This is a genomic window from Holdemania massiliensis, assembly GCF_022440805.1.
GTDB classification, from domain to species: Bacteria; Bacillota_I; Bacilli_A; order Erysipelotrichales; family Erysipelotrichaceae; genus Holdemania; species Holdemania massiliensis_A.
Map to the genome: position 1 here is coordinate 1,956,793 of NZ_JAKNTK010000001.1, position 922,746 is coordinate 2,879,538.

The following is a 922,746-nucleotide window of genomic DNA, read 5'->3' on the forward strand; positions in this document are numbered from 1 at the left end:
AATCTTTATAAGTGGTAATGAACATCCATAATTACGCTAAAGGATTGTAGTAGATTAGCTCCTGTTGTTCAATCCGGCTTTTCTTGCATTGAACAATTTCCTTGCTTAACATAAAAAAGCAGAGGGTGAACACGAGAATGCGCATCCTTTGATTCTTAAATCATAGACTTATAAACAGAAGGTCGCAGATTATCTGCGACCCGATTAGTATAATTAAACTACTTATCAGCAACGTACGAAAGTATCTTAACCACTTGTTGAGGACGCTTTTATGTTTATCGGCTAGGATAACAGCGTTGAAAGAAAGTTCATTACAGCAGGGTAATCCAGTTTTCCAATGGAATGCAGCATAACAGCGTAAAGCTAGTGACGCTGTACAAGACAGTCCAGCGGGCAGCTGGTATGTTTCGAAATAAACCAAGAAAAGCAAGCAGGGTGGCTGCGCTGAGTACACTCAATGCCCAGACAGCCAGGATCCGACGTAGTGTCAAACCAAAAACGAACGTGTAAACACCCAGCTTAAACCCGGCCAACAGCACAAAGGCGAATGTGCACAGACAGAACAACTTTGCTGCCGCATGCAGCCATTTCGAGGTAAGTAGGGGAACTTCACTGATGCTGCGCAGAGCCGCCAGCACGCTGAGGTTGAGGATCACGATGCCGCACAGCTGCCAGAACCCTTGGACGGCGTATTGACAGGCTACGGTGACCGTGATGGCTCCGCTGATCAGCAGGCGCAGATAAACAAAGGCTTCCACAGCAAAGAACAAAATGTAAATCAAACACAGCACGCTGAGGACTAAGGCTGTTGTGAAGGCAGGCAAAACCTGGATTCGGGCCATGCTTGTTTTCCATTGAGACTGAGAAAACAAGGGTTTCGTTGAGGCTAAACATCCTCCGGCTAAGCCGAACAACCATGCGCCAACCGGCAGGGAGAGGATCAGCGTAAGCATGATCTGAGGTGAAACTCCGCTGAACAGAATAGTACCTGCCGCTGCTGCAACTTCCGCGAAAAACGGATCGGCGCCGCTTAACAAGCTCCACGCCAACATCCCAATTCCGCCGGCTAGAAACAGTGAGAGTCCAATCAATCCAGGACTCAGCTTCTGACCGCTGCGATGAGCCAAATAATCCCGTACAGCTATACTTAAGACATGAATTCGAAGCAACATCCGCCGCAGTGGCCCAATCAGACCACCCCAGACGAATTCCAGAAGAAAGCTGCCGCTGGTCTGATTATGAATCAAACACTCTGTTCGGCAAAGCGTCCAGTAGACAGCTTCCAGATGCAGTGCAAGGATTTGCCACAGCGCTAAGAAGCTGACGGGCTGATAGAAGCATAAGGAAGCAGCGGTGAGCAGCAGGCAGCCCGCCCAGATCCGGCTTTCCGAACTAGCTTTCCGCTCTAACCGCTCAGCTCCCTGACTGATGAGCAGGATATAAAGCAAGGTGAAAAGGATTACGGCTGGATTGCGATAAGTCATCAATCGAAAATCCGCAAACCCCATCACATAGCCGACATACAGAAAGGCCATGGGAAAGCTGAGAAGGGCGGCCATTGTCCATGAAAACTGAACCGTGGGTTTACCGCTTTGCACTGTCTTTGCATTTGCCTCGCTCATGCTCAGTCCTCACGCTTAAATTCCAGCAGATCGCCGGGCTGACAGTCCAGAACATCGCAGATCTTGCATAAAGTATCAAACTTAATGCCTTTGGCTTTGCCATTTTTCAAGATGGATACATTAGCCATGGTGATGCCGATGCGCTGCGACAATTCAGTGACGCTCATTTTGCGTTTGGCAAGCATGACATCTAAAGTAACATTGATTTCCATTTCACTACACCATCAATTCGTTCTCAGTCTGAATCTGTTCGGCAATCGTGACCAGATAGGCCAGGGTATAGGCGGCTACAGCGATGAGCCCACCCATCGTCATTAATCCCAATCCGCCTAACATCAATGCTGGATGCAGGATATTGATCGCCAGAGCATACAGACATCCGAGCAGACACAGCGCGGTGTCAAACAGAGCCAGGCGGCAGATCCAACGTAAACCATCCGCGTTTTCCGTACAGAAAGAACGATTCCTTCCAATTCGCGTACAGATTTGCCAAAACAGGAACAGCGCAATATAGAGAATGAGCGCGGCTGAAGCGGAGAGCAGCTGCAGCGGCAATTCTTCATTGAAGGTTCGGCCGTAAAACTCAATTAAGCTGTGCAGCAGTTCTGGAATGGCAAGTGCAAAAACGACAAGTCCCATTGCAGCTAAAATGAAAACAAACAGTTTCAGCAGAAAAGCCAATTTACGATTATTCATCTTATCAACCTCATTTCTGCTTTGATTATAACAGAAGAAATATAAAAATCAATAAATATTTATCGTTTTACAATAAATATTTTCTGCGATTCGCTTTTTTGTGTATAAAACAGCGGATAAAAAAATCCGAAGCGATCCTTCGGATTTCAAGACTTTCTATAATCACTTTAACAGCTGCGCAAAAGCTCAGCTACCGCATGTTTATCTTCGTTGGTTAAAATTTCAATCATTGTTTCATAGGAAATATCTTGATTATCAGGGCAGCTCAGATAACCAAGATAGCCTTGGGAATAACAGACCAATACATCTTTCTTTAAATCGAGATTCTGCATGTACCCTGAGAACAGCTCAAACGGATTAAAGATCAGCCGGAAAGGGCCGAAATTAACGCGGGTAAAGCGAACCTCGTCAGGCAGCATACTCAGCATGCCGCGGTATTGTTCAACCATTTTCGCTCCGGTATGCAGCTCGCGGATTTCTTTGTCGCTTAATCCTGAGGTATCCATCTGATCCAGATCGATCTTTTTCAGGGTCTTATGAATCGGCAGTCTCTGTTCCTTCCACTCTAGCTTCAGCGGCTGCATCCGCGGCGTCAGCTTCATCATCTTTTCCCAAGCAGAAGCGATTTCGTTCGCCAGCCGGATCACCTCGTCATAATTCTTAGCCTGACGGGTGAAGCGCGTTGAAACATCACCGCAGGGACCCTGTAAGAAGAGGAAGAACTCCTTCGGATACCGCTGTTTCAGAATGTCCAGGGCTGCGCCTGGATAATCGGATGACAGATAATCAGCATCCTCGGCTGAAATCGTAGGATGACAGTTATAAATTAAGAAGTTGCCGATCCGCAGTCCTTCTTTAAAGAAGCTTAAGACGCCGGCGGTAACATATTGATCACTGCCGCCGGATAACCGGCAGCGGCCGACACCGGTAAAGTTGCGTACCTGATAGGACACGGTCAGCGGAGCATCTTCACTCATCCGACAGTTTCTCACAAGATTAAGCAGCTTGATATCCAGACTTTCAAGATAAGGGGTATTTTCTTCAATAAAACCCAGCGCATTGCATAAGGAAGGGGCATAATGCGTATGCGAACAGCTGAAGATGATCAGCGCGTCTTCGCCGATCGACTGCCGCAGCGATTCCTCCATCCGTTCCTGAACATCCTGCGAAATTCCCAGTGAATCAAATGTAATCAAAATAACTTCCCGATTTTCGTCTTCCATGCGCAGACATCGGGCGTATAAGTCTCCGCGTACTTTGTTCAGCGGTTCGGTCTGCGTCAGAAATCCGACCGGCAGACAACTGAAGGTAGGATTGATGCAGACTTGATTGTAACCAATTTTCACGTGATATCCCTCATTTCAAAATTAATTATAAAACGACTGGTTTGAAAGCGCAATCTTTTGTCCTGTTTTCCGGGTATTTGCATGAAATCTGATGTTGGATTTCATGCATGCCGTATTCGGAATGAACCTTTTCCTGGAATCTGTCTTCTGGAATGGAAGGAAGCAGAAAGAAAAGTTGAATCTTCTTGAAATAGAAATTAAATGCTGCAAAGCGGAGGATACGATAGTTTTTACTGTCAAAAAAACGGCGCATTGAGTTTAGCGCCGTTGGCTGAAAATATCGTTACAATTCAATCGACTGAATCGCGATGCACCGCGGTCCACCCTGAGTGATGAACGCACAGGATAAGTCATACAGAACACATTCAGCTTCAGGAAAACGATCTTTGACCTTCGCCAGAATTTTCTCTGCCTGTTCTTTGTTGAAAGCATGAGATACGCTGATCTGAACACGGGCTTTTTGAACATGTTCTTCCAGATGACCCAGAACGGATTTGATTGCGGCATCAAAGCTGCGGCCAACACCGAACTTTTCTAACCGTCTTCCTTCCTCAGCCTGAATCATGATCGGCTGCAGTTTTAACAGTCCGCCCATCGCGGCTGCCATCGGCGTGCACCGACCGCCGCGCTTGAGATAACTGAAATCCTGCGGCAATAAAAACGAAAGGCTCGTTGCGATCTTCGTTTGCAGCGTATCCAGAATTTCTTCGATCTGCGTGCCTTCGTGAATCAGCCGTGCGGCTAAATCAACAAGATAACGATGCGGTCCGCACAGGGTCTGAGAGTTCACGACATGAATCCGTTCAGGATGTTCGGTATGCAGCCGGGCAGCCTCAGCTGTCTGGTAGGTGCCGGATAAACCATCGGCCATAGAAATGACAAGAATTTCATCCTCCGGATATTTTTCAAACAGCTCGACCAGTTCGCCCATCGAAGGCTGCGAAGAGGAAGGAATGTAGCCAGCTTTGATCAGATTCAGAAAAGCTTCGGCATCGATGTCTTCATATTCACGGTAAGTTTTGCCGTTGATGGTGACGCACAGCGGGGTGATGTCGCAGGGCAGCGCCTTGCCTTCTTCAATGGAATACAATGTGGAAGAATCAGAAATTAAACGAATCATAGTTGAACTCTCTTTCTTTACTTTTTTAGATTGTACAAGGATTTCAAACGCTAAAGGAGAATAAAGACCAGGACAGCGATGAAGTGGAAGAAGGAACCCAGCAGAATGAACAGATGAAACAGTTCATGAAACCCCCAGGCCTTCGACAGATCCGGCTTTTTGATCATGTAGATGACGGCACCGATGGTATAGGCGACCCCACCCAGTGCGATCAGCATCAGACATCCTGAAGGCATTTTGGAGAATCCGCTCCAGTCAAACAGCACTGCCCAGCCCATTGCCAGATACAGCAGCGTATACAAGATCCGCGGGGCATTCAGCCAGCAGATCTTGGCAATGATGCCGGCCAGGGCAATCGCCCAGATCACAACGGCAAACGTAATTCCTTCCTGACCCGGCAGATATGTCAGACACAGCGGCGTATAAGTGCCGGCAATCAGCACATAGATCATCGAGTGATCCAGCTTGCGGAACAACGTATGATGCGGATGATCCCAACTTAATGTGTGATAATAGCTGGAAGCACTGTACAGGGCAATCATCGAAGCACTGAATACGCAGCAGGCCAGAATGGTTTTCAGCGATCGTTGGTTCGCGATCCCGGCTCCAATAAACACCGCGGTAGCGATGACGCCGAAGCAGGCGCCGAGAAAGTGGGTGTAGCTGCTGATCGGATCCTGAACATCCTTAAACCAACGAAACATAAGATCAACTCCTTCAACAATCTAGTTTTGAAAACTAGATCACATAAATATCATATCATATTGATGAGGAAGTTCAACTACAAATCTTGGTTTTTGTCTAAGCATATGCTTATTTCCTTGTTCATTTTCTTATTGTAGCGGTTTTGGTATCAATTGAAAAGCCTTTCGGGAATATTTTTACCTCGAATAAATAAGAAAAAAAGCTGTCTGAAGAAAACCTTTCACAGAAAAGAAAAAATGAATGAAAACCCTTTGATTTCGGCAAGATTTAATTGACTTAAAATGCAAATTTTGCTATTCTTGAATAAGCGATGAAAAGGAATAGTAATTCTTGAATCTGACCTTGAGAGAGTCGGTGGCAGGTGAAAACCGATGGCAGATCAGAATGAACTGGCCTTGGAGCTGAATCTGAAAAGAAGGGTTCCGTGATTCCTGCGTTAAAGGAAAAAGAGGGGCACAGGAAGATTCTTTTCTGTGAACTAAGGTGGTACCGCGCGCTGACGTCCTTAGATTGAGGGCGTTTTTTGTTGCTTAAGAAAGGATGAAATCAATGAGTTACGATCACAAGAGTATTGAATCAAAATGGCAAAAGACCTGGGAAGAACGCAAAACCTTTGCGACGGATGCCTGGGATTTTTCCAAGCCGAAGTTTTATGCTTTGGATATGTTTCCTTATCCATCCGGGGTTGGTCTGCATGCCGGACATCCGGAAGGGTATACCGCAACGGATATCGTCAGCCGAATGAAGCGAATGCAGGGCTACAACGTCCTTCATCCGATGGGATTTGACAGCTTTGGCTTGCCGGCGGAGCAGTACGCCATTCAGACCGGCAATAACCCGAATGGATTTACATTAAAGAATATTGAAACCTTTAAGCAGCAGCTGAAAATGCTGGGTTTCAGCTATGATTGGGATCGTGAGGTCTCAACATGCGATCCGTCGTTCTACAAGTGGACACAGTGGATTTTCAAGCAGCTGTTTGAAAGCGGTTTGGCCAAATGTGTTGAAATGCCGGTGAACTGGTGTGAGGAATTAGGCACCGTGCTGGCCAACGATGAGGTCATTGACGGCAAGAGTGAACGCGGCGGTTATCCGGTTGTGCGCAAGAACATGCGCCAATGGGTCATCGACATCGTGCAGTACGCTGAACGTCTGTTAGAAGGCTTAGAGGAAATTGACTGGCCGGAATCAACCAAGGAAATGCAGCGCAACTGGATCGGCAAGTCGATTGGGGCACTGGTCGATTTTAAGGTGCAGGGACATGATGAACAGTTCACAGTCTTCACCACTCGCTGCGACACGTTGTTTGGCGCTACCTACTGCGTTCTGGCGCCGGAGCATACGCTGGTCGATCAGATTACAACGCCTGAGCAGAAGGCAGCCGTAGACGAATACAAGCGGCAGTGCGCGACGAAATCCGATCTCGAGCGGACGGAACTGAATAAGGAGAAGACCGGAGTGTTCACCGGCGCTTACGCCGTCAACCCGGTTAATGGCAAGCCTGTTCCAATCTGGATCTCTGACTATGTTTTAGCCACCTATGGCACCGGCGCAATTATGGCTGTCCCGGCTCATGATGACCGCGACTATGCGTTTGCCAAGAAATTTGGTCTGGAAATTATTCCAGTACTGGAAGGCGGCAACGTCGCTGAAGAAGCCTGGACACAGGATGGTGTGCATATCAATTCAGGCTTCTTGAATGGATTAAACAAGCAGGATGCGATTGAGACAATGATCAGCTGGCTGAGTGAACATCACTGCGGTGAGCGAAAAGTCAATTACCGGCTGCGGGAATGGATTTTTGCCCGGCAGCGTTATTGGGGCGAACCGATTCCGATCGTTCATCTGGACAACGGTGATACCGTGGCCTTAAGCGACGATCAGCTGCCGCTGATTCTGCCGGATCTGACAGATTACAGTCCGTCGAAAAGCGGAGCTTCCCCGTTGGAAAAAGCACAGGATTGGGTTCAGGTTGAAATCGATGGTGTAAAGGGCCATCGTGAAACAAGCACGATGCCGGGCAGCGCCGGCAGCAGCTGGTATTTCTTACGCTACATTGATCCGCACAACGAAAAGGAATTGGCCGATCCTGAACTGCTGAAGCACTGGTTGCCAGTAGATCTGTATATCGGCGGACCGGAGCATGCGGTCGGACATTTGCTTTACAGCCGGATGTGGAACAATTTCCTGTATGACAAAGGGGTTGTCCCTGTGAAGGAACCATTCCAGAAGCTCGTTCATCAGGGAATGATCTTGGGCTCCAACGGAATTAAAATGGGCAAGCGCTTTCCGGAATACGTCGTTGATCCGAATGTGATCGTTGAAAAGTACGGCGCGGATACGCTGCGTTTGTATGAAATGTTCATGGGGCCGTTAGAGGCCAGCAAGCCATGGAGTGAAAAGGGTGTCGACGCTGCGCGCAAATGGCTGGAGCGTGTCTGGCGTTTAGTCATGGAACAGCCGGAGAAAATTACGGATGAGCTGACGCCGCAGCTGGATTACATTTACAACTTCACGGTAAAGAAAGTCACGGAAGATATTGAAACGCTGAATTTCAATACGGCGATTTCCCAAATGATGATTTTTGTCAACGACTGTTACCGCGTGGAAAAGATCAACCGCAATATGCTTTTAGGCTTTGTCAAACTGCTGAGTCCATTTGCCCCGCATATTGGAGAGGAAATGTATCAGCAGCTGACCGGCGCCGAATCCATCGCTTATGAAAGCTGGCCAACTTATGATGAAAGCAAGCTGGTCAAAAACGAAACGGAAGTCGTCGTTCAGGTCAATGGCAAACTGCGCGGAAAGTTCATGGCCTCCGTGGATGCCAGCGAAGAACAGCTGAAAGAAAAAGCATTGGCGGTCGAGAATGTCCGTCCGTTTATCGAAGGAAAGACGATCCGCAAGATCATTGTCATTAAAGGCAAGGTCGTCAACATCGTCGCCAATTAATCTTGATTAAGCAGCCAGGCATGCCTTTCCAGCCTGGCTTTCTTCTTGATTCAAGCGAAGTGAAGCATAAGAAAAAACGAAAGTAAAGGAAGTGAATGATGAAAATAACAATCATTGCCGCTTTGGATGAGAACTGCGGAATCGGAAAGGCCGGTCAGATGCCTTGGCACTGTCCTGCGGATCTGCGTCAGTTTCAGGAATATACAATGGGGAAAGTGTTGCTGATGGGACGCAAGACAGCCCAGCCATTGCTGCAGCGCCTGCCGGGCCGTCAGCTGTTAATTCAAAGCCGTACTCTGCAAACTGCGGATTTTCCAGTTGTCCGATCTATCACTGAAGCTTTAACCTGGATGCAGAATCATCCCCAATATCAGGAACTGGTCATCGGCGGAGGCGGAGAGATTTATTCTCAATGGCTGCCCTATGCCGACTTTCTCAGGCTCAGTATTATTTCCGGATGTTATGAGTGCGATACATTCTTCCCTGCCTGGAATCAGTGTGAATGGACTTGTCAGAAGCAGACAAAGGAAAAGGAATTTATTTTACAGGAATGGAAACGAAAGATAAATTCGGTACTCATTTAAAAGTTTTTAGGATTTAAAGCGAATCAAGACTTCACAGGTCAGCTTTTTTAAATAGCTGGCTTTTTCTTTTTTCAAAATTTCCATGTCGCAGTGGGTCAATAACTGCATCAGATAAATTTCTGAGACTCTCAGCTTCAATAAAGATGAAAAATCCAAAGCACAGAAAATGACGGTTGAAATCTTATTGCCTTTATGCGTGAATTTGCCGTCAGACAGAAAGACATCAATGCCTTCTTTCCCATAATCTTTTTTATTTCCTATCAACAAAAGCGTTTCGTTAATAATCTTGAAATCAATGGTTTTTTCAATCTTTTGAAATTCGTCGATTAATTTCTGAAATTTCGTTGAAGTCCGGCAGTTTTTATAGACTACAAACTGATAGATCTGCAATAAACTTGAAAATTCAATATTTTCATAAAATCCGATGTTCTCATCTTTAATAAAATATTCATCAATCAGAAAGACGTCAGAAAAAGCCTGGGTTAAATGCAGCTTAGTTTCAATATTTCGTTCTTCAAAGCTGACTTTATAATAAGGCAGATCATAAGAGTAAAACTGAGGAAGCGTACTGAAATCGTAATTGGTAATGATCATATCAAAATCAGAATAGTTTAAATGACGGATCTCATAGAGTTCACATAATCGTACTTCTTCAATATAAGCGTCAAATTCACCAGCTATTTGACGAGCGATAAAAGCCGAATAGGCGATTCCGGCACCGGAAGTCACCAAAATCCGTTTTTTTCGAATCGGAATTGGAATTTGCAGCAGAAATGTCATAAAAAAATTGATGAAGCGGAAATAATCATCACTGGACAGAGAAAAATGCCACTTGTTTTCCAAATGTTCAGCCATTTCAAAACCCAGATATACGGCTAGCGGAGAGACATGCGAAAACTTATTCGTAATAACCCCGCCAAAGGTGATCTTTGCTTCAAAATGAAAATAGTGTTTGATCATTATTTGAGCTAAATGTGTGGCAAACCCATCTTTGAAAGAAGGGTAATCACAAAACTGAAGATTGTAACGCTGATTTAAAAAATTAAAACAGTCATTGCGGATGTGCTGACAAGCATCCGCAATTGGCGAACATGTTATAGATTGATTAAATTCATATGCATTTTCGACGTCCACACCACCCATCATTAATGCCGCAAATTGATAGACCTCATTCTGATCCGAATGAAAATAATCCGGAAAGCATTGATGGAGATGACTAAAAAGCGCAGCGCTGGGCTTGAGGAAAGGCGTTTTATCCAAGAAGGAAAAAGTCGGACTTTCAGCTATCCAATATCCATATCTGCGCCGATTCATCATGATCATCAGATAGAAAGACAACCAGATAAACATAGCATCAGTAAAATGGAGCCCGCTGCCGGAAATAAAGATTTTAAATTCCCTGCGGATTGCCAGAAATAAATCCCGATCACAGTAAATATAAAGGTTATACGTTGTATCATCCTGCTTGATAATTGTCTGATGATGAAGCGGTCCAATGAGCTGAATGATGGCCATCCGGAAATTGATTTCCAATCCGGCCAGCTTAATGCCTTTGCCTTTTTTATGCAGAATCGTCAGCTGATGATTTTTAAAATAAGTTGTGATATCTGAAATAACGGGGCTTAATGCACTGCGGGAAAAGTTGAGCTCTTCGGCTAAATCATCTATTTTTACCCAGTCGTCAATTGAGACCAGCTTGCGGGCAATGTAGAGGAAGCTTTCATTTTCATTGTACTTGATCTGATTGAGGACGGTGCAGGTCACATTGATCTGATCCGCAAAAGCCCGATAAAGAGCTTCGTCTTCCACCTGAATCTCAAATCCGTAGTTTCTTCGCGAAAAGATTGAAAATCCATTTTCCATACAGGCTGGCTGCATTTCCTTGATTGTATCGCGGATCGTTCGCGAACTTAATTTCAGCTGCTTTGCGATATCGCCGGATTTGCAGGGAGCGGGGTTGCTGAAAAAATAATAAAGAATTCTTAACTGACGATTATTCATAATCCTGCTCCTTTAATTCGATTAACTGGGGTTGTTGGAAATCGGGTATTGAGTTCCATTTCATTATAACGAACATAACGGAGCCTTTTCCGTGTAAATATTTTCCAGTATTGATAACGGAAAAAATGAAATTTCCATTAACTATGTGAAAAAAAACGGATGGAATCTTGAGTAATGGAAAAGTAAAATGAATTTAAGAAATGTTAAGCGCTTACATTTTGAAGGAGAGGAGTCGATAGATTGCGATTATTATTGGGTTCACACGGTCATCTGGCAAGCGGTATGGCAACAGCAATTGAAATTTTAGCTGGTCCTCAGCCGCATCTGACGATTTTGGATGCCTATGTAGATCAGAGGAACATCGACGAAGAATTAAAAGCCTATTTTGCTTCTGTTCCATCCGAAGAAACCGTTGTCATGCTTTCCGATCTCTATGGCGGAAGCGTGAATCAGAAAATGTATTTGTATTTGGAACGGCCTCATACGTATTTAATTGCGGGCGTCAATCTGGCCTTAGTTTTGGAACTTTGTATGCAGTCGGAGGTGTCGCTGACAACTTTGCATCAGCTGACGGAACAATCCCGTCAATTACAGCGGGTTGTACTCTATGATGAAGCTCCGGAATTGGAAGATGGGGAATTTTTTTAAAGAAAAGAGGAAAAACAATGATTAAGTTATGCCGTCTTGATGATCGGATGATCCATGGACAGATCGTTACAAAATGGTCACGGGTGATTTCTGTTGACCGGATTATCGTTGCCAACGATCAGGCCGGAAGCAATCCGATCATTGCCAAGTCACTGTTAATGGCTGCCCCCGGCAACATGAAAGTTGCAGTAAAAACGGTGAAGGAAGCGATTGAACTGCTCCATAATCCCAAAGCAGCTGCGCATGATATTCTGCTGATTGTTGCCAATCCGCAAGACTTACTGACGGTTGTGGAACAGGTCGAGGGAATTCATCGGGTGAATATTGGAAACTGGGGACTGCTGGAAGCCAGTGATGGCAAAGTGCGGGAAACGGTCTCCCAGTTTGTGGCCTTATCAGAAGATGAAAAAGCGATTCTCGCCAAGGTCAATGAAAAGGTCGAGGACTTTGTTTTACAAGTTACGCCGGATGTTTCGGCCATCAAGGTATCATCCATCTTAAAGAAATAGAAAAGGGGAATTACGATGTTAATCGCTGCATTGAAACTCAGTGTTCTTTACTGGCTCTTAGGAATTTTGGATACTGCTGCCCTGGGCTGGCAGGCGCTGACCCGTCCAATCGTTATCTGTCCTTTGGTAGGCATTCTGTTAGGGGATGTAACGACGGGCTGCATTCTGGGAGCTTCATTGGAATCTTTGTTTATGGGGATTTCAGCGATCGGCGGCTCGATTCCGGCCGATGCCACAACGACCAGCTATGTTGCAACAGCCTTTGTTATTCTGACCGGGGCTGACATTGAATCGGCTGTGGCCATTGCGATGCCAATCGGCACGGTTCTGGCTTCAGTCACGATGCTTCCGTATGGCTTATTCTCACCGGTTCAGGGCTTTTTTACAAAACTATTGCAGGAAGATAAAGTCAGGCAGTATGAAATTGCCGTCTGGATCTTTACGTTTATTTCGCCGCTGCTCAACACCGTCATTCTGTTCGGCTGCATTTACTTCGGCGTTGACGCACTGCAGCTGGCGATCGCATCTTTGCCAGCCTGGGTTATGACCGGTCTGGGTGCGGTCAGTTCCATGGCGCTGGCTGTTGGCTTTGCAATTCTGACGTCGCAGATTATGAACAAGGAAACTGTAATTTGGTTCTTTGTGGGCTTTGTTTTAGTAAAATATGTCAGTCTGGATACCGTCGCGGTTGCGGTTATCGGCGCTGCTGTTGCGATTACGATCTTCTTGCTGGAAAAGAAAATCATTGAAAACAAAGGCAAACCAGAAAGCAAAGAGGAGGAATTCTTCTGATGAAAAATACATTGATCAGTGAAAATGATAAAAAGCTGCTTCGCAAAGTTGAAATTCGGTCACACACGTGCTTTTTGGCGGCTACGATGGTCAACATGGAAGGCAACGGATTCACCTTCTCCTTAATTCCTGCGATAGAAGAGATCTATAAAGATGATCCGGAAGGGAAGAAAGAAGCCTATACCCGGCATCAGCAGTTTTTTAACACCCATGCCGTACCGTTTTCGTTTATTGTCGGTTTGGCCTGGGCGATGGAAAAGGAAAAGAAGGAAAAGGGATCGGTCGATGCAGAAACCATTTCCAGTGTTAAATCAGCGCTGATGGGACCGACGGCCGGCATGTTTGACAACTTATTCTTTAACTGTCTGCGCATCATCGCCGCCGGCATTGGCATCGGCTTAGCCCAGCAGGGAAATATCTTAGGCATGGTTATGTTTATTCTGATCTATGGCGTGCCGCAGTCGATCATTAAAATGTGGTTCTGCCGGTTAGGCTACACGTACGGCACAGCGTTTATTGACATGATGTTCAGTACCGGATTAATGGCCAGCTTTACCAAAGCGGCATCCATATTGGGCATTATGATGGTTGGAGCAATGACTGCCCAAATGGTCTATGTTCCGCTGAATCTGATTCTGCATATCGGTCCTGCAACCTTGGAGGTAGCGCCGGTGCTGGATGCCATCTTCCCAGGATTTATGAGCATCGCTTTGTTATTCGGATATGTGGCATTGATTAAAAAGGGCTGGAAGCCGATCAATCTGATCTTGTTAACGATGGTGATTGGCCTATTGGGCGCTTTAATTCATATCTTCTAATCAGATAGAACAGAGAGCGCAAGCGAAGGGATTGCAGTTTCTACGATTCCAATGCGCTCTCTGTTTGTTCATTTGACATTAAACGGACAAAGAAATCTTAGAAAAACGAATCTTCCAACAGGATCGTATTCGTTGCAATAACTTATAAAAAGGAGAAAAAAGAGAATGAAATTACTCGTTCAGGGAGATGATTACGGCTTCACAAAAGGTGTCATGTGGGGCATGCTGGAAGGAATTGATCATGGTGTTTTGACCTGCAGCGGCTTGTTTGCGAATGTCCCGAATGCAGAATTGGCGGCGGCTCAAATGCGGCTGCGGCCGGATTTTTGCTGGGGTATTGATTTCAATTTGGTTGCGGGGCCCTGCTGTGCCGATCCGAAAAAAATTCCGCATTTCGTCGATGCTTCCGGCAACTTTATCCGCTCCAACATCACGGTTAAAGATCCACGCTGGCAAAGTGAAGCCGGAAGGCGGGAAATGTTCCCTTATGAGGAATGTTATTTGGAAGTCCGTGCGCAGTTTGATCGGTATGTTCAGCTGGTAGGGAAAAAGCCAGGTTATCTGAACGGTCACTCCATCAACCATGAAAACCTGACTGAGGCAATCCGACAGCTGTCCAAAGAGGAGAAGATTCCTTATACCAATGACATACTTCAGGAATTCAATTTTGTATGGGCTGTTGATATCAGCGGCAACGAAGCGACAACGGCAAAAGTTTTTGATCCGATGAATCAGGTCAACCGTAATCCGCTGAAATTTTTTATGGATCACGCCGAGGAATATCTGCAGCATGAGTATGTGTTTGCGGCCGGACATCCAGGTTATGTCGACGCGGAGCTGTTCTCGCAGACATCCTTGTCGATTGAACGCTGCCGGGATTTAGAAATGGTGCTTTCACCGGTGCTGAAAAAGTGGATTGATGAGAATCAGGTTGAGCTGATCAGCTATCGGGATTTAATTGAGAAAGAGGGAGAAAAATGAAACTTTTAGTTCAAGGTGATGATTACGGCTTCACCAAAGGCGTCACATACGGCATTGTTGATGCGATTGACAACGGAATCCTGACCTGTACAGGAATGTTTGCGAATATGGAAATCGCACCCTGGGCAGCAGAGTTTATTAAAGCCAGACCGGATTTTTGTTTTGGGATTGATTTCAACCTGGTCGCCGGACCTTCCTGCGCAGCAGCTGAGAAAATTCCGCATCTGGTTGATGAAAACGGCCGCTTGATTCGCTCGTCAGTGCGCATTCATGATCCACGCTGGCAAAATGAAGCAGGCCGGGCTGAACTGTTTCCTTATACGGAAGTCTATACCGAGATCAAAGCTCAGTATGACCGGTTTGTTGAACTGACAGGCCGCAAACCAGGCTATCTGAATGGTCATTCGATCGTTGCGGAAACCATGCTTAAAGCCATCCGGAAAATTGCCGATGAAGAAGATCTGCCGTTTGCCTTTGATTTCATGCAGTTCGCTTTTACAACGTTTTCACTGCCTGAGGAGGAAGACGAGAAAAACAACGCATCGGTATCGAAAGTTTTTGATGCTAAAGCCCAGCTGAAAAAAGACCCGCTGGGAAAATTTCTGAGATACAAAGAAGAAATCTTAAATCATGAATATGTCATGGCTGGCGGACATCCAGGCTATGTTGATGCGGATCTGTTCGCTTTAACATCCTTGTCGATTGAACGCTGCAAAGATTTGGAATTTGTCACTTCGCCGTTAATGAAGGCGTTTGTCCGCGAGAATCAGGTGGAGCTGATCGATTATTATGATGTAGCAAAGGCGATGAAACAGGGTTTAATCCAATAAAGTCACAGGGTGAGCTAAGAAAAACTGGGAAGGGAGAAGAATATGTATATTCGTTCAACAAGAATTATTTTGCCGCAAGGCTGCGTCAGCGGGATTCTGCATTGGGAAGCAGGAAAGATTGTTGAAATATTGGATGATCATCAGCCCGTTCCGATTGATCTCGACGTAGGGGATCATCGCATTCTGCCGGGGATTATTGATACGCACAATCATGGTACATTAGGTTATGGTGCGATGGGCTTTGAAGGCGATGTTGAGAAAGAACTTCGCGGTTATCTGAAGGGGCTGGCTTCACAGGGCGTGACTGGAGTTTTGCCGACGACGGATATTCATGGATTTGAAACAGCGGCGAAACTGGCGGATGAAGTCGTCGATGGGGCGAAAGTGCTGGGAATTCATTCAGAGGGTCCGTATCTGAACCGAGTCGGTGAGAAAGGCATAGATACCGGACATCCGGATATCTGTTTGGAAGACTTGAAGCAGATGGTCAAAAAAGCCCAAGGCAAATTAAAATTAGTAGCCTTGGCGCCGGAATTGCCTGATGCCCGGCAAGCCATTGAATATTTAACCAGCGTGAATGTGCGGACAGCCTTTGCCCACAGCAATATGATGTTTGAAGAGGCTAATGAAGCTTTCAGGTGGGGCATTACAGTATCAACGCATACCGCCAACGTCATGAGCGGAATCCATCATCGAAATATGGGCGGGCTTGGCGCCTGTCTGTTAAACGACAGTTTATTTAATGAAGTGATCTGCGATGGGAAACATATCTGCAATGCAATGCTGGAGCTGATGTTTCGGATGAAGCGGGATCCGTATAATCATTTTCTGCTGGTTTCGGATTGCTCCAATTTATCAGGCGCGCCCGTCGGCAAGTACAGAATGATGGAAGGCTTCCCGGAGGTCAACATTACAGCGGACGGTTATTGTTTATCGGATACCGGACGGCTGTGCGGTTCAACGATGCCGGTGCTGAAAGGCATTCAGAATCTTGTAGAAAACGTCGGTATTGCGATGAAATATGCAACTCAGATGGCGAGCCGGAATCCAGCAATTGTATATGGATATCCCAATAAAGGAGTTCTGGAAGCCGGGAAGGATGCGGATCTGATCGTCATTGATGATCAATATCGCTGTCTGTTTACGTTTGTTGAAGGCCGATGTGTTTACGATCGGCAGCGTGAAGGTGATGTTTTCAATCAGGAATTTTTATTAACTCATCGCATCGTCTAGCTGAAGCGGAGATGAAAAGACCATGAAAGCGGATACTTATGTATTAGAACAGGAAAAGATTGGGACGGCGATGATCCGGCTTGCCGCTCCTTCTGTCATGGTTTCCGTGATCTCACTGATCTATGAACTGATCAATTCCTTTTATATCGGACAACTAAACAACACTGCGATGCTGGCATCGATTTCGCTCTCTGCAACACTGACCCTATTGATTACGAAAATTGGGGAAGCGGTTGGGATTGGTGCGGCCAGTTATCTGGGCCGACAGCTGGGCGCAAAGCAGGAACATGTGACTTATGAGATAGTCCGGACGACACTTTCTTTTGTTGCCTTGTTCTCAATTTTGTTTACCTTGGCGGCGCTGCTGATCTTAAATCCATACATTACCTGGCAGACGATGGATCCGGCAGTGATTCATTATGGCCGCTTGTATGGAGGGATCATGATCCTTTTTGCAGGCTGTACCTCATTGTATACAGCCTGCATTCAGCTGTTTCGAGCTGTCGGAGATGTAAAATATCCTATGATCGTGATGGGAGTCAGCGTGATTCTGAATATCATTTTGGACCCGCTGCTGATGTTTGATTTCGGTTTGGGTTTAGGCGTTGTCGGCGCTGCGATTGCCAGTGCCGCAGCGCAGCTGTCAGCTTTGATGCTCTGCTTGTATCGTTTAGCTGCGAAGAAGACGGCGCTCAGTTGGAATTTGTTTGATTTTCATATTGAATGGACCATGATTCGTGAGATTTTCTCCGTTGGTTTTGCGGTCTATATGCGGAATTTAATGTCCAGCCTGGCGATCCTGGTTTTCACCAAAGTTGTATTTATCTATGGCGTTGACTTTGCGGCGGGCTGTAATGTTGGAAAGTTTACGATGTATTTTGTCAATTTCTTTATACAGGGCGTAGCCAATGGTTATCTGCCGCTAGCTTCGTTTACTTATGGAGCAAGAAATTATCAGCGGCTGTGGGATGCGGTTGTATGGAATATCCGAATTCTGACGGGTTACAGCTTCGCTGCAATCATCCTGGTTGGAATGTTCGCGGAACCCTTTGTCGGTCTTTTTACAGGCGGAAAAATGGCCGGAATCTACGGCGCTCAGTATTTAAAAGCATACAACTGGTCACTGCCGGTTTATTCCATTTATTACATGATTACGATCACGCTGCAGGCTGCGGGAAAAGGCAGGGAATCAATGATTCTGTCGCTGTTTCGGCAGGGAATTATTTATGTTCCGCTGTTAATTCTGCTTTCGCAGACATTGGGGCAGAATGGGGTGTTTTATGCTCAGCCCTGCGCCGACTGGATTACGGTTTTGACAGCGTTGTTTCTTTCACGGTCTTTAATTCATGAAATTATTGTGGGAAAGGAGAAGCAGAAGCTGAAAGCTTTTGTCAAAGAACGTCATGTTTAAACTGATCATTATTTCTATTATTCTTGGTTTATTTGTTCTGTCCATCGTGATACCCAAACGCATGCGCAGCCAGCTTGCTGAACAACTGTCAAACGCCCTGCTTAAACGGGATTTTGATCAGTTTGATCAGCTGATCGAAAAGCGGGCTGTCCGTTTTGTCTTCGATCCTTTCAATGTGGACTTCATGAAATTAAATGCCGCACTGGTTAAAGGAGACCCGATTGAAATTGATCAGCGGTTTGCAGGCTTTGACCAATGCCGGCTCAGTGATAAACAGAAGGAAGCCGTTTATTACAATGCTTTTTATTATTATGTTTCCCGCAAGGATAAAGCAAAAGTAAAACAGTATGGAAATCAACTGCTGAATTTGTCAACGTGTACAGAAAAATTGAAAGCTGAGATTAAGAAATACTATGCGGTGATGATCGATCATGCTTATGCAGATATAAAACAGGATTTAGATCGGTTGGATCAGCTGACAGAGGAAGAAAAAGCTAAAGCGGAATTCTTAATTTCAAAGATGTATGAAAATCAAGGCGATGAGAGAAAAGCAAAAGAATATCTGAATCGTTCATTGACGCATCTGCATCCGAACAATTCGCAATCCTAAGTTTTTCTTCAATCCTTTAATCCAAGTCTGCAAAGAAGATCAAAAATAATGGACTTAAATTATATCTCAGGTTTTATATTCCTGGATAAAGTCGGCATAAAAAACGAATGGAACCGTATACGACAAAGCAGCTTGCTTGATCGTGCGGTTCTTTTGTTATGAAGCCGTAAGCTAAACTGAAATGGATACGGCTGGGAAGAACTGTGGGGTTTGCCTGAGAAGTCAAAAAAGAGGACATCAAAGAAAAAAACATAATGTAACAAAATGAAAAGAGTTGAAAGTAAATGAAGAAAAAATGAAAACCAGCGGAAAATCAGAAACAAACATGATATACTAATACCATATTTTGGGGGTAATGAAATGCAGAAAATCCGTTTAGATCAATTCACTGAATATCGTTTTTGTTCCAATCTACAAGCCAGTCCGCAAGCTGAAACCGCAGCGTTTGTCATGACGCAGGCCAATGCGAATAACGGTTATGACAATCATCTGTGGCTGTTGGAAAATCAAACCGTACGGCAGCTGACCTCGTTTAATGAATCCAATTATATCTGGGAGGATGAACAGACCCTGCTGTTCGTTTCCCTGCGTGATTCAAAAGATAAGGAAGCATTGGCCGCAGGGGAGGAACGCACGGTCTTTTACCGTCTGAACATTCATCAGGGTGAAGCACAAAAGGCGTTTACGATTCCATATACCGTTACCGGTTTTAAGAAGATGTGTGATGGGAAACTGCTTTTGATTATTCGCTATCACCAGGTGTATTCCCGGCTGGCTGAATTGGCGGAGGAAGAAAAGAAAGCCCTGTTAAAAAAGAAAAAAGAAGAACAAGATTATCAGATTGTCAGCGAGTCGCCGTATTATTTTGATGGAGCGGGATTTACGAACGGCCTGCGCAATCGACTGGCTGTTTATGATCCGATAAAGGAAACTGTTGATTTTCTGACCGCGCCCACCTTTGCGGTGTCCGGCTTCGATCTTGACGCAGACACAAACCGCGTTGTTTTCTGGGGTGCGGAGTTTGCGGCGGTGAAGGAAGTCAAAGACGGTCTGTATGTTTACAATCTCAATGACAAAAAAATGAGCTGCCTGATCGAACCGGGGAAGATGCAGATCAGTTTTGCGCATTGGCGCAAAAACGGCATTCTGTGTGCGATGAGCGACGGTGTTCGCTATGGTGCCGGGGAAACACCGAAGCTGTTTTTGATTGATCCGCAGACGAAAGCGCAGACGCTGCTGAATGACAATGATGCTACCTTCGGCAATGCCGTCGGAACAGACTGCGCGTTTGGTGCCAGTTCCACAAGAAAGGTGGCCGGCGAGGATTTCTATGCGGTGATGACCGATGCCGATCATACGCCGCTGGTTCAATTTGACAAGCAGGGTGAGCGCCGGATCGTTTTGCCGTTTGACGGCGCGATCTTCGGTTTTGATCTGCAGGGAGATACCGCCTATTTGATTGCGATGAAAGACATGCAGCTGCAGGAAATTTATCAGGCAGATCTGAAAACCGGCGAGCTGGTGCAGTGCTCGCATTTCAATCAGGCGACGCTGCAGGATCATTACGTAGCCTTGCCTGAGCGGTTGGATTATGCCGAAACTCCGGATCGGTTATGGGGCTGGGTGCTGAAACCGAAGGATTATGATCCATCAAAGACCTATCCGGCAATTCTGGATATTCATGGCGGTCCGCGCGCTGCCTATGGCCCCATTTTCTATCATGAAATGCAGCTGTGGGCGAATGAGGGTTATTTTGTCTTTTTCTGCAACGTGCATGGTTCGGATGGCCGCGGTGATGCCTTTGCGGATCTGCGCGGTAAATTTGGCACGATTGACTTTGACGATTTCATGCAGTTTACCGATGCGGTGCTTAAGGCTTATCCGCAGATTGATCCGAACCGGATCGGCGTCACCGGCGGCAGTTACGGCGGTTATATGACCAACTGGATCATCGGCCATACCGACCGTTTTGTCTGTGCAGCATCGCAACGTTCGATTTCTAACTGGGTTTCTGAGAACATGGTGTCGGATATCGGTTTTTCATTCGGTAATGATCAGATGGATGCAACGCCGTGGAGTGATGTGAATAAAATCTGGGATCAATCCCCGTTAAAAGCGGCGAATCATTGCGTTACGCCGACGTTGTTTATCCATTCCTTTGAAGATTACCGCTGTCCGATTCAGGAAGGCATGCAGATGTATAATGCGCTTGTCCATCATGGCGTCCAAGCGCGGATGTGCCTGTTTAAAGGGGAGAGTCACGGCCTGAGCCGCGGCGGCAAACCGCTGCATCGGATTCGCCGGCTGCAGGAGATAACCGATTGGATGAATCAGTTCTGTAAGAAAGAGGAGAATTAAATGATGAAGAAAGTAACGATTGATTTTTTTGATCAGGCGCATTTTTTATCCAACTTGAAAGCCGCTCCGGATGGGTCGTGCGCTGCCTATCTGGAATGCCAGTGCCGGGATAAGGGCTATGCGAAAAGTTTGTTTCTTCATGATGGGAAAAAGAATCGGCGTTTGAGCAGTGAAGGCGTAATTGATTATGTCTGGGAAGACAGCCAAACGTTGTTGTTCTCAGCATATCATCGTCCCGGGCAGAAAGAAGCTTCCCCTTATGGTGAACAGACCGACCTGTATCGGATGAAAACAAATGGCGGGGAAGCGCAGTTTGTAATTAGTCTGCCGCTGGCGATTGAACAGATGGAAAAACTGCAGGATGATCAGCTTCTTGTGACTGCGCAGATCCGCAAGGATTGTCCGGATTTCGCTCTGCTCAGTGAAAAGGAACGGGAATCGGTCATGGCGCAGCGCAAAGCGGAGGAAGACTATCAGGTTGTTGCAGAATCGCCGTTTGTGCTGGATGGCAGCGGTTTTATCGAGGGTACGCGCAGCCGGCTGTTTTTGGTTAATTTATTCGATGGAAAGATTGAAGCTCTGAGCGAACCGCTCGAATCGGTCAGTCAGTTTACCTGCGCTGCGGGTCAGGTTTTGATGAGTGTCAAGCAGTTTGACGTTGTGCGGGGAGAACAGGATGGCTTAGTTTGTCTGGATCTTGAAAGCCGCCGGCGCCGCTGTCTGATTCCGCAGGGACAGCTGCGAATCCGTCAGATCGGCTGGCGTCAGGGAAAGGCTGTCTTCTTCGCTTCTGAAAATAAAACGTTTGGCACAACGGGAAATCCGAAGCTTTATCAGCTTGATTTGCAGACCGGCCAACGTTCTTGCCTGCTTGATACCCAAGAGCATATCGGATCCAGTGCGGTGATGACGGATGTCATATACGGCTCAGGCCGGCAGGTTTTGTTTGCGGAAGAGGCAATTCTGGCTGTGCATACCGATCGGTATGCGGATGAAATTCTAAGCATCAGTGAAGCCGGCTGTGCTGAGGTTCTGCGCTGGCCGGGAGCGGTGCAGGCGATTGAAAAGGTGGGCGATCAGCTGTGGCTGATCGGCTTAAAAGACCAGAATTTGCAGGAGCTGTATTGTTGGGATGCACCATCGAATTCCTTTCACCCACTGACGCATTTTCATGATGCGTTAATGGCGGAAACCGAAGTGGCCAAGCCGGAACATTTTGTGCTGGACCGCAATGGCTATGCGCTGGATGGCTGGATTTTAAAGCCGGTTGATTTTGATCAAACACGCCGTTATCCGGCAATTCTGGATATCCATGGCGGACCGAAAACAGCCTATGGCGAAGTGTTCTTCCATGAGATGCAATATTGGGCTGCCCGCGGATATCTCGTCTTCTTCTGCAATCCGACCGGATCGGACGGCAAGGGCGATACTTTTGCCGATCTGCGCGGACGGTATGGTCAGATCGATTATGAGGATCTGATGGCCTTCACCGATGCGGTGTTGGAACGGGTGCCGCAGATCGACTGCCATCGGATCGGGGTGACCGGCGGCAGTTACGGCGGCTACATGACCAACTGGATTATCGGTCATACCGACCGCTTTGCCGCGGCGGCCAGTCAGCGCAGCATTGCCAACTGGGTGTCGATGATCGGAACCGATGACTGCGGCTTTACCTTTGACACGGATCAAATGGATGCCGATCCATGGAAGGACATGTTAAAAATCTGGGATCAGTCGCCGCTGCAGTTTGCCGACAAAGTTAAAACACCGACGGTCTTCATTCATTCGTTTGAAGATTACAGCTGCCCGATTCAGGAAGGCATGCAGATGTATAATGCGATTGTGCATCACGGCGTACCGGCACGGATGTGTTTGTTCAAAGGGGAAAGCCATGGCTTAAGCCGGATTGGCAAACGCCATCATCGGATTCGCCGGATTCAGGAGATGACGGATTGGTTCGATCATTATCTCAAGGAGAACGCGGATGCATAAAATTACAATAGATCATTTTCAGCGTGTGCAGTTTCTTTCTGCAATCGCGCTTTCACCTGCAGGTCAGCCGGCCTGGGTTGGGACGAAGATCCATGATGATGCTTATGTAAGCCTGCTGTATATCCTGGATCAGGATCAGCCGAAATGCTTAACCCAGGGGCATGAAAGTCTGTTTATTTGGGATGATGATCAAACCTTGCTGTTTGCTTCCAGCCGTGGGGAGAAACCTCAGCCGGAAGCGGAGACGACAACCTTTTACCGCATCCGCACCGACGGCGGAGAAGCGGTTTCGGCATTTACGCTGCCGCTTCGGGTTCGGGAGATTCAGATTGTGAAACGCGGCCTGTATGTCCTGACGGCGCAGATTGATTTAGCCGCCCCGGATTATTGGAGGATGAATGAGGAACAGCGGGAAGCTGTGCATGCAAAGCGAAAAGCTGAAGCGGATTATCAGATCGTCAGCGAGCAGCCGTATTATCAGGATGGCGCCGGCTATACCAACGGTCTGCGCCGACGCCTCTTTCTGTATCAGGAAGATCAGGATCGTCTCATTCCGCTGTGCGATCCGCAGTTTCATGCTTCCCATGCACTGCTCAGTCCCAATCGCAAAGAACTGTTGGTTTCCGGAGCGCCGTTTGTTGCCGTCCGCCAACCGAAGGAAGGGCTGTATGGAATTGATTTGGACAGTCAAATAATGCAGTGTTTGCTTTCGCCGGGACAGTTTGCCATCGCGGAGATGCAATGGCTCTCAGACGATCAGATGCTTGTGGCGATGAGTGATCAGAAACGTTACGGCGCCGTTGAAAATCCTTATTTTTATCGGCTTGACCAGCAGACAGGACAGCTTGAGCTGATCTGTGAAAATGAAGAAAGTCTGGGCAGCGCAGTCGGCAGCGATTGTCAATATGGTTCAGGAAAGCAGTCGCAGCAGCATTCCCTGGGCTTTCTCAGCGTGCATACATTAGGCCATACAGATGAAATCCAATGTCTGAAAGCAGACGGAACTTGGCAGTCCCTCGTTCAGATTGACGGTTCGATTCAGGCGATGGCAGCGGATGAGGACAAGCTGTGGATGATTGCCATGGAACATCAGAATCTGCCGGAAGTCTTTTGCTTTGATTTGAAAACAAAACAGAATCGCCAGGTTACAGCCTTTAATTCGTCTGTGCTGAAGGATTGTTATGTAGCCCAACCGGAAGCTCTGCGGATTCCGGCAGGGGATTTTCAGGTGGACGGCTGGGTTCTGAAGCCGATGGATTACGATCCGAACCAGAAGTATCCGGCTATTCTCAATATCCACGGTGGTCCGAAAGCTGCCTATGGCACGGTGTTCTTTCACGAAATGCAGTATTGGGCCAGTCAGGGCTATTTTGTCCTGTTCTGCAATCCGCGCGGTTCCAACGGCAAGGGCAATGCTTTCGCGGAACTGCGCGGACTGTACGGTACGATTGACTACGACGATTTGATGAACTTCACGGATGCCGTTTTGGCAAAGTTTCCGGCGATTGACGCGAAGCGGATCGGCGTCACCGGCGGCAGTTACGGCGGCTATATGACGAACTGGATGATCGGTCATACTGATCGTTTCGCCGCTGCGGCCAGCCAGCGCAGCATCGCCAACTGGGTATCCTTAATCTGTTACGCGGATATCGGATTTACCTTTGACAACGATCAGATGGGAGCGGATCCCTGGAGCGACGTGCAGAAGGTGTGGGATCAATCTCCGCTGCAGTATGCCGACAAGGCGAAAACGCCGACGCTGTTCATCCATTCGTTTGAGGACTACCGCTGTCTTGTGCAGGAAGGCATGCAGATGTATAACGCCCTTGTTCACCATGGCGTCGAAGCCCGCATGTGTCTGTTCAAGGGTGAAAGCCATGGCCTGAGCCGGATTGGCAAGCCATCACACCGGGTGCGGCGGATACAGGAAATCACAGCCTGGATGGACCGTTGGTGCAAACCCGAAGCAGAAAATTAAAATTTTGGGAATCAGGCAGAAAAACAATCTGCCTTTTTTCATATTTTGGCCTGTTCTCCATACACTGTTAATGAGGTGTCGATATGAAAAAACTTGCCAGCATCGTGATTGCACTGTCCTTATTTCTTGTTTCCGTCCACGCGACGACCTCGCAGGGCGTCGATCTTACGCCGTCGGCGAAAGCGGCGATCCTGATCGATTATGAAACGGGACAAATTTTGTATGAAAAGAATTCCTCCGCCAAGCTGTATCCGGCTTCGATGACCAAGATGATGAGTCTTCTGCTGGTCGTGGAAGCGATTCACAGCGGGAAACTAAGCTGGGATACCGAAGTCACGGCCTCGGCCCATGCTTCTTCAATGGGCGGCTCGCAGATCTTTTTGGAGACCGGCGAGGTGATGACGGTCGAAGACCTGTATAAAGCATCCACCGTGGCCAGCGCCAATGACGCGATTGTTGCCTTGGCGGAAAAGGTTGGCGGCAGCGAAGAAAATTTTGCCGCGATGATGAATGAAAAAGCCGAGCAGCTGGGACTGGAACAGACCCATTTTGTCAACGCGACGGGACTGCATGATGACAATCATTACTCCTGCGCAAAGGATATGGCGGCGATCGGCCGGGCTCTGATCCAGGAAGGACAGGATGATATTCTGCGTTTTACTTCAACCTATGACGACTATATTCGCGCGGATACCGAAAATAAGTTCTGGCTTGTCAATACGAACAAGCTGATCCGCACCTATCAAGGAATGGACGGCTTGAAAACCGGCTATACAACTCAATCCATGTACTGCATCACCGTAACCGCCCAGCGCGAGGGCCTGCGCTTAATCGGTGTGGCGATGGGCGAGCCGACCCGCGATGTCCGCAACAGTGAAGCGTCGGCACTGTTGGACTATGGCTTCAGTACGTATGGCTATCAGATCGAAATGGAAAAGGGCACGCCGGTCACGACGATTCAAGTGGATAACGGCAAGCCGGATGAAGTTCAGTTAGTCACCAAGGAAGCCATCGGACACATTGTTGCCAAAGGATCTCAGTCTGCTTTGGTCAATACCGAGATTGTGCTGGATAAGAAAAAGGCGCCGATTCAGGCGGGAGAAACCGTCGGCCGAATCATCCTTCACTTTGAGGATGGGTCGCAGATCGGCCAGGATTTAGTGGCGGAAGAAGCCATACTGCCGCTGGATTTCATTGATATTCTCTTAAAAACCTGGAAAAAGGTGCTGTTCTGACAATTTTTGACAACCGTAGAAATCCGGGATTACCCTTAAAAAAAGCAAAATAAAAGGAAGAAAACCGCAGCTTTTCACTGCGGTTTTTGTTGTGAAAAAAGCTTAACCCAAAGTCTGTTCGGAATGAAAAGAATGTCGGATAAACACTTGTTTTAGCGGATATTTCCACAACCGAAAGGGCTTCCTTTACAATAAATGTGAAAGGAGGATGCAGTATGAAGTGCATTCATCAGGACAAGGCTTTGATCTTTGCTTTCAGCGGAGAGCTGGACAATCTGTCAATTCTTAAGATCAAGGCTGACGTAATCCGTGAAATAGATCGGGTCCAGGCACCCATAGTGAAATTTGATTTCAAGGACGTGACCTTTATCGACAGCACCGGTATTGGTTTTTTATTAGCCCGCTACAATCAGGTCCAAGGCTATCGGGGCGAGCTGATCTTAAAGAATATCTCCCCCGCTATCCGCAGGCTGTTTGCGTTGTCAGGAATTTTCCAGATCATGCGGGTGGAAAAGGAGAACGATAGAAAAGAGGTACATGTATGAACCGGATGACATTAAGCTTTGACGCCAAGCTGGAAAATGAGGCGTTTGCCCGAACCAGCGCTGTCGCTTTTTTGATGCCGCTGAATCCCACTGTCGATGAGATTATGGAGATCAAGACGATTTTGGCGGAAGCGGTGGTGAACTGCATGATCCATGGATACCAGGGCTGCGAGGAGGGGCAGGTTCGCATCAGCGTAGCGTATGATGAAACCCATCGGGTCACTATTGAAGTCCAGGATACGGGGATCGGTATTGAGGACATCACGCTGGCCCGCCAGCCATTATACACAACGCGGGCAGATCTGGAACGGTCAGGAATGGGCATGACGATCATGGAAAGTTTTTCTGATGAATTTGAGATTCAGTCCCATCCTAACCAGGGAACAACCGTCCGGCTTGTCAAGCAGCTCCAGTTTCATGAATGATCAGCAGGAATTCTTCGATCTTCTGCATCTAGCCCAGCAGGGCGACGAACAGGCCAGAGAACAGTGTGTGCTGCGCAACGTCGGACTGGTCTGGTCGATCGTCAATCGCTTTAAAACACATTCCTCAGCTCAGGATTTATTTCAGATCGGATGTCTGGGGTTAATGAAGGCGATCAACAATTTTGATACGAGCTACAATGTCATGTTTTCAACCTATGCCGTACCAATTATTCTTGGTGAAATCAAGCGCTATTTTCGTGATGAAGGGCAGATGAAGATATCCCGCTCCCTGAAAGAACGTTATCTGCAGGTTCAGAAAAGCCGCGAACATCTCGCTCAAAAACTGCAGCGGGAGCCAACCTATCGGGAAATTGGCGAGGATTTAGGGGTAGAGGAAAATGACGTCATGCTGGCGATGGAAGCCAATCAGTTTCTGGCTTCCATGGATGAAGCCTTCTATCAAAAAGATGGATCGACGATCAAGCTGGAGGATAAGGTGGAAGATCGTCATGGCGAGGATGTGCCGATGAAGCTGGCGTTAAAAAAGGAGATCGGACACTTGGAACAACGTGAACAGTATCTGATTTACCTGCGTTATGAACTGGAATATAATCAGGAAGCCATCGCTAAAAAAATGGGAATCTCCCAGGTTCAGGTATCCCGTCTGGAAAAGAAAATTCTGAATAAGCTGAAATGTAAATTGACCGAGGACGCATAAGGAGCAGACGCTCCTTTTTTTTGTGTAAGCGAAGCAGAGAAAAAGTGGGCTAATGGAGCGGGCTGGAAAGATAAGGGTTTTATTCAGAGATCCAAAAGCGCTCCGTTTAAAAGCCGTGTTTAATTCACTGGAAGCGCTGCAGGAATCCACACCTCACAAAAAACTGTAAGGGACTCCGCGGGTTTACGCTTTCAAAGGGATGCTTGCATCTTGGTTATGGAAACAGAACAGGAAATACCCGTCGTTCATCGGCTGATATGAAGTATATAAGATTCTTAAAAAGCTTGTCGTTGACCGGTGTTTTTTTCAACCGGAGGTTTGTCAGCGAAAATCCTGTCCATACTAGCGGATAGACAGGAGGAATCTTGATGAGTACACAAGGCTATAAAGAAACGTCCAAACGGATTGCACCGAAAAAAGGCACACTGGGCAAAGCCGTATGGGCGTTTGTCAGCGGCGGGGTGATGGGGATCATCGGCCAAGGCCTGCTGACGATGTATCAACAGCTCTTAGGATTGGATGCCAAAGCCGCAGTAGGGCCGATGACGATTACCATTGTTTTTGTCACCGCGCTTTTAACCGGTTTGGGTATTTACGATAAGCTGGTTCAGAAATGCGGAGCCGGACTGTTTATTCCCATTTCCGGCTTCGCGAATTCATTGACAGCCTGCGCGATGGAAGGCCGCAGTGAAGGTCCGATCTATGGAATCGGCAGTACCATGTTTAAACTGGCAGGTTCAGTTTTAACCTACGGCATTGCCGCGGCGTATACGCTGGGGTTATTGCGTTGGGTGGTGTCGCTGTTATGAAGACGCTGCATTTTCAATCTGTCTTCGTAGGCGGATGCGGAACGGCAGCCGGACCAATGGAAGCCCAGGGACCACTGAAAGATAAAATTGACAAGCTGTTTGATGATATTTACTGTGAGGAAAAAACGTATGAACAGGCGGAACGGCGGCTGATGTCGGAAGCCTGTGATCATGCCCTGCGGACGCAGGGATTAAAAACCAGCGATCTCGATCTGATCTTAGGCGGGGATCTGCTGAACCAATTGGGAACCAGTCATTATTTCGCGCGCGATCTGGCTATTCCGTTTATCGGTCTGTACGGCGCCTGCTCCAATTCCACACTGATCGCTGCCAATGCCGCCCTGTGGATTGACAGCGGTCATGCTGAGCGAGTGTTAGGTTTGACCAGTTCGCACAATGCGACAGCGGAGCGGCAGTTTCGCTATCCTAATGAATACGGCGTACAGAAACCGGATACGACAACCTATACTGTAACCGGCGCGGGTGCGATGATCTTCCAAAAAGAAAAAACACCAATTCGCTTAACGCAAGTCACATTGGGAAGAATTTTGGACTGGCAGTTTACCAATCCCAATGATATGGGCAGTGCCATGGCACCAGCGGCCTTCGACACGATCTGCCGACATTTTGAAAATACCGGAACAAGCTTTGAGGATTATGATTTGATCGTGACTGGTGACTTGTCTGATGTGGGAAGAAGGATGTTAATTGATCTGTTCAAGCAAAAGGGGATGGATCCTCAGGATAAGCTGATTGACTGCGGCCTTTTGATTTATGACCGCCAACATCAGGAAGTCTTCGCCGGCGGCAGCGGCTGTGCCTGCAGTGCCGTTGTGACGATTGCTTATTTGTTTGATCTGCTTAAGACAAAAGCGCTGCACAAGATCATGGTTGTCGCAACCGGTGCGCTGCTGTCAACCGTCATCGTGCAGCAGAAAGAATCCATTCCCTGCATAGCGCATGCAGTGGTTTATGAAGGAACGGTAGGTGAATGATGATGGAATACTTCGGCGCGTTTGTCGTGTGCGGACTGATCTGTCTGGCGGGTCAGCTGATTTATGACAATACCAATCTGACGCCTGGACACATCACGAGTCTGTTTGTGGTGCTGGGAGCTTTTCTTGACTTCTTTAATCTCTATGACAAATTAATTGAATTCGGTCATGCCGGCGCGTTGCTGCCAATTACCAGCTTTGGCCATTCCTTAATGCATTCAGTGATGGAAGGCGTCGCCGAGCAGGGGTTATTGGGAATACCGCTGGGGATGCTGGATTTAACCGCAGCCGGAATTACCAGCGCCATTTATTTTGCGTTTTTGGCGGCGTTGATCTTTAAACCGAAGCTATGAGTGAGAAAACCCCGTTTTCAGCGGAAGCCTGGAAAAATGTTGACTGGTTAAGGCAGAAAACGGATTGCTTTGATCTGACTATCCGTTCGGTCAACGTCAACAACCGGCAGTGTCTGTTGGTGTTTGTCGGCGGGGTCACCGGTACGACTTCGATTGAACCGATCGTTGAGAGCTTGGTTTTTGATAAAGGCAATCTGGCTTTTTTTCCGGCGACGGTGACCCAGGCGGGCAGTCTGGAGGAAGCGCTCGATAAAATTCTGCAAGGTCAGACCTTAGTCATTCTGGAAGGCAGTGCGTATGCGTTTATTGTGGATACGCGTGCTTATCCCACCCGCGGGCCAAGTGAGCCGACGGTAGAAAAGAGCATCCGCGGAGCACGCGATGGCTTTATCGAACACATCATGCTGGATCTGGGCATGGTTCGGCGGCGGATCCGGGATCCGAAGCTAGTGACGAAAGCCTATCAAAAGGGCAGCCGGACAAAGACCGATATCTTCGTCCTGTATATCAGTGATCTAATTCACCCCTCGATTCTGCAGGACTTTAAGTCCCGTATCGATCATCTGCCGCTCAACGCTGAGGTGACCAGCGAGCGCCAGCTGTGCGAGCTGATGTATGGCCAGACGTGGAATCCCTATCCGCATGTCCGCTATACCGAACGGCCGGACATTGCCGCGATTCATCTGCTTCAGGGCTCGCTCATTGTTTTGGTCGATAACTGTCCGTCCGCGGTGATTCTGCCGACGACCTTTTTTGAACAGACTAAGCAGATTGAAGAATACACCCAGACCCCGGTCATTTCCTTGGTCATGCGGGCAATCCGGCTGGCCGGCGTTTTCTGTTCAATCTATCTTTTACCCTTATGGATGGTTTTGGTGATGCAGCAGAATCCGACCCGGCTGAATCTGCCGCTGCCGGAAATTCCCGGGCCGGTTACCTTTGGCGTGCAGGTTCTGATCGCCGACCTTCTGATCGAATGGATTCGTCTGTCGCTGATTCATTCGCCGCTGATGTTGTCAAGTCTGTTGGGGATTGTGGCGGTCTTTGTGCTCGGCGATGCGCCGATTGCCTATGGTGCCTATACGCAGGAAATTCTGATCATGACCGCGATCGTCAATATCGGCAATTTTGTGACGGCCGGCTATGAGTTGTCGATGGCTAACAAGATTGTCCGGCTGGCGTTAATCGTTTTGGTGGTATTCGGTGGGTATCACGGCTTTTTGATCGGAATCCTGGCTCATCTGATTCTGCTTTTGCAAACACAGGTTGGCCCCTTTCCCTATCTCTATCCGCTTATCCCCTTTAACTGGAAAGAATTCAAGCGTTTGTTCCTCGGCAACTTTACGATGGATAAGAAATAAAATCTAGTGCTGAAAGCCACTTTTTGTTATAATGAAAAACAAGAGGTGGTTTTTTGTGTCGTTTACAGTCGCTGTCGATCAGTTTGAGGGACCGCTTGATCTGATGCTGCATCTGATCAAGGAAAAAGAATTGGATTTGTTTGATCTGGACATCCATGTTCTGACAGAACAGTATTTGCTATATCTGGATAAGATGGAAGAAATGCATTTGGAAGTGTGCAGTGAATATCTTGTCGAACTGGCGACGCTGATTGAATATAAAAGCAAAAAGCTATTGCCGAAACAGGAAGCAGAACTCAGCGATGCGTATGAAGAAGATCCGAAGGACCGCCTGGTTCGCCGCTTGCTGGAGTATCAGCAATTCAAGGAAATCAGCGAGCAGCTCAAGCAGCTCTATTTGGATCGACAGCGGCAGCTGAGCAAGCCGATCTCGATGGAGTCGGAGGAATGGATTAAGTCCAATGAGAATCAGCCGGTGGAGGGCAGTCCGTATGAGCTGGCCAAAGCGATGACCAAATGTCTGCGCCGGATGCAGCTGCTGCGGCCGATTGAAACAAAATATACCGCCAAGGAAATCTCAGTGGAAGACCGGATCCTGCAGATCACAGCGCGGCTGGCGGATTTGCCGGAAACGTTCAGCTTTGAACGGTTATTGGAGGATTGCCACGAAATTCATGAAACGATCGTCACATTTCTGGCGATTTTGGATATGGCGCATACCCATCAGTTATTTTTTACGGTGGATGATGCGGATACGATCTGGTTTAGAAAGGGGTCTTAACAATGGAAAATCAAGCGTTGACGATCGTCGAAGGATTGTTGTTTATTGTCGGCGATGAGGGACTGACCCTGGCGCAGTGTGCGGCAGTGTTGGATGTCAGCGAAAGTGAAGCGCAGCTGATTCTGGAAGATCTGCAGCGGGTGTATGCGGATGATCAGCGGGGGATTGAGGTTGTTGATTACGGCGGCGTGTTTAAGTTTGTGTCCAAAGCGTCCATTCATCCTTATGCTCAAAAATTATTTGCCAATGCCAAAAACACCGCATTGTCTCAATCCGCGTTGGAAACGCTGGCGATCATTGCCTATAAGCAGCCGATCACGCGCGTGGAAATCGAGGAAATCCGCGGCGTCGGCTGTGATATGATGCTGCGCAAGCTGCAGGCGCGGGGTCTGATCAAAGAAGCGGGACGTTCCGAGGCACCGGGCCGGCCGATTTTGTTTGAAGTCACAGAAGAATTTATGGACAGCTTTAAGCTGGTCAGTCTGAACGAACTGCCGGAGCTGCCGGATTATACGGAAAGTGAAAGCGAGGATCTGTTTGAATAGATCCTTTTTTTCACCCTAGAAAATATAAGGAAAACATTTCCGGAAAGGGTTCGAGCAAATTCATCACTCTTTCACCATTCGACAATTGCACTTCGCTTAAAAGGTTGTAAAATAGAAGAGGCAGGTGAGTATATGAAAAAGCGTTTAGGTTTGCTCCTGTCGTTCTGTTTAGCTGGCTGTGCAATGCAGCCAACGGATTCAGCCGTCATTACTAAGGAAAACACGATGCCCTCCGGGTGTCTTTGTTATAGAACTATTCCAGATTTTGATTTCAGTGAGCCTCTGGCGGAAACGGCGCCGGTTGCGGATGCCTTTTTTGCTCAGACCGCGTTTCTGGGGGATTCCCGGGCTGTCGGAGTTTATGACTACGAAGTTTTTCCGCAGGCTGAGGTTCTGGCTTCGATCGGTTTGTCGATCAACCAATGGCAGATCAAAAAAGTAATCGGTGAAGGCAAAGAAAAACAGACCGTATGGGAAGCTTTACAAGCCAGATCATTTCAGCGGTTGGTGCTGATTGTCGGCTACAATGAACTAGGTTGGGATTACAGCTCGGTGTTCAAGCAGAAGTTAAGCGATCTGATCGATCATCTGCGCCAGCTGCAGCCGGAGGCGGTGCTGCTGTTACAGAAGATTTATCCCTGCAGCGCCAAGGGATATGCCGCTGAGAAAGACGTGACGCCGCAGAAGATTGACGAATACAACGTTATCTTTGAGGAGCTGGCTGAGGAAAAACAGATCTATCTGCTCGACCCGTCCCCGCTGCTGATCGACGAAAACAACGAGCTGCGGGCGGAATTGACGGATGACGGCGTGCATTTAAATACGGCAGGCTTTGCGATTTATAAAGAGTATATGAAAACACATGTGGAGGATAGGGAAAATCATGAAAAAATGGAGTGTCCTGATCGCAGCAGCGCTCATGATGACAGGCTGTCAGAGCCCGGCCGCGGACAACCGCAGCCGCAGCGTGGCGGAAGTGATGAATCAGCTGAGTCAGAAAGCGGATCCTGAGCAGACGTTGGTTGATGTGGAAGCAGATCAGATTGACGCATTTTATTTCTTTGAACAGGGTGAGGTTTTGGAGCAACAGCTGAAAATGGCGTCGGATACCCGCGCGGACCAGATTGCTGTGTTTGAAGTCGCTCATCCTGATCAGGCCAAAAAGGTAATTGAATCGAGTTTGGAAGCGATGCAGCAGCAGAATGCCAATTATTTTCCGGAAGAAGCAGCGAAGCTGAAGCAGGCCTGTATTATGAATAAAGGCGCCATTTTTGCGGTGGTTGTCGGGGAAGCGGCGGATGCGGTATGCGCTGCCGGTTTGGAATAAAGAGGGGAGGCGGAGCGATTGATCTGTTCGGCAGAGAATTTAATGAAAAATTATGGCGCGGATCCGGTTTTGGATCATGTCAGCTTGGTGATCAATGAAAAGGAAAAATGGGGAATCGTCGGCGTTAACGGAGCTGGAAAATCAACGCTGCTGCGGCTGATTGCCGGCTTGGAAACTCCGGATGAGGGATCGGTGACGCTTGTGCCGGGGAAAAAAATTTCCTGTCTTGTGCAGCAGCCGCAGCTGGATCCGCACAAAACAGTCCTGGAAACGGTGTTGGAAAGTGCTGAGAAAAAGGATGAGGTGCAGGAATATGAAGCCAAGTCTATTTTGACGCAGTTAAAGATGACCGATTTTACGCAGACGGTTGGAACGTGTTCAGGCGGACAGCGCCGCCGCGTAGCGTTGGCCTGCGCTCTGATCCGTCCCTGCGATCTGTTAATTTTAGACGAACCGACCAATCATTTGGATCAACAGATGATTCTATGGCTGGAAAAACGGCTGATGAAATCGAATAAAGCAATGCTGATGGTGACGCATGACCGCTACTTCCTCGACCGTGTCACCAATGCGATTTTAGAGGTTGAACAGGGGCAGGTATACGCCTATCATACACATTATTCGGGGTTTCTGCAGTTAAAAGCACAGCGTGAGGAAATGGCGCGTGCCAGTGAGCGCAAACGGCTGGCGTATCTGCGCAAAGAAGCGCAATGGATCCAGCGCGGAGCGATGGCCCGGTCAACGAAAAGCCGGGAACGCATAGAACGTTTTGAGAAGCTCAGTGCGATTGAGCGGATTCAGGATCCGGATTCGCTGAAGCTGGGATCACTCAGCTCGCGCTTAGGCAACACCACGATTGAAATTCGCAATTTAAGCAAGGCGATCAACGGTCAGCCGCTGATTCATAATTTCAGCTACATCGTGCGCCGGCATGAACGACTGGGCATTATCGGGCCTAACGGCTGCGGCAAAAGCACGCTGATGAAGCTCTTAGTCGGGCAGCTGCAGCCGGATGCTGGAGAAATCGTGATTGGTGAAACCGTGCGGATCGGCTATTTTTCGCAGGAGTTGGAAGAGATGGATCCGGACCAGCGGATCATTGACTATGTTCGTTCTATCGGCGAGGTGATTGAAACGCCGGATGGGGAAGTGACAGCTGCTCAGATGCTGCAGCGGTTTTTATTCAGTCCCAAGCAGCAATGGCAGCCGATCGGCAAATGTTCCGGCGGCCAAAAGCGCCGGTTAGGTCTGCTGGGAATTTTGATGAAGGCCCCGAATGTTCTGCTTTTGGATGAGCCGACCAATGATCTGGACATTCCGACGTTGATGCTGCTGGAAGAATATCTTGACGATTTTGCCGGAGCGGTACTTTCAGTCAGTCATGACCGCTATTTTCTGGACCGCACCTGCGACCGGTTGTTAATCTACGAAGGTGAAGGACGCCTGAGCTTCAGCAACCTCAGCTATACCGATTATTTAGAGCAGCAGACAGCATCAGAACAGGCCAAGCCGCGGGAGACAACGGTGCGGAACAAGCCGAAGGCCAACCGTTTAACTTACATGGAAAAGAAAGAGCTGGAAGCCATTGAAGTCCAGCTGCCACAGCTGGAAGACCAGCTTCAGAAATTGGATGACAAACTCAGTCAGACTACGGATTACGCTCAGCTGAAACAGTTAGGCCAACAGCGCGACGCCCTTGTAAGCGAGCTGGAAGCCAAGACAGAACGCTGGATGGAACTCAGCGAAAAGCAAAGCTGACTGAGAAACGACCTTCAATAAGAATAAGGGAGAATTCTTTCACCTCTATCGTTGGAAAGAGAAATCACGAAAAACAAAATGAACGGCAGTAGCGGGCAAAGAGAAATCGGATCCGCCAGGACATGAAGTCAATCAACGCTTCAAAAGAGAGGGGTCGTACTCTGTTAACTTATCGAGCGTGGATTGAAACAAAGGGAAAGACGCTTTATCAGGCTCAAAATGGAATAAAAATAAAATGATAAAATTGTCTGCATTCGTGTTCCTGAAACCAAAGCCTTATTTCCTTTTGGATTTACGATGAATTCGATAACGATGGAGCGGATCGATTATCCTTGTTTGCACTTTGTTCAGGATTATTGCAAATTCCTTTTACTACACCTGTCTGATATTGGCAAATTCTGAATTTTATCAAGTATAACTTATAAAAATCTGTGAATATTGGATTTTATTAAGTATAACTGATAAAAAGAATTTGCGAAGTTGAAAATCAGTAATGTTCCTTACCCGAATCATGTTTTTCTTCTTTGTTTCCTGTCATCGCTTTTCTTTGCTTCGACTCTAAAAAAAGAAGGATTACCAGCGGTGCTGCCATCACAATCAGGCCTTGAATCACGAATCTGCGATTTAAAATTAGCGAGTGAGCAGGCATGACTGATGTATGAAATCCAGACATGACACGCATTTTGCAGCATGTCGGTCATCGGATTTGAAAAGCGAATAGAAACGCAGGCAAAAAAGGGATGAAAAAGCTAAAAAAATCATTGTCAAGCAGGGGGAAGAAGTGTATTATATACCTGTAAATCTGATAGCAGTCAGATTTGCATTACTTGTATAGGTGTCAAATTTCGGCTGACACGTATCTACCCACTGGCCTATGTGTGGACTACAAGTAACCTTTTCCCCCATTTTTATAAATGAGCAGTCAAGGTTGAATGCCGAGGTTGTACCTAAAGGAGGAACTCTTTATGAAGAAAGGACCGAATCAGGCGCAGACTTCATTCTAGGAGTTTTTCAGTGCATATTGTGGATACAATATGTTTTTTATTTTACAGAGGTCAATTGAGAGAAAAGGAAGGATATTGCATGGAAAAGCAGGAAATGATGTACGAGGGTAAAGCCAAGCAGGTTTATGCCTCAGAAGATCCCAACCTGGTCATTATTCACTACAAAGATGATGCGACAGCGTTTAACGGATTGAAAAAAGCCAGTATCAGCAACAAAGGGGTACTCAACAACAAGATCACAACGATTTTGTTTCAGCAGCTGAATCAGCGCGGAATCCGAACACATTGGGTAGAAACTTTGAATGACCGGGATCAGCTGTGCAGAAAAGTCAGCATCGTTCCGCTGGAGGTCATCGTCCGCAACGTCGTTGCCGGCAGCATGGCCAAAAAATTTGGTATTGAAGAAGGGACTGTGCTGAAGGAGCCAGTCTTTGAAATCTGTTATAAAAATGATGAGCTGGGTGATCCGATGATCAACGATACGCATGCCGTCGGTTTGGGTTTTGCAACCCGTGATGAACTCGATCAGATCTATGCGATCACCTCCCAGGTCAATGAAGCGCTCAAGGAAATCTTCGATCAGATCAACATTCGCCTGATCGACTTCAAACTGGAATTCGGCAAGGACAGCGAGGGACAAATTCTGCTTGCCGATGAAATCTCACCGGATACCTGCCGCTTCTGGGAAAAGGGAACGGATAAGAAACTAGACAAAGATCGCTTCAGAAGAGAGCTGGGCGATGTGATCGGAGCATATCAAGAAATTTATGGCCGTCTGAGCCAGTGGGTGAATGCAAAATGAAAATGGAAAACGAATATTTTTTAACCGGAAAGATTCATGAAGAATGCGGCGTATTTGGCGTATATCATGTCAGTTCTGCCGCTTCCCTGTCTTACTTTGGTCTGCATGCGCTGCAGCACCGCGGTCAGGAAGCTGCCGGGATCGCAACCAGCGACGGCAAGCAGATCACATGCATCAAGGGCAAGGGTCTGATCACGGAAGTGTTCAACAATGAAACGATCAATAAGATGGACGGTATTCATGCGATCGGGCATGTCCGCTATTCGACGGACGGCGGCAATGAGATTGAAAACGTTCAGCCGATTATGGTGCGGGCACATACCGGCCATTTCGGCGCGGTGCATAACGGCCAGATCGTCAATGCCAGTGAATTAAAAGAAGATCTGGAAAATCAGGGCAGCATTTTCCAGGGCAGCAGCGACAGTGAGATCATGCTGCACTTGATTCAGCGGGAAGCCGGCACCTTCGTTGAGAAGATCATGGGAGCCTGCCGCAAGATGGAAGGCGCCTTTGCGTTTATCATCATGACGAAGGACTGCATGTATGCCGTGCGCGACAAGAATGGGCTGCGGCCGCTGTCTTTAGCTTTTTTGGAAGATGGTTACTGCATCAGCTCGGAGACCTGTGCGTTTGATATTGTTGGCGCGAAGTTTATCCGCGATATTGAACCGGGTGAAGTCGTGCGGATTGCCAGCGATGGTGTTAAGAGCTTTCATTATACCCAAGAGGTGCAGCATAAAATGTGCGCCATGGAATATATCTACTTTGCCCGTCCGGACAGCAGCATTGAAGGCATCAACGTACATACAAGCCGCCGTCATGCCGGGATGCTGTTAGCGCAAAGCGATGATGTCGAAGCGGACATCGTTATCGGTGTTCCGGATTCCAGCTTGTCAGCGGCAATCGGCTACAGTGAAGCCAGCGGGCTGCCGTATGAAATTGGATTGATCAAAAACCGGTATGTCGGCCGAACCTTTATCCAGCCGACGCAGCAGCAGCGCGAACGCGGCGTGCGGATGAAACTGAGCGCGATCAGCAGCATTGTTTCCGGCAAACGCGTCGTGATGGTTGACGACTCCATTGTGCGCGGCACGACTTCACGTCGGATTGTTCAGCTGTTAAAGGATGCCGGCGCCACTGAGGTGCATGTGCGGATCGCCTCGGCTCCGTTCAGCAGTCCATGCTTCTACGGTGTTGACACTTCGACGTATGAAGAGCTTATCAGCGCCCGGATGGGCGTTGACGAGCTGTGTACTTACATCAATGCCGATACACTGAAATTTATGACGATTGAACAGATGCGCGAAGCGATTCCAACCCGCGATCTGTGCGTGTCGTGTTTCAGCGGTCAGTATCCGACAGCTCTGTTCAGTTTCCAAAAAGTAATCAAAAAGAAATAAATCAAGGAGGAAAGCTATGTTAGACCGTTATTCCCGTCCTGAAATGCGCGAGATCTGGAGTGAGGAAAGCAAGTTCAGCGCCTGGCTGAAAGTGGAGCTGTTGGCGTGTGAAGCCTGGAGCCAGTTGGGTGAAATTCCAGCTGAGGATGTGGCGAAGCTGTGGCAGAATGCTTCATTCAATATTGATCGGATTTATGAAATTGAAAGTGAAACCAAACATGATGTCGTCGCCTTTACCCGCGCGGTTTCTGAATCGTTAGGAGAAGAGCGGAAGTGGGTACATTACGGCCTGACTTCGACCGATGTCGTGGATACGGCGTATGGTTATCTGTATAAACAGGCCAATGCCATTCTGCGTCGGGATCTGCATCGTTTTCAGGATGTGCTGAAAGAAAAGGCCCTGAAATATAAAGATACGGTAATGATGGGACGGACGCATGGCGTCCATGCGGAAATCACAACATTTGGTCTGAAATTTGCGCTTTGGTTTGAAGAAATGAACCGGAATCTGCAGCGTTTTGAGGAAGCCGCGGCGATGGTCGAAACGGGTAAGATTTCCGGAGCTGTCGGTACGTTTGCCAATACGCCGCCGTTTGTTCAGGATTATGTCTGTGAAAAGCTGGGAATTCACTCAGCTAAAATCTCAACCCAGGTTCTGCAGCGCGACCGGCATGCGCAGTATTTTGCCACGCTGGCCTTGATAGCGACTTCGATTGAAAAGATGGCGACCGAAATCCGTCACTTACAGCGCACAGAAGTCCGGGAAGTCGAAGAATACTTCAATAAGGGACAGAAGGGTTCCAGCGCGATGCCGCATAAGCACAATCCGATTGGATCGGAAAACATGTGCGGCTGTGCCCGAATTCTGCGCGGCTATATGCTCAGCAGTTATGAGGACGTTGCGCTGTGGCATGAGCGGGATATTTCCCATTCCAGTGCTGAACGGATTATCGCGCCGGATGCGACTGAACTGCTGGATTACATGCTGAACCGCTTCACGCGGATTATCGACACGCTGACCGTCTTTGAAGACAACATGCGTGCCAATATTGATAAAACCTATGGTGTTATCTTTTCCCAGCGTTTCATGCTGACATTGATTGAAAAAGGCATGTCGCGTGAGGAGGCTTATGATCTGGTGCAGCCGAATGCCAATAAGTCATGGAATGAAAAAATCAGTTTCCGTTCCTTGATGGAAGCCCAGCCGAAGGTCACGGCCTTGCTGAGTGAAGCTGAAATTGACGATTGTTTCAATCCTGCTTATCACCTGAAACATGTTGATGATATTTATCAGCGTGTCGGCTTGCTTTAATTTTAAAAATAAACTAAATTTCAAGAAGATGAGTTAGAAAATAACTCATTTTTTTGTTGGAAAGTTTTTGTGATCAGGAACTTCTATGTTGAACTCTGCGAAATTTAAGCCTCTGATCATCTCGAAATAGAACAGCCAAGCAGACCATAAGAAAACGGAGGAATAGCCTCCGTTGTTTCCTGATTTTCAGCATCAGACTGGGAATGTGATTATTAATTTGAGTCGCTTGTCTGAGTGCGGACATAGCGGCAAAACAAAATGAAGCACAGCAGCGTAAAGACCAGTCCCAGCGGATAACCCCATGCCAGAGGAAGATGAAAGCCTTCGCTGGCAACCAAGATATAGGTACTGCTGACCGCTGTCATAAACAAGGCGGGAACAGCCGTGATCAGGCACGCAACATCTTTTCGTTCCCGATAGAGATAGACCGTCGCTGCCCATAAAGCAATCATTGCCAAAGTTTGATTCGCCCAGGAAAAATAGCGCCAGATGACATCAAAATTCAGCTGTGTCAGGACGGCTCCAACCGCAAGCAGCGGGATTGTCAGCAGCACTCGTTTGCGAATCGAGCTTTGATCAAGGTTAAACCAATCGGCTAACGTCAGCCGCGCACTGCGGAAAGCCGTATCGCCAGAGGTGATGGGACAGGCAACCACGCCGACAATCGCTAAAGCTCCGCCAAGAGTTCCCAACAAGGATGTAGAAATTTCATAAACAACTCCGGATTGCCCTAAGGTGCTGAGTGCTGTCTGCAGGACGTCGGTCGTTCCATAAAAAGCAACACCGGCAGCGGCCCAGATCAATGCGATCACACCTTCGGCAATCATCGCACCGTAAAATACTTTGCGGCCATCCTGTTCACTGCGCATACAGCGCGCCATCATCGGCGACTGCGTCGCATGAAAACCTGAAACAGCGCCGCAGGCCACAGTGACAAACAGATACGGCCAGACCGGCTTTCCGGCTGGATGAAGATTTTGCAGCGTCAACTCCGGAAGCGGGTATCCTTGCACGATCAGTCCCCCAGCAATGCCCACGACCATAACCAGCAAAACAATTCCGAAAACCGGATATAATTTTCCAATCAGCTTATCAATCGGCAGCAGGGTGGCAAGCAGATAGTAGCACAGGATCAGAGCTACCCAAAAAGCAACACTCAGCTTATCCGGTGTAAGCAGCGCAAGCAAAGTTGCCGGACTGGTCACAAATACTGTTCCCACTAAAACCAAAAGCAAAACCGAAAAAATGCGCATAACCTGTTTCATGCCGCGGCCCAGGACTTGACCGACGATCTCGGAAATACTTGCGCCATTGTACCGGACTGAGATCATGCCGGTGAAATAATCATGCACAGCTCCGCCTAAGATACAGCCAAATACGATCCACAGGAAAACGACAGGACCGAAAACAGCGCCCATCAAAGCCCCGAAGATGGGGCCGGTGCCGGCAATGTTGAGCAGCTGGATAAGAAATACCTTCCAGGTTGGCATGGCGACGTAATCCACACCATCTGCCGATTGAATGGCAGGGGTCGGACGTGTATCTGGCTGGAAGATCCGTTCAACGAATCGGCCATACACAAAATAGCCGCTGATCAGAAGGAATAATGAAACAAGAAATGTAATCAAAAGAATTCAGCTCCTTATCATAGTATTAGGTCAGACTTTGTCAGGGACGCCGCAGGATCAGAAATAGCAGAAGACTCTGGAAGAAAGCAAAGTCCTAAGACCGACTTTCAGCCGATTGATATAAGACGGCGTTATATTCTCGGATTCAATCTAACACGACGCTTTCATTATAAAACAAGAATGAGCTTTTGCCCAGCCGAAGAAAATCGAGTTTCATGCGAATGCAATCTGAGAAAACAAACAAAGACAAGCAATCATCAGGAAGCAGGAAGGGCAAAAAGCGGAACTCTGAGGTAAAAAAACGGGGAAATAATCATAGTTTTGATTGTATCTGATCATATGCTTGATTGTTTTAATAAAATGATCAAAAAGTGTTGATTATAATGAACGAACTTTTTATAATGAAATCAGTTAAGCGCTTACACTGATTGGAGGAATGTGAATTCATGATTGTTACACACACATCCAATCCTTCGATCGACTACTATCTGGAACTTTCCAACAGCCTGGTCAGCGGCGTTCAGCGGGCGGATTCAGCTTATTGCTTAGCCGGAGGCAAGGGACTCAACGTTTCCATGATTCTTAATCAAATGAGTATTGCTTCAGTGGCGACGACCTTTTTAGGCGGCTTTTCAGGGAACTTTATTCGCGAACAGATGCGTCAATATCCCTGGATTCGCTTGGACGCTGTAGAAATTGAGACGATGAACCGAATTAATGTCAAGCTGCGCAATCATCAGGAAACGGATATCAACACACCCGGTCCGATCGTAAACAAAGACCATCAGCGTGCGTTATTGGCCAAACTGACACAGTTAAAGCCGGGAGATTGGCTGTTGATCTGCGGCAGTCTGGCTCAGGCTGTGGATACAGAATTCTTAGAGGCAGCCGCGTCGCTGGTTCATCAGCAGCAGGCTTATTTAGGTCTGGATATTCCGGGCATCAAAGCCGAAACCTTAGCCCGCTGCCGGCCGCATTTGATCAAACCCAATGTTGAAGAACTGTATGCCATGTTTGATCTTCCGTCCCCTTCTCCGATATCCTCTCAATCGCTGATCGATCAGCTTTTAGCGATGAAAGTCGGCGGAATCCTGCTTTCCAACGGAGCTGACGGGGCACAGTATCATACAGCTCAAGCGCATTGGACGATCGCTCACCCACCGCTTGAAGCTGTAAATACCGTAGGCTGCGGCGACAGCATGCTGGCAGCCTTTGTCGGACGTTTAGATCAGGGCTGTACGATTGAGGAAGCTCTTTTATGGGCAGGAGCAGCGGGGGAGGCAACGGCCGTTTCAGTAGGACTGGCGGATTATGCCCGGATCGAACAGTTGAAGGACAGCGTGAAAGTATACCAGAATTAAGCGAAGGAGAACCTTTATGAAAATTACAATGGCCCGCATCGACAATCGTCTTCTGCACGGCATCGTGATCGCCCAGTATCTGCCGCAGGCTGACTGCCAGCGCATCATGGTCATCGACGATGAAGTCGCCAACAATCCAAAGAAAAAAGAAATGATGATGTTTGCCAAACCCGACGGATATGCTGCCAGCATCATTCCGCTGGCGAAAGCTCTGGAAAATTTCAAAAACAACAAATATGAAGGTCAGCGGATCTTCATTCTGGCGAAGACGCCTCAGGTTTTCGCGGCGCTTTTGGAAATCGGTGTCCCGATTCCGGAGCTGATCATCGGCGCGACCGACCGTCTTAACGAAGGCATCAAGCTCAGCAACCGTGCCTATATCAGTGAAGAAGAAGCGGATGTCTGCCGCCATATTCAGCAGATGGGCACGCGCATCATCGTTCAGCATGCACCATCGGTGACGCCGGTGGAGTTGTCTAAGATTATTCATTAATCAGGAGGAAGAGTACTATGTTTGGTTTAACAATTCTGCAGTTAATCCTCATTCTTATCATTACTGAAATCATCGCTCTGGACAGCGGCGGTCCGCAGACCCAGCTGATTTCCAAACCAGTTGTTGCCGGGACGCTGATCGGCGCCATTCTCGGCGATATGACCCAAGGCATGTTCATCGGCGCCACGCTGCAGCTGATGTCGATGGGCGTCGTCGGTTTAGGCGGAGCGAGTGTTCCAAACTATCTGATCACAACGATCATCACAACCATCGTGGCAATCCAGTCCGGCCAAGGCTATGAAATCGGCCTGGCGATCGGATTGCCGGTAGGCATGCTGTATGTCAACCTGGATATCCTGCACAAAATTCTCAACGGCTATGTCATGCGCTGGTCACAGAAACTGGTCAACGAGAAGAAATTCAGTCAGAGCTTAAACGTTCTGTATCTGCATCTGGTGCTGATGTCATTAAAGTTTTTGCTGCCGGTTTTGATCGTACTGTTAGCAGGTCAAACCGTTACCGAAGCGATTGTCAGCGCAATGCCAGCCTGGCTGTTTAACGGAATGACCGTCGCCGGCAAGATCCTGCCAGTTACTGGTATGGCGATGCTGCTCAACTACATGCCGGTAAAGAAGAATTTCCTGTATCTGTGCATCGGCTTTGTGATGTATGCCTATATGGGTGTCGGAACCTTAGGTGTTGCGATCATTGGTTTCGGCCTGGCGTTTAAGTATTACTATGATCGAACTCAGAATGCACCGGCAGTAGCTGCGGCAGGAGGATTGGAAGATGAATAAAATATTAACTAAAAAAGATGTCAACAAGGCCGGCTTCCGCTGGATGGTTATGCCGATGTCCTCATTCTGTTATGAAGTCCAGTTCGGACAGGCCGTCGTCTATGCCTTGGCACCAGCGCTGCGCAAATTGTATCCGGATGATGACGATTATGTGGCGGCGATCAATAACCACTTCAAATATTTTAATACCCAGCCTTATATGTGCCAGATCGTACTCGGCGCGGCCTTGGGCATGGAAGAACAGCTCGGACGGGCTGGTGCGGAAACGATTCAGGATTTCAAAACCGGAGTGATGGGACCGCTGGCCGGGATCGGTGATACGCTGTTCTGGGTTGTAATCCCGACAATATGGGCATCCATTGCTTCACCGATGGCCTTGGAAGGCAATGCGACCGGAATCATTTTATGGACGCTGTTTGCGGTAGCCCTGACGCTGTTCCGTCTGAAATTCTTCGAGTGGGGCTATACTTTAGGCACGCGTTTGATCACGGAACTGAAATCAACGCTGCAGGTTCTGACTGACGCTTGTTCCATCCTGGGCTTAACTGTTGTCGGTGCTTTGATTCCTTCGGTTATTTCTGTCAAGGTTCCGATGATCATCAATTTTGCGACCGGCACCTCACTTTCCATTCAGGAACAGTTTGACAAGATTATGCCGTGCATGATCCCCGTGCTGCTGACCTTTATCTGCTATAAACTGTTGGGCAAGAAAAAAGTCAGCATGACGACACTGGTCTTTGCGGTCTTGATCGTCAGCATCGCAGGTTCTGCTTTGGGTATTTTAGGCTGATCCAGCCGATTGATTTACAGGAAGAACGAAAGGGGTCAGGCATGAACAAACAAATTATTTTATGCAGTCATGGGCGGCTGTGCGAGGGGATGCTGGATACACTTAGGATCTTTTCCCTCGATCAGGCGATGCCGATCAGAGCGATTCCATTCTATACTGAAGGTGTGGACAGCGAAGCACAATTATCCCAGCTTGCTGACTCAATCACCGCAGATCAACAAGTGCTGATCTTTACAGATATCGCTTACGGCAGCGTCCATCAGCAGGTCATGCTTCAATTCGGGGATTGGGATAACGTGACCGTCATTACCGGAATGAATCTGCCGCTGGTACTCGAATTAGCAGCGACGGGGCAAGCGTGGACGACAGCGCTGATTGATGCAAAAATCAAAGCTGCCCAAAAAGCCATCCTTTGTGCGGATTCCCTTTCGTTCACCATGTCTGAAGAGGATGAATAGGAGGCTATCATGAAAATAGCAGTACGTCAATGTGATATTACTCCGCTGCGGCCATGCTGGCAAGGCGGATATGTTCAGCGCAGTCAAGTTTATGAACACGTTCATGATCCCATTACAGCGACAGTTCTGGCTTTGACCCTGAATGAGAAAAAGATGATTTGGGCGAGTCTGGATGTCAGTGGTGTTCAAGCTGATTTAGCCCGGCAGATTCTTGATAAAACAGCGGACAAGGGTGTGACGTTAAAACCTGAAGAGATGATATTGGGCGCCACGCATACGCACAGCGGACCCTTGGTGGGCAGCTACTATGATCGGCCAACAGATCCGGAATATTGTGATCTGCTGGTTGACCGCGTTTCCGCAGCGATTGCCGAAGCCTACCGTGATCCCGGCATCGAGGTGGAGGTTCGTTACAGCAAGGTCATGATTGACGGGTTGTATTCCAACCGCAATGACCGCAATAAACAATCGGATAAAATGGTGCATCTTTTAGGCTTTTTTGAACAGGGACAATTAAGCGCTCTGTATTGTACCCTGGCGCATCACTGTACGGTTCTCGGGCCCAATTTCATGGATCTCAGCGCTGATCTGTTCGGCGAAATCCGCAGACTGCTGCAAAAACAGTTCGATGTTCCGGTGCTGATGGCCCAGGGCAATGCCGGTGATATGGGCAACAAGCAATATCGTCAAAGCAATCTCTTTGATGAAGTTGAACGGCAGGCCGCTGCAATTGTCGATCAGATTCGCAAGAAGCAGACACCTTGGGAAACGCTGCAGCTCACAGAAATCCAGTGCCGCACAGTTGTTTATCCTGCGGTCTATGATATTGATGCTGAGCGTTTTGCGATGAAGAAGGCGGAGTTCGAAAAGCAGCTGGAAACCGAAACGAATTTTGATACCGTTAAGCTGTTAGTGACTGGAATTCAAAGCTTTGAGCGGAAGATTGCGGCCGGAAGCCGGCATGTTGAGCGGAAGATGCCAGCCTGGATTTATACCTTTGGTGATCTTCAGATTGTTGCGGTGCCGGGCGAGCTGGGCTCAATTCTGGGCTTGCGGATTAAGGCGGCTTCTTCTGCCAAGGTCTGCCTTGTCTGGGGATATGTTGATCCGTGTGATTTAGGCTATATGATTGAGAAAGAAGCCTACGAAGGATTCTCACAGGAAAGCAACGTCACGGATTATCCGGCGGGCATACCGGATGCCTATGCCGATGCGATTATCCAGGCCTTGCAGTGAAATCAGAAGTTTGAGAAGGCGAGGAAATCGGGATGAAGGACAAACGCTGGAGCCGCATTTTAGAACTGTGTGAAAAACAGAACATTGTGACGGTAGAGGAATTGGTTCAGGCTCTTCATGTATCGGAAGCGACCATTCGCCGGGATCTTTGTTATATGGAGGATAATGGGCTGATCGCCCGATTTCACGGTGGGGCGCGGATGATCGATGCCCAGCGCACGGAGAAATCCATGAATATGAAATCCTTATTGAATGTCAAAGAGAAAGAGAAAATTTCACGCTATGGGGCTTCTTTGATTCAGGATGGACAGATTGTTTTTCTGGACGCCGGAACAACCACATACAATCTGATCGATTACATCAAAGCGAAGGAGATTACGGTCGTGACGACAGGAATTCCGCACTTGACGAAGCTGTCGCAGCGCAACATCAAGACATTCGTTTTAAGTGGCTTTATCAAGCCGAATACCGTTGCGGTTACAGGCAAGGAAACGGTGAGTCAGATCAGCAATATGAACTTTGATATCGCTTTACTGGGGACCAACGGTGTGCATCCGGCAGCAGGGTTTACAACTCCGGAAGAATATGAAGGGGAAGCCAAGTCAATGGTGATTCAGCGGGCAAAAAAGACATATATTCTTGCAGATAAAAGCAAATTCAATAAGCTGTGTTTTGTCCACTTTGCGGATTTGGATGAAGTTACGGTCATTGTGGATGAAAAAATTGAGGATTTTGATTATCGTCTTCTCGACTGCATTGTAGCGTCCTGATCTGAGCGGAATTCGTATAGAAAAGCTGTTTCTGCGGAAGAGACAGCTTTTTTGATATATTAGAGGATCGGTTCTGTAATCAGGCGGTACGAAATGCAGAGCTCTGAGTCCTCAGGCTGAAAAGGAATTGACTGTCAGATAGGCCGTCGTCAAAGTGCGGAAAGAAAATCATCATAGTATGGACTGAATGAAAATCTCATTCAGAAAGCAGGTGAAGATGATGAACGATGAAAGACGGCATGCCTGTCAGCCGATTGACTGGCAGGAGGAAGAAGATACTTGTTCTTGTTGTCCGCCGCGACCGAAACCTTGCTGTACCGGTGCCACCGGCCCAACGGGTCCTCAAGGCCCGCGGGGATGTCAGGGGGAACCAGGCCCGACTGGACCAAGAGGATGTCCAGGCATGCCTGGACCGCAGGGTCCGCGCGGCTGTCGAGGAGAACAAGGTCCAACCGGCCCTCGCGGCTGCCGTGGTTATGAGGGTCCTCAAGGCGAGATCGGTCCAACAGGACCACAAGGGGCAACCGGTGCGCGGGGTCCCATCGGTCCGCGCGGATATCCTGGACCGCAGGGAAGTTCAGGTCCGACGGGTTCACGTGGCCCAACCGGAGCTCAGGGGCCTATCGGTCCGCAGGGACCCCAGGGTATACCAGGTGATATTGGCTTAACGGGTCCGACCGGTCCGACTGGAGTTCAAGGTCTGCAGGGAAATACCGGAGCCACCGGCCCGCAGGGAATTCAAGGACCAACTGGAGCGACCGGCCCAACCGGTCCGACTGGCATTCAGGGAGTAACGGGTGCCACCGGTCCAACAGGTTCAACTGGAGCAACTGGAGCAACGGGCCCAACGGGAGCAATCGGTGCAACCGGTCCTGCCGGAGCTACAGGGGCTACCGGAGCAACAGGACCTACAGGTCCCACAGGTCCCACAGGTCCCACAGGTCCCACAGGTCCCACAGGTCCGACAGGTCCAATAGGTCCAACCGGATCAACCGGGGCCACCGGAGAAATCGGTCCGACTGGCATTCAGGGGTTGGAAGGCCCAACCGGTCCGACCGGAGCCACAGGTTTGGAAGGTCCAACCGGCCCGACAGGTCCGACCGGCGGTGCAGGGGGCGGATTGATAAGCTACGGCGGACGCTACAACACGGCAGCGCAAACACTGAATCTGGCTGCCAATGCACCACTTATGCTGCCGTTGCCGGATCTGATGCCGGCAGAAAATGTTACGTTCAACATGCCGGACAGTCTGACCATTGAAGAATCAGGGGTTTACGAAATTAACTATATGTTTAACGCTTCCTCCTCCTTGGGAGCGGCGGTTACCCTGTCGGTCAGAAATAACGGAGCGATAATCCCAAGTACTGAAGAAACGCATATTTTGGCAATTGGCGTTGAATCTATCTATTCAGGAAGCGTATTGGAAGCTTTGTCAGCAGGGGATATGTTAACGATTGAAGTCGAATCTACTCTGGAACTGACTTTGACGCTGAGCAGCGGAGTGACCGCAACGCTGAGTGTCAAAAAACTGGATACGCTACCAACCGCTTCATCCTGAAAAAGCAGGCTTTCTACTCTAAGCCGGCGGCCGAATGAAGCCCGGGACAAGGTAATCAATTTAATTTCAGGTGTTTTTTTAAACAGTCGGTTTGTTCAGTTTGAACATCTGACTGTTTTTGTAGGCGGAAGCGGTTTATGGATGTCTTCTGGGCCTGTATCTGGTAATGAAGGCTTATCGCGGCATAATCTGGGATGATCGAAAGCAGGTGACTCTATGAAGAATCAGGATTATGCTTTATCCTTGGATTGGTCTGAATCGGAAACCGAGGATGAAAAGGCTTGCTGCCGATGTCCAGGCCCTACAGGACCCCGCGGACCTCGAGGATGTCCCGGACCTGCCGGACCACGGGGACCACGCGGCTGTAAAGGCCCTCAGGGTATACCGGGACAAACTGGAGCCACGGGTCCAACTGGCCTAGCGGGCATTCCGGGTGCAATGGGTGTCACAGGACCTACGGGAGCAACCGGTCCCATCGGCCCAACCGGACAACAAGGTCCGACAGGACCCCAAGGACCTCAGGGTATTCCAGGCCCAACGGGATCTACTGGGCCAACGGGCGCAGCAGGAGAGCCAGGAGTCCAGGGGGCACAAGGACTGCAGGGGATTCCAGGTCCCACTGGCCCAACGGGTGCAACCGGAGAAATTGGTCCTCGCGGTATGCAGGGCTTAGAAGGCCCAACGGGGCCAACCGGACAACAAGGTCCGACAGGACCCCAAGGACCTCAAGGTATTCCAGGTCCAACGGGATCTACTGGGCCAACGGGTGCAGCAGGAGAGCCAGGACCTCAGGGACCCCAGGGACTGCAGGGAATTCCTGGTCCCACCGGTCCAACGGGTGCCCAAGGAATTGCCGGAGTGACTGGACCTACCGGCCCAAGCGGACCGGAAGGGATCGTACCTGAAGATATTTTTGCTTCTTTTATTAACTTTGCGGCAGTATTTCAAGAAGCGCAATTAATTCCAATGGGAATTCAGACAGCGGATTCTACTGGAAATATCGTATTGAATAATTCGACAAGGATTGCATTAAAGCCGGGCTTTTACTGGATTGCCTATGAGGTATCCTGTTTAGTCAAAGGCGCCAATTTTATTCAGGTTACACCCTTTTACAATGGGGCAGCCCATATAGAATATGGAATTTATTATATGACGTCTTCTGAATCCCGATCCAGTGCTTTTGGTGCCGTATCGATGATTCTTGAAGTTCCTTCCGAAACGATGTTTTCTCTTACGTTCAATTCCAGCGGTGAAGTCACCGAATGTACGCTGACGTTGGCGATCCTGAAACTGCGCAGGACTTTAACCGGAGAGCAGCGATGATCACGATCAGTTTGTGTATGATTGTTAAAAATGAAGAGGATGTTTTAGATCGTTGCTTGAGCAGTGTTGAAAAAGCCGTTGAGGAAATCATCATTGTGGATACAGGATCGGTGGACAGTACTCGGTCAATTGCCGCTCAGCATCATGCCAAGCTTGTTGATTTTCCATGGACAAATGATTTTGCCGCAGCTCGGAATTTCTCATTTGATCAAGCAACTCAGGATTTTATTCTCTGGTTAGATGCTGATGATGTTGTGCCGCCGGATCAGTTGGAGAAATTGCTGGCTCTAAAGCAAACCTTGGATGACCACTGTGATATGGTGATTATGCAGTATCGCACGGGCTTTGACAGCGAGGGGCGTCCGACGTTCTGCTTTCCGCGGGAACGTCTAATTCGCCGGGCGGCGCATCTGCGTTGGCAGGGAGCGGTGCATGAAACAATTCCGTTCTCCTCACGACGGAGAATCAGCGACATCGCGATAGAACACCATAAGCTGCACTGCGCAGATCCACAGCGAAATCTGCGGATTTTGGAGAAATTGAAAAGCAAGGGTTCCCTGGATTGTCGGCAACGGTATTATTACGCTCGGGAATTGACCGATCATCAATCCTATGAAGCTGCATTGAAGGAATATGAAATCTTTCTGAATGATCCGGCAGGCTGGAAAGAAAACAAAATTGATGCCTGTCTGGGGATGGCGCGATGCTGGCAGGCGCTGAAGGAAAGGGAAAAAGTATTTTCCAGTTTAATTCAGGCGTTTCGTTATGCTCCTGCACGGGGAGAAATCTGCTGCGAACTGGGGCATTATTTCTATCTCGAAAAGAATTGGGAGTGCGCAGTTTTTTGGTATCGTCTGGCTACAACAATACCGGTTCCACTAAACCAGGGAGGATTTGTCAACCTGGATTGTTATGGATATATCCCTTGGATTGGGCTGTGCTGCTGCTATGATCAGATGCGGCAGTGGGATCAAGCCTGGCAGGCCAACGAGAAGGCTGGAAATTTAAAGCCGCAGGATCCTTCTTATCTGCATAATCGCGCTTATCTGAAAAGTAAACTGGATCTGAAAAACTGAATGCGGCATGTTTAAAATGAATGGGAGCTGACTAGGAATACAGAATATCATTAAAAAAACAGAATCGATGAATTGCGGAAATACTCAATTTCTTCAAGCATTTCAGGTCTTAACTTGAACAATGTCCCAGCGGCATTGTTTTCTTTGCTCGGCCAGGAAGTTCTGGTATAATCAGAAAGAAGAAAGAGCTTAGAAAAGCGAGGATTGCACGATGCAGATGAATCGATGCTTTGAAATTGTCTATTTGCTTTTGGAACGTAAGAAACTGACAGCTCAGGAGCTGGCAGACCGCTTTGAAGTCTCAGTGCGGACAATTTATCGCGATATTGATTTTCTGTCGCAGGCCGGCATTCCCATTTATGCCCGGCGAGGAAAAGATGGGGGAATCGAACTTTGGGATACCTTCGTCTTGAATAAGACTGTTTTTTCAAAAGCGGAGAAGCAGGAACTGACAGCCTTATTGGAAGGCATGCGGTCCACCGGTATACCGGAAGAAACCCAAGTCCTGCAGAAAGTATCAGCTTTGTTGGGTGAATCGCAGCAGTCTTGGATAGAAGCGGATTTTTCGCTGTGGTCCAAGACAGCGGATCAGCCGGATTTGTTCAGTCTTCTCCGTCATGCCATCTTAAACCATAAGAAAATTCAGTTTCATTATCATGGACTCAATCGGGAGGCGACTCACCGTATTGTAGAGCCGCTGCGCTTGGTGTTTAAAGCTCAGGCCTGGTATGTCTACGGCTGGTGCACATGGCGGAAGGAAGAACGGTTTTTTAAGATTGTGCGCATGCGTGAGGTCGAAGAGCTGGATGAGAGCTTTGAGCCGCGAAGTCTGCCGGAAACGATTATCACGCCGCTGGCGGAAAGGGATGAGCGCGTAACCATTACTTTGAAAGTTCAGCCTCAGGGAATAGCTCGGCTCATGGACGATTTCCAGCAAATTGAACTGAAATCCGGACCAACGATGACAACCGTGCAGTTTACCTGTCCTGCGGGTGACTGGCTGTTAAGCTATTTGTTGTCTATGGCAGATTGTACGGAGGTTCTGGCGCCGGAAAGCCTGCGGGAAGAAATGCGCAGCTACATCAATGCGCTGGCCCGGCAGTACAATGAGGAAGTCTCTGATCCGAAAAAGGCTTAAACCTGACATCCTGTTGTCAGGTAAGAAATGATATAGTTTACTCGGATTCTAAAAATGGATCGCTGAGGATTTTATCTAGGCTCGTGGGTGCCCAGGTTTGGGATTCCTCTGAAAATACAAGTGAGAGAGCAGGGATGGAGTGTATGAAGAGTGTGCCTGAGATCAGCGCAAAGACGTTGTTAGCCCCGATGAAAAACGGCCAGTGGTGGTTCGGCGGCGATTACAACATGAATTTATACCGTGGCTGCTGCCACGGCTGTATTTACTGTGATTCCCGCAGCGAATGTTACGGCAATGACCAATTTGATACGGTCATGGTAAAAAAAGACGCGCTGATCCTGCTGGAAAAAGAACTGAAAAGCAAACGCCGCACGGGTGTTGTGATGAATGGGGCGATGACCGATCCCTATAATCCTTTTGAGAAACAACTGGAGGTGACGCGCGGAGCTTTGGCTTTATTCGATCGCTATGGTTTCGGTGTGGGGTTTGCGACCAAAGGCGTATTGGCCGTTCGGGATCTTGATCTGTTAACGCAAATTCATCAGCATTCACCGGTGCTGTGCAAGTTTACGATCACTGCTGCCGAGGATGAATTGGCAAAGCAAATTGAACCCCACGCCCCATCTAGTTCACAGCGCTTTGAAGCGATGGCCAAACTGTCCCAGGCCGGTTTGTTTACCGGGGTTCTGCTGATGCCGGTGCTGCCGTTCATCACGGATAATCGAAAAAATATTCATCAGATTTTGCTTCAGGCCAAGGCGGCCGGCGCGCAGTTTGTTTACTGCAGCTATGGAATGACGCTGCGTGATCGCCAGCGGGATTATTATTACCAATGCTTAGACGTGCAGTATCCGGGGCTCAAAGAAAAGTATATGCGCCGTTATGGCAGCCGTTACAGCTGCGCCTGCCGCAATCCATATGAGCTGAAAGCCATGATTGAAACCGAATGCCGTCAGTTGGGGATGCTGACCCAGATGAAAGCAATTATCGAAGCCTATCGTTTCAGCCGGGCTCCGCAGCAGATTTCCCTTTTTTAAAACAGGATACTTCAAGCATCATTCTTACAAAAAGAAAACATCGACGAAGCAGGATTAGTATTTTTGCTTCGTTTCTTTTATAATAGAATTAGAAGATCAACAAAGGAGGGGAGGAAGATGAAACGCAGCGCTGTTCTGCTAGCCGGATTGGGAATGATCCTGACCTTCAGTCTGCTTCATCCGCAGCCATTGACGACTGAGAATCCGATCAACCTGACGCCGCAGCAGAAGCAGTATATTGAAGATCATCAGCTTGTTTATTTAACCAGTGATTCAAATCGCACAGCGGATCATTTTGTGCTGGCCCGGCTGTATAAGGATGCGGAGAATCAATATGTGATCTTTCTGAATTATGTTCAGAATGATGCTGAGTCTGCAGTCAGCCGGCGCCTGTATCTTGCGGAAGGCCGCACAACCAAGGATCTGGACTATCCGCTTTCAATGATAAACGCTGAGCTGGTTGCGCAGCATCATTATTATCAAAGCGGAAATGGTGTTGGGGAATATCCTTTGACAGAAACTTCACAAGCTTATAGGAATAACAGTCTTGTGGATGAAACCAGTCTTTGGCGAGATTGTCAGTGGGTGAGAATTCCGTTAAGCCAAAGGTTAGGCAAAACGACGGTATTTGGCAGCTATATTCTCAAAACCAATTATCCGCTCAGCGAGGCTTTCCATCTTAATTTATCCTTCATTATGGAAAAACCGCAGACGAAGCTGAAATTGGGAATTGTGACGCTGATGCCGCGAAATTGGGAAAATTATAACTATCAGCTTTGGCTGGATATTTGGAAGGAAAGGGAGTGATGCAAGGATGCAGACAGCCATTCAACTGTTTCAGAGTGCCTGGGGAATACAGCTGATCTTGCTGATCGTATGGATTGGCGTGATCGCAGTCTATCGGCAAAAGACTTTGCCGCAGAGGTTTAAAATGTTGTCTCAGCTGTTAGTCGCAGTCACCGTTGCGATGATTCTCATTCAGCTCATCGCGATTTGCGGCATTGGATGGACCATGGTTCAGTATGATTTGAGCCAATCCAATTTGTTTGTCGTGAATGTGGCGGCAGTCTTGATCTGGGGTTTAACGGAGCTGGCTTTTGTCATCGGATTTGTGCTCTGTTACCGCAAAGTTATAAAGCGTTTGATGGAGTCGCAATCCAATGTTCAGGTTGTTCGTGACTGCCATCGGGGAAATTGTTTTCTCATCGGCTGTTCTCTGCTGGAAATCAGCATGCCGCTGATCCTGACGGTGATTCAAAACTGGATTCCAAGAAAGGAATATGAAACGCTGATGTACGCTTCAATCAATTTCAGTTTCGAATTCCCGTCGCTGACGCTGCTGGGGTGGGGATTTTTACTGATCGCAGGCCTGGTGCTGGAAAACTATCTTGAACTTCAGTTAAAAAAGGAAACCCAGAAGGAAGCGGAAATGTCAAAGCATCAAAGTAAGGAACGGACTATATAAAAAAGCGCAAGAATGGTGCCGTAAATGACAGCGGGATTAGATAAAATGATGTCAGGAGGGATTAAGAAAATGAATAAAAACCTGACACAAATCCGCTTAGCTGTAGATAAAATTGAAGCTCATCTGTTTGATGAGAATTTAGATTTGGATGCGATCACGGCCGCTCTTGGCTATTCAAAATATCATTGGCATCGGATGTTTACAGCGATGACCGGAATTTCAGTTCATCGTTATATTCAGCGTAGGCGAATCAGCGAAGCGGCGCGGCGGTTGATTGGAACGACGGATCCAATCCTGACGATTGCCTTAGACTGTGGCTATCAGACACAACGATCGTTTGCCCGGCAGTTTAAAGCTTTTTATCATTGCAGTCCACGGACTTATCGGCAGCGAAAAGTGTATTTGCCATTGCAGGAAATCGTGGAACTCAACGAGCAACAGCCGGAAGCGCTGCGGAATTTTGAAATCAATCTTATAGAGCGGCCGACGCTGCAGCTGATCGGATATCGGATTCAGATTCGCCGCGATTTCAGCAAGATCGGCCAATGCTGGCAGTGGCTGCACCGTAACAAGCTGCGGATTGCAAATCGTAAGGATCCCGACTTTCTCGTCGGTGTCAACGATTATTCAGATTTTCAGCTTTGCTCTCATCGGCCTTCCTTCACGTATTGGGCTGCCGCGGAAGTAAGCGCTGAAGCCGCCATCGTGAAGGGCATGGAAAAGTTAGTGCTGCCGGCCAGCCGTTATGTTGTCTTTGAATACCGCGGACGATGTGAAGCGAGCATGCAACCGGTCATGGAATTAATTTATGGAAGCTGGCTTGCTTCGTCTGATTGTCAGCTGAATGATCAGGCTCGATATGACTTTGTTCAATATGGGGAGCAGGTCGATAGCCAGGGGCTGAGTACAATTCGGGTGTGGGTGCCAATACTTTAAGAAAATGAAAAAATGGAAAAACAAAAAAAGCTCGATTTTTGACAATCGAGCTTTTTGCTTGCTTATTTTGTTAAATCATGAAGGATGATGTTGTTCTCACGATCAGGTCCTACCGAAACCAGGGAGATCCGGGTGCCGGTGATTTCTTCGATCAGTGCGAGGTATTTCCGGCAGTTTTCCGGCAGTTCTTCAAACTTGCGGATGCCGGTGATATCTTCCTCCCAGCCTTCCATCATGCGGTAGACCGGTTTGGCTTTCGCATACTCTTCTAAGGAAGCTGGAATCGAAGTGGTTACCTTGTCGTTGAGCTCATAGCCAATGCAGACCGGCAGCGTTTTGAATTGCGAGAGGACATCAATCTTGGTGACGACCAAATCAGTCAGACCGTTGATTCGGGCAGCCTGTTTAACAACGCAGAGATCAAGCCAGCCACAGCGGCGCGGACGGCCGGTTGTTGCACCGTACTCATTACCGGCTTTGCGCAGCTCTTCGCCTGTTTCATCCAGCAACTCTGTGATAAACGGACCTTCGCCGACACGGGTAGAGTAGGCTTTAACCACGCCGATGACATGATCGAGTTTAAACGGACTGACACCTGCACCTTCGCAGACACCCGCCGCAGTCGGACTGGACGAAGTGACATACGGATAGGTTCCGTAGTTGATATCCAGCATGTTAGCCTGAGCGCCTTCAAACAGAACATTCTGATTCTGATCCAGAGCGTCATTGACCGTCGTTACAGCATCGATAATGCGCGGAAGCAGACGTTCGCGGATTTCCTTGAATTGTTCAGCAAGGGCTTCATAATCAAACGGCTGTTCACCATATAACTTGACAATCTGTTCGTTTTTGATCGAAAGGGTCGTTGCCAGCTTGGATTTGAAGTTATCGAAATCAACAAGATCGCAGGCACGCAGGCCGATACGAGTGTATTTGTCGGCGTAGCAAGGACCGATTCCGCGTTTGGTTGTACCGATTTTGTTGCCGGCCAGCCGCGTTTCCTGCAGTTCATCCAGCTTAACGTGATACGGCATGATCAGATGCGCACGGCCGCTGATTTTAACATGTTCGGTATTTACGCCGCGGGACTCCAGTTCGTCAATTTCTTTCAGCAGTACAAACGGATCAACGACGACTCCCGGGCCGATGATGCACAGTGCATCCTGATGCAGAACGCCCGAGGGCAGTAAATGCAGAACCGTTTTTTCGCCTTCGACGACAACGGTGTGTCCGGCATTGTTGCCGCCCTGGAAGCGGACGACCATGTCCATTTGTTCTCCCAAAACGTCAACGATTTTTCCTTTTCCTTCATCACCCCATTGGGATCCGACGACGACATATCCAGCCATAATTGTATTCCAACCTTTCTTTAATATGGATTTGGTTTTGAAGCGGCAGGGGGAACAGGACGAATTACGCCTGTTCGCTTAATTTGGCGATGCCGATATCCATTCGGCGCAGGGCTTCAGCCTGTCCCAGAATATGAGCGATTTCAATCGCGCCGCCCGGGGTAAACTGCTTGCCGCTGAGAGCTGTACGGACCGGCCACAGCATCTGACCATTCTTGATGCCCAATTCCTGAATCAGATTCATCAGTGAATCATGAATGGCTTCCTCGCTCCACTGCGGAAGATTCTGCAGCAGTGTGCGGGCCTGCTTTAAGGAAGACAGGGCAATTTCTGAATTGGTTTTCATCTTCTTGTGCGTATACATGGCGATGTCATATTCCGGCAGAACATCAAAGAAATCCACCATTTCATCAATTTCATTGAGCGTTGACACGCGCGGCTGCAGGATCTTGCTGATCTCAAGCAGATCGAAATCGCCTTTGACCGCATTATGCAGATGCGGCAATGCCAGCTGATGGAACTGTTCCAATGACATACTGCGGATATACATGCCGTTCATCCATGTCAGTTTTTCGATATCGAAGATCGCCGGCGACTTGCTGATGCGCTCCACAGAGAAGGCTTTTTTCAATTCGTCCAGCGAGTAGATTTCCTGCTCGGTTTCCGGTGACCAGCCTAACAAGGCAATGTAGTTGAGAATTGCCGCTGGAAGATAACCCTTAGCGACCAGATCCTGGAATGAAGCATCACCGTTGCGCTTGCTTAACTTATGATGCTCATCTTTCATGACCGGCGGCAGATGGATGTACTTTGGAATGTTCCAGCCAAACGCCTGATATACAAGATTGTATTTCGGCGTTGAGGAAAGATATTCGTTGCCGCGGACAACATGGGTGATGTTCATCATATGATCATCGATAATGTTGGCAAAATTGTAGGTCGGGAATCCATCCGATTTCAGCAGAATGCTTTCATCCAGGATGCTGTTTTCAACTTCAATATGGCCGTAAACTTCATCCTCAAACGATGTGGTTCCGGTCAGTGGGATGTTCTGCCGCACGACGTACTTCTCACCGTTGGCAATCCGCTGCCGGGCTTCTTCCAGCGTCATGTTGTGGCAGGGATCGTTGTACTTGAAGGATACGCCTTTCGCTTCTGCTTCTTCCTTCTGATGGTGGATGTCATCTTCACTGCAGAAGCAGTAATGCGCACCGCCCAGTTCGATCAGCTTTTCCGCATATTCTTTATAAATGCCGGAAGCCATGCGTTCCGACTGAACATAGGAGCCATAATCACCGCCGATGTCCGGTCCTTCATCATGCTCCAGGCCACATTCCTTTAATGTGGAGTAGATCAGATCTACAGCGCCTTCAACCAAACGTTCCTGGTCCGTATCTTCAATCCGCAGGATAAAGGTTCCGTCATCCTTTTTTGCGACCAGGTATTCGTAAAGGGCTGTGCGAAGATTTCCGATGTGCATGTAGCCTGTAGGGCTGGGTGCAAATCTAGTTCTAACTTTTTCCATTTTCACGCTTCCTTTTCTAAAACCTTTCTTATTGTACCTTAACTTAACCTTAAGTGCAATTTGATCTTTCCAGAAAACGGCGCTTTTTCACCTGGTTTTTCAGAGAAAGTCCAGCGTCTGGAAAAAGCAGCCGGAAATCTGCTTAATCTGAGCTGTATTCAGATTAAGCAAAGGCAAATTAACATCCTTTTTAATGATCCCTAATGAAGAAGAAGGGAAGCTTCAAAGAGCCTTTATCTGTTTCTGGCGCGCAGTTTGTTTCATTCATGACGGCAGACAAAACTCTGAACCAGGAAGTTCGGTTTTTACAGCCCGGCGCAGCAGAATTTTTAAAATTTCTGATTGACATTTTAATAAAAAAGCGTAAAATATAGGAGCAAGCCAAATTGGGATGTAGCCAAGCGGTAAGGCTGTGGACTCTGAATCCACCATGCAAAGGTTCGAATCCTTTCATCCCAGCCATAAAATAAAACCCTCATCTGCGGATGAGTTTTTTTATGCTTTTATAATCAATATTGGCAGCTGGGATGAAAGCCATCCGGATTTAAGCGGGGATAAAATCAAGCAAATACACGACATCGCTTGGCGTAAAAGAACATAGTGAAATAATCAAGCTGTTTTTAACATACTTCGCATTTTGAACAGCTGCGTGCAGTCATTCAAAGGAAATACTGATGAATCAGGAAGTGTTCTATATCAAACCTTTTCCGGAAGTGATTCAACGCTCGACAGTGAGAATTGTGCCGGTTGGAGTCGTTAATGGAAAAATACTTTCAAAAGCAAAAGCAGAACGATCAGCCAAAACAGAGCGATTGGAACTGCATAACGCCGCTGCTTCGGCGGCAGTGCCTGCGCTTGTGCCTGACATTCCTGCCAAACTTCTGCGGGAATTAATTTGATCGCGGCTGTGATCATCAGCGGAAGCAGAAGCAGATCATCCAAAGCACCCAGAATCGGGATGAAATCAGGAATCAGATCAATCGGGGACAGGGCGTAGCCGACTGTCAGGAAGCATAAAAAACGGGCCAGATTCGGCGTCCGCGGATCTTTGAAAGCGCTGTATAATGCGGGCAGGGCTGCCTTGCAGGCTTTGATTTTTGCCCTGAATTGGTTTTTGATATCATTTTTTGGCATCGGGAAGTCCTTATTTGCTTTCTGCATACGAATATGGGTCATCAAGCATTCCTTTGTTTTTTCATTATAAGGAAAAGCGGGGCTGTGGGTCAATCCTTTCATCCGCAAAGACAAAAAAACCATCCGGCTGGATGGTTTCACTTTTCTATGGCTGGGATGAAAGGATTCGAACCTTTGCATGGTGGATTCAGAGTCCACAGCCTTACCGCTTGGCTACATCCCAATGACTTGGTGCTTTTATATTCTACCCTTTTTTCATAGAATGTCAACCCTGTAATTTTTTCTTTTGTCGGTAAAAGTTGGAATTGACGTTGACAAAAAATTCGCTTCCTGATTACAATGAAAGATGAAGTGAGGGGATTTTATGAATTCAGAACAACGGCTGACGATGATTCAAAGGCTCAGTGATGCCTATGGTGTATCTGGTTTTGAGGATCAGGCCATTGCAGAAGCCCGGCGATGGATTGACTCAGAGCGCTATGTTATCGCTGAGGATCACATGCGAAATTTAATCATCAAGCCGAAAGCTTTCGGCGGGGAAGTGAAAGTATTGCTGGACGCTCACAGCGATGAGCTGGGATTTATGGTTCAGGCGATTAAACCGAACGGTACGCTGACATTTCTGCCGTTAGGCGGGTGGGCTGCGAACAATGTTTCAGCGCATAAAGTAAAAGTCAGAAACCGTCAGGGTGAGTATATCAGCGGCATTGTCGCCGCCAAACCTGTGCATTTCATGACGGAAAGGGAACGTCATGCCGCTTCGGATATCAGCACGATGGTGATCGATGTCGGCTCGCGTTCCTTCGAAGAAACCCGCGATATTTTTCAAATTGATATCGGCGCTCCGGTGGTGCCGGATGTGGCCTGCGAAATTCAGCATGAGCGGGGACTTGTGATCGGCAAAGCGCTGGATTGTCGGATCGGCGTTGCGGCGATGTTGGAAACGCTGGACCAGATTGATCCGGCCGGACACCGCAACGCGGTCTGCGCCTGTCTGTCCAGTCAGGAGGAAGTCGGCGACCGCGGAATACAAACGGCACTCCATCAGCTGGAAGCTGATGTTGCGATTGTTTTTGAGGGTTGTCCGGCTGACGATACCTTTACCGAGGATTGGCTGTGTCAGACTGCGATGGGAAAAGGACCGATGCTGCGGCATATGGATCGGTCGATCATTGCCAATCCGCGCTGGATGCGGCAGGTGCTGGACCTGGCACATCAACGTCAGATTCCAGTTCAGGAATCGGTGCGCAGCGGCGGCGGAAATAACGGGGCAATGATTCAGCTGAGCCAGCGTGGAATTCCAACGGTTGTCCTGGGCATTCCAGTTCGTTATATTCATTCCCATCACGGCATCGCTTCGCTGGCGGATGTGGAAGCGGCAGTGGCATTGGCCAAAGCGGTGATCGATACCGTTACGGCCGCCGATGTGGCTGGGCTTTAATGGAATCCCCATGGAGAACGCTGGGACCGATTGACGCGGTCTTTAAGCGAAACCGCTGGCGGATGATCTTGGGCATTATCCTATTGGCAGGGTCGTTGTCCTCGCCATGGTTGCTTAACCGCATGTTCAAGCCGGCAGCGCCGATGCCTTTAACTGAGGTAAGGCTGCTCAACGAACGGGCAAAATATGAAATTCAGCTGTGCACTGAAGAATTTGCCAGCGGCAGCGACGGCTACAAAACCAATCATTATTATTTAGCTTCCGACGGACTGTCATGGCGAATTGTCATGCTGAGTGAGGAAACAGCGAAGCGTTGTCAGCCGATCATTGATTACAGCTATGGCGAAACACAGATCGCACCGCTGCCGGTTGTGGTTGAAGGTCTGAGCGCGGCCATTCCCGAACAGCTGCAGGAATATGCGCTGGAAGTCGTGCAGCTGCTGATCGATGAAAATGTTGACATGACCTCGCTGCCGCAGGAAATCGGCGCGATGATGCTGGTGGAAGGGGCACGGCATGCCTTTCCGCTGGCCAATGTCATGGTTTTGGTCGGGATTGGCATTGCCGGTCTGATTTTGATCCTCAGTGCCCGCGCAAACATAAAAAACGCCCGCATGCAGTTAATCGACGCCGAGGAAGGCGGGCTGTACGGACAGCTGGCCGAGGATTTTACGCAGGCGGCTTACTATCCTTCTTTTAAGCTGATTGTTCATCACGGTATCCTGCTGGAAACGGGAAAAACGCTGCGGATCGTGCCGTTGTCGTCGATTCTGCGGCTGCGCTGCCGCCGACGCTTTGAGAGCTTCCAGATGCCGATGATGCTGCTGCAGGTTCAGCGAACGGAGGAACCCCAGACCTGGACGACGCTGCTCTCCGCCAGAAACAACAGCCGCAGCGTGGATGAAATGAACCGTCTGATCGATCAGCTTCTCAACGAAGTGCCTACAGCCGTGTGGATTGACGAAGAAACTGACGCTTAAATCCGATCTTTTCCCTTCAGTTCTGCAACGAACAGGGAGAAGATCTTTTATTATGCCTAAGGGAAGCCTTGTCCCTGAGCCGGCGGGATGGTCAAGCTGAAAGATTTCTGCTAGAATAGCAAAGGTGATAAAATATGAAAGTTGTGCTTACCACGCTCAACGCCAAATATATTCATAAAAATCTGGCGCTGCGCTGGCTGTATGTCAGCCGAATTCCCGAAGCGGACGTCGAACTGATGGAATTTGTGATTAAAGATGATCTGGAACAGATCAGTGATCAAATTGCGCTGCGGAAGCCGGAGGTGATCGGGATATCGGTGTATATTTGGAATGCCCGTCAGACCCGCGCGTGGATCGCCATCCTGAAGCGTAAGCTGCCGCAGGTTCGGATTTTGATCGGCGGGCCGGAAGTTTCTTATGAGTGCGCCGCCTGGCTGGATACGGGAATTGAGGCCGTGCTGCGGGGAGAAGGGGAAAAGACATTCTGGCAGGCTGTACGTGGGGATCGGGATATCGACGGCTATGTCAGCCGTGACTACATCAGTCCGGTGGCGTATGCCCGGGTTGACCTGAACTGGCTGGAAACGCTGGAGAGTCCGTATTGGCTGGCAATGGACGCCGATTCCATGGCGCATCGCTATCTGTATCTGGAAACATCCCGCGGCTGTCCGTATCATTGTGCTTATTGTCTGTCCTCAGCTGACAATCAAGTGCGGATGTTTTCCGAAGATTACGTATTGCGGCAGTTGGCGCCGTTAGCCAAGCATACCGTCAAACAGGTCAAATTTCTCGATCGAACCTACAACGTCATGCCCCAGCGGGCACTGCGGATTGCGCGCTTTATCGAAACCTTGCCGCCGCCAATTAATTTTCAGTTTGAAGTCGTCGCCGATACGATCAGTGAAGCGATGCTGGATTTCTTTGAAAAGGAAGCTCTGCCGTCCCGATATCGCTTTGAAATCGGCGTTCAGTCACTGAATGTCAAAACCCTGGAAGCCGTTTGTCGCAGACAGAATAACCCGCGGCTGATCGAAGTCACCCGCCGATTATTGAACCGTGGCTACCTCTGTCATCTGGATCTGATCGCCGGGCTGCCCTATGAAGATTTGGCCAGCTTTGAGCGTTCTTACAACGGATTGTTTGCGATTGCCCCCAGTGAACTGCAGGTGGGCATTCTGAAACTGCTGAAAGGGACGTCGATGATGAATCTTGCGGAAGGATGGCAGATGAAATTTGAATCCCAGCCGCCTTATTCGGTGTGTGAAACCGCCTGGCTGAGTCCCGCCGATCTTGAGGTTGTAAAATGCGTGGATCTGGCAACCGAAAAGCTGCTCAACAGCAGACGCTGCCGAAAGTGTTTGCAGGAGGTGTTTCAAGATCATCCGGATTTAAGTCCTTTTGCGTTGATGGCGCGCGCGGGTGCTTTATTGCGCCAACTCCCACATCCGTACCAGCTGAAAGATCTGTATGAACAGCTGATTGCGGCCTTGCTTGAGGATTTAGAGGCGCAGGAAGCCCAGGCTCGGGTGAATACCGATTATCTGATGCAGTCCGCGCAGCGTCAAAAACCGCTGGCGATCACGCATGTGAATGCTCAGCAGCGGAAAGAAATCCGCAGAATTTTAGTTCAGCAGATGGATTTTGATGAACAGCAGGTTTATAATTATACCCAAATTGACTTTGGCTGGCATGCCGGTCAAAGACAGATCCAGATTGTTCTGGCCGACGGAGAGCTGCGGCGGATCTGGATGAATGAGGAGGTTTTAGAGAAATGAACAGAATTATTATCGCGTCGGGGAATCAGCATAAAATCGAGGAATTCCGGACTTTGTTTGCCCCGCTGGGGATTCAGGTGATCTCCATGCAGGAATGCGGCCAGTTTGAGGAGCCGCAGGAAACGGGGACGACCTTTGCGGCGAATGCCGTGATCAAGGCAGAAGCGTTATGCGCTCAGTTGGGCTGTGCGGTCATTTCCGATGATTCGGGATTGGAAATCGATGCGCTGAACAAAGAACCGGGTGTGTATTCCGCTCGGTATTTAGGCCATGATACTAGCTATGAGATCAAAAATCAAAATCTCATTGAACGCGTTGCCGACCAGGCCGATCGGACCTGCCGCTTTGTCTGCGCGATTGCCTTAGCCCGTCCAGACAAGCCGACAGAGGTGTTTGAAGGGACCGTTGAGGGCACTGTTGCGTTTGCGCCGAGTGGGGATAAGGGGTTTGGCTACGATCCGATCTTCTTCTATCCGCCGCTGGGCAAAACGTTGGCTGAGGTCAGTGAAGAGGAAAAAAACGAAGTCAGCCACCGCGGCAAGGCAATGCGGCTGTTAATGGAGTATTTACATCATGAAGAAAACTAATTCCAGGCTGATCCAGATCGGGCAGGTTGTCTGGTCGGTTGCCCTGATCGCGTTGCTGATTCTGACTTCTGTTGATCTCAACTGTTTCAGCCGGCCGTTTTATGCGCAGCAGTACCGTGAGCTGAATACCGCCGAAACGATCGGCATGAGCCAGGAAGATCTGGATCTGACAACCAATGTGCTGCTGGATTATATCCAGGGCAAGCGTGATCATCTCGAAGTGCAGGCCGTGGTTGGCGGCGAAGTGCAGGAAGTCTTCAATCAGCGGGAAAAGGATCACATGGTCGATGTCCAGGCGCTGTATCTCAATGCGATGACGGTGCGCAATCTGGCCTTGGTTATCGTCATTGCGGGCGTGGTTGTGCTGGCGGTCAAAAAAAATAAAGCGCTGCGCAAGCCGACTGCGAAGATGTTTTTGAAAACTTCCGCGGTGCTGATGGGGCTGGCCGGCGCGCTGGCGTTCTATGCCTTTTTGGATTTTAACGAATTTTGGACGATGTTCCATCATATTTTTTTCCGCAATGATTTATGGCTGCTGGATCCCAATACGGATATTTTAATTATGATGGTTCCGGAAACCTTCTTCTTTCATCTGGTATTTCGGATTCTGGGCGGTTTTGCCTTAGGTTATCTGCTTTGTTTGGGATTAGCTTGGTATCAAAGCAAAGGAGGGGTTAAAGCATGATTCACGTTGTTTTATACGAACCGGAAATTCCGCAGAATACCGGCAATATCATGCGGACCTGCGTTGCAGCGGGCTGTCGGCTGCATTTGATTGAACCGCTGGGATTTTCACTGGACGAACAGAAAATCCGCCGGTCCGGCATGGATTATCGGGATAAGCTACAGATGAGCGTATATCCAAACTGGGATGCTTTCTGCGAAGCGAATCCGCAAGGGGAGTTTTACTTTTTAACCCGGTATGGAAAACAGCCGCCAGCCAATTTTGACTATACTCAGGCGCAGACAGATATTTATCTGGTGTTTGGCAGGGAGAGCACGGGAATTCCCAAAGCGATTCTGCGTCCTCATCTCGACCGCTGTGCCCGGCTGCCGATGGTTGCCGATGCGCGCAGTCTGAACTTAAGCAACTGCGTCGCGATCTGCGTTTATGAGGTGCTGCGGCAGCTGGATTATCCCGGCTTAAGCAAGACTGAACAAATTAAGGGAGAGGATTGGCTGTTGGTATGATCACGCTGTTCAACCGTCTGCTGCAAACCGAAAAACGGCGGATCTGTGTCCTGTTCTGTATCGGCTGCGGGTGTGCCGCGGTGTTCAGCTTTGCCAATGCGCGCTTGGGATATTTGTTAGTGCAGCTGCGCAGCGTTGAAGACATCATAGCGCTGACCACGCACGTCTGGGTCGAGCAGACCTGGCTGGGACGGATGATCTTAAATCTTTTGGCAACGCCGCTGAACGCTGCCGACTGGCTGAGCAGCGCCTTGCGGGCGCTGGCGGGACCGCAGATTGGCTTTCTTATCGTGACGCTGATGTTTTCAGCGCAGCGCGGCAAGGATAAAAATATCCGGCGCAAACGCCGGGGCCTGCTGCTGCTGGTTTTCTGCGAGCTATTGACGCTGGTCTTAGGCGGAATCTTTGTGGCGCAGAGCTATGTGTCGCTGACAACGCTGAAAGCGATTCAAAAATTTGCGTATGCCGGAATTGCGGTCGGCACACTGTCGACGCTGCAGCTGATGCTGGCGCTGATTCAGATCCCGCTGGCTTTGTACCATGATTTTTTAGCGCCGGAAAACAAGAAGCAGCAGGTGGACTGAAAAGGTAAAAAATGGATGAAAGAAAACCGGTGCTCTTTGGCCGCAGAAAGGGGTACCGGTTTTTTGATTTGTCAGAAAAACGAAAAAAACAGGGATTTTGCCCTGCTTTTTCGGTACCGGAAGTGGTTGTCCGGCAACCCTGATTGAGTTAAGGAGGAAAACTTAGAACTCTTTCAGGTTAGAGAATTTCGTGTTCGGATCGCCATCGTTCTTAGAACGGATGTGCTGCTTTCCATCACGGCCTGTAAACAGCATAGCGCCTTCGATCTTGCCCTGTTCGATAGCTTCGATAGCCATCTCATAGTCATAGACCTTGCCTGTGTTGGATTTGAATTCACACAGGTTTCCTTCGTTGTTCTTACGAACAGCGACGAAACGTTCTTTGCCGGATTCAGTTTTCTCGTTTTTTCTTGCCATATTTATCGCCTCCTGACATTATTCTGAACCCGGTCGTCATAAATATACTTGAGGTGATATTGTGAAATTTTGGAAATTCCAAGCTGCCGATCTTTCGACCGTTCTGATTGACGGTAAACCGCAGGCGCAAAGCGGAGCCCGGATCTTAAGCCCCAGACAGGGCATCGCCGGAGATCAGCTTGCCGGCATCCATGAGGGCGAGGGCGTTTTCGAGTATCCGATGGATGCAGAGGGCAATGACGGACCTTCGCTGCTGGCGGCGGTTCTGGCTCAGGCTGCCTGGCAGAAACGAACGCATGCTGAAACGCGTGGGACAATCCGAATTCAGGATCGCTGGATCACGTGGTTTATAGAGAAAAACGGAATCGCCCTGTGCCTGCCCCGGCCGCAGGCTGTCTCTGATTTGATCGGCTATTACGGCGATCATGAATGCCGGGGAAAGGGGATTCTGCCCTGGGATCCGCCGGCCCATGCGGTGCATCGCTGGCGCGTTCTTGACGAACACACTTTTTATCTGGATTCCGCCGTACCCATTCAGGGACGGATCTGCAGCAGTCCCGAAGGTGTGGTATGCGCGTACGCCTGTCTGCAGAAAGAAGGACTAGTTCAGGGAACCGCTTTGGCAATCTGTGAAGGCGGACGGTTCTGGATCCGCCCGCAAGGAAAGGCTTTGATCTTAACTACACCGGTTTTTTTCATCGCTGAGGGCGCTCTATTTGAAAATTAGCTGAAAGTCCAGTATAATAGGCAGCAGAGGTGATAGAAAATGATCGAAAACATCAATGACTTTTTATCTGTTGCCTTTCTCGCCCTTCTTTTGATCATAGCAGTGTTCCAGATCGTCAAGCATTTCAGTTCGCGGCATGCGCGGCATATTATGGATTTGGAACGGGACTACTATATCCAGGATTTTGAAGAAGACGAATAGGAATCCGATCATAAAATCAGACTCAAAACGGCAAACGTACAGGAGGTAAACATGCTGATTCAGGAAATTACATCTGCCAATGCCCCGAAAGCCATTGGCCCTTACACACCCGCAGTCAAGCTGGGGGACTTTGTTTATATGTCCGGTCAGATTCCGGTAGATCCCGCAACCGGTGAAATTGTCGAGGGCGGAATTCAGGAACAGACTCATCAAGTTTTAAAGAACATTGAAGCGCTGTTAGCGGAAATGGATCTGGAAATGCGCCATATCGTCAAGACAACCGTTTTCATGACAGATTTAGGTGAATTCAATGCCATGAACGAAATTTATGCAACGTATTTCGATCGCCCGTATCCGGCACGTTCCACGGTTCAGGTCGGGGCTCTGCCAAAAGGGGCTAAAGTTGAAATCGAATGTTTGATCATCGATACGCTGGTTTATGAGCGGCAGATGCAGGGCGGCTGCGGCGGTTGCGGCGGCGGATGTTCTTCTGAAGAAGGCGGCTGCTGCGGCGGAGATTGCTGCGGGGAATAGTTCGGATTTTTCGATTCAGTGTAACGGTTTAAGCTTGGAAACGGTTATTTTCGGTGTAAAATTACTGTTTTTACTCTCGCTCAGCGAGAGTTTTTTTATGCTTTTTTAACAGGTAAGAATAACAGAGAAGAATTGATATTGAAATTCAAGTTCTGAAATTGCTTGGTTCTGTTCGTTGTAAACATTTAATAAACAATGAGATCGAGATCCGATTCTAAGATTTTCAAAAATATTTGCGAAGATCGAGAAAAAAACAGGTTTTTTAAAATTTTCTGCAATATTTATAGTGACGAATCATTCACCAATTGCGCTAAAAGGGGAACTTATGAAAGATTTATTACTACTTTATTATGATTCAAAAAAGCACTGTACGATTGCGATTGACAGCGACGGAACCATTTACACACTGCCCGAAAAACCGATTAAGTGGCTGCGTCGCTGGTGCGTTGAAGCCGGCAGCAGTCTGGAAGGCCGGCTGGAAGGTTATCGTAAAAAAATGGGGATCATTCAGAAGCCCGCTCTGTATGTTGGCGGATATCCGCCTTGGATTTTCATTCCGACGGTATCCATGGAACGGGATGACTGTGTTTATGTGCGGGCGGACCGAATCCGCAAGATCGGCAATGATCATGGATTGGCTGTCGTTTATTTTGATACGGGTGTTGTGTATCGGCTGTTAGTCTGTGCCCGGAGTCTGCGTCAGCAGCGCAGCCGCAGTCTGCAGTATTTAAAAACATTGATTTGTCTGCGATGAATCAGATGTTTGCTTTCGTCATAGAATGAAACGATGAGGAGGAAATTATGACGAAGATCAATCTGATATTCAATGAAAATCGAAATATTCAAAAAGAACAGTCCCGCTTAGAACGAATGGGACTGAAAGACGAGCTGACAATCGTCAGTGACGAACATCTTCTGGCATCCGCCAGACCGGAACAGATGTATTATGACAGTCAGCGCAAATGCGGCTGTTTCTGGTCAGGAGTTCTGGACAATGAAGAAGAGCTGCGCCGAATATGGGAACAATACCGGCCGCAGAGTACGGGAAGCAGCGCGAAGATGCTGGCGCAGCTGTATGAAATTCTGAATGAAAAGCTGTTTGAAAAACTGGATGGAGGATTTGTCATCATCTTCATTCAGGGACATCAGCTGCATATCGTGCGGGATCCGATGGGGGTTAAAACGTTGTATTATACCCGAAAACCGGATGGAGAGTGGCTGTTTTCGGATCAGATTAAAGGCTTGTTTGCGGAGGGCAGCCGGACGCCGGTGATCAATCGCAGCTCCTTGCTGGAATTGTTTGCATTAGGCCCATCGCATACGGAAGGACAGACTTTCTATAAAAATGTCGCGGAGCTGCCGATCGGACATGCGCTGTTAATCCGCGACCGCAAGGAAAGTCTGCATGAATACTTTGAGCTGAACGTTCATCGGCACAATGAGGATCTGGCAACCACGGCGGCGCATATCCGCCAGATGGTTCAGGATTCTCTGAACCGCCAGTGTGAAGCTTCGCAGGTGCACGCGGCCTTTCTTTCCGGCGGATTGGACAGCAGTATTCTATGTGCCCTGGCTGCTCAGCGGGGACCGCTGAACACCTTTTCTCTGGATTATGAAGGCAACGAGCAGTATTTTAAAGGCTACGCGTATCAGACGACCCGCGATAACGACTATATTGACGCCATGGTTCAGCGGTATCAGTTTCATCACCAACCGCTGCTGATCACTCAGCGGGAGTGTGAAGAACTGCTGGAAACCGCGATGGTCGGCCGGGATGGACCGGGGATGGCGGATGTGGATTCGAGTCTGCTTTGGATGTACCGCAAGGTCAAAGAACAGACGGATTCGGTTCTGACAGGCGAATGTTCGGATGAACTGTTCGGCGGCTATCCTTGGTTTTACCGCAGTGATCTTGTCGATCTGAAATCATTTCCATGGCTGCAGTCACTGCCCCAGCGCGTGAAGCTGCTGCGAGCGCCGATCAACGAGCTGGATTATGAAGGCGCGATGCGGGCGGCCTATTGGGCGACGGTGCAGCGCGCACCCAAGGATCCGTTTGACAGCGAGCAGGATCAGCGGGCGAAGACGATGACGTATCTCACCGTTCATTGGTTTATGCAGACTTTGATTCAGCGCCAGGAAGCGATGGCCGAGCTGACCGGACTGACGGTGCGGGCGCCGTTCTGCGATGCGAAATTGTATCAGTATTTGTATAACGTACCGTGGTCAATGAAATTCTTAAAAGGGGAGGAAAAGGGTCTGCTGCGCATGGCGTTTGAGGATAAGCTGCCGGCTCAGGTTGCACACCGCAAGAAAAATCCATATCCGAAGACGTATCATCCGGAGTATACCCGGCGGGTAAAACAACGCCTTCAGAGCCTGCTCAATGATCCGGAATGCCGGATGTGCGAGCTGCTTGATCCCGCTGCTCTGCAGCAGTTAATCGATACCGACGGCGGCAGTTTTGCCAAGCCTTGGTTTGGACAGCTGATGATGGGACCGCAGCTTCTGGCCTATTTCATTCAGCTGGAACTGTGGTTAAGACGGTATCAGATCCGCATCGAATTCTAGAATTTCAATTCTCTGTCTGTTTGATTGTTTTTTGGCTTGAAAGACAAAATAAAGATGATAAAATGAGGAATGGAAAAAAGAGGAGAAGTTATGTCAAACCAAGCCAAAAAAGACTGCAGGACATTGATTGCGGTCATTATTTCCGCTTTTGTTTATGCGATCGCGATGAAAGCCTTTGTCGAAACCGGCAATCTGTTTCCGGGCGGCTTCGCCGGCCTGTCCCGGCTGTTCAGCATGTCGCTGAGCAAATTCGGCAACATTGAAATTCCGTTCAGCGTTTTCTATTTCCTGCTGAACATTCCGCCGACGCTGTTAGTTTACAAATACGTCGGTCATCGTTTTACGATCTTTTCTGTATTGCAGTATTCGCTGACCAGCTTGTTCACCGAACTGCTTCCGACCTTTCCGATCACCAGCGATATGCTTTTAATCGCGGTTTTCGGCGGAATCGTCGGCGGCCTGGCGATTTCGATCGCGCTGCGTTCCGATGCCAGCTCCGGGGGAACGGATTTTATCGCCATCTATGCTTCGACCAAGTACAACGCTCCAACCTGGTCCTATGTCATGTATTTCAATGCAGCGATGTTAATCGTGGCTGGGGTTTTGTTCGGTTGGGAACAGGCTTTGTATTCGATTATCTATCAGTTCTGCAGCACTCAGGTGGTGCAGGGAATGCATTTGCGCTACAAGCTGAATTCGCTGTTTATCATCACGGAGAAGCCGGAGGAGGTCTGCGACGCGGTGTTCCATTATTGCCGCCATGGGATTACAAAGCTGTGGGGAGAAGGTGGGTTCTCGCATACCCCGCGGTGCCTGTTGTTTATGACGGTCAACGCCTATCAGGTTCATGGTTTGATCGAAGCGATTCGTAAGGTGGATCCGAAGGTGTTTATCAATGTTTCCAAAACCGATAAGATCATCGGAAATTATTATCAGAAGCCGCTGGATTAGCCAGGGGTAAGACGTCCTCCAGTCGGGACGTCTTTTTTTGCGTATCAGACGGAAAACGACAGATTTTTTGCTTTTCAGCAGGTATGCTGGGGGCAAAGAAAGAGGCGAAGTTTGTGGAATATCGAGTGAACGATGCGAAGCTGCAGAAGATGCTGGACCTGGCGGACAATCTGATTCAGCCCAAGACCCGGCAGGAAAGCCGGCTGCAGCGCTACTGGCAAAGTGTGGCATGGAAACACGCCGATAAAAAAATCCTGGAATCCAAATCATCCCAGGATTCGGACAGCTGAGGCTGTCCGTTTATCGTTTGCGGAACTCGATGCCGATCTTCCGCTGCACTTTTTCCAGCTTGCGGCTGGCCAGCCGCTGGGCTTTAACCGCTCCTTCCGCTAAGGTTTTTTCAATCAGGTCCGATTGGATAATCGCTTGATAGCGCGCCTGAATCGTTTCCAGTTCACCGCAGACGACATCGGCTACAGCCCCTTTGAACTCACCATAGCCCTTGCCGGCAAAGCGGTCAACAATCGCATCGATCGGCTCGCCCGACAAAGAGGACATGATCGTTAACAGGTTGGCAATGCCCGGCTGGTTCTGAGGGTCAAAGCGAACGCAGGCTTCGTTGTCCGTCACGGCAGACATAATCTTTTTGCGGGCTGATTTCAGATCTTCCAGCAAGTAGATGCAGCCCTTGTCGCCTTTGTCCGACTTGGACATTTTCTTCGTCGGATCGCTTAATGACATAATCCGCGCGCCGACCTTCGGCACCACTGGCTCCGGAATCCGGAAGGTCTGTCCATAGCGGTTGTTGAAACGATTGGCAATATCACGGGTCAGCTCGACGTGCTGCTTCTGATCCTCACCGACCGGAACGTAATCCGCATCATAAATCAGAATATCCGCCGCCATCAGGCAGGGGTAAGTATACAGGCCGACAGTCAGATTCGTTTCGCCCTTCGCTACCTTGTCCTTATACTGCGTCATCCGATTCAGCTCACCTTGGTAGCTGTTGCAGTTCATGATGAAGCCCAGCTGAGCATGTTCCTTTACATCCGACTGCAAGAAAATCGTTGCCTGATGGGGATCCAGTCCGCAGGCCAGATACAGCGCCACTGCGTCTTTGAGATTCTTTTTCAGTTCCTGAGGATCCTGATAGACAGTAATACAGTGCAGGTTGGCGATGAATACGAGCATTTCATATTCATCCTGATACTTGACGAAGTTGCGCAGGGCGCCGATATAGTTGCCCAGGGTCAGCTGTCCGCTCGGCTTGATGCCGCTGAGCATGACTTTTCTTTTTTCTGTGTTTTCCATGTTTTTCTCCTTTTCTGATAAAAAAAGCGCCCCGACAACCGGGACGCCTGACGCGTGGTACCACCCAGCTTGTTTTTCAGATGTTCTGAAAAACCGCTCATGCAGGATAACGGCCTGTTCCGTTGGAAAACTGATGCTTTCCAAAGCTCGGAAAACCCATTTCACTTAATTTCTGCGGATGAGTTGCACCAACCCTCATCTCTCTGGATGTCAACGAAATTACGCTACTGCTTTTTCTTCACTGCTTTCCTTCATTTAAGCACAAACGGAAGCAACATGCAAGCCTGCTTTTAGATAACCTTGAAGAAAGAAGCGGAAAGCGGGGAAGCCCGCAAGGATCGAAAAAAACCGACGATTTGCAAGAGAATCCGCGGCCGCCGGATTGAATTTCCGGCTGTTTCATTGTATGATAAAAGCTCAAAAGGAATCATGAGCGGACTGAGTCCGGTTTCAGTCTGATTGTGTTCAAATAGAAATGGCGGTGCAATTTATGATCGTAGTGTATACTTCACCTGGCTGTGCTTCCTGCCGTAAGGTCAAACAATGGCTGAAAGAGCGGAATCTACCGTATCTTGAAAAAAATATTTTTACAACCCTGCTCAACGAAACGGAGATCCGGCATTTGTTGATGCGCAGTGAAAATGGATCGGAGGATATTATTTCCAAACGGTCCAAGATCATCCAGCAGAATGCGATTGATTTGGATGAGATGACGATCAGCGAGCTGGTTCATTTTATTCAGGAAAATCCATCGGTTCTGAAACGGCCGATCATTCTGAATGAGCGTAACTTCCAGGTCGGCTATGATGAGGAAGAGATCGACGCCTTCGTTCCCCAGCAGCTGCGGTCGCTGGCACAGCTGTCCTGCAACGCCAGCTGTCCGAATTACGCCGGCTGCGGCAAGATCCGGGAAGAAGCCTGACAAGCATCTGCGGATGCTTGTTTTTTTCCTCAATCCAAAAGAAAGCATAAGGGAGGATCCACGATGAAAATATTGGTCGGTTTATCAGGCGGCGTCGATTCCGCCGTTGCAGCCTATCTTTTAAAACAACAGGGTTTGGACGTATCCTGTGCGTTTATGCGCAATTGGGATTCCATGGCCAACAACGACTTTTTAGGCAATCCTAATGCCGATGCCGATGTCTGTCCCCAGGAAAAAGACTGGATGGATGCCAAAAGTGTCGCTGACAGTCTGGGGTTAGAGCTTTTGCGCGTCGATTTTGTCAAAGAGTATTGGGATCATGTGTTTTCCAACTTCCTGCAGGAATATCAGAAGGGAAGAACGCCGAATCCGGATATTCTGTGCAACAAATACATTAAATTCTCCAGCTTTCTGGATTTCGCCAAGAGCCGGGGCTTTGATACGCTGGCAACCGGGCACTACGCGCGGGTTCAGCATGAAGAAGATTTCAGCAGGCTGTACAAAGCCAAGGATCTGAATAAGGATCAAAGCTATTTCTTATGTCAGGTTGCTTCGGAAGCTTTGGCGCATACATGTTTTCCGTTGGGTGAGATCGAAAAGCCGGAGGTGCGGCGGATTGCGAAGGAGCTGAAGCTGTCGATTGCGGAAAAAAAAGATTCGACGGGGATCTGTTTTATCGGCGAGCGGAATTTCCGGGAATTTCTGAAGAATTATCTGCCGGCAAAGTCCGGAACGATTGTCGATGTCAAGAGCCGGCGGATTTTAGGCGAACATGAAGGCGTGCTGTACTACACGATCGGTCAGCGCAAAGGTTTAGGCATCGGCGGCGAGGGCGGCCCATGGTTTGTCGTCGGCAAGGATGTCGTCCGCAATGAACTGCTGGTGGCCAGCGGCGAAAGCAACGACTGGCTGCTCAGCGATACATGTCTGGTCAGCGGCGTCAACTGGCTGGGCAAAGCCAAGCCGCAGGGAACATTGACCTGCTGCGCGAAATTCCGCTATCGCCAGAAAGACAATCCGGTGACGCTGGAGTTTTTGGATGAAACAACAGTGAAGCTGACCTATCCCCAGCAGGTGGCTTCGGTGACGCCGGGGCAGCAGGCGGTTTTCTATCTGGAAGATCAATGTCTGGGCGGCGGTGTGATCGAGGAAGTCTGGCACAAGGGCCAATCGCTGACGGATCGAGTCCGCAGCTTTGAGCAATGAAGCCTTTTACACTCTCACGCCGGCGCGTGCAGCTGATTCTGGCGAACTATTTTGTGGGTTATCTGTTTGTTTATCCGATGCTGATCGGCCTGCTTTATTCCTTGCTTGAGCCGCTGGGGATTAAGCATTTGCAGCCGATCTTGGAAAATGCAGTATATCTGTGGGTGTTTGCGGTCACGGTGACGGCAGCCTGGCCGTTGTTAAAAGAGCATCTTCGGCGGTTTCGGCAGAACCGCCGAAATATCATCAAATCTTCCCTGACGCACTATGTGCAGATGTGGCTTATCATGTACGGACTGAATTTGGCAATTATTCTGATCACCGGTTTGTCAAGCAGTCAGAATCAGGATACCGTTGTTCAGCAGCTGACCCAATCTCCGCTGCAGATCGTTCTGGTGACGTGTGTGTTTGCGCCGATTGTAGAAGAAACGGTGTTTCGCGGAGCGGTGTTTGCAACGCTACGAAACCGTACAAGCTTTCGCAATGCGGCTTGGGTCAGCGGCTTTCTGTTTGGGCTGCTGCACGTTTTCACTTCGCTTTTAAGCGGAAATCTCAGCGACGGCATCTTTATCCTTGTCTATGGGACGATGGGTTATCTGTTGTGTGCGGCAGAAGAAGAAAATCAGACGCTGATCAGTCCGCTGTTCATGCATGGGCTGAACAATTTGATCAGCGTCGTGCTGATTCTGCTGTAGGAAAGGAATGAGGGAAATGAGTGAGGAACGCGATGTCATCCGCGGCAAGCTGAAACAGGTTGTTTTCCGCAACGATGACAACGGCTACACGGTCGCCCGGTTTATCGTCGATGATCTGCAGCAGCGGCAGGTGACAATTACCGGCTATCTGCCGGTGTTCAACGATGATGTGCTGATGGAGCTCAGCGGGCTGTATATCGATCATCCCCGCTACGGCATGCAGTTTCAGGTGGAAACGTTTCACCGCGTCATGCCGGATGACGAGGATTCCCTGATCCGTTTTTTATCAGGGCCGCTGTTTGAAGGCATCGGCAGAAAATATGCTGAAACCCTCGTCGAAGCTCTGGGCAAGGACGCGATCAATTTAATCAAGAAGGACCCGGCTGTTTTGGACCGCGTACCGAAAATGACGGCGAAGCGCCGGACGGCAATTCTGGAAGGCTTAAAGGAAAGCGATGACGATCTTGAAAATCTGATTCAGTTTTTTGTCGCGCATGGCTTGGGAATGCGCCATGTCATGAAGCTGGAGCGGATCTACGGTAAGGAAGCCGTTGAAAAAATCCAGCAGAATCCATATCGGATGGTCGATGAGGTCGATGGAATTGGCTTTGCGACGGCTGATAAGGTGGCGATGTCGCTGGGCTTTGAGCTGGAGGATCCGCGGCGGTTGGAAGCGGCAATGGTGGCCTTGGTCGACCAGATGAATATGCAAAGCGGCGATACCTATGTCAGCCGCGAGAGCCTGGCCCGGCAGATGCAGCGGCAGTGCGCCGGATTAACCTATCATTTTGACGATCTGCTGGACTCGCTGCTGCTGCAGCGGCGTTTAGTTGAAGAAGAAGGGCGCATCTATCACGTTGATCAATATGATGCAGAGGTTCAGATCGCACAGTTTCTGACCGTGTTCCCGTTTGAAGAACTGGAGCCGGTCAATCCCGCAGAGCTGCAGCGGGAACTGGACGCGCTGCAGGAAAAGCTGGCGATCACATATGATCAGGCTCAGCTGGAAGCCATTCATACATTTTTTGAGCATGATGCCATGATTTTAACCGGCGGTCCGGGAACGGGAAAAACCACCGTTGTGCGCGCTTTGACCGCTCTGTTTAAAAAACTGTACCCGTATCAGCGGATCGCCTGCTGCGCCCCGACCGGACGGGCAGCCAAGCGGCTGGCGGAGCTGACGGAAACCGATACGTTTACGATCCACAGCCTGCTGGGCTGGGATCTGGAATCCAACACCTTTACCAAGACGGAACAGGATCCGTTAATCGTGGACCTGCTGATCATCGACGAATTTTCGATGGTCGACAGCTGGTTGTTTGCAGCTTTATGCAAAGCCTCGGTGCATGTCAAAAAGCTGTGCATCATCGGCGATGAGGATCAGCTGCCCTCGGTCCGCTGCGGCTGCGTGCTGAAGGATCTGATCACTTCCGAGCTGTTTCCGCTAGTGCGTCTGGAACGGATTTTCCGTCAGAGCGAGGGCAGTGATGTCATCACGTTGGCACATCAGATCCGCCAGGGACAAACCGAAGCGCTGGACTGCCAGGGCGACGTGGCGTTTTTCCCAGTGGGCCTGTATGAAATTAAAGATCAGGTCATCCGGGTTGTCCAATCGGCCCTGGATAAAGGCTATGAGCTGCAGGATATTCAGGTTCTGGCCAGCAAGTACAACGGCCCGGCCGGCATCGACCGCCTCAACGCCGCTTTGCAGCAATGCCTCAATCCGCCGGAAAAAGGCAAACGCGAATGGAAAGCCGGCTACCGCACCTTCCGTGAAGGCGATAAGATCCTGCAGCTGAAAAACCAGCCGGATGACGATGTGTACAACGGGGATATCGGCATGCTGGTCGAGATCATCTACGCCAATGAGGATGAAGCCGGCAAGAACCGGTTAATCGTGGACTTTGAGGGAATTCTTGTGGAATATACCTCGGATAATCTGCTGAATATTTCCCACGCCTACTGCATCTCCGTTCATAAGTCCCAGGGCAGCGAATATCCGATCGTCATCATGCCGATTGTGCGCGACTATGGAATCATGCTGCAGCGGCGCTTGATTTACACCGGCGTGACGCGGGCTAAGAAATCATTGGTGCTCTTAGGGGAAAAAGAAGCATTTATCCGCGGCATTGCCAGTCAGGAACACCATTTACGTTCGACGACACTGACCCAGCGGATCGCAGCGATGCTCAATCCGCAATTTTAGGAATAGACGGGAAAATGGGCGGGCATACTATCGCTAGAAGGAGTGGATAGTATGAAAAAATGGTTATGCGGTTTCGTATTGGGCATGGCAGCCGGCGCCGTAGTGGCATTTACCAATGAAGATGAACTCGACGACGCGTATTACAAGGCCTGCAAATGCAAAAAGAAGCTGATCCGCAAGATGCATCAGATGGATCTTGAACACTAACCCCGCTGTGACGGGGTTTCTTGTTGATGAAAGACTTGTTTCAGCGTGTGAACTGGAAACGCTGGCTGCAGTGTCTGGGCTGTCTGTTGATCACGATGATCCTGCTTCGGATGCTGGGCTGGGACAGCGTGCTGATGGCCGTTCTGCACGCATTGTCGCCGCTGGTGTTTTCGTGTCTGATCGTCTTTTTGTTTGAGCCGTTTGTCGAGAAGCTGCCGTTTCCCCGAGGGATCAGCTGTTCGCTGGTCTATTTTGGATTCCTCGGTTTGTTGGTGCTGGGCATCGGCATGATGGTGCCGCTTGTAATGGAGCAGGGCACGCAGCTGTTGAATGAAGCCGGACGGCTGCGCTCGCAGCTGGCCGCGACTGAATTTTTCAACTGGGCTGGGCAGCTGGACTGGCATGGAGTATTCGCCGCTGGTTATGAAGCAGCGATGAGCGCAACCCGCAGCGCCGTCGACCGGCTGTCGTTTTTCGGCGTCGGCTTTTTAGGCGCCTATTTCATCGCGCTGGATATGGAGGCCTTTGCCCGGATCCTGAAAAAACGGCTGCCGTCTTATCAGCACTGGCTGCTTTTTTACAAGACCAGCTCCCGTGTCGTCTATCATTATCTGCGCGGCTTGGCGCTGGATCTGTTGTTTCTGATGGTCAGCGTTTCGGTGCTGCTGCTGATCTTCAAGGTGCCCAATGCCGTGTTCTATGCGATCATGCTGGCGCTGCTGAATCTGATTCCCTATCTGGGCGCAACAGTCGGCCAGATCATCATTCTGCTCGCTCAGTATTTCGCGACAGGTCAGATCCCGTGGATGCTGGGGATTCTGTTATGGCTGATCCAACAGATCGAAGCGAACTGGGTTCAGCCGCTGATCTTTAAAAAGGTCATGAACCTGCGGCCGATTTATACGCTGATCGCGCTGTTGGCAGGCGGCTGTTTTTTCGGCATGATCGGGATTATTCTGGCACCGATTCTGGCGGCGATCGTGCAGCTGGCTTACCGCAGTTATCTTTTCGCAAAATGCACGGAAACAGTTGGCACTTGGGAAAGTGTGTGGTATAATTTCGATAGTTTTGAAAACGATGACGAAGAAGAGTAAATCAGACAGCTCCATTGCAGAGAGAAAACGGCGGTGCAAGTTTTCATGGAAACTGATTGAAGCCGCTTCCGAGTTTGCCCAAAGCAACGTGTGCTCTGCGTTAAAGAGAAATGAGGGCATTTCTTTGAACAAAGAAATGAATCAGGATGGTACCGCGTGAATTAAGCGTTCCTGGAGTTTCAGGGCGCTTTTTATTTTGGCAAACGTGTCAAACAAGCAGAAAGGAAGAAACAAACATGAAAGAGTTAACAGGCAATCAGGTACGCCAGATGTTTCTGGACTACTTCCAATCCAAAGGCCATATGATCGAACCGGGAGCTTCACTGATCCCGCATAATGATCCGACGTTGTTGTGGATCAATGCCGGCGTCGCCGCGCTGAAAAAATATTTTGACGGCAGCGAGAAGCCGGCCTGCAACCGGATCGCCAACGCCCAGAAATCAATCCGCACCAACGATATTGAAAACGTCGGCAAAACCGCCCGGCATCATACCTTCTTTGAGATGCTCGGAAACTTTTCAATCGGCGATTACTTCAAGGAAGAAGCGATTCCGTTTGCGTGGGAATTTTTAACTTCCCCGGACTGGATCGGTTTTGACAAAGACAAACTGTACGTGACCGTCTATCCGGATGATGAGGATGCTTACCGGATCTGGACCGAGGTCTGCGGAGTCGATCCGAGTCATATCTTAAAAACTTATGATAACTTCTGGGAGATCGGTGAAGGGCCGGGCGGACCGGACAGCGAAATCTTCTATGACCGGGGCGAAAAATATGATCCGGAAGGCTTAGGCGAAAAGCTGTTCTTTGAAGAAATGGAAAATGACCGCTACATCGAAGTCTGGAACGTCGTGTTCAGTCAGTTTGACTGCCGTCCAGGCACTGACCGCAAGCTGTATAAGGAACTGCCGCATAAGAATATTGATACCGGGATGGGACTAGAACGTTTGGTTTCGATCATCCAGGAAGGGGAAACCAACTTTGATACCGATCTGTTTCTGCCGATCATCCGTGCGGCGGAAAAGCTTGCCCAACATCCGTATGAAGGGGAATATAAAATGGCGTACCGCGTCATCGCCGATCATATCCGAACGGTGACTTTCGCATTGAGCGATGGGGCGATGTTCTCCAACGAAGGCCGCGGGTATGTCCTGCGCCGGGTCCTGCGCCGGGCGGTGCGCTATGGCATCAAGCTGGGCATCAGCGGAGCCTTTATGTATAAGCTGGTCGATGTCGTAGCTGCCAACATGCAGGATTTCTATCCGTATCTGCTGGAAAAAACCGAATTTGTCGCCAAGCTGGTCAAGAATGAAGAAGAAGCGTTCCATTCGACGCTGGCCAACGGCGAGAAGCTGCTCAATGAAGAATTAGCCAAAGCCCAGAATAGTAAAACACTGAGCGGCGAAGTGGTCTTCAAGCTGTATGATACCTATGGCTTCCCATTAGAGCTGACCAAGGAAATTGCCGGCGAGCGCGGTTATACGATTGATGAGGAAGGCTTCGAGGCACAGATGGCCAAGCAGCGGGAACGAGCCAGAGCAGCGCGTGAGGATGCTCAGTCGATGGCCAGTCAGTCCGCGGATCTGATGGATTTCACCGCTCCGTTTGAATTTACCGGTTATGAAACGATGTGCGATACCGGAACCATCACCGGCTTGTTTAAAAACGGCGAGCGCGTTTCAATGCTGGAGGAGGAAGGGGAAGTGATCCTGGATCGTTCCTGCTTCTATGCTGAAAGCGGCGGACAGGTTGCCGACGGCGGTGTGATGCGCTGTGCGGAAGCGGAGTGTGTCGTCTTAGACGTCAAGAAAGCACCGCATAAACAGTTCATGCATCATGTTCAGGTGAAAGACGGCGTGCTGAAAGAAGGCATGACGCTGCAGCTGCAGGTGGATGCAGAACGCCGGCTGCGCACGATGGCCAATCATTCCTGCGTCCATCTGATGCAGAGCGCTTTGAAGAAAGTCGTCGGCGAGCACATCGCTCAGGCGGGCTCTTACGTCTGTGAAGATTATGCCCGGTTTGACTTCACGCATTTTGAAAAAGTCAGCGACAAGCAGCTGAAAGAAGTCGAAGCGCTGGTCAATGAATTCGTGATGGCGAAATATCCGGTTTGCACTGAGGTGATGGCGGTTGAGGAAGCCAAGCATTCCGGTGCGATCGCGCTGTTTGATGAGAAATACGGCGATGAGGTCCGCGTCGTTTCGATGGGCAGCGTGTCCAAGGAGCTGTGCGCCGGCACGCATGTCCATAACACTCAGGACATCGGCGTGTTCAAGATTATCAGTGAGGAAAGCATCGGCTCCGGAATCCGCCGGATCACGGCCAAGACTGGTTACGCGGCTTATCAGGAATTCGTCAGCGAGCAGGACGTGTTAAAAAACATCGCTGCACAGCTGAAGATGAACAGCTTAAACGGCGTCAGTGAGAAGGTCGCTGGCGTATTGGAAGAAAACAGCACGCTGAATAAAGAAATCGGACAGCTGAATCAGAAAATGATGGTGCTGAAGGCTGACGATCTGGTCAGTCATGCCGAAGAAGTCAACGGTCTGAAACTCATTCTGGAAAAGGTTTCTGGACTCGATGGCCAGGCCATGAAGAACCTGGCGGAGACGCTTCGCAATAAGTGTGAAAAATCTTTCATCTTCTTGGCGAACCCGGGTGAGGGCAAGGTAACCTATGTCTGCGCCTGCAGCAAGGAAGCGATCGCTAAGGGCATAAAAGCCGGTGATTTCGTTAAATTGGCGGCCCAGATGAGTCAGGGCAACGGCGGCGGCCGGCCGGATATGGCACAGTCCGGCGGCAAAGATGCTTCAAAAGTAGATGAAGTCTTTACCTTGATTCGTTCAAAACTTTGAAAATCCCTTTCCAATTTCCGCAGTTTACGCTAAAATAAATTCAAGGAGGGATATCCATGTCAAAACAAATTACCGAAACGATGTCTTTTAAATCAGAGGAGATCCGCAGAGACAACATCAAGCAGGTGCTCCGGCTGACCAAAGAAGCGCTCGAAGAACGAGGCTACAATGCCGTTAACCAGCTGGCAGGGTATCTGATTTCCAACGATCCCGCCTATATTTCCTCGCATCACAACGCCCGCAGCATTATTCAGTCAGTGGAGCGCTACGAGATTATTGAGGAACTGGTTCGTTCCTATCTGGAAGAAAAGTAATGGAACGGATTATGGGCTTGGATCTGGGCAGCCGGACCCTGGGGATCGCCGTTTCCGATCCTTTGGGCATGATTGCCCGAACCGTGGAAACGTTCCGGTTTGACCCGGATGATTATGACGCCGCCTGCAGCCGGGCTGTGCAGCTCGCGAAGGAATTGGGCGCCGTAAAATTTGTACTGGGCTTACCGAAGCATATGAATGGCGACGTCGGCATTCGGGGACAGATCTCGCTGGATTTTAAAGCGAAATTGGAAGCCGAGAGCGGACTGCCGGTGATTCTGCAGGATGAACGGCTGACGACCGCGGCAGCGGAGCGAATTTTAATTTCGGCGGATGTTTCCCGCAAAAAGCGCAAAGCGGTGATCGATCAGATGGCGGCAGTACAGATTCTGCAAAGTTATTTAGATCAGAAACGCTAAGAGTGCAGCAATGCACTCTTTCATTTGAATCGCAAAAAGGAGGAAAAAGCGATGTTGGAGTCAAATAAAATTTTAATTACGGAAGAAGACGGTACGGAAACCGAAATGGAGATTCTGTTCACCTTTGACGATGATGCACGCGGCAAGAGCTATGTGCTGTTTACCGATCCGAAGGATGAAGAGGGCGAAGTTTTTGCCTGCAGCTATAATGAAGAAGGCGAGATGGAGCCGGTTGAGGATCCGGATGAGTGGAGCATGATTGAAGAAGTCTTCGGGGCTTTTGTCGAGGAATTAGACGATGCCGAAGTCGAAGAATAAGCGCCGCAGAAAAAATACCGGCCTGATCACGGCCGTGATCATTTTGGTTTTGGGTGCTGCTTTGGTTTTGGGCGGAATTCTTTTTTACAACGGCCAGCTCAAGCCGGCGTCATCCCAAAGTGAACAGATCACCTTTACGGTCAATCAGGGTGAATCGCTGAACCGGGTGATGGACAAGCTGGAAGCACAGGGGATTATCCGCAGCGGCTGGGCAGCGAAAATCAGTGTCAAGATGGCAAAGCTGACCAACATTAAAGCGGGTACCTACATCCTGGATTCCAGTTGGGAGGTCAGGGAAATCTTTGAAGTGCTCAATGATTCTCATGGAGCCGTGGTCAATGATACGCGTTTAACGTTTATCGAAGGCGACTGGGCGAAGCATATTGCCGAAAAAATCGGAGAAACGACGCAGTGCAGCAAGGATGAAATGTTAGCATTGTGGAATGATGAAGCTTATGTCCGCTCGCTTATGAGCGATTATCCGTTTTTAACGGAAGAAATTTTCAACAGCAGCAGCCGGATCCTTTTGGAAGGCTATTTGTTCCCGGAAACCTACAACTTCTTTGTCGATGCCGATGCCGATCAGATCACGCGGAAGATTCTGGATCAGACGCTGAAGGTTTACAATGACTTCGCGGATCAGTTTGCGCAGTCAGAGCTGAGTATTCATCAGTTGTTTACGCTGGCTTCAATCGTGCAGTATGAAGCGGCCAAGCCGAGTGATATGCAGCTTGTCGCCGGCGTATTCTACAATCGTCTGCATGCCGGCATGAAGCTGCAGTCCAGCGTCACGGTGTGCTATGCGATTGACAAGGAAAAAGACGACGACTGGATGGCGTGCGAGGTGAATCCGGACTTTGATTCGCCTTACAATACCTATCGGGTTGAGGGTCTGCCGCCGGGGCCGATTCTGAATCCGGGACGGGATGCGATTGCGGCGGTGCTGCAGCCGCAGGCAAGCGATTATCTGTATTTTATGGCGGATGTCAAGGGGGATGGAACGGTCTATTATGCCAAAACCTATGCCGAGCATCAGGCCAATGTCCGCAAGTATCTGAAATAAGCAAGCAGTTTTCATGAGAGGTGAGTTGAAATGAAGCCGTTATTAATCGGGATCGCCGGCGGCAGCGCATCCGGGAAAACAACGATTGCCCAGTGCTTAAAGGAAGAATTTGAGCAGACGCGCTCGGTCGTGATCATCCGGGAGGATGATTATTACAAAGATCAGTCGGAGAAGACGATGGCGGAGCGGGTGAAGACCAATTACGATCATCCGTTTGCCTTTGATCATGCGCTGATGATTGAACAGATCGATGCGCTGTTAGCGGGACAGGCGATTGAAAAACCGGTTTATGACTTCGTTCAGCATACCCGCAGTACGCTTACAGAAGTCGTTGAGCCGTGTGACGTCGTAGTTCTGGAAGGCCTGTTTGTTCTGGAGGAGCCGGAGCTGCGCAAACGGCTGAACATTAAGGTTTATGTCGATACCGACGCTGATATTCGTTTTATCCGCCGGCTGATGCGCGATGTTGAAGAGCGCGGCCGGACGCTGCAGTCGGTGGTCAATCAGTATACGGAAACGGTGCGGGTGATGCACGAGCAGTTCATTGAACCCTCTAAACGGTATGCCGATGTGATCATCCCTGAGGGCGGAAGCAACGTCGTTGCGATTGATCTGCTGAAGACAAAAATCAGTAGCATCATCAGTCCAAATATGCTATAATAGCCAAGCTAAGGAGTGAGAGTACCAATGGCAGATGAGAAAATTTATGTAACTCAAGAAGGTCTTGAAGAATTAAAAAAGGAACAGGAAAACCTGATCCATGTTGTTCGTCAGGAAGTCATTGAAGATCTGAAAGCTGCCCGTGCGCAGGGTGACTTGTCAGAAAATGCTGATTATGATGCAGCGCGGGATCGCCAGGCCCAGGTCGAAGCACGGATCCGCGAGCTTGAAATCATGCTCAACAACATCGAGATTATCGATGATAAGCAGGGTTCAGTCCGGGTGGCCAAGATTGGTTCAACCGTTAAGATTGAAGAGCTGGATACGCATCAGATCGACGAGTTTACGATCGTAGGATCGGTTGAAGCGGATCCGCTGAACGGAAAGCTTTCCAATGTGACGCCGTTAGCGGAAGCTATTCTGGAACACAAGGTGGGTCAGACAGTGGAAGTTCTGGTTGATGAACCTTATCAGGTAAAGATTTTAGAAATTCGGTAAAAAAAACAGGAATTTTGACAATTTGCGCAATAGAATAAGCGGGTGATCTTATGAAAAAAGGGTTCCTGCTTATTTTTTGTTTTGTTTTTCTGCTTCTGCCGGTGATTCCGCAGCGGGTTGTCGATCTGGAAACAATGCGGGGTCAGCCGATTACTGTGACGATTGAAGGCGCCGTACTTCAGCCGCAGACGCTGACCTGTGCCCCCTACACACAGCTGGGCGAGGTGCTTGCCCAGGTGGAGCTGGCTGAGGATGCGGATCTCACGCCGTTTTCCATGACGATGACGCTCAAGGACAACGATGTGATTCGGATTCCGCAGCTTCAGTCCACACCGCGGATATCCATTAACACCGCCACGCTGGAGCAGCTCATGCAGCTGCCGGGAATTGGTCAGGCAACGGCTCAGAAAATTGTTGACTATCGGGCGGAACACGGTCTGTTTCAGCAGCTGGAAGATCTGATGCAGGTTCCGGGCATCAAGCAGAAGAAATGGGATGCACTCAAGGATTTCATCTGCCTATGAACCATCCGGAAGCGTTGCGCTGGCTTTTGTGCGCAGTAATCAGTCTGTGTCTGCCGGAAGCTTTTTGGGGTGTTGGCTTGCTTTTCAGCGCGGTATTTGTCTTAATTGGAACACCGCGATCCCGGCGTTTATTCATGACACTTCGGATTTTGGCCATCCTTGCAATTTTAAGTATTCAGCTGCAGCCCGCCCCGTTCGTTTCTGGTTCTTGCTTCTCGGGAACGGTTACCTCCGTTTCCGCCGGGAGTTTTGTACTGCAGAGTGAACAGGGACGCTTTCAGGTGATCAGCAAAACCTTGCCCGGTTTGGATGATCAGGTCCAGGTCGAGGGAATCAGTCAGGCATTTGATGAAAACGATTCCTTTTATGGCTTTGATGCAAAGGCCTGGTCACTTCGGGAAAGGTTAAACGGCCGGATTTATGCGGATACGCTTGAAATTGGACGTCAAGGGAAAACGCCGCGGGCTTTCCTGCAGCGGCGGATTGCCGCCATTTTCGATCCGCTTCAGCGGGCGCTGGCCAATAAGTTTATTCTTGGCGTTAACGAACGGGAAACGGGTCTGGCGATTCTGCTTCACTGCGGATTCCAATACAGCGTGATCCTGGGCGGCTTTGCCACGATCTGCGGATGGTTTTGGAAACCGCGTATCGTTCGCTGGATGCGCTTAGGTACGGCGCTGGGCATTGCGGTCATCCTGCACTTTCCGTATCCCTTGATCCGCTTATCCCTGAATGAAGGCTTTCGGTTTCTTTCTGGCGTTGATCGAATTGAAAAGTTTGAAATGAAATGGACGCTGTTGTTGCTTCTGGCACCGCGCCGCGTAGCCACGGCAGCCTTTCTGCTTCCATTTGCCTTTGCGCTGTGTGCCTTGTTTCCCTTCCGCCAATCCCCGCGAATATCACGGTACAATCTCAGCTGGTGTCTGCAGAGCGGGCTGTTTCACTCCGTCAGTCCTGTGATGGTATTGGGAATGCAGCCGCTGCGTTGGGGATTGGGGTTGTGTACACTGGGCTGTTTGGGCGGGCTGATCTGGCCGCCAGGATTCACCTTCAGTACCACGCTGGCAGGTTTTCTGGATCGTCTGGTTCAGCTTGGTGGCGTGCTTCCGGGAAAGCTTTCATGGATCGTTGTTGTATTGGCGAGCCTAACCGGCTTGTTGATGAAACGCCATCGCGCAATTGTTTTCAGTTTTCTGTTAATCCTGTGGACGGTTTTCGGCTGGTGGCATCCCTGGGCCAGTCTGACGCTGATCGACGTCGGCCAGGGCGACAGTCTTCTGCTGCGTCTGCCGTATAATCAAGGCAACATACTGATTGATACCGGCAAACCTGCGGCTTGGGATCAGGTCGAGGCGATGTTGGAAGGGGAAGGCATCCGCAGGCTGGATGCTTTGATTCTGACGCATCAGGATGAGGATCACAGCGGAAATAAGGAAGCCTTGATCGAACGCTATCATCCTTCGAGCGTTGTTGAAGAGCTGGATGAACCGCTGACAATAGGTGGCCTGACACTATTCAATCTAAATGTCGATCCTGATTCTGACGAAAGCAACGAAAACAGTCTTGTGCTGCTTTTGCGGATGAATGATCTGACGATGCTTTTATCCGGTGATGCGCCGGTGGAGGTTGAACAGAAGATCCTGAATCAAATCCCCGGCCTGCGCGCGGATGTGATCAAGCTGGGACATCATGGAAGCCAAACTTCCAGCTGTCAGCGCTGGCTGAAAACACTTCAGCCCAAGCTTGCGTTAAATTCCAGCGGCCGCGGCAATCGCTACGGACATCCGCATCCCGATGTTGTCCGAAGGCTGCAAGACTGCCGGATCCCACTTCTGGATACACAGCAGGAAGGCGATATCCGCATTGTCATGACGCCGATTTGTAATTTCCTTTTTACCGCGCGCCGGGGATTTGCTATAATAGGGGAGGTGATTCGATGAACTATTTATTGTACGGGTCGGAAACGTATCGGCTGAAGAAAAAACTGGACGAACTGCTGAAAGCAAACGATCCGGAAAACACAGGCATGAACACGGTGGTCTACGATGCAGGCAGCGCCGATTTTCAGCTTCGTGCGGTTCTGGAGGACGCCTGGACCATTCCGTTTTTTGCGGAAAAGAAAACGGTGGTGGTCCGCAATCCGGTATTTTTAACGCCGTCAGGATCCTTGAATGATAAGGACGGCAAAGCTCTTGAGGAATATCTCAACCAGGCTTGTCCGAGCACAGATCTGATCTTCTGCGGTGAATTTGACAGCTTGGATCAGCGCAAGAAGCTCGTCAAGCTGGTTTTGAAGACCTGCCGGGTGTTCACGATGAAGCGGATGGATGAGCGGGAGTTTCGTTCTTATGTCAACCAGCAGCTGTCCGCCCATCAGCTGATTCTGTCGCGGGATGCGATGGAGGAATTGATGCAGCGGCTGCCGTTGGATATGGAAAGTTTTCATCAGGAGCTGATCAAGCTGACGCTGTATGGAACCAAGATCAGCCGCGATGATATCGTGCATCTGGTCAGCCGGCCGCTGGATGAGGATGTGTTCCATCTGGTCAACGCGGTCATCACCCATAACCTGAAACAAGCGATGCATTTGTGGAAGGATCTGGATTCCTTGAATAAAGATCCGATCTATCTGGTCGCCTTGCTGGCCTCACAGTTTCGTTTAATGGCGCAGGTGCGGATGCTCAGCGATCGAAGAATGAGTGAATCGATGATCGCTCAGCAGCTGAAGGTTCATCCGTTTCGGGTTAAGAAAGCCCATGAAGCGGTGGCCCGGCTGAATTCTGAGCGGCTTTTGGAAATTTTAAATGATCTGGCAGAGCTGGATCAACGCTTTAAAAGCGGTACGCTGGATCGGAAGCTGGGTTTTGAGATGTTTTTAATCAAAGCCGCACGGTAGAGAAGCAGCCGCAGAAAATAGAAATCCAATGGGAATGGACAGCGAAACAAATAAGAACGCTGATAGAATAAAGGGAGTGTTATGATGGATTCATTAAAGGAACTGTATAAAATCGGTCCGGGTCCCAGCAGCTCACATACGCTGGGGCCGCAGCGGGCCTGCCAGCTGTATAAAGCGGAATACGGCGAAAAACTGCATCATGTGGAAGTTGAACTGTATGGCTCGTTATCTTTGACCGGCAAGGGTCATCTGACCGACTACATTATCCGCAAAACTTTTGAACCAGCGAAAACGACGATTTTCTTTTTAAAGGACTGGAAGGAAAGCTTTCCCAACGGTTTTTATATCCGCGGCTATAACGAAGCCCATCAGCTGCTGGCAAAATGGACTGTTTTCTCGGTTGGCGGCGGGTCTATAAAAATTCTGGAAAAGCATCTGGAAACCGGCGAGAATGTCTATCCTGAAAATTCCATGCAGAGTATCCGTGAGGTCTGTGAGCGGGAAAAGATCGGTTTCGCCGAATATGCGCTGCGTGCCGAGGAAGGCTTGGAAGTCTATCTCGATACGATTTTGACGGCCATGCTCGCTTCGGTGAAGCAGGGCCTGCAGGCCAGCGGTATCCTGCCGGGGCGGTTAAAAATGGAGCGGGCAGCGAAAGCGATGCTGCTGCAGGCCGGAACGATTGAAGAGGAAGCCGAGCGGTCAAAGATGCGCTTAGCCGCCTATGCCTATGCGGCCAGCGAACAGAATGCTTCAGCCGGAACGGTGGTCACGGCTCCGACGCTGGGCTCCTGCGGCGTCATGGCGGCGCTGATGTACTATTATTATAACGATCGCCAGATCACCCGCGGCAAGCTGGTCAAAGCTTTAGCGGTGGCGGGATTGTTCGGCGATCTGATCAAAACCAACGCAACGATCTCCGGCGCAGTCGGCGGCTGTCAGGCAGAAATCGGCGCAGCGTGTGCGATGGCGGCGGCGGCAGCGGCTTATTTAAATGGCATGAACTGCGCTCAGATTGAATATGCTGCAGAAATCGGCATGGAACACCATCTGGGACTGACGTGTGATCCGGTTGGCGGCTATGTCATCATTCCTTGTATTGAACGCAATGCGGTAGCGGTGCTGCGCGCGCTGGACGCGATGTCCTTAGCGCGGACGATGAGCCGGGTGAAAAAGAACCGCGTCAGCTTCGACGTTGTCGTGAAGACGATGAATTATACCGGCAAGCATCTGCCGATTGAGTTGAAGGAAACTTCCCTGGGCGGTCTGGCCAAAGAGGTTCAGATTGTCCCGGAGGAGCATCCTTCGTGTCTGGATGGTCATTTGATCGTTGAAGAAGCCGTCATGGAAAACGATGTGCTGGCTTCCCCGATCCGCTTTGATCTATGAGTAATCCGACGCCCAAAACAGAGAAGATTGTCCATCCTTTCGCGCCGATCTATGATGCGCACAGCCGTGTGCTGATTCTCGGTTCCATGCCTTCAGTGGCCTCACGGCAGCAGGCGTTTTATTACGCTCACCCGCGCAACCGCTTCTGGCCGCTCATGGCGGCGCTGGACGGCTCGCTGCTGGAAACCGTTGAGCAGCGTACAGCGTTTTTGCATCGGCGGCATTTTGCGCTGTGGGATGTGATTGCCAGCTGTACGATTGCCGGCAGCAGCGACGCCAGTATCCGCGACGTCCAAGTCAATGATTTTAAGCCGCTGTTAGCCGCGACGGAAATTAAAACGATTGTCACAACCGGCAAGACAGCCGGCCGGCTGTATCAGAAATATGCTCAGGCGGAAACGGGAATCGAGGCGCTGATCCTGCCTTCGACTTCACCCGCCAACGCCGCGATGTCGCTGGATCAGCTGGTCGCAGCCTATCGGTTTTTGTTTGAACTTTAAAACAGGCCTTCCGCAGGGAGGCTTAGGGAGGTGTTTGTATGGGAATTTTACTATGGCCGTTTAAACTGGTGTTCTGGCTGACAGGATTGGTGCTGTCCTTATGCGGCAAGCTGATCACAATCATCCTGGGACTGGTTGTCTGTGCCCTTGGCTTGATTTTGTGCATGACGCTGATCGGTCTGTGGGTAGGAATTCCACTGGCTATTTTAGGCCTGTCGTTGATCATAAAAGGAGTTCTGGGATGAAACGCCCGGAACTTTTAGCTCCAGCCGGCAGCATGGAGGCGCTGCTCGCCGCGGTCAACAACGGTGCGGATGCGGTTTATCTGGGATCGACGCGCTTCGGCGCCCGGGCGTATGCCGGCAATTTTGATGCCCAGCAGCTGCAGCAGGCCGTGCGTTATTGTCACCAGCATGAGGTCAAGGTCTATGTAACGGTCAATACACTGATCATGGAAAACGAACTGGATGAGGCGAAAGCGCTGATTGACTTCCTTTATCACAGTGATGTCGATGCCTTGATCCTGCAGGATCTCGGATTAGTTTCCTGGATTCGCCGTGCTTATCCGGATTTTGAGCTGCATGCCTCAACTCAGATGCATATCCATAACCGCGAGGGCGTGCGCTGGGTTAAGGAATTAGGGATGCAGCGAGCTGTTCTGGCGCGGGAAACTCCGCTTGAGCTGGTGCAGGAATGCGCTGAAGAGGGACTGGATCTGGAGATTTTCGTCTATGGGGCGCTGTGCGTCTGTTACAGCGGCGAATGTCTGATGTCCAGCATCCAGGGCGGCCGCAGCGGCAACCGCGGACAATGCGCGCAGCCCTGCCGGATGCCGTATCAGTTAGTTGAATTGGAAAGTGGACGGGAAATCAAAGCTCCGGGTGAATACTTGTTAAGTCCGATGGATCTCAATACGCTGCAGCATGTGGAACAGCTGATGCAAAGCGGTGCGACGAGCTTCAAAATTGAGGGACGGATGAAACGTCCGGAATATGTCGGCGCTGTCGTGCGGGCGTATCGGGAAAAGATTGACGCGGTCCTAAACGGACAGCCTGAAAGAAGCGATGAAGCTGAACAGATCCGGCTGAAAAAACTATTCAACCGCGGCTTTACAGAGGGATATCTCTTTCACCAACAGGGCAGTGCCGTAATGAATCCGCTGCGTCCCAATCATGTCGGTGTTCAAATCGGAACTGTGCTGAGTCAGCGCGGCGGCCGGGTTCAGGTACGGCTGAGCGCGCCGCTGCATCAGGGCGATGGTCTGCGCATCCTGCGGGAAAATGGCGAAGATATCGGATTTACGGCCAATTATATTTATAAAAATGATTTGTTGTGCGCACAGGGGCAGAGCGGCGATATCCTGGAACTGCCGGTTGCGGAAAAAGTAAAGCCTGGCGCGGCTTTGCTTCAGACCACAGACAGCGAACTGATGAAGGTTATTCAGGCTCAGTCTGCCCAGCCAACTTACCGCATTCCGGTATGCTTTACCGTTTGCGGCAAGGCGGGGGAACCGATGGTTTTGACGGTCAGCGACGCGCAGGGCTATTGTGCCGAAGCCAGAACACAGCAAAGGCTTCAGCCGGCGCAGAAGGCGCCGTTAGACCAACAGCGGTTAGTGAGTCAGCTGGGAAAGCTCAACGATACGCCGTTTGTCCTGAAGGAAGTCACCAATCTTCTGGAAGGTGCATTGTTTCTGCCTGTCCAGCAAATTAATGAAGCCCGCCGGCAGGCCTTAGCCGCGTTAATTCAGCTGCGCGAAGTCCGCTATCCACATCGTGGGCCGAATCAGCGTCAGCCGATTCAATCCATGGTCATCGAGGCGAAATCAGCCTTGCCTAAGCTGATCGTTCAGATCGAAACACGGGAACAGGCCGAAGCGCTGCTTGATCTGCCCGTTCAGCTTGTCAGCAGCTGGCCGGCACTGATTCAGGCGTATCCGCAGATCATGCCGTCCTCGCTGCGGGTTCAGGAAAAACCAACCGTGCTGGAAGGCGAGTGGCTGCAGGCTGAGGAGATCGGTACACTGAGCCGGGCAACATCGAAACTGATCTGTACGAGTGGGTTCAATGTAACCAACAGCGAAGCGCTGGCGCTGCTTTTAAGCCAACAAGCGGTTCAAGGTGTTGAATTCTCATTGGAACTGACTGCGGCTCAGCAGACAGAAATTCGCGCAGCGTTTGAAAAGCAGTTCCACAGATCCGCACCCACCGTCCAGTTTGTCTATGGTTATCGGGATTTAATGGTATCCAAAGCCTGTCCGGTCAAACGCATTCTCAGCGATGGAAACCAGAGGAACTGCCAGCTTTGTCATCAAAAAGCTTACGCGCTGAAAAATAAAAAAGGCGAACGGCTTCCGGTTTTCGGGGATGCCGCCTGTTTCAGCCACACGCTTGAAAAGACACCGTTTCAGCTGAGAGCGGATGAGCTGGACGTTCATTCTTCCTGGAAGATCCGTCTGACGTTGGAAGACGCCCGAACCAGCCGGGAAATCGTGACACATTATCTGGCTATCCGCGCCGAGCGTCAACCGACGGAAATCGGATAACAAGCGTGAATAAAAAAATAAAGCACCTAAATTAATCGCCGCGAAACAACCGCTGCGGTTTTTTTGTTTCCTCTGGCTGAACAACCTTTTTTGAGGATCAGCTGAATGCAGCTGTATTCCTGGAAACAAGTATGCTAAACTAAAAAAAGAACAGGGGGAATTTTATGTTTGAATATTCGATTCAGGAATTGGCTGACGGCATGCGTATGGGACGCTGGACCAGTCGGAGTCTGACCGAGGAAGCGCTGCGGCGGGTTGCCCAGCGCGATCAGTCAGGCCCATGCTTAAATTCGATCGCCGAGATCAATCCGGAAGCGCTGTGGATCGCTGATGGACTGGATCGGGAGCTGAAAGAAAAAGGTCCGCGCAGCCTGCTGCATGGCTTGCCGGTGGTGGTCAAAGATAATATCTGTACCGCCGGCATGATGCATACAACCGCTGGTTCCGCGGCACTGGCGGATTTCTATGCTCCGCAGGACGCAGAAGTCGTTCGGCGCTTAAAAGCGGCTGGCGCTGTGATCCTTGGCAAGGCGTGTTTATCCGAATTTGCCTATTGGGTGGCCCGCTTACGCAAAATGCCTTCGGGTTTCAGTTCCCGCAGCGGTCAGGTGGTCAATCCCTATGATCCTGACCTGGATCCTTCCGGAAGCAGTTCCGGTTCTGCCGTTGCCGTGGCGGCTGAACTCGTTCCATTTTCAATCGGAACAGAAACCAACGGCTCGCTGGTTTCGCCGGCCCGCAATAACGCGGTGGCTACGATTAAACCAACGGTCGGCTTAATTTCCCGCAGCGGGATCATTCCGATTTCTCTCATGCAGGATACCGCCGGCCCGATGGGCAAGTCGATCGCCGATTGTGCCGTGGTGCTGGATGCCTTATGGGGTAGAGATCCGCAGGATCCGGCAACGCTGGCCTGCCCTGAGCATTTTCACTTCGCCCAGGCGTTAAACCGTGGTGTTCAGGGATTGAGAATCGGCGTTTTAACCTTTGAAGATGCTGAGCAGGATGACAGTGAAAACGCGGTGTTAAGTCAGGCGGAGACATTCTTAAAACAACTGGGAGCCGCATTGGTGCCGGTTTCACTACCAAGCGGCCGGTTAAACAATCTGCCGGTATTAGAACATGAGTTTAAAAGCGGAATCAATGCCTGGTTAGGTTCGGTAAGGGGACACACCGCAATCCAAAGCCTGGATGATATTTTGGCGTATAATCGTCAGCATGCCCGCACCTGCCTGCGTTATGGTCAGGATCTGTTGGAAAGCAGCAATCGTCATTCCGGCACCTTGCGGGAAGCGGATTATCTGAACCAGCGCCTGGCGCTGATCCACCAGACACGAACCGAAGGGATTGACAGACTGTTAGAGGAGCATCAGCTGGATTGTTTAATGACGGTGAAAATCACTGGCTATGCTCCGATTGCCGGTTATCCCTGCGCAGCGATCTGTGCCCAAAGTCCAAGTCAGGGAACACCGTTATCCTTGTTGTTTTTGGGGACAGCCTGGAGTGAAGAAACGCTGATCGCCGTGGCGCAGGCGGTCGAAAGCCGCATGGCGGCCCGTATCGCTCCGCGCTTCAAATAGAAAAAAAGCATACTGGGAAAGGGGCATTCAGGCCTTACTTATAAAATTCCCGTATGCTTTTATATTTTAGAATGGATCACAGAAACAGCGACAGAATGACAGTAAATATTCCCGTAATCCCAATCGCCAGGCCTGCCAGGCCGCCTTCCTGCTCGCCGATCTCAATCGCCTTGGACGTTCCCATTGCATGTGAAGCCGTGCCCATTGTAATGCCTAGGGCAACGCTGTTTTTGATCTTCAGCTTGTGAAACAGCAGGGGGATGACAATTGAGCCAAGTATACCGGTGATGATGACCGCAGTAACGGTCACCGCCGGCAAGCCGCCGTTCACCTCACACACGCTGACCGCAATCGGCGTAGTGACCGATTTGGGCAGCAAGGAGCGGGTGATCAGATCGTTTAACCCCAGAATCCGACATAAAAAAGTAACCGAGAGAATTGAGGTCAGCGCTCCCAGAAAGGTTCCGATCAGAATCGCTGTCAAATTCTGCTTCAGGATCTTGCGCTGGTTCACCATTGGAATGGCCAGCACGCACGTCGCCGGCGTCAGCATCATCGCAATCGCGCTGGTGCCTTCTTTAAACTGGGCATAGGGAATCTTCAGCAGCGATAAAATCCCAATCAGGCTGACAATCGAAACCAAAAGCGGATTCAGCCAGGCTTGGCGGGTTCTGCGCTGCAGCCGGCAGGCCAGAAGATAGACGATCAAGCACAATCCAATAAAGAAAAACGGGCCCTGAAATAAATCCTTCATCGCGGCATTCTCCGTTTCTGAAACCGGGTGATCAGACAGATGCTGCCGCCGGTGACCAACGCTGTGATCAACGTGCTGAGGACAATCACCAGAAGAATCGGAAGCAGATCGTTTTGAATGGCCGCAAAGCTGTCAAGAATTGAGACGCCTGCTGGAATGAAGAAAAAAGCCATATTGGCTAACAGAAATCCCGCCACACCGGAGATATCTTCAACCCGCAAAATCGAGAAGGACAGGCAGGCGACTAACAGCAGCATCGCGACAATGCTGCCGGGAAAAGCGAATGGCAAGAGGGCGCTGATCACTTCGCCCAGCCAGCACAGCAGAAAGACAATTGCGATTTGTTTTAAAATCTTCATAAGAGAAAGAACCTCGTTTCAAAAATATCTTTACCAGTATACCGAAAATAAAACAGCGTTGCAACCGCTGATTCAGCATGGAAGCGCATTCATTGAGCATTTTTTATCAAACTGGACACAGGGAGGGTCAAATGCTTAAAAAACGGGTGAAACCGTTTCTTTTCGACCGCGTTTCCTTTAAATTTAAACGCTGGTTTGTTATAATACATAGATGGAGTGAGAAGGAGGATGCCATGTTTCTAAAACGAATAGAAATGCAGGGCTTTAAATCGTTCGCGGATAAAGTTGTGATCCAATTTGATCATGACGTGACCGGGATCGTAGGTCCAAACGGATGCGGCAAAAGCAACATCACTGACGCGATCCGTTGGGTCTTAGGCGAACAGTCGGTAAAGTCTCTGCGCGGCAATGCGATGACCGACGTCATCTTTGCCGGCAGCGCTGACCGCCGTATGGTCAACATGGCTGAGGTTACCCTTGTCTTTGACAACAGCCGCCGGGATCTCAACAGCGAGCTGGATGAAATAGAAGTCACACGCCGGCTTTACCGCAACAACGGTGAAGCCCAGTATTTGATCAACCGCAACCCCGTCCGGTTAAAGGACGTTGTGGATCTGATTCTGGACAGCGGCTTGGGAAAAGATTCCCTGTCGATGATTTCTCAGGGCAACATCAGTTCATTCGCTGAAGCGAAGCCGATCGAACGGCGGGCCATTTTCGAAGATGCCGCCGGCGTCAGCAAATACAAGAAACGCAAGCTGGAATCATTGTCCAAGCTGGAGCGGACCAAGGAAAACCTGGACCGCACGCAGGACATCTTAAGCGAATTGGAGCGGCAGGTATCGCCGTTAAAACGGCAGGCCCGCAAAGCTGAAATCTATCGCGAAAAGAAAGCCCGGCTGCAGGAAATCGAGATTGCCGTTCTGGTTGAGGAAATCACCCATCTTAACCAGCAGATTGATGAAGCGGTGAAAACGCTGTTCGATATTGAAAATGCAACGACGATGCAGCAGACGACAATTCAGGTGCATGAAACGGCCAATCTGGAAGCGAAGAAAGATTCCAATGCGTTGGAGATGGAAATCAATAAGCTGCAGGAAGAACTGATGCGGGTGATCAATGAAATTCAGACCTTGGAAACCCGCAAGATTGAGCTGGATGAAAAGCGCAAATATGCGATTGAAGTCGGCACGCGTGAAGAAAAAGCGAAGCAGATGCAGTCGTTGTTGGAAGAAGCGCGCTTTGAGTACGAGGATCGACAGCAGCGTTTGGATCAGCTGCAGCGCGATGTTGCGCTGCTTTCCCAACAGCTTTCTCAAACAGCGATGGAACTGGCGGAAAATTCACAGAAAAACGATGAGGCAGCCGGGATTCTCCGCCGCTTACAGAACCGCAAAGAAGTCTTGGAAAATCTGGCTCGGCAGCCGTTCAATTCCCAAGCTGGTGTTAAGGCCGTCATGGATTCCCAGGCGTTTCTGCCGGGGGTCTTGGGGGTTGTCGCTAAGGTGCTGGAGCCGGAAAAAGGCTATGAGGAAGCGATCTCCGTCGCTTTGGGCGGCGCGATGTACAACATTGTGACAACCGATGAAGCCAGCGCCCGCCAGGCGATCAGCTTCTTGAAAAAGAATCAGAGTGGCCGGGCGACATTTCTGCCGATCCGCGTGCTGAAACCGCGCTGGATCGCCCAGGATCACCGCATTATTGCGCAGAACACCGAGGGCTTTCTCGGGGCGGCCAGCGACTTTATTCATTGCGATCCGCAGTTTGATCTGGTCAGTCAGTCACTGCTTCAGAATGTCCTAGTCTGTGACACGCTGGAACATGGCAACATCCTGGCTGATCTGCTGAAGTTCAGCTATAAAATTGTAACCCTGGAGGGGGACGTGATCCACCGCGGCGGTTCCATGACCGGCGGCAAAGCCCGCAACGGCTCATCCTTGATGACCGTCCAGCGGGAACTGGAGGAAATCACCGGTACGATTCAATCCCAGCAGGCGAAATGTCAGCTGGCGCAGAAGGCCCTGGAGCAATCCAGCCGCAAGCGCTCGGAGCTGGAACGTTCGCTGACGGAAAAACGCATTGCCAGCGCGCAGCTGGAACCGGTTGTCGATGCCAAGCGTGCCAAATATGAACGCTTGAAAAACGATTATGAACTCTTGGCGCCGGAAGCGGTGGAAGGCGATCAGGAAACGTTTGCGGATTCGCTGATCACCTCCTTGAATCAGGCTTATTCCCGCCGTGATGAAATCACGACGTCATTGTCCCAGAAGCGGCAGCAGCGGATGAAGCTGACCGCCGATATCGAACGCCGTGAGCAGCAGATCCGCCAGATCCGCCGCGAATTGGAAACCGCGACGGCTAGTTCCCACGCGATTCAGCTGGACAAAGCCAAAATTGAAACCCGCCTGGAAAACAATCTGGCGCGTCTGACGAGCGAATATCAGCTGACTTACGAATATGCGCGGACCAAGGTTGAGGAAAGCCATATTGAAAACGCCCGTGAGGAAGTGCTGCAGCTGCGCTCAGAAATCGAAGCGCTCGGCAACATCAACATGAATGCGCCGGAGGAATACACCGAGGTCAACGAGCGCTATGAATTCATGCGCAAGCAGGTGGACGATCTGATGGCCAGCCGTGATAAAATTCTTTCCGCGATTGATGAGATGGACGAGGTCATGGTCAGGCAGTTTAAGGAAATGTTCGATAAGATTAACGAGGAGCTTGGCGATACCTTCCGTGCGCTGTTTGGCGGCGGCAAGGCCCGTCTGATCCTGGAAGATCCGACCGATCTGTTAAATACCGGCATCGATATCGACGTCCAGCCGCCGGGCAAGTCGGTTCAGAATATCCGCTTGTTCTCCGGTGGTGAGAAGAGCTTGATTGCGATCAGTGTACTGTTTGCGATTTTGAAAGCCCGGCCGGTTCCGTTATGCATCTTTGACGAAGTCGAGGCCGCGCTGGATCAGGGCAACGTGGAACGCTTTGCCCGCTACATCAAAAATTTCAGCGAACGGACGCAGTTTATCGTCGTAACGCACCGTCCAGGAACGATGGGCCAGTGCGACGTGCTGTATGGCGTCACGATGCAGAAGCAGGGCGTTTCCCAGATGCTGAAAGTGGAACTGACCGATGCGATTGAAATGGCCGATACCAAGGAGGTGCAGCCGGCATGAGTTTCTTTGATTCATTAAAAGAGAAGTTCTCCAAGAAAAAAGATGGCGACCGTTATCTGAGCGGCTTTAACAAGACCAGCGATACGATGGGCAAAAAGCTCAACAAAATGGCGTTCGGCTTCAACGGCGTGACTGAGGATTTTCTTGAAGAATTAATGATCGTGCTCTTGGAAAGCGACGTTGGAATTCAGACCGCAGAGAAAATCTGCGATCAGCTGAAAACGACGGTCGATCAATACCGCTATGTTACGTTTAAAGACGTGATGGGCTTTCTGATGGAGATCATGCAGAATATCTATTTGGAAAGTCCGGATGCTCCCATTATGATGAACGAAAACGGGCCGACTGTCATTCTGATGGTGGGTGTCAACGGCAGCGGCAAAACTACAACCTGTGCCAAGCTGACCAAGCTTTATCAGAGTCAGGGCAAAAAAGTCGGCGTCGTCGCTGCGGATACGTTCCGTGCTGGTGCGATTGAACAGCTGGCGCGCTGGGCAGACAAGCTGGGTGTTCCATGCATCAAAGGCCGCGAAAACGGCGATCCCAGCAGTGTGCTGGTCGATGGCTGCCGCTATGCCAAAGAACACGGTCTGGACATCCTGCTGTGCGATACTGCCGGACGGCTGCAGAACAAGGTCAACCTGATGAACGAACTGGCAAAGATGCGCAAGGTCATCGGCCGGGAAATTGAAGGAGCACCGCATGATGTCTGGCTGGTTCTCGATTCCACAACCGGACAAAACGGTCTGTCTCAGGCCAAGATTTTTCAGGAAGTCACCGATGTCACCGGCATCATCCTGACCAAAATGGATGGCACGGCCAAAGGCGGAATCGTCCTGGCGATCAAGGATGTGCTGCATATTCCAGTTTATTATCTGGGCTTAGGTGAAAAAGAAGATGACCTTAAGCCGTTTGATTTGGATCTGTATCTCTACAGCATCTCGGAAGGAATCCGGGATGTCGGATAAAGAATTAGCTCAAACCGAGCGCATGAATCTTCTGATTGATTTCTATGGAACGCTGCTGACCGAAAAACAGCGCCGGATTCTGGGATACTATTTTGAAGAAGATTATTCGCTCTCGGAAATCGCCGAGCTGCAGCAAACCAGCCGCAGCGCCGTGTACGATCTTCTGAAACGCTGTGAAAAGATTTTGGAAGATTATGAATCGAAACTTCACCTGCTGTGTCACTATCAGGTTCGCATTGCGCAATATGAAAAGTTAAAAGCGCTGCACATTGCCGAAGTTGACGCACTGGTTGAGGTCTGTATGCAGACAGAATAAATGGAGGTACATATGAGTAAAGTTATTTCAGTCAACGCAGGCAGTTCATCCCTTAAGTTCCAGCTGTTCAACATGCCCGAAGAAGAGGTTCTGACTTCCGGCGTCGCGGAACGAATTGGTTTGGACGAAGGCATTTTCACGATCAAGGTCAACGGGGAAAAACACACGCAGAACCTGCCGATCAAGGATCACAAGGTTGCGGTTGAGCTGCTTTTGGAGGCACTGGTCAAATATCACATCGTTGAAAGTCTGGATGAAATTTCCGCAGCCGGCCACCGGATCGTTCAGGGCGGCGCTTACTTCGATCAGTCCGTTAAAGTAGACGGAGACGTTGTGGCGAAGGTCGAAGAACTCGCACCGTTAGCTCCGCTGCACAATCCGGCTCATCTGATTTGTTACCGCGCTTTCTGCGAGGCGCTGCCGAAGATCGGTCATGTCTTTGTCTTTGATACGGCCTTCCATCAGACGATGACACCGGAATCCTATATTTTCCCGGTTCCTTATGAATGGTATACGGAAGACAAGGTCCGCCGCTACGGCGCCCATGGCACCAGCCACCAGTATGTATCCCAGCGCACAGCTCAACTGATGGGCAAGGATATTGCGGATACCCGCATCATCACCTGCCATTTGGGCAACGGTGCTTCGATCACGGCGGTCAAGGGCGGCAAATGCGTCAATACGTCGATGGGCTTCACGCCGTTAGGCGGGATTATGATGGGCGGCCGCTGCGGTGATATTGATCCGTCCATTATCTGTCATATCATGGATAAGAAGGGCATCTCGCCGAAAGAAATGGATACGATTTTAAACAAGAAATCCGGCATGCTGGGCGTCAGCGGCATTTCCAGTGATGCCCGTGATATTGAAGATGCTGTTCATCAGGGCAATGAACGCGCAATCCTGACTCAGGCTGTTTATGTCAACCGCGTTATCAATGTTGTCGGCGGCTACGTCATGCAGATGGGCGGTGTGGATGCGATCGCCTTCACAGCCGGCTTAGGTGAAAACGACACGCACCTGCGTCATCAGATCCTGGAAAAGATGGAGGAATGCTTAGGTCTGTCGATCAATTATGAACTCAATGACAAGACCCGCGGCAAGGAAGTCTGCATCTCCAATCCGGAAAGCAAGGTTCAGGTCTATGTTGTTCCGACCAACGAAGAACTCGTGATCGCCCGCGATACCGTTCGTCTGTTGGGGTTATAAGCATGTTTGAAGGACTGTTATCTTTGATTGAACAGTCTGAGGTCATTACTCTTTACCGTCATATCAATCCGGACTGCGATGCTTTAGGAAGCCAATGGGGGCTTGCCACTTGGTTAAAGCATCGCTTTCCTTTAAAACGGGTTTATGTGCTGGGAAAACAGAAAATGACCAACGGCTTGTTTGAGGACAGCGATGTCGTGGATGATGAAACGGTGCGGAATTCGTTGGCGATTGTACTGGATACGGCTAACGTTCGCCGGATTGACGATGAACGCTGGCAAAGTGCCAAACAGATTGTGCATCTCGACCATCATCCGCAGATCGAGCATTTTGCGCAGCACGAATATGTGATTGACAGCTATGCGGCAACTTGTGAGATTCTTGCGGAATTCTTCTTCAGTGTCGATCAGGAACCGCTGGAAGTGGATGTCGCGGAATATTTGTACCGCGGCTTATTGACGGATACATTAAGTTTTAAGACCAGCAATACGACAGAGCATACGCTGGCGATGGCCTCCTATTTAGCTCAAAGCGGCCTGGATATCCCCAAGATCAACCGCGATCTGTTCGATGTCAGCCTGCATGAATATGAATTCGCCAGTGCGATCCGCGCCAAAGCAGAGATTCTTGATGAACATCTGATGATCTCAATTGTGGATCAGGCTTTTCTGGAACAGTGGGGCATGAATGCTTCCCAGGCCAAAGATCAGGTTTATCAGTTTGGGGGCATCAAGGAGATCGAGATATGGGCCATTTTTGCGGCTGATCACGATGATCAGGGAAATACCTGGTGGGCAGGTTCGCTGCGCTCCAAGACGCTTCAAATCAATGATATTGCGATGCAGTACCGCGGCGGCGGACATAAAAATGCAGCCGGCTGTAAGTGTCTGGACGAAGTTAGTCTGAATGCCCTGATTGCTCAGCTGCGCCAGCGGATTAAGGAGAACGCAGAATGACTCAATTTCATTTTAATTTTGATCCCAATTCGTTTCAGCAATTCAAGACTTCCCGCAAACCCAAGATGAAGCCGGGAAAAGCGCATGTGACGGCTTTGATCATCACGCTGGTGCTGGCGCTGGTCATTGATTATGTAACGCTTCCAGCCTGGAACCTGCACAGTCCGTCGACGGTCATGCTTGTGATTTTCCTGCTTGTCGTCTATGGCATCAGTGATTTCATCCTGGCCGGCAAGTGGGGACTGCTGCAAAAACTCTGTGCTTTCGCCGCGGGATTTTTATTCGTCGCGATGTTGATTTTGATGTTTTTGGGCAGCGAACTGCTGAACGCAGAAAAATATCGCGATCAGATTGCAATTAAAGATGTTTCTGACTTCAGCTCACAGTTTCAGGCGATCTCGATGGAACGGATCCCGGTCGTTGATCAGCAGACAGCCGCGCTGTTAGGCGATAAGCAGATCGGCAAGCAGGCGGGACTCGGTTCGCAGTATCAGATTGATCAGACCTACACGCTGATCAGCTCTGACCAGCATCTGTACCGCGTTTCACCGTTAGAGTACCGCGATTTCATCAAGTGGTTTCAAAATAACGGCACCGGTATTCCGGGGTTCATTCAGGTCAACGTTACCGATCCCAACGATGTGGATATGGTGATGCTGGAAAAAGGCATTAAGTATTCTCCATCGGCCTGGTTTAATCAAAATCTGTTCCGGCACATTCGGTTCCGTTACCGCACCGAGCTGTTGTCCGATTATTCCTTTGAATTAGATGATGACGGGTATCCGTACTGGGTGGTTTCCGTTGTCGCTCCGGAAATTGGTTATTATGGCGGACTGAGCGCTCAGGGCGTGATTATCGTTGATCCGATGACCGGAGAGATGAATAAATACAATATGGATGAAATTCCAGCTTGGGTCGACCGTGTTCAGCCAGCGGAACTGGCTTGGAATCAGATCGATAACTGGGGCTATTACGTCCATGGTTTCTTCAACACCCTGTTCGGACAGAAAGACATGATTCAGACGACAGACGGCTACAATTTTGTCAATATTGAGGGGCAGACCTATGTCTTTTCAGGGCTGACATCCGTGGCTGCCGATCATTCAATTAATGGTTTCGCCTTGATTAATCTGCGTACTAAAGAAGCCAGCTACATTAAAGTCGGCGGTGCAGATGAAGTGTCCGCTATGGCTTCGGCTGAGGGTCAGGTCCAGCATCTCAATTATCGGGCAACCTTTCCGATTTTATTGAATGTTGCCAATGAACCGACTTATTTCATTTCATTAAAAGATTCCGAAGGCCTGGTCAAGATGTATTCCTTTGTGGATGTCAATGATTATTCGATTGTTGGAATCGGGGAAACGATGCAGACTGCCCATGATGATTATCTGCGAAAGCTGAAAAATGCGAACAAGCAGATCAGCGCTGATGTGGCTGAAAATAAAACTGTGACGGGCATTGTGATGACGATGGCTTCAGCGGTGCAGGAAGGGACTACCCATTATTACATCACGCTGGAAAATGATCCTCATCTGTATGTTCTTTCCCTGGACATCAGTGCAGAACTGCCGCTGACCCAGCCGGGGCAAAGGGTGTCCATTGAATATCTTGATACCGTAGGCAGCACTGTAGCCGGAAGTCATTTCGACAATTTGGAAATGGATTATGAATGAAAAAAAGCGCCTGAAATAAAGCAAAATTTAAGATTAGTTTCTGTTGATTACTGAAACGAAAGATGGTATCATATACGAGTACCGGAGGTAATAGTATGAGTGAATTGTTAAACAAGAAAGCATTAGTTGATATTGTTGCGAATCAGATGGGAATGACAAAGAAAGCGGCAGGCGAAACTGTCGATCTGATCTTTGATGAAATTACTTCGACTCTGAAAGACGACGGAAAAGTAGATATCAGCGGCTTCGGCAAGTTCGAGGTTAAGACAAGAGCTGAGAGAACAGGCATCAATCCTGCAACAAAGGAAAAGATCACAGTGCCTGCAACAAAGGTTCCTGGATTCAAAGCTGCTAAAGCTTTAAAAGACGCTGTAAAATAAGAAGCCCAAGGCTTCTTTTTTTATCCGATTGAGTGGTTTAAGCAATTAGCTGTTCAAACAGCACAGTTTATGATAGAATGACAAAATCAAATAGAACTCAAAGAGTTTCGGATGTACGATTCAGTTTGGGTTACACTAGAAAAGAAAGGAGTGAGGGTTATGGATTGGATTCTCTATTTAGCAGCGATCTTTTTAGTGATGTTTTCACAAATAAAAGTTCAGGGTGCTTATACCCATTATCGGCAGGTCATGACGCTGCGTGGATATACCGGGGCTCAGGTGACCCGGCGAATTCTCGATGATCATGGACTGCAGGAGGTGCGTATTGAGCCGGCTCAAGGTGGGGCACTTTCTGATCACTATGATCCCAAAGCTAATGTTGTCCGCCTGTCTCAGGATATCTATGCCAATTCCAGCATTGCCTCCGTTGCCGTTGCCGCTCATGAATGCGGTCATGCGATTCAGCATGCTGAAAATTACGGCTTTATCGCGCTGCGCAATTCAATTCTGCCGTTTGCGATGGTTTCCAGTCAGCTTTCCTGGGTGGTCTTAATCCTTGGCTTGTTGTTTAGTTCCACCGGGCTGTTCTATACAGGCATCGTGATGTTAAGCTGTGTTGCGATTTTTCAGCTGGTGACTTTGCCTGTGGAACTGGATGCCTCCAAGCGTGCTATGGCATTGGTGTTTGAAGAAGGCTTTGTCGTTCAGGAAGAACGCAAAGATATTAAAGCCATGCTGAGCGCCGCGGCTTTCACCTATATCGCATCATTGATCTCCTCAGTGCTGCAGATTCTGCGGCTGCTTCTGATCTTTAACCGCAATCGTGACTAGATAGAAATGATCCTCAGTCTCCGGATTTACTGCCGGAGGCTTTTTGTTTTCAGCCGGCATGTTATAATAAACAAAAGGAGGCATGAATTATGAAAGTTTGGCAGCAGTATCTGGAAGAAGAAATTAGGGCTTTGCGTCAAATTGAGAGCACGCAGCAGGAGGCAATCGAAAGCGCTGCACGAATTTTGGCGGACTGTACGAAGAAAGAAGGAATCATCCGTGTTTTCGGATGCGGTCATTCTCATCTGATCGCCGACGATGTTTTTTACCGTTCTGCAACTTTAGGGAATGTCCAGGCTGTATTGGAAGAAGCGGTGACCGGGAATACGCAGATTACAAAGTCAGGGTTTCTGGAAAAGATGGAAGGGTATGCAGAAAAGATCATTGATTACTACCGCTTCGAACCCAACGATGTAGTGATCTGCATTTCCAACTCAGGCAACAACGCGGTTACGTTGGAATTCGCAAAGATCTGTCAGGAACGGGGTTTTCCTGTCATTGTTTTGACGAATACAGAATACTCGGCAACCTTAAAACCGCGGCATTCCAGCGGCAAGCATCTGATGGATTTCGGTGATGTTGTCATCTCCAACTGTTCGGCCATCGGCGATGCTGCAGTGGCCATTGAAGGTCTGCCAATGAAGGTTGGATCTACCTCTTCCATTCCGTTCATTTTTCTGATCAATGCGATTCTAGCTGAAGCTGTTGATCTCTGCATGAAAGAAGGCTTTATTCCAAATGTTTATTATAATGGATCACTGCGTGTAAACAATCCTGCCTTGGGTGAACACAATTTTGCGATCATTGATAAATACTTCTATCGGATGCGTAATTTATAAGTTCTGATTACGACACATTTTGAAATCTGACCAAAAAAAGACAATGTTGGAATTCCATTGCCATGATATAATAGAGTTAAGAAATCAAATGAAAGTGTCGTTAAGAGAGGAAATGTTATGAAAAAAGCGTTGAAGATTATGGGTGTTGTTGCTTTGACAGGCGCGGGAATCTATGCGTGCAACTATTACAAGCAATACAGAAGATTTAAAAAAATGGAAGAGCGAATTGAAAATTTACCGCTGCACAAGCTCCAGGAAGCCGTCAAAGAAAGACATCCGAATCCCAATACCGTCGTTGTGGAAGTTTCAAAGAGGGCAGGGCTGTGGCAGAAATTCATCGCTTGTCTGCACGTTTTATCAGCTTGAAATCTATGAAAGGTTAACAAAAAGTCCAATCAAACTTGGACTTTTTGTTGTATCATAAGTTAAATTCAATAAGTTCAATAAATAACAAGACGCCGGAAGAAGGGAAGTGCTGCAATGAAAGTGGAAGACCTATTCGTTTGTTTATTACGGAAAATGGGAGTTTGGATCTTATCTGATATTCCTTTAAGCTTCTCCTGTATTTCATCACTTCTGTTGGTTTTTGTGATGCCTGGATCGACGTATTTACTGCTTCATCATCCCGAATGGATGTTTCAATGGCATGATCTTGATATTCTTGCTTTTTTAGTAGGCTTTGCTCTTTTGGACTTTTGCCTGGGCATCATTGTTGCCCAGCGTTCCATGTCCATAACATCATTGATGATATGTTGCCGGATGGTGGGCTTTGAGGTATTGTTTTCAAAGTTCATTGGATTAGCCTTGCTGGAAATCTTTCGGCAGGCCGATCATTTCTTATTTTGGTTGATCGTGCTTATGGTAAGCATGATTCTGATCTATATGCTTGCCGTCATCAGCCGATTCACTGCGAGCGAAGCTCAGGGATCTGATTCTCATCCATAACTTCGCATAATGTATCTTATCCAATATTTTTGTTTCATCTTATACTGTACATATCAATATAGGTCAGCGTCAGTGTCTGTTTGATTATATCTGACCATTGTTTCCAGACGTAGACATCAACATTAGACCCAATATATGACTTTGCACTGCGGTTCATATGCACTGCCCGAAATTGCCGTGGATGATTGTCCTCAGGTAAATGATATTCAACGACGACCCAATAATTAGGAACCGTTCGGGTGCAGGTTTCTGTGGAATTGTCTTCATTTCTGACTTCATACGTGTCGGTTTCCTTTTCCATCCCGGCTTCTATAATCTTACCCGGATAGCACTGTCCTTGGTTCATCGCTATATATCGCATTTCCAACGCCCGTGCCCGACGTTTATGAATGGAACGGTAAAGTGTGATCATAGCTAATACAGTAACAATCGCAAACAGAATACCTACAATGAGATCTCCGGACATCCGGCTATGCTTAAATATTGCAAGATAGCCTTCAACTAAAAAAAATCCAAGAGTAATCAACAGCCAGATGAAGACAAAAACAAAACCGCCGATATCCCCTTTATCACTGATGATGCATTCATCTTTATATGTTATTTGCTTCATGATAAGCTCCCTTTCTATCATCTTCCATGACCAAAAAACTGCCTAGAACATTTTGAGAAATTCTTTTAAAATCTTTGAAATACCGAAAATAAGGCATTGTTTCCTACCCCAGACCGCACTTTATAGAAAAAGGATGAAACAACAGATCATAAGCTAAAACTGTTCGTTCATCCTTCTTTTCCTTGCTTTATTGAGGAATATCAAGCAGCCTGAATTTTATTTCAGGAATTTTAAATAAGAAGTGCCATACGCCGGCATCGTAACTTTGAAATTATCGGCAACTGTTGCTCCCAGATTCGCAAATGTATTGGCCAGCGGCAGCAAGCCAGAGCCCTGATGAGATGGCGAATAAAGGATCAGCGGCACCATTTCACGGGTATGATCCGTTCCAGTATGACAAGGATCATTGCCGTGATCGGCTGTGATGATGACTAAATCGTCTTCGCGCAGCTGACTTAAAAAGTTTTGCAGCAGCTGATCGTAATCTTCCAATTCCTGTGCATAGCCCTGCGGATTGCGGCGATGCCCCCACTTGGCGTCAAAATCAACGAGATTGACAAAACACAGACCGGTAAAATCTTTTTGTGTTAATTCAAGGGTCTGTTCCATGCCGTGGTGGCTGCTTGTTGATTTGTAGGCCTCACTCACCCCTTCACCATCAAAGATATCTTTGATCTTACCGACACTGATCACATCGAAGCCTCGATCTTTTAATTCATTCAAGACCGTTCGGCCAAAGGGTTTCAGAGCCAGATCATGACGGTTACTGGTGCGCGTGAAATGACCTTTACCTTCACCGACAAAAGGACGGGCAATTACACGTCCAACCTTCCATTCATCCCGCATGGTGAGTTCACGGGCGATCTCACAGCAGCGATACAGCTCCTCCAAACCAAATATTTCTTCATGAGCCGCAATCTGCAGTACTGAATCCGCAGATGTGTAGATGATCAACTCTTTGGTTTTCATATGATGCTCGCCCAGCTCATCCAAAATTTCCGTACCGCTGGCAGACTTGTTTCCGACAATCTTATAGCCGGTGCGTTTCTCCAGTTCGTCGATTAACTCCTGCGGAAATCCGGTTTCCGTGAATGTCTGAAAAGGTTTATCAATGTAAAGCCCCATCATTTCCCAATGGCCCGTCATTGTATCCTTGCCGACGGAAGCTTCCAGCATCTTTGTGTAATAACCCTGCGGATCACGCTGGGGCTCAACGCCAAGGATAGGATGCAGATTGCCGTATCCTAATTTTTCCATGGCCGGCATCGTTAATCCGCCTACCGTCTTTGCAATGTGTCCGATCGTATCCGCGCCCCGATCACCGTAACGTTCCGCATCCGGCATTTCACCGCATCCGACGGAATCCATAACAATAGTAAAAATTCGTTTATATTTCATGGTTGTTTTCTCCTTCTTCTTGATCCATTAATTTTCCCAGACCTTCATCATAAGCCGTCCGCAGCCGATGCCTGTCGATATGCGTGTAAATCTGCGTCGTTGCGATATCGGAATGCCCTAACAGCTCCTGAACACTGCGCAGATCGGCTCCGCCTTCCAACATATGCGTGGCATACGTATGGCGGAGTTTATGCGGTGTGATCGGCTTTTGAATACCAGCCTGGATACATACTGATTTTATCATACTTTCAATTGAAGCAGTAGTTGTTTTCTTTCCCAATCGGGTAATGAACAGCCAGGAGGTAGGTTTTTTCTGATACAGCGGCCGGACTGTGTCGACATATTCACGCACGATCCGCATCGTCTGCCGCGGCATCGGGACTAATCGTTCTTTATTGCCTTTTCCCCATACCCGAAGCATGCCCAGTTCCAGATCTATCTGATTCATCGTCAGCTCCGCACATTCACTGACACGCAGCCCGCAGCCGTACAGCAGCTCCGCAATCGCATGCCAGCGAATATCCTCAGGGCTTTGGCCAAACTGAGCCATCATCTTTTCAATCTCCTGTTTCGTGCAGTACACCGGCAGCGCCTGGGTTTTCTGCAGGTGTTCCAGGTATTCAGCCGGATCCGGCTGATCAAAACGAAACGCCAAAAACTGATGAAAGCTGCGGATTGCGGTGATCGCATGATTGACTGAGGCTGAAGCATGTTCGCGGGACAAGACCCGGACATACTCTTCCAGCATTCCGGATTCAATCTCATCGATTTGAACTAACTCTTTTTGCTTCAGAAACTGAAGATACCGGGTGAGTTCATGCTGATAACCGGAAATCGTTTTTTCAGATTTCGGAAACTGTATTGTGATGTAAATCAGATATTGCTGGAAGGCTTCTTCTAACGTCATATTCTCCCTGCTTTCCAGCTTTATTATACCAGAGTTATTCCATCATGGCGAAAATTTCCATCAGCCGGATGACCAAGGTTGACTTAATCCAGGCGGAGAAGAAGATCAGCAGTAACGAAACGATCAAAACGTTGAGCCGGCTGTTAATCAGATGAATGAGCGAAAAATCACTGCGGCTGTAGCCCAGACAGCGTTGGATCAGAGCATAGGAAATCTCTGTGCTGATCACAGAAACTAAAAACAAGGCGATCAGATCGAACAGGATCTGCGGAATCAGCGTCAGCAGGATGCCCAGCACCCCTTTCAGCTGATATGTCAGGACATACAAAACACACGAAAAGCCGATCTGCACGCCTTTGGTGAAAACGACAAAGCCGATTAATGGAATGCCCGCTAAGGAAAAGCCGAGGAAAAAGACCGCCAGCATAAATAAAATATTCGTAACAAACTGGCTCGTAAAAAAAGACTGCGGTTCTACACTGGTGATGACGGTCGTTAATAAGTAAGAAGACAGCCGCTCCACATCCGCGCTGCTGATCCAGCGTGAAAGCAGAACGCCGGTGATCATACCAAAAATCAATAAAATAAGCAGAAAATTGATGGAGTTCTTATGCTTATCTGAGAAGTTTTTTAACTGGGGTTTAATTGTTTTCATGATTCCCTCCTGGTATCAATGTATGACGACCAGCAGAGATTAGACTTATTTCCTGCGCTTGTCCGCAGTTTGGTTTTTAACCAAAGAAGCCGCAGTTGTCAGCTTGCCGCCCAGACTGAGCTGGCGGTTCAGCTGACTGATCAGATCCAGGGTTTCACAGGCAGGATCGACAAGCGGCGCATCAAACAGATTCATTTGAATTTTCTGGTCATGAATGCTGCTTAAGGAACCGACGCCAATGCCTAAATGCCGCATCGGCTGATCTTCATAGTTTTCATCAAACAGCTCCATCGCCAGCTCAAACAGGTCCTCACTGCGATAAATTGGATGATCCAGCTTGCGCGAGCGGACATTGGTATTAAAATCGAAATAGCGTATCGAAATGGAAATGATCGTTCCCATCTTATCTTCTTCAATCATTCGCTCACTAAGCTTATCTGCCAGTCTGCGAAACAGCGCCCGTACTTCTTCTTCCGTAGAAAAATCATAGTTGAGCGTCGTTGACTGACTCATAGACTTGATTTCCGCATCGCTGATGATCTCACGATCATCCTCGCCGTTGGCCCGCTGGATGTAGGTTGCCGTATTCTTGCCTAAAAGTGGACGTAAAATCTCCGGATCCTTGACATTCGCCAAATCCCCAATTGTTTTAATCCCCAAAGCTTTCATCTGAGGCGCCGTTTTCTTTCCAATGCCGCGCATCTCCTCGATCGGCAGCGGCCACAGCTTGACTGGCACTTCCTGCTTTCTTAAAACAGTGATGCCCATCGGTTTTTTCATATCGCTGGCCATTTTAGCCAGAAATTTATTTGGGGCCACACCGATCGAGCATTTTAAATGCAGATCGCTGAAAAGCTCCTGCTGCAGCTGCCAGGCCAGATCCAGCGGCCGGGGAAAGCGATGAATCGCAGTGCTCATATCAGCATAACATTCGTCAATACTGGCTTGTTCAACCTGATCGGTATATTTCTTCACATAACTGATAAATTGTTCAGAAAGCTGCTGGTAATAGCCATGATGACCTTTGACGACGACTAATTGCGGGCAGAGCTTCAGCGCTTCTTTGATCGGCATTGCTGAATGGACGCCAAACTGTCGGGCTTCATAGGAGGCGGTAGAGACGACACTGCGCTTGCTCATGCCGCTGACAACGACAGGCTTGCCCTGAAGTTTGGGATCCAGTAGAATTTCAGCGCTGGCAAAAAATGCATTCAGATCAATATGATAGATCACTCGTCCCATCACACTCTCCCCTTTCTTTATTCCTATACTATTCCTGTTATAAGTATTCATCTGCAATCAAAAAAACAATTTCTTTGCGGTAAACAAAAGCGAATTATCCAACAATTCAACTGTTCTTAATTATAGCATGAACTTGAAGATCTTTCATCTGCCGTAAGAAAAAAACGGAAGATTTCTCCTCCGCTTCTCTTATCCGATTTTTGTATAGCTGTTGGAATTGTTTTTGATGCGATGCTCTAAACGTAGTTTGTCGGCAATCATTGCAATGAATTCAGAATTGGTCGGCTTCGCTTTTGAGGCGCTGATCGTGTAGGCAAAGATCTCATCAATGGCATCGATATTGCCGCGGTTCCAGGCGACTTCGATTGCGTGGCGAATGGCCCGTTCCACCCGTGAGCTGGTCGTCATGTAGCGCCGGGCTATTTCCGGATAGAGAACTTTCGTAATCTGACCGAGATAATCTACATTCAGATACGTTTCCAAAATTGCTGTCCGTAAATACATATAACCTTTAATGTGTGCCGGAATGCCGATTTCATGGAGAATTTCGGTAATCTCCCGTTCCAGCTGCAGGCGCATCATCCGTTCATCATCAGGATCCTCCTCAGACGGATTCTGAGCTGTTGTTGGAGCTGACACCTTATTTTTCTGATAGCTGCAAATTTGAACAATCTTATCGCTGAGAGTCTTGGGTTCGACTGGTTTCATTAAGAAATAATCCACCTGATATTTCTGCATTTCTGCTGCCATAAAATCATTGATTAAGCTGGAAGTACAGATAATTTTCGGCACTTGAATTCCTTCTCGGCTCAATGTGCTGAGTACCTCCATGCCGTCCAGTTTCGGCATGATGCAGTCCAGGACTAAAACGTCCGGATGACTCATGCGGATCCGCTCCAGGCATTCTTGTCCATCTTTGCAGCTCGGTAAAAGCAGCCAATCGTTTTTCTTGCGCAGTTCTTGTTCCATTTGTTGTCTAATTTCGCTGCTGCTTTCACACAGCAGGATTCTGATCTGTTTCATTCTGTTCACTCCTCTGTTCGTTGTTTCCATTTTATGGAATTTCAATTGAAAAAGAAGTCGAAACAGGTCGAAGTCCACGGAAAAGTTTCTGCTTTTTTGCCTGTTTTTGAACTCAAGCGAAAAGAAATGCCTGAATTTCAGGCATTTCCTTAGTTTCTGTCTGTTATTCGCTTTGAGCTTCCTGCAGCATCCAGTCAATATAGATGCCGTAACCACTTTCGGGCTGACTGGTAACCATGTGCGTTACCGCTCCGATCAGTTTTCCGTTTTGAAGAATTGGAGAGCCGCTCATTCCTTGAATAATACCGCCGGTTTGATTCAATAAAGCCGGATCCGTAACCTGAAAGCGTATTCCTTTTACGGCTTGACCGTTTTGTTTTCGGACTTCTGTGATTTGAATGGAATACCGTTGCGGGATTGTGCCCTGCACCACGGTATAAATTTCTGCCGGCCCTACCGTGGCTTCCTCGCGCGAGGCTACAGGCACGCTGATGGAAGTGGAAGGATAGGTTTGGACTTTGCCATACAGACCATAAATCGTATTCTTGCTGACCGTCCCAATCGGAATTAAACTATCCGACTGACAGATTTTTTCACCCGGATTGCCGGAGCTGGAACGGCGGACTGAAACGACGGTAGCTTCGAAGATCTGTCCCATGGTGACGTCCGCAGGACGGCTTTGACCTTCTTCAGCGATTTCATGTCCCAAAGCCGCGAAGGTCTGCGTTGCCGGATCATAGTAAGTCATCGTTCCGACGCCTTTAATCTTATCTTTGACGTACAATCCAGTCTTAAATACTTTCTCTGATGCCAAATAACAGACAAACAAAGAAGCAGCCTCACGCTGCCCGTTACGGATTACAGTGACAGGAACTTGATTTCTTTCTTTCTGCAGCGTTTTCAAATTGGCAAATAACTCTTCCAGAGAAGAAACCTGCCTGCCATTGGATTCAATAATCCGGTCCCCTATCTGTATCGTCCCTTCCTTCGCTGCGGACAACGTTTCCCCATTGACTTCAAAATCATACATTCCACTGACATAAACGCCTTCGTAATTGACTGTGATCGCAATTGTATCGCCGCCCAGAATCACCGTTTTCTCCTGAGCTTGTATCGGCAACAGCGTTAACGTCAATAGGAAGGCCGTTAAACCCAGAAATCTTCTCATGGCCTCACCTCCGCAGTACTGATAGTATGGCATTCCGCGGATTTCGTTATAGCCTGAAAATCTTACCAAAGCCTGAAAAGCAGGCCTGTTCCGGCGTTTAATTGATTTTAAATTGATGAAATCCGCTCAGAGACTGATGAATCTGTCCCTGAATTTATGAAAAAACACGGTCAGTTTGACCGTGCCTCATTGACTTTCATTTGATTGCGCTGGAATAATTCCTGGGCGGCCTGACGAGCGGTAAGCGACAATTCGCCCTGAGAAATCAGCGCCAGCTGATCAATGCGCTCATCCTCACTCAGCCGCTGAATTTGTGTCTCTGTGAAATCCTGTCCTTGGCGTTTCGTCACATGATAGTGTTGATCTGAGCACGCTGCAACCTGCGCCAGATGCGTAACGGAAAAAACCTGGGCATCATGGGCCAGCAGACTCATCTTCAAACCGATCGCCGTAGCCACCTGGCCGCTGACGCCGGTATCAATTTCATCAAAGATGACAGTCTGAATGCCTTCTAAACGCGTAAAGATCGTTTTCAACCCGAGCATTAACCGGCTTAGTTCCCCGCCGCTGGCAACCTGGGTCAGCGAACGCACCGGTTCGCCTGGATTCATGGAAATCATAAAGTCTGCTTCATCCAGACCATGAATTGAAGGCTTCGCCTCTTTCAGCTGCAGGACAAAGCGGGCATGCGGAAGCATCAGGTCATGCAGATGAATTTCGACTTCCTTCTGCAATGACAGAGCTTTCTGCTGCCGCACCTGACGCAGCTTCAAGGCGGTTGCTTCAAACTGTTGATAGGCTGACTGAACCCGCTGCTGCAGCTGCTGCAGATATTCCTGACGATGCTCCTGCTGATCCAGCTGCTGCCGGAAACTCGCTTCCTTTTCCAGAATTTCATCCAAACTGCGGCCGTATTTTCGTTTTAACCGGTTGATTTCAAACAGCCGGCTTTGGACTTCATTGATCTGTTCCTCACTGAACTCCAGGGATTCAAAGTAGCTTTGCAGCCGTTCTTTTAAATCCTGCAGTCCATAGTAATGCTCGTTAAGCGCCTCGCTGATTTCGGCCAGCTCCTTTTCTTCCGGAAAACCACCGGTCAGCCGTGCTGCCTCATAGAGCTGTGGTACAGCACTTTGTTCCCCATCGAGGATTTCGAGACTTTCCGCCACCCGCTGATAAATTTTTTCCCGGGCGGCAATGCGGTGCTCAATCGCTTCCAGTTCCTCGTCTTCCCCAGGTTTTAACTGAGCCTGTTCGATTTCATTGAGCTGAAAGCGCAGGAATTCCAAATCTTGTTCGGCTTTAGGACTGCGGGCTTCCTCCAGCTGATCCTTTAGCTGGTGATAGGTTTTATATTGTTCTTTCACTGCAGCGATCAGTTCATCCTCATCCAGATATTGATCCAAAAGGTTCAGAAAAGAGCTGCGGTTTAACAAGTATTGCGTATCGTGCTGCGAATGAATGTCAATTTCATGCGATAACAAGTCACGGATTAAATTTGCCGTTGTCACCCGATGATTTAACCGCATCTGACTTTTGCCTTCGGCACTGATTTCCCGGCTGATGACTACGTCTTCATCGCCGTCAAAACCTGCTTCCTGAAGCATTGTCAGCACCCGGGGATTCTGGGTAAAATCAAAGACACCTTCGATCAAAGCCTTTGCTTCCCCTTTTTTGACAAATCCTGCCTGGGCCCGCTGGCCGCAAAGCAAGCTGATCGCATCGATCAAAATCGATTTGCCCGCACCGGTTTCGCCTGTAAACACACTGAAGCCCGCATCAAAATCCAAATCGGCCTCATCAATAAGAATGAAGTTTTTGACATACAGATGTTTAAGCATCAGCCTTCCTCCTTCCGGAATGATTTATGACCCGCAATATTCTTTTATCACATCAAACAAGCTCAGGATATCAATGGCTTCCAGCCGCCGGATTTTATTTAAGGATCCCTGCGGAACATACGTGTCGCCAATCCCGACCCGACGGATTGTCAGGTCAGCCTGATGATCTGCCACCCATTCCAGAATCGCGCTGGAAAGACCGCCGGCCAGCATGTCTGTTTCATAGACGATCACCGGTTTTCCCTCTTCAGCCAGCTGCATCAGCATCGCTTCATCCAAAGGCTTGAAGAAGCGGGCATTGACGACTTTGACAGGCAGTGAATTGGTTAAGACCTTGGAAACAACCTTATCGACATCCGGTCCATAAGTCACAACGGTGCAGCGGTGATCGGGTTCCTCATTTACGATCGTCCAGCTGCCGATTAGAATCGGTTCGGCTTGGGGCAATTCGTTATACAGCGCTGTGCCACGAGGATAGCGTAAGGCCATCGGATGGGATTGGGCAAATGCGGCAGCCATCAGCTGCTGAGCTTCGGCAGCATCCTTCGGCTGCGCCAGAATCAGATTCGGCAGTGAACGCAGGATTGCAATATCGAAGACGCCGTGATGGGTGTCGCCATCCTCCCCTACTAAGCCAGCACGGTCAATGCCGATCACAACGGGCAAATCCATCCGGCAGATATCATGATTAATCTGATCGTAACAACGCTGCAGAAAAGAAGAATACAAGGAAATAAACGGCCGCTTGCCGCTGATCGCCAGGCCGGCACAGAAGGTCGCGGCGTGTTCTTCGGCAATGCCGCAGTCAAAAGAACGTTCCGGATAGACCGCAAAGAATTTTTCCAGCTTGCTGCCGGTAATCATCGCCGGGGTGACCGCAACGATATCTTTATTTTCTTTAGCCAGCCGAATCAAAGTTTCGCTGATCACTGAAGACCAGGAAAGATAGCCGGCCGGGGTGGATGACAAAGGCTTTCCGGTCGCGGGATTAAACGGTCCGACGCCGTGCCATACACCTTCCTTGTCCTGTTCACAATAGGAATAGCCCTTTCCTTTTTTCGTCAGAACATGGACGACGACAGGTCCCTGATGTGATTTGGCAACGTTTAAAATCTGAATCAAACTCTTGATGTCATGACCATCGACCGGTCCTAAATATTCCAGACCGAATTCACCGAAAACACCTGTATCAATGACCCCTTTTTTCACAGCGTCTTTCATATTCTGCAGACCCGACAGAACAGCCTGACCGACATTGTTGCGGTTCAGCGCTGTCTTGAGATCATTTTTGAATGTGTTATAAGGCTTGGAGGCCCGCAATTTGGCAAAATTTTGAGTTAAAACGCCGACATTTTCCGAAATCGACATGTTGTTATCATTAAAAATAATGATGATATTGCGCTGTTCGCTGCCAATTTGATTCAATGCCTCCAACGCCATCCCGCCGCCCAGAGCACCATCGCCGATCACCGGAACAATGTGATATTGTTCATGGTTGAGATCCCGGGCGACGGCCATCCCCAAGGCTGCCGACAGTGAAGTCGAAGAGTGGCCGGCTTCCCAGACGTCATGTTCGCTTTCCGCCCGTTTTTCAAAGCCGGACAGACCTTCATACTGCCGCAGCGAATCAAACCGGTTCGCCCGGCCGGTTAATATTTTGTGGGTATAACATTGGTGTCCCACGTCAAAAAAGATTTTATCCTGTGGTGAATCAAACACCTTATGCAAAGCGATGGTCAGCTCAACAACACCTAAATTGCTGGACAGATGTCCGCCGGTCTTGCTGACATGATCAATCAGAAACTCCCGAATCTGCTGCGCCAGGGCTTTCAGCTGCCGCTGATCCAGATCTTTCAGAAAGGAAGGATCCTGTATATCGGTTAAATCCATTTCCGCTAACCTCCTTATCTTCACTTAATACTGCCGGAATTCCATGGCGTCCAGAATCGCGATCAGCTGCTGCGTGTTCATGTCCATCTGACGAATCGCATCACGCGTCTGCCGATAGACTTCAGTCATCGCATCCTGCGCCTGGCCTAATCCCAATATTGTGACATAAGTCGATTTTTTATTGTCCAAGTCGCTGGCTGATTTGCCGAGCTCCTTGCTGCTTTTGGTAACATCCAGAATATCGTCCTGAATCTGAAAGGCCAGGCCCATTAACGCGCCGATACGCCGCCATTGCGAAATCGCAGCGTCCTGTCCGGCTAAAATAGCTCCCATGACCAAAGGCGCCGTAAACAGACAGCCGGTTTTATAAAGATGAACTTCCTTCAGCTGTTCCAGCGTCACCGCCGCACTGTTTTCTGCTTCCAAATCTTTAATCTGGCCGAGGATCATCCCTTCGGCACCGCCGGCAGAAGCTAATTCCTTTACGATTTTCAAGGCTTTCATCGGATCCGCGCTGCTTTCTGCGGCGAGTGCAAAAGCCTGCGTCAGTAAACCATCGCCCGCCAGGATAGCCGTGGCTTCATTAAACTGCTTATGGCAGGTTTTGCGGCCGCGGCGGTAATCATCGTTGTCCATGGCCGGCAGATCGTCATGGATCAGAGAATAGGTATGCATCATTTCCAAAGCTCCGGCAGCCATGAAACCATCCTTTGCGGCTAAGCCATAACCTTCCATAACCGCAAACAACAGCTGCGGGCGCAGCCGTTTTCCCTTTCCCATCAGCGAATACTCCATCGCTTCGCTGACTTCAGAGTGTTTCAGCAGCCGGCACTGACGCTGCAGGAATTCTTCAAATTCATTCATCATTCGTTTTCACCCTGACCTTCCTTTGTCTGGTGGCGAAGCATCAGCTCCTGGACTTTATTTTCATAGCCCTGAAGCTGTGTATCTAGATCCTGAACTAAATTCAAGCCTTCCTCAAACAGTCCGATCGCTTCTTCCAAAGCAATTTCATTTTTCTCGAGCAGCGATACGATTTGATCAAGCCGATCCATGGATTGTTCAAATGTGGGTTTCTCGCTCATGCCTGTTCCTCCTTTTCCTTAACGACAGCCGTGATCTGGCCGTCATGCAGACGAATCTGCATTTCTTCCTGAATTTTTACTTCCTGTACGGAACGAACCAAATGTCCGTTCTGCGCGATCAGGCCGTAGCCTCGCCCCAAAATCTTCAATGGAGAATAGGCATCCAGCAGCCGGATCTTTTCTTTCAGCTGCTGCTGGCGAAGCATCAGCTGTTGTTTTTGATGGTGATTGAGATTCAGCCGCAGCTGTCCTAAACGCTGCTGCTGCAGATAGACGTGCTTGGATGTCTGGTTCAATAGAATCGCGCTGACCTGGTCTAAACGCGCCCGCTGCGTGCGTACGCGCTGACTGGTGTTCTGCAGTCTTGAAGTGTTGTAATCCAAACGCATTTGAATCGGCTGAAGCAAAGTCATCGGATCTTGGAAAATCTGACTGCCCCGCTGCTGCTCATAGCGCTGCCGCTGCATCCGCAGTTTTTGATGAATCAGATAAATCAGCTGCTGCCGCTGCCGCAGACAGTATCCCTGGACTTCCGCCAGCTGCGGCGTTGCCATTTCGGCAGCCCCGGTTGGCGTTGGCGCCCGCCGATCCGCAACCAGATCGGCAATCGTAACGTCGACTTCATGTCCTACCCCGCAGATCACCGGCGTCTTTAGATCCGCCAGTGTTCGGGCTACGCACTCCTCATTGAATGACCACAGATCTTCGATGGATCCGCCCCCACGGGCTAATATCATAACATCAAAGTTCAGTGCATCCGCCTGTCTCAGCGCCGCGCAGATCTGAGCCGCTGCTCCTTCACCCTGAACCAGCACCGGAATTTCGCTCACCTGAGCAACCGGCCAGCGCCGTGCCAGCGTCGTGATTACGTCCTGCCGAGCGGCCGTGTTTTTGCCGGTAATGACAACGATTCGCATCGGATAGACGGGAATCGGTTTTTTTCTTTCGGGATCAAACAATCCTTCGTTATGCAGCCGGCGTTTGAGTTCTTCAAATTTTAAATACAGATCGCCTAAGCCGGTCGGCTTCATTGCCGTAACATAAAGCTGAAGCTGTCCGCTGGATTCAAAGATCGAGGTGTTGGCCTGGACTAGGACAGAGTCGCCCTCTTTCGGCTTGAATTGGCAGCGAACGGCATTGGAAGCAAACATTACGCAGCTGATTCGGGACTTCTCATCTTTTAATGTAAAGTACCAATGTCCGCTGCGATGAGCTGTAAAATTGGATATTTCACCGGCAACGATCACCCTTTGGATCAAAGGATCCTGATCCAGTTTTCCTTTCAGGTAGCGGACAAGGGCGCTGACGCTCAGCTGCCGGTTTCTCATATTCTGTCCAATACGCCGTTAATCAGTCGATACGCTTCATCATCGCAGTAATCTTTTGCTAACCGCACGGCTTCATCAATAATAATCGCTGCCGAAGCTGTCTGATGATCCAATTCACTGCACGCTAAAAGCAGGATTGCCTGTTCGAGCACACCTAAGCGCTCAAAATTCCAGTCCTTTAAAGTCTCGTTAATGTATTGAATATATCGTTTTTCATTGTCCAAAGTATCCAGAATTAAAATGCGGCTGAAATCGTCCAGCTCTTCTGGTTTCATTTCCATCACTTCTTCAATGATTTCATCCATCGGTTTGTTCAACAGACGATGCTGATACAAACAGATCATCGCTTTTTCTCTACAACTATGTCGGTTCATGTTAACCCTCCGCTCATTGTATTATTTTAGCATGAAAAACGGTTTGGCGAAACTCTTTCTCATGCCTTTTTACGGACTTTTGATTTGCCTTTTTTTTAACATTCGTATAGAATGGAAAACAGAACAGAAAGAAGGATCGATATGCGTTCTGCCTCATTCCCCGCTCGGTTCTGGGGACATTTCAAGACGATTACGCTGCATAAGCTGCGGGTCACGCGGCTGTGCTTTAAAATGGGATTAATCAAACAGGGGCTGCTTCATGATCTGTCCAAATACAGTCCGATCGAATTCTGGTCAGGCGTCCGTTATTTCCAAGGATACCGCTCGCCCATTGACGCTGAAAAAGAAGCCAAGGGTTATTCTGAGGGCTGGCTGCATCACAAAGGACATAACAAGCATCATTGGGAGTATTGGATTGACCGAAACAAGCAATGCGCCGGGCTATTCTGCGTCGAAATGCCGAAGCGCTATGTCGCGGAGATGGTCTGCGATCGGATCGCGGCCTGTCAGACATATCAGAAAGAAAAATATACGGATGCTTCCGCAATCGAGTATTTCCAGCGCGGGAGTGATCGCCAGTTCATGCATCCAGAGACCGCCGCATTGCTTCAAACATATTTAGAATGGGTAAGGGATGATGGAATTAATGCGGCTTTTAAAAAGATAAAACAAGACTGGCGCAGAACGGAATCTAACTAAATAAAAGTTCTTACAAAGCTTGAGAGATTCCGATAAATCTTCGTGCCGTCAAATTGAGCAGTTCACCGCGGCTGCTTTTTTATTTACGCTCTCTAACACCGGATTTCTTTTTTCTTCCATCTTTCAGCTGTCAATCCTTGCATAAAGCTGGCTGTCAAAAATTCCATTTTGAAGAGAAAAAAGATAATTCTAGCGCTGAAAAGAAAACTTGTCGGTTCTCAATCTACGCTTTAAAATAACAAGTGGAAAAGCGCTGTTCTGCTGAAAGCATGAAATCCCCTCCCTTTTCAATGGATTTTGGCCGAACAGCTAGGATGAGGTCCTGTATGCGATATGTCGATTTAACCCAATTACCTCGGGACAAGCGTAATTATATTGCCTGGAATCAGGCCGCAGGTTTTCAGATTCCGTTTATCTATGATCATCTTCGCGGTGAAATGACGATTCTCCAAGCGAACAAAGGAAAACATGGGGAAGCTATCCTGGAGATTGAATTTGAGAATCGAATTATTCACTCAGTACCTGCCAGTTCTGTCAAAAATTGCATCCTGGGCCGGATTCTTCAAACCCGTTCTTTTGATTTCGTCACCGTTATCGGGCAGCAGTTTCAAGATGAGCGGCGCCATTATAAGATTGTTGATCAGCGGCGCGGTGTTCTGAAAGCTAATCCCCAGGCGACGCAGCGGGAAGTAGAAATTCTTTGTTTTTTGTGCGGGGCAAAGACATGGATGGCGGAAGAACGGGTATTGCCGCCAAAGAACTGTGCCTGCAGCCAATGCCGATATTCCCCGTTGTCCGGAAGGCTTTCAATTGTCGAAACCGATCCCTGGATGATCCCGTTCTTTCCTGGTGGGATTGCGCAGGCCAGACAGTACACGCACGGTCAGAATCAGAAGCTTCGTTTTCGCTGTCCCTATTGCGGGAAAATAAGGGAAAAAGCGATCGCGATCTCAACTTTAAGCCGCACGCATTCGATCGGCTGTGCCTGTTGTTGGTCAGTTGGCCGTTCCTTTCCTCATCGGCTGATTAAATGTGTTTTGGACAGTCTTAAAGTCCCATATATTCAGGAAGCTTCAAGAAAAGATCTGCCTTGGGCTCAGACGTATTCCTATGACTTTTATTTACCTGAGCTGAATGCGATCATTGAAGCCCATGGGAAGCAGCATTACGAAGAAGGAACAGGTTATTTTAAGAATGTGCTGGAAAAAAACAGAACGGCAGACCTCCATAAGAAGCAGCTGGCTTGCGATCATGGAATTCCGCCTTTCCGATACATTGAGATCAACTGCCGAAAGAGTGAAACAGAATTCATAAAGAATAATCTTCTCCGCTCTCCCCTGCCTGCACTTCTGAACTGCGATCTGACGGAGCTGGATTGGCTGCAGATAACAAGAACTGCCTGGAAATCAGAGAAATTAAGTATTCTTGCCTACAGTCTTGATAATCCAGACAAATCAGTGCGAAACATCGCAAAGCATTTCGGGGTTGGCCGGGATCTGGTCAAAGAGGTTCAAGTCAGCGCCGGCATTTACGATGTCGCCAAAGAGCGAAGGCTGGGTGTAAAGCGTCAGCGGGCATTCTACGCTGATCGAACAAAACTGCGGGATGAAAAAATATGTCAGCTCAAACGCAGTCATCCCCAGTTCTCTACGCAGGATATCGCTGAAAGTGTAGGGATGGAGCGGCATGCGGTATATCGGATTTTACAGCAAAAGGGTCTCTATGACGATCAAGCTGAGAAAGCGAATAAGCATTTAAAAATTTCTGCTTCCCGGAAAAGAATAAAAGACTCTGAGATTCGGCAGATCTGCCAGCTCAAGCTCGATAATCCTGAGATTTCAGCACGTGAAGCAGGACGAATGACCGGTCATGGTCATAGTACGATTATGCGGATCTGGGCTGATAGCCAAATCATTGAGTACCGATTTCGATCCAATGACAGTGAAGGTAAATTAGACTAAACATCGCTCAGTGAGCAAAGTTCAGCACAAAACAGCGATATCTCTGCAATCCCATCAATGCTATTGAAAAACGTCTCTGTGCTTTCGTCATCAGAAAATCTGAAACAAAAGCAAGAAACGTTTGAATGTCGGTTTGATTTCAAAAGACAGATCCTGAATCACTCGAGATCAGTTGTATGCCTGCAGGATGCGATCCAATTCTTTCTGGGTAACCGGGATCGCGGAACCATGCCGGACATCTTCATTCGGCAAGGTGTATTCCCCTTCCGCAAGCCACTGAAAGTCCGCGGTTTCGCCAAGCTGAGAGAAACGGGCAACATAGAATCGTTGATTCGGATAATTGTCAACGTAGAGATAGTACACGCCCGGCTCATGCAGGGACGGCAGCGTAAACGGACCTTCAATATATTTGCGATTGTAGATAAACAGGTCGTCATAGCGGCGTGTAAAGCCCTGACTTAAATCCTGAGTGCTCGTATAGAAAATTGTCTGTGCGGCTTCGCGTTCATCTTTATAAAGCATCCAATATTGGCCATGCATGCGCAGAATCGTGCCGTCAATCACTTTGTAGCCCGGATTAAACAGCGCCATCGGATAAGTAAATGTCGCGAAATCCTGAGTCGTTACCGCAAACATCGAACCGCTCTTGGGATCCTGCGCATCGGAATAATAGATCACATAATCCCCCGTTGCAGGATCATACGTCATTTCTGGAGCCCAGGCCCGGCTTCCGGTACTGTATAAACCTTTGTCAAACCAGGCCACGCGATGCAGTCCATGATCGCTGAAATTCACCAAATCTTCGCTTTTCCAGACATAAATGGATGGATTGTCATAGCCTTCTGTTGCTAGAATAACAAACTTTCCTTCTTTGTCGCGGCCGATAAACGGATCCCGCACACGTCCGGTTCCCAAATTACTGGTTAAAATGGATTTCCCCTGATTGAGGTCAGTCCAATGCAGACCGTCCTGACTGTAGGCAAGCTTTCCGGTTTCCTTGCCGAGATCGCCGTTAAAGTAGGACAGGATGTAGCCGGCATAAGCATCGAGGACAACCGCGTCCATCGTCACAGTATCCTTGAGCTCTCCCTGCATCAGCGTCGCTTCCAGCTGTACAGGAACGCGTTCCTCTTCCAGGTGGGTCTTGATCAGAACGTTCTTTTCTAAACGCAGATTGCCGCTGATGACCTTCCATTCAATCTGGCTGCCATTTTCTGCAATCGTGGGCAGTGAGCTTCCAGCGTTCAATAGTGTTCCTAATGTAATCGGCAGCGCTTTGATATCGCGCAGCAGCTTGGTTGCCGGTGTTTCAGCGCGGATTGTAATCAGATAATCGCGTTGGAATGAACGATTTTTGACTTTCGTCGTCAAGGTCAGCGTCACTTCCTGATCCCCTTGTTCAACCGTGGGTTTTGTGATCACTCCGGCATTGTTCTCCACCTTTAAAAACGTGGGATTGCTGCTCGTCCATTGCGCTTCATACTGACTGTCCACTTCCGGATACAGCGTCAGATTTTCCTGCAGATCTTCCGCATTGGGGATGGTGATTTCACTGAGCAGAACTTCGGGGTAAAAGCGGTCGAATTCATCTTCAACTTCCGCCGCACTCAACGCTTTTTTACGGATTTGGAAGTCCTGAAACTGTCCTTCCATACAATCGCCGTAAGCAATCGCATCCTTGCCGACAACCAGCCACGATTTTTCGATTTGATTGATGGAGGCTCCGATCTGACCGTTCATCGCTGGCTGTCCGTTAAGATAAACGGATGCCTGAGTTCCTTGGAAGACTAGCACGACTTGGTTGTAGCGATGGGTGTTCAGGGTAAATTCACTGTTGGAAATCAGCCATTGTTCCTGCCCTTCCGCCTTCATCTGCAACGCCATCCCCTGCAGCGTACCCTCTTCCCGCGCGGTCAGATTGGTCAGCTTCATGATCTCCGCCTGATCATTAACGACGGAGATCAAAGGCAGATCTGGGACATTGGTTGCCGGTTTAATCCAGAAACTGATTGTCGCCGTATCGCTGCCGTTTAAGATCGTGCTTTCCATTGTATGTTCCGCATCATTCGTCAAAAGATAAGCATCCATCTTAATTCCCTCCCGCCATGTCCATTCCGGGGCTTTGGTGGAATTGTAATATTCGACTTCCGCCGTATCCACGGCCTGACTGGTGTCGGTAATGTGGGTGGTTTTTGTACTTTTTTGACAGCCGCCGAGCAGGCAAAGGCTCAGCAGTGAAAGAATCATCTTATTGAGTACTGACAGAGAAATCATTCCTTTCTTCTATTCTTTCTTCTTAGTATACAAGAAAATAAGCATGAACACCATGCTTACTTAAGGGTTTCGGCAACCAGTTTCTTCATTAACTGCTGCTGTTTGGCAATGAGCTGGGTTTCATCGAGGCCGCATAACTGTCTGTTTTTGACTTTCCAGTTCCCCGCAACCATGACGTGTTCAATCCATTCTGATCGTCCGTCAAAGATCCAGTTCTGCAGGACATCGCTGAAATCGGACGTACTGATTAAAGGCTGAAAGTCAGGTTCATGAAGCCGCAGGAAGATCAGATCGGCCTGCATTCCAGGTTTCAGCATCCCTATCTGCGGCCAGCCACTGCAGCGGGCGCCCCATTCAGTTGCCATTTTCCAAACAGTTTGTGCAGGATTTGGGACATGTTGATCACGCAGAAGTAAATATTCCAATTTCATAACATCCATCATCTGCAGTCTTCCCCAATCGGTGCCAAGTCCGATTTCAATATCGTTGTCGAGCATGATTTTTAACGGACTGACGCCATTCTGCGATTTTAGATTGGAGATGGGACAGTTGATCATACGAACATGGTTCTGTGCCGCCAGCTGAATCGCTTCTTCCGAGGCTTTGCAATTATGAATTAAAACGCTATGTTCGTCCAATAATCCCGCCTGAGCATAAGCATCGACGGTATGCGCATAGCCCTTCGATTGAATTGTTTTTACGGCCAGTTCGGTTTCCATACAATGCGCCTTAAATAAAGCTGCAGGATAATTTCGTTTCCATGCTTGCGCCTGGGCGCAGGCTTCCACGGACCATCCGCTTTCTTCCGGCAAAGGCAAAGCGGTTCTCAATAAGGGCTGATCGTCTAACTGAGAAGGATTGTCAGCTTCCAAAGTTAAACGTATCCCGCTCAACTCCCCTGCTTTTTTCTTCGCTTTATAATCCTGTTGGAATAAGCGGCAGTCAAAAACAGTGGTTATCCCCTGTTTCAGCATGGAACTGTATTCATACAAAGACAGCTGGATGCGTTCTTCCTCAGTACATTGATCCAATGCTCTGATAAAACGTTGCTGGATCTGGCCCTGGGGTGAATCGTTAAGCCATTGAGCCACTGGCATATCCATAAACAAACCGCGGGTGACTGTACTTGTACCATGAAAATGGGCGTTCACCATTCCAGGAAGCACCAGTAAATCATGGCAATCCAGCTCATCACCGCCATCATCAAAATCGACAATTTGATCAGAATGCAAAAAGAGATCTTGCTGAATCAGATGCGATTGTGAGTCAAGCTGCCAGATATTTTTTAATTTCATTGTCATCTTCCTCATCTATTTCCTTAACCAAAGTATATCATATTCTCCTGATTCTTGGCTTTGGATTAAAGTAAAAGATGAGTCAGCTTCAACTCATCTTGATCTATCTGATTCTCTATATAACAGTCTCGTTATTTCACTTTCATATGTGAAACTTAGCTACTTCTAATTACTCTATTTAACTCAACTTCATATTCTTTTATTACACTTACGATTTTATCAAAGGATATTTTTTCACCAAATAACATATTCTTCATGCTATCGTAATCTTTAGAAAAGATTTCTAATCCATCAGCAGCAGGAATCAGTTCTAGATTACCAGCCATAATATCATCATACTTTGCCCAATTACTTGCATAAAATTTCTTTTTAAAATCAATCACCGATTTTAACAGATTTAAGTTCTCAAAACTTTTTTCTTTAATATCGGTCAATAACATTTTATATACATCATAGAAATGTCTAGAATATCTTGTCGGATAATTCCCATTGACTCTGTTCGCTTCTCGATGAAGTATTGTGATTTTTTCGTAAAATGTTCTTAAAGAGTCAACGGCTACGACATCAATGTTTTCGTTAAATACATTAGAATACACTTCTTCAATATATGTTTGTATTCTCCTTTTGCTTGCAGGAATAGGCTCAGCTAAACTCCCAATTTCTAGCCTAATTACTTGTAATACAGAGCTATCCTGATGGTTTTTAGGATAATCAAAGCAAATTGTCTGTTCATCAGTTTCATCAATATAAAAACGATAATTTCTGTCTTTTAAAATTTCTTTGAAATCTTCTTGAAGTGTCGGCAAAAATACGCCACGAAGAAAAACTTTCGTGTCATCATTTAACTTGTCATTGAATTTTAATTGCTTGGTATTACTTCTATCTTCATAAGGCTCTAGACTACCATAGCCCATAACCTTCCAATCCAAAGCCAAATCTATATCTTCTGAAAACCTTTCTATCAACTTATATACTTTCGATAGACTTGTACCGCCTTTGAAAATAATAGAGTCTTTATATTTAAAATCTTTAAATAAATACTTTAAAATAATACAAACCCATAAATCTTTTTCTACAATTGCATTTGACATATTGAGTTTGTCCGCTGTGTTTTGAATAACTAATTCCAACTCTTCACTTGAAATTTGTAATAGTTTGCTCGTCATTTTTCTTTTGTATCCTTTCTAAAACCTCTTGAATCCAAAAAGGTAATTTTAAAGTATCCTTTAACAAATCTTCACTAATATTTTTAGAAAAAATTGTAAATTTTTGAATATCATTATTGCTAATGTTATCTTTTCCAATCGCTTTAATGGCTTGTATCAGAATAGATAATTCTTTTGAATAAGAGGTGATATTTCTATTTGTTGTGTGTTTAAAAATAATCTTCTTATTCCTATAAAGATATTCTCTGTACGGTCCATCAGAAATATAAACATATTCGTTAGGCACTTGTGTAGAAAGGCCGGTGTAATTCAAGGCTGTATCCCCGGTTGGCGATATTGTCCACGAAAATTTATCTGCAATCTTATCGGCAACAGCGTTTGTATCTGGATAAGAATATTCATTTAAAATCTCACTAAACTTAGGCTTTGTATATAATCCATCAATAAGTCTAGTAATCTTACCTTCTTCATTTAAACGATATAAAATGGATTTGATTGTATTTTTTGTTCCCAATCTGTAAAAATCATGAATCGAATAAATTTTACCTTTATTTTCAGTCATAATGTTTTCTATTTGAGTGGAAATCGAATTCATTTGCATCGCCTCCTTGCACCTATAATTATACACTTTTGGGTGCATACAGTCAATTTAAAAGAAATGATTTTCTCTTTCAATCACGCTTGTCGAAGGAGCTGTTCCATCATCTTGGCTGCACCGTCTTCACGATGCGATAAAGCGTGATGACGAGCCATGGCTATGACTTCATCCGTCGCATTAGCAACCGCTACACTGTGATAAACAGCCTGAAGCATAGGCATATTTAAATATCTCTTTAGTATGAATACTATTAATAGCTTTTTCAAATTGATCACATAATTGAACTTCGTCTATGAACAAGTAATTATTTATTATTTCATCGTAATGTTCCAAATTGAAATCATGCAATATCATCACTATTGATCAAAATCAAAAAAATTCATTTTTGGTCAATGGAATCGTTCTTAGAGGCAAAATTTTCTTATTTATTTAAACCGTATAGATAATATCTGCATCAAGGTGAAGCACAAACTAAAAATAGAGAATATAAAAAGCACCTCACAAGCAATAGTAAGCCGGCAAAGAGGTGCTTCGTCCAACCTATCTTGATCAGACAAACGTTTTTTACTTCAATTAAGCTTGTCCAAGAAGCTGTTCCATCATCTTGGCTGCACCGTCTTCACGATGCGATAAAGCATGATGACGAGCCATGGCTAAGACTTCATCCGTCGCATTGGCAACCGCTACACTGTGATAAACAGCCTGAAGCATAGGCAGATCATTGGCGTTATCCCCACAGGCTACGGCTTCTTCCGACTTGCAATTCAGCTGCTGCATCACCCAACGCACAGCATCGCCCTTGTTTGCTAACGGATGCAGAATCTCTAAATTTGAAGGATGTGAAGATGTTAATGAAATTCCCTTCTCCTGCGATAACAGATCGATCAGAGCCTGCTTCTTCTCTGGAAAATCCCGGCTTGTAATGAAATGAATTTTGGCAATCTGAGCATCCGGCAAAGTATCCAGGAAATCCTTACCCGATTCCCAAATTCGATTCTTTAAAATGTTCTCTAAATAAGATCCTTCAATTTTCAGCGCCTTTCGATCATCCAAAATCGCCAGATGACTGTGCAGATGTCCTTCAATCAAACAACTCCAGTGCGGATTCATTGGTTCTGCCAAGGTCAACAACGCCTTAGTTTTGGAAGCTGGAAGCGTATTGGAAACTAACGTTTCTCCAGTTTGATTATCAACGATCAGTCCGCCATTGGCTGTCACAATCCAGCGAATTTTCTTTTGTTGACGCAGCCATTGAGGAATCTCACTCAACGGCCGGGAGCTGCATGGAACAAACTCCACACCGCTCTCTAAAATCCGGCTCAGGATTTCTTTTGTTGACTCCGAAAGTTCAAAATGTTCGTTCAACAAAGTGAAGTCTAAATCTGTTGCAATTAAGCGAATTGAATTCATAAGTTCTCCTTTATATTTTTTCATAAACTGCGCAGTTTTTAAACTAAAAATAATGATATAAGAAAATGCAGACAATAAGCTAAATTATCTGCATCAATAAGATAAAAGTTAAAAACCTATTCCCACTCTATTGTCGCGCAAGGTTTCGGTGACAAATCATAACAAACCCGATTCACGTTGGCAACTTCATTCAGGATACGATCCGTAATCCTGCTCAGCACCGGCCAGTCGATCTGTTCAATCGAAGCCGTCATCGCATCAATCGTATTGACAGCACGAATAATCACCGGATATTCAAAACAGCGCGCGTTGTTCTTAACGCCAACGGACTTGAAATCAGGAACAATCGTAAAATACTGCCAGACTTTCTTATCTAAACCCGCTTTGGCAAACTCCTCACGTAAAATTGCATCCGATTCCCGCACCGCTTCCAGCCGTTCTCTTGTAATCGCGCCTAAGCAGCGAACACCCAATCCTGGTCCTGGAAACGGCTGACGGAAGACCATCTCATACGGCAGGCCTAATTCCAGGCCGCAAGCCCGGACTTCATCTTTAAACAGATAGGTCAAAGGCTCAACCAGCTCGAAGTTCATGTCTTCCGGCAGACCTCCGACGTTATGATGCGATTTGACAACCTTTGCCGTTTTGGTTCCTGATTCCACGATATCCGGATAGATCGTTCCCTGCGCCAGGAAATCAATGCCTTCCAGCTTCCGCGCTTCTTCTTCAAAAACACGAATAAATTCCGCACCGATAATCTTCCGCTTCTGTTCCGGATCGGCAACGCCTTCCAGCTTCGTTAAGAACCGCTCGCTGGCATCCACATAGATCAGGTTGGCCTCCATCTGATGACGGAACACATCAATAACGCTCTCCGATTCCCCTTTGCGCATCAAGCCATGATTGACATGCACGCAGACCAGCTGCTTGCCAATCGCCTTGATCAACAAGGCCGCTACGACCGAAGAATCGACCCCGCCTGACAAGGCCAACAAAACTTTGCGGTCGCCTACCTGGCGGCGGATCAATTCAATCTGATCGGCGATGAAGTTTTTCATGTTCCAATTCACTTCGGCGTGACATTTTTCAAACAAGAACGTCTTTACAATTTCCTTCATTTCCGCTTCATCCGCAGGCCATTGCGCGAGGCTGTCCGCACACTTCGCTTTCGCATAATCGATGGCCAAGACAGGAACTTGCGCCGCATAGACATGATCGCCGACTTCAATCGCCTTTCCGTCTACGATGTTCAGCGGACCGCCGTTTAAAATGATGCCTTTGACGTTATCCAGCTTCGCTAATTCTTCCTTGGTGATGTCGTGCGGCTTGATCTCACTGTATACACCTAAATCACGGATCATCCGCGCCAGCACGGTATTTTCATCGCTGCCTAAATCTAAGATTAAAATCATATCCTGTTTCATTGCTCTTCCTCCTTCAAATTGTCATGCTCGCTGCTTTCTTTCAGAAAAAGACCGGAGTTCGCTTATCCGATCTTTTTATAGGGTCAAGGGAAAATTTATTTCATTGAGCTTTTGTCTTTGACGATGACGTCATGCGCACCGCCCTCAACAATCGAGGTTGCGGAAACTAACGTCAGCCGGGCATTCTGCTGCAGCTCAGGAATTGAAAGCGCGCCGCAGTTGCACATCGTCGATTTCACCTTATACAACGTCAAGGTGACGTTTTCCTTCAGCGTACCCGCATAAGGAACATACGAATCAACACCTTCTTCAAAGCTCAGCTTCTGCGCACCGCCCAGATCATAACGCTGCCAGTTGCGGGCACGGTTGCTGCCTTCGCCCCAATACTCTTTGACATACGTGCCGTTAACCATTAATTTGGTTGTCGGCGATTCTTCAAACCGGCTGAAGTAGCGGCCAAGCATAACAAAGTCTGCGCCCATCGCCAAGGCCAAAGTAATATGATAATCGTAAACGATACCGCCGTCAGAACAGATTGGAATGTAGATGCCTGTTTCTTCAAAGTATTCATCACGAGCTTTGGCAACCTCGATTACCGCTGTTGCCTGTCCGCGGCCAATGCCTTTGGTTTCCCGCGTAATGCAGATGGAACCGCCGCCAATTCCCACTTTAATGAAATCCGCCCCGCTTTCCGCCAGGAAGCGGAATCCTTCACGGTCCACAACATTGCCGGCTCCCACTTTTACGCTGTCGCCATATTTCGCACGAATCCATGAAATTGTGCGCTTCTGCCATTCACTGAAGCCTTCCGAGGAGTCGATGCACAGTACATCTACGCCCGCTTCAACCAAAGCCGGAACGCGTTCCGCATAATCGCGGGTGTTGATGCCGGCGCCGACGATGTAACGCTTGTGACAATCCAGCAGTTCATCCGGATTTTCCTTATGCGTAGCATAATCCTTACGGAAAACCAGATATAAAAGATGCTGATTCTCATCAATAATCGGCAGCTGATTCAGCTTGTGTTCCCAAATCAAATCATTGCAGTCCGACAGGGTATCGCTCTCATGACCTACGATCAGCTTGTCGTACGGCGTCATGAATTCCGCAACCTTGGTTTCCGGGGCCATGCGGGATACACGGTAGTCACGGCTGGTCACCATTCCAACCAACCGGCCGTTTGCGGTTCCGTCCTCGGTTACCGGCATCGTGGAATGTCCTGTTTCCTCGACCAGTTCGAGCACCTGCGCCAATGTCATATCCGGCGTGATGTTGGAATCGCTGACAACGAAGCCGGCTTTGTGATTCTTGACACGGGCCACCATCGCCGCCTGACTTTCAATCGACTGTGAACCAAAGATGAACGAAACGCCGCCTTCCTTAGCCAAAGCAACGGCCATTCGGTCATCGGAAACTGCCTGCATGATCGCGCTGACCATCGGAATGTTCATTTCAATCGTAGGTTTTTCGCCTTTTTTGTATTTGACTAATGGTGTCTTCAAACTGACTGACGTTGGAACGCACTCGCTGGAAGAATAGCCTGGAACTAACAGATATTCGCTGAACGTATGAGACGGTTGATCATAGTAATATGCCATAATTTCGCTCCTTTTCCCTTTTGTATTATCCATGATTATAATGAAATTATGCCCCAAAGTAAAGGATTAAATGAACCGTTTTGAAAATTTTTACAATTCTTATAAGAAAAGGCGGTTTTCCGGTAAAGGAAAGTCCGCCTTGGCTTAACGTAAACGAGAGTATAAGGTATGGATTGCGTGCTGATCCACATCCATCAGTGCTTCATGCAGTGCTTCGCTCCAGGTCGGATGCGCTACAATGACCCGCTGGCAGTCATCCACCGTTAAATGCAGACTGACAGCCTGAGCGATCGTGCCAATCCAATCGCTGGCATGCGCCCCGACAATGATTCCGCCTAATACCTGTCTTGACGCGGCATCCGCAATCAGCTTGACAAAACCGCGCGGAGCTTGTTCGATCATTGATTTGGCATTGCCCAGCGTAGTAGTCTTGCCAATAAAGATTTCTCTTCCCTGCGCCTGTGCTTCTTCCTCGAACAATCCGACCCAGGCGGCTTCCGGATGGGTATACAGACAGGAAGGAATGCACGTCAGATCAAACTGCGGCTTCCGCCCCAGCATCGCATCCACAGCATTGATAGCCTGAGCACTGGCCAGATGCGCCAGCTGAATCTGACTGGTCACATCGCCGGCGGCATAAATCGTTGGAATTGAGGTCTTTCCGCAGGCATCGGTTACCAAGCGGCCGCGCTCCTGTAACAGTTCTAGATCACAGTCACACAGCACCGGTTTGCGTCCGGTTGCGGCGATGATCCATTCACCCTGAGCTGTCTGCGGTTTCTCTTTCTCCAGATAGTCCACCTCCGACGCCCGGATCTGCGTGATGGAAACACCGCAATGAATCTGAGCCCCGCGACGTTTCAGGATCATCTGCAGGTTCTGCGCGATTTCCCGATCCGCCTGAATCAATGGCCGTGGTGCCGCTTCTAAAAGCGTTACAGCCACTCCCAGATCCAATAACAGATCCGCAAACTCCAGACCAATCACCCCGGCGCCAATGATGACAGCCTGTTTAGGTAAAGGTCTGTCCCAAGCCAGCACCTGATCCGAGGTCATCGCGTGTTCGATTCCTGGAATCGGCGGAACAGAGGCTTTCGAGCCGGTTGCGATCAAAATGTGCTCGGCCTCGATCGTTTCCTCGTTGACACGAACGGTCTGCGGACCAATGATGCTAGCTTCGCCTGTGATATATTGAATTTGATTGCCTTTGATCAGCTGAGCAATCCCCTTCTGCAGTTTGGCAACGGTTTCTTCCTTTTGTTTGCGCAGTTGGTCGCTGTCAAAGTCAAAAGCCGCGTATTGAGCCGCTGTGTGCAGTTGATGGGCTTGATATAACAAACTTTTAGTCGGAATGCAGCCGCGGTTCAGACACGTGCCCCCAACCTGATCTTTTTCAATTAAAACAACCTGCATCCCGCATTGCGCCGCGTGAATGGCCGCTTCATAGCCGGCCGGACCGGCGCCGAGAATCACAAGTTCGGTTTTGATTACCATGTAGACTCCTGCCCTTCTATTTCTTGACTGATCCATGCGATGCACTCTGGGATCAGCGGATGTTCTGCGGCGGCCTTTAAGGCGCGCGAATGCAGCGCCTCTGGAGTCAGCGGACAATCCTGAAGCAGCTGCTGCAAGGTGCTGATCGCCGCTTCATCCATCGCGTCGCTGTACAGCCGGCAGGCTGTAATCCGCTGCGGCTGCAGCTGCAGCTGAACCTGAATCTCGCCCCATCCAAAGCGTTTCTCAATGCACAGATCAGCCTGGAATTTATCTGGAAGCAGCCATGCTTCACTTTGATATTCGTTAGCCAGCTGCCGGATTTCCGTTAGCTGCTGCGCTGTCCATGACCAGGGCGTCCCCGGCTGACCATAAACCTGCTGCATCGCTTCCCGCAGCGCTGTTTTAAGCTTGTCAATCGTGATGTCCGGGGCGCATTCTTTCAAATTGATAACCCGTCGGCGCACTGAATCAACGCCATTGCCTTTCAGCTTTGCCTGGGAAACCCGCAGATATCGGCCTACCTTTTCACCATCGGTATCCACCAGCAGCGTTCCATGGTGAAAGCTGCCGTAAGGGCCATGATAAAAGGCATTGCCGGAGAACTTGCGCCCTTCCACCGTCAGATCATTGCGGCCGGAGAACTGCGCGTTAATCCCGAATTGCCGCACCGCCTGCAGAAGCACAGAACACTGTTTATTCAGATCAAATTGATCGGAAGGCATCAGGATTGTGAAATTCAGATTTCCCAGATCATGGTACACCGCTCCGCCCCCGGAACAGCGTCGGGCCAGCAATCCCCCGTCCTGCCGCAGCGCCGCCAGCCGGCACTCCTTTAACGGATTCTGATTTTTGCCGATCACGACGGTATGTTCGTTCTGCCACAAGTACAGGATAAGCTGTCCCTCAAGATGATCGCAAAGCCATTTTTCCATCGCTAAATTAAAGTAAGGGTCAAAAGTCTGACCCTCTGCAAAATACAACATCGTCTATCCGTTTTCCTTCTGCCAGCGCAGGATTGGATGCCGAGCTGCCTGAACTTCGTCAATGCGTCCAATCGGCGTCGTCTGCGGACAAGCATGCAAAGCCTGCGGATCCTGAGATGCAAGATCGAGCAGTTCGTTTAAGACGCGCACCGCTTCATCCAGCACCGCCTTCGGTTCGGTTTCCGTCGGCTCAACCATCAGGGCTTCCTCAACGATCAATGGGAAATACATCGTCGGCGGATGAATGCCGCGATCGATCATGCCTTTGGCGATATCCATGGCATTGATCCCCAGCTGCTGATGCTGACGCTTCAACGTCATGACAAATTCATGCATGCATGGCTGATCCACCGCCATATCGTAGCGTCGGCTCAGTTCATGTTCAAGATAGCGGGCGTTGAGCACAGCCACCTGACTGGTTTTGCGCAGGCCTTCTTTGCCTAAGATCATGACATACGTCAAAGCGCGGACCATCACGCCGAAATTGCCGTAGAACATCTTCATTCGGCCGAGACTCTCCGGACAATCCTCATGAATCTGACCGTTTTCAATCCGCGGCGCAGGCAAATAGTCAATCAGATGCTTTTTGACGCCGATCGGCCCGCTTCCCGGTCCGCCGCCGCCATGCGGCGTAGAGAATGTTTTATGCAGGTTCAGATGAACGACATCAAAGCCCATGTCGCCAGGACGAGCAATTCCCATGATCGCATTCAGATTGGCGCCGTCATAATAAACTAAGCCGCCGGCATCATGAATGATTTGGGTAATTTCCAGAATATCTTTTTCAAACAGACCCAGGGTATTCGGATTGGTCAGCATCAGCGCCGCCGTCGTTTCATCGGCCATCGCCCGCAAGGCTTCCACATCGACATTGCCCTGTTCGTTGCTTGGAATCTGCTTCACCGTAAAGCCGGCCATAACCGCGCTGGCCGGATTGGTTCCATGAGCCGAATCCGGAACGAACACGACTGTCCGCTGATCTTCATGATGACGTTTTAAATAGTTGCGGATTGTCATTAATCCGCTGAATTCACCATGCGCCCCCGCCGCCGGCTGGAAGCAGAAGGCATCCATACCGGTGATTTGGTTCAGATAGTGTTCCAACGTTTCCATCACTTCCAGACAGCCCTGTACATCTTCTTGAGGCGCCAGTGGATGGATAGCCGTAAAGCCTTCCAGATTCGCCGCCTCCTCGTTGACCTTTGGATTGTACTTCATCGTACAGGAGCCTAACGGGTAAAAGAGATGATCTACACCTTTCACGCGCAGGGAACATTCGGTATAGTGGCGCACAACTTCCAACTCACTGACCGAAGGCAGCTGCGGCTTCTCTGTGCGAAGCGGAGTGTTTAACGTATAGGCAGGGACCTGCAGCTGCGGAAGCGCAACACCGCGATGGCCTTGACCCCCGCGTTCAAAAATCAGCTGACTCATGCGGCCACCTCCCCGATCAGTTCAACCAGATGATCCATATTTTCCTTGTTGTTCACTTCGGTCGCGCACCACAGAATTTCATGATCGTTCAAAGGCAGACCGCCCAAGATATCATGATCTTCCAGATGCTTTAACAAAACGCGGCTTGGCACGTCGCTGACCGTAACAAATTCATGAAAGAACTCGCCGGTATATTTTAATTTCAGCGCGGTTTTCTGACACAGCTGTTCAGCCAAATAGTGAGCGTTGCTGATGCAGTGCGCTGCAACCTGTTCAATACCTTCGGTGCCCATCGCGCTGCAGTAGATCGCCGCTCTTAAGGCGCACAGCGCCTGATTGGAACAGATGGAGCTGCTGGCTTTTTCCCGTCGGATATGCTGCTCGCGGGCCTGCAGCGTCAGAACATAGGCGCGCCGGCCTTGATGATCGGTACTCTGACCGACAATCCGGCCCGGCAGCTTGCGCATCAGCGATGAAACGCTGGCCATAAAGCCCAGGTACGGACCGCCGAAATTCAGCGGCATGCCCAACGGCTGACCTTCGCCGACCGCAATCACTGCGCCGACTTCCTTGGCCGACGGCAACAGCGCCGCGGCAATTGGATTAATATGCAGAATGCCTTTGACCTTCTTTTCAGCTGCCGCCGCAAACAGTGTCTGGGCATCTTCGATTAAGCCGAAATAGTTGGGCTGCTGCAAAAGCAGACAGGCCGTATCCTCACTCAAGGCATCCCGCAGCACAGCCTCTTCCAAGATGCCGTTTGGACAGTCCAGCACGGCGATTTCCATGCCGTACGCTTCGCCATAGGTGCGGATGACCTGCAGAATCTGCGGGTGGACGGAAGAAGGAACCAGCACGCGGCGGTGCTTCGGATCCCGGCACATTAACAGTGCTTCAGCGGCGGCCGTCGCTCCGTCATACACACTGGCATTGCTGACATCCATGCCGGTCAGCTCACAGATCATCGTCTGATATTCAAAAATGGACTGAAGCAGACCCTGGCTCATTTCCGCCTGATACGGTGTATAGGCCGTTAAAAACTCACTGCGCCCTGCTAAGGCATTGACAAGGCTGGGGATGTAATGCCGATAGGCCCCGGCGCCGCGATACAGATCTTCATAGATCCGATTATGGGAGGCCATCTTTTTGATCTTGGCCAGCGCCTCAAATTCGCTCATGCCGGACGGCAGATCCCAGCCGTCTTCCTGTAACAGAACCGCCGACGGCAGATGGTCGGTTAATTCATCTAAATCTTTCAGCCCCAGAGAATCCAGCATCGCCTGCAGTTCTTCGGGACTGGATGCAATGTAATCGCTCATGGGCTACTCCAGCGTCGTCAGGTATTCGCTGTAAGCTTCCGGACTTAACAGGTCTTCCAGACCCGCGACGTTTTCCAGCACGCAGATCCAATTGCCGTAGCAGTCTTCATTCAGCTTTTCCGGTGCATCGATCAGTTCCTCATTGATTTCCTTGATCGTTCCGACGACCGGCGAATAAATTTCACTGACAGCCTTGACGGATTCAACATCGGCTAACGCCCCTTCTGCTTCGACTTCCTCGCCGGCGGGATGCATGTCGACAAACACGATATCGCCCAAGCTATCCTGGGCATAGTCGGAAATGCCGATGCGGGCGGTGCCGTCAGGCAGCGTTTCAACCCATTCATGAGACTTGCTGTAAAGTAAACCTTCTTTTACGACTGACATGTTGTATGTCCTCCTTCATTTTTTTATTTATCGTCCCAGCCGCGAATTGAATTCAATCCTCATAGAAGCGGCTGCAGGTTTTTGATTGCGGTGATTTATTTGCGCTTGTAAAACGGCATCGCGCAGATCACGGCTTTCATGCTGCGTGCACCATGCACGACTTCGACTTCCAAGCCTTCCTGGACATGATCGACATCGACATAGGCCATCGCAATCGCTTTGCCCAGCGTCGGCGCCATCGTGCCGCTGGTAATGTGACCGATCACAGCTCCGTCTTTTTGCACTTCATAGTGTTCACGAGCAATGCCTCGATCCAACAGCTGCAGACCGATCCGGGCTTTGGTCAGCCCTTTTTCCTGCATTCCATGCTTGCCGATAAAATCCGCTTTGTCCAGCTTAACGGCAAAGTTCAGTCCGGCTTCCAACGGTGTTGTTTCGCTGTCCAGCTCATGCCCATACAGCGGCATAGCCGCTTCTAAGCGCAGCGTATCGCGCGCGCCTAAACCGCACGGAATCAAGCCCAACGGCTCACCCGCTGCCATAATTGCTTCTGTAATCGCCAGCGCATCTTCATTCTGCATGTAAATTTCCACACCGTCCTCACCGGTATAACCGTTGCGGGAAATCAGACATTTCTTCCCCGCCAGTTCAATTTGATCGGTGAACCAGTAGGACTTCGCCGGCAAGGCTGACAGATCAGCGAGCCTGCCTAAGATTTCAATCGCTTTGGGTCCCTGCAAAGCAACCTGCGAGATCAGAGACGAAACATTGCGCAGCTTCACGTCATGGTGACAGTTCTGATTGAACCATTCCCAATCCTTCTGCTTGTTGGAAGCATTGACAATACATAAAAAATGCTCGTCATCAAAACGGTAGACGATCAAGTCGTCCACGGTTCCGCCATCCGCATAACATAGACAGCTGTAACGCATCTGGCCATGTTTCAGATTGGCGATCTTGTTGGTCAGCAGATGATCAAGATAAGCGGCGGCTTCCGGTCCTTCGACAAGAAATTCGCCCATGTGCGAAACGTCAAACAGCCCGGCTTGTTCGCGCACAGCCTGATGCTCCTTGATGATGCCGGTGGGATACTGGACGGGCAGCCAGGTGTCGGCAAATTCGACAAGTTTGCCCTGGTGCTTCTGATGAAAGTCGTATAACGATGTTTTTTCTGTCATCCTCGGTTTCCTTTCCTTTTCAGGTTCCTCTTGTAGTTTTATTATAGCGAATATGAAAGCGCTTTTCTACATAGTTCTGCACTTCACAAGACAACTCTGTTCTTTTTCCTATCGAATCATCGACAGCCAATACAAAAGCCGTCCCAGCTGAAACAAAATCAGACTCATCCCGTACGGCAAAAGCACCATGATCGCGATCGACTTCAGCATCAGTTTCGTTCCATACTCCTGGCGCAGTGCATTGAGCGTCATGATGCAGGGAATCGAAAACAGGCAGTAAACAAGAAAACTATAAGCCCGCAGTTTCCCCAATGGATCGTCAAACAGCTTGCCGATCTCGCTGATGAATCCGGCATCCTGCCCTTCCTGACTGAAATCAGCCAGATGCACCACGCTGTTTTTTACAGCCTCCCCCAGTCCCAGTACGAGATTTTTTGACTCCTGGGCGAAATCCAGCGGTGCCTCGGCCTTGTCCCGCAGCACTGAAGCCAGAAAACCAACGACCGTTTCCTTGGCGGCAATGGAGCCGGGCAGACTGGCCACCAGCGGCCACTGCGTGCCAAAGCCCAGGGGCTGGTAGATCACAGAGGCCGCTTTGCCAAACTGGGCGGCATAGGAGGTCGTAATTTCACCGCTTGGAAAATAAGTCAGACCCCACAGCACTGTCATGGCCAGCATCACGACCGTCATCGCCTTGCGAGTATAATTTTTGACTTCCTGCCTGACCTTGTTGAACACCACTTTTAAAGAAGGACGGCGGTAAACCGGCAGCTCCAGCACCATCCACGGCTGCCGACGCTGCTCTGGTAAAGACAAAATCAGGGATAACACCAGTGCACTGACCAGACTCAGGCCATACAGCGTAAACACGATCACCCCGCCCTGACCAGGAAAAAACGCGGCTGCAAACAACAGATAGATCGGCAGCCGTGCGCCGCAGCTGATTAGCGGGACGACCAGCGCCGTGCGCCGGCGGCTGCTTTCTTCTTCAATGACACGGGTAGCCATAACGGCCGGAACATTGCAGCCTAAACCTAAAAGCAAGGAAACAAACGCCTTGCCGCTGCAGCCAAACGGCCGCATCAGCCGATCCATCAGGAAAGCGATCCGCGCCATATAGCCGCTTTCTTCCAGCAGCCCGAGAAAGAAATAGAGAAAGGCCATGAGCGGCAGAAAGCTGAGCACGCTGCCGATCCCCGCCAAGAGTCCATCGCACACCAGCGAGCGCAGCCATGCCGGCACTCCACCTAACAAAAGCTGACAACCATGCTGCATCCAGAGCGTCAGCTGGTTCAGCCAGCCGACATACGGCGAGCTTCCGTTATAGATCAGCATCAGCATCGCAAAACTCATCGCCAATAACAGCGGCAGCCCCCAAATCCGGTGCAGCAGCACGGCATCAATCCGCCGGGTTTTTAACAGCCGGCGCTGCGGATCCTGACGGACATGACTCATCAGGCTGTCAATCGCCTGATACAGCGCCTGATGCATCGCCTGCGGTTGAGCCTCGCACAGCTGCATGTAGGCTTGCTTCTGCAACGCAAGCGAGGAAGCAAACGGCTGAGCCAGCTGCAGCGCGTTGACCTGTCTGACCCACGCCTCTTCCAACGGTTGGGTTAACAACGGCCGATATCCTGAAAACGGTTCTTTCAGCATGGCTAAGATCGTTTCCTTCACCTGTCCCACAGCCTGCTTATCAAACGCGCTGACGCACAGGATCGGACAGGCCAGACGGCGACTCAGCTTGAGTGCGTCGATCTCAATCCCATTTTTCAGCACTTCATCGTAAAAGTTAAAAATCAGAATCATCGGAATCTGAAGCATTCTTAATTTCAAGGTCAGACGCAGCGCCCGCTGTAAATGCGTCGCATCCAAAACGTTGATCAGACAGTCGACCGGCTGCGATTCCAGAAAATCCTGCGTGATCTGTTCCTCATTGTTGGTTTTCTGCAAATCATAAATTCCCGGCAGATCAATCAGCGTCAGTGTTTCCGATCCCCATTGAACCTGAGCCTGTTTGCGCTCGACCGTGACGCCCGGCCAGTTGCCAACCTCAAACCCGGCATCGGACAGTGCGTTGATCCAGGCTGTTTTCCCGGCATTGGGATTGCCAACAAATGCAGCGGTCTTCATGGGTCGGTGATCAAAGCGACTTCAATCTGCGCAGCATCGGGACGGCGCAGAGCGATCAGACTGCCGCCGACACTGTACTCGATCGGATCCAGCAGCGGCGCTGTCCGGACGCATTCAATTTCTTCCCCAACCCGCAAACCAAGTGCTTCTAAGCGGATCACTATCGCCTGTGGCAAAGTCATTGAAGTGATCAAGGCCCGCCTGCCTGGCGTTAATTGTGTTAGTTTCATCGCTTGCTCTCCTTTCTTTATTAGACTATGCTTGCAAAAAGCCCTTCCTTCCGCGCAAATTTCGACATTCCCCAGCTGGTATAACGGACAGATTGTGGTATAATCAAAAAGGTTCATTTTGAAGAATAGGAGAGAAGTGTTATGAGATTAAGTCAAAGTTTCTTTGCGACTCTGCGGGAGAACGTAAAGGATGAAGATTCCGTCAGCGGTAATCTGCTGGTTCGTGCGGGCATGATCAAAAAAAGCTCGGCAGGAGTCTATATGTACCTTCCCCTTGGGTATAAAGTACTGAAGAAAATTGAAAACATCGTTCGGGAAGAAATGGAACGGGCAGGAAGTCAGGAGCTCTTGATGCCGGCGCTGATTCCGGAAGAAGTGTATGTCGCCTCCGGGCGGCGGGACAACTTTGGATCCAGCATGTTTTCGCTCAAGGACCGCTTCAACAAAAGCTATGTTCTCGGCCCAACCCATGAAGAACTGTTTGCGGTGGCCGCAGGCATGAAAATTCGTTCGTATAAAGACATGCCGTTCAATTTATATCAGTTTCAGACCAAGTTCCGCGATGAAGCCCGTCCGCGCTACGGTTTGATCCGGGTGCGTGAATTCATCATGAAGGATGCTTATTCCTTTGATAAGGATGAAGCGGGAATGGACGTCGCGTATCAGAAAATGTTTGACGGGTACAAACGGGCGTTTGACCGGATGCACATGGATTACAAAATTGTCCGCGCGGATACCGGCGTTATGGGCGGCTTATTGTCCGAGGAATTTCAGGCGGTAACGGAAATCGGTGAAGATGTTCTGGTGCTGTGTGATCAATGCAGCTTTGCCTCCAATTTGGAAGTGGCTTCCTGCAAAGACGAGGGTCTTGACAGTGATGAAGCGCACTTGCCGAAAGAATTAGTGGAAACGCCGAACGCCCGGACGATTGAAGAAGTGACGGAATTTCTGCAGCAGGATGCCCAGCGGTTCGTCAAGACCTTGATTTACAATATTGACGGCAAACCAGTGGCGGTCATGGTCCGCGGGGATCGGGAAGTCAATGAAACCAAGGTATTGAAATTGGTCGGCGGTTTGGAAATCGCTCTGGCTGAGCCGGAAATGGTCATGCAGGCAACGGAAGCCAAGGTAGGATTTGCCGGCCCGATCGGTCTGCATTGTCCGTTAGTGATGGATGTTGAGGTTTCACACATGGCTAACTTCATCACCGGTGCCAACAAGACGGGTTATCACTATATCCATGTGAATCAGGAAGACTTCAAAGCGGATTATACCGCGGATGTCCGGCAGATCATGGAAGGCGATACCTGCCCGGTTTGCGGCGGCAAGATCGTATTTAAAAAAGGCATTGAGATCGGCAATACTTTCAAGTTGGGAACGAAATATGCTCAGGCGATGAATTTGGAATATCTGGATCAGGAAAACAAGCTGAATCCGGTCTGGATGGGATCGTATGGCATCGGCATCGGCCGCTGTATGGCAGCGCTGGCGGAACAGCACAGTGATGAACACGGCTTATGCTGGCCGATCAACATTGCCCCATATCCAGTAGCGATTGTCATCATCTCCAAAAAGGATGAACAGCAGGTGGCCGCGGCTGAACAATTGTACGCCCAGCTGCAGGCGGCCGGAGTTGAGGTCATGCTCGATGATCGTGACGAACGTCCAGGCGTCAAGTTTAAGGACATGGATCTGATCGGAACCCCGATCCGGCTGACTGTCGGCAAGAAAATCGGTGAAGGCCTCGTCGAGATGAAGCTGCGCACAGCAGAAAAAGCAAGTGATGTCAAAGTCGACGAAGTTGTCAGCCAGGTTCTCGACCTGATCCATTGCAGTCAAACCCGATAAAACGCAAAAAGAGTGACCCTGAAATAGAATCAGGAATCACTCTTTTTTATTTGAATTGTATGGGGTTCAATCACAATCGGCACAGACGGCAGCTTCCAGGTTAACAGGCTGAGCATATTGGCTCTTCCATAGTGATTATCCGTATGCAGAACGATCTGCTTCAGATCAACAGCCTGAGGTTGTTGAACAAGCCACAGACAAAAGTCATAGCCGGTTTGCGGTGTGCCAAGGTCATAATCCAAGGACACAAGATCATAAGTGTTTTCCGAAAAGAACTGCTGGGCCTGCGATACGGTTTTCGCGATGGTGAACGTGCAGTTTTTCAGTGAAGAGGCATACTGCGGCAGACGCAGATCATCCAAATACAGACATCGTTGTTTTGCCATTTTTCCCCTCTTCTTTCACCGTTCACCAGACAATCTTACAAAACTGTGAGAATTTTGTCACGCCGATCCATGGTAGAATCATGAGGATCGGCATAGAATAAAGTCAAAGGAGGAACATCATCCATGAAAACATTCCTGGAAGTCATTACCGCGCTTTTCAGCAGTCTTCTGTTCTTCCGCCGGAAGACCTCGTTCCGTATCGGTCAGGTTCCAAAGCGAAGCCAGTTGTGATTTACGATCCGCGATAAACCAGAACGCTTTGATCTTTGTGATCGAAGCGTTTTTCGATTTGAAAATGCAGGCTGTCCAATAACTTCTGGCATGCCTTATTTTCCATTGCCACATATGCCTGCAAAGTTGAAACATGCAGCTGATCGTGCACATACACCTTGGCCCAGCTTAACAATTCCCGGCCATAACCGCAATGCCAGAACGGCTCATCTAAAAACAGCGTCACATCCCGCACAGACTCACAGTTGCTTTGCTTTAAAGCCAGAACCCCAACGACCTGCAAGGTTTGCTTTGATCTCACAAGCCAGGCCTGGTTGATTCCTGAAGTCAGCTGTAAGATCAGATCGACCGCTTCTTGATAGGACTTCAGCGTATCAAACCGCATAAACTTTGCAACCTCGTCCTTGCCCGCGATGTTCAGCACATCTTGCGCATCTTTGACGGTCAGCGGTCTCAATTCCAGTCTTTCACAGTAACAGCTTGTGATTTTTTCAATGCGATAGACGTTGATCGTCTCCACATCCGGACAGCAGAACACGGCACGATTTTCTGGATTTCCGGGGATCTGTCCTCCATAACGCAGGATATCGACATACGGAAAGGCGACATGCATCGCCATCGGGCACAGCTGTCCCCGTTCATTATCAAAATCGTAGCAGTCCCCAATCCGATGTCCTCGATGACACCCCATTGGGCCTTTGCGGTCGATCAGCGTGATGATAATCTCGGCCCGCGAGCTCATGCCTTGGCCGCCTGACTTTCAGCAATTGCCGCTTCCACCCGCAGACCGCGAAACAGATCTGCGTTATTTTGATTTGCCTGAATCAGTTGCTCGACCTCATGCATCGCTTTCTGACAGGCCTGTTCCAATGTTTTCTGATGCAAGAGCTCCCCAGCCAGCACCGCTGAGAACACATCTCCGGTGCCGGGGATCCGCACATCAATCAGCTCAAACGGCAGATCAAAGCTGGCCCCCTGATGATCCCGGCCGCAGACATAATGTCCGCCGTCTTCCTTCAAAACAACGCTGGTCATCACGGCAGCACCGCACCCCAGTTTCAAGAGTTCATCCAGCAGCTGTTCCTTTTGCGCCTGCGTTACTTCCAAACCCCAATCCGGATGTCCGCACAACAGAGCCGCTTCGGTCAGATTGGGTACGATGAAGTCCGCACAAGAGGCAAGCTGTCGGCGGAGTTCAACGGCCGCCGGGTCGACACCGGGATACAGATGCCCTTCATCGCCTAAAATCGGATCGACAATTTTTATCGCTTCCATCTGGCTGGCAAACAACCGCTTGATTAGATCCACCTGCTTTTCAGAAACCAAAAAGCCTGTGCAGATGCAGTCAAAGTGAAAGCCAAGAGCCTGCCAAGCATCCAGTGTCTTTGCCATGAAGTCGGTCGTATCGTGAATATCAAAAATACCGTAATCCAGCGTATTGGAGACCAGGGCTGTCGGCAGATTATGTACGATATGTCCCTGTGCTGACAACAACGGAATCATCACAGGCAAAGCCACCTTGCCTACACCGCATAAATCATTGACTAGTAAGATTTCTTTTTCCATTCTCTTTCCCCTTCCGTATTTTTCTTATTCTATCCTATCTTGGAATTCGCCTGGGGTCAATTCATTTTCTGTGATCAGCGTCAGCTGAGACGGCAAATCCGGCAGTGCCTTTTGAATAAACCGCGGGAACAAATTGATTTCCTGAATCTGGGAAAAAGGAATCCACTCAAAAGTATGCGTCCGTTTTCCTTCTTCAACTGAAAAGGACTGATCTTGGATCAACTGTTCTGAATTGTTCGGATCCACTAGAAAATACAGGCAGAGTTCATGGAATTTTTCCTGGCTGGATGATTCCATGAAAAAGCTTTGACAAAGCCACAGTGGCCGGAGAATCTCAGCTTCTATTTTCAATTCCTCTTTCAGCTCCCGCTGCAGCGCGGCTTCCGCCGTTTCTTGAAATTGAATCCGCCCGCCTGGCAGATAGGCATACGGCATTGCCTCATCACGCATAATCAATAGTGATTCTTGATGAATCATCACTGCGCACACCCGGATATTGAAGCGGCCTAAGTCAGTTCTAAATGTCAGATCCATATCACTCTCTCCCTTAGATTCACAGCAATATTATACCATGTTTAGCAGCACAAACGTCTATTACTATCACCTGGAAAAAAACGATGTCCAATGTTAAAAAGCAATGATTTTCTAACTTCAATCTAAAAAACTTATGTTTCTGTTTGTCGATATCGCTTTGAATGGGTATTTTTATATAATTCGTTTTATCCGCTTGATTTTCTAAGTGATCCATTGTAGCTTTATCTTCTTTCAGATTAAAACGAAATGCAAACTGTTCATAAAACTTTTTCTTGTTTCGTTAATATAAGCATTTTGATTAAAAACTTCCTTTTTAATTGTTATTTTTCCCTCTTTCGCATATAATAGAGATGGGAAGGGAATGGCTTAAAATAAGCCGATTTCCCTTAAGAATGTCAGAACTATTCCGGTCAAGGTGATAATTGCAGTTATCAACTTAACCACTTCAATCGCTAAGGATATATATTCTTTACGATTGGGAATAGTTCTTTTTTTCTTGCCCTTGGTTTTTCCCATCTCTTCACTTCCTTTCCTCGGGCAACTCAAGTTTAACATGGGCAAGTCTATAACTCAATATTGTTTTAACTCATCTGAACTTAAAAATAGGATATAATCCTGCTGCCTAAACCTTAACTTCCAGAAATTGAATCCCTAGAATAGAAAACAAGGATCGACAAACTTTGAGGTTTCCCTCAACAGAAACTGATTCGTCTGACCCTTGCTTATTTTTCATCCTATTTCATTTTTTCTGACTGGACAACCTAACGCACGACATCCAGCGGACATCCGTCAATATTCTCCATGGTAATCCCATAGATCTTCATTATCGTCGGCGCTTCATCAACAAGCTTGGCGCCGCTGATCTGCGTGCCCATTTTGATATCCGGACCGCTTAAGATAAACGGCGGTTTATCACCTTTGGTCGGCAGATGTCCATGGGTGGCCACGGAAAATTTATAGTCGGAGTTATCGACGGATTCAATGAGTTCCCCCTTCAGATTTTTACCGAAGGAAACGGTAGTTGCGGCTTCGATGACAAACTGGAAATTCCCCTGCATATGCCACTGAGCCAAGGCTTCCTCGGCTGTCCAGATCTTTTCAATTTCCTGCGGATACTGCTGCTGAATTTCCGCCAGAATGGAAGCTGCGGTTTGTAAATCCATTCCCGGACCGACATGAATGTGGGCGGAGAAAGCACACGATTGGGCGTAAAGCCGCCAGCCTGTGATTTTCCCCTGATCATCGACGTCGATCAGTCCCCGATCATAAAACAGCTTGTTCAGATTAAACAAATGTGAAACATTGATCTGCCCGTGATCACCGAGAATGACGATATTGGTCTTGTCCAGTAAGTTCTGACTCTTCAGGGCTGTGATCAGCGTTCCGATTTTCGTATCGACAAACCGCAGTGCTTTGTTGACTTTTTCAGCCTTTACGCCGTTTTGATGGCGCTGATGATCCACGTAGGAAAAATGAATGAACATCAAATCCGGCTGGAACATTTCGATGATCTGAGCCCCGCAGTGTTCGGCATAGTTGTCAAATTCCGGTGTCAGCATCCATTTCAGGCGGTGCTTGTTGCGTTCAAAGATTTCCTTCACCGCCGGACTGTTGGCCTGCGTGCAGATTTCAGTCGGATCATCATGGATCGTCGGTGCCCAGATTTCCGCGATATTGTAATCCGCCGGTGCCCCTGCCATGACTGGCCAGGTTACAGTGGCCGTGCTTAAGCCCGCAGCTTTGGCATAGTCCAGCATCGTCTTGACCTGAATATCGCTGTACCACCAATTCCACTGCGGTTTTGGAACATTCACCTGCAGATGCTCGTTATGCACGATCTGATGCTTGTCCGGATAACAGCCAGTCATGATTGAAACATGGCAGGGATAGGTCAGCGTCGGATAGATGCATTCGATATCACGAACCTGCGCGGCGCCTTTAACAATCGGTCCCAGATTCGGCAGCGTTTCCATGAATGGAATATCGTCGCTGATCAAGGCGTCAATTGAAATTACCAGTGTCTTTTTATTCATCCGTTCCCTCCTGTTTTTCCGCCATCATCGCCCGCAGCTGCTGCTTCCACGTATTCTCTTCCACCTGCACCTCTGGAATTACCTTGCTGGCTTCATCGAGAAAATGCAGATATCCCCGCCCCATCGCACGGCCTTTTTCCGTATGCATATCATAGACAAAATCCGGCAGCTCAATGCATTGCGGATCGTTTTCCAGCTTTCGCTTGATCAGACTTTTCAGATTGCAGGAATCGCGGTTTTTATCGCACAGGCATAAATAACGGACAGCGTGCACCGTAAACATCCAGCGATCCGATTCGCCATATTCAAAATCCTTGCGGAAATGATCGAGGCTGTCAATCACCGGCGCGGCCTGCGGCTGACCCATGCCGATATCCTCGACACAGATGGCTTTTAACCGCTTCCATACAAAGTCCTCCAGGGCTTCGCTGCTGAGGCAGCATTCCATCGCCACAGTCGCCGCCGCTTCCGTTTCAGCCCGGCGAATCAATTTCTGCATAGCCGAGATCAGCTCCTCTGCTGCATATCCATGTTTGGTTTTTAATCCTTTCAGATTCATGGCTTCCGCCTCCTTTCATCAAAGAAAAGGGAAGAGAAGTCTTTTTCGCTCCCCTTCCCGATTGTGGTTATTTTAAGCTGTTCAGGCAAGCTTCAATCGCTGCTGCCGGATCTTTGAAGTTCACCAGAACTTCATCCATCATCGTCTTCACTGCTTCATAGACAGCGCTGGATGTGTAATCATCCGTCGAGAACGCTGGCAGGAAGAAATACGCATCCGACTGCGCTGGACCGGAAATCTTTGTATCGTTGGTTCCCGCCTCGACAAACGCTTTATACTCAGCATCATCGACAACACTCTGACGAATCGGCAGATAACCGGTGTTCAGCGTCATCGGCAGATTGGATTCCTTGCTGGACATGAATTTGATAAATTCATAAGCCGCATAGCTCTGTTCTGCATTGCCGGACTGATTTAAAGCAGCCAAGACATAGCCGTTGGAAATGACCTGCTTGTTGGCGGCATCCGCCTGCGGAATCGCGGCAGAAGCCCATACAACCTGCTCCGGATCCGCAATCTTGCTGGAAATATACTGGCTTTCAACTGTTCTGCCGATATACATCGGAACAATACCGTTGGCAAACGGACCGGAGAAGAACATATCTTCACCCGCTAAACGGAAGTTGCCGTTCTGAATGTTTTCCTGCATGTAGGTCAGCGCTTTTACAGCAGCTTCGCTGTTGAACAACAGTTCGCCTTCCACATTGGTATAATCGCCGCCAAACTGCTTGGTCAGCGTGATAAACATATCCGCTGGATAGTCTGTTCCAAATGCCGGTTTGCCCGTGATCGCCTGAATCTTCGCCGACGTTTCAGCCAGTTCATCCCAGGTCGTTGGGACCGTCAATCCGTTGTCGTCAAAGAACTTCTGGTTGTAGTACAGCACTTCCGTATACATTGTAAATGGCAGAGAATAGGTTCCCTTTACTGAATAATTCGCACCGAAAGTTCTGAAGGATTCATAGATATCCTGATAATCACTCATGCCTACAGCCGCGTCGCTGATATACGGCGCCAGATCCACGACTGCCTCGGAGGCCAGCAGATCTTCAACGTAGGTCTGTTGAGACAGAATGACAGCCGGGGCATTCTTCGCTTTGACAGCACCGACAACCTTGTTGTTGACTTCCGCGCTGGAGCCCTGGTTGATCGCCGTAACGGTAATGCCTTTTTCTTTGCCGACCGTGCTGTTGAATTCCTCAACGCGCTGGTTGACGATCTCCTCCTGGATGTTGGTGCAGTTGTGCCAGAATTCGATGCTGATCGGATTAGTAATCTCTGTGACGAGCGCGGTCGGTTCCTGACCGCCGTTTTCCGGTTCATCGGTCTTGCCGTTGTTGGACGAGCAAGCGCCTAAACCGAGAATCATCATCAGAGAAAGAATGCTGATTAAGCCTTTTTTCATAGTTTCTTTCCTCTCTTTACTTTTTATATCAAAGGGACAGCGTCAAGCTACCCTTTAATACCTCCGCGGGCTACGCCGTTGATAATCTGTTTTCTGAAAATCAGATAGAAGACAACCATCGGCAGAATAACAACGCAGGCGCCGGCCATCTGCAGGTTGACAAACGACGAAGCGTCATTGTTGAAGTACATCAAGCCGGTAGTCAGCACCCGCTTGCTTGGACTGTTAGTGACCATCAACGGCCACAGGAAGGAATTCCAGGTCGTGATGAAATGCAGAATCGAGATCGTGGCAATCGCATTCTTGCTCATCGGCACCATCACCTTCCACAGATAGCGCCAATCGCTGCAGCCGTCAATCTTTGCCGCCTTGTATAAGATCGGCGGCACCTGCATGAAATATTCCCTCAGCATGTAAATATAGAAGCCGCTGGCCAGCGTTGGAATAATGATGCCCTGGTAAGTATCCAGCCAGCCTAAATGCGAAACGGTCACATAATTCTGAATAATCAGCAGCTCTGTCGGCACCATCATCGTTGACAGAAACAGCCAGAACCAAAACTTTTTGCCTTTAAACTCCAGCACCGAAAAGGCAAAGGAGGCCAGCACCGTGACCACAACCGCCAGCAGCGTGGAAATCGTGGCAATGACGACGGTATTGATAAAATACTGGCCAAACGGCGCCGTGTCAAACACGGTCTTAAAATTGACTGCCATCCATTCCTTCGGGAACCAGATCGGCGGAATCCGAATCGATTCATCCAGTGTTTTAAACGCGGTTAAGATCATCCAGATGAAAGGGAACAGCATCGTAATAGCCCCAGCGATCAAAAAGGTGTATTTCAGCACCTTGGCGATCAAGGCCGGCAGCTTGTTTTTCTTTTTCATTACGCTTCCCCTTTCTAGTTATAATGAATAAATCGCTTGGAGACCTTGTTCTGGATCATCGTTACGACAGTGATAATGATGAACAGGATAATTGCGGCAGCCGAGGCGTAATGCACCTGATTGCGGTTATAGAACATATCGTAGATGTAGTAAACCACGGTGATCGCGCTGTTGGCTGGGCCTGCCTGTCCGGAAAACAAGGAGAAAATCTCATTGTACAGCTTAAAGGCATAAATGACCGAAACCATGATGACCATCCACAGTGTAGGTGACAGCAGCGGCAGCGTGACATGAAAGAATGTCCGCAGCTTACTTGCCCCATCGATTCTTGCGGCTTGGTAATATTGTTCGTCGATCTTCTGAAGACCGGCCAGAAACAGCACGATCTTAAACGCCAGACCGCTCCAGATATAAAAGATCGTCACCGCCCAAATTGCCAGTTTCGGATCCGACAGCCATTTCATCGCCGGGATGCCAAACAGTGTCAAAAAGTAATTGATATAGCCGTATTCCGAATGGAACAGCCAGCGGAAGACAATACCGATCGCAATGATCGAGGTCACATACGGCAGAAAGTAGACCGTCTGAAAGACACCCTTAAATTTCACTTTGGAGTTGATCAATACCGCGATCACCAATGCGATGATCAACGATATCGGCAAACCCACACCAAAGATGATCAGCGTATTTTTTAACGCCAGCTGAAACGACGGATCCAGCAATACATGTTCAAAAGCTTTGAAGCCGAATCCCTTGCCAACCTCTGTCAAATAATTGTATTTCGTATAGAAACCCATCCGAAAGACCTTAATCAGCGGATACAGCACAAAGACAAGCATCACCAGAATAGCCGGCGACAAATACAAATAAGCTTTATAACGCTCATAAAACTGTTTGAATTTCGAGCGTTTTCGCACTGACGGAACCTTACTCATAGTTAAATTCCTTATTCAGCCGCTTTCCGGTTTCCTTGTCAAACAGATAGATACGCTGACCTTTGATCGCCAAAGAAAGCGGAGCTCCGGCCTGAACAAGATGCACACTGTCAATCAAAGCATGCACCGGCGTATCATTCAGCTTGAAGGTAATCAGCTGATCCCGGCCGCGGATTTCCACGGATTCCACCAGGACTGTCATTTCCTTGCCCAGCGTAAAGGATTCCGGCCGAATGCCTGCCAGAACAGGACCGCTGATGTCTTCCTGAACAGCATACTGCGTTTCATTGAATACAATTTTTCCGCCTTCAGCATTCACTTCCACAAAATTCATCGGTGGATTTCCCAAGAATCCGGCCACAAACTGATTGACCGGTTCCAGATACATCCGCTGCGGGAAACATTGCTGCTGAATCACACCTTTTTTCATCAGCACGATTTCATCAGTGATGCTCATGGCCTCTTCCTGATCATGCGTAACAAAGATCGTCGTAACTCCAGTTTCTTTTTGAATCCGGCGAATTTCTTCCCGCATTTCCAAGCGCAGCCGGGCATCCAAATTGGACAGCGGTTCATCCAGCAGTAAGACTTTCGGCTGTTTGACCAAAGCCCGCGCAATCGCTACGCGCTGCTGCTGACCGCCGGAAAGTTGGGATGGTTTACGTTTAAGCAGATCATCGACCTTTACCAGCTTCGCCATTTCCATGCACCGCGCCAAAGCTTCCTCTTTTTTAACTTTGGCATTGACCAATGGAAACATGATATTCTGTTGCACCGTCATGTGCGGATAAAGTGCATAGTTCTGAAAAACCAAGCCAATCCCGCGCTCCTCTGCGGGAACATCAGTAACATCTTCCCCATCAAAGTAAATCTTTCCGGATGTCGGTTGCTCCAACCCTGAAATCATATACAGAGTTGTCGATTTCCCGCAGCCGGATGGTCCTAACAGCCCGGTTAAGGCTCCGTCTTTAATCGTTAAATTGACATGATCAACCGCAACGGTCTGACCAAAATCTTTTACCAGATCGACTAATTGGACTTGCATGTTTCCCCTCCTGAATTAATCTAATTTTATTGTTTACATCATGAACATTATAAAGCATTTTATCGGATGCGTAAAGAAATCAGAAAAGCTTTCCCTGTTAAATTTTGATAAATAAAGTAAAAAAATCCTGGCTCGCTTTTAAACAAACCAGGACTTGTTTCTATTTTAAATTGTTGACAACGGCTTCAACGATGGCATCGCTGTCCATTTTGTATTTATGCAGCAGTTCTGCCGGTTTTCCGCTTTCACCATAAACATCCCGCTGTCCTACACGAACAAGCTTGCGCGGACATTGTTCGCTCAGAACTTCCGCAACCGCACTGCCTAAGCCCCCGATAATGCTGTGCTCTTCACAGGTTACGATCAGCTTCGCTTTTTCCGCATAGTGAACGATCGTTTCAGCATCAATTGGCTTAATCGTATGAATATTGATCAAAGTCGGTGTAATGCCCTGAGCTTTCAGGCTCTCGCAGGCTTTCATGGCTTCCTGGACTTCCAGGCCAGTCGCCAGAATGACAACATCCTGTCCTTCCTGCAATACGTCCGCTTTCCCAATTTCAAAATGATAGTTTTCATCATGAATCACTTCCACGGCACTGCGGCCTAACCGCACAAAGCATGGCCCCTCAACCGCTGCCACGGCTTTAACAGCCGCTTCTGCTTCTACAGCATCGCAAGGACAGATGACCTTCATGCCCGGAATACCGCGCATTAAGGCAATATCTTCAAACGTCTGATGCGACGCGCCGTCTTCGCCAACTGAAATTCCCGCGTGTGAAGCACAAATCTTCACATTCAGCTGCGGATAACCGATGCTGTTGCGGATTTGTTCATAAGCCCGGCCGACTGCAAACATCGCAAAGCTGCTGGCAAATACCGTGTTGCCGCAAGCCGCTAAACCTGCTGCGACTGACATCATATTGCCTTCCGCAATACCCATGTTGCAATGACGCTCTGGCGCAACTTTCTTAGCCATGCCGGATTTCGTCGATCCGCTGAGATCGGCATCGAGCACGACGATATTTTCATTTTCACTGACCAGCTCCGCCAGTGCTTTTCCATAAGCTTCCCGAGTTGCAATCTTAGCCATTGATCTGATCCTCCAATTCCTTAATCGCAGCTTCTGCCTCTTCTGGCTTTGGCGCTACACCATGCCAGTTTGCTTTGTTTTCCATAAAGGAAACACCTTTGCCTTTTACTGTATGAGCCAAGATTAAGGTCGGTTTGCCCTTGCATTCTCTGGCTGCGGCATAAGCGGCTTCAAGCTGATCGTAGTCATGTCCGTCGACTTCGATGACATTCCAGCCAAAAGCTTTAAATTTTGTATCAAAAGGAGTTGGATTCATGACATCGGTAATCTTACCGTCAATCTGTAATCCGTTGAAGTCCAAAATCGCAACAAGATTGTCTAATTTGTAGTGGGCTGCAGCCATTGCTGCTTCCCAGATCTGGCCTTCTTCACTTTCGCCATCTCCCACCAAGGCATAAACACGGAAATCCTGATGATGGATTTTATAGGATAACGCCATACCGACCGCACAAGACAAACCTTGTCCCAACGATCCCGTTGACATGTCCACTCCTTTGATGCTCATGTTCGGATGTCCCTGGATCTCAGAATCGATCTTTCTAAAGGTCATCAGATCGTCCTGTGAAATAAACCCTTTTTCCTTTAAAACAGAATAGAGAACCGGAGAAGCATGTCCTTTGGACAAAACAAATTTATCGCGGCAGACATCGTTGACATTTTCCTCGTTAATCTTCATTTCATTAAAATACAGAGAAACCAGAATTTCTACTGCCGACAAGGATCCGCCTGGATGGCCCGACTGTGCTGCACAGGTCATGCGAATAATATTTTTACGCACTTCCGCAGCAATCTTCTTCATTTCAGTTTGATTCATTTCCTTCACTCCTTTTAGCCTTCCCTATTCTATCATTATTGGTACGGATTGTAAAAAAGAAAACATGAAATTTTCACAAAATAAATAAATCACAGAGTGATAACAAGATTGCCTTTCCGAATACCACGCTATTCTTGTGAGTACTACCATCCTATGATAAACTATAAATACATCAAATATGAAACAAGCTAGTAGCTATTGTAGCTCTAGAAACACCAGAAAGGAGCTTATTCTCCATGAAAAATGTGAATATCCCTATTTGTACTTCTAATTTTGCCGAAATCCGACAAAAAGATTATTACTATATTGATAAAACAGGTCTCATCGAAGAATTATTACGAACACCAAGCACAAAAGTTACCTTAATAACCCGACCTAGACGTTTCGGGAAAACGCTTGGCATGAGCATGATGGCTGAGTTTTTTGATATCAAAAAAGATAGCAGTTCGTTATTTGAAGGATTGTCAATTTACAAAAATAAAGAACTATGCCAAACATGGATGAATCAGTATCCTACCCTTTTTGTTACGTTACGTGAAATCGATGGTCTGGACTATAATAAAGCTTTTAGTAGACTCACTTCGATTATCTCCGAGTTATACAATCAATATTATTACCTCATAGAGAGTAATAAATTCACAATTCATGAAAAAGCAGCCTTTGATCGTATCGCCGGAATGAATGCCTCGTCAGACGAGATTGAAAGCGGCCTCGCAAGGTTAACCAAAATGATGTCTGTTTATTACGACAAACCGGTTATCCTTCTTATTGATGAATACGATGTTCCCTTGGCAAAAGCAAGTGCGAAAGGATATTATTCCGAGATGTTAGATACTGTGCGTAGGATGATGTCCTTACTTAAAGACAATCCTGCCCTACAATTCGCCATCATAACAGGATGTCTGCAGATCGTCAAAGAGAGCATTTTCACCGGAACTAATAATTTTGTGACCGACACAATCTCTGACTCACGGCTTGATGAATATTTTGGATTTACGCAGATGGATGTAGACAAGATCTTGATGGATACTGAGCTTACCTGTCATGGTGATGAAATTAAAGCTTGGTATGACGGATATCACTTCGGCGAACATGATGTCTATTGTCCATGGGATGTGATGAACCATGTTAAAAATCTTTTACTGAATCCAGATACACCCCCAGCCAGCTATTGGGAACACACTAGCCACAATGATATTATTTATCAGTTTATCAGTACCACGGAAGCGGATATCAATGAGAAATTTGAAAGACTTCTTAATGGAGGCTCAATCATTGAACAGATTGAGCCCAACCTTACCTACGACATCCTTCATTCATCAGAAAGAAACATTTGGACTTTACTGTACTATACCGGTTATTTAACGAAAATGCGTCAGGAAGATATTCCAGAAACTTTAGATTCAGAGTACTGTGCTTTGACCATACCCAACTCTGAAATTCGCCGCTTATTTAAGAAAAGCGTTGACGAATGGTTTCTGGCAAAAACAGAAGCCAGCGATCGATCAGAACTATTCGATGCATTATGGAATGGCGATGTCGCTCGGCTGCAAGAATATATCAACAATACACTTTTTGATAAAATTAGTTATCATGACTATCAAGAAAACTTCTACCATGCATTTCTAGCTGGTCAGCTCTCACGGAAAGGATATGTCGTGAATTCCAATCGTGAAGAAGGACTTGGACGATCCGACATCACCGTTAAGGATCGAAAGAACCGCCGAGCCATTGTCATTGAAACCAAGGTTACCGATTCAGAAGGAAAGCTTGAATCAGCCTGTAACACCGCACTCCAGCAGATTGTAGAAAAACAATATGCCCTCGCTATAAAAAAAGCGGGATATCAACAAGTCCTCTCCTTCGGCATTGCCTTTTATCAAAAGCAATGTTTTGTTAAAGTTGCATGAGTTTGTATATAATCGTCTAACAAAATAACCCCTACAATAACATTTAAGGTAATGTTATTGCAGGGGTTATAATTAAATCCCTTTTAGTTCTATAAGATCATGTATCTTTTATATTTTTTCGCTTTTATTATTAATATCTTTTTGTTAGAATGCAACCCTTTGTAGTGTATGGTTCAGAAATTATCATCCTCTTTAATGTAAATGCTTATTCTATCTCGCCATACATTTTCTCATATCGCTCCAAACACCATTCTGCTAACTTCTTAGATTGTTTGAAGAAGAACAGCATCCAATCCCGACTACTCTCATTTATGCTTTCCTTATATAATGCCCAGCCAACATAATACCAATTGTGAATTGCGGAATATGCCATCCAATGAACATGTTCCTTCTCTGTAGCAGGTCGTCCAAAATATGCCTCAAGAATGTCCACGATCTTAGGCTCATCCACTTCGTACTCAAGACCAGCAATCACACGTCCGAAGTCGTATCCTGGATCGTTATACCCAGCAAACTCCCAGTCAATGATATCTAGTGTCGTATCGGTACGAAGTACGTTGTCAATATTAATATCATTGTGGCACATAGTATGCTTGACGCCATCCATATCAGCATATTTTTGCAGCTTGCGCATCATTGCCCATTCCTTCTCAAATACCTTAAAGAGGTCACCTTTCATTTTAGATGCCTCCTTGAAAAGACGTTCACATTGATAAATTGGATCATAATCATACTCTTCTACATTGGATAGATCCATACCAGCATCATGGAAAGCTTTGATTTTTCTAGCTATAGCCTTCATAAGTTCTACATCTTCATAATAAACTCCATGAAGATCATGGCAGTTTTCACGGTACTTGGAAATCTTTACACCAGACTCATCGATGTATACATAGGTGTCATCAGCGTGAGCCTGTGCTGCAAGCTTTTGCGCCACGCACTCATTCTTACGATAAATAAAGAATTGACTGCTATCTCCGGGATAACGGAAAATATATCTTTCACCGCGTACAACAAAGGTGAACAAAATATTCGTTAAACCTTTTTGCAAAATAACAATATCGCTAATTTCATCTTCCTGGCATTTTAAAACCTCGCAGATTTTCTGATTAATACGGTCACTGACATTGCCAAGGAACAGACCCTCAATATTCTGAATCTCTTGGATAGAGTCAAATTCATATAAGAAATCTGCAGAATATTCACGTACATACATATCTAAATTGTCTGCATGTCGGCTAATGAATTCCTCCCAAAACAGTACAGACACACGAAAATCATCGATTTCTTCATCCATGTATTTTACCAGTCTACGACTAAGCTCTTTGTTTATGTAAGCATGCCCATAAATACACTCCCCGCTCTTCGCACCGCTGTACACACTTAAGATTCTACCAGAAGCGTTCTTACGAACTAGAAGCTCATTATCAGCATTTTCTTTGTAAACAGTCGCATGGAAAGAATTGTACTCATACTGTGAAAATGGATTTTCCTCAAAATAATTGTCACAATTCAAAATATATGTGCTTCCAAGATGTTTCTTTGCAACATAGAGTGAGTAAATATTATTCTTTTTTAAATCCGGATTAATTTCAAGATTAACGCCCCACTTATCCTGCAGGAAAAAGTAAAGTTCTTGCTTGTAAGCAATTACAACTGTGATGTTCTGAATGCCCGCCTCGCGAAGTTGACGAATCTGACGTTCAATCAAAGTTTCACCGTTCTTCATAAACAAACCTTTCGGCATCGAATACACGGATTTTGCAGATATATCCGAACCTCCTGCAGCAAGGATTACAGCATTCTCTACCTTAAGAGTAGAGATTTCATCCAATCCGTCCTGCGTGACTTTGCCATCTGCAATATACCCCTTCTTTTCCAGACCCGCCAAAAGTTCAGTCACTTCATCCACTGACTTAAAGACATAATAGTGTTTATTAGTGTAGATTTTCTCTGCGGTGGTTATATCTTCACCTTTTAACATTGTGCGGATTACTTCAAATTCTTTGTAACTAATCATTTCCCTTTCTCCTTTTTTCGTTTTTCTTGTAAAAGCAAAGATCCTTCAAAAATATCAAGATCTTCTCGTGTCGTAATTTTCCGATTCATAGCATTACTCTTTGAGAACCAAAGACGTTTCCCAAGAGCCATATAGACCGATGTAGTGTGTGGTTCTAAAGTATCAAGAATCCCTTGTTCCATCGCTTCTTCATACGTTTCGCATAATTCCCCGTATTTGAATGTCCATGGATTACTGAATCCTTTAATGTTTTCTCTAATCAGATTCTGTGTTGTGCTATATTCGTCATCCTTAATACAAGTACACAGTACCATATCTTCAGAAGAGATAGCATTACCATGTTCCTCGCATACTCTAATACTATCGTCAATGATATCCTGCGTTGTCATAGGTGACACCCCAAAACTGATAACAACAATATCATCGGGATTGATCTTATCCTTTAGCTGGAATACACCATTTAATGTGGACTCTTGAAAAGTCGCACCACCAACAGTTATCCATCTCGTTTTACTTATCCCATATTTATCGGAAATATGTCTTACTTCATCTATCCAATCTTTATGGCATACAATCTCAATGGCATCAATCTTGTCATCATTTTGGAAAATCTCAAGTGTATAAGCAAGGATAGGTTTGCCCATTATTTCTATAAATTGCTTCGGAACATCGGCTCCGACTCGTGTACCAGTACCCCCGGCAAGAATGATTGCTATGTTCATGTTCAAGAACCCTTTCTTTTATTTCAGATTAGCCATATATTGCTTATCCTTTTAGCCTTGTCGCCTCTTCGTAGTCTTTATAGGGAATGTCCGAACTCCAAGCGACGATGTCATTTAACTTAACACCGCGTTCTGTTTCTGGTGGCAATTGCATATAACTCTGCCCATATCGATTACTCATATATTCTTTGTAACCGATAGGCACAGCAAATATTTCATCTTCAAATTGTAATTGTGCAATATCGCTAAACCATTCCCTTTTATACAGCTCTCTCATGACCTTAATGTTCCCTATAGCAAAAAAAACGTTCTCCGTTTTTTGATTTTCATATTTCGTCATTGCCTCAAATACTTTTTTGCGCACCGACGGTTTCCTTGAATTAGGAATTATTCTGAGCATTAAGTTTGAGCACTTCGCCATTATACCACCGTGATTTTGTGGTACCCGACCTACTGTCAGAAGCATCCACAGCATTGCATTGAAATACTGTGCTATTTTGCTAAATTTACCATCCGATAGGTTATAATACGGATAAATGTCTATATATATTCCATGGTGTACATTTTTATTCGCTAATGAGCCAGCAATTAATGTTGTGTCACTCCTCCGTAACTTTGCATCACACAGGCCGCATTCTGGTTCACTTCCGAAGGTCTGAAGGAAATAATTCTTCGGAAATTCCGTTGGTGCAAGAGCCTGCAGTCTCAAGTAATCACCATATGGCATTATCACATCAATGTCATCATCACACGGAATAAATCCCTTATGACGTACCGCTCCAAGGCAAGTTCCAAACGCAAAAAAATAACGTAGATGATGTTTCTCGCATACGCGCTTATACTCTTTCAGAATTTCCAGCATCACTTTCTGCAAAGGAACGATATTATAATCAAGCTGATTCGCATACTTACTATCAGACGACTCAATTACGTCAATATCATTGCTATAATATGCATTATAATTCTGTTGTGTTATTCCCTCCCGTATGCTGTGAGGTAATGATGACCAATCTGTTGCTCCTTCGGTGGAGGCGTCATATAGTCCCCATATACATGGGTCAAGAACTTATCGTACTCTTTAAACGCCTTAAATGTTTTCCCTTCAAACTCCACATCAGTGAACTCAGTAAATATGGAACTTTCCATGATTTCTTTCTTGCCATACGCAAATGCACCACCGACTTCACCAGAATACTTCACGGAAGATATTGAACATTTCCGTCGACGGATTTCTACTGAGTTAAGTAGTCTATTTGGTTTTATAAATTTACCCATTACATAAAAGCAAAAACGAATTGGATCATAATACCACTTGAACCGAGTTCTTGTTTTGAAAAAGTGAGACCAATTCGAGGCATTAGCTATACTCAGCTTGAAAACAGAGCCATATAGATTGCATGTTGCCTGCTTAAATGTATTCCCTAAACCATCAACCGCAATTATATCTACGAAAAGACCCATCTTCCCGCGCCACTTCCAAATAGGCTCATCTGGAATCACTGTATTTGGATCACACACGCGAGTATACAAAAATGGCCATGTAGGATCCGTTCTATGAGAAATCACATAAAATGGGGTTTCATGGCTTGCACAGTATTCCATGAATTTCTCGTAATCATCTCTTGGCATTAGTAGATCAATGTCATCATCCCACGGAATAAATCCCTTATGACGAATAGCTCCTAATAATGTGCCATATGCAAGAGAATAGTTTATGCCCTGGCTTATGCATATTTCATGAATTTTACAAAGTACATCCAGCTCTACTGCTTTCATTTCATCCAAGGTTAGTTTTTTCATCGTTATATCCTTTCAATCTCATACTCTCCTAAACTACATCGTAGAATGTATCCGGTCTTTCAGGGTTAAATACCTCATTGCAAGTCATCACCGTTACAAGATTTTCTGTCTCACTGAGATTGATAATATTATGTGTCCAACCAGGAATCATATGAACCGCTTCAATTTTGTCGCTACTTACTTCAAATTCCACCAGTTCTCCAGTATTAATATTACGTTCCTGAATCAGCCCGTGCCCTGCCACCACAATAAACAATTCCCATTTACTGTTGTGCCAGTGCTGGCCTTTGGTAATTCCAGGACGGCTGATGTTAATAGATACTTGTCCGCAATCCGCTGTATGGATAAGCTCAGTGAAAGAACCACGGTCATCTGCATTCATCTTCAAAGCATATTTGAACTTCTCAGTTGGCAGATACGTGAGATAAAGACTGTAGAGTTTCTTTGCAAAGGAGCCTTCTGGCATCTTTGGCATCATAAGTGTGGTAGGTTGCTCTTTAAACTGTTGCAGCAAGTCCACAATTTCTCCAAGCGTTACCTTATGTGTTACAGGAACACAACAGTATCTTCCACCTTCCTGCAAAACAGTCTCCACACCCTCAAACTCACAATGGACTTCTTTACCTTCCAGAAGGTCAAACATCCCCTCAACAAGATCATCAATATAAAGCAGTTCCAATTCAGTGTTTCTGTCGTTGACCGTAAACTCCTCATCATTGGCCACTGCCCAACAAAAAGTTGACACTGCAGAATTATACCTAGGTTTGGAATGTCCCATTAAGTTTGGAAAACGATAGACTGCTACCTTTGCACCAGTTTCCTTAGCGTAATCGAAGAATAGCTCTTCTCCTGCTTTCTTACTTCTTCCGTATTCATTATCATAACGACCGATACAAGTTGCCTGAATAGAGGAAGATAACATGATCGTTGCCTTGTTCTTATACTTTTTCAGGTTATTGAGCAGATCGGATGCAAAGCCAAAGTTTCCTTTCATAAAATCGTCCGGATTCTCTGGGCGATTTACACCTGCCAGATTAAAGACAAAATCAGCTTTCTGACAATATGTAACAAGTTCCTCAGCGGTGGAATTGATATCATACTCATAGATTTCCTCAATTTTGATTTTGGAACGTGTCTTGTTTTTACCGTCTCTGATATTTTTGAGATTGTTTACAAGGGCGGTTCCCACCATGCCCTTGGATCCTGTTACTAAGATATTCATCTTGGTTTCCCCCATCCTTATTTTCTAGCAATAAACTGGCGATATTTTAATTACACATCTTTTCTCCAAACCATCTTATTAACTACCCCAACATAGCTCTGAATGATCTTGACAACCTTGGTAGAAACATTTTCTTCAATGTAATCCGGCACGGGAATGCCGTAGTCACCTGCTCTGTTCATCTCAACCGCAGTATCAACGGACTGAAGCAAACCCTTTTCATCAATCCCAGAAAGAATAAAACAGGCCTTATCCAATGCCTCCGGACGTTCGGTAGATGTACGAATACATACCGCTGGGAACGGATGACCAATACTGGTGAAGAAAGAACTTTCCTCAGGCAATGTCCCGCTGTCAGATACAACTGCGAATGCATTCATCTGCAGGTAGTTGTAGTCATGGAAGCCGAGAGGCTCATGTTGGATTACACGCTTGTCCAACTGGAAACCTGACTTCTCCAAACGCATACGGCTGCGCGGATGACAGGAATACAGGATTGGCATATCGTACTTTTCCGCCATTTTATTAATTGCATTGAAGAGACTAAAGAAATTTTTCTCTGTATCAATGTTCTCCTCACGGTGAGCAGACAAGAGAATATACTTTCCCTTTTCAAGACCAAGACGATCATGGATATCTGATGCTTCGATCTCTGCCAGATTGTTATGAAGCACCTCTGCCATAGGAGAACCTGTAACATAAGTTCTTTCTTTTGGAAGTCCACACTCAGCAAGATAGCGGCGTGCATGCTCGGAATAAGCCATATTCACATCTGAGATAATGTCTACAATTCTACGATTTGTTTCTTCTGGAAGACATTCATCTTTACATCTGTTTCCGGCTTCCATATGAAAGATCGGAATATGCAGACGCTTAGCACTGATAACAGATAGACAGCTGTTTGTATCGCCAAGTACCAACACTGCATCAGGCTTAATAGTAACCATCAACTTGTAACTTTGAGCAATGATATTGCCACAAGTTTCACCAAGATCCTCACCAACAGCATTCAAATACACATCTGGATCAGCAAGCTTCAAATCCTTGAAGAACACACCATTGAGGTTATAGTCGTAGTTTTGACCAGTATGGGCAAGAATTGTATCGAAATACTTACGTGTCTTATTGATAACAGCAGCCAAGCGGATGATCTCAGGACGTGTACCAACAATGATCAAAAGTTTTAGCTTACCATTATTTTTCCATTTATCATTTAAAAAATTATTCATTATAATAACTCCTTCATTGGAATCTTTAGTTCCTCCCAAGAAAATTGTTTTTTACTATACATCTTAGATTGCCTGTAATCATAGCATTCGCATTGTTAAATTAATCTATAGTAACGCAGCACAAATAATGGAACTATCTAAATCCCATTTTTACAGTTTTGTATTAAATAATATTCCTAAGCTTTCATTTTTTTATGAAAAAAATTTAGCCTTTAAGATAATTTAATATCACCATTCTGATATTTTCTGTATGGTCGACCCAAATCGACAATGCCATCCGTGTGGGTTCCGCTTCTTTTATCTCTATCCGGAGGTATCATATAATTGCCATAATGTGCCTTTAAATATGCATCAAACTTTACTGGAATCTTCATTTGTATATCCTCAAAAGGCACAGATATGACATCAACAATAAATTCTTGAGGATAAACATATTTATCGAAATTATACGGAAATGCATCTCCTGTAACATATTCCGATGTACGAAGAGGATACTTCTTTATAAGATTTATATACCTTTTATAAAACCAATCAAACGGAAGTAACTTTATAAACGGCCTGAAAATATTCCACTTACGCTTATTAATATAAAGCTTCCCAAACGAATCATCTGGACTATATCTACGATATATATTCATCTTATTATAGAACTTGAGTTTTTCTAGTACCCCCCCCCCCCCCGATTCCAAATAATGGGAACAAATCAACAAAGACCCCCATATATCGATCAGGGAAAGGTTTCACGTTTTCCTCAATGCAAGTCGTGTTTATATTAGTAACCTTTGAAAAAAATAAATGCATATGTTTTACATCACTTGGAGTGATAACTTTTAGATGAGGTGGTAATTCCTTCCTCAATAACGAAAGTAATCTATCATAATCCTCAATAGCCACACCTATATCCAAGTCATCATCCCAAGGAATAAAACCTTGATGCCTAACTGCCCCCAAACAGGTACCTGCCACAGCGATACAGTCAATATTATTCCTCTTGCACACTTTATTTATTTCTTTGTAAATGGAAAGTATTTCACTCTGTAATTCGTTCATCCATGCTTCTCCCTTCATTAGGTATGCGTAAAATTCTGCATTACTTTGTTTTCTTAGCCAACTCGTTCTGAATATACTGCAAAGATACAATCTTCTCCTTCGTTTGCTCTACTGTAAGGAGTTGTGTATTATTGGAATTAAACTCGCTTAATTTAGCTCTCTCTACATTACCTTGTGTGAAGTACTTATCATAATTAAGATTGCGCTTATCACACGGCACTCTGTAGAAATTGCCCATGTCGATTGCATGAGCACATTCCTCGTTGGTCAGAAGAGTCTCATATATTTTCTCTCCATGTCGAATACCAATGACTTTAATATTTTCTTTGTCTCCACCAAACAATTCACAGACTGCTTCTGCCTGTGTCTGAATTGTACAAGCAGGTGCCTTCTGAACAAGGATATCACCTGGTTCACCGTGTTCAAATGCGAAGAGCACTAAATCCACGGCCTCATCAAGTGACATAATAAAGCGGGTCATGGTCGGCTCCGTAAGTGTTATTGGATTACCATTTCTAATCTGGTCAATCCAGAGAGGGATAACAGAACCGCGAGAACACATAACGTTTCCATATCGTGTGCAACAGATCTTTGTGGTATCTGTTGTTCTGGCCTTCGCTACAATTACCTTTTCCATCATTGCCTTAGATGTTCCCATAGCATTCACAGGATAGGCAGCTTTATCAGTAGATAAACACACGACTTTTTTTACACCAGCATCAATAGCGGCTGTCAGAACATTCTCGGTTCCAAGAACATTGGTCTTCACCGCCTCAATTGGGAAAAACTCGCAACTTGGCACTTGCTTTAATGCAGCAGCGTGGAAAATATAATCAACGCCATGCATAGCATTTTTGACAGAGGCTAAGTCGCGAACATCTCCAATATAAAAACTGATTTTATCCGCCATTTCTGGCATTTTCACTAGGAACTCATGACGCATATCATCCTGTTTCTTCTCGTCTCTGGAGAAAATACGAATTTCCCCAATATCCGTCTTAAGGAAGCGGTTCAAAATCGCATTCCCGAAGGAGCCGGTACCCCCAGTAATTAATAATGTTTTTTCTTTAAACAAGGACATTGTCTCTCCTCCAAATTCAATTTATATATCTATTTATGAACACGGATTGCTCTGGTCAAATAGGCTCCCGCCTTTTTAAGCAACATATCAACCGTAATACATACTACTATTATCAAAATCACTGACAATAGCCAATGCAGCACCATGAAATTACTTACAAAAAACTGTGAATTTCTAAAGATCTTTTCCCAAAGATTCCCACGCATACAGGAGTGGTCTTGAATCAGGTATACAGCAAATATTGATCCTGAAATTCTTGACAAAAAGTTGCTCTGTACTTTCAAACATTTAAAGAACTTAAACATACCATATGCCATCGCGACTAACAAAGGAGAATTATAAATCATCAGATCGCTCCAGTAATCTATCGGACAACCTGGAAGCAAACGCAGAAGCACTCTGCTCAATAAAAGGATAAGGCATGCTCCTACATATATTAAACCTGCTTTTACTTTAGGAAGTTTTTTGTCATATCTTCGAATTGCCGCTCCCAGCATAATCATAGTAATCGCATGTAAAAATCCATTACCAAACTCATTAAACACATCAACACCAAATACTGCCTGTACACAGTCAAAAAATAGTAGAGTTGCAAGAAATATGCCAAACTCATAATTTGAAAGCCTGCATGTCATTTTGTTCAAAAACGGTCGTAACAGAGAAATCAAAAGGAATACCGTTGCAAACCAATATTGGTTTCCTAAAACAGGAAAAACAGCCCGAATTAATTTTCCTACACTAAAAGTGTCTATACGGCACATCATAGTAAATACAAAAATGAAAACGGAATAAAACCAAATCTGTCTATATAATGCGATTGTAGATTTAAGTGACTTTTTTATAGAGATCTTTTCTTCTTCAACATGGAAGAAATATCCGGAATTCATATAGAAACAATTCACTGCACACCTGCAAACTACTACCATAACACCAGCAAACAACATGTTTAGAGACGTTAGATTCTTAGCTGAGAGTATACCCGACTCTCCAAAATAATGAAGTGTCACTACCATTCCCATGCAAATCAACCGCATCAAATCTAAATTTGACTCTCGTTTAGTCATGCTTAATTCCTCCAACTATCTGAAGTGCTCAGATTACCAAAACTTCCAAAATCATTACAGATCTCCATAATCAATATAAACAACCTAACATTTTTTTTAAAACAATTTTGATTTCTGTCACACCTTCTGAAAGTATACGTATCGATGTAGTGTGCATTTGCTTCATTGACTCACGAGGCCATTTCCAGTTGTTATATGCAATCTGAACCACAAAATGTACACCCATGAGTGTATATATATTACCTCCAAGCATAGCTCCGATTAAAGACAACACTAAAATTGATATACTTGAAATAATATATGGATAAAGATATACAATCCGATTCCTCATTGTGAAATGTGCAGTGAACTCACCATGGTTATGCTCCAAAAACATATACAAACACATAAAAGTATACATAACCATGGGAATCCTTGTACGTGAGCCAATCAATATAAGAATTGGCTTTGAAAGCAATCCGAAAGCAATCATTCCTCCAATTGACACAATCCAAAAAACACTGATACCCAAGGAAAATGTTTTTCTATATTCATCTTCTTTTCCTGTTGCCATTTGATTGATCATTTGAGGCTGAACCGTACTAAACATAATACCACTAACGCTCACTATGGCGGTTATAATTTGAAGACACAGACCATAAGCTGCTGTTTCTTCAACTCCAAGATAAGCCGAGCATATCAGTGTCAACGACTGGTTTGTTGCATAACTACAAAGAGAAATAACTCCTGATCGTTTTGCGTTATGCCAAATATCCTTAAAAATTGAAACGGTCTCCTTAAGCTTTTCTTCTGTTGATTCCTTATATTCGACATTTTGTTCCTGCATTACCTCGTTGATTCGTTTATGCAATACCCTATTAGATAAGAAACGAATAACGAATCCCGATACCAAATATGCGGTACTTAGTGCAATCAGAGCATACCCACTCAAAATCCCTATATAACTCAGGATAATCTGAACTACTCTAGAAACAACAATAATTTTCTGATAGGCACTAATCTCGCCGATTCCCCTCAGAGCATTTCCGCAGTAATTGTAGTAGAGATTCAAAAAAATAGCGACAGAGTAAATACCCCAAGCAATCAAGTGAGTGTACCCTTTAAAATCACGTGTGATATAGCGAATATAAAACGTTCCTCCGGTTGCAAGCACCACCACAGCTACTAAAGCGACAACCAAGCAAATAATACGACATGCAGTTAAAATCCTTTTGATAAAATCAACATTTGGCTTATCTCCGACATCAGAAGCATCAAAACCCTCTTTTCGAATTTTGTGCGCACCACTCCAGGCGTAAGTGATGTTACGGATTAAAGTGGTAGAAAAGCCAAAATCCAAATATGTTACAAGCGTTCCTACGCTTGCAAAGGTATACCACAATCCCAACTCGCCTGATGAAACGTTTGAAAGAACCATAGGAAGTACAATAAGTGATGTACAATATTGAAAAAACGATCCTAAATAACTCCAGATAATATCCCGATTCCTAACCCTAATCTGCATACTTAATTTCCCTCTTGATCATATTTACAAATCTCCAGTAATAATTGGAGTAATCAAACTGTTCCATTTCCTGACTTGCTACCATCTGCATCTTTGCATACAATTCATTGTTAGTGCACAAAATGCGGATTCCCTCTGCCAAATGGTCAATGAAATTATCATCCGTATCCACCAATATCGTTGTTTCTTCACTACAATATTCAGGAATTCCTCCTCTTCTTGAGGCAATTGTTGGCAGTCCACTAGATCTCATTTCCAATAAAGTAAGTGATGCAGCTTCATTACACACAGACGGTATTGCACCGATATCTGCAATGCTCATATATTTAGGAACATCATCGTGGGGGATATACCCTGTCATCACCACTCGGTTCTTTATCTTCTGAATCTCTATCTGTAACTCTTGTGTGTATTCTGTCATTTTATCTGAACTAAAATTCTCACCCCCGACAATCAACAGCTTACATTCCGGCACTTTCTGAACAGCCTTCACTAACTCAAGAATCCCTTTTTCACGACTTAGGCGGCTACAGTAGAGGATAACTTTTTCACAGTCATGAAAGCCATATTTCTTACGCATCTCTATACGGAAGTCCACATACCTTTCCTTTCCATACATAGTCGTATCAATAGCGTTTTTTAACGTTCTTGTTTTCCCATCCATATAAGGAAGTGTTTCCAATCGCTTAGATATAAAATCACTAACTCCCACCAATAAATCACAATGTTTACAAAATGATTCTATTCCTTTCAGTTCTTTATTAATATAATCAGCATGAATGTGAAAAAAATTTTTCGCTGTTCCATAAGTACATGCCTGCATCATGTCTAACGCGGTGTTCTCAAACACCACCACATCATACGTATGTTTTTTTAAATACTCATTCGCAGCCATCATATGACGATCTCGATAAGATAATCGATATCCGGAAAGTCTTCGGCATATTCTATACAGAAACTCCTTAATGTGAAGGGAGAATAACTGCTCATTCAAGAGCACAAAATTTGTACGTCTATAAGTCTCTGTTACTTTGTCTAGTCCAGTGCATTTAATCGTAATCAAGTCGATATCCATTTTATGGAACTTTTCATTTTCATCAATTAGAGCAGTCACAAGCGTTTCAATTGCACCGCCACGTATATTCGGAATAGGATATTCTTTTGTCCCAATAATCGCAATCTTTATCATCTTATTCTCCCACTATTAACCGGTACAAATCTATATACTGTCTATATCGAATTTGATTATCCATTTTTACAGACCTTTCTAGACAAGCTTCTCTAGAAAAGGTTTTTTTTTCCTTAATTTCAACGATTTTTTTAATCATTGCGTCCATATCTCCGCTGCAAACACTACAACCACAGGTTTCATCAAAAATTTCCGCACTACCTCCTGTGGCATAGGACAAGACTGGCGTACCGCAAGCGAGGCTTTCCATGTTTACGGTCGGATAATTTTCTTCCATAGTCGGATTTACAAATAGATCCGCGATCGAATAAAATTGAGCAAGTTCCTGTTGATTCTGTGTTCTATGTACTTAAATAATATTGTCAGGTAACTGCCTATCCACATTATCATTAGTTCCTATTAGTATAATCCTACAGTCATCTGGCAGAACTTTTGCAGCCTTGATAAAGACATTCAATCCTTTTCGTGGCTCCCAATCATAGGCAACTCCAAGGATGACGAATGCATCATCTAACTTGTATTTTTCTCTTAATTTACTTTTAGTTGGCTTAAATACCTCTGTATCAATACCATTATTAATTACAGTTACAGGATAATCCCTTAAATAGCTTTGTTTTACCAGGTGCATCAACCAATCTGAAGGTGTAACAATAAATAAGTTATCTATTCCGGTAAACCATTTTCTTTTCAATTTCCATTTAAGTCTTGTGTGATCAATTTTTGCCGCAGGATATCGACTTAACTGTTCACAGTCATGACATCCTGTCTTCCACTTTTCACAGTGAATATAGTCAAAATACGGGCACTGTCCAGTAAAGGACCAACAATCATGTAGAGTCCAAACCACTTTAATTCCATGCTTTTTTAAATACCCAAACAATAACGGCAAGTTAATGAAATTTCCATGAATATTATGAAGATGAACAATATCTGGATCTATTGCCCGAATTTTTTTCAGGAATATAAGCGTAGGAAAAAAAGACTGTATTCCCCGTAGTCCTGAATAATAAGCCAATCTCTCATTTACCCGCGAATAATAATAACTACATATGGTAATGTCTCTAGCATTTTTTTCTACGTTATTCTTATTTTCTGGATACGCCTGATACGTTTCAAATCCATTCTCTTCTGCTATATGAGAAATAAATCTCATTATTTTTCCCGTGCTGCCAAAGTTCCCAAGATTAATAGATAATAATTTTCTTGTCATTTTTCTATTCCTCATTCATGTGTTTCTAAAAACCTGTTTCCTTTGTCCTTCCAACCAAATCCATAAAAAATGAGAATATAGGGTAAGGATGAATACTGGAGATTTTCACCTACATACATTAAAACTAAAGTTACAAAAACAATCCACACGAGTTTTTTTCGTCCAGGAAAATTATTTCCAAACTTAAATGTACCTATGGTAAACAGAATTCCATATGGAATTCCGTGAGCAGCGAACTGATAAAACAAAGTGTTTGTATTCTGTTCTGTCCATCCAAGCACTATATTAGATGCCATAGAAACTCTCACAAATTCCTCCGTTATAGCTTCCATTCCAATGCCATGCCATGGATGTTGTAATGCAATTTCAATATTCACAACCACACCTGCAAGACGAACCATGGCTGTTCCGCTACTAGTAGGGTTGATGACCTTTCCTAAAACCACATCTCCAACTTCTGTACACAACAGCACCACAACAGCAGCAAAAAACAAACCAGTTACAATCAAAAAACGCTTCGTTATTGATGTAGTTGTATCACCCTGCTTTCTCACTACCAAGGCATAAGCCAGCATGATCCAAGCACCCGCAGCATACCCAGTGGTAGAAAAGGTCAATATTAGCGCAATAAAGTATATCATCAAGCGATTTCTATTAATCGCTCTTCTCCCAAATAATTCGAATGCTATTGCCAGATTTAAATACAATTGGAAAACGCCTGGCTCCCAGTATATCCCCTGTGTCCGTATTGCAAGGTTTCCAATCGTTCCATCAATCAATCCAGCAAACAAGCATGTATATATCTTAATACCCGCAGTATTTACTATATAGGGGAACATCCTAACTACTCCAGGTAAGATATATGCAAGTAAAGTAAATGCGACTGCACTAATGGATACAAAGTATATCGCTTTTTTGAAAGCCTCTATATATTCATCAAAGTTCAGCAACATACAGAGTAAGAAAGCAACCGTAATACATAATACTTTTATTATGACGCGATTGAACAATTCGTTGTTTATAATCGCAATAACTATATATGCAGCTACAATAAATGCATATGCAATTATCTTACCCTTCTGTGCAGTTAAATTTATCTTAAAATTCATTTTAAGTAACAGCAACATGCACATTGCAATAAGCATATATCGGGAAAAGGTAACCACCATTGCGTTAGAATTCGTTCCAAATAAATACGTATCATTTGAAAAAAACATAATAAGATACACCAACACTGCGTTTGCATCAATATGGGTGTTCTTCTTGACCTTTAAAACCATTCCCATGCTATCTATTCACCTTACAATCAATCATTTCAATTAGATCAAGTACTTTCTTTCCTTGTGCAACGCAGTTTTTATTCTCTATTACCCACGTCTTTGCGGATTCTGCCCTTTTTTTATATTGTTCATATTTTTGGATAATATCTACCATTTTTGCAGTCAACGCCTCTATTGAATCATCATTGGGATAATTAATATACATATCATAATCATCAGGAATGCCTGCCAGTTTATAACCCACAAATGGTATCCCCGATGATAAGGCTTCTAAATTCTTTGATGGGAAACTGTATTTGGTGAACTCACCAACATTTTTTCTGGGATTTACAATGACATCCGCTTGTAAAAGTTCATTTAAGACCTCTTCCCTTGTTAGTCTACCAAGGAACTCGATTCTATTATCCTTCTTCGCCCTATTTATGATTTCCTGCGCAAGCTCACCTATTCCGCATAATTTCAGTTTTACATTTTGATTCTGCATTCTACCGAATGCATCCAATAGATCTTTGACTCCAAATTTTTCATGCAACATTCCGGCATAGATGAATATTCTTTTATCTTCATCCTTTTTTGAGTTAACATTAGAAAATTCATGTGTGCAAAGTCCTTCAATAATTTGGTATGGTTTATCTTTAGCCAGTACCTCTGCCATTTGTTTCGTAATAGCTACAACTCCATCAATTGAAGTCATTGAAGCATTTGCCTTATTATCACTCCATTTGCGATATATGTGATTCAGAAAACTTATTTTACGGTTGCCTAGTACAGTGAACTGTGGCATGTCCACCACTACATTCATTGTGATAATTTCAGGATGAACTTTTTTCACCCATTGAAAAGCTCCCAAAAACTCCGGATACATGGTATATGCTATTAATACCTTTTTTTTACCATTATCTCTCTTCACCCATTTCTTTAGTTCACTTCGTAGTGGTATCCATTGAAAGAATCGCTTAATATACTTGATATTAACATAGCCCAAGTTTACATCCAGCGCTCCCGGAACGTGGGAAAATTTCAGCCTTCGAATAATTGGGTCTTTATATGTTTCGGGATACGAATTAACTGGAAGGTAATTAAGGATTTTTACAGACGAGTCATTATTTGCCTCGATTCCCTCAATTAAATGATTCTGCCATGCTATCGCCGCATCTTCCATTAAACCTACCATTTTCTGTCTTACTTCACCCTCAATTTCTTTGGGTATTATTCTTGCTAAAAAGACAATATCATACTTCATGTCATATTCCCCCATATAATAAACTCTTTTTATAAACTGCAGTTCTAATATCAAAAATCCCGCGAGCACAGAACTGCTTAAATTTCCACTAGGTTCAATTACACAGATCACAATTACATTTATTGATTTCACATTTAACTTCCGAAATGTTTTACTATTTTTTTAACCTTAACGCCCAAATCCACAACCCCGTCTTATACAATGGGAGCATCACCTGATACATCCTTGGAAGGAAGTTCTTCATCCCAGGTTCCCACAGAATATTCCATGGCTCGCTTGCAATAAGATTTTTTAACAATTCTTTTTTTTCTTTCTTACTTAAGTGACACTCTGAAGACATCAATTCATAATTAGCAATGCAATACAGCTCAACTGCAACGTTCAGTACATAAGTATTTATGTTAGCTGAGAAAAAACCCTCATTTTCTTTCTTTAATAGAATTAGGTATTCGGACACCTTTTGTGCACGATCACCATGATATTTTCGCACAGCAGATGACGCATATTGAACATATCCATACCATATGTCGTAAACCAAAACAACTTTTTTACAGATTTTCAAAAGGCGTAGATTCCACAGTAAATCTTCACCAATAGGTGTATTAATTGGAAAAGGTGTTTCTAACGCGAAACTTCTCCTCAAAAGCTTCGCATGTGGTGCTCTGTTAAAATACCCTACTCCTTTTACACTGGAAAACTCCTTGTTCCCACCTTGGAAATATTGTCTGCGAAGAAGATCGTATTCATTATGCGGAAGGAGCTTTTGGGCAATGTCAGAGTGAGCGTCTGCTTCGATATTGTAAGCATGAAACTCATCTAAAGAATGTATCCTCACTGCAGCACCAATCACAAAATCAGCATCAAAATTCTTCGCACACTCGACTGCTTTCTGTATCGCAAACTTTGCAAGGACATCATCCGAATCAAAATACATAACATATTCTCCCGTTGAAGCCTTGGTCGCATTATTCCGGGCGGCACTGACACCTTGATTGTCCTGATGAATGACAAGAATTCTTGAATCCTGCTGAGCTAATCTATTGCAAACTTTCAAAGATTCATCCTTTGAACCATCATCAATCAGGATAATCTCAATATTTCTATAAGACTGGTTTGTCAAACTGGCTATTGATTTTTCTAAATATTTCGCCGCATTGTAGACGGGAACAATAATACTTACTTTTAAATTTTCATTTTTACTCATTTTCCACTCCTATCTACATACACTCTTAATCTTTTATAATTTCAAATACTTTCAGCTTTAATTGTTATTGCATTATTGCAATTTTTTACATACTCATCATATGTCTCGATCTGCTTACATGGCGTACCTACACATGCTATTGACGGGCAAGTTCTTATTAACCATAATCTCTACACCTACAATTGCATTTGAGGCAATCGTTACACCTGGCAAGATTATCGTTCCTGCTCCGATGAATATATTGTAGTCAATAACAATTTCACCCATGCTTTCTTTCACAGTCAAACCATATTGTCTAATAAAATTAATAATTTCATGTATGATAAACCTGCCCCCACTTGCTATCTCGACATTGTTTCCAAAAGAAACAAATATTAATATAACAACAAGTTCATTACGAGAAGTCTTAATCCTCTCTTGACACACTCTTAAAGATCTTTTTCTCTCCAGTTTAGTTTTTTATTAAAAAAACAATCCTCAATTGTTCGCTCATTCTCTATCTTCTCAATTTTAAATATACTCGCCCGCAGTAATCCTAAATGTACTCCCCGTCATCATAGAACTCGCATCGGAAAGCATATATACAATACCTTCCACATAGTCACTACGTTCGCACATTCTACCCATCGGCAGAATCTTTGCTGCTCTATCACGTAATTCTTTCTCTGTTTCACCCTGGCTGTTTCTGAGACTGACTTCACCTTCGGTCGGAGTCCACCCTAAAGTCAGATAGTTACAGCGAATCTGCTCAGTCGCATAGTTATGCGCAATGTGCTCCATAAGGATTCTTAACACACCTTTAGAACAAGCATAGGCTGCTCTATCTTTCTGGCCACCCCATGCATGAGCGGAGCCGGTGAGGACAATAGATCCACCTCCATTCATCCGCATATACTTGATTGCCTGCTGACAACAAAAGAAACAGGCTTTAAAGTTGATATCCATGACGGCATCAAAAGTTGTCTCATCGCAGGTATCCAGCGGAGAGACCGGAGTAATACCTGAGTAGTTGAAAAATCCATCAATTTTTCCAAATTTGTTATACGCTTCATCAAAAAGCTTTTTACAGTCTTCCACTTTCGTCAACTCTGTATATACAAACAATCCATCGCTACCATATGTTCGCATCAAACGAATAGATGCTTTGGCAGCTTTCTCATCACGACCACCTATGACAACCTTTGCTCCGCGCATGGCGCATTCTTCTGCAATCGTCCTGCCTACGCCCTTTGTTCCACCAGAAATAACGATTACCTTATCACTTAATACTTTCTCCATAATTACAGCTCCAATGCTTTGTCCACATCAAAGCCCTTGAGCAACAGATTATTTCCAGCTTCATCGTAAACCTTTACATGATCCATATAGTATTTGAGCTTTTCAGCCAACTCTGCCTTAGTGTTACAAACTAAATACAGTCTAGTCAAAACCTGTTTTTCAGTGCCAATCCACTCAGGCAAAACAGCATCGCCCTCATACAAACGCTGAATGTTTGCCACAACGCAAGGATCGCTTTCTGCATCACTTAGGCCTTCGATCTTGGCAACCTTCCCCTCTTTCAACAGAAACCAAAGGGTAGATGCCCACTTGCCACGCAGGTAGGTATCATCTGCTTTTTTCAAATCAATATCACCCTCAGAACCAGTGAGCGCAAAGCGAATCAGCATTTCACGCTGGTCAAAACCATGAATCGCCTTCATCAATAAATGAGGAGCCTCACCCTGAAGGCGGAAACCGGTATCATAGACATAGAACTCACCATTTTCATAAAAGCCCGAAAGCATTAGCACACCGTTACGAATACCGATATCATTAAAAAGACGAATAGCATTGTCATGCATTCGCTCAAAATACTCATTAAGATGCTTGGATGGATATGTACCGCCAAGGCATACACGAGACAACCCTGGCTGCTCATCGGTAGTATACCTATCGTAGATACAGGATGCGCTGCAATAGCCATCCTTAAAGGTATAATACATACCCATATCTTCACATTGCATATATTTTTCAACGATGAATCGTTTCTTGTTTGATGCCGCAAGTGCCTTTTCTACAGCTGGACGCAGTTCTTCTTCGCTATATACAACAGTCATGCCCACACCACCACCGTTGTCAACAGGCTTGATCATAACCGGATATTGAATCTTATCAATATCCTCCTGTTTCATAGAAGCATCAAGATAATACTCTGGGATACCGTGGACACCATAGCGTTCACAGGTTGCCTTGAAAACATCTTTAAACGCAAACACATCTACAATCTTCTGCGTTGCATAACAAGGAAGATCCAGCGCGTCACAGACCTTGCAGTAAGCTGGAACTAGAATATCGGCAACACCAACCAGTACGCCATCTACCTTTTCTTCTCTGGCCAATGCAACTAGTCCTGGCACATCCATGCCATCTACATCGTAGGCTTTCCATGCGACCTTCTTTGCCGCATCCGTGTGTCTGCCACTGCTCACGATGGTGAGGATACCCATGTTGTTGGCAACTTCAACCAGCGGAATGGTTTCGGGATTGCCGCCCAAAATCAGTAATTTCTTTCCTTCAAACTCTCTCTTGCTTTCCATAGTCTTATTAGTCTCCATTGTTGCATCCTCCATTAAAATGTATATTGTTCACATTGAGCCATCAGCAGATACTTTTGCTTTGGTATTCTTGCCTCTATTTGATCCCTGAACTTCTGCAGGTTTCCTCCGTGAGAAGCAAATGTTCCGTAGTGACAAGGAATCGCAAGTGCAGGTCTGAGATACTCACAAACAGTCACAAATTCTTCCTCATTCAAGTTGCCATAAGCACCGTTAATTGGGCCAATGACCACATCATACTGTTCACGAATCGTAGACAACAAATCCATCCGCAAGCAAGTGTCACCCATAATGTATATTTTCTTCTCATCTACCGTGATAACTAGCCCAAATGCATCCGGTGCTCCTTCTCCGTGGTCACAGAACACAATGTCCAAGTGAATATCCTCTGCATCGTAATGGTCACCCGGTTTCACATAGGTAATATGATTTTGCGACATTAAAAGTCGTTCGATCTCCTGCTTGCAGTTAACTGATGCAATCAGCTTTGTGTGCGGATTGGACATCAACACCGGAATTGCATCCATGTCAAAATGATCATAGTGAGGATGCGTAGCTACCACATAGTCAAACTGAACATCAGTTGGCATGAGCACCTTTGGTGTGAGCCTCTTAAATCCCACATGACCTTCCACTCGCTCTACGCAATCAGTTAGATACATATCAATGCCAAGTAGCGTTCCCTTTTTACTTTTAATGATGAACCCTGCCTGACCTACTGAAAAAAGATGCGTTTTTCCCAGCGGCGCTAACAGAATCCGCGTTGCAAAATTCATCTTCGTTTTCCTCGTTCTTTCTTATCTATTTTTCTTTATAATGCATCCGCATGTGCAAGATAATGCTTAAGTGCTTTAGCACGTATTTCTTCATTTTGTGTGATCGTTAGAATTTTTCTCTCACTTATACCAAGGCTTTTCAATCGTTCTGTCAACTGTTTACTGGTATAAGGCTCCAATGCGGCAACAACTATATAGTCAAATTCCACATTTTGAACAACCTCTAGCGGATCAACGTCCAAGCAACACCTTCTACACGCCCAGTAATCATCATCCACCCAGGCTACGACCTCACATTCTTGATTTTGAAGTTTTCCATATAACTGCTGACCAAATGTACCGGCACAGCACAACACTATTTTCTTACCTATAAAAGTACCAGCATAAGGATACTCCACACCTTCAATTGGCAAAATACCGCCAGAGCGAACCGTAAAAATATGTAATGCATAATCATCAATCTGCTTTTTGTAGGAAGCCGGAAGGTGGTCACACAGGTATTCGTAAAGCAATTTGATGTATGATGATTCCTGTGCAAAAGGCTTTTGCGACTTAAGCATTGAATCTTCCCGCTGTCGATAGTGGTAAGAGCAATCATCTATGACGCAAATCTTGGAACAAGATTCTAGTGCTGGATAGACACATGCTGCATCCTCACCTTGACTCAATCGTGTATCTACATTCATCTGGTGTTTATAAATTATTTCTCGTTTAAATAATTTGTTCCATACATATGTAAAGATACCTATAGTATAAAAATCACCACACGACAACATTGTTTCCTTCAATAATTTCAGTTCATCACCCTCATAAACACCACAGGAAATATGATTTATTAACTTCACTTTATTCTGAAAAAAATGCCTTGTCTGTCCAGCTATCACAGCGTCTGCATTAGTTTCAAGCTGTACTTTAACAAGGTTCTCCACAAATTCTGAATCTACCCAGTCATCACCGTCAACATTACAAATAAGGCTTCCCGTCGACATTTCCAGTCCTGCCTGACGAGCAGACACTAGTCCGCCGTTCTTCTTGTTGATGAGTATGATGCGTTCATCTTTTTTTGCATAGATATTACATATTTCTGGGCAACGATCCGGTGAACCATCATTTACGAGCACAATTTCTATATTCTGATAGGTCTGGTTTAGCAAACTCTCTATACACAAACCAAGATAGCGTTCAATCTTGTATATAGGAACAATCACGCTAACTAGTGGCGCTTCATTTTTTATACATTTCATCACGACCAGCCCTCACAAATTTCTATATCGAGATTTCTAACCTATCTTCATGTAGTTTCCTTCGCTATCCGTTTTTAGTGATTCAGGATTGGCGATCCCAATAAATTCATTTCTTGCGCCACCATCATTCGCCACAGCGCCATCACACTTCAATACCACCTTTACTGTATCAATTACGCTCTTTGCATCTACAGCAAAGCTCACATGGTCTACATACCACACGTCACCAGCAAACTGCTGTTCCCAGCTCTGTGTATTGCGACCATTGACTGTTGATGGATTGGACAAACCCGGTCTAACTTCATGTCGGCGCTTTTGCTCATCTGTATATCTTTCCAGATAACGAACTGGCAGTGGACGTGGACCGATAATGCTCATTTCCCCTTTTATGATATTAATAAGGCTTGGGAGTTCATCAATAGAGCTTTTTCTTAGGAAACTTCCTAATTTTGTAATACGCTCTTCATCCGGCAAGTACACACCATTTTCATCTCGTTTATTGTTCATAGAGCGAAATTTCAAAAGGGAAAACTCTTTATTGTTTAGTCCTATACGCTTCTGCTTGAACAATACAGGAGTGCCAACATCTATCAGTACTAAAATAGCAACAATAAGAAGTGGAATTGCTAGCACAATCATCGCCAGCAAAGATAGAGATAGATCAAAAAATCTTTTTATATATTTAGCATAAATTCCTTGTTTTTTCATTTCTGTACCGCTCACTTAAAACAAGTTCGAATAATCTCAATCACCTTATCCTGCTGCTCCACTGTCATCTTGTTGTCACTTGGCAAGCATAATCCTCGATTAAAGATATCCATTCCGACGTCCAATGGTTTGCCATCTTTCCCCAGCATTCCACCCTGAATGTAGGCATTCGTCTTTGCCCTACCATTTCCTTCTCTTGTAATAAAGCCATTCATTCGATACATTGGCTGCATATGCATCGGCTTCCATATCGGTCTTCCTTCTGCGTTGTACTTCGCTAAGGTTTCCAGAATTTCTGTAGGACAGCTCTTTCCAGGTTCACTCACATACAAGGCTTCTTGCTCTCCTCGCATTTGTTTACACATCGCTTCTGGATTGATAAGCATACAGCTTAACCAGAAGTTAGGTTCACTGTTCTTGGCATCATAGGGATTCATGGTTACAGGCAGATCCTTTAATCCCTCTTCATAGCGTTTGTAGATTGCTTTCTTTTGAGCGATATGTTCTTCCAAATAAGGGAATTGTCCTCTTACCACTCCCGCAATGACGTTACTCATGCGGTAGTTGTAACCGAGTTCCTCATGTTGATACCAAAGTGCATTCTCTCTCGATTGGGTTGACCATTTTCTGACTTTGTTCGCTGCTTCTAAATCATCGGTAAGCAACATCCCTCCAGATGAACCTGTGATGATCTTGTTTCCGTTAAAGGAAATACAGTTATAGGTTCCAAAGGTTCCTGTTTGTATGCCTTGATAAGTTGCTCCTAAGGACTCTGCCGCATCTTCGATAATAATTGCTTTATGCTTCTCACAAATGGCTTTGATTTCATTTACTTTTCCTGGTGTTCCATATAAGTGTGCGACAACCACAACTCTTACTTCAGGATAGATTTCAAAGGCTTTCTCTAAGGCAACAGGATCCATATTCCATGTGTCGTATTCCGTATCAATAAAGACTGGAACGCCCCCTTCATACACAACGGGGTTCACTGTCGCATCAAAAGTCAAATCGCTGCAGAATACTTTTTCTCCAGGTTTAACTCCTGCCAGTTTTACTGCCATATGTAAAGCCGCTGTCCCAGCGGATAAAGCAACCGCATAACGACAGCCCACCTTCTCACAAGCAAGCTGTTCTACGATATTGATGTTTTCTCCTACTGTCGACATCCAATTTTTTTCATACGCTTCCTGCATGTACTTTAATTCTTCTCCATGCATCGTTGGTGAAGACAGCCATACTTTTTCCTTGAATGGTTCCATTTCTATTTGACACCCCCTGCCACCACAACTACTTTTTCCTCGTTTAATTTCTTTACTTTTCTCGTCTCAATCTCATCCTGTTTCTTCTTAGGATGATAGGTTGGGATAATCTCAGAAACCAACTGTTTAATTGTTGAACTGTTTGTATAACTGGCTTCTGATAAGATCTCGATTTGATTCATAAACTGTTCCACATCAAAGGCAATGGGCTTTGCGATATGAATCAATTGATTCGGAGTTGTTTGTAACCCTTCTTCTGCCATCAGTTTCTCTTCGTATAATTTCTCACCGGGTCTTAATCCCGTATACTCAATCTGAATATCCACATTCGGCTTATAACCCGATAGCTTAATCAGATTTCTAGCTAGGGTATCAATCTTCACAGGATCTCCCATGTCTAAGACGAAGATTTCTCCTCCCTTAGCATAGGTTCCTGCTTGTAGCACTAAACTCACAGCTTCTGGAATCGTCATGAAGTATCGAATGATATCTGGGTGCGTTACCGTTACCGGCCCACCTTCTGCGATTTGTTTCTTAAATAATGGGATTACTGATCCATTGCTTCCTAATACATTCCCAAAGCGCACTGCCACAAACTCAGTTTTGACTTGGTTTTGACAGATCTCTTGGATTGGATTCCAGGTATGCGACCAAAGTTGAGGAAGAAACTGATAACTTCCAGTCTGACTGATTTGATTCATACTCTGAATCACCATCTCGCACAATCGCTTACTTGCCCCCATGATATTCGTAGGATTGACTGCTTTGTCGGTACTAATAAGGACAAACCGCTGACAGCCATTCTTTAATGCTGCATACGCTGTCTTATATGTACCAATGACATTGTTTTTTATGGCTTCATTGGGGCTCCCTTCCATCAATGGCACATGTTTATGCGCTGCCGCATGATAGACAATATCCGGTTTATATGTTTCAAAGACACTGTCAATTCTCCGGCTGTCCCGAACGGAACCAATTAAGACAGCCAAGTTTAACTCTGGATATTTCCGTTTCAATTCCTGTTCAATGTCATAAGCATTGTTTTCATAGATTTCAAAAAGAACGAGTTGTTGAGGATGATGGCCTGCGATTTGACGACATAATTCACTGCCGATCGATCCGCCTCCACCTGTAACTAAAATAACTTTCCCTTTCAAGTGTTCAAAGATTTCATCCATATTAACTTGAATGGGTTCTCTTCCCAAGAGATCTTCCACGGCCACTTCTTTCATCTTGGAGAAAGCGACATCGCCATTGACCATCTGATAGATTCCTGGAAGCATCTTCAGCTCACAGCCGGTTTCTTTACAGATATTCAAAATATCTCGTTTTGCTTTTGCTTTGGCACTCGGAATTGCCACTAGAATCTGTTGGATTTCATACTTCTCAACATTGACTAAGATATCATCCCGGCCTCCGACGATCGGAATCCCATCAATGAAGCGTCCCCATTTATTTGGGTTATCATCAATGATGCATTGAACTTTTCCTACATCAAATTCCGTTCGCTGCACATCTCGCAAAATCAATCGCCCTGCATCCCCTGCTCCAATCAACATAATGTTCTTTTCCAGTTTCTTTTTAGCCATTTTCTCTCTTCGGCTTCTTTCTAATAAAACAAACCGATAAGAGAAACGAATTCCAATAGTTAAACAGAATTGGATAATCATCCCAAACAAGTAGTAAGACATGGGCATTAGCTGAAAGAACGTCATGATTCCTAGACCATGAAGAATCCCCGTTATCAATGTCGCCACAGTGACTCGTATTAGTTCACTGTATCCCGCGAAACGCCATAAACTGCGATAGAGCTTTAAACTAAAAAAGACAAGTAAACAGATCGCTGTATAAATAGGTATGAATTGCATCCACGCATTTAAGTAACTCCGAGGAATCCTTGTGAACTGACAATCAAAGCGAAACCATAAGGCAAGCAGATACGCTAGGTTTACAGTGATAGCATCATAAACAATCAGGTATAAAGAGATCACATGCCAGTGCTCAATCTTTCGCTTTCTTTCCTGCATTTTTTCTCTCCCCCCTTTTCCCCAACTAAAAAACGACTCTTGTCAAAACCACAAAAATCGTTTCTTCTTTTTCTCTATTTCTTGGTATTTCACTCGGATTTCTTCATTGCTCAGAAGCTTCCCTGGATTCTCTTCTGTCAATTGTTTCGCAATTCGCAATCCAAACTCTTCTTCGAGTAAGTCATATGCTTCCTTTAAGATTAATGGTCGGTATTCATTGTGAGCGTCGCTCGCAATGAAGCTAACAAATCCATGTTCGATCATAGAAAACAAGATCTTCTTCGTTTCCTTTTTGAATAAACTATTCTGATTCGATTGAAGCAAATAGCCTTCCTTCAACCATCGCAAACAAAAGTTGGGATCTTCTTGTACATAGTGATATCGTTCAGGATGAGCGATGATAATTCGATACTTCAAGGATAATTCATAGAGAACCTCATCATATTCATCCTTGTAACTCTGAAATGGAAATTCAACGAGAATAAAATCGGATTCGGCTAAGGTTAAGATTTCTCCCTTTTCCAATAAGTCAGGTAAATCGTGATGAATGTAAAGCTCATTCCCTAAATGCAGTTTAATCGAACCTTGATAAGCTTGTTTTAGTTCATTGAATCGTTTCACTAACTCTGAAGCTTTAATCCGAAATTCGCCATTCTTCATGAAGTGAGGAGTTGTGATCAGCTCTGTAATCCCATCTTCCTCGGCTTGTTTTAATAAAGCTAAGGATTCTTCTAAACTTTGACTACCATCATCCACTCCAGGAACTAAATGACTATGAATGTCAATCATTTCTTCTTGCCGCTTTTCTTATTTAATGATCCTAATAAATTCGTTTTTTTCTTTTTATTTGGAGTTTTCTTCTGACTGTCACTGTAACGATAGCCATAACTGTTGTAGTATTTCTTCTGAACTGACATCATTGTCATGACAATCCCAATCACGTTAACTTGTGTTTGTTCTAACTGATCCTTCACGCGCAGTAATTCTTTACGTTCATTACGATTGGAAGCACACACAAGGATTGTTCCATCACAATAACTAGCCGCTACTACACCATCGGTGACTAACCCCACTGGTGGGCAATCCAATAAAATCAAATCATACTCTTCTCTTCGTTCATCAATGAACTCTTTTAAAGCCTTCGATTGAATAAACTCGGAGGCAAACGGAATCTTTGTCCCCGCTGTAATCACATCCACATGTTCATAAGGTTGTAATACAACCTCCTCAAACTCGGCTTGATGGCCAATAATATCTGAAATACCCTTTTTGTTTTTCAACTTCAGCTTTTTATGAATCGTAGGCATTCGTAAGTCCAAGTCAATCACAAGAACTTTCTTTTGAAGTTGAGCATAAACCATCGCTAAGTTTAAGACACAAGTACTTTTTCCTTCTTGTGCCGTTGTTGATATGATATTAATCACTTTCATATCCTTGTCAAAATTGCGCATCAAGATATTGGTTCTTAACGTCCGATAGGCTTCTGATGCCGAGGATTCTGGATCCGTTAATGTAATCAATTCATCTCCTACTCTTAACATTACTCTGTCCCTCCTGCATTCATATCTGGAATCAATCCAATAATCGGATAATCAAAAATTTGCTTCATTTCATCCTCTGTTCGAATATTCCTATCATTGAATAAGAGATACAACACAATACATCCATCAATAACACAGCCAATCAAAAATCCCATCAATGTATTCTTGAGATTGGATGGACTAGATTTTTGTCCTGGAACTTTCGCGGAGTTTAATACCGTCACATTTTCAATATTCATGATTGTGACGATCTTTCTGCGAAAAACGGAGACGATCTCATTCGCGATATTGGCAGATAATTGAGGATCTTGAGTCTGCACTGATATCTTAATGACTTCCGTATCTTTGACTGCAGAGATCTTAACCATGCCTAAATAAGATGCGTGATTGATTCCCTCCTGATCTAATTTCAGATTCCGGATGACATCATCACTTATCGCTTCACTCTTCAGGATTTCGCTGTAAGTATTAACCAATTTCTGTGATGTCTGAAGATCAGTATAGCTAATCTGTTGACTCTCTGGATTGGATTTCTGGACAATAATCAGCTTCGCTTCTGCGGTATACTTTTTCGGTATCAGAAACAAAGTCACCAAAGCAGCGACGATAGAGGTCGCCAAGATAATCAAAGCGAATGGTTTGAAATGCTTTTTAACAATTTCAAATACCCGCGAAAGGTCAATTTCAATTTCATCGTTTTCGTACATTTTCTATCTCCCTTTTTCTCTTCTCTATATAAAAGAATCCTATCTTTAGGATTCCCCAAATTGATTTTGGATGTTTCTTTCTAATTGAACGATATTGGAACTCGGTTGATAACTCTCATCTTCATAGATATTCCAATGAAGTTCCTTCGCTAAATCCTCATAGTTTTCCATCATGTAGATCGGGCTAAATCCGTTGTATTCAATGACTTTCTCAATCGAATCCATCCCTTTTGATGGGATTTGGTATTGGTCTATATGTTTTAAATCAAAGCTCAACAAGGAAGTGATATCATTTTTGATCTCGTTATTCGTTAAGTTGGTTTCCACATAAGGGAGCATTTCATCCACGATTCCCATTAATTCAAATACGTTCTTTTTAGATAACTTCTCTAAGACTTTCAGAATCACTTCGTTTTGTCGATCCATGCGATGAAAATCATCATCTACCTTCCGAATACGACAATAACCCAGCGCTTGTTTTCCTTTTAAGTGAAAGACATTCCCATCTCGAGTCGCCCCTAAATCCATGACTTGTGTAGCTAAGAGTCCATCCGGGAGTGTTATATCGATACCACCGACTAAATCAACTAAGGTTTCTAACGCTTCAAAGCTAAAACCGACATATTGCGTGATATCCAAGTCAAAGTTATAATTCAACGTCTTCACTGCGAGTTCTGGTCCACCACGCCAATGCGCATGATTCAATTTATCATAATCATTGTAGGGATCTGGAATGTAGATTAAGGTATCTCGCTGTAAAGAGGTTATTTTAATTTTCTTAGAATCAAAATCTAAAGAGATAATCTTCGTGGCATCAGAGCGTTCCATTTCATAACTTTTCCATTGTGCTGTTTTTGCGTTATCGGATCCAAATAAGGCGATATTCACAATGCGGTGATTCTTAACATGATCTAAGACTTCTTGGCTGACTAAGGCATCTTCGTTGGAAAGTTTCTTTGAACGGATTGTTCTATTCAATAAGGAATCAATATAGAGATTTCCGCCTAGAACTAGAATGAGGATGAAAGAAGCAAGAATGCCAATTACAATCAATAAGATCCTGGTTTTCTTGTCTTTCTTGTGGGGATTTCTTTGTTTTTTCAATCTGTCACATCCTTTGATATAAAATAAAAAAGGCAGGCTTCGCCACCTCAAGCATACGATGAGTTTGTAAAAATAACCATGGAATCGATTTGGAAGTGCCCATGCAACTATCCAAAACGTTTCAATCACTGGGTTTAACAATTAATCCTAGATAAAGTAATATCACTTGACCACAAATCTGAAATTGAACCTGAGCGGTACGTTGATGTCGATCGATCTTTTTGATTCGATTTTCCATGCCTTTTAAAGGCCCAGATTGAATAATCAGTCGTTTAGCATTCAAAATTCCTATTGATTGATGAATAACGTTATGCTCATCCATCAAAGAGGCAATGAAGTGTTGTTCATCGTTAGACAAATAGAAGTATTCTTTCGCTTCACGATGAATCAATTCTGTCGGATGTTGTTCCAGCCAAGTATTAAACTGCCTGGCAAACTCATCTTGAGTTAAATCACTAGTTATGATTACAGTTCCTGGAAACAATAAACGATCTAAAACCGTAACATAATCCTGTTTTTTAAAATACCGTTGTTTCTTAGGCAGAAAAGCTGTAAATGGGGAACTTCTTAACAGCTCAATGACTTCCTCTTCATGCCGCTTTTCTACTTCGATAAAATTCCATCTCATCCCATCGCCTCCTTTCCCAAGGAAACTACTGGTAAGATCTTCAGAGGAATCTTGAAGTCTGATTGAAGATAAACATCTGTCTTTATATCTTCACGCATGATCTGTAAGCCATGTTTTATATTTTTATGTATTATATATTTTCCAAACAATTTATTATTTTCACCCATATGAACTTGTCTGAAGAACACCTGATCTGTTCCACCTTGTTGATGATAGAAACCTACAGAAGTGACAACAATACGTTTAACCCCTCTTCCAACAACTTGTTTAAAGGAAGAAAAATCTGTTATTTTAGACTTGAGTTCAATGCTTTCACCTTTGGTCATGCTGCTCCCCCTCTCTCGATGGGAATCAGTTCATAAAAAAAGAACTGCTTCCTTCGCCCCCTGCGAAATCTCTAACAGTCGCTAACCGTCAGATAACGTACACCATTATTGACAGACTAATTTAACCCATTTATAATGAGACATGTATCAAAAAGAAACGTTTTTATCCAATTTTGGCATTAAAATCTTAGTGTCAAAAAATGTGTGACTTTTTTGCCATAAAAAAGGGAATAAATGTAATCAACAACCATTTTTATGTCATAAACAGTTATCATGAGATTCATTTATAACTAATCGATCGAAATAAAAAAAGGCGAATTCTTTCTGAATTTCACCCGATTATAGAAGCTGACCGTAACGTATTTTTGACAAACTCAAACAAAAAAAGAAGGAAAAACCGAAGTTCTCCCTTCTCAGTAAAGCTTATTTAAAGCGTTCTTTTTTGGAATAGGTCGTATGAAGCAGCTCATGGGCAAGATGACTTCCTGGTTCTTTTAAGAACTCCTCATACAAAGCAATAATCTGCGGATTTTCATGGGATTTGCGTACACTCTGCATCGCATCTTCATCATACAGAGCCTTGGCCCGTTCCTTCTTCCAATCAATCGGCTTAAATCCATTGCGGATCGTAGCCGAGATGATCGGCTGACCGCCGCCGTTGATGCAGCCGCCAGGGCAGCCCATAATTTCAATGAAATGATAAGGTGAAGTGCCTGCACGGATCTCATCCAGCAAAGGCTTAGCGCAGCTCATACTGGAAGCTACCGCAACCTTAACCTTCATGCCAGCAACTTCCAGCTCGGCGGTTTTCACGCCTTCCATGCCGCGGACAACAGTGAAATCTAAAGATTCTAATGGCTTATTTTCCAACGTTTCCTTGACGGTTCTTAATGCGGCTTCCATGACTCCGCCGCTGGCGCCGAAGATGACGCCGGCTCCGGAATACTGCCCAAACATATCCTGATCGAAATCTTCATCCGGCAGGTTTTCAAAGTTAATGCCGTACATCTTGATCAATCGGCCTAATTCACGGGTCGTCAGGACATAATCGACATCCGCTACGCCGTCTTTGCGCATTTCTGGCCGTACGACTTCGGCTTTCTTGGCCGTACACGGCATGATCGAAACAACGGTGATCTTGCGCGGATCGAGATTGTGTGTTTGTGCGTAATATGATTTCAGAATTGCACCGAACATCATATGCGGAGACTTGCAGGAACTCAGATGATCCAACAGATCTGGATACTCAAATTCACAATAGCGGATCCAGCCTGGGGAACAACTCGTAATCATCGGCAGGACGCCGTGATTCTGGACACGTTCAATAAATTCATGCCCTTCTTCCATAATCGTCAGATCCGCCGCATAATTGGTATCATAGACGCGGTCAAATCCGATTCTGCGCAGAGCGGCAGCCATTTTGCCCGTGACGCGCGTACCAATTGGCAACCCGAATTCCTCACCTAAAGCGGCCCGAACGGCCGGAGCGGTCTGCACGATGACATGCTGCTCAGGATCATTCAGAGCTTCGATCACCCAATGAATGTCTTCCTTTTCATATAAGGCACCCACCGGACAGGCGTTGACGCACTGGCCGCACTGCATGCAGTTGACGTCGTTTAAGCTGCGGTCAAAGACCGGCGCGACTTTCGTGTTGAACCCACGGTTGATAAAGCTGAGTATTCCCAGACCCTGAACCTTTTTGCAGGTTTCAATGCAGCGCCCGCACAGCACGCACTTGGACGTATCGCGAACGATTCCCGGGGCAACTTCATCGAGTGTTGGACTTGTCTTTTCCCCTTCATAGCGAACTTTGCGGATGCCTAACTGCTGTGCTAATTTCTGCAGTTCACAGTTCTGATTGCGAATGCAGGACAGACAGTCATCGCAATGATTTGACAGAATCAGCTCCACTGTATGTCTGCGGGCCTCCAGCGCTCTTTGTGAATTCGTGAAGACTTCCATCCCTTCGCTGACAGGATAAACGCAGGAAGCCCCTAAGCTTTTTGCCCCCTTGATTTCAACGGTGCAGACACGGCAGGCCCCGGTCTTGTTCACATCTTTTAAATAACAAAGTGTTGGAATCTGGATGCCGGCTTCACGGGCAGCTTCCAGAATCGTGGATCCCGGCTCAGCCTGAACTGGAATATTATTGATTTTTAAATTAATTTTCGTCATATTTCCGCTGCCTCCTTAATCGCGCTTAACCGCACCGAAGCGGCAGGTTTCCATACAAGCGCCGCACTTGATGCACTTGTCATGATCGATAACATAAGGCTTCTGACCTGGAACACCGCTGATCGCCCCAACCGGACAGTTGCGGGCACACATCGAACACTTGCGGCACTTATCCGGATCAATTGAATAATGCAGCAGTTTCTTACAAACCCCAGCCGGACAGCGTTTCTCCTTAACATGCGCTTCGTACTCATCACGGAACAGCCGCAGCGTGGATAAAACCGGATTGGCCGCCGTTTGTCCTAAGCCGCATAAAGCAGTATCCTTAATCATTTTGCCCAGATTTTCTAATTCATCTAAGGTTTCCATCGTTCCGCGGCCTTCGCAGATATCGGTCAACAGCTCCAGCATGCGCTTTGTGCCAACGCGGCACGGCGTACACTTGCCGCAGGATTCATCGACGATAAATTCCATATAGAAGCGGGCCACGTCAACCATGCAGTTGTCTTCATCCAAGACGATCATGCCGCCCGATCCCATCATCGAACCCAAAGCGATCAGGTTGTCAAAGTCAATCGGCGTATCCAGATCTTCCACGGTCAGACAGCCGCCGCTTGGACCGCCGGTCTGAACAGCTTTAAACTTCTTGCCGTTTGGACAGCCGCCGCCGATTTCATAGATGACCTCGCGCAGCGTAGTCCCCATTGGAATCTCAACTAATCCGGTATTGACAATCTTGCCGCCTAAGGCAAAGACTTTGGTGCCTTTGGATTTTTCCGTTCCAATCGAACTGAACCAATTTGAGCCTTTTAATATAATCTGTGCGACATTGGCAAAGGTTTCAACATTATTGATGATCGTCGGCCGGCCCCAGACACCGCTGACCGCCGGGAACGGCGGCTTCGGCACCGGCATGCCGCGCTTACCCTCAATCGACTGAATCAAGGCCGTTTCTTCACCGCAGACAAACGCACCTGCACCTAAACGAATTTCGATATCAAAGCTGAAATCCGTACCTAAAATATGTTCGCCGAACAAGCCCAGTTCCTTGGCCTGATCCATCGCGATCTGCAAGCGCTTGACCGCAATCGGATATTCCGCCCGAATATAGACGTAACCCTGCTGAGCGCCGATCGCATAGCCGGCAATCGCCATCGCTTCCAGGACCGCGTGCGGATCGCCTTCCAAAATCGAACGATCCATAAAGGCTCCCGGATCGCCTTCATCGGCATTGCAGATGACATACTTGTCGCCGGCCGGCTGATCTGCCGCAAACTGCCACTTCACACCGGTCGGAAAGCCCCCGCCGCCGCGTCCGCGCAGACCGGATTTTTTAATTTCGTCGATCACTTGCTGCGGCTGCATCTCATGCAGCGCTTTGGCCAGCGCCTCATAACCATCGCGGGCGATGTATTCGCGGATATTCTCCGGATCCAGCTGACCGCAGTTCTTCAAAGCGATGCGCTGCTGCTTGGCATAAAAACGAATCTTATCGATATCAAAGATTTTTTCCTGAGTAAGTTCATCAATATCATTCATTTCCAGACGTTTTACCGGCTGACCCCCGATAAAATGCTGCTCGATGATCTCCGTGACATCTTCCGGTTTGACATGACAATAGAAAATTTTATCCGGATAAACCGCCACAATCGGGCCTTTCTGGCAAAGGCCGAAACAGCCGGTTTTAATCACACGGATCTGTTGATCCAGGCCGCGTGAGCAGAGCTGTTCATTCATCTGTTCCATGATCAGCTGCGATGATGACGAAGTACAGCCGGTTCCCGCGCAGACTAAGACATGCAGCCGTGGTTCTCCCGGAACTGCCTGAGCGCCGGGATTGCGCAGAGCGATTTCCTTCGCCGCCGCTTCCCGCAGCTGACGAAGTTCATTCCATGATTTCATGTGCTTCTCCTCTTCCTTCCCTAGTGAACGCCGGACTCGGTCTTAATGATCGCTTTGATCCGATCCTCCAGCGCGGTTGAGCTGGTCGCATTGCCATAGACCTGATCGTCCAGAATAGCCACCGGCGCTAAGCCGCAGGCACCTAAACAACGCGTTGCATCCAATGAAAACAAGCCGTCAGCACTGGTCTGATTCACTTTTGTTCCCGTCAGATCACAAATCCGCTGCAATAGATCCGCTGAGCCTTTGACATAACAGGCCGTACCCATGCAGACGTTAATCACATGCTTGCCCTTAGGTTCCGTTGTAAACTGCGTATAGAATGTAACAACACCATACACCTCGGCCGCTGATACGCCGGACGCCGCGGCAATCTTTTCCATTGCTTCAAACGGAATATAGCCCAGTTCTTTCTGGACATCGTGCAGCATCAGCTTGACCGGTCCCGGCCGTCCGCGATGACGATCGACAATCCGATCAATGACCTGCATCGACTGTTCGTTGAGTTTCCCCATCCTTTCACCTCCACGTGTTATTTGGGTTCTCTATTGAAAACATCACAGGGATGATTCAACCTTGTTTTTCAGCCAGCCCAGTATGCCGTCAGCGGCTGCGCTGAGCAGGATAATCCACAGCGTCCAGGCCATCAGCCCGGTCATATCCAGCGCCACCCGCGCCGCATACGACATCTGCCGGCCGATGCCAACCCGAACCTGAGTAAGCACTTCCGCCATCACACAAACCCGCAGGCCAAGCCCAAAGCCGGTCTGAATCGCTGCCGCCAGATGCGGCAGAGCCTGGGGAAGACGGACCTTCCAGAAAACAATCCACGGCGTTTCCGGATAGCAGCGCAGCACATCCTGCAGCTCGCTGTCCAGCAGATCCTGACTGAGCAGGATAGCGGTATAAAAGACCGGAAACAGCACGCAGAAGCTGGTTACCATCACGCTGCCTTCGCTGCCCAGCCAGATCAGAAAAACCATAATATACGATAAATTCGGAATCGTCTTGATAATCACTTCCAACGGTTCAATGAAGCTCCGCACGGTTTTGTTCAGGGCTGCAGCATAGCCGCACAGACCTGCGATCACCAGTGAAAGACCGAAGCCTTTCAGCATCCGTCCCAAACTGGTCAGTGTCTGACGATAGAAATCGGGCCGGGCAAGATCGCCGAGCATCCGGTTCAGTACGTCCCACGGCATCGGAATCAGAATATCGTTATTGATTTTCATCGCCAGCCCCTGCCAGAGCACAAGCAGCAGCACGATCATGATTCCCTGTTCTTTTTTTAACCCTCGTCGCTGATTTCTCATGAAATTATTATATCATCAGACCGAATGGAAACGCTATCTTTATTTCCGCTTTTTCGACCTTTATTTTGTTTTCCATTTCACAAAAAAGGCAGATTAATCCGCCTTTTTCGGTTCTATTCTGGATTATTTGTTCAAACGAAAAACAACATGATTGCTTGCGCCCAGCATCTGCGGCTTTTCGCACATTGCCATATGAAATTCCAGCCAGCTTTGAAACGGTTCTGGTTTCAGCGCATTGAGCTTCTCTGCCAACAGCTCAGCCATCCCATCCGCCGCAAATTCCTGCACCGGCGTCCAGCCCTCTGCATCCAGCCAGCGATGAACTTGTTCCAGTCTCAGAAACACAAACGGAATGTCCGCAACCTTAAAGGTACTGCGGTCATACCGGCCATTGTCCAGAAATTCTGAATTGTAAACCATGGCTTCGGTCACAAACACCATATCGTTATTGATGAAGGCAAAGAATGCCGCCCCGCCTGGTTTTAAAACCCGCAGCACCTGTCGGACACATTGAGTTCGCTGAGCTTCCGTTTCAAGATGATACAGCGGCCCCAAACACAGGACAAGATCAAATGCTTCCTCCGTCAATGAGCTGAGATCCAGGGCGTTGCCCTGAATCACCGTCAAATCCATTTCCGGCTGACGTTTGGTCTGAATGAGCGCGCAGTGCTTCTTCACCGGCTCCACGGCTGTGACTGAATATCCTTCAGCGGCATATTTCAGGCTGTATGCGCCGGTTCCAGCCCCCACGTCCAGAATCCGCATTCCCGGCTTCAGAAATTTTTCAATCTGCCGCGTCGTCGTTAAAAATTCGATGGTACGCGCCGGCGAAGCCGTCAGCCGATGTTCTTCATCGAAATAATCATAGATCAGTTCCAGATCCATTCGTTCCGCCCCCTATCTTCTTGCCTCTAACTTAAAGCTTCGGCTTAGGCATCCAGACGGCTCAGCAATTCGCAAAGCAAAGCGTAGGTTCGCTGGAATGAAGCCAGATTCAGCTTCTCCTGCGGTGTATGAGCACCGCTGGCTTCCGGCACCATTGTGACGATGTCGATATCGGGAATCATCTCGCAGAACACACCGCATTCCGTACCGCCATGGCCCGCTTCCAGTTTCAGTTCCTTCCCGGTTTTCTCTTTCACCAGCTCCGCCAGTTTCTGCCGCATCACACTTTCTTCCTTGTAATCCCACGCCGGATAGCCGTTGTCAAAGCTGCAGGTCCAGCCATATAAGCCCGAAAGAATCTCCAGTTCATCACTCATCTTCTCAATCCAGCTTTTCTGCGCGGAACGCAGCGAAAGCGTGATGACCAGGCTGGAACCACGGCGCTTGATCGAGGCCAGATTTTCCGAAGCCCAGGTTAAGCCGGGTATCGCCATGCTTTTTGCCCGCAGACCGTTGGGCAGAACGGTGATAAAATCAATAAATGCCTTGGAATCCTCAGCGGAATAGACGTTTTCAATCGTCGTGTCTTCACTTAGGGTCAGCGTAACCTCGGGATCACTGGCTTTCAGTTCAGCCTTCACGTCGGCTGATACTTTCTCAATCGCCTTGCGAACTTTGCGGGCATCTTGGCTTGCGAAGCGAATCCAACAATCCCGTGGAATGGCATTGTCTTTGTTGCCGCCGTCCCAGTCCGCAATCCAGACTTCCAGCTCGTTTTTGACTAATTCCCGCAAAGCGCGGATCGCAATCTTGTTGGCATTGCCCAGCTCCTTATCGATATTGCCGCCGGAATGGCCGCCTTTTAACCCGGAAACGGTCAGTTTCCAGCCGCTGCCGTCCCATTTTTCCTGCGGCCGCACGCGCGTCATTGTGCAGACCAAACCGCCCGCTGTCGAGACTGCCGTTTTATCCTCACCGCCGCAGTCCATATTGATCATGCGGTGTGCGGTGAAATACTCCTTTTTCAGCCCCTGAGCACCGTTCAGGCCGATTTCTTCCATGACGGTAAAGACGCATTCCAGCGGCGGATGCGGTTTTTGTTCATCCTCCAGCAGGGCCAGCATCATGGCCACGCCAACCCCGTCGTCCGCCCCCAGCGTTGTGCCGCGGGCCTTCAGCCAGCCGTCTTCGACATAGGTGTCTAACGGCTGGGTTTCAAAATCAAAATCGACGTCTGCTTCCTTTTCACAGACCATGTCCATATGCGCCTGCAGAATCACAGCGCCGTGCTTTTCCATACCGGCTGTTCCGTCTTTGTAGATCATCACATTGTTCATTTCATCCTGAATCCAGCGCAGGCCATGATCCTTCGCAAACTGCACCAGCCAGTCGCTGAGTTGTTTTTCGTTGCGGGAGCCATGCGGGATCTTGGTCAGTTCGTTAAAGTAATAAAATATCCGTTCGTTGCAATCCATTGTCATCGGTGTACCACCCTTTCCTTGTTCTTTATTATATCGCTCATTTTCACTTGCTTTCAACTAAAAATGAAAATTATTTCTTTTCATAACGAAATATTTACAAACAAAAAGGGAGAAGTTGTTTCTCCCTTGATTTCAGTCTAGTGAGCTAAGATGCTTTCGATATCGGTGACCTCAAACAAATTGAGGAAGGATGTCAGCTCCGGCTTGACTTCCTCAGCCGCTGCCAGCCGCAGATTCATCCGTGACCAAGTCTTGGCAATCACCGCGCCGCTTGGCACGCCTAATGTCTGCGCGCCAATCGTTTCAATGTCCTGCTCGACGATGGATGGATCTTGCTGAGCCTGGTTCATATAATCTTCGATGGATTGAAGCAGCGCTTCCACCGCCGCCTGGCGATCCTGCGGCAAATCCTGCCGGACAAACAGCGCAGCCTGCGGATAGCCCTGGGTGCCGGTGACGGCTTTCCATTGTTCCTGCAGATCCAGAATGATCTTCAGTTCCTGACCGTTTTCCTTAGCTTTAGCCATCGTTGCTGTTGCGGCTGGTTCCGCCATCAATGCCACATCAGCCTTTCCTGCAAGCACAGCGCCCTGCACTTCCGCTACGCTGGCATACCAGGTGATTTCCGGAGTGACCGGATGCTTTTCCAGCACGGTTTCCAGAACTTTACCCGGCACCGCGCCTTCGCCAAAGGCAGCAAACACGCCGTCCTTCTCCAGCGCCGACTCCTCAGCAGCGACCAGATACAGGTTGCCCCAGGTAATCACACTTTCCATGCGGTAAGTTGTTTTACCGTTGGCAGCCAGCTTAGCACCCAGGTTGCTTGGAGCGACGAGAATGTCATATTCCGGATTCGGATTAACAAAAGCCGCCTGCAGCACATCTGTCCCGTCGACAAAAGTCACGTCGTGACCATTCTTCACCGGAGCGATCAGGGCCAGCGCCGGAGCTCCGGTCGGGCCTAAAATTGACAGCGTGACCGATTCAGCCTGAGCCGTTGGCTCCGGAGTTGCCTCCGGCGTCGTTTCAGGTGCTTTCGGATTTGCCGCACAGCCTGCGGCCAGCAGCAGAACACTCAGCAAACAAAGCCATTTCTTCATACGCGGGCCTTCGTTTCAATTTCGTTAAGAATGCTTTCCAGCAGTTCTTCTTTGGTAATCGTTACGGAATCTTTTTTACCATAACGGCGAACCGTGGCCGTGCCGTTTTCCACCTCGCCGTCCCCAACGACAATCTGCATCGGGATCTTGTGCGTCTGCGCTTCGCGGACACGGTATCCGAGCTTTTCATTGCGGCCATCGACCTTCACGCGCACGCCCTTAGCCAATAGCATCGCTTCCAGCTGCTGCGCGTAAGCGAGATGACGTTCATGATGCACCGGAACAATCACGACCTGCTGCGGTGCCAGCCACATTGGGAACGCCCCGGCATAATGCTCGATCAGAATGCCGATGAAACGTTCGATGGATCCAAAGATTACGCGGTGAAGCATAATCGGCCGCTTTTTGGAACCATCGGCATCAATATAGGTCAGATCGAAGCGCTCCGGCAGATTCATATCCAGCTGAATCGTTCCGCACTGCCATACCCGGCCTAAGCTGTCGGTTAAATGGAAGTCTAACTTCGGGCCATAGAAGGCGCCGTCGCCCGGATTGATCTTGCAGCTCTTGCCGGCTGCATGACAGGCCGCTTCCAGCGCCGCCTCGGCCTTATCCCAGATTTCAATCGAGCCGATATATTTCTTTTCCGGACGGGTTGACAGTTCAATCGCATAGCTTAAGCCAAAGACTGAATACACACGGTCGATGAAATTAATCAGCCGGACAACTTCACTTTCAATCTGATCCTCGCGCATGAAAATATGCGCATCATCCTGGGTGAAGGTTCTGACCCGGAACAGCCCGTTGAGGGCTCCGCTGGCTTCATGGCGATGTACCTGACCCAGCTCGCCGACCCGCAAAGGCAGATCCTTATAGGAATGCAGACCGTTCTTATACACCAACATGCCGCCCGGACAGTTCATCGGCTTGATCGCAAACTCCCGATCATCGATCATCGTCGTATACATATTTTCCTGATAGTTTGCCCAATGACCGCTCAGCTCCCAGAGTTCTTTGGAAAGCATGATCGGCGTCTTGATGAATTGATAGCCTTCCTTGGTATGTTCTTCATACCAATAGTTTTCCAGAACATTGCGCAGAATCATGCCGTTAGGCAGAAAGAACGGGAATCCCGGTCCGTATTCGCTCATCATGAACAGATCCAGTTCTCGGCCCAGCTTCTTGTGGTCGCGCTTCTTCGCTTCTTCGAGGAAATTCAAATAATTCTGAACTTCTTCCTCACTGTCAAAGCAGATCCCGTAAACCCGCTGCAGCATCTTATTGTTGGCATCGCCCTTCCAATAAGCTCCGCTGACCTTCAGCAGCTTAAAATGCTTGAGTTCTTTGACACTTTCGACATGCGGACCGCGGCACAGATCGGTAAAATCACCCTGCGTATAACAGCTGATTACCGTATCGGCTTCATCCATGTGGCTGATCAGATCCATTTTATACGGATCCTCCTTGAACATTTCCAAGGCTTCTTCCTTGGAAATCTCATGGCGGACAATCCGCTTGCCGTCCTTGACAATCTTTTTCATTTCCTTTTCGATCTTAGGCAGATCTTCCTCATGCAGTACATCATCGCCTAAATCAATATCGTAATAAAAGCCATCGGTAATGACCGGTCCAACCCAGAATTTCGCGTGCGGATACAGATGTTTGACAGCCTGTGCCAACAAGTGCGCGCAGCTGTGATTAAGCACATGCAGATGTTCGTCTTCTTTGATGTTGATCATCTTTCTATTCCTCCTATTTTTTCAAGACCACAAAAAAACGCCCTTGATTAAGGACGTTATTCAACGCGGTACCACCTTACTTCCTGCTTCCTACCCAGAAACAGACACCTCAGCTCGATAACGATGAGAATCGTCGCTTTTTCAAAAGCGATACTCGCAGGCGGTAATCGTTTCCCTTTTCAGTTTCCTTTCACCTACCGGAAACCTCTCTGATCCAAGTTCTGAAACAATCTTGTCCTGGTCTTGATATGTAATTCATTTATACACCGGTTTATCATCCTTGTCAATGGAAATGAATTTTTTCTTCATGACTCCTGACAAATTTTTTCTGCTTATTCCAGCGGCAGCCATTCTGTTTCATTGATCAGCGAGAAATCTGCCTGAACATGCAGCTGAGCTAACGTCAGCGACAGTTTATCGTCAGGCTGCCAGACGGATTCACTGTCCAGCGTCAGACGTACCGGCTCCCCACTTTCATAGTTCACAGCCAAACAAACAGCGAGTTCATCCTGACTTTTGATCAGCGAGAGGATTGGCTCCTGGACTCCCCAGCTCTGTAACAGGTCCACCGCTTTCTCTGCCTCGAGCTTCACGCTGACCTCAGCACAGCGAAGACCGCGAATCGTTTCGTTCATCGACCATTGTCCGGCTTTCAACAAAGCCCACAGTGCGTCTTGATCCAGCGGTATTTTCTCTGGAGGCACGTCATCGACCCATTGCTTTTGCTTTTCCTCGTAGTGCTGCCATTGATCATTTCTTAACCGCCGCTGAATTTGAGTATGCAGCGGAATTTGAAGAAGACCGCTGCCGCCCTGCCACTTCAGATCCAGATTGAAGGAAGCAGGTTCTTTTTGCCACTGCAGCCTTCCCTGGCCTATTACCGTATACGGCAGCCACAGATAGAGGTTGCCGGCTTTGCCTTCGGCTTCGATTTCAATTTCTGCGGTCAATGAAGTCATCGTTGACAATGCCCGGCCTGCCTTGGCCATGATCCATAGCTGATCGAGCCAGCCGCATCCGCTCAGCAGCAGCGCACACATAAGCAGTACGGCTATCCTTCGTCCTGTCCGCTTCATCGTCCTCCCCGCCTTTCCGATTTCATTATACCATGCAAAAGAAAAGGCAGAGTCTTATTGACCCTGCGTTGACGACGGCACACGGTATTGGGAATAAATTTCTTTGAGATCTTCGATCATTTCCTTACTGTCGTAGATCAGCGCGGTATTCCCGTTGACGTAAGCGTAGTATTCGGTTTCCTGACCATTCGCATTGACTTTCATGCGGCCATTCTGGCTGGCATAGTTCAGCATTTTCTGGCTTTCTTCATTGGCCGGATCAAAGCGGTAAAGGTAATAGACCTGATCGTTATACTGAAAGGAAGTGCCTTCCAGGGCGTTGAAATCGGTGTTTTCGATCGGCGTTACCTGATTGAAGGTGTAGTTGTTGGTCTGGAAATAGTCCAAGAGATCCTGCACGCTGGCAATGGTTTCCGGTGTTTCCGTCGGCATCACTGAGCTTTCCGGCGAAGCGGAAGGCGATGGCGAAGGGGTTGCTGAATTGTTGTTGTTCCGGCTGCAGCCGCCCAGGATCAAGGCAAAACCCAGACACAGGACAGCGAACCGCAGAATTGTATTTTTCATTTTGATTCCTCCTGCCAGTATTCTCGGCGTTTTTTTTCCGATTTATACCTTGGCAGAACGGAAAAACTACTGAAACTGAATCGGTGAGGCCAGATTGTTGAGCAGTGCGACAAGACTGTAGCCGGCGATCGCACTGGTTCGGGAATAGATCGCAATCTCAGCCTTGATTTCTTCCCCTTCAACGCGAATCGTGTGCGTATCGCCGATAAAGCCCGGCGTGCTTTCAATTTTCACCCGGGTTTGTTCAGGGCCGTTGGTGGCCAGTGAGGTGGCCACCGCCACGTTGACCCGCCGCGGAAGCAAAGCGATCGCTTCCTTGGCATTGCCTTCAAAAGCGGTCAGCGTCGTCTTGCTGTCGGCCATTTCTTCACGATAGACCGGGGTTGAGCGCAAATATTGAGGACCGGTTTGCGAAGTGATCGAAGCTTCGATCGGACTCATCAGCGCTGCGGTTCGCATTATATCAAACCCGCCGATGGCTCCGGAAGCAATATAGACCTTGCGGCCATGCTGCCGGGCGGTCTTTTGCACCTGCTTGTAAAAATCGTCATCCGCAAAAGCGCCGATCGCCAAAGTGGCCAGATCTACGCCAGCCTCCAACAATCGAATCGCATATGCTTTGACCGCTTCCACGGAAGCCGCTTCGGCAACGATCTGCGGCTGCCAGGACAACAGCTGTTCCACCTCTGTCGTCCCTTCCACACCCACCTCTTCTGCCAGCTTTAAAACCGAGTCCGCTGTCCGGCTGAAAATTCCAACCAGCTCATAATCCGGCATTTTTCCGGCTTTCCAGGCCCGCGCTACAATCTGCCCTAGTTTACCAGCGCCTAAAATCGCAAATTTTGTCTTCATCTGTTTTCTCCTCTGCTTTGCTAAGAAAAGCTGAAGTCTGCGTCTTTTTTCTGACGCCCTGCTTCAGCTTTCCTCCAATTTTCTTCTGATTCTGCCTTGTTCTAATGGGAACGGTCTTCCCTCATCGCCTGCATCGCAGCCACAGATCCCCCATCATACAGAATATCGACACCGGTGAGATAAGAACATTCCTCGCTGACCATAAACGCCATCATCCGGGCAATCTCCTCCGGTTCACCCATGCGTCCCAAAGCGCCGCGTTCTGCGAAAGACGCTGCTTCCTGGCCTTCAATCTCACCCATCGGAGTTTTGAAGGTTCCCGGTGAGATTGAAACAACGCGAATGCCCTGTTTGCCATACATCACCGCCATGCGGGATGTATACCACAGCACAAAGTTCTTGGACAGCGTATACGCCGTGCCGGTCTGCTGCTCAGCCGGAATTTGATCCAGCATCTGACTGACAGCCAAGCGGAATGCTTCACGATCTGTTAGACTCAGCTTATAGATTGGCTTCGGCACTTTATCCGAAGGAAGCATATATGCCGACATGCTGGATACGTTCAGGATACAGCTGCCCTGCGGCATGATCCGCACAAATTCCTCATCCATGTTCATCGTTCCCATTGCGTTGATCTCGAAGATTTTCTGAGCATCTGTCATGTGCGGGGAAACCCCTGCCGCATGAATCAGGACTTTGACCTCGCCTTGCTGAGCGGCATATTCAGCCAGCTTTCGGACCGATTCACGCTGACTGGCATCCGCGGGATAAGCCTCAGCCTCAATACCGGAATCATGAAGCATCTTCACAGCGTTTTCCAGTTTGGAAACAGTTCTTCCCATCAAAATAATCTTATGTTTCTGACCTAAGATCTTGGCTGCTTCCAAACCCATGCCGCTGCCGCCGCCGCTGATAACACAAATACTTTTCATCATCAACTCTCCCTTCTTTGCTTTCTTTTATTATAAACTTTTTCTGCAGGAAAAGCGAACGGCACGCTTTTATTTTATTGGCTTCTGTTTCCATGAGAAAAGGCAAGCTGCAAATCTCAGCCTGCCTTTATGCTTCGAATCCGATTAATGCTTGTCGTTTTTAATCGCTGCCTGCGCCGCAGCCAGTCGAGCGATTGGCACACGATACGGACTGCAGGAAACATAGTTCAGTCCAACACGGTGACAGAATTCAATGGAGCTTGGATCGCCGCCATGTTCACCGCAGATACCCAGCTTGATGTTTGGACGGGTCTTGCGTCCCAGTTCCGCAGCCATCGCTACGAGCTTGCCAACACCATGCTGATCCAGACGGGCAAACGGATCCTGTTCGTAGATCTTCTTGTCATAGTAGTGAGACAGGAATCCGCCGGCATCATCACGCGAGAAGCCGAACGTCATCTGCGTCAAATCGTTGGTGCCGAAGCTGAAGAATTCAGCTTCTTCGGCAATCTCATCCGCCAGCAGAGCAGCCCGCGGAATTTCGATCATCGTTCCGACCATGTATTTCATTTCAATTCCGGAAGCACTGATGATTTCATCCGCGACCTTCGTAACGATGTTCTTCACGTATTTCAGTTCGTTGACATCGCCGACTAACGGAATCATGATTTCCGGTGTGATGTGATAATCTGGATGCTTGCGATTGACGTTGATCGCTGCTTCAATGACCGCGCGGGTCTGCATTTCGGCGATTTCCGGATAGGAAATTGCCAGACGGCAGCCGCGGTGACCCATCATCGGGTTGAATTCATGCAGTGAAGTGATGATGCTCTTAAGATCATCAATATTCAGGTGCATGTCCTGAGCCAGCGTTGCAATATCATAAGAGGATGTCGGCAGGAATTCATGTAACGGCGGATCCAGGTAACGAATCGTAACCGGACGGCCTTCCATCGCCTCATAGATGCCCTCGAAATCCGAACGCTGCATCGGCAGCAGCTTCGCCAACGCCGCACGGCGCTGTTCTTCCGTCGAGGAAACAATCATTTCCCGCATCGCTTTGATACGGTTGGAATCAAAGAACATATGTTCAGTTCTGACTAAACCGATGCCCTGAGCCCCAAAGGCTACAGCCTGTTTAGCATCTTTCGGTGTATCCGCATTGGTTCTGACCTGAAGGACGCGGCGTTCATCCGCCCACTTCATGAAGGTTTCAAAATCACCGGAAATCTGGGCAGGTACAGTCTTGACGGCTTCGCCATAGACATTGCCAGTCGAGCCGTCCAGCGAAATCCAGTCGCCTTCCTTGAAGGTCTGACCTGCAACGGTAAAGGTTTTCTCTTCTTCATGGATGTCAATTTCACCGCAGCCGGATACGCAGCAGCGTCCCATGCCACGCGCGACAACTGCCGCATGCGAAGTCATGCCGCCGCGGACCGTCAGAATTCCCTGAGCCACGTTCATGCCTTCAATATCTTCCGGCGAAGTTTCCAAACGGACTAAAACGACCTTCTTGCCTTTATTGGCTTCAACAATCGCATCCTCGGCGCTGAATACCACCTGACCGCAGGCGGCACCCGGCGAGGCTGGCAGACCATTGGCAATCTGATGGGCCTGTTTCAATTCAGCCGGATCAAACTGCGGATGCAGCAAAGCATCCAGAGCTTTCGGCTCAACCATCATCAGCGCTTCATCCTTGCTGATCAAACCTTCGGCAACCATATCGCAGGCGATTTTCAAAGCTGCCGCCGCGGTGCGCTTTCCATTTCGCGTCTGAAGCATAAACAGCTTGCCGTTTTCAATCGTAAATTCCATGTCCTGCATATCGCGGTAATGCTTTTCCAGCTTGCCGCAGATTTCAACAAAGCTGTTGTAAGCCTCCGGCATGACTTCTTTTAATTCATCAATCGTCTGCGGCGTACGGATTCCTGCCACGACGTCTTCGCCCTGCGCATTCATCAAGAATTCGCCGAACAGTTTGTTTTCACCGGTTGCCGGGTTGCGGGTAAAGGCTACGCCGGTACCGCAGGTATTGCCCATATTGCCGAACACCATCATCTGAACATTGACCGCTGTTCCCCAAGAACCTGGGATATCGTTCATCTTGCGGTAGTAGATCGCACGCGGGTTGTTCCAAGAACGGAAGACGGCTTCAACAGCGCGGATCATCTGTTCTTTCGGATCCTGCGGGAAGTCTTCATTCAGGTTTTCTTTATAGAACTCCTTGAAGCAGGCCGTCAGCTCCTTCATATCATCAGCATCCAGCTCAGTATCCAGCTTTACGCCCTTGCGGTCTTTGATCTCGTCGATAATCACTTCAAACTTGCTTTTCGGCAAGCCCATGACGACGTCTGAGAACATCTGAATGAAACGCCGATAGCTGTCATAAGCAAAGCGCGGATTTTCCGTCTTCGCCGCAATCGTTTCGACAACTTCATCGTTGATGCCCAGATTCAGAATCGTGTCCATCATGCCTGGCATTGAAGCCCGGGCTCCTGAACGTACGGAAACCAACAGCGGGTTTTCCTTATCGCCCATCTTTTTCCCTGTCATTTCTTCCAGAGTTTTCAGATTGCGGTTAATTTCCTCCGTAATCTCCGGTGCAATTTTCTCTCCATCTTCATAGTAACGCGTGCAGACTTCCGTTGTAACGGTAAAGCCCTGCGGAACCGGCATGCCCAAATTGGTCATTTCTGCCAGATTTGCCCCTTTTCCGCCGAGCAGCTCGCGCATTTTACCATTTCCTTCAGAGAAAAGATAAACATATTTTTCGCTCATTGTTCCTCCTTATAGGCGTATTTTCCAGCCAACTTTCATAGACTTATTATAGCGGAACTGACCAGGAATTTCCATAGTTTTTGTAAACGTTTACATATTTTTGGTCTAACCAGATTTCCCTAAAATGACAAAAAAGCCTTTCAGATCGGGTCTGCTAGGCTTTTTTTGCACTTAAACTTTTTTTCTGATTTTATCCGCGGTTTGGATCTGAATGCAGGAAACGGCGGATGAAGCGGAACAGCCGCTCATCGTAGTGCGAACTGTGATAGGCTTCGCAATGTCCGGCGGAAAGCACGGTATACAGCTCTTTTTCACTGGCGCAGGCATAATAGTTTTCAAACACCATGTCATACGGCACGAAATCGTCTTCCTCACCATGGATAAACATCATGGGTACGCGGCACTGCTTCAGCTGTTCGACAGCACTGGCCTGCCAGACAGAATAACCGCAGCGCATTTTGATCAATGTCGACAAGCCGATCAAAACTGGCTGAGTTGCGATGCCAAACGCTTGGCGCACCTGCTTTTCGGCAATCGCCGGAACACTGGTATAGCCGCAGTCTTCAATCGCACAGACAACGTGATCGTTCAGATCTTCTTCCCCGCACGCCATCATCACTGCGGAAGCGCCCATCGACAGACCGAACAGAACAATTTTGCTTTCAGGATGCTCCTGGGCAATCCGATCGGTCCATAAAATCAGATCACGCCGGTCATTCCAGCCCATTCCGACATAATCGCCCTCGCTTAAGCCATGGCCGCGCAGATCCGGCAGCACGATATTAAAACCTGCTTCATCCAACGTCTTCGCGCGCGGCAAAAGTGCCAGACTGTCCGCTCCATAGCCATGGGCCATGACGATCCACTTTTCACTTTCCGGATGGTTAAGAATCTGCGTCGCATGCAGCCGCAGCCCGTCAAAGGAAGTCAGCGTCAGATCGAGAACCTGACTGTTGACAAACCATTGCTGAACAGCTTCCTGACGCAGCAGCCGTTCCGTCCGCTGCGGCTCGGAGAATGCTTCTTCCTGCGGACCCATCGCAAAGAACTTCGGTCCGCGGCGGATAAAACGGTTATATGCCAGCTCACAGATTCCATAATAGCCGGCCGCTGCTCCAACAGTCGCTCCGGCCGCGATCATTACTTTTGTTTTTGTTTTCATGGTTATCACCCGTTCCTATTATATCATGACTTCGCTTTCCCTGCCGCATCTTTTGTCTGTGTCTAACCCATAGTTATCGTGATTTGTCCAATTTGTCCAGATTTTCGTTCACGGCGATAGCGCAGGATCACAATCCCATCATCAATCCAGGTCTGTTCCAGATGCAGCGGAATCGACGCAAAATCAGCCTGAAACAACCGTCGGCCCCGGCCTAATAAAATCGGAATGATGCCGATGATATACTCGTCGACGACATCTGCCTGAATGAACGACTGAGTAAGACCGGCTCCGCCAAACAGCCAGATATCTTTGCCCGGCTGCTGCTTCAGCGCCAGAACCTGAGCCACAACATCCCCGCTCACTCTCACGGCCGGCGGATCCAGTGAGATCTTCTGTGAGGAAGCAATCCAAAACTGCTTGCCAGCCGGCTCCTTAATAAAATCCAGACCGCAGTCCGCATAGGCTTTTCGGCCCATAACCACCACGTCGATCTGACGGGCAAACTCCTCAATATCATAAAGCGGCTGCGTATCCAGCGACCGATCACCCTGACCGCGGATCCACTCAAAGCCACCGTCGCAGTCACAGATATATCCATCCAGACTGACGGCCAGATTTAAAATAACTTTCCGATCCATTTTTGTTTACCTCTTTCTTAATTGGACTTCCTGTCGTTTAGTTTAACCGGTTCGGCGCTTTTTACCGCTTCCTTTTCAAATAAGCCAAAGCAGAAATTGCCGCCTGCATCCTTCTCCTTTTCTGATTAAACGTTGGAGTTGACGGTCCCTGATCTCCTGTCTTTCCCTAATGCTTCGCAGCTTTTCATTCACCAATCCTAAAAATCAACAAGGGCCGCAAAACAGAAAACCCGATCTTCAAAAGACCGGGTCATGCGGAAACAGAACTTCACAATTCCATCTCTGCATTATTTTTCAATTTCCTGTAAGCGCGTCTCTACGATTGCCAGCTGCTGCTTATAGGTTTCCAGCTTTTTGCGTTCGGCTTCAACCTTTTCGGCCGGCGCCTTGGCAACAAAGCGTTCATTGGAAAGCATGCCTTCCGCACGCTTGATTTCGGCGTTCAGATGGTCCGCTTCCTTTTTCAGCTTGGCCTTTTCTTCTTCCAGATCAACGACGTCGCTCATCGGAATGCTCAGAGAACCACCCAGGATTGGACGAACAAGCATTTCTCCGTCCAGTTGAGCTTTCCAGCTGGCTTTGCACATCTTTTCATAGATGGAAGCGATCTGAGCATCGACGGCGGCCGGCTGATTCTGCGCGTTTTTGATCGTCATGGCCAGCGGTGCGGACGGCTTCAGATTGTAGTCAACCCGAACCTGACGAATTGTCTTAATAACTGAAATCAGCTGATCGACTTCATAATTATGACTCAAATCCAGACCTTCGATCGATGTCGGCCAAGCCGCCAGGCAGCAGGCTTTTTCCGTGTGCGGCAAGACGCTGTAAATTTCTTCGGTCACAAACGGCATGAACGGATGAAGCAGACGGATAATCGCCCGCAGGCAGACGATCAGCGTCGACTGCGTCGCACGCTTGACGGACGCATCCTCGCTGTTTAAACCGGCCTTGCTCAGTTCGATATACCAGCTGCAGAAATCATCCCAGATAAAACCGTACAGTTCGTTGCCGACCAATGCGAATTCATATTTATCCATGTTGGCCGTTACCGAAGCAACCGTTTCATTTAAACGATTGAGAATCCACGTATCCGTGATCGACAGATGGCTTAAATCAATCTGTTTCAACGTGAAATCTTCCGGCATGTTCATCATGACAAAGCGCGAAGCATTCCAGATTTTATTGATGAAGTTCCAGGAAGCTTCCAGCTTTTCTTCAATGTAGCGCATATCCTGACCCGGTGTGGAATTGGTCGTCAGGAAGAAGCGCAGGCTGTCGACGCCGTGCTTTTCAATGACGTCCATCGGATCGACGCCGTTGCCCAGCGACTTGGACATTTTCCGGCCTTGAGCATCACGGATCAGGCCATGGATCAAGACATCCTTGAATGGTCGGGAATGAGTGAAATACCGTGCCTGAAAGGCCATCCGGGCAACCCAGAAGAAAATGATATCATACCCTGTAACTAAGACGTCGTTAGGATAATAACGATCCAGATCCGGCGTGGCATCCGGCCAGCCCAACGTTGAGAACGGCCACAGCGCACTAGAGAACCAGGTATCCAGGACATCTTCATCCTGCGTCCAGTTTTCGATATCCTGCGGCGCTTCAATTCCAACGTAGATTTCTCTAGTTTCCTTATGGTACCAAGCTGGAATCCGGTGTCCCCACCACAGCTGACGTGAAATACACCAGTCTTCGATGTTCTCCAGCCACTGCGTGAACGTCTTTTCAAAGCGCGGCGGGTAGAAATTGATTTTCTCATCGGCATTCTGCTGATGCTGCAAAACATCTTCCGCCAGCGGCTTCATTCTGACAAACCACTGCTTAGAAAGCATCGGTTCAACGATGACGTCGGTCCGCTCCGAGTAGCCGACCTGATGGATATGCTTCTCAATCTCAATCAAATTGCCTTCCTGACGGATTTTCTCTGTCAGCTGCTTCCGGCATTCAAACCGATCCATCCCCTCAAATTCACCGCAGCGCTCATTCATCGTCGCATCCGGATTCATACAGATAATCCGCGGCAGATGGTGACGTTCCGCGATTGCAAAGTCATTCGGATCATGCGCTGGGGTACATTTCATCGCGCCCGTTCCAAATGCAATATCGATGTAATCATCGCCAATAATCGGCAGTGCTTCGCCGTTGGCCGGATTGACTGCATGCAGGCCGATCAAATGCTTAAATCGTTCATCTTCCGGATGAACAACGACACAGACATCCCCAAACATCGTTTCCGGACGGGTCGTTGCGACCTGGAAGCATTCGCCGGTTTCAACAACCTTGTAATTGAAGGTATACATCGCCCCTTCGGTTTCCTTATGAATGACCTCAATGTTGCTTAACGCTGTCTTGGCTGCCGGATCCCAGTTGATGATCCGCTCGCCTTGATAGATCAGCCCGGCATTGTAATAATCGACGAAAACCTTGGCTACGGCTTTGCTCAGACCTTCATCCAGCGTGAACCGCTCTCGGGTGTAATCCAATGACAAACCCATCTTCGCCCATTGCTGCCGAATATGACCGGCATATTCTTCCTTCCAGTCCCAGGCCCGCTCCAAAAACTTCTCCCGGCCGAGATCATAGCGGGAAACGCCTTCCTTTTTTAACCGCTCGTCAACTTTAGCCTGCGTCGCGATACCGGCATGGTCCATACCCGGAACCCACAGCATGTCCATTCCCTGCATCCGTTGATAACGGGCGATAATGTCCTGCAGCGTTGTATCCCAGGCATGACCTAAATGCAGCTTCCCGGTAACATTGGGCGGCGGGATAACGATACAGAAAGGATCCTTGCTTTGATCTCCGGCTGTAAAATAGCCTTCTTTGATCCAGTTGTCATAGCCCTGCTCAACATCCAAATGGTTATATTTCGGGGCCAGTTCCTTATTCATCAGTGCTTCCTCCTTATTTTAATTTTTTACACGCTGAACAAAAAAAGCGTCCTGCAACAAGGACGCTTTACGCGCGGTACCACCTTACTTCATCTTTTTCAAGATGCGCTTTCACCGGTAACGACGGCTTTCGGATTTTCCTACTTTGCTTTCAGAAAATCAACTTCCGGACGACTTTTCACCAAGCTTCTTCTGACTCCCTTTCACCTTCCGGGAGTTCGCTGATTTCCTAAAGCGGCTACTTCTTCCGTTCAACGTAGATGGTTTTATTATAGACATTGCGCAGGCGCTTGTCAATTCCAATTCCGCGGTTTTCAACACTGAAATGGATCAGGAACATCAAATTATTACGTTTTAACTAAGTTGCCTCTTAAAACCTGAATCACACCTTGTCAGGCTGTGAAAAGAACTGCGGGCATTCGCGCTTAAACATCGCCAAAGCTGTTTCCCAATAGTTTTTCTTCGCCTCAGATTCCATGGTAAAGGTCAGCTTATCCTTCGACCAGTTCTCCTCCAAGGGGCCAAACGTATTCTTTGGCAGATCAAAACCGAACCGCTGCATGACCAATAAAGCAAATTCGCGGAAAGCCCCGCCGAAAGCAGTGATGATGTGATCCTGTTCAACAATCGGCGCAAAACGGAAATTCGCTTTCTGCATAAATGGTAGATCCTCCAGCACTTCCTGATAGAACCCACCGCAGTAAGCCCGGTTTTCCAATAATCCCGCTGCCCCTAACAGCACCGGCGAAACCGAAATCGCAGCGATCAAAATGTCGGATCGATCTTTGAAGCGAGCTAAAAAGTCGAGCTGCCTGCGGTCTTTCAGGACTTCCGGAAATTCTGCGATTCCCGGCAGGATCAGACAATCAATTTCATCAAGATCCAATTCCTCATAACAGATATCCGGCAGCACTGTAAAGCCTTCCTCCGTTTTCACTGGATTGCGATCTGCGGCACAGACAGTCATCGGTTTGCCCAATCCTACCATCCATTCGGTCAGACAGCTGATCTCCTGCATACAGAACGCACGATAGATCATTACCGCGGCTTTCTTCATTTCCCATTTTCCCTTTCCTATTATTAATTTTAATGTAGCACATCCCCAACTGAATCACAAGTTTTCTCCGATTTCTGATTTTGATTCTGATTTAATTCCGTTGTATTGCAGCACAGCGGAATCCAAGAAAGAAGAAAAACCCCTGAGTTGGGGTTGTTGTCCTGATCAATTTTGCTTACAGCGGTAGCTGAACCAGCGTTTTTTCCTCTAATGGCTTATTCTGGTTCACAGCGATCAGCTGCTTTTCATTAACGCCGTAACGCTGAGCAATTGCCGCATAGGTATCGTTGGCCAGCGCCAGCATATAACGGCTGGTCACGATGACATTCTCGGCATCGTCAAAAAGGTCTTCAATCTCAGCCGCTTCTTCTGCCTGGGGTTCGGCTTCCTCAGCCTCTTCTTCAACCTCAGTGTTCTCTAGCATATCCGACACTTCTTCCGCTACGATTTTCTTTTCCTTCACCGCCGGCTTCGGCGCTGTCATCGCTGCGGAAGCAAGCTTTGCTTCCTGATCTGCGTGCTGAACTTCTGTTTGTGCAGGCTGAACCATGGATGCCGGTGCAATTTCCGCATCGGACTCCAAAATCGCCGCAGCCCGTTCTTCTTTCATCCCATAGACATTCAAATAGATCGTCACGATCATATCCCGATCTTCGATGCGGGCATCGTAGTGATGCAGACGGATGCGAAACTGTGAGGCATCCTGCAGCTTATCCATTGGTGCCAGAACATCCAGCGTGATTTCTTCATTCAGCGCATAAGCACCTTGTTCATCAGCGGCCTGCCCTTTGACCCACAACGAGCCTAACGCCCGGATGCCGTCCGTTTCCGTGTGATATTGAATCTCATTGGTGATCTGACATTGCAGAATTTGATCGACCGGACGGCTAAGTTCCAGACGTTTCTCAATTTTCATTGGTTTCATCCTTGTTTCCTCCCCAGCATTCCTGCTTCAATGTCAGTGTATGCCCAAAGCCCTAAAATATGAAAAAAGCCCGAATCACTCGGATTCAGGCTCCTTGTTGTCTAATAACGCTTCGATCGCTTCCATCAGTTCTTCCCGGCCTTGTTTCGTGATCGCCGAAAAGGGAATAATCACCTCTTGGCTGCAGGTCAGAGCTTCAGCAATCAGCTTAATCTGTCGGCTTTGCTGAGAACGCGGAACTTTATCCATCTTGGTCGCGACCACCGCAAACGGAATCTCATAATACCGCGCATACTCGGCCATCCCGATATCATCCTCGGTCGGCGCGTGACGCATATCCACTAACAGAACCAGACCTTTCAGCTGCGAACGGCTGGAAAAATAATCTTCCATCATCTCGCCGAACTGGATCAGCATCTGTTTGGACGCATTGGCAAAGCCATAGCCCGGCACATCCACCAGCATGAAGCGGTGATCAATGTCAAAGAAATTCAGCAGCCGCGTCTTGCCCGGCGTGTTGCCGACATAGGCCAGCGCCTTGCGCCCGCATAACGTATTGATCAAGGACGACTTACCAACATTGCTGCGGCCAGCCAAGACAATTTCCGGCAGTTCACTTTCCGGCCAGTGTGCTTTTGACGGCGCACTGACGACCAGTTCAGCTTCTTTGATTTCCATTCAGCGAACCAACGCTTCCTGGATAACCTGATCAACGGTTTCCACTGGAATGAAGTGAATATCATTTTTTACAGTCTCCGGAACTTCATCCAAATCTTTGACGTTGTTCTTCGGAATGATGACCGTTGAAATTCCGCTGCGGTGCGCCGCCAGCGATTTTTCACGCAGGCCGCCGATCGGCAGTACGTTGCCGCGCAGTGTCACCTCGCCGGTCATCGCCAGATTCGCATGCACCGGATGCCGGGTGATCGCCGAAACCAACGCTGTGGTCAGCGTGACGCCGGCACTTGGGCCATCCTTCGGCACAGCCCCTTCTGGGCAATGGATATGGATATCATGCTTATCGAAGAAAGCCGGATCAATCTTGTATTCAACCGCTCGGCTTTTGATATAGTCTAAGGCAATCTCGGTGGATTCCTTCATGACATCGCCCAGCTGTCCAGTAACGATCAGCTTGCCCTTACCATCAAAATAGGTGACTTCAACCGGCAGGATATCGCCGCCGAAAGAGGTGTAGGCCAAACCAGTAACCACGCCGATCTGATCCTTTTTCTCCTTGACGCCGTATTCAAATTTCTCTTTGCCTAACCATTCCTGAATCAATTTCTTCGACACTTTGACTGAACGCTTGCCGTCTTTCATGATCGTCAGAACACTCTTGCGGCACAGCGAAGCAATCACACGCTCCAGCTGACGAACACCGGCTTCCCGTGTGTAATGCCGGATTAAATAGATCAGCTCCTCATCGCCCAGCTTGAACTGACTTGGCTTTAAGCCATTGATTTCAGCCTGCTTGCGGATCAGATGTTCCTGTGCAATGCTGACCTTTTCCACCTCGGTATAAGAAGACAGCTCGATGATTTCCAAGCGATCGCGAAGCGCCGCTGGAATGCTGTCCAGCGTATTGGCCGTCGCAATAAACATGACCTTGGACAGATCATACGGTTCTTCCAGATAGTTATCCGAGAACAGCTTGTTCTGTTCCGGATCCAGAACTTCCAGCATCGCACTGGAAGGATCACCCTTGTAGTCACTGGCCATCTTATCGATTTCATCGATCAGGAAGACCGGATTGATGACGCCGGCTTTTTTCATGCCCTGAATGATCCGGCCCGGCAGGGAACCCAAATAAGTCCGGCGATGGCCGCGGATTTCCGCTTCATCCCGAACGCCGCCTAACGACGCTTTGACAAACTTGCGGTCCAGCGCCCGCGCAACGGACTTGGCCAACGAGGTCTTGCCGACACCCGGAGGCCCAACCAGACACAGAATCGGCGCGTTCAGCGACTGCGTCATCTGCTTGACTGCCAGATATTCCATGATGCGGTCCTTCACTTTTTCCAGACCAAAATGATCTTCATCGAGGCGCTTCTGCACCAGTTTGAGATCTTCGTTATCTTCCGTTTCCTGCCACCATGGAACGCCTAAGAGCCAATCCAGATAGGTCCGGACAACCCCGGCTTCTCCGGAAGCTCCCGGCAGCATTTCATAACGGGCCAGTTCTTCACGGGCTTTTTCCTTGATTGCTTCCGGATATGGATTTTCCTCAATCATCCGGCGCAGTTCTTCAGAATCGTCGCTCTGATTGGAAACATCGCCCAGCTCTTCTTTAATCGCACGGAGCTTTTCCCGCAGATAATATTCTTTCTGCGATTCATCGATCCGCTCTTTTACTTTTTCATTGATATTGTTTTCAATATCGGACAGCTGTTTTTCTTTTTCCAGCTCCTGAATGATCATCATCAGCCGTTCGTTGACATTCAGCGTTTCCAACAAAAGCTGCTTCTTTTCCAGCGGCAATGGGAAATACTGGGCAAACTGGTCGGACAGCGTCGGGGCAGAAACGCCCTTAGTCAGCTGTGCGATGATCTCTGGCGGAAAATTGTTGGCACTGGAAGCAATGTTTTCAAACTCCTTGGCCACTCGGCGGATCAGCGCCATCTCTTCAAGATTGTCGCCGGCTTCATCCGCAATCGGCAGAACCGTCGCCATAAACAGTCGGCCCTCATCCTGCATGGAAACAAGCTTTGCCCGTTCCAGGCCGCTGAAGGTAATCCGCATAAAGCCTTCTTTACGGCGGATATTTTTGATTCGGCACAGCGTGCCGAAAGTGTAGAGATCCGAAGGAGCAGGATTGTCAACCATGATGTCTTTCTGGCAGACGAGCCAGACATGACCATCGAACTTTTCTTCTGCTTCCTCAACGGCACGAATGCTCTTTTCCCGGCCGACTTCAATCATGATGTCCTGCTGGGGAAAAACAATGATTCCTCGTGTAGCGATGACCGGAACACTGATTTCCATTCTTTCGTTGTTCATTGACACCCTCCTTGTCTGAAATAATACGTGTTGTAAAGGTCAAAAAAGACGCGAAGCGTCTTATTTGTTAGTGGAATCCTTAATCAAATCCAGCGCCTTGCGCAGCCGGACATCGTAAGAGATCGAAGACGCCGGAATTAATTCTTTTACCTTGTCTTTCTCCATGTTGTATTGGGAAGCGATCAGACCGTATTCCGTATCGATATCTTCCTCACCGACTTCCAGGTTTTCCTGGGTTGCAACCGCATCCAGAACCAAGCGCAGCTTCACTTTGCTTTCAGCGTCCTTGGCCATCTGTTCACGCAGCGTTTCTTCACTCTGACCGGTAATCTGGAAGAACTGCTGCAGGGAAATGCCCTGCTGCTGCAGACGGTTGGCATAATCCTGAATCATATCATCGGTTTCATTTTTGATCATGATTTCCGGAATTTCAACTTCGCAGGCATCCACAACCGTGCTGATCAGCTTGTTGGTCGCTTCATTTTCCGCATTCTGCTGCTTCTGTTCTTCCTGATTCTTCCGAATCAGTGCTTTTAAGTCTTCCATGGTTTCCACATTCGGAGCATTGACGTCCTTCGCCAGATCGTCGTTCAGCTCCGGCAGAACTTTGGCTTTGATTTCGTGAACCGTTACTTTGAAGACAACCGGCTGACCCGCCAGTTCAGCAGCCTGATAGTTTTCCGGGAACGTGACGTTGATGTCCTTCGTTTCTTCCTTCTTCATGCCGATAACCTGTTCTTCAAAGCCTGGGATGAAGCTGTTGGAGCCGATTTCCAGCGGATAGTTTTCACCCTTGCCGCCCTCAAATGCAACACCATCTTTAAAGCCTTCAAAGTCGATGACCGCGGTATCGCCGTTTTCGACTTCGCCCTCTTCCTTCACTTCCAATTCGGCAAAGTTTTCCTGAATCCGCTTCAATTCAGCATCCACTTCTTCCTCACTGACGGAAGTTTCGGCGACTTCATAAGCTAAACCCTTGTATTCGCCCAGCTTGACTTCCGGCTTAACCGCAAAAGTAAAGCTCATCGTTGCGGCTTCCTCGCTGATTTCTTCAATATTCAGCTCCGGCCGGGAGATCGGCCACAGGCTGTGCTCATCAATGCCGGCATCCAGCAGATCTTGAGCGCAGTGCTCGACAGCTTCCAGCATAATCTTCTGAGCTGGTACATATTTCTTAGCCATCGCAGCCGGAACGGAACCCTTTCTGAAACCCGGGATTTCCAGTTCTTTCGCTAATTTATTAAAAGCTTTTTTCTGAGCCGTTTTCCAGTTTTCACCTTCAATGGTGACTTTCAGTTCGCCTGTTGATTTTTCTTTTAGTGTCCAAGTTGACATAAACTTCTTTGTCCTCCTTATGTCTAGCCTTTCTATTATAACAAATGTTATCTGAATTTCAAATAAATTGGCTTTTTAAATCAAATAAATTGACATTTTCAAGCTGCTGCTGAGATACGAACTGACGCCATCCTTCCTCATCCTGCATACTGCAGTATACTAGATGAACACAGCTGGCCGCAAGCGAGACGCCCTCTTCTTCCTCAAAACCCAGCGGCAGCGCCAGATAAGCCTCACGGATCAGCACCTGTTCGCACAGATTAAATAAGGAAGGATTCTCATTTTCCAGCCATTCGCACAGCTGTAAACGGGCAGCAAGAAACCCATCGCTTTCCGCGGCCCCTTCTTGGTAGCGGGGAATAAACGTATATTGAATTCCATCGCGGTTCAGCGTCAGCTCCTCATTAATCTGCTGCTCAATCAGCGAATCAATCAGCAGCGCTGAAGCCAGCGGATCCGGATCCGTTTTTAAATAGACCCGCACAAGATCCAGACAGGAGCGCAGATTCATCCCGTGCATGGCGTCGACAGCCTTGAGCTGCTGCTCGCGCCCGCCTTTCAAGCTTTCTTCAATTTCATCCAGACTCATCCCGCTGGCAGAAGGCCTGCGGTTTTCAGCGGCCAGTCCGCGCAGCTGCTGATCAAACTGGCGCAATACCGGAAGAACGTCAGAAGGCACATACGGCATCGCCAGTTCCGTATCGACCTTTGTCCGGGCTTCCTCAATCCGTCTTTGAGCGATCAGCTCTGTGATTTCTTCAATCAATTCCGCATAAAATCCCGAGCTCATCTTCATCACTCCTTTATCAAAAAGAAAAGAAGGAAACCTTCTTCTGTTTGTCCCTATTATAACACAAGCCCTTCATTCCCGCATGCTTTTTGCCTGCAAGGAAGAAAAAAATCCTTCATTGAAGGATTCCTGTTATAAGTGGCGTCCCGGAAGGGACTCGAACCCCTGACCGTGCGCTTAGAAGGCGCATGCTCTATCCAGCTGAGCTACCGGGACAGCATTCGTTCAACTGTTTTGAACGCTCAATCATAATATCAAAAAGCGTTGAAGAATGCAAGTCATTTTAGCATATTTTGTTGACAGCGTACGCTGCGCATCAAAACCGCGTCCAGTTGACACGTTCGATGTTCACTTCCCCATCTTCAATCGTAATTACCGCATAACACGGCGGGGTGCCGTCGCGGTTGCGGGACAGCGCGCCTGGGTTCACAAGAACCACACCGTCACGCTGCTGGCTGGAAAAAATATGCGTATGTCCGTAAAAGACAAAGTCGCAGCCTTGCCGCCGCGCTTTGCTGACCAACATATCGAGCTGACCCATATACAGATGATGATGGCCGTGAACAATCATCATGCGATGATTTTCCAGTTCCAAAATCTTCATCTCCGGATACTCATAATAAAAATCATTGTTGCCCCTGACGCACACATACCCCTGTAAAAACTGCGGCGGCAGCTCGCTGTCCCCGCAATGGATAAACACATCCGCATCCCGATGGAGCTCTAAAATCTGCTCCAGCGGTTCAGTCCGACCGTGGTTATCACTGACCACTACTATCTTCATTTTACCACCTGTACTAATAATATCAGATTTACCGTCTTCCTTAAAGCAATATTTGGTTGAGAATCAAGGAATTTAAGTCAATCGGATCATCGTTGACACCGCTGAGATTCACCGTCACCCCATCGACCTGCAGTTCTACGCGACTGACGCCCAATGAGCTTTGAATGCTTAAAAGCAAACTGGTAACCAGCTCTTCATTGACTTTCTTTTCCTCATCCAGAATTTCGCCGTTTACGTTAATCGTCAGTAAATCCGCGTCCAGCGAACAATCCAAGACGGCAATCGGCGTTTGGGCTAAGGGCTGTTTCAGCTGACTGAACACGCTGATATCCGACAGAATGGAAGACAGGGTATCCTGCAGACTGGTCTGATTGCTGATGCGCAGCGTCTTCGGCACATACACGCTCATGCCATTTTTCTGGCGGGTGTAGAACACGGTCAGGGAATGACTGTCATGCAGACGGTTGACGGTATTTTCAAAATTGTTGATTCCGATCTGCCGATTTAACGGCATCGGCACCGGGGTTGACAGCTGCGGCATATGCGTCAACGGTTCGCCGGCCAGATAAAGCAGCACCTCGCTGACCTCATCAAACTGCGTGACTGCCCAGGTCACCCCTTCCAACAACCGCATCTCCGTTTTAGGATCATAATTGCGAAAATTCTCTGGAAAGTACAACGACAGCTGACTGCCCTGCAGCGAGCAGCTTTCAAGCTGGGCATTGTTTGGCAGCAGACCGCGGACCCCCTGCACCGGTTCATTGCCGATCGTCATTAGCCGCAGCACCTCGGCGATTTTCTGATTCAAGTCCAGACCTTCCTCAATCCCCAGTGTATAGGGAATCAGGGTTGCATCTTCATCCAGCAAATAGACTTGGACCATATCCCCGCTGGCGCCAGTACCGCTGACGGTCGTGATGGACTGCGGGCGGGAAGGCCACAGCACGGTGGTTAGATAAGCAGCCAGCGCTACCGCTCCGAACATCAAGGCTGCGCCCTGCTTCAAAGTTTCAGGTTTGATTTTCATGAACATCCCCTCCTGTCACAGTGTATGCGCGCCTGCTTCAGGAAATGATGCCCAGGACAAATTGAAATACCAGATTGTGAAGCCGGAGCGGCAGAAAAAAAGAACAGGTTTCCCTATTCTTCGATCGGCAGGAAAGTGGATTGTTCATCCATCCACTGTTTTCTTATTTTTCGATTTGAACATGTTCGCAAACTGTATCCCAACGCATTAACTGATGCAGCTGCCGGCTTAACTGTTCCCCGCTGCCGGTCGTCACGATCCGCAGCGTTCCCTGACCCGCTTTCTTTGGTGCTTCTAATGCAATGCTTTCCGAATCGATCAGCGGTATCTGCAGGACCTCCGCAAACTGCTCGCGGGCAAAGGGAAAATGCGTACAGGCCAGCACCGCCGCGTCATATTGTCCGCGATAGGCTCTGAGCTCACCTTGAAGATAAGCCAAGATTTCCTGCTTTGGGCACAAATGTTCAATCATAAACGCCAGACAGCTCAACCCGACCTCTGTGACTTCCGCCTGCGGACGCTGCTGAGCCAGCACTTGTTTATAGCGGTGCGACTGAACGGTGAACGGCGTGGCCAAAACAAGAATTTTCCGGGCAGACTCGGGAATCAGTTCACAGGTTTTGGAAATAATCTCAATCACCTGCGCCTGTCCGATATACCTACGGGCAATTCCGGTTGCACTGGCGGTATTGCAGGCCACGACGATCGTCTTTGCGCCCTGATCTTCCAGCCATCTCAGATTCTGCTGCAGAAGCTCCAGCAAGGTATCGCGGTCGAGGGATCCATAGGGAACGTGCGCCTGATCTGCCAGGTAGATGAAATCTTCCTGCCCCCAGCGCTGACGCAGCTGATCCAATAACCGCAGTCCGCCGATGCCGGAATCAAAAACACCGATCATTCTGTCCCCTCTTTCAATGTATGATGTGCCTCGACCAGCTGCTGCGCCAGAGCCAGACCGACATAGCGGTAATGCTCAGGCCGAGCCAGTTTGTTGGTCTCGGTCACTTTGTCTTCGGTGTACGACTGGACAAACCCGAACCGCCAGGCATTTTCCTGCAGCCATTGCGACTGCGGCGTCGTACTGAAATCCTCCGCATTCTTGCCGGTCGCGGCGAAATCCACAGCTAAGCCTAGCTGATGTTCACTGTGTCCGGGATAATCGACATACAGAATGGCTGAAGAACCATACTGTTCCTTTGCCAGCTTAAACAGCTCTTCCTGTTTTTGATAACTGACATAACCTTCAGTTACAATTAACCCGCCGCAGGCACGGCTGCTGACTTCCGCCTCCGCCGCTTCACACAGCTGTTCCAAAGGATACTGCATCCGCTCATCCACAAGGATCGGCTTTTCCTCGCCGTCAAGCTCCACCGTCAGCTGCGGGATATCCATCAGCGCCTGCAGGTGCAGCGGTACATGCGTAGCGATCGTATGATCGTCATCCACCAACGTGTCCAAGGCGGAAGGATCCAGCACCAGCGAAGCGCTGCGGTAATAAGGATCTCCGCGGTCCAGCCAGTCTTTCACTTCTTCATAGCTGTAAACAAGCATCAGCTGAGCCAGATCCTGCACGGCAATCTGATCGCGGGTTTCCTCCACCATGTTTACGATTGCCGCCGGAGCATAGTTGCGGTAAGAAAACGCTTCTTCCATGTAATTGTATTCCGGGGCATGATAAACACTGAACCGTTCCGCCTGAATATACGGCACAAAGGTCGAAGGGGCGATCGAATATTCAATGATATATTCGATATCCGCATCGCTTAAGTATTCATCGATCAGCTCCCGGCTTTTCGGATCCTGGTACGGATAGCGGGAAAGCCGGTCATAGCGGATATTCATCACGATTAAACAACCGGCGCACAGCACAGCGACGGCTGCGACAAAAAGCAAGCGTTTGATTTTCAAAAAAACCACCTCATGTCTTAGTATAACATAAATCCAAAAGAATAGCCCCCTCTTGGGGGCTAGATTTCAATTTCGCGGCATCGGATCAGCTCCACGACAGCCTGTGCCCGACCTTTGACGGCCAGCTTCAGGATCACGTTGGAGATGTGGTTGCGGACGGTTTTCTCACTGATGTTCAGCTGTTCACTGATCTCTTTCGTATCGTAATTGCTGACCAACAGATCAAAGACTTCCTTTTCCCGCCGGGTCAGAATCTTTTTCATCCCAGTCCTCCTCTTGGTTTCTAAACCATAGTATGCAGGACAGTCCGGTTAAGGTTCCACATGCAGCGTATCAAATATTCTTTCTGCGACCTCAGCGGGCACAACCTGGGCAATTTCCTCAATGCTGGCCTCTTTTAAGCGCTTAAAACTCTTAAACGTACTCATCAGCTTTTTCTTCCGTACTTCACCGACCCCTTCAATTTCATCCAGAATCGATTTCGTCTGGGCTTTCTGGCGCAGCTTGCGGTGATAGCTGATCGCAAACCGGTGAACTTCATCCTGCATCCGCGTCAACAGAAAGAACAGCGCCGATCCCGGTTCAACGTCGACAATCTCCAGATTCTGATTCATCAAGCTGGCGGTCTGATGCTTTTCATTTTTGACCAAACCGCAGATTGGGATATCCAGATCCAGCGAACCGAGGATTTCCTTGGCCGCTTCAATCTGCGTCAGCCCGCCGTCGACCAAAAGCAGATCCGGGAACCGGCCGCCCTCGTTTAACAGCCGGAAGTAACGCCGGTACAGCACTTCCTTCATCGAGTCAACATCGCTGTTTTCGGTATGCAGCTTAAACAGCCGATAGTCGTTCTTGCACGGCAGCCCATCCTCAAATACGACCATCCCAGCAACGGTAAAAGCGCCGGAGATATGTGAATTATCGAAGATTTCAATCCGCGACAAACCGGGAATCCGCAGTTTTTGAGCCAGCTGCCGCATTGATTCTTCCGTCGTTTCATTCTGGCGCTCCATGACCTCAAACTTTTGCAGCAGGTTGGTCTTGGCATTGTTGGACGCCATTTCCAGCAGTTTCTTGCGATAGCCTTTGACCGGCTGAATCAGCTTGCAGGTGATGACTTCCTGCAAGGCTTCGATATCCAGCTCCAGCGGCACGATCACCTCCTGCGGCAGCGGATGGTTCTGATAATACTGCATCAGAAAAGAGATCAGCTCTTCTTCCGGATCGCCATACAGCGGAGTGAGCGACAGCTGGCGTTCCAGCAGCTTGCCGGAACGGATGAAGAAGCCCTGAATCGCCAGATAGCCCTTATCTGCATAACAGGCAAAGACGTCGCGGTCTTTGTTGTCCTCAACCTGAACCTGCTGCTTATCTGTGATGTGTTCAATCGAGGTGATCAGATCGCGGTATTCGCGGGCTTTTTCAAACGCCAGTTCTTCCACCGCGGCATTCATCTTTGTTTTCAGCTCGCTGACCAGATCCTTGACATCCCCGCGCAGAAACCGAGCGATTTTTTCCGAGATTTCCTTATAGATTTCCGGATCGACACTCAGCTCACAGGGACCGAGGCACTGGCCGATGTGATAATACAGGCACAGTTTCTTCGGCATCTTCTCACACTTGCGCAGCGGATAGAGCTGATTGAGCAGCTTCATTGTCTGATGGGCTGCGGAAGCATCGGGAAACGGACCGAAATATTTCGCTTTGCGGTCCTTTTTAGCGTCGCGCACAACCCTTAAGGTCGGATAGGCTTCGTTGGTCAGCTTTATATAAGGATAAGAGGAATCGTCCATAAACATGATGTTGTAGCGCGGACGATATTTCTTAATCAGATTGATTTCCAGCACAAGCGCTTCTTTTTCGCTGGAGGTCACAATGTAGTCAAAGTCAACGATGTTGCTGACAAGCTTGGTCGTCTTGTAATTGTGCGCTCCGACAAAATATTGGTTGACGCGGTTTTTCAGCTTCTTCGCTTTGCCGACATAGATGATCGTATCATTTTTATCTTTCATCAAATAACAGCCCGGCTCCAGCGGCAGTGTCTGCAGCTTGGCCTTCAGCGCAGAACTGATCATTTTGATTTCCCCGTTTTTAACGTAACCACCGTTGCGCCGGCACCGCCCTCACCCGCGCCGCCGATTCGCCAGCTTTCCACGCGCCGATCCTTGTTCAGTTTATCCTGAACCGCTTTGCGCAGGACGCCGGTGCCGGCACCGTGAATAATCCGTACAGAACCAATCCGGGCAACGACGGCGTCATCCAGATATTTATCAACAATTTCCAGACCGTCCAAAACATGACAGCCGATGATATTGCATTCCAGACTGACAGTCTTCGCCCGCAGTGCCTTCATCGAGGTGCTGGAAGCGGCCGGCTTGTTTTTGCGGCGCTGCGTTGGGCGCATGTCCTCCAGCTTGACTGTCGTGCGAATGCCGTTGAGATCGACGACGGCCTGGTTGCGCTTCAGCTGTAAAATTTCAGCAATCTGACTCGATTTTTTCAGTTCCACAAAAGAACCGACCTGAAACTGAGGCTCCGGCTCAGCCGCAGCCTCTTCTTCAAGCTGTGCTTCGCTTTTGCCTAAGGCATTGAGCTGATGCTGCTTCTCGATGATCTCATGCAGCTTCATCGTTTTCTCACTCTGACGCAGCTCTTCCAGCAGCGCTTCGCCTTCTTCTTTGATTTCTTCCAGATGCTTCTGTGCCTGCTTCTCTGCCGTATCCAGAATCTTCTGTTTTTCCGCGCTGAGTCGATTCAGCTCTTGTTCCAGCTGTTTTTGGCGCTGTTCAGTTTGGGCAATCAGCGCTTCCTGCTTTTCTTTCAGCTGTTGATTTTCCAGAATCTGAGCTTCAAGCTTTTCGATCAGTTCATCTTCTTGGGAACGCTGCTGCCGCTTTAAAAATTCGGCTTCTTTGATAATCTTTTCTTTCAATCCAAACCGCCGGGCAATTTCAAACGCGTTGGACTGCCCGCTTAACCCCTCAATAAAATGATAGGTCGGCATCATCTTCTCAACGTCAAACTGAACGGAAGCGACCAGGATATCCTCATGCCGTTTACCATAGAGTTTTAAGCGGCCATAATGGGTGGTGACCACGCTCAGACAGCCTTTCTCGCGCAGATCATTCAGGACGGCAATCGCCAGGCTTTCACCTTCCTTCGGATCAGTGCCCGAACCTAATTCATCGAGCAAAACCAACGATTTTTTCGTCGCATGACCGGTAATATCCGCCAGTTTGGACAGATGGGCGGAAAAGGTTGACAGCGACTGCACGATCGACTGATCATCGCCGATATCCACGAACACCTGATCAAACAGCGGAATTTCCGCTTCCTCACAACAGATCGGAATGCCGCAGTAGCTCATTAAAACAAACAAGCCGATAATTTTCAGCGATACAGTTTTTCCGCCGGTATTCGGACCGGTAATCATCAGCATCTTCTGCGGCTCAATTATCCGATACGTATTGGCAACTACGGTCTTGGGATCAATTAACGGATGCCGTGCCTGATTTAAAATCAGCGTCCGGCCTTCGGACAGCTTGGCGACGACACCGTTATGCCGCTGCCCCCACTGGGCTTTGGCAAACAGGGCATCGAGAATCGCCAGCGTTTCCAGATTGGCCAGATACGGCTCAGCCACGCTTTTTAACAAGCGGCTGCATTCTACCAGAATCCGGTCGATTTCATCCTGCTCGCGTGAAATCAACGTCTGCTTGCGGTTATTCAGCTCGATCAAACAGCCCGGCTCTACATAGGCCGTAGCTCCCGAAGCACTCTCACCATGCACAAACCCACCCAGACTGTTCTTTTCTGATATTTTTGCCAGCACGACAATCCGGCCGTTGCGGGTCGTGGTGATCGAATCCGTCAACAGACTGGCATGCGACTGCACAAAGCGCTGGCTTTCCCGCACCAGCTCAGCTTCAGTCTGATGCAGACTGCGGCGGATCTGTTTTAATTCCGGCGACGCACTGTCCAGCACTTCGCCATACGGGGTAAAGCAGCGTTCCAGCTGCTGGGCCACTTCCAGATGCGGCTGCATCGTATCGGCCAGCTCATGAATTTCCGGGCATGGCAGTTCCACAGACTTCAGATAGCTCTGTGCCCCACTGACGCCGCGGGCATGATCGGCTGCCTGAATCAGTTCCTGGGGAGTGCAGACGCCATCCCGCAGCACTGTATGCAAAGACCGTGAAAGATCGCGGATACCATAAAACGGCATCGGTCCGAACTGAATCACAGCCTGTAAAGCCTCTGCAATCCGCCGGTTTTCCTTCGCGATCAAAAGCGGAGAAAAACTGGGCTGCAGTTCCTCAATTTTTTGTCTTCCTAATGAAAAGGCACAGAGCTGAGCGATCTGTTGCTTGATCAGTTCCAGCTCCAGGCCATTGCCAATTGTCATTGTCCTTCTCCTTTCAGCGAATTCAGTAATTCTTGAAGATTTTGAAAGGTCAGCTGATTGTCATTCAGCCAATCTTTAATCATTGTCCGATCTTCATCGGTCAGCTGATCCCATCCTTCGACCAGCTTCTGCAGCTGATTTTCATCCTGCGGCATCTCCAGCAGCTTTTCATTGATCACAGCCGCCGCCCTCCCCGGCATCGACAACAGCGTCGCATCAATCACCTGCTGACCATTTTCAAAGAAAGGCAGCATCAGAATGATTGAGAACACCACCAGCCAGATGCCTGTATTCACAAGTCCGAACAGTCCTCCAAGCAGCTGATTCACCTGTTTGACTAACGGAATTTTGCCCAGCATCTTGATAATCGGACGAACCAGAAGCAGCACCAGACGGCACACGATAAAGATCGCGATAAACCAGACGATCTGATTCATTAAACCATAAACCCAGGGTCCCAATACTGTTTCCCGGGCCGGATTCAGCGTTTCCGGCACAATCGCCGCCCACTCCGAGAGTACCGGCGAAAACAACCATGCGACAAACAGGGAAACCAATAAGCCTACGCAATCCATCAGCTGAATTAAAAATCCCCGCTTGATCCCCACTAAAACCTGAACCACCGCGATAATCAGCACCGCGATGTTAATCACCATATAAGTTTGGCTCTCAATGACCATTTTCCATCACTCCTACCTGAGCAACATCATACCGAAAAACAAGCGATTTTGCAAATCTTGTGTTATCATTATGGCCAGAGGTGAATGCATGAATACGATAACACTGCTGCTGACTCTGCCCCAGATTGAGCGTCTATACGAGGCCTGGCGTGAGTTTGAAGTCAAAGCTCCGGCTTATTCCCGCTATCAGCTAAAACCGGAAAACTGCACAATAACCGCTTATCAATCCAATAAAGTTGTCTTTCAAGGCAAGGATGCCGCCATCTATGCCGCCCCGTTTCAAACGGAGGAAAGCTTTGATCAAAGTCAGGGTCAAAACGATTTCCGGCGTTTTGCCAAACAGACCCACGCCGGCAGTGATGAAGTAGGTACCGGCGATTATTTTGGCTCAGTCTGTGTCTGCGCCTGCGCCGTTGAAAAACAGGATCTTGCCTGGTTAGAAACCCTGAAAGTCAATGATTCCAAGCAGATCAATGACGAGGTCATTTTAAAAACCGCTCCGCTGTTAATGGAACGATTGGCTTATTCTTTATTAATTCTGCCTCCGGCAAAATACAACCAGATTCATCAACAATGCAACATGAACCAGATTAAAGCGATCCTGCACAACCAAGCCTATGTTCATTTGAAGCACAAGCGCGGTGAGCTCCCAAAGGCGGCGATTGTCGATCAGTTCACGCCCCAAGCCAGCTATTATCGTTATTGTAAAGATCAGAAAGAAATTGTCCGCGGGCTGCATTTTGAAACCAAAGCCGAAAGTCATTATCCGGCTGTCGCCTGTGCTTCCATGATTGCCCGCTGCGCGTTTTTAAAAGCCTGGACGGCGATGGAAAATCAATGGGACATGACTTTTTCCAAAGGCGCTGGAAATGCCGTAGATCAGGACGGCGCCGCTTTCGTCAGAAAACATGGAGAACAGCATCTCAAGGAAGTCGCAAAGCTGCACTTTAAAAATACCGAGAAAGTTGCAGATTTGTTATAATTTCCTAAGAAAACCGAAATCTAAAACAAAAAGAGGAAGATCAAGATGAAGCTGAATCCAGCCAAACCCTTGTCATTCCTCTTTTCTTTTTTTCAATCCACGTACCGCGTGAGCGATGCGGCAACATCTATTTCCGCTTGATATTTAACACTTTTGATTTCAATCCACGCACCATGGAAGTAATGCGAATAAGTAAACCCCCATGATTCTGATCATATAAAAACCAAGCAATGGATAATGAGGTTACTCGTTATGATTGTACGATAGTTCAATTGGAAGTGCTTAGATCTTTTTTATAATGTGTTTAATCCTCAATTACTTCTACATTTAACCGCACACGTTTACCTAAGCGTACCAGTTCTACGCCTGCCGCATTCAGCATCCGTTTTGAAGCGATGACATTGTCCGCGGTGGCATATTTATCATCCTCATAGACAATTCTGCGAATCCCGCTCTGAATGATCGCCTTCGCACATTCATTGCACGGAAACAACGACACATACAGAGTGCAGCCATGCAGGTCACGCGTACTGTTGAGAATCGCGTTCAGTTCGGCATGCACGACAAACGCATATTTGGTTTCCAGCATTCCGCCTTCCCGATCCCATGGAAATTCGTCATCAGAACAACCGATCGGCAAACCGTTATAACCGATACCAACCACTTTGTGTTCGGCATCCACGATCACGGCACCGACCTGGGTTGACGGATCCTTGGAACGCATAGCTGACAAATGTGCCAGACCCATGAAATATTCATCCCAGCTTAAGACATGTTCACGCTTCATATGTTCTTTCCTCCTAAAGTGATGAACCCACGTAGGTTTCAACCATTTTTTTGCTTAAATGATCGCCATAGAAATCCAGATGCAGATCCCTGAGCATTTCCACAATCATCCGATCCGTTCCCGGGTAGATCGCATCCAGCTCTCTTGCCTTCGGCTCCACTGTTTTCAGGCCGATAAACACAACGGCAACGCATAAAGCAACCATTGTATTTTTACGCAGCTGAGCCCAGGAATCATTGCGGGTTAAGACAACACTGATCAGCAAGCCTCCAACAAAACCGCCGAAATGCGCCGCCAGCGATACCCCCGGCATCAGGCTGATCATTAAGTTGATCATCAGAATTAATAAGAACTGCGTCCTTAACTGCGGCTGGAAAAGAATTCGGGTCTGAATGCCGTAGACCAGAAAAGCGGCCAGCAAGCCATACAAGCCGCCGCTGATGCCCATCGCCACAACATTGCCGCTGCCCAAAAAGACAAACGCCGAGCCAAACAGGACAGAACCGAACAGCACGATTAGATAGTTGCGGACACCAAACAGCTTCTCACAAAGCATGCCCATGTTGTACAGCGCCATCATATTCATTAACAAATGCAGAAAATCAACATGCACAAATGCACTGGTCAGCCAGCGCCAATACTCGTTCGCTCCGACCACAAACGCTTTGTAATAGCCGCCCAACAAGACCGCAACGGCCACGCTCACTTCACCAGACCCGCCTAAATTTTTAAACATGAACGTGAAAACCAGACTCAACAAGTATACCGCGATGCAGATGCCCATTAAAATCATCGTTGCCTTCGGCGGCTGAAGCGGCGATTTTTTCTGTGTGCTGTGCGCCCGCTGACGCTGCAGTTCACTCAGCTTCTGAGTAATCCGATCATACTCCTGCTGCGGATCCTGAATCGGCTGCACTGCATGATCAATTCCCGGAAACACAGCTGTCAGCTGCGGATCCGATACTGTCTGCGGCGATATGGTCACCAGATCGATCTGTTCTTCCTGATCCTCCACAATTTCATCACTGAGATGGATATCCAGCAGATCGCAGTTGCGGCGGAATAAATTCCGGATGGCCTGATGAATTTTCAGAATCCGGGTCTTATCGAAAAATACGGTGCTCAAACGCGTCTGTGAAAGCCGAATAATCGGGTATTCCGGATGCTTCGGATTGCCCAGCCAGATTTCATCCTGCGCTTCACGTGTTGAAATAAACTGATACTGACAGTCAGAAACAAAGTAATAAGCCAGCTGCAATAACTGGACGTCTTTCTCTGTAAAGCTGCTCATAGGCTGCTCCTTTCCTGGCGCAGCTGCGCCAACAGCGCTTCAAACGCAGGCGGCAGCGGTGCTTCAAAGGTCATTCGTTCACCCGTGGAAGGATGGACGAAGGACAGCTGATAGGCATGCAGCATCTGTCCCTGCGTCTCCAGTGTCTTGCGCAGCGAATATTTCGGATCGCCGACAATCGGAAAACCGATGTACTGCATGTGAACACGAATCTGATGCGTCCGGCCGGTTTCCAGCCGGCAGCTGAGCAAGGTATACCGATCAAATCGTTCGACAACCTTAAAATGCGTGATCGCGGGCCGGGAATTCTTTTCTGTAACGGCCATTTTCTGGCGATCCTTCTCATCGCGTCCAATCGGTGCGTCAATCGTTCCATATTCATGCGGCATCACGCCATGGACCAAAGCGTAATACTGCCGGCCGGCAGTCTTTTCCGCCAGCTGCTGCGCCAGGGACTGATGGGCGTTGTCGTTTTTGCAGGCAACGATCAAACCGCTGGTATCCTTATCAATTCGATGCACAATTCCCGGCCGCAGCACGCCGTTGATCCCGGAAAGATCCTGACAATGCCAAAGCAGCCCGTTGACCAGCGTATGATCCGGATTCCCCGGCCCCGGATGAACAACCATCCCCTTAGGTTTATTGATGACAATCACATCGTGATCTTCGTACACAACATCCAGTTCCATTTCCTGCGGCTGCGCTTCCAGCGGTTCATCCTCCGGCAGCATCACTTCGATTTCATCACCGGCTTTGACCTTATAGCTGTTTTTTACCGGCAGATCCTCGATCCGCACCGCTTCCGCGTCGATCAGCTGCTGGACGCGGCTGCGCGAGCAATCGTCCATCGCCTGACTTAAATATTTATCCAATCGCGTTCCCTGGTCTTGTTCTGCGACAATTAAAATCCGTGTTTCCATCAATGTTTCTCTCCTTCCGGCCGAACCAGCGTGATCAGAATCAGCAGGCCAACGCCGATGCACAATGCCATGTCCGCCACGTTAAAAATCGGAAAATCGTATCCGAAAATAATAAAATCAAGAAAATCCCGGACGTAATGAAAGGCCACGCGGTCGATCAGGTTGCCCAGCGCTCCGCCGATCACCAGCACTGTCGCCATCCGCGTCCAGATATCCCGTTTATCCGTTTTCCATAAATACCAGGAAAAACCGACGACCGCAATCGCTGTGATGATATAGAAAAATACCATCTTTCCCTCAAGCAGACTCCAGGCTGCCCCCGTATTCTGAGCATAGGTAATATTGAAAAATCCGCGGATGACCGGAATGCTTTGGCCCAGCGTCATTGTGGACTGCACCCAGAATTTCGTCAGCAGGTCGAGAACCAGCACCCCTGCCAACAAAAGTATTTCTTTTATTTTCATAACTTTCACCATTTTCTATAACTCTTGTATTGTATCATACGCCCCGCGGTTTTTCAAAGCCTACACTTATGCGCCTTTGTCGTATTTCCAGTCACGGAAAAGTCATCGCTTTTTCTCTGAGATCCGCTCCTGCAGCCGAACATGGACTTCATCGCCCGGCTGTTTTCCAATTTGCGCACGAATGTCCTTGCGCACACCGACGATATGCCCCGGTGTGCCCATCCGCACCAGACTGCCTTGATAAGCAACCCCGTCAAATTCAACGCTGACCAACACTCGTCCGCGCCCAAATTCTTCCCGGACATCCCAAGGAAATTCGATATATGCCCCATCGATTCCATCTACCTTGCGGATCACGGCGTCAAATTCATAAACTTTTTGATTCATCTTTTTTACCTCCAGGTTTAGTCTGACCTTCCTGCTTCAAACTCAGTCGATTCCTGTCAAAGACATGATTTCAGTAGCGGCCAACAGAAGAAAACCGCCTGACACAGCGGTTTCATTTTCATTCAAAGCGAAACAGAGATCAAACACAGCGGACACCAAACTGAAGCAGTCGGGCCCGTGCCTGTTCCAGATCCCGGTTGACGTTGCATGGATCATGCGCATCGCTGGCCGTGATAACCGGAATTTCCAGATCTGCCAGCACTTCCAGCCAGTCTGCGGATAATCCATAATCCGGATGAGCATACCGCCAATGACAGCCGGTATTGCATTCTACGATCACACCCCGGCGTTTGGCTTCCAAGGCGATCCGGCTGATCCATTTGCGATCCATCACGGCATCCGAAGCTGCCATTTTGATCGTATCCGGATGGCCGATCTGATCAAACAAACCGCTCTGCACTGATTTCAGTACGCATTCACAATATTGTTCGACAATCGCCGAATGCGGTTGTTTCTGCCACAACAGCGGCTGTGAAAAGGGCATATCATAGAGATAACCGCCAATTGAATGCACGCTGCCGACGAGAAAATCCAACGGCAGTCCCCGGCAGATTTCCTTTAAAAACGGTTCACTTTCAGGCGTGTAGCAAACCTCCAGACCAAACCGAACCTCTAGCGGCCAACTCCGCTGCTTCATCGCGCGGACTAATGCCAGATAATCCCGCAGCGAATCCTGGAACTTGCCCTTTCCGCTGAGCCACTGAGCCTGCGTCGGATCGGCTTCGATCACACTTCGATAAGCCGGATGAAATTCTTTAAACCGATGGGTATGATCTAAGATCTGAATACTTTCCAGCCCCTGCTTCTGCGCCGCATCCACAAACGCTTCAATGTATTCAGCACAGATTGGTCCGTGTTCTAAATGCACATGCCCATCGATTCTCTGCATCCTGACTGCCTCCTGATTAATATTCCTTCTTTTCTACGATTTTAACAGAGCAGAACCAGGAAATCAAGAACGCTGCCGCAAAGACCACAATCAGCCCCAGTGCCAGGGCAGTGAAGGAAATAGCCTCGGTATCAATGGACAATGCCGGCAAAACCCGCAGCACGCCAAAGCCCAATACAAAGATCAGCGCCATCGCTCCCATCAACAGAATCCGGCTTTTCTCCGCTCCGAATTTATAGATCAGCGGGATAATCGCAATATCCAGAATGCAGGCCACCAGGGTGCTGAGCAGTCCGGTTGCGATCTGAAACTGGAAGTCCGCTTCCGGTGCAATCAACGTCGTCGCAAACGCCAGAACAACGTTGAGTACCAGCGCCCCCGCTCCCAACAAAAGCAGAAATACATATTTGCTGAGGACCAGTTTTCGGCGGCTGATCGGCAGTGTGGCTGCAAAGATATCCCAATGCGCCAGATCATCATAGCTGAATGAGGAAATCGCCAGGGTTACAACCAACAGCGCCATCATCGAACTCACCATCGAAAAACCATTGCCGGCCATCGCTGTCACCAGAAATAAAACGACGATCACCGCCATCATGCGGGCTGAATCCAAAACAACCATTAAATCCTTATACAGTAAGCCTTTCATTATTTTCGCTCTCCTTTTACCATGCACAGCATAATTTCTTCCAATCTCGCCGGCTCGACACTGAGCATCGGATAGGCCTGCCGGATTTCCTCACGGTTGCGAACCAAACCCTGACAGGTCAGATTCTGCGGCAGCAGCGCCAGCAGCGAGTCCCGGTCAATTTTTTCAATCTGAGAACGCGGCCCTTTCACGATGCCATATTCATCGTGCAGCACATCCTTTGGCAGGCAGAACTGCAGCGCTCCCTGATGGATGAATGTAACCACGTCGGCAATTTTCTCAATGTCAGTCGTGATATGACTGGAAAACAGAATCGAATGTGTTTCATCCTGAATGAAATCATAGAACAAATCCAGGATTTCATCACGGACAATCGGATCCAGACCGCTGGTCGGCTCATCGAGGATCAAGAGCCGGGCATGATGCGACAGCGCCGCCGCAATCGACAGCTTCATCTTCATGCCGGTCGAAAATGATTTCACGGTTTTGTTTAAAGGCAGACCGAAGCGCTCGCACAGCTTCATGAACTGACCATGATCCCACTTCGGATAAATGCCGGCCAGAACCTTGTCAACCTGCGGAATCTTCAGCTGATCATGAAAATGACAGCCGTCCAGAACAATTCCGATCTGACCGCGTTCTTCAACGCTGAGCTGATCTGCGGGTTTGCCAAAGATCTGAATCTGACCCTCACTGCGGATTAACCCGAGCAGAGCCTTGATCGTGGTGGTCTTCCCGGCCCCGTTTTCACCGATAAAGCCCATGACTTCACCGGGTTTGAGCGTAAAGCTGAGGTTTTTAAGTTCAAAGTCAGGATACTGCTTATGCAGCTTGTCTATTGATAAAATGGCGTCCATTGTTAATCCTCCTTATACAGCAGCGTCAGGATCTCGATCATCTCATCCAGTCCGATTTCCGCCAGATGAGCCAGCTGAACCGCCTGGGTCAACTGCTGCTCAATCTGCCGGTAGTTCTCTTCCCGGATCAGCTCCACATTGCGCGCCGCCACAAAACTTCCTTTTCCGCTCTGCGTCACGATGAAGCCTTCACGTTCAAGTTCTTCATACGCCCGCTTCGTCGTAATCACACTGATTCTCAGCTCCTTGGCCAAGATTCGCATTGAAGGCAGGGCGTCCCCTTCCTTTAATGCGCCGCTGAGAATCAGATTTTTAATCTGCGAAGTAATTTGTTCATAAAGCGGCTTATCGCTTGTGTTGCTGATAAAGATTTCCATACCGTCATCCTTCCTTACCGTATATATACAGTATATACAATATACTCGCTGTGTCAACAGGATTTGAAAAAAAACTGACCGTTTCGTCAGTTTTCAATCAGATTCTGCTTTTTCCATTTACCCGAATACCACCGCATCAGAAACAAGATCGCCCGCAGGACTTCGTCGATCATCATTGCCAGCCATACGCCGACCACGCCCAGCTTGAACGTTACCGCCAAAAGATAGGACAACGCTACGGCCACACCCCATTGCGAAGCGATGCCTAACAGGATCGGAAACCGGATATCACCGGCAGCCTGAAGCGCCCGAACCTGTGTCATATTCACCGCCCGCCCGGCTTCCAAAAAGATCTCGATGAACATCACCTGTTTGCCCAGCCGCAGCACGGTTGGATCCTGCGTAAACAACCCGAACAGCTCATCTGAAAAACAATACAGCAGCACCGACACGCCGACGCCGATGATCAGTGAATAAACGAGGGTGCGCATCACCTGCTTATGAGCCTCCTCCAGTTTCCGTCCACCGATCAGAATGCCCACTAGAATCTGAGCAGCCTGCGAAACAGCGCTGCCATACATATAGGAAACCATCGCAAACATGTTCGCATAAACCCGCGTATTGATCACCGCTGTGCCAAACCCGTTGACAATTTTGGTGATGACCATCTGCGACAGATTGTAGGAAACACTTTCCCCGCCTGAAGGCACCCCGATCGCCAGCAGTTTTTTCAGCTGCTTCCAGGGAAACGGAGTCAACGTGCGCAGACTGACCGCAATCGTGGAACGCAGATTGAACATCACGATTAAAAGTCCCAAACCGATAAGGCGGCTCACCGTGCTGGAAATCGCAACACCCGCAATACCCAGCGGCGGAATTATGCCCCATCCGCGAATGAAAACGAAATTACCAACGATATTCAAAACATTCATCAGTGCCGATACTGCCATCGTCTGCTTCATCCAGCCCTGGGTGCGAAACATCGCGATATAAGTCATAAACAAAGCCTGAAAGATCATACCCAAACCGATAATTGTGATATACACTGAACCATCATGCAGAATTTCCGCCGGCACATGCATCCAGTTAAAAATCGACATATTAAAAAACACCAATGCCGCGCTGATGACTAAGCCAAAGACAAAATTAACGGCCAAAGCCAGCGAATAAGTCTCCGACACCCGTTCAGGGTTGCCACTACCGAAATACTGCGTAACCAGAATGGTCATCGCTAACGAGATTACACTGAACGTGATGATTAGCACATTGACAATCTGATTGGCATTCCCGATCGCCGCCACAGCATTCTGCGACACCTGACTCATCATCATCTGGTCCACATTGCCGACCAGCATCTGTAAAAGCAGCTCGATAAAGATCGGCCACGTATAATGAAACAATGACATTTTGTGTGTTTGAAATTCCATCGAATTCATCCCCCTGATTTCAGAACTTTTTTAGAATACGCTCGGGATCAAGGGATGTCAAGATAAAATGAAAATGGAAGCGGTGTCAGTTTTCATTGCTTCCATTCTTGTTACATTTAGATTTTTACATTCAGAATGCGGCGGTAAACAACGCCTTTTCCTCCAGCTCGTACGGTTGGTAACGAGCCTGTGTTTTATCAATCTGATGATTGGAAACATCCTGCTCATAACCCGCGTCAAGAATCCGTTTGAGATGATTTTTGACCTGCGCCGCATCCGCTGTGCTTAACGTCAGCTGCCGCAGGGCTATAACTTCATCCTGAGCGGATATCAAAGCCAGCGTCACCGCCATCTCCGGCCGTTTGAAAAGTGTCTGCGCACACTCACATTCCTGAATGACAAACGGCAGATCTGAGGTTTCCAGGACATCATCGATATTGACCGTAAAGAACACTGCCGTATCCAACGGCAGAAATGCCAGCCGTCCGGGATTGCGGCGGAAGGCCTTGATTTCTTCCGGCTGCCACAGCGCATCTTTGATTAAGATCAGCCACTGATCCTCAACATAGTCAATCATTACACCCTCATCAATATGGAACGGACAACGCGTTCCGATTTCCAGTTTCATAGACTTCGCTTCCTCTCACTTAACTTCGGCTGCGGTTGAGCAGCTGGTTTTCCAGGTCTTCATTGAACTGCGCGGTATACAGACGGGCATAATAGCCGTTTAAGTGCATCAGTTCACCATGCGTTCCCTGTTCTACGATCTTACCCTTTTTCATGACCAAAATCAAATCCGCGTTCACAATCGTCGACAGTCGGTGCGCGATGATGAAGCTTGTCCGGCCTTTCATCAAATGCTCGATCGCATACTGAATCACCTGTTCGGTTTCGGTGTCAATCGAAGCCGTTGCTTCATCCAGAACGAAGATCCGCGGATCAGCCAAGACTGCACGGGCAAAGGAGATCAGCTGTTTCTGGCCGGTGGACAGCCGGGAACCGCCTTCCCCAACATCCGTATCATAGCCCTTTTCCAGCCGCAGGATGAACTCATGCGCATCGACCATCTTCGCCGCAGCCTCAATTTGTTCATCGCTGGCGTCCAGCTTGCCATAGCGGATATTGTCCTTCACCGTTCCGGAAAACAGATGCGGTGACTGCAGCACATACCCGAGATTGGAATGCAGCCAGCCTAAGGAACGTTCGCGTACATCTTTTCCATCAATCAAAACCTGCCCAGCAAGCGGCTGATAGAAGCGGCAGAGCAGATTGACCACGGTACTCTTGCCCGAACCTGTCTCCCCGACCAAAGCCACGGTCTGTCCGGCTTTGATCTTAAGGTTGAAATCGGTCAGAATCCGCTCGCCTTCCAGATATTCAAAGTCGACATGAGAAAACTCGACATCGCCGATCAACGGTTCATAGTTCTGAGGCTTCGGATCCAGCTCCGTGCCATATTTTTCAATGACCTGCGGCGTATCGACAATCTGCGGTTCACTGTCCAACAAGGAAAGCACCCGTTCGGCACTGGCCTGAGCCAGCTGCAGCTCGGCGATCAGCCGCGCAATCTGCCTTAATGGCTCAAAGAACTGCGTTGCATACTGGGTAAACATCATCAGCGTACCAAACTGCAGCGTCTGCATCAATACCTGATGTCCGCCTGACCACAGGATCGCCGCTGTAGAAATCGCGCCCAAACCCATGACGACCGGCATAAACAGCGCTGACAGCGTTGCCGCCCGCACACTGGCCGCTTTCATTTCCAGCGTTTCAGCATTGAATTCCTTGAGATTGTCCGCTTCAATAACGAGGGTTTTGGTCGTTTTAGCACCTGTGATTCCCTCGTTGAACGCGCTGGTAATGCGTGAGTTAATCCGCCGCACACTGCGGTAATTTTTCAGAATTCTTACCTGAAACCAGACACTCAGCCACGCCAGCACCGGCACCACCATCAGCACCAGCAAGGCCAGCTTCCAGTTCACGATCAGCATGACAACGCTGACGCCCAGCATGACCGCCAATCCCCAGATCAAATCCATCAGACTCCATGACAGGATTTCAGCCAGCCGGGCAATGTCGCTGTTCATCCGCGCCATCAGCCAGCCGATCGGCGTGCGGTCAAAATAGGAAAACGATAAGGTCTGCAGCTTGGCAAAGGCTTTTTCACGTACATCATAGGAAAACGCCATTTCAATTTTGCCGGCCTGCATAAAAAACAGATAGACGCTGAAGGCCTGAAACAAAACCCCGGCCATGTAGACGATGGAAAACAGCCACAGCGAGCTGTCCGGCTGGCCGCCGGCCGCAAAGGTATCAATCGCCACTTTGTTGAGGATCGGAAACAAAACGTCGCAGCCGGCTACCGCCACCATCAAGATCAACAGATGGACCAGTTCTTTGCGCAGCGGCTTCATCAGCACAAAGATCCGCTTCCACAAGCCGGCATCCAAAGACTCCGTGTTATATTGTTGTTCTTCAAAACGAATCTGACTCATGCTTCCTCACCTCCCCCTTCATTCATCCGGGCTGTCTGGATATCCACGATCCGGCGGTACAGTCCGTCTTCATTCAACAGTTGTTCATGCGTTCCAGACTGCGTAATCTGCCCCTGTTCCAGCACCAGGATCAGATCGGCATCCATGGCGGAAGCCACACGCTGGGTGATGATCAGCGTCGTCGTCTGACTCTGAACCTCTTTCAGCGCAGCTCGGATCTGAGCGTCGGTCTGCGTATCCACTGCCGACAGGGAATCGTCAAAGATCAAAATCGGCTGCGGCGACAAAACGGTCCGGGCAATCGCGATCCGCTGCTTCTGCCCGCCGGAAAGGGTCACGCCCTTCTCACCGACTAACGTATCATAGCCCCGGTCAAACTCCGCAATGACCTCATGCACCGAAGCAATCCGAGCCGCCTGTTCCACTTCCTCACGCCGGGCACTGCGGCGGGCCAGATGAATGTTGTCATAAATCGTTTTGGAAAACAGAAATGGTTCCTGCAGCACGATGCCGATGTTCTGGCGCAGCCATTGACGCTGAATCTGCGTCAGATCGTGACCGTCAATCCGGATCTGTCCGCCGGTCGGATCATACAGCCGCATCAGAAGATGCACCAGCGTGCTCTTGCCTCCGCCGGTCGGTCCGATCAGCGCAACCGTCATGCCTTTTTCAATCGTAAAATTCAGATCTTTCAGCACCGGCTGACTGTCGCCTTCATATTGAAACTGAACGTGATCAAATTCAATCCGGCCTTTGATCGCCGGTGTTTCTCCGCTTGTCACATCCTCCGGCGCTTCATCCAGAATTTCCTGGAGCCGTCCGATCGACACGCTCATCTTGCCCATATCCGCCAGAATCCGGCCTAAATTGCGCACTGGCCATAAAATCATGCCTTCATAGGAAATGAACACAAAGAAGCTGCCAACGCTCAGATCACCGCGGGAAGCGGCAAAAATGCCCGCTAGGATAATCACGAAAATCTGCGTCAGACAGATCAAATCACTGGTTCCCCAATACGCTCCCAGATACTGAATCATCTTGAAGGTCAGATCGCGGTAACGGATATTTTTCTTATCAAATTTACGAATTTCCTCGCGTTCGTTGTTGAACGCCTTCACCACGCGGATTCCGGATAAATTCTCCTGAACCGCAGTGCTCAGATCACCTTCTGCCTCATCCGATGCCAAAAACGCTTTCTGCACGCGGGTGAAGAAAACATAGGCGTAAATCACTAACAGCGGCATTGAAATCACCGCCAGCCATGCTAATGGACGATAGATCGAAAACAAAATCAGCAGTGCCGCCAATGCCGTCGCAATCGAATAGACCACTTCAGAAATCTGACCGGATAAAAACCGCCGAATCTGATCGACATCACTGGTACAGCGCTGCACCAAATCACCGGTTTTAATCCGTACATGGTAACTGAACGGCAGAGACTGCAGATGCGCATACAACCGATTGCGGACCTTGCGGCATACTTCTTCGGAAATCACCGCATTCCAGTATCCGCGTAGGAAGACGCACACGCAGATCAGGGCGTTGATCGCCAGAATCGCCGCCGCGCCTATCCATAAATTCCGCTGCAGATATTGAGCTCCGCCTAAGCTTTCCAACAGCCAGGCCAGCACCGGATTGGTTGTTGGTTGTTGATGAATGACATTGTCAATCATGAAACTGAACAACAGCGGCGAACATAAGTTCAGAAAGGCGTAGACGCAGACCAAGACGATCATCGCCGCCATGCGTTTGCGGTTGCCTTCCAGAAACTCCCAAATAAATTGAAACTTTCGCATTTTCCCCCTCCTTTAAAATTCAAAAATAAAAAGCACGCTCAGCAGTGCTTTTCATTCTTATCTCATTCATTTTCATCCATGACTTCTGCCAGATATTCCATCGGCGTCACCTGCGTCATCAATTCGATGACGTCAAACGACAAACCGATCTCCACCAGCGTTTTCGCAACTTCCATCTGCGGTTTTTTCATACTCTCACCTGTTCTTAGGCTGAGCCCTCTGCCCACAGACTATCCTTTAGTTTGATTGGAAGTGTTTGGTTAACGCCGCTGCGATCTGATCAGGACAGGATGTCGGCTTCGCGCCGCAATGAACTCCCTGAAAAGCATCTACTACTTCTTTTACAGTCTTCCCTTTGATGATTCTGGAAATACCCAATAAATTGCCTGGGCACCCGCCTGTAATCGTTACGTTGGTGATCACATCGCCTTCCAGCTCAAAATCAAAGCGCTTGGAACAAACGCCCTGGGGAATATATGTAAATTTCTCTTTCGTCATTGTCATAAAAAAAACCTCCTGTCTTATACGGTTATCATGATAACATGGTTCAATTTCCTTCACAAGTCCAAAAACGAAGAAAAAGCGGGAATTCTGAAAGCCTCGTTCGTTTCCCACTTGTTTTTTGCTTTTATTTGAGCTGTAAAAGAAGATTTCTTTCTTCCTTAAATACGAAATAAGGATTCAAATTTTTTGAAAATCTTATTATCCGCAATGACCAGAAGCTGATCATTGGTTTCAATCGTATAGAAGGCATCGGGAGAGATGGACAGATGTTCTTTTGGATTTTTACGAATACCTAAAACGTTGATTCCATAATTCGTTCTTAATTCCAGCGCTTTCAGCGTCTTGCCGACCCATTTTGCCGGCGCTGCAATCTCAACGATGCTGTAATCATCATCAATATCAATTAAGTCGATGATATTGCGGGAAACCAGTTTTTTCGCTACGCGTTCGCCCATTTCTTTTTCAGGACGGACAACATAATCCGCGCCGATCTTCTGTAAAATCTGCATGTATTTCTTATTTTTCGCCTTGGCCATAATAAACGGAATGCCAAGCTCTCTAAGATTCATGACGCCCATGATGCTTTCTTCCAGGTGGGATCCCGTCGCTACGACCGCCGCATCACAATCCTGAATGCCAATCGCCCGCAGCTGATCAATATCGGTAAAATCTGCCTGAATCGCCTGGGTGACAAAATCGCTGACCCGATCGACGCAGGCTAAATCTTTATCAATCGCAATGACCTCATGATTGTATTGAGATAGTGTTTTCGCAATGGTTGATCCAAAGATGCCAAGTCCAAGAATAACATACTGTTTCATTTCCGCCATAAATTTATCCTCCTACCCGATCAGCACGTCCCCGTGCGGATATACGAGATTGTTTGTTTTTCGATTTTGTTTCATTCGCATTAACGACAGAACAATCGTGATCGGACCTACGCGGCCGATATACATCAGCATGATGATGACGATTTTGCCTAAAGCGGATAACAACGGTGTTACCCCGGCTGACAAGCCGACCGTAGCAATCGCTGAGAAAGCTTCAAAGGCTAACGGCAAAAATCCAATTTGCGGTTCTGTCAATGTCAGTAAAAAGATCGCAATGACCATAATGCAGGCATACGTCAGCGTAATCGCAAAAGCCCGATGGAACGTGGAGCTCGGCAAAGTCCGCTTAAACAACGTCATATTTCCGGAATCCCGAATTTCCGAAATAATCAGGACGAATAACATTGAGAATGTCGTTGTCTTGATACCGCCTGCCGTTCCGCCTGGAGAGCCGCCGATGATCATATAGAACAACATGATAAATAAAGAGGCATCTCTCAGCATCGCAAAGTCAATGGTGCTGAAGCCCGCTGTCCGCAGGGTTGTGGACTGGAAGAAGGCTGCCATGATCTTCTGCGGGAAATTCATCCAGCCTAAGGTATTCGGATTGCCATATTCCACAAGCAGCACGATCAGCGTTCCGCTGCCCAGCAAAATCCCTGTAACAACTAAGACCAGCCGGCTGTGCAGCGACAGTCTTGTCCAAAGCCGCTTCCAGCTCAGCTTTTTCTTCTCCGGCAAAATCCGCCGCAGATCAAACCACACCGCAAAGCCTAAACCGCCGGTGATGATCAGACCGCAGACCGTAAAATTGATCAGCGGATCACTTGTGTATGCCATCAGAGATGAGCGTGTCAAATTATCCAGACCTGCGTTGCAGAACGCCGATATGGAAAGAAAAACCGAATTGTAAAGGCCCTGCGCCAAGCCATACTCAGGAATAAACCGCAGCGCCAGCAATCCCATGCCGATCCCTTCAAAAATAAAGGTGTAGCGGAAGATACTTTTTAAGAAATTCGGAATGTTGTCGGCATCATTTTTATTTAATGAATCCTGCAGCATTTTCTTCTCTGAAAAGTTCAGCTTGCGCCGCATCAGCGTTAAAAACAAGGCCAGCAACGACATCAAGCCCAAACCGCCGATCTGCATTAAGAAGATCAATACGGTCTGACCGATCAGATTGTACTGATCAATAACCGCAAACGGCATCAAGCCTGTCACGCAGGTAGCGGAAGTAGCGACGAACAAACTGTTTAAGTAACTGGCCCGCATCCCCGGATTCTGGGCGATTGGCAGCCACAGCAAGACTGATCCGACAAGGATGACCAAGACAAAGCTCAGCGCAATCATACGGGTAGGTCCTAAAAAGCGCAGGATTTTATCCCGAAACGGCAGATTGAAATTCATGACCTTTTTCCCTCCTTAGAAAGGAACCGAACAAGCGGCATGCCAAACCGCAGGGTAACAAAAGGGTTAACCACCTGACAGATTTCACTGTTTCCTTCCAGACTCATCAGCATTCCTGCCATTTCCGGCGACAATCCCAACTGTTTTTGGAGTCTTTGATTCATTTTATAACAACCTTGCTTCAGCGCTTCTTCCATGGTTTCTGCAGAGGTAATCACATATACCCGATCCCGATCCACAACCCAAGGTTCGCTGCAAGTTTCTTTTATAACTTCTATCTGAACGATCACATCCGCTGCGATTTCCGCACCGCTGCCCATGACTTCGCCATCACCCATCGCTGCATGCACATCTCCCAAAGCCAACAATGCCCCGGGATGAAACACCGGCAGATAGACAACCGAGCCTTCACGAATCTTACGGCAGTCCATATTACCGCCATGAACGCCTGGCTTTCTGCATTCCACTGACTCTGCTTCTGGAGCAACGCCGATCACTCCGATCATGGGTGCCGTTTTCACAACCAGATCTTTCTGAAATTCCAGCTGATTTTCCTGAACTGGCAGAAAATGGATCATCCGCCGTTCTATCCAATCGGCCATCATCCCACTTTTAGGATAACTGCCCACCAAGGCTTGGTCTTGAAGCGTGATCTTCTCAATGGTCACCTTCAGTGTGTCTCCAACCTGAGCCTCTTCAACAAATACCGGACCTGTAGCCGGATTGATTTGAAGCGGTCGCCTGTCAGGATCCTGCGGCGTAATTTCATCGCCATAGCAATCCCTTGTTTCAAAACATATTCTGTCCCCGGAATGAGCTTTTAAAACCGGCTTATTTTCCGAAGACATCGCGTAGATCACTTGATCTTTAGCAATCTTTTTCATAACCAGCCCTCTTTAAGCGTATACGATTCCTAGTCTACACCTTTTAATGGGAATACTCAATACTCTGTCTTGAAAATTTTACATCTTCACAGAATCTTAAGTCTTTTACTAGAAAAGTATTCTTATATAATTTGGAACGAATAATTTAGCAAAAAAAGGAACAGTTGGATTATGTACAATGTGCTACATAACCTCCTATTCCTCCTTTGTAAATGATCTCGGTTTATACTCTAGTCAAGTAAAAATTTACTTATTTTAATTTACAACTTTGACCTTGGTTAAAATCATCTATGTTAACGCCACAGCTATGCCACATAGAACCCTCATCAGGGGCTGCTCCTGTTCCACCAATCTCTTTTGGCGTATACCACGTTCCTTTATAAAGGACATAATCATTACTATAATAAGTCTTGCCTGGAATATAAGTAGGTTCGGAAATATTGAATACATTCGTTTGCGTTACAATCTGATCCAGATCCGAATATTCACCTAATCGTTCAGATGTATTTACACGATAAACCTTACCCTTGTAGTGAAAATAACTTCCAACACTCAAATATGCTTTGTTCTCTTTCAGGCTTTCTAAACTTTCAATCTTGTTTAATACAGAGAAATCGATGGGGTCACCCGATCCTAACTGTTTAGCCGCATAAACAAAATTAGGGTTGTCTTCATCAATATAAAATGGTTGATCATCCTTATATTTACAATAGCCATTACCATTTTCTTCGATCCACTCACCGCCATCTGCCACACATTTTTTCCTGCTGGCAGCTACTGAATCATAAACACACATAGTTCCTTGTTCATTGGCAATCAGCTCGCCTTCACAGAGACAGGAGTTTGCCTGTAAGTCATACTTACCGCCACTTTTTTCACACATATACTCGGCAGTAGTCATACATACTTTCTTTTTTTCACCATCAACAGTAATATCTTTTTCCAAAACATATCCATCCGGACAAGAACAGATTTCATTCACAATATCAAATTTTCCCGCACTGGCTTCACACGCTTTTTGATAGGCTGACGGAATGTAGGTCGGCAGTGGTTTCGCGGATGGATAGGTTGTCGGCTCCGGTGTCTTCACAGCATCCGGTGTCAATGATCCATCTGGATTGGCCGTTGGCTTGTATTCACCGCCGCAGCCCACAGCTGTACTGTCAATGAACCGAATCCACTTCTGATCTGTAATGTTCCAACAATAATCCCCTTCGCCAGTTGGATGCACCGCCTGTTCGATTAACCCATCGCTAACCAACAGCTGTTGACGAGCATCGTCTTCCGAGATATTTTCAAAAATATCCCGATTTTCAATTTCATGAAATGAAGCATAGGAATGCGTCGCAAAGTTTAACAGCTCTAAATTGGCATCGGAAATCTGATCGTTAGCCGAAGAAGCAAAGCCGGACATCGTCGGCATTAATATGGTTAAAAGCACAAATAAAATAGCGACTGTTACGATCATTTCCAACAATGTAAAACCGCGTTTCTCTTTCATAGTTTTCACCTTTGTTCTTTTATCACAACTATTATATCATACTTCATTCTAAGCTTGCTTAATTCATTTTACTTTTGTCCATAATAATGATATACTCCTAGGCGAGTGATTTTTTAGATGAAAGAGAGAAATACATGAAATTTAATGAACTAAACCTATCCCCTGAGATGAGCCGTGCCATCGCAGACTGCGGCTACACAGAGGCTACCTATATCCAAAGCGCGTGCATTCCGGTTGTGATGAACGGCGGCGATGTCATTGGACAATCTCAAACCGGCACCGGAAAAACAGCAGCGTTTGCCATTCCCATCATTGAAATGCTTCAGGTTACTGACCGCAAGCGTCCTCAGGCACTGATCCTTTCTCCAACCCGTGAGCTGGCGATGCAGGTCTGTGATGAAATCCGTAAGTTTACAAAATACAAAGAAGGCATCCGTACGGTAGCCGTCTATGGTGGTCAGCAGATCAGCAAGCAGATCTTAGAATTAAAAAAAGGCGCTGATATCGTCGTCGGGACTCCTGGACGCGTGCTGGATCATATCCGCCGCCGGACGCTGCGCTTTGATCAGTGCCGTGTCCTGGTCTTGGATGAAGCGGATGAAATGTTGAATATGGGATTTCGCGAAGATATTGAAACCGTGATCGAGGCCCTGCCGCAAGAGCGTCAGACAGTCCTGTTTTCGGCCACCATGCCGAAGCCAATCCTGGAGATTACCTCACAGTATCAAACCAATCCGGTTCACATCAAGACTCCGGCGACCCAGATGACCGTGCCGAAGATTGAACAGATCTATTACATCTGTCCAAAGGAAGCCAAGAAAGAAATTCTGATGCAGCTCATTTCAATGCAGAATCCGCATCTGGCGATGATTTTCTGCAACACAAAGAAAATGGTTGATGAGCTGACCTCGGATTTAGTGTCCAAAGGTTATCCGGCCGCGGCCCTGCATGGCGATATGAAGCAGGAAATGCGGACGAGCGTCATGGATAACTTCAAAAAAGGCAAGATTAATATTTTGGTTGCGACGGACGTTGCCGCCCGCGGCATTGACGTTGACTCCATGGATGTCGTATTCAACTACGATCTGCCGCAGGAAACTGAATATTATGTTCACCGCATCGGCCGAACTGGACGAGCCGGCAAGGAAGGCTTGGCCGTCACGCTGATCACCGCCCGGCAAAAGTATGCGCTGCGCGATCTGGAACGGACAACCCGTGCCAAGCTGACGCAGAAACCGCTGCCTTCTTTGGAGGAAGTACGTAAGATCCGCCTGGATTTCTTACGCGAAGATCTGGAACACCGGATGACCCGCGATGTTCCGGAATCCCTGGCTGCGATCATCGACAGTATGAAAGACGATGGCTATTCCTATCGTGAAATGGCTTTAGCCTTGGCTTATCAGATTGCCGGACAGGAAATGTTTGACGAATCCGCCTGGAATGCTTCTGTCCGTCCTGCTTTGACGGTTACGGAAAAAGGCATGAGCGAGCTGATTCTCGATATCGGTTCAGATCAGGATGTCAACGCTTCGATCATCGTCAGTGCAATTGCCACCGCAACGGGACTGCCGGGCAAGGAAATCGGGAAGATCCGGATCAGTGCTCAGGAAACAACCGTGCAGATTCCGCGGCAGTTTGACCGTGAAATCGCCGATACGATGAAAAAGACGCCGATTAAAGGCCAGACCGTTCATCCGCTTTTGATGGTACGCAAGGGCAAGGATTACAGCAACCTGCCGCCTAAGCGCCGCACCGCTTCCAAAGGTCAGCAGCGCCAGCGCGGACGCCGCCGTGAAAACCGCGACTAATTCACTACACTCAAAACAAAAGCCCTCAGCTGCAATTCTCAGTGCAGACGAGGGCTTTTTTAGGCAATGTTTCGTTTTTTGACTTTCTTGCTGAGCTGCGGATGATCCAAATAACACTGCGTCACACTGACGATCATATTCGCATCATACGATCCGCCGATGGAATAGGAAAGCTTCATAATATCCCGGGTCAGATCGTCCAAATCATCGCAGTCAACCTGATTGGCCTGAAGCTTCTGAGCCACAATTTGTTTGCAGGATTCCAAATCCTTCAAGGTCGCGAAATCAAAGAGAATTGATTCTTTCATGTTCTTTCCCATCCTTTGGTTCAATCATAGCATAATATTTTGAAGTTTCAATTAAATCTAGATGACCGGAAGAAATAACCATGGTAAAATTATTCAGGAATTATTCATTTTTAGATAGGGGAAATTATGAAGCATATATTCATCGTCAATCCAACTTCCGGCAAAGGGGACGGAAAGCGAGCCGCCTCCATCATTCAGGCCGAAATCGAACAAAATCATCTTGACGGCGAGATCCGGATGTCCGAATATGCCGGTCATGCTCAGAAGCTGGCGGCAGAAATCAAGCCTGACCCGGAAACAATTGTCTACGCTGTGGGCGGAGATGGGACGATTTGGGAAGTGTTAAACGGTCTGTCTCAGGGACTGCGCCTAGGTATCCTTCCCTGCGGAACAGGCAATGATTACTATCGGATGATCGATTCGCGCAGGCTGCCGTTTGCGCAGCTGCTGCACGAAACACTGCAGGGCAAATGGGTGGAAGTCGATTTCGGACAATGTCATCATTGGCGTTTTCATAACTGCACGACGCTGGGTCTGGATGCACGGGTTAATGATCTGGCAATCAAGCTCTACCAGAACTATCCGCTCCCAAGATTCTCAGTTTATGGTTTGGCGGCCGTATTCTGCGCTTTAAAACCAGCACCTTTTGAGCTGGTGTTAAAGACAGAAACAGAGACCATCCGGCAGAAAGCGATCATCGCCGCTGTGATGAACGGCAGCAGCTACGGCAATGGGTTTATCGCAGCACCTCAAGCTGATTTACAGGATGGGCTGTTTGATATCTGCCTTATCGAACCGCTTTCTTTATGGGAAACTCTGTGGCTGATGCCCAAATACAAACAGGGACGTCATACCCATTTAAAGCAATGCCGGATCCTGCGGGCTTCGGAAGTGGAAATTCAGGTAGATCAGCCGATCTTGATGCAGTCGGATGGCGAAGGCTTTACCTCCAACCATGTTAAAATTACCGCCGGTCCTTATAAACTGCCGTTAATTGTGCCGCAGGCTTCGCCATTAAAGGCATAAAATTAAAAATCCTTTCTGTTCGATTCTGTGCGGACACAAAGGATTTTTTCTTTTTAACAGTATTCATTTCAGCGGATAACCGCTTCAAACCGGGCATGAATCAGCTCGGCTAGGGCTTGGGGAGCCATTTCGATCTGAGTGCCGATTTGTCCGCCGCTGAACAGTATCGTTTCCAATTCCAAAGCTGAACTATGAATGATCGTCGGCAGACTCTTTTTCATACCGATTGGACTGCATCCGCCGCGAATATAACCGCTGACAGAGAATAGGTTTTTCACCGGAATCAATTCAACGGCCTTCTCCCCTACCGCTTTGGCTGCTTTTTTCAAATCCAGCTCGTCCGCCACCGGAATCACAAAGACGTAGTACGCTTTGCTGGAAGCTTGCGTGATCAGTGTTTTAAATACATGTGCCGGATCTTCATTCAGCATCGCTGCCACGCTGACCCCATCCACGGCTTCTTTTTCATGATGCGGATACGAATGAACCTGATAGGCCAGCTTCTGCTTATCCAGAATCCGCATGGCATTCGTCTTGACTTCTTTCATTAATCTCTCCCCTTCACTTTTCTTCCGCGCTTATTATATCACGATCCGCCTTCCTCAAAAGAAAAAACCATCCATTTTCAGGATGGTTCATCAATCAGAATTAAGGATTAATAGTTTGTCGGACGCAGCATGAAGTAGCTCTTCGGATGAGCGCAGACTGGGCAGACTTCCGGAGCGCTTTCGCCGATATGCAGATGTCCGCAGTTGCGGCATTCCCAAACCTGTTCGCCTTTACGAACGAATACTTCACCGTTTTCAATGTTGGCCAGCAGTTTCAGATAACGTTCTTCATGGGTCTTTTCAATCGCAGCGACACCTTCCATCGTCTTCGCGATGGCGTCAAAGCCTTCTTCGCGGGCTTCTTCTGCCATCTTGGCGTACATATCCGTCCATTCGTAGTTTTCACCGGCAGCCGCATCTTTCAGGTTGTCGATTGTGGAAGGCATACCGTTATGCAGCAGCTTAAACCACAGCTTGGCATGTTCTTTTTCATTATTAGCGGTATCCTCAAACAGTGCCGCAATCTGCTCATAGCCGTCCTTCTTGGCTTTGGACGCATAGTATGTGTACTTGTTGCGGGCCTGGCTTTCGCCGGCGAATGCTGTCATCAGATTTTGTTCCGTCTTTGTGCCTTTCAAATCTTTCATGTGTATCTCTCCTTTTCTTTAACAGCCAGTTGGCATGCAGCTGGCTAATGAGTTGACAGGCCGCAATTACGGTCTGTTCTCTACTCTCTATTTTACCAGAGAATTCCAGAATTGCCAGACTTTCGACCAAGAAAGTTCGCCGAGCTATCTGCTTACACGCCTGACAGTTTGGAAAGCAAAGCTTCTCCCCGGCGGATTAAATAAATCCCCATTCCCGCAGCCAGCAAGATCAGCACCAGGGCGATCACCATCATCATCAAAGACGATTCCAGCGGTGCCCAGAACAGCAGAACGGCAAGGATCAGAAAGCTGGCGCCCATACCAGCCAGCACGGTGATCATCGTGCTTAAGCTCTGCTTGACAACGACGATTTCCCGATCAAAATCAAACCGCGGAAAATGCAGATTGATGATTAAGCCGAACAATCCGGAACACAAAATCGCCAGCAAGGTCAGCGTAAGCAGCAGAACCACGGTCAGCCAAGAAAAGTGATAGACAACACTTAGAATAAGAATACTCAGCCAGCTGACCGGGATATTCAGCGCCAGGTCCAGCGCCAGCTTTGCTCCCAAATAGCGGCCGGCCGGAATCGGCAGCGAGCGCACGATCCAGAAATTCTTGCCTTCCAGCGAGATGGAGGTCGCGGTGACCGGACAGATCATCCCGCAGAACAGACAGACCGCCAAAAGCAGCATAGCCACCGGGTCCGCGAAGGCACTGAAATCCATGCCGCTTTCCAGCATTACCTGAACCATCAAATCTTTCTGGACTGCCAGCATCACTGCGCACAGCGCAACCATGACCGGACCGACCAAAGTATTCATGACCAGCGACGTGGAAGCAAAATACCGGCGCAGCTCTCTGCGGAATAGCGCCGCATTCATCGAAGAAGACTGAACCTTCATCCGACCGCCGGCCTGGGCCGATGTCATCCGCGCCTTTTGATTCAGCGTATTCCAAAGCGGAGCGATGGCGGCTAAAAAAAGCAGCAGAACCAGCGAAGAAGCGCCGATCAGTTTCAGCAGTTCGCTGAAGCTTCCCTGCATCATCGCCATCGTCAGCCAGTAAACAGGAGCCAATCCCGTTTGGATCGGACGAATCAAAGCCCCGATATCCTGAGCCTGACCGGTCTGGCTCTGAAACAAGGTCATCACTGCCATCAATCCGATCACCATCCCCAAGGACAAAAGATTGCGGATCAACACCGGATGTTTGACCCGGCTGGAAATCAAGCGTACCAATACAGCTGCCAGACAAGCCACGGTCATCGGAATCAGCGGCAGAAACAGCTGTCCAATCAATCCATAGAGTAAAAACGTCAGCGGCATTGCATAATGCAGCTGAAACAGCACCATCATCGGCAGCGTCAAAAACGCACTGTACAGTAACATCATCGCGATCAAAGCAATCAGTTTGGACATCAGAATCTGACGGCGCGACAGCGGCATGCTGAACAACAGGTCATAATCACGAAAATCAAACAAATAACCCTGGGCATGATAGAAGCCGAAGACCAAGATCAAACCGAACGCGGCACTGAGTATCGACAGCGGAATAAGCAGATTCATCGATTCCGGCACCCCTGCGATCATAGACCAGCTGTATAAGCCGGATAGACCGATCAACAGACTTGCCGCCAGAAGAATCAGGACCGGACTGAATTTCTTCCGCCCGCCAAAGGTTCTCGCCATCTGCCAGATCAGCTGTTTCAGCGACAGCCGAAACAGAACAAACGATCTATTCATGATCCGCCAGCTCCAAGAAGACCTGTTCCAACGATTGATCGCCGATGACTTCATCCATAGTTCCCAACGCCGCCAGCCGTCCGTCCTTCAAGATTCCAACATGATCGCACAGCTTCTGCGCCACTTCCAGAACATGCGTTGAAAAGAAAATCGTGTTGCCGCGGTCACAGTGCTCGCGCATCAGCTTTTTCAGCAGGAAGGAAGCCTTCGGATCCAGACCGACAAACGGTTCATCCAGAACCAAGAGCTTCGGATCGTGCAGAAATGCACTGATTACCGCCAGCTTCTGCTTCATTCCATGCGAGTAGCTGCTGATCGGCATTGTCAGCGCTCCTTCCAGCTCAAATAAACACGCATATTTCTGGATCCGCTGCGAACGAGTCTGTTGATCAATCTGATAGATATCCGCGACAAAGTTCAGATATTCATCCCCACGCATAATGTCATAGAGATCCGGATTATCCGGAATATAGGCCAGATTTTGCTTGCATGTTAGGGGCTCCTGACGAATCGAATGCCCGTCGATCAGGATTTCTCCCTCATCAAAATCCAGAATTCCGACAACCGCTTTGATCGTCGTCGTTTTCCCTGCACCATTAGGACCGATAAAACCAAAGATCTCACCGTTTTCACAGGTCAGATCCAAATGATCGACAGCGGTCTTATTGCCATAACGTTTGACTAAACTTTTAATTTCCAGCATGTTTATTCTCCTTTTCTTTCTTCCTGAACAACAGCCAGGAATAGCCCAGCGGCAAAAACGCCGCCATCAGAATTAAACTCAAGATGACCGCCGCCCGCATTGCCAGCGGCACAAAACACGATAACAGAAGCAAAATACCAGCAATGCAGAAGCAGTAACCGCCGAAGCGCTGCGTTTTATTCCAGTTATCCGGATCATCAAAGCTCCAGATCGTCTTGACGCCGACCAGATAATTCTGCCGGATTTTCGGCATCACGTTGCCCAGCGTCAGAAATAACAGACCCGTCATCACCGGCGGCAAATATTCCCCGCTGACTAACGAAATTCCGTAGATCTGGCCTAACATCCAGCAATACATCAGAAACAGAAAGATTTCAGTAACCGCCATGATGACACGATACGACTTTTTAAATTTGACATAATTGTGCCGCCGTGGATCAATCTTCGGAGATATCGCCATGATTGCAGGAATCAGAAATAACGCCGCCGGAAAAATCCAGATTGAAGCTTTCGGCCCGGTATTGTCCGCAATTCCCTGAACGTTGAAATGCGTCGGGATGATCTCAGGCAGCGTCGGCCAGGCAATCAAAGTTATGATCACCGCCAGCACTGGAAGAATTAATAATTTCCAATCGAAGAACTTTTTCAAATCAATCCCCACTCTCTTTTTCTTTAACAAACCCTAAAGCCCAACCTAACATTTCAGAAAATACGCTCATATTCAATTCATAATAAATATACTTGCCGTCACGATCATCACTGATCAGATCAGCTTTCCGCAGCACAGCCAGATGATGCGATACCGTCGCATTGGTCATCTGGAAGTGTGAAGCGATTTCACCGGCCGTCATCCGTCTTTCTTTCAGCAGTTCCAAAATCTCACGTCGTGTGGGATCAGATAAGGCTTTAAAAGTTTCCTGCATTCCCACCTCTCACTCCTCCAATCATTTAGATAATTATCTAAATGTATTATAGAGTTACCTTCTATCTTTGTCAATTCTTATTTTTCTTCTTTTCTTTCTCTTGGTGAAAGATTGCCCGATCTTCCCTTTCAGAGTAAAATAAAGATAACACCGGAAAACGGCAAAGGAGAATGTTATGTTGGAATTTAAATTTGATACTCAGCTTTTGATTGAAGGTCATGATCTTTCAGAAGATGCAATTCATGACTACATCACGGAGAATATTGCGGGTGACTGCCTGTTGGCGGTCGGCGATGAGGAAATGATCAAGATTCATTTTCATACCAATACGCCTTGGAGGGTCTTGGAATACTGCGCCAGTCTTGGCGAAATCCATGATATTGTCGTTGAAAATATGGAACGTCAGTCACAGGGGCTGCAGGGTTAACCTGCCCCTTTGCGATTGAAGGCTTGTCGTTATGGAATGGATTATCGTTCTGTTTTTCTTTTTATTCGGTCTGGTTATCGGGTCTTATCTCAATGTGGCGATTTATCGGCTGCCTCTGCATCTGTCCACAGCCAAAGGGCGCAGCTTCTGTCCTCAGTGCCATCACACTTTATCGGCTTTGGATTTAGTCCCTTTGTTCAGCTGGTTGGGTTTGCGCGGAAAATGCCGATATTGCCACGCCCCGATCTCACCGCGTTATCCGTTGATTGAAAGCTTAACCGGTATCCTCTATGCCGGCTGCGGTTATTTTTACGGTCCGACTCCGGAAGCGATTCTGCATTGCTTATTTCTGTCAATCTTAGTGGTCATGGCAATGATCGACTGGGATACGATGGAGATTCCTGACCGCTTATCGGTCTTTATTTTAATGTTAGGCGTCGCTGCCCTTGCTTTAGATCCAGCTTCAATTCCCAGCCGGGTTCTGGGTGCCTTGATCATCTCTATCCCGCTGTGGATCTTATCCCGCTTTAATTTAATGGGCGGCGGGGACGTCAAGATCATGTGTGCTGCCGGATTCTATCTGGGGGCCCCCTTGGTCATGACCGCCTTTGTCTTAAGCAGCTTCGTCGGAGCGCTGGCCGCTTTGTATCTCATGATTCACAAAAAAAAGGACCGGAAATCAGAGATTCCCTTTGGTCCCTTTCTGGCTATCGGCTTAACCCTCAGCGTCTATTGGGGCAACACGCTGATTCAAGCTTATTTATCTTTGTTCTAAAGACAGCGCAGGCTGTCTTTTTTTAGAAAAAATAGGTCGAAGCCGAGGACACAGTATACGACAAATACTGTTGTAAATCGGCTTCTTTCAAACACCGCTCACGCGCGGTTTTTTCTGAGATCTTCCCTTCCTGAACTAACCGTGCAAGATCGTAATCCATCTGCCGCATTCCGGCCTTTTGTCCAGTTTGTAAAACACTGCTGATCTGATGCCCTTTGTTTTCACGGATCATCGCCGCAACAGCGTCATTGGTCAGCAGAATCTCAAAGGCAGCGAGTCTTCCCGGCTGATCCTGACGTACCAGCAGCTGTTGGGTTACAACACCTTTCAGCACGCTGGCCAGCTGCACGCGAATCTGACCCTGCTGAGCTTCCGGGAATACGTCGATAATGCGGTCAATCGTACTGACCGCGGAATTGGTATGCAGCGTTGAAATAACCAAATGCCCTGTTTCCGCTGCCCGGATCGCCGCTTGGATTGTTTCAAAGTCGCGCATCTCGCCCACCAGAATGACATCCGGATCTTCGCGCAGAGCACTGCGCAGGGCATCCGCAAACGAAGCCACATCGACACCCACTTCCCGCTGATGTACAATGCTGGAAGCATGGTCAAAACGATATTCAATCGGATCTTCAATCGTGATGATATGCGCCTTTCGTGAATGTGAGATGGAATTGATCATGGCTGCCATCGTCGTTGATTTTCCGCTTCCTGTTGGCCCCGTTACCAAAACCAATCCACGCGGCAGCGTTGACAGCTTCCGCACTGCCTCCGGAATCATCAGATCATCAAACGTAGGAATGGTATTTCTTAGCAGACGCAGTGCCGCGCAAGGATTCCCTTTTTGATAATACGCGTTGACACGCACACTGTACCCATGTGCATCCTGAAACCCAAAGTCTAAATCCCCTTTTTGATATTCCTCCTGCTGCGTCCGATTCATCACCGTCCCCAGCATTGCATGTATTTCTTCTTTCGTTAGCGGCTCATCTCCGATGATTGTCAGTTCTCCTAACATTCTTGCGACTACCGGCAGCCCTACTGTCAAATGCAGATCGGTGCAGTCCATCGCCCTTCCTTGATCCATCCAGCCCTGTAAATCCATGTTGATCACCTCATTTAATTAGCTTCATTGTACCTTGAATTACGGAAAAAGAAAAGAGAGCGGTTAGGCTCTCAAATACTTTTTATTCTTCTTCATTCGTTGATTCAGGTATTGGGTATGTTCCAACTGTTTTAGATTTTGAAGTATCCCCATAAGTAACTGAAACTGCATTTGCTTTTGCTGTATCCGAAGCATCATAATTAACTGTACATTTAGTACTTACCGTTTCTTTACTGTCCCAAAAAGCTGTAAACACGTCAACTCCACAAACTTTTGTAGTTGCATTATAATTTGCAGCACCGGATGTCGTACTATACAAACCTGTGCTTAAAGCCGTTTCACTTGCTTTTACCGCAGTATAAACAGCCCTTGCATTGGCCTGATTCGCTGTCTTTGTTGCATCATCAGTGAATCCTGTCAAGCGTGGAACCAACATCAACATCAATGCAACCAAGATCGCTACAACGACGATCAATTCGATTAAGGTGAAACCCTTTTTGTTGTTCTTTCTAAACTTTTTCATATTTCTATCCCTTTCTTATTGGCTAATACCATTATATCACGGTTATTTTGAAAAAGTCACAATAACCTGTAAAATGTTTAAGATTTTTGTAATAATCCGTTAGAACTACAAATTAAATTGTGTAGATTACACGCAGCATTTCTTCCATTGAGGTCTGTCCTTTGACGATCATTTTAATCATTTCCTCAGACAAAGTTGTCATACCTTCACGAACAGCCGCATCCTTGATTTTATTTGTATCATTGGAGCTGACAATCAAGTCCCGAATTTCTGCAGTCAAAGGCAAGATTTCAAACAAAGCGGTACGGCCTTTATATCCAGTTTGGTTGCAGCGCGGGCAGCCATGCGGTTTATAAATTGGCCCTGTATAGCCGCCTAATAGCTGACTTTGTTCTGTCGTCGGCACGATCTGCTGCTTGCAATGCGGGCAGAGCTGACGAACTAAACGCTGAGCGACGATTCCGACAACCGAGGAGGCAAGCAAATACGGTTCAACGTTCATATCTTTTAATCGGGCAATCGCCGTGGCGCTGTCATTTGTATGAATCGTGGACAGAACATAGTGACCGGTGATGGCGGAACGAACCGCAATCTCGGCAGTTTCTTCATCTCGGATTTCGCCGATCATGATGACATCTGGATCCTGCCGCAGAATGGAGCGCAGTGCCGAGGCAAAGGTCAGCCCGGCCTTGGTATTGACTTGGACCTGATTAACCCCCATCATGCGCTTTTCAACCGGATCTTCAATGGTAATGACGTTGACTTCCTCACGGGCCAGTTCATTCAAAATGGCATACAGAGTCGTGGTCTTGCCGCTACCGGTAGGACCAGTAAACAATAAGATTCCATACGGCTGATGGATCATCGTTTCCATCAAATCGTAGTCTTTCTGCTGCAAGCCCAGATCTTTTAATGTCGACAATTCCTGCAGGCTGTGACCCAACAGACGAATAACCATTTTTTCGCCATAGACAGTAGGCAAGGAAGACAGACGAATATCCAAGCTCTTGCCATCAATCTGGCTTTCAATATGACCATCCTGAGGAATTCGTTTTTCCGCGATGTTCATGTTGCCCATGATTTTGATACGTGTAATCAAGGCTTCATGAACGGATTTGGCAATCCGGGTAAATTCATGCAGAACCCCATCTGTTCTGAAACGAATGACTGTGGTCAATTCAAAGGGTTCGATATGAATATCACTGGCGCCGATTTCATATGCTTGGCGAATCATGTTATTGACAAACTTCACGACCGGGGCGTTATCGACACGCTGTGTCAGTTCCGACAGTTCATCGTTGAGTGCTAAATCCTGATCCTCGGTCAGATCTTTCTGAATCTCATCAATCGCACTGCTGACATTGGCTTCGGCATAGTTGCGCCGAATAGCATTCTCGATCATTTCCTTCGGGGCCAGCACCGGCGAAACCGGAATTCCGCAGGAGGCCTTGATATCTTCCAAAGCATAGAAATCCAGCGGATCACTGGTAGCCAGCTGAAGTGCATTGTTTTTGATTTCCAGCGGCATAACCTGATATTTTTTTGCGACCTCTTCTGAAATCAGACGGACAATATCGCTGTTGACCATGATTTGAAAACCTTCGTAGACTGGAACATTCAAACGTACGCTCAGCGCTTTCAGTTTCTTTTCTTCTGTGATATATCCCAATTCAATTAAAACGTCGCCCAGTCGATTGCCCGGATGGGTTTTCTGATAAGCCAACGCTTTATTCAGCTGATCCTCTGTAATATAGCCTTGTTCCAGCAGCAGCTGCCCGATGGGTAAATTTTTCATATTTTCCGCCTTACCTTTCTATTGCAATATAGCCGTCGGATAAAACAACACTGAAATTCTGTTGATCATAATCAATATTCAAGCATTCAACCGCTGTTTCAGCACGATATTTTTCACCATTTTTATTAAAAATCAGCGTGATTTTAACCGTCGATGTCAGACTGTCATAATCCTTTTCAGCTGTAGACAGCTTCATTGCAACGCGATACCCATTGTAAAATTCTTCCGGATACAGAGGCTTGGCATCCCCGCCGGGATATTCCCGTACCCACAACAAACCATCCTGAATGCAATACAGAATATAACTGCGCTGATATTCATCTGCGAAATCATTGATCGAAGAATTAGCCGTCAATATCGTTTTGGCGGTTTTCATTTCACTGCTTACCTGTTCGATTAAAATCTGAGCTTTTTCCTTTAAGTCAGTCTGGGTCGTACTTTTCTGAAACGTGGCAATCATCGGTCGGAAAACGGCGGTCAGCCCGATCACCATGGTTGTCAGTAAGCCAAGAACCAAGATGATTTCCATTAATGTAAAGCCTTTTTTCTTCATGATGGATCCGCCTCAAAGTATTGGTAATTGATCCGCCCTTTATTGTCGGCATAGGTTTTCATTTTTCCATCTATCGTCACAGTATCCTCACCAAAGCTAAAGGTCAGTGACGAATGAACATCTGTGACTTTGACTCCGGCGATTTTCTCCCCAGCGATAGCTTTGCGCACTTTGAGTTCGCTGCGGCTAAGGCTGTCTGCCTCTGTTACAATCGAAACACCGGAGGTAAAGACTTGGGTTAACGAAACCACAATGATTACTAAGATTCCTAAAGAAACTACAACTTCCAACAAGGTCATCCCGCGCTTATTCATTCGTCTTCCTCCTTTCTATTTCTGATAATATAACAAATCGAAGTAATAATAATCTTCACTGTTAAGCACAGGAACTGTATAGGCGTGGTAGCTTTGGAATTCCCTGGCTTTTAAATTAACACTGCTGACTAACTGGCTATTCTCAAACTCACAAGCCTGGAATCGCCCATTCATCACGATATTCTCTGCTTCAAAAATAATTTTTGGCGCAACAACACTGACGTTGATATCTCCACGAATAGTAACGGGATGGCTGAAAACCAAAATAATATTTTCACTGCTGAGAAGATTTGTCGTCACTTGACTGCTTAATATCGGGTTTTCATCTTGGATATAGAAAACGGGACGAAAATACTTATTTTTGCTTTCCACGATCAGAACATCCGGCATTTTTTCCAACTCAAAATAGGCATCATTGCGTTTGATCTCATTGATTACATGTAAACTCTTCAGATCTGAATGCGTTGCTTTATAGATATTATCCATCTCTTTAACCGTAAACTGAGCCTCTTGAGAATCATCCGTCACCAACTTAATAAACGTTTCCACATGCAGCGGTTCACTTAATAGCGGCTGATTCGTATCATATTTATTGAAGACTTCATTATCCAAAGTCAGATTCTCGAAGAGAGTACTATACTCGACCATGCCTTTTTTCTTTATGCTGCCCGAAGCATAGACATTCCCCTTAATCGTGGCATTTTGAAGAATTAAATTGCCGCGGCAAATAACATCCCCCTGAATAATCAGCTGACCCGGCTGATCCGAGCCAAGAATCGCAGAAGTATAGTCAGCGGGTTCCAAATAAACGTTGCCTTCGATATTGCCGACCAACGTTGGTGATTGGATATTCCGATAGATCAAAGCAACCTGATCGTCCATCGTCACTCCTGCTGGTAGCTCAATTTTCTCACTCGATCCGCCTACCATACCATTTAAATTTTCCTGGGTGACCGTTTGATCGGAAATCGCATTGATCCAGAAGTTAGCGCTTGATGGTGTTGGAACACGACATTCGTTAATTAAAACAGCTCGTTTTAAATTCGTAATATCTTGAAAGATTCCCGGTACAGAGCCATTCATATCATAATAAGCATTTTTTACTTTCAGCATTTGTACGACAGCGCTCATCTGTGCAGTCTTGCCTTCGTATTCAGCTTCAGCCTGTACGATAATGTGGTATTTCTGCCGAGGCTGATTCGAAGTAAAATTTGCCGCATTAAACAGCGCATCCCCCGTAAGAACGATGCGGACTCGGCCGGTAGTAGTACCATACGCTGTCCAACTACTTGAACTGGAAGAATTGGATTCAGCCACGCTTTGAAGCTGACCGCGTATCATTTCTTCATCCAACTGATTGACAAAGGCCGTTAGGGCACTTTGGGCAATGTAATCAGCCTGCTGCTGAACCACATCCGTTGCCGTTTTCTCAAAAGACCGCTGAGAAAGTGGAATCAGCGCACCGACAAAGATCAAAAAGACAAAGAACAGGCACAGCGCCAGCAACAGTGTGCTGCCTTTTTTATTTGTCAATCCCCTTCCTCCTTTCTCAGTCAAATGGGCTGGTTGCTATTCATTAAAGGTATAAAACTGAAGATGGAACGAGCCCTGCATCTGCTTGTCTTTCTCACTGACCGATAGCGAAGTAATGGAAATGACCTGCGGCAGCTGCTGGATCTTATCCATCGCTCCGATCATTTGATCCATCTTGCCGGTAACCGTAAAATCAGCTTCAACCATCAAGACGACGCTGAGCGATTCTTCACTGCCGGGAAGAGTTGCATAGGTCAGATCGGAAATTGTCAAAGAATCCCACTGCTTGATAAAATCCGCCATCGTTTCGTACAGATATTCATCCTTCAATTCCGAATACTTCGGCGGAACAAAGCGGTCCGCTAAATCCTGAAGCTGCTGTGTCAGATCCAGATGATCTTGATTCAGCGATTCCAGCATGTCGATCATCTGCTGCTGCTGAAGCAGCTCATCTTCGATTTGGGCGCGCTCATTGACTAATTCTTTGTGGTGATTCTGCATCGGGGCTAAAAGAAACTGAATCCCGATGACATTGAGGATAAGAAAGGCTAGGACGACCAGTAAGATTTTCTCGCGTTCGGAGAGCTTCATTCGCCATCCCCTCCCTTCAGTCCTAAAGTGATCAGAAAGCTGTAGCTTTTCTGACTTTGATTGTACGTAAATCCGGTATAATTGACATCCGCGAACCAATCGGTGGAACGAAGATCCTGAGTATAGAGCGAAGGCGAAAGGCGGTTGGATGACGTACAGGATAACTGTACGGATAAGCCGTCCTGCACCTGCAGTCCGATAATCGAAACATCCTTGGGCTTTAAGGCCTGAATCTGTTCAAATAAAGTCTTGGTAAACTGCTCCGTTTGTTCACTGTACTGCAGCGCCTGCAAAGCGTCGGCGATCTGCTGACGGGTTAAGGAATTCTGCATTGAAACAACTAACGCTTCATCGTACTGCGAAATCCGTTCGGGCAGCTGCAGCTGTGCCTGAACTTGTTTGATCGCGTTGTCCTCGATTTGATTTAGTGCAAACTGCCGATATGTCAGGCCGGCCAGCACAAGCGCGTTGATAACGAACAAGCCGATGATCAACCGCAGGGTTTGCCGCTGGCGATAAGCCTCGGTATAGCGCTGATGATTGATCCCATGAAACAGATCATACGGCCGGCGAATAGGAGCCAGGCCGTAAACCGCACAGACCTGCGCGGATACCTCGCTGCCGTTTAATCCTTCTACAGCCGGGAAAATCTCGGTCGGCAAGCGCAGAAGCTGAGTGAGCTCCTGGGCAATGGATTCGGCTTCCCGCGGCACACCGATATGAACCATCTCAACGGGAGAATCCGGATTTTTTATCCGCTGAAACTGCACGAGCTGAGAAATCCGTTCATTCATGACTGCTAATGGGGTCTGATTGCGGTCAAAACGAAAGACGTTGGAAAACATGAACCGGCCGTTGTTAAACAGTACCGATGTACAGACTTCATCGGAACACCAGGAGTAAATTGCCGTTTTTTCTTCCTTCAAAAACAACCCGGCCTGAATCAAAGCTAAGGTCGAAGTGATCAGATGCTGCGGCTTGATGCCGGCCGCTTTTAAGGCCTTCGCATACGCTTCGCCAAAGGTCTGTGGAACGACAACAGTCAAACTTTCACTGCCGTTCTCCGCCTGCGGCATCACCGCATAATCTACGGTATTTTCCGCGATATTGCCAATCTGACGGGCCAGATTAAAATATAAGTTTTTCTCCAGCGTTTTCGGCTTGAGCTTCGGCGTTTCAATCTGACGATAAATCACGGCCGTACTGTCTGCAATCACCGTGACCTTTTTGCCTTTGAGCCCCAGCTGATCCGCCAGGCTTTTCGCCCATCGGGCAAAGCCTTCCTCATCCTGGATAAAGCCGTTGATCAAAAGCCCTTCCGGGATTTCCTGTGTACTTGAGCGCTTCACCTGCAGCGTTTGTTTTTTTGCTTTTCCCCATATCACAACGGCATGCCGCTGCATAATATGCAATAGTATCATCGTCATTTTCCCCCTGTTAAGCAATCATTCCGTAAGAATCATAAATCGGCATGAGAATGGAAATAATAACGAAGAAGATGATGATTGCTAAGATGATAATCATGATCGGTTCCATCATCGCCACCATTTTCTGCGTCGCATTGTCAGCCTCGGTATCGTAGTAATCCGAAATGGAATTCAGCACATCCTCCAGCGATCCTGATTCCTCCCCGACATACATCATCGAGTTCAGCAGCGGATCAAAGGCCTGAGAAGCTTCGATGGAACGGGAAAGCATCTCACCGCGGCGGACACGTTCACTGATCCAGCTGATCTTCTCTGTGAAATAGCGGTTGTTCAGCACATCGCCGGAAACCTGCAGCGAATCAATGACGGATATCCCGCTGGAATACAGCGAGGAAAAGGTGCGCGCAAAGCGCGAAGTCGCCACAATCCGATTCAGCGTTCCAAACAGCGGAAACTTGACTTTCAGCTCATCAAAGCCCCGCCGCAGCGTCGGCACCTTCAGCGCCATCCGCACGCCAAGGACGATTAACAGCACACCGAGAATTAAAAACGGCCAGTAGGCAACAATAAAATTACTCATTGAGATCAAAAGCAACGTATTCCACGGCAGTTCCATATCACCGACCATGCTTAAAAAGCTTGGAACAACCGATGTCATCAGCGCAAGAATTACCGCAACGGTAACCACCAGCAGCATAACCGGATAGATTAAAGCAGAGGTGACCTTGTTGCGCAGCTTATATTCCTTATCGTAATGCCCCGCCATTCGTTCCATCACCGCATCGAGCGTGCCGTTCATCTCCCCGGCCTGCACCAAATAGATCAGCAGCGGCGGAAACGCCTGCTGGCATTGGCGCATGGCCAGCGTCAGCGAGGAGCCTTTGCGCACTTCCTCAACCAGCTGAGCATACAGTTTCTTCATTTTCTTTTTATCACTTTTCTGCCGCAGCATTTCCAGCGCGTTGACCAGCGGAATGCCGGAGCTCAGCATCGCCGCCAGCTGCTTGCACATCAGCGACAATTCCTGGTTTTTCGGTTTTCCCGTCTGGGTTTCCCACTGCGCTTTGCGGTGAGCATTCAGGCAGTAAAGACCTTCGTTATTTAAAAGCGAGTAAAGATGAACTACATCTTCGGCTCGCTTCTCACCCCGTACTTTGCGGCCTTCACTGTTTACCGCGGTATAAAGATAGGATTCCATACCTCACACATCCTTCATTCTGGTTAGATCATTTTTATTATTATATCATTTTTAAGGGTGTCTGCACAGAATTCAGCCGTAAACTTCAAACAATTTCAAAGGAGAGAAATTATGCCCATGGACTTCAATTTCATTCAGGAGCTTCAACAAAAAAAGATTGCGATCGAACGGCGGGTAACGATGGCGCCGTATACGTCATTTGGGATCGGCGGCGCAGCGGAATTGATCGCCCTGCCGGACACCGCGGACAAGCTGCGCGAATGCATCTTAAGTGCGCAGCGGACCAAAATACCGTACCGGATCTTGGGTCAGGCCAGCAATGTCCTGATTTCTTCCTCAGGTTACCCCGGCATGATCATTCTGCTGCGCTCCAACTGGGCAAAGTGGAGCGTCGAAGGAACGTTGCTGAAAGCGGATGGGGGATTGACGATCAAACGGCTGTGCGACGGCGCGATGCAGGCGGAATTGTCCGGATTGGAACGGTTATATGGAATTCCGGGAAGTGTCGGAGGCGCTCTGCACAACAACAGCGGAGCTTTCGGCACCGAGCTTTCCGAGCTACTGGAATCTGCTCAGGTTTTGATCCAGGGCCAGGAAAGAACCCTGACCCGCGATCAGCTGCAATTCGGCTATCGTCGAAGTCTTTTAAACGACCAGAGTCACGTGCTGCTGAGCGCCGCTTTTCGGCTGCAGCCGGGACAGCGGCACACCATCCGCCGCTTGATGGAAGAGACCATGGAGCGGCGCAAACTGAAACAGCCGCTGGAATATCCCAGCGCCGGCAGTGTGTTTAAGCGGCCTGAAGGACATTATGCCTCAGCCTTAATTGACCAGTGCGGCTTAAAGGGCAGACAGATCGGCGGCGCGCAGGTCTCTGAAAAGCATGCCGGCTTTATCATCAATCGCAGCCAGGCCAGCAGTGATGACGTTCAGGCCTTGATCAGCCACATACAAAAAGAGGTCTATGCTCAGACCTCTGTGACGCTGGAATGTGAAATTGAATCGCTTTAGCGGGAAAATTCCGCCTTGACCTGGGCCAGCAGCTGCGGATCACAGGCCAGCTCCACCGCGCACATCGCCAGCGCACTGGCACCGCTGGCCAGTCCCTCGCGGCCCTGTGGACTGATCGTCGCGGCCGCCATCTCCCGTGAATGACCGGTTACTTCGCAGCCGCAGATCTGGATATATCCATGCAGTGCCGGACAGCGGTAGCTGACTGCTCCGATATCGCTGGAACCGCCCGGCACTTCATCGACCGGCTGGATTTCCTGCAAGCCTAATTCCGCATACTGCTTTTGAAGCAGCTGGGCTAAAGTATAATTGATCTTATTGTCTTCGTACGGACATTCATAGACGCTGGTTTTCAATGTTGTCCCGGCCATCTGACAAGCACCCTGGGCACATTGAACCGCTCTTTCCGACATCGCCTTGGCCACTGCCATCGTCGGCGCCCGGAAGTAGTATTCCAGCGAAGCATAGGCCGGAATGACGTTGGCGGCTTCTCCGCCGTCCTTCACAATGCCGTGAATAAAACAGCCCGGCTCCATAAACTGACGCATCATGTTGATCGCTACAAACGTATTGACAGCAGCGTCCAAGGCGCTTTTGCCCTCCTGCGGATGACAGGCGTGGGCATTTCTTCCAAAAAACTCAAATTTCAGCGGCATCAAAGCGTTCGTCCGTCCGCCCAGACGGTTTTCCGTACTCGGATGGATCATCATCGCCGCATCGAGATCATCAAAGCAGCCCTTCTCGGCCATGCGTACCTTGCCGCCGAAGTTTTCCTCGGCCGGGGTCCCGATCACCCGGACCTCCCCACCCAGCTGATCAATCACCGCTTTGTAGGCGCCGCCGGCCAAAACGCCGATCGCGGCGATTAAATTATGACCGCAGCCATGCCCCACTTCCGGCAGCGCGTCATACTCGCATAAAAACGCAATTTTCGGCCCCGGCTTTCCCGAATCATAGCGCCCGATAAACCCGGTTGGAAGCAGATAGCTGCGTTCCACTTGAAATCCCAGCTGCTCCAGTTTTTCACTCAGCAGCGCCATTGATTCAAATTCCTGATCGCCCAGTTCCGGATGCTCATACATCGCCCTGACCAGATCCATGCCTTCGTCAAGATGCTGCTTTACCCATGTCTTGCATTGTTCTTTCATTCCCATTCACCTCATGGTTTAAAATTTATCATGATCTGCGTCATTTGTCACGTTTTTTACTGTTTGAAAGGCGATTTCCGACTTTCAAAAACGCCGCTGACCGATTATACTGAAAGCAAGCAGAAAGGTGCGTTTTTCCGATGAAGATCAAACAAAGCCAGCTGAAAAGCTCGTTGATTTCGCTGCTAGTCCTGGTTTTGCTGCTGGGATTTTACCAACTGTGGCCTTATCTTGTATTTGAGAAAATTCAAACGGATTCCGTCCAGCAGATATTTCTGTACAATCATCAAATTCCGTTACAGGACAGCTGGAACACCCTGATCGAGGTCAAAGACTGTGCCGCCAGAGCGTTTCTGTTGGAACAAGCCGGACAGATTCTGCTTGTTAAGCGCGCTCACGACCGGGACATTCCCTTTGGCTTTTTCCCCCGCATCCATCTTCAATCCAAGACCTGGCATCAGACCATTACCTTTTTTTCCGAGCCGGAAGGACCGATGATTATGGTTTATACGGAAAAATATAATTCTTCTGGGCAGCGGATCCACGCTTCGCTCAACTATGGAAAATTACCGCTTAAAAGCACCGAGGCTCTCATCGACTTCATTCAGGCTTATCCGTTGGACAACCTTGTCACTCCATAAGAAAAAGCAGCGCTTTCTCGACCTGATCAAAAGGGTCAGGGAAAACGCTGCTTTCTTAGTTATTCGCTGATTTCACCGGCCTGTGTCAGCGCCCACTTGGATACGCTCGGGCCGATTAATTCATAGATCAAAGTTCCGCATAAGACAACAGCCCGCACGGTTTCCGCATACTGCGGCACGACTGACTGCGCCACGACGGTTAAGCCGATTGCGACACCGGCCTGCGGAAGCAGCGCCCAGCCAAGATATTTCTGCACCGGTTCGCTGGCATGCATGATCTTCGCCCCTGTCCAGGCACCCAGAAACTTGCCGACAACCCGCATGACAACGTAGATGATGCCGACTAAACCGATCGAAGGCAGAATGCTCAGCTTCAAATCGGCGCCGGAGAGCACGAAGAACGCCATGAAGATCGGCGGTGTCAGACGGTCGGCAATCGCCATGACCTTATCGCTTTCATTGGACAGATTCGCAAAAATCGCGCCCATCGCCATGCAGGTCAGCAGATCCGAAAACCCGAAGGTGCTGGAAACAAACAAGGCGATAAAGATAAAGGCATAGATGAGCGCCTGCCGATTGTCTTCATCATGGAAGAATTTCAGTGGAATCATCAAAATGAAGCCCAGCAGCGCACCGCTGCCTAAGGAGCCCAGGATTTCAACGATCGGATCCATCAGCTGCATCACAAGATTCCCGCTGCCGGGATTTTCAATCATCTGTGCGATGGCCACCGCAATCCCAAAGCCGATCAGGGCTACGGCATCATCAAGTGCGACGACGCTTAACAGCGTTTCCGTCACCGGACCTTTGGCGCGGTACTGACGGATGACCATGATCGTTGCCGCCGGTGCCGTCGCGGCCGCAATCGCTCCCAGAACAAACGAAAACGCCGGATCAAAGCCGAAAGCGATCAGGGAAGCGATGACCAGCACAACGGCGACCATCGCTTCCAAAATCGCGATGACAATCGGCGTCATGCCGACCCGCTTGAAATAACTGGCCTTGAATTCACTGCCAATTGAAAAGGCGATGAAGCCCAGGGCGACGCTGGAAATAAAGCCGAGCTGACTGAGCGCATCGGCATGCACAAGATTTAAAACCGACGGACCGACGATCAGACCGCCGATCAGATAGCCGGTGACGTTCGGCATTTTGACCAGCTTCATCAGCCGGCCGAACACCAGACCCGTCAGCAGCAGGATTGCCAAACTCATTAATTGCTGCATCGTGATTACCCCTTCTTCACAATGCCTTTAACATAGCTGACCGGAACGGTAAAGACTACACCCGTATTCGGCTTGTCCAGATCGCCGACATTCTTTTCAATGATCTGCACTGCATGTTCTACATCCTCATGCTCCAGCACCATGAAGATCGTCTTGCTGTTGACCTGAGAATTGTTTAACAACGCCCGCAGCGAGCCGAACAGATAATCATGATCGGCCAACAGGCGGGCCATTCCCGCACTGTCAATGATCGTCGCGCTGAATTTCTTTTCGTTGGACAAGTCTTTCAGCAGCTGATCCAATTTATCAATCTGATTCATTACAAAAAATAATAATTCCATCGGTTACCCCTCTTTTCTAGAAACCTGTTTTATTATAGCACCGGTTTTCTGTTTGACAAGGAAATTTCCCGCAAGAAATTCAGGGATTTGGGAATACTGGAAACGAGGTGATTTTTTTGGAAAAATCAAGCGCTTTCACAGCTCAGTTCTCTGCCGATCTGCATCAAAGGCTGCCGATTGAGCAAAGTTTTGACTGCGTCAGCACCGTCTTCGATCTGAAACAAGGAACGGGTGAACTGATCTTTATCGACGGCTTTGCCAAGGACGAAGTGATGGAAAAGATCATGGAACACATGATGAAATTAGATCCGCTGGCTGAGACATCCGTCAGCGGCTGGCTGGCCCGGCAGATCCCCTATCTGGAGGTTTCCGGGACGACAGATTTATCTCAGGCCGTTGACGCGGTGCTGAGCGGTACGCTGTTGTTTCTCGCCGAAGGGGCAGCTGAAGCCGTCCTGATCGACGCCCGCAGCTATCCTGTCCGCTCGATGCAGGAGCCGGAAGATGACCGCGTCCTGCGTGGTTCGCGCGACGCCTTCGTGGAAACGCTGATCTTCAATACCGCGCTGATCCGAAGACGCATCCGCGACCCGAAGCTGATCTATGAATATGTTCAGGTCGGCAGCCGCTCCAAAACCGATGTCGTGCTGTGCTATCTCAAGGACAAAGTTGACAGACAGCTGCTGGATAAAGTTCGTAAGAAGCTCACCAACACGGAAGTCGAAGGCCTGAGCTTATCCCAGGAAAGCCTGGCGGAGTGTCTGCTTCCGAAACAATGGCTCAATCCGCTGCCGCGCATCCGCTTTACCGAACGTCCGGATACGGCCAGTGCCAGCATTCTGGAAGGCAATCTGATCGTGCTGACGGACAATACGCCTTCAGCGATGATCCTGCCGACACATTTCTTTGATTTCTTTCAGGAGGCCAATGATTACTACTTTCCGCCGTTGATTGGCACGTATCTGAAATTGGTGCGGATTGTGATCTTCTTTCTGACCTTGTTCTTTACGCCTTGCTGGTATCTGGCGCTGCGCTGCCCCGGACTGCTTCCGGAAAGCCTGCATTTCATCCTGATTGAAGAAACCGCGGCGATTCCGGTATTGGCGCAGTTATTGATCATCGAGGTCATGATCGACGGTCTGCGGCTGGCCTCTTTGAATACGCCTTCCTCTCTGTCCAGTGCTTTCAGCATCCTCGGGGCTGTCATCTTAGGCGAATATGCGGTCAGCACCGGCTGGTTCAACGGTGAAGTGATCTTATATATGGCGTTTGTTGCGCTGAGCAATTATGCCCAGCCCAGCTTTGAACTCGGCTACAGCTTCAAGTTTTTCCGCATGAGCTTACTGATTCTGATCGCTTTGTTGGGGCCTTGGGGATTATTGATCGGAACGGCCGCAATCATCGTTCTGATGTTAAAAACGGATACGCTTTCAGGCAACTATTGTTATCCGCTCTATCCCTATGATGGAACGAAGCTGCGTTCGCTGCTGCTGCGCAAACCGGCTGATCATCGCCACGGAAACTCAAAGCCTTGACTTCAAGAAAACCGCTGCGGCGCTGAATCTTCCTCAGGCCGCCGTTTTATTCTCCCTTTCAAGCAGCGTACACAGCGGTTTTAACGCTACCGGATCACACCAGCTGCAGCAACCACGGCCGGCGCTTTCCAACAATCCCTGCTCCCACGGCTGCAGGACCGCGGGATCTTTTTTGACCAGTGACTTTCTCAGCATCCGGCACATTGTTCGATCGAGAAAATGCATCCGCTGTTCATCATAGCTTCCCCGCCCGTAATAGAGATGGGCCGACGGCAGGTCTTTGTTCAGCTTCTTTTGCAGGACTGCGAGAACGTCGGGGGATGCCGGACTGGCTCCGACCGCAAAAACCGCCAATGTCTTTCCTGCCAGAAATTCACGGTGCTTGATGAGAAAAGCCACACCCGCAATGGAGCCGGCGTAAATTCCGCCGAATAAAACAATTTGGGAATAGGCTTTTAAATTCTGCGGCTTAAATGAGCTCTGTTCCGCCAGTTCGCTGGGAATCCGCTCGTGCAGCCATTGTGCATACTGGCGTGAGGCTCCATATTTTGATCGAAAAAGGATTAGTGTATCCGTCATTGAATTTCTCCTTCCAGATTGTCGATACTCGTCAAGAATTGAATCATCATGCGGAAAAACTGTTCCGTTTCCGCGTCACTGAAATCCGCAAACAACTGCTTCAACCGCTGCTGAAACAACGCCCCCATGGAATTGAAATATTCCTTGGCGGCAGAGGTGGCCTCAATCACAGCTGCCCGGCTGTCAGCGGCGCTGGGATGCAGACGGACGAATCCCTTCCGTTGCAAAGCCTCCGCCAGTTTTTTTACATTCTGTCGGGAACAGCCCAACAGCTTGCCCAGATGTGTTAAGGTCATTGCCTCCGGAGACTGGCAGACAAGCGTTAAAAGCATGAACTGCTTCAATGTCACCTGCGGGATTTCATGATCAAAGACGGTTTGGAGCCGGTTGGCCGTGATCATCAGCAGACTGAAAATCGCTTTGTATTGATGCTCAGGCGAATCGGAAAAGCGCTGGACTAAATCTGATATTTCCATGTTGATCTCCCTCTATAAGTAACTTGTTACTTATTTAATCTGATTATAGCAACTTGTTACGCATTCGTCAACAGAACACCCTTCTTTCTTTGAAAAAACAAAAAGCCGCGGTGCTTTTCTATGAAAGCCGCGGCCAAAGATAATTGATTCACCTTGTTATAAATCCAGCTTAACCATGATCCGATTTTTATTCGATCAAGCGGGAAAGAAAGCGTCTCAGGACTCCCTGTCAGACACAATCAGAAGCTCAAACCAGAACACTGAGCCCTGACCGACCTCGGACTTCACGCCGTATTGGGCATGATGCAGCTCCAGGATTTCTCTGACAATCGCTAAGCCGATTCCGCTGCCGGCGCTGGAACGCTTATGCGTTTTATCGACCTTGTAGTAACGATCCCAGATGTAGCTCAGCTTATCCTCGCTGATCCCTTCGCCATGATCCTCGACTTCCACGCGAACCTGACTGCCGTCGATGCTTTGGCGGATCAGAATCCGTTTGTCCTCCAGCGAGTAATTGATTGCGTTGTTGATGAAGTTATACAGCACCTGTCCCAGACGGTCCGGATCGGCATTGACCCATACCGATTCCTGATGCTCAAACTGAATATCAAAGCCATCCTGCGTCATAAATTTTTCATAGCGGTGCAGCACGGTTTCAATCAGCTGCGTCAAATCGAAATGCTGCGCATGCAGCTCAATCTTGTTTTCCTGCAGCTTGGACAGATCCAGCAGGTCGTTGACCAGATTGGACAGCCGGTGGGCTTCATCAATGATGACCTGAACGTTCTCCGGTGTATTCTCACCCGGCAGATCCCGCATCATCTCGCCATACCCGCTGATCATCGTCAGCGGCGTGCGCAGATCATGCGAAACATTGGCAATCAGATCCCGCCGCATCTGATCGACCTCTTTGAGCTTGCGTGTCGTGTGGTTCATCGTATCGTTGAGCTGTGTGATTTCCTTATACCCCTTGCCGGTAAAGACGATATCATAGTTGCCTTCCGCCATCTGCCGGGCGCTTTGGTTTATATTGACAATCGGTTTGACAATCCGGCGGGACATCAAAAACGCCAGTCCCACAGAAGCGACGATGACGATCATTGAGATATAGCCAAGCTGAGTGCGCAGCGTTTCCGTCGTGGCATTGACGGGAGAAATGTGCGTATTCACCATAATGATGTCTTTCTGATTTCGGCGGCCTTCGACAACCTTGAAATAAATCAGATTGCGGGAACCCTGCTTATTCGAAAACAACAGATTCCCGTTAGGCAGCTCACTGATCACCTTTTCCGACTGAATGTCGAGATACGAGCCGCCGTTGGCCTCGGCCTTGGCTACATATTGCGCGATGTCGCTGTCATTCAGATTATAGATCTGACAGCCCATCGTATTGGTCGTCTGAATCTGGAAGATCCCATACAGGACACGGATGCAGGCGTCGTTTTGGCGCGCCTGCTGGGCGACGATATCCGGAAACTTATCGCTTTCCAGATTGGCCGCCAGCGTGTTGCCGATTTTTTCAATGCCTTCAATTTTAAAGCGCTGATAGAAGCTGTCCAGAAACACGACCTGAAACAGCCATAACAGAGCTAACAGCGCAATGACAAACGCAAGCAGATACTTGACGAGCTTCCACTGCAGACTAGTTTCCGTTTTCAAACCGATAGCCTACCCCTCTGAGCGTTGTGATATAGCGGCTGTATTCCCGCAGATTCTTGCGCAGCAGTTTAATATGCGTATCCAGCGTCCGTTCATCGCCGAAAAAATCATAGCCCCAGACATTCTGCAGCAGCTTTTCCCGGGTTAAAGCAATCCCGCGGTTTTTCACAAGATAGAACAACAGGTCATATTCCTTCGGCGACAGGTTGAGCTTCTCGTCCTTGATTCTGACAATCCGACCCGTAAAATCAATGGTCAGATCTCCGATTTTAATCATTTCTTTTTTCTCACTTTGGGATGTCCGCTTGAGAATTGCGTGGATCCGCATCATCAGCTCCTTGGGCGAGAACGGTTTGACAACATAGTCATCCACACCCAGATCAAACCCATGGATCTTATCGTATTCCTCACCCAGTGCCGACAACAGAATGACCGGAACATTTTCATGCGTTTTGCGGATTTCCCGGCACGCTGAAAAGCCGTCCAGATTCGGCATCATGATATCCATGACGATCAGATCGTAATTCTCCTTCATCGCCTTCTCCACCGCTTCCAGCCCGTCACAGGCTTCATCCACCGCAAAACCTTCATATTCCGCATATTTACGGATCATTTCACGAATTCGCTGTTCATCGTCCACCACTAAGATTTTGATCATTAGGATGCACCTCCTGATTTCTTCTTTATTTTACCCTGAAGATGTGAATTTTGAGTGAATTTTATTCCGGCTGCGTCAGCGAATTAACAAATTCCTGCCATTTTTCGTTTTTCTCAATAAAGATCGTCCCCTGGCTGCGGCGTTGGGAATCATAGAACGTAATCGTCATGAATTCCTCCGAGGATACCGGTGCTTTCTGCAGCTGGGTCGGCAAGTTCTCGCTCAGCCATTGAGACAGGCGCAGATTAAAGCTTTCATAGTCCAGTTCACTCTGCTGTCGGATCAGTTCCAGCTGGTTATCATACATACTGAAATAGTCCAGGAACCGAGCATTGCCGGCATAGACTTTTAAAAACTGCTGATTGACAATCGAGCTGTACAGCTGAAAAACCGACTGATAGCGAAGCAGATCAATGCTTTGTTCCGCCCGTTCCCCATTGACAAACGAAATCAGCGCCAGGTTTAAAAAACAATAGGCATCATCAGCCTGCCGGCATGCGATCTGCTTTGTTTCATGCAGCAGATCGGAGAAGCTCTGCTGCTGTTGTTCCTGCTGCAAAAGCACCGCCAGCTGCCGGACCTGTTCCAGCTCTAACCCGGCTGAAACGCCGTTGGCTTCAATCCAATAGATTGACTCCGGATTCATGCTGCGAAACAACAGCTGATACTGATCGTTTCCGCCTAACAGCGTTTCCAGCTGTTCGACATAGTCCGGTGAAATATTAACGTAGAAATCAGAGTAGCTGCGATCTTGGTAAAACCGCACGATCATATTGACGGAACCTTCGACATAATCGTTTTTTGCCCCGCTTTGAAATACGAGCTGAATCAGTTCAGGATCATTCAATTTCAGCTGCAGCAGCGCCTCATACTGTTCAGTTCCCATGAACGAGGAAGGCGCCATCGCAATTGAATTGACTTCTTCAATTGAAATTTGCTGAGCTGCCTCGCGGCGAACTAAAATCCGCATCGGAAAACGAATCAGCGCCGCAATCACAACCACTGCCAAAAAACTCAGGAGCGTCCGACGCAGACTGATCAGTTCACGCCGTGCCAGATAATCATAAAGATGATATAAAATTAACAGAATCCCCGCATAAAGCAAGGCGGAAATCCAGTCTTTCATTCCTAAAGTGTAAAAGAACGGGACAAACGCCGCAATCCGCACGGCTTCATGAGCGGTCTCGCTGATGAATGAAGTTTCCGCAACTTCCACCTTGCGCCTGAGAAACGCCCAATAGCCCAATCCCGAAGCCGCAATCAGATAGCCAAGCATGATCCAGCAGCGGCTGTAGCTGAACGCCGTGTGATTGTTGTAATTCGTCACCCGAAATGACTGGCGCATGCCGGAAAGACTGCTGATCAGTTCGTCAAACGCAATATAGGGCAGCGTATCGACCCGGCCTTCATCCTGCACGATCCGCATGGAGTAAGGACTGGTCAGCGTTTCCGTCGCCTTCTGATTGGTATATTCCATCTGGGAAAACTGATCATAGTTGTAAAACTGTGTCTGAAACGTATAGTGAAACCAGCCCGGCAGCAGCGTCAGCACCGCGATCAGCACAAACTGCACAAACCGATTGCCGGTCAAAGCAACGGAAAGACAGCTGATGGAATACACCATCGCCATGCTCAGACTCCACAGGATCAGAAACCGCAGCACGATGCCGTTTTCAACGATCAGCTGCGGATTGCGCAGCAGCGTGATGTGCAGGATCAGCGAGGCGATCAGCACATTGATCAAAAGAAAGAGCATGCCCCCTGCCCAGTTTGACCAATACAGCGTTTTGCGCGGCACCGGGGAAGAAAACACCAGGTCGCTTTTTTTCTTGCTGAAAAGAAAATCAAACAGCGTAGCGCAGGCCGCTAACGGAAGCAGGAAGCAGGCTAAGAAACTGACGATGCCGGACGCGGCAGAAAAACTGATGACCTGCATCACCTCTGGATTGTGGCTGAGCGAAAAGCAGTTGATCAGAATTCCCGCCTGGTAAATAATCATCGCGACCAAAAGCAGTCCCTGAGCACTGCGGAAATTCTGCCAGAACACTTTGAAATTAAAGACGGAGCGAATCGAACTCATAGCCGTATCCCTCCATTTCATAAATAAACACTTCTTCCAGCGACAGCGGAAGCAGATCAAGAATAATCGGCTGCTTGCTGCGCAGAACATCGGTCACCAGCTCGCGGTCGCCCTTGACGATCATCGTTGCGATCGAACCGCTCTTTTTGTAATACAGCACCTTGAGCTGACGGAACTCATCCCGATCAAAATTCTTGTTCGGCAGTGCGATCTGGACCTTAAACATTTCTGTTTTCAGCGAATCAATATCACTTTCAAACATGATCCTGCCTTCCACTAACAAGCCCATGTGATCACACAAATCTTCCAGCTCCCGCAGATTATGCGAAGTTAAAAGCACCGTCGAATTGCGCTGGGCAACGTCCTCCGACAAAACGGATTTGACCAGCGACCGCATGACCGGATCCAAACCGTCGAAAGTTTCGTCAAAAAAGAAATAATGCGCGCGTGTCGACAGCGCTAAGATCAGCGCGCCCTGACGTTTCATGCCCTTGGAAAAATTCTGAATCCGTGCACGGGTATCCAGCTTGAAATGATCGCACAGCATCTGGAACCGATGATGATCGAAATGCTCGTACAGACTGGCATAGTAATCGGCCATCATGCGGAAATTATAGTTGGGAAAAAAATACAGTTCATCCGGAATAAAGACGATTTCCTTTTTGATCTTTGCATTGTCAAATACCGCTTCGCCGTTGATTTCCGCTTTTCCTTCACTCGGCTGATACACCCCTGCCAGCATTCGCAGAAATGTTGATTTGCCCGCGCCGTTGGCCCCGACCAGACCGTAAATGCTGCCCTCTTTGATGCTGCAGTTCATCTGCCGGATCACGGTTTTATTGCGGAATTTCTTGCCGAGATTTTCTGCGACAATCATACTTTCACCTGCATCCGGCGCTCAACAGCCGGCTTTACCCAGCGAGATGTGAACTGCTGATCCAGCAGCTCCATCAAAATGCAGTCATGCCATTGCCCGCCGATCTTTTTTGCCTGGTGAAAACGGCCGCATTCTTCAAAGCCGACCTTCTTATAACAAGCGATGGCCGGCAAATTATACGAATAGACCTCCAGCCGAACGCTGTGACAGTTTAAAAGGTTCAGACAATAATCACACAGAAGGCTTAATGCTTCCGTTCCGCAGCCTTGATTGTGATAGCTCTTTTCGCCGATCATGATCCCGACGCTGGCCCATTGATTGATCTGATCCCAGGCGGTGATACCACAGGTTCCAATCGGCTGCTTGCTGTCGCGCGCTATGATCAGAAAATCCCGTCCGCCCTGCTCCATGGATCTGAGTGTTTCCGCTTCCTTATCCAAGGTGATATTGGAAGCGGCCAGCGTCGTTCCCAGCGTCACTTCCAAATCATTGATCCAGCCGGCAATCCGTTCATATTCACGGCTGTCCAACGGTGACAAAATAACTTTTTCACCGATCATTTTCTTTAAGTTCATCGCAATCTCCTACCTTTGCTTCTTTCATTATAGCTGAGCCGGGAAATGAAAAAAAGGCTCAATTTCTTAAGCCTTTATGACAGGATCAAATTTAGGAATGCTTACCGCAGCTGCAGCTGTGGCCGGCTTGGTGATCATGATGATGCGAACAGGCGGCCTGCGGATCATCCTGCAGTGAACCCTGCGCGTAGTTCTGCAATACCGTTTCCGCCTTTCCGCTCACGCCGCGGACAACGGTGATGCCCTGAGCTTTCAGCGCCTGATACGCGCCTTCGCCCATCCCGCCGCATAAGCAGTCTGTCACTCCATGGGCCTTCAAAAAGCCGGCTAGTTCGCCATGCCCCTTGCCTTCGGTCGGGACGACAGCGCTTCTGAGAATCTTTCCGGTTTCCAGCTCAGCGATCAGAAATGCCTGCGTCTTGCCGAAATGTCCGAAGACCTGTCCGTTTTCATAAGGAATCGCTGTGACTTTCTTCATTCGCTGATCAATCCTTCCAGCTTTTCCGCAGCCTTGTTCATCCATTCGCCCTCAAAGTCCTCAATCCGGCCGGCATCGCACAGACTGGCAAACTGCGGATTGATCGGCAGCTGAGCCAGAATGTCCAGACCCTTCTGCGCTGCAACCTCATCCAGCTTGCTGTGACCGAAAACTTCGATTTTCTTGCCGCAGTCCGGGCATTCCAGATAGCTCATGTTTTCAACGACGCCCAGAACCGGAATGTCCATCATGTTTGCCATATTGACGGCCTTCGCGACGATCATCGAAACCAGCTCCTGCGGTGAGGTCACGACGATAATGCCGTCCAACGGAAGCGACTGGAATACGGTCAGCGGAACATCCCCGGTTCCCGGAGGCATATCGACAAACATAAAGTCGACGTCTGACCAGATCACTTCGCCATAGAACTGCTTGACCATGCCCGCTAAAATTGGACCGCGCCAAATTACTGGGGATTCTTCATTGTCCAGCATCAGATTGACCGACATGATCTGAATCCCGGTCGAGCTGACCGCCGGCAGAATGCCATCGTCATTGCCATACGCCATCCCATGAATGCCGAAAACCTTCGGAATGGACGGGCCGGTAATATCGGCATCCATAACCGCGCTCTGATATCCGCGCCGCTGCATCGTTGTAGCCAAAAGCGATGTAACTAAAGATTTGCCTACGCCGCCCTTACCGCTGACGACGCCGATAATTTTACGGATCCGGCTGTTCGGATTCGGTTTTTCCAAAAAACTCTGCGGCTGTTGGCGGCTGGCACAGTTCGCGCTGCAGCTGCCGCAGTCGTGATTGCATGTTTCACTCATATCTCAGTACCTCAATTCTTTTCTCACGGTTTGTATTATATCATTTCTGCGCCGAACAATCCAACGCTGTGCCTGAATTCTTTGCATTTTCTGCAGGCTGCGGCACCGGTCAGCTTGTTCAAAAAGATAACTGGAAAAATAAATGCCGTGATTGCATCTGGCTAGCCGCAAAATGCTTCAGCCGCTGACCCCGCTGTTCATCTCGAAATCAAATTCTGGACGCCTGACCAAGATGTATCTTGGCTTCTCCCTGTCTGAATCCCATGATGAAAGCAAGATAAGCCGCAGTCTTTCAGCCAGGCTTAGGCAAACAAAAAGGCTCCCTAGGGGAACCTTATTTCATCCATGGTGACTCGTACGGGATTTGAACCCGTGAATGACGCCTTGAGAGGGCGCTGTGTTAACCGTTTCACCAACGAGCCAGTGCTTAATTATTATAGCTTATCTAGCTCACAAATTCAACAAAAAACGGTGCGAAAATTGCACCGTTTTTCCTTGGGGTTCTGACTTATTTCGCTAACGCTGTCTTTGCGGTCTCAACGATAGCCTTAAAGCCCTTCTCGTCATGAATCGCAATTTCCGACAACATTTTACGGTTGATCGTCACGCCGGCCAGCTTTAAGCCGTGCATCAGCTGAGAATAACTCAACTCATTCATTCTCGCTGCCGCATTGATGCGTGCGATCCACAGTTTGCGCATATCCCGCTTCAGCTGCTTACGTCCGATATAGGAGTAACGCAGAGAACGCATGACCTGTTCATGAGCTGTACGATACAGCAGGTGCTTCGAGCCGAAATAGCCCTTCGCTAACTTTAATGTTCTTTTTCTTCTTGCGCGGGTAACAGTTCCGCCTTTTACTCTTGGCATGTTCTAACGTCCTCCTCTAATTAATCCTGAATCAGGTACTTGATCCGCTTCATGTCCGTCTTATCGACCAACGCCGGCTTTCTCAGCTGTACCTTCTGTTTATGTGTTTTGTTCGCTGCAAAGTGAGAGATATAAGCATGGCTTCTCTTCAGTTTTCCGCTGCCTGTTCTTTTAACACGCTTTGCCAGCGCCTTTTTTGTTTTCATCTTTGGCATAATCAAGTCCTCCTATACTTTTTTATTTCTTCTTCGGTGTCAGAACCACAGACATCGTATTGCCTTCCAAAGCCGGAGCCTTTTCCACAGAAGCAATATCCGACATCTGTTCGACGAAGCTATTCATAACCTTTTTGCCGACCTCCAGGCGCGTGATCAAACGGCCACGAAAGCGCATATCAATCTTGACCTTCATTCCGTCCTCAACCCAGTTGCGGGCCTGACGAAGCTTCGTATCAAAATCATGCGTATCGATAACCGGGGATAAACGCATGGGTTTTACCTCCGTGACATGCTGATTCCGTTTCGCCTCTTTCGCTTTTTTCTGAGATTCAAAACGATATCGTCCGTAATCCAGGATCTTGCAGACCGGCGGATTTCCATTCGGAGCGACACACAGCAAATCCAGTTCATAATCGTAGGCTTTTTCCAGGGCTTCCCGGCGCATCATTACGCCTAACTGCTCACCTTTTGGGCCAATGACTAAGACTTCCTTGAAACGAATGTTTTCATTGACCAGATCATCGTTGGTCATGACTTTCTTGCTAATAAACGACACCTCCATACTGCAAAAAAGCAGGTACTCCTAGAATACCCGCTTCTACTTACACAGTTCTCTTTGTGTTTGCAGCGTCAACCCAAGTCTGACAGACATCAGGTGAGAAGGGGCACTTCTACTTTCTACATACTTTTTCTTTGCTTGTTTACTTTACCACGGAACATGCTGCTTGTCAAAGGTTTTTTGATCAACATTTGTTTTGCCGCCTGGTCTTCGAAAATCAGCGTTCCATAAAGTGATGCAGGGCTTCCGCCTGCCGCCGTCCATCCTCAAGACCTTCGCAATACAAGGCGTGCAGTTCGCTGCGGTCTTTTTCCAGACGGCCAATCGTCACCGGCTGCTGCGGCTGGATCACAAACACCTTGCCCTGCTTGCGCAGATCCTCGATTTCATCCAGCGTTTTATTGTAGCGCAGATGGCGTGTTTCCATCAGCTCGATCAGCTTGGGATAACGGCGGTATTTCGCTTTGATCAGGGGCATCAGTTCATTCGGTCCTTTTCGATATCCGGCACATTGGGTCAGCACGATGACGTTCTTTTCACAGCCCAGGCGCATCGCTTCCTTCACTGGAATGGAATCGCTGATTCCCCCATCCAGATATTCCTGGCCGTTTACTTTCACAGTGCGCGAAAGCAGCGGCAGGGAGCTGGATGCCTGCAGCCAGACGATATCCTGATGCAGATCTTCAATCAGGGGATATTCCGCTTCCCCGCTGGCCAGATTGGTGACCACCGCCCGAAACCAGCCGCGCCGCTGCTCATAGACTGCGTAATCATAGCGGTCCAGCTGATTGGGAATCGTATCATAAAGCATTTGCGCGCCGAAGAAATCACCGGTCTGCAGCCACGAACGAACGCTGCAGTAGCGCCAGTCATGAAGATAACTGACATTGACGCGGTAAGCCCGGCCGCGCTGTTTCGACAAAAAGCTGGCGGCATGACAGCTGCCGGCAGAAACGCCCAGCGTGCCGTCAAAATCCAAGCCGGCATCTAAAAACGCGTCCAGCACTCCTGCCGTATAAACGCCGCGCATGCCGCCGCCTTCCAGAACCAATCCAATTTTAGTTTCGCGCATGCGCTATTCACCGATCCTTTCTGCCTTTAATTCATCATATCCGGTTAACGGATCCGGACTGCGGGTCAGCCGCCACTCCTTTAAGTGCAGCAGCACAATTTCCGCGGTCGTATGAACGAGACAGCCGGACGTCAGATGACCGCCGAAGGTCTGCAGATTTTGATCACAGACGCTGATATGGACATGCATCCCCTGCTCGCTGATCGTCCCGCTCAGCGAAACGATTTCGGCATCAACCTGTTTTTCATATATCGTTTCGCCGTCCGCCATCCGAAACCGGACATGGCTTAAACATCCAGCACAGGCAACAATCGCCGCGGCCTGAATGTGATGCTGATTACAATAATCTTCGATCGTTTCTGCCAGATCCTGCCCCGGCAGAACTCTGAAACATTCTGTCTGCATAAATAAAATCCTCTTTTCTGCCGCAGGCGAAACCTCACTGCCTTCAGAGGACAGGCAGCGGCCAAAGCTCCGCTTTTCAAAAGAAAAAACCGGAATCCAATCCGGTTATTTGTTAAAAGAGAAAGCCCACAACTTTGACGTCAACCAGATTGCATTTCAGGCTGGTCATCTGCAGAATATTCTGATAAATCCGATCCTGCAGCGCTTCACAGACCGCATTCACGTTGGCTCCGTATTTCACTTTGATTTCCGCCATCACGTTTAAACGGTTGTTTGCGATTTTGCATTGAATCGGTTTTTTCAGAGTTGTCGGTTCGATTGCGTAAGCCTGGTCGACATCGTCCACCGAGATCTGCGCAATCGTTTCAAATACGCCTTTGGATAAGGCAATCAGGCCTGTGCCTTCGTCTTTTTCTTTAATTTGAATATATTCCTGAGCCAATTCATTCACCTTCTTTTGTTCCTATTATACCAGAGAAATCTGAAGTTGCCAAAGAAAATGAAACAGGGTTCCACATTTTAACAGCGGCTATTTGAACGTGACTTCCGGTACCCGCTCATCCTGCAGCTGATCGGCGGCGATCTTCATGATCTTCGACGCGTTCTGAACGCCCGCCAAGGTTTTCGGACAGCCGATCCGAACGACTTCCGCTTCCAGCTCCGCCACGCAGCCGCTCATTCCCGCCTCGCTCAGCGCCGCGACGATCGCTTCTTCAGTCTTCTTGTTTTGTTCTACCTGTCCCGCCTGCTGCAGCGCGTTCTGTTTTTCTTCGGTACTGGCCGAAGGCGAGGCGACGATGGATTGGGAATTCTGGGCCTGGGCATTATGTTTGTCCTGCAGCTGCTGCTGCATGGTGGCCAGGGAATCCTGATCCTCGTTTTGTCCGGTTAAAAGCTGATCGGGATTTAACTGTCCCTGATCGGCCGGCAGCGTTACATAGTAGATTGAAAGCATCAGAATCAATGTAAATAAAGTGAGAAATGCAAATGCCTGTTTATTCATATCACGGCCTCCTGCTCACTTGTACTGTATGCTGCAGTCAGCGGGGTTATGAGTGATTTGAAAATCAATAAAACAAGGCGCAGATCTTATGCTTCAAATGCGCAAGAATGTCTTTGCGCTGCAGCTGATATTCTTCCGCGCTGCCCAGCGCTTCGTCCAAATGATCGATCTCCTCATGGAACAGCTCCATGATCTGAAGCAGACGGTCTTCATGAATGATCTCGACCTTGCCAACCTCGACCATCGCCTCTCCGACGCTTCTTAGCAGATCATCGCGGATCGTCTGAGCGCTGACACTGTCAAGCGACGTAAACTTTTTCTCATACCAGAAACGATTGACGATCAGCGATTTCAGCACCTCGACAAACATTGTAAAATCCTGAATGTTGTTGCCCGGCTGAATCGCAAACAGCATTACAAAGAAAACATGCCATTCAAAATCAATGTTGATGATGCTTTGCCAATATCGGCCCAAAACATCACAGAACGGATCATAATGAACAAATTCCTTTTCCAGCGTGATCGGTTCGGTAAAGTCAAGATCGCTGATTTTCAGCAGATTGAAATGTTCAAAATATTCGACCATTTTCTGCTGCGGCTGATCCGACTGAACAAAGTCCTTGATATAAATATATTGGCTGAGCACAGCGCTGCATTTTTTGAAATCGGTCGTAAAGCCGATTGATTCAATCATTTTAATTGCATACAGATCACTGATCGACTTGGCCATAAACATCTTGAAGCCGCGTTCGCTCATGCCGATGTCCTTGTCTTTATTCTGATTCAGAATCTGTGTATACACAATTTCCAGCTGATGATCAACGACATCCAGATTATCGCGGATTGAAGCCAAAATGTCTTTCATAAAGCTGTCAAACATCACATACTGCGTGTTCTTATAGACGACCTGATGTTCAATCTCGCTCCAGAAGGAATGCACCATGGATTTGATCTGCAGCTCAAAATTGACCTTGCGGCCGTTAAACAGATAATAGCCGTCGATCCGATAGATCGTAAAGCCGTTGCGCTGCAGCTGCGGCTGGGGCATTGCCAGATTCAGACAGAGATCAGGATAAAGCATACATTGAGCATACTCCTGGCCTTCGACAAAGCTGAAATGATGGCGAATCGCCTGATAGATTCGATTTTCATCGCTGATGAAGCGGCATTCTACGGTTAAGCCGATCAAATCAGGCAGAAAGTTCAGCACTTCCTCTCCTGTTGAAAACTGCAGGTAATATTTGTTGCGGATCATTTTTTCCTTGAGTGAGCCAATTGATTTAATCCGCGAACTGAACCCGACGACATAATCCATATAGTCTTCCAACAGATGTTCAAAGCAGCCTTTGATCGCTCCTTCGACATATTGATAAGACGGGTTGTTCAGTTCAAGCAGCTTGACCGAATCATCGATCAAATCAAACAGTTCAAGACGCATGGGATCAGCCTCCTTCAGCGTGTACGCAGTCCTTTGGGATATTTATTTTTTATCACAGTGCCATCGCTTTTGCCAAACCCGACAGGATAGCCCTCATACATCAGGCAAAGATAACCGCGCGGGACCGGGATCGGCAGCGGCTGTCCCTGCAAATAACAGGCCAGTTCCTGTTCGTTTAGCGATACGGTTTTGATCAAACGATCCTGAAGCAAAGCCGACAGATAGAAATGATGGTGCGGTTCCACTCGATTTTTGACGATTTCCCCGGCCATAATCCCCTGCCGCAGTACCGGAATTTTCTTCAGCTGGATAAATTCGTGCCGCATCAGAGACAGCCGGTTCTGTTCCAGATGAACACGCAGATCCTTGTATGTTTTCAGCTGATCCTTAAGAAAGGCTTGGACTTCCGGCGGCAGCTGCACACTTTTGACGGTTTGCAGCCGGGCTTGGGGCTGAGGCGAAATCTTGCGCAGCTTGGCGATGAAATGGCCTTCACCCTGATCCATTGGAAAAATTCGGCGTACCTTCGCACCGTCGACCCGGCCTACCGATAACCCTGGCCGGCCGAATTCCACGCCGCAGTCCAGCAGCTCCATTTCCGGATGACGCTGCAGAAATTGATCGATAACCTGTTCATTTTCTTCTGGGGCATAGGTGCAGGTGGAATAGACAAGAACACCCTGTTCTTTCAGACATACCACCGCTGATTCTAAAATTTTCTGCTGGCGCAGACTGCATGCCCGAACATGTTCAACACTCCAGTCCGTCATCGCCTGATCTTCTTTCTTAAACATGCCTTCCCCGCTGCACGGAGCATCAACCAAGACTTTGTCCATCAGGCCGCTTAACTGCGGGCATAATTGTTCAGGGGAAGCATGCGTAATCAGCGCTTCGCTGACGCCCAGCCGTTCCAGATTGCTCATCAGAACCCGTGCCCGTCCGCCGTCAATTTCATTGGCGATCAGAAAGCCCTCCTGTCCGATCCGGGCGGCAATCTGCGTGCTTTTCCCACCCGGAGCAGCGCAGCAGTCCAGCACCCAATCCCCTGGCTGCGGATCCAGAATCGTCACGGCCGAGGAAGCGGAAGGCTCCTGCATATAGAACAAGCCCTGACGATGATAGATATGGCTGCCCAAGCCGGTTAAAGCGGAGTCCATCAGAAACCCTTCCGGGGCAAAGGGGGAAGGCAAGAGTCTGGCAAAACCGCGCTGTTGTAGCGTCTGGGGATCAATCTTTAATAAATTGGCCCGCAGTCCGCGAAAAGGCGGCTGTTTCAATGTTTCAAGATAAGCTTCATAGTCCTCTTTCAAAAGCATCTGCATCCGCTGCAGAAACGCCTCATTCATGGCCTGACTCCTGAAAATAATCCCGTACGCTCTGACGGTCGCGGTGCAGCTGATCGATCAGCTCATTTAAAGACGCGAATTGTTGTTCCGCCCGCAGCCGCTTATAAAAGCGCAGCCGCATCGGCTGATCATAGAAATTCTGTGAACAATCTAAAAGATGAGCTTCCACAGACAGCTGGCGCACAGGATTGCACGTTGGGTTATGCCCGATATTGATCATCGCTTTCCAGCATTGTCCTTCCCACTGTGCTTCACCGGCATAGACCCCGCCTAGCGGCAGCAAAGTTTCTTCATCCGTGATCAAATTGGCCGTCGGAAAGCCCCACTGGCGGCCTTTTTGCCGGCCATGACCGACAACACCGCGGATTTCATAAGGATAGCCCAACAATCTTCCGGCTTCGGCAACCTCGCCCTGCTGCAGGCAAAGGCTGATGCGGGAAGAGCTGATCTTATCGCCATGATCGTTGACCGCTTCGATTACGATAACCTCAAACCGGCCGGCGGCATCCCTGCGCAGCGTTTCCACACTGCCGCTGCCGAATTTCCCATAATGAAAATCAAATCCGCAGATCAGCGCTTTCAGCGGGCAATGGGTGACGAGCATATCAATAAACGCTTTTGGCGGCAGCTCGGCCATGGCCTTGACGAAATCGAGGATGATCACGCGGTCAATCCCCATCCGTCCCGCCAGTTCAATCCGCTGCTCCATCGTCGTCAGATGCTGCACCTTGCTCATTTTTCCAATCGTGATCCAAGGATCCGGGGAAAAGGTGATCAGCGCGCTTTCGCAGCCTGCCGCTTTGGCGCGGTTGACCGTTTCATCAATCAGCGCCCGATGGCCGCGGTGCAGACCATCAAAATAGCCAATGCAGGCACAGACCGGTCCGTCAATAACCTGTTCACCCTGCGTTCTTATCGTATCTACTTTCATTCCTGCTTCTCCTACCATAAACCTCTCAGACAGCGGTAAATTCCGTCAGCCTGATGTTCCATCATCGCCAAGACCTGCTGGCCTTCAACCACGGCGACGATCGGTTCCGTACTGTTCAAGCGCAGCCGCTTGCCGTTTTTAATATCCGGGATCTGCGCCGGTTCTGCTTCCACCAACGGCCATTGACTGGCAATCCCCTCATAAATTGAAACGAGCTGAAATTGGCCTTGCTTTACTTCATCCAAGGTCTGACATTGCGCCAGGGTGTAGCCGCAGGCTGCCGTTCGCGTCAGACTGCTCATCGTGCCGACGGTCCCTAACTTTTCAGCGATATCCTCGCATAAGGTGCGGACATAAGTCCCATTGGAACAAACAACGCGGAAACGAATCGTCGGCCCCGTCTGCAGCAGCTCCATTTCGGTAATTTCAATCGGCCGTTTCTCGCGTTTTACTTCAATCCCCTCACGGGCGTATTCATACAGCTTTTTGCCGTCTTTTTTAATTGCGGATACCATTGGCGGCAGCTGCATGGATTTGCCTAAAAAACTATTTAAAACAGCTTCCAGCTGTGCTGAATCGACCGTCGGCACCGCTGCTGCAGCGATCGGTTTACCCCAGATATCACCGGTATCGGTCTTAGTGCCCAGCGTCAGCTCAGCGATGTATTCTTTTGTCTTTCCTGACAAATACGGCAGCGCCTTGCAGGCCCGGCCTAAAAGGACGACCAGCACACCTGTTGCCTGCGGATCCAAGGTTCCTGTATGACCGACACTCTTGGTGCCGGCCGCTTTGCGGACATGATAAACAACGTCAAACGACGTCATTCCTGCCGGCTTATTAATTAAACAAATTCCGTCCACTGTATCACTCCAAACTCCACGTTTCATTATACCAAGGGTCTCTTCCGTTTGCAAAGCCTATCGCGACATCCTCACCTATCTCCCATTAAAACTTCACCTGGGCTTCAAATAAAGCCTGTGCTATAATAAAGCGGAAATGCAGAAAATGCAGGAGGATGGACTATGAACGCAATGAAACAAATCTTAGGCTGTATCCGCAAAGCCGACCAGGACTATGGCATGATTGCCGATCAGGACCGCATCGCCGTCGGTGTCTCCGGCGGCAAAGATTCGATGCTTCTGCTCTATTGTCTGCATCTGTATCAGCAGTTCTGCACGCGGATTCAAAGCAAACAGTTTGAAGTTGTCGGCATTCACATTCAAATGGGTTTTCCCAATATGGATTTTACGGTAGCTGAGAACTTTTTCAGGCAGCGCGGCATCCGGCTGGAGCTGGTGCCCAGCCGGATTTACGATATTCTCAAGATCCAGGCCAATGAAGATGGATCGTTGAAATGCTCGCTGTGCTCTACCTTGAAAAAAGGCGCCGTTAACCGGGCAGCCAAGGACTTCGGCTGCACAAAAGTCGCTTTTGCCCATCACGGCGACGACGCCATCGAAACGTTATTGATGAACGCAATCTATGGCGGGCGATTGGCAACCTTCGCCCCGAAGATGTATTTGTCGAATGCGGAAATGCCGTTTATCCGGCCCTTCATCTATGCCCGCGAGAATCAGATCCGTGCCGCGGTCGGGGCCTGCGGCGTGCCGGTCGTACCGTCGACCTGTCCGATGGATGGATTTACCCGCCGGCAGGACATGAAAGAAATGCTCGAACATCTGTACACTGAATATCCGATGGCCCGCGATAACTTTCTGTTGATGCTGCACAATGAAAAACAGCTCAGCCTGTGGCACAAAGAAAATCCCGAGGACGAAGAAGCGCTGATCAGTAAATCAAAATCTTAAAACCGTCATCCAGCCGCAGCTGGGCGGCGGTTTTTTGTTCATCCAGGATCTTATGTTCCTGCGCATCGCATAATATTAACGGCTGACTCAAATCAAATTCCTCACGTATTTCCGCGGGACACATTTCTTGCAGCCCTTCTACGATTTCCTGCAGCGAGAGTGTCGGATCCACGCTGCATTCAAAACGGGTGCCGCTGCAGACTAATTCAAAACATAGTAAAACTTCTTTTCCCATCTCATTCAATCTCCTTTAATCGCTGCATGGATTCCCGCTGGATCCACAGGCGGTCCCAAGCCCCCAGTTTGGGGATGGGTGCCGGAAGCGGAAACAACAGCTGCTGATGCAGACCTGATCCTATCCATAAGGTCAATGAAAAATCGACTCGGCCGCGCCATGAACTTTGCTGCAGGGTGCGGGCAGAGCTGACTAACACAAACGGCGCTGCTTCCTCAAAGAAAGCCGCGATGTCTGCTTCTTGGCTGTTTTCAGCATCGACTACCGGATAAGGACTGCACCGCAGCTGCTTAAGCAATCTTTCAGCTCGTTGAGGTTCATTCAGGATGACCACTAAATGCTGATGCGGCTGCAGTGTGATGGACACCGGTGTGCACAGTATCGGATCGATGCCCAAAAATACCGCTTTTCGTTTCAGCCAGCGCGGCGGCAGCCGCTGCGGCAGCCGCGGAAGCTGCCAGCGTTTAGGCTGAGGCTGCGGTAAATCCTGCAGCGGCAGGGCTTCAACAAAATCCAGGATGGCTGAAGCCTGAACCAGTCCCCGGCCCTTGGCCAGCGGTTTCGTCCATGTCCGCTCCAGGGCATTTCCAAGACTGGCTGCGGATGCCGGTCCAAGAAAATAGCGGCGGCGTAAACTCTGGGTTAAGCGCAGCGGCAGCCGATTGACCAGCTTATCTGCACACAACAGATACAGATTCAGTGACGGACCTTCTTCAATCAGCCGCTGAAACAATGCCGTGTTCTCCCAGCGTTCCAAAATTGCCCCCAGCTGCAAAGCAACGACAAACAGCGGAAGCTCAGCCTGCCGGCGCTGCTGCAGACCGCGGTCAAGCAATGTGAAAAAACGTTCCAGCAATTCCGGCTGACGCAGGGACAGCACTTCATTGACCGTCGGCTCCGCAAGCAGTTCAACCTGTTCCTCAAACGGATCCAGTATGATAAATTCAACCTGGTCGTCAAACCGGCTTCCGCTCTGGATCAAACATTGCAGAAAGTTTTGCTGCGCCATGCTCTCTTCGCTTAACAATAAACCGTGTTCGAGCGGATGAACCAGGATCGGCGTCTGACGATGTTGGGGATCATCAACAATCCCCAGCACTAATCCGGAAGCCTGTTTTTTTAAGACCGCCAAATCGGTGGCTTCCGGCAGCGGCGGCCACAGTGGTGAAGCAAACAAATTCCGCCGATCCGCCTCACGCAGCATGATTTCCATCAGCGCTTCATTTTGCCGAAGACTCGCATTCTTTCCCCGCTGTACTTCCCGGATCACTTTCAGTTGGGGATCAAGCCAGCGAACAGTAGGATCCGGTGTTTGCTTGCCGCCTAACCAGGCACATTGACCTTGGACTAGATCTTGCTGACTCAAAAGCAGAAACTGTCCTGGCCGAGTTAAACGCAGCGCTTTGTCACAATGCAGAATTTCCTGACTGTCCTGTTTCTGGGCCACCTTCAGACACAGCTTAAAATTAAAATTCGACCACATCTGTTCGTCGACGACCCCGGCTGGCCGCTGTGTTGCTAAGATCAGATGCAGGCCCAGACTGCGTCCGATCCGGCAGATCTGAATCAAACCGCGCATAAATTCCGGCTGGGACTGTTTCAGCTCGGCAAATTCGTCGATGATCAGCACGCAATGGGCTAACGGCGGCAGTGATGGGTGATCCCGGCACAGCTGACGGTAATGATCCAGATCCGCTACCGGTTGTTTAAGCTTTGTCTGTGCTTGGGCAAAGCAGCGCTGGCGGCGCTCGCATTCCTGCCGCAGATAAATTAAGGACCGCTCGATATCGCTTTCTTCCACATTGCTCAAGGCCGCGCACAGATGGGGAATCGGCCGGCCTTTTAACCGCAGCTGTTCAATTAGGCTGCCGCCCTTGTAATCAATCAGGGCAAACTGCAGCTGTTGGGGACTGTAATGCCAAGCTGCCGATAACACCAGGGTTTCCAACAGCCGGCTTTTCCCGCTGCCGGTCATCCCGGCAATCAAGCCATGCGGTCCCTGCCCTTTCTCATGCAGATCCAAGATGACCGGCTGTCCCTGGGTATCCAAGCCCAAGGGAATCCGCAGATGCGTCAAACTCGCCATATCCTGCCACAGCGGCTGGGTTATTCCCGGCTGCTTCAGTAGGCTTTGGAAATCCACCTGGATCGGAGAGGTTTTGCTTCGCTGAACATAGCGATACAGCGTCAGCGCACTTTCCCGAAAATCGCGCGCATAGCTGAAATCAACCTCAAATTCCTGGTTTTGCTTTTGTGTCCGGGTCACAATCCGGCCATGCCCCTGTTCGATGAAAATGATTTGCTGGGCATTCACACGCAGCTCTGCCGATGTTTCAGCCAGCTGCCATAAGCTTAGCTGATCCCGTAAGTTACTGTCCAAAGCCGCGGCAGCCTCAGGATCGCTCACAATGACCCAAACCGGCTTTTCCAACGCCTGAACCTGACGGCGTGCCTGATCCCAATCCTGCCGCTGTGTCCAGATTCGGCGCTGTCCCTGATCGTCGTAGATCTGCGGCAGCCAGCAGAGTGTTTCAAAGACCGGTTTAAATATGGGGCCGATCCAGGCTAAAGCCACGTTGTCCGGCTGATGGCGCACGCAGAAGGTCAATAAAATCGTATTCAGAAAGGCCCTCCGTGATTTTTCATCACAGATTAATCCGAGTCGATGAAAGGCAAAAACATCCCACTCCAGCGGTGCGCTGACGCTCAGCCGAAATTGTTGGCGCCACTGCGCAAGCTGTGCGCTGAGCTTTTGATCGGCTTTGCTGTGCAGGTCCAGCCGGCCTTGATCGATTTGCGGATGCAGCGTCAGCCGCTGCCGGCCCAAACTCAGCCTGCCAAACTGCGGATGGGATGCATCCACATCAAAAACTGTCTGATCCGAAATCTGTTTCAATAAGCCTTCAGCATCCGGATAGCTGTGCATTAAAAACTGAACTGTTTCCTGAAGCTTCATCCGACAGATCTCTTGCCAATCTTTCAGCACGTCATCCAGCCAACGCTGCCGCCGGCGCTGATCGCAGACATTGAGAACATGATTGACCAACAGCTGAAGCAGCGGCCAGAACACAGCGGAGATCATCATGACCGCCGGCATGATAACCATCATGCCTGCCCGCTGTCCCAGTGATAAGCCGACGGCCAGCGATGCCCCGCCCATCATCAGTGAAGGGCCAATCGTCATCACATTGAACGATAACGGTCTGAGTTTCACAGTCGGGGGTTGGGGCAGGATGAGTTTGCATTCAGGATAAACGGGATAAAACTGGAAGGCGAAATGAAACGGCAGCTGCAGCTTATCCGGCGGCTGATACACCCAGTTCTTCAGCGCTTGACAGCACAGTGGTTTCAATTTGATTTTTAAATGACCGCCGGGGTTATTGACGGCGATGAACGCTGGATGAAGCAGGATCGTGACCGCCGCAAACTGCAGGCGCATCCCTGGCTCCAAGTCAGTTTGCTTCTGATGAACCCCATTGACAATCATTCCTGGAAACATCGCCTTTTCCAATGCTGAATTCTGATCAAAATCCAACAGACCCCAGACCTCGGCCGGATCTTCCGCAGCCTTTGTCAGCGCGTCACCGCTCACGATCCAGCATCCCTGCGGCCGCTGATAAAGGGTGTATTGATCATATCCTGTTTCATCAAAATAATAGAAAAGATCGATTTTTTCATAAAACGGCAGGTAACACAGTTCATCATGCCGCTTTGTGATCCGGCGGCAGCGGCGCTGACTGTCCAAAAACTGCAGCGTATCGCTGAGCTGCAGCTGCCAGCCTTCCTCTTTATGCGTAATCGCCAGCACCCCGTCCTCTTCCATCGCAAAAAACAGTCCCCGCTTGGGATCGACATGGCAGATTTCCAGGCGGTGCTGCCACAGAATACAGACGATCATGGTACCGGTGTCCGCACGTGAATATGACAGCTTGTCTGATATGTTTGCGAAGCATCCTCAATCGTCACAATTGTATCGCCTGACCTGACTGCCCGAACCTTCCCCGTCTGGACGACCGTTGCGATTTCCGGATCCTCAACAGAATAAATCAGCTCCGTCAACGACACGCCTTCCGGCAGTCCGCGAACAACGATCTGAGCGCTTTGATTCGGATCTAAAATCAACTGAACTTCTTCCAGTTCAATACGGTCGGTTTTTAAAATCGGGGCACTCGTCGGCTCGGCATCCGATGTTTTCTTACCGCGGGTACAGCGATCGACGAAAATCCCGTTTTCCAGATGGGTACGGCCGTGCGGATTCAGTGTCGCGTTGTTTTCATTCAGAATCGAAACCGTCTTGCCGAAACCCAGCTTTCCAGCCAGTGAATCAGAGGAATTGTATTCCAATTCTAAAATGCCATGAACGTTCAGATCACTGCAGAACTGCAATGACGCCTGCACCGGCTGATGATCCAGCGGCAGCTCTCCGGCATCGGTCTTCGTTTTCTGTCCTTGCTGATCAATCCATGCAGTTGTCCGCATCACCCCGCGCAATCCGCTTTGTAATAAAAGATCCATGAGTGAAATTCCGGCGGCCCGAGCGGAAGCTTGGACCGCTGCCGTCATTTTCGCTGAACCCTGGAAGATGAAATCATGACGGTTTTCCAGCTGATGAATCGGCCGCAGCACGCCGCCGCGGATTTCCATGCCCAGACTCCCTTCCTGACTCAAAAGCAGTTCGATTTTGCCGCCGGCGTAACAATGCAGCTGCAGTGTCAGAAGCAGATCCACGATCGGAAACTGCGGTACCGGCAGCTTGATCCGAGCAATCGGAATGATCGTATCCGCCTCTTTGCGCGCGGTTGTAAACGAAGCTGTTAAGCTGGTCAACAGATCATGCGGATCAATACCGGAAAAATCACTGGTCAGGGTATTGGAGACACCGCGGGTCAAGCCGGCTGACTCGCTCATCGCAAAGTCCAGCTGCAGGCGTCCGTTTTTTTCCGAACCGTTCCATTCAATCGTGGGATGAAGATCATTTAGATCATAGTCCAGCTGCAGTGTCGCACCGTTGTTCAGCTTTTTGGCCGCATGGACATGGATGCCGCTGGCCGTGATGCTCCAGCTCACCTGAGCGCCGCCGACTTCAAACTGCTGCCGCACCAGGGCAAACTGCGGCTCGATCCGATCCCAGGATGTCAGCGCCACCGGCAATAAAGAAGCGTTATCCTGTTGATAAGGTTCAATTTCAGCCTGCCGCCAGTCCGCGTCAAAATCCAGCTTAAACTGCATTTGAGAGAGCCATTGTTCAGGCTGTTCTTCATGCACAGAGGCGATAATCTGATCGGCGGTTTCAACGAAGGAATCCGCAATATAAATCTGGTTTGTTTGCGGATCGGTAAACCACAGCCCCCTCTGGCTTCCCTGATCTGGAGGCAATACAATCTGACCTTGTTCATTCGGGACTGCTTCGCCACCCCACAAAGCTGCCGCCGCCCAATCCAGCTCCGGTTCTGATTCAGAAAGGGTATTCATCTGCCGCATCAGTGCACTCAGCGAAGATCGCGCCTCCTCCTCACTCAGCCAGCCCTTATTTTGGGACAAGAACTCCAGAGATTGGCAACGCTCCAGAGTTTCAGCCTTTCCATCATAGGCCTGAAGCAAATTCTGACAGGCCTCCTGTCGGGAAACCCGACGGTGATCCGGTTCGATTTCCACACCCCAGGCCGCCAGCTGTGCGAGGCCGTCAGCGGAAGCGTCAAAAAACAACGTTTCCGCCAACATCTTCGCCCAATCGCTGCGCAGGACGCCGGCTTTTTCCGGCATGCAGCCCTGTGCCAAAAGCAGCACGGTGAGCCCTGCCGCTGCCAGACTCCTTAAGCGCTCGCGCATACGCTAAAAGGAACCGGCATTGTTCTGAATCGTGGTTTCCAATGTGTCATAGCTGGAAACTGCCGTATCCAGAAACCGCGCATAGGATTCGATGATCTGTTTCTGTGTTTCAAACTGCATCGCAAATTGATTGAACCGCTGCCGAATAGCTTCTGAACCATCGCTCTGCCAAACCATCGCCAAGTCATTCATCTGCTTTTTAGCCTCGATCAAGGCACTGTAAATTTGTTCGTTGCAGACACGGATGGCACCGGATGTTTCCTTTACGCCGGCTAATGAAATCTTCAAGCTGTCCATCTTTTCTCTTCCTCCCTTTTAATTGGCCAGTCCCCGGGCCTGGGCCGCCAGTTCTTCCTGCATCTGACGGTAACTGCGCGCCGAGGCTTTCAGAAATTCGCTGTACTGCTGCATCAACAGCTCAACCCGTTTGAAATCGTCCTGATAGCCCTGAATCTGGTTCGTAAAGGCCAGGTTGTCGCGACCGATCCAGCTGTTGGCGGCCATCAGCTCCACGCGCTCATACAGCCGCGCTACCGTCCGTTCCACCTCCTGCCGCAGCTGTTCAATCTGTCCGGCACAGGCCTCCAGTCGTGTCGGTTCTACCGCAATCGTTCTCATTGTTTTCTCCTTTCTGCACGCCCCTGTTATTAATATTGCGGTTTTTTTGAAAAAGCCCCCAAAAAAAGGTAAAAATTTTAAAAAAAACACAAAAAAATCCTGCCTGATTGAATTCAGACAGGATTCAGCGTTATGCTTCGTTATTGATTTTGGAAATGATCGACTCGATGCGTTCGCCTTTTTCCAGCGAATCATCCAGCTTGAAAATCAAATCCGGAACCTTGCGGATTGAAAGCCGCTTGCCCAGCTCCGAGCGGATAAAGCCCTTCGCCCGGTTGAGTGCCTTCAAGCCCGCCTGCTTGCGTTCTTCCTTACCCAGGAAAGAAACGTAAATTGTAGCGTAGGAATAGTCGTTTGTCACCTGCACATCGGTGATCGTGACAAAGCCGACATTGGGATCCTTCAGCGAAAACTGAATGATATCCGTAACGTCCTTGAGAATAATCTGCGCTACTCGTTCTTGTTTGACAGACATGCGTGTCCCTCCTATTTCTTCAGGAAAAGCGTTTCCTTAATTCTGAGGAACCTCCTGATCAGCATAGGCCTCAATTAAGTCGCCTTCCTTAATGTCGTTAAAGTTCATGATCGTTAAGCCGCATTCATAACCGTTGGTCACTTCCTTGGCATCGTTCTGGAACCGCTTCAGCGAACCCAGCTGACCGTCGTAAACGACGATGCCCTGACGGATTAAGCGTACCTTGCAGTCTTTGACCAGCTTGCCGTCGGTAACCATACAGCCGGCAATCGTGCCGATCTTGGAAACCTTGAAAGTCTGACGGACTTCCGCCTGACCGATGACGACTTCTTCAAATACCGGCGCCAATAAACCCTTCATCGCCAATTCCATTTCTTCCATGGCTTTGTAGATGATGTTGTGCAGACGAATTTCAACGCCTTCTTCTTCCGCCTTTTTGCGGACATTGGCATCCGGACGGACATTAAAGCCGTAGATCATCGCTTTGGAAGCACTTGCCAGCATAACGTCGGATTCGCTGATCGTACCGGCCGTCGAACGGATAACATTAACCCGGACACCCTTGACATCCAGCTTCTCCAGCGAAGACTTGACGGCTTCCGCCGAGCCCTGTACGTCAGCCTTGACGATGACCGGAATTTCCTGAACCTCGCCGGCTTCAATCTGGCGGGCCAGATCATCCAGACTCATCGCGGAGCTGCTCTTGCGTTCCTGTTCAATCTTGGTCTGGGAACGGCGTTCGGCAATCGCCCGGGCTTGTTTTTCACTGTCGAAGACCTTGAACATGTCGCCGGCTACCGGTACATCGTTTAAGCCGATAATTTCGACTGGGGTCGATGGCTTGGCTTCCTTGATTTCACGGCCGCGGTCATCGGTCATCTTTCTGACCTTGCCGAAGCAGGCACCGACGACGATGCAGTCGCCGGTATGCAGCGTTCCGTTTTGGACTAACAGCGTGACAACCGGTCCGCGGCCCTTATCCAACTTCGCTTCGATGACCGTTCCGGTCGCGTTGCGTTTCGGATTGGCTTTCAGTTCGCGCATTTCCGCAACGACCTGAATTGTTTCCAGAATATCCTGAACCCCTTCGCCCTGCTTGGCCGAACATTTGACGAAAATCGTATCTCCGCCCCATTCTTCCGGCAATAAGCCCAGATCTGACATTTCATTCATGACCCGCTCCGGATTAGCAGCCGGCTTATCCATCTTGTTAACAGCGACGATAATTGGAACATCTGCCGCTTTGGCATGGTCAACCGCTTCCTTGGTCTGCGGCATGACGCCGTCATCCGCAGCCACGACGATGATACAGATATCCGTCACCTTCGCTCCCCGCGCACGCATGGCGGTAAACGCCTCATGTCCCGGAGTATCCAGGAATGTGATCTTTTTACCCTGCACGCTGACCTGGTAAGCGCCGATGTGCTGCGTGATTCCGCCGAATTCCCCTTCAACAACACGGGTTTTCCGGATCGTATCCAACAGCGTCGTCTTGCCGTGATCGACATGACCCATGATCGTGACAATCGCCGGACGCTGAACGAGATCCTCTGGATTCTCTTCCACTTCATCTTCCAGGCTGTCTTCATCAACCGGGATTTCCTTTTTGACTTCAACGCCATATTCCATGCAGACCAACTCGATCGTTTCATCATCCATGGAGCTGTTGATCGTCACCATCTTGCCCAGCATAAACAGCAGCTTGATGATATCGCTGGCATTGCGATTCATCTTCTGCGCTAATTCCCCAACCGAAATTCCTTCCTCGTAGGTAATGCTGGTTACGGCTTCCATCTTCGGCCGCGGGGTATAGGAATTATTGGAATTGTTGGATCTGTGATTCCGTCTTCCTGAGTTATTCCTTCTTTGTTGTTTAGCCAATACCTTCACCTCATTTCATCACTGCATCCTGAATAGCCCTTGCCAGTCCCTCATCGAGAATCGCCGCAGCGATCCTGCGGGGCTGGCCGAGTGCGGCTGACAGTTCTTCAGCCGTCCCTTCAACTATCCATTCCACGCCGTAGAAACGGCATTTATCCTGAATCTTCTTCTGTGCGTTGCTGCCGCAGTCGCTGCAGAGAAGAACCAGCTTCGCTTTGTTTTGGCGGACTGCCGCCAATACGCTGTCACCGGTGACGACTTTGCGTGCCCGGCAGGCGATTCCCAGCAATCCTAAAACCTTGTTATTCACCGAGAACCTCACGGATTCGGGCATACACTTCTTCCGGGATCTCGCATTCCAGAGCGCGTTTCAGACTTTGACGCTTGATTGCCAGCTCCAGCGCTGCCGCATCTCTTTTCAGATAGGCGCCGCGCCCGTTCAGCTTCCCGGTCAAATCTACTTCCACCGTGCCCTGCGGGGTTTTCACAATCCGCAGCAGTTCCTTTTTCGGACACTGTTCCTGCGTTGCAACGCATTTGCGCATCGGTATTTTCTTCATCGTACTCCCTCCCGTTCCAACGGTTTATTTCTCTTCGTCGTAGTATTCGTCGAATTCATCGAAATCAATATCGTCTTCAATCCAGCTGTTTTGCGCTTCCAGTTCTTCCTGACGGCGAATTTCTTCCAGCTCTTCCTCCGAATAGACTGGCTTGAATTCGTAATCCTTATCCTTCTTCAGATCTTTTAAACGCAGCTTGCGGTCATCCTCACGCACATTCCGGCGCCGGCGCAGCGGGGCTTTTTCTTCCGTATGGGAAGTGGCAGACTGTGTCGGATCGGCCAACCGTTCAAAGCGGGATACATATTCGCGGCGTTCGCGAACTTCGCGCTTGATGCGGACAGGTTCTTCTTTCTTTGGCTGTTCTGCCTGCGGCTTGACTTCCTCGGCCTTGACCTCCGGCTCGTTCGCAGACTCGTCAATCGTTTCCGCTTCAATCTCAGCTTCTTCAATCACCGTTTCCGGTTCAGCTTCAACTTCCACTTCCGGCTCAGCTTCAGCCTGTTGAAGCTCTGCGACCGTTTCTTCCACTTCTTCAATGGCTTCAGAAACTTCTGGAGTTTCAATTTCAGCTTCAGCTTCGGTTTCCGCTTCCTCACTAACAACTTCGATTTCTTCCAGCTGCTTTGCCATCCGCTGTTCAGCCAGTCGCTTCTGTTCCTCAGCCGCAAACTGCAGCATCATCGTCTTCCAGTCGATGCCCTGTTCTTCAATCTCACCGGCGGTCTTGATATCAATCCGCATGCCGGTCAGCTTCACCGCCAAGCGGGCGTTTTTGCCCTTCTTGCCGATCGCCAGGGACAATTGGTTGTCTTCAACGATGACTAACAGAGAACGCTTATCCTCGGTTGGCAGCACTGCCAGAATCTGAGCCGGAGCCAATGCGTTTTTAATCAGCTCGCTGATGTTGTCGCTCCATTCAAAGATATCAATCTTTTCACCCTTCAGCTCATCAATGACAACCTGAACCCGGTTTCCGCGCGGGCCGATGCAGGCGCCGATCGCGTCAACGTCCGGATTGTTGGACCAGACAGCCATTTTGGTCCGTTCGCCGGCTTCTCGGGCAATCGCCTTGATCTCGACGACACCCTGATAAATTTCCGGGACTTCTTTTTCAAACAGGCGCTTGACCAGCTTGGCGTCCGAACGCGAAACCAGCACTTGGGCGCCCTTGGTATCCTTGTTGCATTCAGTGATGACGACGCGGATGCTCTGACCTTCAATGTAGCGTTCGCCTGGAATCTGGGCTGCCCGCGGCATCAGCGCCATCGTTTTGCCGAGGTTAACAACAACAAACTTTTCTTCCACGGATTCGATCATGCCGGTGACCATCTCGTCCAGCTGATCGATGTATTCATCATAAACCGCCTGTTTTTCCGCTTCACGGATCTTCTGCTTCATCACATTCTTCGCCAGCAAGGCCGCGGCACGGCCGATCTGGCTGATGTCGACCTCACGATCGACTAAATCGCCCAGCTGATATCCCTTATCCTTGACCTCTGCCAAAGCAACTTCCAGTTCTTCATCTTCCACTTCGTCAACGACAGTATATTGCTGATAGACGTGGATTTGTCCATTGCCTTCATTGATGTCGACCCGAACCAAGACGTCGGGAATGTCGATGTGTTTGCGATAGGCTTTGGCTAAAGCCTCCTGCAGCGCAGCGATGACGATTTCCTTGGTGATCTTGCGGTCATCCTCGATCGTCTGCATCGCCTTCAAAAATTCTTTGAAATTCATTGCGATTTCTCCTCCAAGTCCTTACAGTTTTACAGCCAGGCGGATCTTTTCAATTTGATCCAGTTCCACCTGAGCCTTGCGGGTTACGGCTTTATCGCGATAGCTAAGGGTCAGGGTGGTTTCATTCATTTCCAGCAGATCGCCGGTGATCTCCATCATCGACTTCACTGGACTTTTTAACCGGACAAAGACATGCTTGCCCAGAGCGCCTCGGATTTCTTCCTCATTGCGCAGTTCACGCTCGGCTCCCGGTGAGCATACCTCCAGGAAGTATTCAAAGCTGATCCAATCGTCATGGGCATCCAAAGCTTCAGAAATCTTCTCTGAGACTAAAGCGCAGGTATCAATGTCCATAGATCCGTCAGCTCTCATCACTGCGATCTGAAGAATCCGGGATTTTTTCTCATTCACCCATTTCAGATCGTAAAGCTGAATGCCAAGGGAGTCCAGGACAGGCAGAATCAACGTCTTGATGTTTTCCAACTGTTCCATTTTTCTCTCCTTATAACACGAATGAAGGAGTGGTTTTCACCACTCCTGCTGTTTCTTTATGCATCTCAACTATACACAAAAATGGTATAAAAATCAAGCCTTTTCGCAAATCTGTCGGGTCTTTTTGTTATAGTTTGTGCTCGTCATCGACTTTCCGGCGAAATTTCAGCAGTCCTAAATACCGCAGAATCCATAAACTCCAATGCAGCCGGGCACCGACACAAAAGATGACCAAAAATACGATCACCAAGGTCTGTTCCGGCAAAAATAGTTTAAGGATCGTAAACACAGGGATGAACAGGATCAGTGCCGCCACTGGAAACAGCTGCATCAGTGAAGCCGCAAACGGATCCATTTCAATTCGGTAATGACAATGCGGGCAGTCAAATTCGCGGACTTCCGTGAGCTGGGAAGCTGATATTTCTTCATGACAGACAGGGCATTCAATTTTCATAGCGACCGCTTCCTTTTTTACAACGAACTTCCTAGTTCTATTATAACAGGAAAATCCGCCCGCAGGCGGATTACTTCATCAATTCACTGGAAGCTCAAGAAGCTAAAACAAACTCAGCTGGTTTTCTTCCTGCATGCCTTCCAGCGTTCCCAAGACCTCCAGCTTCCGCATCAGCGTCTGGGAGAGCTGCGTGCGGTTGATCAGATCTTCTTTAGATAAGAACTCGCCCTGTTTGCGGGCTTCGACAATCGACTTGGCCACGTTGGCGCCCAACCCATCGACCGTTGTAAACGGCGGGATAATCGTTTTGAGATCCTCCGGCAGCACGCGGAATTCCGTCGCCAGCGATTTATCAATATCAATATTGGAGAAACGATAACCGCGGGCGTACATTTCCAGACAGGCCTCAAACATCGAGTACAGATCTTCATCCTTCTTGGTTACCTGCCGCTTCGTTTCCGGATTCGCTTTCATCGCCTGAATCTCATCCATCCGCCGTTTAATGGCATCCATGCCTTTGATCATCGTTTCGATTTCATAGGCATCGCAGCGCAGCGTGAAGAAAGCCACATAATACCAATAGGGATGATGCACCTTAAACCAGGCGATGCGGATGGCCATCATAACATAGGCAACGGCATGCGCCTTCGGGAACAGATACTTGATCTTCAGGCAGCTGTCAATATACCACTGCGGCACATTGTTTTCCTTCATCATTTCAATCCATTCCGGTTTTAAGCCCTTGCCCTTACGGACGCTTTCCATGATGAAGAACGAATCTTTTTTCGGCATCCCTTTTTCAATCAGATACGTCATGATATCGTCACGGCAGCCGATAACGTCATGCAGCGTCAGTCCGCCGTCAATCAAATCCTTCGCGTTGTTCAGCCATACGTCGGTTCCATGCGACAGACCGGAAATTCTTAACAGCTCAGAGAACGTGCTCGGCCGGGTCAGCTCCAGAATACCGCGCACGAATTTCGTACCGAATTCCGGCAGCCCGACTGCCCCGGTCTGTTCGCCATACACCCGTGGATCGGCTTTCAGCGCATCAACGGAATTGAAGATCGACATCGTTTCCGGATCATTCATTGGAATCGTTGTCGGATCAATCCCGGAAATATTCTGCAGTAAGCGCATCGCGGTTGGATCGACATGGCCGAGGATATCAAATTTTAACACATTATCGTGAATATCATGGAAATCGAAGTGTGTGGTCTTCCATTCTGAATCGGGGTTATTGGCCGGATACTGTACCGGGGTAAAATCATAGACGTCCATTGTGCTTGGGATGACAATGATGCCGCCAGGATGCTGACCGGTCGTCCGCTTCACCCCTTCGCAGCCGTTGGCCAGACGCAGCCGCTGGGCCTGCCGCATATTTTCCAAGCCCATTTCCTCAGCATAGCCGCTGACATAACCGAAAGCGGTTTTCTGAGCTACGGTGCCGATCGTACCGGCGCGGAAGACGTGATCCTCGCCGAAGACGGTCTTGGTAAAGGCATGCGCCTTATCCTGATATTCGCCTGAAAAGTTCAAGTCGATATCCGGAACTTTATCGCCTTCAAAGCCCAGGAAGGTTTCAAAGGCAATATCATGACCATTGACGATCATTTCTGCACCGCACTTCGGACATTTCTTAGCCGGCAGGTCAAAACCGGATTTGACCGAACCATCAGTGATGAATTCTGAATGCTGGCAATCCGGACAGACATAGTGCGGAATCAGAGGATTGACCTCGGTAATTCCCGACATCGTCGCGACAAAGGAGGAGCCGACCGATCCTCGCGAGCCGACCAGATAGCCATCTTCATTGGACTTCTTGACCAGCAGATGTGAAATATAGTAAATAACCGCGAATCCATTGCCGATAATCGAATTCAGTTCACGTTCCAGGCGCTTTTCCACGATTTCAGGCAGAATTTCGCCATAGGTTTTATGCGCGTTTTCATAACAGATTGTTTTCAGTTTTTCTTCTGAGCCCTCGATGACTGGTGTATACAGCCGATCATGCACCGGCAGGACTTTCTCAACCTGATCCGCCAGCGCATTCGGTGCTTCCACAACCATTTCATACGCCAGCTGACGATCCTGGAGCCAGTCGAACGCCTTGAGCATCTGGTTGGTCGTCAGAAAGTGCTGATCCGGCGAAATCGTGCGCATTCTTCGTTCCTTATCATAGATATACAGCGGATGACGGACACCGCCGATCCCCTGCGTCTGAATGTAAATGTCGCGCAGGATCTTTTCTTCCTGTTTGCAATAGTGCACGTCGCCGGTTGCCACCACCGGCTTGTTCAGCTTCTTTGCGGTTCGGATAATCCGCATCAGCACCTGCTTCAGCCGTTCGGTATCCGGCAGGGAATGCGATTCCACCAACGGCCGGTAATTTTCCAGAGGCTGAATCTCAATGTAGTCATAGAAAGCAATCGCAGCTTCCAGATCCTGTTGATTGCGGTTGGCCGCCAGCTCAAACACCTCGCCGTTATAGCAGGCAGAGCCGATCAGAAGATTTTCACGCAGATCCTGAATGCAGCGCCGCAGAATCCGCGGTTCAGCCAGGAATTCTTCCCCGCTGCTTTTGGAATTGGCCTTGCCGAAGACCGCCAGATAATCGGTATTCGACAACGTGACCAGCTTGAACAGATCCTTAAGTCCGGCCTGGTTTTTGGCAATCACATTGACATGCCGCTTCATAACCTTGACAAATGCCTTCTTATCCTGAAGATTCTGCAAATCCGCCACAGTTTTCGCGCCGCGGTCTTTGCATTCCTTGATCATCAGCATGAACACGCTGGACAAGACATCAGCATCATAGTCGGCACGGTGCGCGACTTCCTCATCATAGGTAATCCGGTAATGCCGAGCGATGTTGCCTAAGCGATAGCTGCGCCGGTCAGAATGCAGCGCCCGCGCCAGATCCAGCGTATCAACAACAGGATTGGTCAGCGGCGCCATGCCGATCCGTTTGAGTTCTTCATTGAGGAAATTGTAGTCAAAGGTCGCGTTATGCGCAACCAGCACTTTGTCGCCGATAAAATCGACCAGCTCCCGTGCCACTTCGGCAAACGATTTCGCGTTGGCTACGTCTTCATTGGTAATGTTGGTCTTTTCTGAGATAAAGGCATTGATCGGCACCGGCGGTTTGACGAACAGCTGTTTGGTTTCTTTAATCTCACCGCGTTCGATGACGACCGCACCGAATTCGATAATGTGATCAAAACTGCAGGACAAACCTGTGGTTTCCAAGTCATAGACGACATACGCCGTATCGCTCAGTGAATCCTCGCGGGGATTGCGGACAATCGTCAAGAACTCATCGACCATGTTCATCTCAACGCCATAGAGGATTTTAAATTCGCGTTCCTTATCGCCTTTCAAAAGCCTTGCCGCACAGCTTTGCGCTTTCGGGAAAGCCTGACAGGCCATATGATCCGTGATCGCAATCGCACGATGTCCCCACTTAAACGCCTGCGTAACTAGTTCTTCGACTTCGCAGACGCCGTCCATTTCTGATTTGTTGGTATGGCAATGCAGCTCTACCCGCTTCACCTCAGCGGTATCCTGCTCCGCTTCCTTCTTCTCCATTTTGACGATATCGTCAGGAAAGAAAACCAGCTCCTTGGAAAAAGAATCGTAGCGGACCGATCCATAGACCCGGACAAGGTCCCCAACACTCACTTCGTTGAGTTTCTCCTTGGGACAACGGGCGCTCTCGAACCGCTTGCAGGTAATCGCATCGTCATTATCCTTAACATACAGTGTCTGAATTTCGTTGCCAGTCTTCTTGATCGTAATCGAATCCTTTTCAAAGATCGTTCCGACAAACTGAACATTTTGAATTTCATCGGTCATTTCTTTTAAGGTGAGCACCGGATAATCTTCCATTTTGGTGCGGCGCGAACGGTATTTGGGCTTATCCTGCGAAACCGAAGGATTCGACTGCGGCTTCGGTGCTTCTTTCGGCATTTTGACCTCAATTTGCGTAAAGCTGGCAGTACGGCAGGAAAACTCAAAATCATAGGTGATGCCGACGTTCTGCATAAAGTGATCGAGTTCTTCCCGACAGGACTGAGCCTGCTGCTTCAGCGCTTCATCGGTAAACAGGCAATCCACGATCCGATCCTTCACGGTCGGAATCGCATCCTTCAGAACATGTCCATAGCGGGAATGCTCGCTGTAAAACTTACAGTATTTCAGCATTTCACCGGAATCCAGATCGCAGACATCCGCGCTGATCCGCAGCTCAACCGGGCAGCCGATCAACTGAACCAGTCCATGATTAAAACACAGCAGCTGTTCCAGCGGCAGCGTCTTCGGCAGCTGCATGTCCAACACGACTTTCTTTTTCGCCGTAATAAATTTACAATGTGTTATTTTTCCCTGTTCAAAATAAGTATTGTCCAAGCCTTCAATTCGGGCTTTGCTTAGCGTTTCTTTTAATTCAATTGTTCCCATCAGCGCATCTCCATCCTGTTCCTGGGTATCATTCTAACATTTTTCACCCTGAAATAGAATTGAAAATATCTTTCATCCTTGTCACACGAAATGAAAATCCATTTCGTTCACTCCCAACTGTTTATTTCTTTTACCGTTTCTGCACTTCAATACAACTGAACAGTATCATCATCGGTCATAACAAAAATCGACTTCCGCAGAAGCCGATCTTTGATTAAAATTAGAATACGTACAGACTAGAAAATTCCACCTAATAATGAAGCTATTGCTTTTGCCAACATGCCAAACAGCGAGAAATCATTACCGGCATTGATCAGCATCCAGTTGGCAATCGTATGTGAATACGCCAATGCGGAAAAACCAACCATGACAACCATGACGGCTGCCGCAACAAACGTGCCGATCACCGCACCGCGCAATCCACCCTGGCCTTCACCCAAGATCGCTGCTGTACCGCATTCAAAGAAAGAAGTAATGACAAGCGGAACAAGCATAATTCCGAAAACCTGAGTCGCATTGCAGATCAGAATCAAAACCGTTGAGGTAATCATTGCGACAACAAATCCAATCAGTACAGCATTAGGCTTATACGTGAAAAGCATTGGGCAATCGTAAGCCGGGATGGCATTCGGTACAACCTTTTCTGAGATACCTTTGAAGGCTGGTACAATCTGACTGATTAACATCCGCACGCCCTGCAGCAGCAGAATCAAGCCAGCGCCATAATTTAAACCTTGGGCAATCGCCACAACCACGATATTTTCCCCTTCACCCAACATCGTCGGAATCGTTAAGCCAACGATTACAAACATAACAAAGATAACCAAGCAGCCGGTAATCGAAATTTCACTGAAGAAAGACAAGGCCTTTGGAATTTTGATATCCTCGGTTGATTTTTCTTTGTTGCCGACTTTAGATGCAACAAATCCTGAAATTAAGCCGAGATATCCGGTTGGATGTCCCAGCAGAAAGCTGTCATCCTTAGTGACCGCAAACGTATATTTCTTGAGTGCCCACGGCATTAAAGACCAATATAATGCTGAGCAGATCGCTGCAAACAGGATCAATGGCATCCCCCGCAGACCCCCTTCAACACCAGCAGCGACGAAGATAAACGGGAACCACCACAACATATGTCCAGTTAAAAAGATTGTTTTTACCGGTGTAAACCGGGCAATCAGCAGATGCAGGATCATGCCGACAAACATCGCCATGCCGATATCCCCGCCAAACGATGCCGTAAACGTTGCATCATTTAGCCCTTCAACCACCACTCCATTCAAAGACTGAAAAGCCGTATTGATCGGAAGAATGGATTGAACCAGCATTGATACACCGGTATTGAGAATAACCATACCAAAGGCTGTCATCAGCGCGCCTTTTACAATTGTACCAAACGGCTTTTTTTGAAGCGCCAGGCCCAAAGCCGCGATCAACCCCAAAAGCACTGGCGGATTGCGGAAAATGCTGTTAATGATAAAATTCATCAGTTCCATTTTATAAGCCCCCTTTCAGCTTACTTTCTCTGATTTAGAAACTGTTTCACCTGTGTTTCCACTTCTGCTAAATCCATATAGCGGCTGACAGCATAGACGGGAACAGAAACGCTTTGAGATAATTCTGGCTGCAGCTGCGGACTTGTAAAAATGGCATCACAGTCAACACTGTGCGCAGAGGTCAGATCTGTATTTTCGACTTCCGCATCAAGGCCCAATTTATCTGCCACTTTTTGCAAACTCATTGCCAAAATCAAACTGGATCCTACCCCAAAGCCACATACAGCAACAAATTTCATGTTTTTCACCTCCTTTTTCAAGCTTTATCTAAGATTGATCCTGCTGGATCAATCGCAAGATCTCTTCAGCACTGCCCTGACATAATTTTTCAATATTAGCCTGATCATACAGAATCTCTGTCAGTTCAGCCAGCGCCCGGATATGCGAAGTGCTGTCTACCGTGGCTAAAACCGCAAACAGATTGACGGGTTTACCTAACAAATCCACAGCTTTCTTCACACTGAGGATCGCCATTCCCAACCGATGCACATGCTTCGCACCACTGGCATGCGGCAAAGCAAACCGATCAGCCAAGACAATATAAGGGCCATATTTTTCAATTGAAGCGATCATTTCCTGAATATACTGCGGATCAACAGATCCATCTTCCACTAAGGGTAAAGCTGCCTCAGCGATCGCCGTCTGCCAGCTGTCAACATGATCCAAAACGCGGATCTTATTCGATGTGATCAGTTCCTTAAGCATAGGATTTTTCTTTACCTCCTTTTGTTTATAGAGTAATGTTTCTAATTCCCGGATCAATGCTGCCCGGTTGTGAATCTTGCAATATTTTTCGATCACCTGGATTAACGACTGAATCGCCGGCCTGTTTTCCGGCATCACAATCCCAATGCATTTTTCCATTAACAAACAGACATCCTGACGATTCAGCAGCGGATTAACCTGAAGCAGTTTTCCATCCAATCCTTCAAGCGGCATTGTTGAAACAATATAATCCACCTCAGCCGTAAGCTGAGATAACTTTTGCAGCGAAACAATATCAACAATATCAATGAGCGGAATGTTTTGTTCAATCTGGATCTGCAACATCTGTGAAACCATTAACCCCTGAGGACACACCAACACAATCCGATTGCGCAGCCGCCGATGTTTTTCCTGACTGTGCAGGACACCGCCGAAATACGCTGTAAGAAAGGCTATTTCTTCTTCACGGATACCCTTGAACTCAGGGAAAATCTGTTCATCCTCCAAAATTGCCCGGATCATGGTAAACAGCTCAAAATAACGTAGTTTTATTTCCTCCAGACAGAAATTGCGGATCGGAAACTGAAATTGTATCCGATAATAGGAAGCAAGCAGATGTTGTTTAATACTGCGGCGAATCGCTTCGCGATCTTCAATGACGACGGCCATGCGGGTTTCAAAACAGGTAATCAGCCGCATCACCCCCTGATCTATAATCGTTAATTTGTCATTCGCTTTTAACGTTGTCAAAGAACTGATAAAAGCGGTCAGATAAGCAGCTTCCCAAGGATCAGTGATTTTCAGATCTTCAGCCACTGAATTCCGATAGGCAAACTCCTTTGTTTCCTGTGTCCAATTTCTTTGAATTCGTTTACCCTGAACACTCCGCAAGCGCACAAATCGCAGCATTGCCGAAAGCATTGCTAATGAATAATCGGCTAAGCCCAGCTGATTTTTCTGATTAAACGTGAGAATCTCACCGCTGATTCGATTAATCAAGTTGTTATCGTTATACAGGCAATAGATAAAACGGTCACGAATCTGATTTTCATTGCCGTCAATTTGATAACGTTGTCCATCATAGCGCAGTTCAATTTTCTGACTTTGCAGCTGTAGACGTAGTTCACTCATAAAATGGGTCATCGTTGCATGACTGATCTGAAGCTTTTGTTCCATTTGTTCCAGCCGTGGAAAATCCTCATTCAAAATTTTATAGAGTATGAATTCCAGTTTTTCCTGACTTTCAGAAAAATCTTGCGTTTGATCAGCAATGACTTGGCGAATCCGCTGAAGATCACCTACAAGCACAAGCTGACCTTTTACTTTCTTTAATTGAGCACAATTGCGAAGCAGATAGTTAATCTCTTCGATATCGTAATAGAGTGTACGCTTGGAAACACCGAGTTGTTTTACCACGGTATCAAAGGAAAGTCCCGGGGACTGCAGAATCCTGTGGATAAGTTCACTTTGTCTTTTCTTCATGACTTCTCCTCTCTTTGATTATTTCTTATTTATTATAACGAGACAAGGCTGGCTTCTTGCACAATCAAAAAAATGTTTGCACAGATAAATAATAATCGATTCTCTCATTGACATCCTAACTTAAATTTAAAGGTATGATGATTATAATTTTTATTTTTAGTTGTATCATAACCCTCTTTTTATCCAAAGAAAAAGGGCGGAATAGCCGCCCCTTCGACGAAAAGATGAAAATTTATTTGTTGTTCTGACGGCTGCTGTTCTGGCTGTTCTGACGATCAGACTGGTGCTGGCGGTCAGACTGATGCTGACGATCGCTGTTGTTCTGCTGGAACTGGTTTTCCTGCGAGAATTCAGAGCGGTACTGATTGTTCTGACGGCTGTTGCTCTGGTTGTTTTCACGATCGGACTGGTGCTGACGATCGCTGCTGTTCTGCTGGAACTGGTTTTCCTGCGAGAATTCAGAACGATACTGGTTGTTCTGACGGCTGTTGTTCTGGTTGTTTTCGCGATCAGACTGACGCTGACGATCGTTGCTGTTCTGCTGGAATTGGTTTTCCTGCGAGAATTCAGAACGATACTGGCTGTTCTGACGGCTGTTGTTCTGGTTGTTCTGGTTGTTCTGACGATCAGACTGATGCTGACGGTCGTTGTTGTTCTGGCTGTACTGGTTGTTCTGATTGTTCATGATTTCCATCTCCTGTCCAAATTCGGTGGCATGCTTGCAATTTTCTTTTTGCTTCACATGTTGAAGATACTCGCTCTTGCGTTCGACCAGAGCTTCCTGGTAATCAGCGCCTAACTCATAAGCCAGCTCATACTTGTAATCATTCTGACTTTTTCGGGAAGGACACTGATAATCCCGCTTACGATAATCCATCATTTTTCTCACCTCACTAACAGTATGGCTGAATTGATCTTTCAGCATTCAAAGAAATAAATTTTACCCTTTGGGAAGAAATGGAAAAAACCGGGATTCTTTTTCAGATTCCCGGTTTGGTTTCAGCTTCTATTTTTAAAATAAATCATCTTCCTGGGACGTTGTCGGCGTTACAATAACAGTTTCCATTTTTTCAATGCATTCATCGATTAAGGTTTCAAAATCCCAGCCGGCTTCCATTTTCTCCGCTTTCTCAGGATGCGGTTTTGTCACCGGATTTTTCGGTGTAAAAATGGTGCAGCAGTCCTCAAACGGCAGGATCGATGTTTCATAGGTATTGATACGGCGGGCAAGGTCAATGATCTCCAGCTTATCATAGGTGACCACCGGCCGGATGACTGGCATCTCGATGACCTGGTTGATCGTCTGCATGCTTTCCAGTGTCTGCGAGGCTACCTGACCGATGCTTTCTCCGTTGACGATCGCCAGACATTTATATTTCTGAGCCACTCGCTGTGCAATCCGATACATCATCCGGCGCATAATGGTGATCGCATAGCTTTCATCACAATGCTTGTAAATCGCCAGCTGCAGATCGGTAAACGGGATGATGTGGACTTTGATGCGGCCTTGATATTTGGAAATGATTCCGGCCAGATCCAGCACTTTCTTCTGAGCGCTGCTGGAAGTATACGGCGGGGAAGCATAGTGAATACATTCGATTTCGACACCGCGCTTCATCGTTAAATAGCCGGCGACGGGTGAATCGATTCCGCCTGAAAGCATTAACAGCGCTTTGCCGCCCATGCCTACCGGATAGCCGCCCGCCCCTTTGACGGTATCAGCCATAACGTAAGTGAATTCCTCACGGACTTCAATGCCAATCCGCAGATCCGGATGATGAACATCCACCTTCATTTCGCTTTCTTTTAGGATTTTCGTTGCGACTGCGCGATTGATCTGATCACTGATCAGCGGAAATTTCTTGTCATGACGGCGGGTTTCGATCTTGAACGTCCCCTGCCCCCGCTCCATCGCAACCTGAAAGCCGGTTTCAACAATCGCATCCAGGTCAGACCGGATTTTCAGACAAAGTGAAAACGAGCTCAGACCGAAAATCTCTTTCAGAATCGTACAGATTTCCTCCGGCTGGGTTCCATGAAGATGGATATACAACCGGTCAAAGGTCCGTTCATAGGTCAGTTTGTCATAAGCGCTCAACGAAGCTCGAATGTTATCCGTCAGCTTTTTGATAAAATCCTTACGGTTTTTTCCTTTCGTCGACAGTTCGCCATAGCGCACTAAAATGTGATCATATTGAATGTGTTCCATATTTATGTAGTATCTCCTTGAGTTCCCGCAGAAATCGATCGACTTCTTCCGGCGTGTTGCGGCTGGAAAAACTGCAGCGAATACTGGATAAAGCGCGCTGTTCGCTCAACCCCATTGCCATTAAGACGTGAGAAGGTGTTTTTGACTTGCTGGAACAGGTGCTCTGGGCAGAAACACAGATGTTCCGGCTGTTCAGCGCATTCATCATGACTTCCGAAGGAATCGTTTTACATGAAAAGTTTAAGATCGCGCCAACCCCATCCATCGGACTGTTCACCTCGATTTCAGGCAGCTGCGCCAACCCTTCGCGCATCCGCTTATTCAGCCGGCCTGTCACTTCGCGGTAATGAACCTGTTCTTCCAAAGCTAATCGCAGTGTCTTGGCCAAAGCAATATTGGCTACCGAATTGGCCGTTCCCCCACGCAGTCCCTGTTCCTGCTGACCGCCGCTGATGATCGGCACCAGATTGACATGCTGCTTTTTCATCAGCATTCCGCTGCCCTTCAGCCCTTCAATCTTATGGGCAGAAAAACTGGCCAGATCGACCTGACTGAGATCGAGATCAATGCGCTTCAACGCCTGAACGCAGTCGATATGCAGCAGTGCATGACTGTTTTTTTTCACAATTTGTTTTATCTCTTCCAGCGGCATGACACTGCCAACTTCATTGTTGACCGCCATAATCGAAACTAACGCTGTTTTTTCGCTCAGCGCCTGTTTTAACTGATCCAGCCGAACAATGCCGCGTTCATCCACATCCAGCCATGTGACTTCAAAACCAAATACCTCCTCCAGCTGATGCATGGCATTGGTTACGCTGGAATGCTCAACCTTGGTGGTAATCAGATGATTCTTTTTGCCTAATGCCGCAAACGCCGCGCCCTTGATCGCCATGTTGTTGGCCTCACTGGCCCCGCTGGTAAACAGAATTTCCTGCGGCTGAACTTTCAACAGCGAAGCAATTTGTGAACGGCTCTTTTCCATCAGACGATAAATTTCCATGCCCTCGTCATACAGAGATTCGCTGTTGGCAAATGAGGTTTCCAACAGCGAATTAACCAGCCTGCGGACTTCCGGATGCACCGGTGTCGTACTGGCATTATCAAAATAAATGGCATTCTCAGGCAGCACTTTGCGCATTCTCCTTTATCAGCTTCTCATACGAACCCGGATGGATTCTTTCAATCGTCGCCAGCGCCACAGTCAATGCCTGGGTGTATTCGCCATTGCGGAAGCACAGTTCGGCACGGGTCAGTTCCGAGTCAATATCCGGATAGGTGGAACGGTATTTGTTTCCGAAAACAATCGTATTCTCAACCATAATCGCCATCGCAACAAGGTTGTTGACGTTGTTGTAGAGCTTGTAAATATAATCGATCGCATCATTGAGCGTGGCATTCATCAGCTGTACATTCAGCGGTGTATCCGTCAACAGATCTTCAATGGAGCGGACATATTCGACTGCCCGTGCCAAATCCCCTTCGTAGGTGGCGGAAATCGCCGGCAGTTTGTTCTTGCGGATTTTCACCTGCATCTCATTCATGATCAGCTGCAGCTTCAGCAGCTGTTTCTTGCCGCGGGCCTCATCGCTGCAGGCGCTGTCCAGCCGGGCTTTCAGCTGATTGACTTCAGTCAGTACCGCTTCCCCTTCCTGCTGCAGTTCTTTTAATGAAATTAGAATCGTAGAAGCCGGAACGGAATTACCCTTGATCATCTGCATGATCTTGACGCGCATGTCTTCAATTTCAATAATCCGCTGTTCGCGCACCCGAATCTGATCACTGAGATCTTCAATCCCAAACCGCACTGAAACTTTCGCTACCAGCTGGCGGACATACTGACTGTTTTCCTTCAGCTGCGTTACAGTCTTTTCCGCTTTTTCCTCAGCCTGACGCATTTCATCATAACTCTGGCCTTCTTTTTCAATCTGTGCCAGCAGCTGGCTGAGCCGTTTTTTATCTTCATCCAGATGTGCACGAATATGCACCGCAGTTCCCTGCTTCAGGGCTGCGAGATCTTCTTTCAGTGTTTCGCTGATCACTTCCAGATTGCGCGGCACCTCCAAATGATGTAAATACACACCTTTTTGTTTCTGCATCGAGTAGCTGCGCGAAACTTCGTCGATCAAATTCGGAATCAGTCCACGAGCTTCCTGAAGCAGCTGCGGCAGATTGTTGATGATATCGCTCAGGTCCTCCAGCGCTTCACGGATTTCTTCCAGTTCATCTGAGGCTTTCTCAAATTCAGAAGCATACATCCATTCCTCAAAAGCGGAGAACATCTTCTCCGTGGCGGCAATCCGATTTTCAATCGTTTCCCAGCAGAATGAGAGCTGCGCGCTCTTTTCCTGCGCCTGCAGCTTCAAAGTGCGGAATTCTTCTTTCATCTGCGTAACTTCCGCCCGCTGCGCGGTTTCTTTTTCCAGAATCTTATCGAGGAAGGCTTCCAGCTGATGAACCTGTTCTTCACCCAGCTCCATCATGTTGTCCAGATCATCCAGATTAATCCGGGCATCCTTCAGCTTGCCGACTAAAATCATATCTTCCGTATCGGCCAGCATCTGGGCAATTTGCTTTAAATTTGCCTGCGCCAGTTCAAAGTCATCCTTGCAGTGCGTGACCTGCGTCATCGTTTCCTGATTAACGCGGGCAATCGCCACCGCTTTATTCAGCTTAAACGGCAGCGGAACACTTTTAATCGAATTGTAACGAACTTCCAATTCCGACAGCTGTGCCTTGCAATTTTTAATCTTTACTTTTCTTACGATAAACCAGATTATAAATATAACAAGAATGACCACCATTGCGATGATCACTTCTTTCCGTGTCAGAATTTCCAATACCTTCTCCAACGCATACCACCTCTTAGTTCTTATTTTATCATAAAGCGACAAACTCTCATAGGTTAAAATATCGCTTTTTGATAACTTCCTGACGTCGATTTTTACGAATTCACCCTTACTTTACTATTTTAAACCTTTGGTTTCCGTTCCGTGTCCTGTCAAAAAACAAGCCATCACAGATTTCAATCCCAGTTAAGCGAAAACAGAATTTCATCCTCATCCCGTTCACCTGTTTCCACAAAGCCCAGCGACCGATACAACCTCTGCGCGATCTGATCAGCTTCCCGACAACACAAAACAATTTGCTTGGCCTTCGACTTTCGCAGTTTCTGGAGCAGTTGTTCCATCGCGCTTCGCCCATAGCCTCTGCCTTGAAAACATTGATCAATGAAGAACTGATCCAACACGATCGTTTGACCTTGATCGGCTTCGCGAATCATGATGATGCCAACCGCTTCTTCCTCCTCTTCGATCAGCCATACTTGACTGTTCTGCTGCCGAAAAGCATAAGCTCGGGCTAAAATCATCGGTGCACTGCTCAAATATCCTTGCTGTTGGGGCTTTACGCTTAACGCACAAGCCTGCCTGTAATTCTGAGGTTCAATTTCAGTAAACTTCATCTTCCTGCCTGCTTTCCTTCCTCTATTGCTGCAATTTACTTTCTTTTTTCATTATAATCAGGTCAAGCTTCACAATGCAACTTCCAATTGTACAAAACGCCTTTAGATAAAGGGAATTATTTCATTTTTCAATTGACAGAAAGCCGCCAAGTCTGCTATACTTACCTAGCGTTTAATAATAGCAGCTTACAAAGTTGCGCAATCGGCGTTGGTACTGGACTCCAATCCAGAGCAGAAGTAACTTGCTGCTTCAAGCGAAACTGCTGTCTACCAACACCCTGCGTCAATGATTTGTACCTGTTGTTGTTTTATGTGCCATAAAACACACAAGGAGGAATTAAAATGGCAAGAAATACTGGACCAGTTTGGAAAATTTCCCGTCGTCTGGGCTTCTCGATCCTGGAAACAGGCGAGGAACTGCAGCGCCGCACTTATGCGCCAGGTCAGCATGGACCGACAAAGCGCATTAAGCTGAGCAACTACGGAACTCAGCTGCGTGAAAAGCAGAGAATCAGAAACATGTATGGTGTTAATGAACGTCAGTTCGCCAACACTTACGTTAAGGCTGAAAAGATGGCTGGCGTTAAGGGTCACAACTTCCTGTGCCTGCTGGAATCCCGTCTGGATAACATCGTTTACCGCATGGGCTTCGCCAGAACTCGCCGGGCTGCCCGTCAGTTAGTTAACCATGGTCATATCCTGGTTAACGGCAAGAAAGTCGACATCCCTTCCTTCACAGTAAAGCCGGGTTCCACGGTTGAAGTGAAAGAAAAGTCAAAGTCGATGGCTTGCATCGCTGATGCGCTGGAAGCCACGCTGAACACGGTCGCTTTCGTTACGGTCGATAAGGAAAACAAAAAAGGCACTTATGTGCGCCTGCCGGAACGAAACGAACTGAATCAGGAAATCAACGAACTGCTGGTTGTCGAATACTACAACCGATAAGTCAAGGAAAGCCTTCATTGCAAGGCTTTTTTTGTGTTCCTGCTTGTTTTCCGCGCCTAGTTCAGCTACACTGAAAGCAAAGAAAGAAGGCAGAACATGGGTGAGTTATCAAAATTACCGAATATCGGCAAGGAATTAGAACGTCAGTTAAATGAAGTAGGGATCATGACGGCAGATGAATTAAAGGAGCTTGGGGCACAACAGGCCTGGCTGAAGATTCGTGCCGTTGATCCTTCCGCTTGTCTGCATCGGTTAACTGCTTTGGAAGGCGCTGTGGAAGGGATTAAAAAAACAGAGCTCAGCCCTGATAAAAAGGCCGAGCTCAAAGATTTCTTTTCTGTTTACAAATAGGCATCCTGCGAATCTTTCGGGATTCGCTTTTTAAATTAAGAACCGCAGGTAATCCAGATCCACCTGCATATAGCCAACAACCCCTTGTCCCAGATCGACTTTGATCCATTTAAACCCATCGGATAAAACGGTGGCGCTGATCATGTCCACAGGCAAACTCTCTCCGGGCTTCAACTCGGCAATCACAGTTCCTGAAATGACAGCATTGCGCACATAATAGATATTACGGCTGCCGACACCGCGCACAACCTGAACTGTCACATACGGATTAATCCACTGAATATTCTGTCCCCCCTCTTCATTCTCGCCAATAATCACAGGATAGTTTTTATACGCATTATTCAGATCACATCGTCCAGGTACGCCGGGTACAGATCCATTGCTTGTATATTGCCACATGCCGCAGGGCAGCGAAGGCCCATTGGTATTCCATTGCGCCAGCCAGCGATCATAACGATCCAGCTGACTTAAAATCAGTTTATTGCGAAACCAATCGAGATTGGCATAAACCATGGGATAAAATCCCGCTTCTTCAACCCGTTGGCATGTATAGTGGCAGATTTCTGTGTTCAGAGCTTTGTTGTAAAGCGTTCCGTTGCGTTCTTTATACCCATCGGCATCTTCCATATCCAGGGCCACAGGCATGCGCGGCGAAAACTGCCTTGCCAGTGCAATCAAGCCTTCAGCTTCACGCATCATTTCTGATTCGTTCAGAGCATAGCTGTAATGATAAAGGCCATAGGGTAAGCCCGCATCATTGCACTTCCGAACATTTTCTCGAAACCGCAGATCCTCAACAAAATGCCCCCAGCTTGACCGCAGCATCACAGCCTCAACCCCGGAAGCTCGAACTTGGCGAAAATCCACATCTCCGTTGTGTTGGCTGATATCGATCACTTTCATGATTGTCCTCCTTTCTGCCGGACTCTCCGGCAATCTATCCTATTCTGAGGAAAGGAGGAGCACTAGCGCAAGTTCCCAGGGTAATATTGTATCTTTCTAAGCAAATTAGGCCAAGTTCGGACAAATAAGAATAAAATACAAATAAATCGTTCATTGCCAATCAAAAAAGTTTAAAAGGCACTCCGTAATTCACATTTACCCTTCTATCCTTATTATCCCAAATCTCACTAATACAGGATAAAGATAACTCGCACCAAACACCCCTAACTTTTTCGGACCACTAACCTTTCCTTCCAATTCTATCGCTTTTTCAAATGCCAGTTCCACTGTAGCTTTTGTAATCGACTTCTCTTTCCGGCTCACAAAAAGTTCCCCGCCTTTTATATAGTATGTAAACTTCAATCCCTTTGCAGTATAAAACGGGTAATCTTCAAAAGTGATCAGCGCATTCCATAAGTTCTCTACTGTCATGTTTTCACATAGCACTTTAACTACCTTCTCCCTCTTGCGATATTTTCTGATCCGCTGTGCAGTCATCGAAATCTCATTTGCTTTATAAACCATTTTACTGTAGGGAAGATAAGAATGAACAGAGGCTCTCGACAGACCCGTAAGCAATATGATTTCTTCTACTGACTTCCCCTCCCTATGGTATTCATTCACCCTATCTGCAATCTCTGATTCATACACCCCTGCGGTAATCAGAAGTTTCCGAACCTTTATCGGATTAAGTTCCAATTCATCCGCAATAACTCCAAGCGATGGATGCGGTTGCGATGCACCATATATAGAAACCACGGTATCTAAAAGCTCCTGCATCACTTTCGCTGGATCATAGTTTCTCTCTTTTGATCTTGCCACCAGATTCATCCCCATTCTCGTTTCAATCTATATGATAATAAGCATCACAGGAGCATTTCCACTCCTGTAAAACTACATTCTTTTTGCCACTTTTTTATTGAAACTATTTATCTTTGCAAGTATAACACATTAGCTCTTAGGTTTCTATAATCTGCCTCTTCTGTATATTCTGTTTAGAAACCTATTTTTTACTATTTCTCTCAAAAGCTATCACAAACAGATTATCACACAACCTCAAAGAATGTATCCGGTCTATTCGGATTGAAAATCTCATTGCAGGTCATCACCGTTACAAGATTTTCTGTCTCACTGAGATTGATAATATTATGTGTCCACCCAGGAATCATATGAACCGCTTCAATTTTGTCTCCACTTACTTCGAATTCCACGGTCTCGCCTGTATTAATATTGCGTTCTTGAATCAATCCATGTCCCGCAACCACAATAAACAATTCCCATTTACTGTTGTGCCAGTGTTGCCCTTTGGTAATTCCAGGACGGCTGATGTTAATGCTGACCTGACCACAGTCTTCTGTATGTACCAATTCAGTAAAACTTCCACGGTCATCCACATTCATCTTCAAAGCATATTTGAATTTATCGGTTGGCAGATACGTGAGATAAAGACTGTAGAGTTTCTTTGCAAAGGTGCCTTCTGGCATCTTGGGCATCATAAGTGTGGTCGGCTGCTCTTTAAACTGTTGCAGCAAGTCCACAATTTCTCCAAGCGTTACCTTATGCGTTACAGGTACACAGCAATATCTTCCACCTTCCTGCAAAACTGTCTCCACACCCTCAAACTCACAATGGACTTCTTTACCTTCTAGAAGGTCAAACATCCCTTCAACAAGATCATCAATATAAAGTAGTTCCAATTCGGTGTTTCTGTCGCTAACCGTAAACTCCTCATCATTGGCCACTGCCCAGCAGAAAGTAGACACTGCAGAATTGTATTTAGGTCTGGAATGTCCCATTAAGTTTGGAAAACGATAGACTGCTACCTTTGCACGAGTCTGCTTAGCGTAATCGAAGAACAGCTCTTCTCCTACTTTTTTAGAACGCCCGTATTCGGAATTACCAAAACGACCAGCTAAGGTCGCCTGAATGGACGAGGATAACATGATCGTTGCCTTATTCTTATACTTTTTGAGGTTATCGAGCAAATCTGATGCAAAGCCAAAGTTTCCTTTCATAAAATCTTCCGGATTCTCTGGACGATTTACACCTGCCAGATTAAAGACAAAATCAGCTTTCTGACAATATGTAACAAGTTCCTCAGCGGTGGAATTGATATCATACTCATAGATTTCCTCAATTTTGATTTTGGAACGTGTCTTGTTTTTACCGTCTCTAATATTTTTGAGATTGTTTACAAGGGCGGTTCCCACCATGCCCTTGGATCCTGTTACTAAGATATTCATCTTGGTTTCCCCCATCTTTATTTCATAACAATATAATGACGTTCAATTACACATCTTTTCTCCAAACCATCTTATTAACAACCCCGACATAGCTCTGAATGATCTTAATAACCTTGGAACTCACGTTTTCTTCGATATAGTCTGGCACAGGAATACCATAATCACCCGCTTTATTCATCTCCACTGCCGTGTCCACAGACTGCAAAAGACCTCTTTCATCAATCCCAGAAAGAATAAAACAGGCCTTGTCCAATGCCTCAGGACGCTCTGTAGATGTACGAATACATACTGCTGGGAATGGATGACCGATACTGGTGAAGAAAGAACTTTCCTCAGGCAGTGTTCCGCTGTCAGATACGACTACGAAAGCATTCATCTGCAAACAATTGTAGTCATGGAAGCCGAGAGGTTCATGTTGGATTACACGTGGGTCTAGCTGGAATCCACTGGTTTCAATTCTCTTTTTACTACGAGGGTGGCAAGAATAAAGAATAGGCATATCATACTTTTCTGCCATCTTATTGATAGCATTGAAGAGACTAAAGAAATTTTTCTCTGTATCGATGTTTTCCTCACGGTGAGCAGACAAGAGAATATACTTTCCTTTTTCAAGACCTAGACGATCATGGATATCTGATGCTTCAATCTCTGCCAGATTGTTGTGTAGTACTTCTGCCATAGGAGAACCTGTAACATATGTTCTTTCTTTTGGAAGTCCACACTCAGCAAGATAACGACGGGCATGCTCGGAATAAGCCATATTCACATCAGAGATAATGTCAACAATTCTACGATTCGTTTCTTCTGGAAGACATTCATCTTTACATCTGTTTCCGGCTTCCATATGAAAGATCGGAATATGCAGACGCTTAGCGCCGATGACAGATAAGCAGCTGTTTGTATCTCCAAGCACCAATACTGCATCAGGCTTGATCGCCACCATCAGCTTGTAACTTTGAGCAATGATATTGCCACAAGTTTCTCCTAAATCCTCACCAACAGCATTCAAATACACATCCGGATCAACAAGCTTAAGATCCTTAAAGAACACACCATTGAGGTTATAGTCGTAGTTTTGACCAGTATGAGCAAGAATTGTATCGAAATACTTACGTGTCTTATTGATAACAGCAGCAAGACGGATAATTTCCGGACGTGTGCCAACGATGATCAAGAGTTTCAGTTTACCGTTGTTTTTCCAGTTGATGTTCCGGAAAGTCATGTTATATTTTATATCCATATTCTACCTCACTTTTGCTTCTTATGTGATTTATTATATCATGTGAAAGGTTATTTTTATTCATAGACATATTCATTAATCAGTGTTGTCCAAAGTTCATATCCTTTTTCATTAATATGGATACCATCTTTGCTGAATTCCTGTCGCAGTTCCCCGTTTATATCAGAAAACGCATTATGGAGATTGATATAAATGCATCCGTACTCTTCGGATATGCCCTGAATAATTATATTTGCATTTTCTATTTTCTGATTGCTGATTTTAGATGGGCTTCTTACCGGAAGTATACTTTGTACATATATCTCTACATCTGGAATTGCTAAAAAAGGCGCAAGCAATTCGCTATATTCATTGACCTCATCAAGGTTATTAACGCCTATCATAATAAATATCTTCTTTGGATTTAACTTTTCAACCATGGTCGCTCTGTATGTCGCATTTATAATGGTATCCCCTGAAACTGAAAGGTTACAAACATTAAGATCCTCATAATATTTCCCCCAATCCCCTAAATACGTGATTGAATCTCCGAAAAAAACAATATCTGCAGTATAACCATTCAGAGATTTATTCCATCCAAGTATAATATTCTGCTCACGCAAAGGCATTTCATACTCTGCTAAGCCGAATTTCTTGAGCACACGGTCACCATAGTTAATCCACCCAATAGCAATAAACGCAATTGATATACACAATAGTAGTACCGTGCTAATCATAAACAACAATTTCCATTGGGATTGTTGACGTTTTAAGCATGCTATCTCAGACCGTGACGAGTACCCCCCCCCCCGATCTGTGAATTTAGCTTTTTATTCATATTATTCTTCCTCGTTTTCCTTGCATTCTTATCCACGCAATTCTTTATATTTTGTTTACTATATTCCTTTGGCCAATTCGTCTTGAATATATTGCAATGAAGCGATCTTCTCTTTCGTCTGTTCCACAGTCAAATGCAGAGCGTTATTTGAGTTGAACTCCGTCAAGTGGTTCCTGTCTGCCTCGCCCTGTGTAAAGAATTTATCGTAATTCAAGCCACGCTTATCAGCTGGAACACGGTAAAAATTCCCCATATCCACTGCATGCTCGCATTCCTCATTGGTAAGTAATGTCTCATACATTTTTTCACCATGACGAATCCCGATCACTTTGATATCTTCCTTCTTTCCACCGAAGAGTTCACATACTGCTTCTGCCTGTGTCCTGATGGTGCAAGCCGGTGCTTTCTGGACGAGAATATCACCATTCTCTCCGTGTTCAAATGCGAACAAAACCAAATCCACTGCTTCATCTAGACTCATGATGAATCTTGTCATATTCGGTTCCGTAAGTGTGATTGGATTGCCGTTTCTGATCTGTTCAATCCACAGAGGAATAACGGAACCACGTGAACACATTACATTACCATATCTGGTACAACATATTTTTGTTTTTCTTGAATCTCGGCTTCTTGCAACCGCAACCTTTTCTTCCATTGCTTTGGATGTTCCCATGGCGTTCACTGGGTATGCCGCTTTATCGGTCGAGAGACAAATTACACACTCCACATTCTCAGCAATTGCTGCAGTTAATACATTATCCGTTCCTATAATATTTGTACGCACTGCCTCCATCGGGAAGAACTCACAAGAAGGCACCTGTTTAAGTGCAGCTGCGTGGAAAATAAAGTCCACACTATGCATAGCATTTTTAACAGACTGCAGTTCTCTCACATCTCCGATATAGAATTTGATCTTATCAGCTACTTCTGGAAACTTTACCTGAAAATCATGCCGCATATCATCCTGTTTCTTTTCATCTCTTGAGAAAATACGAATTTCTCCTATATCAGTCTTAAGGAAGCGATTAAGAACTGCATTACCAAAAGACCCAGTTCCCCCCGTAATTAAAAGTGTTTTATTCGTAAAAAGCCCCATTTTAATAATCCTCCAATATATCTGCTATTCTCTTACAAGCGAAGCCATCACCGTATGGGTTACTAGCTTTACTCATTATGTCGTATGCACTCTTGTCTTCAAGCAATAGCTTGAAATTATCATAAATCATCTGTTCATCCGTCCCGACCAACTTCAATGTACCTGCCTTGATACCTTCTGGTCTCTCGGTAGTGTCACGCATAACAAGCACAGGCTTTCCTAAGGACGGAGCTTCCTCCTGTATTCCGCCGCTGTCTGTGAGAATCATATAGCTCCGGCTAAGCAGATTGTGAAAGTCTAAAACCTCCAACGGTTCGATGATATGTATTCTATCACATCCACCCAACTCCTGTTTTGCAGCTTCACGCACAAGAGGATTCATGTGGATTGGATAAATTGCTTTAACATCTGGATGCTCGTCCATAATACGTCGAATTGCACGGAACATATGTTGCATCGGTTCGCCAAGATTTTCTCGACGGTGTGCGGTGATTACAATTAACCTGCTACCTTTTGCCCAATTAAGTTCTGGGTGACTATAGTCGTTGCGGACTGTCGTTTTAAGCGCATCGATTGCCGTGTTACCAGTCACATGGATACTTTCTGCTTTCTTTCCTTCCCTCAGCAAATTCTCTTTGGAAAGTTCAGTAGGAGAGAAATTATACTTTGCAACAATACCAACAACCTGCCGATTGAATTCTTCTGGATACGGACTATAGATATCATAAGTGCGAAGTCCAGCTTCCACATGCCCTAAATCAATCTTCTTATAGAAACAAGCCAGTGCAGTCACAAATGTGGTGCTAGTATCGCCATGAACCAAAACTACATCGGGCTTTACCTCATCAAGCACTGCTCCGATTTGATTTAGAATGTTTGTAGTTATATCAAACAGAGTTTGCTTGTCCTTCATGATAGATAGGTCGTAGTCCGGCACCACGTGGAATGTCTCCAGAACCTGGTCAAGCATCTGTCGGTGCTGTCCTGTTACACAGACCACTGTTTTTAAGTTTTCTCGTGTCTTGAGCTCATTGACAAGAGGACACATCTTTATTGCTTCGGGTCTTGTACCAAAGACAAGCATTATTTTTTTCATTTTATTACATCTCTTTTCTAATTATAGACCATATGTGCCTTCAATATTGCAAATATGCCTTGTATCAAAAATTACCTTACCAGCAAGTTTATACATATTCTGTTTAATCTCATCATGAGCAACAAGCAGAACAACTAGATCGACAGCATTCAAGAATTCATCTAAATCATGTATCTGATTCGGCACTTCATTTCTCTCAATGAATGGATCATAGACCTTCACAAGGTTGCCACAAAGATGCCGCTCCATGGATTCCAGCATCTGAAGAGTGGGTGACTCACGCATGTCATCGACGTTCTCTTTGTAGGTAAGACCATACAAGCCTACACGGGTAAGATCAGTCAGATCTTGCTCCTTCATGATTTCATATATACGGTTCAACACGAAGTCTGGCATACTGTCATTGGTCTTCATGGACTCATCAATGACCTTTGCAAGACTTGGATAGTCGCCAACAAGGAACCAAGGATCAACAGAGATGCAGTGACCACCTACACCCGGACCGGGCTGAAGGATATTTACACGAGGATGCATATTACAGATTTTAATAATCTCATACACATCCATGTTGTCATGTCGGCAAATTTTCGCAAGCTCATTTGCAAAAGCGATGTTGACTGCACGAAAAGTGTTCTCCACAACCTTACTCATTTCTGCTGTGCGAATATCCGTCACCACAATATCACCCTGACAGAAAGAAGCATACAATTCCTTAATCTTCTCACCAATAGATTTATTATCTGCACCGATAGTACGATTATTGTGAAGTAGTTCAAAGATCATGTTGCCAGGAATGATACGCTCTGGAGCATGAGCAAGATTTATGTCCTTTCCAATTACAAAACCTTCAGCCTCTATTACTGGGCGAACGAATTTATCAATTGTTCCGGGAGATACTGTTGATTCAATAACCACAGTCGCACCTTCAGGACACACTTTCATAATAGCTTTTACAGCTGATACAACAAAACAAGCATCGACCTTTTTGGAAAATTTATCATACGGAGTAGGAACGGAAACAATGTATGTATCCGTCTTCTGATACTCAGTAGTAAATTTGATGCCAGCATCCATCGCTTTAACAAACAGTTCATCAAGACCATCTTCCTTGAAAGTAGTATGACCTGCATTGAGTGTATCAATCAACTCTTTACTATAATCTGTTCCGACTACCTCAACACCATGGGAAGCCATCATAAGGGCTGTGGGAAGTCCGATATAACCGAGTCCAATTACATTAATCATTTATGTTTGTCTCCCTTCTTATTAGTTCATATTAGGATAAATTATTGTTTTGCATAAAACACAATGTGAATTTTGTACTAAGTGTTCTATTTCGATAATATTTGTTGTTTCCCACTTACCATAATCCATTGAATATAATCCCTCTGTAACTCGTGCGATACCATTGGTTTCTACACGTAAGCAAACGTCAGAATTATTCATGAAAATTGAGTCATCTGATATATAAACATTTACATCAGGATGAAGAACAAGTCTCGAAATAACACTAACGATATTATCACCTGTAATGGTGTCATCTATTTCAACATGATTATTGTCGATCTCTATTTCTCTGTCATGTATATATTTTGATAACACGTCAGCATACTCGATTGATCCAGAAAATTTACATATATTGTTTTCTTGTTTCTTACCCCATTCTTTTATATATACTTTGCGGATACTAGCAAACATACTGTTGCCCATAAAAAAATCGTTCTGTTCAAGATGATTAATTTGAACTGTAGAATGCGATTCTATTGATCTCAATCTATTCCTCACAACAGTATTTCCAGTATAACTGCCTGTTCCTGGATCAATTATGAACGGTTTATCTAGATAACATAGTATAAATGACAATTTGTCGTTATGAGTATGACTGTTCATACCATACAGAAATGGATCAGGAGCCGCAAAGTTTAGATAAAACAAATGAGACCTAAATGTGCTATTGTAACCCTTATCAAAGAAGTAAATATTATCAGATATTTCTGACTGCATTCTGTCAGTTACATTTTCACAAAATATCACTAATTCGCTTGGAATTGTATCCATTGTACTTGCTTGACCAAGAATTGTTTCTGCCATCCTAATAAAATATGAAGCATCCGGCGATTTAGTTTGCGAAAGCCGGAAAATATGTCCGCTATCATTATCACCAATTTGACACCACGTATTGTCTGGAAGATGCAAAGCTCTGATATAGTTCAACGCAGTAAAAAGACGGTTCTGATATTCTGAAGAAAATTGTGTTCCATCAGTGTTTCTGCGAAGGATCATAGGCACACAAAACATTTCACCAACAAATTGCAAGTATTGTGATGAACCCTCAAACCCAGTGCCATCCTCTAAAATCTGCCGCCGGATTTCTTTTTCAAAGGATTTGTATACATTTGCAAGAAAGGATTTTTCTCCTGGTAGAAATGGAAAAGTTGTAGCTATTACAGCAAGCCCGACAAGTCCGCCTAGATAATGATTTGATGTCACACCACCAATATTTTCTACATTTTGCATAATAAATTTTTGATGTAAAGAGGCACACGAAGCAACACAGGCACAGAACTCCGTATCAGCAACAGAACTATTTAAAATCAACTGATAAGATAAAAGAATGTTCGCAATTCTTATACCAGTTTCCATAGATGGATGCCAATTTGGACCAGTTTCCCAGTCATTATTATCCATCCAATTAAGAATAGTTTCTTTCACAAATATCGCATATCGTTCATCACCGTGGATTTTGTAATATAATGCTGGTGCAAAAAGATATTGCATTCTTGATAACTCCCAAACATTCTTTATTTCCACTCCTGTTGGTTTGTGTGTATAGTGTGAATCTGAATAATGGAATTTCCCGAAAGTATAACCAGATTCATAATCAGTGTACCATTTCACTCCATTTCCAATATCGTCATAAAGCTCATCAGCATAGGTATTCAATAACAGAAACTTATGATTTAAAGCTGCATCTGCTGCATTTTTTAACGTATCATTAAATCTTTTGCTTTTTCGTAGATACGCAATAGCTTTTTCGATATCTGTAGTAAGCAAAGAGCATACACTATTAGCTTTAATGTAAGCTCCTGCTTCTTTCCTCTCAATATTTAGTTTCCTTGCGATACGGTCACTTTCAGTTGAATACATAGTACGTGAATTAATGGATTTTACTTGGTACATTAATTTGTGAGTATATCGATGCAGATAAAACATTATATATCCAGGAATAAATTTTCTGTTTTTATATATTCTAATTAGTTTCTGTGCTATCTTCACTAAATATTTATTTCCTTTCTACTATGATCATAATAATGAATCATAGTTAATCTTTAGAATTTGTCACAGCAATCGTTGCTCTCGTAGTTTGTTCAATTTCTTCGAGAGGTATAGGATACAGTGAACCATCTTTAATTGCTTTGTAAAAAGCAGTTAACTCCTCTTCTTGCCCCTTTGATGGCTCTATTGAATTAATTTTTTTTACATAAATTCCGGATGCCCACAACGATGTATAATCTTGCATATGTATTTCTTTCCCATCAAAATACACATTCAATGTTTCTTTTGGATATTGTTTAGATCCTATCGCAATATAATTCATTATAGATGATACATCGTTTTCGTAATTAATGCTTACTGTAACATTGTCAGCAGAAGAATAGTACCCATTGAATGGTTTCAAGTGGTTTATTGAGATATCTTTTATTTGTGATCCAGCCAAATAGCCAAGTAGGTCAATAATATGACAACCTTCTCCAATGATTCTACCCCCACCTTCAGACGTATGTACCCATGATGAAAGAGGAATATAGCCCGCATTCATTGTATACTCCAATAAAACAGGTTTATCGACAGATCGGATTGCTCTGCGTATTTCTTTGATGTATGATGAAAAGCGCCGATTAAAGCCAACTAAATATCCTTTTCCGCTGTTTCGAATAGCTTCCATCAATCGATTTAATTCTTCTTCATTTATTGCAGCTGGCTTTTCAACAAATACATGTTTTCCAGCTTGCAATGCCTGAATAGCCATGTCAGCGTGTAGATTATGCCTTGAAGTGATCATTACCATGTCGATGTCTGGATCTGATAGTATCTTTTGATAATCTGTAGTAGCATACTCTGCTCCGCACAGTGCTGCTGTCGAAGCCGCCGAGTATCCTGTTCTACTCATAATTGCTTTAATATAAAACTGATCTGGGTGTTTCATCATATTGGGTAAATGCATTTCCTTTACAAAGCTACCGGCACCAACGATCGCGCATGTCAATGCACTAGAATGCTTTGTTTGTTTTTTCTGATAGAAGATACAATCACTAATATCATCTTTATTCACTTTATGAGTATTATGGTACGACAAAAACACTAATGGAGATTGATGGTTTGTCTGCAATTCTCTATATGCATCCGTAACACGCTCAACCTCAAACACTCTTCCTATCATAGATTCTAACTTAATTTTACCTTGCTTAATCATTTGTAAATATAGCTGCATATTTCTATTTTCAGTCCATTTTACAACACTTTGTGGATATTCCATACCTAGCTCTTCGTAATCAGAATCATATCTACCTGGACCGTAGGAACAGGCAATTCTAAACTCTATTTCTTTATTGTAAATATCAGTCCTTTGGATCTCCATTCCACTCACACCGAGCAATACAAAGCGACCTTTTTTTCTTAACATATTAAAGCACTCTGACATTGGCTTGCTCGAATTCGTAGCTGCGGTGAAAAGAACTGCATCTGCTCCGCGTCCATCTGTTGCAATAAGCACTTCATTTATAGCATTTTTATTGTTTATAGCATGAATCCCATATTGTTTCCTTGTGCTTTCAATGCGCGATTTATCAATATCAATTCCTATAACATTACAGCCACATGCTTTCAAAATCTGTACAGCAATTTGACCGATAAGTCCCAAACCCATAACCACAATGGTTTCTCCAGTAAGTGGTTTAAGAATTTGCACACCTTGCATAGCAATGCTTCCGACTGCAACAGTAGATGCTTCCATAGTCCCTACCTCTTCGGGTATTGCTACAGCAAGATTTTTCGGCACATAATCATATGCTGCATGATTGGCATAACCTGTTCCAGCAATTGCAACTCTTTGACCAATGTAAAATTCCTCGGCTCCCTCTCCAACTTCGATAACCACCCCAGAGGCACTGTATCCCATTTGCGCTCCAAAATTAGCACCCGTTGAATTTTTATATTTATTTATAAAAACGGATAATCCCCTACTTCTAATTAGACGAATACCTTCTTTGACCTGCTGAGGGCGTTCCTTCGCCATCTGAAAAATGTTTTTCCCAGAGCTCTTAACTGTAGACATTTCTGTTCCTGTCGATATACAGGAATATTCGACTTGTACAATAACCCCTTTACCATACAAATGAGTATATGGAACCTCTTGGGCAACTACAGTTCCTTTGCTTAATACCGCCTGTTTCATTTTATCATCTCCATCTATAACAACTTCTGCTTATTTTTATATCGTCTGCAATAATATACACGCATAGTAAAAACAAATATATTTACTAGCAAATCTGCGCATAACCCACCCAGTGCTCCAAATGGTATTATTAATGCAAAATCGAAGACCAAGCGTCCTGCTACACCTATGAATGCTAAAACACGTAATTCATTAGCCATGCCCTTAGCATTCATGAATGAGTTATATATCGCATTTATACTAGCAATTGATTGAGATATTATGGCTATTGGCAATATGCGCATAACTTCAAAATATTCACTACCCATAATAAGTACAACGATATAAGTAATACAAAATATAACACCGGCCAGGATAACTGTGAGCAAAACAATCGATTTAATAAGTTTTTTGCTAATTTCATTGACTTCAGCATATTTGCGATACATGCTCTGAGAAACACTATTGCCGACCATAGAAATAACCATGGAACAATATTTTGCAATTGAAAAATATGCTACAGTACTAAGCGGGTTAAATACACCGAGTATAAGTGTATCGAGATTACTGGCAGAGCTAAACACTACTCGTGAAAAATAAATTTTCCATCCACGTTCGTGCTGTTCTTTTTTGATACTGAGCCATGAGGACTTATTCCACTTTATGAAACAACCATACTTTACATACATCGGTATTACAATAGTTGCCAAATTTATCCCAAATGAGAAAACCAAGGCACTATAAAGATTAAGAAGATTAGTAAATCTCAATACAAGTAACACAACAAAATATAGAACATAACTAATAAATAGCTGTATTGATGCCTGTCTAATATCTCCCAACGCAAAACACAACTGTTTATAACATAATAAGAGAATACTATATCCTGCAAAGGGTAAGATTATATATATATATGAAACAGAATCTGCACGCCCCCATAACGGAACCGTCATAGTAAAAACTGCCATGAATATTACATATACTACCATTAGAACAACTGCTAAAAGCATTGTCATACCTGCAAGCTGTTTTTTTTCAAGCTCGTTCTTTTCATTAATAATTAATCTAGCACCAGTATTATCAATTCCCAATAAAAAAAACGCAGATGTAAATGCCACAATAGAAGTAACATAATCAATCATACCTAAGTCATCTGCAGAAAGAAAACGTCCTCGAAAAACTAAAATGAGCATAGCAAAGAAGAGACCAACGCCTTCGGAAAGAAAAAAACTACCACTTTCACGAAATAATTGATTATTCTTCATCCAGGTTACTATTTTTATAGTCAATGTAGCAAACACCCCTTCCCCATCTCGAGTAACATTAATTTACGCAGCTTAATTACTTTATCTGCTTCATCAACGGATTTACCTAATATTTTATAGTGCTGTCTCAATTCTGCATCACTATATCTAATCTTTATCGGACGGCAAGGTTTTCCAATACATACGCAATAGGGAGGAATAGACTGCAGTACCATAGAATCAGCACCAATAACGACCCCTTCATGTATATGGACACCCGGCATCAATGAAACATGCGATCCTATCCAGACATCATTATCAATAGTTATTGGCTTAGACGCGCGTCTTTCTTGAGAATTAATGAATTGACCTACGTTAACATACTCATGATCTGTGCTTGTGAAAAAGCAATTTGGTCCGATTAGGACATCATCTCCGATTACGATATCACCACTCATGTAAGCATGTGCATTTATAAAGACATTTTTACCAACAATTATCGTTGGATAAGTTAATATTGAATTCTCTGGACTAAATCGCAAATCTGCAGAGCACTTTGCAAACTTTTTCGTGTAATACGCTCGTCTTAAATTGTTAATTATACGTCCTATTATCATGGCTATTCCCTCAATAAATCGACACTATATCTTTTTCAATTAACATTGTGCGATTGTCCATATGAATTTCTATACGCATTGATGTTTCCTTGAATCCACCAATAATATTAATACAAATTATTGAACCTTCTTTAGTGCAATAATGATAAATCATCACATCATCTGAATTTCTGTGCTCATATAACTTAATCAGATGTTCATTTGAACATCGTTCTATTGAATAAGCAATATCATTCACAGCTACTTCGGAAGCACTTTTACATTGAAGTGTTAGCTGAAATAATATTGCAGATTGCTTTGATTTTAAGAATGTAGCAATTTCTTCACTTTTTGGAATAATAAAGTTTTGTGAGCCACAAATCTGCAGCTTTGTTATAACGTCTAGCGCCATACCCGTCTTAATAACAGTAAGATTTTGAGGTTTATACACATCATTTTCTGACAACCTTTGGTTAAATAACTGCCACCATTTTAATGTGAGCGTAAGTGCTATACGCATATTTGATGAGACAGTATTGTTTGCATAACCTATGGGATATTTTTGCTCTTTACTGTCTATCCCAAAAGTTTCATCATCTCCTATATGATTAGCGAAAAAAACTCGTGTATCACTTTCAACTACTTTTGTGATAATATCATATGCAAGATTTTGCTGTATGCTTATCGTATCTCCAAGAAAAATATAATAATCATATTCTTCTTTATTATTCATGTTAGCAAAGTTAATAGAACACCCATATCCATCTTCCAGTATGTGAACTATATCCTTGCTAATTTTTTCTCCCAACAATCCAATTCGGTCTCCCAGTCTTACATTACATCTTCGGAATGCCGATACAATGGGAAGCAGTTGAACATACAACTCAAGTAAAGTGTCATTGGCAATGAGATCTTTCTCAATTTTCACCAAAAGATTGTCGGTGGTCAGTATATTGCTCTCTTGCTTTTTTCCTGATACATCACAGACTGCAACAAAATCCCCGTTGTGGAAAGAAGTATTTTTGTATGTATTGCTAACAAAGCCCACTCCTATCGAAAAAGCTTTACCATAACAATTCGAGATTGAATTAGTAGAAATCTCTAAATTAAGACTCTGGTTTTTAAGCGCCTTAACGTCTCGAAAGCACCATTTTAACACAGAAACATTAACCCTTCCTTGCATATATATATCTCCTTTTCTGTACAGAACAATCAATCAAAGATTGATTATCAAAATAATCGCCTTTATTTAATAGCCAAATAATAATTGCTCCCATAAGGCAACCGTAAGTAAATATTGTAGAAAAAATTGAACCATTCAGGGCATATTCTGCGAAAGTCAAAGTCAATGGAATAATGTATACTATCGGGACTTTGTAAACCAGCTTATCAACGAGACTGAAAAACAAAGAGTATACAAATGGCATAATAAAGACTCCAAGTGCCCCGAAATTTGCATATGCATCAGCAATTGTGCCAGATGCTGCGTTTGTTTGGCTTTCATTATAGTATAAACTTCCAATCAAACGACCCACATCGATATCATAAGGCACCGATACCCCTATTTTACGTAAAGGTGCCAGAATTGACTGCATTAGGTAAAGCTTTGGGTTTTGTTCAAAAAAATCCATCCAAAAGAAATTATTTCTACTCTGATCAAAGAAGACTCTCTTTGTTACATAAGTGTTTAAAAAGTGCGAAATTTCACCAAAAAATTTCATATTAATTGAAAAACTAATTATTCCAAACAGTATAATCCCACATAATAACATAGGATACTTTCTAATATCACTATCTCTCTTAATGAATGTTGCTCCTAACATTGATAACACGGCAATAAAAATCCATGTTTTTGTCCCTGTTATTGAGAAAGAAAAAACAATACCTAGAACACAAATTAAAAAAATCAAATACTTTCTGCTTTTTATCGATTTAATGATACCAATTGGTAAAATAATATTTACAGCTAATGGTAAAAAACTTTCAAACACTTTGGCTATTCCATTTTCTCTACTTGCCATTCTAAGATTATATACCTCAGAAAAATCAAGTGTTAAATCAATTCCTCCATGATAATATATCGAATATCCTATACATATCAAACTGAAAAGAATAAAAATCAGCGATGACTTCAAGCATATTTTATCTTGCAATGGGCTCTTAATTGATATACGAATAATAACTACGCGGTAAAACAAAAACATGCTTATCCAAAATGCATTGGTATAAAAGAAATACGTATACGGCAAATTCATATTGCAAAATGCTACCATATTAGGCAGATATGCCATACTCCATAAGACTATTAACATAATCGAAGACGGCCTCTTAAGTGTCACAAACGATGTTGCCATAAATGTGATGGCAAAGCTGGCAATATATGATAATACGTATTTGACTATATCCGGATCATACGTAAATCCAAAAATTTTATATCCCTCTGTAATTACAATACAATAAGCTAGATCTAATAAGATTCTAAGCATGACAAACCAAAACGCTAAATGATAATGATCTATTTTCTCTGCAGTATCAATATTTAATCTTTTTTTCATATATGCCAGTTCCTTTCCGCGCAAAACACCAACAGTAGAAAAACAGTTTGCTTTTACTAGAACAATCATTTGACAAACCATGGAGAAAGATTAGTACTCCTCACAATTACAATGAAGTAAGTAATTTAGATCGTATTGTTACTGTATATACATATAATTATTAACCATCCATCAATTCCTTATTTATTTCAACATAACCCTCTGTAAATTTTTTTGCTACATAATTTGGTAATGTTTCAGTTAAGGATTCATGCCTGCATTCTGGTTTATTTAACATATTTTGAATTGTTCTTTCTATATCGTCCTCATTGTTGTCAACGAAGACAAATCTATTGTATGAAGACAAAAACTGCTTAACCATTGGAGTCGCTCCAATTACAAGTATTTCATGAGTTGATGAACCATAATGATATATCTTTCCTGGAATTTGACCCGTTTCATTCCCACGCTTTGATAACTTATTACATATACATACAAGTATCCTTGTTTTGCTTTCAATATCACTTACGATATCGACGGATGCTCTTGCCATAACATTTAAGTTATTTTGACTTTCTATCTTTACATCCCCATTGCCAATAATGATTGATTGATAATTACTCCTCTTTAATACAGAATATAATGGCAAGATATCGCGTACAGAAGTAGAATACCCTCCAAAATACCCAACCTGATATATTCGTTCATCCTTTTTCGGAATCGCAAAAGCATATGGTGTCTCGATATACGTCATCTTATGCGCAATTTTAGGAAAAACCTTCTTTTGCATATTTAAAACAACTTCATTTGTATAAACAACCTTGTCACAATTCTTCATCAACTTTTCCTCAGCTTTTTTGATTCTGAACGGTAAAATAGGGTGATGTGTTAATGTGTCAAGAAATAACGGATCTCCCCAATATTGAATCCATTTTATCGGATATCCAAAGTACTTTTTTTTAATTCTCTCTGCAAGTATATGAACAGAATACGGATTTGACGATGAAATCATCAAATCATATTTTCTAAGTTTTAACCCTTCTATGTCTATAGAGCATGCAAGTTTTCTCAAATTGTCTATAGTTTCAAATGAATAATACACATTTCTCAGATGAGAATATAACTTATCTTTCCATTTGCCAAGTTTATTTGAAGTAAGTAAATACGATGATATAGCTTCTGATGTTACATACCCACGAAGTGGGATAACATTGCATTGATCAATAATTAGTGAAAAGCTATTATCCAATAGCAACGCTTTATTTGACGACTTGTATGTTATAATATCAACCTCATCACCTTGATCCAAGAATCCCTTGATTAAAGAGACATTTCTGATGTTACTCGAACTACACACGCCAATATCGCTGAAAGTTATAAAAAGTATTTTCATTTAATACCCCTTCCTTGATATACGTAATTGCTATATATCTATAATTTTTCAACAAAATCCAATAACTTACGCACCTGAATATCCGAAGTTTTATTTTTTAGCAGAAATTCTCGTGCTCTAATCCCTTTTTTCAATCGAGACTCTTCAGGCTCCTCAAAAACACGTTTTAATGAAACTGCTATGTCCTCTTTTGATTCTCCGTTAATTGTATATACATAATTAAAATATTCGTCTGGTATGCCTTCCAGTTTCGTCATAGCAACAGGTGTTCCAGAAAGCATATATTCAAAAACTTTTGAAGGACAAGAATACTTTGTAAAAGTCTCTAGTGGTGAACGAGGATTAATTAGCAAATCCGCTGACTGCATTTTCTGATATACCTCTTCTGGCTCCACACATCCTTGATATTTAACTTCAGGATGCTGTTCGGATATTCTTTTCAATTCTTCTACATAACTACCGTGACCATATATATGCAACTCTACGTTGGGAATTCCAGCTAATATAAAACCTTCAACCAATGATTGCACACCATACGCCACATATACTCCACCAGCATACAAACAAACCTTTGCCCTCCCTGATTGTCTGTTCTGTAGCGGCTTTATCTGTCCATCTATCAATCCCTCTAATACAATATATCCTTCTTTAGTAATATTTAATTCCTCTGCCATTGCTTTTGCATAGAGTACAAATCCATCGACATACCGTTGCTCTCTTTTTAGAAGCCACTTGTTATATCTCATAAGAATAGAACGGACTAATGATTTTTCAGATGACATATAATCAGGCAAATCAGGAACAATATTAATGACTGTTATATTTCTATAGCATTCTTTTATTTTGTGCGCTAATTTCAAATACGGACTTCGCATTGAATATACGATTACAATAGCGCCGTCCAATTTTTCATTCCTTTTTTTCATTGCATTTTTAAGGGATCTAGTCTGGGAAAGTATACTAAAATACTTTATATTTAAAAATCCAACATTTCGAACAATCGTACCATTATCAAGCATTACCTCTCTGTATGGCAACTTTAAATACTTTGAATTAGGATATGGCAAAGTAACTAGTGCACTCCACACATCCAATTCTATATCTTTGTTTTTTTTTAATGCTTCAAGATAATAACCCTGCACACGATTCGCAGCAAATTGTATATATGTATTCCCTTTTAGGTCAGACATATAGTCATCATCTGCATAGGTTCCTATCCATATGACTCTTTTTGACATATCTCATACCTTTCCTAATTACATAAACATCTTGTTCTAATCAAAAGATTCTATAATCTGTCGGTATGAATGTCTTACATTAAACTCATTCACCAACACATCAAATGCTGCTTTGCTCATATCGTCTAGTGACGTTGCATTACATATTTTCGCCACTAATAATGCAAACCCATCCGCGTCATCACTCTCACACCACCAGCCGAACCCGTCACCAACTACTACATGTCCAATATCAGTATTCTTATCCGTACATACTAAAACAGGAAGTCCAGCTTGCATATAGGATAACAACCTACTCGGAAAGTTTGGAATTGTAAAACGATGATCAAGGAAGATCAGACCTACATCACAGCACGCGATCATCTTGTCATATTCTGCTTTCGGAATAAAATTAAATAGCTTTACATAGTTCGGCTTATCATTTTCAACATATTCCTCAAGGAAGTGCCTATCTGTTCCGCTACCGGCTATTACAAAGTAAGCATTATTTAATCCAATCTGTTCTTCACCAACATTGCCTTTATACCCATAAGACTTCAGACATTCTACGATAAATGGCACATCTTGTGGTTTACCAAGGTTGCCACCGTAAATAAATATTTTCTTATCTACAGGCAAACCATATTTCCTACGGATTTCTATTTTTTCTTCTACACTTACTCTCATGTCGATTGGTTCAACACAGTTGGGACAAATCTTAACTTTGTCCTTCGACACCTCTGGGTTGTGCTTTAACACATAATCTATATTTCCCTGTGACATACAGCCAATTTTATCTGAGAGTGTATATAAATGCTTCTCCTTTTCACGAAAATATTTGTAAATTAATCCCATAACTCCTGTTTTAGTGAGTATTCCCAAATCCAAAGAGTTCTGAGGGAATATGTCCTTAAGCATCAAGTAGCTTTTAGCACCATCACGCTGCTTCACGAATTGAATCACCTTAGCGAAGGTAATCGGTGGCGTGGCATAAAGTACTAAGTCAAACTTGATATCGGAATAATATATCTTGATTCCCCGAATAAAAAGCGATTCAATACATAGTGTCGAAATACCCTTTTCTATCAAATTGATCTTCTGTGTATTTCCAATTTTCAGTTTCAGTATTGTGTTTTCATTTGAATTAAAGTTATTTTTTAACGCAGAGTCAACCCCTAAACTGGTGCTACTCCTAAACCGAAGTAACCTCGTTTTTTGATTTCTTCTTCTTTCAATAGGAGAAATACAATTCACGCTATGACCATTCTTAATGAATTCACGAAGCAGGTCGCTATAGATATTTCTCTCATAAAACGTTTCAAAATCAATTAGTGATAGAAAAAGTACATTCATTTATTCATTCCCCACAATAAACACATAGTTCGTTGTCGCACTGCCTCCGATGTTCAACATCATACCGTTATTGGCTTTCTTCAACTGATAACCTTTAGCCTTACCTGCAACTTGCTTATATAAATCAAGGAACATTCTTGCACCACTGGCACCTACAGGGTACCCACAACCAATCAAACCACCACTAGGATTAATGGGCTTTGTTCCATCAAATGCATTCTTGATAGTATGTTCCTTCACGTACTTCTCGGATGCCAACACAACAACGGTAGCACCATCAGTTACCTGTGAACAGTCTGACACAGCCAGTCTTCCGTCTACGAGAGGATTGGTATCCATACCTCGACTTTCCGCCTGATCTTGATCCATAAACCACTTTCTTGTTTGAGCGTTTGGATTTCGTTTACCATTGCTGTAATTGATAACAGAAATTTTCGCTAGCGCATCCATAAAGCGTTTCTCATCTGTGCCATACTTTTTAATGATTTCATCGGCCAACTTGCCAAAAAGTTTTGGAAAAGGAAAGTCAATGCCTTTGCCTTCCGTTTCATAGTAGGCAGCATAGCCAAGAAAATCGTCACCCGTCTTGCTTTCTACAGTCTTCAATAGTTCCCAATCCACAACAATAGCTACATCATAATCTCCTTTGCTAGTTTTCGTAATCGCTGCATCTAGTGCTACAGAGCTAGATGCACAAGCTGCTTCATATCTTGCGGAAGGTATTCCATAAAATGCAGGATTAATCTCTGTTAAAAGTGAACCAAGATGTCCCTGATTCACATACTACTCTGCAATAAAATTACCAACATAACAGGCAACTCTGTTGTCCTTGTTTAATTCAATAATATCTTCAAAGCTAAGGCATGCGTCCTGCAAGCCATCAGTCATCGCTTCTTTCAAAAGAGCAACAACACCTTTACCTTCCTTGGTCCAATTGCGTTCAAAGTCAGTCTGAGCACCATCCAGAATATAGGTCTTATTCATCTCGATACTCCTCCTTATCTTTTCGCCTTAAAGAAAGGTCTATAGTCATACTTAGACGGCACAACAGAGGCCAGCACTGCTTCCAGATCAATGTTGTCCTGGACTGACTTATCCAAATATTCTCTGACAAGTTGCTTGAGTCTGTGACTATACCAAGTGCATCCGCAATCGCCAAAGGTGGTCACCAGTTAAATCCTGTTACCATTACATCATCGGCAGAGTGGATATCATATCGACATACTCTGTGGCCACCAAAGAGTAAATCACATACTTTAAGAGAAACTGTAAGCACAGTTCTGCTTCAGCAGCGCGGTTTTCTATCAGAATGCGAAAAGCATCCGGGTAATTATTGATGTGAAGTTGTTTTACACAAATCTCCAGCATAGTGTAATCAGCAGCAACCAGACGGTTTGCCACACTTAAGGCTTTTACAGACAGCTCCCACAATAGAATGATTACCAATAATTTTACCCTAGATAATTTGTGTCCCAGTTCCTATCTCAGTACATTCACCAATTTCTGTAATGCCGCCAATATTTACACTGGGATAAAGTGTTACAAAGTCACGTAGAACTGCTTTATGACCAACAGTGCAGTCAAGGTTGATAAGCACATGCCTGCCGATGGTGATATCGATCGTAATAATCGTACCCCCACAAATGATCGCACCTTCCTCAATGGTTACATTTTTCGAGATAATAACACTAGGATCTATTAAAGTTGCAAATTTTACATTTCCTAATTTTTCGATGACAGCTTTTCTCGTTTTAGCAAATCCGATAGCGCACACAAAATACGCATCTTGATATTTCTCAACACAATTGCTAGTCCCAAGAACTACATAACCATTAACATTCTTGCCTTGGATTTCGGGTTATCATCCACAAATCCAAGGAGATTCCATATCTGTTCCATGGTATTGATTCGCTCAACGAGGCTGCTTGCTCTACAATAATTAAATCTTTAAGCAATTCATGCCACCAACCTTTCAGTGGCAAAAACAGCCTGTTTTCTCTTATGTTTTGAGGTGAGCAGGTATACCGATATATACCCCTCCCCCCGAAATTTCTTTGACTACAACAGCCCCTGCGCCTATCACGGTATTCTCTCCTATTGATATATTATTTCGTACTGTAGCACCAATGCCTATGTGTGTACAACTTCCAACATGAACTGTTCCACCTAGTGTAGCATTGGGAGATACATGGACGTAGTCCCCTAACTGATTGTCATGTTCGATCACAGCGCAAGTATTAATGATGCAATGTTGACCAATCATAGCTTCAGGATTAATCACCGCTCCTGCCATAACAACACTACCGATGCCAATCTGTACTCCATAAGCAATCTGTGCAGATGGATGAACAAGAGTAACCCAATTCAATTTATGTTGCTCTGCTATTCTCTTGCGAATTTGATTATCTCCAATGGCAATCACAAAATCAGTTTCTCCATTGTTGAGTTGCTCCAAATTACAACTCTTCCCAATAATTGGATAACCCATACAATCACCACCGACATTGTCATCCACAAAACAAATATCTTTATATCCACTCTTTAAGGCAATGTCGGCTATCACTTTTCCATGACCCCCACCACCAATAATCACAAGTCGTTTATACATTGACTTGTACCGCGCTTTCATTCCCCATAAATTCCTCCATTGTTGCTGAGACTTCAGAGGAAATTCCTTCTCGTTTCAACACGACAAATATCGTCTTGAAAATTATTTTCATATCGAGCAACAGAGAAATATGATTAACATAGTAGACATCTTTTTCAAATTTTTCTTCCCAAGTTAAAGAATTACGACCATAAGCCTGCGCATATCCTGTTAACCCTGGTCGTACATCATGTCTTTTTCTTTGTTCTTCACTATATCGAACTAAGTATTTGACTAAGAGTGGTCGTGGTCCAATTAGACTCATATCGCCTTTCAGTATATTAAACAGCTCCGGCAGCTCATCAAGGCTTGTACTTCTCAATATCCTTCCGTACTTATTCAGTCTTATATCGTCAGGGAGTAGATTCCCTTCTTTATCTTTTCGATTGTCCATCGTACGAAATTTGATTAATTTGAAGATTCTTTCTTTTCCATCTTTTCCCTTCTTACCTGGTCTAAGTTGTATAAAGAAAGGATTGCCTCGCATCGCAATCGCACCAAGAATCGTTAAAACAAGAAAGCCTGGCGATAATACAAGAATTGCCATGAGTGATAACACAAAATCTAAAGGTCTCTTCATATATTTTGCGTACATCATCAACCTTCTTACTCGAAACAAGCATGGATCATTACTATAATCTTATTCTGCTGCTCCACTGTCATCTTGTTATCACTCGGCAAGCATAATCCTCGATTAAAGATATCCATTCCAACATCCAATGGTTTACCATCTTTCCCTAGCATTCCACCCTGAATATAAGCATTCGTCTTTGCCCTGCCATTTCCTTCTCTTGTTATAAAGCCATTCATCCGATATATTGGCTGCATATGCATTGGCTTCCATATCGGTCTTCCTTCTGCGTTGTACTTCGCTAAGGTTTCCAGAATTTCTGTAGGACAGCTCTTTCCAGGTTCACTCACATACAATGCTTCCTGTTCTCCCCGCATTTGTTTACACATCGCTTCTGGATTGATAAGCATACAGCTTAACCAGAAGTTAGGTTCACTGTTCTTGGCATCATAGGGATTCATGGTTACAGGCAGATCCTTTAATCCCTCTTCATAGCGTTTGTAGATTGCTTTCTTCTGAGCGATATGTTCTTCCAAATAAGGGAATTGTCCTCTTACCACTCCCGCAATGACGTTACTCATCCGGTAATTGTAGCCTAATTCCTCATGTTGATACCAAAGTGCATTCTCTCTGGATTGGGTTGACCATTTTCTGACTTTGTTCGCTGCTTCTAAATCATCTGTAAGTAACATGCCTCCAGATGAGCCTGTGATGATCTTGTTTCCATTAAAGGAAATACAGTTATACGTTCCAAAGGTTCCTGTTTGTATCCCTTGATAGGTCGCTCCCAAAGACTCTGCCGCATCTTCGATTATAATTGCTTTATGCTTCTCACAAATCGCTTTGATTTCATTCACTTTTCCTGGTGTTCCATATAAGTGTGCGACAACCACAACTCTTACTTCAGGATAGATCTCAAAGGCTTTCTCTAAGGCGACAGGATCCATATTCCATGTCTCATATTCCGTATCTATAAAGACTGGAACTCCGCCTTCATACACAACGGGATTTACAGTCGCATCAAAGGTCAAATCACTGCAGAATACTTTTTCTCCGGGTTTAACGCCTGCCAATTTTACAGCCATATGCAACGCCGCTGTCCCCGCGGATAAAGCAACCGCATAACGACAGCCCACTTTCTCACAAGCAAGCTGTTCTACGACATTGATGTTTTCTCCCACTGTCGACATCCAATTTTTCTCATACGCTTCCTGCATGTACTTTAATTCTTCTCCATGCATTGTTGGTGAAGACAGCCATACTTTTTCCTTGAATGGTTCCATTTCTATTTGACACCCCCTGCCATCACAACGGTTTTTTCCTCAGTTAACTTCTTTACTTTTCTCATCTCAATCTCATCCTGCTTCTTCTTTGGATGATAGGTTGGAATAATTTCAGAAACCAGCTGCTTAATTGTTGAGCTGTTTGTATAACTGGCTTCTGATAACACTTCAACTTGATTCATAAACTGTTCCACATCAAAAGCAATGGGCTTTGCGATATGAATCAATTGATTCGGAGTGGTTTGTAGCCCTTCTTCAGCCATTAGTTTCTCTTCGTATAATTTCTCACCGGGTCTTAATCCCGTATACTCAATCTGGATATCCACATTCGGCTTATAACCCGACAGCTTAATCAGATTTCTAGCCAGGGTATCAATCTTCACGGGGTCTCCCATGTCTAAAACAAAGATTTCCCCTCCCTTGGCATAAGTTCCTGCTTGTAAGACCAAGCTGACTGCTTCCGGGATTGTCATGAAGTATCGAATGATATCCGGATGTGTCACTGTCACCGGTCCACCTTCTGCGATTTGCTTTTTAAACAAAGGAATTACTGATCCATTGCTTCCTAACACGTTCCCAAATCGCACTGCCACAAACTCCGTTTTGACCTTATCCTCTTGAATCTCTTGAATTGGATTCCAGGTATGCGACCAGAGCTGAGGAAGAAGCTGATAGCTTCCGGTCTGACTGATTTGATTCATACTCTGAATCACCATTTCACACAGCCTCTTACTTGCCCCCATGATATTCGTAGGATTCACTGCTTTGTCGGTACTAATAAGGACAAATCGCTGACAACCATTCTTTAATGCCGCATAAGCTGTCTTATACGTGCCAATGACATTGTTTTTAATCGCTTCATTCGGACTTCCTTCCATCAATGGCACATGTTTATGCGCTGCCGCATGATAGACAATATCCGGTTTATACATCTCAAAAACACTGTCAATTCTTCGACTGTCCCGAACAGAGCCTATTAAGACAACCAAGCTTAACTCTGGGTATTTCCGCTTCAATTCCTGTTCAATGTCATAAGCATTATTTTCATAAATTTCAAAAAGAATAAGTTGTTTAGGATGATGTCCTGCAATCTGTCGGCATAATTCACTGCCAATGGATCCACCACCCCCAGTGACTAAGATCGTTTTCCCTTTCAAGTGTTCAAAGATTTCATCCATATTGACTTGAATGGGTTCTCTTCCTAAGAGATCTTCCACGGCCACTTCTTTCATTTTAGAAAAAGCAACATCCCCATTCACCATCTGATAGATTCCCGGAAGCATCTTCAGCTCGCAACCGGTTTCTTTACAAATGTTTAGAATATCGCGTTTTGCTTCTGCTTTGGCACTCGGTATAGCCACTAGAATTTGTTGGATTTCATACTTCTCAACATTGACTAAGATATCATCCCGACCTCCGACAATCGGAATCCCATCAATGAAGCGACCCCATTTATTCGGATTGTCATCAATGATGCATTGGACTTTTCCTACATCAAATTCCGTTCGCTGCACATCTCGTAAGATTAGACGACCTGCATCCCCAGCTCCAATCAATAGGATGTTCTTTTCTTGTCTCTTCTTAGCCATTTTCTCTCTGCGGCTTCTTTCTAATAAAATAAACCGATAGGAGAAACGAATTCCAAGGATTAAACAGAATTGGATAATCATACCAAATAAGTAGTAAGACGTTGGCATCGGCTGAAAAAACGTCATGATCCCTAAACTATGAAGAATCCCGGCCACTATCGTCGCGGCTGTAACTCTTAACAGTTCACTGTATCCTGCGAAACGCCATAAGCTGCGATAGAGCTTTAAACTGAAAAAGATAATTAAGCATACAATCGTATAAACGGGCACGAATTGCATCCATGCATTCAAATAAATCGAAGGAATCCTTGTAAAATGACAATCAAAGCGAAACCATAAGGCAAGCAGATACGCTAAGTTCACAGCTAAAACATCATAAACAATCAGGTACAAAGAGATCACATGCCAGTGCTCAATCTTTCGCTTTCTTTCCTGCATTTTTTCTCTCCCCCTTTTCCCCAACTAAAAAACGACTCTTGTCAAAACCACAAAAATCGTTTCTTCTTTTTCTCTATTTCTTGATATTCTACTCGAATTTCTTCATTGCCTAGAAGTTTCCTTGGATTCTCTTCTGTCAATTGTTTCGCAACTCGCAATCCAAACTCTTCTTCGAGTAAGTCATATGCTTCCTTTAAAATTAAAGGACGATATTCATTGTGGGCATCACTGGCAATGAAACTGATGAATCTATGTTCAATCATGGAAAACAAAACCTTCTTTGTTTCCTTCTTAAATAAACTGTTCTGATTCGACTGAAGCAAATAGCCTTCTTTTAACCATCGCAAGCAGAAATTAGGATCTTCTTGAACATAGTGATATCGTTCAGGATGAGCGATGATAATTCGATACTTCAATGACAATTCATACAGAATCTCATCATATTCCTCTTTATAATCGTGGAATGGAAACTCAATGAGAATTGCCTTAGATTCCGCTAAGGTAAAGATGTCTCCCTGTTCCAATAATTCAGGCATCTCAGGATGAATATAGAGTTCATTCCCTAAGTGAAGCTTAATTGAACCTTGGTAAGCTTGTTTTAGTTCATTGAAGCGTTTCACTAATTCTGAGGCTTTAATCCGATACTCGCCATTCTTCATGAAATGGGGTGTCGTAATCAACTCTGTAATCCCATCTTCTTCAGCTTGTTTTAATAAAGCTAAGGATTCTTCTAAGCTTTGACTACCATCATCCACTCCTGGCACTAAATGGCTATGAATGTCAATCATTTCTTTTTGCCGCTTTTCTTATTCAATGAACTTAGCAAATTCGTTTGTTTCTTTTTATTTGGAGCTTTCTTCTGACTGTCACTGTAACGATAACCATAGCTGTTGTAATACTTTTTCTGAACTGGCATCATGGTCATGACAATCCCAATGACGTTGACTTGGGTCTGTTCTAACTGATCCTTCACTCTTAGTAATTCCTTACGGTCATTTCGATTGGAAGCACAGACAAGAATTGTTCCATCACAATAACTAGCCGCTACCACACCATCGGTGACTAAACCCACTGGAGGGCAATCCAACAAAATCAAATCATATTCTTCTCTTCGCTCATCAATAAATACTTTTAACGCATTCGACTGAATGAACTCCGAAGCAAACGGAATCTTTGTCCCCGCTGTAATCACATCCACATGTTCATAAGGCTGTAATACAACCTCTTCAAACTCTGCTTGATGGCCAATAATATCTGAAATTCCCTTTTTATTCTTTAGCTTTAGTTTCTTATGGATCGTAGGCATTCTTAAATCTAAGTCAATCACAAGAACTTTCTTTTGAAGCTGGGCATAAACCATCGCTAAGTTTAAGACACAAGTACTTTTTCCCTCCTGTGCCGTTGTGGATATAATATTAATTACTTTCATATCCTTATCGAAATTGCGCATTAAGATATTGGTTCTTAAGGTACGATAAGCTTCCGATGCAGGAGCATCTGGATCCGTTAATGTAATCAATTCATCTCCTACTCTTAACATTACTCTGTCCCCCCTGCATTCATATCTGGAATCAAACCAATAATCGGATAATCAAAGATTTGTTTCATTTCTTCTTCTGTTCGAATGTTTCTGTCATTTAACAACAAATACATAATAATACACCCATCGATAACACAACCTATTAAAAATCCGAAAAGAGTGTTTGTTATATTTGACGGGCTGGATTTCTTCTCGGGTACTTTGGCGGAATTTAGAACAGTGACATTTTCAATATTCATAATGGAATAGATTTTATCCTGGAACACACGGACAACTTCATTCGCGATTGTCGCAGCTTCTTTAGAATCTTTAGAAGTAACCGCAACCGTGATGACTTCTGTATCCTTCACTGAACTAATCTTAACAATCTTCTGATACCCTTCAGTATCCAGATCATCTAACTTCAGATTTTGAATAACTTCATCACTAATCGCTTCACTTTTTAGGATTTCACTGTAGGTATTGACCAGCTTCTGTGATGTCTGAAGATCATTGTAGCTGATCTGTTGACTGTCTGGATTTGATTTCTGGACAATAATCAACTTTGCTTCTGCGGTATACTTCTTCGGTATCAGAAACAGTGTTACTAAGGCGGCGACAATCGAGGTCGCCAAGAGGATCAAAGCAAAAGGTTTGAAATGCTTCTTCACAATTTCAAATACTCGTGAAAGATCAATTTCAATTTCGTCGTTTTCGTACATTTTCTATCTCCCTTTTTCTCTTCTCTATAATAAAGAATCCTATCGTCAGGATCCTCCAAATTGATTTTGTATGTTTCTTTCTAATTGAACGATATTGGAACTAGGCTGATAGCTCTCATCCTCATAGATATTCCAATGAAGTTCTTTCGCTAAGTCTTCATAGTTTTCCATCATATAGATTGGACTGAATCCATTGTATTCAATGACTTTCTCAATCGAATCCATCCCTTTTGATGGAATCTGAAATTGATCAATATGCTTTAGATCAAAATTTAACAAAGAAGTAATATCATTTTTGACTTCATTATTTGTTAAGTTGGTCTCCACATACGGAAGCATTTCATCCACAATTTCCATTAATTCAAACACATTCTTTTTGGATAACTTCTCTAAGATTTTCAGAATCACTTCATTTTGTCTGTCCATGCGATGAAAATCATCATCCACTTCACGAATCCTACAATAACCCAGCGCTTGTTTTCCTTTTAAATGAAAGACATTTCCATCCCGAGTCGCTCCTAAATTCATGACTTTTGTAGCTAAAAGTCCATCGGGTAGTATTATATCTATACCACCGACTAAATCTACTAACGTTTCTAACGCTTCAAAACTAAAACCCACATATTGCGTGATATCTAAATCAAAGTTATAATTCAATGTTTTCACTGCCAGTTCTGGTCCGCCTCGCCAATGCGCATGATTTAATTTATCATAGTCATTGTAGGGATCTGGAATGTAAACTAGCGTATCCCGCTGCAAGGAGGTAATTTTTATCTTCTTGGAATCAAAATCCAAAGAGATAATCTTTGTGGCGTCAGAACGTTCCATTTCATAATTTTGCCATTGCGCAGTTTCTGCGTTATCAGAGCCGAATACCGCAATATTCACAATGCGATGATTCTTGACTTGATCTAAGACTTCTTGGCTGATTAAAGCGTCTTCGTTAGAGAGTTTTCTGGAGCGGATCGTTCTATTCAATAAGGAATCGATATAGAGATTTCCGCCCAAAACTAGAATTAAGATTAAAAAAGCAAGAACACCTATTAGTATCAATAAGATCCTGGTTTTCTTGTCTTTCTTGGGAGTGTTTCTTTGTTTTTTCAATGTGTCACATCCTTTAGTATAAAACAAAAAAAGGTAGGCTCCGCCACCTCAAGCTTACGATGAGTTTGTAAAAGATGATCTCGGATGAATTAAAAGTGCCGAAACAACTATTTGTTTTCTATCCAATTTTTTCAATTACTTCTAAACCTACGATTAAAGAAATCGTTTGCCCGCAAAGCTGAACAGGCAATGTCGCTAGGCGTTGATGGCGTTTGATCTTCTGAATTTCTTTTTCGTGACCTTGTAAAGGACCTTTTAGGACATGAAGTTCACGTTGTCGAATCACACCCGTTGAAAATCGCAGAATCTTTAGATCGTCTAACAGCTGGCTTAAACAAGCTCTTTCCTTATTGGATAAGGAATAATAAGTATCTGATTCTAAACGAATGAGTTCTGATCCCAATTTCTTTAAAGCAAGCCAGTCATTCAGCTTTCGGGTAAATTGCGGTGGGGATTCCGGATCACAGATCATAACCGTCCCTGGAAACAACAGTCGTTGAGTCATTGTCGTGAAATCTCCTTTTTTAAAGTACATTTCTTTCTTTGGGATAAAGGCATCAAAACCTGAATCAATCAGGATCTGTTTTACTTTTTCTTCTTCAAATCGTTCCGTTTCAATAAAATACCAGTTCAACCCTTCACCCCCTTTAATAAAAAAAGACTTCTCACTTGCCCACCGCAAAGATTTCAATAGTCAGCTACTGTCAGAATAGGTACACTATTATTGACAAGAAAGATAATGATCTTTATAATGGATTACAGGCTGAAAAGATAGAAATTATCCATTATTTTCCATTATTTTTTCTCAGTCACAAAAGGTGTGATTTTTTTTACATTATTAGAATAAATGATGTCATCAACGACATGTTTTATGTCATGAATGGTTAGTGATTCTAAGCTATAATAACTGTAAAGCCAAATAAAAAAGGCCGGATTTTTCCGACCTTTTGAGGTTAAATGACTTCTGGATTTTCAATGACATGCAGGACATATTGTCCTTCTTCAACGTCGACCTTCATCGTGCAGTTACCTTCATTGCCACGTTCAATCATCTTTTTAGCGATTAAGGTTTCAATTGTTCTTTGGATATGTCGCTTCATCGGACGTGCCCCAAAGACTGGATCAACACCTAATTCAACGATCTTCGCTTTCGCTGCATCGCTGACTTCCAGAACAATATCCTTCTTCGTCAACCGGCCTGCCAGTTCGTTCAGGAACTTATCCGCGATCTTAACCAGAACTTCATTGTTCAGGACATTGAAGACGATGATCTCATCAATCCGATTCACGAATTCCGGCTTGAAATATTTGTGTACTTCATCCATGTAATGACGGTTGCGCTCAGCCTTATCATTATCAAAGGCATATTGAGAACCCAGGTTGCTCGTCATGATAATCAGCGTATTCTTGAAATCAACCGTCACACCCTTGTTATCGGTAATCCGGCCATCATCGAGAATCTGAAGCAGGATGTTGAAGACATCCGGATGGGCTTTTTCAACTTCATCCAAGAGTACGATAGAATAGGGTTTCCTGCGTACCGCCTCTGTCAGCTGGCCGCCCTCATCGTAACCGACATATCCCGGAGGCGCACCGATCAGCCGTGATACGCTGTGTTTCTCCATGTATTCACTCATATCAATCCGGATGATCTTGGATTCATCATCAAACAACTGTTCCGCCAAGGCTTTAGCGACCTCCGTCTTACCGACACCGGTTGGACCTAAGAACAGGAAGGATCCAATCGGTCGGTTTTCATCCTGAATCTGCGCTTTTGACCTCAGAATCGCTTCGGTAACCAGCTCCAAGGCCTCATCCTGGCCGATAACTCGCTGGGCTAAAGCATCCTGCAGATGCAGCAGTTTCTGACGTTCTGTCTCAATCAGCTTGCTGACCTCGATATGCGTCCAGCGGGAAACGACCTTCGCGATCTGTTCCTCATCGACGATCTCCTGAATCATGTGTTTTTCTTTCTTGCTCTGCGCCGCTTCGCGGATTTTGCGTTCCAGCGTTGGAATCGTATCATACTGCAGCTTGGCCGCTTCCTCATAACGGGCTTCATTCTGCGCCTGGGTGAAATCCAACCGAGCTTTCTCCAACTGTTCCTTATACCCCTTGGCCTCATCCAGCTTCTGCTTTTCCTGCTGCCACTGGTTGTATTTGATTTCTTTCTCTTCTTTCAAATCAGCCAGTTCTTTGCGCAGCTCTTCCAGCCGCTGCAGCGTCTTGGCATCGGTTTCCTTCTTCAGCGCAGTTTCTTCAATTTCCAGCTGCATGATTCGCCGCATCAGCTCATCCAGCTCGGTCGGCATTGAATCCATCTCAACCCGCAAAGAAGCACAGGCTTCATCGACCAGATCGATTGCCTTATCCGGCAGAAACCGGTCGGTGATATAACGGTTGGACAGCGTGGCGGCAGCGATGATCGCTTCATCTAAAATCTGTACGCCATGATAGCTTTCAAAGCGATCCTTTAACCCCCGGAGAATGGAAATTGTATCTTCCACGGATGGTTCATCAACCTGAACTTTCTGGAATCGACGCTCCAGTGCCGCATCCTTTTCAATGTACTTGCGGTATTCATCAAACGTCGTAGCGCCGATACATTTTAACTCACCCCGCGCCAGCATTGGCTTCAGCAGGTTGGCGGCATCCATGGAGCCTTCCGTCTTGCCCGCTCCGACCAGATTATGAATCTCGTCAATGAACAGGATAATATTGCCCTCAGCCTGCTTAACCTCATTGAGCACCGCTTTGAGCCGTTCCTCAAATTCACCGCGGTATTTCGCTCCGGCGATCAAAGCACCCATATCCAATTCAATCAACTTCTTTTCCTTTAAGCCAAACGGGACGTCGCCGTTCATGATCCGCCAGGCGATGCCCTCGACAATCGCGGTTTTGCCGACACCCGGCTCACCGATCAGCACTGGATTGTTTTTCGTTTTTCGCGATAAGATCTGGATGACCCGCCGGATTTCTTCATCCCGGCCGATAACCGGATCAATCTTTCCGCTCTTTACATCTTCAACTAAATCATGGCCATATTTCTGCAGGGCATCAAGTTGATTTTCTGCGTTTTGTTCTGTCATCTTCATTCCACCTCGTCTTTCTTCTTCCGCTTTTTCAAGCGCTTTTCGCGTAATGCCTGTCGCTTCCAGAATCGCCTTGGCAACGGCGCTGCCGCCGAACAACAAGCCAATCAGAAACGCCACTGAGCTCATATACGTTTCTTCATGAGCCTGACTCCACTTCAGCGCTTCCTGATAGGCCTGCTGCACCTCGCGTGAGAGATTCGGCTGGGCTGCAGAAGTGCTGGAAGGCAGCCGCTTCATATAACTGTCGATGATCTGCAGCGTCCGCTGTTTATCCTGATTCAGCCGCTGCCATAATCCGTCGATTCCATCATCTTCAAAAATGGCTTTCAGGCAATGCTCAACATTCAGTTCGCTTTGTCCCTGGGCCTGCGCCAGCTGGATCGCTTCCATCAGGATCCGCTGCAGGCGTTCTGTCATCTGATCAATATTCATAGGATGTCCCTCCTTGTCATCGTTAGTATATCACTTTTAGCACTCCAGTCAATAGAGTGCTAAACAAAATTTTTAAGAAAAGGGTTCGTCTGTATCAAACCCTTTAGGACGTTTATTTAAAAGCCTTTTTGAATTTATCGAAGACCGATTCCTTGCCGCCTTTGGCCTGCAGTTTGCGCAGCTTTTCATACATGTCTTTTTCTTCGCCGCTGAGCTTCTTCGGAATCTCAATCTTGACTTCCACTAACTGATCGCCCTGACCGGAACCGCGCAGATCTTTGACGCCTTTGCCTTTCAGCCTGAACTGCTGGCCGTTCTGCGTTCCGGAAGGAATCGTCAGCTCCACATCGCCGTAAACCGTCGGCACATCGACCGAGCAGCCTAATGTCGCATCGACAGAGGAAATTGGAATCGTAATAAAGATGTTGCGGCCATCGCGCACGAAGTAATCATGCTTCATGACCATAATCTCGATATACAGATCGCCGTTCGGTCCTCCGTTGGCGCCGCGTTCCCCCTTACCGGAGACGCGCAGCTGCTGTCCAGACTGGATCCCGGCCGGGATCTTGACATCCACGCTTACGCGCTTATGCTCGTATCCCTTGCCGCCGCACTTAGAACATTTCTTGCGGATTTTCTTGCCGGTGCCGCCGCACTCCGGGCAGACGCTTTGGGACTGGAATACGCCAAACGGCGTGCGCTGCTGGGTAACCACCGTTCCTGAGCCATGACAGTTCGGGCAGACAATAACATCATCTTTGGAATGCGCGCCGGTTCCCATGCATTGCGAACATTGTTCATCGACGTCAATCGTAATCGTTTCCGTCTTGCCGAAGATCGCATCCATGAAGCTGATCTTCATCTGCATGTAGCGATCCTGACCCTTGCGCGGGCCATTGGAACGGCGAGCTGATCCGCCCCCGCCAAAACCGCCGCCAAAGAATGAACCGAAGATATCGTTCAGATCGTCAAATCCGCCGCCGCTGAAGCCGCCGAACCCACCGGCGCCCATGCCATCCATGCCGGCATGACCAAACTGATCGTAGGTCGCGCGTTTCTGCGGATCGCTGAGAACCTCATAGGCCTCGTTGACTTCTTTAAACTTTTCTTCCGCTCCCGGCTCCTTGTTAACGTCGGGATGGTACTTCTTAGCCAGCTTTCGATAGGCTTTTTTTATTTCATCATCAGAAGCGCCTTTGCTGATGCCCAGGACTTCATAATAATCACGCTTTTCACTCATAAAACATCACCCTCCTGCTACTCTACACTTTTTATGAATCGATCCAGGCCCGCACCGCCGGTAACCCGGATTCGCGGCAGCCTGTACAAATCCATTCCGGGTTTTATTTTACCATATTCTGTCGTAAAAGCCAGCTGAACCCCAGCTTCCTTTAAAATTTCTACTGCGTGATCATTGACATCGCCAAATGGGTAACAGTAGACAAAGCCGCCATCCACATATTCCAACGATTGTCGGGTATCGTTCACGCCTTCCTCAGAATCAACGCATAACAATCGTCCGCCATGGCCTGCCTTGCATCCACCCTGGTGCATTAAGAAGGAATGGGACTGGAGTTCCAGGCCATCTTCCCGCATCTGGAAAAACTCATACGGCAGCTGCGGATTCATCCAGCCAGTAATCAGAAATAACGTGGCGTTATAGCCAAAATCCTTCAGCACAGGATAAGCATACTGATAGACGGTCGGATCGCCGTCGTCGATTGTAATCGCAACCGCTTTTTCCGGCACATCCGCCCAGCCCTTCATCATCATTTCCACTTCGCGCATCGTTAACGCGACATAGCCGCGGTCCTGCAGAGCCTGCAGCTGTTCGCGGAATTCTTCAACTTCAACGTAATTGACATTGTCGCGGCTCTGCCCATCCGCTTCACTGTAAAAGAAGTGATACATCAAGACCGGCAAAGACGTAGCAGCCGTTTCAGCGGTTCCCGAACGCTCCAGCGTTTCTTCAGCCTGACTCTTGTCGACCCAAACAATCCGGCCCTGCAGCTCAAGACCGTAAGCTTCTTCTTTCTCTGCATACACCAGCCATGTCTGTTCGGTGCTGGTCGTCAAAATGGTTTCATCATTGTCGTTTTTCATCCGTGTACCGGCCTTCAGCTTCACCGCAAAATCTTTTTCCAACAGATGATTGGTAGGATTCAGCCAGCTGCCGGAAGGCGTGACCTGCAGCGCGTCGATCAAAACCTGCGCCCCGCCCTCCTGATCCATCCGATCTAACGGCAGATAGGAAGAGGTGATCAGATCCGGATCGCTGATTTCTTTAAGCTGAACCAGCTGTCCGGGCTGCAGGATGGCAAAGGGCTGCAGCTTGCCGTCCTGCATGATCATTAAATCAACAGGCTGTTCGCTGCTGACGCGGCGGCCGTTGCATTCTTTGACATGGGCGAGCTGCTGATCATCCAGCGCACTGACCAGCGGTGCACTTTCAGCATTCGGGGAAGAATCAGCGTTGTTCTTGGGGGTGCGGGAACAACTGCTGAGGGCAACGCTCAAACACAGAAATCCCAGTATGGAAACCAGGATTTTTGTGCGGCGTGAATTGTTATTTCTTTTCCTTGAAGTCGGCATCGACGACATTGTCATCCTGAGCGTCTGTGCCCGCATCAGCGCCCTGGGCACCCGCCTGCTGCTGATACATCGCCTGAGCCATATCGTTGGCTGCCTTTTCAAGCTGATCCATCTTGGTTCTCAGTGTATCCATATCATTGTTATCGATCGCTGTGCGCAGTTCATCACGCAGTTTCTTGACTTCTTCCTTCTGCTGATCCGTAACATTCGCATTTTCCGTATTCAACGTTTCGTCAATCTGATTGATGAAGGCTTCCGCACGGTTCTTCAATTCGATTTCCTCTTTGCGCTTATCGTCTTCAGCCTTGTGATCTTCAGCCTCACGAACCATCCGATCGATTTCTTCATCGCTCAATCCTGAAGAGTTGGAGATGGTAATCGACTGGGATTTGCCTGTTCCCTTATCTTTTGCGGAAACATGGACGATACCGTTAACGTCGATGTCGAAAGTGACTTCGATCTGCGGAACACCGCGGCGGGCCGGAGCGATTCCGCCTAACTGGAAGTTGCCTAAGGTCTTGTTATCATTGGCCATTGGACGTTCGCCCTGCAGAACATGGATATCTACAGCCGGCTGATTGTCCGCTGCCGTCGAGAAGACCTGGCTCTTGGATGTCGGGATCGTTGTATTTCTTGGGATCAGCACGGTCATGACGCCGCCCAGCGTTTCAATACCTAAGCTTAATGGTGTAACGTCCAGCAGCAGAACATCCTTGACATCACCGCTGATGACGCCGCCCTGGATCGCTGCGCCTAAGGCTACAACTTCATCCGGGTTGACAGAACGGTTCGGCTCCTTGCCTAATTCCTGACGAACAGCTTCCTGAACGGCTGGGATTCGGGTAGAACCGCCGACTAACAGAACCTGATCAATATCATTCTTGGTTAAACCGGCATCCTTTAAGGCCTGACGGACCGGAATAACAGTGCGGTCGACCAGTGACTTAGTCATGGAATCAAACTGAGCACGAGTTAATGTGGCTTCAAAGTGCAGCGGTCCGGCTGCCCCAGCGCTGATAAACGGCAGGGAAATCTGTGTCTGAACCATCCCGGACAGATCCTTCTTCGCTTTTTCCGCCGCTTCCTTCATTCTCTGCAGCGCCATCCGATCCTGTTTCAGATCAATGCCATTTTCTTTTCTGAACTGATCTGCCATCCAGTCGACAACGACGTTATCAAAATCATCGCCGCCTAAGTGGTTGTCACCGGCTGTGGCCAAAACTTCAAATGTGCCGTCAGCCAGATCCAGGATGGAGACGTCGAAGGTTCCGCCGCCTAAGTCAAAGACGAGAACTTTCTGTTCTTTATCGGTCTTATCGATACCGAAGGCCAGCGCAGCTGCTGTCGGTTCGTTGATGATTCGTTCGACTTCCAGACCAGCAATCTTGCCGGCATCTTTGGTCGCCTGACGCTGCGCATCGTTGAAGTAAGCCGGAACGGTGATGACCGCCTTGTCGACCTTCTCCCCCAGATAGCTTTCAGCGTAATCCTTCATATAACCTAAGATCATTGCGGAAATTTCCTGCGGTGTATATTCCTTGCCGTTGAGCTGAACTTTTTCGTTCGTCCCCATTTTCCGCTTGATTGAAATGACAGAATCCTTGTTGGTGACAACCTGACGTTTTGCCGCATCGCCGACGATCCGTTCGTTATTCTTAAAAGCGACAACGGACGGCGTTGTCCGGTTGCCTTCCGGATTGGTGATTACTTTGGCTTCATTGCCTTCCATGACGGCAACACAGCTGTTGGTTGTACCTAAGTCAATACCGATAATTTTTCCCATAATTGAAATCCTCCTTATTTATTTGTTTTCTACTTTTTTATTCGCTGACCTTGACCATCGCGGCGCGCAGAATCCGATCTTTTAACAGATAGCCCTTCTGCAGGACCTCGACGACCTGGTTGGGTTCAGCACCTTCCACCGCTTCCATCATCAATGCCTGATGGAAATTCGGATCAAACTCTTTGCCCAGCGCTTCGATCTCGCTCACGCCTTCTTTCGTCAAAGCATGAATGAGCTGCTGATAAATCATTTCAACACCTTTGCGGTAACTTTCCGTCTCCGGGGTCGGCTCAATCGCCAGCGCCCGTTCCAGATTATCCAAAACCGGCAGGATATCCAACGCAAAGCTTTGGATCCGGTATTTCCGGGTCTGCTCGGCTTCCTGCTGGAGCCGGCGGCGTGTATTCTCCGTATCGGCGTAAGCCTTCAGATATTCGTTTTTGAGCCGAACATTCTCACCTTCCAGCTCGCTGATGCGGGTTTTCAGTTCTTCAATTTCATTTTTCTTGGAGAAAAAGCCTTTCTTTTTCTCCTCTTTTTTGTCTTCCTTTTTTTCTTCCTGCGAAGCGTCAGACGCAACTTCCACTGCTTCTTCCGCAACCTCTTTCGACATTTCTTCTGCCGTCTGCGGCTGTTCTGCAGCTTCACCTTCCGGTGTTGGATTCGGTTTCACGTCTTCCTTCATCGTTTCTTTTTTCATTTCTTCCTGGTTACTCATGGCTGCCTCCTTTTCCGTATAAACTCTCGATCGACTGACTGACCAGTTCCAGCAGCGAAACAATTCTGTCGTAATCCATTCGGGATGGACCAAAGACCATCAGCTGGCCTTCCTCATCACCGCCGAGCTTGAATTTACTGGTCACAACAGCCATGTCATTCACCCAAACCAGCTGCGCGTTTTCATTCATCTTTAACGCCAGCTCTGAATTGGCAGTCATTCCGATCTGCCGCCACAGGCTTGGATTTTCCATCATGGCCATCAATTCCTTCAGCTTTTCAATATCGGCAAATTCCGGCTGATACAACATATTGTTCTGACCGCTGAAATACACATTTTCACTGGCAAACTTGACGAAGGCATTGACAAACGCCTGAAACAACATCTCATGCCGCTTGACATGCGCTGCCAGGATCGGTTTGATCGAATCCATCTTATCGACAACATCTTTGATCAAGGTGCCCTTCAATCGGTCGTTCAGAATCTGGCAGCAGGTTTGAATATCTTCTACTGACAGGTCGTCGTCGAACTGGAACGTCCGGTTCTCCGTATGTCCCAGATCGGTAATAAAGACTGCCACAGCACTTCGGTTGCTGATCGGGAACAGCTTGACATGCTCCAGTCGCTGCCGGCTGGCATCCGGCCCCAGAACCCCTGAAGTCAGATTGGTCATCTGCGAGAGAATGTTGCAGCTCTCACGGATCGCATCATCCAAATTCAATGGCTTGCTGGCCAGCTGCTGACGAACAGCCACTTCCAGCTGATGCTCAAGCTTGTGTTCCATCAGATGTTCGCAATAAAACTTATACCCTTTTGTGGAAGGCACGCGGCCGCTGGAGGTATGGGTCTTTTCGAGCAGGCCCATTTCTTCCAGAACCATCATATCATTGCGAATCGTTGCGCTGGAGTAAGGGAGCTGATACTTTTCCATCAGAGTCTTGGAACCGACCGGCTCGGCTGTCTGAACGAACTCATCGACAATCGCCTTGAAGATTTCAATCCGCCTCGGTGTCAGCATCTCCTCGCCTCCTTTAGCACTCTTTCCCGATGTCTGCTAACAGTATAATCCAGCTTGTTAGCACTGTCAAGTCAAAAGTGCTAATATTTTTCAAGTTTTCAAGCTTTTCGCAGTTCGTTTTTCAAGTAGATGCTCATACACTTCAACAGGAGGCTTTTTGCCTATGAAAAAAGGAATGACCCTCATTTTTTTTGCTCTGCTGGCCGCCTTGCTTTATTATGGGTCGGTCACCTATCAAGCGTCCTGCCAGGCCCTGGCCATCTGGTTCGAGAAGCTTGTTCCCTCTTTATTTGCCGCGATGGTTGTCATCCGGATTCTGGATGGACAGGGATTGCTGCGCGCCGTATCCCGGCGGCTGTTCGGGTTTACCGAAAGCTTGTTTCATATTTCCCCGGATGCTTTTTCACTTGTCTTCGCTTCCTTTTTCCTCGGTTCCCCAGCGGGACAGATCCTGATTGATGATTATGTTGAAAGCGGGCGTCTGACACAGACAGAAGGAAAAAGATTAGCCTGCTGTGTCACCGTCAGTACTCCCTCGTTTGTTCTGATCACCTGCGGTTCAGTCTTACTTCAGTCTTTTCAATATGGTTTGATGATCTGGCTGGCAGAATTTTTTGCGGTGATGCTGCTGCTGTTTTTTACCCGCAGCACGCCGGTCACATTGCAGTTAGATTCAAGCCGCGAAGTTTGCAGTCTGTTTGAGAACCTGAAAGAGGCTGTTGTTCAGGCGGGGATCAGCTTGTATTTCATCGGCGCTTATTTATTGTTAACCTTAGTGCTGCTGAATCTGCTGACGATGAAGCTGCCGACCTCATGGCTGCTGCCGATTCAATGTGCCACCGAGTTTTCATTAGGCACAAATAATTTGGCCCTGCTGCCCTTAGCACCTTGGATCAAAGCCCTGCTGATGACACTGGTACTGGGCTTTGCCAGCTTCAGTGTTCATCTTCAGGTGCTCTCCCTCACGCCCCACCTCAAGCTCGCTTATCCCCGGTATTTCAGCTTCCGCCTTTTGCAGATGGGCTTGGCAGGCGGTGTATTTTTACTCTTGCAACTGCTGCAGCTGTGGCGGAGCTGACTTCTTAAGGTCTTTTCCATAAGATCATCCCCAAGAAAAGCCAGCGTTCTTTATCCGCTTCGTCCATGAAATTCATTATTCATTGAACCTGCGTGGCTTTTTCTTCCGTTTTCGACTGTGTAATCATCCAAGTCGCCGCAACTCATGCTCAGTGAACGGATGATCCTTAATTAAATAGTAAAGCAAGTTCGCAGCTTTCTTCTCAATATTTGGATATCGCTTCTGCTCAAAAACGTTTTGGTAAGCTGCAGCTGAAATTCCTTCCCGTTTTCCTTACAATGAACTATCCTGGAAGCTTCTTTTCCAACTGCTGAGATATCCGAGATCGTTGCAGAATCCAGGTTATGATCTTTCAGCATCTTTTTAATATGGAAGCCTATAACCCATTTAAGTTCGTTTCATCATTTTCTCTTTTTACAGTTTCACAAAAAAAGTTTATGCCTCAAAATCGACTGAGTTTAGAAACACTCGTCCTCACCTTGCATAAACTTTGTGTGAAATTAATCAATTCTATTGTTTCCGCTGCTTTCCCCTGATAATCACAGCGATGAAGCCGTTTTTGCTTTATGCTTAATCCTTTTCTTTTGGCTCGTTTCCCGCAGACATCTGCTGTCTATCCTTTTTTTGCGGATTCAGCTCAGCTTCCACTTCATTGATGATCGCCTCTGGGATAAACTTGGTTAAATCACCATTGTTCAGCGCAATTTCTTTGGAAACGGACGAGGACAGGAAAGAATACCGCGGCCGCGCAACAAAAAATACGGTTTCAATCGTTTCATCCAAAAACATATTGGCCGTGGCCTGCTGCAGCTCGAATTCATAGTCCATGACTGCCCGAATCCCCCGGATCAACACCTGAGCGCCGATGGATTTCGCAAATTCCACCGTCAGTCCATGGCCGACAACAACTTTGACATTCGGCAGATCCCGGGTGATTTCCTGAAGCATCCGCACGCGTTCTTCTTCTGTAAAAGCATTGCGTTTATTCGGATTTTTCATAATCGCAATGATCAGTTCATCAAACACCGAGGATGCGCGGGTGATAATGTCGAGGTGTCCGTAGGTCGGGGGATCAAAGGATCCCGGATAACATGCTCGTTTCATAGGTCCATTTCCTTTCGATAATAACTGATGCGGCTGATGCCGTAGGTCGCTTCCTTGACTTTGCGCAGCTGATGATACGCATCATCAAATTCATCTTCCTTCAAACTTTCCAAAATTACATGTCCCTGATCGTAAATCAGATTCAGTTCATCAAGCTGCTGCATGATTTTATGCAGCTGCTGCTTCTGATACGGCGGATCAAGATAAACCAGATCGAACTGTACGCCTTCTCCCGCTAACCGCCGCAATGCCGCAAAGCAGTCACACTTCCAGATATCGCACTGGTCTTCCACGTTCAGTGAAGCAACATTGGCTTTGATCACAGCCGCGGCAGCCGGACTGCGGTCGACGAAATAGACATGCTCGATTCCCCGCGACAGCGCCTCCAAGCCCATAGAACCGCTGCCCGCAAACAGATCCAGCATGATTCCGCCGTCAAAATACGGTCCGATCCGGCTGAATATTGCTTCCTTGACTCTATCCAAGGTCGGCCGGGTCTGTTCACCTTTCGGCGCCTGAATTAGCCGTGAACGAAACTTTCCTGCAACAATTCGCATTTTTTCACTCCTTGTATGTATAAAGGCGGAGAAACTCGGGCAAGATACTAGTGCATCGAAAGATGCTATCCCCCAATCTTTGTTTCTCCTCTCCCTTTCTTTGGAATTCCCGAGTCGCTTCGGGAATTCTTTTCTTTATTTTAATAGCTTTCATCCTGCCGCTATTCAATTTTTCCCTGGCGATATTGTGAGATCACAGCCTGCCCCATGCCAACGGCGACCATGACGGACAGCGTACTGGAACCGCCGGCAGAAATCATTAACAGCGGAACGCCCGTCAGCGGAATCAATCCGGTAACTCCGCCCACATTAAACAGAAAGTGGATGAAGAAATACATAGAAACGCCAATCAAGACAATCCGGCCGCGCTGACTTTTCATCCGGACGGCATACGCGAACATCCGCGCGATAATCAAGGCATAACAGATCAAGATCAGCAGGAAACCGAAGATGCCCAATTCCTCAACGACGATCGCGAGAATAAAATCGGTGTTGGCCGCTGGGAAGTTGGTATACTTTTGAATTGACTTCCCGTAACCCACGCCCTGCCATCCGCCGCTGGCAAATGAAACCAAACCGTTGATCAGCTGGAAGCCAGTGCCATATTTATCCGCAAATGGATTCATCGCGGAAGTAAATCGGTTGATCTGATAGTTTTTAAACGGCAGCGCCTCGATCAGGTGTTCCCCCATCGGTGAAAGAATCCACACGACCAGCGCAACACCGACAATCAGCAGCATCACTAATGTTTTCTGCAGTTTGGTCAGCGCTGGATGATACGGGATCAGAAAACAAATGCAGGCTATGCCGGCCATAACAATCGCTGAGCCGAAGTCCGACTGCAGAATCGCAACGATAAAACAAAATCCGCCGACAATTAACAACGGATTGCGCATCAGATCCCGCGTTGTCAGCTTCAGATTGCGGATATCCCCCAGATATGTCGCCATGACCATGATGATGACAACCTTTGAAAACTCTGAAGGCTGAAGCGTAATTTCCTGACCAGGAAACGGAATCTTGATCCAGGCCCGGGCCCCGCCGACTTCCCAGCACAGCGCCAGCAAAAGCAAGACTAAGGTCAGACTGACAATCGGCGTTATATTTTTTTTCATTCGATCAAATGTAAACCAGCGTGCCATGGTGACCATCCCCAGATAGCCCAGCACCGTAAACGCCAGCTGTTTAATAATCGTTTTCATCAGCGTCATCACGTTGCCCGAAGCCAGTCCCATCGTCGCCGAAGCAACCATGAATAAGCCGAACACCGCCAGGATCAGCGTACAGAGATGGATGATCAGATCATAACGATACGGCATGCGAAACGAAGTCTTTTTTTTCTGCGTCAAATTCATCCGCCTCCTGGTGACATTTTACCATAAAACCCAGCCCGGCACAAAAGAATTGAAGTTCGGTTTTTGACAATCAAAGGACGTGACGATCCGAGCTGTTTTCATTATAATAAAGGAAAGAATCGTCGAAAGAGGTCTGTTTTTGACACCAGAAAGAAAAAGAAAGCGCTTAAAAAACAATTTTGGAGAATCTTTCGTTAAATTTCCCTTCCCTTCTTTTGATTTCTTGAGTATTATATAAAGTGAGGTAGATTTTATGAACATAAACATGGATACCATTGTTAAGGACAATGACATTCATCTGCGCGATAAATCGGCGCCGGTGTCTTTGCCGTTGTCCGAAGAAGATAAAAATACGTTAATGGAGCTTTTAACTTACGTCAAAGAGTCGACGGATCCGGATTTAGCAGAAGCCAAAAATCTGCGTCCGGCAGTCGGCATCGCGGCCATTCAGATCGGTGTTCCCAAACAGCTTCTGGCCGTTGTCGTTGATGAAGAAGACAAAAACGGCAATCCTGTGCATTATGAATATGCCCTGGCCAATGCCAAAATCGTTTCTCAGTCCGTTCAGAATTCATATCTGAAAACGGGCGAAGGCTGTCTGTCTGTTTTGGACGATCATCCCGGCTATGTCATCCGCAGTGCGCGGATCAAGGTCAAGGGTTACGACATGCTTCAGGATCGCGAAGTAACATTCCGGGCTTCTGGGTATGTCGCGATTGTCCTGCAGCATGAGATCGATCATTTCAGCGGCATTCTGTTCTATGACCGAATTAATCCGGATGATCCGTATGCACCAATTGAAAACGCCATTGTGATTGAATAATTTTCCTTCATTTCCGGCGGATTGATTCCGCTGGGATTCCAACGCATAACCATAAAATCAGAAAACTCATTGTTCGTGGCTGCCGCGGGGAGCTGAAGCATCGACTTCAGGCCATCCCGCGGTTTAGCTGTGACATCGCCGCCGGATAAACCGGCTTTGAATAAAAACAAAACAAATCATTAAAAGACAGGTGCAATGTTTTTTAAGAATAAAGAAAAGAGGTAAATAATGAAAGAAAATAATGCAGCTATTCCTGCAAAAAAAGCACCGAGAAAATCAACTCCCCGAAAGAAACCGGTAACCGCCGGAGCGCTCAGCGAAGTCGCTGAACCCTCATTTCATCGGGATACCGATACGCTTATCTACGCCTTAGGCGGACTGGGTGAAATCGGCAAAAACATGTACTGCTTTGAGCATCAGGATGAAATCATTATCGTCGATGCCGGCGTTCGATTCCCGGAAGAAAATCTGTTGGGTGTCGATTATGTCATCCCAGATTATTCTTATCTGATTAAAAATCAGGCAAAAGTCAAAGCGTTGATCATCACGCATGGTCACGAGGATCACATCGGCGGAATTCCATTTTTCCTGCAGTCAATCCGCATAGATAAAATCTATGCCCCGCGCTTTGCCTGTTCGCTGATTCAGAAAAAATTGGAAGAGCGGCGGATGAGCCGGCAGGTAAAGCTGGTTCAGATCAATGAGGATTCACGGATTACTACGAATCACTTCCAGGTCGGCTTCTTCAATACGATCCATTCGATTCCGGATTCCTTAGGCATTCTGATCAATACCCCGAACGGCCGGATTGTTGAAACCGGTGACTTTAAATTTGACCTGACGCCGATCGGCACCAACAGTGATTATCAGAAAATGGCCTACATCGGACAGATCGGAGTCAGCTTGCTGATGAGCGATTCCACCAATTCCGAAGTTTCCGGCTTCTCCATCAGTGAGAAAAAAGTCGCGAAATCGCTGCTGGAAATCACCCGCAAGACACCGGGACGTTTAATCGTTTCCACGTTTGCATCCAATGTCAACCGTGTCGGTCAGATTCTCGAAGCGGCGGTGGCCTGCGGACGCAAGGTTGCGGTCTTCGGCCGCTCGATGGAAAACGTCGTTCAGATCGCACGCAAGCTCGGCATTATCGCGATTCCGGAAAAGCATTTCATCACCCCGGATCAATTAAATTCCCTGCCGGCAAATAAGATCTGTATCGTCTGCACCGGTTCCCAAGGCGAACCGTTGGCGGCCTTAAGCCGGATTGCCAACGGAACCCACCGCTGGATCAAGATTATCCCTGGCGACACTGTCGTCTTCTCTTCCAATCCGATTCCAGGCAATGCCGTCAGCGTATCGCAGGTTGTCAATCAGCTGACCCGCGTCGGCGCCAATGTCTTGGTCAACAGTCCGCTGACCTCGCTGCATACAACCGGTCATGGATCCCAGGAAGAACAGAAGCTGATGCTTCAGCTGATCAAACCGAAATACTTCATGCCGGTGCATGGGGAATACAAGATGCTGCGGATCCATGCTGAAAGCGCCATTGAAACGGGAGTTCCGCGTGAAAATACATTTATCTGCGCTAACGGCGATGTCCTGGTTCTGCGCGACGGTGAAGTTTTCCAGGCTGAAACCCGCATTCAGACCGATGATATTTATGTCGACGGCAATGATATTTCCGGTTTGAGCACGGCCGTTCTGCGCGATCGCAAAATTCTGGCCGACAACGGTTTGGTCGCGGTCATCGTAACGATTGATTCTCGCACAAATAAAATCCTGTGCCGGCCGAACATTGTTTCCCGCGGCTTCGTCTTTATCAAGGAAAGTCAGACGCTCTTAAAAGAAGCGGAAATGATCGTCTATGAAGCCTTGAAGAAAAAGATGATGCAGAAAACAACCTTCGGCGAATTAAAGAACTGCATCCGCAGTTCTCTGGAACCGTATCTGTATAAGAAAACCAACCGCAATCCTATTGTGATTCCGGTCATTCTGAATCAGAAGGCGGCCATGCTGCAGATGCAGCAGAAACGGGAAGCCGCTGCGGCAGCGCACAAGGATGAAGACGGTGCCATTAAACGTACACGCAAGCCAAGAAGCACTCCGGTTAAAGCCAAGAAAACAAAGCCGGAGGAAGGTGAAGTCTCATCCCAGTTCCATTCCAAAACCAAGATAAATAACGCTGAATCCTAATCGATCAGCGTTTTTTCAATCTTCCCTTTTAGCCTGTTATGAAAATCAATATTCTATAGGTGGAAGCAGACAAGGCTAATCTATTTTAAACAAGAAAAGGAGCACAGTGATGATTTATTTTATCCGACATGGTCAGGCTGATTATTCTGAAAAGGACTCCAAGATTTATCAGGGCTTCGGCAATCACATGGCACCGCTGTCGCCAAAGGGGATTCAGGAAATCGAAGAAACCGCGATGGATCCCCGACTGCAACGGGCGAAACTGATTTTATCCTCACCCTATGGCCGTGCTTTGCAAAGTGCTGCCATTCTTTCCCGTCATCTGCAGCTGCCGCTGCAGGTAGAAACGGATCTGCACGAATGGCTGGCAGACAAGCGATACCATTATCTATCAGAAGAACAGGCGGCTCAGCATTACAAAGAATTTGTGACTTACAGTGGTTTCTATCCTGATGATTCAGAAAAAAACTGGGAATCCATCCCTGCGATGCGCCAGCGGGTTCTTCATGTCTTGGCTCGCTGTCGTTCTGTATCTCCGATCATCGTTGTCTGCCATGGCCTGCTGATTCAGTCACTTTGCGGCTATCATCCTCAAAATGGTGAAATTGTAGAATTCAGTTTATCTTCTGATAACGTTGATAAAGAAAACGGATTTCAAGCTCCTATTCATAAGGAATGAGAAATCCGTTTTATTTATCTTCAATCTATCGCATAAAAAAACATTTCTTATTGAAGTATATCAATTCTGTTTAAAGCCGAATTTATATTGTCATTTTATAATAATCAGTTATTATAGATATATAGATTATACTGCTTCAATAGGAGATTCTTATGGCTAATAAATATAAAATCATCGTATCTATTCTAATGATTCTATTCCTGATAATCCTCGATAATGCTTATTTCGTTCAAGCTTCCGAATTCACGATCGACAACATTAATCAGCAATACCAAACGAGTTTCAACAAACTTGACTTTACATGCGAATCCGTGAACTCATTTTCTCCGTTCAATACTAACAAATCTATATTACTTCGTTCCGATAATTACGATCTCAATCTTGTAATTGAAATTACGAATTTATCTGATGAAGGTTTCGATCTTACTCATTATAATCAGAAATCATCCAATGCGAATCGTTTTTATGAAGTAACGACCCCCTCTTCCACCTATTACATCAAGCAAATTGATGGTGATTTTAATGACTATAAGGCTCATTGCGTGACACCCTGCGCCAATATATGGATATCTTTCTCAAAAACAGAGTTAAAAATAGATGAGATTATAGACCTATTATACGAAATAATCCATTGACCCTTTTCATCAATCCTACTTTTCAGTTAAGCTTCGATCCTACTTGAAAGCCTCTTTATGCCTGAAATTCTTACAATATTCTGCAACAAAATTCAGATAAGAAGATTGGATATCAAAGCTTAATGTATCTTTAATTTTTCATATTTTTTGATTAATCACATCACTAGAACAAGTGGGATAAAAAAACTATAAAACAAACCAAGAAACCTGTTTTCGATCAATTTGTTAGCAGGTTAAAGTCATTTTTAGTGTTATTAACTTTGTTATAAGTTGTTCACTTAGATCGTTCGGGCTTGGTCTAGCTCTTAGTTAAAGTAAGATGAGGATATTTGTTGGCAGTCTAGAATTCAACTCCTCTCATTTCAAGCGGCAAGAAGTGTGTATCTGCACGTTACCTCGTTATGAAAGTGTAAAATGAACTAGAATTCTATGTAAGAGTGATTTCAACTTGCCCGCCCAGAAGTGGAACTGAGCTTTTCAATTGAGTCTAAACTATCAGTTGAGACTTTCAATAAAAAAGCCTTGATGAAAGTATAAACAATGTATATACTATATTTAGGAGGACATAAAGTAAATAAGTGTTCTTAAAAAAAGGAGAGAAATGGATCACGTGTGTAATAAAAAGGTAAGATATAAAGAAACTAAATCAATGCAGATAAGCCAAAAAGAAACCACACGTGAACGTGAAAATTTATGAAAGATATGAATTTAAAAATTAAAAAATGGGGTAACGGAAGCGGAATACTTCTGCCAAAAGTCATATTGGACATGTTTTCTTTAAAAACGGATGATTGTTTTTCTATGAGTATAGAAAATGATCAAATTGTCCTCTCACCGGTAAAAAAGAGACATATGACCCTAGCAGAACGTTTCGCTGAGTATGAAGGTGAAACAAAACAAGAAGAATTTTGGACGGATGCCCCAATTGGTGAAGAAAGGATTTAAGAGATGGATAAGTTCAAACAAGGGGACATCATCTTTATGGATTTTGACCCAACAAAAGGGCACGAACAGGCTGGAGTAAGACCAGCGTTAGTTGTATCAAATAATGATTTCGGAAGAATTATGGGATTGTATGCGGTGTGTCCAATCACGAACAACACAAAAAATTTTCCTACTCATGTTCCCTTAAGTGGAACTACAAAAACTTCCGGAAGTGTATTATGCGAGCATTTCAGAACTGTAGATTTAGAAAAAAGACAAGCCACATTTAGAGAAAGGTGTCCTGAAGAAATCCTTGAAGATGTGCTTAGCATAATACATTCGTGTTTTTAACATTGACTAAGAAAACGGATTCCAAGCTCCTATTCAACAAGGATCGAAAAATCCGTTTTCTTTATCTTCAATCTTTTGCTTTTAAAAGTATTTCTACTCTAAGTCTATCAATTATGTTTTAAACAGAGTTTTTTATGAAATATAACGAAAAAGATTGACTCTTTGAGTTGAATTGTATTAATTTCATTCAATTTTAAACACTTCTTTCTAGAAACGAAGTAATGATATCCGCGGGTCCCTGCTGATCACAGGCTGCAATCACCGTCTGCGCCCGCTGCAGAATTTCAGGCTTGGCATTGGCCACGGCATAACTGTTAGGAAATTGCTCAAACAGACACAGATCATTCATATCATCGCCAAAAACAGCGATTTCCTCACGCTGTAAATCCAAAAGCTTCTGCAGCTGCTTTAACGCTGACGCTTTATTGCAGGTTAAAGGCAAAACTTCCAGATTATGGGTAAAGGCCGATGTCAGGGCAATCTGCCCTATCCCCTCTAACTGAGTCCGGATTTGGTTTAACGCCGGCAGAGAAGCGCTGCGCATTTCAATTTTAAATAGGGGTTCGCTGAGTTCCGCCAGACTTTCCAAACGGCGATAATCCGCTTCAAAGCTGCTGAAAGGTGTATTCTGCGGTGTCTTGCCGCAGCCGGGAATGGTGAAATAGCGCTGATAGTGCTGCTCAATCGGCAGAAACGTATATTTCAACTCGCCGCTGTAAATCGTCGTTAAGACCTCCGGATGGCGAAGTTTTGGTATGATGCGCTCCGCTAATTCCCGATCCAGAGCCTCCACAGCTCGGATCTGACCCTGGGGATCACGCAGTTCTGCCCCATTAAGATCAATCATCCAGCCTTCAACCTGAGATCCTTCAAGAATTCTCCGGGCAGCCGGGGCATTCCGGCCGGTTGCCGCGCAGAACTCAATTCCTGCCGCCCTGGCCTGACGCAGAGCCTGGGCAACACGGGGATAAATCAGCTGGGTACGGCGATCTAAGATCGTACCATCAAAATCACAAACAATAAGTTTCATTAAAGCAGCCCCCTATTCCTTGACTTTTATTTTAACTGAATCGGACAAAGAAAAACAGCCCTTGCGGACTGTTTCAGGTTATTTAATTTCGATGATCTTCATCATGTTGGCGCTGCCTTCACCCGTCGGATAACCTGCGGACATGATCAGCAGCTGACCTGGCTTCAGGCCATAGCCCTTGGCGATCGTGCTTGCCAGTTCGTCATCGTTGGTCAATTCATTCTGAATATCCGAGAAAATCGGTGTTACACCCCAATAAGCTTCCAGCTTGCGCTGTGTGCTCTTGGTAAAGGTAACGGCCAGAATCGGAACGCATGGTCTGAACTTGGAGATTCGCTTCGCTGTCGTTCCGCCCTGGGTGAAGACAACTACGGCCCCAACGTTCTGCAGTGTCAGCGTAGCATCGGAAACCGCGATCCCAATCGCATCCTGCACCGTCTTGCGGCTGGACTTGATCGAATGATCCAGACGTTCACGATACGGGATAATCTTTTCTACAGCTTCGGCAATCGTCGCCATCGTTCTGACCGCTTCCACCGGATATTCACCCGCTGCGCTCTCGCCTGAAAGCATGATCGCATCGGAGCCATCCAAAACGGCATTGGCGACGTCGCTGGCTTCTGCCCGGGTCGGACGCGGATTGGACATCATGGATTCCAGCATGTGCGTTGCCGTGATGACCGGTTTGCCCATTTCATTGGCTTTATGGATAATCGTTTTCTGATAGATCGGAACATACTGAGTCTGAACTTCCACGCCCAGATCGCCGCGCGCGACCATCACGCCGTCAGCGACTTCCAGGATGGATTCCAGGTTATCAAAGCCTTCCTGGTTTTCAATCTTAGCAATAATCTGAATCGTCGGTTTGCCCATTTCAATCAGAATTTTTCGAATCGCCAGAACGTCTTCCGCCCGTCTGACAAACGAAGCAGCGATGAAGTCAACATCCTTCTCACATCCAAAGCGGATGTCCGCATCATCCTTTTCCGAGATAAACGGCATGGACAGCTTGACATTCGGCACATTGCAGCCTTTGCGGGTCTTGATCACACCGGAATTCTCAACGCGGCAGGTTAATTCCTGTCCATCGCTTTCCAGGATGGTTAAACGCATTTTGCCGTCGTCGATCAGAATGTAATTGCCGGCCTTGACGTCTTCAAACAGTTCCGGACAGGCGATATGGAAACGATCATGCGTGCCTTCAATTTCTGCCCGGCAGATCTTGACGATATCCCCTTTGGTGAAATCCGCCTTGCCGTCCTTGAAGATACCGCAGCGAATTTCCGGTCCCTTGGTATCCAGCATAATGCCCAGATTGATGCCGATCCGTTCGCTGACATCGCGAATCATATCAATGCGTTCGCCATGGGTCTTATGATCCTCATGCGAAAAGTTGCATCGAACGATATTCATGCCTTCCTTTGCCAGCTTTTCCACCATTTCCGGGGTATTGCTGGCAGGGCCTAACGTACATACAATTTTAGTCTTCTTGCCTAACATAAACTTCCTCCTTCAACTTATACTAACCGGTCAAACAGACGATACAGATCTTTTCTTGAATGCCGTGGGGAAGACAGTGCTTCTTCAATCGGCATCGAAGTGACCTTGTTGTCAATCATCCCGACGCAGTGTCCGCCGACACCCTCCATCAGCAGATCGACCGCCTTTTCGCCCATCATTGAGGCTAAAACACGATCTCTCGGCGATGGCGAACCGCCCCGCTGCACATGTCCCAATACGGTCGCCCGCCCGGCAAAGCCGGTATTCTGGGAAATCTTGCGCGCTAGCTCGTCGACGTCTGCGATCTTTTCTGAAATGACAACGATGGCATGACGTTTCTTCACGGCTTTGTCCAAATACCGCAGCCGTTCCAGAACATCCAGCTCATCATAGCCCGTTTCCGGTGTGATGACGATCTCGGCTCCGCAGGAAATCGCAGCCCAGACCGCCAGATCACCGCACCGATTGCCCATCACTTCAACGACGGAACAACGATGATGCGAGCTGGAGGTATCACGCAGTTTATCCACCGCCTCTACAACGGTGTTCAGCGCTGTATCGAAACCGATCGTAAAATCCGTGCCCGGAATGTCGTTGTCGATCGTTCCCGGCAGACCGATACAGTTAATCCCCAGTTTCGTCAAAGCCATGGCGCCGCGATAAGAACCATCGCCGCCGATCACAACGATCGCGTCGATCTTCGCATTCTGCAGCGTCTGCACTGCTTTTTTCTGTATTTCCAGGTCTTTGAATTCCGTTAACCGGGCCGATCCCAGCACGGTGCCGCCCCGATTCAGAATATCGCTGACGGTGGATTTATCCATCGGAATGTAATTGCCCTCGACTAAGCCGCGGTAACCGTCTTTGATGCCCATGACCTCAAAGCCGTTAGCCAGCGCCACGCGCGTTACCGCCCGGATTGCCGCGTTCATGCCCGGAGCGTCGCCGCCGGACGTCAAGATTCCGATTCTTCGTATCATACGAATACCTCCTGTCATTTCCCGTATATCATAGCATTGAATTTGAAAATTGTGAAACTAAATCGACGTGTTTCGGCGATTTTTTCCAGTGATTTTCATCTCTTTCGACAAGGCTTTTATGCGTTCCATAATTCTAACCGCTTTCAATTCTTCCTTCTCTGATTTCTGGTTGTACATGTAGTGATTTTCCAAAGAATCAAAGTTTTCATTACTCGTAAACCAGGTCAGTCTCTGCGCGTCCATGCGCTCATTGAATATCGGCAGCAGCACCTCATCGCGCAGCCAGGAGGTCACGCTTTCCGCCCCGATGTCGTCAAACACCGCGAAGTCCGCGCGCTTCATTTCATACAGCTCATCCTCGAAGCTGTCGCGATCATCCAGCAAGCCTTTGATCCTGGAAGCCATCGTCGGCACATGCACAAACACGACCCGCTTGCCTTGTCTAGCGAAGCTGTTGCAGGCACAGGCTGCAAGATAAGTCTTCCCCACTCCCGGCGCGCCAAACAAATAAAATCCTTTTTCCTGCGGCGCCAGTAAGGCCTGCGAAATTTTTGCCACCGCCAGCGCATAGGCCGGCTCTTCCTGATCAATATTAATGTCGGTGATCGAAACCGACCACAGCCGCTGCGGCAGATCATTGATCCGATAAGCCTGTACGTGCTTCTCAGCCTGCTGCCTCTCTTTAGCATAACGGCATGGCCGAACCTGCAGCGTCAGAAATCCTGAATAGGTCAAATCCAGCACCTCTCCGGTTTGTTTCTGTCGGCACTGCGTCAGCCCGGTACAGTTCTGACACAAACTCAGCTGCTCAATCCATTGATGAAAGCGGTAGGGATAGCGGTCGACCCAGCTGCTGTCCAGCTGATTCTGCTGCAGAAATTTCTGAACCAGCGGATGCTGCTTCAGCTTGGCCGCCAGTTCCTGTTTTTCTTTGAGCTGCTGTTCGTTCAGCTCCACTGACCATTTCACAGCTTCCATTCCTTATCCCTCCTGCTCGCGCAAACGCCGGCGTATCTCTTCAAATTCTTCCCGATCAAAATCCGGCTCCTTCTCAGCTTCTTTTTCTTCCCCGCTCTTCATCTGGACATAGTAGTCCGGCAGCACATCCTTGCGGTTGGATTTGCGGCCGGCAGTACTGCGAGGCTTCTTCATCTCGGCCATGGCTTTCTCGGGAGTGTCGATTCCCGAGCGGATCCATGCGGCAGCGATCGAAGCGACAAAGTTGGGCACCAGCTTGTTGTCGCTGATCGAAAGCACATATTCCAATAACAGATTGACGATTTTCGGATCCATTTTCATCTCAGTGATCAGCTTCTCAATGATCCGCTTATCGCCATCCTGAACCGGGACGCCGTTCTGTTTTGACTGCAGAAAGGCCACCGGGGGCAGATCATACGGATCCTCCGAGGATTTCTTCGCCGGCTTCTTCGCCTTCATGACAAACGCCATCGAGCGCAGTTTCTCCCCATCCAGCGTATTGCTCGCATTATCCGTACAGCGGCCGACCAAAATCAACATCTCATCCGCGCCTAAGCCATACATCGTCGCCAGTTCGCCGATCAGCCGCAGATTATCATGCGTGCGGGCTTCAATCGGGAAGACGAGGTTGCTCGCCCGGCCTAAGAAACGTTCATAATCAAAGTGGATCGCCGGATGATCCCCGGCGTCGAAATTATAGGTCGGCTTGATTCTGGAGAACTGCTCTTCACTTTCGGCATCCCAGTTTTCGATAACCGAGCTTTTGAATTGTTCGGTAACTTCATCAAAGCCTTCCCGCGACAGTTCAATATGCGCCAGCTTATTCATCGAGAGCTGATATTGCTTCGCGCCCATGATCCGTGCATACAGCCGGCCTAAAACCTCATGCTTAAAAAACCGGTCGGCTTCTAGCGGTGGATACAAAACGTAGATATAGTTGTCCTTGCCTTCACCGGTTTTCATGTAGCTGCGCATCAGCATCATTTCTTCCAGCTTGCGCCGCGCCCGCTCCAAGACGGTGATATCCATATTCATGATCTGACACAGCCGGCCATGCGGTTCAAAGGAACGCTGGTGCTTGGCTTCGCTGATTAACGTCAGATACAGCGCTGCCCCGGCACAGCCGACGAGCGGCTGATACAGAGACATCAATGAGTTCAGCGCGTCGGCGCCCAGCGGCCGCAATACTTCACTGCGGTATCCGTCTTTCGCTTTCAGTTCCATCTTGTTTCTCCTTGATCCACTTCAGAATCTGTCTTTCCATCGCTTCAAGATTCCCGTCGTTGACGATCACGCAGGTTGAACGGCGGATTTTTTCTTCCTGGCTCATCTGTGCAGCCAGCCGTAATTCAGCCTGCGCGCGGGAAATGCCGCGGCCCTCTTGCAGCCGCTGAAGAATCACTTCCAGGGGCGCGCTGACCGTGATGATCTCATCGAACTGATTTTCCATGCCCGCCTCAAAGACCAGCGGCACCTCGGCAAACCAGAGCGGCTGTTCGCACGCCTGAGCCTGACGGTTCAGCTCATCCAGAATCAAAGGGTGGGTGATCGCCTCCAGTTTCAGCCGAAGATCCTCCGCCTGAAAGACCAGCGCCGCCAGTGCCGCCCGGTCAATCTGCCCCTGATCGGTTAGAATTTCAGAGCCAAACGCTTCTATACAGCGCTGATAGCCGATTTGTCCCGGCTGCATGATCTGACGGCTGATCTCATCGCAGTCAGCGACCGCATACCCCTGTCTGCGCAAAATTGCGCTCAGCGTCGACTTCCCGCTTCCGATCACGCCGGTAATCGCAGTTTTGATCATATTCGATTCCCGTTCCTCTCTTTTTCTGACAATGCGGACAATAGTAGGTGCCCCGCTGAGCCACCGTAATTTTCTTAATTTCGCCCCCGCACAGCGGACAGGCTTCGCCCTCGCGGCCATGCACCTGAATCTGTAATTGGAAGCGGCCGGTCACGCCTAGGGAGGACGTATAGCTGCGGATCGAGCTGCCTCCGGCTTCGATCGCCAGGCTCAGAATCTGCCGGGTTACCTCCGGCAGCGCTTCAAGCTGAGCGCGGGTCAGCTGATCGCTGCGCTTGCGCGGGTCAATCCGTAGCGCAAAGCAGATTTCATTGGCGTAAATGTTGCCGACACCCGCGACAAAGTGCTGATCCAACAGACATTGCTTAATCGGAAGCCGGCGTTTTTTCAAATACGCCCGGCAGTAATCCGGATTGAACTGATCGCTGAACGGCTCGGGTCCCAAGTCATGAAAATGCTCCAGATCCCCGTCCAGTTCCAACAATTCCATCGTTCCGAATTTACGCGTATCGTGATAGCGCAGCTGCGTTCCATCATCCAGATCCATGATCACATGAACATGCTTGGACAGCGGCTCTTGCGGCAGCTGCACGTAAAACTTGCCTTCCATCCGCATGTGGGCGATGAAATACAGATCATCCATCTGAAAGATCAGATATTTCCCGCGCCGTGAAAACCGGCGGAAATGCTGCCCGGTTAAACGCCGGCAGAATTCAGCTTCCTCCATTTGAATCATTTTCGGCACCCGCACCTCGACATGCTCAATCCGGCGGTCGTGGATCAAAAGCTCCAGCGTGCGGACTACCGTTTCAACCTCTGGCAGCTCCGGCATCTTATTTCGCCTCGTACCAGGTCTTGCCGACCTTCGTTTCCGCCACCAGCGGTACCTTCAGTTCCATCGCATGCTCCATGCCTTCCTGAATGACAGCGCACAGCGCATCCAGTTCGGTTGGCAGCGCATCAAAAATCAATTCGTCATGCACCTGCAGAATCATTTTGGATTTCAGGCCTTTCTCCGCCAGCGCTTTGTCAATGCGGATCATCGCCAGCTTGATCAGATCAGCGGCCGATCCCTGAATCGGCGCGTTCATCGCCGCCCGTTTGCCAAATTCCCGCGTCATGTAATTCTTGTCGTGAATTTCCGGCACTTCACGCCGGCGTCCCAGCATGGTCGCGGTATAGCCATGTTCCTGGCAGAATTCAATCACCTGATCCATGTACTTGGAAATGTTCGGATAGCTTTGCAGATAGCGTTCAATAAATTCCTTGGCCTGGGCCCGACTGATATCCAGCTGCTGCGACAGACCGAAATCGGAGATTCCATAGACAATTCCGAAATTCACCGCCTTGGCTTGGCGGCGATGCTGGGCGTCCACCTGATCCAGCGGAATCTGGAACACGTCGGATGCGGTTTTGGTATGAATGTCAACGGCATGCCGGAAAGCCTCCAGCAAGCCCTGTTCATCCGCCATGTGCGCCAGCATCCGCAGCTCAATCTGCGAATAATCGGAAGCGACCAGAACATTGCCCTCACTCGGCAGAAACGCCTTGCGGACTTCACGCGACTGTTCATCACGGACGCTGATGTTCTGCAGATTCGGCTCGGTGGACGACAATCGGCCGGTTTGGGTTGCACATTGATTATAAATCGTATGGATTCGGCCATCCGGATGGATGTATTTTTTCAAGCCTTCCGCATAGGTGCTGTAAAGCTTCTGATATTTCCTGAATTCCAGCAAATCCGCGATAATCGGATGGATGCCAAGCAGCTTTTCCAAAACATCGGCGGACGTTGAACGCTTCTTGCCGCTGGTTGGCAGTCCCAGTTTGTCAAACAGGACCTCACCCAACTGCTTCGGCGAATTGATGTTAAAGGTTTCTCCCGCTGCGGCATAAATCGCATCGGTCAGCTCATCCAGGCGGGCCTGCGTCTGCCGGGCAATATCATCCAGCGTCTGCCCATCGATCCGAATGCCTTCTTTTTCCATTTTATACAAGACGGACGCCAACGGCATTTCCACCTCGTAAAACAGCGCACGCATTTCCATTTCGTTCAGCTTCGGCTCGCTGTCCTTCCACAGCTTGTCGATCAGCTGGATTTTCTGGGCGCACAGCTGCTGCTGAAGCTGCGGTTCAGGCAGCTTCATCTTGCCGGGTTTGCCATATACCTCATCCATCGTCACCCGTTCATTGAATCCAAATTTCTCGCGGATCTTCTGATCGCTGGTCAGCGTGGAATCGCACAGAAAAGCTGCAATCATCGCGTCGATCCGCATGCCGTTCAGCGTGAGTCCGGCCCGGTCAGCCAAATGCAGGCAGGCCTTGACATCGTATACGATCTTCGTTTTTTCACCGGCCAGATAATCCAGTAAGTCTTCATCCTGACGGACATTCTCAATCGTCATGTATACACCCTGACCCGCATATGCCAGCGCCAGCCCATGAACATCGGCAAAATACACTGACGGCTGATCCTGATCAAGCACCAGAACGGCGTTATCCTGCATTAAAGCCTGCGGACAGCGCTGCACCTCAGTGATCGTCAATGCTGGGATGTCCGGTGTGTTGGCCTCAGTCTGCTGCTGAATCTCAGAATCCAGCTTATTCGCCAGCGAGTTCATTTCGTAACGTACATAGAACTGACGCAGTGGTTCCGGCGTAATGTGAAACGCAAACTCTTCTGTTTCAAACGGAATTTCAACATCTGTTTTGATTGTCGCCAGCTTCTTGGACAGCAGCGCCTGTTCATGAAACGCTTCGACATTTTCCTTCAGCTTGCCTTTCAGCTGATCCGTATTGGCGATCAGATTTTCCACCGTTCCAAACTGTTCCAGCAGCTTTAAGGCGGTCTTTTCACCGACCTTCGGGATACCTGGAATATTATCTGAAGCATCGCCCATCAGGCCCTTGAGATCCCGGATCTGATCCGGTGTGATTCCCATTTTTTCCTTCAAGCTGGCGACCGTCATTTCCTCAATGTCGCTGATCCCTTTTTTCATCAGCCAGACCGAGGTCGTATCATCGATCAGCTGCAGCATATCGCGGTCCGAGCTTAAGACATTGATGTCCCAATCCGGATATTTTTTGATCATGGATCCGATGATATCGTCAGCTTCGATATCCGTCATTTCAAACTGCTTGATCCCTGCGGCTTCCAAATATTCCCGTGCGATCGGAAACTGCTCCACCAGAGCCTCCGGTGTTTCCTTGCGTCCGCCCTTATACTCAGCGAACAGCTCATGCCGAAAAGTATGCTTTCCCTTATCAAAAGCCACCAGCATCGCATCCGGCTGAATGATCTGCACCGCCTTGTTGATCATCATCGCAAAGCCGTAAATCGCATTGGTCGGAATGCCGGTTGAGGTCGACATCGGCCGCATAAAGGTTGCATAAAATGCTCGAAAGAGCATGGAATTCCCATCGACTAACAACATTTTCTTCATGGATTAATCTCCTTCTGTTTTTCAATTTGATTCAATCTTTATTTTACCATAAGCCCCGGTGAATATCAAAACAAGCGCTAACGTCTTTCCCGCTTTCCAAGCACCAACAAAACAGCCTGGAACTGTCCACAACGGGAAACGGCGGCGCTTCTGCAAAGATCCGGCGCAGAATAAAAAACGCAAAGAGAATCGCTTCCCTCTGCGCTGTTTGATCGAAACATTCTAATTGAATCCAAACCTTGTTTACTCGTCATCCTCTGCGGCATCGGCATCCGCAGCTGGTTCCTGGACCGCCGGATTCAAATCATCTTCCGCCATGCTTTCCAGCTGATTCAGATTTTCGACCATGATCGACATGTAATCTTTATTATCCTCACGCTGATCTGCCGATAAGCTGGACAGATTGCTTAAATCCACCCGCTGCAGATTCAATTCCTCTGACAGCTGATTAAACAAAGCAAGCATATCCTCGGTCATATTCGGTTCATAGGCGATATACTTGACGTTATCCTCCATGATTTTTGTCTTGATGATATCCAGCTGCCGGGCGTTGGGCAGCACGCCGTACTTCGATAAAATGACCGGATAGACCTGAATCCCATAAGTCTTCTGCCAATTGCCGAAGCTGGCGGTCATCGTAACGAACTTGATCGTTTTCTTTTCATTTTTCAGCGTACTGGACAAACTTTGATATTCCGCATCCAGACGCACCAGCTCGCTTTCCAGCTGACTGTAATTTTCTTCAAAATAACGGCTTTCCTCGACATAGTTTTCACACAGCCAGTCACGGATCTCCTTCGCCATGCTCGTCATCGCGATCGGATCCATCCACAGTGTCAAATCCTTTTCATTGACGTCAATCGCATCGAATGCATCGCCCTTATAATACGCACTTTCGACAAACTGTTCGACATCATTGGCGATAACGCGGGTATAACGCTTAAAAGAATAGATTGAATTGTTGACCGACAGATCCTTCACGGCAGCCGAGCTGGATGAACGGATTTCCGGCAGCACCAGCTGAAAATACGGTTCGAGCTGACCGATATGCAGCACCAGATCCGCATCCTTCACGCGCTCTTTCAGATCCGCGGCAGCACTGGCCCGCTGCACGATCACCTCGTCCTGCAGACTTTGAATTTCAATTCGGTCTCCGCCGATCTTTTCCAGAAGATATCCCAGCGGATAAACCGTATATACTACCTTTTTCTTATCGGTTGCGCAGCCGGTCAAAGACGTCAGCAGCAAGCCCAGAAGAACGAGAAGAATAATTTTCTTTTGCATGGATGGTCCTCACTTCCTTTTAGGATTATAGCATATTCTGCCCTTGAAAAAAACCCTCTTCCGCATGCCTTCTTCCCGTCCGCTGTATGTTTGAAAAGTTGACTTTCAGATCAGCCAGTCCCGCGGTTTAGAGCGGATCGGCCGGGTCTTGCCAAATCGCCGCATCAGCCATTGTTTTTCATCGATCAGCCCGTCTTGCTCCAAAATGACGTTATGCCGCTGCCGGTACAGATCCTGATGACGGTGCAGCTTCAGCGGCAGCCGGCGCGGATGAATCAGCCGATACAGATAAAATTGTTCTGCCTGATAAGTCCGCTGACGCCAGCTGAGCACATTGACAAAAAACAGAAATCCAAACACACCCAGCGTCATCGGATTGCGGTTCATCCACTGAACAAACACAATCGGCGTCAGAATGGCTGATACCACAAACGTTAACGACTGCGCCGTTTTATACGGCAGCCAGCAGTGCCGCAGCGATTGAACGATCCGGCCTCCGTCCAACGGATACAGCGGCAGAATGTTGAACAGAAAAACGGAACGGTTGATGTTCAGCACCCATTCCAGCATCACCGGTGAAATCCAGCCCAGCCGGGCCAAGCCGCCGTAAAGCAGCGGAATTAAACCATGCATCGCCAACCCGCCCGCCAGGATCACAAGCTCCTCCCATCCGTCCCGATCACCGAAATGTTCCAGCGTCAGCGCTAAACCAAACGGCAGAATCGAAAGCTGGCGGATCGGATAATGGAAGAAGCAGGCCCAGAAAGCATGGCCGCTCTCATGCAGCGCGAGAATGAAAAAGATATGAGCTAAAGGCGTCGCCGCGTGAGAAAAAAAAGCCAGGGCTGCCACCAAGATGGTAAAACCGCTGACTTTGATTTTAATCTTCATCGCCCATTGCCCGCTGCAGCGTCACCGGCTGGCCCTGTTCGCTGAATTCCAGGTAAACCGCATCCTGCACGGCCCCGATTGCCGTCCCCTTTAAAATCCGGTCGTTGGGATGGACCTGAACCTCCATCAGCGCGCCATAGGTCACTAAGACGCCGTTATCCTGTTTTACCATTACGATAGAACCGCTTTCCTGCTCGCCGATATACAGCACTACACCATCCGCGATGCACTGCACCTGATTGCCCTGCGCCGGTTTATAATAATGATCCTGAATCAGCTCATAGCTGACCGTCGCGGCCACCGGCTGATCCTTGCCAAACCAGGTTTCAAACGGCAGCCATGCCGATAAGGATTTAAAATGCAGCTTTTCCGCAAGCGCGTCGATCTGTTGGAGAACTGGCTTCGGATCAATCCATTGCTGCTTCTCGTTGATCATCCAGCCCAGTCCCAGGCTTGCCCCGACCATCGCCAGCATCGCTAAGCCGTAAATCAATGTAAATAACGGACTCCCCGAGGCTTCATAAGAATGGCTTATTGGGGTTTTGCGGCGGGCGGATATGCGTTTTCTGATATGTTTGATCTCACTCATGGCTGATCTCCTTCCCTGTTACTACTGTATGCTGTCATCCAAAAGAAAAAGAACGGCAAACCGTTCTTTTATTCCTCCTCGGAAGGCAGCGGATCATAACGCTCGTTGCGAAAACGAACCAGGTTGACGATCACCCGCAAGCTCATAAACACAGGAATAGAAATCATGATTCCAAGCGGACCTAACAGCATACCGCCCGCAAATACACACAAGAGCGTCCACAGCGGAGGAACCTGCGAGCTGCGGGAATGCACGATCGGCGCAATGATGTAGGCATCCACCATCGACAGCACGCAGATCCCGCCAATCAAAAGCAGCACGTTGGGCAGCGGCAGCGTGAGCGAGGTCAGGATCCCGATAAAATTCGCAATCGTCGCTCCGAAATACGGAACGATCAGGCCGATCGAGGTCAATAACGCGATCGTGACCGCGCTCTTATGTCCGATCAGCATATACAGCAGCGAATACTCAATAAACTTGATCGCCATCAGCATGAGCATCGAATGCAGATATCCGCTGATCTCCGCATTGACGGCACTCAGATAGATCGGCAGTTCCTTGTCAATCGTACGCGCCAAACTGAAGATCGTCTTGCGGATCTTCTCAAAGTCAAACAGCACATAAACCGAAATGATAAACGCAAACACCGCGTTGGTCAGAAAGGAAAGCACTTTGGATATCAGCTGCGGCAGGATTGCCGAAAAATTCGGCAGCCAGCTCTTGGTATCATTCAAGAGTGTTGTAATCTGCTGGAAAATCCCAGCGACCAGAATATTCGGCACATTCTCATTGATTTCAACATACTGCTGATAAAGCCAGTTCAAGCCGGAAATCATCGAGTTGATCAGTTCGGTCGTCTTATCATAAACCATCGGCACGACCATCATCAGAATGCCGATCAAAAGCAACAGCATCCCCAGACAGACTAACGGGATGGCAATCTTCCGGGATACGCCCTTTTTCTGCAGAAATTCAATAAACGGATGGACGACATAAGCGATCACAAAGCCGACCAGAAACGGGGTTAAGATTAACCGCAGTGTCGTCAGCCAGCTCATCCAGACATTGGAGGTCAGCGACAGAAAATACAGGATCAGCAGGATCAGCAGAACCTTTAAAAGATTCTTGAGCGACAGCTGTTCCTTAAAATAAGCGTTCATTTTATGCAGCCAGCCCATGCGTCATCCCTCCCCTTACGTGCTTTTATTTTAGCATTATTCAGATCAAAAGAAAACCGAAAGAACCTTGAAACGGAAAGCTGAAATCCGAAGATAGAAGAAAAGGACAAAAGGATTTTTCCTTCTGTCCTGTCGCTGGCCTGGCTTAAAGCGCTGTTACAGACTTGTGTTTAAACGAGCGAAGTTCCGCCGTCAACAACGACATGCTGACCGGTGACATAGCTGGACGCATCGCTGGAGAAAAACAGAATCGGACCGCTGACTTCCCCGCGCCGTCCCGGCCGGCTCATCGGACACTGAGCGCTGTAGCCCTGTAAAAAAGCCTCTGATTTAAACAGCGTATTCTGCGTCATTTCCGACTCGAACAGTCCCGGACAAACCGCATTGACGGTAATGTTGAACTGACCGTAGGAACAAGCCATGCCCAAGGTCAGACCGAGCACCGCCGCCTTGGACGTATTATAAGCATGACGGATAAACATGTCGCTCTTGTCGCCGATCAGCGCGTTGACCGAGCTGATGTTGACAATCTTGCCATAGTTCTGAGCTTTCATGTGCGGGATCACATACTTGCACATCAGGTAAATGCCTTTGACGTTAATGTTCATCGAACGATCCCAGTCCTCCTGACTCAAGGTGTCGACACCGCCGCGCACCGCAACTCCGGCGTTGTTGAGCAGAATGTCAATTCGGCCAAAATGATCGATAACGGTTTCGACGGCCTTTTCAATGCTGGCTTCATCCGTAACGTCGCAGCCGACCGGCAGCGCATCAATCCCTTCCGCCCGCAGCTCCTGAGCCAAGGCTTCCAATTTGTCCTGACGGCGGGCGAGCAGAGCCACATTGGCACCCGCTTTGGCATACGCTCTGGCTGCATCTGCACCCAAGCCGCTGGACGCTCCGGTTACCACAGCAATTTTTCCAGTTAAATCAAACATCAGTAAATCCTCCTTCCGGACAGATTTCTGTCCTTTGTAAGTTCAGTATAACAGGAAATCCTGATTTTGATTTAGGCATTTATTAAAATATGTCGTAATTTCACAAGTTAGTAAATGAACAATGAAAATAACCGGCATTTTTTTCAAATGCCGGTTACATTGACATGTTTATTGAACTTTCAGCGCTCGCATCGAGTTGAGAATTGCTAATAGCGTTACTCCCACGTCAGCGAATACACCCATCCACATATTGCTTTTGCCAAACAGCGTCAGAATCAGCACACCGATCTTGATCGCTAAAGAGAAAATTATGTTCTGACGCAGAATCGCATGAGTCTTGCGGGAAATCTGGATCGCCGTCGCCAGCGCTGCCGGATCATCTTTCATCAGAACGATATCCGCGGCTTCAATCGCTGCATCACTGCCGACGCCGCCCATCGCGACGCCCAGATCCGCCCGCGCCAGAACCGGCGCATCGTTGATGCCATCGCCGACAAACGCAAGCTTTTTGCCTTCCGGCTGAGCTGCCAGCAGCGTTTCCACCTGTTCAACTTTATCCTGAGGTAAAAGCTGGGCATAGACAGTATCAATACCGATTTGAGCAGCCACCGCTTCCGCAACCTTGCGGTTATCACCGGTCAGCATTACGGTATTGCGGACACCTGCCTGTTTCAGCTGGCTGATCGCAGCAGCGCTGGTGTTTTTGATCACGTCGCTGATAACCAGCCAGCCCAGATATTCCCCTTCCTGAGCCACATGGATGATCGTTCCGATTTCTTCCACGGCTGGACAATCCAGACCCTGCGCCTGCATCAGTTTTGTGTTGCCCAGTGCCAGCTTCCGACCGCTGACTTCAACCTCAACACCCTGTCCGGAAATTTCTTTATAGTTGCGGATTGCCTGGTTGTCAATCGGTTGGCCATACGCCGCAACGATCGAGCGGGCGATTGGATGATTGGAATAGGCTTCCCCATAAGCTGCCAGCTGCAGCAGGGAGTCGGCATCCGCATGAACAGGCTGAATTCGGGTGACGGAAAAAGTTCCCTGTGTTAATGTTCCGGTCTTATCAAAGACAACCGTATCGACGTCTTTTAAAATTTCTAAGAAGTTTCCGCCCTTGACCAGAATGCCCTGCCGGCTGGCGCCGCCGATTCCGGCAAACAGCCCCAGAGGAATGGAAATAACCAAAGCACACGGGCAGGAAACAACTAAGAAGGTCAGAGCTCGATACAACCAGACTTCAAACGATCCCATCTGCAGCAGAAACGGCGGAATCACAGCGACAAGAATCGCCGCTACGACCACTGTCGGCGTATAAACACGAGCAAACTTGGTGATGAAGCGCTCAATCGGCGCTTTTTTAGAGCTGGCATTCTCGACCAGTTCAAGAATCCGTGAAACTGTAGATTCGCCAAATTCTTTTGTGACTTTCACTTGAACAACACCGCTGAGATTGACCATGCCTGCCAGAATCTCATCGCCGCTCTGCGCATCCCGCGGCAGACTTTCCCCCGTCAGGGCAGAGGTATCCAGGGACGTTTCCCCTTCCGTCAGAATGCCGTCCAGCGGAACCCGCTCACCCGGCTTGATTAAGATCATCTCGCCGATCATCACGTTTTCCGGATCAACCCGCATTTCTTTTCCATTCCGCACAACCGTCGCATACTCAGCCCGGATATTCATTAACGAACCGATGGATTTGCGGGATCGGTTGACAGCGTAGGACTGGAACAATTCGCCGATCTGGTAGAAAAGCATGACCGCAACGCCTTCCTTGTAATCTCCGATCGCAAAAGCTCCGATCGTCGCCACGCTCATCAAGAAGGTTTCATCAAACCATTCTCCCTGAAGTACGTTGCGAATAGCACTATATACCACTTCCCCGCCGATCAGCAGGAAGCTGATTAAAAAGAGGATGAAGACATAGCTTTCCGCCTGCAGGATAATTCCTGCGATGAAAAATCCAATTCCGATCAACAGCTTGGCATTTTGCCGGAAGAAGCTTTGCGGCTTGACTTCAGGTTCTGGTTGTTTCGTTCCCGTTTTCATCTCTACCACCGCAACTTCCGGTTCCAGTTTCTTCACGACAGCTGTAATCGCTTCAATCAAGGCCTCACGGTCAGAGGAAGGTTTGGCATCAACCAGCAACGTTTCCGTTGAGAATGTGACCGAAGCTTCTTCGACCTCCGGCATGGCATTGACTGCGCGCTCGATTTTAGCTGCACAGTTGGCACAGTCCAATCCTGCCAGACGCAGTTTCAGCTCGCCTTTTACCGCAGAGTGATCGACGGTTGGAATTTCTTCATGATCATGACCGCAGCTGCACCCTTCTTCATGATGGTGATGTTCATGTTCGCCATCGCAATCAGCATGTTCGTGATGATGTTCATGACCGCAGCCACAGCCTTTTTCATGGTGATGATGTTCGTGTTTGTCATCGCAATCGGCATGTTCATGGTAATGATCATGACCGCAGCCACAGCTTTCATCATAGTGGTGATGGTCGTGTTTGTCATCGCAATCAGCATGGTCGTGATGATGTTCATGACCGCAGCCGCAGCCTTCTTCATGGTGGTGATGGTCGTGTTTGCCATCGCAATCAGCATGGTCGTGATGATGTTCATGACCGCAGCCACACTCTTCTTCATGGTGATGATCACGATTTTCTGTCTGAGCATTGGATCTTACCCTATCTTTGCCGTCGGTTATTTCAACGACGTTGATATCCGGCTCAGCCTTCTTCACCGCTTGAATAATCTGTTCTTTTTTAGAGTCGCCTTCAAACTCAACAATCATCTTTTTGTGAACAAAGTCAACAGTAACTTCATTCAAGCCTTTAATTTTGCCAACCTGGCGTTCCACCTTCATCGCACAATTCGGGCAATCCAGTTCAGGCAGCGCATACACTTCTGTTTTCATAGTTTTTTCCTCCAGCTTTCGTGTTGGATGTTCCTTGACAAGGAACAGGGCTGATGAAAACGCAACAGAGATTCTGTTATATATGAACATGTGTTCATATGTTTTCTGTTCACATTATAGACTACTGAGATTCGATTGTAAATAGGCAAAAATATTTTTTGTGATTTTTTTGCTTACACTTATTATGCTTCCCCCTTTTATATGAAAAATGAAAAAAGATCGCCGCAGCGATCCTTAACCAAACAGTTTCTGAATAATATTCTTTTCCTTGAATTTCGGCAGTGCTGCTTTTTCTCCCAGCAGGCGCTGAGCGATAACGGTATAGCATTGCGAAGTGATTGAGCTGCGCTTCAATGCCATCGGTATGCCGCGGTTGTTGCAGGCGATCAGATTTTCATCCTCATAAACCAACCCGATAACCTCCAAGCCCAGCCAATCGGCGGCTTCCTTGACGCTTAAGGAAATTCCTTTTTCAATATAACGCGGATTAACACGGTTCATTACGAGCCGAATCGTCGTCTTGCCTTCCTTCAATAAAATGCCGATCACGCGGTCGCTGTCCTGCAAAGCCGCGATATCCAGATTCACAACGACCAGCGCTTCATCAGCGCAGCACATCGCATATTGAAAGCCCCGCTCGATGCCCGCCGGCGAATCCAGCAGAATAAAATCAAACTGATCCCGCAGCTGATCGACCACTGTCGTCAGATCTTCCAGTTTCAGCCTTCCGATATTCACGGTTCGGCAGGCTGCCATCAGATAAAGATTTTCACAGCGCTTATCCTGAATCATCGCCCGGCCTAGTGGACATCGGCCTTCAACCGCATCCTTTAAATCATAAAACACACGGTTTTCCAAGCCCATCATCACGTCCAGATTTTTCAAACCCAGATCCATGTCGATCATACATACTTTTTTGCCTAATGACGCCAGCGCGATGCCGAGGTTGGCGCAGACTGTCGTTTTGCCGACGCCGCCCTTGCCGCTGGTGATCATGATTACCCTTGCCACACTTCTTCCTCCTTCAAACATAGACTTGTGCATCTCTGATTCTCATAATACACACAGACTTTCGCGAAATTTGTCATAATCTGCCAGTCGCTGTCTGAAATCTTGATGCGGGCATGATCCAGTCCCAGCGCGATCAGCTGACACGCTGGATCAAAAAGTCGGATCTGACCGGCTACAGTGCCCAGTACAATTAACGGACCGCCGCCGCGCATTTCAATCTGAATCGGCTGGCGTACATCATGAAATAAAACCGCAGCGCCTTCCAACTGGATCACCTCGCCAGCCCGCAAAGGTTCGCGAATCAAACTGAGCGCTCCCTGGGCCGCCGGTTTTTTCTGAATGTAAATCCCCCGGCATACACAGCCGGTTGCCTGCAGGATTTCAAACAGTTGTTTTAACCGTTCTGCGCCGGGATCGCTGTCAAAAAAAACTTCGGCTGGATGACCATTGCGGGTCTGCAGCAGCCGAAGCTTAGCCTCCAGCTCCACTGCCTGATCCTGCCAATGATGGCATTCCATGCGAATTGTGAGTCCGGAGTTCTGTCCGATTATTTTAACTGTTCCCATCTGAGCTTCTCCCCTTTTCTGCGGATGGACTCCCGCCGAATCTGCAGGGTCTGCCGCTGATCATTCATCCAGATCACAAGCAGAAGCGGCGCCAGATTGCCGACTAAAGTCGTCACCAAACGCTTGCTCAGCCATGTCATTAGAGACATCGCCGACAGATTGCTTGCGGTCATGTAGAAGTATATCAGAAGCTCTTTGACGAAAATGATCGAAAGTAAGAGAATCATCAGTTCTAATAACGAAGAACTGATATGTTTGCTCCAAATGTGAATAAGAAAGGCACACGCCAGGCAGACCAAGGTACTGAGCATGAAGTGATCGCCGCTCAGAAAATCAAAAACCAACCCTGCGAGAAACGCTGTGAACAACGAATCAAGCAGATTTTTCTGCCGCACTGTCAGCATCAGGGCACAAAAGCCCATACTGGGAATAAAGACGGAATGAATCAAAGCAAAGTCAAACGGAAACAACGCTGTCAGAATCATATCGGCAGCCAAACATAAGCCGATAAACGCTGCTTCGTAAATCACTGCGCTGCCCCCTGGCGGCGAACGACGCAGACATAATTAAACGATTGGAAATCCGCGGCCGGGCTGACATAAATATTCATGCCGACGGCATTGCTTAACTCTTCAACCTTGCTGACGTTGCCGACTAACAAACCGGACGGAAAGACTTCACCCATACCGCTGGTGACAACGCGCATCTGTTCAGTCACCGTCGCTCCCGAGTTGAGTAATTTGACAACAAAACCTTGTTCATTGCTGTCATACTTTTCCAAAATTGCGTCAACTGTCTTGCCTTCGCCGATTTCAATCTTTACGGACACTTTATTTAAGCCATCCTCAGCCGTAATGAGCTTGACCGTTGACGTATGTTCAGTAACCTTCGTTACTTTGCCGATCAATCCCTTGGGCGTAATCACGGCATAGTTTAAGCCAACCCCATCGGCACTGCCTACATCCAAAGTCAACAGATTATTCCATGCTTCCTGAGAGCGGGACAAAACAGTCGAAGGAATCAGATCGTAATCGGAAACGATCGTCTTTAATTCGGCGATCTGTTTTAACTCTTCAATCTGCCGCTGCGATTCCGCAAGCTGTGCCTGCAGTGAGGCGATCTGATCAACTTGCGTCCGAAGCAGATCATTTTCCTGACGGACCTGCCACAGTCGGGAGAAAGAAGTAAAGAAATCCGTCACCGTCGTTACCGGATAATCAATCAATGAGTATTTAATCATGGAAAAAGCGTTATACCCCTGCCGGCTGATTTCGCTGAATGGCGTTGTGACGCTGACAACGTTCAAAATCAAGGAAAGCGAAACGGTAATGCCGATCAGCCAAAGCAGTATTTTTTGAAAACGATTCAATTTCATTTTATCACCTGCGTCTATTATACGGTGATTGATCCCGAACTTCAATCTAATAATCCATGTGCGCGAAAGCTGAAATACTGGGTAGTACTGACGATTAAATGATCCAGCAACTCAATTCCAATCAGTTCGCCAGTTTCTTTTAACCGCTGTGTGATAATGCGATCTGCCATGCTGGGAGTCAGATCCTGCGATGGATGATTGTGGACGACTAAAATACGGCAGGCTGACGCCAACAAGGCTTCTTTGAACACCTCGCGAGGATGAACAATACTGGCATCCAGGGTTCCCTTGAACAACAGCCGGTGTTCCAAAATGTGATTTTTTGCGTCGAGATAGATCGCTAAAAAATGTTCCTGCTGCTTTCCGCCGATCTCCCGGCCTAGCCAGCCCATCAAGGCTTCGGGATTGGAAACTACGTCGATATCACGGGTTCGTTCTTCACTGATCCGCCGCGCCAGTTCAAAACAAGCTAAAATTTCCAAGCCGCGAACCTGACTGATCCCTTTGATCTGCATCAATTCTTTCAGCGTCAAACGGGACAGCCCTGCGACACCCTGACTCCGGTGCAGCAATTCCTCGGCGATCATCAGACTGGAAGTTCCGGGAACACCGCTGCGCAGGATCAGCGCCAATATTTCTTTGTTGGAACAATGCTCAATTCCCTGCTGCAGTGCTTTTTCCCGCGGCCGTTCTTCACAGGGCATTTCTCTTACGGTTGTGATGTACATCCCTCCAATACAACGGCAGTCTGACCTTCTTCCAGCTGTTGACGCTGCGTTTCATTCAGCGTGCATGAACGTTCCATCCATTCGTAATCCAGATCAATCATCCGCTGTTTGCATTGCCGGGTCACCTGTGGATCCAGGCTCATTCCCACGGCGACAATCTGGTATTGATCCCGTGGATAAACAACGGGCGTAAACCCATCCTGCTCTAAAAATGCCGTCAGCTCACGAACTGAGCTTTCCTGGGCAAATACCCCGGCTTGAATCCAGCTCAGGGTCGAAGTGGAAACAGGATCATTGTCCGCATTGACCGGCGCCGCAGGTTCCGCGCTTGGCGTGACCGTGACTTCCAGAGCATCTTGGGGAGCTGAACTTGTTTCACTGATCCGGGCAAACAAGCCAAAATACAGAACGCAGAAGCCCAGCGACAACAGTACGGCCATCATGGTTACGATTGAACTTTTTTTCATTTGGCTTCACCTCTGGTATCAGCCTATGAAAAAGTCAAGCGGTTCAGTCAGACTGCTCACTTACAATATTCGCTGAAAATTTGATTTTGCCTGTCTAAAAAACCAAAAAAGGAGATTTTTTCTTGTTTTTCTCCTTTTTCCTTTATTTTTTACAAAACAGACTTGTTTTTAAGGCTTCAGGATCTTCTGAAGCCGCGAAGGCCAAAGTGATAATCTGGGCCAAAAGCGGCTCAATTTTCTCTGCGTGGCCTTGATGATCTTCAAACTGAACCTGTTCGATCAATTCTGCGCTGAGGACCGCCAGCCGCTTTATCGCCTTATAACGTTCCATGATTTTGTTCCTTTTCATTTTGTTTCAGGATCATCGCGACAGCTTGGGCAAAAGCTCCCTCCTCACAGCTGCCGACAAGATGATCCACCTGCGTTTTAACCGCCTCCACAGCGTTATTGGGCGCAAACGACAAGCCGGCTTCCGCCAACATCTCCCGATCATTGTTGCCGTCCCCGATCGCCGCCAGTTCCTTAAGCGGGATGTCGCGTTTTTCGCACAGCAGCTTCAAAGTCAGCGCTTTATGTACGCCCTGCGGTGTAATATCCAGAAAACCCGGGCCGGAACGAGTCAGCGTCACATCACGGAGCGTTCTGCGCGCCGCCGCTTCAATTTCATCTAATTGATCAGGATCTCCCGTCAATCCTGCCATGCATGCGGGTTTTTGGATATATGAAAAGAAATCCGAGCCGACCACAAGGAAATCTATGCCGACAATCGTGCGGTCACTGTCAAGCGAAGCATCATAGCCGTCGGCCACCATCAGATCTTCCTGCTGAACCGCCAGGGTTACCCCGGAATGGGCATCGGAAAACTGTTTCAGCATTTGAATCTGTTCAGCGCTTAAACTATGCAGCACCGTCCGGATACCGCTAAAACAGTCAATCAGTTCCGCGCCGGCCGAAGCAATGATCATGCCGCCTTTTTCCTTCATCTGCAGCTGAGCTTCCAATTTCCGAACCCCGGCATAAATTCGCGCTGTGGCCAGCACGAGTTCAACCCCCTGCTCTCGCAGCTGATCGGCCGCAGCCAGGTTCACCGCAGGAATGGAATAAGTTTGATGAGAAAATAATGTGTTGTCAATATCAGACGCTAAAATTCGGATCATATCCTTCGCTCCTTGCCGCCCCTCTGCTTTCCTGCTTTTTAAGACTGCAGAAACCGAAGGGTGTAAATTTTCTATGTTTTTACTATATCACAAATTGCTAAGCACGCGAAGTCCCCAACGATAAAGAGGAATGACCGCAGATGATTTTATTCTGCCCCATTCCTCCTTGTTTTCATTAAACCTTCAAATACGAAATCAATCTACAATCTCACCATTGACCAAGACATGCCGGATCGTTGTAAAAATTGTCAGCGGATCACCGTCCGTCATGACGATGTCGGCATCCTTTCCGACTTCTAATGAACCAACCCGATCCTCAATGCCTAAATGCTTTGCCGGATTAATCGTAATCGCCTTGAGCGCTTCCTCGTGATCCATCCCGGATTTGACCGCCAACCCGGCCGACATGGCCAGATATTTTAACGGAACGATCGGTGCATCGGTGACGATCGAAACCTGCAGTCCCGCCTTGCTTAATACCCCCGGGGTGGTAAAGGTCATGTTGCGGATTTCAAACTTACTGTTGGCATGCAGATTCGGTCCGACTGCCAGCGGAACGTTGGCCGCCTGCAGCTGCGGAATAATAAACTGCCCTTCGGTCACATGTTCCAGCGTCAGTTTGAGATCAAATTCCTTGGCGATCCGAATCGCCGTGCAGATATCATCGGCACGATGAGCATGCGCCTTTAACGGCAGCTGCTTGCGGACAACCGGCAGCATCGCATTCAGCTTCATATCGAAAGCCGGCCGCTTCGCCGGATCCTGCTGAGCCTCGCTGAGCTTCATTGAATATTCGTTTGCCTTAAACAACAATTCACGCAGCTTGGCCGCCGTCGCCATCCGGGTATTGTTGTTTTTGCCTTGATAACAGCGCTTCGGATTCTCACCGAAAGCACACTTCATCGCGACCGCTTCTTTGACGATCATCTCATCCACACAGGTGCCGACCGTTTTGACCGCCGCAAAGGTTCCGCCCACGACATTCGCGCTGCCCGGACCCGTTCCAATTGTCGTTACGCCTGCGCAAACCGCTTCTTTAAATGAAGGATCAAACGGATTGATCGCATCAATGCCGCGCAGCTGCGGCGTAATCGGATCGGTGGATTCGTTGGTATCGTTGCCCTCAAAACCAATCCCATCCTCATACAATCCAATATGACAATGACAGTCAATAAATCCCGGATAGATGTCCAATCCGGAAGCATCCATCACCTCGCACTCCGAAGGAACTTCAAGATGTTCGCCAATCGCCGCAATCTTGCCGTTGTCGATCAGGATATCCGCCATGATCGTTCCCTGATCGGCCATCGTATGAAGCTTACCGTTTTGAATCAGGCGCATGACTTAAGCCACGACCTTTCCATCAATGATGACGACTTCCGGCTGGGCGGATACTTCAAAACAGCTGCCCTCGATGATCAGAATATCCGCATCCTTGCCGATTTCCAGGGATCCAACGCGGTCTTCAATTCCGATATGCTTCGCGGCATTGATCGTAATCGCTTTTAATGCATCCCATTCCTTCATTCCGGATTTGATTGCCAGTCCGGCACACAGCGGCAGATACTGCTGCGGAATGACTGGAGAATCCGTGATGATCGATACCTGACAGCCCGCAGCCGCCAAAATTCCCGGCGTTTCAAAGGTTTTGTTGCGCAGCTCAAACTTGCTGGCATGGGTCAGGGACGGTCCGACAGCCATCGGTACCGGCTCATCCTTCAGTTCATCTACGATCAGATGGCCTTCCGTCACATGTTCCAGCGTCAGTTTAACATTGAACTCCTGCGCAATCCGCAGTGCTGTAAAAATATCATTGGCCTGATGCGCATGGGCTTTTAACGGCAGCTCGCAGTGCAGAACCGGACGCAGCGCCTCCAATTTCACATCCAGCGGCGGCAGCTTGGATTCATCCTCAGCCGCGGCTGTTACCTTGCGGTCATATTCCTTTGCCTTTAAAAGCATTTCCCGCAGTTTTGACGCTGTCGACATCCGGGAGTAGTTATTTTTATCTTTGTAGCAGCGCTTCGGATTTTCACCGAAAGCACATTTCATCGCGACTTCCTTCTTTACGATCATCTTGTCAACACGCTTGCCAACCGTCTTGATCGCGGTAAAGGTGCCGCCCAAAACGTTAGCGCTGCCCGGACCCGTACAGACCGTCGTAATGCCGGCCAACGCCGCCTCGCGGAACGTCGGATCCATCGGATTGATGCCGTCGATCGCCCGCAGCTGTGGAGTCAGGATATCTGTCATTTCATTGCAGTCATCCCCTTCAAAGCCGATCCCGGAACCATCCAGGCCAATGTGGCAATGCGCTTCAACAAAACCCGGATAGACATTTTTATCCGTAGCGTCGATAATCTCACAATCCTGCGGTACGATTAAATTCTGACCGATGGCCGTGATCTTTCCATTTTCCGCCAGAACATCCGCAAGATACGGTTCCTCATGAACCGCGTCGTGAACCCAACCATTTTTAATACAAATCATAGTTCGCCCTCATTTCTTTCAATAGGTTCATTATACAAAATTTTACAAAAAATGAAAGTGACAAAATCAAAATTTCATCACTTTCATTCCTGTTACATTTAAGCTGATTCATCAGTCAGGTTTACTTTGCGGCGGCTTCTGACCCATTTTTTATGATTCTGCTTTTTCACAACGGCTCAAGGTTCGTGTCAGCGAAGCCGTAAACAGCTTGAGAAAACGCTGGACATCGACGTCAATCGCCATGTGATGATCCTTCTGCGGATCGTTGAGCCGACTTAAATCCGCAGTCGTGCGGCCTCGCCCGGCCCCTTCGAGATCGGCCTTCAAATTGACCGGCAGGGTTGTGATGAGCTCCGGATGCAGCGCTGCCGCCGCCGCCAGTGGATCATGCAGCGGACACCCCGCCAAACGGCGGCGGTCCGTCTTATAATAATCGAGATAGAACTGCATTAAACCGCACACCAAGTCGGAGGCTTTGGTTTTTAACTGCCGCAGATTGTCAATCTGTGCCTGATCATACAATGTTTTCAAAGTCACATCCAGTCCAACCAAAACTAACGGAAGCCCGCTGCTCAGCACCTCGGCTGCCGCTTCCGGATCCACGCGCACATTAGCTTCCGCAAACGGTGTCTCATTGCCCGCAACCGTTAAAGCCCCGGCCATGCAGACAACCTTACCAATTTTATTTTTAAAATCAGGATGGCAGCGCAATACTTCAGCCAGTGTTGTTAAAGGTCCGGCTGTCAGCAAGGTTAATTCAGAACCATACCGATCAGCCGCCTCTGCTATCCAGTCGACAGCACGCTGAGGCTGAATAAGCATCCCGTCCGGATCTGTCGGGGCATTGCCGAAACCATGTTCGCCATGCACAACGCGGCACATCGGCGTCGGCGCAAAAGCAGTTTGATTTAACGGATGCACAGGTCCGGCAAAAAGTGGAATATCCGTTCGACCCAGCACTTTCAGCAGCGTCGCTGTATTTTCCAGCGCCTGTTCACGGACAACGTTGCCATACGTACAGGTCACGCCGATCACCTCGGCTGCTGGATCGCCTAAAGCATAGCTCAGCGCCAGGGCATCATCAATGCCAGTATCTAAATCCAAGATTAGTTTCATCACAGTTTTCTCCTCTTCCTGTTTTCATTGTATGCTTGATTTACAGCCGCCGCAAGATGAACATGGAATTCACAAACGGAAAGGCTGCTCGAATTCCCTTGAAGCATAAGAAAAAGCCGGCAGCGCCGGCTTAACTCTTTTCTACTATTCAGCGGACTAAAAGGAAAGCATCTTCATCCCGTTTTGCTTCTTCGACTTGTGGTCATCATCCTCATCCTCCTGATCAGGCTGGATGACGCTGACTTTCACTTCAATCACTTTACGGGCATCCGTCTGCGTCACAGTCACAACAAGATTTTTATAAGTGAACGACTCTCCGACCTTTGGAATACGTTCCAGCTCATGAATGACCCAGCCGCTGACGGTGATGAAGTCATAATCTTCCTCATCTTCCAAACCGAAAAACTCAAACATATCGTCCAGATCCATATCGCATTCAATCAAATACGTATTGGGATCCAGTTCCTTGTAGTATTCTTTGACCTGATCGTGTTCATCATAGATTTCACCAACCAGCTCCTCCAAAATATCCTCCAGCGTGATGATACCCGCCGTACCGCCGTATTCATCCAGCACGACAGCCATGTGCGTTTTGGAACTCTGCAGCTGTTTAAGCAAGGTTGAGATTTTAACATGCGGACTTGTATATAACAGCGTCTGTGTGATTGATTTGAACGTTCCCATATGATTGTAATATAAATTGTAGAAATCTTTTTCATGAATGACGCCGACAATGTTGTCAATCGAGTTTTCATAAACCGGCAGGCGTGAAAAATTGTTATTGCGGAACATCAGTTCAATCTCATCCAGCGAATCGGTCACATCCACCGCCACGACATCCACCCGCGGGGTTAAAATATCCTTCACGTCCAGATCATTGAATTCAATCGCCGCACAGATCAGATCGCTTTCATGGGCTTCCAGATCGCCTTCATTCTGTGCTTCTTCTACGATCGTCAGCAGTTCTTCCTGCGTCATTGAATCATCATTTTCGACTTTAAACAACATCGAAAGCAGTTTTTTCCATAAACTGAACAGGAAATTGATCGGCGTCAACAGCGTCTGAATGAATCCGATCACTCCGGCTACCGCCATCGCAAACTTCTCTGGACTTTCCTTGGCAATGCTTTTCGGTGAGATCTCGCCAAAGATCAGAATCACCACCGTCATGACTGCCGTCGAAAGACTGACTCCGGTATCACCAAAGCCTAAATTCTGCACGAACAAAACTGTCGCCAGAGACGAAGCCAAAATATTGACCACGTTGTTGCCGACCAGAATCGTGGATAACAATCGGTCGTATCCCTCAGCCAGCTCCAGTGCCTTCTGCGCCTTACGGCTGCCGGCCGAAGCCATGTTTTTTAATTTTATTCTATTGATACTGGAATAAGCCGTTTCGGTCGCCGAGAAAAAACTCGAACATAAAACCAAGACTGCCAATACTCCAATCAGCGTCATCGTATTACTCATCTTACCTCTCTCCTTTATTTATCTTGATCTGTCAGTTTCAGTGAACTACTCTCAGAATCGGATAACATGATACCGGATGAACATTCTAATTCTTGATAATTTCATCCAGAGCGGAGACGGCAGGTACCCTAAATTAACCATGGGGTGGGGCGAATCGTCCAACGAAAACACATCCTTTCAAAAATTCTAATCTGAATTATAACATGATCTTATTCTTCACGCAATGGCAGGCACTAAAAAAATGATGAAAAAGCCTTTATCTGCGCGTTTTCTGGGCGCTTCACCGCCCATGTTTACCAAGGATGTGACGGCGGTGACGTCAAACCGATGTGCTTTTTATCATTTTCTTCATAAATCCTTTATTTTTCTTTACGAAGTCTTAAAGGATAAAAAGAAAAGATTGGAGTACAATAAGAGCATAGACAGGAGGGATTTGTCATGGTCAAACATCGACCTCTTAATGTAAAAAATCTGATGCTGGTCCTGATTCCCAGTTGTCTGATCTTATTTCTGATTTGCTACTTCCTGGGCAATTCTTATGGCTTTTTACATCAGCTGTTTCATTTCTAAGTTCCTGGCCCTTCTTGCTGAAGCGCCCTTTTAAAAGGAAATAAACTCTTGATCAGACAAATTCATAATGAAGTGAAGAAAACGATGGGACCGCCCATCGTTTTTAGTTTATTCTGTCCGCAGCGCCCGATTGAACAAAACCAGTCCAATGACGAACATGACCGCAAGGATGGCAATCGCACCGTTGGCACTGCCGGAAATCTGTGCTGTCACGCTGACCAGGGCGGTGCCCAGAAAAGCTGCCCCTTTGCCGCAGATATCAAATAAACCGAAGAACTCCCCGGCATTTTCCGGCGGAATAATCTGAGCGAAATAAGACCGGGACAGTGCCTGAATGCCGCCCTGAAACAAACCGACACAGACAGCCAGCACCCAGAACTCCCATTGCTTATCCAGCTGAATGGCAAAGATCGCGATGCCGGTATAGGCCAAAATGCAGATCTGAATCAGCTTCGCATTGTTGATTTTGCGGGCCAGTGAGGCAAAGACCAGCGCGCTGGGAAAAGCAACGATCTGCGTCACCAACAAAGCGACCAGCAGTCCCTGCGTATCCAAGCCCAACGCACTGCCATAGGCCGTTGCCATGTCGATGATGGTATAAACGCCGTCGATGTAAAAGAAGAACGCGATCAGAAACAGAAAGATTTTACGGTGCTTGCGGATCTTTTTAAACGAATCGGCCAGCCGCCGGAAACTGCCGCGGATCTTATCCTGATGATTGTCCGTTACATAATACTTCTGACGGTAGTTTTTCAATAACGGCAGCGTACAGCCCAGCCACCACAGCGCGTTGATCAGAAACGCCAGGATCATCGCCGTCATGATCGTCATCGAAAACTGTTCATAAAACAAGACGAAGACCAGACTGACGACAAATGGAATACAGCTGCCGATATACCCCCAGGCATAACCATGAGAAGATACCCGATCCATCCGCTCCGGCGTCGTGATGTCGGAAAGCATTGAATCATAGAAGATCAAACTAGCTGAATATCCCACCTTCGCTACGATAAACAAAACTAAGAACACTTTCCATGAAGTCGGAATCCACAGCGCCGCCAGAGCGCAGACCCCAACCATCACGCACAGCGCAAATATCTTTTTCTTTAATCCCTGATAATCGGCCAGCGTTCCCAATACCGGGCCGCTTAAAGCGACGATCAGCGTTGAAACTGAAGCTGCATATCCCCAATACGCCAGATAATCAACCTCCGCGATACCGGCGCTTTGACACAGCGAGTTGAAATAGATCGGCATGATCGTTGCGACCAGCAGAATAAAGGCAGAATTGCCGACGTCGTAGAGAATCCATTGTTTTTCCAAGGCTGTCAGTTTCTTATTTTCCATGTTGTCCCCCATCATTCCTTTTTTTACTCGTAGTCTTCATCATACCACGGATCCAGCGGCTTATCGGTATTCAAGTCGGCGATGTATTCATGAATCAGCCGCACGGACAGCGCAACAGCTTCCTCCATTCCGGCTACACGTTGGCTGATAAATTCAGCACACTGCGGATTAGGCTGGCGATTGATGATCAATCCGCCTTCACTTTTACGCACGCCGACCAGCTGCATTACTCCTAAAATGAAATTACGCTTCACCGTACCAGGCGCAACGAACAGATCCAGCAAGCCGATCATCGTTTTCAGCGACTTCTCAATCTCATGCGGCTGCACATCGAAAAAAGGAGCGATCACTTCACAGCTTTTTTTAGAAATCCGCAGATGTTCAGTCGACCGGGTACGCAGCGGATCCTTTCCCTGGGCAACCATCAGCGCCCGATCCCATTCCGATTCAATCTCGCTGTGACTCAAGCCGGTTTCTTCCTGAAAGGCAAAAATCGCCGGATGATTCAGGCTGTCCAGTACGAAATGATTGATGAACCCCAGCGTGTACGCCAACGCTGCTTCCGGATCTGAACTCTGGCGAATTCTTGCGCGGGCCTGTTCAAAAAACGGCCGTCCCGGTTCGTGATGCATCGCATAACCACGCTTTTTAATCGGGGCCTGACTCAGTGGTTTGTAAAAGAAAAGCAGATCCGGCCCATGCAGACCGATGTTGTAGCAATCTCTATGGCAATGAATCCGTTCCCTGAGCGCAGGCTCCAGCTGATTGAAAACCTGCTGCCCATAAACGGCATGAGTATAAGTTGCCGGCATAATTCTCCCCCTGACATTTTTCGACTTTATTATAGCATGGATCGGGGATCCGCACTGTTTCTTTTCTGTGAAACGCAGCCTAAATCGAACATTACAGCCCGCTTCCCAGCAGACTTATTCCTCAGAAGGCAGGGTTTGGGAAACAACTTGTTTTGATCACGAAGTTTTTCTGTTGCGAACACCCAAGAAATGCTACAATGAAATTAACTTAGAAAGGAGTCCAGGATGAGCATTTCATTGATTGATTTTCTGCAGCAGCTCACCCACAGCCTGCCCTTACTCATCACGGTGATCTTAACCATCGGCGTAATTCTGGTCAATGGCTGGACTGACGCTCCCAATGCGATTGCGACCTGTGTTTCAACACGGTCGATGTCGGCCCGCAGCGCTGTGCTCATGGCTGCCGTTTTCAATTTTTTAGGCGTGTTGTTCATGACGATGATCAACGCCACGGTTGCTCAGACCATTTACAACATCGCGGATTTCGGTTCCGATCCGCAGCAGGCATTGATCGCCTTATGCGCGGCGTTGTTTGCGATTGTCAGCTGGGCGGTGCTGGCTTGGAAATACGGCATTCCGACCAGTGAAAGTCACGCTTTGATCGCCGGTCTTTCCGGTGCTGCGATCGCCTTGCATGGCGGACTGGCTGGCATAAATGGCGCCGAGTGGATCAAGGTTATCTATGGTCTGGTTCTCTCTACGCTTTTGGGATTTGGCTTGGGATGGTTCTGTGTGAAGCTGGTTGAGATCGTTTGCCGCAGACGGGATCGGCGGCGGACCAACACCTTTTTCCGCTATGCCCAGATCAGCGGCGGCGCGGCAATGGCCTTTATGCACGGCGCTCAGGATGGTCAGAAATTCATGGGTGTCTTTCTGCTCGGCGTCTTTCTGACACAGGGACAGGCGCATGTCGAAAGCTTTGTGATCCCGCTCTGGCTCATGATTCTGTGCTCTGCCGTCATGGGATTGGGCACCAGTATCGGTGGTTATCGAATCATTAAATCCGTCGGCATGGATATGGTACGGCTGGAAAAATATCAAGGCTTTGCGGCGGATACCGCAGCCGCGCTGTGTCTATTGCTTTCCTCATTGACCGGGATCCCCGTCAGTACCACGCATACCAAAACCACGGCGATCATGGGCGTCGGGGCAGCCCGGCGTTTGTCCAATGTGAATTGGGGTGTTGTCAAAGATATGGTGATGACCTGGATTCTGACCTTCCCCGGCTGCGGACTGATCGGCTTTCTGATGGCCAAATTATTTTTCATTCTTTTTTAATGAAAGGAGTCATTTATGGGCAGACAATTTGATTATTTCCAGGCCTTTTTAGAAATGGGCCAGCATTCCCTGAAAGCTGGGGAACTCTTAAAAGAAACATTGGAAACCTATGATTCATCCGTGCTGAAAGAACGGATGGCGCAGATTCATACCGTTGAACACAGCGCGGATACGCTCAAGCATCAGCTGACAAATCAGCTGATCCGGGAATTTTTACCGCCGATTGAACGGGAGGATATCATGGAGCTGGCTGATGTCATCGACGATCTGACCGATGCGATCGAGGATGTCGTCATCCGGCTGTATATGTATAATATTCATCAGATCGACGTTCCGGCGGTTGTATTCTGTGATCTGATTATCGAATGCATTCAGACTTTGGTGGAAGCCCTGCAGGAATTTAGACATTTCAAGAAATCATCGACACTGGACAGTTTGATCACCCATATCAACGAGCTTGAAGAAAAAGGCGATCAGCTCTATGCCGAAACCATGCATGAACTGTTTTCAACTCCGCAGGATTCCCTGGCCATTATGGTCTGGATGGAAATTTATGAGCGGCTTGAAAAATGCTGCGACCGCTGCGAGGATGTTGCCAAGGCACTCAGCCGGGCGGTCCTCAACAACTCCTAAAAAAAACTCAAATTCCGAATTCATCAGGAGTTTGAGCTTTTTTTTACATTGCGGATTCCAGTCCGTTTTCATTCCAGAAACAACTCATTGAACGAAAGTCTTAAATTCCTTTTAGCCGAGAAAGGATTCAGCCTGCCACTGAACCTTTCCCTGACTGATCGTCATCCAGCTGTGCCCATCCTTGAGCTGTTCAGGAGCCAAAAGGAAACAATCCTGATCACAGATCGTAAAGTCCGGCTGCATTCCCGGTGCAATGCGACCCCTGCGGTCTTCTTCAAAGCTTTGCCAGGCTGCGTTTTCAGTCATGCAGGCCAAAGCTTCAACAAGACTGAACGCTTCTTCCGGACGATAGCCAGTTGCTTCAGGATGAAGCAGATCTTTCCGCGTGACTGCGCAATACAGATTGGCAAATGGGTTGAGGTCTTCAACCGGGCAGTCCGTGCCGAAGGAAACCTTTGCGCCAAGCTCGGCCAGCGAACGGAAGGCATAGGAACTTTGGGCAAGATCCTTTCCCACCCGTTGGGTAACAATATGCTGATCATAATGCAGAAAGATCGGCTGAACTAAGGCTGCGGTATGGGTTGAAGCAAAGCGTCGGATCAGCGCTTCATCGGTGATTTGACAATGCACAATGCCATGCCGCAGCGGATTGTCCGGCGTTTCTTGATTGACTTTCTCGAATTCATCAAGCACCATTTCAATCGCAGCGTCACCGATCGCATGACAGACACACTGTAAGCCATGCGTATGCGCCAACGTGACCAGCTCATCCAGCTGGGTGGGTGTCATCGTCGCGATGCCGCAGGTCGACGGATCATCGGCATAGGGTTTTCGCATCCACGCCGTGCGCGCTCCCAATGAACCATCGGTCAGCAGCTTCAGCGGGCCGAAAATCAGGACGTCATCCTGCGGAATTTGTTTTCGAAGCTCAAGATAACGGTTTAACGAAGCACGGTCGGTCAGCGTACACTGCAGCACAACCCGTACCGGCATCCGCCCTTCAATGCGCAGCTGCTGATAGGCGAAAAGCATCAGATCCATATTTTCGCTGGTGACATCATTAGAATGCACCGTTGTCAAGCCGGCCCGCGCCGCTGCCTTCATCGCCAACTCCAGCCGTTCCTTGATTTGCTCCACCGTTGCCGGCGGATTCAGCGAATTCAGCAGCAGCATGGCATTTTCGCGAAAGATGCCCGTCGGTGTCCCGCTGCCGTCCACATCAATCTGACCCTCCTGCGGCTGTTCCACATCCGTCATCAAACCCAGGCGCTTCAAAGCACAGGTATTGACACAAGCCACATGACCGCAAGCCCGGGTTAAGATAACCGGTAATGTTTCGCTGATGCGGTCCAGATCGTGACGGTTTAAAAGCCGGCCTTCCGCAAAATAATCATGATTCCAGCCACGGCCATGGATCACGCTGAGCTGCGGATGCTGCTGAAGATAGGTTCGGCTGCGCTCAATCAGTTCTTCAATGGAAGTCCCATTCTGCAGGTCGATATCTTGTAATTGACAGCCTTTGTTGTATAAATGCAGATGGGTGTCGCAGAATCCCGGCAGCACCAGCCGTCCGCCGGCATCGATCGTCTGATCCGCTTTTGGACATTGAGATTCGATCTCAGCGGCGCTGCCGACAGCCAAAATCTGCGCTGGATCCCAGAGCACATCGGTTGCCCAGCAATCCTTTCCTAACCAGATTTTGGCATTCCGTATTCTCGTTCGCATTGTTTTTCTCCTTTGCCTGACTTACAGGGCAGACTCATCGCAGAAAAAAATCAGCGGTCCCCCAACCTCTGATTCCAATTTCTTTCCTTCAAACAGGAATGCAGTGAGCCCCACCAAGAGTCCATGGCGATTCTAAATCACTGATTGATAAACCACTCGTCTATCAATGAAGTAATCATACACAATCTTGTAAAAAAAGTCAATTCCTCATGTAACAGTGAAAAGCCATAAATCAAACAATCATTTCTTTTCTTTCATTCATTTACATTTCTTTCAGTGCAAACTCACTGCGAATTTCCGGATAAGATCTTTTTTTCGTAGAGCTGAAACTCCAGGCTCACATGCGGCACAATCTGTTTCTGTGAAGACAGCGTCAAAAACTCTTCCCGCGTCACATTGCGGGCGGCAACGACTTCTTCCGGCTGCAGCATCAGTGCTGCAACATCAAAATCATGATCAAAGCGGTAAAGATCAACGATCGACCAGCCGCGGACAACCGTTCCGATATAGACCAGATCTTCCGGCGGACACATCAGTCCAACTTCTTCCCGCAGTTCACGGCTGGCGCCTTCCCGGCTTGTTTCCCCAGCCAGAACCGATCCGCCGCTCATTTCCCACAGGCAGCCATAGGGCTTATCCGGATGCCGTTGGGTAAGCAGAATCTCACCCTGCCGATTCACCGTCCAGATTTCCACGACCAGATGGTACTCCCCCTGTGCCAGGGGTACTCCGCGCGGATGCTGATGATCCAGTTTTTGCCGGTCCCAGGTATAACAATCCCACATTTCCATATTCTGACCTCCTTTAATTTACTGCAATGTGATTCTTTCCGCGGGCCTTCGCACAATACAGCGCCTCATCGGCATGTCGGAAACTCTGCAGCGCGGATTCTCCGCCCTGATGTTGATGAATGCCCAGGCTGATCGTCATCGACAGCTGCGGAAACCGTGTTTTCATCCGCTGATGAAAGCGTTCCTGAAGCTTCCGCATCTGGTCCTCTGCTTCTTCGTTGTCCGTGTCGCTCAGCACCAGACAAAATTCATCGCCGCCGAAACGATACGCTGTCCCCTTTCCACAGGCTTCATTCAGCAGGCTTCCCAATTCACTTAATACCTGATCCCCGTTGAGATGACCGAGCTGATCATTGATTTGTTTGAAATCATCAATATCCAGCAAAACCAGAACATAGTTTCGCTGCATTTCCAAGTCTTCAAAGCACCGGTTCAGTGCGCTGCGGCTGCCCACTCCCGTTAAGGCATCATGGCCGACCTTCTGCTGCAGGGAAAACCGTTCCATATCATGCCGGCGGCTGATCTGCTGGCGGCGGTGCTGAAACTCCAGAAGCTCCCAGCAAGCGGCAAGCGTTCCAGCCTGAACCAAAAGACAGATCAAAATATCACTAAAATAGTAAGCCGTGACAATTTTGTCCGGATCCCAGGATGGCATAAACGCACTGAACACACACAGCACCATGCCCAGCACGGCAATCGTCACCGTCAGCCGTTTACGCTCATACAAGGTTGTCAGCAGCGTCGGCAGAACAAACATCATATATACGGACGTAAAAGCGCCATGGATGACGGTAATCACAAAGCAAAGCAGCGTCATCGTGATTGCCACCATGCGGTCTTTTTGATTTTCTTTCCATTTGGGATTCTCAATGAACTTCCGGCAGCCCAGCACCAGCGCTCCATTGATGACGGTCGGCACCGCAACATAACGAAGCAGATAAGTTGGTACAGTACAGCTGATCAGCGATGCGGCATCCAAGACAAAGAACAGTAAAATCTCCGCCGTCGCCGTCCCGGCAGCCAAAACAGCGCAGACACGCCAATGCAGATTCCGCCAATAGGTTGAGAGCTGGCGTTCCTGTTTCTGAATTTCAACCAGAACTTTTTCTTCCACGCCTGAACCCTCCCGTCTTTTTTTAAGTTTATCACACTCTGCCCCCTGTCCTCAAGAAATTTTCCTGATCCTCACTTCTCGGCTGAAATCTCAAAGTCATTTTTTGGGGCTGCAAAACAAAAACTGCCGGCGTTTCACCGACAGTCTGCTGCATTTATTTTACAGGAACAACCAAGCCGTTGTAATGCTCGCTGATATAACTGCGAATCTCATCGCTGGTCAGAACATCGATCAGAACCTGCGTCTTTGCCGATGCTTCTTCCCCTTCACGCACCGCAATGATATTGGCATAGGTCTGAGCGCCTTCGGAATCCGCTTGTTCCGAAGTCAGAAGCAGATCCGTAATCTTGGCATCCAGCGCATAGTTGCCGTTGACAATCGCAAAATCCACATCGTTCTTCGTTTGAGCCACTAAGGAAGCATCAATTTCTACAATGCTGACGTTGTATGGATTTTCCACGATATCGACCGGCGTTGCTTTCAAGCCGACCCCATCCTTCAGTTTGATATAGCCTAAGCTTTCCAACAGCTGCAAAGCCCGTGCTTCATTGGTTCCGTCATTCGGTACGGCAAAGCTGCATCCGCCCTGTTCAATCACAGCCAGATCGCTGGAACGCCCGGCATAAATCCCTAACGGTTCAAAATGGATGCCTCCGGCAGAGACCAGGTGCGTGCCATGATCTTCGTTAAACTGTTCCAGATATGGATAATGCTGGAAATAGTTCGCATCCAGATCGCCTTGTTCCAAGGCTGTGTTCGGGGTTACATAATCCGAGAACTCAACAATTTTCAGCGTATATCCCTGCGCTTCAAATAACGGTTCAGCCTGTTCCAGAATTTCCGCATGCGGAGAGGTTGTTGCGCCAATCGTAATGACGACTTTTTCCTCAGGATCCTGCGGAGCTGCCGAAGGATCAGCAGCGGACGGTTTGGACGAACAGCCGGCGATCAGTCCGGCACACACCAACAGTGTGCTTAAGCGTTTCAAAGTTGTTTTCATCTTGATTTCTCCTTTAAATTTTTATAACAAAAGGCTCCCATCCTTGATTAAGGACGGAAGCCTCCGTGTTACCACCTTTATTTGCCAAACCCTCACGGATTCAGCCTCATTCAGTTCTGTCTTTTGATGAAGAAGAACTGCATCGCGCTAACGGGCGACTCCCGTCGGCAGCTACCCCTGAAATTTCAGGCTCGCGGCCGCGGCTTGCAGACCATGTTCCAACGGTTTTCCCTTCGGCCTTTCACCCTCTGCCGATCGCTTTTTCAGTTCTTCCCGCTGTACTCTTCTGCGCACTGCCTTGACTATTCTTATTTTCAAGTTCCTTTTTCTATTTTTCGGAAATCTGACGAAGCTTATTTCCAAGCTGGAATCAGAGCGCCATCATACTGATCATTGATGATCTGCGCCACGGCATCCGTCTGGAACAGTTCGCAGATTTTCTTATATACCGCATCATCCTTATCCGCCGTACGGGCCGCAATGATATTGATATAGGGATTGTCTGAGCCTTCCTGCACCGTTTCCATAAAGATCGAATCCTTATTTGGAGATAATCCGGAGTCAATCGCAATCGTACCGTTGATGAAGCCCGCGGTCACATCCGGCAGAATGCTTGGAATCGTATTGGCTTCAATTTCGATCAGTTCAATGTTGACGTTGTACTTAGTAATATCGGTCACCGACGGCGTATAGCCTTTGGACGGATCCACTTCCAGATAGCCTAAGCTTTCTAGCAGCTTGATCGCCCGGCCGCCGTTGGTAAGATCTGAGGCAATCGCGATCTTATCGCCGTCCTGAATTTCATCAATACTTGTAATTTTCTTGGAATACAGACTTAACGGTGCTAATACCGTTTCGCCGATGGCCGTCAGATCATAGCCGTTGGCTTCACAATCCTTATCAAAGTAAGCGTAGTGCTGGAAGCTGTCAATATCAATATCGCCGGCGGCCAGGGCTTTGTTGACCATCGCATAATCACTGAACGTGACAAATTCAATCGTGACGTTGTCCTTTGCCATTTCATCAATGATCGGCTGCCAATATTCATTGTTTTCTCCGATCACGCCAACCTTGACCGTCCGGGCTTCCTGGCCTTCCGGTGTAGAATTGGAATTTCCTTTTGGTGCTGAGCTGCAGCCGGCAAGAACCAGTGCGGCCAATAAACAACATAATAATTTTTTCATTTTCTTTTCCCCCTTAATGTGTTGTTTTCTTGATGATAACGTCCCCAATCGCCTGAGCGACGGTAACGAGAATCAAAATAATCAGAATCGTAACCCAGATGACATCCGGTTCGCTGCGTTGATGACCGTAGCGAATCGCAAAGTCGCCTAACCCGCCGGCGCCGACAACGCCCGCCATCGCCGTCAATCCGATTAACGAGATGAACGTGATCGTCGTTGCCCGGGCAATCGCAGGAATCGACTCTTTCAGATAGACCCGAAAGATGATCTGCAGCGGAGAATCCCCCATCGCCTGAGCAGCCTCAATCAGACCGCCGTCCACTTCGGCCAGCGCCAGTTCAATCTGACGGGAGAAAAACGGCACCGTTCCGATAATCAGCGGGATAATCGCCCCTTTGACGCCGATGCCCGTTCCCATGATCGCCCGCGACAGGAATAACGTCGCCGGCACCAGGATAATAAACGGAATTGAACGCAGGATGTTGATGATCTTATCCAAAATCCAGTAAACCGGATGGCATTCCATGATGCCCCCTCTGCGGGTGACGATCAGGATGACCCCGAAGAACAGACCGAGGATGAAGGAGATGGAACCCGACCAGCCCATCATCTGAAACGTTTCCAGAATACTTTGGATCAGCTTGGGAATCTTAACCATGACATTGGGAATTAATTGTTCCAGCATTTCAGCACCTCCACTTCAATGTTGTAATGCTTGAGCTCAGCTTCCGCCTTGCGCATCGCTTCCTCACTGCCTTCCAGCATGACGATCAAACTGCCCAAGGCCGCCTGCTGGATCACTTCGACGTTGCCGAACACGATGTTGCAGACAACGTCATATTTTTTTGACAGCTGCGAAATCAGCGCTTCCTTGGTTTCTTGAGCGCCATAAGTCAACTTCAATAACCGCTGGCCTTTGTGCAGCTGGACGATTTCCGCGCCGTTGTCGATCAGCTCGTAAATCTTAGTAATCGGATTGGTGGAATTGATGAAATCCATCGTCATCTGCGCTTTCGGATGCGAGAAGATATCGAGAATGTTGCCGGTTTCAACAACCTTGCCCAGTTCCATGACCGCTACTCGATTGCAGATTTCCTTGATCACAGCCATCTCATGCGTAATCAGAACAATCGTAATCCCCAGCTTCTGATTGACTTCCTTTAACAGCTTGAGGATGCTGGAAGTCGTCTGCGGATCCAATGCGCTGGTTGCTTCATCGCACAGCAGCACTTTCGGATCGTTGGCCAAGGCCCGGGCGATCGCAACACGCTGTTTCTGTCCGCCGGACAGCTCGGAAGGATAAGCGTTCAGCTTTTCACTCAAGCCGACCAGTTCCAGCAAATCCTTCACCTTTTTATCGATCTGCGCCTTAGTCAGCTTGCTTCCCTTTAATGGATAGGCAATGTTCTGATACACCGTGCGCGAACGCATCAGATTAAAGTGCTGGAAGATCATGCCGATCTTCTTGCGGATTTTGCGCAGCTCGGTTTCTTTCAGCTTTGTGATATCGACGCCGTCAATCCGTACCTGACCGGAAGTCGGCCGTTCCAGCAGATTGATGCAGCGGACCAGCGTGGATTTGCCAGCCCCGGAAAAACCGATAATACCGAAGATATCCCCGTCTTCGATTCTCAGATTGACATCTTTGCAGGCCTCGACATTCAGGTCCTTTGTCGTAAATGTTTTATTGACTCCGACCAGTTCTATCATTTTCCTCTTCCTTCCTTAAAATAAAAACTCCCGTCCCCAACAAGGACGAGAGTTGATTTCCCGTGTTACCACCTTAATTTACAGTCCGCTCACGCTGACTGCCTCTTCCGGTACGCGTTTGTTCAACGTTATACCGTATCACGTTAACGGGTGAATCCGTCATAGCCTAAGTTTCCCTCGGTATGCAGCTCCAAGACCATTTTCACAACGATTTTCACTGCCCTTTTTCAGCATCCGGGCTCTCTGTCCAGTTTCCATCGAAGTTACTATTCTTTTCAAAGCCTTTGTTTATGTACCTGATTATAGTTCACTCTTTTTACAGAGTCAATCTTTTTTTCAAATTTTTCTTCAGTTTCATGTCAAAGCTTGCAGAAACCCGCTGTCCAATTTACACAAAATCTGAACAGGACCTGACTTCTGCCCATTTTTTAAGCAGCCTTACAAGACATCCAGACCCAAGTATTCACGAATCAGCTCCGGATTGGAATTGACAATCAGCGAAGCCGGCAGCTGTGCAGCTGCACAGACTTCCTCGCAGCGCTGAAACTGTCCGATTGCATCGCAATAGTGAGCGTCGCTGCCAAACAGTACCGGAACGTTGTGCTGCTTGCAATATTGCAGCATCCCCAGCATATTCTCACGGCCGCCGACGCGGGAGCTTTTCGGATTCATCGAGGAATTGTTGACCTCAATTAAGGTATGCGTTTCTTTGCAGGCCAGAACCACCGCTTCCTGATCAATCGGATAGCGGGAGTCATCCGGATGGCCCAGGATTTTGACAAAGGGATTATGCACGGCGTTGATCATCGCCTGGGTATTTTCAGCTTCGGTGTGATGGGGGCCGAAGCAGGGAACATGCAGCGATGCAATCGCATAATCGAGCATTTTCAGCGTGCTTTCATCGAGATCCACATGACCTTCTACATCCATAATGTTGAGTTCCGCGCCTTTCAAGACCCGAATCCCCTGTACCAAATCCGGTACGACATGAAGATTACGGAAGTAGAACAAATGCGTGGAGCCCGGCATTTTCGGGGCATGATCGCTGATCCCGTAAATTTTTAGACCGTGCTGCTTCGCGGCTGCAATATTTTCGTTCAGCGTGCTGTAAGCATGACCGCTGACAACGGTATGGGTATGCAGATCCAAATAAATCATGCGTTGTCCTCCATATACTGCAGACTGATTTTACTGTTGAGTTCACCAAAGAAGCCAATCCGCTTGCCGCGCAAAGACGAGGGCAGCTGGCTGGAAAGCATGCTGTCAAATTCAACCTGACCGTTTTCATCCAGAACCACGACTCGGGCTACCCCGTCGATCTTCAATGTATCCAGCTGGGCGGCACCGATATACCAGTGAATGAGCGGATCGCGCAGCGTCATTTCGCGGACGTCAAGCTGCGGAAGATTCTCACAGAGGACATAATGATACTGACCGTTTTGAATGGAACCGTCAGCCAGCCACAGTACACTGGACATCTCGCGGGAATAGTTGCCTGGAATTTCAAGTGCAGGGACAGCTTCGTAATCATTGACGATTCTTAACGGATACGGAGCCAAAAGCAGATCATCATAACCCTTTTCCATCTGCACGGTAAAGGTCATCGGCACATTGCCCAGAGTCCGCTGCTGCAGGTATTCGTTGTCCATGATCCAGGTTTTGCCGGCCAAGCTCTGCCAGCCGCTGACTTTTCCTGACGGCTTCAGCTTCTGCATGAAAACCTGACGCTCTTCCTGTTGTGCGGCCGCACAGCCGGGCTGCTGGTAAACGAGATATAATTCATCTCCCTGCGGCACAAAACCAATTTTTAATGCTTCTCTTTTAAACACCTGGGTTCCGGTCGGGGCAACAAACAAACCATGATCTTCCTTCAAGCCGGAAGCTTCAGTGCGCCATCCGCCGCCAGCTTCACGAACTTCCAGCGTCAGATCGCCGTGTTCAAAACGCGCCCGCACAACCTGATCTTTATTCCCATACAGGCCGGTAATTTCGACCGGATGTACGACCGTTTTCATGGCCGCCAACGGCACCGCTTCAAATTCGGCACCCTGAGCCTTGAGAATCTCAAAGACCAGCTCTTGATTCAGTTGGGAAGCACTGCCTTCCTCGGTACACAAAACCACCGCGGCGCTCAGCTGACAGTCAGGAATAAGAAGGGAATGCGAATTGAAGCCAAAGGTCGAACCCGACTTGCACAGTGCCTGTTTCTTAAAGCCTTCAAACAACCGCATTGATACACAGTCCCAGCCCAGACCATACCGTTCTGTCGTATTGTCCGCAACAACTAACCCCTGCGGCTGCTGATCACGGTTCATTTCCGCCAAGCCCTCTGCATCAACCAGTTTTCCCTCGCGTAGCGCGTCTAGGAAAAGGCACAGATCTGAAGCCGTGCTGTAAATGCCGCCGGAGCCGATGCCATTGACATATTCCTGCGGAAAATCCAGATCAAACGGCGATTTAGCCTTGATGATTTTGCCGTCCATGATTTCATGGATCGGAAAATCCGTATGTTCCATGCCTAACGGTTCCAGAATTCTTTCATAAATAAAGGAGGAATAGCTCTGACCGCTGATGACTTCAATCAAAAGTTCAGCCAGCGAAAATCCATCGTTACAGTAAACGCTGAACTTGCCCGGCTGATCTTTCAGCTTGCTTACTGCGGCGTATTCAATTTCTTCCTTGAGATGATTGCGGTTGCGGGCGTTGGCATATTTGCCTTTGAAGCAGTTGCCCGGCAGGCCGCTGCTGTGGTTCAGCAGCATCCGCACGGTAATATTTTTATACCGTGCATCCGGCATTTTGAACATCGGCAGTTTTTTATAAACCGGCTCATCGAGCGTCAGTTTGCCTTCCTGCACCAGCATCATCACGGCTGTTGTGGTCAGCATCTTGCTGATGGAGCCGATTGAAAACATCGTTTTTGCCGTAATCTTAGCCCCTTTTGACGCAGTTTTACCGCTGCGGTAATGATAGATTTCCACGCCCTGCTGATGCACGGCAACATCCATTGCGCGGACAGAATGTTCGGTAAAAAAGGCTTCGCACAAAGCGTCCAGCTTTTGATTTTCCATTGAGTTCCTCCTCTTTTTCTATTTTCAGTATTCCTCAGCATCAAGCTGGAAATACATTGAAGTCCAAAGACCTATTTATTATACTTGGTTTACGCTTAAATCACAACCAGCCGAAAGCGTTTCCGCAGGATTTTCGGGATGATTTTTACCGGAGTTCTTAGTATAATAAAGACCATGAGGTGAACGGTATGAAAGAATTTCAAATGTTTTTCTTTGACGTCGATGGAACGCTTTTGGATAATCGCAGCCATCGGATTTCCCCGGCAGTGATTGAAGCCCTGCACACGCTGCAGCAGCGTGGCAAAAAGATCGTGATCAGTTCAGGCCGGGATGTCCATACGATCATGTCGATGCCGCAGCTGGCCGCGATCCAGTGGGATGGCTATATCTGCCGCAACGGCAGCGTTGTTGCCGACCAACATCAGAATGAGCTGTTCCGTTATTTCTTCGATCTGGAAACGATGCACAGACTTGAAGAAGTATCCCAGAAGCTCGCATCCCCCATTCAATACATGGGCCATACAGACTGGCTGAACCTGCCGCCGACCGAGGATTTCAGGGCCGCCTGCGCTTTCTTTCACCGGGATCCCAACGCGATTGAGATTCGTCCGACCTTACCCGACGAACAGGCGACCATGGCGCTGGCTTTTGACAAAGCGCAAAGCGATTATACCGAATATCGTCAGATTCCCGGGCTGACTGTGCTGCCGACACCGTTTCACTATGCCGATTTAGTCGCTAAAGGGATTGACAAAAGCACCGGCATTACATTGCTTTGTCAGCATCTGAACCTTGATCCGCGGGATACCATGGCTTTTGGCGATGGGATCAATGATTTGGAAATGCTGCAGGCTGCCGGCATCGGCGTGGCCATGGGACAGGGACGGGATGAAATTAAAGCTATCGCTGATTATGTCAGTGACAGCGTGGAAAAGGACGGCATTGTCAGTGCTTTGAAAGCTTTTGGTCAGATTTAAGCGGATCTCAGTCCGCTTTTCATTTTTTTAAAATTTATTTGACTTAGTCAAATATATGATTATAATGAAGCGTATCAGGAGGTGTCTTATGCAAGTTTCTTTTTCTTATCTGATCTGCCAGCTGCGCAAGGATTACACGGCCTTTCTGCAGTCGCGGCTGGATGCGTTTGAATTAACCGTCGGTCTGTTCCCGTATTTGATTTATCTTGAGCATGCCGGCGCCTGTACCCCCTCCGCAATGGCAAAGCAGCTGCGCCAGGATAACGGCCACATCACCCGCTGTCTGGACAAGCTGGAAAAACTGGACTGTCTGAAGCGCTGCCGCAGCGAACAGGATGGCCGCGCGTTTGTCGTATCGCTGACGAAAAAGGGCCGGCAGATCTGTCAGGAAATCACGGCGGCCAACCGTCAATGGGAGCAGCGGGCGCTCGAAAGCCTTTCAGAGGATCAGAAAAATCAGCTGAATCAGCTTTTAATTCAGGTGGTTCAGGATCTGAGGCCAGCCCGATGAAGCACGCCTGCTTAGCCCCGATTGTTATCGGCGGCTGTGAGTTCAAAAACCGGATCTTTTTCGCACCGACAACGCTGGGTTTAAAAGCGGAGGAAAAAACACGCAGGCTGAAAGCGATTGCGGCGGGTCAGACGGCGCTGATCATCCTGCCGGACATTCCTGTTCTGGGCGCCGGCAGCCTGCAGAATCATCGGACATTTGCGTCTTATCAGCAGCTCATCCAGCAGCTGCACGCGGAAGGCTGCAAGGTTTCTGCCCAGCTGCATCTGTCGGATACTAATTTTAAAGTGATGCTGAAATCCGTACCGGCGCTGATCACCCATAAGCTCAGCGCGGATCAGCTGCGCCAGAAAGTCAACGATTCTGCCGCTGTCACAGTCAACGAAATGTCGTTATCCCGAATCCAAGAAATTATTGCCGCTTTTGGCCGCAGCGCCCAACTGGCCCAAAAAGTCGGGTTCGACATGGTGCAGATTCATGGGGATCGGCTGGTCGGCAGCTTTAGTTCCTCCCTCATCAACCAGCGCAAGGATGACTACGGCGGCAGTTTAACGCATCGAATGCGGTTTGCCTTGGAAGTCATCCGTGAAGTTCGTCAGCACTGCACGCTGCCCATCGATTATAAATTAGCCGTTCGCCAGACCGATCCGGATTACGGCAAAGCCGGCGTTTGGGAGCAGGACTTGGATCCTGTGGTCAGCTGGCTGGATCAGGCTGGCGTTGACTGCTTCCACGTTGCCTTAGCTAATCATGGTGCTCTGACTGATACAATTCCGCCGGCCAATCATCCGGTTTTCTCTGGGGAAGGCTGTTTTCTCAAATTTGCGGAGCAGGTCAAAGCTCTGACAGCCAAACCGGTAATTGGCGTCGGCAGTCTGCGCCATCCGGATATGATTGATCAGGCGATTGAAAGCGGACGCATCGACGCGGCTGCCATGAGCCGGCAGCTGATCGCGGATTCTAACTGGGTTATTCAACTCATGGAAGATCATCCGGAGCAAATCCAATATTGTATCGGCTGCAATCAGAAATGTCTGCAAGGTTTGATGAATCATCAGGGAATTCATTGTATCTATGAACAGAAAGGAAGTAAAATGGAATGAAAATCGCGATTGTCTATCAAAGTTTGACCGGAAATACCCGTCAGCTGGCAGAAGCTGTCCAAGCCGTTCTGCCAAGTGAAATGCTTTTCTACATCGGAACCCCGGACGCTGAAGCGCTAAAAGCAGATTTGATTTTTGCCGGATCCTGGACTGACAAAGGGCTCTTTTCCCAACCAATGCTTGATTTTCTGGCACAATGTCACAACAAGTCTCTGGCCTTGTTTGCGACCTGCGGTTTTGGCCAGGCAGAAGAATACTATCAAGCAATTCTGCAGTGGACAGCTGCTAAAATTCCTGCTGACAATTTGATTTTAGCCAGCTTTGCCTGCCAGGGACGCATGCCTGAGTCCGTCAAACAGCGCTATCAGGCGATGCAGGCCAAAGAGCCGGATAACCCACGCTGGACTTCCTTGCTGGAAAACTATGACAGCGCTTTATCCCATCCTGACAATACCGATTTACAGCGCTGCCAACAGTTTGCCCGCGATGTTTTGACAAAAATAAAATAGAGGAAAAATCTCTCACTGACACGATGTTTGAGAGAACCAAAAAATCAGCAGAAAACAAATTTCCGCTGATTTTTTTTGATTTTATGAACGAAGATTATGCGCTTGCTTCGCACTTACACTATTTGCTTATTTTCTGCATAAACAATGCAGCACAGTTCCATCTTCCGGTTTATATATTTCGCCTTTTTCACACAACAAGACAGTATATCCGGTATCTTCTGCAAATCGGATTAATTCATTTGAATCGAAGGTTTCCCAATATATTTTTGCATCAGCATACGGATAAAATCGTCGGCCTTTCATATATTCTTTATAGTTATCCATTTCAAACCCGTAATCATGACCTGAAAAGCTCAACAAACCGTCTGTTGTTAAAACGCGTTTACACGCTGATAAAAATTCATGTTTATATTCATTGCCATAGAACAAGCCAAACGTTTGCGCCCATATAATAACGGCATCAAACGAATTATTTTCAAAAGGCAGCTGATGCCCGTCATACCATTTAAACGCAATATCATAACCTTTTTCAGACGATAACGTTGTGACTCGACTGATGACTTCATGAGAAATATCAATCCCTGTAACCACAAACCCCATATCAGACAAGACAAAAGCCTCTCTTCCCAAGCCACATCCCACGTCCAAGATTTTTGATTTTTCGGGGAAAAGCTTCGCAACGGTCAGCTCCCATTTTTTCAAACGCGAACTTTCCAAGTGCTCCATTTCATTAACATTTTCCTTTGTTTCATACCATTCGGTAACAATACTGCGCATTAGGACGTGCCTCCTATGACATAAAATAGCATCATCGTTGATAACGGAGAAATTACACCGTATATCCCATTGCCGTATAACTTAATCTTATGTGCTTCCTGTAGGCTCCGATTGAAGAAATCCGCCGAGAATTGGGGACTGCCTCATAACAAACCTTTTGTGGAAGAGGATCCCTTCTTTCAAAAGGGCTTGACCGAGAAACTGTTTTCAGTCCCGCGGCTTTCCTGCGTCAGTCTACTCTGCTCTGTGATTCGCTCGTACAAACGGCTCGTCGATATGTTCATCTATCAACAGCCCATATTTTTGAGGTCTTCTGTAGGCATTGCCGTGGACTTCGCTGCGGCGATATTCCCGCAGCTGTTTTAAATCTAATGCTGCGAGATAGACCCCCTCTTTTTCATCCGCCTGTAAAATACAGGTATCTCTTGACCCTTCCAAACCTGGCAAATACGCAACGCCGTCGAAGACCGTTGAATTTCCATTGCAGTCGGGCACTGTATCCGGGTAGTTGCAGGTTGCCACGCAAAGCATATTTTCGTAAGCTCTGGCGCGAAGCTGCGACAGCCGATTGATCTCCATTGGACAAGCGTTGGGTGTAAGAATGACCTCTGCGCCTTTGAGCATCAGAATCCGGGCACTTTCAGGAAATTCACGGTCAAAGCAGATCATGGCGCCCACCTTCACTTTTCCGCAGGCGGTATCGAGTTCTGCCACCTCAAACTCTTCCCCACGGGTTAAATGACTTTCGACATCAAAATCACACGTATGAAATTTGGCGAAGGTCAATATCCGATGTCCTAAACGGTCAAATAAAATCAGCGTATTGCGCGGGCCGGTTGCGTAAGTTTCCAGCAGCGTGATGCCGATGGCCATTTCTAATTTCTGGGCAAGTTTACCGAACTGACAGATAAAATCACTATCAGCCGGAATGGCTTCCGCCATCCATTCAGAACCAGGACGGTCATATATCGCATAGCCATTGCTCCACATCTCTGGAAACAAAGCAAGATCAGCACCCATTTTTTTCGCTTTCCTGCAGGCATCCAGACCTTTTTCAAGATTTCCCTGCAGACTGCCTGTCGGAGTAAGCTGCAGCAAAGCTATTTTTAACTTATCCATTTTAAGTCCTCCAATTCGAAAGTTTTTCAACGGTTAGCGATAGAACTGTCCTGTTCCCCGATGGCCGCCAGCAGCGCCTGCTGAACCCGCGGATCGGCAAAGCAGTTGACCGAAAGCAGCTCGACAGGAGAAACCGCAGGATCAATGCACTCCCGCCAGTATTTCAAGTGAACCTGATCAATCGGATGCTCTGATACCAAGACATCTTGACCCGCACCCTGCAGATCAACCCAGGTCAGAGTCATGCCGTTTTCCCCTTCCTCCATAAAAATAGCTTCCAGCGCCATTTTTTCATCCGCCAATGTTGCCTGCACTTCAGCATGACGTTGATTCAGCACTTCCATCCATTCACGGGCCAGCGTTTCTTTTCCCGGCCGCACCGCGTAGCGGGTCATTGTCAGCTTCATCCTTTCAGAATCTCCTGAATCAGCGGCGGCACCCAAACTGAAAAATCGGCGAACTTTCCGGCCATCATCCAGGCTTCAAAATCTTCCAGCGCAAGCCAGCGTGCTTCTGTCACTTCTTCGTTCTGCAGTATTAGCTCTGCGGTATCTATATCCAAGCGAATATGAAAGACCGCGATTTTCTGATGGGGACGAAATACATTTCCTAACCATTCGCAGTTTGAAGGAGCAACGGAAATTCCCAATTCTTCTTTGAGTTCACGCTGGATGGCAGCGAAACAGGATTCCCGAAAACGCACCATACCGCCCGGACACTCCCATTTTCCGCCCTGACTTTTTTGGTTTGCCCGGCGTGAAACGAGGATCTGATGATCATGATTTTCAATAAAAGCGATAGCGCCTAAAAGCAAAACTGATTCCGGGACTGAATAATTCCGCAGCACCGGATAAGAAAGCCGTCGGCCTTGACTATCGCAGGCTGCCAGCGGCTCAGCTTCTTGTTTCAGATCGGTCTTCTGCATCTTCCTTCCACCCTTTCCGGCATTCCGCCCAAACAAATTGCACGATTATTTCAGCGGCGCAAATTTTTCATCATATTCTTCTTTGGAAATGACCGGGGCTTCATAAACCCAGTCGATGCTGAAAGAGATTGCCTTCGGCGCGTTGATCTCACTATCCTGATTGAACACTCTGTGAATCGCTTTTTTGTTATCCTCGATTGAACCCTGATACAATCGTACAATCGACATCCGGTTGGGCGCCCGATCATTGACGCCGGAAATTCGAGTGCCGATCAGATTAAACACATTCTGATTCTGGACATAACTGCGGTCCATTTTCTTCATCGTTAAATTGAACAAACCGATCATCTGTTCCATGCTTAAATTCGTCGACACGTTCTCTCCCGCCGCATCCAGCACCTTCAGAGCTTTGTTTACGTCTTTGAGCCGCACCGCCTCGGTTAAGATCGCTTGGATCACCTGCTGCTGATTGCTCTGCCGCTGGAAATCACCGGAGTTGTATGAATGGCGTTCCCGGGCAAACGCCAGCGTCTGTTCGCCATTGAGGCGATTGACGCCCTGCGGCACCCATACCGTCTGATGACCCCGTTCATCCGAAGAATCCTGACCGACAAATTCTTTCGGATTGTCAATGATCACCCCACCCAAAGCATCAACAATTTCAATAATCCCATGGAAATTGCTTTCAAAATAGAAATCGATGTCGACATCCAGCAGCTGTTTCACCGTATCCATCGTACATTGCCGTCCGCGCACGCGGGAATTGTTGATCTTATCGGATTTCTGATTGGTATAACAGGCAATCGGCACATAGCTGTCGCGCGGAATGGACGTCAGCAGCACCGTCATGCTTCTCGGATTAACGGTCGCCAGCATCAGCGCATCCGAACGGTCGTCATCGACGCCGATGATCAGCACGGTAAACGGCTCCCGGGTTACATCCTTATCGCTGCCCGGTTCCGTTTTGATTGTCAGCGTGCGGTTAAAATTATGCACATCCCGCAAGGTTCCTAACGTATCCGCCACTTCCTCGTTGGTTTCAAACATACCCTTGTAGTTCTCCGGCAGCGCGGCAACATCAATTTCCTTGTTCAGCAGCCCTTTTAACAGGCGCGTGTAATCGGAATATTCTCGATAGGTCACTTTCAGCTTCAGTTTTTCAATCTCATTTTTCGGCATCTGATAACCCTGCTGAGCCTGTTCATCATCCAGAATACCGAATACCTTGCCGTTGAGATCATTGGCACTCTGCAACCCCGCATGTTCCTCATCGCCCAGCACGACAAAGGAAACACCGACGGTTTCCTGCACTGATCCCTGATTCATCATTTTATCCAGATTCACGTTCAGCCGGCCTTCAACATACACACCGAAAGCACTGATCAAGCCGATCACAACGGCCGCAGTCATCGTCGTTTTCAGCAAGCTGACACTGCGGCGTCCGATTGCTAAAATCGCCAGAAAATTCAAAATTAACGCCGCGATCAGCACGATCAGATTCAGACGGATAAATAAAGTTCGGCTCAGCGAGCTGAACTGCGTCAGTCCGATCATCGCCAGCACCAGAAACAAATTGGCAGTCAGCACGAAAAAAGCCATGATCTGATTGATCAAGGTTAAATCGCGCCGAACCTTCTTTTTCTTGCGCGGCTGAGTTTTGCGTTTGTCCATGTCGGCAGTCCTCCAGAGGTTTATCATTTCGTCATCATTTCAGGATAACGATCTTTTTAGCAACTGGATTTATTTTAACATAGAGTCCTTTTCTGTACAGGGATTTCTTTTTTTTGTAAGAATTTTGAAAAACTCCCGAACTAATCGTTCCGGGAGTTTGCATGCGAGCGGTGATTGACAGGATTGAATAATTTGGAAATTTCATTGATCAGAATCAAACTTGCGGACAAACCGAAGACGATCCCCCAACAGGCCCAATCCAACGGAGCGGTTTTTAAAATCATCTGGAAAATCGGCAGCTTGACAACCATCACCTGCAAGGCAACGCCGATCACAAATGTCGCTAACAACAGCTTGTTGCGGAAAATTCCAACTTTGAAAATGGAATGATCGAGACTGCGCAGATTCAGGCTGTGAAACAGCTGGGCAATGGACAGCACCATAAACGTCATCGTATGGGCTGTGCGGACATCGTAGCCGGAACCATATTTGAAGGCAACCAGCGAAATCGTTCCGATATACAGTCCGTTCAGCACCATAAATGCCCAGCCGCCGTTGGCGAACAGACTCTCCCGCGCATCACGGGGTTTCTGATCCATAATGTAAGGATCCTGCGGTTCCGCCGCCAGGGAGAGTGCCGGAAAGGCGTCGGTGACTAAATTGATCCACAGAATTTGAATGGCCGAGAGCGGAGCCGGGGCAATCGGCATTAAGACGATCGCCAGAAACAGCGTCGTAATTTCACCCAGATTGCAGGAAAGCAGATACAGCACTGCTTTTTGAATATTGAGATAAATGTTGCGGCCTTCCTCAACAGCGTTGATGATCGTCGCAAAGTTGTCATCCGCCAAAATCAGATCGGACGTCTGTCGTGAGACCTCCGTGCCGCTGCCCATCGCGATGCCAACATCCGCCTGTTTGAGCGACGGGGCATCGTTTACGCCATCGCCGGTCATCGCGACGATCTTCGCATCGAGCCGATAGGCTTTGACAATCCGCACCTTATCCTGCGGCGTTGCACGCGCCACAATGCGGATGCGCTGACATGCCTGGGCCAGCTGATCATCGCTTAAATTCTGCATCTGAACCGAAGTCAGCACCTGCGAAAGCGACTGGGCAATGCCCAGCTTCCGGCCGATTGCCAGCGCGGTTTCCGGATGATCGCCGGTAATCATGACCACGTCAATCCCGGCTTTATGCGCCAGCTCAATCGCTTCTTTGACGCCTTCTTTCGGCGGGTCGATCATGCCGGCCATCCCGACAAAACACAGCCGGGTTTCAAATTGATTTTCATCCAGCGAGGCGACCGAACGTGTTGCCAGAACCAGGACGCGCAAAGCTTCCCCAGCCATCTGTGCAGCTGCTTCCTCAATCTGCCGCCGCAAAATGGCCGTCATTTCCATCCGCCGGCCATCCTGCCACAGATGTGTGCACAGCGGCAGAACGCTTTCAAGCGCGCCTTTGACATACACGATTTTTTCCAGTCCGGTCTGATGCACGGTGCTCATCCGCTTGCGTCTGGAATCAAACGGAATTTCCCCTACCCGCGGAAACTGCCGGACAATCTGCGCCGGATCGACACCGTTATCCAAAGCCCAGCGCATTAACGCTACCTCAGTCGGATCACCAATTGCCCCACTCGCATCCAGCTTAGCATTACAGCACAAATAGAAGCCTTCCTTTAAGCGCCGTTCGGTTACTTTCTGCGAGCTAGACTGAATTTTGCCATTGAGATAATAAGCGACAACGGTCATGCGGTTCTGTGTCAGCGTTCCGGTTTTATCCGTGCAGATGACCGAAACCTGCCCCAGCGTTTCCACGGCATGCAGCTTGCGGGCGATCGCGTGATGATCACTCATCTTCTGAACGCCTAAGGCCAGCGAAATGGTCACCACCGCCGGCAGCCCCTCTGGAATCGCGGCCACAGCCAGTGAAATCGACGTCAGCAGCATTTCAAACAAATCGCGTTTCTGAATGATCGCAATCACAAAAATCGCAGCGCAGATAATGACCGATAAGGCGCCCAGCACTTTGGAGAGTTCCGCTAGCCGCCGCTGCAGCGGTGTCAGCAGTTTTTCTTCATGCTGCAGCAGTTTCGCAATTTTGCCGATCTCGCTGTCCATCCCTGTCGCCACCACCAAGCCCGCGGCGTTGCCGTCGAGAACGATCGTTGAAGAAAAAGCCATATTTTTCTGATCGGCCAGCGGCAGCGTCTGATCTTTGGGATAGCGGGCAGAAGCATCCTTGTCGACCGGTACGGATTCGCCGGTCAGACTGGATTCCTCGACTTTCAGATGTACAGTCTCAATCAGACGCAGATCCGCCGGAACAAAATTTCCGGCTTCCAGAAAGACCAGATCGCCCAGCACCAGCTCTGCCGCATCAATCTGTTTCAGCTGACCGTCGCGTTTGACCAGGGCTTTCATCGCGGTCATTTTTTCTAAGGCATGCAGCGCTTTTTCCGCTCGGTATTCCTGGAAAACACCGATCAGGGCATTGATTGTGATCACCGCTACAATGATGACGGAATCCATCACCTCATGCAGAAAAACGGAAATCACCGCACCGAGAATCAGAATTAAAATCATCGGATCATTGAACTGTTCCGCGATTTTTTTCAGCAGAGATGCTTCTTTTTTCTTTTCCAGCTCATTGCCGCCGAAGCGCTGCAGCCGGGCGGCCGCTTCTTTTTCACTCAGTCCCTCGCGGGCATTGGTCAGTGTTGCAGCTTCCAGTTCCTGTATAGTTTGACGATAGGGCATAGCACATCTCCTTTACCTATTCCCATCTATATCGAAAACCGAAGAAGAATAGAACGGCAGACATGCCAGGATCGAACGCAAAGCTCATCAAAAAAAGCCGGTAAGCTCCGGCTTTTTTCCTTCTTTGACAAATTAATTCGGATTGCGCCGGCTTCCGCCCCACTCGACCAGCGTGAAACCTTTTCGTTCCGGCGCAGGTGTCAGCACCTGTGGCTCAATTTCTATTGGTTCTTCAAGCCCTTCAGATACCATATAAACCCGGATTACCGTATCCGGCTGCGGATCACAATCCATCGGCATCACATCAGCATAGACAGCGGAAGGAAACTGGATTTTGTTATATGGAGACTGGGACAGGATCGGCAGCCAATAAGTAATGAAATCTGCGCTCTCCTGGTAGTTTAGCCCCAGTTGCGCCAGCTTTTCTTCCAAAAAAGAAATCGTATCTTCCCGCGCTACAACAAAACCCTCGGTCTGATCAAAACAATCTGGAATCATTGCCTCATAATACAAATAGGGATAATCACGCCCCTGCAAGATCAGCTGACCACCGCTCACCCTACCCGACCAGCCCTGGTCATAAACTGGATAGCTCAACGTCGGTTCCTGTCCAAGCTTCAGCGTAAAATCAAGCGGTGTATCATGATAAAGATAGATCACCGGCTTATCGGCTCCCATCTCATTTCGCGGCAATTCCCCTTCGAAGCTCGCATCAATTTCCTTTTCCTCGCACAGCGCCATGAGCTGCAGCTGCTGCGCTTCACTTAACGGTTCATCCCAGCCTCGGAAATGAACTGAATGATAATCCTCGCGAATTTTCTGCAGCTGCGGCCAGAGCTGCTGCCAATCAAGCTTCTGCGTTTCTGCTTCCTGAAGCTGCTCAGCGGTCAGCTGATAATAATCAGGATCGCAGTAGAGTAAGATATAGGGATGATCGGGATCCTCGGATGGACTTAAAGCAAAGCTTTCCATCCTCTGATAATCCCGCATCAGAGCTGCTGCATCATATTCCCCCTGATAGGCGTAATCCACGCCATATTTCTGCATCAGAGTATCAATGTAGGAACGCTCTTTTTCTTCCAAGGGAAGTTCCAGATCAAGAAAACTGTAAAAAATCGAATCCCCATCACGATATTGATCGGAAAGCAGCTGATCTTCCAAGGTGCCGCCATAATACGGTGCCGTGATATCACAAAGTCAACTACCCACCACAAAAAGGTAGTGGGCTTGCAACAGCCCAGTCGTAGTAACAGCTTACGCCTCCGACCTTTAAACCCCAATAGATATTGATATCTAAAGTGGCGTTACATCATAGGGTGGTTGACAGCACCCTTTACAACAAAGATTTACTCTGCTGTAACTCTATTAGGTACTTGACTATCGGCAAGATAGTGGATTCCCATACGATATAGATTCATAGCTCCAATACGGTCATCATTGGATTGATAACTACAGTTCTTGCAAGTAAACAAATGGATTTTCTTGTTACGATTCGACTTTTCAATATGTCCACATACCGGACAACACTGACTTGTATAACGAGGGTCTACTTTGAGCACAAGAGACTGATTTTGTTTTGCTTTGTAAATAAGTTTTTGTTCTAAATCGTAGAACGACCAGGATACAGATACATAACGGTTCTTTGTACGCACTCGTTCTGTGGCAGAACGCACACCGCTTAAATCTTCTAAAACAAAGAGTGTATGCTTGGGGTTAGATGCCACGAGTGCCTTTGATACTTGATGGTTAATATCTTGCATCCAACGGTTTTCTCGTGAACCCATAGCCTTCAATCTTCGTCTGGCTGAGGGTGTCTGACGCTTTTGTAATTCTTTGCGAAGTTTAGAATATTGTGCTCTTTTTTGTTTCATCGTTTTGCCACTAACAAAACCTGATTTGTGTTGACTATCGTAAGTAGCAACAACAAAGTTAATCCCTCTGTCGATGCCAACAATATTGCAAATTTCGTCATTAGAACATTCTTCTACTTCGTAAGTAACGGGGATGTGTAAAAAATATTTACCATGCTTATTTACAAGTTTGGCTGTGCCAAATTTATAGAGACTATGGTCAAAATATTGAGACATACCTTGAGCAAAATAAGGTAACTTAACACGTCCATTCAATGTATTGACTGAAAAGCAATCCTTTCTGAGAGAATAATCTCGATTCCAAACAAGGTCATATTGTGGCTGTTTAAAATTAGGTTTCATCCACTCATTCTGATTTTCAAGAATTGTTTTATATCTCGCAATAACAGTCTTTAAAACAGACTGAGCCATTTGAGATTTTAAGCCAAATCGATCTCGCAAGTCAGAATACAGTACCTTATTAAGGGCAAATTGCTTTAGGTTGTGGGTCTGGAATACATAGTTTGAAACATAATTACATGCGTCTGTATAAGCAGACATAGTAGAAGTAAGCAGTACTTTATCATCATCACTTGGAGCTATCTGTACTTTAGCAGTGATTGTGATTTGTGGCATCCGTGTCCTCCTTTCATTGATGTTCCGCTGAGTTAATTATAGAGCATTTATCCGTGAAAATCAATGTTTTGAGGTGGATTATGGATAAGCGTATAATTGTCATAACAGACGTAAATATAGTCTCAAAGTACGTATTGTACTTGTGACTAAGTATCGTAAATAATTACTTCAAGGCCATATTGCGGACGATACAAAACAAAGAACTAGGCAAGGCATAGAATTGGGAAATAAGCGCTATGGAAACAGACAAAGACCCTATACATTTTCTAGTCAGCTACGATACAACAGATAGAGTATGTGATATTGTAAAAATTATTAAACTGGAAACAACTCATTATCTTTGGACTCAATATTATAATTTTCTATCTAAACACGATTGGAAGAAACGCATATTTTGGTCTGACGGCTATTTTGCTTGTAGCATTGGAGAAGTATCATCAGCTTCGATACAAAAATATATCGAGAGCCAAGGTTAATAGTTATCAATTTACAAGGCTCCTCCCATCGTCTAAAGACAGTGGGTTTCCGCCTACTAAAAACGAAAGAATTTGATTTATGAAGCTTCCCTTCCTGGCAGCAGCGCGAATTGATAGCCATCCTGTTCCTCCCTGACCAAGACGGTATAACCATCGTTAATCAGAAACTCACGCTCGGACTTCTCTGGCATAAAGCTTTGCCTTTTCTCAGTATCCCAATCCACCTCGGTTATTTCTGCGCTGTCTTCGGATTGAAAGCGGAGCCGTGCCATCGGATCCATATCGGTGCGGGTTTCTCCTTCAAAGAGAAACGTTTCCGTGGCCTTCGGCGCAATCCAGCGTTCGATCTCAACTTCACGCACCCCTCCGATGTCTACTTTATAGGCAAAGGAAACAATTTTCTGTGCCTGTTCGGTATGATTAGTAATTTCAATCTGTCTTAAAGGCCGGGTAATATCATAGCCGGTTTCATCCGCCGGCGTGATTTCAACGGTAAACATCGATTTAATCGACTGCGGATCAGAAGAAGGATCCGGGGTCGGCTGAACTGAATTGATGTGGGTACAGGCTGTCAGCATCAGACCCATCGCCACCAGGATCGCTCTGCGGCTGAATCCGTTGTGATTAAACTTCATCTCGATCACCTCTTTTCAGGCTTTTCTGTCGGCTTGGTTCTCGGCGGCTAGTTTTTGATCGCATTTCCGAATCATTTCTTCCGCTTGTTTCCGCTGTTTTGGATAGTAAAAATAGACATGTTCCCGCTGCCGATAATACGCTGCAGCCATTTTAAAGTATGTCCGCGCCTGCTGGATATCTTTCTTCGTTCCCATACCCGAGTAAGCACAATTTCCTAAACGCAGACAAACTTCCGGATATTCTTCGATTTCTCCAATTTCCTGTAAATGGTGGTAAAGTTTTAAATACATTTTATACGCGTTGATTTCATCTTTTTCTACAAATTTGCCTTTTTGATAAGCATCCGCCACTTTCATAACGGCTTCAAAATTGCCTGATTTTGCGGCTTGAATAAAATATTGGAACCCGCGTTTTTGATCTACTTGAACCCCGCGTCCATAAGTATAACAGTATCCCAGATTGGTCATCGCCTGACTGTTTCCCAGAGCTGCCGATTTCTGATAGTAAGCTACCGCTGTTTTAAAGCCTTCCGGTGTTTCTGTCTGATAAGCTTCTGCGCCTAAATTTAATAGAATATCACTCTCATCTAAAGTCATCCTTGGCCTCCTGCCTTCTGCTTTTCTGCAGCAAATTCATGAATCGTTCCTTCCTCATTTTCCGCCAACAGCGCGGTTAACAGCACCCCGCTAAGCAGCACAGTCATGGAAGAAAGCGGACAGCGCCGCTGGCCATCCAGATCCAGACAGGCATCCTTGTTGACGCAGCAGTTATCAATCACGATATCCGCGGTTTCAAATAAACGCCGGCCGCTGGGATGATCGGATTTGATCACCGGTGACTGCTTCATGTTGGTGATCACCGCCACGGTCGTCTTATTCGACCAAAGCAACCGGGCCAATTCCACATTCATGACGCTTTTTCCCGTATTGGACGGCATTAAAAACACATCCTGGGGCTGTATTTTATATTTATCAATCAGCATCTGAGCATAATCCCGCTGCTTCTGCGTCCAGCCACTCTGCACCGGATCAAACACCATCAGCTCGCTTTCCAGGATCGGGATGATTTTATCGTTGTGAATCCCGGCCATTAAATCCTGCAGCATATGTGAATGTCCGCTGCCCATGACAATCAGCCGGCCTTGTTTGCGCATTAACTCCTGAGCGATCTTTTCAATCGATCCCAATTGCGTCTGTTCAAATTGTTCAAGGATATCCAATACCACTTTATTGAGCTGATGCACGACACCGCTGGGCTCTAGTCCAGCCTGAACGGCGAAGCTGACCGCATTGACAGCCTGAGCACCATAGGTCTGTAACATCGGCAAAAACGACTGCTCCACCGCAAACAGATTTGGATTCCCATCCTGTCGGCTGACTTCCAGCGCAAGCCATTCGATTCCCAGACGCCGGCAATGTTTTTCCATCGCGGCATACAGCGGCGTATCCTGACTGTGAAAAGTCAGAACTAAATCATGCCGCTGAATTCCCCATGCCTGAATCAAGACTTTGGCATATTCCGGACACTGAATCAGCGCAGAATACCGACGATCATACGTCATCAATTCCTGCGGAAACAAACCGATGACTTCCGCATGTCCCTGCAGCCGGGCAGTCAGCTCTTCCGCAAACAGATGGTCTTCCCCGATTCCAAACGCGAAGACATGACGTCCTTCATTCAGCCCTTTTGCCAACCGCGTTCCGATTCGCACGAAACAGTCCATCTGGGTTTCCGCCCAACCCAGCCAGCACTTCTGAAACTGACGGCAATTCTCTTTCAGCATACACAACACCTCTTCTTTAATTATACGGACAATCAAGCAAAAAGGAAGCCTGCGCTTCCTTAAAATTCAATGACTATTCGACAACGATCCGGACTTTATCGCCTTCCGCAGAGACGACGTCAACCAGTTCGCCAACCTGACCTTCTTCCACCAACTTCAGAATCAAATCCAGATCCACACCCTTGAGATCCACATTCATGCCGCTCAGTTCCATCTGCTTCGTAAAATCCAATCCAGCCCGGATCAGCGCTACCGGAACATTGACGCGAACGCGGTCATTGTTCGCGGATTCGACCTGAATCCGCAGCATTTTCGGCTGGGAAGGAGTGCTGTAAATTAACGGCCGAACCTGAGGTTCAGCGGATTTCTGCGGTTTTTCCGCCCGCTTTTCGCTTTCTTCGATCGCATCCAGCAGCCGCAGTCCTTCTTCCACACTCAGCGTACCGTCTTTGACCATTTCCATAATTTTTTCTCGGGAGTTCATGTTGTTCCTCCTATTTTTTTAACAGCGCAATCGCTTCTTCCGCGCTGATCTCACCCTGCTGCAGACGGGTCAGCACATCATCGGCCCGGGCAGGTGATTCTTCTTCCCGTTTGACTGTAAACCCCATTTTGGTGATGATGGAATCCAGCATTTTCTTCACTGTCGGATAGGAAATATTAAATTCTTTTTCCATTTCCTTGATATTGCCCTGAACCCGAATAAAGGTTTCGACAAACTGCAGTTCATCGCGATTCAGATAGCTGAACCGGGATAAGGCAAACTCACCCGTAATCTCGGTATGACAGCGGGTACAGGTTAACCGCGTTGCCAGCAGCTGATTGCCGCAGACCGGGCATGTCCCAAAAACTTCATTTCGCATCGTGTTTCCTCCTTATCCTAAAATATCGATGAGCACACGATTCGGTCCGGATTCCACTTCCACCAGCCGAAACGGCTCACATTCCTTTAATTCCTTCACCGATGTCTGAACAAACTGGAGTATCGCTTCGCGATTGTCCAGCAGGATCTGCACGGTTTCATCACGCGACTGAGCCGGAACATACTGTGATCCCCAAAGCACCACTTTTAAGATTGCGGCGGCAGCACTCAGCGGGATTGCCGGAATCGTCACATTCTGTTCAACGGACTCCACAACAATTTTAATCTTTTTGGCCATCCTCGTGTCCTCCTGAGATTATTATAAATGTTATTTAAATTATTTCAAGTTATTTTTAAGAATATTGAATTTTTATATTAATTAAATTAATCATATCAGTTCAATATCTTATGAATTCCATTACGGATTCGAATATAAACGTACGCTGAATGCAGATCTGAGAAGGTTTTCATATGATGATAATACGCAAAGGCCGGATCACTCAGCATGTCCAGAACGATATACCGCCAGCGAACGCCGCGCTCCGTCTGAATCCAGGCCGCCGCTCCCGGCTCGGGCTGAATCTGTTGATCCCCGCATTTCAGACACGTTCCGGACAAGGACACGGACACATCTTCAAGCTGTTCACTGGGATGCTGATCATCGAGAAAATAACGAACAAAAGAACAGGCTTGTTTCAGACTGTCCCATACTTCCTGATTGATTTCATTGACCTGCGTGACTGCAATTAACACCGGCGGATGGTCCTGCACGTAGCGGATAAATCGTTTCCGGCAAAGCCTTGCATCATAACTGTCGCCGAGAATAGCCGCATCCAGCAACACCAGATCCATGATAAATCCCCTCCTTCCGGATCGTTACACTTTTATTTTACCACGATGAAGCGCTTTCAACCAGCTGGAAAGAAAAAGACGGAATTTCTAGTTCCGTCCCCTCTAACTGACTGTTTATTTGCGGGAGAGAAAGAAGCTTGGAATTCCGCTGTTGTCTTCCTCATCCTCTTCCGTTTCCTTCTTGATTTCTTCAGTGATCTTATTGGCGACCTTCACTGACGGTTTTGCTTGAGAAGGCACCTTGATCTTCGGCAGATCAAACCCGGTGGCGATCACCGTCACAATGATCGACTCGCCGATCTTTTCATTGATCGCCACACCGAAGATGATATCGATATCATTGCCGGCCGCTTCACGGATGTATTCAACGGCATCATTCGCATCATAGATGGAGATGTTGGCGCCGCCGGTAACATTGACGATCGCTTTTTTAGCCCCGTTGATCTGCGCTTCCAAAAGCGGCGACTGAATCGCTTTCTGAGCTGCTTCCTGAGCCTTGTTGTCACCCTGTGAAATCCCGATGCCGATCAAGGCGCTGCCCTGACCTTCCATGACCGAACGCACGTCTGCAAAATCCAAGTTGATCATCGCCGGAACCGCAATCAGATCGGTGATCGTCTGCACGCCCTGGCGCAGAACGTTATCAGCTTCCTTAAATGCTTCGACAAACGGAATGCGGCCGATGACCTGAAGCAGCTGATTGTTGGAAACGATAATCAGAGAATCGATGAATTCGCTTAACTGGCCTAAACCAGCTTCAGCCTGAGCCATCCGCCGCGGACCTTCAAAGGAGAACGGCTTGGTGACAATTCCAACCGTCAGCGCGCCCATTTCCTTGGCGATCTTCGCAAACAACGGAGACGCGCCGGTTCCTGTACCGCCGCCCATGCCGGCGGTGATAAAGACCATATCGGCACCTGACATCGCCTCGCGGATTTCTTCTTCATTTTCTAACGCTGCTTTGCGTCCCATTTCCGGGTTAGCACCCGCGCCTAAACCCCGCGTCGTTTCCCGACCCAGTATAATTTTGTTTTCAACCGGGGATTTGTTGAGATCCTGCATGTCGGTATTGGCAACGTAGAATTCAACACCCTGAACGCCTTCCTCGACCATGCGGTTAACGGCGTTGCAGCCGGCGCCGCCGATGCCGAAGACTTTAATTTTCGCAACCTGATTGTATTCTAAATCCATCTTCATTCATCCTCTCGTTTCCTATTTCTGTTTGGCTTCAAAAAGCATATCCTTTAATCGTTTTGTAATCGAATCATCGACGCTGGCTTTCTCTTTTTTCAGTCCGCCGATCGTCACCGCTTTTTCAAACTGCGCGGCATTGACGCCGACCTGATCGGTATTGAGTAGCGGCTGCTGATCCTTATACGCATAGAACAGACCCAGACAAGCCGTCAGCGCACTGTCGCGCACGCCCAGTGTTTCCGGATAATACACCTTGGTCGGAGCATTCAGATGATCCTGAACATACTCTGCAATCTCCTGCAGCTCGCCGCCTTCGCCGACGATCACAACCTGTGTCCTGCCCGCTTTAAGAATCGGTCGGCACATCTGTTCGATCTCGCTCATCCAGCTTTCCAGCGGTTCACGGATCGCTTCGCAAAGTTCCTTTTCCGACAGCGTATACGTCTTCGTATTCTTTGACCAGATGTAAATCGGTGTCTGCAGCGGCCGGCGCTGATTCAAGCGCGTGTTGTATTTAACCAACCGCACCGCCTCCGCTAACGGCAGCTCATAGCGTTCAACCAACGCCTGACTCCACTGATCAATGCCTTGTTCGATAATCTCACAGCTGGCTAACTTGCCTTTGGACAGCAGCGACAGCGTCGTCGTCTGTTCTTCCAATCGGATCAAAATCAAATTCTGATCCATCGTCTGTTCAAACAAAGCTGCTTCTTTGGCAATGGCGAAACTGTCCAGGCTGATATCCAGCACTTCCAATCCCGCCTGTTCCACACAGTTGACATATTCAAATGCGATTTTGCGGTTGGCGCACAGCAGATCCACATCCACTGTCAGCTCATCGCACAGCTCGCCAATCGGCATCCGCCGCGTCGATATTCCATTGCAGGTATACCGCACGCAGACAGCGCTGATCAACGCTAATCCGTTTTCAATCTTGGTCTTCATTGCGTTTTTGACAGCTTCCCGAACATCGAGGACGGTAACGCGGCGATCAAAAGAAGAAACCGGCACCGTTATTTTCAGCGATTTGCGCATCATATCCCGTGAAGGAATCGATAACAAAACACGTTCAATTCGAGCACCGATCATTCGGGAAGCGTTTTCCGCCGCCCTTCGAATCGCTTTGACAACCTCATTGGGTTCGCTCAGCTGATGCAGCTGAACACCTGCCACAGGAACCCGTTCGACTTTGATTATATTAAAGCGAGTGTTGAAGAACTCGCCTACCAGCAATCTTACTTCGTGATCCGCTATATCCAGCGCCGCGAAAATCTGCTTGTCCATGCCTTTTTCGACCCCCTGAGCTACACATATATACTATATCATAAAACGGTATTCAACAAAAGAATTTTTCCAACAATTCGCATTGTGTGCCCAGCGTTGTAAAATTGTTGTCAATTTCATACGGAAGCTGCCGAATTTCATAAAATTATTGGTGTTTTCAGCCCTTCCTGAACTTACTTGTAAAAAAATCCTTTTTCTTTCTCACCTTTTTCCGATAACGCCTTGCATTTTTTGGATGATCATGTTATAGTTTACAAGCGAAATTAAGACAGAAAGGGGGGTTACGGTTAATGTCTAGAGTATGTGCCGTATCCGGTAAAAAAGCCTTATCAGGAAATAAGCGTTCTCATTCCATGCATGCATCCCGCCGCAAATGGAACGTTAATTTACAAAAAGTTAAAGTGATGGTTGATGGTAAGCCACAGCGAATCCGTATTTCCGCCCGTGCTTTAAAAACACTGAAGGCTCAGCAGAAAAACGGTTAATTAAAAAGGAGTTCTGCTCCTTTTTTTCTTTGCATTCAAAAATAACAGCCCAAGGGGCGGGAAGCTCATTGCTTTCAACACCTGGGGCTGTTTTCTTTTTGATTATCGATCAGTCTGAACTAATTCGGCTAAGCTTCCTCGCGAATGGCCACGGTATATTCACCCTCACTCCAAATTTGTCCGTCGCTGTGCTTCCAATCCGGACCTTCGCAGCGGACAAGCCAGAAACGATAGTTCTGCCGATCCTCGCTAATCCCATCGTAAAGCAGCCACAAAGTTTGATTACCGTTTTCTTCCAGAAGAGCCTGCTGCCCGTCTTCGCTGATGACTGCCGTTTTCTCAGCAAAGTCTTGTTCCAGCAGAAACTGCAGAGCCTGGGCTGGAGAGCGGCGGCTGACATACATATAGATCGTATCATAAGCGCCGCTGACAAAGCTATGCGCGGACAGTTCATTTTCCGGAAGGATCGGTTCATCCTCCGTTAGTTTTAAGCCGGTTGTCCCGTCAGTCAGGGTGTGAATGACTGCGGCCAGCACCGCTTCCTGCCCCTGCATCAGCCGGATTCGATAGGTCATCGCAAACGCTTCGCCCGTCGGGCCTGCACCTTGATTGCCTGGCGAAACTGCCCATTCCGCAGTCTTCACTTCTAATAATTGATCTTCCGCAGTGCCCGCCAGCCGCTGCACAGACGTGATCTCCGTCCGCACATCAACGCCGTTGACACGGTAAGCCTCAGCCTGCTGCGTCAGTGTCAATAAGCTCAGCCACACCGGATCGATACTGCGGGTTTCCAGCTTCATCGTCCCTTCCGGCAGTTCCTGCTGCAGCTGCGGATCTGTTTGGATCGTCTGCCGCATCGCTTCAATCAATGTGATTTCCGCTTCCTCAGCACTGAATTCTGGACTTTCTGAGAAACTCACTTCCGGCAGTGGAGCATTCCGCATAAAGTTCATCGGCTGAGTTGACTGCATCGCAACCGGGCACAGGATCAGCTGTCCATCCACAAACAGATCCTGTTCATTCAAAACCCCATCGTCTCCCAATACCAAACTCCACTGCGGCTGGCCCTCACGGCACAGAGCCAGAGCGAGCGTACCGAACGGCACACAGTCACTGTAAGCATAATCTTCCTGCAACCCATCCTTTTCCAGATGGATCCCCTCGCGGTCCGTCATGATCTTCCAATCTGTCCCCGCGGTTTCCGCAGCGATCCATTCCCCGCTGATGGAGGAGATCGGGTTATGATAGCTGATCGGATTGCCGCGGTCGCCGAAGGTTGCAATCTGTTGATGGACGCTGTGATCGGTTGTTCGATAGGTAATCGTGCAGACATCATTAGCCAGCCACTGCAGCTTCAATTTTCCCTCAACGGGATAAGGAAATGCTTCTTGTTCCCGGCGATAAAGAAAATAGCGGCTGCGGCAGAGAGACGCTTCCCCGGAATTCCGATCTTGTTTGACCACAACCCAAAAACGACCGTTTTCCAACAAACTGATCGTTGTTGGATGCTGCTGAAGTGCCTGCTGAAGCTGCAGGCTAAATCCAACGATCAGAAACAGCGCAGCACCCGCTCCGATTTTACGCAGGGCAGGTTTTTTAATAAAAACGCTGCCGCTGAAGGTCAGCGCACCAACCAACATCAAATTAAGCAAAGGATTCATCCAATCCGCAATGTATTCCCAACCTCGTGGATAAACGATAATCCAGCTGACAAGCTGCAGCGTGCCAATGCCTGCCGCCAGGATCAGACAAACAATTGCTGCCGCGATCCATCCCTGCCGTTGTTGACGAATTTGACGTTTTTGATTCATCTCGATTAACGAAGGCATCTCCTCCGCGGCTTCACTGTTCAAAAAAACTTCCGTATCCTGAAACTCAGCGGGTGAAACATTAAAAATATCCGCCAGGATATGCAGCTGATCAGCACTCGGAACCGCTTGTCCGCTCTCCCATTGTGATATTTGATAACGCGGCACAGAACACTTCTCGGCCAGCTGTTTTGGGGTCAAGCCTGCCATTTGTCGCAGCCGCTTGATCTTCTTCGCTAAGTTCATCGTTGTCAACTCCTTTGGATAGGCATCAGTGTAGCACGAACAAGCCGGCTTTTCCAGTCCCGTCCAATCCAAAATAAAAGGCGGCCCATGGCAGCCCACTCAAAGAACTTATTATTTCAATCCAAGCTCGATCATTGAACAGAGTACGATCTTCTCTTTCGTTGATTGACTTCATGTCAGTCGTGAATACTGATCTCCGCCGCTGCCGTTAATCTTGTTTTTAGTGATTCCGCTTTCCAACGGTAGAGGTGAAAGAATTCTCACTTATTCTTATTGAATACGGAAAAGAAAAGCGATCTGATCGAGAGAACGATCCGCATGCCCCAAGTCCTGGGCGATTTCTTCCCCACCCCTTCGTTTGTAGAAAGCTAAAGCTCGGTGGTTATGGGCATTGCAGCGGCAGCCAATGACCGTTTGACCCGCGGCTTTGGCCCGGCGCAGAATTTCCGTCCAAACCTGAGAACCCAGACCCTGATGCTGAAAATCGGAAGTCAAATAGAGTGCATTCACGCTCATGGCAACGCCGGTTATCGGATGCTTCGGTTTTCCCAGAATAAAGTAACCCGCATCCTGTCCCTCGGCCAGAATAAGACAGACCTGAGTTTCATGATCTGTGATCGCCTCACGAAATTTTTCAGCATGGACAGCCTCATCAAACTCCCTCAGCCAGGATTCGGGATAAATTCCGGTGTAGGTTTCCTGCCACACCCTTCGCTTCAGCCTGACCAGCCGGTCAAGACAATCTTTACTTGCTGTAGTAAACGTCATCATGAGTTCATCAACTCAGTCAGCTGGCGGCACAGTGCTTCCACGGAAATCACGGAAGGATCCGTACAGTCCACAGGAATCAACGTTCCAATCGCAAAGCGACGATAGCCGCGCTGTTCAATGCTTTGTTCAAAATCAGCGAAGCAGATTGGATCGGGAATCCGATCGGGCTCCACTGTCGGATAGCGGTCATTAACGACATGTCCCCGATGCCGGGAAGGCGATTGATCCCGCTTGACAAACCGCTCATAAATGGTCCGGGTATCGCCGTCAAACAAGATTGTGATCATCTGACAGCCGGTCTTTTCCGCCAGCCTCTGCAAGCCCGGCAGCGAAAGATCCTCAAAGTTATTTTCCAGAATGACCGATTGTCCTGCCGTTAAACATTGCAGCGCCGTGTTATAGAGAATATCCATCGCGGCCAGTCCCAACTGAACTTTTTCCTGCCGGCTTTCAAAACCCAGACGGTCAAAAAGATCCTCTTTGATGGAATCTTTGGAAAACATCGGGATTCCCAGTTTCTGACTTAACTGAATCGCCAGCGTCGTTTTGCCGCTGGCCGGCATTCCCGCAAGACACACGCACGTTGGCTTTTTGTTTTTATTCATTGACTTATCCTTTCCTATCCTTCAATCAGGAATTCGGCTTGGCGTCGTTGCAGCGAACGACCAGGATCCGTCCCTGATCCAGCGTCACCACCGCTTCCTGATCGACAATTTCATTGGATATCCCGATCGTATCGCCGCGATCCATGAAATAATGATCGAGCGGATAAAGAAAACCTTCCAGCGTAATCACCGCCGGCTCAATCGCAAAAAAGGAAATAAACCGAGCGGCATTGGCCTTAAACACATGCCGTCCAGGTTCCAGACAAGACAATTCATTGTTTTTTTCACGCAGGATAATCGGGACTTCCTGATACATCACTAGAAGCAGATTCGCCAGCTGATGATCCTGTCTTCCGCCGAGGCCGCCGGTCAAAATGATCGGCTGATACCCCTGTTCCTTTGCCCAGTGCAGCGCCGAGAGCGCGTCGGTTTCATCCTTCATTACCGGAAGCACTTCCACTTGATCGGCATACTGACGGATCGTTGTCATTTCTTCCGCATTGACTGAGTCGAAATCCCCGATCGCCATCACCATTCGCCGTTGTTGTCTGGCACATACGAGCGCCCCGCGGTCAGCACCGATCAAATCGCCTTCCGCCTGATCACAGTTCTGCGCCATCCCCAAAACAATAGTACAGGGTTTTAACATAGCGAATCAACAGCGTCGATAATGTTGTTTTTAAAGATGTAACTGCCCGCAACCAACACATCTGCGCCAGCCTGCTTACACAGCTTTCCGGTTTCGGCATTGATCCCGCCGTCAACCTCAATCCGTAAATCGGCATTTTCAGCCTGAGCCCAGGCCCGCAGCTGAGCGATTTTTTCCAGAGCGGACGGATCAAACTGCTGCCCGCCGAAGCCCGGTTCCACCGACATCACTAAAACCAGATCAAAGTCCTGCCACAGATCTTTTAAGACATCCACCGGAGTTTTCGGTTTGATCGAAATGCCCGGCTTTACGCCCCACTGCCGCAGCTGCTTCGCCAGCTTGCGGCAGGCCTCTGCATTTTCCATCGCTTCATAATGAAAGGTGAGCCACTGTGCTCCGGCCTCGATGAAAACCGGCGCATACGTTTCAGGATCCGTGATCATCAGATGCACGTCCAGTTCACAATCCGTCAGTTTACGGAAAGCTTTGAGAATGTCCGGACCAAAGGTCAGATTCGGGACAAAATGGCCGTCCATCACATCGTAATGCAGCCATTGAGCTTGGGAAGCGTTGACCGCTTCCATCTGCGTGTTCAGCTGGGTAAAATCCAGCGATAAAATCGAGGGGGATATGATCGTCATCAATATTTCTCCTTTCGGCCCTGAACGAGGGTCAGACAATCCAAATAATCCGCATAGCGAATGCGGGAAACCTGCTGCGCCTCGACAGCCTGCTTGATCGCGCAGCCCGGTTCATTCTGATGGATGCAGTCGCGGAACCGGCACTTGCCTAAATAAGGGGCAAAATCAGGAACACTCTGCGCCAGTTCCGTCGGCGTCATGCGGCTGAAGTCCAGCGACGAAAAACCTGGCGTATCCGCTACCCAGCCGCCGGCCACCTCATGCAGCTCAACATGCCGAGTCGTGTGCTTGCCCCGTCCCAGGGCTTTGGAAATTTCCTGAGTCTGCAGCTGAAAGGCTGGATTCAGCTTATTTAATAAGGAAGACTTGCCGACGCCGCTCTGCCCGGTCAGCACCGTAACTTTGTCCTTTAAAACGCCGGCCAGATTTTCATCGAGTTCTTCCCGGCCGCTCAGCACGACTTCATATCCGCTGCGGCGGTAATCCTCAATCCAGGCATAGACTGGATCCTGGGCCTGCACCAAATCCATCTTGGTAATGCACAAGACCGGCTGAATTGAAGCGTTGACAATCAGAAACAGAATCCGGTCCACCAGCGTGCAGGAAAAGTCCGGATCTTTGGCAGACATGACGATCAAAGCCTGATCGACATTGGCCACCGGCGGACGGATCAGGGTATTCTTTCGCGGAAGGATCCGCTCAATTCCAGTTTGATCGCCGAAATCCGTGTATTCGACCCAATCCCCGGTGCGCGGCTTATCCTGCAGCCGAACCTTGCCCATGGCCACGCATTCCACGCGCCGTCCATTCTCGTCCGCAACCAGATACTGGTTGGAAATAATTCTGATTATTCTTCCGATCATAACGCTCCTTTTCTAATCGCTTCGATGCGCTGCGGCCACTTCCCGCAGTTTTGCTTTTTATTCAGCTGTTCAATAATAATATAAGGTAATGTAGCTTTCTTCATTTTGTTCATACAACGTGCCAAAGCCCGGCGTGCATTGAATCACAACCCCGCGTTCAACACTGGCTGCTTCTTCCTCGCTCATGCTGTCAGTATCGAGTACCGAAAGGATGACTTCCGCGCCCTGCCCTTCCAACAGCGACTGAGCTTCAAAAACATCCATCCCCTTGATCGACCAGTCAATCTGGAAGGTCGGATAGGCGGCGATCACAAACCGGATCGTATTAGTTTTCTGCGGATCAATCTTCGACTGCGGTTCCAGCAGCTCCTGACGCAGAATCGTTCCGGGGGCGCTGTCGCTGGCTTCCTGTGTCGTCTGAATGCGGATATTGGCGCTTTCCAGCTTCTCACGGGCTTCGCTGATCTTCATGCCGACATAATTTTCAATGACGACATACCGCCCCAGCGAGACCTTGACCTTCACCATCGAGCCATTGGTCAGCATTGTCGACGCCGCCGGATCACTTTCATAAATGCGATCCTTCTCCACGTCATCGGTTAAGGAATACGTAATCTCGGAACGGTTCAGTTCCAGTCCGACATCGCTCAAGGCCGAAGCAGCCTGTTCTACGGTCAGGTTGTTCAGCGGCGGCACCTCAACGAGCTGGCTTTTGCCGCCCCAGTTGCCGGTCAGCGCCAGGATGAAGATCACCGCGGCAATCGACAGTACGACTAAGCCGGTGACTAACAGCGTCATCCAGGCATTGCTTTTCTTTTTGCGTTTCTTTTTCTTTTTTACCGGCTTAGCGGCTGGACGGGATGAACCGTTCTCCTTGCGCCGGGCGGTATCCATTGCGATCGTCTTGTTGCCTTCACTCGGCGTCTTAAAGACAACCCGCGGCTCATTGGCTCGATTTGGCAACAGGCAGGTCGTTAAATCCTGAAGCATGACTTCACAGCTTGGATAGCGGAAGTTTTTGTTTTTCGCCGTCGCGCGCAGGATCACATTTTCCACGGCCTGGGGCAGCTGCGGATTCAGCGCACGGATCGAAGGAATTTCCTCACGCATGTGCTTCATCGCGATCTGCACTGCCTGTTCGCCATGAAACGGGACCTCGCCGGAAAGCAGTTCGTAAAATACGATGCCCAGCGAATAAATATCGCTCTGCCGGGTCGCCGCCTCCCCGCGCGCCACCTCCGGCGCCAGATAATGCACCGAGCCCATGACCGAATCGGACTGCGTCAGCTGCAGGGCATCCTGGGCTAAAGCAATACCGAAGTCCACGACCTTCAACGTTCCGTCATCCTTGATCAGAACGTTCTGCGGCTTGATATCGCGGTGGATGATATTGCGGCGGTGCGCTTCAGCGACCGCGCTGACCAGCTGCTTCATAATGGCGACAGCCTCTTCTTTGCACAAAGCGCCGCGCTGGGCGATCAGCTGCTTCAGATCCTTGCCGCGGACATATTCCATCACGATATAATGGTATCCGTTTTCCTCACCGACATCATAAATATCGACGATGTTGGGATGGGACAGCGCCGTCGAAGCATTGGCTTCGCGCTGAAAGCGAAGCAAAGCTACCGGATCGTTGCTTAATTCCCCGCGCAGCACCTTGACGGCAACTTCGCGGTTTAACAGGGTATCGACAGCGACGTAAACATCCGCCATGCCGCCCTGCCCAATATGCTTGACAATCATATAGCGTTTGGCAATCATTTTGTTCATCGCTTATCCCCCGCTTCCTTTTGGATCAGGATGATCGTGATGTTGTCGTAACCACCCTGCAGAAGCGCCAGATTCATCAGCTGCTTGCTTTTGCCCTGCAGCGTCTGACGCGGATCGAGCATCACTTTGGCAATCACGCTGTCCGGCACATAACCATGCAGGCCATCCGAACATAATAAAAACGTATCGACCGGATCGTCAATCCGGGTTAAATCAATGCGGATATTCGACCAGATTCCCAACGCGTTGGTCAGCATGTTCCGCTTCGGATGATTCATCATCTCTTCTTCGCTCAGCTCGCCATGGTTGACCAGCTCCTGCACCAGCGTGTGATCCTGTGTCAGGCAGCGGAAGCTGCCATCCTGAAAGGAAGCATAGGCACGGCTGTCGCCGATGTTGATCACATAGCTGCCCTGCGGGATCAGCAGCACGCCGACTAACGTCGTCCCCATCCCCTGATAATCCTTGCGGGTCGTGGAAAGCGTAAACACCGTGTCGTTAGCCTTGCGCACCTGATAGCGCAGCCACGTCAGCGCTTCCTCTTCATCCTTGAAGCCCTGGTTCGCGCTGAACACCTCGCTGAAATACTGAATTGCCGTCTGCGAAGCGACATCGCCGGAATTGCCTCCGCCGATCCCATCGCAGACCAAAGCGAAAACATCGCCAACCTCATTGGAGGCGATGACATAGCTGTCCTGATTGCACGCGCGGACTAAGCCGGTATCCGTAGCGCCGAAGCACTTCATTGCCGGCGCATCCTTTCATGCTTGGCGCGCAGCTGGCCGCAGGCAGCATCGATATCATTGCCGTGCTCCTGGCGCAGCGTCGCTTTCACACCCTGCTTCATCAAGGCATCGTAAAACCGCATCGCGGATTTGTAATCCGTACTCTTATAGCCGTTTTCATCTACTTGATTGTACGGAATCAGATTGACGTAAGCATTCATGCCGCGGATAAGCGCAGCCAGCTTGCCCGCCATTTCCGGCGTATCGTTGACGCCTTTGAGCAAAATGTATTCAAATGTCAGCCGGCGGTTATTCTCAACGGAATAACGGCGCAGGCAAGCCATCAGCGGACCTAAAGGATAAGCTTTGTTGACAGGCATGATTTTGCTTCTGAGCTCATCGGTCGGAGCATGCAGCGAAATCGCCAGATTGTACTGCTTGTGTTCGGCCGCAAACCGATCAATGCTCGGGATCAGTCCGCTGGTCGAAATCGTAATATGCCGAGCGCCGATGGCCAGCCCCTTATCATGGTTAATCGTGTTGCAGAAATTCAAAACGTTGTCATAGTTGTCAAACGGTTCGCCCGTGCCCATGACGACGACATGCGAAATCCGATCAGGTTCTTTATCCAGCTCCAGCTGCACACTCATGACCTGCGCGACCATTTCACCGCTGGTCAGATCCCGCTGCTTCTTCAACAAACCGCTGGCACAGAACGTACAGCCCATGTTGCAGCCGATCTGCGAAGTCACGCATAAAGAACGGCCATAGTTATAGGTCATTAACACACACTCGACCAAGGCACCGTCGCCCAGTTCAAATAAAAACTTAATCGTGCCGTCGCGCGATACCTGCTTTTCAACGAGCTGAATCGGATTGATGCAGAACTGTGCGTTCAGCTGAGCGATCATATCCTTGCTTAAATCGGTCATCTGCTCAAACGATGTGGCATGCTTGCGGTACAGCCATTGAAAAATCTGATCCGCCCGATATTTTTTCCATCCTAAACTGAGAACGAGTTCTTCCAGTTGTAAGTAACTGTAATCATAAATTGTTTTCATTGTATCACCGTTCCTTATTTTATCATATTTTTAACAGCGGCGGATCATTTTCGCGATATAAAAGCCATCCTGATCGCCTTCATCCGGGAAGAACGTTTTCTCATCCTGCAGTTCAAAATCCGGGTGCTGGGCTAAAAACGCTGTCGTCTGCTTGTCATTTTCCTTGCGGTTGAGCGTGCAGGTGCTGTAAACCAACGTTCCGCCTACCCGGCACAGCGGCGCGCAGTGGTTTAAAATTTCCGCCTGCAGACCAACAATTTCGTCTAAAGCTTCCGGGGTTAAGCGCAGAAGAATCTCCGGCTTATGCCGCAGCACGCCCAAACCGCTGCACGGCACATCCAAAAGCACGCGGTCAAACTGCCGTCCAGCCAGCTGCTGATCAGCACAGGTGGCATCCAGCACTTGGGTTTCAATGATCAAAGCCCCGGTGCGCTGTGCCGCTTCTTCCACTAATTTTAAGCGGTGCGGATGCAGATCACAGGCCAGAATCGAGCCCTGATTGTCCATCATCGCCGCCAGCTGCGTCGTCTTGGTTCCCGGAGCGCTGCAGGCGTCAAAGACGGATTCCCCTGGTTGAGGATCCAGCCACAGCGCGACCTGTTGGCTGGATCGATCCTGGATGACGATTTTCCCTTCGCCAAGCCAAGGATCAGCGACGGGATTGCCGGTCGTCGTGATCGTCCAGCCATTGGGCTGCAAAGTCCAGTCCGACCGCAAAGCCAGCTCTTCCGCTTTCAGCTTCAGCGGATTGATCCGCACGCTGACCGCCGCTTCTTCCAGATCGGCCAGCGCGATCGATCGCATTTTATCCTCCCCGTAATGGGCTTTCCACAGATTTAACAACCATTGCGGATGGCTGGTGATCAACGCCAGATTCGCGATGGAATCCGGCTGGGGCAGCGGTTTCTGGCCCCGCCGCAGCACTTGCCTTAACACCGCGTTGACCAACCCTTTCATAGGCTGCGGACACATCTTTACAGCCTCGTTAACAACCGCGTAGTCAGTACCTTTATCCAGATAAAAAAGCTGGTACACGCTCATATCCAGAAGCACTGCGACCTTGGCTTCCGGGATCCGCTTCACCAAATCCCGCCATTGCCAGCGCAGCGGCTCCCGATGACGCAGCACACCGTACAGGACAGCCGTCACCCAGCGCTTTTCTTCCTCACTGAGCGCCAAGCCATGCTGACGCAGCCACAAACTGGCATATTGTCCTTCATTGATCACTGCATGCAAACCCTGCCATGCGGTTTTTCTCATATTGTTCATCCGCCCTGCTCCTTTGCTTCTTATTGAATCCACTGACTGCGGTTTCGCAGTCAGTGCTTGTCTTCATTTCTTCACGCCGCTAATCCAGAATCAGCGGATTGACATCAATGCTCAAATGCGCCTGAGTCCGTTGTGTTCGATACTCTTCCAAAATTTTGGAAAGCACCGCTTTCATCTGATCCAGATTTTTGCCTTTCAGCACCAGCCGGCTGCGGTAGCGATCCTGCAGCTTAAACAAATCGCTCGGCCCCAGCACCTTAAACGCATTGGTCTGCCTCAGCGCCTGGGCAAACCATTGGGCCGACTGCTTCGGCCGCTCCGGATGGCTGTCGGAAAAGGTCAATGCGATCAAATAGGTATACGGCGGGTAACCGCCTAAATGCCGATACTGCATTTCTTGATAGAAAAATCCGGAATAATCCTGCCGGCTGCCCGCTGCCACGGCAAAATGATTCGGATCAAAAGCCTGAATAATCACTTCGCCGGGCGTTGACGAACGACCACTGCGGCCGGCGGCCTGCATGATCAGATCAAAGGTCATTTCCACGCTGCGAAAATCCGGCCGAGCGGTTCCGGCATCAGCATTGAGAATGCCGACCAGAGTCACCTGCGGATAATCCAGACCTTTGGCAATCATCTGCGTGCCCACAAGAATATCTGCTTCGTGGCGCCCGAATTGTTCCAACAGCGTCTGGTGTGCCTGTTTGCGCGAGGTCGTATCGGCATCCATGCGCAGGATCCGAGCCTGCGGGAATAACCGGGCAACTTCCTCTTCCAGTTTCTGGGTGCCATAACCCGGAGCCGCAAACGTCCGGGAACCGCATTTCGGGCAGACGGTAATTAACGGATATTCCGATCCGCACAGATGACATTTCATCTTGTTGATCGATTTATGATAGGAAAGCGCCACATCACAATGCGGACACTGCAAGGTTTCCCCGCACTGGCCGCACTTGATCAGCGGGCTGTACCCACGCCGGTTTAATAACAGAATCACCTGTTCTTTCCGGTCTAAGCGCTCCGCGATCTTCTGTTTCAGCTCATCGCTGAGAATGCCTGACTGCGAGCGGCTCTGATTCTTCATGTCCACAACGGTGCAGACCGGCAGCTGACGGTTAACCCGCTCTTTCAGCTCCGTCAGTCCATAGACGCCTTTTAACGCTCGGGCATAGGATTCTAAGGAAGGCGTTGCGCTGCCCAAAATCACCTTGCAGCCAAAATACTGCGCGCGATGAATTGCGATATCGCGGCAATGATACTGCGGCAGCGAGTCCTGCTTATAGCTGGAATCATGTTCCTCATCCAGGATGATCAAGCCCAAATGATCAAATGGCATAAAGACGGCCGAGCGCGTACCGACGACAATCGACGCCTGCTTTTCAAAGACGCGGCAGTATTGTTCATATTTCTGTTGATTGTTCAGCGCGGAATGATAGATTGCAACCTCGGTTGGAAAACGCCCTTTGACCCGCGCGACCATCTGCGGTGTCAGTGAGATTTCCGGCACCAGAATCAAAACCTGTTTGCCCTGGTTCAGCACTTGCCGGGCCAGATGCAGATAGACCTCGGTTTTCCCGCTGCCAGTCACGCCATGCAGCAACATGACCGCTTTGGCGCTGGTTTCAATCTCATGAACAACCCGCTGCTGATCGGCATTGAGCGGCAAAAAGGCTTCAGCTTGGGCAGCCTGAGGGGCGCTGGCTTTTACGGCTCGGCTGTCCAGCCGGACACAGCCCAGCTTTTCCAAGGTCCGCGTGATCGCCGGCGATTGTTTGCGCCAGAGCGACAAACCTGTCGGACCCTGTTGCTTCAGCCAGTCCAGCACTTCCTTCTGCCGCGGCGTTAAGTGAGGATGATCGGCAACATAAACCGCAATCTGTTCCATTTTAATTTTCTGATTGGAGCTTTTCGGCTTCAGCTTCGATGGCAGCATTGCCTGAAAACAGGAAATTACCGGCGAAAGGGTATCTTTCGCCATCCACTTAGCCAGATCAAACAGTTCCGGAGTGATCAGCGCATTCTCATCGAGCACTGACAAAATCGGTTTTAATGGACGACCCTTGGCTAACGTTTTCGCTGGATCTTCCACTTCCGCCACTTCATCGACGAATCCGACAATCTGCCGGCCGTTAAAATCAACGATCACCCGTTTACCTTTTTCCGCCGGAAGCTGCAGCGCATCATAGGAATAAACCTGGTCCAGCTGCAAAACAGGATGTTCGATCCAAACTTTCGCTACGCGCATACCCTCACCTCCGAATTCTGTCCTTAATCATACCATAATTTAAACGCGGCGAAAATGGCCGATCGGAAAAAGCGGGCTTCGTTCCATGGCTCTGAAATCCATTCTGCCGGCTTTCTGTTTACTGACTTCCCGTTTCCTGCCGCTGGAGTTTGCGGCAAGTGCGGTAAAACTTCTGATACGACATGCCGCTTTGAGCGATCAGTTCTTTGGATGGCCGGCTCTTTTGCCGCCATTGATGATACAGTGGCATAAATTCCGGCGGCACCGTCAGCTGGGGACGGCCTAAATGTACACCCTTTTCCTTGGCGATGCGGATCCCTTCCGCCTGCCGCTGGCGAATCATCTTTCGCTCATTTTCCGCAACAAATGAAAGCAGCTCCAGGACCAGATTGCAGATCAGCGTGCCAACCAGATCCTGATCGACGCTGGTATCGAGAATCGGCATATCGAGAATTTTGATATGAACTCTGCGCGTGCGCGTAATCCATTTCCATTCTTCCAGAATTTCTTCATAATTGCGTCCCAGCCGATCCAGACTTTGGACGACAATTAAATCTCCCGGCTTGACCTTACGGCGTGTAAGCTTCTGATAGCTTGGGCGATTGAAATCTTTTCCGCTGAGCTTATCCATATAAATTCGCTGCGGTGCAACGCCATACGCAATGAGTTCCTTCATCTGTCGATCAATATTTTGATCTTTTGTGGATACGCGGACATATCCATAAATCATCTGTGACATAACTTCCTCCTCCATGAATTCATTACATCATAGACTCAGAAAAAAAGAGAAGGTAAAATTTACCTCCGTTTTTAAGATTACATTGTATTAAAAAGGTGTACCTTTTTGAAACAAGCAGAACAAGCTGAAAAAATTACCAGGAAAAGCCAAAATAGGTTTTGACAGGATTCAATCTACCCTTTAGAATAAAGAATAGAGATGTTTGTTCAGTGTTTTATAAAAGTACACTTTACTGAAAGGAGCGTGATTGAGGATGGCATTAATCGATGAAGTCGCGGATCAATGCGGATTGTTCATATCAGATTTAAAGGCACAGAACAATCACTCCGTTGTTGCCGGGATTTTAAAACAGATCGACGCCGATGCCTTTTCAGCTGCGGACTGGAATCATTTCATGGCTTATCTGTTTGAAGAAGAGGAAACATTCACAGACGCGAAGCAGGCCCGACAGGCATGCCTGGATAAATTGAATACCCAATAAGGAGCGCAAGCTTCTTTTTTCTTGGATAAAAAGAAAAAGTGATTCTCCGCATGAGAGTATCACTTGATCCCATAATTCATAAGATTTGCTTTTTCGCGGTTACAATTTATAACGAACCTTGTTCTGTGAGAATCATATCCAGTGGTATATCAAAGGCTTCCGGCTGGAAATGCTCAACGCGCTGCATCGTGTAAGCCAGTCCGACCTTCAGACCAGGAAAATGACACAATACTGAATCATAATAGCCCCGGCCATAGCCGATGCGGTTCTTTTCCAAATCAAAGCCCACCACCGGCACAATCATCAGCTCCAGCTCGGACAGCTCGGCCTTGCGCGAAGGCTGGGCAACGGGTTCCAAAAGTTCAAACCGGGAAGGAATGCAGTCCTGTAAGCCTGTAATCCAGTAGAAATCCAGGGTATTTATCCCCTCCCGCACAACACATTTAGGAACGGCGACCTGTTTTCCCTGATCTAAAAGATGCTGCAGGATCCGCCGGGTATCGGCTTCATCCTGGATTGAAATATACAGGCCGATCTTTTGGTAGGGTTCCTGCACCTTCATCAGCTGTTCCCGAATATTTTCATCAAACTGGGCCTTTAACAAGGGCGGCAGCTCGTGCCGCTTCATCTGCGCCAGCTTCCGCAGGGCTTTTTTATCCAACACTGCCCTCCATATCCAGCTTCAGCAGCTGGTTCAGCTCAACCGCATATTCCATCGGCAGCTCACGCGTAAACGGCTCCAAAAAGCCCATGATGATCATTTCGGTTGCCTGTGACTTCGTCAATCCGCGCGACATCAGATAGAACAGCTGTTCCTCGGAAATCTTGGATACCGTCGCTTCGTGTTCGATTGTTGACGTCCTAGAAGAAGAAACGTTGGTCGGAATCGTATCGCTGCGGGATTGTTCATCCAGAATCAGCGTGTCGCATTCAACTTTGGAACGGGCATATTCGGCCTTCGGCCCATGCTGAACCAGACCGCGGTAATTCACCTCACCGCCTAACCGGGAGACTGATTTGGAAATAATCGTACTCGACGTATGTGGCGCCAGATGAATCATCTTCGCTCCGGCATCCTGGATCTGATGGCGGGCAGCCACCGCGATGGAAATGCACATTCCGCGGGCATATTCACCGACCAACAGACACGCCGGGTATTTCATATTTGTTTGGGAACCAATGTTGCCGTCAATCCACTCCATCGCCCCATGCGCGTAGACTTTCGCCCGCTTGGTCACGAGGTTGATGATGTTGTCCGACCAGTTCTGCACTGTTGAGTACCGGCACTTGCCGCCTTCCTTGATGATGATCTCCACCACGGCGGCATGCAGCGAATCCTTGGAATAGGTCGGTGCGGTGCAGCCTTCAACATAATGCACATCCGCTCCCTCATCGACGATGATCAGGGTTCTCTCAAACTGACCCATCTGTTCCGAATTGATGCGGAAATAGGACTGCAGCGGTTTTTCCAGCTTTACCCCTTTCGGGACATAAATGAAGGATCCGCCCGACCACACCGCACTGTTGAGAGCGGCAAATTTGTTGTCGGTATACGGAACAACGCTGGCGAAGTATTCTTTCAACAGCTCTGGATACTGCTGCAAGGCAGAATCGGTATCCAAGAAAATAACACCTTTTTCCTCGACCTCTTTCAGCATGTTGTGATAGACGGTTTCGGATTCATACTGGGTGTTGACGCCGGCCAGAAACTTCTGTTCCGCCTCTGGAATTCCCAGTTTATCAAAGGTTTCTTTGATTGTTTCCGGCACTTCCTCCCAATCCGTCTCCTTCTTGTTGCTTGGGCGGATATAGTAGGTATAGTCATCAAAATTCAGGCTGCTTAAATCCGGTCCCCAATCCTGAATCAGCATGCTGACAAAGGCATCATAGGCTTTCAGACGGAAATCCAGCATCCACTGCGGTTCGTTTTTGATCTGAGAAATCTCAATCACGGTTTCCCGCGTCAATCCTTTTTTCGTCTTGAAGACGCTGACATCCTCATCATGAAAGCCGTATTGGTAATCGTCCTGTGTTTTCAGGACTGCTTCTTGTTCGCGGCTCATTGATTTTTCTCCCATTCTTCAATCATTTCCTGCATCGCTTTCCAGCCGATCGTCGCACATTTGATGCGATTGGCCTGCTTGCTGACATTTTTAAAGGCAATTGCCTCCTGCAGCAGCTCTGGATCATAATTCTGCTCTTCAATCATCGCAAAGTAATCGGCGATGATCGCTTTGGCTTCAGCAATGCTTTTGCCTTTGAGCAGCTCCGTCATAATCGAGGTGGACGAAGTGGAAATCGTACAGGCCACCCCATCAAAACGCACGTCTTCAATGCTGCCGGCAGGATTGATCTTGGACTGCACTGTAATATCGTCAATACAGGATTCTGAAGCCATGTGTACCTGATGATAGCCCGATTCTTCCGTCAGCTGGTGATTGTGGGGATATTGATAATGATCCATGATGATCTGACGCAGGATCATCGGATCGTCTAACATACTGGACATAAACTTCCTCCTTTCAATCAGAAGAACAGTCCGACGCAGTTTTCCAGCGTGATTTCACTGCACGCCTGGACAAACCGGTCGACGTCTTCTTTGGTGTTGTAAAAATACAAACTGGCACGGATCGTTTCCGAGGTTTTTAAGACATTGAGCAAAATTTTTGCACAATGATTGCCGGAACGCACAGCGATCCCCTGAGAATTCAGATAGCCCGCCGCATCCTGGGCAAAGACATCCTTCACATTAAAGGCGATGATGCCGGTCGGCGAGGTTGGGTTATACAGAATCAGATTATCCAGTTTTTTCAGTTTTTCAATCGCATAGGCCTTCAGCTCATGCTCATAGGCCTGAATCTGTTCCATTCCGATGCTTTCCAGATAGCGCACGGCCTGCTGCAGACCCAGTACCCCTTCAATGTTGGGCGTTCCGGCTTCAAATTTATACGGCGCGTCTTTGAGCAGGATGTTGCCGCACATATCAAAGCGGGCGTTGCTGCCGCCCCCGAGCATAAACGGATCGGTTTTCTGCAGCAGCTCATATTTTCCATACAACACGCCGATGCCGGTTGGACCGCACATCTTATGCGCGCTGAAAGCTAAGAAATCCACGCCCCAGGCCTGGACGTCGGTCGGCGTATGCGGCACGGACTGCGCACCATCACAGACAACAATCGCTCCGTTTTCATGCGCAATCCGGGTCATTTCTTCAATCGGGGCAACATAGCCCAGCACATTGGTAATGTCCGCCACCGCGACGATCTTGACGTTCTCATGCATCGCCTGACGGAAGTTGTCCAGGGTCAGCTGACCGTCCTCGGTTAAAGGGATATATTCAATTTTAGCGCCGGTTTCTTCCGCCACTTTAAACCAGGGCAAAATGTTGGAGGCATGTTCCGCCTCCGTCGACAAAATAACATCTCCGGCTTTTAAATATTTCCGGCCATAGCCATACGCCACTAAATTCAGCGAAGCGCTGGCTCCGGCGGTAAAGACAATTTCTTTCGGCTGGGCATGGATAAACCGCGCGACATCCTCACGGGTCTTTTCATAGGCTTCCGAGACCTGGTAGGAAATCTCATAGTCCCCGCGGTGCACGTTCGCAGTTTGATCGGTATAGTAACGCACGACAGCGTCGATCACACACTGCGGCTTAAACGTGGTCGCCGCGTTGTCCAGATACACTAACGGATGCGACTGCATCGTGTGATGGTGAAGCATTGGAAAATCCTGTCTTATTTTGAGGACGTCAAACATACTTCATTCACCTTCGTTTCAATTTCCTGCGCCAAGGCCTTCTGCAGATCCGGATCTTCACTGATCCGCACAATCGGCAGTAAATATCCGATGGTAACCAGGCGGATCGCCTCGTCTTCGCTTAAGCCGCGGCTTTGCAGATAATACATCTGGTTTTCATCCATCTGTCCGATCGTCGTCGCATGGCTGGCTTCCACGTCGTTTTCATCAATTAAGAGCTTCGGCAGAATCGAAGCCGTCTGTTTGGCGTCAAAGGTCAGCGCCCGGCTGGTCTGATGACTCTTCGATCCGCGGGCACCCTTATCAATCTTGCCGGTCGCCTCCATGCGGTACCGTCCGCCCTGCAGCACAATGCTGTAATTCTCCATGATCCCGCTGGTCTGCCCAGCTTCATGAATACAGTCGATCACAAACCGTTTTTCCGTCTGGGCAATCACAGCGGACTGCAGCAAGGCTTCCGCACCCGGTTCCTTGAGCATGGTTTTTGAGGACTGCTCAACCGTACCCGGATTGAGCTGGACATAAGCCGCCTTGAACTGGGCGTCGCGGTAGACTTCATTTTCCTCAGTGATCGTGATCGGTGCACTGCTTTCATTCCAATACAGCAGTGTAACATGGCTGTCAGCTTCCGCTTTCACCCTAATCGTCAAGGCACTGGCCTGACGGATCCGCACAACCACAGAGCAGTGGCACTGTTTCGGTGCGCTCAAAGCTAGGATCAGCGGCGCGGATGCATCAATGACAATCTCACGGATCTGGGAATCTAAGACAACGGGACTGACCGGACTTTCATGCAGGGTCAGCACTGTTTCAGTCATGCTTGCGGCCCCTTGCGCTGGCGGCGCAGCTGCCCAGCGTGAAGGTCAGCTTCACTTCTTCTTTCACCGGCTGCAGATCCAACTGTTGATACAGCCAGTCATAGCCGTCCTGATCAATCTTCTGAACCAGCGTTTCATCGCCTTCCATGACAATCCGGCCGTTGATCAGCACGTGCGCATGCGTCGGCTTCAACAACTGATAGAAGCGTTCATAGTGGGAAACGACCACCAGACCCAATCCGGTTTCCTGCTGCATTTGGTTGACCGCATCCGCAACAATTTTCAAAGCATCGACGTCCAGACCGCTGTCGATCTCATCAAGCATTGCCAAGGACGGCTTCAGCATTTTCATCTGGACGATCTCGTTGCGTTTTTTCTCACCGCCGGAAAAGCCTTCATTGAGGAAACGATGCGCTAAGTCCGGCTTCATCTGCAGATCCTGAATCGTCTTTTCCATTTCCTTGATAAAAGCAAACAAAGAAATCGGATTTTCCCGACGGGCATTCATCGCCGCACGCAAAAAGTCAGAGTTGGTGACTCCCGGCACTTCCTGCGGATACTGCATCGCCAGAAACAAACCGGCGCGGCTGCGTTCATCCACGCTCATTTCCAATACGTTGCGGCCATCCAGTTCAATTGTACCTTGGGTCACGGTATATTTCGGATGACCCATAATCGCCGCCAGCAAGGTGGATTTGCCATTGCCGTTCGGCCCCATTAAAGCATGTATTTCATGATCAGCGACAGTCAGATCAATCCCTTTCAGGATCTCCTTGCCTTCGACCTCAACATGAAGATTTTTAATCATCAGCTGACTCATTCTCTCATCCTTTCCGCTCATGATTCGAGTTGTTATTCAGACAAAAAATGTCCAGAATGATTATAGCATATTCTGTTTCAGGATGTGCGGATTATTATCTCTCTAAACCCGCCTGCCGAGCGTCTTTTTCCCCTTTTTCTTCCAGGGATGATGGAAAAACGCGCCCAAATGAGGTTGTTCACATAAAATTCAGATAGAAAGGCTGCCGTTCAAATTGCAAAGTCCCTGGAAATACCCTATAATAATAAAGTTCATTAGGAGGTACATTCATGTTACAAACAATCAAAAAGTACTGGTTTGTGTGCCTTGTTGGCGTTCTGTTAATTGGAGCCAGCATTTATTTTGCATACGACCAGAACAAAGGAAAGCTCCCAGGAAAGACAGTCGGCGGCGAGGACGTCGTGTTCTCGATCGGCGAAGAGGATATCACAGCCGGTGAGTTCTATGACACACTGTTTAACGAAATGGGCGTAGCCGGCGTCTACCAGTTCATGGAGAAAGCGGTCGTTGACCCATCCATTGAAACCACCGAGGAAATGAAGACGCAGGCCAAGACCTACGCGGATTCGATTACTGCTCAGTATCAGTCCACTTATGGTGATGAGTACAAGGATATGCTGCTGACGGCCCTCAACGGCGTGGGCTACAGTAAGCTTTCAGAGCTGACCGACTACTTCATCCATATTCAGAAAACGCAGCAAATGATCAAAAATTACATCAACGATCATGCCGACGAATACATCCCGGCCTATGTTGAAGCCAAGAAGCCGCGGATCGTCAGCCATATTTTAATTAAGATGGATGATCCGGCGAACCCAACCGAAGAAGAAACGAACCGTGTCAACGCTGTTAAGGATGCCTTAGCGAGCGGCCGGGATTTCGGTGAAGTCGCTCAGGAATTATCTGAGGATTCCGGGTCCGCCGTTCAGAATGGCTCAATCGGTTATATGGATGCGGATACGCAGTTGGTTTCGCCATTCTTAGAAACCGCCTTGGCGATGAATGAAGGCGATGTCAGCGAATGGATTCAGACAACTTATGGCTGGCACATCATTCAATGCGATGTTTCCGATGTTGAATCCTTAAAAGAATATGATGAATTCTACGATGCTTTGGCCACCTATTATCCAAACCTGCAGCCGAAGGTCGTCTGGGAAAAAGCCCAGGAAATGGATCTGGACTTCAAGGGCAATGAAGCGCTGCAGAACAAATTGCTGATCTACATGGGATTAAATGAAACTAACGAACCGGAAGATCAGCCGGAAAATACCGACAATGCTGACAATCCGGATGGCGATCAGGACAACGCTGAAGGTCAGCCGCAGGATAATCAGGATGAGCAGGGAGGAAACGAATAATGAAGAAGCTAGTTCTTTTAGCCCTTGGGGCCTTATTGTTAGCGGGCTGCAGCGATGCGCGCGCGTCCCTGAAAGATCCGAAAACCGCAGTCTTCTCAGTCGGCGGTCAGACCTTAACCAAAGGCGAGATGTACAACTTCATGCTGGCGCGGGATGCCGGCTACTTCACGATCAATGAAGCCAAGAAAGTCATTTTTGAAAAAGAAGTTCCAGTCACCGATGAAATGCGCAGCGAAGCGGAAGAAACGCTGAACACGTATAAAACGATGCTGGGCGATTCCTTTGCCAGCTATCTGCAGTCTTATGGCTTTGCGGATGAAGAAGAATATTTGAACAACAGCCTGTTATTGAGCCTGCAGTCGCAGGAATTGACAAAGGTTTATGTCAACGAGAAGTTTTCTGATCTGGTAACCCGGTATGCTCCAAAGAAAATCCGGATTATGCAGTTCACGGATCAGGATACTGCCAACCAAGCGCTGGAGCAGGTCAAGGGCGGCGCTAACTTTGAAGAAACAGCGACAAGCTTAGGCTCCAGCGTTTCTGCCGCAGAGACGATCGCTACGACGCAGAGCAGCTATGCCACCAACGTGCTGTCCTACCTGTCAGTGATTACGGATCCGACCTTGTCGGATGTCATCGCAGATGACAACGGCGCTAATTTCTACATCATCCAGGTCATTGCCACAGATGCTAACAGCTTCAAGGACGAAGCTGTCGATACGATCTCCGCGATCAGCGCTCTGTCTTCGGAATCTTCCATCTACTACTTTGAAAAATACAACTTCACAGTGTATGACAAGACGATCTTTGATCAGCTGCAGTCTAATTATGCAGATTATCTGATCCAAGCAAAATCGAAATAAACGCAGAAAGACCTGAGGTTTTGCATAAGCAAAAATCCCAGGTCTTTTTTATTGTCTCAGGGAATAAATTGTTTTCTTATTCTCATGCTGAATAAGCACTGCGAATATTTTTCCAATCCCTGTGTCAAAGCTGGAAAACTATTCCGCTTTCCTCTATAATAAAGGGCATGGAGGAATAGGAATATGGAGAAAGCAAAAGTTTATACAACGGATTTGAGAACACATGGAACCACCAGTCTGTTAGACAAGCTGGAACGCTTAGTCAAACAGGCCGGGATTGAAAATCTGGACTTCCAGGATAAATATGTCGCGATTAAAATTCACTTTGGAGAACCGGGAAATCTCGCTTATCTGCGGCCTAATTATGCACACCGCATCGTTGATGTCATTAAAGCCCTGGGCGGCAAGCCGTTTCTGACCGACTGCAACACGCTGTACGTCGGCGGTCGTAAGAATGCTTTAGATCATATTGAATCGGCCTACCAGAATGGCTACAACCCGTTCAGCTGCGGCTGTCACATTCTGATTGCGGATGGATTGAAAGGCACGGATGAGGCCTTAGTTCCAATCCATCAGAAACATGTTCAGGAAGCTAAAATTGGCCGTGCTATCATGGACGCCGATATCTTTATCACCATGACTCATTTTAAAGGACATGAATCGACGGGTTTTGGCGGTACGCTGAAGAATATCGGCATGGGCTGCGGTTCCCGCGCCGGCAAGATGGAAATGCACAGCAGCTCCAAGCCGCAGGTGAATCCAGATCAGTGCCGCAGCTGCGGGATGTGTCAGAAGATCTGTGCTCACAGCGCATTAAGCTTTGATGAGAATCACAAGATGCATATCGATCATAGCCGCTGTGTTGGCTGCGGCCGTTGCATCGGCATGTGCAACTTTGATGCGATCGAACCGATGAATGATGAAGCCAATGATATCCTCAATGAGAAGATCGCTGAATACTCCCTGGCTGTTGTTCAGGGTCGTCCGCACTTCCATATCAGCTTTGTCATGGATGTCTCCCCTTGCTGCGACTGTCACGCAGAGAATGACCTGCCGATTGTTCCGGATATTGGAATCTTCGCTTCCTTTGATCCCGTCGCTCTGGATCAAGCCTGCGTGGATGCCGTGAATCAGGCTCCGGTCATCGCTGGCAGCGTCTTGGACGAACACTCTCACGAGCATCATGATCACTTTACCGATACCCATCCGGATACCAACTGGCAGTCCTGCTTAGCCCATGCCGAAGAAATCGGATTGGGTGTCCGGGAATACGAATTAATTCACTGTTAAGGAGGAACTTCTATGTGCATTTTCTGCGATATCATTCACCACGAAATCCCATCCAAGGTGGTCTATGAAGACGATCAAGTCTTAGCTATCTTAGACATCGCTCAGGTCACGAAAGGCCACACGCTTGTCATGCCGAAGAAACATGTTGAGAACTTACTGGAATGCGACGATGAAACCGCGGCTTACTTGATTCAGATAGTGAAGAAACTCGCCGTTCAAATTAAGGAAAGAACTGGTGCTGCAGCAGTTAACATTCTCAACAACAATGGCGAACTGGCTGGCCAAACAGTCAAGCACCTGCATTTCCATATCATTCCTCGCTATAGTGAGAACGATGCTTTCATTTGTGAGTTCAGAGAATCTGAAAAACAAGATTTGGATGGAGTATTAAATTTGGTTAAATAGGGTAGTTTTGACAGATATACCAAGAAATAAAGCAAAAAAAATGCGCAACTTCATAAGAAGAAAGCGCATTTTTCATTGAACAATTAGCAACTAAAATTTTATTTTAGTATCGATTACTTAATCTCAATTACTCTATCTTCATAAAAATCCATCATGACTCTAGCTGTAGCCAAAGTTATATTCTCAGTTAGGTAGTCCATTTTTTTCCCTTTGATAATAGCTTTTGCAAAGGCAACTAGTTCATAGCGAATACCTTCTCCATCTAGTTGATAAAAATACCTACGATTATTCTGCGGATTCTCATATCTAATTTCAAAGTAATCTGTTTTCCACCAAGGGGCAGGCACATACACATAGCCTTTTGTTCCTGAAATCACCAATTCACCCTCGGATTTTACTCCTCTACCTACTTTTATAGAGGCTACAGAATTGGGATAAACAAAATCTATTTTCGTAAAAATATCAAACTTTAGTTCTTTATTTAAATAATAACTTGCAATCTTTGCTTCGCTATAAGATGTTCCTAAAATTTGAAAAATAGGTAGCATTGCAGTGGGTCCCCAAGCACAGATACTGTTCCAAATATCGTGAAATCCAACTTCAGCATTATTTATATTACGAACACTTGTACAAGTTGCATCAATAGAAATTACCTTTCCTATCTTTCCGCTTTTTACAAGTAACAATAACCTATTATATGCTGTTGCATAAGCTGTCTTTATAGACTCCATTAATACTAAATGTTTTTTTTTTCGCCAAAGCAAAAAGTTCTTTACTCTCCACAAGAGACAATGTAAGCGGTGCTTCTACAAGAACGTGTTTTCCTGCTAATAATGCTTTTTTAATTTGTTCATAATGTAAATTTGGATGCGATAGCATATAAACAGCATCGCATTTCTTAAGAAGTTCATTAAAATCATCAGTAAAAAAAGAAGTACGTTCTTTTAGCTCTTCTTTTATTTTCTCATTTGATGTACATATTCCAGAAATTATTGTTCCATTTACAACTTCAAATTCATCACAATATTTATTCAGTATATTTTGTTCCTCGTCACCGATTAGCCCAATTCTTAACATTCTTTCTTTTGTTCTAATCTGAGTGCTCGAAATCCCTTCTGTCCTATCGAGATATACAACTTTACAATATTCCTTTAGATAATCAAAATACCCTATCCAATCTGAACCAATTGTAAAAATATCTATATCATATCGTAAGATATCATCAATCTTTTGTCCTTCATATTCTTCAATAATTATTTGATCCGCAAGTCCAGTTTCACGAATTGCCTCAATTCGTTGTGTTAATGATTGCTGAAGATTTATTTTACCTCTTGTTTTATCATAATCATCGGATGTAACACCAACTATTAAAAAGTCACCTAAAGCTTTAGCTCTTTTAAGTAGTCTGATATGCCCATAATGGAGCATATCATATGACCCATAAGTAATAACTTTAATCATATCTAATTCAATCCTGAACACTAAATTAATTTACGTTGAAGTAAATCTTTAAATGCATTAATTAAAATATCGTTATCATCAGTTGATAATGCACCGATATGACCAACTCTGAAAATTTCATTTTTCAACTTTCCACCATTTGGACATACCCAAATATTGTATTCATTTTTTAACACTGTAAATATATCGTATGCAAAAACTGATTTCGGATGTAGAGGAGTTACCGCATTTGACATTGAATGAGATACAAATTCAAAAGGAAATGGCTTAATTTTACACCGGAAATCAGTAGCGATTTCTTTTCTCTTTTGAATTTCAACATCTACACCGCCAGAAGCTGCAATATCTTTCAGTCTTACGTTAATCTGTCTCAAAATACTAACAGCGGGAGTAAATGGAGTCTGTCCTCTCTCACCATCTTTCAAAGCTGTCTTTAAATCAAAATACATACTTCTAACTTTATTTTGCATAACTCTTTTTACAGCTTCAGGATTCATAATTATAATAGAGACTCCTGGTGGACATGCCAAGGCTTTTTGCGATCCTGTTATCATCACTTGGATTTTATTTTTTTTCATATCAAAGGGATCGCACAAGAATGAACTAATTGAGTCTACGACTAAAAAAATGTTATTTTTTCTACAGAACTCACTAATAATATTAATATCATAAAGAACACCAAGAGACGTTTCGTCTAAGTTTACTAAAAATCCTGTATATCCCTTATTATCAAAAAAAGCGAGTTGCTCTTCAGTAACTCCATATCCAAAAGAAGGTATAATTCTAGTAAATGGTATTTTATGAATTTGACATAATTCAACAAACCGATGTCCAAAACTTCCCCCATCTATAATAAGCACTTTGTCTTTATCTGTAAAAAAATTCATTACAGCAGCTTCCATAGAAGCTGTTCCTGAGCCTGTTATAAAGACCGCTCGTGAGTTTTCTTCTGCATTAGCAAATTCTAACATATATCGTTCATTTTCAAACATTGTTTGAGAAAATTCTGGAGTTCTAAAATAAGGTACCTGTTCACTTCCTAACGCTAGTACATTATCAGATGACTGTACTGGTCCTACTGTAAAATTAAGCATTATTTTTCTCACTTTCATTTTTAAAAAATAAAATTATTTTGGTAATCATGTTTTTAAAATATTTAAACTCTTCCGTACGATAAAACAAAAAAGCAATTGAAATAGAAACTAATGATACGCAAATAGTTACACCTATTAAAAAGCCTAAAAAACCAGACAATCTCATAAACTTAACAATAAATCCACAAATTGTGCACAATATAGCAGTTAAACAAGTATATATTAATAAATTTAGATAATATTTTTTAGCACTATGCCTAAATCCATATTTAAATAAGATATAAGGCTCTATCCAAAGACTTGTCAACATTGTACTAATGATTGTACCGATAAGAATACCCACTAAGCCTATCTTCATTCCTAAAACTATCGAAATTATCAAGTTAATAAGTGCTTCTATCAACGCTTTATATCTATCATACCAAAATAAGCCATATGCATCTCTGTACATTAAAACAGTACGTCTGATTTGATATAAATAGAAATTAATTACAATACAAATTAAAACATTTTTATTTAAAATCATATTCGCGCCGAACCAAGCTTTAATAAGTAAATCAATTGTAGAATATAATGATGCAGAAATTATGCATACAATCCAAAAATTCAAAAAGAAAACTATATGTAATATCTTTTCAGATTTTTCAATTGCTTCAGTAACACCTAAATTACCTATACTTGCAGTCAATGCAGCAAATAATTGTGCGATTACTATATTTAAGGCATTGGTGATGAGTTGATAATTTGAATAAACACCTACCGCAACAATACCAATAATCTTTGAAATCAAAATATTATCTGTAGAATTCACTACTGAACTACCTATTTTATGATATAACAAAGCTATTGTATTCTTTTTAATTTCATGGACATCACTTTGATCTAAACTTTCTATATTTTTTTCTTTTAAATATGGATACATTTGATTAGCTTTATAAGAAACACATAAATTTTCACCTATTGTACTTAACAAAGAAAGAACAAGGTATAAAATAAAATCACGAGTAAATAATAAGACAATAGTCTGCGTAACATTCAATATAATAAAAAATGCATATCTATATATCGTTGCTATATATCGCTTTTGATCAGATATAATTAATGCCCTTTTAAACGAATAGAAATATGAAACAGCTGAGTTGATAACAAACAAAAGAAATATAAAATGTAATTGAGGTATCATATTTGCTTCTGAAGTCTTTATAAAAAAATCTATAAATGGCGTTATTGCAATACCAATTAATAGAATAGTTGATCCTATTATATAGTAAACTTTTCTATACAAATTCATAAGACTTTTAATTTTTGGTATGTTTTTTTCAGCTAAAGGTTTATATAAACTATAATTAATCGAAGTTCCTACACCAAGTTCAGCAAGCGAAAGTAGTCCAACTATGTTCGTAAAAATGCTATTAACTCCAAGATATACATTACCAAGTTGCTGTATAAAAACAATTCTTGTTATAAAACTAATAATTAAACTAACACCTTGTCCAGCCACTGCAGTAATTGCATTAATTATTGAATTTTGAGTTCTACTTTGTCCATTCATATCTTATTTTCTCCATCCATGCAACATATTATATTGAACATCTGAGATAGGAGGATCACCACTAAAGACAGTGTTATAGCTATAATATTCATTTTCACCCAAAAAAATACTAGAAAACATCATATAAAGAAACATCAGTGTGTATAAAACTATCTTAACTTTTTTTCTTTCTTTTGATTTAAGTACACCTAGCATCGTAGGTAAAATTAAAATTATAAATTGATAGAAATATATTGCGATTCTATTGATAATCCATTGTCGAATTGAGATTATATTAATACATAATCCTATAATTAAAAAAATTATTTCCTTATACCGGCGTTCATTCTTCGTTTTAATTTTATCTTTATATTTAAGAACTAAAAAAGTTAAAAGAGCATAAATTATGCTCATTCCTATGACTGCTGCAATAAGCCGTAATTGTCCGCTTCTTCTCCAATCCAAATATTTTGCATAACCGGAAGCCGAAGGTATTATTTTTATGAAGATAGTAAGTATTAAATTCAATGAAACAGCACCAGCTATTCCAGCAAGAATTGCAGCTCTATATTTTCCAAATGTCGGCTTAATATTTTTAGCCAGGAACATAACAATCAAGATAATTCCAGCTGAATAATGAAAACTAACAGCTAAGAAGGATAATATCAAACATTTAAAGTAGTTTTTATCATTGAAATTTAGATATGCACTCATAACAAACATCATAGCAATATACTGTTTTAGAATATTATTAGAATAAGCATAATATCCTAAAAACAGATAGCACAATAAAGTACAAGAGGGATCATCTGATTCTTTTCGTATTATATAAAACAAATAAGCATAAGAAAGAATCGCAATAACAACAAAAATAGCATACTGATAATCAGTAAATATTTTAATGATATAGGATAATATCCAATATCCTCCTTGTGATTGAAATAAAACTTCTTTGATAGAAGAAAAATTTTCATTAATCTGATTGAAATATGTATAATAATTATAGAAATCTGAGCCTGTATTAAGCCTAATTGCAGAAACAGTTGTTAGTATTATATAAATAACTAAATCAGATATATGCAATATACTTCTTTTCTTTTCTTTGATTTTTAGTACAAATATTCTATCTGGCTTCATTAGAGTTTTGTATAGTAGAACAACTGTTAGACTAAATATAGAATACAATAATCCCCAAGAGAACATTTGCAAGTAGCGATCATTCATTTTCATTCACCATTATAAATCTGTTTTATTCGTTCACAGTATGCCGAAACATCGTATCCTGCGTCTTTAACAACGTCTTTCTGGATTGTGCGATCTAAATTTGCTGTATTATCACATATTATATCTGACCATCTCCGTTCAGCATCACATTCAGATATTGATAAAAAAATAGCTTCTCCAGTAATATTGGTTTCGCTAGTTATTGTATCAGCAAGAATTACTTTAGCTCCAGACGTTTGTGCTTCTATTGCAGAAATTGGAAATCCTTCGTGAAGAGAGGGCAATATAAATATGTCAATGGCAGATAAAAATGATGCCATATCTTTTCTTTCACCTAAAAATATAACATTATCATCAAGATTAGCAATATGAATGTCTTTTCTTATTTCATTTTTCAGCTCACCTTCACCTACTAAGAGCAATCTTGCTTTTGGTTGTAATTTAACGACTTCCTTCATTACTTTAATCATAAATTTATGATTTTTTTGAGGCTGAAATCTTCCGATATTACCAATTATCAATTCATCTGTAAGACCTAACTCTAATCTAAAATTTTTTCTCTTCGTAGTATCAAATGCAAACTTTTTTGTATCAATACCATTAGGAATGATCTCTACCATATTTTTTTCTACTAAAGAATCAGGAAATATCCACTTTGCAGCCCCCTTAGAACAGGCTAGAAACCTTGTACCATAGTGCACTAGTTTAAATTTTACTATACTTTTTATTTTATTTCGTATTCTATTCTCTTGAGGAATAAAATTATGTGAGTGAAGTATAATTGATTTAATGCCCGCTTTCTTTGCAGCACGTGCAGCAAGAAAGTGAAAAGAAAGTCCTCCGCTGTTAATATGAACAATATCCGGATTTTTTCTCTTATAATATTTATATAACTCATAATAAAGCCGTGCTTGTTTTTTTATAGAGTTTGCATAAATAGGAATTTCTTCTACACAGCCTCCTTTTTCAATTATTTCCTTTTTATACATATTATAAGTTGTCTTTCCGCAGGTTAAAAAGGTAACATCATATCTCTCAAGATCTAAGTTATTAAATATATTCAATAAAAAAGACTCAACGCCTCCATATAAACCTTTACAAGAATTTATAAGTATCAATTTCTTTTTCACAACATTCTCCTTCCTTAATTTACATTTTTTTCATCGTACATAGTCGTCAAATATTTATAATATTCTTTTTTATCCTTCATATCACTAATCATAGTTAACTTTCTCGATATAATATCGTTTTAGTAAACAAAAAAACTCAGCTAGCATAAATGAAATTTATAGATGCTTCTTCCTAAATCACTGAATTACAAATAAGGCTACAATGTCATGAATTTTATAAATTTGAGGTCAGCTGGAAGTTTACTTAGATTTAAAAAAGTTATTTTTATACTACAAAAATTGTTTACATTTGCTCACTTTCCACATATTGTCTAAAAAATGAATCTATCATCTATCCAGGCATTAAAATTATGCTTTGCATTTCGTTGATTTTCAGAAGGAAGTTCCATATAATTTCCATAATATTTTTGTAAATGTAAATCATAATGGCTGAAAGCTGAACTCTCGATACCTTCAAAAATTACTGGAATAGCCGTTTCAAAGTCAATCTTTTTACAAACCTCTTTGGAAGCTTGATAATCTGCATTTGTTGAAACAAATTCAGACTGATTATATGAATATCGTTTTTGAAATTTTATTATTTTCATTTTATATTTTTTCACGTTAGATTTCTTATAAAATTTTTGTAAAAAAGGGCCAAATTTCTTAGCTAACTTTGTATTAACATAATTAAAGTCAGCTCGACATAATGCATGCTCAGCTCTAAGTATAAACATATATGTATAATATAATTTTTGTTTAAAGAAATTACTAGAAATACCATCGAATACAAAAATACTAATCCCAATCTTCAAATCTTCTTCAGTCCTATATTGCCTAGATTCCAACTTTGATATATTATAAACGATAACCGGTATATATCCGTTAAAATTCTTATCTGCTTCAGGATCAATTAATGTACAACAATCTGAAATCTTACCATCAGATATACTTAACATTTTTTCATAATCTGGTCTACTCATGCATACATCAATATCATCGTCCCAAGGTATGTATCCTTTATGACGAACCGCACCAATTAAAGATCCTCCATGTAAATATACTCGTAATTTATGCATATTACAGAATGTTAGCAAATCTTTATAAATATAAATACTAATTAACTGTAATTCTCTTAATGTTTCCACCTTTTTCATTTCATTGAGTCAATTCCTTTCATTTGTATGTATATGAACTAATCTTAGGCATATTCCATTTTCTCATCAAATAGGTACTCTAACTTTCTAATAACTTCATCTGATAGAATAATTCCTAGTTTCTTATTTTCTAACTTCCTGCTTTTGCTTCTATCTCCTGGGATTACTATTTCCTTTCCTTTTACAGTATTGGAATTTTTTAAAATTTCAATATATCTGTCCATATCTGATTTAAAATCACCTTCATAAATGATTTCAGGATTTATCGCTATTATTAAATGCCCTACATTCATGCAATCTCCACTTTCAGAATAGAATTTTCTTACTTTATTTAAATAAGCCGCTCCGGACAAAAAACCTGATAGTATATCAATTATCATGGCAATGCCATAGCCTTTAAATCCTCCTGTAGGTAAAACAAAGCCTGACATCGCTTCATCAGGATCTATTGTTGGATTACCTTCTTTATCTATAGCCCATCCGCTCTCTAATTTTTCTCCATTTGCTTTGGCCAATCCAAATTTTGATTTAGCTACAACACTCGTTGCCATATCTAGAGTGATATTTCCATAGGATTTAGAGGGACTTGCAAAAGCAAGAGGATTTGTACCTAACATAGCCTCAAGTCCATTAAATGCTGGCATTGCCGCGGGAGAGTTACAGCAAATGAAACCAATCTGTCCAGCATTTGCAATTTTTTCAACAAAATAAAGGCCTGATCCAAATGTATTGGAATTATAAGCAAAAACAGTATGAATACCCTCTGTTTTTGCTTTTTCAATTGCAATATCAGTTGCCTTATTTGCAGAAATAGCTCCAATTGTATTCTTTGAGTTAATAATCGTAAACGCAGGAAACTGTTTTTTGATCTCTATTTCCTCATATGAATAATTACCCTTTTCAATTTTTTCTACATATATTGGAAGCATTCGGATACCATGTGTAGATATCCCACACAAATCAGCTGAAATCATAGAATCTATAAATATCCTTGCATCTTCTACTGGCATTTCTCTAGAAATAAGTAGCTTTAAAGCTTTTTCACGAATAAAATCCTCATTACATCGTTTCATCATTATTTTCGACCTGCTGAAGAATTCTTCGTTCTTTAAAGCTTTTTGCTGTTTCAGCTTGAATTATAGTTTCTTTTGTTTTGAAAATCTGTCTTATTGTACCGAAAATTATTCTTATATCTAGAAAAAATGAAACATGAGCTACATACCATTCATTTAATTGAAACCGTTGAATCCAATCGACACTATTCCTACCATTTATTTGTGCCCATCCGGTTATACCTGGCCTTACTGTAAAAACTTGTTTTTCTTCTTCTGTATACTCTTCGTAAGTACAAGGATGATATGTAAGAACAGGTCTGGGTCCTACAAAAGACATATCGCCTTTAAATATATTAATCAGCTGTAGAAGCTCGTCAAGACTAAATTTTCTAAGTATGTATCCTATCTTTGTAATTCTTGGATCATTGTGAAACGAATACGCTCCTGTACCTTGACCTTCTGCATTAACAATCATTGTACGAAATTTTAACATATTAAAGGACTTTCCATAAAGTGTAAGTCTTTTCTGTATAAATATAGCAGGCCCTTTAGAATCTAATTTAACAATAATAGCGATAACAATTAAAACAGGCCATAATATCAGCAATAATAAAGCAGAAAAAAAAACATCTAAAATCCGCTTCCCTTGGCATTTATAAAATGTATGCTTCATGAGATTATCACCTCCGTTTTCTTTTTAACAATCTTGTCAACAATCTCTTTTACTTGTAATTGATTATCCATTAAATCAAAGGATGAAAGTTTTGAAACCAAGGCTTCATATTCCCTTATCTTTGTTATTTCTTTTCGAAACAAAGAATCAATTTCACTAAGGCTTGAATAATCAGCCACATTACAAAAGCTTCTTGAAAGAATAGCTCTGGTTGATCCTAAACGGTAATGTTCTTTTATTATATTTTCTGCTGGTAGTTCCCCACAACCAAGCCGTGCAATTCCTCCAAATCCATAAGGTAAACCTTTAGACTTAATTTTTTCACAAAGATTTTCTACAGTTCCATTCATGAGTAACTCAAACATAAATGATAAGTTATGAGAGAGATGAAGATCATTTAATCCTATGTGAATTTCATCTATGCCCTCAATCTCTAATACCTCATCCAAACATGCCTCAGCTTCTTTTGTCTCTAATAATAGCATAGATTTACATCGTCTATTTAACGTCTTAATAAATAATTCAACTTCCCTTACTGTTTTCCAATAAGGTAGCATTATTATATCTGCTCCAGCTTTAATTACAGAATTAATTTCGTATACAGAGTTAGCATTCCATGGGTTAATTCTTACTAACATTTCCGAAGTCTCCAAATAAGGAGCTATTTTTGATATATCACTCACTTTATGATGAGACTTCACAGAATCTTGTCCCTTCTGTCGTGCTTCTTTGCCAAGTGTTTCTAAATCAATCCAAATTCTATCAATACCATATTTTTGCGCAATAAGCGCTATAGATAGATCATTTGTTATATACATTAATTTTAAAAACATATTCGAACTCCTTTCTACTTAAATTTCAGTGATTTTATATTTCTTAATACTTTTTTCTATTACAAATAAGCAATATAGTAAATAGTGTATTGATAAAGATATACTCGAGAATGTACTATTTTTAGCTTAGTATATTTTCTAAAATGCACATTCAATTTTATGTTTTTTCGGCAGATTGAATTTTTTACATCACAGTATTAGTAAAAGGCAAATTCTTTCCTTAAATAATTCCATTTCTAATTTTCTTTCTTAGTCATTCGTTATTTTAACAGCTTCTTTTTTCTCTTTACTCAGCTTTTGTATTCTTCTTTTCTCAATCTCATCCTGCTTCTTTTCAGGATGATAGGTTGGGATGATTTCAGAAACTAGCTGTTTAATTGTTGAACTGTTTGTATAACTGGCTTCTGATAAGATCTCCACTTGATTCATAAACTGTTCCACGTCAAAAGCAATTGGTTTTGCGATATGAATCAGTTGATTCGGGGTTGTTTGTAACCCTTCTTCTGCCATCAGTTTCTCTTCGTATAATTTCTCACCGGGTCTTAAACCTGTATACTCGATCTTAATATCCACATTCGGCTTATAACCCGATAGCTTAATCAGATTTCTTGCCAAGGTGTCAATCTTCACAGGATCTCCCATATCCAAAACAAAGATTTCTCCTCCCTTAGCATACGTTCCGGCTTGTAACACCAAGCTCACAGCTTCCGGAATCGTCATGAAGTATCGAATAATATCCGGATGTGTTACCGTCACCGGTCCACCTTCTGCGATTTGTTTCTTAAACAAAGGGATTACTGATCCGTTGCTTCCTAATACATTCCCAAAGCGCACTGCCACAAACTCAGTTTTAATCTTATTTTCTTGAATCTCTTGGATTGGATTCCAGGTATGTGACCAAAGTTGAGGAAGAAACTGATAACTTCCCGTCTGACTGATCTGGTTCATACTCTGAATCACCATCTCACACAATCGCTTACTCGCACCCATAATATTCGTAGGATTCACTGCTTTGTCGGTACTGATAAGGACAAATCGTTGGCATCCATTCTTTAATGCTGCATAAGCTGTCTTATATGTACCAATGACATTGTTTTTTATGGCTTCATTGGGGCTCCCTTCCATCAATGGCACATGTTTATGTGCTGCCGCATGATAGACGATATCCGGTTTATAAGTCTCAAAGACACTGTCAATTCTCCGGCTGTCTCTGACAGAGCCAATTAAGACAATCAAGTTTAACTCTGGATATTTCCGCTTCAATTCCTGTTCAATGTCATAAGCATTGTTTTCATAGATTTCAAAAAGAATGAGTTGTTGAGGATGATGGCCTGCAATCTGTCGGCACAACTCGCTGCCAATGGATCCTCCACCACCCGTGACTAAGATCGTTTTCCCTTTTAAGTGTCCAAAGATTTCATCCATATTGACTTGAATCGGTTCTCTTCCTAAAAGATCTTCCACAGCTACTTCTTTCATCTTAGAAAAAGCGACATCGCCATTGACCATCTGGTAGATTCCCGGAAGCATCTTCAGCTCACAGCCGGTTTCTTTACAGATGTTCAGAATATCCCGTTTTGCTTCTGCTTTGGCACTTGGAATGGCCACCAGAATCTGTTGGATTTCATACTTCTCGACATTGACTAAGATATCATCCCGGCCTCCGACAATCGGAACTCCGTCAATAAAGCGACCCCATTTATTTGGATTGTCATCAATGATGCATTGAACCTTGCCGACATCAAATTCCGTTCGTTGAACATCTCGTAAGATCAGTCGTCCAGCATCCCCCGCTCCAATCAACATGATGTTCTTCTCTTGTTTCCTTTTATGGGCTTTTTCTCGACGACTTCTTTCTAATAAAACAAACCGATAAGAGAACCGAATTCCAATGGTTAAACAGAATTGGATAATCATCCCAAACAAGTAATACGACATGGGCATCGGCTGAAAGAACGTCATGATTCCTAAAGCATGAAGAATTCCAGTCACTATCGTCGCGGCTGTGACTCTTAACAGTTCACTGTATCCCGCAAAACGCCATAAACTGCGATAAAGCTTCAAGCTAAAAAAGATAATTAAACAGATCACTGTATAAACAGGAACAAATTGCATCCATGCATTTAAGTAACTCCGAGGAATCCTTGTAAACTGACAATCAAAGCGAAACCATAAGGCAAGCAGATATGCTAAGTTCACGGTGAAAGCATCATAAACAATCAGGTACAAAGAGATGACATGCCAGTGTTCAATCTTTCGTTTTCTTTCCTGCATTTTTTCTCTCCCCCTTTTCCCCAACTAAAAAACGACTTTTGTCAAAACCACAAAAATCGTTTCTTCTTTTTCTCTATTTCTTCATATTCTACTCGGATGTCTTCGTTAATCAGAAGTTTCCCTGGATTCTCTTCTGTCAGTTGCTTTGCGATGCTCTCTCCAAATTCTTCTTCAAGTATATCATAGGCTTCCTTTAAGATTAGTGGTCGATATTTATTGTGAGCATCACTCGCAATAAAGCTGACAAATCCATGTTCAATCATAGAAAACAAGATTCTCTTCGTTTCCTTCTTAAACAAACTATTCTGATTTGATTGAAGTAAATAACCTTCCTTCAGCCAGCGCAAGCAAAAGTTAGGATCTTCTTGAACATAACGATAACGTTCAGGATGCGCGATGATAATTTGATACTTCAATGACAATTCATAGAGAATCTCATCATATTCATTCTTGTAACTCTGAAATGGAAATTCAACGAGAATGGTTTTGGATTCTGCCAAGGTTAAGATGTCTCCCTGTTCCAATAATTCTGGCAAATCAGGGTGAATATAAAGTTCATTCCCTAAGTGAAGCTTAATTGAACCTTGGTAAGCTTGCTTTAGTTCATTGAAGCGTTTCACTAATTCTGAGGCTTTAATCCGATACTCGCCATTCTTCATATAGTGAGGTGTCGTAATCAACTCTGTGATCCCATCTTCCTCGGCTTGTTTTAATAAAGCTAAGGATTCTTCTAAGCTTTGACTACCATCATCCACTCCAGGTACTAAATGGCTATGAATGTCAATCATTTCTTTTTGCCGCTTTTCTTATTCAATGAACTTAACAAATTCGTTTGTTTCTTTTTATTTGTCGTTTTCTTCTGACTGTCACTGTAACGATAGCCATAGCTGTTATAATACTTCTTCTGAACTGGCATCATCGTCATGACAATGCCAATCACGTTGACTTGGGTCTGTTCTAACTGATCCTTCACTCTTAGTAATTCCTTACGGTCATTGCGATTGGAAGCACAGACAAGAATTGTTCCATCACAATAACTGGCCGCTACCACACCATCGGTGACTAAGCCCACTGGCGGACAGTCCAATAGAATCAAATCATACTCTTCTCTTCGCACGTCAATGAATTCTTTTAAAGCATTCGACTGAATGAACTCCGAAGCAAAGGGGATCTTTGTCCCCGCGGTAATCACATCGACATGTTCGTAAGGTTGTAACACAACCTCTTCAAACTCGGCCTGATGACCTATAATATCTGAAATACCCTTTTTGTTTTTCAACTTCAGCTTCTTATGGATCGTAGGCATTCTTAAATCTAAGTCTATCACCAAGACTTTCTTTTGAAGTTGAGCATAAACCATGGCCAAATTTAAGACACAAGTACTTTTTCCTTCCTGCGCTGTTGTAGATATGATATTAATTACTTTCATATCTTTGTCAAAATTGCGCATCAAGATATTCGTTCTTAACGTACGATAGGCTTCTGATGCAGGTGCATCAGGATCCGTTAATGTAATCAGTTCATCTCCTACTCGCAACATTATTCAGTCCCCCCTGCATTCATATCTGGAATCAAACCAATAATCGGATAATCAAAGATTTGTTTCATTTCTTCTTCGGTTCGAATATTCCTGTCATTGAGCAAAAGATATACCACAATACAGCCATCAATAACAAAACCAATTAAAAATCCGATGAATATGTTTGTTAAATTCGATGGACTGGATTTCTTCTCAGGTACTTTGGCGGAATTTAGAACAGTGACATTTTCAATATTCATTATGGAATAGATCTTATCTTGAAATACTCGAACAATTTCATTCGCAATCGTTGCCGCCTCTTGAGGATCTTTTGAGGTAACCGCGACGGTGATGACTTCCGTATCCTTCACCGAACTGATCTTGACAATCTTCTGATACCCTTCTGTATCTAAATCATCCAACTTCAGATTTTGAATGACTTCATCACTAATCGCTTCACTCTTTAGGATTTCACTGTAGGTATTGACTAGCTTTTGTGATGTCTGAAGATCATTGTAACTGATCTGTTGACTCTCTGGATTCGATTTCTGGACAATAATCAACTTCGCTTCCGCAGTGTACTTCTTTGGTATCAGAAACAAAGTTACTAAAGCAGCGACAATAGAGGTCGCCAAGATGATCAAAACGAAAGGTTTGAAATGCTTTTTAACAATTTCAAACACCCGCGAAAGATCAATTTCAATTTCGTCATTCTCGTACATTTTCTATCTCCCTTTTTTCTCTTTTCCATATAAAAGAATCCTATCTTCAGGATCCTCCAAATTGATTTTGTATGTTTCTTTCTAATTGAACGATATTGGAACTAGGTTGATAACTTTCATCTTCATAAATATTCCAATGAAGTTCTTTCGCTAGATCCTCATAGTTTTCCATCATATAGATTGGGCTGAATCCGTTGTATTCAATAACTTTTTCAATCGAATCCATCCCTTTTGATGGAATCTGAAATTGATCAATATGCTTTAAATCAAAACTTAACAAAGAAGTGATATCATTTTTGATCTCATTATTCGTTAAGTTGGTTTCCACATAAGGAAGCATTTCATCCACGATTTCCATTAATTCAAACACGTTCTTTTTGACTAACTTTTCTAAGACTTTTAGAATGACTTCGTTTTGTCGATCCATGCGATGGAAATCATCATCTACTTTTCGAATACGACAATAGCCAAGCGCTTGTTTTCCTTTTAAATGAAAAACATTTCCATCCCGAGTCGCCCCTAAATCCATCACTTGTGTAGCTAAGAGTCCGTCGGGGAGTGTTATATCAATGCCACCAACTAAATCAACTAACGTTTCTATTGCTTCAAAACTAAAGCCGACATATTGGGTAATATCTAAATCAAAGTTATAATTCAATGTTTTTACTGCCAGTTCTGCTCCCCCACGCCAATGCGCATGATTGAGTTTATCATAGTCATTGTAGGGATCTGGAATGTAAACTAGCGTATCCCGCTGCAAGGAGGTAATTTTTATCTTCTTGGAATCAAAATCTAAAGAGATAATCTTTGTAGCATCGGAGCGTTCCATCTCGTAATCATTCCATTCAGATTTTTTAGCATTATCCGATCCAAATAAGGCGATATTCACAATGCGATGATTCTTAACTTGATCTAAGACTTCTTGGCTAACTAAAGCATCTTCATTGGAAAGTTTCTTTGAACGGACTGTTCTATTCAATAAGGAATCAATATAGAGATTCCCGCCCAAAACTAGAATTAAGATTAAAGAAGCAAGAACGCCAATTACGATCAATAAAATCCTGGTTTTCTTATCTTTCTTGTGGGTATTTTTTTGTTTTTTCAATGTGTCACATCCTTTGGTATAAAACAAAAAAGGTATGCTTCGCCAACCCAGATATTAAAAAATGGGTTCATGAAAAGCATACCAATGAAACCCTTCCCCAAGGTGCCCCTTGCAGCCATTGAGGAAGAATAACTTTCTTTTAATTTAATCCATAAAAAAAATTAAAACTTTAAAATTCTATTTATGGCCTAGCCTGTGAATGAGAATCTTTTTTTCACATTTGTAAGAAAACCTACACCTTTTTTGACATTCATTTTTAAGGTAATAAATGGAAATAAATGGCCTATCTTCTTACATTAGACATTATAAAAGCAGTAGAGGCGATTGTCAATGAAAGTGTAGGTAATCTTCCAAAATTAATTGCTAAAATGTAATGAATTACGCATTTTATGTACTCAACGACATTCTGAAAATATAAAAAATCGAAGAATTTTCATCTTCGATTTTTTATACAGATCTATTTTACTGAAGTTAAAAATCTAACCAGAAGCACAGGAAACGCCATTCTGAAACCGTTTATTTTAATGAACAATCCTTAACCTTGCAGTGATTTCTGTTGTTCTTTTTTTATTCTTCGTTTTAACCAGCCACCCTGCAGATAGTAAAGAATAAAGAGAATAGAAGTTAATGACCAGGTTAAGGGATAGCTGAATAATACATTTTCAATCGTATGATTGAGAGGAACGGCAACCCAGATCCACACCACCCGCAGTACACAGATGCCAAGACAGGTCATGATCATCGGAATTATGGAATCGCCAGTCCCACGCACTGCCCCTGAGAGAATTTCGACACAAACGTAAGTGAAATAATAAGGTGCTAGATACAGCAGCATCTGCATCCCAGCTTCAACAACGGCGATATCCTGAGTAAACAAATGATAGATTCCCCGGCTTGTCAGCATGAGAATGGCACTCATGCCAAAAGCAGTCCCAAAAGCCATACCTAAGCAGACTTTAACGCTCTTGTGAATACGATCCATTTTACCGGCGCCAAAATTCTGCCCTACGAAGGTTGTGATCGCTACGCCAAAGGCGCCCATGATCATCCAGAACAGTCCATCGATCTTCCCATAAGCAGTATAAGCCGCAATCATATCCGTACCAAACGTATTTACACTGGCTTGGATGACAATATTGGAAACTGAATACATCACTGACTGCAGTCCCGCCGGAATGCCGATAACAACAATTTCTTTTAACAATGCAGAGTGCAGCTTGATTCGCTTGCGAATCAGCCGATAACGTTCATCCTCGGCCTGAGATAAGCTGAGAAGGACCAGTCCTCCGCTGATATACTGAGCGATGCACGTGGCCGCGGCAGCTCCGAAAACATCCCATTGGAAAACGACGACAAAGATCAAATCAAGAACGACATTAGCCAGACAGCACACAATGAGAAAATACATTGGACGTTTGGAATCCCCAATCGCCCGAAGAATACCAGAACCGACGTTATACAAAAGATTTGGAATCAATCCTACAAAATAAATGATCATATAGATCAGGGAATAATTCATGATGTTCTCCGGTGTCCCCATGGCTCTTAAAGCCAACGGTGCGCCGAGAATGCCGATCACCATCAGGATACCCCCGCCAACGAACGACATTGCAATTGCAGTATGGACAGCATCGCTGGACTTCTCTATCTTCATCGCCCCATAATATTGAGAAATGATCACAGTAGCACCGGAAGCCAAACCAACGAAAAATCCAACCAACAAATTGATCAGTGTTCCTGTCGCGCCGCCGACAGCGGCCAGAGCCTCTTTGCCGACAAACTGGCCGACAATGACCGCGTCTGCTGTATTATACAGCTGCTGAAAGAAAGTACCAAGCATAATTGGAAAGAAAAATAACAACAGCTGCTTCCAGATCACGCCCTCTGTGATCTCATTGACTGTTGGATGCTGAAACTGCTTCATCTGTTAAGCTCCCCCTTAAACTGAATAATAGAATAGCACCGAAACGTTTGTTTGTCACCCATAAACAGAAGAAAAGCCAGAAGCTTTTTCAGCCTCTGACTCAGATCGTTATCAGCTAGTTCTGTTGAGCGTTGTATTGTTTTTCATCCAGCATTTTTTCACTGCGGGCCACGATCACTGAGGTAGCGGCATCGCCGACAACATTCAAGGAAGTAACCAGCATTTCAATCGGGCGATTAATCGCCAAAATTAAGGAATAGGCCAATAATGCAGCATCATTGGTATAACCCATGCCGGTCAGAATCGTAAACAGAATGACAGCGCCTGCACCTGGAGCCGCAGGAGTTCCGATCGAAGCGATCAATGCCAGAATGGCGATAACCGCGATGCTGGAGAAGGTAACCTGATATCCTGAGGAAGCAGCGACAAAGATTGCGGCAATGACCTGCATAATTGCAGTGCCGTCCATATTCACCGTCATGCCTAACGGCAGCGTGAAGGAAGCGATCTCATCACTGACACCCAGCTCTTCGGTAACCGTCTTCCGATTCAGCGGCAATGTCGCAGCGCTGGAAGAGGTAGAAAAACCGAACACGGCAACCTTAGCAATTTTCTTGATAAACGGCAGCGGATTGATTCGGCCTAAAACAGCGACAAAGACCGCATACCCGACAACCAAAAAGAATAAGAGCAGCAGCACTGTCGTCACCACGTAGGCCAGCGCTGGTTTGAGATGATCGACCCCATAGATCGCAAAGGTTCTTGTCAGCAGGACAAAGATCGCCAGCGGACCAAACTTGTTGATCACATAGCTCAGGCAGACGGTAATCAGATCACTGATCTCCTGCAGCAGCTTCTTTAACACTGTAATCTTATGTCCCAAAGCATTGATTCCCAAACCAGTAGCCACTGCCAGGAATACAACAGCCAGAACCTGCGAGTTTGTTGAGAAAGCACTGGTCATGTTGTTTGGAACAATGGATAAAAGAATCGAGAGCGGATTGCTTCCGCTGGAGCCTGTCGAAACATTCAGCCCACTGACCTCCACCGCATTGAAGGCGCCCGCCGCGTAAACCGCAAAGCCAACAGCCCCTGCAATTAACAAAGCAACAGTTGTCGTCAACAGGAACGTTCCCAAGGTCTTGCTGGAAATACGTCCCAATTTACGGGTATCCGTAATCTGACAGATCGCCAAGGCGATTGAGCAGAAGATCATCGGAACGATGATGACCTGTAAGGCATTGACGAATAATTGACCTACGATGTAAAACAAACCAATCGCATTTTTACCGCCTTCTGTGGTAATATCCTGAAATAGAAGATTGTTGATTGTCGTCCAGGTCTGTGTCTGACCTGCGGCCAAGAGATTTTCACGAAGCATCAGCATGCCGAGTCCGCAAAGTAAGCCTAAAACCATGGCAATTGCCATTTTGACGGCAAGATGACTGCCTTTCTTTTCTGTTTTTTTCATTCAGATCCCCTTTCATAAAAATACTCCTGACCCTTTAAGTTCAGGAGTAAATGAATAGAGGTTGCAAATTCATTTTCCTTGAGACGCCTCACGGGACGCTCTTAAAGGATCACTTCAAAAAGTATACTCAACTTTGCCCTGGCTGTCAATATCCGATTGTAATGCCAAGACTAATCCATTTTCCAATCCTTGGAATTCCTCAGGAATCAATTAGAGCTCCTTGTTGACCCAGACAAAGATATCATAGGTTCTGCCGCCGGTGCCGCGATTGGTATTGAGATCGCCGTCGTTGTTGATCAGACGTACCCGGCTCCAGCCTGGCTGACCATAATGATCAAATCCTGAATAATTGATCTCGACATCCGCTGCCAGCAAAGGCTTGCCTGCCGCAGCATCCTTAGTCCAGTACAGATAAACATAATGACCGCCGGCGCCATGGTTGAGATCTCGGCGCAGCCGATGGTAGGTGCATCCGCCTACGTTATAGGTATCACTGCACCGATCGTTAGGATCAGTTGCTCCGCGCATTCCGCGAATCGCTTCCTTCAGATCCGTGGTCACTGTATAGCCCAGATATTCATATTTTCCTCGGGCAGAGCAGTTGAGATCTTTGAAGACGATGAACTCAGGAGCTTTGGGATCATAAGCAGCCATTTGCGCATAGACATCCGCTCTTGCAGCATCCGGCGTATCACCGTAGCCGACAAAAATATCCTTCATGTACGTCGTAAGCACTTTATCCTGCAGATTCTTAAAGTAGCCGCCGTTCTTGGCCAGCAGCGTCGCAAAACCAGCCTTTAATGCCGCCTGACGGGTTGAACTGTCCGCCAGCATCCAGACTGGGAGCACCGAGACCGGATTATCCAAGGAGCCTGTGCCGATAAAGGCGAGTGAAGGCTTTGAGGTCAATGTTGGATCCAGGCTCTTTATCCACGTATCATAGGCGATCTGGGCTTGTTCCATCGTGGCGATATTCGTACTCACCGCTCCGCCTAACAGCACGCAGTGGAACGTGCTGGAATCAAAGAAGGCCTTAGCCGTCTTTTTGTATTCTGACGAAGCGTTTCCGGACACCGCCATGTAGGAGGCTTCCAGCGAAGTGGTCAGCGATTGTTCCGTTTCATTGCTGCTTTTCTCATGCATGAAGTCCATTTCCATACGTCCGCCTAAGCGGATATCCAAAAGCAGATGCGTTCCATATTTCGTAAAGAGCTCCTCCGCACTCATTCGATCATTATTCACATCCTTGCGGAAAGCCGGGGTCAGATAACCCTTTCTCAGATCCTCAGCGGTAATCTCACCCAAATCAAAATATTCCCGCTTCAGCGTCAGCTCATGCCTGCGGGTAGCAAAGCTCTTGGAAGAGCTGACCTTGTTCTCCGTGGTGAAAGCCATGTTGAAGCTGGCTTTGAAAGCGCCGGACTGAACACCCAAACCCGCCTTTGCGGATACCTTCTGACTGTACTCTTCCGCATACAGCGCGGCGATGTTTGTCGTTTCCACATAGGTTCCTTCATCCACGCGAATTCTTAACGGTGCCTTTGAAGCCGGTTCGCGACTGAGAATCGGTGCTCCTAATGATAAATCCAGAGAATTATAATACCGCTTTGTAATTACATTGTAGCCATAACCCAAGTAGCCGCCATAGTCCTTGTCATAGACAATCATAGGACTTTGTTCAGCCCACAGCTGAGGTTTGGCCTGTTCGCCTTTTTCCAGCATCATAACCGGTTCATTCAAGCGTTGGCTAAGACCGAGCGGCAGCATTCCATTGTAAATCTGTTCCATTTTGATTTCTCCTTTCGTACTCCTTAGCCTCATAGTAGCACGTTATATAAAAGAAATCAAAATAACCGATTAAACTAGCATGAAATCACATATTTGACCCAAATAAAAGATCCTGGACTTCCCGTCAAAATGTCCTGGATCCGCAGTTAAACAATTTGTGTAAGATCAACAGCGTGTAATACGATGAACTAATGGTATCTCCGCAATCAGCAATCGACTATTTTCAGATAAAACAGAAATATGGTTTGACAAGCCACTTAGCATTTGTTAAATAAAGTAATTTTTTATTTTTTGGTTATAGAATTGTCTGCTGGCATCTATATTTCCTCTCCATTTTCTTTTCCAAAAGTTAGTTCTAAAAGTTCTGCAGCTATACTCTCACTTCTAACACGCATTAGATTATCTTCAACATCTTCTTTACCTAAGAAATTTAAGCTACCATACCAAACAATTTCTTTATCTATAATGCAATAACGCTCGCAAAATTCATCTACAAGGTTCATCTTAAATCCTGCATTACGCATTCGCTCATGGAGTTGCATCCAATAGTTACTATCTCCAAAATTATATTCATCAGGTTTCCATGTAACAACGACGACTTTCAATCCATTCAATTGTTTTTCATAAAGTAAACCGATAAATTCTTCTACCTTTTGGTTGCTAATTGTTGGACTCGATATAATGATTTCATTTTTTGCAGAGAGGAGGTCGTTTTTATAAACTTCAAAGTAATTCTCAATATCATAGATGGAGTTAAGTTGATAATCTACTTTTAGCACTACTTCTTCCGAGCAAATTGAGTAGCCAATTTGTTTATATGCTTTTAATCGCTTATTGTACATTTTCTCAAACATTAAAACATGTACATCTACATAATCAAAAATAATGACATCTTTTTTACCTTCATAATCACGATTTAATCGTCCGGCATATTGTTCAACAACACTTTTTCCTGCAACAGGTGTTGCCATTATCAGTGTATCTAAACGAGGAAAATCAAACCCCTCTCCAATCAAACTACCGGTTGCAACCAAAATCATACTTTCATTTCTTGGTATAAGATTCATTTGTTTTAATATTTCTCTATGCTCTTTTTTAGAGTTTGCCCCAGATAACCAAAAAATATGATCTGCAACGCCTTTAAGCTTATTAAATAACTTTTCTGAATGATCAACATATTTAGATAAAATAACTGGAGTCCGTCCATTTACAATACACTGTTTTACATCATTTACAATAATCTCATCTCGATCATTATTATCTCTTAAAATAGCATAGGCTTTATTAGGATGTATTTTATCTTGATTAAATTTAGGCAGTACAGTTCTTGTAAATCTTGGGTAAACCAGGTGCTCGATCCCTTGTTCTTTCGCCCTTTCTTTTGATGTGTATTTAAATTGTATTGGTCCTAATAACATATAATTGATTTTCTCTAATCCATCTTCACGAATCGGAGTCGCAGTAACACCGTATACATATTTTGCTGTCACTACTTGCAAAATATCTACGATTGTATCGGAAGCTGCATGATGACATTCATCCAAAATAACCATTCCATATTCTTTTAGTTTTGGATGAAACTCTCCTTTTTTACATAATGACCCCACCATCGCAATATCAATAATACCTGTTGAGGAATCGTGAAAGCCTTGAATTTTACCGACTAAACTCTTTCTGGTTTTTATTTTTCCAGAAGGTGTCGTATAAGTAGGTGATTCTTCATCAATCATCAAGAATTGCTTTAACGCATTCTCCCATTGTTCAATGAGTGCAGATGACTGTAAAAGTATTAATGTATTCACTTTCTTACGAGCAATCATATTACAACATACAACCGTTTTCCCAAAAGCAGTTGCAGCATTTAGAATACCGGTATCTTTTTTCTCTAATGCTTTAATTGCATTTTCTTGTGATTCTTTTAACTGTCCATTAAATTCAACATTAATTTTTTTCCCATTACATCGTTTATCTTGGATATCTATTTGGATACCTACTTTATGACAAGAATCGATTAAATTATCCAATAAACCTCTAGGAATACGGATATATCCTTTTACATCTTTTCCTAAGTAAATATATCTTGCTTGATTAAAATTTGATAAATTCATTGCTTGATTTTTATAGAAAACAGGATTACTAAAAGCCGCCATTTCTCTAATTCTATTTTGGATTCTTGGCTTTAAATTATCAGTATTAATATAAATTGCATTTACTAGAGTTATTTGCATGCTTCCTTCAACATCCTGACAAATAAAATGATTGGTCATATTCCAAGGCTTCTCATCATTGTTCGCTAAAATATCTGACATCGAAACTTGAGCAATGGGACAACTTACATTCCATTCTTTAATTTTTTCTTTAATCCAATCTTCGCTCAATTTCTTCTTTGAAAGAAGTACTTTCCATTGATGAGGATATGCATTCCAATTCTCATCAACAAAAGCGCTATTTCCTTGTTTCAAAGCTTGCCCTTGTAAAGGAAGTGCAATCAAATTACCAAAACCGCCTTTAGGCATGTGGTCTTGCATTGGAATTAAGCGGTCGTAGTAACGAAACGATATTAGATTAACAGATTCTGCACCTTTCCGTAATAACGCATTTCCAAATTTTCGAGCGAGCAAAGCAGAAATTCTCTTTTCAAAGAAAATCCACAGATGAGCACCTCTTCCTGATCTGGAACGTTCAACTAAAGCGTCAATGCCATTCAATTTACATATTTCTCTTAGCGCATTTACTTCTTCTTTCCAGGTATCATCTATTTTTACTAAATCATGCTTCTGCACATCATTCTCATGATTATCAAAATCAAACACAATAAAACGGCATGTTTCATCTGGAAATAAGGGATAAATACCAATTACATCAGTACCATCTTCTTTATTTCCTTTTAAATGAGCAATAATTTGTTCCTTACCAAGTGTTTTAAAAACGGCATTTTTACAATCAGCACATTTTTTCTTTTTATCTATTTTCTTGGGACACCCATATTTCCAAAAATTATGGCACTGTAAGTAATAATTAGCAATTCCTGTTGATTTTGAAATTGCTCTTTGACTATATACATCAGTCCTTCCCCAAAACATACTAAAAAATGCGTTAGCATCTTTTTCTGTAAATCCCATTTTAGGAATAATTAGTGACCTTGATTTTGTTGATACACTTCTAATTTACTAGGTTTATTAAAAGAAATACCAGCTTTATTCAACAAATCTTTAAGATATTGATTTTCCTTTTCAAGAAGATCTATCCTTAATTGCAATTCTTTTACATCATTCATATCCTTCTTCCTCATTCATATAGTGTTTTATTTAAAACTAGCTTTATTATAACAGTTATTGTGTTTTATATGGATGCACTTATAGAATAACGTTCAAAAACAAAAATTTTCTCCTATCTCATTGAGTCAAAAAGAAAAATAAGCAATATTTGACCCTGGAAGAATTTCAGTAAAAGGTGCATGAAATCTAAGAAGTACAGAAGGATAAGAGATGAAAACAGGAAAGTATCTGATATCATGAAACAAGATTGGCTTTACATCAATATCGAGCAGTGAGGGATAAACAATTATGATATATGTACCTCCATGTTGTGCGATAAACTGTCTTTATCATTTGTTTAACAAATATCCGCCTTAATTTTGTTGTTAATTGTTAGGCCATCATCATTATATCGGAGGATAATTGTTTTATTACACTTTAAGCTTCGATATCAAACGCTTATATGGGGTATCCACTTCTAATATAAAAGGAAGGACTTTCATCCTCCCATACTTTAACGCCCAACACTTTTATCGATAGAAGCCTATATCTTAGAATTTCTCCAATCGTTTCTTCCTTTCAATCACTTTCGCTATTCTTAGTTTTATTTGTTGAACAATGGCTTGAATTCGTGCCTCATCCATGAATGGATTCTTTCTAAAGATGTCTTCAACTTCCTGTTCAAAACCCGAAAGCTTTGTTATATCAAGCCAAGACAAATCCTCTACTAATTCTAACTGTTGTTCCGGAGAGGTTTTAAATGGTTTACACTTATATGTACTTCCGATTGCGGAAGTTGGCTGAGTAGCCCATAGTGAGCTTCCACTATCAAAGATCGGTGCAATTCCAACCCACTCTAACGTTGTGATATTTCGAATGGCTCCAAAATTACGATAATGACGATCATAATTGGCAATGATATAATCACAAACAATCATTTTATCAATCTGCAATTTAACATTTGGGATATTAAGCGTCTTACAAGCTTCAAGGAAATGCATATATAATGAATCATTTCCTCTTTGCTTGATTATTCGATCAATATAAAAAGCAGATACTAATTCTTCATCTGTATTGACCATAGTTGGACAAGCAGAATAATAGAAATCATTTTCTTGAATCAATTTATAAGGTACATAGTCTTGCTTCTTAAGAATTCTTACATAAAGCTTTGTAGCAACAAGCTCGTTGAAAGGTTCTTGGTTATTATAACTGTTTCCCCCTTTAATAAGATAGCGAATACTATTTATGATTTTCCATTTCTTCTTCAAATTCCCATCGCTTGAATTATCTGGGCTAAAAATATCCAAGTTATGAGAATAATTAATCTGTCCCATCAATAGTTTTCCCATATCTTCACTAAAATCATTTTCAAAGAAATTAATATCCTTCCATTCAATATCTGAGTTTTCTTCCTTAATCCAATATTGATCACTCAAACTAAGACCAAAGCATCTTTCAAGCAATTCTACGGAAGAATGAATATCCATTTCTTCCATCACTTCTTTAAATCTACTTCTAGAGGCTGGAATTGAACGATCCTTCCACCAGTTATTTAAAGCTTTTCTTGTAATACCTGTTTTGTATTCAACAATTCCTAAAGGAGCATAATCAGGTTGAATCACACGAATAATTTTTATAACTGAATGTGTTTCTTCATCATATGAAAACTCTAAAACTTCAACATTCTTATTCATCAATTTATAATTCATTTTATTCACTCCTTTCTTGGCTGATTAGTAGAGCTATTATATCATATCTAAAGCATTCTTTCATTAAGCTTATGAGAGTATCGATCTTATTCCCTTTTTCATATAAACCGCATTTATCTTACTTCTTAATCCTCATTTCACTCATTTTTCTGAAAAACTGAAATTCTTTTTTCTAGTGATAGATGTGCAAGAAATAAAATAACCGATTAAACCAGATTGAAATCACATATTTGGCCAGAATAAAAGATCCTGGACTTCAACATCAAAAGGCCCTGGATCTGTCATTAGACAATTACTGTAAGATCATCATTCCACACTTAGCGTGAAGCGCGATGAACTAACGGTTCTCCTGCAATCAGCCGCCGACCGTTCTCATGACAAAGCAGAAGAGCGGTCTGATGATCATAACGCCGTTCAATCTCCTCCTGAATGTCGCTCAGCTTGATCACGCGCTTACCCCAGCAATGGTGCGCATCCGTTCCGATCGCGTCGCAATAGCCTTCCTCCACCATTCGCCAGGCCAGTTCACATTGCTTTTGATCGTCATTGAGAATTAAGGAAGTCCGATTGACCTGGAAATCACACCCCATCGCCCTCCAGCGCTTCAGGATGGAGAAATCTTCCTGTACGCTCTTGTAGCGTTCCGGATGGGCGATGATCACCTCATAGCCCTGACTGAACACCTGCTCCAACAACTCAGTTTCACTGCTGCCCAGCTGTACCTTCTGATACCAGGGGAACTCAATCAACAGCCGCCGCGAGCTGTTCAAGGTCAAAGCCCGACCACTGCGGATCCACGCCAGCGAAGCATCGGTCAGAAAGAACTCACAGCCCAGTTTCACTTCCAGATTCCAACCCTGCTCAGCGATCAGCGCCTGCAGCTGCGCAAACGGTTCCTTCAATGATTCGGCATCATTCTCATATCTATAATAAGGAAGACTGTGCGGCGTACATAAAATCGCCTCAATCCCATCTTCCACTGCAATCTGCAGCATATTTTTCGTTGTTTCCCGATCCTGCGAGGCATCATCCACACCCCACAGCACATGGCAATGAATATCAATCATACCTTTTCCTCCTTCGCTCTGCCCAATTTCTATCCTTATTATAATAGAGTCGCCCAAAAAGGAAAGAGAATCCTTGCGGATTCCCTCGCTTATTTTGATTTTGGTTTATAAAACGCCCGGTTTTCCATCGGAAACAACCGCGAAGTAAAACTACCCGGTTCAGTCTGGGCATACGCCTTATCCAGCGTATTCATGCGTGCATCCAGATTATCAATCAAATGCAGCACTTCCGCTTCGGCGACCATCGGCATTACCGGCGAACCAAATTCCAGCTGGCCGTGATGCGACAGCACCATATGGCGCAGCAGAATCGCTTCCTCGCTCTTTTCGAAGCCCAGCCGAGTCGCAATCTCCATGATCTTGGCCTGCATGATCGAAATATGCCCGATCAGTTTGCCTTCCAGCGTATATTCTGTCATGACCGGTCCGGACAGCTCTGTCAGCTTGCCCAGATCATGCACCAGCACGCCGCTCACCAACAGATCGCGGTTTAACAACGGATACAGCTTCACAATCTCATTCGCCAGATCGACCATGCCGGTAACATGCACGGCTAGTCCTCCGACAAAGTTGTGATGGTTTTTCGCTGCGGCCGGATAATCATAAAACGGCTTCTCATACTCTTCAAACAAGGCACTGACAATCCCTTTATAGATCGGATTGGACAGGGAACTGACCGCATCCTGAATCTTCTGCTGCAGAAGCTCCTTAGGAATATCCGAAGCGATCACGTAATCGCTCAACTCAACACTCTGCTGATCCATCGGTGTCAGCCGATGAACACGCAGCTGCAGCGAATTGCGATAACGCAGCACCTCACAGCTGACTTCACCAACCCGTCCCGGCACACAAGCCGCTGCCTGTTCTTCCTTGACATCCCAGATCTTGCCCTCGATTGTCCCGGACTTATCCTGCAGTGTCAGCGACAGATAAGGCGAACCATTGCTGGTCACGCCTTTGGTCACCTGAACTAAAAGCAAAGGCAGCGTCAGGCTTTCGCCCTCCTTAAACTCACTAATTTTCTTATTCATCATCCCACTCCATTTCACTTAAAATCAAATAAATATCTTCGACCGCAAAGCCCTGCGCAGAACAATACCGAAAGACATAATTCCGCAGTTTTGTTCCGCTGTATTTCGACTGATACCGTTTCTGAGCTTTCGCCGCTGTTTTGCGCAGACTTTCCAGCTCAGCCCGTTCATCCTCGACAAAACTCAGATTATCCATGACTTCGTTGATCACATCCACCGCAAAGCCCTGCGCGATCAATTTCGATTTCATCATATTTTTTTTCATTCGCACCGATTTTTCCTTGATTGTCGGCTGCAGCTTCTGGGCCCACTTCAAGGCATTGCGAAATTCTGACTGCTCGTCTTCTTCAGCGAAGACCGACTCGATCATCTCATACGGAATGCCTTTTTTGCGCAAGGTCCGGCTGATCTTGTTTTTGCCCTGCATCATCAGTTTCAGGTTATAGACCTGATTTTTCGTATAGCGCAGATCATTGATCAAATCACGGTCTTCCAGCTTCTCAACAATCTCATTGATCTGCTTGATCTCCAGCTGCGTATTCTGCGTCAGCCAGTCATAGATTTCCTTGCGCGTGCGGTCTTTTGCCGCAATGCGCTTCAAGCAGCTTTGATAAGCTTTTACGGCTTCTTCTTCACTGATCAGTTCATCAAGTTCATCGCTGCTGATCAAAACATCCTTGCGCAGCCCTTTATTGAAATACGTTTCCAGTGAAACCAGAATGCGGATTTCGTCATTCGGCGAACAAACCTTCAATTCAACACAGTCATCCTTCGGCCGGATTGATTCCAGCCGATACATTTCCCGATATTCGTTGGCCGCACTTTCATAAACTGCTAAAACCTTCTGATAGAAGATCCGGCTGTCATACACTTCCACCTGACGCTTGGCCGCTATCTTCATAGCCGCCCGCTCCTCTTCACTTAACGCTAAGAACAGCTGTACCTTTTCAGCAAACTGCTGTGGCTTCTTAAACAGAAATCCAGTCTGACCTTCCAGTACCAGATCCTCCAGCACCTCATCCGGCCGGGCAAAAACCGGCAGCTCACTGGCCAGTGCCTCGATATACGTCATTCCCTGTGTTTCCGTCAAAGAGGCCGAAACAAAAGCATCGGCACAGTGATAGTAGGAAGGAATCTGATCTGCCGGTTTCTTGCCGGCAAAGGTAATCATCGACTCCAATCCCAATTCACGCACATGGTCTTCCAACGCTTCCTGTTCCGGACCGCCGCCGATGATCGCAAAATGCACCGGGACATGTGCTTCCTTTAAATAAGTAAAGCCGTCGATCACAAAATCAATGCTTTTTTCCTTGGCGATCCGGCCGACAAAAATAATCAGCAGCTCATCCGGGCCTGCCATCAGCTCCTGCCGCCGCTGTTTTCTTGTTTCCAAATCTGTACGGTGCGCGTCAAAGCGCTGCAGATCCAGTCCGGTCGGAATGACGTGAATCCGTTTTTTTATTCCATAGCGCTGCAGCATCTCTTTGGTTTTCTGCGACGGGGCAATCAGCTCGGTGCTGGTCTCCCCATACAGCTTGCTTAAGCTGCTGACCGCTTTCTTGGCCACCTTGTCCACACTCTCCAGATTAAAAACATTGACGTAATGCGTATAATCCTCATAGGTTGTATGATAGGTCGATACGATTGGAATCTGCAGCATTTTCGCCGCAATGCGGGCAAAGATCCCGACGCCGAATTCCGTGTGGGCATGGATGACGTCCAGTTCCATTTCCCGGATATCCTTCAGCACCGCAAAATGAATCGGACTGGTTAAGACATAACCATACAAACTTTTCAGTTCCACACCCGGCAACCGCAGAACATTGCCTTCGCGCTGAACTTGAAGCAGACCGGGATGCGTGGTGATCACGTACACCGCATGACCGTTTTTTTCCAGTTCCTGCTGCAGCGTTACAATCGACGAAACCACGCCGTTGACGTCTGGAAGATAAGTGTCCGTAAATAATCCAATCCTCATTGCTTTTCCTCCTGCATTTTATTCACTGTCATCGCCGGCCGGCTCTTAACCCAGATAAAGGTCAGTCCGCCCACGATCAACATAAAGTAATAGGAAGCAAACCGCCATAAGATCATCGAGCTGGTAGCGCCCAGCTTCCCAAAGATGGTTGAAAACATTAAAACATAGGTTGCTTCCGTTCCCCCGCTCGCTCCCGGAATCGGGATAAAGGCATTGATCATGGAGACAAATGCCGACAGCGCCATGCAGTCGATCAGCATATCCGCACTGACCTTCAAGCCCAGAGCCTGCGCACAGAAAAACGGAATCGCATAATACAGTGACAGCCGGACAAAATTGGCCAGCGTCACCTTGATGATCAGCGGCCGGTGTCCTTTCAGTTTGGACGTTTCACTGCCAAACCGATCGAGCTGATCTTTCAATAGCGCCAGCGCTTTTTCTTTGTTCTTAATTAAATGCAGCCGGCAGCCCAAATTCAAACCGGTTGTACTGATCCACGTATAGACCTTAGGAAAACGCACCAGTGCCCACAGTCCGACAATCACCAGACTGTTGACTAAAAAGCCGATCAGCACCAACGCAAAAAACTGCGAATAATTCGTATAGAAGTGATGAAAACGCAGCACGATCAGAATAAAGACCGAGGCGATCATCGCTGACTGATACACGATAAAATCCATCCACAATACGCTTGCTGAATCACTTAACGGCACGCCCTGTTTCTTAAACACGTACACCTGAGCAAACTGCCCGCCTGAAGCACTCGGCGTCACGCCATGGAAAAAAGAAGCCACCAGGGCGTTGACAATCCCATAATTTAATTTGTAGTGCGGATTGCTGATCCGTGCCAACTGTGTCAGAATCCAGCCGATCACACACTGGTACAAAATCGCAATCGCAATGATCACGATCAGCCAGCCGAAATTGACCTGCGTCAGAATCCCCATTACTTCGTTAAAATTATCTTTCAAGGTAAACCACAGCACTCCGGCTGTGAAGCCTACAATGAGCAGAATATTAATCACATAGTTTCGCGCTTTTTTCATACTTCCTCAGCCTCGTCAACTTATTATACAATGAAAAACAAGGTTGCACAAGGAATATGGATCGCTGCCCGCTGCTCTTAAGCCTGTCTTCGATGATTCTTTTTACTTTCTTAAGAAATCCCGCAGACAAAAGAAAAAGAGCTCCCGGCTCTTTTACATCGTTTCAGAATGATGTTGATTCAATACGGTTTCATAGATTGCTTTTAACTGCTGACCCACGCTGGCAATACTGCGCTCCCGAGCGGTTTTTCGGCCCTCCTCATCGACCCGCGGCAGGCGCTTCTCCACAACCCCTTCGATCAGATCTGTAAATTCGTCAATCGTATGTCCTTTATAACAATTAACCCGATCCTTCAGCCATGGATCAAACACGCCGATATCGCGGACGATGACCTGCTGCGAGGCTGCCAGCGCTTCCAGAACAACGATGCCTTCGGTTTCCTCATAGGATGGAAAGAAGAACGCATTGGCTCCGGCATAGGCACCTTCGATGATCGCCCCTTTGACATACCCAGGGAAAATGACATTAGCCGGATGATCCTCCACCAGCTCACGGATATTTTTCGGCACGGAAATCAACGGCGTATAGCCAAACCAAATGAATTTGTACTGCGGCAGCCGCTTGGCTACTTCGATGAAGTCCGGCAGTCCCTTGCGTTCAAAATAAAGACCTACCGACAACACGACTTTATCGGTTTCATTCAGACTAAAATACTTGTAATACGCCTTCACCTTTTCCGCATCATAGCTGAACCGATCCAGATCAATGCCGTTGGATACGGCCCAGATCGGAAGATCAATCCCATACCCTTCCAGCAAACGCTTGGAATACGGCGTCGGCGTAATAATCGCATCCGCGCTGGAATACAGCGAAACTAAATGCTTCTTGAACAGCGGTGCAATCTGGTTGGACAAGACAAAGGAATTGCGGAAATCTTCTTCCGTGGAATGGGCATGATAAATGACCGGCTTCCCCTCGCGGCGAGCTTTGGCAATGATTCCCTGACTAGCTGGTCCCACTGTATTGATGTGCAGAATATCAAAATCATCGTTAGGGTCCAGGGTATAATCAATCCCCGCCATCGTCAGCGCCTGCTTCTGATGCTTTAGTGCGCGGCCGATGCCAGAGGTCGAAATCACCTTTTCCCCTTCAAAAAATAACAATACTTTCATTCACTCTACCTCGAATTCACTATCAAGTATAATGAAAACCCTATCAATTATCAAGTCTTTCCGCGGTTTTCCAGGCTTTCCTTTGACATTGCCCGGTGATTGTCAAAAACCATTTCACTGCTTGTCTGATTCACGGCAGCCCTATTCTCCCGGCTTTTTTCTGTGTTTAACTCACCACAGCTTTTCCTCCAGCCCCTTCTCAAAATCGGTCAACAGGCCTATAATTAGGTCACTTAACCCGTCAGGTCAATAAGGAGATACCTATGAATGACAAGTTTTTCAAACTTTCTTTAGAAAAGCAGCAGAAAATAACCGGTGCTGCCTATCGCGTCTTTGCCCATAACCGCTATAAAACCGCCTCCATGTCAGAAATTGCCGCCGAAGCAGGAATTTCGAAAGCCCTGCTTTTTCATTATTTTCAAAACAAGAAGGAACTGTATCTCTATCTCTGGCTGAAAGCAATGGAACTGACCAAAGCCTCCATAGCCCAGTATAAAACGCTGGAAACTCATGATTTCTTTGAAATGTTAAGGCGCAGCCTGTTGTCAAAATGCGCGCTGATGCGGGATTATCCGGATCTCAGCCGCTTTACCCTGAAAGCCTATTACGAGGCAGATCCTGAAATTGAGACAATGATTCAAAAGCATTTTTCCCAAGCCAGTGAAGCCAGCGAAAATTTAGTTCTTGAACAAGTGGAGACCGCCGGCTTGCGGCAGGATCTGGATTTCAATGCCATGATTACGGAAATCTTCTATGCGATGGATGGATATATGCTGAAAAAATATCGTTCGCATGAGCTGGATCCCGATCAAATTGAGCATGAAATTCTTGATCTTGTTCACTTTTGGGAAACCCTCTATACAATCCCGGTGATCCCCCGATGATGCAGCACAGAACGATCCATGCGCAAGGCGGAACTGTGCATTATTGGATTGATAAGAAAGAAAATGCGGAGAGTATTGTTTTTACCCATGGCGTCACAGCCGATCATACGATGTTTGAAAAGCAGGTTTCCTATTTTGAAAAAGCCTATACGCTCCTGCTTTGGGATGTTCCGATGCATGGATGTTCCCGGCCCTATCAGAATTTTTCTTATCAAGATACCGCTGAAATCCTGCACCAGATTTTGGTGCGGGAAGCCCTGCATAAGGTGTTTTTAGTTGGGATGTCGATGGGCGGCTATCCTTCTCAGCATTTCGCCAAGGCTTATCCCGATCAGGTTCAAGGTTTGATTGCTTTAGATACAACCCCTTTAGGACTGCGGTACTATTCAAAATCAGATCTGTGGTGGCTGAAACAGGTTGTCCCCATGGCCAAAGTCTTCCCGACCGCCATCCTGCGCTGGTCCATGGCTGCGTCTGTATCGCTGACTCACTATGCTTATCAAACGATGCGTTCAATGTTGGCCCCGCTTTCAAAAGCTGAAATCTTAGAACAAATGCGTGTTGCCTACACCTATTTTGCGATTGAGAATCAAGATGTTTCCTTTCCGTTTCCCGTATTGATTCTCGTTGGTGAAAAGGACTGTACGGGCAAGGTAAAAACGTATTGCAAAGCCTGGGCTAAGCATACCGGTTATCCGCTGCATTTCATCCAGAAAGCCCGGCATTTTTCAAATGCCGATAATCCCGATCAAGTAAACAAAGAAATTGAAACTTTTATTGTATCGATCAGACAAGGGAGTGACAGTCATGCTTCACTATGACGAATATGGAAGTCCAGATCATCCGACAATTCTTTTGCTTCCCGGCGCAGGCGCGCTGGATACTTTTAATCAGCAGTATGTTTTCGCTGACTCCTATCATCTGCTTGTACTGCACCTGCCAGGTTCTGGGAAAGCTTCAGGAGTTGTCTATGATCCCCAAAAAACAACACAGGAACTTTTTGAATTGATCCAAAATCTGCACCAAAAAGTTGGGGTGATCGGCCATTCCCTTGGCGCTCAGATCGCAGTCAGACTGGTCAGTGAACATCCTGAATTCTTTCATTTCGCAATATTCTTAAGTGCCTGGGTAAAACCGAATCCGCAGAAAATCAAGGGCCTCTGCGCGCTTGCGAAGATATCGGCAAAAATGCTGCATTGGCAAGGTTTAGTACGTCTTCAAGGTTGGTATTGGCATTACACTCCTCAACAAGCCCGTACGATGGCCGACGATTCCAAGCGCATTTCAGCCGAGGTTTATCGCTCATTTTTTGTTCATACGCTGGACTTGTCCAGCCTGCCGGCTTATTCTACAGTAAATATTCCAATGTTAGCCCTTTGCGGAAGCCGGGAGATCAAGGCAATGAAAGAATCGCTGGCTCTGCTGGCAGAAAATCCGCATTGTCAGACAATCCAACTCCGAGGCGTCAATCATGATTTTCCAATGCGGCATTCGCAAATGCTGAACCCACTGCTTCGGCAATTTATTGCGGAAAATCTGAAACTCAAAATTTGATTGTCTTTCTGACCAAAATCCTGCCTTTCGACAAATAAAAAAAATAGGAAATGAAAAAACAGAGAGCAATTTCTCAATTGAGAAACGCTCTCTGTTTTGTTCATTCTTGTCACCCTGACAAGCGATTCTATTTCGCTTACCCGGTTTTCTAAAGAAACAGGGTTACGATTTATTCTTCCGACAGCTTGACTAAGCGTGTATAACGGCGCTGAGCATCCTTCTTTGTTCTTTCGAACATTTCGTATGCTTTTTCACCTTTCAGCTTCGGCAGCTGGCTGTAACGGGTTTCGTTCAGCAGGAAGGCCTGGAACAGATCCCAGTTCGGTTCCTTGGAATCGATCGTCAGCGGATGTTCTTCGTTGCGCGGATCGAAACGGTACAGAACAGTATAACCACATTCAACAGCTTTTGCCTGAACTCTCTGATGGTTCGCCAGACCGCCCTTAATGCCGTGTTCAGCACATGGTGCGTAAGCGATGATCAGAGATGGTCCTTCATAGCTTTCCGCTTCCTTGAAGGCCTTCAATGTCTGAGCACGGTTGGCGCCCATCGAAACGGAAGCAACGTAAACATGACCGTAAGCCATAGCGATCTGACCGAGGTCTTTCTTCGCTGTGCTCTTACCGCCGGCTGCGAACTTCGCAATCGCGGCCGACTGAGAAGACTTGGAAGCCTGTCCGCCCGTGTTGGAGTAAACTTCAGTATCCAGAACCAGAACGTTGACGTTCAGGTTGTTGGCCAAAACATGATCCAATCCGCCGTAGCCGATATCATAAGCCCATCCGTCGCCGCCGACGATCCAGATTGATTTGCCAACCAGATCGCGTTCGTAGTCTAACAGTTCCTTGACTGCTTCATTAGCCGAAGCCTTAACACCGGCAATGATCGCGTCTTTGACTTCACGCTGTGCATCACGGTTGCTGCCGGCAGCCAGATATTTCTCGAAAGCTTCTTTCAGTTCCGGTTCGACGGAATCCAGATTGTTTTCCATCAAAGACAGAATCCGAGCTTCCTTGAAGTTCTGCGCCAAAGCCATACCATAGCCGTATTCAGCGTTATCTTCAAACAGGGAGTTTGCCCAAGCAACACCATTGCCTTCCGCATCATTGGAGAACGGTGTAGATGGTGTGGACGAGCAGTAAATCATCGAGCAGCCGGTAGCGTTGGCGATCATCATATCCTTGCCGAACAGCTGAGAAGCCAGCTTGTAGTAAGGGGTTTCGCCGCAGCCCGGGCAGGCTCCGGAAACTTCAAAGTAAGGCATTGCGAACTGAGAACCCTTGACGGTATCGACTGGGAAGTAGTTCGTCTTGTATTCAGTATGCTTGAACAGGTAATCCGCTAACGGTTCCTGATCCAGCTTTTCGTTGATATCGACCATCTTCAGTGCTTTGTTGCCGCCCTTACCCGGACATTCAACAACGCACAGACCGCAGCCAACGCAGTTGGCCGGAGAAACCTGAATCCGATACTTCAGATTTTCGACGCCCTTGCCCATTGCCTGGATCGTCTTGAATTCCATCGGTGCATTGGCAATTTCTTCATCAGTCAGTAAGAACGGACGAATCGTCGCATGCGGGCAGACGAAGGAACAGAATCCGCACTGGATACAGTTGTTTGGATCCCAAGTCGGAACCTGAACGGCAATCGTACGCTTTTCCTTGAAGGAAACGCTGTTGTGGATCGAGCCATCCAGGATATCATGCTTCATGAAGTTGGAAACCGGCAGATCATAGCCTTCCAGCGAGTTGATCGCCATGACATGATTGTCAAAGTATTCATCACCCGTCAGCTTGCGTCCGGAATCATAGCTCAGCTGTGCCCATTCCGGCTTGACTTCAATTTCAACCAGGCCGTTTTTGCCCTGATCAATCGCCTTGTAGTTCAGCTGGACGATTTCGTCGCCCTTCTTGGAGTAGGACTTCTTCGCCATGTACTTCATCAGCTCAACCGCTTTTTCATACGGCATAATCTGTTCATTCAGCGCGAAGAAGGCCGACTGCAGAATCGTATTGGTCCGACGGCCCATGCCGATTTCCTGAGCGATCTTTGTCGCGTCGATGATATAGAACTTCGCGTTCTTCTTCGCCAGCTGGGCCAGCATACGGTTTGGCAGGTGATCCTGCAGCTCATCCGCAGCGAATGTTGTATTCAGCAAGAAGGTTCCGCCGTTCTTCAGGCAGCTGACCATGTCATACTTGAAGCAGTAAGCATCCAGACTGCAGGAAACGAAATCCGCATTTTCAATATAATACGTAGAACGGATCGGAGAATGACCGAAACGCAGGTGGGAACGAGTAACACCGCCAGCCTTCTTCGAGTCATACTGGAAATAAGCCTGAGCATACTGATCGGTGTTGTCGCCGATGATCTTGATCGAAGACTTGTTCGCCGAAACCGTACCGTCAGATCCTAAACCGAAGAACAGGCAGGATGTATAATCCGCACCAACATGGAATTCCGGATCAACTTCTAAGCTTAAGTGAGTTACATCATCGTTGATGCCGATCGTGAATTCAGCCTTCGGAGCGTCTTTTGCCAGTTCATCATAAACCGCCTTGATCTGATTCGGCTGCGTATCGCGGGAACTTAAGCCGTAACGGCCGCCGATGATCGTCAGGTCCATACCCTTTAAGGCATTCAGGACATCCAGATACAGCGGTTCGCGGGCACCCATTTCCTTCGTGCGGTCCAAAACAGCGATCTTCTTGACCGAAGCCGGCAGAACCGCTGTCAGATACTTCACGGAGAACGGACGATACAGATGAACTTTGATCAAGCCGACTTTTTCGCCGCGCTTGGTCAGTTCGTCAATCGTTTCCTTGACGGTTTCTGTAACCGAACCCATCGCGATGATGATGCGTTCAGCATCCGGTGCACCATAATAAGTAAACGGCGCATATTCACGGCCAGTATGTTCGCTGATCTTCTTCATGTAATCAGCAACGATATCCGGAATCGCTTCGTAATGCAGATTCTGTGCTTCACGGCCCTGGAAATAGATATCATCGTTTTCCGCACCGCCGCGGGTTACAGCATTGGTATGCGGATTCAAGGCTTTCGCCCGGAACGCTTCCACAGCATCCGTGTCAATCAAGCTCTTTAAGAACTCATAATCCATGACTTCGACTTTCTGAATTTCGTGAGAAGTTCTGAAACCATCAAAGAAATGGAGGAACGGTACCGAACCCTTGATCGCAGCCAGGTGAGCAACACCCGCCAGATCCATCGCTTCCTGAACAGAATGCGATGCCAGCATGCAGGCGCCGGTCTGACGGCATGCGTAAATATCGCTGTGATCACCGAAAATGCTCAGCGCGCGGGTTGCTAAGGAACGGGCAGCAACATGAATAACGCCTGGCAGCAATTCGCCGGCCATCTTATAGATATTTGGAATCATCAGCAGTAAGCCCTGGCTTGCTGTAAACGTAGTCGACAACGCACCGCCCTGCAGAGCGCCGTGTACCGCGCCGGCGGCACCGCCTTCAGACTGCAGTTCCGCAACTTTGACAATCGTGTCAAAAATGTTTTTCCGGCCCTGAGTAGCCCATGCGTCAACGACTTCAGCCATCGGTGAGGATGGGGTGATAGGATAGATTGCAGCTACTTCAGTAAACGCATACGCGCAATGTGCGGCAGCTGTATTGCCATCCATGGACATAAAAGTTTTTGTCATGGTTAAACCTCCTGTACTCTCTAACCGTTATCATTATAAAACAAAAGGTTTGATTTTTAAACCTCGATTTTCAACTTCTTCCCGCTTCTTTCCCTTTTTTGCCTGTTTTTTTCAAGCGCTTTCCATCTTATGATTTAAACTTTACAATTTGCCTGAAACCCAGCCGTCAAAAAAGGATGAAACCGATGGATTTCATCCCCAATTGCCTACACTTGAATCCGCGTCCACCGCGCTTCGCGGAAGCGCCAATAGCTGACGATATAGCGCGTAAACTGATCAAGAAACACGGACAGCCAGGCTCCGGCCAGTCCCATCTGCAGCGGATAGCACATGACCCAGGTCAAGACCGGCCGTACGATTGTGACGCTGACAAACATCAGCAGTGCGACAAACTTAACGTCGCCCGCTCCGCGCAGCGAACCGACGATGATGACCTGGACAATCTGAAATAAAACGGTGACAGAAAGAATGATCAGCGGTGTTTCCCCAGCCAGGATGACCGCGGTCTCGTTGGTGAACAGCGCCATCAGCTGCGCTCGGAACAGAGTGATCGAACCGGAAACCACAATCGCCAGAATCAGGCCGATCCGCTGCGACACCTTACCGTAGATGATCGCCAGATCCGAACGGTTGGCGCCCAGACTTTGTCCGACTAACGACGTATTGGCAATCGACAGGCCATCGCCGACCGAGAATGAAATCGACATGATGTTCATGACGATCTGATGAGCGGCGAAAGCGACTGTTCCCAAGCCCGCAACCGCTTTGGCATACATCAGAAAGCCGATTCGCAGAAAGATCTGTTCAATGAATGCTGACCAGCTGATCCGGTATAAATCCTGAATCGCCGACAGATCCGGCTTCCATGACTGCTGCTTATGCAGCTTCAGAAAGCCCTCGGTATGCGTTACCGAATACACCGCAATCAAAAACGAAACGATGTTGCCGATCGCTGTGGCCAACGCCGCTCCCGCGACTTCCAGCCGCGGGAAGAAAAACAGGCCGTTGATCAAAAGCGCGTTGAACACCAGATTGACAAGGTTGGCGGCGATGTTGGTCACCATCGAAATCCGCGTGTTGCCCACGCCGCGTTGGGCTGCGGTGATCGTCAAGCCGATGCAGTAAAAGAAGTTGCCGAACATGATAATCCGGAAATACGTCACCGCCAGACCTAAATAATCCGGCGTTGCCCCGGCAAAGGCCAGGATCTGCGGGGCAAACAGCGCTCCGCCTAACGAAAGCAGAAACGAAAACCCGACGCTTAACAACAGCGCCTGACGCAGATAGGTATTCGCTTCCTGTTGCTTGCCCGCCCCCTTACGGCGTGAAACAAGCACGGTAACGCCGGTGTTGAGCGCCAGAATCGTCGCCAACACGAGAAACTTCGGCTGGTTGGTAATGCCGACGGCCGCAATCGACGCTGACCCCAGATTGCCGACCATCATTAAATCAACCGCGCCGATTAACGCGATCAGAACACTTTCAACCGCGCTGGGCCAGGCGATTTGATAGGTTCGTTTATAAATGGCTTTGTTGCTAGGTATTTCGCCGCAGATCTGACTGGGTTTGATCATTCCCTGCCAGCGAAAAAAATTCAGTATTGCACTCACGTTGAACTCCCCTCAATTCTATAACGAATAGTTTACCATATTTCCGCATAAAATGCGGCATCCAATTCTGCCTTTGCTTGAGGGAAAACGAATGACCTTGTTTTCATCAGGAATAAAAAAAGGAAATCCGCAGCAGCGCCTTGGATTTCCCAACCTAGCATTTATTTCCCCAAAAGATAAGCCGCCGTCAGCGTATACGCCGCGCTGACTCCCTGCATATGCGTCCGCTCCATCCCATGGCTGGCATGTACGCCCGGACCGATCAAAGCCCCGCGGATATCATTGCCGCCTTTTAGCGCCGCTCCACAATCGCTGCCATAATATGGATAAATATCGACGGCATACGGCAGATTGTGTGCCTGAGCCAGTTCAATCAGCCGGCTGGTCATCGCATAATCGTACGGCCCGCCGGAATCTTTGGCACAGATCGACACGTCCGTCTCCGTACAGCTCAGATCGGATCCGATACAGCCCATATCCACGGCCAGCAGCTCGACGACATCCTGCGGAATCCACGAAGCGCCATGGCCAACCTCCTCATAGGTAGAAAACAGGAAGTAGGTTTTCTGCGGCAGCGTCACCGCTTCCTCTTTCAGGGCTTTTAGCAGTGTCAGAAAGATCGCCGCGGAAATCTTGTCGTCCAGAAAGCGGGATTTAATAAAGCCGCTCGGTGTGATCGTCGTTTTGGGATCAATCGCAATGATGTCTCCCGGCTGAATCCCCAATTTGCGCACATCCTCTTCATTGCGGACAAGCTCGTCGATCCGCACTTCCATCGTTTCTTCCGTCCGTTCCTGACTCGATGCTTCCTTGTAAACATGTACAGCCGGAGCCGTGGACAAGATCGTCCCGGTATAAACTTGTCCCTTGCGGGTGATGATGCGGCAGTATTCGCCATCCAGCGTCGGCAGGCACGGACCGCCTAAGCGTGTAAAGGCCAGCTTGCCGTCCTTTTTGATCGCGCGGACCATCAGTCCCAGCGTATCCGTATGCGCGCTGAGGGCGACGGCCGGCTTATCCGCAGGCCCCTGAATTTCCACGATCAGATTGCCCTTGGCATTGCGGTAGCTGGCATAGCCTAAGGAACGCACCTGCTGCTCAATCCAGTCAATCGCCAATCGCGTATAGCCGGTCGGACTGTCGATGTTCAATAACGTTTTCGCATACTCCGCCAAAATCTGTTCATTCATCGGTTTCACTGTAATTTTCCTCTTTTCTTCTAGCTGATATAAACGCCGTCCTGGCCATCCGTTTCACTGACCAGCACCTTCACTTCTTCATTCAGCGAAGTCGGTACGTTCTTGCCGACATAATCGGCCCGGATCGGCAGTTCGCGGTGTCCCCGGTCAACCAGCACCGCCAGATGGATTGCCCGCGGCCGGCCGAAATGCATGATGCCGTCCATCGCCGCACGAACGGTTCGGCCTTTATACAGCACATCATCGACCAGAATGACCACTTTATCCTGCACCGCAACGGTTAAGGTCTGCTGCACCTCGCTGCGTTCAACATCATCCCGCCAAGCAGAAATATCCAGACTGTCACAGGGAATATCACATTCCTCAAACTGATCGATCATCTGCTTCAGGCGTGTCGCCAAAAATTCTCCGCGGGTCTTGATGCCGACCAGCACCAGTCCTTCCACCCCTTTGTTTTTTTCTACGATTTCATGCGCCATGCGCACCAGCGAACGCTTCATCGAACTGGCGTCCATGATTTCTTTCATCTTCCTTTTCTCCTTTCATCACACGATCTGGAACAAATAAAATTTAAGATACCGGGTTTCCGGTACAGACATTAAAATAGGATGATCCGGGGCTTGGTGGCGGACCTCGATCTGCCGCAGCTCAACCTTAGCCTTCTGCGCAGCCTCCTGCAGCATGACTTCAAACATCGCATCCTCCATGAAATGGGAACACGACGCCGTTGCCAGCAGCGCGCCCCGCGGCAGCAGCTTCATCGCCAGCGTATTGATCTGACAATAGCCCTGATAGGCGTTATGAATCGTCTTGCGGGATTTGGTAAAGGCCGGCGGATCGAGAATGATATAATCAATCCCCTGCGTTTTCCATTTTTCATCCGCCAGCAGATCAAAAACATCACCCTGCACAAATTCCATATTGGCTTCCAAGCCGTTCAGCTGGGCATTGCGTTTAGCACTGGCCAGCGCGCTGGCTGAGATATCCGCGGCAATGACCCGCTTGGCTCCGGCTTGGGCTGCATTCAATGCAAATGAACCGGTATGCGTGCAGCAATCCAGCACTGTGCGTCCCTGAGCCAGACGAGCCGCCGCGGCACGGTTGTATTTCTGATCAAGAAAGAAACCGGTTTTCTGCCCTTCGCCAAAATCTACTTCGTAGCGGATCCCGTTTTCCACGATCTGCGTCAACGTGCTGTCCGGATGTTTAAAACCAGCCGCCCAGCCTGTACCTTCGCTCATTCCCTCTTTTCTGCGCAGGGCTATATCGTTGCGCTCATAGAGGCCTTCAATCGGTTCTCCAAGCTTTTCCATTTCTTCCCACAATAAGGCAAACAGCTGATCCTTGATCTGTTCAATGCCTAACGACATGATCTGGCTGACCAGAATTGATCCGAACCGGTCGACCGTCCAGCCGGGAAAATGATCCGCTTCCCCAAAAATCAGGCGGCAGCAGCTAAAGTCAGCGCCCATCACAATCCTGCGGTAATCCAGACTGTAGCGAATCCGGCGGCGCCAGAATGCCTCATCAAACTGATCATTGGCATTCTGCGACAGAACCCGCACGCGAATCAGCGACTGATCATTATAAAATCCGGTTCCCAAGTAGGTTCCCTTTTCATTGACGAGATCGCACAGCGCCCCGTTGGGCGTCGGCTCGGCGGTGATGACTTCCCCGGCATAAACCCAAGGATGGCCGCCCTGCAGACTGCGCTGCGCCTTTTTCGTTACTGTTACCTTGGAAAACTGGCGTTGTTGTTTCATTCTTCATCCCTCTTTTTCACAGTCTTATCTTATCTGAAAGCCTGGAAAATTACAAATATTCTTTTCGCCATTTTCCGGTTAAACCTTTGACAAGGCCGCAAAAAGAGTGTAATCTGGAAAGGCACCGTTTTTTATCATTTCTGCAAGCCAGACTTCTGTTTTTATTCGGATTCCAAAAAAAACAGGAGAAAAGAGGGTGCCAGGAATATGAGTTATGACTTTTTCAGCATGAATACGATTTGTGACAGTGTTGTGCTTCATCACAGACTTTTTTATTGCGTTAATGAGTTATTTCGGGTGCCCGACAATAACCGAAAACCGCAGTTAAGCCGTCCTGCTCAGCTGCTTCACGAATTAGGCATGCCCAGCAGTCTTTCCGGTTATCGGTTCTTGGAATTCGCGATCACAACGATCGCGGAACAGCCGCACTTGCTCAGGAACCTGGACCGCGGGTTATATCCGAGGATTGCCAGAAAGTTTGACAGCACCAATGGCCGTGTAGAAAAAAACATTCGCTGTGCGATTGAGCGAACCTGGCTGAGAGGAAATCCGGCGCTGATCCATGAGATTTTCGGTTATTCCGTCAATCCCCAACAGGGTCGTCCTTCCAATGCTGAGTTCCTCTGCGCTGTTATTGACTATCTGAATCGCTGAATCGGTTCAGAAGCCGTTGATTTATGCGCAGCCTAAAAGATCCGCCTGTTTCAGCAGAGGATCCCGAATCTTTGAAACCCCCGTTGGGGATTCAGGGAATCGGGAGCTGAACAGCGGATCTTTTTTCTGTTTTCTTTGAAGAAATTGTTCAGTCCGGCTGGGATGTTTGAGAAGCGGCCAACCTTTGCCGGGCAAGCGCATGCACCTGCTCCTTGAACTGACGGCCGCGCTGCTCATAGTCGGTAAACTGATCCCAGCTCGCACAGACCGGCGACAACAGGACAATATCGCCCTCCCCAGCCAGCTGATATGCCTGATCAACGGCTTCCTGCATTGTTTCCACGACGATGGCATCCGGACGCAGAGCCTTAAGCTGAGCGCGGGTTTCGCCATAGACAATCATCGTTTTAATCCGTTCCAGAACTGGCTTCAATCCTTCAAAGCCGGTTTTTTTGTCATACCCGCCGGCCAACAGGATCACCGGTTTATCAAAGGCATTTAACGCTACACAGGTCGCATCGACGTTGGTGCCTTTGGAATCGTTGTAATAGCGTGCTCCCTGAATTTCAGCCACAAACTCAATGCGGTGTTCCACCCCTTTAAACGCCTGGATGCCCGCGCGGATCTGATCGGCGCTGACGCCCATTTTTATAGCCATCGCTGCCGCGACCATCGCATTCTGCAGATTGTGCTTGCCCGGCAGATGCAGATCGTCTAACGCAAACAGCGGCTGATCCAACAGCCAGACCTGATCTTGCTTAACGCATAAATCAGCCGGCTGCTTCAGCGAAAACGTCACGCCCCGGCAAGGCAGATCGGTACAGCGGCGGACGATTTCCGGATCATCTAAGTTAATCAGAAACCAATCGTCATCGCGCTGATTTTTCCAGACCCGCATCTTAGCCTCATAATAGGCGTCCAACGATCCGAAATAATCCAGATGATCCGGAGTCAAATTCATACAAACAGAAACAACCGGATGAAATTTTTCCATGGCGACCAACTGAAACGCTGCCACTTCCAAGGCGATATCCGTCTTTTGATCTCCCTGCTCACGCACGATTTCGCTTAACGGCACGCCGATATTGCCGGCAGCCCGGGCATTGGGGCGCTTGCGCTGAAGCAATTCCGCCAGCAGCGTCGTTGTCGTCGTTTTGCCGTTGGTCCCGGTCACCGCCGCATAGGCAAACTGATCGGTAAACCACGAAGCCACTTCGATCTCATTGACTATCCGCACCTGTTTCTCAACAAAGTACTGCACAAATGGAGCCTGGTAGGGAATTCCGGGATTTTTCACAATCAGATCCCAGTTTTCCATCTTCAAAAACTCCGGATGACCGTGATCCAGGACCTGAACCCCGGCTTCTTCCAGTTCCCGCTTGGCATCAATCTGCTTCATATCCGTCAGCGTCACCGCATGATGATGCGCGGCCAATAACAGAGCCGCCTGAGTTCCGCTGCGGGCAGCACCAATAATTAAGACTTTCATCCTACATCACTCCTATCAGAAAGCCGGCCACTGTACAGACCAGCTGCAAAATCCAGAACATCAGGACAACCTGCGTTTCCCGCATGCCGCCTAAAACAAAGCTGTAATGAATCGGGGTATAGCGGAAGACCCGCTTCCCGCGCAGCTTTACGGAAGAAATCTGAATGATGACGCACAGCGTTTCCCATACGAACACCCCGCCGATCACCACGACGGCAATTTCCTGCTTTAAAATCATGCCAACCGCGGCCAGTGCTCCGCCCAAAGCCAGCGAACCGGTGTCGCCCATAAAGATTTTGGCTGGATGCGAATTGTATTTCAGAAACCCCAAAAGCGCCCCCATCACCGCCATGATAAACGTTGCGATCGCCAGTTTTTCCTGCTGCAGCGCAAACATCACAAACGGCGCAAAAGCCAGAAAGCTGCACCCAGCTGCCAAGCCATCCATGCCGTCCGTCAGATTGACGGCGTTGGAAGCTCCGGTAAACATAAAGAAGACCAGCAGCATATACAGTGCGCCTAAAGGAATCACCCACCGGACAAACGGAAGGATGACATCGGTCGAAGCATTCTGACGGTACATAAAGAAGAACAGCACCGCCAGAAGCAGCTGCAGAAAGAACTTGTACTGCGGCTTAAGCCCTTCGTTGTTCTGGCGAATCACGATGATATAATCATCCAGAAATCCGATCAGTCCATAGCCGACATACGCCAGCATCACGATCATCGCCTGCAGATCACGGATTGCTGAAGGCTGCAGGATAAGCGTGACCAATAACGGCGTCAGCACAAACACGATGCCGCCCATCGTCGGCGTCTTCTGCTTCTGCTTGTATTCTTCCAAGGAATACTCGCTGACTGTCTGGTTGTAGTTGATTTTATGTAGATAGGAGATCAGCATCGGCATCGTCACTAAGACGATGATGAGGCTGATTCCAAAGGCACTGACTAATGTTAGAAACATGTTTCTTTCCTCCCCGCCTGCCCCAGCCATCGTTCAATCCATTCCCGATCGCTGAGACAAGTCATTGTCGTGTCCTGGATCAGGGAAGTTTCCCCGCCTTTTCCAGCGACTATTATTATATCATCAGTTTGCGCGCCGTCGAGTACAAATTTTATCGCTTCTCCCCGCTCGCGGATGATTTTCTGCCGGCCGTCGCAGCCCTCGGCAATCTGCGCTAAAATTCGATTCGGATCTTCAGAGCGCGGATTATCGTCGCACAGCACGACATGATCGCAATACGTACAGGCAAGACTGCCCATTTGCGGCCGTTTGTCCGCTTCCCGATCCCCGCCGCAGCCAAACACGACCCACAGCTGCCGTCCGCGTTTGTCTGCCATCGTTCGCCAATGCTTCAGCATCGCTTCCATCGCGCTGGCAGTATGGGCATAATCCACAACGGCCAGCACCGGATGCTCCGTCACAATTTCCATCCGGCCGGCCGGCAGCCGGGCATGACGGGCAAAGTCCAGCATTTTTTCCCAAGCCAGATCCAAGGCAAATCCACAGGCCAGGGCAGCCGTCAGATTATAGCGGTTAAACGCTCCGGCCAGCGGCGTTTCAATGCGGTGATCGTTCAGCTCAAAGGTCAGTGAATTCCAGGTTTCCGCGATCGGTTTGATTCTGAAATTGACGCTTTCCTGTCCATAGGTAAACACCGGTCTGCCGATCTTCGCCAGCCAACGTCGAGTAATCGGATCATCCTGGTTGAGAATGGCCGTGCCTTTTTCCTTTAATTTTTCGAACAACAGAAATTTCGCCTGTTGATAGGCTTTCAGCGTTTTGTGATAGTCCAGATGATCTTGTTTCAAATTCGTCAGAACCGCCAGATCAAAAAACAGACCATCTACCCGATGCATTGCCAAGGCCTGCGAACTGACCTCCATGATCACGACCTCAACCCCACGCTGACAAGCCTCATCCAATAACCGCACCAACGTCAAAGGATCCGGAGTTGTATTGGGACTGGCGCGGTTTTCGCCTTCGATCAAAATCCGGCCGGTGCCGATCAGACAGCACCGCCGTCCATTTTCGCAAAACAGATCGTAAAGCAGCTGGGTGACAGTGCTCTTGCCATTGGTTCCGGTCACGCCGATCATCGTCAGCTTCAATGCTGGATAATCATAATACGCCTGAAGCAAAAGCGGATAAACAGAACGCGGATCCGGATGCACGAAGGTTCGCTCTCCCGGCTGATCGCTCAGAACATACCCGCCGCGTTGGCGCACTAGCTCTGCCCATTGCCGGCCGTCTGTTCGTGTTCCCTGAAGCGCGACAAACAGACCATTTTCACCAATTTCCTGCGCCCGGTCGCTGATGCCGCTCAATTCCACCGTTTCCTGACATTCGATACCAATAACCCGCAACAGCTCATTCAGCCGCCGTCTTCGGGCAGTACAGCCAGACTGTTCCTTGTTCATCAATTTTCACCCCCGGGCTTGGCAGCTGATCCACAACGACATCGCCTTCGCCGATCTTCACCAGCTTCAGATTCTCATTTTTCACTTTTTTGTATTCTTGACCGATATAATCCCCAACCTCGATTGTGACCGGATCAGTCCACAGCTTGATTTTCGCCATCTGATCATCCGTTCGCTTCACCTCATAAAGTGTCAGAACATCTTCCAAGACATTGCGGACAATCGGCGAAACAACCGTCCCGCCATACTGAATGTTGGACTTGGGCGCATCCAGCGCAATATAGACGACAATCTGCGGATCATCAATCGGCGCTGCGGCAATCGTGGACAGAATATACTCCCCGCTCAGATAAGCTCCGTCCTTGGCTTTCTGGGCAGTGCCGGTCTTGCCGCCGATCTTATAGCCGTCGATATAGGCACCTTTGGCTCCGCCCAGCGCCACGACACTTTCCAAGGCATAGCGCATCTTAAAGCTGGTATCCTCGCTGATGACCTGCCGCACGGCATTCGGCTTAACCTCAACGATCGGATCTTTGGTTGTCGGATGCAGAATGGCCTTGGTGATATAAGGCTGATACAAGGTTCCGCCGTTGACAATCGCGCAGAAGGCTGTGACCAGCTGAATTGCCGTTACGGAAATGCCCTGACCAAACCCCGTTGTCGATTGTTCCAATAAACCCCAATCGTCAGTATTAAACAGAATGCCCTTGGCTTCACCCGGCAGATCAACGCCGGTTTTCTGACCAAATCCGAACTTATCCAGATATTCGCTCAGATTGTCCCCGCCCAGCATCTGCGCGATATGCACAAAACAGGGATTGGACGAGTTCTGGAGACACTGCATATAGGTCTGCTGCCCATGACCGCCGGCTTTCCATGACTTTAGCCGTGCCCCTTCCACGATTTCATAGCCGCGGTCATAATACCCATCGTGTTCCATATCGAACAAACCTTCTTCCAGTCCGGCAGAGAACGTTACCGTCTTAAATGTCGAACCCGGTTCATAGCTCATCCAAACCGGCAGATTGCGGTTATAGACCGATTCATCATAATCCTGATAATGATTAGGATCAAAGTCCGGCTTGGACACCATCGCCAGGATTTCTCCGGTGTTGGGATTCATCGCCATTCCCCAGGCAGAATCTGGATTATAGCGCTCCATCGCATTGTTCAGTTCCCGCTCCAAAATGCTTTGAATCCGCGTATCAATTGTCAGCATGACGTCCATTCCCTGACCCGGTGCTTCATAACGTTCCGAATAGATCTTGACCGGATGACCCTTGGCATCAAACGGAATTTTCATACTTCCCTTGTTCGCTTTCAGAATTTCCTCATACTGCAGCTCCAGTCCGGCTAAGCCTTGATTATCAACACCGGTAAAGCCCAAGACCTGAGCCAGATAGGCACCGTTGGGATAATAGCGCAGGGAATCCTGAACTAAATACACTCCGGTTAAATCTAAATGATCAATCGCCTTGGCCTGTTCGTTGGAAATCAAGCGTCCGTAAGGCACAATTCGCTGTGTTGAAACCTTGCGCGTAATCTGCGTGTAGATTTTGTCTTTTTCTGTTTGAAGAATCTCTGCCAGCAGCTGTGCCGTACTTTCAGGATCTTCGATCTGGGCCGGTACAACCATCACAGAAGTCGAGGGAATATCACTCGCCAGGACTTCACCGTTGACATCCAGCAGATTGCCGCGCAGTCCGGAAACTGGAAAATCCCGTTCCCATAGATCCTGCGCTTTGGAAAATAAGCTCTGGCGATCCAAGATTTGAATCCAGGCCAGCTTTCCGATAATCAAAGCAAAAATGACCGTACCGCCGATCACGATTTTATTGATGCGTTTTTTGATCCGCGTACTCAGCATTCGATCACCTCTGCTTCATCCTATGAAAAAAGACCCGCAAACATGCGAATCTTTCTTTTGTCTTTTGTTTGCGGATCTTCAAGATGACGTTTTGCTTTTAGGATTCGCACCAATCAGCCTTCCCCTTGTTCTGACGCATCTTCTTTCCTTTAAACCCGTTTTTGCGGATACAATACACAGGAGAATCCGTCAATTCCGGTATGTTTATTCTGTTCAAAAAATGAAGTATAAAAGCAAACTCCAATTCAGCGTTCTTCTTCTAATGATGATGAACTTTTTCATTAATTTACATCATGGGATCAGAAAATCTTTGCAGTAACCTTACTTTTTTTAATTTTTGGCGGGGCTTTTTCCAATTTTCCGCAATATTAAACCTGTAGGGTCTTTTGTTTACAGCGGCTGCCCGTCCGGATGGATCATTGTTTGATTCATTGTTTTTCAAGCTCGATTTTCTGAGCTTAGGAAAGGAGGGGCTTTTTATGAAGCAATTCATAAAACTTTTGAGCTCTATTTCTCTTTCTGAATTCATCTTGATCGTCCAAACAACGATCCTGTTTCTTGAATACAGACTGAAAATTATAGATCGAAAAAGAAAAAACGCCGTCCAGTCTCGCAAAGATTCTCGGCGTTTATCTGTCCACCACTTCCCTCGTAAGAGGTAGTGAATGATGGGTATCGCTGTTGCAAGCGATCCTACGCTTTTATTATAGAACATTTCTGAGTTATTTCAAGGCTGTTTATCTATTTTCTAAGAATTAAAATATAAAACACTATGTTGGAATAAACTAATTATCATTTTTCATTGATTTACATACTGGGATCATAAAATCTTTGTAGTAACCTTACTTTTTTCAATTTTTGGCGGGGCTTTTTCAAATTTTCCGCAATATTAGAAATGTAGGATTTCTTGTTAACAGCGGCTGCCCGTCCGGATGGATCGTTTTTAGATTCATTATTTTTTTAAAGCTTGTTTTTCTGAGCTTAGGAAAGGAGGGGCTTTTTATGAAGCAATTCATAAAACTTTTGAGCTCTATTTCTCTTTCTGAATTCATACTGATCGTCCAAACAACGATCTTGTTTCTTGAATACAGACTGAAAATTATAGATCGAAAAAGAAAAAACGCCGCACTCTCTCACAAAGACCGGCGTTTATCTGTCCACCACTTCCCTCGTAAGAGGTAGTGAATGACGGGTATCGCTGTTGCAAGCGATCCTACCTTTACATTATAGAACATTCCTGAGTTATTTCAAGTTCTTTTGTTTACTTTCACCGGGGATAGAGGAAAAAGAAAACTGTATCAACTTAAAACTGCCGATTGATCTGTAGTCTCTCTGAATTCAGAATAATCTTACGGTCTTCCCTAGCTTCTTTGCTTCATAATCGATGGATAAACCGAGGTTAGATTATGGGTGTTAATGGTATCCGTAAACCGATATTTCTTTAATTGTCTGCGTAGCTCGTTTATGATCTCATCCTGATTTTGAATGATCTTTTCCTGTTCCTCGATCATTGTATCCCGGTTTGTAATTTGGTCATTGAGTATATCATGAATTTCTTCGATTTCCTGTTTAATATCCTCAACGGTAATTCCCTTATCCAAATCCTTTGTTTTCAGATTATAAAGCTGAACTTTCACCTCTTTTGTTCTGAGCATTACTTCTTGATTTTCTAGGAATAAAATAAATCCCTCATCAAAATAATCAGCCTACACAAAGTACAGTTCCGATGATAAACGATTTACATTTTGCGTTAAAGCATTGGTGTTTTTCATGTTTTCAGTGTAGCACACGAAAGCAAAGTGTGCTACGGAAACGACTTTTGAAAAACAAGAACAGGTATAGAAGTCTTTGTTATGTGGATTTAAAAAAGGTCATCCGCGTTTTGCCGATGACCTATCTGAATTTTCAATTTTTTCGTTGAATCCCTCAGGAACTATCCAGGCAGCTTTTCCCTATTCCTGCAGTACAATTTCAATCGCGGTCTGTTTGTTCACCAATGTGCCCGGCGGAATGTTCTGCGAAGTCACTTTGCCATACCCGTCAATCTTGACTGGCAGACCGCTGGCTTTCCAGAAACCGCTGACTTCCTTACGCGTCCAGCCGGTCATATCCGGCATGCTGATCTGATAGGTATCCGTTAATAAGAACACCTTCTGACGGGTGACGACCAGGTCTCCCTCCTGCGGAAACTGATCGATAATCTCATCACCGCCGCCGAGGACAATCACCTCACATTCGCTCTCCGCCATCTTGTTTTGAGCATACTCCAATGAGTGATTGATCAGAGAAGGCATCGTTGATTCATGGATTGGAACGATTTCTGCAGAGGATTCTTGTTGTTCAGCCGCCTCCAGCTGTCCGGCAAAATTATAAGTCATTGCGACTTTGCGCAACACGGATTTAATCGCATCGGACTTGACATGGGCATTCTTATCATATTCCGCCTGAAAGGCATAATACACTAATACTTTCGGATCTTCTGCCGGCATCGCCGCCATTAAAGAAACAATCGTCTTGCCGGTACTGTAACCACCGCCGCCCACAGCTGCCAGCTGCGTTGTTCCCGTTTTGGCAATGATCGTCGTCTCAGGAATCTGATAAAAACGAGCGGTACCGTCCTCGCGATTGGCCGTATCGTACATCAGCTGCTGCACCTGCTGTGATGTTTCATAGCTGATCGGATTGCCGACAACCTGCGTCTGCCCCTGATACAGGACATTCTGATCATCATAGGAGGAGCGCACCTGATCAATGACATACGGTTTGACCATCGTACCATCATTGAAAATAGCGGAATACGCCTGAATCATCTGCAGCATTGTTACTGTCGAGCCCTGTCCGTATGTCAGCGCCAGTTTATCCGCCGGCCAAGTGAAGTTTTTAACGCCGGTGGTTTCCGCAATGCCATCCGTATCAACCAGCTTGAAAAAGCCGAAACGGTCCAGATAGTCCTCATAGACCTCCGGTTCAATCAGGCTTGTTATAATGCTTGCGGTAACAACGTTGGAGGAATACACCAATCCCAAGTCATACGGAATCATGCCCCAGCTTTTCCCGGAAGCATTGCCGATACATCCGATTTTGCGGGAATCTCCCTGCGAAACGCGGTACGGCTTACGGTTGGAGGCCGCATAACAAAACTTAGAGCTGTCGACCAGCACACTGCCGTCATACGCCCCGCTGTCAATCGCGGCAGCGTACGTAAATACCTTCATCGTTGACCCCGGCTCATACGGCATCTGCGAAACATAGTTGACATAATCATCGATATTCATCGCGTTTGGGTCAAAAGAAGGCGACTGACCCCAAGCCAGAATCTTGCCGGTTTCCACTTCCATGACCGAACCCCATACCTTATCCGGATTGAATTCAGCCTGCGTTTGGACAAATGCGGACTCCAGCGCTTCCTGAATTCCCTGATCCAAGGTTAAAATCACGTCGTTGCCATTCACGGCGCTTTTTTCTTCCATCTTCATCCCCGGCAGAATATTGCCATTTTTATCAGCCTGGTACCGTTTATAACCATCTTCACCGCTCAGCGCGGCGTTCATATACTGTTCAATTCCCATCTTGCCGCTGACTTCTCCACTGTCATCAGCCTGGGCAAACCCGATCAAATAAGAAGCAAATGTCCCCAGCGGATAGGAACGTTTTGTCGTTTGAACGAATTCAATGCCGTTAAGGTCCAGTGCTTCGATCGCTTCCTTGGTTTCCCGCGGCAGATTTCGGCCTTTATTGCCCAGTTCAACCTGTTTGGCGCTCTTGGTCAGATAGCCGTAAATCGTGGATTCCTCCATGCCTAAAATGGGCGCCAGCGCCCGCGCTGTTGCCAGCGGATCATCCACATAGGCGATTTCACCCTTGCGGCTTTGCCGGTCCTTATCCAGCACTGCGATAATATTATAAGTCACGTTATCCTGAGCAATGATCGTTCCATTGCGGTCTAAAATATATCCCCGGCGCGCCTGCTGAACCTGACGATGGACATTGCTTGCAGAAACATAGTCAGTCAGATCCGTGCCGCTGCGGGCGTGAACCTTGACGACGGCCACTAAAAAAACATTCGCCGTGACCAGTCCGCTGATCAGCAAAATTGCCAGCAGAATCAGCAGTATCATGCGATTGCTTTGCCGCATTTCTGACTACTCTCCAGTTTTGGCAATGGTCACAATGTTCCCCTGATTTTGGGTCATGCCATCCTCGGCGGCGATGCCGGTGACGCGGTCGCGGGTGCTCAAGCTCTGAACTTCAATCTTTAAAGCGTCATTTTCAGTCTGCAGTGCCGCGATATCGCGGGATACGCTTTGTTGGCGCGCGCTCAGTGAGTTGTTATATGTCCGTAAGAATAATGAAGAAGAAACATAACAAACTGAGGCGAAAAAAAGCAGCACTGCAGCAAATCCTTCTAACCTTAGCTTCTTCTTCTTTTTCACTAACTTAGCCATGATTCTAATCCCCTATCCTTTCTAAAACGCGTAATTTCGCGGAATGTGATCGATTGTTTTCCGCCAGTTCTTCACCGCTTGGCAAAATCGGCTTGCGGCTGATCAGACGGAATTTCGGCTGTGTGATCTGACTTGGCAAAAGCGGTATCCGCGGATCAATTTTCTCCACGCTGGAGGCTTGTCGGAAGGCTTCCTTCACGATTCGATCTTCCAGTGAATGAAAAGTGATGACCGCGATCCGGCCGTTGAGATTCAGCAGAGACATCGCCGCCTGCAGGCCTGTTTCCAACGAATCCAATTCACGGTTGACCGCGATCCTCAAAGCCTGGAACGTCTGCTTGGCAGGATGTCCTTTCTTATTGAGCACTTTGGCCGGCAGCGCCTTTTTGATCACATCCACTAATTCAAAGGTGGTGTTGATCGGGCTGACGGCTCTCGCTTTGACAATCTGCCGGGCAATTGAGCGGGAATAGCTTTCCTCGCCATATTTCCACAGCAGTGCACTTAATTCTTTTTCTTCCAGTTCATTGACGAGATTCCAGGCTGAGATCGGCTGGCTCTGATCCATCCGCATGTCCAGCTGCGCCTCATAGCGATAGCTGAAACCCCGCTGGGCATCATCAAACTGTGGTGAAGAAACGCCCAGATCCATAACGACTCCATCAACGCCATGCACACCCCGCAAATTCAGCTCTTCCTGCATCTGAGCGAAATTAGCACGGATCAGAGTCACGCGATCCGCAACTTCCGCCAAACGCTGCCGGGATTCTGTTAAGGCCTGTTCATCTAAATCAAAAGCGTATAATTGACCGGTCTGCAGCCGCCGGGCAATTTCCAGGCTGTGACCACCCCGTCCCAACGTTCCGTCAACATAAATTCCGTCCGGCCTGCAATTCAAAGCATCGACGGACTCTTTAAGCAACACACTGTAATGTTTTATCATACGAGAAACTCCGTGAGCTGTTCGGCAACATCCTCAAATGAAGCACTGGCTTCATTGTAGTAGTCGTCCCAGCGTTCCTTAGCCCAAATTTCCACGTGATCCGCAACTCCGACCACAACACATTCTTTTTCAATTTTGGACTCTGTGATTAAAGCGGCAGGCAATAAAATTCGTCCCTGGCTGTCCAGTTCACATTCTGCCGCTTTGGACGTCAGCATGTGAATATACATCCGAGTTTCCCGCTTAGTGGAAGGCAGCCGTTTCAGCTGCTCAAACACGGCGTCCCACTGCGCCATCGTATAGGTGCGCAGGCAGCCGTCAAGACCGCGGGTAACGACAAAGCGATTGCCCAGTTCATCGCGAAAGCGGGCAGGAATGATCATTCTGCCCTTGGCGTCAATGTTATGTCTGTATTCGCCCATGAACACGATCAATCACCCACAATCTACCACTTTATGCCACTTCACACCACAATTATAACACTGTACGCGCAAATGCCAAGAATTTATTTTAATAAAACGTCATTAAGTTGTCATAATTTGTTAACCAATTTTTACCATTTGGCTTAAATACAGGCTTTTTGTCGAAGATGATCAAAATAAATCAAGTTTTGTTTCTTAATCTAATTGAATTATTTTCAACTTATCTATTGAAATAAAAAAAGATACCGGATTTGATCTTCCGATATCTTCTTTTTGTTTTATTTGCCGTTGTAGGAACCGCAGGAGCAAACGCGATGCGGCAGCTTGTATTCACCGCAAGCCGGGCATTTAACCAGCGTCGGAGCCGTCAGCTTGAAATGCGTTCTGCGTTTTGCCTTTCTTGTCTTAGAATTTCTTCTCTGTTGTACAGCCATGTGTCAGCACCTCCTAATCATCAAACTTGAATTCTTTCAGTTTCGCTAAACGAGGGTCAATTTCTTGTTTTTTCTGCCGGTTGTAATCTTCTTCCCTGATGACTTCCCAGCCTTCTCCCTTGGGATAGGAAATTCCGCTTTTGACTACTTTGAGCGGAACTTCGGCCAGGATCAGCTGAAAGACGACCGGGTAGAGTTCAAGTACATCCTTCTTCAGAACATGAACCTCATCTTCCTCGCACGGAAGGAAAGAGAACACTTCGTGAGAAGAAGTCTCAAACGGCACGATGACGTCTTCCAACGACACCGCGCAGGGAACCACCATATCACCCGTGATCTTGAGATCCGCTTCAAAACGCTGCAGGTCAGGATCATAATGTCCGCTACCTGTCACCGTTACGTTCTTCAAATCCCGAAGACGATCCGTTGCCCAACTTGTCGGATCAAAAGTTACAGCCTCGTTAATTGTGAGTTCTTGATTCCCTTGATTGATCAGTTCAGCCTTAGACCATTTCACACGCAGTTCACCCTATTTCGTTAACAGCCTTTATTATATGTAAAAACCAGACTAAAGTCAATGATAACTTTTAAAGCTTAACATCGGGGTTTTTCGCCAGTCTGAAAATGCTGTAGCTGGAGTTTTTAAGGTAATTTTCAGATGATTATTCCGCCTTTGAAGCCGGCTGCAGATCAGCACAGCCCTCTACCTTGCGGCTGATCCAGTCGAGAATCTCCGCCATGACCTGATCCTTTTCTTTTTCATTGAGCAGTTCATGCCGCAGGCTTTTAAACACCCGCATCTCAATATCGTCATACCCAGCTTCCCGTAGCGTCGCCGCTGAGCTTTCCAAGCCCTTGCGACCGCCGGTAACCGGATCATCGCCCCCGGCAATAAACAGCACCGGCAGCTTCGGGTTTTTAAGATTCCACCGCATCAGATCATGCATGTCCTGAATTCCATAGAACATATCGTCATAGGCTGAAGCCGTAAACATGAAGCCGCACAGCGGATCCGCCATGTAGGCATCAACGTTGTCCGGATTTTTGCTCAGCCAATCCAGAGCGGTACGGGGATTGGGAATTTGCTTATTAAAGGATCCCTGAACCAGCTGATCGAGAAACTTGCTGCGGTAATGATCGCCTTTGAACGTGATGATTGTTTTCGCCGCGATCCGACCGAGTGATGCCGCCGGATTGTAGTTTGGCGCTCCGCATAAAATCAGTCCGTTAAGCAGGGCATCGTAGCGTTTGACAAAGCTGCGCGCCATGATCGATCCCATGCTGTGGCCGAACAGGATCACAGGGATATCCGGATATTCCTGTTTGACCTGAATCATTAATTCATACAGATCATTGACGCATTTCTGCCAACCTTTATGCTTATTGAAATATCCCAGCTCATTCGCATTAGCGGCACTGCCGCCATGTCCGCGATGATCGCTGGTGACGACGACAAATCCCCGCTCTGCCAGAAACTGGGCAAATTCGGCATACCGCAGCCGATGTTCTGCCATCCCATGCGAAATCTGGAAAATCGCCCGCGGCTGGCCTTTCGGACGATAAATCGTAGTCGCTATCTTTTGTTTTTCATCCATTATTTTTGTTTCACCTCGGATTCCGTGTTTATTATATCATAGCGATTCTCTGGTTTGTGAGCATTTCACGAATGTTTATGGTATCATAGTGAACGATAGCGGAAAATACTGCTGCAGTTCTGCTTAAGTCAGGGCTTGGAAAGATCTGGAGGTTGCTTATGAAGGCATGCGGAATCATCGTTGAATACAATCCGTTTCATCACGGACATGAATATCATATTGAGCGGGCGCGCGCACTCACCGGCTGTGATGTTTTGGTCGCAATCATGTCGGGAAACTTTGTTCAGCGCGGGGAACCGGCAATTCTGGATAAATGGAAGCGAGCAGAAGCCGCTGTCCAACATGGGGTTGATTTGGTTATCGAGCTGCCCTATCCCTGGGTAACTCAAAGCGCCTCGCATTTTGCCCAAGGCGCGGTGACGTTGTTAAAACAGGCGCAGGTTTCAGCGCTGGTCTTTGGATCGGAAAGCAATAACCAGCAGGAACTGATGGAAATCGCCGCGATGCCGATCAATCCTGATCACCTTAAGGAATCCATGGGTGAAGGTTTGGCATTTCCGAAGGCTTACGGACTATGGGCAAAAGCGATGCTGCCTAACGATATCCTGGGCGTCGCTTATCTGAAGCAGCTGCAGGACAGTTCTATTACTCCGTATACAATTCAGCGCACCATTGGCTATCACGATACAGAGCTGCAGGGCCCTATCGCCAGCGCCAAAGCGATACGCCTAGCCGCAAACGAAGGGTATTATTCCAACGAACAGACGCCCATGGCCGAAGCTCTGGAAAACGGCCCGCGTGTTCAATTAGCCCAGTTCTATCCTTATTTAAGAACTTTGCTTCTGACGATGCCTGTTTCCAACTTAAAAACCTATTTTCTGTTCTGCGAAGGCATTGAAGTCCATTTGGCTCACTGTGCAGAAGTTTCACCGGATTGGGACAGCTTCATTAACGCTGCAGTGAACCGCCGTTATACTCGTTCACGGATTCAGCGAACCTGCCTGCAGCTGTTGTGTCAAATTCATTGGGACGAGATCCGCAGCCTGCCGCCGTTAGATACCCTTCGTCCGCTGGCCTTCAACGAAACGGGAAGACGTTATCTAAAACAGCTGCGTGCCAGTGAAGTCCGCATCGCTTCACGCTTCGCTGCCGTTGCTGAGCCTTACCGACGACTGGAATATCGTACAACCCAGCTGTATGCTTCCCAAATGGAGGAACCTCAGCGGAAGGCCTTGTTGAAAAAAGAAATCGGCGGACCGATTTTACTTTAATCAAGGATAACGGATCAAGGAAACTGCGGCATAGACTGCAGTTTTTTCTGTCTTTTAAGCGAAAAATCTTGCTTATTATTGATCCTTTTTGAAACAAGTTTCACAAAAAAATAAGTTTCTCGAAAAAAAGTTTAACTTTCTTCGGTTTTCGGCGGGGCTTTTTCCATTTTTCCGCAATATGTATAGTGGAGGGTTAATGATAAACATGAATTCTGTTAACACAAAATACAACTTGTCCCGCTTAAAAAGAAATAAACCATTATCTTTAACGGAAGACTGGGTCTTCAAACACGTCTTCTGTAATCCTTTTAATCTGGAAATTCTTAAATTCCTGCTTCAAGCGATCCATCCCCAGCTCGTCATCAAAAAGATTGTGTTGTTTCCCAATGAAGAAACAGTAAACTTTGAAGATCAAAAAGCCAACCGTTATGACGCCCGCGGCTTAATCAACGATCATCTGATGTTTAATGTTGAAATGCAGCGCTCAGGAAGCAAAGTTTTACAAGGGATCCGTATTGCCTTTTACGCCTCACGCCTGTTCAGCAGTCAGCCTATCCGCGGTGTGGACTTCTCAAAATTAAAACCGATTTGGGTCTTAATGATTGCGGATTTCCCATTTTTTGATGATCCGGATCAATATTTTGAAGACTATTCCTTTGTTGGCAGCTACAATGTGAAACCCTTGACAGAATATATTCAATTGAGTATTATTGAAATAGATAGAGCGGAACGCTTAGCGAAGAAACCGACAGAGCAGCTGACGGCTTTAGAACGGTGGGTGGTCATCCTAAAATATGCAGGAGATCCATCAAAAAGAGCGTGGATCCGCAAGATTATGGAATTGGACGAAGGGTGTCGAAAGGCGGTGGAAAGAATGGAAGCTATTCCTCGTGAAACAGTTGAATTCATGCGGCAGACAGACGAAATGGTGCATGAAATGGAATTAATGGGACAATACTTTAATGGCATGAAGAAGGGCGAGCGAAAAGGCAGAAAAGAAGGAAGACAGGAGGGACTCCAACAAGGAATTCTGACCAACAAGATTCAGCTGATCCGCAAAAAAGCGGCGAAAGGCAAGACAGCCGAAGCTATCGCTGAAGATTTAGAAGAGGGAACAGCTTTAATTCAAAAGATATTACAATTAATGCAGCGGTATTCAGATTTTTCTGACTATCAAATCGCGGAATATCTGATCAAGAATAAGCGATCAGAAAATAAAACTTCATCCGTTCTTCGCTGAAATTTAGAGAAAACGTAAAAGCAGTTCATTCGATTTTAGTTTTAGTCTTCAGCATCCCCTCTGAAAAGCGACATAAGAAAAGAAGTCTGAATTCTCTGAAGTTTTATTTTCAGAAATAGCCCAGACTTCTTTTTTTACTGGAACCTCTGATTCAGCTGCGATGAATCGGCTTCCTTATTTCAGCTTCTCCAGATCTTCTTTAATTTTCGTTGTCGATATTCCTTCTGTCCGCGGCAAATACACCACTTCGCAATAAGCTTTCAGTTCGTCAAACTTGCCTTCCCAATCATCGCCCATGACAAAGACATCCGCATGATATTCCTGGATATCTTTGGCCTTTTGGCCCCATTCATTCTCAGGGATAACTAAATCTACATAGCGGATGGCCTCCAGCATCATCTTGCGCTCTTCATAGCTGTGATAAGCCTTCTTGCCTTTAATCGCATTAAACTCATCAGTTGATAAACCGACGATCAGATAATCCCCCAATTGTTTCGCGCGCTTTAATAAACGGATATGTCCCCAATGCAGAAGATCATAGGTACCGTAAGTCAATATTCGTTTCATGATGAATTCCTTTCCTTCGTTTATCATTATAACAAAAAACTAACTTGAAGGAAAACTTTCATTAATCCGTCGACGGTTTCGATTATTTTCAGGCTTTCTTTCAGATAACTTTGTGAATATGATGCACTACTTAACAAAATGATTGTTTTCCCTTCTTGCTGAGCGTACAGTTAAATTAAAGGAGGGATCGTGTTGAAAATCTTAGATGGAAAAGTAGCCCTGATTACAGGGTGCAGCGGCGGAATCGGCAGAGAAACCGCCATTCGCTTCGCAGAAGAAGGAGCATCGCTGGCGATTTGCGCCCGAACTGCGTCCAAGTTGGAGGAAACGGCTGAAGCCTGCCGGCAGAGAGGCGCGCAGGTACTGGCTGTCGTCTGCGATATTACAGACAAGACTCAGCTTGAAAATCTGGTTCATCAAACCACCGATCATTTCGGACGCATTGACATTCTGATCAATAATGCCGTCAATGCCAAACCGGGCAGTCCGTTTCTTGAACAAACGGAAGCGGATCTGATGACTGTATTTGAAAGCGGCTATCTGGCTACATGGCGCTTAATGCGTCTCTGCTATCCTTATTTAAAAGAATCCAAAGGCAAAATCATTAACTTTGCCTCCCCTGCCGGCCTAACGGGTGCGGAAGGTTATGCCGCCTACGCTTCAATCAAGGAAGCCATCCGCGGACTGACTATGGTTGCGGCACGGGAATGGGGCAAGGATGGCATTAACGTCAACTGCATCAGCCCGACGGCGATCACACCAAAAATGCAGACGATTATTGATTCCTTTCCGGAAGGCCAGCGCAAACCGGAAACACTGGGTTTTAAAGTTCCAGCCATCGGCCGAATCGGTACCGCTTATGAAGATCTGACGCCAATTCTTGTCTTCTTAGCCAGCGAAGCTTCCAATTACATCACCGGTCAGACTCTTCGTGCTGACGGCGGTGGTACCATTTTCTAAACCGCAAGTTTTCTGTCCCACAGAAAAACGGCTTTCAATCAGCCGTTTTTTCTTTCTTATTCAGACTGTACGTTGTGATAAACCTTCTGAACGTCGTCGCAGTCATCCAGCATCGTCAGTAAACGATTCCAGGATTCTTTATCCTCATCGCTGTCCAGCGTAACATATTCCTGCGGCAGCATTGTAATTTCGCAGGCCTCGTATTCAACCTCCGGAATCAATCCATCAATCGCTTCCTTCGCTTTATGGAAATCCGTCGGATCCACAGTTACGGTCATACTGCCTTCTTCGCTTTCAATATCAATGACATTGACTTCAGCCATGATCAGCGTGTCCAGCATGCCTTCCTCATCTTCATAAGGGAAGTTGAACAGACCCACGTTATCATAGCTGTGCGAAACACAGCCGGCGACTCCCATTTTGCAATGAGCCTTGTTGAAGCATGTTTTTACAGCGCTGACGCTGCGGTTGGTATTGTCGGTCAGACAGTCGATAATGATTGTCGCTGCCCCTGGACCAAAACCCTCGTAACGGCAGGAATCATAGTTTTCCCCGCTGCCGCCCTTAGCCTTTTCAATCGCTCTTTTGATGACATCCGCCGGCACCTGATTGGCTTTGGCTTCGGCGATCTTCCGCTTCAGACCCAGGTTCATTTCCGGATCCGGAACCCCCGCTTTTGCCGCAATCAACAATTCTTTGCCATAACGCGAATATAATTTGGATTTCGCTGCAGCTGTTTTGGCCATGGCTGCCGCACGGACTTCATGTGCTCGTCCCATAATTAATAACCACCTTCCAAAATTGACTTTATCATTATATCAAAGCAGCCTGTAAAAATCACGAAAAAGTTGTAAAACAGGGCTTAAAAGCGATGAATTTCCGCTTCATCCTTCAGATAAGGCAAGCCGCCGATGCGAATAGCCGGCTTGTGGTGTCCATGGAAATCACTGCCGCAGCTCATCCACAGGTGATGATCCAGCGCCATCTGCCGATAATGCAAAGTTTCGGCTTCGCTGTGATAGCTGCTGTAAACCTCCAAACCGTCAACACCGCTGTCCAGTAACCGTGCCAGAACTTCATCTTTTCCTTTGAAATTCGCTCCTGGATGAGCAACGACCGCTACCCCATGGGTTTGATGGATAAGTTCAATGACCTCCGCTGCCGTCTTCTTGGATCCGGCCGTATAACCCGGTTTTCCCTGCGAAAAGAAATCCCAGAAAAAATTCACGTTTGGATTATCGCTGCGGCTGCCGCCTTCACGATAAGGGTCCAGCCAGGCTAAACCATCAAATTCAGCATGACTTAACAAATAGGCACCGATGTCCTCCGGCACAAGAATGTTATCCTTGGCAATTGATTTTAACGCTGCATCCGGCAGATCCAGATGCATCGCCTCACAGAACTGATGTTTGGCTTTCCATGTATTTTCAACAGACTGATCGTAATAATAATGGAACAACGCATCATAGCGCGGATCGGTATAATCAATTTGATAGGCCGTCATATGCAGACCGACGCCTTCAAATTCACAGTCAATTTCTATTCCCGGAATCACGCGAATTCCATTCTGCGCCCCCAACTGCATCACTTCCGCGATACTGGCTACATTGTTATGATCTGTAATCGCCAGGGTTTTCACACCGTTTTCCTTAGCCATGGCAATGATCTCAGCCGGTGTGTAATCCGCATCCGTACTGACGATCGTATGAATATGATAGTCCAGGGTACTCATAAATATCCTCCTTCACCTTTAGGCTCAGTATATCGTGAATCCGCTTTCTGAGCAACAAAAGAACTCGGTTTTTCCGAGTTCTTTCATAATCTTTCTATTCTTCAAACAATCCGGATGGATCCAAAGCGATGCCATCCTGCATGAAATAGAAATGAACATGCGGTCCGGTCGCGCGGCCCGTCATTCCCATCACACCTAGGGTTTGCCCCTGATTGACCTGATCGCCCTCTTGGACCTGAATCTCATCCAAATGACCGTAAAAGCTTTGTATCCCCTCGCTGTGTTCCAAAATCACATAATTTCCCTGAATCGTATTATAACCGGTTGCAAAAACCTGACCGTCAGCAGTTGCCAGAATTGGTGCTTGTTTATTATCAGGATCCGTAATGTCCAGAGCCTGATGATCCGCATAACAGTTCCAGCCGCAGGTAATTTTCCAATTTTCAACCGGGGATATTGCATTCAGCTGCTGCACTGTTTCCTCGCCGTCGGCTTCCTGATAAGGCTTTTGAAGCTGATCCTCAGTTAATTTCACCAAGATCTTGCCCTGAGGCATAAAGCATTCTACTGAACTTGGTATTTCACCCCATTCCAAGCTGACTGCAGATTCTGCCCCCAGCTGCATGTCTCTCAGTGTCAACGGCTCACCGAAAGGTGTCTGCCAAACCTCGGCATGGGCGATCACCGGGACCTGCATCCCCATCGATTCAAGGGCTTTTTTAGATCCTTCACACCACACCTTCTGATCTGGATCTCCAACCAATTCTACAGGATTCGTTTCATTTTGGATTAACGTCAGCTGCATCTTCATTTCCCAGCCTGACTGAGCTTCTGGTTTCAGCATCAAGCCAACGCTGCCGACCAGAACGAGAATGACAACTCCTGCGGCAATCAGTCCTGGTGTTCGTTTTTTATTCACAATCCATCCCAACCTTTCTTTTAAACGTGTTTGTGTACGTTGGCTGTTCAGACACTGCAGAGCATGCTGATCCTTATCCGCCGCCAATGAAAGCAGCAGCTGCGCATAGCGAATCCGTACTGTCTGCGGTTTGTCCTCCAGCAGTTTTTCATCAATAAAATATTCCAGATCCAGCCGCAGCTGATTCATCATCAGTCCGACTAAAGGATTGAACCAATAAACGATTTCCAAGATTTGAATCAAGCCCAGAAACCACGGATGTCCATATCTCAAATGCAGACATTCGTGCAAAAGCATCGTTTGTCTTTCTTCCGCGGTTCTTTGCTTAAAGTCAGTTCCCAAAACCAGGTGCGGCTTCCAATTTCCGTAAATGGCACAGCTGTGAACAGCCGCACTTTGATCTACCGGAACGGAAAGGCACCGGCTTTGACGCATGAGCTGCCATGCTTCTTCCTTTAGCTCCTTGCTGCTGGGCTGTAAATTTAAACGGCGCTTTAAGCGAAAGCGGGCGATCCCATTCACAGAAGCGGCCACAAAGACTCCGAGAGCCCAAACCCAGGACGCAACCTCACTGAGCGTCCAGACCTTTTTCTGCGGCATGACCCATGCATCATCTGAGGTTTTTCCCTCTGGCTGCACGGATTGGCGCTGGACAAATATGGGCTGGTTAGCCAGTGTGTCCATTTTCTCCTTTACCCCCGCTTCATCCAGCTTCTGATAAGGGCTGTAAACAGAGGTCAGCTGAATCGGAACCATTAGCTGAAGCAACAGCGGCACCCAGATCAGCAGTCTTGCGGTTTTGCCGAGATGCCGGAAAACCTTGCTGCGCAAAACCAGTAAGACAAGAATCAACGGACTGCTTAAAAGCGAAATTTCAATCAGACAAACAGCACCCCGTTCAAGCATTTATTTCCCTCCTTTCCATTTTTCTCGCTGCCGCCGATTGTCGGCAAACAGCGACTTAACGAAGCAGCGCTTCCGGATTATACCGAATTCCATCAACCATAAGAAAGAAATGCAAGGAAATCGTTTGAGCCGCGCCGGTAGATCCGATCTTTCCAAGTTTATCACCCTGCTGAACTGATTGTCCCTGACTCACATCAAGACTTTCCAAATGCATATAATAGCTCTGCACATCGTCGCCATGATCCAAAACAAGATAATTTCCATTGACTGCCGAATAGCCGGCTTCCGCTACAATCCCCTTTGATACCGCCAATACAGCGGCATAATCATCATCTGGATCAAAGATATCCACAGCCTCATGTCCAAGATGACAACCCCAGCCGCACAGAACCACAGGGTTTTTAAGCGGCGCTGTCATTTCCTTCTGGGCTGCTTTTTCCGGAAGAATAGGGGCAGGTTGGTCTTTGGGCAGCAGACTTACGGTCAGTGGTACAGTCGTTTCCTTTCCAGTACATACCCAGGCATCAGATTCGGGCAGCATCCACTGAATCTCAGCGCTTACCCGACCCGCCTGCAATTCATTCAGCAAAACTGGTTCTCCGTTTTGCCGCAGTGCAGATGCGGAGAGTGACGCTTTAAGATCTTTTTCCTGGATCTGTTTCAACACTTCAGGTTTGCCCTGGCATTGAACATGAACCTGCAAAGATTCCAGATAGAGCGAATACTCATAATCCGCTAAGTCAGAAACATCCAATGTTACTGTGTTCATCTGAGAAGCTAACGGTTGTGGCCTTTGCAGCATAAATCCGCAGAAGCCAATCACCAGGATGACGATCATCCCGGCAAGCAGCCAGGGAGTTCGTTTTTGATGCACAATCAATCCCACCCTTTCTCTAAGCCGTTGTTTAGAGCTTTTACTGCTCAGACACTGCAGTGCTTTGTGCTGCGGATCGGTCGCGGCAGATAGAATCATCGCAGCGTAATGACAGCGTTTCTGCGGCGGCTGGTCCTGCAAAAGACGGTCGTCAATGAAGGTTTCAAGATCCTGACGAATTTGCCTGATCATTAATCTGACAAAGGGATTGAACCAATACAGGATTTCCAACAGCCGGAATATTCCGCATAACCACGGATGGCCGTAACGCAGATGGCAGCATTCGTGCCGGATCATCAGCTGCTGATCCTCCAATGACCACTGATCCCAATTTTCACCGATGACTAACTGCGGAAATAGGTTGCCGTAAATTGCGCAGCTGTTCAGCACCGGACTCTCCAGAACCGGAATCCGCACGCATCGTGTCTGACGCATTTGTTCCTGAATCCACTGAGTTTTCTTTGGCGTGCTGGCATGCAGCTGAAGCCGTCTGCGGCAAAATATCTGCGACAGACCATTAACTAGAAGTGATCCAAGCAGGCCAAGAATCCAGATTCCCGTCGCAATCTCCAGAGATGAAACTGACGTCACAGGCTGCGGCAATAACACATCGTTCTTCTCAGCATGTTCCTGGCGTGAATCTTCCAGCAGTGGCTGCTGATCCACGGAAGCGGTCTGCGCAAAATGCAGCTGAATCTGATCTGTCAGCGGTTGGTAAGGACTGCTGGATGAAGACCAGGAAATAGGAACCATCAGCTGAAGCAGCAGCGGCACCCAGATCAGCAGCCGTGCGGTTTTGCCTAATCGCTTAAGAAACTTTCTCCGCAAAATCAATACAATAAGAATCAGCGGACTGACCAGCAATGAAATTTCCAAGAGTGCCCGAAGACTATTTTTCAGCATGACGGATCATTTCCTTTAACTCTGCCAGTTCCTCTTCACTCAGTTCAACTTCTTCCATGAAATTCAGCATCATCCGGCTCATCGAACCGTTGAATAACTTATCCGCCAGACTTTTTTGTGTTTGACGAGTATAGTCCTTGCGGCTGATCGCCGGCCGGTATAAAATTTCACGCTGGCTACGGTCCGCAAATACAGCTTCTTTTTCCTCACAACGATGAATCAGCGTGCGGATTGTCTTGCCATTCCACGCTTTGTGCTGCAATACTTCATCGACGATTTGATTCGCTGTCAACGGTTCATTCTGCCAAAGCACCTTGAGAATTTCCAGTTCAGCATCGGTTATTTTTTCAGCTTTCACAGGTCCACCTCCTTTAGATTACAATTGTAATACAGTTATATATTACAATTGTAATCTAGTTTTGTCAAGCTTTCCTGCAGCATAAAAACAGCGGAGATATCCGCTGCTTTTGTGTATGATCTTCGCGCCCACTGCACTTATTCAGTTTAACTGTTATTTTACTCCCAGCTCGCTTAGAATCTGTTTCTCATTCGCTGTCAGTTTCGGCTTGAACTGAATTTCATTCCGATTTTCACAATACCATTGATAAGCCTTGGCCAATCCGGTTTCAAACGGCGTATCGGTATCGAAAATTTCATGAATCCGGCGGACATCTAAAACATTGTCATAATCCCGAAATGGGAAATAATCTTTGGCCTGCCATTGATCGCCATGGACCGGGATGATCCGGGCCGATCTGCCGCAGACCCGCGCACAGCATTCAATCCATTCACTGAAAGCGACACCCTGGCGATCACCGACATTATAAATATGCACACCGGGTTCTGACCGCTCCAGCAAGCCCGTAATGATCTTCGCCAAATCCCCGGTATAGCAGAATTGAATGCGATTGTCTGAGGCAGGAATCAAAATTGGCTGGTTTTGTGTCAAATGATGAAAGATAAAGCTTTCCCGCTGAACATAATTGTATTCACCATACATATACGGCGGACGCAGAATCGTCAAAGCGGTTCCCCGCTTCGTGCAGCTGCTGATCAATGCCGCTTCCGCAGCAATTTTGTCCGTACCGTATTGTCCCCAATATGGATTTTCCCCCAGCGGTTCTGTTTCCGCGATCGGCAACGCACACCGATCCACATCGTAAACCGCGCTGGAACTGATGAAAACCCAATGTGGAACCGGACAATCCAGGCTGCCGCAGACAATTTCAATCTGCTTTTGATCCAACCCCGATACATCAATAACAGCCTCAAAGGTTTTGCCCTGCAGCGTTTGCTTCATCGCCGCCGCATCATCCCGATCACAGATCAGCTGAGTGACGGGTTCACCTGTCCATGGTCGGCTGCCGCGGTTTAACAGGGTTACTGCCCAGCCTTCCTTTAAGCATTGTTCTGTAATTCGTCTGCCGATAAAATAACTGCCTCCCAAGATCAATACATTCCGCATATTCTTTCTCCTTTGCCGCCTTTATTCTATCATTGATGCCGGCTTTTTCCAATCCTCGACAGCAGACCGCTTACTCCATCACGCCCTTCCAACTCCTTTGGCAAATCCAGCTTACGCCTGTTGCTGCGGCAGGATTACAGAAAAGACAGTCAGGCCGTTTTCAGAATGAACCTCAACCCGTCCATGATGCAGCGTCGTGATTTCCCGTACCAATGCCAAGCCCAGTCCATTGCCTGCATCATGATGGGATTGTTCACATTGATAAAACTTTTCAAAAATCCGGGCTTGATCCTCTGCGGCGATTTCCGGGCCCTGATTGGCAATCGAAACGATAAGCTCCATCTTCCTGATTGCCGCCTGAACTGAAATCACGGTGTTAGGATCGGCAAATTTTACCGCATTGCCCAACAGATTCTGCCATACCTCAAACAAGAGATCCTCATTGCCCGTACACATCAATTCCGGCAGCTGCATATCAAACTGCAGCTGTTTTTTCTCCCATTGCATTTCGTACAGCAGCACTGCCTGTCTTATCTGTTCATCCAGACGAAAATGAGCCACTTCCAACGGCAGTTCTTTATTTTCCAGCCGTGATAATTTCAGGATGTTGCTTGTCAGCGAGGTCAGACGGCGGGTATTGGCAATGATCTTCGCCACATATTCCTGCTGACGCTCCGGCGACAATGATTTATTTTGCAGCAATGCAGCATAGCCTTCAATCGCCGTCAGCGGCGTTTTGAATTCATGCGAAACATTGCGGGTGAAATCGCTGTGAATGATCTCCGTACTGGCCAGCTCACGCGTCATAATATTGAAGCTGCGTTCCATTTCTGCGATTTCCAGAATTCGGCTGTTCAGCTTGATTTTTACTGAAAAATCACCTTTAGCTACTTCCTGTGCAGCCTGACTTAACTGACGAACCGGCGCAAAAACGCGTTTCCCCAGGACCCTGGCCATGAAAGTACTGCTTAACACACAGATGATGGAAACAATCAGCAGAACAAGCCATGGTGAAGGTGTGATGCGCCATCCGCACAGAATCAATAAATTCAGCACGATCACCGCGGTGAAAAGGGAAAGGGTTACCGAGGTAAAGACGATCAGCGTAAACATGGCAACAAAGCCTAAGGGATAACGAAGCATGATGCGTTTCATTGAAGCACCGCCTTATACCCTAAGCCCCGGACGGTGACCAGTTCAAAATCAGAATTTCCGCGGAACCGCTCGCGCAGCCGGCCGATATGAACTTCAAGGGTATGCGCATCCACTTCCGTATCCACGCCCCAGATTTCATCAAGCAGCTGAATGCGGGTAAAGGTGCGTCCCGGCGTACTCAGCAGCTTAAATAATAAAGAGAACTCCTTCGGCGGCAGAATTTCTTCTCGACCGTTTACGGTCACGCTGTAGCTGTCAAACTTTAAAACGGTTGTCCCGACGGTCAAGATCCGCTCATGGGTCACCTGACTGCGCCGCAGCAAAGCCCGGACACGCCAGATCATCTCATTGACGTCTACTGGTTTTACCATATAATCATCGATTCCAGCCTGAAAACCTTCACGCTTGTAAAACGCGCCGTCTTTGGCCGTGATCATCAAGACCGGAAGCAGCGGATTGATCTGTCGGATCGCTTTGGTCAATTCATAGCCATCCATTCGCGGCATCATAATATCCGAAATCACCAAATCGATGTATTCCCGATCCATCAGTTCCAAGGCCTGTTCGCCATCCGCCGCGGAAAAGGATTGAAATCCATTCTCCTCAAGCACCGTGCAGAACAGCTCATTTAAATCCGGATCATCTTCCGCAACCAGAATATGAAACATCGGCCATTCACCTTCTTTTCCCAACGTTTTCGTCGTTTTTTATATTATACTGTGAAGCTCAACAAAACCTCAACAAATTTAAAGTTGGCGATGAGATTGGATGAGCTTTTATTGAGCTTCTTCCTCTATAATGACCTGCGTACCTGAAATTTTGGTTTCAGAAGAATCGGGAGGCAAGAAAATTGAAAACAATGAAACGATTATGGAAAAAGCATAAGCTGATGATGCTGGCCGGCGTCCTTATAGCAGCAGGTCTGGCCTGGATGCTGCTGCGGCCGGCGGATGCTGCGGCTGGCTATACCAAGGAAACTGTCAGCCGGCGGGATATCACCACCTACAACAGTTTTGTCGGCAATGTTCAGGCAGCGGATGAGGTGCAGGTCATCTCCAAGGTTTCCGCTCAGATCACCTCGCTCAGCACAGAGAAAGGCGCTGTTGTCAGAAAAGGCGATGTTCTGGTTCAGCTGGATGCTTCTGCCGTTCTGAACAACATCGCACTGAAGGAAGCTGCCCTGGGCAATTCACAGACGTCAAATACGTTCAGCATCAGCGATGCTCAACGCAATTATGATAATTATAAGCAAGCCCTGGACCGCGGTCTCAACAGCACGCTCAACAGTGCCGCAGCTCAAAAAGATACCGCTTACAATGCCCTGGAAAGTGCCAAAACTGCTTACGATACCGCCAAGGCTAACTTTGATCAGGGACTGGATTCCACGGCTTCCGCTTTGTACATTGCCCGTGATATCGCTCTAGCTGAGCGTGACAGTGCACAACAAGGTCTCAATGCAGCGGCGGAAAATACCGCCAGTGCGCAAGCTGCGCTCAATACAGCAACGGATCAGGTGCAGGCAATCCAAACGCAGATTGATGCGGCAAAGGCAGAGGATCCTATCGTCGATGTCACGACATTAGAAGGACAATTGAGCGCGGCTACCCAAGCCCAAACACAGGCTCAGTCAACCCTTGATGCGGCACAGGCGGCTCAAAATGAAGCCCAAACCGCTTTAACTCAGGCTCAAAACAATCTTGACCTCGCTCAGGCTCAGCTGGATCAGGCGCGCAGCGCCGTGCTGCAGCCGCTGCAGAAACAGATCGACAGTGCGCAGTCTGCTTATGATACAGCCTGCACCAGCTACGATACTGCCGATCTGCAGGTTCATCAGCAGCTGGACACCTACGCAGCCAATCTGGAAAAGGCCAAGGCCACAGCCAATACCAAAACCAGTCAGCTGGAGCTGCAGAATCTGCGTGATTCCCTGAGCGATTATACAATTGTTGCCCCTTGTGACGGCACCGTCACTGCCCTGAATGCCGCCGAGGGAGAAATGGCCGCCAGCGGCAAGGCAATGGCAACGCTGTCCAACCTGAACGCCATGGAGATCTCGATTAAAGTCGATGAATATTCCGTCATGAATACTGGAATCGGCAGCTCGGTGACCGTCTACGTCGATTCCATCGATCAAACGTATGAAGGAACGCTGTCTTGGGTTGCGGAGTCCGCGACGATAACCAACGGCGTGTCCTATTATGAAGCGACCGTCAGCTTTACTGCGGATGAACAGGTTAAAAGCGGCATGAGCGTGGAGGTTCGGCTGACTAATGTTGACCAGAAAAATGTTATCGCAGTTCCGGTAGAAGCTCTGAATTACCATGAGGACAACACGGCCTATGTTCTGATCGCCAACGGCCGCAAAGCTCCGCTTCAAAAAGAGGTTCAGGTTGGAGCCGCCGACGGCAGCTATGTCGAAATTCTTGAAGGTTTATCCGAAGGCGATCTTATTGTGTATTCTGCCGCCAGAGGTGAACTGATGATCGGGCCAGGCATGATCGGAGGCATTCGAGGTCAATGAAAAAACAAATGCTGAACTCCTCCGTTCAAGCTTCTGTCTCAAGCTATTCTGCCGCGTCCACCCAACCTGTGGAAGACCGGCGGGAAATTCTTACGATGCAAAATATTATAAAACAATATCCGATGGGTGATGAAGTGTCCACCGTTCTTAAAGGCGTCAATCTGACGGTCCATGAGGGGGAGTTTCTGGCCATTCTAGGTCCCTCGGGCAGCGGAAAATCGACATTGATGAACATCATCGGCTGTCTGGATACACCGACGGAGGGGGACTATACCCTTTCCGGCCGCCGCATTGCCGATCAGGATGAGAAAACGCTGGCCCATATCCGCAGCCGGGAAATCGGCTTTATCTTTCAGTCATTTTATTTTCTGCAAAAGCAGACGGCGCTGGAAAATGTAGAGCTGCCCTTAATCTATGCCGGATGGTCTCAGCGGGAACGGCAAGTCCGCGCCGCTGAAATGCTGGAGAAAGTAGGCTTGTCTGACAAGCAGCATCATTATCCAAATCAGATGTCAGGCGGTCAGCAGCAGCGAGTCGCGATTGCCCGTGCCATTTCTACTAATCCTACCATTTTATTAGCGGATGAACCCACCGGAGCCTTGGATCAAAAAACCGGGGCTCAGGTCATGCAGATCTTTCATGATCTGAATGAAGAAGGCCGGACGATCATCATGATCACCCATGACGCACACATTGCCAGTCACGCTAAACGGATCGTGCGGATTCTTGACGGCAATCTCTACGAAGGAGGCGGCAGCGAAGATGCTTAAGCTTTCAACCTTAAAACAAAGCATGAAAATGTCATTTCAAAATATTCTGGGCAATAAAATGCGCTCTTTTCTGACCATGTTAGGAATTATCATCGGCGTCACCGCCGTCATCTCGCTGATCACCATTGTTTCCAGCGTTACCGGCTATATGATGGATTCCTTTTCGAGTATGGGTGCAGGCTCGCTCACAGTCAGCGCCAACGGCACCGCCCTCAAGCAGGGGCTGTCAGAAAATGATCTCGCTGAAATTCAGGCTTTGAATAATGTTGCCGGCATTTCCCCGACCGTCAGTGTATCGACCCAGGTTGTTCAGGGTACAACGGTCAGCGATGAAGTGACAGTTTCCGGCAAAAATGAAAAGTATTTCATTCGTAACGATATCGTTACCCTCGGCCGGCCGCTGACAGCGGTGGATATGGAAAACAACATCACTGTGTGTCTGATTGATCAGGATTGTGCCGAAACCTTCTTTCTTGGCGAAAACCCGATTGGCCAGACACTGAAAATTGGCGGTGTCCAATATCAGGTCATTGGTTTATGTTCTAAAGATGACAGTTTAATGAGCAGTCTGGGCGGCAGCGGCGGCGATGGAACGATCTATATTCCATATAAAAATGCCCTGGCTTTAAATGGACGCAACAGCGTCACCAGTCTGGAAGTCTATGTCAGCGATACCACTCGCACCGACGCCTTAGTCAACGATTTGGAAACGCTGCTGGACAACACCTTCAACCATGCCGACAATGCCTATTCCGTTATGAATATGGACAGTCTGCTCGACATGATGAATACAATGCAGACGATGATGACCAGCCTGCTTGCCGGCATTGCTTCGATTGCTTTGCTGGTCGGCGGAATCGGAATTATGAATATGATGCTGGTCAGCGTGACAGAGCGAACGAAAGAAATCGGACTGCGCAAAGCGTTAGGTGCAGAACCGGGCATCATCCAGCTTCAGTTTCTGATGGAATCGATTATTCTTTCCGTGATGGGCGGTCTGATCGGCATTGTCTTGGGGGAAGCCATCTCTTACGGCGCAGCTGTCCTGCTTGGAACCGTCTTTGCGATTAATCTTTCTGCGATCGGCCTGGGTTTCGGCTTCTCTTTAGCTGTCGGTGTGATCTTCGGCTGGGCTCCTGCCCGCAACGCCAGTCGGCTGAACCCGATTGATGCCCTCCGCAGTGAATAAATTCTGTTGGCTCCACTACAAAAGTCCGATTCGGACTTTTTTCTTTTCTTCATAAAAAAAACAGGACGCAAACAAGGCCTCCTGAATATGATTTGTAACAAAAAGCGCTCACTTTTTATAAGCGGCGCTTTTTTGTCAGTTTCTGGGAATTATTCTTCTTCAAACAAACTCATCATTTCGACATCGGAATGAACCTTTTCATCTCCGTCTTCTTCATAGTCTTCAAACGGAATTTCATCTTCACCGACAGGATGATCGACGATCCGGACTTCCTCAATGCCTTTGACCAGACCCCAGTCCGGCTTCAATTCCAACGGTGTTGAAAAGGTTGCTTCCCGACTCATCATCGGCACGTCCTTCGCCTGCAGAATCTGGACCTGCGGATCCATCAGAATCAGGCTGTCATAAGGCTGAACGCATTGGCAGTAAGCGATATGATACGGATTGGTCTTCAGCCGCTTCACTACAATTTCCCCTTTGACCGGGCGGGCAGTGACGCTGACATCGCTCATTTTCACGCGTTTCATATTGCCTTTATCTGACAGTACCCACAAACTCTGACGTTCATCGCCATAGCTGCAGGCCGCGGCCAGACTGTCGTCTTTAGCTAAATTCAAGGCCTTGACCCCCTGCGACTTGGTTCCCGTTGAAGGCACAAGATCGGAAGAATAACGGCTGATCCAGCCGCTGCGGCTGATCATGATCAGATCTTCATGCGCATACACAACAAACGCCCGGATCATAGCGTCATCTTTTTTCAGATTCATCGCCGTCATCATCTTGTTGTTGCGCTGCACCTGCCATTGGCTGACTGGTGTTTTCTTCACCTGACCGCGCCGGCTGACCGTAACGATCCAAGCATAGCTGCTGAAATTTTTGACAAGAATCGCATTGATGATCTTATCATCCCCATCAATGCTGACATATTTATTCAGATGGGATCCAATGTCTTTCCACTTAGCTTCGTCAATCTGATAAACTGGCAAATACGCATAATTGCCCTTGCTTGTAAACAGCAGCAGCGTATCCAGGGTATCGACTTCCAACTGTCCGACTAGCAGATCGCCCTCTTTCAAACCGGTCATCGCATTGTCGCTGGCGCCATAGGAGCGCAGTGAGACCCGTTTGACATAACCATCGCGGGAAACCGTAACCATCACCCGCTCGTTGGGAATCATCGCGGTTTTGTCAATAACGATTTCCTCTACTTCTTCTTGAATCTCGCTGCGGCGCGGATCGGCATATTCCTTTTTGATCTCCTTCAGTTCCTTGATCAAAACGCTTTTCAGCACCGTTTCACTTTCCAGAATCGTCTTGAGCATTTCCATCTCATTGACCAGCTGCGCAAATTCCTCACGCAATGCGACGATATCGGTCGATGTCAACCGGTACAGCCGCAACGTGACGATGGCTTCCGCCTGGGTTTCACTGAACTGAAAGGAATCCATCAGGTTGCGCTTGGCATCACCTTTATCCTTGGACTGACGAATGACAGCGATCACCTCATCCATGATCGATACGGCCTTCATCAAGCCTTCCAGAATATGGCAGCGTTCCTCCATCTTGTTATAAAGATAACGGCTGCGGCGCAGTACGACTTCCTCGCGGTGAGCAATAAAGGCGTCGAGCATTCCGATTAAGCCCATCTGTACCGGACGCTTATTGACGATGGAAACCATATTGTAGCTGTAATAGATCTGCAAGTCAGTGTTCTTATAGAAATAATTCAGAATGATGTTGGGATCGACATCCTTTTTGACATCGATCACAATGCGCAGACCCGTGCGGTCTGTTTCATCCCGGATATCCATGATTCCCTCAATTTCCCGTGACAGCCGGATGTCATCCATTTTTCGAACCATGGAGGATTTAATGACTTCATACGGAATCTCGCGGATCACGATTTGATTGCAGGTCTTGCCGGATACGATTTCGGTTCGAGCACGGATGACAATCCGGCCTTTTCCGGTGGTAAAGGCATCGACAATGCCCTTTTTGCCCATCACAATGCCGCCGGTTGGAAAGTCCGGCCCCGGCATAATTTCCATCAGCTCCTCCAGCGTGCACTTCGGCCGCTGCATGCGCAGAATAGCCGCATCAATGACCTCGCTCAGATTATGCGGCGGAATGTTGGTCGCATAGCCGGCCGCAATTCCCGTCGCGCCATTGACCAACAAGACCGGAAACCGTGCCGGAAGCACCGTTGGTTCATTTTCCGTATCGTCAAAGTTCGGAGCGAACAGGACGGTATCCTTATCAATATCCTCAAGCAGCGTCCCGGCAATCTTCGCCAGCCGGGCTTCCGTATAACGCATCGCCGCCGCCGGATCATCATCGATCGATCCGTTGTTGCCGTGCATATCGATCAGCGGCATTCGGATTTTCCAGTCCTGCGACATCCGCACCATCGCATCATAAACCGACGTATCACCATGCGGATGATAGTTACCAATGACCAAACCTACGGTTTTCGCTGATTTGCGGTGCTGATGATCAAACGTATTGCCATCATGATACATCGCATACAAAATCCGCCGCTGAACCGGCTTGAGTCCGTCACGCGCATCCGGCAGCGCTCGTTCCTGAATAATATATTTTGAATAGCGGCCAAACCGCTCGCCCATGATTTCCTCTAAGGGAGAAATCACCAGACTGGGTTCTTTAGCCGGAGCTTTATTTTCTTTCTTCTTCATCCTTGATCCACCTTAAATGTATCTTCGAGAGTAAACGCGACATTTTGTTCAATCCAGGTACGGCGCAGATTGGCTTTATCGCCCATCAAAATCGAAACATTGCGTTCGGCCTGTACGGCATCCTCAATCGAAACCTGAATCAGCGTCCGCGTTTCCGGATCCATCGTCGTTTCCCATAACTGGGACGCATTCATTTCACCCAAACCTTTATACCGCTGAATTTCAACCTTGCCCCACTGCTGCTTGACTTCATCGAGTTCCTCATCGGTATACGCATAGCGCAGCTGTTTACCCTTTGTCACTTTATAAAGCGGCGGCAAAGCGATGTAAACCATGCCGTGCTCGATCAGCGGCCGCATATAACGGTAAAAGAACGTCAGCAGCAAAACCTGAATGTGCGCTCCGTCGGTGTCGGCATCGGTCATAATAATAATTTTTTTGTAGTTGCTGTCGGAGTAATCAAAACCGGAGCCGATGCCTGCCCCCAGGGCATGAACAATCGTATTCAGTTCCTCATTCTTTTCAATTTCCGACAACCCAGCTTTTTCAGTATTTAACACCTTGCCCCGCAGCGGCAGAATGGCCTGATACTTGGAATCCCGGCCTTGTTTGGCGGAACCGCCGGCCGAATCCCCTTCCACCAAAAACAATTCTTTGCGGCTGGCATCTTTGGACTGCGCCGGTGCCAGCTTGCCGGAAAGCACCTTTTCACTCTTGCCGGCCTTCTTGCCCTTGCGTGCTTCTTCCCGCGCTTTCCGGGCCGCTTCCCGAGCCTGTGAGGCTTTCTGCATCTTTTTGATCAGCATCGTGGACAGCTCTTTGTTTTCTTCCAGATAAAAGCTCAGCTTTTCACCGACAATGCTTTCCACCGCACTTTTGGCTTCCGCCGTGCCCAGCTTGCCCTTCGTCTGCCCTTCAAACTGAAGCAGATTCTCCGGTATGGAGACCGATACGATCGAAGTCAGCCCTTCCCGGACATCACTGCCTTCAAAGTTTTTATCCTTTTCCTTTAATAAACCCAGCTTGCGGGCGTAATCGTTAAACGCCTTGGTAAACGCTGTCCGAAAGCCCATTTCATGCGTTCCGCCATCCTTGGTACGGACAAGATTGACAAACGAAACCATACTTTCCTGATAATCGTCAGTATACTGGAAGGCGCATTGAACTTCAATATCATTGGCTGCCCCGGTAAAGACCACCGGATCATGCAGCACAGTACGGTCTTCGTGCAGATATTCCAAAAAGGCCTTTAAGCCGTCTTCATAATGGAATGTCTCAGTTTTGCCGACCCGTTCATCCTTGACAACCATGGTGATGTTCTTTAACAGGAAAGCATTTTCCCTGGCCCGTTCGCAGATCAGCCCGGCATTGAATTCAATCGTTGAAAAAATCCGTTTATCCGGCATGAATCGTATCTTACTTCCGGTCCGTGTACTTTTGCCCAGCTTTTCCAGCTTGCCAATCTTCTTGCCCCCGTCTTCAAAACGCATTGAAACCATCTGTCCATCCTGACAGACCGTGACCTCTACCCATTCACTGAGGGCGTTAACCACCGAGGCCCCGACCCCATGCAGGCCTCCGGACGTTTTATAACCGCCTTCAGAAGAGAACTTGCCGCCGGCATGCAGCACTGTAAAAATAACCTGAATCGTGGGAACACCGCTGGCGTGCATGCCGATCGGCATACCACGCCCCTCATCCTCAACGCAGACCGCGCCACATTTTTCCAGCGTGATCGTTATTTTTTTACCGAACCCGTTCAATGCTTCATCGATTGCATTATCGACAGTCTCCCAGACCAAATGATGCAGACCACGGGCATCCGTCGATCCGATATACATCCCCGGACGTTTTCTGACCGCTTCTAATCCTTCCAGAATCTGGATTGAATTTTCATCGTATTTCTGTGTTTTTGCCATTAACTATTACGATTAGAGAAGAAAAAAATCCTACTCTTTCTCCTTTCCGTTTCAGCTCGATTTTCCTGCTCTTAGCCTTTCCCCGCTTCCTTCATTCCAATCTGCCATAGATTAGATTATACACAAAAACGGCTTAAAATAAAAGTTTACGTGCTCTGTTTTTATGATAAAATAGGAGCGAAGGAGTGAAGAGGAAATGATTAAAATTCTTTTTGCGATGGTCCTGGGTTATCTTTTCGGATCAATCCCCTGGGCATTAGTCATCGGCAAAGTCTTCTATAAAACGGATGTTCGCAACTACGGTTCCGGAAATCTGGGCGGCACCAATGCCGGACGGGTGTTAGGAAAAAAAGCTGGCGTTACCGTAATTATTCTGGACGGCCTGAAAGCTTTCTTTGTTGTCTGGCTGTGCGTCTTGTTTGTTCCGGAAGCGGCGGTTTACGCTGGCATGTGCTGCTGCGCCGGGCATTGCTTCCCGATTTTCGCCAAGTTCAAGGGCGGTAAAGCGGTTGCGACAACCTTTGGTTATCTGTTGGCAGCTGGTTTATTTGTAACGCATGAACCAATTCAGATGTTTGTCATTCCATTTGTCATCTTTATGATTACTCTGAAAATCTGGAAAATGGTATCCCTGTCTTCCATCATCGGGATTGCCAGTGCGGCATTGATAACAACCCTAACTCAATCCAATTTCATGATTACAGCTTCAATTTGGATTCTCTGGGCCTTTGTCACTTACCGCCATAAAACCAATATTGAACGCATTCGCAGTCACGAAGAAAAGAAAATTTCATGGATGTAAAAAAACTCGTTATCATCAGCGAGTTTTTTTATACGTTTTTCATATTTCGGAATTCACCGTTCTCTTACCGTATTATGTCCTGTCAAAATTTCAACTGCGATTTCCTGATCAGAGTAATCAGGATATTTGTGTTTTATCTCTGAAATTCGCTGAATATAACCCTCCTCTTCCATCAGATCCTCTGCAATTTCTGCAATCGTTAATCCTTTTTCTAATTTTTTCAGAGTTAGCCTGATCAGTTTAAGAAGTGCGCCTTGCGCCAGGCCCTGCTCCATCCCTTGCTCTATCCCTTGCTCTATCCCTTGCTCTATCCCTTGTTTTAGTCCTTTTTTCAAACCTTTCTCTAATCCTCGCCGCAGTCCCTTTTCCATAGCCCGCTCTCTTGCGCGCCGAATCTCTCCGTTGCGTACCATTGCCCGATCTAACCGATCCGTTTCGTTCATGTATTCAATCATATCCATTGGAATTTCCTGCATTTTTTTCACCGCCTTTCTGCAGCCTTCATTCACTGACATGATCTGTTCAATCCACTTTTCCTTATCGGGGTCACCCGCAAATTTAAACACAATTCGCCAATGATCTAAAGCCGATAAGCGATCAAGTGGTTTTCGTAATAGACGTCCTGCCGTCCCTACCTCAATAATACTCACTTGAATATGTTTTGTCAAGCTCATTCCTGTCTTTTCCCCTACAAGATAGAAGAGTTCATCACTGATCTCCTCTTCCTTTTTTCCTTTAAGTAAAGAAAAATTCGTGACCATGATGACCCGTACCGGCTTTAACTCACGATAACCTTTTCCCTTTGTAGCCTGACTGGAAAGCAGCCGGGATAAGTAAAATACAATCCGAATTTCTTGATCTTCTAAATTTCCTTCTTGTTGAATTTCCAAATCAAAGTAAATTTCTTCATTGATAATTCCCCGAATATCATAACGGATTGCTTTAGAATCCGGATGCTCAACGCGTTCCTCGTTGGGAAAGAGTCTAACTTTTTTAAAGCTGGGATCAACTGCCATTAAAAAGCTAACAAGAATAGATGGATCTTCCAGATCATAAAATACATATTTAAAAACCCAATCCATCATTAACGAAATGCGTTTACGCTTGTTTTTCTTACGCTCAAGCAGATTTGTGGACATTGCTCCACCTCCTCTACTTTTAATATTGCGGTTTTTTCAAAAAAGCCCCGCTAATTTTTGGAAATTTTGAACAAAAAACGACATAAATCAAGAAATCAATGTAACTATTTTCATTTTATTCATTTATTCAATAAAAAATGAACGCCCTGTTGTTTAAACATCTTTTAAACAAATTTCTATCAATTACGGACAAAGAAATTTCCAGTCGTTTTAGACATGAGATGATAAACAACACGAAAAAGCAGAGCTCAATCCTCTGCCTTTTCGTGCCAATAATAATAAGAATCTGAATTATATTCTTCTAATTCATTAATCCTCATTTCTTCTAAAACAACATAAGCTTTTCTATCCTTTAAAATCAAATAAAAATCAACACTTTCGGATATAGGAGAATTTTTAGATAGCATTGTCGGCATAAACTCTCCCTTAGCGCTGTATATATTTTCAGAAAGTACAGTCAACGTTCCTTCATAAATCGATCGGTGCAGTTTAATATAAGCTTCATCATCTTGTTCGGTAATGATATCAAGATCAAGCCCAATTCCGCAGTCTGCTACCCAGCGTATATTCTTCGAAACCAAGTTAATGACGATATCCGTAGGATAAAACAAATACTTTTCTTTAATTTGATCTTTGATTGCCAATGTTTCCGGAATCAAGCCACCATAATCTCTTTCCGATGTGTCTTCCTCAATGTTTTGAGTTGGCGACGATTCAACCGTTACGGTTGGTGCTAAAGAAGATATATCTTCACTCTCTTTGGCCGAACATCCGCCTAATAAAAACAGAGTTAAACAAAGTATTAAAATTTTTTTCATTTTCATTTCAGGACTTTTAGCCTAATTCGCTCCCAGCTGTTCGTTTAAAGCTTGAAGTATATCCTGGTTTTCACCATAATAAATAATCATCAGCTGATCATAATAATAAATATGATAATCCGTATCCAATATTCTTTCTTCACGGGCCTCAGCCTGACCTTCAATAATATATAAGGTAGAATCTGAAATCGAGAGCGAACCTAGCTGATCCGCATCTATGGTTTCGACATTCAGCATTTCATAAAAACTATATGACTTAAAACGATCCAGCAAACTGCTGATCGAAATCGGAAATCCATCATTATTAATACTGATTTCGGTTTCCTGCTTTACCGTATAATCAGAAGCCAAGGCAACATTCTTAGGCTGACTGCCGCATCCTGCATTCAATATAAACATGCAGAAAAACAAGAAAGGCAAAACTGACCTTTTCATAGACAGAACCTCCTACCACTCTGATTATACCGATCCCAGATGTAAATAGATAGAGGGTTAAGGAATGCTTCATGTCAATTTAAGAAAGGCGTAATAAATTATTCAATTATTGATTCAAATATGTGGATGACCATTCCAAAGCAGCCTGACTTTGCGCCGTATCGATCAAACCAACAGCCTGCATTGCCTCCAAGACCTGTTGCTGACGCTGCAGTGCCAGCTCCTTACCGCTGCTTAGCTGATATCGGCTCGGTGACTGAGGTAAACCGGCCAATAAAGTGGCTTCCGCCAACGTTAGTTCCGCGGGTTCTTTATCAAAATAACCCCGGCTGGCCTGAGCGATGCCATAATGTCCGTCACCATAATAAATCACATTCACATAAAAAGATAAAATTTCATCTTTACTGTAATTTGCTTCTAATTCATAAAGGAAGAATACCTCTGCAATCTTTCGTGTCAGAGAAGGTTTATGTGTAAAATACAAGTTTTTAGCCAGCTGCTGAGGTATCGTGCTTCCGCCTTCTCTGACCTCGCCCGTGATCAAGTTTGTTAACAAAGCACGCCCTAATGATATTACATCAACACCGTGTCGGGTATAAAAACGGCGGTCCTCAACGGCTACAACAGCGTTAACAAAATCGGGACTGATCTGATCCAGCGGTGTATAATCTTCCCGTTGTATTACTTCTTCAATCTTTTCTGCCAATGGGACTTCATCAATCGCTTCTTTATATCTCTGATAGCCTAAAACCGTGAACCAGCCTGCGCCAATCATGATGATAAGCAGCAGTACCAGTACTAAACGTTTTACCCATTTCATCTTTATCACCTGGCTGCATTATATCATGAACCCAAAGTTTAGAGCCTTACAGTTTAGTCATCTTATCGTCATCTTAAGCCCTTTTTTATAGAAAAAAAACTAATATATTGCGGATTAATCTCATCAACATATTAGTTTTTTCTTAACCTCTTTTTCAGTAAGGCTACTGCCCCATGGACTTCATGATTGCCCGAATCTGAGCCTCCGACGGCTTCCGTCCCATCTGCAGGAACATGGCACGAATCATCTTCTCATTTACCGGAGGATGTTCCTTCAACTGCTTTTCAAAATAACGGCGAGTGAAGAAGAAACCTAATCCACCACCGATAAGCAATCCCAAAATCAGAAATACAATTGAACTCAAAAATTCGCTTCCCATTATTACACCACCTATCTCTGTGATTATCGTTCTTATTGTATCGTTTTTCAGTCTATTTTACAAGTCTATTTCCGTGAGAACCAATGTACCTTGCAGCTGTTTGAGCTCATAGAGAAACGGATATTCGTTCCTGTCGGATAAAACTAAATGCCACTGTGATCTCTTTAACGTACTTGTTCTTTTGGTAAGCGGATTATAATAAGTGATTTTATCCGGCACTAAAAACAGATCCTCGCGATTTTGAAAACGTGTCCTCAACTGCTGAAAAAGAAATTCTGGTTGGATTAAAATTGCATCGAGCTGATTGTTATATTCTTCTCGATCTTCCATCCATTCAAGTACCGGTGTACTGTTTCTCATAACGGAGATGAATTCATCCCGAATCATATACCCTTTTAACATCTTCTCACCCTTTTCAGTATATCAAATTCGCATTCTGTTTTTTTGTCGAAAAAAAACGATGATGAACCAGACTCCCTATCTGATTCACCATCGTTACTTGTGATCGCTTTTGCACCTAATTAATAGACGATCACTCACCAATTTTTATCATTTTTCTACAAGCAAGACGTCAAATAAATATCGATTATGTTTTTATTCTCACTGTAGCGGTCCGGTTTATCATGCTTTTGTAATTTAGATCATTTACTTGTTTCGCTCTCTCGTTTTCCCGTATAATGCATCACCCATTACGCTGACATAACAAACACTGTTGTTGATTTTTTAATTTAAGTCCACATGCAATCTGGCGACGAGCATCCCATTGGTTCGATGCATAATTCAGGATGTTCTACAGAACAACCCTCTGGATCTGTCCCCTCAGCATTAATTGGCATACACAATGCCATTAATGCACCTAGTGCTAATAGACTTACTATTACTTTTTTCATGGTTCCTCCTTTCAACGTATATAATTATGCCATATATTTTACAAAAGCTTATTTTTTGATACAATTCCAGCTTATACGCTTTTGATCAACAAAATAATTACAATTCAATCAATTTTATGCGAAGTAAAATCATTAAAATATATTAAGTCTTTATAACATTTAGTAATTTTAACTAAATTATTCAGTTCATATTCAAAATAACGTATTAAATTATCTGATCGAAACTCATATGTCAAAATTTTATGTATATCTCGCATTATAAAATTCTCAATTTCTTTTTCTGATCGCTTATAAATCTTCATTTGGAAATATTCGAAAAATACCGAACAGACAGTGTTTCTATTACTATTATTAAACTTTATATTTTTAAATATATCGTCTAGCTCATCAGTTTCTAGTTCCTCAGTACAATGAAGTATATATAAGATATGTAAAGTGAAATCCTGATTAAAAGTCAAATATTTTCTATAGTATTTTAAAGCTGTTTTATAATCTTTATCAAAATAATAATGGAAACCGATATTAAAGTAATTCTTCACTAACTTTTTTTGAGCTAATTTCCCCTTGCATTTTTCCAAAGCTTCAATAGATAAATCAAAGTATAGTTTAACATTATCTTTGTTTCCAGTATGTAAAGCTAAAGCTTTTGTAAAATATAGAGAACCTAAATGAAAATAAGAATTATTTATTGAGTAATGTTCCAATGCTTGATCTGTGATTTTCAAAGCACTAATCCATCTTTCTTTGTACATAAGCCATGTAGCCATATATAAAGCAGATATATTACTATTCATAAATTTTTCCTTTAAAATTTCATATACATTATTTGCTTTATATATTTTATTTTCTAAATAATAGTAAATATAAAACAAAATATTTAGCAATAGTTCTGAGATTTTTTCGTTAGAAATGAAATATAATTCCATCATAAAATCAGCAGACTGGATATCCGGGCACTCTGCATCAACGTAATAATTGATAATAGTTTTTAACAACATATAAACATCATGATAATAAAAATAATCTTTAGCTTTATAAAAAAGATCTTCTACTTCTTGATCTATCCCTTTTATTCTGTCTACATCATACATTTCCACAGCATCGAATAATTCCTCACTGATCCGCTCAACATTGGACATGATTCCTGGAAAATCATCAACCTGAAAACCTAATTTCTGAATAAAGAAGATATACAGATCATCATCTTTTATACTTTGTCCACGTTCTAAACGATTTAATGTAGCTCGTGAACAAACAGGGGCGCCTTCAATGATCTCATAAAAAGGATGTTCCTTCGTCGCCAAAATAAACTCATTACAGCTGAACTGCTTATCCTTCGATCTCTGATGCAGCCGTTCACGATATATTTTAATCAGACGACCACTGTTTTCTCGCATTTTATCATTCGCAAACATTTTTATCCCCCTTTACAAATTCCGGTTATATTCTATCACAGAAAATAATGAACATTGGTAATATTTGGGAATTCTATCAATCAAATCATATCATAATTTTATGAATACAGAACGATTTGTAATCATTTTCGAAGTGAAATAAGCAAACTTGCCAAAACTTTGTTCTTTCGCTTCGAAATTCCTTTTTTACAGAAAAAAATGCAGATTTCGACTAAATTCTTGTTGGACATCATACGCTGAAGAAGGTGATAACAATGTGGACACAACTATTTCAAATGCTACAAGTTTTCTTCAGCTGCTTTATCGGATCTATCCGTACAACCTCCTTTCCCCAGCCCTTATCCGCCGAAGAGGAACAGGATGCTCTGCAGAGAATGGCGAAAGGAGATGTGGAAGCCCGCGCGGATCTGATTGAACACAATCTTCGCTTGGTTGCGCATATCGTAAAGAAGTTCGATATTCGTCGTGAACAAACTGAAGATCTCATCAGTATTGGCACAATTGGTTTGATTAAAGGCATTGATACCTTTAAGGTCGATAAGGGTCATAAGTTGGCGACGTATGTTTCACGCTGCATTGAGAATGAAATTTTGATGCATCTGCGCAACAACAAGCATGCCTTCCAGACGCGTTCTCTGGATGATGCGATCGGCCAGGATAAGGATGGCAGTGAACTGACACTCATTGACGTCATTCCGGCTTCTGATGAGCCAGATCCCATCGACAAGCTGATGCTGGAAGAAAACAAACGCAAACTGGCCCAGTTTATGAACTTGTTGGATGATCGGGAATACAGCATCATTGTTCGGCGTTATGGCTTGGAAGGTCATCAGGAAATGACGCAGCGGGATATTGCCCGTCAGGAACATATCTCACGATCTTATGTGTCACGAATTGAGAAGCGAGCTTTCATGAAACTTCTGCGGGCGTTTATGAAAGAGAATCAGGAAAAGAAGTAGCCATTTGTTTTGAAAACCTTTATAATCATCTTGAGAGATTCGAGGTGGATAAAATGAGTATAGAATGTGTTATTTTTGATTGTGACGGCCTGATGTTTGATACAGAAAAGGTGGCCAATGAAAACTGGCGGGAAATCGCCGGACAATATGGCATTACACTGGATGATGAATTTTTCTATCAGATCATCGGCTGCGGACACAAATTATTCTTAAAAGCGATGGAGAGTCATCAAGATCTAAAACCGCATCTTCCGGAAATCAGTGAGGGCCGGTTAAAGAAGATCTTTGGCATGTGCGAAAACAAAGGCAGCCTGAATAAAAAAGGACTGACTGAATTATTAGATTATTTGGACGAAAGCGGAATTAAAAAATGTGTTGCTTCTTCCAGCCATCGGGAATATGTGGATACCCTGTTGGGAAGCATTGGCAAGCCTTATCAGTTTGACAGTGTTGTCTGCGGTGATGAAGTGACGCAGGGCAAGCCGGATCCGGAAATTTTTCTGACAGCTGCGCGCAAAGCCGGAATTGAACCGGAAAAGTGCGTTGTTCTGGAAGATTCCAAATTTGGGATCATCGCAGCGAAGCGGGCAGGGATGAAAAGCGTCTGGATCTATGATTTTGTTAAACCGGATGAAGAAATGAAAGAAGCGATTCAGGAAAGCCGCAATGATCTGCTTGAAGTCATTGATTATTTGAAGGAGCAGGCGTAATGCGCTGTTCCTCAGCTTCTTCTTCATCTTTCAGCGGCCGTCGGTGGTCGGCGATGATCTTATCGCTGTTCATGCTTGTCGGCTGCAGTACCCCCACCCCTGCCCCTACACCCGAAGCTGCATCTACTCCGGCGCCCTCTTCGGATTCCATGCCGGATAAAATGAGCGAGCAGCAGTTGAAGGATCTCGTTGCCAAGATGGACGTTCAGGAAAAAGTCGGTCAGCTGGTCATCGTTTCTTTCGAAACGACAGAAGTCGATACCAAAACTGAAGCCTGGCTGCGCACGAATAAAATTGGCAATGTCATCGTCTACGCCAAAAATATCGAAAATGCCGAGCAGGCTACCAATTTAACCGGACAGCTTCAGAAAACGATCCGCAATGCAACCCAGATCCCAGCGTTTATCGGGATTGATCAGGAAGGCGGAATGGTGAACCGCGTCCGGGAAGGTGTGACCATTTTTCCTTCCCCGATGGCAATTGCGGCCGGACGGCATGAGAATTTATATTCCCTAGCCTGGTCCATGGCCGATGAACTCTCCGGCATGGGCTTCAATATGAATTTCGCGCCGGTGCTGGATGTCAACAGCAACCCGGATAATCCGGTCATTCATCTGCGGGCTTATGGAGATGATCCGCAGGCTGCAGCCAACTTTGCCTCAATCTGGATTAAAGGGCTGCAGGAAGGCGGAATGGTCAGCGTTGCGAAGCATTTCCCAGGCCACGGTGATACCAGTGAAGATTCACATTTTGCTTTGCCGAAGGTCAACAAAACGCTGGATGAACTGAAAGCCATGGAACTGATTCCATTTGAAGCTGCGATTCACAGCGGTGTCAGCGCGATTATGACTTCGCATATTCTGTTTCCTAAAATTGAAAAGGAAAAAATTCCTGCGACCTTATCCAAAACAATCGTCACGGATTTGTTGAAAGATGAACTGGGCTATAATGGAATTGTCATCAGCGACAGTCTGCAGATGGACGCCATCCAGGCGCATTATGGGATGGCAGAAGCTGCTGTGAAAGCCATTCAAGCGGGCGTGGACATGTTGATCCTGGGTGATGGCAAAGTCCTGCAGCCGGACAGCGAAGACGTTCAGACACCGGTAATCGAAGCTCTGATTGAAGCTGTCGGCCAGGGAACGATTACAGCTGAGCGGTTGGATGATGCCGTGCTTTCGATTCTGCGAATTAAGAATGACTATGGTTTGTTTATTGATCAGGGTGAACAGAATCATGCGCCTTATGATATTGATCTTAATGCCCATCAGGTGCTTGTACAGGAAACCTCAGATCAAAGTATGACCTTGATTCGGGATGATGTTTCAGCGCTGCCGCTGCCTACAGACAGTACTTTGTTTGTTTCCTTCCCCTGCGTCTATCCTTTAGCGTTCGATAAAAAAAGCTTCGGTGAAGTCGCTGCCGATTCCTTGTTTGGCAAAGCTGTCAATGTTCATCAAGATCCAACGCAGTCAGAAATTGAGGATATTCTGCAGAAGGCAAGTGGTTACGATACGATTGTTCTGTTAGTTTACAACATGGCGGATTCCCCCAACCAGCTGAATCTGTTGACTCAGCTGCTGGAAACCGAAAAACCGATCGTTGTGATCTGTGCCGGAAGTCCGTATGATCTGCAGTATCTTGAAGACGCGCCGACGGTCTTATGTACCTATGGCTATACCCCATCGGCCGTGCTTTCAGCGATCTCCGTTTTAAATGGAACCTTGCTTCCGGAAGGAAAGCTGCCGGTCGAAATTCCGGAAAAATAAAATAAAAAGCTGATGATTCAGACTTACGATAAACGATTTCCATATGGAAATTGAATACTCAGTAAGGGTTATCGAATCACTCAGCTTTTTCTTTTTCTGACATTCTGAAATACCTGACCTGCTCTGTTCAGGCAGGAACGTTGTTTCCTTAACAAGAAAGCAGGTTAATTTTAAAGCCAAAGTAAAAGAGCCGAAATGGCTCTTTGTTTTATAAGCTCATCCAGCTGGAATCGGACGGATTGGCGCGGAACGCCTGAAGCTTTTTAACATCATCCGCGCTGATATAGCCGGTTTCCACGGCAACTTCGATCAGGGCGTCATAATTGGAAGCTGAAACGTTCTTGACCTGAGCGGCTGCCAGACGATCGATTCCCTTCTGCAGGCCATACGTGAAGATCGAAGCAATGCCTAAGACCTCCGCGCCGGCCTCCCGCAGCACGTTGACAACGTCGATGCAGCTGCCGCCGGTTGAAATCAGATCTTCAACGACAACAACTTTCGTTCCCGGTTCGCAGCGGCCCTCAATCTGATTGGTCCGGCCATGATCTTTGGCGCTGGAACGGACATAGCCCATCGGCAGGTTCAGGATCTGAGCTACCAAGGCGGCATGCGCAATGCCAGCGGTGCTGGTGCCCATGACGGCTTCACATTCCGGGTAATGAGTTTTGATGATCTCGGCGATGGCATGCTCCACATCATCGCGAACCTCAGGATAAGACAGGGTCAGACGATTGTCGCAGTAGATCGGCGCTTTGATGCCGCTAGCCCAGGTAAACGGGTCATTCGGCTTCAAGAAAACCGCTTTGATATCCAGTAAGTGCTTAGCAATGTTTTTTTCTGTGTTCATGATTTATTCTCCCTTTACAAATTCCCGGACACAGCGGCGATAGCTGGCTACCGGATCTGAACTGGCGGTAATCGAACGGCCGACGACAATGTAATCGGAACCGATCTCGCGGGCTTTGGCCGGCGTCGTGACACGAACCTGATCACCCTTCGCATCATCCGCAAACCGAATGCCCGGCGTCACCGTGATGAAGTTTTCACCGCAGACCTGATGCACAAGATCGGCTTCCAGCGGGCTGCAGACAACCCCGGCCAGTCCGGCGATTTCCGCGTTGCGGGCATAATGCTGAACGGTATCGGCAATCGGATGATCAATCCACAGTTCACTGCGCATCCGTTCTTCACTGGTGCTGGTCAGCTGAGTGACCGCGATCAGCTGGGTATGCGCGCCGACCTCATCAATCGCTTCCTGCGCCGCTTTCATCATTTCGATCGTTCCTGCCGCATGGACGTTAGTCATATCGACGTCCAGCAGCGCGATGTTGCGCATTGCTTTTTTTACGGTATTGGGAATGTCATGCAGCTTCAGGTCGAGGAAAATCTTATGTCCCCGGGCTTTGATTTCACGAACCATATCCGGACCTTCCGCATAAAGCAGTTCCATGCCGATTTTGACATACGGTTTTTCTTCGATAAACAGATCCAAAAAGGCCATGGTTTCCGCTTTGGTTGAAAAGTCGCAGGCGATCATTACATCTTTTTCTTTCGTCATTGGTGAGCCCTCCCTATAATATCACTCAATTTCTCAATCTTCAGTTCATCCATCAAGGATGGCAGCCGTTCAATAATTTCCTTGCAGACATAGGGATTGCGCAAATTTTCCGCGCCGATCTCCACGGCCGTTGCCCCGGCGCTCATCATCTCGATGACATCTTCAGCACAGGCAATCCCACCGATTCCGATGATCGGCAGCTTCACGGCTTCATACACCTGATACACCATTCTGAGTGCAACCGGTTTGATCGCTGGGCCGGAGAATCCGCCCATGACGTTGGCGATGATCGGCTTGCCGGTACGCAGGTCGAACCGCGCTCCCAACAAGGTATTGATCATTGAAATTCCATCCGCGCCGGCTTCCTCACAGGCTTTGGCAATCGCCACGATATCCGTCACGTTCGGCGACAGCTTGATGTAGACCGGTTTTCTCGTCACCGCTTTGACGGCTTTCGTAATCTGGGCAGCCGCTTCCGGACAAACGCCGAAGCTCATCCCGCCGCCATGCACATTCGGACAGCTGATGTTGATTTCCAGAATCCCAACGATGTCCTGCGCATCCATCTTTTTCGCGCATTCGACATATTCTTCTTCGGAAAAGCCGGAAACATTCGCCACGACCTGCTTGTGATACACTTGCCGCAGCTTCGCAAATTCTTCGCTGATCACCTTGTCAATGCCTGGATTCTGCAGGCCGACGGCATTGATCATGCCTCTTTCACACTCTGCGATCCGCGGCGTCGGATTGCCGAAGCGCGGGTCACGGGTTGTCCCCTTGGTCGCGATCGAGCCGAGGATGTTGATATCATAAAACTCCGTAAACTCATAACCAAAGCCAAATGTGCCGCTGGCCGGAATGATCGGGTTGTCCAGCTGCCAGCCCGACAGGCTGACCTTTAATCTTTCGTCCATAAGACCTCCTGACTGGAAAGCACCGGGCCTTCCTTACAGATGCGTTTCGGGCCGGAAATCGTTTCACAGCTGCAGCCCATGCAGGCGCCGAAGCCGCAGCCCATCCGTTCTTCAAAGGACAGCTGCCCCTGCGCGTTAGAGGTTTTCCATACCGCTTTGAGCATCGGCATCGGTCCGCAGGCGAAATACGGCAAATCGGTCAAGCCTTCCTGAACCATGACGTCGCTGACAAAGCCTTTCACGCCCTGACTGCCGTCGTTGGTGCTGAGCATGACGTCGCAGCCCAGATCGGTAAATTTCTTAATGTAAAAAATGTCTTTTTCCGAGGTAAAGCCAAGAATCACCACCGGCTGTTTGCCTTGCTTCAGACACGTTTTAGCCAGTCCGTAAAGCGGCGGCACGCCGACGCCCCCGCCGACTAACAGCACGCGTTTTTCATCGAATGCTTCCGGTGTAAAGCCGTTGCCCAGACCGACTAAGCATTCCAGCATGCTTCCGGGCTGCTTCTGCGACATCTGCTTTGTTCCGAAACCGACGACCTTGTAAATCAGCGTCAGTCCGTTTTCATTCCAATCGCAGATACTGATCGGACGCTTGAGATAGGCATTGTCAATCGTGACGTTAAGGAACTGGCCGGGATGGGTGATCCAGGAAGAATCCCCCTCCAGCTCCATTTCATACACCTGATCGGCCAGCTGCCAGTTGGAGAGGATTCGGTATTGTTGTATACGCTCTTTCATAACTCCTCCTTAGTTCTGATCTATGGTTGAAACACCCATGGTGATTTCTTCCAGGACATCCAACAAGACATTGACCGTATCCAGGGAAGTAAAGACGGTCACGTTGTTTTCCACGGCACACCGGCGAATCTGATAGCCGTCCTTAGAGGTATTGGTATCTGTGGAAGACAGGGTGTTGAGGATGTAGGTGACATGACCCTTGCGGATGGAATCCAAAATTTCTTCTGAGCCCTCGGAAATTTTCTTCTTTTCACGGGTTTTGATGCCGTGCGCCTTCAACAGTTTCGCCGTGCCCGAAGTCGCTTCGATATTGAAGCCCAGATCGTAGAACCGGCGGACTAACGGAATCGCCCGGGCTTTGTCCTGATCCGCCAGCGTCACCAGCACCGTGCCGTAATTGACAACCCGCATGTTGGAGGCCTGCAGGGATTTATACAGGGCGCGATTGAGCGAATCATCATAGCCGATCGCTTCCCCGGTCGACTTCATTTCCGGTGACAGGTAAGCGTCCAAGCCATGCAGCTTCGAGAAGCTGAATGTCGGGCTCTTGACATAGAAGCGTTTTTTCTCAGCCATGACTTCCGTTGTAAAGCCCTGGTCTTTCAGGCTGCGGCCCAGCATCACTTTGGTGGCGATATTCGCCATCTGCACGCCGGTTGCCTTCGATAAGAATGGGACGGAACGGGAGGAACGCGGATTGACTTCAATCACGGACACCTCATCGTTTTCATCGACGATGAACTGGATGTTGAACAAGCCTTCGATTCCGATCGCCAATCCCAGTTTGACCGTGTAGTCACGGATTGTCGCCTTGACCTGTTCACTTAAGGAATATGGCGGATAGACGCTCATCGAGTCGCCGGAATGCACCCCGGTCGCTTCGACCAGCTGCATGATGCCCGGAATGAAGACGTCTTTTCCATCGCAGATCGCATCGACTTCGACCTCACAGCCATGGATGTACTTGTCGACCAGCACCGGCTGATCCTTGTCAATTTTAACCGCCGTTGTCAGATATTCAATCAGTTCTTCATCCTGATGCACGATCTGCATCGCCCGGCCGCCTAAGACATAGCTTGGCCGCACCAGTACCGGATAGCCGATCCGGTTGGCGACCTGCAGGCCATCCTCGATGTTGGTTACGGCCTGGCCTAACGGCTGCGGAATTCCGCATTCCGTAACGACTTTTTCAAACAAGTCGCGGTTTTCCGCCTTGTCAATCGCCTGTGTACCCGTGCCGATGATTGGAACATTGAGCTTATCCAGACGATCAGCCAGATTGATCGCCGTCTGACCGCCCAGCGAAACGATGACGCCCTGCGGTTTTTCCAGTTCGATGACATTCATGACATCTTCAATACAGAGCGGTTCAAAGTACAGCTTATCGCTGATGGAATAATCGGTGGATACGGTTTCCGGATTGTTGTTGATGACAATCGCTTCATAGCCGGCCTGCTGGATCGCCCAGATCGCATGCACGGTCGAATAGTCAAATTCAACGCCCTGACCGATGCGGATCGGCCCGGAGCCCAGCACGATGATCGACGGCTTATCCGTAACCATACTTTCGTTTTCTTCTTCATACGTGGAATAGAAATACGGAACATAGGCGCTGAATTCGCCGGCACAGGTATCAATCATCTTGTAGACCGGCATTAATCCGTGCTCCTTGCGCCAGGTGAACATTTCCAGTTCGCTCTTGCCCAGGATTTTGCCCAGATATTGATCTGAGAAGCCCAAGCGCTTGGCCCGGCGGATATTGGCTTCACAAGGATCAGCCTTTACCCGTTCTTCCACGGCGATGATGTGATGGATTTTATCGAGGAAGAACGCGTCGATCTTGGTTGCGTCGTAGATCAGCATCATATCGACCTTCCGGCGGAACAGTTCGGCAATCGCATACAGCCGCTCATCCGTCGGGGTTTTGATGTTGTCCAGCAGCTGTTGGGTGGTGAAGCTGTCAAACTTCTCCAGATAGAGATGATCAACGCCGATTTCCAATGAACGCACGGCTTTCAAAAGACTTTCTTCCATGGTCCGGCCGATGCTCATGACCTCGCCGGTCGCTTTCATCTGCGTGCTCAGCGTGTGATCGGCCTTGGCAAACTTATCAAATGGGAAGCGTGCGATCTTGGTGACGACATAGTCAATCGTCGGTTCAAAGGAAGCCGGCGTGTTGGCAATCGGAATTTCATCCAGTGTCAAACCGACCGCAATCTTGCTGGAAACCCGCGCGATCGGGAAGCCAGCGGCCTTGGATGCCAGCGCCGAGGAACGGGAAACCCGCGGGTTGACTTCGATGACATAGTAATCGAAGGAAAACGGATCGAGCGCAAACTGCACGTTGCAGCCGCCTTCAATTTTCAGCTCGCGAATCAAGCTCAGCGCAGCGTTGCGCAGCAGCTGATATTCTTTGTTGGACAGCGTCTGACAAGGCGCAACGACCATCGAATCGCCGGTATGCACACCGACCGGATCAATATTTTCCATGCTGCAGATCACGATGGCTGTATCGTTGTGATCGCGCATGACTTCAAATTCAATTTCCTTATAGCCTTTGATTGATTTCTCGACCAGCACCTCATTGACCGGGGACAGCTTCAGCGCGTTCTTGCCCAGCGCCGTGACTTCCTCATCATCGTAAGCAAACCCACCGCCGGTGCCGCCGAGGGTGAACGCCGGTCTTAAGACGACCGGGTAGCCGATTTTATTAGCAAATTCAACGACTTCCTCAATCGTGCGGGCTACGTAGGATTCCAGGCAGGGCTGCCCGATCCGCAGACACAGATCTTTAAACCGCTGCCGGTCTTCCGCCTGATCGATCGATTCAAAATCCGTACCGAGAATTTCGCACCGGCATTCTTCCAGCACGCCTTTTTTCGCCAGCTGCATCGCCATGTTCAGGCCCGTCTGACCACCCAAGGTCGGCAGAATTGCGTCAGGGCGTTCCTTGCGGATGATGCGGGATACATATTCCAGCGTCAGCGGTTCCATGTAAACTTTATCCGCAATGTGGGTATCGGTCATGATTGTCGCCGGATTGGAATTGATCAGAATGACCTCATAGCCTTCCTCGCGCAGTGCCAGGCAGGCCTGGGTGCCGGCGTAATCGAATTCGGCAGCCTGGCCGATGACAATCGGTCCGGAACCGATCACCAAGATCTTATGGATATCTTCTCTTTTCGGCATACTAACGGCCCTCCTTCATCGCTTCCATATTGCTGACAAACAATCCGAACAAGTATTTGGAATCCTCCGGCCCGGCTGAAGATTCCGGATGATATTGGGTAGAGAAGATCCGGTCTTCCTTAATCCGTAAGCCTTCCACAGTCTGATCGAGCAGATTGATATGCGTAATCTCAACCCGGGAATTCTCCAGTCCTTCGGTGCTGACGGCATAGCTGTGATTCTGCGAGGTGATTTCTACCTTGCCGTTCAACCGATTTTTAACCGGATGATTGGCGCCGCGGTGACCAAACTTCAGCTTGTAGGTTTTTAAGCCGTTGGCCAGAGCGATCAGCTGATGCCCCAGGCAAATGCCGAAGATCGGCTTTTTCCCCTGCAGCTTGCGGATCAGCTCAATGACCTCGGGAACATTTTCCGGATCCCCCGGCCCGTTGGACAGAAAGATGCCGTCCGGATTGAGCGCCATGATCGTCTCAAACGAGGTGTTGTAAGGAACAATCGTCACATTGCAGCCATACCGGTTCAGTTCACGGATGATGTTGTATTTGATCCCGCAGTCAACCGCCACGACGTTAAAGCGTGGATTGGCGCAGCGGGAATACCATTTCTTCTTGCAGGAAACGCGGGCGACCAAATCCTTGGGCGCCGAATACGCCGCCAGCTTGGCCATTGCCTCTTCATGCGTCACGCCAGCATCGCAGATCAGCCCCAGCATGGCTCCCTCATCCCGCAGAATCCGCGTCAGCTTGCGGGTGTCTAAATGCGTAAGCCCCGGTACGTCATTTTCTTCCAGCAGCTCATTGAGTGTTTTGGTATAGCGGAAGTTGCTTGGCTTGTCGTTGTATTCGCGCACGATCAGCCCTTTCGGTCCGATCAGCTTGGATTCATAATCTTCATCAATGATGCCGTAATTGCCGATCAGCGGATAGGTCATCACGACGATCTGTTCAGTATAGGAAGGATCGCTGAGGATCTCCTGGTAACCGACCATCGATGTGTTGAACACCAATTCGGCAATGACCTCCCGATCGCTGCCGAAACCCTTGGCCGCCAGCTCAACACCGTTCTGCAAGACTAATTTCCGATTCATATTTATAGCCCCTCTCTGTATACGATCTGTCCATCCGTCACGTTCATCACGCAGCGGCCCATCGCCCACCAGCCTTCAAACGGTGTGCTTTTGCCTTGGGAAACGAAGGTTTTCGGATTGATTTTTTCCCGCTTGTTCAAATCGAAAACCGCCAGATTGGCCTTTTCAAAATTCACAATTTCGCCGCCTTCAATCCCGAAGAGATCGGCGCAGTTGTAGCTCATTAACTCAAAGCAGCGTTCCAAGGTCAGCTTGCCGGTCTTTACCAGATAGGTATAGATCAGCTCAAAAGCGGTTTCCAGACCGACGATGCCCATCGCGCTGCCCTGTAAGCCTTGGGCTTTCTCTTGGGCACTGTGGGGAGCGTGGTCGGTTGCGATCATGTCGATCGTCCCATCCAATAAGCCATCGATCAGGGATTCCTGATCCGCTTTGGAGCGCAGCGGCGGATTCATTTTAAACCGTCCGTCGTCCGCGGTGATATCGTCCTCGCACAAAAGCAGATGATGCGGCGTGACTTCACAGCTGACCGAAACGCCGCGTTTTTTCGCCTGACGTACCAGTTCGACGGATTCCTTGCAGGAGATGTGGCAGATATGATATTGACAACCGGTTTCTTCGGCTAAGCGCAGATCCCGCTCTATCTGGCGGTACTCGCTGGCGCTGCTAATTCCTATTAACCCCAGTTCTTCTGCTTTGCGGCCTTCATGGATGCACGCGCCTTTTGCGATCAGACTTTCATCTTCGCAATGCGCGACGATCAGGCAGTTGTTGCGTTTGGCCGCCAACATCGCCTCGCGCATCATCGCTTCGCTCTGTACGCCCTTGCCATCATCGGAAAAGGCGATGACCTCCGCGGCTAACGCATCGAAGTCGACTAGCTCGCCGACGCCCTTCTGTCCCTTTGTGATCGACGCATAGGGAATAACCTGAACTTTGGCGTCATAGTGAATCCGTTCCTGTTGGATTTTCAGGTGTTCCAGACTGTCCGGCACCGGATTGAGGTTGGGCATCGCCATGATTGTAGTATAGCCGCCCTTGGCCGCAGCCAGCGTCCCCGATGCGATCGTTTCCTTATATTCAAAGCCCGGCTCACGCAGATGAACATGCGGATCGATCAGGCCCGGAGCGATCAGTAAGCTGGAAGCATCGATGATTTCATCGACATCTTCGGCCGTTAAATCAATCTGATCGGCCACAGTTACCCGGCCCAGATCATCCACCAGCACATCCATTTTGCGGATTTTTCCGCGGTACAGCACATCGCCGTTCTGCATTAAAAAGCTCATTTATCGTCCCTCCATCGCTCGTTTCAGCACGGCCATCCGGACGAATACACCGTTGTTGATCTGTTTGAAGATCCGCGATTTGGCGCATTCGACAACCTCATCAGCGATTTCCACGCCGCGGTTAAACGGCGCCGGGTGCATGATGATCGCATGATCCTTCATCCGCTTGACCCGCTCGGCCGTCAGACCATATTTTTCATGATATTCCTGCTTGCTTAAGGACATTGCCTGTTCGTGCCGTTCATGCTGAACGCGCAGAAGCATGAGAATGTCCATTTCCTGCACAGCCTGATCAAAATCGATGTAATCATATTGTGGATCGCGGTATTCTTCCGGACCGCTGATCACACACTGCATCCCTAAACGCTGCATCACCTCAATGTTGGTATGCGCGACGCGGGAATACTTGACATCGCCGACAATCGCGATTTTCAAGCCTTCAAACCGGCCGAATTCCTGGCGGATCGTCAACAGGTCAAGCAAGGACTGCGTCGGATGATCTTTTTTGCCGTCGCCGGCATTGAGAATCGGTATTTGAATGCGGCCGAGCAGCGGCTTGTAATACTCATCTTCCCGATCCCGGATGACCAGCGCATCCAGACCGAAGCTTTCAAACGTCTTGACCGTGTCGTAGAACGTTTCCCCCTTCTGTATTGAGGATGCCTGAGCGTTAAAGTTGATCACTTTCATGCCCAGCTTTTCTTCCGCCGTATTGAAGCTGTACTGCGTACGGGTAGACGGTTCAAAAAACAGGTTGGCGACAAGTTTTCCTTTTTCACTGTCCACAAACTCCCCCTGACGGCAACATTCCGCCACATCCAGAATCTGTTGGATTTCTTCCGTGGAAAGCGAGCTGAGTTTAAGCAGATCGTTCATCATGATTCCTCCATTCCAATAAAAAAGCCTTCAAAAAACAGGCTTTTGAAGGTTACACGAAAAGAGCACAGAAATCTTAAGTTTTGTGTATGCCTTCTTAGTGTCGCTGCACTAAATTAAAGCCATTGATATTATACCGCAGTTTTTAGATCAGCACAAGCTCATCAGTGAAATCCCAATACAAAACTGTTCCAGTATAAACAAAGGGATAGGCATTCAAAACGGCTCAGACATGAGCTGACATCCACTCAACAAAAAGACAGCTCTTTTATGAGCTGCCCTAATGAAAGACTTATTGGGACTTCGTATTTTGTTCGCTTAAGAACTGATTTAATTCCTCCGCCCGTTTCGGTTTGGAATAGAAATAGCCCTGAATATACTGCACGCCTAATTCTTCGATCATCTGTTTTTCTTCTTCCGTTTCAATGCCTTCAGCAACAACGCTCAAATGGTTTACGGCCGCCATTTCAACAATCGCCTTCAGCAGCGTATACTGCTTGGAGCTTGTCAGAATCTGTTTGGTCAAAGAGCGGTCAATCTTGATCACGTCGACCGGAAGATTAGACAGATAATTCAAACTGCTGTAACCGACCCCAAAATCGTCAAGCGCAATCCGGATTCCGGCCTTGCGCAGCTGTTCCAGCGTTGCCGATGCCTGTTCAAGCGATTGAATCAGAACGCTTTCGGTGATTTCCAGCGTAATCAGGCGCAGATCAATACCACAGCTTCGGATCAGCTTCAGAAGATGATCGGCACTGCCGTTGATCAAAAGCTGCTGCACGGACAGATTTACACTCATCCGCTGCAGGCCTAACGCTTTGCCCTGATGCTTCATATACAGACAAGCCTGAACGAGGACATAGTCCCCCAGCAGTTCCACCATCTGACTGCGCTCTGCCAAAGCAACGACCTGCGCCGCTGAATAGTATCCACCCTTCAGATCAGGCAGCCGCACCAGCGCTTCGGCGGCTAAATACTGCTTTGTCGGCAAATCCCGCAGCGGCTGATACCAGACCTCCAGCGTCTGATCGAGGATCCTCGCCTGCAGCTGATGCAGAATTTCGGTTTCGGTTCTTAACAGCTGATCGAGTTTTGAATTGTAGATCACCGTCGGCAAATTAGTCTGTTTGGCATGCCGCAGTGCAGCCTGAACACGATCCAGTAAATTTTCCGGCGTACTGCCATGCTGCGGATAGCTGCAGACCGCAATCCGCACTTCTAAATTCAATGACGCTTTGCCCGTCGTCACCGGCCGGGACAATAGCTCATGCAGCTGTTGTGACAGCTGTTCCTGATTTTCACTCGACTGCTGAATGCCTAAGAAAACGTCACCGTTAATGCGGTAGAGATTGGAACCGAAGACCCGCGACAGCCGCAGAATCACTTCACGCAGAATTTTATCACCGACATCCGCGCTGAACAGCTCGTTATACTGACTGAAGGAACAAATATCAATACAGTACAGACTGAAGCGGCGGCGTTTGTCATATTGAATCAGAACATTGACATCCCGCTGATATTTCATTCGGTTGCCAACCTTAAACGCTGGATCGGAATACGCCATCTGTTCCGCCTTCTTGCGGTATTGATTCAGCGCTTTGGACAGTTCCAGAATTTCCAAATCCGCATCTTCATCGAAAACAATTCCGTTCTGCCCCTGGATCAGCCGCTGAATTTTCTGTGTCAGACTGTGAATCGGCGACAGATTGCCTGAGCGCAGGTAATACTTGCGGATCAGGACTTCCAGCTGATCCTGTGCCGGATCCAAGGTGCAGAGCGCGTGCTGAACCTGAGCGGTCAGAAATTTCTTGGTTTCCATAATCCGGACCTTTAACATCAGCTCCAGCGACAAACCGCGGGCAAAGTCTTCCCGCTGCTGCGCATCCATTTCATCCCGAATGGCGACCACCAAATTTCCGGCACTGAGCCGGCCTGCCAGAAACGGACTTTGAATATACGCATTCAGGCGCGGATAAAGCCCTTTCAAAACTGTATTTTCCTGTTCCGGTCCCATCAATTGAGCCGTTTGATCATAGCCCTCAAATACAAGATAAAACAACTGCACCGGAGCGCTCGACTGCCGCAGCCAAAGATCCAGCTTCTGACAGAATCCAATCCGGTTATATAAGCCGGTTCCCGGATCATGAACCGCAATCTTTCTTAACTTCCGGTTCTTGTTCTGCAGCTGGACAAAGGCAGCCAAAAGCAGCCCCAACAGCAGCATTTCCGCCAGCGTAACCGCTGCAACCAGCATGTTCTGCTGCGGACTGATCCATCCGTCAACCGGCTGAATGCTGAGATTCCACTCCGTCGGCAGATAGAAATTCGTTTTTGCGGCCTGTGAAAAGTCCATTTCCGCATTGGACGAAATAATGATTTCTTTCCGTCCGGTCTGCTGATCTACGCGCCACAGCTCATAGTCATACCCGGCGCTTTGAAAGTAATCAAAACCAAACTGCTCCAGGACATAATCACTGTCTAAGGCTACCACAACCAAACCCAGATAGGCTTCCTGCCGAGTAAAGGGCTGCAAAAACAGGAAAACCGACTGCGGATCGGAGTGCATTTCAACAACCGGCCCCTCAATCACCAATTCCTTTACAACTTTCGCCAGCGTATAGGCATAAGAAAAGTCCTTCAGTTTTTTGCCTTCCTGCACTTTTTCAGCCTGCGGCAAAGCCCGCACCAGCGTATCGCCATCAAACAGATAAACCTGCTTTACCGCCGGATTCTCCATCAGCGAAGCGGCTGCCGTATCGAGCCACTGCGGGTCCTCTGTACCGAGGATCAGGGCTGACTGCGCCAGCGAGTCCGCTTCGTTGAGCGAGCCATGCAGCTGCAGTTTGATATTCTCACTGTAAAAATAGAGAATGTTGGCGGCTTCCCGTTGACGGATATCTCTCAACATGCCGCGCATCCCGGTGAAAATTCCAAGACCGCTCAGCAGCACGCTCAAAGCACTGCCTCCCAAAAGAGCCGCTCGTTTCATTTGCGTCTTCATAGGCTTCCTCAATTCTTATGAATCCGGAAGTCACCCTTGCCGTTTTGTTTGACAAAGTACAGTGATTCATCCGCATTCGCAATTAATTCTTCCAGACTCTCCGACGGCTGGTAGATAGAGACTCCGATACTGCATTGAACCGGAATCCGTTCGCCTGCCGAGGCGACCTCCGTATGCAGGCGCATCACCAGCTCTTCCAACACCTCGCGCAGCTCCTGTTCGCTTTCCAGATCCGTCAAAAGCAGAATGAACTCATCCCCACCGTAGCGTCCGACCACGCCGTTATACTTTTTCTCATATTCACGCAGAATATAGCCGACGCTTTTCAAGGCGATATCCCCGCCGGAATGACCATAGTTATCGTTGATATGCTTGAGATTATCAAGATCGACAAAACACAGCGCGCACAATTGTTCCGGCTGCAGCTTCTTCAGCTGGGCTTCGGCCTGACTCAAAAACACCGTCCGGGTTACGACGCCGGTCAGGCTGTCGGAGAGTCCGTCGCTGGTTAACCGAAGGATTTCCCGGAAATCGGTTTTCTGCGGACATTCATCCTGATAAATTCTCTTTTCCAACTCTTCCACGGAATGCACCAAGTTATCGACAACCTTCATCTGTTTGGCAATATAGCGTCTGAGCACCAGCATCAATGCCCCGCACAGCAGGACCGTCAGCACACTGACCAACGTCAGCATCGGCAGAATGCCAATAAAAATTTCCCAGAAGCTGACTGTACAGAGAATATCCCAGTTCGTATTATCGACTCTTTGATAGAGAGTATAGCGGAAATCACCGTCTTTAAAGCTCCAGTAATCCCCTGGCACTGCCGCTAACAGCTGACTTTGCAGCTGATCTGCCGTCACGCCGAGCAAGTGTGTCTTCAACAATTCATCCATATAGGAATCACCATACGGCAGATTCAGGGTCGAGGACATAATCTGTCCCTGCGAACCGATCAGCACCGCCTGCGAATTATTAATGCTGGCGGCATCCCGGAGAATATCCACGATCTCATCAAAATAAATCGCACAGAACAGACAGCCGGTAATATTGCCTTCCTGATCGATAAGCGGCACTGCCACGGTATAATTCAGCGTTACGCCGTCCGCCCCAGCCGCAAAGCTGTCCGTGATCTGCCGCTCACCCGTCGAAAACAGCCACTGCATATATTCGCGGCTTGCCAGACTGGCTGGCTCGGATCCGTCGGAATAGACCGTAATGTCCGCATCCACATAACAGATCATCAAGTATCCGAAGTACGGACTCATCTGATCCAGCTTTTTTACTTTTTCAATGGGATCCCGTGCCGGATCGTAGAATTCCGGCAAACTTGCCAGTGCTTCCAACAGCTGTATTGACTCCTCAATTCGCTGCGAAGTCTGCGCATGAACGCTGGTCAGCGCGGCTCTGGCCTCCGCCTTCATCCGGCTGAGCGACAAGCCGGCCCCGCCGATTCCGATGATGAGCAAAATCATCAAGCAGAAAATTAAACTGTACCGCAAAATCGGGGTCAGCGTGATACCCCATCGATTTCCTTTTTTCTGACGTTTTTTTCTTTCCATGGGTTTGCCTTCCCTTCTGTTCCACTCATTCTGAACTGATTGAATAATATTCATTGAATTGACTCATTTAAAATATACCATTGAAACTCAGCGAAAGCAAACAAAAAGAAATATTCAGAAAGCGTCACTGATCTTGGGACTCATCCCATAAGCCTTGATGCCCTTTCAATTTCTCTTTTTTCTTATCCTTATTATATATATGCAGAACTTGGGAAACTGCGGCATTTTTTTCTCGGTTTTGCATAGCGTTTAATTTCATGGTTTTTTCGGCTTGTTCCGCATAACTGAAATAAAATGATTTTTTATTCCTATTGACCAAGACAGCACCTCGGATATAACTTGCTTTCTCTTCATTTCATGCCGCTTGATCAAAGCCTGCAGAATCAGTCTCTATCTGCCAAACCGATAAACTTTGCCCTGTTCGATATTGCCTTTTTTTATTCTGCCTTTTCTTGGCTTGACGCAAATGTCCTGGCTTGCGTTTTTTTAAGACCATCCATACGAATTTCATCCAGCTGCTGAGCACTCAGTGTTCCAGCTTGATACAGCCGCAGATATTCCTTGGAAACGTCGCTGTCAAAGATCAGCACATCATCCGAATTGATGGTCACTTCCATTCCCGCCTCAACAAAACGAGCGATCGGATGCTGGGCCAGTGAAGGCACCCGGCCTAAAAGATCATTGCTGGACGGCGTCAGATTCAGGCGTACCTGTTTGGCTTTCAGATAGGCCATCACTGCCGGATCCTGGGCAGCGGCAAGACCATGCTGAACCTCATCCAGATCCAGACATTCCACCGCCTTCTGCACATCCAGCGCGCTGCCCCATTCGCCGACATGCGCCTTCAGCACCCAGCCGCTTTGGCGGGCACGGCGATAGATCGGAATGAAATTCTCGATCGGCTGGGCGTTTTCATCACCATATAAATCCAAGGCATAAAATTCCGGACGATCCCAAAACGGCTCCAGTTTTTCCATCAGGTAATCTATTCCACAATGCCGCGACATGCCGACCTGAAACCGCAGTTCTATCGTGGGGGCCACAGCCTGTTTCACAGCCTCCCAGCTGCTGAGCAAATTTTGAATCTCGCCTTGGTAGAAATGCTTTAACGCCCAAACATCCTCCCCGATTTCCAGTACCTGTACGCCATCCTTTACAGCCTGGCGCAGCGTCGCTTCCAGCATGATCAGCCGGCCGCTGCGATCGCCGAAATGGGCATTGATCCGCTCCTGGCTCCATTGATCCATCTCCGCCATGGAAGCCAGCGGCTGCGTTATCGGATCGATCTGAATCCCGGTGCGCTCCCGGATCCACTTGCGGTCGCCGCCCAGCATGAAATGATTGTGCAGATCGGCCTTCGGCACCTTCCGCAGAGCCGCTAAATCCTGACGCTGCAGCGCCTCGATAAATAATTCTGAATCCTGATTCATCTTTTTTCCTCAATTTCTTTGATTTTATTATACGAAAGAAACTCTGGTCCGTCAAAATTTCCCTGGTGTGCTTCCAAATTTTCCTTTCCCGCTCTGGATTTCCGTGATTTTCTTCGGGAATGCGGCAATTTTTTTCAGAGCTGAATCAGATCACTGTTTAACTTCCATTTTTGCATTCCTCCGTATAAAGCCCGTAAGGAAAGGCTTTGCGGATTCCGCACGGGAAAAGGTTAGGTAAGAGTTATCGGCGCGAATAAACGAAGCTTGTAAAACTCGGCCGCGGATGCTTGTAATTTGCCAAACGACTCGATATAATTTTGATATTCAACGATGCTTTGACTTTCAAATCGATTTGATAGAACAGACGTCGGCGCTGCTGCAGCACAGGGGGAATCCGCCATGAAAAACAATGCGATGAAGAATGCGATGTTTGAGCTGTCCGTCAGCCAACAAAATATCTGGAATTTGGAACAGGCGCTGCCCAACACCCCGATCAACAACATCTGCACAACCTTACTGATTGAACAGATTTTTGACAGCGAAGCGCTGCAGCGAGTGCTCAACGCCATCATCCTGCATGATGAAACACTGCGGATGCGCTTAGTCTTCGAGGAAAACGAACCGCGGCAGTTTTTTGCCCAGCCGCAGACACAGCGCTTTCCGCTTTTTGATTTTACCCACAGTGATGAAGAGGGATTAAAAAACTGGGAAGAAACTGTTACCCGTCAGCCGATGACGTTGATTGACAGTCCGCTGATCCAGTTTTATTGTTTTCAAACGGGAGAGAACAGCGGCGGTCTGCTGATCAAAGCGCATCATTTGATCTCGGATGGCTGGACGCAGGTTCTGCTCAGCAACCGGATCGCCCGTTTATATCTAAAAGCGCTGGACCAGGAAGAACTGACGGAAGAACCGCTGACGCCTTATCGTGAGCATCTGCGCAGCGAACAGACTTATCTCAGTTCCTCCCGCTGCCGCCAGGACCGGGCTTTCTGGGCTGAAAAAGCGCCGCTGATGACCGAATCGCTGGTGCTTAAGGAAGCGGCCTCTCCCCAGCTCAGCCGGATCGGCCAGCGCCGGACCTATGTGATCTCGGAAAAGCTGGGTCATCAGATCCATGCCTTCTGCACCCAGCAGCGCTTAGCGCCGTTTTCCGTCATGATGCTGGCACTGGCGGTCTTTCTCAGCCGCTTAAGCCATGAAAAGAAACTGACGATCGGCGTTCCGGTGATCAACCGGGCCACCTTCGCGGAAAAACAGGCCAGCGGAATGTATGTCAGCACACTGCCGTTTCCCTGTGAGATCGATGAAAACTGGACGCGCGATGCGTTTTATCAATATCTGACCGACAGCTGGTTTACGCTGCTGCGGCATCAAAAATATCCGCTGACGGAAATCCTGCGCTTAGTCCGGGCAGAAAATCCGCAGACCCAAAGCCTGTTTCGGATCGCCCTATCCTATCAGAATTCGATGGTGTACCGCAGTGAAAAAGCCGCGGTGCGCTTTCAGGGGCGTTGGCATTACAGCGGCTGGCAGAATGAAGATTTATGTCTGCATTTGAGCAACCGTGAAGATGTTCATCAGTTTATGATCGACTACGACTATCTTTCCCAGCTGTTCATGCCTTCGGAAATTGACCTGATCCATCAATGTTTGATGGAAATCTTAAAGGATGCACTGAATCATCCGGAAAAACCGCTGTGGAAGTTAGGCCTGCTTCAGGAGCCGCAGGAAAACAAAGTTTTGTTTCAGTTCAACGCGATTCCGGCTGCACCGCTGCCGGAAAGTTCCTTAACCGCACGCTGGCAGCGGATTGTCCGTGAATCAGCTCAGCGGGCAGCCTGCATCGAAGCGGGAAATCGGATTCGTTATGATCAGCTGGATCACCAGGCCCGTCAGCTGGCCGGCGCCCTCGCCCAACAAGTTCCAGCGGGCTCCCGCATTGTCTTATTGATCGAACGCAGCAGTGCGCTATTGACTGCGATGGTCAGTGTCTTTCTGCATCAAAGCTTGTGGATTACCTTGGATCCTTCCCAACCCGTTTCCCGAATTCAGGATTTGCTTACGCAGAGCAAACCCGATCTGATTCTTGCCGATCCTGATCTGGCGCAGAAGCTGGATCCGCAGAAGCAATGGCGCTGGCTTGCCCCTTCTGCTCAGGCTGAGAAACTGACGTTGGACCAAGAGCTCGGCAACGATGCCTATATTCTTTATACCTCCGGCACCACCGGCAATCCCAAGGGCGTCCGCGTAGGTCAGACAAGCCTGTTGAATTTCATCGAAAACATGGCATCCATCTACCCTCAGAAAGCGGTCTTGTCGATCTGCAATCCGGCTTTTGATGCCTTCTTGATCGAGAGCCTGGGTGCTTTGCTGAACGGGCGAACGATTGTGATCGCCGATGATCGGCAGGCCTTGGATCCTCAAGCGCTGGCACAGCTGATCCGCAGCTATGGCGTCGGCATGATTTCCACAACGCCATCCCGACTTCAGGCATATCTCTACAACACGGCCTTCCGTCAGGCGGTCAAAGGTCTGGACTGCCTCTTATGCGGGGGTGAGAAATTTCCGGCGGCCCTGCTGCAGCAGCTGCAGCGGTTAACCCCGGCAAAAATATATAATCAATACGGGCCGAGTGAAGCGACGATCGGCGTCAGTCTGAAACAGCTGAATCAATGCCGTCAGATCACCGCCGGCAAGCCGATGCCAGGCTGTCAGCTGTACGTTCTCGATCAGCACCAACAGCCGCTGCCCTGGGGACTGACCGGTGATCTGTATTTAAGCGGCGTTTGTCTGGCTCGTGGTTACGATGGCAATCCGACCCTCACCTCGCAGTGTTTTATCGATCATCCGTTTATCTACGGCCAGAAGCTTTACCGCACCGGTGACCGCGCCTGTTGGACGGAAGAGGGGGAAATTGTGATCGCCGGGCGCAGTGATGAACAGATTAAACTCAACGGCTGGCGTATTGACCCGCAGGAGATTGCCGATCTGTTATGCCGCAGCACCCCTATCCGCAGCGCGGCTGTTGTCCGCTGGCCGCAGTTTCAAGGGCTGATTGCCTATTATGTCAGCGATGAGCCTTATCCTGAGGCACAGCTGCGCCAGGTTTTGGCTGATAAGCTGCCGCCAGTCATGATTCCCACCTTCTTTATTCCGCTCTCTGAACTGCCGATGACCGCCAACGGCAAGCTGGACCGCAAACGGCTGCCGCTGCCGCAGCGCTCCGCCGACAGTGTGCTGCAGCCGCAGACTGACTTGCAGCGCTGGCTGTTAGAAGCCTGTCAGACGCTATTGGAACAGCCGCAGATGCAGTTAGACAGCGATTATTTTGCGATGGGCGGTGATTCGCTTAAAGCGATGGAGCTGATCACCCGAATTGAGGAACATTGCGGCGTGCGGTTCAGCGTAGCTGATTTCTATCAATACCGCACCGTCCAAGCTCTGGCCGGCGCCCTTGAAGGCAGCGCGGCACTGCCCAAATCCGAACCCGAAGGGCAGAAGGCTCCTGAATTGACCGATTATCCGCTGACCTTCCAACAACAGGCAATCTACACACAGCTGTTAATGAATCCCAAGCAGGACAGCTATCACATGCCCGGATTGTTTCTGCTTCCCGATGGGATTGACTTAGAGCGGCTGAAACAGGCGCTGCGGCAGTTAGTGGCCGCGGAAGAAACACTCAGGACCTCGTTTCATACGGTTGAAAATGAGATCAGGATGCGGATTGCACAACAGGCTGAACTGAACATCACAGAGCAGGTTTGGGATGAAAATCTCGATCCGATGACTCTAATTCGGCCGTTTGACCTGCAGAAAGCGCCGTTGATGCACGTGACACTGCTGCTGGGGCAAAACCGGCGGGGTTTGTGGATCGATACGCATCATCTGATCAGCGATGGTTTGTCGACAATGATCATCCTGCGTAAGCTGGATCACATCATGAGCGGGGAACTATCTCCGGCGCTGCCGCTGAGCTATAAAGATATCGCCTGGGCGCAGAAGCACCAGGACACCCAGGCAGCGCTGACGTATTGGAAAACGGCGTTGGCTTCACTCCGTGAGAAAAGCCTGCTGCCAACCGACAAAGGCCTGGAAAAACAAGGGGAGAAAGGGGCTCGGGAACAGCTTGATTTTGATCCAGCGCTGGCTGCGGCCATCCTGCCCTTTGTCAAGCAGCATCAAATTACGCCTGCGGTCTTCTTTGCCAGCGCCTTCTTCGTGCAGATCACTCGTTGGACTGGCTGTGAAATGAGCTGCGTTGGAATGCCGGTCAGCGGCCGCCATCGCCGGGAATGGATGGACGTGCCGGGCTTGTTCATGCACACACTGCCTTTAGCCGCTGAAATTTCTCTGGAAATGACTGTTTCGCAGCTGTTGAAGCAGGTGCAGACAAAGCTGATCGAGATGCAGGATCACCAAGAGGTTTCCCTGGAACAAATCCTGCGCCAGCTGCCGCATTCGCAAAGCATTGAAGGTCATTCGCTGTTTGAGATGATGTTTTCGATGCGGCCGATTCCAGACGGCGCCTTTACGCTGCAGAACCAGCCGTTGGTCTGTCTGCCGATTGAGGATGGGTTAAGCAAATTCGCGCTGACCCTGGAGATCATTCAGACAAAAACCGGTTGGCAGGCGCAGATGGAATATCGCTTAAGCCATTACCGCAAAGCGACTATTCAGCTCTATCTGCGCAGCTTCCAGGCGCTGTGTCAAGCCTTGCTGGAAAATATTGATCAGCCGTTATCGCAGCTGAACTGTCTGGCTGAATCGGATCGCTGGCAGCTGTTGGAAAAACCGAACCGGCTGCGGGTGCCGTATTGGGATCTGCCATTAGACGAGCAGATTGCGCTGCTGGCCAACGCCGAACCGGAAGCGACGGCGCTGATCTGCGGCCACCAACGCATCACCCGAGGTCAGCTGCAGCAGAAAACAATCCAGATCGCGGGTCTGCTCAGAGAGGTCAAACCAGGCAGTAAAATTGGGCTGCTTGCGCACCGCTCTGATACCCTGATCGCCGCGATGCTGGCGATCATGCACGCTGGTTGTGCGTATGTGCCGCTGGATCCGCAGTTTCCTGATTCACGGATCGCAACAATGCTCCAACAGGCTGAGGCTGCGGCCGTGCTCGCGGAACCTTCGCTGATTCAGCGCATCGAAGCAAAATTTCATCCGATCGCTCTGATCGTAAAGGATTCCCCTGCCGGCTGGATAAATAATCCTGTACGTTCTATGGAAGACGATCATTATGTCTTGTTCACTTCCGGTTCGACCGGCAAGCCCAAAGGCGTGCGGATCACTCACCGCAATACCGCGGCGTTTCTGGAATCCATGCGTCCGCTCATTCAAGCCTGTGATACAGTTCTGTGCTCCACCAATCCGGTGTTCGATGTGTTCTTAACGGAAAGCTTAGTGCCGCTGGCCTTGGGACAGACCGTCGTCATGGCCCAGGATGAAGAAACCCTGCTGCCATGGAAGCTGGCGGAGCTGATTCAAAAGGAACATTGCGAGCTGATTCAGTTCACGCCGACCCGCATGCAGATGAATCTGGCAGATGCTGCCTTCTGCACAAGCCTGGCTCAGGTCAAGGTCATCATTCATGTCGGCGAAGTTCTTTCGCCGCTCACCGTTGCCAAAACCAAAACGCTGACGCAGGCGCGGATTTATAATTGCTACGGACCGACGGAAACGACCGTCTATGCCTCCGCCAAAGAGGTTTCCCACTCCGCCGTGACCATCGGTCAGCCGCTGGCCAACATGCAGATTGAAATCTTAGATTCCATGGGAAACCGCTGTCTGCCGATGCAGACCGGACAATTGTGGATCGGCGGCGAAGGCGTGGGGCCGGGTTATCTGAACAATCCGGAAGCTACCGCCGCGGTTTTCTGCCAGCGGCAAAATCAGAAGTGGTATAACAGCGGCGATCTGGCGCGCGTCAACAGCGATGGCGAACTGGAATATGAAGGACGTCGGGACAGTCAGATCAAATTCAACGGCCATCGGATTGAATTGGAAGAAATTCAGTCCGTGCTGCTGCAGCAGCCCCAATATCGCGATGCGGTCGTGATCGCCGAACAGAAAGACGGCGAAGTCTGTGCGCTGCATGGCTTTGTTCTGAGTGATCAGCCAGTCGATCCCGATTGGGCTAAACCGCTGCAGGCTCAGCTGCCTGCCTATATGATTCCGGCGACCTTAACGGCGCTGAAACAGCTGCCGCTGACCGCTTCCGGCAAAGTTGACCGCCAAGCCTTAAGTCAACAGATTCCTATATTGCAGCCGGCCCAGGTTCCTGCAGTGCCGCAGGAAGATGAGCTAAGCGGCTTGTGGCGGCAAATTCTGAAAGTTCCAGTCCTTGATCCGGATCGTTCCTTCTTTGATCTGGGCGGCAGCTCGCTGCAGGCGTTGATGTTATTAACGGAATATTACCGCCGCGACTGGCCGATGACGCTGGAGGAATTCTACCGCAGCCCTTCGCTCAGCCAGCAGCGCCGGCTGCTGCGGCAGGCCGCTGAACCGGCTGTCACACCAGAAAGTTTCACACCGCAGAAAATAACGCCGGCCGATCAGGCACCGGTCAATCTGGACGTCGTGTTAATCAGCGGCGGCAGCGGCTACTTTGGTCTGCATCTGATCCAGGCGCTCTTTGACCTGAAACTTTCTTCCAGGATCTTTGTTTTAAGCCGGCAGGACCGCAGCGTTGTGTTGGAGAAAGCCGCGCAGCTTTTAGGTCAGGACTGGGTTGCAAAACATCAGGCCAAACTCGTTTGTCTGAAAGCCGATCTGCACGATCCGCAGCTGGGACTTTCAGCTTCGGCCTACGCGCTGATCACCTCCCAGATCACCTGCGTCATTCACAGCGCGGCTGAGGTTCGTCACTATGGACAGCGTGAACAATTCCTGCGCGCCAATGTCGAAGCCACGGAAACGATGCTCGCCGCCGCGCGCCAGGCGCATGTGCCGTTCATCCATGTTTCAACGCTTAGCTTATGCGGTACAGTTTTAAAAGCTCAGCCGCAGCAGCCGGCGGTCTTTACTGAAACGGATCTGGACATCGGACAAAACTGGCAGGATAATCTTTACATAGAATCCAAGTTTATGGCTGAACAGCGTGTGCTGGCAGCTCGCGATGAAGGGGTGCCGGTGCGGATTCTGCGCTTAGGCCGCTTGGTCGGACGTCACACCGACGGCCAGTTCCAGCTCGCTTACCAGGACAACGCATTCTGGCGGATTTGTCAGGGACTGCTTCAGGTCGGGATGCTGCCGGCGGCATTGGCGGAGACGCGAGTGGAAGTAACCGCTGTGGACGAATGCGCCCGGGCTGCCGCTTTGATCTGTACGACACCTCTGAGCGTCGCGCATCTGGCCAATCCCAACACGCTGACGTTTAAAGAAATTTTCTACGATCTGCCGCAGGTCAGCGACGCCCAGTTTCACCAACAGCTGAAGACAAGGCAGAAACACGACGCGCTGCTGGGCAGTCTGATTGAAGAAATGAACGCGCTCCAAAAACAGCCGCCGCAGATTCAGGCGGACTGCACGCTGACCCTGAATGCCCTGCGTCAGGTTGGATTTACGTGGAGTATCCCCGATCCGGACAAGGAACTGCGCAGCCATCGAACAAAGCGAGGTGAAAGCGAATGATTTCCAATACGGCTTTAATGACGTTTTACATTTCCATCATCGGCCTGGTGATGATCATCTCCCGCAATCTCAGAACCAACCGCTCCCATCTGATCAATAAAATTTATGCGCTGCTGGCACTGGCGCTGATCGAATGGATGATGGCGCTGATCGGCATGCGCTTTTCACGGCCGGATGATCAGATCGCGCTTTACTGTTGGGATGCGCTGTCCAATCTCGGCGTTTCCCTAACCCCGGTGCTGTCGCTTCTGATCGCGATTGTCTTTGTCCGCCATTACGCCCGTCTGCCGAAAAAGACGGCCTGGCTGTTTGTGATTCCGTTGCTGACCAACATCATGATCTGGACCAATCCGCTGCACCATCTGCATTACCGACAGTTCAGTGTGATCGCCAGCGAAGTGGTGTTCGGGCCGTACATGCTGATCAGCGGCGGCTACAGTTATCTTTGCATGCTGCTGTCCATTCTGATCATCATGAACTTTGCTTTTAAAAGTCATAACTCACTGTATATGCGCCAGGCTCTGCTCTTTTCGCTGGGCAACCTGATTCCCTTTGCCGTCAGTATGCTGGCGACGTTCAAGATTCTCAACCTGAGCATTGCGGCGACGCCGATCAGCTTTGTCTTTACGGTAATCTTTCACGGCATCGCGATTGAAAGGCTGAATTTTCTCAACATCACCCCGATTGCCACCCAGCACATCCTCGATTGGATCTCCGATGGTTATCTGATCCTCAGCGATACCGGCCTGGTGCTCAATTACAATCAGCCGTTTGCAGATATCTTCGGACAACGCTGCGGGATTCTGGTCAACCGCTCGCTCAAGGACATTCAGATTCCGGAAGACAACGCCGCCCAGACCGCGATCCGCAACCTGATCAGCTCGGTCGATTCTGCCCGTGACAGCGGCAGTACGATCGTTTATGAACAATCGATTGTCAACGGTGGTCAGATGTATTACTACATGGTCGAAATCACACCGTTAAAGATCGACGATACCATCGCCGGCTTCAGCGTCATCTATAAAAATGTCACGACGCTCAAGGAAAGCATGCAGAAGCTGCAGAAATCCCAAAAACAGATGATGGAGCGCGAACGGCTGGCGACCCTGGGACAGATGGTCGGCGGCATCGCGCACAATCTGAAAACACCGATCATGTCGATTTCCGGGGCGCTCAGCGCGATGGAGGACCTGGTGCGCGAATGTGAAGAAAGCTTCGGTGATCCGGAAGTCACAGCCGCCGATTATCGTGAAATCAGCGGTGAAATGACCGACTGGATTCGCCGCTGCAAGGACTCCTGCGCTTACATGTCGGATATTATCACGGCCGTCAAGGGTCAGGCCGCCAACATGAACGCCTCGGAAAAAGTGGCGTTTACCGCAGAAGAGCTGATCCGTCGGACAACGCTGCTGATGCGGCATGAATTAACTGTCAGCGGCTGCCGTCTGATCACCGACAACCAAACCGCGCCGACCGTCTTGCTGCACGGCGACATCAACAATCTCGTTCAGGTCGTCAACAACTTCGTCGCCAATGCGATCGACGCCCAGCTGCCCGAAGGCGATCACACGATCACACTGACTGTCAAGGAGCAGCAGGGCAATCTGATTTTAACGGTCAGCGATCATGGCAGCGGCATTCAGGACAGCGTCCGCCGGCATTTGCTCAACGAAATGGTCACATCCAAGGGAGCGGCCGGGGCAGGACTGGGCATATACATGTCCAAAGCCTTGATTCAGGGTAAATTCGACGGCGAGCTGTGGTTTGACGACAACCCTGGCGGAGGGGCGGTCTTCGGCTTTACCATTCCGCTGTCTTCCGAAACTGCGGAAGACAGCGCAGACATTCAGGAAAGGAGGGATTGGGCTTGAGAAAAAATCGCAAAGGCGCCGTTTCCAACGAATTTCGGCTGTTGGTTCTCGATGATGATGAAATGATCACCCTGGCGCTGCGTTCTTATTTTCAGGGCAGCGGCTATCAGGTAGAGATCGAAAGCGATCCGCTGAAAGCCATTGAACGTGTCCGGCAGGAACATTTTGATATCCTGCTGCTGGACTTTTTAATGAGTCCGATCTGCGGCGATAAGGTCGTCGAACAAATCCGGCAGTTTAATCATGAACTGTTCATTATTCTTCTGACAGGACATAAGGATCTGGCGCCGCCGGTCAAGACGATCCGGGAATTGGATATTCAGGGTTATTATGAGAAAAGCGACAAATTCGACCAGCTGGAGCTGCTTGTCGAATCGTGTGTGAAATCCATTCGGCAGATGCGCACAATCCGCAGCTATCGCGACGGCTTAGGCGAAATCGTTGCCGATATGCCGCTTTTAGTGGAAGAAAAAAATCTGTCGCAGCTGATCCCGCTGATCGTCAGTCAGACCCGTTCACTGACCCGGCAGGATAATGTCTTCGTGCTGCTCAATCCGTTAACCGTACCGCAGGTCAGTGAGAAGCTGACGTTAGTGTCCTCCTTGATGCTCAGCGGCAGCGGCGATTATTCGCTCGATGCGACGCAGTTCATGAAACGGCATTTCCCCCGCTTTCTGCCGCTGATCCAGGCCGCCAAGCTGCAGGGAACAGCCGCGCTGCAGGATCAGCAGCTGGTGCTGCCGTTAAAGGATGAGAACGAGCAGTTTCTCGGCGTGATCGGCGTTGACTTTGATGAATTGCCGTCCGCCACGGTCATCCAGCTGATGGAAGCCTATGGTCACCAGGCTTCCTCGGCAGTCGCCAGCACCTATCTGCATACGCTGCTGCAGGACAAAAACAAGGAACTGCAGGAAACCAATCAGCTGTTGAAAGAAAACTACATGCAGACGATCACCGCAGTCCGGTTAATGGTCGAAGCCAAGGATATCTATACCCGCGGTCATTCCGATCGCGTCAGCTATTACACACTGCTTTTGGCCCGCCGTCAGATCAGCGACAAAGACCAGCTGGAAAAAATTCGGCTGGCCGGCCTGTTCCATGATGTCGGCAAGATCGGCGTACCGGATTCCATCTTAAGCAAACGCGGCCCGCTGGATGAAGAAGAATATCAAGCGATCCGGCGGCATTCGGCGCTGGGTTATGAAATTTTATCGACGATGTCGTTCTTCCAGGATATCGCTAAGATTGTGCGCAGCCATCATGAACGCTGGGATGGTCAGGGCTATCCGGATCATCTGCCCGGCACGGCGATTCCCCTGGCTTCGCGGATGATCGCCGTCGCCGATGCTTTTGACGCGATGACCTCGTTTCGCTCCTACCGCAGCTGTTTGTCGATGGAACAGGCCCGCGCCGAGCTAATCCGCAACAAAGGCACGCAATTCGACCCACAGCTGGTCGATGAGTTTCTGGAAATTCTGCAGGGCTATGATGAAATTCGTTCCCAACTGGAATGGACTTTCCATGAGCTTTAGAAAGGAGATGTCCTGATGCGAACTTATCCGAACTATCCCGCTGACACTTACCCTACTTTCCGGTGTTATCTGGAAGGCATCAAAACCCAATTTGGCGCGCGGGATGCGATTGTCAGCTTCTCCCCTCGGGGTGAACGCTTCAGCCGCACCTACAAGCAGCTGGCGGAAGACGTACAGACCCTCAGCGAAGCGTTTCGGCTGTTTCTGCCGGAAGGCCATGCCGCGATTCTCAGTGAAAACAGCTACGGCTGGCTGATCACCTATCTGGCGCTGATCCTCAGCGGCCGCACCGCCGTCTGTATAGATACCGAGCAGCCGGAAGAAATTTTAACCGAAATGATCCGGCACACAGACTGCACCACCGTCTTTGTTTCCCCGGCCTTCCTGCCTTTGACTGACTCGCTGCGGCGCCAATGCCCCAAGCTGCAGAAGGTTCTGCGGCTGAGCTACGATGAAGACGACAGTTTAAAAGCACTGTGGCTGAAAGGTTTGTCGCTGGTCCGCGAACATCAGGGTGACTGGTCTTTTCCTGATCATGACGGCAGCTTCACGGCCTCGATTGTCTACACCTCCGGTACGACCAGCGTTTCCAAACCGGTCATGCTGAGTGAAGCCGGGATTCTGCTCAATGCCGCCGACTCGATGCGCTTAGTCAGCATCGCGGATACGATGTATACCTCGCTGCCCTTCTATCACACTTACGGTCTGACCTGTTCAGTCATCAACATTCTGCTTCATGGTTCGACGCTGTGCATCAACGGATCATTGAAAACCATGCTTCGGGATTTGAAGACCTTTGCACCGGAAAACATGATGGCCGTTCCGCTGATTGTTGAAATGATGCATCAAAATATCTGGCGGACGTTAAAAAATCAAGGCCAGGAAGCCAAGATGCGAAACTATCTGAAACTCTATCGGATTGTCCATCGGTTCGGCTTTCGGCCCTTCCCTGCCTTCTTAAAGCCGATCCGGGAAGCCTTCGGCGGCCGGCTGAACATGATCGTCTGCGGCGGAGCGCATCTGTCGGAAACGATCGGATTAGAAATGGAAGCCTTCGGCTTTCAGATCATTCAGGGCTACGGGATTACCGAATGCTCGCCGCTCATCAGCGTCAACCGCAATCTCGACAGCCGCGTCGATACCGTCGGCCATGTTCTGCCGGGCATTGAACTGCGCTTAATTCAGGGGGAGATCGCCGTGCGCGGAACCTCGGTGATGCAGGGCTATTATAAAAATGAAGCACTGAGCCAAGAAGTCTTTGATCAGGGCTGGTTTCTAACCGGGGATCTGGGCAGTCTGGATTCCCGCGGTCATCTGCGCATTACCGGCCGGAAAAAGAATCTGATCGTCTTTAAAAACGGCAAGAAAGTTTCACCCGAGGAAATCGAACAGCAGCTGATTCCGCTGCCGTTAGTCAAAGAAGTGATGGCCTACGGCATGGCGGCGTCGGAAAATCCCGACGATGTCCGGCTGACGGTCATGATCTACCCGGATCCGCAGGCCACGGAAGGCATGTCCGCTTATGAAATTCTGGAGCAGCTGCAGGCCGATGTCGATCAGGTCAACCAGCAGCTGCCTTCCTACAAGCAGATTCAGATGATCAAGCTGCGGGAAACCGAATTTGAAAAAACAGCGACCCGCAAGATTAAGCGGACGCTGATGCCGGAAAGGAGAAGTGAAGCATGATTGAAAAAATTCTGGCGATCATCACCGAGGTGACAGGTCAGCAGCAGCTGACGCTGCAGACCGATTTGGTTCGGGATCTGCAGCTGAATTCGTTTGACGTTGTGAACATCATCATCGCGTTTGAAAATGAATTTGGGATTGAAATTGAAACCCGGGAGATCCGGCATATCCAGAAGATCAAGGATATTGCCGACTATCTGGAGAAACAGGGCATCCATGACTGAAGCTGAACCCCGGTTGTTTTCAGGTTCTCTGGAAGCTTTGTCCAGTGCGTATCTGCTTCAGAAAGCGTTAGAGCGGCAGGTCGATATGGGAATCGTGCCGTTTGTCCCGACAGAGCGCAAACTTACACCGCAGGGCAAGCCCTATTTCGCGGATCTGCCTGCGCTGCATTTCAGCATTTCCCACAGTGGTCGGCAATGGGTCTGTCTGTTTGCCTGTCAGCCGGTCGGCATTGATATTGAACAACCCCGCCGCTGCCGTGAAGAAGCGATTGCGCATCGGTTTTTCCATCCGCTGGAACAAGCCTGGCTGGCCGAGCATCCCCAAGCCTTTTTTCCCATCTGGACCGCAAAGGAAAGCTTTGTTAAATGGTCAGGCTGCGGTATTGACAGCCAGTTTTCCCAATTCAGCGTGATCGATGAGCACGGTGCGCTGTGTCATGGGAATGATTATCAATTCATCCCGTTTGTCACAAAAAAAGGAACGCCCGGCACGATGTGCCTGAGCGCTTCCCTCAGTGATCGTTATCAAACTTACGAATTGGACTGAAGCTCGTTCAGCCGAACGAACCGTGTTCCCGTCCGCCGGGCAAATTGTTCGTCATGCGTGACGACCAGAATGCCCAGTCCCTGTGCTGCCAGATCCTGAATGATCTGGGTGACATCCAGCGCGGATTGTTCATCCAGGGCGCTGGTCGGTTCATCAAAGCACAGGATTTCCGGCGCCAGCATGCAGGCTCGGGCAATCGCCGCACGCTGCTTCTGTCCGCCGGACAACGAATTAGGATAGGCCTGCGCTTTCTGTTCAATCTTGAGTTGTTCCAAAAGCCTGCGGGCTTTTTTTTCGGCTTCCTCCCGGCTCATTCCCTTTAAGCGCACCGGAGCCTCCGTCAGATTCCGCAGCACCGTCCAATGCGGAAACAGATTCCAGTTCTGAAACACCAGTCCGATCTTCTGGCGGTATTGCACCGGATCGCACCAGTGTCCATCCTGACACAACACCGTACCGGACAAGGAAATCGTGCCTTTCTCCGGCAGCTCCAGTCCGCACAGACAGCGCAGCAGCGTCGTCTTGCCCGCCCCGGAAGGTCCCATCAGACATACGATTTCCCCCTGATCAATCCGCAGCGATACATTTTCAAATATGGAATCGGCGCCAAAGGTTTTCGCGCATTTCTCAGCGATGCAGCTCATCGTTTGTTCCTCCTAATAATAACTGATGCGTTTCTCGATCCGGCTTAAGATCCAGCTGAAGCCGCCGCACATCGCCAGATACAATAGACCGACGACGACAAACGGCAAGGCTGTCGCATACGTATTGACCGCAGACCGGCCGGCCTTTAACAGCTCGGAAGCGCCCAGCACATAGATCAACGAAGTGTCCTTGACCAAATTGAGCACCTCATTGCCAATCGCAGGCATGGCATTGCGCAGCGCCTGCGGCAGCTGAATCCGAAAGTAAATCGTGCGGCGGGAAAAACCAAGCATCTTCCCGGCTTCCGCCTGCCCCGGATCCACCGCGCCCAACGCCCCGCGCAGGATCTCAATAAAGTACGCCGTATAGTTCAGGGTAAAGGCGATCAGAATCGACGCTTCCCGACTGAACGTCAGACCCAGGTAAGGCATTCCGAAGAAGATAAACATCAGCTGAAGCAATAACGGCGTTCCCCGCATCAGTGTGATATAGCCGCGAAACAGTGGTTTCAGCAGACGTCCGGAAAACTGCTGGAGAGCCTGAAGCAGACAAGCTAGAGGCAGCGAGAGTGCTAACGTCAGCGCAAATACCTGCAGCGTGACGCCCGCTCCGGCGAGTAAGGAAGGCAGAATCTGTCGGATCATGCTTATTCCCCAAACCACTTGGCGTTTAAAGCCGCCTGGGTGCCATCCTCGACGCAGGCCTGCATCGCTTCATTGATTCTGCTCAATAATGTCGCATCGCTTTTGCGCATCCCCACGGCATACTGTTCGGTTCCGAAATTGTCATCCAGTACTTTATATTTGTCCAGCCCTCTTTGCTTCATCACATACCGCGCCAGCACTTCGTCGACAACGATCGCCTGAGAACGTCCGGCTTCCAGATCCATAAAGCAGTCGATGTTGGTATCAAATTCTTCCGGCGCGCCATTTTTTAACTTCGCCGCCAGTTCCGCCTCCGCCATCACGGCTTCCAAGGCGCTGGATTCCTTCTGAACGGCAACACTTTGTCCGGCTAAATCGTCCTTTGTCTCAATCGCGGAATCCGCCAGCGTGATGATCAGCTGCCGGTTTTCCAGATACGGCTCAGAGAAGGCCACCTGCTGCCTGCGCGTTTCCGTAATCGAATATCCGTTCCAGATCAAGTCAATGTTCCCAGCGTTCAGCTCGGTTTCCTTCATCGACCAGTCAATCGTCTGAAATTCAAACGTCAGCCCCAGCTTTTCCGAAACCGCCTGCGCCATGTCGATATCATAACCTGTTAATTCGTTGTTTTCATCACGGAAGCCCATCGGCGCAAACGTATCGTCGATCCCCACCACGACTTTGCCGCGCTGCTCCAGCGTACTGTAGCTGTCCTGCTGCGCGGTCGTTTTCGCCTGACATCCGCTCATCACCAAAAGACCCAGACTGATCAAACTCATCCATACTTTTCTGCTTTTCATTTTCATTTCTCCTCCACTTTTGATATAGCATGAAATGAAATTGAATCCCGAAATGGTTCGTTTTAGACCGCGGCCGCTAAAACAAAAACCCTCTCATCCTAAACAATAAGGACGAGAGGGTACTTTTCCCTTCGTGGTTCCACCTTAATTTACTGCATTCCTCACGAAATCCAGCCTCTTCGAGTACAAAGCTTCTATACTCTAGTACGATAACGGGTACAGGTTCCGATCCAGCCTACTTGATTGCTCGTTCGGTGAATTGCTCCAAGATGTGTTCAGCCTGTTTTCTCATATTCCCTTGCACCAACCGGGAACTCTCTGGATGAGCGATCAAGGCTTACTTTTTCTTTTCATCGCTGTTATATCAATGACTGTATGATAAATCCCCAAGGCCAACTTGTCAAGCAGGAAATGATTTTTTTCTGAAAATTTTTCTTTACTTTTCAGAACTTTCAGTCACAATCATGCTGCATTTCAAGCGATTTCAGCCTTGTTTTCGATTCTTTCCCCGACCTTGCGCCTCTCAGGCAGGTTCGCTGAAAAGCGGTTCTTCCCGAGTATCCCTGCTGCATCAGCCAGATCATCATGATCAGGTTCTGTGATAAGAGCTTCGCTGCCCAATAGCTGATCTGCGTCAAAATTCCATAAATTGAATGGGATTTGCCTTTTCGGCTGTCAGCCAATGCTTTCTGAGCCACGGGTGCGGGATTCGTAATCGGAAACAAACGGATAACGCTGGGACGCGTATCCGTCTTCGCTTTCATGATAAACGGCGTTCTCATCCAGCACGGACAAACCGAGGTGACCGATATTCCCCGCGGCTTCAGCTCCACCGCCAGTGCCATGGAAAACCGGTCGATAAAGGCTTTGCTTGCGGCATACACGTTGAAATAAGGCAGCGGCTGAAAGGCTGCCTGGGAAGCGGTATGGATGATGCGGCTGCCTGCCGTCATATAGGGAAGACAAATGGACGTCATCGCGACGACTGCCCGGCAGTTTAAGTCAACAATCTGCACGGCATCCAATGTTTTTATTTTTTCAAACGGTCCAAATTTTCCGCTTCCCGCATTGTTGATCAGCCAGAATATCTGCGGCTGTTCGGCAGTTAAACGGCGATGGAAGTCAGCCAGCTGACTTGGATCGGTCAGATCGATTTGAACCGGAATGATCTGCTGACCGAAATCCTGAACCAGCCGCTGCATCCGAGCCGGAGTTTTCGCCAAGGCCCAGACTTCATCCAAATTTGGATCTTCCGCTATCCGTTGGGTATATTCCCGGCCTAACCCGCTGTCGGCACCGGTGATGATCGCGATTTTCTGCATATAAGCCTCCTGTTTTCCCAGCTTGATTTCAGACGCTTTTCATTCTGCCTTAATCCTAAATTGGATAAGGCCTGAAAGCTTCTTTACGTTTAGTATGGCTTAACGAACAAAGTGGGAACCGGAAAAAAACGCTGCCTTTTTTAACCAGTATGGACGCTAAAGAAAGACTGACCTTTCGGTCAGCGTGATGTTAATTCAATTATAAGTTTTCATCAATCCTGCTAATGATGATTAAATAATCGATAAGAGTCTTTTCTGCGGCGCTTAGTTTGTTGTAATATTCGAAGTTGTATTTACAGCAAAATCGGATATATTGGTAGTAGGAAAGAAGTGATCTCATGCCAAACATTAAACCGATATCTGATTTAAGGAACTACTCTGATGTACTGCGGGATGTAACCGTAGACTCTCCTGTATTTTTGACAAAGAATGGGCGCGGGCGCTATGCCATTATTGATATACAAGATTATGAAGAAATGAAAGCTACCCTTACGCTGATGAATGAACTTGCAAAAGGGAGAAAGTTGGGAGAAGAAAAGGGATGGCTTTCATCGGATGATGTAAGGGCACATTTCAAGGCAAAACAGAATAGCGTATAACCTACACTACTCCCCGGAGGCATTGAATGATCTGGACGAGATACAGGAGTATATTGAAAAATAACAAAAAATACTCCCTTTAATGAAACCGTTAGATTTTCCAGCGGTTTTTCTTATGCCTAAAAACGGAGGTGAAACATTTGGCTTATTTTTTCTAAATTTTACACTACAAATATAAGCGAATACTGCCTGAGGCCTCTGAAAAAGCAAACAAAAAAACAGGACAGAGTCCGTATACTCAGACTGAAAAAGTCCTGTTTTGGAAAAATAATGACAGAAAAGAGCTAATCCTTCAGAAATTCAAACACCACACGATTGAAATTACGAGCCTCTTCGTAGGCGCTGTGTCCATAGCCTGGATAAATTTTTATCTGGCTGCCCGGAATCAGCCGGGCAAGCTCACCTGCCGAATCCTTGCCGATGACCTGATCCTGATCGCCACCCACCACCAGCACCGGACAGCGAATGCCGGTAACCAGCGCTGAACTGTCATGACTGAGGCAGGCCTGCGCCTGAATGATAAAATTGTTCAGACTCTTTGGCCGCAGGATCCGCGCCAGGATCGGATTGAACGGGCGCTGGATTCTGACCCGCCAAGGCGTATAAATCTTTTCGGCCATATCCGCAAACAGCTCCTGGAAATCGTTTTGCTCCGCAAGCGTAATCCAATGCGATATGACACTTCGTGATGTTTCATTCGGCCGGCACAGCGTAACTGCCAGAACCAGCTTTTCAACCCTCTCGGCAAAGTCAGCCGCCAGATACTGAGCGATCATGCCGCCCTGAGAAATCCCCACAACATGCGCTTTTTCAATCCCCAGCTGCTTCATCGCCCAGGCCAGATCCGCAGCCATGTCGCGGGTTGAACTGTCCGGCTTCAATTTGTTTTTCCGGCTGAATACATAAACCCGATAATCTTGGGCAAACCTTCGGTACAGAAACGCAAACATCAGCGCCGAACCTTTTACTGATTTCAGCGAATCCCCCAGACCAGGAATAAAAATAAGTTTTTTCTGACCCTTGCCGAAAACGATATAATCCATTTCGGTTTCTTCAATTTTCAATGTGCCATTCTCAGCGTTATAGATCATGATCGGTACTCCTTTATCCAAGCGAAAAAAGACCGCATCAGAATTTTCTGCCTGCTTAGACCCTTCCTTACAGGTCGATGTTCATCAATGCCAGATCCGTTTTAATTCCTTCCTGCAGCACCTGTTCATCAAAATTGAAATGACAGTTATGCAGCGCGATTCCAGTACCGGTGCCTAAGAAAAAGAACACACCCGGAATTTTCCGCTGGTAAAAGGCAAAATCTTCGGCGATCATTTCCGGTTTGTCCAGCACCTGCAGCTGCGGTAGTAACGCCTGAACTTTTCCAAACAGACCGGCATCGTTGATCACCGCCGGATAGCCTTCAGTATAATCAAACAAAATCTGACAGCCGGTTTCCTGTTCCAGCTGATGCATGATCTCTTTCGTCTGGTCGATCATCCAGTCAAACGTGGCATCTTGAAACGACCGGTAGGAGCCTTCCAGCACCGCCGTTTCCGGCAGAATGTTGCGTACCGTGCCGGCATGGAAATTACCGAACTTTAAGATGCGGTATTGGTTAGGCGCGATTTTCTTTTCCATTGCGTACAGCCGGCACAACAAATCGGCCGCGATCGCCAGCGCGTCGATCCCCTCATCCGGTTTGGCACAGTGCGTACTCTTGCCTTTGACCGTGACCGTCACCTCACTGGCATGCGCCATCATTTCATCGCTGCGGCTGGCAATGGCCCCGGCTGGGATAAACGGCCACAGATGCGTGCCAAAAATTGCCTTGACGTTGTATTTTTCAAAGATGCCGGTATCACAGATCGGCTTGGCGCCGCCGACTGTTTCTTCTGAGGGCTGAAAGATCAGCAGGATATTATTCTTCCACTGCGTCCGATCCAGCTGATCCAGTTCCTGGGCAAAACCCAAAAGCATCGCCATGTGACCGTCATGACCGCAGGCATGCATTTTGCCCGGATGCTGCGAAGCAAAATCCAGTCCGGTTTCTTCCTGAATCGGCAAAGCATCCATATCGGCGCGGTAAGCCAGCGTTGCTTCCTGACCGGCGTCAAAGTAAGCCGCCGCTCCCGTTTCCAACAGCTCGATCACCTCGCAATGCAATGTTTTTAAAACAGAAACTACATACTCTTTGGTTTTAAACTCGGTAAAGCTGGTTTCCGGAATCTGATGCAGATCCCGGCGAAATTGTGTCGCTTGATTCATTCAGAACACTCCTTTCGTCCTTCTCTCTCATTCATTGTAACGAACTCTGCAAATTCGTCAAGCAAAGACGCACAGGCTGGCTTCAATTTGGTATAATGAAGAACAGGAGTGATCAACAATGCTGCAAATATCCAACCTGCAACTATCGCTGGATGAAAATCCTCAAGATTTGGAAGCCTTAATCGTCAAGAAGCTGCGGCTGCGACCGCACCGGCTGACGTCCTGGAAAATCGTCAAGGAATCGCTGGACGCGCGCAGAAAACCGCTGCGTTTTGTGTATACCGTGCTGGCTGAAACCCCGGATGAAGCCGCCATTTTAAAAAAGAAACTGCCGCATGTCAGCGCTGCCAGGCCTGACGTTTATCAATCGCCCCAGCCTTCCGTCATCGCCTCAGCACGGCCGATTGTCATCGGTTTTGGCCCGTGCGGCATGTTTGCCGCGCTGTTGTTGGCCGAAGCCGGACTGCGGCCGATCGTACTGGAACGCGGGGCAGACGTCGATCAGCGCATCCAGGATGTGGAAACCTACTGGCAAGGCGGACCGCTGAATCCCCAAAGCAATGTTCAGTTCGGCGAGGGCGGCGCCGGCACGTTTTCCGACGGCAAGCTGACCACCCGCGTCAAAGACGTTCGGATTGTAAAGGTCACCGATGAACTGATCGAAGCCGGGGCGGATCCGGAAATCGGATATCAGGCTCATCCGCATATCGGAACCGACCGGCTGCGGCAGATCGTGAAAAACATCCGCTTGAAAATTCAGCGTTTGGGCGGTGAGATCCATTTCAATACAACCCTGACCGGAATCAGCACCGATGCCAAGGGGCTCTGTGCGGTGCAGGCTGGCGCTTTGACCCTGCCCTGCCGTCAGATGGTGCTGGCGCTGGGCCACAGTGCCCGTGATACTTTTACGATGCTGCATGAAGCCGGGATTGCGATGGAGGCCAAGGATTTTGCGGTCGGCGTGCGGGTTGAACATCCGCAGCGTCTGATCGATCAGAATCAATACAAGGAAGCCACCGGCCATCCACGCCTGAAAGCAGCTGAATACCGCCTCACCTGTCAGACTCAGGAAGGCCGCGGGGTTTATTCGTTCTGCATGTGTCCCGGCGGCACCGTGGTCGCCAGCGCCAGTGAAGCAGAAGCGATTGTAACCAACGGCATGAGCGAATACGCGCGCAGTCAGGTCAACGCCAACAGTGCGCTGCTGGTTCAGGTGCGGCGCTCGGATTTTGGCGAGGGTGTGCTGGACGGCATGCGTTATCAGCAAAAACTGGAACATCAAGCCTGGATTTTAGGCGGAAGCCACGGCCAGGCTCCATGTCAGCGGATTGCCGATTATCTGAACGGCCAAGCTTCATCAGCATTCGGACAGGTGATTCCCAGCTACAGCCGCGGGGTGACGATGACGGATCTGCATGCATTGTTTTCCCCTTCGATCAACCGGGCGCTGGAAGAAGCGCTGGCTGATTTCAATCAGAAGATTCCCGGCTTTACCGATCCCGATGCCCTGATGACGGGTGTGGAAACACGCTCTTCCTCACCGGTCAGAATCCTGCGCGATGAACAGTTTCAAAGCTTAACCACTGCCGGCCTGTATCCGGCGGGAGAAGGCGCAGGTTATGCCGGCGGGATCGTATCCGCGGCGATTGACGGGCTGCGCGTCGCGGAACAGATCATCCGTGATCAGGAAAACGTGAGGGATTAACGATGAACAACGATTTTGATCAGCTGCTTCAAAATGCCGCGTATGCCGGCCAGCTGTTGTTGGAAAGCGGCGCTGAAATTTACCGTGTTGAGGATACGATCTGCCGGATCTGTCTGAACTATGGCGCGCAGGAGGCCAGCAGCATCGTTCTGCCGACCGGCATCTTCGTCACGGTGGTCGCTGATGGGCGTTCCGTCAGCAAGATCGTGCGGATTAAGTCGCGCGGGTTGGATATTGACCGGATCGATCGGATCAATACACTTTCCAGACAAAGCCAAACCCTGCCGCTGAACGATTTTATCACGCAGCTTCGCCGGCTTGCCCACCGTCCTCCCTATTCCAATTGGAGCCGGATGGCAGCCGGCGCCCTTGGTGCAGGCGGATTTACCTTATTTTTTGGCGGACAGCTGCCGGATCTGGGCTGCGCGTTGGTCATCGGTGGTCTGATTGAGGGATGCAGTTCGTTTTTAGAACAACATCAGTTTCCTTCCTTCTTTGCGATCAGCCTGTGCTCCGCTTTGACGGCCTTATTGGCGATCGGATTCAATCAGCTGGGTGCCGCGCCTTCGCTGGACGCTTTAATCATCGGCTGTCTGATGCTGCTGGTTCCCGGGCTGGCCATCACCAACGCGATCCGCGACAGTTTGTCGGGGGATCTGATCTCCGGAATGACGCGCGGGGTAGAAGCGGTTCTGATCGCCATCGCCGTGGCATTGGGCCCAGGCCTAGTCATGAGCCTATGGATGATGCTGGGAGGAAATCCGCTATGGTGATCAAGCTGATCGGCGCCTTCCTGGCTGAAATCGGATTCGGCGTGCTGTTTAACATTCATGGAAAAAAACTGTTGGCCGCGGCCCTGACCGGAACGCTGGGCAGTTTGATTTACGAGCTGGTTCTGTTAGGACAGGCCGGGGAGATTCTCGCGATGTTTCTGGCTGCCTGCGGATTGTGTTTTGTCAGCGAAGTGCTGGCAAGACTGATGAAAACGCCGGTCACGACGTTTCTGATCTGTGCGCTGATCCCGCTGGTCCCGGGCGGGGGCATGTATTATACAATGCTGGCGATCATCCAGGGCAATACGATGAGTGCGCTGGAGATCGGTATACACACGCTTGGCTGCGCCGGGGCACTGGCGCTAGGAATCGCGCTGACCAGTGCTTTTTTCTCACTTTCGATGAAAAAATCATGAAAAATGAAGAGAAACCTGAATTTTTTCAGGTTTTTTATGTATAATTATGGCCATTTCGTAGACATACTAAGGTCTGAGCTCATCTCTTAAGAAGTCTGAAAGTTTCTTACATTTTTCTTAACACAAATATAAGCTTTCATGACTAATGTGAATTTTTCTTCACAGAGATTGCATTTCTTCTTCAGCCGTTTAAAATAGAGTCCAGCATCGGCGACAGGCTGTGCTGCTTTTTACAGGGTGAGAATCCGAAGAAAGGACCATGAATATGCTAGAAAGTTTAAATGCATTTAATTTTACAATTTTTATCTTATTTCTGCTTCTCTATTTATATCAGATTATCTTTGCCGGAGTCGTGTTGTTTGGCAAAAAGAAACCGACGCCGGAAGCGAAGCAGATGCACCGCTACGGCGTCATTATTGCGGCGCGCAATGAAGCAACGGTCATCCGTGAGCTGCTTCAAAGCATCAAAGCGCAGAATTATCCGGACGGTTTGGTCACGGCTTTTGTCATCGCTGACAATTGTACCGACAACACCGCAGAACTGGCCCAGGCTGAAGGGGCTGTCGTTTACGAGCGGTTCAATCAGCTGAAAGTCGGCAAGGGCTATGCGCTGGATTATGCGTTTAAGCACATCATGAAGGAATATCCTGAGGATTGGTTTGAGGCTTACTTTGTCTTTGATGCAGACAACCTGCTGGATCCCAACTACATTCGGGAAATGAACAAAGTGTTTGATTCCGGCTATGAAATAATCACCAGCTACCGCAACTCCAAAAACTATGATTCCAACTGGATCTCTGCCGGCTATTCGCTGTGGTTTTTGCGGGAATCAAAATATCTGAACCAGGCGCGGATGATGTGCGGCTCCAGCTGTGCGATTTCCGGTACCGGCTTCATGATTTCCAATCAGATCGTCAAAGCCAACAACGGCTGGAAGCACCATCTGTTAACCGAGGATATCGAATTTTCCGTTGACAGTGTCCTGCATGGCTTAAAGATTGGCTACTGCGGCAACGCAGTTCTGTACGACGAACAGCCCTGCACGTTTGAACAATCCTGGAAACAGCGCCTGCGCTGGTCAAAGGGGTTCTATCAGGTATTTGGACGCTATGGACAATCCCTGGTCAAACGGATTGTCAAAGAACGCGATTTCAGCAGTTACGATATGACGATGACAATCGCCCCTGCTCTGTTTGTTTCTTTGTTCAGCGTCCTGATCAATTCTCTGGCCCTGTTGTTTACGTTATGCGTACAGCGGGATCCTGAAGTCTTATCCGTTACACTAGGCGCCATTAGTGCCTCTGTGACAAACTACTATTTGATTCTGTTCGCCTTCGGCGTCCTGACAACCATCACAGAATGGAACAATATCCACTGCAGCGCTGGGAAGAAGATTCTCTACACCTTCACTTTCCCGATCTTTATCTTCACCTATGTCCCAATTGCGATTGAAGCGCTGTTTAAGAAGATCGAATGGAGTCCGATCACCCATACCATTGCCAAATCAATTCAGGAAATACGCGATTAACCGCGTATTTTTTTATATGTCCCATTAAAGCTTGTCTGCGCACTTCAGTGTTCCGTCTTTTAGACATTTCGTTGTGAAAGTATAGCGCAAACAAGCAGGAGTCCTTGATTTCTTCACACAAACTTCACGGTTTTTTTCTATAATAAGAACGTATAGAAAGAAGGAAATAAAATGTTCGATCACGAATTGATGGATACGGATACGGCAGCGATCAAAAAAGAACTGCGTTCGATGAAACGGACCTTCCGCATTGGACTTGCGGCCTGTGCTTTACTTTCTGGAGTTATCGGCTTTTCAGCCGGGACACTGGCGGCCAAAAATTCTAAAGCCAGCGTCGTTGTACAAAGTGTAGAACGTCGCCCCCAGAACGTGGAGAACGTGCCGGTGACTTCGATGAATATTCCTTCGGTTGCGGCATTGACGCAGAACAGTGTTGTAGAGATCCGAACGGAATCGGTTACCAACAGTTTATTTCTGCGCCAGTTCGTCACGGAAGGCGCCGGCAGCGGTGTCATCATCTCAGAAGACGGCTACATCGTTACCAACAATCACGTTATTGAAGACGCCCGCTCAATTCTGGTGGCGCTGCATGACGGGACAACGTATGAAGCTCAGCTTGTCGCCACGGATTCCAAAATGGATATCGGCGTCATCAAAATTGAAGCATCCGGTCTGACACCGGCGATTTTGGGGGATTCTGATTCCCTGTCGGTAGGAGAACCGGTCGTCGCCGTCGGCAACCCATTAGGACAGCTGGGCGGGACTGTGACCAATGGCATCGTCAGCGCTTTGGACCGTGAGATTATTCTGAACAATGAGCACCGGAACTTATTGCAGACCAACGCGGCGATCAATCCGGGCAACTCCGGCGGCGGCCTGTTTAATGCGGACGGAGAATTAATCGGCATCGTCGTGGCCAAGTCCTCTGGGGAAGATGTTGAAGGTCTCGGTTTCGCGATTCCGATCAATGATGCCAAACCGATCATCGAAGATCTGATCGCGCAGGGATACGTCGGCGGACGAGTGTCGTTGGGCATTACAGCGCTGGATCTGACAACCCCTCAGCTCGCGGCTCAATACGGTTTCAAGACGCCGGGCGTCTATGTCCAGTCCGTCATCGAAAACTCCAGTGCTGCCAACGGCGGACTGCAGCCAGGCGATTGCTTTGTCTCCATTAACGATACGGCGATTGAAGCCATTTCCGACATTACTTCCATCCTCAATGAAAGCTCTGTCGGCGATCAGCTGATGATTACGGTGAAGCGTGACGGCAAGATCGTTGAACTTACCCTTACCCTGCAGGAAAAGAAAGGCTAAGCACGGCTTACCAAGCATTCTCAAACCTGATCAAAACGCGGATCTTAAGAATAGCTTCAGCTAAAACAAACGGAACGGTAAAGATCGGATACTTTAGGGTTCTTTCTGAACGCTGAGGAAAGCAGAGCTTTTAAAGAAACAATAGGCGCTTTAAATCTGTGACTATACAGATTCAAAGCGCCTTTGTTATTAGGGCCATAATTCATTACCTCGCGTTCAGAAAGAACCTTGTGTATTGTGTCCTCTTGTTGTTCCTTTTATATGACCTCTAATTAGACACGAAATGAGTAAGAAGTCATCAAGAAAAGAGCTTTTGCTTATTGAAAATCAGATTCAATTGAGCTACTATAATGTTGAAAAGTAAACTCAGAAAAGTTTTTTTAACATTTTTCTGTTTTTTGCGGGGCTTTTTCTGATTTTCCGCAATATTAGATATGAAGGAGGTCTTTCTCAATGGAAATCAGTAAAATTCCTTACCCTGATTTATCGCTTCAATCCCTGCCGTATTCCCTCCATCCAGATCAGCTTCGTGAACGTTTAATCACCCTTGACTTTCGGGAAAACGATGTATTCCGTTTTGCCCTGGGTGGTGAGGATGAAAAGTCCAGAAAGATTCGATTTGCTTATTTATCAGCGCTGTTTCATATCCAGGTTGTCCGAGCAGATATCAAAAATACGGAACCGATGAAAACCTATGAAAGGGAAAAAGGCGTGCGCTTCGATTTGCTTATCGAAGTTGAGGATGACAAAGGTCAGATTCTGCTTGTGAACATAGAAATGCAGAATTATCAGATGGGTCGGCGCTTATCGCTGCGCTCTCAGGGATACTTGGCACGAATCGTTGCCGACCAGCTCAATGCGGACAATCTTTATGAATTTAATCCCGTAGTTCAGCTGATGATTCTCAACCGGAGTCCGCAAGTGCAGGAATGGGATGGATATCTGCATCATTATCGATACTTCAATGAAGAAAAGGGCAAACGTCTACCTGATGAGCGATGTCAGATCCTCTGGATAGAAATGGATAAATTAGAGGAATTGGAAAGCAAACCCGTTGAAGAATGGAAAATGGAAGAAAAAATTCACTACATGCTTCGGTTCAGTCATATCGCAGAGAAACAGAACATCATTCATGAATTAGTCGAGAAGGAGGAAATTATCAAGATGATGGAAGAAAAGAAAGTGGACTTTTTAAGGGATACAAGTTTAGCGATTGCTCGATTGCGAGCCAAATTTGATGAATTGGATTATGAACTGGAAATCGCAGAAAGTCGGCTTGAAGGCAAACGCGAGGGTAAACTCGAAGGAAGACACGAAGGAAAACTTGAAGGTCAACGAACCTTGATTAAACTGCTTTTGGGAAAACGGATGGAACTTAGTACAGAGAATGAGGAGCAGATTGACAGTTTAGATGAACAAGCACTCTTAGAACTGACTCAGGTCATAGATACAATCTACACAGCACAGGATCTTCGACATCAAATCCAAACGATTACAAAACAGAATAAAAGAGCTGCAGAAACAATACTTTCCCGATGAAGTACCGAATTGGCAGAATTCAATCCAAGAAATTGGGTTTAGATACGAAAGACAGCCCCAACATGCTTTTCATCTTTTGAAAGTAAGCTCAGATTTGATGGATCGAGCCTTGAAAGACTCTGACATCAGAATGAATAAGTTTAAGTTGCTGGATCCGGCTAGATTAACAAAAAAGAAGGTCTGCTTTGTAAAAAGTATTTGCCAGAATGAGCGTGAAATCATAATCAAATAAAAGCGGGACGACGAAGTGATAAGCAGAGCTCAGTTCTTTCTGAGCTCTAGGTAAAGCAGAGCTTTTGAAGTAACAACAGGCGCTTTAAATCTGTGACAAATACAGATTTAAGGCGCCTTTGTTATAGAATCCATAATTCACTACCCAGAATTCAGAAAGAACCTACTTTGGATCTTCTCTGACAGTTCCATTATTCTGTTCAGGCTAACGAAAAAGAAAAGCAATCAAAGTCCTGGACTCTGACTGCTTCATTTCAATTTCTGAAGAATTCAATCTTCTTCCTTTTCAATATTTGCGGTTTTGATAACCTTTTCGGCAATCGGCTGCGGGGCTGGTTCATAGCGATCAAACTCAATCACGAAGGAACCGCGGCCCTGCGTCATTGAACGCAGCTCTGTTGAATATTTCATCATTTCAGCCATCGGCACTTCCGCCGTGATCTTCTGTTCTTTTTCATCCACTAAATCCATGCCGAGAATAATTCCGCGGCGTTTGTTGAAATCACCGATGATCGTGCCGGTATATTCCTCAGGAATCAGGACTTCAACCTTACCGATTGGTTCAAGCAGGATTGGTTTGGCTTTCGGCATTCCGGCTTTGTAGGCCAGACGGGCCGCGGCTTTAAAGGCAATTTCCTTCGAGTCGACTTCATGGTAGGAGCCGTCGGTCAGCGTTGCTTTGACACCGACAACCTTATATCCAGCCAGAACTCCCTTTTCCATGCATTCCCGCAGACCGGCTTCAACGGCTGGGAAATACTGCTTCGGAACAGCACCACCGAAAACAGATTCCGCAAAGACCATTTCATCCCCATCGCACGGTTCAAATTTAACGAAGACATGACCATACTGACCTGCACCGCCGGACTGCTTTTTATGCTTGCCTTCAGCTGTGACTGTGCCGCGGATCGTTTCCCGGTACTGAACCTTCGGCTCCGTGGTCGTAACTTCAACCTTATATTTGGATTTCAGCTTGCTTAAGATGACGTCGATATGCTGAACGCCCATGCCGTACAGCACCGTTTCCTTGGTTTCCTTATTCTTATCCAGACGGATTGACGGATCTTCTTCACACATCCGCTGCAGACCCATGCTCATCTTGTCTTCATCCGCTTTGGTCTTCGGCCAGATCGCAACGCCCAGCATCGGTTTCGGGAATTCGATTGGAGCATAGGTAACCGGCTTTAAGCGTGTTGCCAGCGTGTCGTTGGTATCGGTGAACTGCAGTTTGACAACCGCCCCGATATCGCCGGTAAACAGCTTGCCAACCGCAATCTGATGCTTGCCCTTGACGATATAAATCTGATTCAGTTTTTCAATCTTATCCTTCTGAACGTTTAAGACCTGAGCATCCGTGCTCATCACGCCGGTCATGACCTTCAGCAGGGAGATCTTGCCGACAAACGGATCAATGATCGTCTTGAAGACCTGAGCCGTAAACGCTTCCTGTTCATTGGTTTCCATCAAAATCGGAATGCCGTCCAGATCCAACGCTTCAATCATGCCCTTCTCAGCATAGCTTGGGAAGTACTCACGGATCAGATCAAGCAGACGTTCGATGCCGGTAACCTGGGTCGCACTGCCGCAGTAAACCGGACGGATATCCCCGTTGCGCACGCCGATGCGCAAGCCCTTGGCGACTTCATGTTCATCAAAGCTCTCGCCGCTGAAGAATTTTTCCATCAGTTCATCATCGGCCATCGCAATCGCCTCAGCGATCTGATTGTAATATTCTTCGACGATCTCTTTCAGCTCATCCGGTACTTCCTTCGGAGTTGTCCGATCGTCATAATACCAGGCTTTTTTACGCAGAATGTTGACAGAGCCGACAACCTTGCCCGCGCTTGTAATCGGAACTTCAAACGGAATGACCGTCTTGCCGAAATGCTCGCGCAGCTGATTGTAGGTCTGATCAAATGAAGCGTTTTCCTCATCAATTTTGTTGATGAAGAAAATTGTCGGCAGTTTCTTGCGGGTGACGATCTTCCAGGCTTTTTCTGTTCCCGATTCCACGCCGTCCTTCGCTCCGACGACGATCAGCGCATTATCGCCGACCGCGATACCGCACTGCGCTTCGCCCTCGTAATCCAGATAACCCGGCGTATCAATAAAGTTAATCTTGCATTCTTTCCATTCCACCGGCGCAATTGAAGTGTAGACCGACAAACCACGCTTGATTTCTTCCGCGTCATTATCCATGACGCTCGTTCCATCTCCGGTTTTGCCCAGCCGGTCCGTTGCCTGAGTAAAATATAATGCAGCTTCGACGACGCTGGATTTGCCAGCGCCGCTGTGTCCCATCAGAACGATATTGCGGACTTCATTCGCTAAATAATCTCTCATATGGCTTCCCCCTACTTCAAATGCTCTTTCAGCTCAGCAAAGCAGTGCTCACGGACATAATGAATAGCGAGGTTGCCCTGGAAATCTTTGATGCTCTTATCCGCACCCTGATCAAGCAGATACAGAACCAGATCAACATATCCGCCGTAGCTGGCTCTCATCAGTGCTGTGCAGCCGGCATTATCCTGAATGTTGATATCTGCGCCATGTTCGATCAGATATTTGATGACGTCCACCTTGCATGCCAGAACCGCTTCCATCAGCGCCGTTCTGCCCTTGCTGTCACGAGCGTTCACATTCGCTCCGTTTTCAACCAGATATTCAACGACTTCGCTCTGACCTAAGAAGGAAGCCCGCATCAGCGACGTCCGTCCGTTATCGTCATGAGAATTCACATCGGATCCTGCTTCAACCAGCATCTTGACAATTCCCAGATGACCTTTTTTTGCCGCGCCCATTAACGCCGTCTTATTGTTGACGTCACGAGCCCGAACATTTGCTCCATTATCCAGCAAGAACCGAACGATATCTTCATAACCGCGCTTAGCGCTGCGCATCAAGGCTGTCCGTCCGTCGCCGTTGGATACATTGACGTTGGCCCCTTTGGAAACACACGCACAGACTTTCGCGAAATCGCCGGCTGCCGCCGCATCCCAGAACTCTTTGTTTGTTTGATCCATAATGAATTCCTCCTTTTATTTATTCATCAAACATTGAACTTCCTGCGCATCATTCCGAAATTCGGAACCCCCTGTGATCTGCATCAGCAGGAGTATTCCTGAAAACTGAACCTTGTGCCCGATTCCTCAGTAATGGACAGCGATTCAAGATTCCATTTTCAGGCGTAGGCGGATCTGACATGTCGCTCAACTTTGTCTGCCTGAAGCGTTCAGCACCTGAATTTCGCTGACTCTTTCGCTTCCGAAGACAAAAAAGATGGACAGTCTAAATCCATCTTAAAAACAACTGATTTTTTCCCAAAAGAACCCCGCCGAAAACACCTTCAGCTCTATCATCTCCATTTTGAGGGGCAACAAAAACTAAGCCTTTCTTCTGGTCCATGATGTTTCACTCCATTCCGGTCTTGGTTCTTTATAGCTTTATTGTAACCGATTTCATTTTTTGTTCAAGACCTTTCTTGCCGAATTTCTATGAAAACTATGTTTTCGTTTGTTACATTTTGTAAACTCTTTCATTTTTGTTTTTTCCTGCTTTTTGGACTTCTTTTTTCACTGTGAAGTTGTTACAATGAAATCAAATGAGGAAAAGGAGATTCTTATGGAAGCCTGGAAAAATTACTTCAATGTCATGAACGAAATCATTGCCAAGGTCATGGACAGTCAGGGCGAGGCCATCATGCAGGCGGCAAAGCTGTGCGCCGACGTATCTGAGCACGGCGGTTTAATCTATGGCTTGGGAGCCGGCCATTCCCACCTGGTGATTGAGGATGCCTTCTGGCGGGCTGCCACAGTTGCCAACTACGCGGCGCTGCTGGAGCCCAGCGTTACCGGCACCTTTGATATTACCAAAAGCTATTTAATGGAAAACACATATGAGGTCGGCCGTCACATCGTTGATTATCATCGTGTTACACCCAACGACTGCATCATCATCATTTCCAATTCCGGCAACAACATCGTTCCGGTTGACGCTGCTCTGCGGGCCCATGAAAAAGGTATTCCCACGATTGCAATCACCGCGGTGGAATACAGCGACTACCTGACGACCAAGCACAAAAGCGGCAAAAAACTGAAGGATGTCTGCGATATCGTTCTGGACAACTGTTCGCTGATCGGCGATGCCGCGGTCGAAATAGAAGGCTTCCCAATGAAAATCGGCTCGACTTCTACCATTCCGGCAGTTTATCTGCAAAACGCGGTACTGACGCAGACCGTAGAACTGCTGGTCCAGCGAGGATTGGATCCAGACGTCTATTTCAACGGCCACATCGCATTTATGGACGCCTCGGCTGCCGATCACAACGACAAACTTGTCGACAAGTATTTTTACCGCATCCGCAATCTCTGATTTTCATAATCGGATAAGAGAAAACCGCTGATTCTGCCGGATAAGCAGAAAATCTGCGGTTTTTTTTGCTGCTGTGGTTTAGGCTTCCTGCCTATCGCTTTTAGAAAGTACGTGGATCAGCCGTTGCGCAGCTTCCTCAATCACGCTGCGGGGCGCTGCGATATTCAGCCTGATAAACGGTTTTTCACATTGGTAGTGGGAACCGCTGCTGCCGTAGATATGACAGCGGTTTTCAAACAAGTCTACAACCTCGGCGTCGTTATCGCAGCAGCCGCTGCAGTCTACCCATAACAGAAACGTCGATTCCAACCGCATCGGCATCAACGGAACATCAGCTTCTTTCAGCATCATTTTAAAAATCTCGGCATTTTGGCTGACATAAGCCTTGGCCTGCTGCAGCCATGTCTCTCCCGCTGGACTGTAAGCTGCCAGCGCGGCGGTGTGGGAAAAGGTCTGATTATTCATATAGGCCAGACTGTCCCGCTCATGCTGCAGCGCCTGAGCCTGATCGGCATCCGGAATAAACACAAAAGAACACTGCATTCCCTGAAGATTAAACGTCTTGCTTGGAGAAAGAATTGTAATGACGTTTTGATCTACAGCGCTGGCCGCCGTCATCGTTCCATATACCCAGTCCGCATGGATTTCATCCGCCAGCACCGTGACCTGATATTTCCGGCACAGCGAAAGCATCGCATCCAGTTCCTGACGCGTGAAAACCTTGGAGGTTGGATTGTGCGGCGAACACAGAATAAACAGCCGGACTTCCTGCAGCTTCGCTTCAAAATCGTCCAGATCCAGTTCATAATGATTCTCCTTCTGGATCAGTTCGTTCATCACGCAGCGGCGCTGGTTCAGTGTGACGACCTTGCGGAAAGGACTGTAGGATGGGTTCTGGATCAAGATTCCGTCACCCGGCTTGGTGAATGCCCGCAAACACAGAGCAATCGCCGTATTGACGCTGGGGGTGATCTGAATTGTCCGGGGATCCAGCAAGGCTGCGCTGTGTGCTTTTGCCCAGGCACACACCACCTTTGGCAGTTCCTCATCGAATTGCTGATAGCCGTAAAACGGATGTTCCGCCCGCTCGATGATCGCCTGCTGGATTGCCGGGCAGCAGGGCAGATCCATATCCGCCAGCGTCATCACCAGCGCATCCTGAGGCCGCTGCGCTGTTTTAACCGCATTATATTTGACACAGTGCGTCCCTTTGCGATCATGAATTTCATCAAAGTTCATCTTTTTTTCTCCCTCTGTTTTTTCCATTATACCACTCCATCCCCCTTTTTGCGGCAATAGAAAATGACCCGCAGTCAGGTCATTTCCGTTTTCATTTAGTTTGACTGCTCGTTTGCGTCCTCATCAATCCCTGGAATCGGCCGCAGCTGCGACATCAGCGCCTCCCAGGTCAGCCGGCCCACGATCCCGTCGGCATTTAAACCCTGATCACGCTGGAAGGCGCGCACCTGCTGATCAAGCTCGCTGTCAAATACGCCGCTGATCTTGGTTATACGGTAGCCTAGCGCCCACAGTGCATCCTGAGCGACGCAAACTTCTGTATTTTTATCGCCTTTCTGAATCTGCGCAAAGGGTACGAAATCACTGGCTGCTTCGTTTTGATGATGCAGATGGGCTTCAATCCGGGTGTGTTCCAGATCGGTAATGACATCAAACAATTCCTGGTCTTCCGCCAAAGTGACTAACTGCTGCAGCCCAGGCAGCGACAGATTGGATCCCAAATCGACCGCTGTTCCCAGCATATGCGTTAAAATCATCGGTTCATCTGCATCCCACGCCCGCCGAAACGCCCGGCTGACACGCGGCTTCTGCCCATAGCGGCGGATCAGCTCATTCACTGAATTTAAAAAGCGCCGGGTGGACCAGCCGATCGTACGGCTGTGGGAATTGCGCATAAACTCGCCGACAGTCAGCCGGCAGCAGGTCGTATACGGCATGTTGTCCGAACAGCGCAGCGAATACGTTTCCATGTTGTCCGTTTGGTCATTGTATATCAAAATTCTCATCGGTTTCACCTCCAGTATACCTTATGCGCTTTGTGGCGAAAGGCCAAGGCCAATGACCAAATGCACCGGCGTTAGGCAGGTTCCCTTTCCCCGCCGGCCTGGCGTCATACCCTGTTAATGAAAGGAGGATTTACTTTTATGGCTTATGTAATTCGCAGAGGTTATACTGGCTTGGCTGTCAAGAAGATGCAGCACTATTTAAATGTGCTGCGCACAACGTATCCTGACCTTCCGGTTCTGAAAGAAGACGGCAGCTTCGGTTCAGCGACCGAAAACGCCGTCATGCTTTTCCAAAGACATACCGGCTTAACCGCCGATGGCATCATCGGAACTTTAACTTGGGATAAGATTATCGCTAAATATAAAGCGAACCCCGATCCAGGACCTGGTCCGGATCCCGATCCCGGTACGGATCAGCCGCCGCTGGAATACGGCGATACCGGACTGGAAGTCCAGAAAATGCAGAACTATCTGAACAAGCTCACCCTGCCTTCAACGCCGATTACGGCGGACGGAGTTTTTGGTGCCAAAACCGAAGCCAAGGTCATCGCGTTTCAAAATGCGCACAGTTTGACCCCGGATGGCAAAATCGGTGAGAAAACCTGGGACAAAATCATCGCTCTGATCGACTAATGAAAAAATCGGGATTCCCAAACGGAGTTCCGATTTTTCTGTTTATTTCGGCGGGTTTTCCGGATGTTCCGCCTGCGATACCGCTTTTTTTACAGTTTCAAGATAGTTTTGAATCGTAATCGTGCATTGCGTCCGCAAATCTTCATTGACCGCTTTGCCTTCCTCATCAACATCCACGGCCTCTAAACCATGGGTGACAATGTAGTCTTCCAGCGCTTTAATCTGCTGACTCCAGCCTGCGATCGCCTGTTCGCCCAGCTTATACTGATCGCCCAGCGTTTTCTTCGTCGTATCTTCGGTGATTTCATCAATCGACACCCAGCTGATCTTCCCATCCTTCATCTGCACCGAAACGATCGGCGTTCCAAACGTCGTGGTTTCCCCTACGATATCACTGGCTTCCGTAATTGCCGGATCAATCGTCGGCGAAACCGTCGGTGCAGCACTGGGTGAAGCTGAAGGTGTTGGCTGAGGTTTCTTCTGATTCCAGGAACAGCCGGTCAGCCCAGCCAGACACAAAGCGGCGCACAGAATGATTTTCTTCATGAAACAGCCTCCTTTTCATTCTGCCTTTAGTCTGCCCCGCACCGCGGCGTTCTATCAGCCTGAAATCAAGAAAGCTATTAGGCTGTGAAATCTGCGGACTCCTGCGGCAGTTCCGCAAACCGAATTTCGATCTTAAACAGATCTCCATCAGCACTGACCTCAATCTGACCTTTCATCAGCGTTACAAACGTTTCCGCAATCGCCAAGCCCAAACCGGAACCTTCTGTCGACCGCGAAACATCGCCCCGGACAAACCGTTCGGTCAGCGATCCCGGATCAAATTTCAGTTCGTAATTCGCAATGTTTTTAAAGCTGATGCAGATCTGTTCCTCGACTCGCTCAATCTGAATATAAACACGGGTATTTTCCATGGAATACTTAATCGCGTTGGTAATCAGGTTATCAAAGACATTATACAACCGGCCGCCGTCTGCCAGAATGTAGCCAGGAGTATCGAGGTATTGGATTTTAAACTCCAGCGTGCTGGCTTCAATTTTTTCATCCAGCTCCGCCAGCGTCTGCATCAGAAGTCCGTTAATTTCCAGCTTCCGCAAATCCATCTGCAGATTGCCGCTGGCCGCCTTGGAAATTTCAAACAGATCCTGAATCAAATTCTTTAACCGCACGCTCTTCTGCGTGATGATGCGCACGTAATCACGGGCATATTCCGGCTGAATCTCAGCTTTGGTCAACAGATCCGAGTAGTTGATCAGCGAGGTGATCGGCGTTTTCAGATCATGGGAAACATTAGTAATCAGCTCAATTTTCAGCTTCTCACTCTTAAGCTGTTCTTCAACCTGATGGCTTACGCCTTCCCGGATCTTTTCCAAATTATCGCTGACTGGCTGCAGCGGACTGCCTTCGCTCAGCTCAAAGCTTTCGTTCAGCACACCGCTGCGGATATTTTCAACCTGCTGCGCCAGCGCGGCAGAATCCTGCATGAACAACATCATCCGGCGGATGTAGAGAAACAGCACCAGAAAGGCCGCGGCAAAGATCAGAACAAAGACCAGAATTCCCATGAAGCCCAAAAACGCGGAGAACATCATCGACCAGAGAATGAAAGCGCAGATGACTTCAAAAACAACCAGAAGCAGAAATTCCGTCAGCCATTTTTTCTGATAGCCATACGGACCGCTGATCAAGCGCACCGTCTTCATCGCGGAACTCAGAATATTGTGATGGAATGGCTTTAAGCCATAGAAATGCAGTTCATTCACCAGCACATACAAGCCCCAAAACAGCACGGTCACCGCCAACGGCAGCGGCAGTCCCAGCGAGAACAGCATCATCATTAAAACTAAGCCCAGCCCCAGTTTAACCTCAATCCAAAAATTTAACGTCAGCTGCGCCAACCCTTCATTAAATGCTGTGATCGGAGCGCGCTTGAACACCCCATAGGCCAGCGTGATAAAAAACAGGCACAGCGAGGAATAAAAGCAAATCTTCAGATTGTTCATCGACTCCTGAAAGTACGTGTAGCTGTAATACATCGGCGTATTGTAAGCCAGCTGATCGCCGATCACCAGCGCCAGCCGCTCGACTTTTTCCTGTGAATACAGCTTTAACAGGCTGACTGCCATTTCCGCTGTTTCCCGTGTGATCGTCTTCTGATCAATCAGGAAATACGCTCCGCGATAGGTTATCTGCGGGGTTTCTCCCTGCTGCCACGTCAGCATCATCATGCCCTGACTGCCGTACTGCTGCAAAAACTGATCATAAGTCAACTTCAGATCATCGTCGCTGTTGAAATAAATATCATGCTGCTCGACGACATAATGCAGATTGTAATACAGGTCTTCCTGAACCTCTCCCGACAACGGCGGTTCATCGTAAAGCAGATGCGCCAAATCCTGCAGGCTCTGCTGAATCATCTGTTTGGGATACAGCACCTGATGACCCTGGGTTGAATACAGCGTTTCCACCGTCAGCGCCGAGGTAAACAACAGCCCCGTCAACAGAACGAAAAAAAGCAGGAACGCCAGAAACCCGCTAGTTTTTCTCGATCTTGTATCCAATCCCCCACACCACCTTTATATACCGCGGATTCTTCGGATCAATTTCAATCTTCTCACGAATCCGCCGAATATGGACGGCAACCGTGTTTTCACTCTGGAAGCTTGTTTCATTCCATACCCGCTCATAGATTTCATCAATTGAAAACACGCGGTTCAGATTGGTTAAAAACAACTCCAGAATCCGATATTCGATCGGTGTGACCTTGACCGGCTCGCCTTCCAGCGTCACCGTTTTCGCCTCCAAATCAATACTTAACCCACCGACTTCGATCACCGTTCCGGTTTCCGCCGTCGCCCCCAGCTGCATGTAGCGGCGCAGCTGCGATTTAACCCGGGCAATCATTTCCAAAGGATTAAACGGTTTGGTAATATAATCATCCGCACCGATGTTCAGACCCAGCACCTTATCCATGTCCTCCGACTTGGCAGACAGGATAATAATCGGAATGTTGGATGTTTCACGAATGTGCATGATCGCCTGAATCCCATCCATCCTCGGCATCATCACGTCCATCAGAATGCAGTGAATTTTCTGCTGGTTCAGAATTTCCAGCGCTTCCAGTCCATTATACGCTTTAAAAATTTCATAGCCTTCGCTCTTAAGATAAATTTCGATCGCGTCGGCGATCTCATGATCATCGTCCACGACTAAGATTTTATAGTTTTCCATATTCCCAATCCTTTCCGCTCTTCTATTTTATAACCTTACCAAACAATTCTTAAGCGTTTCCATTCTTTTCCTTACAGTTTTCTTACAAATCCCCATTTAATAAGGCTTTCCACGTATCGTAGTCCGGCATGTGGTGACGAATGACCGTGTAAAAGCGCTGGGAATGATTCGGTACGATCAGATGCGCATATTCATGCCATAACACGGAATTAACGCACGCTAAGGGGTAATGAATCAAATTCAGATTCAGCGTGATTTTGGACTTGGCCGGAATACAGCTGCCCCAGCGGCTTGTCATCCGCCGGTAATGGATCGTCGGAGCAGCCAGATGATAGTCTGCAATCACCTGATCCCATTTTGGCCGCAGTCGTTCGACTTCGGCTTCCAGGCTGCTCTTGGCAAATTGATCGAAGGCACGCTGCTTTGTTTCCGGACAGGCATCGGCGCCATAAAGAATTAAGCGATCCGGCTGCAGCCGGGCTTTGCCTTTGCCAATCACCCATTGCAGCTCGACCGGTTTGCCGTAAACGGCGATCTTTCCGCTGGCCGGTTGGGACTGCTGCGCCTGACGACGGGCCAGCTTTTCCGTATGGGCCTCAATCCAGCTGCGCTTCGCTTCCACAAACCGCTGAATTTCTGCATTCGAACAGGCATACGGCGCGCTGATAAGCAATTCATCCGGACTTTTTAAGCGCAGAATCAAATTGCGGATCGGTTTGCGCTGAACCGATACCCGCAGAATTTTCCCATTGATATTTAAGCTTTCCATCGCCGCACTCCTTTTGGGATTCATTATAACATAAAACCGAAGACTAGAAAACGGCGCCAAGGACAGCGCCGTTTCTTTTCCTGATTTCTTTAAGTTCTTTGCGGTTAATTTAATCACTGATTTTCAAATCGCCGCTGATTGTCTTGACCGCGATTTGGGCATGACCATCCCCAGCGCTCAGCTGACGGCCGCGGCGTTCCAGCGGCAGATGGATATGCGGCCGCAGATCACCGGAAATCGTCGTGAAGCTGCAGACAAAACCCGTGGTATGCGGCAGGGTTAAATGAATATCGCCGCTGATCGTATCCAGTTTCAGACTTTCAGCTGCTTCAATCGCAAGATCAAGATCGCCGCTTTTGCTTTCCGCCAGCACCGCCTGGAAACAGCCCTGAATATCTAAATCGCCTGAGGTTGTACGGAACTTGCCCAGTTTACCATGGGCCTGGGTCAAATCAAGGTCTCCGCTGATCGAAGTGGCTTCAATCAATTCACCGCGGACTGCCGCATGAATATCGCCGGAAGCCGACGTAAACTGAACAGCCTCGGCATCAAGCGCGCGAATATCGATATCTCCGCTTTGCACCGACGCCGCAAACTTGCCGCAGTGAAGGATTTCCGGCAGCCGGATATCGCCGCTCATACTGCTGATCTTGACATCCAGACTGGCTGAAGGCAGCGTAACATCCAATCGCAGATGTTCTCCCGCTCCCGCCCGCAGCCAGCTGTTCTGCAGGCGAATCACGCGGATGGCATAGACGTCATTCTCCTGAACTGTTTCAAGCCGGTAATTATGCACCCGCAGCGGATTGCGGTTATCGTAGAAATCCACTAAAACATCATTTCCAGTTCCCTGCTTCAATGTGATATCCGCACTTTCGGCTTCAATGCTGACCATCGACAAGGCATCAATCTGGGTTTGGGATTCCGCCTGAGCCTGACGATGCGGACGGGTATTCAGTTCGCTGATCAGTTCTGCCGGATCGCCCAGCTCCTCGCTGATTTCCTCTTCGCTGCGGCCTTCGCTCAGCCCCTGTTCAAAGTGATCGGTAAAATCCTGAAGAATTTCCTTTGCGGTTTGTTCGTCAACGGCCTCCAGATCCATTTGCAGCCGTTCCATGTATTCTTTTCTGTTCATGCTTCTCCTTTCCGGATGAGTTCATCCACTAATCGCACAAATTCCTGCCATTCGCCTGTCAGCTGTTGTTCATGGGATCGGCCTTTTTCCGTCAGCCGATAGTATTTGCGGGCCGGACCTTCCGCAGACTCCACCAGATAAGTGTCCACGTCGCCGTCATCCTTCAGCCGTTTTAAGATCAGATACAGGGTTCCCGCCGCAACCGTCATTTTCTGTGAGATCGCTTCGGTCAGCTCATAGCCGTATTTCTCTCCCTGCGCCAGCAAGGACAGCACGCACATTTCCAGTACGCCTTTCTTAAACTGAGCGTTCATCCAATCCCTCCTTCTAACAAGATAATATCACTAGCTATTCTATAATGCAATATACTATTCATTAAAATTTTAGAAATTGTGAGGCTTTTTTGAATTTTCCGCAATAGTATAGATGGAGGATAAACAAATGAAGAAAAAAATTGCACTCACAATCACCCTCGGATTGACCTTGTTTGGATTGATCATCAGCGGTTTCTATTTTTTCCAACATGAACTGAACCGGCGTTTAGACTTGGTCTCTGTTCCCGTCAGTACATCCAGCTTACCCCCGCGTCATACAATCACAGCCCAGGATCTGACCTGGATTGATGTCCCTTCCGCCTATCTGCAGGCCGATCTGCTTTTGAGCGAAGCGGAGCTTGTCGGTTGTTGGACACGCTTAGAAAGCATCATTCCGCGCGGTTCCTTCTTTTATGAAGAAATGGTTGAAAGACCTGAGGAAATGACTGATTTCAGTATCACGACCTTGAAGGAAGGCCAGGCTGTTTTTCCTTTGGCAGTTTCGATTGATGAGATCAGCGGACAATTAATGCAGCCTGGACAGCAGGTTGATTTGTATGTATACGGCCAATGGTCGGATGGTCAGGAAATGATGGATTGTCTGCTTCGCGGCGTACGCATTCTGGAACTGCAGAATCGTTATGGTGAACGGATTGATCAGGCTGAGGACACCCTGCCTTCTACTGTGCTGCTGGCCGTTGATCAAGCCTATCTGTCTCCTTTATCTATTGCGGAGAAGAAAGGACGAATCGAACTGTATCTAACCGCTGACAGTTATAATCAGGCAGAATGTATCCTGGCAGAAGAATCCGAGGTTCTCCGCTGGCTGAAAGAGGAACGATAGTCTTTGTTACTATTGACAGACAGAAAAGAAGCCACGAACACGCTATGAGTTAAAAGTCAGAAGACTTCTTTGTCAAGCGATTGGGAATGAATGGGCACTTTTTGGGAGTGAGTAGACAGATTAGAAGAAATAAAAGGAATAAAGTGCTAAATGTTAGAAAACTTCTTTGTCAAGCGATCGGGAACGAATAGGCACTTTTCGGGAGTGAATAGACAGGTTAGAAGAAATAAAAGAGATAAGAACTGAATGTTAGGTAACTTCGTTTGTTAAGCAATTGGGAACGAATAGGCACTTTTCAGGAGCGAATAGACAAGTTAGAAGAAATGATAGAGATAAGCACTGAATGTCAGAAAGCTTCATTTGTCAAGCAGTTGGGAGCGAATAGGCACTTTTCGGGAGCGAATAGACAAGTTAGAAGAAATGATAGAGATAAGCACTGAATGTCAGAAAGCTTCATTTGTCAAGCGATTGGGAACGAATAGGCACTTTTCGGGAGCGAATGGGTTAATAATAAGATTTGAATTATTCCTATGGATTTAGAAGTATCTGCAACTTTGGTAACAAGCAAAAGAAAAACCGGATTGCTCCGGTTTAGAATTTCAATTTTTTTACGCGCCCGTAGCCTAACGTCCGCGGTCCAGTATGCGCCATGATAATCGGTCCCATAGCATGTATCGTTACTGGCTGACCAATGCGTTCTTCCATTTGCTGCTTTAACTCTTCAGCTTCTTCTTTCATGTCCGCTTCGACGATCATCCATTCATATTCGTTGGGATCATCAACTTGGGCAATGGCATCCAGTCCCACTTGATAGGCTTTTTTTACCGTCCGAACTTTGCCAAGAACATCAATGCCGCCGTGTTCCACTTTCAGGATTGGAACAATCTTTAAAAGATTACCCAAAGCGGCAGCCGCGGCGGATATCCGTCCGCCTCGTTTCAGATATTCCAGCTTCTCAGGAATTAAGGCAGCCCACAGCTCAGCCTCTGCTTCAATCTTATTCTTGATTTCTTCGCAGCCATGTCCTGCCTGGATTTGATCCTGTGCCCATTGGCACAACCAGGCTAACGGATAACAAGCAAAGCGGGCATCGACAACGGTAACCCGTCCTTCAAAGGCCGCCGATGCAGTCAAGGCAGACTGATAAGATCCGCTTAAGCCTGAAGAAAGTGGAATATAAAGAATTTCATCATATTCCTTTAATAAATCGCCCCATTGCTGGATCAGTTTGCCCAAATGCGCCTGAGACGTTTTCACGATGGCACCTTGTTCCATCTTTCGGATAAACTCTGGTGTCTTGATCTCCATTTCTTCAATGTATTCCTGACCGTCGATCATCAGCGGGAAACGCATCACGGCCAATTTCATTGATTCAGCCTGCTGAGTATTAATATCAGCGGATGAATCTGTCATTACTGCAATTTTTGGCATCTTTTTCACCTCGTGCTTTACAATTATACCATAAGACATTCTAGGGCAGGGAAGACTTTTCTAAGTTTCCCCGGTTCTTTCAAATTTATTAGACAAATCTTTCAAATTGCCTAGTTCTTAGAAAAATAGCATTTTAAGAAAAAGGACACCTGAAACCAGATGTCCTGTAAGAACTATTTATGGGGCGATCGACGAGACTCGAACTCGCGAATGCTGGAGCCACAATCCAGAGTGTTAACCAACTTCACCACGACCGCCATCAGCAAGTATTATTGTAACCCAGATAACCGTATTTGTAAAGCATAAATTTAAAAAAAAGATAATTGTCCCAATTGAAAAGTTAAGCAAAAACAAAACAGCCGTCCGTTGTTCTGCATTGAGAACAAACGGACAGCTGTTTGACTAAGCTTTAATGTTAATTGTATTGCCGTCTGGGCCAGGTGTTGTCGTCAAATATTCAACGATCTTCGTCCGGGCATCCGGCTTGCTTGGCTTGCAGGCTGAAGCTGAGGCAACTTCACCAGCCACCATGGCTTCCGCCATACCGGAACATCCGGCAAAGCCGCAGCTTCCGCAGTTGTAGCCTGGAAGCATGGCCGTTACCTTTTCAACGCGTTCATCGACTTCAACTTTGAACACGTTGGAGGCAATCCCCAGAATCAAACCGAGAACGGCACCGACCACAAACATCATGATAATTGCTGTAATCATTCTTTATTCTCTCCTTTTGATTGTTTCAACACAGGGTTGTGAGCGCAGGAAGTAATCTTGCAGCCCTCACACTCCGCCGTCAGATCCTCGCATCCCTCAGGTACCGGCGTTTTACTATTCAGATAGTAGAACAGACCAAACAAAGCCCCCAGCCCCAATAAGACAAGGATTGCGATCATCATCGATTAAACCAGTCCGGCAAAACCGCTGAACGCCAGCGCCATCAGCGCAGCAACGATCAGAGCGATTGGATTGCCCTTGAATGAAACCGGGGAATCCGCCGCATCCAGGCGTTCCCGGATCGTGGAGAAGATGTAGAGAACCAACGTAAAGCCGATTGGGATGCCAATCGAATAGACCAGCATTTCAGGGAAAGTAAAGCCCTGCTTAATGTTGTCCAGTGCTACACCCAAAACAGCACAGTTCGTTGTGATCAACGGCAGATAAATTCCCAACGACTTGTATAAAGCCGGAGAGAACTTCTTGATGAACATCTCAACAAACTGAACAAAGGAAGCAATGATCAGAATGAATGACAGCAGATCCATATATTCCAGCGAATTCGGTTCCAGAACCAGCTTGTACAAGCCATAGGTCAGGATTGAAGCACCGAAGATAACAAAGGTTACCGCTGCGCCCATGCCGATTGCTGAGCTCTTGTTCTTGGAAACACCTAAGAATGGGCAGACACCGAGAAACTGCGACAGAATGACGTTATTGATCAGCACTGCCGAAATAAATAAAGTAAACAGGTTAGCCATTGTTACTTAGCCTCCTTTTTCGCAGCCTTCGCCGCTTGGGCGTTTTTATACGCCGTCAATGCCGCCGCCAAAACTGCAAAAGTCAGAAATGCGCCGGTTGGGGAACCAAACATCGAGATTGTGAAGCTTTCCGGAATCAAACGGACTTCAAAAATCAGCTGATTCGTGAATGGATTTGTAAAATTAATCAATCCTGTCGCAAGAATCTGACGGATCAGCGACATGACGATTAACGCACAGGTATAGCCTAAGCCCATGCCCAGACCATCCAGGGCGGAATCCAGCACACCGTTTTTACTGGCGAAAGCTTCTGCACGGCCAAGGATGATGCAGTTTACGACGATCAGCGGCAAAAACAGACCTAATGCTGAGTCAATCGAAGGCGCATAAGCCTTGACTAAAAGTTCAATACTCTTAACCAGTGCCGCAATGACGACGATATAAACAGGAATTCGGATTTCATCCGGAATAATCTTACGCATCAAAGAGATGATGACGTTGGACAGAATCAAAACGATAATAACGGAAACGCCCATGCCGATAGCATTGTTGAGCGATGTGGTGATGGCCAGTGTGGAACAGCATCCCAGATACAGCCCGAATACGGGATTTTCGCGGATGAAGCCCGCTGTAAAATTCTCTTTACGATTCATTGTTCATCCACCTCATTTCTGGCTGGCCGCGAACGCCGCGCGGACAGCTTCAATTGCGGAATTGCTGGTGAAGGTCGCGCCGGATTTCACGTCAACCTTGGCAATTTCATCCTCCGACTTCAAGCCGGCAAAACCTGCCAGATAGTCGTCGTTGACGGTATCGCCAACGCCTGGTGTATCGTTGAAAGCGGTCATCTTCACGCTGACAACTTCCTGCTTTTCGGTGTCGATTACAACTTCATATTCATTATCACCCTGAAAACCTTTTGCTTTTACAGTATAGGTTTCAAGGGCGCCGTCAGCAGAAGTCAGCACAGCGGCATCCTCGCCCGCGTTGTCAGCTCCGGCTGTCGGCTGATCAGCTTCCACAGTAAAGACGGCATTCCATGCCGCTTTGACAGCGTCAATCGCAGAATTGCTCGTATACGTAGCCCCAGATTTCACATCAACTGCACTGATCGCATCCGCGGTATTCAAGCCGGCAAAGCCTGCCAGATATTCATCGTTGACAGCATCACCAACGCCTGGTGTATCCGCAAACGTCGTCATGGCAACGCTGAGGACTTCCTGGCTGTCCTTATCAATCACAACGGTATAGGTGTTGTTGCCCTGGAAGCCTTTTGCTTCCACAGTAACCGTAACCTGACTGCCGTCTTCCTGCTGATCAAGAATCGTTGCGGATGAAGCTGGTGCTTCCGGTTCCTTCGTCGTTTCCGGAGCTGTCGGTGTGCTCGGTGCCGGAGCTGCATTGCCGCTTAAAGAAGCATAAACGGCTTTCGCTGCATCCAAGCCCTTAACCACGGCCGTTGAGGAAATCGTAGCGCCGGAAAGCGTATCGACCTTATCACCGGTCGTTTTGCCAATTACCGTATTTCGGAAATCATCTTCCGCTACACGGCTGCCGATTCCGGAGGTTTCCGAAATCGAAATTACATCATATCCTACAATTTTGGAATCATTATCGATGCCCAAAACAAACTTAATCGTATCTTTGAAACCAGAAGTTTCGACCTGGAACATATAACCTTGGCCTTCGGCCTGATAAACTCCAGTGACTAAGCCGGATTCATCCGTATACTCTGTCACTTCGGCATAGGTTGTGCCCGGGAACACTTTCTCCAGACTGCCCATCACTTCAGCCAAAGCATTGGCATTGATCTTGGCCGCGGTAACTTCATTGACTGCCGCCAATAAACCGCCCGCCAAGGCGCTGACAATGGCTAAGAAACAGGCCAGATATAAAGTTTTTTTCATTTCTGACCCTCCTTAATTTCCGGCTGACAATGCCTGAAGCACTGCATCTTTAGCCGATTTGCTGGTATAGGTTGCGCCGGATACGTTATCCACGGCATTGACATCCGCTTCACTCTTTGCTCCGACAAACTGGCTCAGGTATTCATCATTCACACCATCACCAATGCCCGGCGTATCGTTGAATTCCGTCATCTTGACGCTGACAACTTCACCCTTGGCTGTATCGATAACCACTTCAAACTGGTTATCGCCCTGGAAACCATGCTGAGTTACATTGTAGGTTGTTTCCGTACCGTTGGTTGCCCCAGCCTCAGCCGAGCCTGCAGCGACCGGCTTGATCGTGCTGCCGACCAGCAGCGTAATCGCTAAGCCTGCAACAAACAGAATCACCAGATTCCGGATATTTTTGGATTTCATCTTGATCTGCTGACCATCGGTTAAGCTTTCAATCCATGGTGTCAGCATGTTCATGATCAGAATTGAATACATGACGCCTTCCGGCAGATTGGAACGCAGACGCAGCACAATCGTAATCACTGCGCAGCCGATCGCAAACATAATCCGGCCGGCCGCACTGGTCGGATTGGTCACCGGATCGGTCATCATGAAGACGGCACCGAACATTGCACCGCCCGTCAGAAGATGGAATAACGCATAGCTGATCGGAGCTCCGTGCATCATCCCGACACCCGCTCCCAAAACAAACAGCGTAATCAGATAGGTTGCAGGTACACGCCAGTCAATAACCTTGCGGATCGCTAAGATCACGCCGACGACCAGAATCACCAGCGCACTCGTTTCTCCGATCGCCCCCGGATACAGACCAACAAACATATTGCCCACGCCGCCAAACGGCTTCAGGAAGCTGCTCATGCCCTCGGCAGAGTTAATGATCCAGTTCTGTGCCGCCATTGAAGAAGTCGGCGTCGCTCCGGTCACGATATCAGCAGCCGCGGCTCCTGCGAACGATGCAAAGATCGTCGCCCGGCCCACCGCCGCTGGATTGAAGATATTCTGTCCAAAGCCGCCAAAGACCAGCTTGCCGAAGAAGATCGCGATCACGGTTGCCACTGCTAAAGCATAGTATTCAATCGACAGCGGGCACATCATCGTCAAAATGATGGCAGTTACCCATGGATAAGAATTTTTCAAGCTGTTCAGAATGTCCTTTTTAGTAAAGACACACCACAGAATCTCCGTTCCGCAGGCACTGACAATCGCCGTGATCATCAACAGAATTGCCCGCAAGCCGTAAGATGCTGAAAAATTGCTGAAATAGTAATACAGTGAAAATGCAAATACCGCCAACAGCCCCAAGGTCAGCTCGCCCATGATCCGGCCGGTGCTCTGACCATCACGATAGTTCGGGGACGGTTTAAAATTAAATTTCATACAAACTCCCCTCCTTATTTCTTAGCGCGCAGAGCCATGTAGCGCTTCGCTCTCCGGACGCCTTCAGTGACGTCGATTTTCGATGGGCAGACATAGGTGCACATGCCGCATTCGATGCAGTCCATGATGCTTAATTTTTCTAACATCGCCACATTCTTGGACTTTTCCGCCTGGTTGATCCGCACCGGCTGCAATCCGGCCGGGCAGTGATCCGAACAACGTCCGCAGCGCAGACAGGCAACCTGGTTGACCGGCTTGTTCTTCAAGACCGTCAAGGCGTTGCTGTACGGCGTGATGACAAACTGATCGGTTGTAATCGTCTTGCCCATCATTGGACCGCCTGCGATCAGCAGCACATCTTCCGTACTGTATCCGCCGCAGGCTGCGATCACATCAGCCGCTTTTACGCCTACCGGAACCAGTACGTTGGCCGGCGTATTGATGCCGTCGCCGCTGACCGTCACATATTTGTGAGTGATCGGCATGCCCTTGCTTAAAGCCTGACCGAAAGCAATTGCCGTCGTCGCATTGTTGACAATGACTCCGACTTCACCCGGCAGCTTTTCATAACGCTTCTTGGTAATTTCGTATACCAGCGTCCGTTCCCAGCCCATCGGATAAACATCCGGAACTTCCTTGACATTGATGTTGCTGTAATCCTTAAAGGCTTCGACAACGGTTGGAATGAAATCCTTCTTTGTCGTCTTGATCGCAATGGCCGCTTCCTTGGCACCTGACATTTTTAACATCGCTGCTACGCCAGTAACCAGATCCTGCATATTCAGGCTGGTGTTCTTATAATCCGCCGTAATGTACGGTTCGCATTCGACCGCGTTAATGATCAGCAGATCAATGCCCTTGCAGCCTCTGTACTTGACATAGCTTGGAAATCCTGCGCCGCCGCAGCCGACGATGCCGGCATTCATCATGAAGGTGACTAATTCCTCCTGCGTTGCCGTTTGATAATTCAATGTGCCGAATGGCTGTTCCTCTTCGTTTTTGCCATCATTTTCAATGACAAGATGATCGACCGGCCGCAGGCCAGCATGCATCATTTTCTGGATGCCTTTGACCGTACCGGATACAGATGAAAAGTAAGGAACTGTAAAATGATCATTCCGCTTGGCGATCATCGTTCCGACTTTTACACTGTCACCTTCCTTAACCAACACTTCAACCGCTGTTGAATTACCGTTAATTAAAGGAATGTATACAAGGCTGCCCGCTTCAACCTTGACAAGCTCGGTATGACTTGTAAGCTCTTTGTGACCATCCAGATGCTTGCGCATCGGTCCCGTTAATAGTGACATTCCGTCCACCTCTTCCTTTCCTCAAATACCGAAAGCTTTGGCAAACACAAAAAATCGACGATGATCGATTTTTTCATTATCCGCCTTGCGCTTCGGAGCTATTATAGCATTATCGCTATTAATTTTAAACGTTTTTTCCCTATCTATTTAATGAAATTTTAAGTTTTTTCACGATATCCCGGCTTTGAAAATGTTTCCTTTGGGTAGTATCGCTCTGAGTTTTATGCTAGAATCATCACGGGTGATTCAAATGAATAAAAAATGGATGCCGCTGGCATTGTGCGGCCTATTGATGTTAGGCGGCTGTCAGAGCCGGCCCAAGGAGCCGGAACTGACGCGTTATTCCAACATGGCGCTGGACGCCGGTTTTGATACGGTCATGACGTTGACCGGATATACGGAAACAGAAGATCAGTTCAATCAGTATTTCGCTGAAATGAAGCAGCTGTTTCTGCACTACAACGCACTGTTTGACGTGTATAACGATTACGCTGGACTCAACAATATCAAAACGATCAACGACAACGCCGGCATTGCCCCGGTCAGTGTGGATCCTGAGATCATCGAGCTGTTAAATACCGCTCGGCAGTTCTACGACCTGTCTGAGGGCGAGTTTGACGTCACAATGGGCGCCGTGCTCAAAATCTGGCATACCTATCGGGATGAAGGCATCGCACAAAACAACGCCGGACAGCTGGGACAGGTTCCTTCTGTTGAGCAGCTGCAAAAGGCGCAAGCCTGCACAGGATGGGATAAGGTTGAAATCAATGAAGCAGACAGCACGGTCTATCTGAATCAAAGCTGCGCTTCGCTGGACGTCGGCGGGATTGCCAAAGGCTTCGCCGCCGGCAAGGTACAGCAGCGCTTAATTGAAGCGGGTTTAGTCCACGGTACCGTGGATGCCGGAGGCAACATCTGTACGATCAACAACAAGCCGGGCAATCAGGACTGGCGTGTTGGCATCCGCAATCCGTCCGGCAACGGTTCGCTGGCAATCGTTGAGCTGCCAGGCTCCGCAGCCTTCGTATCCAGCGGAGATTATGAACGCTTCTACGCTGCTGAAGACGGCAGCGTCTATCATCACATCATCGATCCGCAGACGCTCTTTCCTGCAACTTATTACCATCAGGTCACGATCATCACGGAGAATTCCGGATTTGCGGACGCCTTGTCCACGGCTTTGTTTACCATGAGCTACCAGGATGGGCTGGCCTTGATCGAACGGTTCCGCAACACCTATCCGGATCAGCCGATCGAAGTCATGTGGGTAATGGATCCCGATCAGGTGCCATCCGGAGTAACCAGCACCGCCGCGGGCGAATATGCCGTTATCATGACGGATTCGATGAAGAACTATCTAGCCCAGTAAAATCAACAAAAAATCTCAGTCAAAAGTAAACTGAGATTTTTTTATTTTATTCGGATATAATCTGCGGATTTAAAGCACAACACGCTAAAACACAGTCTATTGTCAAAGTTGTTTATCTCCTCCCAGTCCTTTCCGTCAGGAAAAAAACTGTAAAAGTACCGCAAGAATCCAAGAACAGCACACTATCCGTAAAATAAGCTGCATTCTGCTCCTTGTATCTAATGGCAAGTTTTCCCCATTATGAATTTAATCCCCATTCCGAATGTGCCTGCATTTGATTAAAAACCTGTCAACGTGTTTACGAAAGTTGTTTCGACTATCCGCAGTCAATGTTATAGCGCATATCGCTGCAATTTGTTCAACAACCTGATCGATATTTAAATTATCAGTGTGGATTTTATACTCGGTTATATCCTCATCAAACGCTCGGATACATCTGTCGATCTGCTGCGCGGCCCATGACTGCCTTCCTTCAAGTCTGGAAGCAAGTCGCCGCAAAAGGGTTTTCTTCTCAGCATATAAAATAATATGTTTTATGTCATATTTTTCTGATAAATAAGCAATAATCTCTTCATAGTACTGCCTGTTCGTGATCGTCATTGGAACAATAAGGTGACCCGCATAGTGCTTTGAAATATAGTCCAACATATCACAGTTAAACTTACGCCACATCGGATAATCTTGAAAATCATTTTCGCTTATTGACAACGGTATATTTTTGGCAATGAAAAATCCAGTATTTTCAGGATCATAGACATACGAATTGGGGATTCTGCGCTGCAATTCATAGGCAGCTTGTGTTTTTCCTGAGCCAAAAGCTCCATTTATCCAGACAATCATCTTGTCACCTCCAGAAGCTTGTCATTCCCAAATTACCAATTTTATATATAGTATCACAATTTTGCGAATTTTTATTGTCGCTTTACCCTGATGCAATAACTGAGCTATAGCCTATACATCAGCTCAAGCAAGACAAATTCTAATCCTTTTTTATTGTCTTTTTAGACAAAGCCGTGGGTCTGTCTATTCTCTGGTCTTTTTATTTTTTCCTGCTTTCTTTTGCGTTACAGCCCCTTTCCGATAGTGGCAAACGAAAATCCTTATTGCCACAACCGCACAATGGACTTTCACCGTCCAGTTATCACCCTTGTCGGGGTGTATTAATAGAGTAGAGGGAAAGTTTTAACTTTCGCCCCTCTCATTGAACCGTACGTACGGGTCTCGTATACGGCTCTACATTTATATCGAATCACAAACTCTTAAGATAGTATTCTAGGGGATTGACTAAACCTGGTCTGTCCCCTTTCTTTATGCCTAAAACTTTTGGTGATAATGTAAAGTTTACGATATTCATCCCACTTCTTTTATACCACCCTAATCTCGTGTTAGCACACTTATAGATATCTTCTTCGCTAAACTTACATTTGCTCACTATATTTAGCTTCATTAGATTTCTATATATCGTCTTTGGTTTCTTCCATTGCTTGATGATGATACATCGTACCTTATGGCGTAGCCATTGCCCAAATTCATCAAGAAACATTTTAATGCTACCTATCTTAAAATAGTTTATCCAACCTCTTACAGTTTGATTTACTTTCGCAAATGTAACTGCCAGCGGTCTTGATATGGCATGTTTTCTCTTCATCAATGTTTTAATCTTAGAATACAGTCGTTTCTTTCTATCTTTCGTAGGTACGCATTTCCAATCTTGTCCATTCTTATAAAAGGTAAATCCTAGGAATTGCCCTTTCGTTGGGCGGACGACTTTTGTCTTTGTTGCACTCACTTTCAAGAATAGTTTTCTCTCTAGCCATGATGTCACTGACTTCATTACACGGTTCGCACTCATTTCGCTTTTGACGAAGATCATACAGTCATCGGCGTATCTTACAAATTTAAGGTTTCTAGACTCTAGCTCTTTATCCAATTTATCTAAATAGATATTTGATAAAATAACGCTAATTGGTCCTCCTTGAGGTGTGCCAACCGTAGTACTTTTGACGAGTCCATCCTCTAACACACCTGCTCTTAGATAGGCTCTTATCAAATGTAATGTTGTTGCGTCATTGACATTCTCTCTTAAGATTGAAATTAATTTGTCATGATTTACGGTATCAAAGAATTTTTCAATATCCAAATCAACTATCCATTCGTATTCATCATTTAAGTTATTTAACACTTCTTCCATTGCCATATGTGCACTTCGCCTTGGTCGAAATCCAAAACTATGTTCACTGAATATAGGCTCATAGATTTTTGTGAGTTCTTGTAGAATAGCTTGTTGGATAACTCGGTCAACAACGGTTGGTATTCCTAATGGTCTTTGTTTTCCATTTGGTTTTGGAATATAGACTCTTTTCACTGGCATGGGTCGATATTGCTTGTTCATTATCAAGGAAACAATTTCTTCTTGATATTGTCCAAACCCTTGTTCGACTTCTTGCACTGTCATCTTATCCATTCCAGGTGCTCCCTTGTTTTGTTTGACCTTTTTGATTGCCTTTTGCAAATTCTCTTCACTTAAAATCTTTTCCATTAATTTCATTTGCTGCTCCTCCTTCTACTTGTAAATCGATTTGGAAACATCCCCACTACTTTCACCATCTGTGCTTACGATTCACAGTTCTAGGCTATCCTCATTTTCGGACTATCCAAACATTGCTTATAGCGATTCGCACTCTATAAACGTTTCAGTCCTTCGGTATTTCTACCTACTATGACTTCATCTGACTTCTTGCGATAAACCTTTTTCGACCATGGGTACCATCACTGATTTTAAAGTTTATTGGACTTCCTTGTTCGCAAGATCTCCCAGGGTAAGACATATATCTTTCTCTTCACAACCTCTTGATTTACTGTCTTGGTTTTACGTTTACCTTTTGGACTTTGGTTTGTACTGCAACCTTATCCACCATTTAGCCTCATCAAGTTTCTTTTCGTAAGCTCGAAAGATTCGCTACACCACTTCCTTCACCCATGGTATCACTACCAACGGCTTGTGGTTCACTACACTTGGCGGCAACTACCCGTGACTGGACTTTCACCAGTTAGATATATGTCATGCCTGGCACACAGTAAAAAGATGAATTCCGCGGAATTCACCTTTTTAATCAACAATCAAGTTTGTCCATGAATAAGGACAATCGGTATGAATCTTCCGTCTAGTTCTTGCCCAGCAGACGGAACATGTTTTTCTTATAAACCTCCACGCCCGGCTGATTAAACGGATTCACATTCAGCAGATAGACGCTGACCGCGCAGGCCTTAAAGAAGAAGTAGCACATATACCCGAAGGTTTCTTCCCGCATATCCGGCATCGTAATGATCAAGTTCGGCACATCACCGGTAACTTCATGCGCTTCCAACGTTCCCTGACAAGCCATCTTATTGACCCAATCCAGACTCTTGCCGGCCAGATAGTTCATGTGATCCAAATTTTCCGCATCGCTTGGGAAGGTCCCGTCCAGTGTCGGCGCTTCCACCAGCAGCAGAGTTTCATAAAGCATCTTCTTGCCTTCCTGGATAAACTGTCCCAGAGAATGCAGATCCGTTGAGAACGTCGCACTGCACGGCAGAATGCCTTTGCCTTCTTTGCCCTCCGACTCGCCAAACAGCTGCTTCCACCATTCGGCAATCATTGCCATCTGCGGCTCATAGGTTACTAACATTTCTGCATCTTTGCCGCTGTTTTCCAAAATCCGGCGGGCAACCGCATACTGATAAGCTGGATTGTCATGCAAATCCGGATTCTTGAGGTCTTCATAAGCCTGCGCAAAGCCCTTCATCACCGCGTCAATATCAATCCCAGCCAAAGCCATTGGGAGTAAGCCTACGGCCGTTAATACCGAATACCGGCCGCCGATATCATCCGGAATCACGAAGGTTTCATAGCCTTCCTTATCCGCCAGTTCCTTTAATGTTCCGCGCGCCTTGTCGGTCGTCGCCAAAATCCGCCGCTGGCATTCTTCCTTGGAATATTTCTTTTCCATCAGCTGCTTCAGCATTCGAAACGCCATCGCCGTTTCCGTTGTTGTTCCGGATTTGGAAATTACGTTCAAAACGATTTCCTTATCCTGGATATACGCTTCTACCTGCTTGAAATACGTGCTGGAGAAGGTGTTACCGATAAAGATCACTTCCGGCTTATTTTGACAATACAGACCGCGCATCATTTCAATCGCTGCCCGCGCGCCTAAATAAGAGCCGCCAATGCCGCAGACCAGCAGCACATCACATTGGCCTTCCAGCCGCTTGGCTGCCGCTTTAATTCTTTCAAACTCTTCATGATCATAGCTGTTCGGCCATTCTACCCAGCCGACAAAATCATTGCCCGCGCCGCTTTTTTCATGCAGCTGTGTGTGCGCCAGCGTTACGGCTTCCTGATAATCGAAAATGTTTTCCTGCAGATGCGCATGCGAAGTGTCAAATTTGATCATACTGTTTCTCCTTTATTTGCTTCCTCGATCCAGCGGTCCAGGTTTTCAGCCAGCGACCGGAATCCAATTTTCATGACTGGCAGACGACTGGCCTTCCCCCGGCCGCGTTCCTTCCGGAATGCCGTCGGATGCAGCGCTTTTAAAGACAGCCGGGCCTGGTGCGTGGATTTGTCAAAATCGATAATCTTGACCTTTACACGGTCATGGACGTGAACGAAATGATTGACATCCTTGACGAAACCTTCCGAGATTTCAGAAATGTGAATCAATCCCGAGGTTTCCTCATCCAGACTGACAAATGCGCCGTACGGCTGAATGCCCGTGATCGTCCCCTCTACTATTTGTCCGATTCGATACTGCATAGACGCCTCCAATCTTTTTTTATTATATCACCTCCCAGGGTTTTTGTGATATACTAATTCTCGAGGTGAGCACCATGCTTCAACAGATGTATCCTTTCTGGGCTGCGATTGTGGCCAATTTGACAGCGCAGCTGCTTAAGCCCGTTATCCGCTACATACGAACCCGGGAATGGGATTGGCATATGGCATTGGAGAGCGGCGGTTTTCCCAGCTCGCATACCTCGACAGTCGCGGCTTTGACGCTGGCTGTCGGAATCACGGATAATTTCTCGTCGACATTGTTTGCCGTGACCTTGATGTTTTCGCTGATCGTGGCTTATGACGCCGCCAACGTTCGTTATTATGCCGGCCAGAACATTCGGATTACGCAGCAGCTGATCAAAGATATTCAAATTTTAACGCAGACCCGTCTGGACGATCCAATCTATCTGACCAAGGTAAAAGAAGTACTGGGTCATAAATGGATTGAAGTGTTCGGCGGCATTCTTCTTGGCCTGATCATCGCCGGGCTGATGTATTTTATAAGATAAGGTGAAAATTATGGAAACGATGGAAACACAAGTTAAAAATGTAATTGAAAAGATCCGGCCGTATATTCAGCGCGACGGCGGCGACGTGGAATTCGTCAGTCTGGAAGACGGTGTCGTCACCGTTAAAATGCTGGGCGCCTGTTCTGAATGTCTGTCGCTGGATGCAACGCTGAAGGATGGGATCGAAGCCATTCTTCTCGATGAAGTTCCAGGCGTAACAGAAGTACGGCTGGCCCCTTCCGAGCCACTCTTCTTCTAAATTCAGCAATGTCGTCAAAGAAACGCATGCGGATGCGATCCTCTGAAAGTGAAGCCAGCTTTCAAAGATCAGCGGCATGCGTTTTTTTGTTTTTCTGATTTCGGTTTATCGATGCTTAAGCAACCTGTCCGACCATCAGCTGCGGAATCTGTCCCTGGACGATCTGCATGACCAGCGGAATCTTCACTTCGATCTGCTGCGGATCAAGCAAAAAGGGACTGATCACCAACATTTCCACGCTGATCTTTAAATCAATTTCCAACAGCGTACTGTTAATGCCGTAAGCCGAGGAGACGGCATCAATCTGGCCGACCAGGCTGTTGACCGCGCGCATTCGTATGTCTATCGAAGGTCCGACATTTGCCAGCAGCACCGACCCCGTCAGCATCCCCACCGGCAGAGAATAAATAATTCCTTTATCATAATAGACAAGATGGGTATGCGGATCAGTTTCCCCTTCTTCCGCAGCATTGAGCGATTCCTGAGCGGCATCCAGGGAGCGGCTCATCAGTTCATTCATCCGCTGCGTATCATAAATAATATCTGTTATATTGCCCTGACTATCCCGCTGGATGCGGATCAGATCTTCCGTCTTCAAATCCAGAGAATCCACCGCCCGCTTAATCACCGCCGAAGCCGCATTGCGGACCTCACTGGCCGCCACCTTTTCGACATGGGGTTTTAACAGGGCGTTAAGCTGATTCAGCGTCCGATTGCCCAGCCACAAGACCGCAGCCAGGATCAGCGCCGCCGCCAGCCAACGGCGATTTCTATCCCGTTTCCGTTTTTTCATGCATCACCTTCAGCAGCGCTTCCTTCCCACTCATTCCTATATATATTCCTGCACGGGCCGCGGTTGACGTCATCGCTATAATTTTTCCATCCAACAGTCCGGTTTTCCCCGGTTTATGAACCTGAAAGACCGGAATCTTTTTTTCCTCCAGGATGTCGAGATCCCAGCTTTCATCGACTAAGACAGCCTTTGTGCTGACGATCATCCGACATGTCCAGCGAGGCAGAAATAATGAAATGTCAATGAATCGAAACGCTTCGATTTCCAAGGTTTTTAATTCGATCATAGCCCAGCCTCCTCCTCTATCAGTATAGAGAAAGACAGAAAAAGGGTGCCTCCTTTTCCCACTTTCATCCTGGAAATTCAAGCCTGAGCCAAGGAATATGCGGTTCAATGTCCAACGTTCAGTCCCTGCGAAGCGCGGACAAAAAAAGTCCGAGACCGTCTTGGTTTCGGGCTTATCGAAAACATGGCTTAATAGTTTTTAACTTCCTGTTCAAAGTAAGCCTGCGGATGGAAGCAGACCGGGCAGACCTTTGGCGCCTGTTTGGCAGTTACAGTATATCCGCAATTGCGGCACTTCCAGACAATCTGTTCCGCTTTCGCAAAAACCGTATTGTTTTCAACGTTGTTCAGCAGTGCCAGATATCGTTCCTCATGCCCCTTTTCAATCTTCGCGACTTCGCTCATCAGCCGGGCAATTTCTGTAAACCCTTCCTGTTTTGCGGTTTCCGCAAATTCCTTATACATCTCTGTCCATTCATAGTTTTCACCATTGGCCGCGTCTTTCAGGTTGACAGGCGTTTCCTGAATCTTACCGCCATGCAGAAACTTATACCAGAGTTTGGCATGAGCATTTTCATTCGCCGAAGTTTCTTCAAAAATCCCAGCGATCTGACCATAACCATCCTTGCGCGCCTGATCCGCATAATAAGCGTATTTAATCCGCGCCTGACTTTCTCCGGCAAACGCCGTCCATAAATTCTGTTCCGTCTTTGAACCTTTCAATTCCATTTTACCATTTCTCCTTTCCGGTATGGATTGCAATTTCAGCCCGGATCATCTGCCGCAGCAGCACGGCCTGCCGCAGAGCCAGATCAAAGGTCTGAATACAGCCCGGATCGAGCTGATCGGCAATGCCTCTTTCTGCTAAACGAACCTGATGTTCAGCCACCGCTGCCAATTCTGTAAGCAGACTGTTGGTCAGATGACTGCGGGTAATCTTCTCTACTTCCTCCCGACTCAGAGATCGAAATTGAGAAGAATCTGCCTGACATTTCGGACAGCGGTCCTGGATCAGCTCACTGTCCAAAATTAAACCGCAAACTTCACATTTTTTCAGCATAGGCTTCCTCCTTATCCTTTTTCTACTTGTCAGTATGCCCTTGTCTGTTTCGGTCAATCCAGCTGTTTTTACAAATTCATCATTTTCTATTTAAAGCTAATTTTTTTCGGTGATTATCCCAATTTTCATCAACATTTATCCACGGAATTCGATTTTTTTCGCGTTTTTCTCTGTTTTTTTTAACTTTTTATTGACTCTGCATCATTTTGGAATAAAATTAAACCATGTTTTTTAGGAGGAAGAGTTATGAAAATCACAGATCCGTTTGATGAATTTGGCTGCCTGCTTTTTGATGAAACGCTCATGCAGGAGCGGCTTCCGTATCCGATCTACAAACGCTGGAAAGAAACTGTGGCCAAGGAAGATTCACTGGACCGCAATACCGCAGATGCGATCGCACACGCGATGAAGCGCTGGGCGCAGGAAAATGGCGCAACGCATTTCACCCATTGGTTTCAGCCGATGACGGGCTCGACCGCGGAAAAGCACGATTCGTTTATCGAACCGGATGAAAACGGGCAGCCGTTAGTCCGCTTCTCCGGAAAGTCGCTGATCAAAGGGGAACCGGACGCCTCCAGCTTTCCCAGCGGAGGTCTGCGGGCAACCTTTGAGGCCCGCGGTTATACATACTGGGACTGTACCTCGCCGGCTTTCATTCGGGATAACATTCTGTGTATTCCTACGGTCTTCGTCTCCTACAACGGCGAATCGCTGGATAAAAAAGCACCGCTGCTGAAATCAATCGAAGCGATCAGCGCGGCGGCTACCCGAATCGTCAACATCTTTGGGGATAAAGATGTCAAACGCGTCATTCCGATGGTCGGTCTGGAACAGGAATATTTCCTGATCGATAAACGCTACTTTGAACAGCGCGAGGATCTCGTGCTGACTGGACGCACCTTATTCGGCGCAATGCCGGCCAAGGGCCAGGAGCTGGAAGATCATTATTTCGGAAGCATTCCCGGTCGGGTAGCAGCTTTTATGAAAGAAGTCAATCAGGAGCTGTGGAAATTAGGCATTTACGCCAAAACCGAGCACAATGAAGTCGCGCCTTGTCAGTTTGAAATTGCGCCGATCTTCAGCAACGTCAACATTGCGGTAGATCAGAACCAGCTGACGATGGACGTTCTGCGCAAAACTGCAGATAAACATGGCTTTGCCTGCCTGCTTCATGAAAAACCATTTGCCGGCATCAACGGTTCGGGCAAGCATAACAACTGGTCCTTGGTCACTGATGATCGGCAGAACTTATTTGAACCCGGTGATAAACCGGCAGAGAACATCCGTTTCCTCGTCTTTGTCTGCGCCTTCATCAAAGCCGTAGATCAGCATGCGGAACTGCTTCGGATGTCATCCTCAGGAGCTGGTAATGACCATCGCTTGGGCGCCAACGAAGCCCCTCCGGCAATCATTTCGATCTACCTGGGCAGTTACATCGAAAATGTCTTAAACTCGTTAAAAGGCGCGGCGGAGACGATCGTGGATCAGCAGGACAGCTCCTTCACGCCAATCAGCGGTCTTTCCTACATTCCCAAGGACAATACCGACCGCAACCGGACATCTCCATTAGCCTTCACCGGCAATAAATTTGAGTTCCGCATGCTCGGTTCGTCTCTGTCAGCGTCCTTCGCCAACGTCGTTCTCAACACGATTACCGCTGATGTGCTCAATGACATCGCTGAACAGCTTGCGGATCTGAAGTACAAGCAGGATATCCGGGCCCGGGCGTTAGAAATCTGCACCCAGATTCTGAAAGAACATGAACGGATCCTGTTCTCTGGTGACGGTTATTCCCAAGAATGGGTGGCTGAGGCCAAACGCCGTGGTTTACCGAACATTCCGTCCTTCGTCGAATCGGTCAGCGCTTTGACTTCTCCAAAAACGATTGAGTTGTTTACCCGTAATCATGTTTATACGGAGAAAGAGCTGATTGCCCGCAGTGAGATCATGAATGAACAATACGTCAAGATCTCTGAGATTGAAGCCAAGGTTCTGATTGACATGACCCGCACGGAAATCCTGCCGCTGCTCGCTCGTGAAATTCAACCGCTGGCCGCCGCGCTGCGTTCATTGGATCAGCCTGCTTCTTACTTCAAAAAGCAGCTCACCCATTTAAACGAACTGATGGATCGCATGGATAAGGGAGCTGAGCGGCTGGAAGGGAAGCTCAAAGAGATTGGAGTGGTCAGCGATTATCATGAGCGCGGGATTCGGTTCTATTACGAAGTCGCCCCATTGATGCAGCAATTGCGCAGCGCCATTGACGAGCATGAAACAATCTTTGATAAAAAACAGTATGACCTGCCGACCTATGAGGATATGTTGTTTCACAGCAATTAACCCTAGAAAGCTGCAGCCGCATCGATTTTTTAGATGATGGCTGCAGTTTTTTTCAGTTGAAAAATTGCATCAAAGGAGGCTATAAATTCAAACGTACGCAACAGCTCCAATGAAGCCCGCAGCCCTTTCTTATTTCAGGAATTGTTCAATTCCATCCAAAGAAAAAACGGGCATGCAGCCCGTTTTACAGCATATCTTCAGATTGAATATTCTTCTCTTTCAGCCTTCCGCTGACAAAGCCGCGGACAACGACATAGAGAACGGCGAAGATCGGAACCCCCAGAAACATACCAAGAATTCCAAACATGCCTCCCCCGACAATGATGGAAAACATGACCCACAGACTTGGCAGCCCCAACTGATCGCCCAGGATCATCGGGCCGAGGATATTGCCGTCAAACTGCTGAAGAAGCAGGACAAAGACCGCAAAGATCAGGGAATAAATCGGATCGACAATAAAGAGGATGAAAATTCCCGGCACAGCCCCGATAAACGGACCAAAAACCGGAATCATATTGGTCAGCCCGACGATAAAACTGATCAGCACCGCAAACGGCAGACGCATGATCAACATGCCGACAAAACAGATTACACCGATAATCAGGGAATCAATCAATTTGCCGATAATGAAGCTGTTGAACATCCGCGACGTCAGCCGGCTTAACTGAATCAGCGATTCTACCTTGGATTTGGGCAGTACCGCATAAGCCAGCTTTTTAAACTGACCGGTAAACCGTTCTTTTTCCAACAAAATATATACGGCAATGATGACCGCGATAAAGAAGTTAAAGGTCTGACGGACAAACAGCCAGGAATAGCTTAGAATCTTCGGCACATAATCCTTAGCCATCCCCAGCATGGACTCCAGCAGCGCCTCACTGGAGCTGAATAGAATTTCCAGCCAGCCTGTCTTGAACCCCAGCCCTTCCGTAATTTCGTTTAACAGTGTGTTCGCCTTTCCCAGATAATCGCTGAGCTGGGTTGACAGCGTCATGATGCTTTCCAGCAGCTGCGGGATTAATATCGCCATAAAGCTGATCAGGATAAGGAATAAGAAGACGATCGCCGCTGCGACACCGATCTTGCGTTTGGTGGAAGCCTTCATCTTTGATTTGGCCAGCCATTTCTTTTCAACCCGCGCTGTAACCGGCGCTAAGAGAAAAGCCAGGGAAAAGCCCAGAATAAATGGAAGCAGAATTCCGATCACATTTCCCAAAAACTGCTTGAGCAGCGGAAACTGAGTGACCAGAAAATAGAAACCTAATAGTAAAATCCCCGAACAGGTCAGGGCTAAAATATTCTCTTTGGTTTGTTCTTTGATTTTAAATTTCATTATGCAATCTCCCTTATTGTTATTTTAACACACTTGACTCTTTTCTATATTTAAAATTCTATTAAATTGACGGGGATTATGCTAAAATAAAACTGTAACTTAAGGAGGAAATCATTCATGAGAGGTATTTTATTAATTAGCCATGGTCAGTATGCAGAAGCTTTCAAAGGTTCTCTGAAAATGATCGCGGGCGAAGTTACAAATTTGTATTCCTGCTGCCTGTTGCCAACAGATGGCCCAGATCAGTTTAAGGAAAAACTGAACGAATTGAAGCCGGAGTTTGACAAGTATGACGAAGTCTTAGTTTTTGCGGATCTGTTCGGCGGCTCCCCATGCAACACAACGTTTGTTGAGTTCGCTACGAACCCGAAGTTCCACTTCGTTGCCGGCATGAACTTCCCTATGGTTCTGACAGCGATCCTGTCAGAGAGTGAATCGGTTGAAAACCTGATCGCTCAGGGACGTGAAGGCATCGTGGATGTCAAAGCCTTCATGGCGAGCATGAGCTCGGACGAAGACTAATTTATTCATCGTTCATGAAACAAAAAGGCGGGAAACAGCTCCCGTCTTTTCTTTACGCCTGAATTTTCTGGCTGAAGCTTTCCGATTAATATTTTGCTTCAGGATGCGGCTAATTCTTCATGATAGAGCTGTTGGGCAAGGTTATGGTAGTGATCATGAATCCGTTCCAAATCCGTCAGCACTTCACTGAACACCACACACAGCGAACCGTCAATCTGTTGACTGCGAAGGCGCTGAATTTGATCCTGGCGGCTCTTTTCGCAGCACTGATCCATCTGTTCCTCCAGCTGATCAATGTGCTGCAATGTATCTGCACGGTGATATTCTTCAATGGCCGGAAGCAGCGCGGCGGTCTGATTCAGAATTGTCTGCAGCTCTGCCAATTCCCGGCTTGCCTGCGGTGTGATTTTCTGCTTTTCCTTCAGGATCTGGGAAGCATGTTCCGATAAGTTAACAACATGATCGCCCATCCGTTCCAGATCATTATTAATTTTAAATAAAACATTCAGCCGGCGGGAATCCTCAACATTCATCCGCGCTGTGGCCACGACCGGAATCGCATCAATAATCGTGCGGTGGATCGTATCAATCTCACTTTCCTGTGCCAAAATTTTTTCTTTATCCCATTCCAAGGTTGTCAGGCCGCAAAACGCTTCTTCAAGACTGGACTGAACTAAATGATACATCCGATTTAACAATTCGCTGATCTCGTGCAGTGAAATCGTGACATTGCCTAAACGCTGTTCCGGAATGCGTGTGATTTCAATAACCGGCTTGACCGCTTCCTTTTCCTCCGGCAGCAGCTTTACTGCCAGAGCTGCCAATCCGCTGCCTAACGGAAGCAGAACCAATGTCGTCACAACGTTGAAGAGCGTATGGAAGTTGGCGATCTGCGCCGCCGGATTAGCAGGTGTAAACTGGGCAATCCAATCAGTCAGCGGCAGCAGCAGCACAGCTCCGCTGAACAACAGAGCGCCGCCGGCATTGAACAGCAAGTGAACCAAAGCCACCCGTTTTGCATTCCGATTGGAGCTGAGTGACGAAAGCACAGCAGTAATACACGTTCCGATGTTCATCCCAAATAAAATGAAAACCGAATGCTGCAGAGTGATTAATCCATTGTTCGCCAATGTTTGTAAAATCCCGATTGAAGCACTGGAGCTTTGGATGACAGCCGTAAAAACCGCTCCGGTAAGCACTGCGATCACAGGATTGTTAAAGGCGGTAATCAGGGACAGAAAGGCCGCATTATCCCGCAGCGGCGCCATTGCATCACTCATCATCCCCATACCGATGAAGAGAATGCCAAGACCGCCGACAATCATCCCGACAGCGTTGGTTCTTTCTTTTTTCAGGAACACAACCATGACGACACCAATCAAAGCAATAGCCGGTGCCGCAGCACCAATATCCAGCGCGATCAGCTGGCCGGTAATCGTCGTACCAATATTTGCCCCCATAATCACACCGACAGCCTGAGGCAATGTCATTAAGCCGGCATTGACAAATCCTACTGTCATGACTGTGGTTGCACTGGAACTTTGAATCAGAGCAGTAATCAGGGCTCCGACAACTACCCCCATCAGTCGATTTGAAGTCAGCCGTTCAAGAATAGACTGCAGCCGATCCCCAGCACATAATTCCAATCCATCGCTCATCATTTTCATTCCATATAGAAATAACGCCAGTCCGCCCATCAAGGCAATGATAAAACTGATATCCATAACGTATAACAACCCTTTCCTCTGCTTTAGCATGCCCATTATAAATGAAAAAAAGAGTCTCTGCGTAACGAATTTGTTAAGTTTTCGTTAACAGCAGATTCTCTTTTTTTCACTTTCAATAGAGTAGAGGGAAAGTTTTAACTTTCGCCCCTCTCATTGAACCGTACGTACGGGTCTCGTATACGGCTCTACATTTATATCGAATCACAAACTCTTAAGATAGTATTCTAGGGGATTGACTAAACCTGGTCTGTCCCCTTTCTTTATGCCTAAAACTTTTGGTGATAATGTAAAGTTTACGATATTCATCCCACTTCTTTTATACCACCCTAATCTCGTGTTAGCACACTTATAGATATCTTCTTCGCTAAACTTACATTTGCTCACTATATTTAGCTTCATTAGATTTCTATATATCGTCTTTGGTTTCTTCCATTGCTTGATGATGATACATCGTACCTTATGGCGTAGCCATTGCCCAAATTCATCAAGAAACATTTTAATGCTACCTATCTTAAAATAGTTTATCCAACCTCTTACAGTTTGATTTACTTTCGCAAATGTAACTGCCAGCGGTCTTGATATGGCATGTTTTCTCTTCATCAATGTTTTAATCTTAGAATACAGTCGTTTCTTTCTATCTTTCGTAGGTACGCATTTCCAATCTTGTCCATTCTTATAAAAGGTAAATCCTAGGAATTGCCCTTTCGTTGGGCGGACGACTTTTGTCTTTGTTGCACTCACTTTCAAGAATAGTTTTCTCTCTAGCCATGATGTCACTGACTTCATTACACGGTTCGCACTCATTTCGCTTTTGACGAAGATCATACAGTCATCGGCGTATCTTACAAATTTAAGGTTTCTAGACTCTAGCTCTTTATCCAATTTATCTAAATAGATATTTGATAAAATAACGCTAATTGGTCCTCCTTGAGGTGTGCCAACCGTAGTACTTTTGACGAGTCCATCCTCTAACACACCTGCTCTTAGATAGGCTCTTATCAAATGTAATGTTGTTGCGTCATTGACATTCTCTCTTAAGATTGAAATTAATTTGTCATGATTTACGGTATCAAAGAATTTTTCAATATCCAAATCAACTATCCATTCGTATTCATCATTTAAGTTATTTAACACTTCTTCCATTGCCATATGTGCACTTCGCCTTGGTCGAAATCCAAAACTATGTTCACTGAATATAGGCTCATAGATTTTTGTGAGTTCTTGTAGAATAGCTTGTTGGATAACTCGGTCAACAACGGTTGGTATTCCTAATGGTCTTTGTTTTCCATTTGGTTTTGGAATATAGACTCTTTTCACTGGCATGGGTCGATATTGCTTGTTCATTATCAAGGAAACAATTTCTTCTTGATATTGTCCAAACCCTTGTTCGACTTCTTGCACTGTCATCTTATCCATTCCAGGTGCTCCCTTGTTTTGTTTGACCTTTTTGATTGCCTTTTGCAAATTCTCTTCACTTAAAATCTTTTCCATTAATTTCATTTGCTGCTCCTCCTTCTACTTGTAAATCGATTTGGAAACATCCCCACTACTTTCACCATCTGTGCTTACGATTCACAGTTCTAGGCTATCCTCATTTTCGGACTATCCAAACATTGCTTATAGCGATTCGCACTCTATAAACGTTTCAGTCCTTCGGTATTTCTACCTACTATGACTTCATCTGACTTCTTGCGATAAACCTTTTTCGACCATGGGTACCATCACTGATTTTAAAGTTTATTGGACTTCCTTGTTCGCAAGATCTCCCAGGGTAAGACATATATCTTTCTCTTCACAACCTCTTGATTTACTGTCTTGGTTTTACGTTTACCTTTTGGACTTTGGTTTGTACTGCAACCTTATCCACCATTTAGCCTCATCAAGTTTCTTTTCGTAAGCTCGAAAGATTCGCTACACCACTTCCTTCACCCATGGTATCACTACCAACGGCTTGTGGTTCACTACACTTGGCGGCAACTACCCGTGACTGGACTTTCACCAGTTAGATATATGTCATGCCTGGCACACAGCAAAAAAAGCAATGTCCGAAGACATTGCTTGTAAGAGTTTTGAATTAAGCCAGAACTCCGAAGAAAGCCAGAACGATAGCGAACAGAACAACACAAAGGATCAGCTTGTTGGAGTTCATCCACTTCTTGCCCAGCATCCAGTAGCACAGAGCTGCGAATAATGCAGGGAACAACGCAGGCATAATGCTGTCAGCATATTTCTGCAGGTTGAATTCATTGAACATTTCTTCGCCAGTTTCTGGATCAATACCTAAGCTCATTTTCAGAGTAGCCAGAGGGAACTTAACGTTCAGCGCGATCATGCCGCCGACAACGGTCAAGCCCAGAACAGAAGCAGCTTCTGTCAGAGCGTTCATCGTGCCAGACAGGGAAGTAACCAGCTTAACGCCTTGTTCATAGCCCATGTCAAACATCTTTGTACGGAATAACAGGACAGCAACCATCCAGATTTCCCAAATAGCAATACCTAATGCATTGCCTTCCAGAGCCATTGTTGCAGCGATAGATCCGAAGACCGCACCCGCGATCATACCGAAGATTGTATCACCGATACCAGCAAATGGTCCCATTAACGCTGTCTTAATCGAAGCAGCAACATCCAAACCTGTACCAGATTCAGCTGTCTGTTCTTCGATAGCGATATTCATACCAACAATGATATCACCCATTGCAGGCTGTGTGTTGAAGAATACAGAATGTGTTCTCAACGCTTTCTGCTTCAGCTCAGGACGATCGCCATACAGCTTGTCGATAACCGGCAGCATGGTGGTCAGGTAGCCTAAGCCCTGCATACGTTCATAGTTCCAGCCAATCTGAGAGTTCCAGATCCAGCGCAGATTCAGACTTCTTAATTCCTTTTTAGTGAACTTCTTACTATTCGTCATAATCGTCGTCGCCTCCCTGTGCAGCGCCTGCAGCTAACTTAGCAGTAGCATTCTGATAAGTGATCAAAGCTGCGGCTGTACCGATCAAGGCAATACCCAGAATCGGCATATTGATATAAGCGGCTAATACGAAGCCCAGGATAATGAACTGCGGCTTCTTCAGAACTGGCAGGTAACGCATCAAGATTGCGAAACCAACGACTGGCAGCAAGCCGCCAGCGAATTTGAAGCCGTTCATGATGAATGCCGGAATGATCTTGATCAGAGTGTCAACAACGCCCTGGCCAGCAACCAGCAGTAACAGAACAGGCAATCCACGGGACAGGCCCCAAGGAATAATACCTAATGTGTTCATCAGTGCAATACCCTTAGTGTTGTCTTCTTCAACATACTTGTCAGCGATGTGCTGGAATGCAGTGTTGGAGAAACGAGCCAGAATATCCAACTGTGTGAATAATGCAGCTAATGCGATACCGATTGAAGAAGCCATTGCAATCGGGTCAGCGCCGGAAGCAGCGCCTAAGGCTGTAGCGATCATACCCGAAGAAGTGATGTTCGGAATCGAAGCTCCTCCGTATGTGCCAGCGCCTAACTGTGTCATCTGTAACGTACCACCAACAACTAAGCCGTATCTCATATCGCCTACGACAAGGCCGGTGAATAAGCATGCAAGAATACAGTTGTTGAAACCGATGTTCCAAGACAAACTATCGATGATGCTCCAAAATGCCCATGCTGTAATCAGCAGGATTTGGATAATACTCAACCCTCCAGACATAAATAGTCCTCCCTTTCTAACCTTTTGTGTCTTTGGTTTTTTCCGGTTGCCCGGACCCTCGAAAACAATTTCTCTGTACCTCGGCCCACGTGGCTTCTTACGCAACGCCGCAGTTCAGATGTAACCGTTTTCTCGATGATTAAATGATACACTAGAAAGTGGGATTTGTAAAGCCTCAACACATATTTTTCACATAATTCAAAGAAATTTTCACAAAATTAGAACCGCAATTTATGCATTAAACAAATGGATGAATATTCCCAATTCGCCCTGTATACAAGCATTATTAATAATTATGATTATAAATTCAGAGAGCTGTTTCCACGCCGTTTTTTCTTCTAAAACTTTCACAATTTTCTTGTTTGTTTCATAAAATTGTTATGTTTTCCATATGAAATTGAGCTTTTATTATTGTATTCATCAGGCTCCCGTTTTAGAACTTCTCTGATTCACAGTGACAAGAAACTGAACTTAGCATACAGAATGACTGCCTCGGCCAAGTCTGCGATGTTATCTGGTTTAGATCTACCCTGTCTGGATTTCAATATGAATCAAATATCCCAAAAAAGTTTATGATCTCCTTTCTTATCACTGTATTCGAGATTATCTGAGCGCTCGGTCTTATGTGATGCCTGTGGATAGATCAGACAAATCCGTGCAGAAATTCTTGCCTTGTCTGATTTTGCTTTTTCAGCACGGCCGACAAAGCTGTTTTTCTGTTGCCGACTTGATTTGAGTCTTATCCTTTATGAGAAGCCTTTTCCCCTTTTGAACATCCCTTCCAAGCAAAAAGAAAAACAGGATTGCTCCTGTTTAAGAAATTTGTTTAGCTAGTTCAGTCAGATCTTTGGCTAAAGCTTCAATTTTCTCCCGTTCCACTTCATCGTCATGATTCGTCGCGGTATTCTCAACAATCAATGAACCATTCATATTTTTCCCGCGGCAGACGATCATTCCTTTTTCATAGAAGGACAGCGACGTATACTTTACATGATCTTCATCGACTAAGCTCATGTGCAGCTTAGCATCCCCATCCTGCCGCTTCACAATCGCCTCCAGCTTTTCAGCATTGCCTTTGCTGGCTTCAAAATAACCAATGCCCAAGCGCGGTCCTTTGCCGACGCAGTCCAAAATAATCACATTGCGGTCCTTAATCGTGTTGGGAAGCGCATCCCGAAGCATATAGTCGCCGACATGCGTTCCATTTCCGCCGTCAGTCAGCACAAATGCCACCTGATCCCGAAGCTTTTCCGGTAGCTGCTGAGCAATCAGATAGGCCGTAATCACCCCTGAAGTATTTCGATTCAGATTTACTTTATTGCCGATGCGGAATGTCATCATAAAGGAAATGACAATCAGAAGAATCAACACCCCCAATATCAGCACGGACATAACAAAATTATCCTCGAAGTTAATCCGGCGGCCCAACCCCAGCAATAAAATTAACCCCAGCACCATGCTTAAGATCGCCGGCGTATTCATCGGCAGGAAAGAAGAAGAAAAACTGGCATTGCCGTCCAGCGGAAAATAACGAATCGGATTGCCGAAATCATGATTCAGCGTATCGTAATGAGCTACAAAAATCGTTTTTGCCTTGCCGACATTGCCGATCATCAAATTCATGCCCTTCGTTCTTTTTTTCTTTCCCATCGCACCGCGTACAGAATAACCCAATGCTTGGAAATCCTTGCCGATCTCATTGCAGAAAAAATTCTTTTCCTTGCGGGTAAACCGACGTCCAATTGTTAAACCATATTTTATAATCAAATCATCAATATTCATCATAACCTCCAGCGGATATTTGCTTTCCCGTCCACTTATTTCTTTCTGCCCCACTTCTCCGGCCATTTAAACGGCGAATTTTTCATCTTTGCCTGCTGCTGCCGATGGGCTTCCTTATCTGGTACAAATTTGTTGAAGCAATGCACCAGTTTGGTACTGCTGTAAGCATTGATAAACACAAATTCTTCCTCGCTGACGCGAACCACCAGCATATCCATTCCGGCTTTTCCCTGACGGAACACCCATTCCTGTACCTCATCCCAGCGAACCATCTGGCACAGCTCTTCATCGCCCCGCGTATAAACGACAAAATAATCTGGATAGGCCTCTAACAAGATATAGTTAGGCGTCTTCCATAAAACCAGCAGCGCTACAACAATCAGAACAGCTCCGACAATCCAAACAAATTTTGCTGCAATCATCAAAATTCCTACCAGAATGCAGACAATAATCGACATGTACGGCTTGATATTAATCGAAACAACGGGTTTTCCCGACTGCGGCAAATCGGCGATCCGACACAGTTTCGCTCTCATTTCTTCCATTGATTTCACCTCTTGCGTTTCATTATAACAAAATTCCCTCTGTTCGTCATTCAAAATTCGACGCGAAACCGAAAGCGCTGTCAGAATCCCATTTCGTAATTCTTCATTTTCCCTCGTTTTTTCCTGGATTTTTGATATAATGGAAAAGAAAACCGAATCAATCAGTTGAGGAGTGAGGATGTATGTGGATTGTAGCGTTTATTACCGTGGTGGCAGTATTGATTTTCGCCTCGCGGATGAAAGAGTTAAAGAATGCGCGCGAAGCGATCGCCGCGGCCGGGGGAATCAGTTCCAAATATCAGTGTATGGATTTTTCCAAAGGTCCGAAAATTGCTTATATTACCCTGTCGATCGTCGGCATTATTTCAGGAATCTACGGTTATACAATTGAAGATTATACGACAGTTGCCTTGGGGGTTCTGATATTCTTTTTGTTTCTGGCGGAATTCTTCATGGCCAACATTCAGTACAAGTTCTATTACAGCAGCACCGCCTTTATCAACCGCGGTAAAGTCGTGCGTTACAAAAGCATCAAAGACTTTGAGAAGAAAAAAATGCCGATGGCCTTTGTTGCCGTCATCACCTTTAGCGGTGACAAGCATTTAGTTCCGCCTAAGGCTCTGGCTATCATCAAAGAACAGATGCAGAAAAAGGAAAAATAAAACAGAAAATCCGCCGCGTGCGGATTTTTTATTTTCGTGCTTATTCGTCTGTTCTATTCTTCCATCAGCCTTTCAAGCGCTTCCGCCAAGGAACTGACCACAATCTGCGCTTCGTGTCTGACCGAAGCGGGAGAAGTATGGAAGGTAAAGCTGGGGGAAGTGGAGCGCAGCAGAGGAATATCATTATAAGAATCGCCGATTCCGGCAATCGTCTTAAGCTGCAGATGACGTTTTAGCACTTCAATCCCGAAGCCTTTGGAACAGCCGCGCCGGGCTACATCAATCCAAACTTCATTCTGGAAGGCCTCCAGTTCAGGAAACATGCGATTGATCCGATCCGCCTCTAATCGCGCTCGATCCTCTGTAGCAGCATACAAAGACAATCCAAAAATCTCGGCCGTCAGTTCATCCAGCTGCGAAAAAGCGCGGTAAGGAATGGCTGTCAGAATCGAAGCGGAAGGCGGAAGCTGACCATCCGGCTGTCTTTGACAGAAGGTTCCTTCACTGGTCTGATAATAAAAATCAATTTCTTTGTCCAACGAGCGGCTGACCCGAAAAGCGGTTTCCCGGTCAATACAGGCTTTATATAGAGTTCGGCCAGCGTGATCCAGAATCAGCGTCCCGCTGCTGAGAATCATGAAGTCACAGCGCAGCTGACCCTGAATCGGCGCAGCAACCCCGGAAAGCGGACGTCCCGTACATAAGCCAAACAGATGTCCCTGCGCTTGAAACGTGCGAATCTGTTTGAGATCATCGTTTTTAAACTGACCTTTAAAAAATAACGTACCGTCAAAATCACTGGCTAATACCTTCATGGACATGGTTCTCCTTCTTTTCTGTTTCTCTGACCTCTGTCAAAAATCATTTCGTACTGTTTATCATTATACTGACTGAACACTTTCTGTCAAAGACAAAACCAATGCGCCCGCGGCAAATCCACCTGCTTTCATAACTTAAAAAAACAGCCGGCTCCGGTTTGCCCGGTCCAGCTGCTTCTTTTCATTTCAGTTTTGCTTAACCTGATTAAAGGTCTTTGATCAGCGGCATGAAGTCGATTTTTTCTTCTGTCGGAACCATCTGCGCTGTAAACTTAACGCCTCTGTCCGTCAGTTCTCTGAACGCAGCGACATCTTCCGGCGTAACGCTGACCGAACGCTTAACCTGCGTTGAGCCATGCTTGTTGGACATGTTGCCGACATTGACAACCGGGAACATATAACCGGCATCCGCAACCTGCTTAATCGTCTTTGGACCTTTCAGAACGACAAAGATACGATCCGTCGGATAAGCTTCGCTTTTCAGTCTGTCTGCTGCTTTTTCAGCTGGCAGAATCGACAGTTTAACTGTGGATGGGCAAGCCATCTTCAGCGCGATTTTCTGAATTTCATCCTTCGCTGCCATATCATCGATAACCATGATACGCGTAGCGTTTAAAGTATTCGTCCAGACAGCTGCAACCTGACCGTGGATCAATCTTTCGTCAATACGAACATTTACAATTTCCATAAGTGTAATTCCTCCCTTTGTAAGCGTTTAATTTGACTATTCCCATTTTAGCGTAATTCCAGGGTCGTGTCAATATTTCCATTTGGACACTCCCTGTGCTTTGTCTAAATGTTATTTCGGTCGATCCTTGAAAATCACGCTCAACAGAGGTGATTGAAGATGTTTTTCCAATTATTAAGCGCTTACATTGAAATTTGAAATTTTCTTCGGCTATAAATTTTTTTGGTTAGCGCCTGTGAACTTTCTGTGAAACACTTTCAGAAACAATCTTTCATCCCTTTTGCTTTGTAAAACCCGGTAAACTTGAGTATAATGAAAAACGGCGGTGATGAAATGACCTGTATAAAGGTAATGACCTTCAATTTAAAAAATGATTTGTTTTTTACCCGAAAGAATCTGCGCTGGGATACCCGCAGGCAGTATGTCCGCAATCTGATCGCTTCGACCTCTCCCGATATCATCGGCGTCCAGGAGTTAAGCGATTTAATGCGTGAACAGCTGCAGGCGCTTTTGCCGCAATATCAGTTTGTCGGCCAGGCCCGCAACCGCAGACGGCAGTTCATGAACGAACATTCGGATATTTTGTTTCTAAAGGATCGCTTTGATCTGCTGGGCGAAAAAACATTCTGGCTTTCCAAACAGCCGGATCAAGCCGGCAGCCGCACCTGGACAAGCATTTTTCCGCGGATCTGCACGATGGTCCATTTGAAAGATCGTGAAACCGAACAAGTTTTCCGAGTCTTCAATACGCATCTGGATCATCTGCTTTCGTACACCCGGACATTTGAGGTCCGTACGATTATCAGTGAAATGCAGCGGCTGCAGAAAGAAGCGACCTGTCCCCTGATTTTAATGGGGGATCTGAATTCCACGCTGTCCAGTCCGGCGCTGCAGTTATTGACGATGCCGGAGAATCGGCTGCATCTGAAGCCGGTCTATGATTCCTCGGCCATGTTCAATACTCTCCACTATGGCAAAGGCCGGCTGAAAGAAGACCGGCAGCCGATTGACTACATCTACGTCAGCGAGGAATTTGATGTTCATTCGACGCGGATTATCACGACCTGCTTTAACGGATTGTATCCATCGGATCACTATCCAGTCATTTGTCACCTGGTTAAGAAAGGAAACACAGAATCATGAGGGATTATTTGGAATTGTTTGCAACCTTCAGCAAGCTGGGGCTGTTCACGTTCGGCGGCGGTTATGCCATGCTTCCGCTGCTGGAATCAGAAATCGTGGAAAAGAAAAAATGGGCGACTTACGATGAAATCACCAATTACTACGCCGTCGGCCAGTGTACGCCGGGCATCATTGCGGTGAATGTATCGACATTTATCGGTTATTATCAAAAAGGGATCCTGGGCGCAGTGGTATCGACCTTCGGCTTTGTTTTCCCCTCGCTGATCATCATCGTGATCATCGCGGCTTTCATTCAGAACTTCGCCAGCCTGGCGATCGTCCAGCATGCGCTTGCCGGCCTGCGCGTCGGCGTCTGCGTCTTGGTGCTGACCTCGGTCTACAAGCTGATTAAAAACGGTGTAAAAGACAGCTTTGGCGTAATCCTGTTTATCTTCGCCTTCCTCTTATCGCTGTTTACGAATATTTCGGTTGTCTTTATTACACTGGGCGCCGGTTTGTTCGGCTTTTTGAAATATAAGCTGGGAGGGAAGAAAGCATGAGCATCCTGATTCAGTTATTCCTGGAATTTTTCAAGATCGGTTTGTTCGCCGTCGGCGGGGGATTGGCAACGATTCCCTTCCTGCATCAGCTGGCTGAAAAATACACCTGGTTTACCGTTGAAACCTTAGTCGACATGATTGCCATCTCAGAATCCACGCCGGGAGCGATGGGTGTGAATATGGCCACCTACAGCGGTTTTACAACAGCCGGCATCCCCGGCTCGCTCATCGCGACCTTAGGTTTGGTTCTGCCGAGCATTGTGATCATCATTATCATCGCACACTTCTTAAAACAGTTCAGTGACAGCCCGGTTGTCAAAGCGATCTTTACCGGTCTAAAACCTGCAGTCGCGGCCTTGATCCTGTGTGCGGCGCTGAATCTGGTCAATGTTTCAGTCATCAATCTCAGTGCCTTTCAAGCCTCCGGCAATCTGGTCGATCTGTTTCCGTTAAAAAACATTCTCTTATTTGCGATCTTGTTATTCCTGACGACCAAAATCAAAAAACATCCGATTGTCTGGATTGCCTTATCGGCAGCCGTTGGTGTTCTGTTTCAGTTTTGATCGTAAATCTCTCCTTGACCGGGGAGATTTTTTTATGCTTCCGTAAGACCTGAGCAGCAAGAGAAAAATATCGGGATGGATACTGAAATAAATGTGGATAACTGTTCAGCTCCTGAAGAACAGCAAAGGCACGGCAAACTGAACACAGATAAACTATCATCTCATTCCAATCGTATTCAAGCACAGAAAACCCGCGGATTAACCGCGGGCAATCTTTGCCGGATACCATTTTTCAAACCAGACAGTAAACATCCCCATCGCCATCGGGCTGAGGGTATTGATCAGAATTGCAGCCTGCGGCCATCCGCTATGCATCAGGATTAAAGTCCAGAGAGCGCTCAGGACATAAAGCCCGCCCCAGCAGCAGGACAGAATGCGATTGGCCCTCATGAATACCGGATTCTGCAAAGCATCATCCCCATGATAATTTTCCTTCACATAATGAGCGCTCAGGGGAATCGTTGTTCCGCAGGAAACCAGCCACAACAGGCCAAAGCCGAGATAGGAGAGAGGAACAAGCAGTCTTTCATCCCCTCCCTGCACCGCCAGCAAGCCGATTCCGCCGACAAGCAGCCCGGACAGCGCGTCATAGACCGTCAGCTGCCATTTCTGCCCGGCCAAAGTCAATAGGAGTGCAGCAGCGACCGCCAGACTCCCGCCGAAATTCTGAGAAATCGGCAGCAGCGTCCACAGACAGCACCACGGCAGGATCAACAGAAGCATGTTGGTCTTTTTTCTAATCTGAACTTGATCAGGCTGACTTTGCGGAGCGTGCGGGCCGCTGAAATAATGATCCCATTCCATTAACAGACTGAGATCTCCCAACGTTTTGTAGCGGCCTTCCATCATTGCCTGATCCCCCCGCATTTCCCCGCGGGCAATCGCCTGCCAGACGTTTAACGGCGTTTCAACGCGGGTCGTATAGGCCCCGCCATTCAGCGCACGAAGTTCACAGTTTTCTCCCAGCACAAGCTGATATCCGACTTCTACATCCGTATAGTAAATCTCCAATACCTTTTCTTTTCCATCAAAAGCGACCGGATTGTACATCGCCGCCATCTGCTGCGTAAAACGCTCCGCCTGACGGATTTTCGAGGCTCGGCCATCCTCTGCTTCTTGCGGATTGGCAATATTCCAGCTGGCATTGGCTAAGGCTATGAACTGAACTCTCGGCAAAAGCGGCGTCCTTAACCGCTTTAGCGTTGGAGCAGACACGGCTTGTGAAACCGCGTATTCCCGACCAGCCTGCCGAACATGTGTCAAATAGGCCGCGGTTACCTTCCGCAGCTCCGGACGGGCAAAGAGCTCACCCTGCGGACAAAGAATTTTCAATCCATCCCCAAAGATCAGATCAAACTGTTGGATCAGCGCCTCATAATTCTGATCCACTGTATAAAAACCACAGGTTGAAATCAAGATCGTTTTGGCTTGGGCTTGAGGATAACGCCTTGGATGAACTGCCCGGCCGCCAGCCCCGACTTCAATCCATGGCAGATTCAGCGGCAGACAGCGGTCAAGCACGGTTTTTACTGGTCCCGGCATGCCATAGTAATACAGCGGAAAACTCCACAGAATCCAATCGGCGTCTAGCATTTCCTCCAGGATCGCAGCCATCTCATCCCCAATCACGCACCGCCCCGGCGTTGCCGTCCAGCAGCTGAAACAGCCGCGGCAGGATTCAATGGACAGTTCGCTGAGGGTCAAGGTCTTCACGCTCAGCTTGGCCTTCAGTTCGTCTTTCATGCCCTCAACAAACGCCTGCGTCAGTTGATAGGTATTGCTTGAGGTCCCACGCGGACTTCCGTTAAGCACCAGAATTTTCATCATGATTGTCCTTCAGCCTTTCCATGCAGCGATTAACCCAATCCAGACACATCCGGCTGTAAGCCAGTCCGAAGTCTGCGGTCATTTCCCAATACAGCGCATCCTGGGGCGCTTGGGTCAGCGTCTGATACTGAGCGATGACTCCGCCAACCTGCTCCATCTGTCTCAGCTGAGCTTGATAAGCCTGCGCCAATCGCTGAAGACTTTCGATATTGTTCTGCGGTGATCGCTCAGCCGAAAAGAATAACCGCAGCAGCACTTCGCTGCGCGTCGGCATCATTTCCGCAGGCAGCTCGCTTTCCAGCCAGCGCTGCAGTTCCGCTTTGCCAACAGGCGTTATTGAATACACCCGCTTATTCGGTTTGTCCGACTGCACCTCAATCCGCGACTGAAGCCAGCCTAAGGTCTCCATCTGATTCAGTTCCCGGTAAATCTGACTTGTCTGCGCCTGCCAAAAATAAGACAGCGAATCGTTAAACGCTTTAGCCAGCTCGTAACCTGTCATTTCTCCATAATTCAGCAAGCCAAGCAGTCCTTGCCGCAAAGCCATCGCAATCACTCCTCCATATTCCACTTGTAGAATATCATCCTTTGATAAAAATGTAAAGCAGCACTTCAAACACCAACTGTGACGGAATAATGCTGAAGAAGATCAAAGCCTCATCCCGCTTCCTCGCAAATACAAAAAAAGCCTTCGTTGGAAGACTTTCTTTGTGACCTAAAGGGTTGATATGATTCCCGGCAATAACCAGGTGGGTACCCTGTTCAGATTTTTAGGATTCTCTGATAAATCAGAGTTTTCGACACCAAACTGAAACGTCCGGGTTCCCATATATCAAGTGTTGGAAATATATGTGTTCCCTTTAGGCATTAGTATTATAGCACGCATTTTTTTATTTATGAATGCTTGACATTTGGAAACTTATAGAAAGTGTTATTTTTCCAGTGCAATGTGCAATTCTTTCAGCTGTTTTTCATCCACCGTGTTCGGAGCTTCACTCATCAGATCTGAAGCACTGGCGGTTTTCGGGAATGCCACAACGTCGCGGATGTTGTCCGTACCGGCTAAGATCATGACCAAGCGTTCCAGACCGATGCCCACGCCGCCATGCGGCGGAGTGCCGTAACGGAAGGCATCAATGAAGAAGCCAAATTTTTCGCGCGCTTCCTCCATCGACATACCGATCGCTTCAAAAACCTTTTCCTGCACATGCTGATCATGAATCCGGATGGATCCGCTCAGCAGCTCATATCCGTTGAGAACCAAGTCATAGGCACGGGAATAACAGTTTTCCGGATCGCTCATCAGCTTGTCCACATCTTCCAGATTCGGGCTGGTAAACGGATGGTGGGCAGCGACATAGCGCTGTTCTTCCTCGCTGTACTCAAACATCGGGAAATTCGTAACCCACAGGAAGTTGAACTGACTTTCATCAATCAGCTTCAGCTGACGTCCCAGCTTGACCCGCAGCGCACCCAAGGCCGTCTGTGCAACCTTAGCTTTATCGGCAATCATAAAAATTAGATCGTTGTCGTGTAATCCCAGCGTTTCAATCAATGCTGTCTTTTCTTCCGGTTTCAGCACCTTCGCTACCGATCCGCTCAGTTCGCCGTTCGCCATTTTCAGCCAAGCCAGCGCCTTCGCTCCGTAGATTTTGACAAATTCCTGAAGCTTGTCAATTTCCTTGCGGGAAAACTGATCGGCTGCCTGCGCAGCAACGATCGCCCCTACCATGCCTTTCGGCTGTTCCAGCACGTTCTTAAAGACGGTAAATTCTGTATTCTGAAATAACTCGCTGACATTCTGGATTTCCATACCGAAACGGGTATCCGGTTTATCTGAGCCGTAGCGGGCCATGCATTCGTTATAGGTTAAGCGCGGGAAGGCGGACAGCTCCACCTGTTTCAGGTTCCGGAAGAGTTCCTTCATCAAGCCTTCGACGATTGTCCAGACCTGTTCTTCATCGACAAAGCTCATCTCGATATCAATCTGTGTGAATTCCGGCTGGCGGTCTGCACGCAGATCTTCATCACGGAAGCAGCGGGCGATCTGGAAATATTTTTCAATCCCGCCGACCATCAGCAGCTGCTTGTAAATCTGCGGCGACTGCGGCAGAGCGAAGAACTTCCCCTTGAAAATCCGCGAAGGCACAAGGTAATCACGGGCCCCTTCCGGTGTGGATTTGCACAGAATTGGCGTTTCCACTTCAATAAAGCCCTGGTCTGACAAATAATTGCGCGTCAGCATCGTCACCTTGTGGCGCAGCATCAGGTTGTTCTGAATCGGTGCGCGGCGCAGGTCGAGATAGCGATATTTCAGACGCGTATCTTCCAGTGCGTCGGTTTCATCGGCAATGATCATCGGTGTTGTTTCCGCGGTGTTGACGATCGTGATCGCTTCCGCATAAACCTCAATGTCGCCGGTCGCCATCTTCGGATTTTTATCCTGACGTTCAACGACCTTGCCTTCTACCTGCAGGATGTATTCATTGCGGACATCCTTCACCTGTTCCGCTAGTTTTTCATCTACGGTAATCTGTACGATCCCGCTGCGGTCGCGCAGATCGATGAATACCAAAGCGCCTAAGTTGCGGCGGCGGCTGACCCAGCCGACCAACGTGACCGGCTCGCCGACGTGAGCTAAGCGCAGCTCTCCGTTTTGATGTGTGCGTTTCATGCTTGTTCTTCCCCTTCCTGTTGGAAATAAGCGTCCAGTGTGGCGATCAGTTCATCCTGATCAATCGTAATCTGGCGCTGCTGATCAATAAATTTGACGTTCACCTGATGATTCGCGGCTTCGCTTTCCCCGGCAATCACCGCGACTTTGGCTTTGCGCCGATCTACCGATTTAAACTGTGCTTTCAGCGAACGCGGCTGAATGTTGAATTCGGTATGGTAACCGGCAGCCCGGCACTGCGTCGCCAGTTCCAGTGGCAGCGTGCCAACCTCACCTAAGGCCATGACGTAGACATCCAGGCTTTCTTCTTCGCCCAGTTCCACTTCTTCAGCTTCGGCTAGGATCATCAAGCGTTCCAGCCCCATCGCAAAACCAACCCCCGACATTTGCGGACCGCCGAAATATTCGACCAAGCCATCGTAGCGGCCGCCGGCGAAAACCGTGGCCTGCGAACCGGATTCCGGATGTGTGGAAACAACCTCAAAAACGGTATGCGTATAGTAGTCCAATCCCCGCACCAGCTTATCGTCAATTTCATACGGAATTTCCAACGCGTCCAGCGCCGCCAGCACCTGATCAAAATAGTCCTTGGATTCCGGAGTTAAATATTCCTGCAGCGAGGGCACGTTCTGCATGCTCGGATGTTCGCTGTCAACCTTGCAATCGAGTAAGCGCAAAGGATTTTGTTCATAGCGCCGCTGACAATCCGCGCACAGCTCACTCACACTGTCTTTGAAATGTTCGCGCAATGCCCCGCGGTAGGCCGTCCGGCTGGCATCATCGCCCAGTGTGTTGATCAGCACTTTGACCTGACTTAAGCCTAAAGCCTTGACGATACTGTAGCCCAGCGCGATGACCTCGGCGTCGATCAGCGGACTCTTCATCCCAATGTTTTCAATTCCGAACTGATTAAACTGACGGTAACGGCCTTTCTGCGGACGTTCATAGCGGAACATTTCACCCATGTAATACAGTTTGGCCGGCATTTCCAGGCGTCCATACATCTTGTGCTGAACAAAGCTGCGAACAACGCCGGCCGTTCCTTCCGGCCGCAGCGTCAGTGAATCTTCACCATGCACCGAGAAGGTATACATTTCTTTATTGACCATATCAGAGCTGTCATTTTCCCGTTTGAACACCCGCGTATCCTCAAAAACCGGCGTGCGGATTTCTTCATACCCATAAACATCGCAGAGATTGCGGATTAAATCTTCTACTTTCTGCCATTTGCGCGTCGCCTCCGGAAGCAAATCCTGCGTGCCGCGCGGAGTCTGGTAATTCTCCATCATCATTTCCTCCTTTACGTGTTCAAGAACCACTACGATCATTCCACAAAAAAAAACGCCCTCTAAGGACGCTTCATCTGCGTGGTACCACCTTAGTTCACGAAATTCCTTCGTGCCCTCTTTCCGATAACGCCGGAAATTCGTCAGCAGCTACTGCTTGTTCACTGCCGCTTCTTGCAAGTGTCGGTTGCCGGAGGTGATAAAGGAAGCTTACAGCCTAGACTTCCCTCTCTTGCTTATCCCATTCCAGATCCCTCTTGGTCCTTGAATTTATCCCTAGTTTAGCACGATTTACTGCTTTGCACAAGGGCAAAACCAAGCTTTTGACGAATCTTGTTTTTTACTATCCTCGGATCATTTTGACTGATGACTGTTGGTTCCGCTTTATAATTATCAGATCAAGCATCAACCTTCATATTCTTTGTCTCTTTTTCAAAAACTTTCGCTTTCATGCTCCCCTCTTTCTTTCGGAAGCCTCGGGTAACAATAATTCCCACAGCTGCAAAAACCAGATAGATGACTATAATATAGTATCTGGAAACATATCCAAAATAGACAGATAAAGCAATCAAACATAAAACTAACAAAGATTCTCCGCCTGCTAATATACAGCATTCACGCAGGACTGCCACATTAGCATATTTAATGCTGTAATATATTTCTCCGACAAAGCAGAAAGCAAACATCGGAACACAAAATGTCAATGCATAGATAAAACTCTGTATAGAATCTAATTGAATAAACAATTCTCTTTCATTTATACATAAATGAAGAAATCCCGGATAAACCAGACTTAGAATTAACGTTATTAAACATAAAATATTGGCAGCCGGATCTTTCAAAATCATTTTTTTCATATCTAAATAAATTTTAAACAACATAATCACCCTGTATTCATTATATTCTTTTTATGAATTAAATTCTAGTTTCAAAATCTTTAAATGAAGAGTTACAGATCACTTCTTTCCTTTTTCTTACAATCTGCTTCTGCCTCTAGTCTTTTATTTTCTCCTTGTGTATCATAAACTTACGAATTGAAGGAGGATCAGTTCATGCGTTATTATATTCGCCAGCGGTTCTTTTCCTGGACCGACAGCTTTGATATTACGGATGAGGAGGGTTATGCCGTTTACAGCGTCCGTGCCGATTTATTAGCGTTGTCACATGTGCTTCGGGTCTTTGATGACCAAGATCAGGAAGTCGGCCTCGTCCGCGAAAAATTATTCCACTTCTTGCCGACATTTGAAGTTGAACTGGATGGAGATCTTGTCGCCGTCATCCGCAAGGAATTTTCATTTCTTCATCCCCGCTACCGCATTGACTGCGAAGGGTGGAGTGTTGAAGGAGACCTGTTTGGCTGGGATTATCAAATATACCGTGACGGCGAGCTGTGCGGAACCATCAGCAAGGAGATCATTGCCTTGACGGACACGTATGTGATTGATTTTGATGATCCGCAGGATGAGCTGATGGTTGTGATGCTTGTCCTGGCGATTGACGCTGCCAACTGCAGTGAGCACTAAGGCGGAGACTTTCTTATGAAAATCGTTTTAGGCGCAGGCGCAACGCAGGTTGACGGCTGGATCAGCACGCAGCAAGAACAGCTGGATTTATTAAAGCCGGAAACCTTTGAGGCTTTTTTTCACGGAGAACTGGCGGAAGCCATGTTAGCGGAGCATTTATTTGAGCATCTGACGCTGGCCGAAGGTATGTTCGCAGCGCAGACGCTCTATCGTTATCTGCGGCCCGGCGGTTGGATCCGTGCGGCAGTCCCGGATCGTTATTTCCGCAATGCCGATTATCAGCGGCTTGTCCAGATTGGCGGGCCGGGGCCTCAGGATCATCCGGCGGCTTCGCACAAAATTGTTTATGATTACAAGCAGTTCTGTGCAGTCTTTGTCCAAGCAGGATTCGAGGTTTCCCTATTGGAATACTGCGATGAACGTGGTGATTTCCATTACCGCTACGCTAACGATGCAGATGGTCATATCGGCCGTTCCTATCGCAATGACACGCGCAACGCCTTCAATCATTTGGGCATGGTCTCGATTGTTCTCGATGCTTTCAAACCGATTGTCATTCCGCGGGAAGTGCAGGCTCTTGATCCAAACAAAATTGAGCAAACCAAGACGCAGGCAAATCCAGTTGCCAATTAACAAAAACAGATCTGCGAACAAAGTTTCAGACAAATCCCGAAGCCTTGGCAGGTCTGTTTTTTTTGTTACATCAAAGCGTAAAAATGATTTCAGCGTCAGAATTCAGCGCAGAATCTTACATCAGAAACTGAACGATCCTTTGTTTTTCTGCTTCCGTTAAGCTGTGCATATGTCCCCTGCCTTTCAATAGATAGGTTTCACAGTGGGGTATCATCTTTTCAGCCTGCGGAATTACCCGATCAGCCGGAAACATACAGTCCTTTTCGCCGGCCAGCACAAGTGTTGGAGCCAGACATTTCCGCATGTCAGCAGGAACCACATTGCTCGGCATACCCGCCTTTACCTTTGCGTTATCAATACTGCACTTTGCGGTTTCAAAAGCATCAGGATCAATATTATCCTCGGTTACAGCCATAGGGAGAATCGTTTTAATCAGCCACTTCTGTTGGTGAGTCACCCAATACAACATCATGGGCAATGCCATGCTTATCAAATTGACAGCCGGCGCATTTTTTATTCCGGATGGCACGTAAAGCACAGCTTTCTCAATTTTTTCAGGGGCAACGCACATGGTTTTCGCAAGAATGCCCGCTCCAAAGGAACCGCCGAAGCATCGAATTTTCTGAAATCCCAGATTGGTAATCACTTCGCTCGCCCACTTGCCGTAATCATCGTTATTCGGCGACAGCGTCGTTTCCGCACTTTTTCCAGGATGGCCGATCGTATCCACGGCATAGATACGAAATTGATCCAACAGAAACGTACACGCTAATAAATTATAGGCGCTCGTTGCGTTCCCGCCATGAAATACAAGCAAAGGCAAGCCCGCTGGATTGCCGGTTTCAATGAGATGCGTTTGGCCAAAGGAAGTTTCCAGATAGATATCATGATAGGATGTCTTAAGCCTTGATAACTGTTCATCATAAAGCGCCATAATTTTTTGTTTCCCCTGCGGTGTGTTGTAGATCGTCTTCATGCGTCCTCCATGCGAAAGAATTTCAATCTTCGCTGTCCGCCTTTATCCGTCAAAGGTGTATGCTTCCAGTTTAAAGCTGACCAGCATAAAAGTCAAATCAGGTTAATCTCGTTAAAAACTTCTGCTTGCGGCCGCAGGGCTTTATAAGCCAAGAATAAAACACACACAATTTACAACCGGTTTCCTATCTTGCAGATTCATTTGCCAAATTCCCAATAGCAGCATCCTTTTCAGCTTAAGATAAAACAGGGAACGGCTGCAGAAACCCCTGTTTTTATTCGTTTTTCAGACAGTGCTGAAGCCGATCGTACAGCTCATCCAGCACCCAGATCCGCTCCGGCTGACCGCCGGCATCCACAACGGTTTCCAACAACGGCAAAACCCGCGGATAAAAACGTTTCTCCCAAACATCGGCGACGTTCAGCGTACGGGCATACCCATAGCTTTTTAACGCGTATTCCGGATCCCGTTCAAGCCATTCGTCCAGCTTCTTATCCGGCATTTGTTTAAGATCCCCTCGCCACTGCACCACCTGCTGCCGTAGCCTTAGACCCTCCGGATTCAAGGGCTTCATCGGTACTAAGAGAACCTGAACTGCGGCCATGCTGATATAACTAATCGCCAGCGGCAGCGACCGCAAAACAAAGTATTCCATCACCCATTCCAGCAAGATCAGCCACAAAAGTGCTAAGCCTGCGAATTGGATGCGCGAGCCTTTCTTTCCCTGCTTCCTTGCCAGGATCCGCGATCCCAGAATAAAGGAGAGCCGCAACAGACCTCCGCCAAGAAGGATAGCCACAACTAAGCGATGGGTCTGCTGAACCTGCATCCAAAGCAGAATGACTGGGGGCAGCACACTGAGCAGAATCAACAGCCAGCGCAAACCAGACAATCCCGGATGCCGCCATTGGGCAGCTTCCGATTTTGCTTGTTGCAGGGCTTCCTGAACACAAGCCTGTCCCCGCAGACGGATTTCCTCAGCCGTTACAGAATTGCCGTCGCCCAGATGAAACAAGGAATGCATGAATTGTTTTTCCCATTGCGGCTGATGGATCAGCGAACGGCGGCGAAACAAACGGAATGTCCGGCCATCCATTTGTACTTGAATATAATTACGGGCTGCCCAATTCACGATAACCGCCGCCAACATTTCACTTTCTGTCTGCCGATGTGTCAGCAAGGCCGCCTGAACCGGATTGACGCCGTTAGGCAGTTCCCCGATCGAACGCCGGTTTGCCGATCGGTTCAGTCCGCGGAACAGTCCGGCAGCCAACAACACACCGATGGCAAACATCGACCAGAATCCCATCGACCCACACAGGACACGCTGCATAGAATTCGGGATTTCAATCGTAAGGCTTACTCGATCATCCCCGGTCAGAGTCTGGGTTGAACTCAAATGCAGCTGCCTGCCGTCTTCACTGCGTTCCATCGTCATCTTTTTATGATCATCATAGTTCAGAACATTGTAAAAATCCGTCATCACCTCAAGGTCCTGGGGCATTCGCAGCGTAACCTCCAGCTCATCAATCTGCGCCTGATTCATCGAATCATCAAAATTCAGACGCCATTGATCCGCAGAGGATGTCAGCTCAATCCGATAATCCAGCGTCAGTGCCACTTCCTGGGTCTCCGGCAGTTTCAAAAAGCCATATTTTGAAACCTCCAGCGCGGGATCGCTGATCACTACCTCTTTCAGCTGAGCGTCAGGATAGCTGGGCCAGCCTAAAAACAAATCCAGCATCGGATCCAAATCATCACTTTGGCGCGTCCATAGAATTTCCTGATGCACCTGTAAATCCATCTGAGGCAAGACCTCAATCTCTATGCGCCAGAGGGTATAGCGGGAAGGCCACAAATAGACAGGAGCACTGGCAAATGTGCCTTCATCAAAATTCAAAATCAGGTTGACGTCCTGATAATCCAAGACCTGATTGGAATCAAAGACAAAGGTCTGATCCTGCCAGCGGCCTTCACCATACCGACATAGATTGCCGCTTTGGCCGCAGTCCAGAATCCAGTTATCCCGACGCAGTTCAGGATCCAGCTGCAGTTCAACATGCAGCTTGTCCGTCGGCAGATCCAAAGGTGAGCGGGCCAAATTCAGCGTCAGGGTGTCAGCCTGTTCATCTTCGTCCTGAAACAGCTGCAGAGTGTACTCCAGCTGCAGCTCAACCTGCGGATCGCGGTTGAACTGAATGCTGTTCCATTGGGGATCCAATACAGCCTGTTCGCTGATCAGCTTCACCTTTTCAGCCTTCATCTGGGAATTGTCCGGCAGATTTAAAAACAATTCATAATCCTCGTTTGGGGGCAGGCTCAGCTGGAGCGTTTCCGTCACAGTGATCGTTTTATCTGAATGCAGCACGGCCGCAACGGAGCGAACCGTGATCCTTTCCTTTTCTGCGGCATGTACCGGCAGCGGGATAAAGCACAGTCCCAGCAAGATCAGAATACTGAGCAGTTTCTTCATCACTGTGGAAGCTCCAGTTCCATCGGCCCTGAGCGCAGGTCTAGAATCTGATTTTTGAATGCAGCACAGGCCGGATCACGCAGCAGTTTATCGATCACGGTCAGATCACCGAAGGTATGCATCGGCGCAATCCATCCCAGATGACAGGCTTCAGCCCAGCCTAACAACCCTAAATTGTATCCGTCGTTTAGCCGCGGATCCGTTGGAATCATCGCCAGATCAAACGTCCGTCCTTTCACGCGTTCCAGTTCGCGGTCAAAGCGTTGTTTCAGGACGGCATTTTCACGCCGGTCCTGTTCATTTTCCTCATCCCAGCGCCAGTCGTTCAAATCACCGGCATGCAGAATCCGCCAGCCCTCGGCTTCTATGATGAACGCAACGCCCTCATCATTCGATTTCAGCGTTTCAACCGTCATTCCGTTGAGTTCATAACGCTGATGCGGCTTCACTTTGATATGATGATCATCCGAAACTCCAAAGATATCCCGGCTCAGTACATACCAGATCTGCTGGGTACCATGCTCTAAAATCGCTTTGTCATAATGATCCGCATGATGATGACTGGCAAAGAACGTCACCTGTTTGTTTGCAGGCAGCGAAAGTCTGTCCTTTCCATAATAATCGAATACCAGCACATGTTCCGGCAGCTCGATTAAAAAACTGCTGTGCTCGATCCAAGTTATTTTCATAGCGTATCCCCCCTTATGCTTCTATTTTACAGGAAAAAGCAGAAAAAAAACAGAATCCCGAAAGACTCTGTTTCCCATTTTATTCAGCGCACAATCAAATTTTTATCAATGCGTTTTAGTGCCTGCGTAGCGACAATCCCGGTAAAGATACCCGTAGGGATTGAAGTGACCAGCAGCAGCGGAACGATCGTCATCATCGCCGCTGTTTTATACAGAACCATAACGATTACAACCTGACCGACACTGTGACCGATGGCACACAGCATCGACGTCGAAATCATCGACATTTTCAGGCCCTTCTTGATAATAATCAAAACAATTGAACTAAGGATTACACCGCCGGCTGAGATCCAGAAAGTAGATCCGAAGATCGTGCCCCTTAACAGGTTGCCGATCACGACGCGCATCGTATTGACGACAATCATTTCCCGGATGCCCAGAATTTCAATTGTGATCAAGGCGATAATGTTCGCCAGTCCTAAACGCATACCAAACGGCAGCGACACAGTAAGCATGGTTTCCAGCAGATTGATCGCAATCGCCATCGCCGCCAGAAGCGTGACATAAACGAAATGCTTAGTTTTACTGATTTTCATATCAGTTATCCTTTAAGGTTACAATCACTTCATTCGGGATACAGACAATAGGAAAATAATCCTTAGCGCTGACCCAGCCAATTGAAGAACAGATATGGTTCGGACATTCCTCTTCCGTAATCCGCCATTTGCCATCTTTGACTTCCAGCTTCATCTTGCCGTAGGATCCGTTAAAATAGTAATCCTCATCTTTGTTGACATTGAATGTATGAATTACCTGATTTTTATACGTGACAATCCCATAAGTTTTGACGTTCATCCGGTTATAGATCTGAACGCCGACATAAATTCCCAGTGCTACAAATAAAATAGCAACTATCAGTTTAATTTCTTTTTTGCTCATCGTTTCACATCCTAATTCAGCTTTTCTATTATAACATGGTTGTTTATGATTGCAAGTGAAGGTTAGCTGAACATCGCCGCTGCCGAATTGGAAACTTATGCCGTCTTTCCTCCGTGCTTTTTTCTTTACTTTCCCCTATAATAAAGACAGAGTAATCAATCAGGGGGATAAAATGATGGCCATTGAAGAAGCTCTGACGCTGGCGAAGAAGCGGCGCACAATCCGGGATTTTGACAGAGAACCGGTAAAATTGGATGAAATTAAAACCTGTTTGGAAATTGCAGCTACCGCTCCCAGCGGTGCCGATATGCAGCCATGGCATTTTTGCGTCATCACCAGTGAGGCAAAGAAAATCGAAATTCGTCAAGCCTGCGAACAGGTTGAACGGGAATTCTATGAACAGCGTATCAGTGAAGTCTGGCGGCAGGATCTGAAAAAATTAAATCTGCAGGTGGAAAAACCGTTTTTGACAGAAGCTCCGTGCCTGATTGTGATCTTCAAGCAGATGACGCATGAAGATCAGCCCGGACACTGGGTTCCCAATTATTATGTCGGCGAATCGGTCGGCATTGCCACCGGCTTTCTGATCCAGGCGCTGCACCAGGCCGGATATTCGATGCTGACCTATACCCCGGCTCCCATTCATTTTCTCACCAAACTGTGCGGACGGCCTGACAATGAAATCGCCGAAATGATTCTGGTCGTTGGCCATGCGCAAAAAGGAGCGCAGCTGCCTGAGCTGGAAAAGAAAAAGTTTGAGGAGCTTGTCGATTTTTTCGAGTGATGGACAAACATAAGTAATCTTAACAAAAGAACCGCAGACTTCAGTGTTTGCGGTTCTTTTGTTCATTCGCCTCTATATAATCCCGAATTGCTTTCAAATCAGCCGCTACAAGAGGATTAATCCTTAGTTTCATCCATCGTTATTCCTCCATTGCTGATTTTAACTCATCAAAGCTCATCCATCCTTTTTCATCTACAATCGCTTCTTCTGCTTCCTGCGATTTAGCTAACAATTTTTTCTCTGCTCTGTCTTTTTCGTAATCCCCAATATCAAGAACTACAAATTTTCCTCTGCCATTTTTCGTCAGGAAAACTGGCTCTCCCGTTCGACAATTTTTGAGAACTTCATTATAATTTCTCAAGTCAGATATGGGTAAAATACTAGCCATATTATCAACGCCTTCTCTGTTATTATCATCCTTGTTTGCAATTTTATTATACAAGAAGTTGCTGTAAGATTCAGTTTAAAATTTTACAGCAACTATCAGTCTACTTTCTGAGAAGTCACGTCAGCCTTGCATTGAAGACCTTCAAGAATTGACATGCTATCTAAATTGAAACTTAACGATTAATAATCCGACTTAAATTGATTTATTTCCTGCGGATGGGGTGACGGATTACGGTTTTCTGCTTTGCGGGATCACATTTGCGCGGATCCGATAAATAGATTTCATGATGCATCCGTGTTTCATTGATTTCATTTTCATAGCCCAGAGCCTCGATGTATTCATCCATCTTAGCCACACTGACAGGTTCGTCATCGTAGGGACCGATATGCATTATTTGAACACACAAGCCTTCATCCATCCTTAAAAATTCAGCTTTTGAACAATCCACTTTCTTCTTTTTTTCCGCTTCCTGCACCGCCCACTTAAAATCTTCAAGCTTGATGAACTCCGGAACCCGAATCACACTGATCCAATGAAAGTCCTGCTTCTCTGCATAGTTCACGCCAGCGATCCCCGGCTGCCACCAGAATCCTTCCAGCGGTGGGACAACATATTCATAAAAGCCTTCGATGTGACGGGATCCTTTATAACTCATTTTCAGCGTGTAAGCCACCGCATATAAAATTCCAACCGCCTGCTGATAGCTTCCCTGCGGTTGATTGGGATCTCCCTGTCCCCGTACCGCGATATACTTCATCGGCGGTACTGTCAGGATCTCCGGTTTATTTTTTGGCATATAAAACTTTTTATCCGCTTTCTTAAAATCAAATGTCATACCCAGCACCTTCCTTTTAAACTCATTCTACACGATAAAACCTGACAGCACTGTGTCAGGTTTTATATAAGTATATCATGGATTCAAAGAATCGGATTGAGTTTAACTAATCTTTTTTCACCATCAGAATTTTAATAATCCCTGTTCATCATACTGAAAATTGGCACCCCAGGCAACTTCCCAGGTGTAGCCGTCCGGATCACTGAAATAGGCATGATAGCCACCCCAGAACACCGGCTGCGGTTCTTTGATAATCGTACCTCCGGCTTGACGCACAAGGTCGATTATCTGATCCACTTCTTCCTTTTCAGCGACGTTATAGGCCAGGGTAAACCCAGTAAAGCCTGGATTCAGCGCCGGCGGATTGTCAGGATTGATATCCTGTGCCAACTGTGTCAGCGGATACAGTTCAAATTTGGTTCCCGGCGTGTCAAAGAAACAAACCATTGGATTTGCTTCCGTGCAGTCCGTTTTATAGCCCAATCCATCACGGTAAAACTGGATGGATCTGGTCATGTCCCGAACCCCCAAACAGATACAGGTAATTTTATTCATCTTGAGATTCCTTTCCTTCGCTCTTCGGCTCAATTCGATCAAACGCTTCTAAAAGCAATAAATTCTCAATCGCTTTCCAGCCCTTCCACCAGTTTCGTGAAACCTGGAAATCCTGGGGATACAGGCCGAACCAGCTCCATGGGATTTCCCAGACATCGTCCTCGGGACAGGTGTCAATCAGGTAATCCAATTCCAATTCGATCAGATCCTGAAATAGTGGGTAAAGCAAATCGTTTTTGGACCGGACAAAATAGGATGGCCTTGGTTTATAATACTGCCATTGTTCAGGATCTTTTTCAACTCGCTTTTCAATCAGCGAAGTGATCTGGGCTTGAATCTGATCCGCGGTATAATTCGATTTCGGCATTTGCTCGAGCAGCGGCAGCCAGGCACAGTATGCCTCCACTCCCATCTCGCCGAATTCTGTTCGTGTAAATAACTGTGTCAGTGAATTTGCGACAATCGCCTCAGCCTTGGCTTTTAGCTGCGGAATGGTACAATCCTTCGTCAGGATATGCCGGGCCAGATCCAAATTCAGTCCAAAGCTTTCTTCCTCATTCAGCTTTGGATCATACCCCATCCATGGGGCGTGCGGATGCTTGTCATTGGATGCGATCGTAAACGGCCAGCCATCCTTATAAGCTGTGCCGGGCTGACTTAAATAAGTAAAGGCTCCGGTAATCAAGGAATTCTGACCGTCCACCCCTAGGTCTTCACAAAGGTTTAACACGATACAGGTTTGATAAGGGGAAGACTGCGGATTCATGGAATCCGGCTCCAGCCCCCAGCCAAACCCGCCGTCAGCGTTTTGATAGCTGCGCAGGGCATCCATCATCAAATCCGGACTGCCTACCTCAAACAACAGCTGCCAGCGTGCCCATTCCAAAGGCCGGCTGTTGCGCAGAATCCAGCGGCGTATCTGCTTAAACTTCGCCTGTGTTATTTTTTTCTTCATCAGAAATACCTCCGGAGTCATTGTACCGATTCAGCGTTGTTTCGTCTTGGAAAAAAACGACAGGCCCTGTGTGCTGTGATATTTTTTAAAGAAATTCAATAAATGCGCCTGATCATAGAAACCATAATCCGCCACGGTATCCTGAATGTTGAAATCATGATCCCGCAGACAGGCCTGCCAGATCAGCTGATAGCGGATCAACAGGGAAAGACGCTTGCACGAAACACCGTAGCTGTCCAGAAAACGGCGTTCCATCCAGCGTTGATCGATGCCCAGCTCCGCTGCCAGTTCCTTGATCGAAAGCACGCCTTTGCGGCGGATGATGATTTCAGCGGCTCTGTCAATCACTGGCGGAATGGGGTTTTCATGTTGCTGATCGAGCAGAAACGTTTCCCACTTCGGCCACAGCTCCTCCAGATTGGCAGCCTCATTAAAAGATTCGATCAAGGCTTCCGCCCAGCCAGGAAAATAAAATTCCAGCTGATCCTGAGTATTGCGCACCGCTTTTAATGATCCCCGGCAAAAGCTGGCAACGGCCCAAAAGTGAAAACGAATTCCAATCAAGCGCTCGCCCGGATGCGCTTCATCATTTTTAGAAGTAAACGTGAAATCATTGATCCCGCAGAAAAAAACATCCGTCTTTCCGCTCTGATCTGTGCGCAGAATGATATCCATGCATGTATCCGGAATCACGATTTGATCACGCTGGTCTGTATACACCCAAAAGCAGCGAATCCAGGGCTTTAACGCCGGACAGGCTTCAAATTCCTGATATCCTGATCCTTGATTGGCGGTCAGAGGAAAATATAAATCAGCCAGCGCTGAACTTGTCATGGACACTTTCGCCCCTTTCTTACGGTGATCCTTACATCGGGATTGATTTGAAAACGAACATTTTCATTATAACATATCCGACTCGAAAACGCTGTTGCTGGAAAGCTTTGCTTTTGGTCCAGACTCCCGATGCTTTTCAAACAATTTGATCCATTTGTTTAAATTCATTGATAGAGTCAGGAAAGAAGGGCGGACAGCGTTTATAATAAAACGGTAAGCCTAAGATTTTATTTTCTGGGGAGTCTTTGCCTGGAAAAGTTTATCTTCAATATGAAATAAAAGGAGTTCATTAAAATGATTCAACAAGAAATCCAAAATTCAGCCCCTATGACACAAAAAACAAATTCTGTAACAATAGAATCCTTTATTCAGCGCATTGCTGAACTCTTGGATGCTGATCTGAGTGAAATGCAGAAAAATATGGATCATGTCCGGCGTCTGATGACCTATTATCGTTGTGCCATTCTGGAAGTAGAGACCAAATTCAAAGTTTTGAATGAACAATTTTCACTCCAGCATGAACGCAATCCGATCCAAAGTATAACCTCACGCTTGAAATCACCGGAAAGCATTCAGGAGAAAATGATTCGCTATCAGCTGCCCGGCACCTTAGCTGCCATTGAGGAAAACATGGCAGATATCGCAGGCGTTCGCGTGATCTGTTCCTTTGTCGATGACATCTATATGTTGGCAGACTGCCTGCTTCAGCAGGATGATGTTCGTTTGATTCAGCGCAAAGATTACATCAGTCAGCCAAAAGAAAACGGTTATCGAAGTCTGCACCTGATCATTGAGATTCCCATCTTCCTGCAGAATGAAAAACGCATGATGAAAGTTGAAGTTCAATTAAGAACCATTGCGATGGAGTTCTGGGCGAATCTGGAACATCAGCTTCGCTACAAGAAAGCTCTGCCTGAACCTCTCCTTAACCAAACTGCCGATGAGCTGAATGAATGTGCCCAGCTCAGCGCCCTTTTGGACAAAAAGATGCAGGATATTCGCTACACCCTTGAAAATGCTCTGGAAGAACACTGAGCCTACTCTGCCCTCCGCTTTAAGCCGCGGGGTATTTCTTCAAAGACAAAAAAGAACAGAAATCTCCAGGGCAGGATTTTCCTGTTCTTTGGTTTATGGTAAAGCCGCGCTGAACTGCTTCTGAAGAAATCATTGTATTCCAGCGGATTTCAAATTGACCAGCTCAATCGCCGCTGCGGGCAATTCGGGCAATATGAATGACAAGAAACGTTACTTCTTCATTCGGAAGGATTCGCTCATACTTGTCGTAAAGATAACTCTTGATCTTTAACGCGATTCCCAATTCCTTCGGATAGCGTGTTCTGACCTGTTCAAATAACAGATCGTCGTCATTTTGAAGCAGCTTGTCAGTAAAGAAGCGATCGACAAAGAATTTGATATGCGTGATAAACCGGGCGGTGTGAATGCTTGAGGCATCCAGCTCGCGGTTGAGTGAATAGCGGACAAGATTGATGATGTCGCCGATCAGCTTAGCATTGCGGGCCGCGTCATAATCCGGATCACTTCCTGCCTGAGCATTGGCCAAATGAAACGCGATATTGGCCGCTTCCTGTTCCGGCAGCTCTATATGGAGCTGCTTTCTGACCAGCTCAAGCGCATGTTTCCCAGCTTCAAATTCCTGTGGATAGAAGCTCTTGATTTCCCAGAAAACACGATTGGTAATCACTAAGCCGCTGCGGATCCGCTCCAGGGCAAAGTTCAGATGATCCGCCAGGACGAAGACCAGATTCTCACCCAATGGGGTATTTAAACGCTGCTGGGCATCCAGTACAATTTCCTGCGCCAGCTCCAGCATCACCGGCGGAAGGCTGTTGACCAGCTCCAGGATCTGCCGTGAACGCGCATTGTCCACCGGCAGAAACACCTGATTTTCCTGATTCTGGACAATGACATTGCCCGGCTTCTGACCGAAACCGATGCCCTTGCCTAACAGGATTGATTCCTGATGCGCATCATCTTCGACCAGCACGACGCTGGAATTCAGCACTTTCTTGATCCGCATCCGCACTCCCCTGCCTTTCTGCTTCGCGATCGGACATTACTCCGTTTCAAAATCCAGACTGTTATTTTCAATCACTTTCTGCATCCAGTAAAATGAATCTTTTCTGATTCTATTATACGTACCGTTGCCCAGATCATCAAGATCAACGTAAATGTAGCCGTAACGCTTGGAAATCTGCTTCGTCGATTCGCTGATCAGATCAATGCAGGCCCAGGACGTATAGCCCATCAATTCAACGCCATCCTCATCGATCGCATCGAGCATGCATGCGAAGTGCCGGCGCAGATAATCAATCCGATATGGATCATGAACCTGGCCGTCCGCTGTCAGTTCATCCTTGGCACCCAGACCGTTTTCAACGATAAACAGCGGTTTGCGGTAGCGGTCATACAGATCGACCAAGGAAATCCGCAGGCCGATCGGATCGATCTGCCAGCCCCATTCACTGGTTTCCAGATGTGGGTTCTTGACAGCTAGAATCGTATTGCCCGGCGTCACGTCCAGACCGGTTTCATCGGCCGCGACGCAGCTGGACATGTAATAGCTGAATGAGACAAAATCAACGGGATACTGCTTCATGATCTGATCATCGCCCGGCTGCTTGATGATATGAATGTTGTGGTTCTTATAGTAGGACAGCAGCGTGGACGGATATTCGCCGAAAACCTGCGTATCGCTGTAAGCGTAGATGCTGCGCATCCGCCGCTGCGTTTCCAGCACATCCTCCGGCTTGCAGGTATACGGATAGTAAGTCAGCTTGGTGATCATGCACCCGACTTGGGAACCAGGAATGATTTCGTGGCAGATCTTGGTTGCCAGCGCCGAAGCCACAAACTGATGGTGCATCGCTTGGTAACAGACCTCTTCAAAATTCTTGCCCGGAAAGCGGTCTTCGATTAAGCCGCCGGTCGTGTACGGGTGGCGGATCATGCTGTCAACCTCATTGAAAGTCAGCCAGTATTTGACCTTGTGCTTATAGCGCTCACAGATCGTTTTGACATACTTTTCGAAGAAGCCGACGACTTCACGGGAATACCAGCCGTCATAGTTCAGAACCAGATTCAGCGGCGGTTCATAGTGCGACATCGTAACCAGCGGCTCAATGTTGTATTTTTTTAATTCATCAAACACATCGTCATAGAACTGCAGGCCCTGTTCATTGGGCTGTTCATCATCCCCGTTGGGATAAATGCGGCTCCAGGCGATCGACATGCGGTAGACCTTAAAACCCATCTCCGCCATTAAGGCGATATCTTCTTTATAATGATGGTAGAAATCACTGCCGTGGCGCTTTGGATAGTTGACCTCATCCTCCGGATGGGCCAGGGCTTCTTCAATATCCTGCGTCGTGATTTGGTTATGCTGGCTGTAGTCTTTTACATCGGCGTCGAAATGAGCGCGGGCAGCATCGGAAACCGACCAGCCTTTGCCGCCTTCACGCCATCCGCCTTCAATCTGATTGGCAGCGGTTGCCCCGCCCCATAAGAATCCTTCCGGAAATTTTCGCATCTTAGCCTTCCTTTCTCTGCGTCTGCAGAATGATGTCCTGCTGATCGGCATGTCCTGTTTTGACAACAATAACGTTCATATCCTGAGAATTGGTGACGACAATCGGCGTAATCGGATCCAGGCCAGCATCCTTGATCGCCTGAATATCAAATTTCAGAAGCAGGTCGCCAGTTTTGACCACATCCCCGGCTTTGACCATCGGTGTGAAAGGCTTGCCCTGCAGATTGACGGTATCCAGCCCCACATGGAACAGAATCTCTGTCCCGTTGGCGGTTGTCATCCCCAAGGAATGCTTTGTTTCAAACACCATCTGAATCGTCCCATCCGCCGGAGCCCGCAGCTCGCCCACTTCAGGAATGATGGCAACCCCTTCACCCAGTGCTTTTTTGGAGAACATTTCATCCCCAACCTGATCCAGGGCAACCACTTCACCCACAATCGGGCAAAGCACATTCAGCGTATCCTGACGGTTTTCCAAAACGGATGCTGTTGCCCCAGAAGTGGAAGCGGCCGGGGTTTCTTCCTTCCACAGAATGAAGGTAAAGAGGAAGGCCGAAGCCAGCGCAACGACAAATCCGATCAACGCCCAGACGATATTCATTCCGTTGGAGCCGTCAATAAACATCGACATGCTGGCAGCACCCGGACCGACAATCGCGAACGCCTTAACGGCGGTAAGACCTAAATAAGCACCGGTGATCGCTCCGCCCAGCATGACGCTGTAAAGGACTTTTTTGTTCTGCAGCGTTACACCGTACAAGGCCGGTTCGGTAATTCCCATAAAGGCGGAAATGCCTGCTGAGAAGGCCGTTGATTTCAAAGTTTCATTCTTGGCTTTCAGAGCTACCGCAAAGCAGGCGCCGGATTCGGCAACATTGTGCGCTAAGGAAGCCGGCATATACAACATTTCATAACCCAGCTCGCCAAACGTTGAAATCGCATAAGGAATCAACGTCTTGTGCATGCCGGTAGCCACCATTAACGGCAGGATCGCGGACAGCACAGCCAGCGCGACGAAGCCGAGCTTATCATACAAGAACAGGATTGCCGCTGTGAAAATCTGACCGATGTTGTAGCCTAACGGACCGAGAAACAGCAGCGTCACCGGAACAGTCACTGCCAGGGCAACCATCGGGACAAAGAAGATCCGGATCGGCTTCGGTGAAACCTTGTTCATGAGCCGTTCCATCAGGGCTAAGAAGCTGACGCACAGAATCGCTGGGAATACCTGGGCATTGTAGGCAATGCTCTGCAGCTGAATGCCAAACAAGGTCGTCCCTTCCGCGATCATCGTCGTGACCGCCGGCAATAAGGTAACCCCGACCGCGGCAATCGCGACCAGACGGTTGCTTTTCAGCTTGTTCGCAGTCGTGACCGCAACCATCATCGGCAGGAAATAGAACGTCGCATCCGAGATCGAAACTAAAATTTTATACAGCGCGCCGCCGTCATCCATAAGATGCATCGCGACCAACAGAATCAGAATTGATTTCAGGACGCCGGCCCCTGCAATTGCCGGAACTAACGGCTGGAAGATTCCGATCAGAAAATCAAGCGCTACCTTGCTTAACTTCTGTTTTTCAGCCGGGACAGCCGGAACATCCTGTCCCTTAAAATCAATCATTTTCAGCAGCGCGTCGTAAACTTCAACGACATCGTTGCCGATGATGATCTGAAACTGATTGCTGCGGACAACACCCATGACGCCCGGAACGGCTTTCAGTTTTTCCTCATCCACTTTTTTCTGATCGTTCAGCGTGAAACGCAGACGGGTCGAGCAGTGCTCAAGCTGAGCCACATTTTTTTCCGTACCGACATATTTCAGTATTTCGGCAGCCGTTTGTTTATAATCCATGATTTTCTCCTCCATGTACGCCAAGAACTTCGGACTGTTTTTCCGGTGCTTTCCCGCTCTGGCCAGAAGCGCAGAAAACAAAAGGCAGGACCATCATAAAAGTACGTTTTCCTTTCGGAATTTCGTCTTTTTATGAGATCCTGCCTGCATTACCAGTTACATGTCCCTTTTTCTTTTGCGAGCTTATTATAAGCTTGATGAAAGCGCTTTGTCAATCTCTATTTTTCAATTTCATTATTTTTTGAAGTTAGGATTAACGGCGGCTGGGCCGCTTCCAGCGGCTCCCTTTCCAACGGCTGGGGCTTCAGATCAGCCAAAGCCTGACGGTTAAAGATCACGATCACCTTGAAGAAGTCACCGTCGGTCTGAATCGTAAAGTGGGCATGCTGACTCTCCGCAAAGCCTTTGGCAATCGCCAAGCCCAATCCGGAGCCTTCCGAATTGCGGGATTTATCACCGCGCACAAATCGTTCAACCAAATCGTTGGGATCAAAATCAATCTCCGTTTGCGAAATGTTGCGGATCGACAGCACAACTTCTTCTCCCCGCTCAATTAACGTCAGATACACCCGGGAACCACGCAGCGAATATTTCGTCACGTTGGAAATCAGATTTTCAACAATCCGATAGGTTTTCTGCGAATCCAGCGGCAAGACGATCTTATCATGACTGTATGAGGTCTTGATCGTCAGTCCGGCATTTTCAATCGCCGGCGCCAATTCAAACAGCGTTTGAGAAATCAGCGACACAAGATCAACATCGACGACATTCAGCTTCAGATCTCCGCTGTTGGCTTTGCTGACCTCAAATAAATCTTCAATCAGATGCTTTAAGCGCATGGAGTTGCGTTCCAGCACAGCCAGATATTCCTGCCGCTTTGCCTCATCCGTCTCCTGCTTCATCAGGTCAATGTAGGAAATCAGCGATGTTAACGGAGTTTTCAAATCATGCGAAACGTTGGAAATCAGTTCCGTTTTCATTTTCTGACTCTTAGTTTCTTCTTCGATTGCCATATTGAATCCATACCGGATATCATCCAGCTCACCATGCAGCGGTTCAAAAATACCCAGATCCTCATGGACTTCCGTTTCCAGATCTCCCCGCGCCATCCGGCGCGTACAGCCCAGCAAGGTTTCATAATCACTGCGCAGCCGTTTCAGCGCCCGCATGATGATCAGATACAGAAAGACGGTGTAGATCAGCGCTGCATAGAAATCCTGCAGAAGCAGACACAGCATGCTGATCAGGGCGACATTGACAATCATCAGTCGAATCAGCCGGGAATGCGCTTTTTCCGAAAAATCAACGGTAAAGCATTCCTTCGTCCACTGCTTGAGCGTCGACCAGCCATGTCCGAGCGCATGCCATAACCGCTGCCACAGCGTGATCGTTGCCATCTTCCGCCACGTTGCGCGCCAGCCGTCATGCAGAGCCAGACGAATCCAATAAATCATGCAATACAGACCGGAGCATTCGAGCAAAAATGTGAATTCATAGGAAAGAATCTGGAAGAATCCCGTCATATCATCAATCGATTGGGAGTACACATCCATCATGATTCCGCCGAGATTGTAAGACATTTCCTCCATCAAGGCCAGCGCGAACACACTGATGATGATCTGGGCTTCCAGCGGAACCCGGTTCAGCAGCTTTCCGATTTTCGATTCCCGCATCTTGCTGCGCGTAAAATACAGCGCGCCTAAAAACAGGATAAAATACAGCACCAGATTGATCTGGGACGCCAGAAGCCGATAGGAAGAATATTCATTGTTTTTTATCAGCGTGGCCAGCGCATCATCGCTTTCCAGGTGATTGGGAATGCCAAATATCAAGGTCATATTCTTGAGTTCCGGCTCATACAGATCCAACGGGAAATTTCCATAATACTGGATCGTATCCGCCAGGTTGGCCATCGGATAGAAATCCGCATTGCTGTAACCGCCGTTGGACGTGACAGTGAGTACGCCGTAGCTGTCATACTCGGCCCGTATCCAAAACTGATATGCCTCGGAAAGCTCGCGGTCGGTCTGACCTAGGGCATTGTTTTTCGGTCTGCGGACGGTGGTCTTCGTCGCATTGTCAATCGCGAAAGCATGCAGGTTTCCAAGCTGCAGACTTTCTTTATAGTTTTGCTGCAGCGACCATTCCAGCTGCGTTTTTTCTTCGTTGATCTCGCTTTGCGTCCAGCCCTGATCCAGCAGCCTCTGCAGCTGCGCCGAACTGAGATACAGATCCGCATATCCCAGATCCGTATGGTTTGTTTCATTGATCAGATCGCGGATCATCGTCACCGCATATTCATTGATCCAAGAGCGAACTGAGCGGCTCTGACTGAATAATTCACGGCGGCTTTCCGGTCCGGCATTCTCACTGATCGATCCGGCCGACGGGACAAGGATCAGGCTCAGGAAACACACCAAAACTAAAAAACCAGCCAGAAGTTTTTCTGAAAATTTGGATTTTTTCATTCCTTTATCCCTTCTCTATTTTGTAACCGACGCCCCACACCACTTTTAAATAACGCGGATTGCGGGGATCGATTTCGATTTTCTCACGGATGTTGCGGATGTGCACCATCACCGTATCGGTAGCGATCGCTTCCTCGTTCCACACCCGTTCATAAATTTCCTCGGCGCTGTAGACGCGGCCGGGATTTTTCATCAACAGCTGCAGAATCCGAAATTCAATCGGCGTCAGCTTCACCGGATTGCCGTCCAGCGTCACTTCCTTGGTGTTGTTGTTCAGCTCCAGACCGCCGACAGTATAGACTTGTTCATCTTCACTCTGATGTTCTTTCAGACTTAAAAATTTAGCGTAGCGGCGCAGCTGAGAGTTCACCCGCGCCAACAGCTCCATCGGTGTAAACGGCTTGGTGATATAGTCATCTGCCCCCATATTTAAGCCGGTAATCTTGTCCATGTCTTCCGACTTGGCGGACAGCACAATGACCGGAAAATCATAACTCTGACGCAGCGTCATGATCATCGTCAGGCCATCCATAACCGGCATCATCAGATCGACGATCGCCAGATGAATTGTCTGACGGGCCAGAATATCCAAGCCTTCCTTGCCGTTATAGGCGCGGTGGACGCCATACCCCTGGTTCTTCAAATAGATTTCAATCGCGTTGCCGATCTCGACTTCGTCTTCACAGACTAAAATTTGATAGTTTTGCATGATTTCGCTCCCTCACTGATTCTTCTTTTAGTATAGAGTAAACTCATGAAGTTGCAATGAAGAAAAAGCTTAAGAATTAGTAAAGATTGCGGTGAACACGAAATTCAGCGGCAGAAGCGGCTTCCGAAAACGGCAGAATTTGTTCCATCAGTGGATCCTGGAAGCGCCCATGAAGCAAGAGCGCACCGCCGATCAGAAGCCGGATCCGCCGCAGCATCGCCTGAGCTTCGCGTTTCAGCGTCGGATCATAGGCTGTAATGTAGCCGGCCTGATCTTCAAAGGCTTCCAGCATATCTTTCAGAATCTCCGGCCGCAGCGAATAGGTCAGACTGTTCTGACGATGGGTATTGTAATGCACCAGCGTATCCGGAACAATGACTGTCTTATCGGCCTTCAGCAGAATCTGTCCGATCAGCTGAACATCCTCGAAGACCCGGCCTTCCCAAAACTGCAGGCCGTCAAACAAGGAACGGCGGATCAGCTTGCCCCAGGCATAATTGCGTACCTGACGGTCCTTCATCAACATTTTCATCAGTGTCCGCTTATGCGGAACCAAGACGCGGCGGACATGCCGGCGGGTTGTCACCCGCCCCTCATTGACATTGCCGCAGATCACCACATCCGCTGCATACCGAGCCTGAGCCGCCGCCAAGGTTTCCAGCGTGCGCCGCTTCATCCAATCATCGCTGTCCAGAAACAGTACGAATTCCCCCTTTGCCGCATTCAAGGCGGCATTGCGGGCCGCTGAAACACCGCGGTTTTCCTGATGGATGACAGTGATCAGTTCCGGATAGATCTTGGCATAGAAATCCAGCCGGGAACCCGTTCGATCCGTCGATCCGTCATCGACTACGATCACTTCATAGTCTTGATAAGTCTGTTCCAATAAAGAACGGATGCAGGTATAAATTTCTTTTTCACTGTTATATGCAGGTATTAATACGCTGATTTTCATGGGTTATCCCTTCGCTGGCACAAAGGCCGCTTTGCCTTTCTTGTCTTGATTTTGTTGGTTTAGCTGACGTTTTAATGCCCGTTCCCGACGCTTTTTCATCACTGACCGGTAAACGAGCAGTCCCGCACCGCTGAAAGCGATCGTAATCGCATAAATCCAGAAGGCGGAAACGAAATCCTGCTGAATCAGCTTATCTCCGGCCAGCGTCGAAGTGATCACCGAGGGAATCCGCGCAACCGTGGTAATGAAGAGGAAATGGGAGAATTTAACCGGAGTCAGACCGGCGAAATACGTGATGATATCCTTCGGGGTTCCTGGAATCAGAAAGATCAGAAAGATCAGGTTGTCAAGCTTCTGTTCATCCTTCATAAAGGAAAGCTTATCCAGTTTTTCCTTCGGCACCAGACATTCGACTAAATTGGAGCCGTAGCGGCGAACGAGCCAGAAAATCAAGGCCGTGCCGATCGCGGCGCCGATCAGACAGAGAATCAGTCCCTCAATCGGTCCGTAGGCGACACCCGCACCAGTTTCAATGATTTCTCCTGGAAGCAAGGCCACCAGCACCTGTAAGGCCATCATGCCGGTCAGCACAATCCGTCCCAGCCAGCCGAACTGATCCAGCCAGATTTTGAACTGCGCAGGATCGGAGGCCACGCTTTGAAATAAAACAAACAACACTGCCGTCATGACGATCGTAAAGACAATTACCGCGCTGATGGAGAACCACCGTACCCGCTTCTGCCACTTTGATTTCTGTTCCATAAATTCAGGCTCCTTTTTGTTTTCTGGTTTTATTCTACCCGTTAAACATGAAGATCCCCTTCTGGAAATTCAAAAGAAATTCTTAAGCCTTGCTGAAAAAGCAGAGAAGAGCCTTTTTTTGTTTTCAAAGAACAAATTTTATCTGCAGCCCCTGGTCTTTTTCAGTCCCTGCAGCTATAATGAAATCCCGAGTCAATCCAATTAGAAAAGAGGTCGGCTATGAAAATCATTTATACGCTGCAGCATCCGCAGTCTGAGCATCATCTCAACGGCATGGTGGGTTCCTGGACAGATTGGGATTTAAGCGAGCTGGGAGTACAGCAAGCCCAGCGCATCGCTTTGAATCTGAAAGCAGAACTGGCCGGCAAACCTATCCGCCTTCTGTCTTCGGATCTGAGACGCGCCTGGCACACTGCTGAAATCATCGGCGAAGCTTTAGGAATCAAAGCTGAAAAAGAACCGCTGCTCAGGGAGCGGTATCTGGGCGAAGCCGTCGGTCAGTCTGTCGCCTGGCTGAAAGCGAATCTCTTAACACCGGAAATCACGATCGACGACCGGCTGTTTCCCTCAGCTCAAACGCGGCGCGAACAGGCCGAACAGTTAAGTTCTTTCTGGGACCATCTTCTGCAACAGGAGGACGATATCCTGATTCTGGTCTCTCACGGCGATACGCTGGGCGTGCTGCAGGCCTTATGGCTGGGATTGGAAGCGGATGCTCTGAATTCCATCCAGTTTGCCGGACAGGCCGGCGGCGTTTCCTGCTTATGGGAACGTGACGGCAAGCGGATCGTGCGCAAATTCAATGATCTGTCTTATTTGAAATAACGATAAAAAAGACATGCCCTTTCTCCCATTAGAGAAAGCCGCATGTCTATTTTTTTAAATTTTAGTCAGAATGAAGCAAACGACAGTGCTTTTAGGACAACGTTATTATCCGCACAACGCTCACAGTTCAAGATTTCAAGATCAGAATCCAATTTCATCAGCGATCATGATGATTGTGAAGCGTCCCGGTGTTTTCCGGCCATGGTTTATAATTCCGACGGAGTTGCAGACAGACTGCTGAATCTGACAATCCATGCATTTTCCCGTTTCAACACACGGTGCCTTGTGATGCACACGCATCGCGTTGAGCGGAGCGATCTGACGCAGCCGTTTCATCGCATCATCCAGCGTATCTACCACTTTGTTCACGCCGGCGACCACGATCACCTTGCGCGGTCCGTAGCTGATCGCCGCAACCCGGTTCCCAGACGAATCAATATTAACCAGCTGGCCCTGCCGGGTAATCGCATTGGAACTGGTCAGGAACACATCCGCCAATAATGCCTGACGATAAATTTCCTCGACCTCGGAAAACGGCAGACCTTCCTGATAGCGGTCGAAAAAATGATAATCGCCGTTGCGCAGGATATTGATCATATCCATGGCTTTCAACGTTTCCGAACCGCCGACGCCGACGCTGGCGCCCTTGGGAATCAGCTCCAGCACTTTATCGCGGGCTTCCTCCACATTTTCGGCGTAATAGGTAATATACCCTTTTTCCGCCAGCAGGTCGACCATTTCATGGGCAATGGCCACGGCTCTGCGCTTACGATACTTATCCATACTTCTGCTCCTCTTTTCTAATTTTTGACAAAAAAGACCGCACTGAATATGCGGCCCTTTTCATTACTGATTGACTTCTGAATACTTCCGGCGTTCCGGACTCAAATTGTCGCAATAATACCGCACAGTCAGCGCTCCGCCGATCTTGGATTTCACCTTCGGCAGCTCGATAAAGCGGTCGCCTTCCAGCATGATTTCCATCATCGCCTTGCAGCAGGCCGTCAGATTGTTGACCTTCGGCTCAACTTCTGTCATCAGCTCTTTCGCATTGATATCAATATACAGCCACTGGATGTTATGCGCATCCCATTTTTTCTGATTGATAATGTCGATATAATCTTGAATTGTTTTCTTTTCCATTTGTCAGGTACCCCCTAATCGATTTTATTATAGCATTGAACATCAATTAAATAAAGTCGAATCACGGAATCAAGCTGTTTTTTCAACTTAAAAATCAAAGAAAATAATCTAAAACAAATTCCATCATGACGCCTAAGCCCGGAAGCAGTGAAGCCTTTTCGATTTTTTCCTGCCGGGTATGCGCCCCTTCGCCGAGGTATCCGCCGAAGCACAATGCATTGACACCCTGGGAAAACGGAATGTTGCAGTCGGTGGATCCGGAATGACCTTCCGGCCGAGTGCCGATCCGCCGTTCGATCAGATCTTCGACTTTCTTCTCGATCGCCCGCTGCTTCTCTTCATCGATATCGCCCATACATGGCCGCTCACCCAAAATTTCAACATTGATCTCCACGCCCATCTTCCGATAGGCCTCGATCAGGCTGTCAAACATATCGCGCAGCTGCTGCAGATGTTCGCGGACATCAGAACGGAATTCAAACAGCATCGCTGCCTGCTGAGCGATTGTATTGACCGAAGTGCCGCCTTCAATCGTTCCGACATTGTAGGTCGTTTTTCCGCCTTCCGGGACTTTGACTGAATACAGCGTATCGATCAAGGAGGCCAGAACGCGGATCGCATTGCGGTTGCCAAAGGCCCCATAGGAATGTCCGCCTTCCGTCTTCACCTCGACACGATAGCGAACCGATCCGACCGCCTTGTTGACATAACCTTTATACGAACCGTCAAAGGAATAGACCTCGCTCAGCTTGCCGGCGTAATCCTGCATCAGCTGACGGCAGCCCTTGAGGTTGCCCAGGCCTTCCTCGCCAGCATTCAGCACGATCAGAACGCCTTGCTTCGGCTGGCAGTGCTGCTCAATCAAATAGCGGGCGATCACCATCAATAACGCCACGTTGGCTGTATCATCGCCCACTCCCGGCGCTTTCAGCCAGCCGTCTTCTTCAATCAGCTCAAAGCCGGTTTCATCCGGGAACACCGTATCCAGATGCGCCATAAAGGCCACGGCTCCGCCGGCCTGAACGTCACCCAGTGTTACGATGACGTTGGATGCTGTATCCACTTTCACGTCTTCCGCACCGCATTCACGGAACCACTTTGCGCAGTATTCCGCCCGCGCCTGTTCATGATTGCTGAAGGCCGGTATCGCTACCAGCGTGCGGATCAGTTCAACAACCTCATTCTGATGATCGCTGACATATTGTTCTAATGCTTCATTCCAAATCAAAGATATACCCCCTTTTTATTTGAATTCATTATACCATTCTTTTGGGAGCCTGAACAATTTATGTTAGAATAGGATGCAGGAGGTGGTCTCTGTGATCCTCGAAAAAAATCAAATCGCCGCGGCGGAAGCGGCAAGCGGCAAAAGTGAAACGCAGTTAATGGAGCTGGCCGGCAAGCGCTGCGCAGATACGCTGCTGCATGAATATCCAGAAAATGATTCCTTTCTGATTCTGTGCGGCAGCGGCAACAACGGCGGCGACGGGTTTGTCATTGCCCGGCATTGTCTGGCTGCGAAACGTCAGGTGGCGATTGTTTTGATGATGAACGACATCCGCACCCCGGCAGCCATTGACGCCCGGCAGAAGCTGCCGGAATCCTGTTTGATTTACGGTTACGAAGAAATGAGCGAAGCTCAGTTTCAGACCATGGCGCAGCGTTATGACGTGATCGTCGACTGCGTCTTTGGGTTTAATTTCCATGCCCCGCTGCCGGATTTTCTGCGGGATGCCTTCCGCTGGATTAACCAGCAGCGCCTATCCGTTGTCAGCATCGACCTCAACAGCGGCTTGGAAGCCGATCACAGCCTGGGGGATCCGGATGCTTTGCACAGCGTGCTGACCTTAGCGCTGGGGGCGTTAAAACCGGTGCATTTGTTCAGCCGGGAACATCAGAAACTGGATCGCCTGATCCCGATCAGCCTTGGTTTTCCTGAGCCGGAAACCTCGCGCTGGATTCAGATGGATGCGCTGCAGGTGACGCGGCTGCTTCCGCGTTTATTTGACAATGATTATAAAAACAGCACAGGCCGGCTGACCGTCATCGCCGGCAGCGCGTGGATGGCGGGTGCGGCCCAATTCAATCTGGAAGCAGCCCAGGCAATCGGCTGCGGAATGATCCGCGCGGTGGTTGACCCGCAGATTTATCCGATTCTGCAAGCCGCCTGTCCGCACGTGGTCTTCCATCCGTCGACTCAATCTGAAGCAGACTTTCTGGCTATATTAAGCCAATCCGATGCTATTGCTTTGGGCAGCGGCTGCGATCATCTTGAAAATCTTGACGCTTTATTGGAAACCGTGCTGAAAAACAGTTCTGTTCCTGTTATTCTCGATGCCGCGGCGCTGCGCAGTCTGGCCCGACATCCAGAGTGGCTGAATCAGCCGCAGGGCGAAATCATTTTAACTCCGCATGTCGGAGAATTCAGCGCGCTGTGCGGACGCAGCGTTGAAGAAATTCAGGCAGACCGAATTCGCTGTGCTGAGGAATATGCAGTCTCGCATTCGGTAACCCTTGTTTTAAAAGGGGCGGATACGCTGATCGTTTCCCCGCAGGGTCTGCGCTGCGTGAATAAAACCGGCAATCCGAGCCTGGCCAAAGCGGGTTCCGGGGATCTGTTAACCGGCTTGATCGCAGCACTGGCAGCCCGCGGATTAACCCCGATGGATGCTGCCTGCTGCGGAGTCTGGCTGCATGGCAAAGCCGCCGACAAAGCGATTGAAAAAAATGCCCTTTATACCATTCATCACAGGGAAATCCTGGCGGGTCTGGATGCGTTTTTAATGGATCATCAAAAGGAGCTGTGGCGTTAATGGAAATCCGCCGGATTACCCGTCAGGATCTGCCTGCCCTGACTAATCTGTTCAAACGCAGCGTTTTTGAAATCGCCGGCTGTGATTATACACCGGCGCAATGTGCTGCCTGGACTCAAAACGCGGAGAATCCGCAATGGGCCGAGCGTTTCCTGTCCACCTGGACCATCGGGGCTTTTATTGCCGAGCAGCCGGCCGGCTTTGCCAATCTGGAAAGTCCGACCCAATTGGATTGTTTCTATGTCCATCCCGATTTTCAGCGGCAGGGTGTTGGTTCCGCCTTGTTCAAGGCGGTGAGCGAACAGGCCCAAAAGACAGGAGCCGCTTTTTTGGAAAGTGATATTTCATTGACCGCCGAACCCTTTTTTCGCGCACAGGGCTGGAAGGTTCTGCATCGCAATGAAATCCAGCGTGAGGCTCAGGTTCTGATCAATACGACGATGCGCTTCACTTTTTCCAGCATGGAAAATGCCGCTGTCAATCCAAAATGGCAGCTGCTTACCGAGATCCATGTTCAGGACCGCAATCCGGAATTTATCGACCAGCTCACCCGTCTTTGGCGGACCTCTGTCAAAGAAACACATCTTTTTCTGTCCGAAGAAGAAATCGATAAGATTCAGACTTATGTCCCGCAGGCATTAGCTTCCATCCCCCATCTGATTCTAGCTGAAAAGGATAAAACCTGGATCGGCTTTATGGGAATCAGTGGACAAAAACTGGAAATGTTGTTTCTGGATCCGGCTTACCGTAAGCAGGGCTGGGGTGCAGCACTTCTGACCTATGCCATGAGTGAATACGGAGTGAATGAATTGGATGTCAATGAACAAAATCCGCAGGCCGCAGGATTTTATGAACATTTGGGATTTTGCGTCGTATGCCAGAGAGATACTGATGATCAGGGCATGCCCTATCCCATTTTGACAATGCGATTATTGAAAGGTGAATCTTAAAACATCGTTGTTTTACAAGATTAGAAAAGGCCAGTATTCAAATCAATCTGAATGCTGGTCTTTTTAGTTTATTCGTCAAGTTTAAGCGATCGGTCTTTATCCTGTTTTCAGCTGTGAATTCCTGTTAAATCAGGGTAGGTATTTATTTAATCTGAGACAAAGCATCCTGGACTGCGGCGATGATCGCTTTGGAAGTGATCGTTGCCCCAGAAACCAGATCTACATCGGTACTCTGTTGGGCAACAATCTGGGCTGGTATTTGTTCGATCGCCGGATCAGAAATACCAGCTGTTTCAGAATGTTGAACAAGATCGACGGAAACAATCCGATCCCCATCCATGGTTACCTTGACCTGAACATCACCACCCATGCCATTAGGACTCATTCCGAGATATTCATTTTCTTTCAATTCGATTCCTGCACTTCCGCCAATTTCATCTGAGCTGCCAATTTTATAGGTCATCGGTGACTCAACTGCCTGACGTAAAGTATAAGCAGCCTCTTTTTCCTTCACTTGTGCAGCATGGATTCCCGCTATTCTGCCGAATACCAGGCATTCGGATAAGTTGGTGGCACCTTGATAATTCTTGGCTGTCATCCCGCCAAATTCACCGGCTGAGTACAGGTTGGGTATTGGGTTTCCCATTATGTCTAAAACTTCAGCACGGGCATTTCTGCGCGCTCCGCCCTGTGTATTCAGAATAAGCGGATTCATTTTCATAGCATAACATGTCCCTTCCGCAAGCGGCTGCATTTTTTCTGGATCGCGGCCACATTCCTCATCTTCCCCCTTTGCACAGTATGCATTATACTTCCGTATTGAAGACAAGAGCACTTCTTCCTTCGCTCCAATGAAAGACGCCAATTGGGAATAAGAATCTGCGCTGACCCACACCTCACTGTGATTGACTTCCAATAAATTCTCCGCTTCCAGCTGTTTCTTCATCTTCTCATCAAAAATTAAATAAGAGTATTGCGGGTAAGAAGGTAAATGATATTCTCCACAATGATAGAGATGACCATGCCGGCTATATTCTGTTTCATTGAGATAGCGGCTGCCATCCGGTCCGACCAAAATAAAGCTTCCACCCTCTTTAAAACCTGAAGTCTGCATGGCCTGAGTTCCTTCACCCAGCGAAATGCAATGTCCGCCGAGAATATCCAGTGATTCAAAACAATCCATATGCCACAGATCCGCATTCACCTCCAGCGCCATCGCAACACCATCACCACGATTATACAGGGTACCCCGTGGATTGGAAATCGCCAGGCCAAGATAATCAGCAACCATCTGGGAATTATTTTCAAAACCGCCGCAGGCCATAACCACGCCTCGTAAAGCACGGATATTCAGCAGCTCGCCATTCCGTTCCATCATCATGCCCAGGATCCTCTTTGTTTCCGGATCCTGAATCAATTTTTGCCCTCGGGTATTAAACCAGATATCAATCTGATCCCGATTGACAACCTTTTCTCGCAGCATTCTCCACAAGGCCCCGTCGCTGGCCCCTTTATGAACCGAGAAGGAATCAATCGTATCTCCGCCCTCCAGCTCCGGAAATTCAGGAATGGCCCAGGCTGTGGCCGGAATGCCTTTCCAATACATCAGCTCAGAAGCACCATAATCCTGAATCATCCGATCGCCGAGTACCAGCAAGTCGCTGGTAAACGTATCCAGCAGTTCTTCATCATAAGGCAGCCCGCCATAGAGCGCCTTATAATATGTCATAAGTTTTTCCTTGTCATGTCCTACGACACAGAATTGACCCGCATAGCGTGTATTTCCGCCTTCGTGTCCTTGCGGCGCAGCGTCAAAAAGAAGGACATCCGCACCTTCTTCCGCGGCATAATGGGCCGCTGTCGCACCGGCACCGCCAAACCCCATGACAAGAACATCATAGACACCATCCCATTTTATTGTGTCGGCATAGCTCAATTCAGGGGTCTGTCTGCTTCCCCCAGCATTACAGCCGCTCAACATCCCCGCTGCGGCTAAACTTACAGCCCCAGCCGCTGTCCCTTTTAGAAAATCGCGTCGTGAGAGTTTTTGTTTCATATTTCTTTGTGGCATGAGATTTCCTTGATCCCATGCTCTCCTTTCTTATGATTAACGCAATCCGCGTCAAATCTGATTTGTTTATAAATACAATATGTAAGAATTCTATCAAGTTAAGTTTATTATATCTTTATTTCCTTACTTAACGTTATATGTTAGTATTTAATTAACTTCTTGTGATTTTAGGCAAAATCCAAAATCAACCGGTTTCTTGTTTAATTCTGTAATTTTCGCTTTAGTTTTTGTACTATAAAACAAAGAAAGGAAGAAAATCATGTCTTTTTTATCCGCCAAATTAGAAGCTCTGCTTTTGCCGATGGTTTACAAAGATACTGAGCTGAAGACCATCATCAACGCTGCCGCTGAATTTCTCAATACCCCTGTTCGCTTTTCACCCGAGAATAATCTGGACTTCGCGCTTTGTTCTCCTGGATATCCCAATGAAGATATTGAATATATCCGTGGCGTCTTGGCAGATGATCCCCAAGGTTTTCAGACCTATATGCAGGTAATTCATCAAAAAGCATCGGATACGCCGGTCCTCTTAAAATCCAGTAATTCCGCAATTCCGGATAAAATTTTCTGCAACGTCGTCATCGGATCCCGCTATTTTGGCAATGTTTCCATTCCTCATGTGAAATTGCCGCTTAAGGAGATTGATTTGGACGTTGTCGAAACGCTGTGCAAAATCATTGCTCTAGCCTGCTCGGTACAAGGTCTTTGGGGCTATGATCGCGAGAATTATAATCTGTTCAATGCCTTGCTGCATGGCATCATTACACGCTGGGATCAGCTGGCAGGGATGACCTCTGATATCCGTGCTTATCAGGATCGGCAATGGCGCCTTGTTTCCTGTCAGCTGCCGGAACCATTAAATCCCGGCTTAATTGTCTCGGGCTTAGAGCGGATTTTTCCAGGAGCCCTGATCGCTTCCTACGATCAATCGATGAACGTTCTGGTCGATGTCACCGATCAGGATCTCACCGCATTGCAGCTTCAGCGGCTGACATCCCTGACTTCCGCTTTTCAAATTTCGATCTGTATTGGTCTGGTCTTTCATCATCTTATGGACTGCCGCAAACAGCTGGCCTGCATTGCAGATCATCCAGATATGAAGAACAGGAATTTACCGCAGCTGATTTCTTTTGATAAACATCCGGAATATGCTTTGTTTCATCATACTGGTTTCAGTTACCAAGAGCTGTCCGAATATCGTGACCAGCGAATCGATTCCCTGATTGAACATGATTTGCAGCATGGCACGGAATACTTCATTACCTTGAAAACAATGTTGGCATGCAACTGCAATCCTGCAGAAACAGCCGGAATTCTGTGCACTCACAAAAACACGATTCTGTATCGAATAAAGCGGATTGAAGAGTTGTTCCATCTATGCCTTTCGGATAACGAAACACTGTTTCAGATCATGCTGAGTCTTAAAATTATGGAATATGGTCATGCAGAACTAAATTAATCTGTAATTTGCTTATTCGGTATCAAAACTTTACATTTGATAAATTTAGATTAGAAGACAACAAGGAAGAATGGATCACAAGCAAAAAACAAAGAGGAATATCCTGACCAAGCACGATGCTTTCAGCCGGATTATTCCTCTTTTTAGTCTATCTTGATTCTCTGAATAGGAAATAAGTTGTTGATCTCTTGGAAACAAATCAGAAATGATCGCTGTTTATTCCGCTTCGTTTTCCTTTTCCTCTTCCGGATCCAGCTCACTGAGATGATCGGTGTACTGATCAAACCACTGCGTCATTTCTTTCAGCCGGCGAATGCGGTGGATCGGCTTGCCGGAACGGCTCAGTTCATGATTTTCACCATGGAACAGACAGATCCGGGAATCAACATTATGCAGCTTGAGGGCCTGGAACATCTGTAAGCCTTCCGCCATCCAGCAGCGGTAATCCTGATCGGAATGAATGAACAAGGTCGGTGTTTTCGCCTGATCCGCATATTTCAACGGCGAGAAGCTCCACATCTTTTCAGGATTATCCCATGGGGTGGAAGCCATTTGGCTCATATTGTGATAGTAGCCGATATCCGTTGTCAGGGACTTGGAAAACCAGTTGGAAATCGAACGCTGACTGGCCGCGCAGGCAAAACGGTCGGTATGCCCGATGATCCAGTTCGTCATGAATCCGCCGTAGCTGCCGCCGGTGACCGCTACCCGCTTGGCATCGATCATCGGATACGTTTCAAGAACCAAATCGGTAAAGGTCATAATATCGGAATAATCAATCGTTCCATATTTTCCCCGCAGATCCATGAACGCGTTGCCGCGGCCATCCGAACCGCGCGGATTGCAGAAAAAGACAAAATATCCCTGTGAGGCCCAATACTGCATCTCGTGCATGAAGGTTTCACCATAAGCTGCCTTCGGTCCGCCATGGATATCCAGAACCGCCGGATAAGTCTTTGTTTCATCAAAATCAATCGGCTTCAGTACCCAGCCGTCAATTCGCACGCCGTCATTAATAAAGCTCAGTTTTTCCGGCTTCGCCACATACTTCCCGTCTAGAGCCGCATCATTGATATGTGTCAGCTGAATTTCAGCGCCGTCTTTCAGCTCATACAGCTCCTGCAGCCGCATTTCGCGCATCGCACCGATGACAACCCGGTCATCCTGCACATCGAAGAAATCAACCGAACCTTCGGCCGTGGTCAATGCCCGACGCTGTCCCTGAGCATCAAAAACAGTTAATTCTGAATGATTATCCCAGGTTAGAAGCGTCCAGATTTCACCGTTGACAATTTTCCAACCGCGGCCGCCATACAGTTTAGCGTCACTTCCGACGGAGCTGCCCCAGGACAGATCCTCGCCGTTAAGCAGCGACATTTCACCGGTATTGCAGTCAATTGTATACAGCTTCGCATTTTCGCTGGAACCCCAGGTCTGATAATCCGTGGCCGTCACAGCTAACAGATGATCGTTCAGCCAGCCAAGATGGCCGAAGTTCCACTTTCCGGACGGCACCAACGTCGTCCGCTGCCCACTGTTTCGGTCAACAACATACAAAACCGAAGTCTGGCTGTTGACGCTGTCAAATTCCGGACCGGCAATCGCAACCTTGGTTTGATCCGGACTGATTTCCAAATGCCTTACATCCATGAATTTCGGTGATAAAATCTGAACTGACTCCGTGCCCGGCTTAACCAGAACCGCCCAGGTGCGTTTTTTATTGATAAAACCGCGGCCGTTAAACCAATACGGCAGCTCGTCTAAAACCTCATAATCTTTTTCTTCTTCCCGCTGAGCCAGAGCCTTATCCAGCGCCTTGCCTTCCAGTCCCTCGAGCGGAAGCTCATTGAGATCCTTGGATACCAGCGCTGCCAGCGTTTCCCCATCGACCTTTTTCAGCGCCGACACTTTCCAGGGCAGGGTGAAGGCTTTCTGAGCTTCCCCACCATTCAGACTCAGGCGGTAAAATGTGGTCTGTGTTTTTCCCTTTTTCGCCGCTTTGGCATCCTCGCCGGTCCGGTCAGTCGGAAACAGAATATGATCCTGATCCTCAAACAGGAAGTTGCGCTCGGAATGACTGGATGTCAGAAAATAACTGTGTCCGCTGTCAAAATTGTAACAGGCCAGATCATGCTCGTAGCCCGTACCTTCCGGATTGCTTCGGCTCTGTACATAAACACAGCGCTTTCCGTCACTCGACAAGGTCGCTTCCGACAGATACTGATACGTTTTAAACGTATCGATTTGAATAGGTTTTGCCATTTTTATTCTCCCCCTCGACTCCAGCAAGAGTCCATTGTTTTTATTTTACCGCCGCAAGGGCGCAACGTCAATTTGGTTGTGTTTCTTCTTCCTTTTCCAGTTTTAAATGAACGTCCTGCTGCGGATACGGAATCCCGATTCCCGCTTCATCCAGCGCTTCCTTCACCGCCAGCCGCAGGCCTCGCTCAACTTCCCAATGACGGCATGGCAAGGTGCGGCAGATCACCGTAATGTTGACAGAAGAATCAGCCAAATCGGTAATCCCCTGAATTTTCGGTTCTTCTACTAAAATATCCTTCACTTCTTTGGCATACGCCTTGACGGCTTGATCCAGAACTTCCATAACCTGCCGCGTATCCGCTTCATACGGTGTGCTGACTGTGATTTTTGCCAGCGAATCCATGCGCGAATAATTGATCACCCGGCCGATTGATCCATTCGGGATGATGATCTGCTGACCAGCAAAGTTTTTCAGATAGGTCACACGCATGGCGGTTGCCGTTACCGTGCCTTCAACATCATCCAGCTTGACATAATCGCCAACGGAAAACTGTTTTTCAAACATCATGAAAAATCCGGTGACCACATCTTTGATCAAACTCTGTGCCCCGATGCCCAAAGCCAGCGAACCGATCCCAGCCGATAACAACAGATTGTTGATCGCGTTGCCGAAGCCCAGCTGCGCCAGAATCATCAGCGCGCAGATGCCGTAAACGATATAGCGGAACGTACTGCGGGTCATCGTCATCATCGTCTGCACGCGGCGGGCCTGCATTTCCGGCATGTCCTCGGATTTTTTGATCTGTCTGGCCGTCATCCTGGAGATCAGATCCAGCACCAGCTTACCGCCTAAAATTACAAGTAAAATCCCAACGCCTTTCCAAAATAAAAGGCCGCTGTTCTCTGCGAGCGTACTCAGAAAACCATTGAAATACTCAGTGATCGTTTTACTTAGAATACCAGTCATGAATATCCCCCTATCTAGTGCTTAAGTTTAACGAAATTTACTGGCTTATTCAATCCTTCTTCATCGAATTGAAAGATTTCTGATCCTTCGCAGGCAAAATCCTTGTTTTCTTTTGATTTCTGCGCCTATAATGAAACCAGAATAAAGGTAAGGAGGATTCGTTATGGCAACAGTGATTACAAAAGATAATTTCGATCAGGAGGTCGCCGGCTCTCAACTGCCCGTCATCCTGGATTTTCAGGCACCTTGGTGCATGTATTGCCGGCGCTTAGCCCCGGTCATCGCTAAGCTGGAAAAAGAGCTGGAAGGACAGGTGCGGTTTGGAACGGTCGATATTGATGAACAGCCGGAGCTGGAGGAACGCTTCGATATCAGCACCATTCCATCCCTGATCTTGTTTCAGGCAGGAAAAAACGGTACAACCTTAGTCAACCCGCCTTCCCGCGGTGCGATTATGAACTGGCTGAAAGAGCAGGGAATTTAATATGGAACATGTTCAAGTCGCTGTTTTAGGCGGAGGTCCAGCCGGTTATACCGCGGCCTTGTACTGCGCGCGGGCCGGTTTCCGCACAGTTATTTTAGAAAAGCTGTCGGCGGGAGGACAGATGGCCACAACCTCCCAAATCGACAATTATCCAGGCTTTGACGAAGGCGTCGACGGCTTCGAGCTGGGAATGAAAATGCAGGCTCAGGCAGAACGATTCGGGGCTGAATCGTTTCTGGAAGAAGTGATTTCCGTTGATTTGAATGCCGTTCCGAAAAAAATCGTGACTGACAGCCGAGAATTAACAGCGGACGCGGTAATTCTGGCCACCGGTGCTTCCGCACGGAAGTTGGGTGTGGCGGAAGAAGATTCGCTTGTCGGTCGGGGTGTGGCCTATTGCGCAACCTGTGACGGAATGTTTTATAAAGGCAAGACAGTAGCAGTCATCGGCGGCGGCAACACCGCGGCGGCGGACGCGCTGTTCTTATCAAGAATCTGTGAAAAGGTAATTTTGATTCACCGCCGTGATACGCTGCGGGCTGATCGGGTTTATCTCAATCCGCTGCAGAGCTGTGATAACCTGGAATTCATCTGGAACAGTACGGTGGATGCGATTCTGCATGATCAAAAAGTCACCGGGCTGCGGCTGCGTGATAAATTCAGCGGTGAGCTGCAGGAAATTGCCTGTGACGGCGTCTTTGTCGCTGTCGGCCAGCTGCCCAACACGGCTTTATTTGAAGGTCAGCTGACATTAGAGCATGGATACATTGCGGCGGATGAAACAACACGAACTTCGGTACCGGGGGTTTTCGCGGTTGGCGATGTGCGCACCAAAGCGCTGCGGCAGGTCATCACAGCGGCCAGCGACGGCGCCGTTGCCAGTCACTTCGTCGAAGAATACCTCGCTTCCTTGTAAGTTTCTGGGTTGCACCAATTCAATGAGAAGGCTGCGGTTCTCCGCGGTCTTTTTTATCCAATTTCCAAGCCTTGAAACGAGTTCCCTTTCAATGAAGAAAAGTTACCTCAAAATCTGTCTAAAATTACGACACAAAGCGCAAACTGCTCATAGGCAAAAGACCTTTCTTCGGGTATTCTAATGTCAGAAAGCAAGGGATAGGAAATGTCACTAGACGCTAAGCTGAAACAATCCTTGTTGGAAACCGCCGCCCGTCATCGGCTGCGCCGCGGCAAATCCGGCCGGCAGACAGCCCGTAATCTTGTCGATTTAGCCTGCACGCTGAAAAAAAAGGATCTGCCTGAATATGACCGATCCCAAATCAGTGAAGAATGTTTCAACCTCTTGAAAAAAACCAGCATTGAAGACACGACAAACTGGCTGATCCAACGGATCTAGCCTTTTTTCTTGGCTTAAAACTGCCCCTGCAGACGCAGGCTTGCCATCTTCTCGCTGTCATTGGCTAGTTTACGGATGCGCAGGGATAAGGACTTCGGGCTTTCCTTCATTCCGCCGCGAACCCAGTCGCGGATAATGCCGCACATGCCATAGCTGTAAAAACGGGAATACAGCTTAACATCGTCTTCCTTCAGCCGCAGACTGCCGTCCAGACGCCGAATCGCTTCTTCAAAAAGCGTGCAGGTTATTTGAAACAGATAGTCCTCAAAACACTGCGGGGAAGCACTGATCGTATTTTCATAGAAGATCTGATTCTCCCGCATCATTTCAAGCAGCTTTTCCATATGTTCATGCCAGTTGTCAAACGTGACGTCGCTGGCTAAGTAAACAAAACCTTCCTGATAATAGATCCAGTCCAGCAATTCATATTTATCCTGAAAATGATAATAAAATGTCTGACGGTTCAGTCCGCATTGTTCCGTGATATCCCGTACTGATATTTTATTAAAGTCTTTGTGATGACATAATTCTTTTAAGCCTTCCGCAATCGCTTTTTTTGTCAGATCTGCCATATCTTGCCTCCCGGATTCAGCTTGCTTGAAATCCACCGCTAATCGCTTATTCATTAAGATCATTGTAAGCTATTTTCGCAAAAAGGAAAAGGAGGAAGCCTTCCACAGACTCATAATTAAGATCATCGTTCCAAGAATTTATTTCACGCTTTTATTACTCGATGAGTTTATGTCATAGGCGGGCAATAAAAATGAGGATTTTGACGATGTGTGAGATTATAGATATGACTCGTCCCCTGCCCATCCTTTTATTCAATCAGCTGGATACAAGAAATTAAAAACGGTCTCTTCTTTTCATCAATCCGCCGATCAGACAGAGTATAAATAGAATTATCTATTCGCAAAGATACAGTGGCCAAAACCGCACGGCCTCTGTTGCACCAAAGAGAAACGGCGATAAAACGAAAGACGTTATCGATAAGCCCGGCAGAAAGTAAAGCTGGCAGCTCACACCCAGAATATTCAGCCACATATGCCCGACAACAAACTCCTGGAATAACAGAAGCAGCAGCATAAACAAGCCAAACGCACACATCAGAAAAGATTGAATAAAAAGATTTCGATGTTCGTCAAACAGCCGGTAAGCCAAACGATACCACAAGAAATACAGGACTGTGCTGATCGGCAGCAGCAGCCACCCGGTGATCGGTAAAAGCATGACCAGGCTCAGTCCTTTCCCAATAATCAGCGGAAGGACTCCGGCAAGACCTAACTGTGGTGTTTTTTTCATCGTTCTTCCACCCTTGTCTTCATTTTATCATAGTCGGATCTGATCGCCAAATCGCAGTTTGGACAAAAACAAAACGGCATAGCATCTAAGCCATGCCGCTTCAGCATTTTCAAGTTGTTGATCCGTTTTAACGTGCCAGCCAGCCGCCATCCACTGGGATCGTTGCGCCGCAGATATAATCAGAAGCTTCACTGGCTAAGAAAACCACCGGTCCCTGCAGAACGGAAGGATCTCCCCAATAGCCGATCGGCAGCCGGTCGAGAACTTCCTTGTTGCGAACTGGATCGTCCTGCATGGCCTGCGTCAGCGGAGTTTTCATATAACCCGGAGCAATCGCGTTGACGTTGATGCCCTGGCTTGACAATTCGTTGGCCATTTCTTTGGTCAGCCCCATGATCGCTGACTTGCTTGCGGTATAAGCCGGAACAAGAATTCCGCCGGTAAAGGAAAGCATGCTTGCAATATTGATAATCTTGCCGCGGGTTCCCTGCTTCACCATCTGGTTCGCCGCACTCTGCGAAAGCAGGAAAACTTGTTTCAGATTCAAATTCAGCGTGTAGTCCCAATCCGCCTCGGCATATTCCAAAAATGGAGCACGGCGGTTGACCCCGGCATTGTTCAGCAGAATATCCAGATGGCCGTAAATCGCAACGACTTCCGCAACGATTTCATCGGTCAGAGCTTTGGTCGGTTTGGACAAATCGGCCTTCATATAATGATAACGGCGGCCCAGTTTTTCAATTGCTTCACGGATTCCGGTGTCATCGCCATGGCCGATATTGAAAATATCCGCGCCGTTTTCCGCCAGTCCGACGCACATTGCATAACCCAATCCGCGGTTGGCTCCTGTGACCAGAGCCACCTTGCCTTCCAGCAAGCCTTCTTTATAAATCATGTTCATCCTCCTTCACTCATCTGTTCTAACAATAGCACAAAAATCAGCTTTTGTATCGTTCATTTATTTTTTCACAACTTTATTGAAGCTGTTCGTGCAGCACCTTCCGCACTGCCCCCGGTGCCTGCAGCATCGCCACAAATAAAGCTTCGATCAGATCCGCTAATCCAGCGGCTTCCAAATCCAAACCAAAGATTGTCGAATTCTTCAAAATTGACCGTACCCCATCAAGCTGCGGTTCACTCTGACCTAACTGAATCCCTGTCAAGTGTTCTCGGAGCTGATCCAACAAAGGATCGGGGCTAATCGGCATCGGCTGACCTTGATCATCGATCCCCAACAGATAGCGCAGCCATCCAGCGTACACCAATGGAATCGCTTTTAAATCCGACAGCGGCCGGTTCTCGTTCAGATAGGCCTTGACCGTTTCACCAAACCGGACACCCAGTTTCTGCGAGGTATCTGTCGCAATCCGCTGCGGCGTATCCGGCATAAACGGATTCGGAATCCGCAGCGTCAGCACTTCGTCCAAAAACTGCCGCGGTGAGAGAATCTTGGGATCGGTGACCACCGGCAAACCTTCAATCCGGCCAATTCGATTGGCCAGCTGATTTAAATCCGCATCCTGCATCTCATCACTGATCTTGGTAAATCCCAGCAGACAGCCGAACACCGCCAATCCAGTATGAACAGGATTCAGGCAGGTGGACACCTTCATGCGTTCCACCTTTTCAACGGTCTGCCGATCCGCAAACATCACGCCGGCTTTTTCTAACGGGAGCCGGCCGTTTGGAAAGCGATCCTCAATCACAAGATATTCGCATTCTTCAGCGTTGACAAACGGCGCGATGTAGGTGTGCTTGGAGGTTATGATTGGTTCTGCCTGTTCCAGTCCATCCTGACGCAGCCTTTCCTCAATCGTCGGATCAGGACGCGGTGTAATCTTATCGATCATCGTCCATGGGAAACTGACGCGCTGTTCGTCCTGCACATAATCCAGAAAACCTGGTTCTACCTGACCCGATCTGACCCAGCCTTCGGCCAGCGTCACTATCGCTTTTTTCAGTTTTTCACCGTTGTGGGAACAGTTGTCCATGCTGACCATCGCGATCGGCAGCGCCCCGTTTTTATAACGGCAGTAAAGCAGCGCGGCAACCCGTCCGATATAGCTGCGGGCGGCCTGCGGCTGATGGTTAAATTCAGCGCTGATTTCAGGCAGGATTTCCCCATTTTCATCGCTGACACGATAGCCTTTTTCCGTGATCGTAAAGCTGGCCATCTGCAGGCTGGGCTGCTGAAATAAATTGGATAACATAGTAAAATCCGAGCTGTCCGGATTCAGCTTCAAGGCCGCAGCCAGGCTGCCGATAACGGTTTTCTCTACGCTGCCTGAGGCTTTCAGCGTGACTAGGATATTCAGCTCATCGTGCGGCTTGAGCATCTTGTCAACAATCTCATCATCATAGCCCTCCGCCGCGATCAGACCTTCCGCTGCAAGTCCCGCATTCAACAACTTCTGCATCAGCATCATCGGATAAGCCCGAAAGATATTGCCGGCACCAAAATGAATCCAGCGAGGAGTCTTCAAAGTTGCCTGACGCAGGGACTCACGATCAAATTCCGGCAGTGCATAGCCCTGCTTCAGCCAGACCTGACGGTCTTTCAGTCCTTCATCAGTTAATCGCATCTGTGTTTCGCCTCACTTTTAACAATCGCTTCCCACAGACCGTTGAGATAAGTTGCGCCTAAAGCCCGGTCGTACAGTCCATAACCCGGCATCGCCTTTTCATCCCAGATCATCCGGCCATGATCCGGCCGAATTGGCCCATCAAAGCCGATATCATACAAAGCCTTCATGATCTCATACATATCAAAGCTGCCGTCGCTGGACAGATGCGCGCTTTCCTCAAAATCATCCGGTGAATTGAATTTCAGATTGCGTACATGCGCAAAGTGAATCCGGCCTTTGAGCGATCGGATCATGTGCGGCAGATCATTTTCCAGGTTTGTCCCGTAAGACCCGGAACAGAATGTCACGCCGTTATGCGGATTATCGACCATGTTCATCATGCGTTGAATATTGCTTTCGTTGATGATGATCCGCGGCAAACCAAAGACGCTCCAGGCTGGATCATCCGGATGAATCGCCATATTGATATTGTACCGATCACAAACCGGCATAATCGCTTCCAAAAAGATTCTGAGATTTTCAAACAGCTGTTCTTCATCAATGCTGCGGTACAGCTCAAACAGCTCCTGAATCCGCGCCATCCGCTCCGGTTCCCATCCCGGCAGAATAAAGCCGTTGGTATCCGCGCCGATCGAGGCAAACATTTTTTCCGGATTCAGTGCATCGACCGCTTTTTGGGTATACGCCAAAACGGTTGACCCATCGGCCCGCTGACGTGCCAGTTCAGTTCTTGTCCAGTCAAATACCGGCATAAAATTATAACAAACCATGTGAATATCGGCTTCGCCAAGATTCTTTAATGTCTGGATATAGTGATCGATCATTTCATCGCGCTCAGCGGTTCCGGCCTTGATCGCATCGTGCACATTGACGCTTTCAATACCGCTGACGCGCAGTCCCGAAGCCTCAACCTCCTGCTTCATTGCCGCAATTCTTTCCGGCGTCCAGATTTCACCCGGCAGCGTATCATAGAGCGTGGTGATGACGCCGCTGACGCCTGGAATCTGACGGATTTGTTTTAATGTGACTGAATCATAACCGGTGCCATACCACCGTAATGTCATTTCCATAGATCTTATTCCTCCTTCTTTATAAAAGAAAAGGGACGGCTTGTCCCTTTGTTTGCAGACTATTCAGCCGGCGTACTGTTCAAGATCTTCGATCGCCTTGCGGATCAAGGCCTGCGTCACCGGATATGGAACATGGTTCAGTTCCTGATTCTTTTCCGCCATTTCCAGCACATCGCACAGCGGATCCTCGATCGTCAGCTCCAGATCAGCCAGACAAACCGGCAGACCGATCTGACGATGGAAGGTGTAGGCTTTTTTCAGCATATCCATCTGGCCGTCCATCATCAGCTGAACCAGCGTGCCGTAAGAAACGACCTCACCATGCAGATGCTTTTTCTCGATATGCTCGCGAACGGTCAGTCCGTAGAACAGCGCATGCGCCAATGCCGAATTGTAATCCGGATGCACAAGCAGCGAAACGCTGCCGGTGGAAATCAGAATGTTCTGGATGATCTGTTCCAGATCATCGCTGACTTCCTGCTTCTTCGCGGACTGCAGAGCGCTGGCACCATGGGCAATCACCGGCTCAAAGCACATCGCGCTGATCGTACGGCCCAGCTCACTGGCATAATCGAGCTGATCATTCCGAGCCGAGAACGTACATTCCACATGCTTCGCCATCGTATCGCCGATCCCGGCCCACAAGTATTGGATCGGGGCTTCGGCAATCACTGAGGTCGGAATCAGACAGTGCACCGGAGCGGATTTCAGCTTCGGAATATCCTTAAACGAACCGTCAGCGTTATAGAGGATGCTGATCTTGGTGACCGCGGCACAGGTCGAAGCAATCGTCGCAATCGTAACAACTGGTTTATCCAGCTGATCTCCGGCAAGCTTAACCGTATCCAGGCATTTGCCGCCGCCGATGCCAACCAAGACATCCGCCCGCTGAACATCCTCGTCCTGAGTCAGTTTGGCCACATTCTCATACGTCGCTTCATGGCCATAAACGACTTCCTTGACAACTTCCAATGAACCCAATGCTGGGATCAACAAGGCTTTGCATGCAGCATAAGCTTTTTCACCATGAATCAGTGCCACCTTGCGGCCATACGGCAAAACGACATGTTCAAGATCCTTTAGCGCATCCGCGCCGATCGTGTAGCGCGGAAGGGTCACCTTTTTCATGTTATTTGCCTAAGACTTCACGAACGTAAGCTTCCAGCTCAGCATTTTGGCAGCCGGCAAAGAAGCAGTCCTGGAAACGCTGAGTCAGGGCTTCTTTCACCATGTTCTGATCCAAAGCCTTTAAGCCTTCCAGAACCGGCTTGCCTACGGCCGCCTTGACTTCATTCAACAGTGCTGCATTGCGGTTCTGCGATTCTTTGCGGCCTGGTTCATTCGGATAACCCATGCCCTTCGGAGAACCAAAGGCTTTCTCAAAAATCGTGTGGATGTTCAGTTCACCGCCCCAGCCGAAGCCTTTTGCATACGGAATCGACAGCGCGTTGCCGTTGTTGATCTGTAAGAACAGATAAGCGTCGGAAGGTTCGATGCAGTAGCCGCAGACAACGCCTGGATAAGCGTTCAAAGACATCAACGCGCCCTGGCCCGTACCGCAGCCGGTCACGACGAAATCCACGGCGCCGCTGTTGAGCAGCAGGCAGGCCTGGATGCCTAAATGCAGATAAGTCAGACGTGGATTTTCCTCGGTGTACGCTTCCGGAACATCCTGGTCCAGCAACGGTTTTGCCATCGCCGTGTTGTATACGGTGTGTCCCATCGGTTCGACAACGTCCTTGAGCTGTGCCAGAATAATCGAGTTCTTCGGAGCCTGGCTGAATTCATTCATCAATGCAATTTTCATGTGTTTGTTTCTCCTTTTCTTCTTTTTAACAGGAACATCGGTTTTCCTGTTCCTGTCTATAAAAGTATCATAAACGATTCGTGCAGGATTATCAATCCTCGTCATTTTAATGTGGTAAATTGTCGTTTATCCAGGATTAAAATGGGATTCTTTTTCAACGTTCTTCCTTTCTGATTCATTCGGTCTGGATTGACTTGTCAATTTTATTTACTTTAATTCATCTGCGTATTCATTTTGTGTTGGAGTATGCTATGATTGAATTATAGGAGTTAAAGGAGAAATTATGAAACGATCACAAGATAATTTTCTGTCTCATCACATCATTGAAACCTATCTGCAAGTCATCGCTGAAAAAACTCAATTTGAAACCGAGATCGAAGTTTCGCCTGAAATATATCAGGAGTGTTTTAAAGAAACCGTGAAAGTCATTATGGATTCTGCGGAAACGAACAACATCATCATTAAGGACCGTTCTCTTCTGTCAGAAATTGACCAAAAAGATTTCAATTATAATCCAGCCCAGGCTTACCAGTTCCTCTGCGGGGCTTGTCTACAACAACAGATTGGAGAGAATAAGATCGAAAGTTTCATCAAACACTATAATAAAAGAAAGCAGCAGCTCAAGATAACGGCCATAGATAGTTTTGATCATGTAAAAAGATATCACACAGTCTTAGATGTTTACAAATTGTATTATTTAAAATTTTATACCCTAATTCGCATGCCGATTGTTTTTTTATGCAGTATCAATGAAATCATTCTGACCCTATCCTTGCTAAGCCGCCGCATGCCTCCGATTTACAATTTTTATGCCGTTCTTGCGATCATTTATTTCTTGAGCTGGATAATTTTATTTTGGAACACCCTTTTTGTAAAAGCAAAGACTAAACGATTCTTTATAATCAAGTGGATCCTTACAATCCTGTATTGGTCTGTTTATACTGAAATGACTCAAGATACCCATCTCTGGATCCTCTATACGGCGTTTGATGTTTTTTCTATTCCTGATTATTTGCGTTATTTTAAAATAACAGACATTCAATAAAATAATTAAATACAATCTTGGCAATCCTTCTCCCTTAATGATTGGGGATTGCCTTTTATTTTTCTCTTTATCCTTGAATTTTGATCATATAATAAGCTTCTTCAAGACAAACACTGAAATCAGAAACAGAAAAGCGGACACTCTTTTTCAGAATGTCCGCCGTTTCAATCATGGGAGGATTTATTCGTTGCCTGTTGAACCAGACTCGCCATAGAAATACTGATTGTTGGAACCGATGACGCGGATATATTCCTTCACAAACTGCTTTACGGCAGCTTCGGCCGTCATGCACAGTTCCAGATAATCGGCATTCGGTTTTGCTTCCAGCTTTTCCAGCATGGCATTTTTTGCGGCATGGAAAGCATCGGTGCAGACGTTGATCTTATTGATGCCGCCTGCCACGGCCTTGCGGATATTTTCTTCGCCGCTGCCGCTGCCGCCGTGCAGAACCAACGGCATATCCAATGCCTTTTTCAGTTCAGCCAGACGTTCAAAGTTCAGCACTGGGACATAGCCCTTCGGATAATCGCCATGGGCTGTTCCGATCGCCACCGCCAGAGCATCACAGCCAGTATCCTTCACGAACTGCTTTGCTTCTTCGACATTGGTATACAGATCGACCTTACTGTTGTCGCCATCGGCTGCCTGACCGACGTGTCCCAGCTCTGCTTCGACACAGATTCCATGCGGATGAGCTAAGGCGCAGACCACCGAAGTCCGCTTGACGTTTTCTTCATAAGGATAGGAAGAAGCGTCAATCATCAGACTGGTGAAGCCGTTATGAATGGCCGTAACCATATCTTCCAGCTTTCCGCCGTGATCCAGGTTTAAGGCAACCGGGATGCTGGCACGTTCAGCCAGTTCTTTCACTAACGGAACGATTTCCGTCAGATGCGCATGCTTGCCGATCTGGCCCGGGCCCATCTGAACGATAATCGGGGAATGTTCTTCCTCGGCGGCGCTGATCACAGCGCGGGCCATTTCCATATTGATGCTGTTGACTGCCATCACCGCGTAATTATGCTGATGCGCGTGCTGCAGGATATCCTTCATCGAAACTAACATATGACTCCTTCTTTCTTTCCTTCTATAATCTTACTGAATGGTTTAGCGATTTAAGCTCAGGTTTACAGATTGATGTCCAGGTCGACGATTTCTTCTTCCTCTTCCTGACCTTCTTCACTTGGCTTTTTGATTGCTGAATAGATGACGCCGGTCGCAACCGAGCCCACGATCAGCGCAATGACTGCCCACATCCAGTTGGTCATCATCGGGAAGACGAAGATTCCGCCGTGTCCGGCAACGGATTCAACACCCATGGCAACGGCAATGCCGCCAGCCAGCGCTGAACCGATCATGGAAGCTGGAATGAAGCGTGCCGGATCGGCCGCAGCAAACGGCAGTACACCTTCAGTAATGAAGCACAAGCCCATTGGGAACGCGGTTTTCGCTGTTTCTTTTTCTGTCGCTGAGAATTTCTTCGGTGTCAGCAAGGTTGAAACGAAGACTCCGCATGGAGGCGTCATGCCGCCGATGATCTTCGCGGACATTGGGCCATAGATGCCGTCAGCACCCAGCGCATTGGCTGCCATGGAAGCTGTCTTGTTGACCGGGCCGCCCATATCGAAGCCCATACCGGCGCCGATAACCGCACCGATGATGAATTTGGAACCGCCGTTGAGGCTCATGATCCAGCCCTGCAATGCATTCATCGCAATCGCCATTGGCTTAGCCACAATCGCGAAGAAGGCAACACCGCAGACGAAGGTCGCAATCACTGGAATAATCATAACCGGCATCAGACCGACCATCCACTTCGGAAGTTTCCAGGTCTTCATCCACTGAATGAAATAACCGATCACAAAGGCCATCAGCAAGCCGCCTAAGAAGCCGGCTTTCGACTGGTTTGCCGCATAACCGATGATGAAGCCCGGAACGATGCCTGGACGTTCAGCAATCGAGTAGCACACACCGGCCGTCATGACCGCCACGCCGAAGCTCATCGCATAGTCAGATAATTTGGAAATCATCCACCAGAACTGTTTCCAATCGAAGCAGTTCAGGTTGGTGAAGATGGTAGCGCCCGCTTCCGGAGCGTAGTTGCCGACTTCCCATCCGCCGAAGCCTTTCGCTAAGGCGCCCAGGATACCACCGGCCACGATCATCGGAATCATGTACGAGATGCCGGTCATCATGTGTTTTTTAAAGTTCAACTTTTTCATGGATTCATCTACCCCTTTTTATTTTTGGATCTTCTTTTCGATCGTCGCGATCAAGCTCTTTGGATTCTTCATCGCCACGCTGATCGGAATGTCAACGGTCGGCTTGCCGGCGAAACGTTCCATTCCGCCGACGGCGATATCATGAGCGACGATGACAACATCCGCCGCGGCGATATCTTCCGCTGTCAGTTTGTTCTGCGCGCCGATCGTCCCCTGCGTTTCGATCTTGCACTGATGGCCTGCCGCCTCGGCTGCATTCTGAATTTTTTCAGCCACGATATAAGTGTGAGCGATGCCTGCAGTACAAGCTGTAATTCCTACAATCTTCATTTGGGTTCACCTCCCATCCGTTTCTCTTACTTTGGCATGATCATAATTTATCATGTTGCAAGCGCTTTAGCTTAACAACTGAGGGAACTTTATTACGGTAATTTTTTGATTAAGTAACGATTAAATTACGGTAATTTTGATCATTAGTTGAGGAATAAATCAATCAATTCCTGCTTTGTTGAAACTTTCTGCAGTTTTTCAACACGTTCGTCGTTGCCCAGCTTGCCTGCCAGCTCCGCTAACAGCATCATGTGGTTGGACGCAAAGTCCGCATCGTCGCTGACGCAGAATAAGAAGACCAGGTTGATCGGCTCATCATCATAGCTTTCCCATTCAATTTCATTCTCACAGCGGCCGATCGCAATCCCGATTTTCTTCACCGCATGGCTTTTGCCATGCGGAATCGCAATGTGATTGCCCATTCCGGTGATGCCTTCGGCTTCCCGGACATAGATGTCTTTGACAAACTGTTCGATATCCTCAATGTAGCCGGCTTCGAATAAATGCTGGCTCAAGTCATGCAGCACCTCATCCTTCGTTGTGCTTTTTAAATGCAGGTCGATGATGTTTTCATCCAAAATATCCGCTAATGCCATACGTTTTCTCTCCTTATCCTCAATGGGTTTTCTCGCTTACTTGATTAAATACTTGTAAAAATCAACGTTGGTCTGAAAATTGCGCAGGATGTTCACCTGTTCGTCCGTTCCGACCAGCTTGATATACTGCTTATAGAAGGCCTGGGTCCGCCGAATCTCAAAGTCGTTGGTCATCTTGACGACTAACAGAAAGATCACATCGACGCTTTCGCTGTCCCACAGAATCGGTTTTTCCAGCGTGGCGATCACCACCCGGGCTTCATTGATCTCATTTTGATCGCCATGCGGAATCGCGACGCCGTTGCCGATCGAGGTCGGCGTAAATGCTTCACGGTCCAATACGGTCTTCACATATTTGCGCGTGACATAGCCTTTGCGGACCAAGCGTTCACAAAGGAATTTCAGCAGGGCCGGTTTATCCTCGATCTGCAGGTGCGTAAAGATTAAATCCGGCTCGAACAGCTGATGGCAGTCGGCATCGAACTGAGCTTCACTGACTTTGTTGAGAATTGTTTTGCGGATCCAGTGATTGATCTTCTGAATCGAAGCATCCGACAGGAAATCGTCGATTTCCACGATCCGCGGATCCTGGACGTTGAGCTGACGGGTTGTCAGAATCAAATCGACGTCTGTGACCTTTTCAATCTTGAAGTCATGAACACTGACCACCTTAACCGAATGAATCAGACTGAATGAACGGCAGATTTTATCGCACAGCATCTGGTTGATGCCCATCCCCGACGCGCTGACCAGAATTGTTCTGACCGGATTTTCATTGCGCTCCAAGGCCGATTGAATGTAAAGAACGATATAGCCGAGTTCATCCTCACTGACCTTCAGGTCAAAGTATTCCTCAAACAGCACGGAGATCAGCCAGGCGACGCGGAACGTCTTTTTGTATTCGGTCTTAATATAATTGGTTAAGCCGTTGGTATGTCCGCGTTCATAGCGCAGCCTGAACAAGGTCGGCCGCATGTGAATCAATAAGCCGTGATACAGCGCGTCATCATGGTTCAGATCAACATTGAGAACGTTGCTGACAACGGAGATGATCTTGCGGACAAACTCCTGCAGCTTGTTGTCATATTCCCTTAACACCTCGCCGCTGTCGGCGCTGTAGCCGCTGTCGATCAGCTTGGAGCATAAAATTTGAATTGACAGAAACGCTTTTTCCTCAGCCGGCAGCGTCATGTTGAAATGCGTGCCGAGCTTTTTGAAGATCGCTTCGGCAAAGCTGTATTCGTTGTATTTTTGAAGCATCGTCAGCTCCTCATCGGAAAATTTCAGCCGGCGGCTGTTTTTCTGCTGATTCTGATAGATCGCCAGGGACGCATAGACGAGCACCTCATTAAACGATTCCTCGGCGAATTCAAAGCTCCATTCCTTTTCTGTTTCAATAATGCCGCGGCGCACAGCGTCGAGGTCCAGTCCCGGCATGAAGAATAAAATACTTTCATCGACATTCGTTTCCGTATCAAATTTCAGAATGAAATGCTTCAGCGCCAGCCGGTACGACACCTCGTTATACGCCAGCTCCAGCCCCTTATTGCGCACAACATTCAGTTCAATATTGAACAGCTTCAGCCAGCTGCGGCAGTCGTTGATCACCTTGAGCGTCGTCGGTACGCTGAGATAAAGCTGAGAAGCCAGCTGCTTTGTCGTCAAAGTGTTGTTTTTCGTGCTTTTTAAGACCAGCTTCAGCGCGGTTGCCGTGCGGATCTGATCGTTCTGCAGCACATCCATGTTATCGGAGTTGTTGATCAGAGAATTCAGTTTCAGCCGCTGCTGTTCATTGGCGTCCAGCCAAATTCCAATGCGTGGTTTCTTGCATATCTCACCGAGCTGATTGTCCAGCAGCATGTTGTTGATGACTTCCACTTTCGTGCGGATCGTTTTTTCTGACAGTCCAATTTCTTCCGCCAGCTGACCGGTCGTCACCATGTCTTTATTTAACAGCGCCTTCAAAATCAGCTGGGTATAGTAATTAGACTTTTGATCATTCATCTTGTCACCGCCCTTCCCTCGTCAATAAAATAACATACTTTCCAAGTCCGGCTGAAAGAAAAACGGAAACAAAAATCCGGTAATTTTTTGCTTGTTGTTTCCGCACATCCTGTAAAAACTGAAAATTATCCCTTTATAAAGGCTTATTTAACCTTTTCATCACAAAACCATAAGTTACTCAAGTTAACCAACACTTTCTCATCATCGAGTTGACAACCTGATCGTCAAACACTATGATAAACATGTCCAGGCGATAAAAAAGCCCGAATGTCGGACTTAGTCAATCAGCTGGATTTTGAGATTCTTGAAATACTGCCGATATTTTTCACTGGGCTGTTCATCGGTGATCACCCCGGTAATCCCTTCAAGATCGAAAAATTTATTAAACGCCACCGTACCGAATTTCGAGTGATCGGCGACAATCCAGACTTCCGCAGAATTCTGGATGACATGCCGTTTGATCACGCCTTCGCTGAAATCGGTATTCGTCAGTCCCTTGGAAATCGACAGGCCGACCGTCGAGATGAACGCTTTATTATAGTAGTATGGATAAAACGAGGTATCGGAAAAGAAGGTCTGGGTTTCCCTTCGCAGCTTCCCGCCCAGACAGATCCCCGTCAGATTCTCAGCTTCGATTAACGCGTTCATGACATGCAGGCTGTGAGAGATCACGGTGACTTCCCGCTGATGAAGATACGGGATCATCGTAAAAGCCGTGGATCCGGAGTCCACAAAAATCACATCGCCGTCCTGCACAAGTCCTGCGGCCAGCTGACCGATCCGATCCTTGGCCGCCGCGTTGGTCTGTAGCCTGGAGGAAAGGGTCGGCAGGGTTGCCGCGCTGATCTTTTCCGGCTTGGCCAGGACGCCGCCGTACACCTTGGTGATCACATTGCGGTCTTCCAGCTCCTTCAAATCCCGGCGCAGTGTCTGCACGGAGATGTTGAACAGCTTTTGAAGCTCCTCATTGCTCACCGAGCGGTTTTTGCGGATATAGGCTTCCATTTCCTGCAAACGATTGTATTTCATGGTTTCTCCCCGACCTTTCAACTTTATTCATTATAGACAAGTTGAATCCATGTGACAAGCAGAAAGGAGTTCACGGTGTTAAGAAAAAATGAAGATCTGCATCCGGGTTTCAATTTGATCTGCGATGAGGAAAAAGATCAGATGTTCATGCACATTCAGCTGCTGATCGGCCGCCGGGGTGAGTCCTGGCCGATTGAATCCGAACAACAGGAAACGGCGCTGCTTTTGTTAAGCGGAACCCTCACCTATCAATATGAGGGGAAAACGGTCACAGCGAAGCGGCAGGATTTGTTTCACGATGATGCAACTTGTCTGCATGTCTGCCGGAAAACCCCGGTGGTGCTGACCTTTGAGGAAGACGGCGAGGTTTTAATTCAGCAAAAGATAAATCCCCAGACCTTTCCCAGCATGCTGTATGACAAATCCAACATTGACAAACAGTTCTTCGGCGAAGGCAAGCTGGCCGCGACGACCAAGCGCCAGGTGACGACGATTTTAGATTATGAGCGGACGCCATACTCGAAGATGGTCTTGGGTGAAATCACTAACTTCCCCGGCATCTGGAGCAGCTATCCGCCGCATCATCATCCTCAGCCGGAAGTTTATTTCTACAAATTCGATCATTCGCAGGGCTTCGGCAGCTGCTTCATGGGCGAGGACGTCTATAAAATCACGCACAACAGCGTCGCGATGATTCCCGGCGGACTGACGCATCCGCAAAACGCCGCGCCGGGTTACGCGATGTTCTATGTCTGGATGATTCCGCATCTGGAAGGCAATCCTTGGATTAAGACACGAACCTTCGATCCGGATCATGAATGGGTCAACGATGAAAACGCTGAATTCTTCCAGCTTGAACAATAGAAAAGAAAAAGGAGAAACACAACATGAATAAACTATATGAAACCGTCACGCAGTTTCCGCAGACCGAAGTCTGGAACGACTCCTGCAGCTGCGCGGAACTGCAGTACGCGATCGACAACGGCGCCAGCGGCGCGACGACCAATCCGGTCATCGTCGGCAATGTCCTGAAGAAAGAACTGCCACAATGGGAAGAAACGATCAAAACGATCATCGCTGACCATCCGGCTTATACCGAAGATGAAGTCGCTTGGGATGTGATCAAAGCCCTGGGCGCCAAGGCCAGCAAGCTCTTACGGCCTCTGTTTGAAGCCAGCCGGGGTCAGAAAGGCCGGATTTCCTTTCAGACCAACGCCAAGTTCTACCGCAGCAAGGACAAGATGGTTGAGCAGGCCTGCGAGTTAGCGGCGGTCGTTCCCAACTCCCAAATCAAAGCTCCAACATCCAAAGCCGGCGTCGAAGCGTTCGAGGAATTAACCTATCGCGGCATCAGCATCAACGCAACGGTTTCCTTCACCTGCGCCCAGGCGATTGCGGTGGCGGAAGCGGTTGAGCGCGGTTTAGCCCGACGGGAAGCCGAAGGACTGCCGACCGCCGAAATGCATCCAGTCTGCACGATCATGGCCGGCCGAACGGACGATTACTTAAAAGCCTGGGTGAAGCAGCATGACGTGCTGATCAGTGCTGAAGCGCTAGACATGGCCGGGGTCGCGGTGGTCAAGAATGCTTACCGCTTATATCAAGAACGCGGCTACCGCACCAAGCTGTTAGTGGCGGCCTTCCGTAATCAGCATCATTGGGAAGAATTCATCGGTGGGGATATCGTGCTGACGATCACCAGCGACTGGCAGCGCAAGTACAACGGCAGCGATGTGGAAATCAAAAACAACATCGACACGCCGGTGGATCCAAAACTGATGGATGAGTTAATGAAGCTGGATGAATTCAAGAAAGCTTATTTGGAAGACGGACTGAAACCGGAAGAATTTGAGTATTACGGAGCATTCTTAGCGACAATGAACCAGTTTTTGGGCGGCTATGACGATTTAGTCAGGCTGATCCGCAGCTACATGATGAAATAAGGAGAAAAAACATGGCTAATCTCTTTTTAACTCCGGCCAAAATTATCAGCGGTTCTTCAGCGCTGGAAGATGCCGGATCATCCCTCGCCACGCTGGGCAAAAAAGCACTGATCGTTACCGATCGGATGATGGTTCAGCTTGGCAATCTGGACAAAGTTCTCAACATTTTAAAGCAACATCACATCGCTTATTCGATTTATGCTGAAATCAACAGTGAACCGTGCGATACGATGATCACCGCAGGTTTAAAACAATATCAGACAGAACAGTGCGATTTCTTCATCGCATTGGGCGGCGGATCCCCGATTGATTCGATGAAGGCGATCGCGATGATGAGCGTCGAACCGGATCGGCCGCTCAACGCCTATATGGGCCACCCGGTCGAAGTCCCGCTGCCGAAAAAGGTCGCGATTCCGACAACCGCCGGCACCGGCTCCGAAGCGACGCAGTTTACGATCATCACCGACACAGCGAACGACGTCAAGATGCTGTTAAAAGGCGGCAGCCTGATTCCTGATCTCGCGATCATTGATCCGCAGTTTACCATGACCGCTCCTAAGGGCGTTACCAGTGCGACCGGCATTGACGCGCTGTGCCATGCCATTGAAGCTTACACTTCCCGACAGGCTCAGCCGTTATCGGATACTTTTGCCCTCAGTGCCGTCAAGCGTATCTTCAACAATTTAGTGGAAGCTTACGAACACGGCGATAACGAGGAAGCTAGGATTCAGATGTCATTGGCAGCCTTGGAAGCAGGGATCGCTTTCAACAATTCTTCGGTTACGATCGTCCACGGCATGAGCCGTCCGATCGGCGCGCTGTTCCATATCGCCCATGGGTTAAGCAATGCGGTGCTTTTGGAGGTCTGCATGAACTATGTTAAAGACGGCGCCCTTGACCGGTTTGCGGATCTGGCCCGATATTGCGGCATGACGCAGACGGAAGACGACCAACAGGCCGCTGACCTGTTTATCGAAAATCTGACTGCTCTGCTGGCAAAACTCAATGTCCCGACTCTGGCGCAGCTGAAGGTCGATCGTGATCAGTTCTTCAGCGCCTTAGAAAAAATGGCGCATGACGCCGCAGTGTCCGGTTCCCCGGCCAATACCCGCAAACCGATTACCGAAGCAGCGATGATCGAACTGTACCGTCAGCTCTGGTAAACTGCATTTTCCCGCGCATCCCCGGATTTCCGCTTGGCTCCGGGGTTTTCCGTTTCTTATTAAAATACGTTAAAGAAAGGATGATGAAACCTATGCGAATGACCCATTTCAACAATGCTAACGTGGACGTCAGCCAGTTAGCGGTCGGAACCTGGGGCCTGGACAGTCTGCGCTGGAATGGCGCAATGAGCGAGACCGAAGCGATTGAAGCCATCCATGCGATGGTAAAAGGCGGCGTCAACCTGATCGACACCGCTCCCAACTATGGCAATCACAGCTCAGAACAGATTGTCGGACGGGCGATTCAGGGCTTAGACCGGTCAAAAATCTTCATTTCCACCAAGTTCGGCACCCACAACGATCTGTTTACCGGCGGTGTCTTCCGCGACGCGCGCTTCGGCACTGTCATGGAAGAAATGGCCAGCTCCCTGCGCAATCTTCAAACTGATTATGTCGACTTCTATTTCCTGCATTGGCCGGATACACATACGCCAATTGCGGAAACGATGTGCGCTCTGAACTTTCTAAAGCAACAAGGCAAAATTCGATTTATTGGTTTATCCAACTGTGATCAGGCTTTATTGGAAGAAGCGATGAAATACGGTCAGGTTGATGTTATTCAGCCGCCGTTCTCAATGATCGATCAGCGGTATAAGTCCTTGATGAGCTGGTGTCACAAACACGGGATTGATACGATGACCTACGGCTCTTTAAGCGGCGGCATTCTGACCGGACGATTCCGCGAAGTCCCTGACTGGCCTGCCAACGACGTGCGGTTATCCTTTTATAAAGGATTTCGTCCGGATGTCTTTCCGCGGGTTATGGAACTGATGGGAACGCTGGATGAAATCGCTGCAGCTCACAATGTGCCTGTCAGCCAAGTCGCCATCAACTGGTCAACGCAGAAAACCTATGTATCCACTGCTTTAGTCGGAGTCCGCAGCGTTCGGCATGTCGCAGAGAACATCGAGACCTTTGCCTGGAAGCTCAGTGACAACGAAATGCAGAAAATCGACGCCAAGCTTGAGGCACTTCAGCTGGATCAGCTTTGATTTCTTCGTCATTGCAGAAAACGATTGTAAACACCACGTATAAATCATTGTTGTTTTGCGCAACAAAACTCAAAAGAGTTGCTTAAATAACGTTGCTGAGTTATACTAAAAAGGGAAAGCCGGGGTCAATCTCTTTCTATTGGGCATTCGTATTCAACGCCCTTGCAGCGTTTCTTCTTAAAAGTTCCTATCTTTTAAGATTCTTCCCATACCCTGCCCTTTAGAAAAGAAGGCTCTGCGTCTTTCCTCATAAAACAAAAAAATTTGATCCAGAATCTTTCTTATTCCCTTGCCCTTGCCCAACCAGTTCTGTTTTTAGACACATAGGGTGTCACTTTTACGCCTCCCCTCATCACTATCTGTTTTTCAAAAAATTATACTTATTGATCAAAAAACATTTATAAAGATGATAATTTAATCATACCAAACTCAACAAGCGATGAATAAACAAAAAAGGATATACACAACGGTAAATAAATAATGAAATCGATCTATTCTGCACAATTTTAAACATCTTTTTGCAGTTGGATCGATTTTTTCGTATTTGACTTACTTCAACTAGGCTATAAAGCATATCTTTTCTAATTGCTATGCTACAAAAATCGCATTCCCCATTTATATAATGATTCTCTATGACTATCGTTATGATTCACTTGTATTTTTATACTTATCAAGATAATTATCTAATGCATTTAAAATTTCTTTCCGCGATATGCCATATATCTTTGCTAATTGATCCAGCTCAGGTAATCCTATTTCACCGGATGTTTCCGCCTGGCGTATCTTTTCTATATTCCAGTGTGTTTTTGCGGATAACTCTTCAATCGAAATTCCGTGATTTTCTCTCAACTGTTTTAAAAAATTAGCTATGATCCATTCGACTTCAGATAACATTGATCTTTCATTCATTCTATTACCTCCGTAAAAGCGTTCGCTACTTTCAAATTTATTGTACCATTTCTGAGCTTATAATTAAATCATGAATTTGAAAGAGAGGAACTAACTTTGATTCTGAATGATGCAATTAGAGATAAGATCAGGAGATTATGCGAATCAAATAAAATCAGTGAATATGAACTAGCTAAGCGAAGCGGAGTAAAACGCAACTCTATTTCTAATTTTATGAATATCAAAAGCCGTTATTTGAAATTAGCAACTTTGATCAAAATTATAAGTGTTTTTGACCTTAGTCTTTCCAGTTTCTTTTCAGATCCTATTTTTCAGGATATCCGAGGTATTTAAATGAACAGTAACGCGGCTGTAAAGAAAAGAATTAATGAGCTTTGTAAAGAACGAAAAATTAGTTACTCTTACTTAAGTAAGAAAGCTGGACTCAATGAAACAACGCTTCCAATATTTATGTCAGGCAATGATGAACAAGCCTTATCGATTCCAAGTATATTTAAAATATGTCGCTTTCTTGATATTACACTCGAGATATTTTTTGATAAAGAGTATTTTGAGAATGTCGATGAATTCTCATTTTCAGAAAAAGAGTAGCGAAGGGATAAAATTGTTCTCATGATTATAAAAATAAAACGAAACTCCGCATTGGAATTTCGTTTTATTTTTAAAGATTCTAATTTAAATCAATGCTTGTTTGCGTTTACTGATGATCAGCTGCGATGCTGTTGGCTGCGGTCCGACCAGAAACGAAGATCTCAACAATCGCATTGCCGCCCAGTCGATTGCCGCCGTGGATACCGCCGGTAACTTCGCCTGCCGCATATAAGCCTTCAATAATGCTGCCATCCGCATTCAGGACATGCCGGTCTGTATCAATCGTCAAACCGCCCATCGTGTGATGCGTGGATGGAGCCATGATTCTGATTCGCAGCATAACGCCGTCCAAGGTGTACGTGTCAGCCTTGTAGTTGCCCTTTTCATCTTTTTCCGCCGAACCGATAATATCGCTGGCCTGGCTCTTAGCGACATCCGCAGGCTGTTCGCCGGCCATGATCGCTTTGTCATAAGCTTCGATATTCGCATAAATCGTCGCCGGATCAGCCTTCATGCCGAACTGATCCAGAATCGTTTTCAGTTCATCCTGACTGGAAGCAAAGTATACTCGATTTTCAACGTCTTCCTTACCGGAAACATTGTTGGCATAATCATCATACGGATAAGGCCGTCCAACCATCACATCGGCATTGGAGATTTCTAAGAAAACACCCTGGGAACCCTGAAGTTCAATCCCATTTTCAAATTCACCTAACGACAGAACATCGCGTTCTGCGGATTCGTTGACGAAGCGATTGCCGGTTGTCGGATTGATATAAACCGCATAAGTTCCTGCACCAAAGGCCAGGTTGCCGTTGTCAATCCAGGAAATCGGCATCATCTGTGTCCAGCCTTCGCCTGTCGTTGCCGCACCGACTTCTTCGCCCATCGTGATGCCGTCGCCGACTAAGGATGAACGATTGGTCGTCTTGGTATTGGAAGTAATGAACTGCTTGTTCCAATATTCATTGGTGTCGATGACTTTCTGGATGTTTGCCGCATAACCGCCGGTCGCCAGAACCACACCCTTGTTGGCATGCGCAATCACTTTGGTTCCGTCATACATCGTTGCCTGAACACCGGTAACCTTGCCGTCTTCAAGGATCAGATTTTCCGCCTTAGTGCGCGTCATAATCTGATTTTCACCGGCCGTTGCCGAAGTTTTCAAAACCGTATTCTTGGTCGTCGCAAAATACGTTCCCCACTGTGCGGGTTCCTCAGCTTTTCCATCGCCGTCCAGATCGCCGCCGCCGAAGCCGTTTTCACGATACCACAGCGCCCCGATCAACGTCGGCTGGCTGGCATCATCAAATAATGCCCCCTGATCTTCCAGCCATTCTTTTAAGCCTTGGCCGTCATTGATAAACTGGCTGACCAGATCATAATCGCCGTAAATCCACTTTGTCATATCTGAATTCGCCCGCAGACCGCCGTAGTAAGTCTGGAAAATATGCAGGTTGACCGTTGAGAACAACGTGATTTCATGTTCCTGAACGCCTTTGTCCAGCTGCGGCTGCGCCCAGTCCAGATAAGCCTGAATTTCTTTTTTCAGCGCCTTTAATGTTGGCAGATATTCCTGATGCACGCCATGCTTGCTCAGCTCTTCAATATCCCCGGCAACATATTCATGATCTTTGTAATAAGCTTCATCGAACGGTTCCTCCGACCAGTTCAGAATCGTCTTTAACGTGTCGATGCAGCCCTGGGTTGACATGACTTTATCATAAGTCTGTCCATTGTAATCCCAGACGGCAGTCTTGGCGTCCGGATTCTTGGCATCCCAAACCAGATACGGCATAACGGACTGGAACGCACCGCCGGAAACCAGCGTATTGCCGCCGATTTCAGCATTTTCTTCCAGCACGAGCACGGTTTCGCCATTCTGCGCTGCCTGGGCTGCGGTTCCCATTCCCGCGCCGCCGGCGCCGATGACAACGACATCATAGGTCAGATCAATATCGGCCTGAGCCGGATGATCCACGGTATTCTTCTTGAATGCGTTCATGTTTGTCGCTTCCGCCTGAGTTGCGGCGTCATTTAAAGCGTCTTTGATCGCACGGCTGGTGAACGTCGCACCGGAAACCGAATCTATGCCTGAACCATTGGCGGCAATCGCATCCGCAAACAGGATATCAAAGGCCGGTGTGCCGACGTGCGCAGTTTCACCGGAGGTCTTGATCTGGATATCCGTGATCGCTTTGTCGCTGAATGTAACGTCCAGCGCGACCGGTCCATTGTAGCCTTCGGCGGTGCCGGTATACGTTCCCGCTTTATAAGTCAGCTCGCCGCCTTCTTCAGCGCCTTCGCCCTTGGCTGCGGCAATGGCTGCCGCGGCCGCTTCCTTAACGCCGCCGGAAGTTAACGTGGCCCCCGAGACCCCATCAATTTCCGCACTCTGCGCCGCCAGAATCTGATCTTTCAGCGTTTCCAGCTGAGCTCCGCCGATGGCCGGCGTTTCATTCTCCCCAGCAACGACAACCTCGGTGATCTTGTCTTTGTCAGTTGTGATCGTAACAGAAACGGTGCCGCCGAAGCCCTGACCTTCGCCGGTGTAACTGCCTGGAGTGTAGGTGCCTGCCTGATTGGATGTGTTCGAGCACGCACTCGTCATCATCAACAATCCCGCAAGCAGCAGTGGTAGTAATTTTTTCATACTTTCCCTCCTTTTCGGTTTCACCATTATAAACCTGTTAGCGGCTTACAGGTCAATCACTTTGTGAAAGTTTTATTACTTTCATTGACCTTTTTTGCAGGATCGCCATAAACTCTGGCCCCTTGATCCATGGAAGATCCTTCGCTTCTGTTCAGAATCATCCGTTTTTGTGCATAAATGGACAATATTACAAAGAATACAGAAGATAATCCATTCAAACTGCTTCCTACGTTCTATAAAATAAGAACCAGGAGGAAGGAAAAATGAAAAAAATTGTTAAACTGATGCTTTCTGTCATGATGATTGCTTCGATGGCTGCGTGCAGCTCGGCACCGAAGAATGATCAGGGCGGGGAAGGCAAATTCAAAGCCGGTACCTACACGGGCACAGCCCAGGGAAATAATGGGGATGTGACTGTCGAAGTCACCTTGAGTGCCGATAAGATTGAAAAGGTTGAGGTCACAGAACACAAGGAATCCGCAGGGATTTCCGATGCGGCTATTGCCGACATTCCAGCAACGATTGTTGAATCCCAATCACTGAATGTCGATACAGTTTCTGGGGCAACGCATACTTCGGACGCCATTCTGGATGCGGTCAAAGCGGCATTAACAGAAGCTGGGGCCGATATTGAAGCCCTGATGAGCGGTGAAGGTGCAGCCAAAACGACCGTCACTTTGGAAGATAAAACTTATGACGTCGTCGTATTAGGCGCTGGCGGAGCAGGTTTGTCGGCAGCGATTGAAGCGCAGGCCGCGGGCGCCAATGTCGTTGTCATCGAGAAAATGCCGTATGTCGGCGGCAACACGATTTTGTCCTATGCCGAACTGGCCTGCCCGAACAACTGGCTGCAGGAAGAACAGGGCATTGAAGACAGCCCGGAACTGATGGCCAAGGAAATGTGGGAAGGCGGCGGAAAGGTCGCTAAAAAGGAAATGGTCGATATCGTCGTCAACAACGCGACGGCAGCCGCGGAATGGCTGCGTGACGAAATCGGCGTCAAGTATCAGGATTATCTAGTACAGGAAGGCGGCCACAGCGTAGCACGTGCTGTTGAACCGATTGATTTAGGCCCAGGCATGATCAATCCATTAAAGGACTATGCTGAAAGCCACGGCGTCGAAATCATGCTCAACACCAAAGCAGAAGAGTTGATCCAGGATGAAACCGGCAAGGTTGTCGGTGTTAAAGTTTCTCAGGGTGATCAGACCGCTACGATCTCCGCGAACAACAGCGTTGTTCTGGCGACCGGCGGATTCGGCGCCAACGTTGAAATGCGCGAACACTACAACACCCGTTGGGAAACCTTGGATGCTTCTGTCAAAACAACCAATTCCCCGGCGATTGTCGGCGACGGCATCGTCATGGCGGAAAAGATCGGAGCGAATCTGATCAATATGGAACATATTCAGCTGTATCCGTTCAACAATCCAATCACCGGCGTATTCTATGGCATTGAAGCACCGAGCTGGTCAAGCGAAGGTCTGATCTATGTCAACAAAGACGGCAAGCGCTTTGTCAACGAAGTCGCGATGCGTGATGTCCGTGCCGAAGGCATTCTGGCTCAGGGCGGTCTGGTCTATGCGATCTACAACCAGGAAGTCGCGGATCGGCTGAACCTGGAAGAAAAGTTCGCGGATGAATATGCCCGCTGCTTGGAAGACGGTGTCTTCTTCAAGGCTGATACACTGGAAGAAGTCGCTGACCATTACGGCATCAATGCTGAGAACCTTGTTGAAACGATGGCGAAGTACAATGAAGGCATCGAAAACAACAACGATGAATTCGGCCGGAAAACCAGCATGGTTACAATGAAGGAAGGCCCTTGGTTCATTCTGGAAGGCGTCGTTTCCGTTCACCACACCATGGGTGGCGTTGAAATCAATGAAAACGCCGAAGTTCTGAATGTTGAAGGCAACGTTATGCCGGGTCTGTTTGCGGCAGGTGAAGTCACCGGCAGCATCCATGGCAACAACCGTGTCGGCACCTGCGCGATCGCCGATATCACCGTCTTCGGACGGATCGCCGGCCGCAATGCCGCCGCTGCGAAATAAGCAGCTTTCCCTCTAGGAATCTCAGTCAAAGGACTGAGGTTCTTTTTTACACTGTGGGTTTACATTTGTAGACTTTAGTGCTAAACTTTCTTTATTGAGGTGATCTCTATGCATTCCCGCTTATTTCGATTTCTGCTTTTCCCCTTCTGCCTGCTGATGCTTCTTTCCGGCTGTCAAAAAAACTTAGATACCTATGACTACGATTGGGAAAACGAGCTGGTCATTGTCGGCAATCCCATTCCCAGCTTAATCGCAGCGATTGAAGCGCATGATCAAGGAATGGATGACATTTTAGTCGTAGTTCCGTTCCTTAAGGATCAATTCTATCCCTTTCACAACGAATGGCTGCCTCAATCGCCTGAAGTTCTGCCGCCGGAATATGATCGCTATGCCGCCTGGGAAGCAACCGATCAGCGAAACGATCCGACCCTGCATCACTACGAGCTGGAAGAAATCATGGACTTTTATACGGATTATTACGCCTCGCGTTATCATTACAAGTACAGTTATATCTCAGACAGTTTATTTTCAACCACAGTCGAACATTCAGGAGCTGATGTCGACTGGCTGAGAGATCGCTGCGGTGTTCCTTTTGCTTCACCCGTGGAAAATTTGCTTCCTGACTATAAACTGATGATGATGCCAAAGGATGAAAACGAGAATGGACGTCCAGTTCTGCTCTCTTCACTGCTTCAAACCGTAAGTGAGCTTGGAATTCAAATCATGAACAACGCGTCGCTGACCAACATTATCCTCGATCAAGACAACACCAAAGTCGAAGGTGTGGAAGTCACGCAATTCTTTACTGAAAACAAAAACGACCGCAGTTTAAGCTATTCTCCGAAAATTAAAACACAGGCTTTAATTGTTGCCCCCGATCATTTTTCTAAAGAAGATTTTGATTTTCACCTTAGCGGCAACACTTCAAGGCTAAAGTTAGATAACTGGGAAGGTGCGGCGTCCTTGCAGGAAGATTATGATTACTTCACCTTGCCCAATATTATCCTGATTAATTCTGATGGCCGGCGTTTTTTGAATGAGAAAGATCCCGAATTAAAATTTCATGATCTGATTTACTTCATTTCCCAACAAGAACCGATCTATGCCCTCAGTGATCTTCGTCATGTTGAAGCCGCAGAGATTTCTCTAAATACGTATTACGCCTGTTTAGATGATCTTGATTCCGTAGCCTTAATCATCAACCAGGATTATCCTCAAGTCGTTAAAAAGACCATCCTTGAATATAACGAATACGCTAAACTGGGCAAAGATTTAGAATATGACCGTGCGGCAGAAACGATGAGCGAGCTGGTTCCTCCCTATACTGTTATTCAATACCGGACGATGGATTGGAATATCTTTACAACGTTAACCTCTGCCTATTGGCCTATTGACGATCATGGGCAGGTGATTTACCGCTACAGTCCTTCAAACAAAATTGATGGGCTCTATGCCATATATGGTCAGTATACCGCGATTCCAGGCTGGGAGCTGACATCAGAGCTAGTCTGGGCCAGGATTGCCGCCCAAAGTGCCGCCAATCAGTGATTAGCTTAAAATTCAGATAACTTGCGATCTTCTAAGAAACCGTTTACAATAAAGACAAACAGAGAAAATGGAGGTTCTTCTTATGACAAATGAAGTTCGTTTAGCCGATTTGATTATCGACTGCCCCGATGCCCAAAAGCTAAGTCAGTTCTATCATGAACTCTTAGGATGGAAAACCGCAGAATTGTTTGGCAATCCTGCCATCGTCAGTGAAAACGGCGTGATGCTGGTGTTTGTGCAGGAGGCGGATTATGTACCGCCGGTCTGGCCGGAAGTTGAAGGTAAACCGCAGAAGCAGGTACATTTCGATTTCCTCGTTCAGGATTTAAATGAGGTGATCAATCAAGCAGAAAGTCTGGGCGCAAAGAAGGCGGATACCCAGTTTGGCGGCAGCCAGTTTGTCACAATGATTGATCCGGCCGGACACCCGTTCTGCCTGGTTCAGGCTTAATTTCCTTTTCTATGCTGGGGATATCTCTTTGAGTGGAGATATCCTTTTTTATGTGATCTGTGGAACCGTCGTTTTGTGGTAAGGTAAAAGCGCAAGAAACAGAAGAATCAAGTCAGCGCAAGGCCACGCCGCATAAAAAAACAGCGAAAACTTAAAAAATTACCGGAATAAACTGCCTGCTTGACAAGCGTGGACATTCGTTAAACATGATAAAATGATAAAAAAGAATGGAGTAATCAAAGATGAAATCTCTTAATCGTCAAAATTATCCGCGGCCGCAGCGGCCAATTCGCATTCTGCAGTTCGGCGAGGGAAATTTCCTTCGCGCCTTTGTCGATGATTTCATATCTCAGTTAAATGAAAAAACCGACTTTAACGGCAGCGTCTGTGTCGTGCAGCCGCGGCCGCACGGACGAGTTCAGGATTTAATGCAGCAGGATGGCTTATATACGCTGCTGCTGGAAGGAAAAAAGCAAGGGCAGCCAATCCGTGACGTGCGGATGATCGATGTGATCGAACAGGGCATTGATCCCTACACTGACTACGCCGCTTTATTGCAGCGGGCCGCTGATCCGCAGTGCCGGATCCTTATTTCCAATACGACAGAAGCCGGAATCGCCTATGTTGACGAACCGGTAACGCTGAAAACCTGTCCGCAGAGCTTTCCGGGCAAGATTCTGGCCGTACTGAAGCAGCGTTATCAAACCTTCCACGGGCAACGGGATCAGGGCTTTGAGATTCTCTGCTGCGAACTGATTGAAAACAACGGCGATACCTTAAAAGACATTGTTTGCCGCAAAGCCCGTGAACAGGGCGAGCCGCAGGCGTTTCTGGATTGGATTGAAGCAGCCAATCATTTCTACAATACGCTGGTTGACCGCATCGTGCCCGGGTATCCCAAAGAGCTGGCCGTCGCCTTGGAAGCAGAGCTGGGCTATCGCGACGCCTATCTGGTGAAAGGCGAAATTTATCACAGCTGGGTCATTCAGGGTGATCCTTCGTTAACCTCCGTTCTGCCGCTGGACAAGCTGAACGAGAACATTATTTTTACCCATGATCTCACGCCGTACCGCGACCGCAAGGTAGCGATCCTCAACGGATCACATACGTGCATGGTGCCGTTAGGCTTGCTGGCCGGGATGGAAACGGTGAAGGAAACAGTCGAAGATCCGCAGATCCGCGCCTTCCTTGAAGCTTTCTTAAAAGAAGAAGTCTGGCCGTCGCTGAATTTCAGTGAGACGGAGCTGGCAGCCTTTACTGCCGATGTCTTTGAGCGCTTTGAAAATCCGGATATCCGGCATGAACTCATGAGTATTTCCCTGAATTCCATTGCCAAGTTCAAGACGCGGGATCTGCCGGCGATGCAGCATTATGTTAAAACACACAAGACCCTGCCGCCGCACGGCTGTTTCGCCTTAGCCGCGCTGATCGTTTTAATGAGCCGGTGCCAAGCTGACGGTACGCCGCTGGTCAGCGAAAGCAATGAGGTGCTGGCCTGTTGGCAGGCTTGGGATGAGCATCATCCGGAAGACACAGTGCAGGCGCTGCTGAATCTGCCGTTATGGAAAACCGAATTTTCCGTCCTGGAAAATATCGATGAACGCTTATCCGCGATCATCCGATCCATCACCACGCTCGGTCTGCGCGAAGCGATGACCAAGGAGGTTCATGTATGAAAAAAACACTGCACATTCAGCCTAACGATAATGTGATCGTCGCCCTGGAGCCGCTCTATGCCGGGGAAACCGCTGCCGGCATCACACTGCTTGAAGATATCCCATCCGGCCATAAGTTTGCCTGTCAATCCATCGCTGCCGGTCAGCCCGTCATCAAATATGGTCAGCCGATCGGACACGCGGCGGTTTCCATTCAACCTGGACAATGGGTTCACAGTCACAATTTGAAAACCTCCCTGTCCGGAACGCTGGATTACCAATACAATCCGGTTTCCAATCCGATCGAGGCCCGGCCCGGCAGCCGTCCGGTCATGGCCTATCGCCGTGAGAACGGAACGATTGGCATCCGCAATGAATTATGGGTCATCGTGACAGTTGGCTGCATCGGCGATACTGCCCGCAATATCGTCAACACCTTCCGGCAGCGTCATCCGCTGGACGACATCGACGGCATCTTCACCTTTAATCATCCGTTCGGCTGTTCCCAGATGGGACAGGATCATCAGAATACCGTGAAGATCCTGCAGGATATCGTCACCCATCCCAATGCCGGCGGTGTGCTTGTGCTGGGGCTGGGCTGTGAGAACAATCAGCTGAAGCCCTTCTATGACAGCCTGGAACAGATCAATCCGCAGCGCGTGCGCTGTCTGAATTGCCAAGACGTGGAAAATGAGGTTCACAGCGCGGTTGAGCTGCTCGAACAGATTTACCAGACCATGCGTCATGACCGGCGCGAAGTCTGCGATCTCAGCGAATTCTCCTTCGGCTTAAAATGCGGCGGATCGGATGGCTATTCCGGCATTACCGCGAATCCTCTGCTGGGGCGCTTCTCGGATAACCTTGTGCGCTATGGCGCCAACATTGTGCTCAGTGAAGTCCCGGAGATGTTCGGGGCTGAACAGCTGTTGATGAACCGGGCTGCGGACAGGACAACGTTTGATAAGCTGGTGGCGATGATCAACCGCTTTAAGGACTACTTCCTGTCCAATCATCAGGTCGTTTATGAAAATCCATCGCCGGGCAACAAAGCCGGCGGCATTACCACATTGGAGGAAAAGAGCCTAGGCTGCATCCAGAAAGCCGGCACGTCGCAGATCAATGATGTGCTCGATTACGGCGAGAGGATTCAGAAAACAGGCGTCAGCCTCGTGTATGGGCCAGGCAATGACCTCGTATCCACAACCGCGCTGGGCGCCAGCGGTTGTCAGGTTGTCTTGTTTACAACCGGTCGGGGAACCCCATTCGGCGGCTTTATTCCAACCTACAAAATCTCGACCAATTCTGAACTGGCGGCCCGAAAACCGCATTGGATTGACTTCAATGCCGGCATTCTGACCGAGGGCGTCACGCTGGATGAAACGGCAGAGCAGTTAGTAGAAGATCTGATCGCCGTGCTTGAAGGGAAGAAAACCCGCAACGAAATCAGCGATCTGCGCAGCATCGCGATCTTCAAGCAGGGGGTTATCTGTTAGATGGACGTCATTCTGTATGGATTAATTACCGTTGTGCTGTCGCTGACCTTATTTCAGGCCTTTCGGCTGCGCAAACATTATCGGGGTACATTGTATCCAGTACTGTTCGCCAATTATCTGGAATACTTCTGGCGCTATCAGTTCCGTCAGAATTTGTCCATCAGCAGCTGGCTGAAACAGGAGCTGGGGTTTCATCGGTTATTGTATAATTCTGTAGTAGATCAAAACGGCCATGTGGAACAGACTTATGTCACCCTGCTTTGTACGCGTGGGGTGTTCGTGATCCGTGATGTGCGCAGCGAGGGGCAGATCAGCGGCAAGCAAAACGACAAGCACTGGATTGTCCGCCGTCAGGCTCAGGATGAAACCAAAAACTATCGGATTGCCAATCCTGCCGCCGGCCTGCACCAATACAGCCGTTATCAAAGTCAGGCGTTGGGCGGGGTAACCTGCAAGGAAATCTTAGCCTTTCCCGACTCGGCCGATCTCACACAGGCTAAAAGTGACGTTTGCCTGCTGCATTATAATGAGGTTGTCCGCTGGATCAAGCAGCAGCCGGAAAGCTTCAGCGAGCCGCAGATCCTGACAGCATTTGAAAAGGTGTCAACGAAATAACATGCAGCAATCCTTTCAACGGCTTGCTTATTTGTCAGGGCTGTTTCTCATCGCTGTGAATAGGGCGCTGAGCCCACCGCTGCAGGTGTTGTCCGTTTCAGTATAAAGGAGGAAAATGAAGATGGCATTTCTGTTATTGGGGCTGGGTCTGGCACTCGTCATCGCCTCTAAAATTGTATATAACAAGCGCTGTATCGCCGGTCAGGGGATTCCCTACAATCAAAAGGAAAAGCTTCTGCTTTATGGCGGTTATGGGCTGTTGGGCATTGCCTTTGTGCTGGCCGTATTCAATTTAGCTTAGGTTCACGTTTCACTAGGGGCGTCTCTGTGGTTTCATGCGGACGTCCTTTTTCTTATTCAATTAGACAAACTCGCTCAGCTGTATTTGCGGTTTTGGCTTAACTCTGCTATACTTGCAATCAAGTTTAGGAGGATGATTATGGCATCAGATCCCGGCGGCAACGCCATCGCTATGCAGCTGTTGCTGCTGGTACTTCTTACGTTAGTCAACGCTTTCTTTGCAGGCGCTGAAATGGCTATCGTTTCCGTGAATAAAAACAAAATTAAAATGCTGGCTGAGAAAGGTAACAAGAAAGCCCGGCTGATTGAAGGTCTGTTTGATGACTCGACGAAATTTCTGTCAACCATTCAGGTCGCGATCACCTTTGCCGGCTTCTTCTCCAGTGCCTCCGCCGCAACCGGTATCTCTCAGGTGCTGGGGGCGTGGATGGCGCAATACGGCATTCCGTACAGCTCTACAATCGCGGTTGTTTTCGTCACGATTATTCTTTCATACTGTACGCTGGTTTTCGGTGAATTGGTTCCCAAGCGCATCGCGCTGCAGAAAGCCGAACAATTCAGTTTGATGTGCGTGCAGCCGATCTTGATTATTTCCCGCGTCCTTTCTCCGTTTATAAAGCTGCTTTCCTTATCGACCAACGGCTTTTTACGCCTGCTCGGCATGCAGACTGAAAATCTCGAAGAAGAAGTCAGTGAAGAGGAAATTCGCTCGCTGGTCCACAGCGGCCGCGCCAGCGGCGTCTTTGATGAGTCGCAGACGGAGATGATCGATTCGGTCTTTACCTTTGATGATAAAACCGCCCGCGATGTTATGGTGCCGCGGCAGGAAGTCGTCATGCTGGATATGGATGAGCCGATCCGGCCGCAGTTAAAAGAGCTGCTGAGTACCCGTCTGAGCCGGTTTCCGGTCTATCGTGAAAACAGTGATAACATTATCGGCATTTTGAATATAAAAGACTTGATGATTGCCATTTCGGAAGGAAAAACCGAACAGCTGGAACTGGAGTCGCTGCTGCAGAAGCCTTATTTTGTCCCTGACAGCAAGCCGACGGCTGAACTGTTTCGAGAAATGCAGAAAACCCAGTACCGCATGGCGATTCTGATTGATGAATTCGGCGGATTCAGCGGGATTACCACAACAGAGGATCTCGTGGAAGAAATTGTTGGTGATCTGTATGATGAATATGATCAGGAAGAACCGGAGCTGATTCAGTTAAGCGCCAATGAATATCAGATTGACGGACTGATGAATCTCGATGAGCTGAATGAAGAACTCGGTTTAAATCTGGAAACTGAATATTACGATACGATTTCGGGTTATTTAATCGAACAGCTGGGCCAGATTCCGCAGCCGAACGAACATCCGGAAATTCAGATCGGTTCCCTGCGCTTTACCGTTTTGTCCATGGCCGGCAAGCGCATCGCCAAGATCCGTCTGATGTTGGATTCCAGCTCTGATTCAGAGAGGACAGAATCCAATTAATTTTAAAAAGTTCGTCTGAACACAACAGCGAACTTTTTTATTTCAGCTCTGGCTCACTCGCTAAGGGATAGTTCAAAAAAGCGCATACTTAATCAATTAAACGATTCCGATTGCCTTTTTAAAACCGCCTTCCTTTATCCATGCGCCCAGTGAAAAATACTCGTTCAGCCGATCCTGCATCACCATAAACCAATGGAAATGAAGGTCAAATTAACACGCCTGCAACGCAAAGTTGACAATGTGCATTTCAAGAGTGATAGATAAGAGCATCGCTATTTGATAAAATTTGATTATTAAATAGCTGGGAGGAAATGAAAATGACATTTGGAGAGAAACTATTTAAGTTAAGAAAAGAAAAAGGATTTTCACAAGAAGCCTTAGCGGAGAAGCTCAATACGACCAGACAGGCAATTAGTAAGTGGGAAAATAATCAAGGCTATCCAGAAACAGAAAAATTACTTATGCTTAGTAATATATTTGAATTGTCTGTAGACGATTTACTTAAAGAAAACACTGGGCCCCTCTCTTCCAATGAAAATGGATATTATGTGAGTAAAGAATGTGCAGAGGGTTTCTTGAGTTTTCACAAAAAAACAACGAAGCGTACGGCTGCGGGTGTTGCAATCATGGTGTTCGGCGGCGTTCCCTATTATCTTTTTATTGATCATCGCTTGGTATCTGTAACGCTTGCCAGTATGTTTCTTGTTACTGGACTTGCATTTCTATTGAATATGTCGTTGATGGAAAATCCGTATAAGAAACTAAAAAGTGAACGTCTGCTTTTTGACCCGGCTTACTTTTCGAGTTTAGCAAAGACGTATGAAACCTATAAAAGAAAATATATCGCCCTTATTCTTTTAGCTATATGTCTGATACTCCTAGCTGTTATCCTGGAATTTGCGAATATCGCTAACTTCCCTTTGGTTGAAATTCAATGTATCTTAGTTGCAAGTTCGGTTTACTTATTTATATATGGAATTGGAATTATCGATGCTTATGATGTATTGTTGCGAAACGAAGAACGTATGGAATCCCTTTATTGGAAATTCATTAAAAAGCTAAAGAAATAAGTGATTTCCCTATGCTACGCACAGTGGCAGGGAGTTCGCGTTCAATATCCCTTATGGACATCCGTATTAACGAACTGCTTTAAGCTGCGGACAGCGCACGGTCATTTTGTCAGAAGGAAAGGTTCCCGGAATAAAACAAACGGTCATACCAGCCTTTCTTTTTTCACTTGTTAGGAATTCTGTTTTCTTTTCTTACGAAATTCTTCATAAGTTTTTCCGATTGTTTTTCAATAAATCTGATATACTGTATCTACAAAAGCAATTAAGATGCACAGGAGGACGGCCCTTATGAACGATCGTGAAGATTTTGATCCGATTCTTATGTTTTTTATCACCTTCTTTTTCGGAGGTTTTGGTGTCCATCATTTTCTGCGCCGGCACTATGGCTTAGGCGTGCTTTATTTCTTTACGTTTGGTTTGATGGGGATCGGCTGGTTCATTGATACGATTCGCGCCTTTATCGCGATGTTTAAAACGTCGGATGAACCGCGCCGTGACGGGCGGCGCTGCCGCCAGTGCGGGCGCCGGATCGAACCGAGCCGCAATTCCACGTTATGCGCGCATTGTGAAGAAAAAATGGAACAGGAATATCTGCAGATTTCCAAACATTTCACACGTGTGATCGATGAAGTTGAAAAAGGCCAGCCGCATTTAGAGGGTTATCTGCGCCGCTTTGATATTTTGAATAAAGATGTCGAACAGATGTGGGATCTGGCTCAGGACATTGATGTTGAACCGCCGTTTCATCAGCGTGATCTGCGGCAGGCCATGGATCGTAAATTCGTAGAAGCGGTGAGTATGCGGATTTCGATGGCGCTGGAGAAATCTCAGATCACGATGGATGCTGCAAAGTTAAGGCAGGAATTAATGGGATTGACTGAAGAATTGATCGACTGCAAATACCATTTTCCTAAATATGCTGAACTGATTACCCCGATGATCGAAAAGACCAAAGAAACGTTGAATAAGATTTAGACTCGGCAAAGAAGGCGGCAATTTGCCGTCTTTTTTTCTGCGTATTTAATGAAGAAATCCCGGCTGGAAAGTCATGGGCTTCATTGTTTTTATTTCTTTGCCATGGCTCAGAAAATTCAGAAATTTTCTAAAACCTTTGACAAGCACTGAGGTATCCGCTATAATATAAAAGCACTTGGAGAATTGGCCGAGTGGTTTAAGGCACCATCTTGGAAAGGTGGCGAAGTGGCAACGCTTCCGTGAGTTCGAATCTCATGTTCTCCGCCATGTGTAAATAAAGGCTTAATCAAGCCTTTTTTCTTTGTTTTCACCGGTATTTTTTAATAATTCTTCAGAATTATCAGTCAGCTTTTGTGTTATGCTAAGAACAGTTTTCAAAGGAGGCGCCCTCATGGATTTAACCATTATGCATTGGATTACTCAGGCTTTTCAATCGCCAGTGATGACCGCTGTCATGCGATTTATTACCGGTTGGGGAAATCTGGGCGCCCTGTGGATTGGCTTTGCATGTTATTTCTATTTTATTAAAAAGGATCGGCGGACAGCGGTATTTTTGCTTTTAGCCGTTGTGCTGACCTGGACGCTGAATGATTTACTGATCAAACAGCTTGTCGACCGGCCGCGGCCGTTTATGACGCATACGGAGCTGCCGGCGTTGATCACACAGCCGACGTCCAGTTCCTTTCCTTCCGGTCATACAGCAACCTCTTTTGCAGCGATGATGATCTTATTTGCCTGCGGCGGTCATTATCGCTGGCTGGGCTTAGGCAGTGCCGTGCTGATCGCTTTTTCCCGCATCTATCTGCATGTTCACTATCCATCGGACGTTCTGGCAGGCTGCCTTGTCGGAATTTGCGTCGGAGCCTTATGCGTACGGCTGATGAAGCAGTACCGTTTAACCCCGGCGCGTGACACCTCTGAAAAGTGATAATTTCTACTTGATTTCAGCTTGGGGATCGGATATAATAAATAAGCACATGAATTCCCCAGGTGGCGAAATTGGTAGACGCAAACGACTCAAAATCGTTCGGTAGTGATACCATGCCGGTTCGAGTCCGGCCCCGGGGACCATTGATAACTCAATCAGACGTTTGTCTGATTTTTTTTTGTTGATTCATGATCCAGTTTAACTCAAAGATGCAAATTTCAATGAGACCTTACTCAAATCGTTTCTCTTTTATCTTGCCGAGGTGAGTTTTTTTCACTGCAAATAAAAAAGTCCCGCAGGACTTCTAGCGGGCGGAACGTTGTTTCAGCCGGGTCAGAATCAATTCAAAGACCAGCGCGGTCAGAAAGACACAGAACAATGAAAATCCCAAACCGCTGTAATTGCCGACCCGAGAATAACCGTTGATGACCGATCCAATTGTGCCTGCGACTCCAACTGCCGGACCGATGACCACAGCGACCGCAAAGTTAATTTCACTGCGCATGGCAATCCACGAGATTATGCGGGTTGCAGCACTGGGAATCACCGCACTGCTGATCACCTGAAAGGACGTACAGCCGGTCGAGCGCAGCGCTTCAATCGTCCCCGGATCGACTTCCTCAAAGGATTCACCATAGCTTTTAACAAAGAATGCCCAGCTGTGAAAAACCATGCCGACAATCGCCGTGGTGGATGTCAGGCCATAACCAGAAATAAACAATAACACCCAGATAATCGTCGGAACCGCCCGGACAAAGCTGGCCAGTGCTTTAATAAGATTGGAAAGCCACGGCCAGGATAGATTGCGTGCGGCCATCAAACCAAACGGCAGGCCAATCAAGGCTCCCAGCACGGTAGTGATAAAACCAAGGATTACCGTATTGATTAACAATGCTAGGATGGACAGCTGATCTGCAAACGCAATCTTATCAAAGCGGAAAAACTCAGTGGCAATCTTTGCCGCGACTGCCGGTGAAAATTGATCCCATTTATAATTAGCAGCAAAGCCAAGAAAGAAAATCAAGGAAAACAGAAATGTGACTCCTACGGCCAGCACCAGCCAGGAAGAAACGTCTTTTTGACTCAGCTGGTAGCGGCCGCTCCGCGTTTTCTTCAGCGGCACTGCAGGCGCCTGAATGTTGGAAGCTAACGTACTCATTGCAGAATCCTCCTCCGTATTTGAGCTGAAATCTGATCAAAAATCAAGACTGCCGCGACAACCAGGACAATCGCAACCAGCAGCGACTGAAATTGGCGGAAATGCCGGTAATTGCCGATCAGATATCCAATTCCTCCCCCTGCCAGCATGCCGATAATCGTTGAGGACCGAATGTTGTTTTCTGCGGCGTACAAGCTCCAGGAAATCAGGGCCGGCAGCGTTTCCGGAACCACGGCATTGAAAATAATCTGCCAGTAGGAAGCCCCGGTGGCTTCCAAGGCTTCGATACAATCCATACTCGCTTCATCCATCGCATCCGCATACACCCGGGCCAGAAAACCAAATGAAATAATGCTCATGACCAGATAGGCAAGAAATTCGCCATACCAGAAACACATCAGCAGGACAATCGCCCATACCCCTTCCGGGATATTGCGGGTGAGTGACGCCAGCATCCTGACGATCAGGGTTAGGGTCTTATTCTTTGACGTTCGTGCTGAAATCGCCAAAGCCGCAAAGAAAGCCAGAATCATCCCCGTTGCGGCCGCGGCCAAGGCAATCAGAACCGTAACACCCATTTCCTGAATCATCCGCCCTAATTCACTGAAATCCGGCGGCAGATAGAGCTGGATAAAACGCGTAATCGCGGCTGGAAAGTGAGTGATCATCAAGATCCAGTCAAACTGAATGCGCTGAGATCCCGCCACCGTCAGCAAGAACCCGACGATGAGAAAAGCCGCAGTACGGATGCGTTTTTCCCGAAAGTAACTCATGCCTGACCTCCATGGCTGAGTAAATCTTCTAATCCTTTACCATAAATCTTTTCAATGACCACATCATCCAAGTCCTGAGGTCTGCCAAAGAACACCACTTCCCCCTGATGCATACCGATAATCCGGTCTGAGTAATGCAGCGCAACATCCACCTGATGCAGATTGACCAGACACGGAATGTTCATCGAGGTTGCAATATCCCTGAGATATTCCATGATCACTTTTGAGGACTGCGGATCCAGTGATGCGATCGGTTCATCGCACAGGATCATCTTCGGATGCTGAAGCAGAGCGCGGGCAATCCCGACCCGCTGTTTCTGCCCGCCGGAAAGCTTAGAGCACTTCTCATACAGGCGATCCTGCAGACCCAGCATCTGCAGCAGCCGCTGAGCCTCCTCAACATCCTCGCGGCGGTACAGCCCGAGCGTGCTTTGCAAGGTGGAATAGCTGCCCAGCCGGCCATGCATGACATTTTCCAACACGGACAGGCGATAGACCAGATTGTAATTCTGAAAGATCATGCCGATATTCTTCCGAACCTCTTTCAGCTGCTTTTTGTCAGCTGCCGTTACATCCTGATCCAAAAACAGAATCTGTCCTTCGCTGGCTTCGATCATGCGGTTAATGCAGCGAAGCAAAGTCGATTTTCCCGCTCCGCTGGGTCCAATGATCGAAATCAGTTCACCTTGACGGACATCGAAGCTGACGTCATGCAGGGCCTGAACGCGATTATCATACACTTTGGATACATGCTTCAGCGATAAAATTTCAGTCATGCGGCGCTCTCCTTTCGCGATTAACCCTCATCCTTATACATTTCAAACAGGAAGTCATAGAAATCTGCCGGCTGCTGGACAAAGCGGTTCAGCGCTGGATTGTCGGTTTCATAGAAGAAGCCGTTTTCCGCATCAAAGAAGTTCTCAACCGCATTTTCCGGTGTCAGATTCACGAAGTGATCAATCAAGGCTTTCTGCTGATCAGCGTTAATATAATCTGAGTTCACCCACAATGGGCCATTGGGAACATCGACCGTATCAATGATATACAGCTGATCCTGGTACTCATCCCCATACTGACAGCAGAACGCACCGGCATAAACCTTATCCGTAACGATCAGCTGAACACTGCCCGGATGATTGCCGCCGAACTGGACTTCCGAGAACAGTCCGCCTTCCTTCTCTGTTTTTTCAAAAATCTGGGCTTTCTCCGTCACTTTTTTCAAGCCGTCAGGTCCGAATACCATATACAGTGAGGTTGTCGGAACTAAGCGGCCAGATGTGGAAGTGGCACTGACAAAGGAGAAACTTTTGCCCACGAGCTGCTCAAACATTTCATCACGGCTCTTGCCTTCAAAATCTGCTTTATTTTTAATATCGGTTGCGATGTAGGCTTTGTAGACCGCATGATCCAGATCGCCTTTGCCATCTCCATCGGCATCTTCGCCATAGGTAAACAGCGGAATTATTGCATCATCTGCCATATGCGCGGCGGCAAAGGTTGCACCTGACTCCCAGGCAATCTGAGCCGTACCGGTCAGAATCGCTTCCGATACTGCGGAATAATCATCGCAGACGATGCCTTCAACTTTAACGTTTTCTCCTAACGCATTCTGAATTTCAGTGACCAGCATTTCGTTGGTTTTCGACAGACCTGTCGATTGTTCGTTTGGCAAAAAAGCAACTGTGATTTTTTCCGGTGCCGATCCGCCGTTCCCTGTCGATGGAGCTGCCGAACAGCCGGCTGTCCCCAGCAGACAAGCTGCCAAGACTATCGTTGTGAGTTTTTTCATTCTTGTCCTCCTCGTGTCTTCTTCGCTTCTTCAATGAAGACAGGCCTATTTTATCAAGGGATCAAGGAGTCAGGATTGAGTCACCGTTTCTTCTCGGTTAAGCTTTTTAAGCAAATGTTAATGGATATTAACAGAGCCGAGATAATGAAACCTTGCCCGTTGATCCCCATCGCAAGCTTAAATAAACGGGCATTCAAACGGATTAGCGGAATTCTCAGCCGAACTAAAATTGAAAAAGGCTAAAAATCTCTGATTCTGCTTGACTCTTGCCATTCATTTCAATAAGAACAGGCAGAAGAAGCCATCACAGCCTGTCATCTTCCGTTCTTATCGTAAACTGATTGCTGCCTTTTGATTCACCTTATCAAACGGATGCGACGTCAGAGTTCGTTTTACGTTTCCGTTGCTTCTCGTTATCTCCATTCTTATCGGCATGATCCCCACAAAGAAAGCCGCTTTCGCGGCTGATTCTCTATTCTTGATCTGCTGATCCACCGTTAAATCCGGTTGACTGTCAAAAATTTATTTACAATCTGGGTATATAAGTCCCGGCTGCCGGCCGCTAAAAAAGGAACTGAGGTGCTGTACAGCGCCTGCCGGTCATGAAACGGCAAACCCCAGGCCCCGCCGGTTTCATTGATCAGAATTGCCGCTGCAGCATAATCCCACGTCTTCAAATGGGCGGAAAGATAGACGTCCAGTTCCCCGGCCGCAAGCCGGCACAGGCACAGGGAAGCACAGCCGCTGCTGCGGTGTCCGCGGATATGCGACGCCAGTTTTTCCAGCTGAATCCCATACCTGCTTTTTAACAGCGCTACGCTTTTCAGGCTGACGTCGGCCACACATCTGGACAGCGGCTTATCCTGCGGCAGCTTTGCCAATCGTTCCCCGTTTTTCCACGCTCCGCCGCCGGTAATGCCCAGATACAGATCATCCGCTTCAACATCGTAAACCAAACCAAAAACCGGACGTTCTTCTTCATAATAAGCAATGGAAATCGTATAATCCCGTTTCCAGGTAACAAAATTAGTCGTTCCGTCAATCGGATCAATAATCCACGTCTGCGTTTTCGGCTTATAGCTTACCCATTTTTCTTCCGTCAGAAAGCTTTGACCTTTAAAACGCTTGCGGATCGCAGAAACCAGCAGTTTTTCCGTCTGCTTGTCCGCGTCGCTGACCAGATCGCCGACATCATGATTTTTTAAATGGATCTTCAATTCACTCCGTGAACGGCTGCGCAGCTGAGCGCCGGCTTCGCGAATCAAAGCCTGAGCAAAGATTAGTTTTTCTTCCGTCGACATAATCGGTCCCCTTTCCAGCTGATGGTTCCGATCGGCGGCTCTTTGCCGTAACGGCCATGATTATCGCTGCCGGCGGTTTCAATAAACCCTAAGGCCATGGCTATTTCATGCAGCCGCATCACCTGACTGAAAGAATGGGAACTATGCCCCGTTTCGATTCCATCCAAGCCTAAATCCTTCCATTTCCAGATCTGTTCGATGCAGCCGGAAAGACCGGGATGTGCCAAAACAGCGAGTCCCTGATCGGCGTGGATGGCTTCAATCGCCTCCCGTACTGATGGAAAGAGGATCGCCCGTTCGCAAATTCCGCAGTTTTTAAAAGTCTTTCTGTAGAAATCACCGTGAAGACTTTCGGCAATGCCTTTTTCCGTCAGGACGTCCATAATATGCTGCTTATAAATCCACATGCTGTGACCCAGCCGTTCGATCACTTCCTCAACCGTGATCGGATATCCTGCCCGCTGCAGCTGTTCAATCTGCCATATTGAACGTTCCTGCTGCTGAAGCAGCGTCTTTTGGCAAAGTCGGCGCAGGTGAACAGCCTCCGGATCAAAATCATAGCCCAAAACATGGATGGGACGTCCCTGGTCGTCCTGCGCGCTGACTTCAATGCCCAACACGATTTCCAGATCCGGACTCAGCTTTGCCGCCTGCAGCGCCCCCTCTACGCAGTCATGATCGGTCAGGGCGATCGCTTCCAGATTTCGCTGACGTGCCTGATTCAGGATTTGTTTTATAGTTTGGTCTGAATCTGAGTAATCCGAATGAATGTGGTAATCCCAACTCATGCATCCATCGCTCCCGACTGCATGTTATAGCGGCGGTCGCAGAGATTCTCCATGAACTCCAGGTCATGAAAAATCCCCAGCATCGTCGTCCCTTCCTGCTTCAGCTGTTCAATCAGATCGCGCACCTTGCGTTTGGAATGTTGATCCAAAGAAGCGGTCGGTTCATCCAGAAGCAATAATCGCGGATGCTTGACCATCGCCGAAGCGATATTTAAGCGCAGCTTTTCACCGCCTGAAAAGGTGTTGGGATAGGTATCCCATAAGCTTTCATCGAGTTCAAAATGACGTAGGATCGCTTCGGCTTCACGCCGCGCTTCCTCGGCTTTACCGCCCATTTCCAGCACCGCATTTTCAACGATCTGACGCGCTGTTGTGCGCGGCATCAGCTGTAAGAATTGTGAAACGTAGCCAATTTCATAACGCCGCAGATAAAGGATTTGCCGTTCTGTTGCCTGACACAGATCGATCCAGCCGTATTTCTCGCTGGCATACCAGATTTCGCCGGTCTGCGGCAGATTTGTGCGGTAGATGCCTTTGAGAATCGTTGATTTCCCGCTGCCGCTCTTCCCGGTAATGCCGATAAACTCGCCTTTGTTCAACGTCAGACTGACATGTTGGCAGGCATGGATCGTCTTGCCGCTGTTGTAAATCGTAAATTGCTTTGACAGATCGCGGATCTGCAGACAAATCTGTTCATTGTGTTCCATACGTATCTCCTCGCCTTATGGCTGAATCTGTTCTCCTGTCCGTTGAGGCCTAGCCGATTAAATTCGATAGTGGGTTTCACTGACGACAACGCCGTCGACCAGCACATGCGTGATCGCCGGGAAATGGTTCGGCAGCTCCTGAACAATCAACAGATCCGCTTTTTTCCCAGCTTCAATGGAACCCACCCGATCCTCAATGCCGACCGCTTTGGCCGGATTCAGCGTGGCCATCCGCACCATTTCCGGAAGTGTCTGGCCCTGATGTTCCATCATGAAGATCGCATGCAGAATGCTGGCCGGATAGTAATCCGAACACAGAATGTCCGCAATTCCGGCTTCAATAGCCTCACTGGCCGTGAGATTGCCGGCATGCGAGCCGCCCAACAGAATATTCGGAGCACCGACTACCGTCGCCATGTTGCGGCGATGGGCCTCGGCACAGACCTCCATTGTAATTGGAAATTCTGAAATCGTCGCGTGGAAATCCTGAACCACATCCAGCTTTTCAATCGTATCGTCATCATGGGAAGCAATCGCTATCCCCTTTTCAAAGGCTTTGGCAGCGGCGGCCTGAATCTTGTCGAGCGTCAGTGTTTCATGGTGCATGCGGCGGCGGAGTTCTTCCTCCACCTGCGCTTCACTCAGACCTTCGTCCGCAATGTAGGACAATTTATAAATTTCCAGGTTGCGGTACTGGCCCTGACCTGGTGTGTGATCCATAAAGGAAAGCAGATGCACATAACCTTTATCAATAAAATCCAGTACGTCTTCATAAGCGTCGATATTATCCAGCTCAAACCGCAGATGAAAACGATGGTGAATTAGATGCAGCTGATTGTGGCTGCGGTCGATCAGCTCCATCAGCCGGCGGACATTTTCCGGCCGGCGCATCGCCTTTTTGCCGGTGTTTTTTAATAACGAAATGGAATGAAACATCGTCGTGATGCCATGCGCCATCAGTTCTTTTTCATATTCGTATAAAGCCAGCTCAAAGTCGATCACACTCGTCACACGCGGGGCGATCATCTGTTCGACGTAATCGGAATGAATATCGACAAAGCCGGGAATCAGCCAGCCGCCGTAGCCGTTAATCTGTTCGTCAATTTCCCCTTCGACAGGAGAACCTTCCGGCTGAATTCTGAGGATCTGATCTTCGTGGATCACAACCTGGCAGCCGTCGAGAATTTCTTCGGGCGTCACAACGCGGACGTTCGTAATCAGTTTCATTCAACTTTCCTCCTAAAGCAGTGAATATACTAACTGCTGAGTGTAGGGATGCTGCGGATCTTCCATGATCTGATCGGTCAGCCCCTGCTCGATAATCCGGCCTTCGAGCATGACAATCGTGCGGTCTGCCAGCATCCGAATGACAGCCAGATCATGCGAAACGACAATCATCGAAACACCGCTTTCCCGCTGGATTTGTTTAATCAGATCGAGAACATTCGCCTGAACGGACAGATCCAGACCCGTTGTCACTTCATCCAGAAGCAGCACCGGCGGGTTGTTGGACAAAGCTTTGGCAATCTGGACACGCTGCTGCATACCGCCGGAGAACGTCTTCGGTTCATCCTTGCGGCGATGGGCGGGAATGTTAACGCGATCCAGCAGCGTCACGCCGCGGTTTTCCATCAGAGCCACATTGCGGCAGCCGGCGGCGATCAGTTTCTCGGCAATGTTGCCGATCGAGGAGAAATTCATTTTGAGACCGAGATACGGATTCTGATAAACCATGCCCAGCACGGTGTTGCGGATAAACCGCTGCTGCTGGGAAGATTCAGTAAACAGATTGGCGCGGCCGTCCTTATACGTTCGGATCGTTGCCGAACCGCTGCTGACCTCCTGGTCAAAATACAAACAACGCATCATCGTGGATTTCCCGCTGCCTGATTCCCCGACCACACCGAGAATTTCCCCGTCGTACAGATCAAAGTTCAGATCGCGGCAGGCATAGACCGTACCGCAGTGCGGACAGTAATTGCCGACTAACTCGTCGGTTCTGCCATCCTGACAATGGACGCAGCCCGTGCCGAACTGCTTGTAAAGATGACGCACGCTCATGAGCGGTGTTTCCATGACTTCCATTAGTTTTCCTCCCTGCGGTTGCGGCGGTTCAGACAGTAGCTTGTATCATTGCATTGATAGCGAACGGTGCCGTCTGCATCCAGAATTTCATCCAGATAGACATGTTCTGCCCCGCACAAGCTGCACTTCTTCCCCTCAAAGCTTTCCGCTTCAAAAGGGACGTCCTCAAAGTCGAGCGAAACAACTGAGGTGTACGGCGGTACGGCATAGATCTTTTTCTCCCGGCCGGCTCCCAAAAGAATGAGAGCTTCGCCGTGATCCATTTTCGGATTGTCAAACTTGGGAATCGGCGAAGGTGCCATGACATATCGGCCGGCTGTGCGAACCGGGTGATCGGCGCCGGTGGCCATCCGTCCGTATTTCATGATCTGTTCAAAAAGCATCAGCCAGGCTCCGCTGTATTCCGCTTCCGCATGCAGCTTTTTTGTCAGTCTTTCACTCGGCTCCACAGGCCGCAGCGGCTCCGGTGTCGGAACCTGAAGAACCAGGATCTGTCCGGCACTTAACGGCACTTCCGGAATTCGATGGCGTGACTGGATCAGCGTGGCCTGCTCGGTATCCTGGGTAATCTGAACCCCGGTCGTGGAGGTGATCAGATTTTTAATGGAAATCGCATTCACGCTTTCATCGCTGCCCTGATCAATGACTTTCAGATGATCTTCCGGCAGGATGCAGGACAGCGTCAGCTGCAGTCCGCCGGTGCCCCAGCCGCGGGCAATCGGCATTTCCCGGGAAGCAAAAGGAACCTGATATCCCGGAATTGCGACGGCCTTCAAGGTAGCCCGGCGAATCTCACGCTTGCTGCCTTCGTCAAAAAAGGCAAAGTTGATATGCTCGTTCATGCTTTTTCCTCCCTGACTTTCCGGGCGCTGTTCAGTTTGGCCTGGAATGTAACGTAATGCGGCAGCTTTAAATGAGAAATGAAACCGGTCGCCTCGATGCTGTCGACATGGTAAAGGACGAATTCCTCATCCGAAGTCGCAAAGCTGCTCTCCGGATGCATTAAGCATTGATCCAGAATGCTCATTGCGATCGCCTTGGTTTCGTTCTGACCGGCCGCGATGCCGTAGCCGATTTCAAAACTGATCTGCTTCCTGCCGTCCTCGCTCCGACGGGTAACCGGAATTAAACTTTCCACTTCCGTCACTTTGATCTCGCCGATCACATACTCGTTTTCTTCATCGTCCCCATTGGCCGGATCCGCTATCGTAATCGGCAGCCGGCCGACACGCAGCTCGCACACCGTCGGATGCGCTACACCGTATCCGCGTAGCGAAGCATAGCCCAGCGCTGTCACGGCCTGGGTCATGCCGCGGGTCAGAATCTGCAGCCGCATTGAGCGCGGGCAGGGAAAAGTCAGTGTTTCCTTGGTCGCATCCTTGGGTTCGCTGTCATCCGGCTCGATCGGGTCAATGAATCCCTGTGAGCGCAGATAATCCGTCACTTTCGGCATCTGCATCGATTCCGGTGCGGTGATCGTGTCCGTGTCCGCTTCTTTGAACTGCTGAAGAATTTTTTGAATTTGTTCATCGGATTCCTCTAACAGATCAAAATCCAGAAGCCGATGGGTATAATCATAAGAAGTTCCCAAAATCTGACCGCCGGGAATATCTTTAAATGCCGCCGAGATCCGGCGTTCAATCTGCATATCTGCACTCTCAACCGTCGTTGAATAATAACGGCGCGGCAGCGTGGAACGATATGCCCGCAGAAGAAATACGGCTTCCTCCATTGAGCCTTCCGCCTGCTTGATCGCCAAAGCGGCCAACGACGGACAATAAATTGAGCCTTCACTCATCACCTGATCCACTAACAGGCGCATTGAGTTCTCAATTGTTTTGACAGAGGCGGCCTTACCGGAGCGCAGCCGTTCCTGCTTTAAACGGAGAATACTTTGTTCAATGGCGATTTTTCCGCCCTTTACGGCTACATAGGCCATGTTTCTGCCTCCTTGCTTATTTGAGTCGTCCGCGGCAGACAGAGAATTTGCCCTTGGGGATCAACAAATATGAGATCCATCCCTAATGGAAATTCAGCATTCTTTTCTGCCCGGGCTTCAATCCAGCCAGCTCGGGTTTCAATCTGACAGCGGGTAACATCCCGGATTCCCGGCCCTTTCAGCACCAGCTCCCCGCCGCTTTTCAAAGCGCTGCATTCCACGATCAGCGTCGCACCCAGCTGCGGATCTTCCAACGTTCCGCCGCTGACCTGCTCCATCACCGACGGCAGGGCTGCGGCTACCGATTTCGTAACCAGCACATACGCCGCCGTTTCCATCGGACGGATCGGACAGTAAGTCAGCTGACTGATTTTTCTTTCGAGGGCTTCATCCGCACTGAAAGCGCAGAAGGTCGTATCCGCATCCAGCAAAAGCTGAATCAGACATTGGGCTGCAGGCAAACATCCCAGATCCAGACGGATCATCGCTGCCTCTTCCCGCAGCGACTGGATTGTTCCCGGCCGCGCCATTGCATCCAGTACCTTGCGGTAAACGCGGTGAAGACTGTAAACCTGATCTTTATTCATTGACTTCTCCTCATTCCTTGTCCATGGTTTCAAAGCTGACGCGGGTTTTTAAGATCTGCTTGTTCTCCTGAATTCTTTGTTTTTGCTGCAGCTGTCCCTGCTCGCGGATCATTGCGGTGAGCTGTTCGCAGCATTTCAAAGAAGCATTGTAGGCGGCGTCAATCACAGCCAGACAAAGACTTTTTTCCAGCTGATTTTCCTGCAGAATTCCGATTCCCAGAACTCCTTCCACCTCTGCCTTGCACTCGCTGACCACCATTTCCGTCAAATAGAACAGACTGCTTTGAGCACTCTCCCGCATTTTGACCATAACCAGGGACAGCTGCGGATCCTCAACGATCCGAATCGGATGTTCGCTTTCAATTTTCTGTTTCAGCAGAGCCAGAAAATCCAGCGGACAATGAATCAGAATTTGTGTGCGTTCTTTTCGTTTCATTCTCCAAGTCCTTTCCTCAGATAACATCGCCATTGTATCCCATTTCGCAAACACCTTTGTAAACCGCCCGTTAAGAGTTGTTTAAGTTTAAATCAACGCTTCCCGCTGACAAACGGGAGTGTGAAAAATGAAAGCGCTTGGCTTGGAATTGTGTAGATTGATGAAAGTAGATAACAGCCAGCCTTTGCGGACTCTTTGCCATTTTGTTTCTTTTTCTTAACATTTTATTCGCGTCAGCCAGGTTAAAAGAGCATGATACTTTACTGGAACGATTCAGTTTCATCCGTTGAATAAGTTTGAGTAAACATGACTTTCGTTTTTTTGTGCACAAATTCAGTCAGCTGTGCAGGAGCTAGAGTCTGAGAAAGATTGATAATGAGAAGACCGTTTTCTATAATGAATTATGAAAGGAAAGTAAGTTTTCAAAGAGGATGGAAAAATGAAAAGAATGATAAGTATGCTTCTTCTGGTACTGCTGACGTTAAGCGGCTGTACCAATACAAATGCTCCTTCAAGTCCAGAGAATCCAGCATTAAAAGGAATGACGGATGGGGTTTATGAGGGAACCGGCGTTGGATATGGCGGACCGGTAAAAATTGAACTGACCATCGAAGCTGGCAAAATGTCCGATATTCAGATTATCGAAAGTCATGAATCATCACCAGTACAGGGAAGAATGCTGGCCGTGATTAAAGAGAGAATATTAGACGCACAGACTCCAATTGTCGACAATGTGACGGCTGCAACATTTTCTTCTTATGCAGTAAAAGCCGCTGTTGCAGAAGCAGCAAAACAAGCTGGAACGGATTTTGGTGAAATTACAATGACGACTTCCGGACCTGTTGCAGAACAGAAACAGGGTGAAGATGTAAAAACACAGGTCGTCATTATTGGAGGGGGACCCGCAGGATTAGCAGCAGCAATCGCAGCGAAAGAAAGCGGCGTCAACGATGTGATTGTTGTTGAAAAATTAGATATTTTAAGCGGCAACGGAAAATTCGATATGAGTTTCTTTGACGTCATTAACTCGAAGAAACTTCAGGAACAGAATAAAGTTGTAAGCAAAGAGGAATTTATTGAAAGCAAATTAAAAAGCAGCATGGACTCACCCGCAAGAATAGAACGTTGGGCAGAGGAAGCCTGGGATCTGGATGCTTGGTTAAGAAGTTTTGGGGTTGAGCTTAACAGTAATTCCGGGACTACACACCAGGCAGAAGATGATGCCTACGGCGGAGAAGCCATTCAGGATGGAATGGAAGCTTACATAAAAAAATTAAATGTTGATGTCCGGACCGGAACGCAAGGCACTGATTTGATTTTTGAAGGAAAGAAAGTCACGGGAGTTAAAGTTGAATCAAAAACCAAAAAATATAACATTCTCGCAGATGCAGTAATAGTCGCTACCGGAGGATTCTGCACAAACAAAGAAATGCTTGCTGAATACGCGCCGGGCTACGAAATCCTCAATACATCCAATCAGATTGGAACAACAGGTGACTTTGTTAAAATCTTTGAAGCTAACGATATTCAGTTAAGCAACATGGATCAGGTCAGTGTATTTAAAACTATTTTAAAGCCGCGCCGCGATTTGACAGGAGCCGGCGGAGGCGGAGATGGATTTCTTTTTATAAATGAGAACGGTGAACGTTTTATTGCCGAGAACAGTTCTGGTCTGGATCTGGCGAAAACGATCCTAGAACAGGAAAAATGCTTTTACTTCTTTGATCAACGGGTGCTTGACACGACATTCCGATTACAGAAACATGTAAAATTAGGTTATTATCTACAGGCTGATACGCTTGACGAAATGGCTGAATTAATGGGCGTTCCTGCAGAGAACCTGAAAGCAACAATTGATACTTATAACAAAGCTATTAAAGGGGAAGGCGAAGATCCTTTCCGTGATACTCCATTTACGATTGAAATGAGTGAAGAAGGCCCTTACTTTGCTGCAATGGTTGAATCTGCAGCCCATATGACAAAAGGCGGCGTTCTAGCCAACGAAAATGCACAAGTTCTTTATAACGATAATACCCTTGTTGAAGGGTTGTATGCTGCTGGTGAAGTAACCGCAACCAGCGGAGCTTATTCAACCGCGGTCATGTTCGGACGCGTTTCCGGAACGGAAGCTGCAAAATACGTATTAAACAAATAACTACGGAGCCTCCTTCAAAGGGAGGCTTCTTTTTAGGCTTGTCCCTGTCTTAAATTCAGGAACTATGTTTTTATCCAGATTAAAAGGGGATACGATGCTGTTTCGGATGATTGCCGCTTACTTTCTAATACATAAATGATAAAATAAAAACGATGGAATAGATGGGAAGTGAAACTATGCCGCATAAATTGACACCAATTCATCAAGCTTTTTTTAACTTACTAAAGAAGAAGAAATATTCCGAAATCTCGATTGCTGAAATCGCTGCCTATGCTCATATTGGACGAAGGACTTTTTATTTGCATTATGAAAATAAACTGCAGTTATATGATGAACTTTTAGGTGATTTTATTGAGTATCATATCAATCCATTCATTTTCAGTGACACGGCAGAAAATAATTTGCGGGATAAACTCAGAATAGTAATACAGGAAATTGATAAATTTATGGACGTTGCCCTTTGCCTGTTTGATCCTGACTGTCCAAAAACCGCAGATAGTCATCTGATGACACTCCTCGATGAACAGCAAAAAAAGCATGAAAATGAGGGCTTCTTTCTGCGCAGATTTGAAAATCCGAAAACTCAGCGGCATTATAATCACCTAATTTGTGAAAATCTAATTTCAAACATCTATTTTATATTGGAAAATCGGGATATGGACCGCGAAGCATTACTGGATGAAATGTGCAAGGCGCTAGATACAATATCTCAGTATTATCGAATTTCTGCCTGATCATGTAAATTATTGAGAAGCAGAGTTATTTTAATCTCTGATGAAAAACTCTGTTTTTACTTTGTGCAGATTTTCAATCTTGCTAGTTTATTTCTTTTTCTTAACATTTTATGAATTCTGATTTTCAGCTTCAATTTCCTGCTAAAATTAAACTAGAAAGGCAGATGATCACGATGAATTTCATAGAAAAAGGCACTGCGGGCATACTCTGCTTGACTCTGCTTGGAGCCTGTTCCTTTAGAACCGCCTCCGATGATCTTAAGGGTTCCAAGCCATTGGATGGGGATCCTTGTCTTTATACGGATGCTTACGCAGAGCTGGATCCGCAGACGATTGAGCTTCAGGAAAGACAGGTTGAACTCATGCCGGAAGCGTTCACTGCTGAAACCCTGGCCGCACAGAGCACCGATATCGTACTGGCTTCTGTATGTTCGATTACCGGAGGCAGTAATTTCAATGAAGCAGCGCAAAGCTACGTTTCGCCATTTACGCGGGGACAGCTGAAAATTATCAGAAGTCTGAAAGGCAGCCTGGAGGAAAATCAGATCGTCGCTTATGCCCGTCCCGGCGGGATCGTCAGTCACGCGGACTGGCTTTTGGCCAACCCTGCATCAAATCACGTAAAAACAGATCAGCCTGAACCCGCTTATATTTATGAAAAGATCGCAGAGGACATCGACGTGGAAGTTGGAAAAGCTTATCTTCTCTATCTGTCCCGTTCCGATGAAACTGCGCTGGATCCTGATGCTTATACCATCCTGGGCTATCAGGGAGGGATGCGCGAAATTCAAAGCCGAGGTCAGGCTGAAATTTCAGCGGAAACACCGCTTTCTCAAATTGAAGTGTACTCCAATGTGGATCAGCGCTGGGAACGGCTGGATTCCTATTTCCCTGATTGATTTCCGATAACTCTAATTTCGCTAATAAAAGAAGACGCCTAACGGCGATGAACATTAACAATCCGGTTTATCCGGGAATCGCCTTTCCTGCCCACCCAACGATTTTACTTACGAAAATCCCTTAAAAATGGTAAAATAGAAGTAACCATTGACCTTTTGAAAGGGGAGTGAGTCTCATGTTTCAAGTTCAAGATTATGTCCGGTATGGCGCGCGAGGTATTTTTCAGGTTGAAGAAATAATCAAAAAAGAACTGCGGCCACGGCATAAGGAAATCTGTTACGTACTCAATTCTGTTTATGGAATTAATACGAAGATCGTGACCCCAGCTTCTAATCCCATGCTGCGGCCTGTTATGAAGCGGGAAGAGATCGAGCAGATGATCGAAGAAATGCCGCGTTTGGAGTCTGAGTGGATTGATGATAAACGCACTCGGGAAGAGGTCTACCGCAAGATTTTGGCTGAAGGCGACGGCCGGAAGCTGGCACAGCTGATCAAATCCATCTATACGCAGAAACAGGATAAACTGCGGGACCGAAAATCCATTTCCCGCAGCGATGCTGAAATTTTAGAACAGGCAGAAGAGCTGCTTCATGAAGAAATTTCCCTGTCTTTTCAAATAAAAAAAGAAGAGGTCGCTGACTACCTCCTCTGTCGATTAAAAGATCAATAAATCAGTTCACGGAAAAATTGCGTCTGACGCAGGATTTTCCGTTTTTTTATGCCCGGAAGACGGATTTTTTTCGTTCTTCATCCTCTTCTTCAAAAGCATAATCATTCAGCTCTGGGAAATCCAGAAACTCGGTCAGCGTCATATTAAAACCCAGTGCGATGTGATGCAGCGTGCTGATGCGAGGATCTTTTGTGTTGCCCCGCATGATGTTATCCAGCGTCGATTGGCGCAGAGAGGACATTTTCGCTAAGCGGTGAATAGTGATTCCACCTCGTTGGCGGCACAAAGTTTTGATTCGATTTACAAGCATCTGCGAATATTCCATAGACAATTCCCCTCTCCTTGTTGATTTACTTGAAAAAGACTCGATTTCTATCATATCAAGTAAACGGTTCAATTATACCCGTATTCGGTTAATTCACCACTTTCCCTGCTCAAAAAACAAGAAGGATTCTGAAAATATTTTCAATTCAGCCGACTTTGTTCTCCTGACGTAAAAAGATTAGCCTGCCGTTCCAAAGATGAACATGCAAGATTTTTCCATCAAGTTCCCAAACAAGCTGCAATCTGCTGAATCTCATCGCGAAAAAGACACTTGATTTTGTCCCCCATCCTCTCTTTAGCATTCTCACTAAAAAGGATCCGGTTGATTTAAGCTGTGCCGTTTATCTGCTTTCTGACCGTGCGTGCAGTCAGTTTGAAAAAAAACCGGTGCATTTTGCATCAACACATCGGCTTCTTCATTTGACCACACAGGTCATATTCAGTTGTAGGAGATTGCGGACAATCCGCAAATCGGCAAAGCAATATAAAGTAAATTTATTTCTTTAATATAGGCACCCACATTCTAAATCCGTCGGGAACACCCCCCTGCTCAAACCATCTTTCAGAAAAAATGTGTTCTTCGAAGAAAATACCTTTGCCACAGTCAAACTCATACTGATCTGTTTTATTCATAAATTCAACAAAGGACTCCGATGCTTTCATCATGCTAAGGGCTATATCCAAGTCTCCGTTTTCATCGTATTGGTTCAATACAACATCATTAACCAAAAACAGACCTTCTGGAGCCTCTTCAACTTGAAGTCCATGAAATACCTCTTTTTCACATTCATCTCCTATCAAAAACATCATAGCTACATAAGGATGCGTTTCCAGTTCAGAAGCATTTTGATGTGGAGCTCCATTGGGATGATGACCGATTGGCGCGAATCCCACATAGCGTCTGCCTGTTCTGTCACTCATATTCTCAATGCACCATTCAGACATAAGTCCCCATGCTGCACTCTCGGGATTTTCGCAGTCTACCCTAAATGCAATGACTTTCTCCTTGTGATGTTCTTCAATTTTGACGATAGGTGTTTTGTTCATAATCAATTCTCCTCCTCTAAGGCTAACTTCAATAGAAAGCTTGGGAAAACAAAAATCAGAACCATTTTGCCGTATTTCGCTGGGCTTCATTCCAGTCAGCTTTTTTACTGAGCGACTAAATGCAGCCGCCGAATCGTAGCAATATTTCGCCGCTATATCAATAATTCTTTCATCAGTATTACAGAGGTCAAAAACTGCACCGTCCATTCTTCTTTGTCTGACATATTCAGAAAAAGTCATATCTGCGACAAGAAGAAAAAAGCGCTGAAAACTGCTCCTTGACATTCCTGCACATTGCGATGCCTGATCAAAATCAATCGCTTCCAAAATATGTGCTTCCACATATTCGATTGCATTTGTTAATCCTTGAAAATAGTTCATTCTTATCACCTGGAATTGATTATACCATGCCAGTCTGCTTATTTCTTTGCAGGAAAAAGCAAATCTTGCATATTCTTACCTAATGTCTAAATCATTGATTCTATTCTCCATAACGAACTCCCTTTTCCGTTGAAAGGGAAGCCAGCTTACAAATATATTATACCTCTGCCCCCGATTCAATAACGATGCCACATGTACGTAAAAACGCCGCCTATGGTTTCCAAGGACAGCGTTTCGTCGTAGGTTGGCTCCGGTATTTTTGATGAATAAGTTTCTTAAAACTTACAATCCGGGTCAAAGTTCAGCTTTTTCTGATTATTGAAGGTATTGAAGATAGGAGGTTCCGTTTTCCGGAGCGCGGACGCCAAAGAAATCACAGCACGTGGCTCCGTTGTCAGACATCGTGCGCCGTGTACCGATCCGGACGCCGGATAAGCCCTTGCGATAGATCAAAAGCGGGACACACTCACGTGTATGCCGGCTGCTGCCGATATTCGGATCATTGCCATGATCCGCCTGAACGATCAGAATATCTTCCTCGGTTAACAACGGCAGGATCCGCGCCAGTCCCGCATCCGCCTGTTTCAGGATCCGCACATATTCGGTACTGTCCTGCGAATGTCCGGCAAGATCTGTTTCCTGAACATTGGTGCAGATAAAGCCCGTATCCATCTTCTGCAGTGCTTCATAGGTCAGCTGCAGGCATTCCTCAGTCGGCACACAGGATATACTCGTTCCCAAATCATTGGCGACAATGTCCGCAACCTTGCCGATCAGCATGCATGGAATTTGCGCTCGGGTCAGAATCGTCGGAACCTGCACCTCTTTGTTGACGCCATAACCCAGATGACGGCATTGATAGCCCTGTTCATAGGATTTGGATTTGGCTGAAGCGATGCCGATGAACCGTCCCTGCTTAATTTCTTCGGCCTGATAGAGATCCTGCATCGTATTGCCGGTTCCGCCGAAGACGATCACCCGGCCGACGGTGACCACCTCGCGCACCCGCTCGGCAATTTCAACCTCGGATTCAAAAGAGATGAAATCCAAAGGGGCTGTCACGTTGTAGCACATGCCCAAATCGGCTTCCAGATTATCCGCAATCGTGACGAATTCATCGCAGACGACATACCGCAAGTTCTGCCGCTGAATGATCTTGACCTGATGTCCATGATCTTTCAGATGTTGAGCGACAAGATCCACCTTTTGCTGGAAGGGATGCACCTCCGGTTGGCGGGGCAGCGTCCCCATGATTTCCTGATGTCCCATAAACGTATCCGCGCCGAAGTGCATCAGTTCACTCTTCCCAAAATTGGCTTGGGGATTGAATTTCATCTGGGCGCTTTCCGCTCCATAGGCATTCATCAGACCCAGTTTTTCCAGTGTGGGCAGCTTCAGCTCAGGATGATCGTGCAGGAGGCTGCGAAGCGTATTAGCCTTTTCATCGCCTGGCCGCACGGCTTTGGCATCCGCCATCGCACCGATGCCGAAGCCATCCAGCACGATAATAATAAATCGTTTACTCATGGCTGAATTCCTGCGTCTCAGGCCGTTTGGGCATCCTGAATGCTCTCCGCCAGAATTCTTAAAACCGTTTCGGCCCCAGCCCGGTTCGGATTGATGCGGATCATCGTATCAGCATAGGTCGGATCGGAGCGAAGGAAGGTTCCGGACACCCGGTAGAACATCGGCGCTAATTCATATTTGGATTCGGCGCCGACAGGATTAGGCAGGGCGCCATGTTTTTCAGCAGCCGCCAGCACCTTTTTCGCAATCGGTTCCGTCAGTTCAATCAGCAAGACTTTGGACTGGGCGTTGGCCAGGTAGGCATTTTTAATGCCTGCGATTTCCCCTGCCTGGATCCGGCTCAGCGCTTCTTTGGCCGCCTGATCTGCCAAGGCAAGCATAACCGGCGCTAGGGTGAGCCCGCGCAGAACCTCCAGCGCTTCCCATCCCTGCGTTTGACTGCCGCCGGAATAGTGCATCTTCCGAATCCGTTCAATATATTTTTGCTTTCCGACCACGCAGCCGATGCCTTCCGGCCCCTGCAGCTTAAAGGTGGAAAAGCAGGAAAGATCCGCACCGCATTCACAGCCAATCCGATCGACTTTCATTACGCCGTAATTATCATCGATCAGCACCGGAATGTCCGCCGTTTGTTTGATTACGGTGATGACTTCTGCCAGACCATACCGGTCGTCGATCTTCTGACGGCTGTGCTGAACCAGCGCGCCGCAGATATCCGGATTTTCCTTCAATGTCCTCACGATCGCTTCCGGGTCATTGAAATCCGCCTCCACCGCAATCAGACCAAACATTTCAAAGCTGGTCTGCGTTGTTGAATAGGCCGGTGCCTGATGAATCAGAATTTTGGCCTGTGGTTTCACCATCGCACTCAGACCATAGCGAATCGCACCGGTTCCGCTGCCGCGGACTAAAATGCAGTCTTCTGCGCCGAAGAAGGCGGCGATCGCCTGTTCGGCTTTATGCGTCGTCAGCGGTTGATTGCCGGGCTGGCGGACGCCCAGATCTCCGCGCGTCAGACTCTCGGAACCGCTGAAATACCGGGTGATGCAGTCGACCAGCCGGAATTGTTTCTGCATGGCCTGCTGCAAGGTAATATTCTCTAATGGATAAACGTTCATACACTTCCTCCTATATTTCGTAACCGTCGATAAAATAATTGTTGAGATCCAGGAAATAACGTTCGATCAGGGCATCATGAACTTCCTCAAGCTGCTCCCCTGCATGCAATAACCGGGCGATCTTCTCCGGCTTGCTTTCACACATCAACAAGGTCGCCGTTCCTAATGCTGCCTGCGGCAGCGACAGGGCTGTCGCATCGGCTAAATTGCAGACCCGGACATAGCCTTTTCCGGCAGCCTGCTGGATGCGCTGCGTCGATTCGTCGAAATGGCCGAACAGCGAGTCGCCAAACCCATTGCGGTCTATTGGTCCTTCGCTGATCATCAAGACATCGCACTGTGCCAGAACTTCTTTCAAATAGATTGTCAGTTCTGCGCGCGGAGCCATTGGATCCTTGATGTCAATGATCTGTGTTTTTAAAGGCGGATAATCCCGATCCGCCAGAATCAGCCCGGTTTTTTCAGCCGGTTCAATGCCGATTGAAGCACGAATGGCCTGATACAGAATCTTTTTATCCCGCGCCATGAAGCCGATCGAATTGGATGCCGTCATGTTGTCCGTGTTCGGCTTGAGCGATTGGGGACGATCGGCTTCGATCAATTTGCTGATAAAGCTTAGAATATTGACGCTGATCGCCGGCGCCAGGACGCTTCCGCCGCCGTCATTGCCGATCCCCAAATCGTTGATCCCGGCGAACACGTTGATCGCGGTTCCGGATGAGGAACCGGACATCCACCGACCGCTGATCGGGTTGATCAGCTGCGTGTCAACTGCCCGGCCCGCCAGCTGGGATTTTTTATCAATCGTATGCAGTGTAAACCCGGCCGGTTCCAGCTTGTGCATCAAGCTGTTGGGAATCGATTTCACGTTCTTAATCCCCACTAACAGCTTGGCAGGATCGGCTTCCAGCACCCGAACTACGGAACCGTAAGGATTAAGCAGCGCCGTTTTATGCTGCAGCTTATAATTGTCTTTCATGGTTACTCCCAATTCACCTTGATTTCTTTGCCCATCGCATCGTAAAGACCGCTGATTCTTGGTGTCCCCTGATGGAGTCCTTCAACGATCGCAACCTGCGAGCGGGTCGTAAAAATCTGGGCCCTAAAACACATCAGCGCGGTTTCTGAAACTGTACAGCGGCCGTCAATTTCAAAATGATAGTCAATCGAATCATCATCCGGAGCCGCAATCGGAAGCAGCCTGGCCTGCGCTGAATCAGAACCGACTAAAACATACTCCATGTGCCCCCGCCGATAATGACCGCCGCCGTAGCAATACGCTTTATCCTTATAGTTGTGTGAGATTTCAGAAACATAGACATATCCGATATTCTCTGGCTGCAGTTCAGCTTTGTGCAGCGGTGTCGTTCCCGTTAAGCCATGTCCGGGTTCGCCGTTATTGCCGCCTAACTGACGGATGAGCGGAATCGAAGCGCAGCAAGTGGCACTGGGAATGTTGATCAAAAGCGGCTGCGAGCTTTCCGCCTGAATTCGCTGCAGTGCCCGAAGCAAGCCGTTGACGTTGCTTGTCGCTTGAATTTGTTTGGCTTCCTCATTGTAAAGCAGTGCCGGGAAAACGGTAATTCCGCCTAAGCAGACATGCTTCAGCGTTTTCAAATAATGCAGGATTTCCGGCAGTTCGTCACTGAAGAAACCGGCAACCTGTCCCGAATACAAGCTGGCATCCGCATCCGTGATCCGCAGCATCAGCGGCTGAATCACGTTGAGCTCAGCGGCAGCCTGATTGATCTCCGCGATCTTTTCCAGACTGTACACCGTCATTACGTCCGGCCGGGCGGCTACGATTTTTTTCATTGCCGCTTTGGGCGTCTGAACTAAATGTCCGACGTTGCCTAAATGGACGCCATGCTCGATCATCAGCAGCGCTTCCTTGTAGTCCACGGCGACACAGCCGTCAAACCCCAAAGCTTCCAGGCGTTTCGCGATGACGGGGTTGCGGCCGAGCTGCTTGAGCATGAAGAATAATTTCACCTCATTTTGCCGGGCCGTTTCGAGCATCTTTCTGCCGTTTTCAACAATCGTGTCAAGATCCAGCAGATACGTATCGGGAAGGATCAATCCCTGTTGGTGAGCGTGAAAGGCGAACTCGATCAGTTTTGAATTATTTTGCAGACAGGACTTCAAAAACATAGTTTACCTCCACTCGTTATCCAGAATTCGCGCCGGATTGTCCACAAGACACCGTCTTATCTGTTCCTCTTTCGCCCCAATTTGTTTTAACAGCGGAACAACCTCTTTCATCACGCTCAGGTAGCCGGCTTTGCCGTGGCTTGTAAAATACGTTCGGCGGGAAATATCATTGCTGAAAAGCAGATGATCACCATACCCCGCTTCGATGATTTTTAACGCATTGCGGGCACGCGTTTCATCCGGCATGTAGGCTTTCTTACCGCATGTGTCAAACGCGATATTTACGCCGTATTCCAACAGAAGGGCATGATACGCGCTATCGTCGATCAGATCCTGATGACCGATGATGATCTTATCCGGATCGACGCCCTCCGCAAGCAGCGTTTCAATGGTTTCCACTGCGGTAAAGCGGCTAGTATGCGTTGACACCGCGGCGCCGGTAAGCCGGCTGGCGATGCCTGCCGCCTGTAAAATCTTTTTTTCTTCTCCTTCGAACCGATCGGGGGACGAAGCGATTTCGGCGATAATCCCGGCCTTGATTCCAGTATCGTCAATCCCTTCCGTTAGTTCCCTGATGTACACCTGCGCAATCTGCTCCGGCGAGGCTTCCTTGAGCCATTCCGGATGGTATTGGGTTAAATAGAATCCGGTCGCGGCAATGATGGTCAAGCCCGTGTCCTGACTGATCTGCTTGAGCTTGCGGACATCCCGTCCGAGATCAATCGTGCTGACCTCCACCGCGGCCTGGACGCCCAGCGCCATCATCTGTTGAATTTCCGGCTCGACTTCTTCCACAGTTTCAATCTTACTGATGCCGTCATGCCGGACGCGATCCAAATCAACAATAAAGTGTTCATGGCACATCGTAATGCCAAGTTCTTCTTTTTCGATATCGTTTGTTACCGTACGGATCATTGCATAACCTCCTTAAATGAAAGAGGCATCCGAAGATGCCCCTAAATCAATACTCGCTATTCAGGTTTTCCTTCAGATTTATCAAGCAGTGCCTGCACCAAGGCTGGAACAACTTGTTCAGTATGCGTTTTCACATACCCAAACGCCTTATGATTGCCTGAATAAATGAGGTGACGAATCTGTTTTTCATTTGGACAATTGCCTTGCTTGGAAACCGTCAGACAGTTTCCATACCCCAATACCATAATCGCTGTCGCAATTGAACCGCCGCCTCCGGTCATACAGCTTCCTAAGTAAAAATCCACCTCGCCGCTTTTGACTTTGCGGGCCGCGATCATATCCGGATCTAAAGAGGTCTCGACAAGACCCGGGAATTTTTTCTCAATAATCTGTTTTGTCTGTAAAGCGGTTAATCCGCAGCATTCAATTTTTAACATAAGCAATTCTCCTTTTTTATTTCCTTATAACGCGACAAATCCTAAAAAGATCATGATGTTGAACAGAATTCCAACAGCGACCGCCGCTAACGGACCCACAGCCGACTTCGGAATACGCTGGCCGGTTACATCGTTGAGGACGAAGAAGCCGCCGACGATCATCAGGCCGACCGCGCCCCAGGTTGCATTGGCTGCCAAGAATGAACCAGCAACTAACGCTAAGCCGATACAGGAAACCATCGCATCACGAATATAATCGCCGCATTTGGACAGCTCCGGAAACTTCGAGAGTCCTTTGCCCAAAAGTCCCAGCAGCTGAATTTCTGCAAATTCGGCAACGAAGCCGAAGATTGGCGCCAGCCACCAGGTCGGTGCCAGACAGCCCACCAGCATGACGGTCGTCAGACCGACGGCCTGATAAACGCCGGTGGCCAGAGCGGTCGATACGATCAGCGGAATAAACGCGATAATAACGCCGATCATCGCCAATTCAAACGTGCCCATATTGCCTGCCAGAACGGCCGAGGATAAAACGTAAGGCTGATAAGCCTGAGCTAAGACATGGATGCCTAAAGCATTCAGCGCACCCTGGATGCACAGATAAACCCAGTTGCTCTTAATCCGGTTGGCATTCTTCGTAAACAGGTTCTCAGTTTCTGAATCGTTTTCCACGCTTTCAGAATTCTTGCTTCCCTGGATTGAATAGACCAACAGGCAGATCATGCCGGCCAGCATCGCAAAGGTATACGGATACAGGCTGACGGAAATCGAACCCAGATTGACAGCGCCGACAACCGTACAGAAAATGTAGACGACCGCTTCGATTACACCCGTTGTAATTCCCTTTTTAGCCCCGAACTGGCTTGCGATCGCAACCGCAGGGAACATGCAGAACACCGGCAATGCCGGGGAGCTGATCTGCGTTAAATCATTCAGGAAGTTATACGGCAGAGCGGTGAAGGCGGAATTGATGAAGCTGGTGCCGAAGGCGCACAATGCTCCATAAGCGCCGCCGATGATCAATGCCACCCATTTGTTCGGCGACCAGGCGCCTAAGCAGTCCGTCGCGATCAGCGTCAGATGACAGGCGATCAGTCCCGTGCCCAACCACTGGCTGAACCCGGCTAAGACCCAGCCGAAACCCATGCCGGTAACGACTACGGCAAACTCAGCACGCGTCATCCGGCCTTCCATCAATTCCGGAAAGACAGGTCGGGCGCCGTCGTTGAAGTTGGAAATACATTTGTGCGAGAGCAAGCTTGCCCAGGCACAGATCGCAATCAATACGATCGCACGAAACGGCAGTGAAAATTCAAAATTAGTAATGATTCCTTCCATGTTTACCTCCTCTTACTAATAAGATTCCCCTTAATCCAACTGCGGCTGTTCCTCGTTCAGCCGGGCAATCAGATTATTTATGTGAAGCAGCGCGTAATCTTGTTCGGTTTCATTCAAGCGATTGCGTGCCGCTGCCATAACATCCTGTAACATTTCTTTTGATTTTGGATAACTGTCCAGTCCTTCCAGCTCGGCCTTAACTTCCGACGGCAGCGGCTCAACTTCCTCCCCGCTTGCCGTTCGGCCAAAGGCGGCGCAAAGATGCGCGATAAACGTATCTGCATTTTCTTCCTGCAGGACAATGTGATACTTCGTGTCAAACATCGCGATAATCGCCTGGATATCCGCAACATCTTCCGGCTGAATCATGCCGCCTTCCAAATACAAATTCAATCTTTCCGTAAAATCCATCTTTCTCATTTTCCTTTCTGTCTGTTTTTTAACGGGGAATTCTTGTCTTTTTCCACCGGCATATACTTTAAGCCAAATAGCTTATCCGTCAGCCACAGACAAAGCTGATCGGAAAACTGCGTGATGACAATCGCAAGCGAACAGGTAATGATCAATGCGATATAACTAGTTACACTTCCCAGTTGACTGCAGCCGTACATCAGTAAGCTGACGATGACGGCGACAAACAGCATCCGGACATATTTTAATTTTCGCTGAGTCGGTAAATCCAGCACCATCACCCCATGGCAATGCGTACATTCCCAAGCTTTCCGCAGTTTCAACGCCGCGACGGAATGAGTTTTTCCGCAGCGGTAGCATTTGATTTCTTTCATCTCTCTCACCCAATATACAATATTCTGTATTTACAATTTCAGTATATCCCCAGCAAGTGAGAAAGTCAACAAGCAAAATACATTTTTTTGTATTTTGAATTTAATCTGGATTGTTTACCTTCATGGAAGGTTAAGCCTGGTTTTTCCTTTCTCTGCGATTTGAATAATCCGCTATGTTTCTTTCGGTTTTAAAGCCAAGAAAAAAACGCCGTTCAGCGTTTTCGGATCAACTATCATTGAAATCAACTCAATTGGCTTAATAACTCGGCGTGATTTTTTCTTCCAAAACCAAACGCTGGATATTCAGTACCGTTTCCACATCGACCAGTTCCTTGATTAAAGAGGAAATTTCATTTTCCTTGGCTACGACCAGCACAGCTTCCGTGTTGTCCAGATTTCCGCTCTGAATCGGCTGGGTATGAATTTTGACATGCTTATCGTTGGCTTCGTCTATATTCATGACGGTCGCGTCAATATCACCAGAAATGATGCGCTCAATGATTCGCGAATATTCAATCTCGATAAATTCTACCTTTTTCCCCCGGCATACTGACTGTGTCAGTTCTTTCTGGTCAATCGAGGTTGAGTCGGTGCCTACCTTCATACCATCCTGAATTTCATTGACATTCGGATTGTGGAACATGATCACGTGGCTGCTCAAATAAGAACCCGGGCCAAATCCGAGGACAATTTCAATTTTATCCGGATATTTTTCACAGAAATGATTGGCGGCATAGCGGGAAACAACCGCAAAATCATAGCGTTTCTGCAGGACCATGCTGATGCGGTTGACGGACCCGCGCATGTAGGCTAGGTTGATCGGCAGGTCATAATTGTTCTCCATCGACGCGATCAAGCCGGAGGCCAGCCCTTCGTAGCGCTTGCTGTAAGGTAGCGGCATCGTCCCCAGCAACATCCGCACGCCGGCAAATTTCAGCAGCATCCGCATGTTCTTTTTTACAATGTAGGAGCCAAGATGCCCCTTTGATTCAATTCGTACAGCTTCGTGATTAATCAACGTTTTGATTGCATTTTGAACCGTTCCTCGGGCTAATCCCAGCGATTCCACAAACTCGCTGACCGTTGGAATACGTTCTCCAACCGAATATTTCAGCAGCTCGCGGGATACCTTGACGGTGGCAATCGCATTTTTTCCCATTAAATCTTCATAGTACATCATCGTTTATCTCCGTTTATTCAGTCCTCGAATGAAATGAATTCTGTCTTCTTTTCTTGTTATTTTATCATCAAAATGACTAAATTCAAAGCCGGGCGGCTTCCCAGCCTGAAATTTCCATCTGCACTACTTTCTCGCCGCAGCGCTGCCAGCTTAAAATCCGTTGGCAGAATTAAGATCCTAAGTATTCATCGATCTGAATCGCCAACAGAAAATTCTGGGAATCCTGTGGGTTCTCGCTGAAAAAGCCGCTGATCTGACGAGCTTTCTGAAGTCGATATGCCAGTGAATTCCGATGCAGATGAAGTCGTGCCGCGGTTTGCGATGGACTGCACTGACATTGCAGATAGAGCCTAAGCGTTTCCAGAAAATCGGTCTGATGCTGCTGATCAAAATCTTTCAGCCGCTGAATCCCAGGATGAATAAAATCCGGCAGGGTCAGCGAGCTAGGACTGGAAAGCGAATGCAGCAGCGTTTTAAAATAAAGATCTCTGAAAAGGTATAACCCATTCGTCTTACTGATTACGCTCAGCCCGCCCTGAAGCATCGCGACGATAACCGGACAATGAATCAGACTGTCCAGCGGATCGCTGAGAATCATCAAAGTTCCGGATTTGACAGCCAGCTTGTCTAGCGCTTGATGATTTTTTGTTTCCCAGCCAGCAGGATCAATGAGGAAATAGAGATCATTTTGGTGCTGAAAGGATTCAATGACATCAACACAGCGCACTATTTCTTCATGATAATATTTCAGCGTACAGGTTTTGCTTTTGGGGATCTGACTTAGCAGCAGACAAAAGCGGCGGTTCTGCAGCTGCGGGAACGGCTGAAGGCGAAGCTGCAGAAGCTCAGGATGCAGAAACCGGCGGTACAGGATATCCTGAATCAGCAATTCAAACTGCGTATCTGCTTTTTCCGCGGCATTGTTCGCCTTAAACAATTCAATCTGCAACAGCAGCGCCAGCTGATCCAGGATCTTGACATCATTCTGCGTAAACGGACGGTTCAGCTGGAGAACTTCAATTCCGCCTAGCAAATGCGGCAGGGAACCAATCGAACAGCTGATCAGTTTCAGCGGGCCGGCATCATAATCAATAATCTGGGCGCAGCGGATATGATGTTCGCTGAAATGCATAATCGTCGCTTCGACATGATAGAGATACTCCGGATGCGGTTTTCCATGAATTAAGAAATGATCGAAGATCGCGTTGCCGCTGGGCGTTTGCGGACAGGAGTAAATCAGCGAAAACGTTTTATCCAGAATATGGATCGGATTCTGGATATATTGGTAAGCTGTTTTCACGAGCGCTTCAATGCCTCCGCCCTTTCCGGCCGCCTGCTGCAACGCAGAAATTGCCTGGGCATAGGCTTCGGCGTCGGTCAAAAGCATGGATAGGACCTGATATAAATCCAGAGCGCTGCCGGAATGATAAACGGCGGCATTGCATCCTGCGCTTCCCCGATCCTTCATCAGAAAGAAGCTGTCGGAAAAAGCTGACGGATCCAGCACGAAGGATTCCGCCTGGATATACAATGTCTGCGGTGTCAGCACCGCGGGCTTCGCAAAGATTAGCTGACAGCGGAGGATCGGCATATTGCCTGAATTTTGCGGAATTGAAATTGAAAAATCATTTCTAATCTTTTCGAGCAAAGCTTTAGCCTGCATCCTTACGCCCCCTTTTTTCTTTATTTTATCATAACCTGGACGTCCTTATCTGGATTTTCGGCATTTTGCACAAAATCCTGTGTGAATAATCTAGCAATCAGATGATGAAGTGTAAGCCCTTTGATTGTTAAAATACTAACATAAGAGGAGGAAAGAATCATGGTCAAAATTTCACGGCGCGACTTCCTGAAGGGAAGCGGCGCCACGGCTTTATCACTCATGGCCGCGGGGTTAGTCGGCTGTTCGACAGAAAACGAAAAAACCCCGGAGGTCACTACACCGGCTCCTTCTGTCGAAAATGACAAGATCGCCGCAGCGTATCTCAACATCCAGCGCGATGACTACCGGACGCATACCAAAGAATTGAAAACGCTGTTTTCACCGCTGACTGTCGGTTCGCTGCAGCTCAGCCACCGCATGGTGAAATCCGCCGCCGGTTCGGCAACTTACCTGGCCGGACTGACGGATGAACTGCTTCAATATTATGTCAACTTCGCTAAGGGCGGCGTGGAGATGATCTATGTTGAAGGCATCACAGCACTGGAAATTCCGGCTGATGGCAGCGGCTACAGTGCTGAAACCCTGGCTTTCGGCAAAAAGCTGGTCGAAGAATGTGCGAAATACGGAGCCAGCCTGGGCTATCAATGGGCTCAGTTTGGTGCTGGGGAAAACGAAATGACTCCAGACCAGATTCAGGCGATTGAAGACCGCGGTGCTCAAATCGCCAAAGGCATGCAGGAGCTGGGCTTTAAAGCATTTGAAATCAATGCCGCCGGCTTCAACATGGGCGAGCATTTCCTGTCCCGCTTTTACAATACCCGGACTGATGAATATGGCTGCACCACACTGGAAAACCGCGCCCGTTTCGTCACCGAATGCATCACCAAGATCAAGCAGGCCTGCGGTGACGATTTCAACGTTCAGATTCTGATCGACGCGATTGAAGAAAACGACAACGTCGCCAACAACCCGACGCTGATGACGCTGGACAACGCCGTAACAACACCGCGGACGAAAGTCACGACCGTTGAGGAAGGCATTGCCTTCGCCAAGTTGTTTGAAGCGGCCGGTGCTGATTCCATGCATCTGCGTTTAGGTCCGTTAGGCCATCATGTTGCGCAGTTCGGCAGCGATCTGTACTTTATCTTAAATGGAATTGAAGGCGCCTCCGGCTTCGGTACGCAGTTTGATTTCAAGAAACACTGGCAGGGACAGCTGATCGGCGACACAAGCGGTGCCGGCATGCTTCTGGATGTCGCGGCGCGTTATAAAGCTGCCGTCAGCATCCCATGCGGCGTCGTTACTTACATGGATCCGGCGCATGCCCCAGATTTCTTTGAACAGGCGCTGGAAGACGGCAAGGCTGATTTCTTCTTGATGACCCGGCCGTTAACTGTAGATACGGAATATGTCAACAAGCTGAAAGAGAACCGGCTTGATGAAATTGCGCCGTGTACGCGCTGTCTGCACTGCCATATCGGAAGCAACGAAGCCAATGCCATGGCGGGATACTGCCGCGTCAATGCGATGACGCAGCGGGTCATGCGCGAAGGCGGCCCGGCAACCTACGAACTACCGCCGGTTGAAAAAGCTAAAAATGTCATGGTCATCGGCGGCGGTCCGGCCGGCATGGAAGCTGCCCGCATCGCGGCAGCCCGCGGTCATAATGTCACCCTCTATGAGAAGAAAGGCACACTGGGCGGATTATTGGATTTTGCCCATACCGTGAAAGGTCCGCACGAAAACCTGCAGGATTTCAAGAACTACCTGATCCGACAGCTGGAAATCACCGGAGTTAAGGTGGAAACCGGGGTTGAAATTGATGCTGCTAAGATTCAGTCTGAAGCTCCGGATGCCGTCATTCTGGCTACCGGCGGTCTGCGTGATACGCTGACAGTCAATGGCGACGGCAGTGCGCCGGTTGTGGACATCGAGTCCGCCATGTTTACCGAAATGGGCGAAAACGTCATTGTTTACGGTTCCAATGCTCAGGCCTTTGATATGGCACTGTGGTTAACCGTACATAAAAAACATGTTACGATGGTCACCCCGAACGCGGCGGAAGAGCTGGATATGCAGCAATCCCAGCATGCAATGCGGATGATGACGACGGCCTTGTATGCCCTGGGCTTCAGCGCCTGGCCAAAGGCTTCGATTCAGTCTGTGAATCAGAACAAAGCCGTCATTCTGACAGAAACCGGCGTGGAAATGGAAATTGCCTGCGATGCGATTGTCAACGGAGCGGACATGCTGCCAAACACCAGCCTGCTCGAGGGGATTGCAGTTTCAGAAACCTATGCGATCGGCGACTGCGCTCATCCATTCAACATTGCCAAGGCGATTCATGCGGGCAATGATGCCGGCCGGACAGTTTAAGCTGTTCCCAAACAGAAACGGATCCGAATTTCAGCGTGTAAGCCTCATTTTGGCTTAAGCTTCAACGTTCGAAACGCATCCAAAATCAGTCCAATCATAGAAAAAAACAGGAAGTCAACCCAATCCGCGTTCTTCATCGCTGAAGCTGGGGGCGCTTCCTGTTTTTCTTTTTATTTCTTTTCATTGAACTGTCTGAACTGAAATCAAAGCCGGATCATATCACGGCAGCCATCACTTCGAAATCGAGTGTTTTCAGCTTTGCGCCGTTGACAATCAAGGTAATGGAATGCCGTCCTGGAACATGCTTTCTCACGCTCGTATCGGCAAAGGAATGCTTTCTGACATATGTCCGTTTTTCCTTTTCCTTTAACGTAAGCTCAGAGATTTTGAAGATTTTGCGGCTGCGTTTTCCCGATGCCCTAACATAATCAATAGCATACTCCAAGCGCACTTTCACCGCTTTATGAGCTTCGATCTGAAAGCTGAAATTCAGGTCTTCTCCCAGCTGAATGGATGCGGATGAAAGGCGAAAATTCGCAACCTTCACACTTTCCTGATCCGCTAAGCCAAACAGCGCCAGGGCCTGGGCATTGCCTGTTTTCAACAAGGTCCGGCAGCCATGTTTGACGATCCAGTTGGTGATTTCATTTTCCCCATACCATCGGTAAGCCGTTTGAAGGACCAACTCGGGATGTGTTTTGGATAGATCGTTCAGGTTGTTCGCCACGCTTTTCTGCACATAGGGAGCGGGATCGGCTTTCAAGAGCTCCAAGATCTTCAGCACCGGAAGCGGATCCTTCCGGAAACCGTTTAAGACCTGTCCCCAAGGCAGCAGCGGCCGGCAGCCTTCGCTGGCAAGCCGGCGGACATGTTCATTCGGATGCTGCGTCCAGCGTTCCATCTGCCGCATCATTCGCGGCTCATCGTTCAGAATAAAGGCTCTGACCGCAAACTCCCCGGTGGCGATCGGCGTCATTTGTTCCAGCGCCGCCATCGAAATATCCCAATCCGCCTCCTTCTGACCAAAGACCTCAACAAAATCAGGAAGACATAACAAGGACAATCCGTTGACGGTAGGCGGATATCCGGCGGCAACCTGACTGAGAATTGAGACCGCTGAACGATAATCCTGCGGCAGATATTGCCCCAGGGTAAGCGCAATCTTGCGGATGCGGGCTTTGAGCGTCAGTGTTTCCCAAGGCTCGCGCAGCCCATCGCTGACAAACGCACGCACCGCAAACGAGGGATCGATTTGGTTGATTCGCGTGGCTAATTCGTACAGCGATTGTTCGTTTATTTTGTTCTTCATCAATTCCGGCATGGAGTTCTCCTTATACTTCGCCTATTTCTGGCAGCTGAAATAATCCTGGCTTAAACATCCGCAGAAATACGGCGCTTCCCTTTGTCCTTCCACTGTGTGCTTATTCAATCGTGCATACGGCGCGGATCTGTCCGGCCTGAGCGCACATGACCTGCAGCTCAACCGTCGTTGGCGCTGGGGCCCGGATAATCCATTCAAACTGCTTACGCATCGCTGCAGTTTGGCCATAGACGCCGGAAAAGGACAGCTCGGTCTGATCCAAAGCATAGCCCTCCAGCGCTTCAATTTCACTTTGCGCCTGTCCCTGGATAATCTCTGCCCCGCTCAGCTCTACCCGGATTGGTTCCGCCAGTTTCATCTGCCTACGCTGAGAGCTGATATAGGTCGGCAGATACCCATGATTGACGATTTCAGCGCTCAGCTTCACAAAATCATGGCCTAACGGCTGCGCCTGGAAACGACGAATGGCCAGTCTTGGCAGCAGGCAAACCTGACGCAGCGCAAACCGCGTCGCTTTCTCGCATTCCTGTTTCAGATAAGCCGGCGGACAGTTCTGAATGGTAAACTTGTAATCCAGACCGCCGATTTCTACTTGACCAAACTGCGGATGATCCCACGCTGTCCAAGCCTTCCAGGCCTGCGGGCAGTGCGCGTCGATCCACTTTAATGTCAGTTTCTGCTGGCGTAAGCGCTCCGCTTCGCCAAGATCTGGATCCAGCTGTTCTTCCACCGAGATTCCAGCTCGGCTTTGACAATCCCACAGCTCCGCTGTCACCGCAAAAATACCACGGTTCAGATAAGCCCAGTCGTCACCGGCCCCGGCGGCATAGTCTTCTTCCGTACAGTGAAAGCCATCGTACAGATTCAGCAGCGGATATCCCATTTCTTCTTTCGCCAGCGCGCCGATCGCATGAACAATCTTACGGTCCAGCGGCTCCTGCTGCGCTTCAGAAAACGGGCCTGGCGGATTGAGAATCATGCCGCCGCTGGTATGATGGGTGATCATCACGCCGACATTGGGATGCGCGATCAGAAAATCAGCCACAGCCCGGGTTTCCGGGTTGTCCAGCGGATAATTGCCCGCGCCGGGCTGTTCCGGTTTCCACCAACATGGATAATTGCGGTTAAAGTCCAATCCCCACAACGCCGGTGCGGCTTTCAGCACAGAATCCGTTTTTCCCTGAAGCATCCCTTCCGGCATGACGGTATAAAACACGCCTTCGATTTCATCCGGACGGCGCCGGCGCAGCAGCCGCGGTTCTTCCTCATCCGCCGCCCAGGCTCCGTCTTCATCCGCAATCCGCATCCAGCGGATCACGCCATCCCCATCCAGATCCTGCCGGACGACCCCTTCCAAAGCTTTACCCGAAGGTCGGTTAACCGAGCGCAGTGCAGCGGGGGTTTTCAGATAGACTTCTGCCCCATCCGGCGAAATCCGCGGAATAAAGGTAAAGGTATAGGTCTGCAACAGCCGGGCGATCTGCGGATCATCATGCATCGTCAGAAGAACATCCAGCTGATGCAGCGCCGCCATCGAACCGGTCACTTCCCCGGCATGCGTATTGCCGTCAATGTGCTGCGCCGGTTTCTCATCAAAATTCCCGGTGCCAAGATCCGTGACTTCCACAGCCCACAGTTCTCGCCCTTCCGGCGTCTGGCCTAAGCTCTTCAAGTGCATATACTTCGGATACTGTTCTTTAAAGTAAAGCAAACGTTCAGTCAGCTCAGCATAATCTGCGTAATGATCGTAAGTAAATGTTGTTCTCATTCCGTCATCTCCATTCTCATAAAATCAGTGTATCACTGTTCGATTCCCTCGGCAAAACAAATGTGTTTTAAAAAAAACATAAAATAAAAAACCGGCCGAAACCGGTTTGATTAAAGTTTAATCGTTAATACGTTCAAAACACCGTACAAAATCAGCGTGATCACCATCGCCCAGGACAGAAAGAACTGCTGGATCAAAACCCAGGGATTCGCCTCCCGGCGGATGATGATCCGCTGATGCCGATTGCGGATCAGCGCGGCTAACGCCAAGGCGTAGATGAGGATGCAGCTTAAGCCGATAATCCAGGAATACTGAACCGGCACGCACTGCAAAGCCACCGTCTGCAGGTTGATCGCAATGTGGATGATCAGCGCCGGCAGGATCGAATTGAAGCGCATTGTGACGACCGCCAGAAAAACGCCCAGGAAAAAGGAAGGCAGAATACTGATCAGATTGCCGTGCATCAGCGAAAATAACAGTGAGCTGGCAAAAATGGCAAAATAATTGCCCATGCGGCCAAAGCTGCGCAGACACACGCCGCGGAAAATAAACTCCTCGCATAACGGAAAGATCAGAACAGCCTGAACAACACTTAAGATGACTGCCGGCAGCTTACCCTGCACAATCATTTCTGAAGAAGCGAATTGAATATTTGACCAGCTGAGCACCAAAGCCAAAATCCCGACGATGAAGGTTAAAAGCAGATTGAGTGCCAGACCGATCAGAATCAGTTCGAGAATTTCCCGCCATTCACCTTGGCAGGCGCCGAAAAACCGTCCGGTTTTGATCTTTTTCAGCGCGGCATACACCTGAAACGGAAGAAGCATGACGACTAAGGTTACAACGATCCGGATTCCCATTTCCGCAGCCTGCCGGTCCACAGTCTGATAATACGGTTCCAGAATTGGAGTCAGCCACTGATATCCGAAGATCACCCCGGCCGCTAAGGCAAAAACGACCAGAAACGTTAAGCCGATACCATTGAATTCCCGACGCAGCTGACGCGGCGTTACCGTCTGAACAACACGCTCGCTCATTGTTCTCCCTCCTCTAAAATCTTTTGAAACTCGACTGTATAGCCATCGGGATCCTGAATGAAAAAGGAATACACCGCAAACTGCGGATGCCGCTGCGGCGCACGAACCCCTTTCGTTCCTTTGAATGTTTCATAAAGCCGATCCACTTCGGTACAGTTTTCACAGTTAAAGGAAATGCACGAATAAGCCGGAAGCTCAAAATAATCCGTTTCGACAAATCCCAGATATCCGTATCCGCTGTCGTAGATATGACAGCCGTTTTGGATATGCCAAAGCTTTAACCCTAATTGCTGAATATAAAAAGCATCTGTCGCAGCCAGGCTGCGGCATTGATAAAAGACGACCATGGATTGCATAATAATTCGCTCCTGTTCTCTGATGCAGAACTGTCTTAAAGGCTTTTTTATTATCGCATATTTTTTTCAGAATGAAAATAGCGACCCTTGCCGCTTTTCCTGCTGTTTTCGTAATTTAAGTCCTGGTTCTTTCGATTTTACAATCTTTACCTGAATTCACCGGGTTGATTTCCAGCTTTGATTTTCCCCGGCATCTGGCTTATACTAAGGCTATTCATGGACATTGAAGGAGGAATCCGATGCAGAAAGAAAAATGGGAAGCTCAGCTTCACGAGGCTCAGACGCAGCGCGATCAGTTTCACCATAAAAATTCACAGATCGCCGTGCTTCGCTTCGCTTTGTTTATCCTTAGCGCGTGGTCTTTTTTTCAGCTGGTGGACGGACATTACGGATACGGACCGATCTTCGCCGCCGGTTTGGCAGGCTTTTGTCTGGCGCTGTCAGCCCATCAGAAAAACCATCGGCAGCTTTTGGAAAAAGAAGCCCGGATCCGTGTATTGACACGCTGCTTAATGCGTTTTAACGGCCAGTGGCAGCAGGAACCGGACACCGGGGAGGAATATTTATCCCCGGATCAGCCGGCAATGGCCGATCTTGACGTCTTTGGACCGCGTTCCTTGTATCAGTTCTGCTGCATGGCGATCCTGCCGCAGGGCCGTCAGGCGTTGGCTGCTTATTTTCAGGACACAGTTTCGGCGGATCAAATCCGGCAGCGTCAGAAAACGGTTGAAGCTTTGATTCAGGCTCCGGACTTTATGCTTGAGGATTGGACATGTACGCATGCCCTGTCCCCGCAAACCGCCGCGGCTCTCGCTTACGTTAAGCTTGTTGAGCTGGTTCAGCCGGTCAGCCTGCCGATTCCCGCCTGGTTTATCCGTTGGATGCCGGCGGTGACGCTGACCTTGTTGGGATTAAGCCTTCTGCGCTGGATCTCGCCGCTGTGCTTTATCCTCATCTTTTTTGTCCAGTCCGCACTGGCCTTGTTTTCCTTGGGCTATGTGCACCAGCGCCTGCAGGCCGTGGCCAAAGTGAGACAAGGACTGCAGAATTCTCTGATCCGCTGTCAGAAGCTGGATGCTTCATCTCTTTCCAGTCCGCTGATCGATTCGCTGAAAGTTCAGCTCCGCCAGCCCAACGGCTTATTGAAAGGCGCCAAACAGCTCGACCATCTGCTCAGCCGATTGTCCTTGCAGGCCAATCCATTTCTCTATTTGCCGGCCCAGCTTTTCCTTTTATGGGATCTGCAGTGCGTCCAGACATGGAATCAATGGCAGGCTCAGGCTGGGCAGATTTGGATTGCCATCATGAACCAGCTGGGTGAGTTGGAAGCGTTGGAAGCGTTGGCGATGATGGCCCTGACCCATCCGGAAACCTGTCTGCCGCAGTTTCATGAGACCCCAGCCCCAGTGCTGACCTTTACTCATCTGACTCATCCGCTGCTCAATCCCGAACAGGCGGTAGGCAATGATTTTACGCTGGATCATTCGCTGACGCTGGTCACCGGTTCCAACATGTCCGGCAAGACAACGTTTATGCGCACGGTTGGTCTGAATCAGATCCTGGCTGCAGCCGGCGGACCCGTCTGTGCCCAAAGCATGACGACCTGCGGTTTTACGGTACTCACCTCAATGCGGATTCGTGATGATGTCAATGAAGGAATTTCAACGTTCTACGGCGAGCTGCTGCGGATCCGTAAGATCATGGATGCAATTCGGCAGGAAACACCGATGTTGGTGCTGATTGACGAAATCTTTAAGGGTACCAATTCCCTCGATCGGATTGACGGCAGCGCTCAGGTGTTGAAGCATCTGAATCATCCGTGGGTGCGGGCGATGATCACGACGCATGATTTTGAACTTTGCGAGCTGAAGGAACAGGCTGGACTGTCGCTAATCAACGTTCATTTTGAAGAACATTACCAGGATCAGAAGATTTTCTTTGATTACAAGCTGAAACCGGGCCGCTGTACCCAGCGCAATGCGAAGTATTTAATGAAAATGATCGGAATCACGGATTGATTTTCAGGGTATTTAGGATACAATAAATTCATATAGATTGGGGGACATACAATGATCGCTATCACACACGGCAAACTGCTGACCATCACCAATGGAACGATTGAAGACGGAACGCTGCTTATCGACAACGGCAAGATCACAGCGATTGGAACCGACATTTCCATTCCCGAAGGAGCTGAGGTCATCGACGCTTCCGGGAAATGGGTGACGCCGGGACTGATCGACGCTCACACGCACATCTCTACGTTCAATGAACCGCATTGGATGCCGCATATCGGCGACGGCAATGAAATCACAGCACCGGTCACGGCTCAGATCCGCGGGATTGACGCGCTGAATCCATTTGACATGGCAATTAGTGCAGCCCGCTCAGCGGGGTTTACGACCTGCTACACCGGCCCGGGCAGTGCCAATGTTATCGGCGGCACGGGTTTAAGCTTCAAGCTGAAAAACGCCGCGACCGTTCAGGAAATCGCGATTGAAGGCTCAGAAATGATGAAAATGGCGCTGGGGGAAAATCCGAAGCGCTGTTATGGTTCGGAAAAGAAAATGCCGATGACCCGCATGGGTACCGGCGCGGTTCTGCGCAAAGCGTTATTCGAGGCAAAGCAGTACAGCGACGATCTGGCAAAAGGCAAGGATATCAAGCGCGACTTTGATCTGGAAGCCCTCGTTCCGGTTGTCCGCGGTGAAATGCGCTGCCGGATTCACTGCCATCGGGCTGACGATATCGTCACGGCGATCCGCATCGCTGAGGAATTCCAGCTGGATTACACGATTGAACACTGCACTGAAGGCTATAAGATCCTGGACTTTTTGAAAGCAAAAAAAGCCAAGGTTGTCATCGGTCCGCTGCTGATGGGTCCGCAGAAATTTGAGATCTGGGGCTGCCGTCAGGATACGCCGGCGGTCTTTGAAAAGGCCGGCATCGAAGACTTCTGTCTGATGGCCGATGATTCTTCCGCAACCAAATGGCTGCCGGTACACGTCGGCATCGCGATGCGCCAGGGCCTCAGCTTTGAACAGGCGCTGAAATGCGTAACGATCAATCCGGCACGCTTATTGCAGCTGGAAGATCGGGTCGGTTCCCTGGAAGTCGGCAAAGACGCGGATATCGCGATCTTTAACGGCATGCCATTCTCCAACCTGACCTTATGCGAGCAGGTCATCATTGACGGTAAGCGGGAATTCACCCGTCAGCAGGGGGATTTATGATTGCAATCGTACATGGAAAATTATTCACTGTCACGCAGGGTGTCATCGAAGACGGCACGATCCTGATTGACGGAAGCCGGATCACAGCGATCGGCAAAGATATTGAAATTCCTTCTCAGGCTCAGATTCTTGACGCCTGCGGCAAATGGGTCACTCCGGGTTTGATCGACGCCCACAGCCATCTGTCCGGCTTAAATGAACCGGCCTGGATGCCTTCGACCATGGATGCCAATGAAATTACCAATCCGGTAACCGCCCAGGTGCGGATGCTGGATGCCTTCAATCCATTTGATGAAGCGATTCCCAAGGTCAGAAACGCCGGGTTTACAACCTGCTGTACACTGCCGGGCAGCGCTAATGTCATCGGCGGCATCGGCTTCTCGTTTAAGCTGAAAAAGGCCGCGACGGTTCAGGACATGATGATTCCGGGAACGGAGGTCATGAAAATGGCGCTGGGTGAAAATCCAAAGCGCTGTTATGGGCCGGATAAAAAAATGCCGATGACCCGCATGGGTACCGGCGCTGTTTTACGCGAAACCTTATTTCAGGCCAAGGTGTATTCCGATAAACTGAAGAAAGCGGAAACCGATCCGTCGGTTCAGGTTGAACCGGATTTCCGCCTGGATCCGCTGGTTCCGGTTGTCCGCGGAGAACGCCGCTGCCGGATTCACTGCCATCAGGCTGACGATATCGTCACCGCGATCCGGATCGCTGAAGAATTCAATCTGTGCTATGCGATTGAGCATTGCACAGAAGGCTATAAAATTAAAGAATTCTTGAAAGAAAAGAACATCACGGCGGTGGTCGGACCGTTGAAAATGGGACCGATGAAATTTGAAATCTGGGGCTGCCGTCAGGATACCCCGGCGGTTTTTGAAGAAGCCGGAATCAATTTCTGTCTGACCGCGGACGGCGCTTCGGATACAGTCTGGCTGCCGACGGATATCGGAATTGCGATGCGCTATGGATTAAGCTTTGAAACAGCACTGGAATCGGTTACCCTTCGCCCAGCCCGGCTCTTAGGCCTTGAAGACCGCATCGGTTCACTGGAAGTCGGAAAAGACGCGGATATCGCCATTTTTGACGGTATGCCGTTTGAAAATCTGACGTCGTGTCTGGCAACGATCATCGAGGGTAAGATCGAGCACTGCGCGCTCTGACCGTTAAACTTCTGTCAACGAAATCAAGCTGCACCACGCTGGGATTTTCCCTGTGATGCAGCTCTTTTTTTGCCTTCTATCTTGATTATTTTATGGTCATTGGAGCCGATCTAATGCGATTGTAAAGGTCTGGACGCCGGCCGCGCCGACAGCGATTTCATAAATTAAATTCTTTCGTTTTTAGTAGGCGGAAACCCACTGTCTTTAGACGAAGGGAGGAGCCTTGTAAATTGTTAACTATTAACCTTGGCTCTCGATATATTTTTGTCTCGTAGCTGATGATACTTCTGCAATGCTACAAGCAAAATAGCCGTCAGACCAAAATTTGCGTTTCTTCCAATCGTGTTTAGATAGAAAATTATAATATTGAGTCCAAAGATAATGAGTTGTTTTCTGTTTAATAATTTTTACAATATCACATACTCTATCTGTTGTATCGTAGCTGACTAGAAAATGTATAGGGTCTTTGTCTGTTTCCATAGCGATTATTTCCCAATTCTATGCCTTGCCTAGTTCTTTGTTTTGTATCGTCCGCAATATGGCCTTGAAGTAATTATTTGCGATATTTTGTCACGAGTACAATACGTACTTTTAGACTATATTTACGTCTGTTATGACAATTATACGCTTATCCATAATCCACCTCAAAATATTGATTTTCACGGATAAATGCTCTATAATTAACTCAGTGGAATATCAATGAAAGGAGGACACGGATGCCACAAATTACAGTTACAGCTAAAATACAGATAGCTCCAAGTGATGATGATAAAGTACTGCTTACTTCTACCATGTCCGCTTATACAGATGCTTGTAATTATGTTTCAAACTATGTATTCCAAACACACAACTTAAAGCAGTTTGCCCTTAATAAGGTACTGTATTCTGACTTACGAGATCGATTTGGCTTAAAATCTCAAATGGCTCAGTCTGTTTTAAAGACTGTTATTGCGAGATATAAAACCATTCTTGAAAATCAGAATGAGTGGATGAAACCTAATTTTAAAAAGCCACAATATGACCTTGTTTGGAATCGAGATTATTCTCTTACGCATGACTGCTTTTCAGTCAATACATTGAATGGACGTGTTAAGTTACCTTATTTTGCTCAAGGTATGTCTCAATATTTTGACCATAGTATTTATAATTTTGGCACAGCCAAACTTGTAAATAAGCATGGTAAATATTTTTTACACATCCCCGTTACTTACGAAGTAGAAGAATGTTCTAATGACGAAATTTGCAATATTGTTGGCATCGACAGAGGGATTAACTTTGTTGTTGCTACTTACGATAGTCAACACAAATCAGGTTTTGTTAGTGGCAAAACGATTAAACAAAAAAGAGCACAATATTCTAAACTTCGCAAAGAATTACAAAAGCGTCAGACACCCTCAGCCAGACGAAGATTGAAGGCTATGGGCTCACGAGAAAACCGTTGGATGCAAGATCTTAACCATCAAGTATCAAAGGCACTCGTGGAATCTAACCCAAAGCATACACTCTTTGTTTTAGAAGATTTAAGCGGTGTGCGTTCTGTCACAGAACGAGTGCGTACAAAGAACCGTTATGTATCTGTATCCTGGTCGTTCTACGATTTAGAACAAAAACTTATTTACAAAGCAAAACAAAATCAGTCTCTTGTGCTCAAAGTAGACCCTCGTTATACAAGTCAGTGTTGTCCGGTATGTGGACATATTGAAAAGTCGAATCGTAACAAGAAAATCCATTTGTTTACTTGCAAGAACTGTAGTTATCAATCCAATGATGACCGTATTGGAGCTATGAATCTATATCGTATGGGAATCCACTATCTTGCCGATAGTCAAGTACCTAATAGAGTTACAGCAGAGTAAATCTTTGTTGTAAAGGGTGCTGTCAACCACCCTATGATGTAACGCCACTTTAGATATCAATATCTATTGGGGTTTAAAGGTCGGAGGCGTAAGCTGTTACTACGACTGGGCAGTTGCAAGCCCACTCCCTTTAGGTGGTGGGTAGTTGACATTTTTCAAACTCGATGATCAAATTCCCGTTATGATCAAGATGAAACAGACGTTCAGGACCGATTAAAGAGATCCGATCCAGGTCGTCGTTGTATACAGCCTGTTCTGCCTCCGGCTTGGCTTGAATTTGGCGTTTTATTTCCTGGGCAATCCGCTGTTGGTAATCCGTTCCGGCCAAGTCTATCAGCGTCAAGGTACGGCCGGTTCCGGCTTCCACATTGTAACAATCAACCGTCTGACTGGACTGAGCCCGGACATAGGTGGAAAGAATCGCAAACGACAGATATTGATCGTTATTGCAGTATAACTGATAATCAATTGAAATCCGGGCCGGAATATAATCCGCTTCGTCTCCCCCAGTTTGAATTCAGGCCTTTTTCACTTGTTTTATAACGGAGTCGGAAATCTGTCATTTTCTCTTCAATTTGTTCATCGCTGTTTATTTTACCATTTTTATGATGACCCAGACAGTCAACTTCTCCTCCGATTGGCTGTTTTTCATCGGATAAGAATGAACATCGTTAACCTACGCAACCGGCTAAGGGGATAGTTTAAGACATGCTAAAAAGAAATAGTAAGATTATGCCGTTCACCGCATCATTTCACCGTTTCTCTTTTTGCCTATTACGATTTACTTAAATTCGAATAAGAGCCCAGCAAAGATCCTATAAAATCCCTTTTTCACTTCCTGCCTTTATTCAGGGGCAGGCGATTTTCTGCTTGTTTCAGCAGCCTTAACATAACCAGAGCGCAGAGCATCAGCCCAAGCATTCCGATCAAACCGGTAGGATTGGGGCCCAGCAGCGTATTTTCCAGACTGACGGAAAGGAAGACCGGGACTTCTCCGATCAGATTAACTACCCCATGAATGACCGCGGCATACATGCAATTTCCGCTGATGAGGGTGACATAGCAGCAAAGGATCCCCAGCGTCATGCACACCAGCATCATCATGACCATATTGCTAGACGGCGCCAGCGGATTATTCAGACTGTAATTAAAGCCGAAATAGATTAAAGGCAGATGCGCTGCACCCCAAAGAAAACTGTTGAGAAGCACAGCTTTACGAATACCGTAACGCTGGATCTGCTTTGGCAGAAGATACCCGCGCCAGCCTAGCTCCTCGCCCAGTTCCAGCAGCTGCAGCGGAAAGCAGACCGCAGCCAAAGCCACTGTGACCAGCCAAAATGCCGAAAGGGAACGAATCGGGGCTTCGCCTTCGATTCCCAACAGGGGTCCATATCGGAAGATTCCGCTGTAAGTCTGCGGAAAAAGGGCAAAATAAACAACCGCGCCGATCACGATCAGAATTCCCGGAATAACAGCACAGAACAACCACAATCCAGGCCGTTTCCAAAGCTTCAAAGACAACGGCCACGGACTTTGATCCTGTGTGATCTTCCTTGTCACTAAGGCCGCCAGAACCGGAAACGCGGTAAATCCTTTCTGCAGTCCTTCATAAATCAATATTCGTGCCTCCCCCTGCCTCAGCCAAGCTGCAAAGCCCAACCCAAAGCAAACACCTAAAACGCAAAGCAGGTACAGAACATCCGGTCTAAGAAACCACTTCGTCTTCTTCGTCCCGGTCTTCATTGGGTTCGCCTCGTTTCCCGTTCCTGCAGCAAGCGCAGCTCTGCCGTCAGCTCGTTTGCGGCTCGCCTGGCAATCAGATAGTCAATCCCCTGCACGATGACACAGATGACTGCCGCACTCAGCATAATCACCGCCGCCATGGACCTTTCCAGAGAAGGCTCAAAAGCATAGGAAACAAGCACAACGACAACCTCAATCAATCCAAACTGAATGACTTTCCGCCCTGCCATCGCCCTTACGCTCAGCTCATGTTTCGAATAAGTTACAAACGAAACAAGAACACAGAAAAAGGCGTAGACAAAGGGAACAAATAAAATCATCGGACCAAGTTTAACCGTGGGCTGTAAGAGCCAGCCAAGAAGACCGATCACCAGCGTAATTCCTGCCTGAATCAATAGGAAATCAAGCAGCCGGGCTTTTAGAAATTCTTTAAATTCCATGTCAGTTCCTCCTTAATCTGCCGCTTTACCTGCCGAACATAGCGGCGGGAAATAATGACCTCTTCGCCATTTTTCATCCGTGCGCAGTAACGGCCATTGATCGCCGGACGAATCGATTCCACCTTCATCAGCGAGATCAGAAACGCTTTGGAACACCGGACAAATTTCTCACTGCGCAGCTGTTCTTCCAGTTTATACAACCGTGTCCGCAGTTCAAAGACGCCAGTTTCGGTATACGCAAAGGTCTTTTCACCCACGGCCTCAATATACAAAATCTCATCGTAGTAAACTGGACGCTGCGTGCTTCCGGTCATGCCGATCAGTGATTTTTCCTTGGATAAGCAGTAATTTCTGATATCTTCAAATTCCGGCGTGAATGCAACGCATTCCAGCACCACCTGTTCTTCCTGACGTGAAGTCACATTTCGAATCACAACACGCATAGAACCTCCCCTTTCATTCTTCTTTATTCTTTCATAGTCTGCCTGGCTTTTCTACACGCGAAACGATAAGATGCATAAAAACTGGATGAGGTGCATTTTGTGCTTTTCATCAACCGCGGTTCAAGGATGGGGTAAACCAAAAGATTCGGATTCTTTCTTGATTCGTTCTCTGCAGTGAAAATAAAACGTTGGAATATCCTAATACTGCTTGACACCTTATACTATGTAATATATAGTATAATGCGTAAGGGGGTAATTATGGATAGTCAACTGAAAAAAGGCTTATTGGAAATCTGTGTACTGGCCGCCCTGGCCAAGCAGGATTCTTATGGTTATCAAATCATCAAAGACGTATCCCAGGTGATCGAGATCTCAGAATCAACGTTGTACCCAATTCTGAAGCGGCTGGAAACCAGTCATGATCTGGAGACCTATTCTGTTGAACATAACAGCCGGCTGCGTAAATATTATCGGCTGACTGACAGCGGCCGCCGGCATATCACTGATTTTCTGGATGACTGGAAAGCGGTGGTGGCCGTGATCGATTTTATTAAAGGAGAAGTTCACTATGACTGAAAAAGAATATCTTGACGCGTTAAACAAAGCGCTGAAATGGCTGCCTAAATCAGAAAAAGACCTCTGTTTCGATTATGCCCGGGAAATGATTGAGGATCGGATTGAAAACGGGCTGTCTGAAAGTGAAGCTGTAGCGCAGCTTGAAACACCGCAGCAGCTGGCTAAAGCGTTTCTTGAGGACCGCGGCAGTCTGAAATTTAAGTTTTCTCTGCCGTTAAACAATGTCAGTACGCTCATTCTGTTAATCTTGGGCTTTCCGTTATGGGGAACTTTGCTTCTTGCGGGTTTAATGATTTTGTTAGCCGGATTCTTGATTGCCGGATGTGTTCCGTTTGTCTGCGTCGTCATGACAGTCAGCCTGTTGTTTGTCGCGCTGGTCAGCATCAGCGCCAGTCCGCTGGTCATGGCCAGCGTCTCGCTTGGCGTCGGAATCCTTCAGTGCGGAATCGGCGTCATCGCCTTAGGCGGTCTGCTTTTAACAGCCCTGGGTGCTTCCGTTACCATTCCGCTGTTTAAGACTTTGGTCATCAACACCACGCAGTTTCTGCGGTCCCTATTTTTTCAGGAGGTAAAGAAATGGTAATTCGTAATTTCAGAAAAAAAGCCCTGGCCCTCGGGCTGGCTCTGGTTTTAAGTGGCTCCCTTCTGGTCGGCGCCGGATTGGCTGCGGGCGGATCTCAAGCATTAAACGCCGGTTCTTCCAAGCCCTGGTATCAAACGATCTGGATTGAAGACGGACAGGTTGTGATCAGTCTTGACTGCTTTGGCGGTTCCTTGTTTCACATCAGCTTTTAATTCATAAAGGAGTATTCGTCATGAATTTATCGCATTCTTCCGGCACAAAAAAACAGCTCGGTCTTTTTGCCGGACTGACTCTGATCTTTCTGATTTTCTTTACAATTTTATACGCCGCTCAGCGGGATGACCGGCTGCTTTCTTTGTTGATGCTGACCCCGGCGCTCAGTGTTCTGATCGTTAACCGGCTGACCCACGATCATCGCTCTTTGTTTTTGAAGCCGCAGCTGAAGCGCAATGCTTTCACTTACGGCCTCAGCTGGTTTCTGCCGCCCGTTTTGGCCTTTCTTGGTGCAGGTCTTTCCTTTCTTTTCTTTCCCGCTCATTTTCAGCCGCTAGCATCCAGCTTTGCGGTCAAAAATGGCATTACTGACCTGTCGGCACTGGGATCGCAGCTGATTCCGATGGTTCTGCTTGCGATGCTTGTCAATCCCTTCGGCGGTCTGCTTCCAGCCCTGGGGGAAGAATTAGCCTGGCGGGGCTGGCTGCTTCCCCGCCTGCAGGAATTTCTGGGAGTGAGAAGAGCGGTTCTTGCGACGAGTTTGATCTGGGGATTGTGGCATGCCCCTATCATCCTGTTAGGTTATAATTACGGACCCGACCATCCGCTGCTCGGCGTGCTGATGCAGTTGTGGTTATGCTTGATACAGGGTGTGATTCTGGCATGGCTGCAGCTGAAAAGCCAATCGGTGTGGACCTGTGCCTTATGGCATGCTTCCCTCAACGGCATTGACCTCTACACTGCCTCTGCGCTGCTGACTGCCGGAACTCTCAGCCCTCTGATCGGGCCGGATCTGACCGGACTGATCGGTGGATTGGGCTTTGCCGCAGCCGCTGTCTTCTGTTGGAAACAACTGAAATTGACGCCGGATTGCCCTGCCATTTCAATTCCTTCCCACTTTGAACGATGAAAGCAATGCATAAACAGCGTTTTGTATGAATTAACCCAAAAATCCCGCCTGTTTTCAGACGGGACAGCTTAACATAACACATCATTTTTATCTGATGCTGAGAAAATCTCTGCCCTCTGTTTTATTCAGGGGGCATTTTTATTTTATCGGCATCGTTTGTTTCTTCCACTTCAGCCAGTCTTTATCCAGCACAGTACAGCGCGGCCGGGTCATGATGGTTTCACAGGGAAAAATCCGGCATTCTCCGCATGCCGTTAATCCCTGACGAAGTACGCAGTCCCGGGTAAAACAATCCCCTGTCCGATGGGCTTTCAAACATCCCGGGCAGATTCCTTGAATCAAGGTTGGACAGCTGCCGCAGTAATAGCCGCATTTACCTAATAATTGTTCATCCATTATTTTCTCCCTCTTTCAATTTAGCTGTTTATAGCCGCTTGCAGTAGAAGTCATGGCATTAATCTTGTGGTTCTATCGGCTTGAACTGTAAACGATATTGGATCGGCGTCTTCCCGCAATACTTTTTAAAAATTTCCGTAAAGTAGCGTACGCTGTTGAAACCGACCTCACGGCTGATTTGGTTTATCGTCATTGTTGTTTTTTCCAAATCTCTGCAGGCTTTTTCTATTCGCAGGCCCGAGATAAAATCGGGTAAAGAACGGCCGGTCTGACGATTGAATTCACTGCTGAGATGGCTGACATTCGTATTGGTGTATTCCGCGACCAATTTTAATGAAATATCCTTCATATAATTCTCATGGATAAATCCCAGCGCTAACAGGACTTCCGCTGTATACCAAGGGCTGCACTCTCTGTCTTGATAAAGCCGACGAATTTGATTCTCTAAATGATTTTGATATTCACTCAGCGAGAAAAAATCCTGTGGTGTAAAATCAAGGTCCAGCTGCACACCGTATACCTTAACAAACAAGCTCAGGATAGCCATGACAAAGGTATGCGCGGCCATGCAGCAGTTCATATCCAGCGAATTACGAATCAAATAATCGAAGACATAATTCACCTGTTCTAAAACAGCTGACAGATTACCGGTACATAGCTCGTTGCGCAGCCGCCGGCAGTTCTCATAGATTGCAAGAATACCCGGATCAATTCGTTGTTTCAATACTTCTTCTGTGATCACCAGGCAGTTTAATTCAAAAAAATGCAGATCATTCAGCTGACGAGCTTTTAAATAAGCCCAATGCATACCTTCATACCCCTGGTAGGCTCCCGTCAGCGAAGTGGCAACAAAGCGCTGATTTTCCGTTGAATAAGGAGGACGCTGCAGAAAATAACGATGAATTTCTTCTCCAATCTGTACTGCACTTTTCTGACAATCCACATCTTTACTAAACAGCACAGCCAGCTGTTTGGAATTATCAACTTTAATCAGAAAACAATTTCCCCGGCAATGATTTTTATCCAGCAGTTTTTCAATTTCCCTATAAATCGCGTGTGTGGCTTCCACTTGCTGCTGAAAGATCTTAGAATCAACGATCAGATTATATTTCTTGTCAATCCCAGTAATACAGAAATAATATTCCTTTAAATCAAACCGCAGCGGAATTTGATTGTTTTTAACAAAACTTTCAATCAACAATTCTTTATCATCCCACAAGCAATAATTGATCAGCATATTATTTCGGACAAAATCCGTTGATGCTTTTTCCAATAATTTTTTCTCTTCCATGATTTAATCGTACCATGAATTTCCAAAATGCAGAAGGGACAACTGTAATTTTTGCAAAAGCAAAGTTTTTCGCAGATCATGATCATTTTTTATCATGATAAAATGTTGACATCAAGGGAGGAAAATGAAATGAAAAAGCTGTTAGCACTTGCAACGGCAGCCTTTTGCGTTATTAGCTTAGGCGCCTGTGCGACCAACAACGGTGGTACATCAACACCAAATACCAACGGCGGGTATACGTTTGCGGATACGATTCAATGGGACGCAGAATATGACGTCGTCGTCGCCGGCTTCGGTGCGTCCGGAGCCGTCACTGCCAAGACGGCTGCTGAGAATGGAGCATCAGTCCTGATCGTCGAAAAATGCAGTGAAGGGGAAGCTGGGGGCAACTCGAAGGTAGCCGGTCAGCTGTTTGCCTATGGCAACGGCAATGTTGAAGAAACAAAGAAGTATTATCAGGCTTTGGCGGGGGATACGGAAGTTCCGGAAGCTATGCTGGACACCATCGTCAACGGGGTTGCCCATATGGCAGAAACCTTAGTTAACGACTTCGGTTTAAACAAAGAGGATTTTGTTGATTGGACAGGCTATCCAGTCATCGGCGTTATGTCTCCGGAATATCCTGAATTTGAAGGTTCAGATTCTGTCGGATTGTGGACAACCCACATGGGAACGAGTGATTCTCACTTATATCAGATTCTGAAAGAACAAGTTATCAAAAACTCCGATAAAATTGACGTCTGGTTTGAAACACCCGCAACCGAACTGATTCAGGATCCAATGTCGGGTGCAGTCATCGGAATTAAAGCAACACGCGGCAATCAAGTAAGTAATATCCGTGCACTCAACGGTGTTGTCTTATGTACTGGTGGTTTTGAGGACAACCAGGAAATGGTTCAAGACTATATTGGTCTGACTGACTACGCTCCAATCGGCGGCTTATACAACACCGGTGATGGAATCAAGATGGCGCAGGCTGTCGGGGCTGATCTGTGGCATATGCATGTCTATGAAGGCGGCTTCGGTTTGGGCGGCGTTTCCTTCTATGTTGAAGAGGGTCAGCGCGCGTCTCAGATTCAGGTTTTAAGTCAGGGACCGCTGAACACTGGAGCCTTGGTTCTGTTAGGCATGGATGGAGATCGGTTCGTCAACGAATCTGTGCCTGTCCGTCATGGTCATATGTATATGAATGGTACCTGGCATAATCCAATTTACCCGGATAAAATGTGGACTGTTTATGATCAGACACAGGCCGATCTGATTAGCGAAGCCCAAGCGATTCCTGAAGCTTTCCGTTCCCAGGTTGTTGAAGCCTCTTCCTTGGAAGAACTGGCTGAAAAGACAGGCATGAAGCTGGATCAGCTCAAGGCTACCATAACGAACTTTAACGATTATGCAAAACAGGGTACAGATGAACAATATCATCGTGAAGCAGAAACGATGCGTCCATTTGATGGAACAAAGTATTATGCATTCCCAGTTAAAGCCGAAATCCTAAATACACAGGGTGGTCCAAAGCGAAATGAGAACGCTGAAATCCTGCATGTCAACGGTAATCCAATTCCGCATTTGTACTCTGCAGGTGAAATGGGGGGTATTACTTCTGAGCATTATCAGGGTGGAACAAATCTGGCTGAATGCATTATCTTCGGACAGATTGCCGGTAAAAACGCGGCTGCGGCGAAGGAAGCCTTGCCAGAATACACGCTGGCCCCTCAAGTAGAATCTACCCCGACAAAATTAGGTGAAGTCACTGATTTGAATAAAGAAACCAACTACGAAACCGCGGCGAATGAATATATCGGTGAAGGTACCGGTATGGGAGGCAAGCTTGTTGTTAAAGTGACAATGGATGGCGATAAGATCGCAAATGTTGAGATTCTTGAACATTCTGAATCTGAAACCATTTCTGATCCAGCAATTGAACAGCTGCCAAAAGCCATTATGGAAGCGAATGGAACCGAAGTCGATACAATTTCAGGCGCTACCGTCACTTCTAAAGCGATTATTGAAGCGGTCAACCAAGCATTAGCCCAAGTCAAATAAAGTTCCATATTCAATATGGATATTAAAATAAAAACAGCGGTCACACGCTGTTTTTTTAACGATTGAGCCTTATAATCGCAATGCTTTTAGACTTTTAGCATTCTTTTTGGACCCGCTCAATTCAGACCGTTGAAGTCTTTCCAGTTAATTTTTATGAGCTGGTTTCAATGGAACTCATTAGGCTTTTTAAGCCTGACCTATTCCCTTCCTGATTCAAGATAATCCAGACAATCATCAACGGTATCAAACAGCCGACTGGCTGCCGCTTTGGCCGCCTCCACCCCCGAACTCATCGCAAAGCCGTTCAGTCCTTCAATCATCGGCAGATCGTTGTAATCATCGCCGATCACATAGACTTCATCGGCGTTCAGCCAGGCTGCCGCCTGTTCCACACCGGTCTGTTTTGAAACACCGCTGGCGACGATATCCAGGGTTCCGCGATTGAGGTAGCTTTCCACAATATCGCCAAATTGTTCCTGAATCTCTGCCTGAATTTGCGCCATCCGATGCCGGTCCTCGATCCAGGCCGCCATCGAAATCAGCCGGCCCGCAGCTAAGACCTCCGCCTCGCTCTGCACCGTTTTGAAAAACAACTCGCGCCGCTGCAAGGAACGCGCACTTTGATGAATATGTTCATTGATATGATAACCGCTGGCCTCACCATTGCAGAAGGTAAACGATTCAAAATCCGACTGCTTCAAATACGCGATCAACGCACATCCCCGCTCAAAGGGAATCCACTTTGCTTCAATAATGTTCTTATCCCGATCCGCAATCATCGCTCCATTGGAACAGATAAAGACATCCGGATACACTTGGTTGCGGTGGGCTTCATCATAGATTAAATTAAGGGCCCGGCCTGTCACAATGCCGAAACAATGTCCATGCTTTTGAAACTGCGCGACGCGCGCGGCTGTTGCGGGATCGACCTGCGGCGCTAACCGCAGCGTTCCATCATAATCGGATGCCAAAAACTTCATTCACTTTCCTCCCCTGTTTTCTAATTTCTGCTTCCATAAATCTTTCTTAAAAATATTTACTTCCTTTTTTGGACTTAAGCGTGTTTCTCAATCCAATCCTCAAGCAAGGCAATCATGTTCGAGGTGTTGCTGACAAGGGGTTTGCAAACAAAGGTTTCAGCTTGCTTTAACACTTCATCCAGCCGGTCAAAATCATGCAGAGCTAAAAGATGTCCCTGCTTCTCGAAGCTGGATACAATCTCCGTCTGATGATCATTGTGATGTTCATGGTACTGAGCCAGCCGCGGTGCCGCAATGATCGTCTTGCCCAGCCGCAGACCGGCCATGATTGTCCCAACTCCGCCATGGGTGATCAACAGATCGCATTGCGAAAGCAGCTGATCAAATTGTTCCATGGGAATCAAATCAAAAAGTTTCATTTTTTTTGAGGCGAAGGCTGTGCAGCCGGCCTGGACAATGACCTCATCGGTGATCGTGCCGTTTTCCAGCTGTTTTTCTATCGCTTCCAGCAAGCGCGGGAAGGCTTTATCCTGTGTACCTAACGTTACTAAAATCATCAGAAGATCCAACCTCCCATCACAGCATTCGGATACAATTCAAGCATCGATTCCCATTGAACGATAAACAGATCGGCAATTGGATAAACCAGTTTGCCGGCTTCAGTCTGGGTCGTGGAATTGGCAAAGGTTTCAATCCAGATCACTTTCTTTTTGAAGAAATGCGCGATAAAGCACATCGGAACCGCAGTGTGCGTCCCGGTTGTGATCACAACATCAGGCCGGATTTTAACAAACAGACAGAAGCTTTTGATAATATTCCACGCAAAAATGAATAGATAAGACAAAAGATGCTGCTTTGTCCCATAGGCCAGATAATGCATTTTTTTCCCATATTTCTCTTTTAAAGACGCGTTCGATTTCGTTTTTTCCGTAACCAACGAAGCGTCAAAACGTTGAAACAGCGGCTCAAGCTGCAGCAGCTCGGTTAAATGACCGCCGGTTGAAGAAATAAACATGACTCTTTTCATGGTATCACCTGCACAAATAAAATAAAGAGTGGAGTTCCACTCTTTATTTTACATTATTTTAAGCTGTTTTTCACTAATTCTGTAACTTCTTTAATATTGCCGCACTGCAATGCTTTTTCCGCCATGACTTCCATTTCCTGTTTGGATAAGGAACGGATCATCTTGCGGGTCCGCAGAATGCTGGAAGCCGACATGGAGAATTCATCCAGGCCCAAACCTAACAGTACCGGTGCTGCCAGTTCATCGCCGGCCATTTCACCGCACATGCCAACCCATTTGCCTTCCTTATGTGCTCCATCAATCGTCATCTTAACCAGACGCAGGATGGATGGATTCAGCGGCTGATACAGATAGGAAACTTTTTCCGACATTCTGTCAGCAGCCATTGAATACTGGATTAAATCGTTGGTACCAATGGAGAAGAAATCCGCTTCTTTCGCAAACTGATCTGCCAAAACGGCAGCGGCCGGAATTTCAACCATCATGCCCACTTCGATATGATCGGAAACGGCAGCGCCTTCACTGATCAGCTTCGCCTTTTCTTCTTCAAACAGCGCTTTGGCCTGACGGAATTCATCCAGCGTGGCGATCATCGGGAACATGATGCACAGCTTGCCGTAAACGGAAGCCCGGATCAATGCGCGCAGCTGTGTTCTGAAGATATCCGTTCTGTCCAGACACAGACGAATTGCACGATATCCCAAGAACGGATTCATTTCTTCCGGGAATGTGAAGTACGGCAGTTTCTTATCGCCGCCGATATCCAAGGTCCGGACAACGACTTTCTTGCCGCCCATGCCTTCCAGGACTGTTTTATAGGCCTCAAACTGTTCGTCTTCACTTGGGAAGTCCAGTTCGCTGTCCATATATAAGAACTCCGTACGGTACAGACCTACGCCTTCACCGCCATTGTTCAGAACACCTTCAACATCCTTCGGCGTACCGATATTGCCCGCCAATTCAACTTCATGACCATCGGTGGTCACGCTCTTTGCATCTTTCAGGACCTTCAGCGCTTCTTTTTCTGCTTTAAATGCTTCAGCTTTCGCTTCATATTCCTTTACCTGCTCCGGCGTTGGATTCAGGATAACCTGACCCTCAACGGCATCCAGAATCAAGAGATCGCCCTGATCAGCCTGTTCCATGATGCCGGCACAGCCGACCACCGCAGGGATTTCTAAGCTTCTCGCCATAATCGCGGAATGGGATGTCCGTCCGCCTGTCGCTGTGGCAAAGCCCAGCGTATACTGTTTGTTCAGCTGCGCTGTATCTGATGGTGTTAAATCTTCCGCAACAATGACAACTTCCTCATTAATGGCTGTCAGATCTGGAATAACAGCACCGACGATGTTGCATTTCAGACGGAAAGTAACATCTTTGACATCAGCAGCTCTTTCTTTAAAATAATCATTGTCCATCGACTCAAACATGGAAATCATCATGTTGGCAACTGTTTCTGTTGCAAACTCCGCGTTGCAGCTTTCATTCTTGATCATTTCTTCGATCTGTCCGGACAGTTCCGGATCGTTCGCCATCATCAGATGAGCGTCGAAAATCGCCAGCTCTTCCTCTGAAAGTTTGCCTTCCGCTTTCGCTTTTACCGCTTCAATATCCGCCTGTGTCTTAACCAGTGCTGCCTGGAACTTGGCTACTTCTGCCGCACTGTCACATTCTTTCTTTTCGATATTCAAGACCGGCTGTTGGAGCTTGTACACTTTTGCGATAGCGATTCCTGACGATGCTGCGATACCTTTTAACATACTACTTCCTCCTAATTTGATATCTCTTGCGACAAATCCAGCACATCCTGAACGGTACTCAGTTTCAGCATGGCTTCATCCTCAAAGGTCAGGTTCATTTTTTCCTCGAAATTTAAGAGAATTTCCACCAGATCCACGGAATCAATGCCCAGCTCTCTGAGGTTCGTCCGGGGTGTAATTTCGACTTCGTCTTTGACTTTTTCAGCCAGCAAGGACCTCAATAACTCAAACGTTTCCATCTTTCCACCTCTACAAGAAATGATATCATTTTTTACACGTTCAGGCAATCAATAAATTCATGGATCGCCCGCTGGCGAAGCCGATAAAATGTGCTTTTTGTATAGTAATTATAGAACCATCCGTCAGCGCTTTCATCCAAAAATTCCCGGACGATGATTTCCCTGTACATCTCCGGCAAAGCCTCCAAGGCACTTTCGTACAGCGCAACCGTCAGCTCATCGCACTGCTGCTCCTCGCTCACCTCCAACTTCCGCTCTTTCATCAAATGCCGATGCAGCTTCAGCCGCTGAGACGACTTGCGGTAGCATTGTGTAAGATACCGAATGATCCCCTCCTGTTCGCGGTTTTTCAGTAATTTGTTCATGATCTAGTCCTCCTCTCCTTTTTTTTGCCTTCTATTATACTTATTGCGCAAATTCCCGAAATTCCCCGTTTTTTCTCGCTTATCGTAAATTTTTTTATTTCTTTCCCGGTTTTTAACTTCTTTTCCGCAAAAATCACTTAAAAATCAAGTTTTTACGCTTAGGTAAGCTTTGCAAATGGGTTTCATCGTGACAATTATTCCGGTTTCGATTACAATAATGACGGAGGTTTTCTATGAATAAAACAACAATACCCTTTCCTAAAATACTGATATCGCTCGTCATTTATTTCGTCCTGCCGCTGAGCGCAGTCTGGCTGAACCGTTTTGTCGATTCACTGACGATTACATACACTTTAATTTACAGTGCCACTGCGCTGATCCTGGTTATCATCAACTGGAACGTTTTCAGTCTGCATCTGCAGCGTTTTTCCCAAAACATCAAAGACTGTCTGTTATTTACGCTGATCTGCCTGATTGCCATCATCGTTCTGCAGCTGGGCTATCATTATATCCTGAAGCCCGGCGGCATGATCGTTGAACGTGAAATTCTGCTTCATTACACCTTTTTTATTCCGGCGATGGTGCTGGCCTATTCTCTCTGTTATGCCGTCAGCTTCACCCTGGCGTTTAAAATTTTTGTTGACCGGATTCACTTGCAGGTCAATGAGTCGATGACAATTTTGATCTCCGGATTTCTGTTCGGATTTCTGTGTACCGTCGGCCTGCTTCCAAGCACCTTCGATCAGTTTCTGCGGCTGTTCGGATATTTCTTTTTGACTTCGACCCTAGCTTCCTATGCCTATAATCAAACCCATTCCATCATTCCGATGACCTTGGCTTATTCCCTTGTTTTATTGGGAAACATTCTGTTGATTCTGATCTAAACGAACAGTCTTTTTAAAACAGCGGACTTTGCCGCTGTTTTTTTGTTGAACCTGTGCGGAAAGTGCGTGCAGAAGCCTCAATAGAAACTTGGTGAATTGTTAGGAATTCACCCTTTTCAAAGAAAATTTGCTATAATGAAAACAGCACTCCTTTGATGACTGGAGGGATTGAACATGACAGCATCCTCTTTCAGCAGCGTTCCCGATTCGGCATTCTCTATCTTTACTGCAGAAAGCGCAGATTTGATCACGTTTCTGCAGACAGACGATGGGAAAACAAAGATCGAAGCCCTCAATCGAATTCTGCAGCCGCTGAATCTCAATGAAATTACACTGTACCGCACGCTTTCTTCCGAATGGGAGAGCTGGTCATTGTCCGATACCAAGCTCATCGGTCCTTCATCGGATTCTTCGCAGAGGATCGATGAGATTCTGACAGCTTTGACAAAGGATGATTTTTATATCAGTCCGCATGAACTTTGGATTCGGATTGAGGCCCAGCCCTGGACCCTGCTTCATCTGGGCCATCGTCAAAAGGCTTGGCAGGAGAATGAATTGATGCTGATCCGCCAGCTGCAGCAGTTCACGGCCGCTCATCGCCGCTGTCTGAGCAGCCATCAAAACGAGATCCAGTTTTTCCATGAGATTATGGATCAGATTCCGACCCATCTCTGGATTTCCGACGCTCAGACTCATGAAATATTATTCATGAACCAGGCGATGAAAGATGACTTTCAGCTGGATGCACCGGAAGGACAGCGGTGCTGGAAAGTTCTGCAGCGAGACCGGCAGGGCCCTTGCCGAATCTGTCCGCTGCCCGATCTGTTGACTAAGACTGAAAAGGGTCTGCCGCACAAGCATTGGGATCACAGAAACACACTGAATCAGCGGATATACCGCAACCATGATTCGCTGATCCATTGGACGGATGGACGGCTTGTTCATTTTCAGCATGCAATTGACGTGACCGAATCGCATCGCTTGCGCTTTGACGCGGATACAGATGAACTGACGGCCATTCCCAACCGGCGGGCGGGTCTGCGCCGGCTGGAAGAGCTGCTCGAACAGGTTGGACAGGGAAAGCTCGGCATAACGGCGGCAATGCTGGATATTGATCAGCTGAAAGTCGTCAATGATCAATTTGGTCATCAGGAAGGGGATCTTTTGATCTGTCAGATCAGTAAAACGGTTTCCCAGCAGCTTCAGCAGGATGATTTGTTTTTCCGTTTAAGCGGAGATGAGTTCATCGTTGTTTTCACAGAAAAGAGAACCGAAGAAGCGGAGGTTGTTCTGAATCAGGCCCAGCAGCAGCTTCAGGACTGGGCGAAGAACGAGCACAAAGCCTATCGCTGCAATTTCTGTTACGGATTAATTTCACTTCCGTCAAACACGCAGCTTTCCAGCAGCACCCTGCTGTCGCAGATTGATGATGCGATGTATTCCCAAAAACGACTGCTGCACATACAGCTCAAGGATTCAGAAAAAGCGCAGATGCAGCTGAATGATTATCAAGGGGAAGGGGTATTCAGCTATGATTCAGCTTATCTGTATGATGCACTGGTGGAAAGCACTGACGATTATATCTTTATCAACAATATGCGGGATGATGTTTTCCGCTATCCCCAAGCCATGGTGGAAGAATTTGGTCTGCCTGGTCAAATCGTCCGCAATGCCGCGGCGATCTGGGGAGAGAAAGTCCATCCGGATGATAAAGCCGCTTTCCTGGAAGCCAATCAAATCATTCTTGACGGCCGCGCGACTTCGCACAATGTTGAATACCGGGCGCTGAATCAGCGGGGAGAATGGGTATGGGTACGCTGCCGCGGCAAAGTCGTTTTTGCCAGCAACGGCAGTCCGGTGCTGTTTGCCGGATTCATTTCCAATTTAAGCCGCAAAAATAAAACCGACCGGATTACCGGACTTTTCAATAAAATGGTTTACAGCGAGGAAGCTCAGCGCTTGTTAAGCCATCGGGCGGATACGCCTTTGACGATCATGCAGCTGGGTCTGGATGACTTCAAACACATCAACGACTTCTATGACCGCAGCTTCGGCGATGAGATCCTGCGGATCAGCGCCCAGCGAATCATGAGTCTGCTTCCGGAAAATGCCGAGGTCTATCGGCTGGATGGTGATGAATTCGGGATTTTGATCAGCGGGGCCCAGCCCCAGGAAATCCTGGGAATTTACGCCAAACTGCAGACAGCGTTTGATCAGCAGATGATCTATGAAGGCAAGCGCTATTATTGTACGCTGTCCTGCGGCTGCGCTACTTATCCGCAGGATGCCAAAAACTTTCTGGAACTGGTCAAAGCTGCCGGCTATGCTTTAGAACAAGCCAAACTGAACGGGAAAAACCGAATTGAATTTTTCACGCGTCAAATCCTGGCCCGAAAAATCCGTTCCCTGGGCATTATTGAAAAAATGCGGGAATCCATCGTCCAGAATTATGCCGGCTTCTTCTTGATGTATCAGCCGCAGGTCAGCGTCACCACCGGACAATGGACGGGTTTGGAGGCACTGGCCCGATGGAATAAGGAGCCCTATGGTCTGGTCCCGCCCAACGAATTCATTCCGCTGTTGGAAGAAAGCGGAATGATCAGCCAGGTTGGCCGCTGGATTTTCTTTCAGGCCTGCAAAAAATGTGCCGATTGGTCGGCCTTGGCGCCAACCCTGACAATGAGCATCAATCTTTCCTATATGCAGCTGATGGAACCTGGGTTTATTGATTATATGCAGCAGACCCTCGCAAAGACGCAGGCCGATCCCCGCCGCATCATCGTTGAAATGACGGAATCCGTCATCGCCTCCCGGGCTCATTCGCTCGAGCACTTATTCCAACGGATTCATGACCTAGGTCTGCGGATTGCGATGGATGATTTCGGAACCGGTTATTCGAGTCTTGAAATGTTAAAGAAAATGCCGGCAGATATCGTAAAAATAGATCGGGCTTTCGTCCATGGCGTCGACGCCAGTAATTTTGATGAATCGTTCATTCAGTTCATCGTGGCAATCTGCCATAAAGTAAATATCGAAGTTTGTGCCGAAGGTGTGGAAACCGAGGCAGAGTTCCAGATCCTATACCCAATGAATGTCGACATGATTCAAGGGTATTATTTTGGAAAACCGATGGAGGAAGAAGCGATTGAGCGCCATCTGCGGACTAGGATGCAAAAAGTATCGGCGCAGGAATCGTCCGTCACGGAATAAGTTCAGTCTGATCAGACGATCGTGGCTGTCTTGAATCCTGGATTTGTCCAGCCTTGTGAAATGCTCAGCCAAATGAAAACAGGGAAAACTCCCTGCTTTTTTTTATCCCCTTCGTTTTCTAACTTCGTTTTACAAACGTCCCTGGCGAAAATGTTCGATCATTTGATGACCAATGCTGAAAGGATCGGGATTCACTGGAATTTCATCCGGCGACATCCAGCGGGCAGCGGCAATTTCCTCCGCCTGAAGCGTAAACTGCGGACTTCCCTCCAATTCACCGACAAAGGCCATCATCTGAGTTGAGGAAAAGGCCCAGGGCTGCGATCCATAATAGCGCAAATGCTTCACCTGCAGACCGACTTCCTCTGCGATTTCCCGCGCAGCAGCTTGTTCCAATGTTTCGCCGATTTCAACATATCCCGCTATCAAGGCCATTCTGCGGCCCGTTGAATGACCCTGAACAACGAGCAGCTTATTTTGATGTCTGTCGATCAGAGCCGTGATCACACAGGGCGCAATCTGCGGATATTCGATCCTTCCGCAATGCGGACAGACACGTGCCCGTTCACGCTTACTGTCCTGCAAAGGCTGACCGCAGACACCGCAAAAGCGATGGCTTTGACGCCAGCGCTGCAGCTGTACGGCAGTGATGCCGGCCATGGCCAGATAATTGGGCTTCAGCTGACGAAACTGGGAGATGGGAAACCAATGCAAAAAAGGTAAATCAACCGTCTTTTCATAGAGAAAATAGGCCTCCTCGTCAATTTTAAATAAAAAGATCAAAGTCTCTGTCTCAACTGATGATAACATCAGCTCAGCAAGGCGGGGAAACTCAAGTCCGTCCCTCCCCGCCATCATCGCAGCCTGTTCTTCTATCAGCATGAAGATTCGATCATTGGACTGGGGAACATGCGGTTCAAATTGATTGTAAAAGTGATGCGGATTTATTTCTTCGATCATAATAGCCTCCTGAATACCATCAGGATTATATCACATTCTGTCAGAAAATGAGGTTACCACCAGAAGAAGACGCGCGGCTGACGCAGCTGCAGTGTTCCAGGACTCGTTAAGTGCAGCGACAGACGAAGTTGTTCTGCTTCCTTTGGAATATCCAAACACTGATATTTCCATTGCCACTGCGGGGCTGCCGTCAGCTGAATTTGTTCTTCTTTAACGCTTGTTCCATCCTGTTTTTGATAGCGCAGCGAAATGCTCACCGTTTTCCTTTGGCTTGCCCGCAGCCAAGTGCTGAGATGCAGCTCTGTGCGGTCTTTCACCCAGATCGGCAAAGCGTAATTCAGCTGCGTGGTTTGGCGGCTGGACGTCTGCGTCATGACACAAACATGGTGACCTTGTGAAGAAGAAGGCTGCCAGCGTACATTTCCCTCGGAAGTAAAATACAACAGGGAATTTTCTGGCCCTGGACGAAACTGGGCATTGTGCAAATGATTCATAATGTACTCCTCCTTTAGAAATCCATGATTTCCTAAACCATCATATGCCCTTCTCATCTGTCCCTCTGAGTGATAAGCCGTTTATCCAAAAGAAAAAGACCGCCGGCTGCGATCTTTTTCCATTCTACGTTCTTGAAGATCAATGACTTTAAGGCTTAATGTAGGCAAACCCAGCCTGCTGCTTCTGCGCCAGCTCAACGACGCCGGCAGGGACAACTGTGGTTTTCTCAATCAGGGTCTCCGGTTCGATCGACTGGGCACGCAGCGCATTCCTGCAGGCCGCAAACACAACACCCTCGGCTTTCGCCTGAGCCATGATAACGCTGAGCGAATCCGCCAGCGCTGAGGGCAGATAAGCACGAACTGCCGGACCATTAGCCAGCACTTCAATTTGATAAGTTTCCTTATTTTGATGCAGCCAATCCAGCATATTGCGGACATTGCCCAACGCCATCGCCCAGTGCTCCATTTCATCAACGTGAAAAATTACGTTCATTTCTTCGCCTTCTTTCTGTGTCTTATTGTATCACAATTGGTATAAAACACAGTGAAGTTGCATCTTTCAGACCACTTTAAGCCTTGCAGTTTTTAATATGGGCTTTCAGTTTTTTCATTGCCCAATCATAATGACTGGATGTGCAGCTGATAAAATAAGAACCAAGTGTACTGCCTCCGACCCAGGAATAGCTGCCTTTGGCAAACAACTGTTCATTCGTTAACGTTTCAGCCAGAGCGACCACTTCTTTATGTGACTGATCCAACTGCAGCTTAGCCTGTTTTAGCGTCGTCGCCTGATGCTTTTTCCAAAATCCGACATTCATCACCCCATAGGTCTTCCAATTATAGGGTTCCGGAATAAACGGCTTCGGATCACCGCTTTGATTGGCGGCATACCAGTTCAGCAGAAGCTGATGCCATTCGTAAAGATGGATAAGCACATCTTTTAAGTTCTGATCCCGTTTCCAGTGGGCTTCTTTTTTCTTCTCATCCTGTTCAAAATGAAAAGGCGTATTCAGCTCCGTTTCCGTCATCGTGCTGATCAGGTTCAGCAGTTTATCATAATTGGTATTCGCGGCTGCAATCAGATCTTGTTTTGTTGTTGGTCGGCTCATATCATTTCCTCATGCGTTCTGCCTGCAGAACGTCTTTCTTTTTATAAGTCTATCATACAAGTTAATACTTGACATCTGCATGTCAGATTTAATTAAAAATTATAAACTAATACTTCCTGCTTTCCTAAGAAAAAAAGGAATCCGCATCCGGTCTCCTTCTTTCTGTTCTTTGAAGATCTGTTCCCCATTTACAGATCACTGCCGCGGCTGGCAATCACTTTTTGATACCAGTAAAAAGAATCTTTTCGATATCGGTTTTTTGAGCCATGACCCAGATCATCCTGATCGACATAAATAAAACCATAGCGTTTACTCATTTCGGCCGTTCCGGAGCTGACTAAATCAATCGGCCCCCACGGCAGATAAGCCAAGACCTTGACGCCATCCTGCAGCGCTTCTGCAACAGCCTGGATATGCTGACGCAGATAGTCAATCCGATAGTCGTCATGAACTGTCCCATCCGTAAAAATATCCTCATAACCGAATCCGTTTTCAGCAATCATGATGGGTTTCTGGTAACGATCCCAATACTGACTGATCGCGTTGTACATGCCCAAGGGATCAATCGTCCAACCCCACGCATTCGCTTTTAAATATGGATTTTCACTGATTGAGGCGGGATTCATCGTATTCTTTTGGGAGTCCAGAGTCCGTGAATAGTAATATGAGAAAGCCAGAAAGTCCAATGTATTCTCTTTCAACAGAATCTTATCCGCTTCGGTAATTTCAACATGAATATCATTTTCTTTGAAATATCTCAGCATGAAACCAGGATATTCCCCACGCAAAGGTACATCCGCATAAAAATATTGCATTCGATTTCGTTTCATCGTAAAGACGATATCTTCCGGCCGGCAGGTCATTGGATAATACGTACAATCTGCCAGCATTATTCCGATTTTAATCGCAGGGTTGATTTTTTTGGCATAAGCTTTAATCTGAGCGTCAATCAAAAATTGATGATGAATTGCAATGTACTGATCTTCGGTCAAATTCTTCGTTTGATCTCTTAAAATTCCTAAGGATTTAAAAGAACAGTATTGAATCAGATTGGTTTGATTAAAGGGTATCCAGTATTTAACCAAACTACCGTAACGATCCAGCAGCACGGTCGCATAACGAACCATGAATTCGATCAGCTTGGGATTTTTAAAACCGCCGTATTCCGTCAGCAGAGGCAGCGGAATATCATAATGAAACATCGTCACAATCGGTTCCATTCCGGCTGCAATCACTTCCTGAATTACTTTGTCATAGAACTGCAGCCCTTTTTCATTGGGCTTAAGCTCATCCCCGCGAGGGAAAATCCGCGGCCAGGCGATCGAAAACCGAAAGCTGTTCATGCCCATCTCTTTTAATAAAGCAATATCTTCTTTATAGCGATGATAGAAATCATTGCCATAACGTTTCGGATAATACCCTTCCTGATCGGCAACCGCTGCGGTTAACGTCGCCAGAGTATGTTCATTCTCCACTAATTTTTTTCGATAATGTACCCGATCCAGTTTGGCATTGTACCGATGAATATCCGAAGTGGAAAGACCGCGCCCATCAACATCATAGGCCCCTTCCATCTGACACGCAGCTGTCGCCCCGCCCCAAAGGAAATCCTCCGGAAACTTAAATCTTTCTTTTTCCATTCTTTACCCTTCCCTTTTCACTTCGTTCTGATTCACAATCAATTCGTATAATTCTATCAATCGTTTTATATTGTTGATTTCACACATCGTCGTCATTAAATGATCCTGAGCATGGGTAAACAACAGGGAAGATTCATGAACGATACCGCGTGCCTCTTCCTGGATCATCTGCGTCTGTGCCTGATGGGCCTTCAAGATTCCTTCGCGATCTGCTTGTTCCAGCTTGCGGTAAGCTTCCACAAATTTTTTTTCTTTAGCATATTGAAAAGCCTCATCTGCCATGGTTCTTGCGTTGCCGGAATGCAGAATAATCTGCATTGCCATCTGATTTAAGTCAATATCAGAAGATTCTAAACGTTCATCATCAGTATAAGTCATTTTGATATTCCTTTCTTTTTTTGTTGAAGCTACCTTTAATCCAATTGATCCAACTGCAGTTCGTTTTGCTCCTCAGCAATTCTTTGTTTCTCATAAACCTTAAAGAACGGATACCAGGTTGCCAGATAAAGGATAAACAAGATGACGTAAACAAGAACTGCACGCAAATCCTCCGTGATCATAACACTCGACAAAGGGGCAGGAATCTGTCCGACTTGAATCATTTTAGACGGTATATTCAGCAGACCACTGCGCATTGTAAACCAAACGACCAACGGGCCAGTAATCGAATTGATCCACATAGGCACCATCAGCAGCGGATTCATAACAATCGGCGCACTGTACATAATCGGCTCATTAATATTGAATATCGAAGGTAAAATCGTCAGCCTACCTACTGTCTTTAAGCTTTTTGATTTAGAGAAACACATCAGCAAATTCAAAGTCAAGGTCGCTCCCATTCCGCCCATCGTAATCAGACCGGCTGTGAATACCGCTTCATTGGTGGCGATGTTCATCGGTGCCAGACCCGCCTCCACCGCTGCGATATTAGCTGCAATGCCAGCCATAAAAATCGGGGTCTTTACACCATTCCACAGCCAGTGAGAAATGCCCAGGGTGTAGAAAAATGTCATTAAGAAAATTAACAGAACAAACCCCGGCAAAGTCTGGCCAAAATTCTGAATAGGGGAAAACAGCAGGAGAACCAAAGCAAACAGGTCGATATTTAAATAGAAGGTCAGGAAGACAGTCAGTCCAATCGAGGTGATAATCGGGATAATATTCTGAACCCATCCGATCACAAAATCCGGCAGACTTGAATTACTTAATAAGTTGAGTTTACCTACAAGATGGAAAAGAATGGATACCATATAGCCTGCAGCAATGCCTACAATGATCCCGGTTGGGCCAAAGCGATTAAATTCAACGGTGAACATCCCATTGGCATCCAATACCGGTTTAATAAACATAATGAAAACAGAGATGGCGGTTAAACCGGCATTGATCGTATATTGTGTATGACCTAATTTTTCCATCATTTGATTAGCGACCATGAAGGCTGTCAATAACCCCAGCATGCCGAAAGAGAAGTTGATGATCCGAATAAAGTTGGGCAAAGCCGGAATATATGAACGCAGAACATTATACAGATGAATACAGGATCCCGTCAGAATAAAGGGGATAATCTTCTGCATGGAACTGGATAATGCAGCTACAACCGGTTTTTGCGAAAATTTATTCATTGTTGGTGTAAATGAATTTGTCAGCCAATTCATAAATCGTTTCATAAGTTATTCTTTCCTCCCTTACAGATCGTTTTGCGTTTGATGCTGGTATAATTCAACTGCCAGCTCGATGAGTTTTCCTCCATCCAAGCTGCCGTAGACTTTCTGGGGAATGACCCCGACCGCAACGTTATACGGCTTCGCTAATTCCGTGAATTTCGCTTTGAAATTTTCATAGTGCGGCGCCAATAACAGCACGTCAATTTTTGGCAGATACAGGACAGCTTCCGTTTCACTTTTAGCCTCAATTTTGATATCAAGACCTTTCTTCTTAGCCACCTTCCGTGCTCCCTGGGCTAAAAATCCGCTGGATAAACCGGCTCCGCAGCACAATAGAACTTGAATGGGTTTTGTGTTTTTTTCCATTGATATACTCCTTTCCCATCTCGCAAAATCATTATAATTTGTCTGTGAATTTGTCTCAACTTGACCTTTGCCCGCTGAAGTGCACAAGGATGACTCAAGTCAGAATACTTGCACGCTGCGGTGAAACCAGTTAGATTGAATAAGATTTTTATTTTCTATATAATAAGGCTAACGAACGGCGGTGAGACGATGGCGATGAACAAAAAAAAGACCCTGCTGCTTTATTTATGGGAGCGGAATTCCTTTTGTACAGCTTCAGAATTGGCGGATGTATTAGATGTTTCCATTCGCACTGTTAAAATGTACGTGAAAGAAATCAATACGCTCGCACATCATAAAGTGATACTTTCATCCAATAAGGGATATACCGCATTAAAAATCAACGATCTTGGCTTTCTCGATGAACCGCAGACGCTGGCATTCAGTTATTCAGAACGTTCCATCTATATCATTAAAAAAATTCTGATTGAACATAAGCCGCTCAACACCTTTGATCTTTGCGATGAATTATTTATCAGCTATTCAACTTTAAAAAGTGATCTGGCGAAAATGAACACGCTTTATCAAATCTTTCATATCCATTTTTCTACGCAAAACGATATTATTCAAATTAAAGGATCCGAAAAAGATAAACGGGCTTTATTATCCAGTATTATTCGCCAGGAAACCAATAATCGGATTCTCGATCTTGCCGCATTGAAAAAATCCTTCAATCCTACAGAAATTGAAAAAATATCGCAGATTCTCAATGATTTTTTCAAGAAGGACACCTTCAATCTTAATAATTTTTCATATACTAATCTGCTTTTGCATTTTGCGATCCTCATTGAGCGCGTAAAAACAGGTCATTATTTATCTGAGATCCGTGAAATTATGATTAAGAATCCCGAAGAGCGGAACTTGGTCAATCAGCTTTCGGCCCGGATAGAGCATGATTTCAGCATTCAGTTGAACACTTACGAAAAAAATGAAATTTATATCTTCTTTAAAACAAATATCAATTATCTTATTGATTCCAACTATGCAAAGCTAAGAGAATTAATTGGTGAAGATTATCTCACTCAGATTGTTAAGATCCTTGAAGAAATATCGCAGCTTTATTCGATTGATCTGAATCATGAAAGTTTTATTATTCCCTTTGGTCTGCATATCAAATCGCTGATTACGCGGGCTTCCTTAGGCAAGTACAATCGCAATCCTCTATCGGAGAAAATAAAACAGGATTGTCCGATCATTTATGATATCGCTATTTTTATCGCTCTGCGTCTTTCGGAAATCTATCAAGTTGAAATCCCTGAAGATGAGATCGCCTTTATTTTTCTGCATGTCGGTACAGAAATTGACCGTCAGAATACCGAGAATGACAAACTCCATTGTATCTTGCTTTGTTCAGATTACCTTGGTTTGGAAAAGAAAATTTATCATCAGCTCATGCAGGAATACGCCGATGAGATCCTCATTGAAACTATTGTTTCCAGTTATGAAGAATTGAAACAGCATCATTTTGATCTGTTAATCACATTCCTTGAGGATGAACGAAATTATGAATATCCTTTCCTTTTACTGCTTCCTTTCCAGCTTGACAAACAGAAAAACGAAATTCGTGAAAAAATTTATGAAATCCAGCAGACCAAAAAGAAAGCTCTGATCTTTAATCACTTCGATCATTACTTTCATTCAGATTTATTCTTGGTTATGGAGGATGTTAGTCAGGATTATGTAATATCGACGCTCTGCGATCAGATGGAACGACTGGGCTTCATCGCCGCTTCATTTAAGACCTTTGTCAACGAACGGGAAAGAGCGTCATCCACAGCCTTTGGCTGTATTGCAATTCCGCATTCAGTTCACATGGATGCCTATCAGACTAAAATCGGCGTTGCCGTGAGCCGCAGCGGCATTGTTTGGGGAAATAACGTCGTCAATATTATTTTGTTGATTGCGATCAACAAATATGATAAACAAGTTCTTTTAACTATCAATGAGTTTATTTTATCCATGTTTGAGAATCAGGAGATCCTCACCTTGGCCAAAAACACTTCCACTTTAGCTGAATTTAAAGATATTATACTGACTAACCTTTAAAATACGCTGTCCCCGACGTCAATCAATTCAAACAGAATACACCTGTCTTCGATTCCTCATCCAGCATGGCCTAACAAAAAATGTCCCGGATTCCAGCTTTTAGACTTTAGCTGAAAAATACCAGGACATTTTTATATTGATCTTTATTTCTTAACCCTTCCAGTTTTTCGCGGCCAGTACAATCAGGTCTTTGGCCAGATCCAAACCGATGGAACTGTTGATCATCAGATCATAGGATTCACTGTCGCCCCATTTTTTATCCGTGTAATACTCATAATACGCTTTGCGCTCTTTATCCGTCCGCAGGATCAATGCTCGGATATCCCGTTCCTTGCGATTATAAAATGTTTTTACCCGCTGAATTCGATCCGGCAGCGGTGCGTTAATGAAGACGCTGCAGATGTTTTGTCCGTGCAGAACATAATCAGCGCACCGCCCGACAATGACACAAGGCTGCACCGCCAGCTGCTGAATGATCTCGGATTGGGTCATGAATACCTGAACGTCAATCATCTGCGTCAAACTGAACAGCGGATTGCTTAGCACAGAACGCTTCATTTCCTCATTTTTGACAACCTCTTCAGAAAACCCCGTCTTCTCTGCGGTCATCGAAATTACTTCTTTGTCATAATACGGAATCTGCAGCGTTTCCGCTACTTGACGTGCAACATCGCGCCCGGCTGAACCATATTGCCGGCTCACTGTAATGATTGGTAATCCCATGTTTCTTCCCTCGCTTCTCCCTATCTTGATAATCTCATTGTAACAGGGCGGAAATGAATGTCAACTGAAAGAAAAGACCCGCTTTGCAGCAGGTCTTAATTGAGAATCTTTAAATGCACAGTGATTGGATTTAAACTGGGGCTTGCGTTTTCGATTTGGCTTTCCCAGATGTGCGCCGCTTCGGCTTTTCATTTTTTTCCAATTCTGAACGGAAATAATTCAAAATCTTTTCCAGACTTTCGATCATCACTTCTTCTTTTTCCAGATCCAGATCGGCAATGCAGCTGTCCACCATTTCTTCATGGAATTGATGATGAATCCGCAGCACTTCATTGGCCTTGCCGGACAGCAGCAGTCTGACTACCCGCTTGTCCTGCAAATCCTTGCATTTTATGATATACCCTTTGCGGACCAGCGAATTCACGGCGACGCTCAAAGTCCCTGGGGTCACCATTTGCAGTCGGGCAACGTCACCTAATGTCTTGGTTTCACTTTTCTCAACATTTTCTAAAATATGAACTTCCGTCATTGAAAGCGTGACACCCTGATGTTTCATATACTGTTCTTCAATAAATAAAATATGGTTAAATACTTCAACCAGCAAACCATTGACTGTTTCGCGAACACGACTCATGATGCCACCCCCGTCGTGTCCATTGTAGCCTTTTCTTTCAGACTCTGTCAAGGTTTATCCGCGCTTTATTCCTGTTTGATCAATTGATTTCTAAGCTTTTGAATGATTCGTTTTTCTAACCTTGAGATATACGATTGGGATATGCCTAACTGATCCGCGATGTCCTTCTGCGTTAATTCTTCATGGTTAATGCCATACCGCATTTCCAGAATCATCCGCTCATTGTCTTTCAATTTGCTCATGGCTTTCAACAGCTGCCGTTTATCTTCTTCCGCATAAAAGCTTTCTGCGACGATATCGCCTTCTGTTCCAAGAATATCGGATAACAACAGTTCATTACCGTCATAATCGACATTCAGCGGTTCATCAAATGAAATCTCTGTTTTTCGACGGCTTTTCTTGCGCAAAAACATCAGAATTTCATTTTCAATGCAGCGCGAAGCATACGTCACTAATTTTATATTCTTATCCCGTTTGAATGTGTTCACGGCTTTGATCAGACCGATCGTCCCGATGCTGATCAGATCCTCCATAAAAATCGGATTCGTCTCATAGCGTTTGGCAATATAAACAACTAAGCGCAGATTATGCTCAATCAGTGTATCCCGGGCCTGCTGATCACCATTCTCCAAAGCAATCAGTGCCGCTTCCTCCTCATCGCGGGCTAGCGGATGCGGCAGGACGTCATTACCTTGAATAAAATAGACCAGACGGCTTCGCTTTCCGAACAGAAAAATCTTTAACTTCAATAACCAACGTTTCATTTCTATCCTTGACCTGTAAACAGCGTGACGTTAAGCAGAGCATCATAACCGCAGTCGTTCAGTGTTTCACTGAAGGCCAGCCAGACCGGCTGCGAACAACCACCCTGAATCTGCAGTGAAGCCGGAATGGCCGCCACCTCACGAACACCGGCAATGGTTTGAATAGGAAGTACACGAACCGGCTTCGTTGCCAGCCGACATTGGATTTCATGCGTGCAGAAAATAAGCGGCCGGCCTTCGATCACAGCACTGTTGCCGGAATCTAAGTAGCCGGATAAAGCTAATTCACAATCCCCTGCCCGTAACGTGACCGGATATAAAAAAGCCGTTTCTGACAATCCTTGACCGATTTTCCGCTGAATCATGAAATCCCAAAGCAGTAAGATGCCGGCCGCCACCAGCCATTGCCAGCAAGAAGCGGGTAAAAATAGTTGAAAATGAACAAGGGATCCCTGCCACAATTTCATCAATCCAAATTCCAGCAGAAAACGCATACCCAAGGCAAAGACGGAGGCCTGTAAGCCGAATGAAAAAATGGCTAAAACGCTGATCAATTCTATAATGGCACAAATCCAGATCGCTCCCTCAAACCAGCACATACAGGCCGTTAGGGGAGCCAGAGGACTCAGTATCAACAGCTTTTTCAACCGTACTGGCCGGCGGCAAAGCCAAGCTGAACTCAACCATACAGAACCGTTCAAAATCGTTCCCAATATTACGGTTACTTCCACATAACTGTTCACGCTTTTCTCCTTTCTCTACGTTCTATGATAGAAAAAGAGCTGAGCATTTTTTGTCGTTTTGCCCACCTGGTCTGTGAAAGTTCATTTCAGATAGTTCCGAATAATAGATCAGAGATTTCTAGTGCGAACCTAAGGTAAACATAGAATCCCTGGGAGGTTCGCACCAGAAATATGTGAAAAATGAGGAAAGAGTTGCAAGTAAAATGGTTATTCGCTATTATAGAAGTAAGATAAGAATCACCTAAATATCAATTAGTTTCTTATTCGCTGTCGCATCGCTCACAGGCGGTGCGTGGATTGAAATTGTTATATTCTTAACAAAATCAAGAAATTTCTGGTCGCATAGCTCACAGGCGGTGCGTGGATTGAAATAACATGACAGAAGATGATATTAAAGGCTATGTTGTCGCATCGCTCACAGGCGGTGCGTGGATTGAAATCCCGTCAGTAGTTAACTCAGTTAAGCCTGTCGGGTCGCATCGCTCACAGGCGGTGCGTGGATTGAAATATTATAGAAATCTATTTTAACGGAAAACGAGCTGAGTCGCATCGCTCACAGGCGGTGCGTGGATTGAAATTATTTTGCCTATCGTCATGCGCTCTGTTGCCGTTGGTCGCATCGCTCACGAGTGATGCATGGATTGAAATTTGCCATGGATTGGTGGAAAAACCAGTTTAATCAAGTGCATCGCTCACAGGCGGTCAGCGTGGATTGAAATCACAAAAACCCTGCTGCGGTTTTGGATAAGAATGTCGCATCGCTCACACTACAAGGATAAAATATACAGAAAAAGAGGACTGATCATCCTCTTTTTCTGTTTGTATTTCAACACGTTGATTAAATATTTAAAAATGATAAATCTAGCTTAGTTATATAAACCTCCGTAAATGACATAGGCAGCACAATTAGAATCACACCTCTTGAATCAAAATGAATCTGTATTATCTTTTAATAGAACTTCCTTTCCCCATTTCGTGTTTTGTAATGCTTTAAATATCAGCCAGCCTAACATACCTCCTGCCACATTCATAATCAAATCATCAATATCTGCAGAACGGCCAATGAAATACTGCAAAACTTCTATAAATAAAGAACTTCCTGCAAGACTCATTAGGCAGATTCCTGCTTTGCGGCATTGAGGTAAGCATACGGGGATGAAAAAGCCTAGGGGAACAAACATTGCAATATTCAATAATAATTGCTCGATCATTCGCGCAAATCCCATTTGATAGGTTTCCTGTATCCAAACAAACGGAATAAAATTAACAAGATATACAGGTGGAAGAAACGCATAAGGTCCAAACATGATAAGGTCAAGACCCACGGTTGCAAAAAATACCAAAAGCCCATAAGCGACTAGTCCCCAAACCATCAGTTTACGAATTTTTGTACGATCAGTACGCCTGCGATATCTGCGCGTGAAAAACCAGGCAGCTAAACAAGAGATCGGCACACCGATAATCGAAATTCCAATAACCATTCCCATATGCTTTATACCCCTTCAAATTAGAATCTTATTATACTCTCAAAACCAGACTTTAAAATGACTGCTATCCAAATGATAAAGTGACAGTTCAGTCACACGAAAAAAAAGAACGGCGTTAACCGTTCCTTGAAATTCAATTATTCGTCTTCCGTCTCCAAGAGGCCATAACCTCCGCTGTTACGTTTGTAGACGACCGCAATTCCGTCCGTTTCTTCATCCGTGTAGATAAAGAAGGAATGTCCCAGCATCTCCATTCGCATAATTGCTTCTTCCAGATCCATACGCTGAGCTTTGACTGTTTTAGTTCTGACAGCGATATCTCCTTGATCCAGCTTTACATTGTCCTGTTCAACAAAGCTGAGCGCCAGTTTTTCACGATGGCGGCGGGATAAGCGTGTTTTCTGGCGGCGAACCTGATCTTCTAACTTATCAATCGCCAGATCAATAGCCGCATATAAATCTTCATGTTCAACTTCTGTTCTCAAGATTCCTACTTTGGTAGGGATCGTGACTTCAATTTTCTGTGTGAGAGGATAAGTGCGTACAACAACACGGGCTCTTGTTTCCGGATCAATTAACAGATATTTGTCTAAGAAAGATAATTTCTTTTCAATTTTCTGCCTCATTCCTTCCGTGATGCTGACATTTTTTCCGACAATCTCAAATTTCATGGATAATTCCTCCTTTGATGTACTTTTAGTATAAGCTGTTCCAAAGAAAAAAATCAGTCTTTAAACGTCTCTACTTTCGTGTTATACTGAAAGCGTAAGGGCTGATTTCTGTAAATCAGCCCCTTTTTCTTACATTTATGATTTTAAAACTTGGCGCAGAAGCTTTAAGACATTATCATAGCCAATCGCTTGGCACTCCATTTCTGAGAAGCCCTGCGTTTTCAGACCCTTGATCAGATTCTGCGCCTGAACGGCACTGGCAAGATCGCTGCCCATGGATGTCGCATGATCTTCAAAGAAATCCATAAAATCAAATCCGACTGCAACATGCTCCACTCCGACTAAATCCGCAATATGACGGCCATGGGCAGCCAGATGCAGCGCATCCTGATTTTCAGGATTGGCATCAATGAAATTCTTCGCTGCATTCAAACCGATCACACCACCCTTGGCGGCAATCGCCATGATCTGCTGATCAGTCAGGTTGCGGTGCACTTCGCAGAGCACACGGGTATTGGAATGAGTGGCGATCAGAGGACCGCGCACAATCTCAACCATATCCCAGAACGTTTTTTCATTTGTATGTGATACATCCAGGATCATTCCCAATTCATCCATCTTTCGGACAGCTTTGCGGCCTTCTTCGGTTAATCCGCGCGTCACAGTCCCCTTTACGCCGGTGGCCAGCGCATTTTCATCATTCCAGCACAAGGAAGCAATGCGAACTCCCTGATCATACAGCCATTGAATTTTTTCCTCAGCCTGATCCCGGATTCCGCACATGCCTTCTACAGTCATCACAACATGCGGTTTTCCGGTTTCTTCCAGATCCGCTTTGGATTTTACCCACGTAACGGCATCCAAATTTTCTTCAATTTCCTGACGGGTGGCTAAGACCATTTTCTGCATTCGCTCCCAGTCTTCTGATCCTTCAAAATAACTGGCAATGCCTACGCCAAGAACTTCACCCTGCAGTAACTTGGGCAGATGCTCCTCTTTCAATACGTGCATTTTTCCCTGTTCGTGCTTGCGCAGGATGTCCCAGCCGATATCGGCATGCAAATCAAAAATTCTCATTTTTTTCCCCTTTCAAGCAGCGGATGCTGCTTCCTTTAACTGATGCTTGGCTTCCCATTCAATCAGTTTCTTTTTCAATCCTTCCATAACAATAAGCATGGAATAAGTATCCAGTCCACAGTATTGCAGCAAGTGATCACGAATAGCCTGATGGTCGGTTTCCGTGTTGTTCTGATCCAGATTGCGCCATTGAACCACGGCGTCCATCCCCTGATGAATATCCAGCTTCTGATAGGTTAAATTCTCATCAAATAACGGCAGCAGGGTCTTTAATGAATAGTAGCCGCGCATCCGCGTATCGTAAAACAGGCCGGCCTGAAACGGAAAAGCTAAATCAACCATACGGGCATGGATTTTCATCAAGGGCTTTGCCCGATCCGGAAAACGAGCAGCCAGCTCCTGCAGCCGGATCTTCTCCGCTCCTTCGGCATTATAAGCGATCACGCTGCCTCTGGACGGCAGATCGTTTAACAATTTTTCAACAAAGTCTCTCCGACAGTCATGGACGCCGATAAATTCCCGATGAATCAAAGTCCCGTCCGCTTCTAAAATATGCAGAGAATACTGAAATGGCAACACCTGATAGCTGCGCATTCCTTCATAGGGCGGCACAGCATACGTTTCCCATTCAAAATCCAGGAAACAGTACGGATATTCCAAAGTACCGTCAAACCAGGTCTTCAAACCAAAGTAATCAAGGTAACAGCCGCCGTTTTGAGCAGCCTTGATCTGGGCGAACTGCTGGCGGGTGCCTTCTAAGCGATCATAATCCGCATCCTGCAGTTTTAATCGACCTTCCGCCGCCATCTGATTTTTATATTGAGATGAAACCAGGGTCAGAATTGAATCCGCCTCCAGCTCTTTTTCCGCTGCGAAACAGCGCTCATAATAAACGCATTTATTGCGTCGGGTACAGCGATTGGTTTTTACCGAGTCCGGTTCCCCCTGATCCAACAGCTGATCCATTTGATCAAGAAGAAGCTGAACCTCGGTTTTTTGCTTTTCAATGGCGTCGGCGACTTTTCGAGCAGGGTTCCCTGAATCATTGTAAAAGCGATCAGAAATCAAAAAAAGGGCTTGCGGATCTAATTCTTTGCCTCGAATATAATCAGGATTGAGATGAATGATATAAAACTGAACGATAGAAATGCCCAGCTTCTCCAACACCCAGTTGTTTAGCATATAGCTGAACGCTTCATCTTCTTTCGGCAGATGACCGCCGTAAAGAAAATAGACCTCCCACCCCGCGCTTCCGTGATGCAGAAATGGAATTTTAACGCGCAGCTGATTGTATTCAAAACGTGCTGAAACCAGCCACTCCTGTTGATTGAGAGCCGCCATCGCAAGGGAAGGATCATCACCGCGAATACCGCGAAAATGTTCGTTAATTTTTAATTTCTGGCAGGCCAAACCGGTCAGATCTTCATCCATTCTCACAAAAGGAGAAAAGGGTGGTGTCGGTTCTTTTTTTGACAGCCAGAAATATTTCGGACATCGCTTAAATTTTTTACAATCTGAAATATGAACCATGAATAATCACCTTTTTGATTATATCATTCCCCATCAGGCAATCCAAGAAAAGTTTTTGTCAGCAGTATCGTCAAGCATGAAACGTCCAGAAGAAACATTCAAAATTCACACTGACTTTTATTCTGACCATTCAAAATTCCTCCTATAGCTGATCGTATTTTGTGCTTTTTCCTCTGGCTTTCTCCACCGGGTATTTTTCACGGTTCTTTTCCAACTTCTGCAAAATAATCGTTTCGGCATCCACACCCAGCTTTGCGCTCATCAGCAGGCAATAGTTCATCACGTCTGCCAGTTCCTCACAAACCTTTTGCTGATCAAACTCGGCATTCCATTGGAAACATTCCAACAGTTCACCCACTTCAATCGCAATTGACTTGGCCAGATTTTCCGGACTGTGAAATTGATCCCAATCGCGTTCTTCATTAAATTTTATAATTTCTGCTAATGCTTTCTTCATACATCCACCTCATCCTTTCAAGTATATCACGGCTATCGTGAAAAGGGATATCCCTGATCCTTTTTCCCGGCAAAAAAAGGCGCTTCTTCGCGCCTTTGTTCTTTCTGTGCTGGTTTAGGCTTCAATGCAGAACTTTCCGTCTTTGAAGAAAACAACTTCCGTTCCATCCGCATGAACACCCGTGATCTGCATATCGTCGCTGCCGAACATGAAATCCACATGGACCATTGAGAAATTACAGCCTTTGGCCTTCATTTCTTCTTCACTCATGTCCTGTGAGCCTTCCATATTCATCGGATATGCCCGGCCCAAAGCGAGATGACAGCTGGCATTTTCATCAAATAAGGTATTATAGAACAAAATTCCAGACTGGGAGATTGGGGTATCTACATCGATCAGCGCGACTTCACCAAGATAAGCGCTGCCTTCATCAAATTCAATCAGGCTGGCCAAAGCGGCTTCTTCTTCCTCCGCATGCCAGCGCACAGCTTTGCCCTGTTCAAATTCAATCCAGAAGTTCTGAATCAGCTTGCCCTGATAGCTCAGCGGCTTGGTTGCCTGAACGCGGCCTTGAACGCCCGTTCTTTTTGGCATTGTAAAATTTTCTTCAGTCGGCATATTGGGATTAAAGACAACACCATGCTGGGATTTTTCACAGCCGCCTTCCCAGATATGACCTTCCGCCAACTCCACAACCAGATCGGTTCCCTTTTGGTTTTTAAAATGCAGGGAAGCAAACTGCTGACGATTCAGCCAGTCGTTGTGAGCGGACAGCTCCTGGTTATGTTTTTCCCATAGAGCGATCGGATCCTGATCCTTTTGGATGCGCACGGAAGCCAGAATGGCGTTCCACAGTTTTTCCACGGCCGCTTCCGGCGTTTCGTCCGGAAAGACTTTCAGCGCCCATTCCGGATTCGGGATCGCGATGATCGACCACTGACCTTCATTAGCCATCGTGTAATTTTGGAACTTCTCCAAGGCTTTGCGCCGCGCCGCAACAACCTGCTGCACCTTTTGTTGATCGACGTCTTTCATTATTCCAGGAATGCTGGAGTCAATGTTCAAAATGCAGTAGCCGCGGTCAACAAATTCCTGTTCCCGCGCCACAAGCCAATCCGGCACACGCTGAAGCACCGCGGTATCCGCGTAATCATAATCGAGCTTTGTGAGCTGATCATCCTGCCACAGCACCACCACTTCGCCTGCACCTGCGCGATAGCCTTCTTCAACACACAGCCGGACAAACGGCGCTGAATCCACCTGCGCTTTAATCACCAGCAGCTGTCCTTTCTGGACATGAACGCCCAAGCGGACAGCCAGTTCAGCATACTGGCGCAGACATTTTTCTGAAATCAAGGTTATTCCTTCTTTCTGTTCTGTTAGTTTCCGTGAGAGATTGGCAGCATTGCCGCACCGATAATTCCCGGTTCTTCCAGCTTGGCTGTTTCAAAGAGCGTATCCCGCATCGGGACATGCACAAGATTCTTGAAATTCGCAACAACTTTATCCATAAATACGTCTTTGGACTGCATCATGCCGCCGCCGATCACAAACATCCACGGATCCGCAATATGCGCGATGACTGAAAACATCACAGCCAAATCATAGGCCATATTATCCACAATCGACTGCGCCTGCGGATTGCCTTGTTTTGCCAGATCAAACACATCCCCGGCATGCCGGATCTGATCCCCGAACAGCGCTTTACCCTTACGGGTAATCGCCACTCCGCTGGCTTCATTTTCCACAGCGCCGATATTCAAATGATTGATCTTTTCGCGGTTGCGGTCAATGATAATATTGGCGATTTCACCTGCGTGACCATGCTTGCCGCTGACAACTTTGCCATCGACGATTAAGGCGCCGCCGATACCGGTCGAAATCGTGACATAATAGACGACCGGCAAGCCCTTTCCAGCCCCGACTAACGCTTCCGCTAGTCCGGCAACATTGGCATCGTTGTCAACATAAGCCGGCATATTGAAGTTCTGCGTCAATTCCGCCGCAATAGGATATTGTTCAAAACCCGGCAGGTTGGTCGCCATCAGCATTTTTCCGTTGATTGTATCCACCGGCCCCGGCACCCCGACGCCAATCCCCTCACATTCAGTATACCCCGGAATTTCCCGGATCATTTCCATCATGTTGTCCATGACCTTCCGCGGTCCCTCCTGAGCCAGCGACGGACGTTTGACTTCTGCCAAAACAATTCCATCACGCGTAACTTTGGCAACGCGGACATTCGTTCCCCCTAAATCAATTCCTAAATATGTTTTCATACTCTAGGTCCTCCTTAGATTTAATTATAGCGAAAGCTGCAAGGGGTTACAACTAAAGACCGCATCGAAAAGTCAGGTTTTTCAGTGCGGCGCTGGAAGTCCAATAAACAAACCAATTTTTCCATACATAATCAATCATTCATTCACTGCTCAGTTTTAATCCTTCATAACAGGATTTCAGACATCCATCAGTTTAGTGTTGATCAAGCTTTGTTTGAACGAACTTATCAATGTAGTCAACCGTTTGCATTTTTTCACTCAAATCATCCACAATGTCCTGAATTTTCACATCTCCTTTACCATTTTTCCAATAAAAAAAGCTGTTTTTCTTTCAAACGGAGGCAACGTGATTTCCGCTGCTCCTAAATGAAAATACAGCTCTTTTTTTGATTTTTTCCGGATTGATTTCCAGTTTCTTTCAGTCTGTCTAGATCGCGAGTTTCTGTCTTTCAGAATTTTATATAATCCTGCAACGCTGCCGTTTGTAACTCAAACTTTTGTCCTCACTCGCAAATTTCAATTCTGACCTGATCGGCATCTTGGTTTTTAAAACTGGTTTCGCTTATTTTCAAACCTGATATTGATTTAACCTTATTTATAAACAGGCCGATTCTCGCATGATTAATGTGTCGACTCGGTCGTAATGAAAGCTGCAATGTCCTTGATCACCCGCTCATCCACAACCGCCTTCTGCATATAGTAAGTATTCGGATTCGCATCAAAGTCACCCGGCATCATCAAATGAGATAACCCCGGATAGCTGTGGAAAGTCCAATTTGATCGTTCGCCATAAGTGGCCTTCCATGTTTCATATTCCTGCAGCGGAACCTGATAATCTTCTTCTCCCTGCAGTACCAGAACTGGTTTCGTTATCGCTTCTGCCGTTTTAACCGGATCATAAGCAAGCAGATCTTTCCAATAAGCCGGATAAGCTCCTGCGACTAATTCGTCATCAGCTAACTGATCCAGCTGATTCAGCTTATCCAGCTCAGCCAAGGCTGCATCAACCGCTGCTTTTTCCTGATCTGTATTCATAAACTGAGCTAAATGAGCATATTGAAATCGCATTAATGAGGCTAAATCCGTTACCGGTGCAGCCATCATAATATAACCGGCAGCCTGCGGTGTTTCCGCGGCGACGCGGGGAATGCATAACCCACCTAAACTATGACCCAAGACATAGATTGCAGCGGAATCCACTTCTGGCTGCCCGGCCATGAATTCAACAATATCCACGGCATCCTGGACTGTTTCCTGATCAACCGTCAGCTGTATATCAGCGGCACAATCTGCGCCATAAACATAGGTACGCTTGTCATAACGAAGGGTTGCAATCCCCTGTTCAGCCAGACGATAAGCGATATCCTTAAAAACGGTATTGCCGTAAATTGTTTCATTGCGGTCATTCGGCCCGGAACCGTGAACCAGAATGATGACCGGAACCGGCTGTTCCTTGTTGGGCAATGTCAGCGTCGCCGGCAGATCCTTTCCATCCCGCATCGTGATTGTCAATTCCTGTTCACTCGCGCCTTCCGGTAATGTCAGGGCCGCAACATCACTTGGTTCAACATATTCCGAGAAATTAACGCCTGCGATTTGATCCTGATCGTCAAAGACGACATTAACACTTAAATTCTGATTTTCAAAAAGAACCGGGACCTGAACAATCTTGTAGGCACCCTGTTCGATCTCATTGGCTGTCTGAATTTCTTTCAGCGCCCCCAGTTGTTTCAATGAAGGTTCCAGAGAAGCCTGCAGCTGAGCCGCAGCTTTCTGCATTTGTTCATCGTAGGCAAAACCTTTTAACAGCTTTTCAAAATCGCCGGCTCCCAAGGTTTCTACATACGCTTTTGCAATTTCTTCGCGGCTGCCTGTCACTTTATCCGTAACCTCCGTTCCTGGTTCGTCGGTCTGTGTAGGCTCCGACGCTTTTTGACATCCGCCCAGAACAACTGCCATCAACATTAACCCGATCAATCCTTTTTTAACTGCTTTGTTCATTTTATTTTTCCTTTCTGATCTCCATCAATTAGATGTTTATCTAAATGAATTATAGGATCCTCTTCTGTCTTTGTCAATTCTTATTTTTCTTCTTTTCCATCTTCTTTCCTTTGACATACTGGCTGACTTTTAAGGTTTCCCAACGCGCGTATCTACTTTTAATAGATTCCTCATTTCAACTCAATTCCCCCAAAGTAAAAAAACTCCGTCTGTAAATCAGACAGAGTGGTGTTGTCTATAATTTCGTTTTGATATTTCGGCTAAGCTGTCACTTCTTCAGCATCACAGGCATCAACGCCAATTAAATCATGATGCCGGGCCTTCGTTACTTTAACCCAGGCAAAGGTCCCCGGCTGATAGCTGCGGGAGCTTTTAAACTTGATCAGTCCGTCAATTCCGTCAGGCGCACTGTGGATGCCGCGGCCATGGTAATAGCCCGTTAGTCCATCCTGGTTCTCAATCAGAACTTCCAGTGTCTTGCCAATCAACGCTTCACCATTTTCCTGCGCAATCTGATTTTGAACTGTCATTAACCGTTCCAATCGTTCATCCATGATTTCCTGGGAAATCTGACCTTCCATGGTATATGCTGGAGTATCCTCCTCATTGGAGAAAGTGAAAGCACCCAAACGATCCCAACGAACTTCCTGAATAAAATCAATCATTTTCTGGAAGTCTTCTTCTGTTTCCTGTGGGAAACCAACGATCATCGTTGTCCGCAGGACTGGCATTTCATAATTCTCCCGAATCAGTTTCACCGTCCTCAGAATACTTTCCACGCTGCCGCGGCGATTCATCAGCTGCAGCATTTTATCGCTGCCATGCTGAACTGGAATATCGAAATAAGGAATCACTTTCTTCAGATCCTTTATGCCTGTAACAAATTCATCATCAATTTCATCAGGATACAAGTAAAGAACACGAATCCAATGCAGTCCTTCAATCGCATTCAGTTCCGTCAACAGATCCCAAATCCGCCGCCGGCCGTAACAATCAGTGCCGTAGCGGGAGGTGTCCTGAGCGATTACGACGAGTTCTTTTACCCCCTCGGACGCCAGCTGTTTTGCTTCCGCAACCAGATCTTCAATCGGGAAAGAAACGTATCCGCCACGAATTCCCGGAATAGCGCAATATGAACAGCGATTATCGCAGCCTTCGGCAATTTTCAGATAAGCTGTCCATGGCTTGGTCGAAACTAATCGAGTATTCTTGCCATACCCATCCAGCACTTTTTCGCCTAAAACCTGCGTTAAAATCTGTCCCATCTTCGGATATTCGCTGATCGTCAGGAAATAATCAACTTCCGGCATTTCCGCCTGCAGATCTGCTTTGTAGCGCTGTGCCAGACATCCGGCAACAATCAGCTTCCGGCAGTTTTCATTTTTATATTCTGCCATTTCCAGAATCGTGTTGATCGCTTCCTCCTTAGCGGGTTCAATAAAGCCGCAGGTATTCACGATAATCGCTTCCGCCTCATGAACATTATGAACAATTTCATGACCGGACTGCCGCAGCAGCCCCATCATGCGCTCGCTGTCAACCAAATTCTTGCAGCAGCCTAAAGATACAACTCCTATTTTCATATTCAGTTCCTTTCTTTCTTTTTTATAATTCCTACATCGAGATCGCTGACATTATAACATAAAAGCTTGAAATTGCCATTTCCAGATTGTACCCCACCCGCTATTGAAGCCCAGTTTTCAACATTTCAGGATCAGATTATGGAGTTTATTATCTGACTTGACCTCGATAAACTATGCTACAATAAAGACAGAAATGGAGTGTGAATACCATGCAGATTCACCATAATAAACTGGTTCGCGACCGCATTCCCGACATCATTCGGGCTGAGCACCGACACTGTCAAACCCGCACCTTAACGTCCTCAGCGTATTGCACAGCCCTCAAAGCTAAACTCGTTGAGATGGAAGTTCAGAATGCCGAAGACCGCAAGGCACTGACTGAGGAACTGGCCGATTTAAGCGAAGTCGTAGATGCGGTTATCCGGCATTTTGCCTTGAATGAAGACGAGATCCAAACCGTCAAAAAACAAAAAGCGAATTCCCGCGGACGTTTTGAAGATCGAATATTCCTGGAATATGTTGAATCGGACGAAGGGGAATCAAACCAACTTTAGGTGAGGATGATTTCGCTAGTTAAATCCGTCATCCCCGCTTCAGAACACAAAAAAACGGCCTTCATGCCGTTATTTTTAAATGGTCGGGATGACAGGATTTGAACCTGCGACCCCTTCGTCCCGAACGAAGTGCACTACCAAGCTGTGCTACATCCCGATACCTTTTATATTATAGTCCGATTTAAAATATTTGCAAGACTTTTTTCATCGCTGAGCTGATAAACACGAACAATTTTTGCACAGAAATACAAGGCAGCGGTAAGTACGCAAAAAGTTTTACTTCTGTCTGTTTCCGAACTTCTGACCAGCCCAACAATTTTAGTTATATCAGATCTTTTAATTCTAACTGCGATATTGGAACTGCCATCTGGCCGATGGTTGTCTTTTCAAAGATGCCGTGGCAGTCGGCGCCAGACGTGATCATTAATCCTCGATCTTGACAATACTTTAAACAGGTTTGTGTCACAAAACGATCATGGGAGGGATACCAGCACTCAATTCCATCTAATCCCGTCTCCATGATCGTTGGCAAAATTTCCAGCAAAGCCGACGAAGGAATCACTTTTCCCGGATGTGCCAGGATTGCCTTCCCTTTCGCTGCGTGAATCTGCCGAACGACTTCACTAACCGAAGGAAAACCGGCGCAGCTGTAATCATGATGATATCGAGCATAAACCGAGAATCCCTGCCTGTAGTTCGCAACGATTCCTTTGGCCGCGAAATAATGCAAAGCCTTCCACCCGCCTAATTGTCGATCATAAGAAAATTGTTGGTATTCCTTCATGCTTACCGCTTCGCCCGCCTGTTCCATTTTTTCAATTAACAGCTCATTGACACGTTCCAAACGACCACAATTCGTTTCCACAAATTCATTCAACTGGCCGTCCTCTAAATCCATTCCGTACCCCAAAATATGAAAATTAATCCCCAGCTGCTGGGCGTCCAACTCCACGCCCGACAGACATTGAATCTTCCAGGCTTCACATTTCCGCAGACATTCTCGGCTACCTGAAAGCTGGTTATGATCCGTCACCGCAATCAGTCCAACTTGATTTAATTGTGCCTGATTCAGAATTTCATCAATGGTCATCGAACCATCTGAATACCAGGAATGAATATGTAAATCCGCGTTCATTGCCAAGCCCCCTTTTTCTTGTTTGCTGCCTAAAAAACAAGACTGGAAAATCACCTTTACTTGTTCTTTCCATTATAAGCGATGTCCATCTGGATGAACAGCCGAAGAAAATAAAAACAGCCGAAGCTGTTTCAATGTTTTGAGCTGAGATGCTGAATTAAAGCATCCATCGCCATGACATAACCATAATCACCAAAGCCGCACAGCTGTCCAAGACAAGCCGGCGCCGTTTTGGATTCATGCCGGAAACGCTCACGGGCATGAACATTGGAAAAATGGACTTCAACCGCAGGAATCGGCGCAATACTTTTGATTGCGTCATGGAGGGCATAGCTGGTATGCGTATAAGCTCCCGGATTGATAATCAGACCATCCATGTTCTCAAAGTAACACCGCTGAATGGCGTTGATCATCTCACCTTCGATATTGCTTTGAACGACTTCAATCTCGATTTCACGCCGCTTGGCTTCCGCTTGGATCATTGCTGTGATCTCGGCATAATTCCGTGCGCCGTAAACGCCTTGTTCGCGGATTCCGGTCATATTGATATTCGGACCGTTGACAACTAAAAATTTCATTTTCTTTTCCTCACTTGTCAAAACATTTTCGCCGCTGTGTCGATTGACGGAACAGCCGCTTCATCTCTTCTGTCTCTTCATTTTCCAGAACAGTCCGGAAATGCGCCAACTCGGCGGCAAATTCATCAATTTCTCGAACCAGATTCTGCTTGTTCATCAAAAACAACTCAGTCCATAACGATTCGTTAATCTTGGCAATCCGTGTCAAATCCCGGAAAGAATCACCGGTATAGTCAACCAGATGCGTGTTGTCACTGGTGTTCATTAGGGTCACAGCGATGACATGCGTCAGCTGACTGAGAAAACCGATCATCTTATCATGTTCCGCGGGACTGAGCACAGCGATATTCCGAAAATTCAGAGCTTCAGCCAATGACCTAACCCAGGCAATTCCAGCTTCGGTATTCGCCGCAGTAGGAGTAATAATGAAGTTCGCCGGTTCAAAAATGGAGCAGTCGGCATACTGAACCCCGCTGACCTCCCGGCCAGCCATCGGATGACTGGCAATAAATTCCACATCCGGACGCAGCTTTTGCTGAACCTGAGTGACAATTTGTTCCTTGACGCCGGTCACATCCGTGATGCGGGTGTTGGGGGCAAAGCTGTCCTGATGTTGATCAATCCATTCCAAAAGCGCCTGCGGATACAGGCCAAACACGATGCTGTCCGCCTGAGCTACGAGTTTTTCATCAAAACCCACGGCGCCCTCATCAATCCAGCCTTGTTCTAAGGCATAAGCAATGCTTTCAGGATTGATATCCAGAGCGCTGACGTGATAGCCTTTGCGCTTTAATCCCTGAGCGTAGCTGCCGCCCAAAAGACCTAAACCGATGATCAGAAAATGCGATTCCTCCTGCATGTTGTTAATTCTCCTTTATTTCAATACCCAGAGACCGTAAATCCGCAAAAAATCCAGGATACGATTTGGCAATGGCCTGTGCGCCTTCAATCGTAATCGGCCCCACTGCCATTGTTGCACCAATGGCCAGTGCCATAACGATGCGATGATCCTGATGGCCGCTGACAGTAACGCCGCCCTGCCAAGGTGTAGGTCCTTCGATCCAGACTTCACTTTCTGTGGAATGAATCCGGACGCCGACTTTACGGAGCTCGATTTCCATCGCTTCTATTCTATCACTTTCTTTATAGCGCAGGCGAGCCGCATTGATCATTTTTGTTTCACCCTGGGCAAAACTGGCCAAGACCATCAAAATCGGGCCGAGATCCGGACAGTTCTGCATATCGATGACCGAACCTTTTAACGCCGCAGGACGGAAAATAATTTCTTTTTCATTCACTTCCACGTTACCGCCCATGGCCCGAACGATATCCAGAATCTGCCGATCGCCCTGGCGGGAATCCGGCCGCAGTCCTAGGCAGCGAATTTCATGATTAATGCACCCCAGCGCCGCGTAAAAGCCAAGCTGGGAATAATCCGATTCCACCGTCGTTTCACAGGCGCGATAACGCTGACCGCCGGGAATCCGCAGCGTCAGTTCATCTTCAAAATAAGCATGAACACCAAAATCCTCAAGCATCTGCAATGTCAGCTCCACATAAGAGCGTGATTCAAACGGCGGTTCGATATGCAGCCGGGAATCTTCGCCGCAGCAGACTAAGGCAAACAACAAGCCGGAAATAAACTGCGAACTGATGTCGCCGCGCAGCGTAAACTCTCCTGGTTTGAGTGCTCCTTCAATTTCGATTCGTTCTTCCGTATGCGAATAAACCAGTCCCTGAGCCTGAAACAATTGTTCATAGACGGTCTGGGGACGCTTGAGCAGGCGATTCTGACCGGTAAAGCGCACACGCTGGCCAGTCAGCGAAAAGATCGGAATGAAGAAGCGCAGGGTTGAGCCGGATTCCTTACAGAAAATTTCATCGGTCTTTAACTGATGAAAATCCGGAATTCCCCAAACCCGCACATCGCTGCCATCCTGTTCAATTCGGGCGCCCAGTTTGCGCATACCGTCAATCGTCGTCAAGATGTCATCGGAATAATCAACATGATGGATCAAGCTTTCCCCCTGAGCCAAAGCCGCGCAGATGATCGCTCGATGCGCCATCGATTTGCTTGGGGGAATTGAAACGGTCGGCTGAGTGCAAATACCCGGAGTCATCGTTGCCTGCATTACAGCGATCTCCCTACCACCTGAGCAATCGCGCGGCCTTTTTCAATCAGCGAAGCAAACTTCGCCGGCTTCAATGACTGTGCCCCATCGCTCCACGCGCATTCCGGACAGGAATGGACTTCGATGATCAAACCGTCAGCGCCCGCCGCAATCGCTGCCAGCGACATCGCTTCGACTAGCTTCCAGTCCCCGGTCGCATGCGATGGGTCGATGATGATCGGCAGATGCGTCCGTTCCTTGATGATCGGTACAACGCTCAGATCCAGCGTATTGCGGGTGTATTTCTCAAAGGTCCGGATCCCGCGTTCGCACAGGATCACATTCTTATTGCCGCCAGCCATGATGTATTCCGCCGCCATGATCCATTCCTCAATCGTGTTCGCCAGTCCTCGTTTTAACAGCACTGGCTTATCGACTTTCCCCAATGCTTTTAACAGATCGAAGTTCTGCATGTTGCGCGCCCCAACCTGAATCAGATCGACATGCTCGACAAATTCATCAATCTTATCCGCACTCATCAATTCGCTGACAATCGGCAGACCGGTCTTTTCCCGGGCTTTGACCATCGCCAGAACACCTTCGGTGCCCATGCCCTGAAACGCATATGGGGAGGTTCTTGGCTTGTATGCCCCGCCCCGCAGCATCACACCGCCGGCATCTTTGACCTCTTGGGCGATATCGCAGATCATCGTTTCACCTTCAACCGAGCAAGGACCGCCGATCACCACGATCTTTTCATGACCGCCGACCTTTACGCCGCTGACGTTAATAACGGAGTCTTCCGGATGGAACATCCGGTTAGCCAGTTTATATGGGGCGGCAATGCGCGTAACCTCTTCCACCCATTCATTCGCCATGATCCGACGTTCATCCAGTTTCGCCGTATCACCGACTAAACCAAAAACATTGTAATTGGCGCCGGAAATCATGTTGACCTGAACGCCTTGTTTTTCAAAGTTTTTGATCAGTCGGTCAATTTCCGGCTGCGGTGTGTTCTTTTTTAATGTGATAATCATTTTTTCATTCCCCCTATTGAATTTGTATTCTCATCAATAAAGCCGTCGTTCTCGGTCTGCCAGCAGCGCCAGCATTCCTGTGCTGTCTGTTCAATGCTTCCGTTGTTGTCAATCTGTTGATCACAAGCACTCCGATACAGCTCAATCCGCTGATCGTATAACTGACGCAGTGCTTCACGGCTGGAGCTTAATGGCCGGCTTGGATCGGTTTCCAGCTGATCCAGGCTGCGATCCAAGAAATACACCTTGCCGCTTTGGCGCAGCCGCCGAACATTTTCCCAATCTTTGACGATCCCGCCGCCGGTGGCGATAATCTGTCCACTCTGCAGCGTCACCTCAGCCAGGATCTCAGCCTCAATCTGGCGGAAAGCGGCTTCGCCTTCCTGATCGAAAAACGCCCGAATCGGCATGCCGATCCGCTCAACAATCCGCTGATCAATATCGACAAGCGGACGGCTGCTGAGCTCCGCCAGTTTCCTGGCAATCGTACTCTTGCCGCAGCCCGGCATACCGATCAAAACAAGATTCATCTTTTCTCTGGCTAAATCCGCCGTCATTTTCAGGATCGCTTCCGAACTGACGGCTTTGCCGGTAAATGCCCGGATGGCTTCCGCCGCCTGCGCTGTCAGCATGCTCAACCCAGTCGCAGTTTTGCATCCGCGCTTCTGCGCCTCGACAATCAGACGGGTGCGATGCGGATTATAGATAACATCCGCCACGCTTTCCAACTGCGGAAAGTGATCCAGTTCTATCGGAATCCCTTCCTGATCTGGAAACATTCCTACCGGGCTGGTGTTGACGATCACCTGAGTGTCGCTGTGCTGTCGATAAGCTTCTTCATAGGTCAAGGTCTGCGCTGATGGATTCCGCTTCACCTTGATGATGGATGAAGCCCCCAAATCCTCCAATACCGCATAAACGGCCTGGGCAGCCCCGCCGTTGCCCAACAAAATGACTTTCTTATCGCGAATCTCAATTCCCGCCTGTTCCAGCATGAACCGGCATCCATAATAATCGGTGTTTTTACCGATCAGGCGGCCATGATCATTGACGATCGTATTGACCGCGCCGATCCGGCGTGCTCGTTCATCGAGTTCATCCAGATAGGGGATGACCATCTGCTTATAGGGAATCGTGACATTCAGCGCCGCAAATTCTTTCGCTTTCATCAAAGCGTCCAATTGCTGAGGACTGACTTCAGTCAGCTCGTAGGCATAACCGCCCAGAGCTTCGTGAATCCGTTTGGAATAGCTGTGACCTAAATGTTCACCGATCAATCCCCGCCGCATGCGTCTTCCCCTTTCCACCACAGAATCCCGAAGCGTTCTGTCAACAGATCCACCAACCCCAAGGCAATCATACTGTCAACAACGACTCTTGCCCGATGCAGGATCGCCGGATCATGCCGGCCCTCGATCTGCAGCGTCACGGCTTCCCCAGTTTTCAGATTAACGCTGGACTGCGGTTTATAGATGGAAGGCGTCGGCTTCACGACCGTCCGGATCCGCAGCGGCATGCCGTTGGTAATTCCACCGTTAATTCCGCCGTTGTGATTGGTCAGCGTCTGAAGCTGTCCGTCCTTGATCGCAAAGCCATCGTTGGCTTCGCTGCCGGTTTTCGCCGCGAAGTCAAAACCATCGCCAAATTCTACGCCTTTCACAGCTCCGATGCTGAAAAGCAAATGTGCAAGCTTGCTTTCGACCGAATCAAAGAAAGGTTCCCCTACGCCGGCCGGCATTCCGACAACGGCACTTTCCAAAATACCGCCCATCGAATCGCCCTGAGCCTGCGCTTCTTCAATTCTTTTCTGGATTGCATCCCGTACGGAATCCTGGATGCAGGCCAGATATTGATCCTCCAAAGCCAGTAGCTGTTTTCGCAGCACGATCTCATCATCAGCCAGCGGCTCATCTATGATTTCCTGCATCTGGCTGACATGCGTTCCGACTTCAATTCCCTTGGATTTGAGCATCTGCAGGAAAATCGCTCCGGCCGCGACTAACGGTGCGGTAATCCGTCCGGAAAAATGACCGCCGCCGCGATAATCCTGAAATCCCTGATATTTTACCTGCGCGGTGTAATCAGCATGGGAAGGCCGCGGAATATCCCGCATTTTAGAATAGTCCTTGCTTCGCATATTTTCGTTGCGGATCAAAATACACAGCGGCGTTCCGGTTGTTTTTCCTTCAAAGACTCCGCTGACAATTTCAGGAATATCAGCTTCCTGGCGCTGCGTGGATATCTTTCCTTTCGGCTTGCGCTTTTCCATTTGTTTTTGCATCCAGGCTTGATCAATCAGGATTCCCGAAGGCAGCCCCTGAATCACAACGCCGATCGCTTCACCATGACTTTCGCCGAACAGCGACAGCTGAATGCACTGTCCAATCGCACTTTTCATCGTTTGATCTCCTTGTTTTATTCGTTTTGCCCTTCAATCTTATTTCTGTATTCTTGACCTGTTACAGATATTCCTTGATTTTCTCTGTCGGAATGTCTTTCAAGTACGCCTCGCCTACCTTACGAAGCAGGACAATCGTGAGTGTTCCGCCATCAATCTTCTTATCTTTGGTTATGAAATCGTAAACCTGTTGACGGTCATATTCAATGTCCTCTTTCAGATTTAAACGTTGATAAATCGGATGCAGACGTTCGCGCACCGCTTCATCCTTGATCATCTTCATCATGCCCAAGGCTACCGCTTCGCCATGATAAACATCCTGCAGATGATAATAGCTCTCGATGCCGTGACCAATCGTATGGCCGAAATTCAAAATTCGCCGGACACCAATCTCACGTTCATCAATCTCGACGACCTTCTTTTTCATCATCAGCGATTTATATAAAATCTTTTCAATGTGATCCATCGGATTTTCGGTTTCAAACAGTTCAAATAACGATTCATCCCGAATTAATCCCGCTTTTAAGGCTTCAGCCAAACCGTTATTGATATGCCGTTTGGGCAACGTGGCAAGCACATCCGGATCGATTAACACCATTTTTGGCTGCCAGAAAGCCCCGACACAGTTTTTAATTCCATCCAGATTAATTGCGACTTTGCCGCCGATACTGCTGTCAATCTGGGAAAGCGTTGTCGTTGGGATATTGATAAACTCGATCCCTCGCATATAGGTAGCCGCAACAAATCCGGATAAATCGCCGATAACCCCGCCGCCTAACGCGACGATCAGATCTTTGCGTGAAAAGCGTTCTTTCAGCAACCGCCGCAAAATTTGTTGGTAAACCTCCATGCTTTTGGCTCCTTCGCCCTGAATTACCCGTTCAACATAACCCTGGGAACACTGAGCCAGCACGCGCTGAGCATATTCCTCCGGAACACCTTCATCGGTAATGATCATCACCTTGCGCTGACCATCGAGAACCTGTCCTATCTGATTCAGTAATCCCCGCTGAATCAAAATCGGATAGCTTTTGTCTTTGAGATTGACCGTGATTTTTTTCATCATATTTCTTTTCTCCCCTCTCACACAATCCACAAAAAAACCGTACAGGCATATCCTGTACGGTTCAGCATTTCATTTCGCATTCCCTTCAGATATAGCCTGATTTCAAATCAAAACGGGCTAATGTCCAAAGCGAACCAGCCCTCTATCTAAAGGTAAAATAAAAGTAAGAAGAACTCGGATGTTCAATTGTTTTACAGCCATTTTTTAACATAATGTACACCTCGATGTTTTTACTATATCACAATTCGATTGAAATGCAATCTTTTTCTGAAACTTTGATGTCTTGTTTCAAATGGAATAAATTAGTATGTTACTGTTTTCGTATCAAGATACTTTATCTGTGTTCCATCAACATTCTTTGTATTGATTTTCCCTTTGAATGTTGTTCCTGCAGAATTTCCAGTTGGTTGTTGACTTTTATCAAATGTATAAACAACACCTGTTATTTCTGCATTAACCTCCAAATTCGATATTCCATCAAAGATATAGACAGAATAACCACTCGATCCATTATCAGTGACAGCGAAATCAAAGTTATTTACATCCAAATTATATAGCTCTGCAATCTCCTTTTTAAAATTCACTCCAAAATTAGGTCCAGTCGAATCCAACTGTCCTGTTTTATTATTATAGTATTTACTAACAGCCAATTTCAAAACATCACCAGAATAGTTGGCTAATTTCTGTTGATCTGATTGACCATGTTCTTTGCAATAAATTGTAAATTTACTACTATCTGCAGGAACATCGACAATAATCTCTCCGCCTAGAGGACAAAGTTTTTCTGAATCTCCTAAGTTTTCCTTTATTGCCTCTCTAGCAGAGCCCTCTGTAAATGGCTTTTTCCCTAAGGAATACTCCATAACCATAATTTTATAAGCGTTCGCTACATTGGCATTACATACTGTCACAGAAGCCGTTTTCGTAAATCCAGTCAACCTCGGCACTAACATCAACATCAGCAGCACTAAAATCGCCACAACGACGATCAATTCAATCAATGTAAAACCTTTATTCCGCCGTTTCATCTTTTATCCCCCGCTTTACTATGTTCTATCGAAAAGACTGATTGAAATCCATTTTTATTATATCATCCTGATTTCAATAACCGAATCCTTTTTTAAGTAAAATCAGCGTAATTAGTTCTCGGCTTCCAGACTTTCAATCATTTCTGCATAAATTGCTTTCAGCTGCGTCTGTTCAGCTTCTGTCATCGTCCCAAGATAGGGATCATGCGTATCCACTGTCGAGATATGATTGGAAGCTACCTTTCCTTTAAGAATTAAGGCTACATCCGGTACATAAAAGCTTTCTTCCCCTTCTTCATTGGTCAGCAGCCATCCTTGAAAACGGCGGATAAGCGTATCAAACATCGCTTCCGAATAGTTTTCCGATTTGCTTGTATCGACATAATAAACCAAGACACCCTTCTCTTTCGCAGCCTGATTCAACACCGGAATGGCTTCCACACACCAAGGACAATTCGGCTTGCCGTAATAGATCAGAAATGATTCACCTTGTTCCATCTTTGACAATGAATCTTCCATACTGATCTCAACAAAGGCATTCTGCGTGTCATCAAAGTCTTCATAAGCACTCATATCGGCTGGATTTGCATTCACAGAAGCATTCGGCGTTGGTGTTGGCGCAAGCGTTTCTTCAATCTTTGGAGTGGGTGTTTCTGTCGGATCAGGCGTAGATTGAGGGGTTGCGGTGCAGGCACCTAAAATCATTGCCAGCACTAAAAAGATTATCCCTTTTTTCATAACAGCTCTCCATTAAACGCCCGCTTATAGCTCCCTAAGACTTTTACTTCCAGACAATGTTCGCGGACCTCAGCGATCGCTTCGCGGGTTTTATCCTGAAGCAGACTGCCGTCAAAATCAATATAGAAACAATACTCAAACATCCGGCCGCGGATCGGGCGGGATTCCAGCTTTAACATGTTGATGCCGCGCTGGGCGAACACACGGATAACTTCATACAGAGCGCCCGGTTCATGATTGACTACAAAGTACATGCTGATTTTATCCGCATCGCAGACGGTTTGTTCACCTTTTGCCACACAGAAAAAACGTGTTGTATTCAACAGGTTGTCCTGAACCCGTTCCTTTAAGATTGGCAGTTGATAATAATCCGCAGCCAGCCAGCTGCCCAATGCGGCTTTGGTCGGATCCTGACATTGTGCTACATATTCTACACTCTTCGCCGTATCCTGATAAGTCACTGGTTTAATCCAAGGATGCGCCGCAAAGAATCCGGAGCATTGATCAAGCGGTTCCGGATGGGAATACACCTCGCGTAAATCTTCGATTTGGGTCTGCGGCAAGCCGATTAAATGCTCGTCAATCCGAACTAAAATCTCTCCTACCGCAAAGATGTCGCTGTCTTTTAATAAGTCGTAAGTCCGGTAAATGATACCGGTCGTTGTATTCTCAACCGGAAGCAGTGCATAATCAATCACGCCCTTTTCAACATCCGCAATAATCGAAGGGAAATTCTTATAATTACAGGCCTCAAAAGACTGATCCTTAAAAAACTCCTGAACTGCAATTTCACTGAAGGTGCCATGCGCCCCCTGATACCCCACCTTGATTTTCTTATCCATGTTCGTCCTCCAAAGTGAATTTATTGTATCACATTTTTTCCGCCTGCGTAGTCCGGATTTGAATTGAACAGCGCTTTTCGCTATAATAGAAATATGAAAAAACCGCGTTATTCCCTAAATAAAACTGAATGGCTCGGCGGGGTGCTGTTTCCGCTCTACACCCTTTTTCTGATTCTGCGGGACAATCCGCTGACAACCAATTTGTCCTGGGTTGGCAACGGGTTAGGCTATCGTTATTTAATTCTGATTTGGGCTGTCAGCGGTGCTTTGATTTTCCGAATGATGATTCAGGATTTAGCGCAGGCTTTCAAACTTTGCTGGAAGCGTTGCTATGATCTGACCTTTCTGTTCATGATCCTTTCGATGGTCTTTCCCTATCTGCCGGAAACCTTGCCATTTGTGTCTCAACTGCACATCTTCATCAGCAATCTGGCCTTCATCGCTTTGAATGTTCTGATCCTAGGCGTTTTTTATCAGGGACAGCAGCGCAGATGGCAGTTAGGCCGCTGGGGTATTGAAGTCACTTCAGTGATCTTGATCTTCTGTGCGCTGCTTTATATCCGCTTTCTGAGCATTAATTCATTATTGGAAATGTTTTATACTGCCGCTACGGCATGGCTGCTGCTGATCGCACGCCGGAAATGTCACGTTTAATCCCGCCATCCATTAAAAAAAGCGAAGTTGAATTTCGCTTTTTTTCTATTTCATTGAAATTACAGAATCTACTGTGGGATTTCTTTTTCAGTCTTGGATGAATTTCACAAGGAGTCAGGACAATGCTTTCTGTAGTCCCCGACAGGCGTAATCTGCGGCCTGCTCTGCGGAAATTTTCAGCTGCGGATTGATGATCTGGAAACAATAGGCTTCCATCACGCCGATTAACAGAAACCGCTGATATTCCCGTGGATACTGCGGCTGAATCCAGCCTTCCTGCAGTGCCTGATCCAGCAAAACATCAAGAAGCTTAATCATCTGATGCATAATTTTTTCCATGATTTCCTCACTGACATATTGTTTCAGTTCGCGCTTGCCGACACTCGACAATAAGGTCTGAAACGGGGAGAACTGACTTAACGCTTTTTCCATCGCCGTTAAGATCTGTCTAAAACCCGCTTCAAAGCCTTGATCAAACTGAAGCAGATCGCAGAAGCTGTCAAATTCCTTATGGAAGGTATACATCAGGGTTTCCCGAATAATTTCTTCTTTGGATGAAAAATATTCGTAGCATGTTCCTTTGCCAATGCCGCAGGCCTGCGCAATTTCAGATACCTTTAAATCATTCATGGAACGGCCTTGTTGGACCAGACTGATGACTCCCAGATAAACCTGTACCTTCTTATCCTCATTCATCTGCAGCCACTTCCTTCACTTTTTTACGGTCTCGGCGCCGACTTGTCACTTCGATCATGATCGGTACGACAAACAGCGTTAAAATAGTCGAATACGTCAGACCGCCGATGGTGACAATCGCCATCCCCTGCATCATATCACTGCCGGTTCCAATGCCCAGCGCCATGGTCGTCATGGCCAAAATCGTCGTCATGGCTGTCATCAGAATTGGACGCAAACGTGTCCGTCCGGTTTCCACAATCGCTTCCTGGGTTGTATATCCCTGTTCCTTTAATTGATTGGCGTAATCAATAAATACGATACCGTTGTTAACGACAACGCCGCACAGAACGAGAAAGCCCAGCATTGCGACGATGCTCAATTCCTGTCCCGTAATCAACAATCCCAAAAAGCCTCCGGTAAAGGCCAGCGGAATCGTAAACATTACGATAAACGGTGACAACAGGCTCTGAAACTGCGCAACCATGATCATATAGATAAACGCGATTGCTAGCAGAATCATCTGAACCATCTGGAACATCGTTTCCATAATCGTTTCATTTTCACCGCTGAATTCCAGCGTTACCGATTCCGGCAGCACGCTGGTATCGAGCTGTTTTTCCACCTCACGGCTGACCAGAGTCACGTTATGGCCTTCCTTGATCGTGCCGCTCACATTGACGTAACGGCGGGAGTTCTCACGGTAAATGCTGTTCATGCCGCTGCCGTTTTCAATATCGGCAATCCGCCACAGTTCAACTTCTTTTTCTTCCTGATTCTGCGTTCCTTTCAGCTTCAGATCCTGCAGATTGTCCAGCTGAGTCAGGGAAGCGGCATCCTGAACAATCACAACCGGATAATCCTTATTCTGTATCGACAGTGTCGTACTGGTTGTTTCTTCTTTAATTCCGGAAGCAACGCTTTGGTAGATCTGCGCCACTGTCAGTCCGTATTTCATCGCTTCATTCTTATCAACAATGACGCGGATTTCATGCACCGGATCCTGCTGCCCGTCATCCACGACGTCAATGCCTTCAATCTGCTTCAGCTGATTCCCAATCTGAATGGCTGAAGCCTGCAGTTCATCCAAATCATCGCCATACAGTGTCATCGCAACACCGCTGCCACCCAGCACGCTCAAGTCCATATTGCTTGTAGAAACTACAGCGTCCACCGGCAGATCGGCCAGAACCTGCGGAATCTCGGCTTCCATCTTTTTCGTATCCGCTTTGGTTTCAGTAATGATATAGAACGTTGTTGAGGTATTTCCGCCGCCGCCCATCATCATGGACAAACCGCTGCCGCCGCTGGTCACGCCGACCGTATCTACGCCTTCCACCAGCATCAGCCGTTCCATCACCTGATCATACATCGCAAAGCACTCTTTATCGGTTGCCTCTTCATTCTGCAAAGAAATGCTGACAGACATCTGACCGGAATCCATGGAGGGGATCAGTGTCATTCCCATGTTCATGACGCCGATCGTGCTGAAAATCAACAGCGCAATCACGCCGCCCATCACAATCAATTTGTGACCCAGCGACCATTTCAAAAGTCCAGTGTAACCATTCACGAGCTTTTCAAAGAAGGAATGTTTCTTTTCGTTTTGCTTTTTCAGCATCTTGCTGGCAAGCATCGGCACCAGCGTCAAGGCGACGATGAGCGAAGCGAGCAGCGAATAAGCGATCGTCAGTCCCATATCCACAAACAGCTGCCGCGCCAAACCGGTCGCAAAGACAATCGGCAGGAAGACGCAGACGGTCGTCAAGGTTGACGCAATGATCGCACCGGCAACCTGCTTGGCCCCTTCAATCGCGGCTTCAATGAGTCCCACGCCTTCATTGCGCATCCGATAAATATTCTCAATGACGACAACCGAGTTATCGACGAGCATCCCGACGCCAAGAGCCAGGCCAGACAGGGAGATAATGTTCAGCGTTACACCGCTGAAATACATCAGCACCATCGCAAACATCAGTGAAATTGGAATGCTGAGGGCGATGATGATCGTCGGCTTGAGATCGCGCAGAAACAGAATTAAGACGATGACCGCCAGAATTGCGCCGTATAAGAAGTTCTCCAGAACCGAATTGACGATCATATCAATATAAACACCCTGATCCATCAAGGTAGAAAAATGCAGGCCTTCGTATTGTCCGCTCAGCTTCTCGAACGTTTTATGAAGCGCTTTGCAGACATCGGCCGTCGAAGCGGTTGAACTTTTCTGGAAAGAGAGCATGATGCCCGGATTTCCATTCACGCGGGTATATAATTCTTCACTGTTGTTAACGACCTGTACGCTGGCCAGATCCTGAAGCCGGACTTCTTCCAAGCCGTCGATATCCATGGACATCAAAAGCAAATTTTCTACTTCTTCCAAAGAAGCAAACTGGTCTCCGACTTTGATCAGCAGTGAATCGTCATTGGAGGCGATGTAGCCGGCCGGCATGGAGAAGTTCTCAGCCGTCAGCATCGTCGAGATCATGCTTGGTGAAAGGGCTTCTGAGATATTTGCTTTTTTCAGCGCTTCGTCACGCGCCTCGGCAATTTGTTTCAAGCCGTCTTCAATCTGTGTCTTTGCCGATTCCAGCGTTGTTTTGGTCGAGGAAATTGTCATCTCCCCTTTGGTGATTTCACCGGCTGCCGTCAGCTTTCCTGATTCCAGCTTCGACTGCAGGCTGTTGAGGTCGGAGACATCAATACCAGCTTGGGTCAGCATACTGCTGGCTGCCTGTTTCACGCCTTCAGCAGTCGCAATTTCAATTTCAACATTGCTGAGCTTGATTTTGGCATCCTCATACTTCGGCACAATCTGCAAAGCTGCCTGCATGGCCGTGATTCCAGCGCTCGCCTGTTCTTTTGCCGTGTTAAGCTCGCCAAGCATCGTGCTGATCAAAGCTTTGGCCTGTCCATAGTTTCCAATTTCAGCGGTGATGCCGGCGCTTTGAAGCATAGCTTTAATTTCCTCAGAAATCGGTTCCTCATCCGGTACTTCCTGAATTTGCTGCTGCAAAAAAGTCAGAGACTGAATTCCTGCTTCAGCTTTGTTGATCCCTTCCTGGGCTTGATCTATAGCCGCTCCAACTGCGCTGGCAATCTCCTCGGCTGTTGCTTCCGCTCCCAATCCCAACTGGGCTTTCAGCTGATCCACACCGTTGACAATCTGCGTAAATGCAGCCTGCTCTGCTTTCAGCTGAGTGATCTGGGAATCCATCGCGATCAAATTGGTCGCTGCCTGCTGCAGCTGAACTGAGGACTGCGCCAGTTTATCATAGGTTTCGTTCTTTGTGCTTGTTAATTCTGATTCTCCGTCCGTAATTTTCTGCAGACCGTCATTGACTTCCTGCAGCTTTTCCCGTAATTCCCGCTCTGTCTTAGCTAATTCAGAATTCACGCTGGCCAGAACTTTGTTGTTGATCTCATCGATCTTCTGATGATCGAGAACAATCTGAACAGTCTCTTCCAACAATCCCGTCGGATCGACCGAGGCGACACCCTTGGTCTTTTCCAGTTCCGGTACGACTTTTTCATTCACAAAGTCGCTCAATCCCTGAAGATCATGACCATCATAATCGGCCGTTGCCATCATGATCGGCATCATATTCGGATTGATTGCCATCAATGTCGGACTGGATATGGTCTCATCCAAATATCCTTTAACTAAGTCAATCTTCGCGTTCAAATCGAGCATTGCCGTATCCATATTGGTATCATCGGCAAACTCTAAAATAATCAACGATAAGTTATCCGAGGAAATCGAACTCATATTCGATAAATTCTCGGTCGTACTGACAGAGGATTCCAGGATCCGCGTCAGACTGGTTTCTACTTTTTCGGCGCTGGCACCCGGATAAGTCGAATAGATGACGACATAGGGCAGCTCCATTTCCGGTAAGAGGTCAGTTGTAGAATTCATAAATGAAATTACGCCCAACAACAGGCACATGACCACTCCCACGATTACAGTATAAGGTTTCTTAACACTGAATTTAGAAAACATAGGCCTCTCCTTTTCCCGACCGACTGGTCGGTCACCTCGCTATTGTATTCCATTCCCAATAAAAATACAATTGACAAATATAAGAATTTATCGTTTTCCAGAGCTTTCCTGATTTGTTTCAAAATAAAATCCCGCAGACCTGCGGGACTTGATAAATCATGGATAAATCTAATCGTCTTGCTTTGGATGCGATTTTGTCAGAAACTGCAGCAGTATCTCTGCGAGTTTCTGAATATCAATCGGCTTGGCAAAATGAGCACTCATGCCTGCCTGCATGGCCAATCGGACATCCTCATCAAAAGCGTTGGCGGTCATCGCAATGATCGGCAGTGTTTTTACATCGCTGCGGTTCAGCTGACGGATCTGCCGGGTCGCTTCATAGCCGTTTAAACGCGGCATTTGAATATCCATCAGAACTAAGTCATAATAACCTTCCGTGCTGGAAGCGATTTTCTCAACAGCGGCCTGCCCGTCGTCCACCTCATCCATTTCCACGGTGATCAGACTGGCAATCATTTCCCGGGCTATCTCACGGTTGATCTCATTATCCTCTGCCAGAAGCAGACGGCAATCGCTGAAGTCAGACAAAGCCGGTTTGACTAAGATTGGTTTCCGGCGTTCTTCTTTAAGCTCATTCAGCAGACGGCAGATTTTAAAGCGGTAGAAGGGTTTCGTCAAAAAGCCGCTGACACCGCACTGACGGGCCTGTTCTTCAATATCAGACCAGTCATAGGCTGAAAGTATGACGATTTCCGGCTGATCTCCCAGTTTCTGCCGCAGCTCTCTTACCGTTTCCAAGCCATTCATCCCCGGCATCTTCCAGTCGATAAGAATCAGCTTATACGGATTTCCTGAAGCCTGAGCCTGCACTCCTGCGGCGATTGCCGCTTCCCCGCTGCTGCAGTAATCAGCCTGCATTCCCAGCTTTGTTAACAAAGCGCCGGCCTCCTCGCCGATTTGAAGATCGTCATCGGCGATCAAAACACTGGCTCCCTGCCAACTCGTCGGAATTTGTTCATCCGTCTGACTTTGCAGCGGCAGCGGCAAAATCACGGTAAACCTTGAGCCTTGCCCGACATGGCTTTGAACCTGGATTTCACCGTTCATCAAATCCACCAGGTTCTTCGTGATCGCCATGCCCAATCCGGTTCCGTTCACTGTTCGGGTCATCGGATTGTCAGAACGTTCAAACGGCTGAAACAAATGCTTCATGAATTCCGGATCCATGCCGATTCCCGTATCACTGCATTGGAAGACAAAATTCTGATAGCCTTTATAGGAACTTGGCCGCTGACTCATTTCAATCGTAATCCTGCCGCCTGAAGGCGTATACTTAACGGCATTGCTTAAGATATTGATGCATACCTGCCGAATTCGCAGCGGATCGCCCTGCACGCCTTCTTTCTCCAGCGCCCCTGGCTGAAATACCAGCGTCAGACCTTTTTCTTCAGCCTGCGGCCGAACGAGTTCCACAACCTCAATGATCAATTCGGCAAAATTGAACGGTTCCTGGGCAATGGTCAGTTTTCCGCTTTCAATTTTGGACATATCCAGGATGTCGTTGATTAAACTGAGCAAATGTTTGCTTGAAAGACTGATCTTATGCAGACATTCCTTCACCCGTTCCGTTTCATCCAGATGCGTCTCAGCAATGGTCGTCATGCCGACGATGGCATTCATCGGTGTACGGATATCATGACTCATATTGGATAAAAACTGACTTTTCGCCACGCTGGCGGCCTGAGCATTTTCTAATGCTGTCTTCAGGATTTCCTGCTGCCGCTCAGCCTTTAAGCGCTGCTCGTCAATTCGCCGGGATATCAAGATCGCCAGCTGATCCTCAGAATACGGGTTGTCAACGTGGATGATCTGCGTCGTTGTCCAATGATATTGCCCATCTGTCAAAAGCATTTTCATCTCGCGCTGAACCTCGCCGTTTTTCTCGGCAAACGTCTTGCGCAGAGCCTCCAGCTGAAACGCCTGATAATCGGAAGCGAATTCCGGATCAATCGTACTTTTTAAATCGGCATACAACTCGCTGTAGGTTTTCTGCTTGCCCAGATCCAGCATCAGCCCTGGACTGACATGGACAAAATGCACCTGGTCCTGCGTCAGATTCAGACTGATAATGACCGGATAAGCGTTGGAAAGAGCGCTGACCAACGTCAGCCGTTCCTGCTTTGTTCTTTGTTTTTCAGCTTCTTCAGCCTGTTTTTCCTTTGTGATATCATGGAAAGCATAGATCAGCACCGGCTTGCCGTTTTCATCCAGCGTCTGTTCAATAATCCCGGAGGCCCAGAACATTTCCCCGCCGGCTTTTTTCATCGGCTCCACAAGGTTGACCTTCTGTCCGCTCTGGACTGCCGCTTCAATCTGGCGGACAAAACGGGCGTAATCTGAGGATGACATGGTGGTCTCAAGATTCAGATTCAGCGTATCTTCGGCATTTTCCATGGCATATCTGACCAAGCGCCGTCCTTCCCGGTTCAGCTGAAGCAGGTGATACGGCTGATCAACCGAAATCAAGGCGACCGCTTCCGGCAGGGCGTTGTATAAATGACTGATATAATTGGTCTGATGCGTTAAACGCTGCTGCGTTTTCGTCCTATGCCGCAGATAAAGCAGCACCAGTATGCTGATCCCCAGAATCGCTGACAGAATTAAGGCCAGTGACTGCCTTAGCAGAGCGTTGGTCTGCGCGTTGACCGCCGCTTCCGGAATGATCGATATCAAAGCCCAGTCTGACTCCAGACCCACCGGCGTAAAACAGAAAACAGTTCGTTCGCCTTCATAAGTAAAGATGGCCCAGCCGGTATCCGCAGCTTTCAGCGCTTGGGCAAACTGGCTCAGAGCCTGCGGATCATTCGCCTGCGGCGAAAGCATATCCAACAAATTCTGAACCGTTTTGTTGCTGTTGGGATGCGCAGACCGAATCAGGACATTTCCCTGTGTATCGACAACATAGGAAAAACCGGCATCCTCATAAAAGGAAAGCGTGAATGTATCAACGATTTCATTGACTTCAAATTCCTTGATCAAATAGCCTGTCCCGCCATCCGCAAAATGAACACGAACAACCAAATCAAACACATCCATCCCCGTCACGCTGCTGATATGCGGATCAATCACATCCTGATCTTTGTTCTGCCGATCAAGCAAGGTGATCGCCTGCTGGTCAAAGGGCTGATCCAAAGGCAGAATGAAATCCTCAGAAAGCACTAGATGAATATCGTTTTCCAGCTGATTGAAATCCTGAAACAGCCGATTCAGCTCAGAACGATCATCTGTTCGCATTTCAGCCAGCCTGTCAGCAATCCGCCCCAGATCTTCATAGTTTTCATTGAGCTGCACAGCAAGGGTTCGCCGACCCTGTCGGGTCGCCTCCAGAATTGTGTTGATCGATTGCTTCCACAGCTGCGTTTTTACATTGGTTACAAAATAAGTGGTCAGTAAGCAAAGTCCCAGCGCCAAAACCGCCGCTCCGAGAGTGAATGACCGGCGGGAATTCTTCTTGTTTCTTTTCATGATGATCCCTCCTGGTCCGCTTCCTCATCGAGCTGCTGCATCACTTGGTTTACAGGTTCGCCCTGTAAAAGCCGCTGCACCGCCTGTGCGGTCAGTTCCCAGATCGGTTTGTCCAGCAGTGAATCAGAGCCGATCACAGCCTGTCCTGTTTCGTAGACCGGAATCAGCGGCTGGATCTGATCCAAGGACGAAGGGCGACTGTTTTTCAGCGGACTGAATGAGGCCTGCTGATCCGCAAACTTCTGAATATTGTCAGAACGGGTAAAAAATTCAATAAACCGCAGCGCTTCTTCCCGATGAGAACTGTCGGCATTGACGCTCAAACGGGTATCGGCATTGATGACGACAAAACTGCCATTTTCCATCAACGGATAAGGAACAACCGAAAATTGGAAATCGAGCTCTTTCTGCGCCAGACGGCCTGCGGCCCAGGCCCCGGTTAATAAGAAGGGAGCTTCACCCTGGGCAAAAATATCCAGGTCCTCCGAGGTCTTCTGGGTTGTGAGTGTAGCGGCCGGATCCAGATAACCCTTTTGAATCATGGCTTCCACATAGGCAAATCCAGATGTCAGCTTTTCACTGAGTACGGCCTGCCCGGTATTGATCTGTTCGAAATAAGCCGCCTGCTGATGCGCTTGATAAGTAGCAGCCAGACTCATGCCGATCGCCACCGTCTTGAGTGAAATATCATTGTTGGCAATGACCGGCGTTATTCCCTGACGGACAAAATCATCACAGATCGCTTCCCACTGTGCTAAGGTTGCCGGGACTTCATGATGATATTCTTTTAACAGATCCAGATTGCAGTAAAGACCAAAGACGGAAACCGTCGTCGGCACCCAATAAATATGATTCCCTTCCCACATCTGACTCAGCATTTCATCCGTGTAATTTTCAATCGTCGCCAAACCGGAGAGATCGGCTAATTGGCCCTGTTTGGCCAAGGTCAGAGCCGTGTCATGATTCACCATAAAAATATCGTCGCCTTTGCCATTGGCCATGCGTTTGGTCAGTGCTTCATAATAGGCATTCCCCTTCAGACTTTCATAAGCAACGCTGATTCCCGGATTTTCATCCATGAATTGTGAAATAATCGCTTCGATCACCTTGACATTCTCCGGTTCATATTTATTGCCAAAGTAGGTCAGGGATACTGTTGCCGCTTGATTAGAAGGAAGGATAACCACGGGATTGTCCGGTCCGGTGCAGCCTGCAATCAACATTAAACTGAGTCCCCAAATCCATCTTTGACGCCCTTTCTTTCTGCCCCGCATCGCTTCCCATCTCCTCTTTTTCATCGTCAGCTTACTTGAATGAAACCAAGGAGATGACGCCTTTTTATTTTACTATTGTTATCTTACCTTAATTTTCAATTAAACGCCATGGAAACAAAGTGCAGATATGCAAAAAAAAAAACGATCTTAGCGTCGGGGATATCTGCCTGAAATCATAGAAGCTCGTTTTTGTAACCGACATAAACCAGGAGTCTGATTTGGAATATCATGCCATAAAAAAGAAGCCTGTCCCTTGGAAGATTCCTGTGACTTGCTTCTTTTGTATATCCTTCCGGCTCAATCATCGCAGAACCTGGAATTGGAAAAATGAATTCTCAGAGTAAAGCTTAAGCCTCTACTGGGATGTCATCCTCAGCATTCACTTCCAGCAGCTGCGCCGACTGAGCCGGATCGAGCTTATCCACAGCCTTGAGTTTCCGCTGAATCATCCTCGTCCGCGTACCAACCAGCTTATCCAGCTCTTTATTAGCCTGATCCAGCCGCTGCTGAGTCATTGCGAGAACGTCATGGAACTTATCGAATTCCGTTTTTACTGCGCCCAGAACAGTCCAGACTTCGCTGCTTCGTTTTTGGATGGCTAAGGTCCTAAAGCCCATCTGCAGGCTGTTGAGCAATGCCGCCATTGTACTCGGTCCAGCGATGTTGATGCGGTAGTCCCGCTGCAGTGTTTCCACTAAACCGCGGTTGACGACTTCGGCATACAATCCCTCAAATGGCAAAAACAGAATTGCGAAATCCGTCGTATAAGGGGGTTCAATGTATTTATCATGAATATCTTTGGCAAAGGAACGAATGCGCTGGGACAGCACATTGACAGCCTGCGTTACCGCTTCCTGACTGCCGGAATCATAGGCATCCTGCAGATTGGCATAGGCATCCGCCGGAAATTTGGAATCGATCGGCAGCCAGACCGGCTGATCTTCCTCACCCGGCAGCTTGATCGCAAATTCAACGACGTTCTTGCTTCCCGGCACCGTGGCCACATTCGTCGCGTATTGTTCCGGTGAAAGAATTTCCTCTAAAATTGCCCCCAGCTGAATTTCCCCGACAATCCCGCGGGCTTTGACATTGGACAGCACTTTTTTCAGATCGCCGACCCCGACCGCCAGCGTCTGCATTTCACCTAATCCTTTATACACCTGTTCCAGCCGGTCATTGACCAATTGGAACGACTGTGTCATTTTATCTTCCAGTGTTTTCTGCAGCTTTTCATCCACCGTCTGGCGCATTTCATCGAGCCGGCGGTTGTTGTCCTGCTGAATGGCGGTCAGCTGCTTCTCAATCGTCTGACGCATATTTTCCAGTTTCTGCTCATTGCCGCTTTCAAATGTTTTCAGACGATTTTCCAGCACACTGAACTGATTGGCCATCGCTGTATTGAGCGTGTTCTGCTTTTCTGAAAGCGACTGGCTGATCTCTGAGAATTTCCGGCTTTGCAGTTCTGAAATCTGCTGTTGATTCGAGCTTAACAGCGCGCTCAAGGACTGGAGCATCTCACGCTGGGCAGCCTGCTGCTGCAAAACGCTGTGATTCATCGCATCCAGCTTCTGACTTTCAGCCTGAAATGCCGTCTGCTGATTAGCGCTCAGCATTTCCCCGACCAAGCGGACAGCATTCTGAGCAGCATCAACAATTTCCTGCCGACTCTGCCGATCCTGTTCGGCCAGTGTGGTCTGCAGCGCTGTCAGCTTCTTCTCCATATCCTGAGCTTCCAGCTGGCTCAGACGCCGATTCATGCCGATCAGCTGAACCACAATGACCACCATCAAAACGACTATGACGGCCGCCAGAATTAAAATTCCTGTTTCCATTCTTCTCTCCCCGCTTTCTTAAGGAAACTGCCGGACTTTGCCGGCAGCTGTGTTATTGATTATACAGGAAATCCAGTTTGAAAACCATCGCTGCGCTCTTCCTGCTAGTCTTAGAGTTTAGAAGCGCTGCAGCGAAAGCTCCATGTTCAGGCAGAGCCGAGGCGAAAGGCCGGATTTGGCTAATCCTGACAATGCTTGTTCATCCAATCCGTAATTTCACGCAGCCGCTTGAAGCGGTGCATTGGCTTGCCACTGCGGGACAGTTCATGATTTTCCCCCTTGAACAGGCAGGCCCGGGTTTCAACATTCAGGATTTTCAACGCCGTAAACATTTCCATTGCCTGGGATACAGCGCAGGTATAATCCTCAAAGGAATGAATAAACAACGTTGGCGTTTCACAGAAATCCGCATATTTCAGCGGAGAATGATCCCACATTTTTTCCATCTGATCCCATGGCTTGCCGCCGTCATGCAGATCATCATCATAGCTGATGCCTGACGTTCCATAATCACTGATCCAGTCCGAAATACTGCGCTGACTGGCCGCCGCCGCAAAGCGATGGGTATGCGTGATGATCCAGTTGGTCATGTAGCCCCCATAGCTGCCTCCGGTCACGCCCAAGCGCAGCGGATCAATTTGACTATTTCGGGCCAGGATGTGATCGGTAAACTCCATGATATCTTCGTAATCTATCGTCCCATATTTTAACCGCAGATCGGCAAAGGCATCGCCATAACCATCGGATCCGCGATGATTGCAGAAAAATACATAATAGCCTGCACTGGCCCAGACCTGCATTTCATGGCTCAGCAGCTCACCATAGGTTGTCCGCGGACCGCCATGGATATCCAGAATCGCCGGATACTTCCGATCCGGCTGCCAGCCGACTGGCTTAATCAGCCAGCCGTCAATCGACTGCCCAGCGGAATTGACAAATCCGGCATATTCGACGGGCTGAATTGCCTTGTCCTTCAAACAGACCTCGCTGATGTGGGTATGGCCGGTAATGTTTCCAGCGCCATCCGCAATGTAGATTTCCTGCAGCTGACCCGGTTCCATTGCACAGAACACTAAACCGTTTTCAATGAAGTCAAAACCGCTGACTGCACCGTTAAAAGCCACCGCTTTTTCCAGCTGATTTCCCCGCAGCACCATCAGCTCGGTATGATAGCCGACCGTGGTCGTAAAATACAAGGCACCGTCTTTCATTAAAAATGTTTTTCCTGATCCATAACGCACATCGCTGTTGACACAGCTGCCGACGGAATATTCATAATCCAGCACTTTGTCGATGCTTCCCTGATTGAGGTCGCAGCGATAGAAATCACAGCTTGTACCGTTGCCGTAAGCCGCCATATCGGTGGCCATGAACATCAAGACCTGATTCTCTGCAGCGATGGCGCCGATGCGCAGCTGTCCTTCGGAAACCAGCGTCTGCTTGCTTTGTGTATCGAGATCATAGCTTACTAGCTCCGAGGTTTTCGGCATGACATCGCGCCAGTTTTTGCCCGTATAGATCACGCGGTGTCCTTCCACGATGATCCGGCCGCAGTCATAACCCGGCGGCGTGATTCGCTGCTGCTCGCCAGTGCGCTTATTCCAAGCCAGACAGCCACAGCGGTCTGAATCAATAAAACCCGCGCCGTTGGCAACAAACGGTACTTCGTGCAGGATCACATAATCCTGGGCGTCCTCGAGTTCTTCTTTAGAGGCTGTCTTGGGATCTAAGGCATGCAGATTCTCCTGAATTTTCAGAACAACCCAATCGCTGTCCGCGACCGGCAGCAGCTGCAGCACGGTATAGGGTATTTCAAAGGCCTTCTGCGCTTCCCCCTGGTTCAAGGACAGGCGATAGTAAACGGTTTTATGATCATACTTTTCCGGCTTATCCTGAGACTTGCGCTCCGCCGCAAACAACACCGTATCGTCATTTTCAAAACAGAAAGAGGATACCTGTCCATCCCCGATCAGTGTTTTCAGCTGGCCTGTCTGCGGATTCAGTTCCATTAAATTTGTGCGGTAGCCGTTTTCTTCTTTATCCATCTGCGTCTGAAGACAAAGAATATGCTTTGCGGAAGCCGCCAAGCTGTGTACAAAGCGATAGTTTAATAAATCCTGAATTTCTACCTTTTCCATGTTATTTCCCACCTTTTATTTGAATTGGTTACAGGATACCGCACTTTTATGCTGACGGCAAGTCCTTTCCGCTTTTTTGCTTCCAGGTGGTCAATACGGCCTGAAATTCCGCCTCATCCAGCCGCGCGGATGGGCTGGAAACCACCTTGGCCGCCATGACATTGGCTAACGCTGCAGCCGCTTCCAATGGCCATCCCTGCTTTAAACCAGCCAGGATGGTACCGGCATGACAGTCTCCCGCGCCGATCGTATCCACAACGACCGTGCTTTGCCCTTGAATCTGACAAAAATCTCCGGAGGCTGAGCAGCAGGCTGCCCCTTCAGCTCCTTGGGTGATGATCACAGCATTTTTGAAACGTTCCCGCAAAACTGCCGCAGCACTGCGAATTTCTTGTTTCCCGCTGAGCCAGAAAGCTTCTGCCTCATTTAAATGAAGGATTGGATGACATTCAGCGATAGCCTGCCAGCGGCGATCATCCAAATGCATTAATCGGGCTCCAGGAGCAAAAAAGACCTGCGGGCCGGGATGCGTGTGGATCCAGTTCAGCATGGCTAAACCCGTAGGTTCCTCCAGTTCAATCCCGCAGATATAGATATAGTCCAGCTGCGCCGGATCGAGATCAGCCAACCATTGTTTATCAAAGCCATATTCAGCTCCATGGGTTGACAAGAATGTCCGTTCTCCGCTATCCTCGACCAGACACAGACAACAACCGTTATCTTTCCCTTTCACACGAACAGTCGGCTGCAGTCCTTCTTCATTTAAAAGCTTTTCCGTAATTTGTCCAAACAGGCCATCGCCGGTTGGCGAGCAATGCATAATCGGAAGTTGAAATAGGCGCAGCATCCGTGCCACATTATAAGCACAGCCGCCCAGTGCCATCGTCATCGACCGCGTATTCAGATCTTCTTGAGTTACCGGAAGGTGGGGGACCCGAACAATCATATCAATGACCGTGGATCCGAGAATCAATGTTGTTTTCATTTCAGCGTTCCCCTTGTTTTCCATTTCATCAAGTTTATCATACCACGCTGACTTGAAAAACCAATGGCAACTTCAAGGATTTCAGATCTTGAACATTATCAATTAATAAAAGACACAACTGTTTTTTCCTTGGCGTTTAGCTTGATACATCGCGGCGTCGGCTTTTAGAAAGAGTTGTTTGTAGGTTGTTCCCTGCGTTGGAAAGAAGGCGCATCCGATACTGCAGGAAACGCCTTGCGATGAGGCCGACGGCTGACGTAAACATTGCAGCTGTTCACGGATCCGATCCAAACGAGCGCTAACTTGATCACAGGTTCCTGTCGTCTGCATCAGAATGACGAATTCATCCCCGCCGATCCGACCGACTAAATCTTCAGGGGCAAACAGTTTACGAATTTGCAGCGCTGTCTGACGCAGCATTTCATCGCCGCAGTCATGACCGTATGCATCATTAATCTGCTTGAAATTATCAATATCCATCACCGCCAGCGTCATGTGCTGATCTGGCGCAGCTGAACGCAGTGCCTCCTCGATCAACTGCTGAATCATAAAGCGGTTATACAATCCCGTCAAACAATCTTGATGAGCAAGTCGGCGCAGCCATTGAATTTCCCGCTGCTGCTGATCATTGTCACTCAGCAATCCCAAAACTTTTGACGGCTGACCTTGATCATCCTTTTCCAGCACCAGCTCCAGGCGATACCATCGCATCCCTTTTTCACCACAATTCAAACGAATCTCCATCTCGGGAACTGATTTTCCCTGCTGCAGCTGTGTACGGATTTTGGCAATTTGAGCAGCGGAAGGTGAAAGTCTGTGCCATGAATGCGTTTCTTGTGAAGAGGAATGTAAATAATCAAACCAATTTTCAGAGATATGAAGAGTATCCTGTTGAATATCCCATTCCAGCCAAAATTTCTGAGTTTGTTTTAGCAGATGTTCCAATCGTAACGACTCTTCGTTTTTATCAGTAGCCTGATCTGATTCTTTCAACAATGTCAAATGAACGAGCTGATCTAAAAGTACGTCAACTACAAGTACATATTTCAGCTTCACTTTCCCATGAAAAGCCCATCCTTGTTGAAGCATCAACTGAGCAGACAGCATCTGAATTTTTGGTTTCTCTGTTGCAATGATCAGTGGCTGTGTCCACAACCAACGTGCAGCTGCTTCCCTTCCAAACAATTCTACTGTGTCGGTCATCAAAGCGATTTCCGGCCGCAGCCGGTGTGCAAACTCCGCTTGTTTTCCCCTCTTGATCAGATGCATTAAGTTCTCTAAAAAGCAATCGTATCCCTTCATCAAAATTCCACCTCTTATCAGATTTATTTTAGAGATTGATCTCGACGAAACTTGTCAGATGTTGTCTCATGCGTAACAGAGATCAAAGAATCATAGCATTTTCACTTTCGCAAAAAAATTCGCAGAATTTTCTACAATTTCTCTGCTTTTCTTATAATCAAAATCTCTCGTTGTCCTCGTCAGGAATCTGTAATAAATTGTTAAGCTGCCGTTCATTTAACAAACTGATGAATATGTTATAGTAAGATCAAGAATAAAAGAGCGTTTCGCGCTTATGCTGAAAATAAAAGGAGGGAATCCCCAATGCAAAAAAATCTGACTACACTCTGCAAGTTAGCTGCCATTCTGATCGTGATCGCCTCTGTCTTCTATTTTTCTTCTGGAGCGCTGAACCAAACACCAAACTTAAATGTTTCCAATATGCCATTGTCACAAATCTTAATGCCTAATTGATTATAATTATGATAACCTTGGATATAATGAAAACATTTAGGTTTTTCTTGAACTAATTTAATTATAGAATACTACTTTATGAGGAATATTAGGGATGATTTTCCATCCTGATAATTCCTCTTTTTCTTTGTATTATGATTCTGGTGCGAACCTGAAGTAAACATAAAATCCCAGGGAGGTTCGCACTGGAATTATGTGAAATATGAGGAAATTGTTGCAAGTAAGTGGAGGATTCGATATTATAAAAGTAAGATAAGAATCATCTGTACATCTTTAAGTTTCTTATCAACTGTCGCATCGCTCACGCGGTGCGTGGATTGAAATAAACTCAATGAGCACGAGCACAATCGGAAGAACGTCGCATCGCTCACGCGGTGCGTGGATTGAAATGGGATATTGACGGGAATAAATGGTTTGAGGTCTGGTCGCATCGCTCACGCGGTGCGTGGATTGAAATGTATCTCATGAGTATGTCACGCTGTCAGCAGGCGTCGCATCGCTCACGCGGTGCGTGGATTGAAATAGTAGAGTTCGGATCACGGCACGGCTCGGCGGGGTCGCATCGCTCACGCGGTGCGTGGATTGAAATGCGTGTGTAAATCCATTCCTGTCCATTTCTGGTCGTCGCATCGCTCACGCGGTGCGTGGATTGAAATATTAAGTGGCGCTCAGAAAACTAAGTCAGACCTAGTCGCATCGCTCACGCGGTGCGTGGATTGAAATCAACGATCCGCTGATAACTTTACCAATGGTGTCCCCGTCGCATCGCTCACGCGGTGCGTGGATTGAAATGGTGTGATGGCTGGGGGAGTTAACTTTTTATCTTGTCGCATCGCTCACGCGGTGCGTGGATTGAAATAATATTATAATATTTACAAACTACATAAGAAACACGTCGCATCGCTCACGCGGTGCGTGGATTGAAATTTCAAAATCCAGTCAAAAGAGTCCCTTTTGTCGTGTCGCATCGCTCACGCGGTGCGTGGATTGAAATCGGAAGTTGCACATACAAATAAGCCTTAGATATGTCGCATCGCTCACGCGGTGCGTGAATTGAAATATCGACGATGATTTGAGTAAATTCAGCATTTTTAGTCGCATCGCTCACGCGGTGCGTGGATTGAAATGTGAAGAAGTCACGAAAATTCAAACCGAGGTCATGTCGCATCGCTCACACGGTGCGTGGATTGAAATTTTCTGTTAGTCCGGCAGACTATAACAGCTTCAGGTCGCATCGCTCACGCGGTGCGTGGATTGAAATAGATTTTGTGTCCACTATTTGGAAGAACAAGACCGCGTCGCATCGCTCACGCGGCGCGTGGATTGAAATGCCATACGGCCATAGACCTGACTAGTACAAACAGTCGCATCGCTCATGCGGTGCGTGGATTGAAATAATTTTTTCTACAAAAGCAACTAAATCAATTTTGTCGCATCGTTCAAGCGGTACGTGGATTGATAGAAAAACAACTTACATATATTCTCCTAGAATCAATCGTCGATTAGGATAGTCAAGTCGCCAGCTGCGCTTTGCTAAAAGATCCGCACCGCACAATCCTGCAACTTCCTGTTTCGTGACAGGATATAACACTCTATTCAATACCGGAACATGATAAAGTATTATCTCTGCCGCGCCGACTGTTAAGCGTAGAGAATCAAGCCGTTTTGCCGGAACTTCTGTCACGCCATCAACCCCCATCATCGTTTCCAAATCCATAGGCATTGTGTCTGGCAAACTCTGATAAAGCAGAGATCCGCCACTGGTATCTGTATTTCCGCTGTCAAAACCCCACAACATAATCTGATCATGAGTTTGGACTCGCAGAACTGGCATATTATCCCAGCCCACAAACTCATGGATTTCACTTTTCTCGGGTATCGAAGGCGTGACCCTCAATTGTTTCCGAGTTTCATCCCATTGCCAACAGGCATATTGAAGAACGTCCCAACCTAATAATCCATCAATTTCCACAAATTTTCCTGGTTCCACCTGAAATCGGAAAGCTTCATCGGCTAATACCATCCAGGTCTGTTCCTGAACAGTTAAAGAACCAATTTGTACACTCTCCGCCATATACTTTTCAGCCTCTATCTTTCTCAGGCCACTTCCGCCACCGATAACTTGTTCGTGCAATGAATGCAATCCAGCAGACTGCGCTATTGTTTTGCGTACCGCACTGCAAGAGGCACCTGTATCCAATAGCACGACTGCTGGACATCCTTGAATCAAGATCGAAATCGGGAAAACATTGGGTAAATCCACATTCATCCGAGATAAGGGAAAGTCAGCCTGATTCCAATTTAATTTCATAGTTCTGTTCCATCCTTTTTGTATCCAGTATAACAGAGATTTTCCATGTCAACGCCAAAGAAATAAAAGAAGAAGAAAATCATTCCGATTCAATAAAAAAGGATTGACTTGGAGTGAACTTCAAGCGTTACAATAAAATCATGAGGAAACAGACTTTTTCCTCTTTCCAAAGTAAAAGGAGGCATATCCAATGGAAAAATCTAAAGTTTATTTCACTAAGATCATCACACCGGAGAAAATGATTGAAATGGAAGAAATTCTGGGACGTGAACTGAAAGGAAAAGTTGCGGTTAAACTGCATAGCGGTGAAGTCGGCAATCAGAACTTCCTGCGCCCGGAATTTATGAAACCGATCATTGACAAGGTAAACGGCACCGTAGTTGAATGCAACACAGCTTATGAAGGACAGCGCAACACAACGGAAGCCCACTGGCATACAATGGAGAAACATGGCTGGTCTAAATTGTTTACAGTTGATATTCTTGATGAAGAAGGCGATTTGGAATTACCAGTAGAGGGCGGACATGTCATTCAGAAGAACTATGTTGGCAATCATTTGAAAAATTATGATTCCATGCTGGTGCTCACTCATTTCAAAGGTCATCCGATGGGTGGCTACGGCGGAGCGTTAAAGAACATCTCAATTGGCCTGGCTTCCAGCTTTGGCAAAGCTTATATTCATGGAGCCGGTGTTCCGGAAAACATATGGACCGCAGATCATGATCAATTTCTGGAATCTATGGCAGATGCGGCTAAATCCATTTTGGATTATGAAAAAGAGAATATCGCATTCATTAACGTAATGTGCAATATGTCCGTTGACTGCGACTGCTGTGCAAAAGCAGAAGATCCGAAGGTCAGAGATATCGGTATTCTCTCTTCGCTCGATCCTGTTGCGCTTGATCAGGCCTGCATCGACCTTGTTTATCAATGTGAAGATCCAGGCAAGAAAGATCTGATTGAACGCATCGAATCCCGGCATGGAATTCATACAATTGAAGCTGCAGCCGCGCTAGGTATCGGTTCCCGTGAATATGAGCTGATTGATGTCGATTGTCTAGCAAAGTAAAAAATCCAAAACCAACGAAAAAAGAGGAATCTACCCTCAACCCTCAATACTTAGGTAGAATTTCCTCTTTTTTATATTTCCTCATTTTCATTCATTATTTCATTCCAGCGCAGAACAGAATTTATGGATGTCTGCAGCCAATAAAGAAATTGAGTTTTTGGCAGACGTGACTCGCGCAATTGCATCGCTTGCGCCATAGGTGCCCCATCCGCTGCATTATGCCACAAATCCACAAAGATCGTATCTATTTCATCAGGTTTCAAGCGATCTACGACAGCAAAGGCATCCTCTTGAATAATCGTTAGTTTCTCAGGATGATCCCATTGCGGCAGAATCCATTCCTTGAACCAGCTGATCACTGCCGCTTCTTTTTCGACAACGATAACTTGCTTCACATTCTCTTTTCGTGAAAGATGATAAGCACAGTAGCCTAATCCCAAACCGCATACCAGAACTCTGCCCCAGGCTTTTTCTAGCATAGGCCGCATGGTATTGATTTCACTGGGAATCACACTCATCCATTCGATCCCCTTTTCATAGACACAGGGATAACGATATTCCGTATCGAAATAGCCCAGCTGCGGACATTCCGCACCTGTTTCATCGACATGATAATCATCATAAATCAAAATTTCAAAAGGATGATAGGACTCCCAGCGTACTGTCCAGTTGCCCTGCGAAATTTCTGGAAAATGAATATTCTGCAGATAGGCATCCGTTTTATATTCTTCCGCAGACAAATGTCGAAAACCGGGTTTGATATATTGTTCCGCAAGATAACGATGCTGCGGATTATCATCAATATCCAAGCCGGCTAAAATACAAAACAAAGTATAAACGGCATCGGTTTGTGAATTATTACAGCTTTGGCAGAGAGATTCAACCATTTCCGGCTGTATTGCACAGGGATTTTCCTGCAGATAATCCACAACAAGCTGGGTCATCGCACTGTTCAGACGCATTCTTTGCTTCATTCTTTCATTTGTCATAAAAGACCTCCCGTATCTTTCGCTCTGTATCCTATTTCTCTGACCAACAGGAGTACTCCCTGTTCTTAAGCATTAAAATAGGATTCATTAAAACAAAATTTTACTCTTTAATGTATTTCTCAACGTTTTGATCCCACGTTGTCAGGATCACAGGGGACGCAGACCATAGTCCCACCCTCACCTGATGAGCTTGACAGCTGCCGGGCAAGGTCCGCCAAGTCATTTCATCCGTTTTGCCTGCTTGAAAACCGCTTGCTTACGATTCTCTTTAAACAGGGAAAAACCTGCGCCTGGATTCGAATCTCGTTCGGGCTGCAGCTGAATCCATCCTTCCCCCACCTCAGTCGCCGGTTAAGCTTCTAAGTTTCGTCTTATATACAAAAAAACCTGTCAATGACAGGATTTTTAGTAAGTGGTGGTTCCAGCCGGGATTGAACCGGCGACACATGGATTTTCAGTCAATAACGTGTTTTCTTAAAAGCCTTTTGTTAAGCGCTTTTTTGAAGGTTGCACGCATTTTTGACTACACCGTTGACCGTAAAAAGTGGTCAAAACTTGATAATACTCTGTCACACTTCGTTTTTATGTTGATAATTTTTCGATCAAAACCTGCTCATTTTTTATATGTTAAAATTGAATTAAATCTTTGCATCTAGTCCATTATCCCAGTATATCTCGAAGTCATCAATAAAAATTTCATTATCATTCCTCCAGCGATTTTCTATTATTTCGTATGCTCTGTTTTCTATATCTTTAAAGAAAGTAATAGGCAAACTATGAAATGTTTCTAATATAAAGTCATTGTTATTTTTGGTCTCTAGACTACTGTCTTCTGGAAGACCTATCCTGATGTTTAAACACTCTACAATACGACGCTCACTTTTATATACGGGTTCGATCTGTTCTCCCTCAAATTGAGCCGAAAGCTCTAACTTGCCTCTAAATATCTCATTCCTTTTGCTTATTAGCACTGGTATTTCTTGATTTAGGTTAGCCAAGTCTTTTTCGGATATTTCAATATCTACCGGAACATAGCTTATTAACTGATCCGGAGTAACTTTTAAATAATTACACAAAAGATTTAGCGTATCGAGCTGAATACCTTTAGCGTAATTGTAGTACAGATAGGTTAATGTAGTTCTAGATATGCCAGTATCATGGGAAACTTTAGTTATTTTTAAATTCCTTTCTGTCAGCAACAAGGATAAATTAAACCTAATCACAGTTTATGCCTCCTTTTCAAAAAAATTGTACATCAAGCAGAACAAAAAATCAATTTTTTAAACTTTACTGTTGACAATTAATTATTCGCTGCGTATTATTTGTGTGTATCGTTCATGATGTTGAACGAAAGTAAAAGAGAAAGGAGGTTTATCAGATGATAAAAAACCAACTTGCGATCCTTATGGCGAAAAGATTAGAAAAGATCACTAAAGTAGCCAAGGCCACAGGCATTTCAAGAACGACGCTGACAAGCATTTATTATCGCAGAGAAAAATACATCTCTTACGAAGTTCTTGAAAGGCTCTGTGATTACTTCAACTGTGAACTTAGTGATTTTCTCACAAAAGAAAAAGACGCTCAGTCGTAAATCTTGCCTGATTTACCGAACGCCTAGGGGAAAAATTACAAATGTTCTGATTTGATTTTTGGTCTTACAGATATACCAAGCATGCTGTAAATTGTAAAAACAGTAAAATTCTCGATTTGCTCGTACACACTTTGTAAAGAATCTGGTGACATTGTCCCTATGATCTCATCCTCATCTTCACTATCATTGTCAAACAGATGGTAACAATCAAATTCTTCTTCATAAACAAACTCATACGAATCTCCTAAAAGGTGATTAATTAAATCTACTTTCTTTTGGGAAATTGAAGAACTTTCTTCACCAAATAGATAAGCTAAAGGTACATGATATAAATTCGCAAGCTTAACTAAATGTGTTAGAGAAAGAGTAGTCTTTCCAGTTTCCATTCTTTGCAATGTTGAACGACTGATTCCAGTTAGATTTTCCACATCATACAGACTATATCCGCTTGCCGTTCTAAGAGTTTTTATTCTTTTTAGGAAAATATTTTGATCCATCTGAACACCTCCGTATTTATTGTATCACATTTTTGAAACTTTCAATCTATTTCAGAATCAATTCTGGGTTGACAGTTAGAATCACAAGATGTACTATGTAGATATGTCTCATATATGAATCCTAAAAGTTTCGGATATGGGATTTCGGAAAGGAGCTACTATGAAAAGTATTGTCTTTAAAATCAACGAAGATCTGTACCTTGAGGCAAAGATCAAAAGCCTTAAAGAGAAGAAAACTTTCAAAGACTACATCATCGGGCTAATCAAAGCCGATCTTTCAAAAGAAAAAGACGCTCAGTCCTAAATCTTGGCGGATTTACTGAGTGTCTAACCCTACAGCCCTAGAAGGCTATCCAAATTATAGCACAAACCTTGTAATTTGTACAAGATGATAGCCTTCTTTTTTGGGTTTCAAAATTAAACCTAGAGGAGGAACACAAAATTATGAAATTTAAATCCACAGCCGTAAATACAGTTGCACGAGATCTACTTCAGCTCATCGGCTATATCCCAGTCAGTCAGTTTCTTGAATACGACCATATTTACGGAGAATTCGCAACCGAGTTTGCTCCACGTATGGCTGTCGGGCTTTCTTTCCACGCAGGACGTATACTTGGTATTCGAGAGGAACGCGCACGGAGGGCCAAGGCATGAGTAATATTCAGATTTTCAATTTCCAAGGGAACAATGTTCGAAGCATGGTTCTTGATGGAGAACCCTGGTTTGTAGGGAAAGATGTTGCCGAAGCATTGGGCTACTCCAACCCGCGGGATGCATTAATGAAACACGTCGATGAGGAGGATAAGGGAGTAGCGAAATGCGACACCCTTGGAGGAGTGCAAGAAATAACATTTATCAACGAATCCGGCGTTTACGCTCTGGTCTTCGGAAGTAAACTCCCAATCGCCAAAAAGTTCAAGCATTGGATCACCGCAGATGTTCTCCCTACAATCCGAAAAACTGGATCGTATACTTACAAGCCGATCACAGATCCAATGGAAATGCTGCAGCTCCACTATAATGTGCTCGATAAGCACGATAAAGAGTTAAAGGAAGTCGATCATCGGCTGAAAGAGGTCGAAATGAATCAGCGGCTAAAATGGCGGGATCAGATGATGAATCTCGTGCATAGGGGCTGCAACCTTACTGGCTTACCACAAAGCGTCTTCCTCGGTCAGCGCGTTTATCCGGAATTAGAAAATCGAACAGGAAGAAGCCTTGATAAAACTCTTAGAGAGCGCAGAAAACGCATGAAGAAACAAGGTTACACGACTAAAGCAATAAGAGCTTTCTACAAAATCGACTTGATCGAATCAGAAAAACAGTTGAGAATCGCTTTTGAAGACATCCTCAACGAAACCTTATATTAATATAAGGATAGAAAAAATCCCCACCCTCCGGTAAAGGAAGGTGGGGTATTTGCTATTTAAAGGCCGTGCTCCAGATCTGTGATCCGCTGCTCATGATCATCCAGCTTTTCATGGATACGTCGATGACTGTCGGAGTTTTTTACGGCCAGGTCATTGACCTCTGAGTGAGCTTGCTTTTTGAGGTCATCATAATCCTTTTGTAACCGATCGACGGTTACCGTTAGTTTTGTAATACTGGTATTGAGGTTGATCACCGGCTTGCCGACTGTAAAAAACAAGCCAACAACAGCGATGATAACCCCGACTACTCCCCACTCTGTCATGGGGCTTACTCCTTGTTGGACAGCTGCTTGATCGTCTGGTTAAGACCGGTAGACGCCCAACCGGAGATCGCGCCGATCATAATGGTCTGAGCTGACCAGTCACCCGTTGCCAGCGGCGCAAGCACCGCGCCGATGAGCAGCATAGTAGCTGGGATGTACTTGTCTGGATAATGCTCCGTAGACTTGAGCGCTGCACCGATTGCATAACAACCGGCGAGCACCAGCGGCATTAAAAACTGAGTGATGATTTCTGTGATTTCCATTTTTAGTTTTCCTCCTCGTTTTCTCGAATCCAGTAGCAATGGCTATCATACTGGCAGTACCCGCGGATACCCTTATACTCCGCTTCTACCCATTGATACCCGTCTGGTTTGATACCAGGTAAAAACCGGATCAGCTTTGCGGTACCACCGATCGGGATCGTTGCCAAGATCTCGCCAGACGCTCTGCCATTGGTAAAGGACAGCGTTTTGCGTACTCGCAAGCCAACGGAGTCTACAACGACGGACAGCCCATTAGCGGGCTCTGGTGTAGGCTCTGGCTGCTCCTCGATCTTGTAAAACGTCAGTACGTTTGGCAGCGCTCTGCCGGTATAAACCTTTTTAGCACCGTCCACAATCATCTGAGAGCTGCCACCGCTGTCCAGCATTGCACAGTAAGTCATCCCATAGGCTTTGGCAAACTGCCGACAGGCGGCACCGTTGAGCTTACCAGAGACAACTGCAAAGACGTCAACACCATCGGCGTCCCTCATGTGCAGCGTCTGAGTATTGGCAGTGCTGTACTTGCTCTGACCGGATCCGCTGGAGATCATCGTTACGTCTTTACCGTCCAGCAGGATGATGCATGCCGGACTGTAGCCTACCTTGACCTCATTGCTCGGGTACTCCCAGCTGGCCAGATCGCCGGCGATCAGCTTGTTATCTTTAGTCACGACCACATCCAACCACTCGCTCTGATCCGGCCGCCCATCAGCTGTAAAGCCCTGGTGCCGACCGCAGACGGTGCCACGCTCTGAGCCAGACATGACAAAGTAGCTACAGTTGACCTTGCAATGATGGATGTGATCATCGTCGATTTTGTCAATAGTCTTAAGCACCTTATCCCCGCCGGCTGACATCAAGCCGATCTCCTGATCGTCCCTGCGCTTGTAGACGTGTATCGTCTGGCCTTGCCATGCGATACTTTGATAACCCGGTTTTAAATACATTTTAGATCCCTCCTCTGGATACATTAAAAAAGGACACCTAAGCCAGTGTGTCCACGATCCGCGGTACATTGCCGCGGACTTATTGATAAATTGTGACTTGACGACGCAGTTGCCAACAGATCCCCAGCGTTTAGCTGTGGCCTCAATGACCTGCCCACCGCCGATGTAGACCCCAATGTGACCTGGCTGCCAGACCAGCAGTCCTGGGATCTCTGGGATTGTGCTGATCGGGCCCTTGTCGGTTGCCTTGGAGTACATCTGATCGGCGTTGATGTCCGGCGCCGTCTTGCCATAGTAGCTGGTATTGCCAGGGCTGTAGTCATGCCACAAAAAGCACTTGATCAGTCCGATGCAGTCAAACACCCGGCGACTGGATGAGTCATAGCGTCCGATCCCGCCGAGCTGGTAGATGGTCTTACGACTGAGCTGCTGCTCTGCCCATGAGCAGAGATCAGCAGGTGAGGTGTAATCGTACATAAGCATCACTCCTAGCTAAAACGGCTGCCATGCCGTAATAATACCCTGTTCTTCCCATTCGGTGATCCGGCAATATTGTACTTGAATATTATTATAGGCAGACGCAGTTTGTCTAAATCTAATTCCTTTAATCGGCGTTGTGTCTGAAATTGTTATTGTCCTTGTATTCCACGCTCTTACGTTTCCAGCGAAATACTGAATCTGCGATCCATCTTCTTTAATTCCGTAGACATAGAATGTCCATGAATTGTTTGATTCTGAACCCGTCGCAAATACAATCTTTTTTGGAACAATTCTACGTGTACCGAAATACATGTACCCTGAATCGTCTGTTGTATTTGTCCATCCAGAACCCCAAGTCTCAGTGGCTGATCTAAAGCAACTAGATTTACCGCTCAAACTAATTCCGTAATCTCGGTATTTATCATAGAAGTTTTCCGCAAAGTGCAAAGTTCCTTCAACGTCTTCTGGCGCTTTTTTTACCCAGCGTGTCAATACTTTACGCCAGGCTGATGTCCTTTCGATCAGCGTCCATTCAGTGATCTGGCAAGTTTTAACTACAATTCGCTGATATGCCTGACTTTGATCATTAACGCTGATCCCCTTGATCTCAACCTGCTTCTCAATTGGAACCGTGATTGTGTAAGTAGCATTTGCCTCCGGGCTAGCAGACCAGACAACGATTTCAGACCCTTCGACAGGGTGAAGAATAACACTCACTGTATTTGCTGGGTTTACACGGTTCCCCGTTTTCAGAATGATCTTTTTAGCTCGAATTCTGATCCCGCCGAACCAACATGACGCTCTATGTCCGCCTTCCCACCGATGATCTGAGCCCATATTTAGACCCGTGCTATCGTTATTATCAAACACTTTGTAAGCGTCGTAATCTACCTGGCTGTCAGGCTCTTTTAGTCCATTACCTGTTACTGTAAATGGTAAGGGTCTGTCTGAACCTGTCATTTTGAGAAATTCGCCTGTTTGTTCTGTTTCTGTCTGCTGTGCTGAATCTTGTGCTCTTATAAATTGATTCGCCGAATTCCGCCAGCCGTCTGCTAATTTTACACCAATCAATTTGACACACCTTCGATCTGGAAGTAAATATCACCAATAGCCCCTATATCCGCAGTAGGAGCAGCTTCACCATACAGGATTTTATTTTGCTTTTTATCGATCTCTTGGTTAATCTGATCATCAATACCATCCAATTTAACCTTATCTGCAGCCGACATAAGACCTGCTTTTGATTGAGTGGCATTACCATACGTTGTATTGGTGTCTATGTCTCCAATCAATTGGTACGCTGTTCCGTCATAGACAAACTCGTGGGTTCTATTTGCAGCCAAATATCCTGCACTGATTGCAGATCCACGATACTGGATCGCCTTTGCCCCGCTGCCGTTGACGTTAAGCGTCGGATTAGCTGCGGTGTTGGTTACCGTAAACTTAACGATGATCCGCGCGCCAGTGACTAGCTTAAATCCCGTGCAGGCTACCACTTTAGCTACTGTTGCCGCTGCGGTACCGCACGTACCGTAATGCGCAATCGCTGATGCACCATTAAAGTCAACTCCGTCGATCGTGCGAGCTGTCTGCAGCTTAACCGCCGACGTTGCAGCCCCACCCGCAGAGCTGCTGCCCGCGTAATTGTCAGGTACAGAATCCTCAACCTTTTTTAACGCAGCATCGATCTGATCCAGACCATCATTGATAACTACAATGTCAGCCGGCTCACTTAAAGCGGGCTTAGTAAATTTGTAGTTTGTTGTTTGTGTTGCCATAAAATCACCCCTTTATTTGCGCCCAGGTTGCAGTTTTAATCTTATCCCAAGTGGTCTTGGCAAGCTCCGCCCAGGTCATTTTTGACGTGACCTCGACGGACACCTTAAACTGTTGACCGGTAGTAAGCGTTGTTGGTGTTACCTCTATGTTGCTCATTGTCAGCATCGTACAATCACCCCGAATCTCGCTTTGATATCCTCAATGCCTATCGTATAGGTAAATTCCAGCTGGTATTTACCCGGCTCAGCCGGTGCCAGATACGCATAGAGGATCTGTTTCTGTCGATCAATCTTACAAACATCGCTTAAAACCACAACGCCGTCACGGCTGAGCTCAAATGATGCCTCTTTGATGTAAAATGGCTCGCCAGTTACGCTTTTAATTCGGATCCCAGCGTATTTTTTCTCACCGATGATGTAGTTCATCAATCCACTCCTCTCTGTATCCCTGGCCAATCAGCTCCGGCACAAACTGCAGCGGCATCATCTCAACCTGCAGCTTGCTGGAGTCAAACGTCAACAGGTAGGTCGCGTAATAGCTAACATTACCAGCGTCGTCCTCTGCGTACAGATCAATGACATACTCGCAGGACTCCACAAAAGGGACTGCTGCAGTCCACAGTCCCTCAGGAGTCTTGGTAAACTCTAAATCATACTGACCAGCCTTACCAAATACGCGGGTGACCATTAGGCATCCGTGACCTCGACGGTGATCGTAATCGTACCGCCAGTGTTTACCGGATCCGGTGTCACCATAATTGTCCCAAATACAGGGGCAACCGTATCCAAGACAACTGTGCGCGTGAGCTCAGAGTATTTGCCAGCTGCATCCGTTGCCCGAACAACAATGGTGTTGTCGCCTTCGCGCAGAGTTAACGCCTTGCTGAAATTACCGTTGGCATCGACTGTGACCGCTCCCTGATCAGCGCCGTTAAGAGTAACTTTGACGGTGACAGGACTGGACGTAGCGTCGGATGTCGTCCCGGAGATCGTGCAGGCAGCCTTGTTTGTTGGCGTCGTCGGCTGGTTAACGGTCAGTGCTGGCGGCGTTGTGTCTTGCTTGTAGGTCACGCTGGCCGTTGTCGATGCGTTGCCATCATTATCACTACAGCTTGCCGTGATTGTGTGGCTGCCGTCGGTTAGCGCTGTTTTAGGCGTGTAGCTGAGGTTAACCCCACCACTGACATCCGTCAGCGTATAATCAGCTGCAGCTACAGCGGTGTTGTCAACCTTTAAGACGATTGACGATTTCAGCACACCGGATCCTGCATCTCTAAACTGTACCGTGATTGCTGGCTTGTTTGTGACCACAGTTGAACCGTTTGTCGGTGCAGTGACTGCTGCGGTAGGCTTAACGGTCTCCTTAACTCTGATCGTCTTTGACGTGTCTGACTTGGTGTTACCCGCGACATCGGTTGCTGTAAAGGTTAAGGGGTAAACATGGTTTTCCTCCCCCCATGACGTTGTGCTGGGTGCTGTGATTGTTGCCTCATATTTTTTTGATGTTGCGTTGTAGGTTAAATCGTAAGTTTGGCCATTAAGAGCCACCTTTACACTTTTTATTGCCACAAGATTTTACTCTCCTCTCATAATCCATAAAGGACATCGTGCCAAGTTTTGCTTTTTAGTTGCTCCCAGGTATTACCGCTTTTTACCTCAATCCACAGCTGATAAGCGTACTCGATCACCAGCTTGATATTGGCTGGGATCGTGTCATAGATGGAGGTGTACAGCGGCGTAAGATCTGGCAGCTTCTCCAGGCCACGATAAGTAATCCGCACGACGTAAGGATCAAGATGCTGGGTAATGGATACCGGCACGCCCAGATAAGCCTCAACGATCCGTTTTAGAGTGTCAAGATTGATTGGCGGCTGACTCATAAACTTAGCACGGATTGCCTGGCGCCGAGACTGCAGATCATCCTTAATTGGACTAGCGATCTCAAAGATAGCTTCCCAACGCTGCACAGTCTCGACATCCATTGACATAATGTATCGATTATCCACAAACTGCCGCAGCAGCTCATAATAATGGCTCATATCAATATCAATCACACTGGCCAGAGCTTTGATCTCCAGCAGCTCCCTATAAAGCTCCGGCAAATACTCTTGATAAGTCTTAGCCGGCTCAAGCCGCTCCATCAGCCTGCCTCCTGCAGTGTGATCGTGCCGATGACTGGCACCTCATACGACTGCGCTGTTTTATCTAATGCCAAGTTGGCTGCAGCACCATTGATCTGTACATTAACTGCATCCAAGATCCCGGAGACATTTAAAATAGCCACGGTAACGCGACTCTGGAAGATGGTTGACTCGTCAAATGGGATCGATTCAATGTAAGTCTTAATCTCGGTAATCGCTTTTTGTTTTAAAAGCTCAAAGCTCTCACCTGGCTTAATCCGCAGGCTAGCCGTGATGTCGATCACCTTATCTTTGCTGGTGGATACGGTCACGACGTGCCCGATCGGAGCAAGCCCACCTGTAGGATCATCTGCAGGCTGAAACAAGTCTTGCACTTTTTTGATCAATTCCGCGGATGCTGTGCGCCCATCAGCATTACCGATCATCAACAGCACTGTGCCTGGACCATCCCAGATCGGAAAAACTTTGACTGATCCGAGGCCTTCGATCACCAGCGTTTTTTCCTCATAGTCCGCTACGTTGCCGCCAAAAGGTGAGCGACGGACATGATCATAATATCGATCACGCAGCGAGTCATCCGTCTCGGCATCGGCGCCCTCAAGCAACACTTCACCGAGTTCAGCACGTCCCAGGTTATTAATATTTTGGATAGGCAACAGATCACCCTGATACTGGTTGCCCAAGATCCCAGCGACCTCTGCCTCCGCTTGATACACACCGGTATCAACCTTATCTGTTACAGCTAGTGTAAGATCATTAATCCTAAACCGACTGCCGATCGGGATCTCCAGAGGACTCCCGATGTTATCGTAAGTCCTGATAACTCGACGAGCTTTGACAGCCTGTTTGCGTTCTACGCCGAACTGCCCAACACAGCGATCCAGCCAATCTTCAATGGCAGTGTCCGGCAAAAACAGATTCATCAGCCAGGTCAACAGCCAGTAAGAGCGCGATAGCTCGAAGCAAACAGGGGCGAGTGTAGTATAAATGACACTGCCCTCGCGCTTGTCATACCCATCCGGAACACGGTTCAGCGCATCATCCAGCAGTGTCTGGTAATCATAATCCTTCATTTAATCCCACGCTCCTTTCCTCGTAAAAATCACCGTAAATCGACGTAACTTTAAATTTAACTTGTAGATTCTCGCCAACTTTTTTGATCGTAAAATCATCGATGTCGATAATCCGCTCGTCAATCATCAGTGCCTCTCGAATCATGCGTCGGATGTCCCCTAGCACATAATCCAGCGGCTTGCCGATCAGATCCTGCAGGTCATGACCAAAGTTGCGGCTAAAGATCTCGTGCTGAAATCGCGGCACAGACAGCATGATTCGGACAGCCTGCTTGACCGAGTCAAGCTCATCCACGAGCCCTCGGATCCGACCACTGTCGGGATCCACTTTAAATGTTTTTGCCTTGTATCTCATGGCAGCCTCCCAATGATCGCATAACGCTGACCGCCTTGTTTTTTAATCACAACCACCCGGGATCCAACGGGCAGCTGATCATGCAGCGTGATTGTTTTTTTAATATCGTCAATTGTAATATCCACCTGCCGGTCTGTGTATTGCTCGGGCAGATCAACCATACTTGCAGGGATAACAACGCCAGTTTTCTCAATCCGGATCCCTCCGGATTTATCAATCAGCGTCGCATACAATAAGTCACTTAATCCTGCATTATCCATGTAGGCAGCGACGGCTTTTTTGATTGCATCATAAAAACTTGCCATATCACAAACTCCCATCTATGACCAGCGTCAGATCCATCGTGTGGATCCCGTTAGACCACTTGTGGACAGCTTTATCTACGATTGCCCACAGGTCTATTCCGCAGTCATTTAAGATCACACGGACACCGCTACCGCCCCTCACACGGACATCGCCTAAGGCAGACATGGTCAGGGTTACAGTCTCTCTGTTTTTAAGCTTAAGCAGCATGTTGGCCTTGTCGATCAGCTGGGCGTCAGTACCAGACGTCACTTTTTCAAAGTGCTGCAGCACGCCCCACTTGCCAATGTTGTTGCTGTCCCGCGCGATGTAAATATCCCGTTTGCCAGTCTTTTTGTTATCATAGGCCAGCTTGATCTGGTTATAGGTGTCCGAGTCAATGCTGACCTCGTACTCATACTTAAAGCCCAGCGACTGCTCGCCCACGATAAGCGGCAGCCGCATGTCCAGCAGGTCTGTTAAAGCCAAAGCCCCAAAGCGATCATACAGGCAATAATAGTAACCATTGGCCATCAGATTGTCCGAGATCGACTGATACGCCATGTCCAGATAGGTCTGGTTATCAAAAAGATAATCATCCAGCGGAATTACACTGTTGGCTAGGCCGGCCACCCGCAGCTGCAGGTTGGCCGCGATCACCTCAACAAATTGCGTCAAGCTCATTTGCTTGCGCATGACCGTGTCCTTAGCCTTGAGATACCGTAGCTGATCATAAGCGATCACCTGGATCCGTCTATCCTGCGTGCGTCGGTGCGCAAAAACCCGGCCGGCAAACATGTCAGCACCCGGGCTAAACGTTAAATATGATCCATTGGATGGAGCGAGATCGGGTAGGATCGTGAACTCCAGCTTGCTCGCTCCGTTTTTCCAACAACTGGTCAATGTGACATTACCAGCGATGTTTTCGATATCCTTTACCCCGCCGCTCTCTATAAGCAAGCTCATCCGATAAACACATCCAATCCCCAATTAACCTGATAGCGGTTCTTCTCTTCCTGACTTTCTTCTTTTTTATCTGGAAGATAAGTGTATTGGATCGGCTGATCTGTCCGTGATAGGTAATCACGGAGGGCAGAGTCATCGTAGTTGTAAGGGTCGTATGTGTACTGGATTGGTGAGTTGTTAGCAACGATATACGAGTCACCTACAATCTCGTTGGCCATTTTATCTCCTGGAGGGCCACAGATCACATGATCCAGGGCTGACCACTTATCCGCTGCGGTTTTCTCGTTGTAGCCGCTGCCTTGTACCTTTTTAGGCTTAAGCACAGGGATAATGCCTGGCCTCTGGATATATGGGATCCCGGTCTCTTTTGCCTTTGCTTCAACATATTCGACGAGTTTCAACCCAACTTCGTAACAGCCGTCCTGGACTTCTTTCTTTTCAAGTTTTTCAATATAGACTAAGACCGATACACCGTACTCTGTCCCGTTAGAGATGACCAGGCGTTGTTGAGTACCGTTTTTGATTTTATCCTCAAGATAGGCGATCACCTCAGCTGGAACTTTAAAGTTATCAATGCCTAAATCGTTGTTGGCTAAAAGCATAAAGTCAAAATTCCAACGTTTGAGGCTCGTGTCCTCCAGCTGCGGGACATTGCCTTGACCAATCACCGCGTACTCCTTGACCTTACGCTCCAGGCTGTCCGCGACGGTCTCTGGATTGATCGGCAGCTGCAGATCACCGATAAAAATTGAGTAGCTCATCAATATGCCCCCTCTGCCTCGTTGCTGATCATCGCTGTCAGCTCGTTGGCCAGCTGATCGGTGATGCCGTTGATATCTGCAGTCTGATTGACTTGACCGATCGTCACCTGCATCTGAGGCGCCAGGGTAGCGGTACTAAACTTCGCAACGTAGTCCCGGTTGGCAAGATCCATCAGATATTTAAGGTTATCCTCCTCAATCTGTACATCACCAGACACGGAGATCGGTTCATCGTTGGTAACGTTGACGTCCAAAGCTTTAGATGCCGCGAGATCCTTATTGAGCTGGTCATAGTTAAGATCTTCGGCAAGCGCATTTTTTGCACCATTAGCTTGAGATGTAAAGTAGCCTAAGAGCGCCGCTCCACCAGCCAGCAGTCCTATAAAAAGCCCCAAAGGACTAAATAGCAGAGTCGCGTTTAAACCCATGACTGCTTTTTGTGCAACGCCTGCCATTGCGGCAAAATAGGCCTCTTGAATCGCGGCTAAGCCAGTGGCAATCTTTAGCGCTACAAAAGCACTGGTCGCGAAAATAAGTACTGGAACTAAGACCTCAGCATTATCCACAACAAAGGCTAAAGCGTTCCCTACAAAGGTTGCCCCTGCTGCGAATAAATCAAAGAAAGGCTGAAACTTACCAGCGTCCAGCATTTCCTGCAGACGGCCGATGATGTTTAATACTGGCTGCATCGAGGTCGTCATGTTTTCACCAAAAGCGTCTTTTAAATTGGAAGAAAACATATTGAGCTGCACCATCAGGTTGCCTGTATTTTTATCGACGACGGACTGCGTCGCGCCGAACTTGGCCATCTGCTGATCAATGTAATCCAACCCGCCAGAGATGTCTCCGGTATCAAAATAATTACGCAGCGTCTCGCCAGAAAGGCGGATACCGAAGCGATTGCGCATCGACATGGTGTCACCCTCCAACGCCTCTTTTAACGCAAAGACCGCGCCCTCGGAGCCTTGTGTTGGATCCTTGGCATACAGCCGCTCTGTCATTTTAAAGAGCCGCGTCATGTCATCCAGATCGCGGGATACCGTGTTAAATGCGGTAAAGCCCTTGGCTAGATCAGTACGACCTAACGCGCTGCTCTTGGCATAATCGCCGATATACTGATAGATCCCGGCTCCCAGCTGATCATTGCCAACCAGTGCCTGGATCGTGTTGCTTTGCGCCTGCTGCGTTGCTGCGCCTTGGATCCCGGACCACATCAGATCAAAGGCTTTTTTGACGGCGTAACCGATGGACACAAAGCCCATCATCTTTTTACTGATCTTGTCCAGAGGGTTAATGACTTTGGACTCCATCTGTTGCGCATTATCGCCCACACCTTTGATCGCGTCTTTCATTTGCTCGGTGGCCTGATCAGCCCTTTGCGTATTTTTAACGATCTCCATCAGAGCTTTTGAGTATTTGTCATCCAGAATAAATGTTGCCGATAATGGGACTGCTGCCATCAGTCATGCCTCCTTTCTGCGATCTTTTTGTTTTCTTCCGCAGCCACAGAAAGGGAAGCGTAAATAAACGCTTTCTCCTCTTGCGGCATCGCCGCCAGCTGCCCAGGCGTAATCTTAAGATTTTGCAGGACGACGTGGGCGAGCGCCATCTCGCCGCCCTGCCTGATCAGTTTTTTGCTTCTTCGATTTTCGCATTCAGGTCATCATAAATTCCGGCAAGCTCAAAAACTGCATTCCGCAGCTGCGTGTACTCGCCGATCAGCAACATGCGCATTAGCAGCTCACGTTCTCCCAGCACGCCGTAGGCTTTCTGCAGCTCAGCATTTTTCAGATCCGGAAACACGACGGCAGCAGCGATCATGTCCGCTTGGTATCCAGAGTTATCAAAGTCCTGGGATCCGTCCTTTTTAGACTTTATATTTCGTTTCATCATTTCCTGAGCTTCATCAGTTAGAATGGGTCTAATCTCAAAGGGTACAGGCTCGCCATCCTCGCCCAGAAATCGGTCAGAGATAACAACCTCTTTGTTTCGTACCTGCTTGGGTTGTAAAAATGCAGCTAAGCTTTTACTTGTCATAGTGCCTCCTTAACGTGACAAAGCCGGCCTAATAAGAGACCGGCTTTTTAAATTTATCCAAAATATCGTAGTCGCCAAAGATCAGATCGCTGTCCTGCGGGGCTGTCTCACTGGCCGCTTCCTCAATCGCAAGCAGCGGGATCTTTTTGAGGATACAGTGATACAGTACAACCTCTAGCCGGCCAACCTCCGAGGCTGGATCGTCATGATAGCCCTGGATCGTGATTGATGGAAAGACACCGGTCTTTTTGTATTCTGCCAGTAGGTCGATAAAATCACTGGTCATGTGATAAAAAGACATGCTGCCAGATCCTTTAAGCCCAATCGCTCGACCTTGTTCCATCCGACTGCCAAGTAGCTGCTTTTCCCATGTCTTTACTTCTACGGTGGCCGAAAGCTTGGATAGTTCAAACAGCTTGCGATTTTGCCCATTGATCGTAATGTATCCCGCACCCTCGGTGCACATTGGGATGTTTTCAATGCGTGTTTTTACGTTTGCCATTACTGCACCTCCACATCAATATAGATCTTGTCTACGGTATCCGTTGGCTTGACTGCCAGCTGGATATGCACGGAGTCTTTATCCGTCAGGGCCTCGACCTGGATATCCTCTGCGGCGTCAAAGTCTTCGATCGCACCGCTGGCCTGCAGCCCGTTAAGATACTCTGCCAATGTGCCTTTAAGTAGATTGCGGCCGTCCTTGTTGTTTTGTACCTGCCCAATGTAATTGGTCTCATAGATGCTGATCACGTCGCTGTGGATCGCATCGATGACTCGGATCACTTTGTTTTTGCGGTAGTCCTTAGGTTTTTGATTGTATGTCAACAAGGTATTGATATCGTACTCAATGACAATACCTTTACGCCGCACGCTAAAGACCAGCTGACCATCCAGGATTGCCTGCTTAATCTGATCATCCGTCAGCCGCGGGCTGCAGTCTACCGCACCGTCTACTGCCGCAAAGGTCAGCGATTGCGTACTGCCAGCGGCTGCACTAGCACCAGCGACATAAGCACAGGCGTCCTGCGCGGTCACGACAGTGCCATCATCCAAGACAAAACCATTTTTTACGCTGATCACTGCCTCGTTATCCGACCGCATGTTTTCAAGCACCGCTTGCATCAAGTGGGACTCCGCGCGCTCAGCTTTTACAAAATCGACAATCTTATTTTTGATTGACTGATCGGTGCTCGTGCAGGTAATGATGTTGAAATCTTTGATCTTAGCTGCAGCTAAAAAAGAATCATAGTCATCAGCAGCAGCTGGAGTATCGGTAGCTCCCGACAAACGAACTGTCTTGTCCACCAGCGTGCCCGATCCCATAATCGTGATAAACTCATTGGCCACAAAATCTGCTGCAGTATTAACGACCTGGACATCCATCTCCTGCGTGTCCAGGTAGGTGCTGATCTGATATCCAGTCTCTAATGCCTTAACCTGGACGCTGATATCATTGCCCCGAGTGCCCTCGTAAAGAGCGGTTGCTGTAATCCCAGCAGCCAATTCACCGGTGGCTTTGGTACCGCCGCTAAGCCGGTACACAAGCGCGGTCTGAGCGTTTTTAAGGATCAGCTTAACTGGCAGCATGGCACTGTCATTAAGCTGATAGCCTAGCTTATACAATGGGCTCTGATCCTGTTGGATCTCTGTAAACCCCAGAGCGCCCCAGTTTAAGGCAAGTGGGATTGCAACGGCACCGAGATTATCCCTAGTCAATGCCGTCAGCTCAGCATTGATGTTAACGTAGACCCCCGGCCGGGTTTTATTCGTGTTCATCTTCTTTCACTCCTTCCTCGAGCGATAAATCTTGCATAGCCGGATCATCGAGATCCAGCGCCTGCCGGATATCCAGCATAAACTGGATGTGCAGGACTTTCTGTTCACGATCATAGCTGATCGTTTTATTTTTAATCCACAGCTGCTTATCGTTAAGAATCAGCTGCCTAAACGGTAGCCCAAAGGTGTCCTGAACCTGGTAGATATCATCCATAAAGTTAGGCTTGCGGTCATCAGGCAGGTAGTCGACCACAAAAGGGATGCCGCGTCTGTAAAAATCTTTTAGACTGGATACCTCGTCGATCTGCAGCGTGGTAATAAAAAAGCAAGGCAGTTTGATGTCTTGCAGTACGGGTCCATCATAAATTTTGACGTCATGATAAAGAGATTTTATCCAAGACGCGATTGCTTGTATCAGATCATAAACCATGTTTTGCTTTGACCCTCCTCAGCTCTGCATCATAAATCCAGGGCAGTGCTCTCTCCGCAGTTTTTACTGCTGATTCCAAAAAGAACTGGCCGGGGACCCATCCTATGTTAATCCGCTCCCCATCTACTACCTTTGTAATGTGATGTCCATTATTAACATAGATAGCATAATCCACATTGTTGGTCAGATACTTTTGCACCTGATCCTTACGGACATAAGTACGGCTTAAATGCCATCCACGCCGCAGAGTGCCGCCCTGGCGAGTTACTGAGGTTGTAAAATGGACGTGTTCCCCTTTAGAGGTAGTAAAATCAACCTCTTTGTCATAACTACCTACTGGCGTATTTTGCACGGCGGATCGCTGCATAACATCCATAGCCTTGTTGACTACCTTTATCTGAGACTCTTTCAGATCTACGTCCAGCTTTTTGAGCGTTGCGAGAAACTCTGCAAAAATGTTATCGCTCATACATCCGCCACCTCCTGGCAGGTCACCTCCAAGTGGCTTCCGTATCGGATCGCTTTGCCCGCAGTCAATACATAAGTCAGCCCCTGCTTGGTCACGATCAGCCGATCACCCTGCTTAATCTCAACCTCTGGCCGCAAAAAAACTTGGAAAACATTGACCACTTGATATCGACCAACTCCATCCGGCACAGACATTGTCTTAACTGATAAGTGACAGCACACTCTAGTTTTGACATTGATGTATTGCTCATTGCGATCCAAAGCTCCAGCTGCAGATGGCTGGACCCGCTGAATGGTGCAGCTATCCTCTCGCCGGCTATCCAGCAGATCTGCCATTGATGCGGCTACCACGGAAACAGCCTCCGATACTGATTAAGCTCATTGCTGTAGCTATTGATAATCGACTGCAGCGTGACGGTCTCCGATCCGCTCTCGTATTGTATCGTTGTATCACCCTCGCTGATCGACTTGATCCGTTGATTAAGTCCATCTGCGGCCTTGCTGGCATTGTGCAGCTGCAGCGCTGCCTCTATCCAGACCTCTTCCAGCTCATCTGGCACAAGCGCCTGGATTGGGATCCGACAATAATTGAGGATGGAGGATCGGATCCGCGTAACCGCTGAGGTCAGATCCTCCTGCATTAACTCTGGATTGCGCAAGACAAGCTGATCCACGATATCTAAGACTTGTTTTTCCGCCTCAATCCGCAGCTTCGGCATTCTTCTTTTCCTTGCTTTTCAGCTTACCGATTTCTGTTTTCAGCCCGTGGCTCGTCTTCTCTGCTTCCTGCAATTTCTCCTGCAAGTTGGTTACTTCCTCACTTCGATCTGGCTTGATCTGCGCTTTTAAAGCGTTGATTTCTGCCTCGTGATCAGCTTCGATCTGCGCTTTCAGCGCATTGATCTCAGCCAAATGCTCGGCATAGCTAATCGTCTTGCCGCCAGTTGCCGGCTCTACGATACGCCCTTTATCGTCGATGACATCGTAGCCGTCATTGAGATAAGTTGTTTTGTCGCGATCGTCAATCAACAGTTCACGATTGCGTCTTTTAATCCGTAACATAGCAATACCCCCTTACGCTGCGTCTGGCTCTTGGACAAAGGCAATGGCACCCATCTTGTAGTCCAGCGCAAACATGTCCTCAAAGGACTCCTCAAAATAAAGCTGCTTGCCCTTAGTCTTTGCGGACGGCTCATCCAGCGCCGCAAAGGTGTAGTTGACACACGGCAGCACGGCCGTTGGATGGATCAGCAGCATGTGCAGCTGACGCGCCGATGCACCGACCTTCCAACCTTTGGTGAAATCATAAACCGTCTTCATGAGTTCCGACGGTACTGCCGGCTCAATCATGACCTCGTCAATGCGGCTGACATTACGATTGACTGATTTTTCTCCGCCTTCGACGCTGATAATTCGCTGGATATCCTTGGCCTGTTTTAACAGCGTCTTGACGTGCGGAGTAACGTACAGAATGCGTCCCTGCTGCGGTACGCGGGCCTCGTCCATCGCCTCCATCAACTTGTCAAACTCCGTTAAAATGTTATCAACCGTCAGATCCACTTTGACGACCTTGTCAGCATTGCTGACGATGTAATCAGAGTACAGCGCGGAGATCGTGTAGGCGTCCATCTCTGGGAATTTCTGTTCTTGGTTGTACACCTTAGTGGCGTTTTGAATGGCCATGACACCACCGGTCTGCTGGACGTCCATCGGATGGATCAGCGTCTCCCAAGTACGATGATTGCGCAGCTGCTTTGTGATCCACTCGTTGTCATGGTTGCGAGTAAATCCGCCGATCGTGTCGCGATCACCGTCGACTCGGCCGCTTGTCGTGATGTGCGGAATCTTGATAGTATCCGCATCAACTACCTTGTAGATATCTTTGTTCGGGCTGTTCCAGAGTGCTCCGAAATGAAGCACATACGGGAATGCTTGAAGTAATGCTTTAGAATACAGTTCTGCATAGTTTACTACTGCCATAATTTTGAATACCTCCTACTGTTTTGGCATGTCTTTTAATGTGGTAAAACCAAAGTTAAACTCGGATCCTTTAGGAGCTCCACCCGCAGGCGGCGTAAAACCTCCGGCAGCTGGATCTGCACCTGCCGGTGCCTCAACGTCAAACAAGTACGCGTCAGACTTTTTCAGCGCTTCCAACTGATCGTCCAACCCGAGCACCTTGTCACCGTCCAGCTTGATCTTGGACTCATCCAGCAGGGCTCTTGCAGCTTTTGGATTTTTAGCTTTTGCCCGCATAAGCGCAATCTCAACAGCGCTGTCCGTGCGGATCTTAGCGGTATCCTGGGTATACTTGGTTTCCCAGTTAGCAGCTGCGGTCCTGAGTGTCTCGACATCGACACCATCCCACTTTTTAATCTCTCCCTGCAGGTTTTTGATCGTCGTATTGGCGGTGGCCAACTCTGTTTCTTTAGCTTTAAATTTGTCGGATGACACATAGCTGCCATCACCGATATTGCCGATTTTGATCTGCTTTTCCTTGTTTTCGGCTTTGCCATTGTGTTCCTGGATTGCGCTGGCCAGTTGGTCAAAGGTCAGTGCACTGTCGCCAAATAATGCTTTCAAAAAATCCATATACCCTCCTTGCGAGCGATTTAATTTATATATCCGCAGCCACTCTGCGGTTGTCGCTTGGCGTGCATTTATATCCCGACACGCTGGGGATAGCAAGCCGTTTAGTGCCATGCTTAGGGCATAATAAAAGGCCGCATTTTCTGCGACCTAATATTAATATTTTGTATGTAGTCCTGGTTTTGCTTCGTTTGCAATTTTCTCGTCAAGAACGGCTTTGCACCAGCTTGGTGCTCCCTCAACAAGTTCGTTAATGTAGCGCCCGTCATTTTCCTTAAGCCAATGCCTTAACTCTGAGAATTTGCAAAATTCAAACAAAGGATGATCTTCATTGAATTCCATTTCAAATAATTCCTCATCTGTGTAATCTTCAATTTTCTTCTTCATTAAATCACTCCTGTTAGAATTTTCAAAACTTCCTTTGTGAATTCAAAACCATGACCAGAAAGCTCCAGCCCTACACACTCTGCTAGCATTTCACTTGGACTGTCTTTACTATAATCTGAAATCAAAGAGTAAAGAGTTTTCCATTTATCAGTATCAGAATAACACTGCATACTAGCAAGTTCAAGTACATTGGTGGCTGCTTGACTACTATTCCACAACCATTCCATTACTTTTGTATCTGTTGTCATGCTCCTGATATATTCACCTTCCAGAACATGCCCTATTTCATGATAAACAATCGACTCTACTGTAGTTGATGGATGGTAAAACGCTTTTTTTACCTGGTAATTTAGAGTCCTCTGCAACCTCCTGGGATCCGCAAACAAATTTGGATTCAAGCTAAACGTATAGCTAGAAAGATCAGCCGAAGGCGAAGCTGCCATAAATCCATTGGTAGACTGTTTTATTTCAGTAATTTTTCCGTTGAGTTGAGGATAGCTTTGAAAAATTGAATCTAAGGCATTAACAACCTTTTCTGTGGAATTAAAATCTAATCCTGAGAAATCTACATTATTAATTCCGAGATTATTCTTTGCGTAATTTTCTAAGTCAACAGTAGATTTAAAGTTCTGTGTTGATTTCTTTGAATTTTGCAAATTTCCTGTTACGCCCTTTACTTTGCTGTGCAATCCACCGTATTTTTCTTTCCAATCCTTGTACTTCATGCTAGCAGGCACCTTCTCAATCTTGCCCGTCGTTTTGCTTCTGGCCGCCCGTGTCCCCGTCTCCTCCAAGCCCTCGGTCACCGGCGCAGTCGTCGTGCGACACCATGGATGGAAGGGTGGGCAGTTCTCGCCTTTTTGCGCTTTATCGACATCAAACTGCTTGCCATCCATCTCCTGGCAGATCTTGCTGGTCTTGCTGTCAAGCGTGGCCACGATCTCATACTGTTTTACTCCATCGGCTTTATAAGCCCTCATCTGGGCATCGGTATGGACAGCTGCACTCTCAGTGTAAAGCAGCCGATATGCCTCGTACCTTCCAACATTAAACTCTTTGGCAAACTCCTTTGACAGCTCATAAGGATTACGCCCCGTAGCCATAGCATCTGTTAAAGTCTGCCTTACCCGGTAGTTAAGATTCTGCTGGTTGCGCCAGATCGACTGGCTAAAGGTAGCGCCGGCAACCGGTTGGCTGATGATCTCGCGGATTAGGTTCTCGTCGAGCCCGACGAAGTCCTCGTGAAATCCTCGATACTGATCGATGTCAAACAGAGTCTTGTAAAAACTGTCCTCGCAGACCTTGCCAGCGGTATCCTGGATCATTTTCTCGGTCTTGCCTGTGAGGTTTTCCATGATTGCTTTCAGATTCGTTTCCAGAGCCTGATAGCGCGTGATTCTGGACTTGGTGGATAAATTCTCCAGCTCAAGATTAAACGTTCCTATCGAGCTCTTAGCGAGCCGTTCAAAGGTTTTAAGATCACCTTTAAACTCCTTTAACTCTTCAAAGTTCAGTAACTTCTGCGCTTCCGCGTAGCTGATCTTGTTATCCTTGGCATAGCGTGCCCAGAAGTCCCGGATCACGACCTGCGTGTCCTTAAGCGCGTCGTCAAAAAAGTGTGTCAGATCCTCTTGCTGCGCCTCGACGGTGCGCTCCGCGGTTTTAAAGCGATCCTCCGATCGTTTCTTCCAATAATCAGCGCTGCTGTTACTCATCTACCGGATCCTCCAGATCACCGTCGAATTGCGGCAGCTTCATCATTTCTTCCCGGCGTTGTTTTTCTTCCTTTTCTATCCGTTCGCGCTCACCCTGCCAGTTGTCCACCAGCGGATGCTCCTTGGTTTTGGTCTCGTCCGACATGATGGAACTTGGAGTCTGTGTGATCATTTGCACGATTTCCAGATAGTTTTTAGGCTTGTTGCGTGTCCAAGTCTGATCGATCTTTGCTGGTGCGCCTAATCCCGTATGCTTGGTGATCACTCTGATCAGCTCGTCAATCTGGGGTCTAAACTCGGTCTCCATCATGCCGGCTTTGAGCTCAAGCAGCTGATAGAGATAATCCAGGTAAGCACCGGACGCGTTGCCGATCTTATCCGGATTGGGATCCACCGCCATGGCCGCGATGTAAAGCTGTACTTTGAGCAGCTCAATAAACTTACTGCGGGCTTCGTGTGGGATGTCACCGTGAACGACATCCAGGCCGCCATTTTCGTCAACACCGAGCCACTTGGATGCTTTGAGCATCTGCAGAGGATCCAGCGGTACCTGCTTAGGATTGCCCTCGTTATCAAAAACAGTTTGCTCGCGTGCTCCCTGATAGTTCTTAATGACATAAATGATCTCCTGAATATCATCTATGTCATTGGCAAAGCCAGAAAACACTTTGTCATAGACATCGATCAGATCCTGATACATTTCTAGGTCACTGGTAGCGTCGGCGTTGTTGCGGAATTCAATGAATGGTATCTGACCAAACCGATTAGGCAATACCTTGGGACCAGTAAAGCCTGATTGCTCCGGGTGCTGCTCTGGCTTGACGTCTTTGAGCAGCTCTGACGTTTTGCGTAAAAAATAGCTGCACTCTTTGTCATCCCAGATTTCATATCGCTCATAAGTTTCGCCTGCATCATCGGTCATCGCATAAGTCCGGATCAGATATTTCAGCGGCAGCTTAATGTTGTTGACATCGTAAACAGGCAGGATCTGCTCTGGACTAACCCAGTGATACTGCAGTTTTTGCTGCTCATCGACATAGTAATGCAGCCATGCCCGCCCCCAGTTGGAGGCATCCAGACCTAGCTTTTTTAATACACGACCAAAGTTGCTGCCCAGAGTTTGTGCAAGCTGATCATTAGCTTGTGGGCTGCCAATATCCAGCTGTGGCGGATATGTAAACAGATAACCGATCTTTTGATCAACAAAGACTTTGTGATAGCCGGTCGGGATCCTGTTATCAGCAGACTTAAGAGGGTTTTTACCAAGATCACATAAAAAGCGATTGATCTCGTCAATCGCAGCCGCACCTGTCTGTTTAATTTTTGATCGGTTGTGGTAATACTCCTCGCCACTCTTTGCGGCGGCTAGCTGCTGATCGCGATCTCTAAACGCCGCGTTAAGCAGTTTTTGCGCCTTTTGTAAATCCATGTTACCAGCCTCCTATCCGTGTGCCTCGTTTGATCATCTGATCCTCCAGGCTGTACCTGGTGGCGTCAATGCTGTGGTTGTCTTTATCTGGGTAGCTGCCTTTAAAGTTACCGTTTTTATCTCGCTCCAACTCGCAACTGCTAAACTCCCGGGCTGTGTTTGGGCAATAGCGAGGGTCAATGATGATCTCGTTGAGATCCTGTAGCCACTTAATCCCGTGGTCAACGGATCCGGGACCTTTTTTAGCGCCGATGATCCGCAGACCGAGCTCCCTAAACTCGTTGATTGTCCGTGGATCCTCACTGTCCGCGACAACCAACTGATTAAGCGGATTGAGCAGCTTGATCTGCTGGACTGCCTTCGCATTGGATAATCCCACTTGATAAAGCTCGCCAAAAATAAAAAGACGTCTGCGCGTCTTGTCGAAGTGATTTTTAACATAGGCAAGCGGATCAGCGGCAAAACCGAAGTCTAACCCATGATGAATTTTGTCAAAAATTGTCATCTCATCAGGCGTGATCTCTCTTATTGTAACGTTGTCAAACACCTGACCACCAGTGCCAGTTGCCTCGCCGAGGTATTCATGCCGGTAAGCCATCGGCTTGTTGCGTTTAAGCTCCTCAGCCTCGATGTAAAATTGAGGACCGAGCCACCCACGCGGAACCGATCGGTAGTCGCTGTGATGGACGATTGTGTCCGCCCTAGGCAGTAGTACGTCCTGGTTAACCCAGCTGTTGATACTCTTAGGCGGGTTCCAGCTGTAGAAGACCCAGTAACGATCACCGCCGCGCATTAGGGACTGATTGATCGTGCGCTCCTCCTCGTCTCCGTCAAACTCATCGCGCTCCTCGTACCATGTGTATGCAAAATAGCCATGCTGCAGCTTGACGGATTTAATCTTTTTTGGCTCATCTGCGCCCCTAAACACGATACGCTGACCAGTAGGCAGATAGGTTAATCCCAGAGGGGAGTATTTAGGTTTCCAGAGATGCTCAACACCGAGCTTTTCAATCGCCCACAGCAGCTGCTCAAAGACTGACTCCTCTAAGTAGCGTCCGACCTTGCGCAGCACCATCGCGTTGGCGTCTGGATTGGACATCATGCCCAAGACAATCATGATGCTGATAAACGATGACTTGGTGGATCCACGTCCGCCGGCAAGCTTGTAGTGAGTATGCTTGTGCTCTATGATGTCCCAATACAGATCGTAAAAAGATGGGGCAATCAGCTCCGTCAGTTTAATCCGAGTTGTTGGTAGGCTTTGGGATGTCATTGATAATTTCCACCTTGGACGCACCCTCGATATTGATGTCTTGTTTATCTTTCCAACGATCAGGTTTGCGATTTTTAAGCCAGAAGATCTGTGCAGTGACATCCGGCAACACCTGCTTGGTTGTTGTTTTGGTCTTTGTGCCATCAGGACTAACCTCAGTGCACACCTCATCATACTCATATCCAATCGCCCGCTTATACAGCGCACTCTCGACTCGAGCATCTGCGACCTCTTTATTGACGGTAAGCGTCTGCATCAACTCCTCGTGCTCTTTTTTATACCCACTGAACGTGCTCTCGGACACGCCGAGCTTTTTAGCAATGTCACGCTCGATCGCGCCATCACGTGCCCACTGAGCGATCATATCCAGCTTAGGCTTTACATGTGTCTCATATTTACCGCGCATCCTATCACCTCCTGATATAATCGACACTTTTCGACAATTCCGTTCATTTTATGCAACATTTGTATGTTATTTTAATTTATATGCTTTATATGGCTTAAATCCGGTGTTATTAGTTATACTCTCAAATTAAAATAACTTTGAGAGGAGGAAAATAATGGAAAGATTATATCCTAAATGCTGCTTAAGCTGTTCTCACAGGCTGGAAGTTTATATCGCCCTGCTGAACACTCTTGAGCAGTTTTTTGATCTTACACCGGACGAGGATGATCGAGTTGACGCTCTTGTCATCCATGGCATCGCTGTGGAGCTGCTCAAGGAGTGCGGCATCGTCAACCAAGGCTACAACCTGTTGGCCAGTGCTCTGACTTATGCGGTGTTAGATCAGACACTGTTGCAAAATCTCAAGGGCCGTCTCTACCCAAAAGTAGCTACTGCTCATCACACTACAGCCACGCGCGTCGAGCGCAATATCCGCACATCAATCGAGGGAGCTTGGACCCGAGGTGATACCAGTGTGTTATCAAAGTATTTTGGCAACACTATCCTGTCTGCCAAAGGCAAGCCCACCAATCTACAGTTTTTGCTTGTGATGAGTGATATCGTACATAAACGATGCATCATCCCACGCCATCCCGTCAAATAGGCCTCGTGCCTATTTTTTATTTAGTCCCGCAAGGCGATACGCGGGGCTGTGAGTTTGCAGGCTGTGTGTCAAGGGGAAAAGGGAGATAGAAACAAGAGGTTTTTTATATGCCTGCCGCATCCAGCCAGAAGGAGAAAGAACCAGCTGGAAACCAAAGAAAAAGCACCCCGCTAAGAGTGCTTGATATGTTTGACCGTCGCTGGGCCACTTGCTTACGCAGAGGTGTGGGCGGTACTAATACCCACTGGCATCTTACACGCGTATAGTACCATAAAAGTCAACCGCACGCGTGCGGACTTTTACAAATTGAGTCAATTCTGTCCCGCAATCCTGACTTGGACAGATTGACCATGGGCGCCGCAGCCTGATAGCTGTACCCCTCCTCATAAACCAGTTGGACAATCTGCCGATCCTCCATGCTTAAACTGTCAAGCCAGTCATCCAGTCCTAAAGCAGACCTTGCAGCTCTTAACTGCTCCAGCTGCGCCTCGATGGCTGCCTTTTGCACGCAGAGTTGCTGACCTGGTGGATGCTTGTTATCTAAGCCTCTGATGTGCATCTCTCTGGCAGCCTGCTCTGGCCAGTCCTCATGCAGCCAAAGATAGGTGCTAAGATCAAGCAGCCATACTCGTAACTTGCTAATCTCACGGGAGTATGACCCGTACACTCGCAGCTTATCCTTTGTCCTTTTGATCCTCTCGTCCACTGCCATCCCCCCTGTCTCGTCTACTCTGTGCCTTGTGGCTCCTGCAGGAGCTGCTGATCATCCTCATCCGCTGGCTGCATCATAAACGCCAGCAGCTTGTCAGGATTGGAGCAGATACCCAGCAGCTCACAATAATCACAGTAGTTATCCGCGCCTAAGACGCAAGGATCTGATCGGCTAAACTGCTCGCACAAGACCGCGGCATATTTTTCAAGATTCTTCATCCGACAAAACAAACCCCCATTCTTTTAATCTTTTGATCAATTTTTTCTTTTCTTTCTGCAGCTCTTTGTTATCCGGATCCATGCGCAGGGCAGCATCGAGATCGCGTATCTCAGCTAGGATCTCAGGAGGGGTCATCACCTGTCACCTCCAACCCTATCCAGCACAAGCACCGCGATAACAAACGCGACGGCGAGCAGCGCGGGGATCATTGATAGCCTCCCAGCGCGCTCTGCTTGCCATGGATCCAGCTCTTGACGTCGCGCGTCTTACCGCCTGCCATCTTGATCAACCGGGTACGCTCTTGACTGCTTAATCCGTCCCATCCAGCCTTGGTCAGCTGGATCTTGTAGTTTTCGCGGCAGTTTTTTACCTCCAAGACAAAATATGTCTCGCTCATTAGCTAATCCTCCAATCTCTCTACTCGTGCCTTGACCGCGTCAATCAAGGCCTGTTGGTTTGCATCTTTTGTCTGCAGCCGCCGCAGGATGTCCTCGTCAACAGTACCCTTGCAGACGATGTGGTAGATCCGCACGGACTGCCGCTGGCCCTGCCGATGCAGCCGGGCGTTGGCCTGCTGGTAGATCTCCAGATCCCACGTCAGCCCAAACCAGACGACGATATGCCCGCCGTCCTGCAGGTTGAGTCCGTGCCCCATGCTCGCCGGATGGGCAAGCAGCAGCTGGATCTTGCCGGCATTCCAATCCGCGATATCGTCAGCGTCTTTTATGCTGCGCGGCTCATAAGCCGCAAAGCGATCCATCAACCTCTGGAAATCATGCTTGAAGTTATAAAAGACCATAACCGGCTGACCATTAGCCTCCTCGATCAGCTGCTCCAGTTCATCCAGCTTGGCGTCGTGGATCGGCTGCCAGCTGTGATCCTCCAGGTAAACAGCACCGCTGCTAAACTGTGTCAGCTTGCCCGCCAGGACGCCCGCATTGGCCGCTAAAAGCGGATTATCGCTGTCCTGGAACTCCAGGAACTTCTCACGCTCAAATCGCCTGTATGCGGCCATTACGGCCGGCTGAAGCTGAATCTCTCGTGTCAGATCAATCCGATCAGGCAGCTGCAGCCAGTCAGCAGCCGTCATACTCATGCACACGTCGCTGATCTTGTCATAGATCTGTTGCTCGGCTCCGTCGATCGGGATGTAGTCGTAAACCACATAACCATTACGCCGACCTGGGATAAAGTATCGCTGCTGATAAGCCCTCATCGTCTTACCCAAGCGTTCGCCTCGGTCGATCAAGTAAAGCTCTGGCCACAGGTCCATCAAGTTCCGCGGCGCTGGTGTCCCGGTTAAGCCGATGAACCGGCTGAACAATGGTGATAGCTTTTTAAGGGCTTTGAATCTTTGGCTTTTGGGATTTTTGAAGCTGCTCAGCTCATCCACGACCACCATATCAAACGGCCAATGAGCACCGCATTGCCGGATCAGCCAGACAACGTTATCGCGATTGATGATGTAAATGTCAGCCGGAGTGCTGAGTGCCTGTAATCGTCGTTTTGCGGATCCAAGCACTTTGCTTATACGCAGGTGCTGCAAATGATCCCACTTACTGGACTCCCGGCTCCAGGTATCCTCGGCTACTCGCAGTGGCGCAATGACCAGGATCCGACCTCTCGCAATCTCAAAGTAGTCGTAAATCAACTGATCAATCACCGTTAGCGTGACTACCGTTTTGCCGAGGTCAGAGCCCCATATCAAGAAATAAACCGCAGCGCGGATGATCCAGCGCGTACTGCTCGGCTATTGCTTGGTATGGGTGTGCTTTATATCGCATTTTGATCACCTTCTCTCTTCGTTCCGAATATTTCTGCGATTCGCCTTTCCGATTCACGCTGGCTTTGAATTTCAGCATGTACTAGGTGATCGACAAACTCATCAACTTCTTCCTTTGTCCTCAAACGAAGAACTGTAAATCCTTCCCTTTCCAGCTGATGCTTTCTCCACTGCTGAATTTCACGAAGATCCTTTCCTGGAGCCTTCATCTCAACGAAGAAGATTTTCCCGCAAAACAGAATAATCCGATCTGGCACCCCAACCGTACCTTGTGACGTGAATTTCCAAGCCAGTCCTCCAAGGTTGGTCACTTTATCGACAAGTCGTTTTTCCAGCTCAGCCTCTAGCGTTTTGTAACTTTTTGAATTTCTTAAGCTCATATTCTAAATCCTCGATTCTTGTTTCTCTTTGCTTGAGAAGCAATTCAATGACGGCCAACCCTTCATACAGAAATCGTAAATCCAATTCAACTAAGGCGGATTCAGGATCCATCAGTTTAGAGTTGTTTTGATATGTCAGCCGATCCAAAGCTTCACGCTGCAGTTCAATTACATTTTCTAAAGCGGCGTGTTCTTTCATTATTTCTGGTTTCATGTTTTCTCCTTTTTCAGTGTTTGTAGGCTGTAGGTCATTCCTCCCGCGCGTATGTACATATATGCGTTTAGGCGTGCTAGGCGTATTCGCTTACCCCTACTACTCCTAATATATCTATTACATTAAGGGTAAGTCCTACAGTCCTACAAACTATCGTTTAAGCCTTTTGACGATGGATTTTAGTGTGTAGACTGTGTTTTTTTTACATGTCCTACCATCCTACAACATCCTACATTGCTGTCTTAACAAGTCCTACACAGAGCCACGCCAGGAACTACATTTACGTTTCATCTTTTTTAATTCTTACGAATCCAACGCTAGGATTTCCCCCTGGTCGTCTGACCCGTTTTCGATACTCCCACCCCTCTATTTTCCGCATTGCATCCGCAATTTGTTTACTCATTCTCATGTCTAACTTCACCTTTGATAACCCAAAACACTCTCGGCCTACTTCGATGATAGACACTCGATCGCGCTGCAGAGTTCTCTCCTTATCTTTATATAAGCCGTAAGAATCATTGAAAAACTCCACTCTTGATTCATCTGTCCATGTTTTACTGCTGTACCAATCTGCAGGAAGCAACGTATCTAAATATTCTTTGATAGTCTCGGTGTAGCTGTCCAACTCCGCGCTTTCGCGCTGCTTTTCGGCAGCTAGCATCGCAAATTCTCCCTGCGCGAACCAGGAATCCCCGCGTAAGAAATAGAATTTCGCTTCTGCCCAGATCTGATCAATTTCTTGATCCAGGTCTTTGAATACGTCTTTTGAGCGCTTCTGAATCCCGATCTTCACCGGCCAGAATCGGCGGCCACCCGTCGCGTCACGAATGAAGTTTTCATTGTTCGTGGATCCGATCAGGATGGATTGCCGCAAGTAGTCTTTATCATTACGACGGTACGCCTTCCGGAAGGAATCAGAACTGGATGAAATGAATGCTTTGACTGCTTCCACTTCCGCCTTTGCCATACCCGCCAGCTCAGCAAGCTCAACAATCCACTTCCCTTGAATGGCACTCATGGAGTCCTTATCACCGAACCGGTTAACAGAATCGGTGTACCATTCTTCCCGGCGCGCTAACTTACGGATAAACGTTGATTTTCCAAGCCCCTGCAGACCAATTAAGACGAGCGCATTGTCCATCTTACAGCCAGGGCGGTATATTCTCGCCACTGCACCGACCAGAGTGTTCTTCATTGCTTCCCTTGTATAAGCGCTGTCTTCCGCTCCTAAGTAGTCCACCAAGAGCGTTTCTATACGAGCCACACCGTCCCATTCCAACGGTTCAAGGTACTCCAGAACGCTGCTGAAACGGCGCTCATTCATGACGATAGATAAGGCATCCTCTGCCTTTGATTTTACGTCAATGTCGTATTTCTTTTCCAAGTAACTCCGCAAACCGGCATCATCGTTGTCTTCCCATCGTCTTGTTCCTGTCTGTTCATCCCAAGGCAAGGGTCCATCAATTTCATAACGATATGCAAAAGTGTTGTAGCCTTTGATATGCTTCAATTCTTTATCATTCCGCAGAATAAGTTCAATGTTTCCGCGAGTAGGTTTTTTCCGTTGCTTCCCATCAAGCTCGAAGCCGTTCATCCACGCGGCATCATCTTCATCATCGAAATCGGATATACTTTCTTTCATGTAAAGCAACTTAACCTCTGGATCAGCAGCTGCCATATCCATCATGGCAAGATAAGACGGCAACTTATTGACTGGCGTGTCCACTTTGGCATCATCATCGAGATCGCCAAACTTGTGGATCCGCACCAAGTCAAATGCGTTGCACAGCTTGCCGGATGCTGGATCCGTGCCATGATTGGAGTAAGCAAACTTATCGTCATACAGCACCAGACCCGCAGCCGTTGAACCGCCGGCATAGGTGTACCGGCCGGGTAGATTACATGGCAAGTAGACATCATTTAAAAATGTCTCAATGGCTGCATCTATGCTGTACGTGCGGCAGAAGGCACCAATCAGTCCCTCTTTGGTTAGCGGATCACCTTGGCGCTTGGCCTGCTTGTGGACGATCTCCGTGACTCTGGAGGACTGCGGCCAGAAGCTCACGTCGTGCCAGTCTGGATAATTAGCTAAGACGACATCAGGATCCAAGAAAGGACCATCCTGCTGGTTAAAGATAAACTCTCCATCCTTGCTGGTGCTTGGCCAGTACATCAGCCGGCTGGCCTGATAGGTCGTATCATCAAACTGATCGATGCCAAGCTCCTTGGCCACCCAACGAGCGATCGCCTCGTACTCCTCGGCACTGACCTCTCGGGCCAGTGGGATGATCAGGCGGACTCGCTGTGCCTCTGGCTTATGCTTATGCGTCGAGTAGATGCAGCAGGCATAGTCATTAAGCAGCGTCAAGTCATCCCAAAAGCTCGGCAGCGCGTTATCCACGTCAAGGGTAAGGACAGTCCGGCAAAGCACTGTATCGCTCTTACGCTGCCCCTGTGCGAGCCATCCGCCAACAAACCCGCCGACGTCTTTGATCTCATCCTGGTTAGGCTTTTTGAGCTTGGCATACTCGGCCATCGTCTCCCGGGTACGGTAAGTCTCTGACAGCTTTTTACAGAGGTCATTCCAGCTGATCTCGATATTTTTCCACTTTTTTGCTTTTCGGCTTGCGCCGGTTGCAATCTTCAGCTGCATAGATCATACCTCCCAGCTCAGCTGCTACGCTTCATCCGTTGCAGTGATTGCTCCGCACACACGCAGTGCTATAATTTCTTGTCTAACGCTTTCAGCTGATTCAGGATTTCTGAATTCGAGTTTTTGCAACCATGGTTCATAGTCTAAAACTTCATCACTGCCCATTTTTCCGGTAATCGTGCCGTAAATACCATTTGTCTGCAAATAAAGGTAAAAGCAAAAACGTCTTGAAGGGAACTTTTTACGATATCCATCTTCGGTTGCCTCATACCCCGCTTGTGTCAATTTATTAATATCTATGTTGTTGATTTTTAACATTTTTTTTGACCTCCTTAGTCTTTCAAATAATAGTCTGATGTATAGCCAGCGGCTGTCAGGTAGAGATCAGGCGCCCAGGCAAGCTGCGATCCCATCAGTTTACGGATCGCTGCCAGGTGCAGATCAGCGTCTTGCTTGGGTACTTCGACAATCAGCTCATCGTGGATGTGAAAGCAAATCTCGTACCCGGCAGCTGCCACTTTGAGCATGGCCTCTGCCAAACAGTCCCTCGCGATCGCCTGGACAATGTTTTCCACGAGTTTGCCGCCGTATGTATCTTTAACTCCCCAGACGCGCTTACCCTGCTCCATGCCTTGATATTGGATCTTACCCTCATCAGTCAGACGCGGCTGCAGGTAAGCAAGCTGACGCCCGGAAGGTAATGTGATAAACAGGTAGCCTTTATCACACTTAAAGTGGACACCGTGATGCAGATTAAACTCAGAACGATTTTTCAAACAGACCCGTACTCTGTCATCCACGTCATGCCAAAGCCGCACAATATGAGGATTGGCTTTGCGCCAGGCTTTGACCAGCTTAGGCAAATCCTCCTCAGGTACACCCATCTTGAGAGCGCCCATTGCGATCAGCGCACCAGTACCACCTTGATAGCCAAGCGCTAAAGTAGATACCTTGCCACGCTGCCGTAATGGCTTGTCAATCTGATTAATCGGGATGCCAAACATCTTAGAGGCAGTCTGCTTATAGATGTCACCATCATGCTTAAATACCTCGCAGACCCAGTCCTCCCCCGCCAACCAAGCGATCACCCTCGCCTCAATTGCGCTGTAATCCGCGATCGCAAAGGTATAACCCTCTTTAGCGGTAAAAGCCGTCCGAACAAGCTGAGAAAAGATGTCAGACATGGAAGGGTAAAGCATCTCCAGCGTCTCGAAGTCTTTACGCTTAACCAGCGTTCGGACTGCATCGATCTCCGGCAAGTAGTTTTTAGTCAGATTTTGCACTTGAACCAACCTGCCGGCCCATCTGCCTGTACGGTTAGCGCCGTAATACTGCAGCGTGCCATGGATTCGTCCATCAGCAGCTGTGGCGTCTTTTAACATTTGATACTTTTTGACGGATGCCTTCCCAGTCTCCAGCCGGTTATTGATTACGGTACGCACAGGATCCGGGATCTCCGTATCAAGCAATGTCTCCAGAGTCTCCTTGCGTATGTCAGGGATATCGACCCCCTGCGATTGGATCCAGGACAGCAGCTGATCCCGGCTGTTGGCATTGGCAAGCCCGGTGATCTCTGCTGATTGATCTAGCAGATCAGAGGCATGGGCATCGTTATACTCCAGCACCGCATCAACCAGATCCATGTCGATCCGGATGCCGCGATCGTTGATCCGCTGATCCTCTCTATAAATAAGCAGTTCGTTTGGCAATGGTGGGAACTGCTCCAGGTATTTGCCGATCGCACGCTCCGTCTCTACGTCTTGCTTGCAATACTTACAAAACAGATCCCACTTATCCATATCATGGTAAGGGTAGTTGCGGGTGCGCTCTCCATTTGCCTTAGTCGGCTTGCACGGCTTACTAAAATAGTTGATCAGCAGCGTTCCGGATTTATCCTTTTGTTGCTCCAATTTAAGTAATGCAGCGACATCGCCCAGGCGGCCAGGCAGACCCAGCTGGGCGGCATGAGCCATCGTACACCACCACTGCCTAACATCCAGCTGCGTGCCCAGGTATTTGCCTATACAGACCCGTTCAAACTGAGCGTTATAAGCCTTTTTGAGCACCGTCTTATCCGTTAGTGCCTGCACGACATCCGCCGGCAGCGCCTCACCACAAGCCAGATCGATCAACTCCACCGGCTCATCGTCAAAGGCGTAAGCAAACAATAATATTTGAAAATCAGGGGCGTCTACATATCTGTAAACGCCCAGTTTGATGTCAGTGCTGCTGTAGGTCTCAATGTCGATGGACAGCTGACGCATGATGATCACCTCTAGTCAAAGAGGTCGTCATCGTCGTCTACTTCGATATCTGCGAATGCTTCATCAGCGGTGATTCGTGTAGCCAGCGCTTCCCCATCTCGCCGGAACATGAATCCATTCAATCCACAGGCGATGCCTTTGTTACCTGCAGCATTAAATGGATAGAAAGTCACCGAAGCGTTGCCATAACAGCCACTATACACTTCGGACTGTGTGGATATCGGGCGTTTCTCACCATCAACGATAAATGGTGGGCGGCTCATTGAGCAGTTTGCATTGATGAAATACGCATCTTCATAGGCCGGATCATCAGGACGTTCTTCGTCGCCGTCTCGCAGCGGCATTTTTAAGTTCTTCGGAATCACACCGCCCCACTTACTTGTCTTGCCGTTCTCCTTTGCCAGCTCAATCGCTTTTTTGATTTTTGCGATCGTCTTCTTATCTGACTTTGGGATGATGAAGCTGGCCGAATATTTCTTTTCCTGACCTTCTTCAATGGCTGCTGGTTCCCATAAATGCTCGTAGGATAATCGGACGATTCCTGTTGATACTGTCGTTTCTTTTACTGCCATGGTTTTATTCCTCCTCAATTTCCATTTCTTCTAAAATTTGTAGTTGTGGGTTATACTCTTTACGCTTATCTGTTTCAGGAGCCAGCGTCGGAGCGCCGGCCGGCTTAACGACCAGATCACCAAGTAAGTCTGCAAAGAGCTTCTTGCCGATGGCTTTCTCCATTTTCGTAATGCCAAGCAAAACCTTTTCGTAGATCGTAGCCTCTGCATAGCCTTCTGCTTTAAGCTTTTCGGCCACTTTATCCTCATCAACATATTTGCGTATGCTACGACCCTCAACCAGCTTCCACCCCGGAATCTCATTACCTTGCAGGATCTGATCCGTAGCGTAGCTGGTGAGTGTATCCATCCAAGACTTAACCTGGCCAAGCTGCCGCAGAATTACGCCGAGCTCTTTTTTGTTGAGCGCCGCAGGATCTTGATGATCCTCGATCAGTTTTTGATTGACTGCCGCTCGGTGCCTGCAGTTTTTGGCTGGACACCAACGACACCAATCGCCACAAGCAAACTCACCCTTACCCTCGTATGCCTGTTGGGCCACTGGAGCTACTTTATGGTCTCCCCAATGTCTGATCTCCGCCGCCGAAGCAAAGCTGGTACTGATGTGGTCCAAGCGCGGCTGGTTGATAGTCATACGCACCAGGTTGATATCGTACAGATCTCCAAAGAGATTAAGAGCACCAAGTGCATACAGCATAAGCTGTGGATTTAAATTGGCGTCGACCGGTACTCCCTTACCGAACTTTAAGTCGATAATGTGTAAGGTTGCATCAGAGATGATGATCACGTCACCGGTGCCAAAGCCATCAGGCACGACATCACTAAAGTCAACTCGGGTTTCCAGCAACATAATCGTATCAGTCGACTTGTCCTTATACTCATTATAAGTCTCCACGATCCAATCAATATAAGGCTGCAGCTCTCCACGGATCCGCAGATCATCACCCTCGTAGACAGGCTCTGACGTGCCATCTTTAAACGCCCTCAGGCACTGTTCAGCGATCTCATGAGCCCGTGTGCCCTCCTCAGCGTAGCTGCTTGTAGTCTGTGGATATCGCTCGGCCAGACGGGCAGAGGGTGGACAGTGCATCCACCGATTTGCCGCTGACGCGCTGAGAACAGCGTGTGCCCGTCCCGTATGATTGATTACGTCTGCAGCCATTACAGTGCCTCGATCTCTGCCTTGACTGCTGGCAGATCCGCATCGGCGATCTCCGAGAGTTTAGTGCCACCGTGTTTTTTAAATACACTCTTGATATCAACACTTGGATTGGCAGCTCGCTTGTTGGACGCAACAGCCTTGATCTCTGCCCGCAGTTTGGTGTAATCAATCTCTGGTCGTGCTGTGTCGTTGATCTGTAACTCCTCTGCTGGAGCCTCAGTGGTTTCCAGGATTAGCTCTGCTGTCGGTTCAGGTTGAGCTGTTGGTTCCGGTTCCGGCTTAGGCTGCTTTTTTGTCTTCTTTTCAGTTGGTATGGATGTGATTGTCTGCCGGGACAAGCCCTGCAGCAGTATGTTGACCAGGTCAATCAGCGACTGACCGGCTTCGAGCGTTACTTTTACTTCCATGTGTTTCTCCTTCTATTTTTCATAATCGGTCTTTCCAGTAAACTTTTTGACGAAATACTTTACTCCTTTTTCCGTTACCTGGACTTCTAATGACATCCGCGCTTCGGCTCCTTCGTAGTAAATTTCTTCAAAGACTCTGAATAGCCCCATCTTCATACTTCTTCTTGTTGGCACGTTCCGGCTATTTTTCTGCCGGATGAGGTATCCATGATTCCGCAGCCATTCAAACAGCTCCAACCTACCAATGGAGTAACCATTCTGCGTGAGGAGTGCAGCTAAGTCTCCGATCATCATCAAGCCGTCTACCTTGCCGATCGCTCTGGCATATTCGGCTAGGGGTAACAGCTCCTGCTTTTCCTGCTCTAGAATCTTGTTCCTCTTTTCTGATATCTGCAGCGCCCTTGACATGATGTGTTCCGGACTGTTCCAACGTTTTTCAATTTCAAGGAAATATCGTCTCGCCTGCTTCCCTTTTTCATTGCGCTGGATCATCGCGATCTCTTTTGCCATGTCAATGGTGATTTGATAATCTACCACTTCCTGCACACCTCCAGGGGTCGGACATTTTTGGGACACCCTTTGAAAGTCAACACCTTCCTCAAATCCATATTCGCACATTCTCGGAAACCACTTTCTGAATTCAGTACTTAACTCTAAAAATTCGTGCAGTTCCCTTGCTGAGAAAGTGATGCGTTCATCATCGTAGTTAGCTTTTAAAAGTTCCACTTGATTCGTCCTCACTTTCCAAGGCTTTTGCGACACTTTCTGCGACTGATTCTAGCCACCCCTTCGCCTCGTTATCACTCAACTTAAACAACAGCATAAGCGTAACGCCTGCGACCGCTTTTTTCGCTGATGGTCCTTCAGCAGCGATTTCCTGAAAGCCGACCAGACTATCCGTAAGCCTTTTGCAAAATTCAAGCTGAGCTGCCACTTTATCTTTTTGGCTTTCTTCTCTTTCATAGGCTTCACGGGCGAGTTCCTCAAGCTCTTGCACATACAACTTCGACCGCTCTTCATGTGCTCGCTCGTCAGTGCAGACCGTGCCAGAGTTCCATGCCAGTTCATCGACGCGATTCTGCGCTTCCTTATTAGGCTGCATCTTCCGAATAAAGCTGTAGGTGACTTTTAAGTTATCCGGAGTCAGCTGCCTAACACCAAGCAACACAGCTTCCAATAACTGATTCATACCGTTTTCTCCGGTTCTGGACACTCGTCATAAGCCTTAACTGCCTTATAAGCAAATTTCAGCTTCTTCCCCGTCATCTGATTCAAACGCTTGATTGTAAGCTCCCTGTAGATTTCATCGTCCAAAGACGGTTGTTGCTGTTGTTGTTTCTTTTTCATTCCAATCTCCTTTCAGTTGTGCTAAAATGGAGATGATCTCAAGGACATTAAGATCATCTTTGCGTTCCTATTGCCTCCAAGCTATAGGGGAACGCTTTTTTTGTTCTTCCAGCCAGTCATCAAACTTCGTTGTGTCGATAAGGTAATGACTGTTTTTTGTGTTTCCTGTCCGCATACACGGACAACCTGGCTGGTGAACGTACTCCCTGAGCTGCTTTTTGCTGAATCCCAAAGCACTCAGTTCCGACAGCTTCATCAGCTGTTTCGGATATTCCATTTTTGATCCGCCTCCTTTCGTTCCACTTTTGTGGCACATAAATCTTAAAAAAATTTGATTGTTTCTAGCGGCAAGTTAACGGCTTCTGCGAACCTACATGCCTCATCAACATAAAAGCGTGAAACTCCTTTTTCTTTGTTAATGTAAGCATTTTCGGAAATGTTCAATATTTTGGCCATTTCCTTTTGTGAAATCCCGCTAACCTTTCTTGCCTGCTCCACAGTTAGTTCGATCATGTCACCCTCCAATCCGTTCCACATTTGCGGCACAACTTTAGTATAGTCAATCGTCATTTCCTTGTCAACAAAAATATGGAACATTTTTTTCGTTTCTTCTTGATATGTACCATTTTTGTGGTATCATAAAATCAGAGGTGAGAATATGCCACGATTAGATAAAGATTTATACATTGAACTCGGTGCTTTGTTAAAAGAAGCTCGTGAACAAAGACGCATGAGTTTAGATAGCTTGTCAGAAGCATTAAATAGCTATAAAACAAAAAGTACTCTCAAAAGATATGAAGATGGTGTATCACGACTTGATATGGAAACCTATCATAGCATTTGCGAAGTTTTAGGCATCGACCCCGATTTAACGTTACAAACGGCTCGAGCTCGAGAAGCTTTCAAAAATTTAGAATTTACTGATTCCGGGGAACTGCTTGATCACGAAGATGGCAGTAGATCAGTGATTGATGATGACGTGTACAGTAACTATTATCACAAGATGAAAAACATTATTAATGATGTTGTAAAACTTCCTGTATACGCTCCCCTATGTTGCGGGAATGGCTCTTTTGTTGACGATGAAGTTATTGATTATGTCGTTGTTCCAAGTGACTGGCTATCCGCAGGAAAAGAGTATTTCGGTCAGATAGCGAAGGGTGATTCAATGATAGAAGCGCAGATCAATGATGGAGACATTCTGATTTTTGAGAAGACCGGTGTCATTGACAGCGGCACGATAGGATGTTTTTGTATAGATGATAACATTGCAACTTGCAAAAAGTTTATGGTTGGTGAAGATCACAGTATCTACTTAATGCCCGCGAATGGCAAATACCCACCTATAAAAATTGACGATGAAGAAACGCATTTCAAATGTGTTGGAAAACTGGCTTTTGTTGTCAGCGATAGGAGGGATAGATGATGTTTAAAAAAAAGAAAAAAAAGAGTAAAGATCAAATAGAGATACAATTTAATCTACTTGCATTATTAATTTTCTTTGTATCACTCACAACCGTCTTTTTTGCTTATCTCTTAGGGCAGTTAAGTAATATATTTAGTTCGATACTTCCTAAATCCTTTATCGTTGGCACCCAAGATGGTTGGTTAAGTCTGCTGGGAGCTCTAGGTGGAGGTGCAATGACTTTATTTGGAGTATGGTGGACCATTCAGGATCAGAGCGCAAAAAGAAAAGAAGATTACGAACTTCAGGAAGAAAAAAGAAAAATGGATTTAGCCATCCAATATCGACCAATTGTTGAGTTAACTCAAAATAAAATTTCTGGCGAGCTTAGAAAAGCTGACTCTCCACACACGTTAATTCGTTGCTCCTTTATCCTAAGAAATACGGGTAGAGGCGAGGCGATGAATTGCACTTTTAAAATAGAACCGGGAATTGGAATGGAAGCTTCCGGCCACAAGCTTTTAGAATGCTCAAGCTTTGGAGACGAAATAAAAGCATTAACCATTAACTCAGAGAGAACTATTCGCTCTTTACTCTATTTCGATCTTAACCAGAAAATATCCACGTGTGATCTTTATTTAACAATTTCATACACCGATGCTTTTAGCAATAAACTAGAATCTAGGTACGTTTTAGAATATCAAATTCAGCAAGAAGAATATTTTATTAAAATCGGTCCTTTAGATTATCGAATTTTATAAAAAAAACACCCCCTGCGCCAACAGGGAGTGCGAGTGGATCAGCGCCAACTGATCCCAGAGCATAGAAATCAAACCCGCTAAAGTCTTTTTTCTATGCTCCTATTATAGCAAAGATAGGAGGAAACCACAAATGCCAAAAGCGAAGTACAAGAAACGAAAAGACGGCCGTTATGCCACCTCAGTCATGATCGGTTACAGACCAGACGGGAAGCCCGATCAGAGAACCATTTATGGTAAGACCATTGCGGAGCTGGAGAAGAAAAAGGCCAGCATGCTTGTGGATCTGGAGCGTGGGATCTTCGTTAAAGACAAAGACATGACTTTCGGTGAATACTCGCAGCGCTGGTATAAGAACAAGTGCATTGGTATTGAAGAACAAACCAAACTGATGTATCTCTCTGTACTCAAGAACTACACAACGCCGCTTAACGCCCTGCCGCTGGTCAAGATCACGAAGATGGATTGTCAGGAAATCATCAACAGTGCGCTGAATAAGCCGAGAACCTGCCAGAAGATCAAGATCACGCTAAATCAGATTTTCAACAGCGCTATAGAAGACGCTCTGCTTTACAAAAACCCTTTCAAGGGTGTTCAGCTGCCGAAGTATAAAAAGCCCGTCAAACGACCTCTCACAAAAGCAGAGGACATTTTGACGGAAGTCACTGAGTTCACGAACCGAGAGAAGATGTTGATCCTACTTCTCAAATACTACGGTCTGCGTAAAGAGGAAGCACTGGTTTTAACCAAAGATAATTTTGACTTTGAAAGGGAGCAGCTGCGAATCAAAACCGCGGTATCCCTCATTCATAATCAACCAGTTGAGAAAGAAACAAAGTCTGACAGCGGAACTCGCCATCTGTTCCTGATGAAAGAGCACATTCCTTTTTTCAAAGCCTACCTTGAGCGGATCAGCGCCTACCGGATTTTCACGAATCAAAACGGCGAGTGGATCACGGAGCAAGGCTACCGGCGAATGTTTGAATCCATTATAAGGAAGATGACCGTTAAAGCCAAAGAGCTGGAGCTGCCGCCACCAGAAGGCCTGACAGCCCATGTCTTCCGCCACAACTACACTACAATGCTTTATTACGCGGGAGTTGGTATTAAGGACGCACAATATATGCTAGGACACTCCACAGCCAGTGTGACGATGGACATCTACACCCATCTCGATAAAGAGAATGAAGACGCTCGCAATAAATTACAAAACTACTTATCCTCAAAAGCTACTCTTGAAAAGTAGCCTTTTTTTATCATAATTTAAGCTGTTGTTAAAAGCGGTTCTGACCATTATTTGACTACGTAGACCATTTTTGACCATTAAAACTGTAGTCAATTTAGGCAAACTTTGACACACTTTCATCACACACTTCCAAGGTATAAAAAAAGCGTTTAGGCCTTTTGTTAAGGGCTTAAACGCATGTTTTTAAGTGGTGGTTCCAGCCGGGATTGAACCGGCGACACATGGATTTTCAGTCCATTGCTCTACCAACTGAGCTACAGAACCATTGGTTGCGGGGGAAGGATTTGAACCAACGACCTCCGGGTTATGAGCCCGACGAGCTACCAGACTGCTCTACCCCGCGATAACTAAGCATAAATTTTCAATGGCGGAGGAACTGGGATTCGAACCCAGGCGCCGGTTTCCCGACCTACCGGTTTTCAAGACCGGACCCTTCAACCACTTGGGTATTCCTCCAGAATGACTTGGTGGACCCTGTAGGACTCGAACCTACGACCAGCCGGTTATGAGCCGGCAGCTCTGACCAACTGAGCTAAGGGTCCGAAGATCCTAATCAAGCAAATGGTAGCGAGGGTGGGACTCGAACCCACGACCTTCCGGGTATGAACCGAACGCTCTAGCCAACTAAGCTACCTCGCCAAAAATTTAAATCATGGTCGGGATGACAGGATTCGAACCTGCGACCCCTTGATCCCAAATCAAGTGCACTACCAAGCTGTGCTACATCCCGAAATATAAGTTCCCATCGGGAACTGTTTTTTAATAAAATGGCGCGCCCAGTAGGAATCGAACCCGCAACCTTTTGATCCGTAGTCAAACGCTCTATCCAGTTGAGCTATGGGCGCATATTTCGTTGTTCTTATCAACAACGCTTTGTTATTATAACAGAGTCAATGTTGAATTGCAACAACTTTTTTCATTTTTTACAGCTTGATTTTTAGGATTGGTGGGGATGACGGGACTCGAACCCGTACGATGTTTCCATCACCGGATTTTAAGTCCGATGCGTCTACCGATTCCGCCACATCCCCAATAAATTGGAGGTACCTGCCAGATTTGAACTGGCGATCACAGAGTTGCAGTCTATTGCCTTACCACTTGGCTAAGGTACCATTACCATTTCGCTGTGCTTTATTATTATATATGAACTCCTATTAAAATGCAAGGCTAAAATGAAACGAATTTCTGCGGCTTTTCAAAACAAAAAAGGCGCTCATTTCCAGCGCCCTCTTGTGCATTTGTTGATAACTTGTTCAAACTTTTAACTATTTTTGACTTTAATCCAGAGATCCGCCAGGATCTTTTTCAAAACTTCATTATGCTTAAACACTTCATCTTTAGCATAACCAACGCGTGGCAGGTAAGCTGGATTTCCATCATATTCGCCTCCCGGCGCACTCATTTCTTCCAAAACATTTTTATTGCTGGAAGCATAGCCGACAGTACTGGAGTTATCATAGGAAGCATCATCCGTCAGGATGTAATTGATAAATTCGTTAGCCAGCTTCGGACATTTTGCATTGGCTGGAATGACCATGGCATCGCTCCACAGATTTGTGCCTTCTTCCGGCAGCCAGTAGGCCATATCCTCATTTTCCGAAAGGATATAGGCAGCATCGCCGCTGTAAACGACCGCGATATCTTTTTCACCCGTAACCATGCCGTCGATAACTTCATCCGTCACATAGGATGGATCCACCTTCTTATCCATATCCAGAAGCCATTGGTAGGCCTCCTGAATCTCATCTTCATTTTCTGTATTCATCGAATAACCCAACGCTTTAAACGCCATCATAAACGAATCCCGCTCCGAGTCATAAACGAAGACATGACCTTTATATTTCTCATTGCGCAGAACATCGAACCCTTGTGATTCTACATCGGCCGGGTCAACATTGTTTTTATTGTAGACAATGCCGACCATGCCCCAGAAATACGGCGCAGAATAGGTGTTATCCGGATCATAGGACAAGCCCTTAACCCCATCCGCTAAATTAGCCAGGTTGGGAATCATAGATTTATCCAACGGCTGAAGCATGTTCTCATCAATCATCCGTTCGATCATATAGTCTGATGGAACAAGAACATCGTACTGACTTCCGCCTAAAAGCTTTGTGTACATTTCCTCATTGGAAGCGAACATAGAATAGTTAATTTTTACATTGTACTGCTTTTCAAAATTGGACAAGACGTTTTCCCCGACGTACTCACCCCAGTTGTAAACATTTAACGTGCTGCAGCCATAGACTTCCTGCGGATCAACATCACTCTTGCCGCTGCCCCCGCAACCGCTCAGCGAAACAACCATCAAGCCGCATAACCCCAGTTTAATCCAGTTTTTCATTTTTCTTTAATTTCCTTTCTTTTATCATTGGAATCACGTTGACCAGAATCAGAACGACGGTGATCATCACCACAATAATTGTGGACAGCGCGTTGATGCTCGGATTGATTCGCTTATACATCGAGTAGACATAAATCGAAATGTTGTTAATGCCCGGACCGGTAGTAAAGAAGGAGATCACGAAATCATCAAATGACATCGTAAAGGCGATCAGGGCGCCGGAAACAATGCCCGGCATGATCTCCGGCACAATGACTTTGGTTAAGGCCTGCCATGGGGTAGCGCCCAGATCCAATGCTGCTTCCGGCAGATTGGGATCCATTTGTCTGAGCTTGGGCATGATGCTGAGCATGACATAGGGGATACAGAAGGCAATATGCGCCAGCAGCAGCGTCATGAAGCCTGTTTTGATATTCAATGAAGTAAACAGAAGCATTAAGCCGATCGCCGTGACGATTTCCGGGTTCATCATCGGCAGATTGTTGATCTGCAGCGTCAGTTCTTTTACGATGCGGCGGGATTTGGATAAACCGATGGCCGCAATCGTTCCCACAATCGTCGACACAACCGTAGCGATGACCGCGATCACCACGGTATAGTAGATGGATTCCATAATCGTGCGGTTGGCAAACATCTTTTCATACCACTGCAGAGAAAACCCAGTAAATTTGCTTAATGACTTGCTGTCATTGAAGGAAAAGACTACAACATACAGAATCGGCAGATAGAAGAAGGCCAGAACAAGCAGCAGATAGAATCGGGAGAACAGGGATTTCAGCTTTTTCATGCGCGGCTTTCCCCCTTATTCTCATAATCGACCTTCTTGGTAATGAACATGGAGATCATGATGATCACTGCCATAATCAACGAAATCGCCGAACCAAAGTTCCAGTCTCCCGTCGAAATGAAATAGTTTTCGATCAGGTTGCCGACCAGAACGTAATCGCCGCCGCCTAAGAGCTTTGGAATGAAGAAACTGGAGACGGCTGGAAGGAAAACCAGTGTGATCCCGGAAATGACGCCGGGCATCGACAGCGGCAGCGTCACGCGCAGAAATGTCTGCACCTTGTTTGCGCCCAGATCCTCAGCCGCGGTTAACAGACTTTGATCCATTTTCGTCAGCGACGTATAAATCTGTAAAATCATGAAGGGTATAAAGTTATACACCATGCCGACAAACACTTTAAATTCACTGCTGACAGGAAAATTCAGCAGAATGCCGCGCCAGGCATAAGTTCTGACCAGCATGTTGATCCACATTGGCAAGGTGATTAACAGCACCATAATTGACTTGCGGTTTCCCTCCAGCTTGGCGATAAAATAGGCCGCAGGATACCCCAATAAAATACAGATCACGGTTGTGATCAAAGCGATTTTTAATGACCGCCACAAGACGTTGGGAAAGATGCTGTCGGAGAAAAAGCGGGCAAAGTTCTCGAGCGTGAACTGCAGCGTCAGTACGGAATTGCCCTGCTTGGTAAAGGCGTACAGGATAATCAGAAGCATCGGCGCTAAAATCATAATTGCAATCCAGATCAGATACGGATACAGCATGCGCGCAAAGGATTTCATAGCGGCTTACACTCCCATCTTGGACATGACATGAATGTCTTCCGGTGCGAATTTGAGATCGACTTTCTTGCCTTCCTCCTGGAAATCCGTTGTATGGATCTTGAAGATGCGGCCTTTGGTCGCAAAGGTGATGTCAAAGTCACCTTCGGCAATTTCTTCTGGGTCAAAATCATATTTAACTTCACTGATCTCAATCGGACTGTCGTCCTCCAAATCCCAGGCTTCGGCGCTGGCCCACATTTTTAAATCCGTGTTCAGCGCGACGCTCTCTTTGATTTCATCCGGTGTTTTATAAAAATCGAAGGCCGTGATGCCGATGTTGTGCTTGTTGTCCTCAACATATTTCGGTTCAACAACACTGATCTTGATCGTAATCGACGTTCCTTTGGAAGTACCGAAGGTCGCAGGATAGGTACCTGGCTGCGGTTTGATATCATAATCCACTGTCGTCAGTGATACAAATTCATCTTCCTCATCCCATGCCTGGGCATTCGCGCGGGCAATGACGTCAGCATCGCTCATCTCCGCCACGTCTTCCAGGTCCATCGTGAAGTCATTGGCGGAAATTTTTTCGTGCGCCTCCGGATTGGTCGTATCATGATTGGCCAGAACGTGCATTTTTACCGTTTTGGCGGTTCCGGATACAGTCTGAACCATAATTTCATAGTGAACGCCTTTAAACAACAGCGATTTAACCTCACCGTTAAGGATACCCTGACCGCGTGGCACGATATCAATGTCTTCCGGCCGGATCACAATATCGACGTTTTCATTTTTCTTAAAGCCGTAATCAACGCAGTCATAAATCTTATCATCAAACATGACGCGGTAATCATCCTTCATCACGCCATCGATGATATTGGATTCGCCGATGAAGCGGGCAACATATTCATTTTCTGGTTCGTTATAAATTTCTTCCGGTGTTCCGATCTGTTGGATTTCGCCGTCCTTCATAACGACAATCTTATCCGACATCGTCAGCGCTTCTTCCTGGTCATGTGTAACGAAGATAAACGTAATGCCGACTTCCTTCTGGATCTTTTTGAGTTCATGCTGCATTTCTTTGCGCAGCTTGAGATCCAGCGCCCCTAAAGGTTCATCCAAAAGCAGAACTTCCGGTTCGTTGACCAAAGCGCGGGCGATCGCCACCCGCTGCTGCTGTCCGCCCGAAAGCAGGGTGACATTGCGCTTCTCAAAGCCTTCCAACCCGACCAATGAAAGCATACGCATCACTTTCTGCTCGATGACATCCTTGGATTGCTTCTTTATTTTCAAACCAAAGGCAATATTCTCATAAACATTCATATGCGGGAACAATGCATATTTTTGAAAAACCGTATTGATTTCCCGCTTGTACGGCGGCACTTGGCTGATATCCTGACCATCAAAAATAATCTTGCCTTCGGTCGGTTCCAAAAATCCGCCCAAAATTCGCAGCAGCGTCGTCTTGCCGCAGCCTGACGGGCCTAACAGCGTGACGAATTCATTTTCATAAATATCCAGGTTGACACCTTTCAATACGATCTGACCATCGAACTCCTTTACGATATTCTTAAACTGAATTAGTTTTTTCATCCGTAATTCCCCTTTCCTGTTGATTTAAAAGATTGGCGGCGTGCAGATCCACAGCACGCGGGCGGGTTGTGCCGAATCATTTTTCAGGCAATGACTGAACGATCCCTTAACGTAAAATGTCTGCCCTTTTTTGACGATATACGCTTTCCCCGTATCCAGATTGACCAGCTTGATCCGCCCAGACAGCACATAGCCGAATTCCTCCCCTTCATGGACAGCGACTTCGTGCGATTGTCCCTGTGTTGGCAGCTCCAGCAGAATCGGCTCCATTTCGTTTTTCTGCGCGTTGGGCACGATCCAGTGAATTGTGCATTCCTCACGCTCGTCAACGAAGTAGTCATCGTCAGTAAAGACTAGTTTTTCCTCCGTTTCCTCCTGGAAAAACTTCGCCAATGTCGTTCCCAGAGCTTCCACGATATCCTGCAGTGTGGCAATCGATGGAGAAGTCAGATTCCGTTCCAGCTGCGAAAGAAAGCCCTTGGTTAATTCGCAGCGGCTGGCCAGTTCCTCCAGCGTCAGATTGTTTTTTGTCCGCAGCTGTTTGATCCGATATCCGATATCCATCCAACCCCTCCTTTTCCGCTTCCAAGTTTAGCATCACTAAACTTTGCGGAAGCATTTAATAAACACAGATATTATTATACATACGCGGATGTAAAATTCAATAGTTTTAAACAAAAAGATTACTGTTGTTAAACTTTTTTTATTTCCGATGCCGCTTTCCGCAGACACTGCATTGACGGTAAATGGAAAATTTCGATTTATCCCTGGCGATCTGGCCTTGTCGTCCGTTTTTTTCCAAACCGAAATTTCTTTTTAAGGCAACAAATATGCATTGAGTTAGAAGATCATCTATTCGCAGGCCTTGATCCTCAGCCTGATCTTTTTTACCTGCGCGCCGCAGGCGGAAAATCTGGAGTCCTGCTTTTTAGCAAGGGTTGAACCTGAGCTGTCTACAGCTTTCCCTTAATCCCACAGCTTCATCCCTTTCCCTTAAAATTAGTCAAAACAAAAAAAGCCGGATACAACAGTACCCGGCCGCATAGTGCATAATTTTTTTGATAGAAGTAAGCCTGTTTATCTCGGACGCGCATGAATTCAAGCCGTCAGGATTCGTTTTGTCAATTTGCTTTTACTCTTACAGCAAACCGTCGATCATGTTTTCCAGCATGTTCTTGGGCTGGAAGCCAACGCTCTGCTTCACCGCTTTGCCTTCTTTAAATGCGATCAGTGTCGGAATCGACATGACGCCGTAACGTTGTGCCAGATCCTGTGACTGATCAACATTCACCTTCACAATATCCAGCTTGCCTTCATACTTCGCGGCCACTTCTTCCAAAACCGGCGCCAGCATTTTGCATGGTCCGCACCAATCCGCAAAGAAGTCCACGAGCACCAATCCGCCCTTTGCTGTAATTTCATCAAATTCCTGCGTATTTACAATTTTCATCAACGTATTCCTCCTGTTCAGTAATCTAAGTATATCACAGTTTTTTCCTTTGCATACTGAAATGCTCAGCAAATAAACCAGGCCGAAAAATCAATTGTACTGAGAAGCAAACACGTTTAAACAGGAATAAAACGCCGTCGATTTCTATTTACACAAAACAACTCAGCCAAAACAAAACAGCCCGCAGGCTGTTTTGAAACAAGCTTATTTTTAACTGAACGGCTTACAGCTTGCTTGCTGCACCACGGTCAACGATGACGGTGACATCCGGATGGTTCTGCAGAACGCTCGCCGGGCAGTCTTCCGTCACTGGGCCTTTGATCATGGCATACACTGCGTCAGCCTTGTTTTTGCCATTGGCAACCAACAGGATCTTCTTGGCTTTCATGATCGTTGCGATGCCCATCGTAATCGCTTCCGTTGGAACTTCTTCTCCTAGCGGATCGAAGAAACGGGCGTTGTCCTGACGTGTCTTTTCCTTCAATACGACGGTATGCGTCAGCGTATCAAAGGAAGTTCCCGGCTCATTGAAACCGATATGTCCGTTAGCGCCGATGCCTAACAGCTGAATATCGACCTCAAAGTTCTTCATCGCTTCTTCATACTTTTCGCATTCAGCCTGAATGTCAGCGCTGTCGCCAACTGGAACGTGTACATTCTCTTCCGGAATGTCCAGGCCGTTAAACAGGTTCTCATGCATGAACGTCCAGTATGTCTGGCTGTGATCCCGCTTCAGGCCGATGTATTCATCCAGGTTGAAGGTGACGACATTCTGATAAGACGTTCCGTTTTCCTGATGATCCTTGATCATATTCTGGTACAGACCGATCGGACTGGAGCCTGTCGCCAGACCCAGAACCGGATTGGACTTGGATGTGATGACCTCTTTCATGACTTCAAAAGCTTTTTCGCTCAGTTCGTCATAGTTTTCGGTCACAATAATTTTGAACATTTGAATTCCTCCCTTTTTCATCTATAACAATAGCACGAAAGCGTGGTAAACTCAACGCTCAGCGCACTTGTTAACGAATTAAAATTAACCGATTTCAATCGTATATGAAGTCGTAAAGCTGCCGTTTTCCTTTAATTGAATCGTGCCTTCGCGTTCCTCAAACGGAACCCGTACTTCTTCAAAATCGCCGTGCCCGTGCCATGGTTCAATGCACAGATACGGAGCGTTCTGCTTCGTCCAGAAAGCCACCCAGCGATAGCCCGCAATGCTGACCTTAACGCTGTTCTTGCCATTGGTCAAGGTGACGTACGGGGAACGCAGATGTTCAAACAAAAGTGTCGGAATATTCTTGAAAGTTGCATAATCCAACGCAATTTCACGTTCTTCATTCAGGCACAGCGAGGCGTCGCCATGCGTTGTCGTCTGAGTTTCCGGGCAGGCAAAAACAAGCTTGTAATCCTCAAAACGTTCATCCGCACGCATCGGACAGTTGAAGGCCGGATGCAGACCAAATGAGAACGGCATCATCCGCGGCGAATGATTCTCAATCCGATAGGTGATCGTCAGCTGTTTTCCCGTCAGTTGATAGGTTACCGTCAGCTTGAACGCAAACGGATACTGCGCAAGGGTTTCCGCATTGTCACTTAAGGACAGCACGATTGTGTCGTCGCTGACACTTTCCACTGTGAATTCGCTGTGGCGGGCAAACCCATGGTTTCCCATTTTATACGTTTTTCCATCAATTTGGTAGTCCTTAGTCCAGGTACTGCCGACCATCGGAAACAAGATCGGATTGCGGCCAGCCCAAAACTGCGGATCGCCCTGCCACATGTGTTCAATGTTCTTTTCCTTGTCGTAAAAACTGGTGATTTCGGCTGCCTGTGTCTTAACTTCAACAACGGCCAGTTCATTTTCAATTCTCGGCATGATTTTCCTCCTCAATCAGTCCAAAATGCAGACAGGTCTTATAAATTCCATCGCGGTCAACATCGTCAGCCACATAGTCCGCCGCCTGCTTGGCTTCATCGCAGCCGTTGCCCATTGCCACGCCTAACCCGGCTCGGCGGATCATTTCCACATCGTTATAGCCATCGCCAAACGCCACTGTTTGTGCTGCGTCAAAGCCCCAGTGGGCTGCCAGCTCCAGCATTCCGCTGGCCTTGTTGGCATCAGCAGCCGTGACTTCGTTGGCAAAATGCATGACCATCAGATGCGAATGTTCCAACAGTGCGCGGATCGCTTCGACATGTACGGCATCCTTGGTATAAAAGATAATGTTGACTAAGGGCTGGTGTTTCCACAGCGTCTGACCGGGACGCATCTTATACAGAAAATAAAACAGATCGCTGATTTCCTGCGTGTAATGCTGATCGTGACTGTTCTCGCCGTGGACACCGCTGTAGCGAATGACCAATTCATTGCGCCGACAGTAATCGATCACCCGTTCAGCATCGCCTTCATCGATGATTTTGGCGGCGATGATCTGCCCATGGTCGATGATCACGCCGCCCTGGGCGCAGACGATGCCGTCCAGCATATCCCGCAGCTTCTGCGGCAGGTTGACCAGTTCCTCCACCGCCCGGCTGGTGCATAACGCAATCTGACTGCCGTTTTCCTTCAGCTTTTCCAAAGCCGTGTAGGCAGAGGCTGGAACATCGTGAAGCGTGTGGGAGAACAGCGTGTGATCAATGTCGAAAAAGACGGCACGGGCTTTACTCATGCAGCATGGCCTCGCCCAGCACCCATGTTTGGGCTACGCTGTAATCTTCGTTCAGTACGCATAAATCAGCGTCATAACCGGTTTCGATCAGGCCTTTGCCGACAAAGCCCATCCGCCGTGCGGGATTGATTGTCGCCGCATTGATCGCCGTAGCCAGCGGCAGCTTCATCATTTCAATCAGGTTGCCGACTAAGATGTTCATGCGGTTAGAGCTGCCCGCCAGCTTGCCGTTAGGCAGCCGTCCGCAGCCATCTTCACCGACCGTCACATCCCGGCCCTTCATGTGATAGAAGCCTGGCTTTAAACCTTTGATTGATACGGAATCGGTGACGCAGATCAGTCTGTCCTTGCCTTTGGCCTGACCCAGCACACGCGCTACGGCTGGATGGACATGCACTCCATCCGCGATCAATTCCGCATAGATATCCTCGAAATACATGGCGGCCCCGGCTGTTCCCGGCTCCCGATGATGCAGTCCCAGCATTCCGTTAAACGTATGCGTAAAGCTGTCCGCCCCATCCTCAATCGCGGCGGCACACTCATCGAATTTGGCTCCGGTGTGTCCCATGGCCACTTTCACGCCCTGCGAAACACAGTAGCGGATCAGCGCATGATCATCATCTTTTTCCGGTGCGATGCAGATCATCTTGATTTTGCCGTCCGCGGCTTTCTGATAACGCTGGAATTGTTCAACATTCGGTTTCTGAATTAAATAGGGATTGTGCGCCCCTTTGAATTCATGGGAGATCTGCGGACCTTCGACATGAATGCCCAGGATTTTAGAACCGCGGTGATTCTCGTCGATGATCTGACTGATCAGTGCATAGGATTCCAACAAGTTGCTTTCCGGCGCGGTTGAGGTGGTCGCTAAAAAGCTGGTGACGCCATCCTTCGGCAGATATTCAATCCAGTCGATCAGTCCTTCGCGGGTCGCATAATTGCAGTCCAGACCGTTGTAGCCATGGCAGTGAATATCAATCAAGCCCGGCAGAATCCGCTTATCGCCGTAATCCACGTCGGCTTTCTGAGCGTTGTAAGTTTCGATCGCTGTGATTTTTCCGTTGTCAAAAACAAGCTGCGCCGGCACGAATTGTTCGTTCAGCCAGACACGTGTACTTTGAATTCTCATCCTTATTCCCTCTTTTCCTTGGGTCTCTCATTCCTGTTTGAATCATGTTGGAGATACAGCTTTCCGCGATCAGCCTGCGGGCTCTTTCACTAGTTCCTTGCGAAAACAGCGTTTAATCTTATACTACGCCGGAAAAGCTGTTCATGCTTGGTCTTTTTTACAGAGAGGATCGCTTTTTCTCTTGCCTTAAACATCCAACTACAAAGAAAAACCTGAAAAGTTCAGGTTTTTACAGCATTTCTTTTCCGAGGCAGTATGTCTGAACGACATCGTAATCCCGATTCAGAACAACCAGATCGGCATCATAGCCAGCCATGATCTTACCCTTGCGGTCATCCATCTTCAACAGCCGAGCCGGATTCAGGGAAACCATATTGACTGCCCAGTCAAATGGCAGCAATGCCTTTTCTACCAGATTCTGCAGACCGCGGTTGAACTTCAAAGTGCCGCCGGCCAGCGTGTCGGTGCCATGCAGATAAGCGGAGCCGTTTTCACGGATATCAATCTGATTGCCGCCCAGTTCATAATAGCCTGGTTCGCAGCCTTTCGCACACAGTGCATCGTCAATCATGACCGCATAATCGCGGCCTTTGGCTGTAACATAAGCATTCACCGCTGCCCAGTTGACATGGTTGCCGTCACAGATAATTTCACCGTACGTATCGCGGCAGCGCATGGCAGCGCCGACCAGATTCGGGGTCCGGTGATGCAGACCGTTCATGCCATTGAAGACATGCGTCATCGAATTGGCACCGTTGGCAATGCCCATCAGCGCATCTTCATAGGTCGCACCGGAGTGACCGATGGAAACACAGACGCCATGGCTGGAAGCGTAGCGGGTCAAAGCCCAGTCCGGATCCATTTCCGTCGCCAGCGTCATAACTTTAATCATGCCCTTCGCGGCTTCCTGATATTTCTTGAACTGTTCTACATCCGGAGTCACGATAAACTGTTCCGGCTGCGCGCCTTTATTTTTTGCGTTTAAATACGGACCTTCAAAATGAATACCGAGGATCTCCGCACCTTCATAGCCTTCGTCAACGACTTCCGTCACATTGATCAAAGCTTTCGTCAGAACTTCTTCACTCTGCGTTACCGTTGTCGGCAGAAAGCCGGTAATGCCTTCCTGGGTCAGTCCTTTAGCCCAGTTGCGCAGTCCTTCATGATTGGCATCGTTGGTATCAAAACCCAAACCGCCGTGGCAATGGATATCAATCATGCCCGGCAGGATTCGATCTTCGCCGTAATCCTTATCGACCGGCTTGGTTCCGTATGGGTAAATTCCTGTGATCTTCGCGTCTTCGATCTCCAGCTGCGCTTCAATGAACGTACTGGAAACCCAAACTTGCTTACTTTGAATAATCATCTTTTAGTCCTCCCTTGATGTTCTTATTATATCCCCTTTGAAAATTGAATTCAACAATTCCACCCTTCAAAGATGGCTTTTTTATTCATAGATTGATTAATATTTTGTGATAATAATTTCATCATTGAAGGCAGACTCAACGAACCTTGCCAATCAAGATCGAAATGGGGATAAAATGGGCATAAAAGACATCTCCGTCTCAGTAAGCCGCTTTTTGACGATTAGCCTTAAGCTTCATATTTTGAACGAACACGAGGCTGCATCAAGTAAAAAAACGCCGCAATTCACAGTGTTTCATTGACAGCGTTTTTTAACTCCACCTTTATTTTTTCTAAGCGTACAGATCAGCCCCTGCGTTTCGGCTTAAAACGAGAGGTTGAAGGGGATGACGATCCATCTGAAATGGACCGTTGATCACGCGGATTCTGTTTTTTCTCCGCCCTGCCGGCCGCGGTTTTTTTCTTTGTCGGATCCGCTTCTGCCTTTCGGCCCTCGGTTTGATTTTTTCTTGGCTTCTGATTTTTCCTAGTTGATCCGTTACCCTGCGCATAGGATCGGCTTTTTTCATTTTTTCCCCATGGCACAGGCGGAATCAGACAATGGCGGCCATAACCGATCAAATCCGTTCGGCCGGCTCGAGTCAGCGCCTCCTGCACAAGCTTGTAATTGCGCGGCGCATTGAACTGCATTAAGGCCCGCTGCAGCTGCTTTTCATGAGGATCGCGGGCAACATAGACCGGTTTCATCGTCATCGGATCCAGACCCGTCCAATACATCGTCGTCGAGATCGTAGCCGGCGTGGGATAGAAATCCTGTACCTGTTCAGGAACATGATTGATCGACTTCAGATAACAGGCCAGTTCGATCGCATCATCCAAATCACAGCCGGGATGCGAACTCATCAGATAAGGGACCAGGAACTGATTTTTTCCATATTCCTGATTGAGTGCCAGATATTTTTCCCGGAATTTCTCATATAAGGCATGATTACATTTCCCCATCGTATCCAAGACCTTATCGCTGACATGTTCCGGTGCGACTTTCAGCTGTCCGGAAATGTGATACTGCACCAATTCCCTAAAAAAAGTGTCATCTTTATCATACATCAAATAATCGTAGCGGACTCCGGAACGGACAAATACTTTTTTTACGCCCGGCAGCACCCGCAGTTCCCGCAGAATGCTCAGATAATCCTGATGCGTTACCTCCAGGTTTCGGCATGGCTTGGGATGCAGGCATTCCTTTGTGGGACAGGTTCCCCGGCGCAGCTGATCTTTGCAGGAAGGGTGATAAAAATTCGCAGTCGGACCGCCGACGTCATGAATATAGCCTTTGAAATCCGGATCCTGCGTAATTTTGATTGCTTCTTCTACAATCGATTGTTTGCTTCGCGACGAGATTACCCGACCCTGATGATTGGTCAGCGCACAGAAGGCGCAGCTGCCGAAACAGCCGCGGTTGGAAATGATCGAAAAGCGGACTTCATCAATCGCCGGAATGTGATGATACATTGGATGAAAGGTGCGTTGATACGGAAGAGAATAAGTAAAATCCATCTGTTCCTGAGTCAAAGGGAGAGCTGGGGTATTCGCAACGACATACCAGCCGGAATACGGTTCCACCAGAATTGAAGCCTTGATCGCATCAATGTTGAGATGCTGAAGGCGGAAACTTTCAGCATATTTCCGTTTATCCTGAGCCACTTCCTCAAAGGACGGCAGCCTTTTGTATTCAAACAAATGATCGATGGATTTGCATTTATAGACAGATCCCTTAATCCAGATAATATCCTGAATGGCCAGTCCGCCGTCCAGCGCCTCAGCCAGCTCAATAATTGAATTTTCACCCATGCCGTACAACAAAAGGTCGGCTCCGGAATCCAGCAGGATCGATCGGCGAACCTTGTCATCCCAATAATCGTAATGGGCCAAACGCCGCAGTGAAGCTTCAATCCCGCCCAGAATGACCGGCGTATGCGGGTAAAGCTGTTTGATTTTCTGAGCATAGACAATTGTGGCCCGATCCGGACGCTTGCCCATTTCCCCATTGTCCGTGTAATTATCCTTATCCCGTCGGCGCTTGGAAACAGAGTAATGATTGACCATGGAATCGATATTGCCGGAGGACACCAGAAATCCCAGCCGCGGTTCACCAAATTCCATAAACGGTTCATTTCGGGTCCAGTCCGGCTGCGCAATCATGCAGACCTTGTAGCCATAGGCTTCCAGCATGCGGGTAATAATCGCCGGACCGAAGGAAGGATGATCTACATAGGCATCACCGCTGACATATACAAAATCAGGCTGCGTCCAGCCGCGCTGTTCCATTTCTTTACGTGTTACAGGTAAAAAATCCGTCATCGTCTTCCTCCTTGGCCGCTCATTCGCGGATGTCTTCTGCCCGCTTCTCTCCAGCTTTTTGAGCATTGCTTGCTTCTGTCCCCTGCTTCCTTTCCTTGTATGAAGGTCTGGGTCAGACAAAACCGCGGAATTCGTTGAATCCTCCGGTTTTGAGTTTCTGCAGCAGCTGTCTTTATTGTACTTGAATTTTTATTTTTTGTCTGCCTTTGACACAAGAAAAAGCGCTGGTCAGCGCTTTAACTCAATGATCTTTTCCCAGGCACAGTCGCTGCGGCCAAAGTGACCGTAAGCGGAATAACGGCTGTAAATCGGTTTTTTCAGATCCAACTGACGGATAATGCTGGAAACCCGGAAATCGAAATTCGTGCGGATAATTTCCAGAATTTCCTCATCGCTGACCTTGCCGGTCCCGAAGGTTTCCACATAAATGGAAATTGGTTCGCTCTTGCCGATCGCATAGGATACTTCAATTTCAGCCCGATCTGCCAATCCTGCGGCAACAATGTTTTTGGCGACAAAACGGCAGTAGTACGCAGCGCTGCGGTCAACCTTGCTTGGATCCTTTGAGCTGAAGCAGCCTCCGCCGATCCGGCCCATTCCGCCATAAGTATCGACAACGATCTTCCGGCCCGTAGTTCCGCTGTCACCAAACGGTCCGCCGACAACGAAGGATCCGCTTGGATTCACGAGAATTTTCGTATCCTTGTCGATCAAGCGGGCATCGATGACGGGATGGATCACTTCATTGATAATCTTAGCACGGATTTCTTCCTGTGATGCCTCGGCAGTATGCTGCGTCGAAACGACGATGGTATCCAAACGAACCGGTTTATTGTCTACATACTCCACGGTGACCTGTGTTTTGCCATCCGGTTTTAAAATGGAATGAGCTTCCTGCTTGCGGACTTGTTCTAACCGTTCCGCCAGACGATGCGCCAAAGCGATCGGCATCGGCATGTAGTTTTCTGTTTCATTGCAGGCATAGCCGAACATGATCCCCTGATCCCCGGCCCCCATTTCAGCTTCATCGTGCATCACAGCCTCATAGATTTCTGCCGACTGCTTGGAAACTTTGGTGACCACTTCAAATTCTTCTGTATAGCCGATCTCACGGATTTTGTTCTTCGCGATTTTTTCAAATGGCAGGTCGGCCTTGGTATTGGCTTCGCCATAGATAAAAATCAGGTTGTCTTTAATGGTTGTTTCGACTGCCATCTTGCTGGCCGGATCTTGACGGAGTGCCTCATCTAAAATCGCATCGGAAATGGCATCACAGATTTTGTCCGGGTGTCCGCTGGTGACTGATTCACTGGTAAAAAATTTCTTCATAAATTATCCTCCTTGTCTTTTTTATCAAGGCAGATATGACACATAAGAAAAGCCTCCCGAAAGAAGGCTTCATTGTTCATCGTCCTGCTTTCTTATCGCTGCCAGCATTACCACCTTGCCCAAGGCAGGTTGGTATGAGTTCATCGAGCTGACTCTCTCCCTCATTCTTGATAAAAAGACCAGGAATAGTAAACCATACCTGATCATAAAATGCAAGGATTTCTCTACAAAATCCGGAATTTCCATGTTTTTCCCACATTGCAATGCTTATCATTCGATCCAGACTTCCCCGCCTCCACAAGCTTCACGCGAAAATGATACGGGCAAAGCGTGATGTCTGTACTTTTTACAAAGGAAAACAGCCAGGACCTCAGACTGCAAAAGACAACTAGCCTTCTTTTCTTAACATCCATGGGAAGATCTTTCATTCAGCTTATGGTTTTTAATTTCCCTGACTCACTGATTGCTTCCTTATTTTTTCTCGCGCTTTGTCTTTTGGCGTACTGAACATGCGTATGCGAGCAGTGCGGCCAAAGCATTTCAGATATACTGACGCAGGATAGCGATCAAGCCATCGATATCAATTGGTTTGGCAATGTGATCATTCATGCCTGCCGCCTGAGCAGACTTGACATCAGTCACAAAGACATTGGCTGACAGCGCAATGATCGGCAGAGTTTTTGCATCCTGACGCGGCAGACGCCGGATCGCAGCTGTTGCTTGATAGCCATCCATAACCGGCATTTGGATATCCATTAAAACTGCCGTGTAATACCCCGGCGCCGAAGCTTCAAAACAGTGCACAGCTTCCGCGCCATTTTCTGCGGTGTCCACCAATAAGCCATGCATGGACAACAACTCCACCGCAATTTCACGATTCAGTTCATTATCTTCCGCCAACAAAATTCGCCGGCCGCACAGATCCGGGGCTTTTAGCTCAAGTCCGGTTTCCGCTGGCGTCGGTATCTTCGCGGTGCAGAAAAGCTCCAGAACATGCAGAATCTTCGATTTAAACAGAGGTTTGGAAATAAAGGCATCCGCTCCGGCCTTAATCATATCATCCTCAATTTCGCTGAGATCGTAAGCGGAGATGACAATGATCGGTATTTTGTCCCAGAGCTGATTGCGAATGATGCGGATGGTTTCCAAGCCATCCATCCCCGGCATCTTCCAGTCCAGGATCACAGCGAAGAAATCCTGCCCGCTTTCATGCGCTGCCTGAATTTTTTGAACAGCCTCATAGCCGCTGGAGGCAGATTTGCCGATGATACCCAATTCGCCTAACAGCAGTACAGCATTTTCACACACGATCTCATCATCATCCGCCACTAAGACGGAACAGCCAATCAACTCCTCAGCCTTTTCTTCTTCCTCCTGCACGACCTCAAGCGGAATGGTAACGATAAACTGACTGCCCTGATTCAGCTGACTGTGGACTTCGATGGTTCCATTCATCATCCGCACAATATTGTCCGTGATCGCCAAACCCAGTCCTGTTCCCTGAATTTTATTAATCCGTGAATCTTGTTCACGGGAAAACGGCTCAAACAAGCGCGGCAGAAATTGCTCGCTGATGCCTATTCCATCATCAGTAAAGATGAATTCATAGTAGCCTTTGGCCTGCTTATACGCCCTTGTTTCACGAATTTGGAATTGGATATGGCCGCCTTCCGGCGTATATTTAATCGCATTGGAAAGCAAGTTCATCAAGATCTGATGCAACCGATCCCCATCCGTTATGACCTTTTCGTGACTGACATGATCGACAAAAATCTTAAACTCTTGATTCTTTTCCGCAGCTAAAGGCTTACTCATTTCATAGACATTCTGAACCAATTCCGACAAGTCAACATTTTCCATCGTCAGATCAATTTTCCCGCTTTCAATCTTCGACATGTCCAGCACTTCGTTGATCAGGTTGAGCAGATGCCGGCTGGACAGCTGAATTTTCGTAAGACAGTTATCAATCTTTTCAGGATAGGCAAGATTGGCCTGCGCAATCGTAGCCATGCCGATAATTGCATTCATCGGCGTTCGGATATCATGCGACATCGAGGACAAAAAATTAGATTTGGCTTCGCTGGCAAGCTTTGACGTTTCGTATGCCTCTTCCAGAGCTTTGCGCTGCCGCGACTGTTCAATCCTATCCCGCGTCACATCGATGCCGACACTGTAAAAGGAAGGAATCCCATCCCAGCTGTCTTTTCCGCTGACATAACTGAAGGTCATAGTCAAGATTTTGATTTCCCCTTGGAAGGTCACAACCCGGCATTCAGTCACGGTATCCTTACTGCTGGATTGGGCGTTCTGCATCACTTTGACCGCCCGGGCAAGATCATCTGGATGAACATAGGTACATTGACTGTGAAGCTCATCCTCAAACTGTTCTTTTGTATAGCCGATCAAATCCAGAAATCCGCCGCCATACCATAATATCGTGGACATATCCCGTGCATCAACACGCGCAAACCCACCAGGAATAGTCCGGATAATCGCATCGCGTTCCCGATCCTTTTTGGCCAGCTTGTATTCCGTACTGACCATATCATGCGATAGTTCAATCCGAGCCTGACGGCCTTGCCAGTCAATGATCTTATTTTTGATCATAAACGTTTTTTTCAGATTGGGATTATCAAATTCCCATTCATAAACCTCATCACGTTTCAGCAGCGAGTTGGTACAGAAAGGACAAGGAGTATTCCGTCCCTGAATCACTTCATAACATTTCCTGCCGACGAATTCCTCAGCTTTTCCCTGCAGCGTTTCGCAGGCATGCTTGTTCACAAATAAAAGCTCGTAGGTTTCCATGTCACTGATGTATATATTTCCGGTATATTCGGACATCAGCCATTCAAAATTGGCGATTACATCCTGATGTTCATCACGAGGAGCGGTCACAGGCGTCTCTTTGGACTTCTGTGTTTGACCTTGTTCTTCCTGCTGCAGCACTGTTGTTTTCATCCTGATTGCCTCCTCGGACTCAGATTTATTGAATTGGGATTTTCATTTCTGAATACAATTTCAGACAGACAATCCTTGTTCACATGTAAATTTATTATAGCATATCATAAAATGAAAAAAAGATTAACTCTCATCGCGTAAAAAGCGGTTCAAAACTGGAAGCATCCAGTAAAAAATGCTAAAATTGATCAAACAAATACGACGGGGAGGTAAAGATCATGCAGGAAAAAAACGATATGCAGAATTTGATCTATACCCTGCTGATCACGCAGATCAAATTGGGTGTCTATCGTCAGCATGATCCGCTTCCTTATATCAAGCAGATGAGCGATTATCTCTGCGTCGCTCCGGAAACTGTTCGGGCCGCTTATGGCAGGCTGAAAGTGGAACAGGTTATTACCTTATCCAAAAAAGCAGGGGCGCATTTGTCCGCCGGCTGCACTGAGAATCAGATCCAGCAGAACATTCAGGAATATTTTGAAAGTCGACGAACTATGCTGCTAGATCTTGCCGCCTCCATGCCGGCTTTGTTCGGCAAGATGGAACTGCTGAGTTTGAAAAAAGCTTCGCCTCAAACACTGAATCAGCTCAAAACGATCCAGATAGATTCCCAGATTCCTCCGACCTATCGTTCGCTGAAATTCTTTCTCAGTCTGTATCGGCAGTCAGAAAACCAACTGCTGACAAGATTGATTTGGCGCATATTCATTCTTGTTCACATTCCTTTTTTCAGTGTTTTTCAGGATCGAAAAATGCTGGAGGAACAACAGGCGCAGCAGATCATGCTTCTCGAGGCCAGCTTAAGCGGTCAATGGCAGACTGTACAAAATTTAATCGAAAGCTCTCATCTTTGGCTGCTCAATGCCCTGCGAAAGTATTATCATGAATCAATCCGCCCCGACTCTACGGTTCTGGAAATCCAGTTTGCCTGGGAACTCTATTATAAGAGTGATCAAAAGCGTTATTCATTTGCGGTGACTTTGATCAAGCAGATTAATCGCGGACAGCGCAAAAGCGGTGAATTTTTACCTTCCCTTGCGGCATTGGCTGCTGAAAATCAATTGTCAGTCAGCACCGTGCGGCGGGCTTTAGATTTATTAAATGATATTGGGGTTGTCAAATCCATTAATGGAAAAGGAACACAAGTGCTGCCTTTTGAACAGATTGCTGACCATTGTGATTTTTCTCAGCCCGTCTATCGTCGGCGATTAATCGACTTTATTGAAAGTCTGCATGTATGCGCCTGTTCCTGCCGCGCGGTTGTGGAACAAACACTGCTGGCCATGACGGAAACGCAGCGAAACCAGCTGCTTGAGTTGCTTGAGCGCTTATATGCGCAGCAGCGTTATGGTTTGGGGATTTATGGGGTTATCGGCATTCTGGCAGAAGAGGCTCACTCCCCCGCGATTCGCACGCTTTACGCTCAGCTCTTTCAGCAGTTTCTTTGGGGTTACCCGCTGCGCATTCCCAGGAGAAATGAAAGCACGGAGGCACAAATGCAGGCAAGAGCCCTCACTGAGGCTTTGCAGCATTTCGATTCCAGTCTATTTGCCCAGCTTTTAGAAAACAGTCTGATCCAAGACTTCAAAACAGCCCAATTGCAGCTGCAGAAAATAGGAGTTTCTGCGCCTTCTGATTTCTTATAGAACATTGGAAGAATGTGAATTAAAATCTCAATTTCATCATTTGGACTCAAGTCAGGATATCCTTGTTTACTCCCTGATGATCAACAAAAAAACAGAGGGTTTAGTGAGCTTCACGCAAAAACCATCTGTTTCTTATTAGGTTAATGATCATCTATAACTTCATCGGCAGACTAGCTTGTTTTACAAAAATGCCAGAGTATTTAAGTTATTGAGAAAAACTTGACAATCAAGCTTTTTAGTATTGAATAATTGTTTGAATATCAATAGTGCGTGATTGAGAACTGCAACATCAATATAATCTAGTGGTTAATGCTAGAATAAGTGTAATTATAAGATTTGCGCTAAAGGTAGAAATAATATTAAAATATATAAATTCCTGAATTTTCTAATTATGCTGTGTTATGATATCTAATAAAATTCCCTGGACATTTTTGAGGGAGTATGCTAATATTACTACGAAATCATTAAGGAGGTTACATAATGCCATACGCTATAGATTTATTTTGCGGAGCCGGTGGTTGCTCAGAAGGGCTGATTCAAGCGGGATTTCATATACTATTTAGCTCAGATATAAGTGACATGGTAGAAGTCACATATAAGCATCGACATGAGCAACTAGGTTTAATACAAGGTCAGAATACTTGGTTTGAAAGAGCTGATATTAGAAATTTGCGTGGGGATTTCATTAACCAGAAAATAAGTGAGCTTGAAATTTTTCAAAATCGAGAGGTTCCGGAAATTGATTTGATGATAGGGGGACCAAGTTGTCAAGGATTTTCACGTGCAGGCAGACGTGATAAGACCGATCCAAGAAATCTATTATTTAAAGAGTATGTTAGAGTTATTAACGAAGTAAGACCGAAGTATATTGTACTTGAGAATGTAGAAGGCTTTATGGATATGCAGTTTTTGGGGTATAAAGGTATGCCAACAGAAGAGTTTCCTGATGGTGAGATTTATGCAGATGGAACTACAACCCCTGCGATTTTAAGAAAGGAACTTGGAAAAATTGGTTATTTAACACTTGAACCAAAGATACTTAATGCAGCAGATTATGGTGTCCCACAGAAGAGAAATCGCGTAATATTCATAGGATATAGAAATGACCTTCAAGCACCATCATATCCAGAACCTACAGTAGATACTGAACACCAGCTAACACTGAAAGATGCTATTGGTGATTTAGTGATTGATACTAATTTAAGAAACAGGATTAATCATAGGCTTTCTGCCTATCAAAAGGAAAGCAGAGCAGGAAGAACGCCTTCGTTTATTACCGGGCAGCCCATACCATGTGATAGAAAACAACTTAAAAATCTTGAACTTCCTAAAGCAACAGATGTTGTTTTGGAAAGATTTTCATTATTCAATCAAGGGGAAACGGGTTCTATGTTGAGAAAGAGGATTAAAGAACAAGGGGTTGACATAACAGGATTGAATGCATTGATTCAGCTTTGTTGCAAGAATTTGAATATGCAGTCAGATGATGTGGTCGCGTTATTTAGAGATGAAGGAGCTTCAGATGACGCAATAGATATTCTCTTGACAAAGAAAAATATTAGACATAGATGGAATGCTGCAGAACCATCAGCTACAGTAGTTACTATCCCCGATGATTATATTAATCCTTGGGAAGCAAGAACACTCAGCGTTAGAGAAATGGCAAGATGCCAATCATTTGATGATTCTTTTGAATTCTTAGGTAAGAGAACGACAGGTGGACTAAAAAGAAGAACAGAAATACCCCAGTGTACGCAAGTAGGTAATGCTGTTCCCCCTTTATTGGCTAAAGCCGTAGCCGATGAAATTATGAGAGTTTTATAAATTAAAATAACTATAGAGTTGTTGATAAAGCGGACAACATTGAATGCATCGTGGTAAGATCCCGTCTTTTACGCTTGGATAATAAAAAAATGACAATAAACCGCTCAACCAAGCGATATATTGTCATTTTTTGCTTGCATCGATATATCGTATTTTTTTATCTTTGTTTTGTTTGGCGAATTATACTTCTCATTTTTGCTTTTTTTATAATCTGTGTATCTGTATGAAAACCGAATACATTGTGAAGCTCATCGGTTAAATCAGTACGATTATAGGTAGGGATATAACCATATTCGGGAAGCAGACATACTTGCATATTTTTCATGGTATCTATGATCGTTTCTGCTGTATATTTGTTTTCAAGTTTTGTATCGATTAGTCGATAGAGCAGTAACGATATGAAACAGACCAGAAAGTGTGCTTTTATACACTTTTCTTTCTGGACATAGATGGGTCTTGCATCAAAGTCAGTTTTCATGATCCGAAAGCATTCTTCTATCTGCCATCTTCGTTGATTAATGGCTATGATTTCGGCTATCTCTCCCTCTATATCAGTCGTTACAGCGTAGAATCCATCATACATGGCTTCTTTATCTAGGGCTTCCTGATTGATTTCACAGAATTCATGATCTGCCACTTCACCATTTTCTGTTACTGCTGTTTTTCTTATAAAACGCACCGGATCATTCGGGTTCTTTCTGTTCTTTTTTAACTTTCCGTTTTCTGAAATCATTCTTTTTGCCCGATCAATCTGTCCTTGTCTGATTTTAGACTGATAGGCTCTGTATTTAGGGGAGTAAGTGACAATCATCGTTTCTGACACTTTCTTTGATTCAACCGGAATTTCTTTGTAATAGATCGATTCAAAGACTTCCGGATCTGTTTCGTCTAATTCACGCAGATCGATGAATTTCTTGCTTCCGATCTTTCTGTACTGCTGGGGATTTAAGGCCATTTCACGATCTTCTTTTTTCAGTTTCTTGAGAGACTGGGTAATGACATAAGACCTTCCACCCATATCGTTGAATAATTTATTATCTTGAGAGGCCAGACCGCTGTCGGAACAGTAGACAAATTCAGAACATTCAAAGTCACGGATCACCTTCTGCTCAAGTGGTTTCAGCGATCTCTGTTCGTTCTGATTGCCGGGATACAGATCAAATGTCAGGGGATATCCGTCCGCATCCATAAATAATCCCATGCCGACAATAGGATTAGGACGGTTCTCTTTGCTTTTACCATATTTTCTGAAATCATCCTCTTGTTCTATTTCAAAGTAATAATTTGTGCAGTCATAATAAAGTATCTTTGTGTTTCTTTTATGGATATGATTACTGTTGCGATATAATTCAGCCTGAATAGATTCGGATTCATCAGCCAGGATAGACAAGGTTCTGTAAACTTGATGAAGTTCATATTTGGGCTGCTCCAGTAATGTTTTGGCAAAGGAAAAGGAGCTCCGTTTGCTGGAAGGTTTCAAGAAACGGACATAGATAAGGTCAGAGGTGATCGCTTCTAAACTGTAATCCGTTTTATGACGGTTATCTATATTTCTAAAAATTGTATCAAAATGAAGCTGGGTTAGCAGCGATTGAAGAAACAGGTAACCGCAATTAAAAGAACGTTGAGCGTCCTTTTCTATAAATTTATTTGGAGAGAAAGGGACAGCCAGAACCTCATTTTCTTTTTTGTATTCTTCTGTAGCGATTCTGGCTTGTTCTTTTGCCCACGCCATAACGCCGTCCCGGTCAGTGCCGAGTTTTTCAGAAAGTTCAGCGAGAGTGCCCAGCTTCTTAAAGTTTCTGGAAGTGCTTTTGCCGTTTTTATCGACATAAGCAAAATTGATGTAGAAAGATTCAGAGTTTTTAGATTTTGAAGTAGTCACACGCATAAACATCACCTAGAAGTATTATACTACAGAATGCGAAATAAAAGCCCTTGGTTATAAGGGCTAGCTTAGTAACTAGATTTTATCAAGTGTAAAACTCCCGACTATAGAGTTGTTGATAAAGCGGACAACATTGAATGCATCGTGGTAAGATGGTTTGATGAGTGTCCGCTATAAAGATTTCTAACTAGCATTTCTTTAATTGAATCTGCAATTCCGATCTGTGATGGTAATCCCCAATAGTTTCCGCCCGAAAGGTTTAAATCTGTTTTTCTCCAACTTAACAGTAGGAACTGTTATGAAAGAATACGTAAACATATTTACACTTCTAGAGTAACCATTTTATCCAACTGTGATACCGTTGCGAAATCTATCAGCTGCATAAACTGCATCCCAAAACATAGGAACTTGGGCATTATCATTCCAATTAGTTTTACATTGAATGATTTGTTTTTCAATTTCATAGAAATCACGAGCTACATAAGCATCGAGAACGGGAAGCAAATTGTACTTTATACTTCTTGCTTTGTATGTAGGCACAAAATTGCCGTAGATATCATTTATTGTAATGCAGTCTTTATCCATTGAGTATTCTGGTTTATCTGAAAATGAGATAGCAATTAAATCTAATTCTGTATTTGTTGGAGAAAGTACCGTATTTTACAGTAATTGCACCAGATATAAGAGTTGAATTAATTCTTTATGATGTTTTATGGCAGTTCTTCTGCCAATATTACAGAAGTTTAAATACCAACATACTAGTCCTTCCCTATTTGCACCCCATCGGATACATCACTTTGTCTTTTGGACGTAGAGGTATTTGTTGAAAAGAAAATATTCTTAAGACTATCTCCTAAATTTAAATATTCATGTTCGGAGCCAGATGGAGTTAATACAATAATTTGTGTTTTCCAAATAGGGAATGCATTACTAAAACCGGCTATGCTGAATAGTTTATTTATAGCACAGTCTCTTAGATATTCAATTATATTTTGAGGCATGTTATAACTCCTTTCTAAAATTCTACAACTTCGATTTCACCGAATAAATCCAACTTGGCATATGGTTTAATACGCCATGCGTTACCGTGATTTTTTCCGGTATATCTACCTTCCTTTGTTGTATAACCACGCCAATCATAAGTTACTTCGCCTGACTTTATTAATGATAGGAACGTCGTAAACTGTGGAGCTCTGGAAAATTCAACTTCATGATATTTGAATTGAACCATACCATTAATTTCTCTACTTTCTGCTTTGAACCATAATGTTGATGGATGCTTAATATATAACTGTTGGCGAAGATCATTAAAGGACCAATACGCGGCTATCTCTTGTTTGCCTGTGTTTGGATTACGCCATATAATATTGACTCTTCGTTCCTCATCATTTACATGAAGATAAAATCCTTGATTGTTCTGAGGTGCTTCTATAGAACCTATGGTTATGTAAAGACTGCTATATCCTGAATGTGCATCTGAGTCATAGCCATATATTCTAGTGAATGCAGAAACTCTGTTTCTGTCTGTTGGCTCATATTCCGCCACTCTTGTACCTTCGAATTGTGGGCGTAACGTGAAAAGCGTATCCAAGGTTCTGCTACCTCCCTTGGATTTTACTTCTATCAAGCCGTTATAATCTGCATTTATTCTGTTATTTGTGTTAATTCCAAGAAGATTTTCTAAAGTATCTCCCACATCTTTTGGCGCAATTGGACCATAACCTTTAGAGTTGTCAAAGAAACCACCGTGAATAATTTCATATAAGCGAGGTCTGATTTGATAGAATAAATCAGTAATGGCATCCACACCAATAGCATTAAGTAAATCATTCTCGTTTGGAATGTTGTGTGTTAGATTAACTATATATATTAATGGCATACCATTTGCTTGTCGAAAAATAGAGATATAAAGAAGATCGCCTTCGTTTATGTCACCATATTTGGTCCTTCGCTTTATAGTTTCTATAGAAAAACGTTTATCACCTCGGGCATTAGACACACGATAAAATTTCAACTTGATAACATCTGTTTTACCGTATTGAATAAATAATGCATTATAAGTTACTCCAAATCTACCACCATGATCCAGTTGTTCATAGTCAACAAGACCCCAGTTAAATAATAAATCCCTAAGTATACCGTTAGCATCTAGATTATTTTTGTCAATCATTGTATATGTCATGCGAATTAATGCATATTCTTCGTTTCGAAAACGTCGTATCATATTAATTACATTCGCTTCATCTGAATAAGGTGTAAAAATCATATTTCCTCCTGTATTGCACTTCGTGAAAATAGATTGTACATTTCTTCGTCTACTGTATAAGCCATTGCGTATAAAGTTTTAATTGTAGGGTTAAGTGCTTTTCGATTAATTATTCTGCTTATCATTGCAGTCTGTACATCAGTTGCTCCATATATCTCAATCTGTTTAAGTTGTTTACTCTTCATAACTCTTTGAAAATTCTCAATAAAAACAAGAAGAAAATCATCTTCGATAAAATTACCAGAAAAAGATGTATTATCGTTTGCTAAGTCATTGAGATAATTTCTTGAAAATAAAACAGGAAATGATACATTTAATTTACGAGCAAGATTAAGTGCGGTTATATATTCAACATTTTGCTCACCATATTCTAATGATGAAAGGCAACCACGGTCATAGCCTATTGAAGTTGCTAGTTCAGAAATACCGAGCTCTTGCATTTCCCGCGCTCTTCTAACGTTGGCACCAAATACTAATAAAATTTCTTTTGAGTCGAATTCTAAATTCACTTTATCACCTCCTGATATTTACTATTATATTTAAATGCACCTTTCGATGTTTGATTTTTAACCATCAATATAATAGGCATATTGTGCAGTTTAGTATTAGTAATGTAAAAATATCCAATTTTGCCTTTTCCAATAACCACACATATTCCCAACTAAAAATTAAAAGTTAAAATTGTGGAAAAAACTAAAATGGGAAAATGAAAAAGAATAGATTGTAATTTATCGCTATCATCATAACCGTGAGCACGCCTTCGCTCGAGAAATGGTAGGAGAAGGCTATGGCTGAGCTCATTGTGATGGCTATGAAGCCTATTATGAGCTGGAGAAAGCAACGATCTATGGATGTATGACTCACGCACTACGCTATGTTGTGGAAGCGATTGAAGTAAGTCATCATCACGAAGTAGCCAAACACCTGAATCAAGTACAATTACAGGAATACTGTGACAAGAATCCTTCCTATGGGAATCTTGTCCATGTGCTTGATCAGTTCAAAAGATTGTTTATCTATGAAAAACAGTATGAAAAAGAAGGGCTTTGCCCTGAAAAAATCGAAAAACGGCGTCAAGCGGAACAAAAACCGATCCTTGCTGAGCCTTTTGAGTACCTTGAGAAATTCAGGGGAATACACCAAAAAATCAAAGATGGGAAAGGCCATTGATACACCTTGAATCAGTGGAAGTATTTGCAGAATGGAAAAGCAGAGCTTACGAATAATCGAGCGGAGCGATTGATAAAGTCCTTCATTATGGGACGGAAGGTCTGGCTATTCAGCAATGCGATACAGGGAGCAGAAATAAGTGCGGTTTACAACAGTTTGATAGAAGTGCTAAACTGAATCATCTCAACATTGTCCAATATCTCGACTATGTCCTCTCTACGATACAAAATAACCCGGACAATCCGAATTACCAAGCTTTGTTCCCTATTCAAAAGATCTGCTTGATTCAATAAGAGTTGAAGAATAAACAAGGAGAACCGTCTTCATGATATAGGATATCATAGGGGCGGTTCTTTCCTAGATGAATTCTATTTGACGCTTACGATATTACATAGCCGAGCCTAAGACAGCAAGCGGAAATCGCAAAGTTCCTAAGAGCGATAAAACAGAAAAGACATTCCACAGGATTTTAAAAAGAAAGCAGAAAGCAAAGATAAACGAGATAGACAGATATCGAAACTTCCTATTTCTGAACGACTGAAAATCCTATGCAGGAAAGCTGTTATAAATCTATATTGTATGCTTGTTATCGTCAGAAAATACAACAAGAGCCATGAAATACCATTGTTAAAGATTACGCCACATACATTAAGGCATACGTTCTGTACAAGATTTGTTCAGAAGAAGATGGGTCCGAAAAATCAGCGATATATTCTGGGACATGCAATTATCACAATCTCGCTGGTTTTGTATGCCCATGCTTCTGAAAATGGAGCAAATGTGAAAATGTTAAGTATGATTGCTTGATTTACAATGAAACGTACAACAGTCGAGAGCAAAGATATACGGGATAAGGCTCAGTTGCATGGTATATCTGTGAAAAAAGAAAAACCGCCAACCCCTTATAAAATGGGATATATTGACGGTTCAAGAAGTTATAAGAAGACACGAAAAAACTTATGCTATTTTTCTCAGAAATTCAGGATCTAAATTTGAACAATCGCCGCCGCTCCCTGTGCTTGATGAATCATTTCGGTCACAGCGTCTACTGACAAAAAATCAGGTCTAAGAAAATGTCCTTTCGCCAATTCTGACTGGTAGTCCTGCATGTTAAAAATAATTTTATGATCTTGAAGGTAAGCAAACAATTTCCAGCTTCCACATCGATAGTCATAGGTGTATCGTTCTTACTCTACCTCGCTGACATACGCTCCTTTTTTACGGTAGTCTGCAATCGTTCTCAGCGCTTGTTGATTTTCAGACTCTTGATAATGATTCTGATAATTTCGCAATACGGGCAAATCTGGATTTATTCCATATCCAAGTATGTGAATAACTGCGAATGAAAGAGAACACTGATTTCAACGCTATAGAGTACAGCTATGCCTGCTTCGTGAGCAGTTTCGCCGAATTCTTTCACATTGCGGATCGTATCATGATCAGTTAAAGTTATAAAATTAATTTTATTGGCAAAAGCTATATTAACTATTACCTTCGGCGTTCTTACACCATCCGAAGCACAGGATTGAAGATGGAGGTCAATTTGGCTTTTCTTATTAATTTACGTTTTCATATCACTTTGTTACACCTTTTTCTACATATACTGCCTCAAATTTAAAAGAATATAAAGTCCGTTAAAATTGGGGAATATGAATCTTAAGAAGATTTGATTTTAAATCACATTGTGAACCTAGAATAATGACATCGACATATTTCCATGGTTCCTCTTCTAAAAACAAAGGATTTAACAATGAATTCCACCAATCAGCAAATTGTGTAACAGATTCGATTGTTCCGCCATTTTCACCTTTGGCAAGATCACGCTGAACCACACGCAAACGCGCTAGATCAGGTTCTGTATCCACCCAAATGGAATAATCAGCTTTATCACGCAGTCTTTTTCTACAAGCTCCCATACCTTCAATGATAAGAGCTCGATCTGGATTCACCGCAATAAAACCTTCACGATTTTTTTTTATCCAACCTGTAGGTCTGTACGCTACTTCATCACCGTCAGACCAAGGCATGATAATCCCCTGAATCATTTCTTCATCCCAATGAATTGGATCCGCAAACCAACAGACATCATCTGTATGAACGAGATTGGCCTGCAACGCTGTCGCAAGCTTTAAAGCTAATGTTGTTTTTCCAGAACCGGCAGCACCGTCGATAAGAATCAGTGGCAGAGCACTGCGCTGGACTATTTCTTCTGTCAAACAGGCCAGTGATTGTTCTGACCAAGTTTTAATTTTGAGTGAAGGTAATTTTGATGTTGTCATGTTAGAAGATTTCCTTTCTATGACCCTGTTGTCCTAATTAACTGCAAGTTTCCTTGATAAAACTACATAAATTTTTACTTTAACATATCTCTGCAAGATCCTTACAAATAAGGTAATTGACACTCAAAGAATGGAACAAACAGCACTATGTGATATCATAGCCAATCCAGAATAATCTTGCCTCTTACTTTTCTCTTGTGTTTGTTTCTAAAGAAATCTACAAAAAAGCTAAATCCTTATATACTACTGTGTCGGCAATATTTAATTGTTTGATAATTCTGCAATTATTAAATAAGCGTTATCTCTTATTCCTTTTAAGATAAATTATCTTTGGAGAGTTAACTTAGCTTTCTTATTCCCAACTATATTATCTGTTCGTTTTGCTTTTTCAGAAAGTATAGTCACAGTAATAGAATTTCCCCTAGATGTAAAAGCATTTTTTCATACATTTCTATGATCTTAGGAACGCAACATCCCCCTTTCTCTTTGATGTGTAACTGATGAAAGATTTCTGATAATTTTTCGTTTACGGGAATAGATTCTCCAAAATAGTTGTTTATTCACCGTTTTCTAGTATTCTTACCTTCTAACATGAACATAAAATGTTTCGGGTAGTGCTTGAAATAACGGACTTTTAGACATCTTATTTATGTAACTTTACCACACACTCTATATGCGTCGTCTGCGGAAACATATCCACGGGCTGAACAACCTGCACACTATATCCCTGATCATTCAGTAAAGCACAATCCCTTGCCAAGGTTGCAGGATCACAGGAAACATAGACAATCCGGTCAGGATTCATCTTCACCAAAGAATCAATCGTCAGCCGACCCAAACCCTTACGCGGCGGATCAACAATGGCGACCTCCGGCTGAATATTCCGCTGCAACAACTGCGACGTACAAGCACCGGCATCCCCACAGATAAACTCGGCATTCGTAATTCCATTGCGAATCGCATTGTTTCTCGCATCTTCTACCGCCGAAGGAACAATTTCAATCCCAATTACACGTTTTGCCTTGGACGCTGCACTTAATCCAATCGTCCCCGTGCCGCAATACACATCAATCACCGTTTCGTTTCCGGTTAATCCTGCCAGCTCAATTGCCTTCGTATACAACACTTCAGTCTGAATCGGATTGATCTGATAAAACGATTTCGCCGAAATCTGGAACCGCAGCCCCAACAATTCTTCCTCAACTGAAGCCGATCCCCACAAGACAATTTCTTTGTCACCCAGAATTACGTTATCCTCTCGCTCATTCACATTTAAAATAATACTACGTATCTGCGGATAACTTTCAGTCAGCCGCCGAATCAATTCCATCTTTCCTTTTATTTGCGCTGTATTGGCGATGAAAACAACCATTACCTGCCCAGTCCTGAACGCATGTTTAATCAGCCAATGCCGAAATTGTTTCGGATCTCCAATCTCCGCAATCCAGGCCTTCAATGAACTTAAAATCGCATTTTCCAGATCACTGTGCAGGCAGCATTGGTCAAAATCCACAATATCATGCGAATGACTGCGATAATACCCGCTGATCATCTGACCCTCACGATTCATCCCTACCGGTACCTGCACCTTGTTGCGATATTTCCAGGGAAATTCCATCGACAACACTGGCTTGACCTCAACATCTAAATGCCCAATTCGCTGGAAACAATCCGCTACTCGATGCCGCTTGAATTCCGCCTGCAGCTCAGAATTCATCATCTGCAGCTGACATCCTCCGCATTGTCGGGCAACCGGACAACGCGGTTCAACACGCTGCGGACTATCCGATAAACGTCGGATTACCCGACCATAACCCACGTTTTTCTTCACCGCGGTGACAACAATTTCCGCCTTTTCTCCTTTTAACAAATCTTTGACAAAGAAGCAAAGACCTTCATGCCGAACTACGCCCAATCCGTCAAACGTATAATCAACCGCCTCTGCTGTCAGGACATCATTCTTCTTAAATTCCATAACCGCTCCCCTTTCCAAACTCAAAGTCCTGCCCGGACTAAGCTCTTTCTATTTTCATTTATACGCCATAACGAAAAAGGGCTTCCGCCCTTTATTCCTTTGTCTCATCCTGCGCTTCCGTATCCTCGCCGCCGACGACTTCCTCATCGTCGTTATCCTTGTTCTGTGTCGGATTGCGTTTTTCTGCCAGTTCATCACGCAGCTGCTGAGCCAGTTCCGCATCCAGCGGTTTAGATACGACCTGCGTTTCAGCTTGCTCCATACCGGAATTCTTCGAGCGGATGACATAAACATAATCTCCAGCTCCCGATTTATCAATATTGTTGTAAACATGGACTTCAAGATCATACATTTTTTTGCCCCCGGCTGCTGTGAAATAAGTTCCTTCATTCAATACAGCGGTGACGTCATTGTACGCCGTTTCTGATAAAGCACTTGCCTCTTCATCACTGATCGAATCTACGGCATCCACGTAAACACGCAGCGTAGCTGTTGTCAGCTCCACCGTAACCTTTTCGACTTGATTTTCACCCTTAATCCGGCTTTCGATTTCAGACAGCTGATCCTTGGTAATCGCCGGATCCAGATCCCCTTTGAACCGATCACCATTGATTGGTTTACCGGTATCCATCGAGGCACTGATTAAAATCCAGCCCAAAATCGCACAAGGGATCGCGATCAACACCAAACCCACGATCAGAATGATTGTGGATTTATCCTTCTTTTTACTTTTATGTTTCTTGGCCGTCGTGGCCGACGGTTTCTTTTTACTTGTTTTCTTTTGTTCAGACAAAGTCCTTCACTCCTTATCTTTTACTATTTTACAGGAAAAGAAGGGATTTGACCAGTCATTTCCTGAACCCGCTGTTTTTTGTGAGAAAAAGGACATCAAAAGCACCACAAATCGGCTTTTAATGTCCCCCAAAGTTAAATTCTCTTCTTCAACTCTTCCACAATCAGCTTATTCGTCATCGCCGGATTCGCCTGACCCTTAGATTTTTTCATCACCTGACCCACCAGGAAGCCGACGGCACGATCCTTCCCATTCTTATAGTCTATGATCGACTGCGGCTGTTCATCCAAAACCTGATTGACCAATGCAATCAAAGCGGAGGAATCAGACAGCTGTTTCATGCCTTTTTCCTGAGCGACCTGTTTCGGATCTTTGCCCTGAAGCACTTCCTCAAACACAACCTTCGCCTGTTTGCCGGAGATTTCACCACCGACAACCATATTGACTAACTCTGCCATCGCCTGCGGAGCCACTGGATTCTCCGACAGCTTCTTATTCAGCTTCGTCAATCCCGCTGGCAGCTCAACAATGACCCAGTTAGCCGCAATTTTGGCATGCGAGGTATGCTTCATGACCTGATCATAGTAATCTGCCAGGTCTTTATTCGCAACTAACAAAGCAATATCCGTTTCCGGCAGACCCAGTTCAACATATCGAGCCTGACGCACTTCCGGCATTTCCGGCATCGCTTCCTGCAGCTGCCGAATCCACTGGGCATCCAGCTGGATCGGGAAAATATTCGGTTCTGGGAAATACTTGTAATCGACTGCGCCTTCCTTTTTCCGCATTGAAATCGTCGTGCGCGTAGCTTCGTCAAAACGTCGGGTTTCCTGCACAACCTGACCACCTTCGTTCAAGATCTGTGTCTGCCGTTCAATTTCATATTCTACAGCCTTCTGAACGTTGCTGATGGAATTAAGGTTTTTGATCTCGGTTTTGACACCGAATTTCTCCGTTCCGGCCGGACGCAGTGAAATGTTCACGTCACAGCGCATCGAGCCTTCTTCCATCTTGACATCGGATACGCCCAGATAGTACAGCGTGGTTCTTAATTTTTCAACATAAGCCATCGCTTCTTTGCCGCTGCGGATATCCGGTTCCGATACAATCTCCACCAGCGGTGTTCCCGCCCGGTTAAAATCGATCAAGGTTCCAGCATCATAGTGGAACTGTTTGGCAGTATCTTCTTCCATGTGCAGCCGTTCGATCCGGATTCTCTTCGGTCCGTTTTCGGTTTCGATTTCAACATAGCCATGCCGCCCAATTGGGTAAAACTGCTGGGTGATCTGGAAGCCCTTCGGCAGGTCGGTATAGTAATAATTTTTCCGGTCAAAGCGCACGAGCGGATCAATTTCCATGTTCAGCGCCGTACAAGCCTGCACGGCCATCGCAACCGCCTGTTTGTTAACGCAGGGCATCGTGCCTGGATGACCTAAGTCAATTTCATTGACGCAGGTATTGGCCGGCGCGCCAAAGAGCACCGGAGCTCCGGAAAACATTTTCGTTTTCGTTTTTAATTCACAATGAATTTCAATGCCGATAATTACTTCGTATTCCATTATTCCATAACCTCCGCTGTAGCGTCCTTCATGCCGGTGATTTCTTCCATCGCCGCCGCAAAGTCAAACAGACTCTGTTCATCCCAGGCTTTTGCGGTCATGTTCAAGCCGACCGGCAATCCGTTCAGCATTCCCATCGGTACCGTACAGCTTGGATATCCGGTGAAGTTGCTGATCACCATGTGGTTTTCAGCGATCAGATATCCATCTGACAGTTCATCGCGGGAGTGGTCGTCGAGTTTCGGCGCAACATCGCTGCTGGCCGGAGCGATCAGAATATCATAATCCTTCATCACCTCTGCCACATTTTCAACGATCAGCCGGCGAACCCGCTGTGCCTGACGGAACAGCTTTTCCTGATTTTCGACAAACAGACCATAACTGCCAATGACAAACCGCTTGCGGATCAAGGAACCGAATCCCTTTGTCCGCGACTGAATCATAATTTCTTCCATGCTCTCGCCCGGCTGCTGAACGCCGAAGCGAATTCCGTCTAAATTGGAATGGTTCGCCGTCGCTTCACAGTTTGCAATCAAATAGTAAGCCGGCAGGATTGCTTTTAACAGATCCTCGCGCAGGCTGACTTCTTCAACAATCGCGCCTCTGGCTTTCAAGGCCTCGACGGTTTTTTCAAACATCGCTTTGACCTGCGGATTGCCCAGAGCGTCAATGACATTTTTGAAAATTGCCACTCTGCGTCCAGCAACGTCGCTGGACAGCGCCGCTGCATAATCCGGTACAGGCTCATAAGACGAGGTCATATCGCGATCATCACGGCCCGCCAATACTTTCAGCGCCTCCGCGGCATCCAGGGCGCTATGGGTGAAATAGCCGACATGATCCAATGATGAGGAATAAGGGATAATGCCATAGCGGGAAATCCGGCCATAGGTTGGCTTCATGCCCAAAACACCGCAGAAGGATGCCGGTTTACGCACAGAATCTCCGGTATCGGATCCAATCGCAAACGGAACCACACCTGCGGCAACCAATGCCGCGCTGCCGCCGGATGAACCGCCGGCCATCCGCGAGTGATCATACGGATTATAAACCGGTCCGGTAGCCGCAGTTAAATTCGTACCGCCCATCGCCAGCTCATCCATCGAAGCCTTCGCGATCACAATCGCTCCGGCGGCTTTCAGCTTGTCGACGATATGTGCGTTGTAAACTGGAATATAGTTGTCCAGAATCTTGCTGGAAGCGGTCGTCCGAATTCCCTGAGTACAGACGTTATCCTTTAAAGCAATCGGCATGCCGTAAAATGGTCCATCGGCAATCTCATTCAAACCAGTCAGCTGTTCTTCCACATCAACAAAGGTGACAACGGCATTGAGCTGCGGCTGCGAAGCATGGGCTTTGGCAAGGGCTTCCTCCACCCGCTGACGGACAGTCGTTGTTTCCTTCAGTTCTTTCATTGTTGCCATTTTACTTCACCACCTTTGGTACCACAATGTGGCATTCTCGGACTTTCGGCGCATTGACCAGCGCGTCCTCCCGTGAGATCACATGATCGACAACATCCTCACGCAGATAAGCGGTCGGTGTTTCAAACGGATAGACCATCGGCTCTACGCCTGTTGTGTCAATGCTTTCAAGCAGCGTCAGCTGCTTGCCAAGCGTTTCAAATTCCGCCGCAATATCGGCGGCTTCCGCATCGCTGAGATCAAACATCAGCCGATGTGCCAGCTCTTTGAAATAAGCGGGATCTTTAATTTCTTCCATCCTTCTTCTCCTTCTTTCCGGATTGTTCAATCCTTTTTATCTTTCAGCTTTTCAGCTGTATTCTTGGTTTCGCTCTTAGGTAGACTGCGGTGTGAATTGCCAATGAGCTTCCCCGCCTGATCTTCATCGAAAATGCACGGCGGCTAGCTGATATCCAGCACAGTCGTTTTCATCGTTCCTTTTTCCCGATGCAGGATCATCACCGTTTCTTCCAGCTGCTTAATCTCAATAATCAATTCCATATCGGTGCTTGAGAAGTTGACCGACAGTTCGTTTAACAGCTGCATTAGGGAATAGATCTCCGTATAGCTCTTGGCCTGTACCGTGACTGTCAGCTTGAGATAATCCGCCGCATCGTTGGTATACCGGGCCTTGCCGATGAGGTTGACATTCTCCGGCATGAAGTCCTTGACGCCGGCTTTAACCGTGCTGAACTGAGATGACAGAACCCCATCGAGGGCGGTTGCCTGATCACTTGGAATCAGCACCCATTGTTCATCAATCGCAGTGAACTGGCCGCTCCGGCTGGTAAACAGCCCCTGACCGATAAAGGCGCCCGGAACGCTGGAACTGGTGGAATTCGAGCTGTAAAAGGTGATGTAAATCGGCAGATCCGCGTCTACCTCAGCCTTGTTGCGCAAATAACGTTCCAGCTTCCGGCCAACCGTACTGGCATAGGTATACAATTTATCCTTTGGAATCTGAACTGTGCTGTCACCGCTGGTGACGGAACTGTTCATCAGAATCCCTACCGCAATGCCGTTGAGCGTTTTCTGATCTTCCTTCGCGATGAAGTCTACTTCCACTAAGCCATAAACGATATACGGCCGCTCCAGCACGATCGCATCGCTGATCTCAAAATTTCCGCTGGGATTTAAGCCGTAGGAATGATCGCTGCTTTCATAGCGCTGCAGTTCCTGAATATCATCATATTCCAGAATCTGACCCGCCTGCAGATAGTTATCTTTGACTGGAAAGTGCTGCTTGCTCAGCTCAATCAGTTCCTTTGGCATCTGCATCAGGTCAAAGCGGCTGTTCGTGTTGCCGCGCCAGTATCGGCCTTCTGAAAGCTCATGCGGCAGCAGAGTTTGATAATCATCAGACGAATAGCTGCTGATCACGGTGCCCTCGTTGGCTTCTTCCGGGGCCTTTTGCGAACAGCCTGCCAGACTGATCAGCAAGCAAAGCGCCAATCCCCACCGACGCCACCGGTTATTCCGCATACCGGTTTACCTCTTCCAGCCATTCACTCTCTGGCATCGTGGCTACGCCTAAGCTTTGGGCTTTAGTCAATTTGGAACCAGCATTTTCACCATAGATGACATAATCGGTACGCTTGGAGACGCTGCCGGAAACTGTTGCGCCCAGATGCTCCAATATCGCCTGAGCTTCCGGACGGGTCATCGTGGACAGCGTGCCCGTCAAGACGACCGTCTTGCCGGTAAACATCGTTTCTACCTGTTCCTCTTTCAGGCAGATCATATTCAGACCATGTTCGATCAAGGCCTCAATCAGATGCTGATTCGCTTCATCGTGAAAGAAATCCAACACCGTCTGAGCGGTAATGGCCCCGATATCCTTGATTTCTTCCAGTTCTTCATACGTCGCGTTCATCAAAGCCTGCATGGTCTCAAAACGATAGGCCAGAATCTTTGCGGCTTTCTCACCGATCTGGCGAATCCCCAATCCATACAGCAGTTTCTCCAGCGAATTTTGCTTGGAATTTTCGATCGCCTCCAACAGATTGTCAGCACTCTTTTTCCCCATCTTCGGGGTTTGGAGTATTTCTTGGTAATGGTGTTTGAGATTATAGATATCCTCAACGGTATTCAGCCACCCCTGTGCATGGAACAGCTCAACGCGCTTAACGCCTAAGCCGTCGATATTCATCGCGTCCCGGCTGCAGAAATGGGCGATGGATTCAACAACCCGCGCCGGACAGTCGTTATTGATACAGAAGTGATGTGCTTCGTCCGGATAACGGACTAACGGCATCCCGCAGACCGGGCAGGTCTTGGGAAATTCATAAGGAATCTGCGTACCATCGCGCTTTTCAGGAACGCTGGCTACAATTTCCGGAATGATGTCTCCGGCTTTGTGAACGATGACATAATCTCCGATCCGAATGTCTTTATCCCGGATCATATCTTCATCGTGCAGCTGCGCAAAACCCACGCTTGTTCCGGCCAGACGCACCGGCGTCAGCTGAGCATTCGGCGTAATTTTCCCCGTTCGCCCGACCGTCACAAAAATATTTTCCAATCGGGTTACGGCCTGTTCTGCCGGAAATTTATAGGCTATCGCCCATTTCGGCGTTTTCGCGGTGAAGCCCAACTGCTGCTGCTTGGCATAATCGTTGACCTTAATGACAATACCGTCAATTTCATAGGGCAGATCACTGCGCATCAGCGTCAGATCTTCGACAAACTGCCAGACCTCCTCAATGTTGTGACAAAGCCGGTTCAGCGGATTCGTTCGGAATCCCAGCGTTTGAATGAACGCAAGCGATTCCAGATGCTGATGATGACCTAACTGCGGCCCCTGCGGTACATGGTACCACAAAGCGTCCAAGCCGCGGGAAGCCGCGATTTTGGAATCCAGCTGCCGGATCGAGCCGGCTGCTGCATTGCGCGGATTAGCGAATTCTTCCTCACCCATTTCGCGGCGTTTCTCATTTAACCGCTGAAAGCTGGCCTTTGGCATATAAACCTCACCGCGCACCTCCAGTTCGCCCTCATAGTCAATCTCCATGGGAATCGATTTGATCGTGCGGACATTGTGCGTGACATCTTCACCGACAACCCCATCGCCGCGGGTCACAGCGTATTGGAAACGGCCGTGCTGATAATTAAGCGACATCGCCAGGCCGTCGATCTTGCATTCGCAGCAATAATCCACAGGTCCGACTTCGGCCTCTGCTTTGCGGGCGAATTCAAAAAGTTCTTCCCGGCTGAAAACGTCGCCCAACGAAAGCATCGGGCGCTTGTGTGTAATCTTATTAAATTCATCCAGTACCTGACCGCCGACCCGCTGGGTGGGAGAGTTGGGGTCAAAGAGTTCCGGGTGCTGCTCTTCCAAAGTGATCAGCTCCCGCATTAACCGGTCGTACTCCGCATCGCTGACGGTCGGATGGTCCAGCACATGATATTCATAGTTATATTGATTCAGCTGCCTGCGCAGCGCAAGAACGCGTTCTTCGCTCATCACTGTACCTCCTGAAATATCCAGTTTATTATATCATAAGAACAAATGTTTTCTTCATCATCTTTGCCAAGTTTACGCAATCTAATCGTTTGTCCTTTAACATCCTTTCTGATTTGTACGGCTGGGCTTTTTCTTATCTGCAGTATCGATAATCCCAGCTTAACCCGCCGCACTGCATGCCGCGGCTTATTTTCTAAGCTTCCTCTTCCTCGATTTTGTCCGTTCCGTTGAAAAGTGCGGGAATCACTTTATCAGAAAAGCAGCCCTCCTTCTCTGACGGTGAGAATGAAAGGCTGCCTGCGTCTTTATCTTTTGATGTTTTGATGCTTTGTATCCTTCGAACGAAGAAGACTTATTCCACTTCTTCCGCTTTCTGAATCGAAGGATGCGTGGCCATGATTTTACGCACGCCAAACGGAAAGGCAAATGCGATTTTGAGCATCCCTTCGCTGTATTCCAGGACCACGCCCTCGCCAAAAGCGGCATGTCGGACGTGATCGCCCTTCTTCCACTTGGTCCGCGGCTTGGAAGCCAGCCGTTCTTCAAACGGCGCTTCCTCTTCAAACAGCGCTGAATGCAGTTTGATTTCCTTCGGCTTGCCGGTATCGAAAGTCGCCCCGATGTGTTCGATATACTGCGGATCAATTTCCTTGATAAACCGTGACGGCACTTTGATTCGGCTTAAAATGTAGCTGAAACCGGAGCTTTCCGTCAGATAGAGCTTATTCTGAGCCCGTGTGAAGGCGACATAAGCCAGCCGCCGTTCTTCCTCCAGCCCTTTCAGCTGACTTTCCTGCACAGCGCGGTCATTTGGGAAAATACCTTCGCTCATGCCGTAGACGAACACCGTATCAAATTCCAGGCCCTTGGCCGCATGCACCGTCATCAGCTGGACATGATCGCCGCCGTCCTCCGCGCCTTTATCCCCATACAGCGAAACGAGCTGCAGGTATTCCTCCAGCGAACTGTCCGGGTAATTGACCGTGTAGCTTTCAATATCGGTGATCAGTTCCTTCAGGTTTTCCAGACGTTCATTTTCCTTGTCGGCTTCCAGCATGGAACGATAACCGCTGTCGGACAGGATCATTTCCAACAGCCGGCTGATCGGTGTTGAAGAAGCCAGATTCTTCCACTTTTCCACCATTTTGACAAAGTTGTCAATCGTCGTCTGAGCCTTGCCGCTGACAACCTTTTCATCGCGAATCACTTCGTACATCGTCTTGCCCATAGCCCGTGAGCGCTGTACGATTGTATCCATCGTCTTGTTGCCCAAGCCCCGCCGCGGGACATTGATAATCCGCATCAGCGCCAGATCATCGCTGCCGCAGACCATCCGCAGATAACACAGCGCATCCTTGATTTCAGCTCGTTCGTAGAATTTGATGCCGCCGTAGATCACATAGGGGATCCGCTGTTCGATCATCGCTTTTTCCAGCGCACGGGACAAATAGTTGGAGCGATAGAGAATCGCGCAGTCGCGGTAGCGCTGACCTTGTTTATGCAGTTCATTGATCTTGCAGGCAATCCAGGTTGCCTCATATTCTTCCCCGGCACTGGAATAGTGGGTAATCGCTCCGTTGTCTGGTCTTGAAGTAAACAAGTCTTTGTCAACACGATTGCGGTTGTTGTGAATCAAAGCATTGGCGCCGTTTAGGATGCTTGGCGTTGAACGGTAGTTTTCATTCAGGACAATCGTTTCACAGGGTTGATAATCCTTCTCAAAGTTCATGATGATATTGACGTCAGCCCCACGCCAAGTATAAATCGTCTGATCGGGATCGCCGACGACATAAACGGAATTGTCGTTTCCCGCCAGAAGCTGAATCAGATCGTATTGTATTTTATCAATATCCTGAAATTCGTCGACATGGATATAATGGAAGCGCTGCACCCATTTTGCCTGGATTTCCGCAAACTGCCGGAACATCCGTACGGTATAAAGCAAAAGATCATCGAAGTCCAGCGCATAGATCGCCTGCTGACGATTGACGTAATATTCATAGACCTTCGCTTTGTCATTTTCCCCGCGCAGATCTCCGGCAAACACATAAGCGCGTTCAGGGCTGATCTCCGCACTTTTGTTGTTGGCGATGTAGTCCAGCATGGAGCCAAACGTATAGGTCTGCTTATCCAGCCCAAACTCTTTGTAGGCTTCCTTTAAAATACTGCGCTGATCATCAGCATCCATGACCGTAAAGTTGCGCGGCATACCCATCGCCGGAATATCCTCACGCAGAATCCGCACGCACAGCGAGTGGATCGTGGAAATAAAGACGGCGTTTCCCTGCTCCGGCAGCATCTGCCGGATTCGTTCCTTCATTTCATTGGCTGCCTTGTTGGTAAAGGTGATCGCCAGAATTTTATTCGGCCAGACATGGCACTGTTCGATCAGATGCGCAATCCGCATCGTCAGCACACGGGTCTTGCCGCTGCCCGCACCCGCGATAATCCGCACATACTGACTTGACGTCAGCACTGCTTTTTTTTGATTTTCATTCAGCATCTCGATAGAAACCATTGTCCGACACCTCTTCTTTTCTTCTTAATCTTAATCCAGCCTGACTCATTCCGGCCGCTTGTTTTTCTCATGTTCCTATTTAACAAGGACATCCGGAGCTGGGATTGTTCTGAAGCCATTCCTTCTTCTTGAGCGGCCTTCAATGCAAGGAATGCACAGAGCTGAAACCAAACGGATGAAAAATCACCGCTGCCGCTGAGCCCTGAATCCTTGAAGCCAAGCCGTTCTGATTTCTGAATGTTGCTTCCAGACTTTCTATATTATACATGAAACCTTCGGCATTTCTATCCCTGATCCGCCGGTTTCAGAATTTTCATGAATAGCAGAAGTCATCCTCAGCGCCAACGTCATTTCTTTCATGCCAAGCCGTCGCTTTTCCTTAACGCCTGAAAAACTACTCCGATTCTTCTGAAAAGCGGTGTGAGGGAAATCACGGTTTTTACCGAAAAGTGGTTGGATCCGCAACCCTTACAGGTAAGGAAAAGGAAGGTCAGTGTGATCCTTCCTTTTGACGCAGCATCAATGTCCAGCCGCTGATCGGCTCAAAACCCAGCCGACTGTAAATTCTTCCCGCTTCTTCATTCTCGAAAAACAAGCATGGCTTTTTGCCTTCGCTTAACAGCTGGCTGCACAGCGCCGTCATAACCGCGCTGGCCAAACCGTGACGGCGCCAATCCGCGCGGGTCGCCACTCCCCCGATCATCGCCGCATCTGCAGTCTCCGCTGTGCTGTTGGCTTGGCAGATCACCTGATTCTGTTGTTCAATGAAGAAATGCCGGCCTTCCTGTTGGGCAATCCGCCGGGCGATCATGGCCACCTCATTATCCATGTCAAACACTTCATCCAACAATGCTTTTAAACGTGCGGCGTCCTCAGGGCGAGCCTGCTGGATCAAAAAGTCAGACTCTGCCTTGACCTTCAGCTCGCTCAGCTGACAGAACAGACATTCCTCACGAGTGAACGCATCAAAATTCAGCCTCTCCAAAACAGCTGTGCGTCCCTGGATCGCCTGAATATCATATTCCTGAATCAAGCGCTCAACAAACTGGACGTCAACGCGATTTTCCTCACTGGCAATCACCAGATTATGGTAGTACACCAGATAAATCCCATGGACAAATTCATCTTTATCAATAAAAATTGTCTGAAAGCCCTGGTTAAATCCATAGTTTTCAATATCTCCGATCAGAAACAAATTCAGCGACGGGTTTTGCCGGAGATAATCCAGACATTCCTGCCGATGTTTTTCGCTGCAGCGAATCATCATCGCAATCACCTCGATGTCTACTATTTTATCAAACTCCGGCAGTGAGGTGAACTATTTTTTCAACTTTCTTAATTTTTCCAGCATTCTCTGCGATAATAGAAAAGCCATGATATAATGAATAAATAAGGAGAATCAACAGGATGAAACGAATTGCAAATCAATGGAAAGATTACGAATGCTGCGATGCAGGCGATGGTGAAAAGCTTGAACGCTGGCAAAATATACTCTTGCGCAGACCCGATCCTCAAGCAGTATGGAAGAAAACCGATCATGCCGGATGGGATCGCATTCATGCGCATTACCACCGTTCCAGCCGGGGCGGAGGCAGCTGGGAGTTCAAACAGGCTGTACCGGAGACCTGGACGGTATCCTACAAAGAACTGACGTTTAAGGTTTCACCGACCGGCTTTAAGCATACCGGCTTATTTCCGGAACAAGCAGTCAACTGGGATTGGATGCAAGCCAAAATCCGCAAGGCCAAAGCCAGCGGACGGCCGGTGCGGATTCTGAACTTATTTGCCTATACCGGCGGAGCGACGATGGCCTGTGCCAGTGCCGGAGCGGATGAGGTTGTGCATGTAGATGCCAGTAAGGGAATGGTGCAGTGGGCCAAAGAAAACATGGCACTGTCACATTTGGAAAACCGCACGATCCGCTTTATCGTCGATGATGTTCTGAAATTTGTCGCGCGGGAAAAACGCCGCGGTCATACCTATCAGGGAATTTTAATGGATCCGCCGTCTTACGGCCGGGGACCCAATGGTGAAATCTGGAAGCTGGAGGATCAGATCAACGAACTGGTCAATGCTTGTCTGGATATTCTGGATGACGACGCGTTGTTTCTGTTAGTTAATTCCTATACCACCGGTTTTTCCTCCATCGTCTTAGAAAACATTCTGCGCACCACTGTGCTGCGCCGTCATCCGTCCGGCTATGTCTTTGCCGGGGAAGTCGGTCTTCCGATTACGCAGGACAACATGATCCTGCCATGCGGAATTTACGGCGCATGGAGTGATGAAGATGACGAAGTTTGAGATTTTATATGAGGATAATCACCTGCTGATCGTGGTCAAGCCTGTCAACATTGCGGTTCAGGCGGATGACAGCCATGATCCGGATCTGTTGACATTGCTGAAGCAGGACTTGAAAGAGCGGTACCAGAAACCGGGGAATGTATACCTGGGCTTAGTGCATCGCTTAGACCGGCCCGTCGGCGGAGTCATGGTGTTTGCCAAAACTTCCAAGGCCGCTTCCCGGCTCAGCGATCAGGTCCGCACCCGCAGCCTGAAAAAGACTTATCAGGCAGTGCTGTGCGGTCAGCCGCAAAAGCCTGCAGCAACCTTAAAAGACTGGCTGATCAAAGATGAAAAAACCAATCGGGTGCGCACAGTTCCTCCAGCTTCACCGAAAGCGAAAGAAGCGATCCTGCACTATCAGATCCTGGAAGAAAGCGAAGGCTTGTCGCTGGCGCAGATTCAGCTGGAAACCGGACGTTCCCATCAGATCCGCGTCCAGTTTGCCAGCCGTCAGCTGTCCTTGTGGGGAGATCAGCGCTACAATCCAAAGGCGTATCCCGGTCAGCAGATTGCTCTGTGGGCAACATCGCTGACACTGCAGCATCCAATAACGCATGAAAGCATGACCTTTGCCTGTTCACTTCCGAACAGTTACCCGTGGAATTTATTCTCTCATTCCAATCAGAAAGGAGATTGAGAACATGGCAACAAAAGCGCCTGTAAAAAAACGAAAAGTCGTTCGCCGGAAACGCAGAAGAATCCGCAAATCCGTTCTTTATGGTTTAATCGGTATTGTAGCGACGATCGTTCTGGTCTTTGTCCTGACGACCATTCCGAAGCTTTCAACGGACAGCAAGCTGAAGGGTTTGGGCTATTCCAAAGAAAGCATCGCGATGATCAAGAAGCAGAAACTGACCAAGACCATCCTTAACGATAAGCTGTATTCCGACAACCTCAATGCTGCGTTAGCCTCGGAAAGCTTCAATAAGGATTATCTGAAGCTGTATCTGGTTACCGATTCCCTGAACAGCGATGACACGCAGCTCTATGAGCGGCTGCGGGCACGGAATTACCCCGAGGACTCATGCCTGAAATTGTTTGAGAAGCTCAATTTCTGGGAAATTACGCCGCTGTTAGTCTTTGATTATGTGAGCGATGTTGAAGCCTACATTCAGGACTGCACCGATCATCGGGATGTTAACAGTGAGAATCATTTTGAACTCAGCGGAAAATACGTGAACTGGTATGACAGCACCTCTGCCTCCGATGCCAAAGATGTCAGTATGATCGTCAATAAGCGATATTATTTAGGGGAGAGCTATGCCCCAGAGGATCTGGTTCAGCTGAGCTTAACCTATGCCGCGAAGGATTGTTATCTTCGTCAGGAAGCGGCCGATGCCTTAGCCGCAATGTGTGATGAACTCAACGGCGGCGGCAAGCCGAAGATGTATGCTTCCTCCTCCTACCGCGACTATCAGTATCAGGTCGATTTATATAACGGCTATGTCAATTCCAAGGGTGAGGAATGGGCGGATTCCATTTCTGCCCGGCCGGGCTTTTCCGAACATCAGACGGGATTAACCGTAGATATGGCCGCCACCGGCGCGCAGCTTTCCAAGTTTGCGGATACCGATGCGTTTGTCTGGATGCAGCAGAATGCCCACCGTTTCGGCTGGATCCTGCGTTATCCAGAAGGGAAGGAAATCATCACCGGCTACAGCTATGAAGCCTGGCATTATCGCTACCTCGGTGTGGAACTGGCTACAAAGGTCCATGATTCCGGCTTAACCTACGACGAATATTACGAATTGTATCTGCGTTAATTCCATTACGCTGCGGATCGGCATTGCCTGCCGATCTTTTTTTTATTTATGCATCTTGGGTTCTCTTAGAGACAGAAAAACAGCCGGTTCTTTGCCTGCCTGCAGCATCAAACCGGTTGTTAGACTGAAATTTGTTGAGATTTAGACTTCGACAATCCCCAAGGAAGCCAAGACGATCGCCAATAACAGCACTGTCAGGATCAGCCGATTGGAATTCATCCATTTCTTGCCCAGCATCCAATAGCATAAGACAGCGAACAGCGCCGGCATCAAACCCGGCATAATCGAATCCATATACTTTTGAAGCGGGAATTCCTGCATCAGCATTTCCCCGGTCTGAGGATCAATTCCCAGGCTGACGGTCAGTGTTTTGAGCGGGAACTTGACCATCGTAGCGATCATGCCGCCGACCACCGTTAAGCCTAAAACCGAGGCGGCCGCAGTGATCGTTTCCTTAATCCCTGAGAGTGTATTGACAATCTTAGCGCCTTGCTGATAACCGATGTCATACAGCTTAAACCGAAGCAGCAGCACGGCGATTAACCAGACTTCCCAGATCATGATGCCGACTATGCTTCCTTCCTTGGCCATCGTCGCGGCAATCGATCCGAACACAGCACCCGGAATCATGCTGAAAATCGTATCGCCGACGCCCGCAAACGGACCCATCAGCGCGGTTTTCATGGACGAGGCAATGTCAATGCCGGCACCGGTTTCTGCCATTTCCTCTTCAATCGCGACGTTCATTCCGACAATGATATCCCCCATTGCCGGAGTTGTGTTAAAAAAGACCGAATGTGCCTGCAGCGCCTTTTTCTTGAGTGCCGGCTGATCGCCGTACAGTTTTTCAATCAGCGGCAGCATGGTGGTCAGATACCCCAGCCCCTGCATTCGTTCGTAGTTCCAGCCGATCTGAGCATTCCAGATCCAGCGGAGATTGATGCGGCGAAGCTCTTGTTTGTTCAGGCGTTTCGTCTGTGTCATAACTTTGAGTCCCCCTCTTCTTTCTTATCCCTTATTCTGATTTTATTATAGCCCTATTAAAATTAATTGCCAATCAATGATTCATATTTTTAAAGGTTTTCAGGTTTTTTTATTCCAACTCATCTCCGCTAGTTCTTCACTCAGCCTGGTGAAGCAGAGGAATTCCCAGAAGTAAAACAAAAGATCCATAACCGGATCTTTTGTCAGTCCATGAGCCTTATTCATTAAAGCAATTGAATCTGCGAAGTTTCGGGATTTTTCTTTACCTCTGCCGCATAGGCTTTGGCCTGTTCGATCAGTTGGTTGATTCCCGTACTGCGATAGACCCCTTTCTGGATCAGAATCACATCGTAGATCACAAACGGGTCGATCCAGTTCAGCTGCACCAGCCCCATCTGCCGCACCTTAGGAACACAAACATACGGAATCAGACAAATCCGGTTGTCATCCTTGGCGGTATTGATGACGGCATGAATGCTGCCTAAAAACAGCTCAGAAGACGGCCGCGCGCCGTTTTGCGTCAGACAGCGGCGGAATTCATCCGTAAAACAACAGTCCTCATACGTATAAGAGAAATTCTCCCGGTTCAGATCGCCGAGATGCACTTCTTCCTGCTGCGCCAAACGATGCTGCGGCGAGGTCATCAAACACAGCCGCTCTTCAAACAAAGGAACGATCTGCTGCCCTTCGCTTTCCTGAGTGTTGAGCATCTGCACAAATCCGATATCCACTTCGTTCTGATTCAGCCATTCCGGTACCCGTGCACAGCAGATCGCGTTGACCTGCAGCGTCAGCTCCGGCTGAGTCTTCTCCACTGCCGCAAAGAAATCGCCGAAAGCAAAGCCGACCATCAGTTCGCCGCCGGCCACCCGGATGGTGCCAATCGCGGATTTTGTCTGATCGAACTCATACTGCAGCTTGAAATAGACGCTGAGCATTTCATCGGCATAGCGCATAAACCGCTTCCCATCATAGGTCAGCTCGATCTTTCCGTTGCGGTATTCTACCAGCTGAACCTGCAGCTCGTCTTCCAGGGAGCGGATATGTTTGGCAAGCGTCGAGGGGGCATAGCTTAGCTTTTCCGAAGTCTTCATGTAATTTTTTTCCTGAGCCAGCGTTCTGAACGTGATCAGCTGTTTAATATCCATCGTTGCTCTCCTTCGCTTCAAAAGCACCCATTGTGATAATGGATGCTTTTTTACTTTATGCTTTGTTCAGCGGACTACTTAGCGTCAGCGACGACAGTTTCGCCAGCTAATTTACCGAAGACAACCGTATCCACCACGGCATTTCCGCCTAAGCGGTTTGCGCCGTGAATGCCGCCGGTGATTTCACCTGCTGCATACAGACCGGAAATCGGCTGACCGGCTTCATCGAGAACGCGTGTTTCGGTATCGATCGTAACGCCGCCCATCGTATGATGGACGCAGGCCTGACGGGCTGTAGCAACCCAAGGTCCGTTTTCCAGCTTCGTAGAATACAGCGTTCTGCCGAATTCATCCGTACCGCCGTCAGCAGCGGCGTTGAAGCTGTCTACGGTTGCTTTTAATGTCGCAGCATCGATTCCCATCTGAGATGCCAGATCTTCCAAAGTATCCGCAACTAAAATATAACCGTTTTCTTTCAAATAATCAAACGTAAATCCATCCGCTGAACGCCAATTCGGATCTTTGATATCCACATAGCCCGCACCGTCGCCGGATTCCAGCATGTAGAACATCGAGTCGGTCTGCGCCATGACAGCCAGACAGATTTCATCACGGCGGCCGTCTTCACGAACGAAGCGCTTGCCTTCTTTGTTGATGAAAATAATCTGATCTGTGCCGTTGACATCGCGCGGCGGATATTTTGTCAGCTGGCCGTCTTTGACATTGCCCAGATACAGCAGCTGAATCTGTTCCATATCGGTTAATGAAGCTCCAACTTCCAGCGCCATCGAGATTCCGTCGCCCTGTGAGCTGCTGAAACGGTTCGTCGTCATGACTTTGCTCAAATCGTTCCACTTTCCGGAGGTATTGTATTCCTGAACCATCTTGCTGTTGGCCGCAAATCCGCCGGTTGCCAGAACGACGCCCATGTTCGCGCTGACCGTAAATTCATTGCCGGTCTTATCCTTGCAGACAACGCCGCTGACCTTACCGGAATCATCCTGCACCAACTTCTCCGCGGTGCTGCTGGTCAGCACAGTGATCTTGTCGTCTTTCAGAATGTTTTCAACATAGGTAGAGATAAAGCCGGTTCCCATCTGCATCGTGCTGGTATGGGTTCTCTGCCACAAACTGCCGGCACCCTGACCGATGATATCGCTGAATTCCATGCCTAAGTTTTCAATCCATTCCAAGCCTTCAAACGAATCGTAGCACAGCACTTTGACTAAATCCAGATCACCGACTTTATCGCCGTTGATCCAGGTCTGCAGCGCATACCATTCTTTCGTATCAAACAGATCGGTCCGGCCGCTGGCTTTGTATTCATCCCACTGCGCCTGAACTTCCTTCTGCAGAGCTGCATGCGCATCATCAATCGGATCCTCCGCCAACGCTTTTTCAATCGTCGTCTTGACTGCATCGGTCATCGTGACCTTATTCTGCAGCGGTTCATCCGGTGTGTTGTAAATAGCGCCGCAAACCAACGTATCGCCACCGACTTCGCCGTTCTTTTCAACGATGATGACATTAGCGCCCTTCTGCGAAGCTGCAATCGCGGCCGCCAAACCAGCTCCGCCGCCGCCTACGACAACAACATCAGCACTCTGATCCTGCTGCGCATTCGCTGCGGTTTCCTTCATCCAGGCCGCCGGATCAGCGCCAGCCTGCGTCAGACAATCCTTAACGGCATTGATGACCGCTGCCGATGTGATTGTCGCTCCGGTCACGGTATCGACTGCCAAGCTCTGATTTGCAACAATTTCTTCCGGAATCAAGACTGTCGGCGCTTTCCCGCCTTCATCCAGCTCCGTTCCCGCTGCGTTTTTCAAAACGCCGCCAATCCCCGGTGTTTCCGAATCCTTCGTTACTTTAACGGAAACAATGGCGTCCTCGCTGAGTTCAACGCTGACTTCAACAACATCGTTCATTCCCTGCGATGTCGCGGTGTACGTTCCAGCCTTCATGCCTGCTGCAGCGGCCGGCTCATCCTGTTTCGGAGTAGAGCATCCAGCCATTGAACAGATCATGAGAAAACTGGTCAATAAAAGCATTGCCTTTTTCATTCTTCATTTTCCTCCTTTTGATCTTGTTAGAATTATATCATGTTATTTTTTTATCAACTCACACTAAAAGGAAATGTGTTCTCGCTTTTTTCGTGACTTAAGTAAGAGGCAAAACCTGCTCGTATCTTTTCAATAAGAAAAAACGCCGTTGAAGCTTCGGCGTCTTTTGTTTAATGCTCATTACCAGCCTGTTTTGACTGAGCTTGAAATTTGCTTCTCATTCGTGGGCCTTGATTGATAAAGCCCAATGAATACCATCAACCACTTCGGATCCAATGCAAAGCGATTTCAATCCAACCGGTTGAGTCCATTCTTTGATCAATCTTTTCGGATCGCTGACCTGTGTGATCCTGCCTTCGGATTGCTTTTCGGCTGACTGTCATGGACACCCTTCCAGAGTTTCAGAGCATAGTACAAAAACCGCTCCAATCCATAAATCACCAGAACCACTTGAACCGCAGCCGTAGAAAGCGCCATGCTGGAAGTCTGAACTGACGTCGGCCGATAAACTACATCATAAGTGATCGGACTTTCACTTTCCAGCATATCGAATTGAACCAATCCGGTATTCTCGGCCGCATAAGGAATAATCGTATCGATCACTTCCCCATCTTTGATCGCATCTACCTGATAACCATAATAATAAGTGCGCGGAACAGTCAGCCATTGACCCTCCGGTCCGGATTTGACGACGAATTTAAAATGCCCATATTCACTTTCATCAACCTCTTGATCCAGGATCAGCAGTTTCATGCTGCTGTCGATCATCGACTCACTCGGCGAAACAGCCCATTTTACCCATTCCCGGTAATCCTTGTAATCCACATCCGCCCCATAAGGCAGATAGTCTGCGCTGCTTAACTGCTGCACATTATAAACCGCTGTTTCCTGTGTATCCCCATACTGGCTCAGTTTAGCTTCTTCCACCGTCATTTCATCCGGATAACCGGAAATCTGATCATAATTGACTTTCAGCATGAAATACGTGGGAATCAAAATTACGATCACGCTGATTGCTTTTAGCAGCATTCTGAATTCCAGCTGCTTGAAGTTCCGGATAAAAACATACCAGTAATATCCTCCGGCCAGCGCCAGCATAGGAATGCAGACCGGCAATAACCGCTGGACGAACTGCATAAAACTGAAAAACGGGAACAGCTGCCAGGGGAACAGCTTCGTCATCATCATCATACTGACATAGCCGATGATCCAGCAATGAAAGATAAACGGATTGCGTTTGCGTTTGTCGCGCACCGCCAAGCCGATCAGCGGCATAAAAATCAGAAAAGGACCTGGAGAATTGTTCAGATAAATCGTTGTATCCACAGTAAAGTTAAATATTTCTGACAGATCTACTGCCGTAGCCGCCAAGCCGCCCCCCAGATTAAAGGTATGCGAAACTACCATATCAACAGCGCCCATCTGTTCCAGCATCGGGGCGATGAAAAACCAGGCGCACACCAGGGCCGCCGCAATCGCTTGCAGGATATTGAGCAGCCGGATCTTTTCATGCCACAGTTTTTTAAAATTGATCAGCGCAAACACCGCAAAGACAATGCACATGAGGATAAAGCTGATGTTATGCGACAGCACCAACCCGCAGTAGCCCACCGCCAGCCAGATCCAGCGCCGGCTGTCCTTATACATCGTCTGATAAATCCCCGCCAGACAGATCGGGATGAACACCAACGCAAGCAATTCACCCAAACCACCCCGCCGCAGAATATCTGTAATGCTGTGGGTATTCAGGATCAACAGAAGCATTGACAGGACAGCGGCATATCCGCTGCGCCGGCTGACTTTATAACTACATAAGCCGATCATCAGCGTCGCTGCCCAGACTAAACCAAACACATATTTTTTATAAACCAGAACCGGGAGCATCCCGTCTGCCAACAAGGATGCCGGCCAATACAAAAAAAGATTGCAGTAGAAGATCGGCGTTGGATAACCGAAATTGAAGTTCTGGTTCCAGAACAGATAGGGATAGTCAACATGATTTTGCTGAGCTTCCATCAAACTGATGATTCGGTTGATGTGAAAACCCGTATCCGCCCCCAGATGGACCTGACCATTGTTGAACGGAAAACAAAAAAATGAAGCGATCGCGAAAGCGGTCAGGGCCAGAATCACAATCGTCACTGCCCACACCAGAATCGGATTCTCTTTTTTTAATCGAATAACCTGATTTGTCATTGCTTTATATTTCATCATATTTTTTCAAATATCCTTTTTCAGTCACTATCTTCTTATTGTACTCAAAATTTCTGTAATTAAAATAGTAAAAAAGTAAAATTAAACTTTTTATCATAAATTATCCCGGACAAAAGCAACGTTATACCGATTCTGTTTAGAAATTGAAAGCTTTCAGGATCCACTCTTCCCGCCATTTCTGCAAAAAAAGATCCTGCTATCACTCCGCACAAAACAACCGGAATGAATGATCCGCAGAATCTTTAAATTTTTTACTTTGCTTATAAGCTGCAGGAAGCTATGTTAGGACTGGCTTTCCTGAATCCAGCCTTCGATCAGCTGAGCTGCCCGGACAGGACCGCCGGCCTGATGGAAACTGCGGCTGATCAAGGCCGCGTTTTCTTTTAACGAAGGATTCGCAAGAACCTGGTTCACTGCCGCTCGAATTGCGGCCGCACTGTTCTCCTTTAGCAGGATGCCGGCATTCAGCTCAACAACTCGTTGCGCAACCCCGCCCTGCTCGGCCGTTTGAGGATAAAGAATCAGCGGAACCTCAGCATTCAGACCTTCATTGACACTGTTCATCCCGGCATGTGTCAGAAATACTGCGGTTCGCTGCAGAACTTCAATTTGATCAACCTGCGCCTGAATTGTAAAATGGCCCGGGGCTTTCAGTTGAGCGGCCTGTTCTTCAGTTCCCACAGCCATGATCACCTCGCCTGGATAATCCCGCAGCGCTTCAATGCAATGCTCAAAGAAATCCAGATGCTGGTTGTTGACAGTTCCCGGTGAAATGTAAATGACGTTTTTTTCTCCATCATAAGAAGCCGTGGATTTTACAGAAGGACCGACAAATTGAATCTTTTCGGAGAAGGTATCGGAACACGGCTGAAATTCCTTCGATGTATAGACAATTGTCGGTGTCTGATCATCATTCTGCAGAATTGAAAGCAAATTTTTAACCGGATATCCTTGTTTCTGCAGCCGTTTCATCTGGCGATGAATCTGCGGCAAAGAACGGACTAAACCGATCAGCTGACCAAAGCTCTGCTTCATAATCCTGGCTGAATAACGGTTGAAAGCAAAGGTTGTCGTTGAAGAAATGAACGGAATGCCCAGCTTCAGCGCCGCAAATTTTCCCCAAACCGCCATCGAATCAGCAATGATGCAATCCGGCTGAAGTGTCCGCAGCTTCTGACAGACCATCGCATCCAGGGCTAACGTTGTATCGGTCAGCAGCTTTATCGAAGCGCCGACATCGTTAGTCATCTGTTTAATCCTTTCCGGATCGGCATTTTCGGTTTGCAGATAAGCGTCGCAGCTGACAAACTGAGCGCCGGCCTCCTCAATCCGTTTTTGAAAAGCCGAGAATGAAAAATAAATCACCTGATGTCCGCGCTTTGTCAGCTCCCGAACCACCTCCAGTGTAGGATTGGTGTGTCCGTAAGCCGGAATGCAGAAAAATGCAAGTTTAGCCATAACGCCCTCCCTGACTGTATTGACAGTCTTGCTTTGATGAATCCGTAAAATTTTTCAGCGATACTGATGCAGCGTATTCCGTTAAGGATAAGCATCTTTATTTTCGGGTCTGACGAATGGATTGGGCAAAAGCCTTTGAATCTTCCTCCGGCATATCCGGATAAAGTTCCTTAGCCTTTCCCGAAAAAATGGCATCGGCTATTTTTTCAAATACGTCATACCGTTCAATCGCAATGCCTTTCTCCGCGTCCGCCAGCAGCATCAGCGTATCCCCAGGCTCAATCTGAAACAGATCACGGACTTCTTTCGGAATAACGATCTGACCTTTGGGTCCGACCTTGACTGAGCTCATGTATTTTCCGTCCTTCACTTGAGATTTCATGGTCTCCCTCCTTCCTGTATCAAAAGTATAACTTGTATAACTTATATAACTATTCTACTGCTGAATGTTATCGCTGTCAACCGTCGTTGTCTTTTATCCATTTTCTTTCAGGAATACTGCTTCCAAAGTAACAGTCAGCTGATCGCCATGGTCAGAGAAAAGGAGGATCTTAGTGCAGCTTTGATGAACAAAACTGCGCCTGAACGTACATAGGCGTGAATAAATTTCTTATTTTGAATCGAAAGGTTAACTAAACAAAAAAATTTCCGATCCTACCAACCAGAAATTTTCTTAGTTTAATTCGTTCAGGCCTTGCCCAAGAAGCCGAGCAATTCCGCCTTGCGTGCTTCGCAATCGGCTTTCCCCAGTTCAAATAATTGTTTCAAAGCTTCGGCATCGCCGGAGAATCGTTTCACGCCCAGATTCTTTGAAGGTCTAAGCAGCAGCGCTTTGCCTTCCTTCTGCAGCTCATCGACGATATTCATTTCTTCATAGTAAACGTCGCTGCGGATTTTCAGCGCATCGATCAGCGCCTGGTTATGATAAGCCATTTTTGACGTATTCAGCAGTAGCTTGCTGCTGGGCTTACGGACATAGCCTTCGTCCTTTGTTACAATGACCAGATGTTTATCACAGCCATAGCCCAGCGAACGCTTGATCGGCACCATCGTCGTCACACCGCCGTCCATATACAGCCCATCGCGATACGGCACAGGCGAGCCTGCCAGCGGCAGCGTACACGCACCTTTTAATAAGCGCAGATCATCATCCAGTTCCTGTTTCTTCACCCATTCCACCTTGGATGTGTTCAGATTGAACAGGCCGATCTCAATTTCCATCGAAGACTGCCGCAAAGTATCCAGCTCATAATGAATTGTTTCTTTCAGCAGACGGTCGAACATAAAATCATAGCCGACATAGTGGCGTTCTTTCAGCAGCGGATTCAGTCCTACGTTTCGCTTATCCGGCATATAGATGACGCCGACATCGTACAAATACTGCTTGTTTCTCATCGCAAAGCTGCACAGGTTCATGGCCCCAGCTGAAATTCCCACGCCGTAATCAAACTCGACCTCGTGATCGATCAGCCATGTTAAAACCCCAGCCGTATAAGCGCCGCGCATTCCGCCGCCTTCTAAAACCAGTCCGGTTTTTCCCATAAATTCACCTCAATCATACAATCACTTATTGTAACAAAAAAAACTGAATTTACCACTACAAAATTATTGTTTCGTCGCTTCCTGAACCATTTTTACAAATTCTTCGCTTCGCCCGGCAGCTAAAATCCGATGCGGACAATCCTTTCCTGAAAAGTCATGATGCTGCTTAATATCCTCAATCCGCAGATCATATGCCTTCATTAACTCCGCACACAGCGCCGCGGCATTTTCCAGCGTCTTTTCAAAATCATTACCTTCATTGACGCACAGTTCAATCCCAATCCCCGTCATATTGCCGCCGCCCTCGGTCATTTTATCTCCGGCATGCCAGCCGACTTCTTCATCCGGCAGCGCGTGATAAATCGAGTGATCATCCACGGTATAATGCCAGGAATTAATATCCGTCTCATTGGTCTTTAAGTATTCGTTGTGATGCCAGGCATCCGCACTGGCTGCTTCGTTGTCCGTTTCATGAATCACGATCCAGCGAATTTCACGCTGAATCTGCGGACGATTTTGATGTCCCTGCGGAATATAATCATGAACCACGTCAATCCCATTGACCTGCTGCAGCTGTACGCCTTCCGTGTGATAAATCCGTTTTTCCCGAACCGGCCACAGCCATAACAAAAGCAGCGCGATCATCACTAAGCCTGCCAGCACGCCCAATATTGCCAGTTTCCGGCGAATCGACGCTTTCAGCCGATACCGCTTATGTGCCCGTTTCTTCTTTCCGTTGGATGAACGTGCCGAAATCGTCCGCTTCTGCACGGTGGATTTCTCCCGCTGATTACTCATAAGCATCCCCAATCTGTCAATAACTTATGTTTATTTTATCATGTTCCCTGACTGAACAACGAAGGAAATTCTTAATTCTTTCTAACACATGCTATAATCAAGTCTAAAGGCAGGTATTCTTATGCAGAAAGTAATCTTTATCAGCGGAACCATGGGAAGCGGAAAAACAACAATCAGCCGGCTCTGCAATGAAAAGCTCAGCCGGAGTGTTTGGCTGGATGGGGACTGGTGCTGGATGATGAGTCCCTTTCAGGTTCAGGATCAGACCAAAGTCATGGTGATGGATAACATTGTTTATCTGTTGAATCAGTTCTTGGCGCAGACTTGCTTTGATCATGTTCTGTTCAGCTGGGTCATGGATCAGCCGGAAACTGTCCAACAAATTTACAATCGGCTGCAGGGAAATTTCACGTTTTATCACTTCACCTTGCAGCCTTCACCACTCCAGCTTCGCAGACAGCTGCAGCAGGATATCGACCGAGGTCTGCGGACAGCTGACTGTATCCCGCAAAGTCTGTCACGCTTGACCCATTATGATCAAATTGATTCAGAAAAAATCAAAATCAATGGACAATCTCCGGAAACAATTACCCGGGAAATTCTCAGTCGTTTGAAATAGCTGTGTTATTTCTATTTTATACGGCTTTTCAGTTGGATTCAAATTTGCTTCCTACACCTTATTGAACAAACTTAATGTTGAACAGATTTACTGCTTCAGAAGGCAAAAATTTTACAGTCTCATTAATTTCCTTTTGTCAAAATAATCGATATCTTCTTATTGATAGTCAGATTGAGAATGACGCCGACCGATATGCGGTTCAAATGTAAATAGGCTGCCTCTGACAGCTTCGTATGCTTTCCTTTTTCGATATCAATTCTCTCATTCTTGTATCTAACGATTTCACAAAAAAAGCTCCTTTCCCCTCGGAAAAGAAGCTCTTTGCCGCATTACAGAAACATGGCGGAATTAAAAGAACATGTGTTCGACAAAAATTCGCAGACCGATCAAGATCAGAATCACGCCGCCCAAAACACGCGCCTTTTCTTTGACCATTGAGCCAAAGCGCTTTCCGGCCGCAGCCCCGATCAGACTTAACCCGAATGTAATCCCGCAAATCAATAGACAGGCTGTAAAAATATTGACGTGAATCACCGCAAAGCTGATGCCCACGGCCAGCGCGTCAATACTTGTCGCAACCGCCTGCATCAAAATCGTAGGCAAGGTCAGCGTCTTGCCTGAACATTCCACACATTCCGGTTCATGACTTTCCTGCCAGGCTTCTTTGATCATATTCAGCCCGATCACACCCAATAAGATCAAAGCGATCCAGTGGTCAATCGAAGCGATCGCATCGCTGAACATCCGGCCGCAGAAATATCCGATCAGCGGCATGAGTCCCTGAAATAATCCAAAAGCACCGGAAGTTATCAGTGCTTCCTTGCGATGAAAGTTCTCATAACATAAACCATCGGTAATCGACACCGCAAAAGCATCCATAGCCAACCCCACCGCCAGCATGATCAACGTTGCCGCATCCATAACATTTGCATCCATCAGTATTCCCTCTTTCTTCCTAAAAAAAGACCCAGGCATAAGCTCGTTAAAGCCTATGCTTGAGTCTTGTTCATTAAGCCAAACCAGGCGGCAAAGCGCCATTGTGTTGATTTGACACGCGGATTCTTTCCACGCAAACTACTCCCTCAAGAAGTATGTTCAATATACCAAAGTTTGGATGAAGATGCAAGTCTTTCCGGCACTTTTTCCGCCAACTTCGACAAGCTGGCGGCATTGTCCCCTTCTTATTTGAAATTGCCAATCCACAGCGGGCTGCCAATGGCTTTCAGATGATCCTGAAATTCATGGGTTCCGTTGAGAACATCGCGCTGATTGACCAGTTCAATTTGATTTTCAATAATCCAGTTTTTAAAGGTTTCACTGGTACACGCCTGCAGCTCTTTGCATCGATGGATGTTGCACGTCGATTCTTCCATGATATGATCGTCACAATAACCAGGATGCCAACCGTACAGAAAGACCTCTTCCGCTTCCGTCCATTGCAGCGACATCATTTTTTCCAGCGGATTGTAATCCTTGAAATCTTCCAGCTTATAACTGGAATTGGTCGCTAAACCGGAAGAATAGTAGCGCAGGTCCTTGTATTGAGGGTCACAAACCGTGGGATGACGATGATCCGGAGCACTGGAAAAGATATTGTGTGCGATGCCGTATTTTTCCACAATGGCTTTAAATGCCTTTTCCAGAGGCAGATCGCTGTTTTTCACATTTGCAACATCTGGGTATTTCCCTAAAATGCTGTAGCACAGCTTCATCTGGGCATCGAATTCTTTGAGCGCCTCCTCATAGGTCGCTTCCTGCATCCGTTCCGGATGCCGATGTCCCCATTTAAACCGCCCTTTCTCATCGACTAAAGAAGGAACTTCTTCCGGCGGCAGGACCGGACTTTCCCACAGGTGGCGATGCCAACCGATGGACAGCCATGGCTTGTCCTTTAACCAATGCAATGCCGCAATGGTATCAGGGGAATCAAACATGACGTCGGCCGAAGAAGCAACGCCGCAGTCAAAAGCACGATAAGCTCCCATATCATAAGCGGGGGTATAACCTAAATCGTCAACTCTGAAAACCAATCTTTTTCTCATTTCCATTATCCTCATCTTTCTGTGAACATTATACAGAATGGCAAGCCGCCTTCGATTGCAGAAAAAGTTTTTATAACAAGGAAAAAGCTGACATTTAACGCTCCAAAAACAGCGGTTTCATGACAAAAACATAAAAACAGTCCGCGGATCAGACTGTTTCTATTCTTCATAAGGTAATAAACTTCACTGCCGGCATTTCATTGTATTTTTATCTGCCGTCTTTGCCTTGGCTGCGGCACAGGCCTGATATAAAAGCGGCTGAATGTCCGGATACGTCAGTTCAGCAGGGAGCTGCGCAAACCAATCCGTCTGAGCGATCTCAAACTCAGGCAGCGGACCTGAAATCCCGCCGGTTCCCCAATAAAGCATGCCGCTGTCACTTTTTTCCTGTTGATGGACAGTATAAATACACAGAGGTTCTAAATGGGCCTCGGTGATGCCGGTTTCTTCCCACAGCTCACGTTTGGCAGCCTGCATGGGTGTTTCCCCCAGTTCAAGGTGCCCGCCCGGTATTTCCCAAGTAGTTCTGAGATGATGCCGCACTAACAGCACCTGATCCGCGTTAAACAGAACGATCACAACATATTTTAACGTAACCGCAGCCCCGCAGGGATGAAAGCTGACCTCAATCTTTTCCATATCCGACTCCTTTTTCAGCATCTTAACCGATTTTTGAGCTGATCCTCCGGAAATTTTCATTTTTCTTCGCTTTTTTTATCTCCAATCGGACAGGATGAAAGCTGCAGCTACATCATCGGCGCAAACAGATTCAGCACCGCCCGGATTAAGCGCACAACCGCCGGCGTTTTGCGGCAGTCCTCCAGCGTGATCTCGCAGCAATCTTTCAGCGTATCGAGATAATCCTGCTTCATCTCTTTGATAATCGAACTCTTATAGGTCAGTACACCGCATTCAAAATGCAGGTAATAGCTGCGGTAATCCATATTGGTCGTCCCGCACAAGCCGATCTCATCATCACTGACAAACGATTTGGAATGAATAAAACCTGGCGTGTATTCATAAATTTTAACCCCGGCTTTTAACAGCGGTTCGTAATTGGCACGGGTGACCATAAAGACCAGTTTTTTATCCGGAACATGCGGCACGGTGATGCGCACATCGACACCGGCCTTCGCTGCCGTTTCCAAAGCCCGCTGCATTTCATAACCGATGATCAGATAGGGAGTATGGATGTAAACATAATGTCGTGCCTGATTGATGATGTTAAAGTGAATGGTTGCCCCAACTTCTTCCTCATCCGTCGGACTGTCGGAAAACGGCTGGATATAACCATCGCTGACCGGCTGTTCCTCCGGCTTATAGACGGGCCAGTAATCGTCATAATTGCTCGGCGGCATCGCCTTGTAAACAAAATTCCAGAACTGCAGAAACATGACGGTCAGGCTCCAGACCGCATCGCCTTTGAGCATCACAGCTGTGTCTTTCCAATGCCCGTATTTTTCATAGGCATTGATATACTCGTCTGCCAGGTTGATGCCTCCAACAAACCCGACCTTGCCGTCGATCACACAGATTTTGCGGTGATCACGGTTGTTCATCTGAATCACCAGCTGTGCTTTTAACGGATTAAAGACCGCACAGCGGATACCCAGCTTTTCCAGGATTTTACGGTAATTAGCCGGCAGCGTATAGACACAGCCTGCATCGTCATACATGACCCGCACATCGACGCCCTGCTTTACCTTTTCAATTAGGATTTCCAGAATTGAATCCCACATGATGCCGTTGTCAATGATGAAGTATTCCAGAAAGATATACCGTTCGGCTTTTTTTAATTCTTCCAGCATGTGCCAGAATTTGATTTCACCGGTCGGACAATAGGTCGCTTCCGTATTCTTATATACCGGATAATAAGCGTTGTTGACAACATAGCGGAACTGTTTGGCGGCCTGTTCATCCTGACCTTCGATCTCCGCCAGAATTTTCTCATTGCGCGGCAGGACCGGATGCGTTCGGGCCGCTTCGATCATCGCTTCCCGCCGCAGGGCTTTCGGCATTTTCCGTCCGCCGAACATCAGATAAAACAATCCGCCGAACAGCGGAAAAACGAGAACCAGAATAATCCAAGCCAGCTTGTAGGAAGGATTTTCCTGGCGATTGACAATGTAGATAATCAAAAAGAAATTGAGAAAGCGAAGCAGATTGCTGACGAGCTTAAACCCCGACAGACTGACCATTACACCAATGATCAGACCTAATTGAAGCAAGATTAAAACCGCCACAATGAAAAGACGGTTCGCCATGATATTCAGCAGTTTTTTCATTAACGTTCCTTCTTTCCCAGCCGCAGATCAGCCCACTGCTCGACGACCCGCACACCGGACAGATCAAGAAAGGACTGAACTTCCTCTATCCGTTTTGCCATCAACTCAAAATGTTCAGGTGCGTGTGCATCCATCCCATAAACTGCGGTGCAGCCATACGCTCCGGCAATTTCCCAAAACCGCGCCCAGGGATAAGCATAGCGCCAGCCTTCACGATATGCCAGCCGGCCATGCTTCATCCCCTTCAGATTGATTTCCAGCGGCACCTGCGTCCGGCTTGCCGCTGCACAGATGATCCGCGCCGCTTCATCACAGGCCGACGACCAATGATCGCGGCTCAGCATAAAATATTCGGGATGAGCGACATAATCAGCCAAGCCTTCCTCCAGCGCCATGGCAATCCGTTGAGCATAAAGCAGAACACTTTCATCCTCCGCCGCCTCACAGAAATCAACGCCCCCAGGCGTCAGATAATGATTGCCGATGATCAGATAATCCGTTTCCTCACGGCGCTGCTGTAATTCTTGGCGCAGCGATGGAAAATATTCAAATTCAAAGCCGGAAAGAATCATAATCTGATCCTGATATTTTTGCTTCAGGCTGGCGATGGACTCCAGATAGCCTGCTTTCTCCTCCATATTCATCCGATCGCGCTGATCAATTAAGCTCGCAAAGGGACAGTGATCGCTGAATCCCAGGACTTTCAAGCCTGCCTTGATGGCCGCCTGAACATAGGCCTC

Annotated in this window: 869 protein-coding genes, 17 tRNA genes, 1 other RNA gene, 5 pseudogenes, 1 CRISPR repeat array, 2 riboswitches and 7 other annotated features (1 of these 902 only partly in view); of the genes and pseudogenes, 234 read left to right on the plus strand and 658 right to left on the minus strand. The window is 47.3% G+C overall.

The genetic code is table 11. The features are described 5' to 3' along the window. Positions 1-311: 311 nt before the first annotated feature. The 6 genes from MCG46_RS08925 to trhA form a co-directional block, all read right to left on the minus strand. Positions 312-1,622, minus strand: coding sequence for a DUF4153 domain-containing protein (locus MCG46_RS08925; RefSeq protein ID WP_240279499.1), 1,311 nt, complete (start codon positions 1,620-1,622; stop codon positions 312-314). A gap of 2 nt (positions 1,623-1,624) precedes the next feature. Beyond that, entirely contained in the window at positions 1,625-1,834 is a 210-nt protein-coding gene (locus tag MCG46_RS08930) for a helix-turn-helix domain-containing protein (RefSeq protein WP_020223417.1), read from the minus strand. A gap of 4 nt (positions 1,835-1,838) precedes the next feature. Next, positions 1,839-2,318: a DUF2975 domain-containing protein gene (locus MCG46_RS08935; RefSeq protein WP_020223418.1), complete on the minus strand. Its 480-nt coding sequence runs from the start codon at positions 2,316-2,318 to the stop codon at positions 1,839-1,841. Positions 2,319-2,485: 167 nt separating this feature from the next. Further along, a complete protein-coding gene (locus MCG46_RS08940) occupies positions 2,486-3,664 on the minus strand; it encodes a hypothetical protein (protein WP_020223419.1) in 1,179 nt (392 codons plus the stop codon). Between the two features lie 283 nt (positions 3,665-3,947). Beyond that, complete coding sequence (locus MCG46_RS08945; protein WP_020223420.1) at positions 3,948-4,784, minus strand: DegV family protein; 837 nt, start codon at positions 4,782-4,784, stop codon at positions 3,948-3,950. 50 nt (positions 4,785-4,834) lie between these two features. Then, on the minus strand, positions 4,835-5,488 hold the full coding sequence (trhA, locus tag MCG46_RS08950) for a PAQR family membrane homeostasis protein TrhA (RefSeq protein WP_020223421.1): 654 nt from the start codon (positions 5,486-5,488) through the stop codon (positions 4,835-4,837). A 302-nt stretch (positions 5,489-5,790) separates the two neighbouring features. After that, positions 5,791-5,999, plus strand: a binding site (T-box leader). Positions 6,000-6,038: 39 nt separating this feature from the next. On the opposite strand from trhA, the gene leuS reads away from it, so the two are divergent. After that, positions 6,039-8,441: a leucine--tRNA ligase gene (leuS, locus tag MCG46_RS08955; RefSeq protein WP_240279501.1), complete on the plus strand. Its 2,403-nt coding sequence runs from the start codon at positions 6,039-6,041 to the stop codon at positions 8,439-8,441. A 98-nt stretch (positions 8,442-8,539) separates the two neighbouring features. Next, the gene (locus MCG46_RS08960) at positions 8,540-9,025 is read left to right on the plus strand and encodes a dihydrofolate reductase (protein WP_240279503.1); all 486 of its coding nucleotides are present in this window, start codon (positions 8,540-8,542) and stop codon (positions 9,023-9,025) included. Positions 9,026-9,031: 6 nt separating this feature from the next. On the opposite strand, the gene MCG46_RS08965 is transcribed toward MCG46_RS08960, so the two are convergent. Next, complete coding sequence (locus tag MCG46_RS08965) at positions 9,032-11,026, minus strand: BglG family transcription antiterminator (RefSeq protein WP_240279505.1); 1,995 nt, start codon at positions 11,024-11,026, stop codon at positions 9,032-9,034. A 240-nt stretch (positions 11,027-11,266) separates the two neighbouring features. Between MCG46_RS08965 and MCG46_RS08970 the strand changes: the two genes are divergently transcribed. From MCG46_RS08970 to purB, 28 genes are all read left to right on the plus strand, one after another. Further along, the gene (locus MCG46_RS08970; RefSeq protein WP_240279507.1) at positions 11,267-11,674 is read left to right on the plus strand and encodes a PTS sugar transporter subunit IIA; all 408 of its coding nucleotides are present in this window, start codon (positions 11,267-11,269) and stop codon (positions 11,672-11,674) included. Between the two features lie 17 nt (positions 11,675-11,691). Further along, positions 11,692-12,183, plus strand: a complete 492-nt coding sequence (locus tag MCG46_RS08975; protein ID WP_240279509.1) for a PTS system mannose/fructose/N-acetylgalactosamine-transporter subunit IIB — start codon at positions 11,692-11,694, stop codon at positions 12,181-12,183. Between the two features lie 15 nt (positions 12,184-12,198). After that, positions 12,199-12,975: a PTS mannose/fructose/sorbose/N-acetylgalactosamine transporter subunit IIC gene (locus MCG46_RS08980; RefSeq protein WP_020223427.1), complete on the plus strand. Its 777-nt coding sequence runs from the start codon at positions 12,199-12,201 to the stop codon at positions 12,973-12,975. Then, a complete protein-coding gene (locus tag MCG46_RS08985; protein WP_240279511.1) occupies positions 12,975-13,793 on the plus strand; it encodes a PTS system mannose/fructose/sorbose family transporter subunit IID in 819 nt (272 codons plus the stop codon). Before MCG46_RS08980 ends, MCG46_RS08985 begins: the two co-directional genes overlap by 1 nt. Before the next feature lie 165 nt (positions 13,794-13,958). Next, positions 13,959-14,774, plus strand: coding sequence for a ChbG/HpnK family deacetylase (locus MCG46_RS08990; RefSeq protein WP_240279513.1), 816 nt, complete (start codon positions 13,959-13,961; stop codon positions 14,772-14,774). Further along, positions 14,771-15,604 (plus strand): ChbG/HpnK family deacetylase, encoded by an 834-nt coding sequence (locus tag MCG46_RS08995; RefSeq protein WP_240279515.1) that lies wholly within the window; start codon positions 14,771-14,773, stop codon positions 15,602-15,604. The genes MCG46_RS08990 and MCG46_RS08995 overlap by 4 nt, the downstream gene beginning before the upstream one ends. Before the next feature lie 42 nt (positions 15,605-15,646). Beyond that, on the plus strand, positions 15,647-16,837 hold the full coding sequence (locus tag MCG46_RS09000; protein ID WP_240279516.1) for an N-acetylglucosamine-6-phosphate deacetylase: 1,191 nt from the start codon (positions 15,647-15,649) through the stop codon (positions 16,835-16,837). Positions 16,838-16,859: 22 nt separating this feature from the next. Next, positions 16,860-18,248, plus strand: a complete 1,389-nt coding sequence (locus MCG46_RS09005) for an MATE family efflux transporter (RefSeq protein WP_240279517.1) — start codon at positions 16,860-16,862, stop codon at positions 18,246-18,248. After that, a complete protein-coding gene (locus tag MCG46_RS09010) occupies positions 18,241-18,858 on the plus strand; it encodes a hypothetical protein (RefSeq protein WP_240279518.1) in 618 nt (205 codons plus the stop codon). The genes MCG46_RS09005 and MCG46_RS09010 overlap by 8 nt, the downstream gene beginning before the upstream one ends. A 360-nt stretch (positions 18,859-19,218) precedes the next feature. Continuing rightward, positions 19,219-21,216: an alpha/beta hydrolase family protein gene (locus MCG46_RS09015; RefSeq protein WP_240279519.1), complete on the plus strand. Its 1,998-nt coding sequence runs from the start codon at positions 19,219-19,221 to the stop codon at positions 21,214-21,216. Further along, positions 21,217-23,208, plus strand: a complete 1,992-nt coding sequence (locus MCG46_RS09020; protein WP_240279520.1) for an alpha/beta hydrolase family protein — start codon at positions 21,217-21,219, stop codon at positions 23,206-23,208. It begins immediately after the preceding gene. Next, complete coding sequence (locus MCG46_RS09025; RefSeq protein ID WP_240279521.1) at positions 23,201-25,186, plus strand: alpha/beta hydrolase family protein; 1,986 nt, start codon at positions 23,201-23,203, stop codon at positions 25,184-25,186. The genes MCG46_RS09020 and MCG46_RS09025 overlap by 8 nt, the downstream gene beginning before the upstream one ends. Positions 25,187-25,269: 83 nt before the next feature. Next, positions 25,270-26,421, plus strand: a complete 1,152-nt coding sequence (locus tag MCG46_RS09030; protein ID WP_240279522.1) for a D-alanyl-D-alanine carboxypeptidase family protein — start codon at positions 25,270-25,272, stop codon at positions 26,419-26,421. Between the two features lie 215 nt (positions 26,422-26,636). Next, the gene (locus tag MCG46_RS09035; protein ID WP_240279523.1) at positions 26,637-26,966 is read left to right on the plus strand and encodes an anti-sigma factor antagonist; all 330 of its coding nucleotides are present in this window, start codon (positions 26,637-26,639) and stop codon (positions 26,964-26,966) included. Continuing rightward, the gene (gene spoIIAB / locus MCG46_RS09040; protein ID WP_020223439.1) at positions 26,963-27,391 is read left to right on the plus strand and encodes an anti-sigma F factor; all 429 of its coding nucleotides are present in this window, start codon (positions 26,963-26,965) and stop codon (positions 27,389-27,391) included. The genes MCG46_RS09035 and spoIIAB overlap by 4 nt, the downstream gene beginning before the upstream one ends. After that, positions 27,384-28,109, plus strand: a complete 726-nt coding sequence (locus tag MCG46_RS09045; RefSeq protein ID WP_240279524.1) for a SigB/SigF/SigG family RNA polymerase sigma factor — start codon at positions 27,384-27,386, stop codon at positions 28,107-28,109. Before spoIIAB ends, MCG46_RS09045 begins: the two co-directional genes overlap by 8 nt. Before the next feature lie 368 nt (positions 28,110-28,477). Continuing rightward, entirely contained in the window at positions 28,478-28,918 is a 441-nt protein-coding gene (locus MCG46_RS09050) for a SpoVA/SpoVAEb family sporulation membrane protein (RefSeq protein WP_240279525.1), read from the plus strand. Beyond that, on the plus strand, positions 28,915-29,913 hold the full coding sequence (spoVAD, locus tag MCG46_RS09055; protein ID WP_240279526.1) for a stage V sporulation protein AD: 999 nt from the start codon (positions 28,915-28,917) through the stop codon (positions 29,911-29,913). Before MCG46_RS09050 ends, spoVAD begins: the two co-directional genes overlap by 4 nt. After that, the gene (gene spoVAE / locus MCG46_RS09060) at positions 29,910-30,266 is read left to right on the plus strand and encodes a stage V sporulation protein AE (protein WP_430622663.1); all 357 of its coding nucleotides are present in this window, start codon (positions 29,910-29,912) and stop codon (positions 30,264-30,266) included. Before spoVAD ends, spoVAE begins: the two co-directional genes overlap by 4 nt. Further along, positions 30,263-31,627, plus strand: coding sequence for a spore germination protein (locus MCG46_RS09065; RefSeq protein WP_240279527.1), 1,365 nt, complete (start codon positions 30,263-30,265; stop codon positions 31,625-31,627). Before spoVAE ends, MCG46_RS09065 begins: the two co-directional genes overlap by 4 nt. A gap of 55 nt (positions 31,628-31,682) precedes the next feature. Beyond that, a complete protein-coding gene (locus MCG46_RS09070) occupies positions 31,683-32,408 on the plus strand; it encodes a segregation and condensation protein A (RefSeq protein WP_240279528.1) in 726 nt (241 codons plus the stop codon). A 2-nt stretch (positions 32,409-32,410) separates the two neighbouring features. Next, complete coding sequence (scpB, locus tag MCG46_RS09075) at positions 32,411-32,953, plus strand: SMC-Scp complex subunit ScpB (RefSeq protein WP_240279529.1); 543 nt, start codon at positions 32,411-32,413, stop codon at positions 32,951-32,953. A 132-nt stretch (positions 32,954-33,085) separates the two neighbouring features. Continuing rightward, positions 33,086-33,964 (plus strand): GDSL-type esterase/lipase family protein, encoded by an 879-nt coding sequence (locus MCG46_RS09080; protein WP_240279530.1) that lies wholly within the window; start codon positions 33,086-33,088, stop codon positions 33,962-33,964. Then, the gene (locus MCG46_RS09085) at positions 33,933-34,280 is read left to right on the plus strand and encodes a DUF4358 domain-containing protein (protein WP_240279532.1); all 348 of its coding nucleotides are present in this window, start codon (positions 33,933-33,935) and stop codon (positions 34,278-34,280) included. Before MCG46_RS09080 ends, MCG46_RS09085 begins: the two co-directional genes overlap by 32 nt. Positions 34,281-34,322: 42 nt before the next feature. Beyond that, on the plus strand, positions 34,323-36,038 hold the full coding sequence (locus tag MCG46_RS09090) for an ABC-F family ATP-binding cassette domain-containing protein (RefSeq protein ID WP_240279534.1): 1,716 nt from the start codon (positions 34,323-34,325) through the stop codon (positions 36,036-36,038). A gap of 807 nt (positions 36,039-36,845) precedes the next feature. After that, positions 36,846-36,944, plus strand: a riboswitch (purine riboswitch). A 177-nt stretch (positions 36,945-37,121) separates the two neighbouring features. Further along, positions 37,122-37,844, plus strand: coding sequence for a phosphoribosylaminoimidazolesuccinocarboxamide synthase (gene purC, locus MCG46_RS09095; RefSeq protein ID WP_240279536.1), 723 nt, complete (start codon positions 37,122-37,124; stop codon positions 37,842-37,844). After that, positions 37,841-39,244, plus strand: coding sequence for an amidophosphoribosyltransferase (gene purF, locus MCG46_RS09100; RefSeq protein ID WP_020223454.1), 1,404 nt, complete (start codon positions 37,841-37,843; stop codon positions 39,242-39,244). Before purC ends, purF begins: the two co-directional genes overlap by 4 nt. Positions 39,245-39,260: 16 nt before the next feature. Further along, entirely contained in the window at positions 39,261-40,556 is a 1,296-nt protein-coding gene (gene purB / locus MCG46_RS09105) for an adenylosuccinate lyase (RefSeq protein ID WP_240279538.1), read from the plus strand. 212 nt (positions 40,557-40,768) lie between these two features. Here purB and MCG46_RS09110 read toward each other — a convergent pair whose 3' ends face one another. Continuing rightward, positions 40,769-42,184, minus strand: a complete 1,416-nt coding sequence (locus MCG46_RS09110) for a carbon starvation CstA family protein (RefSeq protein WP_240279540.1) — start codon at positions 42,182-42,184, stop codon at positions 40,769-40,771. A 446-nt stretch (positions 42,185-42,630) separates the two neighbouring features. On the opposite strand from MCG46_RS09110, the gene MCG46_RS09115 reads away from it, so the two are divergent. From MCG46_RS09115 to MCG46_RS09190, 15 genes are all read left to right on the plus strand, one after another. Beyond that, positions 42,631-43,545 carry a 1-phosphofructokinase gene (locus MCG46_RS09115; protein ID WP_240279543.1) on the plus strand — a complete coding sequence of 305 codons (915 nt, stop codon included), beginning with the start codon at positions 42,631-42,633 and terminating at the stop codon, positions 43,543-43,545. 16 nt (positions 43,546-43,561) lie between these two features. Further along, positions 43,562-44,038 carry a PTS system mannose/fructose/N-acetylgalactosamine-transporter subunit IIB gene (locus MCG46_RS09120; protein ID WP_240279545.1) on the plus strand — a complete coding sequence of 159 codons (477 nt, stop codon included), beginning with the start codon at positions 43,562-43,564 and terminating at the stop codon, positions 44,036-44,038. 17 nt (positions 44,039-44,055) lie between these two features. Next, positions 44,056-44,835 (plus strand): PTS mannose/fructose/sorbose/N-acetylgalactosamine transporter subunit IIC, encoded by a 780-nt coding sequence (locus MCG46_RS09125; protein ID WP_240279547.1) that lies wholly within the window; start codon positions 44,056-44,058, stop codon positions 44,833-44,835. Beyond that, a complete protein-coding gene (locus tag MCG46_RS09130) occupies positions 44,828-45,625 on the plus strand; it encodes a PTS system mannose/fructose/sorbose family transporter subunit IID (RefSeq protein WP_240279549.1) in 798 nt (265 codons plus the stop codon). Before MCG46_RS09125 ends, MCG46_RS09130 begins: the two co-directional genes overlap by 8 nt. Before the next feature lie 41 nt (positions 45,626-45,666). Continuing rightward, the gene (locus MCG46_RS09135) at positions 45,667-46,083 is read left to right on the plus strand and encodes a PTS sugar transporter subunit IIA (RefSeq protein ID WP_240279551.1); all 417 of its coding nucleotides are present in this window, start codon (positions 45,667-45,669) and stop codon (positions 46,081-46,083) included. Between the two features lie 9 nt (positions 46,084-46,092). Then, positions 46,093-47,319 (plus strand): hypothetical protein, encoded by a 1,227-nt coding sequence (locus MCG46_RS09140; RefSeq protein WP_240279552.1) that lies wholly within the window; start codon positions 46,093-46,095, stop codon positions 47,317-47,319. 32 nt (positions 47,320-47,351) lie between these two features. Then, positions 47,352-48,089: a DeoR/GlpR family DNA-binding transcription regulator gene (locus MCG46_RS09145; protein WP_240279556.1), complete on the plus strand. Its 738-nt coding sequence runs from the start codon at positions 47,352-47,354 to the stop codon at positions 48,087-48,089. A gap of 220 nt (positions 48,090-48,309) precedes the next feature. Then, positions 48,310-49,647 carry a BclA C-terminal domain-containing protein gene (locus MCG46_RS19485; RefSeq protein WP_275890963.1) on the plus strand — a complete coding sequence of 446 codons (1,338 nt, stop codon included), beginning with the start codon at positions 48,310-48,312 and terminating at the stop codon, positions 49,645-49,647. A gap of 216 nt (positions 49,648-49,863) precedes the next feature. Next, positions 49,864-50,970 carry a collagen-like protein gene (locus tag MCG46_RS19490; RefSeq protein ID WP_275890964.1) on the plus strand — a complete coding sequence of 369 codons (1,107 nt, stop codon included), beginning with the start codon at positions 49,864-49,866 and terminating at the stop codon, positions 50,968-50,970. Next, entirely contained in the window at positions 50,910-52,046 is a 1,137-nt protein-coding gene (locus tag MCG46_RS09165) for a glycosyltransferase family 2 protein (RefSeq protein WP_240279558.1), read from the plus strand. Before MCG46_RS19490 ends, MCG46_RS09165 begins: the two co-directional genes overlap by 61 nt. A gap of 211 nt (positions 52,047-52,257) precedes the next feature. Next, positions 52,258-53,184 carry a helix-turn-helix transcriptional regulator gene (locus MCG46_RS09170; protein WP_240279560.1) on the plus strand — a complete coding sequence of 309 codons (927 nt, stop codon included), beginning with the start codon at positions 52,258-52,260 and terminating at the stop codon, positions 53,182-53,184. Positions 53,185-53,327: 143 nt separating this feature from the next. After that, positions 53,328-54,221, plus strand: coding sequence for an SPL family radical SAM protein (locus MCG46_RS09175; RefSeq protein ID WP_240279562.1), 894 nt, complete (start codon positions 53,328-53,330; stop codon positions 54,219-54,221). A 117-nt stretch (positions 54,222-54,338) separates the two neighbouring features. Continuing rightward, positions 54,339-55,028, plus strand: a complete 690-nt coding sequence (locus MCG46_RS09180; protein ID WP_240279564.1) for a hypothetical protein — start codon at positions 54,339-54,341, stop codon at positions 55,026-55,028. A gap of 7 nt (positions 55,029-55,035) precedes the next feature. After that, positions 55,036-55,686: a hypothetical protein gene (locus MCG46_RS09185; protein WP_240279566.1), complete on the plus strand. Its 651-nt coding sequence runs from the start codon at positions 55,036-55,038 to the stop codon at positions 55,684-55,686. Between the two features lie 69 nt (positions 55,687-55,755). Then, a complete protein-coding gene (locus MCG46_RS09190) occupies positions 55,756-56,622 on the plus strand; it encodes an AraC family transcriptional regulator (RefSeq protein WP_240279568.1) in 867 nt (288 codons plus the stop codon). A gap of 62 nt (positions 56,623-56,684) precedes the next feature. Here the strand turns inward: MCG46_RS09190 and MCG46_RS09195 are convergent, their stop codons facing one another. Together MCG46_RS09195 and gltX are read right to left on the minus strand one after the other, a co-directional pair. Further along, positions 56,685-57,971 carry an adenylosuccinate synthase gene (locus MCG46_RS09195; RefSeq protein ID WP_240279570.1) on the minus strand — a complete coding sequence of 429 codons (1,287 nt, stop codon included), beginning with the start codon at positions 57,969-57,971 and terminating at the stop codon, positions 56,685-56,687. Between the two features lie 64 nt (positions 57,972-58,035). Continuing rightward, positions 58,036-59,496, minus strand: a complete 1,461-nt coding sequence (gene gltX, locus MCG46_RS09200) for a glutamate--tRNA ligase (protein ID WP_240279577.1) — start codon at positions 59,494-59,496, stop codon at positions 58,036-58,038. Between the two features lie 387 nt (positions 59,497-59,883). Between gltX and MCG46_RS09205 the strand changes: the two genes are divergently transcribed. Further along, positions 59,884-59,958: transfer RNA gene (locus MCG46_RS09205), tRNA-Gln, on the plus strand. A gap of 294 nt (positions 59,959-60,252) precedes the next feature. Here MCG46_RS09205 and MCG46_RS09210 read toward each other — a convergent pair. Both MCG46_RS09210 and MCG46_RS09215 read right to left on the minus strand, forming a co-directional pair. Then, positions 60,253-60,630, minus strand: a complete 378-nt coding sequence (locus tag MCG46_RS09210) for a YkvA family protein (RefSeq protein WP_240279582.1) — start codon at positions 60,628-60,630, stop codon at positions 60,253-60,255. Positions 60,631-60,778: 148 nt separating this feature from the next. Continuing rightward, positions 60,779-60,853 (minus strand) — tRNA-Gln (locus MCG46_RS09215). A 141-nt stretch (positions 60,854-60,994) separates the two neighbouring features. Here MCG46_RS09215 and MCG46_RS09220 point away from each other — a divergent pair. From MCG46_RS09220 to MCG46_RS09250, 7 genes are all read left to right on the plus strand, one after another. Then, positions 60,995-62,071, plus strand: coding sequence for a M42 family metallopeptidase (locus MCG46_RS09220; protein ID WP_240279583.1), 1,077 nt, complete (start codon positions 60,995-60,997; stop codon positions 62,069-62,071). After that, positions 62,071-63,051, plus strand: coding sequence for a hypothetical protein (locus tag MCG46_RS09225; RefSeq protein WP_240279584.1), 981 nt, complete (start codon positions 62,071-62,073; stop codon positions 63,049-63,051). Before MCG46_RS09220 ends, MCG46_RS09225 begins: the two co-directional genes overlap by 1 nt. A gap of 134 nt (positions 63,052-63,185) precedes the next feature. Beyond that, positions 63,186-64,826, plus strand: a complete 1,641-nt coding sequence (locus tag MCG46_RS09230; protein WP_240279585.1) for a B12-binding domain-containing radical SAM protein — start codon at positions 63,186-63,188, stop codon at positions 64,824-64,826. Next, the gene (locus MCG46_RS09235; protein WP_240279587.1) at positions 64,823-65,413 is read left to right on the plus strand and encodes an XTP/dITP diphosphatase; all 591 of its coding nucleotides are present in this window, start codon (positions 64,823-64,825) and stop codon (positions 65,411-65,413) included. The genes MCG46_RS09230 and MCG46_RS09235 overlap by 4 nt, the downstream gene beginning before the upstream one ends. After that, complete coding sequence (locus tag MCG46_RS09240; RefSeq protein WP_154239944.1) at positions 65,400-66,098, plus strand: TIGR01906 family membrane protein; 699 nt, start codon at positions 65,400-65,402, stop codon at positions 66,096-66,098. The genes MCG46_RS09235 and MCG46_RS09240 overlap by 14 nt, the downstream gene beginning before the upstream one ends. Beyond that, positions 66,095-66,604 carry a tRNA (cytidine(34)-2'-O)-methyltransferase gene (locus MCG46_RS09245; RefSeq protein ID WP_240279589.1) on the plus strand — a complete coding sequence of 170 codons (510 nt, stop codon included), beginning with the start codon at positions 66,095-66,097 and terminating at the stop codon, positions 66,602-66,604. The genes MCG46_RS09240 and MCG46_RS09245 overlap by 4 nt, the downstream gene beginning before the upstream one ends. Further along, the gene (locus MCG46_RS09250; RefSeq protein ID WP_240279590.1) at positions 66,601-67,188 is read left to right on the plus strand and encodes a hypothetical protein; all 588 of its coding nucleotides are present in this window, start codon (positions 66,601-66,603) and stop codon (positions 67,186-67,188) included. Before MCG46_RS09245 ends, MCG46_RS09250 begins: the two co-directional genes overlap by 4 nt. Before the next feature lie 162 nt (positions 67,189-67,350). On the opposite strand, the gene MCG46_RS09255 is transcribed toward MCG46_RS09250, so the two are convergent. Then, positions 67,351-67,605, minus strand: coding sequence for a DUF3892 domain-containing protein (locus tag MCG46_RS09255; protein ID WP_020223481.1), 255 nt, complete (start codon positions 67,603-67,605; stop codon positions 67,351-67,353). A gap of 61 nt (positions 67,606-67,666) precedes the next feature. Between MCG46_RS09255 and MCG46_RS09260 the strand changes: the two genes are divergently transcribed. The 7 genes from MCG46_RS09260 (at position 67,667) to MCG46_RS09290 (ending at position 72,879) form a co-directional block, all read left to right on the plus strand. Continuing rightward, positions 67,667-68,332: a hypothetical protein gene (locus tag MCG46_RS09260; RefSeq protein WP_240279591.1), complete on the plus strand. Its 666-nt coding sequence runs from the start codon at positions 67,667-67,669 to the stop codon at positions 68,330-68,332. A gap of 39 nt (positions 68,333-68,371) precedes the next feature. Then, complete coding sequence (locus tag MCG46_RS09265; RefSeq protein WP_020223483.1) at positions 68,372-68,533, plus strand: hypothetical protein; 162 nt, start codon at positions 68,372-68,374, stop codon at positions 68,531-68,533. Positions 68,534-68,584: 51 nt separating this feature from the next. Next, positions 68,585-69,067: a RidA family protein gene (locus tag MCG46_RS09270; RefSeq protein ID WP_020223484.1), complete on the plus strand. Its 483-nt coding sequence runs from the start codon at positions 68,585-68,587 to the stop codon at positions 69,065-69,067. Positions 69,068-69,392: 325 nt separating this feature from the next. Then, positions 69,393-69,821 (plus strand): competence protein ComK, encoded by a 429-nt coding sequence (locus MCG46_RS09275; protein ID WP_240279592.1) that lies wholly within the window; start codon positions 69,393-69,395, stop codon positions 69,819-69,821. A gap of 47 nt (positions 69,822-69,868) precedes the next feature. Continuing rightward, a complete protein-coding gene (locus MCG46_RS09280; RefSeq protein WP_020223486.1) occupies positions 69,869-71,638 on the plus strand; it encodes an asparagine synthetase B family protein in 1,770 nt (589 codons plus the stop codon). A 90-nt stretch (positions 71,639-71,728) separates the two neighbouring features. Then, positions 71,729-72,589: a YitT family protein gene (locus MCG46_RS09285; RefSeq protein ID WP_020223487.1), complete on the plus strand. Its 861-nt coding sequence runs from the start codon at positions 71,729-71,731 to the stop codon at positions 72,587-72,589. Positions 72,590-72,702: 113 nt separating this feature from the next. Next, entirely contained in the window at positions 72,703-72,879 is a 177-nt protein-coding gene (locus MCG46_RS09290; RefSeq protein WP_154239935.1) for a hypothetical protein, read from the plus strand. A 10-nt stretch (positions 72,880-72,889) separates the two neighbouring features. On the opposite strand, the gene trpS is transcribed toward MCG46_RS09290, so the two are convergent. Then, a complete protein-coding gene (gene trpS, locus MCG46_RS09295; RefSeq protein WP_040451366.1) occupies positions 72,890-73,900 on the minus strand; it encodes a tryptophan--tRNA ligase in 1,011 nt (336 codons plus the stop codon). Between the two features lie 36 nt (positions 73,901-73,936). Continuing rightward, positions 73,937-74,151 (minus strand) — a binding site (T-box leader). Between the two features lie 239 nt (positions 74,152-74,390). Here trpS and MCG46_RS09300 point away from each other — a divergent pair. From MCG46_RS09300 to MCG46_RS09400, 21 genes are all read left to right on the plus strand, one after another. Next, complete coding sequence (locus MCG46_RS09300; protein ID WP_240279593.1) at positions 74,391-74,822, plus strand: Spx/MgsR family RNA polymerase-binding regulatory protein; 432 nt, start codon at positions 74,391-74,393, stop codon at positions 74,820-74,822. A 63-nt stretch (positions 74,823-74,885) separates the two neighbouring features. Then, the gene (mnmA, locus tag MCG46_RS09305; protein WP_240279594.1) at positions 74,886-76,028 is read left to right on the plus strand and encodes a tRNA 2-thiouridine(34) synthase MnmA; all 1,143 of its coding nucleotides are present in this window, start codon (positions 74,886-74,888) and stop codon (positions 76,026-76,028) included. Then, the gene (locus MCG46_RS09310; protein ID WP_240279595.1) at positions 76,025-76,723 is read left to right on the plus strand and encodes a CPBP family intramembrane glutamic endopeptidase; all 699 of its coding nucleotides are present in this window, start codon (positions 76,025-76,027) and stop codon (positions 76,721-76,723) included. The genes mnmA and MCG46_RS09310 overlap by 4 nt, the downstream gene beginning before the upstream one ends. Positions 76,724-76,739: 16 nt before the next feature. Continuing rightward, positions 76,740-78,929, plus strand: coding sequence for an SF1B family DNA helicase RecD2 (gene recD2, locus MCG46_RS09315; protein WP_240279596.1), 2,190 nt, complete (start codon positions 76,740-76,742; stop codon positions 78,927-78,929). A gap of 51 nt (positions 78,930-78,980) precedes the next feature. Next, the gene (locus MCG46_RS09320) at positions 78,981-79,136 is read left to right on the plus strand and encodes a hypothetical protein (RefSeq protein ID WP_020223495.1); all 156 of its coding nucleotides are present in this window, start codon (positions 78,981-78,983) and stop codon (positions 79,134-79,136) included. A gap of 26 nt (positions 79,137-79,162) precedes the next feature. Continuing rightward, positions 79,163-80,230: an AI-2E family transporter gene (locus tag MCG46_RS09325; protein WP_240279601.1), complete on the plus strand. Its 1,068-nt coding sequence runs from the start codon at positions 79,163-79,165 to the stop codon at positions 80,228-80,230. After that, positions 80,205-80,406 (plus strand) — a binding site (T-box leader). It overlaps the preceding gene by 26 nt. A 60-nt stretch (positions 80,407-80,466) precedes the next feature. Next, positions 80,467-83,088: an alanine--tRNA ligase gene (gene alaS / locus MCG46_RS09330; protein ID WP_240279603.1), complete on the plus strand. Its 2,622-nt coding sequence runs from the start codon at positions 80,467-80,469 to the stop codon at positions 83,086-83,088. A 56-nt stretch (positions 83,089-83,144) separates the two neighbouring features. Next, the gene (locus MCG46_RS09335; protein ID WP_006060683.1) at positions 83,145-83,402 is read left to right on the plus strand and encodes an IreB family regulatory phosphoprotein; all 258 of its coding nucleotides are present in this window, start codon (positions 83,145-83,147) and stop codon (positions 83,400-83,402) included. Then, a complete protein-coding gene (ruvX, locus tag MCG46_RS09340; protein WP_154239923.1) occupies positions 83,402-83,821 on the plus strand; it encodes a Holliday junction resolvase RuvX in 420 nt (139 codons plus the stop codon). Before MCG46_RS09335 ends, ruvX begins: the two co-directional genes overlap by 1 nt. Positions 83,822-83,872: 51 nt before the next feature. Continuing rightward, complete coding sequence (locus MCG46_RS09345; RefSeq protein ID WP_020223499.1) at positions 83,873-84,139, plus strand: DUF1292 domain-containing protein; 267 nt, start codon at positions 83,873-83,875, stop codon at positions 84,137-84,139. Continuing rightward, positions 84,120-85,202 carry an endolytic transglycosylase MltG gene (gene mltG / locus MCG46_RS09350; RefSeq protein ID WP_020223500.1) on the plus strand — a complete coding sequence of 361 codons (1,083 nt, stop codon included), beginning with the start codon at positions 84,120-84,122 and terminating at the stop codon, positions 85,200-85,202. The genes MCG46_RS09345 and mltG overlap by 20 nt, the downstream gene beginning before the upstream one ends. Before the next feature lie 30 nt (positions 85,203-85,232). Beyond that, on the plus strand, positions 85,233-85,862 hold the full coding sequence (gene udk, locus MCG46_RS09355) for a uridine kinase (RefSeq protein WP_020223501.1): 630 nt from the start codon (positions 85,233-85,235) through the stop codon (positions 85,860-85,862). 27 nt (positions 85,863-85,889) lie between these two features. Continuing rightward, entirely contained in the window at positions 85,890-86,360 is a 471-nt protein-coding gene (gene greA, locus MCG46_RS09360) for a transcription elongation factor GreA (protein WP_020223502.1), read from the plus strand. 50 nt (positions 86,361-86,410) lie between these two features. Further along, complete coding sequence (locus MCG46_RS09365; RefSeq protein ID WP_240279605.1) at positions 86,411-86,884, plus strand: ComEA family DNA-binding protein; 474 nt, start codon at positions 86,411-86,413, stop codon at positions 86,882-86,884. Next, positions 86,851-88,824 (plus strand): ComEC/Rec2 family competence protein, encoded by a 1,974-nt coding sequence (locus tag MCG46_RS09370; RefSeq protein WP_240279608.1) that lies wholly within the window; start codon positions 86,851-86,853, stop codon positions 88,822-88,824. Before MCG46_RS09365 ends, MCG46_RS09370 begins: the two co-directional genes overlap by 34 nt. Further along, positions 88,821-89,780 carry a DNA polymerase III subunit delta gene (gene holA / locus MCG46_RS09375; protein WP_240279611.1) on the plus strand — a complete coding sequence of 320 codons (960 nt, stop codon included), beginning with the start codon at positions 88,821-88,823 and terminating at the stop codon, positions 89,778-89,780. Before MCG46_RS09370 ends, holA begins: the two co-directional genes overlap by 4 nt. 84 nt (positions 89,781-89,864) lie before the next feature. Then, the gene (locus tag MCG46_RS09380; protein ID WP_240279613.1) at positions 89,865-91,169 is read left to right on the plus strand and encodes an L-serine ammonia-lyase, iron-sulfur-dependent, subunit alpha; all 1,305 of its coding nucleotides are present in this window, start codon (positions 89,865-89,867) and stop codon (positions 91,167-91,169) included. After that, a complete protein-coding gene (locus MCG46_RS09385; protein WP_240279615.1) occupies positions 91,166-91,669 on the plus strand; it encodes a DNA-deoxyinosine glycosylase in 504 nt (167 codons plus the stop codon). Before MCG46_RS09380 ends, MCG46_RS09385 begins: the two co-directional genes overlap by 4 nt. A gap of 38 nt (positions 91,670-91,707) precedes the next feature. Then, on the plus strand, positions 91,708-91,914 hold the full coding sequence (locus MCG46_RS09390; RefSeq protein WP_020223508.1) for a hypothetical protein: 207 nt from the start codon (positions 91,708-91,710) through the stop codon (positions 91,912-91,914). Further along, positions 91,911-94,214: a peptidase U32 family protein gene (locus tag MCG46_RS09395; protein ID WP_240279616.1), complete on the plus strand. Its 2,304-nt coding sequence runs from the start codon at positions 91,911-91,913 to the stop codon at positions 94,212-94,214. The genes MCG46_RS09390 and MCG46_RS09395 overlap by 4 nt, the downstream gene beginning before the upstream one ends. A 164-nt stretch (positions 94,215-94,378) precedes the next feature. Then, positions 94,379-95,794: an amidase family protein gene (locus MCG46_RS09400; RefSeq protein WP_240279618.1), complete on the plus strand. Its 1,416-nt coding sequence runs from the start codon at positions 94,379-94,381 to the stop codon at positions 95,792-95,794. A gap of 76 nt (positions 95,795-95,870) precedes the next feature. Here MCG46_RS09400 and MCG46_RS09405 read toward each other — a convergent pair whose 3' ends face one another. Both MCG46_RS09405 and MCG46_RS09410 read right to left on the minus strand, forming a co-directional pair. After that, complete coding sequence (locus MCG46_RS09405; RefSeq protein ID WP_154239909.1) at positions 95,871-96,548, minus strand: LrgB family protein; 678 nt, start codon at positions 96,546-96,548, stop codon at positions 95,871-95,873. Next, positions 96,545-96,907: a CidA/LrgA family protein gene (locus MCG46_RS09410; RefSeq protein WP_240279621.1), complete on the minus strand. Its 363-nt coding sequence runs from the start codon at positions 96,905-96,907 to the stop codon at positions 96,545-96,547. Before MCG46_RS09410 ends, MCG46_RS09405 begins: the two co-directional genes overlap by 4 nt. A 233-nt stretch (positions 96,908-97,140) precedes the next feature. Here MCG46_RS09410 and MCG46_RS09415 point away from each other — a divergent pair, with 233 nt between their 5' ends. The 11 genes from MCG46_RS09415 (at position 97,141) to MCG46_RS09465 (ending at position 108,197) form a co-directional block, all read left to right on the plus strand. Continuing rightward, complete coding sequence (locus MCG46_RS09415) at positions 97,141-100,080, plus strand: chromosome segregation protein SMC (RefSeq protein WP_240279623.1); 2,940 nt, start codon at positions 97,141-97,143, stop codon at positions 100,078-100,080. Beyond that, complete coding sequence (gene ftsY / locus MCG46_RS09420; RefSeq protein ID WP_240279625.1) at positions 100,077-101,048, plus strand: signal recognition particle-docking protein FtsY; 972 nt, start codon at positions 100,077-100,079, stop codon at positions 101,046-101,048. Before MCG46_RS09415 ends, ftsY begins: the two co-directional genes overlap by 4 nt. Beyond that, complete coding sequence (ylxM, locus tag MCG46_RS09425; protein ID WP_240279626.1) at positions 101,038-101,364, plus strand: YlxM family DNA-binding protein; 327 nt, start codon at positions 101,038-101,040, stop codon at positions 101,362-101,364. The genes ftsY and ylxM overlap by 11 nt, the downstream gene beginning before the upstream one ends. A 12-nt stretch (positions 101,365-101,376) precedes the next feature. After that, a complete protein-coding gene (locus MCG46_RS09430; RefSeq protein WP_154239902.1) occupies positions 101,377-102,573 on the plus strand; it encodes an acetate/propionate family kinase in 1,197 nt (398 codons plus the stop codon). Between the two features lie 2 nt (positions 102,574-102,575). Further along, positions 102,576-103,529 (plus strand): DHH family phosphoesterase, encoded by a 954-nt coding sequence (locus tag MCG46_RS09435; RefSeq protein WP_240279628.1) that lies wholly within the window; start codon positions 102,576-102,578, stop codon positions 103,527-103,529. Further along, on the plus strand, positions 103,526-105,202 hold the full coding sequence (locus MCG46_RS09440) for a hypothetical protein (protein WP_240279630.1): 1,677 nt from the start codon (positions 103,526-103,528) through the stop codon (positions 105,200-105,202). Before MCG46_RS09435 ends, MCG46_RS09440 begins: the two co-directional genes overlap by 4 nt. 95 nt (positions 105,203-105,297) lie before the next feature. Continuing rightward, positions 105,298-105,582, plus strand: a complete 285-nt coding sequence (locus MCG46_RS09445; protein ID WP_020223518.1) for an HU family DNA-binding protein — start codon at positions 105,298-105,300, stop codon at positions 105,580-105,582. 159 nt (positions 105,583-105,741) lie between these two features. After that, positions 105,742-106,413, plus strand: coding sequence for a zinc metallopeptidase (locus tag MCG46_RS09450; protein ID WP_240279631.1), 672 nt, complete (start codon positions 105,742-105,744; stop codon positions 106,411-106,413). An 89-nt stretch (positions 106,414-106,502) separates the two neighbouring features. Then, positions 106,503-107,252, plus strand: coding sequence for a sugar isomerase domain-containing protein (locus MCG46_RS09455; RefSeq protein WP_240279632.1), 750 nt, complete (start codon positions 106,503-106,505; stop codon positions 107,250-107,252). A gap of 117 nt (positions 107,253-107,369) precedes the next feature. After that, a complete protein-coding gene (locus tag MCG46_RS09460; RefSeq protein WP_020223521.1) occupies positions 107,370-107,618 on the plus strand; it encodes a hypothetical protein in 249 nt (82 codons plus the stop codon). A gap of 114 nt (positions 107,619-107,732) precedes the next feature. Beyond that, positions 107,733-108,197, plus strand: a complete 465-nt coding sequence (locus MCG46_RS09465; protein WP_240279634.1) for a hypothetical protein — start codon at positions 107,733-107,735, stop codon at positions 108,195-108,197. A 34-nt stretch (positions 108,198-108,231) separates the two neighbouring features. Here the strand turns inward: MCG46_RS09465 and MCG46_RS09470 are convergent, their stop codons facing one another. The 13 genes from MCG46_RS09470 to nusB all read right to left on the minus strand — a co-directional run bounded on the left by MCG46_RS09470 (position 108,232) and on the right by nusB (position 121,718). Then, positions 108,232-108,807 (minus strand): hypothetical protein, encoded by a 576-nt coding sequence (locus MCG46_RS09470; protein ID WP_240279636.1) that lies wholly within the window; start codon positions 108,805-108,807, stop codon positions 108,232-108,234. Positions 108,808-109,023: 216 nt separating this feature from the next. After that, a complete protein-coding gene (gene deoB / locus MCG46_RS09475) occupies positions 109,024-110,205 on the minus strand; it encodes a phosphopentomutase (protein WP_240279638.1) in 1,182 nt (393 codons plus the stop codon). Further along, complete coding sequence (locus tag MCG46_RS09480; RefSeq protein ID WP_240279640.1) at positions 110,195-111,112, minus strand: tyrosine-type recombinase/integrase; 918 nt, start codon at positions 111,110-111,112, stop codon at positions 110,195-110,197. The genes deoB and MCG46_RS09480 overlap by 11 nt, the downstream gene beginning before the upstream one ends. Positions 111,113-111,146: 34 nt before the next feature. Further along, the gene (locus tag MCG46_RS09485; protein ID WP_020223525.1) at positions 111,147-111,767 is read right to left on the minus strand and encodes a stage II sporulation protein M; all 621 of its coding nucleotides are present in this window, start codon (positions 111,765-111,767) and stop codon (positions 111,147-111,149) included. Positions 111,768-111,812: 45 nt separating this feature from the next. Then, complete coding sequence (gene dinB / locus MCG46_RS09490; RefSeq protein WP_240279648.1) at positions 111,813-113,009, minus strand: DNA polymerase IV; 1,197 nt, start codon at positions 113,007-113,009, stop codon at positions 111,813-111,815. 189 nt (positions 113,010-113,198) lie between these two features. Next, positions 113,199-114,032 (minus strand): sporulation transcription factor Spo0A, encoded by an 834-nt coding sequence (gene spo0A / locus MCG46_RS09495; RefSeq protein WP_240279650.1) that lies wholly within the window; start codon positions 114,030-114,032, stop codon positions 113,199-113,201. 163 nt (positions 114,033-114,195) lie between these two features. Next, positions 114,196-115,200 carry a SpoIVB peptidase gene (gene spoIVB / locus MCG46_RS09500; RefSeq protein WP_240279652.1) on the minus strand — a complete coding sequence of 335 codons (1,005 nt, stop codon included), beginning with the start codon at positions 115,198-115,200 and terminating at the stop codon, positions 114,196-114,198. Positions 115,201-115,370: 170 nt separating this feature from the next. Continuing rightward, positions 115,371-117,041 carry a DNA repair protein RecN gene (gene recN, locus MCG46_RS09505; protein ID WP_240279654.1) on the minus strand — a complete coding sequence of 557 codons (1,671 nt, stop codon included), beginning with the start codon at positions 117,039-117,041 and terminating at the stop codon, positions 115,371-115,373. Between the two features lie 24 nt (positions 117,042-117,065). Further along, a complete protein-coding gene (gene dxs, locus MCG46_RS09510) occupies positions 117,066-118,931 on the minus strand; it encodes a 1-deoxy-D-xylulose-5-phosphate synthase (RefSeq protein ID WP_240279663.1) in 1,866 nt (621 codons plus the stop codon). A 24-nt stretch (positions 118,932-118,955) separates the two neighbouring features. Then, positions 118,956-119,798, minus strand: coding sequence for a polyprenyl synthetase family protein (locus tag MCG46_RS09515; protein WP_240279665.1), 843 nt, complete (start codon positions 119,796-119,798; stop codon positions 118,956-118,958). Next, positions 119,795-120,016, minus strand: coding sequence for an exodeoxyribonuclease VII small subunit (gene xseB, locus MCG46_RS09520; protein WP_020223532.1), 222 nt, complete (start codon positions 120,014-120,016; stop codon positions 119,795-119,797). The genes MCG46_RS09515 and xseB overlap by 4 nt, the downstream gene beginning before the upstream one ends. Continuing rightward, on the minus strand, positions 120,013-121,344 hold the full coding sequence (xseA, locus tag MCG46_RS09525; RefSeq protein WP_240279667.1) for an exodeoxyribonuclease VII large subunit: 1,332 nt from the start codon (positions 121,342-121,344) through the stop codon (positions 120,013-120,015). The genes xseB and xseA overlap by 4 nt, the downstream gene beginning before the upstream one ends. Beyond that, positions 121,341-121,718, minus strand: coding sequence for a transcription antitermination factor NusB (gene nusB / locus MCG46_RS09530; RefSeq protein ID WP_240279670.1), 378 nt, complete (start codon positions 121,716-121,718; stop codon positions 121,341-121,343). Before nusB ends, xseA begins: the two co-directional genes overlap by 4 nt. Positions 121,719-121,859: 141 nt before the next feature. Between nusB and MCG46_RS09535 the strand changes: the two genes are divergently transcribed. Beyond that, positions 121,860-122,417: a DUF5662 family protein gene (locus MCG46_RS09535; RefSeq protein WP_240279678.1), complete on the plus strand. Its 558-nt coding sequence runs from the start codon at positions 121,860-121,862 to the stop codon at positions 122,415-122,417. Positions 122,418-122,743: 326 nt separating this feature from the next. Next, entirely contained in the window at positions 122,744-124,378 is a 1,635-nt protein-coding gene (locus tag MCG46_RS09540) for a hypothetical protein (protein WP_240279680.1), read from the plus strand. 168 nt (positions 124,379-124,546) lie between these two features. Here MCG46_RS09540 and MCG46_RS09545 read toward each other — a convergent pair whose 3' ends face one another. The 16 genes from MCG46_RS09545 to MCG46_RS09620 form a co-directional block, all read right to left on the minus strand. Continuing rightward, positions 124,547-126,652, minus strand: a complete 2,106-nt coding sequence (locus MCG46_RS09545) for a LamG-like jellyroll fold domain-containing protein (RefSeq protein WP_240279682.1) — start codon at positions 126,650-126,652, stop codon at positions 124,547-124,549. A 56-nt stretch (positions 126,653-126,708) separates the two neighbouring features. Beyond that, positions 126,709-127,947 carry an amidohydrolase family protein gene (locus MCG46_RS09550; protein WP_240279684.1) on the minus strand — a complete coding sequence of 413 codons (1,239 nt, stop codon included), beginning with the start codon at positions 127,945-127,947 and terminating at the stop codon, positions 126,709-126,711. A 155-nt stretch (positions 127,948-128,102) separates the two neighbouring features. Then, the gene (locus MCG46_RS09555) at positions 128,103-129,113 is read right to left on the minus strand and encodes a nucleotidyl transferase AbiEii/AbiGii toxin family protein (protein WP_240279686.1); all 1,011 of its coding nucleotides are present in this window, start codon (positions 129,111-129,113) and stop codon (positions 128,103-128,105) included. Continuing rightward, positions 129,082-129,708, minus strand: coding sequence for a DUF6088 family protein (locus tag MCG46_RS09560; protein ID WP_240279688.1), 627 nt, complete (start codon positions 129,706-129,708; stop codon positions 129,082-129,084). Before MCG46_RS09560 ends, MCG46_RS09555 begins: the two co-directional genes overlap by 32 nt. Before the next feature lie 80 nt (positions 129,709-129,788). Then, positions 129,789-129,932: an HAD family hydrolase gene (locus MCG46_RS09565; protein ID WP_240279690.1), complete on the minus strand. Its 144-nt coding sequence runs from the start codon at positions 129,930-129,932 to the stop codon at positions 129,789-129,791. 352 nt (positions 129,933-130,284) lie between these two features. After that, positions 130,285-131,121 carry a Cof-type HAD-IIB family hydrolase gene (locus tag MCG46_RS09570; RefSeq protein WP_240279693.1) on the minus strand — a complete coding sequence of 279 codons (837 nt, stop codon included), beginning with the start codon at positions 131,119-131,121 and terminating at the stop codon, positions 130,285-130,287. Positions 131,122-131,237: 116 nt separating this feature from the next. Further along, positions 131,238-132,545: a glutamine-hydrolyzing GMP synthase gene (gene guaA / locus MCG46_RS09575; RefSeq protein WP_240279695.1), complete on the minus strand. Its 1,308-nt coding sequence runs from the start codon at positions 132,543-132,545 to the stop codon at positions 131,238-131,240. Positions 132,546-132,640: 95 nt separating this feature from the next. Next, entirely contained in the window at positions 132,641-134,143 is a 1,503-nt protein-coding gene (locus tag MCG46_RS09580; protein WP_240279697.1) for an IMP dehydrogenase, read from the minus strand. Positions 134,144-134,287: 144 nt separating this feature from the next. Further along, a complete protein-coding gene (gene lpdA / locus MCG46_RS09585; protein ID WP_240279699.1) occupies positions 134,288-135,637 on the minus strand; it encodes a dihydrolipoyl dehydrogenase in 1,350 nt (449 codons plus the stop codon). Continuing rightward, on the minus strand, positions 135,631-136,623 hold the full coding sequence (locus MCG46_RS09590) for a lipoate--protein ligase (protein WP_240279701.1): 993 nt from the start codon (positions 136,621-136,623) through the stop codon (positions 135,631-135,633). The genes lpdA and MCG46_RS09590 overlap by 7 nt, the downstream gene beginning before the upstream one ends. Before the next feature lie 3 nt (positions 136,624-136,626). Continuing rightward, positions 136,627-138,057 carry an aminomethyl-transferring glycine dehydrogenase subunit GcvPB gene (gcvPB, locus tag MCG46_RS09595; protein ID WP_240279703.1) on the minus strand — a complete coding sequence of 477 codons (1,431 nt, stop codon included), beginning with the start codon at positions 138,055-138,057 and terminating at the stop codon, positions 136,627-136,629. Further along, on the minus strand, positions 138,054-139,376 hold the full coding sequence (gene gcvPA, locus MCG46_RS09600) for an aminomethyl-transferring glycine dehydrogenase subunit GcvPA (protein WP_240279705.1): 1,323 nt from the start codon (positions 139,374-139,376) through the stop codon (positions 138,054-138,056). Before gcvPA ends, gcvPB begins: the two co-directional genes overlap by 4 nt. Before the next feature lie 3 nt (positions 139,377-139,379). Next, positions 139,380-139,763, minus strand: a complete 384-nt coding sequence (gene gcvH / locus MCG46_RS09605) for a glycine cleavage system protein GcvH (RefSeq protein ID WP_240279707.1) — start codon at positions 139,761-139,763, stop codon at positions 139,380-139,382. 95 nt (positions 139,764-139,858) lie between these two features. Next, entirely contained in the window at positions 139,859-140,941 is a 1,083-nt protein-coding gene (gene gcvT, locus MCG46_RS09610) for a glycine cleavage system aminomethyltransferase GcvT (protein WP_240279709.1), read from the minus strand. 108 nt (positions 140,942-141,049) lie between these two features. Next, entirely contained in the window at positions 141,050-143,074 is a 2,025-nt protein-coding gene (gene feoB / locus MCG46_RS09615) for a ferrous iron transport protein B (protein WP_240279711.1), read from the minus strand. Continuing rightward, on the minus strand, positions 143,071-143,304 hold the full coding sequence (locus MCG46_RS09620; RefSeq protein WP_240279713.1) for a FeoA family protein: 234 nt from the start codon (positions 143,302-143,304) through the stop codon (positions 143,071-143,073). Before MCG46_RS09620 ends, feoB begins: the two co-directional genes overlap by 4 nt. Positions 143,305-143,445: 141 nt before the next feature. Between MCG46_RS09620 and MCG46_RS09625 the strand changes: the two genes are divergently transcribed. Next, positions 143,446-145,152, plus strand: a complete 1,707-nt coding sequence (locus tag MCG46_RS09625; protein WP_240279715.1) for a proline--tRNA ligase — start codon at positions 143,446-143,448, stop codon at positions 145,150-145,152. A 29-nt stretch (positions 145,153-145,181) separates the two neighbouring features. Here the strand turns inward: MCG46_RS09625 and MCG46_RS09630 are convergent, their stop codons facing one another. The 13 genes from MCG46_RS09630 to MCG46_RS09690 form a co-directional block, all read right to left on the minus strand. Then, positions 145,182-145,538, minus strand: coding sequence for a cyclic-phosphate processing receiver domain-containing protein (locus tag MCG46_RS09630; protein WP_240279718.1), 357 nt, complete (start codon positions 145,536-145,538; stop codon positions 145,182-145,184). Positions 145,539-145,770: 232 nt separating this feature from the next. Then, a complete protein-coding gene (locus MCG46_RS09635) occupies positions 145,771-146,511 on the minus strand; it encodes a TIGR04076 family protein (RefSeq protein WP_240279719.1) in 741 nt (246 codons plus the stop codon). After that, positions 146,508-147,335: a PfkB family carbohydrate kinase gene (locus MCG46_RS09640; protein ID WP_240279722.1), complete on the minus strand. Its 828-nt coding sequence runs from the start codon at positions 147,333-147,335 to the stop codon at positions 146,508-146,510. Before MCG46_RS09640 ends, MCG46_RS09635 begins: the two co-directional genes overlap by 4 nt. 24 nt (positions 147,336-147,359) lie before the next feature. Then, positions 147,360-147,869 (minus strand): NUDIX hydrolase, encoded by a 510-nt coding sequence (locus MCG46_RS09645; protein WP_240279724.1) that lies wholly within the window; start codon positions 147,867-147,869, stop codon positions 147,360-147,362. A gap of 366 nt (positions 147,870-148,235) precedes the next feature. Continuing rightward, positions 148,236-148,385, minus strand: a complete 150-nt coding sequence (locus tag MCG46_RS09650) for a hypothetical protein (protein ID WP_240279726.1) — start codon at positions 148,383-148,385, stop codon at positions 148,236-148,238. Positions 148,386-148,630: 245 nt separating this feature from the next. Then, a complete protein-coding gene (locus tag MCG46_RS09655; protein WP_240279729.1) occupies positions 148,631-149,902 on the minus strand; it encodes an alkaline phosphatase family protein in 1,272 nt (423 codons plus the stop codon). Next, complete coding sequence (locus MCG46_RS09660; protein ID WP_240279731.1) at positions 149,895-150,461, minus strand: hypothetical protein; 567 nt, start codon at positions 150,459-150,461, stop codon at positions 149,895-149,897. Before MCG46_RS09660 ends, MCG46_RS09655 begins: the two co-directional genes overlap by 8 nt. Before the next feature lie 67 nt (positions 150,462-150,528). Then, positions 150,529-151,866 carry an extracellular solute-binding protein gene (locus MCG46_RS09665; RefSeq protein ID WP_240279741.1) on the minus strand — a complete coding sequence of 446 codons (1,338 nt, stop codon included), beginning with the start codon at positions 151,864-151,866 and terminating at the stop codon, positions 150,529-150,531. Positions 151,867-151,913: 47 nt separating this feature from the next. Continuing rightward, positions 151,914-152,753, minus strand: coding sequence for a carbohydrate ABC transporter permease (locus MCG46_RS09670; protein WP_240279743.1), 840 nt, complete (start codon positions 152,751-152,753; stop codon positions 151,914-151,916). 14 nt (positions 152,754-152,767) lie between these two features. Continuing rightward, positions 152,768-153,688: a carbohydrate ABC transporter permease gene (locus MCG46_RS09675; protein ID WP_240279744.1), complete on the minus strand. Its 921-nt coding sequence runs from the start codon at positions 153,686-153,688 to the stop codon at positions 152,768-152,770. Next, the gene (locus tag MCG46_RS09680; RefSeq protein WP_240279746.1) at positions 153,681-154,733 is read right to left on the minus strand and encodes an ABC transporter ATP-binding protein; all 1,053 of its coding nucleotides are present in this window, start codon (positions 154,731-154,733) and stop codon (positions 153,681-153,683) included. The genes MCG46_RS09675 and MCG46_RS09680 overlap by 8 nt, the downstream gene beginning before the upstream one ends. A gap of 160 nt (positions 154,734-154,893) precedes the next feature. Further along, positions 154,894-155,823 carry a transketolase family protein gene (locus tag MCG46_RS09685; RefSeq protein ID WP_240279748.1) on the minus strand — a complete coding sequence of 310 codons (930 nt, stop codon included), beginning with the start codon at positions 155,821-155,823 and terminating at the stop codon, positions 154,894-154,896. Beyond that, positions 155,816-156,637 carry a transketolase gene (locus tag MCG46_RS09690; RefSeq protein ID WP_240279750.1) on the minus strand — a complete coding sequence of 274 codons (822 nt, stop codon included), beginning with the start codon at positions 156,635-156,637 and terminating at the stop codon, positions 155,816-155,818. The genes MCG46_RS09685 and MCG46_RS09690 overlap by 8 nt, the downstream gene beginning before the upstream one ends. Positions 156,638-156,873: 236 nt before the next feature. On the opposite strand from MCG46_RS09690, the gene MCG46_RS09695 reads away from it, so the two are divergent. After that, a complete protein-coding gene (locus MCG46_RS09695) occupies positions 156,874-158,547 on the plus strand; it encodes an AAA family ATPase (RefSeq protein WP_240279752.1) in 1,674 nt (557 codons plus the stop codon). 205 nt (positions 158,548-158,752) lie between these two features. Here the strand turns inward: MCG46_RS09695 and MCG46_RS09700 are convergent, their stop codons facing one another. The 61 genes and pseudogenes from MCG46_RS09700 to MCG46_RS09995 all read right to left on the minus strand — a co-directional run bounded on the left by MCG46_RS09700 (position 158,753) and on the right by MCG46_RS09995 (position 226,684). Next, a complete protein-coding gene (locus tag MCG46_RS09700; RefSeq protein WP_240279760.1) occupies positions 158,753-160,567 on the minus strand; it encodes a phosphotransferase in 1,815 nt (604 codons plus the stop codon). Then, entirely contained in the window at positions 160,564-161,289 is a 726-nt protein-coding gene (locus MCG46_RS09705) for an IspD/TarI family cytidylyltransferase (RefSeq protein ID WP_240279761.1), read from the minus strand. The genes MCG46_RS09700 and MCG46_RS09705 overlap by 4 nt, the downstream gene beginning before the upstream one ends. A gap of 43 nt (positions 161,290-161,332) precedes the next feature. Next, the gene (locus MCG46_RS09710; RefSeq protein ID WP_240279762.1) at positions 161,333-162,151 is read right to left on the minus strand and encodes a LicD family protein; all 819 of its coding nucleotides are present in this window, start codon (positions 162,149-162,151) and stop codon (positions 161,333-161,335) included. Between the two features lie 110 nt (positions 162,152-162,261). Continuing rightward, a complete protein-coding gene (locus MCG46_RS09715) occupies positions 162,262-163,089 on the minus strand; it encodes a LicD family protein (RefSeq protein WP_240279763.1) in 828 nt (275 codons plus the stop codon). A gap of 28 nt (positions 163,090-163,117) precedes the next feature. After that, entirely contained in the window at positions 163,118-164,311 is a 1,194-nt protein-coding gene (locus tag MCG46_RS09720) for an NAD-dependent epimerase/dehydratase family protein (protein ID WP_240279770.1), read from the minus strand. Between the two features lie 50 nt (positions 164,312-164,361). Then, positions 164,362-165,540: a non-hydrolyzing UDP-N-acetylglucosamine 2-epimerase gene (gene wecB, locus MCG46_RS09725; protein ID WP_240279772.1), complete on the minus strand. Its 1,179-nt coding sequence runs from the start codon at positions 165,538-165,540 to the stop codon at positions 164,362-164,364. A 212-nt stretch (positions 165,541-165,752) separates the two neighbouring features. Next, a complete protein-coding gene (locus MCG46_RS09730) occupies positions 165,753-166,178 on the minus strand; it encodes a LicD family protein (RefSeq protein WP_240279774.1) in 426 nt (141 codons plus the stop codon). Positions 166,179-166,182: 4 nt separating this feature from the next. After that, positions 166,183-166,590 (minus strand): LicD family protein, encoded by a 408-nt coding sequence (locus MCG46_RS09735; protein WP_240279775.1) that lies wholly within the window; start codon positions 166,588-166,590, stop codon positions 166,183-166,185. 40 nt (positions 166,591-166,630) lie between these two features. Then, positions 166,631-167,671, minus strand: a complete 1,041-nt coding sequence (locus MCG46_RS09740) for a polysaccharide biosynthesis protein (protein ID WP_240279776.1) — start codon at positions 167,669-167,671, stop codon at positions 166,631-166,633. A 29-nt stretch (positions 167,672-167,700) separates the two neighbouring features. Next, entirely contained in the window at positions 167,701-168,735 is a 1,035-nt protein-coding gene (locus MCG46_RS09745) for an acyltransferase family protein (RefSeq protein ID WP_240279777.1), read from the minus strand. Positions 168,736-168,805: 70 nt separating this feature from the next. Further along, complete coding sequence (gene wzx, locus MCG46_RS09750; RefSeq protein WP_240279778.1) at positions 168,806-170,239, minus strand: O-unit flippase-like protein; 1,434 nt, start codon at positions 170,237-170,239, stop codon at positions 168,806-168,808. Further along, entirely contained in the window at positions 170,229-171,428 is a 1,200-nt protein-coding gene (locus MCG46_RS09755) for a glycosyltransferase family 4 protein (protein WP_240279779.1), read from the minus strand. Before MCG46_RS09755 ends, wzx begins: the two co-directional genes overlap by 11 nt. A 1-nt stretch (position 171,429) precedes the next feature. Beyond that, a pseudogene (locus MCG46_RS19635) lies at positions 171,430-171,762 on the minus strand (glycosyltransferase); the annotation flags it as partial. A gap of 15 nt (positions 171,763-171,777) precedes the next feature. Further along, on the minus strand, positions 171,778-172,638 hold the full coding sequence (locus MCG46_RS09760; RefSeq protein WP_240279780.1) for a glycosyltransferase: 861 nt from the start codon (positions 172,636-172,638) through the stop codon (positions 171,778-171,780). An 11-nt stretch (positions 172,639-172,649) separates the two neighbouring features. Continuing rightward, positions 172,650-173,924, minus strand: coding sequence for a hypothetical protein (locus MCG46_RS09765; protein ID WP_240279781.1), 1,275 nt, complete (start codon positions 173,922-173,924; stop codon positions 172,650-172,652). Between the two features lies 1 nt (position 173,925). After that, a complete protein-coding gene (locus MCG46_RS09770; protein WP_240279785.1) occupies positions 173,926-175,161 on the minus strand; it encodes a glycosyltransferase in 1,236 nt (411 codons plus the stop codon). A 154-nt stretch (positions 175,162-175,315) separates the two neighbouring features. Next, positions 175,316-176,365 (minus strand): glycosyltransferase family 2 protein, encoded by a 1,050-nt coding sequence (locus MCG46_RS09775; RefSeq protein ID WP_240279787.1) that lies wholly within the window; start codon positions 176,363-176,365, stop codon positions 175,316-175,318. Between the two features lie 510 nt (positions 176,366-176,875). Continuing rightward, the gene (locus MCG46_RS09780) at positions 176,876-177,643 is read right to left on the minus strand and encodes an SDR family NAD(P)-dependent oxidoreductase (protein WP_240279789.1); all 768 of its coding nucleotides are present in this window, start codon (positions 177,641-177,643) and stop codon (positions 176,876-176,878) included. A gap of 2 nt (positions 177,644-177,645) precedes the next feature. Continuing rightward, complete coding sequence (locus MCG46_RS09785; RefSeq protein WP_240279791.1) at positions 177,646-178,959, minus strand: ATP-grasp domain-containing protein; 1,314 nt, start codon at positions 178,957-178,959, stop codon at positions 177,646-177,648. Between the two features lie 14 nt (positions 178,960-178,973). Beyond that, positions 178,974-179,735, minus strand: coding sequence for an MBL fold metallo-hydrolase (locus MCG46_RS09790; RefSeq protein WP_240279793.1), 762 nt, complete (start codon positions 179,733-179,735; stop codon positions 178,974-178,976). 35 nt (positions 179,736-179,770) lie between these two features. After that, entirely contained in the window at positions 179,771-180,979 is a 1,209-nt protein-coding gene (locus MCG46_RS09795; protein WP_240281447.1) for a glycosyltransferase family 2 protein, read from the minus strand. A gap of 36 nt (positions 180,980-181,015) precedes the next feature. Continuing rightward, entirely contained in the window at positions 181,016-181,687 is a 672-nt protein-coding gene (locus tag MCG46_RS09800; protein ID WP_240279795.1) for a sugar transferase, read from the minus strand. Between the two features lie 11 nt (positions 181,688-181,698). After that, positions 181,699-182,946, minus strand: coding sequence for a DegT/DnrJ/EryC1/StrS family aminotransferase (locus tag MCG46_RS09805; RefSeq protein WP_240279797.1), 1,248 nt, complete (start codon positions 182,944-182,946; stop codon positions 181,699-181,701). Between the two features lie 2 nt (positions 182,947-182,948). Next, positions 182,949-184,973, minus strand: a complete 2,025-nt coding sequence (locus MCG46_RS09810) for a nucleoside-diphosphate sugar epimerase/dehydratase (RefSeq protein ID WP_240279801.1) — start codon at positions 184,971-184,973, stop codon at positions 182,949-182,951. Positions 184,974-185,015: 42 nt separating this feature from the next. Next, positions 185,016-185,762 (minus strand): tyrosine-protein phosphatase, encoded by a 747-nt coding sequence (locus MCG46_RS09815; protein WP_240279803.1) that lies wholly within the window; start codon positions 185,760-185,762, stop codon positions 185,016-185,018. Further along, positions 185,759-186,514: a CpsD/CapB family tyrosine-protein kinase gene (locus MCG46_RS09820; RefSeq protein ID WP_240279804.1), complete on the minus strand. Its 756-nt coding sequence runs from the start codon at positions 186,512-186,514 to the stop codon at positions 185,759-185,761. The genes MCG46_RS09815 and MCG46_RS09820 overlap by 4 nt, the downstream gene beginning before the upstream one ends. Then, a complete protein-coding gene (locus MCG46_RS09825) occupies positions 186,514-187,221 on the minus strand; it encodes a YveK family protein (RefSeq protein WP_240279806.1) in 708 nt (235 codons plus the stop codon). The genes MCG46_RS09820 and MCG46_RS09825 overlap by 1 nt, the downstream gene beginning before the upstream one ends. Positions 187,222-187,266: 45 nt before the next feature. Continuing rightward, positions 187,267-188,325, minus strand: coding sequence for an LCP family protein (locus MCG46_RS09830; RefSeq protein WP_240279808.1), 1,059 nt, complete (start codon positions 188,323-188,325; stop codon positions 187,267-187,269). A gap of 121 nt (positions 188,326-188,446) precedes the next feature. Continuing rightward, complete coding sequence (locus MCG46_RS09835) at positions 188,447-188,953, minus strand: transcription termination/antitermination NusG family protein (protein WP_240279810.1); 507 nt, start codon at positions 188,951-188,953, stop codon at positions 188,447-188,449. Continuing rightward, positions 188,950-189,279, minus strand: coding sequence for a hypothetical protein (locus tag MCG46_RS09840; RefSeq protein WP_240279812.1), 330 nt, complete (start codon positions 189,277-189,279; stop codon positions 188,950-188,952). Before MCG46_RS09840 ends, MCG46_RS09835 begins: the two co-directional genes overlap by 4 nt. Positions 189,280-189,702: 423 nt before the next feature. Continuing rightward, the gene (locus MCG46_RS09845; RefSeq protein WP_240279815.1) at positions 189,703-191,457 is read right to left on the minus strand and encodes an NADH-dependent [FeFe] hydrogenase, group A6; all 1,755 of its coding nucleotides are present in this window, start codon (positions 191,455-191,457) and stop codon (positions 189,703-189,705) included. Positions 191,458-191,472: 15 nt separating this feature from the next. Next, positions 191,473-193,359 (minus strand): NADH-quinone oxidoreductase subunit NuoF, encoded by a 1,887-nt coding sequence (gene nuoF / locus MCG46_RS09850; RefSeq protein ID WP_020223598.1) that lies wholly within the window; start codon positions 193,357-193,359, stop codon positions 191,473-191,475. Positions 193,360-193,379: 20 nt separating this feature from the next. Beyond that, entirely contained in the window at positions 193,380-193,874 is a 495-nt protein-coding gene (locus MCG46_RS09855; protein ID WP_154238727.1) for a complex I 24 kDa subunit family protein, read from the minus strand. Between the two features lie 42 nt (positions 193,875-193,916). Beyond that, entirely contained in the window at positions 193,917-194,672 is a 756-nt protein-coding gene (locus MCG46_RS09860; RefSeq protein ID WP_240279817.1) for an ABC transporter permease, read from the minus strand. Positions 194,673-194,795: 123 nt separating this feature from the next. Then, positions 194,796-195,557: a class I SAM-dependent methyltransferase gene (locus MCG46_RS09865; protein ID WP_240279819.1), complete on the minus strand. Its 762-nt coding sequence runs from the start codon at positions 195,555-195,557 to the stop codon at positions 194,796-194,798. Positions 195,558-195,601: 44 nt separating this feature from the next. After that, positions 195,602-197,038: a beta-Ala-His dipeptidase gene (pepD, locus tag MCG46_RS09870; RefSeq protein WP_240279821.1), complete on the minus strand. Its 1,437-nt coding sequence runs from the start codon at positions 197,036-197,038 to the stop codon at positions 195,602-195,604. Positions 197,039-197,175: 137 nt separating this feature from the next. Beyond that, on the minus strand, positions 197,176-198,138 hold the full coding sequence (locus tag MCG46_RS09875) for a phosphate/phosphite/phosphonate ABC transporter substrate-binding protein (protein ID WP_240279823.1): 963 nt from the start codon (positions 198,136-198,138) through the stop codon (positions 197,176-197,178). Beyond that, positions 198,135-199,877 (minus strand): threonine--tRNA ligase, encoded by a 1,743-nt coding sequence (gene thrS / locus MCG46_RS09880; protein WP_240279825.1) that lies wholly within the window; start codon positions 199,875-199,877, stop codon positions 198,135-198,137. Before thrS ends, MCG46_RS09875 begins: the two co-directional genes overlap by 4 nt. A 46-nt stretch (positions 199,878-199,923) precedes the next feature. Continuing rightward, positions 199,924-200,131, minus strand: a binding site (T-box leader). Between the two features lie 78 nt (positions 200,132-200,209). Beyond that, positions 200,210-200,953: a hypothetical protein gene (locus MCG46_RS09885; protein WP_240279827.1), complete on the minus strand. Its 744-nt coding sequence runs from the start codon at positions 200,951-200,953 to the stop codon at positions 200,210-200,212. 54 nt (positions 200,954-201,007) lie between these two features. Beyond that, positions 201,008-201,517, minus strand: coding sequence for a hypothetical protein (locus tag MCG46_RS09890; protein WP_020223606.1), 510 nt, complete (start codon positions 201,515-201,517; stop codon positions 201,008-201,010). A gap of 66 nt (positions 201,518-201,583) precedes the next feature. Further along, a complete protein-coding gene (locus MCG46_RS09895) occupies positions 201,584-202,369 on the minus strand; it encodes an aspartate dehydrogenase domain-containing protein (protein WP_240279829.1) in 786 nt (261 codons plus the stop codon). A 101-nt stretch (positions 202,370-202,470) separates the two neighbouring features. Further along, positions 202,471-203,304 carry an SDR family NAD(P)-dependent oxidoreductase gene (locus MCG46_RS09900; protein WP_240279831.1) on the minus strand — a complete coding sequence of 278 codons (834 nt, stop codon included), beginning with the start codon at positions 203,302-203,304 and terminating at the stop codon, positions 202,471-202,473. Between the two features lie 141 nt (positions 203,305-203,445). Then, on the minus strand, positions 203,446-206,079 hold the full coding sequence (gene ppdK, locus MCG46_RS09905; RefSeq protein ID WP_240279832.1) for a pyruvate, phosphate dikinase: 2,634 nt from the start codon (positions 206,077-206,079) through the stop codon (positions 203,446-203,448). A gap of 190 nt (positions 206,080-206,269) precedes the next feature. Then, positions 206,270-207,241: an alpha/beta hydrolase gene (locus MCG46_RS09910; RefSeq protein ID WP_240279833.1), complete on the minus strand. Its 972-nt coding sequence runs from the start codon at positions 207,239-207,241 to the stop codon at positions 206,270-206,272. Positions 207,242-207,303: 62 nt separating this feature from the next. Then, the gene (locus MCG46_RS09915) at positions 207,304-207,879 is read right to left on the minus strand and encodes a dihydrofolate reductase family protein (RefSeq protein WP_240279834.1); all 576 of its coding nucleotides are present in this window, start codon (positions 207,877-207,879) and stop codon (positions 207,304-207,306) included. A gap of 287 nt (positions 207,880-208,166) precedes the next feature. Next, positions 208,167-210,776, minus strand: a complete 2,610-nt coding sequence (locus MCG46_RS09920) for a valine--tRNA ligase (protein ID WP_240279836.1) — start codon at positions 210,774-210,776, stop codon at positions 208,167-208,169. A 55-nt stretch (positions 210,777-210,831) separates the two neighbouring features. After that, positions 210,832-211,040, minus strand: a binding site (T-box leader). A 118-nt stretch (positions 211,041-211,158) separates the two neighbouring features. Next, positions 211,159-211,833, minus strand: a complete 675-nt coding sequence (locus tag MCG46_RS09925; RefSeq protein WP_240279837.1) for a DJ-1/PfpI family protein — start codon at positions 211,831-211,833, stop codon at positions 211,159-211,161. A gap of 175 nt (positions 211,834-212,008) precedes the next feature. After that, positions 212,009-212,758, minus strand: a complete 750-nt coding sequence (locus MCG46_RS09930) for a LysM peptidoglycan-binding domain-containing protein (protein WP_240279838.1) — start codon at positions 212,756-212,758, stop codon at positions 212,009-212,011. A gap of 75 nt (positions 212,759-212,833) precedes the next feature. Further along, positions 212,834-213,436, minus strand: coding sequence for a ribosome biogenesis GTP-binding protein YihA/YsxC (gene yihA, locus MCG46_RS09935; RefSeq protein WP_154240604.1), 603 nt, complete (start codon positions 213,434-213,436; stop codon positions 212,834-212,836). Then, complete coding sequence (gene lon, locus MCG46_RS09940; RefSeq protein WP_240279841.1) at positions 213,437-215,755, minus strand: endopeptidase La; 2,319 nt, start codon at positions 215,753-215,755, stop codon at positions 213,437-213,439. A 60-nt stretch (positions 215,756-215,815) separates the two neighbouring features. After that, complete coding sequence (gene tig, locus MCG46_RS09945; protein ID WP_240279843.1) at positions 215,816-217,090, minus strand: trigger factor; 1,275 nt, start codon at positions 217,088-217,090, stop codon at positions 215,816-215,818. Positions 217,091-217,148: 58 nt separating this feature from the next. After that, positions 217,149-217,880 (minus strand): hypothetical protein, encoded by a 732-nt coding sequence (locus MCG46_RS09950; protein ID WP_240279845.1) that lies wholly within the window; start codon positions 217,878-217,880, stop codon positions 217,149-217,151. 139 nt (positions 217,881-218,019) lie between these two features. Then, a tRNA-Arg gene (locus MCG46_RS09955) sits at positions 218,020-218,096 on the minus strand. Between the two features lie 100 nt (positions 218,097-218,196). After that, a complete protein-coding gene (locus tag MCG46_RS09960) occupies positions 218,197-218,664 on the minus strand; it encodes a metallophosphoesterase family protein (protein WP_240279847.1) in 468 nt (155 codons plus the stop codon). Positions 218,665-218,704: 40 nt separating this feature from the next. Continuing rightward, on the minus strand, positions 218,705-219,691 hold the full coding sequence (locus MCG46_RS09965; RefSeq protein ID WP_240279849.1) for a GerMN domain-containing protein: 987 nt from the start codon (positions 219,689-219,691) through the stop codon (positions 218,705-218,707). A 163-nt stretch (positions 219,692-219,854) separates the two neighbouring features. Continuing rightward, entirely contained in the window at positions 219,855-220,589 is a 735-nt protein-coding gene (locus MCG46_RS09970) for a glutamate racemase (RefSeq protein WP_020223621.1), read from the minus strand. Continuing rightward, positions 220,586-221,599: a M15 family metallopeptidase gene (locus MCG46_RS09975; protein WP_240279851.1), complete on the minus strand. Its 1,014-nt coding sequence runs from the start codon at positions 221,597-221,599 to the stop codon at positions 220,586-220,588. Before MCG46_RS09975 ends, MCG46_RS09970 begins: the two co-directional genes overlap by 4 nt. 59 nt (positions 221,600-221,658) lie before the next feature. Continuing rightward, entirely contained in the window at positions 221,659-221,862 is a 204-nt protein-coding gene (locus MCG46_RS09980; protein WP_006059179.1) for a helix-turn-helix domain-containing protein, read from the minus strand. A 48-nt stretch (positions 221,863-221,910) separates the two neighbouring features. After that, entirely contained in the window at positions 221,911-223,674 is a 1,764-nt protein-coding gene (gene uvrC, locus MCG46_RS09985; protein ID WP_240279853.1) for an excinuclease ABC subunit UvrC, read from the minus strand. Next, entirely contained in the window at positions 223,671-226,004 is a 2,334-nt protein-coding gene (locus tag MCG46_RS09990; RefSeq protein ID WP_240279855.1) for an endonuclease MutS2, read from the minus strand. The genes uvrC and MCG46_RS09990 overlap by 4 nt, the downstream gene beginning before the upstream one ends. Beyond that, positions 226,001-226,684, minus strand: coding sequence for a CvpA family protein (locus MCG46_RS09995; protein WP_240279857.1), 684 nt, complete (start codon positions 226,682-226,684; stop codon positions 226,001-226,003). Before MCG46_RS09995 ends, MCG46_RS09990 begins: the two co-directional genes overlap by 4 nt. A gap of 88 nt (positions 226,685-226,772) precedes the next feature. On the opposite strand from MCG46_RS09995, the gene rnhC reads away from it, so the two are divergent. Continuing rightward, a complete protein-coding gene (gene rnhC / locus MCG46_RS10000) occupies positions 226,773-227,666 on the plus strand; it encodes a ribonuclease HIII (protein WP_240279859.1) in 894 nt (297 codons plus the stop codon). Positions 227,667-227,970: 304 nt separating this feature from the next. On the opposite strand, the gene MCG46_RS10005 is transcribed toward rnhC, so the two are convergent. From MCG46_RS10005 to MCG46_RS10090, 19 genes are all read right to left on the minus strand, one after another. Next, positions 227,971-228,453, minus strand: coding sequence for a deoxycytidylate deaminase (locus MCG46_RS10005; protein WP_240279869.1), 483 nt, complete (start codon positions 228,451-228,453; stop codon positions 227,971-227,973). Between the two features lie 13 nt (positions 228,454-228,466). Next, positions 228,467-229,744, minus strand: coding sequence for a rhomboid family intramembrane serine protease (locus MCG46_RS10010; protein WP_020223629.1), 1,278 nt, complete (start codon positions 229,742-229,744; stop codon positions 228,467-228,469). Then, complete coding sequence (locus MCG46_RS10015; protein ID WP_240279871.1) at positions 229,741-230,664, minus strand: RluA family pseudouridine synthase; 924 nt, start codon at positions 230,662-230,664, stop codon at positions 229,741-229,743. The genes MCG46_RS10010 and MCG46_RS10015 overlap by 4 nt, the downstream gene beginning before the upstream one ends. Continuing rightward, a complete protein-coding gene (lspA, locus tag MCG46_RS10020) occupies positions 230,664-231,128 on the minus strand; it encodes a signal peptidase II (protein ID WP_240279873.1) in 465 nt (154 codons plus the stop codon). Before lspA ends, MCG46_RS10015 begins: the two co-directional genes overlap by 1 nt. A gap of 102 nt (positions 231,129-231,230) precedes the next feature. After that, entirely contained in the window at positions 231,231-231,515 is a 285-nt protein-coding gene (locus tag MCG46_RS10025) for a DUF1905 domain-containing protein (RefSeq protein ID WP_020223632.1), read from the minus strand. A gap of 139 nt (positions 231,516-231,654) precedes the next feature. Beyond that, entirely contained in the window at positions 231,655-232,464 is an 810-nt protein-coding gene (locus MCG46_RS10030; protein ID WP_240279875.1) for a PHP domain-containing protein, read from the minus strand. Positions 232,465-232,480: 16 nt separating this feature from the next. Next, positions 232,481-233,113: an ABC-2 transporter permease gene (locus MCG46_RS10035; protein ID WP_154240124.1), complete on the minus strand. Its 633-nt coding sequence runs from the start codon at positions 233,111-233,113 to the stop codon at positions 232,481-232,483. After that, a complete protein-coding gene (locus tag MCG46_RS10040) occupies positions 233,113-233,970 on the minus strand; it encodes an ABC transporter ATP-binding protein (protein ID WP_240279876.1) in 858 nt (285 codons plus the stop codon). Before MCG46_RS10040 ends, MCG46_RS10035 begins: the two co-directional genes overlap by 1 nt. Positions 233,971-233,972: 2 nt before the next feature. Next, the gene (locus tag MCG46_RS10045; protein WP_020223636.1) at positions 233,973-234,347 is read right to left on the minus strand and encodes a GntR family transcriptional regulator; all 375 of its coding nucleotides are present in this window, start codon (positions 234,345-234,347) and stop codon (positions 233,973-233,975) included. Positions 234,348-234,433: 86 nt separating this feature from the next. Further along, the gene (locus MCG46_RS10050; protein WP_240279878.1) at positions 234,434-235,774 is read right to left on the minus strand and encodes an MATE family efflux transporter; all 1,341 of its coding nucleotides are present in this window, start codon (positions 235,772-235,774) and stop codon (positions 234,434-234,436) included. A gap of 130 nt (positions 235,775-235,904) precedes the next feature. Continuing rightward, positions 235,905-236,402, minus strand: a complete 498-nt coding sequence (locus MCG46_RS10055; protein ID WP_240279880.1) for a hypothetical protein — start codon at positions 236,400-236,402, stop codon at positions 235,905-235,907. Between the two features lie 19 nt (positions 236,403-236,421). Continuing rightward, positions 236,422-238,269: an ABC transporter ATP-binding protein gene (locus tag MCG46_RS10060; RefSeq protein ID WP_240279882.1), complete on the minus strand. Its 1,848-nt coding sequence runs from the start codon at positions 238,267-238,269 to the stop codon at positions 236,422-236,424. Next, on the minus strand, positions 238,266-240,065 hold the full coding sequence (locus MCG46_RS10065; RefSeq protein WP_240279884.1) for an ABC transporter ATP-binding protein: 1,800 nt from the start codon (positions 240,063-240,065) through the stop codon (positions 238,266-238,268). Before MCG46_RS10065 ends, MCG46_RS10060 begins: the two co-directional genes overlap by 4 nt. A gap of 62 nt (positions 240,066-240,127) precedes the next feature. Further along, a complete protein-coding gene (locus MCG46_RS19495) occupies positions 240,128-240,256 on the minus strand; it encodes a hypothetical protein (protein ID WP_020223641.1) in 129 nt (42 codons plus the stop codon). Positions 240,257-240,302: 46 nt separating this feature from the next. Then, positions 240,303-240,569, minus strand: a complete 267-nt coding sequence (locus MCG46_RS10070) for a TIGR03905 family TSCPD domain-containing protein (protein WP_020223642.1) — start codon at positions 240,567-240,569, stop codon at positions 240,303-240,305. Between the two features lie 158 nt (positions 240,570-240,727). Continuing rightward, on the minus strand, positions 240,728-241,399 hold the full coding sequence (locus MCG46_RS10075; RefSeq protein WP_020223643.1) for a potassium channel family protein: 672 nt from the start codon (positions 241,397-241,399) through the stop codon (positions 240,728-240,730). A 12-nt stretch (positions 241,400-241,411) separates the two neighbouring features. Further along, the gene (locus MCG46_RS10080; protein ID WP_240279886.1) at positions 241,412-242,806 is read right to left on the minus strand and encodes a TrkH family potassium uptake protein; all 1,395 of its coding nucleotides are present in this window, start codon (positions 242,804-242,806) and stop codon (positions 241,412-241,414) included. Further along, a complete protein-coding gene (locus tag MCG46_RS10085; protein WP_240279892.1) occupies positions 242,803-243,690 on the minus strand; it encodes an acetamidase/formamidase family protein in 888 nt (295 codons plus the stop codon). Before MCG46_RS10085 ends, MCG46_RS10080 begins: the two co-directional genes overlap by 4 nt. A 250-nt stretch (positions 243,691-243,940) precedes the next feature. After that, positions 243,941-245,191: a competence type IV pilus major pilin ComGC gene (locus MCG46_RS10090; RefSeq protein WP_240279894.1), complete on the minus strand. Its 1,251-nt coding sequence runs from the start codon at positions 245,189-245,191 to the stop codon at positions 243,941-243,943. 134 nt (positions 245,192-245,325) lie between these two features. On the opposite strand from MCG46_RS10090, the gene MCG46_RS10095 reads away from it, so the two are divergent. Continuing rightward, the gene (locus tag MCG46_RS10095; RefSeq protein WP_240279896.1) at positions 245,326-246,999 is read left to right on the plus strand and encodes a DEAD/DEAH box helicase; all 1,674 of its coding nucleotides are present in this window, start codon (positions 245,326-245,328) and stop codon (positions 246,997-246,999) included. 59 nt (positions 247,000-247,058) lie between these two features. Here the strand turns inward: MCG46_RS10095 and MCG46_RS10100 are convergent, their stop codons facing one another. Next, positions 247,059-247,307, minus strand: a complete 249-nt coding sequence (locus MCG46_RS10100) for a hypothetical protein (RefSeq protein ID WP_020223648.1) — start codon at positions 247,305-247,307, stop codon at positions 247,059-247,061. A 126-nt stretch (positions 247,308-247,433) separates the two neighbouring features. Between MCG46_RS10100 and MCG46_RS10105 the strand changes: the two genes are divergently transcribed. Next, the gene (locus tag MCG46_RS10105; RefSeq protein WP_240279897.1) at positions 247,434-248,333 is read left to right on the plus strand and encodes a diacylglycerol/lipid kinase family protein; all 900 of its coding nucleotides are present in this window, start codon (positions 247,434-247,436) and stop codon (positions 248,331-248,333) included. Between the two features lie 68 nt (positions 248,334-248,401). Here MCG46_RS10105 and ybaK read toward each other — a convergent pair whose 3' ends face one another. The 6 genes from ybaK to MCG46_RS10135 form a co-directional block, all read right to left on the minus strand. Further along, a complete protein-coding gene (gene ybaK, locus MCG46_RS10110) occupies positions 248,402-248,881 on the minus strand; it encodes a Cys-tRNA(Pro) deacylase (RefSeq protein WP_240279899.1) in 480 nt (159 codons plus the stop codon). Between the two features lie 107 nt (positions 248,882-248,988). Beyond that, positions 248,989-249,528: a rubrerythrin gene (rbr, locus tag MCG46_RS10115; RefSeq protein ID WP_020223651.1), complete on the minus strand. Its 540-nt coding sequence runs from the start codon at positions 249,526-249,528 to the stop codon at positions 248,989-248,991. Between the two features lie 152 nt (positions 249,529-249,680). Further along, a complete protein-coding gene (locus tag MCG46_RS10120) occupies positions 249,681-251,273 on the minus strand; it encodes a putative ABC transporter permease subunit (RefSeq protein WP_240279901.1) in 1,593 nt (530 codons plus the stop codon). Continuing rightward, complete coding sequence (locus tag MCG46_RS10125; RefSeq protein ID WP_240279903.1) at positions 251,266-251,976, minus strand: ABC transporter ATP-binding protein; 711 nt, start codon at positions 251,974-251,976, stop codon at positions 251,266-251,268. The genes MCG46_RS10120 and MCG46_RS10125 overlap by 8 nt, the downstream gene beginning before the upstream one ends. Further along, the gene (locus MCG46_RS10130) at positions 251,963-252,625 is read right to left on the minus strand and encodes an SdpI family protein (RefSeq protein WP_240279905.1); all 663 of its coding nucleotides are present in this window, start codon (positions 252,623-252,625) and stop codon (positions 251,963-251,965) included. Before MCG46_RS10130 ends, MCG46_RS10125 begins: the two co-directional genes overlap by 14 nt. Position 252,626: 1 nt before the next feature. Then, on the minus strand, positions 252,627-252,899 hold the full coding sequence (locus MCG46_RS10135; protein WP_020223655.1) for an autorepressor SdpR family transcription factor: 273 nt from the start codon (positions 252,897-252,899) through the stop codon (positions 252,627-252,629). Positions 252,900-253,074: 175 nt separating this feature from the next. Between MCG46_RS10135 and MCG46_RS10140 the strand changes: the two genes are divergently transcribed. Continuing rightward, positions 253,075-253,326, plus strand: coding sequence for a kinase to dihydroxyacetone kinase (locus tag MCG46_RS10140; RefSeq protein WP_240279906.1), 252 nt, complete (start codon positions 253,075-253,077; stop codon positions 253,324-253,326). Positions 253,327-253,357: 31 nt separating this feature from the next. Beyond that, positions 253,358-254,101 (plus strand): prepilin peptidase, encoded by a 744-nt coding sequence (locus MCG46_RS10145; RefSeq protein ID WP_240279907.1) that lies wholly within the window; start codon positions 253,358-253,360, stop codon positions 254,099-254,101. 22 nt (positions 254,102-254,123) lie between these two features. On the opposite strand, the gene MCG46_RS10150 is transcribed toward MCG46_RS10145, so the two are convergent. From MCG46_RS10150 to MCG46_RS10190, 9 genes are all read right to left on the minus strand, one after another. Next, positions 254,124-255,206, minus strand: a complete 1,083-nt coding sequence (locus MCG46_RS10150) for a type IV pilus twitching motility protein PilT (RefSeq protein WP_240279908.1) — start codon at positions 255,204-255,206, stop codon at positions 254,124-254,126. Between the two features lie 82 nt (positions 255,207-255,288). Next, complete coding sequence (locus MCG46_RS10155) at positions 255,289-255,729, minus strand: type II secretion system protein (protein ID WP_240279909.1); 441 nt, start codon at positions 255,727-255,729, stop codon at positions 255,289-255,291. A 112-nt stretch (positions 255,730-255,841) separates the two neighbouring features. Further along, positions 255,842-257,524, minus strand: a complete 1,683-nt coding sequence (locus tag MCG46_RS10160; RefSeq protein ID WP_240279910.1) for a GspE/PulE family protein — start codon at positions 257,522-257,524, stop codon at positions 255,842-255,844. A 10-nt stretch (positions 257,525-257,534) separates the two neighbouring features. Continuing rightward, positions 257,535-258,077: a type II secretion system protein gene (locus tag MCG46_RS10165; RefSeq protein ID WP_240279911.1), complete on the minus strand. Its 543-nt coding sequence runs from the start codon at positions 258,075-258,077 to the stop codon at positions 257,535-257,537. After that, complete coding sequence (locus MCG46_RS10170) at positions 258,074-258,391, minus strand: type IV pilus modification PilV family protein (RefSeq protein WP_240279912.1); 318 nt, start codon at positions 258,389-258,391, stop codon at positions 258,074-258,076. Before MCG46_RS10170 ends, MCG46_RS10165 begins: the two co-directional genes overlap by 4 nt. 15 nt (positions 258,392-258,406) lie before the next feature. Further along, entirely contained in the window at positions 258,407-259,924 is a 1,518-nt protein-coding gene (locus tag MCG46_RS10175; RefSeq protein WP_240279913.1) for a hypothetical protein, read from the minus strand. A 36-nt stretch (positions 259,925-259,960) separates the two neighbouring features. Next, positions 259,961-260,515, minus strand: coding sequence for a hypothetical protein (locus tag MCG46_RS10180; RefSeq protein ID WP_020223663.1), 555 nt, complete (start codon positions 260,513-260,515; stop codon positions 259,961-259,963). After that, positions 260,512-261,936 carry a hypothetical protein gene (locus tag MCG46_RS10185; RefSeq protein ID WP_240279914.1) on the minus strand — a complete coding sequence of 475 codons (1,425 nt, stop codon included), beginning with the start codon at positions 261,934-261,936 and terminating at the stop codon, positions 260,512-260,514. Before MCG46_RS10185 ends, MCG46_RS10180 begins: the two co-directional genes overlap by 4 nt. A 16-nt stretch (positions 261,937-261,952) precedes the next feature. Further along, on the minus strand, positions 261,953-263,140 hold the full coding sequence (locus tag MCG46_RS10190; protein WP_240279915.1) for a type II secretion system F family protein: 1,188 nt from the start codon (positions 263,138-263,140) through the stop codon (positions 261,953-261,955). Positions 263,141-263,251: 111 nt separating this feature from the next. Here MCG46_RS10190 and murB point away from each other — a divergent pair, with 111 nt between their 5' ends. Then, on the plus strand, positions 263,252-264,151 hold the full coding sequence (murB, locus tag MCG46_RS10195) for a UDP-N-acetylmuramate dehydrogenase (RefSeq protein ID WP_240279916.1): 900 nt from the start codon (positions 263,252-263,254) through the stop codon (positions 264,149-264,151). Here the strand turns inward: murB and MCG46_RS10200 are convergent. Beyond that, a complete protein-coding gene (locus MCG46_RS10200; protein WP_240279917.1) occupies positions 264,148-265,299 on the minus strand; it encodes a M20 family metallopeptidase in 1,152 nt (383 codons plus the stop codon). The two genes, murB and MCG46_RS10200, sit on opposite strands and share 4 nt — an antisense overlap. Before the next feature lie 140 nt (positions 265,300-265,439). On the opposite strand from MCG46_RS10200, the gene MCG46_RS10205 reads away from it, so the two are divergent. Then, the gene (locus MCG46_RS10205; protein ID WP_240279918.1) at positions 265,440-265,940 is read left to right on the plus strand and encodes a hypothetical protein; all 501 of its coding nucleotides are present in this window, start codon (positions 265,440-265,442) and stop codon (positions 265,938-265,940) included. Positions 265,941-265,999: 59 nt separating this feature from the next. Here MCG46_RS10205 and MCG46_RS10210 read toward each other — a convergent pair whose 3' ends face one another. Both MCG46_RS10210 and MCG46_RS10215 read right to left on the minus strand, forming a co-directional pair. Beyond that, positions 266,000-267,166: a cation:proton antiporter gene (locus MCG46_RS10210; protein WP_020223668.1), complete on the minus strand. Its 1,167-nt coding sequence runs from the start codon at positions 267,164-267,166 to the stop codon at positions 266,000-266,002. Between the two features lie 5 nt (positions 267,167-267,171). Next, on the minus strand, positions 267,172-267,507 hold the full coding sequence (locus MCG46_RS10215) for a hypothetical protein (protein ID WP_020223669.1): 336 nt from the start codon (positions 267,505-267,507) through the stop codon (positions 267,172-267,174). A gap of 107 nt (positions 267,508-267,614) precedes the next feature. Here MCG46_RS10215 and MCG46_RS10220 point away from each other — a divergent pair, with 107 nt between their 5' ends. Then, positions 267,615-269,042 (plus strand): spore germination protein, encoded by a 1,428-nt coding sequence (locus tag MCG46_RS10220; protein ID WP_240279919.1) that lies wholly within the window; start codon positions 267,615-267,617, stop codon positions 269,040-269,042. Between the two features lie 33 nt (positions 269,043-269,075). Here MCG46_RS10220 and MCG46_RS10225 read toward each other — a convergent pair whose 3' ends face one another. The 21 genes from MCG46_RS10225 to truB form a co-directional block, all read right to left on the minus strand. Further along, positions 269,076-269,621 carry a flavodoxin domain-containing protein gene (locus MCG46_RS10225; RefSeq protein ID WP_240279920.1) on the minus strand — a complete coding sequence of 182 codons (546 nt, stop codon included), beginning with the start codon at positions 269,619-269,621 and terminating at the stop codon, positions 269,076-269,078. Then, positions 269,618-270,097, minus strand: a complete 480-nt coding sequence (locus MCG46_RS10230; RefSeq protein WP_240279921.1) for a MarR family winged helix-turn-helix transcriptional regulator — start codon at positions 270,095-270,097, stop codon at positions 269,618-269,620. Before MCG46_RS10230 ends, MCG46_RS10225 begins: the two co-directional genes overlap by 4 nt. A 216-nt stretch (positions 270,098-270,313) precedes the next feature. Further along, positions 270,314-271,756, minus strand: coding sequence for a sensor histidine kinase (locus MCG46_RS10235; RefSeq protein ID WP_240279922.1), 1,443 nt, complete (start codon positions 271,754-271,756; stop codon positions 270,314-270,316). Continuing rightward, positions 271,740-272,414: a response regulator transcription factor gene (locus MCG46_RS10240; protein WP_240279923.1), complete on the minus strand. Its 675-nt coding sequence runs from the start codon at positions 272,412-272,414 to the stop codon at positions 271,740-271,742. The genes MCG46_RS10235 and MCG46_RS10240 overlap by 17 nt, the downstream gene beginning before the upstream one ends. A gap of 61 nt (positions 272,415-272,475) precedes the next feature. After that, positions 272,476-274,494, minus strand: coding sequence for a hypothetical protein (locus MCG46_RS10245; RefSeq protein WP_240279924.1), 2,019 nt, complete (start codon positions 274,492-274,494; stop codon positions 272,476-272,478). Beyond that, complete coding sequence (locus MCG46_RS10250; protein ID WP_020223676.1) at positions 274,469-275,371, minus strand: ABC transporter ATP-binding protein; 903 nt, start codon at positions 275,369-275,371, stop codon at positions 274,469-274,471. The genes MCG46_RS10245 and MCG46_RS10250 overlap by 26 nt, the downstream gene beginning before the upstream one ends. Continuing rightward, positions 275,368-275,946, minus strand: coding sequence for a GNAT family N-acetyltransferase (locus MCG46_RS10255; RefSeq protein WP_240279925.1), 579 nt, complete (start codon positions 275,944-275,946; stop codon positions 275,368-275,370). Before MCG46_RS10255 ends, MCG46_RS10250 begins: the two co-directional genes overlap by 4 nt. Positions 275,947-276,037: 91 nt before the next feature. Then, entirely contained in the window at positions 276,038-276,424 is a 387-nt protein-coding gene (locus MCG46_RS10260) for a NifB/NifX family molybdenum-iron cluster-binding protein (protein ID WP_020223678.1), read from the minus strand. After that, positions 276,421-277,257, minus strand: a complete 837-nt coding sequence (locus tag MCG46_RS10265; protein ID WP_020223679.1) for an Mrp/NBP35 family ATP-binding protein — start codon at positions 277,255-277,257, stop codon at positions 276,421-276,423. Before MCG46_RS10265 ends, MCG46_RS10260 begins: the two co-directional genes overlap by 4 nt. Positions 277,258-277,603: 346 nt before the next feature. After that, positions 277,604-277,679, minus strand: a tRNA-Glu gene (locus tag MCG46_RS10270). Positions 277,680-277,765: 86 nt separating this feature from the next. Continuing rightward, complete coding sequence (gene rplT / locus MCG46_RS10275; RefSeq protein WP_020223680.1) at positions 277,766-278,125, minus strand: 50S ribosomal protein L20; 360 nt, start codon at positions 278,123-278,125, stop codon at positions 277,766-277,768. 20 nt (positions 278,126-278,145) lie between these two features. Next, the gene (rpmI, locus tag MCG46_RS10280) at positions 278,146-278,340 is read right to left on the minus strand and encodes a 50S ribosomal protein L35 (RefSeq protein ID WP_020223681.1); all 195 of its coding nucleotides are present in this window, start codon (positions 278,338-278,340) and stop codon (positions 278,146-278,148) included. Between the two features lie 22 nt (positions 278,341-278,362). Then, positions 278,363-278,905, minus strand: a complete 543-nt coding sequence (infC, locus tag MCG46_RS10285) for a translation initiation factor IF-3 (RefSeq protein ID WP_040451135.1) — start codon at positions 278,903-278,905, stop codon at positions 278,363-278,365. A gap of 214 nt (positions 278,906-279,119) precedes the next feature. Then, positions 279,120-279,974, minus strand: a complete 855-nt coding sequence (locus MCG46_RS10290) for a patatin-like phospholipase family protein (protein WP_240279926.1) — start codon at positions 279,972-279,974, stop codon at positions 279,120-279,122. Positions 279,975-279,977: 3 nt separating this feature from the next. Continuing rightward, a complete protein-coding gene (locus tag MCG46_RS10295) occupies positions 279,978-280,379 on the minus strand; it encodes a PPC domain-containing DNA-binding protein (RefSeq protein WP_240279927.1) in 402 nt (133 codons plus the stop codon). Between the two features lie 112 nt (positions 280,380-280,491). Next, on the minus strand, positions 280,492-280,821 hold the full coding sequence (locus MCG46_RS10300; protein ID WP_040451421.1) for an Asp23/Gls24 family envelope stress response protein: 330 nt from the start codon (positions 280,819-280,821) through the stop codon (positions 280,492-280,494). Between the two features lie 87 nt (positions 280,822-280,908). Continuing rightward, on the minus strand, positions 280,909-281,382 hold the full coding sequence (locus MCG46_RS10305; protein WP_240279928.1) for a SpoIIIAH-like family protein: 474 nt from the start codon (positions 281,380-281,382) through the stop codon (positions 280,909-280,911). Positions 281,383-281,446: 64 nt separating this feature from the next. Then, a complete protein-coding gene (locus MCG46_RS10310) occupies positions 281,447-282,820 on the minus strand; it encodes a hypothetical protein (RefSeq protein WP_020223687.1) in 1,374 nt (457 codons plus the stop codon). Positions 282,821-282,834: 14 nt separating this feature from the next. Next, the gene (locus MCG46_RS10315) at positions 282,835-284,166 is read right to left on the minus strand and encodes an RsmB/NOP family class I SAM-dependent RNA methyltransferase (protein WP_240279929.1); all 1,332 of its coding nucleotides are present in this window, start codon (positions 284,164-284,166) and stop codon (positions 282,835-282,837) included. Next, positions 284,159-285,097: a riboflavin biosynthesis protein RibF gene (gene ribF, locus MCG46_RS10320; RefSeq protein ID WP_240279930.1), complete on the minus strand. Its 939-nt coding sequence runs from the start codon at positions 285,095-285,097 to the stop codon at positions 284,159-284,161. Before ribF ends, MCG46_RS10315 begins: the two co-directional genes overlap by 8 nt. Before the next feature lie 11 nt (positions 285,098-285,108). Beyond that, positions 285,109-285,984 (minus strand): tRNA pseudouridine(55) synthase TruB, encoded by an 876-nt coding sequence (gene truB, locus MCG46_RS10325; protein WP_240279931.1) that lies wholly within the window; start codon positions 285,982-285,984, stop codon positions 285,109-285,111. 135 nt (positions 285,985-286,119) lie between these two features. Between truB and MCG46_RS10330 the strand changes: the two genes are divergently transcribed. After that, on the plus strand, positions 286,120-286,905 hold the full coding sequence (locus tag MCG46_RS10330) for a tRNA 2-thiocytidine biosynthesis TtcA family protein (RefSeq protein WP_240279932.1): 786 nt from the start codon (positions 286,120-286,122) through the stop codon (positions 286,903-286,905). On the opposite strand, the gene MCG46_RS10335 is transcribed toward MCG46_RS10330, so the two are convergent. The 21 genes from MCG46_RS10335 to MCG46_RS10435 all read right to left on the minus strand — a co-directional run bounded on the left by MCG46_RS10335 (position 286,886) and on the right by MCG46_RS10435 (position 313,062). Then, positions 286,886-287,140 carry a hypothetical protein gene (locus tag MCG46_RS10335; RefSeq protein WP_240279933.1) on the minus strand — a complete coding sequence of 85 codons (255 nt, stop codon included), beginning with the start codon at positions 287,138-287,140 and terminating at the stop codon, positions 286,886-286,888. The genes MCG46_RS10330 and MCG46_RS10335 overlap by 20 nt on opposite strands. A 1-nt stretch (position 287,141) precedes the next feature. Beyond that, the gene (locus MCG46_RS10340) at positions 287,142-291,038 is read right to left on the minus strand and encodes an FtsK/SpoIIIE domain-containing protein (protein WP_240279934.1); all 3,897 of its coding nucleotides are present in this window, start codon (positions 291,036-291,038) and stop codon (positions 287,142-287,144) included. Further along, the gene (locus MCG46_RS10345) at positions 291,035-292,969 is read right to left on the minus strand and encodes an Ig-like domain-containing protein (protein ID WP_240279935.1); all 1,935 of its coding nucleotides are present in this window, start codon (positions 292,967-292,969) and stop codon (positions 291,035-291,037) included. The genes MCG46_RS10340 and MCG46_RS10345 overlap by 4 nt, the downstream gene beginning before the upstream one ends. A gap of 3 nt (positions 292,970-292,972) precedes the next feature. Then, the gene (locus tag MCG46_RS10350) at positions 292,973-293,266 is read right to left on the minus strand and encodes a pore-forming ESAT-6 family protein (RefSeq protein WP_240279936.1); all 294 of its coding nucleotides are present in this window, start codon (positions 293,264-293,266) and stop codon (positions 292,973-292,975) included. Positions 293,267-293,284: 18 nt separating this feature from the next. Next, positions 293,285-293,587 (minus strand): WXG100 family type VII secretion target, encoded by a 303-nt coding sequence (locus tag MCG46_RS10355; RefSeq protein ID WP_240279937.1) that lies wholly within the window; start codon positions 293,585-293,587, stop codon positions 293,285-293,287. A gap of 130 nt (positions 293,588-293,717) precedes the next feature. Beyond that, a complete protein-coding gene (gene rbfA, locus MCG46_RS10360) occupies positions 293,718-294,062 on the minus strand; it encodes a 30S ribosome-binding factor RbfA (RefSeq protein ID WP_020223697.1) in 345 nt (114 codons plus the stop codon). A 36-nt stretch (positions 294,063-294,098) separates the two neighbouring features. Then, a complete protein-coding gene (gene infB, locus MCG46_RS10365) occupies positions 294,099-295,943 on the minus strand; it encodes a translation initiation factor IF-2 (protein WP_430622664.1) in 1,845 nt (614 codons plus the stop codon). 10 nt (positions 295,944-295,953) lie between these two features. Next, positions 295,954-296,253, minus strand: a complete 300-nt coding sequence (locus tag MCG46_RS10370; RefSeq protein ID WP_020223699.1) for a L7Ae/L30e/S12e/Gadd45 family ribosomal protein — start codon at positions 296,251-296,253, stop codon at positions 295,954-295,956. Further along, a complete protein-coding gene (gene rnpM / locus MCG46_RS10375; protein WP_020223700.1) occupies positions 296,246-296,503 on the minus strand; it encodes an RNase P modulator RnpM in 258 nt (85 codons plus the stop codon). The genes MCG46_RS10370 and rnpM overlap by 8 nt, the downstream gene beginning before the upstream one ends. Positions 296,504-296,527: 24 nt before the next feature. After that, entirely contained in the window at positions 296,528-298,243 is a 1,716-nt protein-coding gene (gene nusA, locus MCG46_RS10380) for a transcription termination factor NusA (protein WP_240279938.1), read from the minus strand. Positions 298,244-298,264: 21 nt separating this feature from the next. Then, entirely contained in the window at positions 298,265-298,735 is a 471-nt protein-coding gene (gene rimP, locus MCG46_RS10385; protein ID WP_020223702.1) for a ribosome maturation factor RimP, read from the minus strand. A gap of 127 nt (positions 298,736-298,862) precedes the next feature. Next, positions 298,863-299,189, minus strand: a complete 327-nt coding sequence (locus tag MCG46_RS10390; protein ID WP_240279939.1) for a hypothetical protein — start codon at positions 299,187-299,189, stop codon at positions 298,863-298,865. Between the two features lie 102 nt (positions 299,190-299,291). Further along, positions 299,292-303,647 (minus strand): PolC-type DNA polymerase III, encoded by a 4,356-nt coding sequence (locus tag MCG46_RS10395; protein WP_240279940.1) that lies wholly within the window; start codon positions 303,645-303,647, stop codon positions 299,292-299,294. 236 nt (positions 303,648-303,883) lie between these two features. Continuing rightward, entirely contained in the window at positions 303,884-305,143 is a 1,260-nt protein-coding gene (locus tag MCG46_RS10400; RefSeq protein WP_240279941.1) for a PTS ascorbate transporter subunit IIC, read from the minus strand. Positions 305,144-305,163: 20 nt separating this feature from the next. Beyond that, positions 305,164-305,442: a PTS sugar transporter subunit IIB gene (locus MCG46_RS10405; RefSeq protein ID WP_240279942.1), complete on the minus strand. Its 279-nt coding sequence runs from the start codon at positions 305,440-305,442 to the stop codon at positions 305,164-305,166. Between the two features lie 28 nt (positions 305,443-305,470). Next, positions 305,471-307,390 carry a BglG family transcription antiterminator gene (locus tag MCG46_RS10410; RefSeq protein WP_240279943.1) on the minus strand — a complete coding sequence of 640 codons (1,920 nt, stop codon included), beginning with the start codon at positions 307,388-307,390 and terminating at the stop codon, positions 305,471-305,473. A gap of 232 nt (positions 307,391-307,622) precedes the next feature. Continuing rightward, positions 307,623-308,267 carry a hypothetical protein gene (locus tag MCG46_RS10415; protein WP_240279944.1) on the minus strand — a complete coding sequence of 215 codons (645 nt, stop codon included), beginning with the start codon at positions 308,265-308,267 and terminating at the stop codon, positions 307,623-307,625. 135 nt (positions 308,268-308,402) lie between these two features. After that, on the minus strand, positions 308,403-309,599 hold the full coding sequence (gene thiI / locus MCG46_RS10420) for a tRNA uracil 4-sulfurtransferase ThiI (protein WP_240279945.1): 1,197 nt from the start codon (positions 309,597-309,599) through the stop codon (positions 308,403-308,405). Beyond that, on the minus strand, positions 309,580-310,740 hold the full coding sequence (locus MCG46_RS10425; RefSeq protein ID WP_240279946.1) for a cysteine desulfurase family protein: 1,161 nt from the start codon (positions 310,738-310,740) through the stop codon (positions 309,580-309,582). The genes thiI and MCG46_RS10425 overlap by 20 nt, the downstream gene beginning before the upstream one ends. Further along, a complete protein-coding gene (locus MCG46_RS10430; protein WP_240279947.1) occupies positions 310,721-312,451 on the minus strand; it encodes a septation ring formation regulator EzrA in 1,731 nt (576 codons plus the stop codon). Before MCG46_RS10430 ends, MCG46_RS10425 begins: the two co-directional genes overlap by 20 nt. Positions 312,452-312,624: 173 nt before the next feature. Next, positions 312,625-313,062: a GNAT family N-acetyltransferase gene (locus tag MCG46_RS10435; protein WP_240279948.1), complete on the minus strand. Its 438-nt coding sequence runs from the start codon at positions 313,060-313,062 to the stop codon at positions 312,625-312,627. Between the two features lie 342 nt (positions 313,063-313,404). Between MCG46_RS10435 and rpsD the strand changes: the two genes are divergently transcribed. Further along, the gene (rpsD, locus tag MCG46_RS10440; RefSeq protein WP_020223710.1) at positions 313,405-314,007 is read left to right on the plus strand and encodes a 30S ribosomal protein S4; all 603 of its coding nucleotides are present in this window, start codon (positions 313,405-313,407) and stop codon (positions 314,005-314,007) included. Positions 314,008-314,103: 96 nt separating this feature from the next. Next, entirely contained in the window at positions 314,104-314,358 is a 255-nt protein-coding gene (locus MCG46_RS10445; protein WP_240279949.1) for a TfoX/Sxy family protein, read from the plus strand. 30 nt (positions 314,359-314,388) lie between these two features. On the opposite strand, the gene MCG46_RS10450 is transcribed toward MCG46_RS10445, so the two are convergent. From MCG46_RS10450 to hrcA, 36 genes are all read right to left on the minus strand, one after another. Beyond that, complete coding sequence (locus tag MCG46_RS10450; RefSeq protein ID WP_240279950.1) at positions 314,389-315,261, minus strand: GH25 family lysozyme; 873 nt, start codon at positions 315,259-315,261, stop codon at positions 314,389-314,391. 195 nt (positions 315,262-315,456) lie between these two features. Continuing rightward, positions 315,457-316,131: a hypothetical protein gene (locus MCG46_RS10455; RefSeq protein ID WP_240279951.1), complete on the minus strand. Its 675-nt coding sequence runs from the start codon at positions 316,129-316,131 to the stop codon at positions 315,457-315,459. Positions 316,132-316,346: 215 nt separating this feature from the next. Then, positions 316,347-317,543 (minus strand): NAD-dependent epimerase/dehydratase family protein, encoded by a 1,197-nt coding sequence (locus tag MCG46_RS10460; protein ID WP_240279952.1) that lies wholly within the window; start codon positions 317,541-317,543, stop codon positions 316,347-316,349. 46 nt (positions 317,544-317,589) lie between these two features. After that, positions 317,590-318,783, minus strand: coding sequence for a non-hydrolyzing UDP-N-acetylglucosamine 2-epimerase (gene wecB, locus MCG46_RS10465; RefSeq protein ID WP_275890968.1), 1,194 nt, complete (start codon positions 318,781-318,783; stop codon positions 317,590-317,592). 56 nt (positions 318,784-318,839) lie between these two features. After that, entirely contained in the window at positions 318,840-319,499 is a 660-nt protein-coding gene (locus MCG46_RS10470) for a GDSL-type esterase/lipase family protein (RefSeq protein WP_240279953.1), read from the minus strand. Positions 319,500-319,658: 159 nt separating this feature from the next. Next, entirely contained in the window at positions 319,659-320,696 is a 1,038-nt protein-coding gene (locus MCG46_RS10475) for a polysaccharide biosynthesis protein (protein WP_240279954.1), read from the minus strand. 1 nt (position 320,697) lies between these two features. Continuing rightward, on the minus strand, positions 320,698-321,792 hold the full coding sequence (gene wecB, locus MCG46_RS10480; RefSeq protein ID WP_240279955.1) for a non-hydrolyzing UDP-N-acetylglucosamine 2-epimerase: 1,095 nt from the start codon (positions 321,790-321,792) through the stop codon (positions 320,698-320,700). Between the two features lie 21 nt (positions 321,793-321,813). After that, entirely contained in the window at positions 321,814-323,037 is a 1,224-nt protein-coding gene (locus MCG46_RS10485) for a nucleotide sugar dehydrogenase (RefSeq protein WP_240279956.1), read from the minus strand. A 21-nt stretch (positions 323,038-323,058) separates the two neighbouring features. Next, on the minus strand, positions 323,059-325,068 hold the full coding sequence (locus MCG46_RS10490) for a heparinase II/III domain-containing protein (RefSeq protein ID WP_240279957.1): 2,010 nt from the start codon (positions 325,066-325,068) through the stop codon (positions 323,059-323,061). Positions 325,069-325,114: 46 nt separating this feature from the next. Continuing rightward, the gene (locus MCG46_RS10495) at positions 325,115-327,247 is read right to left on the minus strand and encodes a bi-domain-containing oxidoreductase (RefSeq protein ID WP_240279958.1); all 2,133 of its coding nucleotides are present in this window, start codon (positions 327,245-327,247) and stop codon (positions 325,115-325,117) included. Positions 327,248-327,261: 14 nt separating this feature from the next. Next, positions 327,262-328,527, minus strand: a complete 1,266-nt coding sequence (locus MCG46_RS10500; protein ID WP_240279959.1) for a lipopolysaccharide biosynthesis protein — start codon at positions 328,525-328,527, stop codon at positions 327,262-327,264. Then, positions 328,512-329,087, minus strand: a complete 576-nt coding sequence (locus MCG46_RS10505) for an acyltransferase (RefSeq protein ID WP_240279960.1) — start codon at positions 329,085-329,087, stop codon at positions 328,512-328,514. The genes MCG46_RS10500 and MCG46_RS10505 overlap by 16 nt, the downstream gene beginning before the upstream one ends. Before the next feature lie 10 nt (positions 329,088-329,097). Beyond that, complete coding sequence (locus tag MCG46_RS10510) at positions 329,098-330,249, minus strand: hypothetical protein (protein WP_240279961.1); 1,152 nt, start codon at positions 330,247-330,249, stop codon at positions 329,098-329,100. Continuing rightward, positions 330,233-331,621, minus strand: a complete 1,389-nt coding sequence (locus MCG46_RS10515; protein WP_240279962.1) for an O-antigen polymerase — start codon at positions 331,619-331,621, stop codon at positions 330,233-330,235. Before MCG46_RS10515 ends, MCG46_RS10510 begins: the two co-directional genes overlap by 17 nt. Positions 331,622-331,781: 160 nt before the next feature. Next, positions 331,782-332,993, minus strand: a complete 1,212-nt coding sequence (locus tag MCG46_RS10520) for a hypothetical protein (protein WP_240279963.1) — start codon at positions 332,991-332,993, stop codon at positions 331,782-331,784. Positions 332,994-333,031: 38 nt separating this feature from the next. Then, positions 333,032-334,231 (minus strand): glycosyltransferase, encoded by a 1,200-nt coding sequence (locus tag MCG46_RS10525; RefSeq protein WP_240279964.1) that lies wholly within the window; start codon positions 334,229-334,231, stop codon positions 333,032-333,034. A gap of 36 nt (positions 334,232-334,267) precedes the next feature. After that, the gene (locus MCG46_RS10530; protein WP_240279965.1) at positions 334,268-335,563 is read right to left on the minus strand and encodes a glycosyltransferase family 4 protein; all 1,296 of its coding nucleotides are present in this window, start codon (positions 335,561-335,563) and stop codon (positions 334,268-334,270) included. Beyond that, a complete protein-coding gene (locus MCG46_RS19570) occupies positions 335,564-336,343 on the minus strand; it encodes a thiolase C-terminal domain-containing protein (protein WP_240279966.1) in 780 nt (259 codons plus the stop codon). Between the two features lie 3 nt (positions 336,344-336,346). After that, on the minus strand, positions 336,347-336,547 hold the full coding sequence (locus tag MCG46_RS10540; RefSeq protein ID WP_240279967.1) for a hypothetical protein: 201 nt from the start codon (positions 336,545-336,547) through the stop codon (positions 336,347-336,349). A gap of 204 nt (positions 336,548-336,751) precedes the next feature. Continuing rightward, positions 336,752-337,009 (minus strand): hypothetical protein, encoded by a 258-nt coding sequence (locus tag MCG46_RS10545; RefSeq protein ID WP_240279968.1) that lies wholly within the window; start codon positions 337,007-337,009, stop codon positions 336,752-336,754. Between the two features lie 10 nt (positions 337,010-337,019). Then, positions 337,020-337,337: a hypothetical protein gene (locus MCG46_RS10550; protein WP_240279969.1), complete on the minus strand. Its 318-nt coding sequence runs from the start codon at positions 337,335-337,337 to the stop codon at positions 337,020-337,022. A 225-nt stretch (positions 337,338-337,562) separates the two neighbouring features. Beyond that, positions 337,563-338,171, minus strand: coding sequence for an acetyltransferase (locus MCG46_RS10555; RefSeq protein ID WP_240279970.1), 609 nt, complete (start codon positions 338,169-338,171; stop codon positions 337,563-337,565). Continuing rightward, positions 338,164-338,805: a sugar transferase gene (locus MCG46_RS10560; RefSeq protein WP_240279971.1), complete on the minus strand. Its 642-nt coding sequence runs from the start codon at positions 338,803-338,805 to the stop codon at positions 338,164-338,166. The genes MCG46_RS10555 and MCG46_RS10560 overlap by 8 nt, the downstream gene beginning before the upstream one ends. Before the next feature lie 11 nt (positions 338,806-338,816). Next, entirely contained in the window at positions 338,817-340,064 is a 1,248-nt protein-coding gene (locus MCG46_RS10565; RefSeq protein WP_240279972.1) for a DegT/DnrJ/EryC1/StrS family aminotransferase, read from the minus strand. A 2-nt stretch (positions 340,065-340,066) separates the two neighbouring features. Then, positions 340,067-342,091: a nucleoside-diphosphate sugar epimerase/dehydratase gene (locus MCG46_RS10570; RefSeq protein ID WP_240279973.1), complete on the minus strand. Its 2,025-nt coding sequence runs from the start codon at positions 342,089-342,091 to the stop codon at positions 340,067-340,069. 41 nt (positions 342,092-342,132) lie between these two features. Continuing rightward, positions 342,133-342,879, minus strand: a complete 747-nt coding sequence (locus tag MCG46_RS10575) for a tyrosine-protein phosphatase (protein ID WP_240279974.1) — start codon at positions 342,877-342,879, stop codon at positions 342,133-342,135. Continuing rightward, positions 342,876-343,631, minus strand: a complete 756-nt coding sequence (locus tag MCG46_RS10580) for a CpsD/CapB family tyrosine-protein kinase (protein WP_240279975.1) — start codon at positions 343,629-343,631, stop codon at positions 342,876-342,878. Before MCG46_RS10580 ends, MCG46_RS10575 begins: the two co-directional genes overlap by 4 nt. Then, positions 343,631-344,332, minus strand: coding sequence for a YveK family protein (locus tag MCG46_RS10585; protein WP_240279976.1), 702 nt, complete (start codon positions 344,330-344,332; stop codon positions 343,631-343,633). Before MCG46_RS10585 ends, MCG46_RS10580 begins: the two co-directional genes overlap by 1 nt. A gap of 45 nt (positions 344,333-344,377) precedes the next feature. After that, entirely contained in the window at positions 344,378-345,436 is a 1,059-nt protein-coding gene (locus tag MCG46_RS10590; RefSeq protein WP_240279977.1) for an LCP family protein, read from the minus strand. 118 nt (positions 345,437-345,554) lie between these two features. Beyond that, complete coding sequence (gene nusG, locus MCG46_RS10595; RefSeq protein WP_240279978.1) at positions 345,555-346,070, minus strand: transcription termination/antitermination protein NusG; 516 nt, start codon at positions 346,068-346,070, stop codon at positions 345,555-345,557. 319 nt (positions 346,071-346,389) lie between these two features. Then, on the minus strand, positions 346,390-348,963 hold the full coding sequence (locus tag MCG46_RS10600; RefSeq protein WP_240279979.1) for an ATP-dependent Clp protease ATP-binding subunit: 2,574 nt from the start codon (positions 348,961-348,963) through the stop codon (positions 346,390-346,392). Positions 348,964-349,075: 112 nt separating this feature from the next. Then, complete coding sequence (gene dnaJ, locus MCG46_RS10605; RefSeq protein ID WP_240279980.1) at positions 349,076-350,203, minus strand: molecular chaperone DnaJ; 1,128 nt, start codon at positions 350,201-350,203, stop codon at positions 349,076-349,078. A 17-nt stretch (positions 350,204-350,220) separates the two neighbouring features. Beyond that, on the minus strand, positions 350,221-351,480 hold the full coding sequence (locus MCG46_RS10610) for a polysaccharide deacetylase family protein (protein ID WP_240279981.1): 1,260 nt from the start codon (positions 351,478-351,480) through the stop codon (positions 350,221-350,223). Between the two features lie 49 nt (positions 351,481-351,529). Then, entirely contained in the window at positions 351,530-353,338 is a 1,809-nt protein-coding gene (gene dnaK, locus MCG46_RS10615; protein WP_020223719.1) for a molecular chaperone DnaK, read from the minus strand. A 37-nt stretch (positions 353,339-353,375) separates the two neighbouring features. Further along, positions 353,376-354,056 (minus strand): nucleotide exchange factor GrpE, encoded by a 681-nt coding sequence (grpE, locus tag MCG46_RS10620; protein WP_240279982.1) that lies wholly within the window; start codon positions 354,054-354,056, stop codon positions 353,376-353,378. After that, a complete protein-coding gene (hrcA, locus tag MCG46_RS10625) occupies positions 354,049-355,074 on the minus strand; it encodes a heat-inducible transcriptional repressor HrcA (RefSeq protein ID WP_240279983.1) in 1,026 nt (341 codons plus the stop codon). Before hrcA ends, grpE begins: the two co-directional genes overlap by 8 nt. 163 nt (positions 355,075-355,237) lie before the next feature. Here hrcA and MCG46_RS10630 point away from each other — a divergent pair, with 163 nt between their 5' ends. After that, complete coding sequence (locus MCG46_RS10630; RefSeq protein ID WP_240279984.1) at positions 355,238-356,152, plus strand: hypothetical protein; 915 nt, start codon at positions 355,238-355,240, stop codon at positions 356,150-356,152. 570 nt (positions 356,153-356,722) lie between these two features. On the opposite strand, the gene coaD is transcribed toward MCG46_RS10630, so the two are convergent. The 3 genes from coaD to MCG46_RS10645 form a co-directional block, all read right to left on the minus strand. Next, entirely contained in the window at positions 356,723-357,256 is a 534-nt protein-coding gene (coaD, locus tag MCG46_RS10635; protein ID WP_240279985.1) for a pantetheine-phosphate adenylyltransferase, read from the minus strand. Beyond that, the gene (gene rsmD, locus MCG46_RS10640) at positions 357,253-357,882 is read right to left on the minus strand and encodes a 16S rRNA (guanine(966)-N(2))-methyltransferase RsmD (protein ID WP_345893098.1); all 630 of its coding nucleotides are present in this window, start codon (positions 357,880-357,882) and stop codon (positions 357,253-357,255) included. The genes coaD and rsmD overlap by 4 nt, the downstream gene beginning before the upstream one ends. Positions 357,883-357,974: 92 nt before the next feature. Continuing rightward, positions 357,975-359,168, minus strand: coding sequence for an FtsW/RodA/SpoVE family cell cycle protein (locus MCG46_RS10645; RefSeq protein WP_240279987.1), 1,194 nt, complete (start codon positions 359,166-359,168; stop codon positions 357,975-357,977). A gap of 253 nt (positions 359,169-359,421) precedes the next feature. On the opposite strand from MCG46_RS10645, the gene def reads away from it, so the two are divergent. From def to MCG46_RS10675, 6 genes are all read left to right on the plus strand, one after another. After that, the gene (gene def, locus MCG46_RS10650; protein WP_240279988.1) at positions 359,422-359,991 is read left to right on the plus strand and encodes a peptide deformylase; all 570 of its coding nucleotides are present in this window, start codon (positions 359,422-359,424) and stop codon (positions 359,989-359,991) included. A 228-nt stretch (positions 359,992-360,219) separates the two neighbouring features. Next, complete coding sequence (gene rnjA, locus MCG46_RS10655) at positions 360,220-362,184, plus strand: ribonuclease J1 (RefSeq protein ID WP_240279989.1); 1,965 nt, start codon at positions 360,220-360,222, stop codon at positions 362,182-362,184. 109 nt (positions 362,185-362,293) lie between these two features. After that, positions 362,294-362,863, plus strand: coding sequence for a histidine phosphatase family protein (locus tag MCG46_RS10660; RefSeq protein WP_240279990.1), 570 nt, complete (start codon positions 362,294-362,296; stop codon positions 362,861-362,863). A 152-nt stretch (positions 362,864-363,015) separates the two neighbouring features. Next, positions 363,016-363,498: a hypothetical protein gene (locus MCG46_RS10665; protein ID WP_240279991.1), complete on the plus strand. Its 483-nt coding sequence runs from the start codon at positions 363,016-363,018 to the stop codon at positions 363,496-363,498. 693 nt (positions 363,499-364,191) lie between these two features. Further along, positions 364,192-364,443: an AbrB/MazE/SpoVT family DNA-binding domain-containing protein gene (locus MCG46_RS10670; protein WP_240279992.1), complete on the plus strand. Its 252-nt coding sequence runs from the start codon at positions 364,192-364,194 to the stop codon at positions 364,441-364,443. Between the two features lie 3 nt (positions 364,444-364,446). Continuing rightward, positions 364,447-364,773 carry a type II toxin-antitoxin system PemK/MazF family toxin gene (locus MCG46_RS10675; protein WP_240279993.1) on the plus strand — a complete coding sequence of 109 codons (327 nt, stop codon included), beginning with the start codon at positions 364,447-364,449 and terminating at the stop codon, positions 364,771-364,773. 193 nt (positions 364,774-364,966) lie between these two features. On the opposite strand, the gene MCG46_RS10680 is transcribed toward MCG46_RS10675, so the two are convergent. The 28 genes from MCG46_RS10680 to MCG46_RS10815 all read right to left on the minus strand — a co-directional run bounded on the left by MCG46_RS10680 (position 364,967) and on the right by MCG46_RS10815 (position 395,416). Continuing rightward, positions 364,967-365,803, minus strand: a complete 837-nt coding sequence (locus MCG46_RS10680) for an HAD-IIB family hydrolase (protein WP_240279994.1) — start codon at positions 365,801-365,803, stop codon at positions 364,967-364,969. Between the two features lie 78 nt (positions 365,804-365,881). Further along, positions 365,882-367,303, minus strand: a complete 1,422-nt coding sequence (pyk, locus tag MCG46_RS10685; protein ID WP_020223731.1) for a pyruvate kinase — start codon at positions 367,301-367,303, stop codon at positions 365,882-365,884. Positions 367,304-367,320: 17 nt separating this feature from the next. Further along, positions 367,321-368,283 carry a 6-phosphofructokinase gene (gene pfkA / locus MCG46_RS10690; protein WP_020223732.1) on the minus strand — a complete coding sequence of 321 codons (963 nt, stop codon included), beginning with the start codon at positions 368,281-368,283 and terminating at the stop codon, positions 367,321-367,323. Positions 368,284-368,340: 57 nt separating this feature from the next. Further along, entirely contained in the window at positions 368,341-369,261 is a 921-nt protein-coding gene (locus MCG46_RS10695) for an ATP-binding protein (protein ID WP_240279995.1), read from the minus strand. A 3-nt stretch (positions 369,262-369,264) separates the two neighbouring features. Next, positions 369,265-370,485, minus strand: a complete 1,221-nt coding sequence (locus MCG46_RS10700; RefSeq protein ID WP_240279996.1) for a DnaD domain protein — start codon at positions 370,483-370,485, stop codon at positions 369,265-369,267. Then, on the minus strand, positions 370,451-371,065 hold the full coding sequence (coaE, locus tag MCG46_RS10705) for a dephospho-CoA kinase (protein WP_240279997.1): 615 nt from the start codon (positions 371,063-371,065) through the stop codon (positions 370,451-370,453). Before coaE ends, MCG46_RS10700 begins: the two co-directional genes overlap by 35 nt. Next, a complete protein-coding gene (gene mutM / locus MCG46_RS10710; RefSeq protein ID WP_240279998.1) occupies positions 370,977-371,897 on the minus strand; it encodes a bifunctional DNA-formamidopyrimidine glycosylase/DNA-(apurinic or apyrimidinic site) lyase in 921 nt (306 codons plus the stop codon). The genes coaE and mutM overlap by 89 nt, the downstream gene beginning before the upstream one ends. Before the next feature lies 1 nt (position 371,898). Further along, the gene (gene polA, locus MCG46_RS10715) at positions 371,899-374,508 is read right to left on the minus strand and encodes a DNA polymerase I (RefSeq protein WP_240279999.1); all 2,610 of its coding nucleotides are present in this window, start codon (positions 374,506-374,508) and stop codon (positions 371,899-371,901) included. Between the two features lie 243 nt (positions 374,509-374,751). Further along, the gene (locus tag MCG46_RS10720; RefSeq protein ID WP_240280000.1) at positions 374,752-375,792 is read right to left on the minus strand and encodes a metal ABC transporter solute-binding protein, Zn/Mn family; all 1,041 of its coding nucleotides are present in this window, start codon (positions 375,790-375,792) and stop codon (positions 374,752-374,754) included. A 105-nt stretch (positions 375,793-375,897) separates the two neighbouring features. Then, on the minus strand, positions 375,898-376,683 hold the full coding sequence (locus MCG46_RS10725) for a site-2 protease family protein (RefSeq protein WP_154238523.1): 786 nt from the start codon (positions 376,681-376,683) through the stop codon (positions 375,898-375,900). Further along, entirely contained in the window at positions 376,673-377,272 is a 600-nt protein-coding gene (locus MCG46_RS10730) for a peptidoglycan DD-metalloendopeptidase family protein (protein WP_020223740.1), read from the minus strand. The genes MCG46_RS10725 and MCG46_RS10730 overlap by 11 nt, the downstream gene beginning before the upstream one ends. Before the next feature lie 68 nt (positions 377,273-377,340). Then, complete coding sequence (locus MCG46_RS10735) at positions 377,341-378,450, minus strand: AI-2E family transporter (RefSeq protein WP_240280001.1); 1,110 nt, start codon at positions 378,448-378,450, stop codon at positions 377,341-377,343. A gap of 170 nt (positions 378,451-378,620) precedes the next feature. Further along, entirely contained in the window at positions 378,621-379,388 is a 768-nt protein-coding gene (locus MCG46_RS10740) for an SDR family NAD(P)-dependent oxidoreductase (RefSeq protein ID WP_240280002.1), read from the minus strand. Positions 379,389-379,556: 168 nt separating this feature from the next. Then, complete coding sequence (locus tag MCG46_RS10745) at positions 379,557-382,307, minus strand: heavy metal translocating P-type ATPase (RefSeq protein ID WP_240280003.1); 2,751 nt, start codon at positions 382,305-382,307, stop codon at positions 379,557-379,559. A 234-nt stretch (positions 382,308-382,541) separates the two neighbouring features. After that, a complete protein-coding gene (gene minD, locus MCG46_RS10750; protein WP_240280004.1) occupies positions 382,542-383,318 on the minus strand; it encodes a septum site-determining protein MinD in 777 nt (258 codons plus the stop codon). Beyond that, a complete protein-coding gene (locus MCG46_RS10755) occupies positions 383,306-383,884 on the minus strand; it encodes a hypothetical protein (RefSeq protein WP_240280005.1) in 579 nt (192 codons plus the stop codon). The genes minD and MCG46_RS10755 overlap by 13 nt, the downstream gene beginning before the upstream one ends. Further along, positions 383,866-384,414, minus strand: coding sequence for a hypothetical protein (locus tag MCG46_RS10760; RefSeq protein WP_020223747.1), 549 nt, complete (start codon positions 384,412-384,414; stop codon positions 383,866-383,868). The genes MCG46_RS10755 and MCG46_RS10760 overlap by 19 nt, the downstream gene beginning before the upstream one ends. Then, the gene (gene mreC, locus MCG46_RS10765; protein ID WP_240280006.1) at positions 384,411-385,259 is read right to left on the minus strand and encodes a rod shape-determining protein MreC; all 849 of its coding nucleotides are present in this window, start codon (positions 385,257-385,259) and stop codon (positions 384,411-384,413) included. The genes MCG46_RS10760 and mreC overlap by 4 nt, the downstream gene beginning before the upstream one ends. Before the next feature lie 41 nt (positions 385,260-385,300). Continuing rightward, positions 385,301-385,987, minus strand: a complete 687-nt coding sequence (gene radC, locus MCG46_RS10770; protein WP_240280007.1) for a RadC family protein — start codon at positions 385,985-385,987, stop codon at positions 385,301-385,303. Next, positions 385,969-386,454, minus strand: coding sequence for a hypothetical protein (locus tag MCG46_RS10775; RefSeq protein WP_240280008.1), 486 nt, complete (start codon positions 386,452-386,454; stop codon positions 385,969-385,971). The genes radC and MCG46_RS10775 overlap by 19 nt, the downstream gene beginning before the upstream one ends. Before the next feature lie 142 nt (positions 386,455-386,596). Next, entirely contained in the window at positions 386,597-386,785 is a 189-nt protein-coding gene (locus tag MCG46_RS10780) for a hypothetical protein (protein WP_240280009.1), read from the minus strand. Beyond that, positions 386,772-387,611: an HAD-IIB family hydrolase gene (locus tag MCG46_RS10785; RefSeq protein ID WP_240280010.1), complete on the minus strand. Its 840-nt coding sequence runs from the start codon at positions 387,609-387,611 to the stop codon at positions 386,772-386,774. The genes MCG46_RS10780 and MCG46_RS10785 overlap by 14 nt, the downstream gene beginning before the upstream one ends. Before the next feature lie 195 nt (positions 387,612-387,806). Next, a complete protein-coding gene (locus MCG46_RS10790) occupies positions 387,807-388,952 on the minus strand; it encodes an amidohydrolase (protein WP_240280011.1) in 1,146 nt (381 codons plus the stop codon). A 3-nt stretch (positions 388,953-388,955) separates the two neighbouring features. Next, on the minus strand, positions 388,956-390,101 hold the full coding sequence (locus tag MCG46_RS10795; RefSeq protein ID WP_240280012.1) for an amidohydrolase: 1,146 nt from the start codon (positions 390,099-390,101) through the stop codon (positions 388,956-388,958). A gap of 150 nt (positions 390,102-390,251) precedes the next feature. Next, entirely contained in the window at positions 390,252-391,217 is a 966-nt protein-coding gene (locus MCG46_RS10800) for a nucleoside hydrolase (protein ID WP_240280013.1), read from the minus strand. Positions 391,218-391,373: 156 nt separating this feature from the next. Then, complete coding sequence (locus MCG46_RS10805; RefSeq protein WP_240280014.1) at positions 391,374-392,687, minus strand: HlyC/CorC family transporter; 1,314 nt, start codon at positions 392,685-392,687, stop codon at positions 391,374-391,376. A gap of 678 nt (positions 392,688-393,365) precedes the next feature. Then, on the minus strand, positions 393,366-394,604 hold the full coding sequence (locus MCG46_RS10810; protein WP_240280015.1) for an MFS transporter: 1,239 nt from the start codon (positions 394,602-394,604) through the stop codon (positions 393,366-393,368). A 23-nt stretch (positions 394,605-394,627) separates the two neighbouring features. Beyond that, the gene (locus MCG46_RS10815) at positions 394,628-395,416 is read right to left on the minus strand and encodes a zinc dependent phospholipase C family protein (RefSeq protein WP_240280016.1); all 789 of its coding nucleotides are present in this window, start codon (positions 395,414-395,416) and stop codon (positions 394,628-394,630) included. A 225-nt stretch (positions 395,417-395,641) separates the two neighbouring features. On the opposite strand from MCG46_RS10815, the gene MCG46_RS10820 reads away from it, so the two are divergent. Both MCG46_RS10820 and MCG46_RS10825 read left to right on the plus strand, forming a co-directional pair. Beyond that, complete coding sequence (locus MCG46_RS10820) at positions 395,642-396,694, plus strand: inorganic phosphate transporter (RefSeq protein ID WP_240280017.1); 1,053 nt, start codon at positions 395,642-395,644, stop codon at positions 396,692-396,694. Positions 396,695-396,709: 15 nt separating this feature from the next. Then, on the plus strand, positions 396,710-397,327 hold the full coding sequence (locus tag MCG46_RS10825) for a DUF47 domain-containing protein (protein WP_240280018.1): 618 nt from the start codon (positions 396,710-396,712) through the stop codon (positions 397,325-397,327). Between the two features lie 111 nt (positions 397,328-397,438). Here MCG46_RS10825 and MCG46_RS10830 read toward each other — a convergent pair whose 3' ends face one another. The 9 genes from MCG46_RS10830 to MCG46_RS10870 all read right to left on the minus strand — a co-directional run bounded on the left by MCG46_RS10830 (position 397,439) and on the right by MCG46_RS10870 (position 407,922). Further along, complete coding sequence (locus MCG46_RS10830; protein ID WP_240280019.1) at positions 397,439-399,052, minus strand: amidohydrolase; 1,614 nt, start codon at positions 399,050-399,052, stop codon at positions 397,439-397,441. A 284-nt stretch (positions 399,053-399,336) separates the two neighbouring features. After that, positions 399,337-399,843, minus strand: a complete 507-nt coding sequence (locus MCG46_RS10835) for an NUDIX hydrolase (RefSeq protein WP_240280020.1) — start codon at positions 399,841-399,843, stop codon at positions 399,337-399,339. 13 nt (positions 399,844-399,856) lie between these two features. After that, positions 399,857-400,957: a GGDEF domain-containing protein gene (locus MCG46_RS19575; RefSeq protein WP_240280021.1), complete on the minus strand. Its 1,101-nt coding sequence runs from the start codon at positions 400,955-400,957 to the stop codon at positions 399,857-399,859. A gap of 154 nt (positions 400,958-401,111) precedes the next feature. Continuing rightward, entirely contained in the window at positions 401,112-401,957 is an 846-nt protein-coding gene (locus MCG46_RS10845; protein WP_240280022.1) for a MetQ/NlpA family ABC transporter substrate-binding protein, read from the minus strand. 353 nt (positions 401,958-402,310) lie between these two features. Next, the gene (locus tag MCG46_RS10850) at positions 402,311-403,141 is read right to left on the minus strand and encodes a MetQ/NlpA family ABC transporter substrate-binding protein (protein ID WP_240280023.1); all 831 of its coding nucleotides are present in this window, start codon (positions 403,139-403,141) and stop codon (positions 402,311-402,313) included. Between the two features lie 13 nt (positions 403,142-403,154). After that, the gene (locus tag MCG46_RS10855) at positions 403,155-403,826 is read right to left on the minus strand and encodes a methionine ABC transporter permease (protein ID WP_020223767.1); all 672 of its coding nucleotides are present in this window, start codon (positions 403,824-403,826) and stop codon (positions 403,155-403,157) included. Next, positions 403,811-404,851, minus strand: coding sequence for a methionine ABC transporter ATP-binding protein (locus tag MCG46_RS10860; RefSeq protein ID WP_240280024.1), 1,041 nt, complete (start codon positions 404,849-404,851; stop codon positions 403,811-403,813). Before MCG46_RS10860 ends, MCG46_RS10855 begins: the two co-directional genes overlap by 16 nt. A 38-nt stretch (positions 404,852-404,889) precedes the next feature. Next, positions 404,890-405,139: a binding site (T-box leader), on the minus strand. Between the two features lie 150 nt (positions 405,140-405,289). After that, positions 405,290-406,009, minus strand: coding sequence for a phosphatase (locus MCG46_RS10865; protein ID WP_240280025.1), 720 nt, complete (start codon positions 406,007-406,009; stop codon positions 405,290-405,292). Beyond that, the gene (locus MCG46_RS10870) at positions 406,006-407,922 is read right to left on the minus strand and encodes a serine hydrolase domain-containing protein (RefSeq protein ID WP_240280026.1); all 1,917 of its coding nucleotides are present in this window, start codon (positions 407,920-407,922) and stop codon (positions 406,006-406,008) included. Before MCG46_RS10870 ends, MCG46_RS10865 begins: the two co-directional genes overlap by 4 nt. Positions 407,923-408,110: 188 nt before the next feature. Between MCG46_RS10870 and MCG46_RS10875 the strand changes: the two genes are divergently transcribed. The 4 genes from MCG46_RS10875 (at position 408,111) to bilS (ending at position 411,022) form a co-directional block, all read left to right on the plus strand. Continuing rightward, a complete protein-coding gene (locus MCG46_RS10875; protein ID WP_240280027.1) occupies positions 408,111-408,899 on the plus strand; it encodes an HAD family hydrolase in 789 nt (262 codons plus the stop codon). 88 nt (positions 408,900-408,987) lie between these two features. After that, on the plus strand, positions 408,988-409,410 hold the full coding sequence (bilQ, locus tag MCG46_RS10880; protein WP_240280028.1) for a bilirubin utilization transcriptional regulator BilQ: 423 nt from the start codon (positions 408,988-408,990) through the stop codon (positions 409,408-409,410). Next, positions 409,407-410,513, plus strand: coding sequence for a bilirubin reductase (gene bilR, locus MCG46_RS10885; protein ID WP_240280029.1), 1,107 nt, complete (start codon positions 409,407-409,409; stop codon positions 410,511-410,513). Before bilQ ends, bilR begins: the two co-directional genes overlap by 4 nt. After that, complete coding sequence (bilS, locus tag MCG46_RS10890; protein WP_240280030.1) at positions 410,510-411,022, plus strand: flavodoxin family protein BilS; 513 nt, start codon at positions 410,510-410,512, stop codon at positions 411,020-411,022. The genes bilR and bilS overlap by 4 nt, the downstream gene beginning before the upstream one ends. A 126-nt stretch (positions 411,023-411,148) precedes the next feature. Here bilS and MCG46_RS10895 read toward each other — a convergent pair whose 3' ends face one another. The 8 genes from MCG46_RS10895 to MCG46_RS10930 all read right to left on the minus strand — a co-directional run bounded on the left by MCG46_RS10895 (position 411,149) and on the right by MCG46_RS10930 (position 420,762). Further along, the gene (locus MCG46_RS10895; protein WP_240280031.1) at positions 411,149-411,799 is read right to left on the minus strand and encodes a class I SAM-dependent methyltransferase; all 651 of its coding nucleotides are present in this window, start codon (positions 411,797-411,799) and stop codon (positions 411,149-411,151) included. Between the two features lie 234 nt (positions 411,800-412,033). After that, complete coding sequence (locus tag MCG46_RS10900; protein WP_240280032.1) at positions 412,034-412,918, minus strand: carbon-nitrogen hydrolase family protein; 885 nt, start codon at positions 412,916-412,918, stop codon at positions 412,034-412,036. 26 nt (positions 412,919-412,944) lie between these two features. Then, entirely contained in the window at positions 412,945-413,325 is a 381-nt protein-coding gene (locus tag MCG46_RS10905) for a DUF6176 family protein (protein ID WP_240280033.1), read from the minus strand. Next, entirely contained in the window at positions 413,322-413,843 is a 522-nt protein-coding gene (locus MCG46_RS10910; RefSeq protein WP_240280034.1) for an NUDIX domain-containing protein, read from the minus strand. The genes MCG46_RS10905 and MCG46_RS10910 overlap by 4 nt, the downstream gene beginning before the upstream one ends. Positions 413,844-413,888: 45 nt before the next feature. After that, the gene (locus tag MCG46_RS10915; protein ID WP_240280035.1) at positions 413,889-415,514 is read right to left on the minus strand and encodes an LCP family protein; all 1,626 of its coding nucleotides are present in this window, start codon (positions 415,512-415,514) and stop codon (positions 413,889-413,891) included. Positions 415,515-415,654: 140 nt separating this feature from the next. Continuing rightward, a complete protein-coding gene (locus MCG46_RS10920; protein WP_240280036.1) occupies positions 415,655-418,276 on the minus strand; it encodes a cation-translocating P-type ATPase in 2,622 nt (873 codons plus the stop codon). Positions 418,277-418,408: 132 nt separating this feature from the next. Further along, positions 418,409-419,437 carry a hypothetical protein gene (locus MCG46_RS10925; RefSeq protein ID WP_240280037.1) on the minus strand — a complete coding sequence of 343 codons (1,029 nt, stop codon included), beginning with the start codon at positions 419,435-419,437 and terminating at the stop codon, positions 418,409-418,411. A gap of 185 nt (positions 419,438-419,622) precedes the next feature. Next, a complete protein-coding gene (locus MCG46_RS10930) occupies positions 419,623-420,762 on the minus strand; it encodes a transposase (RefSeq protein WP_240280038.1) in 1,140 nt (379 codons plus the stop codon). Positions 420,763-420,895: 133 nt separating this feature from the next. Here MCG46_RS10930 and tnpA (MCG46_RS10935) point away from each other — a divergent pair. Continuing rightward, a pseudogene (gene tnpA, locus MCG46_RS10935) lies at positions 420,896-421,238 on the plus strand (IS200/IS605 family transposase). 77 nt (positions 421,239-421,315) lie between these two features. Here the strand turns inward: tnpA (MCG46_RS10935) and MCG46_RS10940 are convergent. From MCG46_RS10940 to MCG46_RS10980, 9 genes are all read right to left on the minus strand, one after another. Continuing rightward, entirely contained in the window at positions 421,316-421,873 is a 558-nt protein-coding gene (locus MCG46_RS10940; protein ID WP_240280040.1) for a hypothetical protein, read from the minus strand. 15 nt (positions 421,874-421,888) lie between these two features. After that, the gene (locus tag MCG46_RS10945) at positions 421,889-422,470 is read right to left on the minus strand and encodes a tetratricopeptide repeat protein (RefSeq protein ID WP_240280041.1); all 582 of its coding nucleotides are present in this window, start codon (positions 422,468-422,470) and stop codon (positions 421,889-421,891) included. Then, positions 422,467-423,657 (minus strand): SIS domain-containing protein, encoded by a 1,191-nt coding sequence (locus MCG46_RS10950; protein WP_240280042.1) that lies wholly within the window; start codon positions 423,655-423,657, stop codon positions 422,467-422,469. The genes MCG46_RS10945 and MCG46_RS10950 overlap by 4 nt, the downstream gene beginning before the upstream one ends. Positions 423,658-423,730: 73 nt before the next feature. After that, the gene (locus MCG46_RS10955; protein ID WP_240280043.1) at positions 423,731-424,141 is read right to left on the minus strand and encodes an SHOCT-like domain-containing protein; all 411 of its coding nucleotides are present in this window, start codon (positions 424,139-424,141) and stop codon (positions 423,731-423,733) included. Positions 424,142-424,151: 10 nt separating this feature from the next. Beyond that, the gene (locus MCG46_RS10960; protein ID WP_020223786.1) at positions 424,152-424,520 is read right to left on the minus strand and encodes a DUF2089 domain-containing protein; all 369 of its coding nucleotides are present in this window, start codon (positions 424,518-424,520) and stop codon (positions 424,152-424,154) included. Positions 424,521-424,532: 12 nt separating this feature from the next. Then, positions 424,533-424,817, minus strand: a complete 285-nt coding sequence (locus tag MCG46_RS10965; RefSeq protein WP_020223787.1) for a hypothetical protein — start codon at positions 424,815-424,817, stop codon at positions 424,533-424,535. A gap of 95 nt (positions 424,818-424,912) precedes the next feature. Beyond that, positions 424,913-425,371, minus strand: coding sequence for a hypothetical protein (locus MCG46_RS10970; protein ID WP_240280044.1), 459 nt, complete (start codon positions 425,369-425,371; stop codon positions 424,913-424,915). A 114-nt stretch (positions 425,372-425,485) separates the two neighbouring features. Next, entirely contained in the window at positions 425,486-426,562 is a 1,077-nt protein-coding gene (gene ftsZ, locus MCG46_RS10975) for a cell division protein FtsZ (RefSeq protein ID WP_020223789.1), read from the minus strand. A 21-nt stretch (positions 426,563-426,583) separates the two neighbouring features. Beyond that, a complete protein-coding gene (locus tag MCG46_RS10980) occupies positions 426,584-427,849 on the minus strand; it encodes a cell division protein FtsA (RefSeq protein WP_240280045.1) in 1,266 nt (421 codons plus the stop codon). Between the two features lie 290 nt (positions 427,850-428,139). On the opposite strand from MCG46_RS10980, the gene rpmB reads away from it, so the two are divergent. Beyond that, a complete protein-coding gene (gene rpmB / locus MCG46_RS10985; protein ID WP_040451142.1) occupies positions 428,140-428,334 on the plus strand; it encodes a 50S ribosomal protein L28 in 195 nt (64 codons plus the stop codon). A gap of 128 nt (positions 428,335-428,462) precedes the next feature. Here the strand turns inward: rpmB and MCG46_RS10990 are convergent, their stop codons facing one another. From MCG46_RS10990 to MCG46_RS11045, 12 genes are all read right to left on the minus strand, one after another. Beyond that, on the minus strand, positions 428,463-430,388 hold the full coding sequence (locus tag MCG46_RS10990) for a helix-turn-helix domain-containing protein (RefSeq protein WP_240280046.1): 1,926 nt from the start codon (positions 430,386-430,388) through the stop codon (positions 428,463-428,465). 270 nt (positions 430,389-430,658) lie between these two features. Continuing rightward, positions 430,659-431,156 (minus strand): GNAT family N-acetyltransferase, encoded by a 498-nt coding sequence (locus MCG46_RS10995; protein ID WP_240280047.1) that lies wholly within the window; start codon positions 431,154-431,156, stop codon positions 430,659-430,661. Beyond that, a complete protein-coding gene (locus MCG46_RS11000) occupies positions 431,156-431,764 on the minus strand; it encodes an AAA family ATPase (protein WP_240280048.1) in 609 nt (202 codons plus the stop codon). The genes MCG46_RS10995 and MCG46_RS11000 overlap by 1 nt, the downstream gene beginning before the upstream one ends. Before the next feature lie 25 nt (positions 431,765-431,789). Beyond that, a complete protein-coding gene (locus tag MCG46_RS11005) occupies positions 431,790-432,413 on the minus strand; it encodes a thiamine diphosphokinase (RefSeq protein WP_240280049.1) in 624 nt (207 codons plus the stop codon). Beyond that, positions 432,407-433,054: a ribulose-phosphate 3-epimerase gene (rpe, locus tag MCG46_RS11010; RefSeq protein ID WP_240280050.1), complete on the minus strand. Its 648-nt coding sequence runs from the start codon at positions 433,052-433,054 to the stop codon at positions 432,407-432,409. Before rpe ends, MCG46_RS11005 begins: the two co-directional genes overlap by 7 nt. After that, positions 433,054-433,917, minus strand: coding sequence for a ribosome small subunit-dependent GTPase A (gene rsgA / locus MCG46_RS11015; RefSeq protein WP_240280051.1), 864 nt, complete (start codon positions 433,915-433,917; stop codon positions 433,054-433,056). The genes rpe and rsgA overlap by 1 nt, the downstream gene beginning before the upstream one ends. A gap of 69 nt (positions 433,918-433,986) precedes the next feature. Then, a complete protein-coding gene (gene pknB, locus MCG46_RS11020; protein ID WP_240280052.1) occupies positions 433,987-435,687 on the minus strand; it encodes a Stk1 family PASTA domain-containing Ser/Thr kinase in 1,701 nt (566 codons plus the stop codon). Next, positions 435,684-436,433, minus strand: a complete 750-nt coding sequence (locus MCG46_RS11025) for a Stp1/IreP family PP2C-type Ser/Thr phosphatase (RefSeq protein ID WP_020223799.1) — start codon at positions 436,431-436,433, stop codon at positions 435,684-435,686. The genes pknB and MCG46_RS11025 overlap by 4 nt, the downstream gene beginning before the upstream one ends. After that, positions 436,430-437,473, minus strand: a complete 1,044-nt coding sequence (rlmN, locus tag MCG46_RS11030; protein ID WP_240280053.1) for a 23S rRNA (adenine(2503)-C(2))-methyltransferase RlmN — start codon at positions 437,471-437,473, stop codon at positions 436,430-436,432. The genes MCG46_RS11025 and rlmN overlap by 4 nt, the downstream gene beginning before the upstream one ends. Before the next feature lie 30 nt (positions 437,474-437,503). Further along, on the minus strand, positions 437,504-438,742 hold the full coding sequence (gene rsmB, locus MCG46_RS11035) for a 16S rRNA (cytosine(967)-C(5))-methyltransferase RsmB (RefSeq protein WP_240280054.1): 1,239 nt from the start codon (positions 438,740-438,742) through the stop codon (positions 437,504-437,506). 79 nt (positions 438,743-438,821) lie between these two features. Continuing rightward, entirely contained in the window at positions 438,822-440,987 is a 2,166-nt protein-coding gene (gene priA / locus MCG46_RS11040) for a replication restart helicase PriA (protein ID WP_240280055.1), read from the minus strand. A 118-nt stretch (positions 440,988-441,105) separates the two neighbouring features. Further along, on the minus strand, positions 441,106-441,726 hold the full coding sequence (locus MCG46_RS11045; protein WP_240280056.1) for a recombinase family protein: 621 nt from the start codon (positions 441,724-441,726) through the stop codon (positions 441,106-441,108). Positions 441,727-441,979: 253 nt separating this feature from the next. Here MCG46_RS11045 and MCG46_RS11050 point away from each other — a divergent pair, with 253 nt between their 5' ends. Continuing rightward, complete coding sequence (locus tag MCG46_RS11050; protein WP_240280057.1) at positions 441,980-442,207, plus strand: hypothetical protein; 228 nt, start codon at positions 441,980-441,982, stop codon at positions 442,205-442,207. Positions 442,208-442,313: 106 nt separating this feature from the next. Here MCG46_RS11050 and MCG46_RS11055 read toward each other — a convergent pair whose 3' ends face one another. Genes MCG46_RS11055 through sufC form a run of 6 tightly spaced genes read right to left on the minus strand, consistent with a single transcriptional unit; the run spans position 442,314 to position 447,604 of the window. Then, a complete protein-coding gene (locus MCG46_RS11055) occupies positions 442,314-442,868 on the minus strand; it encodes a 5-formyltetrahydrofolate cyclo-ligase (RefSeq protein WP_240280058.1) in 555 nt (184 codons plus the stop codon). Next, complete coding sequence (gene sufB, locus MCG46_RS11060) at positions 442,861-444,270, minus strand: Fe-S cluster assembly protein SufB (protein ID WP_240280059.1); 1,410 nt, start codon at positions 444,268-444,270, stop codon at positions 442,861-442,863. Before sufB ends, MCG46_RS11055 begins: the two co-directional genes overlap by 8 nt. Further along, on the minus strand, positions 444,267-444,716 hold the full coding sequence (gene sufU, locus MCG46_RS11065) for a Fe-S cluster assembly sulfur transfer protein SufU (RefSeq protein ID WP_240280060.1): 450 nt from the start codon (positions 444,714-444,716) through the stop codon (positions 444,267-444,269). Before sufU ends, sufB begins: the two co-directional genes overlap by 4 nt. A gap of 17 nt (positions 444,717-444,733) precedes the next feature. Further along, a complete protein-coding gene (locus tag MCG46_RS11070; RefSeq protein ID WP_240280061.1) occupies positions 444,734-445,966 on the minus strand; it encodes an aminotransferase class V-fold PLP-dependent enzyme in 1,233 nt (410 codons plus the stop codon). After that, positions 445,945-446,784, minus strand: a complete 840-nt coding sequence (locus tag MCG46_RS11075) for a SufB/SufD family protein (RefSeq protein ID WP_240280062.1) — start codon at positions 446,782-446,784, stop codon at positions 445,945-445,947. The genes MCG46_RS11070 and MCG46_RS11075 overlap by 22 nt, the downstream gene beginning before the upstream one ends. Next, positions 446,777-447,604 (minus strand): Fe-S cluster assembly ATPase SufC, encoded by an 828-nt coding sequence (gene sufC, locus MCG46_RS11080; RefSeq protein WP_240280063.1) that lies wholly within the window; start codon positions 447,602-447,604, stop codon positions 446,777-446,779. The genes MCG46_RS11075 and sufC overlap by 8 nt, the downstream gene beginning before the upstream one ends. 269 nt (positions 447,605-447,873) lie before the next feature. Here sufC and MCG46_RS11085 point away from each other — a divergent pair, with 269 nt between their 5' ends. From MCG46_RS11085 to MCG46_RS11100, 4 genes are all read left to right on the plus strand, one after another. After that, positions 447,874-448,962 (plus strand): peptidylprolyl isomerase, encoded by a 1,089-nt coding sequence (locus MCG46_RS11085; RefSeq protein ID WP_240280064.1) that lies wholly within the window; start codon positions 447,874-447,876, stop codon positions 448,960-448,962. Beyond that, positions 448,962-449,825, plus strand: a complete 864-nt coding sequence (locus MCG46_RS11090) for a hypothetical protein (RefSeq protein WP_154240483.1) — start codon at positions 448,962-448,964, stop codon at positions 449,823-449,825. Before MCG46_RS11085 ends, MCG46_RS11090 begins: the two co-directional genes overlap by 1 nt. A 183-nt stretch (positions 449,826-450,008) precedes the next feature. Further along, positions 450,009-451,115 carry a DUF362 domain-containing protein gene (locus MCG46_RS11095; RefSeq protein WP_240280065.1) on the plus strand — a complete coding sequence of 369 codons (1,107 nt, stop codon included), beginning with the start codon at positions 450,009-450,011 and terminating at the stop codon, positions 451,113-451,115. Positions 451,116-451,127: 12 nt separating this feature from the next. Next, positions 451,128-451,520 carry an HIT family protein gene (locus MCG46_RS11100; RefSeq protein ID WP_240280066.1) on the plus strand — a complete coding sequence of 131 codons (393 nt, stop codon included), beginning with the start codon at positions 451,128-451,130 and terminating at the stop codon, positions 451,518-451,520. 113 nt (positions 451,521-451,633) lie between these two features. Here the strand turns inward: MCG46_RS11100 and MCG46_RS11105 are convergent, their stop codons facing one another. The 26 genes from MCG46_RS11105 to MCG46_RS11230 all read right to left on the minus strand — a co-directional run bounded on the left by MCG46_RS11105 (position 451,634) and on the right by MCG46_RS11230 (position 483,724). Then, complete coding sequence (locus MCG46_RS11105; protein WP_240280067.1) at positions 451,634-452,284, minus strand: hypothetical protein; 651 nt, start codon at positions 452,282-452,284, stop codon at positions 451,634-451,636. After that, on the minus strand, positions 452,214-452,981 hold the full coding sequence (locus tag MCG46_RS11110) for a Gfo/Idh/MocA family oxidoreductase (protein WP_240280068.1): 768 nt from the start codon (positions 452,979-452,981) through the stop codon (positions 452,214-452,216). Before MCG46_RS11110 ends, MCG46_RS11105 begins: the two co-directional genes overlap by 71 nt. A 20-nt stretch (positions 452,982-453,001) precedes the next feature. Then, positions 453,002-454,075, minus strand: a complete 1,074-nt coding sequence (locus MCG46_RS11115) for a pyridoxal-phosphate-dependent aminotransferase family protein (protein WP_240280069.1) — start codon at positions 454,073-454,075, stop codon at positions 453,002-453,004. Next, positions 454,068-455,627, minus strand: a complete 1,560-nt coding sequence (locus MCG46_RS11120) for a lipopolysaccharide biosynthesis protein (RefSeq protein ID WP_240280070.1) — start codon at positions 455,625-455,627, stop codon at positions 454,068-454,070. The genes MCG46_RS11115 and MCG46_RS11120 overlap by 8 nt, the downstream gene beginning before the upstream one ends. Before the next feature lie 3 nt (positions 455,628-455,630). Continuing rightward, positions 455,631-456,830 (minus strand): EpsG family protein, encoded by a 1,200-nt coding sequence (locus tag MCG46_RS11125; protein ID WP_240280071.1) that lies wholly within the window; start codon positions 456,828-456,830, stop codon positions 455,631-455,633. Between the two features lie 2 nt (positions 456,831-456,832). Then, positions 456,833-457,960, minus strand: a complete 1,128-nt coding sequence (locus MCG46_RS11130) for a glycosyltransferase (RefSeq protein ID WP_240280072.1) — start codon at positions 457,958-457,960, stop codon at positions 456,833-456,835. A 311-nt stretch (positions 457,961-458,271) separates the two neighbouring features. Next, entirely contained in the window at positions 458,272-459,087 is an 816-nt protein-coding gene (locus MCG46_RS11135; protein ID WP_240280073.1) for a LicD family protein, read from the minus strand. A gap of 53 nt (positions 459,088-459,140) precedes the next feature. Further along, on the minus strand, positions 459,141-460,172 hold the full coding sequence (locus MCG46_RS11140) for an Ldh family oxidoreductase (RefSeq protein WP_240280074.1): 1,032 nt from the start codon (positions 460,170-460,172) through the stop codon (positions 459,141-459,143). Then, positions 460,156-460,824 (minus strand): sugar transferase, encoded by a 669-nt coding sequence (locus MCG46_RS11145; protein WP_240280075.1) that lies wholly within the window; start codon positions 460,822-460,824, stop codon positions 460,156-460,158. Before MCG46_RS11145 ends, MCG46_RS11140 begins: the two co-directional genes overlap by 17 nt. Next, complete coding sequence (locus MCG46_RS11150; RefSeq protein ID WP_240280076.1) at positions 460,821-461,657, minus strand: aldolase/citrate lyase family protein; 837 nt, start codon at positions 461,655-461,657, stop codon at positions 460,821-460,823. Before MCG46_RS11150 ends, MCG46_RS11145 begins: the two co-directional genes overlap by 4 nt. A gap of 249 nt (positions 461,658-461,906) precedes the next feature. After that, the gene (locus tag MCG46_RS11155) at positions 461,907-463,931 is read right to left on the minus strand and encodes a nucleoside-diphosphate sugar epimerase/dehydratase (protein ID WP_240280077.1); all 2,025 of its coding nucleotides are present in this window, start codon (positions 463,929-463,931) and stop codon (positions 461,907-461,909) included. 41 nt (positions 463,932-463,972) lie between these two features. Then, on the minus strand, positions 463,973-464,719 hold the full coding sequence (locus MCG46_RS11160; RefSeq protein WP_240280078.1) for a tyrosine-protein phosphatase: 747 nt from the start codon (positions 464,717-464,719) through the stop codon (positions 463,973-463,975). Next, positions 464,716-465,471, minus strand: coding sequence for a CpsD/CapB family tyrosine-protein kinase (locus MCG46_RS11165; RefSeq protein WP_240280079.1), 756 nt, complete (start codon positions 465,469-465,471; stop codon positions 464,716-464,718). Before MCG46_RS11165 ends, MCG46_RS11160 begins: the two co-directional genes overlap by 4 nt. After that, positions 465,471-466,172, minus strand: a complete 702-nt coding sequence (locus tag MCG46_RS11170; RefSeq protein WP_240280080.1) for a YveK family protein — start codon at positions 466,170-466,172, stop codon at positions 465,471-465,473. Before MCG46_RS11170 ends, MCG46_RS11165 begins: the two co-directional genes overlap by 1 nt. Positions 466,173-466,218: 46 nt before the next feature. Then, entirely contained in the window at positions 466,219-467,277 is a 1,059-nt protein-coding gene (locus MCG46_RS11175) for an LCP family protein (RefSeq protein ID WP_240280081.1), read from the minus strand. 535 nt (positions 467,278-467,812) lie between these two features. Further along, complete coding sequence (locus MCG46_RS11180; protein WP_240280082.1) at positions 467,813-469,201, minus strand: MATE family efflux transporter; 1,389 nt, start codon at positions 469,199-469,201, stop codon at positions 467,813-467,815. 115 nt (positions 469,202-469,316) lie between these two features. After that, entirely contained in the window at positions 469,317-470,672 is a 1,356-nt protein-coding gene (locus MCG46_RS11185; protein WP_240280083.1) for a dicarboxylate/amino acid:cation symporter, read from the minus strand. A 210-nt stretch (positions 470,673-470,882) separates the two neighbouring features. Next, positions 470,883-472,460: an MAC/perforin domain-containing protein gene (locus MCG46_RS11190; RefSeq protein ID WP_240280084.1), complete on the minus strand. Its 1,578-nt coding sequence runs from the start codon at positions 472,458-472,460 to the stop codon at positions 470,883-470,885. A 317-nt stretch (positions 472,461-472,777) separates the two neighbouring features. After that, positions 472,778-475,582, minus strand: coding sequence for a TOTE conflict system archaeo-eukaryotic primase domain-containing protein (locus tag MCG46_RS11195; protein ID WP_240280085.1), 2,805 nt, complete (start codon positions 475,580-475,582; stop codon positions 472,778-472,780). 11 nt (positions 475,583-475,593) lie between these two features. Continuing rightward, positions 475,594-475,737: a hypothetical protein gene (locus MCG46_RS11200; RefSeq protein WP_240280086.1), complete on the minus strand. Its 144-nt coding sequence runs from the start codon at positions 475,735-475,737 to the stop codon at positions 475,594-475,596. A gap of 531 nt (positions 475,738-476,268) precedes the next feature. Further along, complete coding sequence (locus tag MCG46_RS11205) at positions 476,269-477,429, minus strand: hypothetical protein (RefSeq protein WP_240280087.1); 1,161 nt, start codon at positions 477,427-477,429, stop codon at positions 476,269-476,271. 317 nt (positions 477,430-477,746) lie between these two features. Further along, positions 477,747-478,496: a tyrosine-protein phosphatase gene (locus MCG46_RS11210; RefSeq protein ID WP_240280088.1), complete on the minus strand. Its 750-nt coding sequence runs from the start codon at positions 478,494-478,496 to the stop codon at positions 477,747-477,749. Between the two features lie 89 nt (positions 478,497-478,585). Then, complete coding sequence (locus MCG46_RS11215) at positions 478,586-479,527, minus strand: 3'-5' exoribonuclease YhaM family protein (RefSeq protein WP_020223843.1); 942 nt, start codon at positions 479,525-479,527, stop codon at positions 478,586-478,588. Then, complete coding sequence (locus tag MCG46_RS11220) at positions 479,520-481,505, minus strand: glycosyltransferase (protein ID WP_240280089.1); 1,986 nt, start codon at positions 481,503-481,505, stop codon at positions 479,520-479,522. Before MCG46_RS11220 ends, MCG46_RS11215 begins: the two co-directional genes overlap by 8 nt. Further along, a complete protein-coding gene (locus MCG46_RS11225; RefSeq protein ID WP_240280090.1) occupies positions 481,502-482,551 on the minus strand; it encodes a lysylphosphatidylglycerol synthase transmembrane domain-containing protein in 1,050 nt (349 codons plus the stop codon). The genes MCG46_RS11220 and MCG46_RS11225 overlap by 4 nt, the downstream gene beginning before the upstream one ends. Before the next feature lie 153 nt (positions 482,552-482,704). Further along, positions 482,705-483,724 (minus strand): glycosyltransferase, encoded by a 1,020-nt coding sequence (locus MCG46_RS11230; protein ID WP_240280091.1) that lies wholly within the window; start codon positions 483,722-483,724, stop codon positions 482,705-482,707. Positions 483,725-483,987: 263 nt separating this feature from the next. On the opposite strand from MCG46_RS11230, the gene MCG46_RS11235 reads away from it, so the two are divergent. Genes MCG46_RS11235 through MCG46_RS11245 form a run of 3 tightly spaced genes read left to right on the plus strand, consistent with a single transcriptional unit; the run spans position 483,988 to position 486,162 of the window. Further along, positions 483,988-484,608: a TetR/AcrR family transcriptional regulator gene (locus MCG46_RS11235; RefSeq protein WP_240280092.1), complete on the plus strand. Its 621-nt coding sequence runs from the start codon at positions 483,988-483,990 to the stop codon at positions 484,606-484,608. Further along, complete coding sequence (locus MCG46_RS11240) at positions 484,605-485,429, plus strand: alpha/beta fold hydrolase (protein ID WP_240280093.1); 825 nt, start codon at positions 484,605-484,607, stop codon at positions 485,427-485,429. The genes MCG46_RS11235 and MCG46_RS11240 overlap by 4 nt, the downstream gene beginning before the upstream one ends. Then, positions 485,416-486,162, plus strand: a complete 747-nt coding sequence (locus MCG46_RS11245) for an alpha/beta fold hydrolase (protein WP_240280094.1) — start codon at positions 485,416-485,418, stop codon at positions 486,160-486,162. Before MCG46_RS11240 ends, MCG46_RS11245 begins: the two co-directional genes overlap by 14 nt. 169 nt (positions 486,163-486,331) lie before the next feature. On the opposite strand, the gene nifJ is transcribed toward MCG46_RS11245, so the two are convergent. The 5 genes from nifJ to MCG46_RS11270 all read right to left on the minus strand — a co-directional run bounded on the left by nifJ (position 486,332) and on the right by MCG46_RS11270 (position 494,410). Next, the gene (gene nifJ, locus MCG46_RS11250) at positions 486,332-489,838 is read right to left on the minus strand and encodes a pyruvate:ferredoxin (flavodoxin) oxidoreductase (protein WP_240280095.1); all 3,507 of its coding nucleotides are present in this window, start codon (positions 489,836-489,838) and stop codon (positions 486,332-486,334) included. A 206-nt stretch (positions 489,839-490,044) separates the two neighbouring features. Further along, positions 490,045-491,448, minus strand: a complete 1,404-nt coding sequence (locus tag MCG46_RS11255; RefSeq protein ID WP_240280096.1) for an MATE family efflux transporter — start codon at positions 491,446-491,448, stop codon at positions 490,045-490,047. A 161-nt stretch (positions 491,449-491,609) separates the two neighbouring features. Next, positions 491,610-492,638 carry a M42 family metallopeptidase gene (locus MCG46_RS11260; protein WP_240281450.1) on the minus strand — a complete coding sequence of 343 codons (1,029 nt, stop codon included), beginning with the start codon at positions 492,636-492,638 and terminating at the stop codon, positions 491,610-491,612. Between the two features lie 29 nt (positions 492,639-492,667). Further along, a complete protein-coding gene (gene pyrR, locus MCG46_RS11265) occupies positions 492,668-493,174 on the minus strand; it encodes a bifunctional pyr operon transcriptional regulator/uracil phosphoribosyltransferase PyrR (protein ID WP_020223853.1) in 507 nt (168 codons plus the stop codon). Positions 493,175-493,192: 18 nt separating this feature from the next. Continuing rightward, the gene (locus MCG46_RS11270) at positions 493,193-494,410 is read right to left on the minus strand and encodes a class I SAM-dependent rRNA methyltransferase (protein ID WP_240280097.1); all 1,218 of its coding nucleotides are present in this window, start codon (positions 494,408-494,410) and stop codon (positions 493,193-493,195) included. 297 nt (positions 494,411-494,707) lie between these two features. Here MCG46_RS11270 and MCG46_RS11275 point away from each other — a divergent pair, with 297 nt between their 5' ends. Beyond that, positions 494,708-495,064 carry a sporulation initiation factor Spo0A C-terminal domain-containing protein gene (locus MCG46_RS11275; protein WP_240280098.1) on the plus strand — a complete coding sequence of 119 codons (357 nt, stop codon included), beginning with the start codon at positions 494,708-494,710 and terminating at the stop codon, positions 495,062-495,064. Positions 495,065-495,212: 148 nt separating this feature from the next. Here the strand turns inward: MCG46_RS11275 and murD are convergent, their stop codons facing one another. From murD to MCG46_RS11335, 12 genes are all read right to left on the minus strand, one after another. Next, the gene (gene murD / locus MCG46_RS11280) at positions 495,213-496,553 is read right to left on the minus strand and encodes a UDP-N-acetylmuramoyl-L-alanine--D-glutamate ligase (protein WP_240280099.1); all 1,341 of its coding nucleotides are present in this window, start codon (positions 496,551-496,553) and stop codon (positions 495,213-495,215) included. Position 496,554: 1 nt separating this feature from the next. Next, a complete protein-coding gene (gene mraY / locus MCG46_RS11285) occupies positions 496,555-497,517 on the minus strand; it encodes a phospho-N-acetylmuramoyl-pentapeptide-transferase (RefSeq protein WP_020223857.1) in 963 nt (320 codons plus the stop codon). After that, complete coding sequence (locus MCG46_RS11290) at positions 497,508-498,974, minus strand: UDP-N-acetylmuramoyl-L-alanyl-D-glutamate--2,6-diaminopimelate ligase (protein WP_240280100.1); 1,467 nt, start codon at positions 498,972-498,974, stop codon at positions 497,508-497,510. Before MCG46_RS11290 ends, mraY begins: the two co-directional genes overlap by 10 nt. Beyond that, complete coding sequence (locus MCG46_RS11295) at positions 498,925-500,841, minus strand: penicillin-binding transpeptidase domain-containing protein (RefSeq protein WP_240280101.1); 1,917 nt, start codon at positions 500,839-500,841, stop codon at positions 498,925-498,927. The genes MCG46_RS11290 and MCG46_RS11295 overlap by 50 nt, the downstream gene beginning before the upstream one ends. 1,361 nt (positions 500,842-502,202) lie before the next feature. Beyond that, positions 502,203-502,496, minus strand: coding sequence for a hypothetical protein (locus MCG46_RS11300; protein ID WP_240280102.1), 294 nt, complete (start codon positions 502,494-502,496; stop codon positions 502,203-502,205). A gap of 297 nt (positions 502,497-502,793) precedes the next feature. Continuing rightward, a complete protein-coding gene (locus tag MCG46_RS11305) occupies positions 502,794-504,977 on the minus strand; it encodes a penicillin-binding protein (protein WP_240280103.1) in 2,184 nt (727 codons plus the stop codon). Positions 504,978-504,983: 6 nt separating this feature from the next. Continuing rightward, positions 504,984-505,286, minus strand: coding sequence for a hypothetical protein (locus tag MCG46_RS11310; RefSeq protein WP_020223863.1), 303 nt, complete (start codon positions 505,284-505,286; stop codon positions 504,984-504,986). A 4-nt stretch (positions 505,287-505,290) separates the two neighbouring features. Beyond that, a complete protein-coding gene (gene rsmH, locus MCG46_RS11315; protein WP_240280104.1) occupies positions 505,291-506,229 on the minus strand; it encodes a 16S rRNA (cytosine(1402)-N(4))-methyltransferase RsmH in 939 nt (312 codons plus the stop codon). Then, positions 506,226-506,651, minus strand: coding sequence for a division/cell wall cluster transcriptional repressor MraZ (gene mraZ / locus MCG46_RS11320; RefSeq protein ID WP_020223865.1), 426 nt, complete (start codon positions 506,649-506,651; stop codon positions 506,226-506,228). The genes rsmH and mraZ overlap by 4 nt, the downstream gene beginning before the upstream one ends. 278 nt (positions 506,652-506,929) lie before the next feature. Beyond that, on the minus strand, positions 506,930-507,085 hold the full coding sequence (gene rpmF / locus MCG46_RS11325; RefSeq protein ID WP_006058885.1) for a 50S ribosomal protein L32: 156 nt from the start codon (positions 507,083-507,085) through the stop codon (positions 506,930-506,932). A 13-nt stretch (positions 507,086-507,098) separates the two neighbouring features. Continuing rightward, complete coding sequence (locus MCG46_RS11330) at positions 507,099-507,602, minus strand: YceD family protein (RefSeq protein ID WP_020223866.1); 504 nt, start codon at positions 507,600-507,602, stop codon at positions 507,099-507,101. A gap of 145 nt (positions 507,603-507,747) precedes the next feature. Then, the gene (locus tag MCG46_RS11335; protein WP_240280105.1) at positions 507,748-508,680 is read right to left on the minus strand and encodes an alpha/beta hydrolase; all 933 of its coding nucleotides are present in this window, start codon (positions 508,678-508,680) and stop codon (positions 507,748-507,750) included. Between the two features lie 158 nt (positions 508,681-508,838). Here MCG46_RS11335 and MCG46_RS11340 point away from each other — a divergent pair, with 158 nt between their 5' ends. After that, positions 508,839-509,951, plus strand: coding sequence for a tRNA(Met) cytidine acetate ligase (locus tag MCG46_RS11340; protein ID WP_240280106.1), 1,113 nt, complete (start codon positions 508,839-508,841; stop codon positions 509,949-509,951). A gap of 205 nt (positions 509,952-510,156) precedes the next feature. Next, complete coding sequence (locus tag MCG46_RS11345) at positions 510,157-511,191, plus strand: Rpn family recombination-promoting nuclease/putative transposase (protein WP_240280107.1); 1,035 nt, start codon at positions 510,157-510,159, stop codon at positions 511,189-511,191. Positions 511,192-511,365: 174 nt separating this feature from the next. Here the strand turns inward: MCG46_RS11345 and tagD are convergent, their stop codons facing one another. Continuing rightward, on the minus strand, positions 511,366-511,758 hold the full coding sequence (tagD, locus tag MCG46_RS11350) for a glycerol-3-phosphate cytidylyltransferase (protein ID WP_020223869.1): 393 nt from the start codon (positions 511,756-511,758) through the stop codon (positions 511,366-511,368). A gap of 192 nt (positions 511,759-511,950) precedes the next feature. Between tagD and MCG46_RS11355 the strand changes: the two genes are divergently transcribed. Beyond that, positions 511,951-512,718, plus strand: a complete 768-nt coding sequence (locus MCG46_RS11355) for an SDR family NAD(P)-dependent oxidoreductase (RefSeq protein WP_240280108.1) — start codon at positions 511,951-511,953, stop codon at positions 512,716-512,718. 56 nt (positions 512,719-512,774) lie between these two features. Here the strand turns inward: MCG46_RS11355 and MCG46_RS11360 are convergent, their stop codons facing one another. The 8 genes from MCG46_RS11360 to MCG46_RS11395 all read right to left on the minus strand — a co-directional run bounded on the left by MCG46_RS11360 (position 512,775) and on the right by MCG46_RS11395 (position 521,340). Further along, a complete protein-coding gene (locus MCG46_RS11360) occupies positions 512,775-513,497 on the minus strand; it encodes a YebC/PmpR family DNA-binding transcriptional regulator (protein WP_020223871.1) in 723 nt (240 codons plus the stop codon). A gap of 83 nt (positions 513,498-513,580) precedes the next feature. Then, on the minus strand, positions 513,581-514,450 hold the full coding sequence (locus MCG46_RS11365; protein WP_240280109.1) for a PHP domain-containing protein: 870 nt from the start codon (positions 514,448-514,450) through the stop codon (positions 513,581-513,583). A gap of 94 nt (positions 514,451-514,544) precedes the next feature. Beyond that, a complete protein-coding gene (locus tag MCG46_RS11370) occupies positions 514,545-516,275 on the minus strand; it encodes a M56 family metallopeptidase (protein WP_240280110.1) in 1,731 nt (576 codons plus the stop codon). A gap of 55 nt (positions 516,276-516,330) precedes the next feature. Beyond that, positions 516,331-518,052: a M23/M56 family metallopeptidase gene (locus tag MCG46_RS11375; RefSeq protein ID WP_240280111.1), complete on the minus strand. Its 1,722-nt coding sequence runs from the start codon at positions 518,050-518,052 to the stop codon at positions 516,331-516,333. Then, the gene (locus MCG46_RS11380) at positions 518,039-518,410 is read right to left on the minus strand and encodes a BlaI/MecI/CopY family transcriptional regulator (protein WP_240280112.1); all 372 of its coding nucleotides are present in this window, start codon (positions 518,408-518,410) and stop codon (positions 518,039-518,041) included. Before MCG46_RS11380 ends, MCG46_RS11375 begins: the two co-directional genes overlap by 14 nt. Positions 518,411-518,563: 153 nt before the next feature. Beyond that, a complete protein-coding gene (locus tag MCG46_RS11385; RefSeq protein ID WP_240280113.1) occupies positions 518,564-519,517 on the minus strand; it encodes an NAD-dependent epimerase/dehydratase family protein in 954 nt (317 codons plus the stop codon). A gap of 111 nt (positions 519,518-519,628) precedes the next feature. Next, entirely contained in the window at positions 519,629-520,672 is a 1,044-nt protein-coding gene (locus MCG46_RS11390; protein WP_240280114.1) for a HAMP domain-containing sensor histidine kinase, read from the minus strand. Continuing rightward, positions 520,669-521,340, minus strand: coding sequence for a response regulator transcription factor (locus MCG46_RS11395; RefSeq protein ID WP_240280115.1), 672 nt, complete (start codon positions 521,338-521,340; stop codon positions 520,669-520,671). The genes MCG46_RS11390 and MCG46_RS11395 overlap by 4 nt, the downstream gene beginning before the upstream one ends. Positions 521,341-521,531: 191 nt before the next feature. Here MCG46_RS11395 and MCG46_RS11400 point away from each other — a divergent pair, with 191 nt between their 5' ends. The 3 genes from MCG46_RS11400 to MCG46_RS11410 are packed head-to-tail and all read left to right on the plus strand — an operon-like array spanning position 521,532 to position 525,152. Beyond that, complete coding sequence (locus tag MCG46_RS11400; RefSeq protein WP_240281451.1) at positions 521,532-523,193, plus strand: efflux RND transporter periplasmic adaptor subunit; 1,662 nt, start codon at positions 521,532-521,534, stop codon at positions 523,191-523,193. Next, positions 523,190-523,963 (plus strand): ABC transporter ATP-binding protein, encoded by a 774-nt coding sequence (locus MCG46_RS11405; protein ID WP_430622665.1) that lies wholly within the window; start codon positions 523,190-523,192, stop codon positions 523,961-523,963. The genes MCG46_RS11400 and MCG46_RS11405 overlap by 4 nt, the downstream gene beginning before the upstream one ends. Further along, entirely contained in the window at positions 523,956-525,152 is a 1,197-nt protein-coding gene (locus MCG46_RS11410) for an ABC transporter permease (protein WP_240280116.1), read from the plus strand. The genes MCG46_RS11405 and MCG46_RS11410 overlap by 8 nt, the downstream gene beginning before the upstream one ends. Positions 525,153-525,301: 149 nt before the next feature. Here the strand turns inward: MCG46_RS11410 and parC are convergent, their stop codons facing one another. Both parC and parE read right to left on the minus strand, forming a co-directional pair. Then, a complete protein-coding gene (parC, locus tag MCG46_RS11415; protein ID WP_240280117.1) occupies positions 525,302-527,845 on the minus strand; it encodes a DNA topoisomerase IV subunit A in 2,544 nt (847 codons plus the stop codon). Next, positions 527,842-529,764 (minus strand): DNA topoisomerase IV subunit B, encoded by a 1,923-nt coding sequence (gene parE, locus MCG46_RS11420; protein ID WP_240280118.1) that lies wholly within the window; start codon positions 529,762-529,764, stop codon positions 527,842-527,844. The genes parC and parE overlap by 4 nt, the downstream gene beginning before the upstream one ends. A 196-nt stretch (positions 529,765-529,960) precedes the next feature. Here parE and plsY point away from each other — a divergent pair, with 196 nt between their 5' ends. Beyond that, a complete protein-coding gene (plsY, locus tag MCG46_RS11425) occupies positions 529,961-530,566 on the plus strand; it encodes a glycerol-3-phosphate 1-O-acyltransferase PlsY (RefSeq protein ID WP_240280119.1) in 606 nt (201 codons plus the stop codon). A gap of 53 nt (positions 530,567-530,619) precedes the next feature. On the opposite strand, the gene MCG46_RS11430 is transcribed toward plsY, so the two are convergent. The 8 genes from MCG46_RS11430 to MCG46_RS11465 form a co-directional block, all read right to left on the minus strand. After that, positions 530,620-531,705 carry an Rpn family recombination-promoting nuclease/putative transposase gene (locus tag MCG46_RS11430; protein ID WP_240280120.1) on the minus strand — a complete coding sequence of 362 codons (1,086 nt, stop codon included), beginning with the start codon at positions 531,703-531,705 and terminating at the stop codon, positions 530,620-530,622. A gap of 248 nt (positions 531,706-531,953) precedes the next feature. Then, a complete protein-coding gene (locus tag MCG46_RS11435) occupies positions 531,954-532,529 on the minus strand; it encodes a hypothetical protein (protein ID WP_240280121.1) in 576 nt (191 codons plus the stop codon). 15 nt (positions 532,530-532,544) lie between these two features. Further along, the gene (locus MCG46_RS11440) at positions 532,545-532,958 is read right to left on the minus strand and encodes a hypothetical protein (RefSeq protein WP_240280122.1); all 414 of its coding nucleotides are present in this window, start codon (positions 532,956-532,958) and stop codon (positions 532,545-532,547) included. Positions 532,959-533,064: 106 nt separating this feature from the next. Further along, a complete protein-coding gene (locus MCG46_RS11445; protein WP_240280123.1) occupies positions 533,065-533,778 on the minus strand; it encodes a transglycosylase domain-containing protein in 714 nt (237 codons plus the stop codon). A gap of 163 nt (positions 533,779-533,941) precedes the next feature. Next, positions 533,942-534,157, minus strand: coding sequence for a YneF family protein (locus MCG46_RS11450; protein ID WP_020223884.1), 216 nt, complete (start codon positions 534,155-534,157; stop codon positions 533,942-533,944). A gap of 57 nt (positions 534,158-534,214) precedes the next feature. After that, positions 534,215-534,559 (minus strand): hypothetical protein, encoded by a 345-nt coding sequence (locus tag MCG46_RS11455; RefSeq protein ID WP_240280124.1) that lies wholly within the window; start codon positions 534,557-534,559, stop codon positions 534,215-534,217. Positions 534,560-534,885: 326 nt separating this feature from the next. Next, positions 534,886-535,047, minus strand: coding sequence for a hypothetical protein (locus MCG46_RS11460; RefSeq protein ID WP_240280125.1), 162 nt, complete (start codon positions 535,045-535,047; stop codon positions 534,886-534,888). A gap of 104 nt (positions 535,048-535,151) precedes the next feature. After that, on the minus strand, positions 535,152-536,462 hold the full coding sequence (locus MCG46_RS11465; protein ID WP_240280126.1) for a hypothetical protein: 1,311 nt from the start codon (positions 536,460-536,462) through the stop codon (positions 535,152-535,154). Positions 536,463-536,716: 254 nt separating this feature from the next. Here MCG46_RS11465 and sigK (MCG46_RS11470) point away from each other — a divergent pair, with 254 nt between their 5' ends. The 3 genes from sigK (MCG46_RS11470) to nagZ are packed head-to-tail and all read left to right on the plus strand — an operon-like array spanning position 536,717 to position 539,900. Next, positions 536,717-537,421, plus strand: coding sequence for an RNA polymerase sporulation sigma factor SigK (gene sigK / locus MCG46_RS11470; protein WP_240280127.1), 705 nt, complete (start codon positions 536,717-536,719; stop codon positions 537,419-537,421). A 53-nt stretch (positions 537,422-537,474) separates the two neighbouring features. Continuing rightward, the gene (locus MCG46_RS11475; RefSeq protein ID WP_240280128.1) at positions 537,475-538,131 is read left to right on the plus strand and encodes an HAD family hydrolase; all 657 of its coding nucleotides are present in this window, start codon (positions 537,475-537,477) and stop codon (positions 538,129-538,131) included. Continuing rightward, complete coding sequence (gene nagZ / locus MCG46_RS11480) at positions 538,131-539,900, plus strand: beta-N-acetylhexosaminidase (protein WP_240280129.1); 1,770 nt, start codon at positions 538,131-538,133, stop codon at positions 539,898-539,900. Before MCG46_RS11475 ends, nagZ begins: the two co-directional genes overlap by 1 nt. Before the next feature lie 208 nt (positions 539,901-540,108). Here nagZ and pyrE read toward each other — a convergent pair whose 3' ends face one another. From pyrE to MCG46_RS11535, 11 genes are all read right to left on the minus strand, one after another. Beyond that, positions 540,109-540,747 (minus strand): orotate phosphoribosyltransferase, encoded by a 639-nt coding sequence (pyrE, locus tag MCG46_RS11485; RefSeq protein ID WP_020223891.1) that lies wholly within the window; start codon positions 540,745-540,747, stop codon positions 540,109-540,111. A gap of 3 nt (positions 540,748-540,750) precedes the next feature. Beyond that, positions 540,751-541,458, minus strand: coding sequence for an orotidine-5'-phosphate decarboxylase (gene pyrF / locus MCG46_RS11490; protein WP_240280130.1), 708 nt, complete (start codon positions 541,456-541,458; stop codon positions 540,751-540,753). Beyond that, the gene (locus MCG46_RS11495; protein WP_240280131.1) at positions 541,455-542,372 is read right to left on the minus strand and encodes a dihydroorotate dehydrogenase; all 918 of its coding nucleotides are present in this window, start codon (positions 542,370-542,372) and stop codon (positions 541,455-541,457) included. The genes pyrF and MCG46_RS11495 overlap by 4 nt, the downstream gene beginning before the upstream one ends. Next, the gene (locus MCG46_RS11500) at positions 542,357-543,112 is read right to left on the minus strand and encodes a dihydroorotate dehydrogenase electron transfer subunit (protein ID WP_240280132.1); all 756 of its coding nucleotides are present in this window, start codon (positions 543,110-543,112) and stop codon (positions 542,357-542,359) included. Before MCG46_RS11500 ends, MCG46_RS11495 begins: the two co-directional genes overlap by 16 nt. A gap of 9 nt (positions 543,113-543,121) precedes the next feature. Next, positions 543,122-546,301 carry a carbamoyl-phosphate synthase large subunit gene (carB, locus tag MCG46_RS11505; protein WP_240280133.1) on the minus strand — a complete coding sequence of 1,060 codons (3,180 nt, stop codon included), beginning with the start codon at positions 546,299-546,301 and terminating at the stop codon, positions 543,122-543,124. Between the two features lies 1 nt (position 546,302). Further along, the gene (carA, locus tag MCG46_RS11510) at positions 546,303-547,388 is read right to left on the minus strand and encodes a glutamine-hydrolyzing carbamoyl-phosphate synthase small subunit (RefSeq protein ID WP_240280134.1); all 1,086 of its coding nucleotides are present in this window, start codon (positions 547,386-547,388) and stop codon (positions 546,303-546,305) included. A 2-nt stretch (positions 547,389-547,390) separates the two neighbouring features. Further along, entirely contained in the window at positions 547,391-548,677 is a 1,287-nt protein-coding gene (locus MCG46_RS11515) for a dihydroorotase (RefSeq protein ID WP_240280135.1), read from the minus strand. Then, complete coding sequence (locus MCG46_RS11520; RefSeq protein ID WP_240280136.1) at positions 548,678-549,553, minus strand: aspartate carbamoyltransferase catalytic subunit; 876 nt, start codon at positions 549,551-549,553, stop codon at positions 548,678-548,680. It lies immediately after the preceding gene. Between the two features lie 292 nt (positions 549,554-549,845). After that, positions 549,846-552,554 (minus strand): putative bifunctional diguanylate cyclase/phosphodiesterase, encoded by a 2,709-nt coding sequence (locus tag MCG46_RS11525; RefSeq protein WP_240280137.1) that lies wholly within the window; start codon positions 552,552-552,554, stop codon positions 549,846-549,848. An 8-nt stretch (positions 552,555-552,562) separates the two neighbouring features. After that, positions 552,563-554,116, minus strand: coding sequence for a sensor domain-containing diguanylate cyclase (locus MCG46_RS11530; RefSeq protein WP_240280138.1), 1,554 nt, complete (start codon positions 554,114-554,116; stop codon positions 552,563-552,565). Between the two features lie 437 nt (positions 554,117-554,553). After that, a complete protein-coding gene (locus tag MCG46_RS11535) occupies positions 554,554-555,546 on the minus strand; it encodes an adenosine deaminase (RefSeq protein ID WP_240280139.1) in 993 nt (330 codons plus the stop codon). 399 nt (positions 555,547-555,945) lie between these two features. Here MCG46_RS11535 and MCG46_RS11540 point away from each other — a divergent pair, with 399 nt between their 5' ends. The 6 genes from MCG46_RS11540 to MCG46_RS11565 are packed head-to-tail and all read left to right on the plus strand — an operon-like array spanning position 555,946 to position 569,044. Next, on the plus strand, positions 555,946-563,184 hold the full coding sequence (locus MCG46_RS11540; RefSeq protein WP_240280140.1) for a non-ribosomal peptide synthetase: 7,239 nt from the start codon (positions 555,946-555,948) through the stop codon (positions 563,182-563,184). Continuing rightward, positions 563,181-565,055, plus strand: coding sequence for a histidine kinase N-terminal 7TM domain-containing protein (locus tag MCG46_RS11545; RefSeq protein ID WP_240280141.1), 1,875 nt, complete (start codon positions 563,181-563,183; stop codon positions 565,053-565,055). The genes MCG46_RS11540 and MCG46_RS11545 overlap by 4 nt, the downstream gene beginning before the upstream one ends. Further along, complete coding sequence (locus MCG46_RS11550) at positions 565,052-566,587, plus strand: HD domain-containing phosphohydrolase (RefSeq protein WP_240280142.1); 1,536 nt, start codon at positions 565,052-565,054, stop codon at positions 566,585-566,587. Before MCG46_RS11545 ends, MCG46_RS11550 begins: the two co-directional genes overlap by 4 nt. A gap of 15 nt (positions 566,588-566,602) precedes the next feature. Then, positions 566,603-568,273 (plus strand): AMP-binding protein, encoded by a 1,671-nt coding sequence (locus MCG46_RS11555; RefSeq protein WP_240280143.1) that lies wholly within the window; start codon positions 566,603-566,605, stop codon positions 568,271-568,273. Next, the gene (locus MCG46_RS11560) at positions 568,270-568,497 is read left to right on the plus strand and encodes an acyl carrier protein (RefSeq protein WP_240280144.1); all 228 of its coding nucleotides are present in this window, start codon (positions 568,270-568,272) and stop codon (positions 568,495-568,497) included. The genes MCG46_RS11555 and MCG46_RS11560 overlap by 4 nt, the downstream gene beginning before the upstream one ends. Beyond that, positions 568,490-569,044 (plus strand): 4'-phosphopantetheinyl transferase family protein, encoded by a 555-nt coding sequence (locus MCG46_RS11565; RefSeq protein WP_240280145.1) that lies wholly within the window; start codon positions 568,490-568,492, stop codon positions 569,042-569,044. The genes MCG46_RS11560 and MCG46_RS11565 overlap by 8 nt, the downstream gene beginning before the upstream one ends. On the opposite strand, the gene MCG46_RS11570 is transcribed toward MCG46_RS11565, so the two are convergent. The 4 genes from MCG46_RS11570 to MCG46_RS11585 form a co-directional block, all read right to left on the minus strand. After that, on the minus strand, positions 569,029-569,688 hold the full coding sequence (locus MCG46_RS11570) for an amino acid ABC transporter ATP-binding protein (RefSeq protein WP_240280146.1): 660 nt from the start codon (positions 569,686-569,688) through the stop codon (positions 569,029-569,031). The genes MCG46_RS11565 and MCG46_RS11570 overlap by 16 nt on opposite strands. Positions 569,689-569,700: 12 nt before the next feature. Further along, positions 569,701-570,333, minus strand: coding sequence for an amino acid ABC transporter permease (locus MCG46_RS11575; protein WP_240280147.1), 633 nt, complete (start codon positions 570,331-570,333; stop codon positions 569,701-569,703). A 2-nt stretch (positions 570,334-570,335) separates the two neighbouring features. Further along, complete coding sequence (locus tag MCG46_RS11580) at positions 570,336-571,133, minus strand: amino acid ABC transporter substrate-binding protein (protein WP_240280148.1); 798 nt, start codon at positions 571,131-571,133, stop codon at positions 570,336-570,338. 104 nt (positions 571,134-571,237) lie between these two features. After that, positions 571,238-571,496, minus strand: a binding site (T-box leader). Between the two features lie 89 nt (positions 571,497-571,585). Continuing rightward, positions 571,586-572,455, minus strand: a complete 870-nt coding sequence (locus MCG46_RS11585; protein WP_240280149.1) for an SDR family NAD(P)-dependent oxidoreductase — start codon at positions 572,453-572,455, stop codon at positions 571,586-571,588. A 338-nt stretch (positions 572,456-572,793) separates the two neighbouring features. Between MCG46_RS11585 and MCG46_RS11590 the strand changes: the two genes are divergently transcribed. Further along, positions 572,794-573,054: a type II toxin-antitoxin system prevent-host-death family antitoxin gene (locus MCG46_RS11590; RefSeq protein ID WP_240280150.1), complete on the plus strand. Its 261-nt coding sequence runs from the start codon at positions 572,794-572,796 to the stop codon at positions 573,052-573,054. A 284-nt stretch (positions 573,055-573,338) separates the two neighbouring features. Here the strand turns inward: MCG46_RS11590 and MCG46_RS11595 are convergent, their stop codons facing one another. Together MCG46_RS11595 and MCG46_RS11600 are read right to left on the minus strand one after the other, a co-directional pair. Then, entirely contained in the window at positions 573,339-574,145 is an 807-nt protein-coding gene (locus tag MCG46_RS11595) for an alpha/beta fold hydrolase (RefSeq protein ID WP_240280151.1), read from the minus strand. A gap of 67 nt (positions 574,146-574,212) precedes the next feature. Next, the gene (locus tag MCG46_RS11600) at positions 574,213-575,313 is read right to left on the minus strand and encodes a M20 metallopeptidase family protein (protein WP_240280152.1); all 1,101 of its coding nucleotides are present in this window, start codon (positions 575,311-575,313) and stop codon (positions 574,213-574,215) included. Positions 575,314-575,431: 118 nt separating this feature from the next. Between MCG46_RS11600 and MCG46_RS11605 the strand changes: the two genes are divergently transcribed. From MCG46_RS11605 to MCG46_RS11630, 6 genes are all read left to right on the plus strand, one after another. Beyond that, positions 575,432-577,018: an NAD(P)/FAD-dependent oxidoreductase gene (locus MCG46_RS11605; RefSeq protein WP_240280153.1), complete on the plus strand. Its 1,587-nt coding sequence runs from the start codon at positions 575,432-575,434 to the stop codon at positions 577,016-577,018. Positions 577,019-577,020: 2 nt separating this feature from the next. Next, a complete protein-coding gene (locus MCG46_RS11610) occupies positions 577,021-577,791 on the plus strand; it encodes a threonine/serine exporter family protein (RefSeq protein WP_240280154.1) in 771 nt (256 codons plus the stop codon). Beyond that, positions 577,785-578,207 (plus strand): threonine/serine exporter family protein, encoded by a 423-nt coding sequence (locus tag MCG46_RS11615; protein ID WP_020223918.1) that lies wholly within the window; start codon positions 577,785-577,787, stop codon positions 578,205-578,207. The genes MCG46_RS11610 and MCG46_RS11615 overlap by 7 nt, the downstream gene beginning before the upstream one ends. 259 nt (positions 578,208-578,466) lie before the next feature. Continuing rightward, positions 578,467-579,735, plus strand: a complete 1,269-nt coding sequence (locus MCG46_RS11620; protein ID WP_240280155.1) for a glycosyltransferase family 2 protein — start codon at positions 578,467-578,469, stop codon at positions 579,733-579,735. 171 nt (positions 579,736-579,906) lie between these two features. After that, the gene (locus MCG46_RS11625; RefSeq protein WP_240280156.1) at positions 579,907-581,052 is read left to right on the plus strand and encodes a S1C family serine protease; all 1,146 of its coding nucleotides are present in this window, start codon (positions 579,907-579,909) and stop codon (positions 581,050-581,052) included. 453 nt (positions 581,053-581,505) lie between these two features. Beyond that, positions 581,506-582,591, plus strand: coding sequence for an Rpn family recombination-promoting nuclease/putative transposase (locus MCG46_RS11630; RefSeq protein WP_240280157.1), 1,086 nt, complete (start codon positions 581,506-581,508; stop codon positions 582,589-582,591). Between the two features lie 501 nt (positions 582,592-583,092). On the opposite strand, the gene MCG46_RS11635 is transcribed toward MCG46_RS11630, so the two are convergent. Then, entirely contained in the window at positions 583,093-585,165 is a 2,073-nt protein-coding gene (locus tag MCG46_RS11635; protein WP_240280158.1) for an elongation factor G, read from the minus strand. Positions 585,166-585,176: 11 nt separating this feature from the next. After that, a complete protein-coding gene (locus tag MCG46_RS11640; protein WP_240280159.1) occupies positions 585,177-585,845 on the minus strand; it encodes an ankyrin repeat domain-containing protein in 669 nt (222 codons plus the stop codon). A 598-nt stretch (positions 585,846-586,443) separates the two neighbouring features. Between MCG46_RS11640 and MCG46_RS11645 the strand changes: the two genes are divergently transcribed. Continuing rightward, complete coding sequence (locus MCG46_RS11645; protein ID WP_240280160.1) at positions 586,444-587,193, plus strand: sugar isomerase domain-containing protein; 750 nt, start codon at positions 586,444-586,446, stop codon at positions 587,191-587,193. Between the two features lie 78 nt (positions 587,194-587,271). Here MCG46_RS11645 and MCG46_RS11650 read toward each other — a convergent pair whose 3' ends face one another. Both MCG46_RS11650 and MCG46_RS11655 read right to left on the minus strand, forming a co-directional pair. Continuing rightward, complete coding sequence (locus MCG46_RS11650) at positions 587,272-588,432, minus strand: MalY/PatB family protein (protein WP_240280161.1); 1,161 nt, start codon at positions 588,430-588,432, stop codon at positions 587,272-587,274. Positions 588,433-588,527: 95 nt separating this feature from the next. Beyond that, positions 588,528-589,217 carry a peptidoglycan-binding domain-containing protein gene (locus tag MCG46_RS11655; RefSeq protein ID WP_240280162.1) on the minus strand — a complete coding sequence of 230 codons (690 nt, stop codon included), beginning with the start codon at positions 589,215-589,217 and terminating at the stop codon, positions 588,528-588,530. Between the two features lie 138 nt (positions 589,218-589,355). Here MCG46_RS11655 and MCG46_RS11660 point away from each other — a divergent pair, with 138 nt between their 5' ends. After that, positions 589,356-589,850 (plus strand): peptidoglycan-binding domain-containing protein, encoded by a 495-nt coding sequence (locus tag MCG46_RS11660; RefSeq protein ID WP_173011483.1) that lies wholly within the window; start codon positions 589,356-589,358, stop codon positions 589,848-589,850. 42 nt (positions 589,851-589,892) lie between these two features. Here MCG46_RS11660 and MCG46_RS11665 read toward each other — a convergent pair whose 3' ends face one another. The 6 genes from MCG46_RS11665 to MCG46_RS11690 form a co-directional block, all read right to left on the minus strand. Further along, positions 589,893-590,396, minus strand: coding sequence for a hypothetical protein (locus MCG46_RS11665; protein ID WP_240280163.1), 504 nt, complete (start codon positions 590,394-590,396; stop codon positions 589,893-589,895). Positions 590,397-590,473: 77 nt separating this feature from the next. Continuing rightward, positions 590,474-592,414 (minus strand): ATP-binding protein, encoded by a 1,941-nt coding sequence (locus MCG46_RS11670; protein WP_240280164.1) that lies wholly within the window; start codon positions 592,412-592,414, stop codon positions 590,474-590,476. Next, the gene (locus MCG46_RS11675; protein WP_240280165.1) at positions 592,389-593,084 is read right to left on the minus strand and encodes a response regulator transcription factor; all 696 of its coding nucleotides are present in this window, start codon (positions 593,082-593,084) and stop codon (positions 592,389-592,391) included. The genes MCG46_RS11670 and MCG46_RS11675 overlap by 26 nt, the downstream gene beginning before the upstream one ends. Before the next feature lie 82 nt (positions 593,085-593,166). Beyond that, positions 593,167-593,853: a M48 family metallopeptidase gene (locus MCG46_RS11680; protein WP_240280166.1), complete on the minus strand. Its 687-nt coding sequence runs from the start codon at positions 593,851-593,853 to the stop codon at positions 593,167-593,169. A gap of 109 nt (positions 593,854-593,962) precedes the next feature. Further along, positions 593,963-594,988, minus strand: a complete 1,026-nt coding sequence (locus MCG46_RS11685; protein ID WP_240280167.1) for a DUF4097 family beta strand repeat-containing protein — start codon at positions 594,986-594,988, stop codon at positions 593,963-593,965. Then, the gene (locus MCG46_RS11690) at positions 594,985-595,302 is read right to left on the minus strand and encodes a PadR family transcriptional regulator (protein ID WP_020223933.1); all 318 of its coding nucleotides are present in this window, start codon (positions 595,300-595,302) and stop codon (positions 594,985-594,987) included. Before MCG46_RS11690 ends, MCG46_RS11685 begins: the two co-directional genes overlap by 4 nt. Before the next feature lie 127 nt (positions 595,303-595,429). Here MCG46_RS11690 and cpaB point away from each other — a divergent pair, with 127 nt between their 5' ends. Then, positions 595,430-596,146 carry a Flp pilus assembly protein CpaB gene (gene cpaB, locus MCG46_RS11695; protein ID WP_240280168.1) on the plus strand — a complete coding sequence of 239 codons (717 nt, stop codon included), beginning with the start codon at positions 595,430-595,432 and terminating at the stop codon, positions 596,144-596,146. Between the two features lie 591 nt (positions 596,147-596,737). On the opposite strand, the gene MCG46_RS11700 is transcribed toward cpaB, so the two are convergent. From MCG46_RS11700 to MCG46_RS11740, 9 genes are all read right to left on the minus strand, one after another. Beyond that, positions 596,738-597,577 carry a DegV family protein gene (locus MCG46_RS11700; RefSeq protein ID WP_240280169.1) on the minus strand — a complete coding sequence of 280 codons (840 nt, stop codon included), beginning with the start codon at positions 597,575-597,577 and terminating at the stop codon, positions 596,738-596,740. A gap of 180 nt (positions 597,578-597,757) precedes the next feature. Then, a tRNA-His gene (locus MCG46_RS11705) sits at positions 597,758-597,834 on the minus strand. A 145-nt stretch (positions 597,835-597,979) separates the two neighbouring features. Further along, complete coding sequence (locus tag MCG46_RS11710) at positions 597,980-598,288, minus strand: RnfABCDGE type electron transport complex subunit B (RefSeq protein WP_020223937.1); 309 nt, start codon at positions 598,286-598,288, stop codon at positions 597,980-597,982. Further along, complete coding sequence (locus MCG46_RS11715; RefSeq protein WP_081587820.1) at positions 598,285-598,470, minus strand: hypothetical protein; 186 nt, start codon at positions 598,468-598,470, stop codon at positions 598,285-598,287. Before MCG46_RS11715 ends, MCG46_RS11710 begins: the two co-directional genes overlap by 4 nt. A gap of 3 nt (positions 598,471-598,473) precedes the next feature. After that, a complete protein-coding gene (locus MCG46_RS11720) occupies positions 598,474-599,049 on the minus strand; it encodes an electron transport complex protein RnfA (RefSeq protein WP_154237688.1) in 576 nt (191 codons plus the stop codon). Between the two features lie 2 nt (positions 599,050-599,051). Continuing rightward, a complete protein-coding gene (rsxE, locus tag MCG46_RS11725) occupies positions 599,052-599,702 on the minus strand; it encodes an electron transport complex subunit RsxE (protein WP_020223939.1) in 651 nt (216 codons plus the stop codon). Positions 599,703-599,714: 12 nt separating this feature from the next. Next, positions 599,715-600,956, minus strand: a complete 1,242-nt coding sequence (locus tag MCG46_RS11730) for an FMN-binding protein (RefSeq protein ID WP_240280170.1) — start codon at positions 600,954-600,956, stop codon at positions 599,715-599,717. A 12-nt stretch (positions 600,957-600,968) separates the two neighbouring features. Next, entirely contained in the window at positions 600,969-602,348 is a 1,380-nt protein-coding gene (locus MCG46_RS11735) for an RnfABCDGE type electron transport complex subunit D (RefSeq protein ID WP_240280171.1), read from the minus strand. A gap of 14 nt (positions 602,349-602,362) precedes the next feature. After that, positions 602,363-603,658 (minus strand): RnfABCDGE type electron transport complex subunit C, encoded by a 1,296-nt coding sequence (locus MCG46_RS11740; RefSeq protein ID WP_240280172.1) that lies wholly within the window; start codon positions 603,656-603,658, stop codon positions 602,363-602,365. Positions 603,659-603,908: 250 nt separating this feature from the next. Here MCG46_RS11740 and MCG46_RS11745 point away from each other — a divergent pair, with 250 nt between their 5' ends. Further along, positions 603,909-605,027, plus strand: coding sequence for an FAD:protein FMN transferase (locus MCG46_RS11745; protein ID WP_240280173.1), 1,119 nt, complete (start codon positions 603,909-603,911; stop codon positions 605,025-605,027). Positions 605,028-605,273: 246 nt separating this feature from the next. Here the strand turns inward: MCG46_RS11745 and MCG46_RS11750 are convergent, their stop codons facing one another. The 4 genes from MCG46_RS11750 to MCG46_RS11765 all read right to left on the minus strand — a co-directional run bounded on the left by MCG46_RS11750 (position 605,274) and on the right by MCG46_RS11765 (position 609,828). Continuing rightward, the gene (locus MCG46_RS11750; RefSeq protein WP_240280174.1) at positions 605,274-605,867 is read right to left on the minus strand and encodes an AAA family ATPase; all 594 of its coding nucleotides are present in this window, start codon (positions 605,865-605,867) and stop codon (positions 605,274-605,276) included. A 409-nt stretch (positions 605,868-606,276) separates the two neighbouring features. Continuing rightward, the gene (gene ltrA, locus MCG46_RS11755; RefSeq protein ID WP_240276617.1) at positions 606,277-607,575 is read right to left on the minus strand and encodes a group II intron reverse transcriptase/maturase; all 1,299 of its coding nucleotides are present in this window, start codon (positions 607,573-607,575) and stop codon (positions 606,277-606,279) included. Between the two features lie 616 nt (positions 607,576-608,191). Further along, positions 608,192-609,466: a glucose-6-phosphate isomerase gene (locus MCG46_RS11760; RefSeq protein WP_240280175.1), complete on the minus strand. Its 1,275-nt coding sequence runs from the start codon at positions 609,464-609,466 to the stop codon at positions 608,192-608,194. Beyond that, complete coding sequence (locus MCG46_RS11765) at positions 609,463-609,828, minus strand: CvfD/Ygs/GSP13 family RNA-binding post-transcriptional regulator (RefSeq protein ID WP_020223945.1); 366 nt, start codon at positions 609,826-609,828, stop codon at positions 609,463-609,465. Before MCG46_RS11765 ends, MCG46_RS11760 begins: the two co-directional genes overlap by 4 nt. 74 nt (positions 609,829-609,902) lie before the next feature. Between MCG46_RS11765 and MCG46_RS11770 the strand changes: the two genes are divergently transcribed. After that, positions 609,903-610,358 (plus strand): divergent PAP2 family protein, encoded by a 456-nt coding sequence (locus MCG46_RS11770; protein ID WP_020223946.1) that lies wholly within the window; start codon positions 609,903-609,905, stop codon positions 610,356-610,358. Positions 610,359-610,368: 10 nt separating this feature from the next. Further along, complete coding sequence (locus MCG46_RS11775; RefSeq protein WP_020223947.1) at positions 610,369-610,617, plus strand: NifU family protein; 249 nt, start codon at positions 610,369-610,371, stop codon at positions 610,615-610,617. A 115-nt stretch (positions 610,618-610,732) separates the two neighbouring features. Here the strand turns inward: MCG46_RS11775 and yunB are convergent, their stop codons facing one another. The 4 genes from yunB to MCG46_RS11795 form a co-directional block, all read right to left on the minus strand. Then, positions 610,733-611,410, minus strand: coding sequence for a sporulation protein YunB (gene yunB, locus MCG46_RS11780; protein ID WP_020223948.1), 678 nt, complete (start codon positions 611,408-611,410; stop codon positions 610,733-610,735). After that, entirely contained in the window at positions 611,388-611,696 is a 309-nt protein-coding gene (locus tag MCG46_RS11785) for a hypothetical protein (protein ID WP_240280176.1), read from the minus strand. Before MCG46_RS11785 ends, yunB begins: the two co-directional genes overlap by 23 nt. A gap of 188 nt (positions 611,697-611,884) precedes the next feature. Then, positions 611,885-612,424 carry a rubrerythrin gene (gene rbr, locus MCG46_RS11790; RefSeq protein ID WP_020223950.1) on the minus strand — a complete coding sequence of 180 codons (540 nt, stop codon included), beginning with the start codon at positions 612,422-612,424 and terminating at the stop codon, positions 611,885-611,887. A 1-nt stretch (position 612,425) separates the two neighbouring features. Further along, positions 612,426-612,755 (minus strand): rubredoxin-like domain-containing protein, encoded by a 330-nt coding sequence (locus tag MCG46_RS11795; protein ID WP_240280177.1) that lies wholly within the window; start codon positions 612,753-612,755, stop codon positions 612,426-612,428. Positions 612,756-613,001: 246 nt separating this feature from the next. On the opposite strand from MCG46_RS11795, the gene MCG46_RS11800 reads away from it, so the two are divergent. Continuing rightward, positions 613,002-615,095 carry a glutamine synthetase III gene (locus tag MCG46_RS11800; RefSeq protein ID WP_240280178.1) on the plus strand — a complete coding sequence of 698 codons (2,094 nt, stop codon included), beginning with the start codon at positions 613,002-613,004 and terminating at the stop codon, positions 615,093-615,095. A gap of 184 nt (positions 615,096-615,279) precedes the next feature. Here MCG46_RS11800 and MCG46_RS11805 read toward each other — a convergent pair whose 3' ends face one another. Continuing rightward, on the minus strand, positions 615,280-616,428 hold the full coding sequence (locus tag MCG46_RS11805; protein WP_240280179.1) for an AI-2E family transporter: 1,149 nt from the start codon (positions 616,426-616,428) through the stop codon (positions 615,280-615,282). A gap of 117 nt (positions 616,429-616,545) precedes the next feature. On the opposite strand from MCG46_RS11805, the gene MCG46_RS11810 reads away from it, so the two are divergent. Then, entirely contained in the window at positions 616,546-616,950 is a 405-nt protein-coding gene (locus MCG46_RS11810) for a PTS sugar transporter subunit IIA (protein ID WP_240280180.1), read from the plus strand. A 98-nt stretch (positions 616,951-617,048) separates the two neighbouring features. Here MCG46_RS11810 and MCG46_RS11815 read toward each other — a convergent pair whose 3' ends face one another. From MCG46_RS11815 to MCG46_RS11840, 6 genes are all read right to left on the minus strand, one after another. Beyond that, complete coding sequence (locus tag MCG46_RS11815) at positions 617,049-618,674, minus strand: Na/Pi cotransporter family protein (protein ID WP_240280181.1); 1,626 nt, start codon at positions 618,672-618,674, stop codon at positions 617,049-617,051. Between the two features lie 204 nt (positions 618,675-618,878). Further along, the gene (ltrA, locus tag MCG46_RS11820) at positions 618,879-620,177 is read right to left on the minus strand and encodes a group II intron reverse transcriptase/maturase (RefSeq protein ID WP_240276617.1); all 1,299 of its coding nucleotides are present in this window, start codon (positions 620,175-620,177) and stop codon (positions 618,879-618,881) included. Between the two features lie 574 nt (positions 620,178-620,751). Further along, a complete protein-coding gene (locus tag MCG46_RS11825; RefSeq protein WP_240280182.1) occupies positions 620,752-621,591 on the minus strand; it encodes a PTS system mannose/fructose/sorbose family transporter subunit IID in 840 nt (279 codons plus the stop codon). Then, positions 621,581-622,369 carry a PTS mannose/fructose/sorbose/N-acetylgalactosamine transporter subunit IIC gene (locus tag MCG46_RS11830; RefSeq protein WP_240280183.1) on the minus strand — a complete coding sequence of 263 codons (789 nt, stop codon included), beginning with the start codon at positions 622,367-622,369 and terminating at the stop codon, positions 621,581-621,583. The genes MCG46_RS11825 and MCG46_RS11830 overlap by 11 nt, the downstream gene beginning before the upstream one ends. A gap of 813 nt (positions 622,370-623,182) precedes the next feature. Next, entirely contained in the window at positions 623,183-624,151 is a 969-nt protein-coding gene (locus MCG46_RS11835) for a hypothetical protein (RefSeq protein WP_240280184.1), read from the minus strand. 35 nt (positions 624,152-624,186) lie between these two features. After that, positions 624,187-624,696 (minus strand): hypothetical protein, encoded by a 510-nt coding sequence (locus tag MCG46_RS11840; RefSeq protein WP_240280185.1) that lies wholly within the window; start codon positions 624,694-624,696, stop codon positions 624,187-624,189. Between the two features lie 182 nt (positions 624,697-624,878). Here MCG46_RS11840 and MCG46_RS11845 point away from each other — a divergent pair, with 182 nt between their 5' ends. Next, positions 624,879-625,358: a hypothetical protein gene (locus tag MCG46_RS11845; protein ID WP_240280186.1), complete on the plus strand. Its 480-nt coding sequence runs from the start codon at positions 624,879-624,881 to the stop codon at positions 625,356-625,358. Between the two features lie 53 nt (positions 625,359-625,411). Here the strand turns inward: MCG46_RS11845 and MCG46_RS11850 are convergent, their stop codons facing one another. Both MCG46_RS11850 and MCG46_RS11855 read right to left on the minus strand, forming a co-directional pair. Then, complete coding sequence (locus tag MCG46_RS11850; protein ID WP_240280187.1) at positions 625,412-626,179, minus strand: HAD family hydrolase; 768 nt, start codon at positions 626,177-626,179, stop codon at positions 625,412-625,414. Positions 626,180-626,381: 202 nt separating this feature from the next. Next, positions 626,382-626,864, minus strand: coding sequence for a PTS system mannose/fructose/N-acetylgalactosamine-transporter subunit IIB (locus MCG46_RS11855; RefSeq protein WP_020223963.1), 483 nt, complete (start codon positions 626,862-626,864; stop codon positions 626,382-626,384). 333 nt (positions 626,865-627,197) lie between these two features. Between MCG46_RS11855 and MCG46_RS11860 the strand changes: the two genes are divergently transcribed. Genes MCG46_RS11860 through MCG46_RS11870 form a run of 3 tightly spaced genes read left to right on the plus strand, consistent with a single transcriptional unit; the run spans position 627,198 to position 629,109 of the window. Next, a complete protein-coding gene (locus MCG46_RS11860) occupies positions 627,198-628,007 on the plus strand; it encodes an endonuclease/exonuclease/phosphatase family protein (protein ID WP_240280188.1) in 810 nt (269 codons plus the stop codon). Continuing rightward, on the plus strand, positions 628,004-628,546 hold the full coding sequence (locus MCG46_RS11865; protein WP_240280189.1) for a chromate transporter: 543 nt from the start codon (positions 628,004-628,006) through the stop codon (positions 628,544-628,546). Before MCG46_RS11860 ends, MCG46_RS11865 begins: the two co-directional genes overlap by 4 nt. Continuing rightward, positions 628,543-629,109 (plus strand): chromate transporter, encoded by a 567-nt coding sequence (locus MCG46_RS11870; RefSeq protein ID WP_240280190.1) that lies wholly within the window; start codon positions 628,543-628,545, stop codon positions 629,107-629,109. The genes MCG46_RS11865 and MCG46_RS11870 overlap by 4 nt, the downstream gene beginning before the upstream one ends. Positions 629,110-629,307: 198 nt before the next feature. On the opposite strand, the gene MCG46_RS11875 is transcribed toward MCG46_RS11870, so the two are convergent. The 6 genes from MCG46_RS11875 to MCG46_RS11900 form a co-directional block, all read right to left on the minus strand. After that, entirely contained in the window at positions 629,308-630,936 is a 1,629-nt protein-coding gene (locus MCG46_RS11875) for an NAD(P)H-dependent oxidoreductase (RefSeq protein ID WP_240280191.1), read from the minus strand. Further along, positions 630,914-631,483, minus strand: coding sequence for a PadR family transcriptional regulator (locus MCG46_RS11880; RefSeq protein WP_240280192.1), 570 nt, complete (start codon positions 631,481-631,483; stop codon positions 630,914-630,916). The genes MCG46_RS11875 and MCG46_RS11880 overlap by 23 nt, the downstream gene beginning before the upstream one ends. Positions 631,484-631,644: 161 nt before the next feature. Continuing rightward, a non-coding RNA gene (ssrS, locus tag MCG46_RS11885) (6S RNA) lies at positions 631,645-631,806 on the minus strand. Positions 631,807-631,867: 61 nt separating this feature from the next. Continuing rightward, positions 631,868-633,610: an aspartate--tRNA ligase gene (gene aspS, locus MCG46_RS11890; RefSeq protein ID WP_240280193.1), complete on the minus strand. Its 1,743-nt coding sequence runs from the start codon at positions 633,608-633,610 to the stop codon at positions 631,868-631,870. Then, positions 633,607-634,899: a histidine--tRNA ligase gene (hisS, locus tag MCG46_RS11895; RefSeq protein WP_240280194.1), complete on the minus strand. Its 1,293-nt coding sequence runs from the start codon at positions 634,897-634,899 to the stop codon at positions 633,607-633,609. The genes aspS and hisS overlap by 4 nt, the downstream gene beginning before the upstream one ends. A 395-nt stretch (positions 634,900-635,294) precedes the next feature. After that, positions 635,295-635,774, minus strand: a complete 480-nt coding sequence (locus tag MCG46_RS11900; RefSeq protein ID WP_240280195.1) for a hypothetical protein — start codon at positions 635,772-635,774, stop codon at positions 635,295-635,297. Between the two features lie 174 nt (positions 635,775-635,948). Here MCG46_RS11900 and MCG46_RS11905 point away from each other — a divergent pair, with 174 nt between their 5' ends. After that, entirely contained in the window at positions 635,949-636,419 is a 471-nt protein-coding gene (locus MCG46_RS11905; protein WP_240280196.1) for an LURP-one-related/scramblase family protein, read from the plus strand. 15 nt (positions 636,420-636,434) lie between these two features. Continuing rightward, positions 636,435-637,052, plus strand: a complete 618-nt coding sequence (locus MCG46_RS11910; RefSeq protein WP_240280197.1) for a class I SAM-dependent methyltransferase — start codon at positions 636,435-636,437, stop codon at positions 637,050-637,052. A gap of 115 nt (positions 637,053-637,167) precedes the next feature. On the opposite strand, the gene MCG46_RS11915 is transcribed toward MCG46_RS11910, so the two are convergent. The 5 genes from MCG46_RS11915 to MCG46_RS11935 all read right to left on the minus strand — a co-directional run bounded on the left by MCG46_RS11915 (position 637,168) and on the right by MCG46_RS11935 (position 642,129). Continuing rightward, positions 637,168-638,028 (minus strand): alpha/beta fold hydrolase, encoded by an 861-nt coding sequence (locus MCG46_RS11915; protein ID WP_240280198.1) that lies wholly within the window; start codon positions 638,026-638,028, stop codon positions 637,168-637,170. Between the two features lie 274 nt (positions 638,029-638,302). Next, a complete protein-coding gene (locus tag MCG46_RS11920) occupies positions 638,303-640,504 on the minus strand; it encodes a hypothetical protein (protein ID WP_345893085.1) in 2,202 nt (733 codons plus the stop codon). Next, a complete protein-coding gene (locus tag MCG46_RS11925) occupies positions 640,501-641,190 on the minus strand; it encodes an MBL fold metallo-hydrolase (RefSeq protein WP_240280199.1) in 690 nt (229 codons plus the stop codon). Before MCG46_RS11925 ends, MCG46_RS11920 begins: the two co-directional genes overlap by 4 nt. 83 nt (positions 641,191-641,273) lie before the next feature. Next, a complete protein-coding gene (locus MCG46_RS11930; RefSeq protein WP_240280200.1) occupies positions 641,274-641,786 on the minus strand; it encodes a Gx transporter family protein in 513 nt (170 codons plus the stop codon). A gap of 1 nt (position 641,787) precedes the next feature. Further along, positions 641,788-642,129: a NusG domain II-containing protein gene (locus MCG46_RS11935; RefSeq protein WP_240280201.1), complete on the minus strand. Its 342-nt coding sequence runs from the start codon at positions 642,127-642,129 to the stop codon at positions 641,788-641,790. A 172-nt stretch (positions 642,130-642,301) separates the two neighbouring features. Here MCG46_RS11935 and MCG46_RS11940 point away from each other — a divergent pair, with 172 nt between their 5' ends. Then, positions 642,302-642,913, plus strand: a complete 612-nt coding sequence (locus MCG46_RS11940) for a nitroreductase family protein (protein WP_240280202.1) — start codon at positions 642,302-642,304, stop codon at positions 642,911-642,913. 139 nt (positions 642,914-643,052) lie between these two features. Here MCG46_RS11940 and MCG46_RS11945 read toward each other — a convergent pair whose 3' ends face one another. From MCG46_RS11945 to MCG46_RS11965, 5 genes are all read right to left on the minus strand, one after another. Then, positions 643,053-643,301: a type II toxin-antitoxin system prevent-host-death family antitoxin gene (locus MCG46_RS11945; RefSeq protein ID WP_240280203.1), complete on the minus strand. Its 249-nt coding sequence runs from the start codon at positions 643,299-643,301 to the stop codon at positions 643,053-643,055. Between the two features lie 202 nt (positions 643,302-643,503). Further along, the gene (locus MCG46_RS11950; RefSeq protein ID WP_240280204.1) at positions 643,504-644,136 is read right to left on the minus strand and encodes a GyrI-like domain-containing protein; all 633 of its coding nucleotides are present in this window, start codon (positions 644,134-644,136) and stop codon (positions 643,504-643,506) included. Positions 644,137-644,259: 123 nt separating this feature from the next. Then, positions 644,260-644,691 (minus strand): VOC family protein, encoded by a 432-nt coding sequence (locus tag MCG46_RS11955; protein ID WP_240280205.1) that lies wholly within the window; start codon positions 644,689-644,691, stop codon positions 644,260-644,262. Next, entirely contained in the window at positions 644,684-645,646 is a 963-nt protein-coding gene (locus tag MCG46_RS11960; protein WP_240280206.1) for a hypothetical protein, read from the minus strand. Before MCG46_RS11960 ends, MCG46_RS11955 begins: the two co-directional genes overlap by 8 nt. Positions 645,647-645,676: 30 nt before the next feature. Further along, entirely contained in the window at positions 645,677-646,480 is an 804-nt protein-coding gene (locus MCG46_RS11965; protein WP_240280207.1) for a helix-turn-helix domain-containing protein, read from the minus strand. Positions 646,481-646,774: 294 nt separating this feature from the next. Here MCG46_RS11965 and MCG46_RS11970 point away from each other — a divergent pair, with 294 nt between their 5' ends. Further along, positions 646,775-647,515: a GTP pyrophosphokinase gene (locus tag MCG46_RS11970; protein ID WP_240280208.1), complete on the plus strand. Its 741-nt coding sequence runs from the start codon at positions 646,775-646,777 to the stop codon at positions 647,513-647,515. A 163-nt stretch (positions 647,516-647,678) separates the two neighbouring features. Here MCG46_RS11970 and MCG46_RS11975 read toward each other — a convergent pair whose 3' ends face one another. The 7 genes from MCG46_RS11975 to MCG46_RS12005 all read right to left on the minus strand — a co-directional run bounded on the left by MCG46_RS11975 (position 647,679) and on the right by MCG46_RS12005 (position 656,776). Next, positions 647,679-648,518 carry a PRD domain-containing protein gene (locus MCG46_RS11975; RefSeq protein WP_240280209.1) on the minus strand — a complete coding sequence of 280 codons (840 nt, stop codon included), beginning with the start codon at positions 648,516-648,518 and terminating at the stop codon, positions 647,679-647,681. 36 nt (positions 648,519-648,554) lie between these two features. Continuing rightward, complete coding sequence (locus MCG46_RS11980) at positions 648,555-650,027, minus strand: glycoside hydrolase family 1 protein (protein ID WP_240280210.1); 1,473 nt, start codon at positions 650,025-650,027, stop codon at positions 648,555-648,557. A gap of 1 nt (position 650,028) precedes the next feature. Continuing rightward, the gene (locus MCG46_RS11985; protein WP_240280211.1) at positions 650,029-651,882 is read right to left on the minus strand and encodes a beta-glucoside-specific PTS transporter subunit IIABC; all 1,854 of its coding nucleotides are present in this window, start codon (positions 651,880-651,882) and stop codon (positions 650,029-650,031) included. A 218-nt stretch (positions 651,883-652,100) separates the two neighbouring features. After that, positions 652,101-654,350 carry a sensor histidine kinase gene (locus MCG46_RS11990; protein WP_240280212.1) on the minus strand — a complete coding sequence of 750 codons (2,250 nt, stop codon included), beginning with the start codon at positions 654,348-654,350 and terminating at the stop codon, positions 652,101-652,103. Positions 654,351-654,354: 4 nt separating this feature from the next. Next, on the minus strand, positions 654,355-655,059 hold the full coding sequence (locus MCG46_RS11995; protein ID WP_240280213.1) for a response regulator transcription factor: 705 nt from the start codon (positions 655,057-655,059) through the stop codon (positions 654,355-654,357). Between the two features lie 76 nt (positions 655,060-655,135). Next, entirely contained in the window at positions 655,136-656,014 is an 879-nt protein-coding gene (locus MCG46_RS12000; RefSeq protein WP_240280214.1) for a glycosyltransferase family 2 protein, read from the minus strand. Positions 656,015-656,017: 3 nt separating this feature from the next. Further along, positions 656,018-656,776: a TVP38/TMEM64 family protein gene (locus tag MCG46_RS12005; protein ID WP_240280215.1), complete on the minus strand. Its 759-nt coding sequence runs from the start codon at positions 656,774-656,776 to the stop codon at positions 656,018-656,020. A 219-nt stretch (positions 656,777-656,995) separates the two neighbouring features. Between MCG46_RS12005 and MCG46_RS12010 the strand changes: the two genes are divergently transcribed. Further along, complete coding sequence (locus tag MCG46_RS12010) at positions 656,996-657,601, plus strand: histidine phosphatase family protein (protein WP_240280216.1); 606 nt, start codon at positions 656,996-656,998, stop codon at positions 657,599-657,601. 141 nt (positions 657,602-657,742) lie between these two features. On the opposite strand, the gene MCG46_RS12015 is transcribed toward MCG46_RS12010, so the two are convergent. From MCG46_RS12015 to MCG46_RS12025, 3 genes are all read right to left on the minus strand, one after another. Then, a complete protein-coding gene (locus MCG46_RS12015) occupies positions 657,743-658,384 on the minus strand; it encodes a lactate utilization protein (RefSeq protein WP_240280217.1) in 642 nt (213 codons plus the stop codon). Between the two features lie 63 nt (positions 658,385-658,447). Next, positions 658,448-658,744 carry a hypothetical protein gene (locus MCG46_RS12020; RefSeq protein ID WP_240280218.1) on the minus strand — a complete coding sequence of 99 codons (297 nt, stop codon included), beginning with the start codon at positions 658,742-658,744 and terminating at the stop codon, positions 658,448-658,450. A 94-nt stretch (positions 658,745-658,838) separates the two neighbouring features. Beyond that, positions 658,839-659,972, minus strand: a complete 1,134-nt coding sequence (locus MCG46_RS12025; protein ID WP_240280219.1) for a M20/M25/M40 family metallo-hydrolase — start codon at positions 659,970-659,972, stop codon at positions 658,839-658,841. Between the two features lie 91 nt (positions 659,973-660,063). On the opposite strand from MCG46_RS12025, the gene MCG46_RS12030 reads away from it, so the two are divergent. Both MCG46_RS12030 and MCG46_RS12035 read left to right on the plus strand, forming a co-directional pair. Further along, positions 660,064-661,557: an NAD(P)H-hydrate dehydratase gene (locus tag MCG46_RS12030; protein WP_240280220.1), complete on the plus strand. Its 1,494-nt coding sequence runs from the start codon at positions 660,064-660,066 to the stop codon at positions 661,555-661,557. After that, positions 661,557-662,507, plus strand: a complete 951-nt coding sequence (locus tag MCG46_RS12035; RefSeq protein ID WP_240281454.1) for a GNAT family N-acetyltransferase — start codon at positions 661,557-661,559, stop codon at positions 662,505-662,507. Before MCG46_RS12030 ends, MCG46_RS12035 begins: the two co-directional genes overlap by 1 nt. A 142-nt stretch (positions 662,508-662,649) precedes the next feature. Here the strand turns inward: MCG46_RS12035 and MCG46_RS12040 are convergent, their stop codons facing one another. Continuing rightward, positions 662,650-664,578, minus strand: coding sequence for an FAD-binding protein (locus MCG46_RS12040; RefSeq protein WP_240280221.1), 1,929 nt, complete (start codon positions 664,576-664,578; stop codon positions 662,650-662,652). Positions 664,579-664,837: 259 nt separating this feature from the next. Here MCG46_RS12040 and MCG46_RS12045 point away from each other — a divergent pair, with 259 nt between their 5' ends. Continuing rightward, positions 664,838-666,037 carry a PucR family transcriptional regulator gene (locus tag MCG46_RS12045; protein ID WP_240280222.1) on the plus strand — a complete coding sequence of 400 codons (1,200 nt, stop codon included), beginning with the start codon at positions 664,838-664,840 and terminating at the stop codon, positions 666,035-666,037. A 216-nt stretch (positions 666,038-666,253) separates the two neighbouring features. Here MCG46_RS12045 and MCG46_RS12050 read toward each other — a convergent pair whose 3' ends face one another. Next, positions 666,254-668,299 carry an alpha/beta hydrolase family protein gene (locus tag MCG46_RS12050; RefSeq protein WP_240280223.1) on the minus strand — a complete coding sequence of 682 codons (2,046 nt, stop codon included), beginning with the start codon at positions 668,297-668,299 and terminating at the stop codon, positions 666,254-666,256. 67 nt (positions 668,300-668,366) lie between these two features. Beyond that, positions 668,367-669,266: a mechanosensitive ion channel family protein gene (locus MCG46_RS12055; protein WP_240280224.1), complete on the minus strand. Its 900-nt coding sequence runs from the start codon at positions 669,264-669,266 to the stop codon at positions 668,367-668,369. A gap of 163 nt (positions 669,267-669,429) precedes the next feature. Between MCG46_RS12055 and MCG46_RS12060 the strand changes: the two genes are divergently transcribed. From MCG46_RS12060 to MCG46_RS12070, 3 genes are all read left to right on the plus strand, one after another. Beyond that, positions 669,430-669,750, plus strand: a complete 321-nt coding sequence (locus MCG46_RS12060) for a thioredoxin family protein (RefSeq protein ID WP_240280225.1) — start codon at positions 669,430-669,432, stop codon at positions 669,748-669,750. Position 669,751: 1 nt separating this feature from the next. Beyond that, positions 669,752-670,666 carry a thioredoxin-disulfide reductase gene (trxB, locus tag MCG46_RS12065; protein ID WP_240280226.1) on the plus strand — a complete coding sequence of 305 codons (915 nt, stop codon included), beginning with the start codon at positions 669,752-669,754 and terminating at the stop codon, positions 670,664-670,666. Positions 670,667-670,870: 204 nt separating this feature from the next. Continuing rightward, positions 670,871-671,104: a hypothetical protein gene (locus tag MCG46_RS12070; protein WP_154237753.1), complete on the plus strand. Its 234-nt coding sequence runs from the start codon at positions 670,871-670,873 to the stop codon at positions 671,102-671,104. A 14-nt stretch (positions 671,105-671,118) separates the two neighbouring features. Here the strand turns inward: MCG46_RS12070 and dhaS are convergent, their stop codons facing one another. The 7 genes from dhaS to MCG46_RS12105 form a co-directional block, all read right to left on the minus strand. Then, positions 671,119-671,676, minus strand: a complete 558-nt coding sequence (dhaS, locus tag MCG46_RS12075) for a dihydroxyacetone kinase transcriptional activator DhaS (protein ID WP_240280227.1) — start codon at positions 671,674-671,676, stop codon at positions 671,119-671,121. Positions 671,677-672,010: 334 nt separating this feature from the next. Then, positions 672,011-672,406 carry a hypothetical protein gene (locus MCG46_RS12080; protein ID WP_240280228.1) on the minus strand — a complete coding sequence of 132 codons (396 nt, stop codon included), beginning with the start codon at positions 672,404-672,406 and terminating at the stop codon, positions 672,011-672,013. A 127-nt stretch (positions 672,407-672,533) separates the two neighbouring features. Next, positions 672,534-673,301: a 2-dehydro-3-deoxy-D-gluconate 5-dehydrogenase KduD gene (kduD, locus tag MCG46_RS12085; RefSeq protein ID WP_240280229.1), complete on the minus strand. Its 768-nt coding sequence runs from the start codon at positions 673,299-673,301 to the stop codon at positions 672,534-672,536. A 79-nt stretch (positions 673,302-673,380) separates the two neighbouring features. Then, on the minus strand, positions 673,381-674,988 hold the full coding sequence (locus tag MCG46_RS12090) for a mannitol dehydrogenase family protein (protein ID WP_240280230.1): 1,608 nt from the start codon (positions 674,986-674,988) through the stop codon (positions 673,381-673,383). Then, positions 674,979-676,061, minus strand: a complete 1,083-nt coding sequence (uxuA, locus tag MCG46_RS12095; protein ID WP_240280231.1) for a mannonate dehydratase — start codon at positions 676,059-676,061, stop codon at positions 674,979-674,981. The genes MCG46_RS12090 and uxuA overlap by 10 nt, the downstream gene beginning before the upstream one ends. A 63-nt stretch (positions 676,062-676,124) precedes the next feature. Next, positions 676,125-677,189, minus strand: a complete 1,065-nt coding sequence (locus MCG46_RS12100) for an iron-containing alcohol dehydrogenase family protein (protein ID WP_240280232.1) — start codon at positions 677,187-677,189, stop codon at positions 676,125-676,127. A 1-nt stretch (position 677,190) separates the two neighbouring features. Then, entirely contained in the window at positions 677,191-677,868 is a 678-nt protein-coding gene (locus tag MCG46_RS12105; RefSeq protein WP_240280233.1) for an RpiB/LacA/LacB family sugar-phosphate isomerase, read from the minus strand. Between the two features lie 283 nt (positions 677,869-678,151). Between MCG46_RS12105 and MCG46_RS12110 the strand changes: the two genes are divergently transcribed. Beyond that, positions 678,152-678,913, plus strand: coding sequence for a hypothetical protein (locus MCG46_RS12110; protein ID WP_240280234.1), 762 nt, complete (start codon positions 678,152-678,154; stop codon positions 678,911-678,913). Positions 678,914-679,093: 180 nt separating this feature from the next. Here MCG46_RS12110 and MCG46_RS12115 read toward each other — a convergent pair whose 3' ends face one another. From MCG46_RS12115 to MCG46_RS12140, 6 genes are all read right to left on the minus strand, one after another. Beyond that, on the minus strand, positions 679,094-679,978 hold the full coding sequence (locus MCG46_RS12115; protein WP_240280235.1) for a class II fructose-bisphosphate aldolase: 885 nt from the start codon (positions 679,976-679,978) through the stop codon (positions 679,094-679,096). A gap of 62 nt (positions 679,979-680,040) precedes the next feature. Next, positions 680,041-681,135: a PTS fructose transporter subunit IIC gene (locus MCG46_RS12120; RefSeq protein WP_020224021.1), complete on the minus strand. Its 1,095-nt coding sequence runs from the start codon at positions 681,133-681,135 to the stop codon at positions 680,041-680,043. Positions 681,136-681,153: 18 nt separating this feature from the next. Continuing rightward, positions 681,154-681,465: a PTS fructose transporter subunit IIB gene (locus MCG46_RS12125; protein ID WP_117894909.1), complete on the minus strand. Its 312-nt coding sequence runs from the start codon at positions 681,463-681,465 to the stop codon at positions 681,154-681,156. A 143-nt stretch (positions 681,466-681,608) separates the two neighbouring features. Next, on the minus strand, positions 681,609-682,061 hold the full coding sequence (locus MCG46_RS12130; RefSeq protein WP_240280236.1) for a PTS sugar transporter subunit IIA: 453 nt from the start codon (positions 682,059-682,061) through the stop codon (positions 681,609-681,611). 36 nt (positions 682,062-682,097) lie between these two features. Continuing rightward, on the minus strand, positions 682,098-684,065 hold the full coding sequence (locus MCG46_RS12135; RefSeq protein WP_240280237.1) for a BglG family transcription antiterminator: 1,968 nt from the start codon (positions 684,063-684,065) through the stop codon (positions 682,098-682,100). A gap of 276 nt (positions 684,066-684,341) precedes the next feature. Next, positions 684,342-685,094, minus strand: a complete 753-nt coding sequence (locus MCG46_RS12140) for a DeoR/GlpR family DNA-binding transcription regulator (RefSeq protein ID WP_240280238.1) — start codon at positions 685,092-685,094, stop codon at positions 684,342-684,344. Between the two features lie 75 nt (positions 685,095-685,169). On the opposite strand from MCG46_RS12140, the gene MCG46_RS12145 reads away from it, so the two are divergent. The 4 genes from MCG46_RS12145 to MCG46_RS12160 all read left to right on the plus strand — a co-directional run bounded on the left by MCG46_RS12145 (position 685,170) and on the right by MCG46_RS12160 (position 689,252). Next, positions 685,170-685,958, plus strand: coding sequence for a 5-deoxy-glucuronate isomerase (locus tag MCG46_RS12145; RefSeq protein ID WP_240280239.1), 789 nt, complete (start codon positions 685,170-685,172; stop codon positions 685,956-685,958). A 23-nt stretch (positions 685,959-685,981) separates the two neighbouring features. Beyond that, positions 685,982-687,037, plus strand: coding sequence for a transaldolase family protein (locus tag MCG46_RS12150; protein WP_240280240.1), 1,056 nt, complete (start codon positions 685,982-685,984; stop codon positions 687,035-687,037). 11 nt (positions 687,038-687,048) lie between these two features. Beyond that, the gene (locus tag MCG46_RS12155) at positions 687,049-688,200 is read left to right on the plus strand and encodes an iron-containing alcohol dehydrogenase (RefSeq protein ID WP_240280241.1); all 1,152 of its coding nucleotides are present in this window, start codon (positions 687,049-687,051) and stop codon (positions 688,198-688,200) included. 92 nt (positions 688,201-688,292) lie between these two features. Then, positions 688,293-689,252: an aldo/keto reductase gene (locus MCG46_RS12160; protein ID WP_240280242.1), complete on the plus strand. Its 960-nt coding sequence runs from the start codon at positions 688,293-688,295 to the stop codon at positions 689,250-689,252. Positions 689,253-689,894: 642 nt separating this feature from the next. Here the strand turns inward: MCG46_RS12160 and MCG46_RS12165 are convergent. Beyond that, positions 689,895-690,179, minus strand: a pseudogene (locus tag MCG46_RS12165) (helix-turn-helix domain-containing protein); the annotation flags it as partial. Between the two features lie 78 nt (positions 690,180-690,257). On the opposite strand from MCG46_RS12165, the gene MCG46_RS19640 reads away from it, so the two are divergent. Continuing rightward, positions 690,258-690,494 carry a helix-turn-helix domain-containing protein gene (locus MCG46_RS19640; protein ID WP_370776622.1) on the plus strand — a complete coding sequence of 79 codons (237 nt, stop codon included), beginning with the start codon at positions 690,258-690,260 and terminating at the stop codon, positions 690,492-690,494. After that, positions 690,495-690,752: a helix-turn-helix domain-containing protein gene (locus tag MCG46_RS12170; protein ID WP_240280244.1), complete on the plus strand. Its 258-nt coding sequence runs from the start codon at positions 690,495-690,497 to the stop codon at positions 690,750-690,752. 106 nt (positions 690,753-690,858) lie between these two features. Here MCG46_RS12170 and MCG46_RS12175 read toward each other — a convergent pair whose 3' ends face one another. Further along, on the minus strand, positions 690,859-693,405 hold the full coding sequence (locus tag MCG46_RS12175) for an FAD-dependent oxidoreductase (protein WP_240280245.1): 2,547 nt from the start codon (positions 693,403-693,405) through the stop codon (positions 690,859-690,861). Between the two features lie 263 nt (positions 693,406-693,668). On the opposite strand from MCG46_RS12175, the gene MCG46_RS12180 reads away from it, so the two are divergent. The 13 genes from MCG46_RS12180 to MCG46_RS12240 all read left to right on the plus strand — a co-directional run bounded on the left by MCG46_RS12180 (position 693,669) and on the right by MCG46_RS12240 (position 706,120). Then, a complete protein-coding gene (locus MCG46_RS12180; RefSeq protein WP_240280246.1) occupies positions 693,669-695,459 on the plus strand; it encodes a flavocytochrome c in 1,791 nt (596 codons plus the stop codon). A gap of 108 nt (positions 695,460-695,567) precedes the next feature. Beyond that, a complete protein-coding gene (locus MCG46_RS12185) occupies positions 695,568-697,007 on the plus strand; it encodes a hypothetical protein (protein ID WP_240280247.1) in 1,440 nt (479 codons plus the stop codon). A gap of 82 nt (positions 697,008-697,089) precedes the next feature. Continuing rightward, positions 697,090-697,458 carry a VOC family protein gene (locus MCG46_RS12190; RefSeq protein WP_240280248.1) on the plus strand — a complete coding sequence of 123 codons (369 nt, stop codon included), beginning with the start codon at positions 697,090-697,092 and terminating at the stop codon, positions 697,456-697,458. A 242-nt stretch (positions 697,459-697,700) separates the two neighbouring features. Continuing rightward, on the plus strand, positions 697,701-699,134 hold the full coding sequence (locus MCG46_RS12195) for a tagaturonate reductase (protein WP_240280249.1): 1,434 nt from the start codon (positions 697,701-697,703) through the stop codon (positions 699,132-699,134). Beyond that, positions 699,131-700,606 carry a UxaA family hydrolase gene (locus MCG46_RS12200; RefSeq protein ID WP_240280250.1) on the plus strand — a complete coding sequence of 492 codons (1,476 nt, stop codon included), beginning with the start codon at positions 699,131-699,133 and terminating at the stop codon, positions 700,604-700,606. Before MCG46_RS12195 ends, MCG46_RS12200 begins: the two co-directional genes overlap by 4 nt. After that, on the plus strand, positions 700,607-701,221 hold the full coding sequence (locus MCG46_RS12205) for a hypothetical protein (RefSeq protein WP_240280251.1): 615 nt from the start codon (positions 700,607-700,609) through the stop codon (positions 701,219-701,221). It begins immediately after the preceding gene. 121 nt (positions 701,222-701,342) lie between these two features. Then, positions 701,343-701,522 carry a hypothetical protein gene (locus tag MCG46_RS12210; RefSeq protein ID WP_240280252.1) on the plus strand — a complete coding sequence of 60 codons (180 nt, stop codon included), beginning with the start codon at positions 701,343-701,345 and terminating at the stop codon, positions 701,520-701,522. A gap of 138 nt (positions 701,523-701,660) precedes the next feature. Beyond that, positions 701,661-703,004 carry a hemolysin family protein gene (locus tag MCG46_RS12215; protein WP_240280253.1) on the plus strand — a complete coding sequence of 448 codons (1,344 nt, stop codon included), beginning with the start codon at positions 701,661-701,663 and terminating at the stop codon, positions 703,002-703,004. Between the two features lie 317 nt (positions 703,005-703,321). Then, positions 703,322-704,074: a helix-turn-helix domain-containing protein gene (locus tag MCG46_RS12220; RefSeq protein ID WP_240280254.1), complete on the plus strand. Its 753-nt coding sequence runs from the start codon at positions 703,322-703,324 to the stop codon at positions 704,072-704,074. Positions 704,075-704,362: 288 nt separating this feature from the next. After that, positions 704,363-705,049 (plus strand): TM2 domain-containing protein, encoded by a 687-nt coding sequence (locus MCG46_RS12225; protein WP_020224040.1) that lies wholly within the window; start codon positions 704,363-704,365, stop codon positions 705,047-705,049. Positions 705,050-705,226: 177 nt separating this feature from the next. Continuing rightward, a tRNA-Ser gene (locus tag MCG46_RS12230) sits at positions 705,227-705,316 on the plus strand. A 124-nt stretch (positions 705,317-705,440) separates the two neighbouring features. Next, positions 705,441-705,977, plus strand: coding sequence for a phosphatase PAP2 family protein (locus MCG46_RS12235; protein WP_020224042.1), 537 nt, complete (start codon positions 705,441-705,443; stop codon positions 705,975-705,977). Positions 705,978-706,033: 56 nt separating this feature from the next. After that, positions 706,034-706,120 (plus strand) — tRNA-Leu (locus tag MCG46_RS12240). Between the two features lie 161 nt (positions 706,121-706,281). Here MCG46_RS12240 and MCG46_RS12245 read toward each other — a convergent pair. The 13 genes from MCG46_RS12245 to phnG form a co-directional block, all read right to left on the minus strand. Continuing rightward, on the minus strand, positions 706,282-707,136 hold the full coding sequence (locus MCG46_RS12245) for a PhnE/PtxC family ABC transporter permease (RefSeq protein WP_240280255.1): 855 nt from the start codon (positions 707,134-707,136) through the stop codon (positions 706,282-706,284). Beyond that, a complete protein-coding gene (locus MCG46_RS12250) occupies positions 707,133-707,909 on the minus strand; it encodes a PhnE/PtxC family ABC transporter permease (protein WP_240280256.1) in 777 nt (258 codons plus the stop codon). The genes MCG46_RS12245 and MCG46_RS12250 overlap by 4 nt, the downstream gene beginning before the upstream one ends. Beyond that, the gene (phnC, locus tag MCG46_RS12255) at positions 707,906-708,685 is read right to left on the minus strand and encodes a phosphonate ABC transporter ATP-binding protein (RefSeq protein ID WP_240280257.1); all 780 of its coding nucleotides are present in this window, start codon (positions 708,683-708,685) and stop codon (positions 707,906-707,908) included. The genes MCG46_RS12250 and phnC overlap by 4 nt, the downstream gene beginning before the upstream one ends. Before the next feature lie 20 nt (positions 708,686-708,705). Next, entirely contained in the window at positions 708,706-709,698 is a 993-nt protein-coding gene (locus MCG46_RS12260) for a PhnD/SsuA/transferrin family substrate-binding protein (protein ID WP_240280258.1), read from the minus strand. Between the two features lie 497 nt (positions 709,699-710,195). Beyond that, a complete protein-coding gene (locus MCG46_RS12265) occupies positions 710,196-710,999 on the minus strand; it encodes an inositol monophosphatase family protein (RefSeq protein ID WP_240280259.1) in 804 nt (267 codons plus the stop codon). Further along, entirely contained in the window at positions 710,978-711,787 is an 810-nt protein-coding gene (locus MCG46_RS12270) for a PHP domain-containing protein (protein ID WP_240280260.1), read from the minus strand. The genes MCG46_RS12265 and MCG46_RS12270 overlap by 22 nt, the downstream gene beginning before the upstream one ends. After that, positions 711,784-712,494, minus strand: coding sequence for a phosphonate C-P lyase system protein PhnL (gene phnL, locus MCG46_RS12275; protein WP_240280261.1), 711 nt, complete (start codon positions 712,492-712,494; stop codon positions 711,784-711,786). The genes MCG46_RS12270 and phnL overlap by 4 nt, the downstream gene beginning before the upstream one ends. Positions 712,495-712,551: 57 nt before the next feature. Beyond that, positions 712,552-713,721: a phosphonate metabolism protein PhnM gene (gene phnM / locus MCG46_RS12280; RefSeq protein WP_240280262.1), complete on the minus strand. Its 1,170-nt coding sequence runs from the start codon at positions 713,719-713,721 to the stop codon at positions 712,552-712,554. Between the two features lie 12 nt (positions 713,722-713,733). After that, complete coding sequence (locus tag MCG46_RS12285; protein ID WP_240280263.1) at positions 713,734-714,579, minus strand: ATP-binding cassette domain-containing protein; 846 nt, start codon at positions 714,577-714,579, stop codon at positions 713,734-713,736. Then, complete coding sequence (locus MCG46_RS12290) at positions 714,579-715,421, minus strand: alpha-D-ribose 1-methylphosphonate 5-phosphate C-P-lyase PhnJ (RefSeq protein WP_240280264.1); 843 nt, start codon at positions 715,419-715,421, stop codon at positions 714,579-714,581. The genes MCG46_RS12285 and MCG46_RS12290 overlap by 1 nt, the downstream gene beginning before the upstream one ends. After that, complete coding sequence (locus MCG46_RS12295) at positions 715,418-716,518, minus strand: carbon-phosphorus lyase complex subunit PhnI (RefSeq protein WP_240280265.1); 1,101 nt, start codon at positions 716,516-716,518, stop codon at positions 715,418-715,420. Before MCG46_RS12295 ends, MCG46_RS12290 begins: the two co-directional genes overlap by 4 nt. Then, complete coding sequence (gene phnH, locus MCG46_RS12300; protein ID WP_240280266.1) at positions 716,506-717,105, minus strand: phosphonate C-P lyase system protein PhnH; 600 nt, start codon at positions 717,103-717,105, stop codon at positions 716,506-716,508. The genes MCG46_RS12295 and phnH overlap by 13 nt, the downstream gene beginning before the upstream one ends. Before the next feature lie 10 nt (positions 717,106-717,115). After that, positions 717,116-717,541: a phosphonate C-P lyase system protein PhnG gene (gene phnG, locus MCG46_RS12305; RefSeq protein WP_240280267.1), complete on the minus strand. Its 426-nt coding sequence runs from the start codon at positions 717,539-717,541 to the stop codon at positions 717,116-717,118. A gap of 439 nt (positions 717,542-717,980) precedes the next feature. On the opposite strand from phnG, the gene MCG46_RS12310 reads away from it, so the two are divergent. From MCG46_RS12310 to MCG46_RS12325, 4 genes are all read left to right on the plus strand, one after another. Next, complete coding sequence (locus tag MCG46_RS12310; protein ID WP_240280268.1) at positions 717,981-719,696, plus strand: FAD-binding protein; 1,716 nt, start codon at positions 717,981-717,983, stop codon at positions 719,694-719,696. A gap of 176 nt (positions 719,697-719,872) precedes the next feature. Continuing rightward, on the plus strand, positions 719,873-720,430 hold the full coding sequence (locus MCG46_RS12315) for a TetR/AcrR family transcriptional regulator (protein WP_240280269.1): 558 nt from the start codon (positions 719,873-719,875) through the stop codon (positions 720,428-720,430). Between the two features lie 173 nt (positions 720,431-720,603). After that, positions 720,604-721,329 (plus strand): hypothetical protein, encoded by a 726-nt coding sequence (locus MCG46_RS12320; RefSeq protein ID WP_240280270.1) that lies wholly within the window; start codon positions 720,604-720,606, stop codon positions 721,327-721,329. A 176-nt stretch (positions 721,330-721,505) separates the two neighbouring features. Then, positions 721,506-722,000 carry a CarD family transcriptional regulator gene (locus MCG46_RS12325; protein WP_020224057.1) on the plus strand — a complete coding sequence of 165 codons (495 nt, stop codon included), beginning with the start codon at positions 721,506-721,508 and terminating at the stop codon, positions 721,998-722,000. Positions 722,001-722,046: 46 nt separating this feature from the next. Here the strand turns inward: MCG46_RS12325 and MCG46_RS12330 are convergent, their stop codons facing one another. The 13 genes from MCG46_RS12330 to MCG46_RS12390 all read right to left on the minus strand — a co-directional run bounded on the left by MCG46_RS12330 (position 722,047) and on the right by MCG46_RS12390 (position 734,866). Further along, positions 722,047-722,325: a helix-turn-helix domain-containing protein gene (locus MCG46_RS12330; protein WP_240280271.1), complete on the minus strand. Its 279-nt coding sequence runs from the start codon at positions 722,323-722,325 to the stop codon at positions 722,047-722,049. Positions 722,326-722,819: 494 nt separating this feature from the next. Beyond that, positions 722,820-723,752 (minus strand): helix-turn-helix transcriptional regulator, encoded by a 933-nt coding sequence (locus tag MCG46_RS12335; RefSeq protein ID WP_240280272.1) that lies wholly within the window; start codon positions 723,750-723,752, stop codon positions 722,820-722,822. A gap of 315 nt (positions 723,753-724,067) precedes the next feature. Continuing rightward, entirely contained in the window at positions 724,068-725,279 is a 1,212-nt protein-coding gene (locus MCG46_RS12340) for a phosphopentomutase (protein ID WP_240280273.1), read from the minus strand. A gap of 17 nt (positions 725,280-725,296) precedes the next feature. Further along, complete coding sequence (locus MCG46_RS12345; RefSeq protein WP_240280274.1) at positions 725,297-726,397, minus strand: aminotransferase class V-fold PLP-dependent enzyme; 1,101 nt, start codon at positions 726,395-726,397, stop codon at positions 725,297-725,299. A gap of 10 nt (positions 726,398-726,407) precedes the next feature. Next, positions 726,408-727,376: an amidase family protein gene (locus tag MCG46_RS12350; protein WP_240280275.1), complete on the minus strand. Its 969-nt coding sequence runs from the start codon at positions 727,374-727,376 to the stop codon at positions 726,408-726,410. 2 nt (positions 727,377-727,378) lie between these two features. Beyond that, positions 727,379-728,548 carry an alanine racemase gene (locus MCG46_RS12355; RefSeq protein WP_240280276.1) on the minus strand — a complete coding sequence of 390 codons (1,170 nt, stop codon included), beginning with the start codon at positions 728,546-728,548 and terminating at the stop codon, positions 727,379-727,381. Between the two features lie 3 nt (positions 728,549-728,551). Further along, positions 728,552-729,463, minus strand: coding sequence for a phosphotriesterase family protein (locus MCG46_RS12360; protein WP_240280277.1), 912 nt, complete (start codon positions 729,461-729,463; stop codon positions 728,552-728,554). Positions 729,464-729,519: 56 nt separating this feature from the next. Next, positions 729,520-729,900, minus strand: coding sequence for a DUF2620 family protein (locus MCG46_RS12365; protein WP_240280278.1), 381 nt, complete (start codon positions 729,898-729,900; stop codon positions 729,520-729,522). 24 nt (positions 729,901-729,924) lie between these two features. Continuing rightward, positions 729,925-731,238, minus strand: coding sequence for a YhfT family protein (locus tag MCG46_RS12370; protein ID WP_020224067.1), 1,314 nt, complete (start codon positions 731,236-731,238; stop codon positions 729,925-729,927). A 30-nt stretch (positions 731,239-731,268) separates the two neighbouring features. Beyond that, a complete protein-coding gene (locus tag MCG46_RS12375; RefSeq protein WP_240280279.1) occupies positions 731,269-731,649 on the minus strand; it encodes a PRD domain-containing protein in 381 nt (126 codons plus the stop codon). Between the two features lie 5 nt (positions 731,650-731,654). Continuing rightward, positions 731,655-732,023, minus strand: coding sequence for a hypothetical protein (locus tag MCG46_RS12380; protein ID WP_240280280.1), 369 nt, complete (start codon positions 732,021-732,023; stop codon positions 731,655-731,657). Between the two features lie 256 nt (positions 732,024-732,279). Beyond that, complete coding sequence (gene yhfZ, locus MCG46_RS12385; protein WP_020224070.1) at positions 732,280-733,203, minus strand: GntR family transcriptional regulator YhfZ; 924 nt, start codon at positions 733,201-733,203, stop codon at positions 732,280-732,282. A 169-nt stretch (positions 733,204-733,372) separates the two neighbouring features. Further along, positions 733,373-734,866, minus strand: coding sequence for a helix-turn-helix domain-containing protein (locus MCG46_RS12390; RefSeq protein ID WP_240280281.1), 1,494 nt, complete (start codon positions 734,864-734,866; stop codon positions 733,373-733,375). 159 nt (positions 734,867-735,025) lie between these two features. On the opposite strand from MCG46_RS12390, the gene MCG46_RS12395 reads away from it, so the two are divergent. Then, complete coding sequence (locus MCG46_RS12395) at positions 735,026-737,242, plus strand: FAD-dependent oxidoreductase (protein WP_240280282.1); 2,217 nt, start codon at positions 735,026-735,028, stop codon at positions 737,240-737,242. 214 nt (positions 737,243-737,456) lie between these two features. On the opposite strand, the gene MCG46_RS12400 is transcribed toward MCG46_RS12395, so the two are convergent. The 4 genes from MCG46_RS12400 to MCG46_RS12415 all read right to left on the minus strand — a co-directional run bounded on the left by MCG46_RS12400 (position 737,457) and on the right by MCG46_RS12415 (position 741,724). Next, a complete protein-coding gene (locus MCG46_RS12400; protein ID WP_240280283.1) occupies positions 737,457-738,563 on the minus strand; it encodes a DNA alkylation repair protein in 1,107 nt (368 codons plus the stop codon). Positions 738,564-738,663: 100 nt separating this feature from the next. Further along, a complete protein-coding gene (locus tag MCG46_RS12405) occupies positions 738,664-740,331 on the minus strand; it encodes a M14 family metallopeptidase (protein WP_240280284.1) in 1,668 nt (555 codons plus the stop codon). Between the two features lie 110 nt (positions 740,332-740,441). Then, positions 740,442-741,368, minus strand: a complete 927-nt coding sequence (locus tag MCG46_RS12410; RefSeq protein ID WP_154237811.1) for a CPBP family intramembrane glutamic endopeptidase — start codon at positions 741,366-741,368, stop codon at positions 740,442-740,444. After that, the gene (locus MCG46_RS12415) at positions 741,365-741,724 is read right to left on the minus strand and encodes a VOC family protein (protein ID WP_240280285.1); all 360 of its coding nucleotides are present in this window, start codon (positions 741,722-741,724) and stop codon (positions 741,365-741,367) included. The genes MCG46_RS12410 and MCG46_RS12415 overlap by 4 nt, the downstream gene beginning before the upstream one ends. Before the next feature lie 239 nt (positions 741,725-741,963). Here MCG46_RS12415 and MCG46_RS12420 point away from each other — a divergent pair, with 239 nt between their 5' ends. The 3 genes from MCG46_RS12420 to MCG46_RS12430 are packed head-to-tail and all read left to right on the plus strand — an operon-like array spanning position 741,964 to position 746,117. Beyond that, complete coding sequence (locus tag MCG46_RS12420) at positions 741,964-743,742, plus strand: MutS family DNA mismatch repair protein (protein ID WP_240280286.1); 1,779 nt, start codon at positions 741,964-741,966, stop codon at positions 743,740-743,742. A 51-nt stretch (positions 743,743-743,793) separates the two neighbouring features. Continuing rightward, a complete protein-coding gene (locus MCG46_RS12425) occupies positions 743,794-744,957 on the plus strand; it encodes an amidohydrolase (protein ID WP_240280287.1) in 1,164 nt (387 codons plus the stop codon). Further along, a complete protein-coding gene (locus MCG46_RS12430; RefSeq protein WP_240280288.1) occupies positions 744,954-746,117 on the plus strand; it encodes an amidohydrolase in 1,164 nt (387 codons plus the stop codon). The genes MCG46_RS12425 and MCG46_RS12430 overlap by 4 nt, the downstream gene beginning before the upstream one ends. A gap of 240 nt (positions 746,118-746,357) precedes the next feature. On the opposite strand, the pseudogene tnpA (MCG46_RS12435) reads toward MCG46_RS12430, so the two are convergent. Next, positions 746,358-746,700, minus strand: a pseudogene (gene tnpA, locus MCG46_RS12435) (IS200/IS605 family transposase). Positions 746,701-746,833: 133 nt separating this feature from the next. Here tnpA (MCG46_RS12435) and MCG46_RS12440 point away from each other — a divergent pair. Then, positions 746,834-747,973 carry a transposase gene (locus MCG46_RS12440; RefSeq protein WP_240280290.1) on the plus strand — a complete coding sequence of 380 codons (1,140 nt, stop codon included), beginning with the start codon at positions 746,834-746,836 and terminating at the stop codon, positions 747,971-747,973. Between the two features lie 130 nt (positions 747,974-748,103). Here MCG46_RS12440 and MCG46_RS12445 read toward each other — a convergent pair whose 3' ends face one another. The 4 genes from MCG46_RS12445 to MCG46_RS12460 form a co-directional block, all read right to left on the minus strand. Further along, positions 748,104-748,340 (minus strand): hypothetical protein, encoded by a 237-nt coding sequence (locus tag MCG46_RS12445; RefSeq protein ID WP_240280291.1) that lies wholly within the window; start codon positions 748,338-748,340, stop codon positions 748,104-748,106. A 464-nt stretch (positions 748,341-748,804) separates the two neighbouring features. Further along, positions 748,805-749,716, minus strand: a complete 912-nt coding sequence (locus tag MCG46_RS12450; RefSeq protein ID WP_240280292.1) for a CPBP family intramembrane glutamic endopeptidase — start codon at positions 749,714-749,716, stop codon at positions 748,805-748,807. Beyond that, positions 749,713-750,156, minus strand: coding sequence for a hypothetical protein (locus MCG46_RS12455; protein ID WP_240280293.1), 444 nt, complete (start codon positions 750,154-750,156; stop codon positions 749,713-749,715). The genes MCG46_RS12450 and MCG46_RS12455 overlap by 4 nt, the downstream gene beginning before the upstream one ends. Next, positions 750,135-750,599, minus strand: a complete 465-nt coding sequence (locus tag MCG46_RS12460; protein ID WP_240280294.1) for a LytTR family DNA-binding domain-containing protein — start codon at positions 750,597-750,599, stop codon at positions 750,135-750,137. The genes MCG46_RS12455 and MCG46_RS12460 overlap by 22 nt, the downstream gene beginning before the upstream one ends. Before the next feature lie 258 nt (positions 750,600-750,857). Here MCG46_RS12460 and MCG46_RS12465 point away from each other — a divergent pair, with 258 nt between their 5' ends. From MCG46_RS12465 to MCG46_RS12480, 4 genes are read left to right on the plus strand one after another with little or no spacing between them, the layout of a single operon-like run. After that, positions 750,858-751,175 carry a PadR family transcriptional regulator gene (locus MCG46_RS12465; RefSeq protein ID WP_020224086.1) on the plus strand — a complete coding sequence of 106 codons (318 nt, stop codon included), beginning with the start codon at positions 750,858-750,860 and terminating at the stop codon, positions 751,173-751,175. Beyond that, positions 751,168-751,758 carry an HAAS signaling domain-containing protein gene (locus MCG46_RS12470; protein ID WP_240280295.1) on the plus strand — a complete coding sequence of 197 codons (591 nt, stop codon included), beginning with the start codon at positions 751,168-751,170 and terminating at the stop codon, positions 751,756-751,758. Before MCG46_RS12465 ends, MCG46_RS12470 begins: the two co-directional genes overlap by 8 nt. Continuing rightward, complete coding sequence (locus tag MCG46_RS12475; protein ID WP_240280296.1) at positions 751,752-751,970, plus strand: hypothetical protein; 219 nt, start codon at positions 751,752-751,754, stop codon at positions 751,968-751,970. The genes MCG46_RS12470 and MCG46_RS12475 overlap by 7 nt, the downstream gene beginning before the upstream one ends. 20 nt (positions 751,971-751,990) lie before the next feature. Then, a complete protein-coding gene (locus tag MCG46_RS12480) occupies positions 751,991-752,881 on the plus strand; it encodes a CPBP family intramembrane glutamic endopeptidase (protein ID WP_240280297.1) in 891 nt (296 codons plus the stop codon). Between the two features lie 138 nt (positions 752,882-753,019). On the opposite strand, the gene MCG46_RS12485 is transcribed toward MCG46_RS12480, so the two are convergent. Further along, the gene (locus tag MCG46_RS12485; RefSeq protein ID WP_240280298.1) at positions 753,020-753,277 is read right to left on the minus strand and encodes a DUF3795 domain-containing protein; all 258 of its coding nucleotides are present in this window, start codon (positions 753,275-753,277) and stop codon (positions 753,020-753,022) included. Positions 753,278-753,335: 58 nt separating this feature from the next. After that, positions 753,336-754,550: a helix-turn-helix transcriptional regulator gene (locus MCG46_RS12490; protein ID WP_240280299.1), complete on the minus strand. Its 1,215-nt coding sequence runs from the start codon at positions 754,548-754,550 to the stop codon at positions 753,336-753,338. A 147-nt stretch (positions 754,551-754,697) separates the two neighbouring features. On the opposite strand from MCG46_RS12490, the gene MCG46_RS12495 reads away from it, so the two are divergent. Continuing rightward, entirely contained in the window at positions 754,698-756,614 is a 1,917-nt protein-coding gene (locus tag MCG46_RS12495) for an FAD-dependent oxidoreductase (RefSeq protein ID WP_240280300.1), read from the plus strand. 197 nt (positions 756,615-756,811) lie between these two features. On the opposite strand, the gene MCG46_RS12500 is transcribed toward MCG46_RS12495, so the two are convergent. The 6 genes from MCG46_RS12500 to MCG46_RS12525 form a co-directional block, all read right to left on the minus strand. After that, a complete protein-coding gene (locus MCG46_RS12500) occupies positions 756,812-757,594 on the minus strand; it encodes an HAD-IIB family hydrolase (protein WP_240280301.1) in 783 nt (260 codons plus the stop codon). Positions 757,595-757,668: 74 nt separating this feature from the next. Then, complete coding sequence (pssE, locus tag MCG46_RS12505; protein WP_240280302.1) at positions 757,669-758,151, minus strand: PssE/Cps14G family polysaccharide biosynthesis glycosyltransferase; 483 nt, start codon at positions 758,149-758,151, stop codon at positions 757,669-757,671. Further along, positions 758,151-758,621: a PssD/Cps14F family polysaccharide biosynthesis glycosyltransferase gene (pssD, locus tag MCG46_RS12510; protein ID WP_240280303.1), complete on the minus strand. Its 471-nt coding sequence runs from the start codon at positions 758,619-758,621 to the stop codon at positions 758,151-758,153. Before pssD ends, pssE begins: the two co-directional genes overlap by 1 nt. A 53-nt stretch (positions 758,622-758,674) precedes the next feature. After that, a complete protein-coding gene (ptsP, locus tag MCG46_RS12515; RefSeq protein ID WP_240280304.1) occupies positions 758,675-760,381 on the minus strand; it encodes a phosphoenolpyruvate--protein phosphotransferase in 1,707 nt (568 codons plus the stop codon). Between the two features lie 11 nt (positions 760,382-760,392). Further along, complete coding sequence (locus MCG46_RS12520) at positions 760,393-760,620, minus strand: phosphopantetheine-binding protein (protein ID WP_020224097.1); 228 nt, start codon at positions 760,618-760,620, stop codon at positions 760,393-760,395. 32 nt (positions 760,621-760,652) lie between these two features. After that, positions 760,653-760,985, minus strand: a complete 333-nt coding sequence (locus MCG46_RS12525; protein WP_240280305.1) for an MG284/MPN403 family protein — start codon at positions 760,983-760,985, stop codon at positions 760,653-760,655. 233 nt (positions 760,986-761,218) lie between these two features. On the opposite strand from MCG46_RS12525, the gene MCG46_RS12530 reads away from it, so the two are divergent. Further along, complete coding sequence (locus tag MCG46_RS12530; RefSeq protein WP_240280306.1) at positions 761,219-761,869, plus strand: hypothetical protein; 651 nt, start codon at positions 761,219-761,221, stop codon at positions 761,867-761,869. A gap of 174 nt (positions 761,870-762,043) precedes the next feature. Continuing rightward, positions 762,044-765,079: a bifunctional diguanylate cyclase/phosphodiesterase gene (locus MCG46_RS12535; RefSeq protein ID WP_240280307.1), complete on the plus strand. Its 3,036-nt coding sequence runs from the start codon at positions 762,044-762,046 to the stop codon at positions 765,077-765,079. 129 nt (positions 765,080-765,208) lie between these two features. Here MCG46_RS12535 and nudC read toward each other — a convergent pair whose 3' ends face one another. The 8 genes from nudC to MCG46_RS12575 all read right to left on the minus strand — a co-directional run bounded on the left by nudC (position 765,209) and on the right by MCG46_RS12575 (position 771,315). Continuing rightward, complete coding sequence (nudC, locus tag MCG46_RS12540) at positions 765,209-766,039, minus strand: NAD(+) diphosphatase (RefSeq protein ID WP_240280308.1); 831 nt, start codon at positions 766,037-766,039, stop codon at positions 765,209-765,211. Positions 766,040-766,092: 53 nt separating this feature from the next. Beyond that, a complete protein-coding gene (locus MCG46_RS12545; RefSeq protein WP_240280309.1) occupies positions 766,093-766,533 on the minus strand; it encodes a hypothetical protein in 441 nt (146 codons plus the stop codon). A 148-nt stretch (positions 766,534-766,681) separates the two neighbouring features. Continuing rightward, positions 766,682-767,029 carry a DsrE family protein gene (locus MCG46_RS12550; protein ID WP_154237830.1) on the minus strand — a complete coding sequence of 116 codons (348 nt, stop codon included), beginning with the start codon at positions 767,027-767,029 and terminating at the stop codon, positions 766,682-766,684. A gap of 76 nt (positions 767,030-767,105) precedes the next feature. Next, a complete protein-coding gene (locus MCG46_RS12555; protein ID WP_240280310.1) occupies positions 767,106-767,645 on the minus strand; it encodes a ClbS/DfsB family four-helix bundle protein in 540 nt (179 codons plus the stop codon). Positions 767,646-767,833: 188 nt separating this feature from the next. Further along, complete coding sequence (locus tag MCG46_RS12560) at positions 767,834-769,285, minus strand: glycoside hydrolase family 1 protein (protein WP_240280311.1); 1,452 nt, start codon at positions 769,283-769,285, stop codon at positions 767,834-767,836. 3 nt (positions 769,286-769,288) lie between these two features. Next, entirely contained in the window at positions 769,289-769,663 is a 375-nt protein-coding gene (locus tag MCG46_RS12565) for a PTS lactose/cellobiose transporter subunit IIA (protein WP_240280312.1), read from the minus strand. A gap of 35 nt (positions 769,664-769,698) precedes the next feature. Continuing rightward, the gene (locus MCG46_RS12570; RefSeq protein ID WP_240280313.1) at positions 769,699-770,952 is read right to left on the minus strand and encodes a PTS sugar transporter subunit IIC; all 1,254 of its coding nucleotides are present in this window, start codon (positions 770,950-770,952) and stop codon (positions 769,699-769,701) included. Positions 770,953-770,970: 18 nt separating this feature from the next. Continuing rightward, positions 770,971-771,315, minus strand: a complete 345-nt coding sequence (locus MCG46_RS12575) for a PTS sugar transporter subunit IIB (protein ID WP_240280314.1) — start codon at positions 771,313-771,315, stop codon at positions 770,971-770,973. A gap of 195 nt (positions 771,316-771,510) precedes the next feature. Between MCG46_RS12575 and MCG46_RS12580 the strand changes: the two genes are divergently transcribed. Continuing rightward, entirely contained in the window at positions 771,511-773,400 is a 1,890-nt protein-coding gene (locus MCG46_RS12580; RefSeq protein ID WP_240280315.1) for a BglG family transcription antiterminator, read from the plus strand. Positions 773,401-773,550: 150 nt separating this feature from the next. On the opposite strand, the gene MCG46_RS12585 is transcribed toward MCG46_RS12580, so the two are convergent. From MCG46_RS12585 to rimO, 13 genes are all read right to left on the minus strand, one after another. Then, positions 773,551-774,123, minus strand: coding sequence for an AAA family ATPase (locus tag MCG46_RS12585; protein ID WP_020224110.1), 573 nt, complete (start codon positions 774,121-774,123; stop codon positions 773,551-773,553). Positions 774,124-774,253: 130 nt separating this feature from the next. Further along, positions 774,254-774,757: a MarR family winged helix-turn-helix transcriptional regulator gene (locus tag MCG46_RS12590; RefSeq protein WP_240280316.1), complete on the minus strand. Its 504-nt coding sequence runs from the start codon at positions 774,755-774,757 to the stop codon at positions 774,254-774,256. Between the two features lie 65 nt (positions 774,758-774,822). Continuing rightward, a complete protein-coding gene (gene sigK, locus MCG46_RS12595; protein ID WP_020224112.1) occupies positions 774,823-775,521 on the minus strand; it encodes an RNA polymerase sporulation sigma factor SigK in 699 nt (232 codons plus the stop codon). A 2-nt stretch (positions 775,522-775,523) separates the two neighbouring features. Continuing rightward, positions 775,524-776,264: a sigma-E processing peptidase SpoIIGA gene (locus MCG46_RS12600; protein WP_240280317.1), complete on the minus strand. Its 741-nt coding sequence runs from the start codon at positions 776,262-776,264 to the stop codon at positions 775,524-775,526. 926 nt (positions 776,265-777,190) lie between these two features. Beyond that, the gene (locus MCG46_RS12605) at positions 777,191-777,751 is read right to left on the minus strand and encodes a VanZ family protein (RefSeq protein WP_240280318.1); all 561 of its coding nucleotides are present in this window, start codon (positions 777,749-777,751) and stop codon (positions 777,191-777,193) included. A 137-nt stretch (positions 777,752-777,888) separates the two neighbouring features. Beyond that, positions 777,889-778,422: a ribosome hibernation-promoting factor, HPF/YfiA family gene (hpf, locus tag MCG46_RS12610; protein ID WP_020224115.1), complete on the minus strand. Its 534-nt coding sequence runs from the start codon at positions 778,420-778,422 to the stop codon at positions 777,889-777,891. A gap of 135 nt (positions 778,423-778,557) precedes the next feature. After that, entirely contained in the window at positions 778,558-779,499 is a 942-nt protein-coding gene (locus tag MCG46_RS12615) for a dipeptidase (RefSeq protein WP_240280319.1), read from the minus strand. A gap of 12 nt (positions 779,500-779,511) precedes the next feature. After that, on the minus strand, positions 779,512-781,029 hold the full coding sequence (locus MCG46_RS12620) for a DUF2779 domain-containing protein (RefSeq protein ID WP_240280320.1): 1,518 nt from the start codon (positions 781,027-781,029) through the stop codon (positions 779,512-779,514). A 142-nt stretch (positions 781,030-781,171) separates the two neighbouring features. Further along, positions 781,172-781,486, minus strand: a complete 315-nt coding sequence (locus MCG46_RS12625; RefSeq protein ID WP_240280321.1) for a nucleotide pyrophosphohydrolase — start codon at positions 781,484-781,486, stop codon at positions 781,172-781,174. Between the two features lie 114 nt (positions 781,487-781,600). Then, positions 781,601-782,842 carry an aminopeptidase gene (locus tag MCG46_RS12630; protein WP_020224120.1) on the minus strand — a complete coding sequence of 414 codons (1,242 nt, stop codon included), beginning with the start codon at positions 782,840-782,842 and terminating at the stop codon, positions 781,601-781,603. 23 nt (positions 782,843-782,865) lie between these two features. Next, complete coding sequence (locus MCG46_RS12635) at positions 782,866-783,765, minus strand: ROK family protein (RefSeq protein WP_240280322.1); 900 nt, start codon at positions 783,763-783,765, stop codon at positions 782,866-782,868. A 621-nt stretch (positions 783,766-784,386) separates the two neighbouring features. Further along, on the minus strand, positions 784,387-785,766 hold the full coding sequence (locus tag MCG46_RS12640; RefSeq protein WP_240280323.1) for an alpha/beta hydrolase: 1,380 nt from the start codon (positions 785,764-785,766) through the stop codon (positions 784,387-784,389). Positions 785,767-786,026: 260 nt separating this feature from the next. Continuing rightward, positions 786,027-787,349, minus strand: coding sequence for a 30S ribosomal protein S12 methylthiotransferase RimO (gene rimO, locus MCG46_RS12645; RefSeq protein ID WP_240280324.1), 1,323 nt, complete (start codon positions 787,347-787,349; stop codon positions 786,027-786,029). Positions 787,350-787,558: 209 nt separating this feature from the next. Here rimO and MCG46_RS12650 point away from each other — a divergent pair, with 209 nt between their 5' ends. Next, positions 787,559-787,903, plus strand: coding sequence for a nucleoside triphosphate pyrophosphohydrolase (locus MCG46_RS12650; RefSeq protein WP_240280325.1), 345 nt, complete (start codon positions 787,559-787,561; stop codon positions 787,901-787,903). Between the two features lie 80 nt (positions 787,904-787,983). Here MCG46_RS12650 and MCG46_RS12655 read toward each other — a convergent pair. From MCG46_RS12655 to pheA, 12 genes are all read right to left on the minus strand, one after another. Beyond that, positions 787,984-788,060 (minus strand) — tRNA-Pro (locus MCG46_RS12655). 165 nt (positions 788,061-788,225) lie between these two features. After that, positions 788,226-789,038, minus strand: coding sequence for a PHP domain-containing protein (locus MCG46_RS12660; RefSeq protein WP_240280326.1), 813 nt, complete (start codon positions 789,036-789,038; stop codon positions 788,226-788,228). A gap of 131 nt (positions 789,039-789,169) precedes the next feature. Then, complete coding sequence (gene aroQ, locus MCG46_RS12665) at positions 789,170-789,616, minus strand: type II 3-dehydroquinate dehydratase (protein WP_020224128.1); 447 nt, start codon at positions 789,614-789,616, stop codon at positions 789,170-789,172. Positions 789,617-789,626: 10 nt separating this feature from the next. Continuing rightward, on the minus strand, positions 789,627-790,475 hold the full coding sequence (locus MCG46_RS12670; RefSeq protein ID WP_240280327.1) for a prephenate dehydrogenase: 849 nt from the start codon (positions 790,473-790,475) through the stop codon (positions 789,627-789,629). A 4-nt stretch (positions 790,476-790,479) separates the two neighbouring features. After that, positions 790,480-791,748 carry a 3-phosphoshikimate 1-carboxyvinyltransferase gene (gene aroA / locus MCG46_RS12675; RefSeq protein WP_240280328.1) on the minus strand — a complete coding sequence of 423 codons (1,269 nt, stop codon included), beginning with the start codon at positions 791,746-791,748 and terminating at the stop codon, positions 790,480-790,482. Continuing rightward, positions 791,748-792,764: a 3-deoxy-7-phosphoheptulonate synthase gene (gene aroF, locus MCG46_RS12680; RefSeq protein WP_240280329.1), complete on the minus strand. Its 1,017-nt coding sequence runs from the start codon at positions 792,762-792,764 to the stop codon at positions 791,748-791,750. Before aroF ends, aroA begins: the two co-directional genes overlap by 1 nt. After that, entirely contained in the window at positions 792,761-794,053 is a 1,293-nt protein-coding gene (locus MCG46_RS12685; protein ID WP_240280330.1) for a shikimate kinase, read from the minus strand. Before MCG46_RS12685 ends, aroF begins: the two co-directional genes overlap by 4 nt. Further along, on the minus strand, positions 794,038-795,162 hold the full coding sequence (aroC, locus tag MCG46_RS12690; protein ID WP_240280331.1) for a chorismate synthase: 1,125 nt from the start codon (positions 795,160-795,162) through the stop codon (positions 794,038-794,040). The genes MCG46_RS12685 and aroC overlap by 16 nt, the downstream gene beginning before the upstream one ends. A 61-nt stretch (positions 795,163-795,223) precedes the next feature. Beyond that, positions 795,224-796,228 (minus strand): 3-dehydroquinate synthase, encoded by a 1,005-nt coding sequence (aroB, locus tag MCG46_RS12695; protein WP_240280332.1) that lies wholly within the window; start codon positions 796,226-796,228, stop codon positions 795,224-795,226. 302 nt (positions 796,229-796,530) lie between these two features. Then, a complete protein-coding gene (locus MCG46_RS12700) occupies positions 796,531-797,256 on the minus strand; it encodes a type II secretion system protein (protein WP_240280333.1) in 726 nt (241 codons plus the stop codon). Positions 797,257-797,367: 111 nt separating this feature from the next. Beyond that, a complete protein-coding gene (locus tag MCG46_RS12705) occupies positions 797,368-797,994 on the minus strand; it encodes a glutaredoxin family protein (protein WP_240280334.1) in 627 nt (208 codons plus the stop codon). After that, positions 797,991-798,836 (minus strand): prephenate dehydratase, encoded by an 846-nt coding sequence (gene pheA / locus MCG46_RS12710; protein WP_240280335.1) that lies wholly within the window; start codon positions 798,834-798,836, stop codon positions 797,991-797,993. Before pheA ends, MCG46_RS12705 begins: the two co-directional genes overlap by 4 nt. Before the next feature lie 93 nt (positions 798,837-798,929). Between pheA and MCG46_RS12715 the strand changes: the two genes are divergently transcribed. After that, entirely contained in the window at positions 798,930-799,490 is a 561-nt protein-coding gene (locus MCG46_RS12715) for a hypothetical protein (RefSeq protein WP_240280336.1), read from the plus strand. Between the two features lie 114 nt (positions 799,491-799,604). Here the strand turns inward: MCG46_RS12715 and MCG46_RS12720 are convergent, their stop codons facing one another. From MCG46_RS12720 to MCG46_RS12755, 8 genes are all read right to left on the minus strand, one after another. Next, positions 799,605-800,186: a TetR/AcrR family transcriptional regulator gene (locus MCG46_RS12720; RefSeq protein ID WP_240280337.1), complete on the minus strand. Its 582-nt coding sequence runs from the start codon at positions 800,184-800,186 to the stop codon at positions 799,605-799,607. Further along, positions 800,179-804,165 (minus strand): efflux RND transporter permease subunit, encoded by a 3,987-nt coding sequence (locus MCG46_RS12725; RefSeq protein ID WP_240280338.1) that lies wholly within the window; start codon positions 804,163-804,165, stop codon positions 800,179-800,181. Before MCG46_RS12725 ends, MCG46_RS12720 begins: the two co-directional genes overlap by 8 nt. Before the next feature lie 168 nt (positions 804,166-804,333). Beyond that, positions 804,334-807,690 (minus strand): response regulator, encoded by a 3,357-nt coding sequence (locus MCG46_RS12730; RefSeq protein WP_240280339.1) that lies wholly within the window; start codon positions 807,688-807,690, stop codon positions 804,334-804,336. After that, positions 807,687-808,964 carry an ABC transporter substrate-binding protein gene (locus tag MCG46_RS12735; RefSeq protein WP_240280340.1) on the minus strand — a complete coding sequence of 426 codons (1,278 nt, stop codon included), beginning with the start codon at positions 808,962-808,964 and terminating at the stop codon, positions 807,687-807,689. The genes MCG46_RS12730 and MCG46_RS12735 overlap by 4 nt, the downstream gene beginning before the upstream one ends. A gap of 347 nt (positions 808,965-809,311) precedes the next feature. Next, positions 809,312-810,796 (minus strand): DNA recombination protein RmuC, encoded by a 1,485-nt coding sequence (locus MCG46_RS12740; protein ID WP_240280341.1) that lies wholly within the window; start codon positions 810,794-810,796, stop codon positions 809,312-809,314. A gap of 179 nt (positions 810,797-810,975) precedes the next feature. Continuing rightward, positions 810,976-812,934, minus strand: a complete 1,959-nt coding sequence (locus MCG46_RS12745) for an alpha/beta hydrolase family protein (RefSeq protein WP_240280342.1) — start codon at positions 812,932-812,934, stop codon at positions 810,976-810,978. A gap of 46 nt (positions 812,935-812,980) precedes the next feature. Next, complete coding sequence (locus MCG46_RS12750) at positions 812,981-813,919, minus strand: carbohydrate kinase family protein (protein ID WP_240280343.1); 939 nt, start codon at positions 813,917-813,919, stop codon at positions 812,981-812,983. 102 nt (positions 813,920-814,021) lie between these two features. Next, the gene (locus MCG46_RS12755) at positions 814,022-815,221 is read right to left on the minus strand and encodes a sensor domain-containing diguanylate cyclase (RefSeq protein ID WP_240280344.1); all 1,200 of its coding nucleotides are present in this window, start codon (positions 815,219-815,221) and stop codon (positions 814,022-814,024) included. Positions 815,222-815,524: 303 nt separating this feature from the next. On the opposite strand from MCG46_RS12755, the gene MCG46_RS12760 reads away from it, so the two are divergent. Continuing rightward, positions 815,525-815,674, plus strand: a complete 150-nt coding sequence (locus tag MCG46_RS12760; RefSeq protein ID WP_020224151.1) for a hypothetical protein — start codon at positions 815,525-815,527, stop codon at positions 815,672-815,674. A 291-nt stretch (positions 815,675-815,965) separates the two neighbouring features. After that, a CRISPR array of direct repeats spans positions 815,966-817,136; the repeat unit is 33 nt; unit sequence GTCGCATCGCTCACGCGGTGCGTGGATTGAAAT. 9 nt (positions 817,137-817,145) lie between these two features. Here MCG46_RS12760 and MCG46_RS12765 read toward each other — a convergent pair. Continuing rightward, on the minus strand, positions 817,146-817,985 hold the full coding sequence (locus MCG46_RS12765; protein ID WP_240280345.1) for a retropepsin-like aspartic protease: 840 nt from the start codon (positions 817,983-817,985) through the stop codon (positions 817,146-817,148). Positions 817,986-818,175: 190 nt separating this feature from the next. Here MCG46_RS12765 and MCG46_RS12770 point away from each other — a divergent pair, with 190 nt between their 5' ends. Further along, positions 818,176-819,054, plus strand: coding sequence for a DUF362 domain-containing protein (locus tag MCG46_RS12770; protein ID WP_154237862.1), 879 nt, complete (start codon positions 818,176-818,178; stop codon positions 819,052-819,054). A gap of 71 nt (positions 819,055-819,125) precedes the next feature. Here MCG46_RS12770 and MCG46_RS12775 read toward each other — a convergent pair whose 3' ends face one another. Both MCG46_RS12775 and MCG46_RS12780 read right to left on the minus strand, forming a co-directional pair. Next, complete coding sequence (locus MCG46_RS12775; RefSeq protein ID WP_240280346.1) at positions 819,126-820,043, minus strand: hypothetical protein; 918 nt, start codon at positions 820,041-820,043, stop codon at positions 819,126-819,128. A gap of 638 nt (positions 820,044-820,681) precedes the next feature. Beyond that, a complete protein-coding gene (locus MCG46_RS12780; RefSeq protein ID WP_240280347.1) occupies positions 820,682-821,266 on the minus strand; it encodes a helix-turn-helix domain-containing protein in 585 nt (194 codons plus the stop codon). Positions 821,267-821,421: 155 nt separating this feature from the next. Here MCG46_RS12780 and MCG46_RS12785 point away from each other — a divergent pair, with 155 nt between their 5' ends. After that, positions 821,422-821,634 carry a helix-turn-helix domain-containing protein gene (locus tag MCG46_RS12785; protein WP_240280348.1) on the plus strand — a complete coding sequence of 71 codons (213 nt, stop codon included), beginning with the start codon at positions 821,422-821,424 and terminating at the stop codon, positions 821,632-821,634. Between the two features lie 35 nt (positions 821,635-821,669). On the opposite strand, the gene MCG46_RS12790 is transcribed toward MCG46_RS12785, so the two are convergent. Then, positions 821,670-822,131 carry a helix-turn-helix domain-containing protein gene (locus MCG46_RS12790; protein WP_240280349.1) on the minus strand — a complete coding sequence of 154 codons (462 nt, stop codon included), beginning with the start codon at positions 822,129-822,131 and terminating at the stop codon, positions 821,670-821,672. A gap of 160 nt (positions 822,132-822,291) precedes the next feature. Here MCG46_RS12790 and MCG46_RS12795 point away from each other — a divergent pair, with 160 nt between their 5' ends. The 3 genes from MCG46_RS12795 (at position 822,292) to MCG46_RS12805 (ending at position 823,501) form a co-directional block, all read left to right on the plus strand. Then, positions 822,292-822,435 carry a hypothetical protein gene (locus MCG46_RS12795; RefSeq protein ID WP_240280350.1) on the plus strand — a complete coding sequence of 48 codons (144 nt, stop codon included), beginning with the start codon at positions 822,292-822,294 and terminating at the stop codon, positions 822,433-822,435. Between the two features lie 140 nt (positions 822,436-822,575). Continuing rightward, positions 822,576-822,785 carry a hypothetical protein gene (locus MCG46_RS12800; RefSeq protein WP_240280351.1) on the plus strand — a complete coding sequence of 70 codons (210 nt, stop codon included), beginning with the start codon at positions 822,576-822,578 and terminating at the stop codon, positions 822,783-822,785. Next, positions 822,782-823,501, plus strand: coding sequence for a BRO-N domain-containing protein (locus MCG46_RS12805; RefSeq protein ID WP_240280352.1), 720 nt, complete (start codon positions 822,782-822,784; stop codon positions 823,499-823,501). Before MCG46_RS12800 ends, MCG46_RS12805 begins: the two co-directional genes overlap by 4 nt. Positions 823,502-823,557: 56 nt before the next feature. On the opposite strand, the gene MCG46_RS12810 is transcribed toward MCG46_RS12805, so the two are convergent. From MCG46_RS12810 to MCG46_RS12960, 31 genes are all read right to left on the minus strand, one after another. Continuing rightward, positions 823,558-823,824 carry a hypothetical protein gene (locus MCG46_RS12810; RefSeq protein WP_240280353.1) on the minus strand — a complete coding sequence of 89 codons (267 nt, stop codon included), beginning with the start codon at positions 823,822-823,824 and terminating at the stop codon, positions 823,558-823,560. A 5-nt stretch (positions 823,825-823,829) separates the two neighbouring features. Then, positions 823,830-824,087, minus strand: a complete 258-nt coding sequence (locus MCG46_RS12815) for a phage holin family protein (protein WP_240280354.1) — start codon at positions 824,085-824,087, stop codon at positions 823,830-823,832. Positions 824,088-824,089: 2 nt separating this feature from the next. Further along, complete coding sequence (locus MCG46_RS12820) at positions 824,090-825,397, minus strand: phosphodiester glycosidase family protein (RefSeq protein WP_240280355.1); 1,308 nt, start codon at positions 825,395-825,397, stop codon at positions 824,090-824,092. A 129-nt stretch (positions 825,398-825,526) separates the two neighbouring features. Further along, entirely contained in the window at positions 825,527-826,585 is a 1,059-nt protein-coding gene (locus tag MCG46_RS12825) for a hypothetical protein (RefSeq protein WP_240280356.1), read from the minus strand. Beyond that, positions 826,582-827,292, minus strand: a complete 711-nt coding sequence (locus tag MCG46_RS12830) for a hypothetical protein (protein ID WP_240280357.1) — start codon at positions 827,290-827,292, stop codon at positions 826,582-826,584. The genes MCG46_RS12825 and MCG46_RS12830 overlap by 4 nt, the downstream gene beginning before the upstream one ends. A 159-nt stretch (positions 827,293-827,451) precedes the next feature. After that, the gene (locus tag MCG46_RS12835; RefSeq protein WP_240280358.1) at positions 827,452-827,718 is read right to left on the minus strand and encodes a hypothetical protein; all 267 of its coding nucleotides are present in this window, start codon (positions 827,716-827,718) and stop codon (positions 827,452-827,454) included. Beyond that, entirely contained in the window at positions 827,699-827,980 is a 282-nt protein-coding gene (locus tag MCG46_RS12840) for a PF13754 domain-containing protein (RefSeq protein WP_240280359.1), read from the minus strand. Before MCG46_RS12840 ends, MCG46_RS12835 begins: the two co-directional genes overlap by 20 nt. Next, positions 827,980-828,861, minus strand: coding sequence for an Ig-like domain-containing protein (locus MCG46_RS12845; protein WP_345893086.1), 882 nt, complete (start codon positions 828,859-828,861; stop codon positions 827,980-827,982). The genes MCG46_RS12840 and MCG46_RS12845 overlap by 1 nt, the downstream gene beginning before the upstream one ends. A gap of 17 nt (positions 828,862-828,878) precedes the next feature. Then, entirely contained in the window at positions 828,879-829,433 is a 555-nt protein-coding gene (locus tag MCG46_RS12850; protein ID WP_240280361.1) for a putative phage tail protein, read from the minus strand. Further along, a complete protein-coding gene (locus MCG46_RS12855; RefSeq protein ID WP_240280362.1) occupies positions 829,433-830,506 on the minus strand; it encodes a baseplate J/gp47 family protein in 1,074 nt (357 codons plus the stop codon). The genes MCG46_RS12850 and MCG46_RS12855 overlap by 1 nt, the downstream gene beginning before the upstream one ends. Next, positions 830,493-830,861: a DUF2634 domain-containing protein gene (locus MCG46_RS12860; protein ID WP_240280363.1), complete on the minus strand. Its 369-nt coding sequence runs from the start codon at positions 830,859-830,861 to the stop codon at positions 830,493-830,495. Before MCG46_RS12860 ends, MCG46_RS12855 begins: the two co-directional genes overlap by 14 nt. Next, complete coding sequence (locus MCG46_RS12865) at positions 830,858-831,166, minus strand: DUF2577 family protein (protein ID WP_240280364.1); 309 nt, start codon at positions 831,164-831,166, stop codon at positions 830,858-830,860. The genes MCG46_RS12860 and MCG46_RS12865 overlap by 4 nt, the downstream gene beginning before the upstream one ends. A 1-nt stretch (position 831,167) precedes the next feature. Continuing rightward, positions 831,168-832,109, minus strand: a complete 942-nt coding sequence (locus tag MCG46_RS12870) for an XkdQ/YqbQ family protein (protein ID WP_240280365.1) — start codon at positions 832,107-832,109, stop codon at positions 831,168-831,170. After that, positions 832,106-832,870, minus strand: coding sequence for a hypothetical protein (locus MCG46_RS12875; protein ID WP_240280366.1), 765 nt, complete (start codon positions 832,868-832,870; stop codon positions 832,106-832,108). Before MCG46_RS12875 ends, MCG46_RS12870 begins: the two co-directional genes overlap by 4 nt. Beyond that, the gene (locus tag MCG46_RS12880; protein WP_117892503.1) at positions 832,870-834,330 is read right to left on the minus strand and encodes a hypothetical protein; all 1,461 of its coding nucleotides are present in this window, start codon (positions 834,328-834,330) and stop codon (positions 832,870-832,872) included. Before MCG46_RS12880 ends, MCG46_RS12875 begins: the two co-directional genes overlap by 1 nt. Then, positions 834,330-834,479: a hypothetical protein gene (locus MCG46_RS12885; RefSeq protein ID WP_181981631.1), complete on the minus strand. Its 150-nt coding sequence runs from the start codon at positions 834,477-834,479 to the stop codon at positions 834,330-834,332. Before MCG46_RS12885 ends, MCG46_RS12880 begins: the two co-directional genes overlap by 1 nt. Before the next feature lie 17 nt (positions 834,480-834,496). Then, the gene (locus MCG46_RS12890; protein ID WP_117892506.1) at positions 834,497-834,907 is read right to left on the minus strand and encodes a phage tail assembly chaperone; all 411 of its coding nucleotides are present in this window, start codon (positions 834,905-834,907) and stop codon (positions 834,497-834,499) included. Positions 834,908-834,935: 28 nt separating this feature from the next. Then, entirely contained in the window at positions 834,936-835,409 is a 474-nt protein-coding gene (locus MCG46_RS12895) for a phage tail tube protein (protein WP_117892509.1), read from the minus strand. After that, positions 835,409-836,683 carry a phage tail sheath subtilisin-like domain-containing protein gene (locus MCG46_RS12900; protein WP_117892514.1) on the minus strand — a complete coding sequence of 425 codons (1,275 nt, stop codon included), beginning with the start codon at positions 836,681-836,683 and terminating at the stop codon, positions 835,409-835,411. Before MCG46_RS12900 ends, MCG46_RS12895 begins: the two co-directional genes overlap by 1 nt. Then, positions 836,670-837,113, minus strand: coding sequence for a phage tail terminator family protein (locus MCG46_RS12905; RefSeq protein WP_117892516.1), 444 nt, complete (start codon positions 837,111-837,113; stop codon positions 836,670-836,672). The genes MCG46_RS12900 and MCG46_RS12905 overlap by 14 nt, the downstream gene beginning before the upstream one ends. After that, complete coding sequence (locus MCG46_RS12910; RefSeq protein ID WP_240280367.1) at positions 837,103-837,582, minus strand: HK97 gp10 family phage protein; 480 nt, start codon at positions 837,580-837,582, stop codon at positions 837,103-837,105. The genes MCG46_RS12905 and MCG46_RS12910 overlap by 11 nt, the downstream gene beginning before the upstream one ends. Continuing rightward, positions 837,579-837,932, minus strand: coding sequence for a hypothetical protein (locus MCG46_RS12915; RefSeq protein ID WP_117892522.1), 354 nt, complete (start codon positions 837,930-837,932; stop codon positions 837,579-837,581). The genes MCG46_RS12910 and MCG46_RS12915 overlap by 4 nt, the downstream gene beginning before the upstream one ends. Further along, positions 837,926-838,300: a hypothetical protein gene (locus tag MCG46_RS12920; RefSeq protein ID WP_117892525.1), complete on the minus strand. Its 375-nt coding sequence runs from the start codon at positions 838,298-838,300 to the stop codon at positions 837,926-837,928. Before MCG46_RS12920 ends, MCG46_RS12915 begins: the two co-directional genes overlap by 7 nt. Then, positions 838,281-838,643 carry a hypothetical protein gene (locus MCG46_RS12925; protein ID WP_181981632.1) on the minus strand — a complete coding sequence of 121 codons (363 nt, stop codon included), beginning with the start codon at positions 838,641-838,643 and terminating at the stop codon, positions 838,281-838,283. Before MCG46_RS12925 ends, MCG46_RS12920 begins: the two co-directional genes overlap by 20 nt. A gap of 12 nt (positions 838,644-838,655) precedes the next feature. Beyond that, entirely contained in the window at positions 838,656-839,561 is a 906-nt protein-coding gene (locus MCG46_RS12930) for a capsid protein (protein WP_117892528.1), read from the minus strand. A 15-nt stretch (positions 839,562-839,576) separates the two neighbouring features. Then, positions 839,577-840,173: a phage scaffolding protein gene (locus MCG46_RS12935; RefSeq protein ID WP_240280368.1), complete on the minus strand. Its 597-nt coding sequence runs from the start codon at positions 840,171-840,173 to the stop codon at positions 839,577-839,579. Positions 840,174-840,326: 153 nt separating this feature from the next. Further along, positions 840,327-840,557 (minus strand): hypothetical protein, encoded by a 231-nt coding sequence (locus MCG46_RS12940; protein WP_117892534.1) that lies wholly within the window; start codon positions 840,555-840,557, stop codon positions 840,327-840,329. Next, complete coding sequence (locus MCG46_RS12945) at positions 840,557-842,272, minus strand: minor capsid protein (protein WP_240280369.1); 1,716 nt, start codon at positions 842,270-842,272, stop codon at positions 840,557-840,559. The genes MCG46_RS12940 and MCG46_RS12945 overlap by 1 nt, the downstream gene beginning before the upstream one ends. Then, on the minus strand, positions 842,265-843,701 hold the full coding sequence (locus tag MCG46_RS12950) for a phage portal protein (protein ID WP_240280370.1): 1,437 nt from the start codon (positions 843,699-843,701) through the stop codon (positions 842,265-842,267). The genes MCG46_RS12945 and MCG46_RS12950 overlap by 8 nt, the downstream gene beginning before the upstream one ends. Position 843,702: 1 nt before the next feature. Continuing rightward, positions 843,703-844,974: a PBSX family phage terminase large subunit gene (locus MCG46_RS12955; RefSeq protein WP_240280371.1), complete on the minus strand. Its 1,272-nt coding sequence runs from the start codon at positions 844,972-844,974 to the stop codon at positions 843,703-843,705. Next, positions 844,940-845,380 (minus strand): hypothetical protein, encoded by a 441-nt coding sequence (locus MCG46_RS12960; protein ID WP_240280372.1) that lies wholly within the window; start codon positions 845,378-845,380, stop codon positions 844,940-844,942. The genes MCG46_RS12955 and MCG46_RS12960 overlap by 35 nt, the downstream gene beginning before the upstream one ends. A gap of 154 nt (positions 845,381-845,534) precedes the next feature. On the opposite strand from MCG46_RS12960, the gene MCG46_RS12965 reads away from it, so the two are divergent. Then, on the plus strand, positions 845,535-846,023 hold the full coding sequence (locus MCG46_RS12965; RefSeq protein WP_240280373.1) for a sporulation initiation factor Spo0A C-terminal domain-containing protein: 489 nt from the start codon (positions 845,535-845,537) through the stop codon (positions 846,021-846,023). Between the two features lie 277 nt (positions 846,024-846,300). On the opposite strand, the gene MCG46_RS12970 is transcribed toward MCG46_RS12965, so the two are convergent. The 18 genes from MCG46_RS12970 to MCG46_RS13055 form a co-directional block, all read right to left on the minus strand. Next, positions 846,301-846,690 carry a sigma factor-like helix-turn-helix DNA-binding protein gene (locus tag MCG46_RS12970; RefSeq protein ID WP_240280374.1) on the minus strand — a complete coding sequence of 130 codons (390 nt, stop codon included), beginning with the start codon at positions 846,688-846,690 and terminating at the stop codon, positions 846,301-846,303. A gap of 59 nt (positions 846,691-846,749) precedes the next feature. After that, the gene (locus MCG46_RS12975; protein WP_240280375.1) at positions 846,750-846,953 is read right to left on the minus strand and encodes a hypothetical protein; all 204 of its coding nucleotides are present in this window, start codon (positions 846,951-846,953) and stop codon (positions 846,750-846,752) included. Further along, complete coding sequence (locus MCG46_RS12980) at positions 846,940-847,089, minus strand: hypothetical protein (protein WP_240280376.1); 150 nt, start codon at positions 847,087-847,089, stop codon at positions 846,940-846,942. The genes MCG46_RS12975 and MCG46_RS12980 overlap by 14 nt, the downstream gene beginning before the upstream one ends. A 70-nt stretch (positions 847,090-847,159) precedes the next feature. Then, the gene (locus MCG46_RS12985) at positions 847,160-847,351 is read right to left on the minus strand and encodes a hypothetical protein (protein ID WP_240280377.1); all 192 of its coding nucleotides are present in this window, start codon (positions 847,349-847,351) and stop codon (positions 847,160-847,162) included. A 3-nt stretch (positions 847,352-847,354) separates the two neighbouring features. Further along, entirely contained in the window at positions 847,355-848,662 is a 1,308-nt protein-coding gene (locus tag MCG46_RS12990) for a DEAD/DEAH box helicase (protein WP_240280378.1), read from the minus strand. A gap of 65 nt (positions 848,663-848,727) precedes the next feature. Next, positions 848,728-849,117, minus strand: a complete 390-nt coding sequence (locus MCG46_RS12995) for a VRR-NUC domain-containing protein (protein WP_240280379.1) — start codon at positions 849,115-849,117, stop codon at positions 848,728-848,730. Next, positions 849,074-849,331 carry a hypothetical protein gene (locus tag MCG46_RS13000; protein ID WP_240280380.1) on the minus strand — a complete coding sequence of 86 codons (258 nt, stop codon included), beginning with the start codon at positions 849,329-849,331 and terminating at the stop codon, positions 849,074-849,076. Before MCG46_RS13000 ends, MCG46_RS12995 begins: the two co-directional genes overlap by 44 nt. Positions 849,332-849,611: 280 nt before the next feature. Continuing rightward, entirely contained in the window at positions 849,612-851,984 is a 2,373-nt protein-coding gene (locus MCG46_RS13005) for a virulence-associated E family protein (RefSeq protein ID WP_240280381.1), read from the minus strand. 24 nt (positions 851,985-852,008) lie between these two features. Next, positions 852,009-852,302 (minus strand): hypothetical protein, encoded by a 294-nt coding sequence (locus MCG46_RS13010; RefSeq protein ID WP_240280382.1) that lies wholly within the window; start codon positions 852,300-852,302, stop codon positions 852,009-852,011. Between the two features lie 14 nt (positions 852,303-852,316). Further along, positions 852,317-854,248: a DNA polymerase gene (locus MCG46_RS13015; RefSeq protein ID WP_240280383.1), complete on the minus strand. Its 1,932-nt coding sequence runs from the start codon at positions 854,246-854,248 to the stop codon at positions 852,317-852,319. 11 nt (positions 854,249-854,259) lie between these two features. Next, positions 854,260-854,820 carry a DUF2815 family protein gene (locus MCG46_RS13020; protein WP_240280384.1) on the minus strand — a complete coding sequence of 187 codons (561 nt, stop codon included), beginning with the start codon at positions 854,818-854,820 and terminating at the stop codon, positions 854,260-854,262. 4 nt (positions 854,821-854,824) lie between these two features. After that, on the minus strand, positions 854,825-855,982 hold the full coding sequence (locus tag MCG46_RS13025) for a DUF2800 domain-containing protein (RefSeq protein WP_240280385.1): 1,158 nt from the start codon (positions 855,980-855,982) through the stop codon (positions 854,825-854,827). After that, positions 855,982-856,389, minus strand: coding sequence for a hypothetical protein (locus tag MCG46_RS13030; RefSeq protein WP_240280386.1), 408 nt, complete (start codon positions 856,387-856,389; stop codon positions 855,982-855,984). The genes MCG46_RS13025 and MCG46_RS13030 overlap by 1 nt, the downstream gene beginning before the upstream one ends. Before the next feature lie 12 nt (positions 856,390-856,401). Next, positions 856,402-857,115 carry an antA/AntB antirepressor family protein gene (locus MCG46_RS13035; protein ID WP_240280387.1) on the minus strand — a complete coding sequence of 238 codons (714 nt, stop codon included), beginning with the start codon at positions 857,113-857,115 and terminating at the stop codon, positions 856,402-856,404. Then, positions 857,096-857,578 (minus strand): hypothetical protein, encoded by a 483-nt coding sequence (locus MCG46_RS13040; RefSeq protein ID WP_240280388.1) that lies wholly within the window; start codon positions 857,576-857,578, stop codon positions 857,096-857,098. The genes MCG46_RS13035 and MCG46_RS13040 overlap by 20 nt, the downstream gene beginning before the upstream one ends. Then, entirely contained in the window at positions 857,575-857,736 is a 162-nt protein-coding gene (locus tag MCG46_RS13045) for a hypothetical protein (RefSeq protein ID WP_240280389.1), read from the minus strand. Before MCG46_RS13045 ends, MCG46_RS13040 begins: the two co-directional genes overlap by 4 nt. 67 nt (positions 857,737-857,803) lie before the next feature. Beyond that, positions 857,804-858,013, minus strand: a complete 210-nt coding sequence (locus tag MCG46_RS13050) for a hypothetical protein (RefSeq protein ID WP_240280390.1) — start codon at positions 858,011-858,013, stop codon at positions 857,804-857,806. Positions 858,014-858,057: 44 nt separating this feature from the next. Beyond that, positions 858,058-858,249 (minus strand): helix-turn-helix transcriptional regulator, encoded by a 192-nt coding sequence (locus tag MCG46_RS13055; protein ID WP_240280391.1) that lies wholly within the window; start codon positions 858,247-858,249, stop codon positions 858,058-858,060. Between the two features lie 145 nt (positions 858,250-858,394). Between MCG46_RS13055 and MCG46_RS13060 the strand changes: the two genes are divergently transcribed. The 3 genes from MCG46_RS13060 (at position 858,395) to MCG46_RS13070 (ending at position 861,145) form a co-directional block, all read left to right on the plus strand. After that, a complete protein-coding gene (locus tag MCG46_RS13060) occupies positions 858,395-859,162 on the plus strand; it encodes a helix-turn-helix domain-containing protein (RefSeq protein ID WP_240280392.1) in 768 nt (255 codons plus the stop codon). Beyond that, positions 859,162-859,902, plus strand: coding sequence for a hypothetical protein (locus MCG46_RS13065; RefSeq protein WP_240280393.1), 741 nt, complete (start codon positions 859,162-859,164; stop codon positions 859,900-859,902). Before MCG46_RS13060 ends, MCG46_RS13065 begins: the two co-directional genes overlap by 1 nt. Positions 859,903-860,032: 130 nt before the next feature. After that, positions 860,033-861,145 (plus strand): tyrosine-type recombinase/integrase, encoded by a 1,113-nt coding sequence (locus MCG46_RS13070; RefSeq protein ID WP_240280394.1) that lies wholly within the window; start codon positions 860,033-860,035, stop codon positions 861,143-861,145. A 188-nt stretch (positions 861,146-861,333) separates the two neighbouring features. Here MCG46_RS13070 and MCG46_RS13075 read toward each other — a convergent pair. From MCG46_RS13075 to MCG46_RS13185, 23 genes are all read right to left on the minus strand, one after another. Next, a tRNA-Phe gene (locus MCG46_RS13075) sits at positions 861,334-861,409 on the minus strand. A gap of 2 nt (positions 861,410-861,411) precedes the next feature. Next, positions 861,412-861,488: transfer RNA gene (locus MCG46_RS13080), tRNA-Met, on the minus strand. 22 nt (positions 861,489-861,510) lie between these two features. Continuing rightward, positions 861,511-861,601, minus strand: a tRNA-Ser gene (locus MCG46_RS13085). Positions 861,602-861,610: 9 nt separating this feature from the next. Continuing rightward, positions 861,611-861,687, minus strand: a tRNA-Ile gene (locus tag MCG46_RS13090). A gap of 20 nt (positions 861,688-861,707) precedes the next feature. Continuing rightward, a tRNA-Met gene (locus MCG46_RS13095) sits at positions 861,708-861,784 on the minus strand. Positions 861,785-861,798: 14 nt separating this feature from the next. Then, positions 861,799-861,875 (minus strand) — tRNA-Pro (locus MCG46_RS13100). 38 nt (positions 861,876-861,913) lie between these two features. After that, a tRNA-Arg gene (locus MCG46_RS13105) sits at positions 861,914-861,990 on the minus strand. 99 nt (positions 861,991-862,089) lie between these two features. Next, positions 862,090-862,176, minus strand: a tRNA-Leu gene (locus tag MCG46_RS13110). Positions 862,177-862,183: 7 nt separating this feature from the next. Next, positions 862,184-862,257: transfer RNA gene (locus MCG46_RS13115), tRNA-Cys, on the minus strand. Between the two features lie 149 nt (positions 862,258-862,406). Next, on the minus strand, positions 862,407-863,489 hold the full coding sequence (locus tag MCG46_RS13120) for an ABC transporter substrate-binding protein (RefSeq protein ID WP_040451165.1): 1,083 nt from the start codon (positions 863,487-863,489) through the stop codon (positions 862,407-862,409). Continuing rightward, on the minus strand, positions 863,473-864,276 hold the full coding sequence (locus MCG46_RS13125) for an ABC transporter permease (protein WP_040451167.1): 804 nt from the start codon (positions 864,274-864,276) through the stop codon (positions 863,473-863,475). Before MCG46_RS13125 ends, MCG46_RS13120 begins: the two co-directional genes overlap by 17 nt. Continuing rightward, on the minus strand, positions 864,273-865,061 hold the full coding sequence (locus tag MCG46_RS13130; RefSeq protein WP_240280395.1) for an ABC transporter permease: 789 nt from the start codon (positions 865,059-865,061) through the stop codon (positions 864,273-864,275). Before MCG46_RS13130 ends, MCG46_RS13125 begins: the two co-directional genes overlap by 4 nt. Positions 865,062-865,067: 6 nt before the next feature. Beyond that, entirely contained in the window at positions 865,068-866,636 is a 1,569-nt protein-coding gene (potA, locus tag MCG46_RS13135) for a spermidine/putrescine ABC transporter ATP-binding protein (protein ID WP_240280396.1), read from the minus strand. Between the two features lie 24 nt (positions 866,637-866,660). Then, positions 866,661-867,200 carry a helix-turn-helix domain-containing protein gene (locus MCG46_RS13140; RefSeq protein WP_020224157.1) on the minus strand — a complete coding sequence of 180 codons (540 nt, stop codon included), beginning with the start codon at positions 867,198-867,200 and terminating at the stop codon, positions 866,661-866,663. A 574-nt stretch (positions 867,201-867,774) separates the two neighbouring features. Further along, positions 867,775-868,086 carry a thioredoxin gene (gene trxA / locus MCG46_RS13145; RefSeq protein WP_020224158.1) on the minus strand — a complete coding sequence of 104 codons (312 nt, stop codon included), beginning with the start codon at positions 868,084-868,086 and terminating at the stop codon, positions 867,775-867,777. A gap of 223 nt (positions 868,087-868,309) precedes the next feature. After that, positions 868,310-869,038: a glucosamine-6-phosphate deaminase gene (gene nagB / locus MCG46_RS13150; RefSeq protein ID WP_020224159.1), complete on the minus strand. Its 729-nt coding sequence runs from the start codon at positions 869,036-869,038 to the stop codon at positions 868,310-868,312. 84 nt (positions 869,039-869,122) lie between these two features. Next, positions 869,123-869,965, minus strand: coding sequence for an aldose 1-epimerase family protein (locus tag MCG46_RS13155; protein ID WP_240280397.1), 843 nt, complete (start codon positions 869,963-869,965; stop codon positions 869,123-869,125). After that, the gene (locus MCG46_RS13160) at positions 869,952-870,758 is read right to left on the minus strand and encodes an HAD family hydrolase (RefSeq protein ID WP_240280398.1); all 807 of its coding nucleotides are present in this window, start codon (positions 870,756-870,758) and stop codon (positions 869,952-869,954) included. Before MCG46_RS13160 ends, MCG46_RS13155 begins: the two co-directional genes overlap by 14 nt. After that, positions 870,751-871,887, minus strand: a complete 1,137-nt coding sequence (gene nagA, locus MCG46_RS13165) for an N-acetylglucosamine-6-phosphate deacetylase (RefSeq protein ID WP_020224162.1) — start codon at positions 871,885-871,887, stop codon at positions 870,751-870,753. Before nagA (MCG46_RS13165) ends, MCG46_RS13160 begins: the two co-directional genes overlap by 8 nt. A gap of 229 nt (positions 871,888-872,116) precedes the next feature. Further along, positions 872,117-873,253: an N-acetylglucosamine-6-phosphate deacetylase gene (gene nagA / locus MCG46_RS13170; RefSeq protein ID WP_020224163.1), complete on the minus strand. Its 1,137-nt coding sequence runs from the start codon at positions 873,251-873,253 to the stop codon at positions 872,117-872,119. A 344-nt stretch (positions 873,254-873,597) separates the two neighbouring features. Then, entirely contained in the window at positions 873,598-875,613 is a 2,016-nt protein-coding gene (locus MCG46_RS13175; protein ID WP_240280399.1) for a YgiQ family radical SAM protein, read from the minus strand. A gap of 228 nt (positions 875,614-875,841) precedes the next feature. Continuing rightward, entirely contained in the window at positions 875,842-876,942 is a 1,101-nt protein-coding gene (gene metK / locus MCG46_RS13180) for a methionine adenosyltransferase (protein WP_154237871.1), read from the minus strand. 73 nt (positions 876,943-877,015) lie between these two features. Beyond that, positions 877,016-877,119, minus strand: a riboswitch (SAM riboswitch). Positions 877,120-877,482: 363 nt separating this feature from the next. Next, positions 877,483-879,903, minus strand: a complete 2,421-nt coding sequence (locus MCG46_RS13185) for a PAS domain-containing hybrid sensor histidine kinase/response regulator (RefSeq protein WP_240280400.1) — start codon at positions 879,901-879,903, stop codon at positions 877,483-877,485. A gap of 218 nt (positions 879,904-880,121) precedes the next feature. Between MCG46_RS13185 and MCG46_RS13190 the strand changes: the two genes are divergently transcribed. Both MCG46_RS13190 and MCG46_RS13195 read left to right on the plus strand, forming a co-directional pair. After that, positions 880,122-881,549, plus strand: a complete 1,428-nt coding sequence (locus MCG46_RS13190) for a GntR family transcriptional regulator (RefSeq protein ID WP_240280401.1) — start codon at positions 880,122-880,124, stop codon at positions 881,547-881,549. Positions 881,550-882,029: 480 nt separating this feature from the next. Then, a complete protein-coding gene (locus MCG46_RS13195) occupies positions 882,030-883,373 on the plus strand; it encodes a DNA cytosine methyltransferase (protein ID WP_240280402.1) in 1,344 nt (447 codons plus the stop codon). A 157-nt stretch (positions 883,374-883,530) separates the two neighbouring features. Here MCG46_RS13195 and MCG46_RS13200 read toward each other — a convergent pair whose 3' ends face one another. From MCG46_RS13200 to MCG46_RS13220, 5 genes are all read right to left on the minus strand, one after another. Continuing rightward, entirely contained in the window at positions 883,531-885,264 is a 1,734-nt protein-coding gene (locus tag MCG46_RS13200) for an IS1634 family transposase (protein WP_240280403.1), read from the minus strand. 339 nt (positions 885,265-885,603) lie between these two features. Next, positions 885,604-885,846, minus strand: coding sequence for a hypothetical protein (locus MCG46_RS13205; RefSeq protein WP_240280404.1), 243 nt, complete (start codon positions 885,844-885,846; stop codon positions 885,604-885,606). Positions 885,847-886,019: 173 nt separating this feature from the next. Beyond that, complete coding sequence (locus MCG46_RS13210; RefSeq protein ID WP_240280405.1) at positions 886,020-886,262, minus strand: hypothetical protein; 243 nt, start codon at positions 886,260-886,262, stop codon at positions 886,020-886,022. A 14-nt stretch (positions 886,263-886,276) separates the two neighbouring features. After that, the gene (locus MCG46_RS13215) at positions 886,277-887,527 is read right to left on the minus strand and encodes an MvaI/BcnI family restriction endonuclease (RefSeq protein ID WP_240280406.1); all 1,251 of its coding nucleotides are present in this window, start codon (positions 887,525-887,527) and stop codon (positions 886,277-886,279) included. After that, positions 887,524-888,036 (minus strand): helix-turn-helix domain-containing protein, encoded by a 513-nt coding sequence (locus MCG46_RS13220; RefSeq protein WP_240280407.1) that lies wholly within the window; start codon positions 888,034-888,036, stop codon positions 887,524-887,526. Before MCG46_RS13220 ends, MCG46_RS13215 begins: the two co-directional genes overlap by 4 nt. A 301-nt stretch (positions 888,037-888,337) precedes the next feature. Between MCG46_RS13220 and MCG46_RS13225 the strand changes: the two are divergent. Further along, positions 888,338-888,874: pseudogene (locus MCG46_RS13225) on the plus strand (IS66 family transposase); the annotation flags it as partial. 402 nt (positions 888,875-889,276) lie between these two features. Beyond that, positions 889,277-889,504, plus strand: coding sequence for a tyrosine-type recombinase/integrase (locus MCG46_RS13230; protein WP_240280408.1), 228 nt, complete (start codon positions 889,277-889,279; stop codon positions 889,502-889,504). A gap of 502 nt (positions 889,505-890,006) precedes the next feature. Here MCG46_RS13230 and MCG46_RS19645 read toward each other — a convergent pair. The 11 genes from MCG46_RS19645 to MCG46_RS13280 form a co-directional block, all read right to left on the minus strand. Further along, positions 890,007-890,258, minus strand: coding sequence for a PHP domain-containing protein (locus MCG46_RS19645; protein WP_430622672.1), 252 nt, complete (start codon positions 890,256-890,258; stop codon positions 890,007-890,009). A gap of 73 nt (positions 890,259-890,331) precedes the next feature. Next, positions 890,332-890,976 (minus strand): uridine kinase family protein, encoded by a 645-nt coding sequence (locus tag MCG46_RS13235; protein ID WP_240280409.1) that lies wholly within the window; start codon positions 890,974-890,976, stop codon positions 890,332-890,334. Positions 890,977-891,619: 643 nt separating this feature from the next. Continuing rightward, positions 891,620-892,951 carry a 23S rRNA (uracil(1939)-C(5))-methyltransferase RlmD gene (gene rlmD / locus MCG46_RS13240; RefSeq protein ID WP_240280410.1) on the minus strand — a complete coding sequence of 444 codons (1,332 nt, stop codon included), beginning with the start codon at positions 892,949-892,951 and terminating at the stop codon, positions 891,620-891,622. 91 nt (positions 892,952-893,042) lie between these two features. Next, positions 893,043-893,744, minus strand: a complete 702-nt coding sequence (locus MCG46_RS13245) for a hypothetical protein (RefSeq protein ID WP_240280411.1) — start codon at positions 893,742-893,744, stop codon at positions 893,043-893,045. Between the two features lie 134 nt (positions 893,745-893,878). Beyond that, entirely contained in the window at positions 893,879-895,303 is a 1,425-nt protein-coding gene (gatB, locus tag MCG46_RS13250; protein ID WP_240280412.1) for an Asp-tRNA(Asn)/Glu-tRNA(Gln) amidotransferase subunit GatB, read from the minus strand. After that, entirely contained in the window at positions 895,303-896,727 is a 1,425-nt protein-coding gene (locus tag MCG46_RS13255; protein ID WP_240280413.1) for an amidase family protein, read from the minus strand. The genes gatB and MCG46_RS13255 overlap by 1 nt, the downstream gene beginning before the upstream one ends. A 1-nt stretch (position 896,728) precedes the next feature. After that, positions 896,729-897,025, minus strand: coding sequence for an Asp-tRNA(Asn)/Glu-tRNA(Gln) amidotransferase subunit GatC (gatC, locus tag MCG46_RS13260; protein WP_020224186.1), 297 nt, complete (start codon positions 897,023-897,025; stop codon positions 896,729-896,731). Between the two features lie 143 nt (positions 897,026-897,168). Then, entirely contained in the window at positions 897,169-898,248 is a 1,080-nt protein-coding gene (locus tag MCG46_RS13265) for a CamS family sex pheromone protein (protein ID WP_240280414.1), read from the minus strand. After that, on the minus strand, positions 898,238-900,229 hold the full coding sequence (ligA, locus tag MCG46_RS13270) for an NAD-dependent DNA ligase LigA (RefSeq protein WP_240280415.1): 1,992 nt from the start codon (positions 900,227-900,229) through the stop codon (positions 898,238-898,240). Before ligA ends, MCG46_RS13265 begins: the two co-directional genes overlap by 11 nt. Positions 900,230-900,581: 352 nt before the next feature. Beyond that, positions 900,582-902,747, minus strand: a complete 2,166-nt coding sequence (locus tag MCG46_RS13275) for an ATP-dependent helicase (RefSeq protein ID WP_240280416.1) — start codon at positions 902,745-902,747, stop codon at positions 900,582-900,584. Positions 902,748-903,237: 490 nt separating this feature from the next. Further along, positions 903,238-904,014, minus strand: coding sequence for a GNAT family N-acetyltransferase (locus MCG46_RS13280; RefSeq protein ID WP_240280417.1), 777 nt, complete (start codon positions 904,012-904,014; stop codon positions 903,238-903,240). Positions 904,015-904,154: 140 nt separating this feature from the next. Between MCG46_RS13280 and MCG46_RS13285 the strand changes: the two genes are divergently transcribed. From MCG46_RS13285 to MCG46_RS13295, 3 genes are read left to right on the plus strand one after another with little or no spacing between them, the layout of a single operon-like run. Beyond that, positions 904,155-905,048, plus strand: a complete 894-nt coding sequence (locus MCG46_RS13285) for a class I SAM-dependent methyltransferase (protein WP_240280418.1) — start codon at positions 904,155-904,157, stop codon at positions 905,046-905,048. Then, positions 905,035-905,727 carry an RluA family pseudouridine synthase gene (locus MCG46_RS13290; protein ID WP_240280419.1) on the plus strand — a complete coding sequence of 231 codons (693 nt, stop codon included), beginning with the start codon at positions 905,035-905,037 and terminating at the stop codon, positions 905,725-905,727. Before MCG46_RS13285 ends, MCG46_RS13290 begins: the two co-directional genes overlap by 14 nt. 4 nt (positions 905,728-905,731) lie before the next feature. Beyond that, the gene (locus tag MCG46_RS13295; RefSeq protein WP_240280420.1) at positions 905,732-906,853 is read left to right on the plus strand and encodes a M15 family metallopeptidase; all 1,122 of its coding nucleotides are present in this window, start codon (positions 905,732-905,734) and stop codon (positions 906,851-906,853) included. A gap of 141 nt (positions 906,854-906,994) precedes the next feature. On the opposite strand, the gene MCG46_RS13300 is transcribed toward MCG46_RS13295, so the two are convergent. From MCG46_RS13300 to MCG46_RS13335, 8 genes are all read right to left on the minus strand, one after another. Continuing rightward, positions 906,995-907,837 carry a PTS system mannose/fructose/sorbose family transporter subunit IID gene (locus MCG46_RS13300; RefSeq protein ID WP_020224195.1) on the minus strand — a complete coding sequence of 281 codons (843 nt, stop codon included), beginning with the start codon at positions 907,835-907,837 and terminating at the stop codon, positions 906,995-906,997. Positions 907,838-908,061: 224 nt separating this feature from the next. Then, entirely contained in the window at positions 908,062-908,985 is a 924-nt protein-coding gene (locus MCG46_RS13305; RefSeq protein WP_240280421.1) for a LysR family transcriptional regulator, read from the minus strand. A 74-nt stretch (positions 908,986-909,059) separates the two neighbouring features. Next, positions 909,060-911,048, minus strand: coding sequence for an FAD-dependent oxidoreductase (locus MCG46_RS13310; RefSeq protein ID WP_240280422.1), 1,989 nt, complete (start codon positions 911,046-911,048; stop codon positions 909,060-909,062). Between the two features lie 318 nt (positions 911,049-911,366). Continuing rightward, on the minus strand, positions 911,367-913,262 hold the full coding sequence (locus MCG46_RS13315; protein ID WP_240280423.1) for a hypothetical protein: 1,896 nt from the start codon (positions 913,260-913,262) through the stop codon (positions 911,367-911,369). A 282-nt stretch (positions 913,263-913,544) separates the two neighbouring features. Then, positions 913,545-914,720, minus strand: coding sequence for a macrolide family glycosyltransferase (locus MCG46_RS13320; RefSeq protein ID WP_240280424.1), 1,176 nt, complete (start codon positions 914,718-914,720; stop codon positions 913,545-913,547). A gap of 97 nt (positions 914,721-914,817) precedes the next feature. Then, positions 914,818-915,102, minus strand: coding sequence for an AbrB/MazE/SpoVT family DNA-binding domain-containing protein (locus tag MCG46_RS13325; RefSeq protein ID WP_020224200.1), 285 nt, complete (start codon positions 915,100-915,102; stop codon positions 914,818-914,820). 305 nt (positions 915,103-915,407) lie between these two features. After that, positions 915,408-916,262 (minus strand): patatin-like phospholipase family protein, encoded by an 855-nt coding sequence (locus MCG46_RS13330; protein WP_020224201.1) that lies wholly within the window; start codon positions 916,260-916,262, stop codon positions 915,408-915,410. Positions 916,263-916,325: 63 nt separating this feature from the next. Further along, a complete protein-coding gene (locus tag MCG46_RS13335) occupies positions 916,326-917,060 on the minus strand; it encodes a peptidoglycan recognition protein family protein (protein WP_020224202.1) in 735 nt (244 codons plus the stop codon). A gap of 121 nt (positions 917,061-917,181) precedes the next feature. Here MCG46_RS13335 and MCG46_RS13340 point away from each other — a divergent pair, with 121 nt between their 5' ends. Next, positions 917,182-917,679 (plus strand): AAA family ATPase, encoded by a 498-nt coding sequence (locus MCG46_RS13340; protein WP_240280425.1) that lies wholly within the window; start codon positions 917,182-917,184, stop codon positions 917,677-917,679. Between the two features lie 348 nt (positions 917,680-918,027). Here the strand turns inward: MCG46_RS13340 and MCG46_RS13345 are convergent, their stop codons facing one another. From MCG46_RS13345 to MCG46_RS13365, 5 genes are all read right to left on the minus strand, one after another. After that, on the minus strand, positions 918,028-918,615 hold the full coding sequence (locus MCG46_RS13345) for a manganese efflux pump MntP family protein (protein WP_240280426.1): 588 nt from the start codon (positions 918,613-918,615) through the stop codon (positions 918,028-918,030). 245 nt (positions 918,616-918,860) lie between these two features. Next, positions 918,861-919,721, minus strand: coding sequence for a ChbG/HpnK family deacetylase (locus tag MCG46_RS13350; protein WP_240280427.1), 861 nt, complete (start codon positions 919,719-919,721; stop codon positions 918,861-918,863). A gap of 183 nt (positions 919,722-919,904) precedes the next feature. After that, positions 919,905-920,360: an NUDIX hydrolase gene (locus tag MCG46_RS13355; protein WP_240280428.1), complete on the minus strand. Its 456-nt coding sequence runs from the start codon at positions 920,358-920,360 to the stop codon at positions 919,905-919,907. A 107-nt stretch (positions 920,361-920,467) separates the two neighbouring features. Next, positions 920,468-922,006: a cardiolipin synthase gene (gene cls, locus MCG46_RS13360; RefSeq protein ID WP_020224207.1), complete on the minus strand. Its 1,539-nt coding sequence runs from the start codon at positions 922,004-922,006 to the stop codon at positions 920,468-920,470. Further along, positions 922,006-922,746, minus strand: the 3' portion of a protein-coding gene (locus MCG46_RS13365) for a histidinol-phosphatase (RefSeq protein WP_240280429.1). It continues 60 nt past the right edge of the window; only the last 741 of its 801 coding nucleotides appear in the window; its start codon lies beyond the right edge, outside the window — the gene reads right to left on this strand; its stop codon occupies positions 922,006-922,008. The genes cls and MCG46_RS13365 overlap by 1 nt, the downstream gene beginning before the upstream one ends.

Bases quoted from the DNA above. Each gene is read 5' to 3' on its own strand.
- MCG46_RS08925 (WP_240279499.1), bottom strand. From the start codon at position 1,622: ATGAGCGAGGCAAATGCAAAGACAGTGCAAAGCGGTAAACCCACGGTT.
- MCG46_RS08930 (WP_020223417.1), bottom strand. From the start codon at position 1,834: ATGGAAATCAATGTTACTTTAGATGTCATGCTTGCCAAACGCAAAATG.
- MCG46_RS08935 (WP_020223418.1), bottom strand. From the start codon at position 2,318: ATGAATAATCGTAAATTGGCTTTTCTGCTGAAACTGTTTGTTTTCATT.
- MCG46_RS08945 (WP_020223420.1), bottom strand. From the start codon at position 4,784: ATGATTCGTTTAATTTCTGATTCTTCCACATTGTATTCCATTGAAGAA.
- trhA (WP_020223421.1), bottom strand. From the start codon at position 5,488: ATGTTTCGTTGGTTTAAGGATGTTCAGGATCCGATCAGCAGCTACACC.
- leuS (WP_240279501.1), top strand. From the start codon at position 6,039: ATGAGTTACGATCACAAGAGTATTGAATCAAAATGGCAAAAGACCTGG.
- MCG46_RS08960 (WP_240279503.1), top strand. From the start codon at position 8,540: ATGAAAATAACAATCATTGCCGCTTTGGATGAGAACTGCGGAATCGGA.
- MCG46_RS08965 (WP_240279505.1), bottom strand. From the start codon at position 11,026: ATGAATAATCGTCAGTTAAGAATTCTTTATTATTTTTTCAGCAACCCC.
- MCG46_RS08975 (WP_240279509.1), top strand. From the start codon at position 11,692: ATGATTAAGTTATGCCGTCTTGATGATCGGATGATCCATGGACAGATC.
- MCG46_RS08980 (WP_020223427.1), top strand. From the start codon at position 12,199: ATGTTAATCGCTGCATTGAAACTCAGTGTTCTTTACTGGCTCTTAGGA.
- MCG46_RS08985 (WP_240279511.1), top strand. From the start codon at position 12,975: ATGAAAAATACATTGATCAGTGAAAATGATAAAAAGCTGCTTCGCAAA.
- MCG46_RS08990 (WP_240279513.1), top strand. From the start codon at position 13,959: ATGAAATTACTCGTTCAGGGAGATGATTACGGCTTCACAAAAGGTGTC.
- MCG46_RS08995 (WP_240279515.1), top strand. From the start codon at position 14,771: ATGAAACTTTTAGTTCAAGGTGATGATTACGGCTTCACCAAAGGCGTC.
- MCG46_RS09000 (WP_240279516.1), top strand. From the start codon at position 15,647: ATGTATATTCGTTCAACAAGAATTATTTTGCCGCAAGGCTGCGTCAGC.
- MCG46_RS09005 (WP_240279517.1), top strand. From the start codon at position 16,860: ATGAAAGCGGATACTTATGTATTAGAACAGGAAAAGATTGGGACGGCG.
- MCG46_RS09010 (WP_240279518.1), top strand. From the start codon at position 18,241: ATGTTTAAACTGATCATTATTTCTATTATTCTTGGTTTATTTGTTCTG.
- MCG46_RS09015 (WP_240279519.1), top strand. From the start codon at position 19,219: ATGCAGAAAATCCGTTTAGATCAATTCACTGAATATCGTTTTTGTTCC.
- MCG46_RS09020 (WP_240279520.1), top strand. From the start codon at position 21,217: ATGATGAAGAAAGTAACGATTGATTTTTTTGATCAGGCGCATTTTTTA.
- MCG46_RS09025 (WP_240279521.1), top strand. From the start codon at position 23,201: ATGCATAAAATTACAATAGATCATTTTCAGCGTGTGCAGTTTCTTTCT.
- MCG46_RS09030 (WP_240279522.1), top strand. From the start codon at position 25,270: ATGAAAAAACTTGCCAGCATCGTGATTGCACTGTCCTTATTTCTTGTT.
- MCG46_RS09035 (WP_240279523.1), top strand. From the start codon at position 26,637: ATGAAGTGCATTCATCAGGACAAGGCTTTGATCTTTGCTTTCAGCGGA.
- spoIIAB (WP_020223439.1), top strand. From the start codon at position 26,963: ATGAACCGGATGACATTAAGCTTTGACGCCAAGCTGGAAAATGAGGCG.
- MCG46_RS09045 (WP_240279524.1), top strand. From the start codon at position 27,384: ATGAATGATCAGCAGGAATTCTTCGATCTTCTGCATCTAGCCCAGCAG.
- MCG46_RS09050 (WP_240279525.1), top strand. From the start codon at position 28,478: ATGAGTACACAAGGCTATAAAGAAACGTCCAAACGGATTGCACCGAAA.
- spoVAD (WP_240279526.1), top strand. From the start codon at position 28,915: ATGAAGACGCTGCATTTTCAATCTGTCTTCGTAGGCGGATGCGGAACG.
- spoVAE (WP_430622663.1), top strand. From the start codon at position 29,910: ATGATGATGGAATACTTCGGCGCGTTTGTCGTGTGCGGACTGATCTGT.
- MCG46_RS09065 (WP_240279527.1), top strand. From the start codon at position 30,263: ATGAGTGAGAAAACCCCGTTTTCAGCGGAAGCCTGGAAAAATGTTGAC.
- scpB (WP_240279529.1), top strand. From the start codon at position 32,411: ATGGAAAATCAAGCGTTGACGATCGTCGAAGGATTGTTGTTTATTGTC.
- MCG46_RS09080 (WP_240279530.1), top strand. From the start codon at position 33,086: ATGAAAAAGCGTTTAGGTTTGCTCCTGTCGTTCTGTTTAGCTGGCTGT.
- MCG46_RS09085 (WP_240279532.1), top strand. From the start codon at position 33,933: ATGAATCAGCTGAGTCAGAAAGCGGATCCTGAGCAGACGTTGGTTGAT.
- MCG46_RS09090 (WP_240279534.1), top strand. From the start codon at position 34,323: ATGAAAAATTATGGCGCGGATCCGGTTTTGGATCATGTCAGCTTGGTG.
- purC (WP_240279536.1), top strand. From the start codon at position 37,122: ATGGAAAAGCAGGAAATGATGTACGAGGGTAAAGCCAAGCAGGTTTAT.
- purF (WP_020223454.1), top strand. From the start codon at position 37,841: ATGAAAATGGAAAACGAATATTTTTTAACCGGAAAGATTCATGAAGAA.
- purB (WP_240279538.1), top strand. From the start codon at position 39,261: ATGTTAGACCGTTATTCCCGTCCTGAAATGCGCGAGATCTGGAGTGAG.
- MCG46_RS09115 (WP_240279543.1), top strand. From the start codon at position 42,631: ATGATTGTTACACACACATCCAATCCTTCGATCGACTACTATCTGGAA.
- MCG46_RS09120 (WP_240279545.1), top strand. From the start codon at position 43,562: ATGAAAATTACAATGGCCCGCATCGACAATCGTCTTCTGCACGGCATC.
- MCG46_RS09125 (WP_240279547.1), top strand. From the start codon at position 44,056: ATGTTTGGTTTAACAATTCTGCAGTTAATCCTCATTCTTATCATTACT.
- MCG46_RS09130 (WP_240279549.1), top strand. From the start codon at position 44,828: ATGAATAAAATATTAACTAAAAAAGATGTCAACAAGGCCGGCTTCCGC.
- MCG46_RS09135 (WP_240279551.1), top strand. From the start codon at position 45,667: ATGAACAAACAAATTATTTTATGCAGTCATGGGCGGCTGTGCGAGGGG.
- MCG46_RS09140 (WP_240279552.1), top strand. From the start codon at position 46,093: ATGAAAATAGCAGTACGTCAATGTGATATTACTCCGCTGCGGCCATGC.
- MCG46_RS09145 (WP_240279556.1), top strand. From the start codon at position 47,352: ATGAAGGACAAACGCTGGAGCCGCATTTTAGAACTGTGTGAAAAACAG.
- MCG46_RS19485 (WP_275890963.1), top strand. From the start codon at position 48,310: ATGAACGATGAAAGACGGCATGCCTGTCAGCCGATTGACTGGCAGGAG.
- MCG46_RS19490 (WP_275890964.1), top strand. From the start codon at position 49,864: ATGAAGAATCAGGATTATGCTTTATCCTTGGATTGGTCTGAATCGGAA.
- MCG46_RS09165 (WP_240279558.1), top strand. From the start codon at position 50,910: ATGTACGCTGACGTTGGCGATCCTGAAACTGCGCAGGACTTTAACCGG.
- MCG46_RS09170 (WP_240279560.1), top strand. From the start codon at position 52,258: ATGCAGATGAATCGATGCTTTGAAATTGTCTATTTGCTTTTGGAACGT.
- MCG46_RS09175 (WP_240279562.1), top strand. From the start codon at position 53,328: ATGAAGAGTGTGCCTGAGATCAGCGCAAAGACGTTGTTAGCCCCGATG.
- MCG46_RS09180 (WP_240279564.1), top strand. From the start codon at position 54,339: ATGAAACGCAGCGCTGTTCTGCTAGCCGGATTGGGAATGATCCTGACC.
- MCG46_RS09185 (WP_240279566.1), top strand. From the start codon at position 55,036: ATGCAGACAGCCATTCAACTGTTTCAGAGTGCCTGGGGAATACAGCTG.
- MCG46_RS09190 (WP_240279568.1), top strand. From the start codon at position 55,756: ATGAATAAAAACCTGACACAAATCCGCTTAGCTGTAGATAAAATTGAA.
- MCG46_RS09195 (WP_240279570.1), bottom strand. From the start codon at position 57,971: ATGGCTGGATATGTCGTCGTCGGATCCCAATGGGGTGATGAAGGAAAA.
- gltX (WP_240279577.1), bottom strand. From the start codon at position 59,496: ATGGAAAAAGTTAGAACTAGATTTGCACCCAGCCCTACAGGCTACATG.
- MCG46_RS09210 (WP_240279582.1), bottom strand. From the start codon at position 60,630: ATGCCAAAAAATGATATCAAAAACCAATTCAGGGCAAAAATCAAAGCC.
- MCG46_RS09220 (WP_240279583.1), top strand. From the start codon at position 60,995: ATGAATTCAGAACAACGGCTGACGATGATTCAAAGGCTCAGTGATGCC.
- MCG46_RS09225 (WP_240279584.1), top strand. From the start codon at position 62,071: ATGGAATCCCCATGGAGAACGCTGGGACCGATTGACGCGGTCTTTAAG.
- MCG46_RS09230 (WP_240279585.1), top strand. From the start codon at position 63,186: ATGAAAGTTGTGCTTACCACGCTCAACGCCAAATATATTCATAAAAAT.
- MCG46_RS09235 (WP_240279587.1), top strand. From the start codon at position 64,823: ATGAACAGAATTATTATCGCGTCGGGGAATCAGCATAAAATCGAGGAA.
- MCG46_RS09240 (WP_154239944.1), top strand. From the start codon at position 65,400: ATGAAGAAAACTAATTCCAGGCTGATCCAGATCGGGCAGGTTGTCTGG.
- MCG46_RS09245 (WP_240279589.1), top strand. From the start codon at position 66,095: ATGATTCACGTTGTTTTATACGAACCGGAAATTCCGCAGAATACCGGC.
- MCG46_RS09250 (WP_240279590.1), top strand. From the start codon at position 66,601: ATGATCACGCTGTTCAACCGTCTGCTGCAAACCGAAAAACGGCGGATC.
- MCG46_RS09255 (WP_020223481.1), bottom strand. From the start codon at position 67,605: ATGGCAAGAAAAAACGAGAAAACTGAATCCGGCAAAGAACGTTTCGTC.
- MCG46_RS09265 (WP_020223483.1), top strand. From the start codon at position 68,372: ATGATCGAAAACATCAATGACTTTTTATCTGTTGCCTTTCTCGCCCTT.
- MCG46_RS09270 (WP_020223484.1), top strand. From the start codon at position 68,585: ATGCTGATTCAGGAAATTACATCTGCCAATGCCCCGAAAGCCATTGGC.
- MCG46_RS09275 (WP_240279592.1), top strand. From the start codon at position 69,393: ATGAAAGATTTATTACTACTTTATTATGATTCAAAAAAGCACTGTACG.
- MCG46_RS09280 (WP_020223486.1), top strand. From the start codon at position 69,869: ATGACGAAGATCAATCTGATATTCAATGAAAATCGAAATATTCAAAAA.
- MCG46_RS09285 (WP_020223487.1), top strand. From the start codon at position 71,729: ATGTCAAACCAAGCCAAAAAAGACTGCAGGACATTGATTGCGGTCATT.
- trpS (WP_040451366.1), bottom strand. From the start codon at position 73,900: ATGGAAAACACAGAAAAAAGAAAAGTCATGCTCAGCGGCATCAAGCCG.
- MCG46_RS09300 (WP_240279593.1), top strand. From the start codon at position 74,391: ATGATCGTAGTGTATACTTCACCTGGCTGTGCTTCCTGCCGTAAGGTC.
- mnmA (WP_240279594.1), top strand. From the start codon at position 74,886: ATGAAAATATTGGTCGGTTTATCAGGCGGCGTCGATTCCGCCGTTGCA.
- MCG46_RS09310 (WP_240279595.1), top strand. From the start codon at position 76,025: ATGAAGCCTTTTACACTCTCACGCCGGCGCGTGCAGCTGATTCTGGCG.
- recD2 (WP_240279596.1), top strand. From the start codon at position 76,740: ATGAGTGAGGAACGCGATGTCATCCGCGGCAAGCTGAAACAGGTTGTT.
- MCG46_RS09320 (WP_020223495.1), top strand. From the start codon at position 78,981: ATGAAAAAATGGTTATGCGGTTTCGTATTGGGCATGGCAGCCGGCGCC.
- MCG46_RS09325 (WP_240279601.1), top strand. From the start codon at position 79,163: ATGAAAGACTTGTTTCAGCGTGTGAACTGGAAACGCTGGCTGCAGTGT.
- alaS (WP_240279603.1), top strand. From the start codon at position 80,467: ATGAAAGAGTTAACAGGCAATCAGGTACGCCAGATGTTTCTGGACTAC.
- MCG46_RS09335 (WP_006060683.1), top strand. From the start codon at position 83,145: ATGTCAAAACAAATTACCGAAACGATGTCTTTTAAATCAGAGGAGATC.
- ruvX (WP_154239923.1), top strand. From the start codon at position 83,402: ATGGAACGGATTATGGGCTTGGATCTGGGCAGCCGGACCCTGGGGATC.
- MCG46_RS09345 (WP_020223499.1), top strand. From the start codon at position 83,873: ATGTTGGAGTCAAATAAAATTTTAATTACGGAAGAAGACGGTACGGAA.
- mltG (WP_020223500.1), top strand. From the start codon at position 84,120: ATGCCGAAGTCGAAGAATAAGCGCCGCAGAAAAAATACCGGCCTGATC.
- udk (WP_020223501.1), top strand. From the start codon at position 85,233: ATGAAGCCGTTATTAATCGGGATCGCCGGCGGCAGCGCATCCGGGAAA.
- greA (WP_020223502.1), top strand. From the start codon at position 85,890: ATGGCAGATGAGAAAATTTATGTAACTCAAGAAGGTCTTGAAGAATTA.
- MCG46_RS09365 (WP_240279605.1), top strand. From the start codon at position 86,411: ATGAAAAAAGGGTTCCTGCTTATTTTTTGTTTTGTTTTTCTGCTTCTG.
- MCG46_RS09370 (WP_240279608.1), top strand. From the start codon at position 86,851: ATGGGATGCACTCAAGGATTTCATCTGCCTATGAACCATCCGGAAGCG.
- holA (WP_240279611.1), top strand. From the start codon at position 88,821: ATGAACTATTTATTGTACGGGTCGGAAACGTATCGGCTGAAGAAAAAA.
- MCG46_RS09380 (WP_240279613.1), top strand. From the start codon at position 89,865: ATGGATTCATTAAAGGAACTGTATAAAATCGGTCCGGGTCCCAGCAGC.
- MCG46_RS09385 (WP_240279615.1), top strand. From the start codon at position 91,166: ATGAGTAATCCGACGCCCAAAACAGAGAAGATTGTCCATCCTTTCGCG.
- MCG46_RS09390 (WP_020223508.1), top strand. From the start codon at position 91,708: ATGGGAATTTTACTATGGCCGTTTAAACTGGTGTTCTGGCTGACAGGA.
- MCG46_RS09395 (WP_240279616.1), top strand. From the start codon at position 91,911: ATGAAACGCCCGGAACTTTTAGCTCCAGCCGGCAGCATGGAGGCGCTG.
- MCG46_RS09400 (WP_240279618.1), top strand. From the start codon at position 94,379: ATGTTTGAATATTCGATTCAGGAATTGGCTGACGGCATGCGTATGGGA.
- MCG46_RS09405 (WP_154239909.1), bottom strand. From the start codon at position 96,548: ATGAAGGATTTATTTCAGGGCCCGTTTTTCTTTATTGGATTGTGCTTG.
- MCG46_RS09410 (WP_240279621.1), bottom strand. From the start codon at position 96,907: ATGAAGATTTTAAAACAAATCGCAATTGTCTTTCTGCTGTGCTGGCTG.
- MCG46_RS09415 (WP_240279623.1), top strand. From the start codon at position 97,141: ATGTTTCTAAAACGAATAGAAATGCAGGGCTTTAAATCGTTCGCGGAT.
- ftsY (WP_240279625.1), top strand. From the start codon at position 100,077: ATGAGTTTCTTTGATTCATTAAAAGAGAAGTTCTCCAAGAAAAAAGAT.
- ylxM (WP_240279626.1), top strand. From the start codon at position 101,038: ATGTCGGATAAAGAATTAGCTCAAACCGAGCGCATGAATCTTCTGATT.
- MCG46_RS09430 (WP_154239902.1), top strand. From the start codon at position 101,377: ATGAGTAAAGTTATTTCAGTCAACGCAGGCAGTTCATCCCTTAAGTTC.
- MCG46_RS09435 (WP_240279628.1), top strand. From the start codon at position 102,576: ATGTTTGAAGGACTGTTATCTTTGATTGAACAGTCTGAGGTCATTACT.
- MCG46_RS09440 (WP_240279630.1), top strand. From the start codon at position 103,526: ATGACTCAATTTCATTTTAATTTTGATCCCAATTCGTTTCAGCAATTC.
- MCG46_RS09445 (WP_020223518.1), top strand. From the start codon at position 105,298: ATGAGTGAATTGTTAAACAAGAAAGCATTAGTTGATATTGTTGCGAAT.
- MCG46_RS09450 (WP_240279631.1), top strand. From the start codon at position 105,742: ATGGATTGGATTCTCTATTTAGCAGCGATCTTTTTAGTGATGTTTTCA.
- MCG46_RS09455 (WP_240279632.1), top strand. From the start codon at position 106,503: ATGAAAGTTTGGCAGCAGTATCTGGAAGAAGAAATTAGGGCTTTGCGT.
- MCG46_RS09460 (WP_020223521.1), top strand. From the start codon at position 107,370: ATGAAAAAAGCGTTGAAGATTATGGGTGTTGTTGCTTTGACAGGCGCG.
- MCG46_RS09465 (WP_240279634.1), top strand. From the start codon at position 107,733: ATGAAAGTGGAAGACCTATTCGTTTGTTTATTACGGAAAATGGGAGTT.
- MCG46_RS09470 (WP_240279636.1), bottom strand. From the start codon at position 108,807: ATGAAGCAAATAACATATAAAGATGAATGCATCATCAGTGATAAAGGG.
- deoB (WP_240279638.1), bottom strand. From the start codon at position 110,205: ATGAAATATAAACGAATTTTTACTATTGTTATGGATTCCGTCGGATGC.
- MCG46_RS09480 (WP_240279640.1), bottom strand. From the start codon at position 111,112: ATGACGTTAGAAGAAGCCTTCCAGCAATATCTGATTTACATCACAATA.
- MCG46_RS09485 (WP_020223525.1), bottom strand. From the start codon at position 111,767: ATGAAAACAATTAAACCCCAGTTAAAAAACTTCTCAGATAAGCATAAG.
- dinB (WP_240279648.1), bottom strand. From the start codon at position 113,009: ATGGGACGAGTGATCTATCATATTGATCTGAATGCATTTTTTGCCAGC.
- spo0A (WP_240279650.1), bottom strand. From the start codon at position 114,032: ATGAAACAGATCAGAATCCTGCTGTGTGAAAGCAGCAGCGAAATTAGA.
- spoIVB (WP_240279652.1), bottom strand. From the start codon at position 115,200: ATGAGAAGATTTCTGGGTTTAACGGCCTTCCTATTGACGTTAACGCTG.
- recN (WP_240279654.1), bottom strand. From the start codon at position 117,041: ATGCTTAAACATCTGTATGTCAAAAACTTCATTCTTATTGATGAGGCC.
- dxs (WP_240279663.1), bottom strand. From the start codon at position 118,931: ATGGATTTAACCGATATACAGGATCCTTCCTTTCTGAAAGATCTGGAT.
- MCG46_RS09515 (WP_240279665.1), bottom strand. From the start codon at position 119,798: ATGATGAATGAATTTGAAGAATTCCTGCAGCGTCAGTGCCGGCTGCTG.
- xseB (WP_020223532.1), bottom strand. From the start codon at position 120,016: ATGAGCGAGAAACCCACATTTGAACAATCCATGGATCGGCTTGATCAA.
- xseA (WP_240279667.1), bottom strand. From the start codon at position 121,344: ATGAGAAACCGGCAGCTGAGCGTCAGCGCCCTTGTCCGCTACCTGAAA.
- nusB (WP_240279670.1), bottom strand. From the start codon at position 121,718: ATGAACCGACATAGTTGTAGAGAAAAAGCGATGATCTGTTTGTATCAG.
- MCG46_RS09535 (WP_240279678.1), top strand. From the start codon at position 121,860: ATGCGTTCTGCCTCATTCCCCGCTCGGTTCTGGGGACATTTCAAGACG.
- MCG46_RS09540 (WP_240279680.1), top strand. From the start codon at position 122,744: ATGCGATATGTCGATTTAACCCAATTACCTCGGGACAAGCGTAATTAT.
- MCG46_RS09545 (WP_240279682.1), bottom strand. From the start codon at position 126,652: ATGATTTCTCTGTCAGTACTCAATAAGATGATTCTTTCACTGCTGAGC.
- MCG46_RS09550 (WP_240279684.1), bottom strand. From the start codon at position 127,947: ATGAAATTAAAAAATATCTGGCAGCTTGACTCACAATCGCATCTGATT.
- MCG46_RS09555 (WP_240279686.1), bottom strand. From the start codon at position 129,113: ATGACGAGCAAACTATTACAAATTTCAAGTGAAGAGTTGGAATTAGTT.
- MCG46_RS09560 (WP_240279688.1), bottom strand. From the start codon at position 129,708: ATGAATTCGATTTCCACTCAAATAGAAAACATTATGACTGAAAATAAA.
- MCG46_RS09565 (WP_240279690.1), bottom strand. From the start codon at position 129,932: ATGCCTATGCTTCAGGCTGTTTATCACAGTGTAGCGGTTGCTAATGCG.
- MCG46_RS09570 (WP_240279693.1), bottom strand. From the start codon at position 131,121: ATGAATTCAATTCGCTTAATTGCAACAGATTTAGACTTCACTTTGTTG.
- guaA (WP_240279695.1), bottom strand. From the start codon at position 132,545: ATGAAACAGGATATGATTTTAATCTTAGATTTAGGCAGCGATGAAAAT.
- MCG46_RS09580 (WP_240279697.1), bottom strand. From the start codon at position 134,143: ATGGCATATTACTATGATCAACCGTCTCATACGTTCAGCGAATATCTG.
- lpdA (WP_240279699.1), bottom strand. From the start codon at position 135,637: ATGGTAATCAAAACCGAACTTGTGATTCTCGGCGCCGGTCCGGCCGGC.
- MCG46_RS09590 (WP_240279701.1), bottom strand. From the start codon at position 136,623: ATGTTGTATTTTGCAGAGGGTCAGACTTTTGACCCTTACTTTAATTTA.
- gcvPB (WP_240279703.1), bottom strand. From the start codon at position 138,057: ATGAGTCAGCTGATTTTTGAACGCGGGGGTCAAGGCCATCGCGGTGTT.
- gcvPA (WP_240279705.1), bottom strand. From the start codon at position 139,376: ATGAGCGATTACATTGCATCCAGTCCCGAAGAACTGCAGGCGATGCTG.
- gcvH (WP_240279707.1), bottom strand. From the start codon at position 139,763: ATGTCAGTCGTAAAAGAAGGTTTACTTTACAGCAAGTCTCATGAATGG.
- gcvT (WP_240279709.1), bottom strand. From the start codon at position 140,941: ATGACAGAAAAAACATCGTTATACGACTTTCATCAGAAGCACCAGGGC.
- feoB (WP_240279711.1), bottom strand. From the start codon at position 143,074: ATGAAGACCGCTGCATTTGTTGGCAATCCCAATGCCGGGAAAACAGCC.
- MCG46_RS09620 (WP_240279713.1), bottom strand. From the start codon at position 143,304: ATGAAACTAACACAATTAACGCCAGGCAGGCGGGCCTTGATCACTTCA.
- MCG46_RS09625 (WP_240279715.1), top strand. From the start codon at position 143,446: ATGAGATTAAGTCAAAGTTTCTTTGCGACTCTGCGGGAGAACGTAAAG.
- MCG46_RS09630 (WP_240279718.1), bottom strand. From the start codon at position 145,538: ATGGCAAAACAACGATGTCTGTATTTGGATGATCTGCGTCTGCCGCAG.
- MCG46_RS09635 (WP_240279719.1), bottom strand. From the start codon at position 146,511: ATGAGCTCGCGGGCCGAGATTATCATCACGCTGATCGACCGCAAAGGC.
- MCG46_RS09640 (WP_240279722.1), bottom strand. From the start codon at position 147,335: ATGGAAAAAGAAATCTTACTAGTCAATGATTTATGCGGTGTAGGCAAG.
- MCG46_RS09645 (WP_240279724.1), bottom strand. From the start codon at position 147,869: ATGGATCTGACATTTAGAACTGACTTAGGCCGCTTCAATATCCGGGTG.
- MCG46_RS09650 (WP_240279726.1), bottom strand. From the start codon at position 148,385: ATGGGAAAAACCAAGGGCAAGAAAAAAAGAACTATTCCCAATCGTAAA.
- MCG46_RS09655 (WP_240279729.1), bottom strand. From the start codon at position 149,902: ATGAATAAAAAGACACTGGTAATTTCAATTGACGCCTTGATCAGCGAC.
- MCG46_RS09660 (WP_240279731.1), bottom strand. From the start codon at position 150,461: ATGAATCTGAAAGGATTAAAAACCAAACATGGATATGCAGCAGAGGAG.
- MCG46_RS09665 (WP_240279741.1), bottom strand. From the start codon at position 151,866: ATGAAAAAAGGCTTAATCAGCATTCTTTCTCTGATGATGATTCTCGGT.
- MCG46_RS09670 (WP_240279743.1), bottom strand. From the start codon at position 152,753: ATGAAAAAGAAAAACAAGCTGCCGGCCTTGATCGCCAAGGTGCTGAAA.
- MCG46_RS09675 (WP_240279744.1), bottom strand. From the start codon at position 153,688: ATGAGTAAGGTTCCGTCAGTGCGAAAACGCTCGAAATTCAAACAGTTT.
- MCG46_RS09680 (WP_240279746.1), bottom strand. From the start codon at position 154,733: ATGCAAGTCCAATTAGTCGATCTGGTAAAAGATTTTGGTCAGACCGTT.
- MCG46_RS09685 (WP_240279748.1), bottom strand. From the start codon at position 155,823: ATGGCTAAGATTGCAACTCGGGAAGCTTATGGAAAAGCACTGGCGGAG.
- MCG46_RS09690 (WP_240279750.1), bottom strand. From the start codon at position 156,637: ATGAATCAAACTGAAATGAAGAAGATTGCTGCGGAAGTGCGTAAAAAT.
- MCG46_RS09695 (WP_240279752.1), top strand. From the start codon at position 156,874: ATGAAAAATGTGAATATCCCTATTTGTACTTCTAATTTTGCCGAAATC.
- MCG46_RS09700 (WP_240279760.1), bottom strand. From the start codon at position 160,567: ATGATTAGTTACAAAGAATTTGAAGTAATCCGCACAATGTTAAAAGGT.
- MCG46_RS09705 (WP_240279761.1), bottom strand. From the start codon at position 161,289: ATGAACATAGCAATCATTCTTGCCGGGGGTACTGGTACACGAGTCGGA.
- MCG46_RS09710 (WP_240279762.1), bottom strand. From the start codon at position 162,151: ATGCTGGAAATTCTGAAAGAGTATAAGCGCGTATGCGAGAAACATCAT.
- MCG46_RS09715 (WP_240279763.1), bottom strand. From the start codon at position 163,089: ATGAAAAAACTAACCTTGGATGAAATGAAAGCAGTAGAGCTGGATGTA.
- MCG46_RS09720 (WP_240279770.1), bottom strand. From the start codon at position 164,311: ATGAATATCTTAGTAACAGGATCCAAGGGCATGGTGGGAACCGCCCTT.
- wecB (WP_240279772.1), bottom strand. From the start codon at position 165,540: ATGAATAATTTTTTAAATGATAAATGGAAAAATAATGGTAAGCTAAAA.
- MCG46_RS09730 (WP_240279774.1), bottom strand. From the start codon at position 166,178: ATGAATATATATCGTAGATATAGTCCAGATGATTCGTTTGGGAAGCTT.
- MCG46_RS09735 (WP_240279775.1), bottom strand. From the start codon at position 166,590: ATGAACGAATTACAGAGTGAAATACTTTCCATTTACAAAGAAATAAAT.
- MCG46_RS09740 (WP_240279776.1), bottom strand. From the start codon at position 167,671: ATGTCCTTGTTTAAAGAAAAAACATTATTAATTACTGGGGGTACCGGC.
- MCG46_RS09745 (WP_240279777.1), bottom strand. From the start codon at position 168,735: ATGACTAAACGAGAGTCAAATTTAGATTTGATGCGGTTGATTTGCATG.
- wzx (WP_240279778.1), bottom strand. From the start codon at position 170,239: ATGCAGATTAGGGTTAGGAATCGGGATATTATCTGGAGTTATTTAGGA.
- MCG46_RS09755 (WP_240279779.1), bottom strand. From the start codon at position 171,428: ATGATAAAGATTGCGATTATTGGGACAAAAGAATATCCTATTCCGAAT.
- MCG46_RS09760 (WP_240279780.1), bottom strand. From the start codon at position 172,638: ATGACAAGAAAATTATTATCTATTAATCTTGGGAACTTTGGCAGCACG.
- MCG46_RS09765 (WP_240279781.1), bottom strand. From the start codon at position 173,924: ATGGGAATGGTTTTAAAGGTCAAGAAGAACACCCATATTGATGCAAAC.
- MCG46_RS09770 (WP_240279785.1), bottom strand. From the start codon at position 175,161: ATGAAGTATGATATTGTCTTTTTAGCAAGAATAATACCCAAAGAAATT.
- MCG46_RS09775 (WP_240279787.1), bottom strand. From the start codon at position 176,365: ATGAGTAAAAATGAAAATTTAAAAGTAAGTATTATTGTTCCCGTCTAC.
- MCG46_RS09780 (WP_240279789.1), bottom strand. From the start codon at position 177,643: ATGGAGAAAGTATTAAGTGATAAGGTAATCGTTATTTCTGGTGGAACA.
- MCG46_RS09785 (WP_240279791.1), bottom strand. From the start codon at position 178,959: ATGGAGACTAATAAGACTATGGAAAGCAAGAGAGAGTTTGAAGGAAAG.
- MCG46_RS09790 (WP_240279793.1), bottom strand. From the start codon at position 179,735: ATGAATTTTGCAACGCGGATTCTGTTAGCGCCGCTGGGAAAAACGCAT.
- MCG46_RS09795 (WP_240281447.1), bottom strand. From the start codon at position 180,979: ATGAAATGTATAAAAAATGAAGCGCCACTAGTTAGCGTGATTGTTCCT.
- MCG46_RS09800 (WP_240279795.1), bottom strand. From the start codon at position 181,687: ATGAAAAAACAAGGAATTTATGCTAAATATATAAAAAGATTTTTTGAT.
- MCG46_RS09805 (WP_240279797.1), bottom strand. From the start codon at position 182,946: ATGGAACCATTCAAGGAAAAAGTATGGCTGTCTTCACCAACGATGCAT.
- MCG46_RS09810 (WP_240279801.1), bottom strand. From the start codon at position 184,973: ATGCAGGAAAGAAAGCGAAAGATTGAGCACTGGCATGTGATCTCTTTA.
- MCG46_RS09815 (WP_240279803.1), bottom strand. From the start codon at position 185,762: ATGATTGACATTCATAGTCATTTAGTTCCTGGAGTGGATGATGGTAGT.
- MCG46_RS09820 (WP_240279804.1), bottom strand. From the start codon at position 186,514: ATGTTAAGAGTAGGAGATGAATTGATTACATTAACGGATCCAGAATCC.
- MCG46_RS09825 (WP_240279806.1), bottom strand. From the start codon at position 187,221: ATGTACGAAAACGATGAAATTGAAATTGACCTTTCGCGGGTATTTGAA.
- MCG46_RS09835 (WP_240279810.1), bottom strand. From the start codon at position 188,953: ATGAGATGGAATTTTATCGAAGTAGAAAAGCGGCATGAAGAGGAAGTC.
- MCG46_RS09840 (WP_240279812.1), bottom strand. From the start codon at position 189,279: ATGACCAAAGGTGAAAGCATTGAACTCAAGTCTAAAATAACAGATTTT.
- MCG46_RS09845 (WP_240279815.1), bottom strand. From the start codon at position 191,457: ATGACGAAAATTAATTTAAAAATCAATAATATTCCAGTTCAGGCTGAG.
- nuoF (WP_020223598.1), bottom strand. From the start codon at position 193,359: ATGAAATCATGGAATGAACTTCGTCAGCTGCGGGAAGCGGCGGCGAAG.
- MCG46_RS09855 (WP_154238727.1), bottom strand. From the start codon at position 193,874: ATGGGGAAACTCAACGAACAGTCGATGCAGGTCATTGATCGGATTGTC.
- MCG46_RS09860 (WP_240279817.1), bottom strand. From the start codon at position 194,672: ATGAGAAATCAGCGACGAGGGTTAAAAAAAGAACAGGGAATCATGATC.
- MCG46_RS09865 (WP_240279819.1), bottom strand. From the start codon at position 195,557: ATGGATCTGGAACTGATCTATGATTATTTCGATGAAGAACATCGGCTG.
- pepD (WP_240279821.1), bottom strand. From the start codon at position 197,038: ATGACAATGGATTGCAACGAACGGATATTTTATTACTTTAACGAACTG.
- MCG46_RS09875 (WP_240279823.1), bottom strand. From the start codon at position 198,138: ATGAAGAAATGGCTTTGTTTGCTGAGTGTTCTGCTGCTGGCCGCAGGC.
- thrS (WP_240279825.1), bottom strand. From the start codon at position 199,877: ATGATCAACATCAAAGAAGACGAACATCTGCATGTGCTTAATCACAGC.
- MCG46_RS09885 (WP_240279827.1), bottom strand. From the start codon at position 200,953: ATGAAGCGGACAGGACGAAGGATAGCCGTACTGCTTATGTGTGCGCTG.
- MCG46_RS09890 (WP_020223606.1), bottom strand. From the start codon at position 201,517: ATGAAAAATACAATTCTGCGGTTCGCTGTCCTGTGTCTGGGTTTTGCC.
- MCG46_RS09895 (WP_240279829.1), bottom strand. From the start codon at position 202,369: ATGAAGACAAAATTTGCGATTTTAGGCGCTGGTAAACTAGGGCAGATT.
- MCG46_RS09900 (WP_240279831.1), bottom strand. From the start codon at position 203,304: ATGATGAAAAGTATTTGTGTTATCAGCGGCGGCGGCAGCGGCATGGGT.
- ppdK (WP_240279832.1), bottom strand. From the start codon at position 206,079: ATGAGCGAAAAATATGTTTATCTTTTCTCTGAAGGAAATGGTAAAATG.
- MCG46_RS09910 (WP_240279833.1), bottom strand. From the start codon at position 207,241: ATGAAAACAAAAACAAAAGTAATGATCGCGGCCGGAGCGACTGTTGGA.
- MCG46_RS09915 (WP_240279834.1), bottom strand. From the start codon at position 207,879: ATGGATCGGAAAGTTATTTTAAATCTGGCCGTCAGTCTGGATGGATAT.
- MCG46_RS09920 (WP_240279836.1), bottom strand. From the start codon at position 210,776: ATGAATAAGGAACTGGCCCCGAAATATAACCATTTGGATGTTGAGCAG.
- MCG46_RS09925 (WP_240279837.1), bottom strand. From the start codon at position 211,833: ATGAAGAAAGCCGCGGTAATGATCTATCGTGCGTTCTGTATGCAGGAG.
- MCG46_RS09930 (WP_240279838.1), bottom strand. From the start codon at position 212,758: ATGAAACCAATGAAAATTGAGAAACGTCTGGAACTTAGCCGTCCGGTC.
- yihA (WP_154240604.1), bottom strand. From the start codon at position 213,436: ATGGAAATCAAAGAAGCTGAACTGGTCGTCAGTGCGCCGTCAAAAGCA.
- lon (WP_240279841.1), bottom strand. From the start codon at position 215,755: ATGAACAACGAAAGAATGGAAATCAGTGTTCCGGTCATCGCTACACGA.
- tig (WP_240279843.1), bottom strand. From the start codon at position 217,090: ATGTCAACTTGGACACTAAAAGAAAAATCAACAGGCGAACTGAAAGTC.
- MCG46_RS09950 (WP_240279845.1), bottom strand. From the start codon at position 217,880: ATGAGCTCGGGATTTTATGCGGAATTGATTGAAGAAATCACAGAGCTG.
- MCG46_RS09960 (WP_240279847.1), bottom strand. From the start codon at position 218,664: ATGAAGATAGTAGTGGTCAGTGATAACCACGGTCGGACTGAACCGCTG.
- MCG46_RS09965 (WP_240279849.1), bottom strand. From the start codon at position 219,691: ATGAAAATCAAACCTGAAACTTTGAAGCAGGGCGCAGCCTTGATGTTC.
- MCG46_RS09970 (WP_020223621.1), bottom strand. From the start codon at position 220,589: ATGATCGGTGTTTTTGATTCCGGCATCGGCGGACTGCGGTTATTGGAT.
- MCG46_RS09980 (WP_006059179.1), bottom strand. From the start codon at position 221,862: ATGAAAAAGATTCTGACCCGGCGGGAAAAGGAAGTCTTTGATCTGTTG.
- uvrC (WP_240279853.1), bottom strand. From the start codon at position 223,674: ATGATCAGTTCTGCGCTGAAGGCCAAGCTGCAGACACTGCCGCTGGAG.
- MCG46_RS09990 (WP_240279855.1), bottom strand. From the start codon at position 226,004: ATGACAATTGGCAATGGCCTGGAGCTGGAACTGATCAAGCAACAGATC.
- MCG46_RS09995 (WP_240279857.1), bottom strand. From the start codon at position 226,684: ATGGTCATTGAGAGCCAAACTTATATGGTGATTAACATCGCGGTGCTG.
- rnhC (WP_240279859.1), top strand. From the start codon at position 226,773: ATGAATACGATAACACTGCTGCTGACTCTGCCCCAGATTGAGCGTCTA.
- MCG46_RS10005 (WP_240279869.1), bottom strand. From the start codon at position 228,453: ATGAAGCGTGAACATGTCTTAAGCTGGGATGAATATTTCATGGGTCTG.
- MCG46_RS10010 (WP_020223629.1), bottom strand. From the start codon at position 229,744: ATGAGCAGCTTTACAGAGAAAGACGTCCAGTTATTGCAGCTGGCTTAT.
- MCG46_RS10015 (WP_240279871.1), bottom strand. From the start codon at position 230,664: ATGGAAACACGGATTTTAATTGTCGCAGAACAAGACCAGGGAACGCGA.
- lspA (WP_240279873.1), bottom strand. From the start codon at position 231,128: ATGAAAATAAAAGAAATACTTTTGTTGGCAGGGGTGCTGGTTCTCGAC.
- MCG46_RS10025 (WP_020223632.1), bottom strand. From the start codon at position 231,515: ATGAATCAAAAAGTTTATGAATTTGACGCCGTGATCCGCAAGGTAGAT.
- MCG46_RS10030 (WP_240279875.1), bottom strand. From the start codon at position 232,464: ATGCAGAGAATCGATGGGCATGTGCATTTAGAACACGGACCAATCTGT.
- MCG46_RS10035 (WP_154240124.1), bottom strand. From the start codon at position 233,113: ATGAAAGGCTTACTGTATAAGGATTTAATGGTTGTTTTGGATTCAGCC.
- MCG46_RS10040 (WP_240279876.1), bottom strand. From the start codon at position 233,970: ATGGACGCCATTTTATCAATAGACAAGCTGCATAAGCAGTATCCTGAC.
- MCG46_RS10045 (WP_020223636.1), bottom strand. From the start codon at position 234,347: ATGGAAATCTTTATCAGCAACACAAGCGATAAGCCGCTTTATGAACAA.
- MCG46_RS10050 (WP_240279878.1), bottom strand. From the start codon at position 235,774: ATGGAATTTCAAACACACAAAATGTCATTGTTTCATTATACGTGGCCG.
- MCG46_RS10055 (WP_240279880.1), bottom strand. From the start codon at position 236,402: ATGAAACTGGAAATCGGAACGCGTTGTCCGTTCCATATTGATGAGGGT.
- MCG46_RS10060 (WP_240279882.1), bottom strand. From the start codon at position 238,269: ATGAGTCAGATTCGTTTTGAAGAACAACAATATAACACGGAGTCTTTG.
- MCG46_RS10065 (WP_240279884.1), bottom strand. From the start codon at position 240,065: ATGCGAAAGTTTCAATTTATTTGGGAGTTTCTGGAAGGCAACCGCAAA.
- MCG46_RS19495 (WP_020223641.1), bottom strand. From the start codon at position 240,256: ATGAAAAAACCGCAGATGGAAGTTGCGAAAACGCTGGTGGAGATCGGT.
- MCG46_RS10070 (WP_020223642.1), bottom strand. From the start codon at position 240,569: ATGACAATGACGAAAGAGAAATTTACATATATTCCCCAGGGCGTTTGT.
- MCG46_RS10075 (WP_020223643.1), bottom strand. From the start codon at position 241,399: ATGGCGGAAATGAAACAGTATGTTATTCTTGGACTTGGCATCTTTGGA.
- MCG46_RS10080 (WP_240279886.1), bottom strand. From the start codon at position 242,806: ATGAATTTCAATCTGCCGTTTCGGGATAAAATCCTGCGCTTTTTAGGA.
- MCG46_RS10085 (WP_240279892.1), bottom strand. From the start codon at position 243,690: ATGAAAAAGATTGCTAAAGATCAAGTGATCTACGCGATGTCTTCGGAA.
- MCG46_RS10090 (WP_240279894.1), bottom strand. From the start codon at position 245,191: ATGAAAGAGAAACGCGGTTTTACATTGTTGGAAATGATCGTAACAGTC.
- MCG46_RS10095 (WP_240279896.1), top strand. From the start codon at position 245,326: ATGAAATTTAATGAACTAAACCTATCCCCTGAGATGAGCCGTGCCATC.
- MCG46_RS10100 (WP_020223648.1), bottom strand. From the start codon at position 247,307: ATGAAAGAATCAATTCTCTTTGATTTCGCGACCTTGAAGGATTTGGAA.
- MCG46_RS10105 (WP_240279897.1), top strand. From the start codon at position 247,434: ATGAAGCATATATTCATCGTCAATCCAACTTCCGGCAAAGGGGACGGA.
- ybaK (WP_240279899.1), bottom strand. From the start codon at position 248,881: ATGAAAGAAGTCAAGACGAATGCCATGCGGATTCTGGATAAGCAGAAG.
- rbr (WP_020223651.1), bottom strand. From the start codon at position 249,528: ATGAAAGATTTGAAAGGCACAAAGACGGAACAAAATCTGATGACAGCA.
- MCG46_RS10120 (WP_240279901.1), bottom strand. From the start codon at position 251,273: ATGAATAGATCGTTTGTTCTGTTTCGGCTGTCGCTGAAACAGCTGATC.
- MCG46_RS10125 (WP_240279903.1), bottom strand. From the start codon at position 251,976: ATGCTGGAAATTAAAAGTTTAGTCAAACGTTATGGCAATAAGACCGCT.
- MCG46_RS10135 (WP_020223655.1), bottom strand. From the start codon at position 252,899: ATGCAGGAAACTTTTAAAGCCTTATCTGATCCCACACGACGTGAGATT.
- MCG46_RS10140 (WP_240279906.1), top strand. From the start codon at position 253,075: ATGTTGGAATTTAAATTTGATACTCAGCTTTTGATTGAAGGTCATGAT.
- MCG46_RS10145 (WP_240279907.1), top strand. From the start codon at position 253,358: ATGGAATGGATTATCGTTCTGTTTTTCTTTTTATTCGGTCTGGTTATC.
- MCG46_RS10150 (WP_240279908.1), bottom strand. From the start codon at position 255,206: ATGGATTTACAGGGCTGGATGGATCAAGGAAGGGCGATGGACTGCACC.
- MCG46_RS10155 (WP_240279909.1), bottom strand. From the start codon at position 255,729: ATGAAAAAGTTTAGAAAGAACAACAAAAAGGGTTTCACCTTAATCGAA.
- MCG46_RS10160 (WP_240279910.1), bottom strand. From the start codon at position 257,524: ATGAAAAATTTACCCATCGGGCAGCTGCTGCTGGAACAAGGCTATATT.
- MCG46_RS10165 (WP_240279911.1), bottom strand. From the start codon at position 258,077: ATGAAGAAAAAAGGCTTTACATTAATGGAAATCATCTTGGTTCTTGGC.
- MCG46_RS10170 (WP_240279912.1), bottom strand. From the start codon at position 258,391: ATGAATAAGCGCGGGATGACCTTGTTGGAAGTTGTAGTTTCTTTAGGA.
- MCG46_RS10180 (WP_020223663.1), bottom strand. From the start codon at position 260,515: ATGAAGCTCTCCGAACGCGAGAAAATCTTACTGGTCGTCCTAGCCTTT.
- MCG46_RS10185 (WP_240279914.1), bottom strand. From the start codon at position 261,936: ATGATACTATTGCATATTATGCAGCGGCATGCCGTTGTGATATGGGGA.
- MCG46_RS10190 (WP_240279915.1), bottom strand. From the start codon at position 263,140: ATGGAATCCTATCTTTATACCGCGGTAAACAGTGAAGGCCGCAAAGTA.
- murB (WP_240279916.1), top strand. From the start codon at position 263,252: ATGCCCATGGACTTCAATTTCATTCAGGAGCTTCAACAAAAAAAGATT.
- MCG46_RS10200 (WP_240279917.1), bottom strand. From the start codon at position 265,299: ATGAAAGAACAATGCAAGACATGGGTAAAGCAGCATCTTGACGAAGGC.
- MCG46_RS10205 (WP_240279918.1), top strand. From the start codon at position 265,440: ATGAAGATCAAACAAAGCCAGCTGAAAAGCTCGTTGATTTCGCTGCTA.
- MCG46_RS10210 (WP_020223668.1), bottom strand. From the start codon at position 267,166: ATGCAGCAATTAATGAGTTTGGCAATCCTGCTGCTGACGGGTCTGGTG.
- MCG46_RS10215 (WP_020223669.1), bottom strand. From the start codon at position 267,507: ATGGAATTATTATTTTTTGTAATGAATCAGATTGATAAATTGGATCAG.
- MCG46_RS10225 (WP_240279920.1), bottom strand. From the start codon at position 269,621: ATGACGGATACACTAATCCTTTTTCGATCAAAATATGGAGCCTCACGC.
- MCG46_RS10230 (WP_240279921.1), bottom strand. From the start codon at position 270,097: ATGGAAATATCAGATTTAGTCCAGCGCTTTTCCGATTCGCCTGAGCAT.
- MCG46_RS10240 (WP_240279923.1), bottom strand. From the start codon at position 272,414: ATGATCAAAATCTTAGTGGTGGACGATGAACAGCGAATTCGTGAAATG.
- MCG46_RS10245 (WP_240279924.1), bottom strand. From the start codon at position 274,494: ATGAGTTCGATTCGCTCCGTCTTTAATTTCAAAGTGTTCTGGCAGAAT.
- MCG46_RS10250 (WP_020223676.1), bottom strand. From the start codon at position 275,371: ATGATTGTCGCAGAAAATCTCGGCAAGAAATTCCGCAATAAAACCGTG.
- MCG46_RS10255 (WP_240279925.1), bottom strand. From the start codon at position 275,946: ATGAACTTAAAGAAAATGATCGGTGAAAAAGTTATTTTGTCACCGTTG.
- MCG46_RS10260 (WP_020223678.1), bottom strand. From the start codon at position 276,424: ATGAAGAAAGTCACAGCGATTCCTTATGAAAACGGACAGGTCTTCGGA.
- MCG46_RS10265 (WP_020223679.1), bottom strand. From the start codon at position 277,257: ATGAGTGAAACATGCAATCACGACTGCGGCAGCTGCAGCGCGAACTGT.
- rplT (WP_020223680.1), bottom strand. From the start codon at position 278,125: ATGCCAAGAGTAAAAGGCGGAACTGTTACCCGCGCAAGAAGAAAAAGA.
- rpmI (WP_020223681.1), bottom strand. From the start codon at position 278,340: ATGCCAAAGATGAAAACAAAAAAGGCGCTGGCAAAGCGTGTTAAAAGA.
- infC (WP_040451135.1), bottom strand. From the start codon at position 278,905: ATGGAGGTGTCGTTTATTAGCAAGAAAGTCATGACCAACGATGATCTG.
- MCG46_RS10290 (WP_240279926.1), bottom strand. From the start codon at position 279,974: ATGCGCGAAACTAAAATTGGATTGGTTCTGGAAGGCGGCGGCATGCGC.
- MCG46_RS10295 (WP_240279927.1), bottom strand. From the start codon at position 280,379: ATGCAGACAGAATGTTTCAGAGTTCTGCCGGGGCAGGATCTGGCAGAA.
- MCG46_RS10305 (WP_240279928.1), bottom strand. From the start codon at position 281,382: ATGAATAAACAGGCATTTGCATTTCTCACTTTATTTACATTGATTCTG.
- MCG46_RS10310 (WP_020223687.1), bottom strand. From the start codon at position 282,820: ATGCGTCTTGAACTGTTTGATTTGATCGATGATTCGGTCAAGCTGCTT.
- MCG46_RS10315 (WP_240279929.1), bottom strand. From the start codon at position 284,166: ATGAATGAGGCGTTTCTGCAGCGGATGCAGATGCTTTTGAAAGAGGAC.
- ribF (WP_240279930.1), bottom strand. From the start codon at position 285,097: ATGAAAGTAGATACGATAAGAACGCAGGGTGAACAGGTTATTGACGGA.
- truB (WP_240279931.1), bottom strand. From the start codon at position 285,984: ATGAAACGTGGAGTTTGGAGTGATACAGTGGACGGAATTTGTTTAATT.
- MCG46_RS10330 (WP_240279932.1), top strand. From the start codon at position 286,120: ATGAACGCAATGAAACAAATCTTAGGCTGTATCCGCAAAGCCGACCAG.
- MCG46_RS10335 (WP_240279933.1), bottom strand. From the start codon at position 287,140: ATGGGAAAAGAAGTTTTACTATGTTTTGAATTAGTCTGCAGCGGCACC.
- MCG46_RS10340 (WP_240279934.1), bottom strand. From the start codon at position 291,038: ATGATCGTCTGTATTCTGTGGCAGCACCGCCTGGAAATCTGCCATGTC.
- MCG46_RS10345 (WP_240279935.1), bottom strand. From the start codon at position 292,969: ATGCGCGAGCGCTTAAGGAGTCTGGCAGCGGCAGGGCTCACCGTGCTG.
- MCG46_RS10350 (WP_240279936.1), bottom strand. From the start codon at position 293,266: ATGGACAGCTTGAAGATTTCATTAGCCGGCGTAAAGGAAACATCCGGT.
- MCG46_RS10355 (WP_240279937.1), bottom strand. From the start codon at position 293,587: ATGAGAACGATTGCGGTAGAACCGACACGACTGGAGGCCTGTGCCGGA.
- rbfA (WP_020223697.1), bottom strand. From the start codon at position 294,062: ATGTCTGTCAAACAAGAACGAGTAGCGCAGATTATTCTCAAGGACGTT.
- rnpM (WP_020223700.1), bottom strand. From the start codon at position 296,503: ATGAAGAAAATACCGATGCGCAAATGCGTTGCAACGCAGGAACAGTGT.
- nusA (WP_240279938.1), bottom strand. From the start codon at position 298,243: ATGAATTTCAAAGAATTTTTGAAGGCGATGCAGACGATCGAGGATGAC.
- rimP (WP_020223702.1), bottom strand. From the start codon at position 298,735: ATGGAACAGTTGGAAAACATCAAGACGTTGATTCTGCCTGTCCTGGAC.
- MCG46_RS10390 (WP_240279939.1), bottom strand. From the start codon at position 299,189: ATGAAAATTGAATGCCCTGTCTGTCATGAAGAAATATCAGCTTCCCAG.
- MCG46_RS10395 (WP_240279940.1), bottom strand. From the start codon at position 303,647: ATGGGAACAATTGAATTAAAAGAAACGCTAAGCAAAGCCCGAATTGAA.
- MCG46_RS10400 (WP_240279941.1), bottom strand. From the start codon at position 305,143: ATGGAACTGATGAATTTTATCATTAACAGCATTTTCCGCAATCCGCCA.
- MCG46_RS10405 (WP_240279942.1), bottom strand. From the start codon at position 305,442: ATGAAATTTGTTGCTGTATGTGGCTTTGGGGTAGGATCCAGTTTGATT.
- MCG46_RS10410 (WP_240279943.1), bottom strand. From the start codon at position 307,390: ATGAAGAAAAGACAAAGTGAACTTATCCACAGGATTCTGCAGTCCCCG.
- MCG46_RS10415 (WP_240279944.1), bottom strand. From the start codon at position 308,267: ATGGATTATCGTAAGCGGGATTATCAGTGTCCTTCCCGAAAAAGTCAG.
- thiI (WP_240279945.1), bottom strand. From the start codon at position 309,599: ATGGAACACATTCAATATGATCACATTTTAGTGCGCTATGGCGAACTG.
- MCG46_RS10425 (WP_240279946.1), bottom strand. From the start codon at position 310,740: ATGCGCAAAGTGCTGCCTGAGAATGCCATTTATTTTGATAATGCCAGT.
- MCG46_RS10435 (WP_240279948.1), bottom strand. From the start codon at position 313,062: ATGAAGTTTACTGAAATTGAACCTCAGAATTACAGGCAGGCTTGTGCG.
- rpsD (WP_020223710.1), top strand. From the start codon at position 313,405: ATGGCAAGAAATACTGGACCAGTTTGGAAAATTTCCCGTCGTCTGGGC.
- MCG46_RS10445 (WP_240279949.1), top strand. From the start codon at position 314,104: ATGGGTGAGTTATCAAAATTACCGAATATCGGCAAGGAATTAGAACGT.
- MCG46_RS10450 (WP_240279950.1), bottom strand. From the start codon at position 315,261: ATGAAAGTGATCGATATCAGCCAACACAACGGAGATGTGGATTTTCGC.
- MCG46_RS10455 (WP_240279951.1), bottom strand. From the start codon at position 316,131: ATGAATCTGGTGGCAAGATCAAAAGAGAGAAACTATGATCCAGCGAAA.
- MCG46_RS10460 (WP_240279952.1), bottom strand. From the start codon at position 317,543: ATGAATATCTTAGTAACAGGATCCAAGGGCATGGTGGGAACCGCCCTT.
- wecB (WP_275890968.1), bottom strand. From the start codon at position 318,783: ATGGATATAAAATATAACATGACTTTCCGGAACATCAACTGGAAAAAC.
- MCG46_RS10470 (WP_240279953.1), bottom strand. From the start codon at position 319,499: ATGATTAGCACGGTACTACTATTGTGTATATCAATTGCGTTTATTGCT.
- MCG46_RS10475 (WP_240279954.1), bottom strand. From the start codon at position 320,696: ATGGGGCTTTTTACGAATAAAACACTTTTAATTACGGGGGGAACTGGG.
- wecB (WP_240279955.1), bottom strand. From the start codon at position 321,792: ATGAAAAAAATAATGCTTGTCTTTGGTACAAGACCCGAAGCAATAAAG.
- MCG46_RS10485 (WP_240279956.1), bottom strand. From the start codon at position 323,037: ATGATTAATGTAATTGGACTCGGTTATATCGGACTTCCCACAGCCCTT.
- MCG46_RS10495 (WP_240279958.1), bottom strand. From the start codon at position 327,247: ATGAAACAGGCGGTATTAAGCAAAGGAACTGTAGTTGCCCAAGAGGTT.
- MCG46_RS10505 (WP_240279960.1), bottom strand. From the start codon at position 329,087: ATGATAATAGGACGTATAATTAACAATTTAAGACGAGCGTATTACACG.
- MCG46_RS10510 (WP_240279961.1), bottom strand. From the start codon at position 330,249: ATGCAAGGAAGGGTTAATGTTTCTGTGTTAAAATGGTGCTTTCGAGAC.
- MCG46_RS10515 (WP_240279962.1), bottom strand. From the start codon at position 331,621: ATGAAAAAAAGATTAAATATTGATACTGCAGAGAAAATAGATCATTAT.
- MCG46_RS10520 (WP_240279963.1), bottom strand. From the start codon at position 332,993: ATGAAAATACTTTTTATAACTTTCAGCGATATTGGCGTGTGTAGTTCG.
- MCG46_RS10525 (WP_240279964.1), bottom strand. From the start codon at position 334,231: ATGTCAAAAAGAGTCATATGGATAGGAACCTATGCAGATGATGACTAT.
- MCG46_RS10530 (WP_240279965.1), bottom strand. From the start codon at position 335,563: ATGAATGTACTTTTTCTATCACTAATTGATTTTGAAACGTTTTATGAG.
- MCG46_RS10540 (WP_240279967.1), bottom strand. From the start codon at position 336,547: ATGAATAAGACCTATATTCTGGATGGTGCTCAGACTGACTTTGAACGC.
- MCG46_RS10555 (WP_240279970.1), bottom strand. From the start codon at position 338,171: ATGTATAAACGACTTGTGATTATTGGTGGTGGGGGTCATGGAAAAGTG.
- MCG46_RS10560 (WP_240279971.1), bottom strand. From the start codon at position 338,805: ATGTACGCAAAATATATGAAGAGACCTTTAGATTTTGTGTTATCACTC.
- MCG46_RS10565 (WP_240279972.1), bottom strand. From the start codon at position 340,064: ATGGAACCATTCAAGGAAAAAGTATGGCTGTCTTCACCAACAATGCAT.
- MCG46_RS10570 (WP_240279973.1), bottom strand. From the start codon at position 342,091: ATGCAGGAAAGAAAGCGAAAGATTGAGCACTGGCATGTGATCTCTTTG.
- MCG46_RS10575 (WP_240279974.1), bottom strand. From the start codon at position 342,879: ATGATTGACATTCATAGCCATTTAGTGCCAGGAGTGGATGATGGTAGT.
- MCG46_RS10580 (WP_240279975.1), bottom strand. From the start codon at position 343,631: ATGTTAAGAGTAGGAGATGAATTGATTACATTAACGGATCCAGATGCT.
- MCG46_RS10585 (WP_240279976.1), bottom strand. From the start codon at position 344,332: ATGTACGAAAACGACGAAATTGAAATTGATCTTTCACGAGTATTTGAA.
- MCG46_RS10600 (WP_240279979.1), bottom strand. From the start codon at position 348,963: ATGAATATTGATCAGATGACAGAACGCCTGCAGCGGATCCTGATGGAA.
- dnaJ (WP_240279980.1), bottom strand. From the start codon at position 350,203: ATGAGTGAAAAGCGTGATTATTATGAAGTCCTGGGCATCAGCAAAGGC.
- dnaK (WP_020223719.1), bottom strand. From the start codon at position 353,338: ATGGGAAAAATTATCGGTATTGACTTAGGTACAACCAACAGCTGTGTT.
- grpE (WP_240279982.1), bottom strand. From the start codon at position 354,056: ATGAGTAACCAGGAAGAAATGAAAAAAGAAACGATGAAGGAAGACGTG.
- hrcA (WP_240279983.1), bottom strand. From the start codon at position 355,074: ATGCTGACACCGAGGCGGATTGAAATCTTCAAGGCGATTGTCGATGAG.
- MCG46_RS10630 (WP_240279984.1), top strand. From the start codon at position 355,238: ATGAAAAAAGGAATGACCCTCATTTTTTTTGCTCTGCTGGCCGCCTTG.
- coaD (WP_240279985.1), bottom strand. From the start codon at position 357,256: ATGAAACGAGCATGTTATCCGGGATCCTTTGATCCCCCGACCTACGGA.
- MCG46_RS10645 (WP_240279987.1), bottom strand. From the start codon at position 359,168: ATGAATTTGACGCAGAAAAAAAAGACTTCGTTTCGCATGCCGTATCGT.
- def (WP_240279988.1), top strand. From the start codon at position 359,422: ATGAACATAAACATGGATACCATTGTTAAGGACAATGACATTCATCTG.
- rnjA (WP_240279989.1), top strand. From the start codon at position 360,220: ATGAAAGAAAATAATGCAGCTATTCCTGCAAAAAAAGCACCGAGAAAA.
- MCG46_RS10660 (WP_240279990.1), top strand. From the start codon at position 362,294: ATGATTTATTTTATCCGACATGGTCAGGCTGATTATTCTGAAAAGGAC.
- MCG46_RS10665 (WP_240279991.1), top strand. From the start codon at position 363,016: ATGGCTAATAAATATAAAATCATCGTATCTATTCTAATGATTCTATTC.
- MCG46_RS10670 (WP_240279992.1), top strand. From the start codon at position 364,192: ATGAAAGATATGAATTTAAAAATTAAAAAATGGGGTAACGGAAGCGGA.
- MCG46_RS10675 (WP_240279993.1), top strand. From the start codon at position 364,447: ATGGATAAGTTCAAACAAGGGGACATCATCTTTATGGATTTTGACCCA.
- MCG46_RS10680 (WP_240279994.1), bottom strand. From the start codon at position 365,803: ATGAAACTTATTGTTTGTGATTTTGATGGTACGATCTTAGATCGCCGT.
- pyk (WP_020223731.1), bottom strand. From the start codon at position 367,303: ATGTTAGGCAAGAAGACTAAAATTGTATGTACGTTAGGCCCTGCCAGC.
- pfkA (WP_020223732.1), bottom strand. From the start codon at position 368,283: ATGATACGAAGAATCGGAATCTTGACGTCCGGCGGCGACGCTCCGGGC.
- MCG46_RS10695 (WP_240279995.1), bottom strand. From the start codon at position 369,261: ATGGAAGCTGTGAAATGGTCAGTGGAGCTGAACGAACAGCAGCTCAAA.
- MCG46_RS10700 (WP_240279996.1), bottom strand. From the start codon at position 370,485: ATGGAACTGAAAGCGAAAGACGGATACCGCAGTGAAGTATTGCGGCCG.
- coaE (WP_240279997.1), bottom strand. From the start codon at position 371,065: ATGATCAAAACTGCGATTACCGGCGTGATCGGAAGCGGGAAGTCGACG.
- mutM (WP_240279998.1), bottom strand. From the start codon at position 371,897: ATGCCGGAGCTGCCAGAGGTTGAAACGGTAGTCCGCACGCTGGAGCTT.
- polA (WP_240279999.1), bottom strand. From the start codon at position 374,508: ATGAAGAAAATGTTGTTAGTCGATGGGAATTCCATGCTCTTTCGAGCA.
- MCG46_RS10720 (WP_240280000.1), bottom strand. From the start codon at position 375,792: ATGCAAAAGAAAATTATTCTTCTCGTTCTTCTGGGCTTGCTGCTGACG.
- MCG46_RS10725 (WP_154238523.1), bottom strand. From the start codon at position 376,683: ATGAAGATTAAAATCAAAGTCAGCGGTTTTACCATCTTGGTGGCAGCC.
- MCG46_RS10730 (WP_020223740.1), bottom strand. From the start codon at position 377,272: ATGAGTGAGATCAAACATATCAGAAAACGCATATCCGCCCGCCGCAAA.
- MCG46_RS10735 (WP_240280001.1), bottom strand. From the start codon at position 378,450: ATGGGCTGGCTGCATAAAATGAACGCTTATTTTAAGGAACAGCTGTCG.
- MCG46_RS10740 (WP_240280002.1), bottom strand. From the start codon at position 379,388: ATGTTTGATTTAACTGGAAAAATTGCTGTGGTAACCGGAGCGTCCAGC.
- MCG46_RS10745 (WP_240280003.1), bottom strand. From the start codon at position 382,307: ATGAAAACAGAAGTGTATGCGCTGCCTGAACTGGATTGCCCGAATTGT.
- MCG46_RS10755 (WP_240280005.1), bottom strand. From the start codon at position 383,884: ATGGGAACAGTTAAAATAATCGGACAGAACTCCGGACTCACAATTCGC.
- mreC (WP_240280006.1), bottom strand. From the start codon at position 385,259: ATGAAATTGAATCGTTTTCAAAAAATACTGCTTTGGCTGATCGGCATT.
- radC (WP_240280007.1), bottom strand. From the start codon at position 385,987: ATGTACATCACAACCGTAAGAGAAATGCCCTGTGAAGAACGGCCGCGG.
- MCG46_RS10775 (WP_240280008.1), bottom strand. From the start codon at position 386,454: ATGAAAAAAAGTTCAATCGTAACCATGATGGCCGTACTGTTGTCGCTG.
- MCG46_RS10780 (WP_240280009.1), bottom strand. From the start codon at position 386,785: ATGGAACGTTATAAGGCGATAAAGCGGCTGGCGGTCCTCAGCGCAGAA.
- MCG46_RS10785 (WP_240280010.1), bottom strand. From the start codon at position 387,611: ATGATCCGAATTTTAGCGTCTGATATTGACAACACATTATTTTCTCAT.
- MCG46_RS10790 (WP_240280011.1), bottom strand. From the start codon at position 388,952: ATGCGCCTGATTCAAAACGGTAAGCTTCATACGATGGCCGATCAGGGA.
- MCG46_RS10795 (WP_240280012.1), bottom strand. From the start codon at position 390,101: ATGATTTGTATTAAAAATGGTTGGGTTCACGACGCGGTTCATGAGGAA.
- MCG46_RS10800 (WP_240280013.1), bottom strand. From the start codon at position 391,217: ATGAAACTAATCTTGGATTTAGATACTGGCATTGATGATGCCCTGGCG.
- MCG46_RS10805 (WP_240280014.1), bottom strand. From the start codon at position 392,687: ATGAGTAATACGATGACGCTGATTGGAGTATTGGCAGTCTTGGTTTTA.
- MCG46_RS10810 (WP_240280015.1), bottom strand. From the start codon at position 394,604: ATGGAAAATAAGAAACTGACAGCCTTGGAAAAACAATGGATTCTCTAC.
- MCG46_RS10815 (WP_240280016.1), bottom strand. From the start codon at position 395,416: ATGCCGGCAACTTATACTCATGCCGTTTATGGGCAGCAGGTTTTCAAT.
- MCG46_RS10820 (WP_240280017.1), top strand. From the start codon at position 395,642: ATGAGCATTTCATTGATTGATTTTCTGCAGCAGCTCACCCACAGCCTG.
- MCG46_RS10825 (WP_240280018.1), top strand. From the start codon at position 396,710: ATGGGCAGACAATTTGATTATTTCCAGGCCTTTTTAGAAATGGGCCAG.
- MCG46_RS10830 (WP_240280019.1), bottom strand. From the start codon at position 399,052: ATGCGAACGAGAATACGGAATGCCAAAATCTGGTTAGGAAAGGATTGC.
- MCG46_RS10835 (WP_240280020.1), bottom strand. From the start codon at position 399,843: ATGGAAATGTGGGATTGTTATACCTGGGACCGGCAAAAACTGGATCAT.
- MCG46_RS10845 (WP_240280022.1), bottom strand. From the start codon at position 401,957: ATGAAAACAACTTTGAAACGCTTAAGCACACTGTTGGTGTGTGCCGGA.
- MCG46_RS10850 (WP_240280023.1), bottom strand. From the start codon at position 403,141: ATGAAAAAATTATTATGTTGTTTATTGGCCGCACTGGTTCTTGCCGGC.
- MCG46_RS10855 (WP_020223767.1), bottom strand. From the start codon at position 403,826: ATGCTGGAACAATTAATTCCCAATGTCATGGTTAAGATTCCCAAGCTG.
- MCG46_RS10860 (WP_240280024.1), bottom strand. From the start codon at position 404,851: ATGATAGAACTGGTCGGAGTCAATAAAACATTTACGACAAAGGACCTG.
- MCG46_RS10865 (WP_240280025.1), bottom strand. From the start codon at position 406,009: ATGATTTATTTGGATCTGCATACCCATACCGTTGTCAGCGGTCATGCT.
- MCG46_RS10870 (WP_240280026.1), bottom strand. From the start codon at position 407,922: ATGGAAAATCAAAAGCTGGACGCTTTGTGCGAAGCCTTTTTTACCGAA.
- MCG46_RS10875 (WP_240280027.1), top strand. From the start codon at position 408,111: ATGAAAGAATTTCAAATGTTTTTCTTTGACGTCGATGGAACGCTTTTG.
- bilQ (WP_240280028.1), top strand. From the start codon at position 408,988: ATGCAAGTTTCTTTTTCTTATCTGATCTGCCAGCTGCGCAAGGATTAC.
- bilR (WP_240280029.1), top strand. From the start codon at position 409,407: ATGAAGCACGCCTGCTTAGCCCCGATTGTTATCGGCGGCTGTGAGTTC.
- bilS (WP_240280030.1), top strand. From the start codon at position 410,510: ATGAAAATCGCGATTGTCTATCAAAGTTTGACCGGAAATACCCGTCAG.
- MCG46_RS10895 (WP_240280031.1), bottom strand. From the start codon at position 411,799: ATGCGCAGTATTGTTACCGAATGGTATGAAACAAAGGAAAATGTTAAT.
- MCG46_RS10900 (WP_240280032.1), bottom strand. From the start codon at position 412,918: ATGGATAAGTTAAAAATAGCTTTGCTGCAGCTTACTCCGACAGGCAGT.
- MCG46_RS10905 (WP_240280033.1), bottom strand. From the start codon at position 413,325: ATGAAGCTGACAATGACCCGCTACGCGGTGCGGCCGGGAAAAGAAACG.
- MCG46_RS10910 (WP_240280034.1), bottom strand. From the start codon at position 413,843: ATGCAGAAGACCGATCTGAAACAAGAAGCTGAGCCGCTGGCAGCCTGC.
- MCG46_RS10915 (WP_240280035.1), bottom strand. From the start codon at position 415,514: ATGGACAAACGCAAAACTCAGCCGCGCAAGAAAAAGAAGGTTCGGCGC.
- MCG46_RS10920 (WP_240280036.1), bottom strand. From the start codon at position 418,276: ATGCCCTATCGTCAAACTATACAGGAACTGGAAGCTGCAACACTGACC.
- MCG46_RS10930 (WP_240280038.1), bottom strand. From the start codon at position 420,762: ATGCCACAAATCACAATCACTGCTAAAGTACAGATAGCTCCAAGTGAT.
- MCG46_RS10940 (WP_240280040.1), bottom strand. From the start codon at position 421,873: ATGAAGTTTAATCACAACGGATTCAGCCGCAGAGCGATCCTGGTGGCG.
- MCG46_RS10945 (WP_240280041.1), bottom strand. From the start codon at position 422,470: ATGACTTTAGATGAGAGTGATATTCTATTAAATTTAGGCGCAGAAGCT.
- MCG46_RS10950 (WP_240280042.1), bottom strand. From the start codon at position 423,657: ATGCTGAAAGAGAATTGCCGTCAGTTTCAGAAGTGCTGGCTGGGTTGG.
- MCG46_RS10955 (WP_240280043.1), bottom strand. From the start codon at position 424,141: ATGAACTCCCGAGAAAAAATTATGGAAATGGTCAAAGACGGTACGCTG.
- MCG46_RS10960 (WP_020223786.1), bottom strand. From the start codon at position 424,520: ATGCGAAATGAAGTTTTTGGGACATGCCCGGTCTGCGGCAATCAGCTG.
- MCG46_RS10965 (WP_020223787.1), bottom strand. From the start codon at position 424,817: ATGGCCAAAAAGATTAAAATTGTTGTGGAGTCCGTTGAACAGAATGTG.
- MCG46_RS10970 (WP_240280044.1), bottom strand. From the start codon at position 425,371: ATGGATCTGGTGTTGCTGGATGCGGCTATTCTCGGCGACAGTTATGAT.
- ftsZ (WP_020223789.1), bottom strand. From the start codon at position 426,562: ATGGATTTAGAATACAATCAGGTTGCGAAAATTAAAGTCTTCGGCATC.
- MCG46_RS10980 (WP_240280045.1), bottom strand. From the start codon at position 427,849: ATGGACAAGCAGATTTTCGCGGCGCTGGATATAGCGGATCACGAAGTA.
- rpmB (WP_040451142.1), top strand. From the start codon at position 428,140: ATGTCTAGAGTATGTGCCGTATCCGGTAAAAAAGCCTTATCAGGAAAT.
- MCG46_RS10990 (WP_240280046.1), bottom strand. From the start codon at position 430,388: ATGAACTTAGCGAAGAAGATCAAGCGGCTGCGACAAATGGCAGGCTTG.
- MCG46_RS10995 (WP_240280047.1), bottom strand. From the start codon at position 431,156: ATGACGTTTACTACAGCAAGTAAAGATTGTCTTGACCGGCTGGTCAGG.
- MCG46_RS11000 (WP_240280048.1), bottom strand. From the start codon at position 431,764: ATGAATAAAAACAAAAAGCCAACGTGCGTGTGTCTTGCGGGAATGCCG.
- MCG46_RS11005 (WP_240280049.1), bottom strand. From the start codon at position 432,413: ATGTTAAAACCCTGTACTATTGTTTTGGGGATGGCGCAGAACTGTGAT.
- rpe (WP_240280050.1), bottom strand. From the start codon at position 433,054: ATGACGATCATATCCCCCTCGATTTTATCGCTGGATTTTACCCAGCTG.
- rsgA (WP_240280051.1), bottom strand. From the start codon at position 433,917: ATGATCGGAAGAATAATCAGAATTATTTCCAACCAGTATCTGGTTGCG.
- pknB (WP_240280052.1), bottom strand. From the start codon at position 435,687: ATGAACAAAATGATTGCCAAACGCTATATGATTGTCAAGCATATTGGG.
- MCG46_RS11025 (WP_020223799.1), bottom strand. From the start codon at position 436,433: ATGAAGTGCTTCGGCGCTACGGATACCGGCTTAGTCCGCGCGTGCAAT.
- rlmN (WP_240280053.1), bottom strand. From the start codon at position 437,473: ATGAAAACAATTTATGATTACAGTTACTTACAACTGGAAGAACTCGTT.
- rsmB (WP_240280054.1), bottom strand. From the start codon at position 438,742: ATGAACAATATGAGAAAAACCGCATGGCAGGGTTTGCATGCAGTGATC.
- priA (WP_240280055.1), bottom strand. From the start codon at position 440,987: ATGCGCGTAGCGAAAGTTTGGATCGAACATCCTGTTTTGCAGCTGGAC.
- MCG46_RS11045 (WP_240280056.1), bottom strand. From the start codon at position 441,726: ATGTCACAGATGATTTATGGATATGTCCGCGTATCCACAAAAGATCAA.
- MCG46_RS11050 (WP_240280057.1), top strand. From the start codon at position 441,980: ATGGCATTAATCGATGAAGTCGCGGATCAATGCGGATTGTTCATATCA.
- sufB (WP_240280059.1), bottom strand. From the start codon at position 444,270: ATGAGCCGCGAACAAGAAGCAGTCCTGAAAACACAGGACGATTACCAA.
- sufU (WP_240280060.1), bottom strand. From the start codon at position 444,716: ATGTCCAGTATGTTAGACGATCCGATGATCCTGCGTCAGATCATCATG.
- MCG46_RS11070 (WP_240280061.1), bottom strand. From the start codon at position 445,966: ATGTTTGACGTCCTCAAAATAAGACAGGATTTTCCAATGCTTCACCAT.
- MCG46_RS11075 (WP_240280062.1), bottom strand. From the start codon at position 446,784: ATGACTGAAACAGTGCTGACCCTGCATGAAAGTCCGGTCAGTCCCGTT.
- sufC (WP_240280063.1), bottom strand. From the start codon at position 447,604: ATGAGTCAGCTGATGATTAAAAATCTTCATGTTGAGGTCGAAGGCAAG.
- MCG46_RS11085 (WP_240280064.1), top strand. From the start codon at position 447,874: ATGTTACAAACAATCAAAAAGTACTGGTTTGTGTGCCTTGTTGGCGTT.
- MCG46_RS11090 (WP_154240483.1), top strand. From the start codon at position 448,962: ATGAAGAAGCTAGTTCTTTTAGCCCTTGGGGCCTTATTGTTAGCGGGC.
- MCG46_RS11095 (WP_240280065.1), top strand. From the start codon at position 450,009: ATGGAGAAAGCAAAAGTTTATACAACGGATTTGAGAACACATGGAACC.
- MCG46_RS11100 (WP_240280066.1), top strand. From the start codon at position 451,128: ATGTGCATTTTCTGCGATATCATTCACCACGAAATCCCATCCAAGGTG.
- MCG46_RS11110 (WP_240280068.1), bottom strand. From the start codon at position 452,981: ATGATTAAAGTTATTACTTATGGGTCATATGATATGCTCCATTATGGG.
- MCG46_RS11115 (WP_240280069.1), bottom strand. From the start codon at position 454,075: ATGCTTAATTTTACAGTAGGACCAGTACAGTCATCTGATAATGTACTA.
- MCG46_RS11120 (WP_240280070.1), bottom strand. From the start codon at position 455,627: ATGAATGGACAAAGTAGAACTCAAAATTCAATAATTAATGCAATTACT.
- MCG46_RS11125 (WP_240280071.1), bottom strand. From the start codon at position 456,830: ATGAATGATCGCTACTTGCAAATGTTCTCTTGGGGATTATTGTATTCT.
- MCG46_RS11140 (WP_240280074.1), bottom strand. From the start codon at position 460,172: ATGATGAAACGATGTAATGAGGATTTTATTCGTGAAAAAGCTTTAAAG.
- MCG46_RS11145 (WP_240280075.1), bottom strand. From the start codon at position 460,824: ATGAAGCATACATTTTATAAATGCCAAGGGAAGCGGATTTTAGATGTT.
- MCG46_RS11150 (WP_240280076.1), bottom strand. From the start codon at position 461,657: ATGTTTTTAAAATTAATGTATATAACAAATGATCTATCTATAGCGCTT.
- MCG46_RS11155 (WP_240280077.1), bottom strand. From the start codon at position 463,931: ATGCAGGAAAGAAAACGAAAGATTGAACACTGGCATGTCATCTCTTTG.
- MCG46_RS11160 (WP_240280078.1), bottom strand. From the start codon at position 464,719: ATGATTGACATTCATAGCCATTTAGTACCTGGAGTGGATGATGGTAGT.
- MCG46_RS11165 (WP_240280079.1), bottom strand. From the start codon at position 465,471: ATGTTGCGAGTAGGAGATGAACTGATTACATTAACGGATCCTGATGCA.
- MCG46_RS11170 (WP_240280080.1), bottom strand. From the start codon at position 466,172: ATGTACGAGAATGACGAAATTGAAATTGATCTTTCGCGGGTGTTTGAA.
- MCG46_RS11180 (WP_240280082.1), bottom strand. From the start codon at position 469,201: ATGAAGCAGTTTCAGCATCCAACAGTCAATGAGATCACAGAGGGCGTG.
- MCG46_RS11185 (WP_240280083.1), bottom strand. From the start codon at position 470,672: ATGAAAAAAACAGAAAAGAAAGGCAGTCATCTTGCCGTCAAAATGGCA.
- MCG46_RS11190 (WP_240280084.1), bottom strand. From the start codon at position 472,460: ATGGAACAGATTTACAATGGAATGCTGCCGCTCGGTCTTAGCCAACGC.
- MCG46_RS11195 (WP_240280085.1), bottom strand. From the start codon at position 475,582: ATGGGATTTACAGAAAAAGATGCTAACGCATTTTTTAGTATGTTTTGG.
- MCG46_RS11200 (WP_240280086.1), bottom strand. From the start codon at position 475,737: ATGAATGATGTAAAAGAATTGCAATTAAGGATAGATCTTCTTGAAAAG.
- MCG46_RS11205 (WP_240280087.1), bottom strand. From the start codon at position 477,429: ATGAATTATAAATTGATGAATAAGAATGTTGAAGTTTTAGAGTTTTCA.
- MCG46_RS11210 (WP_240280088.1), bottom strand. From the start codon at position 478,496: ATGATTGATATTCATTGCCATGTGCTGTGGGGTGTGGATGATGCCTCG.
- MCG46_RS11215 (WP_020223843.1), bottom strand. From the start codon at position 479,527: ATGAATAAGAAAATTAGTGAGTTTAAGGAGGGCGAAAGCCTGACGCTG.
- MCG46_RS11220 (WP_240280089.1), bottom strand. From the start codon at position 481,505: ATGAGGATTGGATTATTTACGGACACTTATCTTCCAGACGTCAACGGC.
- MCG46_RS11225 (WP_240280090.1), bottom strand. From the start codon at position 482,551: ATGAAAAAAGCGCGAAACTATGTGATTAATATTCTGCTCATTGTAGGC.
- MCG46_RS11230 (WP_240280091.1), bottom strand. From the start codon at position 483,724: ATGAAAGTATTGTTATTTTTTGAAGGGGAAAAGGTGATTTCGACCTCT.
- MCG46_RS11235 (WP_240280092.1), top strand. From the start codon at position 483,988: ATGAATGACAAGTTTTTCAAACTTTCTTTAGAAAAGCAGCAGAAAATA.
- MCG46_RS11240 (WP_240280093.1), top strand. From the start codon at position 484,605: ATGATGCAGCACAGAACGATCCATGCGCAAGGCGGAACTGTGCATTAT.
- MCG46_RS11245 (WP_240280094.1), top strand. From the start codon at position 485,416: ATGCTTCACTATGACGAATATGGAAGTCCAGATCATCCGACAATTCTT.
- nifJ (WP_240280095.1), bottom strand. From the start codon at position 489,838: ATGACAAAAACTTTTATGTCCATGGATGGCAATACAGCTGCCGCACAT.
- MCG46_RS11260 (WP_240281450.1), bottom strand. From the start codon at position 492,638: ATGAATGAACAGATTTTGGCGGAGTATGCGAAAACGTTATTGAACATC.
- pyrR (WP_020223853.1), bottom strand. From the start codon at position 493,174: ATGAAAGAAATCATGGACGCCAGTTCGATGAAGCGTTCGCTGGTGCGC.
- MCG46_RS11270 (WP_240280097.1), bottom strand. From the start codon at position 494,410: ATGAAACAACAACGCCAGTTTTCCAAGGTAACAGTAACGAAAAAGGCG.
- murD (WP_240280099.1), bottom strand. From the start codon at position 496,553: ATGAAAGTCTTAATTATTGGTGCTGCCCGCAGCGGAACTCAGGCGGCT.
- mraY (WP_020223857.1), bottom strand. From the start codon at position 497,517: ATGTTTCTAACATTAGTCAGTGCCTTTGGAATCAGCCTCATCATCGTC.
- MCG46_RS11290 (WP_240280100.1), bottom strand. From the start codon at position 498,974: ATGAACAAGGAACAGTCTGGCTGTACTGCCCGAAGACGGCGGCTGAAT.
- MCG46_RS11295 (WP_240280101.1), bottom strand. From the start codon at position 500,841: ATGCTGAGTACGCGGATCAAAAAACGCATCAATAAAATCGTGATCGGC.
- MCG46_RS11300 (WP_240280102.1), bottom strand. From the start codon at position 502,496: ATGCTCAGAACAAAAGAGGTGAAAGTTCAGCTTTATAATCTGAAAACA.
- MCG46_RS11305 (WP_240280103.1), bottom strand. From the start codon at position 504,977: ATGCGGCAAAGCAATCGCATGATACTGCTGATTCTGCTGGCAATTTTG.
- MCG46_RS11310 (WP_020223863.1), bottom strand. From the start codon at position 505,286: ATGGCTAAGTTAGTGAAAAAGAAGAAGAAGCTAAGGTTAGAAGGATTT.
- rsmH (WP_240280104.1), bottom strand. From the start codon at position 506,229: ATGATAAAACATTACAGTGTGTTGCTTAAAGAGTCCGTCGATGCTTTG.
- mraZ (WP_020223865.1), bottom strand. From the start codon at position 506,651: ATGGGCGAATACAGACATAACATTGACGCCAAGGGCAGAATGATCATT.
- rpmF (WP_006058885.1), bottom strand. From the start codon at position 507,085: ATGGCTGTACAACAGAGAAGAAATTCTAAGACAAGAAAGGCAAAACGC.
- MCG46_RS11335 (WP_240280105.1), bottom strand. From the start codon at position 508,680: ATGGATGAAAAACAAAAGATAGCGACTACGATTTATCGTCCGAAAGGC.
- MCG46_RS11340 (WP_240280106.1), top strand. From the start codon at position 508,839: ATGAAGGCATGCGGAATCATCGTTGAATACAATCCGTTTCATCACGGA.
- MCG46_RS11345 (WP_240280107.1), top strand. From the start codon at position 510,157: ATGAATTCTGTTAACACAAAATACAACTTGTCCCGCTTAAAAAGAAAT.
- tagD (WP_020223869.1), bottom strand. From the start codon at position 511,758: ATGAAACGAATATTGACTTACGGTACCTATGATCTTCTGCATTGGGGA.
- MCG46_RS11360 (WP_020223871.1), bottom strand. From the start codon at position 513,497: ATGGGACGAGCACATGAAGTCCGTGCGGCAGCCATGGCCAAAACAGCT.
- MCG46_RS11365 (WP_240280109.1), bottom strand. From the start codon at position 514,450: ATGAGTACCCTGGACTATCATATTCATACGATCGTCAGTACGGATGCG.
- MCG46_RS11370 (WP_240280110.1), bottom strand. From the start codon at position 516,275: ATGCTTGAACGGGGTGCTGTTTGTCTGATTGAAATTTCGCTTTTAAGC.
- MCG46_RS11375 (WP_240280111.1), bottom strand. From the start codon at position 518,052: ATGCTGAAAAATAGTCTTCGGGCACTCTTGGAAATTTCATTGCTGGTC.
- MCG46_RS11385 (WP_240280113.1), bottom strand. From the start codon at position 519,517: ATGCGGAATGTATTGATCTTGGGAGGCAGTTATTTTATCGGCAGACGA.
- MCG46_RS11390 (WP_240280114.1), bottom strand. From the start codon at position 520,672: ATGAAACGCATCATGCTTCGTTATCCCTTAGGCTTTGTTGCCATGTTT.
- MCG46_RS11395 (WP_240280115.1), bottom strand. From the start codon at position 521,340: ATGTTTCATATTCTGGTTGCGGAAGATGATCCGGATTTAAATGAGCTG.
- MCG46_RS11400 (WP_240281451.1), top strand. From the start codon at position 521,532: ATGAAACGATTATGGAAAAAGCATAAGCTGATGATGCTGGCCGGCGTC.
- MCG46_RS11405 (WP_430622665.1), top strand. From the start codon at position 523,190: ATGAAAAAACAAATGCTGAACTCCTCCGTTCAAGCTTCTGTCTCAAGC.
- MCG46_RS11410 (WP_240280116.1), top strand. From the start codon at position 523,956: ATGCTTAAGCTTTCAACCTTAAAACAAAGCATGAAAATGTCATTTCAA.
- parC (WP_240280117.1), bottom strand. From the start codon at position 527,845: ATGAAGAAGAAAGAAAATAAAGCTCCGGCTAAAGAACCCAGTCTGGTG.
- parE (WP_240280118.1), bottom strand. From the start codon at position 529,764: ATGGCAAAAACACAGAAATACGATGAAAATTCAATCCAGATTCTGGAA.
- plsY (WP_240280119.1), top strand. From the start codon at position 529,961: ATGATTAAAATTCTTTTTGCGATGGTCCTGGGTTATCTTTTCGGATCA.
- MCG46_RS11430 (WP_240280120.1), bottom strand. From the start codon at position 531,705: ATGTCCACAAATCTGCTTGAGCGTAAGAAAAACAAGCGTAAACGCATT.
- MCG46_RS11435 (WP_240280121.1), bottom strand. From the start codon at position 532,529: ATGAAAATGAAAAAAATTTTAATACTTTGTTTAACTCTGTTTTTATTA.
- MCG46_RS11440 (WP_240280122.1), bottom strand. From the start codon at position 532,958: ATGAAAAGGTCAGTTTTGCCTTTCTTGTTTTTCTGCATGTTTATATTG.
- MCG46_RS11445 (WP_240280123.1), bottom strand. From the start codon at position 533,778: ATGAAATGGGTAAAACGTTTAGTACTGGTACTGCTGCTTATCATCATG.
- MCG46_RS11450 (WP_020223884.1), bottom strand. From the start codon at position 534,157: ATGGGAAGCGAATTTTTGAGTTCAATTGTATTTCTGATTTTGGGATTG.
- MCG46_RS11455 (WP_240280124.1), bottom strand. From the start codon at position 534,559: ATGTTAAAAGGGTATATGATTCGGGATGAATTCATCTCCGTTATGAGA.
- MCG46_RS11460 (WP_240280125.1), bottom strand. From the start codon at position 535,047: ATGAAAAAAGTAATAGTAAGTCTATTAGCACTAGGTGCATTAATGGCA.
- MCG46_RS11465 (WP_240280126.1), bottom strand. From the start codon at position 536,462: ATGTTTGCGAATGATAAAATGCGAGAAAACAGTGGTCGTCTGATTAAA.
- sigK (WP_240280127.1), top strand. From the start codon at position 536,717: ATGTGGACACAACTATTTCAAATGCTACAAGTTTTCTTCAGCTGCTTT.
- MCG46_RS11475 (WP_240280128.1), top strand. From the start codon at position 537,475: ATGAGTATAGAATGTGTTATTTTTGATTGTGACGGCCTGATGTTTGAT.
- nagZ (WP_240280129.1), top strand. From the start codon at position 538,131: ATGCGCTGTTCCTCAGCTTCTTCTTCATCTTTCAGCGGCCGTCGGTGG.
- pyrE (WP_020223891.1), bottom strand. From the start codon at position 540,747: ATGAACACAGAAAAAAACATTGCTAAGCACTTACTGGATATCAAAGCG.
- pyrF (WP_240280130.1), bottom strand. From the start codon at position 541,458: ATGACGAAAGAAAAAGATGTAATGATCGCCTGCGACTTTTCAACCAAA.
- MCG46_RS11495 (WP_240280131.1), bottom strand. From the start codon at position 542,372: ATGGACGAAAGATTAAAGGTCAGCCTGTCGGGCTGGCAGCTGGACAAC.
- MCG46_RS11500 (WP_240280132.1), bottom strand. From the start codon at position 543,112: ATGAAAGAGCGTATACAACAATACCGAATCCTCTCCAACTGGCAGCTG.
- carB (WP_240280133.1), bottom strand. From the start codon at position 546,301: ATGCCGAAAAGAGAAGATATCCATAAGATCTTGGTGATCGGTTCCGGA.
- carA (WP_240280134.1), bottom strand. From the start codon at position 547,388: ATGAATCGGAAATTAGTCTTGCAGAACGGTGTTGAGCTGGCGGCCAAG.
- MCG46_RS11515 (WP_240280135.1), bottom strand. From the start codon at position 548,677: ATGAGCTTTTTAATGCAGAACGGCGATGTGCTGTACCGCGGAAAAATC.
- MCG46_RS11520 (WP_240280136.1), bottom strand. From the start codon at position 549,553: ATGAACGATCTGCTTAAACTCAGCTCGCTTTCCACGGAAGAAATCCAA.
- MCG46_RS11525 (WP_240280137.1), bottom strand. From the start codon at position 552,554: ATGAAGACGCAAATGAAACGAGCGGCTCTTTTGGGAGGCAGTGCTTTG.
- MCG46_RS11530 (WP_240280138.1), bottom strand. From the start codon at position 554,116: ATGGAAAGAAAAAAACGTCAGAAAAAAGGAAATCGATGGGGTATCACG.
- MCG46_RS11535 (WP_240280139.1), bottom strand. From the start codon at position 555,546: ATGAATCAGGATTCAGAATTATTTATCGAGGCGCTGCAGCGTCAGGAT.
- MCG46_RS11540 (WP_240280140.1), top strand. From the start codon at position 555,946: ATGAAAAACAATGCGATGAAGAATGCGATGTTTGAGCTGTCCGTCAGC.
- MCG46_RS11545 (WP_240280141.1), top strand. From the start codon at position 563,181: ATGATTTCCAATACGGCTTTAATGACGTTTTACATTTCCATCATCGGC.
- MCG46_RS11555 (WP_240280143.1), top strand. From the start codon at position 566,603: ATGCGAACTTATCCGAACTATCCCGCTGACACTTACCCTACTTTCCGG.
- MCG46_RS11560 (WP_240280144.1), top strand. From the start codon at position 568,270: ATGATTGAAAAAATTCTGGCGATCATCACCGAGGTGACAGGTCAGCAG.
- MCG46_RS11565 (WP_240280145.1), top strand. From the start codon at position 568,490: ATGACTGAAGCTGAACCCCGGTTGTTTTCAGGTTCTCTGGAAGCTTTG.
- MCG46_RS11570 (WP_240280146.1), bottom strand. From the start codon at position 569,688: ATGAGCTGCATCGCTGAGAAATGCGCGAAAACCTTTGGCGCCGATTCC.
- MCG46_RS11575 (WP_240280147.1), bottom strand. From the start codon at position 570,333: ATGATCCGACAGATTCTGCCTTCCTTACTCGCCGGAGCGGGCGTCACG.
- MCG46_RS11580 (WP_240280148.1), bottom strand. From the start codon at position 571,133: ATGAAAAGCAGAAAAGTATGGATGAGTTTGATCAGTCTGGGTCTTTTG.
- MCG46_RS11585 (WP_240280149.1), bottom strand. From the start codon at position 572,455: ATGCAGAAAATCGCGATCATCACCGGTGCCGACAGCGGGTTAGGCCGG.
- MCG46_RS11590 (WP_240280150.1), top strand. From the start codon at position 572,794: ATGCCAAACATTAAACCGATATCTGATTTAAGGAACTACTCTGATGTA.
- MCG46_RS11595 (WP_240280151.1), bottom strand. From the start codon at position 574,145: ATGATCTATAACGCTGAGAATGGCACATTGAAAATTGAAGAAACCGAA.
- MCG46_RS11600 (WP_240280152.1), bottom strand. From the start codon at position 575,313: ATGAATCAAGCGACACAATTTCGCCGGGATCTGCATCAGATTCCGGAA.
- MCG46_RS11605 (WP_240280153.1), top strand. From the start codon at position 575,432: ATGCTGCAAATATCCAACCTGCAACTATCGCTGGATGAAAATCCTCAA.
- MCG46_RS11610 (WP_240280154.1), top strand. From the start codon at position 577,021: ATGAACAACGATTTTGATCAGCTGCTTCAAAATGCCGCGTATGCCGGC.
- MCG46_RS11615 (WP_020223918.1), top strand. From the start codon at position 577,785: ATGGTGATCAAGCTGATCGGCGCCTTCCTGGCTGAAATCGGATTCGGC.
- MCG46_RS11620 (WP_240280155.1), top strand. From the start codon at position 578,467: ATGAATATGCTAGAAAGTTTAAATGCATTTAATTTTACAATTTTTATC.
- MCG46_RS11625 (WP_240280156.1), top strand. From the start codon at position 579,907: ATGTTCGATCACGAATTGATGGATACGGATACGGCAGCGATCAAAAAA.
- MCG46_RS11630 (WP_240280157.1), top strand. From the start codon at position 581,506: ATGGAAATCAGTAAAATTCCTTACCCTGATTTATCGCTTCAATCCCTG.
- MCG46_RS11635 (WP_240280158.1), bottom strand. From the start codon at position 585,165: ATGAGAGATTATTTAGCGAATGAAGTCCGCAATATCGTTCTGATGGGA.
- MCG46_RS11640 (WP_240280159.1), bottom strand. From the start codon at position 585,845: ATGGATCAAACAAACAAAGAGTTCTGGGATGCGGCGGCAGCCGGCGAT.
- MCG46_RS11645 (WP_240280160.1), top strand. From the start codon at position 586,444: ATGGAAGCCTGGAAAAATTACTTCAATGTCATGAACGAAATCATTGCC.
- MCG46_RS11650 (WP_240280161.1), bottom strand. From the start codon at position 588,432: ATGAACTTTGATGAAATTCATGATCGCAAAGGGACGCACTGTGTCAAA.
- MCG46_RS11655 (WP_240280162.1), bottom strand. From the start codon at position 589,217: ATGAGAATTTTGATATACAATGACCAAACGGACAACATGGAAACGTAT.
- MCG46_RS11660 (WP_173011483.1), top strand. From the start codon at position 589,356: ATGGCTTATGTAATTCGCAGAGGTTATACTGGCTTGGCTGTCAAGAAG.
- MCG46_RS11665 (WP_240280163.1), bottom strand. From the start codon at position 590,396: ATGAAGAAAATCATTCTGTGCGCCGCTTTGTGTCTGGCTGGGCTGACC.
- MCG46_RS11675 (WP_240280165.1), bottom strand. From the start codon at position 593,084: ATGGAAAACTATAAAATCTTAGTCGTGGACGATGATCATGAGATCGCC.
- MCG46_RS11680 (WP_240280166.1), bottom strand. From the start codon at position 593,853: ATGGAAAGCTTAAATATCAATGGGAAAATTCTGCGGGTATCGGTTCAG.
- MCG46_RS11685 (WP_240280167.1), bottom strand. From the start codon at position 594,988: ATGAACAGAAAAGAATACATGGAACGGCTGCAAATGGATCTGGAGGCC.
- MCG46_RS11690 (WP_020223933.1), bottom strand. From the start codon at position 595,302: ATGAACGCTCAGTTTAAGAAAGGCGTACTGGAAATGTGCGTGCTGTCC.
- cpaB (WP_240280168.1), top strand. From the start codon at position 595,430: ATGAAGAAAAAAATTGCACTCACAATCACCCTCGGATTGACCTTGTTT.
- MCG46_RS11700 (WP_240280169.1), bottom strand. From the start codon at position 597,577: ATGCCAAAAATTGCAGTAATGACAGATTCATCCGCTGATATTAATACT.
- MCG46_RS11710 (WP_020223937.1), bottom strand. From the start codon at position 598,288: ATGATTACAGCAATTATCATGATGTTTGTGGTCGGTGCCGTTCTCGGT.
- MCG46_RS11715 (WP_081587820.1), bottom strand. From the start codon at position 598,470: ATGATGATCGCAATCCTTGTCTTATTGGGGCTGGGGGCTTTGTTTGGT.
- MCG46_RS11720 (WP_154237688.1), bottom strand. From the start codon at position 599,049: ATGGCTAACCTGTTTACTTTATTTATTTCGGCAGTGCTGATCAATAAC.
- rsxE (WP_020223939.1), bottom strand. From the start codon at position 599,702: ATGAATCGTAAAGAGAATTTTACAGCGGGCTTCATCCGCGAAAATCCC.
- MCG46_RS11730 (WP_240280170.1), bottom strand. From the start codon at position 600,956: ATGAAAAAAACTTTATATCTGGCCTGTTTCTTAGCCATTGTCAGCGCC.
- MCG46_RS11735 (WP_240280171.1), bottom strand. From the start codon at position 602,348: ATGAAATTTAATTTTAAACCGTCCCCGAACTATCGTGATGGTCAGAGC.
- MCG46_RS11740 (WP_240280172.1), bottom strand. From the start codon at position 603,658: ATGTCACTATTAACGGGACCGATGCGCAAGCATCTGGATGGTCACAAA.
- MCG46_RS11745 (WP_240280173.1), top strand. From the start codon at position 603,909: ATGAATAAAAAATGGATGCCGCTGGCATTGTGCGGCCTATTGATGTTA.
- MCG46_RS11750 (WP_240280174.1), bottom strand. From the start codon at position 605,867: ATGATTGTCTGGATAAATGGAGCTTTTGGCTCAGGAAAAACACAAGCT.
- ltrA (WP_240276617.1), bottom strand. From the start codon at position 607,575: ATGAAATTAATGGAAAAGATTTTAAGTGAAGAGAATTTGCAAAAGGCA.
- MCG46_RS11760 (WP_240280175.1), bottom strand. From the start codon at position 609,466: ATGATCAAATTTGACACTTCGCATGCGCATCTGCAGGAAAACATTTTC.
- MCG46_RS11765 (WP_020223945.1), bottom strand. From the start codon at position 609,828: ATGCAGTATCGAATCGGACAAATAGTAGAGGGGACGATCACGGGCATT.
- MCG46_RS11770 (WP_020223946.1), top strand. From the start codon at position 609,903: ATGCTTCAACAGATGTATCCTTTCTGGGCTGCGATTGTGGCCAATTTG.
- MCG46_RS11775 (WP_020223947.1), top strand. From the start codon at position 610,369: ATGGAAACGATGGAAACACAAGTTAAAAATGTAATTGAAAAGATCCGG.
- yunB (WP_020223948.1), bottom strand. From the start codon at position 611,410: ATGAAAAAACGGAAACGGGATAGAAATCGCCGTTGGCTGGCGGCGGCG.
- MCG46_RS11785 (WP_240280176.1), bottom strand. From the start codon at position 611,696: ATGATCGAATTAAAAACCTTGGAAATCGAAGCGTTTCGATTCATTGAC.
- rbr (WP_020223950.1), bottom strand. From the start codon at position 612,424: ATGGAATTGAAAGGTTCAAAGACGGAACAGAATTTATGGACGGCGTTT.
- MCG46_RS11795 (WP_240280177.1), bottom strand. From the start codon at position 612,755: ATGCTGAAAAAATGTGAAGTTTGCGGTTTAATTTTGGACAGTGAGCTG.
- MCG46_RS11800 (WP_240280178.1), top strand. From the start codon at position 613,002: ATGAAAATCACAGATCCGTTTGATGAATTTGGCTGCCTGCTTTTTGAT.
- MCG46_RS11805 (WP_240280179.1), bottom strand. From the start codon at position 616,428: ATGAAATTTAAAATCAAAGAACAAACCAAAGAGAATATTTTAGCCCTG.
- MCG46_RS11810 (WP_240280180.1), top strand. From the start codon at position 616,546: ATGAGAGGTATTTTATTAATTAGCCATGGTCAGTATGCAGAAGCTTTC.
- MCG46_RS11815 (WP_240280181.1), bottom strand. From the start codon at position 618,674: ATGGATATCAGTTTTATCATTGCCTTGATGGGCGGACTGGCGTTATTT.
- ltrA (WP_240276617.1), bottom strand. From the start codon at position 620,177: ATGAAATTAATGGAAAAGATTTTAAGTGAAGAGAATTTGCAAAAGGCA.
- MCG46_RS11825 (WP_240280182.1), bottom strand. From the start codon at position 621,591: ATGACGAATAGTAAGAAGTTCACTAAAAAGGAATTAAGAAGTCTGAAT.
- MCG46_RS11830 (WP_240280183.1), bottom strand. From the start codon at position 622,369: ATGTCTGGAGGGTTGAGTATTATCCAAATCCTGCTGATTACAGCATGG.
- MCG46_RS11835 (WP_240280184.1), bottom strand. From the start codon at position 624,151: ATGAATATTGATGATTTGATTATAAAATATGGTTTAACAATTGGACGT.
- MCG46_RS11840 (WP_240280185.1), bottom strand. From the start codon at position 624,696: ATGGAAGAAATGAGAGCGAAACTGTGTCGGATCGCCGATTTGCCGCAG.
- MCG46_RS11845 (WP_240280186.1), top strand. From the start codon at position 624,879: ATGTGGATTGTAGCGTTTATTACCGTGGTGGCAGTATTGATTTTCGCC.
- MCG46_RS11850 (WP_240280187.1), bottom strand. From the start codon at position 626,179: ATGTCCATGAAGGTATTAGCCAGTGATTTTGACGGTACGTTATTTTTT.
- MCG46_RS11855 (WP_020223963.1), bottom strand. From the start codon at position 626,864: ATGGAAATTGTAAATGTTCGTATTGACGAAAGATTGATCCACGGTCAG.
- MCG46_RS11860 (WP_240280188.1), top strand. From the start codon at position 627,198: ATGACCTGTATAAAGGTAATGACCTTCAATTTAAAAAATGATTTGTTT.
- MCG46_RS11865 (WP_240280189.1), top strand. From the start codon at position 628,004: ATGAGGGATTATTTGGAATTGTTTGCAACCTTCAGCAAGCTGGGGCTG.
- MCG46_RS11870 (WP_240280190.1), top strand. From the start codon at position 628,543: ATGAGCATCCTGATTCAGTTATTCCTGGAATTTTTCAAGATCGGTTTG.
- MCG46_RS11875 (WP_240280191.1), bottom strand. From the start codon at position 630,936: ATGATGAAAATTCTGGTGCTTAACGGAAGTCCGCGTGGGACCTCAAGC.
- MCG46_RS11880 (WP_240280192.1), bottom strand. From the start codon at position 631,483: ATGGCTTTGCGGCAAGGACTGCTTGGCTTGCTGAATTATGGAGAAATG.
- aspS (WP_240280193.1), bottom strand. From the start codon at position 633,610: ATGAAACGCACACATCAAAACGGAGAGCTGCGCTTAGCTCACGTCGGC.
- hisS (WP_240280194.1), bottom strand. From the start codon at position 634,899: ATGATGGAGAATTACCAGACTCCGCGCGGCACGCAGGATTTGCTTCCG.
- MCG46_RS11905 (WP_240280196.1), top strand. From the start codon at position 635,949: ATGCGTTATTATATTCGCCAGCGGTTCTTTTCCTGGACCGACAGCTTT.
- MCG46_RS11910 (WP_240280197.1), top strand. From the start codon at position 636,435: ATGAAAATCGTTTTAGGCGCAGGCGCAACGCAGGTTGACGGCTGGATC.
- MCG46_RS11915 (WP_240280198.1), bottom strand. From the start codon at position 638,028: ATGAAGACGATCTACAACACACCGCAGGGGAAACAAAAAATTATGGCG.
- MCG46_RS11925 (WP_240280199.1), bottom strand. From the start codon at position 641,190: ATGAAAATAACTTGGATCGAGCACAGCAGTTTTTTAATCGAGCTGCCG.
- MCG46_RS11930 (WP_240280200.1), bottom strand. From the start codon at position 641,786: ATGAAAATCAGTAAAACTAAGCATTTCGTTTATGTCACGCTTCTGGCG.
- MCG46_RS11935 (WP_240280201.1), bottom strand. From the start codon at position 642,129: ATGAGCAAAAAAGAAATTAAACTGATAGTTGCTATTTTATTTGTAGCA.
- MCG46_RS11940 (WP_240280202.1), top strand. From the start codon at position 642,302: ATGATGGCCATTGAAGAAGCTCTGACGCTGGCGAAGAAGCGGCGCACA.
- MCG46_RS11945 (WP_240280203.1), bottom strand. From the start codon at position 643,301: ATGGCTAGTATTTTACCCATATCTGACTTGAGAAATTATAATGAAGTT.
- MCG46_RS11950 (WP_240280204.1), bottom strand. From the start codon at position 644,136: ATGACATTTGATTTTAAGAAAGCGGATAAAAAGTTTTATATGCCAAAA.
- MCG46_RS11955 (WP_240280205.1), bottom strand. From the start codon at position 644,691: ATGAATAAAATTACCTGTATCTGTTTGGGGGTTCGGGACATGACCAGA.
- MCG46_RS11960 (WP_240280206.1), bottom strand. From the start codon at position 645,646: ATGAAGAAAAAAATAACACAGGCGAAGTTTAAGCAGATACGCCGCTGG.
- MCG46_RS11965 (WP_240280207.1), bottom strand. From the start codon at position 646,480: ATGACAAGTTCAGCGCTGGCTGATTTATATTTTCCTCTGACCGCCAAT.
- MCG46_RS11970 (WP_240280208.1), top strand. From the start codon at position 646,775: ATGATTCAACAAGAAATCCAAAATTCAGCCCCTATGACACAAAAAACA.
- MCG46_RS11975 (WP_240280209.1), bottom strand. From the start codon at position 648,518: ATGCGGATCAAGAAAGTGCTGAATTCCAGCGTCGTGCTGGTCGAAGAT.
- MCG46_RS11980 (WP_240280210.1), bottom strand. From the start codon at position 650,027: ATGCGAAAATTTCCGGAAGGATTCTTATGGGGCGGGGCAACCGCTGCC.
- MCG46_RS11985 (WP_240280211.1), bottom strand. From the start codon at position 651,882: ATGGATTATAAACAAACGGCTGCCGAAATACTGAAATATGTCGGTACG.
- MCG46_RS11990 (WP_240280212.1), bottom strand. From the start codon at position 654,350: ATGAAAAAATCCAAATTTTCAGAAAAACTTCTGGCTGGTTTTTTAGTT.
- MCG46_RS11995 (WP_240280213.1), bottom strand. From the start codon at position 655,059: ATGCAAAACTATCAAATTTTAGTCTGTGAAGACGAAGTCGAGATCGGC.
- MCG46_RS12000 (WP_240280214.1), bottom strand. From the start codon at position 656,014: ATGAAAATCAGCGTATTAATACCTGCATATAACAGTGAAAAAGAAATT.
- MCG46_RS12005 (WP_240280215.1), bottom strand. From the start codon at position 656,776: ATGGAACAGAAATCAAAGTGGCAGAAGCGGGTACGGTGGTTCTCCATC.
- MCG46_RS12010 (WP_240280216.1), top strand. From the start codon at position 656,996: ATGAAAATCATTTATACGCTGCAGCATCCGCAGTCTGAGCATCATCTC.
- MCG46_RS12015 (WP_240280217.1), bottom strand. From the start codon at position 658,384: ATGGATAAGTATCGTAAGCGCAGAGCCGTGGCCATTGCCCATGAAATG.
- MCG46_RS12020 (WP_240280218.1), bottom strand. From the start codon at position 658,744: ATGGAAAAGAAAACAATTCAAGATTATATCGACATTATCAATCAGAAA.
- MCG46_RS12035 (WP_240281454.1), top strand. From the start codon at position 661,557: ATGGAAATCCGCCGGATTACCCGTCAGGATCTGCCTGCCCTGACTAAT.
- MCG46_RS12040 (WP_240280221.1), bottom strand. From the start codon at position 664,578: ATGCCACAAAGAAATATGAAACAAAAACTCTCACGACGCGATTTTCTA.
- MCG46_RS12045 (WP_240280222.1), top strand. From the start codon at position 664,838: ATGTCTTTTTTATCCGCCAAATTAGAAGCTCTGCTTTTGCCGATGGTT.
- MCG46_RS12050 (WP_240280223.1), bottom strand. From the start codon at position 668,299: ATGGCAAAACCTATTCAAATCGATACGTTTAAAACGTATCAGTATCTG.
- MCG46_RS12055 (WP_240280224.1), bottom strand. From the start codon at position 669,266: ATGACTGGTATTCTAAGTAAAACGATCACTGAGTATTTCAATGGTTTT.
- MCG46_RS12060 (WP_240280225.1), top strand. From the start codon at position 669,430: ATGGCAACAGTGATTACAAAAGATAATTTCGATCAGGAGGTCGCCGGC.
- trxB (WP_240280226.1), top strand. From the start codon at position 669,752: ATGGAACATGTTCAAGTCGCTGTTTTAGGCGGAGGTCCAGCCGGTTAT.
- MCG46_RS12070 (WP_154237753.1), top strand. From the start codon at position 670,871: ATGTCACTAGACGCTAAGCTGAAACAATCCTTGTTGGAAACCGCCGCC.
- dhaS (WP_240280227.1), bottom strand. From the start codon at position 671,676: ATGGCAGATCTGACAAAAAAAGCGATTGCGGAAGGCTTAAAAGAATTA.
- MCG46_RS12080 (WP_240280228.1), bottom strand. From the start codon at position 672,406: ATGAAAAAAACACCACAGTTAGGTCTTGCCGGAGTCCTTCCGCTGATT.
- kduD (WP_240280229.1), bottom strand. From the start codon at position 673,301: ATGATTTATAAAGAAGGCTTGCTGGAAGGCAAGGTGGCTCTGGTCACA.
- MCG46_RS12090 (WP_240280230.1), bottom strand. From the start codon at position 674,988: ATGCGATTAACTGATGAAGGACTGAAAGACCGTCAGGTCTGGCTGAAG.
- uxuA (WP_240280231.1), bottom strand. From the start codon at position 676,061: ATGGAAATGACATTACGGTGGTATGGCACCGGTTATGATTCAGTCACA.
- MCG46_RS12100 (WP_240280232.1), bottom strand. From the start codon at position 677,189: ATGAAAAAGGTGACCCTTCCGCGCTACACGATCGGCGCGGATGCGCTA.
- MCG46_RS12105 (WP_240280233.1), bottom strand. From the start codon at position 677,868: ATGAAAATTGCATTGATGAATGAATTCAGCCAGGCTCCGAAGAACTCG.
- MCG46_RS12110 (WP_240280234.1), top strand. From the start codon at position 678,152: ATGAAACGATCACAAGATAATTTTCTGTCTCATCACATCATTGAAACC.
- MCG46_RS12115 (WP_240280235.1), bottom strand. From the start codon at position 679,978: ATGTTAGTTTCGATGAAGGATATCCTGCAGCACGCGCATCAGCATAAT.
- MCG46_RS12120 (WP_020224021.1), bottom strand. From the start codon at position 681,135: ATGAAAAAGTTGAACTTTAAAAAACACATGATGACCGGCATCTCGTAC.
- MCG46_RS12125 (WP_117894909.1), bottom strand. From the start codon at position 681,465: ATGAAGATTGTAGGAATTACAGCTTGTACTGCAGGCATCGCTCACACT.
- MCG46_RS12130 (WP_240280236.1), bottom strand. From the start codon at position 682,061: ATGGCATTAGCGGATATTTTGGATGAAAACATCATCGACCTGCATTTA.
- MCG46_RS12135 (WP_240280237.1), bottom strand. From the start codon at position 684,065: ATGAATGATCAAAAGTCTAATTACTATACCCAGCTGATTTTGAAGGCG.
- MCG46_RS12140 (WP_240280238.1), bottom strand. From the start codon at position 685,094: ATGAAATACAATCGTTTGCAGGAAATGGAAGCCTATATCCGCAAAAAC.
- MCG46_RS12150 (WP_240280240.1), top strand. From the start codon at position 685,982: ATGAATAAACTATATGAAACCGTCACGCAGTTTCCGCAGACCGAAGTC.
- MCG46_RS12155 (WP_240280241.1), top strand. From the start codon at position 687,049: ATGGCTAATCTCTTTTTAACTCCGGCCAAAATTATCAGCGGTTCTTCA.
- MCG46_RS12160 (WP_240280242.1), top strand. From the start codon at position 688,293: ATGCGAATGACCCATTTCAACAATGCTAACGTGGACGTCAGCCAGTTA.
- MCG46_RS12170 (WP_240280244.1), top strand. From the start codon at position 690,495: ATGAACAGTAACGCGGCTGTAAAGAAAAGAATTAATGAGCTTTGTAAA.
- MCG46_RS12175 (WP_240280245.1), bottom strand. From the start codon at position 693,405: ATGAAAAAATTACTACCACTGCTGCTTGCGGGATTGTTGATGATGACG.
- MCG46_RS12180 (WP_240280246.1), top strand. From the start codon at position 693,669: ATGAAAAAAATTGTTAAACTGATGCTTTCTGTCATGATGATTGCTTCG.
- MCG46_RS12185 (WP_240280247.1), top strand. From the start codon at position 695,568: ATGCATTCCCGCTTATTTCGATTTCTGCTTTTCCCCTTCTGCCTGCTG.
- MCG46_RS12190 (WP_240280248.1), top strand. From the start codon at position 697,090: ATGACAAATGAAGTTCGTTTAGCCGATTTGATTATCGACTGCCCCGAT.
- MCG46_RS12195 (WP_240280249.1), top strand. From the start codon at position 697,701: ATGAAATCTCTTAATCGTCAAAATTATCCGCGGCCGCAGCGGCCAATT.
- MCG46_RS12200 (WP_240280250.1), top strand. From the start codon at position 699,131: ATGAAAAAAACACTGCACATTCAGCCTAACGATAATGTGATCGTCGCC.
- MCG46_RS12205 (WP_240280251.1), top strand. From the start codon at position 700,607: ATGGACGTCATTCTGTATGGATTAATTACCGTTGTGCTGTCGCTGACC.
- MCG46_RS12210 (WP_240280252.1), top strand. From the start codon at position 701,343: ATGGCATTTCTGTTATTGGGGCTGGGTCTGGCACTCGTCATCGCCTCT.
- MCG46_RS12215 (WP_240280253.1), top strand. From the start codon at position 701,661: ATGGCATCAGATCCCGGCGGCAACGCCATCGCTATGCAGCTGTTGCTG.
- MCG46_RS12220 (WP_240280254.1), top strand. From the start codon at position 703,322: ATGACATTTGGAGAGAAACTATTTAAGTTAAGAAAAGAAAAAGGATTT.
- MCG46_RS12225 (WP_020224040.1), top strand. From the start codon at position 704,363: ATGAACGATCGTGAAGATTTTGATCCGATTCTTATGTTTTTTATCACC.
- MCG46_RS12235 (WP_020224042.1), top strand. From the start codon at position 705,441: ATGGATTTAACCATTATGCATTGGATTACTCAGGCTTTTCAATCGCCA.
- MCG46_RS12245 (WP_240280255.1), bottom strand. From the start codon at position 707,136: ATGAGTACGTTAGCTTCCAACATTCAGGCGCCTGCAGTGCCGCTGAAG.
- MCG46_RS12250 (WP_240280256.1), bottom strand. From the start codon at position 707,909: ATGAGTTACTTTCGGGAAAAACGCATCCGTACTGCGGCTTTTCTCATC.
- phnC (WP_240280257.1), bottom strand. From the start codon at position 708,685: ATGACTGAAATTTTATCGCTGAAGCATGTATCCAAAGTGTATGATAAT.
- MCG46_RS12260 (WP_240280258.1), bottom strand. From the start codon at position 709,698: ATGAAAAAACTCACAACGATAGTCTTGGCAGCTTGTCTGCTGGGGACA.
- MCG46_RS12265 (WP_240280259.1), bottom strand. From the start codon at position 710,999: ATGTCGACGGAAGAAAAACTAATCTTTGCTCAGGCTTTGATTCGCGAA.
- MCG46_RS12270 (WP_240280260.1), bottom strand. From the start codon at position 711,787: ATGAGTTGGGATTACCACATTCATTCGGATTACTCAGATTCAGACCAA.
- phnL (WP_240280261.1), bottom strand. From the start codon at position 712,494: ATGGAACACAATGAACAGATTTGTCTGCAGATCCGCGATCTGTCAAAG.
- phnM (WP_240280262.1), bottom strand. From the start codon at position 713,721: ATGAAACTGATTACGAACGTCCGCGTTGTGACGCCCGAAGAAATTCTC.
- MCG46_RS12285 (WP_240280263.1), bottom strand. From the start codon at position 714,579: ATGGAAGTCATGGAAACACCGCTCATGAGCGTGCGTCATCTTTACAAG.
- MCG46_RS12290 (WP_240280264.1), bottom strand. From the start codon at position 715,421: ATGAACGAGCATATCAACTTTGCCTTTTTTGACGAAGGCAGCAAGCGT.
- MCG46_RS12295 (WP_240280265.1), bottom strand. From the start codon at position 716,518: ATGGCCTATGTAGCCGTAAAGGGCGGAAAAATCGCCATTGAACAAAGT.
- phnH (WP_240280266.1), bottom strand. From the start codon at position 717,105: ATGAATAAAGATCAGGTTTACAGTCTTCACCGCGTTTACCGCAAGGTA.
- phnG (WP_240280267.1), bottom strand. From the start codon at position 717,541: ATGAAACGAAAAGAACGCACACAAATTCTGATTCATTGTCCGCTGGAT.
- MCG46_RS12310 (WP_240280268.1), top strand. From the start codon at position 717,981: ATGAAAAGAATGATAAGTATGCTTCTTCTGGTACTGCTGACGTTAAGC.
- MCG46_RS12315 (WP_240280269.1), top strand. From the start codon at position 719,873: ATGCCGCATAAATTGACACCAATTCATCAAGCTTTTTTTAACTTACTA.
- MCG46_RS12320 (WP_240280270.1), top strand. From the start codon at position 720,604: ATGAATTTCATAGAAAAAGGCACTGCGGGCATACTCTGCTTGACTCTG.
- MCG46_RS12325 (WP_020224057.1), top strand. From the start codon at position 721,506: ATGTTTCAAGTTCAAGATTATGTCCGGTATGGCGCGCGAGGTATTTTT.
- MCG46_RS12330 (WP_240280271.1), bottom strand. From the start codon at position 722,325: ATGGAATATTCGCAGATGCTTGTAAATCGAATCAAAACTTTGTGCCGC.
- MCG46_RS12335 (WP_240280272.1), bottom strand. From the start codon at position 723,752: ATGAACTATTTTCAAGGATTAACAAATGCAATCGAATATGTGGAAGCA.
- MCG46_RS12340 (WP_240280273.1), bottom strand. From the start codon at position 725,279: ATGAGTAAACGATTTATTATTATCGTGCTGGATGGCTTCGGCATCGGT.
- MCG46_RS12345 (WP_240280274.1), bottom strand. From the start codon at position 726,397: ATGAACGTTTATCCATTAGAGAATATTACCTTGCAGCAGGCCATGCAG.
- MCG46_RS12350 (WP_240280275.1), bottom strand. From the start codon at position 727,376: ATGAAAGACAATTATAAGCTGCAGCATAAAACGGCGCTGCTTAATCCT.
- MCG46_RS12355 (WP_240280276.1), bottom strand. From the start codon at position 728,548: ATGTTTTTGAAGTCCTGTCTGCAAAATAATTCAAAACTGATCGAGTTC.
- MCG46_RS12360 (WP_240280277.1), bottom strand. From the start codon at position 729,463: ATGATCCGTACGGTAACAAACGATATCGAAAAAGAAGAACTTGGCATT.
- MCG46_RS12365 (WP_240280278.1), bottom strand. From the start codon at position 729,900: ATGTTAAAAATTGAATGCTGCGGATTAACCGCTTTACAGACAAAACAG.
- MCG46_RS12370 (WP_020224067.1), bottom strand. From the start codon at position 731,238: ATGGAAGGAATCATTACTAATTTTGAATTTTCACTGCCGTTTCGTGCG.
- MCG46_RS12375 (WP_240280279.1), bottom strand. From the start codon at position 731,649: ATGGATTTTACGGAAAGATTGAATTTGTATTTGGAAGGCGGCATGATT.
- MCG46_RS12380 (WP_240280280.1), bottom strand. From the start codon at position 732,023: ATGAAAGAAATCAAATGCTACCGCTGCGGAAAAACTCATTCCGTCGCG.
- yhfZ (WP_020224070.1), bottom strand. From the start codon at position 733,203: ATGATGTACTATGAAGATTTAATGGGAAAAAATGCGATTGCCACCGTC.
- MCG46_RS12390 (WP_240280281.1), bottom strand. From the start codon at position 734,866: ATGCAGGCTAAAGCTTTGCTCGAAAAGATTAGAAATGATTTTTCAATT.
- MCG46_RS12395 (WP_240280282.1), top strand. From the start codon at position 735,026: ATGGTCAAAATTTCACGGCGCGACTTCCTGAAGGGAAGCGGCGCCACG.
- MCG46_RS12400 (WP_240280283.1), bottom strand. From the start codon at position 738,563: ATGCCGGAATTGATGAAGAACAAAATAAACGAACAATCGCTGTACGAA.
- MCG46_RS12405 (WP_240280284.1), bottom strand. From the start codon at position 740,331: ATGAGAACAACATTTACTTACGATCATTACGCAGATTATGCTGAGCTG.
- MCG46_RS12410 (WP_154237811.1), bottom strand. From the start codon at position 741,368: ATGAGCGAGCGTGTTGTTCAGACGGTAACGCCGCGTCAGCTGCGTCGG.
- MCG46_RS12415 (WP_240280285.1), bottom strand. From the start codon at position 741,724: ATGCAATCCATGGTCGTCTTTTATCAATGCCGCAGCCTGGCTGCGACA.
- MCG46_RS12420 (WP_240280286.1), top strand. From the start codon at position 741,964: ATGCAGAAAGAAAAATGGGAAGCTCAGCTTCACGAGGCTCAGACGCAG.
- MCG46_RS12425 (WP_240280287.1), top strand. From the start codon at position 743,794: ATGATCGCTATCACACACGGCAAACTGCTGACCATCACCAATGGAACG.
- MCG46_RS12430 (WP_240280288.1), top strand. From the start codon at position 744,954: ATGATTGCAATCGTACATGGAAAATTATTCACTGTCACGCAGGGTGTC.
- MCG46_RS12440 (WP_240280290.1), top strand. From the start codon at position 746,834: ATGCCACAAATTACAGTTACAGCTAAAATACAGATAGCTCCAAGTGAT.
- MCG46_RS12450 (WP_240280292.1), bottom strand. From the start codon at position 749,716: ATGAAGACCGGGACGAAGAAGACGAAGTGGTTTCTTAGACCGGATGTT.
- MCG46_RS12455 (WP_240280293.1), bottom strand. From the start codon at position 750,156: ATGGAATTTAAAGAATTTCTAAAAGCCCGGCTGCTTGATTTCCTATTG.
- MCG46_RS12460 (WP_240280294.1), bottom strand. From the start codon at position 750,599: ATGCGTGTTGTGATTCGAAATGTGACTTCACGTCAGGAAGAACAGGTG.
- MCG46_RS12465 (WP_020224086.1), top strand. From the start codon at position 750,858: ATGGATAGTCAACTGAAAAAAGGCTTATTGGAAATCTGTGTACTGGCC.
- MCG46_RS12470 (WP_240280295.1), top strand. From the start codon at position 751,168: ATGACTGAAAAAGAATATCTTGACGCGTTAAACAAAGCGCTGAAATGG.
- MCG46_RS12475 (WP_240280296.1), top strand. From the start codon at position 751,752: ATGGTAATTCGTAATTTCAGAAAAAAAGCCCTGGCCCTCGGGCTGGCT.
- MCG46_RS12480 (WP_240280297.1), top strand. From the start codon at position 751,991: ATGAATTTATCGCATTCTTCCGGCACAAAAAAACAGCTCGGTCTTTTT.
- MCG46_RS12485 (WP_240280298.1), bottom strand. From the start codon at position 753,277: ATGGATGAACAATTATTAGGTAAATGCGGCTATTACTGCGGCAGCTGT.
- MCG46_RS12495 (WP_240280300.1), top strand. From the start codon at position 754,698: ATGAAAAAGCTGTTAGCACTTGCAACGGCAGCCTTTTGCGTTATTAGC.
- MCG46_RS12500 (WP_240280301.1), bottom strand. From the start codon at position 757,594: ATGAAGTTTTTGGCATCCGATTATGATGGAACGCTGCGGTTAGCGCCG.
- pssE (WP_240280302.1), bottom strand. From the start codon at position 758,151: ATGATTTTAGTAACGTTAGGTACACAGGATAAAGCCTTCCCGCGCTTG.
- pssD (WP_240280303.1), bottom strand. From the start codon at position 758,621: ATGAAAAGAGTCATGTTTATTTCTTCAACCGGCGGTCATTTAACCGAG.
- ptsP (WP_240280304.1), bottom strand. From the start codon at position 760,381: ATGTTAAAAGGTATCGCAGCATCGTCAGGAATCGCTATCGCAAAAGTG.
- MCG46_RS12520 (WP_020224097.1), bottom strand. From the start codon at position 760,620: ATGGAAACGTTTGAGTTATTGAGGTCCTTGCTGGCTGAAAAAGTCAAA.
- MCG46_RS12525 (WP_240280305.1), bottom strand. From the start codon at position 760,985: ATGAACAAATTACTGAAAAACCGCGAACAGGAGGGGATCATTCGGTAT.
- MCG46_RS12530 (WP_240280306.1), top strand. From the start codon at position 761,219: ATGAATAAAACAACAATACCCTTTCCTAAAATACTGATATCGCTCGTC.
- MCG46_RS12535 (WP_240280307.1), top strand. From the start codon at position 762,044: ATGACAGCATCCTCTTTCAGCAGCGTTCCCGATTCGGCATTCTCTATC.
- nudC (WP_240280308.1), bottom strand. From the start codon at position 766,039: ATGATCGAAGAAATAAATCCGCATCACTTTTACAATCAATTTGAACCG.
- MCG46_RS12545 (WP_240280309.1), bottom strand. From the start codon at position 766,533: ATGAATCATTTGCACAATGCCCAGTTTCGTCCAGGGCCAGAAAATTCC.
- MCG46_RS12550 (WP_154237830.1), bottom strand. From the start codon at position 767,029: ATGAACGTAATTTTTCACGTTGATGAAATGGAGCACTGGGCGATGGCG.
- MCG46_RS12555 (WP_240280310.1), bottom strand. From the start codon at position 767,645: ATGAGCCGACCAACAACAAAACAAGATCTGATTGCAGCCGCGAATACC.
- MCG46_RS12560 (WP_240280311.1), bottom strand. From the start codon at position 769,285: ATGGAAAAAGAAAGATTTAAGTTTCCGGAGGATTTCCTTTGGGGCGGG.
- MCG46_RS12565 (WP_240280312.1), bottom strand. From the start codon at position 769,663: ATGACTTATACTGATGATGAACGTTTAGAATCTTCTGATATTGACTTA.
- MCG46_RS12570 (WP_240280313.1), bottom strand. From the start codon at position 770,952: ATGAAACGATTTATGAATTGGCTGACAAATTCATTTACACCAACAATG.
- MCG46_RS12575 (WP_240280314.1), bottom strand. From the start codon at position 771,315: ATGGAAAAAAACACAAAACCCATTCAAGTTCTATTGTGCTGCGGAGCC.
- MCG46_RS12580 (WP_240280315.1), top strand. From the start codon at position 771,511: ATGAACAAAAAAAAGACCCTGCTGCTTTATTTATGGGAGCGGAATTCC.
- MCG46_RS12585 (WP_020224110.1), bottom strand. From the start codon at position 774,123: ATGGGATTACCAATCATTACAGTGAGCCGGCAATATGGTTCAGCCGGG.
- MCG46_RS12590 (WP_240280316.1), bottom strand. From the start codon at position 774,757: ATGAGTCGTGTTCGCGAAACAGTCAATGGTTTGCTGGTTGAAGTATTT.
- sigK (WP_020224112.1), bottom strand. From the start codon at position 775,521: ATGAAACGTTGGTTATTGAAGTTAAAGATTTTTCTGTTCGGAAAGCGA.
- MCG46_RS12605 (WP_240280318.1), bottom strand. From the start codon at position 777,751: ATGGGAATGGTTATTGGAATTTCGATTATCGGTGTGCCGATCTCTTGT.
- hpf (WP_020224115.1), bottom strand. From the start codon at position 778,422: ATGAAATTTGAGATTGTCGGAAAAAATGTCAGCATCACGGAAGGAATG.
- MCG46_RS12615 (WP_240280319.1), bottom strand. From the start codon at position 779,499: ATGAGAATTTTTGATTTGCATGCCGATATCGGCTGGGACATCCTGCGC.
- MCG46_RS12620 (WP_240280320.1), bottom strand. From the start codon at position 781,029: ATGGTTCATATTTCAGATTGTAAAAAATTTAAGCGATGTCCGAAATAT.
- MCG46_RS12625 (WP_240280321.1), bottom strand. From the start codon at position 781,486: ATGAAGAAAGCATTAGCAGAAATTATAAAATTTAATGAAGAACGCGAT.
- MCG46_RS12635 (WP_240280322.1), bottom strand. From the start codon at position 783,765: ATGAAAACATATTTAGGAATTGATTTAGGGGGAACGAATGTCCGCGTT.
- MCG46_RS12640 (WP_240280323.1), bottom strand. From the start codon at position 785,766: ATGAACAAAGCAGTTAAAAAAGGATTGATCGGGTTAATGTTGATGGCA.
- rimO (WP_240280324.1), bottom strand. From the start codon at position 787,349: ATGAAAATAGGAGTTGTATCTTTAGGCTGCTGCAAGAATTTGGTTGAC.
- MCG46_RS12650 (WP_240280325.1), top strand. From the start codon at position 787,559: ATGCAGATTCACCATAATAAACTGGTTCGCGACCGCATTCCCGACATC.
- MCG46_RS12660 (WP_240280326.1), bottom strand. From the start codon at position 789,038: ATGAACGCGGATTTACATATTCATTCCTGGTATTCAGATGGTTCGATG.
- aroQ (WP_020224128.1), bottom strand. From the start codon at position 789,616: ATGAAATTTTTAGTTGTCAACGGTCCGAATATCAATATGACCGGAATC.
- MCG46_RS12670 (WP_240280327.1), bottom strand. From the start codon at position 790,475: ATGCAGGAGGAATCGCATTTTCTGATCATCGGTTTAGGTCTTTTGGGC.
- aroA (WP_240280328.1), bottom strand. From the start codon at position 791,748: ATGCAGGCAACGATGACTCCGGGTATTTGCACTCAGCCGACCGTTTCA.
- aroF (WP_240280329.1), bottom strand. From the start codon at position 792,764: ATGATTATCACATTAAAAAAGAACACACCGCAGCCGGAAATTGACCGA.
- MCG46_RS12685 (WP_240280330.1), bottom strand. From the start codon at position 794,053: ATGCGGCGGGGATTGATCGGTGAACATTTAGGTCACAGCTATTCCAAA.
- aroC (WP_240280331.1), bottom strand. From the start codon at position 795,162: ATGAAAAGTGCGATTGGACAGTGCATTCAGCTGTCGCTGTTCGGCGAA.
- aroB (WP_240280332.1), bottom strand. From the start codon at position 796,228: ATGATGAAAAAAATCACGGTCAATCTCAAAGACAAAAGCTATCCGATT.
- MCG46_RS12700 (WP_240280333.1), bottom strand. From the start codon at position 797,256: ATGAAACGGCGGAATAAAGGTTTTACATTGATTGAATTGATCGTCGTT.
- MCG46_RS12705 (WP_240280334.1), bottom strand. From the start codon at position 797,994: ATGAAAAAAGGGATAATCTTTTTAGTGCTGGCAATGATTTTAGGTGCC.
- pheA (WP_240280335.1), bottom strand. From the start codon at position 798,836: ATGGATAAGAAAATCAAGGTGGGGTATCAGGGGGCGCATGGCACCTTC.
- MCG46_RS12715 (WP_240280336.1), top strand. From the start codon at position 798,930: ATGAAAAAACCGCGTTATTCCCTAAATAAAACTGAATGGCTCGGCGGG.
- MCG46_RS12720 (WP_240280337.1), bottom strand. From the start codon at position 800,186: ATGAATGAGGATAAGAAGGTACAGGTTTATCTGGGAGTCATCAGTCTG.
- MCG46_RS12725 (WP_240280338.1), bottom strand. From the start codon at position 804,165: ATGTTTTCTAAATTCAGTGTTAAGAAACCTTATACTGTAATCGTGGGA.
- MCG46_RS12730 (WP_240280339.1), bottom strand. From the start codon at position 807,690: ATGAAAAGAAACAAGAAGAATTCCCGCCGGTCATTCACTCTCGGAGCG.
- MCG46_RS12735 (WP_240280340.1), bottom strand. From the start codon at position 808,964: ATGCGGGGCAGAAAGAAAGGGCGTCAAAGATGGATTTGGGGACTCAGT.
- MCG46_RS12740 (WP_240280341.1), bottom strand. From the start codon at position 810,796: ATGGAAACAGGAATTTTAATTCTGGCGGCCGTCATAGTCGTTTTGATG.
- MCG46_RS12745 (WP_240280342.1), bottom strand. From the start codon at position 812,934: ATGGAAAAGGTAGAAATTCAGGATTTATTAAACTATCGCTTTGTACAC.
- MCG46_RS12750 (WP_240280343.1), bottom strand. From the start codon at position 813,919: ATGAAAACAACATTGATTCTCGGATCCACGGTCATTGATATGATTGTT.
- MCG46_RS12755 (WP_240280344.1), bottom strand. From the start codon at position 815,221: ATGAAGGGATACGATTGCTTTTTAGAGAACTTAATGCATCTGATCAAG.
- MCG46_RS12760 (WP_020224151.1), top strand. From the start codon at position 815,525: ATGCAAAAAAATCTGACTACACTCTGCAAGTTAGCTGCCATTCTGATC.
- MCG46_RS12765 (WP_240280345.1), bottom strand. From the start codon at position 817,985: ATGAAATTAAATTGGAATCAGGCTGACTTTCCCTTATCTCGGATGAAT.
- MCG46_RS12770 (WP_154237862.1), top strand. From the start codon at position 818,176: ATGGAAAAATCTAAAGTTTATTTCACTAAGATCATCACACCGGAGAAA.
- MCG46_RS12775 (WP_240280346.1), bottom strand. From the start codon at position 820,043: ATGACAAATGAAAGAATGAAGCAAAGAATGCGTCTGAACAGTGCGATG.
- MCG46_RS12785 (WP_240280348.1), top strand. From the start codon at position 821,422: ATGATAAAAAACCAACTTGCGATCCTTATGGCGAAAAGATTAGAAAAG.
- MCG46_RS12790 (WP_240280349.1), bottom strand. From the start codon at position 822,131: ATGGATCAAAATATTTTCCTAAAAAGAATAAAAACTCTTAGAACGGCA.
- MCG46_RS12795 (WP_240280350.1), top strand. From the start codon at position 822,292: ATGAAAAGTATTGTCTTTAAAATCAACGAAGATCTGTACCTTGAGGCA.
- MCG46_RS12800 (WP_240280351.1), top strand. From the start codon at position 822,576: ATGAAATTTAAATCCACAGCCGTAAATACAGTTGCACGAGATCTACTT.
- MCG46_RS12805 (WP_240280352.1), top strand. From the start codon at position 822,782: ATGAGTAATATTCAGATTTTCAATTTCCAAGGGAACAATGTTCGAAGC.
- MCG46_RS12810 (WP_240280353.1), bottom strand. From the start codon at position 823,824: ATGACAGAGTGGGGAGTAGTCGGGGTTATCATCGCTGTTGTTGGCTTG.
- MCG46_RS12815 (WP_240280354.1), bottom strand. From the start codon at position 824,087: ATGGAAATCACAGAAATCATCACTCAGTTTTTAATGCCGCTGGTGCTC.
- MCG46_RS12830 (WP_240280357.1), bottom strand. From the start codon at position 827,292: ATGGCAACACAAACAACAAACTACAAATTTACTAAGCCCGCTTTAAGT.
- MCG46_RS12835 (WP_240280358.1), bottom strand. From the start codon at position 827,718: ATGAACTACATCATCGGTGAGAAAAAATACGCTGGGATCCGAATTAAA.
- MCG46_RS12840 (WP_240280359.1), bottom strand. From the start codon at position 827,980: ATGGTCACCCGCGTATTTGGTAAGGCTGGTCAGTATGATTTAGAGTTT.
- MCG46_RS12850 (WP_240280361.1), bottom strand. From the start codon at position 829,433: ATGGAGCGGCTTGAGCCGGCTAAGACTTATCAAGAGTATTTGCCGGAG.
- MCG46_RS12855 (WP_240280362.1), bottom strand. From the start codon at position 830,506: ATGAAGGATTATGATTACCAGACACTGCTGGATGATGCGCTGAACCGT.
- MCG46_RS12860 (WP_240280363.1), bottom strand. From the start codon at position 830,861: ATGAGATACAAGGCAAAAACATTTAAAGTGGATCCCGACAGTGGTCGG.
- MCG46_RS12865 (WP_240280364.1), bottom strand. From the start codon at position 831,166: ATGGCAAGTTTTTATGATGCAATCAAAAAAGCCGTCGCTGCCTACATG.
- MCG46_RS12870 (WP_240280365.1), bottom strand. From the start codon at position 832,109: ATGAGCTTGCTTATAGAGAGCGGCGGGGTAAAGGATATCGAAAACATC.
- MCG46_RS12875 (WP_240280366.1), bottom strand. From the start codon at position 832,870: ATGAGCTACTCAATTTTTATCGGTGATCTGCAGCTGCCGATCAATCCA.
- MCG46_RS12880 (WP_117892503.1), bottom strand. From the start codon at position 834,330: ATGGCAGCAGTCCCATTATCGGCAACATTTATTCTGGATGACAAATAC.
- MCG46_RS12885 (WP_181981631.1), bottom strand. From the start codon at position 834,479: ATGGCGCTCGCCCACGTCGTCCTGCAAAATCTTAAGATTACGCCTGGG.
- MCG46_RS12890 (WP_117892506.1), bottom strand. From the start codon at position 834,907: ATGACAAGTAAAAGCTTAGCTGCATTTTTACAACCCAAGCAGGTACGA.
- MCG46_RS12895 (WP_117892509.1), bottom strand. From the start codon at position 835,409: ATGGCAAACGTAAAAACACGCATTGAAAACATCCCAATGTGCACCGAG.
- MCG46_RS12900 (WP_117892514.1), bottom strand. From the start codon at position 836,683: ATGAACACGAATAAAACCCGGCCGGGGGTCTACGTTAACATCAATGCT.
- MCG46_RS12905 (WP_117892516.1), bottom strand. From the start codon at position 837,113: ATGGTTTATGATCTGATACAAGCAATCGCGTCTTGGATAAAATCTCTT.
- MCG46_RS12910 (WP_240280367.1), bottom strand. From the start codon at position 837,582: ATGAGCGATAACATTTTTGCAGAGTTTCTCGCAACGCTCAAAAAGCTG.
- MCG46_RS12920 (WP_117892525.1), bottom strand. From the start codon at position 838,300: ATGCCGAAGCTGCGGATTGAGGCGGAAAAACAAGTCTTAGATATCGTG.
- MCG46_RS12925 (WP_181981632.1), bottom strand. From the start codon at position 838,643: ATGTTACGGATTAAAAGACGCAATCGTGAACTGTTGATTGACGATCGC.
- MCG46_RS12930 (WP_117892528.1), bottom strand. From the start codon at position 839,561: ATGGCAGTAGTAAACTATGCAGAACTGTATTCTAAAGCATTACTTCAA.
- MCG46_RS12935 (WP_240280368.1), bottom strand. From the start codon at position 840,173: ATGGATTTTTTGAAAGCATTATTTGGCGACAGTGCACTGACCTTTGAC.
- MCG46_RS12940 (WP_117892534.1), bottom strand. From the start codon at position 840,557: ATGAAGAAGAAAATTGAAGATTACACAGATGAGGAATTATTTGAAATG.
- MCG46_RS12945 (WP_240280369.1), bottom strand. From the start codon at position 842,272: ATGAGTAACAGCAGCGCTGATTATTGGAAGAAACGATCGGAGGATCGC.
- MCG46_RS12950 (WP_240280370.1), bottom strand. From the start codon at position 843,701: ATGGATTTACAAAAGGCGCAAAAACTGCTTAACGCGGCGTTTAGAGAT.
- MCG46_RS12955 (WP_240280371.1), bottom strand. From the start codon at position 844,974: ATGACATCCCAAAGCCTACCAACAACTCGGATTAAACTGACGGAGCTG.
- MCG46_RS12960 (WP_240280372.1), bottom strand. From the start codon at position 845,380: ATGCGCGGTAAATATGAGACACATGTAAAGCCTAAGCTGGATATGATC.
- MCG46_RS12965 (WP_240280373.1), top strand. From the start codon at position 845,535: ATGGAAAGATTATATCCTAAATGCTGCTTAAGCTGTTCTCACAGGCTG.
- MCG46_RS12975 (WP_240280375.1), bottom strand. From the start codon at position 846,953: ATGAAGAATCTTGAAAAATATGCCGCGGTCTTGTGCGAGCAGTTTAGC.
- MCG46_RS12980 (WP_240280376.1), bottom strand. From the start codon at position 847,089: ATGACCCCTCCTGAGATCCTAGCTGAGATACGCGATCTCGATGCTGCC.
- MCG46_RS12985 (WP_240280377.1), bottom strand. From the start codon at position 847,351: ATGAGCGAGACATATTTTGTCTTGGAGGTAAAAAACTGCCGCGAAAAC.
- MCG46_RS12995 (WP_240280379.1), bottom strand. From the start codon at position 849,117: ATGAGCTTAAGAAATTCAAAAAGTTACAAAACGCTAGAGGCTGAGCTG.
- MCG46_RS13000 (WP_240280380.1), bottom strand. From the start codon at position 849,331: ATGAAACCAGAAATAATGAAAGAACACGCCGCTTTAGAAAATGTAATT.
- MCG46_RS13005 (WP_240280381.1), bottom strand. From the start codon at position 851,984: ATGCAGCTGAAGATTGCAACCGGCGCAAGCCGAAAAGCAAAAAAGTGG.
- MCG46_RS13010 (WP_240280382.1), bottom strand. From the start codon at position 852,302: ATGTTAAAAATCAACAACATAGATATTAATAAATTGACACAAGCGGGG.
- MCG46_RS13015 (WP_240280383.1), bottom strand. From the start codon at position 854,248: ATGCGTCAGCTGTCCATCGACATTGAGACCTACAGCAGCACTGACATC.
- MCG46_RS13020 (WP_240280384.1), bottom strand. From the start codon at position 854,820: ATGGCAGTAAAAGAAACGACAGTATCAACAGGAATCGTCCGATTATCC.
- MCG46_RS13025 (WP_240280385.1), bottom strand. From the start codon at position 855,982: ATGGCTGCAGACGTAATCAATCATACGGGACGGGCACACGCTGTTCTC.
- MCG46_RS13030 (WP_240280386.1), bottom strand. From the start codon at position 856,389: ATGGAAGTAAAAGTAACGCTCGAAGCCGGTCAGTCGCTGATTGACCTG.
- MCG46_RS13040 (WP_240280388.1), bottom strand. From the start codon at position 857,578: ATGAATCAGTTATTGGAAGCTGTGTTGCTTGGTGTTAGGCAGCTGACT.
- MCG46_RS13045 (WP_240280389.1), bottom strand. From the start codon at position 857,736: ATGAAAAAGAAACAACAACAGCAACAACCGTCTTTGGACGATGAAATC.
- MCG46_RS13050 (WP_240280390.1), bottom strand. From the start codon at position 858,013: ATGGAATATCCGAAACAGCTGATGAAGCTGTCGGAACTGAGTGCTTTG.
- MCG46_RS13055 (WP_240280391.1), bottom strand. From the start codon at position 858,249: ATGATCGAACTAACTGTGGAGCAGGCAAGAAAGGTTAGCGGGATTTCA.
- MCG46_RS13060 (WP_240280392.1), top strand. From the start codon at position 858,395: ATGCCACGATTAGATAAAGATTTATACATTGAACTCGGTGCTTTGTTA.
- MCG46_RS13065 (WP_240280393.1), top strand. From the start codon at position 859,162: ATGTTTAAAAAAAAGAAAAAAAAGAGTAAAGATCAAATAGAGATACAA.
- MCG46_RS13070 (WP_240280394.1), top strand. From the start codon at position 860,033: ATGCCAAAAGCGAAGTACAAGAAACGAAAAGACGGCCGTTATGCCACC.
- MCG46_RS13120 (WP_040451165.1), bottom strand. From the start codon at position 863,489: ATGAAAAACTGGATTAAACTGGGGTTATGCGGCTTGATGGTTGTTTCG.
- MCG46_RS13125 (WP_040451167.1), bottom strand. From the start codon at position 864,276: ATGAAAAAGCTGAAATCCCTGTTCTCCCGATTCTATCTGCTGCTTGTT.
- MCG46_RS13130 (WP_240280395.1), bottom strand. From the start codon at position 865,061: ATGAAATCCTTTGCGCGCATGCTGTATCCGTATCTGATCTGGATTGCA.
- potA (WP_240280396.1), bottom strand. From the start codon at position 866,636: ATGAAAAAACTAATTCAGTTTAAGAATATCGTAAAGGAGTTCGATGGT.
- MCG46_RS13140 (WP_020224157.1), bottom strand. From the start codon at position 867,200: ATGGATATCGGATATCGGATCAAACAGCTGCGGACAAAAAACAATCTG.
- trxA (WP_020224158.1), bottom strand. From the start codon at position 868,086: ATGAAAATTGTAAATACGCAGGAATTTGATGAAATTACAGCAAAGGGC.
- nagB (WP_020224159.1), bottom strand. From the start codon at position 869,038: ATGTTCAAAATTATTGTGACCGAAAACTATGACGAACTGAGCGAAAAA.
- MCG46_RS13155 (WP_240280397.1), bottom strand. From the start codon at position 869,965: ATGCCGAGAATTGAAAATGAACTGGCCGTTGTTGAAGTTAAGACACAG.
- MCG46_RS13160 (WP_240280398.1), bottom strand. From the start codon at position 870,758: ATGAGTAAAGCCCGTGCCGTCTTTTTCGACATTGATCACACGCTGTTC.
- nagA (WP_020224162.1), bottom strand. From the start codon at position 871,887: ATGAGAATTCAAAGTACACGTGTCTGGCTGAACGAACAATTCGTGCCG.
- nagA (WP_020224163.1), bottom strand. From the start codon at position 873,253: ATGATTATTCAAAGTAAGCAAGTTTGGGTTTCCAGTACGTTCATTGAA.
- MCG46_RS13175 (WP_240280399.1), bottom strand. From the start codon at position 875,613: ATGACGGATTTTTTACCTGTAACACGTAAAGAAATGGAACAGCGCGGC.
- metK (WP_154237871.1), bottom strand. From the start codon at position 876,942: ATGAAGAAATTTTTTACCAGTGAATCAGTCACCAGCGGACACCCGGAC.
- MCG46_RS13185 (WP_240280400.1), bottom strand. From the start codon at position 879,903: ATGAAAACAACAGTGCTGCAGCAGGAAGAACAAGGTCAAACACAGAAG.
- MCG46_RS13190 (WP_240280401.1), top strand. From the start codon at position 880,122: ATGCAGGAAAAAAACGATATGCAGAATTTGATCTATACCCTGCTGATC.
- MCG46_RS13195 (WP_240280402.1), top strand. From the start codon at position 882,030: ATGCCATACGCTATAGATTTATTTTGCGGAGCCGGTGGTTGCTCAGAA.
- MCG46_RS13200 (WP_240280403.1), bottom strand. From the start codon at position 885,264: ATGCGTGTGACTACTTCAAAATCTAAAAACTCTGAATCTTTCTACATC.
- MCG46_RS13205 (WP_240280404.1), bottom strand. From the start codon at position 885,846: ATGGATAAAGACTGCATTACAATAAATGATATCTACGGCAATTTTGTG.
- MCG46_RS13210 (WP_240280405.1), bottom strand. From the start codon at position 886,262: ATGCCTCAAAATATAATTGAATATCTAAGAGACTGTGCTATAAATAAA.
- MCG46_RS13215 (WP_240280406.1), bottom strand. From the start codon at position 887,527: ATGATTTTTACACCTTATTCAGATGAAGCGAATGTAATTAATATGATA.
- MCG46_RS13230 (WP_240280408.1), top strand. From the start codon at position 889,277: ATGCTTGTTATCGTCAGAAAATACAACAAGAGCCATGAAATACCATTG.
- MCG46_RS13235 (WP_240280409.1), bottom strand. From the start codon at position 890,976: ATGACAACATCAAAATTACCTTCACTCAAAATTAAAACTTGGTCAGAA.
- rlmD (WP_240280410.1), bottom strand. From the start codon at position 892,951: ATGGAATTTAAGAAGAATGATGTCCTGACAGCAGAGGCGGTTGATTAT.
- gatB (WP_240280412.1), bottom strand. From the start codon at position 895,303: ATGGAATACGAAGTAATTATCGGCATTGAAATTCATTGTGAATTAAAA.
- MCG46_RS13255 (WP_240280413.1), bottom strand. From the start codon at position 896,727: ATGGCAACAATGAAAGAACTGAAGGAAACAACGACTGTCCGTCAGCGG.
- gatC (WP_020224186.1), bottom strand. From the start codon at position 897,025: ATGGAAGAAATTAAAGATCCCGCTTATTTCAAAGAGCTGGCACATCGG.
- MCG46_RS13265 (WP_240280414.1), bottom strand. From the start codon at position 898,248: ATGCGGAATAACCGGTGGCGTCGGTGGGGATTGGCGCTTTGCTTGCTG.
- ligA (WP_240280415.1), bottom strand. From the start codon at position 900,229: ATGAGCGAAGAACGCGTTCTTGCGCTGCGCAGGCAGCTGAATCAATAT.
- MCG46_RS13275 (WP_240280416.1), bottom strand. From the start codon at position 902,747: ATGGTTTCTATCGAGATGCTGAATGAAAATCAAAAAAAAGCAGTGCTG.
- MCG46_RS13280 (WP_240280417.1), bottom strand. From the start codon at position 904,014: ATGATGATTCGCTGCAGCGAAAAACATCGGCAGGAATGTCTGGATTAT.
- MCG46_RS13285 (WP_240280418.1), top strand. From the start codon at position 904,155: ATGAAACGAATTGCAAATCAATGGAAAGATTACGAATGCTGCGATGCA.
- MCG46_RS13290 (WP_240280419.1), top strand. From the start codon at position 905,035: ATGACGAAGTTTGAGATTTTATATGAGGATAATCACCTGCTGATCGTG.
- MCG46_RS13295 (WP_240280420.1), top strand. From the start codon at position 905,732: ATGGCAACAAAAGCGCCTGTAAAAAAACGAAAAGTCGTTCGCCGGAAA.
- MCG46_RS13300 (WP_020224195.1), bottom strand. From the start codon at position 907,837: ATGACACAGACGAAACGCCTGAACAAACAAGAGCTTCGCCGCATCAAT.
- MCG46_RS13305 (WP_240280421.1), bottom strand. From the start codon at position 908,985: ATGGATATTAAACAGCTGATCACGTTCAGAACGCTGGCTCAGGAAAAA.
- MCG46_RS13310 (WP_240280422.1), bottom strand. From the start codon at position 911,048: ATGAAAAAGGCAATGCTTTTATTGACCAGTTTTCTCATGATCTGTTCA.
- MCG46_RS13315 (WP_240280423.1), bottom strand. From the start codon at position 913,262: ATGATGAAATATAAAGCAATGACAAATCAGGTTATTCGATTAAAAAAA.
- MCG46_RS13320 (WP_240280424.1), bottom strand. From the start codon at position 914,720: ATGGCTAAACTTGCATTTTTCTGCATTCCGGCTTACGGACACACCAAT.
- MCG46_RS13325 (WP_020224200.1), bottom strand. From the start codon at position 915,102: ATGAAATCTCAAGTGAAGGACGGAAAATACATGAGCTCAGTCAAGGTC.
- MCG46_RS13330 (WP_020224201.1), bottom strand. From the start codon at position 916,262: ATGGGAAAAACCGGACTGGTTTTAGAAGGCGGCGGAATGCGCGGCGCT.
- MCG46_RS13335 (WP_020224202.1), bottom strand. From the start codon at position 917,060: ATGAGTAATCAGCGGGAGAAATCCACCGTGCAGAAGCGGACGATTTCG.
- MCG46_RS13340 (WP_240280425.1), top strand. From the start codon at position 917,182: ATGCAGAAAGTAATCTTTATCAGCGGAACCATGGGAAGCGGAAAAACA.
- MCG46_RS13345 (WP_240280426.1), bottom strand. From the start codon at position 918,615: ATGGATGCAAATGTTATGGATGCGGCAACGTTGATCATGCTGGCGGTG.
- MCG46_RS13350 (WP_240280427.1), bottom strand. From the start codon at position 919,721: ATGAGAAAAAGATTGGTTTTCAGAGTTGACGATTTAGGTTATACCCCC.
- MCG46_RS13355 (WP_240280428.1), bottom strand. From the start codon at position 920,360: ATGGAAAAGATTGAGGTCAGCTTTCATCCCTGCGGGGCTGCGGTTACG.
- cls (WP_020224207.1), bottom strand. From the start codon at position 922,006: ATGAAAAAACTGCTGAATATCATGGCGAACCGTCTTTTCATTGTGGCG.